Raw genomic sequence first — 922,746 nt, 5'->3', positions numbered from 1 at the left:
ACCCGCTCCCGCTGCCTCCGCACCACGAGGTACTGCTGACCAGCGCCCCGCTCGACGGGACCCGCCTGCCCACCGACGCCGCCGCGTGGCTGCGCGCGTAGTTCCCCTGGAGAGACGATGAAGTCCCACCGCTCAACACTCGCCGCCGCTCTCGTCCTGCCCCTGCTGATCACCGCCTGCGGCTCCAGCCCCGACGACGAGCTCAACGCCGACGGCAAGGTCGTCCTGACCGTCGCCATGGACGCCGGACTGGAGAGCAAGGCGATCGAGGCGTTCAACGCCCGCGTCGCCCAGTTCGAGCAGGCCAACCCCGACATCGACGTCAAGCCGCAGGAGTACACCTGGACGGCGGCCACGTTCACCGCGCAACTGGCGGGCGGCACGGCACCGGACGTGCTGACCGTGCCGTTCACCGACGGTCGTGGGCTCATCGAGCGCAAGCAGATCGCCGACATCAGTTCCCGCGTCGGCGCCCTGCCCTACGCCTCGGGGCTCAACCCGACCGTCGCCAAGGCGGGCCAGTCGGCCGACGGCAAGCAGTGGGCGGTCCCGATCGCCGCCTACGGCCAGGCGTTGCACTACAACCGCACGCTGTTCACCCAGGCGGGACTCGACCCGGACAAGCCGCCGACGTCGTGGGCGGAGGTGCGCAAGGCGGCCAAGCAGATCACCGATCGCACCGGCCAGGCCGGGTACGCGCAGATGACCCAGGGCAACACCGGCGGCTGGATCCTCACCACGCTCGACTACGCGTTCGGCGGGCGCACCGAGAAGATCAACGGGGAGACCGCCGAGGCGACCGTCGACACCCCGGAGATGACCGAGGTCCTCACCACGTTGCGCGCCATGCGGTGGGACGACAACTCGATGGGCGCGAACTTCCTCTACGACTGGGCGGGCATCAACCAGGACTTCGCCGCCGGCCGCATCGGCATGTACGTCTCGGGCGGCGGCAACTACGGCAACCTGCTCACCCAGAACGGCCTCAAGCCCGCCGACTACGGCGTCGCCGCACTGCCGCTGGCCGACAAGCCCGACGCGGGTGTGCTCGGTGGCGGAACGCTCGCCGTCGTCAGCTCGAACGCGGGCGAGCGGGGCAAGGACGCCGCCGTGAAGTGGATCGACTTCTACTACATGGGCAAGCTGACGAACCAGGACGCCGCAGTCGCCGACGCGAAGACGCTGTCGGAGACCAAGCAGCCAGTCGGGGTGCCCGCACTGCCGGTGGTGGACCGCGCCACGTACGACAAGCAGCAGGAGTGGGTCAAGCAGTACGTGAACGTGCCGCTGGAGCAGATGAAGCCCTACACCGACCGGATGTTCGACCAGCCGCTGGTCACCGAGCCCACCAAGTCCACCCAGGAGGTCTACAAGATCCTGGACACCACCGTGCAGAAGCTGCTCACGGATCGTGGGGCTGACATCGCCGCGCTGCTGAAGGCGGCCGACGCCGACGCGCAGAGCACGATCGGCCGGGGCTGAGCGTGGCCGTCCAGTCCCCGGTTCTGCCCGCCTCACCGTCATCCCGGCGGCGCTCTCCCTCCACCTGGGTCCGGCGAGGCGGGCTGACCACCCTGCTGTTCCTGCTGCCGTTGCTGGTGGTGTTCGGGGTCTTCTCCTGGGCGCCGATCGCGCAGTCGGTGGTGATGAGCTTCCAGCGGACGAACCTCGTCGGCCCGGTGCACTTCGTCGGACTCGACAACTTCGCCCAGGTGCTCGCGGACCCGCTGCTGTGGACCGCGGTCGGCAACACGCTGTGGTTCGCGGCTCTGGCACTGGTGTTCGGCTACCCGATCCCGCTGGTCGCCGCCGTGCTGATCAGCGAGGTCCGGGCCCGTCGCGGACTGTTCAGCGCACTGGCCTACCTGCCGGTCGTCGTGCCGCCGGTGGTTGCCGTGCTGCTGTGGAAGTTCTTCTACGACGCCAGCCCGTCCGGGGTGTTCAACACCGTGCTCGGCTGGGTGGGCCTGGGGCCGTGGCAGTGGCTGCAGGACCCCGGCAGCGCCATGCCCGCGCTGGTGCTGGAGGCGACCTGGGCGGCGGCGGGCGGCACGGTGATCATCTACCTGGCCGCACTCGCCGGGGTGTCGGCCGAGCAGTACGAGGCCGCCGAGATCGACGGCGCGGGGATCTGGCGCAAGATCTGGCACGTCACCCTGCCGCGGCTGCGGGGAGTGCTGCTGGTGACGTTCATCCTGCAGATCATCGGTACCGCGCAGGTGTTCCTCGAACCGTTCCTGTTCACCGGCGGCGGTCCGGCGAACTCGACTATGACGGTCCTGCTGCTGATCTACGACTACGCCTTCGGCAGCAGCCTCGGCGGTGACTACGGCGCCGCGACCGCGCTGAGCATCATGCTCGCCGCCGTCCTGGCCGTGCTCTCGGCCCTCTACCTGCGAGTGACCAAGTCCTGGAGTGCGACGTGAAGCGCGGGCTGATCTCCCCGTCGGAACGGGCGACCCCGGCGATCCGCCGGACGTTGCGCGCGGTGCAGGCGGTGCTGCTGGGCGGGTTGCTGCTCACCGGGCTGGGGCCGATGCTGTGGCTCGCCAAGGCCGCGATCACGCCCACCCAGGACACCCTGCGCACACCGCTGACGGTCTTCCCCACCGGCGTCGACCTCGCCAACCTGGTCACCGCGTGGACGCGGGTGGAGATCGACAAGTACTTCTTCAACACCGTGATCATCGCCGCCGGCTCGTGGCTGGTGCAGCTCGTCGTGGCCACCACGGCCGGGTACGCGCTGGCGATCCTGCGGCCCCGCTACGGAAAGCTCGTCACCGCGGTCGTGCTCGGCACGTTGTTCGTCCCGGCGATCGTGCTGCTCGTGCCGTTGTACCTGACGGTCGTGCGCACCGGGATGATCAACACGTTCTGGGCGGTGTGGCTGCCCGCCGGTGCCAGCGCGTTCAACGTCGTGCTGGTGCAACGGTTCTTCGCGAACCTGCCGCGAGAGGTGCTGGAGGCCGCACGGGTCGACGGCGCCGGTCCGGTGCGGGTGTTCTGGTCGGTGGTGCTGCCGCTCTCGCGCCCGATCCTGGGCGTGGTGTCGGTGTTCGCGGTGGTGGCCAGCTGGAAGGACTTCCTCTGGCCGCTGCTGGTGCTGCCCGACCCGGCGGTGCAGCCGCTCTCGGTGCGGCTGCCCGCGTTGCAGCGCTACGTCGAGCTCGACGTGTTCCTCGCCGCGCTCGCCATCTCGTCGGTCATCCCGGTGGCGCTGTTCCTGGTGTTCCAACGGCTGTTCCTGCAGAGCGGTGCGCTCGAAGGGGCGGTCAAAGGCTAGGCCCTGTCCCGATTCGCCTAGGAGAACAACAACGATGTTGAGGAAACTCCCCGCGGCCGTGAAGGTCGCGGTACTCGCCGCTGCCCTCGTGGCGGGCGGAATCACCGCGGTCTCGGCCGCACCCACCGTCCACCAGGCCGAGTCCGCCGCGCTCTCCGGCGGTGCCCGCGCCGAGACCGAACACGCCGGGTACACCGGCAGCGGGTACGTCGGCGGGTTCACCGACGCGAACCGCGGTGCCGCCGCGTTCACCGTCACCACCAGCGGGTCCACGGCCGGAGCGAACCGGCTGGTCCTGCGCTACGCCAACGGAACCGGCAGCACCCGGACCCTCACCCTGGCCGTCAACGGCGGCACCCGGCAGCTCTCCCTCCCGGCCACCGCGGGCTGGGCGTCGTGGGGGACGGTGAGCCAGGACGTCACCCTGAACGCGGGCGCCAACACGCTCGCCGTGCGCTACGGCAGCGCCGACAACGGCAACGTCAACATCGACAGCCTCTCGGTGGAGCCCGTGGTCCCCGTCACCGGGGTCGTCGAGGCGGAGTCCGGCACGCTGTCCGGTGGTGCGCGGGTGGAATCCGAACACGGCGGGCACACCGGCAGCGGGTACGTCGGCGGGTTCGTGGACGCCAACCGCGGTGCGGCCGCCACGGTCGCCATCTCCTCGACCGCCACCAAGGCGAACCTGGATCTGCGTTACGCCAACGGAACCGGCTCTCCGCGCACCATGACCGTGACGGTCAACGGTGTGGCGCAACAGGTGTCGCTGCCCGCGACGGCGTCGTGGAGCGACTGGGCCACCGCGAGCGTCGCCGTCACGACGACCGCCGGAGCCAACACCGTCGCGGTGTCCTTCGGCAGCGCCGACAACGGCAACGTCAACCTCGACAGCGTCGCCCTCTCCCCGGACAACTCCACGCCCATGCCCGAGGGCACGATCGAACTGGAGAGCGGCTTCCTCGGCGGCGGCGCCGTCACGACGACCACGGCGGGCGCGACCGGGTCCGGTGCGGTGTCACTGCCCACCACGACCGCACGTGTCATCCGCACGATCAACCAGACCGCCGCGGGCAGCGCCACGATCTCGTTGCGCTACACGGCATCCGCGAACGGATCCGTCACCACCTACGTCAACGGCATCAAGGTCGCGCAGCTGACCCTCACCGGCGGCAGCGGCTGGCGCACCGCCACCCACACCGCGTCGTTGCGCGAGGGCCTGAACATCATCGGCTACCAGGACGCGACCGGCGTGCAGGTCGACAACATCGCCGTGACCGGCTCGACCGCTCTGGCCGCACGCGGGGCGACCGTCCCGTTCACCACCTACGAGGCCGAGGCCGGGACCACCACCGGTACCAAGCTCACGCCGGGCCGCAAGTACACGACCGACGTCGCGGAGGCCTCCGGGCGCAGCGCCGTCACGCTCACCGGCACCGGCCAGCACGTGCAGATCACCCTGACCAAGCCCGCCAACGCCCTCACCGTCCGGGCGAGCGTTCCCGACGGCACGACCGCGCCGCTGGCCGTCTACGCGAACGGCACCAAGGTCCGCGACCTGGCGCTGACCTCCAAGTACAGCTGGATGTACGGCGGGTACCCGTTCGCCGAGGGACCGGGTGGGGCACGCCCGCACCGCTACTTCGACGACGCGCGCGTCCTGCTCCCGCAGACCTACCCCGCCGGCACGGTGATCCGCCTGGCCAAGGACACCACCGCCGGCGCGTACATCACGGTCGACCTGCTCGACGCCGAGGTCGCCACCGCGACGACCGCGCCCGCCGGGTACGTCGACGCCCGCACCCACGGCGCCAACCCCGGTGACGGGGCCGACGACAGCGCCGGCATCCGCGCGGCCGTCGCCGCTGCCCAGGGCACCGCGGCCAAGGGCGTGTGGCTGCCCGCAGGTGCTTACAACCTGAACAGCATCGTGAACGTCAGCGGCGTCGACGTGCGCGGCGCGGGCATCTGGCACACCGTCCTCAGTGGAGCGAACCGGCGCGGCGGGTTCGCGATCACCGGTGCGGGTGCGACGATCGCCGACCTCACCTTCGACGGCGACGTCACCACCCGCGACCCGGACGAGGCACCGAACTCCGACTCGTTCGTCGAGGTGGAGTCCGGCTCCGCCTCGACGGTGTTCAACGTCGCCACCAACCACGCCAAGACGGGTCTGTGGCTCAAGCAGGCCGACGGCTTCTACGCGGCGGGGCTGCGGGTGCGCAACACCATGGCCGACGGCCTGAACATCAACGGCAACAACGGGCCCACCAGCAACGTCCGCGTCGAGCAGAGCAGCTTCCGCAACACGGGTGACGACGGCATGGCCATGTGGTCCTGGAACCCCAACAGCGCGGTGAGCCGCAGCGTGTTCGCGTTCAACACGATCTCGCTGCCGATCCTCGCGAACGGTGCCGCGATCTACGGCGGCATGGACAACCGCATCGAGGACTCCCTGATCGGCGACACGGTGTTCAACGGCGCCGGGGTCATGGTGTCCAGCTGGCACGACGCCAAACCGTTCGGCGGCACCACCGTCGTGCAGCGCACCACCTTCACCAGGGCCGGTACCCGCAACTGGGACTGGAACACCCACACCGGTGCCGTCTGGGTGTTCGCCGAACGCGCCGACATCACCGGGGCGCTGGTGTTGAAAGACCTGGACATCAACGATTCCAGCTACCACGGCATGTTGTTCAGCTGGAACAAGGCGATCTCGAACCTGACCGTCGACAACGTGAAGATCAACGGCACGGGTGGGGCGACCGAGGCCTTCACCGACGACAAGGGTGTCGCGGTGTCCAACGCCGGCTCGCACGGCCTGCACTTCAACCTGGTGACCGGCACCGGGCGCTTCGACCGGGTGACCGTGTCGGGCGTGAAGGGGACCGGCAGCCAGGGCATGGCCAACGACGAGAACCGCTACACGATTCAGCGCGGCACTGGAAACTCAGGCTGGTAGAGCACGGTGCGGCGCCCCGATCCGGGGCGCCGCACGGGTTCATGACACGGACACCGGATGCAGCCAGCAGGCCACCGAACGGTTGTCCTTGCTCTGCCCCAGCACGGGTGCCTGGTCGTCGCAGACGTCCAGCGCTCGCGGGCATCGCGGGTGGAACGCGCACCCGCTCGGCATCATCCGCAGGTCGGGCGGCGAGCCGGGGATGCCCGAGAGCTCCCGCCGCGCCCCCTTCAACGCGGGGAACGACCGCAGCAGCCCGTCGCTGTAGGGGTGCAGGGGAGTGCGGTAGAGGTCCGCCGACACCGCCTCCTCGACGACCTGGCCCGCGTACATGATCGCGATCCGGTCCGAGAACTCGGCCAGCAACGACAGGTCGTGCGTGATGAACACGACCGAGAAGCCGAGTCGTTCGCGCAGGCCGACGAGCGTGCGCAGGATCTGCCTCTGCACCACCACGTCCAGCGCGGTGGTCGGCTCGTCCATGATCACGACACGGGGTTCCAGGGCGAGCGCCATCGCGATCATCACGCGCTGCCGCATGCCGCCGGAGAGCTGGTGCGGATAGCTGTGCAGGCGGTCGGTGGCGATGCCGACCAGGGAGAGCAGTTCACTGGCCCGGTCCTGCCGGGAACGCGGGGTCGAACCGGCGGAGTGCGCCTTGAGCACGTCCATCAGCTGGGCGGAGATCCGCTGCACCGGGTTGAGCGAGTTGATCGCGCCCTGGAAGACGATGGCGATCTCCGCCCACCGCAGCCGCCGCAGGTCCGCGTCGCGCATCCGCAGCAGGTCGACGGTCGAGCCGTCGTCCAGGTGGTAGAGCACCTCACCACCCGCGACGACGCCCGGCGGGGGCAACAGCCGGGTCATCCCGTAGGCCAGAGTGGACTTGCCGCTGCCCGATTCTCCTGCCAGACCGAGGACTTCGCCGCGGTGCAGGGTCAGGTCGACGTTGCGGACCGCGCGCACCGCGTCCGGGCCGAGGCCGTAGTCGACGTCCAGCCCGCGCACCTCGAGAATGCGTTCCTTCATGACGTCTCCTTGACGAGCACGGGGGTGAAGCCGACGCGCATCCGGACCCCGCGCATCGAGAAACGGGTGCGCAGACGTGGGTTGACGAACTCGTCGATGCCGAAGTTGACCAGGGACAACGACGTGCCGAGCAACGCGATCGCGAGTCCGGCGGGCACGAACCACCACCACGCGCCCTGGGCGAGCGCCTGCTGCGACTGGGCCCAGTACAGGACCGTGCCCCAGTTCCAGCCACCCGCGTCGGAGACACCGATGAACGCCAGCGTGATCTCGGAGATCACCGCGAACAGCACCGTGCCGACGAACCCGGACGCGATCACGGCGTACAGGTTCGGCAGGATCTCGAACAGGATGATCCGCCACGTCGACTCGCCGTTCGCCCGTGCCGCCTCCACGTAGTCCCGCCTGCGCAACGACAACGTCTGCGCCCGCAGCACCCGCGCGTTCCAGGCCCACGAGGTCAGCCCGATCACCAGCGCGATCGTGAGGTTGCTGGTCTCGGGCAGCGACGACGTGATGATGATGATCAACGGCAGCGCCGGGATCACCAGGAACACGTTCGACAGCGCCGAGAGCCCCTCCGACGCCGACCCGCTGAGGTACCCGGCGGTGATGCCGACGAGCACCGACAGCACGGTCGCCACGACACCGGCCACGGCGCCGACGAACACCACGCTGCGGGTGCCGGCGAGGACCTGGCTGAAGATGTCCTGACCGAGGTGAGTCGTCCCGAACCAGTGCGTCGACGACGGGGGTTGCAGCAGCGCGTTGCTGCGCATCGACGGGTCGAACGGCGCGATCCAGGGACCGATCACGGCCAGCAGGACGAACACGCCCAGCATGATCACACCGGTGAGCGCCTTGGTGTTGGCGCGCATCAGGCCTCCCTGCGGGTGCGAGGATCGAGCGCGAGGTAGGCGACGTCCGCGAGGAGGTTCGCCAGCAGCACGGACAGCGTGATGATGAGGAAGATGCCCTGCAACAGCGGGTAGTCCTTGGCACCGACCGCCTGGAACAGCTGCAGGCCGAGACCGGGGTAGGAGAACACGATCTCCACCAGCAGGGTGCCACCGACGATGAACCCGAGCGCCAGCGCGAAGCCGGACACGTTGGGCAGCAACGCGTTGCGGGCGGCGTAGGCGAGCATCACCCGGCGTTCGGACAGGCCCTTGGCGTGCGCGACGGTCACGTAGTCGTCCGACGACACCGTCACCATCATGTTGCGCATGCTCAGGATCCAGCCGCTGACCGACGACAGCAGGATCGTCAACCCAGGCAGCAGGCCGTGCTGCACCGTGCTGCCGATGAACTGCCAGTCCCAGTTCGGCACCAGCCCGATCTCGTAGGCACCGGACGCCGGGAAGAAGCTGCCAGGGCCGGTGAGCAGCGCGATCGCCACCAGGCCGAGCCAGAAGTACGGGATCGACGAGACGAACGTGGTGACCGGGATCAGCGAGTCGGCCCACGTGCCGCGCCGCCAGCCCACCACGGCACCCGCGGCGGTGCCGAGCAGGAACCCGATCACCGTCGTGATGCCGACCAGTCCGACGGTCCACGGGAGTCCGTCGCCGATCACGTCCGACACCGGGCTGGGGAAGAACGTGAACGACATCCCGAGGTCACCGCGGAAGAGCTGGCCCAGGTAGGAGAAGTACTGACTCGCGAGGCTCTCGTTCTTGTCCAGTCCGAACAGGACGTACAGCGACCGGACGGCCTCGCTCGTCATCTGCCCGCGCTGCTTGGTGATCAGCGCCTGCACCGGGTCGCCGGGGATCATCCGCGGCACGAAGAAGTTGATCGTGACGGCGGCCCAGGCGGTGAGCAGGTAGAAGGCCAGCCGTTTGAGGAGGTAGTTCACGCGGCCTCCTCCCGGTACAGCCAGCACGCGGCGAAGTGCCCGTCGCCCAGGTCGAAACGCGGCGGGACGTCCGTGCGGCAGACGTCCATCACGAACGGGCATCGCGGGTGGAACCGACAGCCCGGCGGTGGCTCGATGAGGGACGGCGGTTCGCCGGAGCCGCCGTCCTTCTCTTCCACGGCCAGGCGGTCGGGATCGGGTGCCGACTCGATCAGCAGTTGCGTGTACGGGTGCGCCGGCCTCTGCGTGACCGTCTCGCTGTCACCGCCCTCGACGACCTGACCCGCGTACATCACCACCGTCTCGTCGGCGAAGTACCGCGCGGACGCGATGTCGTGCGTGATGTAGAGGATTGACAGGTGCAGCCGTTCCTTCAGATCGCGCAACAGGTTGAGCACACCGAGCCGGATCGAGACGTCCAACATGGACACCGGCTCGTCCGCCAGCAGCACCTCGGGACTCGCGGCGAGTGTCCGCGCGATGGCCACGCGCTGCCGTTGCCCGCCGGACAGCTCGTGCGGGTACCTGTCGAGGTACCGGTCCGCCGGGGTCAGGTGGACGCGGGTCAGCAGGTCCGCGAGCGACTTCTCCAGGTCGTCGCCGCGGTTGCCGTGGATGGTGAGCGCCCGCGTGAGGTGGTAGCGGATGGTGTGCACGGGGTTCAGCGAGGCGAACGGGTCCTGGAAGATCATCTGGACCCGCCGGCAGTACGCCTTGAACTTGCGCCCGTGCGCCCATCCTCGCTGCACGGCGACGTTCCGGCCGTGCAGCCTGATCTCGCCGGACGTCAGCGGGTAGAGCTGCGCGAGCAGCCGCGCGACCGTCGACTTGCCCGACCCGGACTCGCCGACGAGCGCCGTGACACGGCCCCGGCGCAGCTGGAGCGACACCCCCTCGACCGCGCGCACCGCCTTCTTCGTGCGGGAAAGCGGTGCGCTGATCGGGAAGTGCTTGGTGAGGCCGTCGGTCTCCAGAACGATCTCTGTCGAGACCGTTCCGGAGACCGCCGGCGCTACCTCGGCCGTCACGAGGCAGGCCTCAGCTTCAGCACGATGTCGAGGGCGTTCTCCAGCGTGGGCTGCACCGGGGCGTACTGGTCCTGCTCGCTCGGCCAGCCGGCCCAGTTCTTGGTGCTGTACTGGCCGCCGCCGTTGGCCGCCGAGGTGATGATGACGGGCATGTCCTGCACGAAGATCTTCTGCAGCTCGTGCAGGGCGGCGTTGCGGACGGCCTCGTCGGGCGCGTTCGCGAAGTCGTCCAAAGCCTTGGTGGCGGCGGAGTTCTCGTAACGGCCGTAGTTGCCGTTCACGCCGGGCGTGCCGATCGGCTTGTACAACGCACCGTCCATGATGGACTGGTAGATGTCGTACAGCGTCAGGCCGTTGTTGGTCCAGTGCATCGCGGCACCGAAGTCACCGGTGTCCAGCGCCTTGGTCCACGCGTCGGCGTTCTGCAGGTTCACCGTCGCGTTGATGCCGATCTTCGCGAAGTTGTCCTTGATGATCTCCAGGTCGGTGACGTAGTCCGACCAGCCCGAGGGCACGGTCAGCGTGATCGTGACGGGCGCGCCGTCCTTGCCCTTCAGGGTGCTGCCGTCGAAGGTGTAGCCGGCCTCGGTCAGCGCCTTCTTCGCGCCCTCGACGTCGACGGTGACCTTCTTGTCCTTGAACTGCGGAGCGATGAACGACTCACCGGCGGGCGTCGGGATGCCGGTGATGTTGTCGACCTTCGGGTAGAAGTAGCCCGCCTCGCCCTGCATGAAGATGTCGTCGCGGTTCACCACCATGTTCGCGGCGCGGCGCAGCGCGGGGTCGTCCCACGGCTTCGCCTTGGTGTTGAACCACAGTCCGTGCACGCCGAGCACCGGCGGGAACCACAGCTTGTGGTTCTGCGGGTCCTTGCTGGTGTACGCGGCCTGGTAGTTCGGGATGAACGTGAAGCTCCACTCCGCCGCGCCGGTCGCGAGAGCGTTGGTCTGCGCGTTGTTGTCGCTGTAGGAGGTGTAACGCAGCTCCTTGACCTTCGGGAGCTCCTGCCAGTACTTGTCCCTGATCGACAGCGTCACCGTCTGCGGCGTGAACGACTTCAGCGTGTACGGGCCGCTGCCGACCGGTTCCTTCAGCGTCTCGGTCGACGGGTTGGAGAACGTCGACCACTGGTGCTTGGGCACCACGAACTGCTCGAGGATCTTCTTCTGGTTGACGAACTGCGACTTCGGGAAGCCGACGGTGACCTCACTGCCGGAGAAGGAGATGTCCTGGTACGGAACACCTTCGATGTTCAGCCCGGGGTTCTTCTTGAGCAGTTCGAAGGTGTAGGCCACGTCCTCGGCCGTCAACGGCTTGCCGTCGGACCACGTGACACCGTCGCGAATCGTGAGCGACAGCTTGTGGAAGTTCTCCGACCAGGTGAACTTCGTTGCCAGCCAGGGCTTCGGCTGGTCGGTCACCTTGACCTCGTTGACCATCGCGAGCGGTTCGAACAGCAACCGCCGGTAGCCGAGCGACGAGGACGCCGACGAGTTGAGGAACGGGTTGTTGTTCTCCGTTTGCGGTCCGTTCGGCATACCCACGTTCAGCACGCCGGCGGAGTTGCCGGTGCTGCCGGGGTTCGTGGCCGAACAGGCGCCGGTGAACGCCAGGGCGGTCGCGGTGACGGCAGCGCAAACACGCCTGATTCTCATGGAAACTCCTTGTTCTCCAACGAAAGCGAGAAGAATCAAGTGAGCGCTGGGAGAAGGTGACCGCGCGTGCCATCGCGGGTGGGGCCGGTGAAGGCCCCTGGTCGCCGTAGAGTAGACGCCTGACCTCACGGGCAAGTCAATAACGAAGAGGTCACGACCCGAGGCTTATTTTTAGGCTCGAACTAACCTCGGCGCCCATGGTGCGCACACGGGCGACCGTCCGGGACCTCCGCCGGCAGAACCGGTCGGTGCTGCTGACGGCGCTGTTCCTCGACGGGCCGCTGAGCCGTCAGCAGCTGAGTTCCGCGACCGGGCTGAGCGCCGCGACGGCCAGCACGATCACCGGCGAACTGCTCGACGAGGGCCTGCTGGTCGAGGCCGGCTCGGTCGAGTCGGACGGCGGCAGACCGCGCGTGCTGCTGCGGGTCAACCCCGCGTTCGGGCACGTCATAGGCGTCGACGTCGGGGAGACGGGGATCAAGGTCGAGCTGTTCGACCTCGCCATGACCGGACTGTCCACTGTGGATCACCCGTTGGCCGTCGTGGAGCCCGACGCGGTCAGCTCGTTGATCGCGTCGGGGATCGGCGAGGTGCTGTCCGCGGCGGGTGTCGTGGCGTCCTCGGTGCTCGGCGTCGGGGTCGGTGTGCCCGGCACGGTCGAGCAGGGGACGTCGGCCGTCGTGCACGCGCAGACCATCGGCTGGGACGCCGTTCCGCTCGAGAAGATGCTCCGCGCGGCCGGGGTCGAACCGCCGCTGTACGTGGAGAACGGCGCGAAGACCCAGGGGCAGGCCGAGATGTGGTTCGGCGCCGGCCGCGGCACCCGTCACGCGGTGATCGCGCTGGTCGGATCGGGTGTCGGGGTGGCGGTGGTGACCGGCGGGGTCGTGCACCGCGGGGCGACCAGCAACGCGGGGGAGTGGGGCCACACCACGATCGCGTACGGCGGACGGCGCTGCCGGTGCGGTGCGCGTGGCTGTCTGGAGGCTTACGCCGGGGCGGAGGCCATGCTCGGCCGTTATCGCGAGGCGTTGCGCCGTGAGGTTTCTTGGTTCGACGAGCAGTCCGGGCTGGAGGACCTGCTCTCGTCCCGATCCGCCGTCGCGCGCCGGGTGGTGGACGAGTCCGTGGGCTTTCTGGGGGCCGGGATCGCCAACCTGGTGAACCTGTTCAACCCGGAACTCATCGTCCTGGGAGGCTGGGCGGGACTCGCGCTCGGCGCACGGAAACTGGACGAGATCGTCGCCGCGACGGCAGACCACGCGCTGCGCCACCCGTTCGGTCAGGTGCGTCTGGAGCTGGGGCGAACGGGTCCGGACGCGGTGGCGGTCGGCGCCGCCACGCTCCCGGTCGCGGTCCTGCTGGAGTCGGGCGGCGCGCACCACCTCGGCTGAGAAGCGACCTTCCGCCGCATTGACACCGGACCTCCGCACCCCCGACTCTTTGGAGAGCGCTCTCCAAGGAGGTTCCCGGTGCACGACGACCACGAGCTGGCCCGCCTGGTCGGCAAGCTCGACCTGCCCGCCAAGGTACGACTGCTGGCGGGGGGATCGGTCTGGCGCAGCTGCGCGGAGCCGTCGATCGGCCTGCGCGCGATGACGTTCTCCGACGGCCCGGCGGGCGTGCGCGGCCCGGGCTGGGACGAACGCCGCACGTCACTGGCCCTGCCGTCGCCGACGGCCCTGGGCGCGACGTGGGACGAGGACCTCGTGCGACGACTCGGCGTCCTGCTCGCGGCGGAGTCCCGGCGCAAGGGCGTGGACGTGCTGCTGGCCCCAGTCCTGAACCTGCACCGCACCCCGTACGGAGGCCGGCACTTCGAGTGCTTCTCCGAGGACCCGCTGCTCACCGCCCGCCTCGGCGCCGCCTACGTGCGGGGCGTGCAGTCCGGCGGAGTCGCGGCCGCGCCGAAGCACTTCGTCGCCAACGAGACCGAGACCGACCGGCTCACCCACGACGTCCGGGTCGACGAGCGCACCCTCCGCGAGCTGTACCTCGCGCCGTTCGAGGCGGTGGTGCGGGCGGGCGCGTGGGCGGTGATGTCGGCCTACAACGGCGTGAACGGGCACCCGATGTCGGAGAACCCGCTGCTCACCACACCTTTGAAGGACGAGTGGGGTTTCGACGGGGTGGTGGTGTCGGACTGGGGTGCGGTGCGGACGACCGCGGCGTCGGCGGTGTCGGGGCAGGACCTGTCGATGCCGGGACCCTGGGGGCCGTGGGGGGAGCGGCTGGTGGCGGCGGTCGAGGCGGGGGAGGTGGAGGAGAGCCGGATCGACGACAAGGTGCTGCGGCTGTTGCGGCTCGCGGCACGGGTGGGGGCGTTGGAGCCGGTGGAGGCGGATGGTGGCGACGATTGGCTGGCCGCGCGGCGGGGAGATCTGGGAGCTGCGGAGACGGAGACGCTGGGCGGGGAGGTGCCACCGGCTGGACGGCCGGGGGCGGCGGTGGACGGGGAGGTGCCGCTGGCTGCGCCGGTGGGAGTGCTGGGTGGGGAGGTGCCGCTGGCCGCGCCGATAGGAGTGCGGGGTGGGGAGGTGCCGCCCGCCGCGCGGGAGCAGCCGGTGGTGAACAGTGCGGCGGTGCCTGCCGCCGTCCGCGAGTCCGCCGCCGACATCGCCCTCCTCCGCGAAGCCGTGGCCGCGAGCACGGTCCTGTTGCGCAACAACGGGATCCTCCCTCTCCCGCCCGGCAGGAGCATCGCGCTGATCGGCCCCGGCGCCGTCGCACCCCGCGTCCAGGGCGGCGGCAGTTCCGGCCTCTACCCGGCCGCCGAGAACTCCCTGTTCACCGCCCTGTCCGAACTCACCGCCGTCGTCCACGAGCCCGGCGTCCGCATCGACGACCGCCCGACCCCCGTGGACGCACCGGTCCTGGTGCGCGTGCTCGGAGCAGCGGACGAAGTGCTGTTCCGCGAGCACCGCCTGACCGGCCGCATCCTGGAGACCCAGGAGGTGCCAGGCGCCGCGGTGCTGGAGATCAGCGCCGAACTGCAGGTCGCCAGATCCGGTCCGTGGCGGCTCGCGGTCGCGGGTTACGGGAGGCTGACGCTGGACGTCGGCGGGGACCGGGTGCTCGACGTCGTGCAGGAGATCGACACCGACGACCCCGCCGTCAAGCACCTCCGCCCGCCCCACCACGAGGTGGAGGTGGAGCTCACCGAGGGGACGCGGGTCGAACTGGTCGCGCGGCGCGCGCTCGGTGAGGACAGCGGCATGGCCTCGATGCTGGCCGCCGATCCGCCACGGCCCTGTGCGCGCGAGGAGTTCGCTGCCGCCGTCGACGCGGCGCGCCGGAGCGACGTCGCCGTCGTGGTCGTCAGCACCACCGACGCGATCGAGAGCGAAGGGCGGGACCGGAGTTCCCTGACGTTGCCGGGGGAGCAGGACGCCCTGGTCGCGGCTGTGTCCGAGGCGAATCCGAACACCGTCGTCGTCGTGAACTCCGGCGGTCCGGTGCTGATGCCGTGGCGGCACGACGCGGCCGCGGTGCTCCTCACCTGGTTTCCCGGGCAGGAAGGCGGGAACGGGGTCGCGGACGTGCTCTTCGGTGAGCGCGAACCCGGCGGGCGGTTGCCGACGACGTGGCCCGCGCGGGAGGCCGACGTGCCGGTCGCGGACTTCCTGCCCGTCGACGGTGTGCTGCCGTACGCGGAAGGCCTCGACATCGGCTATCGCGCTTGGGCGACTCACGAGCCTGCCTACTGGTTCGGGCACGGGCTCGGCTACACCTCGTGGGACTACGAGGAAGCGCGGGTCGAACGCGACGTGGTGCGGGTGACCGTGCGGAACGTGGGGGAGCGGCGCGGGCGTGAGGTCGTGCAGGTCTACCTGGCCCGCGAGGCCAGCGCGGTGCCGAGGCCCCGGAAGTGGCTCGCGGGCTTCGCGGTCGTCGAAGCCGGACCGGGTGAGGCCGTGGAGGCGCTCGTGCGGGTGCCGGAACGGGCCATCGGGCACTGGGAGGGGACATGGCAGGTGGAGCCCGGTGCGTTCACCGTCCTGATCGGACCGGACGCCGGTGGTACGCGGATCACGGCGGAGAACGCCCTTCGGCCGTGGTGAAGCGGATCATGCTCAAGGGCACGCCGACGCTCGAGGACGTCGCGAGGGTCGCCGGGGTGTCCCGGGCGACGGTCTCGCGCGTCGTGAACGGCACGCGCAACGTCGATCCACAACTGCAGGAGACGGTCCGCGACGCGATCGAGCGGACCGGGTACACGCCCAACCACGCCGCCCGGTCGCTCGTCACCCGCCGCACCGGGACGGTGGCGCTGGTCATCTCCGGGGCCGGCGGCGGGTCCGACGTGTTCGTGGACCCGTTCTTCGGCCGCGTCACCGCCGGCGTCGTCGACTTCCTGCGCACCCGCGGGGTCCACCCGGTGCTGATGCTCGCCGACACCGATCGGACCAGGGCCGACGTCGTGGAGTTCCTGCGGCAGGGCAGCGCCGACGGGGCGTTGCTGGTGACGACGCACGCGGCCGAGTCGCTGCCCGACCGGTTGCTGGAGGCGGACGTGCCCGTGGCGCTCTACGCGCGGCCCGGCCGGCCGTTGCCGGTCAGCTACGTCGACCTCGACCACCAGGCGGGCGGCAGGCTCGCGGCCGCCCGGTTCGCCGAGATCGGTCGTACGCGCGTCGCCGCGATCTCCGGGCCGTTGGACGTGCTCGCCAGCCAGGACCGGCTCACCGGGTTCCGCGCCGCGTTGGCGCGCAACGGTTTCCCGTACGTGCCGACGGTCGAGGGCGGCTTCACCGCCATGAGTGGCGCGGTCGCGATGCACCGGTTGCTCGCCGAGTACCCGGAGGTGGACGGGGTGTTCGCGGCGAACGATCTGATGGCCCAGGGCGCGGTGGACGTGCTGCTGGCTGCGGGAAAGCGCGTTCCCGAGGACGTCGCGGTGGTCGGTTTCGACGACAGCGCGCCCGCCGCGGCCTGCCGCCCGTCGCTGACCACCGTGCGCCAGCCGGTCGAGCAGATGGCCGCGAAGATGGCGGAAGTGCTGCTCACGGCCCTGGACGACCCCGAGGAGCGGCCGAGGTCGGTCATTTTCGAACCGGAACTCGTCCTCCGGGCGTCCGCGTGATTGACCTCCGCGACATCACGCGTTAATCTGCGGGAGAGCGCTCTCCCGACGCCCGGTGCCACGGGCGTCACCGTTCGGGCTCACTCGCCCCAAACGTGTCAGGCAGGCTCATGAGCTCTCCCCTGTCCCGGGCGGCCGCACTCGCTGCCGCAGCCCTGTGTCTCGTGACCACCGCAAGCATCACCACCGCTCCAGCCGGGGCCGCCGCGTGCGGCACCACCAACGTCGCACTCGGCAAGGCCGCGACGGCGTCGTCCGCCGAGGGCGGTGGCACTCCCGCCTCCGCCGCGGTGGACGGTTACGCGGGGACCAGGTGGTCCTCGCAGTTCTCCGACCCGCAGTGGCTGCAGGTCGACCTCGGTTCCACCCAGCAGGTCTGCCGCGTGGCCCTGAGCTGGGAAGCGGCGTACGGCAAGGCTTTCCAGGTCCAGGTGTCCGACACCGCGGCCACGAACTCCTGGCGTGACATCCACTCGACCACCACGGGCACGGGTGGCAACCAGTCGCTCGACGTCGCGGGCTCGGGTCGCTACCTGCGCGTGCTCGGTACCCAGCGCGGCACCGGCTACGGCTACTCGTTGTGGGAGCTGGGGGTCTACACGGGCACCCCGGACACGCCGGGTGTGACACCGACCGACCCGCGCAACCCCGACTTCGGCCCGAACGTGTACGTCTATGGCCCAGGTTCGTCGCAGACGGAGATGCAGTCGAGGCTCGACACGATCTCCGCGCAGATGAAGACCAACCAGTTCGGCCCGCAGCGCCACGCCGTGCTCTTCAAGCCCGGCACCTACAACGCCGATGTGAACCTGCGGTTCTACACGCAGGTCGCGGGCCTGGGCCTGATGCCGGACGACGTGAACATCAACGGGCACATCCGCGTCGAGGCCGACTGGCTGCAGCAGGGCGACGACCCGAACAACCTCGGCAACGCGACCCAGAACTTCTGGCGCGGCGCGGAGAACCTGTCCGTGACGCTGCCGGCGAACCAGGTCGAGCGTTGGGCGGTTTCGCAGGCCACCGCGTACCGGCGGATGCACCTGCGTGGTCAGGCCCATCTGTGGAACGGTTACGACGGCTGGGCCAGTGGTGGTCTGATCGTGGACAGCAAGATCGACGGTGTGACCGTCTCCGGTTCGCAGCAGCAGTTCCTCACCCGCAACAGCAACCTGGCGGGCGGCTGGTCCGGGTCGGTGTGGAACATGGTGTTCGCCGGGACGCAGGGCGCGCCGCCGAACCAGTTCCCGAACCCGTCGCACACCACCGTCGACACCTCCCCGGTGACGCGGGAGAAGCCGTACCTGTACTTCGACAACTCCGGTGAGTACCGCGTGTTCGTCCCCGCGCTGCGGCAGAACTCGCGCGGGACGAGCTGGGAGAACGGCAATCCCGGCACGTCGGTGTCGCTCGCGGACTTCTTCATCGTCAAGCCCGGCACCCCGGTCGCCACCATCAACGCGGCGTTGCAGCAGGGCAAGCACCTCCTGCTCACGCCCGGCATCCACCAGGTGGACGACACGATCCGCGTCACCCGCCCGAACACCGTCGTGCTCGGTCTGGGGCTCGCGACGCTGACGCCCACCACGGGCAAGGCGGCGCTGACGACGTCCGATGTGGACGGTGTGAAGCTCGCCGGGTTCCTGGTCGACGCGGGTGTGCAGAACTCCCCGGTGCTGCTGGAGATCGGCGACTCCACGACGACCGACCACGCCGCCAACCCCACCTCGATGCACGACGTGTACCTGCGCGTCGGCGGGTCGCAGGCGGGCAAGGCGACGACGAGCCTCCGGGTGAACAGCCGCAACACCATCATCGACCACACCTGGGTCTGGCGCGCCGACCACGGTGAGGGCGTCAGCTGGACCGCGAACCCCGGCCAGAACGGCGTGGTCGTCAACGGCGACGACGTCATCGCGTACGGTTTGTTCGTGGAGCACTACCAGCAGCACAACCTGGTGTGGAACGGCAACGGAGGCCGCGTCTACCTCTACCAGAACGAGCTGCCCTACGACCCGCCGAACCAGGCCGCGTGGATGAACGGCTCGAAGCGAGGCTGGGCCGGGTACAAGGTCGCCGACAACGTGACCACGCACGAGGCGTTCGGCGTCGGTGTCTACGCCTTCAACCAGGCGGATCCGAGCATCGTGACGGACAACGGGTTCGAGGCGCCCAACCGGGCCGGCGTCCGGTTCACCCACCTGGTCACCGTGTCGCTCGGCGGCGTGGGCACGATCGCCAACGTCATCAACGGTGTCGGTGGTGTCGCGAACACCGCGAACCAGGTCCGTTACCTGGTGAACTATCCGTGAGCCTGATCGGCGTGCTCTCCCGGGAGAAGCTTCCCGGTGAGAGCACGCCCGCTCTGGCGGGCATAGGTCACGCGGCGCACAGGGCGGGCAGCGGCCTGCTCCTGTGCGCCGACCTGGACTTCGTCGACACGCGGCACGTGGCCCTGAGCGGCTGCGTGCTGCTCGACCGCACCGCCGACGAGCACGACCTGAGATGCCTGGCGGACAACGCGATCCCGTTCGTGTCGATCGGCAGACGGGACAGCACCGCCGGAGATGTTCCTTATGTGGACGTCGACTACGCCGCGGGCGTGCGCGATCTCGTCGCGCGCACCGCGGCTCTCGGCCATCGGCAGATCGTCTACATCGGACTGCCGAGCGGCATCGCCTCGGCCGAGCGCCTGCGCGGTTTCCGCGAGGCCGCGCAGGCCTGGCGCGTCAGGGGACTGCACGCGCCGGCGGTCTGGCTCGACCAGCTTGTGCGCATCGGCGTGACGGCGGTGATCGCCGAACACCCCGACGACGCGTCCGCACTCGTCCGTGCGGCGCGGCGCCGGGGTCTTTCCGTTCCGGGGGACCTCTCGGTGCTGGCGCTCGACGTGCCGGAGACCGACCTGCTGGGGCTCACCGGGATGCGCGTGCCGAGGTGGGAGACGGGCCGCCGGGCCGTGCACCTGCTGGCCCGCCTGCCCCAGAAGCAGTCGCACGAGTTGCTGACGTGCGAGTTCCTGGCGGGCACGACGTTGTCGGCGCCACAAAGGAAACACCCCGGAGCGTGAGCCCCGGGGTGCTGGAATCCGAACTTCACCGCGGCAACCGGTAGTCCGGTCCGAGGGCGGCACCCCGATGGGGCTTGTACTGGTCGTACCCGCGCGGGTCGCACTGCAGGCCGCCGTTGACGCAGTGGCGGACCAGCGCGGCCTGGGTCGGAGCGTCCCAGGCGTTCATGAAGTCGTAGTGCCAGGTGTAACCCCGGCCGCTCGACAACCGCACCCGTGACATGTCCCCGGAGACCGGGAACGCCATCTTGAACTCGATCATCGGCACCGGCACCGGGTGCGACGACGGGCAGACCAGCGTCGCGCGGTCCGGGTAGGCCATGTGGGACTTGTGGTCCGCCGAGTCGAGATCACGGCCGTTCCAGCAGCTCGGCGCCTGGAAGCGGACGTTGAGCTGGCTGCCGGGGGCGCACCAGGCCGGGATGTCCCAGTTCTTGGCGCTGTCCCCGCACTCGAACCCCTCGACGGCGCCGGGGTGGTCGCGGAACTGCTCGAGCGTCGAGGTCGGACTGCCGACCACGAACCGCATGCCCGGCGGGAACGGCTGGACGTCCTGGTACTTCAGGATTCCCGACTTGTAGTAGACGACCTGGTTGCCGGTGGGACGCACCACCTGGTCGCCGTTGAGCACCGAGGGGAACCAGTACGCCGACTTGTCGTCCGGCGTGACGCAGTTCGTGCTGCCCTGCCGGAGCGAGTCGTTGGTGCTGCTCGCGTTGATGGAGTTGTTGCCGAGGAACGTGTGCAGGTGCGACGCGCCCGGCAGTCCGGGGAAGACGATCGGATCGTCCGGGCGGTCCGTGGCGAACGCGCAGTTCGCCTGGAACTCGTGGTGGCTGACGTAGTCGTCGGCCTGGGCCGACTGGCTCGCGACCGCGAACACGGCCGCGACGAGGCCGGCCGTGACGGCCAGCGCGCTGAGTTTTCGGGACAACTGTGTCCTCCTGCCGATGGGGAAACCGGCTTGGGAGAGCGCTCTCCCAGCTAGCGTCCCGCGCGGGTCCCGGAGTGTCAAGGGCGGGCGTTGACATCGGCGAATTCGGTTCGTAACATTCGCCGCCAGGGTTGTGAGAGCGCTCTCCCGCATCTCACCCCAACCCGCAGGAGACGCAATGTTCCGCCTCCGCTCCGTCGGCACGGTGCTCGCCGTGCTCGTGGGACTCGCGGTCGCACCGGCCGCGGTCAGTGCCGCGCCGTCGCTGCTGTCCCAAGGCAAACCCGTCACCGCGTCGTCCACCGAGGGCGCGGGCACCCCCGCGTCGGCGGCGGTCGACGGTGACCCGGGCACGCGCTGGTCCAGCGCGTGGAGCGACCCGCAGTGGCTACGGGTCGACCTGGGCGCGTCGTCGGCCGTGACCAGGGTCGAGCTCGACTGGGAAGCCGCCCACGCCACGAACTTCGAGATCCAGGTCTCCGCCAACGGCGACTCCTGGTCGTCGATCAGGTCCGTCACCGGGGGCACCGGTGGCAGGCAGGGCTTCGACGTCACCGGCACCGGCCGGTACGTCCGCGTCCACTCCACCCAGCGCGCCAACGGCTACGGCATCTCGCTGTGGGAGTTCCGCGTCTACGGCGAGCAGGGCGGCTCGAACCCGCAGCCCGGCACCGGCGTGCGCGTGACCGGCTCGCAGGGCAACTGGCAGCTCACCGTCGACGGTCAGCCGTGGACGGTGAAGGGTCTGACGTGGGGTCCGCCGGCCGCGGACGCCGCGAGGTACATGCCCGAGCTGAAGTCCATGGGTGTCAACACGTTGCGCACGTGGGGCACCGACGCCTCGACCCGTCCGCTGCTGGACGCGGCCGCCGCGAACGGTCTGCGCGTGATGAACGGCTTCTGGTTGCAGCCCGGTGGCGGTCCCGGTTCCGGCGGCTGCGTGAACTACGTGACCGACGCGCAGTACAAGGCGGACATGCTCGGCCAGATCCGCCAGTGGGTCACCGCCTACAAGGACCACCCCGGTGTTCTCATGTGGAACGTCGGCAACGAGTCCATCCTGGGCCTGCAGAACTGCTATTCCGGCGCCGAGCTGGAGACCCAGCGCGTCGAGTACGCGAAGTACGTCAACGAGGCCGCTCGGGCGATCCACGCGATCGACACGAACCACCCGGTGACGAACACGGACGCGTGGACCGGTGCGTGGGTGTACCTCAAGGCACACGCTCCCGACCTCGACCTGTACTCGGTGAACTCCTACGGCAACGTCTGCAAGGTGCGCCAGGACTGGATCTCCGGTGGCTACACGAAGCCGTACATCCTCACCGAGGCCGGTCCGGCGGGGGAGTGGGAGGTGCCCAACGACGCCAACGGCGTGCCGTCCGAGCCGACGGACGTGCAGAAGCGTGACGGGTACACCCAGGCGTGGAACTGCATCACCGGCCACACCGGAGTCTCCTTCGGTGGCACGTTGTTCCACTACGGCACGGAGTACGACTTCGGCGCGGTGTGGTTCAACCTGACGCCCGCGGGCAAGAAGCGGCTGTCGTTCTACGCGGTGCAACGGGCCTTCGGCGGTGCGACGCCGGCGAACACCCCGCCGGTGATCTCCGCGATGAACCTGCCGCAGACCATCGCCGCCGGGGCTCCGCTGACCATCGACGTGGCCGCGTCCGATCCGAACGGTGACGCGATCGCGTGGTCGGCGGCGTTCAACAGCAAGTACATCGACAACAGCGGCGGCCTGGCCGGAACCCCGGTGCAGGTCAACGGGAACCGGCTCACCGTAACGGCACCCGATCGCCTGGGCGTGTGGAAGGTCTACGTCCTGGCCGAGGACGGCCGCGGCAACATCGGCATCGAGACGAGGTCGGTGCGGGTCGTCGCACCGCAACCGGCCGGGACGAACGTCGCGCAGGGCAAGCCCACCACGGCCTCGTCCTACCAGCAGGTCGGTGACGGTGCCCCCTACCCGCCGTCCAACGCCGTGGACGGCAACGGGAGTTCGCGCTGGGCCACCGACTGGGCCGACCCGCAGTGGCTCCGGGTCGACCTCGGCGCGGTCACCACGTTCCAGCACGTGCAGCTGGTGTGGGAGGGCGCCTACGGGCGGGCGTACGAGATCCAGGTGTCCGACGACGGCGACAACTGGCGTTCGGTCTACGGCACGACGACCGGCAACGGCGGCGTGGACTCGATCGACGTGACGGCGACGGGCCGTTACGTCCGGCTGCACGCCACCCAGCGCGGAACCGGCTGGGGCTACTCGCTCTACGAGCTCGGCGTCTACCGGCGGTGAGCTACACCGGCTCGACCCGGACGACCACCCCGTCCGACGGTTCGACGGCGCTGGTGGTCACCAGATCGCCGTGACGAACCTGTCCGTCGCCGCTCACGTCGACGTGAGCGGCGACGGACAGCATCGACCCATCAGCCAGGCCGAAGTCGAACGGCACGCGCTGCTCGGCCGTGTAGTCACGGGAGAACTCGCCGACGTGCTCGGCCAACGTGACCGCGGGCGCGTCGGCGAGCGTGACGTCGAGCAGCCGCACCCGCAGCACCGCCCGGCCGAATGCGGGCGTGCCGGCCGGGATCACCACGACGCCGCGCACCGGATCAGTTGAGGACGGCGAAGCGGGCCTCGATGTCGACGGGACCGCCGGTGAGGTTGCGGATCTCGATGAAGTACTTGATCAACCCGGCGGCCTGCCGGTCGACCTGCACCTTCCACTCGATCTGCGCGCCGCCGTCGACCATCGGCCACGTCGGCACCACCATCCACACGACCCGCCAGCCCTCCGGCCAGCTGTGGGTGAACCAGCGCCGCGACGTCCCGCCGGGCACCTGTCCTCGGAACTGCACACCAAGTCGCATCGGGATTCCCCCTTCACTCTCGGGATTCGGGCGCGGGGCCGGCGTCCTCGGCGGCGTGCGAGGCCTCCTCGGCGACGGCGTCCTCGCTGTCGTCGGCGGCATCCGGTGCGGCACCACCGTCGTCCGCGGCTGCGAGCGGTTCGGCGAGGACCAGGTCGTCGAGTGACGCGGGGGCGGCCCCGCCGTCGAGGTCGGCGCTCATGGCAGCTCCTCTCACAGGGCGCTCGGCGACCAGCCGAGCACGTCGTAGCGGGCCTCGACGTCGACGGGTCCGCCGGTGAGGTTCGTGATGGCGAGGAAGTACTTGAGCAGCCCGCCGGACTGCCGGGTGACCTGGGTGGTCCACTCGATCTGCGCGCCTCCGTCGACCGCGGGCGCCGTCGGCACGACCGTCCACAGCACGTACCAGTGCGCGGGCCAGCTGTGCGTGAACCAGCGCTTCGTCGTGCCGGCCGGGACGGAGCCGGTGAACTGCACGCCCCGGAACACCGCCGCCGGTTCGAGGCCGCTGTACATCGCCCGCACCGCCGCGCAGTCGCCGGGACTGAGTCCCTCGCGCTGGCCGATCTCGACGTTCTGGATCGGGGTGATCGTGTCGCGGCTCGTGTCGACCGCGAACGCCCACCGCGGGTAGTGCATGATCGAGTGGTAGTCGTACGGGCCGACGTCGTCCCCGTCGGTGATGTGCTGGTTGAAGTTGTGGGCGCTCTGCTGCTGGATGTTCGTGAAGTCGATCCTCACGAAGTTGTTGCGGTCCTCGCGGCTCTGCTCGTGCCACAGACCGACGCTGTGCCCGATTTCGTGAATGGTCGCTCCGGTCGCGCAGGCGGCCGCCAACGTGATGTTCTGGCGGTTTCCCCTCATGCCCACCGGAGAACTGCAGCCGCCGCCGGGCTGGAAACGAATGAAATTCGTGTCCGTCGCGGTTCTCGGCACCAGGCGAATGCGCGTGTTGCGTTGCCAGTGTGCGATCGCGTTGTGCACGCGGGCCTGGTCCGGCAGGTTCGGGTCGATCTCGAACGGCACTCGCCCGTTCGGCCAGCGGAACTGCTGACCAGGGATGATCACGCCGTCCGGGTGGACGTCGCCCTCCTGCACGAGGGTGAGGACGATGTCGCCCTCGACCATCGGCTCACCGTCGACCTCGGTGTACAGAACGGCTTTCGCGCCCTGGCCCAGCGTGTCGATCACGCCGGTTCTGAGTTCGGGTCCGACGCGGAACTGGCCGCTGCCGGTCACCGTGCCACGCGGCTCGGTCATCGTGCCCTCCCGTCACAACAGAAGACGAACAATCGTGATCCTCGAATGGGCGCAACGCATAGGGTCGAACGCCTCCGTCGCATTCAGCGAATTGATGGAGAGCGCAAAGTGGCGGTGTAACGGGAAAGCGTTCTCCGGCGACCTCCCCGATCGGGCTAAGGTCGAGGCATGTCTTCCGCTGTCATCGTCGAATACGACACCGCCTGGCCGCTGCGCGCCCGGGACCTCCTCGCCGGGGTGCGCTCGGCGCTCGCGCCACTGCCCGGCTCGGACGGGTTCGGCTACGAGCACATCGGGTCGACCGCGGTGCCCGGTCTCGGCGCGAAGCCGATCGTGGACCTCCAGGTGTGCATCCCGGACCTGCCGTCGCTCGACCGGCTGGCGGACCTCCTGGCGCCGACGCCGTTCGTGCCGGCGCACGGTTCGCGCCCGGACTCGCCAGGTGTGCACAGGGACAACAGGAGGCCGGGGGACCAGGCCGAGGACTTCGCCTACGAGAAGCGGTTGTTCCATTCACCGGAGGTGGGCGCGATCCTCCACGTCCGGCGCGCCGACTCGCCGTTCGCACGGTTCGTCGTGGACTTCCGCGACTGGCTGCGGAGCAACCCCGAGCAGGCCCGGCGCTACGAGGACGTCAAGCGCGGGCTCGCCGCCGCCCACGCGGGTGAGCCGGACTACGACGACTACACGCGCGCCAAGACCGCGTTCTTCGACGAGATCCAGCCCCGGCTCAGGAGCTGGGCAGCCGGATCGTGACGCGCAGGCCGCCCTCCGGGCGCGCGGCGACGTCGAGGGCGCCGTCGTGGGCGCGGACGATGCTGTGCACGATGGCGAGGCCCAGGCCGACACCTGCGTGATCGTCGCCGCGGACGCGCCCTGCCCCGCGGCGGAACGGCTCGGTGAGCGTCGGCACCACGTCCACCGGGATCACCGGGCCCGTGTTCTCGACCCGCAGCACGCACGCCTGGTGCTGCGGTTCGGTGTGGACGGTGACGGCGCCGCCGGTCGGGAGGTTGTACACGATGGCGTTCTGGACGAGGTTCGTCACCACTCGCAGCAGCAGCTCCGCCGACCCGGCCGTGGTCGAGGTCTCGCCGGTGACACCGAGCGCGACCTCGCGCTGTTCCGCCAGGGGAAGAAGGGTTTCCGCGGCTTCCTCGGCGATCAGGGACAGGTCGACGGGCTCGCGGCCGAACCCGCCCCGGTCGCCGCGGCTGAGCAGCAGCAGGGCCTCGGTGAGGTCGATGGCGCGGCGGCTCGCGGTGTGCAGGCGGTCGATGAGTTCGCCGTTGATCCGGGTGGGGTCCTGGCGCGCGACGTCGAGCAGCGACTGCGAGATCGCCAGCGGGGTGCGCAGTTCGTGGGAAGCGTTGGCGGCGAAGCGTTGTTGCTCGGCCACGTGGGACTCGAGCTGGTGGAGCATGTCGTCGAAGACGTCGGAGAGTTCGCGGAACTCGTCCGTCTTGCCCGGCAGCCGGATCCGGTGTGACAGCGAGCCCTGCGCGGCGAGTCGCGCGGCGTCGGTGATCTTGGTGAGCGGGGAGAGCATCCGGCCGGCCAGCAGCCATCCGCCGAGCAGGCCGAACGCCACCAGGAACACCATGGCGATGGCGGCCGCGCGGCCGAAGATGCGGCTGAGGAGGTAGTGGTTCGGGTTGGTGAAGAGGAGGCCCTGGTCGTTGTCGGGGACGAACCGCAGCAGGTACAGCCACACCACGGCGATCAGGACGACGCCGGCCACCATGACGATGCCCGCGTAGCTGAGGGTGAGCTTCAGCCGCGCGCTGAGGCCCGCCTGTCTAGGCATCGGCGTCGATGCGGTAGCCGACGCCTGGCACGGTCGCGATCAGCCACGGTTCGCCGAGTCGCTTGCGCAGCGCGGAGACCGTGATGCGGACGGCGTTGGTGAACGGGTCGGCGTTCTCGTCCCAGGCCCGCTCCAGCAGTTCCTCGGCGCTGACGACCCCGCCCTGCGCGCCGACCAGCACCTCCAGCACCGCGAACTGCTTGCGGGTGAGCGCGACGTACTGCCCGTCGCGGAAGACCTCGCGCCGGAACGGGTCCAGCCGCAACCCGCCGATCTCGCTGACCGGCGGCCGCGCGTACGCGCGCCGGCGGGCGAGAGCCCGCAGCCGCAGCACCAGTTCCCGCAGTTCGAACGGCTTCGTGAGGTAGTCGTCGGCGCCGAGCCCGAACCCGGACGCCTTGTCGTCGATCCGGTCGGCCGCGGTGAGCATGAGGATCGGCATGCCGCTGCCGGACGCGACGATCCGCCGCGCCACCTCGTCCCCGGACGGCCCCGGGATGTCGCGGTCGAGCACCGCCAGGTCGTAGGAGTTGATGCTGAGCATCTCGAGCGCCGTGGCACCGTCCCCGGCGATGTCCGCGGCGATCGCCTCCAGCCGCAGCCCGTCCCGGACGGCTTCGGCCAGGTGTGGCTCGTCCTCGACGATCAGCACGCGCATGTCTTCCAGCCTAGGCAGCGCGGCATATCGTCCGCATATCTACACCGCGACCAGGTGCCGTTCCTCGACCTGCGCGGCCTTCGGGCGCCACCACCACCAGGACAGGAGCGAGGCCAGTGCCGCGCCGACGGCGTTGAGCAGCACGTCGTCCACAGAGGACACCCGGTCCAGTCGCAGCACGAACTGCAGGATCTCCAGCACCGCCGAGCAGGCCGCCGCGAACGCCAGCACCCGCCACACCGACCGCAGCGCCGCGAACCGCAGCGGGGCGAAGAGCCCGAGTGCGGCGAACACCAGCATGTTGCCGATGATCTGGCCCGAGTCGCGGTGCTCGACGAGGTCGATCAGGTCCGCGAACGGCACCAGGCTCAGCTCGCCCGCGGTGCCCGGCTCGGCGCCCGGCAGCATGATGATCCAGACCCACGGCAGCGTGCCGTAGAACAGTCCGACGTCCGCGAGGGCCGTCCGCCACGGGCGCGGGTACCGGGTGAACTTGCGGTAGAGGGCCAGGAGCAGCATCGCGAGCACGGCCACCGGTATCCCGAGCACCGCGCCGACCACGACCCCGGTCTCCGTACCGACCCACTCCTGCCAGGTGTTGAGCACGGCTCAGTGAAGCGGAACGTCGGTTGCGAGAACGTACGCGTTTTTCGATACGCGGACGATATGCCCCGGTTGGGCGGCCGGCGGGTGCCTGACGCAGAATGCCTGACGTGCTGGAGGCGAGGCTGCTTGCGACGGTGTCCCGCCTCGCGGGTCCCGTTCGCGGCGCCGGTGTCGTCCTGATCAGCCTCTTCGGCGCCTTCTCGCTCAACTCGCCGCTGGGCTGGTCGTTGTGCGCGGCGGTCGCGGTGAGCTCGGTCGCCGACTTCCGGTTCCCCCGCGTGGCGCTGCCCGTGGCGTTCCTCCGGGTCGTGCTGCTGTCGGTGCTGCTCGGTGCGGACGCCGACCAGTGGGTGCTCACGGTGCTCACGACGACGCTGATCACCTGGCAGTGGCAGTGGTCGTGGAAGATCAGCGTGCCCGCGACGGCCGCGCTGCTCGCGGTGCAGGTGGTGACGACCGGCCCCGGTGTGCTCGTGCGGGCGGTGCTGGAGTCGGTGCTCGCACGGCTGGCGTACGAGTTGCTGCGCAGGTCCAGCCGCCGCGTCGACCTGCTCAGGGAACGGGCCGCCTCGCAGAACCGGGCCGCGGCCGTCGCCCTCGACCAGGTCAGGCGGGAACGGGACTACCTCGCGCTGCTGCACGACACGGCGGCGTCGACGTTTCTGATGGCCGCGCACGGCGGTGACCCGTCGGAGGTGGCGGCGCAGGCGCGCCGGGACCTGGTCGTGCTCGCCGAACAGGGCGACGCGCAGGGGACCGTCGACCTCGGGGCCGCGCTCACGGCTGTGGCGAGGGACAGTTCCCTGGACGTGCGGGTGGTGGCCGAGGTCGTGCCGGTGCCGGCCGGGGTGGCGCTGCAGTTCGTGCGGGCCGTGCGGGAGTTGCTGACCAACGTCGAGCGGCACGCGGGCACGGGAGTGGCCGACCTGGCGGTGACGCGGGAGCGGGGCGCGGTGGTCGTCGTCGAGGACGCCGGTCGGGGGTTCGTGCCCGCCGAGGTGCCCGAGCACCGGCGTGGGCTGCGGGGATCGGTGGTCGAGCGGCTCGAGGCGGTCGGGGGTGCCGTGGTGGTCGAGTCTGGGGCGGCGGGGACCACCGTGCGGCTGGAGTGGGTCGCCGGGGATCGGGTCGCGGCCGAGGTGACCGCCGCGGCCGGCAGGTCCGGGGCCGCGGCAGCGGACGGGACCGCGGCGGCCGGCCTGACCACCACAGTCGGCGAGTCCCCGCCAGCTACGCCGGACCGCCCATGACCGACCACGCCGTCTCCGCCATCACCCGGCAGGTCCTGCTGGTCGTCGTCTTCGCCGTCCAACTCGTCCTCACCCTGCCCTCCCTCGTCGGGTACGCGCACGGCCCGGCGGCCTGGGTCGCCTACGGGCTGCTCACCGCCGCGCTGGGGATCGTGGCCGGACATGTCGCAGCGGCCACGCCGACACCGGCCTACCTCGCCGTCGCACCCCTCACGGCGTCGGTGCTGGCGACCACCGCACTGCCCACCGGAACCTCGTTCGCACCGGCGGACTGGGCGTTCGGGCTGGTCGGCTGGTACCTGCTGCTGGTGCTGGTTGAACGGCCGGCGGCGCTGGTGGCGGCGCTGAGCGCGCACATCTGCCTGAGCATCGTGTGGTTCGCGCACGACGGGAGCGGCGACGTCGGCACGGCCGGGGTCGTGATCCTCAGCGGCACGAGTTTCCAGCTCGGCGTCCTGGTGATCACGCGCGTTCTGCACCGCGACGCGCGCCTCGCCGCCGAGGCCGCGGCCGAGCACGACGCCGCGCGCACCAGGGAAGAGCTGGCCCGCCGGCGGGAGCAGGACCTGCGGGCCGGGTTCGAGGGCCAGCTCGGAGCGTTGCTGCCGCTGCTCGCGGACCTGGCCGACGAACGGACCACCGTGGCCGACCAGACGACCAGGCTGCGGTGCTCGGTGGCGGCCGTGCAGCTGCGACGGTTGTTCGCGGAGAACGACGACGTGCCCGACCCGTTGCTGCACGAACTGACCGCGTGTGTGGACGTCGCCGAACGGCGCGGTGTCGTCGTCTCGCTCGCCGTGAGCGGCACGGCCACACCGGTTCCGACGGAGGTGCGTCGGGAGCTGGTCGCCCCGATGGCCCAGGCGCTCGCCGTCGCGAACGGACGTGCGAAGGTGAGTCTGCTGCGCACCGCGACCGAGGTGCGCGTGGCGGTCGTGGCCGACGCGGCGGAGACGCTCCCGGCGCCGGGCAGACCGGTGATGACCACGGTCGAGACGAGTGTCCACAGCGGACTGGTGAGGAGCGAGGCGAGATGGCGGACGACGTGACGGCGGTCGTGGTCGACGACCATCCCGTCGTGCGGGCGGGGGTCGCGCACTGGCTGTCCACGGCGGACGTCGAGCTCGTGGCGAGCGGTGAGGACCCCGGGGTCGCGTGGACCGGTCCGGGCGCGCAGGCCCAGGTCGTCGTGCTCGACCTGCACCTCGGCGGCGTCGCGCCCGCCACGTCCGAGCTGCGCAAGCTCGTCGAGGACGGACGCAGGGTCGTCGTCTACTCGATGCGCGCGGACGACGAGATCGTCCTGCAGTGCCTGGAGATCGGCGCGCTGAGCTATCTGACGAAGGCCGAGGGCGCCGACCACCTCGTGCAGGCCGTGAAGGCGGCGGCGCAGGGGCAGTCGTACACACCACCGGCCCTCGCGGGCGCGCTGGCGGGCGACCGGTCGGAGACGAGGCCCGCGCTGTCCCCGCGCGAGACCGAGGTCCTGGTCGAGTGGTTCCAGTCCGAGTCGAAGGAGTTCGTGGCGCAACGCCTGAACATCACGCTCAGCACGGTGAACTCCCACCTGGAGCGGATCAGGGTCAAGTACGCGGCGATCGGCAGGCAGGCCCCCACGAAGGCCGCGCTCGTCGCGCGGGCGATCCAGGACGGGCTGATCGGCCTCGACGACCTCTGACGGCCGCGTGTGGTGTGAACGACCGATACCGCCGTTCCGGCATCCGGCCTAACGTCCTGGGCAACCAGGTTCCGCAGTCCGAGGAGTCCCGCAGTGACGCACGCCCGTGGCCCCCTGTTCATCGCCTCCGTCGCGGCGGCGGGCCTGCTGCTGACTGCCTGCGGCTCCGAGACCACCGGCACGGCGACCCCCGCCACCGACACGACGACGACCACCACCGCCACGAGCACCGAGAAGACCAGCGCGTCCAAGGAGAAGCCGGCCGTCCCCGCCGGCGGGGACGTCACGGCCCCGGGCTCGAAGCTCAAGGTCGGCGCCCGCGCGGTCATTCCCGTGGTCACCGGTGACAAGACCGGCACCATCGCGATCACCGTCACGGCCATCGAGGCGGGCGCGAAGGAGGACCTGGCGAAGTTCGGCGAGAAGGCCAAGAACATCACGCCGTTCTACCTGCGGGCCAAGGTCGAGAACCTGAGCGGCACCGACCTGAGCTTCACCTCGATCGGCCTGCGCGGCCTCGGCGAGGACGGCAAGGGCACCGGCGTGATCATCAGCGGCGACACCCCGAAGTGCGACTCCACCAGCGCGCCGAGGACGTTCAAGGCGTCCGGCGAGACCTACGAGACGTGCGTGCTGAGTGCGGCCCAGGACGGCCTGAAGGTCGCGGCGGCCGAGTACAACCGCGGCGACGACTACGTGAAGTCGCCAGTGGTCTGGCAAAGCTGAGCCACAACGCTGGTCCGCGGGGTCACGAGGGGTCTTCGCGGATCAGCGCCGGGTCTGCACCAACCCGTTCACGTGCGCGTACGCCACGGCGTGCACCCGGTCCCGCAGCCCCAGCTTGGACAGCACCCGCGAGACGTGCGTCTTCACCGTCTCGTCCCCGACGTGCAGTCGCGCGGCGATCTCGGCGTTGCTGTAGGCCGCCGCCACGAGTTGCAGCACCTCCCGTTCGCGCGCGGTCAGCAAAGCGAGCTCCGGCGGCGTCGGGGGAGGCGCGAGGCTGACGGCGAACCGCGCGATCAGCCGTTGCGTGACCGACGGGTCTATCAACGCGTCCCCGCGCGCCGCCACCCGGACCGCCGAGATCAGCTCCTCGGGCGGCAGTGACTTCAGCAGGAACCCGCTGGCCCCGGCCTTCAACGCGCGGTAGACGTACTCGTCGGTGTCGTAGGTCGTGAGCAGCAGGACCTTCGTGCGGTTCGCGGGGTCGGCCAGGATCATCTCCGTGGCGCCGAGCCCGTCGAGCTTGGGCATGCGGATGTCGAGCACCGCCACGTCCGGGCGCAGCCGCGCGACCTCGGCCACGGCGGCCCTGCCGTCCGCGACCTCCGCGACGCAGCTCAGGTCCTCCTGCGTGTCGAAGATCGCGCGCATGCCGGAGCGCAGCATCGCGTGGTCGTCGGCCAGCAGCACCGTCAACGTCATGACGCCTCCAGGGGGAACGTGACGACGGTGCGCCAGGTCCGGCCGTCCGGTTCGAGCCCGGACCGGGTGGTGCCCGCGAACATGCCGGCGCGGTTGCGGATGCCGACGAGTCCCCGCCGCACCGAGCCGGAGTCGTCGCCGGGACCCGTGACGTTGCACGCGGCGACGGTCAGCGAGTCCGGCCCGTACTCCAGGGTCACCGTCACGCCGGACGCGTCGCCGTGCCGCAGGGCGTTGGTCAACATCTCCTGGATGATCCGGTAGACCGTGATGTCCAACGACTCCGGCACGTCCCGCCGCGGCCCGCACACCTCGAGCCGGGCCGGTCTGCCCGCCGCGCGCACGCCGTCGAGCAGCTCGTCGAGGTTGTCGAGCCCCGGTTGCCGGGCGCCCTCGGAGTTGTCGCCGTGCAACAGGTCCAGCAGGTGCCGCAGGTCGACCATGGCCGCGCGGCTGGACGTCTCGACCGCGCGCAACGACTTCGTGAGCTTCGGATTGCCGTCCGGCAGGCCGAGTCGTGCGGCTCCGGCGTGCAGGTTGATCGCGCTGACGTGGTGGATGATCACGTCGTGCAGGTCGCGGGCTATCGCGCCGCGTTCCTCGGTGACCGCCTTGGTGACGGCCGCCTTCGCGTCCTTCTCCGCCATCGCCGACTGCTTCTCCAGTTCGGCCAGGTACGCGCGCCGCGCCGTCGTGTAGCGGCCGACGAGCCACGGCAGCAGCGCGCCCTTGGCCGCCACCAGCACCGCGGTCAGCAGGGTGTGGCCGTTGAGGATCATGCACGCCATCAGGCTGGCCGAGAGCATCCCGAGCGCCGTGTACGCGGGCCCGCCGCGCAGCCACGCTCCCGCCCGGTAGCCCGCGATCAGCAGACCGGCGTCGTTGGCGTCCACCCCGTTGCGCATCGAGATCAGGATGATCACCGGCACGGCCGCCTGCGCCGCCGCGACCCACAGGGACAACCGGGCGGGGCCGGCGAGCATCGCGTCCACGGCCAGCGTCAGCACGAGCACGATCACGGTCTGCGCCAACGGTTCGCGGTCGAGCAGCACGAATCCGCCGTCCACGACCATGCACACGGCCGCGACCAGCCACGACTGGTGCTTGAGGGGCAGCTTGATCAGATCCATCGGACGCAATCCTGCCGCATGGCGTCCCTGAGATCCTCCCGCTGCGCAGGGGTCGGAGATCCCCCGCGCGGGGGATGCGGTTTCCGTCTCCGCAGTGACGCGGCGGGCCCGGCATGATCGCTACGTTCGGTCGCGATGAAACGACGTGGTGTGACCTTGCTGCTCGTGCTGGGGGCGATCCTGGGGATCGCGGCCCCGGCGCTGGCCGACGGTGCCCAGTCCGGCGCCGACATCCACGTCGCGCAGAGCCTCGGCGGACGCGACCTCACGGTGATCATCCGGCGGGTCGCGGAGGTGCCGGGGCCGGTGCACGTCGACGTGGTGACGCACGCCGGGACGCCTGCCGGTGAGCTGTCGCTGACCCTGCGCGCGGCGGGTGCGGCGAGCAGCACGACCAAGGTGGTTCTCGGTGCCACGCCCGGGTTCTACCCCGGACAACTGCACGTCGACCGGCCCGGACCGTGGGAGCTCGCGGTCGACGAGGCGACCATTCCGTTCGTCGTGCCCGCACTCGTGCCGTCGCCGTGGGAGAACGCGACCTACGGCGGGTTCATCGCGGCCGGCGTGCTGTTGCTGGCGGCGTTGGTGCTGGCGGTGTTCGGCAAGGTCGGGCTCGCGCTGGTGCCCACGGCGGGCATGGTCGCGGCGATCGCGGCCGGCGTGACGGCGGCGTTGCTGTCGCCGAGCATTCCGCCCGTCGCGGCACCGGGCACGCAGCTGGATCCCACGTACGACAACGTGATGAACCCCTACGAGCGAACGTCCATCATGGACTTCTCGCGGCCGCCGGTGAACCTGGTGCCGCGCATGGAGGACAGGGACCTCGTGCTCAACCTCACCGACGGCTCGTCGGGACGGCCGGTGGACGACCTGCTGGTGCACGACAGCGCGTTCGTCCACCTCGTCGTGGTGTCGCCGTCCGGGCACCTGCGCCACCTGCACCCGGTCCGCACGGCGCCCGGCGAGTTCCGGGCCCGGCTGACCGATCCCGAACAGGGCACCCACGCCGTCGCCGCCGAGATCGCCCGGCGCGGCGGGGGAGTGCAGCTGCTGCGGTCGAGCGTCGAGGTCTCCGGTGCGGCACAGGCGGTGCGGCACGACGGGAAGGCCGAGACGGTGGTGGAGATCCGCGAGGCGGGCAGGCCGAGCACGATCACCGCGAAGTTCGGCGAGCGCGACCTGCAGCCGTGGCTGGGGATGCTCGGGCACATGATCGTCGTCGGCCCGATGACCGGCACGGCGGTCGACGCACCGATCTGGGCGCACGTGCACTCGATGATCCCGCCGGTCCCGGGCATGCCCGACAAGCCGGACGAGAGCGTCGCCGCGTACGGGCCGGACGTGCCGTTCACCTACTCGTTCCCGTTGCCGGGCAGGTACCTCGTGTGGATCCAGGTCGAGCGCGACTACTCGATCGTCACCGTGCCCCAGATCGTCGACGTGCCGGCCGGGAAGGTGGTCTCGAAGTGAAGCGGTCGTCGATCGCCGTCGTGGGCGGGGTGATCGCGCTGGTGGCGGCACTCGTGGTGCTGTGGCCGCGCGGCGTCGAGGCCAGGCCGCACCTCGCGGAAAGCGCGCAACTCCGGTTCGAGCTCACGCCCACCAGCACCAAGACCGGAAGCAACGTGTTCGACCTGCGGATCACCGACCGCTCCGGCAACGCCGCGGACGGCGACGTCACGGTCGAACCGGCGATGCCGCAGATGGGCCACGCGCTCGCCCCGATCACCGCGGCACCGCAGGCCCCCGGCCGGTACCAGGTCGCGGGCGTCGACCTGTTCATGGCCGGCCAATGGGAAATCACCGTGTCACTGCGCAGCGAGCGGGTCGTCATCCCGCTGCTGCTCACTTAGAGGAGGGGGAGGAATGACCGCACACATCACGGCGACGGCGGCGTCGTCGCCGGTGACGAGGACGGTCCCGAGGGGGTTGATCCCGGCGAGCGTCGTGCTCGGCGGCACCCTGATCTCGCTGATCGGCCTGACCTGGGACATCCAGTGGCACTCCGACGTCGGGCCCGACACGTTCTTCACGCTGCCGCACCTGTTCCTGTACGCGGGCAGTGCGATCTCGGGCCTCGCGAGCCTCGCCGTCGTGCTGCTGACGACGGCGAACTCCAAGCGCGACAAGGAGGTCGACCCGGTCGTCGGCGGCCGCGCGGTCGGCGTCTTCGGCCGCACGTTCGCCGCACCCGTCGGGTACCTGGTCTCCGGCATCGGCGCGGCGCTGTTCCTGGTCTACGGGCTCTGGGACCAGTGGTGGCACGGCCTGTACGGCTTCGACGCCGTGATCGACTCGCCGCCGCACATCGGGCTGCTGCTGTCGATCTCCATCACGATGGTCGGCGCGGTCATGATCTTCGCGGTCGCGCGGGACCAGAACTGGGGCACCTACGGCGTCGCCGGGGCCGCGGCCACGTTGCTCGCGTTCAGCATGGTGACCGTGCTCGGCCTGCGCGCGTTGCCCGGCGGGCCCGTCAACACCGTCAACGCCGGCAGCGCGTTCTTCTCGGTCATGATCCTGTTCATGGGCGCGTACGTGCTCAAGCGGCGTGGCGGCGCGTTGGCCGTCGGTGTAGTCGTCGCGGCACTGCAGGCGCTGTTCTGGTGGTTCTCGCCGTGGGCCACCGAGGTCTACGCGGACGCCACCGGCCTGCCGTTGCGCGACTACGCCGACGGCATCCCCGGCCTGCCCAACATGATCCCGATGAGCCTCGTCCTCGTCGCGGTCACCGTCGAGTTGCTGCACAAGCTGCCCGCGTGGCTGGTCGGCGCGGTCGGCGGCGTGATCATCACGGGCTGCGCGCCGTTGCAGCGGATGTTCGTCTACGGCGGCAACTTCCCCGCCCTCGACCGCTACCTCGCCACCGTCGTCGCGGGCGCGGTGCTCGGCGCGCTCGCCGGGATGCTCGGCCGGCGGTTCGGCCACATGCTCCGCCACCTCGCACCGGCGAAGGAGAACAGCCATGCGTAAGACCTTGCTGGGACTCGCGGGCACGGTGGCGCTGCTGCTCGGCCTGACCGCTCCGGCTCTCGCGTTCGAGCCGGTGAACGTCGTGCACACCGAGAAGGTGCAGGCCGGACCGTACGACCTCACCATCGGCTTCAGCACGTGGCCGGTGAAGGCCATGCAGTCGCTGGACTTCACCTTCGCGCCCGAGGACGGCATCACGGGCAAGACGGGCACGCTCACGATGTTCTACAACGGCGCGGAGGACGACGACGGCCCGCTCGCCCGCCACCCCCGCAAGCGGGAGGTCTGGGGTCTCGACATCCACGCCATGCCCGCGCCGGGGACGTGGACCCTGCGGTTCGACATCGACGGACCGGCGGGTGCGGGGACCGGTGAGCTGAAGAGCCTCCAGGTCATGGAGCAGCCGGGACCGCCGATGGGGCTCTCCTGGGCGATCAGCACCATCCCGTTGTTCGGCCTGATCGCGTTGATCGTGATCGCCTGGCGGAGGACGCGCGCCACGGTCGACTAGCAGACGCGGTCCGAGCTTCACCCGGCCACCTGACCGGGTGAAGTTCGGTCCGAAAGACTGGACCAGCTGGATTTTCGGTCGCGAGGTCCGATAACCCTGCGCCGTGCGATTGCCTCACGCGGTTTGGATCGGCGGGCTCTTGGTGCCCGCGTTGCTCGCCGCCACCGGCGTGTTCGTCTACGGCGGTGGCATCGAACGGGCGTTGGACTCCGACGTCCGCACAGCGCTGGGCAAGGCCGGTTACCACGGCGTTGTCGCGGTGCAGGGCCGCTCGGTGGTGGTCAGCGAGGTCGCGCCGCGGTCGGTCGACGCGGTGCGCGCCGTGGTGTCCGACGTCTCCGGCGTCGGCGTCACCGAGGTGCGCGCGGCCGAGCCCGAGCAACTGCTCGTGGCGGTGCGCGGCGGTGAGATCCTGGTGTCCGGCGCGGTCGCCGACGACGCGGAACGCCGTGCGCTGCTCGAAGCCGTGCAGTCCGACGGCCACCGCGTCACGGCCGCGCTCCGGCTCGGCGGCCTGCTGCCGATCCCGCCGGTCGTGATCGGCCGCGTGCTCGACGCCGCGTTGTCCGCCAAGGTGTCCGACGTGACCACGACGGTCCACAACGGACAGGTCGTGGTCGCCGCCCGAGTGCCCGACGAAGCCCGTGCGACCGCGGTCCGCGACGCCGTCAAGGAGGCGGCGAACGGCCTGCAGGTCACCGACCGCATCGAGATCGGCCCGTCCGCGGCGGTCGGCGACCTGAACGTCGAGGCGCTGCACGACTCGATCTCCCGCCTGGTCAACGGCAACGGCGCGATCCGGTTCGTGCAGGGCACCACGGCGTACGAAGGCCACGGCCCGGTGCTCATCCAACGCGTGGGCCGCATGCTGCTCGTCGCGCCGCGCGCCTCGATCACGTTGGTGGCGCACGGCACGGACCAGGCGATGGCGACGACGCGCGGCCAGATGGTCCGCGACGAACTCGTCGGCCAGGGCGTGTCGCCCGCGTTGATCGCCATCGAGACCCGTCCCGCCCCCGGCGGCGAGTACGACCCGGCCACCCGCCAGGTCGACGTCGTCGTCCGTTAGGAGTTCGCTGTGCTCTGGTTGTTCTCGCAGATGTTCCTGCTGTGCCTGGTGTCCTTCGGTGTCGGGTCGCTCGTGACGTGGCTGTCGGTGCGCGGTCGCCTGCAGCCCGAACGCCCGAAGACGCGCCTCGCCCTGCCCGCGCCCCGCCCGGCGGCGGAGCAGGTGGTGATCGCCGAGCAGCCGGTCGCGCCGAAGAAGCCGGAACCGTTGCCCGTCAAGGGGAACTCGAAGACGATGGTCTACCACACGCCCGACTCGCCGTACTACCGGCGGATGAAGGGCGACATGACGTTCCGGTCGGAGTCGGACGCGGTGTCGGCGGGCTACCGGATGTGGACGACCAAGGGCCGCGTCAAGGCGTGACGTCGAGCGGGCGGTGATGCGGCGCGACCTCCGCGAGCATCGAGCCGTGCGCGGTGAGCCGGGCGCGGAAGTCCGCCCAGTCGCGCTCGGCCGACCAGGCCGACTCGGCCAGCGCGCACAGCCGGGGGAACGCCAGGTACTCGGCGTGCTCGGGGGTCTTCACGAACTCGGTCCAGAGCTGGCCCTGCGTCCCCAGCACCCGCGCCGCGCACTCGGCGTCCCAGTCGGCCGGGAGCGGGTCGTTGCGGTAGACGTCCTCCAGGGACACCACGGCGGCGGGCTGGCCGGGTGGCTCGCCGTGAGCGCTCTGCGGGTAGTCGAGGTACGTGCTGCGGAACGGCGCCATGACGAGGTGGTGGCCGCGCTTGACGGCTTCGAGTCCGTGCCGGGGGTCTCGCCAGATCATCACGGCGGCCTGGCTCGGGAGGCCGTGCGGGTTCTCGCCGTCGTCCCAGCAGATCGGGTGGCGACCTCGGGAGACCAGGAACTCGCTGACGCGGCCGAGGAACCAGCCGTGCAGCGCGGAGGGGCCGGGCAGGTTCTCGGCGGCGATGCGGGTGGCCGCGAGCGGGCTGGTCTCCCACTCGCCGGCGGGGCATTCGTCGCCGCCGATGTGGATGTGCGGGGACGGGAACACCTCCAGCACCTCGGTGAGGACGTCGCGGAGGAACGAGAAGGTCTGCTCCTGCACGCCGAACAGCGCCTCGGACACGCCCCAGCCGGTCCACACGGGCAGCCTGCGCGACGGGAAGTTGCCCAGTTCGGGGTAGGCGGCCAGGGCGGCGCGGGCGTGGCCGGGCATCTCGACCTCGGGGACGACGGTGACGCCGCGGGCGGCCGCGTAGGACACGAGCGACCGCAGCTCCACCTTGGTGTAGGCGCCGCCGTGCGGGATGCCGTCGTAGGTGGTGCCGCCGGCCGGGCCGATCATGCTCTCGGCGCGCCACCCGCCCACGGAGGTCAGCGCGGGGTGGCGGTCGACCGGCATCCGCCAGCCCTGGTCGTCGGTGAGGTGCAGGTGCAGGACGTTGAGCTTGTACAGCGCGATCTGGTCCACGAGCCGCCGCAGGTGGGCGAGCGGCAGGAAGTGGCGGGCGACGTCGATCATGGCTCCGCGCCAGGCGAAGCGGGGTTCGTCACGCACCTCGACCAACGGCAGTTCGGAGCCGGACAGGAGCTGCCGCAACGACTGCACGGCGTGCCGCAGTCCCGCGACCGACCCGCGCAGCCGGACTCCGGACGCCGTCACGGACAACGAGTAGGCCTCGCCGTCGCCGCCGACCTCCAGGACGACGTCCCCGTCCGGGTGCAACGGGAGTCCGACGTAGGACTGCAGGAGCCGGGCGACCGGCAGAGCCTCCCCGGACGCGGCGATGGACGTCGGGCGGAAGACACCGGGGGAGCGGACCAGGTGGACGGGCTTGGGGATGATCATGCGATGGCCTTCGCGACGGCGTTGAGCAGGTGGACGGGGCGCAGCAGGTCCTCGTGGGAGATGGGCGGCTTGCCGGTGGCGGCCATGTCGAGGAACGCCTCCAGCCCCGGCACGAAGTAGTGCTCGTCGAGCGTCAGCTCCCGCCGGGCCGAGCCGGCGGAAGCGGTGAACGGTGCTTCGCCGAGCAGGAGGTCGATCTCGACCTCCGCCGAGCCGACCTCGGCCCGCACGGCGATGCGGTCGGCGAGCCGGGTGACGTCGACCGAACGAATCGGGCCCGGTGCGAGGCGCAGTGCCACGTCGACCGGGTGGATGCCGTAGAAGAAGATGCCGCCGTGCGGGCTGGCCGGGTCGACGGGACCTGACGCCGTGACGCGGCGTGCGGGGCCTTGTGCGGCAAGGGCTTCCGTGTCGGGGATCCAGCGCAACGCGGAGAACGACGTCAGCGGGGCGTTGTGGGCCACGGCCTCCGCGATGATCACCGAGGCGTCCTCGACCGTGCAGGCCAGCGGCTTGTCGATGAACACCGGCAGGCCTTCGCGCAGGAACGGCGAGGCGTGCGCGCGGTGCAGGTCGCCGTGCCGGTCGGCGACGACGACCGCGTCGACCAGCCCCAGCAGGTCTTCCGGCGCGTCGACGACGTGGTCGAGGGAACCCTTGGCCCGCAACGTGTCGTTGCGTTCGGAACGGCCACCGCTGACCGCAACGACGCGGTCAGGGCCAGTCCTGAGGTGGTCGATGATGTGGTCGACGTGGCTGTTCTCGGTGCCGATGATGCCGATGCGCACTACCGTTCTCCATTCAGCGCGACGGGTGTGCCGGTGCGGGCGGACTCGTAGACGGCCAGCACGACGGCGAGGGCGCGGCGTCCGTCCTCGGTGCCGACGAGAGGCGGCCGGCCGTCTCGCGCGGCAGCCAGGAAGTCGTGGTACTGGGCCAGATGTGCGTCCTCGACCGAGCCGTCGTCGCCGATCACGACGCTGCCGCGATCACCGTGCACCGCCACCCGCACCGGCAGTCCGGGATGGGCCGCCGTGGTCGCGGTGATCGTGCCGAGCGCACCGCTCGCGAACGTCACGACGGCCGCGACGGTGTCCTCGACCTCGATGCGCTCGTGGGCCAGGCAGGCACTCCGCGCGAGCACCTCCACGGGCTCGCCCATCAGCCACAGCAGCAGGTCGACGGCGTGGACGCCCTGGTTCATCAACGCTCCGCCGCCGTCGAGCGCCCACGTGCCGCGCCACGGCTTGGCGTCGTAGTACTCCTGGGGACGCCAGAGCGTCGACTCGGCGATGCCCGAGGTGATCCGGCCCAGCGCGCCCTGGCTGATCGCCCGGTGCGCGGCCGCGGGTTCGGCCTGGAACCGCCGCTGGCTGATCACCGCCACGGTCCGGCCGCTCGCCCGTTCCACCGCGATGATCCGGTCCGCCGCTTTCAGCGTCACGTCGATCGGCTTCTCCACGACCACGTGCTTGCCCGCCTGCAACGCGCGCACGGTGGTGTCCGCGTGCGCACCGCTGGGCAGGCACACGCTCACCGCGTCGACGTGCTCGAACGCGTCGTCCAGCGAGGTCATCGGCGTGCCGCCGAACTCGGCCGCGATCCGTTCTGCCCGTTCCAGGCTGCTGTCCACGACCACGGCCAGCTCGGCCGAGGCGTTGATCAACCGCGCGTGCACCTCGCCGATGGCGCCCGCTCCCACCAGCGCGAACCTCAGGCCGCCCATGCGCGCACCCCGCCTCGGTCCGCGCTGTCCTGAGCCAGCAACGCGATCCGGGTGGCGAGCAGGCTCGCCGCAGTCCCGACCTCGGGTTCCTCGCCGGCCACCAGCGCGTCGAGCACGGCCACGGCCGGGCGGCGGCGTTCCGGCAGCTCGACCGTCCACAGCGGACGTTCGTGCGTCTCGGCCTCCAGCTTTCCCCTCGCCCACAGCAGTTCCGCGGTGCCGGAGGTGCCGGTGAGGCGCATGCGGTAGTCGCCGTGCCAGGGCGCCGAGTCCGGTGTCAGCCAGCTGACCTCGATCGTCGCCGCCACCTCACCGGCCCGCAGCAGGAGCGAGCCGTGCCTCGGCCCGCCGACCGCGCTCACCGTGCCCTCGCGCGCCCCGGTCAGCCACAGCACGAGATCGATGTCGTGCACGGCCAGATCGCCGATCACGCCGCCGTACGTCGCCGGATCGAGAAACCACGACGGCCGCGACGCGCGGTTGAGCTTGTGCGGCGCCGAAGCCGCCACCTGCGACACCGTGCCTAGCGCACCGGAGCCGATGAGCTCACGGGCGGCCAGCGTCTCGGGGTAGCCGCGCTTTTCCAGCAGCAGCGAGACGGTTCGCCCGGACTCGCGAGCGGCCGTCTCGATCGCGTCCAGCTCGGAAAGGCTCGTGCACAGGGGTTTGTCGGCGATGACGTGCGCGCCCGCTCGCAGGGCGTCGACCACGGCCTGACCGCGTTCGGCGTAGATGCCCGCCACCACGACGACGTCAGGCCGTTGCGCGTCGAGCAGTGCGCGGTGATCGGAATCGCTGATGCCGACGAGTGCGACATCGGTGCGGAGAGGGAGTTCGTCGAGGACGTAGGCGACGTGCGGATGCGCTGCTCCGGCGACAGCGAGCCGGAGAACGGGATCGGGCATGCGTGCCATTGAAATGCGGGGCGGATAACCGAGTCAACGGTATGAATCCGGACTCGAAGGAATGAATCCTCACGCACCGCGAGGCCCTGGCCTGGGGGAATGAGCGCACGGTAGTCATTCTTCAGCTGTTCGTGTGACCTGCGAAGAATCATTGACGTGCAGGAGGTCACACATAATGATGTGCCGAACCAGGGCAAGACACGCCGTATTCATTCCCTTTTCGGGGAAGGAATCTCCGAAAGCAGGTGCCGCCATGAGCGAGACCGACGACTGGCTCGCCTCGCTGCTGAAACAGCCGGGCGCCGACGTCGCGGACCTCGAACCGGTGACGACGGCCGAGGCCGCACGACGGCTCGTGCTGCTCGGTGTTCCCGACACCGACCACGCCGGCGTGCTGGCGACGCTGCCGAGTCCGAACGGGACGCCGGACCTGTGGGAAGCGCTGCTGAGGTGCCACCAGGTCCTCTACGCGGCCGATCCGATCCCCAGCCGGAAGATCGACTGGCCGAACGCACCCGCCGGACTCGGCGCGGCCGGACGGTACTTCTACGTCCACCTCTTCCTGCTGGCGCTGCCGTCGCTGCTGGACCTGCACCGCGAGCTCGACGTCCCGTTCGACATCACCGCGGCCACCGTGCAGGACCTGGGCGCCAAGGTCGTCAGCTACCGCAAGTACTACGACACCGGTGGCTTCGACCGGCAGGGCTGGCTGGTCCGGCACTTCCGCGGCACGCTCTTCCGCCTCGGCAGGCTGCAGTTCGACCGCGCGGTGCTCACGCTCGACGAGTACGAGGCCGAGTCGGAGACGGGCCCGAAGGACGGCACCCCCGTCCTCGAGGTGCACATCCCCGGCGACGGCCCGATGACGCCGGAGGCCTGCGACGAGTCGTTCCGCCAGGCCAGGCCCTTCTTCCGGCGGCACTTCCCGGACGAGCGCTACGAGCACGGCACCTGCCGCTCGTGGCTGCTCGACCCGCAGCTCGCCGAAGTGCTGAAGGAATCCTCGAACATCGTGCAGTTCCAACGGCGGTGGGCTCTCTTCGGCCCCACGCCGGACTGCGACAGCGACGTCCTCGAGTTCGTCCACCACCTCCCTCCCGGCACCGGTGACCTCGCCGCGCTGCCGCAGGACACCACGTTGCAGCGCGCCATCGTCAGTCACCTCCAGTCGGGCGGCCACTGGCGCCAAGGCTGCGGCTGGCTCGCGCTTCCCTGACCCCCTCGACAAGAACGGACCTTCGCCATGCCCTCCAACGAGATCTCGCGGCGCAGCATGCTCAGAGCCGCCGCGGTGCTGGGGTTGACCGTCCCCGGTCTGGCCGCCTGCGTCACCGCCGGCAACAACAGCGGACCGCAGTCCTCCGGTGGCGACAAGAGCGCCACGAACCCGTTCGGCGTCAAGGCCGACGCCCCGCTGGAGGTCGTCGTCTTCAAGGGCGCCTACGGTGACGACTACGTGCTCGCCGCGGAAGGTGTCTACAAGAAGCAGTTCGGTGGTGCGGTCATCGACCACAAGGGCATCCAGAAGGTCGGCGACACGCTGCGGCCGAGGTTCGTCGCTGGCAACCCGCCGGACGTCGTGAACAACACCGGCGCGGGCCGGCTCGACATCGCGGCCCTGAACCAGTCGCAGCAGCTGGAGAACCTGGAGAAGCTGCTCGACGCGCCCTCCTGGGACGACCCGAACGTCAAGGTGCGCGACACGCTGCTGCCCGGCGTGGTCGAGGACGGTATCTACGACGGTTCGTTCGTGCGCTTCAACTACGCCTACACGGCGTGGGGCCTGTGGTACTCGAAGCCGTTGTTCGAGAAGAACGGCTGGATGTGGCCGACGACCTGGCAGGAGATGCTGGAACTCTGCGAGGACATCAAGAAGACCGGTGTCGCGCCGTGGACCTACCAGGGCAAGTTCCCCGAGTACATGACCGACCCGTTGCTGGTGATGGCCGTGCGCGGTGGTGGCATGGACCTGCTGAAGTCGATCGACAACCTGCAGCCGAACGCGTGGCGGCACGAGTCGGTCAAGGCGGCGGCCGAGGCGATCGCCGAGTTGTCCGGCAAGGGCTACCTCATGGCCGGCTCGGAGGCGTTGTCGCACACCGAGGCGCAGGCGGCGTGGTGTCAGGGCAAGGCGGCGATCATCCCGAGCGGCTCGTGGCTCGAGGCCGAGCAGAAGTCCGTCACCCCTGCCGGGTTCGACATGGTGATGGGCGCCGTGCCGTCGTTGAACGGCAGCAAGCTGAAGAACAACGCCATCCACGCGGCCAGCAGCGAGGCGTATCTCGTGCCGAGTCAGGGCAAGAACGTCCAGGGTGGACTGGAGTTCCTGCGGATGCTGTTCTCTCGCAACGCGATGAAGGACTTCGCGAAGTCGGTCGGCACGCTGCCGTCGGTCAAGGGCGCCACCGAGGGCCTCACGATGTCACCGGCGCTGAGCTCGGTCGCGGAGGCCGTCAAGAACGCCGGTGACGACACGATCAACTACCGGCACCGCATCTGGTATCCGACGCTGACCAAGGCCGTCGACGACAGCGTGGCCGAGCTGGTCACCCGGCGGATCACGCCCGCCGAGTGGGTCGACCGGGTGCAGAAGGCCGCCGACGACCTCGCGAAGGACACCAGCATCAAGAAGTACGAGCGGAAGTGACCGTTACGACCAGGCCGGTGGAGCGGGCTGCGGCGCCCGCTCCACCCGCGCCGACCAAGCGCCGCAAGCTCAACCGCGGGTATGGGTTCGTCATCGGCGCCCTCGCACCCGCGCTCGTGCTGCACGTCGTCTTCATCGTCTCGCCCTACGCCCAGGCGTTCTACCTGTCGCTGACGGACTGGAACGGTGTCGCGGGCAAGGCGAACTTCGTCGGCTTCGACAACTTCACCCGGCTCGCCGGCGACTCGCTGTTCCTCGACGCCATCAAGAACAACCTGCTGCTGTTGCTGCTCATGCCCGCGGCGACGATCGGGATCGGCCTGTTCCTGGCGACGATGATCCAGCGCGGCGGCAAGGACGGCCGCAGCGGCGTGAAGGGTTCGCGGTTCTACGAGATCGTGTTCTTCTTCCCGCAGATGTTGTCGGTCGCGATCGTGGCCGTGCTGTGGGGTTTCGCCTACAACCCCAACAACGGCCTGATCAACGGCGTGCTGCGGGCCGTGGGCCTGGACGGGCTGGCACGCAGCTGGCTCGCCGAACCCTCGCTCGCGCTGTTCGCCGTGATGGCGGTGATGATCTGGTCGGGCGTCGGCTTCTACATGGTGCTGTTCTCCGCGGCCATCGACGGCATCCCCAAGGAGATCTTCGAGGCCGCGCTGATCGACGGCTCGTCGGGCTGGACCACGTTCCGGCGGATCACGCTGCCGTTGCTGCGCGACAACGTCCAGGTGGCGTTCGTGTACCTCGGCATGGTGGCGCTGGACGCGTTCGCGCTGGTGCAGATCATGACGGTCGGGCCGGGCGGTCCGGACGGCGCCACCGAGGTCATGGGCCTGTCGCTGTACCGGACGGCGTTCGAGTACGGCAAGTTCGGCTACGCCAGCGCGATGGGTGTCGCGTTGTTCTTCGGCACGCTCGTGTTCGCGCTGGTGGCGTTGCGCGGCAACAAGAACCGGACGGAGCTGGCATGAAACGGTTCCCGCTGCACATCGCTCTGGGGTTCTGGGCGGTCGTCACGGCGTTCCCGCTGCTGTGGGCGGTGACGAGCTCGGTCAAGTCCGACGCGGAGATCCTGACCAGCCCGTGGACGGTGCCGTCGGAGGTCCGCTGGGACAACTTCTCGCGAGCCTGGAACGAGGCGTCGATCGGGCAGTACTTCCTGAACTCGGTGATCGTCGTCGGCGGCGCGTTGTTCCTGACCATGCTGGTCGGCGGCATCGCGGCCTACACGCTCGCGCGCTATCGGTTCCCGGGCAACAGGTTCGTCTACTACCTGTTCGTGACGTCCCAGTTCTTCCCGACGTTCCTGGCGCTCGTGCCGTTGTTCTTCACGGTCGAGCAGATGGGGTTGCTGGGCACGAAGCTCGGGCTGATCCTGGTGTACGCGACGTTCGCGACGCCGTTCACCATCTTCTTTCTGCACGCGTTCTTCCGCACGCTGCCGTCCGCGATCGCCGAGGCGGCGTTCATCGACGGCTGCACCCACTGGGGCGTGTTCTTCCGGGTGATGCTGCCGATGGCGCGGCCGGGCCTGGTGTCGGTCGCGATCTTCAACTTCCTCGGCCTGTGGAACCAGTACCTGCTGCCACTGGTGCTCAACCCGGATCCGGAGAACTACGTGCTGGCGCAGGGACTCGCCGCGTTGTCGACGTCGCAGGGCTATCAGAGCGACTGGAGCGGCCTGTTCGCCGGCCTCACCATCGCGATGCTGCCGGTGTTGCTCGCGTACGTCTGCTTCCAGCGCTACATCCAGGCTGGCGCCACGGCCGGCGCGGTCAAGTGAGTCAGGTCCGCCGCCGTCACGGTTCCGCCGGCTGACAACAGCCGGCGGAACTGCTCGACGGCGTTGCGCAGCCCTGCCGGGGTGGCGGCACGCAGCATCACGGCGTGCTCGCTGACCAGCAGGGCGTAGCCGTCTTCGCCGAGCCCGCGCATCGCCGGTTCGTGCGTCACCATGACCACGCCGTCCCTGGAGTTGCCCAGGACGATGCCGGTGGTCTCGCGGACGATGCGTCGAAGCTGTTGCGCCGCCTCGTTCGCGTTGCCGATCACGCGGATGTCCATGTCCCGGCGCAGCACGAAGTGCCCGGTGCGGCGGCGGGGTTCCTTGCCGTGCTTACGAATCGCCATGACGTTCCTCCTGGGACGGATTGATTCCGTTGACACGAAACGGTTCTGCGAGAGAGGGTGGAGGTGCGGGCATCCGTGGGCGGACGTGATGCCCGCACCTTCCGTCAGCGCAGCCAGTCCGCGTAGGTCTTCTGCACTCGGGTCAGTTCCTCGGCCTGGCCGGGGGAGAGGGTCTCGTGCGGGTCCAGGCACCAGATGCCGTCGAGGATTCCCTCGCGCCGGAGCACCTCGTGCACACCGGCGATCACACCCGCGAAGTCGTTGCGGACGTCGAACACGGCGGCGTTGGCGTCGACGCACATCGCGTTGAGCGCCTCGACCCGTTGGCGTGCCTCCAGATCGCCTGCCACGGCGGCTTGGGCGTCGTGGAGGATCTGGACGGCTGAGCGCGTCCACACCGCCCAGTGGCCCAGCAGCCCGCCCACGAACCTCCTGACTCCGCCGTTGACGTGGAACGGGGTGAGCAGGTCGCTGATGATGTTGTCGTCGTTGCCCGTGTAGAGGGCCACCTCGGTGCCGCGATCGGAATCCGCCACGCCCTGGACGAGTTCGAGGGTGCGGTAGCGGTCGAACGGGGCCGCCTTCACCGCGACGGTCGACGGCTGGTCGGCCAGGCGGCGCCAGTAGGAGCGCGGGAGGTAGCGGCCACCGACGGCTTCCTGGAGGTAGAAGCCGATGGTGGGCAGGACCTCGCCGATCGCGGCGCTGCGGTCGAGGAGGTCGTCGGTGGTGTGGTCCGGGAGGCCGCCGGGGGAGACGAGGACGGCGTCGTAGCCCAGCTCGCGGGCTGTCTCGGCCTCGGCCACCGCCTGGCCGGTGGGACCTGCCACACCCGCTACGCGCACGAACGGCGTCCTGGAGCCGAGTTCGGCCCGCCCGTCGATCTCCTCCGCCGCCAATGCCAGCACCGGCCGGTACAGCCCGTGCTCGCGGATCTCGAACTGCGTGGTGTGCACCCCGACGGCGAGCCCGCCCGCCCCCGCCTCCAGGTAGTACCGGGTCAACGCCCGCTGCCGCTCCTCGTCGAGCCGCCGGGACGCGTCGAGGGCCAAGGGATGCGCGGGGATCACCGTGCCGCGGCGCAGCAACGCCGCTGTCGCGAAGTCCATCAGAACCGCCCGTCCCGTCGCTCGAACTTCGTCGGCTTCGACCAGAGCGACCCGCCGTCGCGCAGCCACGAGGCCTGCAGGTCGATCAACTGCCCGAGCGTGCGGTCCGGGTAGCCGAACAGTTCGTGGCACGTCGTCGCGTCACTGAGCAGCGACGTCTCCGGCAGGTAGCCGGTGAACGAGGCCTCGACACCCAGCCGCGCGGCCAGCCGGGTCGCGATCGACCGCACTGACGCGGTCTCCGGGCCGGTCAGGTTCAGCACGAACGGGGCGTCGGAGGCGTGCCCGATGCTGCGCAGCACGACCTCGTTGGCGTAGCGCTGCCAGACGACGTTCACGGCGCCGGTGGTGAGGTCGATCGGCTTGCCCGCGAGGAGCTTCTGAGCGAGGTCCGCGAGCACGCCGTAGCGGGGTTCGCAGGCGTAGTTGAGCCTGATCAACGCCACCGGGGTGCCGCGCGTGCGCGCCGCGTGCGTGAACACCTGCTCCCGTCCCCGGCACGTGATCGCGTAATCGCCGTCGGGCCGCGGCTCGTCGGTCTCCACACTGCCCCCGCCGACCGGCGCGGTCATGCCGTAGACGTTTCCGGTGGACAGCGCGACGATCCGCGCCTCCGGATAGCGCTCGGCGACGTACGCGGGCAGCACGGTGTTCGTCATCCAGGCCTGCTCCGGCGCCCCTGCGGTGCCGAACTTGGCACCCACCAGGAAGATCACGGTGTCGGCGCCGGGCAACGACGCCACCGCCGCCGGGTCGCCGAGATCCGCCGTCACGACCTCGACGCCCTGCGCCTCCACCCGTGCGCGGCTGTCCTCATCGGACCAGCGCGAGACGGCGCGGACTTTCCCGGCTGAGGCTCGCGCGGCCATGCCCGCGATGCCCGACCCGGTCTTGCCGCCCGCTCCGAGCACGACGACGTCACCCCAGCCGGCGGCCTCCGCGACGAGCGCGGAAGAAGGCCTGCCGAGTTCTTCTTCGAGGTCTGCCTCATTCATGAGGGCACACTCCTAGCGTGCAACGAATTCATTCTCTGAAAGGAATGAATTTCTGGCCTGATGTGGTCTCGCCACACAAAATCACAGGTCACCTCTTGCGGCAAGCAGCATCATGAGTCATTCTTCCCGGCATGACATCAGCTGAATCGGAGGATTCATTCCTTCATTCCTCCGCTCGCCCGAAATGGCAGTGGGCGGCTGACCGTCTGCGCAAGGACATCGCCGACGGCGTGTGGGGGCCGGGTGACCAGCTCCCCGTCGAACGCGAGCTCGCGACCACGCTGTCGGTCAGCATCAACACGATCCGGCGGGCTGTCGGTCAGCTCGTGCACGAGCACGTGGTGCTGCGGCGCCAGGGCGCGGGCACGTTCGTCCGTTCCGAGTCGGCGCCGATCATGTCCGGCCGGCCGCTCGTGGGCGTGCTCGTCCCGTCCACCACGTACTACTACCCGCGCGTGATCGACGGGCTGCAACGCGTGCTGCGGGGAGCGGGCGTCGGTGTCGTCCTGGTGTGCTCGAAGTACGACCTCGACGTCGAACACGACGAGCTGCGCACGATGCTCGACACCGGTGTGCAGGGCCTGCTCCTGGTGCCGAGCCTGCACCTCATGACCGACCCGCAGTCCTACGTGGACGGTCTGCGCGACCTGCCGGTCCCGTACGTGCTCGCCGAACGGCGCCCGCCGTCACCCGAGCCGGACGACCCCACCACGTTCGTCGGCACCGACCACGCGGGCGGTGTCTGCAAGGCCGTCCGGCACCTGAGGTCGCTGGGGCACGAGAGGATCGGGTTCCTGGGCCGCGTCAGCACCGGCACGTCCGAGCAGGTCGCGGACGGCTTCGACCAGGCCGTCGACCTGCTCGGCGTCGACGCCGCCGCGACCGTGCGCCGGTTGCTCTGGCAGCAACAGGACATCACCGCGTATGCCCGGCGTTGCGTCGAATCCGGGGTCACGGCGGTGTTCTGCCACGGTGACCGCGACGCCGCCGCGTTGATCGTCGCCGCGCGCCGGCTCGGCCTGTCCGTGCCGGGTGACCTCGCCGTGGTCGCCTACGACGACGAGGTGGCGGAGGTCGGCGACATCCCGCTGACCGCCGTCTCACCTCCCAAGACCGAGGTGGGCGCGCTCGCCGCCCAACTGCTGCTCCACCGCATCGACGGTGGCCGGAACGTTCCCTCCCAACAGGTCCTGATCCAGCCGCGACTCGTCGTCAGGGCGTCGTGCGGCATGGCAGAGCTGAAGCTTCCCGAGAAAGCAGGAACATGACGTCATTCCGGATCGGACTCCTGGGCGCCGGCGCTGTCGGCGCACACCACGTCCGTGCGGCGGCCGGAGCCGACGGCTACACGATCGCGGCGATCTGCGACGTGCGCCGCGAGGCGGCCGAGGCACTCGCCGCGTCCGGTGTCGAGGTGTACGACGACCACCGGACGATGATCACCGAGGCGAACCTCGACGCCGTCATCATCACGACACCCCACGCGCTGCACGCGCAGCAGGTCGTCGACGCCGCCGAGGCCGGGCTGCACGTGCTGGTGGAGAAGCCGATGGCGACCACCGTCGAGGACTGCTCGCGGATGATCGAAGTCTGCCGGGAGGCGGGCGTGCTGCTCGCCGTCGCGCACGTCATCCACTTCGACCCGGTGGCACGGGAGGCCCGCGCGCTGATCGCGTCCGGTGAGTTCGGCGAGCCGCTGCTGATCGCGCACCGCCGTTCCGCGCACTACGAACCGAACTCCCGCCCCGCCTGGTTCTTCGACCCCGTTCTCGCGGGGGGCGGCATCGTGCTCAACGTCGGCACGCACGGCCTCGACCGCATCCAGTGGTTCGGCGGCGGCACGGTGAGGCGGGTCAGCAGCGTGGTGCGCGGCCGGGACGGGATCGACGTCGAGACCGACTCGCTCGCGTTGATCGAGCTCGCCAACGGTGTCACCGCCAGCGTCGTGCTGACCAGCAGGGGAACGCCGTACTACGACGAGACCGACGTCGTCATGCCCGAGGTGACGCTGCGGGTGAGCGCCAGCGACGGCCTGTTGTTGCTGCGGGACGGCAACATCACGACCTTGGTCGAGGCCAGCCCCGTTCACCTGCGGTCGGCCTTCCGCTCCCAGCTCGACGGGTTCGTGTCCGCGGCGAGAGGCGAGGGCGGCGAGTACGTCGACGGTGCCTACGGACGGTCCGTGGTGTCCGCCGCGCTCGCCGTCTACCAGGCCGCCGACCGCGGGAACCCCGTGGACGTGCCGCGTCCGGCGGTTCGCCCATGATCAGCCGCCGCAGCCTGCTCGCTGCCGCCGGTCTCACCCTGCTCACGGGCTGTTCGTCGTCCACGAAGGATCCGAACGGGCCGCTGAAGTTCTGGTCCTCGTTGCGCGGCACGAACACCGTCGTGGACGCCTGGAACGCCAAGAATCCCCGCGAACCGGTCGTGCTGGAGACGGTCACCTCGGGTTTCGCGGGGGGCAACGCGAAGCTGTCGAACGCCGCCAGGGCCGGCAACGCGCCGGACGTCGTGTCGATGGCCGACGCCGACCTGCCGATGTTCGCCCTGGACGGGGTGGCCGCCGACGTGACCGACCTGGTCAGCGCGGGGCTCCGGGACGACCTCGGCGCGGTGGCGTGGTCCGGTGCCTCGTTCGGCGGACGCGTCTACGGCGTGCCGCTCGACCTGCCGCCGTTGCTGATGCTCTACCGCGAGGACCTCCTGCGCGAGCACGGCGTCGAGGTACCGACGACGTGGGACGAGTTCCGCGAGGCCGCCCGCGCGTTGAAGGCCAAGAACATCTACCTGACCGCCTTCCACCCCAACGGGTACAACCTCTTCGCCGCCCACGTGATGCAGGCCGGCGGCCGCTGGTTCGGTGTCGACGGAGACTCGTGGGTCGTCGACTTCACCGACCCCGGCTCTCTGAAAGCCGCTGACTACTGGCAGTCGCTGCTCGACGAGGACCTGCTGTTCCTCGCACCGGGCAGCAGTCAGGAATGGCTCGCCGCCCTCGCCGAGGGACGGGTCGCCACGCACCTGGTCAGCACGTGGGGTGTGGCCGCGCTGGCGTCCTCGGTGCCGGGCGGGGCCGGCAGGTGGCGCATCGCCGCGGCACCGCAGTGGGATCCCGCGAAGCCGTCGATCGGACGGGACGGCGCCTCGCTGCACGTGATCACTGCGGAGAGCGTCAAGAAGGACCGGGCGATGCGGTTCATCGAGTGGATGTCCACCTCCCCGGAGGCGATCACCGCGCGCCTGTCGAGCGGGCGCTCCAGCCTGCTGCCCGCCGCGCCGAAGCTGTGGGACGCGGCGGCCAAGCAGTTCAAGACCACGTTCTACGGCGGGCAGGACCTCTACGGCCTCGCCGCGAAGCAGTACGACCTCCAGCACGGTGACTGGACGTGGGGACCGCGCATGCAGTCCACCGCCACGTCCATCCACCACGGCCTCGCGCGCATCCCCTACGGCACCACGATCGCGCAGGCGTTGCGGGACGCGGAGGCGGAGACGCTGCCGGACATGCGCAGCCTCGGTCTGGCGGTGAGGCGCTCGTGATCAGGCAACGCTCCGCCATCGGCCTCCTGCTCGGCCCGTTCGTCGCGCTGCTCGCCGTCGTGTTCCTCGCGCCGACGCTGTACGCGATCTACCTGAGCTTCTTCGCCCGCTCGCACACCGGCCTCGGGTTCGGCAACGGGCAGACCGCGTTCGTCGGCGTGCGCAACTACGGCGTCGTGCTGACCGACCCGAGCTTCCTGCAGGGCGTCGGCATCACCCTGCTGTACTCGGCCGTGTTCATCCCGCTCGTGATCGTCGGCGCGCTGTCCCTGGCGTTGCTCTTCGACTCCGGCGTGGTGCGGCTGCGGCAGCTCAGCCAGACGATCCTGTTCGTGCCGCACGCGGTGCCGGGCATCATCGCCACCGTCCTGTGGCTCTACCTCTACACGCCGGGCATCTCGCCGGTGATCGACCTGATGAAGGGCCTCGACCTGGAGGTGAACTTCCTCGGGCTCGAGATGGTCGTGCCCTCGCTGGTCAACATCGCGTTGTGGAGCGGTCTCGGCTACACCACGGTGATCTTCTTCGCCGCGCTGCGCGCCGTGCCGCGGGAGGTGCTGGAGGCGGCCGAGATCGACGGCGCCGGGCCCGTGCGCGCGGCCGTGACGATCAAGGTGCCGCTGATCAGGGGCACGATCGTGACCGTGCTGATCTTCACGGTGATCGGCGCGTTGCAGCTGTTCACCGAACCCATGCTGCTCAGCAAGGTCACCCCGCTGATCGGCCCGCGCTTCACCCCGAACATGTACATCTACGACGCCGCGTTCGCCCGCAACAACCACAGCCTCGCCTCGGCGGCGTCGGTGCTGCTGCTGATCGTGTGCTGTCTGCTCTCGTTCGCCGTGACGCGCGGCGCTGCCCGTGGGGGACGCTCATGACCGGACGGCTCACCGCGAACGTCGTGATCGGCGTCGGCGCGCTCTACGCGTTGCTGCCGCTGGTCTGGTTGCTGCTCGCGTCCACCGTGAACACCGAGGCGCTGTTCGCGTCCGACTTCTTCTCGTGGGACAACTTCGCCTTCACCGACAACGTGAAGTCGTTGTTCACCCAGGACAAGGGCATCTACGGCCGCTGGTACCTCAACAGCATCCTGTACGCGGTCGGCGGCGCGGCCGTCGGTGCGCTGATCAGCACGGCCGCCGGGTACGTGTTCGACAAGTTCTCGTTCGCCGGCAAGAACCAGCTCTTCGCCCTGGTGCTCGTGTCGGTGATGGTGCCGGCCGCGGTGCTCGCGTTGCCGCTGTACCTGATGGTGTCGGCGGCCGGGGTGGCGAACACGGTCTGGTCGGTGATCATCCCGGTGCTGTTCAACCCGTTCGGCGTGTACCTGGCGCGGGTGTTCTCCGCCGCCTACGTGCCGAACGAGGTCCTGGAGGCCGCGCGGATGGACGGCGCGACGGAGATCCGCAGCTTCGCGTTCGTGGGACTGCGGATGCTCGCGCCGGGCTTCGTGACGATCTTCCTGTTCCAGCTCACGTCCATCTGGAACAACTTCTTCCTGCCGCTGGTGATGCTGTCCGACCAGAACCTCTACCCGGTCAGCCTCGGCCTGTACAGCTGGAACTCACTCGCGAACATCGACCCCGACTACTACCCGCTGATGGTCGTCGGGTCGCTGTTCGCCCTGCTGCCGCTCGTGCTCGCGTTCCTGCTGTTGCAACGGTACTGGCGGTCCGGACTCACCGCGGGGAGTGTCAAATGAGGGTGCTGGAGTACACCGGAAATCGCGAACTGCGGTGGCGCGACGTCCCGGACGCACGTGTCGTCGATCCCGGAGACGCCGTGGTGCGCCCGGTCGCCGCCACCACCTGCGACCTCGACCGGGCGGTGATCGCGGGACGCACGCCGTTCCCGGCGCCGCTGCAACTCGGTCACGAGTGCGTGGCCGAGGTCGTGGACCCAGGAGGTTCCGGGCTTCTCGCCGGTGATCTCGTCGTCGTGCCGTGGCACATCTCGTGCGGCACCTGCGCGACCTGTTCGTCCGGGGCGCCTTCGCGGTGTCTGTCGGTGCCTCGGTACGCCATGTTCGGGCTGCCGCTCGGCGGTGCGTGGGGCGGACTGTTCTCCGAACTGGTGCGGGTGCCCTGGGCGGCGGCGAACCTGGTCAGGCTGCCGCACGGAGTCGCGCCCGAGGCGTTCGCGTCGGCCTCGGACAACCTCACGGACGCGTACGGCAGCGTCCTCAAGGGACAGACGCACGCACCCGGTGCGCCGCTGCTCGTGTTCGGTGGCACCAGCATCGGGTTGTACGCGTGCGCGTTCGCCCGCGCGCTGGGCGCCTCCCAGGTCGCCTACGTCGACACCAGCGACCGTCGTCGCGCCATTGCTGAGGGGTATGGCGCGCAGGCGGTCGCAACGGTGGGTGACCTGGACCGGCGGGAGTTCCCGCTGACCTACGACGCCTCCGGGCACCCGGACGGGCTCACGGCGGCGTTGAAGGCGACCGAACCCGGTGGGCACTGTCACAGCGCCGGCATCTACTTCGCCGGAGTGACGGTGCCCACCGGGCCGATGTACATGAACGCGGTCACGTTCACGACGGGCAGGCCCGACATCACGCCGCACCTGCCCGCCGTGCTCGACCTCGTGGCCGGGGGAGCGGTCGACCCCCTGCCGGTGTTCAGCGATCACCTGACGTTCGACTCGCTGCCGGAGACCCTGGCGCTGCTGCCGGAGAAACCGCTGGTGACCCATGGTTGAGCTAGATGGGGCTGGTGTTCACGCGCAGGTCGTCGTACCAGATGTAGCCGGTCCTGGTGGGCGCGAACGACGCGTCACCGCCACCGGCGAACGACGACAGGTACGCGCGGTCGATCAGGTCGCCGTTGCGCACGAACTTCAGCCCGGTGATGAGCGCGGCCGACCGGCCGTTGAACCACACCTGGATCTCGCCGTCCGGGTTGGCGTTGCCGTTCGTCACGGTGTTCACCTTGACCCGCTGCACGATCTCGACCCATTGGCCCGGCGGGTAGTAGACCGGCTTGCCGTCGAGCGAGAGGTCCCGGTAGTCGCCGTACTGGCTGGCGTGGTCCATGCTGTAGTAGTAGATCGCGGCCTTGCCGCCGCTGCGCCAGATGAACCGCGACGTGAAGCCGTTGTAGCCGTCGCAGGCCTGACCGCCGGAGCAGGAGGCGCCCGCTCCGAGCCCGACGCCGACCTTGCCGGCGAAGTTCGTGTTGCCCCAGCTGAAGTCCGAGCTGAAGCGCACCCACTGCGCCACGTAGTACTGCTGGGCGCGCGGGATCGCGAACGGTGCCTGCGCGCCGGACGGGCCCGGGCCGTACTGGCCCGCCGGATAGGTGACCCGCAACGACTTGCTGCCGCTGCGCTTCACGCTGGAGTCGATGTACGTCCGGCTGTCGAGGCCCTGGTGCCAGGGCGCGTTCCAGCCGTCGGCCGCCCACTTCGCGAGCGTGTAGGGCGCACCGGCGGCCGGTGTCTCGAAGTAGTTGTTCAGCGCGGCCGCCATCGCCGGCGGCGCGGCAATGGTCGAGGCGATTATCGCCGCGCAGCTGGAGAGTACGAGCAACCTCTTTGTTCGCATGCACTTCCTCCGCTTGGTCGGACCCGCGGGCGGACGGGAGGATGAAGTGGTCTGCACCACTTACCTGACGCAGTATCGCCACGTCGCGAGCGGTGGGTCAACGGTTCGCGAGGTCATTCCACAAACATTCCAGTGTGGACTGTCGGGCGAAAACCGGGCATTGACTGGGCATCCGTGATGTCGCAGGATTCCGGCAACGTGCGGGGGCCGTTGCATTCCTTCTCTCAGCCGGAATGAATTCTTGTCTGGAGGAACCCGATGAGAAAACCTGTCGCGGTTTTGCAGGCGTTCGTCGTCGTGGCGGCCATGGCCGTCGCCACGAGCGCGACCGCCTCGGCCGCACCCGGACCACCGGCGCCGGACACGCCGGTAGCGCACGAGCTCCTGCGCAACGGCGGCTTCGAGAACGCCACCACGTCCTGGACGCTCTCGGCCGGTGCCCGGCGCGAGAACGCCGCGCTCGCCGTCACGTCCGCCACCGGCACGGCCTGGGAGGGCGCGACCTCGGCGTCGTTCGGGATCGACGTGCGGCGGATCAGCTCCGTCAAGGTGTCCGGGCGCGTGCAGCTGGACGACGTCGTGCAGGGCGCGACCGCCGACAACGCCGCGAAGATCTCCATCGCGTTCGTCGACGCCACCGGCAAGCGCACCTGGAAGGGCGTCAACCTCACCGGCACGCAGGACTGGACCGATCGCGCCGACGTGCACACCGTTCCGGCGGGCACGGTCTCGGCGTTCCTGTCGATCGCGCTGGACCGGGCCAAGGGCACCGCGCGGTTCGACGACCTGAAGGTCAGGGCCGAGTCGTGGGTGAACCTGGTCAACAACCCCAGCTTCGAGCTCACCACACCGTCCACTGAGGCCTGTCCGGCACCCGCCTGGTGCACGCCGTACCTCAGCGCAACCTACAAGGTCGACACCACGACCGCCTCCCACGGCACCAGGTCGTTGCGCATCGACGCCTCGCCGACGCAGAAGATCGGCGGGTTCGTCACCGTTCCGCTCGACCAGAAGACCTGGCCCGTCGTGCAGGTCTCCGCGAAGGTCAAGCTCGACAAGGTCGAGACCGCCGACTACACCGACTTCCCCGGTGGCCTGCGGGTCACCGTCGGGTTCCTCTACACCGACGCGAACGGCCAGAGCGTCTACTCGCCGTCCGGCCTCATCAACGGTGTGCTGACCGGCTCCCGTGACTGGACCACGATCTCCGGCACGTTCCGCGTGCCGCCGCTGATGACGAGGCTCCAGATCATCCCGGCGATCCAGAACGCCACCGGCACCGCGTGGGTCGACGACGTCCGCGTGACGCCCGAGTCGCCGTGGATCTCGCCGGACGCGCAGACCAAGAGCGCGGCCGCCGGTGGCCAGGCGAAGTTCCAGACCACCGTCACGAACCGCCGCTCCGTCGCCGACTCGCTGCAGCTCGCCGTGGACGGCCCCGGCTCGGTGACGCCCGCCGCGACCCCGGTGTTGCAACCGGGGGAGTCGACGATCGTCTCGGTGTCGTTGCCCGCGGGATCGTCCGGTGTGCTGACCGCGACGCCCGCAGGTGACGTGACCCTGGTGCAGCAGGCGAGCTTCAAGGCCGAGCAGGCGACCTCTCCCGGCGGCGCGCCACGGGTCTACAGCACGCCCGCACAGCTCGACGCGCTCAAGCAGCGGATCGCCGGGCAGGACTGGGCGCGCAAGGCGTTCGACTCCGTCGTGAAGGCGGAGGCGGACGCGTGGCTCGCGCGGCCGCTCGACCAGCCGGTGAACCACGGCGGCTGGAGCGGCAACTTCAAGTGCCCCGGCACGAACACGTCGTTGGAGTTCAACTACACCTTGCCGAAGCTGCACCGCTGCCCGATCGACGGCAAGTCCTACACCGGTGACCTGCTCGACGCCGCGTGGATCGAGATCTGGCACAACAACGCGGCCCAGGCCGCCGCCGACCTCGGCCTCGCCTTCCGCGTGACGGGCGATCAGCGCTATGCCACCAAGGCACGGGACATCCTCGCCTACTACGCCGAGCGCTTCCTGTCCGTGCCGCTGAACGTGATCTACGGCCGGGTGCACTACCAGTCGCTGGACGAGGCCGTCGCCGCGATCGGCCTGATCGACGGGTACGACCTGATTCGCGACACGCTGCCCGAGTCCGATCGCGTGGACATCGCGCTGAACCTGCTCAAGCCGCTGGCCGGGCTCGTGCAGTCCTATCCGACGGTGACGTCGAACTTCCAGGCCTGGACGGTCGCCGCGGTCCACGGCGTCGGGTCCGCCATCGGGGACGAGGGCCTCCGCAGGTGGGCACTGGACGACCCCGAGATGGGCACCGAGTTCCTGCTGAACAAGGCCCGCCTGTCCGACGGCTGGTGGTGGGAGGGCGCCGCGAGCTACCACGTGTACGCGTTGCAGGCGTTGACTTCCCTGGCGGTCTCCGCGCGGAACCTGGGCGAACGCGACTACACGGTCGACGAACGCTTCCGCTCGATGCACACGACGTTGTTGCCGTACCTGCACCCGGATCTGACGATTCCGGCGGCCGGTGACGGTGGCACGTGGGGCCGTCGCTTCGGGCCGAGCTTCGCGGCGATCGCCGAGTGGGCCTACGCCGAGTACGGCGAACGTGACTTCGCGACGGGCCTGAACTACGCCTACACCAACCTCGGCCGTCCACGTTCGGACCGGTGGGCGCTGCGCTTCGGCGTGGACTCGCTGCCGAGCCTGAGCGGCCCGCGGCAGCCCAGCGCGACGTTCGGCGGGCTCGGCGAGACGGTGCTGCGCTCGTCGGACGCGCCGAACCTCGTGCCGAACCCCGGCTTCGAGGACGCGTCGCTCGCCGACGCCGGCAAGCCCGCGTTCTGGCAGCTCGACGGCGGCAAGTGGGCCGACCGCAGGCTGACCGGCGCCGCCTCGCAGACGTTCCCGCTCGACGGCACCCGGCTCGCGCACCTGACGCTGCAGGCGATGGCGAAGGGCAAGGGCAGCATCGAGGCGGTCTTCCTCCACGACCGCTGGGAGGTCGGCCGCGGATCGCTGCCCATCTCCGGGAACTCGTGGTCGGCACGGGAGACCGGGCTCGACGTGCCACCGCTGGCGCGCTCGGTGAAGCTCACCGTGAAGGGTGACGTGACGGTCGACGACGTCGACCTGTTCGCCGACGACCTGCTCGGCACCGGAGGGTTCGAGGACTCGGCCCGCGGCTGGACCGGGCAGGGAGCGGCGGAACTGTCCCCGCTCGCGCACCGCGGCTCGTCGTCGGCCAAGATCACGGCCGGGCTGAACCGCGGCGCCTGGACGACCGACGTCCCGGTGACCGGCGGCAACGTGACGTCGGTGAAGCTCGACGCGCGGACCTTCACGCCGCTGGTTCCGTTGCGGGAGAACGGTGGCGCGCGCATCGAGCTGTCGTTCGTGACGCCGTCCGGTGTCTCGCAGCCGGTCGTGACCTCGTTCCACGACCTGCTGGGCTGGCGTTCCCGCACCCTCGGCGCGGACGTGCCGAAGGACGCCATCGCCGCCAGGATCTCGCTGGTGGTGGAGAACGCGGCAGGCGTCGCGTTGTTCGACGACGTGCGGCTGGGCTTCTCCGGTGCGGTGGACCCGTTCCAGGCCAACGCACTGCGGCTCGACCACGGCGTCGCGGGCGGCACCCACGGCCACGCGGACAAGCTGCACCTCGACGTCGTCGGCGGGGGAGCACTGCAGTCCACCGACCTGGGCCAGATCTACGGTGTCGACAACGCGGACCTGACCAACAACTGGTACCGCGAGACGGTGTCGCACAACACGGTCGTGGTCGACGGCAAGAGCCAGGACCGCAACATCCGCGGTGCACTGGAGTTCTTCGGCACCACACCGAGGCTCAAGGTGGTCGACGCGCGCGCGGACAAGCCGTACGCGGCGATCCCGGACGTGTCGCTGCGACGCGTCGAGCTGATGACCGACGAGTACACAGTGGACGTCTTCGACGCCCGCGGCACGTCGGCGCACCGGTTCGACCAGTCGTGGCACGGCGTCGGTGACCTGACGGTCTCCGGCCCGGCGATGACACCGCCGGCCTGCGGCACCTGCGTGCTCGACCCGAACGACAAGGACTTCGGCTACGACGAACTGCGGTTCGTGGCGGAGGGGACCGCGTCGGCCGGCGCCTGGCAGGCGGAGTGGAAGACGCCGCAGTCGGTGCTGTCGATGCGGGCGCTCGAGCCTTCGTCCACGCGCGTGCTGCGGACGACCGGGCCCGGGCTCGCCACGGACGGCAAGCAGATCCCGTTCGTGTTGGCCAGGCGAGACGCCATGAGCACCCGGTTCACCACGTTGCTGGAGACCAGGTCCGCGGCGGCGCCGAGTGCGATCGCGTCCGCACAGCAGGTGCGGGACGGGCACGTGCGCGTGCAACTGGCCGGTGATCGGCGTGACGACGTGCTGTTCGACGGCGGGTACGCGCTGGTGCGCAGGGCAGGCGACAAGCCGCTGAGCATCGACGTGCTCGGCAGGCAGTCGGTCGAGGTCGACGGGCGCACGTGGCTCTCGTCGTCGAAGAAGCTGGAGAACGCCTCCGCGGTGTTCGACGGGAGCACTCTGCGGCTCGCGGTCGGGCGCACGGCGGACCGGGGTCAGGTGACGATCACCGTGCACGCCCCCGGTGTCCGCTCCGTCGAGCTGAACAACCAGCCGGTCAGCTCGGTCACCCGGCACGGCGATCTGCTGAAGGTGACGGTCACGGTCGGATAGTCCAGTGCACGACGAAGGGCCGGGGCGAGGTGCCCCGGCCCTTCGTCGTGTCCTAGATGGGGGAGGTGGAGACGCGCACGTCGTCGTACCAGATGTACGAGTTGCGCGTCGGTGCGAACGACTGCGTCGCACCGCCGAAGAACGACGAGAAGTAGGCGAAGTTGATCTGGTCGGCGTTGCGGACGAACCGCAGCCCCGTGCGGGTGCCCGCCGGAGTGCCGTTCACCCACGCCTGCACCTCGCCGTTGGCGTTGGCGGTGCTGCCGCTGACCGTGTTGACCCTGACCCGCATCTTCAGCTCGATCCACTGGCCACGCGGGTAGCTGTACAGCCCACCGGGGCTGAGCTGGAACGAGTCGCCGTACTGGCCCGACTTGCCCATGTGGTAGAAGTACAGGATCGCCTTGCCGTCACGGCCCCACGCGAACCGCACCGTGAAGCCGTTGTAGCCGTCGCAGGCGATTCCGCCCGAGCAGCGCTTGCCGCCCGCGAGCCCGAGGCCGATCTTGCCACCGAACTCCGTGCCGCCCCAGCTGAAGTCGGGGGAGAACCGCACGTACTGCCGCAGCCAGTACTCCCGGGCCTTGGGCACGGCCAGGTCGGCCGACGCGCCGGAGTTCTCCGGACTGATCCTGCCCGCCGGGTAGAACAACCGCAGTGACTTCGCTCCGGAACGCCGGACCGAGGTGTCGATCATCGTCCGGGTGCCCATGCCCACGTCGAACGTGGACGCGAACCCGTCCTTCGCCCACTCCGCCCTGGTGTACGCGCTCCCACCGGCAGGCCGTTCGAAGGTGTTCGTGAGCGTCGCGGCCTGGGCCGCGGGCGCCGTCTGGGCGCCGAGCAGCGCGCAGACGGCCAATGACAACAAGGAAATTCTCCTCATCGAGTCTCCTCACAGGGATTCGGCAAATGGTATGGACCATTCGCCGAATCCAGTATCGGCACGGCTTCACACCGTGGTCAATGGAATGAATTTCCCCGTGTGCGGAGGAATCAGCGCTTCACCAGGTCGCGGATCGCCGCCTCGACGACGTCCGGTGCCTCCTCTGCCATGAAGTGTCCACAGGAGACCGTCCGGTGGTCGAGGTCGGGTGCCCAGGCCTGCCACAGTCCCCGCGCGTCGAACCCGAGTGCCGCGCCCCAGTCCTGCTGCAGCACGGTGACCGGCATCGTCAGCTGCTCGCCCGCCTGCCTGGCCGCGGTGTCGTGCTCGACGTCGATCGTGGCCGACGCGCGGTAGTCCGCGACGATCGACGTCACGGCCTCCCGCGAGGCGCGCAGGTACTCGGCGCGGATCTCCTCCGGGAACGGCCGCCCGCCCCAGATGTCGAGGAAGTGGCCGAAGAACGCGTCCGGGGTCGCGCCGATCATCTGCTCGGCGAGGCCCGGCGGCTGGGCCATCAGGAACAGGTGGAACCCGACCGCGGCGGACGTGCCGCGCATGACGTCCCACATGTCCAGCGTCGGCAGCACGTCGAGCGACGCGAGGTGCGTCACGTGCCGCGGGTGGTCGAGCCCGGCCCGGAACGCCACCAGGGCGCCCCGATCGTGCCCCACGAGAGCGAACGTGTCGTGCCCGAGCGCCCGCGCCACCTCCACGACGTCGGCGGCCATCGTGCGCTTGGCGTAGGTGAGGCCCGTGTCGGCGGGCTTGTCGCTGTCGCCGTACCCGCGCAGGTCGGGCATGATCACGGTGTGGTCGGCGGCCAGTCCGGCGGCGACGTGCCGCCACATGAGGTGGGTCTGCGGGAAGCCGTGCAGCAGCACGACGGGGCTGCCGCTGCCGGTCGTGGCCACGTTCAGCTCGATGCCGTCGGAGACCTGAACGCGCTGGTGGTCGAATGCGGTGTGGTTCACGCCGTCACTGTGCCGGGGCCCGATCAGCAACGAATCAGCGTTAGGGTCAGCGGGTGGTGACGTTCGGGGTGCTGGGCCCGCTGACCGCGGGAACCGCCCGGCTCGGCGGCCCGAGGCAACGCGCCGTGCTGGCCCGCCTGCTGGTCGCCCGCCGCCGTGTCGTGCCGGTCCGCACGCTCGTCGACGACCTGTGGGAAGACCCGCCGGACGGCGCCGTCGGCACGGTGCAGACGTTCGTCGGCGCCCTGCGCAAGGCACTGGAACCCGGCCGTCCACCCAGGACACCCTCCTCGCTGCTCGTGACTGAGGGCGCCGGCTACGCGCTGCTGGCTGAAGACGTGGACGCGTGGCGGTTCGAGGAGATGCTCGGCGGCGACCTGTCCGTGCTGGACGGTGCGCTGGCGTTGTGGCGAGGCCCGGCCTACGGCGAGTTCGCCGACTTCCACTGGGCGCGGGTCGAGATCGACCGCCTGGAGGAACTGCGACTGGTGGCGGTCGAACGCCGCGCCGAGGCCGCACTCGCGTTGGGGCGCGCGGCCGGGGTGGTCGCGGATCTGCGGGCTCACCTCGCCGACCACCCGTGGCGGGAGAAGGCCTGGAGCCTGCTCGCGCTGGCGCTGTACCGCGAGGGTCGGCAGGGCGACGCGCTGCAGGTGGTGCGAGAGGCCCGGCACGCGCTGGTGGAGAACCTCGGCGTCGACCCCGGTGAGGAACTCCGCACGCTGGAGTCGGACATCCTGGCCCAGGCACCCCGGCTGCGGCCGTCACCGGAGTCCGCTTTGGTGGGACGCGCGGCCGAGTTGGAGTTGCTGGACACGGCCGTGCCGGCCGCCGGGCTGGGGATCGCGCTGGTGACGGGGGAGGCCGGGGCGGGAAAGACCGCGCTGGCCACGGCTTTCGCCGAGCTGCTGGCCGGTCGTGGCTGGCGGACGGTCTGGGCGCGCTGCCAGGAGGACGCTCCGGTGGCCTGGCCGTGGCAGCAGGTCGTGGAGGCGCTGGGATCGGAGCTCGTCGCCGCCGACCGGTTCCAGCTCCGCCTGTCGATCGTGTCCACTGTGGAGTCGGCCGCGCCGGTGCTGGTCGTGCTGGACGACCTGCACCAGGCCGACGACGAGACCCTCGCGGTGCTGGCGGCCTGCACCGGCCGCACGCTCTCGGGCCGCGTCCTGATCGTCGCGACCTCACGCACGGCGGTGCCGCTGGAGGCACTGGCCCGTGCCGAACCGGTCCGCGTCGAGCTCGGCGGCCTGGACGAGGACGCCGTCGCCGCGCTGGTCGGAGCGGAGGACGCCGCCGCGATCCGCGAACGCAGCGGCGGCAACCCCTTCTACGTCAAGGAACTCGGCCGCCTGGTCGCGTCCGGTGGTGATCTCGGCTCGGTTCCGGCCGGTGTGCGTGACGTGCTCCGCCACCGCCTCGCCGGGCTGCCCGCGCAGGCGCGGACCGTGCTGCGCCAGGCCTCCGTGCTGGGCCGCGACGTCGAGGTGGACCTCCTGGCCGCACTGGCCGGTCACGACGTGCTCGACGCGCTGGACCTCGCGATCGAGGCCGGGTTCGTCGTGGAGGTGGCGCCTGGCCACGCCCGGTTCACGCACGCGCTGGTGCGTGACACGGTGTACGAGGACGTGTCGCTGACCAGGCGAGCGCGCTGGCACGCGGCGGTGGCGGAGGCGCTGCGACCGGGTGACGTCCAGACGCTCGCGCACCATCACGCCCTCGCGGGCACGAGGAGCGCGGCGGCGGCGCGGGCGCTGGAGGAGGCCGCGGAACAGACGCGTTCGGCGCGGGAGGCGGTGCGGTTGTGGCGTGCCGCGATCGCGGCCGGCTCGGAACGGTTGACGGGGCTGGTCAGAGCACTGGCGGTGAGTGGAGACCTGGCGGGGGCGCGGGAGCAGAGGTCGGCGGCGTTGCGGCTCGCCGATGGTCCGCACGAGCTGGCCGAGGTGATCGGTTCGTTCGACGTCCCCGGCATCTGGACCACCAACGACGACCCGGTCCACTCCGCCGAACTCATCGCCGCCGCCGAGCGCACCCTGTCCGCGTTCCCCGGCCCGACCGCGACCCGGGCCCGTCTGCTCGCCACCATCGCGATGGAGGACCGGGGCTCCGGCGCGCGCCTCGCGCAAGCACGAGAAGCCGAGGTCATCGCTCATGACCTCGGCGATCCCGCACTCCGGGCGTTCACCCTGAACGCCCGCTTCATGCACACCTTCCACCGCACCGGGCTGGCCCCGGACCGTGCCGCGATCGGCCGCGAACTCCTCGAGGTCGCCACCGACGTCACCTACGAGGTGCTCGGCCACCTGATCCTGGTGCAGGCCTGTTCCGCACTGGCCGACTTCGGCACGGCCGACGCCCACGCGGCCGCCGCGGACGACCTGGCCAGGAGCCACGACCTGCCGCTGGTCGGCGTCTTCACCGACTGGTACGCGGCCCTGAAACTCGCGGCCACCGGCGAGAAGACCGAGGCAGAACGCGCGTACCGGGCCGCGGCCGAGCGCGTCCGGGGCACCGGGATGTGGGGAATGGAACGCGGACTCCTGCCGCTGGCCCTGCTGAGCCTGCACGGTCCGTCCACAGTGGACCTCGCCGACGACTGGGGTCCGTACCGGGACTGGGTGCGTCCGCTGGTGTTGCCGCACGACGAGGCGGTCGAGGCCGCGCGGGCGTTGCCCAACGGGCCGGCGGACCTGCTCATCGAGGTCCGCGCGTGCCTGCTGTCGATGGCCGCGACCAGGTTGCGGGACGACGAACTGCGGCACCGCGCGCACGAGTTGCTGCTGCCCGCCGAGGCCGAACTGGTGGCGGGCACCGGGCTGTTCACGTTCGGCCCGGTGGCGGACTTCCTAGGCGGCTAGTGCGGTGGCCACTAACCTTTACCTGGTATTTCGCCGGTCAGACGGGTGCATCGCGGTGCCGTCCCCGAGTACTGGACGTACGGGGGCGCGGGGACGGTGCTGCGAGGCGCCCTGCTGGGCGCCGGAAGACCCGGCGAAGGTCAGTGGTCACCGCACTAGCGCCGGGCCGAGCAGCAGGCCGCCGTCCAGCACGAACTCCGCCCCGGTCGCGAACGCGCCGTCCTCCGAGGCCAGGTGCAGGACGAACGCGGTGACCTCCTCCGGCGTGCCGAGGCGGGGCACGGCGAACGGGGCGGGGGAGTAGAGGTCGGCGATCGCGGGCTGACCGGCGGCCACCGGTTCGGTGATCAGCGGCGTCGACACCACGCCGGGGTGGATCGAGTTCACGCGGATGCCGTCGCGGCCGAGCTCCAGCGCGGCCGTGCGCGTGAGTCCCCGCAGCGCCCACTTGCTGGCCACGTAAGGCGCGTAGTACGCCTGACCCACGTTGCCCATGGTCGAGGCGATGTTCACGATCGACCCGCCGCCGGCCTTCCGCAGTGCGGGCGTGGCGTGCTTGATGCCGAGGAACTGCCCGGTCAGGTTCACCGCGAGCGTCCGCTGCCACACGTCGAGGCTCGTGTCCTCGATCAACGCCGCCGGGTGCTGGGCGCCCGCGTTGTTGACCAGCACCGAGATCGGCCCGGCCGCCTCGACGGCCGCGATCCAGTCGTCCTCGGACGTTACGTCGAGCCGCACGGCGAACGCCCGTGAGCCCAGTTCCGCGGCGAACGCGGCGCCCGCGTCCAGGTCCCGTGCCGCGATCACGACCCGCGCTCCCGCGGCGTGGAAACCCCGCACGTGGCTCGCGCCCATTCCGCTCGTCGCCCCGGTGACGAGCACCGTGCGGCCGTCGAAGCGTCCCATCATGTCCTCCAGTGGTGAGTTGAGTGACTCACCTCGGAACGGTAGTCACGACCCCGATGGTGAGTCAAGTGACTCACCTCATGGCATACTGGACGGCATGCCGACCTACCACGAGCGCATGGCGGAGCAGAAGCGGACGGCGATCGTCGACGCGGCGACCGGGCTGTTCCTGGAGTCCGGCTACGACAAGACCTCACTGGCGCGCATCGCCGATGCCGCCGGGGTGTCGAAGGCGACGCTGTTCAAGCAGTTCCCGACGAAGGCGGAGCTGTTCGACGCGATCGTCACGGACTACTGGCGCACGGACGAGGGCGCGCTCACCCCGAAACCGGGCGATCCGCGCAAGGGCCTGACGGCGCTCGGCAACCGGTACGTGGCGCTGCTGACGCGGCCGGGCATGGTCGCGTTGTTCCGCATCGTGATCGCCGAGGCACCGCGCTTCCCCGAGCTCGGGCAGACGCAGTTCAAGCTGGGCAAACAGCCGTTCTTCGACGCGGTGCGCGACTACCTGGCCGCCGAGCACGAGGCAGGCACCCTGAGCGTCGAGGACCCGATCCTGACCGCCACGCAGTTCCTCGGCATGATCTCGAACTTCGCGTTCTGGCCGAGGATGCTGCTGGTGAACTGGGCGCCCACCGAGAAGGCCGTGGCCCACTCGGTGGACGAGGCGGTCCAGACCGTCCTGGCCCGCCACTCGGTCACAGCGGCACGCGGCGCAGCGCGGGTTTGAGGACCTTCCCGGACCCCGTGCGCGGCAGTTCGGCGACCACCTCGACGTGGACCGGGATCTTGTACTTCGCCAGGCGTGACACCAGGAACTCCCGCAGCACGGCGGCGTCCAGCACCGCCCCGTCGCGAGGACGCACGAACGCGCGCCCGACCTCGCCCCACCGCTGGTCCGGCACCCCGACCACGGCGACCTCGACCACGTCCGGGTGCGCGGTGATCGCGTTCTCGACCTCGGCCGGGTACACGTTCTCGCCGCCGGAGATGTACATGTCCTTCAGCCGGTCGAGGACGTGCAGGTGGCCGTCGTCGATCCGGCCGAGATCCCCGGTCCGGAACCACCCGTCCTCGGTGAACGCCGCCGCGGACGCGACCGGGTCGTTCCAGTAGCCGGGGGTGACGTTCGGCCCCTGCACCTCGACCTCCCCGGTCTCCGCGAGCCGCAGATCACCGAAGAACACGCAGGTCCCCGCGGAACCGGCCCGGTCCACGCTGTCGGCGGCCTCCAGGAACGTGGCGCCGGGCGCGGTCTCGGTGAGCCCGTACCCCTGGCAGAACACCAGCCCGCGGTCCTGGTAGGTGCGGATCAGCGAGTCCGGAACGGCAGCCCCGCCGCACAGCAACACCCGCAACGACGACAGGTCCGCACCGCTCCACTGTGCCGAGGCGGCGAAGTCGGCGTACATCGTGGACACGCCGAACATCCACGTCACGCCGTGCGCCTCGATCAACGACACGCACTCGGCGACGTCCCACCCCGAGGTGATCACGCTGTGCCCACCCTTGATGAAGGTGGGCAACAACGTCTGGGAGAGCGCGGCGACGTGGAACAGCGGCGCGGTGATCAGCGCGACCTCGTCCGAGGCGATGTCGACGCCGATCATCAGGTTGAACGTGTTCCACACCAGGTTGGCGTGACTGAGCATCGCGCCCTTGGGCCTGCCGGTGGTGCCGGAGGTGTAGAGGATCAGTGCGATGTCGTCCACGCCGACCGGTTCGTCCAGGACCTCGGACGAACCGCCGGCGAGCCACTCCTCGTACTCCGCGAGCGACACCGCCCGCGGATGCTCCACGACGTGCGACGGCGCATGCACCAGCACATGCGCGCCGCAGTCCGCGAGCTGGTAGTTGACCTCCGCCGGGGTGAGGCGGAAGTTCAACGGCACGAAGATCGCACCCAGCTGGTGCGCCGCGAACATCGTCTCGGCGAACGAGGGGTGGTTCGGGCCGAGGTAGGCGACCCGGTCACCACGCTGGACCCCGAGCTCCCGCAACCGCCAGGCCAACCGGGTCGTGCGCAGCGCCACCTCCTCGTACGAGGTGGAGACTCCGTTGTAGGTGAACGCCTTACGCGTCGGCGCCATGCGTGCTCGGCGGTGTGGCCAGCTGCCCAGTCCCGCGTTCCGCATCCCTGTCTCCTGTCAGGCTGGTCCTGCTGGTCTCGTGCAACGTCACCGTGCAGACGACGGTGAGCAGGCAGAACGCCGCAAGGATGAACGGAATGGCGCCCGTACCGGAAGACTTCTGCACCTGCGCGAAGAGCAACGGCGCGAGCCCGGCACCCAGACCGGCCAGCTGGTAACCGAGCGAGGCGCCCGTGTAGCGACTGCCGGTGTTGAACAGCTCGCTGTAGAGCGCGGCGAGCGGCCCGTACATCATCGGGTGGATCACGGCCTGGCCGAGGACGAGGGCGATCACCACGAATCCGTTGTCCACCAACGGGAACAGTGCGAAGCCGAACGCGGCCATGAGCACCGCGCCGACGAGCACCACAGGCCGGCGGCCGAACCTGTCGGACGCCGCAGACCAGCCGAGGATGCCGATCACCGCCAGCCCTGAGGACAACAACAGCCCGTTCAGGATCGTCTGCCGGCTCTCACCCGCCTGCACGCCGTACGCCAGGATGAACGTCGTCAGCGTCGACTGCGCCACGAACGCGGACAACCCGACGCCGATGGCGAGCAGCAACGTGCGCGGGTGGTTGCGCAGCACGTCGGCCAGCGGCATGGAGCCGGGCTTCCGCTCGGCCTTGAAGACCGGCGTCTCCTCGACCTTCATCCGCACGAACAGGCCGACGCCGAGCAGCACGACGCTCAGCAGGAACGGCACCCGCCAGCCCCAGTCGAGGAACGCCTGTTCGCCGACCAGTGCGGCGGTGCCGGTGAGGGCGGCCGTCGAGAGCACCATGCCGCACGGCGCGCCGGCGTTCGTGAAGCTCGCCCACAGCCCGCGCCGCGAGGTGGCGTGCTCGGCCGACATCAGCACGGCACCGCCCCACTCGCCGCCGACGGAGATGCCCTGCACGACCCTCAGCAGGATCAGCCCGGCCGGCGCGAGCCAGCCGACCTGCGCGTAGGTGGGCAGCAGACCGATCAGGAAGCTCGCCACGCCCATCATGACCATGGTGAGCACGAGCATCTTCTTGCGTCCCAGCAGGTCCCCGAAGTGTCCGAAGAGGACTCCGCCGATCGGGCGGGCGAGGTAGCCGGTGGCGAACGTGCCGAAGCTCGCGATCGTGCCGACCAGCGGGTCCAGTGAGGAGAAGAAGACCTTGTTGAACACGACCGCGGACGCGGTGGCGTAGAGCAGGAAGTCGTAGTACTCGATCACGCTGCCGAGGAAGCTCGACGCGACGGCACGGCGTAACTGCGTTGTTGGCGCCATGACTTCACCTCACGAGTAGTGGCGGTAGACGGCACGTGCTACGCAAGCGGGCTTCGCGGAGCCCTCGATCTCGACGGTGAAGTCGACGGTGAGCTGAACGCCGTCACCCGGCACGTCCTCGACGGACGCGACCTGCCCGAGCAGCCGGATCTTGGCGCCGACCGGGACGGGCGCGGGGAACCGCACCTTGTCGAGGCCGTAGTTGAGGCTCATCCGCACGCCGGTGACCTCGAGGAGTTCGGTCATCAGCGGAATGAGCAGGGCGAGCGTCAGGTAGCCGTGGGCGATCGTGCCGCCGAACGGGCCGGTCGCCGCGCGTTCCGGGTCGACGTGGATCCACTGGTGGTCGTCGGTGGCGGAGGCGAACGTTTCGACGCGGCCCTGGTCGATCTGGAGCCAGTCGGTGTGCCCGAGGCTCCTGCCCGCCAGGGCCTTGAGTTCGGCGATTCCTTGGACGGAGATGGTCACGCGTCCTCCTTCACGAGTCCCAGCAGGCGAGCGGCGTTGTGCTTGAGGATCTTGGGGCGGACCTCGTCGGAGATCTCCAGCTTCGCGAAGTCGGCGAGCCAGCGGTCCGGGGTGATCACCGGGTGGTCCGAGCCGAACAGGACCTTGTCCTGCAACAGGGTGTTGGCGTAGCGGACGAGCTGAGGCGGGAAGTACTTGGGCGACCAGCCGGACAGGTCGATGTACACGAACGGTTTGTGCGTCGCCACCGCCAGTGCCTCGTCCTGCCACGGGAACGACGGGTGCGCGAGCACGATCCGCAGGTGCGGGAAGTCCACGGCGACGTCGTCCACGAGCATCGGGTTGGAGTGCTTGAGCCTGATGCCACCGCCGCCGGGCACACCGGCGCCGATCCCGGTCTGTCCACTGTGGAACAGCGCGGGCACGCCGAGCTCCTCGATGACCTCGTACAGCGGGTACGCCATCCGGTCGTCGGGGGAGAAGTCCTGCAGGCTGGGGTGGAACTTGAACCCCCGCACGCCGTGCTCCTCGACGAGCCTGCGGGCCTCCCTCACGGCGGCGCGGCCCTTCCACGGGTCGATGCTCGCGAACGGGATCAGCACGTCGGCGTGCTCGGCGCAGGACGCGGCGATCTCCTCGTTGGAGATGCGGGGGTGGCCGGTGGCGTGCTCCGCGTCGACCGTGAAGATCACCGCGGCCATCCCGCGCTCGCGGTAGATCTGGGCCGTCTCGACGATCGTCGGCTGGCGGTGGGCGGCCTTGAAGTACTTGGCGGACGCCTCGAGCAGCGCGGGACTCAGTGAACTGTGGCCGTCGCCGGAGACCTCCGCGTGGGTGTGGACGTCGATGGCGACCAGGTCGTCGACGTTCATCCTGGGAACACTCATGGCGCCACCGGAGCCGGGATCCCGTAGGTCTCCGGCTCGAACTCGCCGAAGCGGCCGGCGATCGTGGCCGCGTCCCACCCGCCGTCGGCGAACAGCACCTGCTTCTCGGCCGGGTGCGACCACAGCGCGAGCCGGTCACCGCCGATGCCGATCGCCTGCCCCGTAACGCCTTTGGCCGCGTCCGAGGCGAGGTAGACGATCAGTGAGGCGACGTCCTCGACCGTGCCCAGGCCCTCGTCGCGCCGCACCCACGCCGGCAGCGGCGCACCCGTTCGTTCCGACTCCTCGATCAACGGCGCGAACGCCGGGATCGTGCGGGTCATCTCGGTGGCGGCGACGGGGACGACCGCGTTCACGGCGATGTCCGACCGGGCGAGCTCCAAGGCCCAGGTCCGTGCCATGGCGGCGATCCCGGCCTTGGCGGCGGAGTAGTTGGTCTGCCCGAAGTTGCCGCGCTGCCCAGCGGGGGAGGAGACCAGCACGAGACTGCCGCCGGTGCCCTGTTCCCGCATCCGCACCGCTGCCGCGCGGGCGCAGGTGAAGGTGCCGCGCAGGTGCACGTTGATCACGGCGTCGAAGTCGTCGTCGCTCATCTTCCACAGCACGCGGTCGCGCAGGATGCCCGCGTTGGTGACCAGCACGTCGAGCCGCCCGAACTCCTCCACGGCGGTGGCGACCAGCGACTCGGCGGTCTCGGCCGACCCGACCGGCGCGATCACCGCACGGCCTCCGATGCTCGCCGCGACCTCGTGGGCGACCTCGTCCACGTCGTTGACCACGACGTGGGCCCCGTTGCGCGCCAACGCCTCGGCGTACGCCCGGCCCAGCCCGCGGCCGGCGCCGGTGACGATCGCGACCTTTCCCGTCAGCTCCATCAAGCGAGTCCTCTCCGTGGGGTCGCGACCAAAGTAGGGCATATTCATGACGCTCGTCTAGATGCTGCCCAACATGTATCGTGAGCAGCGTGACGCCCCAGTCCTTGATGCTCAACTTCCTCGGTCTGTACGTGTTCGGCCGCGGCATCGCGGTCTACTCGGGCAGCGTGATCGACGTGTTCGGGCGCGTGGACGTCTCCGAGGAGGCGGTGCGCTCGACGCTCACGCGCATGGCCTCACGCGGCCTGCTCACCAAGCACCGCAGCGGCCGCAAGGTCTACTTCGGACTCACCCCGCGTGCGACGGACGTGCTGCGCGACGGTGAACGCCGGATCTGGCAGCGCGGCGCCGTCAACCGCGACTGGGACGGCAGCTGGACCCTGGTCGGGTTCTCCCTGCCGGAGGGGCGGCGCGGCGAACGGCACGACCTGCGCTCGCAGCTGCAATGGGCAGGCTTCGGTCCCGTGCAGAACGGCCTGTGGATCGCCCCCGGCGCGCACGACGTGACAGGACTGGTCGAGGGGCTCGCGGAGAACGTCACGGTCTTCACCGCCCAGCACGCCAAGCCGACCGAGGCGGCGGACCTGGCGCGCCGCGCGTTCGACACGGCCGCGATCGCCGCCCGCTACCAGGACTTCCTCGCGAAGTGGCGTGAGCCGGACACCTCGCTGCCCGACGACCTGGCCCGCCAGCTGCTGCTGCACGGCGACTGGCTCGACCTCGTGCGGCAGGACCCCCACCTGCCGGCCGAACTGCTGGCGTGCGACTGGCCGGCGATCGAGGCCGAGCGGCTGTTCCAGTCCCTGGCCACGCGCTACGTCGAGACCGCGACCCCGCTCGCGGAGGCCGCCATCGAGTCGATCGAGGTTGCTTACTAGATCACAGCACTAACTCAGCTATAGCGCTGTCTAAAAGTTAGTGCAAAGCTCTCGTGCACACCCCGAGTGGAAGGTGCACGAGATGCTCAACCGTCGTTCGCTCATCACCCACGGCAGCACGGCCGCGTTCGGCGCGATGGCGCTGGCCGCCGTCACCGGTGGCGTCGCCGAGGCCGCCGCTCCGGCCGGGTACTCGCCGTGGACTCCGCTGCCCGACCCGGCCACCACGCCGGTGCCGAACCCGCCGTTCGCCCAGGACCTGACCAGGGAGGAGAAGCGGAACCTCAGGACGTTCGACGAACTCGACTTCGACGTCTTCAGCCACCAGAAGTGGGCGCGGCTGGGAGAGAGCCACGCCCGCAACATCCGCGTGCACTGGCCCGACGGGCACTACACCGATGGCATCGACCGGCACGTCGAAGACCTGAAGGCGTTGTTCGTCTGGGCGCCGGACACCCGCATCGAGTCGCACTACCTGCGGGTCGCGAACGGCGGGTTGAGCGCGGTCGCGGGTGTCATGAAGGGCACCTTCACGCGGCCGATGCCCGACGGCAAGGGCGGTCTCATCGCGCCGACCGGGCTGAAGTACGCCATCAACATGGCCACCGTCGGGTTGTGGAACCGGCGCGGCACGATGGACGAGGAGTTCCTGTTCTGGGACATCCAGACGTTCTTCGCCCAGATCGGCCTCGGCTGACCGGTGCGGGCGCTCGGCGCCGGCCGGGCTGTGGTGGGGCTGTCACCGGCTCGGGGCGCCGGTCCGGCCGTGATCGGGCAGCAATCCGATGCGGCCGCCGACCCCGGCTGGGGGCGCCGGCCTGGCCGTGATCGGGCAGCCATCCGACTCGGCCGCCGACCCCGGCTGGAGGCGCCGGCCTGACGGGAGCCAGGCCGGCGCCGCACGTCACGCGACCGCGGTTCCCTCCAGCTCCACCATCAGGTCCGGGATCGCCAGCCTCGCCACCCCAAGCATCGTGGTCGGCGGGGCCACCCGAGCCGCCCCGAGCCGTGCCGCCAGCACGCCGTAGTGCTGGAACAGCAGGTCGACGTCGGTCGTGTAGACGTTGAGCCGCACCAGGTCGGCGAGCGTCATGCCCGCCCCGGCCAGCACCGCCTCCAGGTTGTCGAGGCTCAGCGCCAGCTGCGCCGCCATGTCACCGGCGTGCTCGGGCTTGCCGTCGCCGTTCATCGACGTCTGCCCGGCGCAGTACAGCGTCCTGCTCTGCCCGGTGACGACCTCGCCCTGGTGGTAGCCCAGCTCCGCCGACCACGTCCACGGGTTGACCGGCGTTCGTTCCACAGCCACGACAGCTCCATTCGATCTCTTCGACAGTGCCGTCAGCGTCGCAAGCGATACACGACATCCTGTGTCACGTATTCCCGTACGGTTTTCGCATGCGCGCCGACCGGTTGGTCTCGCTGGTCCTGCTGCTGCGGCGGCACGGTCAGCTCTCGGCCGCCACCCTCGCCCGCGAGCTCGAGGTCTCCACCCGGACGGTCCTGCGCGACATCGAGGCGCTCTCCGCGGCGGGCGTCCCGGTCTACGCCGAACGCGGCCGGCACGGCGGATTCGCGCTGCTGCCCGGTTTCCAGACCGAGCTAACCGGCCTGAACCACGACGAGGCGCTCGCCCTGCTGGTCGCCGGTTCCCGGCGCGGCGCACAGGTGTTCGGGCTCGGCTCGTCACTCGCCTCGGCGATGCTGAAGGTGGTCGACGCGCTGCCCGAGAGTTACCGGCGGACGGCGGCGGGGGCGGCGGAACGGCTGCTCGTCGACCCCGAGATCGACCTCCTCTCCCGCCGCGCGGTGGAGGAGGAACTGCCCGACGAGGTCGTGACCGAGGTCCGGCGCGCGGTGTTCGCGGGTCACCGGCTGCGGCTCCACTACGAGGCCAAGGACGAAGAACCGGAGTGGCGCACGGTCGACCCGATCGGGCTGGTCACCGTGCGGGAGCAGGGATATCTGCTGGCCACCAGGTCGGGGGAGGACCGGACCTACCGGCTGTCGCGGATCCTCGCCGCCGAGGCGCTCGACGAACCCGCGCGGCGGCCGGACCGGGTCGACCTCGACCGGGCCTGGCAGGAGCGCAGCACGCGGTTCCGGACCGGCGGGGACCAGGTCGCCGTGGTGCTCAGGGTGCGACCGGCCCGCAGGGAGGAGCTGGCCGGCACCGCGCTGGCCGTGCTCGCCGAGGAAGCCGGCGACGGCTGGCTGCGGATGGAGGTCACCTTCCAGGACCGGCGGCACGCCGAATGGGCGTTGTGGCAGCTCTCCACGAGCGCGGAAGCCCTGGAACCGCAATGGTTGCGCGATTCGCTGCGCGACCGGGCGAGCGTGATCGCCGACCGGTACGGGGAAGGGCGCGAGCGGCCGGAACCGCCCGCGCCCGAGTGAGGATCAGACGCGGCAGGGCGAGCCACCGGGGTGACCCGGCTTGGCCTCGACGTTGGCCTTCGCCTCACCGATCACCACGTCGGTCAGCAGCGTGTCCACCACGACGGCCTGCTGCACCACGCTGGTCGCGGTGGTCGTCGTGCTGTTGAGCCGCAACGACCCGATGACCAGCGGGATCGTCAGCGGCGCACTGCCCACCGCCACCGTCAGCCCGTTGATCTTCAACGAGGCGATCGACGACGATCCCGCGAACTGCGGCACCAGGCCGCCCGGTCCCGCCACGCAGGTGACCGACGCGTTCGACTCGATCACGCCGATCTCGATCGTGAGCAGGCCGCTCGTCACGCGGGTCTGCTCGATGCGCGCCCGCCCGGTCGCGAGGTCGGTCGTCGCGGGCGCGGTGCCCGTGAGGTCGTCCGGTGTCTGGTCGGTCCGCGCGTCGAGCGCGGTGGCCCGCACGGTCAGGATGCCCGCGTTCAGCTGGACGTTCGCCAGCGTCTCGTGGTCGTCCACGCACGGCACGTCCTGCGGGTTCGCCCTGGTCGAGACGATGCCCGCGAGGGTGAGCGCGGTGGCCTGGCAGGAGAAGACGCCGGTGCGTTCGGAGGTCCTGATCCGCAGGTCGGACAGCACGGGGCTGTCACCGGCCGCGTTCGCGGTCAGGGTCGCTCGGACCTCGATGTAGCGGCCGGTCTTCGCGAACGTCACGCCGTTCGCCACCGGCGTGAAGCTCTCGCCCGCCAGACCGGCCTCGGTGTCAGACGTCCTCGCCTCGACGACGATCGACGTGCCCTGCGGCACGGCGCCCTGCACCTCGGTGTTCCACGTGACCGTGCCCCACGGACGGCCGTTGGTGCCGCCGTCCTGCACGACGCTCCACGTGCCCTGCGGCGCGGTGATCTCGCCCAGCACCGATCCGGTCATGTCGCTGTAGTTGTACGGACCGGCGCCCGCGCCGAGGTCGACGGTCAGGTCGACCGCGCCGACGGGGTGGCCACCGCCGCCGACCGGGCCGGCGTCCGGGTCGATGCGCTGGGCGTTGTTGGTGCTGATGTTGGTGACCCAGACCTTGCCGTTGCTGTCGATCGCGACACCGGTCGGCCCGGCACCGCCGGGCAGCGGCACGTTGCCGACGTAGGTGCCGTCGGTGCGCAGGTGGCCGACCGTCGTCGCGCCGCTCAGCGAGTGCGCGACCCAGACGTTGCCGTCGCTGTCGACCGCGACGCCCTGCGCGTTCTGACTGCCGTGGCCGAACGCGCCGAGGATCGTGCCGTCCGGCGCGAGCTTCGCGACCCGGTTGCCGGAGAAGTTCGTGTGCCAGATCTCGCCGGTGACCGGGTCCATGCCGAGGCCGTAGTCACCGTGGGTGCTGTTGAGGCACGCGCCTGTCTGCGTGGCCGGGTCGTAGCGCAGCAGGCCGAAGTTGCGCGCGGACCACAGCGTGCCGGCCTTGTCGATCAGGCCGCCGTAACCGCCGCAGCCCACGTTGAACTGCGTGCCGGTGGCCGCGCCGTCGGCGTCGAGGAGCTCGTGGTCGAGGTCCTGGCCGCCGGTCCACAGCCGGTTCTGCGCGTCGACGGCGACCGTGCGGGTGTTGCTGCCGGTGACGCGGGAGTAGTTGATGACGCACTCGTCGGCGGCCGTGGTGACGCCGCCGTTGTCGTCCGCGCCACCCGCGTTGGTCCACGGGCGGATGTCACCGATACCGCGGCTGGTGGCGATCAGCCCGTCCTGGTTCCGGTCGACGCACTTGTTGTAGGCGAAGGGGCCCTTGAGGTAGTCACCGGCGGGGTTCGCGGTGCCGTCGGAGTTGACGCGCGTGCCGCCCTGGATGACGCCGACGCGGGTGACCGAGCCCCGGCCGCCCGCGCCCTCGTCGCGGTTCGAGAGCCACGTGCTGCCGAACTTGTCGACGGTCGTGCGGGACGGGTTGCGTCCGCGGCCGTTCGGGGCGGAGGCCCATTCGCCGACGATCTGGCCGGTGTTGACGTCGATCCGGACCATTGTCCCGCGCGCCGAGGCGGCGACGTTGACGTAGGGGAAGAAAACGGTCGAACGGTCGAGTTGAAGCTGGTTGTTGTTCGGGGCGTTGTGGTTGACGTCCTGGGAGACGCCGTTGTCGAAATCGGCGTCGAGCGTGTAAAGGACGTCGGTGCCGGGGACCGGGGCGGCGAAGGCCGGTACGGCGAGGGCGGCGAGCAGGAACGATGTGGTGGTGATCGCGAAAACCGGTCTGGCGCGGTGCCGTGAGTGTCGCATGGCAGCTCCATTCGGGATGAGGTGAACCGGACATACGGCCGGAACACACCGAAAGGAGTCGATGGGCTGAAAAAAGCGTTACCGGATATTCCTCATGCCAGCGGAGATGTAATCGCGGGATTCTCCCGCGATTCCCCCGAATTCCGAACGGTGTCGCACTGACGGATCAGCGGGGGCGTGACAGGTCGCGCCGATTGCTCCGGACGGCCTACGGCATTCAGGTGGCGGATTGCGTCGTTCAGGTCGTCTTCCGCCGAAACACGAATATTCCTACGCTGGCCCGATGGGGGACACGAGCATCAGCACGTCCGAGCGCGACTTCAGCCGCTACCTCAACGCACGGGTGCTGTCGGTCGTCGGCGCCGTGGTGTCGGTGGTGGCACTGCCCGTTCTCGTCTACCAGCTCACCGGATCGGCGGGCTGGACGTCGGCCGTCACGGCGGCGGAAGCGTTGCCGTACCTGGTGTTCGGCCTGCTGGCCGGTGCGCTCGCGGACCGGCTCGACCGTCGCCGGCTGATGGTCGCGATGGACCTCACGGTCGCCGCCGTGCTGCTGAGCGTGCCGGTGGCGTGGCTGGCCGGTGTGCTGACCGCGCCGCACGTCGTGGTGGCGGCGTTCGCGACGCAGACGGCGTTCGTGTTCTTCGACGCGGCGAACTTCGGCGCGCTGCCCACGTTGGTGGGCAAGGAGAAGATCACCGCCGCCTACTCGACCCTCTTCGGGCGCACGACCGTGGTGGAGCTCGTGGTGCCGGGACTGACTGGGCTCCTCGTGGCGGTCGTCGCACCGGCGTCCCTGCTCGCCGTGAACGCGCTGACCGCTGTCGGGTCGGCGTTGTTGTTGCGCTCCATCACCAGCAGCCTGGCGAATCCACGTCCGGTGCAGGGCGCCGGGCAGCTCGTCGCGGACGTCAAGGAGGGGTTGCGGTTCGTGTGGGACGAGCCCACCGTCCGGATCCTCACGCTCGTCGGCACCACGCACTCGGTGGCGGGAGGCGCGTGGATGGCGTTGCTCGTGCCGTTCGCCGACCAGGTGCTCGGCGTCGCGCCGAAGAACGACGCGCGGCTCGCCGCCCTGTTCAGCTGCTGGGGCCTGGGCGCGATCGTCGCCGCCCGGTTGCTGCCGCGGCTGACCACGCGGTGGGGCAACGCGCGCGTGTCGCTCTGGGCACTGCCGCTCTCGCTGCTCGGCGGGGTCCTCGTGCTCCTGAGTGGACACTGGCTGCTCGCGTGCGCCCTGGCGATCTGCTGGGGTGTCGCCGGTGCCGTCGTCGTGATCAACGGGATCACCTACCGCCAGCAGGTGTGCCCCGAGGAACTGCAGTCGCGGGTGAACACGACCGCGCGGATGGTCGCCTGGGGTGTCGGCCACCCGCTCGGCGCGGTGCTCGGAGGTGCCGTGTCGGTGTCGGCCGGTGATCCGCGGGCCGGGGCCGCCGCTGGTCTCGCGGTGCTGCTCGCCGGTGTCGTCGCGGCCTGGGTGTCGCCGGTGCTGCGCGGTCAGAAGTACCGCAGCCAGACGTAACCCCACGCCATCGTGGTGCTGATGAGCGTCACGACGATGCCGTAGCGGGTGAACTGCCAGAAGCTGATCCGGTGTCCCGCGCGGGCCGCGATGCCGAGCGCGACGACGTTGGCGCTGGCGGCGACCGCCGTGCCGTTGCCACCGAAGTCCGCGCCCAGGGCGAACGCCCACCACAGCGACTGACCCGTCGCGGCGTCCGGGATCCCGGCCACCATGCCCTCGACGACCGGTGTCATCGTGGCGACGTAGGGGATGTTGTCGAAGAACGCGCCGAGCACGCTGGAACCGAACAACAGGGCGGTGGCGGCGGCGAAGTAGTTGTCGCCGAACGCGGTGACCGCCCACGTGCCCACGGTCTCGATCACTCCGGTGTGGACGAGTCCCGCGACCATCACGAACAGGCCCATGAAGAACGTGAGCGTCGGCCACTCCACCTCGGCCAGCACGTCGTTCACGTCGGCACGCGTCACGAGCAGCATCACACCCGCGCCCACCAGGGCGACGATCGCGGGGTCGAGGTGCAGCACGGCGTGCAGGCCGAACCCGACCACCACGCCGGTGAACACGATCAGGCACCGGCGCAGCATCGCGGGATCGGTGATCGCCCGCCGTTCCTGCAGCGCCATCACGGCTTCGACGTGTTCGGCGTTGTACTGGAACGACTTGCGGAACAACACCTTCGTCAGGAACACGAACACCACGAACACGACCACGACGATCGGTGCCATGTGCACGAGGAAGTCCATGAACGTCAGCCCGGCCCGGCTGCCGATGATGATGTTCGGCGGATCACCGATCAACGTCGCCGCGCCACCGATGTTGGACGCCAGCACCTCGGCGATCAGATACGGCTGAGCGGCGATCCGCAGCCGGTTGCACACCACGATGGTGACCGGCGCGACGAGCATGATCGTGGTGACGTTGTCCAGGAACGGTGACGCGATCGCGGTGATGATCATCAGCATCACCATCAGCCGGTACGGGCGGCCGCGGGCCTTCTTGGCGGCCCAGATGGCGAGGTAGTCGAAGACACCCGTCTGCTTGACGATGCCGACGATGATCATCATGCCGAACAGCAGGAAGATGACGTTCCAGTCGATGCCCGAGTGTTCGGAGAAGAACACCTCCGAGCCCGGGACCAGGCCGAACACGGCCATCAGCCCGGCGGCCACGAGCACGACCTTGACCTTGTTCGCCTTCTCGGTGGCGATGAAGAAGAACGCGATCAGGAAGATCGTCAGGGCGAGTGCTGCGCTCACGGATCTCCCAACCCGATGGCTGTCACCGCCGGCGCGAGTTCAGCACGCCGGCGGTGACGGGGGACAGATGGTCCGGAGGAGAGGGGCCTAGTCCTCGCCGGTGTAGACGGCGAGCGAGGTGATGAGACGGTCGAGGGTGATCGCCCCGACGAGCGCGCCGGCGTCGTCGATCACGGCGACGAGCGGGCTGTGCTGGCGGGCCATCAGCGCCGCGACCTCCAGCAGGGTCGCGTCGGCGCGGACGGTCGCGGGTTTGGCTCGGTGGTGCGGTGCCACGTCGCCGACGGTGCGGTCGCTCAGCTCCATCCAGAACAGGTCGGCGTGGCCCTCGTCGACGACACGGGCGAGCGCCGGATCCTCCTGATAGGACTGCGGTACGGCGAGCCGCAGGACCTGGGTGCCGGGCAGCACCGTCCACGGCCGGCCGCGGTCGTCCACCACGATCAGACCCGGCAACCGGTTCACCGCCATCACCCGCACCGCCTTGGTGACGGGGTCGTCGACCGTCACGGTCGGAACGTTGATGGCGATGTCGCGTGCCTGCATGGCATCAGCCCGTTCGGTGCGTCCGGCCAGTTGTCCCGCTGTGGACATGGTCGCCTCCCGTCTCCAGCCAGGTGATGGTGGAAGTCTCTGCGGGACGGCCGTCCGGAACCATCGGGTGCAACACCCATTTCGGACTTCTCGGACATGTAGTCAGGGCTTGTTCCCAAGCCCGATCAGGCCTGCCAGGATCAGTCCGGCGGCGACGAGCAGGGCGTGGGGCGCGGTGATCCCGGCGATCAGCAGGGCCAGTGCGGCCCCGAGCAGAACCCAAGTCAGCGGCCGTCGAGTGCGGGCGGGTCGGTCGGTGTGGACCATGGCGCCTCCCAGGCGGTCGGAGGGGTTGTGTCCTCCACGATGCCCTGGTCAGATGGTGTGGCGCGATCCGTTCGCCCACTCAACCTCCCGCCGTGGGGAGGGGCGGTTCCGGGTGTGATTGGGTGTTGCCACGGATTTACCGGGGCGCGCCCGGACGTCAGCCTCTCAGGGTGCTGGGTAGTGATCACCATGCGGCGGCAGTGGGTGCGCCATCCCCGGATCGGACCTACCGTGCGGAACTGCAGGGCCTGCGCGCGGTCGCCGCACTGCTCGTCGTCGTCTACCACGTCTGGCTCGGCCGGGTCTCCGGTGGCGTCGACGTCTTCTTCCTGATCTCCGGGTTCCTGGTGACGGGTCAGCTCGTGCGCGCGACCGCGCGCGGGAGGCTCGACCTGCGGACGTTGTGGAGCAGGATGGCCAAGCGCCTGCTGCCCGCCGCGTTCGTCGTGCTCGCCGCGACACTGGCGGCCGGGGCGCTGTTCCTGCCGGCGAACCGGTGGCCGCAGACCGCGCGCGAGGTGATCGCCTCCGCGTTGTTCCTCGAGAACTGGCAGCTGGCGTCGGACTCGACGGACTACTACGCGCAGCACGAACAGGCGAGCGTCGTGCAGCACTTCTGGTCGCTGTCGATCCAGGGCCAGTTCTACCTCCTCTGGCCGTTGCTGATCCTGGTGGTCACGCTGCTGCGCCGGTCGCTCCTGCGCGTGCTGCTCGTCGTCTTCGCCGCCTCCCTCGGCTGTTCGGTGTGGCTCACCGCCGTGGATCAGCCGTTGGCCTACTTCCACACGGCGACGCGGATCTGGGAGTTCGCGTTCGGTGGCCTGCTGGCACTGGTCGTGTCCCGCGTCGCCCTGCCGAGGCACTGGGGCGTCCTGCTGGGCTGGACGGGTCTGCTGGGACTCCTGGTCTGCGGGATCGTGCTGGACGTCGGCGCGGCCTTCCCCGGTTACCTGGCGCTGTGGCCGACGACGTGCGCCGCGGCGGTGATCGCCGCCGGAGCGACCGGCAGCCGGTTCGGCGCGGACCGGGTGCTGGCCAGCGAACCGTTGCGGTACCTGGGAGATCTCAGCTACGCGCTCTACCTGTGGCACTGGCCGGTGCTGGTGGGGTGGCTCGTGGTCCAGGGTCGCGGTGAGGTCGGCCTGATCGGCGGGATCGCGATCATCAGCGCGTCGCTCGTGCTCGCGGCGGCCACCCATCTGCTCGTGGAGGAGCCCGTGCGCCGGTCGCGATGGCGAGCACGGACGATGGTGGCGCTGGTCCTGGTTCCGCTCGTGGCGGCGGCCGTCGTCGTGCAGCCCACCGGTCCTCGCGAAGGCGCCGCCGCGCAGCTCCCGGCCGACGCCACGGACTTCGCGCCGTTCGACAGCCAGTGCCGGAAGTCCTCGCACAGCCAGGAACTCGACGTCTGCTACGGACTCACCGAGGGGCCGCCGACCAAGCGGGTCGTGCTCGTCGGCGACTCGCACATCCAGCAGTACCTCGCCGCACTCGCACCGATCGCGGAACGCCGCGGCTGGCAGCTGATCGCCATGCTCAAGGGCGCCTGCCCGTTCTCCACGCGGTCGGAGAAGGTCCCCGGCGACCAGTCGTGCCTGCGGTGGAACGACAACGCGGCGGCCGAGATCATCGACCTGCGCCCGGACTTCGTCTTCACCCTCGCCACCCGCGACGTCCAGGTGGGACTGACCGAGGTGACGCCGCCGGGGTTCGTCGAACGCTGGCGCCAGCTCGACGCCGCGCAGATCCCGGTGGTCGCGGTGCGCGACAACCCGCGCTACAGCTTCTCGGTGCTCGACTGCGTGCAGGTGCACGGCCCGGTACCGCGTTGCGGCGCACCACGAGCCGAGTTGCTCGCGCCGGTGCCGCCCTACGCCCACCTCGACGTGCCGGGCAACGTCTCGTTCCTCGACTTCAGCGACCACCTCTGCACCGAGGACCAGTGCCCGCCGTTCATGGGCGACCTGCTGGTCAACTTCGACGACAACCACGTGAGCGCCACGTTCATGCGCTCGCTGTCCGAGGTGGTCGAGAGAGCGCTCGACGACGTCACCGAGGCATGACGTGCCGGCGTCACCGGGCGAGCAGCTTGGCGACCCCGAACTCGAACCGCTCGTCGAACGACTCCCCGGCGAGGAAGGGGAGAACGCGCCGCAGTGACGGCCGTTCTCCCACGTCGAAGCCCTCGGAACTGCTCGGCAGCGCCTGCTCCTCCTGCGCCAGTCCGAGGAGGAAGTAGATGATGCCCCAGCACGTCCAGGCGGCCTCCTTCGGCGGGAGGCCACCGTCGAGCAGCGCGGCCACGAGTGCTTCGGCGGTGTCCAACGTGGCCGGTTCGGCGGCGTAGGTGCCCGCCACGACCGCGGCGCCGTCCCGGTGCGCCAGCAGGGCCTTCCGGTAGCGGCGCGCGATCTCGGCCGCGCGGTCCCGCCAGTGCGCGGGCAGGTCGTCGAGCGAGACGCCGGCGACGATCGCGTCGGCCATCAGCTCTTCCAGCCGCGCCTTGGACTTGACGTGCCACAGGACGGTGTTCATCCGCACGCCGAGCTCCTGCGCGATGGCCCGCATCGACACCGCCTCGGCGCCGCGCTCGTCGAGGATCTCCAGCGCGGTCCGCACCACGTCCGCTTGACTCTTGGTCACTGACCTAGTCTACTCGAGGTGTCGAGTGTTGGTCAGTGACCAAGAGGAGCTGTCATGTACGACGTCGTCGTGGTGGGCGCGGGACCGACCGGTCTCTGGCTGGCGGGGGAGTTGCGGCTGGGCGGGGCGTCCGTCGCGGTGCTGGAGGCGCGGCGGGAACGGGACGCGAACTCCAAGGCGCTCACGATCCACCCCCGCACGATCGAGGTCCTCGACTGCCGGGGCGTCGCGGGGCCGTTCCTGGAGGAGGGGCTGCGGATCCCGAACGGGCACTTCGGCGGGCTGCCCGACCGCATGGACTTCTCGGTCCTGGACACGCCGTACCCGTTCACGCTGGCGTTGCCCCAGGCCCGCACCGAGGAGCTGCTGGAGGAGCGGGCGCTGGCGACGGGTGCGGTGGTGAGGCGGGGATGCCAGGTGACCGGCCTGGTGCCCGGGGGCGTCTCGCTGGCCGGCGGCGAGGTCGTGGCCGCGCGGTACGTGGTGGGCTGCGACGGTGTGCGCAGCACCGTGCGGGAAGCGGCCGGCATCGACTTCGCGGGCACCGACGCGACGACGTGGGGCTGGCTGGGTGACGTGATCCTCGACGAGCCGCCCGCGCGCGGATTCGCCGCCGTCACCGGCCCCTCGGGTGGGCTGATGGTCGTGCCGTTGCCCGGCGGTGTGCACCGGATCGTCGGAGGCGACCCGGCCACGAACCGCACCGAATGGCCCGGCGAGCTGACCCTCGGCGAACTGCGCGCCACCGTCCGCGCGATCGCGGGCACCGACTTCGGCCTGCGCGACCCGAAGTGGTTGTCGCGCTTCGGGAACGCCACCCGCCAGGCCGTGGCCTACCGATCAGGCACCGTGTTCCTCGCGGGCGACGCCGCCCACATGCACTTCCCGACCGGGGGAGTGGGCATGAACGTCGGCATCCAGGACGCGCACAACCTCGGCTGGAAGCTCGCCGCCGTCGTGGCCGGCCGCGCCGATGCCGCGTTGCTCGACACCTACCACTCGGAACGCCACCCGGTGGGCGCCGAGCTGGTGCGGCACACCAGGGCTCAGACCGCGCTGATGACCGGGTACTCACCCGAAGGGCAGGCGTTGCGCGCGGTGCTGAGCGGGCTGATCGCGTCCGCGCCGGACATGTCCCAGGAGCTGGCCGAGCGCCTGTCCGGTCTTGACGTCGACTACGGGACCGGGCGGCGGGTGCCGGACGGCGGCACGCTCTTCGCGCGGCTGCGGTCCGGTCGTCACGTGGAGACGCCCGCCGGGCTGGTGCGGCCGGACGGGCACCTTGCCTAGTCGAGGACGTCACCGGCACTCCTCGGGCTGCGACCTGGGCGATTCTCCCTGACCATGACTGGAGGCAGGCCGCGCCGAAGGAGGGTGGCCAGGTGGTCAGTGCCGCACGAGCGAGCGAACCGCTCGAGGTCATCCGGCCGATGCTCGCCACCGCGGGCGAGGTGCCGGACGACGACGGCTGGGCGGTCGAGTTCAAATGGGACGGTTACCGGGGCGTTGCGCACTGCCAGGGCGAGAGCGTGCGCATGATCAGCCGCAACGACCTGGACTTCGTGGAGCGATTCCCCGAACTGACCGTGCTGCCCGAACTCCTGAACGGCCGAACCGCCGTGCTCGACGGTGAGATCGTCGCACTCGACCAGGAGGGACGCCCGAACTTCGGGCTGCTCCAGCAGCGGGACCACGGTGTGCGGGAACTGCGGCGGACCCGGCCGCGCATCGCCTACTTCGTGTTCGACCTGGTGCGCCTGGACGGGCGGTCGTTGCTGTCCACGCCGTACGACGTCAGGCGAGCCATGCTCGTGGAACTGGCGTTGCCGGGCAATCACGCGGTGCAGGTGCCTCCGGCCTTCACGGACACCGATCCCGCGGACGTGCTTCGCGTGGCGAGCCAGTACGGGTTCGAGGGGATCGTCTCGAAGCGGGTCAGGTCCCGCTACGAGCCGGGGCGGCGGTCGCCCGCCTGGGTGAAGACCCCGTTCCGCTACACCCAGGAGGTCGTCGTCGGAGGATGGCGCGCCGGACAGGGCAATCGCGCGGGCAAGGTGGGGTCCCTGCTCCTCGGAGCCCACGACGGCCAAGGCCGCCTGGTGTACGTCGGCCACGTGGGCACGGGCTTCAGCCAGACGGTCCTGGCCGACCTGCTGCGGCAGCTGGAGAGGCTGGGACGGCCCACCAGCCCGTTCGACGTCGAGGTGCCGCGCGAGCACGCCCGCGACGCGCGCTGGGTCGAACCGAGGCTGGTGGGCGAGGTCGAGTTCCGCCAGTGGACGCCGGACGGCCGGTTGCGGCATTCGGCGTGGCGGGGGATGCGCCCCGATCGGGATCCGCTCGGCGTGGTGCTGCCCGGCACGCGGTGAGCCCTGTGCCGTCGGCAACCGCTCTCGGGAAACCGCTACAAGCGAAAATCCCACACTGAGTAATTGATCGCTGACCTTGCGTGGGATCAGGTCGCTGGGACGCCATTCGTTCGAGCGCTCGATCAGTCACTTTCATGGGGATGTCGAAAGCGCCACGAACATCGACTGACACAATGGACGAATGGCTCTGGGTTACCTCCTCGCCGGCCTGGCGACCCTGGCGTCAGGCAGTGGTTCGATCCTGGAGTCGGTAGGTGTCCGGCGTGCGGGCGCGTACGGCGGAAGGTCTCTCGATCTCATCGCCCTGAGGCGTCAGTGGCTGTACTTCCTCGGTCTCGGTGTGAACCTGCTGGGATTCGCCTGCGCCTCCGCGGCATTGCATCGGCTGCCGTTGTTCCTCGTGCAGTCGATGCTCGCGTTCAGCGTCGGTGTGACCGCCATGATCAGCGCCTTCATGGGTGCCCGCCTGCGTGCGCGGGGATGGGGCGCGCTGCTCGTCGGCGCGACCGGCCTGGTCCTGCTGGGCGTGTCCGCGGAGCCTGGCCCGGCACAGGCCCTGCCACCGCAGTGGCGCTGGGTCCTCGTGGGCATGGCGGTTCCGGTGGGTGCGATCGCCGTCTACGCCCGGCGCCACAGCCAGGTCCGGGCGACGGTCGCACTGGCGTTCGGCTCCGGTGTCGCCTACAGCGTCGTCGGCATCTCGGCGCGAACGCTCCACCTCCCGGACGCGCTGTGGCGCCTCGTCCTGGAACCGGCGGCCTGGGCCATCGTCCTCAACGGGGTCACCGCGGCGGTGCTGTTCGCGATGGCGCTGCAGAGGGGCGGCCCGACCGGGGTCACCGCCGTCATGTTCACCACCAACACGGCGCTCTCGTCGTTCGTCGGCCTCGTCTACCTCGGTGACAACGTCCGCGAGGGGTACGTGACCGCCGCGATCATCGGGTTCGTCCTGGCGATCGCCGGTGCCATCGCGGTCGCCCACTACTCGGCGAACACCCGGCAGAAGGAGCGCGCGGCCGAACCGGCCGGCACGCGGGTGTGAAGTCCTGGCGCGGGTCGTCACGCGGGCCTGACCTCCGGCCGCGCCAACCGGTCCTGCCCGCTCTCGAAGTACGTGACCAGCTCCGGGGCCAGACCCCGCACCTCACGCGGGGCGCCTCCGGCACGCAGGGACTCGGTGGCCCGCACCCCGGCCGCGACGGCCATCCGCGCGGCGACGGGTGAGGTGTCGGTGCTGCCTCCCTCCCGGGCGAACCGCAGGAACTCGTCCACGAGGAGCGGATCGGCGCCACCGTGGCCGTCGTCGTCCTCGGCGTCCGGCACGGGGTACTCGGCGTCCGCTCGCTCGCGGTAGGCGGAACGGCGGGAGTTCCAGACCTTGACCACCGCGCCGGGCCCGTCGCCGAAGTTCTCCAGGCGGCCGGCGTCGCCGATGACGGTGTAGTTGCGCCAGTAGTCGGGGGTGAAGTGGCACTGCTGGTAGGCGGCCAGCACTCCGTTGTCCAGGCGCAGGTTCACCAGTGACACGTCCTCGACGTCGATGTCGGGGTTCAGGCCGCGCTGGGTGTGCGGCGGCCAGTTGCCGTCCTCGTTGTGCCAGTCGGCGTGCTTGGGCTCGCCGGGAGCGCGCCGGTGCGGGTTGCCGCCGTAGACCATCAGGTCTCCGAAGGCCTGCACCTGCCGGGTGTAGCCGTTCGCGAGCCAGTGCAGGACGTCGAGGTCGTGGCTGGCCTTCTGCAGCAGCAGTCCGTTGGTGTAACGGCGTTCGGCGTGCCAGTCCTTGAAGTAGAAGTCGCCGCCGGACCCGACGAAGTGCCGCACCCACACGGTCTTGACCTGGCCGATCTCACCTCGCGTGATGATGTCGCGCATCAGGCGGACCACGGGCATGTGCCGCATGTTGTGTCCGACGTAGAGGCGGCTGCCCGTCTCGTAGGCGGTGCGCAGCAGTTCGTCGCACCGCTCGATCGTGATGTCGAGGGGTTTCTCGACGAAGACGGGCTTGCCCGCTTTGAGGGCCTGGCACGCGAGGTCGCAGTGGGTGTGGTCGGGAGTGAGGACCACGACGGCGTCCACGTCCGGGGACTCGACGACCTCCCGGTGGTCGGAGGTGATCAGTGCGCCGGGGAAGGCCGCTTCCGCCTGGGCCCGCGCGGTCGCGTCGTGCTCGGCGAGTGCGACGACCCGGCTTCCGGCGCCGGGGCGGTGGGCGGTGAGGGCGATCGAACCGCGGAGCCCGAAGCCGAGGACGCCGAGACGGAGGTCGTCGTGGCTGGTGATGGTCATGGAGAAGCCTTCCGCACGGCGCTGGTGGAGGAGTGTGAGAGGCGGCCCGGGCGCAGACGGCCCGGGCCGTCCTTGGTCAACTCACGGTGATCCTGTCGATGTCCGGTGCCCAGCCGGAGGGATTCGAGATGGTGACCGTGTTCGTCCGCCCGGCGCGCAGGGTCAGGGTCACGGTGGTGGTTCTCGGGGTGACCCAGTCAGGGGTGGGCTGGAAGTTCACGGTCTGGGGTGCCAGTGCGTTGGCCTGGACCCTGGCGCTCCGAGCCACCTGGGTGGCGTAGTGCAGCGTGACGGTGCGCGTGCCGCCGGTGCCACCGTCGACGTTGTTGAACCTCAGGGTGCCGCTGTTGCCGATGTAGCCGACCTTGCTGCCGCCGGAACATCCGCCGCATGCTCCGGTGACAGCGCCGCCCGCGAGGGTGTTGCCCGCGGCCTCGGCCTCGTAGCTGGCCGTGGACGGGCCGGCGCCGACGGTCATCCCGCCGAGGTCGAGCCATCCGTCGGCGTTCTGGCCCGCGTTGGCGAACCGCAGCTTCTTGGCGTTGGCGTTGATCGTCTCCAACGGGTTCTTGGCCTTCAGCACGAGCCGGTAGCCCCCCGTGTTCAGACCGGACAGGTCGACCGGGGCGTCGAAGTACCGGGCGTGGCCGAAGTCCCGGTAAGTCGGGTCGGCGCCGACTCCCCAGTCGGGGAAGGCGCGGATGCGCGTGGGCTGAACCTGCCGCAGGTCCCAGGAGGTGTCCCACGTCCTGACCACGGTGCCGGCCGCGTCCTTCAGACCGAGGCTGACCGTCCAGGGGTAGTAGAACGGGGCCACGCCGGTGTTGTCGATCTGCACGCCGACCTTCGTGGCGCCCTGCGCCGTGGTGTGGAAGTAGGCGTTGCGGACGGTGAGGTTGTAGCCCATCAACCGGACGGCCGCGGCCACGTTGGGGTCGGTGGGGGAGTACTCCAGGCTGCGTTCGTTGATCTTCCAGGTGGTGTGCTCGAGCTCGATGCACGCCTTCATGTTGTCGACCGGGCCGGAGCCGCCCGGCCAGTTGGCGAACGCCACGGACTGGATCTCGGGACGGACCTCGCCGCCCATCGAGGCCGTGGTCCACCGGTTCTCCACGCCGTTCTCCAGTGCCTTCTGCAACTGGGCCCAGGGCGCGCCGCCCATGGACACCGGCAGCGTCACGCCCTGACCGCCTTCGCGGTAGCAGAAGGAGTCGTCGTGGTAACCGATGCGCGGCAGGGTGTTCGCCGCACCACCCGCGTTGTCCGCGTAGCGCAGTTCGAGCCGGGTGCGGGTGAACGCGCGGTTGTAGGTGTTGAGGATGTCGGCGGCGTTCGCGTTGGTGGGCATGTAGTTCGGATAGGTGTCGCTCGAGGTGTCGGTGTCGTAGGGCCAGGTGTGCCACTCACCCCACAGACCGATGAGTCCCAAGTGGATGTAGCCGAGCCGGGGGTCGCCGTCGTAGCGCGCGCCGAACGCGGTGATGAAGTTCTTGAGCCCGGTCATCAGGAACGGGTTGTCGTAGTCCGGGCTCGTGGTGTCCCAGTAGGCGTTGTGCCGCATGGCGACCTGCCCGTTGAAGCACGCGGGGATCGCGTTGCCGGGGTGGGTGCCCGTGCCGCCGCCGGGATACTCCATGTAGAGCCGGATCGCCGCGTGGTTGCCGGCCGCCGCGATCGTGTTGAGCGCGTTGTCGACGATGCCCCAGTTGTAGCTGGAGCAGTTGTTCGGGTCCGTCATGACCTCGGACAGGCCGAAGTAGGCCCAGGTCAGCGAGAGCGGGTAGCCGGCGTTCGGGTCGACGCCCGGCTGCAGGAAGCGGGCGAACCCCTTGAGCGGGTTGTCCAGCGGTGCGTCGGCGGTGGCGAGGGCGTGGGCGGGCAGGCTCGGATCCGGGGCGGGGCCTGGCGCCGGACGGTCCGGAACGCCCTGCGCGGACACGTCCGCGGCGTGGGTGAGGCCGGGCATCGCGGAGGGCAGCAGGGCTACGGCCGCGGCGCACAGTGCGGCCACCAACCTCCGGCGTTTGGGCGTGGCTGTGGACATGGAGCGACCTCCAGGGGGACGAGGAGAGCTGCAGGGTCCAAATAGTTCCGCTTGAGGATTGACAAAGTTTCACTATTCCTCATCAATATGTAGCAACGGCGCCCCACTGGCAAGAGGTGAGGCACAGAGGTCCTGATGCGGAGGCGTGTTCATGAGCGCCAGCAAGACTGCTGTGACACCACGGCGGCGACGTGACGATCGCGAGGTGCTCGTGGGCGCCGGCGAGACCGCTGCGAAACCACGGCGGCGACGTGATGACCGCAAAGTGGCGTGGCTGTTCCTGGCGCCGGTGCTGGTGGGCTTCGCGCTGTTCTACGCCTACCCGACCGTGTTGGGCGTCTACTACTCGCTCACCGACTACGGCCTGTTGGCCCCGCCGAACCTAGTGGGCGCGGAGAACTACCGCGACCTCGTGAACGACGACAAGTTCTGGAACGCGCTCAAGGTCACCGGCTACTACGTCGTGCTGAACATCGTCTCGCAGACGGTGCTGGCACTCGCCCTGGCCACGTTGATGCACCGCCTGACCCAGTCGGTGGCGGTACGCGCGATGCTTTTGGTGCCCTGGCTGGTACCCAACGTGACCGTGGGTCTGTTGTGGATGTGGATGCTCGACGCCAACATCGGCTTCGTCAACCACGTCCTGCGCGCGGCGGGGCTGGGCACCACCGGCTTCCTCACGTCACCGACGTGGGCGATGCCGACCATCGCGGGCATCAACACCTGGGCCTACACCGGTTACACGGCTCTGCTGCTGTACGCGGGCATGTTGCAGATACCCAGATATCTGTACGAGAGCGCCTCTTTGGACGGTGCCGGCGAGTGGCGGATGTTCACCCGCATCACCCTGCCGCTGCTGCGTCCTGTGCTGGCCCTGGTGCTGGTGGTCTCGCTGATCGGCTCGTTCCAGATCTTCGACACCGTCGCGGTGACCATCAAGAACACCCCGGGCGGCGTCACCAGGGTCATCTACTACTACATCTACGAACAGGCGTTCACGAACTTCCGCATGGGCTACGCCTCCGCCATCGCCGTCGTGCTCGCCTTGGTGCTCGGACTGCTGACCGTCGTGCAGATGCGGCTCCTGCGCGCTTCCCGCTCGGATCTGGCATGAGGAGAGTGCCCCATGAGGAGAGTGCCGTGACACCCGCTCGTACCCAGACCCCGCCCGCTCGGATCCCACCCGCTCGGATCCCGCAGGCTCGGATCTCGTGGGGCCGGATCGCTGCCTGGACTCTGCTGGCCGTGGCCGCCGTGGCGACGATCTTCCCGTTCTACTGGATGGTGCGCACCGCGCTCACCCCCGCGGCCGACCTGTACTCGGACGGCGTCGGCCTGCTGCCGGACAACCCGACGATGATCAATTTCCTCCGGGTGCTCGGGCTGACGAGCCTGGAGGAGTCGCGGGAGGCCGGCGGTTCCGGGGCCAAGGTGGACTTCCTGCGCTACCTGCTCAACTCGTTCGTCTACTGCGGACTGATCACGGTCGTGCAGACGCTGTGCTGCGCGATGGCCGGCTACGCCTTCGCCCGGCTCCGCTTTCCCGGCAGGGACCTGGTCTTCGGTGCGCTGGTCGCGGCGCTCATGGTGCCGCCGATCTTCACCCTGCTGCCCAACTTCGTGCTCGTGAAGAACCTCGGCTGGCTGAACACCTTCGCGGGCATGGTCGCCCCGACCGTGCTCATGACCCCGTTCGCGGTGTTCTTCCTGCGCCAGTTCTTCCTGTCGATCCCCCGCGAGATCGAGGAAGCGGCCACATTGGACGGTGTGGGCGGCTGGGGCATGTTCTGGCGCGTCGTGCTGCCGATGAGCCGTGGCCCGTTGCTCACCATCGGACTGACCACCGCGGTGTGGGCCTGGAAGGACTACCTGTGGCCGTTGCTGACCGGACGTGACGAGGAGACCAGGGTGCTGACGGTCGCACTCGGCATCTTCCTGCAGCAGTCTCCCAACACCCAGCCCGACTGGACCGGGCTGATGGCCGGTTCGACCCTGACCGTGCTGCCCGTGCTCGTACTGCTGATCTTCCTCGGCCGCCGCCTGGTCGAGTCCCTCAACTTCACCGGCATCAAGTGAGCCGGACCGACCTGAGAGGCAGACACATCATGCGATCCACACGCCGGCGCGCCGGTGCCCTCCTGCTCAGCCTCGCCCTCACCGTTCCCCTCGCCGCGTGCGGGAGCGGCGGTGACAGCGCCGGGGGAGCGACGACGCTGGACTACTGGCTGTGGGACGACCGGCAGCTGGCCGCCTACCAGGAGTGCGCCGACGCGTTCCACGCCGCCAACCCGGACATCACGGTCAAGATCTCGCAGACGGCCTGGAACCAGTACTGGCAGAACCTCACCACCCAGCTCGCCTCGGGCGAGGCCCCCGACGTGTGGACCAACCAGAGCACCTACTACCCGCAGTTCGCCACCCAGAACCAGCTCCTGGACGTGGAACCGTTCGTCCAGCGCGACAAGGTCGACCTGAGCGCCTACCAGCAGGGCCTGAGCGACGTGTGGGTCAAGGACGGCAAGCGCTACGGGCTGCCGAAGGACTGGGACACGATGGCGCTGGTGGTCAACACCGAGGCGCTGGGCAAGCAGGGCGTCGACCCCGCGCAGCTGGAGGACCTCACCTGGAACCCGGCCGACGGCGGCACGTTCGAGCAGGTGATCGCCAAGGCCACAGTGGACACCAACGGCCGCAACGGTCTCGACCCCGCGTTCGACAAGAACAACGTCCAGGTCTTCGGGTTCCTCCCCGAGTGGGCCGACGGCGGCAACGGGCAGAACGGCTGGGGCATCCTCGCCGCGGCCAACGGGTTCAGCTACCTCGACAAGAACCCCTGGGGCACCCGGTACAAGTACGACGACCCCAAGCTCGCCGAGACCATCACCTGGTTCAAGCGCCTCATCGACAAGGGGTACGCACCCCGTCTCGACAAGCAGTCCAGCGTCGCCAACTCGGAGTTGCTCCTCGCGGGCAAGGGCGCGATCTCCTTCACCGGCTCGTGGACCATCCTCACCTTCACCGACCCGAAGGTGAAGCAGAAGTTCGCCTTCAAGCCCCTGCCGGCCGGACCGTCGGGACGCAAGAGCCCCATCAACGGCCTGTCCGACGCCATCTGGGCCGGGAGCAAGCATCCGGAGCAGGCCTGGAAGTGGGTCAGGTTCCTGGGGTCGTCCGACTGCCAGGACCGCGTCGCCCAGCGTGCCGTGGTGTTCCCCGCCATCACCAGTGCCAGCGCGAAAGCGGATGCCGCGCACGAGGCCCAGGGCCGGGACGTGCGCGCCTTCACCGGCGCCGCGAAGAACACCTTCCTGCTGCCCATCACGGAGCACGGCACCGAGCTCAACCTGATGGTCCAGGACGCCATCCAGTCCGTCGTCCTCGGCGACGCCAAGGCGGACGAGGGGTTGAAGGACCTGAACAACAAGGTCAACGCCCTCTTCAAGTAGCCGTTCGCCCATCTCACGTGAGGACACCATGGCCCAATTCCTGACCGTCGGCGGCCGCACGTTCGGCGCCGAGCTCGAGGGCAGCGCCATTCCGCGGCTCGTCAACGGAGGCCTGCTCCTGCCGCCCGGCCGAGTGGCCCTCCTGCACGGACTCGGCGACGCGCTCTTCTACCGGCACGGACACAACTCCTGGAGTCCCTGCGGGTGGCGCCGTCTCTCCGACGTGCCCTTGCGCATCGCCAGTGCGGAACGCCGTCTCACCGCGGACGACTCCACTTGGGACGACCCGAGCCGGCACCACTCCTCGGCGGTGGCGGCCCTGGAAGGGCAGGACGGCCGCGTTCTGCTCCTCGGCGCGCTGGGTCTCGGTGTGCCCCGGCTCGCCGCGGACCGGGACACGCTCGTCGGCTGGTACGAGTCCGGCGGGGCCCCGTGGCTGCTCGCGTACGGCGACGAGGACGAGGTCTTCGCCGCCTACGCGGAGCAGCTCGGTGCAAGGCTCGGGCACAGCACCAAACGGGCCGGCGACGTGTGGTGCAGCTGGTACGCCTACTACGAGAACATCACCGAGGACCAGCTCTCCAAGGACATCACGGCCCTGCGCGGCCTGCCCTTCGACGTCGCCCAGATCGACGACGGCTGGGAGGAGGAGGTGGGCGACTGGCACGCCAACGGCAAGTTCCCCGCCGGGATGCGGGCACTGGCCGGTCGGATCACGGACGCGGGGCTGCGTCCCGGTCTGTGGCTCGCGCCGTTCATCGTCCACCCCGACTCCCAGACCGCGCGCAAGCGGCCGGAACTCCTGCTGCGCGACGCCGGCGGAGAGCCGGTCGTCGCGGGCCACAACTGGGGGACCGGGTACTGGACGCTCGACCTCACCCTGCGCGCGGTGCAGGACCACCTGCGGGAGACGATCCACCGCGTCACCCACGAGTGGGGGTTCACCTACCTCAAGCTCGACTTCCTCCAGGCCGGCACGACGCCGGGGTCCCGTTTCGCCGACGTGGACCGCGAGGAGGCGTACCAGACCGGTCTGCGCGCCATCCGGGAGGCAGCGGGGGACGAGGCCTATCTGCTGGCCAGTGGCGCGCCACTGCTGCCCTCACTCGGCCTGGTCGACGGGCTGCGCAGCGGTCCCGACGTCGCCCCGATGTGGGACCACTACGCCACCCAGGACCCCTCCGACGCGTTGGCGCGCAACGCAGTCGTCAACACCCTGCACCGCCTGTGGCACGCGCCGCTGCTCGAAGTCGACCCGGACGTCGTGTACTTCCGCAGCCGCCTCAACCTGCTCACCGACCAGCAGCAGAGCTGGCTGCGCGACCTGGCCGACGTCTGCGGCTTCCGCGCGATCTCGGATCCGCCCGGCTGGCTGCGCCCCGACGAACTGGAGGCGATGACCCGGTACCTCGAGCACCGGCCCGACGTCCGCAAGCTGGGGCGCTACCGGTTCTCGCTCGACGGGCGCGAGACCGACTTCACCGCGGCGGTCGATCCCGGCGCGGAGCAGGTGTATCCGATCGCCTGAGCAGGCGCACGACCGGACTTAGTAAACTGCGTAGCATTATTAAGTGGTGGTACGCGCTTTTCAGAGGGGCACAGCATGGCGATGAGCGGAACAGACCTCTCCCGGATGCGGGAGATGAACCAGCTGTCCGTCCTGTGGGCCCTGCGCGGCACCGCGCCGTCGACCGTCACCGAGCTCGCGGGCCGGACGGGCCTGTCCCGGCCCGCGGCGGACGTGCTCGTGCAACAGCTGGTGGCCGACGGCTGGGCCGAGGTCGAGGAACCGGGGGCCAGCAGCACGGTGGGGCGGCCGGCCCGGCGCTACCGCTTCCGCGCCGACGCCGGACACGTGCTCGGCATCGACGTCGGTGTGCACAAGATCCTCGTCATGCTCTGCGACCTGGAGGGGAACCTGGTCCAGTCCCTGCGCCGCCCGGCCGACCCGCAGGCCGGTCCCGGTGAACGACTCGCGGCGGTGGACCGGACGATCGACGACGTGCTGCGCGAAGCCGGGATGGCGCCCGCCGACATCTGGGCGGTCACGATGGGAGTCACCGGCCCGGTCGACGAGAACGGCCGCAGCATCATCTCCACCCCCTTGCCGGGGTGGAGCGAGGCCGATCCCGTCGCCCACCTGCGGACGCGGTTCACCTGCCCGATCCGGGTGGAGAACGACTGCAAGCTCGCCGCGGTCGCCGAACGCTGGAAGGGCGTCGCCCAGGACGCCGACGACATCGTGTACCTGCTCGCCGGTCTGCGCACCGGCGCGGGCCTCATCATCGACGGCACCCTCCGCCGCGGTCACGGCGGTGTGGCCGGAGAGATAGGAGCGCTCAAGGCCGTGCGGTGGCTCAACGCGCCGGAGCACCTCGCGGCCTTCCCCGGAGTGCCCTCGGGTGCCAAACCCGGTGAGGCCGCGGCCTGGGTGTTCCAGGCCGCACGGGAAGGCGACAGCGCGGCGAAGACCGCCGTCCAGCGCTACATCCGCGACCTCGCGGTCGGCGTCGCCGCCCTCGTGCTCACCCTCGACCCGCAGATCGTCGTCTACGGCGGCGGGTTCTCCCGTTCCGCGGACCTGGTCCTCGACCCGTTGCGCCGCGAACTCGCCAAGCACTGCCTGCGAGTGCCGGAACTGCGTGCTTCCAGCCTCAGCGACGAAGGCGTCGCACTGGGGGCGCTGCGACTCGCTCTGGACCAAGTGGACAACACGCTGCTCAGCAGCCAGCTCGCCGCACCCGTCGCCCCGCAGTTCTCCTGACGCGCCCACCGTCCACAATGCACGGCGAGCCGGCCTGGTTGAATGCCGCCGTGCGCTACGACGAGGTCGAGCAGGCCGTCCGCGAGCTGGTCACCGCAGCCGATGACGAGCAGCGGCACCGGTTCGCCGCATCGACGGTGGTGAGGCTGACCGCGGCCGACGACCTCGCGGACGCGGCGGAGGCCGAGTTCGACGAAGACGCCCAGCAGGCGTTCGCGCAGGCGCGGACGGACCCGGCGGGCAGCGCGCCGGACCGCCTGCGCGCGTGGCTCGACACGATCGACCGGGGAACGCTGTCGGACGGGGACATGGACCCGCAGGTGCTGTGGGCGCTGGAAGCCCTGGACCACTGGGCGGGCTTCCTCGCCGACCGCGACCCCGAGTTCGTCGTGCAGCTGGCGATCCGGTCGCTGGAGGCGGTGGACTACGAGGTCTCCGCGCGTTTGGACGACTTCCTCGCGTCCCCGGAGATGGCGGCCGAGTTCGACCGGATCCGCGGGCACCTGCGCCAGGTCCCACCGATCGCGGAACACTGATCGAAAGGGCTTTCGACGTGGGCTGGACAGCGATGACCGCGGACGAGGCCTGCGACCTCGTGGACTTCTGGGAGGTCGCGCCGTGGCCGCTCACCCGTGACCAGGTGCAGCAGCTGGCCGTCGAGTGGCTCGGATGGACGATCGAGATCGACGACGGCGTCCCCTGCCTCATGAACACGGTGTCCGGGTTCACCGTCCCGGACGTGTCGACCATCGGCGCCAGGGGCGACCTGTCCTGCCTCGGCTTCGGCCTGGCGGACACGATCCGCGAGGTCACCCCCGAGTCGAGGCGGTTCCTCGGGGACGCCTTCGCCCTGGCGGTGCGCGAAGGTGAAGTCCGCTGGGGCGCGCCGGCGATGCGCGACTTCGAGGGGACGAGCTCCGCGACCTGGGACACCGCGTCCGCAGGGCGGATCTCGTTCAGCCTCAACCAGAGGAGCCTCAGAGCGATGTTCCGGACCCCTCAGGGCGTCGAGCTCGACCGGAAGGCCGGACACCCGTGAACCAGAACAGCGATCGCCTCCCGGTGCCCGGACGTTTCGTCCGGTACCACGACGTCGACTACCGGCTGCAGCACATGCCCGGCAAGTGGTGGATCACGTCGAACGAGGCGGTCGACGAGTCGTTCACCAAGACGGGAAAGCACACCTTCGTGCGGCAACTCGCACACGACGACGTGCTGGACTGCTACGATCTCTCCCGCCCCGGCACCTATCGAGGCATGCCCGTCGAGGTCAGCTCCAGCGAGTCACACGGCTACATGGTGACCACACGCGACCCGAAGGCGGTCGCGGAGGGCTTCGAACGTGCCGATCACCGCAGCCCGCTCGCGAAAGTGATCGCGTTCGACGACCCGCGACTGCGGTTCACCACCACGATCACACCGGTCCCGATGCCGTGGAAGCTCGCGCACGACTGGGATCGGTTCACCGAACGCCTGGCGGACACGGTCCGCGACGTGACCGACCGCGTCTTCCTCGTCGTCCACGCGAAGGCAGACCCGAAGCGGTACGTGCAGTTCGCGGGCGCGCCAGACCGCCTCTACGCGGAAGCCCCGGCGACGGACGTCGTGCCGGACGCCGACGAGTTCCAGCTGCGCCGGTTCGACTGGGCCGAACCCGATGTCGCACAGCCCAACTGGACGTCCTCGCTGCGACGCCCCGCACTCACCGCCGAGTTCGTGCGGTTGGCGCGGAGCTGCACTGCCGCGCTGCACGAGGCGTACGGAATCGTCACTCCAGACGAACTCGGCTATCGCGCGTGGCACGAACCGGCCCGCGAAGAGGCGGCCGCCGTGGAGTTTCCGGGACTGGGGCTCGGCTGATCTGTTCCCGGCCGGCCGCACAACCGGATCACGCCGAGGCGGTTCAGCCAGGCGTTCGAGCCGCCACCCACCTCACGTCGAAATTCCATCAGAATGAGAATGTGCTCGAAAGAAGTAACTCGCTGCTGCATTGTGACGCTATGCCGCAGAACGCGGCCCGCGGTCCGCGGATGAGGTGCGTGTGAAGTGGTGAAAAGTTGGGCCGTTCGGGGCGCGTCGGTAACGCGGAATTCCTGACATGCGACTCTCGCGTGAGTAGAGTTGGTTTTCCAGCGGACCAGGGGGAGCGGTATGCGGGCTTTGTGGGCCGCGCAGCTCGTGCTACTGCTGTGCTCGTTCACCGTGGGCGGTTCCGCAGTCGCCATCGCGGATCCTGATGACGCGAAAGTGGCCTTCTGCCTGTCCGCCGCACAACGATCCGCGCTCAACGAGACGGCTCAGGTGCTGGATCTGCGGCCGGAGGCGGATCTGGCCGCATGGCGCAAGAACAAGACCGCGGATTTCGACCGGGCCTGTGAGGCGCTCTACGGCGCGCAGAAGACGCCGCAGCCGAGCGCGCTGACGATCGCATTGCCGTTCCTCACCGGTGTCGCCGGCGCGCTGCTCGCCTTCCTGGCCGCCGCGTGGTGGGACCGGATCAACCGCGGACGGGTGCTCGCGGACGCGTTGCGCCTGGCCGTGAAGGAGTTCCACGAGGAAGCGGTCTCCTATCTGGACGAGTGGGTCCCCTCCAAGCCGCACACCGAGCTCGACGCGAAGCGGAGCAGGCTCGAACACCAGTTGGCCGTGGTGCGCTCGGAACGCCGCTGGTGGCGGAAACCGCGACGGATGACCCTCGAGCTGACGACCGGCAGGTTCGGGCCCGACATGACGGCCGGCTGGGACGTCAGCAACGAGCAGACCAGGACCTCGCAGCAGCAGTGCGCCGAGGGGCTGACTGGCTTGCGCGAGGACCTGCTCACCGTGTCGGCGGCGCTCACCTCGCCGCTGCTGGGGTGGTGGCGCGCGCGATGACGGAACCGATAAACCCCTTCGCGGTGCAGGAGTTCGACTCGTCGGTGAAGCCGTTGCGCCCGTTCAAGTACCCCCACCACGAGCAGCTCTACGTGGACGTGGACGACAGTGCCGCGCAGTACACGAAGTTCCAGTCCGCGATGGGAAGTCTCTTCTCGCTCGTCGAGGAAGGACGGCTCGCGCTCGTGACGGGTGACTCGGGCTGCGGGAAGTCCGCGATGGTCAACCGGTGTGCCGCCTGGGTGGCGACCCGGCTGCGCGCGGACCACGGGCTCACGGCCGCGGTGGTCGACGCGACCGTCACGATCGGCAGGGCGGAGCGCATCGACGTGCAGGCCCGCATGGCCAAGGTCTCCGATCGGCTCTACGACCACGTGCGGCGCGAGAAGGTGCTCACCGCGGAGGGGCTGGCGGAGTTCAAGGAGAACCGCAAGGAACCGGACAGCGTCTATCCCAACCTCGGCGGCTGGCTGCTCCCCGACCGTGCGCTCGTGTTGCTGATGCCCCCGGTGGAGCTGGCGAGTGAAATCGTCTCCTATGCCCGGATGCTCAGCGAGAAAGTGCTGTTCATGTTCGAGTCCGAGTGGATCGACGCGAAGAGGGAGTCCTCTATCGTCGCGTCGGTGGGCAGTTTCACCATGCCGGTCACTCTGCGCGTGGGAACGCTTGTCGACGGTGACGTGAGGCGCTTCGTGGCGGCTCGGATGAACCAGAGCAAGGGTCTCGGCCGTTTTCCTCTAATGAGTGACGAAACGTCCAACGCCGCCGGTGGAAGGCTCCGATCGGTGGCGCAGTTGCAACAGAGCCTGCACAGTACCTATGAACGCCGGCGGGAAAACGGAGACAGGTACGTGAACGAGGAACAGGTGACCATCGAGGACATCGATGCGACCGCCTCCGCCATCGTGCACAAGGAATCGGGGACGTCATGAGCGGACAAGCTGCCGACCCGTCCAACCGCAACCCTTTCTCGCCCATGGCGGTCGCCCGGCTCAGTCGCTTCGGTGACGACACGGCCGCCGACATCACGGTGCCGACCGAGGCGGTGAACGCCGCGACGTCCTATCTGGACACCTACCTGGCGGCACCGGCGTCCCGTGTGGACAAGCGGCCGCCCGGCGTTGTGCTGGCCGTTCTAGGCGAGTACGGCACGGGCAAGACGCACCTCGCCCGGCACCTGCTGCGGCACATGGCGACGGCGGCGGACGACCAGGACCGCGCCATGGGCATCGAGGCCACCGGGATCGACCTCGTCGAGTCCTACCAGCGGTTCACCAGCGGCCTCGACCTCGACCGGGTGCGCAAGCGCGTCAGCGACTTCTACGCCGACGTCGTCGCCCAGGAGCTCCAGCACACCGGGCTGGCGCACCGTGCCGTGGACCTGTTGCGCGACCGGCTGGTCGAACCGCACGAGGTAGTGGAGCAGTTGCAGCTCATGGAGAGCGCCCTGCTCCGCCGGGTGCGGCAGAAGCTGTCGGACGTCACGGACAACGAGAGCTTCTGCATAGCGCTCACCCTGCTGCTGCGCCCCGGCTTCGACGCCGCGGTGTGGAGCTGGCTGACCGGCGCGGAGCCCGACCCGATCCTGGTCGAGCGCGACATCACCAAGCCCATCAAGACGGACGTGGACGTCCTCGAGGCGATGGGATTGTTCGCGCTGCTGTTCGGCGGGGAGGAACGCCGGTTCCTGCTGGTGATCGACGAGGTCCACAAGCTCTTCCCGCCCGCCCACGACCGGGACCGGGTGCTGCGGGCGTTCCAGCGCATGATGGAGGTCTTCGCCAACGCGGGTGCGTTCCTCGTCCTGTGCGGTTATCCCGAGTTCCTGGAGATGCTCGACGACAGCGTCAAAGAACGCCTCACCTACGTCATCCGGCCCGCCGGGATGAGCGCGGAGCAGGTGGTCACGTTCATCCAGGACGTCCAGGAGGCGGAGCTGCGGGTCCGGCGACTGGAGCCGTTCACGCCCGAGACCGTCGCGTACGTGGTGGAACTGACGGGCGGGCACGCGCGCAAGGTGATCCGGATGTGCCACGGGCTCTACCACCTGGTGCTGGAACGGGGCGAGTCGCGGGTCACCGCCGAACTGGTCCGCGAGGTCGCGCGCGGACAGCTGGGCGCGCTGAGCTCGGACGAGATCATCTGGCTGGCCCGCCGGGTTCTCGACGCCAACGGCTGGCCGTACCAACGCGGGTACCTCCTCTCCCTCGCCGATTCCGATTCGCGGGCGGACTTCTGGGTGAGCTTCGGCAACCGCTCCGGCGGGTGCGCCGTGCTGTTCACCGAGTCCGTCCTCACCCCGCAGGACCTCGAAGCCGTGCTGCGCAGGGTGGTCAGGGTGCGCGAGGCGAGTGGTGGCACCGAGGTCGTGCTGGTCGTGAACGGCGTGATCGAGGAAGGGCACGCCGGCGAACTGCGGGAGGCGCTCGGCACCGAACCCCTGGTGTACGCCGAACGCGGGTTCGCCGAGGACTTCCGGGCACTGGTCGCGGCGGTGACCCACCGGCATCCCGTGGAGAGCGCGGAGGATCCCATCGGAGTGGTGAACCAGCGCATCGACCAGGTGTCCCTCCAGCAGAAGAAGACCTACGAGTTCCTGGAACAGCTCGCCGACCACCTCGACGGCCTGCGTTCGTCCTCGGACCGCCAGTTCTCCTCGCTGCAGCACCAGGTGTCGTCCGTCGTGCGCGAGCAGCGCCGCCACGCGGGGGAGGAACGCCGAGGTCTCGGTGAGGAACCCGACGCGGTGCCGTCCGAAGTGGACACGCTCTTCCGCGACGCGATCGCGGTGCTGGAGGAGATCACCCAGATCGATCTCGTGCTGCGCGACGCCTTCGACGCCGACCAGCACGACGTGCTCGACGCGGTGCAACGCAGGCTGCGGTCCTCGACCGGCTACTTCGAGGCGACCGGCGTCGCCGCGCACATGGTGCTCGCGGTGCGGGCCTTCCGCGACGGGGTGGCGGCGTGGTTCCGCTCGGACGAGGCGGTCCGCTCCGTGGGCGCGCTCTCACCCCGCGCGGAGAACGCGCTCGACCAGATCTGCCAGTCCTACGACGACGTCACGGAGTTCCTGCCGTCGTTCAAGCTCGATCCCCTCGTGGCCCTGACGCCGTGGACGGCCCGCGGCAGCACGCTGGGAGACGTGGGCAAGGCGTCACGGCGTGCCAGACTGCGTGCGGCGCTCGACAACCTCAGCCCGCGCGTTCGTGGTGCCGCCGTGCGGTCCCTGCTCGGGAGTGAGGCCTGACCTCTCCCACGCGGGAGGCCGGAAATGGTCCCACAGCCCGTTGCAGAAGGCGTTGAGCAGGTTCACGACGACGATGGCCGGTGCGATGATCGCGACGGCCCCGGGGAAGTCGGGCTCCAGCAGCAACGCCAGGATGATCGCGGTGAGGCCGTTCTGCTGGCCCAGCGCGAGCCGGACCCGGTCGCCGCGCCACCGCCGCGGGGTCGTCAGGGCGAACCCCGTCACCACCTGGGCGGCGTAGGCGGCGATCCCGAGCACGAGGCCGATGAGCAGCCACCGCGCTTCGTCGACGACCAGCACCAGCCCCATGGCGACACACCCCGCGTAAAGGGCGAACTGCGTCGCGCCGTCGACGAACCGGCCGAGCGGCGGGCGGAAGAACAGGCCGATCAGGGCGAGCGCCAGCAGCAGTCCCTGCGTCACCGCGAGGAACGCCACCACGAGCACCACGAAACCCAGGACACCGTTGGCGAACAGCTGCCACCCCGCGCTCAACCGCAGGCGCTGGAATCCCTTCCAGACGAGGAATGCGACGCCCGCCAGCACCACGTTCCACAGCAGGTTCACCAAGAAGGCGCTCAGCCCCGCCGACATCACCACCGCGCCGTTGCTCGCGTGCAGTGCGAGAGCGGTGAAGTACACCGTGAGCAGCACGGTGATCGGATCGTCGAACGAGGCCCACGCGCTCAGCAAAGCCTTGGCAGAAGGGGACATCTTCGACTTCGACCGCATCGCCGCCACCGACAGCGGGTCGATCTGCGCGACCGCGATGCCGAACACGAGCAGCCGAGGATCGCGGAACACCAGGTACACGACCCCGGCGATCATCACGGCCTTGGCGAGCACCCCGAGCGTCACCGCCAGCAGCACGGTGCCGAGTTGGTCGCGGAACTCCGCGATCTCGATACCGCGCGTGCTGGCGTACAACCCGAATCCGAGCAACGCCGTCACGAAGTAGCGGTAGAGGGTGGACGACTCGGCGCCCTCCAGTTGCGCGACGTGGGCGATCACCCAGCCGGCGCCGAGCGAGGAGAGGAGTGCGACGGCACGCCACAAGGCGGTCATCCAGGCCCCCTCACCTCGGGGAACCCAGGGTAGCGAGGTCGTGCGGGCCTCAACAACCGCCGTGTTCACGACATCAACTCGATCGCGAGCGCGGCCAGCCGGTCGTCCGCGCCACTGACACGCGCCTGGTTGATCGTGACACCGGCCAGATAGCTGCCGGTGCTCAGCCGGTAGTAGTAAACGGCGCCCTGTTCGACGTCCAGCACCAGCCGCATCAGCAGCCCGCCGGGCGCGCTGCCCGCAACCAGGCGGTTGAACCTGCGTGCGACGGTTCCGAGCTCCTGGCTGAACCCGCGGTAGAACGTCCGGCGGGCCTCGACCGTCATCTGGGTGAAGAACGGCGCGATCGACGGGTGACCGAACTGGTCCACCTCCGCCAGCACCGCCCCGTCCGCGCAGTACGCGACGTAGTGGAGGTCTTCGTGCCGCACCGCCGCCCGGCACGCGGCCAGGACCCGGTCTGGCACCTCGGCGGTCACCTCGACGAGGGGTTCCCGCGCGGGCTCGATGGACGTCAGGGCCTCCACCTCGTCCTCGGACGACCAGCCGCCGGGGTTCTGCGAGTGCAGGCTGATCCTGGCTCGCAGTCCCGTCACGAGCTCGGACACGGCGTGGTCCGCGGTGCGCACGTCGGAAGCCGCCGACAACGGCTCGCCCTCGCGTCGCTCCGACAGGCACACGCCGACCACGAACTCCCGCGGTACGACGGTCTCGCAGATCACCGCGCCTCGTTCGGTGTGCGCGACGATGCGGATCAGCGAGCCGGTCCGCGCCGCCTGCAGCGACTGTTCCATCTCGTTGACGACGAACCCCAGGCGCCTGCCCAGGCTCTGCAACGACTTCAGGTGGGCGGTGTCTTCGAGCGTGTTGACGGAGAAGTCGTACACGCCCCGGCTGTAGTGGGCGACGTGGGCGAGCGACTGGGTCTTGCGCACGACGTCCCGGCACGCCGACACGGTCTCCCTGAACTCCTCGCCCAGGTGGTCCGCTCGGTCCTCACGCGGTTCCACGAGCGGCTCCTCCGGATCAGGTCTGGGGGATGTCGACATGGATGTCCTTCCAACGGGCGTCCGTCCGGGGGAGTGCGCCCGCGACGACGCCGAGGTTCCTGGTGGTGACGATCGTGACCGGGTGCCGGGCGCCGAAGTAGTCGAGGCTGTCTCGTCTGACCGCGGTCAGGAGTTCCTTGGCCTCGGCCGTCCGCCCGAGCTCGGCGGCCGCCCGCGCCCGCGCCACGACGGCGGCCATCGTCCACGGGTGGTCGGCGCCGAGTCCGTCGCGCAGGACGTCCTCCGCGGCCAGCACCTCGGTCTCGCCCTCCGCCTGCTCGCCGGACGCGCGCAGTGCGCACCCCAGGCACAGCCGGGCGATCCCGAGGAACGGGTGGTCCGGCGCTCGTGCGGCGAGCAGTGCGGTGATCACCTGACGTGCCAGCACGACCGCGCCGGCGGGGTCGTTCGCCATGCGGAGGTCGTTCGCGAGGCTGAGCGTGCACGCGATCGTGGTCGGGTGGTCCGGACCCTCCACCTCGCGGAGCCCGCTGAGCGCGCGGCGGCTGCGGATCTGCGCCGCCCTGGGGTTGCCGCTCAGGCGCTGGGCGATGCCGAGCTGCCACCGGGTGGCGAGCTCGTCGCGGTCGGGCCACTTCTCGTTGCTTCTGTTGATCTCCTGCAACTTCTCCCGCGCCGTCTGCAGCGTCGCGAGCGCCTCCTCGTAGGACCCGAGTTCACGCAGGAAGATGCCGATCTTCGTCTGGGACCACCGGGTGCGCCTGTCGTCGGGACCGAACAACCGGCGCAGCCGCCGGATGTTGTCGCGTTCCAGGGACAGCGCGCCCGTCGCGTCGCCCGCGAGGTAACGGGAGTGCGCCAGGTTGTTCGCCGCGCGCCGGGTCTCGGGGTGGTCGTCGCCGAAGATCTCGCGGGAGCCCTCCCAGGTCGCGGTGTCCTCGTCGAGCGCCTCGGCGAAGTACCCGAGGCCCCTCAGGTCACCGCCCTTGCCGCGTGCGGTGATCAGGGTCTGCGGATGGGTGAGGTCGAGCGAGCGGCGCTGGTGCACCAGGGCGCCCTCGTCCAGTGCCAGCGCGGTCTCGTCGTTGCCCTGCCGGCGTTCGACGTTGGCGAGCTGGGTCGCGAGCCTGTTGCGCAGCGGGTCCTGCGCGCCGAACCTCCGGGTCCAGTCGGCCAGCAGTCGGTGGGCGGGCTCGGTCGACGCGAGGCTGATGTTCACCCCACCGTCGGTGTAGAGGAACCTCAGCTGGTTCACGAGCCAGCGCCGCACCAGCGGGTCGTCGCTGCCCAGGGCTCCGGACACGAAGACGTGCTTCTGCAGTTCGACGTACTTCGCGGCCCGCGTCGGCAGGGTCTGCTCCTCGACCTCGATGGGTGCGTACGCGGCGAGCACGCCCAGCACGCACGCCTGGTGCCGGGCACGTTCGTCCGGTGTCATCGCTTCCTGCAGCACCTTCTGCACGACCCGGTGGATCCGCAGGCTGGTGTCGAAGCCCCAGTCGACGCGGAACAGACCGAACCGGGCGCCGATCCAGAGCGCCCGGTCGACCTCCCAGGAGTCGAGCGCGAGCGGCGCGGCGTCCGCTCCACCGGCGCGCACCAGGGCGTCGATCATCGTGGACGACCGGATCAGCCGCAGGTCGATGCCCTGGGTGGACAGGAACGAGCAGAGCTGCGCCAGCAGGAGCGCGTTGCGGCCCGTCGGGGTGCCGCGCAACGCCTCCACGAGCACGCCGACCACACGGGGGACGACGTCCGCGCCGCCGGCCTCGTCCTCGCTCATCCGATCGAGGAACGTTTGCGCGGCCCAAGCGGCGGCGTCGTGGTCGGACGGCGCTCCCGCCCTGCGTTGCGCGCCGATCGCCTCCCTGAGCCAGCCCGCCGCGAGGTGCAGGGCGAGCGGTAGGTGGCCGGCCGCGGCGGCGACCTGCTCGGCCGCGGGGACGTTGATCCCCTGCACCCGTTCGAGCAGCAACCGCACGCTGTCGCTGACCGGCAGCGTGCCGATCGTCACGTCGGCCGCGGGGGAGGACGCGGAGGTGATCACGACGTGGCCGGGGCCGCCGTCCGGCAGCAGGCCCTCGATCGCGCCTGCGTCCTCCACGTTGTCGTACACCAGCAACCAGCTCTGGTAGGCCAGGCCGGAGGCGAGCACCTCCAGCGCGCCGGTGGTGCCGTACTCGGTCGACTGGAAGTCGGCGGAGTCCTCCTCGCGCATCCGGTCCGCGAGCTGGGCGAGGCTCACGAGCACGGACTCGCGGTCGTGCGCGGGGATCCACCAGATCAGGTCGTAGTCGCCGGTGAACCGGTAGACGTACTCCAGCGCGAGGTCGCTCTTGCCGATGCCCGCCGGGCCGCCCAGCGTGGTGACGCGCGATTTCAGCACCTGGTCGCGCAACTGTTCGAGGTCGGCGTCCCTGCCGACGAACCGCGGGTGCCTGCGCGGCCTCCTGCGCACCGACGGCGTGCGGGCGGGGAACCGGAGGGGTTCGGCGCCGGGTTCGTCCGGGCGGTCGACGAGGCGCAGGCGCGTGAGCAGCCGGCGTCGTGCCGCCGCCTCGTCCAGCCCGGCCACTCCGAACCGCCGCGGGCCGTCGGCCGCGGTCGCGGCCTGCTCGACGAGCATCCACATCGCCCTGTCCGGCACGGTGTCCGGCAGCCAGGCGGGCGCGGAGCCGTTCGCCGCGGCCGGTCCGGTCGTCGAATCGACGACCAGGACGTCCACGGCCGCGTCGTCGAGCCAGCCCGGTTCCTCGCGGGGGAACGCCGCCCTGGCGCCGACGCGTTCCAGCATGCTGCGGACCCAGTCCGCCCACGCCCGGTCGCGGGGCGCGTAGACGACCAGGACCTGGTCGGGTTCGGTGCTCGTGACGAGGCCGAAGCCGCGCCGGTAGCGCTGCTGGAGCGCCCTGGCGACCCGCGGCACCCTGGCCACCTCGCCCGCGGTGATCGCTTCGGCGAGTCTTCCGTACTGCCTCAGGAGTTCGGACTCGGTCTCCGCGCCGTCGTCCTCGGCGAGCACCGTCAGCAGCGGGTCGAACGCCTCGTACGGCTGGTAGGGGATCTCGATCGCCGGATCGCCCTCGACGCGCGGGGTCTGGTTCGCGAGCAACGCGGTGAACGCCGAGCGGATCTGCGTCCGGCTGCGGTCCGCGCGCGAGGAGGAACGACTGTCGAACATGGTCGCCACCGGCACCAGGTGGGGGAGGGAGACAGCCTGCTGCAGGAACCGCCTCGCGAGCCTGCCCGCCTGTTCGATCGCGCCGGAGTTGGGCACGAAGCACACCGCGACCACGTCCGCGATCGAGGAGATCAACGCCAGCGCCGCCTCCGTCTCGCTCGTCGGCGCGTCGACCAGGACCACGTCGTACGGCTCGGCGTGCAGCCGGTCGCGCAGGTCCTTCGCGCCCGCGTCGGACGGCGACTCGACGCCGGACGCGCGCCCGGAGCCGTCCGGTCCGGCCGGGGCGAACACGTCGACGTACCCGCCGGCGCCGGGCACGGCGTAGCGGTCGAGGTGGAACGGCGTGGTCAGGTCCGCGACGTCGTAAGCGGTCGCGAGCAGACGTCCGGTCTCGTCGGACAGCAGCACCCGCTCGAGGTGGAACGGCTCCAGGAACTGCGGCACGCGCGGCGGTTCGGAGCCCCAGTCGACGACCAGGACCCGCTTGCCCGCGCTGGACAGCACCCACGCCAGGTTCGCCACCGTGCTCGTCCGGCCGGCGCCACCTGATGCCGACACGAAGGCGGCGATGGTGGGTCTCGGTGCGTTGCTCATCACGACTCCAGGTCGCCGTAGCCCGTCAGGCAATTACGTGTACGGCTTTCCTCACGACAAAAAGGGTTCGAGGTTCACTCGAATGGCGGAACTTTGGGTTCTACAACGCGCTCTGAAACGCCGCGTATTGGTGCTCCTCGGGGTTCTGGGTGAGTATCCGGCGCAGCGACGCCCGCAGGGCGGAGTCGGGCATCGCGTCGACTTCCGACAAGTTCAGGTGCGTGACGTCGAGAAGCTCCGACTCCAGGAAGTCGTCATCGGTCATGCTCGTGCTCCTTCCCCCCGTGCATGAGACCGGAATCCCATCGTAGTGTCCCCGGGCGCAATATGAGGAATACGCCGATCAGAGCACCTGCGCCTGGACGAATCGTGTTTCATTGTGTCGGGAGGTATGCCGTGACGCTGCCGTTTCGTCAGTTCGTGCTGAAGCTGCACAGCCGGTGCAACCTCGGTTGTGATCACTGCTACCTCTACGAGATGGCGGACCAGCGCTGGCGCTCCCGGCCTCGGGTGATGACGCCGGCGATCGTCGAACAGGCGGCCGGACGCATCGGGGAGCACGCGCGGACGTGGGGTCTGGAGTCGGTGGACGTCGTGCTGCACGGCGGCGAGCCGCTGCTGGCGGGCCCGGAGATGATCAGGCACGTGGTGGGCGCGGTGCGCGCCGCGGTGCCCGCGCGGTTCAGCCTGCAGACCAACGGCACGTTGCTCGACCAGCGGTACCTGGAGCTCTTCGCCGAGCTGGGCGTCCGGGTGAGCGTCAGCGTCGACGGCGACGCCGAGGCGCACGACCGGCACCGGGTCCGACCCGACGGGCGGGGCAGTTTCGCGCAGGTCAGCCGAGGTGTGGAGCTGCTGCGCGGGCAGTCCTTCTACGGGGGCCTGCTGTGCACGGTGGACCTGCGCAACGACCCGGTGCGGACCTACGAGGCCCTGCTGGAGTTCGACCCGCCCATGATCGACTTCCTGCTGCCGCACGGCAACTGGAGCGCGCCGCCCCCTCGTCGGGCTCCTGGCGGGCCTGCCTCCTACGGCGCGTGGCTCGCATCGGTGTTCGACCGCTGGTACTCCGCGACGCGGCGCGAGACCGGGGTGAGGATCTTCGAGGAGATCGTCAACGTGCTGCTCGGGGGCGCCTCCGCGGTGGAGGGCATAGGGCTGAGCCCTGCGCTGATGGTGGTCGTGGAAACCGATGGGACGATCGAGCAGTCGGACATCCTCGCGTCCGCCTTCGAAGGCGCGGGCAGTACCGGCCTGGACGTCGGCTCCGCCTCGTTCGACCAGGTCCTGGCGTTGCCGGAGATCAGTGCGAGGCAGGCTGGGGCGGCCGGGTTGTGCGCGACCTGCCGGTCGTGCCGGCTCCACGAGGTCTGCGGCGGCGGACTGCGGGCGCACCGGTATCGCGAGGGTGCGGGCTTCGACCACCCGTCGGTGTACTGCCCGGATCTCACGCACCTCATCGGTCACGTGCGGACCAGACTGGCCAGGGACCTGGCGGCGATCCGGTGAGGCCGTTGCGGCTGTCCCGCGCGGACTTCACCGCCCTGTCGCACGGTGGCGGCGGCGAGTCCGTCGCGCGCACGCTCGTGCTGGCCCGCCGCAGCCGCACGCTGCAGCTGGTCCGGCTCGCGTCCCGGCGCTCACCGCTCGCGCAGGAGGCGTTCGACCTGCTGAAAGACCTTCCTCCAGCGGCCGTGGGCCGGGTGCTGGACCACCCGCGGGTCGCCGACTGGGCGACCCGCGCGGTCATCGGCCGAGGTTCGCCCGCACGGCTCGCGAACGTCGCGGCCGCGGCGGCGATCGTCGCGGGCCGGCCGGTCTCGGTCCGGCTGGAACCCACCGAGCAGTTGGTGCTGCCGTCGCTGGGAGTCGGCGGACCGGTGTCCGGCCGAGTCGCCGTCGACTCGCTCGACTGGGAGCCGACCGCGCGCGTCGAGGTGGACGCAGGGGTGTCGTTCGAGTTGGACCTGTGGCGGGCGGGCTCCCCACCAGCGGAGATGCGGATCGCGGACGTCGTGGACGTGGCCGAGTGGCAGGACGTGCTCACCTCGGCCTGGACCTGCCTGCGACAGGACCACCCGCAGGTAGCGGCCGAGTTCGCGGCGGCCGTCGGCGTGCTGACGCCACTGAGGTCGTCGCGGCGAGGAGTCAACAGCGCCACGGTCGCCGACGCGTTCGGGTGCGTGTTCCTCTCACTCGGCCACGACGTGAAGGCCGTGGCCGTCACGCTGGCCCACGAGCTCCAACACCAGAAGCTCGTAGTGCTGATGGACCTCTTCGCGCTGGTGGAAGCCGACACCGGCGCCCGCTTCTACGCCCCCTGGCGGGAGGACCCCCGCCCGCTGGCCGGCCTGCTGCACGGCGTGTACGCGCATCTCGGCGTGGCGGGATTCCACCGGCGGGCCGGCCAGGAGACCGACTTCGCCCGGTGGCGGGCCGCCGCGCTGACGGCAGCGACCTCGATGCTGGAAAGCGACGACCTGACCGTTCTGGGCCGTGACTTCGTGATGGGAATGGTGTCCGTGCTGACCCGGTGGGGTTCTGAGCCGGTCGGCGCGGCGGCCGTAACCGAGGCCAATCGACTTGCTGCCGAACATCGCGCCCGGTGGATCGCCAGGAATCTGTGACCCGCCGGAGACCGCGGTTCTCCGTCGTTTCTGGTGATGTGTGTTTGTTTGGCCGAGAAATGTCCAGAAAATGTCAGAGTTCTCGGTGTCCGGCGCGGAGTTTGACCGCTCGGCTGGAATATCTGGACTCGCGCCGTGGAAATGGAGGTGGTTGTAGGCGCAAAGTGCGGAGCAGCGCATCCGCCTCGTCGTCGAACTTCCGGCGGGAGTGCTCTGCTCGATGCGGTCGAGCATGTCGAGCGGCCGCCGTCCACGTGCGTAACACCTCCCGCCGTCCGGCGAAATACATCGCAGGGCAACGGCTGGAAGGCATGCGTGACTGGTCGGCGGCGAGGCAGGTCGGTGCGGGGGTGGCTGCCGTGGTGCCTGGCTGCCGCGGGGCTGGCGGTGGCCGCGTACTTCCTGTTCTTCGCCGACGCCGGACTCCAGGACCAGCTGGACAAGACCAGCAGCCCGATAGGAGCTGTCGCAGGCATCGCGTCGTTCGTTGCCGCCATCCTCATAGCGCGCAGCCAGCAGAGCGTTTCCGAGGACTCGGCGCGCCTTGCTCTCGCCCGGAAGTTGCACAAGACGTGGACGCGGGAGGCCGAAGGGCGCGAAGTGCGCAACCCGTGGCCGATCCGGGTCCGGTTGGCCCCCACCTCGCGCTTCGTCGCGGCGAAGAGTCCGCAGGCGGACTTCTTGGCCGGTGAGGTCACCGAGGTCGCCGTCAAGTACCTCGCGCTGCCCCATCGGCAGCTGGTCGTTCTCGGCGCGCCCGGTGCGGGCAAGAGCGTCCTGGTGCTGCTGCTGGTTCTTGATCTGCTGGAGCGGCACCAGGACGAACCGGTCCCGGTGCCGCTGTCGATCGAGTCGTGGAACCCCGCGACGGAGGACGTCGCCGAGTTCGTGACCCGCCGCCTCCGAGAGGACCACCCTGCGCTCCGGAAGCGCTCAGGCGAGACCGACCTGGCGGAAGTGCTGGTCACCGCCGGACATGTGCTGCCGGTGCTCGACGGTCTCGACGAGATGCCCGCAGACCGTCGCGCACCGGCGCTGCGCCGCCTGCACGCCCTCACGTCGGCTCGGCGGCCGTTCGTCCTCACCAGCAGGGCCTCCGAGTACGAGCACGCCGTGGAGTCCAGTGGCGCGGGACTGACTTTGGCCGAGGTGGTGGAACTCGAGCCGGTCACGCCCGCCGAGGCTGCCGACTACCTCCGCCAGGACGTCCCCGTCACCCGGTGGGAGCCGGTGCTCGACGCACTGGCCACGACCGGCCCGGTGGTCGAGGCGTTCTCGTCCCCGCTGACGATCTCCGTGGCCCGCATCGTCTACCGCAGCGGCGGCAACCCGGCGGAGCTGCTGACCCTGCGCGACAAGACCGCCGTGGTCGACCGGCTCATGGGCGCGTTCGTGGCCGCCACCTTCCAGGACCGCCCGAAGGCCGGACGCTGGTTGGGCAACCTGGCGTACATGCTCTACCGGACGGGCACCAGGGACCTCACCTGGCGTCTGTTCGATCCTGACGGCCGCGGCATCTGGATCAACGGCGCAGGCGAAGTCGCGTCCACGATCGCAACCGCGATCGGGCTCGCCGCGATGGTCTCGGCATTGCAGCTCGATGCACGGCATTGGGCCCAGACAGCCACTTTCAGTTCCGTACTCGGTGGCGGACTTGCTTTCATGATCGTCCGGAACGCGACTGCTTTGCGATCACCGCGAAGGACCGTCGCAGGAGGAACGGCCGTGGCGATCGCGGCCTGGGGCGTGGTCGCAGGTCTCGCCGCCTTGATCGCTTTCCTCTCGGGAGCGCCGGCCGCGTCCGCGTTGCAGCACAGCGTCACCTTCTCCTTCGGCGTCTTCTGGATCGTCTTCGGCTTCCAGTGCCGACATGTCCTGTTGCAGCTGATCGGTCAGACGGTCATGGCTCTCCACGGGAAGCTGCCGTTGTGCCTCAACCGGTTCCTGCGGCTGGCCCACCGCCGAGGGGTGCTGCGCTCGACCGGCGAGACATGGCAGTTCCGCCACGCGTTGCTGCAGGACCACCTCGCACGGCAGGTCAGGATCCAGGACCTCGGGCGCCACGACGGCGACACCGAACTTCTCGTGGCGATGCTGGCAACGCGGGATCGCGAAGCACTGCGCACGCGGGCCGACTCCCGGTGCCTCGTCGCCAGTCGCCGGTACGCCGCACTGCTCGCGGCGAACGGCCTGTACGACGAACTCGCCGCGAGGGCCGGACGCGACGTCGCGGCCCGCTTCCGGCTCATCCGCGTCCTGCGGGAGAGGGGCGACGTGGAGGGCCTGGCCCAGTGGACCGGGGCGGAGTCGGACATCGCCCGAGCGGAGGTCCTGGCCGCGCAGGGCGACACCGAGGCGGCGAAGGCGCTCCTGAGGCCACTGCGCGGCGCTGCTGCGGGGCTGCTGCTGGCGGAACTCCAGGCTGCCGACGGCGATTTCGAAGGCGCATTCGCCACGCTGACCCCGAACCTCGCGAGGACCACGCTGTACGTGGACCTGCTCGCGGCGACCAAACGCTACGACGATCTTTGGAAGGTCACCAGTCATCCCGGACGCGCCGCGCGTCTGGCGAGCACACACGTCCCCGACGTCGACCCGGAAACAAAGCTCTACCCGTATGGCCGGAGGTTCTCGTCCTCCGAGGTAGCCAGGCTTGCCCGCCGTCACTACGCGCACCACCTGGCGTTCAGCGGCGAGATCGCCGCAGTGGCGAGCTGGGTGGAATCTCGGGACTCCGCCGATGCCAGGCCTGCCTTCGCCGCCTGGCTCCGCGTGGAGGGCCGGTTCGACCTGCTCCGTGCCCGCGCCGACGACGGTGACCGCTGCGCGGTGAACGAACTGTGGCACCACGGGCCGCGCGCGTGCGCGCCGGAGAAGAAGGCCGAGGCGTTCGAGGGGAACACCGTGGCGGCCAAGCTCTACGCACTGGGGCTGACCGACCAGAACGAGGTCACCGAGCTGCTCCGGGCGCTGGCGAAGACCGTTTACAGCACCGACGAGCCGCGCATGCGGGACATCGCCGACATCATGGCGCGCTTCGGCCGCCTGGACAGCCTTCGCGCCCGCGCCGACGCCGGGGACCTCTACGCCGCGACCCTCCTGACCGACCAGCTGATCGCCGTCGGGCGCGTTGCCGAGGCGGAGGAGTTCCTCCGGGAGCGGTTCGCGGCGGGCGACATCGGGTCCCCTGAGCGGCTGGTGGACTTCCTCGCCGCTCAGCACGACCGCGCCGGGCTGAGAGCACTGGTGAGGACCGGCGACGACCATGCCGCCCGCCACCTGGCGTTGCTGGGCGACCCGGACGACGTGGCGTGGGTGGCCTCGATCGGTGCCTGCGAACGCCGTCCTTTTTGGAGTCTGCCCGACTAGCTGCTTCGACGGGACGGGGTGTGGACCTCGCGTGCGGGCGCGACGTCAAACGGTTCGTTGTGGTGCTTCTCGAACGTCGTGTCGGTTGGCAACGCCGCGGCGACTTGTCGAGGCCCGTTCAGTCCGTCGCCAACCGGTAGACGCCGCGGTCCACGCGTTCCAGGTCGTCGTAGGTGACGGAGGCATGGCCGGGGTGGGCGGACGTGCTCGCAACCGCAAGCGCCCACTTCTCCCACTCGGAACCCAGTGCCCGCTCGGGCAGTCGCTTCTGCCCGAGCGGTGGCCGTCGCGGGCTGTTCGGGCCGGCCGCCGGGAAGGCATCGTGGTCGGTGGCGTGACGGAGGGCAGCCATGGCCATGACGAGGCAGGGCGAGACCGAGAAGGTCGACGCTCCGGCGCGTGAACGCACCCACCGGGTCGCTCCCGCGCTCCCCGGTGGTCCCCGCGGCAGACTTCTTGCCCTGCAACGGTCCGCAGGCAACGCGGCGGTCCAGCGGTTGCTCGAGCCCGCTGCCCCCGCACCCGCCGCCGACCACGAAGCGCCTGCCGGGGAGTCCGCCGAGTTGCCGGAGTCCGTCGCCGGGCAGGCCGCCGCGATCGACGCGGACACCCGGACGTCCATCACGGCCGTGCGCGCCGCCTCTCAGGCCCGCCGCGCCGAGTTGGCGGCGCAGGAAGTCCAGGCGGGCCAAGGCATCGACGCCGGGTTCGGCGGGGCCGTCGGACGGGTGGGTGCTTCCGTGGACGGGGCCATCGGGCAGGCTGCGGCGTGGTTGCGCGGTACCGCCGGGTCGGTCGTCGGCACGGTGACCGGGCTCGCCTCGGGTACGGCGGGGCTGGTCGCGGGTACGGCGGCGCGGATGCGTTCTGGTGCCGCCTCGGCGCGGTCCATGGTGACCAACACGGTGGGGCGGGTCGCGTCCGGTGTGCTGTCGTTCGCCAGGGCGTTGCCGATTCCGAACCTTCCCGGCGTCGGCAGGTTGCGGGCCTGGGTGCTGGGCGCGGCCGAACGGGTCGCGGGACGTGTGCGGTCCGCGGTCTCGCAGGTGACGGGGTTCCTCTCCAGTGTCGTCAGCGAGACGGCCGGGCTGGTGGAGCAGGTCGCGCGGACGGCTCAGGGCGCCATCGTGCGGGTCGGTGACGCGGTCCGGTCCATGGTCGAACGGGGCATCGACGCGATCTCCGGCGCGCTGCGGCGGGTCGTCCGCGGCGTTACCTCGGCGTTGAGGTCGGCCTGGACGTCGGGGAAGAGCGCGGTGCGCAAGCTGTTCGGCGAGTCGGCGGGGCACGTCACGGCCGTCGAACGTGGTGCTGTCGCGCGCATCGAGGCGAACCGCGCCGACGGGCTGGCCAACCTCGACGTCGGCGGTGACCCTGCGACCGACGTCGAGGAGGTCGCGCACGTCGGCGCCGAGAACTCCGCCACGGTCGCCCAGGCGGCGGCCGCGCAGAGCGGGATCCTGGCCGCGACCCGTGCGTCGGCGAGCGAGTACGCGAACCGCCTGCGCGAGGGGATCGCCGCGGTCGGGCAGAAGGTGGGCTCGATCGCCGCCGACGTGTTCGCGAAGGTGCGCGAGGCCGTGACAGCGGTGGTGCGGCAGGCACTCGACGTGGTGCGCGGCTACGCCACGAAGGTCTCCCAGGCGTTGCGGGACATCGCCTCGACCGTGCTGGACCTCGTCCGTGCCCCGGTCACCGCGCTGGCCGACGCCGGACGGTCCGTTGTGGACGGTGCCAGGTCACTTCTGCGGTCCGTCGCGGGCAGGATCCGCGAGTTCCTGACGGGCGGTGGTGGCGGCGGGCAGAACGACGCCGCCGTGACCGCGCCGCTGGAGGGCTTCACCACGGCACGGCTGCGGTCGGCCGCGCGGATGGCCTCACCGCCCGCCGCGGCCGCCGCGATCGCCATCCCGATCGCCGCCGGGGTCTCGATCGCGACGGTCCTGTGGTGGCTGGGCATCGTGCTGCTGGTCATCGCCGTGATCGTGCTGCTCTACCTGCTCATCAAGGAGATCGCGAAGGCCAAGCCCAAGCCCGTGCCCCGCGAGGGTGAACGGGAGAGAGCGCGGCGCAGGCGGAAGCGCAGCAAGAAGCCGTTCCGCTGGAACCTCCGTTTCCGGGGCGGCACCCTGGACTGGAACGGGAAGCTGGGCGGGGGCGGGCATCCCATCCACGGGCACCACTCGTGGCCGAAGTACGTCGGCGGAGCGTTCGACCAGCCGTTGATGAACGTGCGGCACGACATCCACCTGCACGTCATCCATCCCGAGCTGCACGTGGACATCGCGGCGTTCGCGGCCACCAAGAAGTTCGTGGTGGTGCCGAACGCGGTGGCGGTCGCGTTCATCGCGCACCTGCGCGCGAACCCCGGCGACAAGGCCCAGTTCGCCGCCGTGATGCTCGCCTACTACCTCCTGCTGCACACCCAGACCGATCCGGGAATCCCGCCGGGCGCCTACGGTGCCGGCATCGGAGACTCGGCGGTGAAACTCGTCTGACGGAGAGGGGACCGATGAGGCGCACGTGGTCCGTGGCGGTGGCCCGCGACGACCGGCTGGACGTGGACTGGCAGCACGTCGGCCACGTCCTGGGCTCCTGGGCGGACCGGGGGGCCGCGCTCTCCCCGATCGGCGAGGTGATGTGGCTGGCGGACACCGGTTCCGCCGAGGTCGCCGATGCGCTGGCGGACGCGGTGGCAGCACTCGGTCTGACACCGCTGCGGTCGTCGGGAACCGTCTTCGAGGACCAGGACTACGCCACGGCCGACTACGTCGGGGTCACCGGCGCCGACCTGTCCCTCGCCCCGCCGTTCGTGCTCGGTGAACCCTTCCGCGACGACCCTCCGTGCCCCGAGTGCGGCCACCACGACGCCTTCGACGTCACCAGGGTGCGGCCGATCCGCATCGACGAGTCCCTGCTCGACGCGCCCGCTCCCGGCGGCGCACGCCCCGGTCCGAACGGCTGGGAGGTCGTGAACCTCCCGGACGGCGGCCTCCTGCTGTCGGCGCGACTCATCTCCGCACTGCGCGAGGTCACGGATGGACTGGTCGTCGAGGACGTCCTGGACGCGCACGGCGAGAAGTCGGTCCGCATGGCCGCGCTGCGTGCCGCAGTCGCCGTTCTGGCCCCATGCCCGCGCCACACGCGCTTCGAGGGCGAGCCGCCGTGTCCGTTGTGCGGCACGGCGCGGAGCTCCGTCGACGGCTGCTTGCAGGTGCCGCGCAGCGTGGCCGGCACGGCCGGCGTGGTGTCCCGGCATCCCCACCGCGCGGCGCTGCTGTACGTGAGCCAGGCCGTGTTCGCGGTCCTGAAGGACGTTCCCGGTGTGCGCCGGGGTGATCCCGTCGGGGTGTGCGAGGACTGAAGGCACCGTCAGATGCGCGGGACGAGCCTGGTCACAGCGAGGCCTCCTTGATCGACGCGACGGTGTCGTGGAACAGCCGCTCAGCGCGCTGCCACGGCGAGGTCGCCCGCGGCAGGTCCCGCAGCAGGGGCAGCAGGTCGGTGGAGAACGCGTCGGTGGCCTCCAGCGGCACCAGCGACGGGAGGTTGTCGATGGCGATGAGGTCCAGCGGCGGCTCGTCGCGCAGCGCTCGCGCGGGCCGGTCCCAGGTCGTCGTGCGGTCGTAGATCGGCAGGACGTTGAACGGCGAGCCGACGTCGCACGTCACGTCGCACACGGTCCGCAGGACGCGGCCGGGCTCGTCGAGGTCGGAGGGCCGCAGGAACGGCGGCACGGGCTTGGACGTCAGCACCGCGTTGACCATGACCTCGTGCCGCAGCAGCGCGGCCCGGTCCAGGTCGCGCGTCTCGGCGAGGTCCCACCGCGTCGGGGTGACACCCGCCGCCGTCAGCGCCCGGTCCGCTCCTTGCCCGCACCGTCCCAGCGCGCCGACCACCACCGCGGTCAACGGGTCGCCGCCGGCCAGCGCCGCGTCCAGTTCCGGCACGGACGTGGGCCGCAGCGGCGCGTCGAGCGTGCCGCGGTGGTGCAGCACGGCCAGCGCCGCGCCGACGTACCCCGCCCAGTAGCCGAACGCCGCCAGTCGTCGACCCGAGTCGTCGGTGAGGTACTCCAGGTCGAGCAGCACACCGCCGCCCGCGTCGAACCGGCGCAGCAGCCGTTCCGCGCCCTCCTGCTTCTTGTAGGCGTGTCCGAAGAGCACGTGCCGGTGCCGCAGCAGGGGAGGATCCTCCGGCAGTTCCTTCAGCCCGACGACCACGGCGTCCTGCGGCGCGTCGACCCAGCTGCCCGCCTCGGCCACCGTGCACCCCGCGGCGGCGTAGTCCTCGATCGGGTGCACGCGTTGCGCGGACTCCTCGACCGTCACGGCGAATCCCTCGCGCACGAGCGAGGCGGCGTCGGCGGGCGTGATCGGCGCGCGGCGCTCGGTGACCCGTACCTCGCCGCGCATCCACAGTTTGACCGTCATGCCGGGAACGGTAGTCGTAGCGCCTGATCATCTGCTGGACACGACTTCCGCCGGGACCCGGTGTGCGGCCGGGCGGCGTTGATCGCGTGTTCAAGGTCCCGGGTTCCCGCCGGACGGTCCGGCAACAACCCTCCACATCGGACTGCGGGTGCGCGTCGCCGTTCCCGGCGAGGCCTTGCGCACTCGGTCGGCGGGGCGTCCGAGCAGCGCTGACCTCTCGAGCGGTGACAGGTGCGCGGTGAGGGCACTGTGCCCCGACCTTATGGCCAATTGGTATGTACCACTTGCCGCGATCCTCGTCGTACGGTCTGCGGGTTATCACCCTGCGTGCAAGGAGCGGACATGAACCGCAAACTCATCGCCGCCGCCACAGCGGCGGTCACAGCGGCCGGGCTGACCATCGCGGTGGCGCTGACGACCAGCGCCACCGCGGCCGACACGGCCGACCCTGCAATGCTGGCCGCGATGGCCCGTGACCTGGGCATCTCCTCGGAGCAGGCGCGGGCGCGCCTCGACGCCGAAAAGGTCGCGGGCCAGACCGACGCCGCGCTGAAGTCGCGCCTCGGCCCGGCCTACGCCGGATCCTGGCTGGACAGCGCCGGCACCACCCTCACCGTCGCGGTCACCGACCCGGCGCTGGCGAGCGCGGTGCGTTCCCGCGGCGCCGTCGTCACCACGGCGAAGCACAGCGCGTCCACTCTGGACAGTGCGAAGATCAAGCTGGACGCCAAGGCCACCACCGCACCCGACGCCGTTCCCGGCTGGTACGTCGACGTGCGCGCCAACAAGATCGTCGTGCTCGCCCGCGCCGGCGGTGACGCGCAGGCCAGGGCGTGGGCGGCCGAGGCGGGTCTGCGGGGCGACGTCGTCGCCGTCGAGGCCAGCGCCGAGGACCCGAAGCCGCTGATCGACGTCATCGGCGGCAACGCCTACGGCCTCCCCGGCGGCGGCCGTTGTTCCATCGGCTTCGCCGTCGAGGGCGGCTTCGTCACCGCGGGCCACTGCGGGTCCACCGGCGGCCGCACCACCAACCCCGGCGGCACCATCCAGGGCAGCAGCTTCCCCGGCAACGACTACGCCTGGGTCCGCACCGACGCCGGCAACACCCCGCGCGCCCTGGTCAACCGCTACCCCGGCACGGTCCCGGTCGCGGGTTCGCAGGAGGCGCCGGTCGGCTCCTCGGTCTGCCGCTCCGGCTCCACCACCGGCTGGCGCTGCGGCACCATCCAGCAGAAGAACGCCTCGGTCACCTATCCCGAGGGCACCATCACCGGTCTGACCCGCACCAACGCCTGCGCCGAACCCGGTGACTCCGGCGGCTCGTGGCTGACCGGCGACCAGGCCCAGGGCGTCACCTCCGGCGGGTCCGGCAACTGCCAGAGCGGCGGCACCATCTACTTCCAGCCGGTGACCGAGATCCTGCAGGCCTACAACCTGCGCCTGGTGACCTCCGCCGGCCCGACCACGACCACCCCGCCGACCAGCACGACCACGACCACGCCCCCTGGCGGTGGCGACTCGTGGGCCCCGTACACCTCGTACGGCACCGGAGCCCAGGTCACCTACGGCGGCGCGACCTACCGCGTCATCCAGCCGCACACGTCCGTCCCCGGATGGGAGCCGCCGAACACCCCTGCCCTCTGGCAGCGGCTCTGACGGTCAGCGCCTCCTCATCGCCCCCGGCGGCTGCCCCCGCCGGGGGCGGTGAGGTGATCACCGAGTGGCGATCGTCCACACGGCACCGTGACCAGAGCCTTGCTCTGATTCAGGATTCGGACGAGGACGTCGGGATCGACACCTGTTCGGGCTCGTCGTCGAAGACGATGGTCGTGACCGTTCCGGTTTCCCAGTCGCGTCGCAGGATGCCGTAGCCGATCGCGTCGAAGATCGTGCCGTCCGTGGACGGCCATGCTTGGCGGTGGTGCGCTTCTTTGACGTAGCCGCATCGCCGGAACAGTCGCCGCATCGCCTGGTTGTCGTGGCGGGTGGAGCCTTCGATCCGGTGGATCGAGGGCAGTTCGGTGAACAGGTGAGCGGTGAGCCAGCGCACCGTGGCGCTGCCGACTCCGGCGCCGCGAAACCGCTCGTCCACGCGCAGGTCGAACATCGGTGTGTCGTCGTCGAGGTCGAAAAGACGGGTCATGCCCGCGAGCACGCCGTCGTGGACGACGAAGAAGGTGCGGGCCGCCGGGTTGTCGTAGTAGCCGGTGGCGATCCGCGCGAGCACGTCCGCTCTGTCGACCCGTGGTCCGGCGTGGAAGGGCCACGCGTTGCCGGCCAGGAGGTCGGCCAGGTCGTCGGCCCGCGCCGCGGTGAACCGCCGGAACTCGATGTTCCCCACCCCGGCGACGGTACCTGGATCACACGAACGGAAGTCCCGCGGTGTCCTCACGTCGAGCGCGGGAGCATCTCGTCAAGGCACCGGACCGCGGGTAGCAGGGCCTCTCTCACCGTCTCGAACACGGCCTCGGCGGTGGCCGGCATGGCCTGGAAGGCGTGGTGTTCCGCCGCCACGCGCAGGGCCACGTTGATCATGGCGGCCTGCAGGCGGGTGGGGAGGTCGTCGGCGGAGGTGCCCAGGCGGTCCGCGATCACCTGGGCGAACACCGGCTCCGCGTCGGCGTGCGCCTGGGTCCAGACGGCCCGCAGGGCAGGCTCCGTCCTCGTGAGGCGCACCAGGTCCAGCTGGACGTGCAGGTGGCTGACCAGCTGAGTGCCGTTGCGCTCGAGGTCGTCGAGCAGGTCGTCGACGCCCTGCTCGGTCCGCCAGGCGCGCAGGCTGGTGGCCATGACCTCGATCCCCGTGGTGAGCAGCGGCAGGACCGAGTTCTCCTTCGACGAGGTGTAGCGCCACAACGTGCGCAGCGAGATGCCCGCCGCCGCCGCGATCTCCTCGGCCGACGTCGCGGAGACGCCCTTCTCGGTGAACAGGCGGACCGCCTCCCCGGCGATCTCCAGTCGGGTCTCCGCCTTGCGGCGTTCGGACAGCGGCGGCCTGCCCTGTCGTGCGGAGTTCGGCTTGTCCACCCGCGCAGCCTACCATTTACGGCACATCGTGCCATTATGGCGTAACGTGCCAATAAATGTCCCTGACAGTGGAAGAGGCCGGCATGAGCGGATTCGAAGGCAGCACCGTGGTGGTGACCGGTGCGGGGTCGGGCATCGGCAAGGCGGCGGCGCTGCGGTTCGCGGGCGAGGGCGCGAACGTCGTGGTCGCCGAGATCAACGAGGACTCGGCGCGGGTCGCCGTCGCGGAGATCGAGGCGGCACAGGGGAAAGCGGTCGCCGTGGTCGGGGACCTGAGTGATCCCGCCGTGGTCGGCCGGGTCGTCTCTGTCGCGGTCGAGACCTTCGGCGGGGTGGACGTGCTGGTCAACAACGCGGCCGTCATGGACAGGATGTCCGCGCCAGCGGACGTGTCCGACGAGGAGTGGGAGCGGGTCCTCCGCGTGAACCTCACCGCTCCCTTCCTGCTGACGCGCGCCGTGCTCCCGCTCATGCTCGCGAAGGGCAAGGGCGCGATCGTGAACACGGCGTCGGAGGCGGCGTTGCGCGGCAGCGCGGCGGGGACGGCGTACACCGTGTCCAAGCACGGCATCGTGGGACTCACCAAGTCCCTAGCCGTGATGTACCGCGACGCCGGCATCCGCGCGAACGCCATCGCCCCGGGCGGCACGCTGACCGGCATCGGCACCGGCCTCGACGTCGATCCCGCCGCACGCGGTCCGCAGGTCGTCGGCCGTTACGCCCACAACTTCGGCCGCGTCGCCGAGGCCGACGAGCAGGCCGCGGCCATCGTGTTCCTCGCTTCCGACGCCGCGAGCAACATCAACGGTGCCGTCCTGCCCGTCGACAACGGCTGGGCCGCTGTGTAGCGGCGCTCGGCCTCGGGTGCTCAGCGCAGGCGGGCTGTCACTCAGTGTAGGTTTAAGTCAGTCAATTGATTGAAACTGGGGCGACGTGCCGAGGACGCGCGTCGCCCCGAAGAGAGGGTGGGCATGTCGGCACTCGAAACCCCGGGGACTCCTGACGAACTGGGATTCGACCCTGAGGCCCTGCGCGAGCGCTACCGGGCCGAGCGGGACCGGCGGGTGCGGCCGGACGGCGCCGAGCAGTACCAGCGCGCGGAGGCGGAGTTCGGTTACTACGCCGAGGACCCTTACGTGGAGCCCGGGTTCACCAGGGAGCCGGTGCGCGACCGGGTGGACGCGGTGGTCATCGGCGGTGGTTTCGGCGGACTGCTGGCGGGCGCCCGGTTGCGGCAGGCAGGTCTGGAGCGCATCCGGATCATCGAGAAGGCCGGTGACTTCGGCGGGACCTGGTACTGGAACCGGTATCCGGGCATCCACTGCGACGTCGAGTCGTACGTCTACCTGCCGTTGCTGGAGGAGGTCGGGTACGTCCCGCGGTGGAAGTACTCGCCGGGCGAGGAGATCCGGCAGCACGCGATGGCGATCGGCCGGCGGTTCGACCTGTACGCGGACGCGTTCTTCCAGACGGGGGTGCGGGACCTGCGCTGGGACGACGGCGAGTGGGTCGTGCGCACGGACCGCGGCGACGAGGTCCGCGCGACGTACGTGGTGGTGTCCAACGGGACGCTCGACCACCCGAAGCTGCCGCGCATCCCCGGCATCGAGGACTTCGCCGGGCACACGTTCCACACCAGCCGCTGGGACTACGGCTACACCGGCGGCGACGCGGACGGCGGTCTCACCGGGCTGGCGGGCAAGCGCGTCGCGGTGATCGGCACCGGCGCCACCGCCGTCCAGGTCGTGCCGCACGTCGGGCGCGACGCCGGGCACCTGTACGTCTTCCAGCGCACGCCTTCCTCGGTCGACGTGCGCGGCAACGCGCCCACCGACCCGGAGTGGGCAGCGTCGCTGGAACCCGGCTGGCAGACCCGCCGCAGGGAGAACTTCCAGGCCTATGTGACCGGACGCGAGCAGGAGACCGATCTGGTCGGTGACGCCTGGACGGCGAGCGGCCGGTTGCTCGGCAAGATCGTCCCGACCGACGCGAACGCGCACCTGGAGCCGGGGGAGTGGGAGCGGCTCGAGGAACACCTCGACTTCCGGAAGATGAACGAGCTGCGCGCCAGGGTCGACGAGGTCGTCGGCGACCCGGCCACCGCCGAACTCCTCAAACCCTGGTACCGCTACGGCTGCAAGCGACCGACCTTCAGCGACGAGTACCTGCAGACGTTCAACCGCCCCAACGTGACCGTCGTCGACACGGCGGGCCACGGCGGCGTCGAGCGGATGACCGAGAACGCGATCGTCGTGGGCGGCGTGGAGTACGAGGTGGACTGCGTCATCTTCGCCACCGGCTTCGCGGTGGGGATGTCGGACGTCATGACCGGACGCCTGCCCGTGCTCGGCAGGGACGGGGTGAACCTCCTGCACTCGTGGGCCACCGGCGGTGTCCGCACGCTGCACGGCTTCTACAGCAACGGTTTCCCGAACCTCTTCCACCTCGGCGCCCTGCAGAACGCCCCGTCGGTGAACTTCACGCACGTGCTGGACGAGAACGCCGTCCACATCGGCGAGGTGGTCGCGCAGGCACGCCGTCGCGGGGTCAAGTGCGTCGAACCGACCGCCGAGGCCGAACGGGCCTGGGTGACGACCATCCAGGAGACCTCACCCGACCGCGGGCGGTACGACGTCGAGTGCACTCCGGGCTACTACAACAACGAGGGCAAGGTGCGCGGTCCGCGGTTGACCTACGGTCCCGGCCCGGCCGGGTTCCAGCGGCTGCTGCGCGAGTGGCGTGCGGGTGACGAGATCAACGAGGTGCTCGGCGACACGGGCTGACGGCCGTCACGGCCTCGCCACCGGTCCGCGTTCGGGCCGGAAGGACTGGCGTTCGGCAGCCGGGGCGGGCTGGGGTTCGGCCGGTCGGACTCAGCGGGTCGTCGGCGCCAGGTACAGACCTGCCAGGGCGTCGATCAGGCCGGTCGCCACGACGTCCCAGATCTCCGCGCTGCGCTCCGGCAGGTTCCGTTCCCGCCGGGCGCACATGTGCACGATCAGGGCGGTCGCCATCTCGTCCCGCTCGGCGAGCACCTCGGGCGCCAGGCCGGGGAGGCAGCGGTGCAGCGCGTCGATGATCGTGCGCTGCAGCGGCGACTGACCCACGTCGACGAGGTCGAGCTCGCGCAGCTTCGGTTCCGTCATCAGCTGGACCACGAAGCGGGCGTACCAGCTGTCCGACCCCAGCGACGCGAGGTGGTGGGTGTACGGGAGGACGACACAGGCCAGCCAGTCACGCAGCTCGGTGCTGCCGGCGTGCTGCGCCAGCGCCTGCTCCCGCAACCGCTCCACCGGCTCGCTGTGCCGCAGGTGGATGGCCCTGACGAGCTCGGCCTTGCTGCCGAAGTGGTAGCTGACCGCCGTGTTGTTGCCCAGGCCCGCTTCGTCGCTGATCTGCCGGTTGGAGACGGAGAAGACGCCGTGTTCGGCGAACATGCGTTCGGCGGTCTCGAGGATGCGACCCCTCGTGTCTTCTGGAGTCTTGCCGCGAGTCATCCCTGGAGCTTTCCGGCCGGCCGTGCCCGGCACCGTGCCGGCTACTGGCGAGCAGGATAGTCAAGGGAACGCCGGAGGGCGGCCGAGCCGTCGTCCACGCCACTCCGCGCACCGCCCAGGGTGACGGGCTTGGAGCTCACGTCTCGATCCTCGGACCGAGCCGACTGAGTCGCAGCCCCCACATGCCCTCCGGCCTGCCCGACCGGTACGCGTACCAGTCGCCCTCGAGCCACTCGAACGTGATCGATCCGTCCCAGTCCTGCGCGGCGGGTTTCAAGCCGGGGCACCAGACGAACCCCGAACTCTGCGACAGACCGGGGTCCTCCGTTTCGAAGAGTGAGCATCCCCTGCTCTGGAACCGGGTCCTGAACGAGTAGAGGCCGACCGTGGTCCCCGGCGCCATGGCGGCCGTCGGAACGGCTCTCTCCAACGCCGGCCGGTGCAAGGGGAACAGCGCACGGCCGACCAGGCCACCGGACGCGACCGCCCAGCTCGTCGCGAACAGGGCGGGGACGAGCACCAGCGGCCACCATCGCCGAACGGGCCGGCCGAGGTGTCGCGCCCCCGCCACCAGCCACAACGCCGCGGCCGCCGTCCAGCCGGTGAGCGCGAGCACCAGAACGGTGTAGTAGCCGCCCGGCACGACGACTCCGGCGAGCAACAGGAAAGCGGATGTCGCCGCCACCGCCACCGGACACCACGCGGACCGCCAACCGGACAAGCCGCACCCCCATCGTCGATCATGAGGACGCCGCACCGGCACGGAGGTTGCGGCGGGACGCGACGAATCGGCGACGGCTCCTTGTCGGAAAGGCGTTGTCGTCCAGGACTTCGAGACGCAATTTCGGCAAGACCAGCGTCACGTTGGTCAAGGCGTCGAACGACAGGTGAACCACTACACCACTGTGGACTGACGACCCCCGGTCACGAGCTCGAGCCCAGCAGGCCGCGGGCGGCGAGGTTCCGCATCAGCGCGGAGATGCCGAACGTCCAGTCCGCCGCGTCCTCCGCTGTGTTCACGACGTTGGTCAACGCGCCCAGGCGGGGCGAGGAGATGCGCACGACGTCCCCGACCTTGTGGGTGAACCCCTCGCCGGGCTGGTCGCGGTCCTCGGTCGGGGCGAACATCGTGCCGGTGAACAGCACGAAGCCGTCGGGGTAGCGGTGGTGCGCGCCGATGGCGTGGGACACGAGGTCCTCGAGCTCCCGGCTGATTTCGGAGACCGGGTTCACGCCGTGCAGTTCGAAACCGTCGGGGCCGGTGACGTCCAGGGCGATCTCGGTGGCCTTGGCGTCCGCCAGGGTGAACCCGTCGTCGAACAGCCGCAGGAACGGTCCGATGGCGCAGGAGGCGTTGTTGTCCTTCGCCTCGGTGAGCAGAAGAGCGCTGCGGCCCTCGAAGTCGCGCAGGTTGACGTCGTTGCCGAGGGTCGCGCCGACAGGTTCGCCGCGCGAGTTCACCACCAGCACGAGTTCGGGTTCGGGGTTGTTCCAGGCCGAGCGGGCGAGAACACCGATGTCGGCCCCCAGCCCCACCGCCGAGAGCACCGGTGCCTTGGTGAAGATCTCGGGGTCGGGGCCGATGCCGACCTCGAGGTACTGCGACCACAGACCTTCGGCCTGGAGAACCCTCTTCACCTCCGCGGCCTCCGCCGACCCCGGCCTCAGGTGGGAGATGTGACCCTGGACGATCGCGCCGATCTTCTCGCGAACTTCCTCTGCCCGCCTGGGATCCCCGTCGGCGCGCTCCTCGATGACCCGCTCGAGCATGCTGCGGACGAACGTCACGCCGGCGGCCTTGAGCACCTGCAGGTCGACCGGCGCCAGGAACCGGGGGACGGTACCGGCCGGGTTCGCCGTGGCGGCCAGCACGTCCGCGAGTGGCCACGACGTGGCACCAGGGTGGTTCTGGACGATCTCCAGCGCGTCCGGCCGCTCCAGCAGTGCCGAGACGGTCGGTGCCGCGGTCGACAGGTCGACGACCTCGTCGCCGCGGATCATCACGACCGAAGGGCCGCCCGCGGACGGGTCGAAGACCCTCGCGACGAGGGTGGCGTCCGCTGCGTCCCGGGGGAGAACGGTGGCGGCGTCGAGTGAGATCCCCATGAACAACCTTCCTGCTCGCATCGCGGATCAGTTCGAGGCGTCGACAGGCTCGCTCTTCGCCGGGAAACCACCCGACGAGGAGGACGTGCTCCTCTACGGTAGCCACACCGAGCCCGTCACCTGATGAGAAGATGCCGCCACCATCCGGAGAACCCGCCGTCCGCATGCCGGCTCTGCTGCGGGAACGGCGTTTCGCGCTGTACCTCGCCGGCCAGTTGCTCTCGCAGATCGGCGACGGCATCTATCTCGTCACGCTGCCGTTCGTCGTGCTCGACCAGGGTGGTGGCGCTGCGAACCTCGGCGTGGTGCTGGCCTGCTACGGAGTGGCCAGGCTGGCCTTCCTCCCGGTCGGCGGAGCGCTCGCCGACCGCCTGGGTGCCCGGCCGGTGATGCTCGCCGCGGACGCGCTTCGTGCCGTCGTCGTGCTCGGGTTCGTCGTGCTCGCCGCTCGTGGTCACATCCCCCTGTGGGCCATGATCGCGGTCGCGGTTCCGTTCGGCGCCCTCGGCGGGATCTTCATGCCTGCCTCGTTCGCCGTGTTGCCGCAAATCGTCCGTCCCGACTCGCTCGCCGCAGGAAACTCCCTGATCCAGGTCGTGCAGAGCACGTCGAGGATCGCCGGTCCCGCGCTGGGCGGGATGCTCGTCGCGTCGCTCAAGAGCGGTGTGGGGCTGCTGATCGACGCGATCACCTTCCTGGTGTCCAGTCTGACCCTGATGGCGATCCGGCCGGCGGGCGACACACCAGACGGAACGGCGGCGCACCACGACGGCGACGGACTGCGGACCTGGCGTTCGGTGCTGCGGTACGCCGCCGGCTCACCGCTGGTGAGGACGACCCTGCTGACCACGCTTGTGTTCAACCTCGCCGCGGTCGGCCTGATCGAGATCGCGCTGCCGGTCTTCGCCCGGGACTCGCTGGGCCGGGGAGCGCTCGGGTTCGGCGTCGTGATGGCCGGCCTCGGTGCCGGATCGGTCGCCGGAGCGCTGCTGGGCCCGGTGCTCCTGCGCCTGCGCCGTCGCGGCCTGGTCGCGCTCTGCCTCGGCGTCGCCGAGGGACTCGCCATGACGAGCGTCCCGCTGGGCTCCTCGCTGCTGATGGCGACCGCGGCGATGTTCACCGCCGCGTCCTTGCAGGCCACCGTGAACGTCTTCTACATGACGATGCTGCAGAGGACGGTGCCCGCCGGAGCGCTGGGCAGGGTCATGAGCCTGCTGGCGACCTGTGCCGGTCTCGCCTATCCCGCCTCCGCGTTGCTCGCAGGGACAGCACTGGGCACGATCGACCCGGAGGTCGTGATCGTTCTCGCCGGACTGGGGGTGTCGGCGTCCTTCGCGGTCGGGTTCCTCAGCAGGCCGTACCGGAACCTCTGACCCGCAGGAGCGTCAGTCGTCCGGCTCGAGGTGCCTGAGAGGAAAGCAGCGTGCACTTTCCTCTCAGACAAGTGGAGGACGATCGGCTCAGCCGCTGACGGAGGCCGAGAAGTTGTCGACCGCCAGACCGACGCCGCCGTTCCACGGCTCGAACCCGGCCTGGATGCTCGTCAGGTACCAGGAGTTCGTGATCGCGCCGCGGTTGCGCACGTCGTTGACGAAGTCGAGCACGTTGAACGACCACGAGTTGATCGGTGACTGGGCGAGGTAGGAGATGACGTTGTTGGACCCGTTGCTGCCGCGCCACACCTGCCAGGTGCGCCCGCCGACGGTGGTCGTGCCGACCACGCTGCCGATGGGCTGGATCGAGCCCTGGCGGTTGAACCAGATCATGATCTCCATCTGGTTCACGCCGTTCGTCTTCGGCGTGGGGTCGAGCCAGATGTCGTACGAGGCGTTGTAGGTGCCGCCCGCGTAGCGGTAGTTGATCGACGACGTGGCGCTGCGGATCCGGCTGACCTGCATCGGCAGGGTCGAGCCGGGGGAGCAGTTGGTGTAGTGGCAGCCGAGGAACACCGACGGGTACGAGACCGGCGCCCCGTTCGTCGGTGCCGAGCCCTGCTGCCTCGTGATCTGGAAACCGGACGAGGTGGCGTTGATGCACTGCTGTGCCGAGGTGCCCCACCGGTTGTTCTGGACCACGTAACGGCCCTGGATGGTGGTCGACCCGTACTGGTCGCAGATGGTCACGTCCGCCTGGGCCGTGCCCGCGGTCGCGACGAACGTGCTCGCGACGAGCAGACCGGCGGCGACGGCACGAATGGTCTTTCGCATGACGACTCCTGGGACAGGGGTTCTGGGAGCGCTCCCAACGTAGCGAGCCCTCACCGGGCGGGCAGATCGGCGGCGGCGGGATCGTCGAACGCGCGTCGAATCGACAGGTCGTCGACGTCGTCGCGCGTCCGGTTCACAGCGGTTGGAGCGCGAACCGCTGGTTGAGCCCGGAACCCGCGGCCCACTGGGAGATGCGGGCACCGTCCACTGTCGACTGTTCCCAGACGTCCGCGGCGAGGCCGCTCTGTCGGTTGACGAAGCTCACGACGCCGAGCCCGTGGTCGACCACCTGCCACTGCTGGGCGGTCGAACCGGTGTCGGGTTGCTGGGTGATGTCGGCGCCGCTGCTCGAGCTCGCGACCTGGAGCACGAGACCGCTGTGCCGCGCGCGGATCCGGTAGAAGCCGCCGCCGGAGTCGAGGAAGTCGAACACCTGGTTCAGCCCGCCCGTGGCGGCCCACTGGATCGCGGCGGCACCCGCCGCGGTGGACCCGCCGCTGATGTCGGCCAGCTTGCCGCTGTGCTGGGCGACGAGCCGGTAGTCGACACCGGTCCGCACCGGTCCGCTGCCGCCGCCCGCGCTGCCGACCGGTGCGCGGGACAACGCGAGCGCCTGGCCCAGGTCGGGCAGCGGCTTCAACCGGTACGTGTAGGTGTAGTCCCGGTTGGGGAACAGCTTGTAGGTGTCGAGCGGGTGCGCGCCCCAGCTGTCGTTGCCGCCGACACCCGTCTGGCGCAGGTTCAGTCGCAGCACCACGTCCTGCCGCCGGGTCAGCTGGTAGTCGTGCCGGACGCCCTTCGAGAGGTCCTCGGGGGTGAAGTAGGTCGCGTTCACCTCCAGCGGCTGGTCGCCGCACGCGAGCAGGCCGCGGCCGCTGCCGTTGACCAGGGCGACCCAACGGACATCGGTCTTGTTGCCGTTCTCCTGCGGCCGCAGGTACCCGGTCCACTGCTCGGCCACGGTGGAGGAGTACACGCCGACGTCGGAACCCGTCTTGCGGTCCCACTGGTTCTCGTGCGGGCCGCGGCCGTAGTAGCGCAGCCGGGAGAGTTCACCGGGCAGGAGGAGCATCGTGCCGACCTCGGGGATGTAGGGCAGGCTCGGCGATCCGGGGTGCAGGGTGGTGTCGACCTTGATCTCGCCGTTGCCGTAGACGGTGTACGTCATCGTGAACGTCGACACCGTGCTGGTCGGCAGGGTGCCGCTGACGGTGATCCGCGCCGCGCGGTCCGACGGCCGGTCGAGCGTCACGCGGCTCACCGTCCGGTTCGCGCCGGCGTTGCGCCAGGTGGCGTTGCGGCTCGGGTGGCCGTTGCCGACGTCGTTGTCGGTCGGCGCCCGCCAGAAGTTCGGCACGGGCCCGGAACCGAGCAGCCGCATGCCCATCGCCTCGTACGAGGTGATCACACCGGTGGACTTCGCCACGACGACGGTGAAGCCCTGTCCGACGACGGTGATGCGGTCGCCGGTCTCGGTGGCGGTCAGCACCGGTACGGACGTCACCGGTACCGGCACGACCGGAGGACTGCCGAGGCTGACCGGCAGCTGTTGCTTGGCCACCTCGAAACCCGCGCCGGCCCACGGGGTCGAGGTCCGCAGCTTGAACGACAGTTGCAGGAAGTGCTCCTCACCCGGTGCGGGGTTCGCCGGGCGCTGGACCGGTAGCTGCACCGTCTTGGCGGACAACGGCGGGATGTCGGCCTGCGCCGCGGTGAGCTGTCCACTTTGGACGACCGTGCCGTCGGCGACGAGCGCCCACTCGGCGACGAACTCGCCGACGTTGGTGAAGAGATGCTCGTTGGTGATCCGGACGGTGTCGAAGGAACCGCCGGCGGTCACGTTGATCGCCTGGTAGACCTGCTTGACCTCGACGGCCTTGCCGCTGATCCGCCGGTCGGTCGTGACGATGCCGTCACCACTGAACGCGCCGTCGTTCGGGTTGTCGCCCCAGTCGCCGCCGTAGGCCTGGTACGTGACACCGGACGAGGTCTTCCAGGTGAGTGCCTGGTCGGCGAAGTCCCAGATCCAGCCGCCCTGCAGGACCGGGTTGGCCCGGATGACGTCCCAGTACTCCTTGAGGTTGCCGGTGGAGTTGCCCATGCTGTGGGTGTACTCGATCATCACGTACGGCCGGGTGTCGGAGGTGTTGCGCGCCCGGTTCGCCACTCCTGCCGGGCTTTCGTACATCGCGGACCGGATGTCGCTGACCTGGGGCCGGTTGTCACCCTCGTACTGGATGATCCGGGTCGGGTCGGCCGCCCGGATCCAGTCGCGCATGGCGACGAAGTTGCTGCCACCGCCGGCCTCGTTGCCGAGCGACCACATGATCACCGAGGGGTGGTTCTTGTCCCGGTGCACCATCTGCGCGGCCCGGTCGAGCACGTTCGAGGTCCAGTCCGACCTCGACGCGGGGTAGGTGTCCCGGATCCCGTGCGTCTCGAGGTTGGTCTCGTCCAGCACGTACAGCCCGTACTCGTCGGCCAGGTCGTACCACAGCGTGTTGTTCGGGTAGTGCGACGTGCGGACCGAGTTGATGTTGAGCTGCTTCATCACGGTGATGTCGAGGACCATGTCCGCCCGGGTCAGTGCCGCGCCGCGGTCGGGATGCATCTCGTGCCTGTTGGTGCCGCGCAACGACACCGGCTTGCCGTTGATCCGCATCAGGCCGTCCCTGAGCGCGAACTCGCGGAAGCCGACCCTGGCCGACACCGTCTGGACGATCGCGCCCGCAGGGTCCTTCAACGAGAGCACCGCGGTGTAGAGGTTCGGTTTCTCCGCGGACCAGAGCCTCGGTCCCTGCACCGCCTTCGAACCGCGGCCGGTCACCTCCTGGCCCGGCGAGGGCGAGTTCATCGCCGTGCGCAACGGTTCCGGCCACACCGGTTGGCGATTCTGGTCGTACAGCTGGGTTTCGACCGTGAACGTGCCCGTCTGCTGCCCGTTGTTGCGCACGACCACCGCCACGCCGAGGTCCGCGTTGGTGTAGTTGTCCCGCAACGGCGTGGTGATGGTGAAGTCGCGCAGGTGCACGGGCGGCAGCGAGTAGAGGAAGACCGGCCGGAAGATCCCGGACAGCCGGATCATGTCCTGGTCCTCCAGCCACTCCCCGTCGGGATACCGGAACACCTCGACCGCGACCAGGTTGGTCCCGGTCCGCACGTGGTCGGTGACGTCGAACTCCGAGGGCGTGTAGGAACCCTCGCGGTACCCGACCTTCGTGCCGTTGATCCACAGGTAGAAACCGGACTTGACCCCCTCGAAGTGGAGGTGGATCCGCCGCCCCTGCCACGCCGAGGGCAGCGTGAACGTCCTGCGGTACTGGCCGACGGCGTTGACCCGCTGCGGTGCGAACGGCGGCTGTGCGTTCTCGTTCTGGCCGTTGCCGCCCCACCACGGGTAGGTGACGTTGACGTAGATCGGGTTGTCGTAGCCGTGCAGCTGCCAGTTGGCGGGCACGGGCAGGTTCGCCCAGCCGCTGTCGTCGACGTCGGTGCGCCAGAAGTTCAGGTCGCGGTCCGCGGGTTTGGCGACGTGCTTGAACTTCCAGGTCCCGGTCAGGTCGAGCCGGAACGGCGAGGCCGAGCGGTCGGCCGCCAGCGCCTGCTGGAGATCGGCGTACGGCATGAGGGTGGCGTGTGCGGGCTGGGAGTTCACCTGGAAGATCCCGATGTTGTTGTTCCACTCGGGGTACCCGTTGGGCGGATCGGGCCACGCCGCCGCCGACACCTCGGCCGGGGTCCCCGCACCGGCAGTGCCGGTCAGCGCGGGTGCGGCGAGCGCTGCCAGACCGCCACCGAGGAGGGTGCGCCTGCGGATCGAGTGAGGACGGGCCGGTGCAGGCTCGTCTGGTGCGTTGGACACGGCTTCTCCTGGCTTTCGGCGGGGCGGGTGACGTCAGGCCTTGGCCCAGCGCTGGTCGGCACTGCCCCGGCAGGTCGCCACGGTGACGGCCGCGCCGTTGCCCGTGCCGCCGGAGGTGAGGCAGAGTCCGGTCTGGACGCTCGTGACGGTGCCGCCGCCGACGTTCCAGCCCTGGTTGGCGCCGCCGTGGCAGTCCCAGATCTGCACCCTGGCACCGGAACCGGCGTTCGTGGGCGCGTCGAGGCACTTGCCGCCGACCTGGAGTGCCTGACCGTTCTGGGTGAACTGCTGGTTGGTGTTGGTGTGGCAGTCCCAGGTGATCAGCTGGGTGCCGTTGGCCGTGCCCGCCCCGGACACGTCGAGGCAGCGGCCGGAGGACTCGCCGCGCAACCGGAACGACGTGGGGGCCGGCGTCGTGTCGCCAGTGAAGAACTTCCACACCTCGGTCTTGACCCAGCTGCGGGCGCCGCTCTCGCACCCCGCGCACCCGTCCACCGGTCCCTGCTGGTGGCCGCCGTCGAACGGGGCCCACACCACCGGATAGCCGCTGCGGCAACCCGAGTAGGCGGTCGTGATGTGCGTGTTGCTGCCCCGCGCGGGTTCCGGGGCGTTCTGCGCCGTGCAGCCGTTGTTGCGAACCCAGCGGTCGCGCTGGCCGCGGCCCGACCCGATGTTGTCGCCGATGCCGTGGATGCCCATGAACGCCACGGGCGCGGTACCACCGGAGCATCCGCTGATCTCGCCCGGTGAGGCGATCGCGGCGATGGCGCGGAACACCGTCGGGCGGGAGCAGGCGAGCGAGATGCTCATCGCGCCGCCGTAGCTGAAGCCGAGCGAGAAGCGCTGCGTGGTGTCGACGCAGAGGTCGTTCTCGATCCGGCTGAGCATGTCGTCGACGAACCGGACGTCCTCGCCGCCGGAGTTGCCCCAGCCGTTGTTCAGCCCCTGCGGCGCGACGAAGATCGTCGAGTTGTTCGCCAGGCGGCGCAGTCCGTAGTGGGCGTAGACGTCACCGTCGCTGCCGCCGCCCGCCACCTGGCCGGACGTGCCGCCCAGCCAGTGGAACCCGAAGACCAGCCGGTACTGGCGGGTGTTGTCGTAGTTGTCCGGGATGCTCAGGATGAACGACCGGTTCTTGCCACCGCTCTGGATGGTCTGGTCGCCGTTGCGCAGCGTGGGGGCCTTGCCGCAGCCCGCGGTGCCCGCGAGCACGGCCGGGTCGGCCGGTGCCTGCGCCTGGGCGGCACCGGCGCCGGAGAGGACCAGTGCGGCCGCCGCGATCAGCGACCACGCCCGTCGTTGGATGGTGTTGCGTCGCATGGGTTTCTCTTCCGTGGTCGTCACGCGGCTGCGCACGTCTTGCCGTTGAGGGCGAACGAGGCCGGAGCGGAGGCGTTACCGGTGTGGTTCGCCTGGAAGCCGACCGTGATGGACGCGTTCGGCGCGATGTCGGCGTTGTAGGACACGTTCCTGGCCGTCACCTGGCCCGACGCGGGGGAGTAGGTGGCGCCCCAGCCGGAGGTGATGGTCTGGCCGCCGGGCAGGGTGAAGACCAGCGACCAGCCGCTGACCGGCGACGAGCTCGTGTTCGTGATGGTGATGTTCGACGTCAGGCCGGTGTTCCAGGCGTTGATCACGTCGCCGACCCGGCAGTCCGCGCCACCCGGCGGGTTCGAGGTCGTCGTCGTGGTGGTGGTCGTGGTCGTCGTCGTGCCGGGACCACCGTCGAACTGGGTGATGAACTTCCACGCCTCACCGGACGTCCAGGTGCGCCAGCCGTCGCCGCCCGAGTCGATCGGGCCCGGGGTGTGGCCGCCGTCGAACGCCGCCCACACCACCGGGTAGCCGGCGCGGCAGCCGCTGAAGGCCGTGACGACGTGCGTCCTGCTGCCGGCCCGCGGTTCCGGCGCGTTCTGCGCGGTGCAGCCGTTGTTGCGGACGAACCTGTCACGCAGCCCGCGGCCCAGGCCGATGCCCAGGACGTTGTCGCTGATGCCGTGGATGCCCAGGTAGGCGATGGGGTCGCTGCCCCCGCTGCAGCCGCTGAGCTCGGCACCCGAGTAGACGACGACCGCGCGGAAGACCTTGGCGCGGGCGCAGGCGAGCGCGTAGGACATGCCGCCGCCGTAACTGAAGCCACCGGCGTAGCGCTGGGCCGTGTCGACGCACAGGCTGTTGTCCAGCAACCGGACCAGGTCGTCGATGAACGTCAGGTCCTGCCCGCCGGGGTTGGCCCAGCCGTTGCCGTTGCCCTGCGGTGCCACGAAGATCGTGCCGTTGTTCGCGGCGTCGGAGAGCCGGCGCAGGCCGTAGTACGACCAGTTGTAGCCGTCACCGCCGCCGGAGTCGACGTCGTTCGCGGTGCCGCCGCGCCAGTGCAGGCCGACGAACAGCCGGTACTGGCGGTTGTTGTCGTAGCCGGGTGGCACTCGCAGGATGTACGAGCGGTTCTGGCCGCCGCTGCTGATGGTGTGCTGGCCGCTGGTGAGAGCCGGTGCCTTGCCGCACCCGGCCGTGCCGGCCAGAGCACCGACCTGGCCCGGTGCCGTGCCGCCGACGGCGATGCCCGCCGCGCCCAGGAAGACCACGGCGCTCGCGACCGCCATGGCGAGCACGACCCTACGCCGGGACATGGCCGGACCCCTTGTGCTGCTGGAACATCGTCGTTCCTCCGGTTCGTCACGCTGGTTGGAGTTGGAATCGCTGGTTCTCGCCCCCGCCGGGCGTCCACTGGGAGATCCGGGCGCCGTCGGCGGCCGAGGCCTGCCACACGTCGAGGGCGAGCCCGCTCAGCCGGTTGACCAGGCTGACGACCCCGCCGCCGTGGTCGGTCACGCGCCACTGCTGGGACGTGGCACCGGTGTCGGTCTGCTGGGTGACGTCGGCGCCTGTGGCCGTGCTCGCGACCTGGAGCACCAGGCCGCTGTGCCGAGCCCGGACGCGGTAGTACCCGCCGCCGGAGTCGAGGAGGTCGAACTGCTGGTTGAGCCCGCCGGTCGAGGACCACTGCTGCACCAGCGCGCCGGGCGCCGTGGACGCGCCGCTGATGTCGGCGTACTTCCCGCTGTGCCGTGCGATGAGCCGATAGGGCACGCCCGGTCGCACTCCCGAACCGGTGCCCTGGCCGGTCGCGCGGTAGGTGTGTCCACCTTGGACGGTGAACTCCACGACGTCGGCTTCGGGTTTCACGGCCGGGACCACGGCACCGGTGGTCGTGTCGCGCAGTTCGTGGGTGCCGGTGAAGATCCGGTTGCGGACGCGGATCGTGCCGCCCCGGTCGGCGGTGACGGACAGCGTGATCGCGCCGTCGGCCGCCCACGTCGCGCCGACCGTGTACCCGCCGCGCCCGCGCAGCCCGGTGACACTGCCCGCGGGCCACGCCGGTGGCAGGGCGGGGAGCACGTGCAGCTCGCCGTTGTGGCTGTGCAGCAGCATTTCCGCGATGCCGGAGGTCGCCCCGAAGTTGCCGTCGATCTGGAACGGCGGGTGCAGGTCGAACATGTTGGGCGCCAGGCGGTCGGTCGTCACCAGGGACCGCAGCAGGTCGTGCGCCCGCGATCCCTCCTCCAGCCGTGCCCAGTAGTTGATCTTCCAGGCGAGGGACCACCCCGTGCCCGCGTCACCGCGCAGTTCGAGGGTGCGGCGTGCGGCCGTGTGCAGTGCGGGCGTGCCGCGCCTGGTGATCTGGTTGCTCGGGTGCAGGCCGTACAGGTGCGAGACGTGCCGGTGGTTCGGTTCCGTCTCCACCCAGTCGTAGAGCCATTCCACGACGTTGCCGCGCGACCCGACCTTCGTCGGGGCGAGCCGCTGGCGCGCAGACCGCACCTGTGCGCGGAAGTCGGTGTCGACGCCCAGCACCTCGGACGCGCTCGCGCAGCCGTCGAAGAGGTCGCGCAGGATCTGCGTGTCCATCGTCGGCCCGGCGCACACCGACGCGTTGGCGTGGTGGTTGAGCTCCGGCGAGTTCGACGGGTTGGTGACGAGGTGCCCGAGGCTCGGCTCGGTGACGAGCGTGTCGAGGAAGAACTGCGCGCATCCCTTGAGCGCCGGGTAGTACGTGCGCAGGAAGTCCACGTCCCCGGTGAACCGGTAGTGGTCCCAGATCAGCGTCGAGAGCCACGCCCCACCCGTCTGCCACATGCCCGCCGCCGCGAAGTCGACGACCGAGGTGCCGCGCCAGGCGTCGGTGTTGTGGTGGGTGACCCAGCCGCGCGCTCCGTACTGGACCTGGGCGGTGCGCGCGCCGGTGATGGTGAGGTCGTTGACCATGCGGAACACCGGCTGGAAGCACTCACCGAGGTTGGTGGTGTCCGCCGGCCAGTAGTTCATCGGCAGGTTGGCGTTGATCGTGTACTTCGAGTCCCACGACGGCGCCATCTGGTCGTTCCAGATGCCCTGCAGGTTCGCCGGTTGCGTGCCGGGCCGCGACGACGAGATCAGCAGGTAGCGGCCGTACTGGAAGAGCAGCGCGGCGAACTGCGGGTCGGACGTGCTCGCGTGCCTGCTGATCCGGACGTCGGTCGGCTGGTCGGCCGCCGCCGTCCGCCCCACGTCGAGCGTCACGCGCCCGAACAACGCCTGGTGGTCGGCTACGTGCCGTGCTCGCAGGGTGTCGAAGGAGCGGCCCTGCGCGGCGCTCAGACGGCTGCGGGCGATGCCCTGGTAGTCGCCGTTGACGGTCCGGAAGTCGACGTAGCTGGTGCCGATGGAGATCAGCACGGTGACGGCGTCGGCGCCGCTCACCCGCACCGTCCCCGCCGAACTGGTGACGGTGCCGCCCTCGGCCACCGCCCTGGCCAGTGCGAGGAACCGCACGGTGCCCGCGATTCCCCGCTGGGTGCCGGAGATCCCGTCCAGCGCGATGGTCGTGGCGTCCGGGCTGGACGTCGTCGTGCGCTGCGGTGAGCCGAACGACGCGGTGAAGGAGACCGAGCCCGGCGTCTCCGCGGTCAGGCGCACGACGATCACCTGGTCCGGCGCGCTGGCGAACACCTCCCGCCGGTGGCGCACGCCGTTCACCACGTAGCCGACCGCGGTCGTCGCCGTCGTGAGGTCGAGCGTGCGCTGGTACCCGCTCGCGGTTCCGGACGGCAACGTCAGCCGCAGGTCGCCCACCGGCTGGTAGGCGAGCTGACCGGCCGGGCTGCCCAGCATCGTCTGGTCGATCAGCGACTGCGCCTGCGTCCACTGGTTCGAGAACACGAGCTGCCGGATCTGGGCCAGGGATCCGGCACCGCGTGGGTTGCTGTAGTCGTGCGGACCCCCTGCCCAGACCGTGTCCTCGTTGAGCTGCAGGCGTTCGATGTCGGTGTTGCCGAACACCATCGCGCCGAGCCGCCCGTTGCCCACCGGCAGCGCGCGCAGCCAGTCATTGCCGGCCGGGCGGTCGTACCAGAGCGCGAGGTCGTTCGCCGCCCGCACCTCCTCGGGTGCCGCCGAGGAGGTACCGGTGGCCGTCCACCCCGCCTGCGTCAGCACGGCTCCCGCGCCGAGCTTCATGAGCTGCCGCCGGTTCAGGTCGGACATGTCGGTCCTCCAGAGGTCTTTCGCGGTCGCTGAAGCACCCCTGGCGGTCGTCGGCCACGAGGAGCGGGGAGGGACGGCGGATCAGGCGCTGAACTGCCACCAGTTCACGTTGAGCAGGTAACCGTTGCCGCCGTTGAACCTCAGGTAGAGGTCACGGGTGCCGGTCAGCCCGCTCACCGAGCAGGAGACGCTGGTCCAGTTCTGCCAGCCGCCGGTGTTCGGCACCGAGCAGCTGCCGGCGAGGGCACCGGTCGGGCTGCCGGAACGGACTTCGACGGAACTTCCCGCGACGGTGGACGCGACGCGGGCGGTGAAGGTCCTGGCGCCGTTGCCGAAGGCGACGTTCTTCAGCTTCACGTGGTCGCCGTTGTTGAGGTGGCTGAGGTTCATGCCGCCCTCGTTCGACGGCTCGGTCTCGACCCCGCTGCCCCAGGCGATGGTCTCGCCCTCCTGCCGGACGTACGGGTTGAGCGTGTCCGCGGCAGGCGGTCCGGCCGTGGTCATGTTCATGACCGGGATGGTGCCGTCGGCGTTGTAGGTGAACTTCTCGACGGCGACGGAGCGGGTGAAGCCACCGCCGCCGGGCAGGGCGCCGTTGTGGTAGAAGAAGTACGAGCCGCCCTTGAAGTCGATGATGCCGGCGTGGTTGGTGAAGCTGCTGCCCTGGGTGGGCATCACGGTGCCGCGGTAGGTCCACGGCCCGGTCGGGCTCGGTGCGGTGGAGTGGGCGATGAACTCCGAGCAGCACTTGGCCGCGAAGACGTTGTAGTAGAGGCCGTTGCGCGTGTAGACCCAGGGGCCCTCCTCGTAGAGGGTGGGCCGGTTGGGGTCGCCGGTGCGGGTGCCGAATCCCGCGGTGGTGAGCGGGATGCGGGTGATGCCCCCGGTGTAGGAGATCATGTCGGTGTTGAGGCGGACGTAGGACAGGTTCGGGTTGCCCCAGTAGAGGTAGGCCTGGCCGTTGTCGTCGATCATGACCGTCGGGTCGATCTCGCCGTTCTCGACCAGCGGCCTGCCGATCGCGTCGCGGAACGGTCCGGTGGGGCTGTCGGAGACACCGACGCCGATCGCCGGACGTCCGGTGGCCTTGGTGACGACGGGGACGTACCAGTAGAACTTGCCGTTGCGTTCCACGGCCTGTCCGGCCCACGCGTCCTGCTTGGCCCAGCTGAAGGTGCTGATGCTCATCGGGGAGCCGTGGTCGGTCCAGTTGACCATGTCGGCGGACGACCAGACCCGCCACTCCTTCATGGTGAACCAGGTCGAGCCGTCCTCGTCGTGTCCTGTGTAGAGGTAGACGCGTCCGTTGTGGACCAACGGCGCGGGGTCGGCGGTGTGGATGTGTTGCACGATCGGGTTGTCCGCTCTCGCCGGGGCGATCACGGTGAGGACCAGCACCACCACTGCGGCGGCGGTCGTCCAGAACCTTCGTTTCGTGGCCATCGTCGTCTCCCGAGGGCAGGGAGGCTGCGCGGCACGGGCCGCGAAGCCGTCCTCCGGTGGTGTGCTGCGGAACGTCAGCCGGCGGCGCAGGAGGGGTTGAGCCCGGTTCCGCTGCCGGTGCCCTGGAAACCGAACTCTGTGGACTGTCCGGCCGGCACGGCGCCGTTGTGGTCCACGTTGGTCCAGGTGACGGATCCGCTGGTGCCACTGCGGTTGGCGTTCCAGGAGGAGGTGACCGTCCCGTTCGACAGGGTCGTCGTGACCCGCCAGCCGCGCAGTGCGGTGGATCCGGCGGTGACCTTGACCGTGGCGACGAACCCGCCGTTCCACTGGTTCAGCGACACCGACGCCGTGCAGCCGCCGGGGACGGGGTCGGTGGTCGTGGTGGTCGTCGTGGGACCGGGACCTCCGGCGTTCAGCGCGTCGAGCACCGCGGTGTACGCGGGCTTCTTGGCGCCGGAACCGGTGAACAGCAAGGGGTTCTCGCCGGTGCGCCACGAGTCGGTGTCGCGGATTCCCCACACGGTGATGCCGGTGCAGGCGCGGATCGCCATGCACGCCCTCGTCACGGCCCCGTAGGCGTTCGCCTGGTTGCTCCCGGAGATGTCGAGCTCGGTGATCTGCACCTCGACGCCCAGGTTCGCGAAGCGCTGGAGGTTCGCCTGGTAGTCCGACGGCGCGTTGTTGGACAGGTGGGACTGGAAGCCCACGCAGTCGATCGGCACGCCGCGGGACTTGAAGTCGCGCACCATGTTGTAGATGCCGGTGGACTTCGCGTTGACGCTGTCGGTGTTGTAGTCGTTGTAGCAGAGCTTCGCGGCGGGATCGGCCGCACGGGCCGCGCGGAACGCCGCCTCGATCCAGTCGTTGCCGGTGCGCTGCAGGTTGGAGTCGCGCCGCCCACCGCTGCCGCCGTCGGCGAACGCCTCGTTGACGACGTCCCAGGCGTAGATCTTGCCCTTGTAGTGGGTGGCGACCTGGGTGACGTGGTTCATCATGGCCTGGCGCAGGTCTGAGCCCTCCAGGCGTTGCGCCCAGCCGGGTTCCTGCTGGTGCCACAACAGGGCGTGCCCGCGGACCCGCTTGCCGTTGCCCACGGCCTGGTTGAGGACGCGGTCACCGCCGGAGTAGTTGAACTGACCGCGGTTGGGCTCGGTCGCGTCCCACTTCATCTCGTTCTCGGCGGTCACCATGTCGAACTCGGTGTTGAGGATGTTCACGTACGTCTGGTCGTTCAGCCTGCCCGCCGCGACGGCGGTGCCGAAGTAGCGGCCGGACTGCGCGGCGGCTCCGCCGAGGGTGGTCGCCGCGCTGGCGGGAGCGGACACGACGAGCAGTGCGCCCAGGGCCGCCGCCGCGACTGTCGACACGATCGGGACGAGTGACACCGACCTCGATGTCAGTTTCATCTTCCACACTTTCACCGGACGTGCCCGGAATGCGGGCGTTGTGGGTGGGGCGATCCAGTTCGCACATTGCGGTGGGAGATCCGGTGCGGCGGTGCCGGACTCTCACGGTTCAGGAGTGTTGCAGCTGAGTGTTCACGCTCACAAGCAGGCGAACGAGACTAATTCGCAGAATTGAGCTGGATGGGGGACAGCGGTAAAGCTGAATAGTGAAAGTGCACGTCGAACGCTATCGAATGCTGCTGCGAGGATTCGAATAAATCGAGTAATTGCTAAAGTGAGCGCTAACACTTTTAGCTTCTGGAGGTGCGGCGCCGCACGGCAGCGCCGCACCTGCCGCACCTGTCGAACCGGTCAGCCGCGCAGGCTCCACTGCTGGTTCGTGCCGCCGTGGCACGTCCAGAGCACGATCGGTGTGCCGTTGGCCGTCCCGGTGCCGCTGGCGTCGAGGCACAGCCCCGACTGCGCGCCGGTGACGCTGCCGTCGGTGTTGACGGTCCACTGCTGGTTCAGGCCGCCGTGGCAGTCCCAGAGGATCGCCGCGGTGCCGTTGGCCGTGCCGCCGCCGGACGCGTCGAGGCACCTGCCACCGATCGTGAACTGCCTGGCGGACGTGTGGTTCCACCGCTGGTTCACGCCACCGCAGTCCCACAACCTCGCGGCGCTGTTGTTCGTCGTGGCGGCGACGTCGAGGCAGCGGCCCGACTGGGTGCCGACGACGGTGACGTTCTCGCGCCCGCCGCCCCCGTTGCCGCCCGGCCCCGCGTTGGCCATCACCGCCTGGGCGCCGGCCGGCCAGTTGCCACCGGAGACGACGACGTTGCCGTTCACGATGTTGCCGCGATCACCGTTGGAGATGTTGCTGCTGCCGTTGCTCGACCAGTTGCCGGTGAGCGTCCAGTTGCCCATGTTCTCGCCGCCGCCGTAGTTGGCGGTGGCCCAGGTTCCGGTGGCGGAGAAGACGTTGCCGGTCGCGCGGTAGTACTTCGAGCCCTCGTCGAAGTAGAGCCCGAAGAAACCGTTGGTGCGCAGGCAGTGGTTGCCGCTGATCTCCGCGTTCGGGTTCCAGCCCAGCGTGTAGATGCAACCGCCGTCGGTCATCTGCTGCATCACGTCGTGGACGTAGTTGTTCAGCAGCTTGTTGCCGGACGCCGTGGTCGGGGTGGAGTACCGGGGCTGGTAGTTGTAGAGACCCCGGCCGGCGTAGTGGTTGCTGCCGCCCGCGTCGTTGGAACCCCAGCCGTAGCCGAGCGAAATGCCGGAGTACGGCAGGTTGTAGACCTCGTTGTGCGCCACCGTCGCGTTGGTGACGTAGGTGTTGAGCACCGACACGATGCCCCGGTACTCGATCCCGAGGTCGTGCACTCGGTTGTAGCTGACCATGATGTCCCGGTTGACCATCCGCTGGTCGCTCGGATGGTGCGCGTCCGCGCGCACGCCGCCGACCACGACGCCGCCCGCCGAGTTCTGAGCGATCTCCGAGCGGGTGATCGTGATGCCGGACGCGCCCAGGCCGACGCCGCTCGCGTGTGCGTTGGCGTCGTTGCCGATGCCGATCGCGGTCTGCCCGAGGTTGACGAAGCGGGAGTCGGTGAAGGTGACGCGGCTGGCCGCGGAGATCTGGACGGCGGCGGGCATCTGCGACCAGTGGGGCCGGACCGCCTCGAACGACGGGCAGCCGCTGCGGCACGAGGTGAGCCGGTCGGCCGGCCAGTTCCAGTTGCCGGAGATGTAGGCGCCGGTCTGCTGGTCGGCGTACCCCTGGTTGCTGCTGGGACCGAGCCACGACGTGCCGGTGAAGGTGATGCCGCTGAACGAGATGTCGTGCGCGGGCGCGTCGTAGGTGCCACCGACGGCGACGAGCGACTGCAACGCCGGCAACTCTACGCTGACGTTGGTCATGTTCTGCCCGGAACGCGGGATGTAGTACAGGACACCGGTGCCGGGGTTCAGGTACCACTCGCCCGCCGCGTCCAGGAACTCGTAGGCGTTCGCCAGGTAGAGCGGGCCGGCGCGGAACGGGTTGTTGAGCGTGTCGTAGCCGAAGGTGTTGTTGTTCCACGCGGGTTGTTGCATCGTCAGGAAGTTGCCGCTGATGCTCTGCACTGGCGAGTACCTGTCGGTGAAGGAGTTGACGCTCTCCACCTCGACGCGGTTCTGGTTCGCCAGGGAGTTCAGGTAGCTCAACGCGCCGTTGGAGAAGCGCATACCGCTGTCGGTGAAGGTGAAGTCGGACCGGTTCACCTGCGTGCGCGCGCGGGTGGCGATCGCACCGTCGACGTAGAGCTGCCGGCTGTCGAGGCCGGTGCCGACGTTCGCCCGCCAGATGTTCTTGCCGGAGTCGGCGACCGTCCAGCCCGTGACGGCTCTCGCGCCGCTGATGACGGGACGAGCCGACGCGGCTGCCTGCCAGAGCACGCGGTAGCCGTTGGTGCCCGAGTCCGCCGCGGTGAGCCGGAACGGCTGGGAGAGCCGGTACACCCCGTCGGCGAGCTCCACGACGATGTCACCCGACATGGAGCCGGTGCGGGACCGCACGGCGGACTGCGCGGCCGGCAGCGAGCACGGATCCGTTGCGGTGCAGGCGGTGCCGGTGCCGGAGGGGGAAGCGTGCAGGGTCGTGGTGGCGGCCGAGGCCGGGGGAGTGGTGGTGACCGCGGCGGCCACCACTACCGCGACGGCGGCGAGAGCCGTTCGCCGCCGCGCTGCGGGGAACGAGGACGTGGACAAGGGACCTCCTGGGCTGGGATGCGGCGGCGGTCGGGGTGTATGTCCTGTGTGGACGCACGAAGCAGGCCACGTCCACGGTGGTGAGGTGTGAGCACGCGCGAGGCGGGCGTCGATCCGGCGGCGGAAGCTCGGAGCGCGCGTCGCGGAGTTCGTGACTGGTCCGTTCGGGTGGAGCGAACGTCGCCGGCGGGGGTGCGGAAACCGGCCAGCGAAACACCACGAACGTAACTCGTATGACGTGTGACGTCAATGGTGTTACGTATACTGTGGGCCGGGATCAGCACGCTGCGGCGCAACGGAGTCGAGCATGACAACGACAGGACGGCAGGCGGAGCAGGGTGTGGCCGCGGACCCGGCGTGGACGCGGAGGCCGGCCAGCCTCGCCGCGGCCGTCACCGCAGAACTGGTGCGGCGGATCGTCCGGCAGAGCTACCCCGCCGGCCTGACCCTGCCGCCCGAGCCCGTGCTCTGCGAGACCTTCTCGGTGAGCAGGACGGTGATCCGCGAGGCGGTGAAGGTCCTGCAGGAGAAGGGACTGGTCACCGTGCGCCAGGGCTCCGGCACGACCGTCAACCCGCCGGTGCAGTGGAACATGCTCGACGCGCAGGTGCTCGTCGCCGCGATCGCCGAGGACGAGAGCCTCGCGACCCTCGACGACCTGGTCGTGACCCGGCGGCTGCTGGAGTCCGACATGGCGCAGGTCGCCGCGCGCGCCGCGGACGACGGCACCGTCGAACGGTTGCGGGCACTGGTGGACCGGATGGACGAGCTCGTCGACGACGTCGCGAGCTACGAGGAGCACGACCGCCTCTTCCACGACGCGATCATGGTGGCCTCGGGGAACCGCATCGCCCGCGGCGTCGTGCGCTCGCTGCAGTCGCAGGCCCTCCACACGGCCGGCTACCGCGGTGAGAGCAGCCGCGAGCTGTGCCAGGCGTCGAACGCCGGGCACCGGCGCGTCTTCGACCGCATCGCCGCCCGCGACCCCGCCGGTGCCGCGGAGGCCATGTTCACCCACATCACCGACGCGTGGCTCGTGCGCCGCGGCGAGGTGGGAGATCCCGGCCGGCTGAACCGGTGACAGCGCTCGCCGGCCGCCCCTCCGCCCCGGGGCGTCCGGCGAGGACGAGTGCTCGCAGCAGATCGCGGTCCGTCGCACCCGCGGCCGGACCCGCGTGACGACAGGGAGGCGGACCCGCGGTGAGACGGACGCGCGTGACACTGGCCGACGTCGCGGCGGAGAGCGGGGTGTCGGTCACGACGGCGTCGCTCGTCCTGACCGGCCGCGCACGGGAGCTCCGCATCTCAGCGGACGCCGAACGGCGCGTGCGCTCGACCGCGCAACGCCTGGGCTACCGCCGCACCGCCCCGACGACCGGACCGCACGCCGGGCGGTCGCAGACGATCGGGCTCCTGTCCGACACCGCCGCGTCGTCGGAGTGGGCGGGGGACATGGTCAAGGGCGCGGTGGACGCCGCCTACCGGCACGGGTTCATGCTGTTCGTGGGGGAGTCGGGCGGGAACCCCGAGGTCGAGCGGACCCTGGTGGACGAGCTGCGGGAGCGGCGCGCGGACGGCGTGGTGTTCGCGTCGACGCACACCAGGACGGCGGTGGTCCCGGCCGGCCTGCACGACGGACCCGCCGTCCTGCTCAACGCCACCTCCGCCACGCCGTCGGCCGTTCCGTCGGTGCTGCCGGACGAGGTGCGGGCGGGCCGGACGGCCGCGCGCGTCCTGCTCGACGCGGGACACGACCGCGGCATCCACCTGATCGGCGCGGGGCCGATGCCGGGCGGCCTCCCGCCGCACGGCATCGCGGCGGCCGAACGCCTCCTCGGCCTGCGCCAGGTCTTCGCGGCGGCGGGAGCCGAGGTGGCGGGTGCGCGGTGGTGTCCTGAATGGACTCCGGAGCACGGCTTCGACGCCACCGCGGCGCTGCTGCGCACCCACCGGCCCAAGGTGCTGGTGTGCCTCAACGACCATCTGGCATTCGGGGCCTACCAGGCACTCGAGGAGGCGGGTCTCTCCGTCCCGGACGACGTGTCCGTGATCGGGTTCGAGGGCCATCCCGTCGCGTCGTGGTTGCGGCCGCGACTGACCACGGTCGCCCTGCCGCACCACGAACTCGGTGAGCGGGCGGTCGGAGTCCTGGTGGACCTCGTCCTCCGAGGCGGGCGCGGCGCCAGGGCACCGATGGTCCACCGCGTGCCCATGCCGGTCCACGAGGGCGGTTCCGTGGCGCCACCACGGGCCTGAGCCGCCTCAGCCCGTGTCGACCGCGTGCAGACGCCGCCCGGCGCGTTCCGGGCGGATGTGCGCCCCGCCGGCGAGCGGGTCGGGCAGCAGGTGACTCGCCAGGGCGACCGCCTCCTCGTCCACGCGCACACCCAGCCCGGGGATGTCGCTCAAGACGTAGGCGCCGTCCTCCACGCGCAGGTCCACGGAGACACCGACCGGTGGCTGGAGGTCCTGCAGTTCGCTCACCAGGTGGTTGGGGACCGACGTGGCGGCGTGCAGCAGACCGGCGGGCGTCGTGCCGATCGGGCTGACCGGCAGGTCGTGCGCGTGCGCGAGTGCGGCGACCCGCAGGAAGTGGGTGACGCCCCAGACCGCGGCCGTCTGCACGACGTCGACGGCTCCGGCCGCGATGAGCGCCCTGTGCTGTTCGAGCCCGGTGAGGTTCTCCCCGGTGGCGACGGAGGCCCGGACCCCGCGGCCGACCGCCGCGTGTCCCTCCGCGTCCCAGCGCCGGACCGGTTCCTCGATCCACGTCAGGTCCAGCGTGCGTTCGAGCTCGCTCACGTACCGGACCGCCTGCTTGCGCGTCCACGTCTCGTTCACGTCGAGCATCAGGCTCGGCCGCACTCCCCGGCGGGCCCTGCCGAGGACGTCGCGGACCAGGGCGAGCCGGTGGGCGTCGTGCTCGACGTCGAGGCCACCCTTGATCTTCGCCGCGCGCACGCCCAGTTCGGCGTAGGCCTCGTACACCGCGACGAACTCGGTGTCGTCCAACGCGATGTCGAGTCCCGAGGCGTAGGCGGGCACGCGGCGGTCGCGCCCGCCGAGCAGCCGCCACAGCGGTTCGCCCGCCGCCTGGGCCTTGATGTCCCAGAGCGCGGTGTCGATCGCGCCGATGGTGCCGAACACCGTTCCGGCGTGACCCGCCTTGAACGTGCGGCGCAGCATCCTGTCGTAGAGGGCGGTGACCGACCGCGGGTCCTCGCCCTCGATGGCGGCGAAGACGTTCTCGATCTCCACGCAGGGGCCGAGTCCGACGCCGCTGATGCCCGCGTCGGTGTCGACGACGACGATCGGCACCCGGACGACGCCGTCGCCGTACACGCCGTTGGCGTCGCCGACCGGCCGGCCCCAGTTCTGGACCGTCGTCAGGGTCCGGTATCCGATGATGCGCATGTCAGCCCTTCGTGGACCCGGCGGTGACCCCGTCGGCGATCTGGCGTTGCAGGAACAGGTAGACGACGAGGACCGGCACCGCCGCGATCAGCACTCCGGCCGCGAACACCGGGATGTCGTCGGAGTACTGGCCGCGCAACGAGGTGACGCCCACCATGAGCGTGCGGTGTTCCGCGGAGGGCATCAGCAGCAACGAGATCAGCACGTCGTTCCAGCAGAACAACGCGTCGAGCACACCGACGGACAGCAGCGCCGGGGCGCCGATCGGCAGCATGATCCGCCAGTAGACCCCGTACACCGAGTTCCCGTCGATGCGGGCGGCGTCGACGACGTCCGCGGGCACGGTCGAGTAGTAGCTCGTCAGCAGGAAGATCGTGAACGGCAGGAACTGGGCCACGTACGCGAGCACGAGCCCGGGGTAGGTGTCGGTCAGCCCGGCGCCGGCCATGATCCGCGCCAGCGGGACCATGATCACCTGGAAGGGGACGAACAACGCGGCCAGCACGCCGAGGAAGAGCACGGACGAACCGCGGAACCTCAGTCGTGCCAACGCGAACGCCGCCATCGACCCGACCAGGAGCAGCAGCGCGACCGAGCACGTCACGACGATCACGGAGTTCAGGAAGTAGCGCGACATCCCGACGCTGGTCCACGCCCGGACGAGGTTGTCCCAGTTCCACGAGGTAGCCGGGGCGAACCGGTCGAGGACGTACTCGCGGCGGGTCTTCAGCGCGACGTTGGTGGTGAACACCAGGGGGTAGACCGTGGCCAGCGCGAGCAGCCCCATCGGGATCGCGGCGACCCACCGCGCAGGCCTGGCGCCGGACATCAGTCCTCCCCGCCCGTGCGCCGCAGGACGCCGATCTGGGCCAGTCCCACCACGAGCATGATCAGGAACAGCGCGGTGGACGCGGCGGAGGCGAGCGCGGGCCGGTTCATCTGCCCCTGCTGAATCCAGACGTAGTACTCGGGCAGGTAGGTCGACCCCTCCGGACCGCCGCTCGTCATCACGTACACCAGGCCGAACATCGACGTCAGCATCCCGATCAGGGTGGTGACGAAGACGAACTGGATGGTGCGCGTCAGACCGGGGACGATGACGTGCCGGATGGTCTGGGGCAGTGTGGCACCGTCCACCTCGGCCGCGTCCAGCAACGACGGGTCGAGCGTGGCGAAGCCCGCCAGGAAGACGACGAGCGCCATGCCGAACGTCGCCCAGACGTGCACCCCGACGACCGCGAAGATCGCCACGTCCGGATCGCCGAGCCAGTCCACCGGCCCGACGCCCAGACCGCCGAGCACCGAGTTGAGCGGACCGTCGAAGGCCAGCAGCAGCGTGAAGATCGCGCCGACGATCACGGGGGAGAGCACGGCGGGGAAGAAGTAGACGCCGCGGTAGACCCGGTGTCCCGGCACCTTCAGGTGCAGGAACGTCGCGAGCAGCCCGGGGATCGCCACCGCGACCGGCAGCAACAGCACGAGCAGCCCGACGTTGCGCAGCGCGGTGAGGAAGAGCGGATCGTCCAGCAGCGTCAGGTAGTTGTCGAACCCGACGGCCGTGCCGTCGAGGTCACCGTCCCCGGTGAACGAGAAGTTGATCCCGAGCACGAGCGGCCACAGCCGCAGTCCCACGATGATCAGGACGGCCGGCGCCAGCAGGACCAGGGGCGCGAACCGCTCCGCGCGCGAACCGCGTGGCCCGCGCCGCGGTGACGGCCTCGCCAAGTCCTTTGTGGACGTGGACCGGGCGACCACGTGGTCAGCCCGTCTTGTCGGACGCGGCCAGCTGCCGGAGTGCGTCGTCCACCGTGGCCGAACCGCTGAGCAGCTGCTGCGAGAGGCGGCCCATGAGCTCGATCGTCCTGGACCCCAACGCGACGTGCAGGGCGGGTTTGCCGGTCTTGACCTCAGAGACGATGGTCCTGACGGCGGGGCCACCGGCGGAGGTGTCGATCGTGGTGTCGGCCGCGATCGCGCCACCGTCGAGGTAGAAGGCCTTGAGCGCGCCGGACGACGTCAGCGACCGCACGAGGTCGGCGGCCAGCTTCGGATCCCTCGTCCACTTCGCGACCGCGTACCCGATCCCGCCGTCGAACGGCAGGCTCGGCGACGCCCCGGGAGTGACCGCGGGTGCGGTCCGCACACCGACCTTCTCCGGGGTGAGGAACTCCGCGAAGTCCTTCCAGTGCCCCACGTCGGACATCAGCCCGATGACGTTGGCCGCCTTGCCGGAGCTGAAGGCCGCGAACGCGTCGTTGAACATCGCGGTGGAGTTGGCGCCGTCGGTGTTGAGCCCGGACTCGCCGGCCTGCCGCCACAGTTCGAAGATCTTCCTGACACCGGGAGACGACCAGTCGCGCTTCCCGTTGATCCAGTCGTCGTACTCCCGCGGTGTCAGCACCGCCGATCCCAGCGCCGACAACCAGAACTGGATGCCGATGCCCTCCTTGTTGCCCAGCGCGAAACACCGGGCGCCGGTCTTCTCGGTGATGGTGGCGCAGTTCCGGACGAACTCGTCCCACGTCGCCGCGGGCGTCCCGAGGCCGGCCCTCCGGTAGAGGTCCTCGTTGTAGTAGATCGGGTGTCCCTGCAACGTCACCGGCTCGGCGTACACCTTCCCCGACTTCGTGAACGCGTCCCACCCGGCCAGCCGCTGCCGGTCCTCGGCCACGTAGGAGTCCAACGGAGTGAGGGCGTCAGTGCGGTCGCGGATCTGACCGCCCCCGTTGAACAGGACGACGTCGGGCCCCTTGCCGGCCTGGATGGCCGCGCCGAGCAGGGTGTAGTACTGGTCGAACGGCTGCGCCACGAACTCGACGTCCACACCGGGGTGCTTCTTCGCGAAGTCGGCCCTGGCCTCCCGCACGTACCCGGCGGCCTTCGCGTCGCCCGACTTCCAGTCCCACACCACGAGCTTGTCGCCCGTCCCGCCGGAGCGAGTCCCCGGTCCGGCGGCGCTTCCGCACCCGGCCGTCAGGACCAGCCCCACCGCCAACACCGCGGACCACACCGTGCGCTGCTTCATCGCTGCTCACTTCCCGAGTGGTGGCTCGTGAACTGAACATAAGTCGTATGACGTATAACGTCAACGGCCGGTCAGGGGACCTTCGCCCGGCGGGACGGCGGTCAGTCGTCGTAGGGGTCGTCGGCAGGCGAGGCGCTGTCCCAGTCCGAAGCCAGCGCGGGGTCGATGATCGCGAACCGCGTGCCGAGCGGGTCGGCCAGCACCGCGACCTGGCCCAGCGGCGAGGGATAGGGCTGGAACCGGAGGCGGGCCCCCGCGGCGCGCGCCCGGTTGAGCGTCTCGGCGAAGTCGAGACCGGGTGGCACCGCGAAGTGCGCGATCCACCGCGGCGGCACGGTGGCCGGGGTGTCCAGCGCCATCCGGACGCGTCCGATCACGGTGTCCCCGCCCGTGGAGTACACGACGTGGTCGACGGACTTGCCGTCCCCGACCTGACGTTGCTGGTAGCCGAAGAGCGCGCCGTAGAACGGATCGGCCTGGCGCGGACCGCGGGTGACGAACTCCAGCCACACGAGCGCGCCGGGCACGCCCGCCGTGAACCCCCAGCCCTCGGCGGGCTGCGCGATGCCGACGGTGGAGCCACCGGGATCGTCGACCAGCACCTTGGTCACGAGCCCGGGAAGCACCTGCGGCCCGGTTTCCAGTACGGCACCGCCGAGACGTCGCACCTGTTCGCTGGTCGCGGCCAGGTCGGCGACGGCGAGATAGGGCGTCCAGTCCAGGGTCGCGCGCTCCAGCGGTCGCAGACCGGCCACCGGTTCGCCGTTGAGGAGAGCGACCGCGTAGTCCTCGCCCGCGTCGTCCTGGATCCACTGGTACTTCCAGCCGAAGACGTTCTCGTAGAACCGCGTGCTGCGCTCGGTGTGGTTCGTGGCGAGTTCCACCCAGCACGGATGTCCCGGTCGGATGATCATGTGAAGGCGTCTGCTCCCGTGGAACGTCGATGGCTACCGGCATGTGCCCGCAACGCCCCTCGTGGAAGCACTTGTGGGCACGACTCCACCGTACCTGTCCCCGGTGAAGTGCCGGTGGGTTCGCGACCGCCCGCGCCACGGATAGTCCTTTGTGGACTGTGTCGGACGGCCGTTCTTCACCGCATCGCGCCGCGAAGGGCCTCGACGGCTTTGGTCAGCGCAGCGCTCATCGTCGCCAGGTCGGCGTCCTTGCGCCAGGAGCTCAGCAGCGTCACGGCGTAGGTGCCACCGAGTTCGACGAACCCCGTGCTGTTGAGGACACGGCGGTCGCCCGAACTGCCCCAGCCCTGCTTGACCGCCCACGTCGCGCCCGGCAGGCCGCTGGGGATGCCGAAGTGCTGGTCGACTCCGTCCGCCGCGGCGCGGGGAGCCTCGGCCATCGCCGTCGTCAGGAGATCTCGGTCCTCGGCCTCGAGAGCGCCTGCGATGTGGCGGTAGACGAGGGAGATGTCCGAGGCCGACGTCGTCGTGCCGCCCCACTGGCCCGGGACCGCCGGCGGCCGGGTGTGGCGCAGGCCGAGCGCCTTGACCTGGCGGGTGACGATCTCGGACCCGCCACCGTTCTGCCACAACCGGTTCGCCACCCCGTCGTCGCTGCGCGTCAGCATCGCGGTGATGTCGTTCTCCACCTGCTCTGAGTTCGTGGACGTTCGCTGCAGCAGGTCCAGCGCGATCAGCAGCTTCACCACGGAGGCGGTGGGCTGAGCGAGATCACCCTTCCAGGACAGCACCGTCGCGCAGGTGTCCAGGTCGACGATCTCCATCGACAGCAGGGGATCGTGCCCGGCGCTCATCAGCGCCTGCCGCGCCCTCTGCACGGCGGGCACCTCACCCGCGGCCGGTGTGAACTCGGTGCAGCGGGTTCGCCACTCGTCCGAGCCGGTCCGGAGAACGACCACGAAGAGGACCGCGACCATCGCGATCACGAGACCCGTCGCAACGACCCATCGGGTCCGGCCCCGTTGGTGTGGCGGCATCCGGAAGACAGGCCTGGGGAGCAGTTTTCGGGTAGGCGAATCCGCATCACCGTGCATTGGCTGTGGTCCAATCCGAAGGAAGGCAGCAGAAAGCCGCACAACGGACCCGAAGGCGGGCCGTGTGAAAGAGAAGTGATCAGGCGGGGTTTCCCGCGGGGGCCGCTAGTCGCGAGGAGCCGACGACCGTGAGCGCGCGGCGCGCAGGTAGCCCATCACCAGCGACTCCAGGTCGGGTTCCGCGGCCGTCCAGCCCTGGGGCGCGGGCCGGGAGTCCTTCAACAGCAACGTGGCCTGGCGCTGGGTGCGGGTCGCGCTGACGAGCGTTCCCTCCACAGCGGACTCGTCGGTGGCCGGACCGACCAGGATGCGGTGCCGTGCCAGGACTTCCTCGATGTCGCCGTCGACCTGGACCCGGCCCTCGTCGATCAGGAGCATGTGGTCGCACACCTCGCGCAGGTCCGCGAGCAGGTGCGAGGACATCACCACCGTGGTGCCCCGGTCGGCGACCTCCGCCATGATGATCCGCAGGGTCTCGTCGCGGGCCAGGGGATCGAGGTCGGACAACGGTTCGTCCAGCAGGAGCAGCCGGGGCAGCCGGCCGAGCGCCAGCGCGATGGCCACCTGCGTGCGGGTGCCCGCGGACAGCGTGCGGATCTTCGCCCCGTGGTCGACGCCGGTCTGCAGCCCGAGCACCTCCTGGACCCGCTCGGCGGACCAGCGGTCGTTCATCGCGGCCGCGATGCGCACCATCTCGCGCACGGTGAGGTCGCCGTAGAGCGGCCGGTCCTGGGCCAGGAACGAGACGTCCGGGTGGGTGCCGCCGCGCACCGGCGTGCCGAAGACCTGCAGCTCGCCGGCGCTCGGGCGGACGAGGCCCGCGGCCATGCGCAGGAGGGTGCTCTTGCCCGCGCCGTTCGGCCCGACCAGGGCGACGACCTTGCCCTCGGGAAGGGCGAAGGTGCAGTCGCGGACCGCCCAGTGGCTGCGGTACCGCTTGCCGGCGGCGGTGGCGCTCAACGCGATCATGATCGTTCCTCGACGGGGTAGTGCTCTTCGCGGACCGCGGAGTACAGGGCGTCGACGTCCTCGACGACCAGACCGCCCTCCCGCGCGAGACTCATCCAGCGAGCCAGTTCCTTGCGCAACGGCGCGTCGTCGCCCGTCGTCGCCTCGGAGGCCAGCGACTTGGTCACGAAGGTGCCCAGACCGCGGCGGCCCTCCACGAGTCCTTCGCGTTCGAGCTCGCGGTAGGCCTTGAGCACGGTGTTGGGGTTGACGGCGGTGGCGTCCACCACCTCCCGCGCTGAGGGCAGCCGGTCGCCGGGGGCCAGCAGCCCCAACCGCATGGCCTGCTCGACCTGGTGGACGATCTGCAGGTAGGTGGAGACCCCGGAGTGCCGGTCGATCCGGAACTCGATCACGTCGGCCAGCATAGGTGCTCTCCCGCTCCAGAGCGTCCACCACGCTCAAGCCTGCCTGCGCAGGGCCCAGAGCGTGCCTGCCAGCAGCAGCACCGCGAACCCTCCGAAGATCGCCGCGTCGTACAGGTGCGCGAGCCAGGCACTGCTCTCCGGCAGGACGACCGAGTACGCCTTCGCCATACCGCCCTCCCGCATGCACGCGAGGAACTCCTCCTGCCCCCGCGACGATTCCGGCAGCGCCTTCAGGCACGCATCGGTCACGGGCCAGTACTTGTCGCGGGGTACCTCCTGTCCCGCGGCGTCGAGCCAGCCAGAGCCGACCCGCAGACCGTCGCCGGCCGGGCCCGAGCCGTCCACCCGCCGTTCGCTCGGCACGAAGCGGTTCACCTGCCCGGCCAGGACGAACCGCACGGCGACGAACACGCCGAACGCCGCTGTCATCCCCACCAGGGTGCGCCGCGACACCACGCCGAGGAAGGCGCCGAGCGAGAAGGCGAAGAGCGTGTACGCGATCGGTGAGACGTGGTCGATGCCGAAGTTGATCGGGTTCCACGAGCCGTTGACCCGCGGGCCGAGCGTGCCGGCGGCGGTCAGCCACCACCAGACCAGGTACTGCAGCACCACCACGACGATCAGCGCGGGCACCAGCGCGACGACCAGCTTGCTGAGCATCCACCGGGTGCGGCTCACCGACTGGGTGAAGGCCAGCACGTGGGTGCCGTTCTCCAGTTCCTGGGCGAACAGCGGAGCCCCGATGAACACGCCGACCAGGATCGGCACCGCGATGATCAGCATGCGCGCGACCTGGAGGAGGTTGCTCCAGTCACCCAGGAACGCGTTCTGCGCCTCCGACGTGCACGCGCTGCCCCCTTGCGCCACGCACTGGGTGAGCTGCGCCGAGGTGATCGCGTCGACCATGGTCGTGCGCAGCAGGGTGATGACACCCGCGCCGACGACCAGCACCCCGAGGAGGGTGAGCAGCTGTGTGCGCTGCAACCGGAACGATGCCCAGATCATGCCGCTGTCTCCTGTGCCGCCGCCGCACGCATGTGGTGCAGAACCAGTTCGCCGAGAGGGGTTCCGTTCGCGCTGAGCCGGTTGACGTCCCCGGCCAGCAGGATCTGTCCTCTGTGGAGCAGCACGAGGTGGTCGCACACACCTTCGAGCTCCGCCAGCACGTGGGAGGACAGCACCACGGTAATGCCCTGGGACTTCGCCTCGGTCATCAACGCGCCCAGCACCGCCTCTCGCGCGAGCGGGTCCAGGTCGGCGAGCGGCTCGTCGAGCAGCAACAGCCGCGGCCGCTTTCCCAGAGCCAGCGCCAGGGCTACGCGGGTGCGCTGCCCACCGGACAGGGTGCCGATCTTCGCGGTGATCGGCACGTTGGCCTGCTCGATCAGGTGCGAGGCGTAGTGCTGGTCCCAGGTGGGGTTCGTGCGCGCGCCGAACGTCATCGTCTCGGCAACGGTGAGCTGTGGGTACAACGGCTTCTGCTGCGCCAGGTACGACACCGCGGGATGCAGCCCCTTGCCGTTCGGCTGGTCGCCGAAGACGGCGATCGAGCCGGTCGTCGGGCGCAGCATGCCCGTGATGAGCCCCATCAGCGTGCTCTTGCCGGCACCGTTCGGGCCGACGAGGGCCACGACTCGGTCGCCGGGGATCACCAGGGACGTCGGTCCCAGCGCCCAGCCCCTGCGGTACCTCTTGCCCACGCCCTCGGCGAGGACCGGAAGCACGGGGTCGGCATGCCTTCGCATGGTCACGGCCACCTCCTCTCGTGATCGACGAGCCGAACGTAGCATGGTTCACTATTTAAATAGTGAACCGGGTGACCGTTGCCTCCCCGAGGCAACCCGAGAGCTGCCGTGACGTCCTTCAAGCGACTCGGCGCCTTCGGTCGGGCGGCGAGCCGGGACGGTGCGGCTTCCTGTGTGGACGCCGCTGAACCGTTGTGCCCCAAGGGTTCCTGCATGGCCGTGGCGAAGGCCATTGCCGCTGCTGGGCTGAGCTGCCGCCGGGCGCCCTGCTCGTCGCGTGCCCCCGTGACCCTGGTCGTGGGTGACAGCAATCGAACAGCAGTCGAATAGGGTTCGTCACCCCGTGCATGCTTGCGATCTCGGAGAGTGATGGATACCCTGAATCTGGGAGCGCTCCCAGATCGATCGTTGAAGCTCGATCATCGGAGAACGGAGGCTCAACCATGCGTTCACGCGGCACCTCCCCGGGGTCCGCCACCAGACGTCGGGGCGTCATCGCCGTGATCGTCTCCCTGCTGGCCTGCACCTTCCTCTGGGCCCCTCCGGCCTCGGCGCACGGCACCATCATCAGTCCCGCGACCCGCGCCTACCAGTGCTGGAAGACGTGGGGCAGCCAGCACACGAATCCCGCCATGCAGCAACAGGACCCCATGTGCTGGCAGGCCTTCCAGGCAAACGCCGACACCATGTGGAACTGGATGAGCGCGCTGCGGGACGGGCTGCGCGGGAACTTCCAGGGTGCCACCCCGGACGGGCAGCTCTGCAGCAACGCCCTCTCGCGCAACAACTCCCTGAACACCCCTGGCCGGTGGAAGACCACCAACGTCGGCAGCAGCTTCTCGATGCAGCTGCACGACCAGGCCAGTCACGGCGCGGACTACTTCCGGGTCTACGTCAGCAAGAACGGGTACGACCCCACCACTCAGAGACTCGGGTGGGGCAACCTGGACTTCATCACGCAGACCGGCAGGTTCGCCCCTGCCCAGAACATCACGTTCAACGTCCAGACCTCTGGCGCCTACCGCGGACACCACATCGTGTTCACGATCTGGCAGGCGTCGCACCTGGACCAGGCCTACATGTGGTGCAGTGACGTGAACTTCGGTTAGCAACCCCTTCCAGCCAACCGGATTTCGCAGCGTGCCCGGCGCGGGTGACCCCGGCGCCGGGCACGCGCTCAAGCAGTGGTGCCGCGGCGTCCTGGCACCGACACCAGCCCCCGTCCGGTGGTCAGCGGCAGGTCGAGTGCGGTGAGCAGGCCTGGCGGGGCGGCCACGACCGCGGGAACGGCGTTGACCAGTCGCATGGCCGTGGACGCCACCCCCGCGGTGTTGTGGTCACCGTCGCCGCCGATCAGGCGCAGGTCCAGCACGTAGTTGGGCTCACCGGTGATCTCCACGCGGTAGCAGCCGGTGCCGGCCGGCTGCGGCCAGTCCGGCGCGAGGTCCGGCCGCAACCTGGTGACGTGTTCGAGGACGAGCACCGGTCGTTCCGCGACCATGCCGCTGACGCTGAACCGCAGCGCCGCCATGGTGCCCTCGGCGATCGTGCGGCCCGCGACCGGGAACGGTTCCGGCGCGGGGAAGCGCTCGTGGTGTTCGACGACCGAGTCCAGCGTGACGTCCAGGGCGGCGGCGAGCTGGCGGACGACGCTGCCCCAGGCGAGCGAGAGGATGCCGGGGTGCAGCAGCAGGGGAGTGTGGTCGGGCGGGCTGCCGAAGCCCATGATCTCGAACAGCACCAACGGGTTGTCGTAGGTGGAGTAGTCCAGGATCTCCGAGCAGCGGATGAGATCGATGCGCTGACAGGTGCCGGACAGCAGCAGCGGTAGCCAGTCGTTGGCCCAGCCGGGGTCGATTCCGTTGACCCACAAAGAACTTCCGCCGTCGGCCGCGGCCAGGCGAACGGGCTCGATCAGCTCGGGTGGCACGGTGCCGTCCGGATAGGACAGGAACACCGGGCCGCTGGCCACCACGTTGATGCCCGCCCGCAACAGCTGGCAGATGTCGTCGATCGCCTCGTTCAGCCGGTTGTCGGCCATCGCCGTGTAGACCACGCAGTCGGGGGCGGCCGCGATCAGCCCGGCGGCGTCCGTGGTCGCCCGGATCCCGAGCGTCCGGTCCGTTCCGGCCAGTTCCCCCGCGTCGAGGCCGTCCTTGGCGGGGTTGGACACCCACACGCCTGCCAGGTCGAGGCCGGGGTGGTCGATGATGCCCCGCAACGCCCACTTGCCGACGTTGCCGGTGCTCCACTGCACTACGCGGTACGTCACGTGTGCCTCCTCGGGCAGGTTCCTCAGAGATCCGGAAGGGCGAAGTCGAGGTTGGGCGCGCCGATCCCGCCGTCGACCCGCACCACCGATCCCGTGGTGTAGCCGGATGCCGGTGACGCCAGGAAGAGCACCGCGGCCGCGACCTCGTCGGGGTGTCCCAGCCGGCGCAGCGGCGTCGCCTGTTCCATCGAGGTCCTGATCTTCTCGTCGCGGGCGACCACGTCCAGCGCCGAGGTGTGCACCGAGCCGACGTCGATCGAGTTGACCCTGATCCGCGGCGCGAGGTCGATGGCGGCCAGGTGCGTGTAGTGCGTCAGGGCCGCCTTCGCCGTGCCGTACGCCAGGAACCCGCGACCGGCGAGCCGTCCCATCACGGAGGAGATGTTGACCACCGACCCGCCACCGCTCTCCAGCATGAGCGGTACCGCCGCGCTGGTCAGCGCGTGCGCGGTGGTGACGTTGAAGTGGAAGGCGTCCTCGAGGAAGTCCGGTGTCGTCGTCAGGTACGTGTTCGGCAGCGTGCCGCCCACGTTGTTGACCACGACGTCCAGCCGCCCGAGCCGCTCGACGGCGATGTGCGCCAACGCCGCCACAGCGTCCACATCGGACAGGTCCGCCGGTACGACGACGGCCCGCCGCCCCAGTGCCTCGATCCTGCCCGCGACCTCGGCCAGTTGCTCCGCGGTGCGCGCACTGATCACCACGTCCGCGCCGGCCTCCGCCAGCGCTGTCGCCGATGCCGCTCCGATGCCGCGACCGGCGCCGGTCACCACCGCCACCGCACCGGGCAGTCCGAACATGTCCGTCACCACTCGGCCACTGTTAAGCGCATGTGCTTAAAAGTCAAGATGTGACGCTTCTTCGTGTGTTAACGTAATGCCGTGGCCAGCGCGGATGTCAGGGATCGGATCATCGTCGCCGCCGAGCGGCTGATCGCCGAGCACGGGCCGGACGTGCCGTTGCGCGACATCGCGACGGCCGCGGGCCAGCGCAACAACTCCGCGGTGCAGTACCACTTCGGCAGCAGAGATGGCCTGATCGACGCCGTCGCCGAGTACCGCATCGCCGACCTGGAACAGCACCGCCTGGAGTTGCTCGCCGACAGCGAGTCGACCGGCGACCCCGACGACATCCGCGCCCTGGTCTCGGCCCTGGTCGTGCCGATGCTGACCGTCCCTTATGAACACGGGGCCACTCACTACGCCCGCTTCCTCGAACAGGTCCGCACGCACCCCGCGCTGGCCGCGGACACCAATCTGGAGCGAGCGGGACGGGCCGCGATCCGGCTGATCATCATCCGCCTCGACCGCGCGCTGCAGGACCTGTCGCCCGCGCTCCGACGCCGGCGGCTGCGGGTCCTGCCCACCGTGCTGTTCGCCCTGCTCGCCGATCGTGAGCGAGCGGTGTGCGCGGGCGACCTGCCGCCGGGTGACCCGGACTCGGCGGCGGAACTGGTCGACCTGATCATCGGCATGCTCACCGCCCCGGTGTCCGCATGACGGTCGCCTGTTCGGGCTCGTCGTTGAAGACGACGGTCGTGACCGTTCCGGTTTCCCAGTCGCGTCGCAGGATGCCGTAGCCGACCGCGTCGAAGATCGTGCCGTCCGTGGACGGCCACGCTTGCCGGTGGTGCGCTTCTTTGACGTAGCCGCATCGCCGGAACAGTCGCCGCATCGCCTGGTTGTCGTGGCGGGTGGAGCCTTCGATCCGGTGGATCGAGGGCAGTTCGGTGAACAGGTGAGCGGTGAGCCACCGCACCGTGGCGCTGCCGACTCCGGCGCCGCGAAACCGCTCGTCCACGCGCAGGTCGAACATCGGTGTGTCGTCGTCGAGGTCGAACAGACGGGTCATGCCCGCGAGCACGCCGTCGTGGACGACGAAGAAGGTGCGGGCCGCCGGGTTGTCGTAGTAGCCGGTGGCGATCCGCGCGAGCACGTCCGCCCGGTCGACCCGTGGTCCGGCGTGGAAGGGCCACGCGCGTTGCCGGCCAGGAGGTCGGCCAGGTCGTCGGCCCGCGCCGTCGTGAACCGCCGGAACTCGATGTTCCCCACCTGGGCGACGGTACCGGGGCCACCGACCGGTTCACGGCGTCGTTCGAGGTGCCGGGAGTCCGTCCTTGACCATCGATGGCGTGCGCGGCACTGTGCAGTTCGGAGTGCTTGTCCCGAGGAGCGGTGACCGTGGGGGTGGGTGTGGCACGGCCGAATGCGCTGGTGGTCCGCGGTGGGTGGGAAGGCCACGAGCCGGTGAGGGCCACCGAGTTGTTCATCCCGTTCCTGGAGGACAGCGGCTACGCCGTGCGGGTCGAGGAGTCGACCGAGGTGTACGCCGACGCGGCCGAGATGGCGCGCACCGACCTGATCGTGCAGTGCGTGACGATGTCGGAGATCACCGCCGGGCAACTGACCGGGCTGCGCGCGGCGGTCGAGGGCGGCACCGGTTTCACCGGTTGGCACGGTGGCATCGCGGACTCGTTCCGCGCGTCGTCGGACTACCTGCACCTGGTGGGCGGCCAGTTCGTCACGCACCCCGGCAAGGAGCCGTGCGAGCGCCAGGGCGGGCAGGAGGACAACTACCTGCCACACGCGGTGAACATCACCGCGCTCGGCCGGGAGCATCCGATCACCGCGGGCATCGAGGACTTCGACCTGGTCACCGAGCAGTACTGGGTGCTGCACGACGACCTGGTCGACGTGCTGGCCACCACGACCCACCCGGCCCGGCCGTGGCAACCGTGGCACCGGCCGGTCACCTGTCCGGCGATCTGGACCCGCCGGTGGGGAGCCGGGAGGATCGTGGTGACGACGCCGGGGCACAGCCTGGACGTGCTGGCGCATCCCAGTGTCCGAGCCATCGTCACGAGGGGGATGTCGTGGGCGACCCGCACCGCGTCGGCATCGTAGGTCTCGGGGTCATCTCCGGCGCGTACCTGGACACGCTCCGCGACAACCCCGCGGTGCGCGTCACCGCGGTCGCCGACCTCGACGCCACCCGTGCGGCGGCGGTCGCAGCCGGGCTCCCGGGCACCGAGGCGGTCAGCGTCGAGAGACTGCTCGGCAGGCCGGACGTCGACACGGTGCTCAACCTGACCGTTCCCGCGGCCCACGCCGAGATCACGCTCCGCGCGATCGACTCCGGCAAGAACGTCTACGGCGAGAAGCCGCTCGCCGTCGCGTTCCCGGACGGCCGTGCGATCGTCGACCGGGCCGCCGTTGCCGGCGTACGGATCGGGTGCGCACCGGACACCGTTCTCGGCACCGGCACGCAGACCGCGCGGGCGGCGATCGACGGCGGGCTCATCGGACGCCCGATCTCCGCGTCGGCCGTGATGGTCACGCCAGGGCACGAACGCTGGCACCCCAACCCCGACTTCTACTACACCGCGGGTGGCGGTCCGTTGTTCGACATGGGGCCGTACTACATCACCGCGCTGATCCACCTGCTCGGCCCGGTGCGCACGGTGCTCGGCGCGGCCAGTCGCCTGCGCGCCGAGCGCGTCATCGGTTCCGGTGCGCGGACGGGCCAGCGAATCCCGGTCGAGGTCGACACCCACGTTTCCGGCGTGCTCGAACACATCAACGGCGCGCTCTCGACCATCACGACCAGTTTCGACGGGGTGGCCACCACCGCCGCACCGATCGAGGTGCACGGCGAGACCGGCACGCTCGCGGTTCCGGACCCGAACCACTTCGACGGCGAGACCCGCCTCTTCCCGCTCGGCGGCACCGGATGGCGAACTCTCCCGCCCAGTGCGGGCTACGTGGGCGCGGGAAGGGGAATCGGCCTTCTCGACCTCATCACGGCCGGCGAGCCGCGCGCCAGTGGTGAGCTCGCGCTGCACGTGCTCGAGACCATGACCGCCGTGCTCCGGGCAGCGGACGAGGGCCGGCGGATCGAGCTGACGACCACGGTGGAGCGGCCGGTGCCGGTGCCCCTGACCAGGTACAACTAGCGGCGGATGAGACCGAGGTCCGCCGCGGTGGCCACCGCCGCGGTGCGCGAGTCGACGCCGAGCTTGGTGTAGCAGCGGGCCAGGTGCGACTTCACGGTGCCCTCGGTGAGGTGCAGGCGCGTGGCAATGGCCCGATTGGACAGACCGTCGGCCACCAGGACGAGGACCTCGGTCTCCCGCCGGGTCAGTGCGCGGTCCGGCGCGCGCATCCGGGTCAGCAGCCGGTCGGCGACGGTGGGCGCCAGCGTGGTGCGGCCGGTCGCCGCGGTGCGCACAGCGGCCGCGAGGTCCTCGGGCAGTGCGTCCTTGAGGAGGTACCCGGTGGCGCCGGCCTCGATGGCGGGCAACGTGTCCGCGTCCGTGTCGTAGGTCGTCACGATCAGCACGCGGGGCGCGCCGGGGCGTGCCGTGATCGCCGCCGTCGCCTCGGCCCCACTCATCCCGGCACCGAACCGCAGGTCCATCAGGACGACGTCGACGTCGCCCTGGGCCGCCCGTGCCACCGCTTCCTCCGCGGTGGCGGCCTCGGCGACCACGACGAGACCGGGTTCGGTCTCCAGCACGGCCCGCAGCCCCGCGCGCACCACGGGGTGGTCGTCGGCCAGCAGGAGTCGGATGGTGGTCATCGACGGACCTCGGTGGACCGGGGGAGGGGGACACGAGCGGCCAGGGCGGTGCCTCCACCGGGCGTCGACTCGACGGTGAGGGAACCGCCCAGCGCAGTGGCACGGGTGCGCATGGCGGCCAGTCCGAACCCGCCCTCGCCGGGATCGGGAGCCGGCAGCGCACCGGGGTCGAAGCCGACGCCGTCATCGACGACGGCGAGCGCGATCTCGTCGGCGAGGTAGCTCAGGGTGATCTCCGCGGTGGCGGCCTCCGCGTGCCGGACGGTGTTGCCGAGCGCGGCCTGGGCGATGCGCAGCAGGGCGACCTCGGGGGCGGTCGGCAGCGAGACCGGCTCACCGGCGAGGTGGAAGCGCGCGGTGATCCGGTGACGGGTACTGGTGGTGGCGCACAGGCGTTCCAGGGCACCCGCCAGCGTGGTGTCGTCCAGGGCGGGCGGGGTGTGGGCGGCGACGAAGCGGCGGGCCTCGGCGAGGTTGTCCGCCGCGGCCTGGCGGGCCTGGTCCAGGTGCCGGGCGGCCTTGCCTGGGTTGCCGGGAAGGGACCGTCCGGCGGCGTGCAGCAGCAGTTGGATGCTGGACAGGCCCTGGGCGAGGGTGTCGTGGATCTCGTGGGCCAGGCGCTCCCGTTCGGCCAGGACGCCCGCGGTGTGCTGGGCCGCGGCCAGGTCGGCGCGGGTCGCGGTGAGCTCGTCGATCAACCGCCTGCGTTGCTCGCTCTCCCGGTACAGCGCCTGGTAGCCCCGGACGACGGCCACCGCCACGGCGGCGCCGAGCGCGGGTCCGATCGCGGCGGCCGGGCTGAAGCCTCCCTGGTGCGCGGCGAAGGCGGTGATCGCGGCCAGCGCCGTCGAGGTCACCGCGACGAGCCCCGTCCGGCGCGGCAGCAGGTGCAGCTGGAGGAAGTACAGGGGGAAGGCGAGCCACACCCCGTCGGCGGTCAGGACCACCAGCACCAGCCACAGGACACCGACGGCGCCCAGCCACCCAGCGGCGGCCCGGCGCGACGTGCGGACGCCGGGGAGCAGCGGTCCGGCCGCGTACACCGCCGCGCACAGCACCGCCACCACGACCACCGCCGCGGCCTGGGGTCGCGTTCCGACCAGCGCCCGCGTCGCCGCGAGGACGAGCAGGGCGACGAACAGCAGGTGCAGGCACCAGGTCAGCACGCGGTTGACCGGTGTCGGAGCAGGAGCGGTGTCGTTCACAGTGCGTCCCAGGCTAGCCAGCACCGGCGCCGTTCGCCTCTGTCGAAAGGTGGAGGCCGGGTGCCGTCTTCCGGCTCGGGAAGTGCCATCGCCGGCCAGATGCCGTGACACCCCGCCGAGCGCGACCGTGGAGAAGCACCTGACGCACTCGTGGGAGAGGACTGATCGACGCCGTGTTCGTCGCCTGGAGAGACCTGTTGCACGCCAAGGGGCGCTTCGCGCTGATGGGGTCGGTGATCGTGCTGATCACCCTGCTGGTCGGCCTGCTGTCCGGACTGACCGCCGGGCTGGGCCGGCAGAACGTCTCGGCGGTCACCGGGCTGCCCGCCGACCGGATCGTCTTCGCCGAGCCCGGCGGAGACCGGAAGCCGGCCTTCGCCGACTCCGCCGTCACCGAGACGCAGTGGCGGCAGTGGGCCGCCGCCCCCGGCGTCAGCAGCGCCGAACCGCTCGGCATCACCACCACCAAGGCGTCCGCGGCCGACCGGAACGCCGGGGTCTCGATCTTCGGCGTCCGGGCGGGATCCGCCCTGGCCCCGGACGGCGACCGGCTCACCGACCACGCCGTCGTGATGTCCGCCCGGGCCGCCGCCGATCTCGGCGTCGACGCGGGCGACGACATCGTCCTGGCCGGACGGACGCTGACCGTGGCCGCCGTGACCGGTGACGCCTCCTTCAGCCACACCCCGGTCGTCTGGACGACCCTCGACGTGTGGCGCGCGGCCGCACCGCCGACCACGGGCGACCGTCCACTGGCCACCGTCATCGCCCTGGCCACCACCTCCGACGACGCCGTCGCGACCACCGACCGGGCCGCCGGCACGAGGACGGTCACGGTGGACGACTCCCTGGCGGCGATCGGCTCCTACACCTCCGAGAACGGCTCCCTGCAGCTGATGCGCGGTTTCCTGTTCGCGATCTCCGCCCTGGTCATCGGCGCGTTCTTCACCGTCTGGACCATCCAGCGCAGCGCCGACGTCGCCGTCCTCAAAGCCTTGGGCGCCAGCACGTCCTGGCTGCTGAGGGACGCACTGGGCCAGGCGGTCGTCCTGCTCGCCGGTGGCACCCTGGCCGGCGCCGGTCTCGCCGCGGCCCTCGGCGCCGCGCTGGCCGGGTCCGCGATCCCGTTCGTCCTCACGCCCGCCACCGTCGTGGTTCCGGCAGCCGTGACGATCCTGCTCGGCGCCGCGGGAGCCGCGCTCGCCATCCGCCGCATCACCTCCGTCGACCCGCTGATCGCCCTGGGGAGCACCCGATGAGCCTCGTCCTGACCGGCATCACCCTCACCTACCCGGACGGCGACTCCCGCCTGACCGCACTGGACCAGGTGACGCTGGAGGTCCCCGGGGGCAGCCTGACGACCGTGGTGGGTCCTTCCGGTTCCGGCAAGTCCAGCCTGCTCGCCGTCGCCGCCACCCTCGTCACCCCCGACGCGGGTGCCGTCGTCGTCGACGGCACCCCGACCACCGGCATGACCCGCGGCGAACTCGCCGACCTACGCCGCCGCAAGATCGGAATCGTCTTCCAGCAGCCCAACCTGCTCCCGGCCCTCACCGCCGTCGAACAGCTCCAGGTCATGGCCGGTATCGACGGCCGCTCCCCGGCGGCGGCACGCGGACGCGCGATGGACCTGCTCGACGCCGTCGGCCTGGCACCACAGGCGAACCGCCGTCCGCACCAGCTCTCCGGGGGCCAGCGCCAGCGGGTGAACATCGCCCGAGCCCTGATGAACGCCCCCGCCGTCCTGCTGGTCGACGAACCCACGAGCGCCCTGGACCACGAACGCGGGGCCGCCGTCGTCGAGCTCATCACCCGGCTCACCCACCAGCGGGCCACGGCGACCGTGCTGGTCACGCACGACCGCGCACAACTCGCCGCGGCCGACCAGATCGCCGAGGTCCACGATGGACGGTTGAGCGTGCTCAACCGCACCGGCTGAGCGCTCAGTTCACCTGATACGCCCTGATGACCGTCTGGGTCACCGTGTTGCCGGCCTCGTCCGCAGCGCTCGCACGCAGCGACACGAACCCGGACGCCGGGTTCCGGATGACCGCGGACCAGGTGTCGTTCACCCGCAGCACCGGCACCCGCTGCCAGGTCTGCCCGTCGTCGCAGGACACCTCGACCTGCTTCGGCGCGGCCTTGCCGCCCGGTGCGCCCGGCTGCCGGTCGACGCGCAACGGCACCGAGAACACCGCGTTGCGGGGCGCGCGGTTCGTCAGGTCGAGTTCGGGGTCGAAACCGATCGACAGCAACGGAAGTGGGGTCGCGGCGGTCGTGTGCTCGGATCGGAAGCCCCATTCGGCGCTGACCTTGGTGGACAGCGGCCATCCCGGGGTGTTCCGGCTCGCCTCGGTGGTGAGCCGGTAGCGCGCCGCGCCCGCGGGCACCGTGAACTGCCCCGTGCCGGGTCGGCCGCTGCGGGCGATCTCCTTGCCGTCCATGTGGAGCACGGTGTCGCCGGTGTCACCGGAACCGGGGAACCCGGAGTGGCCGGCCGAGTCCGAGAACAGCGGCAGGCGGGCGTTGATCTTCTCGCCCGCGCGGTACGCCAGGTGCGGTTCGGGCGAGAAGAAGCCCGGCGACCCGGTGACACCGGGCCCGATCACGGCCTTGCCCCAGTGCACAGTGGCCTTGTCGCCGGCCTTGAAGGTTCGCTTGGCGGCCTGGTAGTTCTGCGAGGAACCGCCTGTCGACACGCTCACGGAGTTCGTCCAGGTGGCGGGGGAGTAGTACTCGGTCCGCTCCTGGGGAAGAGGGGTCAGCGTCGATTCGAGCGCGCCCTCCAGTTCGTACTTCCCGTCGGTGGCGAACATCGCCGCGTAGCCCTCACCGTCCGCCGGCGCTCGGTAGGTCGTCTTCACGGTGGCCAGGTCGCTGTTGCGCGGCCGGTAGGTCACGTTCGCCGGAACATCTCCGTAGCTGGGGAACACGAGTTCGTACCGGTACGGGCTCGCGGGCAGGCCGGTCAACGTCACGGACGCGTTCGGCAACTTCGCGAGCCGAGCGCCATCGGGGCTGAACGTGGCTGTCAAGGGGAGTGGCGGCGCCTCCATCACGCGCACGGGGCTGCCGGAGAAGTGGAACAGCACGGAGTTCGCGCCGGCCTCGGCGATCGCACGGACTCGCGGGCTGAACTCGAGGCCTTCACCACCGCTCAGGGTGAACACCGCGAGTTTGCCCTTGAGGTCGGCTGCTGCGATCTCGCCGGGGGTGGCGTGCCCGACGTCCACAACGGACAGCGCGCGGGTGCCGGTCGTCCGCGGTGAGCCGAATACCCACTCCACCGGGATCTCGAACGACTCGGGACTGTCGACCTTCAGCCGGACCTGTGGCCGTTCGAGCTTCATCCGGTCGAAGTACCGGAACTCCTTGGTGTGCTTGGTGGTGGGCGCGGTGTAGTCGTTGTAGTCCGACATGCTGTAGTAGCCCACGCCACGTGCTCCGGTGTCGACGACCATCCCGTTCGTCCAGGAGATCGGGCGGGCCTCCTTCTCGTCGGCCTGCACGGTGACCTTCTTGCCGTTTCTGGCGTCCAGCGTGACCGTGGTGTCCTTGCGCAGGTCGACCTCCGGGTCGGCCACCCTGGTGCTCGCCGGCAGGGGCTGACCGGGCACCGCGGTCTGGATCGTGCCCAGCACGGCGTAGCGTCCCGCAGGCAGCCGCACGGTGCTGTTGTTCCCCAACAGGTCGAAATCGTCCTGGCCGGTGCCCAGCGGGACCCACATCGCGTTCGCCAGCAGACCGTCGGCCGGCGCGGCGCCGTTCTGGTCGATGAGCTTCACCGTCAGGTCGTAGCTCTCCGGTTCCTTGTACGCGCCGACCGGCGTCTGGATCACCGTGTCACCGGTGTCGCTCCGGGCGACCAGCCTGCCTCCGTGGACACCGATCTGCGCGGCGGACTGGTCGAAGGTGACCGTCACCGCGGCCTCGCCGTGGGCGGGCACCACGACCTGGTCGACGTTCGTCCGGAACGCCGGGACGTCCAGGCTCAGCCGCAGCGAGACCGGTGCGCTGCCGGTGTTGCGGTACGTGATCTGCTTGGTCAGCGCGAGGTGGTTGTGCGGCCACCGCACGAAACCGAGGCTCAGGCTCCCCTCGCTGGGGATGATCGTCTGCCGGGACGCGCGGCCTGCGTCGAGCCGGCCCGAGCCCTGCTGGTAGATCGTGGCGTCGATCGGGGTCGCGCTGCCCATCAACGCCGCCTTGATCTGCCGGCCGGTCCACTCCGGGTGCTGCGCGGCCAGGATCGCCGCGGCACCGGCCACGTGCGGCGTCGCCATGGAGGTTCCGGTCAGCCGCGCGTAGTGCTCGTCGACGGCGCGGTCGGCGAGCGTGCCCGCGGCCCGTGCGGCCACGATGTCCTCACCGGGTGCGGAGATGTCCGGTTTGACGGCGTAGTCCTTGAACCGCGGTCCTGGCTGCGAGAACCTGCTGTACCCGTCCTGCTTGCTCACACTGGCCACGGCCAGCGCGGCATCCGCGGACGCAGGGCTCGCGACCGGCGTGTTCTGGCCGTAGTTGCCGGCCGCGACCACGAACAACGTGCCCTTCTGCGCCGAGAGCCGGTTGACCGCGATCTCCAGCGGGTCGCTGACGCCGTCACCGGACCCGCCGCCGAGACTCATGTTCACGACCTTGGCACCGCTGTCCGCGGCCCACTGCATGCCCGCGAGGATCGCGTCGAACGGGCAGCCGCCCGCCTGGCAGACCTTGCCGATCAGCAGGTCCGCGCCCCGGGCGACGCCGGTGTACCGGGCGCCACGGCCGGCGACGGTCGAGGCCACGTGCGTGCCGTGCCCCTCGGTGTCGACGATGCCTTCCCCGGTGAAGTCCTTCTCGCCCTTCACGATCCCGGCCAGGTCGGGGTGTTTCGGGTCGTACCCGGTGTCGAGGACCGCGACGGTCGCGCCCGCGCCGGTGTGCCCGGCCTGCCAGGCGGCCGGCGCACCGACCTGCGGCACGCTCACGTCCAGTGACGGATGGACCTTGCCGTTGAGCCAGATCTTGCCGACGTCGGCCTTGCCGAACAGTTCCGCGGCCTTGTCCTTCGGCGTGGCCACCGCGGAGAGCCGGACCGACGGCAGTTCACGGGTGATCCTGCCGAGCGCCCCGGCGCCCGAGGACTCGACCAGAAGCGGGATCTCGGACGTGCGAGCGTCGTCGTAGCCCAGCTCGATCAGGCCGGTCACGTCGAACAGCTTGCGATCCAGCGTGCCCGCCCGGATCAACGGCTCGGCGACCGACGGGATCACCGTGACGCCCTTGGCGCTGACCGACTTCAGGAACCGCACCGGCCCGAGCCGGGCGGCCGGCTGGATCGTCGCGTCCCAGGAGCCGTCCTTCCTGGTCACGGTCACCTTGTCGCCGGTGATCAGCGTGACCGTTCTGGGTTCCTCGGCGGGTGCCGGTGTGGTGGGTTGCAGCGCCGCCGCCGGTAAGACGGCCACGCTGCCGGCCACCACGGCGAGGACCGCCGCATGGATGAAACCGCGTTTGTGCACAGATCGCCCCTTGTGAGGTCGGCTGGTGTTTTTCCCCTGCCCCTATGACTCGTCGAGTGGATCAATCTGTTTATTCGGGAAGCCGGGTAAACGGAACGCCGTCGACGCGAGTCTTCAAGGGTGATGGCTGACTACGACGACTTCGCCCGAGCGCAACTACCGAGGTTGCTGCGGTACGCGACGATGCTCACCGGCGAGCGGGAGCAGGCGGCTGATCTGGTGCAGGACGTGCTGGTCAAGATGTACCGGCACTGGTCCCGGATCAGCGGCACGGATCACCCGGAGCGATATGTGCTGCGGATGGTGACCAACGGCTACCTGTCCTGGCGACATAGCTGGTCCGCGCGTGTGATCACGTCGGGTGACCTCCCCGACGAGGCACGGGCGGACGATTTCGCGTCGGACCACGCCGCGCGCGAGGACATGTGGCAGCGCCTGGCGCGGCTGCCCAAGCGCCAGCGGGCCGTGGTGGTGCTGCGGTACTACGAGCAGCTGCCCGACGCCGAGATCGCCGGGCTGCTCGGCTGCGCCCAGGCCACCGTCCGCGCACACGCCCACAAGGCATTGGCCGCACTGCGAAACGGCTTGGCCATCGAGCAGATGGCGGAAGCCAGGGAGACGTGATGAACATCGAGAACCTGATCAAGGACACCTTCACGGCGCGTGAACCCGGCGCGCCCGACAGCGACGCGGTTCTCGCCGCGGCGCGCCGACGCATCGACAGCAGGCGCTCCGGGCTGAGCCGGCCGCTGGCGGTCGCCGCCGGGGCGACCGTGCTGACCCTCGGCGCGGTCACCGCCGTGGTGCTGAACCGGCCGGACCCCGTGGAACAGTCCCGGACGATCGCCACCGCCGGCGAATCTCAGGGCAGCCAGACCCCGGCCCCCGCCAGCCAGGCCCCGCCGGGGCTGCAGATGCCCTATTCCCTCGGCTGGCTCCCGCCGGGCACGGTCGCCTACCGGGCGCAGCGGATCAACGTCGGGTCCAGCGCGGCCAACACGGACGCGCCCCTGTACGGCGGTGAGTACATGCTGACCGTCACGGCCGGCGGCCAGGTCCTGGAGGTCGGCGTCCAGCAGTTCCGGATGGTGCAGGTGGACGAGGCGACGTTCAAGTCGGGTCCGGGCGCGCCCGTGACGATCAAGGGTCAGCGCGCCGTCGAGAGCGCGGTGCCCACCGGCCCGGCCGGGTACGAGCTGTACGTGGCGCACCCCGACGGCGGTTCGATGTACGTGCACGTGTCCGCCGCGCAGGGCAGCACCGCGCCCGCGCAGCAACTCGTCGAGGCCGGCCGCCGGATCGCGGAGAACATCCAGTTCCCGGGCACGACGACCGTCACCCCGGCGTACGGCCTGCGCGACCTGCCCGACGGGATGCGGATCTGCGCCTTCAACGTCCAGCAGGGAGTGGACCGGTCCCCGGCCTCGCCGGGAATCACCACGGGCTACTCGCTGGGCACGTGCACCGTCCAGCCGACGGTCAACGTCACCAGCGCTGTCGTCGGCGCGCCGACCGGCACACCGGGACACCCCGTGCAGGGCCACGAGACGCGCTACACCGACGACAACGGCTACCACCGGTTGTGGGTCCTGAACGCGCTCGGCGGAGCTCCGATCGCGATCGCCGGCCGGGTACCCCAGGCCGACCTGTACGACATCGCGAACCGGCTCGTCCTGCCGCAGTGACCGCGGCTCGGCCGAAGGTGAACCTGTCGCGGCGGTGAATGATGATGTTCTTCGCGCGGCGACGATTGTGATGATCTCTCGAATCCCGTGATCGGTTCGTGGTGACCCGCTTCTCGTCCTGGGGGCGAGAAGCGGGTACGAGATCGAATTTCTCGGATTGCCGAGATCGCAGGTCTGACGCACCGTGACGACCATTCGCCCCCTTTCCCGGACTTTCACCGCATTCGTCCGGATGACGGGCGAAGTCAACCGTCAAGAGCGCCGATCCGCGTCACGCCAATGGCGGGCGAGTGGCAACGACGACTTTCCTTACGTTGGGTGGCGGAGCCCCGAGGTTCCATTCTTCGCACCCTGCAAGCGAGGAGAACCCATGTTCAGGAAATTCGTCCTGTCCGTCGCGCTCGCCGCGGCCACGACCGTCGTCGCACCCCTGACCGGCCAGGCGGCAGCCGCCGAGACCCCGATCACCGCGGCGGCGGTCACCGTCTACTACGACACCAGCAGCGCACCCACGTTCGCGAGCGCCATCAGGCAGGGCGCGGCGAACTGGAACGCGCGGGTGAGCAACGTGAAGCTGGTGGAGAACCGCAGCGCGGCGACCCTGCGCTACCGCGAGGGCAACGACCCGCGTGGTTCGTACGCCTCCACCAACGGCCACGGCCGCGGCACCATCTTCATCGACTACACGCAGGCGCGGCAGTACTACGTCACCCGCATCACCGCCCACGAGACCGGGCACGCCCTCGGCCTGCCCGACCACTACAGCGGCCCGTGCTCGGAACTGATGTCGGGCGGCGGTCCGGGCACGTCGTGCACCGTCGCCTCGCCGAACGCCACCGAGGCGGCCCGGGTGAACTCCTTGTGGGCCAACGGGTTCGCCGGCACCTACGAGTGGAAGGTGATCTACGAGCAGGTCTCCGTCCACTCCTGAGCGCGCACGGGCGAGGCCCGGGTCCTCTGTGGACCCGGGCCTCGCTTCCCCGATATGCAACGCTTGGGCCATGATCGACCAGAAGCAGAACGACTGCGTCTTCTGCGCCATCGTCGCGGGAGAGGCTGAAGCGAGCGTCGTGCACGCGGACGACCGGGTCGTCGCTTTCATGGACCTCGGTGCGGTGACGCCTGGTCACGTCCTGGTCGTGCCCAGGCTGCACGCCGTCGGGCTCGAGGACCTGGACGAGGAGACGAGCACGCACGTCTGGAGGATCGGCCACCGCCTGGGTCGCGCCCTGCGCCGGTCCGGACTGCGCTGCGAAGGCGTCAACATGTTCCTCGCCGACGGGGAGCCGCTTTCCAGGAGATCTTCCACTTCCACCTGCACGTGTTCCCGCGTTTCGGCGGCGACACGTTCCGCATCGACGCGGACTGGACCACCCGTGCCCGCCATCTGCTCGACGAGGAGGCGCGCCTCGTGCGCCAAGGTCTCGCCGCCCTCTGACGTGAGTCACCTGGCGGCGCGGTCGTCCACAGCACGACGGCGTGCACCCGGCCGGGCGAGCGCGTCCGGTACGGGAGCCACGTCGACCGCCCCGAGGTCGGTGCCGGGCGGTACGACCTCGTCGATCCGGTCGAGCACGTCGTCGGTGAGCGTGGTGCCGGCACCGGCGAGCAGGTCGTCGAGGTGGGCCGGGGTGCGGGGGCCTATGATCGCCGACGTGACGCCGGGATGGCTCACCACGAACGCCACCGCGATGTGGGTCAGGGACAGGCCGGCGTCCGCGGCGATCGGCAGGAGCTGCTCCACCGCGGCGTGTTTGCGCTCGTCGGTCATGTGCCGGGGGAGCCAGTGCAGGCTGCCGGCCGAGACCGGTTCGCCGCCGGGCCGGAAGCGGCCGGTGAGCAGGCCGGCGGCCAGCGGGCTCCAGGTCAGCACGCCCAGCCCGTACCGCTCGCAGGTGGGCAGGACGTCGCGTTCGGCGCCGCGGTTGAGGATCGAGTAGTGCGGTTGCTCGGTCCGGAGTCGAGCGAGACCACGGCGTTCGGCGAGCCACTGCGCCTCGACGATCTGGGCGGCGGGGAGGCCGGACGTGCCGATCACCCGCACCTTGCCGGCCCGCAGCAGGTCGGTGAGGGCGGACAGGGTCTCCTCCGCGTCGGTGCGGTGGTCGGCGTGGTGCACCTGGTAGAGGTCGAGGTGGTCCACCCCCAGGCGGCGCAGGGAGTCCTCGACGGCGGTCATGATCCACCGGCGCGAGTTGCCCTGCCGGTTGGGATCGGTTCCCATGGGGCCGTTGAACTTCGTGGCCAGGACCACGTCGTCGCGCCTGCCGCGCAACGCCTTGCCGACGATCCGCTCGGTCTCGCCGTCGCCGCCGTAGACGTCGGCCGTGTCGACGAAGTTGATGCCCGCGTCGAGTGCCCGGTGGATGATCCGGACGCAGTCGTCGGGGTCGGGGTTGCCGTGGGGACCGAACTTCATGGTGCCCAGGCAGAACGGGCTGACCTGGATGCCGGTGCCACCCAAGGTGCGCATGCGCACGGGAAAGCCTTTCGCAGAAGGGGAGCGGACGAGGTCAGGCCGAGTGACCGGCGGTGAGGTCGAGCGTCCAGATGACGCCGAACCGGTCCCGGAGCATGCCGTACAGCGGCGCCCACCCGGCCGGACCGAGGTCGGCCATGATCGTGGCGCCCTCGGACAGGCCCTTCCAGTAGCCCGTGAGCTCCTCGGCGCCGGTGCCGCGCACCGAGACGAAGAACGGCCGGTCGCCCGCGTCGAAGGTCTGGTTCTCGCGGACGTCGTAGGCCATGACGTGGAACCCCGCCTCGGTGCGGACCTCGCCCCACGAGAGGCGGTCGGCGTCGGCCGGGTGCTCCACGTCCTGGGCCTGGGCGTAGGTGAACGCGACCACGTCGCCGCCGAAGACGGAGCGGTAGAACTCCAGCGCCTCGCGGGCGGTGTCCCGGAAGTTCAGGTGGACGGTGGTCTCGATGCTCATGGCGTTCCCCTGCTCGTGCGGCTCTTTGTGACAGCGAGACTCGCAGCAGTAGGTGCCAGGGAACGTCCGCTTCTACCGCGGACCCGGCCGTCAGTCCTCAGGTGTCAGGTAGCCGCGGGAGAACGCGGCGGCCACCGCGGCCGCGCGGTCGTTGACGCCCAGCTTCGCGTACACGTGCAGCAGATGCGTCTTCACCGTCGTCTCGCTGATGAAGAGCCGCTTCGCCGCCTCGCGATTCGTCGAGCCCTGGGCGATCAGCTCCAGCACCTCGAGCTCTCGGCGCGAGAGCGGTGCCGGGGCCGGCCTGCGCACCTGCCCCACGAGCCGGGTCGCGACGGTGGGGGAGAGCACCGCCTGCCCGCGCGCCGCGGCCTCCACGGCCCGGACGAGTTCCTCCCTCGGCGCCTCCTTGAGCAGGTAGCCAGTGGCGCCGGCCTCGATGGCGGCCAGCACGTAGCTGTCCGTGTCGTAGGTGGTGAGCACCAGGACCCGGGACGGCACGCCCCGTCTCGCCAGCTCCCTGATGGCGGTGACCCCGTCGGTCCCGCGCATCCGCAGGTCCATGAGGACCACGTCGGGACGGAGGCGCTCCGCGACCGCGACCGCTTCCGCCCCGTCACCGGCTTCACCGACCACCTCGAAGCGCGGATCGGCGCCGAACATGCCCCGCAGCCCGTCCCGCACCACGGGGTGGTCGTCCACGATCAGCAGCGAGATCACCTTTCACCTCCGGCGGGGGTCACCGGCACCGTCACCGTGATCGCGGTTCCCCCACCGGGTTCGGACTCGACGTCCAGCCGTCCCGCGAGGCGCTGCACCCGCTGCCGCATGCCGACGAGCCCGAATCCTCCGCCGGCGGAGTCGGTGCGGTGGGCGTCCGGCAGGAAACCCACCCCGTCGTCGAGCACGTCGAGCGTCACCAGGTCCTCCATGTACGACAGGGTCAGGGCGACGCGACCGGCTCGCGCGTGCTTCGCGACGTTGGCGAGAGCCTCCTGCGCGGTCCGCAGCAGCGCCACCTCGACGTCGGTGTGCATCGGCCGGGCATCACCGGTCGTGGTCAGCACCGCCTCGACCTGGTTCACCTCCGACCAGCGCCGGGCCACGTCGCCGATCGCGTCCGGCAGGCGGGCCTGCGCCAGCTCGGACGGTCCCACCGCGTGCACCGTCCGGCGTGCCTCGACGAGGCTTTCACGGGCCAGGTCCATCGCGTTCGCCACGTGCCGCCGCGACACCGCCGGTGCGGCCGCCTCCTGCTCGGCGGCCTGGAGCTGCGTCAGGATGCCGGCCAGGCCCTGCGCGAGGGTGTCGTGGATCTCCCGAGCCATCCGCTGCCGTTCGTCGAGCACTCCCGCCGCGCGGGCCTGCGCCAGCAACCGGGCGTGCAGGGCCGCGTTCTCCGCCAGCGCGGTCTCCAGTTCGGTGTTGGCCCTGTGCAACTCGGTCAGAGCCCGCTTCTGCCGGTGGTTGCGGCGGTCGGACATCACGTCGGCGTGGAAGGCCGCCGTGGCCATCACCGTGGTGACCGCGCTGACGGCGGGCCACTTCCACCACTCCTCGGCCGTGATGCCGTCCGCCCCTCCGATGTAGGAGACCGCCGAGACCGCGGACGTCACCGCCACACCGGCGTACCGCCACCGGCCCCGCAGGTACTGGAAGGCGTGCACGTAGCCGATGAAGGCGAAGAAGCCGAACCACGGGGTGAGCAGCACCAGGCAGGCGGTCAGCCCGACGAGGCCCGCGTAGTACAGGCCCATCAACCGGCTGTCGTCGTGCGACTCCGGGTGGAACGTGTGGAACCACAGGAGCCACGCGGTGAGCACGGCCGAGAGCCCCAGCGCCGTCGGGAAGTGCACCGGCGCGTCCCACAGCGGCTGCAGGAGTGTGAAGACGACGCTGATCGCCAGCAACGGGTAGGGAAGTGCTTTCAGGACCGCGGACTCCTTGCGTTCCCAGCGGTCGAACTCCTCGCGCAACTCGGCCTCGACGCTCACTCCGGCAATGATCGCACCCCCGCGTCCCGGCACGGTGACCTCGCGTCACACCACCGCCCGCACCGCGCGCACGCGGCGCAGGGCGCCCGAGATCGCCCAGCTCGTCACCGCGGCGATCACCAGGGCCAGCAGGAACTTCGGCACGGGTGCCGCGTCGAGCGGACGCAGCAGCTCCACGGTGCCGACGATGACCGGCGCGTGCACCAGGTAGACGGCGAAGGCGTTGTCCGCGAGGAAGCCGCCGAACCGCGACGTGCCGGCGGCGAAGCGTCCGAACACGCGGAGCAGGACCAGGACGACGCCGATCGCGAACAACGACTCCCACAGCGCGAGAGCCAGGTACGCGAGGTCGTGATCGGCCAGGTCGTCGGGCGACACGAAGCCGCGGTAGCCGCCCAGTGCCAACGGCACGAGCGACACCACGACGAGGAGCGCGCCGAACCAGCCCGATCGCCGAGGAAGCGCCTCGAACCAGCGACGGCGATGGGCCAGGACGCCGGCGCCGAAGAGCAGGACGTACTGCGGCAGGTACGCGGGGGTGGGCAGTTCGAGCACCGGCGCGCGGGTGCCGAGAGGGACGAAGATCCGCCACAGGTAGGTGAGCACGCCGAGGACGAGTGCGAAGGCGAGCACGTCCCGCCGCCGCGGCGACCACGACCGCACCGGCTCCGCGGTCCCGCGCAGGTGTCGGGCCCACGCGTACACGAGCGAGAACATCAGGAGCACTTCGAGGAACCACGCGGGCCCGAGCTCCCAGGTGGTGAAGTAGAAGGCCACAAAGGACGGTCGGGTGTCCGGCAGGTCGAGGTAGGCAGGGAGGACGTAGAACGGGCGCAACAGCACGATGAACGCGGCGAGTGGGATCCCGAGCCGCTTGAGGCGCTCGACCGCGAAGGCGCGAGACCCCCGCCTGTCCACCGCGCCGGGGGCGAAGTACCCGGACAGCAGGAAGAAGAACCCCATGAAGAACGTCTGGTTGACCACGAGCAGCAGGTCCAACGGCCCGGCCGCGGACGCCGGAACGGGTTCCTGCCGGTTGGGCCAGACGTCGAGGTTGCTGTAGGGCGCCGCACAGTGGTGCGCCACCACCAGGAACGTGAGGAAGACGCGGAGGTTGTCGAGGTAGGGGATGCGCACCGGACGTGCGGTGCGGACGACGTCGTGCAAGGCCATGACGAGAGCCTGTCGCCCGCGGGAACGCGCCGGATCGGCCGCGCGGGCGTGGATCACCGCGAACGCGGCGGACCCCCGGCATCCTCCGATCGGAGGATGCCGGGGGCCGGCGGCGAAAGGGAACGAAGTGTCGGTCGCGGTGTTACCGCACGCTGGAGCGGTTGCGACCGGCGATGCCCTCGGCGACGCCGATGAGCAGCACGGAGGCGATCACGGCGACGATGAAGCCCAGCACGTTGAGCTCGAAGATGTCACCGGTGCCGAGCAGGTTCGCGATGGTGCCACCGATGACGGAGCCGACCAGCCCCAGCAACAGCGTCGCCACGATGCCGAGGTTCTGCTTGCCGGGCTTGATCAGTCGGGCGAGCGCGCCGATGATCAGTCCGGCCACGATGAACCCGATCACGTCAGCCTCCTGGTAGTCGATGTCCTGGCACAGCTCGACTACCCGGCTGGGTGATCGCTCAACCGCTCCGCCGTCGTGGCCCGGCGCACATCGAGGTCACGATCGGCCGCCGGGCGAAGTCAGGCCGGGGGATCGGTGACGGTCAGCGCCAGCTCCGCGTCGACCACCGTCACCAGGACGTGGTGCCCGCCGCGCACCTCACCGGCGAGCAGCGCGCGGGACAGCCGGCGGTCGAGCTCCTTCGCGATCGTGCGGCGCAACGGCCGGGCCCCGTACTCGGGCACGTAACCGCGGGCGGCGAGCCAGTCGACGGCCTGGTCGTCCACCTCCAGCGTGATGTTCTGCTCGCGCAGGCGTTCGCGGGTGCGGTCGAGCAGCAACGCGGTGATCTGGCGCAGCTGCCCGGCGTCGAGGCCGCGGAACAGGATGATCTCGTCGAGGCGGTTGAGGAACTCCGGGCGGAAACAACGGCGAACCGCGGCCATCAACGGCCCGCGCAGCTCCTCCGCGTCGACCCCCGAGGCGCCGGCGGCCAGGAGCTGGTCGGCACCGATGTTGCTGGTCATGATGATGACGGTGTTGGCGAAGTCGGCGGTGCGTCCCTGGGAATCGGTGAGCCTGCCCGCGTCGAGCACCTGAAGCAGGGTGTTGAACACGTCGGGGTGCGCCTTCTCGATCTCGTCCAGCAGCAGGACCGAGTACGGCGCGCGCCGGACCGCGCCGGTGAGCTGGCCGGCGTCCTCGTAGCCCACGTACCCCGGCGGCGCGCCGATCAGCCGGGAGACCGCGTGCTGCTGACCGAACTCGCTCATGTCGAACCGGATCAACCGGTCCTGCGACCCGAAGAGGGCCTCCGCCAACGCCCGCGCGACCTCCGTCTTGCCCACACCGGTCGGGCCCAGGAACAGGAACGAGCCGACGGGGCGGTGCGGGTGTTTGAGGCCGGCACGGCCCTGGCGAACCGCGTCGGCCACGGCCTCGACGGCCTCCTCCTGCCCGATGATCCGCTGGTGCAGGAGGTCCTCCAGGTGCAGCAACCGGTGCCGTTCGGCCTCGGTGAGCTGGGCGACCGGGATGCCCGTGCTGCGCGACACGACCTCGGCGACGTCGTTCGGGCCGACCTCGGGCGCTTCCGCCAGCGCGGCACGGGCGGCTTCCAGGTCGGCGACCGCGCGCCGGAGGTCGTCGTCCAGGAACGGCACGTCCTCGTCCGGTGCGGTGTCCCGCTCCCGCCTGAGGCGGTTCACCCGCTGCTCGAGCTCCGCCGGATCCGGTGGCATCGGGCCCTTCTCCCGCAACCGGACCCGCGCGCCCGCGCGGTCCACCAGGTCGACCGCCTTGTCCGGCAGGAACCGGTCGGTGACGTAACGGGCCGACAGTTCGACGGCGGACACGATCGCCTCGTCGGTGATCCGCACACCGTGGTGCGTCTCGTACCGGCCGCGCAGGCCGCGCAGGATGGCGATCGCCTCGCCGGGCGACGGTTCGGCGACGAGGATCGGCTGGAACCGCCGCTCCAGCGCGGCGTCCTTCGCGATGTGGCGGCGGTAGTCCTCGGCCGTGGTCGCCCCGATCACCTGGAGCCTCCCGGACGTGAGCACCGGTTTGAGCATGTTCGCGGCGTCCATCGGCGCACCTTCGGCACTGCCCGCGCCCACGAGGGTGTGCAGCTCGTCGATGAACAGGATCACCATCCGGTTCGACGCGGTGACCTCGTCGACCACGCCCTCGAGGCGTTCCTCGAACTCGCCCCGGTACTTCGCCCCGGCCACCATGCCCACCAGGTCCAGGGAGATCAGCCTCCTGTCCCTGAGCGTGGCGGGCACGTCGCCGCCGGCGATCCGCGCCGCGATGCCCTCGACGATCGCGGTCTTGCCGACTCCCGGATCACCGATCAGGACCGGGTTGTTCTTGCTGCGCCGGGACAACACCTCGAGCACCTCGTAGACGACGTCCTCCCGGCCGATCACGGGGTCGAGCAGTCCGTCGCGCGCCGCGGCGGTGAGGTCACGCCCGTAGTGGTCGGTGCGCCTCGTCGCCGACGGGGGCCTGCCCAGCCCGCCGAACAGCTTGTCGACCACGTCCTCCCAGGAGTGGGACCCGAAGCCGAACACCCAGTCGCCACCGCTCACGGCCTGCCACCTTCACCCGATCGAGGGACCTCTTCCTCCGATCCTCCCCTTTGTGCGCGGTGAGCACAGGCCAGACGCCGGTCGACCGCACGTGGAACGACATCAGCCGCGCACCGGGTCCAGCACGAAGCCGTAGTCGACCGTCACGGATCCGTTGGCGGCGGGCCTGGGGTCGAGCACGAGCTCGGGCTTCACCGCGGAGGCGATGTCGTCGTCGTTGTGCTCGTCGCCGGGGAAGTACAGCTGCGCGGTCAGTTCCTCGTGGCCGGGTGCGGAGACCTTGACGTGCAGGTGCGCGGGGCGCCAGGCGTGCCAGCCCGCGGCGGCGATGAGTTTGCCGCAGGAGCCGTCGGTGGGGATCTGGTACGGCGCGGGCTGGATGGTGCGGATCTCGAACGTGCCGCCGGCGTCGGTGGTGAAGCTGCCGCGCAGGTTCCACTCGGGCAGGCCCGGGGCGAACTGGCTGTAGAAGCCGTCCGCGTCGGCGCGCCACAGCTCGATCCTGGCTCCCTGCAACGGGGTTCCGTCGACAGAGGTGGTCGTGCTGACCGCACCGACCAGGGAGGTCTCGGAACTGCTGCACCAGGCGGCTGACGTCCACCTCCGGCTGCGGGGCCTGGACGCGCCGGCGGTGGCCGAGCTCGCCGCCTCGCGCGGTGTCCTGCTCCACCCGTCGATGGCGGAACGGCTCTGGCGGCACACCGGTGGCCTGCCGCGCCACGTGCTGGACCTGCTCGACGAGGTGCCCCGCGACACGTGGTCGCGGTTCGCCCCGGAACTGCCCGCGCCCTCCGCCGTCGAGTCCCGCACGGGAGCGCGTTGACCGCGTGCAGCGGACCGGCCCGTGCGATCGCCGAGGCCGTCGCGGTGCTGGGGCCGGGGACCCCGTTGCGCGACGCCGCCCGGCTCGCGGGACTGGACCAGGTGCTGGAGGCACTCGCGGAGGCGGAGACCAACGGACTGGTGAGCGTCACCGGCACCGGATCGGCGTGGGTGTCGCCGGTGGACCCCATGGTGCGAGCGGCGGTGCTGGCGACCCTGGGCCGTGACACGGCGGCGGTCGCGCACCACCGGGCCGCCGCGCTGGTGGACGACCCGGTGCGCAGGCTGCGGCACCTGGTGGCGGCGACCCCCATGCCCGACAGCACGCTGGCCGACGAGCTGGAGGCCACCGCCGCCGCACGCGCGGACGTCGGCGGCTGGGCGGACACGGCCTCGCTGCTGGCCGACGCGAGCCGTCTCACCGAAGACCGCCTGACCCGGGAACGCCGCCTCACGCGGGCGGTGGACGCGCTGGTCGGCGCGGGTGAGGCGCTCTCCGCGGCCGCACTGGCACCCGAGGTCGAAAGCCTGCGGGAGACGCCGCTGCGCAACGCCGTCCTCGGTTACCTCGCCGTCGTGCGGGGCCGCGCCACCGAGGCGGAGACGAGGCTCGGCCGAGCCTGGGACCTGGTCAACGCCGAACGCGAACCCGACGTGGCGGCGATGATCTGCCAGCGGCACGTGCTGCACTCGCTGGCCCGCTGCCGCGGCACGGACCTGGTCGCCTGGGCGGACCGGGCACTCGGGCTCGTCGAGCCGGACTCGCCCGCCGCGATCGAGTCCGTCGCGATCCGCGGCCTCGGGCTCGGGGCGACCGGACGCCACGACGAAGCCCTCGCCGAGTACCGGGCACTGGGCGAACAGGTCCGCCACGGCGCGCAGACCCAGCGCGTCGTGATGGGCCGAGGCTGGCTCGAGCTGTCCATGGACCTCGTCGAGGACGCGCGCACGGACCTCGAAAGCGGCGTGCCGACGACGTTCCTCGGCGGCTCGACCCGGATCTCGCTGTGGGCGCGGGCGTGGCTGGCGAGGATCCGGTTCCTCACCGGTGACTGGGACGCCGCGGTGCGCACCGTCCGGGAAGGACAGGCCATCATCGACCGCAGCGGCATGCTGCTGGTCCGCCCGTTGCTGCAGTGGACGGCCGTGCAGATCCACTCGTTGCGCGGGCAGTGGGGAGCCGCCGAGCAGGCGGCGCGCCTGGCGGAAGCCGGTCCCAGGGAGTACGAGATCATGCGGGTCCCGTCCTGCCTGGCCAGGGCACAGCTCGCCGAGGCACGCGCGGACTACGCCGGCGTGCTCAGGGCGCTGGCGCCGCTCGTCCAGCCGTGGGCGCGGGACTGCGTCGACGAGCCGGGCACCTGGCCGTGGGCCGACGTCTACGCCAACGCGCTCGTCCTCGAAGGACGGCTCGACGAGGCAGAGGACTTCCTCGCCCCGCACGAAGAACTCGCCCGAGCCCGCCACCACCGGTCCACGATGGCGCGGATCGGCTACGCCCGAGGCAGGCTCCTCGGCGCGCGAGAGGACATCACCGCCGCGACCGAGGCGTTCGAGAAGTCGCTGGACCTGCTGGGAGAACTCCCGCTGCGCTACGACCGGGCGCGGGTGAACTTCGCCTACGGCCAGACGTTGCGGCGAGCGGGCAAACGCCGGGAGGCCGACGTCGTCATCACCGCGGCCCGCGACGGCTACCTCGCACTCGGCGCCGGCACCTACGTCGCCCGCTGCGACCGCGAGCTCAAGGCGGGTGGCGTGCACGTCGCCCGCTCGGAGCGAGCGGCGGACGAGCTGACACCCCAGGAGGAAGCCGTCGCGCAGCTCGTCGTGCGGGGTCTCTCGAACAAGGAGGCGGCGGCAGAGTTGTTCCTGTCGACGAAGACCGTGCAGTACCACCTCACCCGGATCTACATGAAGCTCGGCGTGCGTTCGCGCACCGAACTGGCCGCGTTGCGCGCGTCGTCGTAGCGGACTCCCACACCTTGTGACCAGCTGAAACCGGGATCTCGACGCATCCGTGCGGTCAGGGTTTCTCCGGAGCCGTTGCCCAGCCTGCCCACCGCTCGTTCTGTTCGGTGACGGTGTAGTACTCGTAGACGTCGTCGTCGCGCGCCGCCCCGCACACGAGGTTCTTGCGGGACACGATGGTGTAGTTCAGGCCTCCCTCCCGGGTCTCCCGGTCGAGGACGTACCGGGGCTGGAGCACCAGGGCGCGCAAACGTGACTGTTCCTTGACGTCCGTGACCCAGGCGCGGTAGCAGTCGCCGCGTTCCGCCTCGGTGGCGGCACGACGTTCGGCGAGCGGGGTGCGCAGCCGGTCGCCGCGGGCGTAGTGCGCGCGGAAGTGCAGGCGCAGCAGGGGTTTTGTGTACGGCACCGAGCGGGAGTGCTCGAACTGCGCGCCGGGGTCCACCCAGCCGCGACCGATGGGAACGACCCTCGGGCAGTCGCGCGTGTCGGGTTCGGGGAGTTCGCTGTCGCTCTCGCAGAGGTAGAGCGCGGTCTGGAGGATCTCCGCGCGGACCTGCGAGGAGTTCTTCATCGTGACGGTGACGCGCCAGTGTCTGGTGTTGTCCACAGCGGTCACGAGAGTGGCGTTGAGCTGGGAGGTCACGCTGACCGCGTTCTGTGACGGCAGGTAGGACGTGCTCTGCCAGAACGCGAAGACGGGACCGACGGCGAGCACCGCGACCGCGGCCGCGCCCTTGCCCGCCTTCGGGAGGATGAGCCGCCACTCCGGGAAGTGCTTCCAGAGCAGAATCCCCCCACCCACGAGAGTGGCGCCCGCGATCGCCACCACCGGCAGCTCCAGGTCCAGCGACGAGAACGCCTGCAACCCCACCGCCGCCGCGAGCGACAGCGAAGCCGCCGCGGCGTAGGGGGTGACCTGCGTCCAGATCGACCCGAGCACGAATCCCGCGCAACCCAGGATCGCCAGCAACGCGCAGGCCACGTCGGCCAGCAGGGCCGGGCCGCTCACCGCGGCGACGGTGTCCTCCACGAGGAAGAGCACCGCGAGCGCGGCGCCGGGCGCGAGCAGGATCGCTCTTCCCACGACTTCGAACACACGCTTCATGCCGGGCCATCGCGGCAGGCCAGCGCGTTGTTACCGGGCCGCCCGGCTTCCTGGCCGCTGTCCGCGCCGTAGGCTGGTCTTCGTGACCACGACGTCCTCCGCCGCGACGATGAAGATCGGGGAACTGGCCCGGCTGACCGGGGTCAGCGCTCGTTCGTTGCGGTACTACGAGCAGCAGGGGCTGATGCACAGCACGCGCTCCGTCGGCGGGCAGCGGCACTACGCGGCGACGGAGGTCGAACGGGTCGAGATCATCCGGCGGTTGTTCGACGCGGGGCTGAGCAGCAAGGTGATCGCCCGGCTGCTGCCGTGCGTGGACAGCGACGCCGTGGACGTCGCCGAAGACGCTTTCACCACGATGCACGAGGAGCGCGACCGGCTGACCGCCGACATCGCCCGGCTGGTCGAGGCCAGGGCCGTCCTCGACGAGCTGATCGAGATCAACACCCGGCACCGGGCCAGGATCGGTGCCGGGTGAGCGTGGTCAGAGGCTCATGTCGATGACGAGCTTGCCCGTGGCGTGCAGGGACTCGACGAGCGCCAACGCCTCGTGCGCGCGTTCGAGCGGGTACGTCTGAGTGATGTGCGGGTCGAGCCTTCCGGTGACCATCAGCTCGGCGACGCGTTCGAGCCCTGCCCGGTCGAGGCGGCGCTCGACCAGCACGCCCCCGAGTTCGGTCACGGACGGGTCCCCGACGGAGAGGAGCTTCGCCGCCAGCGGGGCGATCTCACGCAACGAGTCGCCGCCGACGTTGTCGACCGCGGCGTCGAAGCCTCCCGGGGCCTGCGCGCGGAGCCGGTCCACGACGTCACCGCCCGTGTAGTCCACAAAGGACGCACCGGTCGACGTGACGAGATCCCGCTTCGCCGCGCTCGCCGTACCCGTCACGACCAGGCCGCGGTCCCGGGCCAGCTGGGCCACCGCGATGCCGACGCCGCCGCCGATCCCGTTGACCAGCAACGAGGATCCGGCGGGCAGGTCGAGCTGGTCCAGCACGTCCAGCGCGGTGGTGCCGGCCACGGGGATGGTCGCCGCCCAGGTGTCCGGCAGCGCGTCCGGGATGCGGGCCGTGGAGTCACCGAGCAGCAGCGTCGTTCCCGCGTACGTGCCCGAACCGGTCAGGGCGAACCCGGTGACCCGGTCGCCGATCGACAGGCCCGTCACCTCCTCACCGACCGCGAGCACGGTTCCGGCCGCTTCCAATCCCAGGACCTGCGGGAACGGCAGGTGGCCGTTCAGCGCGGGGGCGTGTCCGGACCGCAGCTTGTGGTCCGCCGGATTCACTCCCGCCGCCGTGACGCGGACGAGGACCTCGGTGGGACCGGGCACGGGATCCGGCCGCTCGAAGTACTCCTGGACGTCGGCCTCGCCGAAGGCCTTGTACCCCAACGCTTTGCTCATCGTGAACAGCTCCTGGAACGTCGAATCACGGACGATTTCGACGCTATGTGGTGACACCGGTGTCAACTTCCACTCGATGTGACGCGGGCAACTCAGCTCGGTGTTCTCGAAGATCAGGAACATCGTGGCCGTCGCGCCGGGGAAGCCGGCTGAGATTGCCGGGAACTACCCCGGCCGGGTGAACGACCTGTGGCACGTGACCGCCTTGTCCCTGCTGCTCGAAGGAGTGCACTGCCGCTACGGCAGGCACCCCGCCGTCAACTCCGTCGATCTCGACGTGCCCGCGGGGCTGCGGGTCGCGCTGATCGGCACCAACGGGTCCGGCAAGTCGACACTCCTGCGCGCGGTCCTGGGGTTCCAGCCCGTCTCCGGCGGGGTGATCGAGGTCGGCGGCCGGCGGGCGGGGACCTCGGCGCAGTGGCGCCGGCGGCGTGGCGAGGTGGCGTGGATCCCGCAGTTGCGGTCGACCGGCCGGTTCCCGTTGCTGCTGGGCGAACTCCTCGACAGCGGTGGTGACGGTGCGGCCGCGCGGGAGGCGGCCGGACGGCTGGGTCTCGCGGGACTGGAGTCGCGCGGGGTGCACACGCTGTCCGGCGGGCAGGCGCAACGGGCGTGGCTCGCCCGCGCGGTCGGTGCCGTGGCCGCGGGTGCCGGGATGCTGCTGGCCGACGAACCCACCGCCGCGCTGGACTTCGCCGGGCAGGAGGAGGCCGCGGCGGTGCTCACCGAACTGCCGGTGACGCTCGTGGTCGCCACGCACGACCGTGCGGTGGCCGACGCCTGCGACCGCGTGGTGGAGATGGCCGCCGGAAGTCTGCGGGAAGTCGCGTGATCGCGGAGTTGCTCGCGCTGGTTCCGGTGCAGCGCGCGGGTGCCGGACTGCTGCTCGGCGCGATCGCGCTGCCGCCGGTCGGGGTGCTGATCGTCGGCCTCGACATCTACCCGGTGCGGTTCGCGATCATGCACGTGGCGTTGCTGGGCAGCGCCATCGGCCTGCTCACCGGCACGGATCCGTTGCTGTGGGCGCTGGTGCTGTGCGCGCTGGCGGGCGGTGGGCTCGCGCCGTTCGCCACGACCTCGGCGGGTCTGTCCGGCGCGATGGGCCTGCTGATGAGCCTCGCGATCGCCGTGGCGCTGCTGGTGCTGTCGATTTCCGGCGTGAACGCCAACGGTGCGTTCGAGCTGTTGTGGGGATCGATTCTCTCGACCCGGCCGGTCGACCTCGTGGTGCTCGGGGTGCTGGCGGTCGCGATTCCGGCGCTGTTCTGGTGGCGTCGCAGGGATCTGTCGTTGCTGTTGCACGACCGGGAGCTCGCCGCCTGCTCCGGGGTGCGCACCGGTCCGTTGACGATGGCGCTGCTCGTGGTGATCGCCGTGTCGATCGCCGGAGCCGTCAAGCTCACCGGCGCGTTGCTCGTGGACGCGCTGACGTTGTTGCCCGCGCTGGCCGCGCGGCGCATCGGACGCGGGCTGACCGGCATGGTCGTCGCGTCGATCGGCATCGGGCTCGTGGTGGCCGTTGCCGGGTTGTTGCTCGCACTCGCGCTGGACCAGCCTCCTGGTCCGGTGCTCGTCCTGCTGGCGGGCGTGATCGCGTTGCTCGCCCAGTTGTCACCGATGAGGAGAACCTGACCCGTGAAGATCAAGCTCGTCGCGCTCGGCGCGGTGCTCGCGCTGACGGCCTGTGGCGGCGGCGCGCAGACGACGCCCGGCGCGACCTCGGACGCCCCGGCGGGCAAGAAGGTCGTGGCGGCGACGGCGTGGGAGGCCGCGCTGGCCAAGGCCGCGGGCGCGACCGACGTGAAGGTCGTCGTGCCGGCGACCGTCGCCCACGCCGCCGACTACGACCCCAAGCCGTCCGACCTCGCCGCCGTCGCCACGGCGGACCTGGTGCTGTACGCGGAGTTCGAGGGATTCGCCGCCAAGCTGAAGGAGGCCGCGGGCGGCTCGGCGAAGGTCGAGGCCGTGAAGCTCGAGAACGCGCCCGAGGTGGTGCGCGCCGAGGTGACGCGCCTGGCCGGGCTCCTCGGCACGACTCCGAAGGCCGAGGAGTGGCTGAAGAAGTTCGACACCACCCTGGCCGAGGTCAAGACCCAGGTCACCGGTTCGTTCCCCGGTGGCAGGGCGCCGAAGGTGGTCAGCCAGGCGTTCGTCGCCTACATGGCCGCGATCACCGGGGCCGAGGTCGTGGGCACCTTCGGGCCGCAGCCGGTGACCCCCGGCCAGCTCGCGGAGCTGTCGGGCAAGCAGCCGGACCTGGTGTTCGACAACGTGCACATGTCCACCGGCACCGTCCTGCCCGGCTCGTCCGCGAAGCAGGTCGAGATCGTGAACTACCCCGGTGCGGACCTGGATCTCCTCGGCGTCTTCAAGACCAACGCCGAGGAGATCTCCCGGGCGCTCAAGGCCTGACCAGGTCCTGCACGGCGCGGCGGTCGACCTTGCCCGCCGCGCCGAGTGGGAGCGCGTCGACCACGACCAGGCGTTCGGGGAACTTGCGCGGTTCGAGGCCCTGCGCCGCCAGGTGCCCGGTCAGGTCCCGCAGCGTCGGCGCGGGATCGGCCACGACGCAGGCGCAGAGTCGTTCGCCCAGCACCTCGTCCGGGATCGGCACGCACACCACGTCCCGCACCGACGGGTGCGTGACCAGCAGGGCCTCGACCTCCGCCGGGCTGATGTTCACGCCGCCACGGATGATCACGTCCTTGCGCCGCCCGACCACGTGCAGGTAGCCGTCGGCGTCGATGCGGCCGAGGTCGCCGGTGCGCACCCAGCCGTCCGGTGTGCGGTAGCGCTCGTTCAGCTCGGGCGCGCCGACGTAGCACATCGGCGACATCGGTCCGAGCGAGACGATCTCGCCGACGTCGCCGGGCGGGACGTCGAGCAGGGAGTCGTCGACGATCCGGATCCGGGCCACTGTCGGGTTGGGACGGCCCGCGGTGTCGGCGTGGCTGGGCGGATCATCGAGCGCGGTGTGGCAGTTGACGCCGTCCGCCGATCCGTACACGTTCACCACCGTGCAGCCGAGCGTGTCGCGGACCCGTGCTGCGGTCGTGGCGTCGAGCGCGGCGCCGCCCAGTGCGACGACTCGCAGGCTCGAGGTGTCGAACCGGTCGAGCTCGGGGGAGTCGGCGATCATCCGCAGCATCGTGGGGACCGCCAGCACGTGCGTCGGCCGGGCGCGTTCGATCATCGCGAGTGCGGTGGTGGCGTCGAACTTGGGCAGCAGCACCAAAGTGCCGCCGTGCACCGCGAGCGTGACCGAGGTTCCGTTGCTGCCGTAGGACGACGCGAGCGGGACCATGACGAAGTTCCGCAGTTCTGGCGTGTCTCCGATCAGCTCGCCGATGAACCGGCCCCGACCGCCGACGAGCGCGTTGTGGGAGTACAGCACCATCTTCGACGCGGCCTCGGAGCCGGAGGTGACCAGGATCCGCGCGGGGCCGTCGGGGTCGGGGGAAACCGGTCCGAACCGGGCCGGATCGGCCGCCAGCAACGCCGCCACCGGCACGCAGCCCGCGGGCACCGGGCCGTCACCCGCCGCGATGACGGTCCGCAGTTCGGGAAGTTCGCCCGCCAGCGCGCGAGTGCGCTGGGCACAGGGGTAGTCGCCGTAGAACGTCGTCGTCACCACGGCGACCGCGCCGGACCGGCTGAGCAGGCTCGCCGCTTCCCGGTCGCCGCGGCCGACCGGGTAGGGCAGGGAGACGGCGCCCAGCGCGGCGATCGCGAGGTCGAACGCGCAGGCGAGTCTGCTGTTGGGCAGCTGAATGCCCACGACATCGCCCTGCTCCACGCCCATGCCCGCGAGTCCCACGGCGAGGGCACGGGCCATGAGGTCGAGCTCGCCGTAGCTGATCTCACCGTCCGCGTCGACGATCGCCGTGCGGCCCGGACCCGCGAGAACGTGCTGGCGGAACAACGAATAGAGGTCGCGGTCGCGGTAGAGACCGGTGCTCGCCCAGTCGCGGCGGACTTCGTGCGGCACCAGGTCGGCCAGGTGCTTCACGACGGGGGTGGCGGCGAGCGTCACAGGAACCTCCACGGGGAGACGAGTGCGGGACAGCCGCGGTCGTCGCGGCCCAGTACGGCGGCGAAGCGGGGATCACCCAGCAACGTCGCGAGGTCGTCGACCACGTCCACGCCGTCGACGCGGCCGTCGACGGGGATGCGGAAACCTGGTGCGGGGCGGCCGTTCTGGCCGTCGAGCAACGCGCCGGCCGCACCGAGCAGGCTGCTCTCGACCGCGACACCACGGCCGGTGAGGCGTCTGGTCAGCACTCCGGCGAGCACGGCTTCGGCGCCGACGAGCCCGCCGAGGACGTCGACGAGCGTCATGAGCGACGGCGCCGGGGCCTCATCCGACGGACGCACGAGCTCGGCCAGACCGGTGCGCGCCTGGACCATGAAGTCGGTGCCCAGCGGGAGGTCCGGCAGCGTGCCGCCGCCCCAGCCGGAGGTGTAGGCGTAGACGATGCCGTCCGGCAGGTCGGGTGCGGCCAGCCGCCACTTCTCGGCGTTGCCCGGCGCCCAGTTGTGCAGGAACACGTCCGCGTCCACCAAGGCATCGCGGAGCCGCTGACGGTCGGCGGGGTCCTTCAGATCGACCTCGACGGCGCCCTTGCCGCGGTTGAGCGCGAGCCAGCGGGCGGAGATGTCACGGCTCATCGGAGGCATGCCACGCAGGGGGTCACCGCCCGGTGGTTCGACACGGATCACCTTGGCGCCCAACAAACCCAGGAGATGCGCGGCCAACGGTGCCTGAATGCGCCGACCGGCTTCGTACACGACCAGCTCCGTGCCGTCCCTGGAGGCGCGGCCCTCGGTCGGCTCGATGCTCCACGGGGAGGTGATCGGCTCGATCGGGCCGTGCACCGCGCAGACGCTCGCACCGCTGACAGCCGCTGCTTCGGTGATCTCCGCGAAGGTGGCTCCACGGGTCGCCGCGTGCAGTGCGTCCGGAATCGGGGCGGTCGCCGTCGCATAGCGGAACTGGTAAGGCTTCCAGCCGTCGCGGATCGCCGCGCCGCCGGTGCCGAGCCCGGTCCAGAACGCCGCCCACACCTCGGGCACCAGCGCCTCGACCTCGAACCGCACACCGTCGGAGCTGACGAACGGCGGACCACCGGGGCGCAGGTCGACCGCCTCCGCCTCGTCCGCGCCCGAGGCGGCGAGGTACTGCGAGATCGTGAGCAGGGCGGCTTCGGCGACGCTCGTCCGCACTCGCGGCTCACCGCGCAGGATCGCGGCCAGCAACCCGGTCATCGCGAGCACGCCCGCCGCCGTGCCGCAGTAGTCCACGCCAATGCCCCGCGCAGAACCGGAACGCCTGCCGTGCACGTGCATCACACCGCAGGCGGCCTGGACGGTCGCCTCGTCGCGCACACCCGGCACGGTCACCGGTCCGGCCCAGTCGACGACCACCGCGTGCTGATCCCCGTTGTGCAGCGTGACGACCGCCTCGGCGGCGTTCCGCGAGTGACCGTTGTGGACCTCGGCCCCCAAAGCCCGGAGGTGTGACCGCATCAGGCGTGCCGCCGCGCTCGTGCCCGAGACCGACGCGGTCGCGCCCTCCAAGGCCGAGACTTGCACTGCTGTGGCTTCCGTCATGACTCAAAGGTCGGACGCAGAGCCATTCGGGTTCCCGCGATGGTGTGATGTGTTGGTGACAGGTGACATTCAGTTGCGTCAGTTCGTGGACGAGGTCGTCATTCCCGCCGAACCCGAGTTGGACGAGGGCGGGGGACTCGAGCTGCGCGAGCTGGCCAAGGACGCTGGGCTCTGGGCCCGGCCGCTCCCGGCCGGGCTGGGGGGAGGCGGCCAGTCCCTGGCCGGCTACTTCGCGGTGGCCGAGGACGAGGGCCGCAGCGACCACGGTCCGGACGTCGTCGGCTCGTCCAGCCTGCTCAACGTGCGGATGTTGAGCACGCACGCCCATCCGGAACTGCAGGACGAGGTGCTCGCGAACCTCGTGGCAGGGCGCGTGCACGTGAGTTATGCGATGACCGAACCCGGTGTGGCGGGCTCGGATCCCTCTGGTCTGCGCACCACCGCCGAGCGCGGCGCGGACGGCTGGTGGACCGTGACCGGACGGAAGTGGTTCACAAGCGGTGCGGCGCGCGCGGACCTGGTGCTGGTGATGGCGCGCACCGGTGAGGACTTCTCGATCCTCGCCCTGCCCGCCAAGGAGATCCGCGTCGAACGAGAGCTCGACGTCCTCGGCGCCGGCGGGCAGCACGAGATCTCGTTCGACGAGGTCCGGGTGCCGCCGACGCACCTCGTGGGCGAGCCGGGCCAGGGCATGCGACTGGCCGGCGAACGCCTGGCGCTGGGCAGGACCCTGCGGGCGTTGCGCTGGATCGGCCAGGCGCAACGGTGCCTCGACCTGCTCGCGGACCGCGCGGTCTCGCGAGCGCTGGGCGACGGTGTGCTCGCCGACCGGCAACTGGTGCAGCGGCTGGCTTTCGAGGCCGAACTGGAGGTCAGGTCGGCACGGCTGCTCACCCGCGAGGCCGCGTCACTGGTCGCGGCCGGCGACCGTGCCCCGGTCGAGGTGAGCCTCGCGAAGGTCGCTGCCGCCCGTGCTCTGAACACGGCTGTGGACGCCGCGATCCAGGTTCATGGTGCGGAAGGACTCATGGCGGCAACAGGTCTGCCGCGGCTGATGCGCGTGGCGAGGGCCGCCCGCATCCTCGACGGCGCGGACGAACTGCACGTGAGCACGACCGGGCGGCGTTTGCTCACCAGGCGTCCGGCGGCACCAGTCCGGTGACGATGGCGGCACCGAGGAACGTGAAGAAGTCACCCCACACCACCTGCAAGCCGGTCATGCCGTCGTAGTCGGCACCTTCCGGCAGGGTGCGCAGCAGTCGTTCCCCTTCCTCACGACGGCCTGCCTTGAGCAACGCGACGGCGGCGATCGCCACGGCGGAACTGTCCTGAGTGGACACACTCCAGTCCTGGGCGGGGTTCGTGAGCAGCAACCAGGCCTTGCCCCGAGGCCAGTCCGGTTCCAAGTCGAGGTGCGCGTTCCTATGTCGGCGCGCGATGTCGTGGTGGCCGTGGGCGTCGAGCAACGGTACGACTCCGGCGGCCCCGTCCGCGCGGACAGGCGGGCCGTCGGGAGCGAACGCGGAGCCCCACGGGATCGCGCCGAGCTCCGGGTCGAAGCTCCGCGCGAGGCTGTTCGCGACGTTCGCGGTGCTGGAACGCGGATCGAGGAGGCCCAGTCGTTCGGCGCCGGTGCCGTACCAGAAGATCATGCCGCGCAGCACCGTGTCCGCGTCTGCCCACACGTCCAACCGGTCCCGGACCACCGCGACGTTCCCGGCTCCGGTGGCCAGGCGGCGCAGGGTGAGCAGTCCGGCCCAGAAGCCGCCCGTCCACGACCCGCGGGCGGAGGTCTTCCACCGCCCGTCGCGGGAGTAGAGCGGAAACCGTTCTCCCACAGCGGCTTCGGTCTCGCCGACCTGCGCGCACATCCGGTGCACCAGGTCGTGCGCCCAGTCGCTCACACCGTCACCGCCGTGCGTCGCGTGACCAGGAACGCGATCCCGGCCGCGACCCCGAACACCACGCCGACGGTGACCCACAGCCAGGGGTAGCCGGCACCGCTGACCACGAGCCCGGTCACCGGCGGCCCGACGGCGAACCCGCCGAAGAACCCGGTCGACGCCACCGCGGCCGCACGTCCGGCGAGCTTCTGCGGCACCGCCCGCATCACCGCCACCATCGAGACCGCGTTGCCCGCCACCGCGAACACCCCGATCCCCGCCGCGCCGAACCACACCAGCCAGTGCGCCCCGTCCGCCAGCGCCACCACCGCGACCGAGACGACGGCCCCCAGCGAGAGCGGCGGCAACACGGCGGCGGGATCGTCCGACCTCCCCGCCGCTCCGCTCCACCACACCCGGCCCGCGATGCCGGCCAGACCCATGACCGCGATCAGCCAGGCCGCGACGGGCGCGGACAGGCCGAGTCGTTCGACGCCGTAGAGGGCGAAGAACGTGTTCACCGACGCGAGTCCGAACCCGAGAGCCAACGAGAACACCGCGAGCGCACGCACTCGGTCGCCGACACCCTCGTTCGGCCCGGCCTCGGCGGGGGGAGAGGGCACAGTGAGGCGCGTGGTCACCACCGCACCGGCCAGACACAACACCGCGAGCACGCCGACACCCCAGCGCCAGTCCACCACCGCCGCCGCGGACGCGAGGGGCACCCCGGCCACGAACGCACCCAACTGCACGCCGGACTGCTTCCACCCGGTCACCGGCCCGCGCTGCTCCGGCGCCACGGCCGCCATGATCACCTTGTTGGTCGCCGGGTTCGCCAGCGCCTGCGGGACGCCGCCCAGCGCGACGCCCGCCGCGACCCACCACGCCGACCCGGCGAGCGCCAGCACCGTCAGCGCGGCCGCGCTCACCACGAACAGGCCGACCAGGCTGCGCTGCGGCCCCACCCGGTCGACCAGCGACCCGGCGGGCAGCGACACCAGGGTCGCCACCCCGAACCCGGCCGCCACCAGGGCGCCGAGCTGCCACTCGGCCACCCCCAGCTCGGCGACCAGCACCGGTCCCAGCGCTCCCAGCACGAACAGCTGCAGCATCGACACGGCCATCGCGGCCGTGGACACCGCGGTCACGACGGTCTTCACGCTGCAGAGGTCGGATGGCGGCGCGGGGGAGTTCCGGCGAGGTGACCGCCACCCGGAGTCTCCCCGCGCAGCCGAAGACTGTTCGCCACCACCAGGACCGAGGACAACGACATCGCGGCACCGGCGATGAGCGGGTTCAGCAAACCGAAAGCCGCCAGCGGAAGCGCCGCCGCGTTGTAGGCGAAGGCCCACACCAGGTTGCCGCGGATGGTCGTGAGTGTCCGATGGGACAACACGATCGCGTCCGCGATCACGTCGAGGTCGTCGCGCACGAGGACGACGTCGGCGGCGTGCGCGGCGATCTCGCTGCCCCGCGCCATCGCCATGCCCAGGTCCGCGGCGGCGAGCGCGGGACCGTCGTTGATGCCGTCACCGACCATCGCGACCCGGTGCTCGTCGTGGCGCAGCCGTTCGATCGTCGCCACCTTGTCCGAGGGCCGCACGCCCGCGATCACGTCGCTGATCCCGATCTCGTCCGCGACCGCGCGGGCCGCGTCCTCGTGGTCCCCGGTGAGCAGCACGGTGCGCAGCCCGAGCGCGTGCAGGCGTTCGACGGCGGAGCGCGCGGACGGGCGCACCGCGTCCTGCAAGGTGATGCCGCCGATCACCACGCCGTCGCGCGCGACGAACACCCCGGTCGCCGGACCGAGCCCCGCCGACCACACCGACGCCTCGGCCGGCAGCACGATGTCCAGCCGTGCCATCAGGTCGCGCGAACCGACGTGCACGAGCCCGTCCTCCACCAGCCCGCGCGCACCCGCACCGATCAGTGCCTCGAACCCGGTGACGGCCGGGGCCTCGGACGACGCCGCGATCGCCACGCCGATCGGGTGCTCGGACGCCGCCTCGACCGCCGCCGCCCACCGCAGCACGTCGTGCTCGGAGTGGGCGGAGAACGCCGTGGTGCCCGTGACCCGCATGAGCCCGGTCGTCACCGTGCCGGTCTTGTCGAGCACGACGGTGTCGATCGCCCGGCTCGCCTCCAGCGCGTCCGGTCCCTTCACCAGCACGCCCAGTTGCGCGGCCCGCGCCACGCCCACCATCAGCGCCGTCGGGGTGGCCAGCCCGAGGGCGCACGGGCAGGCGATGATCAGCACGGCGACCGCCGACGTGAACGCCTCCCGCGTGGGGTGGCCGGTGACCAGCCACCCGGCCAGGGTGAGCGCCGTGAGCACGAGCACGACCGGCACGAACACCGCGCACACCCGGTCGACCAGCCGTTGCACGCGCGCCTTGCGTTCCGCGGCCTGCTGGGCCAGCGCGCGCATCTGGGCGAGCTGGGTGTTGGCGCCCACCGCGGTGGCCCGCACGACGAGGCGACCGGAGCGGTTGACGGTGCCGCCGGTGACCGCGTCACCGGGACCGACCTCGACCGGCACGGGTTCGCCGGTCATGGACGACGCGTCCACGGCGGAGTGGCCGCCGGTCACCACGCCGTCGGCGGGCAGTGCCTCGCCCGGTTTCACCACGAGCAGGTCTCCGGTGACGACCTGGGCGGCCGGTACCGCGGTCTCGACACCGTCGCGCAGCACCCGAGCGTCCTTGGCCGCCATGCCCGCGAGGGCTTCGAGCAGCTCCGCCGCACTGCGCCGCGACCGGACCTCGAAGTAGCGCCCGGCGAGCAGGAACGTGGTGACCCCTGCCGCCACGTCGAGGTACACCGCGTCGGCGCCGCCGTCGGTGACGCCGAAGCCGAGCCAGTAGCCACCGCCGGACGACCCGGCGACGAGCGACCACACCGCCCAGCCGAACGAGGAGAGCACTCCGAGCGAGACCAGTGTGTCCATGCTGGACGATCCGTGCCGCAGGTTGCGCAGCGCCGCGCGGTGGAACGGCCAGGCCGAGTAGGCCACGACCGGCAGCGCCAGCAGCACGCACAGGAGTTCCCAGCCCGGGAACCGCAGCGCGGGGACGAGCGCGAGGCTGATCGACAGGTTGCCCAGAGGGATGGCCAGCACGGCCGCGACCACGAGCCGGCGGCGCAGACCCGCGACGACGTCGACGGTGTGCGAGTCCTGCCCGGCGGGAACCGCGTCGTAACCCGCGTTGCGCACGACCTGCACGGCGTCATCGGCACGCATGCCGTCCGGCAGGTGCACGATCGCGCGTTCGGTGGCGTAGTTGACCGTCGCGCGGACGCCGTCGACCCTGTTCAGCTTGCGCTCGATGCGGGTCGCGCACGCGGCGCAGGTCATGCCCGACACGGAGAGCTCGACGGACAGGTCCGTCGTGGTGGTCATGATGAGTCAGTTCCTTCGTCCGGAGAGTTCGGCGAGCATGGCGTTGTAGGCGGCCAGGCGGTCGTCGTGGCCGTTGTCTGCGGCGCGGTCGAACCGCACGGCCTCCCGCCGGTCGGCCCGCGCCCACTGGTGCAGCAGCGCGAGGACGACGACGAGCACGGGGATCTCGCCGGTGGCCCAGGCGATGCCGCCGCCGAGGCGCTGGTCGGTGAGCAGGTCCGGCATCCAGGTGAGGCCCAGAGTGCGGTAGAAGTCCTCCGCGATCACCGTCTGCTTGTTCATCAGGATCACGCCGAAGAAGGCGTGGAACGGCATGACGGAGAACAGCAGTCCGAGCCGTGCCAGGTGCGGCAACGTGCGCGGAGCCCGGTCGACACCGATGACGAGCCAGAAGAACACGTAGCCGCTGACCACGAAATGGATGTTCATCAGCTGGTGCGCCCAGTGGAACCGCATCATCTCGCCGAACAGGTCCGAGAAGTACAGCAGGTAGAACGAGCCCACGAAGACCACTGCCGCCACCCCGGGATGGACGAGCGTTCTGGCGACCCGGCAGTGCACGAGCGCGGTGATCCACTGACGTGGTCCGGGCGGTAAAGCCCTCAGCGCCAAGGTGATCGGCCCGCCGAGCACCAGCAGCACTGGTGCCAGCATGTTCAACGCCATGTGGGCGACCATGTGGGTGCTGAACATGCCCGCCGCGTACCGGCCGAGTCCTGACGAGGTCATCACCAGCACCACCGCGCACCCCGCGAGCCAGGCGGCGGTCCGTCCGTGCGGCCAGTGGTCACCTCGGCGTCGCAGGGTGCGCACGCCGGCCAGGTAGGCGGCCGCCGCCAGGACCGCGCCGAGTCCGAGCACGAGGTCGAGCCGCCAGCCGAGGATCAGTTCCGCCGCCGACGGACCGTCCGGGAGTTCGTAGCCGAGCACGGTCTCCTGGGGTGAGGGCCGGGACAACGCCCACGCGGGCGGCACCAGGTGGGTCAGTCCGGTCGAGGCGGCGAGCACGAGGCCCAGCCCGGCCAGTTCGACGCCGAGCGGGCGCCGAGTGCCCCACCGCGCCCGCAGCAGCGGGACGACCGCCAGCACCGCCAGTTTGAGCAGCAGCAGCGCCACGTACCCGCCGCTCAGCGCGGCCGGGCCGACCAGCACCGCGCCCGCCACCCCGCCGCTGAGCACGAGCACCACCGCGCAGACCGACGTGACCCGGTGGTAACGCCGCACGACCTCGTCCGGAGAGGTGGCGCCGGGGGAGTGCCGCAGGTAGCCGCGCAACGCGACGAGCGAACCGACCCACACCGCGGCGGCCGGCACGTGCCACACCATGGCGTTGGTCGCCACGTCGTGCCAGGCCCCGTTCGCGACGTGCCCGACGATCACCGGGGCCAGCACCCCGACCAGCGCCGGCACCAGCCAGAGCACCGCGGTGACCCAGGTCAGCGCCGTCCGGGTCCCGGCCGCCACCAGACCGGCCGCCACGACCGTGACCAGCCACGCCTTCGGCTCCTCGGTCGCCGCCACGAGACCGGGCAGGTGGCTCAGCGCGACGCTGATGGACTGCCCCGTGGCGTCCGAAACGGACAGCACCACGGCCACACCGGCCGCAGCGACCCACACCGCCGCCGCGTTCGCCGCGACGCGGACCGCCGCGTAAGCCTGGGCGGTCAGCTTCGCGCTGCGTCCGGGCGCGGGCACCACGAAGCCACCGAACACCAGCGCGCCCACCGTGATCGTGGCCGCGGCGTTCGCGAGCGTGCGCACCAGCCCGAACGCCAGCGACGTGAGTCTCCCGGGATCGCTGTCGCCCAGCGCGGCGTGCACATCACCCGCCCAGAACACGACAACGGCGACACACACAACGGAAACAACCGACGCGACGACAGCGGCCCTGCTCACCCTCACACCGACAGCAGTCGGACGTCCGGCCGCTCCGGTTCCCGGAGACTCCGATCTCGTTCGCCGGTGTGACGGACGTGACTGTTCACTGTGGACTCACGACGGCAGGGCTGTGAGCGGGAGCGGCGAGTCCCCCGACCCGCCACCCCCGCGTACCCAGCACGCCGGCACAGGAGCGACACCGGCACCTGGTTGGTCGATCACAGGGGCCCGGCGGTTCCGGACGATCAGGGCGCCGGTGGCCGCGAGCACCACGACGCCCCCTGCCAGGCCCTGGTCCGCGACATCGCCGTCCGGCATCCTTGAAGGACGAGGGGAGGCGATCTTGGCGGGTCGGTTGCAGGCGGAAGTAGCGGAACTCCAGTGGGACCGCATCCCCCTCGTCACGCGGTGGCGGCTCAACCGCTGGCGCAAGCGGCGCAGGACCGGGCTCCTGATGTTCACGATCAGCCGAGCCCCCGTGCGGCACAGCGCCTCGCTCTACGTCCGTCTGAACGAGGTCAGCGAGAACGGCCGGGTCCTGGCGCAGTCGGACACCCAGTGGCCGTTCTCCCGCTTCCGGCACCTGTCCCCGGGCCGGCACGGACTGGACTTCGTCACAGCGGACATGAAGGGACGAGAAGCGAGGTTCCGCCGGGAGGTCGACCTGGCCCTGGGCGAAATCCTCGTGGTGGGCTGCCGCCCCTCGTACTCGTTCCGGCCGTTCGACAAGAACCCGCCACCGGAGCGCTGGTACCTGGGCGTGTTCGGCCCACTGTAGGAACACCTTCACGACGCCATAGCAGTCGGCGATCGTGGAGCCCAGGTCCCGGGGCGAGGTCGAACACGAGGCGGCGAGGCCGGTCCGCGCGGAGCGGCAGATGAAGAGATCTTCATCTTGTTCTCATGCGCGACCCGGAGCGGTGGGGCAGGCTCTGCCGCATGCTGCCGTCCGCCCGCACCGGCACGGCCCTCGTGGCCGTGCTCAGCGTGGCGTGCGCGCTCGCGGCCGTGCTTCTCGTGCTGACGGTGGTACGTCCGGTACCGCCCGAGGTGCGGGCGCCGGAGGTCCGGATCGGACGGTCGGTCCCGACGGCACCGTCCACCACGGCGCCGTCCACCACAGCCCCCGCTCCCACGACCGCCGTTCCCACCCCCACGCCCGGCTCCGTGCTGCCCCCGCCACCGCCCATCGACGATGACGACGACGGCGAGGACGACTGACGTGCCCGCACGTGTGAAGATCATGTGCTGGCTCCTCGGCCTGATGACGCTCGTCCTCGCGACCGTCGTGGTCGTGGTGTGGCGCTTCCTGCTCGTCGACGTCGACGACCGCGTCAACCGCGCCCTCGAGCAGGAGACCACCGAGTTCAGCACCTACGCCGAGAACCACACCGGTGACGCCGGTGCCGTCGCCGACGCCCACCTGCGCCTGCAGTACCCCGACCAGCACGAGCTCCACCTCGCCGTGCTGCCCGGCCGCGTCCTGGTCCAGCGCACCGAGGTCACCTACGAGCTGGACAAGGACCGGGCGGCCGTCGCCGCCATCACCTCGTCACCGGCGCCCTGGGGCGTCGTCACCACCCCGGCGGGTCCGTTCCGCTGGGCGAAGGTGCACACGACGGCCCCGGCGGAGATGTGGTTCGTCACCGGCTACTTCGAGGACGGCGTGCACGGCCCCGTGCACTCGACGGTGCGCGTGCTGGTGCTGGTGTCGCTGGCCGGTCTGCTGATCGCCGCGTTGATCGCCTGGTTCGTGGCGGGTGCCATCCTCGCGCCGGTCCGCATGGTCCGCCAGGCCGCCGCCGAGATCACCGAGGACGACCTCACCCGCCGCATCCCCGTGTCCGGCAACGACGACGTGGCCGCGCTCGCCCAGCAGTTCAACTCGATGCTCGACCGGCTCGACCGCTCGTTCCGGCTGCAGCGCCAGTTCCTCGACGACGCCTCGCACGAGCTCCGCACGCCGATCACCATCGTGCGCGGCCACCTGGAACTGCTCGGCGACTCACCGGAGGAACGCGCCGAGGTGGTGCGGCTGTGCACCGACGAGCTCGACCGCATGGCCCGGCTCGTCGAGGACCTCCTGCTGCTGGTCAAGTCCGAACGGCCGGACTTCCTGCGTCCCGTCGCCGTGAGCCTGCCGGAGCTCACCAGCGACATCGACGCGAAGCTCCGCGCGCTCGGCGACCGCCGCTGGGTGCTCGAGGCGATCGCCGAGGGAGAGGCCGTGCTGGACCCGCAACGCGTGACCCAGGCCGTGCTGCAGCTGGCGTCGAACGCCGTCCGCCACACCACTTCCGGTGCCACGATCCGCTTCGGGTCCGCTGTGGACGGTTCGGTCTCGTTCTGGGTGGCCGACTCCGGTCCCGGGGTGAGCGACGAGTCGATGCTGTTCTCACGGTCCACCGGGCTCGGCCTGCCGATCGTGAAGGCCATCGCCGAAGCGCACGGCGGCGCGGTGCGGGTGCGTTCGGTTGCAGGGCAAGGAGCGACGTTCGTGGTGGAGGTACCCCGATGACCGGCCGGATCCTGATCGTGGAGGACGAGGCGCGCATCGCGTCGTTCGTGGAGAAAGGCCTGCGCGCCAACGGCTTCACCACCTCCGTCGTCGCCTCGGGGGCGGACGCGCTGTCGTGGGCCGCCTCCTTCGACCTGGTGGTGCTCGACCTCGGGCTGCCCGACCTCGACGGGTTCTCGGTCCTGCGTTCGCTGCGCGAGCAGGGCGTGGCCACCCCCGTGATCATCCTGACCGCCCGCGACTCGGTGCACGACACCGTGGCGGGGCTGTCCGGTGGTGCCGACGACTACATGACCAAGCCGTTCCGCTTCGAGGAACTGCTGGCCCGCGTCCGGCTCCGGTTGCGCCCGCCCGGTGTTCCCGAGGCGACCGTGCTGACCGCCGGGACGTTGTCGCTCGACCTGCGCACCCGTCAGGCGGTGCTGCCGTCCGGGTCGGTGGACCTCACCGCGCGCGAGTTCGCGTTGCTGGAGCTGTTCCTGCGGCATCCGGGGCAGGTGCTGGTGCGCGAGCAGATCCTGTCGCACGTCTGGGGTTACGACTTCGACCCGGGGTCCAACGTGGTCGACGTGTACGTGCGGTCGTTGCGGCGCAAGATCGGGGCTGACCGGGTGGAAACGGTGCGGGGCATGGGGTATCGCCTGGTGTAGATGAAGGCTCCTTCATCTGGGCCTCACGTGTGGATCAGTTCGCCCGCGCAGGATCGTCCTCGTGATCCTGACGATGGTGGTCTTCGCGGTGGCGGTGGTGCTGTGGGTGTGCACCCCGCTGGACGACACGCTGGTCGCCCTCGCCGCCGTAGTGGCCCTGCTGCTGTTTGGTGTCCTGCCCGCGTCGGCGCTGCAGGTGCTGGGCGGGTCCACGACGTGGCTGCTGATCGCGGCGTTCGTGCTCGCCCGCGGGGTGTCGGACTCCGGCCTGCCGGCCCGGCTCGCGACGTCGCTGATGGGCCGGGCGCGGTCGGTGCGCGGCCTGGTGCACCTGACGGCTTTCGCCTTGCTGCTCACGGCTTTCTTCGTGCCGTCGACCTCGGGCCGCGCCGCGCTGACCCTGCCCGTGCACCGGGAGCTGCGGGTGAACTCGCGGGTGTCGCGGGCGCTCGGGGTGCTGTTCCCGTCGGTGATCCTGCTGACGGCGGTGGCGACCCTGGTGGGCGCCGGAGCGCACCTGATCACCAGCGCGCTGCTGGAGGAGGCGACGGGGGAGGGGATCGGCTTCGGGCAGTGGCTGCTGCTCGGGCTGCCGCTCGCGGTCGTCAGCGCGCACGTCACGGCGGAGCTGGTGCTGTGGCTGTTCACGTCACGGGCCGATCGGAAGCACCCGCTCGTCGTGGACCCGCCGACCGTCGAGTTCGCGGCGCCGGGCGGGACGCTGCGCACCGCGGTGCCCACCCAGCGCCTCACCAGCGCCGAGACCACGTCCCTCGGCATCCTCGCGGCCGTCTCGGTCGCCTGGATCACCGAACCGTGGCACCACGTCCCGCCCGAGGTCGTCGCCCTCGCGGGTGCCGTCGCCATCACCAGCCCGCGCCTCGGCACCACCACGCTCAAGGCGGCCCTCGCCGACATCCCGTGGTCGCTGCTGCTGTTCATGGCCGCCACCACGATGCTCGGCACGGCCCTGGTCCGGTCCGGCGCCGCCAACGGCATCGCGACCCTGATCAGCCCGGACCACCTGCTGCCGACCGTGATCGTGGTGAGCCTCCTCGCGCACCTGGTCGTCCAGTCCCGTTCGGCACGATCCTCGGTGCTGATCCCGATCGTCATCCCGCTCGCCCTGGCCGCCGGGATGAACCCCGCCGCCCTCGCCTTCGCCTCCACCGCGGCCGCCGGCTTCTGCCACACGTTCACGTCGTCGGCGAAACCCGTCGCGCTCTTCGCCCACACCTACCGGCCCCGCGACCTGCTCACGCTCTCGCTCTTCCTCGCCCCGATCACCGGTGCGCTCGTGCTCGCCTGCTCCGTCTTCCTCTGGCCGCACCTCGGCCTCCCACTGAAATGAGGTCACCCATGCGTTTCCTGGTCGCTCCCAGCGGTTTCAAGGAGTCACTCGACGCGTGCGCCGTCGCCGACGCGATCGCGCGGGGCATCTACCGCGTCGTTCCCGGCGCGATCGTCGACAAGACGCCGCTCGTCGACGGCGGGGAAGGCTCGGCCGCGGCGCTCGCCGAAGCCACGAACGGCACCCTCGTGCCGGTGAGCGTCACCGGTCCGGTCGGCGAGGAGGTCCTGTCCCACTTCGCGCTCCTCGGCGGCCCCGGCCCGCGCACCGCCGTGGTGGAGATGGCTGCGGCGGCCGGGCTGCGGCTCGTCCCGCGCGGGCACCGCGACCCGGCCACGACCACCACGTACGGCGTCGGTGAGCTCATCCGCGCCGCGCTGGACCTCGGTGTCGACCGCGTGCTGGTCGGGTGCGGCGACTCCGGCACGTCGGACGGTGGCGCGGGCGCGTTGCAGGCCCTCGGCGCCCGCATCACCGACGCCCGGGGCCGTGAGATCGGGCGCGGGGGAGCGGCCCTGGCCGGTGCCACCGCCCTCGACCTGTCCGAAGTGGACCCGAGACTCGACAAGGTGGAGATCACCGTGGCGTGCAACCAGCACAACGTCCTGTGCGGCGAGCGGGGCGTGGCCAGGGTGTTCGGACCGCAGAAGGGCGCTACCGCCGCCCAGGTCGAACTGCTCGGCGACGCCCTCGACACGTGGGCGGACCTGCTCGGCCCCGGCGTGCGCACCATGCCCGGCGGCGGCGCGTCCGGCGGCCTCGGCGCGGGCCTGCACGCACTCGGCGCCACGCTGCTGCCGCGCTTCGAGGTCGTCCTGGAGCACACCGACCTCGACGCCCGCCTGCCCCACGCCGACCTCGTCATCACCGCGGAGGGCGCGATCGACGGCCAGACCCCGCACGGCAAGGTGCCCTCGGAGGTGGCGCGGCGGGCCAAGAAGTACGGCAAGCCCGTCATCGCGCTGGCCGGCACGATCGGCGAGAACGCCCGCGTCAACCACGACGCCGGCATCGACGCCTACGCCAGCATCATCGCCGCACCGGTCACCCTGGACACCGCGATGGCCACGACCGCGGAGCTCCTCACCGACGCCACGGAACGCACGTTGCGCCTGCTCCTGGTCGGCGCGGCGCTCACGTGACGGTCAGCGGCGGAGCTCCTCGGCGTCGATCGGCAGGTACGTCTGCTCGTGCAGGTACCGCTCCAGCCGGTCCGCGACCTTGCGCCGCCAGCGCTCGACGCTGCCGTACAGATGCTCGAACGTCGTGGTGTCGAAGGGGATCTCGTTGCCGTGGTACCAGCTGGGGCGCCCGAGCGGGGTCGCGGCGGTGAGGGTGGAGGTGGGCACGTCGACGTGGGTGGTGCGCCAGCCGCCCAGCGCGTTGCCGTGGTCGTCGCGCAGGATCTCGTCGGTGTCGCCCGCCGTGGCCAGCACCTTGCCCGGCACGGGCGCGCGGCCGGTGCCGGACCAGTCGAGCAGCGCCTGCCACAGCGCGTGCTGGACGTGGCCGTTCGGGAACGTGCTCCAGCGGGCGCCGCTGGGCAACGGGCAGTCCGCGAGCCGGTCCCGGTCGGCCGCGGACATCTCACGGGTCTCGCGGTGGGCCATGCCGGCGACCTCGTAGAGGCGGAACGTCGCGCTGTCGGGGCGGCGGTGGCTCAGGCCCCTGACCTGCCCGCCGACCCCGCACCGCCGGCGGACGCTCTGGAACTCGGCCTCGCCGAGCACCTCGATCACCGGGACGTCGACGTCCGGCAGCGCGGGCCCGCCTGACGCACCGGGCAGGTAGCCGTCGAACGCGGGCGCACCACCGGCGAGGCGGAGCCGGTCGTGGTGGTAGCGGATGAACTCGCGCACGACGCCACCGGTCTGGGAGATGCCACCGAGGTAGACCTCGCGTGCCCTGATGCCGCTGCCGGGCAGGCCTTCCCGCAACGCCGCGGACACCTGGGCGAGGATCTCCGGCGACTGCGGGGTCGCGTCCCACCACCGCCGCATGAACCGGTCGTACTCCGCCACGACCTCGTCGTAGTCCGCGTCCGGCGAGAACGGGATGGTGGCGGCGAACTGCTGGGACAGCGGGCTTTCCGCGAACGTGAACGACCGGTACCGCTCGGGGTCGGCACCGGCGACCAGCCCCAGCGCGGAGGGTGCCTGCGAGTCGATCTCGACCCAGACGTGGTTGCCGCGCATGACGAACCGGTTGATCGCGCGCCACACCGAGGTGCCGCCCCAGATGTGGCTGGGCTCGGCGATCACGGTGCCGCTGAACCGCGCGGGGTCGGCCGGCCGGCGGATCAGGATCCTGGTGCCGTAAGGAGTTCCGGCGGCGGTGCCGGACACGAGGTACTCCTCCTGGACGTAGTCGTACCTCGCCATCCGGTCGGTGCCGTAAGGCTCCAGCACGACCGCGCGGGAGCCGGGGACGTCGGGGTGCGGGCCGGTGACGATGGCCGCGGTGACGGACATGCGGGTCCTTTCAGAGTGAGGGGGCGGCGTCGAGCAGGGTTCGCGTGTAGGCCTCGCGCGGGGAGTCGAAGACCTCGTCCCGGGAACCGAACTCGACCAGCGCGCCCGCCCGCATCACGGCGACCTGGTCGCTGACGAACTCGACCACCGCCATGTCGTGGGAGACGAACAGCAGCGCGAAGTTCCTCGCCTGCTGGATGTCCTTGAAGAGGTTGAGGATCTGCGCCTGCACCGAGACGTCGAGAGCGGACACGGGTTCGTCGGCGACGAGGAGGTCCGGTTCGAGCGCCAGCGCCCTCGCGATCGAGACGCGCTGCCGCTGACCGCCGGAGAACTCGTGCGGCAGCCGGCCGAGGGAGGTGCGGGCCAGTCCCACCTCGTCGGCGAGCGCTGCCGCGCGACGGCGCCGTTCGGGCCGGGTGTGCAGGTCCTGCGCCCGGAACGGTTCGACCAGCAGGTCCTCCAGGGTCATCCTCGGGTTGAGGGAGTTGGACGAGTCCTGGAAGACCATCTGCATCGTCCGGCGGAACGGGCGCATCGCCTTCGGCGTCAACGAGTCCAGGGGCTGCCCCTGCACGGTCACCCGGCCGCGGTCCGGGGAGAGCAGGCCGACGGCCATGCGGCCGAGGGTCGACTTGCCGCTGCCCGACTCGCCCACGAGCCCGACCGTCTCCCCGGTGCGCACCCGCAGGCTCACCTCGGTGACGGCGGCCGTGCGACGGCGTGCGAAGAACGGACCGGACGAGAAGTCCTTGCCGACGCCGTCGAGCTCCAGCACCGCGGTCATCGCGCACCTCCTGCCGTCGTGACGGCGTCCAGCACCGCGTTCATCGGGTCTCTCCTGCCCTCTCGCGCGTCTGCTCCAGCACCGCGCGGTCGATCGTGGGGAGCCGGTCGAGCCGACGGCCCAGCCGGGGCGCCGCGTCGATCAGCGCACGGGTGTAGGGCTGCGCCGGGCTGGCGATGACCTGCTCGGTGGGGCCTTGTTCGACGACCCGGCCGTCGTACATGACCAGCACCTCGTCGCTGTAGCGGGCGACGAGCCCGAGGTCGTGGCTGATCAGGACGAGAGCGAGGTCGAGCTCCTCGCGCAGCCGCACGAGCAGCCGCAGGATCTGTTGCTGCACCGTGGGGTCGAGCGCCGTCGTCGGTTCGTCCGCCAGCAACAGCCGGGGACCGCACGAGATCGCCATGGCGATCATCACGCGTTGCCGCATGCCGCCGGACAGCTCGTGGACGTAGGCGTCGAGCACCCGCCGTTCGCGGCCCAGCCCGACCTGCTCCAGCAGTTCCAGGGCGCGGTGGCGGGCTTCGCGGCGGCTCAGGCCGAGGTGGTGGCGCAGCGGGCGGATCATCTGGGTGCCGATGCGCAGCAACGGGTGCAGGGCGCTCATCGGTTCCTGGAACACGTACCCGATCTCCGCGCCACCGCGGGCGCGACGTCGTGCCGCCGGTTCGGTGAGCAACTCGGTGCCGTCGAAGAGCACCGAGCCCTCCGCCGTGATCTGGGGCGGCAGGATGCCCATCACGGCCGCGGCGGTGATGCTCTTGCCCGACCCGGACTCGCCGACGACGGCGAGCGTCCGTCCACTGCGGACCTCGAAACCGACCTCCCGCACCAGCTCGAGGTCCCCGACGCGAGCGGAGAGCCCGGACACGCGCAGTACTGGCTCAGATGTGGTGTGCACGCCGACTCCTCAGTAGCGGATGCGCGGGTCGAGCAGCGAGTAGAGAAGGTCGACCACCAGGTTCAGCAGGACGTAGACCACGGCGATGAAGAAGATGCAGCCCTCGATGACGGGGTAGTCGCGGCGCTGCACCGCGGTCAGCAGGAGCTGTCCCAGGCCGGGGATCGAGAAGATGGACTCGGTGACCACGGCGCCGCCCATCAACGAGCCGGCGGTCAGGCCGACGACCGTCACCATCGGCACCACCGCCGCGCGGAAGACGTACTTGCGGATCACCGTGCGCTCGGGCAGTCCCATCGACCGCGCGGTGGTCACGAACGGCTGGTGCAGCGAGTCCAGCACGCCCGCCCGGCCGTAGCGGAACAGCGTCGCCGCCTCCAGCAGGCCCAGCGAGATCGCGGGCAACGCCAGGTGGTGCAGGAACAGCAGCGGGTCCTCGGTGAACGAGACGTAGCCCGCCACCGGGAACACCTGCCACACCACGCCGAACACCGCGATCAGCAGGACGGCCAGCCAGAAGCTGGGCAGCGCGATGCCGATCGACGAGCCGAAGACCAGCAGGCGGTCGAGCAGACCGTGCCGGCGGGTACCGGCCGCGATGCCGAGGGCGGGACCGATCAGCACCGCCACGGCGAGCGCGAGCACGGTGAGCTGCAGGGTGACCAGCGCGTGGTCGAACACGAGGCCCGACACCCGCTGCTCGGCGAACAGCGAGTCGCCGAAGTCGAACCGCGCGACCCGGCCGAGCCAGGCGGCGAACTGGTCCCACAGCGAGGCGTCCAGCCCGAGCCTGGTCCTGACCTCGGCGATCTCCTCCGAGGTCGCGGAGTCGCCCGCGATGGCCGCCGCCGGGTCACCCGGAGCGAGGCGCAGCATGACGAACAGCAGCACCATCGGGACGGCGACGGTGGGCAGCAGCGCACCGACGCGCTTGAGGAGGTAGTTGGTCACGGGGTTCTCACTTCCTCGCCGACCGGGGGTCGAACACGTCGCGGAGGCCGTCGCCGAGCAGCACGAGCCCGAGCACGGTGGCCACGATGGCGAGTCCCGGGAACACCCCGATCCACCAGGCCGAGTAGAAGTACTGCTGGGCCGCGGACAGGCTGGTGCCCCAGCTCGGCACGTCCGGCGGCAGCCCGATGCCGAGGAAGCTCAGCGCCGCCACCGACAGCACCGTCACCGAGAACGCCAGCGCGGCCTGCACGATCGCCACCGACAGCGCCTCCGGTGCCACGTACCGCAGCAGCACCCAGCTCGTCCGGGAGCCCAGCGAGGTCGTGGACTCCACCATCGGCATCGCCTTCACCGCGAGCGCCGCACCGCGCACCACACGGGTGACCACGGGGATCAGCACCACGGTCAGCCCGACGACCATCGTGGCGACGCCGTCACCGAGGACGCCGACCAGGCTGATCACCAGCACGATCGAGGGGAACGACATCAGGCCGTCCACCACCCGCATCACCAGGGCGTCGACCCAGCGGAAGTAACCGCACAGCACCCCGAGCAGGTAGCCGGTCAGCACGGCGATCGCGGTCGTGACGGCGCCGATGCCCAGCGACGTGCGGGCGCCGTGGACCACCATCGTCCACAGGTCGCGGCCCTTCTCGTCGGTGCCGAACCAGTGGCTCGCGCTGGGTGGTCGCAACGTGCTGGTCGGGTCGACCCGGTAGGGGTCGCCGCCGAGCAGCGGGGCGAGCACGGCCAGGGTGATCATCAGGCCGAGCAGCGCGGCGCCCGCCATCGCGGTCCGGTCGCGCACCAGGTCCTGGAAACGTTGTCGCAGCATGGGATTCCTTAAGTGCGAGGCTTAGCGACCGAGCCAGACGTTGTAGAAGCCGCGGACCGTGCCGAGCGCCGGCGCGAACCCGCCGATGCGCGTGCTGGTGACGGCGAGGTTGCCCTCGAAGCCGAGCTTGACGAACGGGAGGTCGGTCCAGACGAGCTCCTGCAGCTCGGTCCAGGCGGCCTGCCGGGCGGCGTCGTCCGCGCCGGAGAGGATGCGGTTCATGAGCGCGTTCTTCGCCGGGGTGTTCCACCAGCCGGGGAAGCCGGAGCTGAAGAACACCACCGTCAACGGGTCCGAGTAGCTGGTTCCGGTGGCGAGGAACAGGTCCCACTGCGCCGGGTCCGCGCGCCGCGAGGTGAAGCTGGTCTCGTCGGTGGCCTGCAGGGCGACGGTGATGCCCGCGGCGGCGAGTTGCTGGCGGACCAGTTCGGCGTGCGGGTCGCGGCTCGGCCGGTACAGCACCCGCAACGGCGTGCCGTCGTAACCCGCCTCGGCCAGGGCCTTCTTCGCGCCCTCGACGTCCGGGGCGGCCTCGTAGACCTGGCTGCCCGCGGTCGAATGCCACGGCGAGGTCTTCAGGAACATGCTGGAGTCGTCGAGGAAGTTCTCGGTCGACCCCAGGCTCTGCAGGGCGATCTGGCCGGGGTCGAGCGCCCGTTGGACGGCCTGCCGCAGCTTGAGGTTCGTCGACGGGCCTTGCTTGAGGTTGAACTGCACCAGGCGGAACTGGCCACCCGGCACGACGACGGGGTTCAGCTTGTCGTCCCGCCGGTAGCTCGGCAGCTGGTCCATCAGCGGTCCGGACGGCGCGATGTCGACGGCGTCGGTCCTCAACTGGTTGAGGACGTTGGAGTCGTTGTAGGGCACGAACTTCACGCGGTCCGCGTACGCGGACTTCGCCCCGCTGGCCCCGTCCGACGGCTCGGTCCGCGCGGTGTAGCCGTCGAAGCGGTCGAGCACGACCTGCCGGTCCGGGACGAACTCGCGCAACCGGTACGGCCCGGTGCAGACGATGCGCGGCAGTGGTTTGTTCGACGGCACCCCGGCCACGAGCGACGCCGGCATCACGTAGGCGGCGGTGTCCGGAGTGGACAGCAGGGCGGGCACCGCGGAGCTGGGCTGCTTGAGCTTGATGACCGCTGTCAGGTCGTCGGAGGCGGAGACACCGTCGAGGATCTTGCCGAAGGTGGCGCCGGGACTGCTGCCCGCGTACCGCTTCAGCGACGCGGCCACGTCCTCGGCGCGGAGTGGCTGGCCGTCGTGGAAGGTGACCCCGGAGCGCAGGCGGACGGTGTAGGTGGTGGCGCCGTCGTACTGGTAGCTCTCGGCGAGACCGTTGTGCACGCCCATGCGGGCATCGTTCTCCCACAGGCCCTCGCACATCGTCGCGGCGGCGAGCCAGTTGCTGCGCAGCGTCGAGTACACCGGGTCCAGCGCGGTCGGCATGCTCGCGACCACCAGCTCACCACCGCGGCGAGGGGCGGAGACGTCCACGGTGGACTTCCCGGCGCAACCGGCCACTGTGGACACCAAGAGTGCTGCGGCGAGCACGTGGCGAAGCCTCTTCATCGGCACTCCTGGGAACGTCGGGCGGCGAGTGGCGCCCAGTATGCGTCCGCTCCGGTGGGGGAGAGCCGTGAGTTACCGCGGGTGCGGTAAGGGTCAGCCGACGATGCCCGCGACCAGGTCGTAGCCGATCCCGTAGAGCCTGCTGGTCTGCAGGCGGTGCTGGACGGTGCGCCCGTGCCGTGCGGACACGACCAGTCCCGCCTCGCGCAGGCGCCGCAGGTGCCGTGACACCTGCGGCTGAGTCATCCCCGTCCGCCAGGCGAGCTCGGTGGTGGTGCACTGCTCGTTGATCAGGTGCCGGCAGATCTCGAGCCGTCCGGCGTCGGTGAGCACGAGCATGCGCTCGCGGATCCTGTCGAGGGTGTCGGCTCCGCGCGGCCCGTGCTGCTCGGCCGGGTACTGGACGACGACCGGCGGCTGCCGCTGTGCCGGCCTTCCCTTCACCTTGTCGTCCTTGACCAGCAGGTGCGGGTGCGCGAAGTGGGACGGCACGAGCACCAGCCCACGTCCGCGCACCGTCACCGCCGACTGCTGCAACTTGCTGAACTCCACGGTGTGCTCAGCGACGTCGATGACCGAGTTCGCCGCCAGCGACCCGACCACCAGCGGCAACGGCTCCGTGCGCAGCGAAGCCCCGACCCGCTCCGCCGAGCGTTCGAGGGCAGGCCGGATCCGCCGCCACAGCACGCCGAAGAACGTCTCGGAGGCGACCCGCAGCAACACGAGCAGCCGCCCTCGCAGCTTCTCCGGATCCGCCACCAGTTCGGCGGCCAGCACACCGCGGCGCGTGGACCGCTCCGCGCACGCCCGGACGAAGGCCTGGGCGGAGCCGGCGTCGTCGAGCGGCCACCCGAAGTTCTGCCGCAGACCGAAGACCGCCATCCCGGCCATCTGGACGAACTCACCGAGGTCGAGGCCCGCGATCCGGTCGAGCTCGGACTCGAGGTCGCCGGAGCCACCCGGCTCCAGCGGGAGCAGCAACCGGGTGCGGAACCGCGCCCACAACGGTGCCAGCGCCACGCAGTCCGCCGCCGCGGTGCCCGGCAGGTCGGCGAGGACCCGCCGCACCCACGCAGCCCGGTCCGGGTGGTGCTCCGGTTCCGCGAGCACGTGCAGGCACGCCATGAGCTCGGCCGCCGCCGAGCACCGGGCCGTCACCTCCGCCGGGCGCACGCCGTGCAGTCGCAACAGGACGGACATGACCGGCGAGTCTAGGCGTGACCCGGCGGCGCCGTTCGACAGGTCAGGCGGGTCTGATCCTGGACTTCGGGCTGCGGGTGGTGCCGCGGCGCACTCCTGGGTGTCACTCCCGGCCCATGCAGTCCACCCAGGACTCGGTGGTGACGATGATGTCGGTGGGGAGGGTTTCGGTCACGGACCCGTCCGACACCCAGATGTGTGCGTGGTAGGTGGCCATCGGTACCGACGCGGGCCCTTGCACACCGACGAACCCGTTGACGCGGATGGCGCCGTTGGGGTCGTGGAAGTTGGAGCCGGGTGGGAGGTGGTGCTCGGTGGCGGTCCAGCCGGGAGGCAGTTCGCGCATCCCGAACTCGAGGTCGGTGGTCCACTTCCCGCTCACCACGAAGATGAAGTAGGAAGCGTGTGTTCTCCCATCGGGACCGTGCTGAACGCACATCCGGCTGGTCCTGTCGAACTGCTCGAGATGCCACGTCTGGGTTTGCGGCGCTGTGTGCGCCGACGCGACGACGGACGTGCCGGCCAGGGACAGCATCAGCACCGAGGCCAGGACGAGCACCGGTCTGGCGATCCGCGACATCACTCTCACTGGACCCCTCCTGGAACTGGAGTGACTACGTTCCGGATCACGCTAGCGGCCGGATCTCAGAGCTCTCTGAGAGTCGGGTCGTCGCGTGCGAGCGGCGCCGAACCGGCCTTCGCGGTTAGTCGGTGAGGCCGGGCAGGTGGTAACCGGAGTGGTCGTCCCACTCGATCTCGTAGTCGTCGAGGGTGAAGGTCCAGTCCGCGTCCGGCACCGCGTTGCGCAGCGCGGTGATCGCGGCCAGCCAGTGCGCCAGGGACGGGACCGCTCGGTCATCGGAGGCGGGCAGCTTGGTCGACCCGTCGAGCACCGTCCCCGGCTCCAGTCGGTCGTAGAGGTACAGCCCTTCTTCTTCCTGGGAGAACGGCGCGTTCGCGTTGTAGGTGTCGACGACCTGGTCGACCGCTGTGCGCTCGGCGTCGGCCAGCGGGGCCGAGCGGCGAGCCGTGTAGTAGAGGGAGACGCCCATGCGGGCCACCCTAGTCAAGCGGACGTTTCGGAACACGACGAACAGCGTGTCGTCCAACGGAAGTCGCGGGCACTCGCACAGCGGGTGACCCGGAGTGCGAGTGCCTGCCGCCTCACTACTCGGTGAACATGGTGAAGGAACGCATCTGGTCGAAGCGCCTCGCGGCCAAGTCATCCGTGGTGATCAGGAAACACCCGTAGTAGAACTCGCTCGCCGTGGCGAACTGGGCCAGCGGGACCCATTCCTGGGTAAGGCGGTGCTCCTCTTCGCGCAGCAGCCGGGAGCGTTCCTCTCTCGACACGTCGGTACCGGCGAGGCGCCCCTGGACGTTGTCGAACGCCATCTGTCCCCACGGACTGCTTTGCCCGCCGATCTCCTTGCCGTACCCACCGATGCGCAGCGTCCAGAAGTCGTCGTGCGTCGGCCAGAGCTCGTCGACGAGCGCGCACAGCTGATCGATGTGCTTCAGCTCGACCGTGTCGTCGCGGTCTTCGATCCACTTCGGCAGCACCGGCTGGACCTTTGCGGAGAGCAGGCTCTCGGGAACCAGGAACGGCAGGTCCTCGTGGAAGAACGTCCTGGTGTCGTAGCCCGGCGGCGGCGACGCCACCTCGGTCACCGCGTCCGTTGGCACGTAAAGGACTCGCGAGAACTCGGAGGTGGGATGCTCTTCCATGTCCTCGTCGTGGTTCAGGAAGAACAACAGCGAGCCGTCCGCCGGCAGGTCGAGCCCTTCGGCTCGCGGAAGTGCCGCGCAGTCGACGGAACCGATGAACGGCAACGGGTACTCGCCGCCCGGCCACTCCACGCCGACCGGTAAACGGGGAAGTCCTCCGAACTGACCGGCACCTCCGTCGCCGGGACTCGCCACGATCGCGAACCGGAGTTGATCGGCGAACTCGTCGGACTCGTCGCCGGGGATGCCTCGATCTGGTGCCGTAGCGCGAAACTGCTCGTAACGGTTCACAGCTTCCTTGTCACGTCGTGGGGCGGGCGCGGCGCCGAAGGTGTTCGCGCACCAGGAGTACGCACAGGCTGACCGCGATGATCCCGGAAGTTGTCCCGAAAGCGATCGGCAGCGAGAACAGGGTTGCGCAGAGGTTGGCCACGACGGCCAGCACCAGCAGAACCCACAGGAAGGTGCGGGGCCGGCCGCGGTTCTCGGTGGACATGACTGGTCCTCCCTGTTCGAGCGTCAGCTCAGTGGCTGTCTGACGGGAAATACCGTGGCGGTGAGCGGGATGCGCGCGCATCGGCGAAAAGGTGACAACACGACGGCTCCTACTTTGGATGCAAACCCGGCGGCCGACGGCGGACCGCGTGCTGCCGTGACCGATGATGGAATTCCGCTCGTCAGGTTCCGTGGAGGCCGATGTGTTCCTCGTTGCCCAGGCGCCGAACGGGCCCCGGCCGTTGTATCCGGGCCCCGCGCTCGGGGGTGCCGTGGTGGCGATCGGCATGTTGCTGCTGCTTCCGGTGGCGGTGGGGTCCGACCCCGGCCTGGGACCGGTGCCCGGTGCCGGTGGAGCGACGTGGTGGGCGGTCGTGGTCGTGCTGCTGCTGCAGGCCGTCCTGGTGACCTGGGCCGGTCGGGCGCCGGAAGTGGTGGTGCCCGGGGTGCCCGCCGCGGCGTTGCTGTCGGTTCCGGCGGCGCCGGGAGCGGCGTTCTCGTTCACCGCGGTCGCGGTGCTGGTCTCGGTGTTCCTCGCGTTCATGGCCCGTCCGGCGCGACCGTTGCGGGTGCCGCTGATCGCCGCGGGGGTGTTGTTGGCCGCGGGCCAGTTCGTCACCGTCGGCGCCCTCGGCGTGGCCGGGGTGGTCGCGGCCGTCGTCGGCTCGGTGGTGCAGGCGCTGCTGGTGATCGGGATGCCGTTGCTGGTCGGCTCGGTGATCGCGGCACGCCAGGACGTGCACGAGGCAGGCCGCCAGGAGTTGGCGGCGTTGCGCCGGGAGCAGGAAGCGCTGCTGGAGGCGGCGATCTCGCGTCAGCGCACAGCGTTGTCGCGGGAGCTTCACGACATCGCGGCCCATCATCTGTCCGGCATCGCCATGATGGCCGCGGCGGTCGCACGGCAGATCGACACCGATCCCGCCACGGCCAAGCACTCGGTGACGCAGATCCGGGAGCAGAGCCGTGCCGTGCTCGCCGACCTGCGCCGGTTGGTCGGCCTGCTTCGCGAGGAGACCAGCGCGGTCCGGCCGGTGGAGACCCTCGGCGCTGTGACCGGGCTCGTGGAGACCTGGCGGGCGGCGGGGGTGGAGATCGCACTGCTGATGCCCTCGCGCTGGCAGGAGCCGGGTCCGCTGGCCCAGCTGGTCGCCTACCGGATGGTGCAGGAATCACTGGCGAACGCGGCGGCGCACGCACCGGGCGCACCGTGCGCGGTCGAGGTCGGCGAGCCTCTCGACGGGTGGCTCGCGATCAGGGTGCGCAACGGCGTGCCCACCGGTCCCGACGCGGGCCCTGGTGGTGGATTCGGCTTGGTGGGCATGGCTGAGCGGGCTCAGCTGGTCGGAGCCGATCTCGGCTACGGGCCCACTCCGGAGGGTGGCTGGGAGGTGCGGCTGCGTCTCCCGCTCGGGGAGACGGTCAGTACGATGTCCGCGCCCGCGACCCTTCCGGAGGTCAACCATGATCCGCGTGCTGATCGCCGATGACCAACCTCTGGTGCGCGCGGGGCTGACAGCGCTGCTGGACGCCGAACCGGACATCGAGGTCGTCGGTGTCGCCCGGGACGGGGCGCAGGCACTGACCATGGCCCGTGAGCTGGCTCCCGACGTGGCCTGCCTCGACATCCGGATGCCCGGCCGCAGTGGCATCGAGGTGGCCAGGGAGTTGTGCGCCCCGCACGCCGACCCGCAGGTACCGGTGCTCGTGCTGACCACCTTCGACCTGGACGACTACGTGTTCGGCGCGCTGGAGGCCGGTGCCTCGGGATTCCTGCTCAAGGACTCCGAACCGGACGACATCGTGCACGCGGTCCGGCAGGTGGCGGCGGGACGGGGCACGATCGACCAGACGCTCACCCGGCGCATCCTCAGCGAGTTCGTGTACCGGCGACGGCTGCACCCGGTGGCCGGGCGGCGGGTGGAGGAGCTGCTCACCCCACGCGAGCACGACATCCTGTTGCTGCTCGCGGAAGGGATGTCCAACGACGAGATCGCCCGCAGCCTCGTCGTCGAGGTGTCGACGATCAAGTCCCACCTGGCCCGGATGCTGCCGAAGATCGGCGTGACGTCCCGGCTGCAAGCCGTGGTGTGGGCCTACCAGAACCACGTCGTCGCCGTGCCCACGCCGGAACGCTCGTACTGACGGCACTGCTCTTGCACCTTTGGATGGCATCCGAAGGCTTCGATCCCAGGCATCTCGTGGCCGGCCGCCCCGGTCCGCAGGATCTGTGGCCATGACGACTTCGAACGACGTCTCGCCGCTCGCCGAACCCGCTGCCAGGCCACCGGATCGGTACCGCGCCGGCGGTGTGCCCGGGATGGTGCGCCGTCATCCGTTGCTCAGCTTCTTCGTGCTCGCCAATCTGCTGAGCTGGGCGGCCTGGACGCCGTACATCCTCTCCGGCAACGGACTGGGCTGGTGGGACTACCGATTCCCGGAGGTCCTGGGCACCAGCCAGTTCTCCGGAGTGCTGCCGGGCGCCTACCTCGGTCCCATCGGCTCGGCGCTGCTGGTCACCGCGATCGCCGACGGCCGCGCGGGGCTGCGGCGGTGGGCAGGCCGGATGTGGCGCTGGCGGGTTCGCTGGCACTGGTACGCGATCGCACTGCTCGGTGTCCCGGCCGCGATGCTGATCACCGGCCTGGCCTTCTCCGGCGGACAGATCGCGGCACCATCGATGATGGCGGTCGCCGCCTACGTGCCGGCCCTGCTGATCCAGATGATCACCACCGGACTGGCCGAAGAACCCGGCTGGCGGGACTTCGCACTGCCGCGCGTGCAACGACAGTTCGGCCCGCTCGCCGGCACCATGATCCTCGGCCCGCTGTGGGCCGCCTGGCACCTGCCGCTGTTCCTCACCGAGTGGGGCGGCTGGCCGGACGCGAACTGGACCCGCCCGGTCGTGTTCTCGGTCTTCTGCGTCGCGTTCAACGTGGTCATGACCTGGATGTTCAACCGGACGGGGGAGAGCCTGCCCCTGTCGATGCTGCTGCACGTCAGTGTCAACAACTTCGCGTCGGTGATGTGGTCGGAGACGTTCCCCGGCATCACCGGCGACCGGGCGATGCAGGCGATGGCGACGGGATCGATCGTGGTGGCGGTGCTCGTGGTGGCCGGTACCCGCGGACGGCTCGGCTACCGGCCACCGGTCGAACAACCGCCTGGCGAGCCGATTCGATGATGGCTCGCCCATCCCGGCATGTCGTCAGGGCGCTGACGTCTTCCGGCAGTTCGTGATCCGCACGACGTCGGTCTCCGTCAGGTGGCAGACCACGTGGTCGCCCTTCCGCACCTCGGTGTCGAACTCCGGCTTGGCGACGATCGAACGGTGCCAGTTGTCCGAGCGCAGGTCGTCTGGTCGGCCACTGGTCACGTTGACCTCGTACCAGGTTTCTCCGCCGTCGAGCACGAGGAAGGTCGGGTCTGCTTCGATGCGGTGCTCGCCGCACGCGGTCAGGGCCAAGCAGGTGAGCACCAGCGTGGTGATCGTGCGCATGTGTCCCCCTCAGGACGATCTTGCGTTGCCGGACGTACGCGTCTGCTCCCCAGAACAGAGCGCCAGAACAGGGCGCCTGACGTCAGGCGGTGCGCGGTCGGTGGAGAACGCGGCGGAGGTGGCTGAGGGCCGTGGTCACCGCGGTGAACGCCAAGGCCGCCTTCGCCACGACCGGGAGAAGTCCGTAGAGGACGGCCGCGGCCAGGAACGAGCCCCGTGGCAGCAGGTCGTGGATCGGCATGAGGGTGTACGTGGTCGCGCTCGCGATCACCAGTGCGGTGAGCAGGCCCCGCGTCCCCGCACGGTGCAGAACGAGGACGACGGCGACGACGAGCGCGACGGCCATGCCGATCTGGAGCGACTGCGCGTCGAGGTGCATCGAGAAGGGCTGCCTGCTGTTGGCGGGCACCGACACCGCGAAGGTGGCGACCGCGAAGACCACCGACACCGGGGTGATGAGCGCCGCGAGACGTCCGGCGGCCAGCAGTTCGCTCCGATCAGGCCGGAGGGAAGGCGCGAGCAGGACGAGCAGGGCACCGACCGTCACGGTCAAGTGGGCGCTCGCGTAAGGCGCGGACGTCGCGGCGAGGCCCGCCGCGACGGCGAAGACCCTGGCTGATCGGGTGTGGTCGAGCCGCACCGACACGATGACGCCGAGCCAGAACGTCGTGATGATCGCGAGCCCGAGGTGGTCCAGCAGCGAGCCGATGGACACGGTCTCGGTCAGTCCCGTGGCGTCGAGGGCGGTCAAGGCCCAGAGCGCGACGAGGTAGCCGGTCACCAGAGCCGCGACCGGAACCGTGGCCGCGGCGGTCGCGCCTCGGATGCCGTCCCCCGCTTCGCGCGCGTGAGCGCGGACGGCGCCGCGCAGCAGGCTGGTGCGTTCCCGTGGGGTGGGCCGGGTCTGGTCCGGCTCCGCCATGTCACACAGGGTGCCCAGCATCTCCTGCTCGCGTTCGGCGCGGTAGGCGGCGGGGTACCAGCGGATCAGCCTGCGGTAGGCCGCTTCCAGGCGGTGGCGCGCAGGGTCGGAGAGGGTCACGAACGAGCTCCTTCAGGTTCGGTGTGGGTCAGGCCAGGCCGGCGGCGGGATCGGTGCCGAAGCCGAGGCCGCGATCGGCGCGGGCGCGCAGTGCTGCTGCCGCGGCATCGGCGTTGGCGCGCAGTCGTGCGGTCTCGCCCGCGAGGACACCGGCGCCGGTGTCGGTGAGCCGGTAGTAGCGGCGCAGGCGGCCGTCGACCACCTCTTCGCGGTCGAGTTCGATCCAGCCGTCGTCCTTGAGCCGGTCGAGCGCGCCGTACAACGTGCCCGCCTGCAGACGGACGCGGTCACCCGAGAGCGCCGCGACGGCCTGGACGATGCCGTAGCCGTGCAGCGGTTGGGTGGTCAACGAGGTGAGGATGAAGAAGGTGGGTTCACGCAGCGGCATCGGCACGCTGTGAAGCTACAGCGTCCGGCATATATCGGCAACTTGTGTATCCGGACCTGCGGGTTCGCTGGCGAGGAGCGTCCGTTCGCCTGTGTGCACAGTTGCTTCAGTGTGGACCAAATTCAAGCCGTCGCACCGCGCGAACGACCGCGCCGAAATGCGCGAAGTTTTTCCCGCAATTCATTTCCGGTATTCGACTCGTTCGATTGTCGAACGCCTTGACCATGCACGCGGGCGCTGTTACGACTGATTCGCTGGTGTTCTCGCTCAATCCTGGTCGTCCGGACGATAAGGCGGGAATTCGAGCTGCGCGAATCCTGAATGAGACCAACTCCATGGAGACGTCATGACGGCACGTCGAGACCACTCGGAGACCAAGTCGCCGCTTGTGCGCCGGAGAACGCTGTTGGCCGCGGGCGCCGCACTGCCGGCGCTGGCAACGGCGACACCGGCCTCCGCGGCGACATCGGTGGTCGTCGAACCGTCGAACGTGCAGCAGACGATCCTCGGTTTCGGCGGGATGAACCACACCGTCTGGATCAACGATCTGACCGTCGCCCAGCGCGACACCGCCTTCGGCAACGGCGCGGGGCAGCTCGGCTTCACCGTGCTGCGCATCCCCGTGCACGAGGACCGGGCCAACTGGAGTCGCGAGGTGGCCACGGCGCGGCGTGCGGTCGCGCTCGGGGCCAAGGTGATCGCCTCGCCGTGGAACCCGCCCGCCTCGATGACCGAGACCTTCTCCGGTGGCAAGAGGCTGCGTTACGCCTCATACGGCGCCTATGCCCAGCACCTGAACGACTTCGTCGCCTTCATGGCGGGCAACGGGGTGACCCTGTACGGCATCTCGGTCCAGAACGAGCCGGACTACGCGCAGGAGTGGACGGCGTGGACGTCCAGCGAGATCGTGCGGTTCCTGCGCGAGAACGCGGGTGCGATCAACACCAGGGTCATCGCCCCCGAGTCGTTCCAGTACCGCAAGAACCTCTCCGACCCCATCCTCAACGACGCCACCGCGCTGGCGAACGTCGACATCATCGGCGCGCACCTCTACGGCACCCAGCCGGCGGACTTCCCCTACCCGCTCTTCCGGCAGAAGGGCGCCGGCAAGGAGTTGTGGATGACGGAGGTCTACCACCCCAACAGCAGCGACTCCGCCGATCTGTGGCCGCAGGCCCTCGACGTGGGCGAGCACATCCACCGGGCGTTGGTCGACGGCCGGTTCCAGACCTACGTGTGGTGGTACATCCGCCGCTCCTACGGCCCCATGCGCGAGGACGGGCAGATCAGCAAGCGCGGGGCCAACATGGCGCACTTCTCGAAGTGGGTCCGCCCCGGCTACTCGCGGATCACCGCGACCGCGAACCCGCAGTCGAACGTCTACATCTCGGCGTTCAAGAGCGGGTCCAGGATCGTGATCGTGGCCATCAACAAGAACACGTCACCGGTCGACCACGTGTTCACCATCCGCGACACCGGTTCCGCGACGGCCTCGACCTGGCTGACGAACGCGAGCGCGAACCTCGCCCACTACAACGACTTCGTGATATCCGGCGGGACGTTCAACGCTCAGTTGCCGGCTCGCAGCATCAGGACGTTCGTTTTGAACTGACCACGGCCGTCAGCGCCGAAACACCCCACGCGCCGCCGCCAGATCTGGTCAGATGGGGCGCATGAGCACCTGGGGGAAGACAATCGTGCTCGCAGTCGCGCTGGTCGCCACACTCGTGGCTCCAGCGCACGCGACCAACGAGATCAGCGTGTCCGCGGCGGAGGTGACGCTGGCGCCGGGCCAGAACACGGCGTCGGTCGGCGTCAGCTGGCACACCGACGGCAACCAGACGGTCCAGATCTGGATCCGTGAGACCGGCAAGGCCGCCAAGCTGTGGCGGCAGGAGGTCAACGGCAGCGCCACCTGGCCGTACCTGCACAACGGCACCGCGACGACGTTCGAACTGCGCGGCGGCCCGAACTTCGGCACCGTGCTGGGTTCCACGAGCAGCACGGGACGAGCGCCCGGCCGACTGAGTGCCGACCACACGCACCTCGCGCTCGAGCCCGGCACCACCGGCACGATCGACCTGACGTGGGCCACGGCGCTGAGTGACGCCCAGGTGTGGGTGTCGCACAACGGGAACCCGCAGAAGCTGTACGCGCAGGGTCCGTCCGGGACGGGCCGGATCACCTGGATCAGCCGTGGCACCACCGTGTTCACGCTGTGGTCCGGCACCGCGCAGGAGCACCTGCTCGACACTCTTGTCGTCACCGCGGACTCCGGCGCGTCCGCCTCCTTCGACCGGCCCGTGGTCGTCGACCCGGACGGCACCGGCAGCGCGACCGTGCGCTGGACGGGCGGCGATGCGCGGCTCGTCAACGACGACGGCTCCGAGACGGTGCTCAGCGGCGGGTCGGCCGTGATCAGCACGCGTGGTGCGGACCGCAAGGTCGTGCGGGTCTACGAAGGTGGCTCGGTGGTGACGCACGCGAGCGTCACGATCCTGCGGGACGCGCGCGGCTGGGCGGGCTTCAACTACCTGCCGGAGCACCAGAAGCGGTACCAGGAGTACCTCGACGACGCGGTGTGGCCGCAGGTGCGCGACCAGGTCGCGCGCGACTTCGACGTGATGGCGTCCACCGGCGGCACCGTCGCGAGGGTCGTGTTGTGGCCGGAGAAGAGCACGAACGCGGCGGCGCAGGCCCGCAACCTCGCCGATCTGGCCGGGATCGCGCGGCAGCGCGGCATCCGGCTCGTGGTCGCGTTCGCCAACAGCTGGCTGACCAACCCGAACTGGCAGAGCGACCGCACGAAGTGGGCCGAGTTCGCCGTCACCGGCGCGAACTGGATGAACACCTACATCAACGCCCTCGAGCCCGGCGGTGCGGTGCTGTACTACGACCTGCAGAACGAGACGTCCGGCGTGCGGGGCAACCAGCCGAACCTCCACAGCGCTTACGTGGCAATGGTTTACGACCGCACGGCGGCGCCGAGGGGCAAGCGCGGCGTGTCCGTGATGCACGCGTCGACCGACGGCGCGGACCTCGCGGCCGCGCTCGTGGGCAAGCCGATGGACTTCGTCGACGTCCACGGCTACGGCAACCTGGACCTGCTGGACGGGGCGGTGCGCGGGCTGCGGGAGAAGTTCCCGGCCGGCACGGTGCTCGTGGGGGAGATCGGGACGAGCGCGCCCGGTGAGCAGCAAGAGCGCGAACAGGCCGACTACACCGCGCGGTCGCTGCGGACGACGGACGACCTCCAGGTGCCGATCACGATGGCCTGGGAGCTCTACGACGACCCGCGCACCCCACCGCACCCGAACAGCATCGCCTTCGGCTACCTCACGAAGGACCGCGCCAAGCCGGGATTCGGCGTGTTGTGCTCGCGCTGGAGCCTGGTGCCCGACTGCGGCACCCTCCGCGAGGCCACCTCGGCGCAGCCGGCGACCCTGGAGGTGCACGCGACCGTCGCGGTGCGGCCGGGAACCCTTGCGCCCAACGCGATCCTGCGCGGCGACGGCACCGCGCGGCTCGTGCTCACCGAACTCGACGAGGCGGGCCGCGAGGTGGCCACCACGCTGACCGAGCCGGTGGCCATCGGCGCGACGGGCCTGAACTACCTGCGGCACCAACGATCCGACGTGCGGCTGCGTGACGAGACCCGGTCCGTGCGGATCACCGTGCGGGCGGAGGGCTCGACACGACTGCGGGTGGACGCGCTGACCGCGGCAGTCAGGTGACCGGCACCGACAGCCCGATCACCCGCAGCCGCAGCGTCCTCGCGAGCACGTCCTCACCCCGGTGGACGTGCCTCGATCAGCTCCGAGGCTCGTCCTCGATCACGCCGACCTGCTCCGGGTCCTCCGGAGCAGGCATGTGGCGGATGCTGTCACTGCCCTTGTGGTCGTGGGCGCGGGAGTATCGGGAGTCCAGCACCCTTCCCAACTTGTGCGCCGCCCCGGCGTACGCGTCGTCCACGGTGGTCGCGTGGTGGGTGACCGCGACCGGCTGTTTGCCTCCCGGTCGCGCCTCGATGACGCACTTCTTGTCCTCCGGCTTGCCGCCCCCGTCCTCACTGAGGTGCACTTCCACGCGGGTCAGCCATCCGCTGAACCGGGACAGGCTGCCTTCCAGGTCGGTGGTCACATAGGTGGCGAGTCGTTCGCCACCGTGGATGTTGTGGTCGGTGTTGACCTGGATCTGCATGAGCACCCTCCGGAACGGAACGGAAACGATCCTGGTCGGTACCACGGGAGCGGCCGGTTCAAACGCGGCGAGTCTGCTCGTCGTCCGGCGGCAGGACGTCGTCACCCGAGTTCGTCGAGTTGTCGCCGCACTCGTCCGGCATCGTCGTCACGGCCCTGCTCCTGGTACAGCTCCAGCGCCTCCTCCCACGCCGCGCGGGCCTGATCGGGCCGTCCGAGCGCTGCGTGCGGATGGCCGGCGTGGTCGAGGGTGTCCGCGACGTGGTACGAGTTGCCCTGCGTCCGGTACAGCGCCACGGCCTGGTGGTAGTGGTCGACGGCCTGCCGGTGGTCGCCCACGCGGTGGGCGATCAGGCCGAGGCTGTCCAGGGTGGCCGCCTCGCCGTCCGGGTTGTCGTGGCGGCGGTGCAGGGTCAGGGCGGCGTGGCAGTGGTCGCGGGCGGTGTCGAAGTCGTTCAGGCGCGCGGCGTACCAGCCGACCTGGCTCAGCGCGACGGCCTCCGCCACCGGCTGGCCTTGGGTGCGGCGGAGGTCCAGGGCGTGGCGGGCGTGTTCCAGCGCCCCCTTGTCGTCTCCCAGTTGCTCCATCACGAAGGCGAGCGCCAGGTGGGTGTGCGCCTGTTCGACGGGGTCCTGGTGGTTCACCGCCAGGACCAGGGCGCGGTTCAGGTGCCGGGACGCCTCCTCGTGCAGGTCCAGGCGGGCGCAGGCGAAGCCGAGGCTCCGCAGGGCACTGCTGAGGGTGGTGGGGTCCGGCAGGTGGGCGGCGGCGTCCACCGCGGCCCGCCACAGGGCGAGCATGTCCCGCCGGTGTGCGCGCCGGAAGTGGAAGGTGCTCAGCGCCCAGGCGAGGTGCCAGACGACGTGGTGGCGGTGCAGGGAGGCCGCCGCGCGTTGGGCCGCCAGCAACGTGATGTGCTCGGCTTCCAGCCATGTCGTCGCTGCTGCGGCGTCGCGTAGCGGGTGCGGATGGACGCCGTGGGCGGGTGGTTCGGGCGGCAGCAGCTGGCGGGCGGGCTCCAGCAGGCGGTCGGCGTTGTGGGCGGTGTGCAGGTAGAAGTCCATCACCCGGTTCAGGGCTGCCTCCCGCACGGCGGCGGGCAGTTCGTGAGCGGTAGTCGCGGCGTAAGCGCGAACCAGGTCGTGCATCACGTACCGGCCGTGTGCCCGTCGCCCGACCAGAGACGACTCCTCCAGCGCTGACAACGCCCGACGCGCGTGAGACGGCGACAAGCCGGTTAGCGCGGTGACGGCGGGCAGGGCGATGTCGGGGCCGGGGGCGATGCCCAGCAGCCCGAACAGGGTGCGCTGCTCGTCGGTGAGCCAGCGCAGAGACCACGACAGCACGGCAGGCAGGCTCGCGCTGGAGTCCGTGCCGTGGTCGAGCATCTCCACGCCGAACTCGCGCAACTCGGCCGCGATCTCGGCCAACGGGACGTCCGCGCGGGACGCGGTGTTGCGGGCCGTGATCGCCAGCGCCAGCGGGTAACCCCCGCACAGCGTGACCAGTTCGTCGACGGCGCCGGGTTCGGCGGCGACGCGGTCCGCGCCCAGGCGTGCGACGAGCAGTGCTCGTGCCTCGGCCCGGTCCAGCACGTCCAGTTGCAGGTGACGCGCACCGTGCCGGTCGATCAGCGAGGCGAGTCTGGCACGGCCGGTGACCAGCACGGTGCAGGTCGGACTGCCCGGCAGCAGCGGCGCCACCTGGCCGGTGGTGGCGGCGTTGTCCAGCACCACGAGCATCCGTTTGCCGGACACCAGGCTGCGGTACAGCGCCGCCTGGGCGTCGAGGTCGGCCGGGATGCGATGAGGGGCGACACCGAGCGCCGTGAGGAACCCGAACAGCGCCGCGTCGGGCGTGACCACCTGTTCGGTCGGGCTGAAGCCGCGCAGGTCGACGAACAGCTGCCCGTCGGGGAACCGGTCCAGGTGACGGTGTGCCCACGTCAGCGCGAGCCAGGTCTTCCCGATCCCACCGGCCCCGCCGACCGCGGTGATCAACACCGTCGTGCCGGGAGAGGCGTCCGCGACGGAGTCGAGGGAGAAGGCGAGCTGGTCCAGATCCTCCCGGCGGCCGACGAAAGAGGAAGGCGCGGCGGGCAGTTGTCGGGAGATCACCACCGCCTGGGCCACGTCGGCGGGCACCGGGATCAGCCGCGGGTCGCCGACGAGGATCTGCTGGTGCAGGTTCTGCAGGGCTTCGCCGGGATCGGTGCCCAGCTCCTCGACCAGACGTCCCCGCAGTCGTCGGTAGTGGTCCAGGGCGTCGGCCGATCGCCCGGCGCGGTGCAGCGCCACCATGTACTGGCCGGCGACACGCTCGTCCAACGGGTTCCTGACGGCCCGCGCCGACAACGGCGGTACCAGTTCCTCACCCAGGCCGACTGCCAACCTGGCGTCGGTCAGGTCGTGCTCGGCGGCCTCGTACTCCTCCTGCCACCGGTCACGCTCGCCATCGGCCCACTCGCCGCTCAGACCGGACAACGGCCGGCCCTGCCACAACGCCAGCGCCTCGGTCAGCAACTCGACCTTGCGCGGGCCGTTCGCCACACCCCGGACCCGATCACGGAGAACGCGGAACCGGAGCAGGTCGACCGCCTGGTCCGGCCGGTCGACCTCCAGGGCGTAGCCGTCGGAACGGTGCACGATCGCCAGCGCGCCGGAGAACGCGCCGCGCAACCGGGAGATGTGGGTGTGCAACACCGCGCGCCCTCGTCGCGGCGTGTCGGCACCCCAGACCCGGCCCATCAGCCGATCCGCGGGCACCAGACGGCCGGCGTCCACCGCCAGGGCGGCCAGCACACATCGTTGTCGTGGGGTCCCGAGGTCCACCAGCCGTTCGCCGGCCCGTGCGGTCACCTCTCCCAGCAAAGCGATCTTCACCGACATCCCCGCCCCCTCAAGGGACAGGGATAGCGCGCTGACCAGCGACATACAGGACGTTGACCAGAAGTTCGCACGAACGGCCGAGCACCGTTGCGCCAGCAATTCGCAGTCGCCAGAAGAACGAAGGAGAACCGGTGAAGTCATTCCGATCGACGCAGAGCCTGGTCGCCGGCATCGCACTCGCGGTGGCCCTGGTCGCCGGCATGAGCTCGTCAGCTCAGGCGGCCACCCCGGCGGGCGACGATGACCCGAACGTCCACGTGTCGACAACCCTGTCGATCGCCGAGGTGCCCGCGACGGGGACATCCCTGCTGCTGACCACGACGACCACCGACGGCGTCACGCCACAGGAGGTCAAGTACACGTTGACGAAGGATCAGACCCAGAACTGGTACAACGCGGCCATCGCGGGCGGGGTTCCGGCGGTGATCGCGTTGTGCGCGACCTCCGCTCCCGGCTGGCTGAAGGCGCACTGCACGGCGCTCGGCTCCCTCGCCCTCACGTTCCTGGTGGCGAACCCGCCCAACGGCAGGTGCCTGCAGGCGTTCGCCAAGTTCGGCTGGCCGCCGGTCGGAGTCCGGTACGTCACCTGTCCCAGCCTGGCCTCGATCACGGACCTCCGGTTCGCGCTGCCTGCCTGACGCACGACCCGGCGGACGGAGACCCCGGAGGTGGATCGGCGGCGCACCTGCGTCGTCGATCCACCTCGTCGTGCCTGGACCGACGCTCGACGACGCGGTCCGAACCCGTCAGGGACGCAGAAGGATCTTGCCCTTCCTACCGGGAGCCGCGTTGCCGCGCGCGGCGTCGGCGATCTCCTCCAGCGAGTAGACGTGCTCGACCGGCACGGTGAGCGCGCCCGAGGCGATGCCCGTGACCAGCTCACCCAGCAGGGAGGCCCGCTTGCCGGCCGCCATCGCGGGGAAGACCTTGCTGCCCCAGAAACCGGTGACGGTCACCTGCTTGAAGATCACGTCACCCGAGCTGATCTCGAGGGTGGGGGAGGCCATCGCGCCGAACACCACGAGCCGGCCGCCCTCGGCGAGCAGCGAGACGACGTCACCCGCGGCCGCACCGCCGACCGAGTCGACACCGGCCCTGATCGGGGCGTCGCCGACGATCTCGCGGACCCGGTCGCGCCAGCCGTCGTCGTCGGTGGCGACGACGTCGCCGATGCCCTGCTCACGAAGCTCGGCCACACCGTCGGCACGGCGCACGAGGCCGAGGACGCGGACGCCGCGGGTCGCCGCCAGCTGGGCGACGAGCCTGCCGACGGCTCCGTTGGCGGCGTTCTGGACGAACCAGTCACCCTCGGCGAGCTCCAGCGAGTCGAGCAGCGCGATGGCGCTGAAGGGCATCGACACCAGCTGGCTCGCTGCCTCGTCACCGATGGCGTCGGGAACCGGGATGAGCGTCTGGGCGGGCGCGACCACGAACTCGGCCCAGGCGCCGAAGGTGCCACCGGAGGCCACGCGCCGGCCCACCTCGAGGCCGTCCACGCCCTCGCCGAGCGCCTCGACGACCCCGACGAACTCGGTGCCGGAGCGGGCGGGCATCGCGGGCTTGAAACCGTAGGTGCCGCGCGCGGTCCACAGGTCGTGGTTGTGGACGGGGGAGAGCAACACCCGTACGAGGACCTCTCCGGGACCGGGCCGCGGAGCGGGTACCTCCCGCACCTCGAGGACCTCGGCGGGGTCACCGAACTTCTGCTGGACCAGTGCGCGCACGACATGCCTTTCCGAGGGTGCGGGGGACGTGTCACCACAACGCGGCAGCGGGCCGCGCTATGCCGCTGCCGACGTTGATGAGCGTGAGGTCACAGCCAGCCAGGGGAGGGCGGCGTTCCGCATCGGCCGCCCCGTTCCGACGTCGATGTATCGGCGATGTATCGACTGTGTATGCCGCCCCCGGACGCTGTGGGAGCAGTGCAGACATGCGAAAAGGGGATCTCATGCGGTTCACGAAAGTCACGGTCGCTGCCATCGGCCTGCTCGGCGCGGCCCTGATCGGCACCGCCGCTCCGGCCGGTGCGGCCGGCGGAGAAGCGTTCAGCCCGAACGTCGAGATCGCGCAGCCGTGGCTCGACGACACGGCCACCGCGTCCGCCGTCGCAGGTGACGTCACCATCCAGCAGACGGCGGCCGGCGCCATCAAGTGGATGTCCGACCGCCGCGGCAGCACCGCCTACGAGGGCTACTGCGAGCGCGCCGTCCGCCTGGCGTGGGACCGCTCGACGCACCACGCGTCGGCGATCGACCACTGGCGGTCCTCGGACGGCACTCGCCGCACCACCGGCACGCCGCCCAGGGGCGCGTTCGTCTTCTGGAACACCAGCCAGTACGGCCACGTGGGCATCGCGGACGGCAACGGCGGTTTCTGGTCGACCAGCGTCGGCGGCAAGATCGGCCACGGCAGCTCGACCGGCTACTTCCGCAACTACCTCGGCTGGAAGCCCGGCAACAGCAACTGATCCAGTGATCCCGCCGCGCGTGCGAGGGCTCGCCGCGCGGCGGGTTCGCCTTCCCGGTTTCCGGTGCGGCGGTAGGTTTCCAGCGACTGCTGCAGGAGGGCGTGCGCCTCCCGCGGGTGGCCGTTCGAGATCAACGCCTCGCCCAGCTCGACCTGGGCGAACGCCGTGCACCGCTCGTCGGTGAGGTCCGTCAGGATCGTCACCGCCCGGCGTGCGCTGACCAGTTCCTGCTCGTGTTCGCCCGTGCTGCGGTAGAGCGCGGAAAGCCGCACCAGCACCAGGGCCTCGCGGTGTGCGTCACCGAGGTCCGCGGCGAGCCGCCGGGCGTTCGTGAGCCATTCCCGCGCCTCCTCGGGCCTGCCGAGCGAGCCGTGGACCGAGCCGATCGACGCCCGCACGTGTGCGACGGAGTGCAGATCGCCCGCGCGCTCCAGCAGCCGCAGGCCTCCGGTGTAGAACTCCATCGAGCGCTCGTACTCCGCCCGCAGCCGGTACACCACGCCGATGCCAGCGAGGGAGGTGCCCTGGCCGCGGTCGTCGTCGATCGAGCGGTAGAGCTCTTGTGCCGCAAGCAGTCCCTGCTCGGCTTCCGCGAACTCGCTGCGGTAGATGTGCACCTGGGAGATGCCGCGCAGCAACGCCGCCTCGCCCGCCCTGTTGCCGGCCGCCCGGACACTCCGCAACGCCCGCGCGTGGGTGCGCGCCCAGTCCTCGTAGTGGCTGTGCAGGTCGAAGAACGGCACGCAGGCGGCCGCGAGTTGCCACGCGACCTCGTCGAGGCCCGCGTCCGCCGCGAGGTCGACCGCGCCGCACAACGTGCGCCGTTCCGCCTCGAACCACGCGACGGGCTCGGCGAGCAGGTGTTCCGGTGCCGCGACCGGGGCGACGTCGGCGATGGTGGTGCCGAACGTGACGGGCAACCGCCGTGCGGCCGTGACCGCGAGCCAGAGCCACGCGCGCAACGTCCGTTCGAGCGCGGCCTGACCGTCCGGCAGCGCGTGGTTCAGAGCGTGGCACCGCAACAGGTCGTGCAGCCGGTAACGCGGCTGGCCGATGCCGTCGGCGCCGAAGGTCTCGAGCAGATGAGCGTCGACCAGCCCGTCCACGAGGTGTTCGGTGCCCGGTTCGCCGAGCAGTGTCTCGACCACCCAGCTCGGGAAGTCGTGCGGGCCGAGCAACGCCAGCCGCACGAACGCCCGGGACTCGGGCGGGGACAGCTGCCGGATGCTCAGGTCGAAGCTCGCCCGCACCGCCAGCTCACCGGAGGTGAGCTCGCGCAACCGCGTCGATTCGTCGACGAGCCGCTCCCGCAGCACCTGCATCGACCACCTGCCGCGCCCGGCCAGCCGCGCGCCCGCCACCCGGATCGCCAGCGGCAGGTGCCCGCACGCCGCCGCGATCGCCGCCGCTTCGTCGGGCTGGGCGCAGACCCGGTCCTCGCCCGCGATGGCGGCGAGCAGTTCCGCCGCCTCTTCCGGGGAGAACGGTGACAGCTCCACCTGCAGCACGCCGGGCAGCTCCGACAGCCTGCGCCGACTGGTCACCAGCACCGCGCAGCCCGCGTCGGCCGGGAGCAGGGGCACGACCTGGCTCACCGAGGCGGCGTCGTCGAGCACCACCAGCATCCGCCGCCCGGCGAGCTTGGAGCGGAACAGCGAGGCTCGCGCGGTGACCTGCGCGGGCAGCCCGGCGCCCGTGATCCCCAGGGCGTGCAACAGTTCGGTGAGCACCTCACCCGGTTCGCGCGGGTGGTCGGAGGTGCCGCCGAGGTCGACGTAGAGCTGTCCGTCCGGGAAGTCGTCACCGACCTGGTGCGCCACCCGGATCGCGAGCGTCGACTTGCCGACACCGGGAGGCCCGGTCACCGCGGCCGGTGCGGAGCCCTGCCGCAGTGCCGTCGTCAGCACCGCGATCTCTCCCGCGCGGCCGCAGAAGTCGAACACCGTCGGCGGTAGCTGACGGAGGGGAGCGGGTGCCGGTTCGTCGCGCAAAACCGCGAGCTGGACCTCTCGCAGCGCGGATCCTGGCTCCAGCCCGAGCTCGTCGGTGAGCCGCACGCGCATGTCCGCGTAGACCTGCAACGCCTCAGCCCGCCGGTTGTCCTGATGCAGCGCCAGCACGAGCTGCCCGCACACGCCCTCGCGGTAGGGGTGCTCCGCCAGCAACCCCCGGAGCTCCGGGATCGCCTCGGCGTGCTCACCCGAGGCCACCTGCAACCCGAGCCGTTGCTCGGTCGCCGCGAGCCGGGCCTCGTCGAGCCGCGCGAGGGCGAGCGTCCACGCGTCGTGGTCCGGCAGGTCCTCGAGCGGACGACCGCGCCAGAGCGACTCCGCCCGCCGCAACAATCCCAACGCCACGTCGGGCCGCCGGCGAGCGTCCGCGACAAGCTCGTCGAACATCAGCGCGTCGAGTTCGTCAGCCTCGAGCTCAAGCACGTAACCGGTGCCGTGGGTGCGCAGCCGCTCGTCGAGCAGCCGCCGCAGCCGCCAGACGTAGGTCCGGACGTTCTGCACCACCGACGGCGGCCGAGTCGCGGGCCACAGGGCCTCGATCAGCTGGTCGAGGGAGACATCGGTGTTCGCGTGCAGCGCGAGGTGCGCGAGCAGGGCCCGCTGTTTGACGCCGCCGAGCTTCTCCCTGCGGCCGTCCAGCCAGACCTCCAGAGGGCCCAGCACCCGCACGCTCACCCCGCTGATGGCTCCTCCGCTCCCCAGGACCTGCTCGGGTGTTCGTCCATCGGACGACGCCGGCGCCCGTGGCGTTCCCCGCCGCACACCACGATTCCGAGGCGAGTTCGGGCCGCTCACGACCCGGCCGCTACTGCCGTTCGGCGCGTTCGTTCGGGCTGTAACGTTTGGTCCCGTGGCTGTGATGAACAGCCTATGTCTGACAGCACCAAGGGATACGGAGGCTGTGCTCTCGCGCTGTTCGCCACGTGTGTGGGCATGTCGCTGTACTCGTTCCTCATCACGATCCTGCTCGCACCGGCGATGGCGGCGCGCACGGTCGTCGCCGGCTCGACGGACGTTCTGCCCCAGTGGCTGGCGTTCGCGGCGTTGTCGCTGCCTGTCGCGGCAGGCCTGGTCCGGCTCGTCCTGAGCAAGAACGGCCGGGTGCGCACGGCACCGCAGGCGACCCGATGGGCGTGGACGTTCAACCTGGGCGTGGCGCTGCTCGGTGTGCTGAACGTTCTCGCGTTCGTGATCTCCTCCGCCACCGGGAAGATCGGCGCCGACCTGGACATCGCCGTCGCGAGCGGCGTGCTCGGCGGCGCGGTGCTGCTGGCGATCTTCGTGTGGGACCGGCGGCCGCGACCGGACCCCATCACCCCGGCGGAGATTCGGTACACCGTCGAGCAGGTCGACCGGACCCTGCACCAGGTCCGTGCCGCCAACCATCAGGTGTACCAGCAGGTCCTGCAGGTGCAGAAGCGTCTGGCGGAGGTCCGCGCGTCCGCATCGCCTCCGCAGGCGACGGGTTACGGGTGGAATCCGGAGGCCGCGCCGGTCAGGCCCGTTCGATCCGAGGTGCAGCTTCGCGTTCTGCAGCTCTGTCACTTCGAGTCGTTCCGCTGCGCCGACAGCGTCCACATCGTCTACAGGTCGGCCCGAGTCTCGATGGACACGTTGTCCCACATGGAACAGCGGGCTCTGCGGGGTCGCGCCGAGTCACGGGAACTCGCGGGACACCTCGCCTGGGGACGGAACCGGCTGAGCGCGGAGGTGGACGTCGGCCTTCGCAGGGTCCAGTCCCTGAACGCCGACACCCACGAGCTCAAGCACGAGATCCGCGACACCTGCGGCGCGCCAGGGCAGCGCTGGTTCACCCAGCTCGAAGCCCGCAACGCCGAGCGGCGCGCGTTCGGCTGAAATCGCCCAGGAGCGGTTCCGGATCCATTACGTGGCAGCCGATCCTGCCCCGGCCCACTCGCAGGAGACGAGAGCCTGTTCGCCCATCGGATCGCTCAGAGGCGCAGTACGCCGAAGGTGTTCACCTCTACGTCCGCGGGAATGTCAGCGTGAGTCACCACCCGCAGTTCGGGGAACCGGGGCCGGATCGCCGGTCGCACCAGCGCCGCCGTGGCCGGATCGGCGAGCAGCAGACAGCCCGGGGGGAGCGTCAGCCTGACGAGCTCGTCGTGCAGCGCGACCACGGTTGCCTCGGACATCGCTTCCAGCGGATCGACGCGGTGTACCTGGACCTCGCCGTTGATGATGTACCGCCGAAGCGAGGTGAGGCCCAGGAACGGCTGGACCGCGGAGGCGACGTCGGAGCCGTGCTCGTCGGGTGGACCACTCGGGAAGGCCTCGGCGAGTGCCTCCAGCACAGCCCGCAGGTCCGTGATCGGAAGTCCTCTGTCGAGCAAGACCCGGAAGGCGGAGGTGAGCTGGGCGGTGCTCCAGCGTTCTCTCGTCGCGCGGACCACCTGGGGAAAGTCGTCGGCGAGCCGGGTGATGAGGAAGTCGGCCACCTGAGCGGTGAGCAGACTGCCCGCGTACCGCTCGGCCGCGGTGCGCACGAGCTGTTCCCGCCACTCCGTCTGGTCCCGCGGCAGGTGCAGGTCGTTCAGCAGGACGTTGTCCTGGCCGTGCTCGGCCCGAACCTCGGGGACGATCAGCCCGAGCTCGTCCCAGAGCCAGTCCACGACGCTGGGAAGGGGGCCTTCGTAGTCCGCGCCCCGAAGCGCGATGCGGGCGGTCTGTTTCGAGATCACCGCTTCCGCGATCTCCACGGCGGGTCCGGCCTGCTCCCAGTCGACGTCCCTGAGGTGGTGCAGAGCGAAGCCGCGATGGAGCAGCCGGTTTGCGACCTGGTGAAAGAGTTCCAGAGGTGCGTCGGGTGCGATGGCGCCACCGACGTCCGCGGCGGCTCCGCGGCTCAACCACTTCTGTCTGTACTCGTGCAGCGCGGTGACGATGACTTCCACACCGGCAACGGAACCCAGCACGAACGACGTCTCGTCGTTGATCGTGATCCTGATCGCGGCATCCGGCAGCTGTGCCGTCGTCGCACTCACCGTCGCGCCGGGCAGGCCCAGGACGGCCGCGATGTCCTTCAGGTATCCGCGCAGCTCGTGGATCAGGGCTTCCGGAAGGGTTTGTCCTGATTGGACTGCGACAGCCAGCTCGTTCATTCCGCTACCACCGCCCGCTGCCCGGTCACCGAGGCGAGGTCCAACACCGGTTCACCTCGGCGCAGCCGCCGTCGCACCAGTCCGGTCAGGGTGCCGAGATCAACAGCCGGCTGGTTCTCCGTGCTCACCGTGCTGAGCCGGTGGGCCATCTCGTCATGACCGACGAACTCCGCGAGATGTCCGAGGATGACCTCTTGTGCCCACCTGAGCAGGTAGTCCTCCGGCGGTAGCACGGTCAGGCCGGCATCAGCGACAGCGGAGGCGTGCTCCGGCGCGATGATCGTGCCCTCCGTTCCGGCCGGGCGCGCCGAGGGGGCGAGCGGGCGCACCTGCTCGAGCGGGGCGTCGCAGAAGAGCTCGGACGTCGGCAGCACACCGACCCTGACCGCGGCACCGGACAGCGTGCACCTCACGTTGCCGGGTGCCCAGCTGGTGAGCGTCGACATGCGGATGCCGGGCAGCCACACTCCTGTTTCCCTCTCCACTTGGTCCCGCATGGCAGTGATCTTCTGCTGCAGCGTCGCGCTGAGTTCGGTCGTCTCCGGAACGAGGATGATGGGAAGCCACTCGTCCGACACCTCCACCCGGATGGGGCGTACGACCGGGACGCGGTCGAACACCGCCTGTCCGTACCGCCGCATCAGGTCGGCCTGGCGCTCCAGTGCTTCGAGCCGGGTGTGGTACTCGTCGCGGTCGGGTGCGAGCGCCACCGCCTGCCGCAGGGACTCGATCGCCAGGGGGAGCTGGTCGAACTCTCCGGTGCGGAAACGGCCCTCACGGGCTCTGGCGATGTTGGACTGGATGACAGGGCTCGTGTTGCCGGCTGCCAGCGACAGCTGGAACTGCTGCTCCGCTGCCTGGTAGTCCTCCAGCCAGTACCGCATGTTGCCGAGGAGGTTCAGATAGGACCCCTCGTACGTTTCGCCGCAGATCTCGCGGATGGTCCCGAACAGCCGTCTGGCCGACTCGGTCGAGTTTCGCTCCTGGTAGAGACCTGTCGCGAGGTCCTCCAAAGCGGCCACGAGATTGGTATCGCCGGGGAACCGCCTCAACCCGGTGACGAGTTCGTGCTCGGCCTCGGCGATCCTGCCCAGGCGGTCGAGGCACGCGCCGATCCGCGCGGTGAACGTGGCCGCCCAGCCGGGGTGCAGCCTTCTGGCGTTTTGATAGTGAGGGAGGGCTATGGCCCACTCTCCCAGCTGTTCGTGGAACCAGGCCGATCCGAACTGCGTGTCCGCCGAGTTCGGTGCGAGTTCGGTGGCAGTGGCGAACATCGCGCGGGCGGTCTCGACGTCACCTGCGTCGAACCGTGCGTAGCCGCGCGCGACGTAGCCGCTGATCTGGTCGGGAGCGTGCTCGATCGCCGCGCGATGGTAGAAATCGGCGCTGTCGAGATCGGCCTTGAGTTCCGCGGCGTCAGCCAGGCGCATGTAGATGTAGTGCTTCTTTTCCGGCCAGGTCCGCAACGCCATGTCGATCAGCATCGCCACACCTGAGTCGGACAGCCCGTCGGCAGACTGCTGCACCTCGAGTTTGACGAGATACGCCCATCCCTCGATCTCGCCTTCGGCGATCACGCTCCGGTAGCAGCCCTCCGGCTGTTCATTTCGCCGGTCCGCCGGATCGACCTTCTCCAGGACTCGGCCGAGCACACTCCAGCCCCGTCTGGTGTGGGGATCCGCCTCGACCACGGCGCGCGCGATCTCCCAGGCTCGTCCGAGAGCATCCCGCTCGTCGGAATCCTCGGAGGAGGCCTGCTCGAGCCACCACTCCGACCAGCCGGTCCGCACTCGGTCCGGTGCGCCCCCCAGCGCCTCTGCGCGGTCCAGCAACTCCCTCGCGGCCGTGTGCCGGCGGAACACGTAGAGCTCCACCATCGCGAGGTTCTCCACCAGGTACGTCAGGGCGACTGGCGGTAGCCAGTCCTCGCGCGACAGCCGTTTCATCACGTCGTAGGTCTCACCCCAGCGGCTGTCGAGGCTGGCCAGTCCGGCGGCGCACAATTCGGCGAGCTCTGCCGCGTCGCGCTCACGCACCGGACAGGGTGCCAGCAAGAGGCGTCGCCACACCGCCTCCGGCCAGTCCCACATGCCCCGCACCCACATCGTCCGCCACAGCCGCCATCCCTCGTCGGGTGACCGGTCGAACGCCTCGTCGAGCTGCCGCGACACGCGCTCGTACAACAGGTCGTGGCACCGCGCACGCAGCTCGCTGAGCGCTTCGTGAGCGTTCTTGTCCGTGTTCGTCGCGATGACCCCTGTGATGGCCCCCGAGAAGTACGGGAGTTCGTCCCGCCCGGCGGCAGTCGCCCGCACGGCCTCCACCGCGGGCACGACGCGGGTCATGTCGGCGCCGTCGAGCACCGCGCGCCGATAGCAGTCGGCGACAGGAATGACGAGCGGCCCGCGCTCCATGTCAGTCAAAGTCGGACACCCCCCGATCCGCGACTGGCGATCTCGGCACCTGACCGGCTCGCGGCAGCGGCACCCGGCAGGTCCCGCAGATGTGGTCGTCGGCCATGCAGGGATGCCTGTTCTCACACCACTGCAGGGAACCAAGACACTTGGGACATTGGTCCATTCCCGCGCGGACTCTCCGGCGGCACTTCACGTCGTCGTCGTCTCGGTAGGGGCAGGGCAGTGACTCGTCGCCCGCCTCGCGTGAGCCGCCGGAGGATTCGGCAGGGGACTGCCGCCTCAGGATGACCGCCTGACGGCTTTGCAGGAACAACAACGGGGTGCCGAAATGACGGCTGTTCCACGACGTCGGTGCCGAGCGTTTCGCAAGCTGGATGCGCGCCGCCGTCACGGCGTCGTCGATCGGGTGTCCGACCGACAGGCTCGCGTAGATCTGCTGGGCGAAGTAGTCGGCCTCGCCGTTCTCGATGTCGAACTGCATCGCGATCGCGGCCGGCGTGCCGCTCCTGACGAACTCCTCGGCACCGCTGGCGAAGGCGCGGTAGGAGGTACCGCTCTGACAACTCTGCAGAAAGACCAGCCGGGGGAGCCGTTCCTCCGGAAACAGCTCCCTGATCTTGGACAGCGGTATCCACTCGATCTTGGGGAGGTTGCGCTCGTCGGAGACGGCCAGACGCTTGCGCCAGGTCTCGTCGTCCATCCGGATGGCGAAGTGCGGGCCTTCCTTGGTCATCTCGCCGTGGCCGACGAGATGCAGGATGTGCGGCCACCACGGAGTGGCGGAGCCGATCCCCAGCCGCTTCTCGACGTCCTTCATCGTCGGGCTGGACAGGACCTCGACCTCCACGTCGGGACCCCGCAGTTTGTCGAGTTGGGGACCCAGCATCTCCACCGTCACGTCGGACATCTTGGGAGGACTGCTGGACACGATCACCAGGATCCGAAGTGGACGGTCGGGGGGCTCGAGCGAGTCCACGATCTTCGGCGGTGGCGGCACGAACCGGGTGAGCACGAGCTGGGCGCCGGTCGACGGGGCGGCGATGAAGTATCCGCCGCTGTGCTCGTCGATGTAGATGAACTCCCACGGGCAGAGCGCCAGTCGACTGGCCGCAGGTTCGAAGGACAGGGTCAGCCGCAACCGGCTGTCGCGGTGCCCGGCGGCGTTCAAGGAGTTCAGCGCGGCCCTGAGCAGGCCGTCCACCGGGGAGTCCTTGCTGCCGAACACACACCGGTAGAGGTGTTTGCCGAGCAGCTCGAGAAGGGCACGAGAGCAGTTCGGGTCGCTGGCGACCCAGGAAGCCAGTCGTTCGATCGTCAGCAGGGTGAGGGCGTCACCGCCGAGCGGCACGCGGCTCAGGATGGGGGAGTAGTCGGCCTCGACGCTCAGCGTCTGCTCGTCGTGGACGGTGATCTTGAAGTTGACGTAGGTGACGGGGCTCATGACTACAGCTCCAGGATCCTGGACGAGCCAGGTCTGGCGTCGATCGCCGCGAGCTCACCGGGACCGAGATGGGCGCGGCGCCGGGCCTCGTCGCGCAGGACGATCGCCCGCTCTTCGTAGTCCGCGATCAGCGCGTCCTGCTGGCCGATGGTGAGATCCGGGCTGTCGTAGATGGCCTCGGCCAAGGTGAAAAGGGCCGCTCGCCCCCGTCTCTCCCAGGTGTCCTTGTCGACTGATCGGGCAGCTTCCCGTTTCGCCTGCTGCCAGATCGAGTGGAACGGCAGCTGGTCGACGTCGAGCCTGGTCGGTGAGGCGCGCAGGCACATGAGGGTGAAGTCGGAGCCGCGGTAGGGCTTCACCGTGTCGGCGCTGTCGCCGTGGACGAGTCGTCCGGCACGGACCCACAGCAGTGCGGGGTCGACCTCAGGATCCGCGATCAGTGCCCAGTAGGAAGGCGAGGGAACGGCGTTCGTCAGGCGGAACTCGTGCCGCAGCCCGGCGAGGAGCTGCGTAGAGCCGGAGCCGAGCACGTCGTCGACGCCGTCGAGCACCGATTCCGCGATCCGCACCGCTGGTCCCACCAACCCCGCCACGTCCGCGGCACCCGCGACCCGCTCGATGCCCTTGAGCAGACCGCGGACGTAGTCGTGCATCTCGATCTGGCAGAGCAACGTCGTCACCACGAGCCGTTCACCCTTGGCCGGATGCGGCCCGGCCACCGTGGTGTCGGCGAACACCACGCCTTCGGCCGGCACGTCGGTCATCGCCCCGCGGATGAGCTGGGGACCGACCAGGAACGGGACCGCGCGGCTTTGGGAGTCGTGCTCGAATTCGACGACCGTGCAGACCATGGGGTCGTACTTGGTGAACCACTTTCGTTGATGAGAGAGAAACAGCTCGTTCACGGTGACGCTGAAATAGTCGCGGCGAGGAAGAATTTCGGACTGCCGCACGGGTTCCGAGATGAGCCGGTCAGGGGCGAAGTGCACGATCGAGGGACGGGCCGCGGGGCTCGATCTCGCCCGGTTGTAGAGGTCACGAACGCGGTCGTCTATCGCCACTGCGGAACCCCTCAGGTTGCGGTTGTTCCCGTGCTTGTTCGTCGTACGAGGTTCGCGTCGTGTTTCGTGCTCGGATGAGGTTCGTCCGATCGGCTCAACGCCGCGAGTGTCCTGAATGGACTGCGCCTGGCCGCGCGGGGGCCGCCCAGTCCAGCCGACGTGGAAGAGCGTTCCGTCCGGCGTGGTCGGCGAGTACGAATGGATCTCCACTTGGGGGTGCACGGCCGATCTGCCCACCGGTGCCGGTACGGCTTCGCCAGCGCACCTACCTGGCCTTCGGATTCGCCGCCCGGCACTTACGTCCGCGAGCAGCGGCGGGCTGGGCGCGTCGGACAACCCCGTTCGCCGTGCCCGGTCGTGGCGGAGGCCAGCCGGTGGCGATGAGTGCCGTCCTTCCGGCCGACGGCGTTGCCGTTGCCGCCGGGGCTGTCCTGGGTGAAACGCCAGGGCGCGGATCGCACGCCGACCTGGGTGTTGAGCCGCCACGCCACGAAGTCCGTCGCCGTTGCGGTAGCTGAACCGCAACGGCGACGGGGAGTTCGGATTGGCGATCGCGGACGGGGTGTCACGAGTCCGGCCGCGATCAGGAGCACGAGGAGGATCGAGTGCGCGGCTCTCCTTTGCCCGGCGGTTACATCGAGGTCCAGTTCCACATGCCGGCGCCGGTGCGCCAGAGGAACCGTGGCATCCCGACACCACCGTTGGCGCCGGGCAGTTGCCACGCGCCGAGGTCGTCGTTGCCGTAGTTGTAGAACGCGCTCAGCTCAGACCCGCTTGTGACCACCCACTTGCTGCTGCTGGGATTCCACATGCCCGGTCCGGTGCGCCAGCGGAAGGCCTGCTGGTCGACCCCGTTTCCGTTGCCGCGGAATGACCACTGCGCCAGCTCGTCGTTGCCGTAGTCGTACAGCGCCACCACGTCGGTGAGCTCGTCGTCTCCGAAGTCGCCCGCGACGTAGTAGGCCGACTGGTGCCGCCAGCTGCCCGGACCGCTGCGCCAGGAGAACCTGCCCTGTCCGATCCCGTCGCCGCTGCCGGGGAAGACCCACGTGCCGAGGTCGTCATTGCCGTAGTCGTAGAACGCCACCAGGTCCGTGCCGGGCGTGCCGGTGAACTCGCCCGCTACGAACTTCGAGCTCTTCATGTTCCACGTGCCCGGTCCGGTGCGCCAGCGGAAGGCCTGCTGGTCAACCCCGTCCCCGTTGCCGCGCAACGACCACACGCCCATTTCGTCGTTGCCGTAGTCGTACAGCGCAAGAACGTCGTCCTGGTCGTCGTTGCCCGCGAAGTCACCGACCAGGAACGTGCGGCCGTTGAGCATGTTCCAGTGCCCTGGTCCGGTGCGCCACAGGAGCCGCTCCCGCTCCAGGCCGTTGCCGGTCCCTCGGAACAGCCACGCGCCCAACTCGTCGTTGCCGTAGTCGTAGAAGCCGATGACGTCGGTTTTCCCGTCGTTGCCCGCGAAGTCGCCGGCGACGAACACCGCGCTGCTCCAGTTCCACGTGCCCTCGGGCGTGCGCCAGAGGTGAGCCGGTTGCCCGACGCCGTTCGTCGTGCCGGGGAAGACCCAGGCGCCGAGGCTGTCGTTGCCGTAGTCGTAGAACGACAGCACGTCGAGCTTGTCGTCGTTGCCGTAGAAACGTCCGGACACCGTGTGTTCGTCGGTACGGCAGCCGCGGTTGTTGGCTTTGCCGGGAACGCGCGGGCACCTGTCGATCGCGTCCGGCACTCCATCTCCGTCAGAGTCGGTGGGCGGGTTGTTCGGCGGTGGCGGTGGGGTGGGAGCGATGTCCTTGAAGTGGATGAACTCTGCCGGGTACCGGTCGCCGGGAGTGAGTCTCTTCCAGTGGAACTCGCCGCTGCTGCCGGCCATCGGGAAGTTGTCCTCGGACACGAGGATGTACCCGGCGCCGACTTCCTCGACGTACGCGACGTGACCTGAGCTACCTCCCCACCAGGCGATGGAGCCGACTGCCGGTGTCTGGTTCACTGCAACGTTGAACTGCCTGGCACGTGACGCCCACTGATAGGCGTTGCCGTACCCACGCAGATAGCTCGCGTCCGCGCCGTTGCGTGCCAGTCGGTATGCGGCGTAGTTGGTGCAGTTGTGGCCGGGAGTCATGCCCCAGTAGGAGGTGCCGCTGTTGGCGCCGTATCCGGCGTCACCGCGATTTGCTGCGGCACAACCCGCGTACCCGGTGCACAACGTCGTCGACCCCGCCGAGGCCGGGGCCGCGAAACCCGCCAGCGCCACCACCAGCACGGCCAGCAACGCCCAACGTCTACGCAGGAGATGAGAGATCCGCACAATCGGCTCCTCTATCCGTGGAACGACAGGAACTCTGTCGCACGGCCGAGCCGATCGGTTAGCGACGAGCTGCGGAGACCACACGAACCGCTCAATTGGAAACCTTATACAGGAACAAAAAGTGGACAGCTCGTGTAATGCCCGACGCAGGACAATGATCTCGCGTTTGATCCGCTGAACTGGGCTTTCGTCCGTCGAGTTCTTATCTGCGCTCGATTTCCAGATTGTTCTGAGTTGCCGGTCTCCTGCCGGTGTGCGGAGGGTCGATCGGCTGGTGTTTCCAGGGACGGGTGAAGGCCGTGCTGATGGTCGCCGCGCTGACAGCACCGACGACCCCGGCGTTCGCAAGGCATCGACGACTACCCCGGCCGAGTGGCGCAACACGGCCCAGGACTCGCGAATCGACTCCCGGGGTTACTGCAGCCGGGAGTGCACCGGCTTCGTCGCCTGGCGCCTGCGCTCCCGTAACGGGTCCGAGATGCCACGCCATCGGCAATGCGGGTGGCTGGAGTTCCTGGTTCTCCGCACGCGGCCACGCGGTCAACGGCACGGTCACCATGGAGGAGTACAACTACAACTGCCAAGGCACCTACCGGGAACGTCACGTCGTCGCCTCGGCGTTCCGTCATATCGACGCCAAGGACCTCGGTGTCGGCGGTGGTTTCGCCGACACCACGTTCGTACTCGACACAGACACCGGGACGTGCGGCCGGCGGTTCAGGGTGGCGGCACGACGCCGTCGGTCCGTTCGAGGTCGGAGATCCACAGGGCGAGCGCCGCCCGCGCGTCCCGCAGGGTGCTTGCCGGCTCGCCGAGTCCGCGCAACGCCAGCCGCCGCTGTTCGAGCCTGGGGCTCCGGAACTTCGGGAAGGCGAGCTTGAGGCACGTGTCGATCATCTCGGAGTGGTAGTGCAGCAGCTGGGTCACCCGGAACTCGAGCGATGCGCGGTCGGCGTCGCCGATGAGGTCCAGCGCCCATCCGTGCAGCCGGCAGTAGTCGGACGCGACCCGGCCGCCCTGGGGGGCCAGGTGCGCCGGGACCTCGCCAGGCCGCGCGCAGGCGTCGATGATCTGCTCGGCGGTGGGTTGGAGTGCGACCGCACGCGTGGTCACCTCCAGCAGTGATCGCAGCGCGATCAGACGCGCGGCGGCGGAATCCTTCGCACCTGCCACGGCCACGCCTCGCCGCGGGCGAAGCCCCGGAATCCGCATGTGATCCACCAGCCTCGACGAGCCACCCCAGAAGCATCCAGTATGAAACGCCACGGGGCGCACCGCGAGATGCGGGAGTGTGAACGGGCTTCCAGCCGGTCGCGTGTCGCGCTAGCCGCCACCGACAGTGGCGAGTCGCAGGTGCTCAAGCGCCCGGCCGGCGGCGTGGTATCCGCCCATGCCGTGCACTCCGGCCCCTGGAGGGGTGGCGGCGGAGCACAGGTAGATCCCGGGCACGCCGGTGTCGTACGGCTGCGAGGTCGGACGGGGCCGGAACACGAGCTGGAACGGGTCGTTGGCGCCGGTGAGGATGTTGCCGCCGATGTAGTTGGCATTGCCGCGTTCCAACTCGGCGGGATCCTTCGCCGAGTGCGCCACGATCCGTTCGGCGAAGCCCGGAGCGAAGCGCTCGATCTGACTGATGATCGCAGCGGTGGCGTTTCCGTCGTAACCGCGGGGCACGTGCGCGTAAGCCCACACGGGGTGCACGTCGCCCGCGGACCGGCTGGGATCGGCCAGGTACTGCTGTCCCACCAGGACGAACGGCGCGGCCGGCATCTTGCCTCGGTGCACGTCACGAGCATTGCGGAGCATCTCGTCCGGGGCGCCGCCGAGGTGCACGGTTCCCGCTGCGCGGCAGTCGGTGTTGCGCCAGGGCACTCCGCCGCGCACGGCGAAGTCGACCTTGAACGCCGCTGGTCCGTGGCGCCAGCGGCGGTAGGCCCGGCGCACCCGCGGTGGTAGCCGTTCGCCGAGAACGTCCGCCGCTGTGGAGGGAGCGGTGTCGAGCAGGACTACGTCGGCCTGCGGGAGGTCCGAAGTGGACCTGACCCGCGTGCCCGTCACGGTCGTGCCCCCGAGGTCTCGCAGCAGCGCGGTCAGCGCGTCGGTGATGGCCTGCGAGCCGCCCTCGGCGACCGGCCAGCCGAAGCGGTGTCCCGCCGCGATCAGCATTGCCGCCACGGAGGACGTCATCGGTGCGCGCAGGTCGTGCATGACGTGTGCCGCCACGCCGAGGAACAGGCTCTGCGTCGCCGGCGAACGCCACCATCGGCGCATCAGCGCGGCGGGCTGCACCGCGCGCAACCCGAACCGGGCCAGGTGCACCGGGTGGGAAGGCCACCGCAGCAGCGGTCCCAGCAGGTCCTCGGCAGCGGTCTCGACGTGGGCGGCGAGCGGGCCGAACGCCCGCAGCCACCGCTCGCCGTCACCTGCCGGCAGACCGGACGCGGTGTCCTCCGCCGTTCCGCGCAACACCACGCTCGTGCCGTCGTCCAACGGGTGCGCGAGCATCACCTCGGGATGCCGCCAGCGCAACCCGTACCGCTCCAGGTCGAGCCCGCGCAGGAAGGGGGAGAGCACGGCGGTCGGGTGCACGGCCGAACACTCGTCGTGCAGCGTTCCCGCCACGAGCTTCTCCGTCGTCCTCGCGCCACCGCCGAGCCGGCCGGAGGCTTCGAGGACGGTCACCTCGACGCCGTGCTGCGCCAAGCGCACCGCTCCGGCCAGACCGTTCGGTCCTGAACCCACCACCACCGCCTTCGCCATCGCGCTCACCCCCTGCTGTCCGTGCGCGAACGCCGGGCCGTGTCGATGGCCGGGTCGGCGAAGATCTCCCGCAGCTTCGCCCGGTCCTGGAGCACGAGGTATCCACAAAGGACGGTGTAGAGGGCCGCCAGGTACTTGACCGACGGGTAGTCGAACGCGAAGTCCATCAGCGTGATGTTGAGCCCCACCGCGAACAGGGCGCAGGCGCCGATGAAGGTGGTGCGGCGGAACAACAGCATGAGCGCGGGCACCAGCTCGAACAGACCGGTGACCCGGCCGTAGAAGGGGGAGTAGCCGTAGAACAGCCACACCAGCGACGTGCCGTCCACGGTCGACTTCGACAGGTCGTCCCAATCGCCGTAGTAGTACTGACCCCCGGCCAGCTTGACGCATCCGTAGACGGCGAAGACCACCGCCATCAGCAGCCTGATCGCGAGGACCACCTTCGACGGGGCTTTGCTCCAGATCATCCTTCGTCTCCGCGTTGTCGTGGCCGTGCTGCCCGTCAGCGCGGCGTCTCACCACATCCTTCGGTCCGGCACCCGGAGAGCACGTCCTGCGCGGGGTCCGTCCGGCGGACTTCGGGCAGGACGCCGCGTCCTCCTGGAGGAGGACCCGCTCGGGCCCGGAGGAGGACGGCGGCACCGCGCGGAGTCTCCTAGCCTGTGCTCGTGGACGTGCGGCAGGTGATGGTGTGGCTCCGGGCGCGGCCGCTGGTGTTCGACCTGGCGCTGGTGGCGTACTTCCTGTGGCCGTCGCTGCCGGGCACCGTGTTCGGCAGGTCTCCGTGGTGGTTGCAGGCGCTGGTGGTCGCCGGCCTGGTCGGGCCGTTGCTGATCCGCCGTCACCGCCCCGGCACGGCGATGACGATCGTGCTGGCGACCATCGTGCTGGAGTTCCTCACGTCGCCGTGGGGCACGTTCGTGCCGATCATGAACCTCACCCTGGCCCCGGTCCTGTACTCGGTGGCCGTGTACGGCCGCCGGCAGCAGGTGTGGTTCGCCCTCGCCGGCAGTGCGGTCGTCGTGACGTGGTGGGCGGTGCGGACGTTCGAGGCGAGGGGCGGGCAGTGGCGGGAGTTCGTGGTCGCGGTCGGCTTCGTGGTGCTGCTCCTGCTCGCGTGCTGGTTGCTGGGCGAGTTCGTCTCGGCTCGTCGCGCGTACCTGCTCGCGGTCGAAGATCGTGCGGCACGGGCCGAACGGGAGCGGGAAGCCCTGGCACGCGCCGCGGTGGCCGAGGAGCGCACGCGGATCGCGCGGGAGATGCACGACGTGGTGGCGCACGCGGTGAGCACGATGGTCATGCAGGCCGAAGGTGCGCGGATGTCGCTGACGAGCGGAGGTGACCAGGTCGAGCAGGCGTTGCGCGACATCAGCCGGGGCGGCCGGGACGCGATGGGCGAACTGCGGCGCATGCTGCACCTGCTGCGCCAGGAACCGACGGGCACCGCGCCCCAGCCCACCGGCGCCGATCTCCGCGCGGTCGTGCAAGGCGTGCGAGCCGCCGGGGTGTCCCTCGCACTGGAGGAACGCGGGGATGCGGCCGATCTGCAGGCGGGGCTGGTGGTGCAGGTCGTGCGGATCGTGCAGGAGGCCTTGACCAACGTCCTCAAGCACGCGGAACCTCAGGCCACGGCCCGGGTCGTGGTGGACTGGGGTGCCGCGGGCGACGGCCGGGAGGTGCGGCTGAGCGTGCGCAACACCGCCGCGTCTGCGGCACGGGGTCCACTGGCCGGGCTGCCGTCCGGTGGGCACGGCCTGGCGGGGATGCGGGAACGCGTGGCCATGTACGGGGGAACGCTGAGCGCGGGGCCTGCCGCGGACGGAGGGTTCGCCGTCGAGGCCGTGATGCCGGTCGGCGCGGGGGAAGGGACGATCCGAGCATGAGCCGGGCACGAGTGCTGATCTGCGACGACCAGGAGCTCATGCGCAGCGCGTTGCGCATGATCGTGAGCAGCCAGCCCGACCTCGAGCTGGTGGGCGAGGCCGCGGACGGCGCCCAGGCAGTGCGATCGGCCGTCGAACACCGCCCCGACCTGGTGCTGATGGACGTCCGGATGCCGGTGCTCGACGGTGTGGAGGCGACGAGGCGGGTGTGCGAGGTGAGTCCCGGTACCAAGGTCCTGGTGATCACCACGTTCGACCTCGACGAGTACGTCGAGCGCGCCCTGCGCAACGGTGCGAGCGGGTTCCTGCTCAAGGACGCCACGAGCGAGGAGATGCTGGTCGCCATCCGCGCGGTCCTGCGCGGTGACGCCGCGATGGCGCCGGCGGTGGTGCGCCGCCTCGTCGAGCGGCATCTCAGCACCCCGGCAGCGCCGCCTCCTGACCCGCGCCTGTACCGCCTCACCGACCGGGAGCGCGAAGTCTTCGTCCTGCTGGCCAAGGGCGCCAGCAACGCCGAGATCGCGGAGCGGCTGTTCCTCGGGGAGACGACCGTCAAGACGCACGTCAGCCGAGTTCTGTCCAAACTGGACCTGCGCGACCGCGTCCACGCCGTCGTCCACGCCTATGAAAGCGGCTTCGTGCGCCCCGGAGAGTGAGTGGCCCGGACGGCACAGCCGCCGCTGTTCACGAGAGAAGACCAGGATTCTCGGCGGTGTCGGCGATGTCGGCGATGGCGGCCCACCGGCGTGTGAGGCGTCGGCACGCGTCGACGAGTTCGGGTGGGTGGACGTCGGTGAGTTCGGTGTCGAAGGTGGCGAGGATGCCGGCGATCCCGGCCCAGGACCAGGCGCCGAGAGTGAGTCGGCAGTGCTCGGTGTCGAGGTGTTCGACGACGGAGCCGCCGGGTGCCCAGCGGGCCACGACGCCGGCGGGCAGGGTGAGCCGGGCGGTGCCGGTGCACTGCCAGGCGGCGGGGGAGTCGCCGCGGTCGTGGGTGCTCATCACGAAGTGGGCGAGGTCGTCGCCGGGAAGTGCGCGGGCGGAGAAGTGCTGGGTGGTGGGGCGTGGGTGCAGCCGGTCGACGCGGTGCACCCGCCATTGACGGTCGGTGAGGTCGTAGGCGACCAGGTACCACCGAGCGGCCCAGACGACCAGGTGATGTGGCTCGACGCGGTGGGCGGGCAGGAAGTCGGGGTCACCGGGCTCGGGGCGAGTGCCGTCGGGACGCAGCGTCTCGGTGACGAGCAGGTGGCGGTTACGGACCGCGGTACCGACGGTGGTGAGGGCGGCCGGATCGATGGGAGGCGCGGGGAATTCCCAGTAGTTCCGCAGCCGGGTGAGGCGCAGCGATTCCATGGAGGACCGCAGCGCGGGGGGCATGACCTGGTGCAGCGTGGCCAGCGCTCGGGCCGCGTCGTCCCCGAGGCCGTACATCGTGCTGGGCGCGGTTTGCAGGGCGACCGCGACCGCGAGGGCCTGGTCGTGGTCGAACAGCAGTGGCGGCAAGGTCTGCCCGGCGCCGAGCCGGTAGCCGCCGTCGGGGCCGTGGACGGTGGCGATCGGATAGTCGAGCGCACGCAGGGTTTCGATGTCGCGGCGGACGGTGCGCTCGCTGGCCCCGAGCCGTGTGGCGAGCTCGCGCAGCGACCACTGCCGTCCCGATCCGAGGAGGGACAGCAGTCGCAACGCCCGGTATGAGGTGTTCGCCATCTTCTCAGCATGAACCCGGTGGTGGCCATTCGGTGTCCACCACCGGTGTCAGCGTGGGGTCAGGTCGGACGAGCAGTGGCGTGAAGGGCGGACAGGTATGCGGGTGGTCGTGGTCGGCGGCGGGATCGGTGGACTCGCGCTGGGGGCGGGGTTGCGTCGCCGAGGGTTCGAGGTGGCGGTGTTCGACCGCGACACCGATGTGGCGGCAACGGGCGGTTACCACATCACCTTGGACGAGCGGGCGCAGTCGGCGCTGACAGACCTGGTGGAACCGAAGATCATGCAGCGGTTGCTGGCATCAGGTTCGGCGCTTCGGCTGCGTGAGCGTGACGCGTTCTGGGACCGCCGCGGCCGGCTGCTCGGCCACGGGCCGGATCTGAGCGGCAGCGGCAGTGTCGACGTCGATCGGATCACCCTGCGGTTGCTGCTGGCGGAAGCGGTCGGAGATGACTTGCACCTGGGACGCGGTGTCTCCGGCGTCGGCCTCGATGACCGCGGCGCGCCCCAGGTGTTGTTCAACGACCGCGCGCCGATCTCGGCGGATCTGGTGGTGGGCGCGGACGGCAGCCACTCGGTGGTCGCCCGCCACCTGGCGGGAGGCCCGACCAACAGCCCGGCGGGCATCATCGGGTTCTCCGGTCGTACTGTTCTGCGAGACCTCAGCGTCAGCGAGCAGCAGCGGCTGAGGCCACGGTCGGGACTGGCGATCGGCCCGCGCGGAGCAGCGCTCTACGTCGGTTTCCTCGATCCGGTCGGCAACGCCGCCCTCGACGCTCCCGAGCTGCGAATGTCGGTCACCACGGGACCCACCTACATCTGGGGCGCCATGTTCCCCGAATCCGCCGCGACCGATTCCCTGCGTGATCTGCGCGGAAGCGAGCTGCAGGCCGCACTGCTGGGCCGGTTTCGGGAACGGAGCTGGGCCGGCCACACGCTCGAAGTCATCGCCCGGGCCGACCCGCACAGCGTGGCGGGGTACCGCTTCAACGCCTCCTCCACGCGAGCGAAGGATCTCGCGCCCTGGCCTGCGGGCCGGATCACCGCGCTCGGCGACGCTGTCCACGCCACACCGCCCACCGCCGGCATGGGAGCCGGCGCGGCGATCCGCGACGCCGCCAGCCTGCTCGAGTGCATCAGCGACGCCGCCGGCGGCACCGTCACCCTCACGGACGCCGTAGCAACTTTCGAGGCAGGCATGCGCCAACGCGGAAGCGAAGTCCTCACGCTGGCCATGAAGACCGTTCGCTGGATCCTGGCCACCGACACCGCACTCGGCTCGGCGGTGACCGCCGTGAGCACTCCGCTTCTGGCCGCAGCCGCCCGTCTGCGCAACTGACGAACCGCGCGATCCCCACCGGACCTGGAACTGCTGCGTTTCGCGAAGCCTGCGCCGACCTTCCGGTGGGATCGGTGCCCCAACGTCGTGAACCACTCACATGCCGTAGCCGAGCTCCTCGGTGGCCACCGACCAGAACTGGTTCTCGTCACGGACCGCCTTCCGGTCGACTTTGCGGATCGCCTTGCGGGCGCGGTTGCCGATCTTCTCCAGTGCCTTGTCGTTGTCCTGGTCGGTGGACTCCGCCTGTTCCTTGGCCTCCAGGTAGATCCGTGCGGACGCGGCGAACTGGTCCAGCGACTGGTTGACGAGCTCGGTGTCGTCGCGATCAGCGGCGAACCACACCTCGCCCTTGTCCCGGCTGACCACCAACTGCTGCACGCCGGGGTCGTCGGCCAGGATCGCGCACGTCCGCCCGGCCACTTCTCGCTCCGGGTAGGGCGCGGTGTGCCACTTGCCCTCGAACGGCACACGCTCGACATCCAGGCCGGCCACCGCGTTTCCGATCTCAAGGTCTGTCGCCATGGGCACAGCTTGCCAGGTGCCGGGACGCCGTCCGGCACGAAGGTCGACCTTCAATGGTCGGTGAAGTACCTGCCGTGGAACGACATCCCCGTGCTCCCGGCCGTTCACGACTGGAGCTTTCCGTCCATTGTGGATGAAAGCGGCGGAGCACCCAGGCCGAACCCGGCGGCGACCTCGGCCACGTCGTCACGCCAGCGCGCCGGGATGTCCTCGGGTTCGACGCGGTCGAGGTAGGCCGCGACGAAGTCCCGGTCGTCGCGCAGGAACGGGAAGTCCGTCGGCACGAGCGACCGGATCGCCAGCATCGGCACCGGGCTGCGCAGCGGGCGGAACTCCGGGTTCCACAACCCGGACTTCGGCGGCGGCCCGTCGTGGAACTCGCCGATCATCAGACCCCGTGCGACGTAGTCGGCCTTGAGTCGCGACTGGGCCTCGTCGACCAGCCGGGAAGCGCTCTCCGGGAACAGCACCAGGATCGTCAGGTACTGGGCGGCGCGCCCGGCCGTCGCCCGCAGCTCCAGGCACCACTCCCGGTAGCGGGCCAAGGCATCGATGATCTCGCCCACCGCCCCCGGTCGGCCGGGGTGGACCGCCAGGTACAGCAGCCCCTTGTCCAGGGAGGACTGGACGAACGGGCAGACCGGGCCGTTGCGGCCGAGGTCGGGGTGGGGCTTGACCAGGTACTGGTGGGCCCAGCCGACCACCGAGTACAGGGCGTTCTGGTGGTGGCGAACCTGGTCGGGCAGCGGTCCGCGCAGGTCGGACAGCTCGACCAGGAAGCGGTTCGGGTCTGCGGGATCGACGATCATGGCATCAACTTTCGAACTCCGTGGACGTCGTGGACCAGGCCGGTCCGCGGTACCTGGTCAGCCCGCCTGGGTGCTGATGCGGATCTGTGAGACCGCTTCCGCACAGCGCGCCACGGCGTCGCCGGCGGTGTCGCCGGTGGCGATCACGTGCCCGCACACCCTGTCGTCGGACCACCGCAGCGGCGGCACCTCGGTGCCGGGTTTCGCGGTGAGCGTGAGCGACGTGGCCGGGTCCAGCGTTTCCGGAGCGGTCACCTCGGTGACGGTGCCGGGCTCGGCGATGACGAACCGCACCGCCGCGCCGCCCTCTGCCTGTCGCGGTTCCGGCCGCCACGCCACCAGACCCAGCGGCACGCCGACGGCGAGCCGCATCAGGTCGACGCCGTGGACGAGCCGGACGAGGTCGGGGATGTAGTCGCCGCCGACGCGGTTGTGCGACTCCACGACGCGCGGCCCGCGCCCGGTGAGCTTGATCTCCGTGTGCGACGGTCCTTCGACCAGGCCGACCGCGTCCAGCAACGCCGTGGTCAGCTCGCAGACCTGTCGCCGCACCGTTGGGGTGAGGTCGGCGGGTATCGCGTGGCCCACCTCGACGAACCCGGTGCCCAGGAACTTGTCGGTCAGCGCGACGACGGTGTGCACGCCGTCGTGGCTGAACGCCTCGACGCTGATCTCCGGCCCGTCGAGGTACTCCTCGGCGAGCACGACGGTGCGTCCGGACTCCTCGACCCGGCGCCACGCGGGCGGCACGTCCTGCGGCGTCGCGACCATCTCCACGCCGTCGCTGCCGCCCGAGTCCAGCGGCTTGACGACCAGCGGCACGCCGTCCAGCTCGTCCAGGAACGCCGTCAGCTCTTCGGCGCTGCGCACGGTCCGGTACCGGACCGGCGACAGGCCGGCTTCGGCGAGCCGGTCGCGCATCAGCGCCTTGTCCTTCAGCAGCCGCACGGTCTCGACGCTGTTGCCGCCCAGCCCCCATTCGGCGTTGAGCCGCGCGGCGGGCAGCAGGCCCGGTTCGGTCAGCGTGAGCACCCTGGCGAACGGCCGCTCGGCGTGTTCGCGGCGCAGGCGGTCGACGACCCGGTCCGGCTCGGCGAACAGGTCGACGTGGAAGACGTTCTCGCACAGTTCGTCCGACCGGGGGTCGTAGCGGTCCGGGTGGTGCACCAGCGTCACGTCGAGGCCGAGGTCCGCGGCCGCCTGGAGCATCTCGATGCGGCCGCCGATCACCGCGACCCGCACCGGTTCGGTCACCAGCCGGTAGTGCGCGGCCGTCGCCATCACCCGTGTGGCGACCTCCTCGGTAGAGGTGCCCCGGTGGCGGAACCTGCCGCCGACGAACTCGTACGAGCCCGCGGTACGGGGAATGACGGATCCGATGGCGGGGATCGCCTCGGAGTAGGGGCCGTCCTCTCCGACCATGCTGCCGGCGGCGACGACCCGGCACGGGGCGGGCCGGTCCAGCGGCACGTGCAGGCAGCCGGCGACCGGCTCGTCGTCGTCGAACGGCGCGAGGTCCGGAACCTCGCCGCACTGCAGGGAGAACTCGCACTCCATCAGGTCGATGCCGTGCACGTCCCGCCACACGAACGGGATCTCACCGCCGCCTGGCCGGCAGCCGACCTCCAGGAACACGAACTCGCCGTCCGGCGTCAGGAACAGCTCCAGGTGGAACACCCACGGGTCGGCGGACATGCCGGGCACCAGCACCCGCAGGAACTTCTCGGCCTCGGCGAGCAGCGCCGGGTCGTCGATCTCGACCGAGCCGACCGGCTCTCCCATGGCGAAGGCCAGCGGCCCGAGAGCCGCCGCGCCGGGCACGTTCTGATACGCGTTGAGCCGCCACGGTCCCAGCACGCCGCCGCCGAGGTGCACGCCGTCGACGTGGTGGATCCGGTGCGGCAGGTACTCCTGGACCACCAGCGGATGCCCGGAGTCGAAGGGGAGGTCCAGCAGGGGGACGGCATCGGCCGAGTCGAGCCGCCGGACCCCCGTGCTCGCACGGCCCTGCAACGACTTCACCATCACCGGCCAGCCGGCCTCGGCGGCGAAACCGGTGAGCCCGAAGGAGTCGGTGACCAACTCGAAGCGCGGCACGGGCACGCCGGTCCGCCGCGCGGCCAGCAGCATCGCGTGCTTGTCCAGGAAGTGGTGGAGGTCGGCGGACTTGCGGCCCCGTGAGGAGAACTCCTCCCGCAGCGCAGCCGCCACGGCGAAGTTGCTCTCCTGGAGCGCCACCACCGCCTCCGGGCGGCCGTGGGTGCGCAACGCGGGTTCCAGCGCCGCCCGCACCGCGGCGTGGTCGAGCAGGTCCTCGACGACCACGACCTCGCGGGCGTTGGCGGGCACCGCGGCCCGGCCGACATCGGTCGTGACGTAGGTGACGCGGGCGATGTCGTGGTCGAGGTAACGGGCGTACTCGGCGAAAGAGTCGCGCCACCGGTTCAGCACGACAACGTGGGCGTCGCCGATGCTCTTGACTGCCATCGCGGCGTTCCTTCTCTCCGGATCGTTCTCGTGTGGACAGTTCCTATGTGGACGAACCGACGGCCCGCCGGGCGAGCACGGGCCGGTAGGACGTCACGATCAGCGCGGCGAGCACGCAGAACGCCGCCGCCATCCCCCACGGCGGCAGCACCGTGCCCGCGCTGATCCCCGCGGCCGAGATCAGCAGGCCGCCCTGGACGTCGAGCTTGAACACCGCCATGTAGCGGGTGCGCGCGTGGTCGGGAACAAGGCCGGCGAGCATCGCCTGCATCACCGGGATGTGCAGCAACTCGCCGATCGTCAGCACCAGCACCGCGGCCATCAGCACCACCAGGTCCGCGCCGAGGGCGAGGACCACGGTGCCCGTCGTGAACAGGGCGATGCCCAGGTAGACGCGCGACCGGTCGGCGAGCCCGCGCGCCAGCCGTTCGGAGAACACCGCCAGCGCCATGATGAGCAGCGTGTTCTCGGCGCGCAGCACACCCAGCACCTCCACCCCGGTGAGGTGGACGTGCCACGGTCCGAGCGCGAGCCACTCACGACGCTCCGGGAACGCCTGCGCCAGGCGCACGCCGATGTAGCCGATGAGCTGGGTCTCCAGGCCCAGCCACAGCGTCATGCCCGCGACGAGTCGCAGGAACAGGCGGTCCTGGAGCGCTTCGGCGTAGCCGCGCAACAGCTCGCCGAACCGCGGCCGGCCGACCGCCTCGGGCATGGTCTCGGTCAGGTATCTCAGGCTCACCAGCGCGGCCACACCCGCGACCGCGGCCGCGACGGTCAGCATCGCGGTGAAGTACCCGCTGTAGAGGAAACTCGCGAACAACGCGCCCGCCGCGAGCGCGGCGTTCACCGTCCAGTACTGGAGGGTGTAGACGGCCTTGCGGTGCTCGGCCGGGGTGACGTCGACGATCATCGCCTCGTTCGCGGGCAGGGCGAAGTTCGACACCACGTTGTTGAGCACGTAGAAGGCGAACAGCGCCGCCGCGGAGTCCCACCACGGCGAACTGGCCGCCGCCATGCCCAGGAACGCGACCGCCGTGCCGGCCGTGCCCACCAGCAGCGGCAACCGCCTGCCCCTGCCGTCCGCGACCGGTCCTCCGGCCAGACTCGCGACCACCGCGAGCACGACCGCCGCCCCGACCAGCAGCCCGGCCCGCGCCGCGCCGACCTCGTTCGCCAGGTAGATGGCCATGAGCGGGGTGATGATCGTGTTGAGGGTCCGCTCGACGAACGCCACGGTGATGCGCAGCCGGAGATTCGGGTGCAGCTCACCTAAGCGCATTCCGCCTGTCCCCCAATCAGCGTGGGTGGACGTCGCACAGTTCGTGCCGTGCACGTCCGTTCCACCGCCGGCAAGCTGCCGCACCTCGATGCTTTCCGTCACGGCTGGACCGCCTCTGGTCGGCCTCTGGACCGGAATGCGTCCGCACTTCGCTGATCGTCTGGATGGCGGCTGGAACGGTTCTGCGGGGCGTGCCAGCATGGAACTTCGTTTGCGCCGGGACGAGCGGCATGATGGGGGTCGTGAGTGCTGGTCGTTCAAGTGCTCGGCCCCGTCCGGGCCTGGCGTGACGGCACCGCGCTGGCACTCGGCCCGGCCGGCCGCAAAGCCGTGTTCGGCTTGCTCGCCCTCGCCGGCGGCAAGCCGGTGACCCGCGCCGAGCTGTTCGACGCGCTGTGGGGAGAACGACCGCCGCTCAGCGCGACCAACGTCATCCACACCCACGTCAAGCACCTGCGGCAGGTGCTCGAACCCGACCGCGGCGCCCGCGCGCCGAGCACGCTCCTGCCCTCCGTGGGCGATGGGTACGCGCTCGACCTGCCCCCGGACGGGGTCGACGTGATGCGGTTCCGCTCGCTGGTCGCCCGCGCCAACTCAGTGGCGCGCGACGACCCCCGGCACGCCGCGGACCTGCTGGGCGAGGCCTTGGGGTTGTGGCACGGACGTCCGCTCGCCGACGTGCCGGTGCTCGACGCCCACCCCGCCGTCGTCACGCTGGCCGAGGAGCGCCGGGCGGCACTGGCCCGGCACACCGAGGTGATGATCACGATCGGGGCGGCGCGCGACGTGCTGCCCGCGCTGGTCGAGGACGCGGCCGCGCACGGGCTCGACGAGGCGACGCACGCGTTGCTCATCCGGGCTTACACCGCGGCCGGTCAGCGTGACCAGGCGTTCGGCACCTACAACCTGGTGCGGCGACATCTCGCGGAGGAGCTGGGTGTCAGCCCCGGACCCGAACTGACCGCCGCCTACCTCGACGCGCTCGAGGAAGCCCCCGTGGACGGCGTCACCGCACAGGCGGAATCCCGGCCCGCGTCGCCCGGCGTGAACCAACTGCCGGGAGACGTGTTCGGCTTCACCGGCAGGCACGCGGAGCTCGCCGAACTCGGCCGGGTGCTGGGGGCCGAGCGGACCGGGGTGCCCATCGTCGTCGTGTGCGGCACAGCCGGCGTGGGCAAGACAGCGCTCGTGCTGCACTGCGCTCACGGCATCCGGCCGGACTTCCCCGACGGGCAGCTGTACGTGGACCTGCGCGGGTACGACCCGCGGTCGCCGGTGACGGCGGAGGACGCCCTGAGCCGCCTGCTCGACGGCCTCGGCGTGACCGGAGCGGACGTCCCGGTCGATCCCGATCAGCGGGCCGCGCGGTATCGCGCCGAACTCGCCGACCGGCGGGTGCTGATCGTGCTCGACAACGCGTCGTCGGTGGATCAGGTGCGGCCGCTGTTGCCCGGCACGCCGGGCTCGCTGGTGCTGGTGACCAGCCGCAACAGCCTGGCGGGCCTGGTCGCGCTGCACGGCGCCCACCGGCTCGACGTGGACCTGTTGCCGGCGCCGGACGCGACAACGCTGCTGCGCACGCTGATCGGCGAGCGGGTGCGACGGGAACCCGCCGCCGCGGCGGAGCTGGCCGCGCAGTGCGGCCGGTTGCCGCTCGCGCTCCGGATCGCCGCCGAGCTGGCCGCGTCCCGGCCGGACAGCGCGCTGGCCGAGCTGACCGGCGAACTGGCCGACCGGCGCCGCCGGTTGCACGTGCTCGACGCCGGCGACGACGTCCGCGCCGCCGTGCGGACCGTCTTCTCGTGGTCGTACCTCCAGCTGCCGCCGCAGGTCGCGAAGGCGTTCCGGCGATTGGGTCTGCACGCGGGCCCGGACGTGACACCGTTCGCGCTCGCCGCTCTCACCGGGAGCGACCCGGACTCCTCGCGCCTGACCCTGGAGGTGCTGGCCCGCAACCACCTCGTGCAGCCGGTACCGGCCGGCAGGTTCGTCGTGCACGACCTCCTGCGTGCCTACGCCGAGGAACTGGCCCGCGAGCACGATCCGGCGCCGGAGCGGTCCGCCGCCACCGAGCGGCTGCTCGCCCACCACCTGGCGACCGCGTCGGCGGCGATGGACCTGCTCTACCCGGCCGACCGCCCCTACCGGCCCGACGTCTCCGTGACGCCGGCGCTCGCGTTCCCCACCGCCGACGCCGCGCGCGCCTGGCTCGACGCCGAACGGTCCACCCTCGTCGCTCTGTGCCGTTTCGCCGAACGGGACGGCCGGACCGGCTACCCGATCGACCTGGCGAACACGCTGTTCCGCTATCTGGAGGGTGGTCACTACGCGGACGCGTCGACCATCCACGAGTGCGCGTTGCGCGCCGCCCAGCGGGCCGGCGAGGACGGCGTGCTGGCCGCGGCCCTGACCAACCTCGGCGCGCTGAGCCGCCTCCTCGGCGACTACGACCAGGCGGCCAGGCACCTGACCGAGGCGATAGACCTGCACCGGCGGACCGGCGACCACTACGGCGCGGCGCGGGCGTTGTCGAACCTCGGCATCGTCCACGAACGGCTCGGGGAGTACGAGCAAGCGGCGTCACTGCACCTGGAGGGGCTGGCCCTGCACCAGCGGCTGGACAGCCGGTACGGACAGGCGGCGGCGCTGCTCAACCTCGGCAACGCGTACAGCCGCCCCGGCCACTACGCCGGTGCCGCCGAGTACCTGGAACGCGCGCTGGAGCTGTTCCGCGGTCTCGGGGACGCGGTCGGCGAGGCCAGCGCCCTGTCCAACCTCGGTGACGTGTGCACGAACCTGCGGCGCTATCCGGACGCGGTCCGGCACCTGTCCGAGGCGCAGGAGTTGTTCGAGCGCCTCGACCACAGCTACGGCGTGGCGTCGGCACTGAGCAACCTGGGCCACGTCCACACCCTGCTCGGCGACTGGGCCCGGGCGCACCGCTGCTACACGTCCGCCCTGGAGAAGTTCCGGGACATCGGCCACCGGTACGGGGAGGCGAGCGCCCTCAACGGTCTCGGCGAGATCCTGCGGACGGCGGGCCGGCTGGACGAGGCCCGCGACGCGCACACCAGCGCACTGCGGATCGCCACCGGGACCGGCGACCAGGACGAGCAGGACCGTGCCCGCGCAGGCCTGGGAGTCGCCCGCCAGCACGCGTGAGCACGGGGTGGCCGCCGCGACCGCGAAGCCTCTCGGTCCAGACGTCGTCCAGTTGCCGCCGGACGACGTCCATTCGCCGTCCAGCCACAGCCGGGAGATTCGGCACAGCCGGCGTTCGTGCGGGGGAGCCGGTCGAGGGTCTCGGGGGAGAGGGAGCCGGTGCGCTACGAGTTCGAGGACTACTCCCTGGACCCGGCACGACTGGAACTGCGTCGAGGCGGCGAGCGGGTGCACGTGGAGCCGCAGGTGTTCCAGGTGCTGCTCCACCTGATCCGGCACCGCGATCGAGTGGTGCCCCGGACCGAACTGCTGGACAGCGTGTGGGGCGACCGTTTCGTGAGCGACTCGGCGCTGGCGTCCCGGGTGAAGGCCGCGCGGCGCGCCGTCGGTGACAACGGGACGTCCCAGCGCGTCATCCGGACGATGTTCGGCCGCGGGTACCAACTGGTGGCTTCGGTGCGCGAGGCGCGCACCGAGGTCAGCGTGCCGCCGAGCACACCCGTGGTGTGGCCGCAGCAGGGAATCCGGTTCTGCACCTCGCGGGACGGCGTCCGGCTGGCTCACGCGCTGACCGGGTCCGGTCCGGTGCTCGTCCAGGCCGCGCGAGGCATGACGAGCCTGGACCACGGGGCGCCCGGTCACGGGCTCCTGCGCCTTACCGAACGGCACACGCTGGTCCGCTATGACGCGCGTGGCTGCGGGCTGTCCGATCGGGAGGTCGATCGCTTCGGCCTCGACGACTGGGTCGACGACCTGCTGGCGGTCGTCGACGCGCTCGGTCTCGAGCGGTTCCCGCTCCTCGGCGTGTCCGAAGGCGCCGCGGTCGCCGTCGCTTTCGCCGGCCGCTACCCGGAGCGGGTCGACAGCCTGGTCCTCTACGGATCGTTCGCGCGGGGACGGATGGCGAGGGCCACGACCCAGCGGGAGAAGGAACTGGCGGCGTTCGACCTCGACCTCGCCCGGATGGGCTGGGAGCACGACGAGTCCGGGATCCGCCAGGTCTTCACGGCCAGGATGCTGCCGAAGGCGAGCCGTGAGGAGTGGGAGCAGTTCGACGAGGCCTGCCGCCTGGCCGTCTCGCCGGAGACCGCTGTCCGCATCGTCACCCTGTTCGCCCACGTGGACATCCGTTCGGCGGCCAGGGCGGTGCGGTGCCCCGTTTTGGCCGTGCACGCCAGGAACGACCGATCGGTGCCGCTGGCAGCGGGGCTCGAACTGGCGAACCTGCTGCCGGGGAGCACCTTCGTCGCGCTGCCCGGCGACAGCCACCTCCTGGCGGACGCCGATCCGGCCTGGTCGATGTTCGCGGGCGAGCTCGGCGCGTTCCTCGGGGCGGCGGGGCGCGGGCCGCAGGACGGCTCACCCCCGCCCATCGACTGACCAGGACTCCGGTCACCGACGTCAGGCGAACTTCGCCCGCGGTGGCGCGGTGGCGGGATCGGCGACCACGTCGATGATCAGCCGGCCGCTGTCCGCCCAGGCTCGGGCCGCGGGCCACGACCGCAGTGCCGCGAGGACGTCGGCGGCGCAGTCGAGGCCTGAGCCGTCCGGCCGATAGCGGCACCGCAGGCGCAGCGTGCCACCCGTTTCGCTGAGCGACGTGTGGACGTGGGGCTGGGCGAGGTCGTTGACCGTCACCCCGCTCAGCGTCGAGCGGAAGTCGGCACGGCACACACCGGGCCGGTCGAAGGCGTCGTACAGGCCCTGCGACGGGACCAGCACCGTCGTCGTCCCGTCGACCGAGGCGATGATCGAGGTCTCGACCCGGCCGATGCGGCGCAGCCCGCCCACGTGGCCGGTGCGGCACGCGGACGTCTCGTCGAGCACCTCGACGAGGTCGCCGGTCAGGTACTTGACGATCGGCTGGGCGATTCCGAAGGGGTAGAGCTCCGTCACGGCCAGCCTCGCCGTGCCGGCGGTGACCAGCTCGTGGGAGTCGAGGGCGACGGCCTGCGCCACCAGTTGCGGGTCGAACTCCAGGTACCCGCAGTGCGGGCACACCAGCGCCTTCCCGCGGCACTCCGAGACGGAGAAGCTGTCGAGCACGGGGCACTGCCAGTACTCGCCCAGCCAGGCGATCCGCCTGCGACCGGGGTAGCCGCCGAAGAGCCCGACGACCCCGATCGCGAAGTCGGAGACCGGGATCTCGTGGTCGACGACGTACCGGGTGAAGGCGTGGATGCCGATGACCCCGCCCGACAGCATGGACACGCGGGAGGCGACGCCGGGAGCGGTGAACCTCCTGCGGAGCATGTGGATCGTGCGCTCGGCGTGTTCGTCGTCCACCACGGTTCCCGGCACTCGCACCGCGCCCGACGTGTCGGCCCCGCCCACTCCGTGCCACGTGGACAGGAAGTCCAGCCGCAGCGGTCGTACCGCGCCCGCCGGAGGAGGTCCGGCCGCGGCCTTGGCGAACGCGCCGGCGAGGTTCCGCTCGCGCGCGGTGAAGTACCGGGTCATGGACGATCCGGTCGAGCCGGACGAGAAACCGACACCGACGATCTCGTCCCCGTCGTCGAGCATCGGCGAGAGGTCCTCGCTCAGGTGGCGCCGCTCGGTCGGGGGCAGGGCGGCGAGCAGCGCCCACGCGTCCGCGGCGCCGGGTGCGCCGAGGTGCCGCGCCCAGTGGTCTCGGTAGAAGGGGTGACGCGCGGCGTGCGTCAGCGTCGGCCCCAGTTGGCGATCCCTGAACCCACCTGATCTTGTCGTCATCGCTCTCAGCGAACCAGCACCGGTGGGGCCGGGTCATGGAGATCCCGTGGAGATCCTTGGAGCCGCGAGGGACCCGGATGGTCCACGGATCGAGTCGCGAATCGTTGCCCTGCACGGAGTTAGCGTGCAGAAGCCAGTCCCGCCGCACTGGTGGCACACACCAGTGCCAACGAGATCGAGAGGAGACCACATCATGGACAACAAGTCGCTCGACACCGGCGCGATCGAGTCCTACGTCGCCGACACGACGGAGGCCGTCGGCCGGTTGAGCGCCCTGCAGGAGGTTCCCGCCGAACTGCTGCGCGAGGTCGGCGGCGCGCTCGGAGAGCGCCCCCACTAGACCGGGCGAACGCGCGAGGAGGGCCGGCGGCTGCACGCGACGGCCCTCCTCTTTCCGTTGCACCGCGCCGAACGGGGAGCCGAACCACATGGAACGCAACGAACCAGATCCCACCGGCCACGACCTCGGCTACCTGCGCCTGGCCGCGGTGTCGCCGTCGGTGCGGGTGGCCGACGTCGCCCACAACACGCGCGCCACGATCGAGGCGCTGGAGCGGGTCGCCGCTCGCGGCTGCCGGCTGGTCGTGTTCCCCGAACTCGGGCTCACCGGGTACACGTGCGCCGACCTGTTCCACCAGGAGGTGCTGCTGGGCGCCGCGGAGCAGGGACTGCGGGAGGTGCTCCGAGCGGGCCGGCGGCTGGGCGTCGCGGCGATCGTCGGTCTCCCGGTCCGGGCGGGCGGACGCCTCTACAACTGCGCCGCCCTCGTGTCCGGCGGCCGACTCGTCGGCGTCGTGCCCAAGGTCTGCCTGCCCACCGCGGGGGAGTACCACGAGCAGCGCTGGTTCACCTCCGGAGTGCTGCGGACGCAGGACGAGGTGGAGATCGCGGGCAACCAGGCACCGTTCGGCGAGGACCTGGTGTTCACGGCCCGCAACCTGCCGGGGTGCACGATCGGCGTCGAGATCTGCGAGGACCTGTGGACGCCGCAGCCGGCGAGCGGCCGGTTGGCGCTCGGCGGCGCGACGGTCCTGGCCAACCCCTCGGCGAGCAACGAACTGGCCGGCAAGGCCCGCCGCCGCCGTGACCTGGTCCGCGAACAGGCCTCACGGTGTGTGGCCGCCTACGTCTACGCCGCGGCCGGTCCGGGCGAATCCTCGACCGACACCGTGTTCGGCGGCCACTCGATGATCGTCGAGAACGGCGTCACCCTGGCCGAGTCACGCCGGTTCGGCTTCGAGACCGAGCAGATCGTGACCGATGTCGACCTCCAGCACCTCGGCGGTGAGCGAACGCGGACCCCGGGGTTCTCCTCCTCGACCGGCGGGCCGCTGCGCAGGGTCGAGTTCCCCCTGCCGCGGCCCGATTCCGACGGTCCCGCCGCCGGTGCGCTGAGACCGGTGCCGTCACGAACGCCGTTCGTCCCGGAGGACCCCGAGGATCGGGCGGAGCACTGCTTCGAGGCGTTCACGATCCAGACCACGGCGCTGTGCACGCGGCTGCGGCACCTGGCCGCGCAGCGATCCGGCCGCGCCGGGCCGGTGGTGAGCATCGGCCTGTCCGGTGGCCTCGACTCGACCCTGGCCCTGCTGGTCGCGGTGAACTCCTTCGACCGGCTGGGCGTCGACCGGCGGGGCATCGTCGCGGTCACGATGCCCGGCCCCGGTACGACCCGCCGGACGCGGGGCAACGCCGAGACGCTGGCCGGGCTCCTGGGCGTCACGTGCGAGGTGATCCCGATCAAGGAGTCGACCGAGCATCACCTCGGTGCGATCGGGCACTCCGGACGCCACGACGCGACGTTCCAGAACGCGCAGGCGCGGGAGCGGACCCGGGTGCTGATGGACGTCGCCGGTCTGCACGGTGGTTTCAACCTCGGCACCGGAGACCTCACCGAACTGGCGTTGGGCTACTGCACGTTCAACGGCGACCAGATGTCGATGTACCACGTCAACGCCGGAGTGCCGAAAACGCTCGTGCGGCGGCTGGTGGAGTGGTGTGCGGACACCCTGTTCGACGAGGAGACCGCGGCGGTCCTGCGCGACATCTGCGCCACGCCGAGCACCGCGGAGCTGTTGCCGCCGACCGCGGACGGACGATCCTCGCAGAACACGGAGGAGATCGTCGGCCCCGACGAACTCCAGGACTTCTTCGTGTTCCACACGGTGCGCTCGGGGTTCTCCCCGACGAAGGTGTTCCGGCTCGCGGAGCGGGCGTTCGACGGCCGGTACGCACCCGAGCAGATCCTGAAGTGGATGGGGATCTTCTACTACGCCTTCTTCACCAGCCAGTTCAAGCGGTCGGCGATGCCGGACGGACCGAAGGTCACGGCGGTCGGGCTGTCCCCCAGGGCGGACTGGCGCATGCCGAGCGACGCGGTCTCGACGCTGTGGCTGCGCGAGATCGCGGACCTGCGAGCGTTGTCCGGCGAGGAACGCGTCGACGACCCCGCTCAGGTGGCGGTGTGAGCGGGCGGACGTTGCTGGTGGCAGGAGCGAACGGGCGCCTCGGGCGTCGAGTGGTCGAGCTGCTGCGGGCCGGCGGGACGGACCAGGTCGTGGCTACGACGCGCTCGCTGGAGCGTGCCGCCGACCTCGTGCGCGGTGGCGTCGAGGTCCGCTTCGCCGACTTCGACCTGCCCGACTCCCTGGAGCGCGCGTTCGCCGGTGTCGATCGCCTGCTGCTCATCAGCACCGGTTCCGATCCGACCCGCCGGCGCCGGCTCGCGCGGCACCGGGCCGTGATCGCGGCGGCACAACGCTGCGGCGTCGCGCACGTGGTCTACACGTCGATCAGCTCGCCCAGGCCGACGCCGGAGCCGTCGCTGTTCGACGACCACTGGCAGACCGAGCAGTGCCTCGCGGACAGCGCGCTCGACTGGACCGTGCTGCGCAACAACCTCTACGCCGACCAGTTCTTCGACACCCTTCCCGCGGTGCTCGTGTTCGGGAGGCTGACCACCATCGCCCCGGCCGCACCGGTCGGCTACGTCCTCCGGGACGACTGCGCGCGAGCCGCCGCGGCGGCGCTGTCGGCCGAGGCCGGCGGGCGCAGGGTGCTCGACATCACCGGCGGCGCGGCGATCGACCGGCAGACCATCGCGACGGTCGCGGGCGAGGTGTGCGGCCGGGAGGTCGTCGCCGTGACGACGGAACCGGTGGTGCTGCGGCGAAACCTGCTCAGGCTGGGCCTGTGGGAACACGTGGCCGACTCCCTGGTCGACATCGAACTGGCGGTGGCCGAGGGCCGGCACGCGGTCGTGAGCACCGACTTCGAGGACCTGACCGGGGAGCGGCCCCGAGGTGTGCTCGACGCGCTCCACGAGAACCTGCCGGCGCTCCTTGTCGCGTGTGCGTCGCTGCGGCGCCGCACGATCCCCGCCGGGCCATGACGTGCTGACCTTCGGCGAGCGGGGAGATCGCCTCGTGCACCTGGAGCGCGTCGATGAGGACGCCGATGCCGAGCGCTTCGGGCGGATCACGCTCGCGCTCGTCCTGCTGGGCGTCCCCGGCGGGGTGGTGCTCGTGCACAACCGCCGGCGCGACTGCTGGGAGTTGCCAGGGGGCCTGCGGGACGCGGGCGAGTCGCCGGCCGGGTGCGCGAGCCGCGAACTGCGGGAGGAGACGGGGATCGCTGCCGCCGCCGTGCGCCTCGTCGCGGTGATGATCTTGGACCTCCAGCCTTCACCCCGCAGTCCGTTCCGCCGCGAGGAGTGCGGCGCGGTCTTCCGTGCCGAGCACCCCGCGGTGCCCGTCCCGTTCGAGTCACCGGAGATCTCGGCCGTGATCGCGCGACCCGCCCACCGCCTGCCCGCGCGGACGGGGGAGTTGGACGAGCACCTGGTCCGCGAGCTGTGGTCCGGCACGGAGCGGTGATGCTGGAACTCGACGGCCTGATGCCCACGCAGTCCGGTTTCCGCCTGCCGTCGGCGACGCGGCGAGCGATGACGGCGCACGTGCGGAGGGGTGGCGACTTTCGTGAGGTGCGCTCGCCCTCAGGCCTGCCAGCCCCGATCGTCGTCGACCGGTTTCCCGACGGGCGTCAGTTCGTGCGGGACGGGCTGCACCGGGTGACGGCGGTCCTCCTCGGGCGCGAGGAGCCTCGGCTGTGGCCGGGGGAGTACCGGATCTGCGACAGGACCTATCCGATGTACACGATCGCGGACGTGGCCGATTCCTGGTTCACGCCGTTCGACCCGCGCACGGAGGTCCGGCTGCCCGACGTCGCGGAGTTCAAGGCCAGGGTCGCCGCCATCCTCGCCGAGGGCAGCGATCCGCACCCGTTCATCCGGTCGAACCGGTGGCGGTACTGCCGGGCTCGCCGGCCGGCCGACACGTTCGAGTCGCTCGCCCGCCGCTGGCTGGTCACGTGACACCGATCAGGCGCTCACCTCGTCGACGGGGTCGGTCGTGCCGAGTCGTCCACGCCGCAACGGCAGGGTGCGCTCGGCCATCCGCAGCGTCTCCTGGCGGTGGGCGACCAGGATCTTGATCATGGGCAACGCCCGCAGGTTCTCGAACACCCGACCCTCGTTGAGGGGGTCGAGGTTGCTGGTCGCCTCGTCGAGGACCAGGACGTCCGGTCGTTTGTAGAGCGCCCTGGCCAGGAGTATCCGCTGGCGCTGGCCGCCGGACAGCGTGGAGCCCATGTCGCCGCACGGCGTGTCGAAACCCAGTGGCATCCGCTCGACGTCCTCGGCGATGCACGCGATCTCGGCGCACCGCCGCATGTGCACGAGGTCCGGCGCGGAGTCCGCGAAGCAGATGTTCTCCTTGATCGTGCCGCCGAGCAGCTGATCGTCCTGCATGACCGCACCGAGACGGCCGCGGTACCACCGCCGGTCCTCGTCGGACAGCTCTTCGCCGTTGACGACGATCCGGCCGCGGGTGGGCGTCAGGAGTCCGACCAGCACGCGGATGAGCGTGCTCTTGCCGGCGCCGGAGCTGCCGGAGATCGCGAGCGTCTCGCCCCGCTCGACCTTGAACGAGCACGCCACCAGGACCGGGCTGTCGAGCGGGGAGTAGCCGAAGCCGAGGTCACGCAGTTCCAGCGACTCGATCTGGCCACGACCGCGCCCACGGCCTGGGTCCGGCACCGGCTCCGGCTTCGCGCAGATGACGTCTGCCAGTTGGTCGAGGTGCGGTCGCAGCAACGCCACCTCGGCCAGCTTGTCGACCAGCGCGTACGACCGGCTCTGGAACAGCACCTTGAAGCCGTAGAACGAGAAGAGCATGCCGAGGCTCCACTGCCCGCCGATCACCATGGCGGAGCCGAAGCCGATCGAGGCGATGTTCTCCACGCCGGCGATCAGGACCCTGGCGGACGTGCTGAGCGCGACCAGGCGCTGCACCCGCGCTTCGCGGTTGGAGGACTTGACGAGGTAGTTCGACCACGCGGACAGCCTGAACGGCTCGGCCACGAACATCTTGACGGCCTGGATGCCCTTGATGGTCTCGTGCAGGTATGCCTGCTGACCGATGTTGTGCTGCAGCAGCTCGGTCTCGGCATCGAGCTGCCGGAGCGCGACCAGACGCCGGATGACGGCGTACAGCACGAACGCGCCGGCCGGGATCAGCGCGAGACGGGCGTCGTAGACGAAGAGGATCACGACGGTGATCAGCCCCATCGCACCGTCCACGATGGACTCGATGGCCCCGGCCGACAGCCTGGTCTGAATCTCCCGGACGCTGCGGAACCGGGAGATGACGTCGCTGATGTACCGCGCCTGGAAGAACGACATCGGCAACGTCAGCAGCGTGGCGTAGGCACGGGCCAGCCAGTGCTCGGTGAAGCGCAGCCCCAACCTGCTGAGCAGGAGCGACCGCGCCAGGGTGAGCACCCCGTGGACCACGACGACAGCGCCGAAACCGGCCGCGAGCACCGGCAGCACGCCCATGTCTCCGACGCGGACCACCCTGTCGATGACCGTCTGCAGGTAGAACGGGGCGACCAGCGCCGCCGCCTCGACGAGGCACGCGGCGAGGAACACGGCCAGCATGACCCCGCGGATGGCCCGCAACGGCGACAGGAGAGCGCGGAACCCGAACCTGGTCTGGGTCGGGAGCGGCTGCCAGGAAGCCGGGGCCCGGAGTTCCAGCGCGACCCCGGTGAAGTGCTTCGAGACCTCCGCGAGCGGTACCCGCCGCGATCCGGCCGCGGGGTCGACGACGTGCGCGTACCGGCGGTCGGCGGATTCCAGGACCACGAAATGATTCATGTCCCAGTGAAGGATGCACGGCACCGCGAGTTGCCGGAGCTGCCCGAGTTCGGCCTTGACGGCGCGCGGCGCCATGTCCAGCGCGGACCCCATCGCCACCAGGTCCGCGACGGTGGTGCCGCGAACCGAGATCGGGAACCTCTCCCGAAGCCCCTGGAGCGTGACCTCGCTGCCGTGCCACCGCAGCACCATGGTCAAGCAGGCCAGGCCGCAGTCGGTCGCCTCGGTCTGGTGGACGACCGGCACCTTGCGCCGTTGCCGGAGCGCGGTGCGCAGGAACCGGTGGCGCGGCTCGCCCAGGTGCCACTCGGCGCGATGCCGCAACGCCTCGGCGCGGAAGAGGTTCTGGAGCGAGATCATCGATGAGGTACCGGGTCGGTGGGGCAGGCGCCGCAGAGCGCGGCGGCGTCCTCGGATCGCACCAACCTCGGCATCGGCTCCTCCTTCATCCCAGACACGCTCGGGGCGCCGGCTTCGGAGCCTATGGACGGGCGCCGAGCCGCGCGTGGAGAAGGATTGGAGGTCTCGTGAACCACGCTCCTGCGGTACCCCGGTTCGAGACCGGTCCCACCGCCGGTGGAGGTGGCAGGATCACCTGGTGGACGTCGTCAGCAGGAACAACGTGGTCGTGACCGGCAACGAGTCCGGGCCGGTGGTTCTGCTGGCGCACGGCTTCGGCTGCGACCAGAACCTGTGGAGACTGGTCGTGCCCCTGCTGGCCGACAGGTACCGGGTGGTGTTGTTCGACCACGTCGGGGCCGGGCGGTCGGACGTGGCGGCGTGGACAGCGGAGCGTTACGGCAGCCTCGACGCGTACGCCGATGACCTGCTGACGCTGTGCCGCGAACTGGAGCTGCGCGATGTCGTGCTGGTCGGGCATTCGGTCAGCGCGATGATCGCGGTTCTCGCGGCCAACCGGGAGCCGGAGCGGTTCGCGAAGCTGGTGCTGCTGACGCCGTCACCGCGCTATGTGGACGATGGTGACTACCGGGGTGGGTTCAGCCGCGAGGACGTCGACGAGCTGCTCGCCGCGCTGGAGGCCAACTACCTGGGCTGGTCGGCGGTGATGGCGCCGGTGATCATGGACAACCCCGGTCGCCCGGAGCTCGGGGAGGAGCTGACGAACAGCTTCTGCCGGACCGATCCGGTGATCGCGCGGGTGTTCGCCCGCGCGACGTTCCTGTCGGACAACAGGCGTGATCTGGCGGAGGTCACCGTGCCGACGCTGGTGGTCCAGTGCGCCCGGGACGCCATCGCGCCGCGGGAGGTGGGGCAGTTCGTCCACGACCAGGTCCGGGGGAGTGAGCTCGTGACTCTGGACGCGGTCGGGCACTGTCCGCAGCTCAGTGCACCCGAGGCGACCGCCGCGGCGATCGCGGACTTCGCCGGGAGTCGATGATGAGCGGGTCCGGCGACATCGAGCCGGACGTCTCGGCCTTGCTCGAGGACAGCGTCGAGGACCTCTACGACAACGCGCCGTGCGGGTACGTGTCGACGTTGCTCGACGGGACCATCGCGAAGATCAACGCGACGCTGCTGCGCTGGCTCGGTCGCGAGCGGGACGCGGTGGTGGGCCGCATGAGCTTCTCGGACCTGCTCACCGTGGGTGGACGGATCTACTACGAGACGCACTTCGCTCCGCTGGTGCAGATGCAGGGCGAGCTCGGTGGCGTCGCGCTGGAGCTCAAGACCGCCGAGGGCACGCGGTTGCCGGTGTTGCTGACGTCGAAGGTCAAGTCCGATGCCGGCGGCAAGGCGCAGCTGATCCGGACCACGGTGTTCGACGCGCGCGACCGCCGCCGGTACGAGGAGGAGCTGCTCCGGGCACGCGAACAGGCGGAGCGTGAACGGGACCGGGCGCAGCGGCTCGCGAGGACGTTGCAGCAGACCCTGCTGCCCCCGGTCCTGCCCGCGGTTCCCGGGATGCAGGCCGCCGCCTACTACCACCCGGCGTCACTCGACCAGGTCGGCGGTGACTTCTACGACCTGTTCCCGTTGCCCGGCGGCAAGTGGGGTTTCTTCCTCGGGGACGTGTCCGGCAAGGGGGAGAACGCGGCCGTGGTGACCTCGCTGATCCGGTACACGTTGCGCGGGGCGGCGGTCTACGACCCCGATCCCGTGAGTGTGCTCGACCACCTCAACACCGTGCTCTACCAGGCGTCCGAAGGCATGTACCCGCGGTTCTGCACGGTCATCTGCGGCAGCGTCCGTCCCGACGGCGACGGCGCCGTGATGACGCTGGCGGGTGGCGGTCACACACCGGCCTTGGTGTTCAGGGCGGACAGGACGTCGTCGTTGCTGCACCTGCGCGGCGGGCAGCTCGTCGGCGCGCTGCCCGAGGCACGTTTCGCGGTCGCGGAGATCCGTCTGGGGCCGGGTGACGCCATCCTCCTCTACACCGACGGCCTGACCGAGGCGCGGACCGGCGTGGGCAGCTGGTACAGCGAGGAGGATCTCCGGGACGAGCTCAGCGGCTTGGCGCCGGCGACCGCACCGGGCGTGGTCGAGGCGGTGAGCCGGTTGCTGGAACACCTGGGTGACGGTGTCGAGGACGACACGGCCCTGCTGGCGTTGAGCGTCCCCGTCCGGGAAGGTGATGACGCGTGAGCGAGGACGTCTTCTCGGTGACCGTGCGCGTGGTCGCGGACGGTGTGGTCCTCGCCGTCCGAGGTGATCTCGACGCGCACACCACGCCCGAGCTCCTCGAGAGGATCGGTGACCTCTCCCTGCACAGCGGACAGCTGTTCGTGGTGGACCTGTCCGGTCTGCTCTTCTGCGATTCCAGCGGGATTTCGGCGTTCATCGCCGCCCGGAACCACGCGCTGTCCGCACGCGCGGACATCGTCCTGGTCGCCGTGCCGCGCCAGGTCCTCCGCGTTCTGGGCATGATCGGCCTGGAGGCCCTCTTCACGGTGCGCCCCAGCGTGGAGCACGCGTTCTCGGACCGGCGTGCCGGAGGCGGCTGAGGCGGTCAGGACACCGTTGCGCACGGCAGGACGGCCCACACCGACTTGCCCGCCAGGCGCTGGACCACGCCCCACCGTTCGGACAGCTGCTCGACGATTACGAGTCCGCGGCTGCGCGCCGAGTCGGGCGTGGAAGGGTGCAACCGGGGCAGTACGGGTGAGGAGTCCTCGGCGACGATGCCGACGACGCAGGGCTCTGCCGACCTGCGCAGCTTGACGCGTGCGGGAAACCGGGCGTGGTCGAACACGTTCGACGTGAGTTCGGAGACGACGAGGAGCACGTCGACGAGATCGTCCTCGATCAGGTCGCACAGCACCGATCGGGCCCATCGGCGCACCTTCGCGATGTCGGGAACATCGCTGACGAGCTCGAAGGTGCTCCAGCCGTCACCGTCACCGGCATCGGTCGCGGCAGGGCCCTGTTCCACTGGTGTCACACCCAGGAGGTACCTCGGCTGAATCGGTCAAAACCCCTGCGGCGAGGGCGCGTCGTGCCGGGAGGTGGTGGACGACGGCGGCCCATGCTCCCGACGTGGCCCTGGCGCGGTTCAACGGGCCTTTGCCCACTCTGTCCGAAGTGGACGAGTTCGGGGGCTCGGACGGCCCCGTCTGGTCTTGTGGACCGGACGAGGCGGGCCACTGGGCAGTGGCCCGCCTCGTCGACTCTCTTCTCCTGTCAGAGAAGGCGGACCGACCTGGCCTGCGGCCCCCGGTCGCCCTGCTGGATCTCGAACTCCACCGTCTGGTTCTCCGGTATGCCCTGGTAGGCGTACTCCTGGACCTCGGAGTGGTGCACGAAGACATCGGGTCCGCCACCGTCAGGGGCGATGAAACCGAACCCTTTGCTGCCGTTGAACCACTTCACGGTTCCCTGAGTCATCGGCGTGCTCCTTCGGTGGTCCGGTTCACGCCGAGCGCCTCCGGGAAAGTCGTGGCGATCGGTTCGTTTCGCATCGGATGCGAGGCAAGCGGTGCGAGGCCGGACAGGCCCAGCATCTCGAGCAGGTCGCGGCAGTCCTGCGCGTCGTGGCAGTGCTCCGCGACGCGATGCGCCGCTTGTCGTTGCTGAACGGCCGCCGCTTCGTCGGCGGCGAGTCGTGCTTCGGCGAAGTCGGCTGCGGCACCGTTCGGCCCGCCGATCTGCCTGGTTCGTGTCATGCGAGCACCCGCTCACTCGGCGTGGTGCGAACGATTCGGAAGGGCGAGAGGAGGAACTGGCGATCCGGCGGCAAGCCGGTGCTCCGATCTCCGGCCGGGCGCGACGGCGCCGGGTCGAGTTGGATCAGGGCCCGCGGCGGCTGGATGCCGGTGACTGGAACCCCAACTGCCGATGACAGTACTCCGTGCGGAACCGGACCGCTGCCCGCCGGTTCCCCGCGCCACACCTCGGGTGGCCACCACCCTCGGGGACGGTCACCCAGGACCCCGGCGTGGAGTGCGGCTCCCGCCGTCCCTGGGGAGGTCCGGCACGGTCACGGCGTCACCAACGCTTTGCCTGCGCCGCAACCGATGTCGGCGGGTGAGAAGTCGTGTGCTGTGCCGCGCGCCGACGACGGTGGTTCAGTGCTCCGAAGGAACGCGAGGTGAGGGCACCGGCTCCCGGAACAGGTTCGTCCACACCGGCCGGTCGGAGTCGGTCGGGTCGGACTGCGTGTGCGGTCGGTGGGTCTCAGGGTGGCTGAACAGGTCGTTCGCCGAAGACAGGGTCACTTGGTTCTTTCCGTTCGATGGTGGAGGAGATCTGAATCTCCGAAAGGAGAATTCAGGGCGCGGAACGCGGCCGCCTCCCGGTTGACGGTACACCTTCGCCACCCGTGCGGGCGGTTGTTTCGCTGAACTCCCGGTTCGAGCCGGATTCACGCGGAGCGATCCTCCCGGGCGTGGTCTGATGTGCACGATCTTCGGTGGCTGCCTGATCCGAACCTCGGTGCGCTCGATCCGGAGACGTGTAGTGTTGATCCTGCACGTCGGCTCCACTTCTTCTCCTGTCCGGTCCGCCGTCAGTCGCGGGCAACTCGGACCTCTTCTTCGCGCCGCAACGACGGCAGCGAGGCACAACCGGCGCGGGCACCCCGAATGCTCCGCGTCGGTGGTGCTTTGATGGTGGTGGACATCTCTGTGCGCCGCCACCTCAGACCTGCGTGGCGGGTCGTTCGTGCTCCTGTGGCTGCTTTCCTGACTGTCCACAGTGCACTGTTTTGTACGGGGAGGGGTCTGACGCGGAGGATGTCGATGGCGCTCCAGTCAACTGTCCTCAAAGGACTGAACTCCGCTGGTTGCCCGATGCGCGTAGACTGGTAATCACCGAGGGTAGGTCTGCAGCAGCGGTCGAGCTGGTGCCGCCTCGGGCGCGTCACGAGACCCGGCCGTCCGGCTGGGGGTGGGAGCGTCGGTCCGACCTCGGAACCGCTCCGCGGCCTTGGTCTCCGTCGCCCGCTGCTCTTTCTGCAACACCGTTCATCGGAGTTCCCCGCATGACCACGTCCGAGACGCTGACCACCGACATCGAAGCCGAACGCGCCTGCGCCGTCTGCCCTCACCTGTGGGCGGAGCACGACCCCATTGGTGTGCGGTACTGCACCGCCACCGCGGCCACCGCGTTGCCCCGAGGGTGTATCTGCTCCTGACGGTCGCCACCGTGCTGACCACGAGCGGCTCACCCTGCGTTCGTGGCAGCTCCAGGACGCATCGGCGGCACCGGAGGTGTACGGACACGCCGAAGTGACGCGCTGGTCGAGCCCCGAGAGGGACCAGGTCCGGAACCAGGCGGCGATGAGGCTGCTGGTGCAGCAGTGGATCGCGGAAAGCGCGAGGCTGCCCGCGCCGGCGGGCCGCTGGGCGATCCAGCGCCGCTGCTTGGACGCCTGGGCGTTCAGCCAGGACGTGAACGAGGTGTTCGCCATCGTCCGGCCGGGCAACACCCGAGCGGCTGCCACCGCGCGCAACAACGGAATGCACCGGGTCGGCGAGACCACGAAGTACTTCGGCATCCAACTCCAGGTGTTCCGCCTCCGCGTCGCGGACCCGGACTCGGCCGCATCCGCATCACTCGAACCGCCGGAACGCGACTGACCACGTCGGCACCGAACGCACTCGCGCCGGCGCGCCTGGCCTCACCAGGCGTCCGTTCTCTCACCGGTCGAGCCCTGTTGATCAGTAGGGTCGTAGCTTGGACTTCTGGACGTGCGGTAGTGGTGACGAACCGTGCAGCAGATGACTCGATCGAGACGGCCGAGCGGGTGTTGATCTGGACGACACGGCGGGTAGGCCGGATGGCTTCTCCGGGCACAATCGCAGGCGTGAACGAGGGCACCTCGTCGGCTGTTCGCTGATCTCCCCGGCACAACCGGCGTGCAGGACATCATGTTCGCGGTGCGTTCGCAGCGGACGATGGCCCGCGAGGGCCGGACGGCCAGTTCCTTCGCCTGCTCGGCAGCCGGGGATTCCTCTGTCGAAGGCGCACAGCGGTGATGCCGGGACTCGCCGCCGTTCTCGGCCCGACCGGCAGCGCAGCGCTGTGGTTGCGCCGTCCTGCGGCCTGTCGGTGCCGCGCTCCCCACGCCCGGTGACCGTTCACGGTGCCGGAGGCCGGCCCGCCTTCCCGGGCTGACCGCCCTCGGGGCCGGGCGGTGACGACCGCAGCGCCCGGTTGCTGCGCGGCTCCGTTCGGGTCTTGGCGTCGTCGACCTGGCGCATCAGCTCGTCGCGGACCTCGTTGAGTGCGGCGGGCAACTCCTGCTCCGACGAGGTCGCGATCAGGTGCTGCCGGTGCGCGCTGCTGAGCCAGCACTGCAGCGTCACCCGTTGGTCGACACCCTCCCGGTCCTTCACCGCGATCTCCAGGTCCACCTGGTCGTCCCGGTACGAACGAAGGCGGGAACCCAGAGCGGACAGCCGCTCGACGACCCAGTCGCGTTCGGACGCGTGGAAACCGGTGGCGAGGTGCAGGCGCTGATCGATCACGGACGCGTCTGCGGACAGGGCGTTCATCGGAGTCTCCTCGTGCCGGTCATCGTGCTGTGCCGCGCAGCGGGGCGCCTGCGTCGTGCAGATGGCGCAGAACTTCGGCGTACGAACGAATCATGGTCGTCTTGCTGTAGGGGATTCCGTGCTGCTCGCAGAACCTCTCGACGACGGGTTGCGCGTGGCGCAGGTTGGGACGGGGCATGTGCGGGTAGAGGTGGTGCTCGATCTGGTGGTTGAGTCCGCCGAGCAGGGCGTCGACCCAGCGGCCGCCCGTGACGTTGCGGGAGGTGAGCACCTGTTTGTGGAGGTGGTCCAGGCGTTGTTCGCCGGTGATGATCGGCATTCCCTTGTGGTTGGGCGCGAACGAGCAGCCGAGGTAGACGCCCATCAGCCCTTGGTGCACCGCGATGAACACAACGGCCTTGAGCGGGGAGAGGACCACGAAGACCGCCACCAGGTAGGCCACCAGCGGCACGATCTGGAGCGCTGCCTCGCGCCACGGGTTGCGCAGTTCCCTGCGGCACAGGGCGACGATGCCGGAGATTCGCAGCACGGCGGCTTCGGCGAGCAGCAGCGGGAAGAACAGGAACGCCTGGCGTTTGGTGATCCAGGCGTTCAGGCCGTGTTTGCTCCTGGCCTGTGCGCGGCTGAACGCGAGGGCGTGGATCTCGATGTCGGGGTCGTGGTCCTCGTGGTTGGGGTTGGCGTGGTGGCGGTTGTGCTTGGCGACCCACCACTGATAGCTGATTCCGGTGAGGCTGCCGTGCAGGTGGCCGACCACGTCGTTGTTGCGGTGGCTGCGGAAGATCTGCCGGTGCCCGGCGTCGTGACCGATGAACGCCAGCTGCGTCGAGGCCACGGCCAGGGCCACGGCGAGCAGCACCTGCCACCAGGAATCGCCGAGCAGCGCGAACGTGACCGCGATCGCGCCGAGCAGGGCACCGTTGATCGCCATGCGCAGCGCGTAGTACCCGCGGCGGCGGTCCAGCAGGCCCGCGGCTTTGAGTTCTCTGGTCAGACGAGCGAAATCACTGCCGCGGGGACGGTCGGCCGTCTCCGTCAGCACGTCGTGGGTCGAGGTCATCTACCTGCTCCGGGTTCGGTGTCGCTTTCGGTGTCCAGTCCGGGTTCGTCCGGTCCGGACTCTTCGGGTTCGCTGGTGTGCACGTCGGCGGGTGCCACGTGCTCGTCGGCCTCGCTCAGCAGCGAGCGGATCGCGGAGTTGAGCACCGCCAGCAGCGGTACCGCGAGCAACGCGCCGGCGATGCCCGCGACGAGGAGTCCGCTCGCGATGGCCAGCACCACGGCCAAGGGGTGCAGCTTCACCGCACGCCCCAGCAGGAACGGTTGCAGGACATGGCTTTCCAGTTGGTTCACCGCGATGACGATGATCAGCAGGATCGCCGCCGTCACCGGGCCGTTCGCGACCAGTGCGATGAGGACCGCCACGCCGCCCGCCACCACCGCTCCGAAGATCGGAACGAACGCGCCGATGAACACCAGCGCTGCCAACGGAACCGCCAGCGGCACACCGAGCACCGCCAGCCCGATGCCGATGCCGAGCGCGTCGACCACGGCGACCGCTCCGGTCGCGCGGACGTAGCTGACCAGTGCGGCGAGGCTGCGCCTGCCCGCGACGTCCACCCTGCGGCGGGAGCCGTCGGGGACGACGCGGATGAGGAACTGCCAGATTCGCGGGCCGTCGTAGAGGAAGAAGGCGAGTGCGAACAACACGAGCACCATCTCGACGAGGGTCGCGCCGACCGTCGCGGCCGTGGTGATCGCACTCGACGTGATGCCGGACTGGTTTTCCTGCAACGTCTTCACGAACCTGTCGGCGAACTCGCGCAACTGCGTCTCGCTGAGGTGCAGCGGACCGTTGACGAGCCAGCCGGACACGGTGTCGACGCTGCGGACGAGTTGCGCCGCCAGGTCCGGCGCGCCGTTGACGAACGTCGTCACGACGAACGTGAGCAGCCCGCCGAGCACGACGAGGCCACCGACGAGCACGACGACCGTCGCGAGACCTCGCGGAAACCTTTTCGACATGAGGAAACCGACCGCCGGTGCGAGCAACGCCGCCAGCAGCAAGGCGATCGCGAGCGGCACGACCAGTGATGCCAGCCGGCCGAAGATGACACCGATGACGTAGAGCGAGGCCACCACGACGAGGAAGCGCCAGCCCAGAGCCGCACTGACGCGCAGTACTGGGGGAATCGCGGTGCGCGTGGACGATGGGTGTCCGCGGTCGGTGCTGACGACGGCTGTACCTCCGGTGTCGGTCGCCGACGCCGGGGTCTGGGGTCATCGGTGAGAACGGCGGTGTGCCCGCACGCCTCCGCCCTGGGATTCCCCGTCATCTGGACCACAAACCCGGCCGGCCTGCGGCGAGTTCGGCGGTTGGAGTGCGCGGCAGGGGGCACCCGGCGACCGACGGCCCATCTGAGATTCGGGTGGGGAGGAAGGAAGACCATGGGCACCGACGACAAGTTCGACGCCAAGGCCGACCAGTTCAAGGGCAAGGTCAAGGAAGGCGTGGGCGACGCGACCGACGACCAGGGGCTGGAGAACGAGGGCAAGATGGACCAGGCGAAGGGCGGCCTCAAGGAGTCGGCGGAGAAGGTCAAGGACGCGTTCAAGAAGAGCTGACGGTCTTTGATCTCGACGGGAGCGTGCGCCCCCGGTGCACGCCCCCGCCGGCGGTCAGCCGAGCACGTCGATGGCGGCCAGACCACCCAGCAGCAGCGCCACGCTCACGACCGCGCCGAGCCCAGCGCCGGCAGCCGAGCCGTCCGGGCGATCATCCACCCCCAGGACACCCAGCAGCACCGCGCCCGCCTGGCCTGCCCCGAGCAGCACGGCCGGCACCACCGCGAGGACGACGAGCAGCCCCGCCGCCACGACGGCACCTGAGCGGATCCTCCGCGTGATCAGGGGCGGAACCTCGTCCGGTCGTTCGTCGTTCACCGATTTGTCGATGACCCGGCGCTACTCCACAACCACCCGGCCGCTGCGGTGACCATCCATTGTGGATCTTCGCTGCGGCAGGCCGGTGACGTCACCCGTGGGAGCTACCACCTGCGGTGCTCAGAGGTGTAGCGTCTGATGGACATGCCCTGGACCCGGTGTCGCGTCAGTCGACGAGGGAAGTTCCCATGGTGCAGATCGATCTCGTAGGGTCGGTCGGTGGACAGTCCGATCCGCTGAGCCGGAGCCCTTCCGAACTTCTCACGACCACCGTGTCGACCACGCCTTCGGCGGCCGTCGTGGTCGCCGTGAGCGGTGAGGTGGACATGACCAACTCCGCGGCGCTTCGTGATGAGATCACCGCGCAGTTGCGGTTCACCCGCCACCTGGTCGTCGACCTCGCCGCGGTGACCTTCCTCTGCGCCGCCGGACTCACCGCCCTGGTAGCCGTGAACGAAGCCGCGCGACGGACGGGCGCGAAGCTGTGCGTCGTCGCGCGAACCCGGCAGGTGCGGCTGCCTCTGATGACCACCGGGCTGTCGGGCGTCCTGGACCTGCACCTGGAGGTCGGTGAGGCGTTGGCGTGTGAGACCGCCGCCCCGCCGGTGTCACCGGCGCCCGCGAAGGATTCACCGCACCCGCCGCAACCGCGTCGGCACCGCGACGACCGCAGTTCCACCCGATGTGCGGCCGAGGGGCGATAGCGCGAAGGCGTGGCACCCGGCACCCCGATTGTCTGTCCTTAATGGACTTTCTGCCGGTGGAAATGACATGGGGCGAAATCGGTGGGGGACCGGAAAAGAGAGTAGTGTCAATGTTGTCGAGAAGCTCTTGTACCTGTGCGGTCAAGCTCAGGTCGTGCTCGGCGAAACCTGAACCGGCCGTTCTTCGGCCGGAGACGGGAGTTCCGGCATGACGTCGGCTCCGCATCAGTCCATCGCCCCTCCGGCCGCCACGGCCGGCGAGCAGCCTCGGTATCAGCCGCGTGTGCGGTTGCGGCCGAAGGCGCTCACCGCGGGGTATGTCGACGGTGCGTGGTGGCCGCGTTCCCGGGACCTCGCCGCCGAACTGCCGGCGCTGCTCGCGGTGCTGGCAGTTCGGCTGGGTGAGATCCCGCGGGTGAGCTACAACCTGACGGAGTGGGAGACCGCGCCACGTCAGATCGCCGCCGACGGTGTCCGGGTCCGCCTCAGCGGGTTCTGGTCCAGGCCGGCCCACACCGTCGACCTGATCGCGGGAGACCGGCGCCGCCTCACACTGCTCGTCGTTCCGCCGGGCGCGGACCCGTCCGCAGCCCATCACACGATGATGCGTGCCGCCCGGCGTGACAACACCGACACTGTCGAGGACCTGATCCGCGCAGGGGTCGAGGACACCACGAAGTCCACAGTGGACCGATGGGATGACGAGGGCGGCCACACATCTGATCACGCGACGAGAGAAGCCGTATGACCGAACCGACTTTCACGTCCGCCTACGACCGCCGGCTCGAGATGGTGGAGGACGTGCTGACCGGCCGCACCGAGCTCCGCGGCGAGGCCGCACGGGAACTGGCCGTGCACGTGCTGCACGCGCTCGACCACATCCCGGAGAGGGTGCGGTGACCTCACCCCAGAGCGGTGGCGAGGCACAACCGGCCCGGGGCACTCGGCTGCTCCGCGTCGGTTGTTCGTTCACCTATCGCGCCGAAGTGCCCACGCCGGCGGTGTTCATGGTGAGACCTGACCGGCAGGACCGGGTGCGGGTGAGCGGTGAGAACCTGTTCACCGAGCCCGACGTGCCCGTGCGGGACCACTTCGACGTGTACGGCAACTGGCTCGCGCGCCTCGTGTTGCCACCTGGGCTGTCCACGGTGAACTACGCCGCGTGGGCGGACGTGCCCGACCGCGTCGAGGACGTCGACGAGTCCGCACCGGAGCGGTGGCCCGACGACCTTCCCGGTGACGTGCTGCTGTACACGTTGCCCAGCCGGTACTGCGTGTCCGACGTGCTGGGAGACGAGGCCTGGTCGAGGTTCGGCGCGCATCCGCCGGGATATCGCAGGGTGCAGGCGATCTGCCGGCACGTCCACGAGTCGCTGGAGTTCGGTTACGGCACCTCCACGGCGTTGTCCACCGCCGCCGACGTGAGGGCTTCGGGGCTGGGGGTCTGCCGCGACTTCACGCACCTGGCGATCTCGTTCTGCCGCGCCCTCAACATCCCCGCCCGTTACGTCTTCGGCTACCTGCCCGAACTGGACGTGCCGCCGGACGGTGCCCCGATGGACTTCGCGGCGTGGATGGAGGTCTGGCTGGGGGACCGCTGGTGGACCTTCGACCCGCGCAACGGCGTGCCGCGCAAGGGCAGGGTGGTGGTCGGCCGTGGCCGGGACGCCGCGGACGTCGCCATGGTCACCACGTTCGGAGGCCCCGTGCTGGAGTCCATGGTCGTTCATGCCGAGGAGGACATGGCCCCCGCGTGGCGGTGAGCTCACGCCCGAGCTGACCCTGTTCGGGCGCGCGAGGACAGCGACCTGCCGACGGGTGCCGTCCGGTCGGTGCTCGCCGCCGCATAGGTGCGCACCAGGTCGGAGGCGACCCGATGCCACGAGTACCGCGCGTGTGCCCTGTCATGCCCTGCGGCGCTCAGCAGTTCCCGGTACGTGCCGTCGGCGAGCAGGGCCCTCAACGCCTTGGTGGTCGCCTCCGGTCTGTCCCGCGGGACCAGCACGCCGGTCAGACCGTCCACCACGACGTCGACGAGACCGCCGACCGCGGTGGCGAGAACGGGAGTGCCGCAGGCCATCGCCTCCAGCGCCACCCCGGCGGACGACTGCTGCTTCGGTGTGCACGCCACCACGTCAGCCGACCGCAGCAGCGCGGGCAACTCCACGTAGGGCACGTGGCCCGCGAACACCACACGATCGCTGACGCCTGCCGAACGGGCCAGCGCGAGCAATCTCTTCGTCTCCGGATCACCGTGGACGTCCCCGTGGGCGCCGCCGCCGGCGATCACCAGCTCCACACCATCCACAGTGGACAGAAGGCGGATGAGGTCGGCGAACCCCTTGCGTGGCAGGAGCCTGCCCACCGCGACGATCCTGCGCGGACGATGCCGACCGGAGGTCGCCCGTCCCGCCGAGAACAGGTCGAGATCGACTCCGGTGGGCACCACCACGAGCTTCGACCTGTCCACACCCATTCCCATCACCGCGCGGGCTTCCGCCGACGAGGTCGCGACCACGCGGGTGGCCTCGTGACCGACGAGCCGCTCCACCATGCGGCGTTTGGTCGAGTCGGAATCTGTCGCGCGGTGGTCCTGCGGCTGCGCCACACCCAGCGAGTGGTACGTCTGCACGACAGGCACCCGGTTCCTCCGGACGCTGAGCACGGCCGCGATGCCGGACAGCCAACCGTGGGCGTGCACGACATCAGGACGGTGTTCGTTCCAGGCGAGCTCGAGGAATTGGACGAAGTCTCCCGCGTGGGCGAGCACTTCCTCCGGCCCGAGCTTCGACGCGGGACCTGCCGGCACGTGCACGACGTCGTAGCCGTGAGGGGTGTGTACGCGCTGTGGAACGTGGGGGTGGTCGCGCCGCGTGTAGACGATGACCCGGTGACCGAGAGCTGACAACGCGGCGGCGAGTCCGGCCACGTGGCGGCTCCGGCTCCCGGCTGCGTTCAAGCCCGGTTCGGCCAGCGGACTGGCCCCCTCGGAGACGAGCGCGATCCTCTTGCGCGTGACCGTGATCGACTCGGTGCTGACGCCCACGACGTTCTCCTCACGACGAGGTGACGAGACCGCGGGTCTGGGCGGTTGGTGCTCACCGGCAACGAGTTCAGGCTACCCGCACCGGGTCGTTCCGACACTCGAAAGCGCGGTCTGCGCCGTCGACCGGGAAAGTGCGAGCGAGGCCAGGAGAAGTCACACGTCAGAGGCAGGGCGCCGCGCGGCGAGCAGGGCGTCGGGGCGCAGTTCTCCGACGACGAGTTCCCGGGCCACATCGGCCAGGCGGCGACCACTGTTGCGCGCGTAGCTGCGCAGCGCGTGGAACGCCTGTTCCATCTCCAGATCCCCGGCGAACGCCAGCACCCCTTTCGCCTGCTCGATGACGACCCGGCTGTTCAACGCCGTCTGGAGCTGCTCGGTGACGACCTCGCTGCGCCGGATGGCGCGTTCCTGCAGGATTCCGATCGTCGCCGTGTCCGCCAGCGCGCGCACGACCAGCATGTCCTCGTCGTTGAGCAGCCCGGTCTCGCGGCGGAAGAGGTTCAACGTGCCGATGGTCTCGCGGCGCAACCTCATCGGCACCGCGTGCACGGAGGCGAAACCCTCCTCGACGGCGAGGGGCGCGAACCGAGGCCAGCGCGTCACCTCCGTCGACAGGTCCGCGACCAGCACCGGCTCACCGCTGCGCACGCAGTCGAGGCACGGGCCTTCGCTCGCCTGGACCTGGAACAGCTCGAGCATCCGCGTCTGGGCCGACGTGTAGGCCACCACGCGCAGGCCGCCGTGCTGGTCGGACAGCATCAACCCGGCCGCCGTCGCGTCCAGCAACCGCACGGAGTGCTCTACCAGGCCGTGCAGCAGTTCGACCACGTCGTAGTCGTCGACGAGCGTGTCCGCGAGCTGGACCAGGGCCCGGAGCAGCCGCGACTCCCGCTCAGTCGTGGACGGTGCGTTATCGCTCATCACCAGCTCCTGTCTTGTTCGTCCGGCGGTGGCGCTGCCAGGACCGGGTTGCCGTCTCGTGCGTGGTCATGTGGCGAGTTCCAGCGGTGACAGTCTGCGGTTCACGATGTCCCTGGCGAGCTCGTCCAGCGATCTGCCCGTGGCGAAAGCATGACCCCGCAACCGGGACAGTGCCTCCTCCGCGGAGATGCCTAGGGCGGCGATGAGCATTCCAGTGGCCTGGTGCACCTGCTCGCGGCCGGGTGACATCACACCCCGCAGGCCGACGGTGTCGTCGACCTCGCCCAGGAGCACACCGAGCAGCACCGCCGTCACGACGTCGACCACCTCCAGCGCCACGGCGAGCTCGTCGGCCGAAAGCCAGCCGGGCCGTCGGCGGTAGAGGTCGATCGCGCCGATGCCGATCGCGCCCGCCTGCAGCGGGAACGCGAAGATCGCACCGATGGGCAGCGCGGTGATCGCGGCCGCGAACACCGGCCACTCCAGGACCGACGCCTGCGGCAGGTCGGGAACCAGCACCGGCTTGCGGGTCGAGAACGCCTCGAAGCACGGGCCCTCGCCCAGGGTGAACTGGACGTTCTCGATCTCCGTCGCGATCTCGTCGCTGGCGTACAAAGTCTCCCGCTCCCGCGGGCCGCTCATCACCGAGATCGAGGCACCGTCCACCGGCAGCACGTCCACGCACGCGCGGATGACGCGCGCCAGGGTGTCGAGCTCGCTCGTGTTGTTGCGAAGCGCGGCCATCACCGTCGCTCGCGCGTCGCTCACCGACGGATGCGTTCCATCAGGTACAGGCACCTGTGGTCACACCACCGGGCAACGGCCGATCGTCCACGGCTGGCACCGAATTCCTCCACGACGTCAACTGGTTCCATTCGTCCTGGACGTAGCGAGGTTCTGGTTCCGCGCCTGGTGCGACCGCGTCAGGATCAGCACGTCCAGCGTAGTGCGTCACCGGGCAAGCCCGCGCAGCGCGGTCGGTACGTGCCGGCGGGCGGTCACCCCGAGACGCCGGCCCGGACGTGGGCTCAGCGGGGGAGCGCGGTGTGGGGGTCGCGGCCACGGGGGTACACGTCGTGCTCGCTGATCGTGCCGTCACGGTCCCGGATGATGTGGTCCACCGCGTGCACGATCGCCATCTCACGACCGTTCGTGGCCGCGTCCTTCCGGGTGAGGTGGGTGCTGGACACCTGGTCGCTGCCCTGCACCCTGTTCTTCCACCGGCCGCCTTCGAAGTAGGTTTCGATGTCGCCACGCATGGGCTCGCTCCCGTCGGGGTTGCCCGGTCGAGTACCCCGGATGTCAAGCCGCACACCACATGAACCTCCTGGTCCGCTCCCCGGCCGCACGGCACGTCCTTGAACACCTACTTGTCCGGCCCGTGGCAGGTGATCGCGTCTCGCAGGGCGTTCAGGGCGTCGTGTTGCCGCTGCAGCACGGCCACCACCGTGGAATCCAGCACCAACGCCGTTTGCTCGGCGGACAGGCCGTGCACCACCCGGAGCTCGAGCACGAAGCGTTGCTCGTTGGTGAGCGCGGCCAGGTGCCTCATGTCGGCTCGGAACGGATCGCTCACGGAGGCACCAGCCCGGCGTCGAGCACCAGGTTCAGCACCACGGTGGCCAGGTGCACCACGTCGACGATCTCGTCGGGTGTCAGCACGTCGCCGGTGTCACGGTGGATCTCCAGGGCACCGAGCGGTTCGGCGCCGACAGCCAGGGGGAACACGAACACCGCCTCGACCCCGATCGCGACCGCCGCGGCCGAGAAGAGCGGCCAGCGCACGGAGGTCGCGTGGTCCACGAGGTTCGGCACGAACACCGGCCAGTGCTGCCGGACCGCTTCGAACGCGGGCCCCTCTCCGAGAACGGATTGCAGTTCCGCGATCTCCTCGCCGCAGAACCCCGAGCTCGCGAACGGGTGGACGGCGCAGCCCCCCGCCCGCAGGTAGATCGCCGTTCCGACCGCGTTCGTCGTCACCCCGCAGGCGACGCAGACGGAACGGATCGCGGCCCGGCGATGTTCGTGCCAGGGGGAGACGTCGTGCGGTGCGGTGGCCGGAACCCCGGTGAGACCGAGCATGGCGGACAACACTCCAGACCAGCATTGGTGAAGTGGTGCCGCCGGGGACCGGGACGGCTTGGTGGATTCTCGCTTGGTTGGGCCAAGCGCCCGGTCAACCATAACGCGATGTGGACGCGAAGCCCGCCGCCGTTCGTGCACTCCGGTGAGCCGGTTCGGCAAGGCTGCCGGGGGCTCACGACGTCTCAGCGGTTGTACATGGCTTCGAGCGCGGATCGGCGGGTGGTGACGTCACCGGGATCGTCCCCGAAGACGATCAGGTGCAGGGTGGCCTGCTTGACCGGGTTGTCGGTGCGGCGCGTGTCGTGGCCGCCGGTGACGAGCAACCCTCCGCGTTGCAGCGCGGGGCGCAGCGCGGCCAGCAGTGCGGAGATCGGCGCCGCGGTGGTGAGTTTCGTGGACTCCGACGGGCGGTCGAGGGCGTCCGGGCGGACGGTGTGCAGTGCCAGCAGCGGGATGGATCCGCTGGTGATGCGGAAGTTGAGGTCGAGCATGACGAGTCTGCCGTCGTGCGTCTGGGCGCAGTCGAGGCTGCACATGCCGCGGTAACCGACGTCGGCGGCGCGCTGGGCGATCGCGAGGCACTCGGTGAGCAGATCGGCGGGGAGGGGGACGACGAGCCCGAAGCGACCCCCGGCGTAGACGCCGTGAGCGTCGATGCGCTGGTCGGTGACCGCGAGCAGGCGGGCCTTCCCGTCAGCGGCCACGTAGAGCTGGACGCCCCAGTTGCGGTCGATGTTCAGGTACTCCTCGACGACGACCTCGCTGAGCACGCCGGTGAACGCGGGCAGGGTCACGAGGTCTCCCGCGCGGTGCAGGTAGACGTCGAGGCTGGCGCCGTGGGCGGCGTTGGTGGCGGCTTTGAGGACCCAGGACTTCTCGGCGGGCGTGGCCTCGGCGAGTTCGCCGATGGCCACGATCTGGCGACGTGCCTGGAACCGCGGCTCCACGAAGGTGCTGATGCTCGCCTTGTTGTTGAGGTAGCCGACGAGCTCGGCGCTCTTCACCGAACGTTCGTCGGGGCTCAGACCGGCGGGCTGCGGGTATTCCATGGACAGGCGCAGACCGTCGCTGAGCGCTTCGCGGACGCGGGTGGCGAACTCGGCCTCGGTGCGGAACTCCCGCGCGTCGGTGGCCACCGGCAGGCCGCCGTCGAGAAGTGTGGCGGTCAGGTTGGGCTCGGTACCACCCGCGCTGCAGATGACAGGAGTGCCGGCGGCGACGGAGAGGGGACGGGCGGACAGGACGTCGCGGGTGATCCGGTGCCTGCTCGACGGCACCGCCGGCTCCTGGGCGGGGCGGGCGCAGACGGCGACGTCGGGGCCGTAGATGTCGGTGAGGGTGCGGGGAGCGGCCGTGGCGGGGGTGAGTGCCGGAGCGGTGATGGGAGGTCTCCCTTGTGGGGGTGGTGCAGAGCCCGGTGAAGGGCGTGGAGTGGGGCGAACCTTCCGCGAGCGGTGAGACGACGCCTGGACCAGGCGTCCGCTCTTGGATGAAAAGCGCCTTCCGGCATGAACCCGAGGCGACGTGAACCTCAACTGTCTCACGTCTCGCGGGTTTTGGTTGTGTCCACGATCGCCGCCGGCGGCAAACCTCGACGCCGCAGAGGAACCCTTCGCGTGGTTGTGTCCTCGTCCTGCGGCGGGATAGCGTGGGGACAGGGAATCGATCATGCAGAGAGGTTCGTCTACTGGTTCTCCGGGTGGGGCAGCGGCTCGTGTCGGCGCTTTTCACGGTGGCTGATGGGAGTTCGGAATGGAACACGAGTTCAACGAGGCCGCGGACCAGCCGGTTGTGCGCACCACCGACCACGACGGCATCGCGGTGGTCGAGATCGCCGGCGAGCTCGACATGAAGACGGCGAAGACCTCACTCGCGGACGTGCTCCTCGTGCTCGACCAACGCCCCAACGGCATCGTCGTCGACCTTCACGCGGTGACCTTCTTCGGTTCCGCCGGCGTCAGCCTGCTCGTCTCCGTCCAGCTGGAGGCCGGGCGGCAAGGCGTCCCTTTCGGCATCGTCGCGGCGAACAAGGCTGTGACGAGGTCCTTGACCGTGAGCGGCGTGGAATCGCGGCTACCGTTGTTCCCCACCGTGGCCGATGCCGTCGTCGCCCTCTGCGCGTCGTCCGCACCGCCGCGGCGCTGACAGGTCAGCTAGGACGAACTCCCCCCGGCCTCGTCCACAGTGGACGGAGAGCAGGGATTTCCTTGCGGCGCCGGTGGTTCGACGGGCCGCGCGAGCGGGGTGGCGGTTCGGCGTTCGAGGAAAACGGTGTCGCGCCACACGCCGCGGAGTTGTGCGATGCGTTCGCGGACACCGAGGGTGCGGAAGCCGGCGGCGTGGTGCAGGGCGAGACTTGCCCGGTTCTCGGGGAAGATCGAGGTCTGCAACGTCCAGAGGCCTGCGTCGTCGGCGGCGTTGACCTGCTTGTGCACCAAGGCTTTGCCGACGCCTCGGCCGCGGAAGTCCGCGCCGGCGTAGACGGAGGTCTCGGCGACTCCGGCGTAGCAGTCCCGGGTGGACACCGCGGTGAGCGCGGCCCAGCCCGCGACCCGGCCGTCGACTTCGGCGATCCAGCGGTGGTCCGGAAGTCACTTGGCGTCGAGCGCCCGGCGTAGGGGCACTTCGGTTTCGAAGGTCGCGTTGCCGGTGGCGATGCCCTCGCCGTAGATGCGGCGGACGGCGTTCCAGTCGTCACCCCGCAGCGGGCGGACCAAGACGTCCGCGGGGATGTCGGGCGGGCGGCAGGGGCGTGGTGCGAGTACGCCCATGACGACGTCGGCGGCGTGGGGGAGCCCGGTGCAGCAGGACGGGTTCACGCTGACGTGAGTGGCGGTGCCTTCCTTGTGCTGGCGGAGGAAGCCGACCTCGACGAGCTTGCGCACGTGGTGCGAGCAGGTGGACTGGCTGATGCCGGCGAGTTCGGCGAGTTCGCCGACGGTCATCGAGCGGCCCGCGGTGGCGACGGCGTGCAGCAGGCGCACGCGGGTCGGTTCGGCCAGGCACGCGAACCAGTCGGCGTAGGTCGCGGCGTCCTCGGTGGGCAGTACGGCCGGCATGGGCGCGGTGGTCGTCATGGCTGAAGTATCGACGCGGATCGATGGTTGCGTCAATCGATCCCGGTCGATACAGTCCGACTCGCTGATTTGAAATCCTTCGATGCAAGGGGTGTGCGGTGAACGAGTTGCCGGTCGTCGTGGTGGGTGCGGGACCTGCGGGTTTGTCCGCGGCGGCGCATGTGGTCGAACGGGGGGAGCGGGTGCTCGTTCTGGAGGCAGGCGATCGTGCCGGTGCGGCCGTGTCGCAGTGGAACTACGTCCGGCTCTTCTCGCGGTGGAGTGAGCTGGTGGACCCGGCCGCCGAGCGCTTGCTCGTCGCGACGGGGTGGGCGCGGCCCGACAACGACACCTACCCGACGGGTGAGGAGTGGGCCGACCTCTACCTCGCGCCGCTCGCGGAGGTCCTGGGCGACCGGGTGAGGTTCGGTGCCCGGGTGGTCGGTGTCGCTCGGCGCGGGCGCGACCGGGTCGTGGATGCCGGTCGTGAGGACGAGCCGCTGACCGTGCACGTCCTGACCAGCGCGGGTGAGGAGCGCATCGCCGCGCGTGCGGTGATCGACGCTTCCGGCACCTTCGGCTCGCCGAACCCGCTCGGCGGTGACGGCCTGCCGGCGGCGGGGGAGAGGGCCGCGGCCGCGCAGATCAACTACCGCGTGCCCGACCTCGGTGCCGAGCGCTCCCGGTACGCGGGCAAGCGGATCGCCGTCGCGGGCAGCGGGCACTCCGCGCTCACCGCGCTGGTCGTGCTGGCGGAACTGGCCGAGCAGGAGCCCGGCACGAAGGTCGTGTGGCTGTTGCGCCGCGGTGCGGTGGGCAACGTCTTCGGTGGCGGCGAGTCCGACCAGCTGCCCGCGCGCGGTGCTCTGGGTTCGCGGGCCAAGAAGGCGGCCGAGGCCGGGCACATCGAGACCGTCACCGGGTTCCGCACCGCCGCGGTCGAACGAGGCGACGGCGGCAAGCTCTTCCTGGAGTCGTTCGACGGCCATCGGGTCGAGGACGTGGACGAGATCGTCGTCCTGACCGGGTTCCGGCCGGACCTGTCGTGGCTGTCGGAGGTCCGGCTGGACCTGGACCCGGTGCTGCAGGCTCCGGCGAAGCTCGCGCCGCTGATCGACCCGAACGTCCACTCGTGCGGCACGGTCTACCCGCACGGTGAGGCCGAGCTGCGGCACCCGGAACCGGGTGTCTACCTGGTCGGCATGAAGAGCTACGGCCGTGCGCCGACGTTCCTGTCGCTGACGGGCTACGAGCAGGCCCGGTCCGTGGTGGCCGCGATCGCCGGTGACCTCGAGGCGGCTGCGCGAGTCGAGCTGGTGCTGCCCGAGACCGGGGTGTGCGGTGGCGCCGGTGTGTTCGACGCGCCGGAGGAGCAGAAGAACAGCGGTGGCTGCTGCGGAGCTCCGGAGACGGTCGACGTGTCGATCGGTCTCGCACCCAGCGCCCGCTGACACCGCCACCGTGCGGCCCGGTGCCGCGTTGTGGACCGCCGTGGTGCCGGGTCGTCAGCCGAGCAGTTCGGCCACCAGGCCCCGCACCCGGCGGTCGATGTCGTCGCGGATCGGCCGCACGGCGTCGATGCCCTGGCCCGCCGGGTCGTCGAGCTGCCAGTCGAGGTAGCGCTTGCCGGGGAAGACCGGGCAGGTGTCGCCGCAGCCCATCGTGATCACCACGTCGGAGGCCTCGACGTCGGCGGTGCTGAGCTTCGAGGGCACCTCGGCGGTGATGTCGAGGCCCCACTCGGCCAGTGCCGCCGCGGCGGCCGGGTTGACCTTCTCGGCGGGGTCGGACCCGGCCGAGCGCACGGCGATGCGGCCCAGGCCGTAGTGCTGCAGCAGCGCGGCGGCCATCTGGGAGCGTCCGGCGTTGTGCACGCAGACGAACAACACCTCGGGCGTCTTGACCACGGTCTTCTCCTGCGCTCGTCCGGATCGGAGTTCTTCGATGCAGATCACACCCACTGTATCGACATTTGTCAATCCAACTGGCTATGGTGATCGTCATGACGAGCCCGGACCAGGCGCTGCTCGACGCGACGACTGCCGCGCGGCTGTTCAAGGCACTCGGTGACCCGATCCGCGTCGAGTTGGTGAGCCTCGTGCGGCGGACCGAGGGGCAGGAGGCGTGCTTCTGCGACCTCGCCGACCAGTTCGACATGCCGCAGTCCTCGTTGAGCCACCACCTCAAGATCCTCGTGCAGGCCGGTGTGCTCTGCCGCGAGCGCCGCGGCACCTGGAGCTGGTACCGCATCGACAACGCCGCCATCGACACCCTCGCGGCCGTCCTCGCACCGGGCGGCCCACTGCGCGACGCCAGTGCCTGCTGCGGCTGACGTCCACCCACGACCAGGAGAACCGTTGAGCACCAAGGAAACCGCGGCACCGGACGTGCTGCATCGACTGTCCTTCCTGGACAGGTTGCTGCCGGTGTGGATCGGTGTCGCCATGGCCGCCGGCCTGCTCCTCGGCCGGTTCGTCCCCGGCCTGCAGGGAGTGCTCGACGCGGTGAAGATCGGTGAGGTGTCGCTGCCGATCGCGCTCGGCCTGTTGCTGATGATGTACCCGGTGCTGGCCAAGGTCCGTTACGACAAGCTCGACACCGTCACCCGCGACCGCCGCACCATGCTGCTGTCCCTGGTGCTGAACTGGGTGCTCGGCCCCGCGCTGATGTTCGCGCTGGCCTGGATCTTCCTGGCAGACCTGCCCGAGTACCGCACCGGCCTGATCATCGTCGGCCTCGCCCGCTGCATCGCCATGGTCATCATCTGGAACGACCTCGCCTGTGGCGACCGCGAAGCCGCAGCCGTGCTCGTCGCGCTCAACTCCGTCTTCCAGGTCGTCATGTTCGGCGTGCTCGGCTGGTTCTACCTCGACCTGCTGCCCGGCTGGCTCGGCCTCGGCACCGCCTCCGTCGACTTCTCGGCCTGGGAGATCGCCAAGTCGGTGCTCGTCTTCCTCGGCATCCCGCTGCTCGCCGGCTACCTGAGCCGCAAGCTGGGGGAGAGGTCGCGCGGCAGGGACTGGTACGAGGCGAGGTTCCTGCCCCGCGTCGGCCCGATCGCCCTGTACGGGCTGCTGTTCATGATCGTCGTCCTGTTCGCGCTGCAGGGCGAGACCATCACGAACCGCCCGCTGGACGTCGTCCGGATCGCGCTGCCGCTGCTGGTCTACTTCGCCGTCATGTGGGCCGGTTCGTACGCGCTGGGCAAAGCGTCCGGGCTCTCCTACGAGCGGACCACCACGCTGGCGTTCACCGCGGCGGGCAACAACTTCGAGCTCGCCATCGCCGTCGCGATCGGCGTCTTCGGCGTGACCTCGGGCCAAGCCCTGGCCGGCGTGGTCGGGCCGCTGATCGAGGTACCCGTGCTCGTCGGACTCGTGTACGTCAGCCTCTGGCTGCGCCGCCGCTGGGTCGTCCGCGTCCAGCGTTCTACGCCGTGATCTTGCGACGGTCGCGCGCCACGTCGCTCAACGCCGCGGCCATCCGATCGGTCGTCTCCGGACGCAGCCGGTAGTAGACCCACGTACCCCGCCGCTCGGCGTCGACCAGGCCTGCCTGACGCAGCAGCTTGAGATGGTGCGAGATCGTCGGCTGGGACAGGTCGAACGCCGGCGTGAGCTCGCAGACGCAGACCTCGCCGTCCGGTCCCGAGGCGATCATCGACAGCAACCGCAGCCGCACCGGATCACCGAGCGCCTTGAACATCGCCGACAGCTCCGCCGCCTGCTCCGCGGCCAGTGGCTGCTCGGACGACGGAGCGCAGCAGCTCGGGTCTTGCTTCGACATCCTTCGACATTACCCGCGCTCACGCCGCTGATGACACTGCTGGTCGAACTGTTCAGTCGTTGCTGTACTGTTTGCTGCGTGCTGACCTGTGAGGCGCGAGAAGCGGCGCTGGCCCGGCTCGGCCGGGCGCTGGCGGACCCGACGCGGTGCCGGATCCTGATCGCCCTCCTGGACGGTCCCGGCTACCCCGCGCAGCTGGCCGAGAAGCTGGAACTGACCAGGTCCAACGTCTCCAACCACCTGTCCTGCCTGCGTGGCTGCGGCCTGGTCGTGGCGACCTACCAGGGACGGCAGGTGCGCTACGAGCTGGCCGACGCGCATCTGTCCCGTGCGCTCGGGCAGTTGGTCGACGTGGTGCTCGCCGTCGAACCCGGACCCGACTGCGTGGAGGAGAAGGCCGAGGCACAGGTCGGATGAGCGAACACGAAGCGCCCCTACCTCTGGCCACGAGCTCGGGGTGTCGGGACGGCTGCTGCGCCGCGGCGACGGTTGTTCCTGACGACCGCAAGGCGGTGCTGACCCGCCGGGTCCGGCTGCTGGTCGCCGCGACGATCACCTACAACGTGATCGAGGCGGTGGTCGCGCTGACCGCGGGGAAGATCGCGTCGTCCACGGCGTTGATCGGGTTCGGCCTGGACTCGGTGATCGAGGTGGCGTCGGCGGCCGCGGTCGCCTGGCAGTTCTCCGGGAGTGATCCGCAGGCGCGGGAACGCACCGCGCTGAAGGTGATCGCCGTGTCGTTCTTCGCGCTGGCCGCCTACGTGACGTTCGAGTCCGGCATGTCCTTGTTGCAGGGTGAACGTGCCGAGCACTCGACGGTGGGCATCGTGCTCGCGGCGCTGTCGCTGCTCGTGATGCCGGGGCTGTCCTACGCACAGCGGCGGACGGGGCGTGAGCTCGGGTCCGTGAGCGCGGTGGCGGATTCGAAGCAGACCTTGCTCTGCACCTACTTGTCGGCGGTGTTGCTGGTCGGTCTGGTGGTCAACAGCTTGTTCGGCTGGTGGTGGGCGGACGGGCTCGCTGCCTTGGTGATCGCGGTCGTCGCGGTGAGGGAAGGCCGCGAAGCCTGGCGCGGGAACCACTGCTGCTGAAGCTGCTGTGAGGCCGTTGTGTCAATTGGCCGGTCGCTCTCGAAGGCCGACTTGAGGCAGTCGTGGCAATCGTGTTGCCGATCGTGCTGCGGTACCGGTCCCAGTAGAACTCCCGGAACCGCGCCTCGTGCCCACCACCCGTGAGATGGCACGGATCCTCTCGTCGATCCTGGCGCCGTTCCGCGCGGTCAAGGGTTTGACGTGACCGACTGGTCCGACGGGTGGTACGGCGGCACTCTGTGGGGTGGCGGTCCGCGCAAGGTTTGGATTCATGGGAGCAATCTCGGCAGTCCTTGCGACACGCCCTGATCACCACGGCGGCATTCGTGGTCGAGAACGGCTTCCTGTGCTCGCTCTTCACCGAGGACCCGCGAAGGCGCTCACCGATCCCGAACTCGTGGTGGGACTGGTGGCCGATCCCAACCTCGACGTCAGGAAGGCGGCGGTGCGCGCGCTCGCGCGGTGGGTCGACGACCCGGCGGTGGCCCTCGCACTCAAGAGTGCCACCGACGACACCGACGCGGACGTGCGTGCCTACGCGAGACGGGGCGCTCGGGTGATCGGGCCCGGACGCCCTACCGCAGCAGGCGGCGCAGCACGCGTTCGAGGCCGGCGTGGTCGGGACTCCCCGGAGAAACCAGGGCCTGGTACAGCAACCCGTTGAACATCGCGGTGAGCGCGCGGGCGGTCGTACTGTCCACTGTGGACTCGAAAACCTCGGTGAGCATCTCGTCCCACGACGTGCTGGCGGCCCGGAGCGCCGGCCGTCGCAGGGCGCTGCCGTACAGCTCGTACGCGAGCACGCTGGTCTGCCGGTGCTCGCCCGCCAGCAGGACGATGAAGGAGGCGAGCTCGGCGCTCAGGTCGGCGTCGCCGGGCAGCGAGAGCGCCCAGTCGCGCAGCCGTGCGACGTTGCGTTCGGCGACGGTGTGCACTGCCGCGTCGAGAAGTTCGTCGAGGCTCAGGAAGTGGTAGGTGGTGGAGCCCAGGGGGACGTCGGCGCGGGCGGCGGCGGTGCGGTGGGTCAGGGCCGCGAGGCCGGACTCGGAGATCACCTCGACCGCGGCCTCGATGATCCGCTCCCGGCGGTGCGGGTCGTGCCGCCGTGCCATCTTCGACGTCCCCTAGTGGTTCGGTGAGCCTTCGCGCAAGAGTCGTTCCCGCCGGAGACCACGATACGGAACGGTCCTGACCGGCGATGTGTACGTGCGTACATTCACCGGCGTGTCCAAGATCTTGGTGTCACGGTGGCTGTGGGTGCGGTTGAGCGCCGTCGCGGCGCTGTTCGGAGTGTGGCAGCTGGTCGCGCTGGCCCAGATCTGGCCTGCCGCCGTGCTCCCGAGTCCCGGTCAGGTGTGGGACCAGCTGGTGTCCACATCGGACTTCACGAACGGGCAGGGCGGGTACGCCGGTTCGACGCTGGCCGAACGGCTGGGAGTCAGCCTGCGGCGGGTCGGCTACGGGTGTTTCTACGGCGTGCTGCTGGGTCTCGTGCTCGGGCTGGCGATGGGGCTGATCCCGGTCGTCCGGGCGGTGACCGAGCCCGCCGTGGCGTTCCTGCGCGCCCTTCCGCCGCTGGCGTACCTGAGTCTGCTGGTGATCTGGTTCGGCATCGACGAGGAACCCAAGGTCTACCTGCTGATGATCGCCGCGTTCCCGCCGGTGGCCGTGGCCGCAGCGGCGGCGGTCACCGGGGTGAACCGGCAGTACGTCGAGGCCGCGCAGGCGTTGGGCGCCACCGCGTTCGACGTCGTCCGGGCAGTGGTCCTGCCCGCCTCGGGACCGGAGATCCTCACCGGTGTCCGGCTCGCCGTCGGCATCGCCTACAGCTCCGTGGTGGCGGCGGAGACCGTGAACGGCGCGGACGGGATCGGCGGCATGGTGCTGAACGCCCAGCGGTTCAACCAGACCGCCGTGGTCATCCTCGGACTGTTCGTCATCGGCATCACCGGCCTGATCATCGACTCGCTGATCGTGGCCGCCCAACGCGCGTTGTCCCCCTGGCGCGGACGCGCCTGAGACCGAGGAGTCCGTCATGTCGATCTCACGCAGGGCCGTGCTCGCCCTGCTTGCCTCCGCACCCGTGCTCGCCTCGTGCGGCGTGGGCGGCTCGTCACCGTCCAGTGGGAAGAAGGTGAGGATCGCGTTCCAGAACTTCGCCGACAGCACGCTGCTGGTGAAGGACCAGAAGACACTGGAGAAGGCGTTACCGGACCACGAGATCACCTGGACCGCGTTCGACTCCGGTGCGAGCATCAACACCGCGTTCCTGGGCGGTGCGATCGACCTCGCGGTGATCGGCAGCAGCCCCGCCGCCGCCGGCCTGTGCCCGCCGCTGAGCATCCCCTACCAGGTGATCGAGCTGCTGAACGTCATCGGTGACAGCGAGGCGCTCGTGGTGCGGAAAGCCAGCGGTGTCACCAAGGTCTCGGAGCTGGCCGGGCGCAAGATCGCCGCGCCGTTCAGCTCGACCGCCCACTACAGCCTGCTGGCCGCGCTGGAACTGGCCGGGGTGGACGCCGGTTCGGTCACGCTGGTCGACCTCGAACCGCAGAACATCCAGGCCGCGTGGCAACGCGGTGACATCGACGCCGCCTACGTCTGGACGCCGGTGCTGAGCGTGCTGCAGCAGGACGGCGTGACACTCACCGACAGCGCGAAACTGGCGGCCGCCGGCAAGCCGACGCTCACGTTCACCGTGGCGCGCAAGGAGTTCATCGACACCAACCCGGACGTGATCGGCAAATGGCTGGCCGCGACGAACGACGCGCTCAAGCTGATCAAGACCGACCCCGCGACGGTCGCGGCCGCGGTCAGCAGGCAGATCGGCATCGGTGAGCCCGACGCCCTGGCCCAGCTCAAGCAGAACATCTACCTCGACCACGACGAGCAACGCGGTCCCGACTACTTCGGCACCGCGCAGGCGCCAGGGAAGCTGGCGAACCGCCTGCGCGACACGGCGGAGTTCCTGCGCGCGCAGAAGAAGGTCGAGCAGGTGCCGGACCTGGCGACCTTCCAGGCCGCCCTGCGGGCGCCGGGAGGCGGAGGTGCCTGACATCGCCGCCGTGAGCGGAGTCGAACACGCCTATCCGACGAAGGCGGGTCCGGTGCCGGCGCTCGGCCCGCTCGACCTGACCGTGGCGCCGGGGGAGTTCCTGGTCGTCGTCGGCCCGTCCGGATCGGGCAAGAGCACGTTGCTGCGCCTGCTGGCCGGGTTCGATCGTCCGTCCACAGGGGACGTGACGCTGCTCGGCGAGCCGCCCGTGCCCGGCCGCGAGGTCGGAGTGGTCTTCCAGCAGCCCCGGCTCTTCCCGTGGAGCACCGTCGGCGGCAACATCACCACGGCGTTGAAGTGGGCGAAGGTGCCGAAGGCCGACCGGCCGGCGCGGGCGGCGGAACTGCTGTCGCTGGTCGGCCTCGACGGACTGGGCCCGAGACGCACCTGGGAGATCTCGGGCGGGCAGCAACAGCGCGTCGCCATCGCCCGCGCGCTCGCCGCGCGTCCCCGGTTGCTGCTGATGGACGAGCCGTTCGCCGCACTGGACGCTCTCACCAGGGAACGGTTGCAGGAGGACGTGCGCCCGCTCGCCGGTGACGGCAGGTCGGTGGTGTTCGTGACGCACAGCGTGGACGAGGCGGTGTTCCTCGGCAGCCGCGTCATCGTGCTCACCGACCGGCCCGGCCAGATCGCGCTGAGCCTGCCCGTCGACCTGCCGCGTCACGGCCTGTCCGCCGACGAACTGCGCGGCTCGCCGCGGTTCGCGGCCCTGCGCGGTGAAGTGGGCGCCGCGGTGCGGGCGACCCTGTCCCCACGCCCCGACCAGCTCGTGGAGAAGTCATGACGCTCTCGTTCGAACCGCTGACGATCACGATCGGCGCACAGGTGTCCGGAGTGGACCTCGCCGGCGAGATCACCCCCGAGGCGTCGGCCGCGATCCGGAATGCGTTGCTGGACCGCAAGGTGCTGGTGTTCCGCGGCCAGCGGCTCGACCCGTCCGCGCACCGGGCGTTCGCCGCGTCGCTCGGCGAGCTGACGCCGGCCCACCCGGTCGTGCCCGGCCTCGACGCCGATCACCCCGAGATCTACGTGATCGACGCAGGGGACGGCGGCAAGGCACCTGAGTGGCATACCGACGTCACGTTCACCCGCACGCCGCCGCTGGGGTCCGTTCTGCGCGCGGTGGACCTGCCGCCCACCGGTGGCGACACCTGCTGGACCGACCTGGAAGCCGCCTACCTCTGGTTGTCCCCGCCACTGCGCGAGCTGGCGGACAAGCTCGAGGCGGTGCACGACGGGCGCAAGGACTTCGAGGAGTTCCTGCACGTCCGGCAGTCCGGTGAGGGAAACCTGTGGGAGGGCGAGCGGGTCCGGTCGCTCGACCCCGTCACACACCCGGTCGTGCGCGTGCACCCGGAGACCGGCCGCCGCAGCCTGTTCGTGAACCCCGGCTTCACCACGCACGTCAAGGACGTGTCGGAAACCGAGAGCCGCGCTCTGCTCGGCCTGTTCTTCGCCGCCGTCGGCCGCCAGGAGTACAGCGTCCGCCACCGCTGGGCGCCGGGTGACGTGGTGGTGTGGGACAACCGCAGCACCGCCCACCTCGCCGTCGACGACTACGGCGACCAGCACCGGGTCATGCACCGGATCACCCTCCGAGGTGACCAGCCCGTCGGCCCGGCGGTCAGAACCCCTTCCCGGGGTTGAGGATTCCGCGGGGGTCCAAAGCGGACTTGATGCGGGCGTGGACGTCTAGCACGTCCGCGCCCGCCTCCCGCGCGAGCCAGTCGCGCTTGAGCAGGCCGACACCGTGCTCGCCGGTGACCGCGCCGAGTTCCAGCGCGAGGGCGAACAGGTCGTTCCCCGCCTCGCGAACGGCGTCCGGCAGCCGTTCGGCCGCCCTGTCGTGGGCGGGGCGCTCGCGGTGGCGGGCAACGCCGGCTACCCGCCTTCCAGCGGCTCGGCGCTGGACCGTGAAGCCGGCACGTGTCCGCGGGCACCTGCCGTGCCACAAGGTGCTCATCGGAGGTCTTTCACAACCCGTCCAGCCTGGATGACGAGCACGGCGTTGGCGGGGTCGGCGAAGAGGTCCGGGTCTTCGAGCGGGTCACCGTTCCAGAGCACGAGGTCCGCCTGCATGCCGGGAGCGATGACACCCACATGGCCGGACAGACCGAGGATCTCGGCATTGGTCTTCGTGGCCGCCACGAGCGCGTCCATCGGCGTCTCCAGCGCCGCGCGTAATCTGAGTTCTTCGCCTCGGCGGTCCTGGGCCGGGCCGATGAGATCGGAACCCAGCCCGATCCGCACCCCGGCCTTCTTGGCGACGGCGAGCGCCTCGGTCATCCGCTCACGGACACCCAGCACACGATCGCGGGTCGACTCGCCGAGGCCGGCTCCAGCGGTGTTCTGGAGCAGTTGCTCGACGACAGCGAACGTGGGAACGAGGGCGACCTCGCGAGTGGCCATCAGGGCGGCCGTGGATTCGTCGAGGTCGGTGCCGTGCTCGACGCAGCGTGCCCCGGCCTCGACCGCGTTCCGGATGCCTTCGTTGTTGTGGGCGTGCACCGTCACGTAGGTGCCCCGCGCCGCGGCTTCTTGAACAGCCACGGCGATCTCCTCCACGGTGAACTGGGTGTCGGTCAGCTGGTCGTGGGCTCCGACCACTCCGCCGGTCACGCAGAGCTTCAGGAACGACGCGCCGCGCCGGAACGCCTCGCGCACGTTGCGCCGCAACTCGTCCGCGTTGCCCGCCATCATGGACAGGGCGCACAGGCCAGGGACGTGATGGCTGCTCCACAGCTCGGTGGGCTCCCAGGCGGCCCCGTAGTAGCCGTGCCCGCCGGTCTGGCACTGAACAGGTCCGCACGACAGCACGCGTGGCCCTCTGACCTTGCCCTTCGCGATCGTGGTGACGACACCGCCGTCGATCCCGCCGGTGTCCCGGACGGTCGTGAAGCCGGCGTCGAGCGCCGCGCCCGCTGTGGCGAAGATGTCCGCCGCGATCTCGGCGGCACTGATCTGGAACGAGAACTGCGGCTGGATCGGACTAGACAGCCCCAGGTGGACGTGGGCGTCGATGAGGCCGGGCGTCATGGTCAGCCCACCGGCGTCGAGCCGCTCGTCGTGCGCGCTGGACCCACCGAGCTCGGTGATACGCCCGTCCTCGATCGTGACGTCGACGTCAACGGGGTCGCGACCCGACCCGTCGACCACCGTCGCACCGGCTATCCGCACACGTCCCAAGGACCGATCCCTCCGCCGTTGCGAGCCGGCTGCGACCATGTGCGGTGCAACACGGTGCCGTACTTTCCAATGGATAAACTGCGGGAGTGGTCCTGTCAAGCACGGAACGCAAGGGTGAAGCACGCGAACGTCTCCTGGCACGCCTTCTCGACGCCTTCGGTGAGGCCCTTCCCTCGCCGGAGGTGTCGCTGCGCGAGATCGCGGTCCGGACCGGGACCAGTCATGCCCTGCTGCGATACCACTTCGGGTCACTCTCGGGCGTGTTGGTGGCCATGCTCAAGGCACAGCGAGACCGGGACAACGAGGAGCTGTTCAAGGCCGCCCAGCAGGACACGTTCGACGATCTCGTCATGGCGATCTGGCGGACCTACACCCGCCCGGAGCAGCTGTCGCGCATCCGCGGCTTCTTCCACGTCGTAGGTCTGGCCGCGTACAGCCCCGACGACTTCCGCGAGTTCATCGACTCGCTCGACGACCTGACCGAGGTCCTGGCCTCGCTCGCGGAACGCGAACAGGCTGGCGCCGAGGACGCGCGGACCACGGCGACCGTGGCGGTAGCCGCGATACGCGGCCTGCTCCTGCAGGAGGTCCTGACTCCAGGAACCCACTCGGAGGACACGATCGCTTCGATCCTGCGCATGAGCAAGGGCCGGCGCTGAGGGCGATCTGATCGCTGTTGTCGTGCTGCGTTGCGCGCTTGACAGGGCCACCCTCGTGGTTTATCCATTGGAAAAGAAGGTGCGCCGTGCTGTTCGGCGCCGTCCTCGTCCCGCACGCCGGCCGAGTTGTGAAGGACCTCCGATGAGCGCTATGTGGCAGGGCTGCCTCGCCAACACCGACTACTTCGAGATGCGCTCCAGTGGTGGGTACGACTACGGCGTCTGGGTCACCACACCACCGGGCTACGACCCCGCCAAGGCACCCGCGCCCGTCCTGTACGTGCTCGACGGCAACTGGGCGGTGGGGCTGACCGCCCCGCTGATCGTCACCCAGCTGGACCGCATGCACCGGATCCAGCCCTACGTCCAAGTCAGCGTGGGGTATGCGGGTGAGGAAGCGCAGCACTGGGATCGGCTGCGCAACCGCGACCTCGTCCCTCCCGGCGAGCCCGTCGCCAAGGAGTTCCTCGACGCGGTGGAGATGGGGGTGGAGGCGGGCACGACGACTCGGGAGCTAGCCGACGCCTATGTCGCCGAACTGCGCAACACCCGGGCCGACGCGTTCCTGAGCTTCCTCACCGATGAACTGCAGCCGCGGATCGAACGCGATCACGGTGCGGCCACGAGCGGTCACGGCCTCTTCGGCTACTCCTACGGCGGACTCTTCAGCCTCTACGCCTGGCTCAACAGCGGCGGGTTCTTCGAGAGCATCGGTGCGGGCAGCCCGGGCGTCGTCAGCACGGACAGCCAGGTCTTCGCACAGCTCGAGCGGCTCGGCGACAGCCTGCCTGCCGCCAAGCTCCACGTGACCTTCAACGAGCAGGAACTGCTCGGCGAGTTGCCCGTCTACCAGAACCTCGCGAAGAACACGGCCACTCTCCTCCACGACCTCACCTCGCGCGGTGCGGCCGTCACCAGCGCGGTCATGCGGGAAACGCACCTGACCGGCCTCCAGGCGTCGTTCCTCAGCTACCTCAGGACCTGCCGCTCCGCGTGAGCGCGAGGCCTGCGGTGAGGACGGGAGCAGGTCCTCGGGTGGGTGCGGCGCGCCCGGCCCTCCGGCTCGTCGGCGGTGCGCAGACCGGGTTCCGGAGGACCCACGAGTTGATCGGCGCTGGTGCACGGGCATCGCGTTACCTGACGGAGGGAGACACATGGGGACCGACGCGGTCGTGATCGGGGCAGGCGTGATCGGCTCGTCGATCGCGCTCGAGCTGGCGCGAGCGGGCCACCGCGTGGTCGTGCTGGACCGCGCACCTGGCGCGGGTCAGGGCTCGACATCGGCGTCGAGCGCCATCGTCCGGTACAACTTCTCGACCTTCTCCGGGGTCGCGACGGCGTGGGAGTCGCACTGGTGCTGGCTCGACTGGGCAGGGCACCTCGGACACGACGTCGGTGATCTGGCCGCGTTCCGCAGGACCGGTCTGGTCATGGTGGACGTCGACGCCGCTCCGCGCGCGTCCTGGCTGCCGTTGTTCAGTGACGTCGGTGTCCCGTACGAGGAGTGGGACGCCGCCGAGCTGGCGGAGCGCGTCCCCGGCATCGACGTCGGCCGTTACTGGCCGCCGAAGCGGCTGGACGACGAGGCGTTCTGGGAGGACTCGGAGCTCTCCCTCGGAGGCGTGTACACCCCGGACGCGGGTTACGTCTCGGATCCGGGCCTCGCCGCGGTCAACCTGGCGGCCGCGGCGGCGGCACACGGGGCGGAGTTCAGGTTTCGCAGCACGGTGACGGCCGTGGACACGTCAGGCGGACGTGTCACCGGCGTGCGGTTGCCGGACGGTACCGGCATTCCGTGCGGGGTGGTCGTCAACGCCGCGGGCCCGTGGTCGAGCACGCTGAACCGGCTGGCAGGCGTCGGTTCCGACTTCACCGTCGGTCTGCGCGCGATGAGGCAGGAGGTCGCGCACGTGCCGTTTCCCGGAGGCTACGACGGGCCGGTGGTGGCGGACATGGACCTCGGCACGTACTTCCGCGGCGAGGTCGGCGGCGGCGTGCTCGTCGGCGGAACCGAGCCGGAGTGCGACCCGATGCAGTGGACGGACGCCCCGGACAGCGTCGACGTCCACCCGACGGCGGCCGTGTTCGAGGCTCAGGTGACCAGGGCGGCGCGGCGGCTGCCGAACCTCTCGGTGCCGAACCGCCCGCGCGGCGTCGTGGGCGTCTACGACGTGGCCGACGACTGGACGCCGATCTACGACCGCACCGAACTCGACGGCTTCTACGTCGCCATCGGCACGAGCGGCAACCAGTTCAAGAACGCTCCCGTCGTCGGACAGCTCATGGCGGAACTGATCGGCCGGGTCGAGAACGGTGCCGACCACGACGCACAGCCCGTCCGGTTCTCCGCCCCGCGCACGGGACTGGAAATCGACCTGGGCGCGTTCTCCCGTCGCCGCGACAGGAACTCCGCGAACACCGGAACGGTGATGGGCTGAGGTCGGGCCAGGCGCCGCACATCCGCGTGGCTTCGACCCCGATGTGCGGCGCCCGGAGAAAGTCCGGCATCCCCTGACCGGCTGCCGTCACCCGGCCACTCGGCTGGACGTTCCATCTGGTCCACGGGTGCCGTCGAGCGGTGGTGGGGCTGAGGATCGTGGGGCCGGTCCGCGGTGGTGCTGACGTCTGCCCGGATCGCGTTTCGCTTTTCACCACCGGACAAGACGGAGTTGTTTCCCGTGCGCACCCCGATCGACCGCACGACCTTGCGAACCCTTCTGGGATATGCCAGGCCGCAGCGGCGCACCATCCTCTGTGGAGGGTTGCTCGTGCTGCTGAGCGGCCTCGCGCTGGCCGGTGCCGTGATCGCGATGGCGGGCAACTACCTGCTCGAGCGCGCCGCCGAGTCGGTCGTGCTGGGCGCCAGGAAACGGCTTGCCAGGCGGTTGCTGTCGTTGCGGGTGCCCGCGGTCCAGCGCGCCGAGCCGGGCGATCCGCTGTCCCGCTTCACCGGTGACACGACGTTGCTGCGCGAGGTGTGCACGCACGCTCTCGTCGGGCTGGTCACCGGCTCCGCGACGACCGTCGTGATGGTCGTGATGATGGGGGCGATGGACCTCGTCCTGCTGGGCATCACCCTGGCCGTGCTCGCGGTCGTGGGGCTGCTCGCGCTCGCCGGGATGCCGATGATCGAGAAGGCTACCGGGCGGTGAGAATGTTCGCCCAGGGTTCGTCCACGTCCCCCAGGCCCAGCACGGCGACCACGTTGTCCAGCATTCCGGCGCCGAACCACGTCCGCACCGCGTCGTCGTCACCGAGCAGATCGCTCACCGTCGTGACCTGCTTGGCGTAACACCGACGGACGGCCGCCTCCACCAGTGGCTCACCGGTGGCGCAGTTGGCGTGCATGAGGAATCTCAAGATGGTCCGGTCCGCGACGAGTGCGTTGTACGCCTGGCGCGCAGTGTCCAAAGCGGACTCGGCCGTCGATTCCACTGTGGTGCGTGAGTGCGCCGTCAAGGTTTCGGTCATCACGACCGACACGTGGTCCACCGCCGCCGCGAACAGTGCCTCTTTGTTCGGGTACAGGCGATAGAGGTACGGCTGGGAGATCCCGACTCGTTCAGCGATCTCGTGCGTGGTCGTCCCGTAGAAGCCTCGAAGCGCGAAGCACTCGATCGCGGCCTTCACGACGGACTGACGTCGCTCGTCGCTCTTCGCGCTGCTGCCGGGGGCGGGCATGTCGACCAGTTAACACCAGTGCTGGTCAGTGGTCCGAAGCGGCGCCGTCCTCGGACCTGGTCAGCTCGCCGTCGTTGTCGAGCGCTTCGATCGCCACCAGCGGGTTCCAGTAGTCGAGGTACTGGGTGATCAGTCCCTCTTCGTTCGTGCGGAGAACGGAGATGCACGTCTGGTCGTAGGGCTTGCCGGTCGGCAGGGCTGTTCCCGTCGTGCGGAACTCGGCGATCGCGAGCTTCGGGTCGACCGTCTCGTGGAACACCAGATCGACGAACTCCACGTCGAAGGTCGTGGGGAAGTTGCTCATGTGCGCGACCAGTGCGTCGTGTCCCGTCACCTTCGCCGGCACTCCGGGCGGAGCGTAGGGGAACTCGAGCGAGCCGCCCGGAGCGAACAGCGACGCCCACTCGCTCACCCGTCCCTCGCTGGTCAGGCGCAGGTGTTCGGTCAGGGCGTGCTGCGCGGGCGTGGGGAGGGCGGGGTTCTCCGTGGTGGTCATCGGAAGCCCTTCGTTAGTGATTGATTGATAACCTACCACGGTCGCGCTTCTCAGGTCGGTGGACGACGATCGCGGATCTGCGGGCTCGGCTCGATCGCCTGGCCCCCGGGGTGTGGCGCGTCAGCCCGGCGACGTCACCAGCGGGGCCGCGGCTTGGAGATCCTCGTCAGCCCGGCGACCTCCGGTGACCGCTCGGTGACCTGCCTCGCGACGTCCGCGAGCAGCTGGCCGGTGTTGCGCGCGTAGTTCCGCATGAGGGACAGGGCATCCGTCACCCCGATCTCCAGACGTTCCGTCAGCACGCCCTTGGCCTGCTCGATCAGGACCCGGTCCGACAGCGCGGTTTCCAGATGGTCGGCGACCGGCTGGTTCCGCGAGGCCGCGCGCCCCTGGAACAGGCTGATCGTCGCCACGTTCGCGAAGGACCGCGCCAGTGCCTCGGCCTCGGCGGGCAGTGCGCCGGGCGACATCCGGAACAGGGTCAGCGAACCGATGACCTCGTTGCGCAACCGCATCGGCACCGCGTCGACCGCGGCGAAACCCATCTGCAGGGCCGCGGCGGCGAACCGCGACCACCGCGCCGGTCGTGCGCGCAGATCGGGACAACGCACGATCTGTCCTGAGTGGAAGCACTCCTGCGACGGGCTGTCCTCGCTCTGCAGCAGGAACTCCTCGAGCGGACGGGTCAGATGAGTGGACGCCGCCGCCAGTTCGAGCGTTCCCCGGTCGTCCGCCAGCAGGATCCCCGCCGCGTTCACGGGGAGCAGCTCGACGCTGCGGTCGGCCAGGACGTGCAGGAACTCGATGCTGTCGAACCGCTCCACGAGCGTGTCGGCCAACTCCGCGAACGTCTGTGCCACCCGTTGGTCCGACATCCTCTTCACCTCTCGCTCGTCATCGTCACCGCTCCCGCCGGGCGCTCCAGCAGAAGGCTCGTCACCTCGTTCGCCAGCAGCAGGACGTCGGCGAGCTCGTGTGGCCGCAGGGATTTCCCGCTGTCGTTGTGGACCTCCACCGTGCCGAGCGACAGCGCGCCCAGCGTCAACGGGACCGCAACCAATCCCGCGACGCCGGCCGCGGCGGCGGCGGGAGCGAAGAGCGGCCAGCGCGACGTGTGCACGGAGTCCGCGAGACGAGGCACGAAAACCGGCCAGCTCTCCTGGTTCGCGGTGGAGGACGGGCCCTCCTGCAGAACGGTCTGGAGCTCCGCGATCTCCTCGCCGAGCGGACCCGAAGTCTCGAGGGGCAGGAGCGTCCCCCGGCCGGTGGTCAGGTAGACGATCGTGCTGACCGCTCCCGTCCTGGTCGCGCAGCCGAGGCAGGCACGGCGCAGATCCGTCCGCAGGCTCGCGTTCTCCGGCAGTTCCGCGACCATGCCGAGGATCTGGCGGTGTAGATCGGTGCCCGCGGTACCCACTGACGTCTCCTCACGAGAGCAGAGCGGCCGCGGGGTCCTGGCGGGTTTTTCATCTTAGCGTCGGAAGGGGCCGCCTGAACGCTTCTCGGATCATTTCGCACCATCGGCGTAAACAGCCGCCGAAGGCCGAGGTGGAATTCGGAGGCCGAACGGCCGAACAGCGGTCAGCCTCGGCACGCGACCCGCCATCAGCGCCGACGTGCAATGGAAGCCGATGGAAATGACGTGCGACCAAATCGGTGGGGGGCCGGAAAAGAGAGTAGTGTCGATTTTGTCGAGAAGATCTTGTACCTGTGCGGTCAAGCTCAGGTCGTGCTCGGCGAAACCTGAACCGGCCATTCTTCGGCCGGAGACGGGAGTTCCGGCATGACGTCGGCTCCGCACCAGTCCATCGCCCCTCCGGCCGCCACGGCCGGCGAGCAGTCTCGGCACCCGCTGCGTGTGCGGTTGCGGCCGAAGGCGCTCACCGCGGGGTATGTCGACGGTGCCTGGTGGCCGCGTTCCCGGGACCTCGCCGCCGAACTGCCGGCGCTGCTCGCGGTGCTGGCAGTTCGGCTGGGTGAGATCCCGCGGGTGAGCTACAACCTGACGGAGTGGGAGACCGCGCCACGTCAGATCGCCGCCGACGGTGTCCGCGTCCGGCTCAGCGGCTTCTGGTCCAGGCCCGCGCACACCGTCGACCTGATCGCGGGAGACCGGCGCCGCCTCACCCTGCTCGTCCTACCACCAGGCGCGGACCCGTCCGCAGCCCATCACACGATGATGCGAGCCGCCCGGCGTGACAACACCGACACCGTCGAGGATCTGTTCCGCGACTGCGCCCAGGGGTCCGACGAGTCCACTGTGGACCACGTGGACGCCGAGGGTGGCCACATACCCGAACAGAAGATGAGAGAAGCCCGATGACCGAATCGACCTTTACCTCCGCCTACGACCGCCGGCTCAAGCTGGTGGAGGACGTACTTTCCGGCCACTCCAAGCTGGGAGGGAAGTCCGCGCGTGATCTGGCCGTGCACGTGTTGCGCGCGCTCGACCACATCCCGGAGCGGGTGCGGTGACCTCACGCCACAGCGGCGGCGAGATGCACACGACTCACCTCTCACGGCACTTCCTTCGTGTCACAGCACATCCGGCGTGGCCATGCCGGATGTCAGGTCGATGCGGTCGGCGAGGTCGAGCGCTCCGGCGTGGGAGGTGTGGCGGCGTGCCTGCACGGCGAGGGGGTGGAAGCGCTCGCGCATCCGGGCCGAGCCGACGGAGGCGGCCGCCTCCAGTGCCCGGAGTCCGGTGGCGACGCCGACGTCGAGGTCTCCTTCGACCAGCTGGCCGGTGGACAGCAGGACCAGACTGAGGATCCGGCTGCGGAGCATGTCCTCGCCGTAGCCGTTGACGGCCGCGATGAGGAGCGGAGCAGCGGTACGCACGTGATGCCGTCCCGCGGTTTCGGCCAGGGCCGTGTGCACGGCCCCTGCCATGCCTGACATGTCGGGCTCGGTGAAGAACTCCGCCCAGCCGGCCACCTCGGTGCGGTTCGCGGCGCCGAACTGCTCCCGGCCGCGGTCGAGCAACCGGAGGGCGTCGTGCTCGGCGCCCTTCTTCGCGCACGCCCAAGCCGAGTTGACGGTCAGGATGCTGCCCGCGAGCCGGTCGCCGGACCTGGAGGCCGCCAGCCGTCCGAGGTCGAAGTACCGCAACGCCTCGTCGAGGTGCCCGTGGTGCAGGTAGACCCGCCCGAGCCGGTAACACACGTTGGCGATCAGCCCGTCGTCGCGCGCGATCCCGGCCAGCGCGAGCGCGTGGGAGAAGTGGTTGTGCGCGTTGGTGAGAAGACCCGCGTCGAAGCACACCCAGCCCGCCAGGTTCCGCAGGTCGGCCACGGCGACGTGCAGCCGCTGCCGCACCACCTCCGGCGCGGGTGCGACCAGCAGGGGCAGGTCTTCCCGGATCCGGAGCCGCACCCGGTCCAGACATGGCTCACCACCGTGGCGGTAGTCCATCTCGCGCAGCGCGCGGGTGTCCTGTTCCAGGCGAGAGACGTCGGAGATACCCATCATGGCAGGCAGCACTCCATACCGGTGTGGTGGAGGTGGCACCGCCGGGGACCGGGGCGGTCGTCGAGTTGCGGCCTGATCGATCAGGCGCACCGGTGACCCTAGTGGGACGGCTGACCGAGTTGCGCCGCCGTTCGGGCGGTACTGGACGACTTCAGCCGGCCGGCCAAGCGTTCCGGCTTCGGCCACCGGACCGCCGTGGCCCAGCCGAGGAGCTCGAACACGCGGATGAGCCGTGCGGAGATGTCGATCTGGCCCCGGCGGACGCCGTGCCGCGCGCAGGTGGGGTCGGCGTGGTGGGAGTTGTGCCAGGACTCGCCCATGGACAGGATCGCGAGCGGCCAGAAGTTCGCGGACCTGTCGCGCGCCTCGAACGGCCGGTCGCCGATCATGTGGCAGATCGAGTTGACCGACCACGTGACGTGGTGGAGCACGGCCACCCGCACGAGACTCGCCCAGAAGAACGCCGTGAGCGCGCCCCACCAGCTCCAGCCGATCAGCCCGCCGGCCACGGCCGGAGCGAGGAGGGTGACGGCGGTCAGCACGGGGAACAGGCGGTTGACGCGCTGGATGTCGCGATCGGCGAGCAGGTCGGGTGCGAAGCGCGCGGCGTTGGTCAGTTCGCGGCGGAACATCCAGCCCATGTGGGCGTGCCAGAAACCCTTGGCCAGCGCGGCGGCGGACGTGCCGAACAGCCAGGGGGAGTGCGGGTCGCCCTCGCGGTCGGCGAACGCGTGGTGCCGGCGGTGGTCGGCGACCCAGCCGATGATCGGCCCCTGCATCGCCATGCTGCCGGTCACCGCGAGGGCGACCCTCAACGGCCGGTTGGCCTTGAACGCGCCGTGGGTGAAGTAGCGGTGGAATCCGACCGTCACGCCGAGGCAGGTGAGGGTGTAGAAGAAAACGGCGAGACCGACGTCGGTCCAGCCGAGGCCCCAGCCCCACGCGAACGGTACCGCGGCGGCGAGCGCCAGCGCGGGAACCACCGCGAAGAGCTTGACCAGGAATCGTTCGAACGGGGAGTTCTCACCCGCGAGCATCGGCTGTGGTGCGGCCTTCGTGCGCGGTGTCCTCGTAGTTGCTGCGGTGCTCACGTCGCGAACCTCCGGACGGCGATCTCGTCGGTGCCGCCGGGGTCTCGGGCGAGCTGTCACATCGGACAGCAGTGGTTACCCGTTGGGCGGCAAGGACAAAACCCGTGTCCGGCACGTCACCGCGCCATGGCGGCGATCAGGTCGCTCATGGACGTCGTCGCCATGCCGATGGTCGCGTCGCTTGCGCCGTAAGGGATCACGAGGGTGTCGCCGTGCAGCAGACCACCGCACGAGTAGACGACGTTGGGCACGTAGCCGTCGCGTTCGGAGGAGCTGGGTGCCAGCAACGGTTCCGGCAGCGTGGCGAGCACCTTCGAGGGGTCTTCCAGGTCGAGCAGCATCGCGCCCATCGAGTAGAGCCGCATCGGCCCCACCCCGTGGGTCAGGACGAGCCACCCCTCGGGCGTCTCGATCGGCGAGCCGCAGTTGCCGACCTGCACGAGGTCCCAGTTCCTTTCCGGCACCGCCACGAGCTGGGGTTCGTTCCACGTCCTGATGTCGTCGGACGTCGTCACGGCCGTGCTCTCACCGTCCCCGCGGGACAACGCGGCGAACCTGCCGCCGATGCGGCGGGGGAACAGCGCCATCCCCTTGTTGCGCGCGGCGGGGCCGGTCATCTGCGTGACCTGGAACGTGCGGAAGTCGTCTGTCTGCAACAGTTGCGGCGCGACGTCGATGCCGTCGTACGCGGTGTAGGTCGCGTAGTAGGTCTGCGCGCCGTCGTCGTCGGTGAAGCGCACGAAGCGGGCGTCCTCCATGCCGTGGCGTTCGGACGGGCCTTCCGGCCAGAGCACCCGGCCGCCGACCTCCGAGTCCTCCGGGAACTCGGCGGTGTAGTTGCACGCGGCGATCCACCTGACGAGTTCGATCGTCCGGTGAGCCGCCTGCCTGGCGACCAGCTTCGGGTGCAGACCCGCCAGCAGCTCGTCGAGTTCGGCGCCGCTGAACCGCGCGGGCAGCCACCGGTTCAGCACGGCGGAGACCTCGTCGTCGTGGCCGCGTTCGGTGAGCTTGCCCAGGAAGAGGCTCTTGTCGTAGGTCGAGTCCCTGCGCATGCCCGAGGTGATGACGCTCGGCGGCGGATCGACGGTGAGAACGCCACCGGGACCGGCCACCCCGGTCCGGAACCCGATCGAGGACAGGTGTCCCTCGCCGATGCCGCGGACGCTCAGCACGAACCGCAGCTGCCCCTGCGAGGTCCCGTTCTGATCGGGGTGGGCGACCACCGACGGGTTGCACAGCGCGGCACCCTCGACGGCGTACTCGTGGGTGAAGTACGCGCCGATCAGCAGGCGGCGGGACTCGGACAGCCCGGCGTCGGAGGAGAGCCGGTGGCTGACGCTCGAGAAGTTGTCCGAGAAGGTCATGCGGACGTCCCTGTGCCGTTCGGCGAACAGCCCGACCGTGCGGTCGAGCGCGGCGCACACGGTCGCCTCGTCCAGCGCCATCACCCGCCGGATGACGGCCGCCGACCGCGACTCGTGCTCGGGTACCTCCTCGCCCGGCACGAACAGCTTGGTGATGACCCGGCGGGGATCCGGGCGCAGGCGCACGGGGCTGCGCGTGACGCGGGCGTTCATGCAGTGCTCCTCTGGAGCGTGCGCAGGTGTTGCAGGGTGGAGATCAGCGCCAGGGTCGACTCCGCACCCTGGTTGATGTTCGGGCCGTTCGGGGTCAGGCCGTCGTAGCCGCCGCCGGTCAGCTCGTCGTGCATCAGCGAGCTGATGTCGTTGTCGCCGTTGAACCACGCGATCGAACGGTGGACACCGGCGAGCCACGCGGGGTCGGAGGTGACCTGGTACGCACGGGCGCAGGCGTCGGCCATCGCGGCGGCCTCGATGGGCTGCTGGTCGAACGCCGGGCGCGACTCGCCGAGGGACCACCCGCCGGCGGGGACCGGTGAGAGGTGGAAGTCCCTGGACTCGACGGTCAGCAGCCAGTCCAGCAACCGCAGCCCGTCGTCGCGGACCTCGTCGCTGCCGAGGAGGTCGCCCGCGGCGATCAGCGCCTCGGGCAGCGCGGCGTTGGCGTAGAACAGCCTGTTCTCCGGCCACGGCCAGTTCGCGTCAGGGCGAGGTCTACCGATGTAGGAGGTGATGTCCCCCAGCAGTGCTGCGGCGGACGCGTGGAGGGGTTCGGCGCTCAGGACCTCGGCGGCACCGAGCGCGGCGAACGCCATCGTGCGCACCGACGGCGGCCGGTGATGGGCGCTGCGGTCGAAGCACTCCAGCGCGGCGCGCTGGATCGCGGGCACGGTGCTGCGGGCGGCGGTGGTGCCGAGTCCCCACAGCGCGCGCCCCCACCAGTCGCCCAGTCCCGGTTCGTCGAGCCAGCGGCGATCGGGGCTGAGCCGGTTGTGGAAGCGCCCGTCCTCGGCCTGCGCGAAGGCGGTGAAGGACAGGTAGTGCTCGGCCAGCGCGGCCAGGTCGGCCGGCAGGTCGGGTTCGCGGCTCAGGACGACCAGGCCCCGCGCGACGTCGTCGAGGCAGTACCCGTGCTCACGGCGCGGCACCGGGCCGTCGGCGTGCTCGTGGAGTCCGGTGTCGTCGCTGAGACGGACCAGGTGGGCGAACTCGAGGCCGCTCATCGCGTCACGGCGACCCGGTCGGCGAACAGCCGGTCCGCCACGAGGTCGTCGCAGAGGCGGCGATAGCGGCTCGCGACCGCGGACCAGCTCAGTGCGGCGCCCAGGTCCGCTGACCGGTCGCGCATCCCGGCGGCGAAGCCCGGTTCGGTCAGCACCCGTCGCAGAGCCGCGGCGATGGCGGCGGGATCCCGGTGCGGCACCAGCAGTCCGGCGCCGTCCGCGAGCAGTTCGACGGCGTGCGGGAACACCGTCGCGACCACCGGTTTGCGCGCCGCGAGAGCTTCGACGAGCACCCCGGAGGTGACCTGTTCGGACGAGTCGTACGGCAGCAGCACGACGTCGGCCCTGCCGACCAGGTCTGCCAGCGCCTCCGTCTCCAGGTAGGCCGGGTCGAACTCGACCAGGTCGGTCACCCCGCAGGCGGCGGCCTGGTCCCGCAGGTGCGTCCGGTACGCCTCACCCTCGTGCGCCAGCACCTTGGGATGGGTCTGGCCCGCGACCAGGTAGCGCGGCCTCAGGTCGCGCAGTGCGGCGAGCGCCGCGATGCCCCACTCGACGCCCTTGCCCCGCCCCAGCAGGCCCCAGGTGAGGACCAGCGGGCCACGGCCCGGCGCCCCTCGTGCGGACCTGTCGGCGGGCACGGCGCCGTGTGGGATCACCACGACCCCGCCCGGCCGGGCGACCTCGTAGCCCGCCAAGAGGCGGTTCCTGGCCGCCTCCGACATGGTGACCACGGCGTCGGAGCGGTCGACGACCGCCTCGAGCACCTGGCGCTGTCCGGGCGTGGGCTGGGTGAGGACCGTGTGCAGCACGACGACCACCGGTACCCGCAGCAGGGCGAGCACGCTCAGCGCCTCCTCGCCGTCACTGCCCGCGTAGATCCCGTACTCGTGCTGGACCACCGCGACGTCGCACCGGTTGAGAACCGCGGCGGCGTCCTCGGCCGCACCGGGACGCATGGGGTGCGCCGCCGGCGGCGCCGTGGTGTGCGGTTCCGCGTCGGTGAGGACGCGGACGACGCGGCTCCTGCTGCCGGGGGTGGCGGCGGTCAGGTGGCGCTGGAGGGAGGCGGTGAACGTCGCGAGCCCGCATTGTGTGGGCGGATAGGTGCTCAGGAAACCGTAGGTGCGAACCATGGATCAGGGGGCCTTTCGAATTGGCTGCGGACAGCACCGATCCCCGGCGCCGTGCCGGTCGTGGAGCGGTGCCGTGGTCCACAGAGGACCGTCGAGTTGCGACGGTCAGGCGAGACGCGCGCGCCAGGTGGGCGGGTTCAGCGCCGGAACGGTGGTGGTGGGGTCGGTCGCCAGCGGTCGCCAGCGGTCGCCAGCCGCCCGGGAACTGGCCGTCGGACAGGACGTCCGGCGTCCTCGTCACCCGCAGACCGCGTGGTGTGGTCAGTTCGATCCTGGTGCTGATCGGGCCCGAGATCATCTCGGTGCTCCCGCCTCCGCCCGGAACCAGCCGGGCGAGGTCGCTGACACTCCGGAGGGGGCACCTGGCTCGGCCGCCGATGCGCGAGGTCCCCTCGGACCACCCACTCTACGCCCACGACCGCCACGCGCCGGTCGCATCGGGGTGACGGGCGGATGGCCGCCGCCGGCACCGGAAGCCGTCGCCCAGCCCGGTGTCCTGCGCACCGCCAGGGCGTCACCGAGACCCGCCAAGGGGCTTCCTCGCGAGTGGTGAACTCGCCGCCGGCCATCGACTTCCTCTCAGCGACCCGCCGGTTCCGGTCGCAGCGCGTTCACCGGTGCGGCGGCGTCCGCGGCGTCCGAGACCGCTTCGGCGGCGGCCTCGCTCGCCTGGGCGACGTCCTTCTCGGCCTGCGCGGCGGCGGCCTCCACGGCCTCGTCGTGTCCGGCGGCGGCTGATCGTGGCAGCGCGGTGGAGAACGCCTTGGAGACGTCTTGCAGTGCGGTGGTGACCTCGCTCGGGATCACCCAGAACGTGTTGCCGGGACCTTCCGCGAGCTTGGGCAGCATCTGCAGGTACTGGTAGGCGAGGAGCTTGGGGTCGGGATCGTTGCGGTGCACGGACTGGAAGACCTGGTCGATCGCGCGGGACTCGCCCTCCGCCTTGAGGATCGTGGCGGCCCGGTTTCCTTCTGCGCGCAGTACGGCGGCCTGCTTGTCGCCCTCGGCGGTGAGGATCTGCGACTGGCGTTGTCCTTCGGCGTTCAGGATCGCGGCCCGCTTGTCGCGCTCGGCCCGCATCTGCTTCTCCATCGCCTCCTTGATGCTCTGCGGCGGATCGATGGCCTTGATCTCCACGCGGTTGACGCGCAGGCCCCACTTGCCGGTCGCGTCGTCGAGCACGCCGCGCAACTGGTTGTTGATCGTGTCGCGTGAGGTGAGGGTCTTCTCGAGGTCCATGGACCCGACGACGTTGCGCAGGGTGGTGACGGTGAGCTGCTCGACCGCCTGCAGGAAGCTGGCGATCTCGTAGGCGGCGGCACGGGGGTCGGTGACCTGGAAGTACAGCACCGTGTCGATCTCCACGACCAGGTTGTCCTCGGTGATCACCGGCTGCGGCTGGAACGACACCACCTGCTCACGCAGGTCGATCGGCGGGTAGACGCGGTCGACGTAGGGGATGACGAAGTTCAGGCCGGGCGTGAGGGTGCGCTGGTAACGACCGAGACGTTCGACGTTGCGCGCACGTGCTTGCGGCACGATGCGCACGGCGCGCAGAACGGTGAACGCCGCGAAGATCGCGAGCACGAGCCCGGCGACGAGCAGTGTGGACATGGCTCACTCCCGTGGGTAGACGACGGCAGTGCTGCCGTCGATGTGCAGAACGTCGACCGTGCTTCCGGCCGGGATGACGACGGAACTGTCGTACGGGCGAGCCGTCCAGTCCTCACCGCGCAGGCGCACCAGGCCCTCGTGGTCGTTCACTTCACGCAGCACGTAGGCCGAAGCACCGACCAACGCCTCCACGCCGAACCGTTCCAGCCGCGGTCGCAGCATCATTCGCCGCGCCCAGGGCCTCACGAGCACCACGCCCGCGGCGGACACGACGCTGAACACCACGAGCTGACCGGGCAGCGGCAGACCGATCGCCGCCGACCCCGCCGTGGTGATCGCGGCGACGCCGAGCAGGCCGAGTGCCGCGGTGAGCGTGAAGATCTCGGCGACGGCCAAGACCAAACCGATGATCAGCCAGATGAGCCAGAGATCCATGGTGCGACCCTCCCTCGGTGGAGGTACGCCTCGAACACAGGACGTCTCCTCACCATCGTTGATCCGAATCCGTCCGCGGAACGGGAGTCCGTCCGGCCTGGCGGGCGAAGCAGGGCGGCCAGTGGGTCCATCGGGCGCTCAGTCACACCGCACGGATGCGGTTCTCGGCACGCGGGAGGCCGAGATCGTCAGGTGGCTTCGTGCCGAGGTCGGGTGCCTGCTCCAGACAGGAGCGTTGTGCAGGTGTGCGTGGGCCGGGCTTGTCGGTGAGGTGGAACTCGACGGTCGTGGGCAACTCGCTGATGCCGAGGGCCTGTCGCAGTCGTGGCAACCCGCTCGCGACGAGTGCGTGCCGGATCGCGCTCGGCTCGCCGTCCTGCGTCGTGCTGATCACCAGGGTCAGAGCCGGGTTTTCGGGGCGTCCGGCGAGGGTGCCGCGCACGGCGTGCACTCCGGGGTAGGTCTCCACCTCGGCCAGCAAGGGGGCGATGGCGGTGCTCGCGGCCAGTTCGGTCCGGCCGCCACCGGGGCCGGTGTCGAACCGCCAGGTGCCGGTCCTGGGAGTGCGGTCCGCCTGTGCGACGAGCCACCGGGTCGCCAGGAGACCGAGAGCGACCGCGCCGGCCGTGATGACGTACCAGACCCACGCCGGGGGCAGGGCGTCGCCGGGAACGAGAGGGGAGTCGGGGCGGAGCACGTCCAGGGTTGCGAGCGTCCCGGCCAGGACGACACCGCCGGCGACGAGCAGCACCAAGCCGATGATCGCCAGCACGACTCGGTTGAGCCCTGATGGCCTTTCGAGGTCCTTCATCGTGTTCTCCTGGCCTTGACCCGGACGATCACGGCCGGCCGCGCGGCCGGCCCGATGTGGTCGAGGCGGTTCTCGACGGCGCCGCGCACGGTGGCGGCGAGCCCGTCGGTGATCGTGCGGTCCGTGCGGACGGTCGCGGTGACAGCGCGCCGTCCGAGGTCGAGTCTGGTGGCGGTCACGCCGTCGACCGAGGACGCGGCGGTGCGCAGAACGGCGCGCAGGCTCCGGCGGGTGGCGCCGGAGTCCACTGTGGATCTCGTGTCCGGGTCGTCGTCGCGCAGCGGCAGGACGGTGGGCTTGCCGGGAAGCACCGCGCACAGCAGCAGGCCGGCACCGAGCGCCGCACAGGCCGCGGCGGTGAGCGTGACGACGGGGTCGGCCCAGCGGGTGTCGTGCAGCGCACCGACGAGGGCGCGGGGATCGACCCACGGCTCCTCCCCGAGGATCATCTGCACCGACACGACGGCGACGAGAACGCAGGTCGCGAGGACGGTCAGAGCCACGAGGACTGCCGGTGTGCTCCGGCGGGGCAACCGTGTCATCGGATCCTCCGCGCCGCCACGACCGCGCAGTGCAGTGCGGTGACGGTGATGTCGACCTTCGACACGCTCAGACCGGTCATGTCGTGGACCCGGCGGGTCAGGTGTGCCCGTGTGGCCTCGGTGGTGCTGCCGACCGGCGCGGGGTAGGTGATCGACAGCCGCACGTCGAGCGCGACGACCGAGCCGGTGGTTCTCGCGGCGACCCGCACCTCCCGTTCGGCCTCCTCGGCGCCGACCGTGACACCGAGGACTCGGCGTGCGGAACCGCCGATGCCGTCGACCTCGAGGGCCGCGTGCGCGGCGATCCGCTCCACAGCGACCTCGCTGATCGTGAGGCTGCCGCGTGCACCGGGATCGTTCGGGTTCTCTCGTGCGGGTGGGCCTGCGGTGGTCACGACGGTCAGGTCCGGTCGCGGCCGGCCAGCGCCGAGACGTCGAGCTTGCCGTCGAGGACCCTGCCGACGACGAGCCCGGCCGCACCGAGCAGCAGCACGACGATGAAGGCGCCGAAACCGCCGAACGCGGCGGCGAAGCCGAGCGCGATGCCCGCGAGCATCCCGGTGGTGGTCGAGTTCACGGTGTTGTCCCTGATGTGGTGGCCGGAGCGCGGCTCGGTGCCCCGGCTGCAGCGGATGGCAAGGAGAGCTTGAGCGCCGAGCGACGTCCGGTGGTGATGCCGGGTGACAGGACGGGGGAGAAGGCGATGTCGCCGATCCACAGGTGGACCGGGACCTCGACTCTCCCGATCGCGGCGTGGACGGCGGCTCGCACGGCTGCGTCGAGCTCGGCGGTGGTGACCGGGTACCGCGCGACGACGCCGATGACGATCTCACCCGGGCGCAGGCGGATCCCGGCTATCCTCCGGCCCGGCAGGAGGGTGGCGATCTCGCCGTACCGGCCGCTGTGCGGCCCCGCCACCTGCGGAAGGACCTTCACCGCGGCGGCGATGACCATCGCCTCGATCTCGGGGCTCACTGCACCCGACCGGGTTCCGGGGTCCTGTCGTCGTCGTCCTCACCGGGGATGTGGACGTCGGTGACCGCGATGTTGACCTCCACGACCTGCAGGCCTGTCATCTGCTCGACCGCGCCGATCACGTTGCGGCGCACCGCATTCGACAGGTCGGCGATGGACACGCCGTAGTCGACGAGGATGTGCAGGTCGATGGCGGCCTGTCGCTCGCCCACCTCGACCGAGACGCCCTGCCCCGCCGAGGCGGTGGCGCCGGGAATGCGCTCGCGCAGCGAGCTGAAGGCACGTGCCGCTCCGCCGCCCAGCGCGTACACGCCGGGGATCTCGCGCGTGGCGAGTCCGGCGATCTTCTGGACCACGGTGTCGGCGACAGTGGTCGTCCCCTCGGAGGAGGAGAGCATGCTCCCGTTGGAGGTCGCGATCTCGGAGCTCGTGGACTGCGTGGGTGGCTTGGTCGCGGTGATGGTCGGGTTGGTCACGGCGGTCTCCTCGAGCTTGCGTTCGGTGTGGACCGGATTCCGGGAAGTGCCCTGCAACCGGAGCAGCGACCGCCCTGTGAGCGCGGCGCTGGGGAGCGGTGCAGGAGACACGATGCGGAAGAACGTCCCCGGAAATCCCTGTCGCCTGGGTCCGGGGCGGTTGGACACCCGACGAGTTCCCCCGCATCCGGGCCGCAAACCACGATGGCGCACGTAGCGGGACGAGCCGAACTCGCTGGACCCTGATCACGTCGACTTCCGGCGGCTCGTCGAACCGCTCGACGCTGATGCCGTTCTCAGCACGGATCTGCCTCAGCCTCCGCTCGCCGTCGAGTGACATGGCGACCCGGACACCCGAGTGCGGCCAGCCGGGCGCCGCGAACCGTCACACGGGGCACGCTCTCCAGCAGGGGAAAGAGCCCTGTCGTCTTGTTCGTGACCTGAAATCTCGTCTTCGCCGCTGCCGTACGCGGCGGCTACCGGTTCCGCGAGGTCGCTCGAGCCTTGGCCTCGCAGCATGAGATCCACGGTTGGTGAGTTCGCTTCGGCGCCCCAGGTCACAATCGAGTGAACCCTCGTCTTCCAGGGTGTCACAGTCGACCGTCGCGGTACTCGTTCAGCGTGGCTCGGCCGTGCTCGCGAACGTCGCGAGTGCGGCTTGCACGGCGGTGGCGCTGCTGCTGAACCACGTTGCTGCCGTCACCGAGGTTTGGGTTGACGGAGTGCGGACGCCTCGTCCGGTGCGACGACGCCCGACTTCGATGTGTCGATCCTGGGCTGGGGCGCTACCGAGGGCACCGCCGGACGAACGGCCCGTGGGACGGTCGAGGTCCCAGTCGAAGGGCGAACGAGCATGCCGGACGAGTCACCCCCCAGGACGAAGCCTGGTCAAGACGAAGGTCATCGCGGCGTCAGCAGTGCTCGCCCTCCTGGATGGGACTGCTCTTCGTGGCGATCGGCCGAGGCACGAATGACGCGTACATCGCGTTGGTCGCCCTGACGATCGCCGGGCTTGTGCTCGCGCTGCTCGTGGGCTGGTACCGCCGCACGCGGTACCCGAGGAGCGGGGACCGACTGTCCGATGTGGACGGTCACGGTGGAGGACGGCGGCGACGGGATGTCGTGCACGAGGTCGTGATCGCTCGAACAGGCGGAGGCGCACGATGAACAACGAGCAGGTTCGCCGGACGGTGATGGCCGTGATAGCGGTGATCGCGGCGATCGCGCTCGTCGTCGCACTGGTGGCGGGATGCGCACCCGGCGCCGACGTGGACGACCTTCCGGGATCGGCATCGGTCGCGCAGGTCCCACGAGACGCGACCGAGCACGGTCGCAGAACTGCTCGAAGCCTTGCGCCGGACTGAACCAGGCCGGCCTGTTCCTGTCGTTGCCCGCATGTGCTGAGACGGAGATCAACCTCATGAAGCTGTTGATCGGCACGGTTGTCGCGCTGATGCTAGTACTCACGTCGTGCGGCGAACCTCAGCGCGTGCTGCAGAGCGGAACGATCGGTGCCAACGGCGAAGTCGGTGATGTGCTGCTGCGCAACATCCACGTGATGCCACCGGGTGGAGATGGCTACGAGCAGGGCGACAACGCGCTCGTGCAGTTCGCGATGTTCAACCGTGCCAGGCAAGCGGATGCGCTGATCGACGTCCGAAGCGACGCGGCCGAGGACGTCGTGCTGCACTGGGACACCGACTGCGACGGCACGACGGAGCCGGTGGAGCGTCTTCCGCTGCTGGCCGACGGCGGGGTTGCCCGGCTGAGCGGATCGCTGCTGGCCTACCACCTGGAGCTGATCGGCCTGACCCGCGAGGTGGGAGCGGGCACAGATGTCGCGGTCATCTTCGAGTTCGAGCGAGCGGGCAGCACCACGCTCGACGTTCCGGTGGAGGTCGCTTCCGAAGCAGCTGGTCCGAGGCACCCACGACAATGTGCGGCTTCGGACGGCGCACCGCCCGTCAGCCGACCGACGGCCCCGTCGACGGAGACGCGGCGATGAGTGTTTCCGGAGAAACGAAGAGCAGGACGTTGTTCGGCCACCTGGGAGGGTTGACGAACTCCTCGGCGGCAAAGGATGTCGAGTTGCTGGTGTTGCGACACGAAGTCGCGACGTTGCGTCCGGGTCGGCGCCGTCCTCGGTTGGGCTGATGGTGCGGTGCCGGCGGTTGCTGTTGTGGTTGCGAGAGAACCGGTTGGTGTCGCCGAGCGGTGTGCGGTGGCATCGGCGGTTGGTCGCGAAGGAGTGGACCTGCCCGAACCGGAGCGGGTGCTCGATCGTTGCGATGCGCCACGCGCAGACCTTGCGGACTCCGGGGGCGTCTTTGGCCTGTACGAGTTGCGTGGGGTACGTCGGATGTGCGGCGTGGGACGGGAAGTACAGGGTGATGCCGGCACCGGCAGGCTGGTGAGCGGTGGAACGTCGGGGTGGTGATCGCGGCGCGATGGTCCCGGACCGTTGCGCACCTTGGGTTCTGCGACGAGGCCAGTGCCGTGGGACCACACCCCGATCACCGGCTCGCAGAATCAGGCTCCAGGGCCGTTCGTCGTCGTTGAGCACTCGGCGGCTTGATCAACGAGTGCGACCCCGCGGCGGCCTGAGCCGCAGGTCACGCCGCCAAGTCTGGTTCTGGCGCACCACAGGGTCACAGACGCCTACATGATCGCCGCGCGACCCGGGAAGAGCGATGCGGTCAGGACGAATCGCCTCGGACAGCGGGCAGACCGGCGGCGGTCGCTGCGAGCTCGGCCAGCGTCGGTGTGGGCTGGCGCAGGGGATGCAGCCTGCCGACGAACGCCCCTGCGGCGAACACCGCGGAGGAGCCTCCCGGCCGCATCGAAGTCACTCGACTTCTTCCTTGGCCGGGGTGTCTTGGTGCAGTGGTGACCCGCCTTCATCGTGCCTGCGATTGAAAGATGTGTGGGGCCTTTGAGTGCAGGGGATCACTCTTTCGTGATCGCGTCTTGATCGGCCTGAGCTAGAGCTGCGTGCTGTCGGTATGGTTGATCGGTGCTTGGCATCGGCTCAATGCCTGACGATGAGATGTGGGTCGGGCGGCACAGCGATCTGGACGCAGTCGCCGAAGCAGTGCGTGCCCTTGTGGACGGACGTGGTCAGGCGCTGCTCCTGGAAGGCGAGCCGGGTATCGGCAAGTCCCAGCTCGCCAGCGTGCTCGTCGCACAGGCGGCCGCATCGTCGTGCCAGGTCATGCGTGGTTCGGCCGATCAACTGACGGCCGGATTTCCGCTGCGAGTCCTCTTGGACACCGTTGGCGTCACCTATCCGTCAGGCGCTGGAACGAGCGAAGTTCCAGGTGGTCCTGATCGCATGCATCCGGAGTCCTCACACGCGTGGGCTCTGCCCGACCCGGTGCTCGTGCTGACAGAGCGGATCCTGACCAAGGTCGACGAGCTGTGCGTGGTAGCACCGACCGTGTTGGTCGTGGATGACTTGCAGTGGGCGGACAAGGCCAGCATCGGCGCTTGGGCGCGGCTCGTCAGCGTGACCACCCAGGCGCCGCTGCTGCTGGTGGGAACCTGCCGCACCACATCCGACTGGCCTGAACGCTCACAGCTGCGTGACGTCGTGCAACGTCACCGCGGTAAGGCACTCGAACTTCAACCGTTGTCGACATCGGACTGCGCGGAACTGGCGAGCCGGCTCGTCGGCCATGCCGCAGGTCCCGGTCTGCTGAACGCGGTCGCCGCGGCTGGAGGGAACCCTCTTTACATCCGGGAGGTAGTCGATGCTCTCAACCGGGCGGACTGCCTTGCCGTAGTCGGCGACGTCGTCGACGTCACCGACGTCAGAGGACATTCGGCAGCCTCGTTGTCAGCGGTGATCACCGATCGCTTGAACGTCCTCGTTCCCGAGACACGAGAAGTGCTGCGACTCGCCAGTCTGCTCGGTCTCGGGTTCGTCGTCTCGGATCTGTCGGTGGTCACAGGGCGCGGGGTCCTCGAGCTGTTGCCGAGAATCGACGATGCGGTGCGCGCGGGTGTCCTTGCTGAATCGGGGGAGAAACTGGTCTTTCGCCACGGCTTGATTCGAGACTCCCTGTATCTTTCGATGCCTGCGACCATGCGCGCGGCGCTTCATCGCCACGCGGCCGAAGCGCTGCATTGCTCAGCGGCACCGCTCGACCGCGTGGTCACCCAGCTCCTGTCGGCTTCCGAAAGCGCTGACGCCTGGACCGCGAGCTGGCTCGCCGAACACGGCGAAGCGCTCGCCACCCGGATGCCGTCCGTTGCTGAGGAACTCATCACCAGAGTCGTCGAACGTGACCTGGTTGACGCGTCGGGTCGCGAAGGTCTCGAGTACGCGCTTGTGGCCTCGGCATTCAGCCAGCGCTCGTTTGGCGATGTGACGCGCCTGGGCAAACGGATGCTGTCTGGCGAACGCCCCTCGGAGCGGGCGGCAGAGTTGGTGTGGATGCTCGGATACAGCCTGTTGTCGACTGGCCAGCTGCAGGAAGCGCTGGCTGTCATCTCCGAGATGATGCCCACGGCGCACCGGCTCTGGGCGACTCGACTGCAGGCGCTCTACTCGTTGGGCCTGCTCGCGCACAGGGATGCCGAGCAAGCCCGATCACACGCGGAAGAAGTGCTGCGGGCTGTTCGAGCGCATCCCGATGGGTTCGCTGAGGGCTATGCCCTGCACGCGCTGTCTCTGGCGGCATGGCAGGCCGGGAGGTACGAACTCGCTGTGCGCACGGTGGACGCCGCGCTCGCGGCTCTCGGCGATCTGCAGTTGCCCGACCTGAAGCTGGTGCTGCTCGGGAATCGCACCGCGTGGTCGGAGAACGCCGACGAGGCCCAGAAATCCCTGCAGGCAGCTCAAGTCGTGGCCCGGAACGTCGCGTCGGGCACTTCGACGGTGAACCTGGCGATCGCCGCCGCAGGCCATCTCTTCCGGACTGGACGCTGGGACGATGCCCTCAGCGAGCTCGACGTCAAGTCCGCGGTCGAGGACATGTACCCCAACCGCAAGCACATCCGGCTCGGGATGGCGGCATTGATCGCCGCGCGCCGCGGCCGTCTCGACGACGCTGCGGCTTGCCTCGCCCATGTCGTCATTGCGCCAGAGGGAGACGCTTTCGCCCAGATCGCCCTTCTCTACGCGCGACTCGCTCGAGTGGAGGTGCTTGCGCAGACCGGTGAGACTGCCGAACTGGTGGGCTTGGTGAGCGCCCTTCTCGCCACCGACAACGTCGACTTGGCGAACATCCGGCACCGCTGGATCGCGAGAATCGTGCGAACGGCACTCGGCGCCGGATGCGCCGAGTTGGCACGCACCGGCGCCGAAGTCGCCGCTGCCGATGCCGGCGCCGAAGAGGAGGGCGCCAGGTGGACGGCCGCCCAGTGGTGCGCGGCCTTGACCGAGGGTGATCCAGCAACGCTGGACGCCTGTGCGAAGTTCTACGAAGAGTCCGGCTACCTGCCGCTTTTCGCCGATGCCAGCGCTGACGCCGCCGTCGCCTGCGCTGCGGCCGGAGACTCGGCCGGTGCGCGCAAGAGGCTTGCCGCCGCGGCAGAGGTGCACCGGGAGCTCGGTGCCGATCACGAAATTCGACGCGCGACTGCGGTGCTGCGCAGCCTGGGCGTGCGAACCAGCTCTCCCACCAGGAAAGCGCGGCCCGCAACGGGCTGGGAAGCGCTCACCGCCACCGAACAACGGGTGGCCGCGCTGGTCGCTGATGGACTCTCGAACCCGGACATCGCGGCCATCCTCTTCCTGTCACGGAGAACGGTGCAGAACCACGTCAGCCACATCATCACGAAGCTCGGCGCGCGCTCACGGGTCGAGGTGGCTGTCCAGTCGGCCAAGCGGATCTCAGCTCGAACAGGGTGATCGCACTCGACCTGCCGTCCAGGCACGGCCACCACACCGCGATCACACCGTCGGCGAACAGTGACGCACCACGCCCAGGACCCCGGCCTGTGCGGCGGGACCTGGGCGTGGTGAAGGGTGTCGTCGCGGCTTCATGATCTCGCGGCACTCAGACCGGAGTCGGTCGATTCCGGTCCGGATGGATCGTCGTCGTCAGACGCGCATCCGCTGGCGCGCGGCCTGGATCGTGCCGGACACGCCAGATCCCCACCTGGCGTTGACCATGTAGCTCCAGGCCCCGACGGCAGCGGCCATGATCCGGACGTTCGCCGTGTTGACGACCCACTGCTGAACCTTGGTGAGCAACGTACCCAGTTGAGCGGCGGTAGCGGCGCCGGTGAGGCATGCGACGAGTGCCTGGATCGCCTGGAGATCCGTGGCCGACCTGTCGGGCGTCCAGAGCTGGTACACGATGTGGCCCGCGACTCCGCCGACGCATCCACCGATCGCGGCGGCCGCGACAGTGGCCGTGCCTCCGCTGACCGAGGTGAGGAACGCGGTGGTGAAGGTGGTGACAGCGAGCGCGGTGGCGACGCCTGCGGCTGCCGCCATCAGTTCTTGTGCCCACCTCGGTACCGACGACAGCGCGCGGCCCCGGTGCGGGGCGACCTTCTGTTCGATGCAACTCCCGGACGGAATGCCCGCCACGTCGGAGTAGCCCCACACCGTGAGTGTGGTGCCACCGGTGTAGTTGACGTACGTGTTGAGCTTGGGCCGGCCGGTGCCGTTCGGTCGGCCGTTCAGCTTGCGGTACACCTGAGCGAGGTTCGCGGCCTCGGCCGCGCTGCTCGCATTGATGGTGTAGTGCTGACTCACGCGACAGGAACCCTGCGAGTTGACCGCGATGATCTCGTCCTTCTTGACAGGCGTCGAGTGGCGCGGAGCGGCCTCGGCGGCACCTTGGACCACTGTGGCGAACAGCGCTGCCGCGGTAGCCAGGACAACGACCGGGCGGCCCGATGCGACCATCAGCGATCGCAGTCGGCGTCGAGACGGTGGTGATGCGGTTTCGGTGGCGTTCATTGCGGAGACCTCCTGAGCAGGGCTGAGTGACGGCACAACTCTCCCTGTCCGGAAACTCGTGGGGATCCGCTCGATCACCTGGCTTTGCACGGGCCGGAACATCCTCGACCTAGCACAGAAACGCATTCCGCGGAAGAGTGCGGATGCGGAACTTCCGGCTTGGTCAGGGCCTGTTCGCGCGGCCGGTGTCGAGCGTCCGCGCTCCACCAGGGCCGCAACCACGAAAGAAGCCGAGGCCGTCCACGTGCGCTGGTGCGGATGGCCTGAGGCCTTCGGCGATCAGGAGGCGGCCGGGGCCGAATCGGCGGAGTCGTCCACAAGTACGAACTTCCTTCCGCGGCAACCATCGACCCGATCACCTTGGCGGCGGCACGCGGAGACTCGAACTCACCGAGACGCTCGACGGCCCGGCGTACAGCCCTCTCGTGAACCTCGTGCGGTAACGCTTCGGCTTGAGGATGACCGTCTCCCTCGAGAACGGAAGCGGTTCGCGGTGCAGAGCACCTGGTCGTCGCCGACCACGATCACTCTCGCTGATGCGCGCAGCAGCCACATCCCGCCCCGGGCTCGCTCAGGCCGGGGTCGAACGGTGGGGTCCTTCGTCTGCCAGGGCTTGGGTGATCTGGCGGGTGGTCTGCTCGGCGACGCGGGGGTTGACCGCGGCGTGGTGGACGTAGGCGTTCAGACCGGTGGCCAGCGCCCAGCCACGGCCGCGCGTCCAGGTGGCGTCGTCCACCCCGAGCGCGGCGCGGAACGTGGCTCGAGTCCCGGCCGACAGGAGCGTGAAGGCGATGATCAGGTCGAGGGCCGGATCGCCCACCCCGAACTCGCCGAAGTCGATGACGGCACTGAGCCGGCCCCCGGTCGTCAGCAGGTTGCCGGTGTGGAAGTCGCCGTGGCGCCACACCGGATCCTGGTGCGGGGCAGCGAGAGCCGCGTCCCACAGCTCGGTCATCCGCGCTCGGTCGAACGGGACCTCCGCGATGGCCGACCGCGTCGCCACGTCCCGTGCGGACAGCGGCGCGGCGGCGTCGGCAGGTTCGGCGTCGAACCGGTGCAGCGCCTGGAGGAACTCGGCCAGCGCCTCAGCGGCCTCGTGCGAACCCGACAGCGCCTCGACGGTCGCCACCTCGCCGTTCAGCCAGCGCGACACCGCCCACGGCCACGGATAACCGAAGTCCGGTTCCCCCACCTCCACCGGCACGGGCACGGCGAGCGGCAGGTGCGGGGCGAGCCGGGGCAGCCACTCGGCCTCCTTGCGCGCCTGGTCGATCGCGCCGTCGTGACGGGGCAACCGGACGGACAGCTCGTCGCCCAGCCGGTAGATGACGTGATCCGAACCGGCCGGGTCGTGCGGACGCAGCGGCAACCCGGCCCATCGCGGGAACTGCGTGTCGACCAACCGCCGCGCCAGCGTCACGTCGATGGTCGGTGTTGCTCCGACGGACAAGCGCGACTCCCCGCGGATGGACGATCAACTGCCCTGGCAGCCTGGCATCGTCCCGCAGGTTCCACCAACCGGTTATCGACGTGTCGTCACCTGTTCGTCGGATGGTCGTGCTCTGGTTAGGTGCGCGGAGCTCCTTGGAAGTCCGGCTGGTCGTCCGCGACTGAGAACCTCGAAGCCACCCGCCGCGTCGTGCCCGACCGCGAGTCCGATCCCATTCGCTGGCCGGCATTGGACCACCCTGCGGCGGGTTCCGCACGGCGGCCGGCTCGATCTTCCGCTGTCATGCAGACGGCGGGAGGCGGCCATAGCGTTGTGGGCACCAGAAGACGGCGAAAGGTGATCTCATGCGCTTCACCGCGGCGGCGGCGGCCATCGTGCTCGGACTGTTCCTGGTTCCCGCACCGGCGTCGGCGCAGACGACCGGCACCGAGGTGCGGCCGGTGCGCTCGGTCGACCTCGAGCGCTACCAGGGCCGCTGGGTGCAGGTGGCGGCGATTCCCCAGCCCTTCCAGGCGCAGTGCGCTCGCAACGACAACGCGGTGTACACCCTGCTGCCCGAGGGACAGGTGAAGGTCGTCAACTCGTGCACCCGTGCGGATGGCGGGATCACGTCGCTGGAGGGCAGGGCCCGTCAGGAGAATCCCGGCTCGACGTCGAAGCTGCAGGTGTCGTTCGTCAGGACCGCGGACGGGTGGAACTTCGACCGGCCGGGGACCTACTGGGTGATCGGCCTCGACCGCGACTACCGCTGGGCGGTGGTGGGCGCACCGGACCGCAGGTCGGGCTTCGTGCTGGCGCGCACCGCCACTCCGTCCAAGAAGGACATCGCCGGCATGGCGACAGCGCTGCTGCGCAACGGTTACGAACTCTGCGACTTCAAGATCACGGCGCAGGACGGCGGCGCTCCGGAGTCGGTTTCACCGTGTCCTGCCGAGTGATGAGGTCTTCGTCGCGCGCGTCCACCGCGCAGGACGCGGAGGAGGCTCCGCTCACTCGCGGAGCCTCGCGGACCCCGGTGTGCGCGTCCGTGCTCGAACGAACGTGCTTGGGCGAGCTGATGACCGCCGTCGCCCAGGGCGACCGGACCGCGTTCGGCCGTGTCTACGACCTGCTGTCGGTCCCGTTCCACCGCCTGGTCCTGATCAGTGTGCGGACCGAGGGTGGTCAGGCCGATCGCGAGACGGCGGTGGAGCAGGCGGCGCTCGACGCGTGGACGGGCGTCTGGCGCGATGCCCCGCAGCTCCTGCTCCACTCGCGTCGGCCACTGACCTCGGCCGACGCCGTCGCCTGGATCAAGAACAAGATCATCGGCAGCCTGGCGGCCCAGGCGCGGCACGGCTGAGCTGGTCAGGCGTCGCTGCCGGCGAGCACCAGTTCGATCGCGGCGGTGAGCGTTTCCGGTCGTCGCACGAACGCCGGGAGCGGGAGTCCCGCCCAACCCGGACCCGCGACCGCGAGCAGCGTGTCCGACCGCGCGTTCAGCTCGTTCAGCGGCACCCCGGCAGCCAGCTCGGCCCGATGCGCCCAGACGAGTGTCACGACGGGTTGCAGCAGCACCACGGCGTCGCACAACGCCTGGGACGGCACCCGCGCCCCGAGACCGCGCCACAGGCAGTCCTGTTCGGACAGTGCGGCACCGAGTGCCTCCAGTGGCAGCACGTGCTGCTCCTCCGGTGCGGTGGAGAGAAGGGCCGCCAGCACGCCCATCCTGCTCGGCCGGGGCACGGTGCGCAGAGCGTGCAGCACGGCCGCGCTCGCCACGTGCTCGATCTCCACTCCGCTTCCGCTCCGGGCGATCGTCTCGCCGATGTCTCCCAGGCAGGGGAGGAACACGGAGTTCCACGCGGCGACGACACCGTGTTCGATGACCAGCTTCCCGGCCAGGTCGAGCATCAACGGCTCGTCGAGTCGCTTGGCCGACGCGAGGAATCCGCGACGGGCGTCCTGTGCCACGTCGTCGGTGAGAGGCGACCGCGGCTGCGGCGGCCGGTGTGCCCGCGGCCGGCGGGCGAGTTCGGCGGCGGCGGCGGGAGCGACGCCCTGTGCGGTCAACGCGACCATGCGGCGGAGGCGTTCCACATCGGAGTCCTCGTAACGCCGGTGACCGCCTTCGCTGCGCAGGGAGGGGCCCAGGCCGTAGCGCTGATCCCACGTCCGCAGCGTCGTCGAGGCTATGCCCAGCATCGCCGCCACCGCGCGAGGCGTGTAGATCATCGCCTGCGGCGAGCCTGCTGGGTCAGGATCGCGCGCAGTTCGCTTTCCCCCAGCCCGCCCCAGATGCCGAAGGTCTCCTGCACCTCGAGCGCGTGTTCACGGCACTTCTGCATCACGGGACAGCGTTGGCAGACCGCCTTCGCGGCGGCTTCCCGCTGCTCCCGCGCCGCACCGCGCTCGTTGGGCTTGTGGAAGAAGTAGGTGCTGTCCATGCCTCGGCACAAGCCGGACAACTGCCAGTCCCACGACTCGGTGACAGGTCGAGGCAAACGAGAGAGCTCCGGCATGGCGCACGACCTTCATCTGTTCGGGCTAGTCACGATCATCCTAGAATCGACTCAGAATCGACGCAACTCAGGGTGATCGATGTGTGTCGTGGCCAACACCCGGCTCGGCCTGGCCGGCCGCCACCACGAGCACGGCTCGTCGGCTCGGCGGACGTCGCCGTGCCCGCCGCTGGGCGATCAGACGCGCGGCCCGGCACGTGCGGCTGGAATCAGCCGATGAACGCCTTTTCGCAGCGAAACGACTGATATCCGGTGCGATTCGAACGGCAGGCCGGGTGTGGTCGATTCGAATCCACACCCGGCCATTGTTCAGAGATCGGAGGAAAAGCCGCTCGGTTCTGAATCAGACTCCGGCGATGGTCGAAATCCAGGCTCGGTACGACGTGACGTTCGTGTAGTACGTGAGGCTGCGCCGATCACTGGTCGACGCGACTCCGACCTGGCGGCCGCTGGCGAACATCGGTCCACCCGAGTCGCCTCCCGCGGTGATTCCGTTCTGCGCGTTGGCCTCCACGGCGACACCGCCGTACCAGTCCCTGCCGCTGACCGAAGTGACCGTGAGAGTCGCGTTCTTCAGGTATTGGGACTGGCAATAGGTCTCCGGCTGGTCGGTGCAGGTCGCGCCCCAGCCGTAGACCTTCACCGCCTGCCCGCTGTACACGTCCGGCCAAGTGCCCAGGGGTGAGTAGGTCGCCGGCACCGAGCGGTCGAGGCGGGCGATGGCGAGATCGGCTGACGGGTGCCGCTGGATCTGGGTCGCGTACGCGACGGTGCCACCGGTCGTCTGGTCCAGGCTTCCGATCCGGAAGCTGACGGTCCCTCCGCCGTCGACGCAGTGCTTCGCGGTCAGGACGTACTGGGGTGCGATGATCGTGGCGGTGCAGGTCTGCTGCCCGTTGGTGAACAGGCGCGCGGCCCACGGCGCGTTGGTCGCGTAGTTGCCGCCGATGATCGACGGTGAGACGGGGTCGGGGGAGTCAGCCACCGCAGCCGGCGTCGTCGCGAACAGGGAAGCCATGGCTGCGCCGACGATCACTGAAAAGAGCTTGAACTTGTTCTTTCCCACTGATTCCTCGATTCTCGGGACGAATCCGCCGCAGGGTGAATCAGTGCTCGCCAATGAGGTGAGCACTGCGGGCAGGGGGCGGAAGAATCGTCGTGACGTCGTTCAGAACGAAGTATGGAACACGCATCAGGGGGTGGGTAGTGGTCCGGTTATTCATTGTTGGCGGAGTGGCGGGTCAGGCGTGAATGGACGAGTCGGCGGCGCCGGTCGTCGGGTGCGGCCTGCTCCGCGGTCGATGACGGCTGCTCAGTCGGTGTCCGGGGTCCGCACGTGCCGAGCAGCGACCGTCGGCGGCCAGGTCTCGGTGTCGAGCACACCGAGGTGGTAGGCGCGGGCGGTGATCGCCGCGGCGTTGTTGGCGGGGCAGCGCAGTTTCCGTGCCAGCTGTCGCAGGTGGTAGTCGACGCCGCGACGGGTCATTTTCAGGTGGGTGGCGATGTCGTTGAGGGCACGGCCTTCGGCTCGCAGAGCGAGGACAGCTGCCTCGGTCCCGGACAGCAGTAGCGCGGTGCGCGCCGCGGCCGGGGCCGCCAGAGGCTGAACGATGCCGACGATGGTGTCGGCCTGGTCGGTCGGATCCGTCACGCGGATGGCGGTGATGTCCACCGGGGTGCGGGACTGGTCCGCCGCACGCACGAAGGTCTTGCGGAACCGTGCCGTGGTGGTTCTGCGCCCCATGATGCCCTCGAGCGCGGCCTGTTCCGCGTCGTGGTCACCGACCTCCGAGAACTCCCGCACGTGCCGGTTCCTGAGCTGGGAAGCGCGCAGACCGAGCAGTTCGCAGAACGCGGGGTTCGCGTCGAGGAGCACTCCGTCGAGACTGGTGATCGCCATCGGAGTCGGGCTGCGGTCGAAGAGCGTCCGGTAGCGGTCCCTCCAGCGACCGAGTTCGATGCGCACCTGGTGCAGTTCGGTCGTGTCGATCCAGATTCCTGCCAGGCCGGTCTCCCCGTCCGGCAGAGGCAGGGGGAACCGGAAACCGGTGGCGCACGCCTCACCGTGCGAGCCGTCGTTGCGGATCCGCCGGGCGGTTCCGCCGAGCAGCGTGGCCTCGTCCTCCGCGACGTTTCCAGCGGCGAGTTCCGGCGGGTCGAGGTCGTTGGTGGTCTTGCCCACCAACGCGGTGAGTTCGGTCCGGTAGAAGCCGAGGTAGGTGGGATTGGCCCACACGTGCCCACCTTCGGCGTCCTTGATGTAGGCCGCTGCCGGCACGTGCCGCATGAAAGCCTCGAACCGCGCGTGGGCTGCGGCCGCCGCCGCACGGGCGTGTTCCAGCTCTGTCACGTCCGTGAACACACCTGCCAGCAGTTCCTCGCCCTGCGTGCCGTCCGTGGACAGCGGGAAGACCTGTCCTTTCTGGACTCGGCGTGTTCCGTCGACGACGTACTCGCCACGCACCTCGAGCGGACGGCAGAGCCGCAGGGCCGCGTCGTCTTCGTCGTCGGAGTCGTCGGTGTGCCAGGGAGCGCCGAGTTCTGCTGCCGTGCGGCCCATCACGTCACGGAGTTCCGGACCGCCGAGATGACGCAGGTGCAATTCGTTGGCCCACACGTAGCGGTGGGCCTTGTCCTTGATCCAGGCGCCCACCGGGGCGAGCCGCATGAACGCGTCGAACCGTGCGTGCGACGCGGTGATCTGCCGCTCGGCCTCGACCTGGTCGTCGACGTCCCAGGCCAGGGCGAGCACGCTCGTGATCTGGTCGCCTTCGCGCAACGGGGTGTACGAGACCTCGTGCCACCGATCACCGATGATGACGCGGGACAGCACGCGGTCTCCAGCGAGTGCGGCGGTCCAGTGTTCCTCGTCGTGCGGCCATCTGCGGCGAGGCGGCGCGGAGAGGAAGTCGCCGCTGATCGAGCCGATCGTGCCGTCGCGCTCGATCACGTTCACCAGGACCGGAAGCTGGGTGAGCACGGTCGACAGCCTGCCTGCCAAGCGCTCCTGGTCGCTGACGTCCATGAGCAGTGCGCCCACCGCCCGGATGCCCGCCGGGGAGCCGGGTGACGCGGGGTTCGGCTCGGCTCCGAGCGGGAACAGATCGCCCACCAGCACCAGGTTCCGTTCACCGAGACGGATCTCCCAGCGAGCGGGAACCGGCCGTCCGGTGCGCAGCACTTCGGCCACCGCCTCGTCGACCGACACGCTTCCGGAGTTGCTGAACAAGTGGTCCTTCAGCAGCGCTGAGCCCGGTTCGCCCGTGGCCGCGCGGATCTCGGCGGCCAGCGACGCCGTTCTCTCGTTGGTCCACCTGATGACGTGCTTGTCGTCGAAGACCGCCGCGTAGGCCGTCGTGTGCGCCATGAACTGTTCGAACCGCTCTTCGGCGTGGTCCGCTCGCCTGCGGGCGCTCTCCCGATCGGTGATGTCGAAGAACAGTTCGCCCACGAGTTGCTGGCCGGAGGGACTGAGCAACCGGAAACGGGCACCTTCCACCTCGAAGCGCCTGCCGTTCACCACGAACGCGTTCCGCTCGGGGAAGGTCTGGCCCGTCCTGCGCACGATCTCGTTGCGCTCGCGGTGGAGGTTCGGGTCGTCCGCGTCGTGCAGGCTGCCGGGCGCGGCCCCCACCAGGTCGACGAGTGGCCGCCGCATCATCCGGCAGTACGCGGCCGACGCCCACACCAGGCGGTCTGTGTGGTCACGCACGACGACCGCGGCCGGCGAGTGCTCGAGCACCTCCGAGGTCCACGTACGCGCTTCGGTCTCCGCCATCGTCGCGGCGTATGCCGCGGTCAGAGGTATCAGGGTTCCCGCAGCGCCGCGGACGGCACCCGAGACGTCCGCGATCGGCCACACCGAGTAGAGACACGCACCGCTCGGCATGTCGACACGCCACTGGACGCTCTCTCCGCTCAGAGCACGAAGGTGGGCTTCCCACGAGACCTCGCAGCCTGGCCGCTGAGGTCCAGGGCTGCGGCCGGCCCCCGTCCCGTCGAACCGGAGTCCGGGGTCGACCCCCAGGTAGTCCGCCAGAGGCGATCCGACCAAGGGCCTCGGGTGGCCGTCGAACATCCGACCGGCCACGTCCGTGAAGGCGAGACTCGTGTCGACGGCCCACACCGCCACCGGAAGGAGGTCCAGGCGCTCCTGCAGCTCACGAGCGTGCCGGCCAGTGTCGTCCATGAGCTCTCGAATCCCTCCGGCCACCGCGCGGTCGCTCTGCGTTTTCATCGTCCATTGCTGACACTCGCCGCACAGAACGGCAACAGCCAGGCACGTCGACCAACGGTGCGAATGCACAGTCGTGGGTGAGGTGAAGGGCGGGGACGACGCGGTGGGATGGGGGTGCGACGGCGACAGCCGGAGGCTGAGCAACTGCGACATCAGGACGGCACGTGACATCACGACGAGCGTTTGACGCCACGGACGCCATCGTGGTGCCTCATGCGATCGCCGTGCCGTCGCACGACCTGCACGACTACCGCTCGATGTTCGTCCTGGCCGAGGCGGATCTGCAGGCCGGCCCGATTCTGGACGTCGGAGGGGCCGCCGGAACGTTCGGTGCCCAGCTTCGTGCCAGAGGAGGCCAGGTTCTGGCCGTGGATCCGCTCTACACCCTCCCCGGAGCGGTGCTGCTGGAGGCGGTGCGCCGCACCGCGCGGCAGTCGGCGGCGGAGGCGTCCGAGCAGCCCGGGCGGTTCCACTTCGCGGTGGCCCAGGACCCCGAGACGTACTTCTCGGCGTGGACCGACAACGCGAACCGGTTCGTGGTCGACTACCACCCGGACGGACGGAACTACCTGCCACTGCGCCGAGGCCTGGACGTGCCGTCCGGCCAGTTCGCGCTGACGTTGGTCAACCACTTCGTGCACGTCCGGCCCGATGCTCCCGAAGGCGACGAGCTCGTGGGTTTCGTGCTCGAGTTGGTGCGCGTCACGCACGGCGAGGTACGGATCTTTCCGGTGGCCGAGGGACTGCGGCTTCGCTCGCTCGTCGAGCGCCTGGCTCGTGCGCACGTCGTGACCGTGCTGGAGCAGAGCCGTCACCGGTGCCGCCGAGGAGCCACCTCGATGCTGGTGGTCGCCGCGGCATGACCTCCGCCCAGCGCCGTCGCGCCCTCGGCCGGAGCGCGGGCCTCGACGCCCTGCGGCATCGAGACCCGCGAGACCCCTGATCAGTTCTGGACGAAGTAGCACTTCATGCCGCTGGGCACGCCGATCCAGCCACTGCCCACCACGACGTCGTTCGCACCGCCGCCGCCGACCGCCCTGTTGCGGACGAGGTACTCGTACTTCGCGTACTCGGGAACGCCCCACACGCGTCCTCCGCGAGCACCGACCGTGGCCGTGCAGCCGTTGGTGACCGTGATGCTCTTCGAGAGGCTGGAATCCACGCCGAAGGTCGCCATCAGCGAGTCCTTGATCAGCGTGACGTTGACGCTGGCGTTCACTCCGGCCGTCACGGTGTAGGTGCGGTTGTAGCCGCAGGTGATCGTGCCGGCGCCCACGGCCGACGCCGAGCACAGCGGCGCCGCGCCCGGCACGGTGTAGAACCCGACGAACTTCTTGTTGGAGACGTAACAACCGAATGGCGCGCAGAGGTCGGACGTGGCGTTCGCCGCCGTCTGCCCGGTCTGCGGTGCCGCCGACGCCGGCGCGGCGCCGAGCAGGGCGGACGCCAGCGCGACGAGAGCCACGGGGACGAAGCGCGAGGAGATTTTCATGGGGACTCCTGGGTTGAGCCGGCTCGTGCGGGCCGGCGCGACGTCTGGTCGTGCCGGTGCTTCGCATCCTTCGGCTGTGTCGCCGTGCGAGGTATCAGCCAGAACCGGAAGGATGTTCGTCGCGTTCGCGGAGTGCGGATGGCCCTTCCGCTTCCCGCGTCGTAGACTGCCCGGTCTCCGGCGCCCGCTGAGGTGAATCTCAGTCCTCGTCGGCGTTCTCGTGCCGAAGTGGACGGTTCGGGGCGCGGGCGAAGGCCTGCGCTAACTCATCGAACCGAGCTCGGCTCGCAGCCGATCGAGGTATGCGGGATTGCGCGCGGCGCGTCGTTGGTACCACAGGCGAGCGGCGGCGAGCACCACCGTCGCCGCCGGCGGCCGCAGCCGTTCCGGCTTCCACGCCACGTAGATCCATCGTGCGGGTCCGTCCTTGAGCGGCTTCACCAGGAACTCGCCCCTGGTGTCGATCGTGGCCGAGCTGAGCGAGATCGCGCTCCCGCCGGCGAGCAAGGCGCCCGCGGTCGATCGGTCCTCTGCCACGTGGCGCACGTCGGGGACGAATCCGGCGGCCGAACACATCTCTTCGAGCAGCTCGCGCATCGGGCCTCGGCCGGGAGAGATCCATTTCTCCCGAGCCAGTTCTCGGGGCACGATCTCGGTGCGGGAGGAGAGTGGATGGGTCAGTGGGATCGCCAGCCACACGGGTTCGCGGACGAGCCGGCGCACGGCCACACCAGTGGGCAGTGGGGGAGACTGGGCGAGATGTGGTGAGGTCGTCGTGTAGCAGATCGCCGCATGAATCTCGTCGCGTGCCAATGCTTGCAGAGCGGTCTCCGGAGGGAGGGTCGCCGCGTGCCACTCGACGTCCGGAGCCTCCCCCTTGAGTTGTTCCACGAGCTGGCTCAAGGCGTGCGAGTACGCGGCCAGGTGCACCTCAGCCGGAAACGGTTGCTTGCAGGCGGCCACACCTCTCAGCGCGCTGTCGTTCATCTGCTCCACCCACGTCAGCAAGGACTGCCCTTCGGCGGTGAGCCAGACCTCCCGGCGGTTGCGCCCGAACAACCTGGTTCCCAGCTGGCGTTCGAGACGTTGGACCTGTCTGGTCACCGTGGGCTGGGACGTGTGCAGTTCTACTGCGGCTCTGGTGAAGTTGCGCATCCGGGCGACCGCGAGAAACGCTCTGAGATCGTCCCACGCCGGTACTGGACTCGAACTTGTTTCGTGGACCACCCGCAACGCGGTCATGGCCTGCCCTTCTCCTTGTGTGCGCGCCGAACCTCCAGCATGTGACCACGAACGAACACGCGAGGCAGGGTGTCCAGATGTGCGGATGCACTGTGGCGCCTGAACGTCACGAAGCGCGTCAACGGACAACCGCGTCTTGGGCGGCGTCGAAGCGTGCGGAGAACAGTGCCGAGGCGAGAGTGCGCACACCTCGGGTTGTGAGAGGGTCGAATCCGCACACTTCCTGGATCTTCTTCAGCCGATAGTCCAGCGTGGCACGGTGCACGTGCATCGCGGAGGCGGCCGCCGTCCTGTCCAGATCGTGCTTGTACAACGCCTCCAGTGTGGCGAGGAGGTCGGGACCGCTGGAGAGCCGTGCCAGCAGACCCGCGAGTCGCCTCCGAGCCGGTCCGGTGTGCGACAGCGCCCACTCCACGAGGACGTCGTCGAAGGAGCAACCACCGGCCTGATCCGTGGCGGCGGCCAGCCTCGCGATGGTCCGCGCTTCGAGCACGGCGTCCGGAACACCACTCAACAGGTCGGGCCATGCCATTCCGGCGCTCACCGGTACACCCGTTCCCGCGGTGAGTTCAGCGATCAACGCTCTCACGTCGAGCCGACTCGGTGTGCCGGACCCGCAAGGGACCAGCAAGATCAGGTCGCGGTCGTCCGCCGGCGTGCTGAGCACGTCGGCGCGCACACTGCTCGTCGGCAGCATCCCCTGCGAGAGAACACGACCGGACGGCGCGAGCAGGTACACGACCGCGTACGTGTCGGGAAGCGTGATCGTCGCTGATGTCGTGCCGGTCGCACAGATCGGATCGCCTGCCACGAGCGCTGCCGCGAGCTCTGATCTCGCCTGGCGCTGACAGACCACAGTGGAGGTGGCTCGTGCCAGCGCGTGGTGGGCCTTCTGAGCGAGCGCCGCTTCGATCGCGACGCACCACGCGTTGACTCGCAGGAGGCGCGTTTGGTCATTTGGCGCTGCTCTGCTCCACAGGTGGCGCATGAGCACGTGCAAGGCTGCGTGAAACCCTTCAGTGACAGCAGCGAGATCCGCACCTGTGCTCGCGAGTGCCACGCAGTGGTCGATGAGGAAGGTCGTCTCACCTGGCCGCGGGGGACCGGCGTCCTTCGTCAGCCGTGCGAGCACACCGTCAGCGACGCGGTGGAGCACTTCGTCCGGTGTGGAGGACGCGTCCCCGTCCCGGATGGTGAAGGCCGCCTTCAGCACGGCGACCAGCTCCTCGTGCCCGACTTCGGAGATCGATGTGGCCGGTGTCCGCACGTGTGTGCCGCTCCAGTTCGAGTCTTCTCGTCGACCGCTGAGCCCGATCCAGGCGGCACCTGGCCTGACGGGGCATGACCTCACAGCACCTGTGCCACCGTGAGCGCCGTCGAGAACAGCACCACTCCTCGGGTGGAGGCCGGACAGAAACCAGTGAGCTGACGGATCCGCTTGAACCGGTACTCGAGCGTGCTGCGGTGCACACCCAGCGCACACGCTGTTCTGGTACGGCTCATGTCGTTGGCGTAAAAGGAGATCAGCGTCTCCACCAGTCGTGCACCCGCTTCGTCCAGCCTCGCGACGATTGCGCTCAAGCGTGCCGACACCTCCGCGTCGGTCGCCGCGGATTCCTCCACCAGGACGTCGAACTCGGTCACCACCCCCGTCAGCCCGGCGGCGTGACCGAGCGAGACGATGTCGGTTGCCCGGCGCAGGGCTGACTGCAGTTCTTCTGTTCCCGCCGGTCCGGCCAGGCCGACGACGGCCGCGCACGTGGCTTCGGCCACCCGGAGGGCGGACCCGCCGTCGTCATCACCTGTGATGGCGACGAGAACGCAGCAAATGCCCTTGTGGAAGGACACCAGCTCATCTTTCCGCCCGAGCTGTCCGGCTGCCTCAGGATCCAGAACCGCGGCGACCATCCACCTGTCGGCAAGCCGGATGCCGAGGTCTCCCGCCACCGCGCGTGCCGTGTCGGAATCCACCAGCAACGTCTCCGTCAGCAGTTCCCCCGACGATCTGGCGTTGTCTTCCTCCGCGTCCCGAACCAGGAGCATCACCACCTCGGAACGCAGCTGTCCACACCGGTCGGCGACGAGTTCCGACCTCCTGGCCGCACCGTTGAGGTTGTTCGCGCAGGCATCGGACCACAGGTGCCTCTGCACTTCGAGCTCCGCCAGTCTCAGGCCGGCGAGAACGTCACGGGTGGCTGCACGACCGCTGCGGACGTGCCCGGCGATCACCCGGCCGAGTCCGCGAAGCCTGCGACGCCAACGACTTCGAGACGCTGCGGCGCCGCCTCCTTCATCCAGGAGTGCCGACGCCAGCACCCCCGCCGAGACGGTGTCGCCGTGCTGGAGCGGAAGGGCGCCATCTGCCGGTCTGATCGCGGCGGCGATGGCTGTGGCCAGCTCGGATCGCCCGGCACAGCAGAGATCGAGGACGGTGCTGGTCGAGTTCGGTGTCATGCTTCCTGCGACATCTTCGAGCATCGTCTTACGTTCATCCGCTGGTGAAGTGGATCAGGGGCTCGGGACCGGCTTCGTTCGTCAGTGCTCCGGCAGAAGGAGTCCCGCCACCTGTGAGTGGCGAGATTCCGCTGCCGTTCATGGCATTCCGCACGATCTTCTGCTGCCTGTCGTCAGTCGTGTGCGCACGCACCGCTCGAGATGCGGGGCTCCACGCGCTGGGAGAGAGCAGCATGTGGAGCCCCGCACTCCGGACTGGCCGGATGACACCTCGGGAACATCCCGGCGACGCGAGGGTGGGAGTCACCGGGGACCGTCGGCGCGACTTCAGTCTGGTGGTGACAGCCGCACGTGACACCGTGGCGTTGATGTGCATCGGCACACCTTCGCGTCGCGAGCGGCGGCCGCCGCCTCATCGTCGATCCGGTGGGTCGAGACGGTCGGCCTTGCCGTGCAGGTACCGCTGTTCGACGTGGTTGCCGGTGAGAGCCGCCGCCTCGCGGTAGAGGGCGGCGGCGCCGGTGATGTCGCCGGTCATCTGGAGCAAGTGGGCGCGGACGACGCGTCCCCTCTGGTGGACCAGCGGGGCCTGGTCCAGGTGATGGCGCTCGGTGAGATCGTCGAGCAGGGCCAGCCCTCGTGTCGGGCCGTAAGCCCGGGCCACCGCGACGACCCGGCTGAGCTGGACGGGCGCGCTGGGGGCGAGTCGTTCGAGCCAGAGGTAGAGGGCCGCGATCTGCGGCCAGTCCGTCTGCTCGGGCGACTCGGCGGTGGCGTGGACGGCCGCGATCGCGGCCTGCAGCTGGTAGGGCCCGATCTCGCGCCGGTGCCAGACGCCCTCGATCAGTGCGGTGCCCTCGCGGATGAGGTCCGCGTTCCAGCGCGTCCGGTCTTGTTCGTCCAGCGGTACCAGTTCGCCGTCATCGCCCGTCCTGGTCTGCTGGCGTGACTCGGTGAGCAGCATCAGCGCCAGCAAGCCGGTCGCCTCGGCCGACAACGCGGAGGCGGTCGTGTGGTCGGCCGACAGGGTGTCGCGGAGCATGCGGGCGAGCCGGATCGCCTCGTGGGTCAGGTCGACGCGGGTGAGCTCCTCGCCGGACGAGGTCGTGTAGCCCTCGTTGAAGATCAGGTACAGCACCTGCATGACCGCGGAGACCCGGCCGGCCCGGTCGTCGTCGGACGGCGGGGTGAACCGGGCGCCCGCGCGAGCGAGTTGTTGTTTGGCGCGGCTGATCCGGGTGCCCATGGTGTTCTCGGTCGTGCCGTGGGCGTGCGCGATCTCGGCGGTGGTCAGGCCGCCGACCGCGCGCAGGGTGAGGGCCACCTGGGAGGTGGTCGGCAGGGCGGGGTGGCAGCAGAGCATCAGCAGGGTGAGGCTGTCGTCGACGTCCGGTGGCGGGCCCGCGTGGCGTGCCGGTTCGTCCAGAGCCACCTGGGCCAGGCTGGCTTCGTGCTCACGTCTGCGCCGAGCCTGTTCGGAACGGAGCAGGTCGACCATCTTCCGGTAGCCGACGCGGATGAGCCAGCTGCGCGGGTTCTCCGGCACACCGTCGGCGGGCCACGTCCGGCTCGCGGCGAGCAGCGCCTCCTGCACCGCGTCCTCGGCGACGTCGAACTGGCCGAACCGCCGCACCAGCGCGCCGAGCACCTGCGGCGCCTCGGTGCGCAGCAGGTGCTCGACGTCCCTGGCGAGGTGGGTCATGCCCCGAAGTCCTCGCCCATGATCGGGCGGATCTCGATCGGCTCGCCGAGCGCGTCGACGATGCGCGCGACGATCTCGACAGCGCGCTCGTGACTGACGACGTCGATCACGGCGAAGCTGGCCAGCACCTCTTTCAACTCCGCGAACGGTCCATCGGTCGCCACGACACCCTCCGCGGTCTTGCTCACCGTGGTGCTGACCGCCGGGTGCCCGAGGCCCTCGCTGGTGACGAACTCACCGCTCTCGACCAACTCCTTCTCGAACTCCTGGTAGACCGCGAACGCGGCCAGCGCCTCGTCCGAGGCGGTGTCGGCACTGCCAGCGTCCCAGGAGGCGGCCGGGGTGTAGCTCAGCAACAGGTACTTCACGTTGATCCTCTTCGTCGATCTTGCCGGGGGAGAACGTAGGTGGTTCAGGCGTCCGCAGGCAGCGACCGCGCGACGACGGCCGTCCAGGAGGACGCGCTCGCCGCAACGACGTCGCTGTTCTCGGGATCTCGACACAGCCCAAAAGTGACCTGGGGCACACCGACTGGACGTCGAGATCTCGCGGTCGTCTCCGAGGTAACGGCATTCAGCGAACCACCTGAGGAGGACGACATGTCAGAACAGACCATCCACCCGAGTGCCGACCTGCAGGCCCTCGACCGGCTCGTGGGCACCTGGAAGGTGACCGGTGGCGTCGAAGGAACCGTGCGCTACGAGTGGATGCCCGGCCGGTTCTTCCTGCTCCAGCAGGTCGAGCTCACCCAGTTCGGTCAGCCTGTCACGGGGATGGAGGTGATCGGCAACCTCCGTCCGTTCGGCGAACCGGCCGGCGCGGACGTCGTGTCCCGGTTCTACGACTCGACCGGCAACACCCTCGACTACGTCTACGAACTGAAGGGTGACGTGCTCACCATCTGGGGCGGCGCGAAGGGCGGCCCCGCGTACTACCAAGGCACGTTCAGCGCCGACGGCACCACGGTCACCGGAGAATGGGTCTACCCCGGCGGCGGTGGATACGCCAGCACCATGACCCGGATCTGAGCCGGCTGCTCGCTCCACGCCCCGCACCGCTGAGGCAGCACAGCGGGCTAGGGGACACGAATGGCGAGCAGGGCGATGTCGTCGTCAGGACCGATGCCGCCGACGTCGTCAGCGAGGAGGTCCAGCAGCTCCGGCAGGGGGCGTTCGCCGTGCTGGGCGACGACGGAGATGACGTGGGCGGCGCCGACGTCGATGTCGCGGGCGCGGTCGTGGCCGGGCCTTTCGATGAGGCCATCGGAGTAGAACAGGACACAGGTTCCTGGTGTGAGCGTGACCCGGTGCGTCGTGCGTTGTGGTGGCGCCATACCGGGAAAGATCATGAGGTCGTGGCCGCCCACGGCGTCGACGTCGCCGTGGGGCCGGCGCAGCAGCGGATGCGGGTGTCCGGCGTTGGTCCAGGTCAGTTCCCAGTAGCCGGCGTTCGTAGGTCGCAGGTGGGCGTGCACGAGGGTGCCGGAGGCGTTCACGCCGAGCGTGACGTTCGCGTGTTCGAGCGCGGACACGACTCGGGCGGGGCCGGCATCGGGGTGGTCGAGATCGGCTTGGCGCAGCATGCTGCGGATCTGGCCCATTTTGGTCGTGGCCTGCATGTCGTGGCCGGTGATGTCGCCGATCGTCACCGCGAGCGTGGCCGAATCGGTGGTGGTGGCGGGGAGTGAGTAGGCGTCGTACCAGTCGCCGCCGACCAGTTCGCCGGTGGCGGCGGGCCGGTAGAGCGCGGCGATCTCCACGTCGTCGACCGCGGGCAGTTCGGTGAGCATGGCCTGCTGCAGCTCTCGGGCCACGATGATGCGGTGGTCGACGAACATCGCGCGTTCGATGGCGCGGGCGGTGTATCCGGCCAGCGCGGTGATGATGGCGCGTTCCAGCGTGTCGAGTTCGTGCGGCGTGTCCCAGCCGATCACGAGCGTGCCCAGGGGGCCGAACGTGCTGGGGAGCGGGACGCAGATCGCGGTGTGCAGGTCGAGCATGCTCCAGGCGTCGACCGCGTCGCGGCTGTAGGCGCCCGCAAGGAGGTCCTCCGTGCCGTGGATGATCACGGTGGTGTTGTCACGGGCCGAGCGAGCGGTCGGCCACTGCTCGTCGAGGCCGTAGCGCTCGTAGGCGTGTTCCATGACCGCGGCGTCATCGTCATCGTCGATCAGGCGCCGCAGCCGGGTGCCCTCGATCAGGATCAGGCCGACGTAGCGAGGCTTGAGATCGCCGGTGATCAGATCGCGGACCTGCCGGCGGACCTGGTGCAGACCTGTCGTGTTGGCGAGATCGGTGGCCGCGCGCAGCAGCAGTTCCGCGCGGGTGAGTTCGACCTGGGTGCGTTCGGTGCGCGCGCTGGCTCGGGCGTTGGCCGCGTCGGCGCGGCGCGACACGATGAGCAGCCGCAGTTCGGCGCTGCACGCGGCGGCCAGGTCGACCAGGTCTTGCAACTGGGCGTCGCTCCACTGGTGGGGTGTGGTGTCGATCGCGCACAACGAGCCCAGAACGTTGCCGTCGTCGTCGGTGAGCGGCACGCCGACGTAGGCGGCGACCCTGAGCTCGGTGACCGCGGGGTGTGCGCACCAGTTCTGGTCCGCTTCGGTGTCGTGCAGCACGAGCGGGCGGCCGGAGTGCAGGACGTGCTGGCACAGCGAGTGCGACAGCGGCGTGGTGCGGGTGCCGGCCCAGGGCTCACCGAGCCCGATGAGACCGGGGAAGATCTGCCGGTCCGGCTCCACCAGCGCGACCAGCGCGATCGGGACGTCCAGGACTCTGACGACCAGCCGTGCGAACCGGTCCATTCCGATGTCCGCGTGCGCGGTCAGCCCGGTGGCGTGCACCGCGTTCTCGCGAGCATCGCCCAGCGGCCCCGGCTCGGGGCGGGCGGTGCCTGTGTGGGATTTTTCCGGGCGCTCCTCGCCCACAGCCGCACCCCCACCTGGGACGAAGTCGTTGTCGATCTCAAATTTAAGGCCCACCGGAGGAGAAGGCATGATGAGTGACGCTGCGTTTTGTCTGCGGCCGCGATGAGCTCTACCGGCAGCGGCGGGGGAGGACAGGGACACGGTGGCCACCACCGTGAGCGCGAGGCACACCGCACGACCGCGTCCCCGACCCGCCGACGCGATCGCGCCGCTGAACACGTCACCGCTTGACGGGCCACCGCCCGAAGACTCCCTCGCCTGTCGCCACTGGCTTGAACACGTTGCCAGGGGTGGGCGAAACGGCTCCTTTCGTCAGCGCCGCGAGACGGAACAGCGGCCCGACCAGCCGGTCGTACAGGCTCGGCAGGCACCGGAACGCCGAAACGATCAACGGATTGGCCGGGCCGACCGGAACGGAGACGTGTCGTCGAGGCCGGTCGGCCAGGCGGACGATCGCGGTGGCGACGCGGTCGGGACTCAGGACCGGGATCGGTGGCCGTGCCGCGCGACCGGTGTAGTTGGCGGCCTGGTCGTACACCGGCGTGTTGACGCTGCCGGGACTCACGATGCACACGTGCACCCCGCGTTCGTCGCGGGTTTCCTGTTGCAGGGTGCGCAGAATCGCGCGCTGTCCCCATTTGGCGGTGGAGTAGGCGCCCATCTGCGGGACGGTGATCGAGCCGAGCAGGGAGTTCACCGCGATGAACACCCCTGTGTGCTGACGGCGCAGGACGGGCAGGACCGCTTGAGCGAGGTGGAGCGTGCCGTGGATCGCGGTGTCGACGACGGTGTTGAACACCTCCGCGGGCATCGACTCCACGGTGCCGTATCCCATCACCGTCGCGCTGTGCACCACGACGTCGATGCGGCCGTGCAGGTCCAGCGCCCTCGCGACGATCCTGGCGGCGCCACCGGAATCGGCTATGTCGTCGACGACGACGTCCACCGCGCCGGCTCCCACCGCGCGGCAGGCCTTCTCCGCGGCGTCGAGTGCCTGGCCGCTGCGGGAGGCCAGCACGAGGTCCTCCCCGCGAGAGGCGAACGCCGTCGCCGCGGCGAGCCCGATCCCGCTGCTGGCTCCGACCACGAGCACGACCTTCCCGGTCATGGGGTCAACACGACCTTGATGCAGCCATCGCTCTTGGCGCGGAACATCTCGTACCCGCGTGCGGCGTCGGTGAGCGGGATGCGGTGCGTGGTCAGGTCCAGCGTGCCGAGCGGGTCGGCCGGGTCGAGCACCAGCGGCAGGATGTCGTCGGTCCAGCGGCGCACGTGGGCCTGGCCCATGCGCAACTGGATGCCGCGGTCGAACATCTCCATCATCGGCATCGCGTCCACCTCGCCGCCGTACACACCGGACACCGACACGGTGCCGCCGCGGCGCACGCCCTTCATGGCGGCGTGCAGAGCGTCGAGGCGGTCGACGGCCAGCTTGTCGATCACCTTCTGGGCGAGCGCGTCGGGCAACATTCCGGCGGCCTTCTGTGCCAAGGCGACGGCGCCTCCACCGTGGGCCTCCATGCCGACGGCGTCGATGGTGGCGTCCGGACCGCGGCCGTCGACCATCTGGATCAACGCGGCCGCCAGTTCGTCGGCGCCGCCGAACTCGTCGAAGTCGACAGGTTCCGCGCCGTGCCGTTCAGCCAGCGCGAGGCGTTCGGGAACCCGGTCCACCCCGATGACGCGGCCGGCGCCGAGTTGCCGCGCGATCCGGACCGCGAACTGCCCGACCGGGCCGAGACCGAGCACGGCGACGGTGCCGCCGGGTGGCACGTCGGCGTACCGCACGGCCTGCCACGCCGTCGGCAGGATGTCGGAGAGGAACAGGAACTGCTCGTCGGGTGTGCCGTCCGGGACGACGATCGGCCCGAACTGGGCCTGTGGCACGCGGAGGTACTCTGCCTGCCCGCCGGGCACCGAACCGTAGAGCGAGGTGTAGCCGAACAGGCTCGCGCCCTTGCCCTCACTGCGGACCTGCGTCGTCTCGCACTGCGCGAACAGGTCGCGCTCGCACATCCAGCAGTGTCCGCAGGAGATGTTGAACGGCACCACGACCCGGTCACCCACCTTGAGGTGACCACTCGCCTCGGCGCCCACCTCCTCGACGACGCCCATCGCCTCGTGACCGAGGACGTCGCCCGGCTTCAGGTACGGGCCGAGCACCCCGTACAGGTGAAGGTCCGAACCGCAGATGGCGGTCGAGGTGACCCTGACGATCGCGTCCGTCGGTTCCTCGATGCGCGGATCCGGCACGTCGACGACCTCGACGTTCTCGTTTCCTTGCCACGTCAGCGCTTTCATGACTGCGACACCCCCTCCGCCGACGTGGTCGGCCTCGCGAGCTCGGTCGCAACCACACTGCGAACACGTACGTCCGCCATTCCGAACGGGATCTGAGGCATACGGCTGCTCCTGTCGACTGTTCACTGACAGGGCAGCCATACCCAGGCAATCGACTCAGAAACGTTTCGAGGGTCGTGAGGGCGACGCGGCATCTCAGGTCCCAGCCGGTCGTGCCGCTCGTCGAAGATCTCGCCCGGCCTGTGCGGGCAGGCCGGCGAGTTGCTTTCGGACGCGTTCCGCCTCCTCGGTCCTGCCTTGCTGCTCGTAGATCTCCAGCGCCTCCTGCCACACCGCACGCGCCTGGTCGTGCCGGCCGAGCGCGGCGTACGGCGCACCGAGTCCCGCCAGGGCCTCCGCGATCCCGTAGTCGTAGATGAGTTCTCGTTGCAGCGCCAAGGAATGCCGGTAGTGGTCGACGGCCAGCGCGTGGTCGCCGGCGAGGTGGGCGATGTAGCCGAGGCTGTCCAGCACCCCTGCCTCACCGGCCGGGTCGTCGTGCTCGCGGTGGAGCTCCAGAGCGGCCAGGCAGTGCTCACGCGCCACGTCGTGCTGACCGAGCCGGGCGGCGAACCAGCCGACGCCGTTGAGCGATCCGGCCTCCCAGACCCGGTTGCCGAGCGCGCGGCAGAGCTCCAGGGACCGGACCGAGTGCTCCAATGCGTTCGTGTCGTCCCCTTGCTGCTCGTACGCCCTGGCCAGGGCTGTGTGGGTGTGGGCCTGTGCGGTCTGGTCGTGTTGCTGCTCCGCCAGGACGAGAGCGCGCAGAAGGTGGTGGAGGGCCTGCCGGTGCCGGCCGAGGTCGGCGTTGACGAGTCCGAGCTGGCGGTGCCCGAGCACGGTGGCGGCCGCGTCGGGCCCCTGCTCGGTCGCGATCAGCGCGGTCTCCCAGGCACGGATCTGGGCGTGGTGGTGTCCGCGGAGCTGGTGGAAGGTGGACAGCGACCACGCCAGCTGCCAGACGGCGCGGCGCCACCCCAGTACCGCGGTGGCGTTCTGGGCCGCCAGCAGACAGGCGTGCTCCGCGTCGAACCACGCCATGGCCGCCGCCGTGTCGGGCAACGGCTGAGGTGTGTGGCCCGGTCCGTCGAGCTCGATGTCCACGCGGTGTGGATACAGCAGGCGATCGGCGGCGTGGGCGGTGTGCAGGTAGAAGCCGATCACCCGGCGCAACGCCGCCTCCCGCGCCTCCCCGTCCAGGTCGCGGTGCGCGACGTCCGCGGCGTAGTGGCGGATCAGGTCGTGCATCCCGTAGCGGCCTCGGGTGTTCTGGCTGAGGAGCGACGCCTGTTCCAGGCCGCGCAGCGCGGTCCTGGCCTTGGCCTGGGACAGACCGGTCAACGCCGCGGCGCCGGGCAGGCCGATGCCCGGTCCCGGCGCGATGGCGAGCAGTCCGAGCACCTCGGCCTGTTCGCTGGTCAGCGCGGTGTAGGACAACGACAGCACGGCGGGCAGGCTCGCGACGGGGTCTCCCTCGTCGAGCACGTCGAGCAGGCTTTCGCGCAACTCGGCCGTGAGCGCGGACAGCGACGTCCCGGGACAGGTGCGCACGCGTCCCGCGATGATGCTCAACGCGAGCGGGTAGCCGCCGCACAGCTCCACCAGTTCGTCGACGGCGTCGTGTTCCGCTTCGACCTGCGCGGCTCCGAGCCTCGCGACGAGCAGGTCCCTGGACGCGGCGTCGCTGAGCGCGTCGAGGACCAGGTGCCGGGCGCCGTGCCCGGTGGCCAGTCCGGGCATCCGGTTGCGGCTGGTCACCAGCACCGTGCACGACGTGCCGCCCGGCAGCAGCGGGGTGACGTGGGCGGTGTCGGCGGCGTTGTCGAGGACGAAGAGCATCCGCCTGTCCGCGACGAGGCTGCGGAACAACGCGCTCTGGGTATGCGGGTCGGCCGGGATGCGGCCGGGCTCGATCCCGAGGGCGTCGAGGAACCCGCGCACTGCGGCGGCAGGGGACAGCGCGCCGCCCTCGGGGCTGAAGCCGCGCAGGTCGACGTGCAGCTGGCCGTCGGGGAACCGATGGGCGTGCCGGTGGGCCCAGTGCAGAGCGAGCCAGGACTTGCCGATACCGCCGGAGCCGACGATGGCCGTGATGGGGGAGTGGTCCAGGAGGGAGTCCAGGACGGTCAGCTCGTCCTGACGGCCGAGGAACGGCGTGGGCGTCATCGGCAGCTGCCGGGGAATCGCCGTCGCGCTCCGGGACTCGCCGGCGGGAACGTGATCGGCGGTCAGCAACTCCTGGTGCAGGTCCTGCAACGCAGCGCCGGGCTCGGTGGCGAGCTCCTCGCGCAGGCGCGCGCGAAACCTCCGGTAGAGGTCCAGCGCGTCGCCGGTGCGGCCGGCCTGCCGCAGGGCCAGCATGTGCTGGCCCATCACCCGTTCGTCCAAGGGCAGCTGTGCGCCGCGTGCGGAGAGCACGCTCACCAGCTGAGCACCTTTTCCGCGACGCAGCAGTGCGTCAGCCAGGTCGTGCTCGGCCTCCAGCCGCTCCTGCGACAGCCTGTCGCGTTCGGCTTCCGCCCACTCGCCGTTCACGCCGGTCAGCGGCTGTCCCTTCCACAGCGCCAGTGCCTCGTTCCACAGGCTCACCGCCTGGCTGTCGTCATCGCGGGCGCGGGCGCACAATGCACGGAACTGCTGCAGGTCCGTCACCGGCTCGGTCTCGGCGAGCAGGGCGTAGCCGCCGGAGCGGGACACGATGCTCACACCGGTCCCCGTCCCGGCCAGCGCTCGGCGCAGCCGGGAGATGTAGCTGTGCAGGACCGCCCGCGACCGGTGCTCCGCGTCCGCTCCGGAAACCCGTACGACAAGTCGGTCCACCTGCACCACGCCGCCCCAGTCGAGGGCGAGCGCGGCCAGTACGCACCGTTGCTTGGGCGACCCCAGATCCACCGGTCGCCCGTCGACCTCGGCGCCGACCTCACCCAGCAGGCGAACCACCACTGCCACGACACCGCTCCCCGCCTCGAACCCGTTCCGTGATCATGACAGCACGGAGCGAGACGGTGCACGAGTACGGCAGTGACCGAACGTCTGGCAGCGAACGGCCCGCCGATGGACTCCATCGGCGGGCCGTTCTGAACGCTCAGGTCGTGGCTCAGCGAATTCGGTTGATGCAGCCCGCGATGGCGACGGCGAGTGCGACCTTCGGGTTCTCGGCGAGGTAAGCAGGATCGTTGCCGGCCGCCTTCACGATCGCGTCCCGGGCGCCGTGCAGGCAGCGGGTCGCTTTGCGCAGAGACCAGACCTTGGCTTTCTTGGCGGCGTCGACGATCGATCGCCAGTTGTTCTTGACGAACTTGAGGATCTCGGACAACGGGAGTTTCCCGGGCGTGTCGATGGCGCCCTTTTCCATCTCGTTGATCTGCTTGATGCTGAGCCGGAACGCTGCCACCGCCTCGGCGTCGAGGGCAGCCACCACGTGATCGGGTGCGTTCAACGACATGCCCTCATCGGTGATGGTGACGTAGGGCTCGAGTGCCTCGGCCGCGATCGCCACCTCCTGCGGCTTCCGCGCCTCCAGCTCCGCGACGTGGTCGAAGATGGGTTCCTTCGCCACCTGGTTGCTGACGCTCGCGGACTCCGTCCGGCTTTCCGGGGCCGCTGTCGCCGCGCCGGTCGTCGCGGCCAGTCCGATCGTCGAGACGAGCGTGAGTGCGACGGCGGTGATCAGACCGCGGCGACGGCCCATGCTGTTCCTGGACATTGCTGCTCCTTGGCTGGCCTCAGTGAAAATTGCCGGTTCGCATCCTTTGTCGCGGCAATGCGAGGATTCGAACAATGTGAACGTAGCGAATCGGTTCGTTCCCGGCCCTGTCCCGAAGTACGGTCTTCGCTCATCTGGCCTGGGATGACCCTGTCCGTTGGACCAGGGTCATCACCTGGCGGCGATCCCGCAGGTCGAGTTTCATGAGGATGTTCGAAACGTGGTATTTAACGGTGCGCACGGTCACCGTCAGCCGGGTCGCGATGTCTCGATTCGAATCGCCGGTGGCGATCAGGGACAGCACTTCTCGCTCACGTCTTGTGAGCCCGTCGAGTTCGACTTCGGCCACTTCCACTCCCGTGGAATCCGTGAAGCTGTCCATCACATGGCTCACGAGAGACGGCGCCAGGAAGGCTTGCCGCGCGACGGCGGCCGCGACAGCGCCGATGATCTCCTCGGTGGGCCCGTCCCGGAGGGCGATGGCTCTCGCTCCGGCGCGCATCAGCGGGATCACGGCGTCGTCGTTCCCCCGCCGAGTCAGGGCCACCACTCGTTTCCCGAAGCTGACCGCCGCTCCGCACCAGCGCACCGCCTCCCGGTCGGCCGCGGTGCAGTCGATGACCACGACCTCCGCGTCCAACGGCGCACACAGGTCCTGAGCGGCTGTTGTCGCGCGAACGTTCAGCACGCCTGGCAGACGGCGCACCTCCTCCATCAACCCGATGCGAAAAGCTGTGTGTTCCATGCTGAGCAGAACCTTCGTGGTCCGCCGGCGGACATGTGCCTCCCTGCACAGTCCGCTCGACATGGATCGTGGATGGCTCATGCAAGTCCCCCTGCGATCTGGTGCGACAGCCCGTCCGGACACTCCTTGCCGGATGTCGTCCGAACAGCTGGGGCAACCGTGCGCCACTGATCTTGCAAAGATCGTGTAGCGATCTTGAACCCACAGTTCAAGGGGGTGCGCCGGCCGAAGCCGCGCGAGCGGGGGAGTAGTGCGGCGGAGCCTGCCGAGGACGGCGAGGTCACCGCTGTCCGCTGGCTTGATCGACGAGTGCGGATCTGCGGCGACCTGAGGTGCAGGTCAGTCCACCAGGCATGGTTTTGGCACCTCACACGTCCGCATACTCGGGCAACGGCTGGTGACGGCGCGCGAGCTCGGTGACCTCGGCAACGTACTCACGGCGGAGCTGCCGCGCGCCGGGATCAGGAGGTACGGGACACTGGACCCCCGACCACCCGCAAGACCAGGAGTGCACTGTGCAGCAGGGAACCGTCCGCTGGTACGACCTAGAGCGCGGCTTCGGCTTCCTCGCCCCCGACGACGGCAGCGACGACATCTTCGTGCACGTCTCGCAGGTGCAGGGTGAGGGCGCGGCCCGGGCGCTGCGCGAGGGTCAGACGGTGGAGTTCGAGACCGGTGAGGGACCCCGCGGTCCGCAGGCGCTGCACGTCGCCGTCACCGGGGATGTCGCGCCCGACGCGGCCTTGGGTGTGCTCGCCACCGTCTCCTGGTACGAGCCGGCCAAGGGTTACGGGTTCGCCGCACCGGACGGCGGGGGTGCGGAGGTGTTCGTGCACTCCTCCGCCATCGTCACCGGGGGCGTCCTCGCGGCCGGGCAGCGGGTGGCGTTCGTCGTCATCGCCGGGGAGAAGGGGCCGCAGGCCCAGCACCTGGTGCCGCTGAGCTTCGACGCCGGGGTCCACCGAGCCCCTCTGGTCGCGGCCGGTGACGGTGCCGACGGCTCCGTCCTGTGGTTCGACGAGGAGAAGTCGTTCGGCTTCGTGGCCGCCGACGACGGGGTGGGCGACGTCTTCCTGCACGTGCGCGCCCTGGTCGACGACCGGTACCTGCCGGCCGAGGGCGACCGGGTCTCGTTCACCTCGGTCACCGTGGACCAGGGTCGTCAGGCGCGCGAGGTGCGGTTCGTGGCCGCCGGCGAGCCGGTGGAGGCCGCGCCGGCCCCCAGTCAGGCCCGTTCGGCCACCCGGCCCGCAGCCCGCGCCGGCGATGGCACGGTGGCCCGCTACGACGGCGACCGCGGCTTCGGCTTCATCACCCCCGACGCGGGCGGGCCCGACCTCTTCGTGCACGTCTCGGTGGTCTCCGGCGAGCCGCTGGTGGCGGGCGAGCGGGTGCGCTTCCGCATCCGGCAGAGCGACCGGGGCCCGCAGGCCGACGCCGTCGAGCGCGCCTGACCGTCCGGGACGGTCAGGCGACGCCTCGAAGCGGGCGACGTAGCGGCGCTGCCACGGCTTCTCGGCCGCCCGGTGGTGGCCCGCACGTGCGCGACCACCTCGGCGCCGGCGTTCCGTCCAGGCACGCCGGCGAGGTTGTGCCGCTCGCAAAGTCATCACCGCTGCGCACCGGCTCATCCTTCCCAGTCTGGGAGCATGCTCAGGTGATCGTGTCCTTGCGGTAGCCCGCGCGAAGTCGAAGGTGGCCGATGGTCGGCTCAGCCAAGTAGCGTCGGCACGTGCCAGAAGAGGGTGAGGTCATCGCCGGGCGGTACCGACTGGTGTCGTCGATCGGGCAAGGATCCATGGGGGTGGTCTGGCAGGCGCGCGACGAGCAACTCGACCGCGTGGTCGCGGTCAAGCTGCTCAACACGGATCGGCGGTCCCCGGACGCGGTGGCGCAGATGCTGCGCGAGGGCCGGGTCACCGGTCGGCTGCGGCACCCGCACGCGATCAGCGTGTACGAGGTCGTCGAGCACGACGGCAAGCCCTGTCTGGTGCTGGAGTACCTGCCCTCCCGCAGCCTCGCGGCGCTGATCGCCGAACGGGGCGTGCTGCCGCCGGGCGTGGTCGCGTCCGTGGGCAGGCAGGTCGCCGCCGCGCTGGCGGCGGCGCACGCAGAGGGCATCGTGCACCGGGACGTCTCGACGTTCAACGTCCTGCTGGCCGAGGACGGCATCGCGAAGATCACCGACTTCGGCATCGCCCGCGCGGTCGGCGAGGGCACGGTGACCGACGCCCGCTTGATCGTCGGCACGCCGGCCTTCCTGGCGCCGGAGGTGGCGGCGGGCGAGGCGGCGACGTTCGCCTCGGACGTGTTCTCCCTCGGCGCGACCCTCTACGCGGCGCTGGAGGGCACGCCGCCGTTCGGTGTGGACGACAACCCCTACGCGCTCCTGCAACGCGTGGTCCGGGGAGAGTTCGAGCCGCCGCGGTTGGGTGGCCCGCTCGGCGAGGTGCTCCTGCGCCTCCTGCATCGTGACGCGGCCCAACGCCCGACGATGGCCGAGGCCCACAAGCTGCTCGCGGCGGTCGCCGAGGGACTGCCGTTGCCCGCTGCGCCCCCGCAGAGCGGGACGCGGACGCTGCTCGTCCGCCGCCACCTGCCACGCCGGGTGATCGCGATGGTCGCCGGCGCGGCCGTCCTGGTCGCCGCCGGTGTCGTGATCGGCATCGTCGTGCAGGGCGACCGGCCCAGCAGCAGCGCCCAGACCAACTCCACGACGGCGACGACCGCGGTCACGACCGCCTGCGATGCCCGTTACGAGGTGACCAACTCGTGGCCGGGCGGCTACCAGGTCGAGGTGACCGTGCGCAACACCAGCCCAGGCGGCCTGACCGGCTGGACCATCACGTGGCAGCCGGCTGCGGGCCACACCATCGGCAACCTGTGGAACGGCACCCTGGCCCAGAACGCGACCGCGGTGACCGTCACCAACGCCGGCCACAACGCCGTGCTCGCCGCCGGGGGAACCACCTCGTTCGGGTTCGTCGCCGCCGGTCCTGAAGCCGCTCGCCCGGCCGTGACCTGCTCCACCGCCAACTGAAACGTCGGCTTGCCGCTGGCACCCGGTGCCCGCCGCTACCCGACGTGACGCGAGGCTCGGTTGTCGACGTCCTCGAAGATCAGGAACGTCTTGGTCGACAGCACTCCGGGGATGTTCTGCAACTGCTCCAGCACGACCCGGCGCAGGGCGTCGTTGTCCGCCGCCCGGACGAGCAGCATCACGTCGAACTCACCGCCCATGAGCGCCATGTGCCGCACTTCGGGGATGGCTCGCAGCTGCGCCTGCAGATCCCTCCAGTTGTTCTGCCGCACCGTCATCGCCACGTACGCGGACGTCGTCAGCCCGACCTTCACCGGGTCCACCCGCGCGGTGAAGCCGGTGATCACCCCGTCCGCCACGAGACGCTCGAACCGGGCGTAGGCGTTCGCGCGCGAGATGGTCACGCGTTCGGCCAGCGCGCGCCCCGACAACCGGCCGTCCGCCTCCAGTTCGGCGAGGATCCGGCGGTCGATCTCGTCCAGCTCCGGGTTCACGTGTCTCACTCCCAGGGGCAAAAGGGCGGTGTGGAGGTCCAACTGGACCGGCTGAATCGAGGCGTGAAGTCAATCGTCTCGCTCTCACGCGTGGATCTAGCCGATTGGCCACCAATATAGGCAACATTCGGGCTAGGTGTAACTGCTCGTGGAGGTGCGGATGAGTGCCGGTCAGCTCAAGGCGGCCATCACCCCGGCCCGGCTGCTGGACCAGAACGGCCGCCTGGTCAGGGGAGCGTCGAAACCCGACGCCGAGGCCCTGCTGGAGGGGTACCGCAAGCTGGTGTTCGCCCGCCGGCTGAACGAGCAGTGCGGTGCGCTGGTCCGGCAGGGACGATTGGCCGTCTACCCGTCCTCGCGCGGCCAGGAGGCCTGCCAGGTGGCGTGCGCGTCCGTTCTCTCGGACGGCGACTGGCTGTTCCCGACCTACCGCGACACGGCCGCGATCGCCGCTCGCGGGGTGGACCCGGTCGAGGTGCTCACGTTGTTGCGCGGCGACTGGCACTGCGGCTACGACCCGTACGAGCACAAGGTCGCGCCTCAGGCCACGCCACTCGCCACGCAGCTGCTGCACGCGGTCGGCGTCGCCCACGCGGCCCGCCTCAAGGGCGAGGACACCGTCGTGATGGCGCTGTGCGGGGACGGCGCGACGAGCGAGGGCGACTTCCACGAGGCCTGCAACTTCGCCGCCGTCTTCAAGGCACCGGTCGTCTTCTTCGTGCAGAACAACAAGTACGCGATCTCCGTTCCTCTCGCGCGCCAGTCGGTCGCGCCCTCGCTGGCGGCCAAGGCGATCGGCTACGGCATGCCCGGCGTCCGCGTCGACGGCAACGACCTGCCGGTGCTCGAGAAGGTGCTCGGCGAGGCCGTCGACCGTGCCCGCGCGGGCGAGGGACCGACGCTGGTCGAGGCAGACACCTACCGCATCGAGTCGCACACCAACGCCGACGACGCCAGCCGCTACCGCGCCGAGGACGAGGTCACCGAGTGGCTTCCGCGCGACCCGTTGTCGCGGGTGCGGACCTACCTGACGGAGGCAGGCGCGCTCGACGACGCACGTGATCAGGAGATCCACGCCGCCGCGGAGGAGATGGCGGCCGCGGTCCGCGCCGGCGTCGGTGCCGAGACGTTCCTCGACCCCGAGGAGATCTTCGCCCACGTCTACTCCACCCCCACCCCGCAACTGGTGGAACAGCGCGCGGGTCTGCGGGCCGAGCTCGACTCCGAGGAGGCCTGATGGGCGCCGAGAAGATGACGATGGCGCAGGCGATCAACGCCGCACTGCGGGACGCCATCGCCGAGGACGACTCCGTCGTGGTGTTCGGCGAGGACGTGGCCCAGTTGGGCGGTGTGTTCCGGGTGACCGACGGGCTGCACCGCGACTTCGGCGAGAGCCGGGTCTTCGACACCCCGCTGGCCGAGTCCGGCATCGTCGGCATGGCGGTGGGCATGGCCATGAACGGCATGCGCCCGGTCGTCGAGATGCAGTTCGACGCCTTCGCGTATCCCGCGTTCGAGCAGATCGTCAGCCACGTCGCGAAGCTGGGCAACCGCACGCGCGGCAAGGTGCGGCTGCCGATGGTCATCCGCATCCCCTACGCGGGCGGCATCGGGGGAGTGGAGCACCACTGCGACTCGTCCGAGGCCTACTACGCCCACACTCCCGGTCTCACCGTCCTGGCACCGGCCACCAACGCCGACGCCTACGGCCTGCTGCGTGCGGCGATCGCCGGTTCCGACCCGGTCGTCTTCCTGGAGCCCAAGAAGCACTACTTCGCCCGCGAGGAGGTCGACGTGACGGTGCCCGTGCCGCCGATCGGCCGCGCGGTGGTCCGGCGCCCCGGCAGGGACGCCACGCTGATCGCCTACGGCCCGTCCGTGCCGGTGGCGCTGGCCGCCGCCGAGCAGGCCGCCACCGAGGGCAGGGACCTGGGCGTGGTCGACCTGCGCTCCATCGTCCCGTTCGACGACGAGACCGTGTGCGCCGAGGTCCGCAGGACCGGCCGTGCGGTCGTGATCGCCGAGGCACCGGGGTTCGCCTCGGTGGCCTCGGAGATCGCCGCACGGGTGGGGGAGCGCTGCTTCCACCACCTGGAAGCGCCGGTCCGCCGCGTCACCGGTTTCGACGTGCCCTACCCCGCACCGAAGCTGGAGCACCACTTCCTGCCCGGCGTGGACCGGATCCTCGACGCCGTCGACACGTTGCAGTGGGAGGACGCCGCATGAGCACCCAGGTGTTCGACCTGCCCGACCTGGGCGAGGGACTGACCGAGGCCGTGCTGCTCCGGTGGCTCGTCAGGACCGGCGACACCATCTCCGTGGACGAGCCCGTGGCGGAGGTCGAGACGGCCAAGGCGATGGTCGAGGTGCCTTCACCCTTCGGCGGCGTGATCGCACGGCTGCACGGTGCGGAGGGCGACACGCTCCAGGTCGGGTCGCCGTTGATCTCGGTCGGGGCAGGCGCTTCCACCGCTGAGACCTATGTGGAGGAGGAGCGTGCCGGGTCCGGCAACGTCCTGATCGGTTACGGGACCTCCGAGGCGAAGTCGTCACGCCGCCGCAGGAAGGCCGCTGTGACGGCGGGCAGTGGCGAACGCCCGGCCGCCGCTCCGGTGATGCGCGACGCGGAACGCCCCACCGCCACCATTCCGTTGGTGCGCAACGGGGAACGCCCGGCCGTGCAGTCACCGATCGTGCGCCGCCTCGCCCGCGACAGCGGCGTCGACCTCACCGCACTGATCGGTACCGGACCCGGTGGCCTGATCACCCGCCGCGACGTCGAGGCCGCCACCGTCGTGCCCGACCCGGTCGTGCCCAAGCCCGTCGTGCCGGGGCCGGCGAGCGGTGCGGACCAGCGCACAGGTCTGCCGATCCGCACCCGAGTGCCGTTGACGGGCATGCGCAAGGCGGTCACCGCCACGCTGACCCGCAGCCGGACCGAGATCCCCGAAGCGACGACGTGGGTCGACGTCGACGCCACGGCGTTGCTGGAACTCCGCGCCGAACTCAAGGAAACCGGTGCGGCACCAGGCGTTCTCGCGATGGTCGCGCGGTTCGTCGTGGCGGGGCTCGCCCGCTTCCCCGAGCTGAACTCCCGTGTGGACACCGACCGCGGCGAGATCGTCCACCTCGACGGCGTGAACCTCGGCCTGGCGGCGCAGACCGACCGCGGTCTCGTCGTCCCGGCGGTGAAGGACGCGCACCGTCTGAGCATGCGCGGCCTCGACACCGAGATCCGCAGGCTCACCGCGGCCGCCCGCGAGGGCACCGCCACCGCCGCCGAACTCACGTCCGGGTCGTTCACCCTGAACAACTACGGCGTGCTCGGCGTCGACGGCAGCGCCGCGATCATCAACCACCCCGAGGTCGCGATCCTCGGCATGGGGCGCATCCTGCCGCGACCGTGGGTGGTCGACGGAGAGATCGCGGTGCGCCACATCGTGCAGCTGTCGCTCGTCTTCGACCACCGGGTGTGCGACGGCGGCACGGCGGGTGGCTTCCTCCGGTTCGTCGCCGACTGCGTCGAGAACCCGAAGTCGGCGCTCGCGGACCTGTAGCGCGCGTCGGCGTCCCGTTGTGGCCGAGCCGAGGCGGTGTCGTCGGACCAGCCGAACACGGCCTTCAGCTTGTCCCGCAAGCGGTGGTCCAGCCGGCGTAGTGGATCAGCCCCCGACCGGCTGGCGCAATTCGGCGACCTTCGCGGCCCCGTACTTCGCGACCATCGTCTGTTCGAACAGCTGGTCGGGGGTCAGGTTCCGCTTTGCGGCGATGTCGGCCAGCGCGGTGTCGGAGAGGTCGAACATGGGACGCGGATCGAGCTTCCACGAACCTTCCTCGCGGACGAAGCTGAACCTGTACGGCGCCACCTCGCCTCCCATGAGCACCTCGGCCGACGCGGTGTCACCGCTCACCGCGACGGCTCCGAGCTTGACGTTGGCGGCGTTCTGCTCGTTGACCAGGCCGTTCTCCACCCCGATCCGCACCAGGTCCCGTGGCGACGCGGTGCGCAGGGTCGGGGCGTCCACATCGCGGCGCAGGGCGTACACGAAGGCCCGCCTGCTCAGCGGTACGGCGGCGACCTGCTGTTCGGTACCGGTCAGCGCCAGCTTCCTGGCCTGGTCGTAGATGTCGAACATGGAGCTCGCCACCACCGTCACGACGGTGTCGCCGTCCTTGGCCGCCCCGGCCTTCATGTAGGTCTCGAAGGTGACGTGCACCCGTGACTCGTCGGTCGTGCTCGGCGTGGCCGGAGCCGGGGTGCCGCACGCGGCGGCGAGCAGGCACAGGGACACCACGATGAGTCGCTTCACCCGCGCAGCCTAAAGCTCGCCGCCGAAGTCCAGAATCGAATGAACGGTTCATCGTCCTGCATGATCACGGCCGTGTTGGTCCGGTTCGCCTGTCTCGCCGTCTCCCAGGTCATGTCTGGTCTGTTGTGATCAGCAGCTGTTGCTGACGTCGTGCTGGCGCGGTGAACGTACCGATCAACTACAACATGTCCACAGTGGACTTCGGCGTGTTCGGGCCCACCCCGGTTGGCTGATCTTCCAGGTCAGCCGGCCTGCGCTGCTTCTGGCTCCGCCGTGGACTGCTCGGGATCGTGCCAGCCCGCTTCGCCGACCGGCACGGAACCCCCACCTGGGTTCTGTGCCGGTCGGGATGAAGATGTCGCAGCGCGGTCGTGGAGAACGGCAGCGACGGGGCGGTCAAGGTGCGCCGGGTTCACCGGCTCACGTCGGCCGCCCTGACTGCGGCACCCGCCCGGATTTCGGCCAGGATCCGGCGGTGGTCGGCGAGCGACGCCGCAGGCTGACCGGTTCGGGTCAGGGAGGTCATCGACACGGAACTGGACCTCGTGTTGCGCACCAGGGGCGTGAACACGCTGCTGTTGACCGGCGTCTCCACCGATCTCGTCGCGCTGGCCACGGCCCGTGACGGCCACGACCGCGATGACGCGGTGGAGGTGCTCGCGGACGTGACGGCCGCGGCGGACAACGCCCCGCACGAGTCGGCGTTGACGCTGATCGCCCGCACCGCCACGGTGACCACTGTGGACGGAGCCCTGCCGCTCGGGTGAGCCGGTCCCGGTCCCCTGCGAAGTCACCGCCCACCCGAATCGTGCGGAAAGAGGCCGGACAGAGTGGCCCCGTGGTGGCCGGGGTTTGCGGTGGACTTCGTTCATGGGAACGAACGCGACGGCCGCGGAGCGTGCAATGCCATCGCTCGCCCTCTCGGCTGCCCAGGAACGGATGTGGTTCGCGCACGCGATCTCGCCCGACGTGCCGAACAACGGCCTGGCCGGGTGGCAGCTCGACGGCGACGTGGACCGTGCCGCGCTCAACTCCGCGATCCGCACGGCCATCGCGGAGGCGCGGACGTTGCTGGTCAACTTCCGCGACGGCGACGAGGGCCTGCGGCAGGTGCTGCGCGAGCTCGGCGACTGGCAGCCGTTCTCGATCACGGTCGCCGGGGAGGCCGATCCGCTCGGAGCCTCTCACGGCATCGTGAACGACCTGGTGGGGCAGCCGTTCGACTTCGAGACCGAACTCCTCGTCCGCGCCGGTGTGATCGAGCTGGACCGGGATCGGCTGCTGCTGGTCGTGGTGTGCCCGCACCTGATCTCCGACGGCTTCGGCGTCCTCAACGTCCTGTCCCGGCGGATCGCCGAGATCTACCGCGCGCTGCACGCCGGCGGGCCGGTGCCGCCGAACGCGTTCGCCGACCCCGAGGTCTTCCACCGCGCCGACCGGCGGTACCGCGACTCGGCCCGGTCCGCCGCCGACGCGGCGTTCTGGCGCGAGTACGTCGCGGACGCCGACGAGGTGGTCCGGCTGCCGCGCGGCGTCGCGAAGATGGACGTCGCCGAGCTCGACCCGCCCCGGCTCACGACGGCCGCCCGGCAGCGGATGTGCAACTTCGAGGCCGCGATTCCGGCGGCGGAGCACGCGCAGTGGGCGGAGACCGCCGCGGCGCTCGGCGTCACGATGTCCTCGCTGACCATCGCGGCGGTCGCCGTGTTCTTCCGGCAGATGTGCCGGCAGGACGAGCCGCTGTTCTCCCTCAGCGTCAACAACCGGTTCGGCGCGACGAAGGCGACCCCGGGGATCGTCTCCAACATCCTGCCGATCAAGGTCGCCTTCCGGCCCGGCACGTCGCTGGCGGAGCTGGCCGGCGTGGTCACCGCCGAGACGACGCGGATCTTCCGGCACTCGTCGCTGCAGATCTCCAGCATTCGGCGGGAGGCCGGCCTGAGCCGGGAACCGCGCAGTCCCTTCGGCGCGATCCTCAACCTCATCCAGTTCCTGGAGCCGGTCGAGTTCGGCGGCCGCACGGCGCGGCTGGCCGGAACGTCGTTCGGGGTCACCGACGAGCTCGCGATCTCGATCTACGTCGACGGTGGGACCAGGGGCGACCTGTGCGTGCGGTTCGACGCCCCGGATTCGCTCTACGACCGCGACGATCTGGCCGCGCTGTGTTCCCGGCTGGTCGCGTGCCTGCGCGCCGTGCTGGCGGATCCGCACGCGCCGGTGGACGTGGCACAGACCCTGCCGCCGGTGGAACTGGCCTGGCTCGTGGCGCGGGACGAGACCGCGGAACCGGTCACCGACCGCACCCTCGTGTCGTTCTTCGCGGAGCAGGTGCTGGCCAGGCCCGACGCGACGGCGGTGGTGTCCGGCGCCCTCACCGCCACCTACGCCGAACTGGATCAGCGCTCGGACGGGCTCGCGCGGGCACTGGCCGCACGGGGCGCGTGCGCTGAGCGGTTCGTGGCCGTGGCGGTGCCGCGATCGATCGACTTCGTGGTGGCGTTGCTGGCGGTGCTGAAGACGGGGGCCGCCTACCTGCCCGTCGACCCTGACTACCCGGCGGACCGGATCCGCTTCGTGCTCGACGACGCCGACCCGGTCCTGGTGATCACCGGCGCGGACGTCGACCTGCCGGCCACCGGGCATCCGCGGATCTCGGTCGATGAACGCGGAGACGGCGTCGCGGTCGGTCCCCGGCACGGTGACCAGCCCGCCTACCTGATCTACACGTCCGGTTCGACCGGAACGCCGAAGGGCGTGGTCGTCCCGCACGCGAACGTGACGCGGCTGTTCGCCGCCACCGAGTCGCGGTTCCACTTCGGACCGGACGACGTCTGGACGTTGTTCCACTCGCCGTCCTTCGACTTCTCCGTCTGGGAGATCTGGGGCCCGCTGCTGCACGGCGGCCGGCTCGTCGTCGTGCCGCACGAGATCAGCCGCTCCGCCCGCGACTTCCGCCGGCTGCTGGCCGCCGAACGGGTCACCGTGCTCAACCAGACCCCGTCGGCGTTCCGGCAACTGGCCGAGGCGGACGCGGAGTTCCCGGACGACCTCGCGCTGCGCTTCGTGATCTTCGGCGGCGAGGCGCTCGATCCCGGGACGCTCAGCGGGTGGTACGCGCGCCACGGTGACCGGGATCCTCAGCTGGTCAACATGTACGGGATCACCGAGACGACCGTGCACGTCACCCACCGGCCGCTCGACGCGTCCACGACCGGCAGCGCGATCGGCCTTCCGGTGCCGAACATGCGGGTGCGGGTGCTGGATCCGGGATTGCGGCTGGTTCCGGTTGGTGTCGTGGGTGAGTTGTACGTGGCGGGCGCGCAGTTGGCGCGTGGCTACTTCGGGCGATGCGGGCTCACTGCGTCGCGGTTCGTCGCGGATCCCTTTGGTGGCGCGGGTTCGCGGATGTATCGGACCGGGGATCTGGTGCGGTGGTCCGGTTCTGAGCTGGTGTTCGAGGGCCGGGCCGACGACCAGGTGAAGATCCGGGGGTTCCGGGTCGAGCCTGGTGAGGTCGAAGCCGTACTCGGGTCGCATCCCGAGGTGTCGCGGGCGTTGGTGGTCGCTCGCGATGGTTCGGGCGGCAAGCAGTTGGTGGCTTACGCGGTGGGTGGTGCCGCGTTGAACGGCGTGGATCTGCGTGGGTTCGTGGCGGCTCGGGTGCCGGAGTTCATGGTGCCGGCCGTGGTGGTCGTCGTCGACGAGCTTCCGTTGACGGCGAACGGGAAGATCGATCGGCGAGCGCTGCCGGAACCCGAGTTCGCGGGAGACGTCTACCGGGCGCCCCGCAATCTCCGCGAGGAGATCCTTTGTGGACTGTTCGCCGAGGTTCTGCGGGTCTCGGCCGTGGGCGTGGACGACAACTTCTTCGACCGGGGCGGTCATTCGTTGCTGGCGACGAGGCTGGTGTCCCGCATCCGGGTGGTGCTGGGTGTCGAGGTGCCGATCCGGGTGGTGTTCGAGTGTCCGTCGGTGGCCGCGTTGGCGGCTCGGCTGGACGACGGCCGGGCGGTGCAGGTGCCGGTGGCCAGGGTGGTGCGGCCCGAGCGGGTGCCGTTGTCGTTCGCGCAGCGGCGGTTGTGGTTCCTGTACCGGTTCGAAGGGCCCTCCGCGACTTACAACGTCCCGATGAGGCTGGGGTTGTCGGGCGCGCCGGACGTGGCGGCGTTGTCCGCCGCGATCCGTGACGTCGTCGGCAGGCACGAGAGTCTGCGGACGGTGTTCGCCGAGGCCGACGGTGTCCCGGCGCAGCGGGTGCTGGACGCGTTCGACGTTCCGCTCGACGCCGTCGAGGCGAGCACACCGGCGGAGCTGGAGGAACTGGTCGGCGAGGTGGCGCGGTACCGGTTCGACCTGGAGGCGGAGATCCCGGTTCGCGCCAGGATCGTCGGCGGTGCCACCGAGCAGGTGCTGATCCTGGTGATCCACCACATCGCCGCGGACGGGTGGTCGCTGGTCCCGTTGTTGCGCGACCTGTCCGACGCGTACGTGGCGCGGTGCGCGGGGACGGCGCCGGCTTGGGGGCCGCTTCCCGTGCAGTACGTCGACTACACGTTGTGGCAGCAGGATGTGCTGGGGTCGGAGGACGACCCCGACTCGGTCGTGTCCCGCCAGGTCGCGTACTGGCGCGACGAGTTGGCGGGTGTGCCGGAACAGATCGGGTTGCCGGTCGACCGGGTCAGGCCGCCGGTCGCGAGCCATCGTGGCGATTTCGTCGTGTTCACCTTGGACGCCGAGTTGCGCCGGAGCGTGGAAGCGCTGGCCCGCAGTCAGGGCGCGACCGCCGCCATGGTGATGCAGGCCGCGCTCGCCGTGCTGCTCGGCAAACTCGGTGCGGGCGCTGACATTCCGATCGGGTCGCCGATCGCCGGACGCACCGACGAGACGTTGAACGATCTGATCGGTTTCTTCGTCAACACCTGGGTGCTGCGAGTCGGCCTTGATCGCGACGCGACGTTCGCCGACGTCGTCGCCCAGGTTCGGGAGAAGGCTCTTGGGGCTTACGCGAACCAGGACGCGCCGTTCGAGCGCCTCGTCGAGTTGCTCAACCCGGCCCGGTCGACCGCGCACCACCCGTTGTTCCAGGTCTCGCTCGCCTTCCAGAACAACAGCTTCCCCCATCTCGCGCTGGGCGACCTGAAGGTCACCTTCGAGCCGACCTCGACGGGCACGTCCCGGTTCGACGTGCTGTTCAACATCGTCGAGCGGCCGGACGGCGACGACAGCGACACGGGCTACTACGGGTTCGTGGAGTACGCCACGGACCTGTTCGACCGGGAGACGATCGAACAGGTCATCAGCCGCTACACCGATGTCCTGGAGACGGTCGTCGCCGCACCGGGCACACCGATCCGAGCCGTGGACGTGCTCCTGCCCGCCGAGCGCCACCGGCTCCTCGAAACCTGGAACGACACCGCGACCACCGCGGCCGGCCCGGTGCCCCAGATGGTCGAGGACCAGGTGCGGCGGACACCGGACGCGATCGCGGTCTCCTTCGCCGGGGGCGAGCTGACCTACCGGCAGCTCGACGAGCGCGCCGACGCCATCGCCGGCGCCTTGGCAGCCCAGGGGATCGGGCCGGACGCGGTGGTCGCGGTGGCGCTCCCGCGCTCGCCGGACCTGGTCGCCGCCCTGCTGGGAGTTCTCAAAGCCGGCGGTGTCTACCTGCCGGTGGACGTCGCGTATCCGGTCGAGCGGCTGGAGTTCGTGCTCACCGATGCCGCGCCGAAGGTGGTGATCACCGATCGCGCTTCGATCGATTCCGTGGCCGGCGCGGGTGTGCCGTGCCTGGTGGTCGACGAGCTCACGACGGCGGGTGCGCGGCCCCGGCCCGCGACGCAGCCGGACCAGCTCGCCTACCTGATCTACACGTCCGGCTCCACCGGTGCGCCCAAGGGCGTCGCCATGACCTGTGGCGCGCTCGGGAACCTGGTGCGGTGGCACGACAGCGTCGCCGAGGGCGGTGTGGGCCGCAAGGTGGCTCAGTTCACCGCGTTGAGTTTCGACGTCTCGGTCCAGGAGATCCTGTCCTGTCTGGTGACGGGCAAGACCCTGGTCGTTCCGGACGACGAGACCAGGGCCGATCCGCACGCGCTGGCGGCATGGCTGCGCGAGCAGCGGATCAGTGAACTGTTCGCACCGACCCCGGTCGTCAAGGCCGTGTGCGAGGCGGCCCAGGAAGCCGGGATCGACCTACCCGACCTGCGTGAGGTGTGCCAGGCGGGCGAGGCGCTGACCCTGGACGACCGCCTCCGGGCGTTCTTCCTCGACTCTCCCGGGATCCGGCTGCGCAACAACTACGGACCGGCGGAGACCCACGTCGTCACCAGCCACGCGCTCGACGACCCCGGCACCGGCTGGCCGACCGTGGTGCCCATCGGCACCCCGGTGTCGAACACGCGGATGCGAGTGCTGGACTCGGATCTGCGGCTGGTTCCTGTTGGTGTCGTGGGTGAGTTGTACGTGTCGGGTGCGCAGTTGGCGCGTGGTTACTTCGGACGTTCCGGGCTGAGCGCGTCGCGGTTCGTCGCGGATCCCTTCGGTGGCGGGGGTTCGCGGATGTACCGGACCGGGGACCTGGTGCGGTGGTCGCGTGAGGGCGACCTGGTCTACCTGGGTCGGGTCGACGATCAGGTGAAGATCCGGGGGTTCCGGGTCGAGCCCGGTGAGGTCGAAGCGGTGCTGGGGTCGCATCCGCGGGTGTCGCGGGCGGTGGTGGTTGCTCGTGAAGGTGCGGGTGGCAAGCAGTTGGTGGCGTACGCGGTTGGTGGTGCACTGGACGGCGCGGAACTGCGGGGATTCGTGGCGTCCCGGTTGCCGGAGTTCATGGTGCCGGCGGTGGTGGTCGTCGTCGACGACCTGCCGCTGACGGTGAACGGGAAGGTGGACCGGGAGGCGCTGCCGGAGCCGGAGTTCGGCGGGGGAACCCACCGGGCTCCCCGGAACCCGCGCGAAGAGGTGCTCGCAGGGCTGTTCGCGGAAGTCCTCGACGTCGGCCAGGTCGGGATCGACGACAACTTCTTCGACCAGGGCGGCCATTCGCTGCTGGCGACGAAGCTGGTGTCGCGGGTCAGGACGGCGCTGGGCGTCGAGGTGCCGATCCGGACGGTGTTCGAGAACCCGTCCGTGGCGCGGCTGGCAGCGCGTTTGGACGGTGACCGGCCGGTGCAGGTGCCGGTGGGCCGGGTGGTGCGGCCGGAGTGGGTGCCGTTGTCGTTCGCACAGCGTCGGTTGTGGTTCCTGCACCGGTTCGAGGGGCCCTCCGCCACCTACAACGTGCCGATGAGGCTGGAGCTGTCGGGTCTGCCGGACGTGCCGGCCCTGTCCGCCGCCGTCCACGACCTAGTCGCGCGGCACGAGAGCCTGCGGACCGTGTTCGCCGAGGTCGACGGCGTGCCGGTGCAACGGGTGCTGGAAGCCGGCGCGGTGCCCGTCGACGTCGTCGAGGCGTCTTCGGCGGCGGAGCTGGAGGCAGTGGTCACGGAGGTGGCGCGGTACCGGTTCGACCTGGAGGCGGAGATCCCGATCAGGGCCCGGATCGTCACGGGTGCCGCCGGGCAGGTGTTGATGCTGGTGGTGCACCACATCGCCGCGGACGGGTGGTCGCTGGTCCCGTTGTTGCGCGACCTGTCCGAGGCGTATGCGGCGCGGTGTGCGGGGACGGAGCCGGGCTGGGAGCCGCTTCCGGTGCAGTACGTGGACTACTCGCTGTGGCAGCGGGAAGTGCTGGGGTCGGAGGACGATCCGGGATCGGTCGTGTCGCGGCAGTTCGCGTATTGGCGCGACGAGTTGGCTGGTCTGCCAGAACAGGTCGTCCTGCCGGTCGATCGGATCAGGCCACCGGCGGCCAGCTATCGCGGTGACGTCGTCCCGTTCACGATGGACGCGGCGTTGCGTGCGGGCGTCGAGGCGTTGGCCCGCAGTCAGGGTGTCACGCCGGCCATGGTGATGCAGGGCGCGCTCGCGGTGCTGCTCGGGAAACTCGGTGCGGGCGACGACATTCCGATCGGGTCGCCGATCGCGGGTCGTACCGACGAGACGTTGGACGACCTGATCGGTTTCTTCGTCAACACCTGGGTGCTGCGGGTCGGCCTGGAGCGTGGCGCGTCGTTCGCCGACGTTCTCGCTCAGGTGCGGGAAAAGGCTCTTGGCGCGTATGCGAACCAGGACGCGCCGTTCGAGCGACTGGTGGAGTTGCTCAACCCCGTGCGGTCGACCGCGCACCACCCGTTGTTCCAGGTCTCGCTCGCCTTCCAGAACAACAGCTCGCCACACCTCGCCCTGGGCGACCTGAAGATCACCTTCACGCCGACGTCGACCGGCACCTCGCGGTTCGACCTGCTGTTCAACATCGTCGAGCGACCGGACGGCTACCACGGGTTCGCGGAGTACGCCACCGACCTGTTCGACAGGGAAACGATCGAGCGGATCATCACCCGCTACGTCGGCGTCCTGGAGACCGTGGTCGCCACCCCGGACGTCCCGATCCGAGCCGTGGACGTGCTGCTGCCCGCCGAGCGCCGCCGGCTCCTCGAAGCCTCGGACGACCCGGCGCCGATCACGACGGTTCCCCTGCTGATCGAGAGCCAGGTCGAGCGGACGCCGGAGGCTCTCGCCGTCACCTGTGCCGGGGCGGCGCTGACCTACCGGGAGCTCGACGAACGCGCCGACCAGATCGCGCACGCGTTGATCGCCCACGGCGTGCGGATCGAGTCGGTGGTCGCGGTCGCGCTTCCCCGGTCGCCGGACCTGGTCGCGGCCCTGCTCGGTGTCCTGAAAGCCGGTGCCGCCTACCTGCCGATCGATCCCGGGTATCCGGCTGACCGGCTGGCGTACGTGCTCACCGACGCGGCACCGGTGGTCGTCATCGCGGACAGCGCCACCGCCGGAACCGTTGCCGGCGAAGGGGTGCGGTGCCTCCTGATCGACGAGCTCACCACGACCGGCGCGGACCCGCGTCCCCCGTTGTCGCCGGGCAATCTCGCGTATCTGATGTACACCTCCGGTTCCACGGGCATCCCGAAGGGCGTGGGGATCACGCACGCGAGTGTCACGCTCTGCGTGCGGGAACTGGCCGCCCGGTTCGGCATGCGGCAGGGCGGGGTCACGCTGGCCGGCACGTCGGTCAGTTTCGACGTGTCGGTGTTCGAGATCTTCGCGACCCTGGCCACCGGCGGTGTCGTCGACGTCGTCGGGGACGTGCTGGAACTCGGCGAACGCGACTCGTGGACGGGCGGCGTCGTCAGCACGGTGCCGTCCGCGTTCGCCGAGTTGCTGACCGGCCTGCCGGAGGCCACCACCATCAACGCCGTGGTGCTCGCCGGTGAGGCACTTCCCGTCTCCCTGGTCCACCGCATCCGTGAGGTGCTACCGGAAACCCGGGTCTTCAACGCCTACGGGCAGACCGAGTCGTTCTACGCCACGGCCTCCGCGTCACTGGACACGGTGGACGATCGCGGCAACGCGCCGATCGGCACCCCGCTCGGCGGTGTCCGCGTCCACGTCCTCGACGCCGACCTCAACCCGGTCCCGCCGGGAGTGGCCGGAGAACTGCACGTCGCCGGGCCGAACGTCGGGCGCGGCTACCACGATCTGCCCGCCCTCACCGCGTCGCGGTTCGTCGCGGATCCCTTTGGTGGTGGGGGTTCGCGGATGTACCGGACCGGGGATCTGGTGCGGTGGTCCGGTGGTGAGCTGGTGTTCGTCGGCCGGGCCGACGATCAGGTGAAGATCCGGGGTTTCCGGGTCGAGCCTGGTGAGGTCGAAGCCGTCCTGGGGTCGCATCCCGAGGTGTCGCGCGCTGTGGTCGTTGCTCGTGATGGTGCGGGTGGCAAGCAGTTGGTGGCTTACGCGGTGGGTGGTGCGGCGCTGGACCTGCGTGGGTTCGTGGCGTCCCGGTTGCCGGAGTTCATGGTGCCGGCGGTGGTGGTCGTCGTCGACGACCTGCCGCTGATGGCGAACGGGAAGGTGGACCGGGCAGCGTTGCCGGAGCCTGAGTTCGCGGGGACCGCTCATCGGGGACCGCGCACTCTCCGCGAGGAGATCCTTTGTGGTCTGTTCGCCGAGGTGCTGCGGGTTCCTGTTGTGGGCGTGGACGACAGCTTCTTCGACCGGGGCGGTCATTCGTTGCTGGCGACGAGGCTGGTGTCCCGCATCCGGGTGGTGCTGGGTGTGGAGGTGCCGATCCGGGTGGTGTTCGAGTGTCCGTCGGTGGCCGGGCTGGCGGCTCGGCTGGATGACGGCCGGGCGGTGCAGGTGCCGGTGGCCAGGGTGGTGCGGCCCGAGCGGGTGCCGTTGTCGTTCGCGCAGCGGCGGTTGTGGTTCCTGTACCGGTTCGAAGGTCCTTCCGCGACCTACAACGTCCCGATGGGGCTCGCGTTGTCCGGGCGTCCGGATGTGACGGCGTTGTCCGCCGCGCTCCGGGACGTTCTGGGGCGGCACGAGAGTCTGCGGACGGTGTTCGCCGAGATCGACGGTGTGGCGGTGCAGCGGGTGCTGGACGCGTTCGACGTTCCGCTCGACGTCGTCGAGGCGAGCACGCCTGAGGAACTGGAGGAATCGGTCGGCGAGGTCGTGCGGCACCGGTTCGACCTGGAGGCGGAGATTCCGGTTCGAGCCAGGGTCGTCGTGGGCGACGCCGGGTGTGTGTTGATCCTGGTGATCCACCACATCGCCGCGGACGGGTGGTCGCTGGTCCCGCTGTTGCACGACTTGTCCGGCGCCTACGCCGCGCGGTGTGCGGAGGTGGCACCGGTGTGGGAGCCGCTTCCGGTGCAGTACGTGGACTACACGTTGTGGCAGCGGGATGTGCTGGGGTCGGAGGACGATCCGGATTCGGTCATCGCCCGTCAGTTCACGTACTGGCGCGACGAGTTGGCCGGTCTGCCGGACCACATCACGTTGCCCGTAGATCGGGTCAGGCCACCTGTCGCCAGTTATCGCGGTGACGTCGTGCTGTTCACGATGGACGCGGAGTTGCGTCAGGGCGTTGAGACGTTGGTCCGCAGTCAGGGCGCGACCGCCGCCATGGTGATGCAGGCCGCGCTCGCCGTGCTGCTCGGCAAACTCGGTGCGGGCACTGACATTCCGATCGGGTCGCCGATCGCCGGGCGCACCGACGAGACGTTGGACGATCTGATCGGTTTCTTCGTCAACACCTGGGTGCTGCGGGTCGGCCTGGAGGACGACGCGACGTTCGCCGATGTCCTCGCCCAGGTTCGGGAGAAGGCTCTTGGGGCTTACGCGAACCAGGACGCGCCGTTCGAGCGCCTCGTCGAGTTGCTCAACCCGGCCCGGTCGACCGCGCACCACCCGTTGTTCCAGGTCTCACTCGCCTTCCAGAACAACATCTTCCCCCATCTCGCGCTGGGTGATCTCGGGGTCGGTTTCGAGCCGACGTCGACGGGCACCTCGCGGTTCGACCTGCTGTTCAACATCGTCGAACAGGAAGCCACCGACACCGGGTACTACGGGTTCGTCGAGTACGCCACGGATCTGTTCGACCGGGAGACGATCGAGCAGATCATCAGCCGCTACCTCAGCGTTCTGGCCGCCGTCATCGCCGCACCGGACACGCTGATCCGGGACGTTGACGTGTTTCTGCCCGACGAGCGCCACCGCGTCCTTGAAGTGTGGAGCCGAAACACCGAAGACCAGAACCCGGACGCACGGGCCCACGTGCTGGATCGCTGGTCGAATCCGGTACCCACCGGCGTGGTCGGCGACCTGTACGTGTCAGGCACGCCGTCCGGCCAGTCGGCGCGGTGGACGCGGGAAGGTCGGCTGGAACTCGTGGAGCGGGGCGGCGAGCAGGCCGCCGAGGTCGTCGCGGGGGAGTACCGCGCGCCGCGCGACCGCCGGGAAGAGGTGCTGGCCGGGCTCTTCGCGGAGGTCCTGAACGTCGCCGGGGTCGGGATCGACGACAGCTTCTTCGAGCAGGGCGGCCATTCGCTGCTCGCCACCTGGCTGGTGTCCCGCATCAGGACGGTGCTGGGTGTCGAGGTGCCGATCCGGGTGGTGTTCGAGTGTCCGTCGGTGGCCGCGTTGGCGGCTCGGCTGGACGACGGCCGGGCGGTGCAGGTGCCGGTGGCCAGGGTGGTGCGGCCCGAGCAGGTGCCGTTGTCGTTCGCGCAGCGGCGGTTGTGGTTCCTGTACCGGTTCGAAGGTCCTTCCGCCACCTACAACGTCCCGATGAGGCTCGCGTTGTCCGGGCGTCCGGACGTGGCGGCGTTCTCCGCCGCCGTCCGTGACGTCGTCGAGCGGCACGAGAGCCTGCGGACGGTGTTCGCCGAGATCGACGGTGTGGCGGTGCAGCGGGTGCTGGACGCGTTCGACGTTCCGGTCGACGTGGCCGAGTCGGCGACGGCGGCGGAAGCGGAGGCGCTGATCGCGGAGGTGGCGCGGTACCGGTTCAATCTGGAGGCGGAGATCCCGGTTCGCGCCAGGATCGTCGAAGGCGCCGGCGGATGTGTGTTGATCCTGGTGATCCACCACATCGCCGCGGACGGGTGGTCGCTGGTCCCGTTGTTGCGCGACCTGTCCGAGGCGTACGCGGCGCGGTGTGCGGGAGCGGCGCCGGTGTGGGAGCCGCTCCCGGTGCAGTACGTGGACTACACGTTGTGGCAGCAGGAGGTGCTGGGGTCCGAGGACGACCCGGAGTCGGTCGTGGCGCGGCAGTTCGCCTACTGGCGCGACGAGCTGGCGGACCTGCCGGACCAGATCACGCTGCCGGTCGATCGGGTCAGGCCGCCGGCCGCCAGTCATCGCGGCGACATCGTCCTGTTCACCATGGACGCGGAGTTGCGGCAGAACGTCGAGGCGTTCGCCCGCGCGCAGGGCGTCACGGCGGCCATGGTGATGCAGGCCGCGCTCGCCGTGCTGCTCGGCAAACTCGGTGCGGGCGCTGACATTCCGATCGGATCGCCGATCGCCGGACGTACCGACGACCTGCTGAACGACCTGATCGGCTTCTTCGTCAACACCTGGGTGCTGCGGGTCGGCTTGGAGGACGACGCCACGTTCACCGACGTGCTCGCCCAGGTGCGGGAGAAGGCCCTGGGCGCGTATGCGAACCAGGACGCGCCGTTCGAACGACTCGTCGAGCTGCTCAACCCGACGCGATCGGTCGCCCACCACCCCGTCTTCCAGGTGCTGCTGGGCTTCCAGAACAACGTCTACCCGACGTTCGCCCTGGGCGACCTGGAAGTCGGCTTCCACCCCGTCTCGACCGGCACCTCGCGGTTCGACCTGTTCTTCAACATCGCCGAACGGCCGGAGAGCGACACCGGTGACGAGGGCTACTACGGCTCCGTCGAGTACGCGACCGACCTGTTCGACCGGGAGACGATCGAGCAGATCATCGCCCGCTACGTCAGCGTCCTGGAGACTCTGGTCGCCGCACCGGACACGCTGATCCGGGCCGTCGACGTGCTCCTGCCCGCCGAGCGCCACCGACTCCTGGAAGTCTTCAACCGCACGGCCGAGAGCCCCGGGACACCGGACGACACCGTGCCCGCGCTGTTCGAACAGCAGGTGGCACGGAACCCGGACGCTATCGCGATCTCCGGCGATGTTCAGGACATCACGTACCGGCAGCTCGACGAACGAGCCAACGAGATCGCGCACGAGCTGATCGCACGGGGTGTGCGCATCGAGTCCGTGGTCGCGGTCGCGCTCCCACGCTCGCCGGACCTGATCGCGGCACTGATCGGCGTGCTGAAGGCCGGTGCCGCCTACCTGCCGATCGACCCCGCGTATCCCGGCGCCCGCAACGGTTCCGTCCTCGCCGCCGCCGCACCCGCCCTGATCCTGACCAGCAGCGCCGTGGACACGCGCGACGTGCTGCCGGACGAGGAGATCCCGAGGCTTTACCTGTCGGAGGTGGCCGGTGAGCGGACCACTCCGCCCAGGGAACGCCTGCGCCCGGCCCACCTCGCGTACGTGATGTTCACTTCCGGTTCGACCGGGCAACCGAAAGGCGTCGCGGTCTCCCATCGCAGTGTGGTGAACGAGGTCGCCAACGGCTGGCCGGAAGGGCCCGGCGACCGGATCCTCGTCCAGTCGTCGGTCGCCTTCGACGCGTCGGTGTACGAGATCTGGCCGGCACTGCTGACCGGCCGGACCCTCTTCCCGCTGCCCGTGGGCATGGAGTCACCGGCGAACCGCATCCAGTTCGTCTCCTCGCACGAGATCGACTCCCTGTGGGCCACCGCCGGACTGTTCGACCTCATGTCGTCGGAGGACCTGTCGGGTCTGCGGACCATGCGCTACCTCGCGACGGGCGGCGACAAGGTGTCCACCGCCGCCGTAGACCGCGTCCTCCAGGCGCACGACGACATCCGGATCATCAACATCTACGGCCCGACCGAGACCACCGTGAACGCCACGACCCACGTCGTCTCCGCCGCGAACCGCGGCGAGTTCGACGATCCGGTCGTCCCGATCGGCACCCCGATCCTGAACGCCCGCGTGTACGTCCTGACCGACGACCTGACCCCGGTCGCGACGGGCGTGGCCGGCGAACTGTGGATCGGCGGCGCGGGTCTGGCACGCGGGTACTTCGGCAGGCCGGGGCTCACCGCGGAACGGTTCGTGGCGAATCCGTTCGGCCCGGCGGGTTCCCGGATGTACCGCACCGGCGACCTGGCGCGCTGGACGCGCGACGGACGGCTCGTGTTCGTCGGCAGGGTGGACGACCAGGTGAAGATCAGCGGGTTCCGGGTCGAACCCGGCGAGGTCGAAGCGGTCCTGAGGTCACACCCCCGGGTGGCGCAGGCCGCGGTGGCCGCCCGTGACCTCACCGGGCAGGGCGACCGGCAACTGGTCGCGTACGTCGTCGCGAACCAGGAGGCACCGGCCGAACGCCAGGAGAGCCGTGAGGCGGAACTGGTGGACCAGTGGCAGGACATGTACGACGGCCTGTACGACGGGGAACTCCCGGCCGGCTTCGGCGACGACTTCCGCGGCTGGCACAGCAGCTACACCGGAGCACCGATTCCGCTGCCGGAGATGCGGGAGTGGCGCGACACGACGGTCGAGCGGATCCGGTCGCTGCGGCCGGGGAGACTGCTCGAGATCGGCGTCGGCACCGGCCTGCTGATGTCCCGCCTGGCCCCGCTGTGCGACACGTACTGCGGGACGGACTTCTCCGAACCCGTGATCGACGGGCTCCGGCAGCACCTCGATCGGCTGGCGCCGGAGTGGGCGGGCCGGGTGACGCTGGTCGTCGGGCGAGCCGACCTGATCGACCGGCTGCCGGAACGCGGGTTCGACACCGTCGTGCTCAACTCGGTCGTTCAGTACTTCCCGAGCGTGCAGTACCTGGTCGACGTCATCGAGAAGGCGATGGGACTGCTGGCACCGGGCGGCGCGCTGTTCATCGGCGACGTCCGCAACGGCGCGCTGCTGCGCGAGTTCGCCACCACGGTCCAGGTCCGGCGCCTCGGCCTGGAGACCACGGCCGAACTCGACGAGGCAGGCCGGGACAAGATCCGCCGTGCCATCGCCACCGAGATCGCCATGGAGAAGGAACTGGTCCTGCACCCGGACTTCTTCCCCGCGCTCCGGGACACGCTGCCCGTGATCGACGCGGTCGACGTGCGGATGAAGAGCGGCGCCTACGACAACGAGCTGAGCCAGTTCCGCTACGACGTGACCCTGCGCAGGGCGCCGTCCGGGACGCGGTCGTTCGCGGACGTTCCCCGGCTGCGGTGGAGCGAGGTGGCGAGCTGCGAGGCGTTGGAACACCACCTCCGGACACGGCGGCCCGACCGCGTCAGGGTCGTCGGTGTACCGAACGCGGCTCTGGTGAACGCCCTGCGCTCCACCGGTGATCTGCACGGTGAGCACAGCCCGCCCGAATCCGCCGGTGTGCGACGGGATGAGCTCTGCGAGCTCGGGGAGCGGCTGGGGTACGCGGCGGCGGTGACGTGGTCGCGGATCGCCGGACACATGGACGTCGTCTTCGCCGCACCCGATGACGACGCCGGCACCTGCACGCCCGGCTACACGAAGGCCGGACCGCTGACCTCGTACGGCAACGTGCCCGTCGCCGACCACGGGATCGACCTGCGGGCCTTCCTGAGCGGCCGGCTGCCCGCGTACATGGTCCCGTCGGCGGTGCTGATGCTCGACCGCCTTCCGTTGACCGCCAACGGAAAGGTGAACCGGGACGCGTTGCCGACGCCCGAGCTCGCCGGCGGCTCGGCCCGGCGGCCGCGCAACGCCCACGAGGAGGTGCTGGCCGGTCTGTTCGCCGAGGTGCTGGGCGTGGCCGACGTCGGCATCGATGACAGCTTCTTCGACCTGGGCGGACATTCGCTGCTCGCCACGAGGTTGTTGTCTCGCATCCGCACCGTGCTGCGGACCGACGTTCCCATGAGGACGGTGTTCGAACATTCCACCGTGGCCGAGCTGACGCCGCGACTGCTGGACCTGAACCACGACGGCCGCGACGAGACGTACGCGCCGCTCATGACCATCCGCGCGCACGGCGCCGGACGTCCGCTGTTCTGCGTGCACCCTGTGAGCGGCGTCGGCTGGTTCTACCTCAGCCTCGCCCGGTACGTCGACGACCGGCCGATCTACGCGCTCCAGGCGCCCGGCCTCGATCCCACCGGCCCCGACGCCATGCCGGAGTCCATGGCGGAACTGGTCGACACCTACCTCGCCAGGATCACCTCGGTGCAGCCGCACGGGCCGTACAACCTGCTCGGCTGGTCGTTCGGCGGCATCGCCGCGCACGCCATCGCTGCCGAACTCCGGGCGCGCGGCGAACGGGTCGAGCTGCTGGCGTTGATGGACTGCTACCCCGAAACCGCCGCAGAGGCGGGCGACCTGCGCGGCGAGGACGTGCGCGAGGGGTTCGACCTGTTCCTGCGCGGACGGTACGCCGACGCGGACCTGCCGGACGTGGACGCGATCGCCGAGCTGGTGTCGGACATCAGCGTCGCGCACATCGGGTTGCTGACCGGATACGTGCCACCGGAGTTCGACGGGGCGGCGGTCTTCTTCAAGGCGACGGCGGAGAACAGCAAGGATCCCGCGGCCTCGTGGCAGGACTTCGTCCACGCGGGCCTGACCGTCCACACCGTACCGACCGGCCACCAGGACATGGACCGGCCGGAATCCATGCGGGTCATCGGAGACGTGCTGAAACGGGTCTTCGGTGCCGCGAAGGAGGACGCGTGACCAACCGCTGGTTCCTGACCGATCCGCCGGACGACTGCGACCACGTGCTGCTGTGCTTCCCGTACTCCGGTTGCGGCGCCTCGATGTTCCGCTCGTGGCCCGACCGCGTCGGCGACATCGCCCTGGTACCGCTGCACCTGCCCGGCCGGGAGACCCGGATGGGGGAGCCGCACTACGGGACGTACGAGCGGCTGGCCGAGCAGATGACCGCCGAACTCGGGCCGCACCTCGACCGCGACTTCAGCGTGTTCGGGCACTGCGGTGGAGCGCTCGCCGCCTTCGAGTTCGCGCGGCGCATGGCGTCCGACGCGAAAGCGCCGACGACCTGCTTCATCTCCTCGCAGGTGGCGCCGGACGACGGGCCGTACGGCCGGTTCCTCGACATGGGCACGGACGAGCTTCGTGTCGAGGTCGTGCGGATGCTGGGGCTGGTGAAGCCGGCCAAGCGGCTGGTCGACTTCTTCGTCAAGGTGCTCGTCGACGACCTGGCCGCCAACCGGGCCTACCGCCTGCCCAGGACGCCGGTCGACTCCTTCGCGATCCGGGCGATCGGGTGGTCCGGCGACGTGGAGATCCCGCCCGGCCTGATGGCCGGATGGGCCCACTGGGGACGCAGCACCCCGGTCGTGCTGGACGGTGACCACCACGCGTTCATCAAGGCTCCCGGCGCCCTGCTCGACGCCTTCCAGACCGGAATCCGGGGCGGGTGAGGCGATGGAACGGACGGTGCGCATCCCCGCCCGGTACAACGGCCCACCGGACACGGCCAACGGCGGCTACGCCTGCGGCTCGTTCGCGGGACTGACGGGCGAACACGATCAGCCGGTGGCGGTCGTGCTGCTGGTGGCACCACCGCTCGACCGCGTGCTGGAACTCCGGCCGGGGAGGCAGCGCTCCCACGTCTGGGACGGTGACCGGCTGATCGCGACCACGAGCGCGGCGGCGCAGGACTTCCCCGCCGTGGAGCCGGTTCCGTTCGAGACGGCGGTCGACGCGGCGACCCGGTACCGGGGGAGGCTCGGTCATCCGTTCCCGACCTGCTTCGTCTGCGGGGTGGACCGCGAGCCGCAGGACGGCTTTCCGCTGGCGCCGGGCGATGTTCCGGCGGTGCCCGGACTGGTGGCGTGTCCCTGGACTCCGCCGGCAGCGTCGTGCGACCAGCCCGAACTCGTGTGGAGCGTCCTGGACTGCCCCGGTGGCTGGACCGTGGATCCGGTCCGGGAGCCGATGGTGCTCACCCGCATGGTCGCGATCACCCGCCGGAAGCCCCGCGCGCTCACACCCCACGTCGTGGTCGGACGCCTGTGGCGACGGCAGGGCCGCACCGCGACGGTCGGCACCGCCCTGTACGACGACCGCGGCGAGCTGGTGGCCAAGGCGATGGCCACCTGGACCGCCGTCGCCGAGCAGCGGACCACCTGACCGTCGGCGAGAAGGGAAACCCTGGATGGCAACGAGGAACACGACGGCGGCGGAGGCCCTCGAACTGCACGCGGCGGCCCGCCCCACCACGATCGCGATCAGCGGTGGCGACGGCGAGATCACGTACGCCGAACTGGATCGCCGGGCGAACCAGCTGGCGCACGAACTCCGTTCGCGGGGAGTGGACGCCGAGGTCCCGGTGGCACTGCTGGTGCGCCGTTCGGCACGGATGATCGTGCTGCTGGTGGCCGTGCTCAAGGCGGGCGGCGCGTACGTCGCGCTGGATCGCCGGATGCCGGACGAGCGCCGGAGAACGATCCTGCGAGACGTCCGGCCCGCCCTGGTGATCACCGACGACGCGCCGGGCCCCGAACAGGGCGTGCCCTCGCTGTCGCTGGACGAACTGTGGGAGAGCAGCGCCCAGCGACCGGATACCCGGCCGGAGACCCGCGTGGGCGCGGAGAACACCGCGTACATCGCGTACACGTCCGGATCGAGCGGGGCACCGAAAGGCGTCCTGGTACCGCATCGCGGGATCACCCGGCTGGTCGTCGCGGCGAAGTACCTGCCGGTCGGGCCGGACGACGTGTTCCTGCACCTGGCGCCCGTCGCCTTCGACGCGTCGACCCTGGAGATCTGGGGCGCGTTGCTCAACGGCGCCAAGCTGGTCGTGGCGCCGGACCACGACCTGTCCCTGGCGAAGCTCACCGAACTGGTGCGCGCCAACGAGGTCACCGTGTTGTGGCTGACCGCAGGCCTGTTCCACCAGGTCGTCGAGTCCGGCCTGGCACGGGAGCTGCGCGGGGTCCGGCTGCTGCTCGCGGGCGGAGACGTGCTGTCGGTGGAGCACGTGAACAGCGCGCTCGACCTCCTCGGCGACACCACACTGATCAACGGGTACGGACCCACCGAGAACACCACGTTCACCTGCTGCGAGGTCCTCACCGAGCACGTCGCGGAACGGGTGCCGATCGGTCAGCCGATCGACGGCACGGTCGTGCACGTGCTCGACGACGCCGGCGACATCGCAGCGGAGGGCCTGATCTTCGCCGCGGGCGGCGGTCTCGCGCACGGGTACCTCAACGATCCGAGGCTGACCGCCGAACGGTTCGTGCCGAACCCGTTCGCCGGCGTGCCCGGCGATCGGATGTACCGCACCGGCGACCTCGGCCGCCGCCGCCCGGACGGCGGGCTGGACTTCCTCGGCCGCGAGGACCTGCAGGTGAAGATCCGCGGCTTCCGGATCGAGCCGGGCGAGGTGGAACACGCGCTGCGCACGCACCCGGACCTGGTGGACGCCGTGGTCACAACGCAGTCGTCCCAAGGGGAACGTCGTCTGGTCGGGTTCTACGTCGCCGACGAGCCGGTCGTGTCCGATCACCTGCGCAAGCACCTCGGCGAGGTGTTGCCGTCCTACCTGATCCCCACGGGTTTCGTGTGGCTCGAAGCCCTTCCCCTGACGGCCAACGGAAAGGTGGACCGGAAAGCGCTGGCAGCGCACACCGTGGCCGACCGGGGCGTCCTGAGCTCGGACTACCGGCCACCCGGCACCCTGGTGGAGAGCTGGCTCGCCCGGCTGTGGGCGGACCTGACCCAGGTGAACCGGGTCGGTGTGCACGACGACTTCTTCGAACTCGGCGGCCACTCGCTGATGGCGGTCCGGATCATCATGGAGATCAGCGACCGGCACGACGTCGAGGTCGACCCGCAGGACTTCTACCAGCATCCGACCATCGCGGAGCTGGCCGACCTGATCGCCGGAGGCATCGATGAGGATCGGTGAGCGCACCGAACTCCCACCGCGAACGGACCTGGGCGCGCTGGATCTCGTGTCCCCGGACCTCTACAGCTCAGGGGATCCGCACGCGATCTGGACCACGCTGCGCCGGGAAGCTCCAGTGCACCGGCAGACGCTGCCCGACGGCCGCGGTTTCTGGTCGGTCACCAAGTATCACGACGTCCGCGACGTGCTCAGGGACCACACCAGGTTCACCTCCAGCCGGGGGACCCTGCTGTCGGTGCTCGGCGGCCACGACCCGGCCGGCGGCAAGATGATGGCGGCCAGCGACCCGCCCGCGCACACGACGTTGCACGAGCCGATCGCCAAACTGTTGTCCAGGAAGGCTTTGGATCCCTTCCTGCCGGCACTCCGGCAGGTGGTCGCCCGCCTGCTCGGGCAACTGCTGGACGGCCCGCGCGACCTGGCCGAGCTCGCGGCGGGTTTCCCGATGGCCTTCACCGGCACCCTGATGGGCATTCCCGAGCAGGACTGGCCCCGGCTGACCACGCTCACCACCGCGGCCATCGCACCGGACGACCCCGATTTCCGGCTGGGGCCCAACACCTCGACCACTGCGCACCACGAGCTGTTCACGTACTTCTCCCGCAGGGCCCGCCGCACGCCCCGGCCGGACGGCCTGATCAGCGCGCTCGCCGAGCTTCAGGCGGGCGGACGCGGGCTGCGCCACGACGAACTGGTCTACAACTGCTACAGCCTGCTGCTGGGCGCGAACGTCACCACCCCGCACGCCATCACGGGAACGGTACTGGCGCTCATCGAGAACCCCGACGAACACCGCGCACTCGTCGACGATCCGGGGCTGGTGCCCAGCGCGGTGGAGGAGGGCCTGCGCTTTTCCTCACCGGCCAGCCACTTCATGCGCTACGCGACGCGGGGCACCTCGGTCAACGGCCAGGAGATCGGCGAGGGTGACGCGGTGGTCGCGTGGCTCGGCTCGGCGAACCGGGACGAGGACGTCTTCCCCGAGCCCTTCCGGTTCGACGTGACCCGGACACCGAACCGGCACGTCGCGTTCGGCTTCGGGCCGCACCACTGCGTCGGCGCGGCCTTGGCGCGCATGGCGTTGACCGCGCTGTTCGCCGAGATCGCCGGCTCGGCCGTCCGGTTCGAGCTCGCCGGTCCGGTGGAGCACCTGGCGTCCAACTTCGTCGCCGGCATCAAGCGCATGCCGGTGGTGACCTCCCGGCCGCTCACGCACACGAACGCAGCGCCTCGACCACGCTGAAGACGTCGGCGTAGGAGATGTAGAGGCTGTTGAACCCGAAGCGCAGCAGGGCGGGCGGCCGGACGTCACCGATGATCCCGCGCTTGTTCAGGTCCTCCATGATCCGCTCGGCCTCCGGGTGGCGCAGCGTCACCTGGCTCGCGCGCCGATCGTCCTGGCGGGGCGTGACGAGCTCGAATCCGAGTCCTGCCAGGTGGGTGTCGATCGACTCGACGAAGAAACGGCCGAGTGCCAGGCTCTTCGCGCGGACCGCCGCCAGGTCGACGTCGTCGAAGACGTCCAGTGCCGCGTCCAGCGACAGCATGGACAGGACGTTCGGTGAGCCGACGCGCAACCGCCCGACGCCGGCCACGGGCGTGTAGCCGGGCACCATGCCGAACGGCTCGGCGTGCCCGTGCCAGCCGCACAACGGCTGGTCGACGTCCTCGTGGTGGCGGCGGGCGGCATACCCGAACCCCGGAGCACCGGGGCCGCCCGACAGGAACTTGTAGGAGCAGCCCACCGCGAAGTCCACGCCGTCCGCGTCGAGCGCGAGTTCAAGGGCGCCAACGGCATGGCTTACGTCCCAGACGACGACCGCACCCGCGTCGTGCGCCGCTCGTGTGATCGAGGCGACGTGCCAGAGCTCACCCGTGCGGAAGTCGACGACCCCTGACGTGACGACCGCGACCTGCTCACCGAGCGTGCGGAGGGCCGATGCCATGTCGCGCATGGGAACCGGGCGGACCTCCAGCCCGAGCAGCCGGGCGACCGACGCGGCCATGTAGTGGTTCGTGGGGAAGTCGCCCTCCTCGATGAGGATCAGCCGGCGGCCGGGGCGCAGCCGGGCCGCTGCGGTCAGCAGATTGAACAGGTGCACGGAGGTCGAGTCGCCGACGACGGTCTGGCCGGGTGCCGCGCCGAGCAGTCTGCCCACGCGGTCACCGACCTCGAGCGGCAGGTCCCACCAGCCGTCGTCGGTCCAGACCTTGATGAGGTGCCGGCCCCAGTTCTCGGTGACCGCCGTCTGGACCGCCGCCGGAACGCCGGTCGGCAGGGCGCCGAGCGAGTTGCCGTCGAGGTACACCAGACCCTCCGGCAGCAGGAACCTCCTGCGCAGTGCGGAAAGAGGGTCCGCGAGGTCCAGTCGTACCGCGGTGTCGCGGCTGGGGCCGGGCATGGCTAGCTCCATCCAGGTCGGGGTGACGGCATCGGTTCCTGGCTCATGTGCTCGCGCCACGCGTTGTAGCGCCGCCGGCCGTACAGCAGCGGGACCTGGCCGCGCCGCAACGTGACGTCACGGACCTCGCCGAACACGACGACGTGACTCCCGCCGTCTCCCGTGCGCGCGACCCGGCAGTCGGCGATCGCGTGCGCGTGGTCGCCGATGTGCGGCCCGCCGCGGCCGGCCGTCCAGCCCACCAGGTCGAAGCGGTTCCGCGCAGCCGGTGAGCTGAACAGTTCGGCGACGTGCTGTGCGCCGGAGTGCAGGAAGTTCACCGCGAACTCGCCGCGGCGCAGGACCGCGGCAAGGGTCGGGCTCTCCCCGCGCAGGCACACGAGCAGGGTCGGCGGGGTGTCCGTGACGCTGCACAGGGACGAGCAGGTCATGCCCCTCGGCTCCCCGTCCGGGTCCAGCGTCGTCACCACCACGACCCCGCTCGGAAACTCCGACATGAGCGATCGGAAGGAGTTCCGCGAGACACCGGTGAGCGAGTGTCCTTCCGGCACGGTCACTTCCCGTACAGGTGGCGCAGGTAGGCGTGCATCGTGGGCAGGCTCTCCAACAGCTCGTCCCGGCGCTGCTTGACCTCCGCGAACACCGCTTCGGCCGACTCGACCGCGTTCGGCCGGTGGTCGAGCAGCGTGGAGTGGTGGTCCGGTGTCACGCCCAGACCGGCGAACACGCAGTAGTAGTTGGCGTTGCTCCAGAAGTTGCGGAACTCGGCCTCGAAGTTCCCGTAGTAGTTGCTCTCGTCGGTCACCGGCAGGTCCACCCCGAGACCGGCCTTGTACCGCGCCACCTTGTCGACGAACTCGGGCGCGAGCTCCAGTTCCTTGCAGGCCCGCCAGAACGGCGTGTCGTCGCGCGGCGCGAAGCTGAAGTGACCCTGGATGAAGTCCCTGGTGTCGTCGAACATCGTCTCGATCTCGCCGTTGAACCTCTTGGTCACCGCCGGGTCGAACCGCTTGTCGGGGAAGTGCTTCACCAGCTGGTAGAGCGCCGCGTAGGTGAAGTAGATCCCGGTGGACTCGAGCGGTTCCAGGAAGCACGACGACAGGCCGATGCCGACGCAGTTCTTCACCCACGCCCGCCGGTTGCGCCCGACCCGGAACCGGACGTGGTTCATCGGATGCGTGTCGGGGGAGATGTTCCACATCCGGCAGAACTCCTCGGTGGCCTCGTCCTGCGAGGCGAACCGGCTCGAGTACACGTAGCCGGTGCCGAACCTGCCGAGCATCGGGATCTTCCAGGCCCAGCCCGACGACATCGCGATCGACGACGTGTACGGCTCGACGCCGTGCTCCTCGTCGTCGTGCTGGATCCGGGTCGCCACCGCGCGGTCGTTGAGCAGGTGGTCGCTCATGTCCAGGAACGGTTCCTTCATCACCTGGTTCATCAGCAGGCTCCGGAAACCGGAGCAGTCGATGAACAGGTCCGCCTCGAGCCGGCGACCGGCCTCGGTGTTGACGGCGGTGATGTGGCCGCGTTGGTCGGTCTCGGCCGTGACGAACTTGTCCTCGATGTGCACCGCGCCCTGCTTGCTGGTCGCGAACTTGCGGAGGAAGTCGGCGACCAGGTCGGCGTCGAAGTGCCAGGCGTAGCTGGCCCACCGGCGGCCGTCCAGGTGGCGGGGCGCGAGCTTCCGGTCGAAGATCGCCGGCTGGGCGTAGCACTCGCGGTCGAACGGCTGATCGGTCTGTCCGGTGAGCTTCTTGTACGTCCAGTAGTGCGACAGCGGCAGGTCGTCGTGGTTCGGCAGCAGGCCGAAGAGGTGGTCGAACTGGTCGCCGTGCGTGCCGTACGGCCTCGGTTGCGCCGTTCCGGCACCGGGTGTGCGCCAGTTGATGAAGCGGATGCCCATCTTGAAGCTGGCGTTGCACTCGGGCATCCAGTCCTCCTCGGACAGACCGAGGTAGTCGAAGAACACCCGCTGCAGGTTGGGAATCGTCGCCTCGCCGACCCCGATCTTCGGGATCGCGGGCGCTTCCAGCACGGTGATCTGGACGCTGGAGCCGAGCGCCCTGCCGAGGTAGGACGCGGCCATCCAGCCGGCCGTGCCGCCACCGAGGACGAGTATCTTCTTGATCCGGTTGTCGTTCATGCTCTCCCCATGTCCCGGTCGAGAGGAACGGCGCTGGGCACCGTTCACGTGGACGTCTGCCCGGCCAGCCCGAGCTGACGGAGCACCGCGGCGCCCAGTTCGCTGCCTGGATCGTCGAGATCGAAGGTGATGTCGAAGTGGTTCCGGTCCGTGATCACCAGATCGGTGACGGAGGCAGAGCGGGCAACGGCGGCGGTGACCAGTTCGCTGTGCTGGCGCGCGAATTCGGCGGTCTCCGCGCCGCCCCGCGCCACGACCAGTGGCGGCAGCCGGTCCGGCAGGTGGCGAAGAGGACTGAGCCGGGCGGCCTCCGCCGCGTCGAGCCCCAGCGGTTCGTTGACGTAGGTGAGCCTGAGCGGCTCGAGGTCGTACACCCCGCTGAGCAGGACCGCGCCCGCGATCACGTCCGCAGGGCGCCGCCGTTCGGGCATCCAGCCGTCGAGCAGCGCCATCAACGCCAGGTGGGCACCGGCACTGCTGCCGGCGAGCGTGATCCGGCGGCGGTCGACCTCCAGGTCCCGCGCGTGCCGCACGAGCCACCAGAGGCCGCGCCGCACCTGGCCGACGATCTCGTCGAGCCGGTGCTCCGGCGCGAGCCCGTAGCCGATCGCCGCGTACGCCGCGCCGGCCGGTACGAGCCGGCGGGCCGGGAACGACGAGTCGTTCTTGCTGAGCTCGCACCAGTAGCCGCCGTGCACGAACACCAGCAACGGCGCGTTCGGGACGGGCGCGGGAAAGAAGTCGAGGGTCTCGCAGGGCAGGGAGCCGTACCGGATGCCCGCGCGCACCGGCAACTCGGTCCTGGTCCGCGCGCTCCGCTCCGCGTAGTCGGTGAGGAAGACCGAGATGTCGTCCACGCAGGAGCTCGGCGAGTACTCCCGGTCCAGTTCGGCCTGGTCGTACCGGCCGTAGACGGCGGAGCTCAACACGCACCCCAATCAGTCCGGGAGTCGGCGTCAGATGGCGGAGCGGGCGGTCAGCAGTTCGGGGAAGAACCGGTGTTCGGCCACTTTGCGCAGCCAGTCGATGCCGGAGGTGCCGCCCGTGCCGGGCTTGTGGCCGAGGATGCGTTCCACGGTCAGCAGATGGGTGTAACGCCATTGCGCGTACTGCTGGTTCAGTTCGCACAGCGCCTCGGCGAGCGCGTACAGGTCCCGATGTTCCCGGTGTGAGCGGTAAACCCGCGCCCAGGCCTCCTCGACCGAGGGGTGCGGCTGGTACGGCTCGGCGAAGTCCCGGTCGACGTGGTGCGCCGGCACACCCAGACCGCGGCGGTGCAGCACGGTGAGGGCCGCGTCGTACAGGCTCGGCGCCCGCAGCGCGGCCACGACCTGCCGGTGCACCCAGCCCACCGGCTTGTACGGGTCCGCCATCCGGCTGGACTTGTTGCCCAGTGCGAACTCCAGCTGCCGGTACATGTAGGACTGGATGCCGGAGGCCGACCCCAGCTGGTCCCGGAAGGCCGCGAACTCCGTGGGGGTGATCGTGCTGACCGGTTCCCATGAGGTCGTGAGCACCCGCTGGACGCGTTCGGCGCGGCGCAGGTACCGCAGGGCGTCGTCGACGTCGTCGGCGAACAGCAGGTCCCGGATCCGGCTCACCTCGGTGAACAGCAGCTTGAACAACAGCTCCTGGATCTGGCCGGTGATGTAGAACGACAACTCGGCCGGTTCGCCGGTGCGCGGGTGTTGCAGCCCGAGCAGGACGTCCACGCTGTGGTAGTCGATGTACGCCGTGCTGTCGGAGCCGTTCCCGCCGCCGTAGTCGAGCACCGGCTCGCCGCCGGTGCTCTCGGCGCGGTGCCGCCGCTCCTCCTCGGTCATCGGGGTGTAGGAGCGCGGAGCCGTCCGCTCCAGCCTCATTTCGACATCAACTCCGATCAGGACGGTCGCAATGAAACAGGCGTGGGTGACGCGAATCCACCGGGGAGCACTCAGCATGGCACCGCGCCGCGGGCGTTGATCGGCAATCTTTCGGGTGTCCTTCGCCGGACAGATCTGGGCAAGAGACCCGGGACGCGTCCGGTCGTCGTCGTTACGGTGCAGGGAAGCCCTCGGTCTTTGTCTTACGCCTGAACGCCTTTGCCGATCGCATTCAACGGTGCCCTCGGGCGCGCGACGGAGAGTTGCTGTGAATTCTGGTGATCGTGAGATCTACGACGTGGTCGGAGTCGGCTTCGGGCCGTCCGGCCTCGCACTGGCCATCGCGCTGGCCGAGCATCCCGCCGAACTGTCCCACCTGTTCCTGGAGCAGTCCGCCGCGCCGAACTGGCATCGCGGCATGTTGCTGCCCGGCGCCAGGATGCAGGTCGCGTTCCTGAAGGACCTGGCCACCTTTCGCAATCCCGCTTCCCGGTTCAGCTTCGTGTCCTATCTGCACCAGACCGGCAGGCTCGCGCAGTTCGTCAACAACCGCGACTTCTTCGCCACCCGGCAGGACTTCCACACGTACCTCGAATGGGCCGAGACCGGTGTGGCCGAACGGGTCCGGCGGGGCACCGAGGTGACCGGGATGCGGCTGGACGGGGACACGGTGCGGGTGGACGTCCGCGGCTCGCGCAGCGTCCACGCCCGCAACGTGGTGATCTCCACCGGACTCGTGCCGAGGATGCCCGCCGGCGTCGACGCCGACCAGTACGTCTGGCACAGCTCGCGCTTCCTGGACAACTTCCGCGCACTGGACCGGCCGCCGCGGCGAGTGGTCGTGGCCGGCGCCGGGCAGAGCGCCGCCGAGATCGCGCGGTTCCTCTACGACGAACTCCCGGACGCGTCGATCCACGTCGTCCTGCCGTCGTTCGGCTACTCGGCGGCGGACAGCACGCCGTTCGCCAACCGCGTGTTCGACCCGGAGGCGATGAGCGACTACCACTCCGCGCCGGCGGCGGCCAAGGAGATGATCTGGCGGTACCACAAGAACACCAACTACTCCGTCGTCGACGAGGGCGTGCTCCAGGGCCTGCACCAGCGCGCGTACGACGACGAGCTCAGCGGCCGCGGCCGGCTGAAGTTCCTCAACATGACCAGGGTGCTGAGCGCGAAACTGGTCGGCAACGACACCAGGGTCACCGTCCACTCGGCACTCGCAGACCGGTCGTCCGACCTCGACGTGGACCTGCTGGTGTGCGCCACCGGCTACGAACCGATGGACCCGGCAGAGCTGCTGGGCGAGATCGACGCCCACTGCCTGCGGGACGACCGGGGCCGCTACGTCGTCGGCAGGGACCACCGCCTGGTCACGTCCCCCGAGGTGCGGTGCGGGATCTTCCTGCAGGGCGGCACCGAGCACACGCACGGCCTGAGTTCCTCGCTGCTGTCCAACATCGCGGTCCGCAGCGGCGAGATCACCGACTCGATCGCCGGTCGCCTGCCGGGCGGAACCGCCTGATCCGCCGCGGTCAGCGCGTCTCCTGCCCGCGGCACATCATCCTGGCCACCTCGGGCCGCAGACCGGCGTCCTGCGCGGCGAACGCGCGCTGGACGCGGTCGCGGATCTCCGGCGGTTGTTCCTGGCTGAGCTTGCACATGGCCTCGGTCCGCCGCACGCGCAACCGGAAGGCGCCGACCGCCGGCAGGATCTTGCGGAAGTAGCCCACCGAACCGGACTTGTCCCAGCCGGTGCCGAACCGCTCCTCGAACACGTCCACAGTGGACGTCACCACCGCGAGGGTGTCGTCGCCCTGGTCGAGTCGTTCGACGCTGCCGCCGACGTGCACGGCGGTGAAGTTCCACGTGGGCGCGGCCGGGCTGGTCTCGTACACGGTGGGGGAGACGTAGGCGTGCGGACCGGTGAACACGGCCAGCGCCTCGGCGGCGTCGATCACCGCCCAGTGCGGGTTGGCCCGGTTCAAGTGGCCGAGCAGGACCTCCTCCTCCGCGTCGACGGCCGCCGGGTCGGGGATGAGCGGCAGGTGGGTGGCGTGCACGCGCGACGTCCGGGGGTCCGCGGTGACCAGCAGTGCCAACGGGTTCGACCGGATCAGCTCGGCGGTCCAGCGTTCGTCCGGCGCCCGGTGGATTCTGGGGACGAACACGTCCGGCTCCTCACGTCCGCGGCTTCTGCGCGTCGGCGCGCAGCGCCCGCTTGTCGACCTTGCCCATCGCGGTCCGCGGCAGTTCGGCCAGCATTCCGATCCGGTCGGGGATCTTGTAGACGGCGAGGCCGCGCTCACGCAGGTGGGCCTTGATCGCGGCCGAACTGACTTCGCCCCGCGGCACGAGAAAGGCGAACACCCGCTCGCCCAGTTTGGTGTCCGGTACGCCGACCACGGCCGCGTCCCGCACGGCGGGATGCGCGCACAGGTGCCGCTCCACCTCTTCCGGCGACACCTTTTCGCCCGCCCGGTTGATGAGGTCCTTGATCCGGCCGAGGACCACGAGGTTGCCGTCGGGCCGCACGGTGACGAGGTCGCCGGTGCGGTAGTAGCCGTCGGGGGTGAACGAGCGCGCGTTCTCCTCCGGCGCCCGGAAGTAGCCCCGGACGGTGTAGGGCCCGCGCACGAGCAACTCGCCGGCCTCGCCGTCGGGCACCGGGTCCCCGGACGGCCCCACCACGAGCATCTCGTCGGCCTCGGAGAGGGGCCTGCCCTCGGTGTTCTCGATGACCTCGTCGGGGTCGTCCAGCCTGGTGTGGGCGAGCGTTCCCTCGGTGATGCCGAACCAGCGCATCAGCCCACATCCCAGCACCTTGCGGGCGCGCGTCGCCAGCGCGGAGTCGAGCGGGGCGCTGCCCAGTTGCAGCACCAGCGGCGCGAGGTCGTCGTGGTGGTGACCGGAGTCGGCCCACAGCCGCAACACCGCCGGCACGAGCGAGGTCACGGTGACGTTCTCCCGCCGGATCAACGGGAACACCTCGTCGGGCCGCACGCTGGAGGTCAGCACGGCCTTGCCACCGAGCAGCAGGCTGCCCAGCACCCCGGGGCACCCGAGGGCCGCCGGGTGCGCCATCGGGTTGACCGCGAGGTAGACCAGGTCCGAGCCGGCCCGCATCGCCCCGGCGGTCGCCCGCATCAGGTAGGCGAACTCCTCGTGCGTTCGCGGGATCAGCTTCGGCAACCCGGTCGTGCCACTGGACATCAGGAACAACGCGGGGCCGGCCGGATCGACCTCCGGAAGCTCGCGCTCGGCCGCGTCGAGCGAGTCCAGCGCGACGAACTCCTCCGCCTCGCCGCTGACGATCACGGTCCCGGCGAAGGAGACCTCCCGGGCGAGGCCGCGGAAGTCGAAACCGCCGAACCTGTCCTTCACCACGTACGCCACGGCACCGGAGTGGGCGAGGACGTGCTCGATCTCGGTGCGCCGGTGTCCCGGCAGCGCCAACACGGGAATCGCTCCCGCACGCAGCAAAGCCAGCACCACCAGGACGAACTCTGGGACGTTCGGCAGCTGCACCACGACCCGGTCCGAGGGCTCGATGCCCAGCTCCAGCAGTCCGTGCGCCAGCCGTCGCACCCGCTCGGACAACTCCGCGTAGGTCATCCGCTGCTCACCGCAGACGACGGCGACCCGATCGGCGTTGCGCTCGAACGACTCGTGGAACAGGTCTCCGAGTGAACGGCCCGGCCAGAACCCGGCCCGGCGGTACTCCCGGACGAGGTCCTCCGGCCACGGCACGAAGCCGTCGATCATGAGATCACTTCCCTCCGGGACGCGGCGTCTCCGCCTTCGGATGGTCGCAGCGCCGCACGGGGGCGGGGCGATGTCTTGCTGACGTCTTTTCGCGGCGGGCCACGGGTCCGGTCTCCGCTGCCATCATCGGGCGGGCTTGAACCGGCCACTGTGGCGTGCGTTCGCGGCAGATCGCCCGGCTACCGACAGGAGAGTCCAGTGATCGATGCGGCCACCGTCCACAGTGGTGTCCTCCACAGTGGCACCGTCGTGGATCTGCTGCGCGCCAACGCGGATCGCGACCCGGACGCGATCGCCTTCACCCACCTCGCCTTCCCCGCGGGCGGTGCGGAGCACGGGCGGCGTGAGTCGATCAGCCGAGGCGCGCTCGACGTCCGCTGTCGCGCGCTGGCGAGCGAACTGGCCGGGCACGGGCTGGCGCGGCACCGCGTGCTCGTGCTCGTGCCGCCCGGTCTGGATTTCGTCGCCGGTCTGCTGGGAACGCTCTACGCGGGGGCGGTCGCCGTGGCCTGCCCGCCGCCGTCGCGGGACGAGAACGATCCCCGCACCGAGCGGGCCGCCCAGATCGCGGCCGACGCGGAGGTGTCGGCGGTGGTGTCGACCCGTGCGGTCCGGGAACACCTCGGCGAGTCGCGCGGCCGGTTCGGTGACGTGCCGTGGATCGACGTGGACGACGTCGACGAGGCGGCGAGTGCGCACTACGCCGCCGTCGCCATCGACCGGAGCGACCTGGCCCTGCTGCAGTACACCTCCGGCGCCACCGGACGGCCGAAGGGCGTGATGATCAGCCACGGCAACCTGGCGCACCAGCTGCCGCAGGCGGCCGCGATCTTCCAGCTCCCGCCGGGCAGCAACGTGGTCAGCTGGATCTCGCCGTTCCACGCGCTCGGGATGATCGTGCACCTCATGCTGTCGCAGTACCTCGGCGGCGAGGCGGTGTTCATGGCGCCGGAGGACTTCGCCGGGCACCCGGTCCGCTGGCTGCGCGCCATCTCCGGCACGCCGGGGCCGGTGTTGTCGTGCGCCCCGAACTTCGCCTTCGACCACTGCGTCGACCGCGTCGGCGAGGATGAGCGCGCGGATCTCGACCTCTCCGGCTGGCGCACCACGCTCAACACCGCCGAGCGGATCCAGCCGCACAGCATGACTCGGTTCATGGAGACCTACGCGCCGCACGGGTTCCGGGCCGCCACCATGTGCCCCGGTTTCGGGATGACCGAGGCCATGGTCCTGACCGGGCAACGCAGGGGCAGGCCGTTGCTGCTCGACGTCGACGCCGCCGAACTGGAGCGGGGCAACGTCGTCGTGCTCGGCGAGCAGGCGGCCGACCGCGCGCTGCGCCTGGTCGGGGTCGGCCAGCCGGGTCCGCACGCCGAACTGATCGTGGTCGACCCGCGGCGCCGGCGGCGGCTGGGCGAGCACGAGGTCGGCGAGGTGTGGATTCGTGGTCCGGTGGTGTGCCAGGGCTACTGGAAGCAGCCGGAACTGACCGAGGAGACCTTCGGCGCGCGGCTGTCCGACGGCGAGGGCCCGTACCTCCGGTCCGGCGACATGGCGTTCGTGCACGACGGCGAACTGGTGCTGTGCGGCCGGATCAAGGAAATGATCATCATCAGGGGGCGGAACCTCTACCCCCAGGACATCGAGGCCACCGGCGAACTGGCACATCCCGCGCTGCGCGGCGCCCCGGCGGCGGCGTTCTCGGTGAACGGCGGCGCCGGAGAGCAGTTGGTGATCGTGCAGTCCGTCCCGGACGTGCTGGACGTGGGGTTGCCGGAGCTGGCCGGTCGCATCCGGGCGGCGGTGACGGCGGCGCACGACGTAGAGGTGCACGACCTGGTGCTGGTGGCGCCGGCGCAGATTCCCAGGACGATCAGCGGCAAGGTGCAGCGCGGCCAGTGTCAGCAGCGCTATCTCGCCGGCGAACTCGAAGTGCTGCACGGCGGCCGGTCCCCGGCTCCGGTCCAGCCAGGGCCGGCCGCGGGGAACGCCGTGCTGCGAGGCATCCTGGCGGCGGTCGATCCGGCGCTGCGGGCCGACGTGGTGTCGGCCGATCTGCGGCGACGGCTCGGCGTGCTGCTCGACGTCCCCGCCACCGACGTTCCGGTGCGGGAACCGTTGGTGAGCCTGGGAATCGAGTCGATCCGCGCGATGGAGCTGCGCACCGCGCTCGAACGCGACAGTCAGGTGGACCTGCCGCTGGACACCTTCCTGCGCTCCTCGATCACCGAGCTCACCGAGCTGATCACCGGCCACGACGCAGCCTCGGCGGCCGAGTCACCCGGCCTCGTCAGCGCCGACCAGGAGCACCGCCACGACCCCTTCCCGCTGACCGGACTCCAGCACGCCTACCTCGTCGGCCGGTACGCCGGTGATCAGCGCGGCGACGTCGCCACCCACCTGTACCTGGAGATCGAGGGGCGCGACCTCGACCTCGGCCGGGTGGAGGCGGCGCTGGCGGAACTGGTCGGCCGGCACGACATGCTGCGCGCGGTGGTGACGGAGAGCGGTACCCAGCGGGTGCTGCCGGTACCGGCAGCCACGCCGATTCCCTTCCAGGTCACCGATTGCTCGGCGCTGTCCGCCGAGAAGGCCGGCGCACAGGCCGCCGCCATCCGCGAGGCGCTCTCGCACGAGATCAGGCCCGCCGGGCAGTGGCCGATGTGGACGGTGCAGGCGCTGGTCCTGCCCGAAGCCGTGGTCCGGCTGCACATCAGCATCGACCTGCTGATCGCGGACGTGGCGAGCGTCAGGTTGTTCTTCGACGACTGGCGGCGGCTCTACAACGGCGAGCGACTGCCGCCGTTGCCGATCACCTTCCGCGACTACGTCCTGTCCCGGCAAGAGGATCCGGTCAACGACGCCGCCCGCGACTACTGGCGCGACCGCCTGCCCGACCTCCCCGACGGACCGCGACTGCCGTGGCGGCGTCACCCGGTCCGGCCGGCCCGGTGGACCAGGAGGAAGCACCGGCTGGCAGCGGATTCCTGGTCGCACATCAAGAAACTGGCGGCGCGGCACGAGCTCACCCCCACCGCCGTGTTGCTCGCGGCGTTCGCCACGGTGCTCGGCCGCTGGTCCACGACCGACCGGTTCCTGCTGAACCTGCCGCTGTTCGGCAGGCAACGGGTGCATCCCGACATCGACGGGCTGATCGGCGACTTCACCAGCGTGGTCCTGCTCGAAGCGGACCTGCGCAACCGCCCCGGCATCGCCGAGCTCGCCGACCGGCTGCACCGCCAGTTGTGGCGCGATCTGGAGCACGCCGCGTTCGACGGGGTGTCGGTGCTGCGCGAACTCGCCAAGGCGCGCCCGGCGACGGACGTCCCGTTCTGCCCGGTCGTCTTCGCCAGCGCCAGGGAACAGGGCTGGGACGAGCAGGGGCGGGATTCGGGGCTGCTCGGCCAGAACTGGCTCGGCGAGACCACCTGGAGCATCTCCCAGACCCCGCAGGTGCTGCTCGACCACCAGGTGTACGAGAACTCGGGCGCGCTGGAGTTCAACTGGGACGCACCGGCCGGCGCGCTGTCACCCGGTGTGCTGGACGAGATGTTCGACGCCTACTGCCGGCTGCTCGACGGTCTGGTCGACGAGGACGCCTGGTCGGGCCCGGTGAAGGTGCGCGTCGACGCCTCGGAACTCGTGGTGGCGCGGGCGAACGCGACCGACGGCCTCGTACCGCGGGGAACGCTGGCGGACGGCGTGATGCGGTGGGCCGCAGCCGAACCGGACCGGGTGGCGGTGGTGAGCCCGGACGGCGAAACGGTGCGGTACGGCGAACTCGGGTGGTGGGCGTCGGGAGTCGCGGAGGTCCTCGCGGGCCCCGACGTCGGCGCGGGTGACCTGATCGGCGTGGGGATGACGAAGTCGGCGGACCAGGTGGTCGCCGTGCTGGGCATCCACCTGGCCGGCCGGGCCTACCTGCCGGTGGACGTGGACCTGCCGGAACGGCGGCGCGCGGAGATGCTCGCGGCCGCCGGCTGCTCGGTGGTGCTGGTGCGGGCGGACGACGCTCCCCGGCAGTGGCCGGACGGGGTCCGGGTCGTGACCGTCGAGGAGTGCCGTGACCGTGCCGGGCGTCTCGCCGAGTCGCCCGCGAAGCCGGCGGACGTGGCGTACGTGATCTTCACCTCCGGCTCCACCGGTGTGCCCAAAGGCGTGTCCATCACGCACCAGGCGGCTCGGGGGACCTGTGCGGAGATCTGCGCGCGGTTCGGGATCGGTGCGGGCGACGCGGTGCTCGGCCTGTCGTCGCTGAGTTTCGACCTGAGCGTGTTCGACGTGTTCGGCGTGCTGGGCGTGGGCGGCAGGCTCGTCCTGCCGCGGCACGGTTCCCAGCGGGATCCGGGACACTGGCTGGACCTGGTGGCCGAGCACGGCGTCACGGTGTGGAACAGCGTGCCCGCGATCGCGGAGATGGCCGTCTCCCACGCCGGCACCGGCGGGCGGCAGGGCAGCGCGCTGGCCGGGGTCCGGGTGGCGATGTGGTCGGGGGACTGGATTCCCGTGGACCTGCCCGATCGCTGGCGGGAACGGGCACCCGGCTGCCGGGTGATCTCGCTGGGCGGCGCGACCGAGGCCGCCATCTGGTCGATCTACCACGAGGTGGGCGAGGTCGACCCCGAGTGGGACTCCATCCCGTACGGCCGGCCGTTGGCGAACCAGCGGTTCCACGTCCTCGACGACCGGTTGGAGCAGTGTCCGATCTGGGTGGCGGGGGAGTTGCACATCGCCGGTCTCGGGCTGGCCGAGGGCTACTGGGGCGACCCGGTGCGCACCGCGGAACGGTTCATCACGCATCCGGTCACCGGCGAACGTCTCTACCGCACCGGGGATCTGGGCCGGTGGCGGTCGGACGGCTCGATCGAGTTCCTCGGCAGGGAGGACGGCCAGGTCAAGATCGGCGGATTCCGGATCGAACTCGGCGAGATCGACACGACACTGGCCCAGCACCCGGCGGTCACGAGCGTGGTCACCACGGCCACCGGGCCACGCGACCACCCGCACCTCACCACGTTCGTCGTCCCCGAGCACGCGCAACGGCCCGCCGGGGCCCCGGAATCCGATGCCGAGTACGGAACTCTGCTCGGCGCCGTGATCACCGATCCCGGTCGGCGCGCGGCGGTCACCCTGGCCCAGCCGGGCCGCCGCACCGGCCTCACCGGGGCGGCGGTCGACCTGCCGGACCTGCTGGACCCGGAGCGGGCCGCACTGCGGTGGAACCTGCGGCGCAGCCATCGGCGTTTCGCGGCGACGGAAGTGCCGCTGAGCGAGCTCTCCCGGCTGCTCGAATGCCTGCGGGCGGTCGGCGGTCCCGAGCGGCCGGTGCCGAAGTACCGCTACGGCTCGGCCGGATCGCTGTACCCGGTGCGGACGTACGTCCACGTCCAGCCCGGCCGGGTCAGCGGGCTGGGCGGCGGCTCGTACTACTACGACCCGCTGGCACACCGCCTTTGCACCGTGCGGGCCGGTGCCGAACTACCCGCCGCCGCACAGCTCTCGATGAACCGGGGCGCGTTCTCCACTGCCGCGTTCGTGGTGTTCCTGGTCGGCCCGATGGCCGAGGTCGAGCCGATGTACGGGCGGCGGGCCGCGGACTTCTGCCTGATCGAGGCGGGCTCGATGAGCCAGTTGCTGGCCGAGACGGCCACCGACGGCCCGCTCGGGTTGTGCCAGATCGGGCTGCTGCGGGACGAGACGCCGGTGCGGGCGCTGCTGGACCTCGCCGACGACGACCGGGTGCTGCTCGGCCTGCTCGGCGGAGTCAGCGCGCCCGAACACGAGATGGCCGCAGGCAGTCCGGCCGGGCTCGCGGACCGGGTGCGCGAGTTCGCCGCGACCGCGTTGCCCGCGCACGTGGTGCCGACCAGGATCCGGGTGATCGACGAGCTGCCGCTGACCGCGCAGGGCAAGGTGGATCGGCGCAGGCTCGAGGAACTGGCGGGGGAGCCCGGAAACGGCGCCACGGTCGTCGGACCGGCATCCGGCACCGAGGCCCGGATCGCGGCGGTCGTCGCCGCGGTGCTCGGGCACGACCGGCTCAGCGTCACGGACAACCTCTTCCAGCTCGGCGCGGACTCGGTGCAGGTCGTCGCCATCCGGCAGCGGCTGTTCGCGGAGTTCGGCCACGAGCTCCCGCTGGCGCGGCTGTTCGAGAACGCCTCGATCCGCGGGCTGGCCGCCGTCCTCGCGGCCGCGCCCCTGCCGTGAAAGGAACGGGAAGGAAGCAGGCTCGCCGCCGTGGCGGAACCCTAGATTCGGCTGGGACCAAGGCTTTCGTGAAGGAGCTGACCATGCTGGACACGGTTCCCGGGCTGTTCGAGTCAGTCGCCGCGCGGTACGCCGCGATGCCCGCGCTCGTGGACGAGCGAAGCACGCTGACGTACGGGGACCTCAACACCGCGGCGAACCGGCTGGCACGCAGGCTGATCGCCGGCGGCGTCGGGCCGGACTCGGTCGTCGCGGTCGCGGTGCCGAAGTCGAACGACCTGATCATCGCCGTCCTGGCGGTGCTCAAAGCCGGTGGCGCCTACCTCCCGCTCGACCCGGCCTACCCGGCGGAACGCCTGTCTTTCATGCTCACCGAAACCCGCCCGGTGCTGCTCCTGCGATCGTCCACAGTGGACGTCTCGCATCCAGGACTGCCGGAACTCCTGCTCGACGACCCCGCGTTCCGGCAGTCCTGTGCCGCACTGCCGGGACACGACGTCGCGCAGCGCGAACGACGTGCCGAACTGCGGGCGGACCACCTGATGTACGTGATCTACACGTCGGGGTCGACCGGCACGCCGAAGGGCGTCGCCGTGCCGCACGAGGGCGTGCCGGACATGGTGGCCACCCAGGCGGCTGTTTTCGGTGTGGCGCCTGGGGAACGGGTGCTCCAGTGGGCGTCGATCAGCTTCGACGCCGCCTTCTGGGACGTGTCCCTGGCCCTGTTCTCCGGCGCGACCCTGGTGATGGCCGACGCGGAGGACCTGCTGCCCGGCCAGCCACTGCGGGACACCCTGCTCAAGCACGACATCACGCACGCCGTGCTGCCGCCGGTGGCGCTGGCCGAGACTGACGCCGAGGACGTGCTGATCGGCGGGACCGTGATGTCCACAGGGGACAGTTGCACGCCGACGCTGGTGCGGAAGTGGTCGCGCGGCAGGCGGATGTTCAACGGCTACGGCCCGACCGAGGTGACCGTCGGAGCGACGGTCGGCGGGCCGATCCACGACGCCGCGCGCGTCAGCATCGGAACACCCTTCGTCGGCAACGAGATCCACGTGCTGGACGAGCGAACACGGTTGTGCCCAAAGGATTCGGAAGGCGAGTTCGCCGTCGGGGGCAGCGGGATCGCCCGCGGCTACCTGAATCGGCCGGGAGCGACCGCCGTGAAGTTCGTGGCGAACCCGTTCGGGCCGCCCGGCAGCCGGATGTACCTGACCGGCGACCGGGGCAGGCTGGCGCCCGACGGCGAGCTGTACTTCAGCGGCCGCGTGGACGGCCAGGTGAAACTGCGCGGCTTCCGGGTCGAGCTGGGGGAGATCGAGACCCGGCTGGCCGCGCACCCGGAGGTGGACGTCGCCGTCGCCGTGGTGCGAGGCGAGGTCGCGGACGCACACGTGATCGGGTACGTCACCTGCACGGCGCCGGTCGCGCCCGCCGAACTGCGCGACCACGTCGCCCGGACGCTGCCCGCGCACATGGTGCCGGCCAGGGTCGTGGTCCTGGACCGGTTCCCCACGACGGTGAACGGCAAGATCGACCGGGCCGCGCTGCCCTCGCCGGACCAGGAGAGCGGCGGGCCGCAGGACGTGGACGAGAGTGGGACCGACGAGTGCGCGGCCGCGATCTGCGCGATGGTGCGGGACGTCCTCGGCGCTCCCTCCGCGCAGGTCGACGACAACTTCTTCCGGCTGGGCGGGCAGTCCGTGCAGGCGACCAGACTGACCGGGCGGATCCGCGCGGAGTTCGGGATCCCGCTGCCGGTCCGCACGGTGCTGCGCTCCGCGACGCTGGGCGACCTGGCCGACGCCGTGGCGAGCCTCCGCTCCCGGCGGCCCTGAGCGGCCCGCTCAGGCGAAGGCGACCGGGAGGGTGCTGTGGCCCTGCAGGAAGTTCGAGTAGATCGGCGTGGGCGTGCCGGTCAGCTGGATGTCGGTGACCGACTCGGCCAGCGCGCCCAGCAGGACGCGCAGCTCCATCCGGCCGAGGAACGCGCCGGCGCAGAAGTGCTGACCGTGGCCGAGTGAGACCTGCCGGTTCGGCCAGCGGGACAGGTCGAACCGGCGCGGCTCGGTGAACACGTCCTCGTCGTCGTTGGCGGAGATGTTCCACATCGTCACGATGTCGCCCGCGCGCACCCGGTGCCCGCCGATCGTGGTGTCCGCGATCGCGGTGCGCGCGAAGTGCATCGCGGGGGTCGCCCACCGCAGCACCTCCTCGACGGCGGGCTGCGGGTCGACTGAGCCGTCACGCCACGCCCGCCACTGGTCCTGGTTCTCGGCGAGCGTCTTCACCGCGCAGATCGCCGAGACTCGCGAGGACTCGTCGCCGCCGAGGATCAGGCTGTAGCAGTTGAGCGCGACCTCTTCCAGGGTGAGCAGTCCGTCGCCGGCCGGTGTGGTCGCGATCATGCTGACGACGTCGTCGCCGGGGTTGTCCCTGCGGTGCCGGCCGAGGTCCATGAAGTAGCCGACGATCTCGTTGCGGGCCTCCAGCGAGTCGAGCGGATCCGCGTCGGCGTCCTCAGTGGACAGTGCCAGCTTGTTCCAGGCGAGCACCTGGGCGCGGTCCTGTTCGGGGACCGAGAGCAGGTCGCAGATGGTGTTCATCGGGATGTGCTCGGCGACCTCGGCGGCGAAGTCGAACCTGCCCATCTCGACGACGTCGCGGACCAGGCGCTCGGTGCGCTGCCGGACGTTGTGCTCGACCACGCCGAGGACGCGGGGGGAGAAGGCGCGCTGGACGAGGTTGCGCAGGTCGCGGTGCCTCGGGCGGTCGGTGACCGCGAGCATCTTCCCACCGGCGGAATCCCCGCCGTTCAGCAGCACGTCCAGGACGGTTCCGCGCGCGGAGCCGAGCGTCCTCGCGTCGGTGTAGCAGGCCAGCACGTCCGCGTGCCGTGCGACGACCCAGAACCCGGGATCGCCGTCGTGCCAGTAGACGGGTTCGGACCGCCGGACGTCCTGCCAGAACGCGTGCGGGTCGTTCCGGACGAAGGTGGCGGGATCGGTCAGATCCAGTCGGGTCCGTGCGTTCATGCCGCATCATCCCTGCGTCGTCACGGTGGTGGCCGGGTGCGCGCCGTTCGCGCGCCCGCCGGCACGCTCCTGTCGCGAGGTGAGCGACAGTGCGGGCCGGCCCGGCACGCGATGCGCGGACGGCTGCGGGAGGGTGCCGGATCGACTCCGGCGTCCTCTCAGCAGTCGGTCGCTTCGAGCATGTAACCGCGTCCCCACACGGTCCGGATGGAGAGGTCGATGGGGACGAGCCGACGGCGAAGGCGCATGATGTGCAGGTCGAGCGAGTTTCTCGTCGTCGGCGCTCTCAGGGCGAGGCAGTGAGTGAACTCGTTGCGATAGACCACTTCGCGGAACTTGTCGACGAGAAGGGTCATGAGTTCTGTCTGCGTGGTCGAGATGGTGACGAACTGACTGCCGAAACTGAGTGTTCCGGAGGAGTCGAGCATGGGCACCCGGCGGCTGTCGAATCGGCTTTGGAGAGCTTTTACCCTGGCCTCCAGGTCGTCTTTGGAAATCGGCGGACGGACCCAGTCCTCAGTGGGGTCGCTGCTGACCGGTGGTCTCACCCCGCCTTCGACGACGAGTAATCTGGGTAAACCTTCCTGTTGGCAGCGGTTTCTCAGATCTGCCTGAATTGGCCACCTCACGAAGATTACGTCGGTGTTCCGACTCCCCACAGTAATCCTCCATCCCCAGTTGGTGAATCACGTCGATATTGTGGTGAGCAGGTTCTCATTCTTGTCGATGGTGATCGACTTCCTCTCCCCTGTAGAGGGCGGCGGAAACCGCCGTCGATTTGCCGGTCGTGCGAGGTGGTGGATCTGGTAGGATCCGCGAGCGCTCATGTGCAACAGGGATCGCGTTCAACGCATTGATGAAGCCGACCTGCGCCATAGGCGACATGGCTCTCCCCCTCCCCACTGGAAGCATACGCGCTTCTTCCACATCCTGGCATCCATGGTTGTGATTGACCTACAGGGTTTCCACCGGGCTGAAAGAAGTTCGGCAGAAACCCGCAACACCCGTGCGCGTTGTCTACCAGCGGTATGTGAAGTCTTTACGACGTGCGTCGACGTAGTGGTTCTGTGAATGTGGACGGCTTTGGCCGGCGGTCCGGCGCGGCCATGTTCGGACGATGTTCTCGCAGGGTGTGCCAGGTTTGGCTCGGTGTCCGAGCCTTCGCTCGGGGCTGGGCGGGACGACGTGGTCGGCGCCCTGCTGTCGATCGGGTTTGTTGCGGCCTTTGTGCTAGGTGGACCCGTGTCGACCGGTCTGTCCGTGTTCGTGACAGGTCTTGTTTTCATCACCAAGTCCGCACTTGGATTCGCCCAATTCGGACATTGCTCATCAACGTGAGTTCGGTGGGATCGCGCTGCCACGCGCTCGTATCCTCGCATTTCGGACATGGGTCGTTTCGCCGGAAAGTCGGCGAGTTCACGTCAATGCCGCGATCGGCGGAAAGGACTGCCGCGATCGGACTCACTCGAAAGGTGGGGGTGTCGCCGTGCTGGAAACTGTGCTCTGTTGCCGGCTCCTGTCCGGATCCTTCCTTTGAATGAGAAGCGAAAGATTGCAGGTCGTCGTCCATGGCGCGGGGCATGCTCTGGGCGTGGGCACCGGTGTGGCCGTCTGTGAGGAAGTGACGCCTTGAGCGCTCTGACGTATGCGGACTACCTGCGGATGGAAGACCTGCTCTCGTTGCAGGAACCGCGGATACCGGCGACGGCCGACCGGGCGGTGGTTCTCGCCGAGCAGTTCTTCATCATCACGCACCAGTCCTGCGAACTGTGGCTGAAGCAGATGGGCACTGATCTGACCGCCGCCGCGGAGGCGATGACACCGCCGTGCGACGTCAGCGACCTGGAGTTGAGCGCCGAATTCCTGCTGCGGACGGGGGAGATCCTCCGGGTCCTGCACGGTCAGCTGCTCGCCCTGGAAAAGCTGCCGATGCGCCATTTCGCGGAGTTCCGCCGATATCTGGGCACGGCCAGTGGTGCCCAGTCGACGCAGTTCCGCCAGCTGACACCGCTGCTCGGCAACGACGAGAATTCGGGCGGCCTGTACCAGGCACTCGTCGCGGCGGCCGAATATCACGGTTACTCGATTTCGGACGTGTGTCGTCAGGGTGTGGGCGCCGGAGTTCTGCACCGCATCGCCGAGGCGTTGCTGGAAATCGGGAACGGCTACTGGCACTGGAAGGTCGCGCACCTGGCCCTGATGTCGAAGATGGTCGGAGGCCAGGAGGGCACCGGCGGTACGAGCGGCGCCGACTTCCTGGCCCGCCGGATCACCAGGCCGTTCGCCGAGCTGCGCAGGCTCCGGGGCCAGCTGCACGAAGGCTGACCGCGAAGGCCGGCCCCTCGGTCCGCCGGCCGGTGTCCCGACAGCGAGGTCGGGGCACCGGCCGGTCTCCATCTGTCCACAGTGGAGCGGGTCAGCGGCCCAGGCCCCTGCTGATCGCCGCCGCCAGCTCCGCGGGGTGGCTGCCGGGCAGGTCGTGGCCGCCGGGCAGCGGCACGACGCGGAACGGTCCCGTGGTGTAGGCCGACCAGGCCTCGATGTGCACGGGGTCGATGCTGTGATCGTCGCGGCCGAACACGGCCACCGTCGGGGCGGAGATCCGCTCGACCTCTCCGCTCGCGAACAGCTCCAGCTCGCGGGTCTCGATGAGCTCGTAGTCCGCGCGCATGGCGGGTTCGACGATGTCGAGCCACTCCTTGTCGGCGAGGATCTCCGGCGGCAGGTACCCGTCGGCCACGACCTGCCGGAAGAAGTCCTGCCTCGGCAGCTGCCAGGTCGGCTCACGGCGGACGACGCCGGGCGCCCGGTACGAGGAGATGGCCAGTCCCCGCACCTGCGCGGCATCCATCCGCCTGGCCACCTCGTACGCGATCACCGAGCCGGAGCAGTGGCCGTACAGCACCACCTTCCGCCCTTCGGCGTGGCGCAGCACCTCCTTGACGAGCTTGTCGGCGAGCTCGGGCATGACGGTCTCCGCCGGTTCGCCGAACCGCGACTCCCGCCCTGGGAGGCGCACGCTGAACGTGTCGAAGGCGCCCCCGAGCTCGACGCACACGCGCCGCACCGAGGTCGAGCCGCCGCCTGCGTGCGGAAAGGCGTACAGGACGCACCCGGCGCTCCCGCCGCCGGAGACGTCGACGAACCAGCGGCCTTTCGTGTTCGTTCCCATGGAACTGAGGGATACCAACGCTTCCGGCTCACCGCCGCAGACCCTGACTGACCTCTGAAAGATCCGTGGACGGCCGCGGACCGTCCCGCTGAGACTTGGCTTCCCGACGGGGCCCCAGAGCCCGGCTTCGACCAGGAGATCGCGGAATGTCGGCGACCAGCCGCGTGCGGACGCGGAGCACCGGGAGAGGACTCGCGTGAACGAGATCGGACCGGCCGGGACGGCGAGCCCGGACCACGACGGCCTGGACCGCGCGCTGCTGTGCGCCAGGGTGCGGGCCGAGTGGGCCGAGGCGCTGGAACACGATCGTTTCGGCGACGACGACGACTTCTTCGATCTCGGCGGGCATTCCGTGCTGATCGCCGGGATCATGGCCAACCTCGCGAAACTGGCCGGCACGCGCCTGTCGCTGCGGCTGTTCTTCGACCACCCGACGGTGAACGAGCTGACCGACGCGCTCTCGGCCACCGGAGCCTTCGGAGCGCTGACCCGATGACCACCGTGCCCTTCGCCGCGCAGGCCGCCCCCTGGAGCAGGTGGAACGAGACGGCCAGGCCGTTCCGCGACGTCACCATCCCGGACCTGCTCGCCGAGGCCGCCGGGACGTACCCGGACCGCCCGGCGATCGTCGCGGCGGGCGGCGAGGTCGTCACGCACGCCGAGCTCGACCGCCGGGCCAACCAGCTGGCCTGGCTGATGCGGGAGCTCGGCATCGGCAGGGGCAGCACCGTCGCCCTGTACGGCGAACGTGACGTGTCGTCGCTCGTCGGGCTGCTGGCCGTGCTCAAGTGCGGCGCGGCCTACGTGCCGATCGATCCGTCGTGGCCGGCCCGCCGGGCGATCGGCCTGCTCGACCAGCTCGCGGTGACCGCCGTGCTGACCGGCCGCGCCCACCTGCGCGCCGTGCAGGAGCTCCGGTGGGACGTGGAGTCGCTGCGGCACGTGTTCTGTCCCGACATCGCCGAGGAGTTCTCCTGGTCGGCGACCCTCAAGCGCGACCAGGTGGCGGACTTCTTCGACTTCCTGGCAAGCTCCGACGACCCGGTCGAGGCCGCCGGGTTCAACGTGCGCCGCGGCCGGCAGACGGTCGGCGAACAGGACGTCCTGCGCTACCGCGACCACGTGGTCGCGAGCGTCCTGGCCGCCTCGCCGGTGCACCGACCGGCGATTCTGGAGATCGGGTGCGGGTCCGGCCTGATCGTCGAAGCCTTGGCACCGCACGCTTCCCGGTACGTCGCCGTCGATCCGTCCCCCGTCTCGGTGGACCGGAGCCGGGCCTTCGCCGGGGTCGAGGGCGCGGTGTGCTTCGCGCACGAGGTCGCCGATCAGGTGAGTGGCCCGTTCGACGCCGTCGTGCTCGCCAGCACCGTGCAGTTCCTGCCGGACCTCGACCACCTGATCGGCGTGCTGGAGTCGCTGCTCGGACTGCTCACCGACGACGGCGTGATCGTGCTCGCTGACCTCGTCGACCCCGATTCCGGTGACACCGCCGGAGTCCGGGTGTCGCCGCGGTTCCTCGAACGACTGCCCGAACTGCTGCCCGGGGTGGCGGGCGTCAGCGTCCGCCGGCGGGACGCGGGGGCGTTCGCCGACGAGCTCGCGCAGCGGTACGAAGCGGTGATCCGCGTGGCACGACCGGGTGACCGCGCGAACCGCGAGCCGCTCTGGACCGGGCACCACATCGGCCTGCGCCCCACCGGACCGCTGCCGGCGGGCCCGGTGGCGGGGGACGTCGCCTACACGATCTTCACGTCCGGTTCGACCGGCGCGCCCAAAGGGGTCGTCGTCACCCATCGCTCGGTGGTGAACCTGATCGACTGGCTCAACCGCACCTACCGGGTCGGGCCGGACGACCGGATCCTCTTCGTCACGTCGTTCTGCTTCGACCTCTCGGTGTACGACATCTTCGGCGTGCTGGCGGCGGGCGCGTCCGTGCGGCCGGTGCCGGCGGCGGACCTGGCCGAGCCGGACGGCGTGGTGGACCTGCTGGAGCAGGAGGACATCACCATCTGGGACTCCGCTCCCGCCGCGCTGGCCATGCTCATGCCGTACGTGCAGGCCCGCGAACCCGCCGGGCGGGACACCTTGCGCCTGGTGTTGCTCAGCGGCGACTGGGTCCCGGTGCCGCTGCCGGACCAGATCCGCGCCGCCTTCCCCGCCGCCGAGGTGGTGGCGCTGGGCGGAGCCACCGAGTGCACCGTCTGGTCGAACCACTACCGGGTGGGCGACGTCGACCCCGCGTGGCCGAGCATCCCGTACGGCAAGCCGATGCAGAACGCCCGTTACTACGTGCTCGACGGCCACCTGCGGCCGTGTCCCCTCGGCGTCGAGGGCGACCTGTACATCGCCGGCGAGTGCGTCGCTGTGGGCTACGCCAACGCCCCCCGCCGCACGGCCGCCAGCTTCCTGCCCGACCCGTGGGCGGTGCGGCCCGGCGAGCACATGTACCGCACCGGTGACCGCGCCCGCTGGCTGCCGGCCGGCGACCTCGAGTTCCTCGGCCGCCTCGACGACCAGGTCAAGGTGAACGGCTACCGGATCGAACTGGGCGAGGTGCGCAGCGCTTTGCTGCAGTGCCAGGGGATCCGGGCGGCGGCCGTGGTGGCACCACGCGGACCGGGAGGGCGCACGCTCGCCGCCTTCTACGTCCCGGTGGCGGGACGGCTGCCGAAACAGGAGGTCGTCCGTGCCCTGCAGGCGATCCTGCCGACGTACATGGTCCCCACGCGGATCATCGCCCTCGACGAGTTGCCCCTGACCAACGCGGGCAAGGTCGACCAGACGGCCCTCGCGCGCCTGCTGTGAACCACGAACCCAGAGGAAAGGCGCGCCAATGACGTCAGGATCCCCCTTCACCGCCGGACTCTCCCGTCGCCGCCTGCTGGCCATGACGGCCGGAGCCGCGAGCCTCGCGGTCCTCCCGGCGGAAGCCTTGGCCCAGAACGGTTCCCGCACGGATCTCGTCGGCCCGTGGTTCGGCGAGATGATCGCGACGATGATGTCGTCGCCCGGCGCCGGACTCCCCGAACGGACCTGGGCGATGAGCTGGGGCGCCGCGCTGGACGCACTGGGCGGAGGACGTGCCGGGTGGCAACGCGCGGTGTTCGAGGACGCCGCCGTGGCGAGCGCCGTTCACGGTGTGCTGACAGCGCTGATCCCCGACCAGAAGGCCAGGCTGGACGCCGTGCTGGCCGGGTCGCTGGCCACCCTGCCCGCAGGCCCCGCCAGGGACGCGGGAACGGCCGCCGGCCGCGCGTCCGCCGCGGCCAGGGTCGCGGCGCGCGTGGGGGACGGCCTCGACATCGAGTCGGTGAACGCGCCGTTCACGCTGCCGCCCGAGGCGCCGGGGATCTACCGGCTCACGCCGGGGGCGACCAGGGTGGTCGGCGCCGGATACGGCCGCGCGCGCCCGTTCCTGCTCGGCAGGGGGAACCGGTTCCGGCTGGGCGCTCCGCCCGTCCTCGGCACGGCGGAGTACCGCAGGGACCTCGACGAACTGCACCGCCTCGGCGGCCAGGTCTCCGAGCGGACCGAGGAGCAGGACGTGCTGGCGTGGCTCGACCCCATGTCGCAGTACACGCCGGTGCTGCGCCTGCTGGCCGCCGACCAGGCCAGGCCTCGCCGGGACAGGGTGCGGCTGCTGGCGGCGCTCGGCGCGGTCATCGTCGACACCAGCATCGCGGTGTTCGACTCCAAGTACACCCACCTGCGCTGGCGGCCGGTCACGGCCATCCGGGCCGCGGACACCGACGGCGACCCCCGCACGAAACCCGACCCCGCGTGGACCCCGAACCTGCTGACGCCACCGCATCCCGAGTACCCGAGCGGCCACGCGGCCACCGCCGGCGCCGCGGAGCAGGTGCTCACCCAGCTCGTCGGGCCGAGCACCCCGATGGCGTTCTCGATCACGTTCCCGCGCGGCGACGGCACGATCCTGACCCGCGACTACCGGCGCGGAACGACGTGGGCCGCGCTCACCCGCGAGAACGTCGACGCCCGTGTGCTGGCCGGCGTCCACTTCCGGTTCTCCGACGAGGCCGCCGCCGCGCTCGGCCGGCGGGTGGCCCGCTACGACCTGGGCCGGCTGTGAATCCCCGAATCCCAACGAAAGGCGAGGCGATGACGACAGGATCCGGATCCCCCTTCACGGCGGGGGTGTCGCGCCGCAGCCTGCTGGTCGCCGCCGCGGGCATGGCGGTGTTCCCGGCGAGCGCCTGGGCCGCCGCGGACCCGGCCAGGCTGCTGCACGACATCGGGTCGCTGGCCGGGTCCGGCACACCGAGCGAGGCCGCCGACATCAACGACCGCGGCGACGTCGTCGGCGCGACATCGCTTCCCGGAACCAAGACGTCCCACGCCTTCATCATGAATCCACGCGTCGACGGTGGCAGGCTGACCGACATCACGCCCGGCGAGAAGCGCAGCACGCGGGCCAAGGCCGTCAACGCGGCAGGCGTCGTGACCGGCACGATCGGCCTGGGTCTGACACCGTCGGCGCCGGGGTCCGGTCAGCCCGGCGGCAACGAGCCGCAGCGCGTCTTCGTCTGGGGACCGCGAACCGGGCTCACCGTCCTACCACTGCCACCCGGCACCGCCGGTGCCATCGCGGGCGACATCAACGACAACGGCACCGTGCTCGTCGTCGGCACCAACGACGTCCCGGACCCGAACGCGCCGGGCATGAACATCCCGATCGGCTCGTACCTGTGGGATCCGGTGCGCCGCAAGTACACCGAGCTGCCGCTGCCCGCCGGATCGGCCGCCGGGTCCGTGGCCCTGGCGGGCACCCTCGACCAGTGCGGCGGGGTGGCCGGCGGTGTGGTGACCCCGCTCGGCGGGACGGCGTGGAAGCACGTCGCGGTGGTGTGGGACGCCGGAACCCATGCCGTGCACGAGCTTTCCACAGGTGGTGTGTCCGACGCGTTCGCCACCGACCGCAACGAGCACGGGGTGACCGTCGGGTGGCGGATGAACCTGCCGGGAGGGAGGTCCGGCGCCGTGTACTGGCCGGACCGGAACGCCGCACCGGTCCCGCTGCCGGGCAGGGTCGCGTTCGAGATCACCAACTCCGGCCGGATCGCGGGCATCCGCGACTTCACCGGCTCGCCGGTGTTCCCGTTCACGGCGGTGCTGTGGGAACCGGGCAGGGGACGCACGACCGATCTCGGTGACCACGGCCTCGGCTCGTACGTCCTGGCGCTCAACGCCTCCGGCCGGTCCGCCGGGTACTCCGTCGCGGGCACGGCGAGCAGCCACCACAACACCGCGGTCTGGTGGGATTCGCCCGGTCGCGCCTAGGCGCTGTCCTGTAAGTCTCGTCGGGCGAGAGCGGCGGCCGAGGGCCCCGGAGACGGCACCGCCGCAACGCCCGAATACGCCCGGTATGAGGGCATTGCGGCGGCACCGCCTCCGGGACTCTCGCCCGCGTCTCTCACCTGACGAACTTGCAGGACAGCGCCTAGGCGCTGTCCGGCTCGCCCGCGCCTGCCACCGAACGAACTTGCCGGACAGGGCCCGGCGGAACGCCCGAGACCGGGCCGGCGAACCGCCGGCCCGGTCTCGTTCAGGTCAGGGATGGCTGTGCAGCCGGCGGGCCGGCCGGTACACGTGAATGCTCACGGCGGGCTCGTGGCCGGTGTTGGTCACCTGGTGGGAGTAGCCGGGCGCGAACACCCTGGACTGGCCCGCGCGCAGGAGCAGGGTCTCGGCGCCGCGGATCATCCGCTCGGTCAGCACGCCGGCGACGACGACGAACGTGCCGGTCGCGCTGCCGTGGTGGTGCGGATCCGTGCCCTGGCCGGGTGACCAGGTCAGCAGCCACGCCTCGTACTCGTCGGTCCGCTCCAGCAGCAGCACGAACCGTTCGACCGGGTCGAACCGCACCTGGGCGCGCCACCGTTCCTCGTCCCGCGCCAGGTCGGCGGCGACGCGCAGCGGGTGCCGGACGAGGGGCGCGCTCAGGAGTGGGAGCGTGTTCTCCGGTACTGCGAACATGATCCGTCCTCGATGCCGTCACACGGGCAGTCGGATGCTTCAGGTCTGGCCGCCCCATTCGCGGCACGCACGGGCGAGCGCCGACGTGCCTTCCAGCAGCCGGGTCCGGTCGCCGGCGAAGGAGATCCGCACGACGCCGCGGGTGCTCTGGTCGCCGGGGATGGTGAACGCCGACGCCGGTGCGACCGCGACGCCGTGCTCCGCCAGCAGACGGTCGGCGAACTCCGCCGCGGTGTGCCCGGAGGACGTGATGTCCAGCAGGGCGTACCAGCCTCCGGCGGGCGGAGCGGCGATGAGGCCCGCCGCCATCAGTTCGCCCATGGCGGCGTCCCGTGAGGTGCGGACCGCGGCCACGTTGGCGCGGACGGCGGCGGTGTCGTCGAGTGCGGCGAGCGCGCCGATCTGCGCGGGGGTCGGCGGGGCGATGATCGAGCCTTCCTGCACGCGGCGCAGCAGACCGGCGAACGCGTCGTTGGGTGCGACGACGTAGCCGACCCGGCAGCCGGTCATGGCGTGGCTCTTGGAGAAGGTGAAGGCGGAGAAGACCCGGCGCCGGTGCGGTTCGACGTCGGCCTCCAGGGCCGCCATCGGCAGGTGCGTGCCCTCGTAGACGAAGTCCGCGTAGGCCTCGTCGCTGACGACGATCCAGTCCCGTTCGTTCGCCAGCGCCAGCAGGTCGCGCAGGGCGGCCGGGTCGGCGACCGCGCCGGTCGGGTTCGCGGGGGAGTTCACGACGATCACCCGCGTGGCGGGGGTCGCGGCCCTGGCGATCGCGGCCACGTCGAGCGCGTAGCCGGGGCCGAGCGGGTAGCCGACGACGTCGTACCGGTTGAGCACCCCCTGCTGGCGGTAGATCGGCCAGTGCACCTGGGGGATCAGCCAGGCCGCGCCGGGGGTGTGCACGGCCGCGCCCACCGCCGTGAGGCCCTGGCACGAGCCGGGCGTGACGAAGACGCGATCCGGGGTGGTGCTCAGGCCCTGTGCCGTCAGCTTGGCCACCAGGGCCTCGCGCAGTTCCGGCATGCCCTCGGCGCTGGTGTACACGCAGCGGCCGTCGCGCAGCGCCCGGCACATCGCCTCTACGGCGGACGGCGGCATGCCGAACGCCGGTTCGCCGACGTGCAACGCGTTGGCCTCACGGCCGTGGACGTCGCTCCAGCGCCGGGAAGCGCGGAACACCGCGTGCAGACTGGACTCCGGTACCAGCTCGACCGGATAGCTGTGCTCGACCAGTTCGGTCATCGGCCTGCTCCTGAGTGTCCTGAAAGGATTGATGGTTGCGGGTCACACGCTGCGGCCACCGTCGACGGTCAGCAGGGCGCCGGTGATCCAGCCCGACCGCTCCGGATCCAGCAGGGCGCAGACCCACGTGGCCACGTCACCGGGCCGGCCGAACCGGGCCATCGGCGTGCTCGCGAGCAGGCCCGCGCGCAGGCTCTCGGTCTCCTCGGCGCCGAGACCCAGGTCGTCGTACATCGGGGTGTCCACCGGACCGGGCACGACGGCGTTCACCCGCACGTCCGGGGCCAGTTCGCGGGCGAGCGAGCGGGTGAGGCTGTTGATCGCCGCTTTGCTGGCGCCGTAAAGAGAACGGCCGGGCATCGCCACCACGCCGCCGATGGACGTGACGTTGACGACGCTGCCGCGCGTCTCGGTGAGAGCCGGCAGCAGCGCCTGGATCAGAGCGGCGGGCGCTCGCAGGTTGACCGCCAGCATCCGGTCGAGATCGCCGAGGTCGGCCGTGTCCAGCCGGGCGAACCGGGCCAGGCCCGCGCAGTTGACCAGGCCGTCGAGCCGGCCGAAGCGGTGCTGGACCAGGTCGCGCAGTCGTTGCGGGGCCTCGGGGTCCGCGACGTCCATCGGCAGCGGCACCACCGTGCCCCGGTCGGTGCCGGTGTCCGGGCTGGCAGCCAGCGACGCCAGCGGTTCGGGTCTGCGGCCGATGGCGATCACGGTGTCGCCCGCCGCCGCGAGCTGCTCGGCCACCGCGCGCCCGATGCCGGACCCTGCTCCGGTGACCGCGACGACTCCACCCTGGTCGGCCATCTCCACCTCACGTTCGGTACGGGGCCCGGCCGGGAGCGGCGCGCTCCCGGCCGGACCCTGCCGGGTCAGCGCTGGTGTGCGGCGACGGGTGCGGTGCGCAGGAAGGCGCCGAGTTCGCCGGGCGTGGGGTTGAGGAAGATGTCCTGTGCCGCGACGGGTCGTCCTGCTTTCTGGCTCAGCCGCCGTGCCGCCGTGACGGCGAGCAGGGAGTCGCCGCCGAGCAGGAAGAAGTTGTCGTCCGGTGCGCACGACTCCCGGTCGAGCACCTCGGACAGGACCGACGCGGCCAGCTCGGCCATCTCGACCCGCGTGCCGTTGATCTCCACGAACTCATCCATCTCGTCACCCATCCGGTTCTTCGTCCCGAGAGCTGCCATGACCTGGTCAGGCCGTGCCGGTGGCAAGGCGTTCGCGCACACTGAGTGGACGCACGTCGGTCCAGATCCGCTCGATGTGGTCGAGGCAGGCGTCCTTGCCGCCCCTGGTTCCCTCCGCCCGCCAGCCGTCCGGCACGGGCTTCTCGCTGAGCCAGATCGAGTACTGCTCCTCGTGGTTGAGCACCACCAGGTATTCGCGGGTGTCCGCGTCGCCGGTCATCGCTGCCCTCCGTCTCCGCCGGGTCGCCGGGGTCGTGCCTGGACGGTAAGGCCGCGGCAGCTCCGTGCGGGGCCTGCGCGAAGGAAGCGGGAAAGACACCGAAACAACCGCGAAAGATTCTTGGTCGCGGGGTCCGCGCCGCCCGGACCATCTGGACGAGTCCACGGGCCTGCCCAGTGCGCCAAGGAGATCATCCGTGACCGACAACGTGAGAACCGGCTTCGACGCGATCGTCATCGGCGCGGGGTTCGGTGGAATCTGTGCCCTGCACAAGCTTCGCAACGAACTGGGTCTGACCGTGCGTGCCTTCGAGAGAGGCAGTGGCGTCGGCGGAACCTGGCACTGGAACCGCTATCCGGGCGCGATGTCGGACGTCGACGGGCACGTGTACAAGTTCGCCTTCGACAAGGAACTGCTCCAGCAATGGGACTGGAGCTCGCGCTACGTCACGGGCGCCGAGAACCTGGCGTACCTGGAGGCCGTGGTCGAACGGCACGACCTCGCGCGTGACATCCAGTTCGGCACGGTCGTCGAATCGGCGGTCTACGACGAGAACAGTTCGATGTGGACGGTGACCACCAGCCGCGGCGAACGGTTCACCGCCCGCTACCTGGTGAGCGCCCTGGGCCCGCACTCGAGCCGGAACCTGCCGGAGATCGAGGGCCTCGACGGTTTCGGGGGAACCGTGGTGCACACCGGTGCCTGGCCGGAAGGTCTGTCGATCGAGGGCAAGCGGGTCGGCGTGATCGGCACCGGTTCCACCGGCACGCAGTTCGTCTGCGCCGCGGCACGGACGGCCGAGCACCTCACGGTCTTCCAGCGCACGCCGCAGTACGTGCTGCCGTCCGGCGACCGTCCGGTCGGGACGGAGGAGAAGGCCGCGATCCGGGCCGGCTACGACCGGATCTGGGAGCAGCTCCACGACTCCCGGGTCGCCTGCGGTTTCGAGGAGAGCGACGTCCCGGCGATGAGCGTCTCCGCGCAGGAACGCGAGCGGGTGTTCCAGGAGTCGTGGGACCACGGCAACGGGTTCCACTTCATGTTCGCGACCTTCGGCGACATCATCACCGACCCGGAGGCCAACCAGGCGGCCGCCGACTTCATCAGGTCGAAGATCCGCGAGATCGTCCAGGACCCGGAGACAGCGCGGAAACTGACGCCGACCGACCTGTTCGCGAAGCGCCCGATCTGCAACGAGGGCTACTACGAGTCGTTCAACCGCGCCAACGTCAGCCTGGTCAGCCTGCGGGAGAACCCGATCGTGGCGGCCACTCCGACCGGCGTGCTGACCGAGGACGGCGTGGAGCACGAGCTCGACATCCTGGTGTGCGCCACCGGATTCGACGCGGTCGTGGGCAGCTACAAGCAGATCGACATCCGCGGCCGCGACGGCGTGACCCTGCGGGAGAGCTGGCAGGACGGCGCCCGCAGCTACCTGGGGGTCTCCGTCGCCGGTTTTCCCAACATGTTCATGGTGTTCGGCCCGCTCAGCTCGTTCAGCAACCTGCTGCCGAGCATCGAGACCCAGGTGGAGTGGATCACCGAACTGGTCGGGACGGTCGAGCGGACGGGGAAGAGCTCCATCGAGGCCACCAAGGCCGCCGAGGACGAATGGGTCGAGGTCTGTCAGCTGGCGGCCGGCGACACGCTGTTCCCCAAGGTGCAGTCCTGGATCTTCGGCAACAGCGCGGACCGGCGACCCAAGACGATCTTCTACGTCAAGGGGCTCGCGTCGTTCCGCGCGAAGCTGCGCGAGGAGGCGGCCGGCGGACTCGCCGGATATTCCCTGCGGGGGAACGGATCCCCGGTTCCACGGTCCTGAACAGAACCACCCGCCGGCGCTTCGTGCCGGCGGGTGGTCGTGTCGTGAACGAAGGTGGAGCTCAGGTCACCGGTCCAGCACGTCCGCGACCAGTCCGGCGACGTCGGTGGTCACGTGGAAGTGCGCGCCGGGACGCGTGCTCATGGTGAGCTCACCCGTCGTGACGGCGGCCCATTCGGTCAGCCGTGTCTCGTCCACCACCGGGTCGCCGATGCCGTGGTAGACGCTCACCGGGCACGACAGAGGTTTGGTCGTGACGCCGGGCTTGTACGTCGCGTGCGCACGGAGGTCCGAGCGCAGCACCGGTGTCATCAGCTCGCGCAGTTCCGCGCTGGCCGCGACGCCGGGGTCGATGCCGCCCAGCGCGCAGAGGGTCGCCCAGAACTCGTCGTCCGGTGCCAGGTGCACGTCCCGGTTCTCCAGGTGGCCCGGCGGCATGCAGGCGGACACGCACAGCTTCTTCGGCTCGCGGCCCATGTCCCGCAACAGGACCGCGGTCTCGTAGGCCACCATCGCGCCGAGGCTGTGCCCGAACAGGACGTGTTCGCTGCACGGCAGTCGAAGCAGTTCCCCGACCGCGTGACCAGCCTGCTCGGCCACGTCGTCCAGGAGGTCCTCGCCGAACCGGTCACCGCGTCCCGGGTACTGGACGGCCACGAGCTCCACGCCGGGCGGGAGCAGGGAGGCCCAGTCCCGGAAGGCTGTCGCCGAACCCCCTGAGTGCGGGAAGCACACCAGCCGGACCGTGGGAGCTCTCACCGCGGCCAGCGTCCGAATCCAGCCTTGTTCCCGCATCGGGCTCATCCATCCCGCCCTTCCCAGTAGCACGAGCTTTCGCAACATCGTTTGCCTTTTCGGCTCACCTCAAGGGATTACGGAAAGACATAGGTAAGAGACAAGCGGTGCGCGCGACCGCGTAACCAGAATCCGTGGTGACCGGCGCGTCCGGCGGCGGTGCGTTTTCTGGGCTGGGAGTGCTGATGAAACGAGTGGTCATTGTCGGCGCCGGGATGGCCGGGCTCGCCACGGCACTCCGGCTGGGCAGGGACGGCTGGCAGCCGCTGGTGCTGGAACGCGCCCCCGGCAGGCGAAGCGGCGGCTACATGCTGAACCTGCTCGGGCAGGGCTACACCGCGGCCGAGGAACTCGGGCTGCTGCCCGCTCTGTCCAAGGGAGCGTTGGGGCTGTTCAACTCCGTGATGGTCAGGGCGGACGGCAGCCCGAAGGTCACCATGCCGGCCACGTTCGCCGAGGCCGCGCTGGGGAACCGGACGGTCACGGTGTTCCGGACCGACCTGGAGAAGGCGCTGTACGAAGCCGCCAGCGAGCACGCCGAATTCCGCTTCGGCACCACCATCACCGCGATCGACCAGGACGCCGACCGGGTGACGGTCCGGTTGAGCGACGGCACGACCGAGCAGGCGGATCTGCTGATCGGCGCGGACGGCGTGCAGTCGGTGACCCGCAGGCTGGCGTTCGGCCCCGACTACCGGGTCGACATGCCGTACGTCGTGGCGGCGTTCCCGCTCGACCACCCGATCGCGGACGTGCCCGAGACGTCGGCCACGACCTTCATCGGCCCCGGCCGCACGGCGGGGGTCGTCAACCTGGGGCCAGAGCGTTCTTCGGCGTTCTTCACCTACCGGGCCGATGATCCGGGCCGCGAACTGGCGAACGGCGCCGTGAAGTCGTTGCGCGATGCCTTCGGGGACCTGGCCGCCGGCGTGCCGGACGCGTTGCGCTCCCTCGAAAAAGACCCGGACAACGCCTACTTCGACCGGGTCAGCAAGGTAGTCGCGCCGAAGTGGAGCAACGGCAGGGTCGTCCTGGTCGGGGACGCGGCCTGGTGCGTCACGCTCTTCGCCGGGCACGGCGCCTCCCTCGCGCTCGCCGGTGGCGACCAACTCGGCGCGATGGTGCGCAAGCACGGCGACGACCTCCCCGCGGCGCTGGCCGAGTGGGAGGCCGGACTGCGGCCCGAGGTCACCCGGCGGCAGGCGATGGCCAAGCGCGGCACGTACTACTACGCGCCGCCGAGCGACTTCCACGTGTGGATGAACGGCATGATGACCAAGATGATGATGCTGCCCGGTATCCGCGGCTTCGCCCAGCGCGGCATCAAACGGCAGACGTCCTGACGTCGATGTACGACCCGGCACGCGGTTTCCCGCACGTGGTGGTCGAACTGGCCTACGCAGACCCCGCCCGAGCCGTCGACTGGCTCGTGCGGGTCTTCGGTTTCCGTCTGCTGCTGCGGCAGCCGGCGTCCGGGCCCGTCGGCCACGCCGACCTGGACACCGGCGGTGGCGTCGTCATGGTCCGGCCGACCGGTGACCGGCACACCGCCCCCTGCGCTGAGCACACCTGCAAGCAGATCATCGTCTGGGTGTCCGATGTGGATGAACACTTCGCACGGGCCTCGGCGGGCGGCGCGCGGATCGTCCAGCCCCTCACGGACAAACCGTGGGGGTTGCGCCAGTACCTGGCCCGCGATCTGGAGGGCCATCTCTGGGAGTTCACCCGGCACCTGCGGGACGTCCCGCCGCACGAATGGGGTGCGGTGGCCTTCTGAGGCCGCGTTCGAACCGTGAACGGCCCCGCCCCGGACGGTCCGGGGCGGGGCCGTTCACGTGGTCCGTCTCAGCGCACGACCGGCGCGATCACGACGATCGGGTGCAGCCGGGTCCGCACGATGCTCTCCAGCTTGAGATCCGCCTGTGCGAACAGGTCTTCCAGTTGCTCGATGCTGCGCGACCCACCGCCGGCCAGGACGAGCAGGACGATGTCGTAGAGCTTGCCGGGGTTGAACGTGTCGCCCGGCTCCAGGACCGGTTCGATGAGCAGCAGCCGGCTCTTGTCGTGCATCGCCGCCCGGATGGTCCGCAGCAGCGTCACCGACTCCTCCTCGCTCCACGCGAACATGATCCGCTTGAGCAGGTACGCGTCGGCGCCGGCCGGGACGGACTCGAAGAAGCTGCCGCCGACGGCGTCGCACCGATCCGCGACACCGTGCTCGGCCAGCACCTTGGGGGCGCCGGTGACCACGTGCGGCTGGTCGAACACCGTGCCGCGCAGCGACGGGTTGTTCACCAGCAGCCCTGCCAGGAACGCGCCGTTGCCGCCGCCCACGTCGACGACGGTGCTGAAGGAGTCCCAGTCGTACGCGGACACCGACTCGACCTCGCGGCGCGTGATCGCCTGCTGGGAGGCGTCGAACTTCGCGCACTCGTCCGGGTGCTCGGCCATGTACTCGAAGTAGCCCTGGCCGTGCACGTGGTCGAAGGCCGCCTTGCCCGTCCGGATGCTGTAGTCCAGGGCGGCCCAGGCCTGGATGTCGGCCGGGATGAACGGGTACGCCTCGCGCAGCGAGTCGGGGAGGTCGCTGCGCAGCGGCTCGGCCAGCGGCGTCAGGTCGAACACCCTGGGCCGCACCTCGGTGAAGATCCCCCTGCTGGCCAGCGCGCGCAGTGCCATGTAGAGCGACGGCGCGTGGGTTTCGGTCAGACGGGCGAGGTCCTCGACGGAGAGCGGGCCGTCGGCGAGGTGGTCGGCCACCCCGAGATCGCAGATCACGCGGAACGTGAACGGCACGACGTAGTCGGCGGGGTCGATCTGACGCCGGACGCCGGTCGGGCCGCCGGTGGTCGGGTGGTTGGCGGTGGACGAGCTCATGGTCAGTACCTCCGAAGCCGCGGCGGCCCGCACGTGCCGGGAACCGGGCAGGGTTGGGGGCAGGGTGGCGGCCGGCCCTGCGAACAGGTCGGATTCCTCAATCGCCGCGAAGTCGCCACCACGGTCGGACTCGCGGCACGTCCGCGGCGCGCGAAGTCCTTCCGATGAAGGGTGACCTGCGGCCATGGTCCGCGTGGCGCCCACCGGGCAGCCACAAGTCTTTCGCGGTTGTTTCGTGTCTTTCCCGCTTCCTTCCGCACGGCCCGGATCGCCGCGGGGACGGCCTTACGGTGCGGCCACGACCCCCTGTGAAGCGGTCGGCCGTGGCAGCGGCCGGGATGGAGTACGGAGATGGATGAGTTCGTGCCCGTGCATCGGACGATCGCCGACCGCGCGGCCGAGGCGCCGGACAAGCCGGCCGTGACCGACGAGTGGACGAGCCTCACCTACCGCGAACTGACCGAGCGCGCCGACGAACTGGCGGGCGTGCTGATCCGGCAGGGCCTGCGTCCCGGCGGAACCGTGGCCGTGCACATGGAGAGCAGCGCCGCGGTCCTGGTGGCGCTGCTGGCCGTGTCCCGGGCCGGCGGGGCCTCGCTGATGCTGGACGTCAGCGGCCCGAGGCAGTGGCTCACCGGTTTCGTCGAGAGGGCACTGCCGGTCGCCTGGATCACGCACGAGAGCAGTCCGGAGCCGCCGTTCACCGGGACCGTGCACCGGCTCGACGAGGGCGGGCGGGTCAAGGCGGACGACGGGCCCGTGCCGGACTTCCCCGAGGTGGGACCGGAGGACATGGCCTGCCTGGTGCAGACGTCCGGGTCGACCGGCGTGCCGAAGCTCGTCCTGGTGCCGCACCGCACCTGGACCTACGCGACCGCCACCCAGGAGGAGCTGCACCGGATCGACCGCGACGATCGCGGCGCCTGGCTGTTCCCCTCGCACACGAACGTGTCCGTGAGCGTGGTGTTCTGGCCGTTCCTCGCCGCGGGCGCCCATCTGTCGATTCCGCCGCGCGAGATCGTCAGCGCTCCGGAGGAACTGGCGCTGTGGATCCGCGACCAGCGGATCACCCAGGTCTTCGCGGTCGCCCCGCTGGCCGAGGCGCTGGCGAGGCTCGACTGGCCGACCTGCGCGCTGCGGCTGATGCTCACCGGCAGCGACCGGGTGCGCGAGTGGGGCAGGCCGGAACTGCCGTTCGAGATCGGCAACTGGTACGGGGCCAACGAGGTCAACATCGTCACCTCGCCGATGGTGCCCTGGGCCGAGCGCATCACCTCGGCGACGGCCACCGCCGCCGATCGTGCCGGGACGCCGCCCATCGGCCGCGTGTGGCCGGGCGCGAACTGGCGGGTGGTCGACGCGCACGACCGGCTCGTCGCTCCCGGCGAGGTGGGCGAACTGCTCGTCGGCGGACGGCAGCTGGCGCTCGGCTACCTGTCCGCGCGCGCGACGGCGGAGAAGTTCCTGCCCGACCCGGAGGCGGCCGAGCCGGGCTCGCGCATCTACCGCACCGGCGACATGGTGCGGGTCCGCCCGGACGGCGCCCTGGAGCACTGCGGCCGCATCGACGACCAGGTGCAGATCAACGGCAAGCGGGTCGAGATGGGCGAGGTGGAGCGGGCCATGCTGACCCACCCCGGAGTTCGCGAGGCCGCCGCGACGACCGTCGAATCCCGCACCGGCCGGCCGCAACTGGTCGGCTATCTGGTGACCAGCGCACCGGTGGTCGACGCCGAACTACGGCGCGCGATGGCGGACGCGTTGCCGTCGCACATGGTTCCGGTCGCGTTCGTGCGGATGGAAAAGCTGCCCCGCAACCGCGGCGACAAGATCGACCGGCGGGCGCTGCCGCACCCCGAGGCCGCGGCCGCTGACCGCGCGAACCACCTGAACGCACTGGCCGTGTCGGTCCTGTCCGAGGTGCTCGACCGGGAGTCGTGCGCACCGGACGACAACTTCTTCCTGCTGGGTGGTGACTCCCTGCTCGCGGTCGCCGCGGCACGGCGCCTGACCCAGAAAGCAGGCCGACCCGTTGCGGCACAGGACATCTTCCTCAACCCCACGCCCGGTGAGCTCGGCGCGTTCCTGCGCACCGCACCGGTCGCCGCGCACCGGCGCTGACCCGCCTTGCCGACATCTTTCACGCGGTCCGGGCGTCGGCGAACAGCTTCCTAGAGTGGGCAAGGGAATGGCGCTTCCGCCGGCGAGCGCCGGGGAGTCGCGAACGGGATGGCCGAGCCGCGCTCCGCCACGCGTCAGTGGCGATCGAGAGTCGCTTTCTCCGAGGAGTCTGCATGGGTGCTAGCGGTGTTTCTCTGGCCCAGGAGGCAATGTGGCTGGAACAGGATCTCGCGCCTGGCGTGCCGAACAACACCACGACCATCTGGGCGGTGCGCGGCGATGTGGACCTCGGGGACGTGCGGGACGCGCTGCGACTGGCGATGGGCGAGGCGATCCCGCTCCAGGTGAACTTCCGGCGCGAGGACGGCGAACTCCGGCTCGTCAGCCGTGATCCGGACGCCTGGGAGCCCTTCGGTCTCGACGTGAGCGACGCGGCCGACCCCGCGCACGCGGCCCGCGAGTTCCTCGTCGAGGAGATCCGCCGCCCGTTCGACCTCGGCACGGACGCGTTGTTCCGGATCGGCACCGTCCGGCTGGCCGACGACCACCACCTCGTCTGCCTGATCCTCCACCAGATCCTGATCGACGCGTTCGGTGTCTTCACGCTGCTGTCCCAACGCATCGCGCAGATCTACCGCGCTCTGCGCGCCGGCGTCCCGGTGCCGCCGCGGCCGGGAGGCCCGCCCGTGATCGCGGGCGAGCGGGAGGCGGCCTACCGGTCGTCCGAACACTTCCTCGAAGCGGAAGAGTTCTGGCGGAACTACGTCTCGGGCGGCGGGACGGCCGCCCGGTTGCCGACGGGTGTGCGTTCGGACGTCGTGTCGCGCACGGAAGACGCCGAGTTCTGGGACGGTCTGACCGCACCGCTGGGCGTGGCGAGCTACACCGGTGTCGTGGCGGCGAGCGAGGTCGCCGGGTGGCACGCCGCCGCCCGCTCGACCGGCACGAGCGTCACGGACCTGATCACCGCCGCCACGATCGCCTTCCTGCAACGCCTCTGCGACACACCGAAACCGTTGCTGTCCTTCACCGTCAACCACCGCAGCGGGAAGACCAGGCAGGCACTGGGCCTGTACTCCAACGCCCTGCCGATGACGGTGGACGTGCCGCCGGCGGCGAGCTTCGCCGAGCTGGCGGCGTCGGTGCGCGGGGCACGCCTGGAGGTCCTGGAACACGCCGAGCACAACGTCAGCCTGATCAAGCGCGCGGCCGGTCACGCCGGCGACGCCCGCAGTCCGTTCGGTCCCGTCATCAGCGTCGTCCCGTTCCTCGAGGAGCTCGACCTCGCGGGCGCCGTCGGCAGGTTCGCCGGCGGGACGCACGGGCTGCCGGACGAGGTCAGGATCGTCACCTACACCGACGGCAGCGCGGACAGCGACTTCCACGTCCGTCTCGACGCGCCGGGGAACCTGTACACCGGCGAGGACGTCGCGGGTCTCACCGAGAAGCTCGTGGCCTTCCTCCGCGCCGCGTTGGCCGATCCCCGCGCACGCGTCCGGGACATCAGCGTCCTCAGCGAGGAAGAACACCGCGCGCTCCTCGACCTCGGTACCGGCCCCGTCGCCGACCTCGACGGCGTGACGGTGCCCGCCCTGCTCGACGCGCAGGCGGTCGCCACCCCGGACGCGGTCGCCGTCGAACACGACGACACCGTCCTGACCTACGGGCGACTGGCCGCGCGAGCCGCCGGTCTCGCGCGCAAGCTCGTCGACCTCGGAGCGGGGCCCGAACGTCCGGTGGCGGTGTCCGTCCCGCGCTCGATCGAACTCGTGGTCGCGGTGACCGCGATCCTCAAGGCCGGTGCCGCCGTCCTGCCCATCGACCAGGACTGCCCGTCGGAACGCGTGGAGGCGATGCTCACCGACGCACGGCCGGTGCTGCTCCTCACGGTCGCGGGGATCGACGACCTGGCCATCACCCCGCTCGACGGCGCGCAGCCGCAGTGGGAGGCGACCGTCATCGAGCCCGCGCACGGGGCGGGGGACCCGCTGGCCGGCGACTGCCACGGTGAGCAGGCCGCTTTCCTGCGCCACGGCTCGGGATCGTCCGGTGTCGTCCTCACCCACACGGCGCTGGCGAACGGGCTGCGGTGGATGCAGCGGCGCTACCGGCTCGACGCGACGGACCGGGTGCTGCACGAGGCCCCGGCGTCCCTCGACGCCTCCCTCTGGGAGCTCCTCTGGCCGTTGATCGCCGGTGCCACGATCGTCCTGCCGGGCCAGGACGTCCACCGGAACGCGGTCGCGCTCGCCGCGGCCGTCCGGCGGACCGGTGCCACCACCCTGCGCGTCGGTCCCTCCGTGCTGGCCGAGCTCGTCCGGGACGACGACGCCGTGACCGCCTGCAAGGACCTGCGGCGCGTCCTGTGCGGCGGCGAACCGCTCCCGGCCGGCCTCGCGGCCCGGCTGCACGAGGCGACCGGCGTTCCGGTCCACAACCTCTACGGCGTGGCCGGGGCGGCGCTGGACGTCGCCTCGTGGGAGTACGTGCCGCAGGCACGCGCCGCGCTGATCGGGCGGCCGATCTCGAACACCGGCGCGCACGTGCTGGACAGCCGGCTCCACCTGGCGCCGCCGGGAGTCGTCGGCGAGCTCTACGTCACCGGTGCCGGGCTGGCCAGGGGCTTTCTCGGCCGCTCGGCCCTGACTGCGGACCGGTTCGTCGCCTGCCCGTTCGGCCCCGCCGGGACCCGCATGTACCGCACCGGCGACCTCGCCCGCTGGAACGCCGACGGCGAACTCGACTACGCGGGCCGGGCGAGCGAGCGGGCCCGGATCCGCGGCCTGCGGGCCGATCCCCTCGAAGCCGGGGCCGTCCTCGCCGCCCACGACGCGGTGGCCCAGGCCGTCGTGATCGCCAGGCCCGACGCCACCGGTCTCGTCGCCTACGTGGTTCCCGCGAGTGCCGGGCGGATGGGCGCGGCCGGCGAGGACATGGACCTCAGCGCCGGGCTGGACGTGGCCGACCTGCGGCGCTTCGCCGCCACCAGGCTGCCCGCGCACCTCGTGCCGGCCACCGTCGTCGTGCTGGACAGCCTGCCGCTGGCCGCGAACGGCGTGCTCGACCGTGCCGCGCTGCCCGAACCCCAGGTCACCCGGCGGGCCCACCGGGTACCGCGCACCGGCGAGGAACGGATCCTGGCGGACGCCTTCGCCGAGGTGCTGGGCACCGGCCGCATCGGCGTGGACGACGACTTCTTCACCCTCGGCGGCGACAGCATCCTGGCGATGCGGGTGGTCACGCTCGCCAGGGCCGGCGGCCTCACGCTCACCGCGCGCACCGTCTTCGAAGGCCGCACCGTCGCCGCCGTGGCGGCCGCGGCCGGCCGGACCGACGTCCCAGCCGTGCCGACGCTGGGCGACGACGGCGGTGCCGGCCCGATCCCGCTGCCGCCGATGGCCAGGCTGATCGCCGAGCGCGGGCCCGGCCTCGACCGGCTGGCCCAGTGGCTGGTGCTGACCACACCGGCGGACCTGACCCTCGACCTGCTCACCACGACGGTCGGAGCGGTCCTGGACCAGCACGACGTGCTGCGGTCCCGGCTGACCGGCGGCGCGCTGCCGATCCGGCCACCGGGGTCGGTGGACGCCGCCGGGCTGATCCGGCACGTGCGGTGCCCAGGGGACTGGCACGACCCGTCCTGGCAGACGTTGCTGGAGCAGGAGGCCACGACGGCGACCGGTGAGATCAGCGCGGCGGCCGGTCGGCTGGTCCGGCTGGTCTGGTTCGAACCGCCGGACGGCGGGACCGGGCGGATTCTGATCGCCGCCCACCACTTCGCAGTGGACGGCACGTCGTGGCGGGTGCTCATTCCCGATCTCGCCGAGGCCTTCGCGCAGAGCCGGTCCGGCCGGACCCCGGCACCGGTGGGAACGTCGCTGCGGCGGTGGCTGGAGGAGCTCGCGCACGAAGCCGTCCGGCCGGCGCGGGTGGCCGAACTCGACCTCTGGCGCGGGATGCTCACACCGGCCGCCCGTCCGCTGGGTCTCCGGCCGCTCGACCCGCGGACCGACCTGACCAGGACGGCGGAGACGCTGCGGGTCGAGCTCCCCGCGAGCCTGGGCAGGGCGGTGCTCACGTCGGTTCCGGCCGCGTTCCGTTGTGGTGTCGACGATGTGCTGCTCACCGCTCTTGTTCTCGCGGTGAACGCCCGCCGGCGCGACGACCGGCCGATCGTGCGGCTGGAAGGTCACGGCCGGCAGGAGGAACTGGTCCCCGGCGCCGACCTGACCCGCACGGCCGGCTGGTTCGCCACCGTCCACCCGGTCCGCTTCGACCTGACCGGCATCGACGTCACCGACGCGCTCACCGGTGGCCAGGCGGCGGCGGACGCGCTCAAGCGGGTGAAGGAAAGCCGCAGGGCCCTGCCCGATCAAGGCATCGGCTACACGCTGCTGCGGTACTTCAACGAGCGGACCGCGGCGGTCCTGCGCGAGCTCCCCGCCGACGAGGTGGGATTCAACCACCACGGCCGAGTCTCGTTCGGACAGTCCCGTTCGGACAGTGCGTGGACACCGGCGCCGGAGTTCGGTGAACTACGCCCCTCGCACGACCCGGACATGCCGCTGCTCTGCGCGCTCGAACTCAACTCGCTCGTCACCGGAACCGGGAGCGGCGAACGGGTCCAGGCGATGTTCACGTTCGCCACCGGAGTGCTGTCCACCGAGGACGTTCGCGCCCTCGCGGACGACTGGCAAGCGACCCTGCGCGGCCTGCACGCCCAGGTGAACGCCGGCGCCGGCGGGCTGACCCCGTCGGACGTGCCGCTGGTGCGGGTGAGTCAGCAGGACCTGGACGGCTGGCAGCGCCGGTACGGCCGGGTGAGCGACGTCTGGTCGCTGACCCCGTTGCAGCAGGGGCTGTTGTTCCACAGCATGCTGGGCGACCACGCGTCCACCTCCTACCAGACGCAGTTCGTCTTCCGCATCAACGGAACGCCCGACGTGGCGCGGTTGCGGGCCGCCGCGCAGACGTTGCTGGACCGGCACCCCAACCTGCGGGTCGCGTTCGTGCCGACGGCCACCGGCGACCCGGTGCAGGTGGTCGTGGACGGCGTCGAGGTGCCCTTCCAGCACGTCGACCTCACGGACGCGCCGGACTCAGGGCGGCTGCTGGAGATCCTCGCGCGGGAACGGGAGACCCGGTTCCCGCCGGACACCGCGCCGCTGCTGCGGTTCAGCCTGATCACGCTCTCCCCGACGCGGTGCGAACTCGCCCTGACCGCGCACCACATGCTGTTCGACGGCTGGTCGCTGCCGCTGATCGAACAGGAGCTGATGCGCCACTACGCCGAGGTCGGCGATCCCGGCCCGGTCGACCACGGCTACCGCGAGTTCCTGCGCTGGCAGGCGAGGCAGCACGCGGACCAGGCGATCGAGGCCTGGGCAGCGGAACTGTCCGGGGTGGCTCAGCCGACCCTGCTGGCCGCGGCGTTCCCGCGCGCCGGCGGCGGGGACGCGGTCACCGAGGTGGGCCAGGCCGACGTCCCGCTCACCCGGCAGGAGGCCGCCCTGGTGGTGCGCCAGGCCACCGCGTGCGGCGTCACGCCCAACGTCCTGGTGCAGGGCGCGTGGGCGGTCGTGCTCGCTCAGCTCACCGGCGGCACCGACGTGGTGTTCGGCAGTTCGGTCACCGTCCGCCCGCCCGAACTCCCCGGCGTGCACACGGCCATCGGCATGTTCACCAACACCGTGCCGGTCCGGGTGCGCTGCGAACCGTCCGAGAGCCTCGAAAGCCTGCTCCACGCGGTCCAGGACGCCCAGGCCAGAACGCTGGAGCATTACCACGCCGGGCTCGGCGACATCCAGCGCGCGACGGGGCTTCCCGCCCTCTTCGACACGATCGTGGTTTTCGAGTCGTTCCCGGTCGACCGGGCGGCGCTGGCCGGCGCGGGCGCGTCCGCCGAGCTGACCGTCACCGGGATCCGGCCCTTCGCCCCGACGCACTACCCGGTGACCGTGCTCGCCGCCGCCGACCCGACGCTGAGCCTGACCCTGCAGTACCACCCGGACGCGCTGGATCCGGGCACCGTCGCGGAGATCGCGGACCGCTTCGCCAGGGTGCTGCGGCAGTTCGCGGCCGACCCGCGGACGCGCACCGCCTCGGTCGACGTGCTGTCCGATGCCGAACGTCAGCTGGTGCTCCACGACTGGAACGACACCGCCGCGGACCTCCCGGACGAGCTCGCGCCCGCGCGGTTCGCCCGGCAGGCGGCGGCGTCGCCGGACGCGGTGGCCCTCGACGCGGGGGAGCGGCAGCTCACCTACGCCGAGCTGGACGAGCGAGCCAACCGGTTGGCGCACTGGCTGATCGCGCGGGGGATCGGCGAGGAGAGCCGGGTCGTCGTCCTGCTGCCGCGCACGGCGGACCTGGTGGCCGCGCTGCTGGCGGTCTGGAAGGCCGGCGCGTGCTACGTGCCGGTGGACCCCGACCACCCCGCCGCACGGGTGCGGTCGGTGATCGACGACTGCGCGGCTTCCCTGGTGCTGGACGAGGTCCTGCTGACCGGGACCGACCTGGCGCAGTACCCGGCACACGACCCGGGAATCGCGGTGACCGCCGCTCAGGCCGCCTACACCATCTACACCTCGGGCTCGACCGGCGTGCCCAAGGGCGTCGTCGTCGGCCACGGCGCACTGGCCAACTTCCTGGCGAGCATGCGGGAAACGCTCCGTCTGACGGCGTCCGACCGGTGGGCCGCCGTCACCACGATCGCCTTCGACATCGCGGCGCTGGAACTGTTCCTGCCGCTCACGACCGGGGCACGGGTCGTGCTCACCGGCCGCGACCACGTCGCCGACCCGCAGGCAATGACAGACCTCCTGGAACAGGCAGGAGTCACGGTCATGCAGGCGACCCCGGCGTTGTGGCAGATGCTCGTGACGCACGACGCCGGCCGCCTGGCCGGGTTGCGGGTGCTGACCGGCGGTGAAGCCCTGCCACTCCAACTCGCCGAGCACCTCCGCGCGACGGCGGCGAAGGTGGTCAACCTGTACGGGCCCACCGAGACCACCATCTGGTCCAGCCTCGCGGACGTCGCGACCAGCCGGCCGCCGTCGATCGGGAAACCCATCGCCAACACCAGGTTCCTGATCCTGGACCCGGCGCTGCGGCCGGTGCCGCCGGGCGTCGGCGGCGACCTGTGGATCGCGGGCGACGGCCTGGCGCGCGGCTACCACCGGCAACCCGGCCTGACCGCCGGCCGGTTCGCGGCCGACCCGTTCGGCCCGCCGGGGACGCGGATGTACCGCACCGGTGACCTCGCCCGCTGGTCGCCGTCCGGGGAGGTCGAGTTCCTCGGCAGGGCGGACTTCCAGATCAAGCTGCGCGGGTTCCGGATCGAGCCCGGCGACGTCGAGCACGCGCTGACCCGGCACCCGGCCGTCCGCGAGGCCGTCGTGACGGTGCGGGAGGACGAGCCCGGCGACAAGCGCCTCGTCGCCTACGTCGTCGCCGACGCCGAAATCCCTTCGCCCGAACAGATCCGGCAGTTCGCGCGGGAGCTGCTGCCCGACTACATGGTGCCTTCGGCGGTGGTCACGTTGCCCGCGATCCCGTTGACGGCCAACGGAAAGCTGAACCGCGCGCGACTGCCCCGGCCCGAGGCGGCCACCGCGACGTACCGCGCACCGGAGTCGCCGACCCAGGTGGCGCTGTGCGGGCTGTTCGCCGAGATCCTCGGTGTGGACCGGGTCGGCCTGGACGACGACTTCTTCGCCCTCGGCGGGCATTCGCTGCTGGCCACCAGGTTCGCCGCGCGGGTCCGCACCGACCTGGGCGTCGAGATGCCGATCAGGGCGATCTTCGCCGCGCCGACCGTCGCCGGGCTCGCCGAGACCTGGGCCGGCCTGTCCGGCACCGTTCGCAAACCGCTGCGCAGGATGACCGAAAGGTAGCCAGCAGAATGTCGCCCCTCTCGTACGCCCAGAAGCGCATGTGGTTCATCAACCGGTTCGAGGGCCGGACCGCCACCTACAACGTCCCGATCGTGATCAGGCTGTGCGGGCGGATCGACACCGAGGGGCTGCGGGCCGCGTTCCTGGACGTGCTGACCCGGCACGAGATCCTGCGGACCGTCTACGACGAGGTGGACGGTCAGCCGGTGCAGCGGATCGTCGAGCCTGCCGAGTTGCGCCCGCCGTGGACGGACTGGGGCTGGGTGGCCCCCGACCAGGTGGACGGCGTCGTCTCGGCGTCGGTCCGCGAGGGTTTCGACCTGTCGTCGGACCTGCCGCTGCGGGCGTTCGTGCTGCGGCCGGAGCCGGAGGTCACGTTGCTCGTGGTGGTGCTGCACCACATCGCCGCCGACGGTGGCTCGCTCGGGCCGTTCACCGCCGACCTGTCCGCCGCTTACCGCGCCCGCGTGGCCGGAACGGCGCCGACGTGGTCCGAGCTGCCGGTGCAGTACTCGGATTACGCGTTGTGGCAACTGGAACTGCTCGGAGACGAGTCCGATGAGGACAGTGTCTTCACGAAGCAGTTGAACCACTGGCGCGGCGAACTGGCCGGGACGGCCAGGCCGGTCTCACTGCCGTTCGACCGGCCCCGGCCGGCCAAGGCGACCTACCACGGCGACAACGTCGGGTTCGAGATCCCCGAACGCCTGCTGCGCGGCGTGGAACAGCTCGCGCGGGACCGCAACGTGACGGTGCCGATGGTGATGCAGGCCGCGCTCGTCGTGCTGCTGCACCGGCTCGGCGGCGACACCGACATCACCCTCGGCTCACCGATCGCGGGCCGCACGGACGAGGCGCTGCACGACCTCGTCGGCTTCTTCGTCAACACCTGGGTGCTGCGGGTCGGGCTGTCGGCAGGCGAGTCGTTCGACGAGGTGCTCGACGAGGTGCGGCGCAAGGCCCTCACCGCCTACGACCACCAGGACCTGCCGTTCGAACGGCTGGTGGAACTGCTGCGGCCGGAGCGGTCGATCGCGCACCACCCGCTGTTCCAGGTCACGTTCGCCTGGCAGAACAGCGTCCGGCAGGAACTGGACCTGCCCGGCGTCACCGCCTCGATGGAGCCGGTCTTCACCGGCACCGCCAAGTTCGACCTGTTCTTCAACATGATGCCGAACCTGGCCGGCACCTCGGTCACGGTCGACGTGGAGTACGCGACCGACCTGTTCGACGCCGGCACCGTGACGGCGATCGGGGCCCGCCTGCTCGGCCTGCTGGAGCAGGTCGTCGAGCAACCGGAGGCCGATCTCGCCGACCTCGCCGTACCGCCGTTGCCGCGCACGCAGGGACGTTCCCCGTCGGCGGGCGCGCTCGACGCGGCGGAACGCGCGAAGATCCTCTACCGGTGGAACGACACCGACCGCGATTTCCCCTGCCCAGGCCCGATCCACCTGCCGTTCGAACGTCAGGCCGCCGAACGGCCCGACGCCATCGCCGTCCGGTCCGCGAGCGGCACGATGACCTACCGCGAGCTCAACCGCCAGGCGAACCGGATCGCGTGGACGCTCAAACGCCGCGGCGTGGGCCCGGAGACCGTGGTGGGCGTGGGAGTGCGGCGCGGCCCGCTGATGATCGCGGCCGTGCTCGGCGTGCTCAAGGCGGGCGGCGCGTACCTGCCCGTCGGCGCGGCACTGCCGTCCGACCGCGTCGCCGGCATGCTCGCGGACGCCTCGGCCACGATCGTGCTGGTCACCGAGGACACCAACAAGTGGGTGGCCCCGCCCGGTGTGGAGCTGATCGACGTCGGCAAGGCGGGTGTGGCGTTCTCCCTCGACGGGGAACGCGATCCCGAGCCGGTGGCGGGTGCCGACAACACCGCGTACATCATCTTCACCTCGGGCAGCACCGGGAAGCCCAAGGGCGTGACGGTGACCCACCGGCCGGTGCACAACCTGCTGAACTGGTGCCACCGCACGTTCGGGTTCGGTCCGGACGACGTGGCGCTGTGCGTCACCGCGCTCGACTTCGACCTGTCCGTGTTCGACATCTTCGGGATGTTCGCGGCGGGCGCGGGCGTCTACATCGCCGACGCGACCCAGCAGCGCGACCCCGAGATGCTGCTCGACCTCCTGCTGTCGGAGCCGATCACCTTCTGGGACTCGGTCCCCGGCACGCTCAACCAGCTGGTTCCGTTGCTGTCACAAGCTTCCGGGCATCCGGGCGCGATGAACCTGCGGCTGATCTACCTGTCCGGCGACTACACCCCGCTGTCGCTGCCGGACGCCGTCCGCGCCGCCTTCCCCCGCGCCGAGGTCGTGAGCCTCGGCGGGGCGACCGAGGCGACGGTCTGGTCCAACTCGTTCCGCGTCCGCGAGATCGACCCGAGCTGGCGCAGCATCCCGTACGGGCGGCCGATCGACAACGCGCGCTACTACGTGCTCGACGAGAACCTGCGGCCGTGCGCGGTCGGGGTGGAGGGCGACCTCTACATCGGCGGCCCGGTCATCGCGCGCGAGTACGTCAACCGGCGTGACCTCACGGCCGAGCGGTTCGTCGCCGACCCGTTCGGCACGCCTCCCGGCCGGCGCATCTACCGCACCGGTGACCGGGCGAGCTTCTTCCCCGACGGCAACATCTGCTTCCTGGGCCGGTCCGACGGCCAGGTCAAGGTCCGCGGGTTCCGCATCGAGCTGGGCGAGATCGAGTACGCGCTGAGCCGGCATCCCGCCGTGCGCCAAGCCGTCGCGATCACGCGCCGCGACTCGTCCGGTGACCTGCGGCTGGTGTCCTACGTGGTGCCCGACCTGGCCGAGGTGCAGAGTGTGGTCGCGGCCGAGGAGCAGGTCGGCGAGTGGCAGGAGATCTACGACCAGGGGTACGCCGACGACGACGCCCAGCCGTTCGGCGAGGACTTCAAACTGTGGGTGTCGAGCTACACCGGCGAGCCGATCCCGGTGGCGGAGATGCGGGTGTGGCGGGACGCGGCGGTGGACCGGATCACCGCGTTCGCGCCCCGGCGGGTCCTCGAACTCGGTACTGGAACAGGACTTCTGCTCGCACGGATCGCGGGCGACGTGGACGCGTACTGGGCGACGGACTTCTCCGAGCCGGTCATCGACCGGCTCGGTCGTCAGGTGACGGCCGCCGGCTGGAACGGGCGCGTGCGGCTGCTGTGCCGCCGGGCCGACGACCTGAGCGACATCCCGCCGATCTTCGACACCGTGGTGCTCAACTCGGTCGTCCAGTACTTCCCGAACGAGCGGTACCTGCGGGAGGTGCTCGACGGTGCCTGGGAGATGCTCGAACCGGGCGGCAGGCTCGTGCTCGGTGACATCCGCAGGGCCCGTTCCGTGCGCGCCTTCCACGTGGCCGTCCAGCGGTCCAAGCACGCGGACGCCACACCCGCACAGCTGCGCGCAGCCGTGGAACAGGCCGTCCTGCTGGAGAAGGAACTGGTCATCGACCCGGAGTGGTTCCACCGCTGGGCCGAGGGCGCCGGAGCGGCCGGTGTCGACGTCCGCCTCAAGGACGGCTCCGTCCACAACGAACTGACCAGGCACCGGTACGAGGTCGTGCTGCACAAGCCGGGCGCGACCCAGCCCCGCCGGGTGGACACCGTGCCCGCGCTGGCGTGGGACGGCGACCTCGACGGCCTGGCGGACCGGATCAGGGAACAGGACCTCCCGGCGGTCCGGATCACCGGGATCCCCAACGCGCGGGTGGTCGAGGAGGCCGCCGCGGCGCGGGAACTGGGCCAGGAGGACTCCGAACCGTCGCCGCTCGCACCGCAGGACCCGCACGAGCTGACCGCGTGGGCCGCGCGACAGGGCCGGCAGGTCGCGTTGACCTGGTCGGCGGCCGCGGTCGACCGCTTCGACGCGATCCTGTTCCAGGACGGGGAGAACCGCGTTCTCGCGGGCACCTACGTTCCGGCGTCGAGCACCGGCGGCGGGATCAACGACCCGGCCGCCGCCGCCGGGATCACCGCGCTTCCCGCGGTCCTGCGGGAACACCTGGGCAAGACCCTGCCCGAATACATGGTGCCGTCGGCGATCATGCCCATCGGCGGCGTGCCGCTGACGGTCAACGGCAAACTCGACCGCGCGGCGCTGCCGGTACCGGACCACGCGGCGGGAACGCGCGGCCGGGCACCGTCCACACCGGAGGAGACGTCGGTGTGCGACATCTTCGCCGCGGTGCTCGGACTCGACCGCGTCGGCGTGGACGACAACTTCTTCGCCATCGGCGGTCACTCGCTGCTGGCCACCCGCGTGGTGAGCCGGATCAGGGCCGCGCACGGGGTCGAGATCCCGATCCGCACGGTCTTCGAGGCGCCGACTCCGGCCGAACTGGTCGCGCACCTGACCGGCCTGCGGGCGGTCCGGCCGAGGCTGCGGCCCGGGACCAGGCCCGATCGGCTTCCGGTTTCCTTCGCGCAGCAACGACTCTGGTTCATCCACCGGTTCGAGGGACCGTCACCGACCTACATCATCCCGTTGTCCATGCGGCTGACCGGAGACCTGGACCCGGCCGCGATGCGCGCGGCGGTGCGGGACGTCGTGGTCCGGCACGAATCGCTGCGCACCGTCATCGACGAGATCGGAGGTGAGCCGTACCAGCGGGTCGTCGACCCGGCCGCACTGGAGATCCCCTGGCAGGAAAGGGAGATCACCGAAGCCGACCTGCGCGACGCGCTGCGTGCCGAGGCGCGCCGGCCGTTCGACCTGGCCAGGGACATCCCGGTCCGCGCCGCGTTGTTCCGCATGAGCGAGCGCGACGCGGTGCTGCTGCTGCCGTTGCACCACATCGCGGCGGACGGCTGGTCGCTGGGCCCGCTGGCCGAGGACCTCACCGAGGCCTACACCGCCCGCTGCGCCGGCCGGGCCCCGCAGTGGGCCCCGCTGCCGGTTCAGTACGCGGATTACACGCTGTGGCAACGAGATCTCCTTGGCGGTGACGAGAGCGGCAGCCTCTACCGGCACCAGCTGGACTACTGGACGCGGCAGCTCGCCGGCCTGCCGGAGTCGCTGGAACTCCCGGCGGACCGGGCCAGGCCCGCCGTCGCGTCGTTCGCCGGCGAGGTGCTGCCGGTGGAGCTCGACGAGGAGCTGACCGACGCGCTCCGGCAGTTGGCGCTGCGCACCGGGGCCACCCTGTCGATGGTGCTGCAGGCGGGCCTCGCCGGCCTGCTCAGCAGGCTCGGCGCCGGGCACGACATCCCGATCGGGTCGCCCATCGCCGGACGTACCGACGAGGCGCTCAACCGGCTGGTGGGCTTCTTCGTCAACACCTGGGTGGCCCGTGTCGACACCAGCGGGAACCCCGGCCTGACCGAGCTGGTGGACCGGGTCAGGGAGGTCGGCCTGGCCGCGTACGACCACCAGGACATCCCGTTCGAGCACCTGGTCGAGTCGCTCAACCCGGTGCGCTCGACCGCGCACCACCCGCTGTTCCAGGTGTGCCTGGCCATGCAGAACAACGTGCGGATGACGTTCGGCCTGCCCGGGCTCGAGGTGACGCACGAACCGGTGGACATGGGAGTGTCCCGGTTCGACCTGTTCCTCAACCTCTCCGAGCAGACCGGCGCGGACGGCGCGACCCGGATCGCCGGGCTGGCCGAGTACGCGACGGAACTGTTCGACCGGGACACGGTCGCCGGGCTGGTGGACCGCTGGCGGCACCTGCTGCGGCAGTGGGTCGCCGCACCGGACACCCCCGTCGAGGCGGTGGACATCCTCACCCCCGACGACCTCGCGGAGCTGGCGCTGTGGTCCGGCGAGGGCACCGTGCCCGTCGCCGGGACGATCCACGGGCGCTTCTCCGCCGTGGCCGCCGAACGGCCGGACGCGGTGGCGATCGTGGCCGGTGACGGCGCCGAGAGCTGGACGTACCGGGAACTGGACGAGTGGTCCACCCGCGTCGCCCGGCACCTCCGCGACCGCGGCGCCCGCCCGCACAGCCGGGTGGCGCTGGTGATGGACCGGTCGCCGTTGCAGGTCGCGACCGTGCTGGCGACGCTGAAGACCGGCGCGGCCTGTGTGCCGGTCGACCCCACGTGGCCGCGTGCGCGCATCGACCTCGTGCTCGACGACCTCGGCCCGGCGGTCGTGGTCGACGACCGGCTGGCCGCCGAAGACCTGGCCGGCTGCTCGACCCTGCCGCTGGACGACGTCGACGCGGACATCGCGCACGTCCTCCACACGTCGGGCTCGACGGGGACGCCGAACGGTGTCGAGGTGAGCCACGCCAACGTGCTCGCTTTCGCGCTGGACCCCGGCTTCGGCGCCGAAGCCCACGAACGAGTGCTGGTGCATTCACCGCACACGTTCGACGCGGCGACCTACGAGTTGTGGGTACCACTGCTGCGGGGCGGAACGGCCGTGATCGCACCGCCGGGCAAGCTCGACCCCGCCCGGCTGGCGACGCTGATCGCCGAGCACGAGGTGACCGCGCTGTGGCTCACCTCCGGCCAGTTCGACCTGATCACGCAGCACCACCCGCAGTGCTTCGAGCAGGTGCGCGAGGTGTGGACCGGCGGGGACGTCGTGTCACCCACGGCCGTGCGGCGACTGCTGGGCGACGACAGCACGCTCACCGTCGTGAACGGCTACGGCCCCACCGAGACCACCACCTTCGCGGCCGGGTACCGGATGTCCACTGTGGACCGGTGCAAGGATCCGCTGCCGATCGGCGAGCCACTGGCCGGAAGCCGGCTGCACGTTCTCGACGAACGGCTGCGGCGCGTGCCGCAGGGTGTGACGGGGGAGCTCTGCGTCGGGGGTGACGGAGTGGCGCGCGGATACGCGAACCGGCCGCGGCTGACGAGCGAGCGGTTCGTCGCCGATCCGTTCGGCCGGGCCGGTGACCGGATGTACCGCACCGGCGACCTGGTGCGCTGGAACCACCACGGGCAGCTGGAGTTCCTCGGCAGGACCGACGACCAGGTCAAGGTACGGGGCCTGCGCGTCGAACCGGGCGAGATCGAGGCGGCCCTGCGCAGGCGGGACGGCGTGGCGCAGGCGGTCGTCGTCGCCCGCGCGGACCGGCGGGGCGGCCGGCGCCTGGCCGCCTACGTGGTCCCCGAGGTGCCGGAGGGCTCGGACGCGGACATCACCGCGCACGTCGAGAAGTGGCGCGCGATCTACGACTCGATGTACGACGAGTCCGGTGTGGACACCGAGATCCGCGACGACTTCACCGGCTGGAACAGCTCCTACACCCGCGAGCCCATTCCGCTGGCCGAGATGCGCCAGTGGCGCGACGCGGTGGTGGACCGGGTCCGCGGCCTGGGAGCGCGCCGGATCCTGGAGATCGGCGTCGGCTCCGGCCTGCTGCTCGGACCGCTGGCACCGGACGCGGAGGAGTACTGGGGAACCGACTTCTCGGAGCCGGTCGTCGAGCGCCTGCTCGCCCAGACCGGCGCGGACCCGAAGCTCGCGGGGAAGGTGTCGCTGCGCTGTCAGCCCGCCGACGTCGCCGACGGACTGCCCGCGGAGTTCTTCGACACCGTCGTCCTCAACTCGGTCGTGCAGTACTTCCCGGACGCCGGCTATCTCGCGCGGGTGCTGGACGTCGCGCTCGACCGGCTCGCCCCCGGCGGCCGGATCCTCGTCGGCGACGTCCGGAACCACGCCACCCTGCGGCACCTGCTGACGGCCGTGCACCACGCCCGGCACCCGGAGGACCGCCCCTCGGTCGTCCGGGCAGAGGTCGAACGTGCCGTGCTGACGGAGAAGGAACTGGTCGTCGACCCCGGCTTCTTCACCGAGTGGGCACAGGCGCACCGCGACGTCGTGGCCGTGGACGTGCGGCTGAAGCCGGGCGCGCACCACAACGAGCTCACCCGGCACCGCTACGAGGTCGTGCTGCACAAGCAGGCGAGCCAGCCACTGCACCTCGCGGACGTGCGGACGGTGAACTGGGGCTCGGACGTGCCCGGCCTGCCCGACCTGGAGACCGCGCTGGCCGAGCGCGGCCGGCACCTGCGGCTAGCCCGGATCCCGAACGCCAGGCTGGTCAGCGAGGCGACCGAGGACGGGGTGCCCGCTCAGGAGTCGCTCGACCCGCACGAGCTGGAGACCTGGGGCAAGGAGCGCGGCCTCGCGGTCCACTGCACCTGGTCGGCCGAGGAGCCCGGCTGGTTCGAGGCGGTGATCGTGCCGGAGGGCAGCGCGCGGTGCGTCGACGGCGTGTACCGGCCGGCGGGCACCCGGCCGCTCGTCAACGCGCCCGCCGCGGCCCGCACCGTGACGCGGCTGCCGTCGTGGCTGCGGGAGGAACTGGTCGCCGAACTGCCGGAGGACCTGGTGCCGGCCGACATCCTGGTCGTCGAACGAATTCCGTTGACCCCCAACGGAAAGATCGACCGCGCGGCGCTGCCCGACACGGACCCCGACGACGGGCAGGACGACGCGCCACGCACACCGCTCGAGGCGGAGCTGGCCGCCCTGTTCGCGGAGGTGCTCGGCGTGGACCGGGTCGGGATCCACGACGACTTCTTCGACTGCGGAGGCAGTTCGCTGCAGGTCATCCGGCTCATCTGGCGGACCCGCGCCGAACTGGGCTTCGAGATGCCGGTCAGGACCGTGTTCCAGCACCCGTCCGTGGCCGAGGTCGCGGAGCAGCTCTCGGCGGACAAGGACGTCGTCGAGTTCGGCGAGTTCGACGCCCCGTTCTCGGTGGTGCTGCCGATCAGGACCGGGGGAACCAAGGCACCGCTGTGGTGGGTGCCGCCGGGCGGCGGACTGTCCTGGGCCTACCTCGGCTACCAGCAGCACCTGGACCCCGACCGGCCGATCTACGGCCTGCAGGCGCGCGGGTTCGACGGCGAACCGCGGGCGGATTCCATGGAGAGCCTGGTGAACGACTGGGTCGACCAGATGCTGCGCGTCCAGCCGGAAGGTCCCTACAACGTGCTGGGCTGGTCGCTCGGCGGGCCGATCGCCCAGGCGGTGGCCGCCGAACTGCAGAGCCGCGGCCGCGAGGTGGACCTGCTCGGAATCCTCGACTCCGGGCCGTCGAGCTACTTCGAGGGATTCCAGAGCCCGGACGAGAAGATCGTGCGCAGGTATCTCGCGCACTACCTGGGGCATCTCGCCGGAATGGAGGAGTTCGAATCACTGGTGCGGACGTCGACCACCCTCTTCATCGAGCACACGGAACTGATGACGCGGTTCACCTCGCCGCGATTCCGGGGTGACGTGGTCTTCTTCTGCGCGCTGGTCGACCAGGTGACCCGCGAACGGCGGGAACTGGAGGTGGAGCTCGACGTCATGTGGCACGAGTTCACCGACGGAACCGTGCGGCGCTTCGAGATCGACTGCGCGCACAACGAGATGATGTGGCCGGAGCACGCCGCCGAGATCGGCCGCATCGTCAACGAGGTCCTGAAATCGTCCCGGTAGTCACGGCAATGGAGGAAGAAATGTCCATGAATCCGTTCGACGACGAGAACGGCGAATTCCACGTGCTGGTCAACGACGAGGAGCAGCACTCGCTGTGGCCGACGTTCGCGGACGTTCCCGCCGGCTGGCGCGTCGTGTTCGGGCCGGCCGGGCGGGCGGACGCCGTCGCCTACGTCGACGAGAACTGGACCGACATGCGGCCCAGGAGTCTGCGTGAGGCGATGAAGACCTCGTGAGGCGAAGCCCGTGGACGGACGGTCCGTCCACGGGCTCACTCGCCGGCCGCGTGCGGCGGGGCCGGCGCGGGCCCGGCGACGCCGAGAATCGCCACGTAGTCGCCGAGTTTGCTGGCCGCGCCGAGCATCGCGACACCGCGCGCGGTCAGCCGTTGCTGCCAGTTCTCCAGAGCCTCGGACAGCGCCCGCGTGCCGCCGGCCGTGCGGACCTGCTCGACCACCGTCGAGATCTGCTCGAGCGGGTAGCCGCCGCGGCGCAGGAGGTGCGCGAGCTCGGCGTCCCTGACGTCGTCGGCGTTGTAGACGCGGTGCCCGGAGGTGCGCTGGGGGACCAGGATGCCCGCGGCCTCCCAGTTCCGCAGGGTCGCGACGGTCACGCCGAGGCGGTCCGACAGCTTGCCGATGCTGAACGCCACCCGGCGTCCCTGCGCGGCGGACTCGGTGTCCGGTGCCGTCGTCAGGTGGGTGACGGCCTGCCCGACCGAGTCCAGCGTCTTGCGGTCGCGCAGGAGCTGGGCGTGGCTGCGGTCGACCGACCGCAGCGCGGCGTCGAGGTCTCCCTCTTCGAGCGCGCGCATGATCTCGCGGGCGATCGCGTAGCCGTGGGCGGGCACCAGCGCCAGGAAAGCGCGCAGTGCGACGGCGTGCACCTCGGTGTAGACCCGGTAACCGGCGTCCGTGCGTTCGGCGGGCGGGATGAGTCCGTCCTGCTCGTAGTTGCGGACCGCCTGAGGTGAGATCTTGTGCTCACGGGCGAGGTCGACGGGACGTAGCTTCTTCAACACGGTTTTAAACTTATCGCACAGCCACCTGGCCAGCAACGAATCAAAGTTTAACCCGTAATTGCAGGTGTATGGTTTAGATGTTCAGTTCTCCACCAAGATCTATGGAGTAGGGGGTCTCCCATGCCCGCAGCGGTCCAGGTGACCGGTCTCACCAAACGCTTCGAGTCCAAACGGGGTGTGGTCACCGCGCTCGACGCCTTCGAGCTGACGGTTCCGGAAGGCGCGATCCACGGCCTGCTCGGCCCGAACGGCGCGGGCAAGACGACGGTCGTGCGGATCCTCAGCACGTTGCTCGCGCCCGACGAGGGCAAGGCGGAGGTGTTCGGCCTCGACGTCGTGCGGGACGCGTGGCGCGCCCGTGCGGCCATCGGCCTCACCGGCCAGGACGCCGCGATCGACAAGGTGATGACCGGGCGCGAGAACCTGTGCATGTTCGGCAGGCTGTTCGGGCTGTCGAAGCGTGACGCCGCAGCGCGCGCGGACGAGTTGCTGGAACGCTTCCAGCTGGTCGACGCGGCCGAGCGGCAGGCCAAGACGTACTCGGGCGGCATGCGGCGCAGGCTCGACCTCGCCGCGAGCCTGATGGCCAGGCCGAAGCTGCTGTTCCTCGACGAGCCCACGACCGGGCTCGACCCGCGCAGCCGCATCCAGGTCTGGGAACTGGTGCGCGAACTGCACAAGGACGGCACCACCGTCCTGCTCACCACGCAGTACCTGGACGAGGCCGACCAGCTCGCCGACTCGCTGTCGATGATCGAGCACGGCAAGGTCATCAAGAACGGCACGCCGAACGAGCTGAAGGCGGACGTGGGCCCGGACTGGGTCGACGTGACGGTCATCGACACCGCGGCGATCGACCAGGCCAAGGAGGCGCTGCGCGCCAAGCTCGGCGTCGAACCGGTCGTCGACCTCGACGCCATGCGGGTCAGTGCCCCCGTCTCGGACGGCGGCACGATGGCCGACCTGTTGTACGTGTTCAAGGACGCCGGGATCGCGGTCAGCGACGTGGCCCTGCGGCGCCCGACCCTCGACGACGTCTTCCTCGCGGTCACCGGGCACCCCGCCGACGCGGCCGCGAGCAACAACAACGGCAAGGCGCAGCCCGCGCGGAATGGTGGACGGTAATGGTCGCGACGACTGCCGAGCGCAAGACCGGCGGCACGGCCGCCGTCCAGGTGCCGGGGCGTGGCCTCTCGTGGTGGCTCACCGGCGCGTCGGAGATGGCGAAGCGCAACATCCGCACGATCCTGCGCAGCCCCCAGCTGGTGATGTTCGCGCTCATCCAGCCGGTGATGTTCATCCTGTTGTTCAGCCTCGTGTTCGGCGGCGCGGTCGACGTTCCCGGCGGTGACTACACGCAGTTCCTGCTGCCGGGCATCTTCGTGCAGATGGTGCTGTTCGGCTCGGTCGCGAGCGCCACCATGGGCATGTCCATGGACATGCAGGACGGGATCATGGACCGCTTCCGGTCGATGCCGATCAGCCGGTCGTCCGTGCTCGTGGGGCGCACGGTGTCGGAGATCCTGCGCACCGTCGTGTCGCTGGTCGTGATGATCGTCGTCGGCACGATCATCGGATTCCGGTTCCTCGGCGGTTTCCTGCCGGCGATCGGCGGCATCGCGCTGCTGCTGTTCTTCGGCTACTCGCTGTCCTGGCTCGGCGCCTTCATCGGCGTGACGGCGAGCGGTCCGGCCGCCGCCCAGCAGATCGGCCTGATCTGGATGTTCCCGTTCAGCTTCCTCTCGTCGGCGTTCGTGCCGACCGAGTCGATGCCGGGCTGGCTGCGGGTCTACGCCGACCACACCCCGATGACCACCGTCGTCAACTCGTTGCGCGCGTTGTTCAGCGGCACGCCTGTGGGCGACAACGTCTGGGTGACGCTCGCCTGGGCGGTCGGGATCATCCTCGTCACCGCGCCGCTCTCCGTCCGCAAGTACGCGTCGCAGTCTCGCTGAAAGTCATTCGTAGCAGCCACTTCCGACCGCTGATGGAGTCTCCATGACCGATCCGTCGCACGACCTCATCCGGGTGTTCGGGGCGCGGGAGAACAATCTCAAAGACATCAAGGTGGAGATCCCCAAGCGCAAGCTGACCGTGTTCACCGGTGTGTCCGGCTCCGGCAAGAGCTCACTGGTGTTCGACACGATCGCCGCGGAGTCGCAGCGGCTGATCAACGAGACGTACAGCGCGTTCGTGCAGGGGTTCATGCCCACGCTGTCCCGTCCGGACGTCGACGTGCTCGAAGGGCTGACGACCGCGATGATCGTCAGCCAGGAGCGCATCGGCAACAACCCGCGCTCCACCGTCGGCACCGTCACGGACACCAACGCGATCCTGCGCATCCTGTTCAGCCGGCTCGCCGAACCACGCCTGAGCTCCGTCAGGGCGTACTCGTTCAACATCCCGTCGCTCAGCGTCGTGAACGCGGTGACGCAGGAGCAGAAGGGCAGGACGGTCGAGGACCAGCGCACCTTCGACATCTCGGGCGGCATGTGCCCGAGGTGCGAGGGCATGGGCTCCGTGACCGACCTCGACCTCGACCAGCTCTACGACGCCGAGAAGTCGCTCGCCGACGGCGCCATCACCGTGCCCGGCTACCACATCGGTGGCTGGAACTGGCGGGTCTACGCGGAGTCGGGGCTGCTCGACGCCGACAAGCCGATCGGCAGGTACACCAAGAAGGAGCGCGAGGACTTCCTCTACCACCAGCCGGTCCGGCTGAAGATCAAGGACCTCAACACGACCTACGAGGGTCTCATCGCCAGGGTGCAGAAGTCGTTGCTCAGCAAGGACGTCGAGTCGCTGCAGCCGAACGTGCGGGCCTTCGTGGAACGCGCGGTCACCTTCATGACGTGCCCCGAGTGCGACGGCACCCGGTTGAGCAAGCAGGCGCTGGGATCCAGGATCCGGGGCGTCAACATCGCGGACGCCTCGGCGATGCAGATCAGCGACCTCGCCGAATGGGTGCGTGGCCTGGACGAGCCGTCGGTCGCGCCGCTGTTGGCGTCCCTGGTGGACAGTCTCGACTCCTTCGTGAGCATCGGGCTCGGCTACCTCTCGCTCGACCGGGCCTCCAGCACGCTGTCCGGCGGCGAGGCGCAGCGCGTCAAGATGATCCGGCACCTGGGGTCGCCGCTCACCGACGTCACCTACGTCTTCGACGAGCCGACGGTCGGCCTGCACCCGCACGACATCCAGCGGATGAACACTCTGCTGCGACGGTTGCGGGACAAGAGCAACACCGTGCTGGTCGTCGAGCACAAGCCGGAGACCATCGCCATCGCCGACCACGTCGTCGACCTCGGTCCCGGCGCGGGCACGGCGGGCGGCACCGTCTGCTTCGAGGGCACCGTCGCGGACCTGCGGGCCAGCGGCACGCTGACCGGCCGCCACCTCGACGACCGGGCGAGGCTCAAGGACGAGGTGCGCCGGTCGTCGGGCGCACTGGAGATCAGGGGCGCGAACAAGCACAACCTGCGGGACGTCGACGTCGACATCCCGCTCGGACTGCTCGTCGTGGTGACCGGCGTGGCCGGTTCCGGCAAGAGTTCGCTGATCGCGGGCTCGGTGTCGGGACTCGACGGCGTGATCTCGATCGACCAGGGGCCGATCAAGGGGTCGCGGCGGAGCAACCCCGCCACCTACACCGGCATGCTGGAGCCGATCCGGAAGGCGTTCGCCAAGGCCAATTCCGTGAAGCCCGCGTTGTTCAGCCCGAACTCGGAAGGCGCTTGCCCCACCTGCAAGGGGGCGGGTGTCATCTACACCGATCTGGCGATCATGGCGGGCGTCGCGACCACCTGCGAGGACTGCGAGGGCAAGCGGTTCCACGCCTCCGTGCTGCAATACAAGCTCGGCGGCCGTGACATCAGTGAAGTGCTGGCCATGCAGGTTTCGGAGGCGCAGGCGTTCTTCAGCTCCGGCAAGGCGCGCACGCCGGCCGCGGTCGCGGTCCTGGACCGGCTCGCCGACGTCGGGCTCGGCTACGTCTCGCTGGGCCAGCCCCTGCCCACCCTCTCCGGCGGGGAACGGCAGCGGCTGAAGCTGGCGACGCACATGGCGGAGAAGGGCGGCGTCTACGTGCTCGACGAGCCGACCACCGGCCTGCACCTCGCCGACGTCGAGCACCTGCTCGGCATGCTCGACCGGCTCGTCGACGCCGGCCGGTCGGTGATCGTCATCGAGCACCACCAGGCGGTCATGGCGCACGCCGACTGGATCATCGATCTCGGCCCCGGCGCGGGTCACGACGGTGGCAAGGTCGTCTTCGAAGGCACGCCGGCCGATCTGGTCGCCGGTCGCTCCACCCTCACCGGTGAGCACCTGGCGGAGTACGTCGGAGCCTGATCTCCTCGCGGTGGCGACAGATCTGCGCAATACCGCTGGCCGCGGGTCCACTGCCCTGAAACGGTTGTCGCATGACTCATGACGTGGCAATCGTGGGCGGAGGGCCCGCCGGCCTGGCCGCCGCCGTGGTGCTGGGCCGGGCGTTGCGGTCCGTGCTCGTCATCGACGCGAACGAACCCCGCAACGCCACCGCGGCGGAGGTGCACAACTTCCTGACCCGGGAATCGTTCACCCCCAACGACTTCCGGGCCGCCGGCCGGGCCGACGCCGAGCGGTACGGCGTCGAATTCCGCACGGGCACGGTCAGCGGCATCACCGCCGACGGGCCCGGATTCCAGGTGGAGCTGGCGGACGGTTCGACGGCCGGCGCGCGCCGGGTGCTGGTCGCCATCGGACTTTCCGACGTGCTGCCCGACGTTTCAGGCCTCACCGAGCGCTGGGGCAGGTCGGTGTTCCACTGTGGACACTGCCACGGCTACGAGACGCGCGGGTCCGCGATCGGCGTGCTCGGCCAGCCCCTCGGCGTGGTGTGGACGACGCTGCTCTGGTGCCGGTGGTCCGACGACATGGTGCTGTTCCTCAACGACGAGGTGGAACTCGACGACACCCAGCGACAGCAACTCGACTCGCGCAACGTGCGAGTGGTTCCCGGCCGGGTCCAGGCGTTCACCGACGAGGGCGTCCTCCTCGCCGACGGCACGGTCGTCCCGCGCGACAACCTGGTCGTGCACTCCAGGGTCGAGGTGCGCGCGGACTTCCTCGCCCCGCTCGGTCTCAAACCCGTCGACCTGCCCATGGGCCTCGGCACCTACCTGCCGGTCGAGGACCCCACCGGACGCACGTCCGTGCCGGGACTCTGGGTGGCGGGCAACGCGAGCGACGCCCGTGCCCAGCTCATGTCCGCGGCGGCGTCCGGGGTGACCGCGGGCGAGGCGCTCGCGATGAACCTCGTCATGGCCGACCTCGGGTAGTCCTCGGGACGGCCGGCGATCGGGGTGTCGTAAGGAGAATCGGTGACCACCCACCAGGTGCTCTTCCTGTTGCTGGACCTCGCCGTGATCGTCGCGCTGGCCAGACTGCTGGCGATGCTCGCCGCGAAACTGGACCAGCCGCCGGTGATCGGCGAGGTGCTGGCGGGGATCCTGCTGGGGCCGACGTTGTTCGGCGAGTCGTTCTCCGCGGCACTGTTCCCGATGGACGTGCGCCCGTTCCTGGCCGCGCTGGCCAACGTCGGCGTGGCGGTGTTCATGTTCGTGGTCGGCCTCGGACTGGAGCGCACGCTGCTGAAGGGGCGCGGCCGGATCGCGCTCACCGTCTCGGTCTCGTCGATCGTGCTGCCGTTCGCGCTGGGCGCCGGCCTCGCGTTCCTGCTGATCGAGAACCACGATCCGCCGCACCGGCTCGGGTTCGTGCTGTTCATCGGAGCGGCCATGGCGGTGACGGCTTTCCCGGTGCTGGCAAGGATCCTGGCCGACCGGGGCATGCTCCGCACCGCGCTGGGAGGCCTGGCGCTGACCTGTGCCGCGATCGACGACGTGCTCGCGTGGTCGTTGCTGGCGGTGGTCGTGATGGTGTCCGGCGGCGGCGACCAGTGGCTGATCGGGCTGGTCCCGCTCTACGTCGCGGTGATGTTCCTGGTCGTGCGGCCGTTGCTGCGCCGCCTGTTCGCCGCGCACGGAACCGGGCTGACCACCGGACGGCTCGCGGTCGTGCTGGCCGGCCTGCTGACGTCTGGCGCGGCGACCGAGTGGATCGGGCTGCACTTCATCTTCGGCGCGTTCCTCTTCGGCGTCGTGATGCCGCGTGACGACACGGAAGCGTTGCGGGGAGCGCTGATCGAGCGGGTCGGCGAGTTCAACGGCGCCTTGCTGCTGCCGGTGTTCTTCATCGTCACCGGGCTGAAGGTGAACCTCTCCGGCATCGGCACCACGGGACTCGTCGAGCTGGCCCTGGTGCTGCTGGTCGCCGTCGGCGGCAAGTTCGGCGGAGCGTTCGCCGGCGCGCGCCTGCAACGGTTGCCCGCGCGCACGTCCGCGGCGCTCGCGACCCTGATGAACTGCCGCGGCCTCACCGAACTGATCATCCTCACCGTCGGTCTGCAACTGGGCGTCCTGGACCGGTCGCTCTACTCGATCATGGTCGTGATGGCGGTGGTGACGACCATGATGACGGGCCCGCTGCTGCGGTTGATCCACCCGAAACCGTTGGTGGAGAACGATTACGAGGTACCGGCCGCTCGTGGTGTCCGCGGTCCGGTCGCGACGAGGTGAATCAGCTGTTGGTGCACAGCCCTGCGTCGGCGCCGTTTCCCCGTCGATGAGATGATCGAGCCTCCAGTTTTCGTTGGCAGGAGGCGGAATGCAGGGGAACGCATCGGCACTGGCGGCCGGGCGTCGTCATTCGGTCGGACGCCGTGGGGACGGCACGGTGCTCGCAGTGGGGAACAACGCCGCCCGCGAGTGCCGGGTCGAGCGGTGGACCGACGTCGTGGCCGTCGCGGCGGGCAACGTCCACAGCGCGTCGAACACCGGAAAGTCCCACACGGTAGGGCTTCGCGCGGACGGCACAGTGGTGGCGGCGGGCTGGAACGCCGACTCCCAGTGCGACGTGGCCGAATGGCGCGACGTCACCGCCGTGTCCGCCGGCTGGCGCCGCACACTCGGTCTCCGCACCGACGGCACCGTGCTGGCGGTGGGCAGGGGAGCGGAAGGCCAGCTCGCCGTGCAGTCCTGGCGGGAGATCGTCGCGCTGTCCTGCGGCGACTGGCACTCGGTCGGACTCAGGGCGGACGGTACGGCGGTGGCGGTGGGAATCGACCGCCGCGAACAGTGCTCCGCCGTCCACGGCTGGCGCGACCTCACCGCCGTAGCGGCCGGCTACCTGCACACCATCGGTCTGCGCAGCGACGGCCGCGTGGTGTCGGCGGGGGAGCCCACGACCGGAGCGAGCGGCGTAGCGGGCTGGGAAGGCGTGGTGGCGGTCTCCGCGGGCAGCTACCACACCGTAGGCCTGACGGCGGACGGCCGAGTCCTCGCGGCCGGCGACAACAGTCAGGGGCAGTGCGACGTCGGCGAGTGGCAGGACGTGGTCGAGGTGGCGGCGGGCTCGATCCACACTCTGGGCCTGCGCGCCGACGGCACGGTCGTCAGCGCGGGGAACAACGACCACGGTCAGTGCGACATCGGCTCCTGGACGGAGGTCCGGCCCGGCCCCTGACCCCTCGGACACCAGCCGGGGTCCAGGCGTTCGATCAACGCCAGGATCGCCGCGTGGGTATCGGCGTCCGCGTCCGCGACCAGCCCGTGGACGCCGATGTGGAGGGGACCGCCGGCGAGGTTGGTGACGACGCACCCTGCCGACGGCGCGCGGGTTCGGAGATGCCGAGATCCACGTGCTCGGAGACCTGGCCGGAGCCGAGGCAGAGAGCCTCACTGACCTCTACAAGCGGCTTGACCTGCAAGTCCTCTATACGCACAGTGGCCGTGAGGCTGATGTTTCCATCAATCTCACGGCCACTGTGGTTAATGCTTATGTCCGAGGGCGGACTTGAGTCCACACATGTAGCAAGATGCTCGTCGCTTCGAATCGGCGCGGGTTGCTCATGGTCATCACCACGTGCGATTCAGGCTTCGATGACGACCGGGATGACCACCGGTCGGCGGCGGTATGTGCGTTGTGCCCACATTTGCACCTGCTGGCCGATGAGACGTTCGAACTCCGCCACGTCGGTGGTGTTCCTCTCCGCCGCGCCCGCGAGAGCCTTCTCGATGGCGGGGATCACCGGCAGGAACGTCGAGGCGTCGTGTTCGAAGCCGTGGGCGATGAAGTCGGGTGTGTCGTCGAGCTGCCCGGTGTCGGTGTCGATGATGGCGACTACGGTGATCATGCCTTCTTCGCCCAGCGTGCGGCGCTGCGCCAGGGAGTCCTCGGTGACGCCGCCGACGGTCTGGCCGTCGACGTAGATGTTGTGGATCTCGACCTGGCCGGTGATCGAGGCCCGGCCCTCGTGCAGGTCGATGACGTGGCCGTTCGCGGCGACGAGCACCTGGTCGCGGTCGACCCCGGTCTTGACGGCCAGCTCGGCGTTGGCCCGCAGGTGGCGTGCCTCGCCGTGCACGGGCAGGACGTTGGTGGGTTGCACGAGGTTGTAGCAGTAGACCAGTTCACCGGCGCTGGCGTGCCCGGAGACGTGGACCTTGGCGTTGCCCTTGTGCACCACGTTGGCACCGAGGTCGGTCAGGCCGTTGATCACGCGGTAGATGGCGTTCTCGTTGCCGGGGATCAGAGAGCTGGCCAGCAGGACGGTGTCGCCCTCGACGATGACGATCTCGTGCTCGCCGGCCGCCATGCGGGACAGAGCGGCCATCGGCTCTCCCTGCGACCCGGTGCACACCAGCGTCACCTGGTGGGCGGGAAGCCGGTTGGCGTCCCTGATGTCGACGACGAGCCCGTCGGGCACCTTCAGGTACTCCAGCTCGGCGGCCAGACCCATGTTGCGGACCATGGAGCGGCCGACGAAGGCGACCTTGCGGCCGTGCGCGGCCGCGGCGTCGAGCACCTGCTGGATGCGGTGCACGTGGCTGGCGAAGCTGGAAACGATCACCCGGCGCGGCGTGGTGCGGAACACCTCGTCGATCGCGGGCGCGAGATCGCGTTCCGAGGTGGTGAAGCCGGGCACGTCGGCGTTGGTGGAGTCGACGAGGAACAGGTCGACGCCCTCCTCGCCGAGGCGGGCGAAGCCGCGGAGGTCGGTGATCCGCTTGTCGAGCGGGAACTGGTCCATCTTGAAGTCACCGGTGTGCAGCACGAGACCGGCGTCGGTGCGGATGGCGATGGCCAGACCGTCGGGGATGGAGTGGTTGACGGCGAGGAACTCCAGGTCGAACGGCCCTCGAGTGAGCTGTTCGTCTTCCCGGACCTCGACCAGGACGGGCTTGATCCGGTGCTCGGCCAGCTTGGCGGCCAGGAACTTCAGCGTGAGCCGGGAGCCGATGACCGGGATGTCCCGTCGTTCCCGCAGCAGGTACGGCACGCCCCCGATGTGGTCCTCGTGGCCGTGGGTCAGCACGATGGCGACCACGTCGGCCAGCCGGTCCCGGATGCAGCTCCAGTCAGGGAGGATCACGTCGACACCGGGCTGGTGCTCCTCGGGGAACAGGACCCCGCAGTCGACGATGAGCAGCTTGCCCTCGTGCTCGAACACGGTCATGTTCCGGCCGATCTCACCGAGGCCGCCGAGGGCGATGACCCGCAGGGCATCCGGGGCGAGTGCGGGCGGAGGGGTGGACGTTCGAGCCATGGTCACACCCTCACGTTACGTGAGAGTTGCCGGTGAGAGGAAATCGGCGACGCGGGCCAGGCGTGATGTTCGTCAGTCCGAGGGCAGGTGGGACCGCAGCGTCGTGGCGAAGTCCTCGGCGATGCGCAGCTGTGCGCGCAGCTGCTGACAGCGTTCGTCGGCGGCGGTCCAGAACCCAGAGAGGCGGTCGAGATGCTTGTCGCGATCAGGATCGTCGCCAGTGGACAGCGCGTCGAGGATCTCGAGCAGCTCGCGCATCTCCTCGAGCTGGAAGCCGAGCGGTTTCATCCGCTTGATCATGTCGAGGCGTTGCACGTCAGGCTCGGTGTAGAGACGGAAACCGCCCTGGCTGCGCGCGCTCGGCACCACCAGGTCGACCTCCTCGTAGTAACGGATCGTGCGCAACGACAGACCGGTCCGCTCAGCCACCTCGCCGATCTGCATGTGCTCGCCCACAACATCCCTTCCCGAAATGCGTCACGATCACCAGCCATTCTGGTGCTCGTACCCCCACTCGTGCCTCCGGGGCAGGTCCAGATTACCGTCACGTGAGGGTAGAGTTTGGCGAGATGTCGTCTACCCCGAAGGACCGCGAATGACCACCGCCACCCCGGTGACCGCCTCCTCCGCGACCGTGCTCGCGGAGGCGGAACGCAGGCGCACCTTCGCGGTGATCAGTCATCCGGACGCGGGCAAGTCGACCATGACCGAGGCGCTGGCCCTGCACGCGAAGGTGATCTCCGAGGCCGGCGCGGTGCACGGCAAGGCCGGTCGGCGCGGTGTGGTGTCGGACTGGATGGAGATGGAGAAGGCGCGCGGGATCTCCATCACGTCCGCCGCGTTGCAGTTCTCCTACCGCGACTGCGTGATCAACCTGCTGGACACTCCCGGCCACGCCGACTTCTCCGAGGACACCTACCGGGTGCTGTCGGCGGTGGACTGTGCGGTCATGCTGCTCGACGCGGCCAAAGGCCTGGAGCCGCAGACCCTCAAGCTGTTCGACGTCTGCCGCTACCGCGGCATCCCCGTGATCACGTTCATCAACAAGTGGGACCGTCCCGGCCGGGACGCGCTGGACCTGTGCGACGAGCTGGGCGAGCGGATCGGGCTGCAGGCGATGCCGCTGACCTGGCCGGTCGGCGACGCCGGCCACTTCCGCGGCGTGCTCGACCGCCGCAGCGGGCACTTCGTGCGCTACCAGCGCACCGCGGGCGGAGCCACCGCCGCGGGCGAGGAGCACCTGCTGCCGAGTCAGGCCGAAGCCGAGGAGGGCGCGGGCTGGACGCGTGCCTGCGAGGAAGCGGAACTGCTCGGCGCGTCCGGCGGTGAGTTCGAGCTCGAGCGGTTCCTCGCCGCCACGGCGACACCGGTGCTCTTCGGGTCGGCGGTGCTCAACTTCGGTGTGCGGCAGCTGCTCGACCTGCTCGTCGAGATCGCGCCCCGCCCCACCGCGCGGCCGGATGCCGCCGGTGATCCGCGCAAGCTGGACGCGCCGTTCTCGGCGTTCGTGTTCAAGGTGCAGACGGGCATGGATCGCGCGCACCGCGACCAGATCGCGTTCGCGCGTGTGTGCTCCGGCGTGTTCGAGCGAGGCATGGTCGTGACCAACGCCGCCACGGGCAAGCCGTTCGCCACCAAGTACGTGCAACAGGTCTTCGGCCAACAGCGCTCCACCTTGGACACGGCCTTTCCCGGTGATGTGATCGGGTTGGTCAACGCCACCGCGCTGGGCGTGGGCGACACCCTGCACGCGGGCAAACCCGTGGTGCGTTTCCCTGGTTTGCCCAGCTTCGCGCCGGCGCACTTCGCCGTCGCGCGACCGGCGGACCTCAGTCGCTCCAAGCAGTTCCGCAGAGGCATCGAGCAATTGGAGTCCGAAGGCGTCGTGCAGATCCTGCGTTCGTCGCGTCGCGGTGACGGGGCGCCGGTGTTCGCCGCGGTCGGCCCCATGCAGTTCGAGGTCGCGGCACATCGCCTCGAAGCGGAGTTCAAGTCGCCCGTGCGGCTGGAACCGTTGCCCTACACCGTCGTGCGCCGCCTGGCCGACCCCAGGCAACGGTCCCTGGTGGACGGCAACCGCACCGAGGTGCTCACCCGCACCGACGGCGTGGACCTCGCCCTGTTCGTCGACTCCACCGCGCTGGGCGTCATGCGGCGCCTGCATCCCGAGGTGCGACTGGAGTCCCTCGTCGCAGGGACCGACGACTGACCGTCCTTCGCCGGGGGAGAAGTCTGCGCTGCACCTGGAGGAAGCGGTTCGCCACTGTGTGATGAGCGATCCGTCGTTCTAGCCGTCTACGGCGCGGACGTGCAGCCCAACGATGTCGACGTTGTGCCGTCGCCGGAACCGGATGACCTCCAGCGCTTCGCGGACGTGCTGGTGGAACTGGAAGCGGTGCCAGCCTACGACCCGAGCTGGCGCAACGGGCTCACAGAAGAACAACGCCGTACTGACCGCACCACGACCTTCCCGGCGTAGCGGCCGCGTCGTGGATCTCCACGACCAGATTCGCCACTCAGGCCGGCACGACCTGGAGCAGACAGGCACCTGGTGATCACACAAGCCACCTGAACAGGGCTAAAGCTTCAGCTGGTCGGTTCACCGTCGTGCGGTTCCGCCGCTGGGAACGAGGCGCTGTCAGAGTCTGATCAACGCCTGGACCGGGAGGTGGTCGGACGGGAGCCGGCCACCTCGCTGGAAGGTGTTGATCGCCGCGGCCAGGAGCACCCGGACGCCTCGGATGAGAATCCAGTCGATGCGCGACCCGTTCGGCACGAGCGGCCGGTAGCCGTGGAACGTCGCGTACAGCGGGGTACGGCGTTCCACGGTGGCGAGCCAGGAGTCGGTCAGGCCCGTCCCGCTCGTCAGGATGTCGTGTGTGGGCGCGGCGGGTGCGGCGTTGAAGTCACCGGTGAGCACAACCGGCAGTCCCGGCGCGATGGCACCGACCCGGTCCCGCACCAGCTCCGCGCTGCGCAGGCGGGAGGTCTCCGACTCGTGGTCGAAATGAGTGTTCACGACGACGAACTGCTTGCCTGTCACGCGATCGGTGAACCGCACCCACGTGACCATGCGGATCAACTTGTTTCCCCACGACTTCGAGCCCGTCACGGTCGGCGTCGCGGACAGCCAGAAGTGGTCGAACTCAAGGGGATCGACCCGCGAGCTGTCGAAGAAAACGGCCGTGAACTCGTCCCTGCTGCCCCCGGCCCTGTCGACACCGATCCAGTCGTACTGCGCGGGCAGGTCGCGCTCGATGTCCTTGAGCTGAGCGAAAAGGCCCTCCTGCGTGCCGATCACGGTCGGCTGCTCGCGCCGCAGCAGCTCGGCCATGATCGGCCGTCTGGTCGTCCACGAGTTCGGTTCCTGGAGCGAGGCGTATCTCAGGTTGAACGACATGATGTGCAACGAATCGCCGCGTGCGGGTCCGATCAACGGCCGTTCGGAGGCCCCCGCATTCCCTGCGTTCATCAGGTTTGCTGCCAACAGGATGACGCAGACCAAGACTCGCACGGCTAACTACCTCCGACGGCAGGGACGTCTTTCTCACAGTGACGCGCACCTGCTGCCCACGTTGCGTGGGGTTGTGTTGGCCTTCCGTGCCTGAAAATGCGTCTTTGCAGTTCAAGCGTGTCGCAGCTCTTTCGTCCGAACGGTCGCACCTCGTCTCGATACGCTTCACGCCACCGTGGATGGTGCGAGGCCTGGGATCCGGTCACGACCGGCGGCGGCGTGGTCGGGCACTGTCGTTCGGTCGGCATGCGTGCGGTGCTGTCCGCGTTGGTGCGGCGACTACTTCGCTGGCTACGGTTCAAGCTCGGCCACCGGACGGCCGCGTCGACTGTTCGTCGCGTGCTGAAGCGGCTTCGGATTCCGCCTTCGCCGACTCGGGATACCGACACGTCGTGGCGGCGGTTCCTGTGCGCTCAGGCGGCGAGCATGCTGGAGGTCTGCACCCGCTAGGTCCACATCCTCGGCACCACCACCAACCCCGATGGGCCGTCGACCACGCAGCAGGTTCGCAATTTCCTCATGGAGTTGGGTGACCGGGCCAGCGAGTTTCGTTTCCTGGTTCGTGACAGGGCCGGCCAGTTCACAGTGTCGTTCGATTCCGTTCCCGCTGACGCCGGCATCGACGTTGCGAAGATCCCACCGCGATGTCCACGGGCCAGCTGCTACGCGGAACGCTTTGTCGGCACTGTCAGGCGCGAGCTCACCGACCGGCTGCTCATCATCGATGAGCGTCACCTGAAGTCAGCGCTGAACCGCTACGTCAACCACCGAAGGCCACACAGATCGCGGGACCACACTCCGCCGCAACCGGATCACCCCATCGCAGGGCCGGGTTGTGGATCCGTACGTCGTCGGCGAGTGCTCGGCGGCTTGATCAACGAGTACGAACGACAAGCCGTAGCCCGTAAGCCGGATTGACGCCGCTCTTCGTCATTCATACATTCGAGTCCTGATTGTATGAATGACGAGGGGTGGTCCGCGTGACGCTGGGCAGAACCGCCGTCGTACTGGGTGGCAGCACCGCTGGTCTGTGCGCCGCCGGGGCGCTCGCCCCCTACTTCGACCAGGTGGTGGTGCTGGAACGGGACGAGCTTCCGGCCGCCGCGGAGCACCGGCGTGGCGTGCCGCAGAGCAAGCACCCGCACTTCCTGCTCAACTCGGGACGGCGCGCGATCGGGGCGCTGTTCCCCGGATTCGAGGACGCGCTCATCGCCGCGGGCGGGTTGCACCTGATGCCGTCCCTGGACGCCGCCTACCTCGACGGGGAGGGCTGGTCGGCGCGCAAGCGCGGGGCGATGACGATGATCTACGGATCGCGGATCCTCATCGAACGCGTGTTGCGCGACGCGGTTCGAGTTCTGCCCAACACGACCATTCGCGAAGGTGTCTCGGTGCACGGCCTCACCACGCGGGACGGGGCGGTCACCGGGGTCGGCCTGTCCACGCCCGCCGGCGAGGAGCACCTCGACGCCGACCTCGTGGTGGACGCGATGGGTCGCGGGTCTTCGGTCAGCGGCTGGCTCGTGGCCGCCGGATGGCCCGAGCCGGAGGTGCGCACGCTCGACGCCAAGGTCACCTACACCTCGCGCTGGTACGAGCTGCCCTCACCTGTTGAGCGACCGGCGTCGTGGTGGTGGCAGCACCTGGTGATCATGCCCACCCCGGACAAGGGGGAGCACCCCGTCGAGCACGAGTTCCTGGTGAACTTCTTTCCCGTCGAGGGGAACCGCGTCATCGCCTGCATGGGCTCGTGGGGCATCGACATGCCCCGCACCACCGAGGCGTTCGTCGAGTCGGCGCGCCGAGTGCGGACGCCGTTGTTCGCGGCCGCGATGGACCGGTGTTCACCCACCTCGGAGGTGCACCTGACCCGGTCGACGGGCAACAAGTGGCGGCGCTACGACCGCTTGAGCACACCTGGTCTGGTGTTCGTCGGCGACTCGATCTGCGCGTTCAACCCGTTCTACGCGCAGGGAATCAGTTCTGCGTCGATGTCTGCATTGTTGCTGCGCGAGCACCTGTCTCGCGCGCAACGCCTCGACGCGGAGTTCTACACCAGGTTCCTCGTGGCACAACGCAAATCGCTCACGGTGCCCTGGTCGCTGGCCATGGCGCGGGACCAGGGCTACGAGTGCGCGGTGGGCACCGAGAAGGTGCCGGAGTGGTGGCGTCGTGTTCTCGCGGCCATGTCCGGCCCGGCCTTCAGCCTCATCGTCGGTGCGGCGCGTGAGTACGAGGTGGTCGACGAGCACTTCGCGAAGGTGTTCAACATGGACGAGTCGCTGGGCGAGATGATGCGGAACCCGCGGGTGATCGCGGCGCTCGTGCGTTACCGGATCCGGACGGCGCTGGGACGGCAGCGGATTCCCTTCGGGTTCGATCCCCAGGCGGAGCCGCCGGCCACTGACTACTCGCCGAACGGTGCCGCGGCAACGGTTGCCACGCGATGAGCGCCGTGTGCGGGCCGGAGGCGGAAGCCGTCGCCCGCGGCCTCGGCTTCGACTGCCACGACGTGTCACCTGTGGTCTCGGTGCGGTTTCCGTGGGATCTCGCGCACTGGACGATGCCGCTGCTCGAGCTGCTCATCATCGGCGGCGCCGTTTTCGCTCTGGTGCACGCGTTGCGCCGCTACCGCCACGGCGATCCGATCAACCTGGCGCTGTGGTGGACGTCGCTGGTGTACCTCGCGGTGATCGAACCACCGCTGTACTTCCCGGAGTGGTTCGGACTCAACGAGATCTACGGTTTCATCTTTGCCCACAACCAGTTCACCGTGCAGTTCATGTGGGACAGGTTGCCGCTGTACATCATCGCGTTCTACCCGGTGATCAGTCAGCTCGCCTACGAGCTGGTGCGGTCGCTCGGCATCTTCCGGCGCCGCGGCGCACTCGTGGGGTCGGTCGCCGTCGCCTTCGCCTGCCAGGTGTTCTACGAGGTGTTCGACCACATCGGACCACAGCTGAAGTGGTGGGCCTGGAACCCGGACAACCGCATCGTCAACCACCCCGCGCTGGCGGCGGTGCCGATGACGAGCATGCTGCTGTTCGCGTCCGTTTCGTTGGGGGCCATGACCTATCTGGTCGTGTGCCTGGTCGGCGAGCGCCGCGGGCGGTCGTTGGTGCCGCGCGTTCTACTCGCCGGCGTCCTCACGCCACCGACCATGGCGATCGCGGGCATTCCGTCGAGCTTCTTCAGCGGCAACGCCACCGCCCAGGCCTGGGTTCTCGGCGTCGAGCTGGCCCTGGTGTGGCTGGCCGGTGGCTGGATCGTCCTGTCGCAGCTGAGGTCGCCGGGTCCTGGTGAACCGCTGTCGGCCTTCGTCCGGATCTACCCGGCCGTCTACCTGGGCGGGATGGCGGTGTTCTGGATCAGCGCTCTTCCTGACGGCCCACCGATCACAGGCGCGCTCTACGCGCTCGCCTGTTTCATCGGGGCCGGTCTGTTGCTCACGGCGCTGCGTCGCGTGCACCGGAAAGCACCTTCCGTCGTCTGAGCCCACGCTCTCAGGGATGATGGTGCGCATGGGGTACCACGGCTGGCAGGGCAACCCACCCGGCACCGAGGACGAGGCACGCCGCCGGATCGTCACGGCGGCGATGGCCTGTGTGGACCGCGTCGGGCTCGCCAAGACCAGCATGTCCGTGGTCGCCGCCGAGGCGGGCGTGACGCGGCAGACCGTCTACCGTTACTTCCCACGCCTCGCGGACATCCTCAGCGCCGTCGCGCTGGCAGGCGTCGAGGACTTCGCCGCGCGGATGGCACGGCACCTCGCCTCGTTCGGCAGCCCGGCCGAGGTGGCCGTGGAGTCCGTGGTGTTCGGCGTCCTGGAGGTCCCGCGAGAGCCGTACCTGGGCTTGCTCCTGCAGGCAGGCGAATCCGACTTCTTCACCGTCGCGGTGACCTCGCCCGAGTCCTTCGCCCTCGGCGCGCGCATCCTCCGCGACGTGCCAGTGGACTGGGCCGGTGCCGGGATCGCCACCGACGACGAGCTCCAGGGGCTCGCCGAGATCCTGATGCGGCTCTTCCTGTCGTTCCTGCAGCATCCCTCGACTCCGGCGCTCACCGACGACCAGCTGCGGGCTCTGGTCGGCCGGTGGATCGGGCCCGCTGTTCAGTAACCGCCGCGATCGAGGACATCTTCACTGTGGCGATTCGTGCGACCGGGTCGTGTCCGTGGGCGAGGAGGCGTTTGGCTTCGAGCACGACGCGTTCGTCGATGAGCTGCTTGGCACTGAGGCCGGTGTTCTCGCGGGCGAGTCGGTTGAGGGTGCGGCTCGAGCAGCCCAGGCGGGCCGCGTAGTCAGCGACCTTGTGCCTGGTGCGCAAGCCGGCGCAGGCCAGGACGGACGATCGCGGCGTTGCAGACCGCGGCCAGCGCGAGCGTGGACGCGACCAGTACACCGGCCAGTGTCTCGACCGGCAGGTCGTCGATGTTTCGATCCCGGGTAAGTAGAACCTCGTTCATGACCACGAATCGTGGCCGTAGTCGTCATCGGACGGCGAAGGCGGATCCGTTGCTTCGGTTTGGAATGTTGTATGTCGGTGCGTGTCACCGCCTTTCGGCGGCTTGACGTGGTGCACATCGCCACTTAGCGTCACTCGCTATCGGATTGAAACGTTTCAATCGCTTCAACGGAGAAGCCATGACTCGTCAGCGCTCCCGCTTTGTCTTGCTGTTCCACGGTTTTCTCGTGCTGGTGATGACGCTGGGCTTCGTGGGAAGCGCGGTCGCGTCGCCGTCGGTGCTCCGGGTGGAGGGCCTGTCCACCAACGGCCGGGTCAACCCCACCGGGATCGGTGGAGATGCGCCGTCGCTGGGGTGGCAGCTGGCATCGGCCGAACGTGCGGCCGTGCAGAGCGCCTACGAGATTCGCGTGGGACGCAAGGCCGGAGCGAATGACGTGTGGTCCTCGGGCAAAGTGATCTCCTCCCGTCAGGTCGATGTGGCGTACGCGGGGCCCAGGCTCGATCCGGCGACGAAGTACTACTGGGGTCTGCGTGTGTGGAACGGCAAAGGCGTGGCCAGCGCTTGGAGCGCGGACGCGTTCTTCGAAACCGGATTGCTGTCGCCCGCTGACTGGGGTGGCGCACAGTGGGTAGCACGTCCGTCCCGTGCGAGCGAGGTGGACCAGTGGACCGACTACGTCGCGCAGGTCGAGTTCAAGGTCGACAACGCGGCTCTGGGTTTCTTCCTGCGTGCCCGTGATGGGAACAACGGGTACATGTGGCAGGTCAACCTGACCGATGCCCAGCCGGCTCTCCGTCCTCACAGGAGGGACGGCGGCGGCTACACGGTGCTCGGATCGGTGAACCTGGGAACCTTTGGTTTCACCAACGAACAGCTGCGCACCGGGCGTCACACGATCCGGTTCGAGGCGATCGGCGGCACCATCAAGACAACCCTCGACGGGGTACTGGTCGACACTCGCTCGGACTCGACGTTCACCAAGGGCTACCTGGGTTTTCGTGTTCATGACACCGCGAAGGAACGGGGCACGATCTACGACGCGGTGGTGACCAGGCCGGACGGGACCGTGTTGCTCGACACCGACTTCTCGTCGGGGCGCAATCCGTTCGCGGACGGCGAGCTGACCGGTTCGGCGCTGGTCGTGTCCGGAGCCACGGACGCTCTGTACAATCCGGATTCCGGTCCGATGCCGTTGCTGCGCAAGGAATTCAACACGAAAGCCGGCAAGAGGATCGCCTCTGCCCGCGTCTACGCCTCCGCTCTCGGGCTCTACCGGCTCACGATCAACGGCAAGGTGGTCGGGGACCAACTGCTCACCCCTGGCTGGACCGACTACCACAAGCGCATCCAGTCCCAGACCTACGACGTGACCGGGCTTCTCGGCAGCGGCGGCAACGTGATCGGTGCCGCCCTCGCCAACGGGTGGTGGGCGGGAAAGGTCGGGATCGGCTGGAGCCGGCAGTACGGCGACACCCCCGCGCTGGTGGCGAGGATACGCGTCACGTACACCGACGGTTCGACCCAGTGGATCGACACGGACGAGTCTTGGAAGGCGGGCGACGGTCCGTTCGTGCGGGCCGATCTGCAGGACGGGGAGACCTACGACGCGCGCCTGGAACACGCGGGATGGGATCGTCCGGGATTCCACGACGTCGACTGGTCTTCTGTCGCGAGTGTGCCGTCGCGGACAGCCCTGCTCGTCCCGCAGACTGACGAGCCGGTGCGGGCGACCGAGGTGCTCAAGTCGCGGAAGATGACCGAGCCGACGCCGGGCACGTACGTGTACGACCTGGGGCAGAACATGGTTGGTGTGTCGCGTCTGATCCTGTCCGGTCAGGCGGGCCAGGCCGTGAAGATCAGATATGCCGAGGTGCTCAACAAGGACGGAACCCTTTACACGGACAACTTCCGCAGCGCGAAGGTGACCGACCGCTACGTGTTCGCGAGGTCCGGAAAGATCACCTACGAGCCCGCGTTCACCCAGCACGGGTTCCGCTATGTCGAGCTCACGGGGCTCAGTTCTCCGCCTGCCCTGACCGACGTCACCGGGGTGGTGTGGGGTTCGGGGTTGCGGTCCACCGGCACGCTGAAGACCTCCGACGGCATGCTCAACCAGTTGGTGAGCAACATCTCCTGGAGTCAGCGCGGCAACTTCCTGTCCATCCCCACCGACACACCGGCCAGGGACGAGCGGCTGGGCTGGACCGGTGACATCAGCCTGTTCGCACCTACCGCCAACTACCTGGTGGACACCCGCGCGTTCCTGTCCCACTGGATGGCGGACGTGCGCAACTCCCAGTACACCAACGGAGATCTGCCCGCGGTGGTGCCCACGCCGCAGGGGCAGTTCGCGGAAGGCGGTGTCGGGTGGTCCGATGTGATGATCACCGTGCCCTACTCGGTCTGGCGCGCCTACGGCGACACCGGCATCCTGCGCGAGAACTACGAAGCGATGAAGAAGTTCTTCGCGTTCGTGCGCAACAGCGCGGGGTCGGACCTGCTTGAGCCCGGCCGCACGACGTTCTTCACCAACGACTGGTTGAACCTCAACGACCCGACGGTGCAGGGCGTGATCGGCACCGCCTACTTCGCCGAGAACGCCCGCATGATGAGCGAAACGGCGGAAGCCCTCGGGGACACAGTCGCCGCGAAGGACTACGGGTCGTTGTCGTCGGACGTCCGCCGTGCCTTCACCCAGGCATACGTGGCGGCGGACGGCACCGTCGCCGGCAACTCGCAGACCGGTTACGCCCTGGCTCTGGCTGCAGGACTGGTGTCCGATCAGGCGTTGATCGGAAAAGTCGGCGAGAAGTTCGTGGCCAAGCTGGCGCGAACGGACTTCCACCTCACCACCGGCTTCATCGGCACACCGCTGCTGTTGCCGGCCCTCAGCGTCGCCGGGCGCGCAGACCTCGCCTACAAGATGTTGCTGCACAAGGACTACCCGTCCTGGGGCTACGAGGTGGTCAACGGCGCCACGACGATGTGGGAGCGCTGGAACTCGATCATGCCCGACGGCTCCTTCGGCCCGGTGGACATGAACTCCTTCAACCACTATGCCTACGGCGCTGTGGGGGACTGGATGTTCCAGAACATCGGTGGCCTGTCGCTGATCCAGCCCGGCTACCGGCGATCCCGGATCGCGCCGGTGGTCGGCGGTGGTCTGACCCAAGGATCCGGACAGCTCGACACCGTGTACGGCCGACTGGCTTCATCCTGGACGGTGCGCGACAGCGCGGTCGACCTGAAGGTGACAGTCCCGGTCAACACCACCGCCGAGGTTCACGTGCCCACCACGACACGATGGGCCGTCACCGAAGGCGGCCGACCGGCCGGAACCGCGAAAGGCGTGCGCTTTCTCCGCATGGAGAAGGGAGCGGCTGTGTTCGAGGTCGGGTCCGGTTCCTACAACTTCGGGACTGCTCCCGTCCTCGGCGCCATCGGCGAGGCCACTGACATGTCCAAGGACCTGCGTGATCGGGTCGGCCGTCTCACCGCGCCCGGTGCGCCCGCGGCCCACCGTGGCGTCCGGTTGATGCACGGATCCCTGGAAACTGCCTGGGTTTCCGCTGCCGCACGGGCCGACAGCACCGCCGCCGTCCAACTGCACCAGGCGCTGGCACATGCGAGCGATGTCCGCCGCTGGACAGCTGCCGCGATGCGCGACGGCAAGATCCCGGCCGGCGAGGGAACGGCCGTGCTGTCCCTGCTCGACCGCATCGAGACGGAACTGTCGAAGGCATCAGGGCTTCTTCTGGGAGCGCTGATCAGAACAGAGCTGCCTGATCAGCTGTTCCCGGGTTCGACGATCCCGGTCACGATCACCGTCTCCAACCGTGGCACAGAAAATCTGACCTCGCTCACCACCGCCCTGGGCGTCCCGTCAGGCTGGAAGGTGCGTCCTCCTGCGGACAAGCCGACGCTCGTCCGTCCCGGCCAGGTCGCACAGTTCCATCACACCGTGAGCATTCCGGCCGACGCGGCCCCCGGCGCAGCTCAGCTGCAAGGCACAGTCCGCTACAACTACCGGGGAGGTACCGCGAAACTGCCCATCGCCGCGTCGCCGACCGTTCAGGCGCCAGTAGTGGTCACATCCATCGATGCGTTACCGGAGAAAGCACGACCAGGCGATGAACTGACCGCGTTGGTGAAACTCACCAACCGTGCGACCACGGGCTTCAAGCGGAATCTCACCATCGAGACCCCGGCGGGCTGGACCGCACCACCGCCGCTGTCCCACGACATCGCACCAGGCGCCACGGTGACAGTGCCGGTCAAGATCGATGTCCCGATCGCGGTCACCCAGGGATCTGCCGCCATCGTGGCGAACGTCGGTGCAACGCCGGAGGAACGCGGCAGCGCGACAACCACCGTCGAACTGGCGAACCCACCGGCCGGCGCCCTCGACCACGTCGATCTCGGCAGCGCGGCATCGGAGACCGCACACGGCCTTGCTGCCTCTCCGAGCTCGGGTGTGAGCACCGAGGCCGGCCTCACACGCCGCTACAGCAACAACACCGCATCCGACGGATGGTTCGAAATGGACCTGAACGTCCCCGTCGGCAAGGCTTTCGTGATCCGCGCGGTCGAGACTTACAACGCCGAGCAACTCAAGAGCTACGACGTGTTGCTGGACGGCAAGTCCGTGTCGCAGCGACGGTTCCAGCGCAGCGAGGCCGGAAACGGGACCGTGACGTACCAGTTCGTCGTGCAACCGTCGGCTGACACCGCGGATGGCAAGGTTCGGATCCGGTTCCAGGATGTCCCCGGCGACTACGACCCGTCCATCGCAGACGTCTGGAGCATGTCGTTGATCTGAGGGAGAGCGCGACGACTCGGCAGCTGACGCCGTACCGCGACGAGCAACGCAGCCACGGTGATGACCACAGCCACGCGAACCAGCCGGGTGTGCAGCGTGGCTTGTGGACAACCACCGACGACCACACCGAGCGCTACACCACACTGCGCCACGACCCGATCACCCGACCAGAGAGCCAGGCCGTAGATCCGTACGTCGTCGGCGAGTGCTCGGAGGCTTGATCAACGAGTATGAACCTGCGGCAGCGTGATCCGCAGGTCAGGCCCGTTGAGCCATGTTTTGGCACCCCTAGGGGCGTGAACGGGCGCGGGAGCTCATCCAGCGGATGAACCACACCTTCGGCTGCGCCGACATCTGCTGCCCGCACGGACGAATCTGTCCGTGCGGGCAGCAGCTGGTCGGCGCGGTGGGCGTTGACCAGCGCGTTCGCCCGATGGGCCCGCCTGAGCAAGACCACCCCGACCCGTCACGTCATCTCGGGTCGTCCGTCACGGCCAGCGCCGGGATCGGGATCTCGAAGTGCACGGTCTGGTTGCGGTCGAGGTCGCCGTCGCGGGCATCGCACACCTCTTTCGCGACCGAGCGCCAGAACCCTTCCGCACCGGCGATGCGGGTGTCGGTGTGCAGGTAGATCTGTTCGTAGCCGGGGGTTTCGGCGACGAACCCGACTGCGGCGTCGACCAGGGCACGTGCCAGACCGCGGCGCCGGTGCTCGGCCCGGACGTACACGCGGAAGAGCTGCGCCGTGCGGTCGCCGGAGTAGCGCTCGGCGATCCACGCCGGGTGGGGCGGGCTCGCCGGCCCCTGCGCTCGGACGGCCGTGGTGCCCACGACCTCGTCGCCGCGGACCGCGACGAACAGCGCGTGCCGCGGGGTTTCCAGGTACGTCGCGGCGAGGTCGATCACGTCGGCGTGCCACCGGGGGCTGTAGCCGTGGCCGAACTCGCGGTAGAAGGTGTCCAGCATGACGCTGCGGGCTCCGGGCAGGTCGGCGAGGGTCGCCGGCCGGACCTCGTAGGCGTCCGCTGCTTGGTGGTGCGTGTTCACTTCATCCTCTCTTTCGCGCCGTCCAAGGTCGTTGCCACCGGACCGTCCATGACGACGCGTCCTTCGTGGAGCACGACCACCTGGTCGGCGAGACGGGCCACGACGTCGAGGTCGTGGCTGATCAGCACGAGCGCGCACGGCACGCTTGCGAGCAGGTCGAGCAACCCGGCGCGGGTGACCGCGTCCAGACCCGAGGTGATCTCGTCGCACACGAGCACCTCGGGTTCGGCGAGCAGGGCGCGCACGAGCGCCGCTCGCTGGAGTTCGCCGCCGGACAGCCCGCGCGGACGACGCAGCACCATCTCCTCGTCCAGGCCGACTCGGCCCAGCGCGGTGAGTGCCGCGGACCGGGCCTGCGCGGTCCGCACTCCGCGCAGCCGGACCGCGGTCCTGGCGACCTGGTCGAGCACCGTGCGGTGTTCGTCGAACGAACCCCGCGCGTCCTGGAAGACGTACTGGACGGCGGCGAGCGCGGTCCGCGGCCGGCGGCGCAGTGACCTGGCCAGTGGCCGGTCGTGCAGGAGCACTTCGCCGGTGGAGCGCTGGTGCAGGCCTGCCAGGCAGCGGCCGAGGGTGGTCTTGCCGCTGCCGGACCGGCCGACGACGGCCAGGCGTTCGCCGACATCGAGGTGCACGTCCTGCAGGACGGTGGTGGTGCGGTGCCGGGCGGTCAGGCCGCGCACGCGCAGGCGGGGGGCTCGCTCGGGAACCTCCGTGAACTCCTGTGGCGCGGCGTCGAGCAACGCACGGGTGTAGTCCTCGCGAGGATCGGTCAGGAGCTCATCGGCGGGCCCGGCTTCGACGACGCGGCCCTCTCGCAGCACCACGATCTCGTCAGCGAGTGCTCGCACCACTTCCACGTCGTGGGTCAGGAGCACCAGCGCCACGCCCTGCGCGACCACGGCCGCGAGCTCGTCGACGACCTCCGCGCGGGTCAGGGCGTCCTGCCCGGTGGTGGGTTCGTCGGCGACCAGCACCGCCGGGTCGCCGACCAGCGCCTGGGCGAGCACGACGCGCTGCTGCTGTCCGCCGGAGAGCTGGTGCGGATAACGGCGCAGCAACCCGGCCGGCACGCGCGCCCGCCGCAGGGCCGTCTCCACCAGCTCGCCGGAATCGCCGGAGTGGAGTGCGGCGATCTCGCGGAACACGGTGTCCAGTCGGCGCACCGGGTTGAGAGCGGAGGCGGGTTGCTGCGGCACGAACCCGACGCGCCCGTGCACCTCCACGCGGCCGCTCACCGAGACGCCGGGACCGTGTTCGCCGAGCAGGGCGAGCCCGGTGGTGGTCTTGCCGCTGCCCGAGGCGCCGACCAGAGCGAGCACCCGGCCGGCGGACAGCGCGAAGCTGACGCCGTCGAGCAGCACGTGCCCGTTCGCCTCGGCGCGCAGGTTCTCGACGTGCACGACCGGCGTCACGTGCGCACCTGCTTCAGGGCGCGGTCGAACACCAGGTTCAGCCCGACGGACAACGCGACGATCAGCAGTGCGGGCACCACCACCGTCAACGGCTGCAGGAACAACCCACCTCGGTTCCGGTCCACCATCACGGCCCAGTCCGCCGCGTCCGGAGGCACTCCGACACCGAGGAAACTGGCCGATGCCACCAGGTACAGCGCCGCGGTGAGCCGGACGCCCACGTCGGCGGCGAGTGTGCGCAGCATCGACCGTCCTGTGTAGATGATCGAAGTCTGCCACCACGACTCGCCCTGCATGCGCATCGCCTCCAAGGCGGGTCGTCCGGAGATCTCGAGTGCCGCGGCTCGCGAGAGGCGGGCCACGTCGGGGAAGTTGACGAGCGTGACCACGCCGATGAGCACCGGAAGGCCCTGTCCGGCGATGGCGGCCACGAGGATCAGCACCAGCAGCGACGGCACCGCGAGCAGCACGTCGAGCGGCCGCATCAGCACCTCGTCGACCAGCCTCAGCCGGGTCGTGGCCGCGAGCACGCCGTAGGGCACACCGGCCAGGTAGGACGCGACCGTGGCGATCAACGCCACCAGCACCACCGTCTGGCCGCCCGCGAGCACCTGGTACCAGGCGTCGCGACCCACGAAGTCCGTGCCCAGGAACCCGAGCGGCATGAAGGGAGCGCCGCGAGTCTGCTGGTCCGGCACGAACAGCGGTCCCAGCAGTGCCAACGCCAAGGGCACCGCAATCAGCAGCCCACCGATTCCGGCCCGCTTCACGCGACCACCTCCGCGCGCGGAGCGAGCCGGAACGCCACCAGGTCGGCCAGCAGGTTCACGGCCACCGTGGTGACGGCGAAGACCACGGCCAAACCCTGCACGACCGGCAGGTCGCGGGCGGCCACGGAGTCCACCAGAACGGTGCCGAGGCCGGGGATGACGAACACCGCCTCGACCACGATCACACCGCCCAGCAACCAGTCCGTGGTCCGCGCGACCTGCTGTACGGCCGGTGCCAGCGCGTTCGGCAGCGCGTGGGCGAACCGCACCCGCGTCTCGCCGATCCCGAGGCGGCGGGCGTGGCGCACGTAGTCGGACGCCAGCGCGTCCACCATGCCCGCACGGACCAGGCGGCTGATCGAGCAGATCGGCCGCGCCAGCAGCACCACCAGCGGCAGCACCAGCACCGCGGGCTGGGCGAAGAGGTCCGCGCCCACGGCGGTCGGTGGCAGCCACGCCAGTTGCACGCCGAACACCGCGATCAGCACCACGGCGAGCGCGAACTCCGGGATCGAGTGCAGTGCGACGCTGATCGACGTCAGCGTCCGGTCCAGCAGGCTGCCCTCGCGCAACGCGGCCACCACCCCGACCAGCACCGAGATCGGGACCAGCAGCACCAGGGTCAGCGCCGCCAGCGCGAGCGTCGGGCCGATGCCGCCGAACAGGAAGTCCGCCACCGGGCGTCCCGACACCAGCGACACACCGAAGTCCCACTGCGGCAACCCGACGAGCCACTCGACGAAACGGTCGAACGTCGGCCGGTCCAGGCCCATGGCCGCGCGGATCTGCGCGATCCGCGCGGGGTCGGGGTTGTCCCCGGCCAGGGCCACCGCCGCGTCTCCCGGCAGGGCCTCGACCAGGAAGAACACGAGGGTGACCACGGCGAGCACCTGCACCAGCCCGAGCGCTGCCCGCCGGGCCGTGTAGGAAGCAAGACTCACCCGAGCCACACCTTGTCGAAGCGGGCCCAGTCCAGCGTGTTGGCGGGCGCGGTGGCGATGCCGCCGACGTTCGGCTTCGCGCCCACGATCCAGTCCGCGAAGCCCCACATCAGGTAGCCGCCCTCGGCGTGCAGCACGCGCTGCATCTCCTGGTACGCCTCGCCACGAGCGGCCGGGTCCGAAGTGGACACCGCCTTCTCGTAGAGCGCGTCGAACTCGGGCCGGGCCCACTTGGTCACGTTGGTGCCCGATCCGCTGAGCAGGCGCTGCGCGACGTGGGTCTCGATGGGCATGGCACCCGAGCGGAAGCTCGACAGGGAACCGTTCTTGAGCGTGTCCGCCCAGTAGCTGTCCTTGTTGCCCTGCACGACCTCGATCGTCAGCCCGGACCCCTTGGCCTGGTCGGCGAACACCGTGGCCGCCTCGACCATGCCGGCCGCGGCTGTGGAGGTGTCGAGCTTGACCGTCAGGCCTTCGGCACCGGCCTTGCGGATCAGGAACTTCGCCTTGTCCAGGTCGCGTTGCCGCTGCGGGAGGTCGCCCGCGTAGTGCTGGTAGTCCTTGCCGAACAGGTCGTTGCCGACCTGGCCGCTGCCCGCCAGCACCGACTCCACCAGCTGAGGGCGGTCGGCGAGCAGGAACATCGCCTCCCGCAGGTCGCGGTTGTCGAACGGCGCCCGGTCCACCTTCATGGCGAACGCCTGCACCGCGCTGTTGGGCGAGCGGTGGATCGTCATGCGGTCGCCGGAGGCGTTGCTGCGCGCCGTGGTCGGTGTGAGGTCGTGGGCGTACTCGACCTGCCCGCCGAGCAACGCGTTGGTGCGCGCGGACTCCTCGTTGGCGATCACGAACTCGAGCTCGTCGAGCAGTGGCGCGCCCTCCCAGTGGTTCGGGTTGCGCATGAGCAGCACCGACCTGCCCGGCTCGAACGACACGAAGCTGAAAGCACCGGAGCCGACCGGCTTGCTGAAGTCCTCGGCGCCCTCGGGCACGATGTAGGCGCCGAAGGCGGCCAGTGCGTTGGGGAACTCGCCGAAAGGCCGTTTCACCGCGAACTCGACCGTGCGGTCGTCGACCGCGCGGCTGTTGGGCAGGTCGATCAGCGTGAGGCTCGACTTGGCGCGGAACGCGCGGTTCGGGTCGAGGATGCGGGCGTAGCTGGCGAGGACGTCCTGGGCGCGCACCGGTCTGCCGTCGTGGAACGTCGCCTGGCGCAGGCTGATCCGCCAGCGCGTGAGGTCGGCGTTCGGCTCCCACTTCTCCGCGAGCCGCGGCTGCGGCGACACGTCGTTGCCGAGGTCGGCGAGCTTGTCGAACATCGCCTTGGACCGCGCGGCCTCGACGAACAGGTTGGCCAGGTGCGGGTCGAGGACCTCCTTGGCGCCACCGCCCGCGAACGCGGCGCGGAGCCTGCCGCCGGCGCGCGGGGCGGAGGAGGCCGAGGTCGCACCGCTGCCGCACCCCGCGAGGGTGACGACCGCCAGACCGGAGGTGAGGCCGAGGAAACCGCGGCGGTTCAGGGACATGCTGGTTCCTTTCACTGGTACCCGTCTCGGCGGAGGCGGGCCACGACGTGGAGGCGGTCGCCGGACAGCGCGCCGCTCAGCTGCGCGTCGGCGGTCCAGGGCTGGTCGGCGCGCGGGCCGGGGGAGTCGAACAGCGCGAGCACCTCGAACCCGGCGAGGTCGAGCAGGTGCCGCAGCTCCTGGGGGAAGAGCAGGCGCCAGGCCGACCGCTGCACCAGCGGTTCCGAGCGTCCGGCCCACTCCCAGGTGCGTCGGCGACGCAGCAGCTGGTCGGCGTGGTCGATCCACAGCTCGGTGTGCGAGGTGTACTCGGTGCCCCGCCACGTGACCGAACGGGTGCGCACACCGTCGAGGAGTTCGGTGTTGCCCAGGAAGAAGGCGCCGTTGCGCATCTCCGCCAGGAACAACCCGCCGGGTACCAGGTGCGCGCGGCACCGTTCCAGGAACGCGGAGAGGTCGGCGTTGGTGTGGCAGTACAGCATCGCGCTGTCGAGGCAGGTGATGACGTCGAAGGTGCGGTCGAGGTCGAAGGACCGCATGTCGGCCGGCGCCACGTCGACCGCCGGGTGGTGCTCGCGGACGTACGCGAGCATGTTCTCCGAGCTGTCCACTCCGGCGACGCGATAGCCGTTGCGGGACAACCATCCCGCGTCACGACCGGTGCCGCAGCCGATGTCGAGCAGGTCCCGTCCGCCGCCGAACCGGGTGACCACGTCGTGCACGAACCGGGCGGCCACGTGCTCGGGGTCGGGGAACTGGTGCTCGTAGAGCTCGGGGTTGTCGGTGAGCAGGTTCATCGAGCCACCTCCTGCTGCCGTGGTGTGAGGGCACCACGCCGGTGCAGCCAGGCCACACCCGCGGCGCTGAGGAGTCCGATCGCGACGCACAGCAGCGACGCGAGCCGGTCGCCGAACCCGCTCACCCACCCGATGGCGGTGTTGCCGAGCGCGGCCGCCAGCCCGGAGCCGAGGTAGAACACGCCGAAGTGCGTGCCGGCGAGGCTGTCCGGGCCGAACGACGGGATCAGGTCGTAGACCAGGGGATGCGCGATCATCACGCCGACGGCGAGCGCGAGCGTGGCCACCAGCACGGGCACGAGTCCGGACCACAGCGCGGGCGCCGCGAATCCCACGCCCATGACGGCGAGACCGGCGGCGATCACCGGTCCGCGCGCGTGATCGGACAGGATCCGGGTGATGCGCACCTGGAACAGCAGCGTGACGACCGTGGAGGTCACGAACAGCGCGGCGACCACGCCTGCCCAGCCGGTGGCCTTCTGCGCCTGGATCGGCAGGAGCAGGTAGAGCTGGTTCTGCAGGACGAACATCCCGCTGAGCACGCAGGTGAACGCCACGAACCGGCGGTTCGTCAGGCACTCGCGCCAGTCGCCGAGGATCGACCCGCCCTTGCGCGTGGCGGCCCGTGCGGGCAGCACGACGGCCTGGGCGACGGTCAGTGCCGCGAAGATCCCGGCCGCCACCACCGCGGAGACCCGGAAGTCCCACAGCAGCAGCACGCTGCCGAGCACCGGCCCGCACAGCGCGCCCGCCTGGGCGTAGACGTTGAACCGGGCGAACGCCTCGGTGCGCGCTTTTCCCGCCTCCAGAGCGATGTACGCGCGCACCGCGGGGTTGAACAGCGCCCCGGCCAGTCCACTGAGGACGGAGGCGGCCAGCACCACGGTGAGCGAGTCACCGATCGCGAACAACCCGAACCCCACCGCGCGCAGACCGCAGCCGAGGAGGATGGCGGTGCGCGGCCCGAGCCTGTCCGACGCGGTGCCGCCCACCAGGAACAGGCCCTGCTGGCTCAGCGTCCGGACCCCGAGCACGACCCCGATCACCGCCGCGGACATGCCGAGACCGCCCAGGTGCGTCGCGAGGTAGGGGATGAGCAGGTAGAAGCCGGTGTTGACCGCGAACTGGTTGACCAGCAACAGCCGCACCGGAAGCGCGAACCGGGTCATCGCCGCACCACGCCCAGCCCCGGCGCCCCGGAGAGCCGCAGGACGCCGTCCTCGCCGCCGATGCCCGACCACGGGTCGCCGTCGAGCAACAGGTGCCCGTCCAGATCAGCCCACCGCGCGTGCCCGGCGAGGTGAACGGCCGGCGCGAGGCCGAGCGAACTCGCGACCAGGCAGCCGAGCATCACGTCCAGGCCACCGTCCCGGGCGGCCGAGACGATGTCCAGCGCCGGCCTCAGGCCGCCGCACTTGGCGAGTTTGATGTTGATGCCGTCCACCGTGCCCGCGAGCTTGCGGACATCGGCGACCGTGGCGGCGTCCTCGTCCGCGATCAGCGGTGCCGGGCACCGTTCGTGGACCCAGGCCAGCGCGTCCGGGGTGCCTGGAGGAATCGGCTGTTCCACGGCGTCGAGCACGACACCGGCGTCGGTGAGGCGCTCCACGACGCGGACCGTCTCGTCCGGGCTCCAACCGCCGTTGGGGTCGAGCACCAGCCGCGCGTCCGGCGCGGCGTTCCTGACCGCGACCGCGGTGGCCACGTCCTGCTCCGGGCCGGCCCCTGCCTTGATCTTGAGCAGGGAGAATCCGCGCTGGGTCAGTGCGGCGGCCTGGGCGGCGGCATCGTCCGGCGTGGTGATGCCGATCGTGTAGGCGGTCGGGGTGTCGTGCCATTCCCCGGTGCCGAGCAGCACGTGTGCCGGCGTGTTCTGACGAAGACCGAGCAGGTCGTGCAACGCCGCGTCGACCGCGGCACGCACTCCGGCGGGGATGGTCTCGTCCGCGTGCAGGTCGTCGAGGGCGGTCTCGGGTGAGTCCGCGTCGGCGAGAACCGGCCGCAGCCGGTTCAGCCGGGACGTGATCGCCTGCACGTCGAGCTGGTAGTAGGTGCTGGTCACCACCTCGCCGTGGCCGTGCCGCCCGTCGTGTTCGACGACGACCCGCACGGCGTCGCGGCGTGCCATCACCGACCTGGAGATGCGCAAGGGTGTGCTCAGTTCGAGGCCGTAGACCTCCCAGTCGACCTTCACGCGAGCACCACCGCCCTCGGTGCGACGACCGACCGGCACCGCGTCCAGCCCGTCGCCTCGACCCGGTGCGGATCCCCGATCTCCACCGGCCGATCGGCGGCCTGGCCGAGCAGTCCGCGAGCGGCGCAGAAGTCGTCGTCGAAGATCGTGCCGAGGTAGCGGTGCGGGCCGTCGGGGAAGATCGTCGCGACGACGGCCCCCGGCTCGACCCTGGCGGCCCAGGCGGCGACCAGGGCGACGGCGCCGCTGCTCCAGCCGCCGGTGACGAAGGCGTCGCGGGCGAGTCTGCGGCAGGCGTCGACCACCTCCACCGGGCCCAGCCAGTGGACCTCGTCGAACTCGGGATAGGCGACGTTGCCGGGGTGGATGCTGCTGCCCAGTCCGCGCATCACCCTGGCCCGCGGGGGTTGCCCGAAGATCGTGGAGCCGACGGTGTCCACGCCGATCAGCCGCACGTCCGGCCGGTACCGGCGCAGTTCCCGGACGACACCGGCGCTGTGCCCGCCGGTGCCCACGCTGCAGACCAGCACGTCGACGGGATCGATCTGCTCCACGAGTTCTCTCGCGAGCCCGACGTAGCCCCTCGGGTTGTCGGGGTTGTTGTACTGGTCGGGCCAGTAGGCGTCGGGGAACTCGCGCAGCACGGCCTGGAGCCGGTCCAAGCGCGCCTGCTGCCAGCCGCCCACGGGGTGCGGCCGGTCGACCACCTCCAGGCGAGCGCCGTGCGCCCGCAGCAGAGCCCGCATCGACGGTTCGAGCTCGCTGTCCACCACGAGCACGACCGGGTGGCCGAACACCTGGCAGGCGAACGCGAGGCCGAGTCCGAGGGTGCCGCTGGTGGACTCGACGACCACCGCGCCGGGGCGCAGTTCGCCGCGGTCGCGAGCGGCACGGAGCATCGACACCGCCGGCCGGGCTTTCATGCCGCCGGCGCTGAGGCACTCCAGCTTGGCCCAGAACCCGCCGTGCCGGTGGGGGAGCGGCGTGGTGATGCGGGTGACCGGGCTCTGGCCGAGCAGATCGAGCAGGTGCCGGTTCTGGCGCGGGATCATCACGACGGGCGCTCCGTGTGGTGGTGGATCGTCGTGGGGCCGCCGTCGAGCCAGAAGAACGGATACGGCTCAGCCGAGACGGCGCGCACGCCACTGCCGATGAACCACGGCAACACCGCGGCCGCCGTCTGCGCGAATATCACCATCGGTGTGCCGGCCGCGACGGCGCGCGACAGCAGCGGCTCGAACGTGCCGTTGCCGACCGTCATCCCCGAGGCCAGGACGAGGTCGCAGCCGTCGAGCGAGCTCTCGGTCTCCGTGGTGATCGGCTCGTCCCACTCGGTCCTGCCGCCCTTGAGGTCGCATGCCACGTAGCTCACGCCTCGCTCGCGCAGGTGGTGCAGCAGCGAGTTGACCACGCCGACCACCAGCACCCGGTCACCCGGAGCCGGATCCAGCAGGTCGATCACGGCCGCGGCGCGGGCCATGGACTTCGCCAGGGAGCTGCCGGGACCGACCGTGACGGACTTGGTGGCGGACAGGTGGTGCGGCCGGACGTGCGCGAGGTAGGCGTCGAGCGCGGCGGTGCGGATGGCCGGGTTCGGGTGGCCGAGCAGCTCGAGCACGGTCGAACCGACGCAGCCGTGTACGTCGTCGTCGAGGACGTCCTCCACCGCGCAAGAGCCGACCGCGTCCTCCACGCGGAGGCTGACCACGGTGTTGCGGTAGGACTGCCCGCGCGTGGCGTGCCGGGCGCCCTGCCTGGTGGTGAACCCGACGCTCACGGTGCACGACGCGGGATCAGGACCCAGCTCGCCACCGCGGACGAGCTCGGCGAGGTCGGCGAGGGTCACGCGGGCACCTCGTCGGCGTAGTCGACGGACAGACCGCCCACGAGCTGCTCGGCACGGGCACGTGCGCCGAGACCGGCCGAGTCGGTCACCACGAGGTGGCCGAGGTAGCTGTTGTTGCTGGTCGGGTCACCCGCGCGGTGACCGGGCCGCTTGACGGTCCAATCCACGACCTCGGGCGCGGCGTCGAGCGCCTCGGCGCCGCGGACGGCGGACACCAGGCCGGAACGCGGCGGCAGCAGGAAGGAGATCGCGGCGCTGCGCACACCGGTGTCCGCGGGTCGTGGATACGGTCGTTCGCCCACGGCCAGCTGGGCGTACGCGGCGGGCAGGTCGATGCCGGTCACCCGCCGGACCAGCTCCGTGATCTGGTTGCCGGCGGGGCGGGGGTTGACCTCGACGAGCTTCGGGCCGTCGGGCGTCAGTTTGACCTCGGTGTGCGCGACACCGCGGTCCAGGCCCAGAGCCTCGATCGCCGCGACGGCGACGGCCTCGGCGTCGCCGGTGGGCAGGTCGGCGGGGAACATGTGCCCGCTCTCCACGAACCACGGATCACCCGCGACGCTCTTGTCGGTGACCCCGATGACGTGCGTGGTGCCGTCCACGGTGATCGTCTCGACGCTCACCTCGGGTCCGGTCAGGAGCTCCTCCACCAGCACGGTCCGCACCCTGGGCTGGTTGCGGGCGTTGACCGGGAACGCCTCCATCGCGGCGAACGCCTCGCGCAGCTCCGACTCGCCGGTCACCTTGCGCACGTACATCCCGGCGCACAGGTCGACCGGCTTGACCACCAGCGGATACCCCAGTTCGGCCGCCGCCTTCGCGAGTGCCGGCCAGTCGTCGGCGAGGGCGAAGCGCGGACCCGGTACGCCGGCCGCGCTCAACGTGGTGCGGGTGAGGTCCTTGCGGCAGGCCCGTTCCACCGCGTCCGGGTCGGGACCGGGAAGGCTCAGGTGCGCGGCGACCCGCGCGGTGGCCGGGAGGTAGTAGTCGCATGAGGAGATCACGCCGTCGAAGCGCAGCACCGCGTGCAGGCGCTCGACGTGGTCGAGCAGGCCTGGCACGTCGTTGGTGTCCGCGGTGAGCACGTTCTCGGCTGCCAGCAACGGGTGCGGGTGCGCAGGCGCCGAACGCAGGTAGTGGTGCAGATCGCGGGTCACGAAGGTGAAGCGGTGCCCTGACTCGTTGATCGCCCTGGGCAGCAGCGAGCTCATCGCGCCGACCCAGCTCTCGATCATCAACAGGTGAGCCACAAGTCCTCCTCCCCGCCGCGACCCCCGCGGCGGAATTGAGGAACATGGTAATCATTGTCGATCGGTGGTCTCTACCGCCTCCCGGGGACGCGGCTGCGCCGGGCGGGTGAGCGTTGGAGGCGTGTCATTCATGCGTGTTGACTAATATTTGTCGCGTTCAGTGACTGCGCTAGGACGTCCGGGTGATGCGACAGACCTGGGCATCGAAAGGCAGGTCGATCATGACCACGACACATCTCGACCACGGCCACGCCCACGGCTACGGGTGCGGCCACGTGGCCGTCCCGCACGGTGATCACGTCGACTATGTGCACGACGGTCACCGCCATGCCGTCCACGATGGCCACTACGACGAGCGCTGACCTGCGTCGTGGTCGCGTCTCCCGCGGTGGTGTGCGGGGCGGCAGGCTATTTAAAACGACAATCATTTCCGTTAACCTGCCCGCAGGGGAGTCGAGGTCGTCCCGGTCGCCACGCCGTCGGGTCGCCCGTGCGGACAGGAGTGCGGAATGTGCGCCCGGCCCAGACCGCGAACCGACCACGAGCACCGCGTCGTGAGCGTGTTCGAATCCGAGCGGCAGTTCCTGACGGTCGCCGAAGTCCGTGACCGGCTGACGTCGGCAGGCCGCCCGATCCGGTTGGCCACCGTGTACCAGTGCGTCAAGCGGCTCGTCGACGCCGGAGTCCTCGAGCGGGCGACCATCCGGTCGGGCACCGCCGTCTACGGACTCCGGCCCGCGTGCGGACGCGGCCACCGCCTCGTGTGTTCCGAGTGCGCCCTTGTCGTGGAGGCGGACGACGACGAAGTGGCCACATGGGTCGCGCAGACCGCCGCCCTGCACGGCTTCATGATCGACGACAGCTCGGTGCTGTTGTCCGGAACCTGTGCGGTCTGCGCGCCGCCTCTGCCCGCAACGGCCGAATGTCGTTGAACTTGCGGACGAACGCGAGCTGCTGGTTCGCGTTCACCGTCCACTCAGGACTGGGAGCCCTCGGCTGCTCGGGTCAGCTGACGGATCCGGCGCCGGACACGCCACAGCGCGAACAGGATCGCCACGAGCACCAGCAGAGCGCCGAGCGCACTCCAGGGAATCGCCCAGATCGTGGTCGTGCCGGTGGCGGTCGTGACCGCACCCGCGAGGCCCTGACCCCCCGACGCGACGGGTTCGGCCTCCCCTCGGACGGTGGCGGGCCCAGTGGCCACACCCCGCTGAGAGTGCGGGTGACGTGATGGCGCTGCCGGGGAGGAGCTCGGTCGTGACGGCAAGTACCCGCCGCCGCTCGCGACGTCTAGCAGCCTCACCGTCGACATTCGAGCGAAAGCATGTCGCCGGTGAGGCTGAGTGCCGGCTGTTGGTCGCCAGCGGCGACGCTGGAGCCGTGATCGCGTTGACGACACGACATCCCGCTCGGTCAGCTGGTGGTTCGGGAACCACGGCGCCGCCGCGTGGCTCACCGCCGACGCGCGACGGCTCTCCTGGCCCCAGAACACCAAGGCGGGGGCGGCCGGTCAATCGGAAGACACGGCCGGTCAGCTGGCGATCTTGCCGAACAGGTGCGTGGCGGGGGCGTCTGGGTCGTCGCCGTAGAAGAACTCCGTGAGCGCCTGGTGGAACTCGGCGCGGTCCAGTCCGCCCGAGCCGTTCTGGTCCAACGCGCTGAAGACCGCGGCACAGTCCTCGGACGACACGTTGCCGGCCAGGCTGAAGATCTCCTTGAACTCCTCCTGGTCGACCCTGTCGTCACCGTCGAGGTCGATCAGGTCGAAGTAGCAGTCGGCGACCGGTCCGACCTGCTGCGGGTACAGGGCGGGATCGGCCAGCGCCTGCCGGAACCCCTCGGTCATTTCCCGCAGGTCGACCTGCCCGTCGTCGTCCCGGTCCATCGGTGCGATCACGTTGGCCCAGAACGCGTCCAGCCCTTCGGTCAGCCGGCGGGCGGTCGTGGACTCCGGTGCGGAACCACGGGCCGCGATGTAGCGCTCGCCCATCAACCGGACGTCCAGGCGGGTGATCACCCCGTCACCGTCGATGTCCGCTCCCTTGAACCACTGGCGATACTTGAGATCCCGAACTGCAGTCATGACCGCGCAACGTAATCAGGCCAGCAGGTGGGGTCCAGCGGCGTGACCCGAAGGGGAAATCCGGTCATTCGTTCGGGTGGTGCCGGTCACCGTGCCTTACTTCTGTTGGCGTAACGAAGCTTGGTGGTGCGAAGGCGAGCACATCGGGAAGCGAACCGTCGTAGCGGTCGACGTCGACAAGCGCGCTGTGGGCGCTCGGTCCTTGGGACAGGCGTGAGCACGGCCGATCTGCGGTGAGAACGTTCGGGTTGCCGTGGCGATCCATCGTTCCGCTCATGCCCGGCTGGACCGGATCCCACCATGCTCCCGTCGACAGCTGTACTACGCCCGACATGACGGCGTCCGACAGGATCGCGCCCGCGAGACAGCTGCCGCGGTCGTTGTAGACCCGCACGATCATGCCGCTCTCGATGCCGCGCGCCGCGGCGTCCGACGGATTGAGCGTCACCGGCTCGCGTCCACCGATCTTCGAACTGAGGCTGTGGCCACCGTTGTCGTACTGGCTGTGCAGACGTGAGGCGGGCTGGTTCGAGATCAGGTGCAGCGGGAACCGGTCCGACAGATCGGCTTGAAGCCACTCCGTCGGTTCGAACCACTTCGGGTGTCCGGCACAGTCGTCGTAGCCGAAGGAGTCGATCTCCTCGGAGAAGATCTCGATCCGGCCCGACGGCGTCGACAGGGGAAAACGCTGTGGGTCTGAGCGGAGGTCCTCGAAACTGCCGGGAAACGGTCCGGTCGACGCCGGCAGCGCAGCGGTGGAGATTCGCCAGAAGTCGTCGAAGTCCGGCAAGGCGGCATCGCCGCCGAGTTCGGCCCTCGTCTGCTCGTAGAGGTGCCGGACCCATTCGATCTCGGAGCGCGACTCCGTGAACTCCTTCTCGTATCCGAGCCGGGAGGCCAGGGCGGCGAAGATCTGGTGATCGGTCCGAGACTCGCCCGCAGGCTCGCGGACTTTCGGCATCGCGACGATGTGAGGGTCGGAGAATCCGGCGGCGAAGTCGTCGCGCTCGAGGCTGGTGGCGACGGGGAGGACGATGTCCGCGAACTTGGCCGTCGTGTTCCACCAGGCTTCGTGCACCACCACCGTGTCAGGGGCCTGCCAGGCGCGGGTCAGCCGGTGGAGGTCCTGGTGGTGGTGGAACGGGTTTCCTCCGCACCAGTAGATCAGCCGGAGCTCCGGAAGGGTGAGGCGCTTGCCGTCGTAGTCGATGACCTGGCCCGGATGCAGCAGGGTGTCGGCGATCCTCGCGACGGGGATGAAGTCCGGAACCGGGTTGGGAACCGCCGGTATCGTTGCCACGGAGGCGCGGTCCGGCGCGACGCCCGTCGCGTCCATCGTCGCGTAACCCGCACCCCAGCCGCACCCAGGCCGACCCATCGAGCCCGCCATGGCGGCCAGCACCACGGACATCCAGATCGGTTGTTCGCCGTGGTCCGCCCGTTGCACCGCGTAGTTGACCATGACGAGAGATCGTTGCGTGGTGAGGCGGCGGGCGAGGTCGGTGATCGTGTCGCGGCGGATGCCCGTGATCTTCGCCGCCCAGGCGGCGTCCTTCGCAACGCCGTCGAGTTCGCCGGTCAGGTAGGAGGCGAAGTGGTCGAACCCGACGCAGCACCGGCGGAGGAAGTCCTCGTCGTGCCATCCGTTGACCAGCATCGTGTGTGCGATGCCGAGCATCGCGGCGGTGTCGGTGTTGGGCGCGACGGGCAGCCATTCGGCGTCGAGGAAGTCGGCGGCGTCGCTGCGGATGGGACTGATGTTCACGAACCGCACCCCGGCCTCACGACACCGGCGTTGCAGGTCCTTCGTCTGGTGCTTGGCCAGTCCGCCAGGGTTGATCTGGCTGTTCTTGAGGGCCAGCCCTCCGAACGCCACCACGAGCTCGCAGTTCGCGGCTATCTGGTCCCACATGGGCATCCGGCTCTGGTAGCTCCACGGGTGGCCGCCGATCACGTGGGGGAGGATGACCTCCAAAGCCGCGGTGCTGTAGGTGTTGCGGGAGTCGGTGTAACCCCCGCCCAGCGCCAGGAACCGGTGGAGTTGACCCTGCGCGTGGTGGAACCTGCCCGCACTCGCCCAACCGTAGGATCCGCCGAACACCGCGCTGTCCCCGTGCTGTGAACGAATTCGGCGGAGCTCATCGCTCACCAGCGTGATCGCCTGGTCCCAGCTCACCTCCACGAAGGCGTCCGAGCCTCTGGCCGCGCCGTGGGCGCGAGGCTCGCCGTTCAGCCAGCCCTCGCGCACAGCGGGACGCAGGATGCGAGCGCTGTCGTCGGCGGCTGTCACCATTCCGGGGCCGATGGGCGATGGCACGGGGTCGTCGTGCCGAGGTTCGATTCGTACCAGTCGGCCGGAATCGACTACGGCGACGAAACTCCCCCAGTGCGTCGCGACCGACACGCGTCGTTCCATCACACATCAACTCCACCTCTGAGAGCCCTTGATCTCGGACAAAAGTCGCTCACACCGCGGGGTGATGTGTCGTTGCGGGAGCCTGCCCTTCGCCTTCGAGCGGTCGAGGCGAAGTCCTCGCCTCGCAGCCGCCAACTCGAACATGGTGGCACGGGGCGGTCATGGTTTCCCGCCCTCGATGCCACCTTCATCAAGCTGGCGTAGCGCCTGCAGCGCCGGATGGGGTGACAGGCAGAGGTTTCACATTAAGCTGCACGGATGCGGTTTTTGGCACGCACAGGGCTGAGGGGTGCCATATCGGTGGGCGGGCGATCTCCGGTCCGGCACCGCCTGTTCCACGCGGTGCGCGAGTCGATGTGAGTCAGGGTCTGGTCGTGGAGATCATGTCCGGCACCTCGCCGGAGCCGGACCTGTCAAGGGTGGAGTTCCGCGACGGCTCCCGCACCAGCAGCGTGGCGACCAGGGTCAGTCCGATGCACCCGCTCACCCACCAGAAGTAGACGTTCTCGTGACCGGCCTGTTTGAGCGCAAGTGCGATCGGCTCGGACAGTCCGCCGAACGTCGCGGCGACGACGGCGTGCGGAAGGCCGACGCCGAGTGCGCGCACGTTGGTGGGGAACATCTCCGCCTTGATCACGGCGGCCAGAGCCGTGTAGCCGCTGAGGAAGACGAGGGCGAGCACCAGCAGCCCGAACGCGAGCCAGGGGTTCGTGGTGCGCCCGAGCGCGGTCAGGATCGGCACGGTCAGCAGGAGGCCGCTGATGGAGAACCCGAGCATCACCGGCCGTCGGCCGACCCGGTCGGACAGTGCGCCGGCCATGGGCTGCAGGAGCATGAACACGGCGAGCGCGGCGAACCCGATGACCGCGACGGTGGTCCTGGGGATGCCGGAGGTGTTGACCATGTACTTCTGCGAGTACGACGTGAAGGTGTAGAACGTGACGGTGCCGCCGATGGCGAGGCCGAGCACGGCGATCAGCTGCCTGGGGTGTTCGGTGACCAGCGTGCGCAGGCCACCACGGTGTGCCTCTTGGCGCGAGAAGTGCTCGGACTCGTCCATGGAACGGCGCAGGTACAGCACGACCAGACCGGCGACCGCGCCGACCGCGAACGGTACCCGCCAGCCCCACGCGCTTATCTGGTCCTCGTTGAGGACCGACTGCAGCAGGATCATCGTGAGGAGGGCGCCGAGCTGGCCGAGGATGATCGACACGTACTGGAAGCTCGAGTAGAAGCCGCGTCTGCCCGGCGTCGCGATCTCGGCAAGGTAGGTGGCGCTGGAGCCGAACTCGCCCCCGACCGAGAGTCCCTGAAGTAACCGGGCCAACACCAGGATCACCGGTGCAAGGACGCCGATGGTGGCGTAGTCGGGGGTGAGCGCGATGGCCATCGAGCCGAGGCTCATCAGAGTGACGGAGAGCGTGAGTGCGGCACGTCGGCCGTGGCGATCGGCGTACAACCCCAGCAACCAGCCGCCCAAGGGCCGGATGAGGAAGCCGACCGCGAACACGACGGCGGTCGACAGCAGTTGGGCCGTGAGGTTGCCACGCGGAAAGAAGGCGGCCGCGAAGTAGATGCTGAACGAGGCGTAGACGAACCAGTCGTACCACTCGACGAGGTTGCCGAGACAACCACGGACGACGTTGGCCACGACTTTGCGCTGGTGCGACATGAGAAAGCTCCCTTGCCCTGGTCGCTGACTACCGGCCCTTAGCGCATGACGAACGGGTTTCCCGTCGCAGCGCCGGTGTTGATCCAGACGCACTTGTCCTCGAGGTAGGCGTGGATGGCGTCGATGCCGTTCTCCCGGCCGAGGCCGGAGTCCTTCACCCCGCCGAACGGTGCGAGGTAGCTGACCGCGCGGTAGGTGTTGACCCAGACCGTGCCGGACCGGATCCGTTGCGCCATCCGGAACGCACGGCCGATGGAACTGGTCCACACGCCGGCGCCGAGCCCGTAGCGCACGTCGTTGGCGATCTCGACGGCCTCGTCCTCGTCGCGGAACGGGACGACCGCGAGCACCGGACCGAAGACCTCTTCCTGGGCGATGCGCATGCTGTTGCGCACGCCGGTGAAGATCGTGGGCTCGACGAACCACCCCTGACCGCACTCCGGCCGGGTGGCGGCCTGCCCGCCGAGCGCGAGGGTGGCGCCCTCGGCCTGCGCGATGTCGATGTAGTCGAGCACTTTCCGGTGTTGTGCCGGCGTCGTGATGGGGCCGACCTGCGTGGCCGGGTCCATCGGGTCTCCCATGCGGGCGGTGGCGGCGAGATCCACCACGCGCTGGACGAAGGAGTCGTGCACGCTTTCCTGCACCAGCAAACGGGAACCCGCGATGCAGGTCTGGCCGGTGGCGGCGAAGATCCCGGAGACGACGCCGTTGACGGCGGAGTCCAGGTCGGCGTCGGCGAAGACGATGTTCGGCGACTTGCCGCCGAGTTCCAGGCTGACGTGCTTGAGGTCGCGGGCTGCGGCCTGGTTGATGCGGCGGCCGGTGGAGTCGGCACCGGTGAAGCTCACCTTGCGCACCAGCGGATGCGTCACCAGGGCTTCGCCCGCGTCGTGGCCGAAGCCCGTCACGACGTTGACGACACCGGACGGCAACCCGGCGTCGTGCAACAGACGCACGAACTCCACTGTGGACGCCGAGGTGTACTCCGACGGTTTGATCACCGCGGTGCAGCCTGCCGCCAGGGCGGGTGCGAGCTTCCACGCGAGCAACATCAGCGGCGAGTTCCACGGCGTGATGATCGCGACGACCCCCACGGGTTCCTTCTGCGTGTAGGCGAAGTAGCCCTTCTTGTCCAACGGGATGACGTTGCCCTCGATCTTGTCCGCGAGCCCGCCGTAGTAGTAGAACCACTGTGGCAGATAGGAAAGCTGGGTGCGCATCTCGTTGTACAGCTTGCCGTTGTCCCGAACTTCGAGTTTCGCCAGCCGTTCGGCGTGCGCGGCGATCGCGTCGCCGAGCGCGCGCAGCACCGCGCCACGACCGCTCGCGGTCAGGTCCGCCCACCCCGGAAGTGCCCGATGCGCGGCCTCCACCGCCTCGTCGACGTCGCGCTGCCCGCCCTTGGCGATCTCCGCCCACGGCTCGCCGCGGAACGGGTTGTCGGTGCGGAACCACTCGCCACCCGCCGGGTCGTGGTCCTTGCCGTCGATGAACATCGCATACCGCTGCATGACGGGCTCCGTGACGTCAGAAGGTGGACAGGCCGAGTGCGGCGCGGAAGTCGTTCTTCACGGCCACTCCGTCGCGGGACGGCAACGCGCGCGGCGGCTCGTCGGTGGTGATCGGCACGTGGGCGAACGCGGGGCCGCGGCGAGCGAGGACCCGTTCGGCCACGGCTGTCACGTCGGTACCCATGAACGCGTCCGGGATGCCGAATCCCTTGGCGACGGCGACGAGGTCGGTGCCGAGGCTGGTGTGGCTCTTCTGCATGCCCGTCTCACCGAAGTGCCCGTTGTCCAGCACGACCACGGTGAGGTTGGCCGGACGCGCGGCGGCGATGCTGCCGAGGGAACCGATGCCCATGAGCTGCTCGCCGTCACCGGTGAGCGCGATGACCGACCGTTCCGGCTGGGCGAGCGCAAGCCCGAGCGCGAGGGGAGCGGCGGCGCCCATCGCGCCCCACAGGTAGAAGTTGCCGGGCCGGTGTCCGGCGGCGAACAGGTCGTAGGACGCCGAACCCAGCCCGGACACGACCAGCGCGTCCGGTACGGCGTTCCTCAACGAGGCCACGAACTCACGGCGGTCGAGGCGGATCATCAACGCTCCCAAGTCTTGCGGCCGATCAACTTCTGCCCCAGCAGTACCGCGACGCGTTCGCCCGCTTCGAAGACGGTGTCGAGTGCGGCGCTCACGGTGTCCTCGACCTCGTCGGGGGCGTCGACCCGCACGACGGTGATGCCCATCAGCTCGAACGCGCGCTGCGTGGCGCGTCCCATCGGCCCCTGCCACGGGTTGAACTCCGCGTACTCACCGCGCATCGTCACCAGGGTGAGGAACGGGAAGCGGCACATCTCCAGCAGCGAGAACATGTTCACGCAGTTGCCGACACCGCTGCTCTGCATGAGCAGTACGGCCCGCTGACCGCCGAGCCACGCGCCGGACACGACGGCGACGCCTTCTTCCTCGGTGGTGAGCACGACATCGTGGATCCCGGGGTCGTTGTGCGCCTCACGGATGACGTGCGAGTGTCCGGCATCGGGGACGTAGGCGATCTGCTCGACCCCGCCCTTCCGAAGCACCTCGAAGATCTTCTCTTGCCACAGTGGCGGTGCTGGGCTCATGCGAGCCATCATCAGTGGTGATGCCAGCGCCTGAGAAATAGAAAGTCGGCATGCCTCCATGCCGTCGTGTCATGGCGCGGTCAGCTCGGCTGAGCGGAGGGCCACCGTCCACTTCGGACTGATTCGTGCACCTGGCGGACCAGTTCCCTGGCCACCACCTCGACCGCGGGAGGCGTCCGGCCGGCACGCGGCATCCCGAGCACGATCGACCGCCACACCTGAGGTTCGCTCAGTGGCGCGGCGGACAGCACCCCGTTCGCCACGTCGGTCGCGATGCCGACTCCGGGCAGCACCGTCCACCCGTGTCCGCCGAGCACGAGGTGCTTCTGCAGGTGCATCGAGTTCGTCTGGACGCTGACGCGCAGGTCGGCCTTCACGGTGCGCGCGGCGGTCTCGATCAGGCTGCGCAGGGCGTGCCCGGATGACGGCATGACGATCGGGTGCTCGGCCAGGCCGGCGAACGAGACCGGCTCGTCCGCGTGCAGGCCGGCGTCCGGGGGAGCGACCACCCAGAGCTGCTCGCGCACCAGCGGAGTGACGTTGAACGACGGCGTGCTGGTGAGGTTGTAGAGCAGGCTCAGGTCGAGGTCACCGTCGTCGAGCCACTGCTGGAGGTGCCCCGAGTAGGCGGTGAGCAGTCGCAGCTCGACGCCGGGGTGGTCGCGGGCGAGCGCGGACACCAGAGGCTCGGCCAGCAGGTCGGCCGCGCTCTCCAGCAGTCCGACCGTGACGATGCCGGTGACGATTCCCGGCGTCGGAGCGATCTCGGCGCGGGCCCGGTCGATCTCGGTCAACGCGCGCCGGGCGCGTTCGGCGAGGCTCACTCCCGCGGCGGTGGGCCGCATGCCCTGTCTGGTGCGCTCGAACAGCTCGACGCCGAGCTCTTGTTCGAGTGCGCGGATCTGTCGCGTCACGGCGGGCTGGACCAGGTGTAGCAGTTCTGCCGCCCTGGTCACGCTGCCGACCTCCACGACCGTCACCAGTGCCTTGAGCTGCTTGAAGTCCATCGCGGCCTCGCATGAGGTCATGCCGACTCGTCATTACCAGGCCGGTCTCATTCGCAGTCATGATAGGTGTCATGACGTTGACCGAGGAAGAAGTCGCGATCGTCCGGCTCGTCGGCGAGTTCGTCGACCGCGAGGTGAAACCGGTCGCGCAGGAGCTGGACCACACCGACACCTACCCCGAGAAGCTCATCGACCAGATGAAGGAGATGGGCATCTTCGGGCTTGCGGTGTCCGAACCGTGGGGTGAGGCGCACGTCTCGGCGGAGTGCTACGCCATGGTCACGGAAGAACTGGCACGAGGCTGGATGTCGCTGGCCGGCGCGATGGGCGGTCACACCGTCGTGGCCAAACTCCTCGTCGCGTACGGCACTCGCGAACAGCAGGACAGGTACCTGCCACGCATGGCCACCGGCGAGATCCGCGCGACGATGGCGCTCACCGAACCCGGCGGCGGCTCGGACCTGCAGGCCATGCGCACCGTGGCCCGCCGCGACGGTGAGTCCTATGTGGTCAACGGCTCCAAGACGTGGATCACCAACGCCCGCCGTTCGGACCTGATCGCGTTGCTGTGCAAGACCGATCCCACGGCGTCGCCCGCACACTCGGGCATCAGCATCCTGCTGGCGGAGAAGGGACCCGGCTTCTCGCTGTCCCGCGATCTGCCCAAGCTCGGCTACAAAGGCGTGGAGAGCTGCGAGCTCGCGTTCGACGACTTCCGCGTGCCCGTGACGGCCCTGCTCGGTGGAGAGGAGGGCCACGGGTTCGCGCAGATGATGCGCGGGCTGGAGATCGGCCGGATCCAGGTGGCGTGCCGGGCGCTGGGCGTGGGGCGGGCCGCGCTGGAGGACTCGTTGCGCTACGCCCAGGAACGCGAGAGCTTCGGCAAGCCGATCTGGCAGCACCAGTCCGTCGGCAACCACCTCGCCGACATGGCCACGAAACTGGAGGCCGCCCGGCAGCTGACGTTGCACGCGGCGCGCCGGTACGACTCCGGTGAGCGGGCGGACCTGGAGGCGGGCATGGCCAAGCTCTTCGCGTCCGAGACGGCGATGGAGGTCGCGCTGGACGCGATCCGCGTCCACGGCGGGTACGGCTACTCCACCGAGTTCGACGTCGAGCGATACTTCCGCGACGCCCCGCTGATGATCGTGGGCGAGGGCACCAACGAGATCCAGCGCAACGTCATCGCCCGCCAACTCGTCAAGCGCCACCCGGTCAGGTCGTCATGAGCCAGCCCCTGGCCGGTGTCACGGTCGTCGCGTTGGAGCAGGCCGTCGCCGCACCGCTCGCCACCCGCCACCTCGCTGACCTCGGCGCGCGCGTCATCAAGATCGAACGGCCGGGCGCCGGCGACTTCGCCCGCGACTACGACCGGACCGTCCACGGCCAGTCGAGCTACTTCGTGTGGCTCAACCGCGGCAAGGAGAGCGTTGAACTCGACATCAAGACCGATCGCGCGCTGTTGCGGGCGATCATCGCCGGCGCGGACGTGTTCGTGCAGAACCTGGCGCCTGGAGCGGTCGAGCGGCTCGGTCTGGACGCGGCGACCCTGCGTGCCTCCCGGCCAGAGCTGATCCACTGCTCGGTGTCGGGCTACGGACCGCACGGGCCGTACCGCGACAAGAAGGCCTACGACCTGCTGGTGCAGTGCGAAACAGGTCTGCTCGCCACCACCGGCACCCCGGACGTCCCCTCGAAGGCAGGCATCTCGATTGCCGACATCGCGACCGGAATGTACGCCTACAGCGGGATTCTGACGGCCCTGTACGACCGTGAGCGCACCGGTTCCGGAGCTTCTCTGCACGTGGCGATGATCGACGCGCTCGGGGAGTGGATGAGCCAGCCCGCGTACTTCACCCGCTACGGCGCCGAACCCTCACGGCGAACTGGTGCGCGGCACGCCTCGATCGCACCTTATGGTCCTTATCGGACTGGCGACGGTTCGGTGTTCCTCGGCGTGCAGAACAACAGGGAGTGGGCCGCTTTGTGCAAGGAGGTGCTGAGCCTGCCCGAGCTGGTCGACGACCCTCGCTTCCGCGCCAATCCCGACCGGGTACGGCACGACGAAGAACTGACTCCGTTGCTGGAGTCGGTTTTCGCGGATCGTTCGGCCGAGGAGGTCCTGGATCTGCTGGACGCGGCGGGCATCGCGAACGCCCGCCTGCGCGGTCCGGGGGAGCTGAGTGAGCACCCGCAGTTGCGTGCGCGGTCCCGTTGGCGGCAGGTCGACACGCCCGCCGGCGCCGTCGAAGCGCTGCTACCGCCGGTGGAGTCCGGTCGAGACCCGGTCATGGGCGCGGTTCCCGCACTCGGTGAGCACAACGAAGCGATCCGCGCGGAGTTCGGGAGGCTTTCGGCATGACCAGTGAACTCCTGCAGCCCGGCCCCGCCGTCGCCCTCGGCGCGCTGCTGGACGTGCCGGTGCCAGACCTCGAACGCGACGGCCTGCCGTTGTTGTGGCACTGGTTCTACCTGCTCGACCGCCCCGCACAGGGTGATCTCGGCAGGGACGGGCACCCCGTGCGCAACACCGTCGCCACCCCGCCCGGTCCTGGCCGGCGCCGGATGTGGGCTGGTGGACGCGTGCGCGCGCATGATCCCTTGCGGTGCGGGGAGATCGCAACCCGTCGTTCGAGTGTGCTGTCCACACAGGACAAACAGGGCAAGTCCGGGCCGCTGACGTTCGTCGTGGTGCGGCACGAGATCTGGCAACGGGACGTGCTCGTGGTCGAGGAGGAGCAGGACATCGTCTACCGCGACGCCGGCGTCACGCCGCGGTTCGACTCGGCAGAGGAGATCCCGGCGGGCGAGGACGAGTGGGTGATCGACGTGTCGCCGACCTTGCTGTTCCGATTCTCCGCCTTGACCTACAACGCGCATCGCATCCACTACGACCGCGACTACGCGCGTGACGCCGAGGGCTATCCGGGGCTCCTCACGCACGGACCGTTGCAGGCGCTCGCCATGGCCGAGGCGGCGCGGGGACCGCGGTCCTTCGAGTACCGGCTCATCTCACCGCTGTTCGATCACCAGGGCATGGTCGTGAAGGCGGTGGAGGACTCGGGTTCGATCGTGACCTCTGTGCGGGACGTCCACGGCCGCCAGACCGCCACCGGGGTGCTTCGATGAACGGCCGCTCGTTCCTGTTCGTTCCCGGCGATCGCCCGGACCGCTTCGCCAAGGCGGCGGAGAGCGGAGCCGACGTGGTCGTGCTCGACCTGGAAGACGCCGTTGCCCCTGATCACAAGGACACGGCGCGAGAACACGTCCGGTCCTGGCTTTCCGCCGGCAACCGCGCTGTCGTGCGGATCAACGCGGCCGGTACGTCGTGGCACGGCGACGACCTGGCCGCGGTCGGTGGTGCGGCGGCGGTGATGGTGCCCAAAGCCGAAGAGCCGCTGGATCCTGGCGTGCCCACGATTCCGCTGATCGAGACCGCCGCGGGTGTGTTGAACGCGGTCGCGGTCTGCGCGGCGAAGTCGGTGCTGCGCCCGGCGTTCGGCAGTGTCGATCTCGCGGCCCAGCTCGGTGTCGATCATCGCTCGCACGAGGCGCTCCGGCACGCCCGGTCTGCTCTCGTCCTGGCGGCAGCGGCAGCAGGGTGCGGCGCACCGATCGACGGCGTGACGACGACGCTCGACTCAGCCGGCGTGCTGCGGGCCGACCTGGAGCATGCGGTCGCACTCGGCTTCACGGCCAAGCTGTGTGTTCACCCTCGTCAGGTGGAAGCGGTGAACCAGGCCTTCACTCCTTCCTTGGAAGACCTCGAACGGGCGCGCGGGATCGTGGCCGCGGCGGAGAAAGGCGCCGTGACCGCCCACGACGGCGAACTGGTCGACCGGCCGGTCCTGTTGCGGGCCAAGGCGCTGCTGGAACGCTGAACTGGTCTGAAGATGAGTGCGGAAACCCCGGACTCGCCGATCAAGTCTCCGCGTTCCAGGAAACGCTGTTCGTTCGTGTGACGAACCGCGTGATGCGGTCCCACATCTCCGTCGGGTTGGAGTACATGGGGAAGTGGGCGCAGCGGCTGATCTCGGCCAGCTCGACGCCCTCGGCTGCCAGTTCGTCCAGATAGGAGAGTGAGTCGTTCTGCCTCCCGTACATGAACATCGTCGGCGCCGGCAGGGCGAGGAACCGGTCGAGCAGCCGGCCGTGGTCGGAGAGGGCCACCATGGATCGGAAGATCGGCGCGACCGCCGCCGCGCGGACCTTGTGCGCCAGACTCGCCGAGTAGAGGGCGCTGGCGGCGAAACGTGATCCGCTGACCCGGTCGGTGAAGTCCGCCAGGAACTCCTCGGGGTCGTCGCTCGGGTGCGTGATCGCCTGCCGGCTGAGGAAGCAGTCCTCAGGTGCCAGGTTGCCCTCGATGCTGGTGAGACTCTCCACGCTGCCCGGGTTCTCGTCGGCCAGCAGCAACGCGGTGAGGCCGCCCATGGAGTGCCCGAACAGGTGGTAGCGGTCCATCCCGAGGGTGTGCAGCACCTGCGCGGCGACGCCCACGAGGAACGGGATGGAGATGGCTTCCAGGTCGTCGCACGTGCTCGCGCCACAGCCGGGGGCGTCGTAGGCGAGCACCGCGTGGCCGTCGAGCCCGGCCTGGTGCACCACGTCGGCGTAGTCCTCTTTGGTCGAACCGAAACCGTGCAGGAACACCAGTGGCGTGAGCGGGCCGTCCCGGTGCAGGCAGGACACGGTCGCCTTGGTCCGGCCGACGGTGAGGGGCAGCGTCACGCGGTCGAGCTTGCGGACCGTGTTCATCGGGACTCCAGTGCGACCTTGAGTCGTTTGACCGCGGTGTGCAGGGTGTGGTCGTCGACCGCGAAGCACAGCCGGAGCCGGCCGGGAGCGTTGAACGCCTCTCCGGGGACGACGGCGACGTGAGCGGTGTCGAGCAGCCACCCGGCGAGCTCCGCGCTCGTGCGCCACCCGTTCTCGCTGAGCAGACCGGCCACGTCGGGAAAGGCGAAGAGGCCGCCGTCGGGCAGCGGGCAGTCGATGCCGTCGACGTCGTTCAGCGCATCGACCAGGAAGTCCCGCCGGCGACGGTAGTCGTGGGCGGCCGCCGCGGGGGTGTCGACGTCGTGCAGTGCCGCGAGGGCGGCGCGCTGGGTGATCAAGGGGACGTGGGTGATGGTCTGGGAGACGTGCTTGCGGGCCGACGCGATGATCTCTTGCGGTGCGGCGAGCCAGCCGACCCGCCACCCGGTCATGGCGTGTTCCTTCGACACTCCGCCGACCACGACGGCGAGGTCGCCCAGGTAGGGCGCCACCCGGAGGATCGACCGGTAGGTGCCGGTGTAGTCGAAGGCGCGGTAGACGTCGTCGCTGACGACCCAGATCCCGTGACGGGAGGCCCAGGAGGCGATGTCGCGAAGCTGAGCTTCGGTGTGGACGGCACCGGTCGGGTTGCCGGGACTGGACAACAGCACCGCGCGGGTGCGTGCGGAGCGATGCTCTTCCAGCGACTCGCCGCTGAGCCGGAACCGCTCGTCGGTCGGCACCGGGATCGGGACGCCGCCCGCCGCGATGACGACCTCGGTGTGGCCGGGCCAGCCCGGTGCGGAGACCAGGACCTCGTCGCCGGGGGCGATCAGCGCCTGGACGGCGAGGTACAGCGCGTGTTTCGCGCCGAGGGCGATCTGGACGTCCGCACCTGTGCGGGGCAGGCCCGTGCCGGTGGTGATCAGCGAGGCTACGAGGTCGCGCAGCGCGGCTTCCCCCTGCGCCGTCCCATAATGGTGCGTCGCAGGGTCGTTGATCGCTTCGATGGCGGCAGCCAGCACCCGCGAACTGGTTGCGCTCTGGGGCTCGCCGGCCGCGAGCGTGAGGACATCGACGCCCTGGGCGCGCAGCTCCGCGGCACGGGCGGCGACAGCGAAGATCGGGTTGTCCACGGGTCAGCCCCCCAGACCGTAGAGATCGAGGGTGTTGTGGCCCTGCCGGATCAACGCCATGAGTTCCTTCTCCTTGGCCACGCGGGCATCGGCGCGGTCGAGAACGGCGTCGACGCCCGACAGGGGGAGCGCGACGACACCGTCGACATCACCGATCACGAGGTCCCCGGAATGGACGGTGACGCCGCCGACCGTGACAGGTCCACCGAAGACACCCTGGAAGTCCTTGCGGGTGCCGACGATCGAGTTGTTGCGGGAGAACACCGGGAAGCCGAGCTCCTCGAGCTCGGCGGCGTCACGGACACCGCCGTCGATCAGCAGGCCCGTCACGCCGCGGTGCTGAGCGGCGACGGAGAGCACCTCGCCCCAGTGACCGAACGGGGCACCGCCGAGGTCGGCCACCAGGATGGCGCCGGCCGGTGCCTGGAGAACCGCGTGATGCAGCGCGAGGTTGTCGCCCCCCGCTCCCTGGATCGTGAACGCGGGCCCGCACAGGCGCGCGCCGGTCCACAGTGGACGTAGCTCCGGTGACAACGCGACGGCGAGCCCGGCCGCCTCGGAGAGCGTGGCGGTGGAGTGGCCACGGGCGAGGTCGCTCACGAGCGGGCCTTCCTGGTCTGCAGCGAGTGGTAGCCGTGCTGTGCGCGTGCGGCGGAGAGGGTGGCGCCGTCGCGGACGGCCTCGACGATCGCGTCCTCGACGTCGTCGATGCGCTGGGCTACACCGAGCACCTCGTCCCAGCGGGCGGCGGGCACGGCTACAGCGCCGTCGTCGTCGGCGACGAGGATGTCGCCGGGGGCGATCGTGACGCCGTCGACCACGACCGAGGTCTGGACGGCGGCGACCCGGACGCGGTCCTTGCCGGTGCGCATGAACGTCGATACCGACCAGATCGGGTAGCCGGCGGCCACGGCGACCGCGACATCGCGGCAGGTGCCGTTGATCACCGTGCCGGCGATGCCGAGCTCGCGCGCGGCCTGGCTCATGATCCCGCCCCACACCGTGCAGTCGGTGCGGCCCGCGTTGTCGATCAGGATCACCGCTCCGGCGGGAACGTCGTCGAGGAAGTCCCCGACCGTGCCGCCGGTGCCGTCGACCGGCTCGTAGGTCACCGTGAACACCGGGCCGCAGACGCGTTGGTCTGGTCGCAGCGCGCCGATCCCGTGCAAGGAACCGGGCAGGCCGAGTGAGTCGAGGGCGTCGGACAGCGACGCGGTGGAGACGCTCATCGGGCGGTCTCCCCGGCGAGTCGGGCGTCGTGCATGGCCTGGGAGAGGGGCACACCCGTGCGAATCTCGTCGGCGATCGCGCGTTCCCGGGCCACGACGGTCTCGGCCAGCTCGGCGACCTGCACGGCGCGGTCACGGGGAACGACGACCAGGCCGGTCTCGTCGTGCAGGACGACGTCACCCTGGTGCACGGTGAGCCCGGCGATGGTGACCGGCTCCCCGGTGGAACGCTGCTGCACGCGGCCGCGGGCCGTGGCCGGGATGGAGCCGCGGGAGAAGACCGGGAACTCCAGCTCGCGGGCCTCGCCGACGTCGCGGCACACCCCGTCGGCGACGACACCGCGCACTCCGCGCTGTGCCGCGCCCAGGCTCAGGATGCCGCCCCAGCAGGACACGTCGGTCCGGCCCTGGTTGTCGACGACGATCACGTTCTGGTCGTCCGCGGTCTCGACCGCGGTGGTGGCGATGTGGGCACCGGCCGGTCCGTCGGTGCGGGGTTCCAGCTGGACGGTCACGGCGAATCCCACGACTGACGCTGATCCCCACACCGGACGGAGGTCGCCGACGCCGGGCGGGAGTCCGAGCTGGTCGAGGGCGTCGCTGACGGCGGCGGAGTCGAGCGCCGCGTAGCGATCGAGGAGAGCTGAGTCGGGCATGGCTCCACTTCAGCAGTCCGCGGCGATACAGTGAAGGTCTGATTAACTATGTCAGTAAGAGGCTGTGCATATGATCGAACTGCGCCAGGCCCGCTACTTCGTCGCGGTCGCCGAGGAACTCCACTTCGGACGTGCGGCACAGCGGCTGCGGATGTCGCAGCCGCCGCTGTCGCAGGCGATCATGCAGCTGGAGCGGCACCTCGGCTGTGAGCTGTTGCACCGCACGCAGCGGTCGGTCGCCCTGAGTCCGGCCGGAGCGGTGTTCCTGCGCGAGTGCCGGGTCCTGATCCGGCAGGCGGAAGATGCCGAGGCCGCTGTTCGGCACGCGGCTGCCGGTCGAGGCGGGCGACTGCGGCTCGGCGCGGTGGCCTCAGCCTTCTCCTGGCCGCTTCCCGTTGTGCTGGAACGGTTTCACGAGGCTGCGCCGCACGTCGAGGTCCTCGCCGAGGAGATCGACTCGCACGAGGCCGCGCAGGCTCTGCTCGATCGCGCGCTGGACTGGGCGATCGTGCGGCAGACCGCCCCTGCCCGGGGCACGACCGCGACCCGTCTCTTCGCCGACCGGTTCGTCGCCGCACTGCCCGCCGGTCATCCCGCCGCCACGTCCGACGGACCGATGGAGCTGGCCGACCTCGCCGGGGAGACGTGGGTGTGGCTGCACCGGCACATCTCGCCGGACTACCACGACGCGATGGCCGCGATGTGCCGCACGGCGGGGTTCAGCCCGGTCGCCGCGCACTGGGCACGTTCGGTCATCTCGCAGATCGCGATGGTCGGATGCGGGCTCGGTGTCACCGTCGTGCCCGCCGTGGCCACCGCGACACATCCGGCGGTGAGGTTCCGGCCGTTGTGCCGCGGGGCCGCGGAGATCGAGCTCACCGCCATGACGAGGGCGGAGCCGGGCGACCTGGTTCAGCTGCTCACGTTGCTGGCTGTGGACCTCGGTCGGCCCGCCTGACCACCAGGACAGCGGTCAACGTCCGATCCGGTGCGAGCTCGCGACTGGCGGCCCCGGTTCACGCAGCGACGCTCGCCATCATGTCGGTCATCAGGTGCACTTCCATGATCGGGAATCACTCCGCTCGTTTTGCAGTCCCGTGCGCCGCGCAAGGCCATGGAGTACAGGTGTGCCGGCCGGACGTTGGTTCCTGGCTCGGAAGTGGCTGGCGAGCATCCATCTTCGGCCAATGTGCGAGAGGACTTGTTGACCGAGGCGGTCGACGCCTGGATCGGCGGTCTGTTCGCACCCGAGAACGCGGATCGAACGGTCGCGGCATTGGTGGCGCAGGGGCGCCAAGCCTGCGGGAGCCGAGCCGGAGAGCCTCCCTGACCTCTATAAGCGGCTTGATCTGCAAGTCCTCTATACGCATATGGCTAATTCTTATGTCTGTGGAGGACTTGATCCCCAACGTGTAGCACGAGTTCGCAGTTCGTGTGCTCATGCGCTATTAGGTGGCCCGAAACTAGCAGAGGGCCAGTCGGCACAATTCAATCCTTCGGCGACATGTCGGACCGCGCGCACCTGCTGGTCACTCGCGGTGCGGCCCTCCTATGGGTCCGGACCTGGCTCATTGAACCATCAGTCGAACGCTTGGCCACAAGCCGACTGGATCTTCTCGGCTGAGTTTTCTGCTAGCAGCGTCATGCGCTTTGGCCTGCATGGACATAGTTTCTCGCGCGCAAAGGTTCGACGTCCGTTGAATGAGGGTCAGGGCACCTGAGTCAGCGTGAATCCGCTATGATATTCGCCGTGGAGTACGTGAATGGATTTCGTCAGGCGGCAGTCGATCGTGGCATACCGAGTGAGGAAGTCGAGAAGTTCATCGGGTTACTTCGATTCGTTATCTGTACAAGTGTCACGCCCTCGGGTGCTCCTGTCGGGAAACTCGGCGGGCTGCCTCCGCTGCCGGTGGGCATGAAGTGGCCGTCTTTCCGAGGCTACCCGTTGCCGTTCGTCGCCTCGTTCGACTGTGCGGCCTTGCCCCGGCTCGACGGTCTCGAACTGCCTGAAGACGGCTCGCTGCTCATCTTTCTGCACCACGAGGATGCCGCTGACGCCGATTCCATCGATGACGAGCAGGAGCACGCGCGCTTGATGCACGTGCCCGCCGGCGTCGCCACGGAGGAACCGGCCGAACCTGAGGTGGAGCCTGACACCTTCGCCAGGCCGCGTGATTTCGTCGCGGCTGAGCAACTCCTCTTCGCGACGGTCTACGGGCAGTGGCCCGAATGGCTGGACGTCGAAGAGAGTGACTTGCCCGAGTTCCAGCGGCAGGCCGCGCGTGAACTGCCTCATCGCCGGCAACTCTGTGCCCTGGCGGCGGAACTCTGGCCTGAGCAGTGGCCTTATCATCCCCACATCGGTGGATACCCGCAGATCGAGTGGCGCTTTCGCGAACACGTGAACGAGATCGAGGAAGCGCACAGGAACGCGAAGAACACCGCGACGCCGGAGACGCTCCGCGCTGACGGGTGGACTTCCGCGCCGAGTGAGCAACTGGCCTCCGGGAAGGAGGACGAGTATCGGATCGTGCGGGAATGGGTTTCTCTTGTCCGCTTTCTGCCTGACGAGTTTCACGAGGCGCGATTCATGATCCACCGTGAGGACCTGGCGGCCGGTCGGCTGGACAAGGTGCTCTCCTGCACGGAATTCCTCGAGTAACTCCTCGGCGAGCCGCCTGTTCCACCTGGCTTGGCGGGGTTCGAGCTGCCGTGCCGGTTGGCTGATCCGGTTGCGGATCTTGTTGCGTCGGCGTCGACCGCTCCCAGTTTCACGATGCCGACGCACGTGACCTCGCCAGGTATTCCTTCTCTGCACTCCGGGCGGAGCGCCAAAGCGCGAAACGCGACGTTGACGGCGTGTGGGATGCAGACGTTCGTCGATCGAGTTCTGCGGGGCGGCGAGGGACCGGAGGGGTAGCCGCGAGCAGACCGCCGAGCCCTTGTGCGTGCGGAGAAGCGCGCCCGTATCGATCTGCTTCGCCTGCTTCGCCATCTGCCTCACCTGGCCCGCGCCAGTTTCGGCTACTGGTCAACGTCGGCACGGTGCTGAAGTGCATCGCGACCTGATGAAGCGTCGTCCGCGCATCCCGCCCGTGCTACGTATCGCCATCAACGCCTTGGCCGTCACATCCGGAGTTCGTTCATCAGCAGAAGCGGAGTTCAAAGGTTGTACCCGGCCAGCGGCCTGAGAGTGCGTTCCCGTCGGTTGTGGAACGTCTTGCAGGTGTTAGCCGGCTGGATCATGATCGCACCGTGGAACTCGACTGGGGCTACTTTCGTGAGCTGTACGAAGGGTTGCCCGATCACGATGACGGCATTGGCGAGCGTCGGGCGTACCTGAGCAGTCAGAGGCCGACCGCAGCCGAGCATCTGGCCGAGTTGGAGCCGCTGCGGAAACGGGAGCGAATACCTGTCGGCGGCTATTCCGGAGACGACGAGCAGTTGTGGCGGATCATGAAGCTGTACGGTCTCAGCCGTGTCAGTGACTACCTGATCGAAGGGTTCTGCACACAGGGAGACCCGCCCACCGAGTTCGGCACCACCGGAGAACGTGCCGTCACCAAGGGCAGCGTCACCAGTGGGGTGAGGTCCGACGGGCTCGCCGTGCACACGGAGTTCTTCTCGGGCATCGGGCTGACCCCGTTCGACCACGCGGAGACGTTCTCCCCGTTCCACCACGAGATCTTCACCGTGGTGCAGGATCCCTCGGCGACGAGCGTGACCGTGGAGGAGGTGTTGTGGCCCGGCTTGTGGTTCGGTGACCTGCTGTTCAGCCGCGCCGGAGTGCGGGTGCGGGCGCCGCAGCACCTCATCGACGCCGCGGCGGCCACGACCTCGACGCTGTATTTCACCTTCCGTCGCCAGCCGCGCCCGACTGATGACTTGTCGCACGGCTGGGGTTCGAACTCACAGTGGCGAACATGCTTCAGCCGGTTCTACTCGGATGAGGAGGGGCTGCATCTCAACTGGGACGGCGAGGTGGACATAGCCGTCGATCCTCCGACACCCCGAGCCGGTTGGTCCGAGCACGAGATGGAACCGCTGCACCAGCGCCGAGAACTGCTGCTGCATCGGTGTCTCGTCCGCGATCCGCTGCCGGCCGACGAGAATGACCGGCACCCCTACGGCGACCGACTCAGCCTCACCTCCGCAGAGTGGCCGCTACGTCCGGAGTCACTCGTGAACATGTCGATTGCCAAGTAGGCGACCGCTCTCGGCCAGGCATGCAGCGACCGTTCGCTCGTCGGCATGAGCGCGTCTCCGCTCGGCACACGATCAGTGGCATGTGCGGATGTTCTGGTTGAGCTGAAGCCCGCTCGTGGCGTACTGAACGAGCGGAGGCCGGGAGAAGTGCTGCCGACCGAGGTCGGTGTTCAGTCGATGGTGAGGGGGATGACGAGATCCTCCTCCGCTGCCAGCACATCGCCACCGAACTCGACCCGCGCGGCGGCCACTGAGGCGGCCCGATCGTTGCCCGGCCAGAAGTGGGTGAGCAGAAGCCGGCGCGCGCCCGCGAGCTGGGCCCATCGACCCGCCTCAGCCGAGGTCATCAGGTTGCGCACAGGCTGGCTGGCCTCGCCGTCGCGATCGGTGGCCTCGACGATGAACAGGTCGGCGTCTCGGCCGAGTTCGGCCAGCAACGGGTCGGGACCGGTGTCTCCGGTGTAGGCGAGGGTCATTCCGTCGGCCTGCAGTCGGACGCCGGCGTTGGGTACGTAGTGCGGAAGCGGCACACCGGTCAGGGTGAACGGGCCGACACGGTAGGAGCCGGGCAGGGGGTGCACCTCGAAGACCGCGCGCAGGTCCACATCCGGTTCCAGGCCGCTGAGCCGGGCGAGAACACCGGGCGGGCAGTACAGCGGCACCTTCGGTTCGCGTGGACCGCCGTAGAGGCGCATGCGGAACAGGCCGTGCAAGTCGATGCAGTGATCAGGATGCTCGTGGGTGATGACCACAGCGTCCACCGCGCCGTCTGGGCAGCAGGCCAGCAGACGAGGCAGCGTGGCGTACCCGAGATCGAGCACTAGCCGGTATCCGTCCCAGTCCACCAGAAACCCGCTGCATGCTCGCCCAGGCTCGGGGAATGCGCCACAACTGCCCAGCACGGTGATCTGTCGCATCCGGGCAGCATGCCATTCGAGACATCATCGAGCGCATCGTCCTGGCCTGATCTGCCATCCCCAAACTCCTCCTGCGCATCGCGCGGAATACCCATGTCCCGTCCGCAACTCGGCATGAGGGGACACGGGCGGTGTCGGCTCAAAGGGTGCCTGGTGCGTTGAGGTCTCGGCTCTGACCTGAGGAGCCGATGATGACCGCGCTGACGAATGTCGAATTTCTGGCTGTGGTGGCAAACCACCGCCCGGTGCGACGCCGGTACCCGATGCGGGTGTGCGGTTCGCGTTGTCGGTTCTGACACTAAGGCCCTTGCTGGCCAGTCGAAATCCCGCGCAAATTCAACGTCCAACGCAAGCGGCGCTAGCGTTGGATTGGGGATCGGGGACGCCAGAAGTGCCTTCATAAAGTAATTACCCCACTGGGAAAATTGCTCCCGTGGGGTAATTCCGTGTCCGAGACTTGAGTCCAAATATGTAGCAAGCTTGCGCAGTTTGTGTGCTCATGCGCTATTGGATAGCTCGAAAACAGTATAGAGGGCCAGTCGACGCGATTCGATCTTTCGTCGCTGAGTTCTGCTAACTGGGGGGCAAGAACTTTAGCGGCGAACTGCGGTCCAGGAAGCTCTGGCGTTTTGAATAGCGCGGCAAGGGAACCGTCCGCCGCCGGAAGCTGAAACTCACGCCGTCACGGCTCGGCGCAGCCTCCAGGCGCCGAGTGTGAAGAGCACGACCGCGAACCCCAGCAGTACGGCCAGGTGCGGCAGCACGGTGAGCAGGTTGCCGCCGTGCCGCGTCAGCACGGCGAAAGCGTCATTGGCCCAGCCGTGCGGCGTGGCGAACGCGACCGTGCGCAGTGTGGGGCTGAAGAACTCGATCGGCACCATGCACCCGCCGAGAGCAGCGAGACCCAGCCCGAGCAGGATGCCCGCACCTGTGGACTGCTGCTGCGTCCGGCACAGCGCCCCCAGGAGCAACCCGGCTCCGCCGGACACGAGCGCGAACGCGCACAGCAGTGCGGCGGCACCGAGCGGGTCGCCCCACCGCACACCGAACAGCAGCGCGGAGCCGATGATCACGATGAGGCCTTGCAGCAACGCGATCGCCACGCGACCCAGTGCCTCGCCCGCGATGATCGTCCGCGCGGGTGTCGGTGTGGCGAGCATGCGTCGGGTGACGCCGAGCGTGCGGGTCTCGACCAGGGCGGCTGCCGCGGTGAGCGCGTTGAGGAAGGTGAACACGATCAGCTGGCTGGCTGCGCCGAGGTCGAATCCCGAGTAGCCCTCGGGGAACAGGGCCTCGCCGGTCGTCGTCACGCTCACGCCGACCGGTTCCACTCGGGTCGAGTCCACGAGGGACAGTGCGGAGTCGCGGTCGAGTCCGGTGTGCGAGGCGACGAACTCGCCCACTGCGAGCTGGTTGGCTTCTCGTGTCAGCACGGTGGTGACGAGCATCTGCAGCTGCTGCCCGGCGCGGTCGGGGCGTACGAGCAGCCGGGGAGCTTCCTCCGCGGCTCGGATGAGGCCGGCGCTGACCTCGCCGTGTTCCACTGCCGTGCGCAAGGTGGCCTCGTCCGCGAAGTCCCGCACGCGCATCCCGGACTCCGCGCTCAGCGCGCCGGCCTGGCCGACCACGCCGAGCACCGGCGTGCTTGCGCCGCCGAACGCGGCGCCGAGGATGAACACCAGCAGCAAAGGCAGCGCTACGAGAAAGAAGAGCCCGGTGCGGTCCGAGGCGGCGTTCCTCCAGCAGGCCGGTCACCCCCAGCTGCACGGCGAAGAACAAGAAGAACACCGCCATACCCGCGGCATAGCCGGTCTTCGGGTCCAGCTGTCTGACGGTCGTGGTGTCCTGGGTGACGGCCACGCGTGGCAGGGAAGTGGCGGCCTCGGCGGCAAGCGCATCAGGCGACCCGGTCACTCCAGAGTGGAGGGTCGTGGCGACCGCTTGGCGCGCTGCGGTGAGGCGGTCCGTGTAAGCCTGTGCCAGAGACCGCGCTACCTGAGTTCCAGTCGGTGCGTCGACATCGCCGACGACCTCAATCTGAGCAGCACGGCCCGCGAGCACGTCCTCAGTCAGGCCGGCAGGCAAGAGGAACGCCGCCGTCGCCTCACCTTTGTCCACCAACGCGCGCGCCTCCTGGACGGAGGACACCGTCCGAATCTCGATGGCCCCGGAGTCGGTCGCGCCCCGAAGGACATCGCTGGTGAACGTTCGGGCGATCATTCCGCGGTCGGAGTCGACTACGGCGTAGTGGAACAACTCGCTGTCGCCGCCGACGTTGCCCAGGACGAGCGTGAAGATGCCGGCGAGCCCCAGCGGGAGAACCAGCGCGAGGACGTACGCCGTTCGGTCTCGCGCTCGCTCGCGCAGGTCTCGCGCGGCGATCAGCAGTGCGTGTCGCATGATCACTCCCGCAGTGCTTTGCCGGTGAGGTGCAGGAAGACGGTCTCGAGGTCGGGTTCGGTCACCTCGACCGACCGCACCACGACGCCGTTGGACGAGATCGCCGACAGCACCACGGGCAGGCATTCGCGCGCGTCATCGACCACGAGCTCGATGCCCTGTCCGTGCGTGGCAACCTGGTGAACGTGCTGAACCTCGCCGAGCATGGTCGCGGCGCGGGAGAGATCTCCGTCCAGCAGCAACGAGATCCGGTCCCGCTCGCCCAGCCGCTCGACCAGTTCACGTTGCGTGCCCTCGGCGACCAGACGACCCCCGTCGATGATCCCGACGCGGTCGCAGAGCCGCTCAGCCTCCTCCATGTAGTGCGTGGTGTAGAGAATCGCCATACCGTCCGCGGCGAGGGCCCGCACGTTGTCCATGATCTGGTTGCGGCTCTGTGGATCGACGCCTGCGGTCGGTTCGTCGAGCACCAGCAACTTCGGCTCGTGCAGCAACCCGATCGCCACGTTGAGCCGTCGTTTCATCCCGCCCGAGTACTCGCGCGCCAGGTCGTTGGCGCGTTCGCTCAGACCGACCACGTCGAGGACGTGGTCGACACGGGACCGCTTGGCACCGTAAAGACTTGCGAAGAATCGCAGGTTCTCCCGTCCGCTCAGGTCCGGGTACAGCGCAAGCTCCTGCGGCACGTAGCCGACCAGTCGCTTGGCGGCGATTGCCCGTGTCGACATCGGCTGGCCCGCTACGTGCACCTCTCCCTCGTCCGGCGCGAGCACACCGGTGATCATCGAGATGGTGGTCGTCTTGCCGGCGCCGTTCGGGCCGAGCAATCCATAGGTCTCGCCTTCGGCGACCGTGAACGACACGTCGTCGACGGCGAGGACCTCACCGAACCGGCGGCTCAGGCCAGAGCACGTCAGGACAGGCATGACGCTCAGTTCTCCAGCATGCCGGGGCCGAAGACCTCGTACTTGATGTCGTCGGCGTGCACTCCGCGGAGGAGGAGTCCAGCGCGCACGTCGCGCATGAAGGTGATCGGGCCGCACAAGTGGACGATGGCGTTGGCAGGCAACGAGATCGAGTCCACGTCGATGCGACCGGCCTGTCCACCCTCGTCGCCGTTCTCGTACCAGTTCATCTGCTGGGAGCCGGCGAGACTGGCGTACTCCTCGCGGTGTGCGTGCCGGTTCGCAGAATTCTCGGCGTGCACGGCGACGACCGTGCGCTCGGGCTGAGTGGAGGCGATGTGGTCGAGCATCGACAACATCGGGGTGATCCCGATGCCTGCGCTGATGAGCACCACGGGCCGGTCGCCGGGCTCGAGCGTGACCTCGCCGGACGGAGGGCCGAGCAGCACGGTGTCATCGGTGTACACGTGGTCGTGCAGGAAGTTCGAGACCGCACCGTCCGGAGCACCGTCGGCACCACGAACTCGGCGCACCGTGATCCGCAGTTCGCTTCGACCAGGCGCCTGCGAGAGCGAGTACTGGCGCGGCTGCCGGTGGCCGTCCGGCAGGTCGACGGCGACGGACACGTACTGGCCTGGCTCGAACGCCGGCACCGGGCCGCCGTTGTCGGGCACCAGGGTGAAGGACACCGTGTCGACCGCTTCCTCGTCGCGCTTGGCCACGCGCCAAGGACGCCACAGGGTGTCGGGGGAGACGCCAGCTGCCTGGAACAGGCGGGCCTCAGCCGCGATCAGCGAGACCGCGAACAGCCAGTAGACCTCGTCCCAGGCGGCCGCGACCTCGGGCGTGACGGCGTCACCGAGCACGGTGGCGACGGCGCCGATGAGGTGCTTGCCGACGATCGGGTACTGGTCGGGTCGTACCCCGAGCGAGACGTGCTTGTGGGCGATGCGTTCCGCGATCGGGCCGAACGGCGTTCCGTCGAGGAGGTGCTGGGCGTAGGCGACCACTGCGGCGGCCAGCGCGATCTGTTGCTTGCCGCTGGCTTGGTTGCCGTGATTGAACAGATTCAGCAGTTCCGGGTGCGCGGCGAACATCGACGGGTAGAACTCGGCGGTGATCTCGGCGGCATGGTCGCGGACGACGGGCAGGGTCGCGCGCACAACTGCGGCCGAAGCAGCGGAAAGCACAGGTAGCTCCTCGGGGATGTCCCTGGACAGAACTGACAGCGCGGCCATGTGGCCGCACCTTGATTTTGTGCGACCAGGACCAGGCGAATGCAGGTGAGAACGTCGCCTGCACTTCAGGACCTTTGTCCCTGCCGTTCGCGACGGAGGCCTCCAGCCCTGGACGACTGCGACTCGCCGACGACGTGGTGATGCAGGCTGGCCATGTCCGCGGGGATGTCGTCGTGAGTCCTGGTCCCTGAGTACCTGGACCTCGATGTCTGGTGTGAGCCGGCGGAGATCGAGACTGTGCCCGCCTGATTGCTCTTGCCGACGGTTGCGACTGGTCACAGAACAAGCGGTCGCTGGACTTACTCGATCACCAGCACGAGGTTCAACAGCGTGCCATTCGCGATCTCCGGACACGTGAGGTCTAAGAGTCGCACGTCGAGGACTACCGACGAGCTTGCGTGCAACTGGTGGTCAGCAACCCGACTGACATGCATTTCGCGGCCTCGAGCTGCGCATGTGGTTCGAGGGGCCCGTACGTGGTCTCTCCGACGATCTTCGATACACGCGGCCGAGGCAAAAGGCGAGGATGTCCTCAATGGATGGTCCGGCTGTGATCTTCAGCGTGGCATCCTCGTGACCTTCGACAGGTTCTCCCTGCGTCCCAGAGAGGAACTGCTCCTCCCCGCTGTTCCGCTGAAGGTGCTGATGCTGCCGAAAGCGACCTTGACTGGTCAATGGGATGCGACCGCCGATTCCGCACGCGGACGACGTTCGGGCGATCTGGAACTCGAGGTGTTTCCGACCACCGCGAACCTCGCCGAGGCTTCGAGAAGGCGAAAGCCAGTGCCGTATCGCTGGCAGGCGATCCGTCCCGGCCTGCAACGATGGGGGCATCCGAGGGCGGATCTGCATCGATGTTGCGAACCAAGACGACTGGGCAGTGCGCGTGCGTTGTCACGGCCACCGCGGTCGAACCTGCGAGCAAGCCTTGAGGGGCTGCCTTTCGAACTGCGGCGGCCGCTTCCGCAAGTGTTGTGGCGGGCCGCTTCCTCGGCCGCCCAACCCACCGCGTGCGTTGCCGACTTCGATCCGTCCAGTCCCACGACCACCGGCCTGGTCACGGTCATCGCCTCCTCCCGCTCGATTCGTTCATCAGCGCGCGAGTCTGCGTGGCGATCTCGACGTCCTCCCGTGCCTCGACGACCCAGACCGCGACGGCCGAACGACTCGCGCTGATGCGGCTGTCCCGCGCGACCTCGGAGTTGCGTCCCACGTCGAGGTCGATGCCGAGGAAGGCGAGCCCGGCGGCGATGTCCGCTCGCAACGCGGCGTCGTGCTCGCCGACGCCGCCGGTGAACACGAGCACGTCGATGCCACCCAGCGACGCCACCATCGCGGCGATGCCCTGCCGCAACCGGTGTGCGTACACCTGCAGCGCGAGGACGGCGTGTTCGTCGCCGTTCTCCGCGGCCTTGCGCACGTCCCGCAGATCACCACCGACCTCGGACAGGCCGGCCAGGCCGGAGTGGTGTTCCAGGCCGTCCTCGAGGTCGTCCAGCGACAGCCCGGCGCGCTGCAGCCACACCAGCAGACCGGGGTCGACGTCACCGCTGCGCGTGGCCATCACCAGGCCCGCCAGCGGGGTGAAGCCCATCGTCGTGTCGACCGACCGGCCGTCGGCGACTGCGGCGAGCGATGCCCCGGAGCCGAGGTGACAGCTCACGACTCGGGCGCCGGGTCTGTCCGCGAGCTCAGTCGCTCGTTGGGATGCGTAGGCGTGGGACAGGCCGTGGAAGCCGTACCTGCGCAGATCCCACTTGCGGCGCCACGCGGCGGGGACGGCGTAGGTCGTGGCAGCGGCGGGCATCGTGGTGTGGAAGGAGGTATCGAAACACGCCACTTGCGGCACGTCGGGAAGCAGGCGACTCGCCGCGTCTATTCCGGCGAGTGCGCGGGGCTGGTGCAGGGGTGCCAGGCCGGTGAGAGCCTCGATCCTGGCGCGCACGTCGTCGTCGATCGTGGTGGCGCTGGTGAAGGCGGAGCCGCCGTGCACGACGCGGTGCCCGACGGCGCCCACGGACGGCGCACCGTTCAGGAAGTCCTCCAACGGTCGCATCTCTCCCGACCAGCGTTCCGCGGTGGCCTCGGCGAGGACGGTGTCGTCCTCGCCGAGCACGCGGAGCTTCAGGCTGGAAGAGCCCGCGTTCACCACGAGAACGTTCACTGCCACGTCCAGTCGCGGATCTCGGGCATGTCCTCGCCGTGCTCGCGGATCCAGTTGTGGTGGCGGGTGCGCTGGTCCTGCATGAACTGCCGCAACCGGGCCGCCTTGGGGCCGAGACCGGGGACACGGTCGACCACGTCGATCACCAGCCGGTAGCGGTCCATGTCGTTGAGCACCAGCATGTCGAACGGCGTCGTCGTGGTCCCTTCTTCCTTGTAGCCGCGGACGTGCAGGTTGTAGTGGTTGGTGCGGCGGTAGGTCAGGCGATGGATCAGCCACGGGTAGCCGTGGTAGGCGAAGATCACCGGCCGATCCGCCGTGAAGAGCGCGTCGAACTCGCGGTCCGGCATGCCGTGCGGGTGCTCGGTGTCAGGCTGCAGGCGCATCAGGTCCACCACGTTGACGACTCGGATTCGCAGTGACGGCAGGTGTTCGCGCAGGAGCTTCGTCGCGGCGAGCACCTCGACGGTGGGAGCGTCGCCGGCACACGCCAGCACGACGTCCGGCGCCTCGATGCTGTCGTCGTTGCTCGCCCACTCCCAGATCCCCGCGCCACGGGTGCAGTGCAGGATCGCCTCGTCGACGTCGAGCCAGTCCGGTGTCTCGTTCTTGCCGGCCACGATGACGTTGACGTAGTCCTTGCTGCGCAGACAGTGGTCCGCGACGGACAGCAGCGTGTTGGTGTCCGGCGGCAGGTAGACGCGGACGACCTCGGCCTTCTTGTTCATGACGTGGTCGATGAAGCCGGGGTCCTGGTGCGAGAAGCCGTTGTGGTCCTGGCGCCACACATGCGAGCTCAGCAGGTAGTTCAGCGACGCGACGGGCCTGCGCCACTCCAGCTTCTTGTGGGTCTTGAGCCACTTGGCGTGCTGGTTGAACATCGAGTCGATGATGTGGATGAACGCCTCGTAGCAGTTGAACAGCCCGTGCCTGCCGGTGAGCAGGTAGCCCTCCAGCATGCCCTGGCACAGGTGCTCGGACAGCACCTCGACGACCCGTCCGTCGTGGACCAGGTGCTCGTCGACGGCCAGCGTCTCGGCCTGCCACTGCTTCCCGGTCACCTCGTACACGGCGTCGAGGCGGTTGGACGCCGTCTCGTCGGGCCCGAAGATCCGGAACGAGCGCGCGTCCGCGTTGAGCGTGATGATGTCGCGCAGCATCCGGCCGAGGACCCTGGTCGGTTCGGAGTGCGTGGTGCCGTGCTTCACGACGTCTGCCGCGTGCGCGCGGATGCCGGGCATCTTCAGTTCGCGCAACAACAGTCCGCCGTTGGCGTGTGGGGTCGCACCCATGCGTTGCGTGCCGTGAGGCACCAAGGCGGCAAGATCCGCGCGAGGTGCGCCATCGGCGTCGAACAGCTCTTCTGGCCGGTAGCTCTTCAGCCACTCCTCGAGCTGCCTCAGATGGTCCGGGTTGTCGCGCACGCCGGCCAGCGGCACCTGATGCGCACGCCACGTGTTCTCGACCGGCACGCCGTCCACTTCGGACGGACCGGTCCAGCCCTTCGGGCTGCGCAGCACGATCATCGGCCACCGCGGGCGCTCATGCGCGCTCTTGATGCGGCTGATCTCGTCGAAGACCTGGTCCAGCACCTCGGCCATGCGGGCGTGCATCGCCTTCGGCTCGTCACCCTCGACGTAGAACGGCGCGTAACCGTAGCCGCGCAGCAACGCGTCGAGCTCGTCGTGCGGGATCCGGGACAGCAGGCTCGGGTTGGCGATCTTGTACCCGTTGAGGTGCAGGATCGGCAGCACCACGCCGTCGCGCTGGGGGTTGAGGAACTTCCCGGCGTGCCAACTGGCAGCGAGCGGTCCGGTCTCGGCCTCTCCGTCGCCCACCACACAGGCCACGACGAGGTCCGGGTTGTCGAAGGCGGCACCGAACGCGTGTGCCAGCGAGTAGCCCAGTTCACCGCCCTCGTGGATGGAGCCCGGCACCTCGGGCGCCACGTGGCTGGGCACGCCTCCGGGGAAGGAGAACTGCCGGAACAGCCTGCGCATGCCCTCGGTGTCCTGTGGCACGTCTGGGTAGGTCTCGCTGTAGGTGCCTTCCAGCCACGTGTTGGCCAGCAAGGCGGGGCCTCCGTGGCCAGGGCCGGTCACGAACAGCATGTCGACGTCGCGGTCGCGGATGACCCTGTTCAGGTGCGCGTAGAGGAAGTTCAAGCCGGGCGTGGTGCCCCAATGCCCCAGCAGTCGGGGCTTGATGTGCTCCGGCGCCAGCGGCTCGGTCAGCAGCGGGTTGTCCATCAGGTAGATCTGGCCGGCCGACAGGTAGTTGGCGGCTCGCCAGTACGCGTCGACCAGCTCCAGGTCGGCGTTCGACATGTCGCGCTCCTCGCTCGGGTTGGTGCTTTTCACGCTTCCGTCTGGACCGATCACGGGACAGGGCATCGGGTCCGTGCCGGCCTGGGACCTAAGCCCCTGGGGTACAGGTCAGTGCACGGGTACACCGCAGCCGGCGAACTGGTCCCGCACACGGCGGACGAGGTCGGTGTCGGGGGTGGGGACGTCGGCCAGCGGGAACGGGATGCCGAGCGCGGTGTACTTGGGTGCACCGAGTTTGTGGAACGGCAGCACCTCGACGCGTTCGACGGTGTCCAGGGTGGTGACGAACGACGCGATGCCCGCGACGTTGTCCGGGTCGTCGGTGAGTCCGGGCACGAGCACGAACCTGATCCACATCGGCTTGCCGAGGTCGGACAACCGGCGCGCGAACCGCAGCGTCGGCGCGACCTCACCGCCGGTGACGTGCCGGTAGGTGGCCAGGTCCCACGACTTGATGTCGAGCAGCACGAGGTCGGTGTCGGCCAGCAACTCGTCGGACGCCCGCGCGCCGAGAAACCCGGACGTGTCGAGCGCGGTGTGCAGCCCGAGTTCCCTGGCGCGGTGGAACACCGTGGCGGTGAAGCCGGGTTGCAGCAACGGTTCTCCGCCGCTGATCGTCAGGCCGCCGCCGGCCACCTCGATGAACCGCCGGTATTTCGCGACCTCGGTCATGACCTCGTCGACGGTCGTGCGGTGGCCGTCGCGCATGTGCCAGGTGTCGGGGTTCTCGCAGTACAGGCACCGCAGCGGGCACCCGCTCAGGAACAGCACGAAGCGGGTGCCCGGTCCGTCGACCGCCGTGGAGACGTCCCACGAGTGGACTGATCCGGTGGTGGTCACAGCGACTCGTGGAAGGTGCGGTTGATGACGTCGCGTTGCTGCTCGGGAGTGAGCCGGATGAAGTTCACCGCGTAACCGGAGACCCTGATCGTCAGCTGCGGGTGGTTCTCCGGGTGTGCCATGGCGTCGAGCAGCGTCTCGCGGTTGAGCACGTTGGCGTTGAGGTGGAACCCGCCCGCGTCGGTGTAGGCGTCGAGCAGGCCGACCAGGTTGGTCACCCGCTCGTCCTCGGTCTGCCCGAGGCCTGTCGGGGTGATGCTGGCGGTCAGCGAGATCCCGTCCTGGGCCTGGTCGTAGGGCAGCTTCGCCACCGACAGCGCGGCGGCGGCCAGTCCGTGCCGGTCGCGGCCGTTCATCGGATTGGCACCTGGTGCGAACGGCTCACCCGCGCGTCGGCCGTCCGGGGTGTTGCCGGTGTGCTTGCCGTAGACGACGTTCGAGGTGATGGTGAGCACTGACTGGGAGTGCACGGCGCCGCGGTGCGCGGGGTACTGCCGCACCTTCCGCATGAAGTCCTCGACCAGCTCGACGGCGATCGCGTCCGCACGGTCGTCGTTGTTGCCGTACGTCGGGAAGTCGCCTTCGACCTCGTAGTCGACCGCGAGCCCGGTCTTGTCGCGGATCACCCGCACCTTGGCGTACCGGATCGCGGAGAGGCTGTCCGCCACTACTGACAGGCCGGCGATGCCGCAGCCGAGCAGTCGCTGGACCGGGTGGTCGTGCAGTGCCATCTCGATGCGTTCGTAGGCGTACTTGTCGTGCATGTAGTGGATGATGTTGAGCGCTTCGACGTAGGTCTTGGCCAGCCAGTCCGTCATCCAGTCGAACGCCGCCCGCACCTCCTCCTGGTCGAGGTACTCGGAGGTGATCGGCGGGAACACGGGTGCGACCTGGACGCCGGTCATCTCGTCGCGGCCGCCGTTGATCGCGTACAGCAACGCCTTGGCGAGGTTGACGCGGGCGCCGAAGAGCTGCATCTGCCTGCCGACCTTCATGGCCGAGACGCAGCAGGCGATCGCGGTGTCGTCGCTGAACCACGGCCGGATCAGGTCGTCGTTCTCGTACTGGATGGAGCTGGTGTCGACGGAGACCCTGGCGCAGAAGCGCTTGAAGCCCTCCGGCAGGCGGGGCGACCACAGCACGGTCAGGTTCGGCTCCGGCGCCGGTCCCAGGTTGTAGAGCGTTTGCAGGAATCGGAAGCTGGTGCGCGTGACCAGTGGTCGTCCGTCGTCGCCGATGCCGCCGATCGACTCCGTGACCCAGGTCGGGTCGCCGGAGAACAGCTGGTCGTACTCCGGTGTGCGCAGGAACCGCACGATTCGCAGCTTGACGACCAGGTCATCGACGAGCTCCTGGGCCTCGCGCTCGGTCAGGCGGCCTTCGTCGAGGTCGCGTTGCAGGTACACGTCGAGGAACGTGGACGTGCGGCCCAACGACATCGCGGCACCGTTCTGTTCCTTCACCGCCGCGAGATAGGCGAAGTACAGCCACTGCACGGCTTCCCGTCCAGTCGTGGCGGGTTTGGAGATGTCGTAGCCGTAGGACGCTGCCATGTCACGCAGTTCCGAGAGCGCCCTGATCTGCTCGGCCACTTCTTCGCGGTCCCGGATGACGTCCTCTGTGGACATCAGTTCGCCCAGCGCCGCGCGTTCGGCCTTCTTCGCCTCGATCAGGAGGTCGACGCCGTAGAGCGGAACCCGCCGGTAGTCGCCGATGATCCGGCCTCGTCCGTAGGCGTCCGGCAGACCGGTGATGATCCCCGCCTTGCGCGCTTGCAGGATCTCAGGGGTGTACGCGTCGAACACGCCGTCGTTGTGCGTCTTGCGGTACTTGGTGAAGATCTCCTTCACCCGCGGGTCGAGCTCGTAGCCGTAGGTGTGGAGGCTCGTCTCGACCATCCGCAGGCCACCAGTGGGCATGATCGCGCGCTTGAGCGGCGCGTCGGTCTGAAGGCCGACGATCAGCTCTTGGTCGCGGTCGATGTAGCCGGGGGAGTGGGCGGTGATGGAGGACGGGGTGTGTGGATCGACGTCGTAGATCCCGCGAGAACGCTCCTCGACGAACATGTCGGTGAGTCGTTTCCACAACGCGGTAGTGCGCGGCGTCGGACCGGACAGGAACCCCGCATCACCTTGATACGGCGTGTAGTTGGACTGGATGAACTCGCGCACGTCGATCTCGTCGCACCACCGCCCGGCGCGGAAACCGCGCCAGGCAGCAGTGGTCGTGCGCTCGGCGGTGGCGGTCACCGGGTCAGCACCACCTTGAGCGCTCCCGTGTCGCCGGCGTTCTCGAACACCTCGTAGGCCTGCTCCATCTCGTCGAGGGCGAAGCGGTGGGTGATGAACCGCTCGCCGTCGATCCGGCCCGCCGCGACCATCCGCAGCAGCGTCGGCGTCGAGCTGGTGTCGACCAGACCGGTGGTGATGGTGACGTTGCGGATCCAGAGGCTCTCCAGATGCAACGTCGCGGGCTTGCCATGCACGCCCACGTTGGCGACGTGCCCACCGGGACGCACGAGCCTGGCGCACAGTTCGAAGGTCTCCGGTACACCGACCGCCTCGATCGCGACGTCCGCGCCTAGCCCGCCGGTCAGCTCGCCGATCACGCGCTCCGCCTCCTCAGCGGTGCCCACGGTGACGTCCGCGCCGAACTGCTTCGCCGCGTCGAGCCGCGAGGTCGCGAGATCGACGGCGACGATGTGGCTCGGGCTGTACAGCTGCGCGGTCTGGATCGCGGCGAGACCGATCGGTCCAGCGCCGACGATCACGACCGTGTCGGCGGGCTTGATCCGTCCATTCAGGACACCGACCTCGTAGGAGGTGGGCAGGATGTCGGCCAGCACGACCGCGGACGTGTCGGTGACGTCGTCGGGCAGCAGGTGCGTGGAGTTGTCGGCGAACGGGACGCGCACGTACTCGGCCTGCACGCCGTCGGTCGTGTGGCCCAAGATCCAGCCACCGCCCCCGAGACATTGGCCGTAGGTACCGACGCGGCAGTAACTGCAGCGGCCACAAGAGGTGATGCACGAGATCAGCACCCGGTCACCCGGCTTGACCCCGGTGACCGAGCCGCCGACCCGCTCCACGACGCCGACCGCCTCGTGGCCGAGGATCCGGCCGGGTTCGACCTCGGGGACGTCGCCCTTGAGGATGTGCAGGTCCGTGCCGCAGATCGTCACCGCGGTGACGCGGACGATCGCGTCGGTGGGCTCCTCGATCTCCGGTTTCGGCACGTCTTCCCACGCGCGCTTGCCAGGACCGTGATAGACCAGCGCCTTCATCGAGTTCCTCCTCGTCGATTCGTCCATCCCAGACTTCTCTGGTCCGTGAACGCGGCGCAGAGCCCGTGGTCCCGGACGGTGGAGGACCTAAGGACCTCCTCCGGCGAGGCGCCCCACTCCTACCGTCGAGGTATGAAGCACGCGCTTGTGGTGTACGAATCGATGTTCGGCAACACCAAGGAAATCGCCGAGGCCGTGGCGGAAGGGCTGCGTGCGACCATGACCGTCGAGGTCGTCGAAGTAGGCTCCGCTCCGGTCGAACTGGGTGACCAGGTCGGGCTGCTCGTGGTCGGAGGCCCGACGCACGCGTTCAGCATGAGCAGGCCGAGCACCCGTGCCGACGCCGCCACCAAGGGAGCGGACGCGCAAGCGGCCGCGGGCACCGGCTTGCGGGAGTGGGCGGAGCGGATCGGGAAGGGCTCGGTGCACCCGCCGGTGGCCGCGTTCGACACCAAGGTCAAGGGGCTGATGACGGGCTCCGCTGCCCGCGCCGCGATCAAGCTCTTCCGCCGCGCCCACTTTCCGCTACTCCTGGCAGCGGAGAACTTCTACGTCGACGGCACAGTGGGCCCGCTGCTCGAAGGGGAGCCCGGCCGTGCGCGGACCTGGGGAGCCAAGTGCGCAGCCGAGGTGGGGTAGGCGGGCACGCCCGCACCGTGATCGCCGGCGGCGGTGTGAGCGGGCTCAGCCTCGCCGCGCACCTTGCGGTAGCTGATCATCGACACCCCGTCGTGGTGGTCGACGACGGCTCGCATCCGTTGGACGACAGGACGTGGGCGTCTGGTGGGATCGGCCCGGCCTGCTGGTCGGTGCCGCTTCGCGGTGGTTCGAGCGGATCCGTGTGCACGCGAACGGTCGGACAACCGTGATTCCGATGGGTCGCTACGGGTACCGAGTGGTCCGCGGTCGTGATCTGCGAGAGGTGGTGCGGCGGTACACCGACCCGTTGCCACAGTTCACCTTCCACCGCGGTCATGTGGAACGGATCGATCAGAACGGGATCGTGGTGGACGGCAACCACATGCGAGCCGGGTGGGTGTACGACAGCGTGATCGGACCCGAGATCCAGCCACCCGTGGACGCACGGCTCAGCTTTCGGGGGTGGCATGTGCGCAGTGAACGAGCGGCGTTCGATGCGGAGGCACCGACGTTCTTCGACTTCCGCACCTCGCAGCGGTACGGGGCGAGCTTTCTCTACGTGCTGCCTTTCGACGCCCACCACGCACTCGTCGAGCACACGTCGTTCACCGCGCCGGGCGCGTCTGTACCGCCTCGCGCGCAACGGGAAGCGCTCGCCGACTACCTGACCGACGTCGTCCGCACAGGCGGCCACGAGATTGAAAGCGACGAACACGCTGTACTGCCGTTGAACGCAGGACAGGTACTGCGTCGCAGGGGAAACGTGCTGACGATCGGCGCAGCGGGCGGCCTGCTGAAGTCTTCGACGGGATTCGGGTACCAGCGGATCCAGCGAGACAGCGAAGCGATCGCAGAGTCGTTGCACCGCAGAGGTCATCCGTTCGCCTTGCCTGAACCGTCCCAGCGATTCCGTATGTTCGACGCGGTGCTGCTGGACGTGGTCACCCATGACCCGGCGCAGCTGGAACGTGCCTTTGGCGCGTTGTTCCGCTTCCAGACCGCGGAACCAGCGCTGCGGTTCCTGGACGAGGCCACGACGCCGCCGCAGGAGTGGCGGTTGTTCGCCGGAATGCCGGCGCCGGTCTACCTCGCCGCTGCTGGACGCAGGCTCAGTTCGTGACACCCCGGTGCTCGGCGTTGTGCTTGACGGTGCGCAGGACCGCGCGGCTGATGATCGACACGGCCGGTGTGCTGATGCGCCAGTAGCGGCGGAAGTTGAGCCAGGCCTGCGGATCGGTGAGCTTCACGCGGATCTCGGAGGTGACCAGCGTGCGTCGTTCCCCGTACGGCTGCGTCGTGAACGACCACACGACCTTGCCGTATCCCGGCTTCGCGAAGTCCAGGAAGTCCCGCGGCTCGCAGGGGAACCACTTCACGACCGGGCGCCAGAACTTTCCGACCGCGCCGAGCACGATCTCGTGGCCCGGGTTCTCCCCGAGCACCATCCAGTCGGTGCCGGCGTCGAGGTCGTCCCACGTCAGCCTGGTGCGCTCCCGAGGCGGGCCTTGGGAGCGCGCACGCCAGCGTTCCGGCACTTCGCGGAACCACACCGCGAACGCCGCGACACCTCCGCGCAGCTCGGTGAGGTCCAGCTCACGCAAAGACCTCCAGGCAACTGCGGGACTCGCGTCCACTAGCAGGTGGTCGACACGCCCGAACTCAGGCCTGGGAGCGAACCGGTCGGCGAGGAGAGGGGACGGCGACTCGGCCATGGTGTGCCTCCAGAACCGGTTGGTGCACCACGAGAACAGGACACGGCGCGTGGTGGAGTGCCGCCTTGGTCACGGTACCGCTCTCGTGCGTGTCACCGGAACCGACGACGATCAGATCAGTGTCGGTGCACCGGGCGATCGCCTCATGTGGTTGCGCACGAACCATCACGGCGTGGTGCTGGAAACCGTCGAGCGCCGCGGCCGCGCGAGCGAGCACGTACGTGTGGTCGGTGTTGATGCCGCTTCGGACCGGAGATCGCGGTGCGGCGTGAAGGATTCGCAGCATCGCGGCGCGTCGACGTGCGAAGTCGGCTGCGTGCCGCACCACTCTGCCGTCCCCAGGGCCGCCGCTGACCAACGCGGTGACGCGGCGGTACTGGGCGTCGATGGCGGCAGGTGTTCCGCGAACGACCACTGTGTCGCACCGGGTCGTGGCCAGCAGCGGCAGGACGTGACCACCCAGACCGAGCGCGGAGCTGCCCGGACCCCGATAACCGACGACCACGAGCTGGGCGTGGAAGTCGTCCTGCGGGCGGTGGATCTCGAGGCCGGTGCCGAGGAGCTGTGCGTGCGCGGCGGCCCAGCGCAGCACGTCCTCGTCACGTCTGGCGCCGTCCTGGATGATCACGACTGGTTCCATACGTCGACAATGGTTCGTTGCATCCGTCTGGAGCAGGGCGGGAAGTGTCGACTGCGCCAGGACCAAAGTCCCGGCGGCGCCGGGACTGCCGCCCGCTGCCCGGCTGCACCGTGGCCGGGACCGTGGTCAGTGTGGACACCTCACTGACTTTTCTCGGCGCGACCGGCACCGTGACGGGCAGCAAGTTCCTGTTCGACACCGGCCAGTCCCAGGTCCTGGTGGACTGCGGGCTCTTCCAGGGGCTCGCGCCGCTGCGTCGCCGGAACTGGCGCACACCGCCGCTCGACCTGGACCGCCTCGACGCCGTCGTACTCACCCACGCACACCTGGACCACTGCGGCTACCTGCCGGTGTTGGTCCGGAACGGCTGGCGTGGACCAGTCTTCGCCACAGAGGGCACTGCGGATCTCGCGTCGATCGTGCTGACCGACAGCGCGCACCTGATGATGGAAGAAGCACGGCAGGCCAACGAAAGCGGCTGGTCCAAACACACGCCGGCCCTGCCTCTCTACGACACCGACGATGCTGAACGTGCGCTGAAACTGTTCCGGCCATTGGACTTCGGTGCTGGACTGCGCATCGCGTCGGCTGTCGACCTGGAGTTCGGACGGGCCGGGCACATCCTCGGCTCGGCCTGGGCACACCTGAGGTTGAACGGCCGCACCGTGGTTGTGAGCGGTGACCTGGGCCGGAACGCGCACCGAGTGCTGCTGCCGCCTCAGCCGCGGCCCGACTGCGACGCGTTGCTCATCGAGTCCACGTACGGCGATCGTCGCCACGACGACGCCGCAGCCGTCGACACGTTCGCCGCGACCATCCGCCGCACGGCCGCGCGAGGCGGCAGCATCCTGATCCCGGCGTTCGCGGTCGACCGCACCGAGGTGATCCTCGTCGAGCTCGCCCGGCTCACGCGCTCCGGCGAGATCCCGGACCTGCCGGTGTACGTGGACAGCCCGATGGCGCTGGCCTCGCTGCGGGTCTACCGCCAGGCGATCGCCAAGAGCCGGCCGGAGATCCGCCCTGAGCTCGGCCGCGGTGAGGACGCGTTCGATCCCGGCCGGTTGTCCGAGCTGCACACGGCGACCCAGTCGATGCAGGTCAACGACCCGCGCCAGCCGTCGATCATCATCTCCGCCTCCGGCATGGCCACCGGTGGACGGGTGCTGCACCACCTGAAGTCGATGCTGCCCAATTCCAGGCACACGGTGCTCGTGGTCGGCTACGCCGCTGCCGGCACACGGGCGAGACTGCTGGTGCAAGGGGCTCGGGAGATCAAGATCCACGGCCGGTACGTGCCGGTGAAGGCCGACGTTGAGGTGATCGAGGCGTTCAGCGCCCACGCCGACGCAGACGAACTGGTCGCGTGGGCTACCGCAGGCACCGCACCTACCACGACGTATGTGGTGCACGGTGAGTCGGAAAGCGCGGCCGCGCTGGCCCAGCGGCTCGAGACCGAACACGACTACACCGCCGTGGTACCTGCTGACGGAGAGAAGGTGCTGATCTAGAGCCTGGTCCTGCCAGCGGTGCGGGCACAGCTAGCAGGACGCGTGCTCGCCGGAGTCGACCATCAGCTCGGCGACGGAGCGCCGAGGTGTCGCCGGAACAGGAGTGCTGAACCCCATCCGCAACACGGTCTGCGGCACCAGGACGCCACCGAGCGCACGGCGCAGATCATCACGAACGCGCTTGACCTCGACCGGCTGCGACATGAAGGACGCGGACAGCCCGTGCGTCGTCGCCGTGAGCAGGACGCGCTGCATCGCCTGTCCTGCCTGCAGGTCGCTTAGCGGGCCGTCGTAGAACGAGCAGAGGACGACGACCAGCGGGTCGGACTCGTAGTCCTTGCCGGTGTGGCGCTCGGGGCCCTGGAAGTCGCGGAAGACCCATTCGTCCTGCGTCTCCGGGCGCACGCCGGCCGAGGCGGGCGGCACGCCGTCGGTCGCGCCAGGACGGTGTCCGGTGAACGCCGCGATCTCGGCTTGCACGGACTCGTCGCCGAGCTGGATCTCGTGCGCCTGCTGGACGAACCGCTTGAGCCGGGCACGTTCCTGCGGGGTGGTGACGATGTGGAGCCAGGAGCGTTCCAGTTCGGCTGCCCGCACCAGCGCGTGACGCTGGCGAGAGTCGATGACGCCGTCGAGGAACGGCCGGCGGTTGGTGCGTCGACGCGGAACCGCGTCGAGCAGAGTGCGCTGCTCGTCGTCGATCTCGAGCGTGCCTCCGCGCCGCACCACGGCGAGTGCGCCGGGAGCGTCCTGGCCCGGCAGCATCGTCACCAACGGGCGCACGCCCGCGCTTTGCAAGGAGAGACGCAGGTTGTACAGGGCCGCACCGCAGGACAAGCGCAGTTCGCGGCCTTCCGGGTCGGTCGCGGCCAGCTTGCGGTCCGGGTCCGGGTGCAGCTCGATCCGGTCGCGCAGGACGCGGAACCGCCAAGGCTGCGTGTTGTGCACGGACGGAGCGAGCGAGGCGGCCCTGAGCGCGCGCTCGATCTGCTCGGGCCCCAGCCCCAGAGCCGCCGTCACTTGTGCCATGTCTTTCACCCCGTCGTGTTGCCTGGTGGAACGTGTAGTCCCACTTTCTGCGCGGCTACCGGGTGGTCCCACCGTCGAAGGTCCCGATCTGGCCGGGACAGGTTGGCGACGACGCCACAGCGTGGAAGGCTTGATCCATGGTGGAGCCCGAAGAGAGACCGTCCCGAAGCCTGCTCGGTGGGCTGCGGCTGGACGAGTTGCTCGACGAGATGCGCGACCGGCTCGCGGAGATCGGGTCCACGAGGGACAAGATGCAGAGCCTGCTCGACGCGGTGCTCGCGGTAGGCGCCGGCTTGGAGCTGGACTCCACCCTGCAGCGCATCGTGCAGGCGGCTGTTGAGCTTGTGGGAGCCCGCTATGGCGCATTGGGCGTGCTCGGTTCGCGGCACAACCTCTCACAGTTCGTCTACGTCGGCATCGACCCCGAGATCCGCGCGCACATGGGCCACCTGCCCGAGGGCAAGGGTCTGCTCGGTCTGCTCATCAAGGACCCGCGGGCGATCCGCCTGCACGATCTGAGCGAACACGCCGCGTCGGTCGGCTTCCCGCCCAACCACCCGCCGATGCACAGCTTCCTCGGCGTTCCGGTGCGGGTGCGCGACGAGGCGTACGGCAATCTCTACATGACCGAGAAGATCGACGGCGGCGACTTCACCGCCGACGATGAGGTTGTGCTGGAAGCGCTGGCCGCGGCGGCCGGCGTTGCGGTGGAGAACGCCCGCCTTTTCGAACGGTCCAGGACGCGGGAACGGTGGCTTGAAGCGACAGCGGAGATCAACGCCCAGCTCCTGGCCGGAGCGACCGCCGAGGACGCGCTGAGGTTGATCGCGCAGCGAGCAGTCGAGCTGGCATCTGCCTCGTGGGCGGCGGTACTGCTGCGCGACGGGAAGGAACTCCGCAGGGCGGCGTTCGCAGGAAACGAGACAGTTCCCGATGTCTTCTCCTCCGACGACGCCCAGGTGCTCGCGCAGGTGCTGGACACGGCCGCACCCGCACTGATCGAAGAAGTGGACGGCCAGCTCGGCGAACTGCCCGCCCGGACAGGTGCCGCAGTGGTGCTGCCTCTGCGAGCAGGCGCCACGGTGACCGGCATCCTGCTCGCTGTCCGTGACAAGGACACGGCCGCGTTCCCCGCGGATCTCATGCCCTTGCTGGCCTCGTTGGCCGACCAGGCGGTGGTGGCGATCGAGTTCGCCGAGAACCAGAGCGCGAAGCGCCTGGTCGACGTCCTGGAAGACCGCGACCGGATCGCCCGTGACCTGCATGATCACGTGATCCAGCGATTGTTCGCCACCGGGATGAGTCTGCAGGGTGCGTTGACGTGGGTGACTCATCCGGAGGCGCGCAGGCGGGTGACGAAGGCGGTGAACCAGCTCGACCAGACGGTGCTGGAGATCCGCACGTCGATCTTCGACCTGCAGGCGGACTCCGGCGACACCGGTCTGCGGCGGCGCCTGCTCAACATCGTCGCCGAGATCACCGAGGGCGCCGAGCTGAGTCCGGCGATCCGGATGTCCGGCACGATCGACAGCCTGGTGCCCGACTACATCGGGGAACACGCCGAAGCGGTGGTGCGCGAGACCGTCACGAACGCGCTGCGCCACGCGCGGGCGACTGAGCTGACGCTGACCGTCGAGGCGGGCGACGCGCTGATCATCACGATGGTGGACAACGGCGTGGGCATGCCGCCCGACGTCGCGCGCAGTGGGCTGCGAAATCTGGAGCAACGCGCCATCGAGCTGAACGGTGCGCTCGCCGTCGCAGAGGAGCCTGGCGGCGGCACGCGGGTGACGTGGCGGGTACCGCTCGACTAGGGCTCAGCCGGTCTCGTTGTCGTGGGTGGGCCTGCGCAGCTGCGAAGCCAGCACGGCGGCCTGGGTGCGGCGTTCGAGGCCGAGCTTGGCGAGCAGGTGCGAGACGTAGTTCTTGACAGTCTTCTCCGCGAGGAACATCTTGTCCGCGATCTGCCGGTTCGTCAGGCCGTCGCCGATGTAGTCGAAGACGGTCCGTTCCTGCTCGGTGAGAGCGCGGACCGGATCGCCCTGCTCGCGTTCGCGGCGGATGCGGTTGAGCAACGCGGCGGTCGACCTGGCATCCAGCAGTGACTGTCCGGCCGCGACGGTCTTCACCGCCGTGGTGAGGTCGGTGCCGAGGATGCGCTTGAGCACGAACCCGGACGCGCCGGCCATGATCGCGTCGAACAACGCCTCGTCGTCGGTGAACGACGTGAGCATCAGGACGTTCAGCTCCGGCATGCGGGACCGCAGCTCGCGGCACAGCTCGATGCCGTTGCCGTCGGGCAGCCGCACGTCGAGCACCGCGACGTCCGGGTTGGCCGCGGGGACCATCGTGAGCGCCTCGGTGACCGAGGCGGCCTCGCCCACGACCTCCAGGTCGGGGGAGGCGCTGAGCAGTTCCCTGATCCCGACCCGGACGACCTCGTGGTCGTCCACCAGGAAGACTCGCGACACCACCGCAACCACCTCTCTTCGATCGTTTCGAGATCACGATCTCTCAGCCGGGCTGCCGCACACAGGGACCAAAGACCCTGTCACCGGGAATTCAGAGTCGTCCGGACCCGCTCGAACTCCTCGGCGTCGATCTCGCCCCTGGCCAGCCGCTCCTCCAGTATGCGGGTCGCCGAGCCGACGCGCGGGACTCTCCGCAGCAGCACGACGACCAACGCCACCGCACCACCCCAGAACAGCACCATCGTCAGCGCCATCATCGCGAACCCGCCCCAGCCCATCGGGGTGCCGTAGTACCCGTACATCCTCATCGCCTCCCTGGCATGTCGCATTCAGGTTCTTCCGGCGGCACGACCGCGCGGAGAGTCCAAGTGCCCGACTCTCGTGAGCAGGAGCGCCCTGTCCGCACGAGGGTGTGCGGCGGAATGGTCGAGACATGCGATGGAACCCGGCAGAGGCAGCGGAAATCGTTGAAACGGCGACCAGCGCGCCCGTGTACAGCACGGCCCGGCCTTGGCGCCTGGAGTTGCACGGCAGGTCGGTCTACCTGTTCGAGGCGGGGGAGCGGTCCGAGCACGACCCGCTCGGGTTCGACCGGCTGTTGTCGTGCGGCGCCGCTCTGGAACACGTCGTGCTCGCGGTCCGGCACGCAGGATGGCATCCACACGTCGTGTTTCCGACCGACCGGGCCAGCCCTGACCTGCTCGCTGTGGTGCGTGCCGACCGCCGCGAGCCACCGGACCCGCAGGACCTCGAACTGCACCGCGCGATCCGGATGGCCGACGGGACCGGTGGAGGTGACGTTCACGCGTTCGGACGCGCGAACCACTGGGCAGGCACAGAACTGCGCGCGCTGAACGAACACGAGCTCGTCGTGCTCACCACCGGCGACGGCCGCCCTGACCACGTACGGGGTGGCGCGGCGCTGCAGGCCGCGGTCCTGGCCGGACGAAGCGCGGGCGTGGCGGTCCGGCCCGTCGTGCACCTGGTCCACCGGCCCGAGTGGCGGGCGGGCCTGATCGAACGGCACGAGCTCGCCGGCTTCCCGCAGGCGCTGGCGATCGTCGGTGCGAAGGGCCCGGTCGGCACGGGACCAACGACAGCGTCCGCCGCACGCTCGGATTCCTAGCGTTGATCCCGGAGAGGAGTTCCGCCATGCGAGCTCGCGACATCATGACCAGCCCGGTGATCACCGTGACACCGGCTTTACCGCTCAAAGGCGCGGCCGCGCTGATGGTCTCGCACGGGTTCACCGAGCTCCCGGTCGTCGACGACGACAAGCAGCTCATCGGCATCGTGACCGAGGCCGACCTGGTGCGCGGCGGATACCTGGAAGAAGGCGGAGCGGTGGTCGCCGACGTGATGACCACTCCCGCCGTCGCCATGGACGCCGCCGCACCGGCCGAGATGCTGGCCCGCGTGATGGTCGACGATCAGCGACGTTGCGTCCCGATCGTGGACGGCTCGACGGTGATCGGCGTTGTGACCCGCCGCGATCTGGTGCGCGCCATCGCCAGGGCCGACACGACGGTGACGGCGGACGTCCAACGAGTGCTCGACGTCTACGGCGGCGGTCGCAAGTGGACGGTCATCGTCCACGAGGGCGAAGCGGTGATCGGAGCGGACAGCACCGACGAGGACACCGAACGGGTCCTGACCGCGCTCGCCGACGCCGTGCCAGGAGTACTGCACACCCGAATTCTCGTGGGAGGACAACGATGAAGGCCCCATCCGCCCCGGTCGTGGTCGGTGTCGACGGCTCCGCCTCGGCCCTGTCCGCCGTCAGCTGGGCCGCACAGGAGTGCGCCCGTCACAAGGTGCCGCTGCGGCTCGTGCACGCCTATTCGTTGCCGACGCGCGGTTATCCCGAGGTCATCCTCACCGGCAACGAGATCCGCAACGCGATCGAGCAGCTGGGCCGCGAGAAGCTCGACGAGGCGACCGCCGCCGCGCGGGCAGCCGCACCGGACGTCGAGGTGACAACTGGAATCGCGTGTTGCGGTGCGTCCGCCCTGCTGATCGCGGAGTCCAAGGAGGCACGACTGGTCGTGGTCGGCTCACAGGGTCTCGGCACGGTGACCGGAATGATCGTCGGTTCCTCGGCCTTGGCGCTCGCGGCGCACGGCAAGAGCCCGGTGGTCGTGGTGCGCGGCGCCGCCGTGCCCGACGGGCCTGTCGTGGTCGGCGTCGACGGGTCGCCGACGAGCGAGGCCGCACTCGCGTTCGCCTTCGAGACGGCGTCGATGCGCGACGCCTCGCTCACCGTGGTGATGTGCTGGCAGGACTTCATGATGGAGAGCGCCTACTCGGCGTCGAGGTTCACCGTCGACTGGGGCCAGGTGGAAGCCGACGAGCGCAGGCTGCTCGCGCAGCGGCTCGCCGGGTGGCAGGAGAAGTACCCGGACGTGCAGGTGCACCAGGTGGTCGTGCGCGACCGGCCCGTGCGCGCGCTGATGCGGTACGGAGCGGAGGCGCAGCTCGTGGTGGTGGGTAGCCACGGGCACGGCGGGTTCGCCGGCATGTTGCTCGGCTCGACGAGTCAGGCCCTCGTCTACAACGCGCCGTGCCCGTTGGCGATCGTGCGGCCCGACTAGGCCGCGTTGCCCGCCGGCTTCCCCTTCGTCTTGGCGATGAAGGGGATGTCGGCGAACTGCAGCTCGATGCCGAGGCCGCGCAGTTCGTGGCTCAGCCGCAGCAGGCTGACCTGGGACAGGGTGAACAGCGTGTTGACGTCCCAGGCCCGGCCGGCGATGGCCAGCACGACGACCGTCGGCCGGTCGGCGACGTCACGGGAGCTGTCGAGCGCACGGACCTTGTCCCGCAGCTGTTGCATGGCCTGCGGTTCGAAGTACTGCGCCCACGCCGACACCTGGGCCTGCGTGTAGAGGTGGCTCGCCGCGGTCGCCCGGCCGAGCCACTTCATGTGCACGATCTCGTTGCCGGGCCCGAAGACGTCGGCGATCTCGAAGCCCCGCAGGTGCATCGGGGTGTAGGCGAGGCCGCGGTCCATGCACAGGTAGCCGGACTGCTTGGCCACCTTCCTGGCGAACTGGTGCTCGTCGTCGCGCTTGCCGGTCGGCACCCACACGGGGAACGTCAGCGAGCTCTTGTTCTCGAGTAGCGCACGGACCTGCTCGCGAACGCGCGCGACGGCTCCTTCGCCGATCTCGTACCACTTTCCCTGGTGCAGGGCGTAGGTCTTGCCTTCCACCACGGTCTGGAACGCCACCCACTTGATCATGGAGATCGGCCGGGTGAGCAGCTCCGCGCCCAGTTCGTCCTCGCAGGGCGCGAGTTCTGCCCTGCCCAGCACGTCCAGCCGGAACTGCTGGTCGACATCCACGAACGGCTTCACCAGCTCGTGGATCTCGAACCCCGGCGCCAGCACACGGGCGGCTGTCGGACCGACGCGGCTCGACGCGAACGACTGGGCCTGACCGATCTCCCGGATCGCGGAGGAGGGCCAGCAGACGCCCAGCGGCCCGAACCGGTCGTCGCCGCCGAGTGCTTCGGCGAACTGCTTCTCCAAGTCGGACATGACCGGGTTGCTGGTGCTGACGGGACGGATCTCGGCGATGTGGCGCAGCGGCGCGCCCGTGACGTCCTCGTCGACGATCGCGCAGATCGTGCGCAGGTCGGCGATGAACGTCTCGGGCGTGCGGCCGAGCTGGATGTTGAGTCCCCGTCCGGCCCGGATGTTCCACGTCCTGCCGTCAGTGGCGGTGTCGTAGGTCAGGCCGGACAGGTCGGCCGGCCCTTCGATGCCGGTGACGAGCTCACCCGCGGGTTCCAGCGGGAAGCCGGACATCGAGCTGCCCGAGGGGAACGAGACCTCCATGCCGCGTGCGGACACGTCGAGGAGGTTGCTGCGGATCGTGCGGACCTTGTCCGGGTCGATCCGCCTGATGCCGAAGTTGAGACCGAAGTCGTCATCGAGCAGCAGCTCGTCGAGCATGAACCTGCTGGAGGAGCCCCACGTGACGGCGCAGACCCACTCGTCGTCGATCTCGACGACGATGAGCGCGAACGGGGAGCTGCCCGCGAGGTCCAGGTTCTCGAGGTCCGACGCCTCCGTGAGGTGCCGGACCCAGTTCGGCTCGCCGCTGCTGCGGACGCCGGCGAAGACGTGGGTGCGGGTGCCGGCGATCAGGAGTTCGCCGTCGTACCTCACGTCGACGCCCTCGACGTCCTTGAGGTAGTCGCTGAGGTTCTCGTGCGTGGCCGGGAGGCGGTATACCGTTGCCGCCCCGGTCGGAAGTGCCCTGGGCAATGTTCTTCCTCGGAGTTCTGGGGACGACGCGGTGGAGATGGCGGATGCGTCGTCAGGCTGATACGGGCGCGCGGGGGAACGCGCGCAGCCGGACAGCCGTGCGGCAGGCCTGTGACGGTCCGATGTGGACAAATGGTGACGTCGCCCGTTTGGACGCGCACGTCACACGATCGTGACTGGTCCTGCGCGCCTGCGAAGCCCTAAACTCAGCGCGCGTTCTCCCGACTTGTTCTGGTTTCTGAGGCCAGGTTCTTGCCGGTGGAACTTCACGCGGCCTCCTGCTCGAACAGGGGGTCGCGTTTGCACGTCCAGGGCATGTTCGCCTTGGCCGTGATCCAAGGGTGGCATGCCCCACGTACCAACTTCGCCTCCGACACGCCTCAGGCCTTGAATGGTCGACGTCTTGCGCCAAGCGGCGAGCAGTGAGCGGTAGGGCCGAACTCGGTGGCCGCTGGAGCGATTCCGCAAATGGCTGGCGACAAGTGATGTCCACTTTATTGGCGGCTCGCCATGACAACCTTGTCGAGGGCCTTTATTGGACAAAAAGTGGTCATTCAGGATCGGTCAATTGTGGAGATGTTGCGCAGGGTGACTGATCGTATGCGCTTGGCGGTTGTGATCGCGGGTCGCCGAATGACCGTTCGTCGCAGACAGGAGCGGTTGTGTCCGACAAGACCACGTCGTCTCGATCAGCTCGTGCGTTACAGGGTGTTGCCCGGCTCGTGTAGCCATGGTCAGCCCGCGTGAAATCGATTTCTGCGTCGTGTTCGCTGATCCGACGACTAGTGGGTCGCTGTCGGCGGAATGACGACCACGGGGCAACCGGCGTGGCGCAGACAATTCGCGGCGACACCTTCCGAAAGGAACTCACGGACGGCTCCACGGCCTCGTGTGCCGATCACCAGCAATTCGGCGTGCGTCGAAGCTTCCGTCAGCCGGTCGGCCGCATCGCCGACGACGACGCACTCGGCGACGTCGGGCGCGTGGAGCATCGTGGCGCGCACCTGCTGGACCGCGTTGTGGAGTTCGCGCGCCGGGTGGCGTTGTGGCATCTCGCCGTACGGGTTGAGGCCCATCGGCACGGCGGGCACGACCACCGGCTCCTGCCGGTAGGCGAACATCGCCTCCACCCTGGCGCCCCGGTGCGCCGCCTCCTCCATCGCCCAGCGCAACGCCGCGCGTGACTCCGCCGAGCCGTCGACGCCGACCAGGATCACAGGTGTCCTCATGACCGCTCCTCTCACTCGGAACCAGCGTGCGGCGCGGCCTCGGGCATGGGCAGGGACCAACGTCACGAGCCGGGCGAGCCCATCCGCACTGCTGACGTGCGCGCACGAAGCGAACCCTCGATCGAACGGATCGGATGGAGGACGCGATGAAGGCGAAGACAGGCGACTGGCTGGTGGAACCCGGCGGGCGGCGCGGGCTGATCGCGGAGGTGAGACACGAGGACGGCGGACCGCCCTACGTCGTGCGGTGGCTGGACACCGAACACGAGGCGCTGGTGTTCCCCGGCCCGGACACGCACGTCGTCTCGGCTGAGGACGAGGCCGCGCGCCTCCACGCGGGCTGAGTCGTGGACACGGTTGTCGCACTCGGTCACCTCGCGACGGCGCTCGCGATCGGCCTGTTGCTCGGGGTGGAGCGCGAGCACGACAACGCGCACAACTCCACCAGACCCGCTGGCTCGCGGACCTTTCCGCTGATCGCCCTGGCCGGCGCGGTGAGCGCGGCGCTCTCGCCGGTCGCGCTGGGCGTCGCGCTCGCCGCGGTCGCCGCGCTCGTCATCGCCTGGTACGTGCGCACCGCCGAACCCGGCGCAACGACGGAGATCGCGGCCATCGCGACGTTCCTGCTGGGCGCGCTGGCGTGGCACCGGCCCGAACTCGCGGTGCCGGTCGGCGTCGCCGCTGCCGCGCTTCTCGCCGCCAAACGACCGCTGCACCGGTTCGCGCGCAAAGTCGTGAGCGACCAGGACGTGCGTGACGCGATGATCCTGTTCGTCGTCGCGTTCGTGGTGCTGCCGCTGCTGCCCAACCGGCCACTCGGCCCGTACGGGGTGCTGAACCCCGCCCGCGTGTGGTGGCTGGTCATCGCGGTCACGGTCATCGGGTGGGCCGGATACGTTGCCGCGCGGGCGTTCGGCGAACGCTGGGGGCTGTTGGTCACCGGGTTCGCCGGCGGTTTCGTGTCCGGCTCCGCGACCACCGCGGTCATGGCCCGCAAGTATCGAACCGTTGGAGCGGCAGCGTTTCCCGGTGCGGTCGCGGTCAACCTCGCCACGCTCGCCCAAATCGTCGCGGTGACGGCGATCGCGAGCCCGCCGGTCGCGCTGAGGCTGCTGCCCGCGATCGGAGCGGGGGCGGTGGTGCTGCTGGCCGAGGTGGCCTGGCTCGTGTGGCGCACGAAACCCGCTGAAGCCGAGAACGACGAGCCTGTGGTGAGCAGGCCGATGTCGCTCAAAGCGGCCTTGTCACTGGCCGCGATCCTGGTGCTGTTCCTGGTCGTCACCCGCGCCGCTGCGGACTGGCTCGGCGGCGGGGGAGTGATCGCCGCCGGAGCACTGGGCGGGCTGGCCGACGCGCACGCGGCCGCGATCGCAGCTGCTTCTCTCGCACCGCAAGCCATTTCGGTGCACACGGCGGTCATCGCATGCGGGGCGGCACTGGCCACGAACACCGTGGTGAAGCTCGTCCTGGCCACAGTCGCCGGCGGGCCGCGGTTCGCGTTGCGGCTCGCCGCGTGGCTCGCGCCCGTGGTCGTGGCGGTCGGGCTGGGCATGGCCTGGTAGGCCGGGGACGAAGGTCCCGGACGGCGCGGGACCGCGGGCACTCACCGGCCGCGGCGCGGGCCGGAAGGCTGAAGTGCATGAGCGAGAAGGAATCCCGGCCCATCGTGGTCGGCGTGGACGGATCAGCCGCCGCGCAGGCGGCACTGCGATGGGCCGTGGAGGACGCGCGGCGGCGAGGATGCCCGGTCGACGTGATCTCGGCGTGGCACCCCGACTACGGAGTGATGATCGGCCCGGTGCCGGCCGAGGTCATCATGGCGATGTCGCCGCAGGTCATGAGGGAAACGGCGCAGAAAGGCCTGGACGCCGCAGTCCAGGGCTTCGAGGGCGTGGAGATCCGCCGGATCCTGGTCGAGGGTGACCCCAGGGACGCGCTCGCCAAGGCGTCGGAGGACGCGGAACTGCTCGTGGTCGGCAACCGCGGCCACAGCACGATCGTCGAGGCGATCCTCGGCTCGGTCAGCTCCTACTGCGTGCACCACGCCTCGTGCCCGGTCGTCGTGATCCGCGCACCGAAGGTCGAGCAGGAGCACGCACCCGCCAAAGCGGCACTGCCGCTGACTCCCGGACCCCTGCTGTGACCGCGCTGGCGCTGCTCACCGACGGTTCGGCGGTGGCCGTCCGCGAACTGGGACCGACGGACGTGACCGCGTTGCTGGAACTGCACCAGTCACTTCCGGTCGAGGACCGATACCTGAGGTTCTTCAGCACCTCTCCCCATCAACTCGAGGACTTCGTCGAGCGGATGGTGTCGCCGGACGAGCCCTCGCACGTGGTTCTGGGCGCGTTCCGCGGCGACCGGCTGCTCGGAGCCGCCAGCTACGTCGTCGTGCGGGAGACCGACTTCGCCGAGGTCGCGCTCGTCGTGTCGCACGTCGAGCAGGCCCACGGCCTGGGCACGCTCCTGCTGGAACACCTGGCCTCTCTGGCGAGGTCGCGGGGCGTTCGCCGGTTCACCGCCGAGGTGCTCACGATCAACGGCCGCATGCTCCGCGTCTTCACCGACATGGGCTTCGTAGTCGGCATCGTGCCCGACGGCGAGGTCATGTACGTCGAACTCGTCCTGCGACCCGATGACCGGTACCTCGACGCCGTGAGCGCGCGGGAGTCGGTGGCCGACGTCGCGAGCCTGTCCCACGTGCTGCGGCCGGGCTCGATCGCCGTGGTCGGCGCGGGCCGGTCGGAGACCTCCGTCGGGCACGCGGTGCTGCGCAACCTGGTGGACGGGAACTTCACCGGTGATCTCTACGCCGTGAACCCGCACGCGAAATCCGTTGCGGGAGTCGACTGCTACGCCTCGGTCGAGGAGCTGCCCGAGGCACCGGAACTCGCGGTGCTCTGCGTGCCGGCGAAGGCCGTGCCCGCCGTCGCCGAGGAGTGCGGACGCCGAGGAGTTCGCGCCCTGGTCGTCATCTCGTCAGGCGTCGAACCAACGGCGCTGAGAAACGCCGTCAGAGCGCACGGCATGCGGCTCGTCGGCCCCAACTGTCTTGGTGTGTCGACGAGTTCGCCCGCGGTGCGGATGAACGCCACCTTCTCCGCACACGCCACCCTCGCCGGTGACATCGGGCTGGTCACCCAGTCCGGCGGCATCGCGATCGGCGTGCAGGAGGAGCTGCGGCGACTGGGGCTCGACCTGTCGACCCTGGTCTCCACCGGGGACAAGCTCGACATCAGCAGCAACGACCTGCTGATGTGGTGGGACCAGGACGCGGACACCCGGTTCGTCGTGCTCTACCTGGAGTCCTTCGGCAACCCGCGCAAGTTCTCCCGGCTGGCCCGCCAGGTCGCCCGCCGCAAGCCGGTGCTCGCCATCCGTGCCGCCACCAGTGAGGCAGGCCAGCGCGCCGCCGCCTCCCACACGGCGTCGACCGCGACGCCGTCGGTCATCAGGGACGCGTTGTTCCGCCAGGCCGGGGTGATCGCGGTGGACAGCGTGCCGGAGCTGACCGACGTGCTGATGGCGTTGAGCTGGCAACCGTTGCCGCGGGGCAGGTCGGTCGCGGTCCTGAGCAACGCGGGCGGCCTCGGCGTCCTGGCGGCGGACGCGTGCGTGAGAGAAGGCCTGCGCATGGCGGAGCTGTCCGTGGACACCGTGAAAGCGCTGAGCAAGCTGCTGCCCGTCACGGCGAGCTTCTGCAACCCCGTCGACACCACCGCCGTGGTCGACGGGCAGACCTTCGCCCGCTGCCTCGACATCATCGCGGCCGACCCGAGTGTCGACGCCGTGATCACCGTGAGCGTCCCGACCGCGCTCGGCGACCCGACCGAGGGACTGCACCGCTTGGACGGCACACCGATCCTCGCCGTGCGCACCGGCCAGACGGAACGCCTGCCGGACGACGTGCCCTGCTACGCCGAACCGGCTCGTGCCGCCGCGGCACTCGCCCGCCTGGTTGAACGCGTGGAGTGGCTCTGCCGGCCCGCTGAGTTCCTCGGGCTGGACAGGATCGACCTGGACACTGCCCGCGGCGTCGTGGCCCGCAGAGCCGACGGCTGGCTCACCCCGGACGAGGTGGTGGTGCTGCTCAAGGCGTTCGGGCTGCCCGTGCTCGGCGGAACGCTCGCCACGACGGAGGATCACGCGATCGCCGCCCAGCTGGCTTACGACGTGCCGGTGGCGCTCAAGGCGGTCGCCGACGACCTGCTGCACAAGAGCAAGGGCGGCGGCGTGGAGCTCGGGATCAGTGACGGTCCTGCGGTCGCGGAGGCGTTCCGCGCGTTCCAGGACCGCTTCGGCGACGCACTGCGCGGAGTGTTCGTCCAGCCCATGGCGGCCGGTGGGCGGGAACTGCTGGTCGGCATCGCGACCGACGAGAAGTTCGGGCCGCTCGTGGTCACCGGTCTCGGCGGCGTGGACACCGACGTGATCGACGACCGGGCCGCCGCGCTCGCTCCGCTGTCCACATCGGACGCCGACGACCTCGTCCACGGGTTCCGCGCCGCCGGCCGGGTGCTGGCCGAAAAGGACGCGGTGGCGGTGCGTGAAGTCCTGCTGCGCGTGGCGGAACTCGCCACGGCGCTGCCGGAGATCGTCGAGCTCGACATCAACCCGCTCGTGGTGACGGAGACCGGATGTCTGGTCGTGGACGCGCGGGTGCGAGTCGCACCCGCGCTCCAGACCGACCCGTTCCTGCGCCAGTTGCGGACCAGCTGACAACAAGACGAGGAGAGAACCGATGAGCAACTCACAACCGATCGTGGTGGGCATCGACGGCACGCCCGCCTCGGACCGCGCGCTGGAGTGGGCGCTGAACGAGGCGACCGTGCGCGGCTGCCCGTTGCACGTCGTCAACGCCTGGCAGTACGAGGCCCTGGTGGACTGGACGGAGACCTCGGCCCAGCGGGAGACCGCGGCGTCCGAGCAGCTGATCGAGAAGGCGCTGCAGCGGGCGACCCAGGGCCGCACCGACCAGCCGGAGATCGTGCGGCGCAGCCTGCGCGGCGACGCGGCCGAGACGCTCGAGAAGGCTTCGGAGGGCGCCGCGATGCTCGTCGTCGCCTCGCACACCAACCACCGGATCCGGCAGATGGTGCTGGGCTCGACCAGCATGCACGTCGTCCGGCACTCCCACGCCCCGATCGTCGTCATCCCGGTGACCGACCGCGTGCCCGCTGAGGTCACGTCATGAAGACGGGAGAACTGCTGGTACCGCTGCTCGTGACCGTGGGGCCACGTGACTTCGCCCGCCACGCCGAGGGACTGATGGACGACTTCGGGCTCACGATGCTGCCGGTCGTCGACCACGGGTTCTTCTACGGCGTGGTCACCAAGACCGGTTGCCGGCGCAGTGAGGACGAGGCGCCCAAGGTCGAGCAGGTGATGTCGCAGCCCGTGCTGACGGTCGGGCCCGACTTCGACGTGGCGACGCTCTTCGAGGCGATGACCCGCTACGAGGTGCTCTGCGTGCCGGTGCTCGACGACGGCCAGATCGTCGGCATGGTCACCCGGCTGGACGTGCTGAGGGCCATCAGCCACGACGACCCGCACCTGCGAGTGGGCCATGCCGCTGCGCACGGCTGACCGCGAGGACGTCGCCCACCACGGACTGCCGGTGGCCGAGGTCGTCCTGATGGCGGAGACCGACGAGGCAGCCGGACTCACCACCACCCAGTGGCGGGACCGGCTGGCCGCACTCGGGCCGAACGAGCTGCCCGCCCAGCGCGGGCAGAGCTGGGTGGTGCGGCTGCTCGGACAGCTGCACCACCCGCTCATCTACGTGCTGCTGGTGGCCGCGGGCATCACCGCGGCCCTGGGCGAGATCGTGGACGCCTCCGTCGTGTTCTGCGTCGTCGTGGTCAACGCCGTCATCGGGTTCATCCAGGAGGCGCGTGCCGAACGGGCCCTGGACGCACTGACGGCGATGGTGCGCACGGAGGTGACCGTCGTGCGCGACGGTCTCACCGCACGGGTCCCGTCCGCGGAGCTCGTGCCAGGCGACCTGGTCGTGCTGGAGGCGGGTGACCAGGTCGGCGCGGATCTGCGGCTCGTCACCACGACGGAGCTGCGCGTCGACGAGTCGGCGCTGACCGGTGAGTCCCTGCCGGTGGCGAAGAGCCCGGTGGCGTTGCCCTCGGACACCGCGCTGGCCGACCGGACCAACATGGCCTACTCCGGAACGCTCGTGACCGCCGGTGGCGGGCGCGGTGTCGTGATCGCCACCGCCACGGACACCGAGATCGGCCGTGTACACCGGCTGGTCAGCACGACCACCACCGTGCAGACCCCGTTGACCCGCAAGCTCGCGCGCTTCAGCCAGATCCTGACCGTGGTGATCCTCGGGCTCGCGGCGTTCAGCGTTGTCATCGGCGTGCTGCGCGGCGAGCCCCTCGCCGAGATGGTCACCGCCGCTGTCGCGCTCGCCGTGGGCGCGATCCCGGAAGGCCTGCCCGCCGCGGTCACGGTGACGTTGGCGATCGGAGTGGCGCGGATGGCGAAGCGCAACGCGATCATCCGCAGGTTGCCCGCGGTCGAGACACTGGGCAGCACCACGGTGATCTGCACGGACAAGACAGGAACGCTGACCGCCAACGCGATGACGGTCAACGCCGTCGTGGTGGGAAGCACGCGCCACGAGCTGTCGGGCATCGGCTACGAGCCCACCGGTGTCATCACGCCTGGGGTCACGCCGGCGCTGCGTGAATGCCTGCTCGCTGGCCTGGCGTGCAACGACGCGCGGATCGTCGAGGACGGCGGGCGCTGGCTCCCCGTCGGTGATCCGACCGAGGCCGCGCTCGTCGTGGCGGCGCGCAAGGCCGGCCTGGACCACGCCGACGTGCCGCACCGGGTGGACGTGCTCCCGTTCAGCTCGGAGCGGATGTTCATGGCGACCCGGCACGCCGACGACGTCGTCTACGTCAAGGGCGCGGTCGAACGGATCCTCACCCTCGCCGGTGTGGACCGGTGGGTCGAAGCCGAGGAACTGGCCGCCGCAGGGTTGCGGGTGCTGGCGATCGGTCGCGCGGCAGGTGTCGAGCTGTCCGAGGAAGGCTTGAAGGGCAGGGTGGTCCTGCTCGGCCTGGTCGCGATGCACGACCCGGCACGGCCCGAGGCGATCGAAGCCGTGCGTGCCTGCCAGGCAGCGGGCATCGAGGTCAAGATGATCACCGGCGACCACCCGGCCACCGCCCGTGCCATCGCCGCGGAGTTCGGCATCACCGACGTGCACGCCCGCGTCGCTCCCGAGGAGAAACTGAGGCTGGTCAAGGCGATCCAGGCCGGCGGCGACGTCGTCGCGATGACCGGCGACGGCGTGAACGACGCACCCGCGTTGCGCCGCGCGGACATCGGCGTGGCGATGGGCAAGGGCGGCACCGAGGTCGCCAAGCAGGCCGCCGACATGGTGCTGACCGACGACAACTTCGCCTCGATCCGCGCCGCCGTCGAGGAGGGCCGCGCGGTCTTCGACAACCTGCGCAAGTTCATCATCTGGACCTTGCCCACCAACATGGCCGAGGGCCTGGTGATCCTCACCGCGATCCTGCTCGGTACGGCACTGCCGATCCTGCCGGTGCAGATCCTGTGGATCAACATGACCACCGCCGTCGCGTTGGGACTGACGCTGGCGTTCGAACCACGCGAGGCGGACGTGATGAGCCGCCCGCCGTTGCCGCCGTCGCTCCCGCTGCTGACCCGGCGGCTCGTCGGCCGGATCGTGTTCGTCTCGGCGATCCTGCTCGCGTGCTCGTTCGGCGCGTTCCGCTGGCAGCTCGCGTCGGGCGCCACGCTGGAGGTCGCGCGGACGGTGGCGGTGAACGTCTTCGTCGGCGCCCAGATCGCCTACCTGGTCAACTGCCGCTCGCTGGAGAAATGGCGGCCGGCGACCGGACCGAACCGGTGGCTGTGGGTCGGTGTCGGACTGACCGTCGGGCTGCAACTGCTGCTCACGTACGTGCCGTTCATGAACGACCTGTTCCACACCGCACCGCTCGGGTGGCAGCCCTGGCTGGTGGTCTTCATGCTGAGTGCGGCGGCGTACGTCGTCGTGGAGCTGGAGAAGTGGCGGCAGCGCCACGGGAAAGGCAGTTGATGGCCAAGCTGGGACGCGAGGTGTACGAGCAGGAGCTGCTCCGGCTGCAGACCGAGCTGGTGAAACTGCAGGAGTGGGTGAAGGCCACCGGCGCCCGGCTCGTGGTGGCGTTCGAGGGCCGCGACGCCGCGGGCAAGGGCTCGGCGATCAAACGGATCACCGAGCACCTCAACCCGCGCGTCGCCCGGATCGTGGCGCTGCCCGCCCCCAGCGAACGCGAACGCACCCAGTGGTACTTCCAGCGCTACACCGCACACCTGCCGGCGGCGGGGGAGATCGTGCTGCTGGACCGCAGCTGGTACAACCGCGCCGGTGTCGAACGCGTGATGGGCTACTGCACGCCGGAAGAGCACCGGTTGTTCCTGCGGCAGTGCCCGCAGTTCGAACGGATGCTCGTCGAGGACGGCGTCCTGCTGCGCAAGTACTGGTTCTCGGTCAGCGACGCCGAGCAGGAACGCCGCTTCCGCAAGCGCCTCGACGACCCCTTGAAGCGGTGGAAGCTGTCGCCGATGGACCTCGAGTCGTTGACGCGCTGGGAGGACTACTCCCGCGCCAAGGACGAGATGATGGTCCACACAGACGTCGCCGAATCACCCTGGTACGCCGTTGAAGGCGACGACAAGCGGCGGGCACGGATCAACATGATCGCCCACCTGCTCAGCACCATCGACTACCACGAGGTCACCGCGCCGAAGATCAAGCTGCCCGCGCGGCCACCGTCGAGCGGCTACCAGCGCACGGCCCGCGCTCTGCAGCGGGAAGTACCGGATCACGCCGCCAGGCTCGTGTGAACATCGGAGAAGAAGCCCCTGGCTGCGGCCAAGCCAGCTCGGCACGATCGGATGATCTGCTGCGTGGCGGACGTGCGGGGCGTCCGATGGCACGACTCGCACCGCACCAGAACGTCACCGGTCAACTCGTCGACGCCGACGGAGGCCGTTGAGGAACAGTCGCGGCACCAGCGGTGCCCGGTGACCTTGATGACGTGGTCCGCGGAGTGCACGCAGTGGTGCAGCCACCGGCGGTGCAGCCGGCACGAGACCCGCTCCAGCGGGTTGAGCCCGAGCTCCTCCGCCGCGTCCTCTTCGGCGAGCATCGTTTCGGCGAGACCAGGGACTCATCGGTGACGAGACCAAGGTCCCTGGGGCCCACCGCCTCCGCCCGGAAGCCTTGACGGTGGAGGTGGACCATGACTGCGAACCCGCTGTCCCGACTCGTCCGCCGGGCCTTTCCCGGACGCAACCCGCTCGCCACGCTCGGCGACCGGATCGAGGGTGCGGTGCTCGCACTGGGGGTCGTCGTGGCGTTGCTCGCCGTCCCCGTTGCCGGAGCGGTCGGCTCGGAGATCTACGCGACGCACGAGTCGCGTGTCGCTTCTGAGCAGAAGAGCCGGACTCAAGTGGACGCAGTGCTGGTGGAAAACGCGCCGTCGATGGACGGGGCTGCCAGCAGCGAAGCGTTGATCGAAACGACCGACGCCACCGCGACCTGGCGCACGCCTGACGGCCTTGAGCGGGAGGGCGTTGTTCGCGCGCCCTACGGTGCCGAGGCCGGCACGAGCGTGCGAATGTGGATCGATCTCAGCGGTGAGCCGACCGAGCCTCCGATGACGAACCACGGAGCCGCGTTCAACGCGATCTTCAGCGCCGTGCTGCTGTGGGGACTGATCGCGGGTGCGACGGCCCTGTTGTTCGGACTGGTGAGGTTCGCGTGCATGCGGGTTCGCCTGCGCTGGTGGCAGCTCGAATGGGAGCTGACCGCGCCGGACTGGACCGAGCGTTGAGACGGGTCACCGTTCCCATTGGACATTCGAACGTCGTTGTGGTGTGCAGGATCGGTGCGAGCAGAGGTGAACGTGGCCCGATCGAGCGGGCTCGGTGGCTTCCGCGGCCTGTCGCTCGGTGCGGTCACCGTCGCGCTGTCGGAGCGCTCGAGATGTCCCGTCGTCATCGTGATGGGCGAACAACCCGCTCCTGATGCATCTGTGGTCGTTGGGGTGCACGGCGCTCCGGCGAACTGGCTCGTGGTGGATCGGGCGTTCGAGGAGGCCGCCATGCGTGGCACGTCGTTGGTGGCCATCCACGCCGGGATCCCACCGCTGGGAGCCGAGCTCGTGGAGCTCGCCGATCACGCTGAGCTGTGCTCTTGGTACGGCCTGGGCTGGCGGGGCAGATCGAGCAGGCGCGCGGCCCTGCCTGACTCTGCACACGAAAAAAGGGGGCAGGACGGCGTGGCGCCCTGCCCCCTTTTTCGGACTCTCACCGCAGCCAAGGGTTCGCCTTGACGATCGGCAGGTCGTTCCACCAGCGCGCCAGGCCCCAGGTGACACCGGACGCGGTGGCCGCGAGCGCGATCAGCACCAGGGCGTAGACGACGTGGTAGTCGATGAGCGGGTTGGTCGACATCGTCGCCTCGCCGGCCGAGGTGTGCTGCGCCGGCGGCCATTCCGCGACCCACATGAGCACCATCATCAGCGAACCGCTGACGGCCGCGATCTTCAGGCCGATGCCGAGCACCAGCGCCGCGCCGACCGCGAGCAGGCCGACCATGAAGAGCGTGTCCGCCCACCAGGTTCCGGCGATGTCGTGGAAGACCGACTCGAACGGACCGACGGCGACTCGGCTGAGGAATCCCTTGGTGGGCGAGCCTCCCGAGAACCACGCGTTCTTGGGCTGGGTGGCGTAGCCGAGACCGAACGCCTTGTCGACGAACGCCCAGAGGAAGAGCAGGCCGGTCGCGATGCGCAGCACGGCGAGGGGAACGGAACCCGTTTCGGTCCGGGTGCGAGCAGGGGCGTGAACAGCGGACATCTTTACCTCCCAGGAAGTTCTTCTGCATCGAGTCTTCTCACGAACACCGAGCGCGAACGCGGTCCTTGGTCCCGATCCGGCAGGGACGTCACGACCTGCCGCGGCGGTACCAGCGCCACACCTCGTCAGCGCCCCACACGATCAGCGGGAAGGCAGCGAGGGTCGTTGTCATCAGGCCCTCGACGATGCCGAACGCACCGTCCAGCACGGCTGCCATCGGGGCGGCGCAGTTGGTGGTGCACGAAGCGTTCGAGACGATGTGGTGCTTGCTCGCGTCGTAGACGTCCTTGCCGGGCGCGGTGATGATCACCTTGCGGGCGCCGCGTTCGAGGTGGACGCCCGCGGTGCCCCGGGTGCGGAACCGGCCGCTCGCCTCGATGACGATGTCGACCCCGAGCTGATCCCAGTTGAGGTCCCGCGGGTCAGCCTGGCCGGTGACGAGAATGCTGCGGCCGTCCACGGTGAGGGTGTCGTGTTCGACGGAGACGTGCTTGCTCCAGGGCCCGTACGTGGAGTCGTGGGCCAGCAGGTGCGCCAGGACGTCCGGGGTGGTGATGTCGTTGACGGCGACGATCTCGATCGCCGTGTCCTGCCGGTCGAACGCGGCGCGCAGGACATCTCATCCGATGCGGCCGAAACCGTTGATGGCGACTCGGGTGGTCATCGTGGGACTCCCGCAAGATCAATGAGTTCGTGAGCTAACGGGCCTGGCGCAACAACAACCGCCGTTCGGCTGATCCGATCGCCGCCCTGGCAGCGGGAACCGCGTCGGGGTTGACCGAGATCGAGGTGATGCCGAACTCGACGAGCTTCTCGGCGAACTCCGGCTTGTTGGACGGCGCCTGCCCACACAGCGACGAGGTGATGCCGGCGTCTCGCGCGGCGCCGACGATGCGGCCGATCATGTCGAGCACGGCGGGGTCGGACTCGTCGAACAGGTCCGCGCACAGCTCGGAGTCGCGGTCGACGCCGAGCATCAGCTGAGTGAGGTCGTTGCTGCCGATGGAGACCCCGTCGATGCCGGACCGCGCGTACTCGGGAATCCAGTACGCCACCGAGGGAACCTCGGCCATGACCCACCGGTGCAGGCCGCGCTGGCGGCCGAGCGGGCTGCGGTCGATCTGCTCCAGGCAGGCTTCCAGCTCCCACTTGGTGCGCACGAACGGGATCATCAGGTGCAGGTTCGGCGTCTGCTCCCGCACCCGTGCGAGCGCCTGGAGTTCCAGCCCGAACAGCATCGGGTCGTCGACGTACCGGTAGCAGCCGCGGTAGCCGATCATCGGGTTGTGCTCGTGCTTCTCGAACTCCTCGCCGCCCTTGAGCTCGCGGAACTCGTTGGTGCGGAAGTCCATCGTCCGGTACACGACCGGACGCGGCGCGAACGCGTGAGTGATCTGCAACAGCGACGCCGCCATGGCGTCGATGAAGTCGTCAGGACCATGCTGTGCGAGGAACCGCCGGGGGTGCTCGGCACCGAGCGCCTCGGTGAGCATGAACTCCGCCCGCAGCAGACCGACCCCGTCGACCGGCATCGCGGCCACCTCGGCAGCGTGCTCCGGCAGCGCGAGGTTCACGTACACACGCGTACCGAGCGCCTCGGTCGCCTGCACCACCGGCGCGACGATCCGCGGCGCCGTCGTGATCGGAGCCGAACCCGCCCGCACCTCGCCGGCGCTGCCGTCGACGGTGACCAGCTGGCCCTCCTTCAACACCGAGGTCGCCGAACCGGTGCCGACCACGCACGGCACCCGCAGCTCGCGCGCCACGATCGCGGCGTGACAGGTGATGCCGCCGCCATCCGTCACGACCGCGGACGCACGGCGCATCGTCGGCACCCAGTCGGGGTTGGTCATCTCCGCGACCAGCACCTCACCGTCACGAAGCCGGCCACCCTCGTCGGGGGAGCTCAGCACGCGAACCCGGCCTGAAGCGATGCCAGGCGACGCGGCGAGCCCGGCGACCAGCGGGCCCGCCGAGGCAGGCGGCTCGTCGGGCAACGTGGTGATCGGACGGGACTGCACGAGCCACGTCTTGCCCTCGGCGATGGCCCACTCGGTGTCCTGCGGTTCGCCGTAGTGTCGCTGCACGCGCATCCCCAGCTGCCCGATCGCGATGGCCTCGGCGTCGGTGAGCACCTGTGCGTGCGATTCCTCGGCTGTGAGGTCGATCCGTTCGTCGTTGCCGTTCGTGCCGCGCACGATCTTGTGGGACTTGCGGCCGACCCTGGTGTCCACAAGGGACACCGTGTCGCCGTTGCGGCGCAAAACGTACGTGTCAGGCTCGACCGACCCGCTGACCACGACCTCGCCGAGCCCGAACGATCCCTCGATCAGCAGCTTGTCCCGGTCGCCGCTGGACGGGTCGGCGGTGAACATGACGCCGGAGCGTTCGGAGTTCACCATCTTCTGCACCACGACGGCGATCGCGGGCTCATCGGTGATGCCCTGTTCTGCCCGGTAGGCGATCGACCGCGTGCCGAACAACGACACCCAGCAGTCCAAGAGCCTGTCCAGCACGCCGTGCGCGCCTCGGGTGTTGGTGAACGTGCTGTTCATGCCGGCGAACGACGAACCCGCGGTGTCTTCGGAGGTGGCCGAGGACCGGACCGCCACGGACTCGTCCTGGCCGAGGTCGCGGTAGGCCTCCAGCACGGCGTGCCGCACGTCGTCGGAGATCCCGGCCTTGCGCACCAGCTCGCGCATCCGTTCGGCGCACTCCTCCAGCCGCTGCGGCGAGGTGCCGCGGTCGAGCGCGATGGTGAGTTCCGCGGCGAGGTCGTCGCGGACCTGGCACATGGATGTCAGGAAAGCCTCGGCGGTGACGACGAAGCCAGGGGGTACGGGCAGTCCGGCGCGGGTGAGTTCGCCGAGGTTGGCGCCCTTGCCACCGGCGATGGCGGTGTCGTTCTTGCCGAGCGTGGCGAAGTCGCGGATGTAGGTGGTCACTTCTGCTCCTGGTCGCGGAGAAGGTCGATGACGGGACGGCGAGGTGTGGCGGGCAGCGGGTCGGCGTTGAACCCGGCCCAGCCGACGCGGATCACGAGCTGCGGGCAGGTGGCACCGCCGAGGACCTCGTCGCGGACCAGATCTCTGGTCTCCACGACCTCGAGCGGCTGGCTGAGCGGGCAGGTCGCGAGCCCTGCGGCCGTGGCCTCCAGCAACACCGCGCTGGCCGCTTCGCCGGCTCGCAGCCGGGAGAGGTCGTCGTCGGAGGACGTGCTGAGCACGAGGAGCGCTCCCGCGTCCTCGCCGAGCACACTGGGACCGCCCTGCAGCAACGATCCCGGCGCGAACTCGCGCATTGTGAGGTTGCCGTACTGCCGCGACCCGGCCGGGATGTTCGCCGCCGGAACTCCGGCCGATGCGCCGGGATAGACCCCGCTCCACTGGTGGATCTCGGCCTGGTAGGCCGGTTCGGCCTCCTGGATGTGGGCGGCCTTGCCGATCGCGATCAGGAGCTCGTCACGCGCCTTTCCGGTCGCGATGTGAGCATCCACCCCCTCGGCGCGAGCGAACTGCACGAGCTGCTGCAGCAGCTCCTCAGGAGTTGGCCATGAGGAGAAAGCACGGCGATCGGTGCGCCTGCGAGGAATCGCGGCTGCGAGGGCCACGTGGGACTGTCTCGGTTCCATCGGCTCGAACTCGATCGCGGCGAGGTGATCGGGCTGTGCGGGGTTGGGCAGACGGTGGACCTTCGCGCGCCAGCCGAGTGCCGCGAGCGCGGTCCGCAGGTGGTGCAACGCCGCGCCGCAGCTGACCACCAGGTCGGCGCCGAGCGGATCGGTCGCGGGCAGGGCGCGCGTGCGATCGGCGTACAGGTGCAGGCTGTGCGCACCGAGTTCCCAGCGCCACGGCTGGGAGTTGTGCACCGACGGCGCGCGGCCTGCCAGTGACACCGCCGCTCGCACCGTTGTCTCGTCGGGCTGACCGCGGTCCATCCCGCTCACCTCCACGTTGAAGTCCTGTCTTGAAAGTCGCAGTGCGGGCGGCCGCGGGTGAGGGGCCTACGTCCCGGCCTGGCCGGGACCCGAGGCACTCACCGCAGCATCGACGGACCCGCGTGCTGCTCCTGACCGACCGGCACCACCACGACGGGGCACAGGGCATGGCGCAGGCAGAAGGTCGTGACCGAGCTGAACACCAGCACGTCCCGCCTGCGCGCACCGTGCCCGCCCACAACAACGCGGCGCGTGCTGCGGGTGACTTGTCGACTCCGACGACAATCCGTGACTTCTCGCTCATGCGTTCAGCGTGTTGAGCCGGCTCACCGGGGTGCAGGGCCCTTTGGTCCTCTTGCACCGGGTCGGAACGCCCGGCCGACCCACGTCCTTGGCAGGTGGGCGGCCGCTGTTCCGGCGAGAAGGCTTGAGACAGAAAGAGACCGAAGATCGCCGGAGGGTGTCATGCGTGAACCGACAGTCGCCTCGCTGATGACACGTGAGGTGATCACCGCAGACGTCGAGTGCCCGTTCAAGGAGCTCGTGCGGCTGCTGGAGGACAACAAGATCAGTGCTGTTCCTGTGCTCGACGGCGGCTACCCGGTCGGCGTTGTCTCGGAAGCAGACCTGATGCCGAAGGAAGAGTTCAGGGGCGGTACCGAGGACGCACCTGGTGTGTTCGCCGGGCGCGCGACGAAACATCGGTGGGAGCAGGCGAGTGGTGTGATCGCCCGCGACGTGATGACGTCGCCGGTGAAGAGCGTCCCGCCGGACCTCGCCGCGAGCGCCGCGGCCCGCGAACTGGCGGCAGCCGGTGTGCGCAGGCTGTTCGTCATGGACGCCGACGGCGCGCTCGTCGGCGTGCTGTCCCGCCGTGACCTGCTGAAGCTCTTCGTGCGGGAGGACGGCGAGCTGCGCACGACGATCCGCGACGAGATCTTCGGCCGGATGCTGTGGGTGGACCCGAACACCATCGACGTCGAGGTGACCGACGGCATCGTGACGATGCAGGGCCAGCTGGAGCGCCAGAGCGAAGTCGAGATCGCCGAACACCTCGTGCGCGTCCTGCCGGGCGTCGTCGACGTGCACAACCACCTGCGCTGCGGATGGAACGACACCACGCACACCCGCCAGACCGAGATCTTCGGCTAGGAGCGTCATGAGGACTCGAGATGTGATGACCACGGACGTCGTGGTCGTCGAAACGGGCACCCCGGCACGCGATGCCGCTCAGTTGCTCGCTGAACGCGGATTCACCGCACTGCCCGTGGTCGACGCCTTCGGTGTGTTGATCGGCGTGGTCGGCGAGGCCGACCTGATCCAGGATCGCCTGCCGCAGGACCCGCGGTCGCTCGTGCACGGCGAGCCCGTCGAGGCCAGGAAGCCGCCCGCGGACGTGGTCGACCAGGTGATGACGAGGCAGCCGGTGGTGGTGGGCCCGAACACCGACCTCGCGGAAGTCGCCGGACTGATGCTGGAGCACAACGTGCGCAGCGTGCCGGTCGTCCACGAAGGCCACCTCGCGGGCATCGTGACCCGCAGGGACATGCTGCGGTCCATCACCCGTGCGGACTGGGTCATCGAGGCCGAGATCCACAACCGGCTCGGCATGGTCGGCGGCGCACAGCGCTGGCAGGTAGCGGTTTCCGGCGGCAAGGTGTCCATCGTGGACAAGGCGGACAGCGCAACCGAACGCCACGTCGCCGAGGTGCTGATCCGCGCGATCGCAGGCGTGACCGACGTCGAGTTCACCACCGAACCCGTGCCTGCGGGGAGTTGACGATGGCCAGGAAGCGGTGGCGTGGGCGGACCTGTCCATGCGGCCCGGGGAGTTCGTACGTGGTCGCAAGTTGTGGTGGGCGCCTGCGATCGCAGTGAACTTCATCGGGTCGTTCTCCTGCTTCCGCTGGGGAAGGAGGCCTTGGAGAAGAGCGGAACGAAAGGCGCCGGCACCCCCTCCCGGCGCCTTTTTGCTGCGCAAGGCCGTCCGCGTCGACGTCCCGCCATGACGAGGACTTAGGTCCCGTGAGCGACGAGTCCAGAGGTGGTGGGCGATCGGTGCACCGGAGCGCAGGCTGCTCACAACAACAGTCCACATCGGAGTGAGGAGCTCGCCGTGAGCACAGACGTAGCCGGACCGGAGGCCGCGACGCGGCCCGGTTCGGGAAGTGAGCAGCCACGCCCGTCCAGATTCGGCCTGCCCACCGCGACCGCGCTGGTGGTCGGATCGGTGATCGGCACCGGCGTGTTCGGCCTGCCGACCGCGCTTGCGGCGTTCGGTCCGATCAGTCTCGTGGCGTTCGTTCTCGTGTCGATCGGCGCGCTGGCCCTCGCTCTGACGTTCGGTGCGCTGGCCAAGCGCATCAGCGGCTCCGGCGGCCCGTACGTGTATGCGAGGGACGCGTTCGGCGAGTTCGCCGGCTTCCTCAACGCCTGGTGCTACTGGATCACCGCGTGGGCGGGCAACGCGGCGATCGTCGTCGCGCTGGTCGGCTACGTCGAGGTGTTCGTCAACACCGAACACCAGGTCGTCTGGTCCATCGTGATCGCGTTGGCGGGCCTGTGGATTCCTGCCCTGGTCAACCTGTCCGGGCTGCGGAACATGGCCGTCACGCAGATCGCCTTCACCGTGCTGAAGATCGTGCCACTGGTGTTCATGGCCACCGTCGGCCTGATCTTCGTCAAGTCGGCGAACTTCGGCCAGTTCAACGCCAGCGGCACCTCGATCGCCGGTGCCATCTCGGCCGCAGCCGCCATCGCACTGTTCAGCTACATCGGCATCGAGACCGCCTCGGTCGCCGCCGGCCGCGTCCGCGACCCCGAGCGCAACGTCGGCCGCGCCACCGTGTTCGGCACGATCGGCTGCGCCGTCATCTACATCCTCGGCACCCTCACCGTCTTCGGCACCGTGCCCAACGAGACGCTGCGCGGGATCTCGGCGCCGTTCACCGAGGCCGCCAACGCCATCTTCGGCGGCCAGTGGGCCGGCCAGGCCGTGGCGATCGCCGCCGTCGTGTCCGGAATCGGCTGCCTCGTCGGCTGGACCCTGATCATCGGCGAGATGCCGATGGCCGCGGCGAAGGACAAGCTGTTCCCGAAGGCGTTCCTGCGCACCCGTGGCGACATCCCGAGCTTCGGCATCATCAGCTCCACCGTGCTCGCCTCGGCGCTGGTCGTCGTCAGCTACACCAACTTCGAGCAGGTCTTCACCACGCTCGTGCTGCTGTCGGTGTTCACCGCCGTCGTGCCGTACCTGTTCAGCGCCGCGGCGCAGCTGTACTGGCTGTTGGTCCGAGGACGCAAGGCCGAGTGGCCGCACCTCGTGCGCGACTGCACCGTCTCGGTCCTCGCGCTCGCCTTCGCGTTCTGGGCGCTGGCCGGCAGCGGCTACCAGGCCGTCTACTACGGCGTCGTGTGCCTCCTGCTGGGCGTGCCGCTCTACATCTGGCTCAAGGTCGGCCGCCGCGAGTACGGCGAGGTGGGGTCATGACCCTCGGCGTCGGATCGGAGGTCGGCACGCTCCGCCAGGTGATCGTGCACCGCCCAGGCCTCGAACTGAGCAGGCTCACCCCGCGCAACTGCGACGAGCTGTTGTTCGACGACGTGCTCTGGGCCGCGAAGGCGCAGGAGGAACACGACGTCTTCACCGCGAAACTACGTGAACGCGGCATCACCGTGCACCACACCGGGACATTGCTCGCCGAGACCCTGGCCCTGCCGGAGGCCCGCGCGTTCGTGCTGGACCGCGTGTGCACACCGGAACTGCTCGGACCGACCCTGGCCGGTCCGGTGCGCGAGTTCGCCGAGAAGGTCGACGCTCCGATGCTGGCCGAGCTCCTGGTCGGCGGCGTGACCCGCGCCGACCTGTCTCCACTCGGCGTGCCCAGCCTGCGCTGGAACAGCCTCGGACTGGACGACTTCATCCTGCCGCCGCTCCCGAACACCCTGTTCCCGCGCGACAGCTCCGCCTGGATCTACGGCGGCGTCACCATCAACCCGATGGCCAAAGCCGCCCGCCGCCGCGAATCCCTGCACTGCCAGGCCATCTACCGTTTCCACCCGCAGTTCGCTGACGCGACGTTCCCGACCTACTACGGCGCCGACGACGCCAACCACCAGCCAGCCACACTGGAAGGTGGCGACATCCTCGTCCTCGGCCGTGGCACGGTGCTGATCGGCATGGGGGAGCGGACCACCCCGATGGGCGTCGAGATCCTGGCCCGCGAACTCTTCCGCACCGGCCAGGCGAGCTCCGTGATCGCCGTACAGCTGCCCCGCTCGCACGCCCTCATGCACCTCGACACGGTCATGACGATGCTCGACCTCACCACGTTCATCCGCTACCCAGGCCTCGACCCCGAGACGCTGAAGACGTGGGTGATCACCCCAGCCGACGCGGAAGAGGTCGTCGAACGCAGCTCCGCCGGCCTGCGCGTGCAGGAGCGAACCTCGGTGTTCGCCACCATCGCCGATCTCCTCGGCATCGACCGGCTACGGGTCCTGTGCGCGGACGAGGACGCCCGCGCCGCCGAACGCGAACAGTGGGACGACGCCAACAACTTCCTCGCGCTCGCACCCGGCGTCGTCGTCGGCTACGAGCGCAACACCGTCACCAACACCATGCTCGCCGACCACGGCATCGAGGTCATCTCCATCCCCGGCAACGAACTCGGCCGCGGCCGGGGCGGGGCTCGCTGCATGACCTGCCCGATCCAGCGCGACGGCATCTGAAAGGACCTCTACGATGCGACACCCCGGCTCTCTGCTCAAGGAACTCGACCTCACCAAGGAGACGTTCCTCGACCTCGTCTCCCAGGCCCGCGGACTCAAGCGCGCCAAGGCATCCCACACCGAACACCCACTGCTGACCGGCAAGAACATCGCTCTCGTCTTCGAGAAGAGCTCGACGCGCACCCGCTGCGCGTTTGAAGTCGCCGCCCACGACCAGGGTGCCCACGTCACCTACCTCGACCCCACCGGCTCCCACATGGGCCGCGAGGAGTCCATCCCGGACACCGCCAAGGTGCTCGGCCGCATGTTCGACGCCATCGAGTTCCGAGGCTTCGCCCAGGACACCGTCGAGACGCTCGCCGACCACGCCGGCGTGCCCGTGTGGAACGGCCTCACCGACTCCTGGCACCCCACCCAGATGCTCGCCGACATCCTCACCATGGCCGAGAACTTCGACGGCCAGATCGAGGACATCAAGTTCGCCTTCGTCGGCGACGGCCACAACAACGTCGCCCGCTCGCTGCTGATCACCGGCGCCCTGCTCGGCATGGACGTCCGGATCGGGGCCCCCGCCGAGTTGCAACCGCCCGCCGACGTGATCGCCAAGGCACACGAACTGGCAGCGACGAGTGGTGCCCGCGTCCTCGTCACCGAGGACGCGGAAGAGGCCGTCGCGGGCGTCGACTTCATCTACACCGACGTCTGGGTCAGCATGGGCGACTCACCCGAGGCCTGGGACACCCGCGTGCCCCTGCTGACGCCCTACCGCGTCACCGCCGAACTGATGAAGGCCACCGGCAAACCCGACACGAAGTTCCTGCACTGCCTGCCGTCCATCCACGACCGCACCACCACCGTCGGCCGCCGGGTCCACGACCAGTACGGCCTCGACGGCGCCGAAGTCTCCGACGAGGTGTTCTCCTCACCCGCCTCGGTCGTCTTCGACCAGGCCGAGAACCGCCTGCACACCATCAAGGCGGTCATCGTCGCCGGACTGGCCTCCTGATGCGCATCGTCGTCGCACTCGGAGGCAACGCCCTGCTCATGCGCGGCGAACGCGCCGATGCCTCCGTTCAGCTCCACCACGTCGAAGCAGCGGCGCGAGCACTCGCGCCGCTCGCCGCCGAACACGAACTCGTCATCTGTCACGGCAACGGCCCCCAGATCGGCCTGCTCGCCCTGGAGAGCGAGGCCGACCCGTCGCTCACCCGCCCGTACCCGCTCGACACCCTCGGCGCCGAAACGCAGGGCATGATCGGCTACTGGCTCGCCCAGTCCCTGCGCAACGCCGGCGTCCGCAAGCCGATCCTCGCCGTCATCACTCAAACCGTCGTCGACGCGTCCGACCCGGCGTTCTCCGCGCCGACGAAGTTCATCGGCCCGATCTACAACCGCGCCGCGGCCGGTCGGCTGGCCGAGCAGAACGGCTGGACGGTAGCCGCGGACGGCCCGAACTGGCGCCGCGTCGTCCCCTCCCCGGAACCGGTCCGGCTGGTCGAACGGGAGTCCATCGAACAACTCGTGAGCGGCGGCACGATCGTGGTCTGCGCGGGTGGCGGGGGAGCGCCGGTCGTCGATGACGGTCAGCTGCACGGCATCGAGGCGGTGGTGGACAAGGACCTCACGTCGGCCGCGCTGGCGATCGCCTTGAAAGCGGACCAACTGCTCCTGCTCACCGACGTGTCCGCCGTGATGTCCGACTACGGCATGCCCACCGCCGAACCGCTGCACCACCTCGACGTGGCCGAACTCGAGCACCTGAGCTTCCCCACGGGGTCGATGGGACCGAAGGTCGAGGCGGGCCGCCGGTTCGTCGACGCGACCGGCTCGACCGCGGGAATCGGAGCGCTGACCGACGCCGCGGAACTTCTGGCGGGCACCGCGGGCACGACGATCGGTCGCCGGGCGCCGCGCAGTTGACAGAGTTGTAAAGTATCGACTTGAAGAATTCTTCAAGTCGACAGGTCGTGGTGTCGTGAACGAGTTCGAGGACAACCTGCTCGTCCGCATCGAGCAGGCGGAACAAGCAGTACGGCGAGCGGTGGAGCAACAGGACGAGTACGCGGCGGAGGTGCACGGCGCTGATCTGGCCAACCTGCGGCGCCTCGCCGCTGAACACGGGGTAGCCGTCGTCGCGCCGGTGGAGGGCTGAGCGGTGCCGGTTCCGCTGTACCAGGCGAAGGCCGAGTTCTTCCGGATGCTGGGCCATCCTGTGCGCATCCGGGTGCTGGAGCTGTTGCAGGACGGCCCGAAGGCGGTGCGCGATCTGCTCGCCGAGATCGAGGTGGAGCCGTCCAACCTGTCCGCGCAGCTGGCGGTGCTGCGCAGGTCCGGCATCGTGACGGCGACCCGAGAAGGGTCGACCGTGGTGTACGCGCTCGCGGGTGCGGACGTGGCCGATCTGATGAAGGCGGCCAGGAGGATCCTGACCGAGCTGCTGGTGGGGCAGAACGAACTGCTCGCGCAGTTGCGCGAGGACAGCGCGTGAGAGCTTTGCTGCCTGTCAGGGCGGACTGGGCGACCGCCACACCACGGGATCTCCTCGCTGGCCTGACGGTGGCGGTCGTGGCGTTGCCGCTGGCCCTGGGGTTCGGGGTGGCGTCCGGACTGGGAGCCGCCGCCGGCCTGGCGACCGCGATCGTCGCGGGCGCGCTGGCAGCGGTCTTCGGTGGTTCGAGCCTGCAGGTGTCGGGTCCCACCGGAGCGATGACCGTGGTGCTGGTGCCGATCGTGGCCACGTTCGGTCCGAGCGGCGTGCTGACCGTCGGCCTGCTCGCGGGTGTACTGCTCCTCGCCCTGGCAGCGGCCCGGGCAGGGCGCTACATGCGGTACGTGCCCGCACCCGTGATCGAGGGTTTCACCATCGGGATCGCCGCGGTCATCGCGCTGCAACAGATCCCCGCGGCACTCGGCGTGCCCACGCCCGACAGCCACAACGTCGTGATGAACGCGGTCCGCGCGTTCGGCTCCGGCCCTTTGCTTCCCGCCGTTGCCCTCGCGTGCGGGGTCGCCGCGGTCATGCTCATCGGCGCGCGTTGGAAACCGGCGATACCGTTCTCACTGCTGGCCGTCGCGGTGGGCACGGTGGTCGCGGAGATCTGGTCCCTGCCCGTGCCGCGAATCGGCACCCTGCCCGCGTTGCTACCGGCACCGTCACTGTCCTTCCTGGACCTGGGCGTGCTGTGGTCGCTGCTGCCGTCCGCGGTCGCCGTGGCCGCGCTCGCCGCACTGGAGAGCCTGCTGTCCGCGACAGTCGCCGACGGCATGAGCGTGAACCAGCGCCACGACCCGGACCGTGAGCTCTTCGGCCAGGGCATCGCCAACGTCATCACGCCGATGTTCGGCGGCGTGCCCGCGACCGCGGCGATCGCCAGAACCGCGGTCAACGTCCGATCCGGCGCGACTTCACGACTGGCAGCCCTGGTCCACGCCGCGACGCTCGCCGCGATCATGCTCGTCGCGGCACCGCTGGTCGGACGCATCCCGCTGGCCGTGCTGGCCGGCGTGCTGCTCGCGACCGCCGTGCGCATGGTCGAAGTCGGTTCGGTGCGGGTGCTGATGCGCGCGAACCGCTCCGACGCCGTGGTGCTCGCCCTCACCGCGATCGCGACACTGGCACTCGACCTGGTCACCGCCGTGATCGTCGGCCTCGTCGTGGCGGGAGCACTGGCACTGCGCGCCGTCGCCAGGTCAGCGCGGATCGACGAGGAACCTCTGGAACCCGGCGACCACACGCTGGAGGAACACGAACTGCTCGCCCAGCACATCGTCGCCTACCGCCTCGACGGACCGCTGTTCTTCGCCGCTGCCCATCGCTTCCTGCTGGAACTCACCGAGATCGCAGCCGTCTCCGTGGTGATCCTGCGCATGTCCCACGTGTCCACAATGGATGGAACCGGAGCGCTGGTCCTGCGCGACGCCGTCGAGAGACTCGGGAAGCGAGGCGTGACCGTGCTGCTCTCGGGTGTGCGCGAAGAGCACCGCCGCCAACTGGAGGTACACGCGGTACCCACGTTCGCCAGCACGCCCGAAGCCATCGAGTACGCACGAGACCACCTGCGCCGCAACGGGACGTTGCCGTGACGACTCGCTGACATGCCGCCGACTGTCAGGAGGACACCCTTGGGGCAGTCGACTGGATCTTGCGCAAGAACACGTTGTGCAACTTGCTCGCAGCCAGGTCGGCAGGCGTCACGCCGTCGGCGAGGGGTCTGTCTCAGGTGCTGCAGGCGATTGAGCGGGCCGGAGATGGAGACGCCATGGCGGCTGTGGCGGGTGCTGACTTCGTGGCCAGGCTGTCGGCTTGCCATGCGAAGCCAGAGGCGGATTCGACTGACTCTGTCGGGTTGCGGTTCGCCTTCTACGGCCGGATGCCGACGAGCACGTTCCAGGACGTTCAGACGTCTTGTGCGTGGCAGGACCGGCCCGCAAGCCGATGAGCAGCGCGCAGCATGAACGTCGGACCATCGCTGTCTCCCGCACGGACGAAGGCGATGCGTCCCCGCAGCAAGTCGCACTCCGCCTGCTTGAACTCGTCCAGCCAGGGATCCTCGATAGTGGCGAGCAGATCGGCGGCCGCGACACCGCCACGCGACTGGGCGCGGGATGCCGAGCGCTCCAGCTCGGCGGCCATGTCGTCGTCCGGGACGGCGGTGGCCCGGGCCCGCAGCCGCTCGGTGGTCTCAGCGGCACCGTAAGCCGCTGCTCGCGCCAGCGGGTGGCGGAAGCGCACGCGGGTGCCGAACTCGACCAGACCGGTGGCGGTCGCGGTTGCGCCGGCCGTCAGCATGTCGATCCCGAGCTCGTGCGCGGCGGACCACAGCAGCGTCGGGTCACCGGTCGGGTCAGCGGCGGCGACCGTGAGGAGAAGCCGTGCCCCTTCCGGAAAGCCCGCCAGCGCTGTCTCGAACTCGTGCTCGACCTGGGCTGCTACTGAGGTGGTTCTGGGATGCGCGAACCAGCCCGCTCCTGTCAGCACGAGCAGAGCCAGCGGGTTTCCGCGGGCTTCGGCCATGAGCCGGTCGCGCACCTGCTCGACCAGCGTCTCGTGGCTCTGCGCGGCGAGCAGGATTCGCGCGTCCGCGTCGCCGAGCCCGTGGACGGTCAGGCTCGGCAAGACGTCCAACTCGCTCGCCTCGCACGGTGTGCGGACGGCGAGCACGACGGCCACCGGTACGGCGACGACCCGCCGGGCGAGGAATGTCAGGGCCCCCCGGCGAGGCCCTGTCCAGCCACTGCGCGTCGTCGACCACGCACAGCACAGGGCTTTCGCGGGCTGCCGCCTGTCGCGCGTGGCCGAGCAGCGCGCTCTTGCCGATACCCGCTTCACCGCGCAGAACGAGGGAGCCTCCCTGACCCGTCCTCGCCGCACCGATCAGCACGTCGAGGTGCCGCGTCGCGTGCTGCCTGCCGAGCAGCGGACCGCGAGTGGGAGCCAACGTTCGCACGGCGTCCACGGTAGCTATTCGGGCCATGTCCGAATGATCCCGTCCACTGTGGGTGGTCAGCCGACGAGACACGCGGTGTGGTGACGCAAGGCCTCAACAGGCGGTAGCGCCACGCACCACACGGTTCGCCGGCACCTCCCAGGCACAACGGCGATCATGGCTGTGCGCATAGAATGGAGCTCATGACGCTGGCGGAGGAAGAGGTCCCGCGCGCGCTGTTCGCGGGAGCCGTGAACCGCTGGGCCCGACTCCTGCCGTGGGCCGTGGCCTTCGTCCTGTGCGTCTCCTTGCTGCCCACCACCATTGTGGTGCTCAGCGCCGACTACAGCCTGAACATCGGCATCGCGAGCGTGCTGGCAACCGTGCAGACCGCACCGCTGCTGCTCGCGGTCGTCCGCCCGTTGCAGGCGTGGTATGTGATCCTCGCCGCCGACGTGGCAGGAGCTCTGCTTCTGCTCACTGTGGACTTCTCCGAACAGCTGCTGTGGCCCTTCCCGCCAATGGAGATCGTCGGGTACGTGGGACTGTGCCTTGGCCTGGGGCTGCGCGCGGTGCCGCGCAGGACGTTGGTACTGGTGTGGCTGGTGACCGCGGCGGCGAACGCCGGTCTGTTGTTCGTCGCGCCGCACGGCATGAATGCCGCGAGCATGTTGTTCACGATTCTCGGCGGTGTTGTGCTGTTGCTCAGCGCCGCGCTGCGTGAACGGCACGAGGTCCAGCGCAGGCTGGTGGAGCAGGAGACGATCAGCGAGACGGAGCGCGCCCGCCGCACGGTGCTGGAGGAACGCGCCCGCATCGCCCGCGAACTGCACGACGTGGTGGCGCACCACATGTCCGTCATCACCGTGCAGGCGAACACGGCGCCCTACCGGCTCGACGGGGTGACCCCGGCCGTGCAGGAGGAACTGAGATCCATCGCGGCGACGGCGCGGGAGTCGTTGGGGGAGATGAGGCGGCTGCTCAGCGTGCTGCGCAGTGACGAGGAGAACGGAGAGCTCGAACCTCAGCCGGGTCTCGCGCGGATCGGGCACCTGGTGGAGGCGATGGCCAGGGCGGGCGTGCCGGTGGAGTTCACACCCTGCGACGTCGAGGTGTCCGAGGCGGTGGGCCTGTCCGCGTACCGCATCGTGCAGGAGGCACTTGCGAACGTCGTCCGGCACGCGCCCGGCGCCCCGACCGAGGTTTCCGTTTCAGCGCAGGCACAACAGGTCACCGTGCTCGTCCTCAACGGACCGCCGGACGAGCCGCCCGCCGTTCCCGTCGAGGAAACCGGCACGGGGCACGGCCTCGTCGGGATGCGCGAGCGGGTGAGACTGGTCGGTGGCGAGCTCGAGACCGGACCGCTGCCGGACGGCGGGTTCCGCGTGCTGGCCAGGCTTCCGCTCACCGAGACGCAGAACGGCAGCGAGAGGACGGAATGACGATCCGGGTGATCATCGTCGACGACCAGGCCATGGTGCGGGCGGGATTCGCCGCGCTGCTGGCAGCCCAGAGCGACATCGACGTGGTGGGCGAGGCCGCGAACGGTGTCCAGGGCGTCGAGCTGAGCAGGCGCACCAGGCCGGACGTCGTTCTGATGGACGTCCGCATGCCCGAGATGGACGGCTTGGAGGCAGCACGTCGCATCCTCGCACCCCAGCAGGGCATGGCACACGAAGCGCGCGTTCTGATGCTCACCACGTTCGACGTCGATGATTACGTCTACCAAGCGCTGCAGGCGGGGGCGAGCGGTTTCCTGTTGAAGGACGCGCCGCCGGCTGACCTCATCGCGGCGGTGCGCGTCGTGGCCGCCGGCGACGCGCTGCTCGCCCCTTCCGTGACGCGCCGCCTCATCGCGAACTTCGCCCAGCAGCGGCCTGCCGCGCTGAGCAAACCGGCGTTGCGCCTCAAGGCCCTCACCGAACGCGAGAACGAGGTTCTCACCCTGGTCGCCCGAGGTCAGTCCAATGTGGAGATCGCGCGGACGCTCGTGCTGGCGGAGCAGACGGTCAAGACGCACGTGAGCCGCGTCCTGACCAAGCTCGACCTGCGCGACCGCGCGCAGGCGGTCGTCTTCGCGTACGAATCAGGCCTGGTGTCCCCCGGCGAGTAGAACATCGCCGGGGGACTCGGCTCATCTCGCGGTGGCGAACTCGGGCAGTGTGAGGGCCGAGTGGGCCGCGCGTCCCTTGCCAGGAGACAGGGAGCTGAGGCCGCGCAACCTCTCGTTGCGGCGCTCGAGGTCCTGGGCGGTGGCCGGGAAGAGCGTGGCACCGCCCTTGCCGACGAGACCCTGGTTGAGGGTCACGAACTCACGGGTGCTGTGTTCGTAGAGCCGGAAACCCTCCGCGTGGTCCTGGGCGGCGAGGCTGCCGGCGAGCATGTACGCGCCGACGAGCGCGAGGCTGGTGCCCTGACCGGTGAGGAACGACGGCGCGTACGCCGCGTCGCCGACCACCGCGACCCTGCCGCTCGACCAGTGGGGCATGCGGATCTGGCTGACCGTGTCGAAGAACAGGTCGTCGGCGCCCCGCAGGGCGGTGAGCATGCGGGGGATCTCCCAGCCCGCGTCGGCGAAGACCGAGGTGACCAGGTCCCGCTGCGCCTCCCTGTCGCCGAAGGCGTCGAACGGCGGGTTCGGCAGGGCGAAGGTGAGGAACGCGTGCACCTCGTCGTCACCCCCGGTGACGTAGAGGGCCGCAGCCCTGCCCGGCGCGTTCCACATGACGGTTTCGCGGGAGAGGCCGAGGGTGTTGGGCATGGTGAAGATGCCGAAGCAGTAGCCCAGGTAGTGGTGGAAACGCTCTTCCGCGCCGAACACCATTTCTCGGGTCCGCGAGTGTGTGCCGTCCGCGGCCACGATGATGTCGAACGTCCGGGCCGCCCCGCCGTGGAAGGTGATGTCGACCCCGTGGTCGTGCTGATCCAGGGTCGCGATCGAGTCGTCGAACAGGAACTCGACGTCGTCCCGGACGGCCGCGTACAGCGCTTCGGTCAGGTCGCCGCGGCGCACCTCGAGGTCTCGTTCCTCGACGCCGCCGCTGATGGCGTGGGGGTGCAGCGCGGCGACCCGGCTGCCGTCGCCTTGCAGGAAGGTGATGCGGCGCAGGTCGATGTGGGCTTCCCGCAGCCGGGGCAGGATCCCCATCCTGCTGACGACGTCGAGCGCGGTGCCGCGGACGTCGATGGGGTAGCCGCCGCTGCGTGGTGCGTTCGCCTTCTCCACCACCGTGACCGCGTAGCCGTAGCGGTGGAGCCAGTACGCGAGGACCGGGCCCGCGACGCTGGCGCCGGAGATCAGGACGGTGCGGGGGCGGGTCATTCGCGGGCTCCTTTGCCAGTGGTGCGGACGATCAGGAGGGACAGTGCGGTGACAGCGCCGGCGATGACGAGACCGGTGACGAACGCGGACTCAGCCGGAACGTCCGAGCCGGGGAGGGCTCCCGCGGTGAGGATCGCGCCGCTGACCTGGACTCCGACGGCGAAGCCGAGCACGCGCGTCACCAGGACCAGACCGGTGGCGATGCCGGTGTCGCCTTCGTCGACGGAGGTGGCGGTGCTGGTCACCATCGCGGTGATGCACAGGCCGTTGGCGAACGCGATCAGCGCCTTGCCGACGACGAGGTGCCAGACCTCGGTGTGGACGGCCGCCATGGCGAGCAGTGAGCCGGCCATGAGGACGGCCCCGGAGGTCACCACGGCACGCGATCCGAAGCGCCGCGCCGCGAGCCCGCCGATCGGCCCCGCAAGGGTCGCCGCCACCGCGCCGGGCAGCAGGTAGAAGCCGATCTGCGTGGCGCCGGCGCCGAACCCGTAGCCGTCACCGGAGACGGCGAAGAGCTGCGGGACCAGGTAGACCGCTCCCGAGGTGCCGACGCAGACCACGAACGTCAGCACGCACGACTTCCACACCGCGGGCTGGGCCAGCATGCGCAGGTCGACCATCGGTGAGGCCGCACGGCGCTCGACGGCGATCCATCCCGTCATGAACGCGGCCAGCAGCGCGACCAAGCCGGCGAGCACGAGCGGCTGTGACGCGATGTCGGGTGCCAGCGCGAGCGCCAGCATGAGCGTCACCAGTGTCAGGCTCAGCAGCACGAGTCCGGCCCAGTCGATCCCGCCCTCGCGGGGACGCCCAGGTTGGTCGTTCGGCATCAGCCGGTTCACCAACGTCGTTGCCACGATGACGGCGATCGTGGGCAGCGCGAACATCCAGTGCCGGGACAGCTGCTCGGCCACGGGTCCCGCGGACAGCGTTCCCACCATTCCGCCGCCCACGAACAGGCCGCTGACCACGCCGATGGCCACCTTCGACCGGTCTGCGGGGAGATGTTTGCGCACCAGGATGAACGACAGCGGCAGCGCGCCCACCATCGCGCCCTGCAGCACCTGGCCGAGCAGCAGCACAGGCAGGTTGGGCGCCAGCGCCGACACCAGACCGCCGGCGCAGACCACGGCCATCAGCCGTATCAGGATGCGTTTGCCGCCATAGCGGTCGCCGAGTTTGCCGGCGATCGGGGTGATGAGCGCGCCGGTGATGAGCAGCACGATGCTCAGCAGCGCTCCTTCGGCGGGAGTCATGTCCAGCTCGCGTTGCAGGAGCGGGAGCGTCGGCGTCACCACCGACTCCAGCGCGCCGGTGGCGACCGCCAGGAGGCCGAGGGCCCCGACCGCGGCCTTCCCGATCGTGGCCTGAGGAACCGCGGTCGTGGTCATGAGCGGTCTCCGGAATGGTGTGCGGTCGGGGAGTCCGCGGGCACCAGCCGACGCCACCCGGCGGCACCGGGATCGGCCGACGGCACCGGCCGGTACTCCGTCCCGCGCCGCTCACCCTTGCGCAAACTCATGTTCTGTCCCTTCGCGATCTTTCTCGACGACGGGGACAGCCTGCGGCGGAAGTTGCGCACCCGGCGTCATACCGGGGAGCCAAGCCGCAGTCGATACCGGGGTACCGGGTGGGTGACGGCCACAGGGTCAACCGCTTCACCTTGGGGGAACATGAGCTGAGGGCTTGAGCTGCCCGGCTGTGCGGTGTCCGGGCTGTGCCGACGGGTCACCGGCACCTGCTCAGGCCGATCCGCGCTGATCACCTGCTCGAGCAGGAGGACCGTGCGGGAGAGAAAAGGTGCCTGACGGCGCGAAGCAGAGCGCGGAACTCCGCACCGTTCGGTCGCACACGCAGGCGGGCGTAGAGGAGCGCGTCCGCGTACTCCGCCATCCGGACGATCTTGCCGTCCTCGACGTCGAACCTCGTCACGTAGCTGTTGCGGTACGCCTTGCCGGTGCGGGCGACAACCATGTCCCCCTTGCCGTGGAAGAAGATCCCGTGCTCCGACGCCGTCCACTCGTGGTCACGCCAGATGAGCGGGGTGAACTTGTCGAACAGCGCCGCGGTGTAGGCCAGGACCTCCGCTTTCCCCTGGACATCCGCGACGCAGAAACCCCTCTTCCCACCGGAGATGACGTCCGCCACGCCGTCCGCTGTCCGCGTCACACGCGTGTGCATGAACAACTGCCGCGTATCAATCGCCAACGTCGCCGCTACCGAGTCGAGATCCTTCGCTTCGACCGCACGGACGAACTCCTGGGCCAGGGCAAGCGCAGCGTGGGATTCCGAGGTGGTCATGACGTCCGGGTCTCCGCGTCCCAGGACAACACCGGTTCGCCGAAAGACTTCGGCAGGCCGAAGGACTCGAATCGGGGTGTCCACCACCGGGTGAACTCGGACTCGTAGGCGAGCAGCCGCTCGGCGAACGTCACCACGTCCGTGCACTCGTCGAACTCGAGGTAGACGATGAACTCGGCGCTGCCGTCGTCGTTGGGCTGCAGCCAGATCCGCTCGCGGTGGTACCCGACATCCTTTGCCCGTTCAGCCAGGCCGGACAGGTCTTGGTGGAGGTCGGACATGAGGTCGCGGAACTCCCGGACCCTCGCCCGCGGAATGGGCAAGGTCCACGCTGTGCTGGTCATGGCACCCAATCTGCGCGACGTCGCGCGGGCGAGGAAGCCACTTCCGAACCTGGTACTGACAGGGCCACGCAGCGCAGCAGGGCACAATGTGCACGTGTCCGGCGACAACCGAACGGAATTCGGGGAGTACCTGCGCAACCGGCGCGCGGGCATCACGCCTGCGCAACCGTCCGGCGCGGTGCGCACGTCGCAACGGCGGGTTCCCGGTCTGCGGCGGCAGGAGGTGGCCGACGCCGCGGGAATCTCCGTCGAGTACTACGTTCGCCTCGAACAGGGCAGAGCACCGCATCCCTCCCGCGAGGTCCTCATCGCCCTGGCTCGGGCGTTCGGGCTGTCGGAAGCCGAGCGGGACCACCTGTTCCGGCTCGCGGACGAGGCGCCTCCACGGCCGCTGTCGCCGAACGCCGCGATCCGCCCGGGACTGCTGCGGATGCTGCGCGGTGTGGAGGACACGATGCCGGTGACCGTGCACGACGGCAGGCTGGACCTGCTGGCGCTCAACGCCCCTGCAGCCGAGTTGCTCCGACCTCTCGCCGCCACCGGTCCGTTCGAGCGCAACATCGTCTATCAGGTGTTCACCGCCACGACGCTGCCAGACCTCCTCGGCGACAGCGGAGCAGACCAGCTCGCCAGAGTCGCCGCCGCCGAACTCCGTACCGCCCTCGGTCGCTATCCCGACGACGGCTATCTCCGGTCGCTGTACGCCGAGCTCACCGCGACCAGCACGAGCTTCCGCGAGTACTGGGACCGAGGCGAGGTGGGGTCGTGGCGGTCATCGGTGAAGCGAATCCGCCACCCGAACCGTGGCTGGCTGCACTTCGGCATCGAGATGCTCCACGACCCCGAGCGCGATCACTGGGTCATGCTCTATACACCCCGAGAACCCGTCTGAGGCTGTGTCGCCCAGAAAGTCATCGCAACTCTGAACAGCGATGTACTCCCGGCTGCGAGCATGTTCGGGTGATCGTTTCGCTGTTGTACAAGGTGGTCTGCAAGTTGCTGTCTGTTCCGGTGGTTCTGCTTCGCAGTGAGGCAGCCAAGGATGCGGAGCTTCTGGTGCTGCGGCACGAGAACGTTGTGGTTCGTCGGCAGTTGACCGGGCCGCTCCGTTACGAGACTGCCGACCGGTTCTGGTTCGCCGCGCTGTCGAGACTGGTGGACCGCTCGCGCTGGAAGGTGGTTTTCCCGGTTACTCCTGGGACGTTGCTCGGCTGGCATCGTGGGTTCGTGTCCTGGAAGTGGGACTAAACCGCGCGTCGGCAGACTGGGCGTCCTTCCACTCAGACTGCGATCAGGGCGCTCGTGCTCCGGCTTGCCAGAGAGAATCCGCAGTGGGGACATCGGCGGATCCATGGCGAGCTGGCTCGGCTTGGTCATCGCCTGGGCGCCTCGACGGTCTGGGAGATATTGGACCGCGCGGGCATCGATCCGGCACTGCGGCGAGGCGGTCCGACCTGGCGGGAGTTTCTGACCGCGCGGGCGGAGGGCATCATCGCGGCGGACTTCTTCCACATCGACACCGTGTTCGGCCAACGTCTGTACGCGTGGGTGTTTCTCGAACACGGTACGAGGCGCATGCATGTCACCGGCGTCACCACGCACCCGACGCGAGAGGACGGTGCAGCAGGCGAGGAATCTGGCCGGCGAGCTCCGAGCGCGCATGGAGTCACCGCGCTTCCTGCTTCGTGACCGCGACGGCAAATACGGCGACGCTTTCGACGCCGTACTTGAGGCAGAGGAACTGCGTGTGATTGCGACTGCGCCGCGAGCTCCCCGGATGAACGCGCACTGCGGACGGATCATCGGCAGCATCCGCCGCGAGGTTCTCGACCACGTCCTCATCCTGGGAGAAGCTCACGCGCGTCAAGTCCTCGCGGCTTACCAAGCGCATTACAACGAGCACCGGCCTCACCAGGCACGGGACCAGCGACCACCAGGCATCCAACAGCACCTCGCAGCGACGCGTGACCTCGACAGCCTTCGTCGTTGACCACTACGCACCCGGATCCTCGGTGGGGTGATCAACGAGTACAGGTACGCCGCGTGAGCTGCAGCGATGACTTTCGAGCGGCACAGGATTGGACGGCGACATCGATGGTGCTGTCGGGGATGGCGGTACGAACAGCGGGACGGTGGCTTCGGTCATGTCGCCAACCTCGTGGTGGCGAGAAGCGTGAGGTTGCTCTGTGGCTGTCGGGGCGCAAGCGGATGTGGTTCGGCGACGAGGGCGGTGAGCGCGGCGGCGACCTCAGGCAGTTGGGCGCGGGTGTAGACGCCGGTGGTGTCGTTGTGGTGGTTGGTGTGGCCGGCGTAGGCGTGGGCGACCGCGTGTCCGACGTGGCGTTCGACCCAGGTGAGTGTGGTGTGTCGCAGCCACTGCGTGGAGATGCCTTGTGCGGCCGCCCATGGGAGTCGGTTTCCAACCCTTCGCCAGAGGCCGTCGTATCGCCGGCTGGTGATCGGTGTCCCGTCGCGGTGGCGGAGCAACGGTTCGGGTGATGGCCGGCGGGTGCCACGTTGGTCGCGGTGCTGGAGCAGGGCTCGGATGAGGGTGGGGCTGGCTGGTTGCCAGCGGATGGTGTTGTTCTTCTCCCGCAAGCAAAGTAGGCACCACTGCGGCTCGATGTCGTCCTCGCTGAGTGCGAGTGCTCCGCCGCGTCGGCAGGCGGTTTCGGTATGCAGCCGGACGATGAGCGTGTCGAGTGGAGTGCCGCCACCTGTCGTGGCGACCACATCGTTGATGTCGGTCAGTTCCTGGTTGGTGAGTGCCTTGCGCAATGGTGGTCGTCTGTGGGGTTTCGGTACGGCGGCTGCCGGGTTGTAGTGCGGTGGGAGGATCTCGTCGCGGATGGCGTGGATGTAGATGGTGCGCATGGCGACGAGGAGGTGTTCGCCGGTGCTGTGTCCGCCGCGGTCGGTTCGTCGGATGATGCGGAGGCCGACGATGTGCCGCATGAGGGTCTCGATGTCAGTGGCATCGACGTGGTCGAGTGGGCGGTCACCGAAGGCGGTGATGATGTGGGTCCAGTAGGTGTCGTAGGTGTGTCGTGCGCCTGGGCCTGCGGCGCTGGCGACTTTGGGGACGTACTCGGCGAAGGTGGGGATGTCGGCGGGTTCCCAGAGGAGGTCGTCGGGGGTGAGGCCGAGTTGGGCGATTAGTAGCCGGGCGGCTCGGATGGTGGTGGGGTTGGTGCTCATGATGGGCCTCGAGGGCATGTAGGGGAGCCGCTCGTGAGAATGCGCCCGCAAAGTTGCACGCTCGGTGGCTTTGCGTCACCACGGAGCGCCGGCAGGTTGTTCTGCTACGGCGGCGAGAGGCCACATCATCGTCTGGCTGTGTCAGATGGTGGCCGAAGTTTGAGGAGCAACAGGCTTGCGCAACGCGTGTTGCTCGCGTCTCTGCCGGGTACGCGCTCTGAGGCATGACCGGACGTCTGGTAATTCGAGAGCGGCCGGTGTGCGTGATCGATACGATTCGCGCGCATCATGGAGTAGATCAGTGGTAGATCACCCCGCTCGGGACGGGGAGGGCGCGGGTTCGATTCCCGCCTCCATGTCCGACAAACCGTGGAGTCCGCTGTGTCCGACCAGATCCGCACCGCTTCGCCGGGTTACGCCACCGGTCAGTTGGCGCGGGCGTTGGCTGCGGCGATCTCTGCGGGCACCGAGGCCGACCGCGAGCGGGCGCTGCGGAAGGTGCGGCGCTGGGAGGACGTCGTCAGCGGAATGGCCGACGGCACGCTTGCGGTCGGTTCCCGCACCCCGGTCGCGGACACCCCGGCGTGGGTGACGCTCGAGGTCGCGCACGGTGGCTTCGCGACCGGCAGGTACCTGGCTGAGGTGCCGCTGTCCGAAGACGAGGCCGCCCGCGTCGCTTCCCTTCCGGACGAGGTTCCAGGCGGCAACGAGCGGGAACGGCTCAACCTGTGGTATCTCGGGGACGCCGGTCAGGCCGAGCTCCTGGACGCGGTCCGTGCCGGGCGTTTCCGGGTCGAGGTGCCCGAGGACGCGGCGCTGCCTGTGGTGGCGTTGCTGCTGGACAAGGGCTTCCCGGAGCAGGCTCTCGATCTGGTCGCCGAGCTGCGGCCGCTGATGCACCGGCTGCGGTTGACGCCGCGCTTCGAACCGGTTGCCCGGCCGTCGGACTCCGCCGTCCGGGCGGCTTCGGTGCGGGATGCCGCCGCGTCCCTGCGTGCCGTGCGGGTGCCTGCGCAACTTGCGAAGATGCGCGCCGCAGTGACGGTGTGGGATCCGCTGTACGACCGGCTGGTGGCGTTGTGGTGCCGCACCGTCGACGGTGAGCTACCGCGGCTCGGGGAGGACGGATCTGTGCACGGCGGCTGGCCGTGCCGGACGTGGCCTGCGGACTGGACGGCGGAAAGGGCCCAGTGGCTCGCGGACTTCGCCGACATGTGCCGCACCGTGACACCCTCGGGAAGGCAGACCAACCCGAAGAACAACTTCGCGAGACTGCGTCGCGCGCTGGAGTCCTGCCCTCACGGCAGCCTCGAGCTCACTGCGCGGGAGGTGGGCTGGATCCGCCGTGCCATCGCGAACACGGTGAGCCGCCGGGGTGCCCCGGAGACAGAACAACGCGGCGCGTGGCACGCCGCTCAGGCGGCGACCGTCATGGCGCCGACGAGTACCACGCTGGCCCGTGTGCTCGCGTCCAGGCTGGACCGGTTCCCGGCTGACGGCGGTCTGCCGTCGCTCGACGTCGCGACTGCCGCGGTGTCCGAAGCCGAGACGACCGCCGAGATTCCCTGCGGCACAACGATGCCGGACCGTCTGGTGCACAAGGCGGCGCGGGCGCTCGAAGCGCCTGCGGACGAGTTGGTGCGCCTCGGCGTGATCACCTCAGGGGAAACGCTGGCGGCCGTGCTGCCGCAGCTCACCTCGCGGCTGCTCAGCGCGGCGATCGACGACCCGGTCGTGGCGGGGCTGCACGAGCAGACCTACACGGCATTCCGGCGCCGCCGCGGCCTGCTCCTGCTCAACCTCGAGTGTCAGGTGCAGTTCACCGAGCTTCCCTGGGTTCAGGCCCTCGCCCCCTGCAAGTCACCCCAGCCGGACAACGCCGCAGCCGCTCGCCGCGCCCTGCGGCAGATCACGATGCTGGCACTCACCGCGTTCCCGCACGCTTTGCTGCCGAACCCGCTGGTGACCGAGATCAGGACACTGGCGAAGCAGGCGGAACTGGAACTGCCACTCGTGGAGGAGGTGGCCGCGGACATCTTCATGGGCACGTTCACCACCAAGTGGCGCGACGCCGCCGCGGTGGCGAGCCGACTGCTGTCCGACACGCTCTACGCGAACTACTACGACCTGCCTGCGGACTGGTCCGAGCCGCAACGCACGCTCCTGCGCTGGGGCAAGCGAACAGCCGCGGACTTCACGGAGCAGTGCCGGCAGCGGGCGGGCACCACCGGCGGCTCCACCGCGGCCAACGGCATGCTGCTGGAACAGAGCCAGATCCTGACCACGCACAACCTCGCCGTGCTGGTCGACGCCCTCGACCTGACCGAGGAGCTGCGCGAACACGCGCCGGGACTGGCGGGGCGCACGTTCAGCTGGATCGTGCGCAGGCAGGCCCAGCGCACGGACCACCTGCACGCTGCGCTGATCCAGGTGAAGAACACCGCGTACGCATGGCGCCAGGCCCTCTTCCTGCTCAGCTTCTGTGAACCCAGCGTGCAGATGTCGCTGGCGGTGAGGTTGAGCACTGAGCTTCGCGACATTCGGCTCGTGCCCGCGGTAGAAGGGCTCCTGCAAGTGCTCGAAGGAGAGCGTTTCACACCGGCCGGAACGATGGGACGCGGCAAAGGTAGGCGTTTCCTCGGCTGGACCCAGGGAACGCACCCGTTCCTGGCCCACGCCAGCGGCAAGAGTCAGTGACAACGAGGAGCTCCGCCACACCATCCGCTCATCGGCATGAGAGGACACGGGTGGCGCCGGCTCATAGGGCGTCGCCCGAAGGGTGATTGTTGGAACGGCGATTCTGGGCATCTTTTCACCCATACACGACTGGGCAAGCAACGCGGTACGCCGACAGGTGCCGGTCAGACGACAGCAATGCGGTGGCGGTGTAGCCACTGACCGCCAGGCGGCGGCGCCCGACGTCGTCGGCCAAAGGGGGCGCCGACGAACCGGCTTGCGCCGGCCAATCCGTTGCAGATGCCTTCGATCAGCCCGAGCGCCGCGCGGCGGGCGCGAGGTGCCGGTGACCGGGCTGGCCATCAGCGCAGTCGGGACCTCGGCTCGGCGTCGGCGAGGAACTGTCCGGAAGTGGCGGACTGCGCTGTTTGGGTGGACGTGAGAGGGGGCTCGTCATGCGCCCGCGGTGTTGAGGTCTCGGCTCTGACCTGAGGAGCAGGTGATGACCGTGCTGACAAACGTCGAATTGCTGGCTGTGGTGGCAAACCACCGCCCAGTGCCAACGCCGATGCTCGAGGCAGGTGTGCGGGTCGCGTTCTACGGCCGGATGTCCACAAGAGAGTTCCAGGACCCGCAGACCTCCAGAGCGTGGCAGCGTGCCGTGTCGGACGAGTTGATCGATGGTGTCGGCTCGGTGGTGATGGAGTTCTTCGACGTCGGGCGGTCGCGTCGTTGGTCGTGGTGGGAACGTCCTGAGGCGTCGGCGTTGCTCGCCGCGGCTTCCCGGTCGGACCGTGCGTTCGATGCGGTGGTGATCGGTGAGTACGAGCGCGCCTTGTACGGTGACCAGTTCCGCGATGTGGTCTCGCGGTTGAACGAGTTGGGTGTTCAGGTGTGGTTGCCCGAGGCCGGTGGCCCGGTTGAGTTGGACAGCCCAGTCCATCAAGCGCTGATGGTGTTGCTCGGTGCGCAGGCTCAGCGGGAGGTGGCCCGTGCCCGGCAGCGTGTGCTGGCGGCGATGCGGGCGCAGGCCAGTCAGCAGGGCCGGTTCCTGGGCGGCCGTCCGCCTTACGGGTACCGCCTGGTCGACGGTGGCGCGCATCCGAATGCGAGGCATAGCGGGTGGGGTCGGCGGGTGCAGGTGCTGGCGCCGGATCCTGTGACGGCGCCGTGGGTGCGGTGGATGTTCCGTGAGCGTGCGGGTGGTTGTGCGCTGGCGTCGATCGCGCGTGAGCTGAACGCCCAGGGTGTGCCGTGTCCGTCGAGTGCGGATCCGGGACGTAACCCGCATAGGACGGGCGGGCGGTGGATGGTGACCGCGGTCGCGGCGATTCTTGAGAACCTGCGGTACACGGGCAGGCAGGTGTGGAATCGGCATGGCACGCGGGGGAGGGGCCCTGGTGGTCGGCGGGGTGGTCGTGCCGCGGGCCGGGTGACCCGCAACCCGGTCACGGCGTGGGAGGTCTCGGAGAAGCTCTCGCACGAGCCGCTGGTCGACGATGCGACCTTCGTGGCGGTCCATCGGATCAGGGCACCGAGACAGACCAAAGACGGCGGGGCACGCAGATATGCGTTGGCTGGTCTGGTCGTGTGTGGGGTGTGCGACCGGAGGATGGACGCTCATTGGGTGCACAGCCGACCTGCCTACAGGTGCCGGCACGGCTTCAACAGCGCGTCGACCCGGCCTCCGGACGCGCCGGCCAACACCTACGTCCGCGAGGACGTCGTGCTCCAGACGCTCCCAAGACTGATCACTGAGCGCGGGCACAATCCGGAGCCTGATCTGGCAGCGCAGCTCCACGATCTACAGCTAGAAATCACCTGCGTAGGGTCTGATCTGAAATTAAGACCCTGGCCGACCAGTCGAAATTCCCTGCGAACTCTACATGCAACGCAAGCGGCGTTAGCGCTGGATTGGGGATCCGGGATACCGGAAGTGGCTATATAAAGCAATTACCCCACTGGGAAAATTGCTCCCGTGGGGTAATCCCGTGTCCGAGGGGGGACTTGAACCCCCACCCCCTTTCGGGGACTAGCACCTCAAGCTAGCGCGTCTGCCATTCCGCCACCCGGACGTATTTAGTTCTGCCTCGGCTCGCACCGTGGTGTGTGCCTAGATTACATGATCGTCGGTGTGCACCAAAATCGGGGGCCGGTGGGTGCGTTTGTGCTGGTTGGGGCTGTGTGGGGTTAGGGTCTGGCCGTGCCCAAGGCACCTGGGTGGTTGCTTGAGTCCGACCCTGCGTTGCGGTGACAGGTTGAGCGGGATCTTGTTCGGGACCCTGAGGCTGCGTGGCGGGCTACTCGGTACCTGGTGGCCCCGCCTTCCCCGCCGGGTTCGGGGTGGCGACGAGAAGCAGCCTTGGCCAGCGGGGCTCCTGAGTGGGGGATCGTTAGATCCAGCCTTTGGCTCTGGCGAAGCGGGCTGCTTCGTGGCGGTTCGAGGCGCCTGTTTTGCCTACCGCTGAGCTGAGGTAGTTGCGGACTGTGCCTGGGGAGAGGGAGGCGCGGCGGGCTATTTCGTCGATGGGGGCGCCTTCTAGGGCTAGTTCCAGGACGTCTGCTTCTCTTGGGGTCAGGGGGCTGTCGCCTGCGCTGATTGCCTCGGCGGCTAGGGCTGGGTCTACGTAGCGGCCGCCTGTGTGGACGGTGCGTACGACGGTCGCAAGAACGTCTGAGGAGACGGTTTTTGGTAGGAAGCCTCTTACTCCTGCTGCCAGGGCTCGTTTGAGGTGGCCTGGGCGGCCGTGGCTGGTGACGATCATCGTGGAGCAGGTGGGGAGTTCGAGCGCTAGGGATTGGGCTACTGAGACGCCGTCCAGGTCTGGCATTTGGAGATCGATCACGGCCACGTCTGGTCGGACGACTCTTGCTGTGGCCAGGGCTTCTTTGCCTGTGGCTGCTTGGGCTACCACCTCCAGGTCGTCCTCGAGGGAGAGGAGGGCGGCCATGGCGCCTCGGATCAGGTGTTCGTCGTCGGCCAGCAGGATGCGGATCACGGCAGCTCCACGGTCAGGACGAAGCGGTGGGGAGCTTCTGGGGTTGCGGTTACGGTGCCGCCTAGGGCCGCTATGCGTTCGTGCAGGCCTGTTAGGCCGCTGCCGAAGCGGAACGAGGTCGCGGTGACGCCGTCGTTGGTCATGGTCAGTACTTTGCCGCGCAACGTGATTGTGCATGTGCGGGCCTCGCTGTGGCGCAGGACGTTGGTGACGCCCTCGCGGACTGCCCAGCCCAGGGCGCCTGCCTGCTCGCCTTCTACGGTCACCTCGCCGATCACTCGGCAGTCGATGCCTGCTGAGGCCAGCAACGAGCGGGCGCCGGCCAGTTCTGCGGAGAGGTCTGCTGTGCGGTAGCCGCTGACTACGGCGCGGAGTTCGTCGAGGGAGTCCTGGGCGATTTGGCGGACTTCCAGCATCTCGTCTATGGCTGCCGCTGAACGGTCGCGGCGGGCCAGTTGGGCTGCTAGGTCTGCTTTGAGGGCTACTGCGGAGAGGTTGCGGCCCACTACGTCGTGGAGGTCTCTGGCGAAGCGGAGGCGTTCTTCGGCTACGGCGAGGTTTGCTCGGACTTCTCGGGAGCGGTCCAGTTCCCAGACGATTCGCAGCATCCACAGGGTCGAGCAGAACGCGGCCACCAGGAACTGCAGCATCAGGGTGATGAACAGGGCGTGGCCCTGTGGTGCGGTGAGGAGCATCCAGCCGCCGCCGGCCAGGGCTAGCAGGACGAGGATGCGCGGGCGCAGCACGGCGGACAGGGTGGTGATCGCGAGGACCAGGAAGATCACCGAGATGCCGTCGCCCGGGCTGTCGGGCTTGCCCTGCACCGGGTCCGGGTAGAAGACCTGTCCGAAGGCCAGCACCACGCAGGTGGCGACGAGGTAGGACGTCAGTAGGGTGCGGGGGAACGGGGAACGGCCCAGGTGGTACTCGATGCCCAGGTGGACCAGGCGGATGCTCACCGCCACGTAGGCCAGCACCGTCGTGATCAGGACGATCAGACCGACGGTGCCGACCTCGTTGGCGAAGCCGGTGATCAGCAGTGGTGGCAGGAACACGTAGCTGAGGTAGAACGTGTAGCGGACGAACAGGTCGAACCGCGCCGCGTTGCCGCGCGACCGCCACCAGCCGAGCAAGTTCACCTCCGCGGGTCCCACCTGAACCACTGCCGCACAGCGTAGGTCCCCAGCACGATCCACACCGCCAGGACGGTCGCCGGCTTCAGCACGGGGCCGTCGGCCCAGCCTGCGCGCAGCAGTTCGAGCACGGGCGTGAGGGGCACGTACTGCAGCACCGTCGCGAGGCCCGAGGGCAGGAACGACAGCGGGAACATCAGGCCTGAGCCGAACAGGCACGCCATCAGCACGGGCAACGACGTCACCTGCGCCATCTCGACGGTGCGGGTGAACGCCGAAGACGCCGCCGCCAGCAGAACGAAGACCGCGGTACCGCCGAGCACCCCGAGCAGGATGAACCACGGACGGGTCGGCAGCGCGACGCCGGTGATCACGCCCACGACCGCCGAGTACAGCACGATCTGGCCCAGTGCCACCACGACGGACGGCAGGGCGGCGCCGGCCAGGATCTCCGGGTCGGTCAGCTCGCCGACGCGCAGCCGCTTGAGCACGAGTTCTTCGCGCCGCGCGACGAACGTGGTCACGAGGTTGTAGTACACCGCCATCAGCAGCGCGAACCCGACCAAGCCGACTACCAGCGGCACGCCGTCGGCGTCCACCGAGTACAGCACCGGCACCAGCAACAACGGCAGCAGCAGCGAGTTGAACAGCGCGGTCCTGTTGCGCCAGAACAACCTCAGCTCGGCCTGCCCGATGGCCACGGCCCTCATGCCGCCTCCTCCGCGATCGCCAGGAACGCCTCTTCCAGCGACGCCGAGCGGGCGTCCAAACCGGACAGTTCCACGTTGTTGTGCGCAGCCCACACGAGAAGTTCGTGCAGGGTCGACTGCAGTTCGTTGGTGCGGACGGTCGCGCGGCCCGACGACTCCACGTCGGCGACGACGGGCAGAGCGATCCCGGCAGGCGGCGTGAACGAGATGCGCGACGGGTACGCGTCCACCACCTCGGACACCGTTCCCTGCGCCACGATCCGGCCTCGGTGCATGATCGCCAGCCGGTCGGCCAGCGCCTGCGCCTCCTCCAGGTAGTGCGTCGTCAGCAGCACCGTCACGCCCTCGCGCAGCAGGGCGCGGATCAGTTCCCACGTGTTGCGCCGGCTCTCCGGGTCGAGCCCGGTGGTCGGCTCGTCGAGGAACAGCACCTCCGGCTTGCCCAGCAACGCGAGCGCGAGGTCCAGTCGCCGCCGCTCGCCCCCGGACAGCTGCTTCACCCGCACCGACGCCCGATGCGCCAGGTCGACGAGCGTCAACGCCTCGTCGACGGGCCGCGGCGACGTCAGGGTCCCCGCCCACATCTTCGCGGCCTCGTGCACCGTCAGGTCGGGCGGGAAACCGCCTTCCTGCAACATCACGCCCATCCGCGGCCGCACGAGAGAGCGCTCCGTGAACGGGTCGTGGCCCAGCACGCGCACGGACCCCTCGGCCGGAAGTGAGAGCCCTTCCACCACTTCTACCGTCGAGGTCTTCCCCGCACCATTGGTGCCGAGAAGGGCGAACATCTCGCCCTTCTCCACCTCGAACGACACGCCCCGCACAGCTTCGAACCCTCCGCTGTACCGGCGGGTCAGCCCCCGCACCTCGATCGCTGTCATGTCTCAACGATCTCGGTGAACACGGTCGATCGGCAGTGTCGCCAAACATCAGTTACTCATGACAGACGTCATGGGTGGGTACCGCTGACGAGCGCGTCCACCACCACGGAGGCCGGTTCCGACAAATTCAGCCACGCGACTACGACGCGCTGACGCTCTCGTGAGCGCACGCGGATCACCTGCACGCCGTGCGGCACCAACGTGGCCAACGGCTCAGGCAACGTCGTGATGCCCGCACCGGACGCCACGAGCTGAAGCTTCGCCAGCCAGTCACGGGCGACATGCGCGACTACGACCCGTTCATCCAGGCCGGGCCAGACGCCGAACCCCTGCGGGCCGGCGATCCACGCCCAGCCGCGCAGGTCGGCCACGGTGATGAAGTCCTTGTGCGCCAGGGGATGCATGGACGGAACGGCCAGCAGCAGCTCACGTTCGTCGAGCACCTTCGTGCGCAACGCCGGCGTCTCGTCGTCCAGCGGCGGGAACGGCGGCTCGGATGCGAGCACCGCGATGTCGACCGTGCGCGCGCGTAGAGCTCGAACCAACGACGCCGTCGTGCCGTCGCGTGTGGTCACGGTCAACGCCGGATGACTGCGCCGCAACGCCGCCAGCGCCGACGGCACCAGCGTGCCCCCGGCGCTGGTGAACCACCCGAGTCGCACGGTGCCCGCGGTGGCCGGCAGCCCGGAGAGCTCACGGCTCGCCGCGTCGAGTTGTGCGAGAACCAGGCCCGCGTGGCGCAGCAGCACGTGCCCGGTGTCGGTCAGTTGCACGCCGTCGCGCTGACGGTCGAGCAACGGCGCGCGCACGACCCGTTCGAGAGCGGCGATCTGCCGGGTGACCGCCGACTGCGTGTAGCCCAGGGCGGCGGCCGCGGCGCTCAGCGAGCCTCGTTCGGCCACCTCCTGGAACACCCGCAACGCCACCAGCGGAACCGCAGTGAGGTCCATGACCCAGATGTATACGGGCTGCGGGTGGTATCGCCCCTGAATCCCAGCTCGAAGACGGTTGCCGTGATCAGATTAAGGTCGTAATCTAACGGTCGTGCCAAAACATGCGGACCCTGTCGAACGGCGTCGGCAGGTGGCGGCCGCCCTTTATCGGGTGGTCGACGCCGAGGGGCTGGACGCGGCGAGCCTGCCCAGGATCGCCAGGGAGCTGAACGCCACGACAGGGCTGCTGCAGAAGTACTTCCGCAGCAAGGACGAGCTGCTGCTGTTCGCGCAGGACCAGCTCGTGGAGGAGCTCACCGCGAAGGTGCAGGCGGCACTGGATCAAGAGGGGAGTCTCCAGGAACGGCTGCTCAGCGCGTTGTGCGTGATCGCGCTCGTCGACGACGAGGCGCGCGCACGGGTGTGGATTGCCTTCGCAGCTCGTGCGGCGGCGAATCCGGTGTTGCTCCAACGGCACGTGGAGGGCGCACGTGAGATCCGGGAGTTGTGCCGGCACGTGCTGGAGGCCGCGGGCCTGGACGGCGGGGAGGCCGTCGGGCTCGCGGCGCTGGTGGACGGGGTGACGGCGCAACGTGCGCTGGAGCCCGAGGTGATGACAGGGGAGGTGGCGGCGCGGGTGATCGGCCGCCACCTCGAACGACTGTGGGGGAGCACGTGAGCATGGGACTGGTGGCGGCGCTGGCGGGACTGGCGCTGCTCGACTCGACGAGCATCGGGACGTTGTTCATCCCGATCTGGCTGATGCTGACACCGGGGCGGCTGAGGCTGAGCAGGTTCGCGGTCTACCTCGGCACGATCACGGTCTTCTACTTCGTGGTCGGCGTTCTGATCGTGCTGGGCGCGACACGGCTGATCGGCCACCTCGACAGCCCGGTGGCGTACTGGATCCAGCTGGTGATCGGCGTTTTCCTGTTCGCGATCAGCTTCCGGTTCGACAACAAGAAGAAGACGAACACCGGGAAGTGGCAGAACCGGATCAACGCCAACGGGTCCGCGGCCGCGCTGGCCGGGGTCGCGCTGCTGGCGGGCGTGGTCGAGCTCGCGACCATGCTGCCCTACCTGGGCGCGATCGGGATGATGAGCGCCGCCGACCTGCGACCGGCCCAGATCGGGCTGCTGCTGGCCGGGTACTGCCTGGTCATGATCGTGCCGGCGCTGGTGCTGCTCGGCGCGCGGCTCGCCCTGCGGTCGAAGGTCGAACCGTTCCTGACCAGGATCAGCACCTGGTTCGCGGAGAAGGGGGCCAGCACGACCGGGTGGATTCTCGGCATCGCCGGGTTCCTGGTGGCACGGGATGCCATCGCTCGGCTGTTCTTCCTGTGAACCATTTGGTCCAGTTGGCTGAACGACCCGGTTTCGTTTTCCTCCTACACTCGCCAGGATGACTGGGCTGGACGATCCGCGCAGATCGGTCCCGCCGGAGCTGGCGCCGTTGCTCCGAATGGAAGTGACGCCCGTTTCGGTGAGCATTTTCGAAGCGATCGAGAAATCGATTCCGGAATACAGCACGTTCCGCGAGAACGTCGTCGACGGAATCCGGCAGGCGTTGGTGAAGTTCGTCGACAGCATCGCCGCGCCGGATTCCGAGCCCGATCCGCACGACGACATCCACCGCAAGCTCGGCGCGTGGGAGTTCAAGTCCGGCCGCAGCCTCGACAGCCTGCAGGCGGCCTACCGGATCGGCGCGCGCGTGGCGTGGCGGCACGTCTGCGGGTTCGCTGAGCAGCGGGAACTGTCGCTGCGCTCGATGTCGGTGCTGGGCGAGGCGATGATCGCCCACGTCGACGAGCTGGTGAGCCTGTCGGTCGAGGGGTACGCGGCCGCCCAGGCCAGTGCGGCGGGCACGCTCGAACGCCGGCGGCGCAAGCTGCTGGAACTGCTGGTCGCCGACTCCGCGGGCAACTGGCAGGGGGTGCTCGACGCGGCGCAGGCGGCGGCGTGGCCGATGCCCGACCGGCTGGTGGCGGTCGCGCTGGAGCCGTCCGCCGCGCCCGCCGACGACCTGCCGGCGGAGGTGCTGGTCAACCTGGAGGACGCCACGCCGTACCTGCTGGTGCCGAACCCGGCCGCGGTGACGCGCTGGATCAGGCGGGCCCTGCCGGGATGGCGCGCGGCGGTCGGCCTGCCGGTCGTCCCCCAGGAGGCACGCAGGTCGCTGGCCTGCGCGCGGCGGGTGCTGGCGCTGTCGAGCCAGGGGGCGCTGCCGGACCGCCCGGTCCTCGACTGCGCCGATCACATCGTCGAACTGACCGTGCTCGCGGACGAGTTCCTGGCCCGTCAGCTGGCCGAACGGGCGCTGGCGCCACTGGCCCCGCTGACCGACCGCCAGCGCACCAAGCTCGCCGAGACGCTGCTGGTGTGGCTGTCGGCTCGCGGCGGCGCGCCCGAGGTGGCGGCCCGGCTGCAGGTGCACGCGCAGACCGTTCGTTACCGCGTGAACCAATTGGAGGAACTGTTCGGCGACCGAATGCACGACGCCGAACAGCGGTTCACCCTCGAACTCGCCCTGCGCTCCCATTATTTGTTGCAGCGCGACTGACAAACGGCGTCCGCGCATTTCGTACGCGGATGACAAAAGCGGGTTTTCGCTTGCCTCCTGGAATGCCACATGGTTACCTACTGGCGAGTAAAGCAATACCGCCTTCTTGCAGTTCAATGTCGTACTCAGGAGGTCCCTGCAGATGAAGACCGGACTTTTCGCGCGCGCCGCCGCCGTCGTTCTGGTTGCCGGCGCGCTGAGCGTGACCACGGCCGGCACGAGCTCCGCCGCGACCGCCTCGCTGAACATCGTCTACGTGTGCGAGTTCTCGATCACCGGCACGCACGACATGCCGACCGTGGTCACCTCGCCGGACGCGCCGGACTCCGCCACCGCGGGTGTGCCGACCGCGGTCGCCTCGACGACGGTGACCACCACCGTGTCGGACGACATCCGCAACACGCTGTGGTGGATCGGCGGCCGCTCCGTGGACGGCACGCTGAGCACCAGCATCACGGTGACCAACGGGGCGAGCGTCCAGAACCTGACGGCGACGTCGACGATCCCGAACACCGCGGTGCCGAACTCGGGCACGTTCCAGGTCGTCGCGACGGGCACCCTGCCGTCCCTGACGCTCCCGAACGCGGGCACGGCGTCGATCTCGCTGGGCAACGCGACCCTCGCGCTGACGCCGAGGTACGCGAACGGCGACCCGACGTGGATCGGCACCGTCAACTCGCCCTGCACGGTCAAGGCGGGCCAGGCCACCAAGTTCCACGAGTTCCCGGTGGCGTAGTACCCGTCCCGTGATGGGATGACGGCATGGAGCTCCAGCAACTGGTGGACCGCATCGTGTCCGAGGTCTCGCCAGGTGGCACCTCAGCCGGCTACATCCCGGCACTGGCCAGGATCGACCCGCACGCCTTCGGCCTCGCCGTCGCCACACTGGACGGCGAGGTCTTCGGCGCTGGGCAGTACGACCGCCCGTTCTCGATCCAGAGCATCTCGAAGGTGTTCACGCTCGCTCTGGCCCTCGCGGAGAACGACGACGTGTGGACCCGCGTGGGCCGCGAACCGTCCGGCTCGCCGTTCAACTCGCTGGTCCAGTTGGAGACCGAGCAGGGCATCCCGCGCAACCCGTTCATCAACGCGGGCGCGGTCGTCGTCACCGACCACCTGGGACTCGGGGCCGCCGACCGGCTCCTCGAGTTCCTGCGGCAGGAGAGCGGCAACCCCGCGCTGGGCGTCGACCCCGAGGTCGCGAAGTCCGAGTCGGACAACAGCGACCGCAACCGCGCGCTCGCGCACTTCATGGCCTCCTACGGCAACATGCGCAATCCCGTCGACGTGGTCCTGCACGAGTACGTGCGGCAGTGCTCGATCGCGATGAGCTGCGCCGACCTCGCCCGCGCCACCCTCTTCCTCGCCCGCCACGGTGTCCGCAACGACGGCACCCGGCTCCTCGGCGTCAGCGGCGCCAAGCGCGTCAACGCCGTCATGCTCACGTGCGGCACCTACGACGCCGCCGGCCAGTTCGCGTACCGCGTCGGGCTGCCCGGCAAGAGCGGTGTCGGCGGAGGGATCATCGCCGTCGTTCCCGGGAAGTGCGCGATCTGCGTGTGGAGTCCAGGATTGGACGCACGCGGGAACTCCGTCGCGGGAGTCGACGCGCTGGACCGTTTCACCACTCTCACAGGGTGGAGCGTGTTCTGAACAGTGATAGAACGACGGGGTGAGCACAACGGGGAACGCACTGGCACTGGCGCAAGAAGAGGCCGTCACGCTCGTCAGCGAGCTGATCAGGATCGACACGACGAACACGGGTGATCCCGCGACGGTCGTGGGGGAGCGCGCGGCCGCCGAGTGGGTGGCGGAGAAGCTGTCCGAGGTCGGCTACGAGACCACGTACGTCGAGTCCGGCGCCAAGGGCCGCGGCAACGTCGTCGCACGGCTCGCGGGCTCGGATCCCAGCCGTGGCGCGCTGCTCGTGCACGGCCACCTCGACGTCGTGCCCGCCGACGCCTCGGAGTGGTCGGTGCACCCGTTCTCCGGTGCCGTGCAGGACGGGTACGTGTGGGGCCGCGGCGCGGTCGACATGAAGGACATGGTCGGCATGACGCTGGCCCTCGCCCGGCACTTCAAGCGCGAGAACATCGTTCCGCCGCGCGACATCGTGTTCGCGTTCCTCGCCGACGAGGAGGCCGGCGGGCTCTACGGCGCGAAGTGGCTGGTCGAGAACCGGCCGGAGCTGTTCGAGGGCGTCACCGAGGCGATCAGCGAGGTCGGCGGCTTCTCGATCACCCTGAAGGACGACGTCCGCGCGTACCTCGTCGAGACCGCGGAGAAGGGCATCCGCTGGCTCAAGCTGCGCGTCAAGGGCACCGCCGGGCACGGCAGCATGATCCACCGCGACAACGCCGTGGCGAAGCTCGCCGCCGCCGTCACCAAGCTCGACCAGCACCAGTGGCCGCTGATCATCCGCCCGTCCGTGCGCGAGTTCCTCGACGGCGTCACCGAGATCACCGGCCTGGACTTCCCCGACGACGACATCGAGGGCTCGATCGGCAAGCTCGGAGCGTTGTCGCGGATGATCGGCGCGACGCTGCGCGACACCGCGAACCCGACCATGCTCTCCGCCGGGTACAAGGCGAACGTCATCCCGTCGACCGCCGAGGCCACTGTGGACTGCCGGATCCTGCCGGGCCGCGAGGAGGCGTTCGACCGCGAGCTCGCCGAGCTCCTCGGCCCGGACGTCGAACGTGAGTGGGTCGGCCTGCCGCCGGTCGAGACGACGTTCGACGGCGCCCTGGTGGACGCGATGACGGCGTCGCTCATCGCCGAGGACCCCGGCGCCCGCGTACTGCCGTACATGCTCTCCGGCGGCACGGACGCCAAGTCGTTCCAGCACCTCGGCATCCGCAACTTCGGCTTCGCGCCGCTGCGGCTGCCCGCCGACCTCGACTTCTCCGGGCTCTTCCACGGCGTGGACGAGCGCGTGCCGGTGGACGCCCTGAAGTTCGGCGTCCGGGTCCTCGACCGATTCCTGCGCAACAGCTAGGGGAGTGGTGTCGTGTCCACTGTGGACTTGACCGGCCGGGTCGCACTGGTCACCGGCGGCGCCGGGGGCATCGGCAGCGCCGTGGTGCGCAGGCTCGTGAAGCTGGGTGCCCGCGTCGCCGTGCTCGACCTCGACGCGGCCGGCGCACAGCGGGTCGCGTCCGCGGTGGGCGGCATCGCCATCACCGGTGACGTCACCGATCCCGCGACCATGCCCGCCGCGGTGGCGCGGGTCGAGGAGGAGCTCGGACGCCTGGACGTCGTGCACCTCAACGCCGGGATCGGTGGCGGTCAGGCCGGTGTGGACGACGCCCTCGACGTCGCCCGCTACCGCAGGCTGGTCGGCGTCAACGTCGACCACGTCGTGTACGGGCTCTGCGCGGCGGTTCCGGCGCTGCGGCGGCAGGGCGGCGGGAAGATCGTGATCACGGCGTCGCTGGCCGGGATCGCCGCCATGCCGTCGGATCCGCTGTACACGCTGACCAAGCACGCGGTCGTCGGGTACGCGCGGGCGGCGGGCCAGGCGCTGGCGGGGGAGGACATCACGGTCTCCGCGCTGTGCCCCGGGTTCGTCGACACGTTGCTGCTGGGCGCGGCGAAGGAGGAGTTCGCGGCGGCCTCGTTCCCGTTGCTGACACCGTCGGACGTCGCCGAGGCCGTGCAGTCGGTGCTGGCCGACGGCGGGCCGGGGGAGGCCTGGATCATCCAGCCCGGCGGCAAGGCGACCGCGTACAACTTCCGCGGTGTGCCCGGTGTCGGCGGCGGCCAGTTGCCGCCTGGTGTCGTGCTCGGTCGCATTTAGGGCGTGTCCTGGAACCGTGTCGTCTCGTTAGGACGAACAGACGACACGGCGAAAGGACTCCGCATGGTGCGGCTGGAGGACGGGACCGAGCTCAACGTGGTGCGGGCGGGGGATCCCGACGCGCCGGTGACGGTCGTGCTGGCTCACGGGTACGCGCTCGACCACCGCGCCTGGCACAAGGTCGTCGAGCAGCTGAGCCCCGAGTTCCAGGTCATCGCCTACGACCACCGCGGCCACGGCGAATCCGGTGGCGCGTCGAAGGAGACCGCCACGATCGACCAGCTCGGGGAGGACCTGGGCGAGCTGATCGAACGCGCCGTGCCGCACGGCCAGGTCGTGATCGCCGGGCACTCGATGGGCGGCATGGCGGCGCTCGCGATGGCCGAGCGCCGGCCGCGGCTGTTCCGGCAGCGGGTGCTGGGCACCGTGTTCGTGTCGACGGCGGCGAGCGGCATGTCCGAGACGACGCTGGCGTGGCCCAAGGCCGTCGGCAAGCTCGTGCGCGAGCTGGAGCGGGCGTTCGGGCCGATCGTGCGCGCGGTGCGGGAGAAGATCGAGCCGGCCAAGACCGCCGGGCTGCGCTGGTGGCTGTTCGGCGACCAGCCCTCCGACGCCGACGTGGACCTGACCGCGGACATGGTGTGGGGTCACTGGCCGGAGACGGTCGCGCTGTTCCGGCCCGCCGTGGACCGCTACGACCGCGAGGCCGGGCTGACCGTGGCGAAGGAGAAGGCCGTCGTCGCCGTGGTGGGGGACGAGGACCGGCTCGTGCCCGAAACGGACGCTGTGAGGTTCGGCGGAACTTCGGTCATCCTGGCCGATGCCGGACATATGCTTCCCCTGGAGCGGCCCGCCGAGCTCGCGAACCTCATCCGGGAGGTGGCCGCCAAGGCATAGCTGGGGGGCTGGTGCTGCAGTTTCTGGAACCGCGGACGGACGTGCCCGCGAAGGAGGACTGGTCCACCAGGCTCGCGCTCACCGACGTCCTCATCAGCACGAGGTACAGCGTCGAAGCACTCGTCGTGACCGTCACGTTCGTCGCCACGTTCTTCCTGCCCGACTCGCCGGGCAACACGGCCGCACGGATCGTGCTGGGCGTGCTGACGTTGATGTTGCTGGGTGGGCTCCTGCCGAATCGGCACCTCCGGCGTGCGCTGCGGCTCGGGGTGTTCGACGCACCGTGGCGGCGCGTCGCGGCTGCGGTGGCCGAGAAGCAGGAGAACGATCCGCGCGATCGGCTGCTGGCGGACGGCCTGGTCCTCGTGGGCGCGTTCGGTGACCTGCCGGACGTGGTGGCGCAACGGCAGGAGGTGTTCGTCCTCGGGCCGGACGGCGACGGACTGGTGCTGCTGAGGGCCGCGGGGTCGACGTCGATCCACGTGGCGGCGCCGGTCGACGAGAGCGGCCACCAGGCGGCGGAACGCGTGGAGCGCGTGCTCGGCCGTCCCGCGGACGATCAAGGGCTCAAGGACGGCATCGACATGATGCGCGTGATGAGGTACGCCTTCTGGGGACTGCCGACGCTCGCGGTCGTGGCCGCGGGCGTGCTGCTCGCGCTGAGCGTGTCCCCGCCCGCGCCGGCGGGGCTGATCGCGGTCGCCGTGCTGACGCCACAGCTGTTCTTCCTGCCCACGGCGATCGAAGTGAGCCTCCACAGCCGTGACCACGCCAAGGCCGTGCACGGTTCGGACGAGTGGACCCCGGTGTCGGTCAGGCTCTGCGCCTGGCAGCGCGGGCACCACGTCGCCGGGATCGCGGAACTGCCCGGCGGCCCGGCGCTGGTGCGGTTCCCCACGCCGAACCTCGACCTGATCGCGAACGTCGCCGGCACCGGCGTCATGTGGGTCGCGGGCAGCCACCGGGGACGGCTCGCCGTGGGCCTGCCCGGTAACGGCGGCCTCATGACCGCGGTCGTGCGGCCGATGGCGGCGAGTGACCCCGCGGCCTGGTGGCGGAGGTACGGGCAGGTCGACTTCAGCGTGCTGCCGCGCTGACCGGGGAGGGGCTGGGATGCGTTACCTGGAGCCGCGGACCGACGTGCCGGCGAAGGACGACTGGTCCACCGGCCTGATCCTGCAGGACCTGCGCTGGGGCGCGAAGGCCCTCGGCGTCATCGCGGCCGGCACGGGCGCCGGAGCGGTGACGTGCTGGCTGCTGCCGACGTCACCGGGCAACCTCGGCGCGTTCGTGGTGCTGGCACTGGTCACGCTCGTCTTCGGGCTGGCCCCGCTGATGTACCGGGTCGAGACGAGGCCTGAGCGGCGCGGCCTGCTCGAACAGCCGTGGCGGCGGGTGCCCGCCCAGGTGCTGGAGAAGCACGCCGACGGCACGGACCGGCTGCTGGTGGACGACGTCGTGTTCAAGGGCTGGTTCCAGGACCTGCCGGACATGGTGCTGGAACGGCAGGAGGTCTTCGTCTGCGGCCCGGACGCCGACGGCAGGGCGGTGGTGCGGGCCGCGGGGTTCGCCAAGTGGGAGAACGCCAAGGTCGACCACGGTGAGGACGCGCGCGCTCAACCGGTGCGTGAACGGGTGGAGCGGCCACTCGGGCGGCCGCTGGACGACGAGGCCACCGCGCGGGCGTTCAACGGCATGCGCTGGGGTGTGCGGGCGTGGCTGTGGGCCGCCGTGCCCGCGGTCGCCGGGGGAGTGCTGGTGCTGCTCAGCCTGTTCCCGCTCGCGCCGGCCGGGCTGGTCGTCGGCGGGCTCGTGCTGGTCCTGGGGCTGCTCGGCATCCCGACGGCGGTCGAGATCAGCCGCTGGTACCGCGACGCGGTCAGGGCGGTGGAGAACTCGGCGCAGTGGACGCCGGTGGCGATCACGCTGTTCCCGTGGCAGCCCCAGCAGCACGTCGCGGGGCTCGCCGAGATGCCGGGCGGGCTCGCGCTGGTGCAGTTCGTGCTACCCGAGCTGAGCGTGGTCGCGAACATCGCCGACACCGGCGTCATGTGGATCGCCGGGACGCACGGCGACGTGATCGCGGTGGGCGTGCCGAGGGTGCCGGTGCTGACGTTCGCCGCGGTCCAGCCGGACCGGGACACCCCGAAGGAGGACCCGATCCCGCCGATCCTGCGGTTCCACCGGCCCGATTTCAGCGGCCTGCCGCGCTAGAGCGCCGCCTTCCCGGCGGCCGGCCGAAGAGTCTCACGTGCTCGTCGACCAGCCAGTCCTTCAACGGCGCCCATTCCGGGTGGTGGTTGAGCACCAGCAGCCGGTGCATCCACCAGTTGGGGTCGTCGTGGCGGGGGAACGCGGCGAGCCACGCGGCCCGCTCGTCCACCGTGAGACCCCAGAGGTGCTGCAACTGGCCCTCAGCGTCCGTGTCGAGCTGGGCGGTGATCCGGCCGTCCTCCGTGTGCCATTCCGCGCGTAGTTCACGCAGCACGGCTATCGCGCGTTCGTCACCTTCCTCGGCGGTGACGACGACTGTGTGCAGGCCCTGCGCCGCGGCTTGCGCGAGCAGGGCACGGGCGGACGTTTCGTCGTGCGGCAGTGCGCTGTGAGCGACCCCGACTTCGTGCGGCACGAGCTCCATGACCCAGAATCTGATCATATCGACAACTACTTCGGTGAATTTTATTGCTTCAGTGTTGACTGAAGAGTCACCTCGGGCGGTTGGCCGCTCTCGTTGCACGAACGTTGTTGTAAGGCGCTCCGACGCCGACACCGCACAACGTTTTCGCACTACAAATGCAGCGAGAGGAAAGGTGGCGGTGTTGTTCAGCAGAGAGGCCTCGGGTCGACACCGGGGAAGTATTGCTCCCAATGACGAGTGGACAGGTGCGCCGTCGTAGTCGCGCACACGCGGGCTGCGGTCGCCTCGACGTCGATGTCCCACACGCGGACGGTGCGGTCCGCGCCGGTGGTGGCCAGGGTGCGGTTGTCGGGCGCGAAGCCCACACCCCACACCTTTTCCGTGTGACCGCGGAGCACTGCCCGGAGCTGGGGGTTCCGGGGATCGCTCACGGTCCACACGCGGACCACGTCGTCGGTCGTACCGGCGGCGAGGAGGGTGCCGTCGGGGGAGAAGGCGAGGCGCTGCAGCGGCCCGCCGTCGTTGGGCAGCGAACCCAGCTTGCGCGGCTGTGCGGGATCGCTGATGTCGTACAGCGCGCCGCTGGAGCCCATGTTCGCGAACGCCATGACGTCGCCGTGGATGACCACGGTGATGACCTCGTTGCGCCCGGCCTGCCCGCCGCGGCGGATCGGGTCCGGGTCGTCGTCGGTGCGCAGAGCGGGGTGGGCGCGGGGCGCCGCGGGGTTGCTGACGTCCCAGACCTGCAGTTCGCGGGTGCCGTTCGCGATGACGAGCGTGCGGTCGTCCTGGGAGAACTCGACCTGCCACACGGTGTCGGCCTTGGGCACGCTGAACCCTCCGGCCCTCACCGGGTTGGCGGGGTCGGTGACGTTCCAGAGCGCGATCACGCCGTTCTCGTCGGCGACCGCGAGCGTCTTCCCGTCGTGGCTGAAGCTCGCGGCGACGAACGCCTCGTCACCGGTGAGCGCCCTGCTGAGCTCGCGCGGCCGGGCCGGGTCGCTCACGTCCCACAGGCCGCTCCCGGAGTAGGTCGACGCGAGCAGGATCTTGCCGCCGGGGTGGACGTCCACGGTGGCTTCCTCGTCGGCGGTGTTCAGTTGCGGCAGGGCCGCGACCAGTTCGGCGTGCCGGTCCTGAGGTCGCCACAACTTGATGTCGCCGTCGGAGGAGACCGTGGTGAAGAACTTGCCCGCGGGGTCGTAGTCGAGTTTCCACGCCGTCACCCGGTGGCGCGGGTAGCTGAGGTTCGCCAGGTCGAGCACGCGGATCTCGGGGTCGGTGGTGGCGGTGATCATCTGCCGGGAGTCGGCGCTGAAGGTGACCGACCAGACGGTGTCGGTGTGGCCGGCGACCTCGCTGGCCAGCTGGATGTTGCCGGGGTCGGTGACGTCCCACAGGCGCGTGGTCTTGTCGCCGCCGGCGGTGGCGAGGAACTTGCCGTCGGGGGAGAAGGCGACGGTGTGGACGGGGACGATGTGTCCCGTCGCGCCGCCGAGCCGGACGGGTTTGCGCGGGTCCCTGACGTCCCAGATCCGCACCTGCTCGCCCTCGGCCCCGGTGGCGAGCAGTCCGGTGGGGGAGAAGGCGACGACGTAGTTGGTCGGGGTGGCCTCGATGGTGGAGAGGTTCTCGCCGGTCGCGAGGTCCCAGAGCTTGGCGGTGCCGTCCCAGGCCGCGGTCGCGGCGACGGTGCCGGTGACGTTGATCGCGAGGGCGTGCAGGGTGTTGTCGTGTGCCTTGATGGTGCGCACCAGTCTGGCGGGGCCGGTGACGTTCCAGACCCGGAGGGTGCCGTCCTCACCGCCGCTGACGAGGGTGCCGTCCGGGGTGAACGCGACGGTCTCGACCTCACCCTCGTGCCCGGTGACGCGGGCCTTCTCGACGGGTTTGCGCGGGTTGGACACGTCGAACAGGCGGATGACGCCGTCCCAGCCCGCGGTGGCGAGGGTGCGGCCGTCGGGGCTGAACGCCATGCCGTGGGTGGCCTCGTCACCGGCGTGCACGCGGCCGAGTTCGGTCGGGTGGTAGCGGTCGGTGACGTCCCAGATGATCACGTTCTGGTCGTCGCCCGCCGAGGCCATCAGCTTGTCGTCGGGGCTGAACATCGCGAACGACGTGGCTTCCGTGTGGCCTCTGGCGACGGCGACCTGGGGAGCGGCGAACGTGCTGAGCAGGCTGTCGCGGGCGGCGGGCAGCCCGGTCAGGCGGTAGGCGGCGAGGCGGAGCTGGCTCGCGAGACCGGGGTCGCGGTCCTGCAGGCCGCCGGCCTCGGCGATGGCTTTCTGGGCGAGCGCGTTGACGCGTTGTTCGGTGGTCTGGCGTTGCGCGCGCACGGCGAACACGGTCGCGCTGGTGGCCACGAGCAGCAGGACGGCGAGCAGCGCGACCACCCGGCGCAGGTGGGTGGTGCGGCGCTTCTCGGTGGCCAGTTCCTGTTCGGCGGCGGCCTTGCCGGCGTCGAGGAACGCCTTCTCCGCGGCGTTCAGGGCGCCGGGGTCGCGCTGGACCCACTCGGTCGCCTGGGTGAGCGGCACACCGCGGTAGAGGAAGCCGGGGTCGCGGCCGTGCGCCTCCCAGTCCGCGGCGGCCGCCGTGAGCCGGCGGTGCACGCGCAGGTCGTCGCGTGCCTCGGTGATCCATTCCCGGAGGCGTGGCCAGCTGCGGATGACCGCTTCGTGGCTGATCTCGACGCTGTCGTCGTCGACGGTGAGGATGCGGGCGCCGGCGAGGTGTTCGACGACGTCGTCCGCCGCGAGTTCGGACCGCCTGACGTGGCGTTTGGTGTCCTCGGTGCCTTCGCCGGGGGTGATCAGGCGCAGGAAGACCTGCCGGGCCTGGACCCGCTGCCGCTCGTCGAGGTCGGTGTAGGCGTTCTCGGCGGTGTTGGCGATGGCGCGGGCGATGCCGCCGCTCTCGTGGTAGCTGGAGAGCGTGAGGGTGTTGCCACGCTTGCGCCGCCACGTTTCGAGCAGTGCGTGGCTGACGTGGGGGAGGACGCCGGGTTCACCGGTGGCGTCGGCGATGAGGCGGGCGACGAGTCCCGTCTCGAGCGCGCAGCCGACCTCGACCGCGGGCTGGGTGATGGCCTTGCGCAGTTCGTCGGTGCTCATCGGGCCGACCAGGACCTGGGCCTCCTCGACGGCCTTGGCGAGGTCGGGGAACTGGGCGCAGTGACCGTAGAAGTCGGCGCGCATGCCGACGACGGTCTGGCCCTCGCGGCGGGTGAGCGCGGCGATGAACTCGTCGCGGTAGGGGAGCGCGAAGATCTCCTCGAACTGGTCGACGACCAGCAGGCCCCCGGTCTCGGGGACCGCCTGGTGGGTGCCCGGGGTGATCAGCTCGCCGGGCGTGCGGGCCAGCAGACCGGCTCGCAGCAGCGAGGACTTGCCCGAACCCGACGCGCCGACGACGAGCACGGTGTCGTGGTGCTCGAGCTTGCCCAGCAGTTTGCCGACGAGCCGTTCCCGGCCGAAGAAGCGGTCGGCGTCGTGCTCGGTGAACGCCTTCAGGCCGGCGTAGGGGGAGTCGACCTCGAGATGTGGTGGTTCGGACTCGCTGATGTCCCGCCAGCGCTGCTCCCAGACCTCCTCGTCGCCGCCGCAGGCGCGGACGAACGCGAGTGACACGGCGAGGCTCGGCAGCCGCTGGCCGCGGGCGGCGTCGGCGAGGGTGCTGGCGGAGTAGTGGCTGAGCCTGCCGAGTTCGCGGTAGCCGGGGGAGCCGGCCTTCTCGCGGAGCTTGCGCAGGTCGAAGGCGAACTGTTCAACGGGCCCGGCGAACGGGTCGAGCGGTTTTTCCGGGCGGGGCATGGAGCGGATTGTTCCATTCGTCTGTATATCGTCTGTCTCTATAGCTTCAGTGTTGACTGAAATAGACCATCAGTCGCTGATCACCTTCGCCCGACAGGAACAAGGTCTCGAACGCCAGGAGGTGAGGCCCCCAGCGCTCGGTGCCGGTGGCGGCAGGCAGGGACGACGCGGCGTCGTAGCGGTCGGTGAAGGCGGCACCGGCGGTGATCGAGAGTTCGAACGCGAGCGTCGCCGCCGGGTGATCGCCCAGGTCAGCGGCCGCGCGCAGGCCGGCGGCACGGGCGTCCGCGATCTGCTCCCAGTCGGGGTAGTGGTCCTGGGCCCGCGGGCTGAAGGCGAAGCGGACGAGGTTCCGCTCGTCGTCCAGGCCGGAGATCTCCCGGAAGCGCGCGGTGCTCGCGAGGACGTCACCGGCGGGGGAGAGCACGGCCGCGGCGGTGGGCTCGAGGGTGTCCAACATCGCGTGCACGGTTGACCGCAGCGGCGGTGGCGGGGGAGGGGAGCAGGTCGCGCCGGCCTTGATGAGGCGGTACAGGTGGACGCGTTCGTCCGCGGTCATGGCCAGGGCGTCGGCGAGGGCGGACAGGATCTGGCCGGACGGGGAGCGGTCGGTGCCGCGTTCGAGGCGGGTGAGGTACTCGACGCTGACGCCGGCGCGGTCGGCGAGCTCGCCGCGGCGCAGGCCGGGGGTGCGGCGGCGGCCGGGGGTCGGGGGAGCGGTGGCTTCGCGGCGGGCGCGCAGGAAGCGGCCCAGTGCGTTGTCGGCCATGACGGGTGAGCTTAGAGGGGCCCTGAGCGGGTCTCCCTGGTTCCGGCGAGGGCGGTGATGCTGTGGATCATGCGATACCGACTGTTCGGCAGGACCGGCCTGCGTGTCTCGGAGTTGTTGCTGGGCACGATGACGTTGCGTTCGGAGGACCTCGCGCGGCGGGTGGTCGACGCCTACGCCGATGCGGGCGGGAACTTCCTCGACACCGCCTCGGCGTACGGCGAGAGCGAGGAGGTGCTGGGGGCGGTGCTGCGGCGGCGGGACAGGTTCGTGGTGGCGACGAAGTACGCGTTGTCGCGGGACGCGGCGGATCCGAACGCGGGCGGGAACCACCGCAAGAACCTGGTGTCGTCGCTGGAGCAGTCGTTGCGACGGCTGCGGACGGACTACGTGGACGTGTTGTGGGTGCATCTGTGGGACCGGCACACGCCGGTCGAGGAGACGATGCGGGCGCTGGACGACGTGGTGCGGGCGGGGAAGGTGCTCTACGTCGGGGTGTCCGACGCTCCGGCGTGGTTCGTGGCGCGGGCGAACACGCTGGCGGAATGGCGCGACTGGACCGCGTTCGCGGGGTTGCAGGTGCCGTACAACCTGCTGAAGCGCGACGTGGAGCGGGAGTTGCTGCCGATGGCGGACGCGCTGGGGCTGACCGTGGCGGCCTGGGCGCCGCTGGCGCAGGGGAAGCTCTCCGGCGGCACGCAGCGGTCCGGCCTGTTGTCCGAACGGGAGGAGAGCGTGGCTCGCGTCGTGCGGGAGGTCGCGGAGGAGTCGGGTGCGACGCCGGCTCAGGTGGCGTTGGCGTGGGTGCGGGTGTCCGGGGCGCTGCCGCTGGTGGGCGCGCGGACTCCGGAGCAGGTGCTGGACTGTCTGGGCGAGGTGGTGCTGCCGCCGGAAGCGGTCGCGCGCCTGGAGGCGGCGGCCCCGTTCGAACGGGGCTTTCCGGCGGACTTCATCGCCGAGTGCGAGCCTGTGGCGTTCGGCGACGGTCTGGTGGTCAGGTGATGAGGCCCGGCACCAGGGCGGGCTGGACCTTGCGGCGCAGCCACATCTTGCGGGAGCCGTCGCTGTAGAGCAGCGTGCGGGACAGTTCCCAGCCTGCGAACTCGGCCTGGATCGCCAGCTGCGTGGTCGCGGTGCGGCGGGAGATGCCGGGCGGCAGACGCAGCGGCCGGTACTCCCATTCCCCGTCGATCACCCCTTCGGTCATGGCGAGATCACCTGTACCCCTCCGTTGTCGCCGGACGTGACGGTGACGCGTCCGGATTCCTGGTCGACGCTGACGGTGTTGGGCTGGCGCACGGTGGGGAACCGGTACTTCTCGGCCGGTTCTCCAGCGGCGACGTTGAGGCCGACCACCTCGTTGCGGTCGGTGAGCGTGATCCACGCGATGTCGCGCTTGGCGTCGTAGGCGATGCCGTACGGGGTGCCGGGCATGGGGTAGCGCTGGCGCATGATCAGCGGGTTGATGGAGAACGCGATGAACTCGCCGCCGCGGGTGTCGACGACGAGCAGGCGTCCGAAGCGGTCGGGGACGCCGTTGGTGGCTCCGTCTCCCGCGCGCAGGCCGGCGCCTCGGGTCTCGGTGCCCTTGTCGTCCTTGCTCATCTCGAACACGGCGCTGCGCAGCCGGTCGAGTTCGACGTCTCGGCCGTTGACCTGGAACTTCAGCGTGGTGCCGGCGTCGGTGAACGTGCCGCCGGGAGTGATCTCACCGGGCGGGGTGGCGTTCTGGGCGGGGGAGCGGGCCGGTTTCGCGGCTTCGAGGACTTCCGCGACCTGCAGTGGATCCTGCGACCCCTCGGTCTGGCCGCACGCTGCCAGCGCGGCGGTGGTCAGGATCAGTGCAGCGAGCCGGCGCAAGATCGGTTCCTCCTGTGAAACGTCGTGGTCTTCCAGGATCCACGACGTTCGGGCGGAGGTCACGCAAGGGGTGGGGTGAAACCCCGTTCGGCCGCTTGCGTGTTTATCTCTATAGCTTCAGTGTTGACCAAAATAAATGTTCGACGAAATATTCCGTCCCAGCTACGACCTTGGGATCAAAAACCGCAAAGAAGGAGGGCCGTCAGGGCATGGGGCGTTCGGGGTAGCCCAGTTCGATGGCGCTGACGTCGTCGAGTGCGGCGCGGATCGCCGGCGGGAGGGTGAGCTGCTCGGCTTCCAGTGACGCGATGAGCTGGTTGGTGTCGCGGGCGCCGACGACGGGGGCGATCACGCCGGTGCGGTCGCGGACCCAGGCGAGGGCGACGCACAGTGCGGAGGTGCCGAGGCCTTCGGCGGCGGTGGAGACGGCCTGGACGATGCGGGCGGCGCGGTCGTTGCGGTGTTGTTCGACGTAGCCGGCGAAGTGGGCGGAGGCGCCGCGGGAGTCGGGTGGGGTGCCGTTGCGGTACTTGCCGGTGAGGACGCCGCGGCCGAGGGGTGCCCAGGGCAGGAGGCCGAGGCCGTGGTGGCGGGCGGCGGGGGCGACTTCGCGTTCGATGCCGCGTTCGAGCAGGGAGTACTCGACCTGGGTGGAGATGAGGGGGTAGGTGGTGGGGGTCATGGCGGCGGTGGCGAGTTGCCAGCCGCTGTAGTTGGAGATGCCGGCGTAGCGGACTTTGCCGCTGGTGATGGCGTGGTCGAGGGCGGAGAGGGATTCCTCGATGGGGACGCCGGCGTCCCAGGCGTGGAGTTGCCAGAGGTCGACGTGGTCGACGCCGATGCGGCGCAGGGATCCGTCCAGGGCGGACAGGAGGGCGCCGCGGGAGGCTCCTCCGCCGAAGGGGCCTTCGGTGCGGCGGGCGACGGCTTTGGTGGCGAGGACGAGTTCGTCGCGGGGGACGACTTCGTGCAGGAGGGTGCCGAGGATGCGTTCGGCTTCGCCTTCGGAGTAGACGTCGGCGGTGTCGACGAGGGTGCCGCCGGCGTCGGCGAAGGCCATGAGCTGGGTGGCGGCCTCGTCCGGGTCGGTGTCGCGGCCCCACGTCATCGTGCCCAGTGCTGTCCTGGAGACGCGGAGGCCGCTGCGGCCGAGGTATCGCTGTTCCACGTGCGCGATGCTAAGGGGTGATCATCGTGTGAGCCTGGCAATCGGTGTTACTGACCGGTAGGGTCTCGCTTCGTGAAGCTCGGATTGAACCTCGGATACTGGGGCGCCGGCAACGACGCCGCGAACCTTGAGCTGGCCAAAGAGGCCGACCGTCTCGGCTTTTCGGTGGTGTGGGCCGCGGAGGCCTACGGTTCCGACGCGCCGACGGTGCTCGCGTGGGTGGCCGCGCAGACCGAACGCATCGACGTCGGTAGTGCGATCTTCCAGATTCCGGCGCGGACGCCTGCGATGGCCGCGATGACCGGTGCCACTTTGGACACTCTGTCGGGTGGCCGGTTCCGGATGGGCCTGGGTGTGTCGGGTCCGCAGGTGTCGGAGGGCTGGCACGGTGTGCGGTTCGACAAGCCTTTGGCGCGTACGCGTGAGTACGTGGAGATCGTGAAGAAGGCGTTGTCGCGGGAGAAGCTGCGGTACGAGGGTGAGCACTACACCCTGCCGTTGCCTGATGGTCCGGGTAAGGCGCTGCAGTTGACGGTGCACCCGGTGCGGGATCAGATCCCGATCTACCTGGCGGCGGTGGGGCCGAAGAACCTGGAGTTGACGGGGGAGATCGCGGACGGGTGGCTGGCGATCTTCTTCTCGCCGGAGTACTCGGCGGAGTCGCTGGCGTCGGTGAGGGCGGGCCGGGAGAAGGCCGGTCTGACGATGGACGGGTTCGACGTCGTGCCCACCGTGCCGTTGATCGTGGGTGAGGACTGGAAGGCCTGTGCCGACCCGGTTCGCGCGTACACGGCGCTCTACGTGGGCGGTATGGGTTCGCGTAAGCAGAACTTCTACAACAACCTGATGGTGCGCATGGGTTTCCCGGCTCAGGCCGAGGAGATCCAGGAGAAGTACCTGGCTCGTGACTACGCGGGGGCGATGGCGGCGATTCCGCTGGAGTTCCTGGACGCGACGTCGTTGCTGGGCCCGAAAGAGCGTATAGCAGACAAGATGAAGGCTCTTGCTGCCGCAGGGGTCACCACGCTGTCCGTTTCGCCGATGCTGCAAGATCTGGAGCAGGGGATCGCGGGTCTTCGGACCGCGGCCGAGGCTTTGGATCTGGCAGGAGTGGGTAGTTGAGCTGGTTGCAGGCTCTGGTCCTCGGACTGGTCCAAGGACTGACGGAATTCCTGCCGATTTCCAGCAGTGCGCACCTGCGCATCACGTCGACGCTGTTCTTCGGCAACGACGCGGGCGCTTCGTTCACCGCGGTCATCCAGTTGGGTACCGAGGTGGCGGTGTTGATCTACTTCGCCAAGGACATCGGGCGCTTCATCAGCGCCTGGTTCCGCGGCCTCTTCTCCGCGGAGGCGCGGAAGGAGAGGGATTACAAGCTCGCGTGGTACGTGATCATCGGTTCCGTGCCGATCTCTGTTCTCGGGTACCTGTTGAAGGACGAGATCCGGACGTCGGCGCGGAACCTGTGGATCACGGCGACGATGCTGATCGTGTTCGGTCTGCTGCTGGGTCTGGCGGATCATCTGGCGAAGCAGCAGCGGGACGAGTTGCGGATGAAGGATGCGATCGGGATGGGGCTGGCGCAGGCGCTGGCGCTCATTCCGGGTGTGTCGCGTTCGGGTGGGACGTTGACGGCGGGTCTGTTCCTGGGGTTGAACCGGGAGGCGGCGGCGCGGTACTCGTTCCTGCTGGCGATTCCGGCGGTGTTCGGGGCGGGGTTGTTCTCGATCCCGGACGTGCTGGAGCGCTCGGGTACGGGTGTGCAGGCGTCGATTCCGCAGATGGTCGTGGCGACGCTGATCTCGTTCGTGGTGGGGTACGCGACGATCGCGTGGCTGCTCAAGTACGTGTCGAAGCATTCGTACTCGGTGTTCGTGTGGTACCGGTTGATGCTGGGTCTGGTGCTGATGGGGCTGCTGTCGATGGGGTTGTTGCAGCCGATCTAAGGTGGACGTCGTGGCCACGGTGATCCTGCTTCGACATGCTCGTTCGACCGCCAACGGTTCCGGTGTGCTCGCCGGGCGTTCGCCGGGTGTGGGTTTGGACGAGCGCGGGCAGGTTCAGGCGGCGGCGCTGGTGTCGCGGTTGAAGGACGTTCCGGTCAGTGCGGTGGTGTCGTCTCCTCTGCAGCGGTGTGAGGAGACGCTGGCGCCGTTGCTGGCTGATCGTGCTCTCGAGGCGGTGCCGGAGCCGGATCTGTCCGAAGTGGATTACGGCGCGTGGACCGGTAAGGCGTTGAAGGACCTGTACGACGAGCCGTTGTGGGCTGTTGTGCAGCAGCATCCTTCCGCCGCGGTGTTTCCCGATGGTGAGGGTCTCGCGCATGTGCAGGCTCGTGCGGTGGCGGCGGTGCGGGCGCATGACGCGCGGATCTCGCGGGAGCACGGTCCGGGTGCGGTGTGGGTGTTGTGCTCGCACGGTGACGTGATCAAGTCGGTGCTGGCGGACGCGTTGGGTGTGCATCTGGACGGGTTCCAGCGGATCGTGGTGGATCCGTGTTCGATCTCGGTGGTGCAGTACACGCAGACGCGGCCTTTTGTGTTGCGGACCAACGACAACGGCGGGGATCTGTCGGGTGTGGTGCCGGTGGCGCCGCCGCAGGAGGCTCCGTCGTCGGACGCTACCGTGGGTGGCGCGACCGGAGCCTGAGGTAGCGCTGTTCGGGGACGCTCAGGGTGAGTTTCGCGGCTTTCTCGTATTCCTGTCTGGCTTGGTCGTGGTGTCCTTGCAGGTCGAGCAGGTGTGCCTTCACCGCGTGTGCTCGGTGGTGGTCGAGTTCCAGTGTGGACAGTTCGTCGAGGGCTTGGGCGGGTCCGTGGACCATGGCGACGGCGACGATGCGGTTGAGTGACACCATCGGGCCGGGTGCGGTGACGGTGAGCAGGTCGTAGAGGCCGAGGATCTCGTGCCAGTCGGTGTCCTGTGCGGTTTTCGCGTCGGCGTGGACGGCGGCGATGGCCGCTTGTAGCTGGTAGGGGCCGATCTGGGCGGTCTTGAGGGCGGTGCTGATGAGTTCGGTGCCTTCTGTGATCGCGTCGGTGTCCCACTTTTCGCGGTCCTGTTCGGCGAGTGGGACGAGTGCGCCGTGGGGGTCGGTGCGGGCGGGGCGGCGTGCGTCGGTGAGCAGCATGAGTGCGAGCAGGCCGGTGGGTTCGCCGTCGTGTGGCCGGCGTTTGTGCAGTTGGCGGGTGAGTCTGATGGCTTCGGCGGTGAGGTCGACGCGGTGCAGGTCGTCGCCGGAGCTGGCGGTGGAGCCTTCGGTGAAGATCAGGTAGAGGACGTGCAGGACGGCGGTGAGGTCTTTCGGGGGCCGGAACCGCGCGCCGGACTGTTTGATCTTCTGTTTGGCGCGGCTGATGCGCTGGGCCACGGTGGCTTCGGGGACGAGGAACGCGCGGGCGATCTCGGCGGTGGTGAGTCCGCCGACGGCGCGCAGTGTCAGCGCGATCTGTGAGGCCGTGGTGAGGGACTCGTGGCAGCACAGGGCGAGGATCGTGAGGGTGTCGTCCTGGGCGGGCACGGGGTCCGGTGGTGGGGGTGTGAGGGCGGCGACCTTGTCCTCGCGCTGACGGCGTGCGGTGTCGGAGCGGTACTGCTCGATCCACCGGCGGTTGGCGGCGGTGATGAGCCAGCCCTGGGGATTGTCGGGGACTCCCTGGGCCGGCCACTGCTGGGCGGCGCCGAGCAGGGCTTCCTGCACGGCGTCCTCGCAGACGTCGAACTGGCCATGGCGGCGCACGAGGACGCCGAGGACCTGCGGCGCGAGTGTGCGCAGCAGGCCCTCGATCTCTGGTGTGACGCGTTGTTGGGGTGTCACGCGTCGTCCAGCATCGACATGTCCCAGACGGGCCGGATCTCGATGCCGTCGTTGTGGGCGTCGGGCAGGGTGGCGGCGTGGGCGATGACCTGGTCGATCGTGTCGGCTTCGACGAGGTAGAAGCCGGCGAGGTACTCCTTGGCCTCGGCGTACGGGCCGTCGGTGACGACGACCTCGCCGTCGCGGATGCTGACGCCCTTGCCGGTCTCGGGTCCGGGGAGGCCTTCGCTGACGATCAGTTCGCCGGAGGCGCGCAGCTTGTCGCTCAGGTCGTAGTGGTCCTGGCCGAACTTCATCTGCTGCTCTTCGGTGAGCTTGTCCCACGCTGCCCGTGACTTGGGGTTGCTGTAGATGAGGATCAGGTACTTCACTTCGGGCCTCCGCTCGTGGCTGCCGAAAATCTTCTCACCGCCATGTCGAGACCGCGGGCCGTGTCTCGACACCGGGGTGTCAGCCACTTCGACGGAGGTTTTCGAGATGACTCAGACGCTGGTGCAGGACGAGACCGCGATCCGTGCGACGTTCACGGAGCACGAGGAGGGCATGCGGCTGCGTGATCCCGCGAGGATCGTGGCGCGGTACGCCGAGGACGTGGTGACGGCGACGTTGGCGCCGCCGCTGCGCAACGTGGGCAGGGACGCGCGGGACGTGGAGTCGCTGGCGGGGTGGATGGCCGGGTTCGCGGGGCCGATCACCCTGGAGCACCGGGATCTGACGGTGGTGGTGTCGGGTGATGTGGCGTTCGCGCACGGGCTGGCGCGGCTGGCGGCGGTGCCGGTCGGGTATCCGGAGGGGTTCTCGATGTGGATGCGGACGACCGTGGGGTTGCAGCGGCGGGACGGGCGGTGGCTGGTGACGCACGCGCACGACTCGGTGCCGTTCCACATGGACGGGTCGTTCCTGGCGGCGACCGATCTGGAGCCGTGATCTGGGCTCGTGGGGCGGTGTCACTGTGCCGAGGTCCGGACCGTGCAGGGGGTCGGTCCGGACCTCGGCGCTCCTGCGGCGGATTTCGCAAGGTCTGTGAGGCGGTCGTCGATGACCGGGTGTGGTGATCGTATTGCTCTCGGTGCATGCGACCAGCCACTCCCAAAGTGCGAGATCGATTCATGAATTGGGTCGAGTCGCTGGTCAAGGGGCCGGATTTTCGCCGAATGGCGGACCATAAGAGCAGCTCACACGGCCTGGAAACACGACGGAAACGTCCCGGTTCAGTAATGCGTGCGGCGTAGTCGACTGCGCCGTGTGGTGCAGTCCTATCGGAGGGGATCTTGTTTACAGTTAACTACGCAGAGTGAGAGCTGAGTCACAGATTCAGAGGCCCAGGCGGGTCACGGCGTTGTCCTCGAGGGGATTCGCGGTGCGGATGTAGCGGTGCACGGTGCGCGGGTTGGTCCACCGGCCCTGCCGCATGATCTCCCGGTCGCTCGCCCCGCCCAGCGCCGCCTGCGTCGCGAACCCGGCCCGCAGCGAGTGCCCGCCGAACAGTGCCGGGTCCAGGCCCGCCCGCACCGCGTAGCGCTTCACGAGCTCCGCCACGGCGCGTCCCGACATCGCCTTGCCGCTGACGCCGCCGTGCCGGTTGATGATCGGGAACAGCGCGCCCTGGCGGCCGCCGGGCTGGTAGCCGTGGCAGCGGTGCAGGCCGGTCTCGGTGATCTCGCGGCCGTCGAGCACGTCGGCCCAGTCCGCGAACGCGCACACCGGGCACGTCGGGCGCCTGCTGCCGCGCGGCAGCACCACCGACTGCTGGTGTTTGCCCGTCTGGTCGGTCTTCGTCGTGCCGAGCCGGATCAGCAGCAGCGGCTCGTGCGTGCGCGGATCGACGTCCGCGGTCACGTCGCCGAACTCGATGGCCGCGAGTTCGCTGCGCCGCAGTGCTCCCGCGAACCCGACCAGCAGCAGCAGGGCGTCGCGCGTGCGGGCCGGGCCTTCGGGCGGGCGTTCGTTCAGCAGTGCTTCGAGGGTGTCGAGCAGCACCGGTCGTTTGCGCTTGGGCTGGGCCTTGCGGGTGCGGCGGATACCGCGCAGCGTGAGCCGCACGACGTCGCTGCGGGTGGGGCTGGGCAGGCCGTTCGCGGCGTGCACCGCGGAGATCGCCGCCGACTTGCGTTCCAGGGTGGAGGGCCCGAACGCGGGTGAGCCGTCCGGTTTCACCGTGTCCGCCGCGACCGCCAGGTACACCGCCACGTCCAGCGGGTCCGCCGGCAGCGCCTGGCGGCCCTCCGCCTGGCACCATCCGGCCCACGCGATCCAGTCCGACCGGTACGCGCGCACCGTGTTCGGCGACTGGGCGCTGCGCAGATAGCCGCTCAGCGACGCGGCCTGCTCGTCGTCGAACCTCTCGCGCACGCCCGCGAGCGCGTCGACGTCGATCAGGACCGAGTGCGAGACCCTGACCAGCGCGTGCTGGACGGGTTCGGGCAGGCTCACACCCGCGATGGTAGTCCTCTGATCAACTCCACGACCTCGCGCGGCGTGAACTCCAGGCCGCTGATCCCCACGCTCACCTCGAACGAGCACCGGCCCGGGTCTGGATTGGACCGCGCGTACAGGAAGAGCCGGATCCCCGTCTCGTCCAGCAGGTGCTGTGCCGCCTGCTGCGCGTCGTGGCGGGACATCGGCAGGTGGACGTGGAACAGGGGAGTGGCCGGTATCTCCGGCGTGGTGTGGGCGAAGCCGTCGGCGTTGATCGCCTCCGCGAGTGCCTGGGCGTGCTGCTTGAACTCCGCCATCCTCGGCAGGTTCACGTCCATGCCCATCAACGCGATCGCGGCCAGCGGCCACGCGTCGGCGATCGCCCCGCCCATCCGGCGGCGCCACACCGCCGCGTGCCCGATCGTCTCCGCGTCCCCGGCGAGCACCGCGCCGCGCACGCCTTCGAGTCCTTTGTAGAGCGATACGTACACCGTGTCGAACAACGCGGCGATCTCGGCGAAGGTGGCGTCGTAGCCGGTCTGCGCCTCCCACAGGCGTGCGCCGTCGCAATGCGCGGCCGCGCCGGACTCCCGCGTCCACCCCGTCTGCGCCGCCAGGTCCTCGAACGGCGGGAGCAGGCCGCCGATGTCGCGTTGCGGTAGTTCGAACACCACGGCCGCGAGCGGTTCGTGCACCGCCTTCAGGTCGTCGAGGCCGAACAGTTCGTTGCGGTCGCCGACCGGGTGGAACGTCAGGCCGTGCAGCGCGTTGTAGCCCTGGTTCTCCCACACGTGCAGGTGTGTCTGCGGGTGCCCCGCGAAGGCTCGCCGGCCCGTCCGGTCGGCGTGCACCCGCAACGCCACCTGCTGCGCCATCGTGCCCGACGGGAAGAACAACGCCTGGGGCTTGCCCAGCAGGCCCGCCACCCGTTCCTCCAGTTCCCGCACGGGATCCTCGGGTCTCGTGCTCGGCGTGACCCACTGCGCGAGACGACCGAGGACCTCGTGGGGCGACTTGCGCGGACCACTGTGCTGCGACAGAGAACGACGGATGTCCATGACCTCGAGACTACCTATTGCCACTAATGTGCAATAGGGTCGTTCGCCGTGGTCAGGCCGCCGCGCTCAGCCGTGCGTCCAGCTCAGCCTCGTCCGCGACGAACCACAGCTGCCGGCCCCGGTTCGACTCGTACACGAAGTCCCGCAACGCCGTGCTCGCCGCCACCTGCTCCGTGACGTCCCCGACCACCACGAGACGGAACCCGTACTGCTGGAACTTCTGCACCACCGCGCCCGCCACCCGCGTGCGCAGCACCAGGAAGTCCTCGGACAACCGCGCCAGCGGCAGCACCAGCCACTGCACGTCCTGCCCCCACAACGTTCCCATCAGGTCCACAGCGGACTGCTCGTCGGTGATCGGGGGACCGTCGGCGGCGCACATCAGCACCGTCGCGCCGTGGCGCGTCTGCACAACATCAGGCATGGCACGGGAATTTAGCGGCGCCGCACGCCCGATGTCGCGCGCAATACCCGCCTGCTCTAGGGTCACCGCACGCGATGAGCCGAAGGAGGTGAGTCCCATCAACGCGGTCAACCCCGATGGGCGCTCCCTCCCGATCCACGCCTGACGCTCACGCGTCGCCACGGGAGCGCTCCACGCAGCCCCGAAAGGCGATCGACGATGCACTACACCTCCACGACCACGTCCGCCGACGGCGTCACCCGGCGCGACTTCGTCCACGACGGCGTCCCCGGAGCGCTGTGGACCCCCGCGGGCGACCCCACCGGGCTCGTGCTCGGCGCCCACGGCGGCGGCCAGCACACACGTGCCCCCGGCGTCGTCGCCCGCGCGCACCGCTGCGCCACGGCGGGTCTCGCGGTCGTCACGCTCGACGCCCCCGGCCACGGCGACCGGCCCCGCACCGCCGCCGACGAGCGGTTCACCACCGAGATCCGCGCCCGCATGAGCGCCGGGCAGGACGCCCGCGAACTCATCGCCGAGTACAACGCCCTGCAGTCGGGCCGCGCGATCCCGGAATGGCGCTCCGTGCTCGACGCCCTGCCGTTCACCGGCGCGACCGCCGGGTTCTGGGGCGTGTCCATGGGCAGCGCGCTCGGCATCCCGCTCGTCGCCGCCGAACCCCGCGTGCGCGCGGCGGTGTTCGGGCTCATCGGCGCCACCGACGCCCTCGTGCTCGCCGCCGCGCGGATCACCGTGCCCGTGCGGTTCCTGCTGCAGTGCGACGACCGGCTCGTCGGCCGCGACGCCGGCCTCGCGCTGTTCGACGCCTTCGCGACACCGCACAAGTCGTTGCACGCCAACCCCGGCGGCCACGGCGACGTCCCTGACCACGAGATCGACAGCGCCATCGCGTTCCTCACGCGGTAACACCGAAAATGCCGGGCGCTCACCGGCGGGCGTGGGTAGCGTCGCGGCACATGCGTGATCTCGCGGCGTTGCCCAAAGCCCACCTGCACGTGCACCTCGAGAGCACCGTGCGCGCCGACACCCTCGCGGAGCTCGCCGAGCACCACGGCGTCGACGTCCCCGCCGTGCAGGCGGGCGCGTTCGACGGGTTCGCGCAGTTCGCCGCCCACAACGGGGCAGTGCGGGACTGCCTGCGGCGAGCCGAGGACTTCCACCGGATCGCGTACGAGTTCTGCGCCGAGGAAGCAGCGCAGGGGACCCGGTACGCCGAGGTCACGTTCACCGCGGCAGCGCACGGAGAACGACTCGGTGATCCGGACATGCCGCTCGAGGCGGTGTTGTCCGGGCTCGCCGCAGGACAGGCCGCCCACGGCATCGAATGCCGTGTGATCGTGGACCACCCCAGAAAGCGATCGGTAGCGCGATTTCAGGACTCACTACGACTCGCGGTCGCCCACCCGCGGGTCGTGGCGATCGGCATGGCCGGAGCGGAAGACCACCCGCTCACCCCGTTCACCGCCGTGTTCCGCGCCGCGCGGGACGCCGGGATCGGACTCGTGCACCACGCCGGAGAGTGCTGCGGCGCGTCGAGCGTCGCCGAGGCCCTGACCGTCGGGCTCGCCGACCGGATCGGCCACGGGTTCCGCGCACTCGAGGACCCGGAGGTCGTCGCGCTGCTGCGGGACCGCGCCACACCGCTCGAAGCGTGCCCGTCGTCGAACGTCGCGCTGGGACTGGTCGACTCGCTCTCCTCTCATCCGCTGCCACTGCTGCTCGACGCCGGCCTGACCGTCACGCTCAGCACCGACATCCCCGCCTCCACCGGCACCACGCTCACCGACGAGTACCGGCTGCTGCGCGAGCACCTCGGCTTCGACGACGACACCCTCGCCCGCCTCGCCACCAACGCCGTCGACGCCTCCTACGCGCCCGAGGCGACCAAGACCGCGCTACGTCACGACATCGCCACCTGGCGGGCCGGCTCGAAACACACCAGCCCGTGCCGCTGCGCCAGCAACGCCACCAGCTCCAGCACCTGACGCCGCCCCGGCCACACCACGTGCACGATGACCGCGTCCACCCCCACCGTCAGCGCCTCGTCCCACGACACCGGCGACGACGGATCCGGAGACGTCCGCCGCAACTCCCGCACGAACGCCGCCACCGCCGGCTCGAACGCGCCCAGCGGCGAGGACCGCAACTCCGCGTACCGCGCCGCGGCCTCCGGGAACGACGCCGGACCAGGAGCCCGCCACACCACGACATCGACCGGCACGTCCATCACGCCACCTTCCCGAACAACGCACCCAACCGCGGAATCCGCGCGGAGATCTCCGCGCGGTCAGCGAAGTCCCACGACTCACCGGCCGGATCCGGCGACACCAGCAGCCCGCGCACCGCCGGCTGCGCCTCCAGATCACCGTCGAACGCCTCGGCCGCCACACCGTCGAGGCCCTCCCAGTCCGGCCACTCCTCCTGCGCCCACGCGTGCACATCGCCACGAGAGGCCAGCAGCCGCACGTGCGGCAGATCGGCCAGCGCGTCCGGCGACGAGGCCACCGCCTCGAACACCGCCCGTCCCTGACCCACCAGCCACGCCTGGAAGTAGAAGAACTCGTCGTCCGAACACCACCCGCCGCAGATCAGATCCGCCGCGTGCCAATGCCCCCACGTGTCGACCCGCCGGCGCACCTCGTCGAGCCGCACCGCGAACTCCACCACCTCACCGGCAGGCAGCGCGGCCAGAGCGGCGGTCAGCCGCTCCAGCCGATCGTCCTGATCGGCCGCGTCCACACCGGACGCCTCCACCAGGCCCCAGAACGCGTTCAGGTCCATGCCGAGCACGCTAGCGACAGGGTCTGACAATTTTCGAAGCCCCGGCATCCTCGCAGCTCAAAGGTGGTGAAAGGCCGAATCTGGAGGGAGCGGGCGGTGGCGGGGGCCGCCGGGGACGCAGGGGCGTCCATTCGGAGAGGACGCACGCAGGTGAGGCGGATGGGAGGAGGAGCGGCAGCCGCGAAGAGCCCAGGGGAGCACGGGCGAGGGGTGGTGCGAGACAGCGGGAACCGCCGCCGGACACGGCAGCCGGCCGACGTCGCTCGCCGGACCGGACCGCGAGGTCAGCGATCTCACCCACCGGCGGCCAGACGCGGCGGCCGCACAGCCACCCCCAAGCGTCGCCCCAGGTCAGGCGTGGCGCCGCCCGGCTCCCAGGCGACCAGTGAGCCCGCGGCGCGACGCCGGCAGCGGAGTCTGGCGGTTATTGACGCGAGCGAACAGCGGTGGCCTGTCTATCCTTGAGGCCAAATGGACACCCCGCACGCTGAACTGCACAAACGCCTGCCCGAGCTCATGCCGCGTGATCAACGCCGGCTCGCCAGGCGCCTCGACGGCGCACGCCGGGTCAAGGACCCGCTCGCGCGCAAGAAGATCACCGAGGAGATCGCCGCCCAGATCGACGAGGCCGCGCTCAAGGTCGCGCTGCGCAGGGAGTCCGTTCCCAAGATCAGCTATCCGGCCGAGCTGCCGGTCAGCCAGCGCAAGGACGACATCAAAGAGCTGATCGCGAACCACCAGGTCGTGATCGTCGCGGGCGAGACCGGGTCCGGCAAGACCACGCAGCTGCCCAAGATCTGCATGGAACTCGGGCGCGGCATCACCGGCCAGATCGGCCACACCCAGCCCCGCCGGATCGCCGCGCGCACCGTCGCCGAACGCGTCGCGGAGGAGCTGGGCACCAAGCTCGGTGACACGATCGGGTACAAGGTCCGGTTCACCGACCAGTCCGGTGACGACACGCTGGTCAAGCTCATGACCGACGGCATCCTGCTCGCCGAGATCCAGACCGACCGCGAGCTGAGTCGCTACGACACGATCATCATCGACGAGGCCCACGAACGCAGCCTCAACGTCGACTTCCTGCTCGGCTACCTCAAGCAGCTGCTGCCGCGCCGCCCCGACCTCAAGGTCGTCATCACCTCCGCGACGATCGACCCGCAGCGGTTCAGCGCGCACTTCGAGAACGCCCCGGTCATCGAGGTCTCCGGCCGCACCTACCCCGTCGAGACCCGCTACCGGCCCCTGGAAGAGGACGACGACCAGACCCAGGGGATCATCAACGCCGTCCACGAACTGCAGGCCGAAGGCCCCGGCGACGTCCTGGTGTTCCTGTCCGGCGAACGCGAGATCCGCGACACCGCCGACGCGCTGAAAGCCGAAGACCTCCGCAACACCGAGATCCTCCCGCTCTACGCCCGGCTCAGCGTCGGCGAGCAGCACCGGGTCTTCCAGCGCCACACCGGCCGGCGCGTCGTGCTCGCCACCAACGTCGCCGAGACCAGCCTCACCGTGCCCGGCATCAAGTACGTCATCGACCCCGGCAACGCCCGCGTCTCCCGCTACAGCCACCGCCTCAAGGTCCAGCGCCTGCCGATCGAACCCATCAGCCAGGCGAGCGCGAACCAGCGCAAGGGCCGCTGCGGCCGCGTCAGCGAGGGCATCTGCGTCCGCCTGTACTCCGAGGAGGACTTCGAGGCCCGCCCGGAGTTCACCGACGCCGAGATCCTGCGCACCAACCTCGCCAGCGTCATCCTGCAGATGACCAACATCGGCCTCGGTGACGTCGCCGCGTTCCCGTTCATCGACCCGCCGGACTCCCGCAACATCAACGACGGCATCGGCCTGCTCCAGGAGCTCGGCGCGATCAACGCCGCCGAGAAGAAACTCACCCCGACCGGCCGCAAACTCGCCGCCCTGCCCGTGGACCCGCGGCTGGGCCGCATGGTGCTGGAAGCCGACACCACCGGCTGCCTCAAAGAGGTCATGATCATCGCCGCGGCACTGTCCATCCAGGACCCCCGCGAACGCCCGGCCGACCAGCAGGAGGCCGCGACCCAGCAGCACGCGCGGTTCGTGGACAAGGAATCCGACTTCGTCACGTTCCTCAACCTGTGGCAGTACCTCAAGGAACAGCAGAAGGAACTGTCGGGCAACCAGTTCCGCAAGCGCTGCAAGGCCGAGTTCCTCAACTACCTGCGCGTGCGCGAATGGCAGGACATCTACCTGCAGCTGCGCCAGGTCGCCAAGCAGATGGGCATGCACCTCGACGAGCAGCCCGGCGACCCGCGCAACATCCACATCGCGCTGCTCTCGGGCCTGCTCAGCCACATCGGCGTCAAGGACGTCCTCAAGAAGCAGGCACCCAACGAGAAACGCCGCCCCATGACGGAGTTCCTCGGCGCCCGCAACGCCAAGTTCGCGATCTTCCCCGGCTCCGCGCTGGCGAAGAAGCCACCGCAGTGGGTGATGGCCGCCGAACTCGTCGAGACCAGCCGCCTGTGGGGGCGCATCGCCGCCAAGATCGAACCCGAATGGGCCGAACGCCTCGGCGAACACGTCGTCAAGCGCCAGTACAGCGAACCGCACTGGGAGACCAAACGCGGCAGCGTCGTCGCTCTGGAGAAGGTCACGCTCTACGGGGTGCCGATCGTCGCCGGCCGCAAGGTCAGCTACGGCCGCATCGACCCCGAACTGTCGCGTGAGCTGTTCATCCGGCACGCGCTCGTGCAGGGCGAGTGGACCACGCACCACCGGTTCTTCCACACCAACCGGGCGATGCTCGACGAGGTCGGCGAACTCGAGAACCGGGCGCGGCGCCGCGACATCGTCGTCGACGAGGAAACGCTCTACGAGTTCTACGACAAGCGCGTCCCCGCCGAGGTCGTGTCCGCGCGGCACTTCGACTCGTGGTGGAAGAAGCAGAAGGACAAGAACCAGCTCACCTTCACCAAGGAGATGCTGGTCAACGACCGCGCGGACGTCACCCCCGACGCCTACCCCGACCAGTGGCGCCAGGGCGAGCTGACGTTGCCGCTGAGCTACCACTTCGAGCCCGGCACGAAGAACGACGGCGTCACCGTCCAGCTGCCGCTGCCGGCGTTGACGGCGCTGGACGACGACGCGTTCTCCTGGCAGATCCCCGGCCTGCGCCACGACCTGGTCGTCGCGCTCATCCGGTCGCTGCCCAAGCAGATCCGCCGCAACTTCGTGCCCGTCCCCGACGTCGCCACCGCCGTGCTCGCCCGCATCAAGCCCGGCGAGACCAGCCTTCTCAGCGGCGTCGAACGCGAACTCAAGGCACTGACCGGTGTCACCGTGCACCGCGAGGACTGGCAGTTCGACACCGTCCCGGACCACCTCAAGCTCACGTTCCAGGTCGTCGACGAGAACAACCGCACCCTCGCCGAGGGCAAGGACATCGCGGTGCTCAAGGCCAAGCTGCGCGCCGAGGTCCGCGAGTCGCTGTCGCAGGCCGCCGGTCACCTCGAACGCACCGGCCTCACCACCTGGGACTTCGACGCGCTGCCGAAGACCATCGAGCAACGGCAGTCCGGGATCACCGTCACCGCCTACCCGTCGCTGCTCGACCGGGGCGAGAGCGCCGCGATCAAGGTCCTCGACACCCCGGGCCGCCAGGCCTACGCGCATCGCCGCGGCGTGCGCAGACTCCTGCTGCTCGGCATCAACTCGCCCGTCAAGCACCTGCAGCGCCACCTCGACAACGCCGCCAAGCTCGCCCTGACCCGCAACCCCCACGGCGGCGTCGCCGAACTGCTCGCCGACTGCATCATGGCCGCCGTCGACCGGCTCATGGGCGAGCCCGCGTGGAACGCCAAGTCCTACGCCGCCCAGCTCAAGAAGGTCCAGGCCGCCCTCAACGACACCACGTGGGTCGTCGTGCAGGAGGTCCGCAAGGTCCTCGAGGCCCACCACGAGGCCGAGCTGAAACTGTCCGGTCTCAAGGGCGTCCCGGACTCCGCCAACGACATCCGCGCACACCTCAACTCGTTGGTGTACAAGGGTTTCGTCACCCGCACCGGCTACGACCGGCTCCCGGACCTCGTCCGCTACCTCAAGGGCGTCACGCGGCGCATCGAGAAACTGCCCGAGAACCCGCGCCGCGACCTCGACTGGACCAACACCGTGCACCAGGTCCACGCCGAGTACCGGGAACTGCGGGCGCAGACCCCCGCCGACGAACCCGCGCCCGAACTCGACGAGATCCGGTGGATGATCGAGGAGCTGCGGCTGTCGTACTTCGCGCAGACCATCAAGACCCGCTACACGATCAGCGACAAACGCATCTACAAAGCACTCGACGCCGTGCCCTTGTAGAACTCGCTACCGTGGAGCATGAACAACTCTGGGGATTCCACCTGGGTCGTGCACATCAGCGGCGACGCTCCCAACGCCCACGACGACACCCGAGCGAGGTTCGACGACTCGCTGCGGGAGGTCCTCACCGGCCTGGAACAGGAACTGGGCCGCGAACCGGTGTTCGCGCTCAGCCTGTTCCAGATCCCCGGCGAGGACGAGCACTGGAAGCGGCTCAAGCCCGGCGTCGTCGAGATCTCCGAAGGCCTGATGCGGTCGCGCAACGTCCTGGCGCCGCTGGAGTCAGTGATCCGGGAGCTCGCCCTGTAGCGCCTCACCCGTGCGGTACAGCTGCACCAGCAACGGCCGCAGCAACAGCCCGGCGGACGTCAGCGCGTACGACGTCCGCACCGGGAAGCCGGGGGAGCGCTCGCACGACACCACCCCGCGGGCCACGAGCGAGTCGAGGCGTTCGGTCAGCACCTTCGCGCTCAACGCCGGCAATCCCGCGCGCAGCTGCGAGAACGAGCGAGGGCCGTGCATCAGGTCGCGCAGCACCAGCGTCGCCCACCGGCCGCTGATCACGGACAGGGCCACCTCCACCGGGCAGTCCGCGCTCGGCCCGCGTGTGCGCCCCGGCTCCGACGGCACCAGTTCGGCGTCCCAGGTCACCGTTTGGTGACCCACTGCGGCGCCCGCGACGCTCACCCCATGACCATCCACCCCGCCAGTGTCGCCCACGCGTTCGCCGCCGCGTTCAACTCCCGCGACCCGCACGCCGTCGACGCCGTCTACGAACCCGGCGGCCTGTTCGTCCCCGAACCCGGCCGCACCGTCACCGACGCGGCCCGCCGCGACGCCAACCAGCGGTTCCTCGGCCTCGGACTGCCCATCGACGTGCGGCCCCGGCACGTCTACGCACACGACGGCATCGCCCTGCTCATCGTCGACTGGTCGATCGGGGACGTGACCGGTACCGCCACCGACGTCGCACGCGAAGGCGCGGACGGCCGGTGGCGGTACGTGATCGACAACCCGTTCGGCACCGCCTGAGCGGTACCGGTCAGGCGGCCTGCTCCGGTGGTTCCATGGCGCCGGTCATGATCGCGACCGCGTCCGACATCGACACGGACTTCGGGTCCACCACCGCCTTGCGCCGGCCCAGGCGCTGGATGTGGATGCGGTCGGCGACCTCGAACACGTGTGGCATGTTGTGGCTGATCAGGATCACCGGCAGGCCGCGGTCGCGGACCTGCAGGATCAGGTCCAGCACCGCCCGCGACTCCCGCACCCCGAGCGCGGCCGTCGGCTCGTCCATGATCACGACCCGGCTGCCGAACGCCGCCGCGCGCGCCACCGCCACGGCCTGGCGCTGCCCGCCCGAGAGGGTCTCCACCGCCTGGCCGGGGTTCTGGATCGTCATGATCCCCAGCGCGTCGAGCTGACGGCGCGCCTCCTCCCGCATGCCCGCGCGGTCGAGCATCCGGAACACCGAACCCAGCACGCCCTTGCGGCGCAGCTCACGACCCAGGAACAGGTTTGCCGCGATGTCGAGCGACGGCGACACCGCCAGCGACTGGTGCACCGTCTCGATCCCGGCGTTGCGCGCGTCCAGCGGCGTGGAGAACGACACGGGGGAGCCGTCGAGCAGCACCTCGCCCTCGTCCGGCACCACCGCACCGGACAGGGCCTTGATCAGCGACGACTTGCCCGCGCCGTTGTCGCCGATCACCGCGAGGATCTCGCCCGGCAGCAGCTCCAGGTCCGAGCCCGCCAGCGCCGTCACCCTGCCGTACCGCTTCACCAGGCCCGTGGCCTGCAGGATCGGGGTGGTCATGCCTTCACCTTCCTGATCCACTGGTCCAGCGAGACCGCCACGATGATCAGCACGCCGACCGCCATCGTCTGCCACAACACGTCCACCCCGGCCAAAGCCAGGCCGTTGCGGAACACGCCGACGATCAACGCGCCGATCAGCGACCCCACCACCGCGCCGCGGCCGCCGAACAGCGACGTCCCGCCGATCACGACCGCGGTGATCGAGTCCAGGTTGTCCGTCTGCCCCGCCTGCGGGCTCGCCGACGCGATCCGGCCGATCAACGTCCACGCCGCCACCGCGTAGATCAGCCCCGCCGCCGCGTAGACGCTCAGGAGCACCCGTGCCGTCCGGATCCCCGACAGGCGCGACGCCTCCAGGTCGTCACCGGTCGAGTAGACGTGCCGGCCCCACGCGGTGTTCTTCAGCACGAACGCCATCGCCGCCACCAGCAGCACCAGCATGATCGAACCGTAGGTGATGCGCGTGCCGCCGACGGTGAACGTCTGTCCCGTGAACAGCAGCAACGACGGCATGTCCGAGCCGCGGATCGTGGCACTGCCCGAATACCAGAGGTTCAGCGCGAAGAACACGTTCAACGTGCCCAGCGTGACGATGAACGGCGGCAGCTTCAGCCGCGTCACCAGCATCCCGTTGAGCAACCCGCACACCGTGCCGACCAGGAAACCCAGCAGCAACGCCGGCAGTCCCGGCAGGCCGGTCTCCGACGCGACCTTCGCCATCACGATCGACGTCAGCACCATGATCGCCCCGCACGACAGGTCGATCCCCGCCGTGAGGATCACGATCGTCTGCCCCACCGCGAGCGTGCCCACCACCGCGACCTGCTGCAGGATCAGCGAGATGTTGCCCGGCGTCAGGAACCGGTCCGACAGCAACGCGAACACGATCACCGACACCAGCAGCACCACCGCCGGCCCGATCGTCGCCTGCGCGTGCAGCACGTGCTGCACGCGCGTCAGCAGCGACCGGTCCCGCTGCTCCACCACCGCCGTCATGGCTCAGCCCCAGCAGTTCTGCAGGCCGAACGCCGAGTCCTTCGACTCGACGCCCTCGGCGGGCTGGTCGGTGATCAACGTGACCCCGGTGTCGGTGTTCTGCGGCTTGGAGCCGTCCTTCGCGAACTTCGACACCGCCTCCACGCCCAGCTGCGCCATCTTCAGCGGGTACTGCTGCGAGGTCGCGCCGATCACGCCCGCCTTGACGTTGTCCACGCCCGGACACCCGCCGTCGACCGAGACGATCACGACGTCCTTCTCCTTGCCGGCCGCCTTCAGCGCCTCGTACGCGCCGGCCGCCGCCGGCTCGTTGATCGTGTAGACCAGGTTGATCCCGGGGTCCTTCTGCAGCAGGTTCTCCATCGCCGTGCGGCCACCCTCCGGCGCGCCGTCGGTCACGTCGTGGCCCACGATCCGCGGATCGGACTCGTCACCGATGCGCGTCTTGTCCTTCACGTCGACCCCGAAGCCCTCCAGGAACCCCTGGTCGCGCTGCACGTCGACCGACACCTGGTTCGGGTTGAGGTCCAGCAGCGCGATCTTGGCCTGCTTGCCCTCCTTCGCGAACTTCGACTTCGCCCACTGCCCGATCAGCAGCCCCGCCTTGTAGTTGTCCGTCGCGAACGTCGCGTCCGCGGCGTTCGCCGGTTCCAGCTGCGTGTCCAGCGCGATCACCAGCAGGCCCGCCGCCCGCGCCTTGTCCACCGACGGCACGATCGCCTTCGAGTCGCTCGGCGTGATCAGGATGCCCTTCGCGCCCGACGCGATCAGGTTCTCGATCGCGTCGACCTGCGACTGGTTGTCGCCGTCCTGCTTGCCCGCGAACGACTGCACCGTCGCCCCGGACGACGACGCCGCCTGCTGCGCGCCCTCCTTCATCTTCACGAAGAACGGGTTCGTGTCCGTCTTCGTCACCAGCCCCACCAGCGTCGACCCGCCCGACGAGCCACCACCCCCGCACGCGGTGAGCACGAGCAACGCCGCCGCACCGACAACCCCGACCGTTCTACGCATGCCAACTCCTACGTCAACGTTGACGTAGCCAGGCCTCCGCGGTCCCACCGTGAGTTACGGAAGAGCGGCTACGCGTGATGTCGATCGGGTATACCCTTCGCGTCATCGTTGACGCAAGAGGCCAAGGGACGTGGGTATGGAGCCGACCGGCAGACGTGAACCCACGATGCGCGACGTCGCCGCGCTCGCGAACGTCAGCACCAAGACCGTCTCGCGCGTCATCAACGGCCTGCCCGGTGCCGGGGCCGAGGTCGTCGACCGCGTCCGCGCCGCCGCCCGCACGCTGGGCTACCGCCCGAACCTCACCGCCAGCAGCCTGCGCCGTTCCGACCGGCGCAGCGCCACCATCGGCGTGCTGTTCGAGGACCTCTCCAACCCCTTCGACGCCGCCCTGCTGCGCGCCGTCGAGGACCAGGCCCGCCGCAGCGGCGTGCTCGTCCTGGCGGGCAGCAGCGAGGACGACCACTCCCTGCAACGCGAACTGCTCCTGTCGCTGTCCGCGCGCCGCGTCGACGGCGTCGTCGTCATGGCCGCCGGCGGCCACCAGGACGCCCTGCAGCACGAACGCGAACGCGGCACCCCGATGGTGCTCGTCGACCGGCCGCCCACCTTCGGCGGCACCGACTGCGTGACCACCACCAACCGCGAGAGCTCCCGCGACGCCGTGCTGCGCCTGGCCGCCCTCGGGCACCGCGACATCGCGTTCCTCGGCGACCGCCGCACCCTGTGGACCAGCCAGGAGCGCTACACCGGCTACGTCGAAGGCCTCGCCCAGGCCGGTGTCGCGTTGCGCGGCGAGCTAGTACGCACCGACCTGCACGGCGCCGACCTCGCCGAGACCGCCACCGCGGACCTGTTCGCGCTCGACCGGCCGCCCACGGCGTTGTTCACCGCCCAGAACCTCGTCACCGTCGGCGCCATGCGCGTCCTGCGGGCCCGTGACCTGCACCGCGGCGTCGCCGTCATCGGATTCGACGACTTCCCGCTCGCCGACATGCTCGACCCCGGCGTCACCGTCGTGCGCCAGGACGTCCCCGGCATCGGCCGGAAAGCCGCCGACCTCGTCCTGGCCCGCATCGACGGCGACACCTCACCGCCCGTGCACGCCGTCGTCCCCGCCGCCCTCGTGCCGCGCGGCTCCGGCGAGATCGCCCCGCTCAGCTGACCGACAGCACCGCGTCGATCACCTGCGGACCGGAGTTGAGAACCGGGTCGTTGTGGTCGGCGCCGTCGATCTCGACGAGCCTCGCCCGCGCCGCGCTCGCCACCTCACGGCTCTGCGCGGGCGGCACCACCGAGTCCCGCGTCCCCAGCAGCACCACCGTCGGCACGTCCACAGCGGACACCCGCTCCACCACCGGGTACTTGTCCTGCAACAACATCCGCACCGGCAGCCACGGGTAGTGGTGCGAGCCCACCGCAGCCAGCGACGCGAACGGCGAGCGCAACACCATCGCCTTGGGCGCGCGGAACGTCGCGAGCTCCGCCGCCACCGCCGCCCCCAGCGACTCGCCGAAGTACACGACCGGCCCGTCGATCAGGTCCAGCGCCGCCCGCGCGTCGAACGTCAGGCCCTCCTCCGACGGCTTGCCGGGGTTGCCGCCGTACCCGCGGTAGTCGAACAGCAGCACCGACAGCCCGCGCGCGGTCAGCTCCCGCGCCAGCGACACCCGGCCCTCGCGGTTGCCGGCGTTGCCGGGGAACACGATCACCGTCACGGGCGCGTCGGGCAGCTCGAAGTGCCAGCCGTCGAGCAGCAGACCGTCCGCCGTCACCAGCCGGACGTCACGGCCGCCGGGCAGCACCTCGTCCGCGGTGGGCACCGGGCCGGGGGAGGGGAAGTACACGAGCTTGCGCTGGAAGGTGAAGACCACGGCGACGATGGTGACAACCACCGCGACCGCGATCAACACCGGCCTCCTCATCGGACCATTCTGACCGGTCAGCAGCGCTTTCCGGTGAACTCCTGGAAGCCGTAGCCCGGGTCACCGACCAGATCGACGAACGTGCCCGACGCGCGTGTGCACCGCGACAGCGTGTCCGTGCCCTTGGACCAGTTCTCCTGCTTGTTCCGGGCTCGCACGTACCCGGCCGGGTTCGCGCCGTCCGGGTAGATCGCCGTGCCGATCTCGAACGCCCGGCCCTTGCTGATCCACGAGTCCCACACCCACACGTACGCCCAGTTCTTGCCGCAGCCCTTGAACTGCTTCACCGACGCCACGATCGAACGGGAGTCGGCGCCGGTCTGGACGTAGGCGGTCGTGCCGATCTGCGTCACCGGACCGCACCCCGGCGCCGACTCCGCGTGCGCCACCCCCGAGGACATCCCCGCCAGCACGAAAGCGGCCACCGCCGCGACAGAAACGAATCTCACGCCGCGACGGTGACCGCCCTCGGTAAGTCAGCGGTAAATCACCGCGAAGAGTGAACCTCTACGGCTCCTCCGGTGCGAACGGCACCAGCACCACGGTGATGTTGTCGTGCCCGCCCGCCTCCAGCGCCACCTTCACGAACTCCTCCGGCCCGCACGGCAGCAGCGGCTGCAGGTCCTCGGGCTCCGGCCGGTAGTTGTGCAACCCGTCCGAACACAGCAGGAACACCCCCGGCGACGTCGGCTGCAGCGTCACCACCTGCGGTTCCACCCGGCCGGCGTCCGCGCCGATCCACCGCGACAGCACGTGCGCGCGGCGGTCCGTGCGGGCCTGCTCCTCGGTCAGCACGCCCTCCGCGACCAGCTGTGCCGCCCACGTGTCGTCCGCCGTGAGCTGCTTGGAGCCCTCGTCCGACAGCCAGTACGCGCGTGAGTCGCCCACCCAGCCGATCGTCACCGACGACCCCGTCACCAGGGCGGACACGAACGTGCACGACGGTGCCACGCCCCGCGCGCCCGGCTCCATCGGCTCGTCCTCGACGAGCTTCTCCACCGCGGAGCACGACGCGGCGACGGCGTCGACCATCGCCTGCTCGGCGTCCGCGGTCTCGATCAGGGCGTTGAGCAGCACGTCGACCGCGGCGTCGGCGGCGGCCTGCGAGGCCTGCTCCGCGCGTTCGGAGGACGCCACGCCGTCGCAGACCACGGCGGCGACACCCTTGCCCGCGACGTGGCCGAACGCCATCGAGTCCTCGTTGCGCGCGCGCCGCTTGCCGCGGTCGGACACACCCGAGACCGCGCCCAGGGTGTATTCGACCCGGTCACGTGCCGAGGGCTGGTGACGGCCGCACTGGGTGCAGTAGTCCTCGTCATCGATGTCCGGCGACCCGCACAGGATGCACGAGGCCTGCGCGGGACCGGTCGGTCCGCCCAGCGGCGTGCGGCGGACCAGCAGGTTGCGTCCGCACGCCTCGCAGAACCGGTCCTCCGCCGCGACGGGCGCGAAGCACTCCGGGCACTTCAGGGTGTCCATCAAACCAACGTCCTAGGCCTTACCGCGTTCGCGCGGTCCACCAATGCGATCCGTTCCTCCGGCGTGGCCGCGAACCGGGCAAGCGTGCGGTAGCGCGCCTCTAGACCCAGCCGAAGCTCGTGTTCGGAGAGTGCACAGTCCAGCACCTTGCCCTCGGCGGCCTGATTGCGGGTCACGTAGTCGTACGCCGCCTCCAGCACCTCCGCCGACAGCTGGGTGTGCGAGTGAACGTCGATGTCCAAGGCGTGCAAGCGTTCCCCGGCCGCGACGAGGTCCTCCGCCGCGCAGTCGCCGAGCTGCGCGCGCACCGCCGCGATCTGCGCGGGCAAGTGTTGTGAAGATGTGTCCGGAACGGACAACAGCACCTCTACCGCCCGAGAACGGTCACCGCACGCCAGCAGCACCCGCGCCAGCCCGAACGCCGCCGACACGTACGAGTGATCGGTGCGCCACACCAGCTGGTACCAGTCCACCGCCGCCGACAGGTCACCGACGGCCTCGCAGCACACGCCCAGCGCCAGCTTCGGCGCCGCCTCACCCGGCACCGCCGAGCACACCGCGTCGAAGAACCGCAGCGCGTCCTGCGCCTGCCGGTCGACCAGCGCCGCGAGGCCCCGGTACCAGTCCGGCCGCCAGTCCTCGGCGGGGTCGAGCTCCGGCTCGTCGAACATCGACGGCGCCGTCAGCGACTCCAGCTCCCGCATCGCCGCCGCGGTGTCACCGGACTCGATCAGCACCCGCACGATCCGCAGCCGCACCTCCACCGTCAGCTCCGGTGCCTTGCGCAGCCCCTCCGGATCCGACGTCGTCGCCGTCGCCAGCCAGGACGCGGCCGCGTCCGAGGTGCTCACGCTCGGCGCGGGCAACGCCAGCGCCACCTCCGCCAGGTCGAGCACGCCCTCCACGCCGAAACGGCGGCGTTCCGGCGTGAACTGCCGCGACGACCCCGGCCGCGGCACACCGTCCTCGATCGCCAGCACCTCGCGCAGCACGCCCGTGAGCTGCTCGGCCATGTCCTGCGCGGAGGAGAACCGCAGCTCCGGGTTCGGGTTCGTGGCGCGCAGCAGCAGCCGGTGGAACGAGGTGAACCGGCCCAGCAGCGGCTCCTCCTCGACCGTCGGCAGCCGGTCCTTGGCGCGGCCGCGGAAGTCGAACGGGAAGCTCATCACCGCCAGCGCCCGGCCGACCGTGTAGATGTCGGAGAACACCGACGGGCCGATCGCGCGGATCTCCGGCGCCTGGTAGCCGATCGTGCCGTAGATGGGGGAGTGGTGGTCGTCGATGCGGCGCACCGCGCCCAGGTCGATCAGCTTGAGCTGCTCCTCGGTGTGGATCATGTTGTCCGGCTTGAAGTCGCAGTACAGCAGGCCCACGCCGTGCAGATAGCCGACCGCGGGCAGGATCTCCAGCACGTACGCGATGGCCTGCGCCAGCGGCAGCGCCTCGTCCCCGCGGCCCTCGCGACGCCGGTGCGTGATCATGTCCTTGATCGACTCGCCGCCGACGTACTCCATCACGATGTACTCGACGAGCTTGCCGCTGGCGCTGTTCTCGTGGCGGATGAAGTTGTGGATCTTCACGATGTTCGGGTGCTCGACCTCCGCGAGGAACCGGCGTTCCGCGAGCGCCGCCGCCATCGCGTCCGCGTCACCGGAGTCGAGCAGGCCCTTGAGCACCACCCACCGGTCGCTCACGGCGTGGTCCAGCGCCAGGTACAACCAGCCCAGACCACCGTGCGCCAGGCAACCGAGCACCTCGTACTGGTCGTGCAGCACCTCGCCCGGCGCGAGCTTCGGCGTGAACGAGTACGCGTGCCCGCAGTGCGGGCAGAACCCCTCCACCCGGCCCGGCTTGTGCTCGGACTTGCGCCCGACCTTCTTGCCGCACTTCGAGCAGAACCGCTTCGCCTCCGGCACCTCGGGGTTCTCCAGCACCGCGGTCTTGGGGTCGCGGTAGGGCACCCGCGGCACCTCGACCAGCCCCGCGCCGAGCCGGCCGCGGCTCATCGACCGGGCGCTGCCGCGGCGCGTGCGGCCCGAGTTCGACCGCGACACCTCCTGCGACACCGACCACGGCGCGGTCCCCGGCGCCGTCGACGGCCCCGTCTCGGGCAGTTCCTCGCTCATCAGCGCCCCCTTCAGTCCCGATAACGCGCGACCGGCGGCGAAGGTGCCGGACCCAGCGGCGTCAGCCACCGCCCGTAGATCCCGCCCCACGTGCCGTCCGCGCGCATCCGCTCCAGCACGCCGTTGACGAACCGGACCAGGTCGTCCTGCCCCTTCGGAATCCCCACCCCGTAGGACTCGTCGGTGAACCGCGCCCCCACGACCTCGGTGTACGGGTCCTGTGCCGCCAGCCCCGCGAGGATCGTGTCGTCGGTCGAGATCGCGTCCGTCTGCCCCTGCTGCAGCATCACCAGGCAGTCCGTCCAGTTCGGCACGCTCACCGTCGTCTTCGCCCGGTTCACCACGTTGCCCAGCGACGTCGACCCCGACGCCACGCACACCCGCTTGTCCGCGAGCCCCTCCACCCCGGTGATCCCGGAGTTGCGGCGCACCAGCACCCGCTGCCCGGCCTGGTAGTAGACCTGCGAGAACGCCACGCTCTCGAGCCGCTCGCACGTGATCGTCATCGTGCGGACCACGACGTCCACCGCGCCGCTCTGCAGCATCGGGATGCGCTCCGCGGCCGTGACGACCTTGAACTGGATCTTCTTCTCGTCACCGAACACGGCCTTCGCGATCTGGCGTGCCACGTCGACGTCGAAACCCTCGATCTCGCCGTTGAACGAGTTGCGGAACCCCATCAGGTACGTGTTCTGGTCCACCCCGGCGATCAACCGGCCGCGTTGCTGGATCCTCGCCATCGTCGACCCCGCCGGCATCTGGCCCGCCGCCGGCAACGGGCCCGGCCGCAGGCTCGCCGTCGCGTCGCACGACGGGGGCGCGCCCGCCGCGCTGCTGGGCGCCGCCGACACCGTGCTCGCGTTCGCCGGCTGCGGGGCCGCGGCGCTGCGCGGTACTACCTCGCTGGGCGCCGGCCCGGCCGAACACGCTCCGGCCAGCAGCACCGCCGCCAGTGCCAGTCGCCTCATCGGTACTCCTTGAGTCGCTGCCACAGCCCCGCCGTCGAGCCCGCCGCGCTGATCACCGCGAGCACCAGCACCCCGACCGCCGTGCCCGCCAGCGACGCCCGCGCCACCGCCACCTCGTCGCTGAAGTCCTGCCGCGCCTCACCGATCGCCCGCACCAGCGCCTGGTCCAGCGAGTCGAAGTACGGGTTGCCGATCAACGCCACCGCCTCGTTGTACTGGCCGGCGTCGTCGGCCTGGCGGATGCGCTGATGCACCTCCTGCCACTGCCGGAAGTGCTGCGTCGCCGCGTCCACGGCCTGCGTGGAGTCCAGGGCCTTGGCCCGGTCCAACAGGCCTTCGAGACGTTCGGAGACCTCGACGAAGTTCTTCTCGTAGGACTGGCCCGCACCCCGCGCCACCAGAGTCAACGTCTCCTCGCCGCGCGCGGTCAGCGTCGCGATCCGCGCCTGCGCCAGCACGTCGACCTTCTCCGAGGCCGTCCGCGAGTCCGCCACGTCGTTCATGACCAGCACCGACACCGTCGTCACCCACAACAGCGACAGCACCGCCGCACCCGTGGCCACCAGCAGGCCGACGTTGAGCAGCCGGTTCGTCCTGCGCGTCAGGTACCGCTGGATCAGCACCAGCCCGATCACGAACGCCAGCGCCACCAGCACCGGCACGACCGGGAAGTTCGCCTCGTCCTGCGCCCGCGCCACCCGGTCGGTCTCCGCCCGGTAGAGCTCCTGCGCCGCCGGCAACAGCTGCGTGCGCATCAGCCCCGACGCCTCACGCAGGTACGCCGCGCCCACCGGGAAACCCTGCCGGTTGTTCGTGCGCGCCGTCTCGATCAGCCCCGTGTAGACCGGCAGCTGCGCCGCGAGCGTCGCGGTGAGATCGGGGGAGGAGGCCGTCGCGACCGACAGCGCCGCCTGCGCCTGCGCGATGTCCGCCTCGTAGCGTTCCCGCAGCTGCGAGGGCTCCAGCCCGCCGGACAGGAACGCGCTCGCCGCCGTCGCGTCGGCGTCCTGCAACGCCCGGTAGACCTCCTGCGCCGCGTGCGCGAGAGGCTCCGACCGCGTCGCCAGGTCCTCCAGTGCCCGCTCCTGGCGGTTCACGCTCCACGTCGCGAGCCACCCGCTCGCGAGGCTCGCCACGACCAGCACCACGACGATCAGGCTCAGCCGGCCCGGGGTCGACCGCGCCAGACCGGTGAACCGGCGCACCAGCGCCTGCCGCGGCTGCGAGTCGATCACCACGAGCGAGCCTCCCGAACGGCGAAGTTGATCGGCGTCGCGTAACTGTAGGCACCTCGATGACACCGCGTGGGAACTAACGACCTGTCGCGGCAAGCGTCACCCAGGTGTTACGGGACGCGCGACTCGATCAGCCGGCCGACACCGTCCAGCAGCATCTCCAGCCCGAACTCGAACGAGTGCTCCGGGCTGAACGCGCTCTGGTGCGCCTCCCCGACCGCGCCACCCACCCGTGCGGCCACCGGATAGCGCGCGGGGTCGAACACCGTCATCAGGAACGGCGCCGCCGCGTCCCACCACTGCTGGTCGGTCAGCCCCGTCTCCTTCTCGGTCACCGCGGCCGCCGTCAGCCCCCGCGCCGAGTTCTGCACGTGCCCGAGCACCAGCTCCAGCACCGAGTCCATCTCCACGTCCGACAGGCCGACGCCGTCCAGGCCGCGCAGCTCGAAGTCGTACTTCGCCGCCACCTGCGGGCCCAGCACCGTGCGCGACGGCGCCACCTGCAACAACCACGGATGCCGCCGGTAGAGCGCCAGGTTCTCCCGCGCCACGTACGTCAGGTGCGCGCGCCACCCTTCAGCCGCCTCACGCCCGGTCGCGGCCTGCACCGTGTCGACCATGACGTCGATCAGCTCGCCCTTGCCCGGCACGTAGGTGTAGAGCGACATCGTCCCGACACCCAGCGACTCCGCCACCCGCCGCATCGACAGCGCCTTGAGCCCGTCGGAGTCGGCCAGGTCGATGCCCGCCCGCACGATCCGGTCCACGCTCAGGTCCGGCTTGCCCTTGCGCGACACGCGTTCCTGGGTGCGCCACAGCAACGCCAGCGTCCGCGCCGGGTCACCGCTGCCCGTGTGTTCGATCACGAGCCCGACAGTACCGTACCGTATCGTGTACGGTACAGAGTATGTTCGTGCCTGCCGACCCGCCCAGATTCGGCCAGTTCGACGGAAAAACCCTGATCGAAGCCTTACCCGCGGTGCTGTCCGGCGACGGCTACTGGTCGGTGGCCGCCGCGACCGCGCTCGCCCTCGTCGCCCGTGGCCGGATCGTGCCGGGCGTGACGGCCTCCGGGCTCGACACCTGGCGGATCGGGCCGCTCGACCACGCCGACGAGCTGCACCTGCGCCAGCTCGCCGCGCACGGCGACTACGAGTCGTTGCGCGCGTTCCTCGACGCCGTCGCCGACACGCTGCCCCGCACCGGCACCGGACCGTTCGCCGGCGTGGAGGCCTGCGACGTCTCCGGGCTCAAGGCGTGGGCCGACGAGCAGATCACCCTCTCCCTGCGCATCGAGACGACCGACGACCTGCGGTTCCGCGCGATCGTGCAGGTGCGCGCCATCACCGACCCCTACCCGCGCGACGTGCGCGGCTCCGGCCGTGAACTCGACGCCATCAGGGCGATGGCCCGCGTCGACTGGCCGCCGTTGCAGCGCCTGCTCGACCAGGCCGAGCTCACCGACGGCGAGGTCGGCGAGTTGCTCACCACCGACATCGAGGTCCACTGGCCGCGCGACCTCGCCACGAACCTGTCCGCGAAGGCCGTCATCGGCGAGCACCACGGCCGGTTCGAGGCCGGCGACCTGCTCACGTTCGACTGGCGGCTCGCGCTCGGCGACTCCGAGCTGACCGAGGCCGAGATGGACCTCATCGCCGAGGCGTCACGGCCGGTCGTGAAGCTGCGCGACCAATGGGTGCTCGTCGACCCCGCGGTGCGCCGCAAGGTCCGCCGGCAGCTCAAGCCGATCACCGCCGCCCAGGCCGTCACCGCCGCGCTGACCGGGGTGGCGATCATCGACGGGGAACGCGTCGAGGTCGTCCCGCACGGCCTCACCACGGCGATCACGACCGTCCCGGACTTCGACCAGCCCGCCGCGTTGCGCGCCCAGTTGCGCGACTACCAGCTGCACGGACTGCGCTGGCTCGCCCACATGACCGGACTCGGGCTCGGCGCCTGCCTCGCCGACGACATGGGCCTGGGCAAGACCATCACCCTCATCGCCCTGCACCTGCACCGCGGCCACGAGCAGCCCACGCTCGTGGTGTGCCCGGCGTCGCTGCTGGGCAACTGGGAACGCGAGATCCACCGCTTCGCCCCCGGCACCCCCGTCAGCCGCTACCACGGTCCACAACGGACCCTCGCGACCGAAGGCGTCGTGCTCACCACCTACGGAACGATGCGCCTGGACGCCGAGGCGTTGCGCGACCACGCCTGGGGCATGGTCGTCGCCGACGAGGCCCAGCACGTCAAGAACCCGCACTCCGGCACCGCCAAGGCACTGCGCTCGATCCCCGCCGCGGCCCGCGTCGCGCTGTCCGGCACGCCCGTGGAGAACTCGCTCTCGGAACTGTGGTCCATCCTGGACTGGACGACACCGGGCCTGCTCGGCACGCACCGCGCGTTCCGCAACCGCTGGCCCGAACCCGACGACACCCTGGCCAAGGTCGTCCGGCCGTTCCTGCTGCGCCGCCGCAAGTCCGACCCCGGCGTCGCCCCCGAACTGCCCGCCAAGACCGAGACCGACCGCTACGTCTCACTGTCGACCGAACAGGCCGCGCTCTACGAGGCGCTCACCCGCGAGATCCTCGACCAGATCGCCGCCTCCGACGGCATCGCGCGCCGCGGTCTCGTGCTCAAGCTGCTGACCGGGCTCAAGCAGATCTGCAACCACCCCTCGCACTACCTGGGGCACCCCGCGTTGCAGGGCCCGTCGGGCAAACTCGACCTGCTCGACGAACTGCTCGACACCATCGTCGCCGAGGACGGCTCCGCCCTGATCTTCACCCAGTACGTCGGCATGGCCAGGCTGCTGGAGCGGCACATCAAGCAGCCCACGCGGTTCCTGCACGGCGGCACCCCCGTACCGCAGCGCGAGCAGATGGTCGACGACTTCCAGAACGGCCGCGCGCCCGTCTTCCTGCTCTCGCTCAAAGCCGCCGGCACCGGCCTCAACCTCACCCGCGCCGACCACGTCATCCACTTCGACCGGTGGTGGAACCCCGCCGTCGAGGACCAGGCCACCGACCGCGCCTACCGCATCGGCCAGACCAGGCCCGTCCAGGTGCACAAGCTCGTCACCGAGGGCACCGTCGAGGAACGCATCGCCGCGCTCCTGCAGGACAAGCGCGACCTCGCCGACGCCGTCCTGCACGGCGGAGAGTCCGCGTTCACCGAACTCACCGACGCCGAACTCGCCGAACTCGTCGCACTGAGGAGCTCGTAGTGACCGCACGCGGATTCGCCGCGTTCCCGAAGGTCGGCCGCCGCGTCTCCACCACGTGGTGGGGCAAGGCGTGGGTGAAGGCGCTGTCCGACACCGCGCTCGACACCGGCCTGATCCGCCTCGCCCGCCGCTACGCCCACGCCGGCGTCGTCGGACCGATCACCGTCAGCCCCGGCCTGCTGCACGCCCAGGTCCACGACGACGACACCGTCTACAGCACCACCGTGCGCGTCCCCGTGCTCTCGGAAGTCCAATGGGGACGGTTCCTTGACCGCGTCGCCGAGCACGCCGGTCACATCGCCGCCCTGCTGGACAACGACATGCCCCGCGACCTCGTCCTCGCCGCCGAAGAGTCCGGAGTGGACCTGCTGCCCGGCATCGGCGACCTGGAAGGCGAATGCGACTGCGACGGCTGGGACTCCCCGTGCCGCCACGCCGCCGCGATGGCACTGCAGGTCGGCTGGCTGCTCGACGCCGACCCGTTCGTGCTCCTGCTGCTCAAGGGAAAACCGGAACAGGAACTCCTCGACGCCCTGCGCCAGCGCGTCGCCGGCCCCGTCGGAACCAGAACACCTGTGGTGGTTTCCGCCGAAGACGCAGGTCAGCTGCCCGCCCGTCCCACACTTCCGACCACCACACCTGTGGTGCTCGCGGTCGAGCCGCCACCCGGATTCGACGCCGCGGACATCGTGGCGCTGATGGAGATCGCCGCGTCCCGCGCACGCGCACTGCTGCGTTCGGGCACTCTCGAGGAGTGATCACCGAGAAGCAGAAGATGATGACCGGCGAGCTGTACAAGGACTCCGACCCCGAACTGGTCACCGAACGCCTGCGCTGCCAGGCACTGGTCGACGAGTTCAACGCCACCCGCTCCGGCGAGGTCATCACGAAGCTCTTCGGCTCCCTGGGCGAGGGCTCGTGGGTCATGCCGCGGTTCCAGTGCGACTACGGCTACCAGATCCACATGGGCTCCAACAGCTTCCTCAACTACGACGCCATCCTCATGGACTGCGCCACCATCACCATCGGCGACGACGTCTCCATCGGCCCCCGCGCCCAACTCCTGACCGCGCTGCACCCCATCGAGGACCACGAGGCCCGCCGCCAGAGGTTCGAGTCCGCCGCGCCCATCACCATCGGGAACAACGTGTGGCTCGGCGGCGGCGTCATCGTCTGCGCCGGCGTCACGATCGGCGACAACGCCGTCATCGGAGCCGGTAGCGTCGTCACGCGCGACATCCCGCCGCGCGTGCTCGCCGTCGGCAACCCCTGCAAGGTGATCCGTGAGCTATGACGAATGCGACGTGGAACCGCTGGTCCTGCTGGGCCTGACCGTCGTGGCCCTGGTCGCGTCCGGCATCGCGCCGCACTCCCGTTCGACGTGGTACCTCGAAGTGGCGCCCGTCGTCATCGGCGGAGCGCTGCTCGTCGCGACCTACCGGCGGTTCCGGCTGACACCGCTGCTGTACCGGCTGATCTTCCTGCACGCGCTCGTGCTCGTCCTGGGCGGCCACTACACCTACGCGCGCGTGCCGGCGGGGTTCTGGGTGCAGGACTGGTTCGACCTGGCGCGCAACCACTACGACCGGTTCGCCCACTTCGTGCAGGGCTTCGTGCCCGCCGTACTCGCCCGCGAGATCCTGCTGCGACGGGGTGTGGTGCGGCCGGGAGGGTGGCTGTTCTTCCTGGTGGTCTGCGTGTGCCTGGCGTTCAGCGCTACCTACGAACTGGGTGAGTGGCTGGCCGCCGTGATCGGCGGGGACGCGGCCGGGGACTTCCTCGGGACGCAGGGCGACGTCTGGGACACCCAGTGGGACATGGCCATGGCGTTGCTGGGAGCGGTGGCCGCGCAGGTGCTGCTGAGGCGGGTGCACGACCGGGAGCTCACGCGTGTTTGAGCAGGCCATCGCGCACGTCGACAAGCTGTCGGCGGGTGGGCCGCTGCCACGGGACCTCCGTGTCACGCTGAACTTCCACCCCGGACGTGGCGTGCTCGACAGCCTGGTGCGCGACGGCGTCTACCGCTCCCAGTTCGAGACCGGCACCAGCAACGGGGGGCTCGGCGGCGCACGCCGGGACTGGGAGAGCCGTCTGTTCGGTGGCGCCTACGACCACGCGGCACCCTCGGACCGGCCGAAGTACGGCGCGCTCAACCACCACCGGCTGCCGTACGGCGGCGCGCCCCGCTTCGGCTCCGCGCACCTGCGTCTTCGTGAGGAAGTGCTGGACCGCACGACGTTCTGCTACCCGGACAGCGTCTTCGAGCCCGCCGACTTCGGCACCGCCCGGCACTTCGCCCTCCTCGAGGACGACAGCCTCGACCCGCTCGACAACTACGTCGAGGCCCACGTCCACGGCCCCGTCACGCTCGACGACGTCGAAGCCCTCGTGCTGGACCCGACGTTCCCCGGCGTGGACGTGCCGTGCCCGGTCGAACGCCACCCCGGCTTCCGGCTGTCCACACAGGACCTGCTGCGCCACCCGGACTACCGCACCCCCGAGTCCGTCGCGCTGGGACTGGCACTCGCCCAGGACGGTGTCCTCACCCCACACCTGCTCGACACCGCCGACGCGCCACCGCAGGTCGTCAAACACCTCTGGCACCACCTCGCCCGCTACGGCAGGTAGATCGCGGCCAGCCGCCGCACCGCGTCCGCCACCTGTTCGCGCAGCTCCGCCGGCTCCAGCACCTCGACCTCGCCGCCCATCCGCAGCAACATCCCCGCCGCGTGCCCGATCGACTCGATCGGGATCGTCACCACGAAGTGACCGCCGTCCTCCACAACGGACTCCCGCGCGGCCGTCGCCACCAGCGGCAGCACGTGCGTCGAGAACACCTCCCAGCCGCGTGCCGACAGCCTGATCACCGCCGAGCCGGTGTACTGGCGCGCCTGGAAGTCCTCCAGCGACGCCGCCCAGTGCGCCGCCAGGTCGAAGCCCGCCGGCCGCGTGAACGACTCGTCGAGCACGGTGACCGCCTGCATCTGCGACACCCGGTACGTCGAGATCCGCGACGAGCCCTGGGCCACCAGGTACCAGCGCCCGGCCTTGAGCACGAGCCCCAGCGGCCGCAGCACCCGCGTCACTTCCTCCGGCGCACGCCACCGCCGGTAGCTCACCTCCAGCAGCCGCTCGCGCCACACCGCGTCCGCCACGAGCTCCAGGAACGGCGAGCGCTCCGGGTCGTAGTACCAGGCGGGCGCGTCGAGGTGGAACCGCGTGGCCATCCGCGAGGCCCGGTCGCGCATCGGCGAGGGCAACGCCGCCATCAGCTTGAGCTGCGCCGCCGACACCGCGTCGCCCAGGCCGAGGTCCGCGGCCGGGCCCGGCAGGCCCGCGAGGAACAGCGACTCCGCCTCCTGCTCGGTCAGGCCGGTCAGCCGGGTGCGGTAGCCGTCGAGCAGCTGGTAGCCGCCGGACGGGCCCGCGTCGCCGTAGAGCGGCACCCCGGCCGCGTGCAGCGAGTCGACGTCGCGGTAGATGGTGCGGACCGAAACCTCCAGCTCGTCGGCCAGCGCCTGCGCCGTCATCCGGCCCTTGGTCTGCAGCAGGAGCAGCAACGACACCAATCGACTCGCGCGCACCCGGACACACTGACACACCCTGTCAGGGTTAGTTCATATGTTCGACGCATGGCTTTCCACGAAAAGCAGCTGACGGTCAGGAAACCGCTGGTCGTCGCAGGCAGGCACGTCAAGCGCTACGAGGTGGTCACCCCGGGGCTGGAGATCACCGACGACATCCGCGAGGCCGCCTACGCGTTCCTGCCGAGGATCTACCCGGACTTCGAGGACCCGACCCCGCCCGCCACGGTGACGGTCCTGCACCGCAGCGCGGCCGGCATGTACCTCAACGCCTACAACTGGGTCTGGGACAACGTCCTGCACTGCCGCACCGCCGTGTCCGGAGACCAGCCGTTCCTCGGCTCCACCGACCCGGACCTCACGCACTTCACCGTCATCCCCAAGGACCTCATCGGCTGCGTCTGGGAACTGCCGCCGCTGGCCCACGAGCGCACGGCGTGGGTGCGGCACGTGCTCGAACCCGACACGCCGGACTTCGAGGCCTACCTCGGCGACGTCATGGCCGAGGGCCTGGTGGGCCGGTGAGCGAGGACTGGCAGGGATCACCCGCTCGCTGAGCCCGAAAACGGATGGACGGCGGCGTTAGGTTCGCAGACATGACCACACCGGAATCCGTCGTGCGCGCCCTGGCCGAACCCGCGAGGTTGCGGGCGTTCGCCGCCGTCGTCCTGGGCGCGGGCACGCTGGCCGACGTCGCCGCCGCCTCCGGGTTGAAGGTCAAGGACGCCGGCACCGCGCTGATCAAACTGCGCGAGGCCGGGCTGGTCGAGGGGGACCCGGCCCGGCCCGCCGACCTCAAGCCGCTCGCCGCGACGCTCACCGAGGCGATGCCCGCCGACGGGCTCGCGCCGTTCGTTCGCGGCGACAAGCTCATCTCACTGCCGGTCGCGCACGAGCGGCGCCGCAAGATCCTCGAGCACGTCGCCGCGCACGCGTTCGTCGCGCGGACCTACTACGACGAGACCGAGATCAACGAACTGCTCAAGACGTGGTGCGACGGGGGAGAAGTCGACCACGTCACGATCCGCCGCTACCTCGTCGACCTCGGTCTGCTCGAGCGCGGCGGCGGCATGTACCAGGCTCAACCTCTACCGATGTAAGGCATCCCCGTCGCCATCACGGTCATGAACTGCACGTTGGCGTTGAGCGGCAACTGAGCCTGGTACAGCACGGCATCGGCCACGTGCCGCACGTCGAACGTCGGCTCCGCCTTCGTCTCGAAGTTCGCCTGCAGCACGCCCGACCCCATCCGCTCGGTCATCTCCGTGGCGGCGTTGCCGATGTCGATCTGCCCGCACGCGATGTTGAAAGCACGGCCCTCCAGCGACAACGACTTCGTCAGCCCCGTCATCGCGTGCTTGGTCGCGTTGTAGGCCACCGCGTGAGGGCGCGGCACCGACGCCGAGATCGAGCCGTTGTTGATGATCCGGCCACCGCCGTGCGTCTTCATCACCTTGAAAGCCTCACGGGCGCACAGGAACGCGCCCGTGAGGTTCACCCCGACGACCTTCTCCCACGCGCTGAGGCTGAACTCCTCGACCGGTGTCGCGCGCACGTTCATCCCGGCGTTGTTGAACAACACGTCGACACGGCCGAAGCGCGCGACGACCGCCTCGAACAACGCGACGACCGAGTCCTCACGCGACACATCGGCGGGCACGACGAGAGCGGACTCGGGAAAGCCCTCTCCGGTCTCGGCCAACGCGTCCTCGCGCCGGCCCGCCAGCGCCACCTGGAACCCCGCCGCCAGCAGGGTTCGCGCCGCCGCGCGCCCCACCCCGGAACCGGCTCCCGTCACGACCGCGACTGCCATCGGTGATCTCCCCTCGATCCAGCGATTGCCCGAAGTGTCCCGTGTGGAGTACTTACAGGTGTGGAGTGCGAAGAGGACACCTGCCTGCTGTGCGCGGGGTCCGGAACCATGTCGTGGAAACAACCCGTTCCCGGTCCCGAAGGGCTTGTGCTGCACGAGATGTCGCACCCGTGCCCGCGCGGCTGCTCCGGTTGGTGGAGGCTTCCGCACGGGGAGAGCAGAGGCATCGTCGCAGGCAATGTCGCACGTGCCAACGAGATTCCAGCTCGACCGTCCACCCAGGTCTGATCACCGAGCGTGAACGATGGGGGTCACCCATTATTGCCGGGAGGGTCCCTGCTTGGCGGCTGCCCCCACTCGGAGTAGAAGCGGACACTGTTCTTCTGTGAAGGAGTGCAGCCGTTGCCTTGGTTCTGGGCTCAACGAGGACCGGACCGCCTGCCGGGTCTGCGGAGGCCTGGGCCAGGTCCCCGACAGGTAGTCGTCGCAGGGCCTATCTCTTCGTCATCAAGGTCGGGCCGAGGATCCGGCGGGCCAACCGCCGGGTCAGCGACTTGGACTTCGACTCGGACGCCGCGGTGGTGGCGGCCGTAGTCACCGGTGCCGGAGTCACTGGTGGAGGAACCGCCGCGGGAGCGGGCGTCACCGGCGACACGCCGGGGATCGTCGCCGCGTCCGGGAGCGGGGTCGTGATCTTCGCGAACACCTGGGTCTCCGCCTCGACATTGCCGGGCTGCTGCTGCTCGATCGGCACCCCACGATCTTGCCATCGGTGTCATTCACGCCTCGAATGAGGGGCAGCTCCCCACCGCTCGGTGACGCACGTCACGCAGCACACTGGGCTGTGACGGCCCCAGGCGGAGTGTGATGACTGAGACGACCGAGCGCGCGAACGTCGGGCCGCCCGACACGCGCCTCTGGGAGCAGATCGCGAAAGGCGACCACGCCGCGTTCACCGAGCTCTTCGAACGCCACGCCGAAGCGGTCTGGAACTACGCCTACCGCTTGACGGCCTCCTGGTCGCAGGCAGAAGACCTGCTCTCCGCGACCTTCCTGACGGCCTGGAGAAAGCGCGGCGACGCCCAGCTGGTGCGCGACTCGGCGCTGCCGTGGCTCTACACGGTCACGGCGAACCGCGCCCGCACCGAATGGCGTGCCTCGCGCAGAGCCCTGCGCCTGGTGGCGAGGCTGACCCCGCAGGACGAACGCGACCACGCCGACGAGGTCGCCGCCCGCACCGACGCGCAACGCCGCCTCGCCGCGGTCGTCGCCGCCATCGCGAAGCTGCCCGCGTCCGAACGCGAGATCGCCCAGCTCTGCCTGCTCGGCGACGTGTCCACCGCCGACGCCGCCGCGCTGCTGCGCATCACCGAGTCGAGCGTCCGCGCCCGCGTCTCCCGCACCCGCGCCCGGCTGCGCGACCTGACCTCCGAGGACACCCCGTGATCGACCAGCTGCCCGAACACCGTCCCCTGCCCGGCGACGTCCGCATGCGCGCCCGGCAGAAGCTCTCCGAGGGCATGAGCCCGGCCGCCCGCAACGGCAGGCCGATCCTGATCGCCGCCGGCGTCAGCATGCTCGCCGCGGGCGCCGTCTTCGCCAGCCAGGCCCTGCTCGGCAGTTCGGCGGACCCCGCGGCCCCGCCGGTCCAGTACAACGGCGAGTTCGTCGGCAAGGACCGCAAGGTCGTCAACCACGTCGAGACCGGCACGGTCGCCCCGGAGGCGCTGGCCCGGTGCGCGGCCGCCGCGAAGGTCCACCCGCCCGCCGCCGAGTGGACGCCGTTGGCGACCAGCAACAAGAACGGCACCGTCCTCACGGCGTTCCGCGTGCCGGCCGGGGTCTTCTTCTGTGCGAACACCGCCACCACGACGACCATCTCCGTGCCGAACCCGGCCGTGCTCGAGGGCCGGCGTCAGGTGGAGATCCTGTTCACCACGCCGAGCGGCACGATGGCGGGCCTGGCCTCCTCGGACATCGGGTTCCTGAGCCTGTCCCAGATCGCCGACTCCGGGCACAGCAACACGATGCCCGCGCTCGTGGACGGCCTCTTCCTCGCGCCCAGCGGGTTCCGGAAGGCGGAGAACGGCACCAAGGCCCTGGCCAACGGCGAGGAGTTCGCCGTGCGGGGCGTCCCGAAGCCCACCGAGTCCGTGGTCGACCGGCCACTGCCTGCGGCCGCCCGTGACACTCCCGAGGCCGCGCGGTTCGGCGCCTGCCTGAAGAACCGGGCGGTGCCGGACCCCGACCAGTTCGTGCACGGCCTCACGGTGAAGGTCAGCGCCACCGACACGCTCATCACCGGCCGGTTCGGCGACCTGCTGCTCTACTGCCGCGACTCGAACAACGACCCCACGCCCGGCGTGGTGATGGACCTCGACGACCTGGGCGAGTTCCGCGGCACGACGATCGCGGGGATGAAGGCGTTCTACGACTTCAAGCCGTACAAGGTCAACGAGCAGGGGGAGTACTACGACGGCGGCAGCAGCGACTCCGCGGCGGTCGGCCTGGTGCTCGACCCCCGCGTCGCGTCGGTCACCTACACCAGCCCCGGTGCGGCCGACGTGCCCGCCACGATCGGCGACGGCACGTTCGTGCTGGCGGCGAAGCTGCTCGACCGTCACCCCGAGGCCCGCGTGGTGGTGCGCGACGCCGCCGGGAACGTCCTGGAGACGATCACGCCGCAGAACCCGTCGTAGGGGACTGAGCGGCACCTGCGGCATTCGCCGACCGGCGGCGGCATCTACGAGCCGACCCGTGTCGAGGACTTCTTCGACACGGGTCGGTTTCGCAGCGTTCGAAGCCAAGCCTTCGAACGCTGCGATCAGCGCACGTAGATGCGGTGGTTCTTGATTTCGACCTCACCGAACGCACCCGTGCTCCAGAACTCCGCGCCCCCGATGATGCTGCCGGTGAATCGTGCCTGCGAGGAGATCATCACGCCACTGTTGCGCAGTTGGCTCAACAGATACGGGACGTTGATGTAGAAATCGAGCCAGGGTGCGGAGCTGAGGCCACCCGAACCCGCTCCACCCCGGCAGGGCCAGTCGTTCGACGCGCCGTTCGCCGGCACGCTCCACCTGCCGGGGAACTGGAACACGCGCTCCTTCCCCGGCGGCGGATTGTTGTTGCCGGTGCGACGCATCAGCTCGGCTTCCGTCGTCCACGACCCGCCGGGCGTCGCGATGGCCAACCTGTCGCTCGGCGCCGTCGAACCGACGTGCGACAGCAGGTCCACGTTGATCTCGCCGTCGCCGTGGACCGGATCGACGAATTGGATGTAGCTCGGCACCCGGCCGTAGGCCTCGCTGCCGCCGCAGAACTGGCCCCTGAGCTGCACTTGGACCAGGTCGACCTGATCCAGCGCCGGCCACACGGTGCCCGAGTTGCCTTGCGGTGCCGACTGAATGGTGTTCTGCAGCCCGAAGTACTTGTACCGGCCGTACGTGCTCAGATGCGCGATCCACTCGTTCTGGTAGCGCCAGTCGAACTGGTTCGAGCACGAGCCGCCCGGATTGCCGACGCATTCGTTCGGGCCGGCATCGGAAATGGCGGCGAGCTGATAGGCGTTGGGGTTGTTGCAGGCTTCGCCCCAGCAGAACTGGCTGCCGCTGACGGCTCGCGCGTTCGGTGTGTTGAAGTAGGCATCCCAGCCGGGTTTCACCGTCGAGTTCTGCGACGTCGAGCTCTGCGCCGTTCCCGACAGGCAGAGAGGCGCCACGAGCAGCAGGGCCGACAGGATCGACAGGCGGCGCGACATGGATTTGGAGAGGTTTTTCACGACCGAGTCCTTCTTTGTTCCGGTGACCGTGTTCAGGGAATTCCGATCGTGGCGGTCGCGATTCGTGCCCGGCACTATTGCGGTTGCGTGGCCGATCGGCAAGGGGACCGTCGGCCATCACGATAGCCGCATCGAAACTCGGCGAATTGCGGCGACGTGAGCCGATACTGTGTGCATGCACATCATCCACGATCGAAAGTCGGTTGCGGAAAGGCCGAAACCGTTTCCAGCGGTGAATGTTCGTCTCAGTCGACGCGGTCCGGCCGGGCCAGTGGGTACGGCACGATCTCCCCGTGGACACGGAACGACTGACGCTGCGGCCCCTGGGACCGTCCGACGTGGACGCGCTGCGCGAGCTGCACGCCGACCCCGAGGTCATGCGCTACCTCGACCCGGCGCCGGTCGAGCACTACCTCGGCGAGAGCTTCCACGCGGCGTTCGAGAGGGAGAGCGGCCGGTTCGTCGGCTGGTTCGAGTTCCAGGGCGCGGACGAGGTCGAGCTCGGCTACCGGCTGCACCGCGGGTTCTGGGGACTCGGCTACGCCACCGAGGGCGGGAAAGCCCTGATCGAACGCGGTTTCACCGTCGGCGGCGTGCGGCGCGTCGTGGCCACCACGATGGCCGTCAACGCCGGGTCGCGGCGGGTGATGGAGAAGTGCGGGCTGCGGCACGTCCGCACGTTCCACGTCGACTTTCCCGAACCGTTGCCCGGCGCGGAATACGGAGAGGTCGAGTACGCGCTGACAAAGGAGGAATGGCAGCGAGCACAGGGGGAACCGCATGTGGCAGACGGAATCAGTTGACCTGGGCGCGTACTTCGCGCGCACAGGGGCGTCGGCGTCGAGTTCGCTGACAGAGTTGCACGAAGCGCATGTGCGCGCCATTCCGTTCGAGAACATCGACGTGATGCTCGGCCACGTGCCGTCACTCGACCTCGGCGACATCCAGGACAAGATGCTCGGACGGCGCCGCGGCGGCTATTGCTACGAACACCAACTGCTGTTCACGGCCGTGCTGGAACGTCTCGGCCACACCGTCAGCAGGCAGATGAGCCGCGTCATGACCGGGCCGCGCACGCACTTCATGTCCATCGTCGACGACCAGCTCGTCGACGTCGGGTTCGGCGCCGGGATGCTGCACCCGATGCCCCTGGTCGACGGCGCGGTCGTGGACCAGGCCGGGTGGCCGCACCGCCTGCGCCGTGAGGACGGCCGCTGGGTGCTGGAGAAGCAGTCGCCGGACGGCTGGGACCTGCAGCACGCGTTCGAGACCGGCATCGAGCAACGCCCGGTCGACTACCTGGCCGCCAACTACTACGTGGCCACGCACGAACGGTCGCCGTTCAGTCGCCAGCTCGTCGTCATGCGTCTCGCACCGGGATTGAGCCGCCGTCTGGTCGGCACGCAGTTCACCGTCGAGCACGCGGGGGAGAAACCTGAGAATTCTCAGGTGGACGACCTCGGGAAAACGCTGGAATCGCTGGACATCACGCTTTCCGACAGGGAGCTGAGTCACATCAGCTCAACTTTGGGAACAGAAACGGGTGCCCGTTCGTAGTACCAGGTGTAGGGATCGCAATTCGGAGGTGTTGGAAATGACCACCGCGACTCCGTTCGCCACGGGAACGAATTCCACGGGCGTCAACGCACTGCCCACTCCGCCCACCGGCTGGCCCATCGGTTCCTACGGGACCTACGAAGAGGCACAGCGGGCCGTGGATCACCTGGCGGACAACGACTTCCCGGTCGCGGACGTCACCATCGTCGGTGTCGAGCCGATGATCGTCGAACGCGTCACCGGCCGCCTGACCTGGGGCCGCGTGCTCGGCGCCGGTGCCGCGTCGGGTGCCTGGTTCGGTCTGTTCGTCGGTCTGCTGCTCGGCCTGTTCTCGACCGGCGGCGCCATCGCGCCGATCATCACGGGTCTGCTCGTCGGTACGGTCTTCGGCCTGGCCAGCGCCGCCATGCGCTACGCGGCCACCCGCGGCCGCCGTGACTTCGCCTCGGTCACCCAGATCGTGGCCGGCCGCTACGACGTGCTCAGCGAGCCGCGCAGCGCCGAACGCGGCAAGGAGATGCTGACCTCGCTGGCCTGGAGGTCCTGACCAGCGCCGTGACAGCCTGAACCCAGCTCCCACCACAGGAAACGCCGTCCCGGCCACCGGGGCGGCGTTTCCGCTTTACTGGCGATCATGTCGAAACTGGGGGAGATGGCCCGGCTCACGCAGCGCGGGTGGCGGGTCGCGCTGGTCGTCGGCGCCGTGGTCGTGGGGACGTTCCCGTGGAACTCCGCGCCGTACGGGCTGGCCGGTGTGGTGCCGATCCTGATCTGGTGCCTGCTGGCCGGGTCCGCCCGGGACGGCGTGGTGACCGGGCTGATCCTCCTGACGTTGCTCGCGTACTTCGTCGTGCCGCGCGGACTGGGCTTCTCCGGGCCGCTGGTGCCCTCGGCCATCGAGGTCTGCTGGCTTTACCCGATGGTCGCGGCGGTCGTCTGCCTGATCGCGATGCCGCGCGAACGCGGCCTGACCGCCAGCTCGCTCGGACTCGTGGCGATGGTCGGCGCGGGGTTGCTCATCACGGCCGTCGTGCTGTTCGACCAGCTGGAGGACATGCCCGGCGGCGAGAGCGTGCTGCCGGGACCGTCCGAGCTGCGGACGGCCGAGATGGACGGGCACTGCGGTTCGGGCAACTGCGCGCGAGAGGTGGTCTTGATCGGCGATCGGGCTCCCGAACTGGTGCGCGAGCACCTCGAGTCGCGTGGCTTCACGGCTCACACGCCGCAGCGGATGTGCCGGACCACCGGACTCGTGTTCACCCACGAAGTGTGCGCGGAGTCGACGACCGTCACCCCGGACCGCGTCGCGGTCGTCTGGTACGTCAACTAGAACCCATTTCCGTACGTCATACGGTATTGTTTCCGTATGGCCTACGGAAATGGAGTGGACGGATGGCCGCCGAACGCAGTGGCGGGGGAGACCCGGCCAGGACGCTCGCACTGCTCTGGCGCACACCGCGCGAGCCGAAGCCGGTGGGCAGGAAGCCCAAGGTGAGCGTCGACCAGATCGTCACCGCGGCGATCGCGGTGGCCGACCGCGAGGGACTCGGCGCGATGTCGATGGCCCGCGTCGCACAGGAACTGACCGTCGGCACGATGTCGCTCTACACGCACGTGCCCGGCAAGGCCGAGCTGATCGACCTCATGGCCGACGCGGTGCTGCAGGAACGCGAACTCACGCCCGAGGGCACGTGGCGCGAGCGCGTCAAGCACTACGCCGACCGCACCCGCGCGGTCTACCGGGCACATCCGTGGATGCGGGACGTGTCGATGGTGCGGCCACCGCTCGGGCCCGGCCTGATGGACGGCCAGGAGTTCGTGCTGGCCGCGCTCGCCGACTCCGGGCTGGAGCCCGGGAAGGTGACCGTCGCGCACGTCGCCGTGGAGGGCTTCGTGCACGGCGCCGCGGCGTCCGAGGTGGACGACCAGCAACTGGCGGCGACCACCGGCGAGTCCGGTGACTCGTGGTGGGGCGCGCGGCAGGTGTTCTGGGACGACTACTTCGACGTCGAGCGCTACCCGGCGATGACGGCGCTGTGGAACGCCGGCGCCTACGAGACCGAGGGCACGCTCGCGGACCACGTGCACAGCTCGTGGGACTACGGGCTCGACAGGTTGCTGGACGGCATCGAAGGAGGCATCCGATGACGACACTCGTGACCGGCGCGACCGGCAACGTCGGCCGGCTGGTGGTGCGCGGGCTCACCGGCCCGGTGCGGGCGATCACCCGCGACCCGTCCAGGGCGGGGTTCCCGGCGAACGTCGAGGTCGTGAAGGCCGACCTCGACGACCCGGACAGCCTGCCGTTCGACGGCGTCGAGAAGCTCTACCTGTTCGTGCACCCGCCGACCGCGCGGGAAGTGGTCGATCGCGCGGTGCGGGCGGGCGTGCGCCGGATCGTCACGTTGTCCTCGGGCGCGGTGACCCACGGCTACGACACCAGCCACCACCTCCCCGTCGAGCAGGCGGTCGAGGCGTCCGGCGTCGAGTGGACCCACCTGCGGCCGGGCGAGTTCGCGGCCAACAAGATCGACCTCTGGGGCCCGTCGATCCGCGCGGACGGCACGATCGTGCACCCCGAGCCGGACGCGGTCGGCCAGCCGATCCACGAGGCCGACATCGCCGACGTGGCGATCAAGGTGCTGCGGGAGGACGGCCACGCGGGACGGGCCTACGACCTGACCGGGCCGCCGCAGATCACCCAGCGCGACATGGCCCGCGACATCGGCGAGGCGATCGGCCGGTCGCTGACGTTCCAGGACGTCACCACCGAGGAGGCACTCGCCTACTACGTGAGCGTCGGCTGGCCCGAGGAGATCGCGCGGTACGTCCTGGGCATCGCCGGGTACGAGGGCGGTGACCCCGACGACTTCGGCGACTACGAGTTCGTCGTGTCGCCGGACTACGAACGGCTCACGGGCAGGCCGTACCGGACCTTCGCGCAGTGGGCGCGGGATCACGCCGCGGACTTCCGCGACTGATCACCGCGTCGATTCCGGCACCTCCTCGTTCGACGTCGGAGTAGACGCCGAACGAGGAGGCCCGGTGCGGTTCATGGTGTTCGTCAGGAGCCCGAGCCCGGTGGCGGCACTGCACGGCGACGTGCTGCGGCGCGCGGGAGTCCTGCTCGACGCGGGCGACCTCGTCCCGGACGCGTGCGGGGTGTCGGGGTACTGGCTGATCGACGTCCGCGACCACGAGGAAGCGGTCGAACGGATCAGGCGCATCGCGCTCCCGGCGTGCGTCGTGGAAATACGTCAGGTGGCTGTGGTCTGATGCCCCCATGGGGGCTACCTCGGTGCACCGCACCATCGACGCGGTCTGGCGGATGGAGTCGGCGAAGGTCATCGCCGCCCTGGCCCGGTACACGCGCGACGTCGGGCTCGCCGAGGAGATGGCCCAGGACGCGCTGGTCGCCGCGCTGGAGCAGTGGCCGGCGGAGGGCGTTCCGCGCAACCCCGGCGCGTGGCTCATGACCACGGCGAAGCGGCGTTCGATCGACCAGATCCGGCGGCGCGAGAACTTCAACCGCAAGGTCGAGGAGATCGGCCGCGACGTCCAGGAGGCCACGCCGGACGCGAGCGAGGGCGTCGACGACGAGATCGGCGACGACCTGCTCAGCCTCATGTTCACCGCCTGCCACCCGGTGCTGGGCACCGAGGCACGGGTCGCGCTGACGTTGAAGATGCTGGGCGGCCTCAAGACCGAGGAGATCGCGCGGGCGTTCCTGGTCAGCGACGCGACCGTGGCCCAGCGCATCGTGCGCGCGAAGAAGGCCCTCGCCGACGCCGGCGTGCCGTTCGAGGTCCCCGAAGGCCCCGAACTCGCCACCCGTCTCGCCAGCGTCCTCGAGGTCATCTACCTGATCTTCAACGAGGGCTACTCCGCCACCCAGGGCGACGACTGGCTGCGCCCCGAACTGTGCGCCGAAGCCCTGCGGCTCGGCCGCGTGCTCGCCGAGCTCGCGCCCAAGGAGGCCGAGGTCCACGGCCTGGTCGCGCTCATGGAGATCCAGGCCTCCCGCACCAAGGCCCGCACCGGACCCGGCGGCGAACCCGTGTTGCTGCTGGAACAGGACCGCGGCCGCTGGGACTGGCTGCTCATCGGCCGCGGCCTCAAGGCCCTCGAACGCGCCGAAGCCCTCAACCAGCCGCCCGGCCCCTACTACGTCCAGGCCGCGCTCGCCGCGTGCCACGGCCGCGCGCGGAAGGCCGAGGACACCGACTGGCAACGCATCGCCGCGCTCTACCAGGTGCTCGCGGGCATCTCGCCGTCGCCGATCGTGGAGCTCAACCGCGCGGTGGCGTTGTCGATGGCGTTCGGGCCGGCGGCCGGGCTCGCGCTGGTCGATGAGATCGCCGGCGAGAAGGCGTTGCGGGGCTATCACCTGCTGCCCAGCGTGCGTGGCGATTTCCTGGTGAAGCTGGGGCGGACCGCGGAGGCGAAGGCGGAGTTCGAGAAGGCCGCCGCGCTCACCCGCAACGAGCGTGAGCGGACGCTGCTGCTGGAGCGCGCCGCGAGCTGTTAGGTCAGCGCGAGCTTCAGACCCAGCGCGGCGAACGACGCCGCGAAGAACCGCCGCAGCCACACCATCACCCGCGGCCGGGCCAGCACCCGGTCGCGCATCGACGCCGCGAACACCCCGTAGACGGCGAACACGGCGAACGTCAGCGCCATGAACACCGCGCTCAGCGTCACCATCTGCCCGAACCCCGTCGCGAACTGCGGCAGGAACGCCACGAAGAAGATCGTCAGCTTCGGGTTGAGCAGGTTGATCAGCACCGCCGACACCACGACCCTGCGCACCGACGCCGGTGCTGTGGCGGTGTCCACGACCAGTTCGCTCTTGTCCCGCAACGTCGCCCACGCCAGGTAGACCAGGTACGCGACGCCCAGGTACTTCACTATCTCGAACGCCAGCGCGCTCGCGTGCAGCAACGCCGCCAGCCCGGTCACCGTGGCCAGCACGTGCGGCACGATCCCGAGCGTGCAGCCGAACGCGGCGATCACGCTCGCCTTGCGCCCGTGCGCGAGCCCGGCGGACAACGTGTACAGCACACCGGTGCCGGGAGTGGCGACCGCGATCAACGTCGTGATCAGGAAGGCGAGGGTCATGCGGGGAACTCTGCCGCGAAAGCGGTCCAGGCAGGAGAGCCACAAACCGTCCGCGAAGTTGGACCACTTCTGGTGTCGAGAACGCGGACGTGGCACCGTCCCAGGGATATGAGCATCCGGAGCATGCACCACGTCGGAATGACCGTCACCGACCTCGCGGCCGCCGTGGCGTTCTTCGAGGCACTCGGCATGGAGCTCGAAGGCAGGGCCCACATGGAGGGCGAGTTCGTCGACGGCGTCATCGGCCTCGACGGCTCCGTCAGCGAGATCGCGATGCTGAAGACCCCGGACGACCGGTACCGGATCGAGTTCAGCCAGTTCCAGGCCCCGCGGAGCGTCGACGGCAGCTCCCACGCGCCGATCAACGCCCTGGGTCTGAGGCACGTCGCGTTCACCGTCGACGACCTCGACGACACCCTCGCTCGCATCAAGCCGCACGGCGCTGAGCTGGTCAGGAACGTCGAGAAGTACGAGGAACTCCTCCGGACCTGCTACGTCCGCGGTCCCGAGGGCATCCTCATCGAGCTGTGCGAGTACCTCAGGTGAGAGCGCGCGCGTACGCCGTGGGGGAGACGCCGACGGTCTGCGTGAAGTCCCGCACGAGGTGGGCCTGGTCGCTGTAGCCCAGGTCCGCGGCCAGACGGGCCCACTCCACGTCCGACTCGGCACGTTCCAGCGCCTCGTGGATGCGGTACCGCAGGATCACCCACTTCGGACTCACCCCGACGTAGTCCGCGAACAGCCGTTGCATCGTCCGCACCGCCACGCCGCAGTCCCGCGCGAAGTCCGCGACCCGCCGGATCTCCCGGTCGTCGCGGATCTGCTGGACCAGGTCCATCGCCAGCGTCGCCTGCGGGTCCGGCACAGGCCCGAGCCCGAGCAGGAACGCGTCGAGCGCGGCCACCCGCTCATCCTCGTCCTCGACGCCGAGCACCTGCGCCGACGGAACGTCGAGCCGCACGTGCCGCCCGGTCCACTCCGACACCGGCTCGCCGCGGAACGGCCGGAACCCGCCGGGCCGGAACTGCACGCCCGCCACCCGGATCCGCCCGTCGAGCACCCGGCTGAACAGGCCGAGCCCGACACCGGCGATCTCCGGCTGTGCGTAGCCGTGCTCGAAGACGATGTTCACGGACGGATGCGGCACGACGTGTGTGGTGTACGGCGCGTCGAGCTCACCGTCGATCAGCCAGTAATGCTCCAGGTACGGCCGCAGCTCGGCACACGGCATGCGGCGGCGGAACCGCACGCGGGCGAACAACTCGCGCGCGTCCACGATCCCCCGAGTGTCCCGGCGCGGCCCCTGCACAGCGCAGATCCTAGGTTGGCGCGTTTCTTCAAGAGGACCGGAACACCCGGAAATAGGCTCAGGACCATGAAGCTCAGCGTTCTGCTCGACCGAGCCCGCGACCACGCACTGCCCGTCATCGCGAACATCACCGACGACGACCTGGCCAAGCCCACCCCGTGCGCCGACTACGACGTCCGCGCCCTGCTCGACCACCTGCTGCACGTCGTCGTGGAGTTCCAGAAGCTCGCCGCGAAGCAGGACGCCGACTTCAGCCACACCCCGTCCTACCCGGACTGGCGCGAGAGGTACCCGGCCGAGTCCGCGAAGCTCGTCGACGCGTGGGGGCAGCCCGGCGCCACCGAGGGCATCGCCGGCAACATGCAGATGCCCGCGACGGTCGTGGGCGGGCTGGTGCTGCTCGACCTCACCATCCACGCCTCCGACCTCGCTCAGGCCACCGGCCAGCGCTTCGAACCCGACGCCGAGGTGTTCACCGAGGTCAAGGGCCTGGTCGAGCAGATGGGGCCGATGGCGATCGAGATGAAGGTGTTCCACGCCCCCGTCGAGGCGCCGGCCGACGCGTCGCCGTTCGAGCAGCTGCTGGCCGTCACCGGCCGTGACCCGCGCTGGAGTGCTTGACTGGGCACATGCTGACGATCGGGATGCTGGGCGGGATGAGCTGGGAGAGCAGCGCGGAGTACTACCGGCTCGCGAACGTACTCGTGCGCGAACGCGTCGGCGGGCTGCACTCGGCGAAGGTCGTGCTGCACTCCGTCGACTTCGCCGAGATCGAACGCATGCAGGTCGAAGGCAGGTGGGACGACGCGGGCAAGGCCCTCGCCGAGGCCGCCGCACACGTCCAGGCCGGCGGCGCCGACTTCCTGCTGATCTGCACCAACACCATGCACAAGGTGTTCGACCAGGTCCAGGCCGCGATCGACATCCCGGTGATCCACCTCGGCGACACCACGGCGCAGGCGATCAAGCGGGCCGGCTTCACCACCGTCGGCCTGCTCGGCACCGGCTTCACCATGGACCAGCCGTTCTACCGCGAACGTCTGGAGTCCCACGGGCTGAAGGTGCTGGTGCCATCGGCCGAGGACCGCGCGACCGTGCACCGGATCATCTACGACGAGCTGTGCCTCGGCATCGTCCGCGAACAGTCCCGCCGCGCCTATCAAGACGTGATCTCCCGGTTCGAAGGGGCACAGGGAGTCATCCTCGGCTGCACCGAGATCGAACTGCTGATCACCCAGGCTGACGTGGCACTTCCGGTGTTCCCGACCACCCGCCTGCACGTCGAGGCGGCCGTCGAACGGGCAATCCAGACAACTCTGTGAACGGATGAGCCGCTCGATTCAGCAACGCCGCGACTCAACGAAGTGTCTTAGTCACTGAGGGCTATTCCTACTTCGGTGAACTAGGGGAGTTCGCGTTGAAACGATCACACATCGCCGCAGGGCTGACGGCTGTCGTGGTTGCCGCCACGGCAGCCGTTCCCGTTTCCGCGGCACCGCAGGAGCACGAGGTCCGTGCCGGCGGGCTGAGCACCAAGGTCACCCTCGTCACCGGTGACGAGGTCGTCGTCAACAACGGCAAGGTCCAGGTCAGAGGCGCCCAGGGCAGGGAGAACGTCGGGTTCCGCTCGTACACCGACCCGCGCGGCAACCTGCACGTCGTGCCGCTCGACGCCCAGGCCGGGCTCAACTCCGGTGCGCTCGACGAGCGGCTGTTCGACGTCTCGCTGCTGGCCAGATCCGGCTACGACGACGCGGCCAGCAAGACGATCCCGCTGATCGTGCAGGGGCAGGCGATCAGCGCGGCGAACGCCGAGTCGTTGCCGAGCATCGGCTCGCACGCGATCACGATCGGCAAGGACGGCTCGTTCTGGGCCGGTGCGCGGGCGGCGGGCACCGGCAAGATCTGGCTGGACGGCAAGGTCACCGCGTCCCTGGACCGCAGCGCCGCGCAGGTCGGCGCGCCCCAGGCGTGGGAGAAGGGCTTCACCGGCAAGGACGTCACCGTCGCGATCCTCGACACCGGCGTCGACGAGACCCACCCGGACCTCGCGGGCGCCGTCCTGGAGTCGAAGAACTTCTCCGACAGCGACACCACCGACGACCGCGTCGGCCACGGCACGCACGTCGCGTCGACCGTGACCGGCGACGGCAAGTACAAGGGCATCGCGCCGGACGCGAAGCTCATCAACGGCAAGGTGCTCGGCGACTACGGCGGCGGCCGCGAGAGCGACATCATCGCCGGCATGGAGTGGGCCGCGGCCAAGGCCAAGGTCGTCAACATGAGCCTCGGCAGCTCGTGGCCCGACGAGGGCACCGACCCGATGTCGCTCGCGCTCAACCGCATCACCGAGCAGACCGGCGCGCTGTTCGTCGTCGCCGCCGGCAACTCCGGCGGTCCCATCGGTTCACCCGGTTCCGCCGACGCGGCCCTCACCGTCGGCGCCGTGAACCGTGACGACACGCTCGCCGACTTCTCCTCACGCGGCCCGCGCTGGTTCAACAACGCCGTCAAGCCCGACATCACCGCGCCGGGCGTCGACATCGTGGCCGCGAAGGCCAAGAACGGCCAGATCGGCACGCCCGTGGGCGAAGGCCACGTCGCGTTGTCCGGTACGTCGATGGCCACCCCGCACGTGGCGGGAGCGGCGGCGATCCTCGCGTCGAAGAACCCGGCGTGGAAGGCGGAGGACATCAAGGCCGCGCTGATGAACAGCGCCAAGCCCAACCCGTCGCTGACCATCTACGACCAGGGCGCCGGACGTCTCGACGTCGGCCGCGCCGTGTCGTCCGCGGTCACCACGAACCACGGCAGCTTCTCGCTGGGCACCGCGGTGTGGCCGCACGACGACGACAAGCCCATCACGCAGAAGCTGACCTACCGCAACAACGGCACGACCGACGTGACCGTCGACCTGAGCGTCGCCGAGGTCAAGCCCGCCGGAGCCGGCCTGTTCAGCGTCTCACCGGCGAAGCTGACCGTTCCCGCTGGTGGGAGCGCGGACGCCACCGTCACCGCCGACACCCGTGCCGCGGTCGCGGACGGCGTCTACGGCGCGGTCGTCCTCTCGTCCGACGGCGTGCGGGTGGCCGTCGGTGTCGTGAAGGAGGTCGAGAGCTACGACCTCAAGCTCACGTTCCTCGACCACAACGGCGCGCCGACGCAGTACTACGACTACCGGTTCGTCGACCTGGACAAGCCGCAGGCGCACTTCCGGTACGACCCGTCCGGCACGATCGTGCAGCGCCTGCCCAAGGGCAAGTTCTTCCTCGACGGCACGATCAGCACGCGCGACCCCGACCCGACCAAGGGCGGCCTGAACACCACGCTGACCGAACCCGCGCTCGAGGTCACCGGCAACGCCGAGATCGTGTTCGACGCGCGCCAGGGCAACCAGCCCGCCATCGCGATCGAACAGAAGGACGCCAAGGCGGCGTCCGCGGGCCTGGGCTTCCTGATGCAGGCCAACTGGGGTGCGACCGGCGGCACCTGGTACCTCAACAACTTCGACTCGGTGCGCGTCCGCCCGTCGAAGACGTCGTGGCCCAAGTTCGACTTCTACGCCGAGTCCGTGCTGGCGAAGCCGGACGCCAACGGCAAGTTCGACGGCAGCCCGTACCAGTACCACGTGCGGATCAGCGAGAAGACCCGCGTGCCGGCGAACGTCCAGCGTTCCGTGAAGGACCGCGAACTGGCCCGCGTCAACTCGATCACGCACGCCCGCGTACCCGGCTCGGTGGGCCAGCGCGACAGCGGCGCCTCGGGCCCGCTGCCGTTGCGGCTCAAGGAGTTCTACACCCCGGGCGTCGACTGGGCCGGTTCGCTGACGGAGTTCACGAAGCTCGGCGAGTGGCCCAGCCTCGGCTTCCAGTCCTCGATCACGCCCCGCGTGTTCAAGCTCGGCAAAACGGTGACCGAACACTGGAACAGCGCCGTCTACGGACCCGGCGTCCCGCACGTGCCGGGAACCGTGCGCTTCGCCGGCCGCGTGGGCAACGTTCTGCGCCTCGACCTGCCGTTGCAGGGCTCGCAGGGCATGTACGGCTACTCACCGAGCGCCGGCCGCACCACCGTCACGGTGGACGGCAAGGTCATCTCCGACCAGCCGGAATCCGGGTACGCCTACATCCCGGACGCACCGGCGGAGAAGAAGCGCTACACCGTCCACACCGAGGCCACGCGCGACTCGTTCTCGTCACGGGTCACCGCGGACTGGTCGTTCACCTCGGAGCACGTGCCCGGTGACCAGTTCCAGTCGGTGCCGCTGCTCGCGGTCCGGTTCGCACCGGCCCTGGACGAGAACAACCGCGCCGGACGCGTCCTCACCGTGCCGATCACGGTGGAGCGCAACGGCACGGGCACCGTCACCAACATCAAGGACCCGGCGGTGCAGGTGTCCTACGACGAGGGCAAGACGTGGAAGCCGGTGCCGCTGCGCAAGACGCGGGCGGGCTGGCAGATCACGCTGCTCCACCCGCACGGGGCCAAGAACGTGTCGTTCAAGGCCAAGGCGGCGGACGCGGGCGGTGACGTCCAGCAGACGATCATCCGCGCGTACGACCTGAAGTGACCGTGTGAGGGGGCCGGGTGCACCGGCCCCCTCACACCTACGATCGTGCCCATGAGTTGGGTCTCGACCGTGCCGGTGATCGCAAGCAGTGTGTCCGCAGTCGCTGCCTCCTCTGGTGCGATCGTTGCCGCGACCGCTCTCCGGAAGAACCGAGAGGACCAGGCGCGTCGAGATGCTGCGGGGCTGCACGCGTCCGCGCGGGTCGTTCTCTGCAAGGTGGATCAGATTGCCGAGAGCGATGCTTTCGAACCGGATCACCGCAACGGTCATCCGGACTCCCAGTTCACGATCAAGGTAGTGAACTCGTCGTCGCACCCGTACTACGCGGTTGTCAGCTCCGTCTTCGTACCTGCGCGCAACAAGAGGTTCGCGGCGTACGTCAACACGGTCCCAGCCAACGAGGCGAGGTATGCGCGAATGTTCTCCGCTGACGGATGCGACGTCGTGGCGCTACCGAATGACACGTTGATCGACACCACGTTCATCGACAGTCAAGGACGTGGCTGGCACCGCGACTCCGACGGCGTCCTTCGCAGACGGAAGATCAATCGTCAATGGCGAGACGCGCAGCTTTGGGCACGTCCTCATCGAGGACTCGCATTGCATCAGATGTCAGAGGTAATGGTGCGCGACGACGCAGGTTTCGAGTCCCATGTCGTTCGGGACTGGAATGGCAACGAGGTCGACGTGACCCCGTTCCGGCCGTCACTCACCGACCGCGACATCGAGGATGCCATCAGCGCCTAGCGCCCATGGTTGGTGGCGCGAGACGAACGTCCGCACGCCACCAACCCTCACACCTACTGCTGGTACGGCGCGAGCGTTTCAGGGTCGACGTCCGGCGCACTCATGATCGGGTGCACCTCGATCGGCTGGTTCAACAGCTTCCCGCCAGGCCCAGGACAAGCCGAGGCCTTCTGCGCGATCTCCAGCACCCGCTCGTGACTGGCGACGTCGACCACCCAGTACCCGGCGATCACTTCCTTGGACTCCGCGAACGGACCGTCCACGACAACCGGGCCGGAGTCGCTGCCCCGCACCACGAACGCCCGCGCCGGACCGCTCAGTCCCTCGGACTGCAGCAGTTCGCCGGACGCGCGCAGTTCGGCGTCCAGGTCGCGCATGTAGGCGATCATGCGGTGCATGTCCTCGTCCGACCAGGCGGCGAGGCCCTCCCAGTCCTCCTGGCTGCCGCCGTAGCTGACCAGCATGTACTTCACTTCCACTCCCCACCGGTAGCGCGGGCCTTGATCTCCTGCACGGCCCAGCTGTTGCCGTCCGGGTCGTCGAAGAAGATGAACGACCCTCCGTCCGCCTCGTTCATGCGCACGATCTCGCCGACCTCGACGCCGCGCTCCAGGAGCTGTGCGCGGGCCTTCTCCAGGTCCGACACGACGAGCTGCACGCCCTTCAAGCTGCCGGGCTCGCCCTTGACGATGCCCTTGCCCATGACGATCGAGCAGCCGGAGCCGGGCGGCGTGAGCTGCAGGACGCGCGCGTCCTCGCTGAACGTCGTGTCGTGGTCGACGGTGAAGCCGAGCTGCTCGGAGTAGAACCGCTTCGACCGGTCGAGGTCCGACACCGGTACGACGACGACTTCCAGGGTCCAGTCCATGTTCGAAGTTCCTTTCAGCGGCTGCCTACGAGGACCCGTCGAAGTGCTCAGGAACTTTTCGACACGGGGTCCCGGCCCACATACCCGAGCAGCCTGTCCTGCAGCGGAGCGTCCGGGGGCACCGGGACCTCGGCGCCGTAGACCTCGATGCCGGGACCGAACGCGCCGGGCGTGCGGAAGCGTTCCATCAGGTCGGCGGGCACGGCGGTGGCCGACGCCCAGAGGCGTTCCACGTCGGTGGCCGGGATCGTCTCGTCCTGGCCGGTGGCGCGGGCGAGGTCCCAGCCGTGCAGCACCAGGTCGTCGCTCACGACCTGGTCGACGTGGTCCTCCAGGGTCATCGGGCCGGCGGGCGTGGAGACCTCGCCCTTCGCCCGGTCCGACTCCAACGCCGCCTGGACCTGGCGCCTGGCCTCGCGGAAGTCCGTGAGGGGGTCCTCGGTGCGTGCGATCGGACTGCCGAGCATCACGCCGTGCATGTCGATGACGTGGTCCACGACCTCCAGTGCCGTCCACTGCGCGCACGGCGAAGGATTTTCCCACTGGTCTGAGCGCACGTTCGCGACCTTCGTCTCGAACGCCTCCGCACGAGCCCTGTAGCGCTCCGCGATCACTGGCCTCACTCCTCGACTGCGCCGCCGATCTTGCGCAGGTGCTCGCGGAAGGTGAGCCCGCTCTCCAGGTACTCGCCGAACCGCAGTTGGTCGCGCAGGGACTCACCCTGCCGCACGCGCTCGGCCTGCGCTCGTTCGACGTCGCGGATGCCACGCGCCTTCTCGATGAGCGCCGTCACCTCCGACGCCGGCACGAACAGCACGCCGTCGTCGTCACCGAACACGACGTCGTCGGAGGTGACGGTCCACTGGTCGATCTCGGCGGTCGAGAGGGCTTCGGGCGCACGGTCGCGCAGGCTCAACGGACCCGTCGGGTTCGCGCCGAGGCTGAACACCGGCAACCCGATCGTGCGGATGTCCTGGGTGTCGCGGTGCAGCCCCCAGATCACCACGCCCGCGAGCCCGGCCTGCTGCGCTTCGAGCACCATCATGTCGCCCACGCAGGCCTCGTCCGTGCGGCCGTCGTTGTCGACGACCAGCACGTCGCCGGGCCGGCTGCGTTCGAGTGCTTCCAGGAAGACGTCGACGCTGCCCGCGTGCCGGGCGGGCAGGACGCGGCCGGACGTCTTCGTGCCGGGGATGACCGGCGTGAGAACGACCGTGCGCACCGGGATGTCCGCCCGGATGCAGGCGTCGGCCAGGTGCGCGGTGGTCAGGTCGAGGGTGGCGAGATCCATGCGGGCATTCTTACGCCGCGACCTTCTCCTCGGCGGGTTCTGTGCGCAACACGCCAGCCGAGAGCGCCGCGACGAGGCACAGCGCCACCGGCAGCAGGAACGCGATGTTGAGCGGCACGACGTGGGTCAGCCAGCCGATCACCGCCGGTCCGGCCAGCACACCGAGGTAACCGAGCCCGGCCACGCGCGAGACGTTGGCACCCGCCGCACCGGGTTCCGCGTGCCCGGCCGCGCTGAACAACTGCGGCACCGTGCCCGACAGACCGATGCCGGCGATCGCCCAGCCGACCAGCGCCAGCCAGATCCACGGCGACAGCGCCGCGGTCGCGATGCCCACGGCACCGACCACCGAACCCCAGCGCAGCACCGCCATCGGCCCGACCTTCGCGGTGATCCGGTCCGCGAGCAGCCGTCCGACGGTCATGGTCGTGGCGAACGCGCCGTAGGCGAGCGCGGCGATCTGCGGGGACGCGCCGAGGATGTCCTGCAGGTGCAGCACGCTCCAGTCGTTGGCGGCGCCCTCGCTCAGCATCACCAGCAGGGCGAGCACGGCCATGATCCAGATCCGGCGCGGCGCCTTGCGCTTGCCGGTCTTCTCGGCGGCGTGCTGCTCCTCCTTCTCGTTGAGGAGGAAACGGGCGGTCACGAGGCTGACGACGACACCGAGCACCGCAGCGGCGCCGAGGGTCGTGGCGGGGGAGAGTTCCCAGCTCAACGTGCGTGCGCCGGTCAACGCCGCGGCGACACCGCCGAGCGACCACGTCGCGTGGAACGCCGACATCACCGGACGGTTGTAGTGCCGTTCCACCACCACGGCGTGTGCGTTCATGCTCACGTCGATCAGGCCGTTGCCGAGGCCGAAGATGAGCAGCGCCGCACCGAGCGTCCACTGGTTCACGGCCAGACCCGGCATCAGGGCCGTGATGCTGCAGAACACCCCTGCGGCGGGCACGACCAGTTTCACGCCCACGCGGTCGGTGAACTTGCCGCCGAGTCGCATGCCGATGAACGCGCCGAGCCCGAGCAGCAACAACAACCGGCCGAGCTCGGCGTGCGATATGCCCGTGCGGTCCTCGACCGTCGGGATGTGCACGAGCCAGAGGCCGAGCAGGAACCCGTTGAGCGCGAAGTACGTGAAGGTGGCCACCCGCGCGGCCTTGAGAGCGTTCACACGGAGCACGCTAACGAACGAATCGCGTGTTCGAAAGATTGAGTTTCGAACATCACTGATGTTCAATCTGGGGTGTGTCCCGACTGAAGCAGATCACCGAGGCGGTCCGCGACGCCGGCTCGCTCGGTGTGGCGGACCTGGCGACCCTGACCGGTGCCTCCGAGATGACCATCCGCCGTGACCTGGAGGTCCTCGCAGCCCAGGGCGTCCTCGAACGCTACCGGGGCGGCGCGCGAAGCCTGCTCCTGCGCGGTGAGGAACCCCCGTTCGCGCTGCGCACGGACGAGAACATGGCCGCCAAGCGCCGCATCGCCACGACCGTGGCCGCCCTGATCGCGGACGGCGAGTCCGTCGTCCTGGACAGCGGCACAACCTGCCTCGAGGTAGCCCGCCTGCTGCACGACCGACGCGTGACCGTCATGCCGTTGTCGCTGCACGCCGTGAACGCTCTGTCTTCTTCTTCGACCGTGACACTGCTCGTGCCCGGCGGCCGCCCCCGCCCCGGTGAGCTGGCCCTGACCGGCCCGCTCACCCTGGCCTCGGTGCAGGCGCTGCGCTTCGACACCGCGGTCATCGGCTGCTGCGGCCTGTCCGCCGAACACGGCCTGACCGCCTTCGACCTGGAGGACGCCTCGGTGAAACGAGCCGCCATCACCTCGGCCCGCCGCGTCATCGCCGCAGTCGACGCCTCGAAACTGACCCGCACGGCCCTGGCCCACGTCGCCCCGGTGTCCTCTTTGCACGCCGTCGTCACCGACGCGGAAGGCGATGACGGCCTGACCGCCGCAGGCGTCACGGTGGTGACGGCATGATCGTGCTGTTCGACATGTTCGGCGTCATCGCCCGCGACCAGTCACCCGAGGTCATGGCCACGATGAGCACCTCGCCAGACTTCTGGGACGCCTACTGGGCACACCGCCCCGGCTACGACCGCGGCGACGTGACGGCCGACGAGTACTGGGCGCTCGTGGGCCACCCGCCCCTGGTGGAACAGGACGTCGCCAGCTGGGCCCGCGTCGACTACGAGATGGTCGCGCTGCTGCACGAACTGAGCAACGCGGGGCAGCGCATCGCGTTGCTGTCCAACATCCCCGAGGACCACGCGGATCACTTCGAGCGCACCTACGCGTGGCTGGACCTGTTCGAACTGCGGGCGTTCTCGTGCCGCATCGGTGCCGCGAAGCCCGAACGCGCGGCGTTCGAGTTCTGCCGGGACGCGTTGGGGGACGACGACATCCTGTTCGTGGACGACCGGGTGGAGAACGTGCGGGCCGCCGAGCTGGTGGGGATGCGCGGGCATCACTTCACGGGGATCGACGGGTTGCGGCAGCTACTTGGTGCTGCCAAAGATGCCTAGGACGTTCGGGAACTGCGACGAGGTGTCGTGCCTGCTGAGGGCGTTGAGCCCGTAGGTGGCGAGCCACGCGACGCACAACGTCAGCACCGGGACCTCGGCGGCGGCGGGGATCAGCTTGAAGTGGCGCAGGAGCAGGTAGACGGCCAACGGCGCGAGACCGGCCGCCATCTGGCCCACGAATCTGCCGGCCACGGCCAGCTTGCTCCGCACCACGTACGAGGCGCGCTCGGGATCGTCGGGCAGCTCGCCGTACCTGCCGGACAGCAGCGTGTCGGCGAGCGTGAGGATCTTGTGCAGGTAGTCCCGATGAGTCGTCTTGTCAGGCAGCACCAGCTTCACGCACAGAAGCTCGATCGACTGCCCGGCACGCACGCACCGTCTCCTGAACTCCCTCGACGCAAGCGGGTTCTGCACGCGCATGGTCCGCCACAACCCGTGTTTCAGCACGAACGCAACCTCCTGCGTCTGCGTGATGAGCCACTTCCTGGTGTCCGGTTCCATGAACGACTTCTCGTCGCGGGCCGCCTCGACACAGAGGAACAGCGTTTCCACCGCGACTGCCATAGGACGGCTGCGAAACCGGCGATGCCGGTCCAAGAGCTCGTCGACCGGTATCAACACCAGTACCGCCATCACGAAACAGGCATAGGTGAGTACCGCATGCACCAGGAGGTACAGGCCTTTGGTGTCGGTCGCGTGGCCGATCATCGCGTGCACAGGTCCCTTGCCGACGACCTCGCCGTACACGATGAGCGCGGCCGCAGCCACGATCGCGAAGTTGTAAACGAACGTGAACAGGGAGGTGCCGCGCTGGAACCAGCGTCGCATCAGGTCGTCTGCAGCCACTACCGGTAACCCGAAGAACATGACGCCGACGAAACTGATGAAGACACCGGCCGCCGAAGACGCCTCGAAGTGACGGGCTACGAGAACTCCCACGATGAGCAGCATGCAGAGAAACGCCACCCCGACGGCTGTCTCCCGCCGAGCCGACCAGATCTCGTCCCTGACCAGCCGCAGGTCAAGCCTCCGGTAGTGAGCCCTGTCCAGGTCGACCGAGATTCCCTGGCCGACAGCGACGCCGTGCACCACCCCATAACGCTGACGCCCAGGCTCGAGCCGTGCCCGCAGGTGTCTCGCTCTGTCGGCCGAGATGCCGCGTCGCAATCGAAGCCGTCTCCGCTCTGTGTCCCCCACGGCGAGTTGATCGCCGAGGGGGACCCGAACGCTACGGGCCTAAACGAGCGTCGACCAGTAGAACCAGAACGCCTGCAGCACCAACCCGACGATCACCAGGTACCACAGGATCAGCACCACGCTGTGGAACTGGAACCCAGGCCGGATGTTCCGCAGCGTCGTGTACCAGAAGATCGGGATCGTCACCGCCCACACCACCATGCAGTACGGGCACAGCGCACCGATCTCGTACAGCGACTGCACGATCAGCCAGTGCACGAACAGCACCCCGGCCGTCACCCCGACCTGCAACCCGATCCACACCCACGACGGCAACGAGACGCCCGCGACCAGCAGCACGCCCAGCGTCGTCACCACCGCGAAACCCGCGATGCCGAGCAGCGGATTGGGGAACCCGAACAGCTCGGCCTGCGGGGTCTTCATGATCGAGCCGCAGCTCAGCACCGGGTTGATGCTGCACGTCGGCACGTAGAACGGGTCCTTGAGCAGCGCGATCTTCTCGACCGTCAGCACGAACGACGCGACCAGTCCGACGAAGCCGCCGACCGCGAGCACCCAGGCGACGATCCGGTTCACGAAAGCGCCTTCTCGATCGCGGTCTTCAGGGCGTCGTAGGAGGGCGCGCCGGTGAACTTGGTGCCGTTGATGAAGAACGTCGGCGTGCCCGTGACGCCCGCCTTGCCGCCCTCGGTCCGCTGGGCGAGCACCCGCTCACGCAGCGCCGGGTCGTCCAGGGCCTTCTCGAAGGCGGCCTGGTCGAGGCCGAGTTGCTGGGCGAACGCGACGAACGCCGCGCGCTGCGAGGTCTGCTGGCCGCCCCATTCCTGCTGGGCGTCGAACAGGACCCGGAACATGTCGTCGCGCTTGCCCTGGGCGCTCGCCGCCTCGACCGCGACGGCGGCGAGTTCGGCGTTGCGGTGACTGGGGATCGGGTAGTGCCGCACGTCGAACGTCACGCGCTCGCCGTACTCGGTCTTGAGCCGCTCGACGCCGGGGTAGGCGGCGCGGCAGGACGGGCATTCGAGGTCGAGGTACTCGACGACGGTCACCCTGCCGTCGGCGGAACCGGGTGCCGCGGTGGTGTCGTTGCGGCTGAACAGGAGGAAACCGGCGACCACGACCGCCACGACGGCGACGATGATCAGGGACAGACGAGCGTTCTTGGACATGACAGAACTCCACGTGTGGCGAAGGAAGACGGACCCGCGGAACGGGGTCGGTCTAGGCGCGCAGCACGCAGAGCTGCGACAGCCGCACTTCCAGCCGGCGTGAAGGGGGAGACAGAACGGAAGGCAGGCGCACAGCGAGCAGTGCGAACGAACCGGACCGCCGCAGCAGGGCGAACCCGATCAGCACGGCCAGCGCCACCACGAGACAGCAGCCCGCGACGAGGATGCCGTCGAGCATCGACGACCCCGCGTCCGCGTCGTCGGCCACGAAGGCGATCGCCGACGTGGAGGACGTCGGACACTGCGCGGTCCAGGCGAACTCCGTCTCGCACGGCGTGCCCTGCATCATCGCGATGCCGGCGACCAGCGCGAGCACGGCGAAAACCCGCGCGACGTACGCGCGGGTTCGCGAGCTGCGGGTGCCTGGCACGGGATCCAGGGTAGCGATGCCGGGCCTAGGCTCGCGCACATGGGGGAGAGGCTGCACGAAACGGACCGGATCGCGATCGCCTCCCGGCCGATGCCACCCGAGCTGACACCGCTCGCGTCCAACACCGGCGGTGCGGTGGACAGACTTGTCGCGTACTTCCTGCCACTGTCGCCGGAGCGCCGGGCCGAGGTGCTCGCGCTCGCGGCGTCACTACCGCAGCAGGAACGCACCGAGAGCGGCGCGATGCCGTTCATGTACGCCCGCTACTGCGACGACTCAGGTCCCGGCGGCATCGTGATGCGCCTGCTCGCCAACCGGAACCTGCACCCGACGGTGATCGCGAAGGTGGTGGCCCGGGTGACGAACGGCGGCCGGTACTGGTCTGCCGCCACCTACAACGTCGTGAGCGCCGGGCTCAAGTCACTCACCCCTGAGCTGCTCGGTGACCTGGCGGTCCTGCTGAACGTTCCGGCCGCCGAGCTCGAGATCCTCACCGGCGTCACCCCGGTGGGGACGCCGGATCCCGAGGTCGGCGACCTCGTCTGGGAATGCCGGCGCCTCACCGTCGGCCAGATCCGAAGCCTCTGCGGGTCCGCCTAACCCCAGAACGCCAGCCTGTGCTCCGCCGCGTAGTCGACGCGCCCGATCGCACCCGGCGCGAGCGACTGCACGTACTGCCCCTCGGAGAACCGCGGCCACCCCGGCGTGCCGGTGCGCGCGAAGTCCGTCCACGCTTTGATCATGTGGTCGGACAGGCCGCGGTCCTTGGTGAAGTCCGCGTCCGGGAACAGGTAGTCGATGTCCGACGAGTGGTTCGCGCCGTGCAGCTCGGGCGGGAACGACGGGTCCGTGGACGCTGCACGGTCGGCGAACTCGAACGCGTAGACGGGCGCCTTCTTCGCGTACAGCGTGTTCTGCTGGAACGTCGCGCGCGCCCACACACGATCTGTCAGCAAGGAAGCCCATGCCTGTTTCGGCGACGCGAACGCGCTGACCGGGTACTCGCGCTCGATCTCGGCCGCGCGGTCCGGGAACGCCTCCCGCACCAGCCGCGAGTAGTCCTCAGTGGACATCGGGTCCGGCCGGAACAGGCCGACGAAGCTGTTGTGCTCGTCGCGGGTCGCGCCCACCAGCACAGGCACGTTCGCGAACTCGCCCGCCTGCAAAGACTCTCCCGGCAGGCGCGGCAGCAGCGCGCCGCCGTAGCCGACGGGCTGGAAGATGTTCATGATCTGCGGGTGGTCGAGCAGCTTCTCGACCGGCAGCCGGCGCAGGCACTCGACGTCCGCACAGCCCAGTTCGGAGCTGATCATCGCGCCGATCTCCTGGATCTCCGGCACCGGCCGCCACGCGAGCGACGGCAACGCCTCCAGGTCCGGGTACCAGGTGCCCTTCGGCACGTCCACCAGGGTGAACGAGCTGTGCATGATCGCCTTGTGGAACAGCGGCGGCTGCCCGATCAGGTGCGCGCCGACGGCCGTCGCACCGAAGGACACCCCGAACAACGTCACGTTGCCCGGATCCCCGCCGAAACCGGCGATGTTGCGTTGGACCCACTCCAACGCCGCGCGCTGGTCCAGCAGCCCGAACTCGCCGGAGTGCTCGAGCCCCGGCAGACCGAACCCGCCGAACACCCCCATCCGGTAGTTGAACGTCACCACGACGACGTCTCCTTGCCGCGCAAGGCGTTCCGCGTCGAAGTAGTGCCCGGCCCCGATCGCGCCGTCGCCGTGCACCCACACCAGCACCGGCTTGCTGCCCGCGACAGACGGTGTCGTGACGTTCGCGAACAGGCAGTCCTCGTTCGTGCTCTTCGTCTCGGAGTAGCCGGACCCGACCTGCGGGCACGGACTGCCGGGCCGCAGTGCGTCCTTGACCCCGCTCCACGCCGCCGCGCGCACGGGCGGCTTCCACCGCTCCGCGCCCGCGTACGGGATCCCCTGGAACCGCAGGTGCCCGTCGCGGTGCTCCCCCTTGACCTTCCCCGTGTCGGTCGACACGACCCCCGACGTCATGGTGTCCCCCTTGCCGCATGCACTGACCAGCAGTAACGCGGCGATCAACAACGTGCCCCGACGCACGATGAATCACCCCCTCGTGGCTAGGTCGACGGCCGCGACCAACTCCTGTTCGCAGACGTCGAGATCGAGTGACCCGGACCGCAGCACGACGCCGTTGCGCATCGCGAGCACGAACACCGCCATCACGTCCGGGTCGAACACGCGGAACTCGCCGGCCTCCTGCCCCTGTCGCAGCAGGTCGGCGAGCCCTGCGTGATCGGAGTCGGCGATGCCCCCGTCCGTCACCGCCGCGTGGGCCCTGATCCGCAGGAACGCCACCATGTCCGCGCGGTGCTCGCGCAGGAAGGCGATGTTGGCGACCAGGAACGCCCGCAGCTCGGCGCGCGCCCCGGGCTGACCCATCCGTGCGTTCACGAACCCTTGGAAGCGCTCCAAGATGTCCGCGAACACCACGTCGACGAGCTCCTGCTTGTTCCTGAAGTGGTACGAGATCAGGCCCGTGCTGCTCAGTCCTGCCCGCGCCGCGATGGCCTTGAACGACGTCTCCGCGTAGTCCAGCTCCGCGATCGTGGCGATGGCCGCCGCCACGATCTGCGCCCGCCGGGCCTGCTCGGTCACGGACTTTGCTCGCATGAGCAAAACTTAGCACGCTTGAGCAAATCACCGGGCTTGCTCATGGCCGCTCCGGCGCCTCGGGCATCATTCGGGCGGAAACACACCAGCCCCGACGTGCGATCAGAAAAGGTGGTCGTGCGCACAGCGTGAGGAGTGGTCGTGGCTGAGGGTTCTGTCGCCCGCCGAGTGGTCGCGCCGACGATCGTGATGGCGGTGTTCTCGTCGGGCTCGGCGATCGTGGTCAACCTGGCCACCGAGTGGAAGAACAACCCGCTGGCCTGGGTCGGCGTCGTAGTCCTGACCGCCGCGACGGCGGGCGTGGCGTACTGGCTGTGGCGAGCCCAGGGCGCCGCGCAGGAACCAGGTCCGCAGTCCACCGTCGAACGTTCGGTGACAGGCGAGGTGCACGACAGCACCGTGATCATCGGCGACGGGAACCAGGTCCAGCGGTGACCGACCCCTCGATCCGGCTCGACCGGTCGGTGCTGGGGCCGGTCGACCACAGCCAGATCGTCATCGGCGACAACAACACCGTGGTCAGCACCGCGGAACGTGCACCGGTGCGGGTCCGGTCCCCGCAGCGCCGCGCGGGTGCGGAGCGCCTGCTGTTCGGAATCGCCACCGACCACCACGCCACCGACCGGCCGTTGACGTGGCTGAGGCCGGACGCGGGCGTCCTCCCGGTCCAGCCCAGGCCCGAGGACGCGGATCTGCTGGACTGGTGCCTCGGCGACTCACCTCTGCGCGTCCGGCTGGTGTGCGGACGCGGCGGGCAGGGTAAGACGACCTCGGCGATGCAGCTTGTCAGAACATTGCGCGGCCGCAAGCACCTGGCAGGGTTCCTCGACCTGACCTTCTCCCAGGCTGATGGGGCCGAGTCCTACTCCGCGCGCGTCCGGTGGGCGGAGATCGAGGCCGCGCTGACCAGCCGCCCGGCCCAGCGGTCCACCACCCTGCTGGTGGTCGACTACGCCGAGAACGAGCCACTGTCGTTGCGCCGCCTGCTGACTCTGATGCGCAACGCCCCGTCGGTCCGGGTGTTGCTGCTCAGCCGCAGCGAAGGCAACTGGTGGCCGGAACTGCTGGCTGACCCGGCGTGGTCACCGCTGATAGAGGCAGAGCCCGTGCGCTTCGGCTCGCTCACGACCCACCTGCCCGGCGACCGGTTGGGCCACGTGCACGCCGACGCGGTCCGGCGCTTCGCGGAGCGCATGCCAGGCGGCCCCGCACCGGCCACCGCCGACACCGTCCCCGATTTCGCCACCACCCTCGACCTCTACGCCGACGCCCTGCTGCGAGTGCTGGACGCCGCCGCGGTGGAGCGCGGCGAGCAGGCCGTGCGCAGTGCCGGCGGTGACCCGATCAGCGACCTGCTGGCACACGAGTCACGGCATGTGCGGTCGGTGCTCGCCGACCAGCAGGTCGAGATGAGCCCGCACGACCGCGACCTGGTCCTCGCCGCCCCGTTCCTGGTGCCGGCGGCCACGCTTGACGACGCGGTCCGGCTGCTGCGCGCGCTCGACCTCGAAGGCGAGCACGACGAGGCGTCGTGCCGACGCGTGGCCAAGGTCCTCGGCAGGCTCTACCCCGGCGAGGCGACGGTGTGGACGGCGCCGCGTCCCGACCGCCTGCCGGACAGCCACCTGCTCGGACTGGCCGACCGCGCGGCTTCCGACCGCGACTGGACCGACCTGGTGTCGCGCCTGTGCGGCACCGACGACCGGGACCTGGCCGAACACGTCTTCAAGGTGATGCTGCGCTGTCTTTCCACGCCTGGCGGAGAACACCGGTTCGCTTCCGGGGCGCGCCGCTTCGAAGCCGCGCTGGACACCCTCGTGCGCACCAGTCCCAAGGGATACCTGCTGCCGGCGCTCCTCCTGCGCCCCGGCGCCTTCACCGATGCGATCGAGGCTGCCCTCACCGGTGACCTCCTGACGACGCGGGACGTGGCCGCGATCGAGGTCGCGCTCGCCGGACTCGGGTTCTCCACAAGCCGTGTGCCTGATGTCGTTCACCTCGCGCACCGACTGGTCCAGGACACCGCTGTCCAGCCAGGAGCGGCCCCGGAGGCAGTCAGCATGCACGCGTGGATGCTGGGCGTATACGCCGTCCGGCTGACGCGATCGGGGCAGCGCGACCGCTCGGTGCCCCCTGCCGAGCGCGCCGCAGATCTTTACCAAGGACTGGCGGAGACAGATCCCGAGACCTACGAGCCGAGCCTGGCCACGTCGCTCGGCAATCTCGCCACGTGTATGGGGGAGGCCGGGCAAGAGGAAAGAGCGGTCGTTCCAGCGCGGCGTTCGGTGGAGATCCGCGAGCGGCTCGCGGCCTCCGACCCCGAAACCCACCTGCCCAGTCTCGCCATCGCACTCAACACTCTCGCCTCTTGTCTGGGAGCCATGGGGCAGCACGACACCGCGATCACTCTGACACGGCGTTCCGTGGAGATCCGCGAGCAGCTCGCCGACGTCGACCCTGAGCTCCACCTTCCCCTCCTTGCCACTGCACTCACGAATCTCGTGGGCCGACTGGCGGAGGCGGGCGAGCTCGGTCAGTCGCTCGCACCGGCCGCCCAGGCAGTGGAGATCTTCGAAGAGCTCGCCGACGGCGCCCCCGATGCCTACCTCCCCGATCTCGCGACCACGCTCATCAACTCATCGATCAGTCTGAACAGCGCGGACCAGCCGACATTGGCACTCGTGCATGCCGAGCGAGCTGCCGACATCTGCCGGCAGCTCGCTGACGTGAACCCGGACGCCTACCTCCCGGACCTTGCCACCGCACTCATCAACCTGCCCAGTCTGCTGGCCAAGGCCGGTAGGCACGAGCAGGCGCTCGCCGACGCCCAGCGTGCCGTCGACATCCTCGAGCGGCTTGCCGAATCCAGCCCCGATGCCTACCTCCGCAGACTCGCGAGGTCGCTCAACAACCTCGCCAACCGCCTTGGGAGCCTGGAGCAGCACGACGCCGCACTCGAGTCCGCCCAGCGTGCGGTCGAGATCCTGAGCCGGCTCGCTCAGGTCAATCCAGACGTGCACCTGCACGATCTGGCCACTGCACTCGTCAATCTTGCTTCTATGCAGCACGAACTAGGCCGACGCGAGGAGGCCCTCTTCTCGGCGAGGCACTCCCTCGACATCCACCGGCGGCTCAACGGGACGAACCATCCAGGCATTGCGAACTCGTTCGAAGTCCTCGACCTGCTGCTGGCCGAATTGGGTGAATTCGACGAACCTCCGTCCTGACCTTGGAATTCTTCCAAAGGACATGCTTTCAGGTCGTCTTGCGGAGAATGGGTGGAGCCAAACGGAAACCCGGCTCTACCTTGTCCCGCATGCCTTTGCGGAGATCAACGGTGCGCGGCCGCGAGTTCGGTGACGCGATCCGGGCGCTGCTGCGCGCGGCCGACCTCACCAACCGGGCCGCCGCCGAATTGCTGGGCTGGCAGGAGGCCAAGGTTTCGGAACTCGTCAACGGCAAGGAAGGCGTGAACGACGTCGACCTGGCCAAGTTGCTCGGGCTGCTGCGCACGCCGCCCGACGAGTTCGACCACCTGATGGCGCTGCATCACGACACGCACATCAGGGACTGGTTGCAGCCGGCCAAAACAGGGGCGCGCACGCTGCGCGAGCACGAGCGGATCGCTTCGGAGATCGCGGGCTGGTCGATGAACGTCGTGCACGGCCTGGTGCAGGTGCCCGACTACACCTGGCACCTCGGCCTCGCCAAGCCGCTGGACGAACTCGACGCACGCGTGCTCGTCGAGAACCGGGTCGTGCGGCAGACCGCTGTCCTGGACGGAGGCCGCGCGGTGACGATCTACATGCACGAGCAGGCGCTTCGGCTCCCGGTCGGCGACGCGAGCGTCATGGCGGAGCAGCTGCATCACCTGCTGCGCATGTCCGTCCGGCCGTACCTCACCATTCGCCTGGTGCCCACCGCGTTCGGGCCGCATGCCGGACTGGCCGGTGACTTCGACCGGCTGAAGTTCAAGAAGATCCCCGAGATCGTCTACGTCGAGAGCGAGGGGGCTAACGTCTTCCTCGAAGATCAAGCTTCCGTCGACCGCTACGACACGGTCCTGAAGTCACTCGACCGGACGGCGTTGGACGAGGTCGAGACGAGGAAGCTGATCACCAGCATCATCGGTGAGGAGGCTCGTGGTGACCAGGTGGCGGAAGAGTAGTTACAGCGCCAGCGACGGCAACTGCGTCGAGGTGGGGCGTGGTGTCGGCATCCGGGACAGCAAGTCCCGATCCGTCGAGCTCCCGCTCACGAACACTCAATGGACGGGCTTCCTGCGGATGGTGACGGAGTCGATCTCCACGACCCGCCGACAGGCGGGTTTCGGCGAATTGTCGCCCGTGAGCCCCGTCACAGGTGCATGCTGTGTGGACAAGCTCAACCCGAGGACTGATGACCATGACGAGTGCGACCGCGGGCTCCCGCCACGACTGGGAGACTGACCTGGAGCGCTATCGAACGAGGGCGGTCCAGGTGCTCGACACGCACCTGCCCGCCACCACCGGCTGCACCGAGTGCGGCGACCCGTGGCCCTGTGCCCGCGCCTGCACCGCCGAGTTGGTGCTCGAACTCTGACACCTACGAGTGCACCCTTCCCAGGAACGCGCTGATCCCGGACGTCATCCGCTCGACCTGTTCGTCGAGTGCGAGTGACTCCTTGAACCGCGAGCCGGGTCCCGCGCTCTTCTTGCCCCGCAGGTACAGCGAGCAGGCCAGGTCGGCGCAGACGTAGACGCCGACCGTGTTGCCCATTTGGCCGGACTTCCCGGCTTTGCGCGCGCTCATCAGCGACACCCCGTCCCCGGAATGCGTGGTCAGGCACCACGAGCACATGGTCTTGCGCGCGCGTCCGGCCTGCGCCGCTCGTCGCAGCGCGATGCCGACGAGCCGTCCGTCCAGTTCGGTCACGAGGTACGAGCGGTCGGGTGCGGCCGGGTCGGTCCAGCCCAGGAAGTCCAGGTCGTCCCACGGCCGCTCGCCCAGATCCCTGGGTACGTGCATGCGCTTCGCCTCGCCCTTGGTGGAATTGACGAAGGACGCGCGGATGTCATGTTCGGTCAGCGGCTTCATGACCAGGGACGCTAGGCTTACCTAGAGGTCCTAGGCAAATCATTAAGGACCCTAGGAAGGGTGACGGATGGCACGTGCGGGGCTCACGGCCGACCGCCTCACGCAGGCGGCGGCGGACCTGGCGGACGAGGTCGGCTTCGAGAACGTGACGGTGTCCGCGCTGGCCCGCCGCTTCGGGGTGAAGGACGCCTCGCTCTACTCGCACATCCGCAACGCCCAGGACCTGCGCGTCCGGGTCGCCGTCCTGGCACTGGCCGAACTCGCGGACCAGGTGGCGGAGTCGATCGCGGGACGGTCGGGCAAGGACGCCCTGGTCGCGTTCGCGAGCGCCTACCGCCGCTACGCCCATGAGCACCCCGGCCGGTACTCGGCGACGCAGATGGCGCTCGACCCCGACACGGCCGCCGACAGCGCGGCCGGCAAGCACGCCGAGATGACGCGCGCGCTGTTGCGGGGCTACGACCTGTGGGAACCCGATCAGACCGACGCGGTGCGGCTGCTGCACAGCACGTTCCACGGGTTCGTGTCGCTGGAACGCTCCGGCGCGTTCCACGGCCATCCGCGCGGGGTCGAGGCGTCGTGGCTCAGAGCCCTGGACGCGCTGGACTCGCTGCTGCGGGCGTGGTCCGCCTGAAGAAGTTGACGAGGTTGCCGTCGGGGTCGCGGACCAGCAACGACCGGTTGCCCCACGGCATCGTGGTGGGCTCCTGGACGACCTCGGCGCCGGTCAGGTTCTCGTGCACGCCCTCCACGTCGTCGACGAGGAACTCGATGATGACACTGCGGTTGGCGGACGGTTCCGCGGAGCCGGCGGCGAACAGCGCGACGGTGCGGGTGCTGCCGATCGCCAGGGTGGCCGACGGGGTCCTGAGCTCGGCGAAGTCCTCGGTGGCCCAAGTCGCCTCCACTCCGGTGGCGCGTTCGTAGAAGCCGGCGAGGCGGGCGACGTCGGCGGTGATGATGCGGATCGATGCGAAGTCCATGGCTCGCACGGTAGGACCGATACCGGACAGAATCCGCCCGGTATGTGCGGCAGAATTTCACTCATGCCCCGGCCCATCGCTCGTGTGCTCTCGCTGTTGGAGCTCCTCCAATCCGGAGGCGTCCGGACCGTGGGCGAGCTCGCCGAGCGCCTCGACGTGGACGAACGCACCGTGCGCCGGTACGTCGGCCACCTGCTCGACCTCGACGTGCCGGTCGAATCGGTGCGCGGCCGCCATGGCGGATACCGGCTCGCCGCCGGCTACCGGATGCCGCCGTTGATGCTGAGCGACGACGAGGCGCTGGCGGTGCTGATCGGCCTGGTCACGGGCCTGATGACGGGCACGGCGAGCGAGACGGCGGCCGCGAAGGTCCGCCGGGTGCTGCCGGCACGGCTCGCGGGCAGGCTCGACGCGGTGCTGGGCTCGCTCGCCTTCACCGGCAAGCCGGAGTCGCCGGCTGTTCCGGACGCGTCGGTCCTGCTCGCGATCGCCGACGCGGTGACCCACCACCGGCCCGTGTCGCTCCGGTACACCGCGAGGGACGGCAGGCGGAGCGAGCGCACGTTCCACGCGTACGGACTCGTCGCGCACTCGGGCCGGTGGTACGTGACGGGTTCCGATCCGGCGCTCGGCGAGGACCGGACGTTCCGGCTGGACCGCGTGGACGCCGTCCGGACTCTGCCCGGTTCGTTCGACCCGCCCGGCTCGGTCGACGCGGCGGAACGGGTGCTGACCGGGATCGCGACCGCTCCGCACCGGCACGAGGTGACGGTGCGGATCCAGGGCACCGCCGCGCAGATCCGCACCCGGCTGCCCGCGAGCGTCGCGGTGGTGAAACCGGGCGCCGAGGGCTGGGCGCGCGTCGACCTGCGGGTGGAACGGCTCGACTGGCTGCCCGGTGTGCTCGCGGCGCTGGACCTGCCGTTCGTCATCGAGCGGCCGGACGAACTGCGCGATCTCGTCGCGGCTCTCGCCGATCGGCTCCTGCGGTCGGCGAGAGCTCCTCACCTGCCCTGATCGTGGACCGATCGGTCCATTACGGGTAGTCTCGGACCGTGCCGCGCCCTCGCCAGTTCGACGAAGAACGCGTGCTGTCGGCCGTACGCGCGGCGTTCTGGGACAAGGGGTACGCGGGCACGTCGCTCGACGACCTCCTGGAGGCCACCGGCCTGGGCAAGGGGAGTCTGTACGGGGCGTTCGGCGACAAGCAGAGCCTGTTCCTGCGTGTTCTGCGCGAGTACGACGAGGCCAACGACCGGATGCTGCGCGCGTGGCTGGAGCGCGCCGACCGGGGTGTCGACGTGCTCCGCCAGTTCCTGACCGGGTCCTTCCTCGACCCCAGCGGTGAGCAGGCCCGCCGGGGTTGCCTTCTCGCCAACACCGCGATGGAACTCTCGGCCAGCGCGGCGGCGGTGGCCGAGGAAGCGCGCCGCAGCTACGCCGCCACCAGCGCCGTGCTGGCCGACGCGGTGCGCCGGGCCCAGCGCGAGGGCGACGTCGCGTCCCGTCTCGACCCGGACGTCACCGCTCGCGCGGTGCTGGCCGGTCAGCTCGGGCTGGTCGTGCTCGGCCGGATCGGCCAGGACCCGGCCGCCCTGTCGGCCATGGCCGAGGCTCTGCTCGCCGGTCTGCTCCCCTCTTCCTGAGACTCCTCCGCAGTGGCCTGCGCCACGATGCTTCCCGAGTTATTGACTGACCGGTCCATATCGAGGTGTTATGGACCGGTCAGTCAATAACTGGAGTGGAGTGGTCATGAAGGTGCTGGACGGCAAGGTCGCGGTCGTGACCGGAGCGAACGCGGGCATCGGGCGGGAGATCGCGCGGGCTTACGTCGCCGAGGGCGCCCAGGTGTTCGTCGCCGGCCGCCGCGAGGCGCAGCTCGCCGAGGTGGAGGCCGAACTGGGGTCCGCGGTGACCGGGATCCGTTGCGACGTGGGTCTGCTCGACGACCTCGACGGGCTCTACGCGACGGTCGCCGAGAAGGCGGGCCGGATCGACGTCCTGGTCGCCAACGCCGGGATCGGGATCGCGGCCCCGCTGGGGGAGATCACCGAGGAGCAGTTCGACGCCATGTTCACCACCAACGTCAAGGGCACGGTGTTCACCGTGCAGAAGGCGTTGCCCCTGCTCGCGCCGGGAGCCTCGATCATCCTCACCGGGTCGACGGCGGCCTGGCGCCCCGAGCCGTTCCTGCCGGTGTACGGGGCGACCAAGGCCGCGATCCGCAACCTGGCCCGCGGGTTCGCCCACGGCGCCAGGACGCGCCAGTACCGGATCAACGTCCTCTCGCCCGGCGGTACCCGCACGCAGGGCCTGCTCGACCTGGTCCCGGCCGAGGCGCTCGCCGCGGGCGAGGCGGCGGTGCCGCTCGGCCGGCTGGCGGAGCCCGCGGAGATCGCCGCGGCGGCCGTGTTCCTCGCGTCGGACGCGTCCAGCTACGTCAACGGTTCCGAACTCGCCGTGGACGGAGGCTACGCACAGATCTGAGGCAGGGCCGCCCCGAGATGATGCTCCGACCAGAGCCGGTGCGCGTGGAACGTGAGCTGCTTGGATGAGGTGCATGCGAGCCCTGCTGCTGTCCGTGCTCCTGACCCTGTCCTTCGCCGCGCCCGCCCACGCCACCACCGGGTTCGTCGTGCTCGGCGACGTCGACCCGACCATCCGGCACGACATCCGCTACTACACCGCGCACAACTTCGTCGGCACCCGCGTCGACGGCTATCGCGCGCCCCTGTGCGTCCTCACCAAGCAGGCCGCCAAGGCGTTGCGCGGCGTGCAGCGCGAGATGCTGCGGCGGGGCTACACGCTCAAGGTCTACGACTGCTACCGCCCGCAACGCGCCGTCGACCACTTCGTGCGCTGGGCCCGTGACCTCACCGACCAGCGGATGAAGGCCGAGTTCTACCCGCGTGTCGACAAGACGCGGCTGTTCGAGGACGGCTACATCGCGGAGAAGTCCGGCCACAGCCGCGGGTCGACGCTCGACCTGACGATCGTGAAGCTGCCGCCGCGCCACCAGCGGCCGTACGTGCCGGGGGAGCGCCTGGTGGACTGCGCCGCGCCGAACCGCTTCCCCGACAACACCGTCGACATGGCCACCGGCTACGACTGCTTCGACACGCTCTCGCACACCGACGACCCGCGCGTGACCGGTCAGGCGCGGGAGAACCGCCAGCTGCTCAAGGCGGCGATGGCGCGGGCCGGGTTCCGCAACCTGCCCGAGGAGTGGTGGCACTTCACGCTCAACGACGAGCCGTTCCCCGACACCTACTTCGACTTCCCCGTCGCGCGCTGACCGCCGCCCCTCCGGCTGCCCGGACGGACGCTGCGGCCAGGCCGTTGGTCGCGCCACTGTGCACTGCGACTACTCCGCGGGAGGCAGTGTGCGCGACCATTTGCCGCAGCCACGGCGTGAGAATGACGTCCCGGTGTCGAAGCCGACGCGTGCGGGGTTGCTGGCGTTGCAGAGCGCGGCGGGCAACCGTGCGATGAGCAAGCTGCTCTCCGTGCAGCGCAACGTCGGCATCGAGCTCGAGGACCCGAAGTGGTCGGTGTTCGCGGGCTCGCCCGAGCAGCGGGAACGGGTCGAGAAGAGCACACCGGTCGTGCCCCGCAGCGAGTTCGAGCTGCAGGCCGAGGACGGCCAGAACGGCTCTGTCGCCGAGATCGTGTCGAGGCCGCCCGGCGTCACCGACCAGCGCGGTCTGGACGCCCTCCTGGCGCAGATCGACGAGACCATCGGCGAGCTCAACGTGCGCTCCGACGAGATTCCTTTCAGCGCGGACGAACTGAAGGGCGGTCTCAGCGGCTTCTGGTTGTGCTCCTACAGCCCGTTCAAGCCGGACCTGCAGATGACGGTGGGTGTACCGCTGTCCCGGATCCCCGCTCTGAAAGCAGCGCTGAAGGCCGGGAGGCGCGTGGACGTGGACGGTCCCGATGTGGAGTCGTCCGCCGAGACCGCCAGGCAGGTCCTGAACGCCGTACCGAGCCCCGAGCTCGTCGGGCTGATCGACCTGATCCGCTCCTACCTCGGCGCAGGCGACCGCACGGGCGGGGCCCTGATGCTCAAGGAACTCACGAAAGTCATGGCACGCACGGATTTCGCCACCCTGTTCTCGATGCTTCCCGAGCAGGAGCAGCGGGTGATCCGCGCACATCAGGACCGCTGGGTCGACGTGCTGGTGCGCGGTCTGCGGACCGGCGGCGACCATCCCGCGGGCGCGTCCGTGTTCAACCAGGCGGTCAACTTCAACGACAGGGGCATGGCGTTCCAGTACCGCAACATCACCAGCAGGCGTGCCTGGCTGGAGGGGATGAGCCAGGGCGGTGTCGACCTGATGTCCGCCGGGGGCAAGGCGGGCGCCCTGAAGGACACCGACCGTGCACGTGCCCTGGAGAGCGGCATCAAGTGGACGAAACCGGAGGTCTGGCGGCGGCCGGTGGACGCGGAACGACTCCTCGCGGTCTTGGAGGAGATCCATGAAGGTCTGGGGGCGTTGGGAAGTCGCACCGACCACGTCGCCTACCACGACGAGGGCGGGAAGAAGACTCCTGCCGCGATCCTCGAGCTTCGCGCCATCGACCAGGGCCTGCCCTGGCGCGACACGGTGCAGATGGTCTTCGACTGCGTGCAGCAGGTGAACGGGTTCGACGGAGGCCGGCCGTTCACGAACGTCGCAGCCGACCGGCACGAGACCGGAGAACCCGAGGGACAGGACATCGCCGTGCTGCAGTGGGGCCGGGCGAGGGCCGACGACCTCGGCGAGGCCCTGGCTCCCGGCGAGGAGTGATCACGACTCCGCCGCCAGGGCGCCCTCCCGTCCGCGCGGACGGGTCAGCAGCCGCGACAGCACGATCGCGCTCTCGGTCCGTTCCACCGGGACGGTCGAGCGGACGCGCTGGATCGCCTGCTCCAGGTGCGGGATGTCGCGGGCCAGCATGTAGAGCATCGCGTCGGCGGCACCGGAGACGGTGCAGGCCTCGACGACCTCGGGGATGTCCTCCAGCGCCTTGGTCAGTTCGGCCGGCGTCGGGTTGCCCGCGCAGTAGACCTCGACGAACGCCTCGGTGTGCCACGCCATCGCCTGCGGATCGATCAACGCGCTGAAGCCGCGGATCGCCCCGGTGGCGACGAGGCGGTCGAGGCGCCTCTTCGCGGCGGACGGCGACAACCCGGCTGCCTTGCCGATCTGCGCGTACGTGGCGCGGGCGTTGCGCAGCACGCACCGGATGATCGCTTCGTCGATGTCGTCCATGCCCAGAGGATCAGGCCTGGTGCAAAGAATTGCCATGCAGTGGTGATCTTTGCAAAGAATCCGCTGGTAGACGCCGCCTATGACGATTGTTTGCGTTGGCCGGCAAACCATAGTGTCACGGCTCGTGACCATCAACGATGTCGAGGCGGCGGCGCTGGCCGCGGTGGACGAGGCCGCGATCGGCGGGCTCCTGCTGGACCTGCTCGCGGTGCCGAGCGTGACGGGCAGTGCGGCGGAGTCCGACCTGCAGCACACGCTGGCCGGGCACCTGGAGCGGCTGGACCTGGACGTCGACCTCTGGTCCATGGACCTGCACGCACTGCGTTCGCACCAGGACTTTCCCGGTGGTGAGGCCCCGCGCACCGAGGCCTGGGGGCTGGTGGGCGGCAGCCGTGCGACCGGCGACGGGCCGACGTTGATCCTGCAGGGGCACGTCGACGTGGTCCCGCCCGGTGACCTGGCGCAGTGGGACGGCGATCCGTTCCGCCCCCGGACCGTCGGCGACGTGGTGCACGGCAGGGGAGCGTGCGACATGAAGGCGGGTGTGGTGGCGATCCTCGCCGCGCTGACCGCGATCCGTGCGGCGAACGCGCGGTTGCGGGGCCAGGTGTCGGTGCACTTCGTGGTCAGCGAGGAGGACGGCGGGCTCGGCGCGTTCGGCACGCTCCAGCGCGGCCACACCGGTGACGCCTGCATCATCACCGAACCGACCAGCGGCGCGCTGATGGTCGCCAACGGCGGCGCCCTGACGTTCCGCATCGAGGTCCCCGGCCAGGCCACGCACGGCAGCACCCGCTACGCCGGGGCCAGCGCCATCGACGCCTACCTGCCGATCCACGCCGCGCTCGCCCGTCTCGAGGCCCGGCGCAACGTCGGCGCCGATCCGCTGATGTCCGGCTGGAAGATCCCGTACCCGCTGTCGGTCGGCACGCTGCAGGCCGGCGACTGGGCGAGCAGCGTGCCGGACCTGCTGGTCGCCGAGGGACGACTGGGCGTGGCGCTCGACGAGGATCCCGCCGCGGCCCGCGCCGAACTGGAGGCGTGCGTGGCCGAAGCCTGCGCGTCGGACCCGTGGCTGCGGGCGCACCCGGCCGTCGTGACGTGGCCCGGTGGTCAGTTCGCCAGCGGCCGGTTGCCGGTCGGCCATCCGCTGGCGGACCTGGTCGCCGCCGCGCACGCCGACGTCACCGGGGCCTCGCGGCCCGCCGAGCAGGGTGCTCCGTACGGCAGTGACCTGCGTCTTTACGCGGGAGCGGGGATCCCGACGCTGCAGTACGGGCCCGGTGACGTGCGGTTCGCCCACGGCCCGCAGGAGCAGGTCTCGGTCAGCGAGATCGTCACCGTGGCACGCGCCCTGGTCCTGGCCACCCTGCGCACGGTCGGGTGACTGGCCCAACGACAGGGCCTGGCCGGCAAGTTCACCGAGCCCCGACAGCGGCGAACGGGTGAAAGAAGACTCTCCGGCCTGCTACGCCGTTTGGCTGCGTAACGTGCGCCACCCTGCTCCGATCACCAAGCGGGAGCGGGAAAAGGGGGTTCGATGCACTTCTCGCGGAGCTCGAAGCGGTTCTTCGACGACGACGGCCTCCACGACGTCATCGACAACGTGGCCGCGCAACGGTCCTTGGTGATCTATGCGGGCGCCGGGGTGACGATCGACCGCACGGGTCTGAGCTGGCCCGCACTCGTCGAGAAGCTCCTGGGAAAGCGCAAGCCGTTGCCGGTCGCCGACGCGATCATGAAGACCAACACCCCTCTGCAGGCGGCGTCCATCGCCTCCCAGCTCTACGCCGACCGGTCAACCGGCTGGGAAACCCACCTCGTCAACGAGATCAGGGCCCTGCTCTACGAGGGGAGGGACTGGCAGCAGGGCGGGTTGGCACGGGCTGTGGTCAGCCTCGCCGCCGAACTGGTCGACCACGGCAAGACCTTCCACCTGGCCACCACGAACTACGACGAGTTCATCCAGCAGGAGATGGAGTTGTTGAACCTGGGGCGCAAGGACTTGGGCGCCTCGCGAGTGGACGTGCCCGTGTCCGTGATCGAGACGCGCCACGCGAACCCCGACTTCCACCTGCCCGACCACACGAGGCCCGGTCAGATCCTGCACCTGCACGGCTACGTGCCCAAGGAGGGCGGCGCGCAGCACGCGACGGTGGTGCTCAGCGAACGCGACTACATGGTTGCCTACAAGCGTTCGAGCGCCGTTCTGGAGGAGTTGTTCGAGCAGCACTCGGTGGTCATCCTCGGGTCCAGCCTGATCGACCCGCCGCTGCTCAACGCCCTGGCCGCCACCATGCCCGCACCCGGTGAGGACCGGCTGCGCGTGGCCGTCGTGCCGCTGCAGGGAATGGGATTCCCGGACGTGGCGGACGCGACGATCGAGGACGTGAAGAGCAGTGTCGCCGACCGCATGAAGTCCTTCGGCGTGCAGGCCGTGATCCCCGACTTCTACTACCAGGTCGCGCAGCTGGTCACCGAGGTCAAGGTCCGCGTGCGGCGCACGGCGGCCACGTCCACCACCCTGCCCTCCCGGCCTTACCGGGAACGGCTGGGCACGTGGTGGACGTTCTGGCACGGCGCTCGCAAGGGGGATTTCGAGGCGCGGCAGCAGACCGACCACGATCTCCTGTCCCAGGCCCTGGGTCGGATCAGGGCCACGCTGGGCGTGCCGCGCGACGAGTTGATGAAACTGGAGATCTGGGTCCGGTGGGATCCGGTGAAGACGGGTCGACTCCGCTTGTGGGCGTCGACGGCGAGCCTGTGGCGGAACGTGGAGATGATGAGGTCCGCGGAAATCGTGGCTGACTCCGCGTACGAGTCGGTCCGGGCGTTCTGCGCGGGTCGCCCGGTGATCTTCCCGGGTGACGACGACGCGCGCGAAGGTCGCAGCGACCGCTGGCACACCTACCTTTGCGTGCCCGTTCGCCTGGACGAGCAGTCCGGGGATCTGCCGGTCGCCGTCATCTCGCTGGCGTCGATGAAGGTGAAGCCGAAGTCGAAGATCAACGAGGACAACGGCGCGCACATCAGCAAGGTGGTCTCCACGGAGATGAAGACCGTCGCCAGGCTGATCGTCAGCGGATGACCTGGCTCGCGCGGCGGTACTGGTCCACCCGTTGCCGGAGGTCGGCGCGGATGTCGGCTTCCAGTTCCGCGCGCGGTCTGGGGTCGCCCAACTCCGCGCTCGACTCGACCTCGCGCGCGACGAGCTCGTCGAACGACAGGTGCTCCGCCCGCTTGGTCCGCACCAGCACGGGCCCGATCAACTCGTAGAACCATCCGTCCGGCAGATCCGTCGTCCCGGTTCCGTGCGCCATGTCGCTCACCTCGCACCGTCGCTCTCTGTAGAGGTGTATCGCCGCGACCTGCCACGGCGCTACCGGACTCGATGTCCGCAGAGGTCGAAGTCGCGGACGTCGGTTGTGAACACCATGACCCCGCCGTAGCTGCGCCGCAAGCTTCACGAGCCTCACGTCCGTCAGCGCCGCTGAGACAGGACGGCCACTGCCCAACGGAACTCTCGGCCCGCCAATCCTGGCCGCCGATAATGTTCACTTATCGGCGGCCAGAACTTTCCCGCCCAATTGGGTAGCGTTGCGTTGGTTAACGTTATTGCACACGTAATTCTGCTACGCTATCGCCGTGGAGACGAGCTGTAACTTCCCCGGCTGTGAGCGCCCCGTTTTTCGAGGTGGCGGGCCTGGCAGGCCCTCGGAGTACTGCGATCTGCCGGAGCACACGCGCTGGCGGGCGTGGCGAGAGAGGCAGCGGCTGGCGGAAACCCCCGAGCAAAACCTGGAGGTCGTCACCGTGACGAATCTCCCCAGGGTCTCCGGTACCGCCAAGATCAGGGCTGAAGAGCTCCTCGACCGGTTCCGGGTGCTGTCGGAGCAGATGACGCTGACCCTCGGACGGGCTGTCGGCGAGCTGAACGCGATGGCCGACCCGAGCGTTGCCGAGAGTCTGGTGCAGGCCGCCGAGGCCGAGGCCGCACGACGGGTCGCGGAGGCGCAGGCCGAGGTGGCCGCCGCGGAACGACGCCGGCACGAGGCGGAGCAGGCGCGCAAGACCGCCGAGGAGACCACCGAACAGGCGGTGCGCGCGGCGGAGGAGGCCGACGACGCCGTCGACACCGCGGTGACGGAACGGGACGAGGCTCGCGAGGCGGCACGGGCCGCTGCCGAACGCGCTGACGCGGAGATCGCCGAGGTCCGGGTGCAGGCCGCCGCGGTGGTCGAGGAGATCCGGGCCGAGGCCGACGAGAAGGTGCGTCAGGCACTGGAGGTGGCCGAGCAGGCGAAGGCCGATGCGGTGAAGCACGCCGAGCAGGCGCGGCGGCAGGCGGCCAAGGAGATCGAACAGGTCCGCGCCCAGGCCGTGCACGAGGTCGAGCAGGCGCGTGCGCAGGCGCAGACGGTCGTGGACCAGGCCAAGGTTGAGGCGACCGCGGCGGCCGAGGCCGCTGACCAGGCACGACAGAAGGCTGCGGAGACCGTCAGCCGGGCCGCGAAGGCACGGGACCTGGCTGTGGTGCGGGCTGAGCGCGCGGAGCAGGCCGCCGCGGACGCGCGGGCCGAGCTCGAGCGGTCACGCGGGGAGTTCGAGACGCGGTTCGCGCAGGTCAGGCAAGAGAGCGCGGAGCAGGTGGCGGCGGTGCGACAGACGCTGGCGGTCGTGGAGGACGCGCGTGCTCAGACGCTGACCCGGGCCGAGCGCGCGGAGCGTCAGCTCGACGAGGCGGCAGAGGAGCTGCGGGCGGCGCGGCGGGCGAAGACCTCGTCCTGAGAGGCGGCCATCTCGCGCAGGGCGGACTTGCGTTCGCGCTGGGTGAGCCGGTCCAGGTAGAGCCTGCCGTGGAGGTGGTCGGTCTCGTGCTGCAGGCAGCGGGCGAAGTAGCCCTTGCCCTCGACGACGATCGGGATGCCGTCCTTGTCCTGGCCGCGCACGACGGCGCGGTCGGGGCGGGCCACGATCCGGTACGGGCCTGGCACTGACAGGCAGCCCTCCGGCTCTTCGAGGAGAGTGCGCTGGTCAGCGGGCAGGTCGTCGAGCACGGGGTTGAGGATGTGCCCGGTGTGGCGGGTTCCCCACTCGTCGGTCATGTCCCACACGAACAGCTGCAGGTCGACGCCGACCTGGTTCGCGGCGATGGCGGCGCCCTCGGCCACGTGGTTGGTGGCGACCATGTCCTCGATCAGCCGGGTGAGCTCCGGCGTGCCGAACTCGGTGACCTCGCGGCAGCGGCGGGTCAGGATCTCTTCGCCGACGACGGTGATGCGGCGCGGTGAACCAGGCATGCTTTGCAAAGTAGCAGTCTTTGCAAAGCAATCGGTAGGGTGGCCGTCATGTCCCGACGCCCGCTCCCGGACCACCCCGTGCGCCTCGCGTTGCTCGACCTGCTGGCCGAGCACGGCACGTTGACCTCGACCCAGGCCGCCGCACGACTCGGGCAGAGCTCGGGGTTGTGCTCGTTCCACCTGCGGCAACTCGCTGAGCTGGGGTTGATCGAGGAGGCGCCGCACCAGGGCGGCAAGGCACGCCCGTGGCAGCTGCGGTGGGAGACCGACGAGGAGCCGGTGGACGACGCGGTCACCACGCTCATCCACGTGACCCCGGACGAGATGGCGGAGATCGGCGCGTCGATCCGGCGGCTGCTGTTCCGCTACCGCGACCGGGGCACGCGACCCGCGGACGCCGTGGCCGTGACGGCGGAGGTCAGGTTGCGCGCCGGGAACCCAGTAGGCTGACCGGCGATGGACGAGCTGAAAGGCGACTGCGCCAACTGTTTCGGGTTGTGCTGCGTCGCGCTGCCGTTCGCCAGGTCGGCGGACTTCGCGGCCACCAAGGACGCGGGCACACCCTGCCGGAACCTGCTGGCCGACCACTCCTGCGGCATCCACGACCAGCTGCGGCAGAAGGGCTATGCCGGCTGCACGGTCTACGACTGCTTCGGCGCGGGCCAGCGCGTGTCGCAGACGGTGTTCGCCGGCGTCGACTGGCGCACCGCCGAGCGGCAGAAGATGTTCGCGGTGTTCCCGGTCGTCCGGCAACTGCACGAACTGCTCTGGTACCTCGCCGAGGCACGCCGCCTGGACCCGCACGACGACCTCGCCGAGGCCTACGCCGACGTCGAGCAGCACACCGTCGCGACGCCGGACGGCATCCTCGCGCTCGACGTCGCGGAGATCAGGGCGAAGGTGAACGTCCTGCTGCTGCGCACCAGCGAACGGCTGCGGACCAGCGCGAAGTCCTACCGGGGCGCGGACCTGATCGGCGCACGGCTGCGCAACAAGAACCTGAGCAGCGCGGACTTCCGCGGCGCATACCTGATCGGCGCGGATCTCACGAACTCCGACCTGTCACGGGCGGACATGATCGGCGCCGATCTGCGCGGTGCGGACCTGTCGGGCGCGGATCTGAGCACGTGCCTGTTCCTGACCCAGCCGCAGGTCAACGCGGCGCGTGGCAACGCGAGGACGAAGCTGCCCGAGGCGTTGTCCCGGCCCGCGCACTGGACGGCCCAGCCCACCCGGCGCCGCTGACACTTCCCCCGTAGGTGTGACGGCTCTACCAGCGGTTTCGGTTTGACTGAAAATTCAGTCAGGGTTACCGTGGGGTATGAACAGGCGCAACTTCGTGCAGTCGGCGGCAGCGGCCCTCAGCGGTCTGCTCGCCGGCTGTGGACGCGAGACCGGCGGCGAGAAGTCGTGGGTCATGCCCGAGGAGGGGCAGCCGCACCGGCGGACGTGGATGGCGTTCGCGGCCAGCGAGCGGATCTGGGGCCGGGACCTGCTGCCCCAGGTGCGGCGTGACCAGGCCACGATCGCGACCACGATCGCCCGGTTCGAACCGGTGTCGATGTTGGTGCGGGCCGAGGACCTGGAACTGGCGAGGTCGTTGATGCCAGGGGTCGAGCTGGTGACCTCGGAGCTCGACGACCTGTGGATGCGCGACACCGGACCGGTCTTCGTGCGCGGCGGCGGCGCGGTCGACTTCAACTTCAACGGCTGGGGCGGCAAGCAGGAGCACCGCCGGGACGCGAAGATCGCGGGGTTCGTCGCCGGCCAGGCCGGTGCCGAGCGGGTGCGCACGGATCTGGTGCTCGAGGGTGGGGCGCTGGAGGTCGACGGTGAGGGCACGGCGATCATCACCGAGAGCTGTGTGCTCAACGGCAACCGCAACCGGGGCTGGAAGAAGAGCGACGTCGAGGCCGAGCTCGCGCACCTGCTGGGGATCAGGAAGGTGATCTGGCTGCCGGGCATCGCCGGGCGCGACATCACCGACGGCCACACGGACTTCTACGCGCGCTTCGCCGGGCCCGGTGTGGTGGTGGCGGGACTGGACAACGACCCCGAGTCGTTCGACTACGACGTGACGCGCCGCCACCTGGAGATCCTGCGCGGGGCCACGGACGCGGCGGGAAGGCCGCTGCGGGTGGAGGTGATGGAGGGGCCGGAGACGGTGCGGGTGCGTGATGAGGACTTCGCGGCCGGGTACATCAACTTCTACGTGTGCAACGGCGCGGTGGTCGGGCCGGAGTTCGGTGACCGGCGGGCGGACGCCGCGGCGAAGGCGACGATGGAGCGGCTGTTCCCCGGACGTACGGTGGTGCAGATCAACATCGACGGCATCGCGTCGGGCGGTGGCGGCATCCACTGCACCACCCAGCAGGAACCCCAACAGCAGGAACGCCAGTAGTGAGGAGGGCGCCCGTGTCGGAGCGCAGGACCCAGATGCTCGAGGCCGCGGTGCGGGTGATCGCGCAGGACGGTGTGCGCGGGCTGCGCGTCGAGAAGCTCGCGGCCGAGGCCGGGGTGTCCACGGCGTTGATCTACTACCACTTCAAGGACCGTGCCGGGATCCTGCGGGCCGCACTGGAGCACGTGAACCAGCGCGCGCAGTCCTACACCGACGGCGCCGGGTCCGACGACCCGCGCGTGCGGGTCGAGCAGATGCTCCTGGGTGAGCTGCAGGACGACGCGGTGGTGCGGGAGACCAGCGTCGCGTGGGGTGAGCTGCGGGCCAGCGCGGCGTTCCACGAGGAGCTGCGCGCGACGTTGCGCACGGCCACCGAGGCGTGGAACGCCGACGTCGAAACCCTGGTGCGGCAGGTGAACCCGGAGCTCGACGCGGCGGCGGCCGCCGAACGGCTCACCGCGCTCGTCGAGGGGCTGAGCGAGCGCTGGCACAGCGGCTCGCTGACCCTGCGGCGGGCGCGGGAACTGCTGGCCGGCGCGATCGCCCGCGAACTCGGCCAGACCGACTAGACCGACTAGACCGACAGGCGCTGCTGGGCGACGGCGCGGGCGAAGCCCTCCACGTTGTCGATCATGATGTTGTGGCCGGTGTTCGGCACGGAGACGAGCTGCACACCGGCTCCGGAGAGTTCGCGGCCGCCGCCGGGCGGGGCGTCCTCGGGGTGCAGCAGGACGCGCGGGATCTCCAGTTCCAGCAACAGTTTGCGCATCGTCGGGGACGTGCCGCGAACGAGGTCGACGGCGCTGCGGTAGAGGGCTTCGCGGCCTGCCATGCGCATGGTGGCGGCCCAGTGCGGGCCCACGTCGCGCAGCACGCGGTCGAAGCCGTGGCTGAGGAAGTCCGCCTCGCCGTAGGCGGCGATGCCCCGGCTGCCGGGGGCGCCGAGCGAGGGGGTGGTGGGGTCGATGTTGGGGTCGACGAGCACGAGCGAGCGCACCATCTCGGGGTGGCGTGCGGCGAGCACGATGGCGACGGCGCCGCCCATGCTGTGGCCGATGATCTCGCAGCGGCGCAGGCCGATCTTCGCGAGCGCGACGGCGAGGGCGTCGGCGTGGCCCTCGAGTGAGTAGGCGAAGCCCGCGGGGCGGTCGCTGATGCCGAAGCCGAGCAGGTCCAGCATGAGGCTGCGGCGTCCGGACAGCAGCGGGTGCGCGACTGCCTCGGCGTAGTAGGGCGCCGACGAGGCGCCCAGTCCGTGCAGGTAGACGCGTGCCGGTGTGGCACCCGGCACTTCGACCCAGCGGATCCGGACCCCAGGTCTGATCTCGACGGCGCGCATGTCTCTCCCGGCGGTTAATCGGTTTCCGGACCCTACCTCGCGCTCAGACGGGCCGAGAGCGGTTTCGAGAGTCCGTTCTCATCTAGTCAACGAGCCGCGCGGACACCACTGCGAGCAGCAGCGTCACGGCGGTGAACACGAAGGTGTAGCTGAATCCTATGGCGGCGTGCAGGGGGCGTGATCGCGCTCCCTCGCACAGGTGCAGCTGCCAGTAGCCGGCGCCGAGGCCGAAGACCAGCCAGGGCAGGACGACCAGCGGTGGTACCGGCCCGCCCAGCAGGCCGCCGACCGTGAACGGGGTGGCGGCGGTGATCGCGCCGGTGGCGACGGCCATCGGCCAGGGGTGCTCGGCGGGGTCGCTCGAGATCGTGCCGGCGGCGGCCGCGACGGCTGTCGCGAGCAGCACGGCGGTGATCGGGACGGCGAGCAGCCAGGCTTCGTGGGAGCCGGTGACCGGGACGAGGGCGATCGCGAGCAGGAGCACGACGGCGGTCGGTGTCAGCGGCAGCACCCAGGCGCGGCGGAGGGGCACCGCGTGATGTTCGTCCTTCCCGGCGCGGATCGACAGCGACCGAACGGCGGCTTTTAACGCGCGTCCGCCGGGTTTGGCAAGCCTTGGTGGCCAAGGGTCCGGCATGTGGTCACCGTTGGCTGATCTTGTCCGGCTGCGGATGATGACCATCACCTGCCCCCGCGACGGATTGGACGCCGCCATGCGACAACTGCTCCTCCTCGCGTTGGTGGGCCTCGGTGCCCAAGCTCGTCGACGGCAGCCTGGGCATGGCGTACGGCGTCACCTCGACGACGCTGCTGCTGGCGATCGGCACGAACCCCGCCGCGGCGTCGGCGACGGTGCACCTCGCCGAGATCGGCACGACGCTGGCGTCCGGGTTCTCGCACTGGCGCTTCGGCAACGTCGACTGGAAGGTCGTCGCGAAGATCGGCATCCCGGGCGCGGTGGGCGCGTTCGCCGGCGCGACGTTCCTGTCGAGCCTGTCGACCGAGGTCGCGGCCCCGGTCATGTCACTGGTGCTCCTCGCTCTCGGCCTGTACGTGCTGATCCGGTTCACGACGTTCGGGCTGCCCAAGACCACCCCTTGGCAAGCCGCTGCGCAAGAGGTTCCTCGCGCCGCTGGGCCTGGTCGCCGGGTTCGTCGACTCGACCGGTGGCGGTGGCTGGGGCCCGGTCGGCACCCCGGCGATCCTCGCCAGCGGCCGGTTGGAGCCTCGCAAGACGATCGGGTCGATCGACACCAGCGAGTTCCTCGTCGCGGTGGCGGCGAGCGTCGGTTTCATCGTCGGCATCGGCAACGAGGGCGTGAACTACTCCTGGGTGCTGGCGCTGCTCGCCGGTGGCCTCATCGCGGCGCCGATCGCGGCGTGGCTGGTCCGGCACATCCCGCCGCGCGTGCTGGGCTCCGCGGTCGGTGGCGTGATCATCCTGACCAACGTCCGCACCCTGCTGCGCAGTGACTGGATCGACGCGAGCGACGCGGTGAAGTGGCCGATCTACGGGCTGATCTACGTGGTGTGGGCGGCGGCGCTGGCGTACTCGATCCAGCAGTACCGCGCGACCCGCGACGTGGAGAGCGAGCAGACCGAGAAGGTATGAGCCCGCTGGTCAGCGCCGGTTCGTGACGACCGTCGTGACCAGCAGGACCGCGCCGAAGACCGCCGGCACCGCGCTCACGACCGCGAGCATGGCCAGCCCGAACTGGGTGCCGCCGGTCTCGTCGGCGACAGCGAAGACCCGCAGCACCGCCCAGGTCGCCACCCCCGCGCCCACCACGGTGACCGCGCTCAGGCCGAGGACCGACCGCCGCAGGCTGTGGGGACGTAATGGTCTGCGGATGGCCTCCTGGCAGTGCTCACCGAGCGCGGCCAGGAGGGCGGGGAAGTCGGCCGCGGAGTTGCCCAGCCCCAGCGTCACGCCGTCGTCGAACTGGACGCTGCACCGCACCACCTCGCCCGAGGGCCGGCCGGACGTCTGCATCCGGACGGCCTGTACCCGCTCCCACGTCCACGACCGCCGCACCCCGCCCTTGACCTGCGCGATGCCGCCTTCGTGCAACTCATAGGTCTCCGGGACGCGGGCCCCCGGTCTCAGCCCCAGCGCCGCGATCAACGCCAGTGGTGTGAAGGGCAGCAGGAAGAGCAGACCGGCGTACTCCAGGCCGTCGAGGTCGACGAACAGCATCGCGATCAGCGGCAGCAGGAACAGCAGCGCGCCGCCCAGCGCGAGCTGGGCGAGGCTTCGCCGGTGTTCGAGGTCGACGGGGTGCGTGCTCACGAGTGGGCCCATGCCGATCACGGTAGCGACGGGGTCTGACACTGCCGGCGGCCTCGATCAGGATCCCCGATGGGGTCAGTCGATCCCCAGTGCGGCGCTCGCGGCGGTGACGGTCGTGGCCCGCAGTCCGCCGAACGGGGCGTCGGGGAACTGCATGGTGCAGTCCTGCATGCCGCCGAACGCGAGCACCGCGCGGCTGGGCGTGTGGGGGCTGACGCGAGGCGCGCAGGTGCTCACGTCGTTGCCGTCGTGGATGGTGCGGCCGCGGCCAAGCTCGACTCGCAGGGCCTGCGGATGCACGACTCGATGCGCGTGCAGGACTACGACCGTCAGGGCGCCGGCGCACCGGCGCCCTGACGGCTCACCTCAGAACTGCAGGCTCCACTTGTCGAGGAACCCGGTGTCCTGGTTGGCGTTGTCGTTGACCCTCAGCTGCCACGTGCCGTTGGCGGCCTCGCTGGAGGCGTTGACGGTGTAGGTGGTGTTGATGTTGTCCGTGCCGCCGCCGGAGCGGTTGTGCAGCACGTACACCGTGCCGTCCGGAGCTACCAGGTCCACCTTCAGGTCGCCCTGGTAGGTGTGCTTGATGTCCACGGCGACCTTGAGCGTCGACGGGGCGTTGCCCGTGAGCCCGGACGAGGTGATCGGGGAGTTGATCGTCGTGTTGTCCCTGATCTGGAAGTCGGCGGCGTTCTCGAAGAACTTGCCACCGGGGTCCGGCGGGTTCACGCCGCAGTACTGCGCTTCCTTGCCGATCGCCTCGTACGGGCAGTCGGCGCGGTCGAGCAGCTGCAGCACGGCCTCCTTGTTGCGGGCGGTCTGCGCCGGGATCACCTCGTCGGGCGGGTAGAAGCCGCCACCGCCGGCGCTGCCGGGGTACATCTCGAAGGTGTAGGCGAAGATGCCCTGCGTGCCCCACAGCCAGTCCGGGATCGACCCGTCGGTGATGTAGAGGTCACTGGACTGCTCGGGCGTGTAGTTGTTCGTCGACGCCATCGACTGGCCGATGGTGGCGAACGTGTCGCGCTGGTCCTGGGTCAGGCCCGGTGCGACGTCGTCGTAGGTCCAGCCCCACGGCCACAGGATGAGCTCGCTGTAGGTGTGGAAGTCGATGGACGCGGTGATCTGCTGCTTGCCGCCGACGTTGCGGCCGCGCACGAAGTCGGCCACGACCTTCACCTCGGGCGCGGACTCCGCGTTCGGCCCGCGGTAGGTGTCCGAACCGGTGCTGCCGCTGGAACCGCCGCAGCAGCCCCACTTGTAGTTCCAGTTGCGGTTGAGGTCGGTGCCGACGTTGGCCGAACCGGCGTTGGGCTGCCGGTTCTTGCGCCACGACCGGTAGGTGCCGGTCGCGATGTCGTACTCGCCGCCGTCGGGGTTGACGTCCGGGATGATCCAGATCTCGCGGGTGTCCACGAGGCCCTTGATGCGCGCGTCGGACGCGTACTGGCTCGTGAACTGGTTGATCAGGTACAGCGCCATCTCGACGGTGAGGTGCTCACGCGCGTGCTGGTGCGCGGTGAACAGCACCTCGGGCTCGTTCTCGTCGGCCGCGACGTTGTCGCTGATCTTGAGGGCGAGGATGTCGCGGTTCTCGTAGGTCTTGCCGATGACCTGCTTGCTGATCAGGTTCGGGTACGCCGCGACGGCGTTGTTGATCGCCGTCGTCATCTCGGCGTAGTTGTGGTAGTTCGAGTCCGCCGCGGGGAAGTCGAACGGGCCGATGGCCGAGCTCGCCTCCATCCGCTTGGGCAGCTCGGTGACCTCGAACCCCTGTGCCTTCAGGTTCTTGGCCTCGCGCGCGGTCGCGGTGATCACGACGATGCCGTGCTCCTCGACCGAGTCGATGGCGGCACCGGACTTGGCGAGCTTGGTGCGCTGTTCAGCGGTGCGAACGTTGCTGACCTGGTAGTTCGTCGACGTTTCCTGAGCGCCGGGGGCCGCGCCGGTGGGCACGCCTCCCATGGCGAACACGACGCTCGCGGCGACGGTGACCCCGATCAGGGGTCTGAGATGGCTCTTTCGCATGCAGGGCAACCCTTTCGTACCACGGCAGGACATGGCTCCCCGATGTTTAGTGCGTGTGAAGCCTCACTGTCATCCCGCCATCCGTATGGCGTTAGCTGGTGGGATGGCGCGCTACGACGGTGAGGAGGCCACCTCGTACCGGGTGGCCCGCGAGGTTTCGCTCGAGGGGTTGTCGTCGTGGAGGGACGCGGTGGCACCGTATTTCGCGCCGGGACGCGCGGTGCTGGACCTGGGGGCCGGGACGGGGTTGTTCGTGCGCGCGTTCGGGGCGTGGTTCCCGGAGGTGTCCGTGGTGGCGGTGGAACCGTCCGCGGACATGAGGCGTGCGTCAGGGCTGGAGATGCTCACCGGTGACGCGGGCGCGATCCCGTTGCCGGACGCGTCGGTGGACGTGGTGTGGATGTCGACGGTCGTGCACCACGTGCGCGATCTGCCCGCCGCCGGAGTGGAGCTGCGGCGGGTGCTGCGTCCAGGCGGGGTGGTGGTGCTGCGGTCGTTGTTCCGCGAACGGCATCACGGGATCGGGGTGTTCCGGTTCTTCCCCGAGGCGGTGCGGGCGCTGTCCGGGTTCCCGACGGTCGGCGAGGTCGCGGACGGCATGGGGTTCGCCGTGGACCGGCTGGAGGCGGTGCCTCAGGTGACGGCGTCGTCGTTGGCGGCCAAGGCTTCGACGCTGCGGCAGGAGGCGGACACGCTGCTGAGGTCGCTGTCGGCGCGGGAGTTCGAGGAGGGCCGGGCGCGGTTGCTGGCGGCGGCCGCGGTCGAGTCCGGACCGGTGATGGATCACCTCGACCTGCTGGTGCTCAAGACTGTCGGTGCCGTCTGAGACGCTTCTCGACGTGGACGAGAAGGCACTGCTGCACCGGTATCTGAACGAGGCCCGCGACGCGTTGTTGTGGAAGCTCGACGGCCTGTCGGAGTACGACGTGCGGCGCCCGTTGACGCCGACGGGCACGAACCTGCTGGGCCTGGTGAAGCACGCGGCCGGGGTGGAGCTCAACTACTTCGGCCGCGTGTTCGGCCGTCCCTTCCCCGACGCGCCGCTGTGGTCCACAGCGCAGGCGTTACCGGCCTCGGACATGTACGCCGACCCCGGTGAGTCGCGGGAGTCGGTCGTCGCCTTCTACGGGCGGGTGCGGGCCTACGCAGACGAGACGATCGCGGCGTTGCCGGTGGACGCGCCGGGGGTGGTGCCGTGGTGGTCGGAGAGCCGGCGCGCGGTGTCGTTGCGGGAGGCGCTGCTGGACGTGATCGTCGAGTTGCACCGTCACGCCGGGCACGCGGACGTGGTGCGGGAGCTGGTCGACGGCGCGGTGGGCATGCAGGACGGCAACACGAACATGCCGGAGGTGGACGCGTCCTGGTGGGCGGGGCACCACGCCCGGCTGGAGGAAATCGCCGCCGCCACCGACCCGGCTCTGCGAGGGTGAGGGCATGGCCTCTGACCCGAAAGCCGACCTGCACCGCTACCTGAAGGCCGCCCGCGACGCGCTGTTGTGGAAGCTCGACGGCCTGTCGGAGTACGACGTGCGGCGTCCGTTGACGCCGACGGGCACGAACCTGCTGGGCCTGGTCAAGCACCTGGCCGGGGTCGAGGCGGGCTACTTCGGCGACTGCCTGGGCCGCCCGTTCCCCGAGAAGCTGCCCTTCGACGTGGACGCCGACCCGAACTCGGACATGTTCGCCACGGCCGGGGAGTCTCGGGAGGACGTGCTCGGGTTGTTCGCGCGGGCGACGGCGTTCGCCGACACGAGCATCGAGGAACTGCCGCTGGACGCGCCGGGGGTCGTGCCGTGGTGGCCCGAGGAGCGCAAGTACGTGACGTTGCACCTGCTGCTCGTGCACCAGATCGCGGAGGTGAACCGGCACGCCGGGCACGCGGACATCCTGCGCGAGGGCCTCGACGGCGTGGCGGGGCTGCGTTCGGGCACCTCGAACCTGCCCGAGCAGGACTGGCAGGCCTACCGGGACCGGGTGGAGCAGGAGGCGCGCAAGGCGTCGGGCACGGCGTGACCACGATCGGTGCCACCAGGGCTGGTTCACCACCTGGGAAAGACGGCTGACAAGGTTCCGCGAGGCGATCAATACTGCTGAGCATGGGTAAGGAATACGAGCGGATCGTGCCGCGGCTGTGGGAGTTCATCGAGAACCAGAAGGTGTTCTTCGTGGCCACGGCTCCGCTGGCGGGTGACGGGCACGTCAACCTCTCGCCCAAGGGCCGGCAGGGGACGCTGCGGATCCTCGACGACCGCACGGTGGCCTACCTGGACTTCGGTGGCAGTCACGCCGAGACGATCGCGCATCTGCGGGAGAACGGGCGCGTGACGTTGATGTGGTGTGCGTTCGAGGGGGCGCCGAACATCGTGCGCGTGCACGGCCGCGGTGAGCCGGTGTTCCGCGACGACCCGCGCTTCGCCGGGCTGGTGGCGGGCTTCGGGGAGGCGGACGGGCCGGCGGTGCGGGCGGTGATCGTGGTGCGCGCGGAGCTGATCAGCGACACGTGCGGGTTCGCGGTGCCGTTCATGGACTACCGCAGCGAGCGCGATCTGCACGCCCAGCACTTCGGCCGCAAGACCGACGAGGAATTCCGCGAGTACACGAACAACAAGCCGTACAACATCGCGAGCATCGACGGCCTGCCCGCGGTGGAGCTGCCGTTGCCACCCCGCTGAGAGGGCCTGTCAGCTCGACAGGAAGCGGTCCAGGACGCGCACGCCGAACTCCAGGCCTTCCACGGGCACGCGTTCGTCGACGCCGTGCGCCATCGCCCGGTAGTCGAAGCCCTCAGGCAGCCGCAGCGGTGAGAACCCGTAGCAGTGGATGCCCAGCTGGCTGAACGCCTTGGCGTCGGTGCCGCCGCCCAGGCAGTACGGGACGACGGCCGCGGCAGGGTCCTCGTCGCGCAGCGCGTCGGCCATGGCGGTGAACCAGGGCGTGTCGATCGGGGCCTCGACGGGCGGCTGGTGCTCGAGGAACGCGCGGCTCACGCCGTCGGTCAGCAGCGAGTCGATCGTGGCGACGAGCTCGTCGACGGTGCCGGGCAGGGTGCGGACGTCGAGGTGGGCGGTGGCGGTGCCGGGGATGACGTTGACCTTGTAGCCGGCCTGCAGCATCGTCGGCGTGGTCGAGCAGCGCACGGTGTTCTCCACGAGCTTCGCCGCGGGGCCGAGCCTGGCGAGCGTGCCGTCGACGTCGTCGAGGTCGACCTCGACGCCCAGGGCCTTGCCGGCGCCCACGAGGAACGCCTCGACGGTCGGGGTGAGCCGCACGGGGTGCTGGTGCGCCGCGATCCGGCCCAGGGTGGTGACCAGCGCGGTGACGGCGTTCTGGTCGTTGCGCCGCGACCCGTGCCCGGCGCGGCCGGTGGCGGTGAGCCTCATGTGCGACGTGCCGCGCTCGGCGGTGCCGATCGGGTAGAGCCGCACGCCGTCGACGTCGTAGGAGAACGCGCCGGACTCGCTGATCGCCGCCTGCACCCCGGCGAAGTGGGCGGCGTGGTGCTCCACGAGCCAGTGCGCCCCGTAGGCGCCTTGGTCCTCCTCGTCGGCGACGAACGCCAGCACCACGTCGCGGCGCGGCCGGCGGCCCTCAGCGTGCCAGCGGCTGAGCACGGTCAGCGTCATCGCGGCCATGTCCTTCATGTCCACCGCGCCCCGGCCGTGCACGAACCCGTCGCGGATCTCCCCGGCGAACGGGTCGAAGCTCCACTCGGCGGGGTCGGCGGGCACGACGTCGAGGTGCGACTGGACCAGCACGGCGGGCAGCGACGGGTCGGTGCCGTGCACGCGTGCGAGGACGTTGGTGCGCCGCGGGGCCGGTTCGAGCAGCGTGGCGGGCACGCCGTTGTCGTGCAGGAGGGCCGCGACGTGCTCGGCGGCCTCCCGTTCACCGGCGGAGTCGCCACCGCCGCGGTTGGTGGTGTCGAAACGGATCAGCTGTGCGCACACCTGCGCGACGTCCAGCGGCATGAATGCCACCGTATCCGGACGTGTGACGTGGAATCGTCACAGGCCTGCGGTGTCAGCCGTAGACGTCCTCGATCGCCCCGGCCGCGATGTGCGTGACGACCTTGAACGCCTTCATCGCCTCGGTCATCGACGCGGTGCGGCGCCACGCCACCGGTGACGCGTCCCGCGGAGGCCATGGCGGCGGTGGCCGCTTCTGTGATCTGTGAAGAAGTCACCGCTGGTGGCAGGCACACGGCCGCGTACCGCGACACGCACTCCTTGACGGCCACCGTCCACGCCGCGGCGGCGTAGGAGGCGGCGTCTTCGCACGTGAGGTCGTCACCGGTCACGAGCAGCACGGGAACGCCGTGCTCGGCGGCCAGCGCGGCGTTGAGCCGGCCCTCGGAGGCGGGCACGCCGTCGAGCCACACGCCGGTGATCGAGTTCTCCAGGTAGGTGTGCGCGAGCACGCCGCGCGCGCCCGCACCGGTGTGGTAGCCGAGAAACACCACTCCGTCCACATCGGAGTCGATACCTTGCATCATCGACAACGGCTTGTGCCGGCCGGTGAGCAGGCGTGCCGCGGCGTGGAGGTCTTCGAGCAGGAGGTTGCGTTGCGAGGAATGCGCCTCGTTGACGACCACCTGCTCCGCTCCGCCCGCGACCAGGCCGGTGACGCACGCGTTGACGTCTGCTGTGAACAGGCGCCGGAACCGTTGCCACTGCTCGGTACCGGGGAGTACGTCCCCGGTCCAGGTGACTCCGGTCGCGCCTTCCATGTCCGCCGAGATCATGATCCGCACATCTCGGTAAGTTAGCGGTGGGCTGCTGGGGAAGAGGGGTTTTCGTGCGGGTGAAGTTGTGCGCGTTGCTTGCCATAGCAACGACTTTGGGGCTTTCGGCGCCTCCGGCATCGGCGCAGCAGCCGGTGATCCTGAAGGTCGCGATCGTGCAGCAGATCGACTCGATGAACCCGTTCCTCGCGGTGTTCCAGTCGAGCACCGAGGTCGGCCGGTTGATGTACGACTACCTGACCGCGTACTCCGCGTCGGACCAGTCGGTGACCGAGGGCCTGGCGAACAGGTGGGAACCCTCCGCGGACAAGCTGACGTGGACCTTCACGGTCCCCGAGGGCAAGAAGTGGTCCGACGGCGCGCCGGTCACCGCCCGCGACGTCGCGTTCACCTTCACCCTGATGATGACCGACGAGATCGCCCGGACCGCGAACGGCAGCTTCGTCACGAACTTCTCCTCCGTCACCGCCACCGACGACCGGACCGTGGTCATCAGGACCAAGGCGCCGCAGGTGACGATGCTCGCGCTGGACGTCCCGATCGTGCCGAAACACGTGTGGGAGAAGGCCGGCAGCATCAAGGACTACGCCAACGACCGGATGCCCGTCGTGGGGTCCGGGCCGTTCGTGCTGTCCGAGCACGTGCCGGGCCAGTTCATCAAGCTCAGGACCAACAAGGACTACTGGCGCGGCGCGGCGAAGTTCGACGAGCTGCACTTCGTGTACTTCCAGAACTCCGACGCCGCGGTGCAGGCGCTGGGCAAGGGCGAGGTCGACCTGGTCAACCGGATGGCGCCGGCCCAGTTCGACTCCCTGCAGGGCAAGGCGGGCGTGACCCGCAACAAGGCGCAGGGCCGCCGCTTCACCGAGCTGATGATCAACCCCGGCGCGCAGACCCGTACCGGCGAGGCGATCGGCGACGGCAGCCCGGTGCTGCGCGACGTGCGGGTGCGCCGCGCGATCGCGCAGGCCATCGACCTCGACGCGCTGATCGCACGGGTGAACCTCGGGTACGCGGAGAAGGGCGCGGGGCTCGTGCCGCCGGTGTTCGCCAAGTACCACTGGCAGCCCAGCGCCTCGGAGCTGCGCAAGTTCGACCCCGCCGCGGCGAACGCGGCCCTGGACGCCGCCGGACTTCCGAGGGCCGCCGACGGCACGCGCTTCCCGCTGCGGCTGCTCGGCCGCGCCGGCCGTGCCTACGACGAGCAGGCCAGCGAGTACCTCAAGCGGTCGCTGGGCGACATCGGCATCCCGCTCGACGTGCGCCTGGTGTCGGACAACCAGCTCAACGAGTCCACCACCGCCGCCACCTACGACCTGGCGTTCTCGGGCTGGTCGACCAACATCGACCCGGACTTCGTGCTGAGCCTGCACACCTGCGCGCAACGACCGGGCGCGGACGGCAAGGGCGGCACCACCGACACCTACTTCTGCGACGAGACCTACGACAAGCTCTACGCCCAGCAGCTCTCGGAGTTCGACGAGGCCAAGCGCGTCGAGATCGTCAAGCAGATGCAGGCCCGCTTCTACGACCAGGTGCCCGCGATCGTGCTCGCCTACGAGAACGCGCTGGAGGGCTACCGCTCCGACCACTTCGCCACGTTCACGACGCAGCCCGCGCAGGGCGGCGTGATCATGGCGCAGAACGGCATGTGGGGCTACTACGGCGCCGAACCCGCCGGGCAGGTCGCCTCGGCCTCGCGCGGGACGGGCGGGCTCGCGGCGTTCGCGGCGGCGATCGCGGCGATGACGCTGGCGATCGTGGTCTACGTGCGGCGGCGCAGGGTCACGGCGGGGGAGCGCGAGTAGGTGCGTCTGGCCGGTCGGTTCGGTGGTGCCGCGCTCAGCCTGCTGATGGTGGCGGTGCTGGGTTTCTTCCTGTTCCGGGTGGTGCCGGGCGACCCCGTGGTCTCGATGACGCGGGGCCGTCCGACCACCGCGGCGATGCAGGCCGAACTGCGCGCGCAGTTCGGCCTGGACCGTCCGCTGCACGAGCAGTTCTGGAGCTACCTCACCTCGCTGCTGCAGGGCGATCTGGGGACGTCGTTCACGTTCCGCCGCCCCGTCTCCGACGTGATCCTCGAACGGCTGGGGCCGACGCTGCTGCTGGTCGGGACGGCGACGCTGATCGCGGTGCTGCTGGGGCTGTGGCTCGGGGTGCGGGCGGCGTGGCGTCGTGACTCGGCGTTCGACCGGGTCACGACGGGGGTGTCGCTGACGTTGTGGGCGGTGCCGACGTTCTGGCTCGGCATGCTGCTGATGATGGTGACGGGCGACCTGTTCCCGTCGCGGGGCATGCGCGACACGGACACGGCGCCGGACCTCGTCTCCCAGGCCCTCGACGTCGGCCATCACCTGGTGCTGCCGTCGGTGACGCTGGTCGCGGTGGTGTGCGCGGAGTACGCGCTGGTGATGCGGTCGTCGTTGCTCGAGGAGATGCACGCCCCCTACCTGACGACCGCGCGCGCCAAGGGCCTGCGCGACGACCTGGTGCGACGCCGTCACGCGGTGCCGAACGCGGTGCTGCCGGCGATCACGCTGGTGTTCCTGCGGTTCGGGCTGGTCGTGGCCGGTGCGATCACGACGGAGACGGTGTTCTCCTGGCCGGGGCTGGGCCTGTTGTTCTACGACGCGCTGACCGGGCCGGACTACTTCCTGTTGCAGGGGCTGCTGGTGGTGACGGCGGGCGCGGTCGTGGTGATGAACCTGCTGGCCGACCTGCTGCACGGGGTCCTCGATCCACGGGTGAAGGTCGTATGAACACGTTGAGGACCGGGTTGCGGGCGCAGCGAGCCGGGACGGCCGGCGCGGCGGTGCTGGCCGCGGCCGCGGTGACCGCCCTGCTCGCGCCCCTGCTGATCTCGCCGGACGCCCTGGACGTCACCCGTGTCACGGCGGCGGCGTGGCAGCCGCCGGGCGCCGACCACTGGCTGGGCACCGACCACACCGGACGGTCGGTGGCGGTGCTGATGGCGCAGGGCACGGGCACGTCGTTGTTCGTCGGGCTCACGGCGGCGGTGCTCTCGGTCGGAATCGGCACGCTCGTGGGTGTGCTGAGCGGTCACTTCGGCGGGCTGTTCGCGGGCGCGCTGCTACGCGTCACGGACTTCTTCCTGGTGCTGCCGGCGCTGGTGCTGGCGATCGCGCTGTCGACGGTGCTGCCGCGCGGGCTGGGCACCATCATCCTCGCGATCGGGCTGACGAGCTGGCCGTCGACGGCGCGGATGGTGCGGGCGCAGACGCTGACGATCGAGGCCCGGCCGTTCGTGGAACGCGCACGCGCTCTGGGCGGTGGCCACGCGCACGTGATCGGACGGCACGTGCTGCCGTCGGTGGTGCCGCTGGTGCTGGTCAACGCGACCCTGGCGGTGGCGTCGGCGATCGTGGCCGAGTCGACGCTGGCGTTCCTCGGCCTGGGCGACCCGACGCGGATCTCGTGGGGCGCGCTGCTGCACCAGGCCCAGCTGCACGGCGCGGTGCCGCAGCAGGCGTGGTGGTCCCTGCTGCCGCCGGGGCTGGCGATCGTGGCCGTGGTGCTGGCGTTCACGCTCGTCGGGCGCGCCCTCGAAGCCGTTGTGACGCCGAAGAGGTGAACCCGTTGCTGCAGTTGAGGAACCTCACGGTCCACTACGGATCGAAATGCGTCGTCAACGACGTGAGCCTGACCCTCGAACCGGGTCAGACGCTGGGGCTGGCGGGTGAGTCGGGGTCGGGCAAGTCGACGGTGGCGATGTCGGTGCTGCGGCTGCTGCCCAAGGCGGCGCGGGTGCGGGGCGAGGTCCTGCTCGACGGCGACGACGTGGCGACGATGTCGTGGGGCCGGTTGCGGGCGGTGCGGTGGGCGTCGGCGTCGATCGTGTTCCAGGGCGCGATGCACTCGCTCAACCCGGTGCACCGCGTCGGCGACCAGATCGCCGAGCCGATGCGCCTGCACGGCATCGGCGGCAGCGTGGCCGAGTTGCTGGAGCAGGTCGAGCTGGGGCGCGAGAAGGCACGGGCCTATCCGCACGAGCTCTCAGGCGGGCAGAGGCAGCGGGTGATGATCGCGATGGCGCTGGCGTGCGGGCCGCGCCTGGTCGTCGCGGACGAACCGACCACGGCGCTCGACGTCGTGGTGCAGGCCCAGGTGCTGGCGCTGATGAAGCGGCTGGTCGCCGAGCAGGACCTCGGTCTGATGATGATCAGTCACGACCTGTCGGTGCTGGCGCGGACGTGCGACGACCTGGCGGTGATGTACCGCGGTGAGCTGGTGGAACGCGGCCCGGCCCGTGAGGTGATCGCGAACCCGCGCCATCCGCACACCGCGGCGCTGACGGCGGCGTTCCCGGTGATCGGCGACCCGGCGCACCGCTGGGCGGAACCCGCGCCGCCGCCGGAGCCGTTGCTTCAGGTCCGGGACCTGGTGGTCGACTACGGGCGGACGCGCGCGGTCGACGGGGTCGACCTGACGATCGGGCGGGGCGAGATCGTCGCGCTGGTCGGCCAGTCCGGATCCGGCAAAACGACACTGGCTCGTACCATAATGGGGCTGCGGGCGCCGTCCTCCGGTCGGGTGATCTTCGACGGGGCCGAGGTGGGGCGCACGGGCCGGGCGCTCAAGGCGTTCCGGCGCCAGGTGCAGCTCGTTCTCCAAGATCCTTCCAGCGCCCTGAACCCACGCCACCGGGTGTTCGACGCGGTGGCCGAGGGACTGCGCGTGCACGGCGTCCCCGGAAACGAGGAAGCGCTGGTCACGGCCGCTGTGGAACGGGCGGAGCTGCGTCCGGCGAGCCTGTACCTGCAGTCGCTGCCGCACGAGCTGTCCGGGGGTCAGCAGCAGCGGGTGGTGATCGCCGGGGCACTGGTGCTGCAGCCCCGTGTGCTGGTGGCCGACGAGCCCGTCGCGTCGCTGGACGCCTCGGTGCGCGGGGAGGTCGTGGCGCTGCTGCTCCGGTTGCGCCGCGAACTGGGCCTTGCTTCATTGATCATCACGCACGACCTAGGGCTGGCGTGGCAGATCGCCGACCGGGTCGCGGTGATGCACCAGGGGAAAATCGTGGAACAAGGCTCCGTGGACCAGGTCCTGCTCACCCCCTCTCACGACTACACGCGTGCGTTGCTGCGCGCGGTGCCCCAGGTCTGAGAGTGATCCCGATCGAACACGCCCGCTATCGGGCCTCGCTGACGCCTGCCGAGATCGGGCGCGGCGGGGCCGACGGCTGGGTGCGCGTCGACGAGGTGCCGGCGCTGGCGAACCTGGCGTGGCACGACCTGGGCCGCCCGCCCGGCGTCCTGGGTGAACTCGCGCAGGCGAACGAACCGGAGCACGTGCTGGAGCTGTGCCGCATCCTCGCCTCGACCTCCCGTGCCGACACCGCCGCGGTGTGGCGTTACCTGGCGGCGGACTGGGAGCACACCGGGGAACGCTCGGACGGCCGGCAGCGGTTCCTGCTGGACCGGGCGATGCGCGGCGACGGCATGGACTGGCACGACGACGCCGCGCTGATGGGCGCCGTGCGCCCGGAGGAGGTCGACGCGGCGTTCGACCGCGGCGAGGACATGGTCGGGGTGGCGGTGATCGGCCTCGCCCTGTCCTACCCGGACCCGCTGGTGGCCTCGAGGCGGGTCGCCCGCGCGCTGGACCACAACCGCATCGAGGTCCGCCGTCAGGGCGCGACGGCCCTGGCGCACGTGGCCCGCATCCACGGCGTGGTGTCGCGGGAGTGCCTGGAGGTGCTGCGGCGCCATCCCGACGAGGTCGCCGAAGACGACCTGTGGACGTTCGTCGAGCACCGCAGACTGCCGGCGTGGTTGTGGTGGCGCCGCCTCAGGTCCCGGTCAGGGCGGCGAGTTCCGCGCGCACGGCGGTCTCGGTTACGCGGTTGCGCTGCCCCAGGGCGCGGCGCAGCGCGTCCTGGAAGTACCGGCGGGCCTGGTCGAGGTCCCCTCGCGCACGCGCGATGTGGCCGCGTTCCACGGCGATGTGGCAGCGCATCTCGTCGGGCCCGTACCAGCCGACCGGGCACAGCTCCCACGCCCGTTCGCACTGCGCGCGTGCGGTCTCGTGGTCGCCGGTGACGCGGGCGAGCGTGGCCAGACCGAGGTGGGCGCCCGCGCGCACGACGAGCGCCCCGGCACGTTCGGCCAGTGACAACGCGAGGGCGAAGTCCTCTCTCGCGCCGTCGAGGTCGCCCGCGGTGATCTTCGCCTGAGCGCGGCCGTTGACGGCCTCGGCGGTGTCCTCGCTGGCGCCCAGTTCGGTGTACAGGGCGCAGGCTCGTTCGATGTGGACCAGGGCGTTCGTGGCGTCGCCGCCGGTCAGGGCGATCTCGCCGAGCTGGTTGAACGCCAGCGCCGCACCCCACCGGTCACCGACCCGCGTGAACGCCGCCGCGCCACGCACCAGCAGGTCCCGTGCGGCGGCCGTCTCGCCCGCGAAACGCGCCATGAGCCCGTCCCCGACCAGCACGAGCGCCGCGCTCCACGCGTCGTCGCCCAGCAGCCGGGTGCGCCGGTGCCACACCGTGGAGTCGTTGTCCGGCGCTCCGAGCGCCATGCCCCACATCATCGTCATGATCGGGTAACGCGGCGGGGCGTCGAGCGCGCCCAGCAGCACGTCGGCCTGGCGGATGCGGGCGCTCTGGTCACTGGTCGCGATCGGCCACGCGAGCAGCAGGCACAGCGTGTACTCCTGTTCGCGGCCCGGCGGCGGGGTCTCGCCGCACGCGTGCAGCACGGCGTCGGCCTGCTGGGCGGCTTCGGTGCGCAGGCCCCGGCACCAGTAGTAGGTGGCCAGGGCGGCGACGAGCTCGAGCGCGAGACCGACGTCGTGGCCGGTGGCCCAGGTGACGGCGGCGACGAGGTTGTCGTGGTCGGCGCGCAGCCGGGCGAGCCAGTCGATCTGGTCGTGGGCGCGCAGGTGCGGTTCGGCCTGCTGCGCGCGTTCGAGAAACCAGCGTGCGTGCCGCTCGCGCAGGTCGGGGGCATGGGTGGCGCAGAACGCGCGGATGGTGTCGAGCATCCGGTAGCGGTCGCCGGCGACCTCGACGAGTGACTTGTCCACCAGCGAGACCAGTGTGTCCACATCGGACTCGCACACGGCGGTGACGGCGTCGAGGCCCGCGCCGCCGCTGAACACGGTGAAGCGGGCGGCGAGGTCGCGTTCGGCACCGGTGAGCAGGTCCCAGCTCCACTCCACGACGGCGTGCAGGGTGCGGTGGCGGGGCACGGCGGTGCGGCTTCCCTTGGACAGCAACCCGAACCGGTCGTCCAGGCGGGCGGCGATCTCGGCCAGCGGCAGGGCCCGCACGCGGGCGGCGGCGAGCTCGACGGCGAGCGCGATCCCGTCCAGCCGCCGGCACACCTCGGCGACGAGGTCGCGCTCGGCGTGGAACCCCGGCTTGACCGCCTGCGCCCGGTCCAGGAACAACCGGGTCGCCGCCTCGTCGTCCAGCGCGATCACCGGGCTCAGCGTCTCGCCGGTGATGCCGAGCGGTTCACGGCTCGTGGCCAGCACCCGCACGCCGGGGCACGTGGTGAGCACAGCGCCCAGCACGCGGGCCGCGTCGTCGATCACGTGCTCGCAGTTGTCCACGACCAGCACGACCTCCCGCGCCGCCAGCGCCGCCCGCAGCCGGTCCTCGGCGCTGAGCGGCCCCGCGTACGCCAACCCGGCCTCGCGCACTCCGACTCCGTCGAGCAGCGCGCGGGCCACGTCGGTGGTGGCACTCAGGTCGATGAACGCCACCTCGCCCGGTTCGCGGTGGGCGAGTTCGACGGCGAGACGCGTCTTGCCGGTGCCGCCGGGGCCGATGAGGGTGACGAGCCGGTTGTCGCACAGCCACTTCGCCACTCGCCGCAGATCCTCGTCCCGTCCGACGAAGCTGGTGAGCTGCGCGGGCACGCCCCGATGCGGCGCCTGGGCCGCCAGCACCTCCAGGTGTGCGGCGGCCAGCGCGGGGGAGGGATCGACGCCGAGCTCGCCGGCCAGCAGCGCGCGTCCCCGTGCGAACACCTCCAGCGCCTCGCCCTGACGTCCGTCGCGGTGCAGCGACCGCATCAGCGCGGCGCGCAGGTCCTCCCGCAGCGGATGCTCGGCCAGCAGATCGGTGAGGTGTTTCGTCGTCCCGCCGGACAGCGCGCAGCCGATGAGCAGCTCGGTCAGCTCGTGCCGCGCCGCCTGCGTGAACGGCGCGTCCACGTCGGCGAGCGCCGGGCCGCGCCACAACGCCAGCGCCTCGGCGGCACGTCCGGCGGCGAGCAGTTCGGCACACCGCAGGTGATCGACGTCGTCGGGCCCGGCCACCAGCCGGTAGCCCGCGGGGTGGTGCTCGACCACCAGGCCCGCGACCGTGCGGCGCAGCCGGGAGACCTGGGACTGCAGCGCGTTCGCCGCACCCGCCGGCGGCTCCGGGTACAAGCCGCCGATCAGCTGGTCGTGCCCCACGATCCGACCAGCGTCCATCACGAGCATCGCCAGCAACGCCCGTTGCCGGGGCGCCGCGACCTCCACGCCGTCGACCAGCACCGGACCGAGCACCCCGAACCTCACAGGAGGTGATTGTTCCCGAGTTCCCTGATCGGCGAGACCAGAACCAGCAGTGGGCCGAATAGGTCGACTATCAATGCATTCCGGTGACGGGCCGTATCTCCGCGGCCACGTGCGGTCTCCTTCCGTTCGGTCGGGGACGAACCACATCCGAGCGGAGAACCATGAGACCCAGCATCACGGTCGGCGCCGCCCTCGCGGCCACCGTGGCACTCGCCATCCCTGCGCACGCGGCCACCGCCAACCTTCCTGGCGGTACCAGCATCGGCGTGACCATCACCAGCCCGGCGAACAACGCCGTCGTCGTACCGGGCCCGGTCACCGTGACCGGCAAGGCGTCGATCGGCACCGGCATCGCGGTCGTCGACACCGCGCTCACCTACGTCGTGGACGTGTCCGGCTCCACCGCGGCCGGGGTGGACGCGGGCTGCGGCGGCGACCAGAACGGCGACGGCCAGGCCGACCGCGTCCTCGACTGCGAGGTCGCCGCGGTCAAGGCGCTGCACGCGAAGGCCGCCGTGCCGAACACCGTCGTCGGCAGCGTCGGCGCCGCCGTGTTCGGCTCCTCCGGCGCGACCGTCGACGTCAGCCCGGCGGCGGGGGAGCAGAAGATCGCCGGGCCCGGCGCGGACGCCAACGGCAACGGCACCACCGACGTCGTCGAGGCGGTGACCAGCGCCCGCATCGGCGGGGTCGGCCTGTTCACCAACCACAGCTTCCCGTCCGGCACCAACTTCGCCGCGGGCCTGGACGCCGGCCTCGCCACGGCCGTCACCGCACCGCAGCAACGCAAGCTGATGGTGTTCCTGTCCGACGGCGCCGGCAGCGGGGCCATCGACGCCGCCCTGCAGCAGGCCGTCAACGCGGGCATCAAGATCTTCACCTTCGCCGTGTCCAGCGGCTCCGGCTGCGACATCGGCACGGAGTCGCTGCGCAAGATCGCCCAGACCACCGGCGGCACCTGCACCGAGGTCCCCGACGTCTCGCAGCTGCCCGATGTCGTGCCCGGCGTCATCGCCTCCAAGCTCACCGGGCTCACGCTCAAGGTCAACGGCGGCGCGGACATCCCCGTCACCTCGATCACACCCGGCCTCCCGCAGGACGGACCGGCCACGGTCGACTACACCGTCGACACCCCGGCCCTGACCCCCGGCACGCACCAGCTGTGCGTCACCGCTCGCGGCACCGACGGCGGCGGAGCCGGTGACGTGACCGAGTGCGTCACCGTCAAGGTCAACGCCCCGCCCGTCGTGAAGCCCGGCGGCCCGTACGCCGGCCAGGAAGGCACCGACGTCAGCCTCGCCGGGACGGTCACCGACCCCGACGGCCCGTCCCTGACCACCGCCTGGACCGCCACCGCGCAGTCCGGTGTCGACGCGGGCGCGACCTGCTCGTTCGGCAACGCCGCCGCCCAGACCACCACGGTCAAGTGCACCGATGACGGCGTGTGGGAGCTCAAGCTCACCGCGAACGACGGCCTCAACCCGCCCGTCACGCAGGCCACCACGCTGACGCTGTCCAACGTCGCCCCGCAGGCCACCCTCACCGCCGACAAGACGCTCGTCACCCGTGGCACCACGGTGAACTTCACCGCGCCGTTCACCGACATCGCCACCAACGACAAGCACACCTGCACCCTGAACTTCGACGACGGCAGCCCGGTCGTCAACGGCACCGTCAACCAGGGCGCCGGTAGCGGCACCTGCACCGCCTCCCGCACGTTCACCGCCCTGGGCGCGCACACCGTCCTGGTGACCGTCACCGACGACGACGGCGCCGCCGCCACCGCGGTCGTCAAGGTCGTCGTCTACCTGCGCGGTGAAGCGTGGGCGCTCAACGCGACCGGCCTGATCACCGTCGCCAAGACACCGCACGCCCAATGCCCGCCCAACGAGGACAAGACCGTCGCCTCGATCAACGTCCTGGGCCTGGCCTCGGTCAACGCCCTGCACGCCGACTGCACCCTCGACGCGAACACCGGCCGCACCGAGGCGAACGCACGAGCGGAAGGAGCCACCCTGCTCGGTGGGGCGATCAAGCTCAACGCCATCGAGGCCAAGTGCGTGAGTGACGCGAACGGCGTCACCGGCTCGTCGAAGGTCGGCACGCTCAACGGCGCGCCCATCGGCACCGGCCCCGCCACCATCGGCATCCCCGGTGTCGCGACCGTGCACCTCAACGAGACCGCGACCGGACCGAACGGCCAGCTGATCCAGAACGCCGTCCGCGTCCGCACGCTGCTCGGCCAGGAGATCATCCTGTCGGCCTGCCGCCTGGGCTGACGCACTGAAAGGGTGCTGGGGAGGACCGCGCTCCTCCCCAGCATCACAACTCGTGCCCCGTCGTCGCGTCCACGTGCCCCGGGACCTCCTCGTGCCGATCCCCGACGGTCAGCGTGCCGGACGGCTCGAACATCAGGATCCGCGCACCGTGCGGCGCCGACGGCTTGTGGAACGTCCCCCGCGGCACCGTGAACACCGAACCCTTCGCGAGGGTCACCGTGCGGTCGGGATCCCGCAGCGCGATGTGCAGCTCACCGTCCAGCACGAGGAAGAACTCATCCGTGTCGTCGTGCACGTGCCAGACGTGCTCACCCTCCACCTTCGCCACGCGCACGTCGTAGTCGTTGACACGGGTGACGATCCGCGGGCTCCACAGGGCGTCGAACGAGGCCAGCGCGTCGTCCAGAGCAATCGGGTTCATGCCGAGAAGCCTCACCCGTGACACCCCACGACCGTGAGTGCTAGGAATCGCACATGCCGCAAGAATCCTCGCACCGCGTCGTCGTCATCGTCGACGAGAACTCCAACCCCTTCGAACTCGGCTGCGCCACCGAGGTCTTCGGCCTGCACCGCCCCGAACTCGGCGGCCACCTCTACGACTTCCGCCTCTGCTCACCCACGCCGGACACGGTCATGCGCGACGGCTTCTTCACCCTCACCGGCGTCACCGGCCTGCACACCGCCGAGCACGCCGACACCCTCATCGTCCCCAACCGCCCCGACGTCGACACCCCACGACGCCCCGACGTCCTCGACACCATCCGCCGCGCCCACACCCGAGGCGCCCGCCTCGTCGGCTTCTGCAGCGGCGCCTTCACCCTCGCCGAAGCAGGCGTCCTCGACGGCCGCCGCGCCACCGCCCACTGGCAGTGGGCCGACGACTTCCGCACCCGCTACCCGGCCGTGCACCTCGAACCCGACGTCCTGTTCGTCGACGACGGCGACATCCTCACCTCCGCCGGCAGCGCCGCCGCCCTCGACCTCGGCCTGCACCTCGTCCGCCGCGACCACGGCGCCCAGATCGCCAGCTCCGTCAGCCGCCGCCTCGTCTTCGCCGCCCACCGCGACGGCGGCCAGCGCCAGTTCGTCGAACGCCCCGTACCCGACCTGCGCGACGAGTCACTCGCCCCCGTCCTCGCCTGGGCCCAGCACCACCTCGACACCCCGCTCACCATCAGCGACCTCGCCACCCGCGCCGCCGTCAGCCCCGCCACCCTGCACCGCCGATTCCAAGCCCAACTCGGCACCACACCCCTCGCGTGGCTCACCGCCGAACGCGTCACCCTCGCCTGCCGGCTCATCGAACTGGGGGAGAGGCGCTTCGACGTCGTCGCCCGCCGCACCGGCCTCGGCACCGCCGCCAACCTGCGCGCCCTCATGCGCCGCGAAACCGGCCTCACACCCTCCGACTACCGGCGCCGCTTCAGCCCCGTCACACCAGCGCCCTCAGGGTGATCCGCCGCACCACCTGCGTCTTCGCGTCCGCGTAGTCCTGCACCCGCTCCCACGTCCGCACCGCCAGCTCCCGCTTCACCCGCTCGTACTCCTCGCGATCCGCAGGGTGCGTGCGCAGCCGGTCCCGGAACGCCAGCATCCGAGCCACCTCCACACAACCGGGGGAGAAGACGTGCATGTTCACGTTCGGGACGGTGCCCTTGAGCAACCGGTGCCCGAACCAGCCCGGCTCCCGCACCCGCAGGTAGTACCCCGCCTCCACCAACGCGGGCACGTAGGAGTCCTCGTCTGCCGAGTCCGGCACCACCAGCACCACGTCGATCAACGGCTTCGCCGCCAGCCCCGGCACCGACGTCGACCCGCAATGCTCCACCCGCACGGCCACCGGCCCCAGCGCCGCCCGGATCTTCGCCTCTTCCACGGCATACCACCGCGGCCACTCCGGGCTGTACTCCTCCAGCGTGATCGGCGCGTTGTGCGGCCGATCCTCCGTCACGAACTCCACCTCGGCCGGCTCCTCGACCACCGCGGCCCACGCCCGTTCGAGGATCTCCACCTCCACCGCCGCACCCGACGCCGCGTACAACTCACGATCCGCGGGGTTGTCGCGCAACCAGTCCCGCAACAACTCACGCCGCCACACCACCAGCTGTTCCCGTTCGACACTCACAGCAGACCCCCTCACAGGCAGTCGGCCAGAATATCAACTCCCGAACAGGTCACCCGCCGAATCCACCCGCTCCAGCACCTCGTCCGCCGTGAACACCAGATCCGCCACGACCTCGCAGTCCTCCACCTCGTCCCACGTCAACGGCGTCGACACCGCCGGACGCTCCCGAGCCCGCAACGAATACGGCGCCACCGTCGTCTTCGCCGGATTGTTCTGCGACCAGTCGATGAACACCTTCCCCGTGCGCTGCGCCTTCGCCATCGCCGCCACCACCAGGTCCGGATGCTCCTGCGCCAACCGCTGCGCCACCGCCTTCGCGTACTCCGACGTGTCCTTCGCCGGCGCGTACGCGTACACCTGCATCCCCTTGTTCCCGGACGTCTTCACCCACGAATCCACACCGTCGTCGTCCAGGACCTCCCGCACCCGCTCCGCGACCCGGCAACACTCCACGATCGTCGCCGGCGCACCCGGATCCAGGTCGAACACCAGCAGATCCGGATCCCGCTTCCCCCCGCGCGGACCCACCGTCCACTGCGGCACGTGCAACTCCAGCGCCGCCAGATTCGCCAGCCACACCACCGTCGCCAACTCGTCCACCATCACGTAGTTCACGGTCTCGTTGCCCTTGGTGCTGCCCGGCGACTCCAGCCGCATCGTGCGCACCCAGTCCGGACGGTGCTCCGGCGCGTTCTTCTCGAAGAACCACTTCCCGTCCACACCGTTCGGAAACCGCTTCAACGTCACCGGCCGATCCTTCAGATGGGGGAGCAGCACCGGAGCGATCCGGGTGTAGTAGTCGATCACCTCACCCTTGGTGAACCCGAACTCCGGATACAACACCTTGTCCAGGTTCGTCAGCTTGAGCACCCGGCCCTCGACCCGCACCGTCGCATCACTCGACAACCCGACGCACCTCCTCAGGCGACTTGTCCGGCCGCAAACCACGCCACGCCGGAAACCGCATCCGCCCGTCCGGCGTCCACTGCCGGAACACCACCTCGGCCACCAGCTCCGGCTCGACCCACTTCGCGCCCCTCGACCGCTCCCGCGGCATCTCCGTCACGAACGGCGACGACCTGCGCGCCAACGCCTTCAACCGCGGCGTCAACACCGCCAGCTCCGCGTCGTTGAACCCCGTGCCCACCGACCCCGCGAACGCCAGCCCACCGTCACGCGGGATACCCAGCAGCAACGCGCCGATCACCCCCACACGCTTGCCTTCACCCATCCGCCAGCCACCGATCACCACCTCCTGCGCCAGCAGGTCCGTGATCTTGCGCCACACCGGCGACCGCGTCCCCGGCTGATAAGGGGAGTCCAGCCGCTTCGCCACCACCCCCTCCAGCCCCTGCTCCCGGCTCGCCGCCAGCACCGCCGCACCGTCCTCGTCGTACGACGGGGGAGTCAGCCAATGCGCACCCCGCAACTCCAGCCCGCGCAACAACTCACGCCGCTGACGGAACGGCAACTGCGTCATCGACGAGCCATCCAGATGCAGCAGATCGAACAACAGCAACGTGACCGGATGCTGACGAGCCGCCCGCCGCGCCGCCTCCGACTTCGTCACGTGCATCCGGTTCTGCAACGCGCTGAAACTCGGCCGCCCGTTCTGCAACGCCACGATCTCGCCATCGAGCAACGCCTCGGTCGACCCCAGCTGCTCACCCACACCCTGCAACTCCGGATACGCCACCGTGATGTCGTTGCCCAGCCGCGACCACGCCTGCACCCGGCCACCCTCCACCCGCAGGATCGCCCGCACACCGTCCCACTTGAACTCATAAGCCCAGTGGTCGTCATCGTCGTGGGGCAGGGGACCGGGCACCGCCAGCATCGGCTTCACCGACTCCGGCAACACCTGCCAGTCCGGACGCGCCGCAGCACGACGACGCTTCATCATCCAGTTCTTCCCGTCCCCACCCGAACGGAAGAACACGAACTGCCCCTGCACCCGCTGACCATGAAGGATCACGTCGACCTCGCGGTCCGACCACTTCACCGTCTCGTAACGACCGCGATCCCACAGGAACATCTCGCCGCCGCCGTACTCACCCTTCGGAATCTCCCCGGAGAACTCCGCGTACTCCAGCGGATGGTCCTCGGTGTGCACCGCCAGCCGAACCACATCGGTCGTCGACGGCAACCCCTTCGGCACCGCCCACGACACCAAAACCCCATCCCGCTCCAACCGCACATCCCAATGCAGGCTGCTCGCGTGATGCTCCTGAACCACGAACGTGTCGTTGCCACCCCTCGGCAACACATCAGCATCAGGAACGGGCTCCGGCGTCCTGCCCGGATCCCGCTTGCGCCGGTACTCGTCGAGCCCGGCCATCTACGCCGACGAAGCCTTCTTCTTCGGCGCCGCCTTCTTCTCAGCGCCCTTCCGCCCTGCCTTCGCCTTCTCCACACTGCGCTCCAGCGCCGTCATCAGATCGATGACATCGCCCTTCTCCTCGGCCTCCGGCTGCTCGGGCAACTCCGCACCCTCCGCCTTCGCCGCGATCACCTTCTCCAGCGCATCCCGGTAATCATCGGTGAACGTGTCCGGATCGAAGTCACCCGCCATCGACTCCACCAGCGACGTCGCCATCTTCAACTCCTGCGGACGCACCTCCACGTCCTGGTCCAGGAAGTCGAACTCCGCCTTGCGGATCTCATCCGGCCACAACATCGTGTGCATCACCAACACGTCATCACGCGCCCGGATCGTCGCCAGCGTCTCCTTCTGCCGAATCGTGATCTTCACGACCGCCAGCTGACCCGTTTTGACGAGAGCGTCCCTGAGCAGCACGTACGGACGCGCCGCCGCCTTGTCCGGCTCCAGGTAATAAGTCTTCTGGAAGTAGATCGGATCGATCTCCTCCGCCGGCACGAACTCCAGGACGTCGATCGACTTGTCGGTCTTCACCGGCAACTTCTCGAAGTCCTCGTTCTCCATGATCACCATCCGGCCGTCGTCCAACTCGTAGCCCTTGGTGATCTCCGAATACTCGACCTCTTCACCGCACACCGAACAGACGCGCTTGTACTTGATGCGCCCGCCGTCCTCCCGGTGCACCTGGTTGAAACGGAAGTCGTGCTCCTCGACAGCCGTGTAAAGGCGCACGGCGATCGTCACCAACCCGAAGGAGATGGCCCCACGCCACACGGATCTCATTCTCATTGGGTACCCCTGAAATGCGGTTTTCGCACTATCAGGTCACCCACTCGGCCTAACGATCCGGCAACAGGGCGACCCCCGGCTCACACGTCACGACAGAGCGTCCCGCACCACGGTCGAACCCCGCTACATGTCCTTGAGAGCCCGATACGTCCGATTGCTCGCCACCGCCGCACGCCGCTCCCGCGCCGTCGCCTCGATGTAGTTCTGACTCGTCGCCAAACTCGCATGCCCCAGCAACGCCATGATCTCGCTCGCCGACGCCCCGTCCTCCGCCAACCGCGTCGCGAACGTGTGCCTCAACGCGTGCAGATTCGCCCCCGTCGGCACCCGATCGTTCAACCCCGCCCACCGAAAACACGACTTCACCAGGTACTCCAACCCACCCCGCCCGATCGGCTCCCCGTGCCGATCCCGCAACAACGCGCTGTCCCGGTCGAACCGCCCCTGCGGAAACCGCTGCTTGCAACTCTTCAGATACGCCTCCACGATCCGCTCCATCGGCGGCTCGATCGGCACACTCCGATCCCGGTTGCCCTTCCCCTTCACGTGCAACCGCCGATCACCCTCCCGCCCCACCACGCTCGCCAGCGTCAACGTCCGCATCTCCGCACTGCGCAACCCCGCCACCAACCCCAGCGCGATCACCAGCACGTCCCGCTCCGGCCACGGATCCCGCCCCTTGCTCGCCCCCTCCGCCGCCGCCGTCAGCAACTGCTCCGGAGTGTCCTCACCCCGCAACGGCTTCGGCACCAGCGCGGGCGTCTTCGGCCGGGCCACCGCACCCATCGGATTGCCGGCGATCAGGTCCTCCGCCACGCAGAACGTCAGGAACTGATTCCACGTCGACCACGCCCGCAACACCGAACTCTTGGCGTGCGTGTCCGCGAACACCCCGAAGGCCTGCCGCAGGTTCGCCCCGGTCAGATGACCGATCGTCAGGTCCTCGGCGGGGCAGGAGAGGGTCTCGGCCAGCAGCGAGTTCACGCCGGACAGATCTCGCTGGTAGGCGGCCGTGGTGTGCGGCGAGTCCTTGCGAGTGCGGCGGGCGAGGAAGAAGGCGTCCTGGGCGGCGAACACGTGCATATGGATCTTGTACCGCACGCCACCGACAATCCTGGACGCCGTGGCACGACAGGGGAGGGGAGGACCCTCCGTTTCGTGCGCGGCCGGTCGTTGTGCGAGGACGGAGCCGCAGGTCAGGGCGTGACGTCAAGAGCGGAGAGGCTTGACGCGGGCCGACGTGCCGATGGCGTAACGGTGCTGGATGTCGACCGTTCGAGTTCGCGGGGTCACCGGGTGTTGTTGTGCTGGATAATGGCGATTATGCATGAAATGTCCGTTTCGCCGGGTTCTGATTCGGCTCAGGACGTCGCTGGACCAGGTGGCGTCACTTGTCGGGGATCGTGAGCGTAATGACGCCCCCGCACGTACGTCTCCATGACTGCACGTCGGTGCCGACCGCGCTCCGGCATCGCCGTGGATCTGATGTTGTGGCGTCTGCAAGCGCAGCCGGCCTGCCCGCGGGCTGTGGCTTGCAGACGCGCCAACACGGGCGTTTCAGCCCCTTCTGACACGATCTTCGCAGTTCGCCGTTTCGCCGATAATCTACATTATGTCAAGTAACGGAGGGCCTCCTGGAGGCGCTCTCCTGCCATGATCGGCGCCATGTCCGACCGGGATCGGTTCGTGTGCCACCACGAGCGCTTCGGTGACGCCGTCGTCGGCGAGCCTTCCCCCTGGGTGCGCGGTCCGCTGGCGGATCTGCCGGTGTTGTCCGCTCTGCCGGCGGCCGCGGCCGTGACTCCGGTGTCCGTGGCGCCGGCGGTTCCGTTCGAGGACATGCGTCCTTACGTCACCGTGGCGATAGAGGCGAACTTCAATCGGGAGTGGTCGTGATCGACGAGTTCGTGAAGGAGTACCTGCTCGGTGATCTGCGTGAGTTGCGCGAGGCGGTGGTGTGGAAGCTCGAGGGGGTGCCGGAGTCGGACGTGCGGCGTCCTCTGACGGCTTCGGGGACGAGCCTTCTGGGTTTGGTGAAGCATCTGGCGTTGTGGGAGTCGCGGTATCTCGGTGAGGTGTTCGGGAGGCCGTTTCCTGAGCCGTTGCCGCGGTGGGACGACTTGGCGGCGCGTGGGTTGGACTTGCGGGCGGATGAGTCGGAGTCGGTTGAGGAGATCGTGGGGCGCTATCGGCGTGTGTGGGTGCATGCGGATGCGACGGTTTTGGCGCTTGCTGTGGACGCTCCTGGTTTTGTGCCGTGGTGGCCGCGTCCTGAGGTGATGTTGTTCAACGTTCTGGTGCACCGGGTGGCGGAGACGGCGCGGCATGCCGGGCATGCGGACATCTTGCGGGAGCAGTTGGACGGGGCGACCGGGGAGGGTCGTTAGTGCTGCTCCCCCGCGTGTAGATGATCTTGTCGGGGGTGCTTGTCACACTCGGGTCATGCGCTACGCGATCTATGTGCCGTCGTTCGGTTCGTCGCTGGGTGATCCGTCTGTGCTGGTGTCGCTCGCTGTCTCGGCGGAGGCGGCGGGGTGGGACGGGTTCTTCCTGTGGGATCACGTGGTGGTGCCGGGTGAGCCCGTGGTGGCGGACGTCTGGGTGACGTTGGGTGCGGTGGCTGCGCGGACGTCTCGTATCTCTGTGGGTCCGCTGGTGACGTCGCTGGGGCGTCGGCGGCCGTGGAAGGTGGCGTTGGAGGTGTCGACGTTGCAGCGGCTGTCGGGTGGGCGTGCGGTGCTGGGTGTGGGTGCGGGTGTGCCGCAGGACTTCTCCCCCTTCGGCGAGCGGGTGTCGCGTGCGGAGGCGATGTCGGAGGAGGTCGAGTTGGTGTGCGCTTTGTTGTCCGGTGCCGAGGTGGAGCATCACGGTGCGCTGTTCGACGTGTCCGGTGTGCGGTTCGCGCCGGTGGAGGTGCCGGTCTGGGTGGGCGGCGCCTGGCCTCGGTCGAGGCCGTTCCGCGGGGCGGGGCGTGCGGCGGGTGTGGTGCCGGCGACGTTCGGGCCGGAGGGTCTGGTGGTGCTCTCCCCTGCCGACGCCGCTCGGATGAAGGCGGATTTCGTGGCGTCGGGTGGCCCGGCCGACGGTGATGTCGTGTTGTGGGGCGGGGCCTCGTTGCCGGTGGACGAGGCGGAGTACGCGGCGTATGGGGAGGCCGGGGTGACGTGGATGTTGACCGATGGTGGCGCGCGGGGTCTGGATGAGTTGCGGGCTTTTGTGGCGGCCGGTCCCCCGCGTTCAGGTGTGCAGGCCTCGGAGCAGGGTGTCGAGGTAGCGGCGTGCGGTGGGCAGCCGGTCTTCCGGGCCGGCGCTGTGCACGTAGGTGGCGTAGGCGATGCCGCACATGAGCGGGACGAGGTCGGCGTCGTCGACTTCGGGGCGGACGGCTCCTGAGTCGCGTGCGCGGGCGAGGAGTCGGGCGCCGACGGCGAGGATCTGTGCTTTGAGTTCGGTGGTGCGTGGGAGCACGTCGTGGGTGGCGGCGGAGACTTTGACGAGGGCGGGGTCGGTGACCTGTCCTTCGACGACTCGGGTGAGGAAGTCGGCGAAGGCGGTCCACGGGTCGTCGTGGGTGAGGCCTTGTTCGCCGTGGCCGGCGAGTGCTTCGAGGCAGGGTGTGGCGACGGTTTCGAGGAGCGCTTCGGTGGTCGGGAAGTGCCGGTAGACCGTGCCGACGCCGAGTCCTGCTCGTCGGGCGACGTCGTTGAGTTGCAGTGGGGTGCCTTCGTCGACGAGTTCTCTGGCGACGGTGAGGATGTGCTCCCAGTTGCGGGCGGCGTCCTTTCGCTGGGGCGTCATGTCCGGATTCTATGTGGATATGCCATCCGGAACGTGGCGGAGTGGTGCGTGCCTCTCGCTGAGGCGGCGTACGGCTTGCTGGACTCGTGGGTCGGTGGCGGTGCGGTGTGGTGTCACGGGCTTGTGCTTGCGGCCGATGACGGTGCCGCTGGCGAGTGTGGGGTCGGTGGCGGCGATGATCGAGGATCGGGCGGCGAGGGCGGCGGGTCCTGATGTGGAGCGTTCGAAGGTGCGGCGCACGAGTGGCCAGAGCAGGCGCAGTGGCGGCGAGACGATCTTGGGTGTGCGCAGGGTGCCGTCGGTCATGTCGGTGTCCGCTCCCCCGGGGTCGGCCGCGAGCACGCGGATGCCGGTGTTGTGGGTGCGTTCGGCGAGGTCGAGGGTGTAGGCGAGGTTCGCGAGCTTGGCGCGTCCGTACCAGTAGAAGCCGTAGTAGCCGCCGGGTGGTTCGACGGCGTCGAAGTTCTTCCTGGCGGCCATGACGGCTCCGGAGGTCACGTTGACGACGCGGTCGGTGAGCACGGGCAGGAGCAGTTCGGTGAGCAGGTAGGGCGAGAGGTGGTTGACGACGAACGAGGCTTCGACGCCGTCGAGGTCGGTTCGGTCGGGGTACATGGCTCCGACGTTGTTGACGAGCAGGGCGAGTTCGCCTTCTGCGGCGATCTGTTGGGCGAGGGCGCGTACCTGGTCGAGTGAGGCGAGGTCGGCCTGCAGGAATCGGGCGGGTTCTCCTCCCCTGGTGTTGATGGTCGTGACGGCTCGGTCTCCGCGTTCGGTGTTGCGTCCGACGACGGTGACGGCGTACCCGGCGTCGGTGAGTCCGAGGGCGGTCTGCAGCCCGATTCCGCCGGTGCCGGCTGTGACGACTGCCTTGTGTGCCATGACTTCTCCTCGATTCGGATAGTGAATCCGCTTACTGGCGACGCTAGCACACATGCGGATGAGCTATCCGTTTCGAGTGGGTCAGAATGCCGCGGTGGATCTCGGGGTGATCGGCCGGGCGGCGGGCATGTTCGCGGTGACGAACGTCGACGACCTGGTGCTCCTGGCCTTGTTCTTCGCGCGGGCGAGGTCACCGTGGCGGGTGGTGACGGGCCAGTACCTGGGCTTCACGGCGATCCTCGCGCTGGCCGTGCTCGGCGCTCTCGGAGCGTCCCTGCTCCCTGCCGGGTTCCGCCCGTGGCTGGGTCTGATCCCCTTGGCGCTGGGCCTCAAGGCCGCCTGGTCGGTGTGGCGGGGCTCGGACGACGAGGACGAGCCCGACGCCGCGCCGGGTGTATTGGCGATGGCGGGCGTGACCCTGGCCAACGGGGGCGACAACATCGGCGTCTACGTCTCGGTCTTCACCGTGACGGACTCGCTGTGGGTCTACGTGACCGTGTTCCTGCTGCTGGTGGGCGTGTGGTGTCTGGCGGGCCGGTTCCTGGCGTCCCGTCAGGTGGTCGCACGTGCCCTGGCCCAGTGGGGTCACGTCGCCCTGCCGGTGGTGTTGATCGTGATCGGTCTGCTGGTGTTGTTCTCGGGCTGATCGGGTCAGGCGGGCCAGGGCGGCTGCTGAGCCGGGTCTCGAATGGCCGCCGTCAACGCCGACGCCATGGCCGCCAGCTCCTGTTCGCTGAGGTCGCGCTCCCCCACACGCCGCAGGATCTCGCTGCGGGAGCACACCACCACCGCGCCGGTGTGACCGCCCAGTTCCGCGGCGGCCACGATCTCGGCCACCTCGTTGTGCACGACCAGGATCGGGTCGGGCGTGTCGGTGTAGAGCAGGCGCTCGATGTCCCGTCCGGTGATGGCCATGCTCAGTCTTGTACGGCGCGGGCGTAGCGGGCCGCAAGAGAGCGAACGTGTGCCACGAGTTCGGGGGGTGAGGTGATCTCGAAGTCGAAGTCGAGCATGCCGATCCACACGGCGAGGGTTTCCACGGAGTCGGAGCCGGTCACCAGGACGCAGGACACCTCGTCGACGGCTTCGACTGTGCCGATGGTGGCGTTGATGCGGGCGGCCACGGTGTCGGCCGGGGCGTGGACCAGGACGCGGGCTTGGAAGCGCCAGGCGGCTTGGCTGGCTCGGGAGGCGACGTAGGTGGTGGCGTCGAAGTCCCGTGGGGTGAAGCGGGGTCCGAACGGGGGCTGGGGTGGGGTGATGCGGTCCACGCGGAAGCTGCGCCAGTCCTGTTTGTCGGCGTCCCAGGCGACGAGGTACCAGCGGCGACCCCAGTTGACGAGGCGGTGCGGTTCGACGCGGCGGCGGGTCGGGGTGCCGTCGTGGGAGTTGTAGTCGAAGCGCAGGGTGTCGCTGTCGCGGCACGCGGCGGCGAGGGTCGAGAGCAGTTCCGGATCCAATATGGGTCCCGGGTGGTCGCGTGGGACGGATTCGATCTGTTCTAGTGCGGAGACGCGGTGGCGCAGGCGGGACGGCAGGACCTGTTCGAGTTTGAGCAGGGCGCGCAGGGAGACTTCTTCGAGGCCGGTGACGGCGTTGGTGCGCAGGGCGGCGGCCACGGCGACGGCCTCGTTGTCGTCGAGCAGCAGGGGTGGGAGTTCGGCGCCGGCGCCCAGGCGGTAGCCGCCGAACGAGCCGGTGGTGGCGTTGACCGGGTAGCCGAGTTCGCGCAGGCGGTCGACGTCGCGGCGGACGGTGCGGGGGCTGATCCGCAGTTCGTCGGCGAGTTCGCTGCCCTGCCAGTCGCGGCGTGACTGCAGCAGGGCGAGCAGGCGCAGCAGGCGCGCCGAGGTTTCCAACATGGACGGACACTTTAGGACAGAGGCTGGCCGCAAGCGTCGTTAGCCTCGGGTTATGACGGAGATCAGGGAATTCCAGATCGCGATCGACGACGCCGACCTCGACGAGCTCAAGGGGCGTCTGGCGCGGACGCGGTGGACCGACCAGGTCGTGGGGGCCGGTTCGCTCTACGGGGACGACGTCGCGGACGTGCGGGAGATGGCGCGGTACTGGGCGGAGGACTTCGACTGGCGCGCGGTCGAGGCGAAGCTCAACGCCTTCCCGCAGTTCGTCACCGAGATCGACGGCACGAACGTTCACTTCCTGCACGTGACCAGCCCGAACCCGGACGCGCTGCCGGTGGTGCTGATCCACGGCTGGCCGGGTTCGGTGATGGAGTTCGTCGACGTGATCGAGCACCTGCGCGAGGACCACCACCTGGTGATCCCGTCGATCCCCGGTTTCGGGTTCTCCGGGCCGACCACGGAGACGGGCTGGCACTCCGGGCGGATCGCGGCGGCGTTCGCGGAACTGATGGCGCGGCTGGGGTACCGGCGCTACGGGGTGCACGGCAACGACGCGGGGGCGATCATCGCGCCGCAGGTCGGGCAGGTCGATCCGGAGCACGTGGTGGGTGTGCACGTGACGCAGGTCTTCTCGTTCCCCTCGGGTGACCCGGCCGAGATGGAGGGCCTCACGCCCGACGACTACCGGCGGCTCGGGGTGCTGCAGAACTTCTGGGAGACCATGTCCGGGTACGCGAAGCTGCAGCAGGCGCGGCCGCAGAACGTGGCGTTCGGGCTCGCGGACTCCCCCGTCGGCCAGCTCGCCTGGACGATGCAGCTGATGGGCGAGCCGGCCGTCACGAAGGACTTCCTGCTCGCGAACGTGGCGATCTACTGGTTCACCGCCACCGCCGGGTCCAGCGCGCGGCTGTACTTCGAGGACGCGCACCGCGAGGACCAGCCCACCGGGCCGACGACGGTGCCGATGGGCGTCGCGATCTTCCCGGACGACTTCCAGACCATCCGCCGCTTCGCCGAGCGCGACCACCACAACCTCGTGCACTGGTCGGAGTTCGAGACCGGCGGGCACTACTCCGGGCACGACGCGCCGGAACTGCTGGCGGGCGACCTGAGGGTGTTCTTCGCGAAGATGTAGCGATGCCGCAGTGGATCGAGGCGGGGATCTGGGGACTGGCCGGTGGCGGCGCGCTCGTGGCGGGCGCGCTCGTCGCCTGGTTCCTGCGTGTGCCGCGTGACGTCGTGGCCGTCGTGATGGCGTTCGGGGCCGGTGTGCTGACCGCGGCGGCGGCGTTCGAGCTGATGGACGAGGCGGAGAAGACCGGTGGCCTGCTCGCCACCTCCGCGGGGTTCCTCGGCGGCGCGTCCGGCTACGTGCTGGCGAACCTGGTGCTCGCCCGGCGCGGGGCGCGGCACCGCAAGCGCAGCAGCAACCAGCCGGCCGAGTCCGACCAGGCCGGCAGCGGCACCGCGATCGCCGTGGGGGCGCTGCTCGACGGCGTTCCCGAGTCCGTCGTGCTGGGTGTGTCCCTGCTCAGCGGCGGCGGAGTCGGGGTGGCGATGCTGGCGGCGGTGGTCATCTCGAACGTTCCCGAAGGCCTCTCCAGCGTCGCCGGCATGAAACAGGCAGGCCGCGGCCCGGGGTACGTGTTCGGGGTGTGGGGTGCGATCGCCGTGGCGAGCGGGGTGTCCGCCGCCCTGGGGAACCTGCTGCTCGACGGCGCGTCCCCGCAGCTCATCGCCGTGATCACCGCGGTGGCGGCCGGTGCGATCCTGGCGATGATCGCCGACACCATGATCCCCGAGGCCTACGAGCGGGCCCGTCTGTACACGGGGCTGTGCACCACGGCCGGGTTCCTCACGGCGTTCGTGGTCGAGCGCCTGGGCTAGGCGCGCCACACCGTGGCGCTGCGGGTCTCGGTGCTCTCCAGCGTCAGCGGCACCGGCACGTCGTAGCGGGCGCGGGCGGTGAACAGGTCGTGGGGCAGGTGCGCGCGGTCCGGGTCACCGAGCAGCACCAGCGCGCCCCGTGCCGCGGCCCTGGCCAGGAACGGCAGCACCAGCGCGGTGATCTCGGCGTCGTAGAAGACATCGCCCGCGAGGACCACGTCGGCGCCGTGGGCGTCGCTGTCGAGCTGGTCGCCGCCCAGGGTGCACACGGTGACGCCGTTCGCGGCGGCGTTGAGCTCGACGGCGGCGAGCGCGAGCGGGTCGATGTCGTTGGCGGTCACCACCTCGGCTCCGGCCAGTGCCGCGGCGATCGCGACCAGGCCGGAGCCGGACGCGAGGTCGAACACCTTCTTGTCGCGCACCAGGCCCGCGTTGTCGAGCAGGTGCCGTGCCAGGGCCTGGCCGCCCGCCCACGGGAACGCCCAGAACGGCGGCTGGTCGTGGTGGGTCAGTTCCCACAGGTCCATCGCCTCGGCCGCGCTGTGCAGCACCACCTCGGGCACCAGCGGCACGGGGGCCAGCGTCGTGTTGGCGAGCACGAAGTCGGTGAGCGTGGGCGCGGACATGACGGAGAAGCTTAGGGGCAGCGCGAACACCGGCCGCAGAGGCGAAAGGCCGTAGCTCACATCCCGCCGGCGACGCGCAGGATCGCGCCGGTCGTGTACGAGGCCTCGTCGGAGAGCAGCCACGCGATGGCGTTCGCGATCTCGCCGGACTCGCCGGGGCGGCCCAGCGGGATCCGGGAGGCGACGCGGTCGGGCCGGCCGGGTTCGCCGGACAGTCGGTGGATGTCGGTGCGGATCGTGCCGGGCTGCACGCAGTTGACGCGGATCCCCCGTGGCGCGAGTTCCTTGGCCAGGCCGATCGTCAGCGCGTCCACGGCGGCCTTGGTGGCGGCGTAGTGCACGTACTCCCCCGGGCTGCCCAGTGTCGCCGCGCCGGACGACACGTTCACGATCGCGCCGCTCGTCATGCGCCGGGCCGCCTCGCGGGCCACGAAGATCGCGCCGACGAGGTTGACGTCCACCACGCGGCGCAGGTCCTCGGTGCGCAGGTCGGCGAGCGGCCCGGACGGGGAGGTGATGCCGGCGTTGCTGACCACGCCGGTGACGTCGTCGCCCGCGGCGTCGAACAGGCGCGCCACGTCGTCCTCGTCGGCCGTGTCGGCCCGCACGGCGAGCACCCCCAGCTCGTCCTCCAGCCGCCGTGCCTCGTCCTGCGCCTGCCGGTAGCTGATCACGACCCGGTGCCCGTCGCGCACGAGCCTGCGCGCGGTCGCGGCACCGATACCCCGGCTTCCCCCGGTGATCACCGTTGTCATGCCGCCCACCCTAACCCGTATACTCGGCGCCGGATATACGGGAGCGGATATGACGTTCAAGCGCACGAACCCCCTGGCCCTCGCGGTGCTGGCGTTGCTGTCGGAGCGGCCGATGCACCCCTACGAGATGGCGCAGACCATGCGGGAACGCCACCAGGAGGAGGTCATCAAGCTCAACTACGGCTCGCTCTACACCGTGGTCGAGTCGCTGCGGCGCCACGAGCTGATCACCGCGTCCGCCACGCAGAAGGCCGGCAACCGCCCCGAACGCACCGTCTACGCCATCACCACCACCGGTACGGCGGAATTGCACGACTGGCTGCGCGAGCTGATCGCCGTGCCCGCCCGGGAGTACCCGCGCTTCGAGGCCGGGATCTCCCTGGTCGGCCTGCTGCCCCCGGCCGACGCGCTGAAGGTCGTGCGACAGCGTGAGGCCGCCGTGGGCGAGCAGCTCACCGCGCTGGCCGTGCTGCTGGAGAAGCTCGCGGGCATGGGCCTGCCTCAGCTCGCGTGGATCGAGCTCGACTACCGGATGGCCGTGCTGCGCGCCGAACGCGCCTGGCTGTCCTGGTTCGCCACCGCCACCGGTGAGGGCACCGTCGGCGGCTACCCCGACTGGGAGGACAGGCACCGATGAGGCTGCTGTTCGAAGTCACCGGCGTGGTGCACGCGCCGGTGGAGGACGTGCGCGCACGGATGTTCGCCGACGCCGGCGAGTCGGGACCGCACCGGCTCGTGGACCGCGATCGAGGCGTCATCGCCTACTGGGGCGACTGGTGGTACCGCGGCGAGGACACGCTGCACCCCCACCCCGAGGGCGCGCTGCTGCGCCACCGCGTCTACAACATCGCCAAACAGGGCAACTGGGCGCCCTACCTGGCGAACAGGCTGTTCATCGGCTACCGCGCCCGGCTCGAGGCGTCGATGCGCGAGCGGGTGCGTCAGCTTCAGAGCTGACCGAAGCGGACCACGGCGACGAACACCGCCAGCGCGCACAGCACGAGGTTGATCGGCACCGTCGCGCCCTCACCGCGCCGGATGTGCGTGATCGCGGCCCCCACCTGCACCAGCGCCAGGCCTAGCGCGGCGATCGGGGTGAGGATCGGCGCGACGCCGGTCAGCCACGGCAGCACCAGCCCGAGCGCGCCCGCGACCTCGACCGCGCCGATGCCCTTGACCTGCCCGGACGAGAAGTCCCCCGCCCACGCCATGCGCGGCTCGGTCAGAAGATCCTGTTTGGTCTTCGCGAGCTTGGTGAAGCCCGCCATGAGGTACAGGGCCGCCAGCACTCCCGACACGATCCACACCGCGACGTCCATGAACGAAAACCTAGCCCCGCACCCAGCCCGCCGACCACAGACGCCAAGGTCACACCGATCAACTAAGGGTGGCCTTAGTCCTCACCCGAACGGCCGTATAGAGTGTGCAGATGAGGTGCTCGATACTCTCCGACTTCGCGGGCGAACCGCTGGCCGGCACTGCCGCGACCGCGACCGCGTGGCTGTGCCTGGAACAGCCGGGCCCCTGGGGCCGCGACGCCCTGACCGAGAGCCACCTCGACCCGGAACTCGGCGCCGAACTGCAGCGCCGCGCCGACGGCACGGGCGTGCGCATCCTGCTGATCCGCCGCCCCGGCAAACACGCCGACGACCACGTCCCCGCACGCCGCCGCCTGTACCTGGCCTCGACGAAGCCGGGTGGATCATGGCTGGAGCAGGCCGACCTGGCCACCCCCGAGGAGGCGCTCGAACTCGACTTCGAGGCACTGGGCGCGGGCCGCTCCACCGCGTTCGGCACCCCGGTCGCGGACCCGCTGCTGCTGATCTGCACGAACAGCAAACGCGACGTCTGCTGCGCCCTCTACGGCCGCCCGATCGCCACCGCGCTGAACCTGTGGGAGTGCACCCACACCGGCGGCCACCGCTTCGCGCCCACCGGCGTGCTGCTGCCCACCGGTCACCTGTACGGACGCATCGACCACCAGTTGGCCCAGCGCGTCGTCACGGAGGGCATCGTCGCCGACCGCTGCCGGGGCCGCTCCTGCTTCACCCCGCGGGGTCAGGTCGCCGAGGTCGCCGTGCGCCAGCAGATCGGCGAGACCCGCGACGTGCTCACGGTCGCCTCGGAGGACGCCGAGTCCGCGACCGTGCGGCACGCGGACGGGCGGGAATGGCGGGTGACGCTGACCGAGCGGCCCGTGCCGCCGCGGCCCGCCAGTTGCGGGAAGTCGCCGGACATCGCGATCGCGCTGGTGGCGACGGCGATCGACGAGTTGGTGAAGGTCTGCCGCTGAGTGGTTTCGGGAGCCGCGCCGGGTCCCCGCCCACCCACGGGCTGACCACTTGAAGCTCGCCCGCCGCCAGCACTCGGCCGGGCGGGCGGCGAAGGCGGTGATCCCGGCCGGACTTGCACCGCGCTGGCCGTAGGTTGATCGAATGCACAGCACGCACCGCGTCCCCGCCGACCGCAGACGCACCCTGAGCCTGGTGACGGCGATCGTCGCGCTCGCGTGCGCCGCCCTGCTGGCCGCGAGCGTCGTGGTCGACCTCGGCGGCGCCGAGAACGGGCTGATCTTCGCCATGATCCCGCTGGTGCTCTCGGCGACGGCCGCGGTGCTCCTGCTGGCCAAGCCCGGCAAGATCGAGCTGATCCAACTCGACGACGACGGCATCACGCACGTCCTCGGGGGCCTGAAGCGGGAGTGGGCGTGGGACCAGGTCGCGGCCATCGACCTCGCCGAGCCGACCATCGACGGTTCCGGTGCCACGGTCCGGTTCACCAACGGTCAGCTCCTGCACTTCGGCGGGGCCACCGAGGACAGCCGTGCCATCGTCGCCGCGCTGACCAGCCGCTGCCCGGACGCGACGCGGGAGCCGGTGCGCGCCAGGCACAAGCGGCGCGTGGCGGCGGGACTGGCCGGGGTGACGCTCGTGTGCGGCGGTGTCGCGGCCTGGGCGGTCATCGCCTACACGAACGGCGAACCGCTGGAGCTGGCCCAGCCCGCGGTGGCGCTCGTGACGCCCGCGGTGATCAGCGTGATCCTGCTGATCGCCGTTCTGGTGACGGGCCGGCGTTAGGCACGGTCGCGGAGAACACGCCGATGCCCAGCGCGTACGGGTCGTCCAGGCCCACGGTGGCCAGCGTGTCGGCCGGCAGTGCGAGCAGCGAGATGGCGACGCCCAGGAAGTAGGCGTCGAGCAGGCCCGTGTCGCGGACCGTCGAGGGCAGGCCCGCGGCCTGTTGCAGGGCGGCGGCGGCCTCGGCGTTGGCCAGGACCATGCCCGAGAGCGCCTCGCGCACGCCGGGGCGGCGCACCGCCTCCAGGTAGAGCTCGACCATCGCGAGCATCTGGGTCGGGTCGTCGGCGACCGCGCGGCGCAGCAGGGCCGGGTAGAGCTCGGCGACGTCGGTGGCGGTGATGTCGGCCGGGGTCGTCTCCCGCAGGCGTTGCACGGCGGCGCGGTGCAGGGACGTCATGCGGGCGGCGCACGCGGTGAGGACGGCCTCGCGGGTCGGGAAGTAGTTCTTGGTGGTGCCGATGGGGACGCCTGCCTCGCGGTCGATCGCGCGGTGGGTCAGGCCCCGGCCGCCTTCCACCGCGAGGATCTGGATCGCGGTGTCGCACAGGAGATCACGACGGCTCACGGTCCGGGACACTAGCAAGATCACCGCTGATCTGGCGGATCGGGGCGAACGTGCTGGTCCCGGCGGTCGCGGTGACCACGCCGCGTTCGAGCACGAGGAACAGGCCGCAGACGCAGCGGACGTAGGCGACCGCGCCGTGCGAGGACAGCGCGGAGGGGGCGGGCCAGTGGCAGGCGGGGCAGGTGGCGATCATGACCCCAGCGTGATGTCATGGTCTAGTGCATTTCAACCCTTACGGCGGGGCGGCCGCCGAACTCGCCGCGACGCTGGTCAACGCCGAGCGGGACGCGCACCTGCTCGACGTGCTGAAAGCGTCGGACTACAAGCCCCTGGGCTCCCTGGACGCACGGCAGGAACGTGACGTACGAGACTGGGTCGAACGGCTTCGGCAGGTGTTCCGCGAGCCCACGGTCGAGCTGCTCAACGACCTGCTGGCCCAGTCCTCGATGACGCACTACATCTCCACGCACGACGGACGCGCCCCGCACCTGCACTACGCCCGCGAGGACGCACCGACCGACGTGCGCCTCAAGGCGTACACGGCGGCAGGCATGGCGGCGTTGTTCTGCGAGGACGCCGGCCGCATCGGCTCGTGCGACCGCGACGGCTGCGACACGGTGTTCGTCGACACGAGCCGCAACGGCCGCAGGCGGTTCTGCTCCACCAAGTGCGCCAACCGCGTCGCCGTCGCGAACCACCGCCACCGTCAGACGGCGTGAGCGCGGTGCCCGGCGCGGGCACCGCGCCCAGAGCTCACTTGCTCACTTGTCGATGACGTTGTGCAGGCGGCGCGCCTTGTAGTCGGAGTAGGGCTCCAGGCCGTAGGTGCGGGAGCGGTAGTCGGTGCCCCAGTCGCCGCGCTGCTCGTAGGCGAAGTAGCGGGTCTTGGCCGAGTCGGTCCACCGGTCGAAGATCACGACGTGGCGGTTGTCGCCGTCGCCGATCGCGTCGATGACCAGGTCGCCGCGCTTGAGCTCGGACATGGAGATCGAGAACGTCCAGGTCGAGGTGTTGAGCGCCACGGTGTTGGGCGCGTCCGGGACCTTGTCGAGCCTCGCGGCCATCGACGCGTAGCCCGAGCAGTCCTGGCGGTAGCCGTCGGTCCACTTGAGGCTCTGCGAGTAGGGCACGCGGGTGCCGTTGTTCGCCGTCAGCCAGCTGTTGGCGCGGTTGATGATCTCGTAGCGGTAGATCGGCGCGCCGGCGGCGTGCGCCGGGGACACCAGTGTGCTCAGCGCGACGAGCGCGGCGGCGGCGATCGCGAGGACTCTCATGCGTGGAACTCCCATTCCGTAGATCACCTGTGGGCGCTTAGGGTCGGTTCATGGAGCTGACGGAGCTGTGTTTCGCCGGGGTCGCGAGGCAGGCGCACGCCGTGCGGTCCGGTGAGGTGACCGCGCGCGACCTGGTCGCCGAGCACCTGCGCCGCATCGAGCGGATCGACCCGAAGCTCAACGCGTTCCGGCTGGTCTTCGCCGAACAGGCCCTCGCGCAGGCGGCCAGGGCGGACGAGCGCAGGGCCGCGGGCGAGGACCTGCCGCTGCTGGGCGTGCCGATCGCGGTCAAGGAGGACATCGCGCTCGAAGGCCTGCCCACCACCAAGGGCACCAACGCCGCGCGCACCCCGCAGCCGGCGGACGCCGCGATCGTCACGCGGCTGCGCGAGGCCGGAGCGGTGATCATCGGCCGCACCCGCATGCCCGAACTCGGGCTGTGGCCGTTCACCGAGAGCTCCTGGGCCGGGCCGACGCGCAACCCGTGGTCGCTGACGCACTCCCCGGGCGGGTCCAGCGGCGGTTCGGCCGCGGCGGTGGCGGCGGGACTGGCCGCGGCCGCGATCGGCACCGACGGCGCCGGATCGATCCGCATCCCCTGCGCCGTGACGGGCCTGTTCGGGCTCAAGCCCCAGCGCGGCCGCGTCTCCCTGGCACCCGAACCGCAGATGTGGGGTGGTCTCGTCGTGGCGGGACCGATCACCCGCACGGTGCTGGACTGGGCGCTGGTCGCCGACCAGATCCACGGCGCGGCCCCCGGTGACGCGCACGTCGCCCACCCTCCGCGCACGAGCTTCACCCACGCCGCGCGCACCGATCCGGGCCGGCTGCGGATCGGGGTGTCGCTGCGGCCGTGGGGTCCGGGCATCGCCCTGGCCGACGAGGTCCGCGACGTCGTGCAGGACACCGCTGCACTGCTCACCGACCTCGGCCACGACGTGGTCCGCCTGGACCCGCCGATGCGCGACGTCACCGCCTCCACCCAGTTCGCGGCCCGCTACCTGCACAACGCCTACCTGGCGCGTGAGGGCATGGAGCTGCCGGACCTGGTCGAGCCGCGCACGCGCGCGGTCGGCGAACTGGGCCGCCGCGTCCCTCGTGCGACGGCGCGGTGGGCGGCCAAGGACGACGCGACGCTCACCGCGTACGCGAACCGCGTGTTCACCTCGATCGACGTGCTGCTGACCCCGGCGCTGACCCGCCCGCCGATCCGCGTGGGCGAGTGGGACGGCCGCAACGTCGTGACGGCTCTGCTCGCGGCGTCGCACTACACGACGTTCCTGCCGCTGTGGAACATCGTCGGCAACCCCGCCGCGTCCGTTCCCGCCGGTCGCACGTCGGCCGGTCTGCCTCTCGCGGTGCAGCTCGTGGGCCGCCAGCACGACGAGTGCACGCTGCTGTCGGTCTCCGCCCAGCTCGAGCGCGCTCGGCCGTGGGCGGACCGGCTCCCCTCCGGCCTCGATCATGCGAACTAGGATAGTACGAGAACGGACTATCCGAACCGGTAATGGTCAGAATCCGCGCCGGGACAACTCGTCGAGCAGTTCGCGGTCCGCGACGTGCCGCGACTTGATGTGGTCCAGGTAGTCGGCGAACGCGTCGGGCTGCAGACCGCGTAGTTGTGCGAGCCATTCCACGAGCAGCTCCTGCTCCTCGATCCCCCGGCGCGCGAGCTCGACCTCCACGATCCGCCGGTACACCTCGATCGCGAGCCGGCTGCCGTCGGTCACGAGGTGCTGCACCAGCTCCGCACGCAACGGCGGCCAGTCGTCGGTGTGCACGACCAGTGCCCGGATCTTGAGGTACACGTCGAGGTTGGGGCGCGCGACGAACGCCTCCCGGCACACCTGCACCGCGCGCTGCGGTGTCCCCCGGCGCAGGTGCTCCTCCACGGCGAGGTCGATCAGCCGCAGTGCCGCGCCCCGACCGCCCACGGCGCGCAGCCCGCGCTCGACCCACTCCAGGGCCTCCTCGGAGCGGCCGTTGTCACGCAGCACGGTCGCGACCTGCAGGTAGTGCCAGCCCGAGGACAGGTCCTTGGACAGCACGAGCAGCTGCAGGTCGACGTCGTCGGTGTACTCGGCGAGCTCCTCCATGACGCGCAGCAACGCCCAGCGGGCGCGGTCGTAGCGGCCGGTCTCGCCGAACCCGATCACCGGCAGCGGCTCGAACAGCGCCACCGCCCGTTCCCGGTAGCGCGCGAGACCGTCGTCGTCCAGGGCGCCGGTGTAGGCCGAGAGGCTGACGTCGGGCGCGTCGGGGTGGCGCAGCTGCAGGTCGAGCAGCCAGTCGGCCAGGCGCAGCGGGTCGGGGGCGGTCTCGGCACACGCGCGGGCGTGGGTGCCCAGCACGCGGTGGGCCAGTTCCGCGAGCTCGACGCGATGGGTGCGACTGGACGCGACCCCGTCGGCGAGCTGGGTGACGATCTGCTCGATCAACGCGACGAGCCGCGGGCCGGGATCGGTGACGAGCAGCGACTGCAGTTCGACCGACACGGCGGTCAGCGCCTGCCAGCGGGCGGGCCAGTCGGCGGTCTCGCTGTCGGCCTCGACGAGCGCGGAGGCCACGGTGGCGGGCAGCGAGTCCATCACAACATCATTACCGCGTCACCCGGTCGAGTGCTACGGATGTCGCCCTATCGGATTTAATGTTCACCCTCAGTGGTCAGATGGCGACAGCTCGGCCAGCTTCCTCGTCAGAACTTCCCGCTCACGTTCATTGCCGCACAATCGAATCGCCTGCTCAAGCTCGGTGCGGGCCTCGTCGAGGCGGCCCAGGCGGCGCAGCAACTCTCCGCGCACGCCCGGTAGCTGATGCGAGTCCTTGAACGCGTCCGCGGACGCCAGCGAGTCGACGATCGGCAGCGCTGCGGCGGGCCCCTGCGCCATCGACACGGCAACGGCCCGGTTGAGGTCCACGACCGGCGACGGGGCCAGCCGCCCGAGGCCGTCGTAGAGGGCGACGATGCGGCCCCAGTTCGTGTCCTCGACCGACGACGCCAGCGCGTGGCACTCCGCGATCGCGGCCTGCAGCCCGTAGTAGCCGTACCCGCGGCCCGCACCGGTGGCCTTCGCGAGCGCGGCACGGCCCCGGGCGATCGCCGGACGGTCCCAGCGGCGCCGGTCCTGCTCCTCCAGCAGCACCGTCTCTCCGTCGGGGCCGCGCCGCGCCGGGAAGCGGGCGGCGGTCAGCTCCAGCAGCGCCAGCAGGCTGTGGACCTCGGGTTCCTCGGGCATCAGCCGCGAGAGGATCCGGGCGAGCCGCTGCGCCTCGCCGGCCAGGTCGAAGCGGATGACCTCGTCGCCGGAACTCGCGGACGAGCCCTCGGTGAAGATCAGGTAGACGACGCTGAGGACCTGGGCCAGGCGCGCGGGACGTTCGGCGACCGGCGGCACCTCGAACGGCACCCCGGCCGCGCCCAGGGACTTCTTCGCCCGCGTGATGCGCGCCTGCACCGTCGCGGTGGGCACCAGGAACGCGCGCGCGATCTCGTCGCTGGTCAGACCGCCGATCACGCGCAACGTCAGCGCGACCCCGGACTCGCGGGAGAGCACCGGGTGGCACGAGGTGAACATCAGCGCGAGGGTGTCGTCGTCGATCTGGTCGGGGTCCCACAGGACGTCGTCGGGGGCGGGCCCGGGGTCGGCGCCGGTCAACGCGCCTCCCTCGGGCAGGTGGTGGGCCATCGCGGCGTACTTCTCGTCGCGGGCGCTGCGGCGGCGGAACGCGTCGATCGCGCGGCGCCGGCCGACGGTGAGCAGCCAGCCCGCCGGGTTGTTCGGGACGCCCTCGCGCGGCCAGGTCACCAGCGCCTCGGCCAGTGCCTCCTGCGCCAGGTCCTCGGCCAGCGCGAAGTCGCCGGTGTAGCGGGTGAGCGCACCGATGATCCTCGCGGAGTCGATGCGCCACACCGCTGCTACGGCCTTGCGTCCCGTGGGGTCGCTCATGGGACCCAAACTAGATCAACGGGCAGCGGGCTCAGAGCTGACCCGTGGACTCGCGCCAGGCACGTTCCTTCTTGATCCACTCGTTGTCCTGCGGGAACTCGTCGATGGTCGGCACGCGGCGGATCTCGGTCTTGAACCCGGCCGCGGTCATCGGCGTGCGCTTGGCCCACCCGATGGCGTCCTCGATGGTGGGGACGTTGATCAGGTAGAAGCCGTTGAACAGCTCCTTGGTCTCCCCGTACGGGCCGTCGGTGACGACCGGCGGCTCGGAGGAGAAGTCGACGACCACGCCCTCCTCGGCCGGGGCGAGGCCCTCGGCGGCGACCAGGACGCCGGCCTCGATGAGCTCCTCGTTGAACTTGCCGACGGTCTCGAGCATCTGGTCGAAGTCGATCTCACCGAGGTTGCCCCAGGCCTCGTCGGAGGTCACGCGCCAGATCAGCATGAACTTCATGTCGGTCTCTCCCAGATGGTTCGTGCGGGTCCGTTGGGGACCCTTTCACGCCCAGGTCGAACGGGAGACCCACCGGATCGACACACGACCCGGAATTTCCCGAGAATTTCTGTTTTCGCAGTTCAGACGACGAAGCGGCCCACCCCGGTGATCGGGATGGGCCGCTGGGCGTGTCGTCGTGCTGCTCAGACCCGGTCGTCGGGCTGGTGCAGCGAACGCGGCTGCTCCGCCTCGAGCTCCGGCACCGGGAACGCGGCGCCGACCGAGCGCGGCGAGGCGCTCAGCGGACCGGGCACCTCCTGGCGCGCGACGGCCTCCGCGGCGGCGACGGCCTCGGCGACCTTGGGGTCGGACTTGAGGTCGAACCAGGCGGCGACCGACTCGTCGTCGTCCTCGGGCTTGGGCCGCTGCGTGGTGTCGACAGGTGGCTCGTAGCGGAACACGCCGTCCTCGCCGGGGGCGCCGAGCATCTTGGCGAACCCTTCGAGGGCCTTGCCGTAGTCGGTCGGGATCATCCAGACCTTGTTCGCGTCGCCCTGCGCCATCTGCGGCAGCGTCTGCAGGTACTGGTAGGCCAGCACCTCCGGGGTGGGCTTGCCGTCCTTGATCGCGCCGAAGACCTTCTCGATGGCCTTCGCCTGACCCTGCGCCTGCAGGTAGCGGGCGGCACGTTCACCCTGCGCCCGCAGGATCTGCGCCTGCCGCTCACCCTCGGCGGACAGGATGGCGGCCTGCTTGCCGCCCTCCGCCGCGAGGATCTGCGACTGCTTCTGGCCCTCGGCGGTCTTGATGGACGACTCGCGCTGGCCCTCGGCGGTGAGGATCATGGCGCGCTTCTCGCGGTCCGCGCGCATCTGCTTCTCCATCGAGTCCTGGATGGAGGGCGGCGGGTCGATCGACTTGAGCTCGACGCGGGCCACGCGCAGGCCCCACCGGCCGGTCGCCTCGTCGAGCACGCCGCGCAGCTGACCGTTGATGTGGTCACGCGAGGTCAGCGTCTCTTCCAGGCTCATGCCGCCGACGAGGTTGCGCAGCGTCGTGATGGTGAGCTGCTCGACACCGACGATGTAGTTGGAGATCTCGTACACCGCCGAGCGCGGCTCGGTGACCTGGAAGTACACGACGGTGTCGATGGACACCGTCAGGTTGTCCTGGGTGATCACCGGCTGCGGCGGGAACGACACGACCTGCTCGCGCAGGTCGATGCGGGCGCGCACCTTGTCGATGAACGGGACCATGATGTTCAGGCCGGGTGCCGCGGTGTTGCGGTAGCGGCCGAGGCGTTCGATGACGGCGGCCTGCGCCTGCGGGATGACCAGCACGGACTTGATTGCGATGGTCAGCACGAAGATCGCGATGACGGCGGCGATCACAGCGGTGATCGGGTCCAACTCGGTTCACACCCTCCTGAGGGCGCTCACACCGCGGCTATCACCACGGCGACGGCGCCCGAGATCTCGACAACGGTGACGGCTTCGCCTTCTTCGATCACGGACCCGTCGAGGGTGCGCGCGCTCCAGGTGTCGCCGCCGATCTTGACCTGCCCGCCGTGCTCGTCGACCTTCGTCACCGCGACGGCCCGGCTGCCCAGCAGCGCCTCGTGGTGCATCCGGACGTTCGAGCCGAGCTGCAGCCGCTTCTTGAGCAACGGCCTGGCCGTGACGATCAGGCCCAGCGACGTGGCCGCGAAGACGAGCACGCTCACCAGGTCGGCGGCGCCCACTGCGGACACCCCGGCCGCGGCCAGCGCGGCGGCGCCGAGCATGACGAGCACGAAGTCACCGGAGAGAACCTCGGCGACGACGAGCAGTATCCCGACGATCAGCCAGATCAGCGCGGCCATGAGCCCAGTCATACACCAACGGGGACCACGCAGCGTGAAGATTCACCGTGCTGAGCCCCGGACCGTAACGAAATCGATCAACGGCAGATGAAAAGGGCGTGGCGAAGACGGTGAAGTCGCGGACGGGCCGGTTCGTGTCCGGGCTGGTGCTGGTGGGTGCGGCCGTGGGGCTGGTGGTCGTGTTGCAGACCGCGACCGAGCAGCATTCCTGGGCCAGTGCCGAGGCGACGGTGCAGGAGCGGATCAAGTCGGGCAAGAGCGCGTCGGTGCGCGTCGAGTACGCGCTGCCCGACGGCACCAAACAGGTGCAGACGCTGTCGGAGAACGGGTCAGCCCACGAGCAGGGCTCGCGGGTCGAGGTGCGCTACGACCTGGTCGACGGCCGGGTGGTGGACGCGGCACTGGCCGACAACGACCAGGTGTTCTGGGTGCTGGGCGTCATGCTGGGCGCGTTGACGCTCGGCTCGGTCGTCATGAACCTCATCGCCTGGGCGCCCCAGCGGCGCGATCCCTAGTCCTGTCCGACGGTGACGAAGTCGATCAGGCGCTCGACGGCGCCGAGCAGGTCGGACTCGATGTCGCGGTAGCTGCTCACCGCACCGAGCACGCGCTGCCAGCCCTCCCAGGTCTCGCCCCAGCCCAGCCGCTCGCACACGCCGGTCTTCCAGTCGGTGCCGCGCGGGACGACCGGCCAGGCCTTGATCTTGACGGCCTGGGGTTTCACGGCCTGCCAGATGTCGACGTAGGGGTGGCCGGTGACGAGCACGTTGTCGTCGCGGATCCCGTCGACGACGCGCTGTTCCTTGGAGTTCGCGACGAGGTGGTCGACCAGGACGCCGAGGCGGCGGTGCGGCGCGGTGCCGAACTCGTGGATGCGCTGCGGCAGTTCGTCGACGCCGTGCAGGGGTTCGACGACGATGCCCTCGACGCGCAGGTCGTGGCCCCAGACGCGTTCGACGAGCTCGGCGTCGTGCTTGCCCTCGACCCAGATGCGGCTGGCCTTCGCGGTGCGCGCCCTGAGTCCCTCGACCTTGACCGACCCGGACGCGGTGATCTTCGGCTGCTGCGGGCGCGGCGCGGGCTTCACGAGCGTGACGGGCTGCCCGTCGACGAGGAACCCGGCGGGGTTGAGCGGGAACAGCCGCTGCCGGCCGTGCCGGTCCTCCAGGACGACCTGGCCGTACTCGAACTTCACGACGGCTCCGCAGAAGCCGCTGGCGGGGTCCTCGACGACGAGGCCGGGTTCGGCCGTGATCTCGGGGACCTTCTTGCGCTTCGGGGTGGACAGGATGTCGCGGCCGTAGTCGTGGGAACGCACGCGAAGACCCTAGCCCCTGTCCTGCAAGTCTCGTCGGGTGACAGCGGCGGCCGAGGGCCCCGGAGACGGCGTCTCTCACCAGACGAACTCGCAGGACAGCGCCTAGCCGTAGAACGGTTTGAAGGCGGTGAGCCACTCGTGGACGCGGTCGAGGTCGACATCGGCGCCGTGCAGGTCGTAGCCGCCGTGCACGAAGTCGAGCCAGTCGACGGCCGGGTCGCCGACGCAGGCGCGTGGGTCGATCGCGACCGGTCCGCGTGGGCCTTGCAGGACGTTGCCGGGGTGCATGTCGCCGTGCAGCAGCACGGGCGTGACGTTGTCCTCGGCGAGTTTGCGGGCGCGGTGGTGTTCGGTGGCGTAGTAGGTGCCGGTGCGGCGGGTGAGCAGCGTCTCGAACAGGAAGTCGACGCGGGCCTCGAGCGGCGGGAAGCCGGTGGGGTTCGCCTCGTGCAGGTGCGGGACGACCTTGGCCGGGTCGGTCGCCGGGGTGCCGGGCGCGATGGTCTCGAGCAGCAGGGCGCCGCGGGTGAGGTCGGCGTCGAGCAGGCCGACCATGGCGGGTGTGCCGGCCCAGGCGGCCAGTGCGCGCGCTTCGTGCACGGCGATGTCGTGGTCCGGGGTGACTTTGAGGACGCCGCCGGTGCACAGGAACGTGGCACCGGTGCCACCGGGCACGGGGGTGAGGTTCGTGAGACCCCAGCGGGCGGCGAGGGTGGCGACCAGGTCGGGCAGCGCGTCGATCCACGCGGACACACCGGTGCCGAATCGTCGGGTCAGCCGCGCTCTGGCGTCCTCATCGATCACTCAACTCAGATTAGCGAGTTCGCTCCGGATTGGCGGCGGAACTGGTAGTCCGCCAGCGCCGGGCGCCACAGGCCGTTGGCGTCGAAGCAGGTGGACAGCAGCCGCAGGTCCGCTCCGTCGCCGGTGACGACGACCTTGCCGTCGATCACCCACCTGTTCGCGGGCAGCAACGGCACGGGCCACCCGGCGATGAGCAGCCGGTCGCACACCAGCCGCTGCAGCCGTCCGCCGTCGTTGTCGACGATCACGGCCGGGGTGTCGAGGTCGAAGTCGCGCACGACGGCGTGCGGGTAGCGCCGCACTCCGGCGTCGGCGAGCCGTTCGGCGCCGGGCCCGATCAGGTCGACGGGCCCGAATCGTCGCGCCAGGCACGCGGCCGCCCACGCGCCGAGATCGGCCGCGCCCACGACGACGATCCGTTCGAAATAGGTCATGTCAACCGTTTCCCGCATTCACAATTCGAATGTTCACGCAGGTCAGAAAGCCTCCAGCAAGATAGGGGCACGGTGATCCGCACGTCAAACACCCGGCCCGTCTCAATTGGAACATGTCAATGGGCAAGGAATAGTTCGCCGATGAGCACCACTGTCAGTAGGTGACGGTGATCGTGCGGTCCGGCCCGTTGACCTCGATGGCGCCGCCCACGGGGATGATCACCTGCGGGTCGGTGTGGCCGAGGTCGACGTCGAACACGATCATCGCGTCGGGCGCGTACTCGCTGAACGCCTGGAGCACCGCCTCGCGCTGCTGCGTGGTGTGGGTGGCGCGGTCGGTGTCCTGGTTGGTGAAGAACCAGGCCTTCGCGCGCCCGACGAGCACGGCCGGGAACCGCTGCAGCAGGCCGCGTTCACCCATGTTGCGCAGGATCCGGTAGACCTCGGTCGCGGACGGCATCTCCTCGCTGGTCTCGAAGAACAGCACGTCGCCGTCGTAGTGCTCGGGTGCGTTGATCTCGCGGCCGGCCATCATCAGCCACGACAGGATCTCCAGGTTCCCGCCCCACGACCTGCCCCTGACCGTGCTGTGGGGCTGGTGCCAGATCCAGCCGCCGCTGGGTTCGAGGACCGGTTCGGTGTCGAAGGCGGCGGGGTCGTCCCAGGGGCTGTCCTTGTCGCCGTAGGCCAGGCTCTCGGTGAGCCGGTACTCCCCCGGCGTGAACAGCGCGGCCTTGAGCGAGTCCCGGGTGGCCGGGTGCATGGCCTTCGGCCTGCCGAACTGGACCATGACGCTGCCACCGTAGAAGCCCGCGATACCGCGGTTGTTCAGCCACGTCAGCAGGTTGGTGTTGTCGCTGTGCCCGAAGAACGGCTTGGGGTTGGCCCTGATCAGCTCTTCGTCCAGGTGCGGCAGCACGGTGATCTGGTCGTCGCCGCCGATCGTCGCGATCACGGCCTTGATGTCCGGGTCGGCGAACGCGGCGTGCAGGTCCTTCGCGCGTTCCTGCGGGGTCGAGCCCATCTTGCGGGTGGCGGGGTACTCGACCGGGATCAGGCCGAAGTCCTGTTCGAGGCGCCGCAGGCCCAGTTCGTGGGGCAGGGGGAACAGGCCCGCGATACCGGCGGCCGGGGAGACGATCGCGACGCGGTCGCCGGGCTGGGGCTTGGGCGGGTTGCTCAACGACATGGTCGCTGAGCGTAGTAACGCCGGGCGCGGAGGGTGCGAAGTTAACCGATGCCGGACGTCGACGCGGGGGTTGCGGTGATCACAGGTGACTGAGCCGGACACCGAGGTGCACGCCGTGATCCTGGCCGACGACACGGCCCTCACGCCGGTGCAGATCGGGCTCGTCGAGATCGGGCGGTCGCAGGCATTCCCGCAGTTGTCGATCGGAACCGTTGTCGGCACCACCGTCCAGGTCGCGTTCGGTCACCTCGGCAAGGGCCAGCCGCTGGAGAACGTCGTCACGCCTGAAGTCGTCTCGGCGTTGCGCCCCAGGGCGGTGCTCGTGGTGGGCACGGCGGAGGCCGTGAGGTCCGATGTCGCGGTCGGTGACGTCGTGGTGGCCACGGACTTCGAAAGCCAGGGCGGCGTCCGGCCACGTCGCAGCAGCCGGCGAGCGCCTGCGCCGATGCTGGAGAGAGCCGTCGCGGTCGCGGGTTCCGACTGGGATCCGCGGCGCTCGGACGGAACGCCCTGCTCGGTTCACTTCAGGCCGGCCGCCACCTTCCGCGACGTGATCACACTGACTCGGCCGGTCCTGCTGGACCTCGGCGAGGCAGCGGTGATCGACACCGAGCGGTTCGGTTCCCCACCGGGCCACGTACCCGTGCTGATGATCTACGGAGTCATTGGCTGGGCACATCGGGCGGTCGACAACGCATGGTTGTCGCTGCCCTACCCGGCGGCGGAGAACGCCGTGACGTTCGCCCTGTCCCTCGCGCTCACGCTGGAGAAGCCCGATCTCGTGCGTCTGCTGCGGACCATGGGGCACGGCGACCGGGTCGCGGAGACCGATCTGCTGTCCCGCGAGGCGTTCGTCGAGTCACTGGCGGAACTGCTCGCGCACACCGACGAGAACCACGACCTGGCCGGTCCGACGGTGATCGCCATCGAGGGTGCGTGGGGTGCGGGCAAGAGCACGCTCATGGAGATGACCCGTGCCCGGCTCGAATCGGCCGGGCCCGTTGCGGCACGCCCGAGGCTGTGGGCTGAACAGGTGTCGCGGTGGCGACGGCGCAAGCTGCGGGCGTGGGACGCCGACCTCACGTTGAGCGGCTGGTTCCACCGCCGCACGCGTGAGGACGTGACCGCGCCGAGGGTGCTGACGGCGATGTTCAACCCGTGGTCGTGCCAGACGAGTGAGCACGTGTGGGCCGGGTTGAACGACTGCATCGTCAGCACGGGCGCGCCGGTGATCGCGACGAACTCCAGCTCGTCGCTGCAGCGCTTCTGGTTCGCGCACAACGCCGAGCAGCTGGATCGCCGGCACGTGCAGCGGACGTTGCGCAAGCGGATCATGTCGCCGTTGCTGCGGCTGGGTGTGTTCGCGCTGCCGGTGCCGATCCTCGCTCAGCTGGCGCGTGCCCCGGAGACGGTGGGCCTGGCGTTGTGGTTGGTCGGGGTGCTGCTCGGGCTGGGTCTCGCGCACACGGCCTTCCGGTACCTGGTCCGGCCTGCCGACACGTTGCTGCCGGCCGAGTTGTTCGGGCCGTCCGGCGCGATGGGCTCGTACTCGACGGCCGTCGGGACCGACGATCCGCTGCGGGATCCGCATCGGCGCACGCGCAAGGGGCAGTTGCAGAGCGCGCAGGAGGACGTGCACCGGTTGATCCGGGAGCTGGGTGAGCAGGGGACGCTGCTGGTGGTGTTCATCGACGACCTCGACCGGTGCTCTCCTCGCACGACCGCGGACGTGTTCGAGGCGATCAACGGGTTCCTGAGCGGGTCGTTCCCGTCGATCCGGTTCGTGCTGGGCATCGACGCGGCCGCCACCGCCGCGCACCTGGACGCCGCCTACTCGGCGCTGGTCGTGGCGGACGCCGGGCGGGACAGCGCCGATCCGAGTCCGGGGTGGACGTTCCTGCGCAAGCTCATCCAGTTGCCGCTGCCGTTGCCGAGAGTGGCGCGGACGCAGGTGGAGCCGTTGCTGGAGGGTCTGCTGGGCACGCCGCCCAGGCCGGAGTACCTCGTCGTCACCGAGGAGGAGGTGGCGGCGTTGAGGGGGTTCGTGCCGGCCCAGCCGCGGCCCGAGGTCTCCAGGGCCGCGGTGATCCACACGCCGCCGACGGTCATGACGCTGGAGCACGACGAGAAGGTGAAGCAACGGTTCGCGGAGCGTCTCGCGGCGCAGCCGGACCTGTCGGTGCGGGAGGCGAAGCGGATCGTCACGGTGTGGATGTTCTACGTGCGGGTGCTGAGCCGCATCGACGGCGAGACCGGGCCGGCGGCGGTGCGCAGGGCGTGTCACCTGGTGTTGCTGGCGGAGATCGTCGCGCGCTGGCCCGCGTCGCAGAGGGCGCTGCACCGGCGCGTCGAGGGCGTGCACGCGTTGACGGCGCTCGCGCGCGCCACGAGCGACACCGTGCGGTGGGAGATCGAGGTGCGCAGGTACGGCCTGTCCGGGGACCGGCACCGGTCGTTCCGCGAAGGCGTTCTGGCGATCCTGCGGGACTACGACGGCGCCGAGATCGCGAAGCTGGCCGAGCAGCTGACCTAGAACGCCGGCCAGGGGATCGCGGGCCAGTCGCCGGAGGGTTCGGGGAAGACACCGGCGGCCAGCAGCTTCTCCACCCGTTCGCCGACGGCACGGACCTCGGCGCGGGTGAGGTGGTCGTGCAGCGTCTCGCCGAGCTCGGAGTCCAGCGACGACCTCAGCCGGCGCAGCGTCTCGACGACGGTCTCGGGCAGGGGTTCGCGGGCCCAGCCCCACAGCACGGTGCGGAGTTTGGGTTCGGTGTGCAGGCAGATGCCGTGGTCGACGCCGTAGATGGCGCCGTCGAGGGCGTGCAGGACGTGGCCTCCCTTGCGGTCGGCGTTATTGACGACGACGTCGAAGGCGGCCATCTCGGCGATGCGCGGGTGGTCGGCGTGCACGAGGACGGCGGGGTCGCCGAAGCGGTCGTGGGCGTGGAAGACGGGGATCCAGCCGGGTTTGACGTCGTCGACGCCGATGATGTCGACGAGTTCGTCCTCTTCGCGGGTGTCGACCCACAGCTGGACCATGCCGGTGCCGAACGGGCCGGGGCGCAGCACGGTCGGGGGGACGACGCCGAAGGACGCGGCGGAGATCAGGTAGGTGGCCACCTCGCGGCCGGCGAGCGTGCCGTCGGGGAAGTCCCACAGCGGCCGTTCGCCTCGCACGGGTTTGTAGACGCACTGGGCGTCGACGCCGTCCAACGAGATCTTGCAGAACAAGGTGGCGTTGGAGGCGTCGACGAGGCGTCCTTCGACCTCGATGCGGCCGTGTTCGAGCAACCGCAGGGCCGCGGAGGTGTCCACGTCAGTCTTCTTCGGTGCGTCGGTAGCCGTTCTGGCGCGGGCAGATGTGGCCGTCCGCGTCGAGCGGTTCGTTGCACAGCGGGCAGGGTTTGCGGCCGGCGTTGACGACGCGGTCGGCTCGTTCGGCGAAGGCGCGGGCGGCCGAGGGCGACAGGAAGACCCGCACGGCGTCGGGGCCCTCCTCGGTGTCGTCGAGCACGACGGCCTCGTCGACCTCCTCCTCGGAGACCGCGAGGAGCTCGATGACGACCGCCTTGGACTCGGCGTCCCAGCCCAGTCCCATGGTGCCGACGCGGAACTCCTCCTCGACGGGCACGTCGAGGGGCTGGGTGTCGAGGTCGTCGGGCGGGGCGTCGTCGGGCACGTCGGTGCCGAAGCGGCGCTGCACCTCCTCGAGCAACGAGCCGATGCGCTCGGCGAGGACCTGGACCTGCTGCTTTTCCAGGGCGACGCTGATCAACCTGCTCTGCTCGGAAGCCTGCAGGTAGAAGATGCGGTCGCCGGGCTGCCCGACGGTTCCTGCGATGAAACGGTCGGGTGCGCGGAATACGTGAATGACGCGAGCCATGGCAGAAACGAGCCTAGGCCACGCGGAGATCGTCGGCAGGTCCTCCCCCACCAAACACTCCGCGTATAGGGTCGGGTTGTGGTGAAGATCGCTTCGTACGGGACCTGGACCTCGCCGATCACGGCAGGCGACACGTCGAAGCCGGGCGGTGGGTTCCAGTGGGCCGACCTGCACGGCGAGCGGGTGTGGTGGGCGGAGAGCCGACCGGCCCAGGGCGGCAGAGTGGCGTTGGTGCGCGACGGCGTGGAGGTGCTGCCCGCGCCGTGGAACGCCCGCAACCGGGTGCACGAGTACGGCGGGCGGCCGTTCGTGGTGCTGGCCGAGGACAGGGTGGCGTTCACGCACTGGGACGACCAGCGCGTTTATGTGTTCAACCCGGACTCGCCGCAGCCCACGCCGCTGACCGAGGCGCCGCAGCGGCATCACGGGGTGCGGTACTCCGACCTGTCGGCGGGCCCGGACGGCGAGGTGTGGTGCGTGCGGGAGACCGTCACGGGTGAGGCGCGCACCGACGTGCGCCGCGACCTGGTGGCGATCACCCGGGCGGGTGAAGTCCGGGTGCTGGGCGCGTCGCACCACTTCATGACCGGCCCGAAGGTCAGCCCGGACGGCACGCGGTTCGCGTGGATCGGCTGGAACCACCCGCAGATGCCGTGGGACGGCGCCGAGCTGTGCGTCGCCGACGTCGGCTCGTCGGAGCACGAGGTCGTCTCGGGTTCGGCGACCGAGGCGGTGTGCCAGTTCGAGTGGGAGGGCGACAGTCTGCTGGCGCTGACCGATCCCGACGGCTGGTGGAACCTGTTCCGCGTCTCCCCCGACGGCACGCGCGTGAACCTGGCGCCGTGCGAGGAGGAGCTGGGCGGGCCGATGTGGCGGCTGGGCAACCGGTGGTTCGCGACGCTGTCGCCGGGCCGCTACCTGGTGGTGCGCTCGGGGCACCTCGCGGTCCTGGACGAGCGCAGCGGCACCGTGACCGACGTGCAGACCGACCTGCCGACGTGGGCGGCGGACCTGTCGGTGCGCGACGGTGTGGTGGTCTGCGGCGCGGCGGGCCCGACGTCGGACTTCGCCGTGGTGCGGCTGGACCTGTCCAACGGTGAGCTGACCTATCTGACGGGCGGCGAGGAGTTGCCCGAGGCGGCGTATCTGCCGGTGCCGGTGGAGCGGATGTTCGGGGAGATCCCGGCGTACGTGTACGCGCCGTCGAACCCGGACTTCGCGGGCCCTGAGGGCGAGTTGCCGCCGTACGTGGTGCACGTGCACGGCGGGCCTACGGGGCGTGCGCTGCCCAAGCTCGACAGCGACATCGCGTACCTGACCAGCCGCGGCATCGGTGTGGTGGCGGTGAACTACGGCGGTTCGACCGGCTACGGGCGGGCGTTCCGGGAGCGGCTGCGCGAGCAGTGGGGTGTGGTGGACGTGCAGGACTGCGCGTTCGTCGCCCAGCAGCTGGCTGCCGAGGGCACGGCGGATCCGAAGCGCCTGGGCATCCGGGGCGGTTCGGCGGGCGGCTGGACGTCGGCGGCATCGCTGACCTCCACGGACGTCTACCGGTGCGGGATGGTCGCGTTCCCGATCCTGGACCTGGCGGGGTGGACGTCGGAGGGCGGCGAGACGCACGACTTCGAGTCGCGTTACGTCGAGGGCCTGGTCGGCACGTTGCCCGAGGCCGCGGACCGCTACCGGGACCGCTCGCCGTCGACGAAGGCGCGGGAGGTGTCGGGGCCGGTGCTGCTGTTGCAGGGCCTGGAGGACGAGATCTGCCCGCCGGAGCAGGCGGACCGGTTCGCCGCGGACCTGGCCGGCTCGGGGATCCCGCACGCGTACCTGACGTTCGAGGGTGAGCAGCACGGGTTCCGGATGGCGCAGAACATCAAGACGGCGCTGGAGGCGGAGCTGTCCTTCTACGGACAGGCGTTCGGATTCGTGCCGCCCGGTGTGCCGGTGCTGGACCTCTCGGAGTGAGCCTGCTGTCCGCCGGGGATCGGGTCGCGCTGGTGTCACCGGCCGGCCCGGCCCTGGCCTCGCGGATCGCCGCGGGCGCCGACGTGCTGCGCTCGTGGGGCCTCGAGGTCACCACGCCTGTGGTGGATCCGTGGTCGTTGCCGTACCTGGCGGGTTCTGACCAGGCACGGGCGCAGGAGTTCGTGTCGGCGTGGTGCTCGGACGTGGCGGCGGTGTTCTGCGTGCGCGGCGGCTACGGGTGTCTGCGGATGACGGATCTCGTGCCGTGGAAGGACCTGCCGGCGCGGGTGTTCGTGGGCTCGTCGGACGTGACGGTGCTGCACGCCGAGCTCAACGCGGTCGGGCAGCGCACGGTGTTCGGGCCGATGCCGGGCACCTCGGACTTCGTCGACGACCCGCTGGCCCAGGCGCGGCTGCGTGAGGTGCTGTTCGACGGCGTGAGGTCGTGGACGGCCGGCACGCCCGTGGTGCCCGGTACGGCGAGTGGGGTGCTCACGGGCGGGAACGCGGCGTTGCTGGCGGCGTCGATCGGCGGGCCCCGGTGGGCGCGTCCGGTGCCGGGCGCGATCGCGTTGATCGAGGACGTCGGCGAGGAGGCCTACCGGCTGGACCGGATCCTGACGCAGCTGCTGCGGGCGGGCTGGTTCGAGCCGGTGTCGGGGATCGTGCTGGGGTCGTGGACGGACTGCGGGGACGTCTCGGCGGTGCTGGCCGACCGCCTCTCGGGGCTCGGGGTGCCGATCCTGGGTGATTTCGGGTTCGGGCACTGCGCGGGCTCGTGGTCGCTGCCGATGGGCGTGCGGGCGCGCCTCGACGCCGGCGCGCGGACGTTGACGCTGCTCTGAGGCGTGTCAGGGGCGCAGGCGCGCGTCTGCGCGCAGCCGGTCGGTCTGGTCGCCGATGTCGGCGATCCGCTCGGCGAGCCCGGGGTGCCCGTCGCGCAGTCCGGGACCGGCCTGCGCCAGGGGCGCGAGCAGGTCCGTGACGTCCTCTCCGCCCAGTGCCCGCTGCACGGCGGCGTCGTGCGGGCCGACCTGGGCGGCCAGGCCCCGCAGCACGGCGGCGTTGTCCCGTGCCCACGCGGCGACGGCCTTGTCACCGGAGCGGCGGTCCCGTTCGGCCTGGACGCGTTCGTCGCCGGTGCCGGACTCGCCGGTGCGGCGCACGCGCAGGTAGCGCTTCTCGGCAGCCTGGCGGCTGGCGACGCCGAGGACGGGGGCGAGGTCGGCCCAGCTCGTGCCCAGCGCGCGGGCGGCCTCGATGAGCTGGGGCTCCCAGCCCGACAGTTCGTCGCGCAGCTGCCTGAGCAGCATCAACGCCGCGAGCACCTCGGTGGCGTCGCCGGGTGAGGCGGCCGCGGACCGCACGGAGTCGTAGTCGTTCGGCATGTCATCCTCCCGATGACGATGGGGACTTGTCATCGTTCCGACGACATGTTACAACGGTGGGGCAGCGCATTGACAGTCCTACGAGAAATGGCTGGAGGTGTCAGATGTTGATGCGCACTGACCCGTTCCGGGAGCTCGACCGGCTGACGCAGCAGGTGCTGGGGTCGGCGGGCACGTGGTCGCGGCCCACGGCGATGCCGATGGACGCCTACCGCGACGGGGACGAGTTCGTGGTGGCCTTCGACCTGCCCGGAGTGGCGCCGGACGCGATCGACCTCGACGTCGAGCGCAACGTGCTGACGGTGAAGGCGGAGCGCAGGCCGGTCGGCAAGGACGTCGAGATGCAGGTGTCGGAACGGCCGCTGGGTGTGTTCTCCCGGCAGCTGTTCCTCGGTGACTCCCTCGACACCGACAGGATCGACGCCCAGTACGACGCGGGCGTGCTGACGCTGCGGATCCCGATCGCGGAACGCGCGAAGCCCCGCAAGATCGCCATCTCCGGTGGCGAGGACGCTCCCCGGCAGATCGACGCCTGATTCACCCGGCGGGCGGCGGCCGTCCGGGTGACGCCCGGTAGGCTTCCGCCCGCCATGAGACCCCATCCCCAGTGGACGGCGTCGGACGTCTACGCGTCCAACACCGACCTCTACGCCGATCCCCGACTGGTGGAACGGGTGGACTACCGGCGCCGTTTCCGGCGGCACCGGCCCCGCACCCCGTCGGTCGTCCTCGCCCCGCACGGCGGTGGCATCGAGGTCGGCACCTCGGAGCTGTGCCTCGCGATCGCGGGCTACCACCCCTCCACGCGCGTGCCGATCGGCCAGACCCACGACTACTGGATGTTCGAGGGCCTGCGCACGGCCTCGAACGACGAGCTGCACGTGACGTCGTCCAACTGCGACGACCGAGTGGCGCGGCAGCTGGTGTCGGGCGCGTCGCACGCGCTGGGCCTGCACGGCTGCACGGCCGCGGCGGCGGGCCTGGAGGACCACGACCGGGCGGTGCTCGTCGGCGGCCGCGACGCGCTGTTACGCCTGGAGCTGCTCACACGGCTGCGGCGGGCCGGTTTCCACACGATCGACGCCGTCGACCACCCGATCCTGGGCGGCTACGACCGGGCGAACATCGCGAACCGCACCCGGTCACGTCAGGGCGGGCAACTGGAGCTCACCACTCCCCTGCGCTCGGCGATGTTCGCCGAGAACTCCCGCTCGGACCGCCGGCACACGACGACCGAGGTGTTCTGGGACTTCGTGCACGCCTGCCGCGCGGCGCTGGCGGCCCGCGAGGCGCTCAACAACTAGACGCGCTGGGCGAGCAGCCGGCCGGGCCAGGTGCCGCCGTGCGCGGTGAACGTGTCCACCGAGAGGAAGCCCTGCTTCTCGTAGTAGGCGACGAGGCGGTGGTCGTCACCGTCGTAGCAGTCCACCCGCAGCAGGCCGATCCCGGCGGCGCGGGCCTCGTCGCGGGCGTGCGCGAGCAGCGCGGCCCCCACGCCGGTGCCGGCGTAGGGGCGGGCGGTGAGCAGCAGCAGGACGTAGTGCTCGGGCTCGTCGGCGGCCGGCACGTAGTCCGGTGGCGTGTCCGAGGTGACGATCACGCCCGCGACGTCACCACCGGCCTTCGCGAGCCAGACGGTGCTCGTGGTGGCGTAGTCGGTGAACCTCTCGACCGCGGCCGGGTTGCCGGAGAAGTGGTCGGTGCCCCACTGTCCGGTGCGGCCCTGCGAGGCGAGCCAGTCCTGGGCGTCGTCGAGCATCGCCATGATCGCCGGCACGTCGGCCGGCCCGCCTCGCGTGATGTCCATGCCTCTACAGGTACTTCTTCAGCTCCCGCTTCGCGAGCGACATGCGGTGGACCTCGTCGGGTCCGTCGGCCAGGCGCAGGGTGCGGGTGGCGGCCCACAGTTCGGCGAGCGGGAAGTCCTGGCTGACGCCGGCGCCGCCGTGGGCCTGGATGGCCTTGTCGAGGACCCATTCGGTCATCGACGGGACGCCGATCTTGATGGCCTGGATCTCGGTGTGGGCGCCCTTGTTGCCGACGGTGTCCATCAGCCACGCGGTCTTGAGCACGAGCAGCCGGGCCTGTTCGATGCGGACGCGGGACTCGGCGATCCACTCGTGCAGGACGCCCTGGGCGGCGATGGGCTTGCCGAAGGCGATGCGCGAGGAGGCGCGGCGGCACATCAGCTCGAGGGCGCGTTCGGCCATGCCGATCAGGCGCATGCAGTGGTGGATGCGGCCGGGACCGAGGCGGGCCTGGGCGATGGCGAAACCCTCGCCCTCGCCGGAGATCAGGTTCGACGCCGGCACGCGGACGTCCTCGAAGACGATCTCGGCGTGGCCGCCGTGGGCGTGGTCGCCGTAGCCGAAGACGTGCAGGGCGCGTTTCACGGTGACGCCGGGGGTGTCGCGCGGGACCAGGATCATGGCCTGCTGGCGGTGCCGTTCGGCGCCGGGGTCGGTCTTGCCCATCACGATGAAGATCGCGCAGTTGGGGTTCATCGCGCCCGAGGACCACCACTTGCGGCCGTTGATGACGTAGTCGTCGCCGTCGCGTTCGATGCGGGTGGCGATGTTGGTGGCGTCGGAGGAGGCGACCTCGGGTTCGGTCATGCAGAACGCGGAGCGGATCTCGCCGTCGAGCAGCGGCTGCAGCCACTGCTTCTTCTGCTCGTCGGTGCCGAACATGGACAGCACTTCCATGTTGCCGGTGTCCGGCGCGGCGCAGTTGAAGGCCTCGGGGGCGAGGTGGGGGCTGCGGCCGGTGATCTCGGCCAGCGGCGCGTACTGCAGGTTCGTCAGGCCGGCGCCGTGCTCGGGGTCCGGGTGGAAGAGGTTCCACAGGCCCTGGCGGCGGGCCTCTGTCTTGAGCTCTTCGAGGATCGGCTGGCGTTCCCACGGGTCGGCGGCGTCGCGCAGCTGCTGTTCGAGGACCGCTTCGGCCGGGTAGACGTGCTCGTCCATGAACGTGAGGAGCTGGGCGCGCAGTTGTTCGGTCTTGGCGTCGTAGGCGAAGTCCATTAGAGCTCCTTGTGGGCGGCGGCGAGTCCCTGCCGCACGAGGGGAACGGTGAACGCGCCGAGCTTTTCGAAGCCGGCGCCGACGGTCTTGCCGCTGGCGAAGCGGAAGTGGATGCCTTCGACGATGACGGCGAGCTTGAAGTAGCCGAAGGCGATGTACCAGCCCAGGCCGGAGGTGTCGGTGCCGGTGGCGGCGGTGTAGCGGGCGACGAGCTCGTCGGCGGTGAGGAAACCGGGCAGGGACGTGACGCCGCCGGTGATGGGGTCGTTGTCCGCGCCGAGACCGGCCCAGTAGACGTAGAGCAGGCCGAGGTCGGCCAGCGGGTCGCCCAGGGTGGCCATCTCCCAGTCCAGGACGGCGCTGATGGCGAGGGGTTCCTGGGTGACCAGGGCGTTGTCGAGGCGGTAGTCGCCGTGGATGATCGCGGCGCGCGGGGAGGCGGGAACGGTGTCGGCGAGCTTGTCGCGCAGTTCGTCGACACCGGGCAGGTCACGGCTGCGGGAGGCGTCGAGCTGCTTGCCCCACCGCTTGACCTGCCGGGCCATGAACCCCTCGGGTCGGCCGAAGTCCTGCAGGCCCACGGAGGCGGGGTCGACGGAGTGCAGTTCGGCGAGCACGTCGACGAGGCGTTCGGACAGGGCGCGCGCGTCGCCGGGAGTGATCCACGGGCACTGGGAGCGTTCACGCAGGGCGGCGCCGGGCATCTCCTCCATGAGGTAGAACGGCGCGCCGATCACGGAGGTGTCCTCGACCAGCAGTTTCGCCCCGGGCACCGGGACGTCGGTGTCGGCCAGCGCGGAGATGACGCGGAACTCGCGGGCCATGTCGTGCGCGGTGGCGAGGACGTGGCCCAGCGGCGGGCGGCGCAGCACCCAGGTCTGGGCGCCGTCGCTGACGCGGTAGGTGAGGTTGGAACGGCCGCCGCGGAACAGCTCACCGGTCAGAGGGCCCGTGCCCAGGTGTGTGGCCAGGGCCCGCAGGTCGAGGCCGGGAAGGTCGGTCACAGGTTCACTCCGAGGGTGGCGAGGTGGGCGCGGGTGGTCTCGGCACTCGTGTGGCGGAAGGCGTGCATGCCGACGGCTTGGGCGGCCTCGACGTTGACGGGCGCGTCGTCGAAGAACACCGAGCGCCCGGCGGGCACGCCGACTCGCTCGAGGGTGTGGTGGTAGATGCGCTCGTCGGGTTTGCGCAGCCCGATGCGCCCGCTGATGACGACGGTGTCGAACAGGTCCAGCAGCAGGTCCTTCGGGTAGCCCTCGCCCCAGCTGTTGGACAGCAGCGCGGTGTGCAGGCCGGCGGCGCGCGCCTTGCGGACGAGCTCGACCATCGCCGGGTCCGGGGTGGCGCCGCCGAACATGCGCTTGAGCAGCCCGGTCTCGTCGATGCCCGCGCCGCTGGTGGTGATCAGCTCGGCCGCGAGCAGCCGTTCGAACTCGGGCACCGTGAGCTCGCCGGTCTCCAGGCGGAACACGGGGTTGCCCGGCAGGGCGTCGCGGCCGAGCCAGTCGCGCATGATGCGGCCGTAGACGTCGCGGTCGATGGCCTCGGCGTGCAGCCAGGCGCCGACGAACTCGGGCACGGAGACCGTCAGGACGCCGCCCCAGTCGAAGATCAGCGCGTCGACCAGGGGCTGCTGCGGAAGCGTTGTGTCACCCACGACCAGGAGGGTACCGACCGGTCGGTATGTCGGCAACCGGTGACCGCCTCGTCAACCTTTCGATGTATGCCAGATGCGGTCTTTGGATGGTTCCCGGGCTCCGCGGACCTCGATACGTTCGAGTCCGAAGGGGGTCTGACAACTCATGGCACGGATAGCGACGGCGGCGCTGGCCGCCGCGATGACACTCGCCGTCATCACAGCACCGGGTGCGCTGGCTCAGGCCGGCGGACAGATCGTCAGGACCGACAAGGGTCTCGTGCGCGGCACGGTGACCGAGCAGGTGCGGACGTTCGGGAACATCCCGTTCGCGGCGGCGCCGGTGGGCGAGAACCGGTGGCGCGATCCGCAGCCGGTCGCGGCGTGGCACGGAGTGCGGGACGCGACGACGCCCGCGCCGATGTGCGCGCAGGGCGCGGGGCTCGGCCAGCCGCCCTCACTGACCGAGGACTGCCTGTACGTGAACGTCACCACTCCGGCGGGCGGCGCGCGCACGGCGCGGCCGGTGATGGTGTGGATCCACGGCGGTTCGTTCACCTCCGGCGGTGCGTCGATGTACGACGCCACGTGGCTCGCGGCCAAGAACGACGCCGTGGTCGTGACGGTGAACTACCGGCTCGGGGTGTTCGGGTTCTTCGGCCACCCCGGACTCGCCGGGTCGGGCACGTTCGGGCTCGCCGATCAGCAGGCGGCGTTGCGGTGGGTGCAACGCAACGCCCGCGCGTTCGGCGGCGACGCACGCAACGTGACGGTGTTCGGCGAGTCGGCCGGGGCGTTGAGCATCTGCGCCCAGCTCGCCTCACCTCGGGCGGCGGAGTTGTTCGCGAAGGCGATCCTCCAGTCCGGGCCGTGCGGGGTCGACGCGCCCGTGCCCGGTGAGCCGGGCAGGTTCGAGCACCTGTGGCAGCCGCGCGCCGAGGTGGAGAAGGCCGGCGTCGGCACGGTGGGCTGCGCGGACCTGGCGTGTCTGCGAGCACAGCCCGTCGAGACGCTGCTGACCGTGCACGACCGGTTCTCCTCCCCCGCCTACGACACGGCGGTGCTGCCGATCGATCCGATCGTCGCGCAGCGCACGGGCCGGATGCACCGGGTGCCGACACTGGTGGGGACGACGCACGACGAGATGACGTTGTTCGTGCCGGACGCCTTCCCGCAACCGGTGCCCGAGGTGGCGTACGGGGCGACGTTGGCCGCGTTGTTCGGCCAGAGGGCGGGCGAGGTGGCGGCACGGTACCCGGTCAACGGCAACGGCGACGCCCGCGACGAGATCGCCCGGCTGCTGACCGACAAGTCCTGGTCCTGCACGGCCTCGGTGACGCGTCGGGAACTCAGTCGGCACGCGCGGGTGTCGGGGTACGAGTTCGCGGACCGCGACGTGCCGATGTTCCTGCCCGGCATGCCGCCGTTCCCCGGCGGATATGGGGCGTTCCACGCCTCGGAGCTGCCGTTGCTGTTCGACTTCGGCGTGCCGTTGACGGCAGGGCAGCGGGAGCTGTCGGACTACATGGTCGCGGCGTGGGGCCGGTTCGCCCGCACCGGGGACCCGGGATGGCGGGCCGGGGTGCAGTCGCTGGCCGCGGGCGCGGTCGGTCCGGCTGATTTCACGAAGGATCACAAGTGCGAGTTCTGGGGGTCGTGGTGAGGAAACTGATGCCGGCGGTCGTGGCCGCCGTGATGACGTGCGCGGTGATGGTGAGTCCCGCGGCCGCAGCCGGTGGCGAGGTGGTGCGCACGGACAAGGGGGCCGTGCGCGGCACGGTGACCGAGCAGGTGCGGACGTTCGGGAACATCCCGTTCGCGGCGGCGCCGGTCGGTGAGAACCGGTGGCGCGATCCGCAGCCGGTCGCGGCGTGGCAGGGGGTGCGGGACGCGACGGTGCCCGCGCCGTACTGCGCGCAGAACTCGCAGCTGGGGCAGCCGTCGTCTCAGGTCGAGGACTGCCTGTACTTGAACGTCACCACTCCGGCCGGGAACGCACGCAAGACGCGGCCGGTGATGGTGTGGATCCACGGCGGCGGGTTCACGGCCGGGGCGGCGTCGATGTACGACGCGACGTGGCTCGCGGCCAAGAACGACGCCGTCGTGGTGACGGTGAACTACCGGCTCGGGGTGTTCGGGTTCTTCGGCCACCCCGGCCTGGCGGGGTCCGGCGCGTTCGGGCTCGCGGACCAGCAGGCGGCGTTGCGGTGGGTGCAACGCAACGCCCGCGCGTTCGGCGGCGACGCGCGCAACGTGACCGTGTTCGGCGAGTCCGCCGGTGGGCTGAGCGTGTGCGCCCAGCTCGCCTCACCTCGGGCGGCGGGGTTGTTCGCCAAGGCGATCATCCAGTCCGGGCCGTGCGGGTTGTCTCTTCCGGCGGCCGGCGGGCAGGGCGAGTTCACGACCGTGTGGCGCTCGCGCGCCGACACGGAGAAGGCGGGCGCCGGGACGCTGGGCTGTGCCGACGTGGCGTGCCTGCGGGCCAAGCCGGTGTCCGAGTTGCTGACGGTGCACGAACTGTTCGCGTCGCCGTCGTTCGGCACCGCGGTCCTGCCGATCGACCCCGTCGTGGCGCAACGCACGGGCCGCACGCACCGGGTCCCGACGCTGGTGGGCTCGACGCACGACGAGATGACGTTGTTCGCACCGTTGTTCTGGCCTCAGCCGGTCCCCGAGACCTCCTACGGGGAACAACTGACCGGACTGTTCGGTGCGAACGCGGACAAGGTCGGAGCCCGGTACCCGGTCAACGGCAACGGTGACGCCCGCGACGAGATCGCGCGGCTGCTCACGGACAGGTCGTGGGCCTGCACCTCGCAGACGACACGCTCGGAACTGGGCCGGCACAGCCGAGTCTCGGGATTCGAGTTCTCCGACCCGCACGTGCCGATGATCTTCCCGGACTTCCCGCCGTTCCCTGGCGGCTACAAGGCCTACCACGGCTCTGAACTGCTGATGCTGTTCGACATGGGCCAGACGCTCACCCCGGCCCAGCGCGAGGTCTCGGACTACATGATCGCGGCGTGGGGCCGGTTCGCCCGCACCGGGGACCCCGGATGGCGAGCCGACGTGCAGTCACTCGCGCCCGGCTCGATCGGCCCGGCCGATTTCGCCCGAGATCACCAGTGCGGGTTCTGGTCGTCCATCCTGTAGCGCATGCCCGGCTACCGCGACCTCGCCCGCGATCGCGAGTTCCGCGCCTTGGTAGTGGCGCACGTGGTGTCGGTGGCCGGAGACCAGTTCGCCAGGGTGGCGCTGACGGTGCACGTCTACGACCGCACCGCCAGCGCCACCCTCACCGCGCTCACCTACGCGCTGACGTTCCTGCCGGACCTCATCGGCGGGCCCCTGCTCTCCGGGCTCGCCGACCGGTTCGCCCGCAAAGAGGTCATGGTCGCCGCAGACCTCGTGCGCGCGGCACTGCTGCTGTTCATGGCGGTGCCGGGACTGCCGCTGTGGCTGCTCGCGGCACTGGTGGTGCTCGTGCAACTCGCGGGCGCACCGCACGGGGCGGCACGGGCGGCACTGCTGCCGCACATCCTGCCCGACGAGCGTTATCCGATGGGTCAAGCGGTGATCGGCACCCTGACCCAGGCCGCGCAGGTCGCCGGGTTCGTCTGCGGCGGCGCCCTGGTCGCCTGGCTCGGAGCGGGCCCGGTCCTCGTGGCGGACGCGGTGACGTTCGGGGTCTCGGCGTTCCTCCTCGGCGTCTACCTGCTCGACCGGCCCGCACCGGCACGAGCGCACGTGCGCGCGTGGCCGACCGACCTCGCCGGCGGCACACGGCTGGTGTGGGGCGACCGGCGACTGCGAGCACTGGTCGCACTCGCCTGCGTGTCGGGCTTCTACATCGTCGGCGAGGCCCTCGCGGTGCCGTACGCCGCGGGACTGGGGGCCGGGCCGGCCGGGGTGGGGCTGCTCTTCGGCGCCTACGCGGCAGGGGCGGCCGCGGGCATGCTGGTGGTCGCGCACCTCGACGAACGACTGCAGCTACGAGTGATGCCGTGGCTGGCCATCGCCGCGTGCGCGGTACTCGTCCCGGCCGCGCTGCGGCCGGGACTGGTCGTCAGTGCCGGGATGTTCGCGCTGTCCGGAGCGGCCAGCGCCTACCACCTGGTCGCGAACACGCGGTTCGTGCGCGCCGTCCCCGACGAGTCACGAGGACAGGCGTTCGGCCTGGCCGTCACCGCGCTGCGCGTGTCCCAGGGAATCGGGGTGGCGCTGGCAGGGCTGGCGGCCGAGACGATCGCCGTGCACCGGGTGGTCGCCGCCGCCGGAGCACTCGGGGTGCTCGCGGCAGGCGGTGCGGCATACCTGTGGCGGCTCAGCGACGCCAGTCGGTCGGACGGTTCCAGTCAGTCGGGCGGTTCCAGTCGGTCGGACGAACGGGACGGCCGGCGGCGGAGACGCGGTTGATCATGACTGCTCCTATGGGTGTTCGTTGTGCGGGTACTGCAAAGGTTTTTGGCGTGCGAACTGTGAGGACTACTCACGGTGAGGTCCCCCACATGGAGCCACGACTTTGCGTGACCCGGTAGCTACAGTGGTTGGTTCCTGGACGGTGGTGTGGGGGTGGCAGCGTGCCTTGGCTCGACCCGCGCCGGTGGAAGTTATGGTCGCTTCCTCCTGTGGTGCTGGCCTATGTCGCGACGGTGGTTGTTTCGGCGACCCTCGTCACGCTCGCCACCGCATGGCGTACCCCTGCCGAGGCCTTGAACTGGACGTGGTTCCTGCTGCTCGCCGGTGGTGCGGTTCTGCACCTCGAAGCGGCACGCGGAATCGAACGAATCCGCGAAATCGGCGCCGAGGGGTCACCACACGCCCACATGCAGTCGGTGTGGCTGTTCGCGGGCGTGCTCGTACTACCGATGCCACTGCTCGTGGCGCTGATCGTCATCAGCTACACGCACTCGTGGTTCCGGGTCTACAAGCGGCGGGCGGTCCTGTTCCGCAAGGTGTTCTCCGCGGCCACTGTCGTCCTGGGCAGCGCCGCGGCGCAACTCGTTCTGGCGTGGTTCCCGGACCGTGCTGTTGACGTTGACGGCCCGCTTGGCCTGTTGGCATTGGTTACGGCCGGATTCCTGTATTGGTTCATCAACTATGCGCTGGTCGTCACCGCGATCTTCGTGACGAACCGCCAGAACCCCGTCCGCACCGCCCTGGGCAACGCCTCCGACGTGCTGATCGTGCTCGCCTCGGTCGGCCTCGGCTCCGGCGTCGCGATCATCCTCAACTGGCGGCCATGGCTCACGCCGATGCTGCTGCTCACGGTCCTGGCCCTGCACATGGGCCTGCTGCTCCCGCAGTTCCGCGTCGCCGCCCGCACCGACTCCAAGACCGGCCTGGTCGACGCCACGTTCTGGCACGACGTCGCCGAACGCGAACTGCAGCGCGCCCGCCGCCTGACCTCCACCGTCGGCGTGCTGATCCTCGACCTCGACCACTTCAAGCTCATCAACGACACCTACGGCCACCTCGCCGGCGACCGGGTGCTGCGCGCCGTGGCCGACGCGCTCAAACACTCCGTGCGCTCCTACGACCTCGTGGGCCGCTTCGGCGGCGAGGAGTTCGCCGTGCTGCTGCCCGGCGTCAGCACCGACGAGGTCCGCGCCACCGCCGAACGCATCCGCTTCGAGATCGCGAGCCTGCACATCGTCGTGCTCGACCGCCTCGGCGAGAGCCAGGTCGTCGCCGGCCTCACCGCCTCCGTGGGCGCGGCCGTGTGCCCCGACACCGCGACCGAGCTCAGCCCGCTGCTGCTGGCCGCCGACGAAGCCCTCTACCAGGCCAAGAGCAACGGCCGCGACCGCGTGGCCACCGCCCAGGTCTTCTGACCGCCCCCGCGCACTGGCAGGTCCGGCGGCCCTCCAACGGATCTGGTCGTCTAGCAGGCCAGGTCCTCTAGCAGGCCAGGTCGTCTAGCGGGCCAGAAACGCCTCGACCTGCGCCGACACCCGCTGCGGATCCTCCACCCACGGGTAGTGCCCCACACCCTCGTGCACGTACACCGTCGCGTCCGGGAACAACCCCGCCAGCTCCACGCACCGCCGCACCGGCGAGATCGGGTCCACCGAACACGCGTACACCAGCACCGGATGGCCGAAGTCCGCCAGCGCCCGCCGCAGCACCCCCGGCACGAACGCGCCCTCGGCGTTGTAGCCCAGCGCCACCGGGTACTTCCACTGCCCCAGCTCCGCCTCGGCGTGCGCCCGCGCCCGCTCGTCCCACCGCGCGTACAGCAACGGCGACGCCGCCACCCGGTTCTCCACCGAATCGTCCCCCGCCGCGGTGCGGGCCAGCGCCGCCGTCGCCGCCTCGAACCACGGCTCACCCGCACGAGAAGCCAGGAACTCGTCCCAGTCGCTCTGCTCCGGCGACAACCCGACACTGCGCAACGCCGGCGTCAGCAACACCAGCTTCCCGACGTGCGCGGGGAAGTCCGCGGCATACCCCATCGCGATCCCCGCACCGGCGGAGTGCCCGAGCACGTCCACCACGTCCAGCCCCAGATGCCGGCGCAACGCCTCCACGTCCCGCACCAGCATGTCCCGCCGGTACGTGAACGGATCCACCGGCTCAGCCGACGCGCCCGTCCCCCGGTTGTCCAGCACCACCAGCCGCCGCGACGAGTCCAGCCCGCCCAGCGTCTCCAGGTACTCCGAAGCCCGGCCGGGACCACCCGCCAGCACCAGCAGCGGATCACCCTCGCCCAGTTCCCGGTAAGCGAGTTCGGTGCCGTCGAACGAGGTGAAGCGTGCCATGCTGCACATCATGCCGAAGATCGCCACGGCCGACCTCGTCGACCGGCCGCAGCTGCTCGAGTTCCTCTCCACCCGCCACCACGGCGTCCTCATCACCCACCGCGCCGGCGACGCCGGACTCCAGGTCTCCCCCGTCGCCTGCGGCGTCGACACCCAAGGCCGCATCGTCATCGCGACCTACCCCCAGCGCGCCAAGGTCCGCAACGCCCGCCGCGACCCCCACGTCACCCTGTGCGTGCTCTCCGACGACTGGAACGACGCCTACGTCCAGATCAACGGCACCGCCGAAGTCCTCGACCTGCCCGAAGCCCTCGACGACTTCGTCGAGTACTACCGCTGCATCGCGGGCGAACACCCCGACTGGGACGAGTACCGCGCCGCCATGCTCCGCCAGGGCAAGTCCCTCATCCGCGTCACCATCGACACCTGGGGTCCCATCGCCACCGGCGGCTTCCCGCCCGAACTAGAGGCGTGAGCACCACCGTGCCCCAGCACTAGCCAGACCACACCCCACCCCAGCCCGCCGGCTTCTCCAGCAACACGCACGAACCGCCGTGCGGGCCCTCGATCGACGCCACCAACCCCGTCGGCACGGTCGTGGGCTCCACCAGCACACGACCGTCCCAGGCGGACACCCGCGCACACGCCGACGCCACGTCGTCCACCGCGAAGTACACCTGCCAGCCCCGCGCACGCGACGTCGTCAAACGCCCCGCCACCGCACGAGGATCCCCGTGCCGCGAGGACGTGAACACCACGAAGTCCTCACCCTCCGGCCGGCACTCCCACCCGAGCTCCGAAGACCAATACCCGTCCTCGGGCGACTCCGTCATCAACTCCACCCAGCACGGCTCACCCACGCGCGGCGCCGGAGCCCACGGACCGTGCAACACCCGGCCACCGTCCACAGAGGAATTCGCCCTCAGCTCCCGCGCCTCGGCACCACCGAAGAACACCCGCCAACCCTGTTCCCCCGCAACGACATGCGCCGCCAGCCGATCACCCACGAAACCCGAGAACGACCCACCCGGCTCCGCGATCACCGTCCACCCGAGCACACCGGCGAAAAAATCCACCGACACCTCAGGCTCGGCAACACTCAACTCGAGACGACGAAGACCACAAGACGACACAGGCATCCCATCGGGCGGGCGGGGATCAGGAGCGCGCCCCATCCTCTGCTCCGACCACCTGAGACGACAATGCGCCATTCGGCGGCATGCGCTCCGCACTCACCACATCACGCAACGGCACCGGCCGGCCCAGGTGGAAACCCTGCCCCACCCGCACCCCCAGCTTGCGCAAAGCGTCCACCTGGGACGGACGCTCCACCCACTCCGCCACCGACGACAACCCCAGCCCGTTCGCGATCTGCACGATCCCCGACACCAGCACCGCGTCCGCGGCATTGGTCTCGATGCCCTTCACGAACTCACCGTCGATCTTGATACCCGTGATCGGCAGGTGCTTCAGATGCACGAACGACCCGAACCCCGACCCGAAGTCGTCCAGCGTGATCCGGCACCCGAACCCACGCAACTGCGTCGCCAGCGTCACCGCCGCGTCCAGGTTCGTCACCGCCGCCGTCTCCGTGATCTCCAACCCCAGACGCCCCGGCGCCACACCGGCCGACCCGAGCTTGTCCAGCACGAAATCCCCGAAATCCGGGTCCTCCAACGTCCGGCCCGACACGTTCACGTTGAACCGCAACCGCGGATCCGGCTGCGCCACCAACGCGTCGATCGCCGTCGTCAACACCCACCGGTCCACGTCCAGGATCAGGTTCGACCGCTCCGCCACCGGCAAGAAGTCCGCCGGCCCCAGATACGGCTCCTGCCCGTCCTCCAGCCGCAACAACAACTCGTGCCCCAGCACCGTGCCGGTGTGCAGATCCACCATCGGCATCCCGTACAACGCCAGACCGCCACCCGCCAGCGCCGCCCGCAACCGGTCCAGCACACTGACCCGCTTCACCGTGTCCGCGTAATGGTTCGGCTCGTACACCGTCACCCGGTCCCGGCCCGCCGCCTTCGACGCGTACAACGCCAGATCCGCGTTCGCCAGCACCAACTCCCACGAGTCACCCGGACCGAACTCCGCCAGCCCCGTGCTCACCGTGATCCGCGCCGGAGTACCGATACCCGCCAGCGGAAAACCCGCCACCGCGTCCCGCAACCCGTCCGCCACCTCGGACGCGTCCTTCGGCGACGCCCCCGGCAACACCACCGCGAACTCATCACCACCCAGACGAGCGATCAACCTGTCACCCAAACGGGACTGCAACGCACTCGCCAGCATCCGCATCACCCGGTCACCCACAGCATGACCACGCAGATCGTTGACGTCCTTGAAGTTGTCCAGATCCAGCACCAGCAACGCACCAGACCCGTTGTTCGCCAACTCCTGCTCCAGCGCACGCGTCAGCGCCCGGCGGTTCGGCAACCCCGTCAACGGATCCTGCTCGGCCATCCTCACGAGCTCGTCGTGCACCCGCGACGACTGCGTCACGTCGTGCGCCGTACCCAAAGCCCTCAACGGCGTGCCGTCGTCCCCCACGACGACCTCACCGAAACACTCGAACACCCGCTCCTTGCCGTCCGGCCGCAACATCCGATGCGTGTACGTGAACACCGAACCCGTCTTGAGCGCCGCGTCGAGCGTCTCCTCGATCATCGGCAGGTCGTCCGGGTGCACCAGCTGCGAGTACATCTCGAAGTCGAACGCCGTCCCCGCCGCGAAACCGAACATCTCCAGCAACGTGTCCGACCACGTCACCCGGTCCTCGCGGATCGACCACTCCCACGTCCCCATGCGACCCAGCGCCTGAGCCCGCCGCAACGCGTCCGCCTCCTGCGTCACCGTCAACTCACGATCACGCCACGCCGACACGTCCACGACCTCGTACATCAGATCGTCACCCAGACGAGAACACCGCACCTCGAGCCACTTCGGACCCGGCACCAGCACTTCCCGCACCGGAGCAGGCACCTCGGGCACCCCCGGCAGCAACGCCGGCAACGACCGCCCGTACGCCTGCTCGACCGGAACCCCCAGCACAACACCCAACGCGCGGTTGCACCACAACAGGTTCCCGCGCGAATCCGTCACGGCATAGCCGACACCCGCTCGGTCCAGCACCGTGCGGCAGTAGGAGGTCACGCGCGTCATGATCGTCCGATCACCGGACGTAAGCAACCCGCTACGCCGGTCAGTTCGCTGTTGTGCGAACGGCTATCGCAGCCGCTCCAAACCCTTCGCCGACTCCACCAGCTCCGCCGCCAGCTTCCTCAGCTCCTCGTTCTCCGCCCCGTCCTGCGCCGCCGTCACCACGTCCTCCGCGGCACACCGCAGCTGGAACAACCTGTCCTGCAGGTCCGCCAGCTCCGCGGTGCTGAGCACCACCGCGTCCTCCGGCAGACCACCCCGCTGCAACGCCGCCCTGCGCTCGTACGCGCGCTGACGACACGGCTGCGCGCAGTACCGCCGCGGCCGGCCGATCCGCCCGCTCCCGGGCAACCGCCTCCCGCACCACGCACAGTGCCTGGGCTCATCCGCCTCCATGGAGCGCTCCATGGCGCGCGACGGTAGCGAATGGTGGCGGGTGGTCTCCAGCGACGCGCCAGAAAGCCCGACCTTCGTAGGGAACCGGACAGTACCCGGCGGTCCGTTCGTGGCGCTTTTGGGTGGGGTTTGATCAACTTCCGTCGTTTCCCGCCCGCTCCTGTGCGGTTGGGGTCCGAGGGTGGGATGGAACTGATGGCCGAGAGGCCTGATTTCAGACAACACTGAAGCAATAGAGAAAAAGAAGAAAGTGTGTCGCCACCCACTGTCCACCCCGGAGCCACCACCGGAAGGCAGACTCACGTCACGTGACCCACCCCTACCTCGCAGGCCCGCGCCCCCGAGCCTTCGCCCACCGCGGCTGGCACGTCGACGACCTCACCGGCATGGAGAACTCCCTGAGCTCCTTCCGCCGGGCCGTGCAGGAGGGGTACCGCTACATCGAGACCGACGTCCACGCCACCACCGACGGCCACGTCGTCGTCCACCACGACCACACCCTCGACCGCACCACCGACGCCCACGGCATCGTCTCCGAACTCCCCTGGACCGACGTCAAACGCGCCAACGTCGGCGGCCGCGAACCCATCGCCCGCCTCGCCGACGTCCTCGAAGAACTCCCCGACACGTTCTTCAACATCGACGTCAAGTCCGAGAGCGCCGTCGAACCCATCATCACCCTGCTGCGCAAAGCCAAGTCACTGCACCGCGTCTGCCTCGCCAGCTTCTCCGACAACCGCCTCGCCCGCCTCCGCCGGCTCGCCGGACCCGGACTCCTCACCTCCATGGGCCCCCGCTCCGCCGGCGCCCTCTGGGCCGCCGGCCGCGTCCCCCTCGCCGGACTCGCCGTCCGCGGCCAGGTCGCCCAGGTCCCCGTCAGCCAGGGACGCCTGCACATCGTCGACCGCCGCTTCGTCCGAGCCGCCCACCGCAGGTCCCTCGAAGTGCACGTCTGGACCATCGACGACGCAGCCGACATGCGGGCACTTCTCGACCTCGGCGTCGACGGCCTCGTCACCGACCGGCCCGACGTCCTGCGCGAAGTTCTCCAGTCGCGCAACAGCTGGTAACAGGTTGGGCAGTCGATCATCGGCCGTGTCGGCGGACAAGTACAGTCCGCCGACATGAAGAGCACGGGCGATCACACCGCCGACGCCGACACCGCCAGGCGTCGCAAGAAAGAACAACGCGGCTGGGTCTGGTACGACGTGGCGAACTCCGTGTTCCCCACGTCGGTGATCACCGTCTTCCTCTCGCTCTACCTCACGAGCATCGCGACCAACGCCGCCAAGGCCGACACCGCGCTCAACGGGGCCACCCCCTGCGCGAACGACAACGCCTTCGCCAACTGCGACGTCACGATCCTCGGACTGCAGTTCCCCTCCGGCTCGCTGTGGGGCTACCTGCTCTCCATCGCGACCGTCGTGCAGGTCCTCGTGCTCCCCGTCATGGGCGCCATCGCCGACCGCACCCAGAACAAGAAGAAGATGCTCGGCTTCTTCGCCTTCACCGGCTCCGCGGCCACCATCGCGCTCGCCGCCGTCGAAGGCACCAACTGGAAGCTCGGCGTCGTCTTCTTCATCATCGCCAACATCTGCTACGGCTCCAGCGTCGTCGTCTACTACGCCTTCCTGCCCGAGATCGCGACCCCCGACGAACGCGACGCCGTCTCCAGCCGCGGCTGGGCCTTCGGCTACCTCGGCGGCGGCGTCGCCCTCGCCGTCCAGCTCGGCATCACGCTCTCCGCCGACTCACTCGGCATCACCTCCGGCGACGCCGCGCGCATCGCGTTCGTCATCTCCGGCATCTGGTGGGCCGCCTTCACGATCATCCCGCTGCGCGCCCTCACCGAGCACCAGCGACCGCACGGCGGCGAGCAGGGCGCGTCCGTGATCTCCGCAGGCTTCAAGGAACTCGGCACGACCCTCAGGCAGGCCAAGGCCTTCCCGCTCACACTCGCGTTCCTCGGCACCTACCTGATCTACACCGACGGCATCGCCACCGTCGCCAACGTCAGCGCCCAGTACGGCAGCGTCGAACTCAAGTTCACCCAGCAGACGCTGATCACCGTGATCCTCATCGTCCAGTTCGTCGCCTTCATCGGCGGCGTCCTGCACGGCTACGTCGCCAAGCGCATCGGCGCCAAGAAGACGATCCTCGGCTCCCTGATCGTGTGGATCGTCGTCATCACCGCGGCGTTCTTCGTCAAGGCCGGCGACGAGACCTCGTTCTACCTCGTCGCCGCCGGCATCGGCATCGTGCTGGGCGGCACCAACGCCCTGTCCCGCAGCCTCTTCAGCCAGATGGTGCCGCCTGGGCGCGAAGCCCAGTACTTCTCGCTCTACGAGGTCGGCGAGCGCTCCACCAGCTGGCTCGGCCCGCTGGTCTTCGCCGGCGTCGGCCAGGCCACCGGCAGCCTGCGGCCCGCCATCCTCGCCCTGATCGTCTTCTTCGTGGCGGGCTTCATCCTGCTGATCTTCGTGCCGGTCCGGCGCGCCATCAAGGCCGTCGGCAACACCGAACCCGCACTCGTCTAAGTGACCTGAGGCGCCGCTTTCGAGCGGCGCCTCACCGGTGCCACCACCGCCGCCACGAGCAACGCCGCCACCGCGCCGGCCGGCACCAGCAAGGTGCCCGAAGGCACCACCAGGTACAGCAACGACACCAGCTGCAGCAGCGCGAACAACGACAACGCCCGCCCCAGCACGAAGTCACCTCGCACGAACGCCACCACCCGCACCACCACCGTGATCACCCCGACCGCCAGCAGCCCGGTCCCCGCGGACAGCCCGCCGATCACCCCGACCAGCACCGCTCCCCCGCCCCACCACACCAGCCTGCGCGCCGGCGGAATCGGCGCCTCCCGGTGAAAACCGAGGCACAGGCACACGAACGTCACCAGCGACGGCAACTGGACCACGACCCACCACACCAGGTAGCTCGGATCCTCCAGCGAACTTACCGCGATCACCACGAGGAACAACGGCGCAGCCGCCGCAACCTTCGCGAGCGTCCGCCGCCCGCTCAACAGCGCCGCGAACGCCACGATCGGCGCCAGCTCCAGAAACCGCCACCACGGCTCGTGCGACCGACCGAACCCGGCCGCGATGCTGACGACCGCCGCCATCGCGTAGAAGAGCCCGAGCAACAGCCCGAGCATCCCCAGCGCCCGCACGACCTCGCCGCGCCACACCACCTTCGCCGGCACACCCGTGAACGCCGCCCCGGCCGCCAGGTGCGTGCGCACCGCGAGCCCGAGCACCGCCCACGTCTCCCCCCACCCCGGCCAACTGTGCTCGAGGTCGAGGTCGTCGTCCCGCTCGGCCAGGAAGATCCCGACCATCTCCTCCTCGCGGTCCCGCCGATACCACCGGGGCAACACCCTCAGCAGCATGCGGTACCGCCGCTCCAGATTCCTCACACCCGACCCGCCCACGCCTGCAGCCCCCTCCCCCTCAGCACCGCACTGGCCGCCCGCACGTTGGCGCTCAGCCGCGCGACCTCCGCCTGCAACGCCCGCACACCGGAGTCGGTGAGCTTGTAGTAGCGCCGCAGCCGCCCCTGGTGCACCTCTTCACGGTCGCGCTCGGCGAGCCCGTCCGCCACCAGCCGGTCCAGCACGCCGTAGAGCGTGCCGACCCTCAACACCATCCGGCCCTCTGACAACTGCTCCACCGCCTGCACGATCGCGTAGCCGTGCAACGGTTCTTCGGCGAGTGCGGTGAGCACTAGGAACGCCTGTTCGGACATGACCCGACCACTCATGTCGTTGAATATATCGCGGGGCGAGCTATATCGGGAAGCGAACAACTGTCGGCGGGTGGATTCGGTCAACACTGAAGTTATCGAGTGATTCGAGGGACGGCGGCGGGCGCGTTCGCGCAGTCGAGGTGCCCCGAACCGACGGCCAGATCAGCCCTCGCCGGGATCAGCCTGGCGGCGGGCTCACGCGAGACGAGACGTCTCGTCTCGCGCCTAGGCAGTCTCTCCCCCGCCAACGCCGCACCACCTCTCCCGGGGGCGCGCCTCAGTCAACACTGAAACTATCGAGTGACCCGATACCAGAAGAGGTTTGAAGTGCCCCCAAAGCGGCTATGTCGCAGGAAAATGGCTGGTCGCAATCGAAACACCCGGCGCCGGAGGGAGACAGACCGTGGGGATTCCTCATGATCGGGATCCAGGCACTAGGGTGACCCGCCGTGGACGCCCTTCCCGATCCGACAGACGCCCTCTCCGCTGTACCTGTCGCTGGTTCCCGGCGCACGACGCCGGTGGTCGGGCACCTCAAGTTCTTCTTCGGTCCCATGGACTGCGGCAAGTCGACGCTGGCGTTGCAGATCGACCACAACAACTCCCGCCAGGGCCGGCGCGGGCTGCTGCTGGTGCGCCACGACCGGTCGGGGCGGCCGCAGATCTCGAGTCGCATCGGCATCACGCGCGAAGCCGCGGAGATCCGCGACGACGATCTCCGCCGGTTGGTGCGGGCGGAGTGGGCCGTGGGCCGGCGCGTGGACTACCTGATCGTGGACGAGGCGCAGTTCCTCACCCCCGGACAGGTCGAGCAGCTGGCGGAGCTCGCGGACGACGTCCAGGTCGACGTCTACTGCTTCGGGCTCGCCACCGACTTCCGGGGCGAGATGTTCCCCGGATCGCAGAGGTTGTTCGAACTCGCGGACGAGCTGAAGGCGATCCAGGTCGAAGTTCTCTGCTGGTGCGGGGTGCCGGGACGGTTCAACGCACGGGTGCGGGCCGGCCAGGTGATCCGGGCCGGGGACACCGTTCTCGTCGCCGACACGGCGACGGACACGGAACAGCACCGATCGGGTACAGAGAGCAACGGTGTGGGCGACGCCACGGAAACTACTGTCCGCTACCAAGTGCTCTGCAGGCGTCACTTTAGGTTGGGCGACCTAGGCCCTGACGTCGCACAAAGTGGTCAGCTTCGGTTGGCCTAGGCGACTACCCACAGGGTCCACTGGGCCATTAGAGTGATGCATGAGCGCAGGAGCTTGATAACGCGTCACGATCCTGTGGCGATCGCATCCATTAGTAGGAAGCCTTCGTTGACGAGTGAACGACGTCACTGTGGGCGACCATGAGAGCGAACCGGAAACAAACGGAGCAATCCGGGCGTTGCACACGGTGAGCAAGCAGCCTGGGCCCCGGCCCTGAGCCGAGCGAAAGGACACCGCCATGGCCGACCGCGTTTTGCGTGGAAGCCGGCTCGGAGCAGTCAGCTACGAGACCGACCGCAACCACGATCTCGCTCCGCGCCGGGCAGCGCGGTACGCCTGCCCGAAGGGACACGACTTCGAGGTCCCCTTCTCCGACGACGCCGAGTTGCCGCCGACCTGGGAATGCCGCCTCCACGGCACCGAGTCGAAGATCATCGACGGTGTCGAGCCGGAGGTGAAGAAGGTCAAGCCGCCGCGCACGCACTGGGACATGCTCCTGGAGCGCCGGTCCATCCCTGAGCTCGAGGAGCTGCTCGACGAGCGCCTCGAAGAGCTTCGCGGACGCCGGACCCGCACGGCCTGATCCACACCAGACGCGTCAAGCCGTCCCGGTCTCCCGCCGGGGCGGCTTTTTGCGCACCTCGTAAAGGCCTCTAGGAGGCCCGTGCAGCCGTCGTGATCAAGTTTCGCCCCCACCACACGCCCACGGCCGCCAGCACGGCCCAGATCGTCAACGCGACGATCGAACGCGGTGAGCCGAGATCGCTCAGCGCGTCCCCCAGCACCGCGGCGAGCACCGTCGAGGGCACCAGCCCGAGCGCTGTGCCGAGCGCGAAGTGCCTGCCGCGCACGGACGTCACGCCCGCGCCGTAGTTCGCCAGTGTGAACGGCAGGACCGGCAACAACCTGATCACCAGCGTCGCCTCGACCCCGCGCCGCGCGAAGACCCGTTCCAGGACCTGGAGCCGCGCCCCGAGTCTGCTCTTGACCGTGTCGCGGCCGAGGCCGCGGGCGATCGTGAACGCGATCAGCGCGCCCGCCGTGAACCCCGCGATCGCCAGCGCGCTCCCCCACCCCACGCCGAACAGCAGTCCCGCCGCCGTGGCGAGGACCGGTTTCGGGAAGAACACCGCCGTGCCGAGCGCGCACAGCGCCACGAACACGACCGGCGCCGCGCTCCCCGCACCGTCGACCAGGACGCGGAGTTCGGTGCCGTCGGGCAGGTCCACGAGCTGCGCCGCGACCGCCAGTGCGACGACCAGCAGCAGCAACACGATCAGGCCCGCACGTCGCATCAGACCAACGTACCCGGCAGGCTGGAGCGCATGACCGTGCTGCTCCCCTCCGGCGAGACCGTCCCCGCGCTCGGCATGGACACCTGGACGATGGGCGACGATCCGCGCCGGCGAACCCAGGAGCTGACCGCGCTGCGGACCGGCCTGGACCTCGGCCTGACGGTGGTCGACACAGCCGAGATGTACGGCTCCGGCGCGTCCGAGGAGCTCGTGGGCGAGGCCGTCGCCGGTCGTCGCGACGAGGTGTTCCTGGTGTCGAAGGTGCTGCCGTCCAACGCCTCCGCCGCCGGGACGATGCGCGCTGTGTCGAATCACTGACAAGGGCAGGGCAGCTTTCGCCCACGAGAAAGACACTCGTGGACGAAAGCTGCGAAGCGTCGCTGCGCCGGCTCGGCACCGACCGCCTCGACCTGTACCTGCTGCACTGGCGCGGCGGCGTGCCGTTGGCCGAGACCCTGGACGGGTTCGCGGCGCTGCTGGACGCGGGCAAGATCCGCCACTGGGGCGTCAGCAACCTCGACCTGGACGACATGCGCGAGCTCGCGGCGTTGCCGGGCTCCTGCCAGACCAACCAGATCCTCTACAACCTCTCCCGCCGCGGCCCTGAGCACGACCTGCTGCCGTGGCACGCCTCCACCGGCATGCCGGTCATGGCCTACTCCCCCGTCGAACAGGGCAGGCTGCTCGGTTCCGCCGCGCTGGCCTCGGTCGCCGCACGGCACGGCGCCACCCGGCCCAGATCGCGCTGGCCTGGGTGCTGCGGCTCCCCCACGTGAACGCGATCCCCAAGGCGAGCACGGCGGAGCACGTCCGCGAGAACGCGCGAGCGCTCGAACTCCGCCTCTCCCCCGACGACCTCGCCGAGCTCGACCGGGCCTTCCCTCCCCCTGCTGGGCCGCAGCCGCTCGCCATGCTTTAGTTCCGCGGATGAGCTGGACCGACATCGAGGGCTGGATCGGCGAGAACGCCCCGGCGCTGCACGCCGCGCTGCTCCCGCCGTCGTCCGCTGTGGACATCACGGACGCGGAGGAGTCCATCGGGTACGCGCTGCCTGACGACGTCTCCGCGTGGTGGCGCCGGTTCGGGGGCATCGGCGAGACCTACACGCACTGGCCGCTCGTCCCGACGATGTGGCAGCCGCACGGCCTCACCACCGCGCTGCGCCTGCGGACGCTGATGTCGGAGGCGATCAGCGGCATCGCCTTCACCACGCTCGGCGAGGAGAAGGACTACGAGGCCGTCGCGCTGCGGGAGCCCGCGGGAACGCCCTGTGTGGACATCTGGCTGCCCGCGTGGCTTCCCGTCGCCGCGGACGGGTCCGGGTGGGAGCTGTTCGTGGACCTGCGCGCCGGATCGCGGCACGGGTGCGTGATGGAGTGGGACAAGTACAGCGGCGCCGACAGCGATCCGTTGTGGCCCAGCGTCTCCGCGATGTTCGACGACGCCGCCCGGTCGTTGCGCGGGGAGACCGGGCATCGCGTCGTGTTCGAGCGCAACGACTTCTACTGGGCGTGAGACGCGCGTCCCACTCCCACACCGGGCTCACGTCCGGACCGGTAGCGTGACTTCCCGGTCTTACCAACCAGACACGAGGAAGCGAGGTGAGCGACACATGCCAGGCGACAGTAGCCCGCGCAGGTCATCCACCTCGCACGCTGGTAGTTCTGGCGTGTGACGCCACCCCTGCACGCAAGGGGAGTCACACGATGCACGTCTTCGACATGACGCTGCGCATCGCCGAGAGCATGGGCCTCGGCGCGTTGATCGGTTTCGAACGGCAGTACCGCTCGCGCATGGCGGGACTGCGCACCAACGCACTGGTGGCGGTGGGTGCCGCGTTGTTCGTCCTGCTGTCCGCGCAGGGCTTCGACGGCCAAGGCGACCCCACGCGCGTCGCCGCTCAGGTGGTGTCCGGCATCGGGTTCCTCGGCGCGGGCGTGATCCTGCGCGACGGGCTCTCGGTGCGCGGACTGAACACCGCGGCCACGCTGTGGTGCGCGGCCGCGGTGGGGTCGCTGGCGGGCGCCGGGCTGCACGTCGTCGCGGCGGCCGGCACGGTGGCGATCATCGCGGTCAACGTCGGCCTGCGAGAGCTGGGCCGCGCTGTCGACCGCAAGGACGACGAGGCCTAGCGCGGCTGGTACGTCAGGCAGTTCGCGTGGTGCCCGCCCTCACCCTGGCCGACCCGCACGCTCTGCGCCGTGCACTCCAGCGAGGCGTTGTGCGTGCAGTCGGTGCGCGAACAGGCACCGACCTGGGCGACGACCTTGTCCAGGCCGCCCTTCGTGCCGAGCGGGATGAACGTGCCGCAGTCGGCCGCTCCGTTGTCGCCGCGCACGGTGATCGCGAATGCGTGACAGCCGTCGTGGTTGTAGGAGCAGTCGCTCACGGTGCAATCGTGGACTGCGGGCATCGCCGGGTTCTCGAGGGTGGTCATGTCCGCTCCTGCCGTGGTGGGAAAGGTTCGGTGATCCGGACCATGCCACCGCGGCAGGAGCCCCGCAATTCGAGAGGAATTAGGCGAGCCTATCCTCAAGAATCATTTCAGGCGTGGTCCAGAACGCGCCGCAGGAACCGCCGGGTGCGTTCCTCGCGCGGCTCTCCGATCACCTGACCAGGCGGTCCGTTCTCCACGATCACCCCGCCGTCGAGGAACAACACCTGGTCCGCGACCTTCTCGGCGAACCGGATCTCGTGGGTGACGATGACCGTGGTCCACCCTTCCGAGGCGAGGTCTTTGATCACCGCCAGCACCTCCCCCACGAGTTCGGGGTCGAGTGCGGAAGTGGGTTCGTCGAACAGCACCACTCGAGGTTTCAAAGCGAGCGCACGGGCAATACCCACGCGTTGTTGTTGTCCGCCGGAAAGTTGATACGGGTACGAATCAGCTTTGTCCGCGAGGCCCACCTGGTCGAGCAGCGTCCGGGCCTCCCCCACGACCTCCTCCTCCGGGCGCTTCTGGGCGACGACCGGGCCCTCGGTGAGGTTCTGCAGGACGGTGCGGTGCGGGAAGAGGTTGTGCGACTGGAACACCATGCCGCTCTGCGCACGCAGGCGCGCGCTCGCGGCCCGGCCCGCCTTGCCCGGTGGCAGGGCGGAGAAGTCGACCGACACGTCGTCGATGCGGACGATGCCGCCGTCCGGGGTGTCCAGGGCGTTCAAGGACCGCAGCAGGGTGGTCTTGCCGGAGCCGGACGGTCCCAGCAGGACGGTGGAGGTGCCGCGCGGGGTGGAGAAGTCGATGCCGCGGAGCACGTCGAGCGAGCCGAAGGACTTGCGCAGGCCGGTGACGGCGATGCGGATGTCGTCTGGGCGGATGTCGTCGCTCATGCGATCACGTACCTGTTCAGCCTGGTCTCCAGTCGTTTCTGCGCGGCCGACAGGGCCACGCAGACCACCCAGTAGTACAGCCCCGCGAACGAGTACAGGGCGAGGAACTCGTTGCTCTCGGCCGCGGCCAGCTGGGACTCGCGGAAGAGTTCGGTGAGCAGCACGACCGAACCGAGCGAGGTGTCCTTCAGCAACGACAGCAGCGTGTTCGACAGCGGTGGCACGGCGGTGCGGGCGGCCTGCGGCAACACGATGCGGCGCAACGTCTGCGCGTAGCCGAAGCCGATCGTCGACGCCGCCTCGAACTGACCGCGCGGCACGGACAGGATCGCCGAGCGGATCACCTCGGCCGCGTAACCGGCGACGTTCAGCGAGAACGCGACGACGGCGGCGGTGAACGGCGGGAACTTCAAGCCTATCTGCGGCAGGCCGTAGAAGACGATGAACAGCTGCAGCAGCAACGGGGTGCCGCGGATGATCGAGATGAACGCCCGCGCGAGCCCCGACAGCACCCGGTACGGCGAGATCCGGGCCAGCGCCACCAGGAGTGCCAGCGCCAGGCCGATCGCGAACGACAGCGCGGTCAGCGGGACGGTGACCTTCACCAGGCCCACGAACATCGGCCACGCCGTGGCACGCAGGATGTCCCACGTGCTGCGCTGGCCGCGTCCCTCCGAGAGATCTGCGGCACCACCGTTCTCGACGGACACGTCGGCCTTGAAGTACTTCTGCGAGATGCCGTGCAACGTGCCGTCGGCCTTCAAGGCGTCGATCGCGGTGTTCGCCTGCGACAGCAACGCGGAATCTGCCTGCCGCAGCGCGAGGACCTGCTCGCTGCCCGCCTGGCCGGCGTCACCGGCGATCTCGACGTCCTTCGAACCGGTGGTGGCGAGGTAGTCGAGGACCGCGATGTTGTCGTTGACGATGGCGTCGACGCGGCCCTGCTGCAGCAACGCGGCGGCCTGCGCGAAGCCCTCGACCGCCTCCACGTTCGCACCGGCGTCGCGGGCGACCTTCGCCCAGTTGCTGGTGCTGGACTGGGCGGTGGTCTTGCCGCTCAGGTCCGCGATGGACTTGATCCGGTCGTCGCCGGTGCGCCGGACGATCACGCCGCGCGAGTAGGTGTAGGTGCTGGAGAGGCCGTACTTCGCGGCCCGTTCGGGGTTGCGCGACACCTGGTTCGCGATGAGGTCGATCCGTCGCGCGTCGAGCGCGGGGAAGATCGCGTCCCACTGCGTCTCGACGAACTCCAGCCGCCAGCCGGCCTTCGCGGCGATCGCCTTGACGACCTCGATGTCGTACCCGGTCAGTTCCTGGGTCCGGGGGTCGTGGAAGGAGAACGGCGGATACGTGCCCTCGGTGCCGACGCGGACCAGCGGTGGTTGCTCTGGTTGCGCGTACGCCGGTGCGGGGACGACGATCAACAGCAGCAGGAGCAGCACCGCGCCCCTGAACACTTGTCGCATCGGGGCAGGGTAGAGCGAACCGGGCAGGCGGCGCTGAAGATCCACTATGCGGGACGGGGTGTACGGCATGGCTACGGTGACCACCGCCGACGGACAGCTGGTGTCCTACGTGGACCACGGCGGTGACGGCCCGGCGGTCGTGCTGCTGCACAGCTTCCTGATGGACGCGACGATGTGGTCACCGCAGGTCGAGGCGCTCGGCGACCGCCACCGGCTCATCGCGATCGACGAGCGCGGCCACGGTGGCACACCCGCGACCGGACCGTTCGACCACTGGGACGTGGCCCGCGACGCGCTCGTGGTGCTCGATGCCCTGGGTGTGCGGCAGGCGGCTGTGGCCGGCACCAGCCAGGGCGGGTTCGTGGCGCTGCGGATGGCGTTGCTGGCTCCGGAACGGGTGGCGGCGCTCGTGTTGCTCGGCACGTCCGGTGAGACCGAGGACGAGCAGATCTCCGACGCGTACCAGCAGCTCGCCGAGGTGTGGATCGCGCAGGGACCCGAGACGGTGGCCGAGGCGGTCGCGAAGATCTGCCTGGGCGACCACGACCCGTCGGACTGGACGCCGAAGTGGAGCGCCGTCGAGCCCGAACGGCTGAGGCTGATCATGAACGCCCTGGTCGGCCGCGAGGGCGTGCTCGACCGGCTGCCGGAGATCGGCGTGCCCGCTCTCGTGCTGCACGGCACCGCCGACCTCGCCTACCCCGTCGCGAAGGCCGAGGCCCTGGTCGCGGGGCTGCCCAAGGCGGAGCCGCTGGTGCTCGTCGAGGGTGGCGCGCACTTCCTGAGCCTCACGCACGCCGCGGACGTCAATCCGCACCTGGAGCGCTTCCTCAGCGCGACCCTCTGACGGCCCAGGCCTTCGCGGTCAGCTCGATCGGACCGGTCTGCGGCAGGCGGGAGCGGAGCAGTTCGCGGACGGCGGCGAGGTGCTCCGGCGGCAACGTGGCCGCGTAGGCGGGTGCCGCGCCCGTGCCGCCCAGGAACGGACTCCAGAAGTCGTCGAAGTCGCGGAAGACGGTGGGCACGACGATGCCGGTCACCTCGACGTCGCGCAGCCCGGCCCCGGTCCACAACGCGCGCAACGGGTCCGGATCGCTCACGCGGCCGAAGCGCAGTCCTTCGTCGTGATCGGCCGCGGCGGGGTCGACGTCCTTCGCCGCGTCCCAGAACAGTCGCATCATCCGCATGCCGCTCGTGTAGTCCCACAGGTACGAACCCACGAACGGCGCGGCGCGCGCGAACTCCCCGACCGCTCGGGCCACGTCCGGCACGAACGTGAGCACGAGCCCGCTGACCACGACGTCGGCGGTGCGTCCGCCCAGGTCGGTGGCGGTGCCGACCTCGAAGGACGCGCCGGGGACGCGTTCCCTGGCCAGGTCGAGGAACCCTGCCGACGGGTCGATGCCCGTGATCGCGGCGGGCTGGGCGTGCGCCAGCACGGTCCCGGTCAGCGCGCCCGTGCCGCAGCCGACGTCGAGCCAGGTCCGGCCGGGCGGCACGGCCAGCCAGCGCAGGAACTCCACTGCGACCGGCCGGCTCCACCGGCCGACGTAGTGCTCGTAGGCGTCGCCGAAACCCCACATGCCGTCGACGGTAACCCCGCGCGGACCCCGCGGAATTAAACGGGGGCTGGTCCGGTTAAGCTGGATGACACATCAACTAGCGAGGTCGGGTGGGTTGTGAAGATCGCTGTTCTGGGTGCGGGCCACGTCGGTCCCGTCATCGCGCGTCTCGCCCTCGCGGCGGGCTACGAGGTCACCATCGCGGGCTCCGGTGACCCGTCGCGGATCGAGATGATCACCGACTTCCTCGCGCCCGGTGCCGTCGCGCTGTCGGCCGCCGACGCGGTCGCGGACGCGGACCTCGTCGTGCTGGCGATCCCGTGGCACCGGTTCCCGGCGCTCGAGCCGGGGATGTTGGCGGGCAAGGTCGTCATCGACTCGATGAACCACTGGCCGCCTGCGGACGCTCCCCTGGGCACGAGCGAGCAGGTGGCCGGGCGGCTGGCGGGCGCTCAGGTCGTCAAAACCCTCAACCACGTCGCCTACCAGGACATGGAGCCCGCCGCCGGTCGCGCCGTCGGTTTGGCCGGTGACTCGCCGGCCGCGGTGAAGGCCGTCGCGGAGTTCCTGGACCGCATCGGGTTCGACCCGGTGCCGGTGGGGTCCCTGGCCGCGGGACGGCTGCTGGAACCCGGCGGCCCGGTGTTCGGCGTCGCGGCCCGCAGGCAGGAATTCGAGAACTTCGGCAAGGAGCAGTCATGACCACCACGTTCGGGCTCGACACGTTCGGCGACGTCACCCACGACGCCTCGGGCACCCCGCTGACGCACGCCCAGACCATCCGCAACCTGGTCGAGCAGGGCGTGCTGGCCGACCAGGTCGGCCTCGACTTCTTCGGCATCGGCGAACACCACACCCCGGACATGCCGTTGTCCGCGGCCGACGTGGTGCTCGCCGCGATCGCCGCCCGCACGTCGTCGATCCACCTCGGCTCGGCCGTGACGGTGCTCAGCTCGGACGACCCGGTGCGCGTGTACCAGCGCTTCTCGACGCTCAACGCCGTGTCGGACGGCCGCGCGGAGGTCATCCTGGGCCGCGGGTCCAGTGTGGACTCGTTCCCGCTGTTCGGCTACGACCTCGCGGACTACGAGGACCTGTTCGAGGAGAAGACGCACCTCTTCGCGGAACTGCTGAAGGGCGGCCCGATCACCTGGCAGGGCAAGACCCGCGCGGCACTGCACGAGCAGGACGTGGTGCCGTACACCGAGCCGTTCCCGACGTGGATCGGCGTCGGCGGCAGCCCGCAGTCCGTGGTGCGCGCGGCCTCGTACGGCTTCTCGCTGATGCTCGCGATCATCGGCGGCCACCCCGGCCGCTTCGCCCCGTTCTCGGAGCTCTACCAGCACGCGCTGGAGAAGTTCGGGCGCGACCCGTTGCCGATCGGCATCCACTCCCCCGGCCACGTGGCGGAGACCGACGAACAGGCGCGGGAGGAGTTCTGGCCGCACTACCTCGACCTGATCGGGCGGCTCGGCAAGACTCGCGGGTTCGCCACCCCGACGCCGGAGTCGTACGCGCACGAGGTGGGGCCGCACGGTGCGTTGTTCGTCGGCTCGCCGGAGACCGTCGCGGAGAAGATGGCGCGCACCATGAAGAAGCTCGACGCGAGCCGGTTCGACCTGAAGTACGGGATCGGCGGGCTGTCGCACGAGTCGCTGATGCGGACGATCGAGCTGTACGGGACGAAGGTCGTGCCGTTGGTGCGGGACATGCTCGCCTGACCCTGGTGGGGGCCGCTGACGCGGCCCCCACGGCGTTACTTCTTGGACGACGCGATCTCGCACCCCTTGACGTGCTCCAGCCCGAGCGTGATCGACGCCGCGTCGTTGTTCGGACCGCCGAACGCGTAGGAGACGGTGTCCGAGCCCGGTTCGTTGTGCACCTCGACGTAGCGGACTCCCTTGCCGCGCAGGCATTGCACGACGCGGTTGGCGAAGTCGACGGCCTCCGGGTTGGTGACGTCCTTCTCCCAAGGGGGCAGCGGCGTCTTCACCTCGCAGACCTGCAACGCCTTGTCGAGCTCCTCCTTCGTCGGCTGCGGGCGGCCGCTGCTCTCGTCCGCGCGGCCCTTCTTGTCCATGCCGAAGCTCGCCATGCACTGGTTGTACGGGACGTAGAGGGCTTCTACGTCCTCGTTGGTCATGTCGAGGCGTTCACGGGGCCGTTGTTCCTGCGCCGCCGAGGGGGGACTGCTGCTCTGGGGTGTCGAGATCGAGGCGACCTGGGGCGGGGCCTCGGGCTTGGCGCACGCGGCCAGGAGCAGCAGCAGGAGGGCCGGGGTGGCCTTCTTCATCGTCGGGTTTCCTTTCGTCACGCGGCGAGCGCCTGCGTCGGGGTGAGCCTGGCGGCGCGGAGGGAGGGGTAGAGGCCGGCGGCGGCGCCCACGACGAACGCGGCGAGCACGCCTGCGGCCAGGACTTCGAGCGGGAGGACGAGCGGCCAGCGGTGCAGGGTGGCGTAGCCCGCCACCGCCAGCGCGCCCAGTGCGGTGCCCGCGAGGCCTCCCAGGCCGGAGAGCAGGACCGCCTCGGTCAGGAACTGGGCCCGGATGTGGCCTCGGGTGGCTCCCAGGGCGCGGCGCAGGCCGATCTCGCTGCGGCGTTCGAGCACGGAGATCACCATCGTGTTCGCCACGCCCACGCCGCCCACCAGCAGCGCGATGCCCGCGAGGCCGAGGAACAGGGCGCTGTAGGAGTTCTGGGTGGCGCGTTTGGCCGCCAGCGCGTCGGACGGGCGGCTGACCTGGACCAGGCCGGGGACCTCGCCGTAGAGGGTCGCGGGCAGGACCGCCCGGACGTCCTCGATGGACTCCTCGCGGGCCTTCACGTAGACGACGGTCGGGTGGCCGTCGAAGCCCAGCTGGGTGCGGGCGGCGTCCCAGCCGACGAGCACCGAGCGTTCGATGTCGGGTGCCAGCGGCATCGGGGCGAGCACGCCCGTCACCGTGAACCACCGGTCCCCCACGTACACCGCCGGGCGTTCGCCGACGTCCGGGATGCCGAGGCGCTGGGCGGCGACGTTGCCGAGCACGACGCTCGGGAAGTCGGGGCGGGGCAGGAACTCCCCGCTCTGGACGTGGCCGTTCACGGTCTCCAGCAGGCCCGGAGTGGCGGCGAGGACCGTGATGTCGGAACTGTGGCCCGGGTCGAGGAGGTCGTTGCGGCGGACTCGGGTGTGCGTGTTGGCGACGGCCGCGGCGGCGGTCACCGGGCCGATGCGCTGGACCATCGCCACCGAGGACTCCGGCAGCAGCACCGGGTCGTCCTGGCGCTGAGTGGGCTGGGCGCGCAGGAGGTTGGTGCCCAAAGTGGTCAGTTCGTCGAGCAGGGCCTGCTGGCTGGAGGCGGGGATGCCGGTGACGACCACGACGGTGGCGATGCCCAGGGCGATGCCGAGGGCGGACAGAGCGGCGCGGAGCCTGCGGGTGCGCATGCCCAGGGAGCCGACGGACAGCAGGTCCACCGGTGAGAGGCGGGTCATCGTCGGCTCCCCACGACGGGCAGGGAGAGGGTCGCGTCACCCGTGTCCGCGACGATCCGGCCGTCGCGCAGCTCCACCCGGCGTGGCAACGACGCGGCGATGTCCCGGTCGTGCGTGATCAAAGCGATGGTGGTGCCCTGCCGGTTGAGGTCCCGCAGCAACTCCAGCACCGCCAGGCCGTTCGCGGTGTCGAGCGCCCCGGTCGGTTCGTCGGCCAGCACCAGGGCCGGGTTGTTCACCACGGCACGGGCGACGGCGACGCGCTGGCGTTCGCCGCCGGACAGCTGCTGGGGCTTGTGGTCGGTGCGGTGGCCGAGGCCGACGCGCTCCAACGCCTCCTCCGCCATGCCGCGGCGGTTCTTGCGGCGCACTCCGGCGTAGAGCAGGCCGGTCGCGACGTTCTCGACGGCGGACAACCCGTCGGACAGGTGGAACTGCTGGAACACGAACCCCAGCCTGCTGCCGCGCAACGCGGACAGGCGGCGGTCGGGCAGGCGGGACACGTCCTGGCCGTCGATCTCCACCGTGCCGGACGACGGGACGTCGAGGGTGCCGACGAGGTGCAGCAGGGTGGACTTGCCGGAGCCGGACGGGCCCACGATCGCGAGCAGCTCTCCTGAGCCGACCTGCAACGACACGTCGTCGAGGGCCGTCACACCGCCGGGGTACCTCTTGGTCACCGAGCGCAGGGCGAGCACCGGGGTCACTGGGCCGTCACCACTTCGAGGCCGTCCACGACGCCGTCGCCGGAGATCTCGACCTTGTCCTGCGAGTACAGGCCGGTCCGCACGGCCTTCAAGGCGCCCGAGGGCAGCTGCACGGCGTAGCCGCCCTCCTTCAACGCCACGAGCGCTGCCAGCGGCACGGTCAGCACGCCGGTGCGGCTCTCGGTGGTGACGGTGAGGCGGACGGGGGCGGCGTCGAGGTCGCCGACGTCGGCCGGATCGTCCGGCGTGATCACGACGTCGACCTTCGGGCCGCCGCCGCTCTCGGCGGGTGCCGCGATCTGCTTCACCGTCGTGACCTTCGCGGGGACCGGGCGGTTGTCGGGCCGCAGGATCGTGACCGGCACGTCCGCTTTCAGCACGCCGGCCTCGGTCACCGGCACCTGCAGCGTGACGAGGCGCGTGGTCGGCGTGAGCTCGAACAGCTCCTCCGTGGCGGGGTCGCCGAGCTGGGCCTTCACCGTGCCGACGCGCATCGGGCGGTCCAGCACGAGCACGCGGCCGGGTGCGAGGGTGCCGGTCTGCTCGACGCCGATGGCCTTCTGCCACTTCTTCAGCGCGTCGGCCACGCGCGAGGTGAACTCGGCCTTGGCCGCGTCCCTCGGGCGGGTGCCGACCGAGTAGCCCAGGGCGGCGAGGTTGTCCATCACCACGGCCACGTCCGATCCCTTGAGCCCCGGCGCGTCCAACGGCCGGAACAGCGGTGTCGCGCCGAGGAACACGACGACGGGCTGGTCGTCGACGCGGTAGAGCTCCTTGCCGAGTTCGGTGGCCTGACCGGCGCCGGGCAGCTTCGTCACGGTGCCCGCGGCGCCCTTCACCGGCCGGGCCGCGCCGAAACCGAGCTGGCCCTGCAGCGTGCGGGTGTTCGTGAGGTCTCCCTTTCGCACGGTCGTGGTCTGCACCGCTGGTGGCGGGGCCGCGGCGGGCTCGGCTGGCCGGCCGCGCACCACGAGGGTGACGGCGGCGGCGACCACGGCGAGCACCGCGGCCACGATGACTGTCCTGCGCATGCGGTGGATCTTCGGAGGCACTTGTGAGGATCCTGTGTCGAACCGGTGATCGGGCCGAGGGCGTTCCTATGATCGGCCGGTGAGCGCTCTCATCCTGGTCGCGGAGGACGACGAGAACCAGGCCGAGCTGGTGCGCCGCTACCTGGAGCAGGACCACCACCGGGTGCTCGTCGTCCACGACGGACGGGACGCGCTCGACGTGGTCCGCCGGCACGATCCCGCTCTCGTGGTGCTCGACCTGATGCTGCCGGGGCTGAGCGGGCTGGACGTGTGCCGGGCGCTGCGGGCCGATTCGGACGTCCTCGTGCTGATGCTGACGGCGCGGTCCACCGAGGACGACCTGCTGCACGGGCTCGGGATCGGCGCGGACGACTACATGACCAAGCCCTTCAGCCCGCGCGAGCTCGTGGCGCGGGTGCGGACGTTGCTGCGGCGGCTGCCGGCGGAGAAGCCGAGGCCGGAGCTCCGGGTCGGGCCGATCGTGGTCGACCAGGTGCGGCACGAGGTCCGGGTGCGGGACGAGCTGGTCGAGTGCACGCCCGGCGAGTTCGGGCTGCTGGAGGTGCTGGCGTCCGAAGTGGACCGGGTGTTCAGCCGTGAGCAGTTGCTGGAACGGATGCACGGCATCGACAGCTTCCTGACCACCCGCACGATCGACACGCACGTGAAGAACCTGCGCCGCAAGATCGAGACCGATCCGCGCACGCCCGCGCACCTCGTGACCGTCTACGGGATCGGCTACAAGCTCACGGCGGGACGCTGATGCGCCGGAGCGTCTTCACCCGGCTGCTCGTGGTCGTGGTGCTGATCGCGGTGTGCTCGATCGCGGCGACGGCGTGGCTGGCGACGCAGCTGACGAAGGCGTCGATCGCCCGCGAACAGGGCCGTGAACTGGCCTCGGACAACCGGATCTACGCGACGCTGCTGGCGTACGCGACCGACCACCGCGACTGGTCCGAAGTGGACGGCTACGTCGAGTCGCTGATGTCGGAGCACCCCGGCCGCCGAGTCGTGCTCGTCACCAAGGACGGCCGCACGGTCGCCGATCGGGGCGGGGACGGCGGCCAACTGCCGGCCAAGGCCGCCGCCGTGGTGGACCCGCTGGCGGTCGACCCGGTGCTGGTGCCGGGAGCGCCCGCCGACCGGATCGACAAGCGCGTGCTGGGACCGTTCCGCACGCCGATCGACTTCCGCGACCGCGAGGACCGCACCGGCTCGCTGTTCTGCCTGCGACTGGTGAAGAAGGAGCAGACCCGGCTGGACTGCCGGGAACGGGACCTGCCGTTCGACACCGCCGCCGACTTCTCCGCGCTGCTCGACCTCGAGGACCTCGTCAACGCCTGCCTGGCGCGCCGCTCGCTGCCGCCGGCGGACCTCGATCCCGACTTCACGCCCGCCGAGAAGCAGTCCGGTGGTGCGCCGCCACCGGACGAACCCGCCGTCGCCGAGTGCGTCGCCGCGTCCCGCAGGGAGCAGCTCACGCCGTACGTGGCGCCGCCCGTCCTGCTGTACCTGACGAACCCGACGGGCCCGCCGACCGCCGCGATCTCGTTGTCGGGCAACGGCGGGCAGGTCGTCGGGGCCGCGGCTGCGGTGCTGCTGGCCGCGGTGGGGGTGGCGGCGTTCGCGGGTGCGCGGATCACCCGGCCGTTGCGAGCGCTGACGGCCGCCGCCCAGCACCTGTCCGGCGGTGGTGACGTCCCGCCGGTGCCGGTGCGCGGGCAGGACGAGATCGCGGGGCTGACCAGGGCGTTCAACACGATGACCGCGAGCAGGGCGCAGCTGGAGCGGGCGCGGAAGGCGATGGTCAGCGACGTCGCGCACGAGCTGCGGACGCCGTTGAGCAACATCTGGGGCTGGCTGGAGGCGGCCGAGGACGGGGTGAGCGACCTCGACCCGGCGCTGATCGCGTTGCTGCTCAAGGAAGCGCTCGTGCTGCAACACGTGGTCGACGACCTGCAGGACCTCGCCGTCGCGGACGCGGGCGCGCTCCGCCTGACACTCGAACGGGTGAACGTCGTGTCAGCGTTGGAACAGGTCCAAGCCGCACACGAGGTACGGGCCGCGCAGGCCGGTGTCACGTTGACGGTGTCGGCTGACCGCTCGCTGACCGTCCGGGCGGACGCCCTGCGGTTGCGGCAGGTCCTCGACAACCTCGTCGCGAACGCGCTGCGGTACGTGCCCGCCGGCGGCTCGGTGGCGGTCGGGGCCACGTCCGGGGACGGCGAGGTCGTGATCACGGTGGCGGACACCGGGCCGGGCATCCCGGCCGAGGACCTCCCCCACGTGTTCGACCGGTTCTGGCGCGCGGACAAGTCGCGCAGCCGCAGCACGGGCGGCAGCGGACTGGGCCTCGCGATCGTCCGCAAGCTCGTCGAGGCGCACGCCGGAACGGTCGATGTGACCAGCACGACAGGCACCGGAACCACGTTCCGCGTCCGATTGCCGGAACTCACCTGATACACCCAGCGTTAGTTCGCTGGAGAGGAAACCGGTGATTGTTCCCATGCCCTCGAGCGCGCCCCGTCGCACGGGCTCGTTCGTACTGACCGAAGACGTGACCGTCCGGGTGACCGGGCAGGCGCGCACCGCGGCCGCGATGCTGCGCGAGCACGTCTTCCGGCAGACCGGCTTCCTGCTGGCGGAGTCGCCCGACGGGATGCTGATGGTGTCGCACGACCCGGCGATGCGCGGGCTCGGCCCCGAAGGGTACGCGCTGCTGGTCAGCAACGACGCGATCATGCTGCGCGCGGGCACCCAGGCCGGGCTGCGGCACGGCGTGCAGTCGTTCCGGCAGCTGATGACCGGCGACGGCGCGGTCCGCGCGGCCGACGTGCGCGACTCCCCCGCGTTCGCGTGGCGCGGTGTGTCGAGTGCGCTGCTGCCGCCCGCCGAGATGCGCAGGGCCATCGACCGGATGGCCGCCTACAAGCTCAACGTGCTGCACGTCTTCCCGGACGGGGACGCCGACGCGCTGCGCGACCTGGTCGAGTACGGCCGCGACCACGGCATCACCGTGGTGCCCGAACTCAGCCCGGCGACGATCGAACTGCTGGAGCTGTTCCCGAGCCGCTGGGTGCACATCGGTACCGCCAAGCTGACGACGAAGTTCGCCGGTTTGCTGGAACGGCACGGCAAGCTGCCGGTGCGCTGGCACGCCGGGGACGCGGACGTCCTGGGCCCGCACGGGAAGCTCGCCGAGGGCGACGACGTCCTGCGCGCCATCGCGACCGCGGGCTGGGTGGGCGAACTGCGCACCACCTCCGCCGTCGCGCCCGCCTGGTAGCTCGTTCACAGTCGTCGCGTGATCGCAGGTCACGCGACGACCCGCTTCACATGTTTATCTTTGGCCAGCGGGTCTCCGGCGCGCGGTGGAGGCGTTCGACCGGGGAAGTTGTGCCACACCAGGCTTTCCGGACGCGTCCGTGAACCTGTCCGTTGGCTGTCGCGTCCTGGTTCGGCGCCGTGAGCGGTGCGATCGTTGTCCTCGTGCGGGCCTCTTCGAAGTTCCGGCCGGACCACCGTTTCCGGCTCCTGTTCGTGGACGACGACCGGGAACTCGCGGAGCAGCTCGCCGTGGTGCTGCGCGGTGAGGGGTACGACGTCGACGTCGCGTTCGACGGGCAACGTGGCCTGCACCTCGCTCTCACCCACCCCTACGACGTGGTCGTGATCGACCGCGTCCTGCCGGTGGTCGACGGGCTGGACCTGGTGTCCCGGTTGCGTTCCCGGTCCGTGCGCAGCCAGGCGCTGATGCTCACCGCGATGGGGTCGGTGCACGACCGGATCGACGGCCTCGACGCCGGTGCCGACGACTACCTCGCCAAGCCGTTCGACCTGGGCGAGCTGACCGCGCGGCTGCGGGCGCTGTGCCGGCGGGCCGCGGAACTGGCAGCGGTGCTGTGCATCGGCGCCGGTCGCCTGGAGCTCGAACAGCACCGGGTCGTGTTGCCCGACGGCGAGAAAGTGCCGCTCACCACGAGGGAGTTCGCGTTGCTGCGCGTGCTCGCGACGCACCCGGAGACGGTGCACACGCGGGCGGCGTTGCGGCGCACGGTGTTCCAGGACGCCCCCTCCCTGTCCATTGTGGACACCTACGTGCACTACCTGCGGTCGAAGGTCGGACGTTCGGTCGTCCAGACGGTTCAGGGGATCGGTTACCGGTTGGGGGCGCTGTGAGGTCGTGGGCCGAGGCGGAACGGGCCGAGGTCCGGCGGGCACGGCTGCGGGTCAGCGTGCTGGTGGGCCTCGCGATCACGCTGATGGTCGCGTTCGTCGGCGCGATCGCGTACACGGTCATGGTGCACGCGCAGGAGACCCAGGTTTCGCGCGAACTCCGCTACAACGCCCAGTACGGCGTGCCGGGCATCGCACCCCGATGCGCGTGGGTGTTCGTGCTGGAGGACGGTGTGCTGCACGAGGGTCCGCTGGAGGTGCCGGCCGGTTTCCCGATGCGCGGCGACATCGACGCCGTGCACAGGTCGGGCACGTCGGTCCCCCGCGACGTCTTGGCGAACGGCACCGAGTACATGGTGCTCACGGCACCGGGCGCGGACGGCACGACCGTGCAGGCGGTGTTCGACCTGCGCTACCAACTCGCCGACCGCACGAACCTGCTGCGGGCACTGGCGGTCGCGCTGGTCTGCGGCCTCGTGGTGGCGGCGTTGATCGGCCTGGGCGTCAGCCGCCGCACGGTGGGCCCGCTGGCCGAGGCACTGGCCCGGCAACGCCGTTTCGTCACCGACGCGAGTCACGAGCTGCGCACCCCGATCGCCCGCGCGTACCTGCGCGCCCAGCTGCTCGCGGCCGCCGTGGACCTGCCCGACGACCAGCGGACCACCCTCGACGCGCTGGCCGGATCGATCCGCGGGCTCGCCGACGTGGTGGACGACCTGCTGGCCTCCGCGCAGCTCACCCGGCGACTCGACGGCAAGCCGGTGGACCTGGCCGACGTGGCCGAGGCCGCGGTGGTGGGCGAGACCGAACGCGCCGCCGAACGGCGGATCACCCTGGCGCTGGACCATCCCGGGCACCCTGTGGTGGTGCACGGGATCGAGACCGGTTTGCGGCGGGCCGTCGACGAGCTGCTGGCCAACGCCGTCCGGCACACGCCCGAGGGTGGGCGGATCTCGGTGAGCGTGCGTGCGGGTGCCGGAGAGGCCGAGCTGGTGGTGGCGGACAACGGAGAGGGGTTCGAGACTCGGGAGGCGAGGCGGTTGTTCGAGCGGTTCCACCGGGGTGCCGGGGAGGGGCGGTTCGGGCTGGGACTCGCGCTGGTGCAGGAGATCGTCGCTGGGCATGGTGGGTCGGTGTCGGCCGTGGGGCGGCCCGGGGTGGGGGCTCGGTTCACGCTCCGGATTCCGGTGGGGGCCCCGGTGGTGCCGGTCCGGGAACGGATCGCCAGCGCCCGCCCGTGAGGGTCGCGGTGGCGAAGTCGGGCGGCTGCCGCGCTCGCCACCGCCCCCGCGCCGGATCTCGGCGACGAACGCGGTCGTGGCCCACGTCAGGGAGCCGTCGCCCGTCCGGTGAACGCCGGTGGCCGGGTCGTCGCGCGGACGTCCCGGCCTTCCGGTCCGGTGGCTCAGCCGACCCCGACCGTGAACGCCGCCCTGCGCACCTTGCCGCCGTGGGCGAACTCCAGGAACAGCCGGTACTCGCCCCGGTCGGCGAACACGGCCTGGAAGCTCAGCTCACCGTTGTCGAGCGGGATGCCCGCCAGTTCGACCGGGTGCAGGTGGGTGGCCGAGAGCAGCATGGTGTGGAAGCCGGTCATGTGGCCGTTGGCGCCCAGATGCGGTTCCAGCGAGGTCACCGGTGTGCCGTCCGGGCCGCGGATCGACAGGCGCAGCGTCTGCGGGGCCATCGCGGTGGGCTGGGCCGGTGAGTCCACGCGCACCACGCTGTAGCCGTCGGTGGTCGTGGCACCGTCCGCCGGAGCGGGCACCGGGACGACCGTCGTGTCACCGGGAACGCTGAACGGCACGCCGAGCACGACCGGGTGGCGCGGGTCCGCCGTGTCGAGCGGCACGAACTCCGCGAACATCCGGTAGGCACCGCCGTCGGGCAGGGAGAGCGTGGTGTGCCAGGTGTCGCCCTGCAGAACCGGGTGCAGGTGCTCGAACACGAACATGTCCTCGCGGACGGTGAAGAAGTGCATCTGCTTGGTCTGGTTGTCCAGGAACCGGGTGACGGGCTTGCCCGCGCCGTCGAGGATCCGGAACGCGACCGGCACGGCGGTACCGCGGGTCTCGGGGGTGGTGACGCGTTCGAACCGGTAGCCGCTCTCCACATCAGACAGACCGTCGCTGTGCGCGGCGGGCAGCACCGGGCCCATGTTCTGGTGCTGCATCGGCGGGGCGGACTTCGCGAACACGACGATCCCGCCACCCGCCACCACGGCGACGGCGAGCAGGGCGAAGAACCAGTCGGTGAGGCTCAGTTTGCGCATGACTACTCCCAGCGGCGCGGGTGGACGGCCTGGACCGCCCACCCGCGTCAGGTCAGAACTGCAGGCTCCACGCGTCGATGTAACCGACGTCGGAGCTGGCCACGTCCTGCACCTTGAGCTGCCAGGCTCCGGCGGCGTCCTCCGCGGCGGCGTTCACCGTGTAGGTGGTCACCACGTTGTCGCCGGAGTCGTTGCCGGAACCCTTGAGGCGGAACGAGGTGCCGTCCGGAGCGACGAGGTCGATCACCAGATCACCGCGGTACGGGTGCTTGATGTCGACGTTCACCTTCAGGGCGGCGGGCGCCTTGCCGGGCACGCCGGAGACCGAGACGGACGACGTCACCGCGGCGCCCTTGTCCGGAATGGACACGTCGGCCGTGTTCTCGAACTTGCCGCCGGTGGGCGGCGGTTCGACCGCGCCGAGGGTGGGCTTGACGACGACCAGGCCCTGCTCGATGCCGTTGACCAGGACGATGCCGCTGGCGAAGTACGGGTAGTTGCTCCACGCCCCGTTGAACTTCGCCTCGTTCGCCGCCGGGTAGATGTCGAAGTACCCGGCCTCCGTGAGCTGTGCCGACGCGACGCCGCTGACGTCGAGGATGCGCAGCCCGGCCTGGTAGTTGGCCTGGTAGGAGTACTTGCCCTTGATGTACTGGTTGTGGTCGATCGCCGTGGCGGGCGAGTTGTAGACGCCCGTGTGCACCGGGTTCGCCAGCGACGCCAGGTCCCAGATGTAGGTCTTCGTGCGCTTGTCGGTGCCGCGCGACTCGTCGAGCTCGTCGTCGAGCAGGAAGTAGCGCTGGTCCTCGGTCAGCCAGCCCTGGTGCGAGTACTGCGCGCCGGAGTAGGCCTTGCGCACGATCTGGACCGGGTTGGCCTTGTCGGTCACGTCGACGATCGTCAGCGTGTCCTCGTTGGAGTTGAAGCAGATCTCCCGGCCCCGGTAGGTCGCGTCCGGGCCGCGGTAGATCACGCACTGGTTGTCGTGCGTGTAGCCGTCCTGCGCGACGCAGCCCGCGTTCTTCGGCGACTTCGGCGTGCGGATGTCGACCATGTGCGGGCCGCCGCTGCACGTGTTGGAGCCGATCGCGTACGCGTACCCGGTCTCCTCGTTGATGGCGATGTTGTGCGCCGGGCCGAACTCCTTGTAGAGCGCGTCGGCGGTCAGCGTCTGCGGGGTGGTGATCGTCCGCAGGCGGGTCAGGTCGAACACCTGCATGCCGTGGCCGGTGATGAAGTCGGCGACGATGAAGGCGTGGTCCTTGTAGACCTTCATGTCGCGCCACGAGCTGCTGCCGCCGTTGGACGGCAGGTTGCCCAGGAACTTCGGTGCCGTGGGCGTGCTGACGTCGACGAACGCGGTGCCGTTGGTGCGGCCGACGATCGCGTACTCCTTGCCGGAGGACGGGTCGGTCCAGCCCCAGATGTCGTTGCCGTTGCCACCGCCCATCGCGGACAGGGGCAGCACGCTGAGCAGGTCCACGTTCTTGCAGGGGTAGATGTCGGCCTTGCCGTCCACGCACGGCACACCGGCGGCGGACCCGGTGACGGCGTGGCGGTCGGCGGGCAGGTGGTCGGCCAGGAACGTCCTGGCCGCGGCCTGTCCTTCGGCGGTGTTCGGATCGTGGGCGGAGGCGCCCGTCATCGAGAGGGCGACCACGGAGACCGTCAAGACGGCCAGCGCCCCCATGCGCAGGGATTTCATGAAGTTGGACTCCTTAGGAACGGGAGGCAGGGGTTCCCGGTCAACCACAGACCGTAGAAGCGCCGACCACTCGCCGTGAACCGTCGTTCGTCTGGTTCGGGTGGAATGGGGTCGAATCGATACGCTCGGAACCATGGACAGCAGCCGCCAGGCCCGCGTGCGCGCGGCGTTCGACGACTTCTTCGCGCCGAGCGAGCCGAAGTCGGAAAGCTGGGTGCTCGACCTGTTCCAGCGCACGGCCGCGAGCGTGCCCGCGTACGGGAAGCTGTTGCGGGAGAACGGGATCGAGCCCGGATCGATCACGACGTTCGAGGACTTCCAGCGGTTGCCGCTGCTCGACAAGCCGAGCTACCACGAGCGGTACCCGCTGCCGGAGCTGTGCCGCGACGGGAACCTCGCCGGGTGCGACATGATCGCGGTGTCGTCCGGGTCCAGCGGCAGGCCGACGATCTGGCCGCGCGGCGTCGAGGACGAGTTGCACGTGGCGCGGCGGTTCGAGCAGGTGCTGGTGGACGGATTCCACGCGGACGAGCGCAGAACTCTGGCCGTGGTGTGCTTTCCGCTCGGCACGTGGGTGGGAGGGCTGTTCACGCAGGCGTGCGTGCGGCATCTCGCGGCCAAGGGCTGTCCGATCACCGTGGTGGCGCCGGGGAACAACAAGGCCGAGATCCTGCGGGTGCTGCCGGAGCTGGCGCCGCACTTCGAGCAGGTCGTGCTCCTGGGCTACCCGCCGTTCGTGAAGGACGTGATCGACACCGGGCTGGCCGGCGGCGTCGACTGGGCCTCGTACCGGATCAAGCTGGTGCTGGCGGGTGAGGTGTTCAGCGAGCAGTGGCGCGACCTCGTGTCGCGCCGCGCCGGCATCGCGGACCCGGCCGCTGACGTCGCTTCCCTCTACGGCACAGCGGATTCCGGCGTGCTGGGCAACGAGACCGCGTTGTCCGCGTCGATCCGCGGGTTCTTCGCGGACCACCCGGACCAGGCTCGTGAGGTGTTCGGCGACTCGCGGTTGCCGACGCTCGTGCAGTACGACCCGGCCAGCCGGTTCTTCGAGGTGCACGACGGCACCCTGGTGTTCACGGCGGACGGCGGGATCCCGCTCGTGCGGTACCGGATCGCCGACGAGGGCGGGGTTCTCGGGCACGCCGAACTGCTGGAGCACTGCGCGCGGCACGGGTTCACTCCCCCGCCCGGACCGGAGCTGCCGTTCGTGTTCCTGTTCGGGCGGTCGCTGTTCACCGTGTCGTTCTTCGGCGCGAACGTCCATCCGGAGAACGTGACCGTCGGATTGGAACAGCCCGGCATCAGCGACGTGGTGACGGGGAAGTTCGTGATCGAATCGGTCGAGGACGAAGATCGTGATCGCCTGTTGCGGATCACCGTCGAGACCGCGCCGGGCGCGACGGCGGACGCGGGCGTGATCGCCGAGTCGATCAAGGTCCAGTTGCTGCGGCTCAACAGCGAGTTCGCGCACTACGTCCCGGTGGAGCGGCAGCTGCCCGAGGTGGTGCTGCGCCCGCACGGCGATCCGGAGCACTTCCCCGCCGGCGTGAAACACAGGTACACCCGACGAACCTGAAAAGCGCTTTTGCACCACGGAGCAATAGCTTTTCGAAACTTCCCCGGCCTGCCTAAAGTGGCGTCGTTCGAATTGGTTGCAGGACTGGGGAGGAAATCCGTTGAGTTTCGTTCGGCGTATTATGACGGCATTGATGCCGCTCACCATGCTCTTCACCCTCGCACTCGCTGCCCCGAGCGCGCAGGCGGAGGCTCCGGCCGCCGGGGCCGCCGCCGTGGGGGCGGCGTACGACGCCGAGACCGGCCAGGCTCTCGCGGCCTGGGCCTGCAACACCGGCAACGTCTGCTTCTGGAACGACTTCGGCGGCACCGGCAAGCGCTGCATGTGGGACGTGGCCGACTCGGACTGGGCCTCGGGGACCTACAAGTGTTCTTGGTACGACACTGAGGTCAAGTCCGTCTACAACCGCGGCACGTCCTCCGCCAAGGGCGTCAGGTTCTACCGCGACACCGGCTACAACGGCTCGATCGGCTGCACGAAGCAGGGCAAGAAGGGTGACCTCGCCGGCACCTACAAGATCCGCTCGCACCAGTGGGTCAGCACCAGCTGCGGCTGATCCGGCCCTAGCACGAAAACCGGTCGCGGGACCTGGTCCCGCGACCGGTTTTCGTTGCGCGAAATGGCGGATCGACACGCCCAGTAGCATTATGCGCGGTGACCTGGCCTGGGGAGGTTGCTGTGTTGCGCATCCATTTTTCCGAAGGTGATCTGGAGCGTACGCAGGTAGCAGAAAGGGTGGATCCGCTCTGGGAAATGGTGTTCAGCTGGCTTCGGCTGACGGAGTTGGACAGCGGGTTGTTGTTGCAGCCGTGGCTGCGGCACGTCCGCCGCAACGGCGACCGGCAGGTGATCACGTCCGGCGTCCGCATGCTGTCCGTGCTCGCTCCGCTGGGGCCGTACTTCCCGGACTTCCTCACACCGCCCGAGGGTGCGCAGGGACTGGGTAGTGCGCTGGCCGCGATCCGGTCCACACCACGGCACCGGTTGCGGGAGGAGTTCGGGCGGCTGGAGGACGTGCGGCCGGTTCCCGAGTGGACGCGTCCGCTGGCGGCGGGCGACGGCGAGTCCCTGGTGGAGCTCACCGAGGCGCTCACCCGGTACCACCGCGCGGTCATCGAGCCGTACGGCGATCTGATCGACGAGGCCGTCGAGACCGATCGTGTGCACCGCAACGGACTGGCGTGCACCGTGGAGGGCTTGCTGCGGGGCATGTGGCCGTTGATGAACTGGCGCGCGCCCGTGCTGGAGGTCCAGTACGCGCACGACCGCGACCTGTACCTCAACGGGCGCGGGCTGCGGCTGGTGCCGTCGTACTTCTGCCGCCGCACACCGGTCGCGTTCGCTGATCCGGGGCTGCCGCCCACCGTGGTGTACCCGCTGCACCACGACTGGACCTGGCAGCGGCAACTCGCGAGTGGACGGCGTGAGCAGGGCGCGCTCGCGGCGTTGCTCGGCAACACGCGGTCGGCGGTGCTGGCGGCGGTGGGTGCCGGGGCCACGACGACCGAGCTGGCGGAACGTCTCGGGGCGTCACCGTCGTCGGTCAGCCGGCACACGACGGTGCTGCGGGAGGCGGGGCTGCTGACGACGGAGAGGCAGGGGCTTTCCGTGCTGCACCAGCGAACGCTGCTGGGGTCGGCGCTGCTCGGCAAGAACTGAGTTCGCCGCGCGCGGAATCCCTGGCGGGTGTGACCGGAGCGCCGGTTCAGTGGTGAGGTGGCTGCCTACGACGAGATCGCGGACTGGTACGAGGAACGGTTCCTGACCGCGCAGCGGGACGATCCTCTCGGGATCGGCCAGGCGATCAGGGACCTGCTCGGCGAGGGTGCCGGGACGTGTCTGGAGATCGGCTGCGGGACGGGCGTGCACGCCGCGCTCCTGAGGGAGCTGGGGTGGACGCCCGTCGGGGTCGACCTGTCGGCGGGGATGCTGCGCCACGCCCGTGGCCGGCTGCCCGTCGTGCGGGCGGACGCGGGTCGGCTGCCCTTGCGGGACGGCAGCGTCCCGGCCGCTGTGGCGGTGATGGTGCACACCGACATGCCCGCCTACCCGGACGTCCTGCGCGAGGTGGCCAGGGTGCTGCGGCCGGGCGGGGTGTTCGTGCACGTCGGCGTGCACCCGTGCTTCTGCGGTGGGTTCGCCGACCGCGGCGACCCGGCCGCGGTGGTGGTGCGGCCCGGTTATCTCGACGTCCACCACACCAGGGAGTCGTGGACCGATCAGGGGCTGCGCGACAAGGTCGGCGCGTCGCACTGGCCGTTGGCGGACCTGCTGAACGCCTTGCTCGCCGCGGGTCTCACTCCTGCGCGGTTCGCCGAGGGTGGGACTCCGGTACCCGTCGTGCTCGCTGCCGCGACCACAACCCCGCCACGCACGCGGCCAGCGCCAGCCCCGTGAGCAGGACGTGGACCGCACCGCCGAACCTCGTCGCGAACGTCAGGTCTGAGCGCAACGGCACGGTGTCCACCATCAGGTCGTCGGTGAACATCCCAGTCGACCGCACGATGCTGCCGTCCGGGCGCACGACCGCGCTCACGCCGCTGATCGCCGCGACCACGACGGCGCGGCCGTGTTCGATCGCGCGCAGGCGGGCCATCCCGAGTTGCTGGTAGGTCATCTCGCCGTGGCCGTACCAGGCGTTGTTCGTCGGCACGACCAGGAGTTGCGCGCCGTCCGCCGCGCTCTCGCGCAGGACGTAGTCGTAGGCGACCTCGTAGCAGATGCCGACGCCCACGCGCGTGCCCGCGATGTCCAGCACGCCCGGTTCGGTGCCCGCGTCGAGGTCCGCCTGGTCGGCGAACGGGGTGAAGATCCGGGCCAGTGGGCGCAGCGGGATGTGCTCGGCGAACGGGACGAGCTCCTGCTTGGCGTACGACTGGCCCGCGCCGGTCTTCGGGTCCCAGGCGATGACGGAGTTCTGGCCGTTGCGCAGCGCGCTCACCAGGGTCGGCACGCCGAGGTCGGTGATGGCGGCGTCGAGCACCGGGTCTCGGTCACGGGTCCTGGTGGCGCTCTCCGGCCACACCGCGAGGTCCGGTTTCGGCAGCGCGCCGCCGCGGACCAGCGCGGCCAGTTCGGCGGTTTTGCGCAGGTGGTTGTCGCGCAGGGTGGCGCCCTCGGTGAGCAGGCCGAGGCCGAGGTCGGGGGCGTTGCCCTGCACGACCGCGACGGTCTTCTGGCCGGTCTGGGCCTCGATCGAGATCAACGGGCTCACGGCGAGCGCGGCGACGATCGGCACCAGCGCCCAGGCACGCGTCCAGCGCGGGAACCACGCCGCCAGACCGAACCCGGTGAACACCACCGCGAACGTCACGAGCGGCGCGCCACCGATCACGGCGAGCCGCGCGAACGGGCCGTCGACCTGTCCGAACGCGACGCGGCCCCACGGGAAGCCGTTGGCCGGGATCAGGCCGCGCAGGGTCTCCTGCAGCACGAACAGCAGCGTCGCCCACACCGGCGCCGCGGGCAACCTGTTGACCAGCGGGAACAGCGCGCAGACACCGCAGATGAACAAGGCCATCAACGCGCTGAGCACCAGCCACGGCCAGGGGCCGAAGTCGTTGCCCAGGAAGTGCTGGATCCACCACAGGTGCGGGAGGAAGAACGCGAGCCCGAACGCGAAGCCGAGCCCGGCGCCGCGACGGGCGCCCGCGCCCTTCAAGGCCAGCCAGAACACCGCGAACGCGGGGACGGCGAGCCACCAGAGCGTGCGCGGCGGGAAGCTCAGGGCCAGTGCGCCACCGGCCAGCGCCGCCGCGCCGTAGCGGGCGAGATCAGGCTTGCGCAACGGACACCCTCGCCCGGCGCAGGACGAGGTACGCGCCACCGACGAGGGCGATCCCGACGACGTAGGCGCCGACCAGTTCGGGCACGCGGCCCGCGAAGTTGCCCGCGAGCGGCGGCACCAGCAGCGCGAACACCCCGGCGAGCACGGCGACCCTGGTCCGCCACGTCCCCACCGGCAGGCACGCGGCCAGCGGCAGCACGGCCCACAGCAGGTACCACGGCTGGATCACCGGCCCCAGCACCACGATCAGGCTCATCATCATCCCCAGCGACGTCACCTCGGAGATCCGTCCGCGCAGTTGGCGACCCAACAGCACCGCCACCCCGCAGAGGATCAGCACGAGCCCCGCGATCCGTGCCGCGGAAATCATCGCCTGCCCGGTTTCCGCGCCGAACACCGCACCCGCCAGATAGCCCGGCCAGTTCGTCGGAGCCATCCAGCTGTTCACCTTGGACGGTGTGCCGAGCGCCTGCACCCAGCCGAAACCGGACCCGCCGGCCAGCGACGTCACGACGGACACGACCACGGTGGCGGCCACCATGGCGAACCCCGCGGTGACGAACCGGACCCAGCCGCCGCCCAGCCTGCGGGCCAGTGCCGTGCCCACGACCGCGAGCGCCACCAGTGCGGGCAACTTGACCTGTGCTCCCAGCCCGATGAGCACCACACCGGCCATGTACGGCCACCACTTCAGTTCGGGCAGTGCCTGCAACGCGACGACCGTGCCGGACAGCATGAGGCCGAGCATCAACGCGTCATTGTGGACACCGCCGACGAGATGCCACAGCACCAACGGGTTCATCACGCCCAGCCACAACGCCGCGCGTTCCTCGACCCCGGCCATCACCGCGAGCTTCGGCACCGACCACACGACGAGCAGCAGGCCCAGCACGGCGACCAGCCGGTACAACCCGATGCCCAGGACGGGGTTGCCGCCGGTGACCTCGGTGATGGTCCGTTCGACCGTGGTGAACAACGGCCCGTACGGCGACGGCGTCTCGCGCCAGTAGACGCCGACCCGTGCCACCGCCTCCGCACTCGCGCCCACCGCCGGGCTGACCACGTTGGGGTCGAGGCCGTTCGCGGCCACCTCGCCCTGGGCCAGGTAGCTGAAGACGTCCTGGCTGAACAGCGGCGGGGCCACCAGCAGCGGCCCGCACCACCACGCCAGGGTGCGGCGCAGCCACCGCGGGTCCGGCCTGGTGCGACCGAGCAGCGCCCACGTGAGCACGACCAGTCCGGCACCCGCGATCGCGACGCCCAGGGCCACCGCGCCACCGGTTCTGGCGCTCACGGCCCACGCCCCGGCGGTGAGCAGGAGCGCACCGCCGAAACCCGTCCAGCGCAACAGTTCCGGGGTGCCGGTGAGCGGGGTTCCGGTGATCTGGGCGGCGGTGACCGCGGTCGGCCAGCGGTACGTGACGGTCTGCACGGAGAAGACAGTGCTTTCCGGACAGATCGTCACGCGTCCGACTGTGGTCGCGTTCCCACGTACTACTTCAGGATGATCTTTTTTAAACCTGCTCCGAGGCTCAACTTCCGGCGAAGTCGTGCGTCATCCACACGGTTCCCTTGGCGTCGCGGATCACCACGATGCCGATGCGGGTGGACGACTTGCTCAGGATGTTCTTGCGGTGGCCGTCGTTCGGCGGCTTCTCGTCGATCATGCCCTGGGTCAGGCCGAGCGCCATCTTGGAGATCGCCTCGACGTTGTCCTTGACCGGGCCGCCCATGCCGACGTTCTCCGCGACCGAGCTCCACTTCACGCCCGCCGCGGTGCTGCGCTCGCCCAGACCGCTCTCGCCGGCGCACTGGTGCGACAGGCCGCAGCCGTTGCTCATCATCGCCCTGGTGTGCCGATCCGCCGCGGTGACCAGCGCGGGGTCGACCACCAACGGTGCCAGGCCGCTCTTCGCCCTGGTCTCGTTGATCAGCGCCAGGACGCGTTCCTCCGGCGTGGCCACGCGCGGAGGCTCGGGCGGCGCCGTCGTCGTGGTGGTCGTCGTGGTCGTCGTGGACGGCGGCGCGCTCGACGCCGCGGACGTGGTCTCCGGCACCTGCGACGAGGACGTGCTGAGCGCGAGGCCCTGGGTGGTGTTCGGCCCGGCCACGGCGGCCGGCGGGTCGGACGGCAGCAGCACCATCGTGCCGACCACGCCGACGAGCGCGCACACCGCCGCGGCGCCCGCCACCGCGAGCACGGGCTTGGCGGTGAGCTTCGCGAACGCGCCGGCCGGTTCCGCGAGGTGGGTGGGCGCGAGTTCGGACGCGAGTGCCACGGTCTCGGGCGTGACGTCGGCGAGGCTCTCGAGCAGCCGGGGCAGGTACGCGGCCGGGACCACGAGCAGCGCGGCGCCGGTCAGGATGCGTTCGACCGGCATCGCGTCGTCCACACCGCGGCTGCACCGGCCGCACTCGTCGACGTGCCGCAGGAGCCGCTTGCGCCACAACGGGCTGGGCTCGCCGTTCCAGCCCTGCGCCGCCCGGTCCAGGCCTTCGCACCGCGGTTCCATCGACAACGCGCGCACGAGGTGCCGGATCGTCTCCAGCCGGCCCTTGAGCCTGCTGACCCGCACCGTGACCGCGTGCGCGCCGAGGTCGAGCGCGTCGGTGACCTCGGCCCTGGTGAGCTGCCCGACGCGTTCGAGCGTCCAGAGCGCCAGCAGCTCGCGGTCGGCCGGGTCGAGCCAGCGCGCGGCCTCGTCGACCTCACGGCGTTGCTGGGCGAAGTGCAACCGGGACAACGCGGTCTCCACGAACTCGGCGCCGGGGTCGGCCCGGTCGTACTCCTCCAGCGGGGCGGGGGCCAGGTCTCTGCGGCGGTAGTGCTCGCGGACCTGGTTGATGGTGACGGCGACCAGCCACGACCGGAAACGGTCCGGCTCCCGCAGCGCGTCGATGCCGCGGATCACGCGGACCATCGTCTCCTGCACCACGTCGTCGACCTCGGAATCGGCGTGCAACGCCCGACCGGCGACGTTGTAGACCAGCGGCAGTGAACCCGCGATCACGGCGTCGAGCGCCGTCCGATCACCGGCCCGCGCGGCCTGCACCTGCTCCGCGTCCACCTGCCCCAGCCACTCCCGACCCGTCACTTCCGCACCCTTCGCCGACTGTTCCTGCACGCCATGGGAGACCGGCGAGTCTCACCTCAGGTCACAGAAACAGGGCCAGAAGGTGATCGGGGTCACACTGCGACCACCGCCACGCCCGTGCGGCCACCGTCGACGTCCAGCACGATGCCGTGCACGAACTCCGCCTCGTCCGAGGCCAGGTAGACGGCGGCCGACGCGATCGCGTCCGGGTGCCCGGACCGGCCGGCGGGCGTGCCGCGCATCATCACGTCCGCGGCGGCGCGGGTGTCGTCGTCCCAGCCGGCCGAGGCGATGACACCCGGCGAGATGGCGTTGACCCGGATGCCCCGCGGCCCGAACTCCGAGGCCCACGCCTTCGTCAGCGTCTCCATCGCACCCTTGCTGGTGCTGTAGATCGACCCGCTCGGGACGCCGAGCCGGGTGATCCACGAGCCGAGGTTGAGGACCACGCCGCCACCGGCGTCGATCATCGCGGGAGCGAGTGCCTGCGTCAGGAAGAAGGGAGCCTTCACGTTGACGCCGAAGACCCGGTCGAAGGTCTCCTCGTCGGTCGTCGGGGTGGACGAGGGCGGGTAGATGCCCGCGTTGTTCACGAGGACGTCGACACGACCTCCCAGCAACGCGGTGGCCTCGTCGGCGAGCGCCTTGCTCAGGGCGGGGGTGCCGTCGAGGTCGGCGCGTGCGAAGTCGGCCTTGCCGCCGTTCGCGCGGATCTCCGCGACCACCTCCGCTCCCCTGGCCTCGTCACGGCCGGAGACGACGACGTGCGCGCCCTCCCGGGCGAAGGCGACCGCGATCGAGCGGCCGATGTTGCTGGTGGAACCGGTGATGAGGGCCGTCCTGCCCTGCAGTCGCTGTGTCATGTCCTCGACGCTACGAGCGCTTTTTTGGACCCGCAAGTCCAGAAAACCTAGCCCTTCAGGTGCTCGATCAACGTGTCCAGCACCGCCTCCAGGTGCGTGACGCTGCCGGTGTTGAGGAGCACGAGGACCCCGCCCTGGACGCCCGCGATGAACGCGGCGGAGACCCGGTCGGGGTCGAGGCCCTCCCGCACCAGCCCGGCCGCCTGCATGTCGGCGATCCCCTTCCGCACGTGGGCCTGCCACTGGTTCAGCAGCGCGGTGATCACCTCCTGCGCGCCCGGCGTGCCGCCGACCTGCCCCATCAGCGTGCCGAGCGGGCAGTGCCGTCCCTGTGCGCGGTACCGGGCCACGACGGAGTCGCGCCACCGCTCCCACGCGGCCCACGAGGTGAGGGCGCCGAGGTGCGGCTGCTGGTCGTCGAGCACCCGATCGGCCTCGTGCCGGGCCACGGCGAGGAAGAGTTCCTCCTTGCCGTCCGGGAAGTAGTGGAAGATCTGGCTCTTGCTGGTGCCGGTGATCGCGCGGATGTCGTCCAGTGTCACGCCGGCCGGTTCGTCGCTGCGCAGGTAGGCCGCGGCGCCCTCGATGATGCGCTGCCGGGTGGCGCGCCCCTTCGTCGTCAGTGCCATGACGTCGAGAGTAGATTTTCTGGACTGGCGAGTCCACTGTGGTTGACTGGGCCCATGCTGCCTTGGGAGGGACCGCTGGCCGGCCGGCTGGACCGGCACACGATCGACTCCGCGCTGCTGCGCGACAACCCACTCGGAGACCCGCACGAGCGGCCGCTGTGGGTGTACGTGCCACCGGGCTACGACACCGGGTCCGAGCGCTACCCCACCGTCTACCTGATCCAGGGCTACACCGGGCACCTGGCGATGTGGGCGAACCGGACGCCGTTCCGCCAGCCGTTCCTGGAGACGGCCGACGCGGTGTTCGCCGACGGCGCCCCTGGGTGCGTCGTCGTGTACGTCGACGCCTGGACGTCGTACGGCGGCTCGCAGTTCGTCGACTCCCCCGGCACCGGCCGCTACCACTCGTACCTGTGCGACGAGATCGTGCCGTGGGTGGACGCGCACTACCGCACGATCCCGGACCGCGAGTCGCGGGCGATCGCGGGCAAGTCGTCGGGCGGGTTCGGCGCGATGATCACGCCGATGCTGCGGCCCGACCTGTTCGGCGCCCTCGCGACGCACGCCGGTGACGCGCTCTACGAACTCTGCTACCTCGCGGACTTCGGCAAGGCCGCGCGGGCGTTGCGCGGCTACGACCACGACGTGCACAAGTGGTGGGCGGACTTCCGGAGCCGGACCGCGTTCACCAAGCCCGAGGACATGGACCTGCTCGGGATCCTCGGGGTGGCGGCGTGCTTCTCGGCCGACGACGACGGCACGCCCCGGCTGCCGTTCGACCCGGTCACCGGAGCGCCGATCCCCGAGGTGTGGCGGCACTGGCTCGACTGGGACCCGGTGCGAATGGTGGCCGGGCACGCGGACGCGATCCGCTCGCTGCGGGCCGTGTGGATCGACGCGGGCACCAGGGACGAGTACTACCTCGACCTGGGCGCGGAGGCGTTCCGCAAGGAGATCGCGGCGGCCGGGCTCCCGGACGAACGAGTCCACTTCGAACTGTTCGACGCGGGTCACGGCGCGATCGACTTCCGGTATCCGCTTTCCTTGGCGTGGCTGGCGGACAGGCTCGCCCGATGATCACTGACGTCACGCTGCGCCCGGTCGAGGACGCCGACTTCGACGCGTTGTTCGAGTTCATGAGAGACCCCGAGTCGGTGGCGATGGCCGCGTTCACCGCCGAGGACCCCGACGACCGTGCGGCCTTCGACGCGTGGCTGCGCCGCAACCTCGCGAACCCCGGGACCACGAACCGGGTGATCGTCGGCGACGGACGGGTCGTGGGCAGCATCGCGAGCTTCGTGATCGAGGGCGACACCGAGATCACCTACTGGGTCGACCGCGCGGTGTGGGGTCAGGGCGTGGCGGGACGCGCGGTCTCGTTGCTGCTGCGGGAAGTCACGGTCCGGCCGGTGCACGCGCGCGTGGCCAGTGACAACGCGGGTTCGCTGCGCGTCCTGACCAGGGCGGGTTTCGAAGTGGTCGGGACCGACAAGGGGTACGCGGCGGCGCGGAAGGCCGAGGTCGAGGAGACCGTTCTCGTCCTCAACTGACGAACTTCTCCGTGCCCAGCACACCGAGCAGCTGGATCTTGTCGAACGCCTCGGTGCGCGGTGGCGCGGTCAGCACCAGCAGCGCCTGCGACTGGTCCTCGGTGAACAACGCCTGGCAGTCCACCTCGATCTCGCCGAGCTGGGGGTGGATCAGCACCTTGTGGTCCTCGTAGCGCTTCGAGACCTCGTGCCGTTCCCACAGCTCGGCGAACTCGGTGCTTTCCTTCCGCAGCACGCGAACCAGCTCACCCGCCCTCGACCGCGGCCCCGTCGAGGCGTAGGCGGCGCGCAGGTTCGCGACCTGGGTGCGGCTCTGCCGGTCGCGGTCGTGCTCGGGGTAGATCAGGCGCTCGTCCGGGTTCGTGAACCAGCGGTAGATCCCGCTGCGCGCGTGGCCGGTGAAGCGAGAGGAGTCGCCGTACAGCGCCTCGGCGAACCGGTTCTGCACGAGGACCTCGGCGAGGTCCGAAAGGATCAGCGCGGGCGTGTCGTTCAGCCGGTCCAGCACCCGTTGCAGCGCCGGTGCCACGTGGGTGCCGGTGGTCCGGGGCGACGGGGCGTTGCGACCGGCGACGCGGAACAGGTAGTCGCGTTCGTCGTCGCTGAGCCTGAGGGCGCGGGCCAGCGAGGCCAGCATCTGCTCGCTCGGCTGCGGGCCGCGTTGCTGCTCCAGGCGCGTGTAGTAGTCCGTCGACATGGCGGCCAGGGCCGCGACCTCCTCGCGCCGCAGCCCCGGTGCCCTCCGGCGCGCGCCCACCGGCAGCCCGACGTCCTCCGGCCTCAGCTCCTCCCGGCGGCGCCGGAGGAATCCCGCGAGTTCGACCCGATCCATGCACCCCAGTATCCGGGCCCTCGCGCGGCGAACCAGGGATCGCCGATCCCCCGACAAGGGCTCTCTGCCGCGGTCTCGGAGATCGGCAGAAGCTCGGTGCCATGGACATCACCGGAAACACCGTCTTCATCCCCGGCGCCACCAGCGGAATCGGCCTGGCGCTCGCCCTCGCCCTGCGGGAGCGCGGCAACACCGTGGTCGTGGGCGGCCGGCGCACCGAACTGCTCGACCGGATCGCCGACGAACACCCCGGCCTCGAGATCGTCCGCGTCGACACCGCCGACGCGTCGAGCGTCGAGGCCGCGGCCAAGGACGTCATCACCCGCTTCCCGGCGGTCAACGTGCTGATCACCATGGCCGGTGTCATGCGGATCGAGGACTGGACCCGCTCCTCCTTCCTGGAATCCGCGGAGAACACCGTCGTCACGAACGTCCTGGGCCCGATGCGCCTGATCGCCGCGTTCGTCGAGCACTTCCGGTCCCTGCCGGACGCCACGATCATGACCGTCTCGTCCGGACTCGCCTTCGCGCCGTTGAAGATCACGCCGAGCTACAACGCGTCCAAGGCCGCCATCCACATGCTCAGCGAGACCCTGCGTCTGCAGCTCGCGGACACGTCGGTGAGGGTCGTGGAGCTGGAGCCGCCGTCGGTGCGGACCGACCTGCTGCCCGGCCAGGCGGAGAGCGAGCACGCCATGCCGCTCGACGCGTACGTCGCCGAGGTCGTGGGCATCATCGAGACGCAGCCCGACGCCCGCGAGATCCAGGTCGAGCGGGTGAAGTTCCTGCGCTACGGCGAGGCGCGCGGCGACTACGACCAGGTCGTCGCCGCGCTCAACGCCACGGACCCTCACGGCAAGTGAACTAGCTGATTCCGGGGCAGGCGTCGTTCGAGGTCTGCCCCGTGCGGAAGAACTTCACGGCCTTGTCCGCGCAGTCGATGGCCCACAACGACCCGTGCGCGCTGTCGTCCACCGTCAGCAGTGCGCCGCCGATCTTCCGTTGCATCTGCTCGGCGAAGAACAGCGGCGTGTTGGTCTCGTAGCGGTGGCCGGAGAGCTGCAACGGGCTGGTGGCCCGCTCGAGCTGCCACGGCGTGGCGGGCAACGGCCAGCCCGCGCACCAGTTGCCGTATCCGTGGCCGTTGCGGAAGAACGGGTATCGCTCCTCGCGGTGCCGGGCCTGGCGCCACGCCTCGTCGACGTCCGGTGCCCTGCCCTGGTCGTTGCAGTGCACGGCGCGTTGCATCAGCAGGCCGCCGTACCAGACCGGCGTCAGGCCGAAGCCTTCCAGCTCGGGTTCGTCCCCGGTCAGCGGCGGCACACCGCCGTCGCGCAGGGCCACGATCGAGTCGGCGACCCGCGGCCAGACCTCGCGCTTGTAGGTGAGCATCGAGCGGACCGCGCTGCCGGAGTAGGTGCGCGGCTTGCCGCCGGGCGGGGTGATCGTGACGGGGGCGGCGTCGAGCCTCGCGACCAGGGCGCTGATCGAGGCGGTGACCGCCTGCGGGGTTGCGCCGAGACGAGACGACTCGTCTCGTTGGGCCAGCCAGCCGGCCAGCACCTCGTAGTTGGCCTGCTTGGCTGCGCTGGCGCCGAGGTTCATCGTCTCGAGCGTGTAGTCGGCCGGCATCACGGAGTCGAGCACCATGCGGTCGACGCGGCGGTCGTGGTGGCTGCGGTAGACGGCGCCGAGCGCGGTGCCCCAGGAGATGCCGAAGAAACTGATCTTCCGCTCCCCCAGCGCGGCGCGGATGAGGTCCATGTCGTCGGCGACGGCCCTGGTGGACAGGTTCGTGAGCAGCTCGCGGTCGTAACCGATGCACCGGGCGTTCGTGCGGGCGTTGCGTTCGTAGTCCTGGCGGAAGCGCGCCTCCGGGCTTGCCCCGGGGTCCGGCTCGGGGCCGTCCTCCGCGGTCGCCTCGCACTCGACGCCGCCGCTCGACCCGACCGCGCGCGGGTCGAAGCCGACGAGGTCGTGGTCTGTGTTGAGGTCCGCGAACCTGGTCCTCGTCATCGCGAACGGCATGTCGATGCCCTGGTTGCCCGGACCGCCGGGGTTCATCAGCAGCACTCCGCGCCGCCGGTGCGGGTCGGTGGCCCTGATGCGGCTGATGGCCAGGTCGATCCTGCGGCCGTGCGGGCGGGCGTGGTCGAGCGGCACGGACACCGTGGCGCACTCGGAGCGGGTGTCGGCCGGGTCCCAGTGCTCCTGGACCTGGTCGCACGGCCGCCAGTGCACAGTGGACGGTGCCGCCAGCGCGGGAGTGGCGGTGACGAGCGGAGCGACGAGCACGGCAGCGGCCGCGCAGCGTCCCAGGACGGTGAGTGCGGTGGACATGTGCCTTCTTCCCCGGATCTGGTCGGCGCCAGCGTAGGAAGGCGGTTCGTGCGCGCGGATCGTGCGAGCGGATGATCCGCGCGTCCGACCTCAGGCTGATCAGGTGCGGGCGTCCGTCCAGATCGGACAGACAGGCCGTGGACCTTCGCGACCGGCCCACAGCAGTTCGGTGAATGAACTACATTGGGTGCCATGGCACTGCCCAGCACCTACGCGGACCGCAACTGCTCGCTGGCACGAACGCTGGAGATCGTCGGCGAGCGGTGGACGTTGCTGATCGTCCGCGACGCGTTCTTCGGTGCCCGCCGCTTCGGCGACTTCGCCGCCCAACTCGGCATCCCCCGCGCCGTCCTGACCAACCGCCTGAGGTTCCTCGTGCAGGAGGACGTCCTCGAGCACGTCGACGGCGAGTACCTGCTGACGGCCAAGGGCGTCCAGCTGTGGCCGGTCCTGCGGGCGATGATGACGTGGGGCGACGAGCACTACTCCCCCGGCGGCGACAAGCGCACGTTCCGCCACGAGACCGACGACGGCCGCATCGACGCGTCGGGCCGCTGTTCCTCCTGCGGCGCAACGGTGCCCCCGGCCGACACCCGCGTCGAGCCGGGACCTGGCTTCACACCCGGCGCAGCCGATCCCTTCTCGGCGTTGCTCACCACTCCGCGCCGACTGCTGGAGCCGCTCTCGTGAACCCGCTCGACCACGCCGCCCACTCGGCCCTGAAGGGACCGCACGCGCGCTTCGCCGAGCGCAAGGGAAACGTGCTGCGCTACCCGGCCGACATGTCGCCGTTCGTCGCGCTGCCGGCCGAACCGACCGACGCCGACTGGCTCGACCTCGCCGCGTTGACACCGCACGCCGCCCTGACCGGCCTCGAACCACCACACGACTGGGAGGTCGGGAGGCGCCTGCCGATGCGGCAGTACGTCGACGACGGCATCGCCGCCGCACCGGAGCCCGAAGCCGTCCGCCTCACCGCCTCGGACGTCCCCGAGATGATGGACCTGGCCGAACTCACGCGACCGGGCCCGTTCCTGCCCCGCACCATCGAGATGGGCACCTACCTCGGTGTCCGCCGCGAAGGCCGGCTGGTCGCGATGGCCGGGGAACGGCTGCGGGTGCCGGGCCACACCGAGATCAGCGCCGTCTGCACGCACCCGGACGCGCGCGGGCAGGCCTGGGGGACGCGGCTGCTGCTGGCCGTCGCGCACGGCATCCGGGAGCGCGGCGAGGCGCCGTTCCTGCACGTGCTCACGTCCAACACCGGTGCCGTGCGGTTGTACGAGCGGCTGGGGTTCCGTCTACGCCTCGAGACGACTCTTCTGTTCGTCACCGCGCCGGTAGCGTGAGTCCATGCCACAGATCACCGTCGAGTACTCCGCCGAACTGGGCGAGGGCTTAGACCGCCGTGCCTTCGCCCTCGCGCTGCACCGGACCGTCGGGCCGCTGGTCAGCGCGGAGGTGGCGGCGTTCAAGACGCGGTTCCGCCGGATCGAGGAGTCCGTGATCGGCGACGGCTCGCCCGCGGCGATGGTCCACATCAGGGTCGGGCTGCTGACGGGCCGGTCGGTCGAGCTCAAGCAGGAGGTGGGCCGGGTGGGCATCGGGATCGCCCAGGAGCACCTCAAGCCGGTCGAGGGCTTGCCGACCCAGGTCACGCTCGAGGTCTACGACATGGACCGCGAGCAGTACCAGAAGGTCGTCATCTGAGGCCCGCGGCGTCGAGGCAGTACTGCCGGAACGCGGCCACCTCACCCGGTTTCTCCGCGGTGCCCGGCAGCACGTGCGCCGGGCGTTCGCGGCGGTCGTGCCAGAAGCGGCCGCCGGGGTGCGTCGTCGCGGCCAGCCAGACGACCGTGTCCGCGCCCTCCTCGGACGTGCGCAGGAACGTGCTGGTCAGCCGGTGGAATCCCGGCAGCGAACCGGCGACACCGGGTGTGTCGGCCCATCCGGGGTGCATGGCGTGCACGGCGATGCCGTCGGAGGCGTACCGCTCGGTCAGCAGCGGGGCGAGCACGACCTGCATCCGTTTCGTGCGGGCGTAGGCGGTCGCGCCCTTGTAGGTGCCCTCGCGGTACTCGGGGTCGTCGGCGCGCAGCCGCTGGGTGTACATGCCGCCGGACGAGACGAGCACGACCTGCGGGTTCGGTGACGCCGCGAGGAGCGGGCGCAGCAGGTCGGTCAGCAGCACCGGGCCGAGCACGTGGGTGGCGAACGTGAGTTCGTGGCCTTCCGCGGTGACCTGGCGTTCGCGCGGGAGGACTCCGGCGTTGTGCACCAGCACGTCCAGACGGTCGATCTCGGCGGCGAACCGGCGGACGGACTCCAGGCTCGACACGTCGCAGTGCCGCACCAGGACGGTGGCGTCCGGCACCGCGGCGACGATCTCGGCGCGGGCCGCCTCGCCCTTGCGTTCGTCGCGCACGGCCAGCACCACCTCGGCGCCGAGCCGGGCCAGTCCGAGTGCCGTCGCCTTGCCGATGCCCGAACCGGCCCCGGTCACGACGGCTCTGCGGCCGCGCAGCGCCCCGGGGTCCAGGTCGGACCAGTTCCTGCTGCGCAGCCGGTATCCCCACTTCGAGTAGCCGGGGACGACGAGCCGGTCCGCCACGATGTCGAGCACGCTCACCTCTGGTGTTCGTCAGCCGAAGCGCAACGGTTTCCTCGCGGGCTCCTCCAGCACACGTGACGCCAGCCACGCCAGGCCGTCCGCGGTGCCGGCCGGGGTGCCCGTCGGCTGGACGACGTGACTGAGGACCGTCCTCGTCATGAGGTCGATCAGCACCTCGACCTGCTCGCCCGTCAGGCCCGTCCGATAGGACTCGACCCGTGCCGCGAGCATCGCCTTGATCTCGACGAGCAGCGTTTCCGCCTGGGTCGTGAGCAGCGGCACCAGTTCGGTGTCGGCGCCGTGCGTCGCGGAGGCGATCGCGCGGACCAGCAGGTTCCCGCGGGCGAGTTCGAGGACGTCGCGGACGGCGTCGTGGATCGCCTCGACCAGGTCGTCCGCGTGGCGGTCGAAGGCGGCGCCGATGGCACTGAGGAACCGGCCGAGCTCGTGCGCCAGCATCGCGTCGGCTAGGGAGTTCTTCGAACCGACCTCGTTGTAGACGGTCTGCCTGCTGACGCCGACCTGCTCGGCGAGCCGCGTCATGGTGACCGCGGCCCAGCCGTCGCGGGCGGTCATCTCGATGGCCGCCTCGACGATCGGCTGTCGCCGGCCCGAGGCCGCTGCCGGAGATGTCCCGCCCATGCGCCTGATCCTAAGCCGACGTCACGCGGCCCGGCGCCACGAAGTCGATCTTCTCCCGCACGCCGCAGTCCGGGCAGCACCACGAGTCGGGGATGTCGGCCCACGGCGTTCCGGCGGGGAAACCTTCGCGCGGGTCGCCCGCCTTCTCGTCGTAGACGTACCCGCAGCCGGGACACATGCCGCCCGCGGTCGCGTCGCCACGGCTGTCGGCCACGACGGCATCACCGGTGTCGGTGCCGCCGTAACGGGCGAGCACCTTCGCGCGCTTGCCCGGCTGGATGTTGGCGCGGCCGATGTCGCCACCGAAGTGCCCCTGCACCCGTGGGTCCATCACGCGGCGCCACAGCGGCGGCACCAGGGCGAGCAGGATCATGCCCGCGTACCCCGTGGGCAGCACCGGTGACTCGGCGAAGTCGCGCAGCGTCTGGTAGCGCCGGGTCGGGTTCGCGTGGTGGTCGCTGTGCCGCTGCAGGTGGTAGAGCAGGACGTTCGTGGCGATGTTGTTGGAGTTCCAGCTGTGGCTGGGATCGACCCGCTCGTAGCGGCGGCGGCCCGGTGCCCCGACCATCTGCCGCAACATCCCGTAGTGCTCCATGTAGTTCACGACCTCCAGCAGCGAGAAGCCGATCACCGCCTGGATCAGCAGGTACGGCACGATGCCGACGCCGAGCCACCCGATCATCGCCGCCCACAGCACCGCCGACATCAGCCACGCGTTGAGCACGTCGTTGCCCAGCCGGTACGGGTGCCGGTCGCGCCGCGCGTACCGCTTGCGTTCGAGCCGCCACGCCGACTTGACCGAGCCGAAGACGGTGCGCGGCCAGAACCGGTAGAAGCTCTCCCCCACCCTGCTGCTCGCCGGGTCCTCCGGGGTCGCGACCCGCACGTGGTGGCCGCGGTTGTGCTCGATGTAGAAGTGGCCGTAGAAGCTCTGCGCCAGCGCGATCTTGGACAACCAGCGCTCGTGGCTCTCCTTCTTGTGCCCCAGCTCGTGCGCGGTGTTGATGCCGATGCCGCCGATGCACCCGATCGACACCGCGAGCCCGATCTTGTCCACCACGGACAGATCACCGCGCGCGATCAGCCAGAACGCCACCACGAACCCGACGTACTGGATCGGCAGGAAGAGGTAGGTGATCCAGCGGTAGTAGCGGTCGTTCTCCAGCCGTTCGATGACGTCGTCGGGCGGGTTGCTGCGGTCGAGCCCGGCGAAGAGGTCGATCGCCGGGACGATCAGCAGCACCACGATCGGGCCGATCCAGAACCACACGCCCCAGCCCGTCGCCGCGTGCATCCCGATCGCCAGGAACGCCAGGGACGGCACGACCAGCCCCAGCAGCCACAGGTACCGCTTGCCGTCCGTCCACTGCTCGGTTGAGCCGACGGGCACCGTTGCCTTCATGTCGCTCATGCCACGCTCCTCGGGAGGTTGACAGAACGGTAGGGCACGTAAAGTTGATTTGACAAGAGGGTGGCATTTGTAAAGCCGAGGGCGCGACTTCACCCCAGCGGTGCACGGACCCAAGATCACCTGCATCATCTGGGCATGCGCAGCTCACTGTTCAACCACCAGGAACGTGCCGTCGAGCCGGGAAGCTTCCAACTGCAGAACGAACGCATGCTGAAGGTGGACCTCACCGGCAGCGGCGGGTTCTTCTTCGCCAAGCAGGGATCGATGGTCGCCTACCAGGGTGACGTCGACTTCGCCTACGAGGGCGCCGGCGGCATCGGCAAGCTGTTCAAGAAGGCCTTCACCGGTGAGGGCATGTCGCTGATGAAGGTGTCGGGCAGCGGCGACGTGTTCCTCGCCCAGGACGCCGACGAGATCTTCGTGCTGTACCTGGAGAACGAGTCGGTCACCGTCAACGGCCGCAACGTGCTCGCGTTCGACAGCACGCTGCAGTGGGACATCAACCGCACCGAGGGCGCGTCGATGCTCAGCGGCGGCCTGTTCAACACCACGTTCACGGGCACCGGCGCCCTGGCCGTCACCGCCTACGGGACGCCGGTCGTGCTGAACGTGGACGTGCCCACGTACGTCGACATGCAGTCCGCGGTGCTGTGGTCGACCTCGCTGCAGTCGTCGATCCGCAAGACGGCCAAGCTCGGCGCCATCATCGGGCGCGGGTCGGGCGAGGCGTACCAGCTCGCGTTGCAGGGCAACGGCATCGTCGTCGTGCAGGCCTCGGAAGGGCACCCGCTGCCGACCGCGCAGTGACGCTCGGACACACCCGCGGGCCGACGAGGGCCTGCGGGTGTGTCGTGCACGGAGCATGATCTCCCTCCGGGACCGATGAGTTCGCGCGGCCGCCGCGGTCTGCCTCTCGACCAAGAGTGGAAGGAAGCTCCATGACCCAGCTGGTGAAGGTCCAGAACTTCGTCGTGTCCCAGGACGGGTTCGGCGCCGGTGAGGACCAGACCCTCGACAGGCCGTTCGGTCACGCCGACCCCGGCACGATGTTCGCGTGGGCGGGTGCCACGGCGAGCTGGCCCAACCGCACCGACCCCGGTGGCAGCCGCGGCCTCGACGACTACCTGACCCGCGACTTCGCGCACAACATCGGCGCGGAGATCATGGGCGCCAACAAGTTCAGCCCGCACCGCGGCCCCTGGGAGAACCACGACTGGCAGGGCTGGTGGGGCGGCGAACCACCGTTCCACACGCCGGTCTTCGTGCTGACCCACCACGAACGGCCGTCGTTCACGCTCTCCGACACGACCTTCCACTTCGTGAACGGCGACCCGGCGGACGTCCTGCGGCGCGCGAAGGAGGCCGCGCGGGGCAAGGACGTGCGGATCGGCGGCGGTGCCACCACCATCCGGTCGTTCCTCGACGCCGACCTGATCGACACGCTGCACGTCGCGGTGTCGCCGGTCGAGCTCGGGCACGGGGTGCCGTTGTGGAAGTCGCCCGACGAGCTGCTCGACCGGTTCCACGTCGACGTCGTTCCGAGTTCGAGCGGGGTGACGCACCACCTGTTCTGGCGGAAGTGACGTCAGCCGCTCCCGGACCACCCCGGATGACGCCGGGCTGATCTCCAGTTCGAACCCGGCCGCTATCCGGGTGGTTTCCCGGCGCCCAACCAGGGCTGGAGTTGGTTGGTCGTTGACAGACCCGGCGGGACCTCGACACGCTGCACCTCCCTGTGATCGAAAGGTGCGCCTGTCATGAAACTCCGTTTCGTCTTACCGGTGCTGGCTCTGCTGTCCGGCATCGTCACCGCCGCTCCTGCTGCGGCACAAGCGGATCCCTCGGCGGCGGACGCCTGCTACACGTGGGGCCGCACGCTCTCCCAGGGAGCGTCGGGCGAGGACGTGCGCCAGCTGCAGATCCGGGTCGCGGGCTACCCGGGCTACGGCGCGGTGCTCGGGCTCGACGGGCAGTTCGGGGCCGGCACGAAGGCCGCGGTGACGCGGTTCCAGCAGGCCTACGGCCTCGGCGCGGACGGGATCGCCGGGCCCGCGACGTTCGCGAAGATCTACGCGTTGCAGGACGACGACTGCACGCCGGTCAACTTCACCTACGACGAGCTGAACAACTGCAACTCGACCTGGGCGGGCGGCAACGTGTCCGCGGCGACCGCGCGTGCCAACGCGTTGGTGTCCATGTGGAAGCTGCAGGCCATGCGGCACGCCATGGGTGACCGGCCGATCGACGTCAACGGCGGCTTCCGCAGCGTGTCGTGCAACAACGCCGTCGGCGGCGCGGCCGGCAGCCGTCACCTCTACGGCGACGCCGTAGACCTGGGGGCCGGTCCGCAGGGCTTCTGCGCGCTCGCGCAGCAGGCCCGCAACCACGGTTTCAACGAGATCCTCGGCCCGGGCTACACCGGCCACAACGACCACGTGCACGTCGCGCACAAGTCGTCGCGCTTCTGGTCCGCGCCGAGCTGCGGCATCTGACACGAACGGGGCCGCGCGGCGGCGCGGCCCCGTTCGCGGGTGCGGTCAGCGGGTGCCGAGAGGCATGACCCGCGACAGCACCGGCACCGTGGCCGCGGCGACGACGGTGTGCATCGCGATCAGCGCGAGCGAGTTCACCAGGCTGGCGCCTCCCGCGAGGATGCCGAGGTCGGGGATCCACGAGACCACGACGACGGCGGGCACCAGGACGCGCAGCACTCGCCGGGGGTCGCGGGCGAAGCGGCGCACGAGGTACCAGCCGAGCGTGCCGAGGACGATGCCGATCACCGTCGCCGGCGCGTACTCCGCCACGGCCAGGCCCATGCGTTCGGTGCCGTCCGGGACGAACCTGCCCGCCACCAGGGCGATCAGCGCGTTGACCGCGATCGAGATCACCGCGGCGCCCAGCAGGCCGACGACGACCTCCGCGGTCGTGGGCGCGAGAGCTCCGGTGCGAGCGGTGGTGTCGGCCATGAGCCCTGTCCTTCGATAGACTTGAATGCAAGCGGTCACTTGCAATTCAACGTAGCCATCCGGGTGCGTTTATGCAAGTGTCCACTTGCATCAGGGTCCGATCGAGGAGGATGAGTGGCCAGCCGGGTGACCGACCAGGCGGTGTACGACGCGGCGCTGGAGGTGATCGCCGAGCAGGGGTACGAACGCGCGACCACCCGCGCGATCGCCGACGCCGCCGGTATCAACGAGGCGACGCTGTTCCGCCGGTTCGTCTCGAAGCAGAACCTGCTGCGGGAGGCCGTCCGCGGCAACTTCGCGGGGTTCTCGCTCGACCTCGACGCGCCGGGCGACGACGTGGCCGCCGACCTGCTGACGATCGTGGGCTACTACTCGTCGCTCTACGAGAGGCGCGGCGGCGTGGTGCTCACCCTCATGCGGGAGGCCAAGTTCAGCCCCGAGGTGGCCGCCGTGCTCGCCGAACCGGAGTCACTGCTGGAGAAGGTCGACGCTGTCATCCTGCACCACCAACGACGCGGTTCCCTCGTCGTCGAACCGCCACGGCACACGTTCTTCGCCCTCATCGGGCCGGTGATGATGCGCGCCATCGCCCGCCGCGTCGACCAGAGGGCCACGCAGGCGCCCGCAGACCCCGAGGCCGTCGTGCGGCGGTTCCTCCAGGGGCACCTAGAACGCTGACAGGATCTGGTGGTTCCACCACAGGTCGAGCTTGTCGAGGACGTCGATGTCGCCGGGCTTCTTCAGCGCGCCGATGGTGAGGGTCTTGGTGTCGACCCACCAGACCTGGGCGTTGCCGTCGGCCAGGAAGCACGTCGTGAACTCACCCTCCAGCGGCCCGGAGGGGTTGCGGTAGTAGAGCGCGTAGTGGATGGCGTCGACCTTGGGCCGGCAGCCGCCGCGCGCGTCGTTGCGCGGGATGCCCCGGCTGGTCACCAGGGCCTGGAAGAACGCGTCCTGGCTCGGCCGGTCGGCGAACAGCCGGAACTCGGCCTCGGCCGGTGGCGGGAACCCGAGCCCGTCGGGTTTCGCGCCGGTGCACCGGACCGCCGCCACCACGCCCTTGTCCGGAGCGGCGGGTGCGCACGGCGGACCGGTGCGGAAGACGGCCGGGAGTGCGGCGACGAGCTTGTCGTACTCGGGTGACCGCGTCGTGGTGGTGACCTTCGAGGCGGTCGTGGTGGTCGTGGTGGTGGAGGTGGTGCTGGGGGTTGTGCTGCCGGTCGTGCCGGAACCCTGGGTCTTCTGGCCGTTTCCGATGATCACGATCGTGGCGACGATGCCTGCCACTACCGCGAGGACTCCGCCAGCGAGGGCGATCCGCTTGGCCGGTGAGGGCTGGACGCGGGTGGGCGGGTGGGGGTGAGGGCCCGTGGCGGCGGGGTGGAAGGCGGGCGGGGGGCCGTGCCGGGGTGTGGGCGGGGTTCCGTACTGGGGTGCGGGTCGCTGGGGGAACTGCGCCGAGGCGGGTGCGACGTGGCCGCTCGGCGGAGTCGCGGGCCCGAACCGCGGCACTGACTGGCCGCCCGGTGGAGTGCCGCGCTGGGCTGCGGGTTGTCCTGCGGGCGGGGTCGAGAGTGGAGCGGGACGCGGGGTCACGGGAAGCGACGTCGCCGGTGGTCCTGCGGGTGCCGCCAGCGCCTGAGCCGCCGCCCGCGCCAACGCCCCGGCCGTGGCGTACCGGTCGGCCGGGTCCTTGGCCATGCCCTTGGCGATGACCTCGTCCAGCGCCGCCGGCACCGCCGGGTTGAGCGGCGACGCCTTGGGCGGCACCTCCTTCATGTGTGCCCAGATCTGGGCGGCGGTGCCGTCCGCGGTGAACGGGCGGCGGCCCGACAGGCACGCGAACAGGACGCCGGCCAGGGCGTACACGTCGGCGCGGCCGTCGACCGGGCCGCTCTCGAAGCGTTCGGGGGCCATGTAGTCGAGGGTGCCGACCACGGAACCTGAGGCGGTGAGGCTGGTCGCGGCCGGGGAGGCGCTGCGGGCGATGCCGAAGTCCACCAGGTACACGAAGTCGCTCGGCGTCACGAGGACGTTGGAGGGCTTCACGTCGCGGTGCACGAGGCCGTCGGCGTGCGCGGCGTCGAGGGCGCTCGCCACCTGGTCGATGATGGCGACGGCCCGCGCCGGTGCGATGGTGCCCTCGCGGATCACGTCCGACAGGTCGGCGCCCTCGACGAGTCGCATGTCGAGGTAGAGGCGGCCGTCGATCTCGCCGTAGGCGTGGATGGGGATGACGTGCGGTTCGCGCAGCCGGGCGACGATCTGCGCCTCGCGGCGGAAGCGGGCCCGGTAGTCCTCGTCGTCGTGGTAGCCGGGCGAGAGCCTTTTGAGCGCGACGGACCTGTCGTGCGCCGTGTCGTAGGCCCGGTGCACCTCGCCCATCCCGCCGCGACCGAGCAACTGCTCGATCCGGTACGGCCCGAACGTCTCTTCCGTCATCGTCCTCGTGTTCCCGAGCGCCTTGTCCGTTCGAGTCGACGCGCGCCGACCGCCCCAGGTTCCGCCAGGCAGCCTACGTCGGCGGTCGCCCGGAAGTGATCGAGACCGTCAGAGCCAGCCACTGTCCTCCGCGACCTTGACGGCCTCGGCCCGCGTGCGCGCGCCGGTCTTGCCGATCGCGGCGCTCAGGTGGTTGCGCACGGTGCCCTCGGACAGGCGCAACGCCCGAGCCAGGTCCGCCACCGTGCCCCCATCGCGAGCAACGGCGAGGACGTCGCGTTCCCGGTCGGTCAACGGGCTGTGGCCCGTGGCGAGCGACTCGGCGGCGAGGGCGGAGTCGACCACGCGCAGGCCCGCGTGCACCCGGCGGACGGCGTCGACCAGCTGTTCCGGGGAGGCGTCCTTCACCACGAACCCCGCCGCGCCCGCCGCCATCGCCCGCGCGAGGTAGCCGGGGCGGCCGAACGTCGTGCAGACGATCACCCGGCAGCTCGGCAGGGCGCGGCGGAGGCCGGCGGCGGCGCTGAGGCCGTCCTGGCCCGGCATCTGCACGTCGAGCAGCGCGACGTCGGGGGTGGTGCGGCGGGCGGCGGCCACCACCTCGTCGCCGGCGCTGACCTGGGCGACGACCTCGATGTCGGGTTCGAGGCCCAGCATCGCGGCGAACGCGCCCCGCACCAGCGCCTGGTCGTCGGCCAGCAGCACCCTGATCACGTCGTCTCCCACAAGCTCACGCGACCTCGGCGCGCAGCCCGTAGCCACCGTCGTCCACCGGGCCCGCGACGACCGTGCCACCGTGTGGTTCGAGTCGTTCCGCGAGGCCCTTCAACCCTGTTCCCGGGGTGCCGACCCCGGTGCCGCGTCCGTTGTCCCGCACCTCGAGCCAGGTGTCGCCCAGGCGCACCGAACAGCGCGTCGCGGCGGCATGGCGCAGCACGTTGGTGATCGCCTCGCGCACCACGTACCCGAACACCCCCTGGAGCTCGGGTCGCACGTTGCCCACCGCGTGCGGCAGGTCCGCCTCGATGTCGGCCGCGCGCAACGCCGCCCGCGCGCCGACCATCTCGGCCGAGAGCGAGACCTCGCAGTAGCCGGAGACGGTGGTGCGGACGTCGCTCAGTGCCTGCCAGGCCGAGGAATCGGGTGTTCATCGGTGGTCCTCCCCCGTCAGCGCGAGGAACGCGTCCGAGGCCGAGCGCCGTGATCTCGATGTCGTGGGCATGCGGGTAGTGGGCCAGCAACGCGCGCACGGCAGCGTCGGAATCCTTGCAGGTCAACGTGATCTGGTCACCGCGTCGTTCGACCGCGCGCACGCCGGGCAGGTCGAGATCCGCCGCACCCGGCACGACCGCGCGCAACGTGCGGCCCGACACCGCGGCGCGCACCTGTGCGACCGACCCATCCGCCACGACCCGTCCGCCACGACCCGTCCGGACCGCATCAGCACGACGCGGTCCGCGTACTCCTCGGCCTCCTCGAGGTAGTGCGTCGCGAACAACACCGTGCGGCCCGTGTCGGTGTACGCGCGCATCTGCTGCCAGAACGCGCGCCGCGTCTCCACGTCCATCGCGACCGTCGGCTCGTCCAGCACCAGCAGGTCCGGCTCGCAGACCAGTGCCAGCGCGAACCGCACGCGTTGCTTCTGCCCGCCTGACAGCTTGGTGCACTTGCGCCTGGCCAGGTCCGCGATCCCCGCCTGGCGCAACGCCTGGGCCACCGGCATGGGCTTGCGGTGCAACGACGCGATCAACCTCACGGCCTCGGCGACCGTCGCGTCGTCGAGCAGGGCGCCGCTCTGCAACATCGCCGAGATCTGCCTCGCCACCACCGCGTCCCGCGGCGACTTGCCGAACACGCTGATCTCACCGGCGTCCGGTGTGGACAGTCCGAGCAGCATGTCGACCGTCGTGGACTTGCCCGCCCCGTTGGGTCCGAGCAGTGCCACGACCTCTCCGGGCGAGATCACCAGGTCGACCCCGTCGACCGCGCGCACCTCGCCGAACCGCTTCCTCAGGCCGCTCAACGCCACCGCGGCGCCGGCCCGCACAGCTGTCTCCGTCATGCCCTCGATGCTCGGCGCCACCGCGGCACCGTGAGGGGCTCAGGCGTCATGTCCTGGGCATGACAGATGTCATGGCCGTGATCAACTCTTCGGGGGTCTCCACCTGTGGCAGGTGGCCGGTGCGCGGCAGCAGGGTGAAGGTCGCCGACGGGATCGCGGCCGCGTAGGCCTTGCCGTAGCCGGGATCCACGATCCGGTCGCTCTCACCCCACAGCACGTGCACCGGGATCGTCACGTCGGCGAGCCGGCCGAGCAGCGTGGGGTCCGACATGGACGGTCCGGCGTACGCGACGAGCGCCCGCACGTCCGGGCTCGGCCCCGAACCGGTCGGCGGCACCGGCAGCTTCGAGGGGTCGTGGAACGAGAACGCGCGGATCTCGGCGACGCTCAGGCCGCGCACGTCGGTCATGGGGTGGCCGTCGACCTCGACGCCGATCCCGTTGACGATCATCGCGCCGCTGACGCGAGGGCTCGCGCACAACGCGATCTCGGCCGCCAGCCAGCCACCGAACGAACTGCCGACGACCACCACGTCCGTGAGGTCCGACGAGTCCAGCATCTCGACGTAATGCCGCGCCAACTCGCGGACACCGGTCAGCCCGGCGGGCTTCGGGGTGCCGCCGAACCCGGGATGGACGGGCGCGAGCACCTGCGCCCCGGTGCGTTCGGCCAGCAGGGTGGCGAACGAGGTCATCGTGGGAGCGCCGCCGCCACCGTGCAGCAGGAGGTAGGTTCGAGTCATATAAGGAACCTTAGATAAGGATGCTTATCTAAGCAAGGTTGGTTAAGCTGGGCGCCGTGACCCACCGTCCAGCCGACGTCGCGCTCGCTGTGAAGCGCCTGCAACACCGCCACCACCGGGCGCTGACCCAGGCGCTGGCCCCGCTCGGGCTGTCGCTCGTGCAGTGGGACACCCTGCGCCACCTGCACCGGCAGCCGGACGCGTCCCTGCACGACCTCGCGGTGCTGACGTTCCAGACCGACCAGTCCTTCGGCTCACTGGCGGTGCGCATGGCCGAACGCGGGCTCGTCGAACGGGTCCCGGGCCCGGGACGGGCGGTGCGGCACCGCCTCACCGAGGAGGGCGCCCGGCTGCGCGCCGAGGGGCAGGCGCTGGCCGACCAGGTGGTCGAGTCGTCGTTCAGCGGGCTGTCGGCCGCGCAACTGGACCAGTTGGGCGGCCTCCTGGAGGTCGCGCTCGGCAGCGACCTCTGACCCGCGTTGTGCGTGGATCGGCCGCGAATGATTGGCTTGGGACGTGCCGAGGAGAAGCGTTTCCGTCACCACGACCGTGCCCGCGCCCGCCGAGCGGATCTTCGACCTGCTGACCGACCCGGCGAAACACCCGCTGATCGACGGCTCCGGGTCCGTCCTCGCGCCGCGGCCGGACGCTCCGGACCGGCTCACGCTCGGTGCCGCGTTCGGCATGGACATGAAGATCGGACTGGCGTACCGGATCGAGAACACCGTCGTGGAGTTCGAGGAGAACCGGCTGATCGCCTGGCGCCACTTCAACGGGCACCGCTGGCGCTGGCAACTCACGCCCCTGGACGACGGCACCACCGAGGTGACCGAGACGTTCGACTGGTCGACCGCCCGCGTCCCGCTGCTGCTCGACCTCTCCCCCGTACCCCGGCGCAACAAGGCCTCGATGCGCCGCTCACTGCAGCGACTGGCCGACCTGTTCGGCGCCACCGCCTGACGTCAGCGCCGCTTCCAGGACGTGGGCGAGGATGGCGGCGGGATCGCCGGCCGGAGCGATCGACCGCCGCAGCGCCAGCCCGATGCCCAGCGCCCCGATCATGACGACGAGCTGCGGCAACGGCATCGAGGGCGTGAGCCCGAGCCGTTCGACGTGCTCGGTCAGCAGGGCGACGACCTGGTCGTCGTGACGCTGCTGGAGGGCGGCGATCGGGGCCGCGATCTCGGGCTGCCGCGCGGTCGCGGCGAGCACCTCGGCGGCCGCCCTGGCCCACTTCACCGCGTCGTCACGGCAGGTGGCCTGGTCCAGCGCGGCCCTCAGGCCCCGCAGGTGCAGGCCGGCGTCGGCTTCGACGATCGCGAGCCACAGGCCTTCCTTGCCGCCGAAGTGCTTGTAGACGGCACCGCGGGTGTAGCCGGCGTCCGCGGCGATCTCCTCGACGGTGGTCTTCAGGAAGCCCTGCCGCAGGAACACCTCACGTCCGGACCTCAGCAGGTGCTCGTGGGTCTGCGCCTGCTGTTCCGCGCGTCAGCCTGACCATTTCAGCAACACCACGTTTCTGGAAACACCGTGTCACTGCACAGTCGGGCGCATGGGCCTTCTCGCCGGCGTGGTGGCGTTCCTGAGCGTGCCGCTCACCCTCGCGGCGTTCACCTGGTACGCCCTGCGAGCGCGCCGCACCGGCAGTGGCCAGTCACTGATGGCGCCGTTCGAGGAGATCTGGGACCCCGTGTCCCACCGGACGAACATCGAGATCCAGGCCGAGGCGGAGCGCACGCCCGAGACGCCCTCACCGGGAGATCCGCCGGTCCTGCGCCTCTGAACTACTCCCCGGCCGCGCGCGGCCGAGCCACCGTGAGCCACTCCAGTTCGGCGGCGAGCGCCCCCAGCTGGAAGCGCGACTGCACGCCGAGCAACGACTGCAGGCGGGCGATGCGCCGGTTCAGCGTGCGCAGGCTGACGTCCAGTTCCCGTGCGATCGCTCGGTCGGTCGCACCCGTGCACATGAGCTGCAGCAGGTGCTGAGTTGCGGTCGTCGGCTCGTTGCGCGTCCACCCAACGGGGCGCGCGGCCACCACCGATGTCATGGGGGTCACAGTCATAGGGCGACGGTATGCCGGACTATTGGCGACTGTCAATCAAAAGTCGGTCACGTTGCTGTCAAATGGCAGGCATCTTCAGGTTGACTGTCGCCGCTACTCGGCGTTGTCCGGGCATGCGAAAGGCGCGCCGGGGCCTGAGCCACGACGCGCCCATGGGTCTGTTCTAGGTGGCCTGCGAGGACAGCTGCAGCTCGGCCGCAGCGGCGACCTCGCCCAGCCGTGCGTCCAGCACCTCCGGCGACAGCACGTGCCGCACCACCATCGCCGCCGCCCCCAGGGCACCGGCGGTCACCCCGGCGCCCGAGGCGACGATGCGGAGGTTCTCCGTGGCCAGGGGCAACGAGCGGCGGTAGATCGACTCGCGCACGCCCGCGAGCAGCATCTCGCCCGCCTCGGCCAGCAGGCCGCCGATGACCACGAGCGACGGGTTGAACATGCTCACGCAGCCCGCGAGCACCTCGCCGATGTCGCGGCCCGCCTGCCGCACCACGCGGCCGGCCTCGAGGTTGCCGGACCGCACGAGGTTCACCACGTCGGCCGTCGAGTGCGCGGGATGGCCCAGCTCACGGAGCTTCGCCGCCAGCGCGGGACCGGCGGCCACGGCTTCGAGGCACTCGGTGTTGCCGCAGCGGCAGAGCGCCGAGCCGCCGTCGGGCACGCGGATGTGCCCGAGGTCGCCCGCCGCGCCCGCCGCACCGCGGTGCAGGACGCCGTTGCTGATCAGGCCCGCACCGATGCCGGTCGCCGCCTTCACCACGATCATGTGCGCCACGTCCGGGTGCGACGCGGTGTGCTCGCCCAAGGCCATGAGGTTGACCTCGTTGTCCACGAGGACCGGCACGGCGAACTCCGCCTCGATCGCCGCCGGGACGTCGAACCCGTCCCAGCCCGGCATGATCGGCGGGTTGTTCGGGCGGCCGGTCGAGTGCTCCACCGGGCCCGGCAGGCCGATGCCGACGCCCGCGATCTCCGCGGGCCCTACGGTGCGCAGCATCGAGCGCCAGGTCGTGACCAGGAGCGGGAGGATCGACGCCGGGCCGTCGGCCACGTCGAGTTCGACCTGCTCGACCGCGAGCAACCGGCAGGACAGGTCGGAGATCGCGACCGTGGCGTGGGTGGCGCCCACCTCGGCCGCGAGCACCAGGTGGGCGGTCGGGTTGAAGCCGAACCTGCCCGCCGGGCGCCCGCCCGTGGACTCCCCCGTGCCGCTGTCGCTCACCAGGCCCGCGGCCACCAGAAGATCAAGCCGCGCGCGCACCGTCGACCGGGCGAGGCCGGTCGCGGCCACGATCTCCGCTCGGGTGCGCGGGCTGCCGTCCATCAACATCCGCAGCACTGCGGCCGGCGAACCCGCCTCGACACCCAAGGTGCTCTCCATCGAACAATTGTCACATCGGAACCAGAAGACAGTGCGCGGGCAGGGTCAGCCGCCGGAGCTGAACGCGGCGTCGAACGAGGCCGACGGCGGGTCGAAGGCGTTGCGGCGGATGAACTCCAGCGCCTCGGGCGCCCCGATCAGCCGGTCCATGCCCGCGTCCTCCCACTCGACGCTGATCGGACCGGAGTAGCCGATCGTGTTGAGCATCCGGAACGACTGCTCCCACGGCACGTCACCACGTCCGGTGGACACGAAGTCCCAGCCACGACGAGGATCGGCCCACGCCAGGTGCGAGCCCATCCGGCCGTTGCGGCCGTTGCCGACCTGACGGCGGGCGTCCTTGCAGTCGACGTGGTAGATCCGGTCGCGGAAGTCCCACAGGAACCCGACCGGGTCGAGGTCCTGCCAGACGAAGTGCGACGGGTCCCAGTTCAGGCCGAACGCGGGCCGGTGCCCGATGGCCTCCAGCGCGCGCACGGTCGTCCAGTAGTCGTAGGCGATCTCCGACGGGTGGACCTCGTGCGCGAACCGGACGCCGACCTCGTCGAACACGTCCAGGATCGGGTTCCAGCGGTCAGCGAAGTCCTGGTAGCCCGCGTCGATCATCGACTGAGGCGCCGGCGGGAACATCGCGACGGTCTTCCAGATCGACGAACCGGTGAACCCGACGACGGTGTCGACGCCGAGCCTCGCGGCGGCCCGCGCGGTCGCCTTCATCTCCTCCGCCGCCCGCTGCCGCACGCCCTCCGGGTCCCCGTCACCCCAGTTGCGGGCGGACAGGATGCCCTGGTGCCGCTCGTCGATCGGGTCGTCGCAGACGGCCTGGCCGGTGAGGTGGTTCGAGATCGCCCACACCTTCAGGTCGTGCTTCGCGAGGATCGCGTGCCGCTCCGCGACGTAGTCGTCGTCCTCCGCCGCCCGCCACGGGTCGAGGTGGTCACCCCAGCAGGCGATCTCCAGGCCGTCGTAGCCCCAGCCCGACGCCAGCGCGCAGACCTCCTCGAACGGCAGGTCGGCCCACTGGCCGGTGAACAACGTGATCGGACGTGCCATCTCCGGTCTCCTCCTCGATCCTGCTGCCCAGACCTGCTGCTCAGACCTGCTGCCACGTGCGGGACGACGCGCTGTCCTCGACGGCGGCGAGGACGCGCTGCACCTGGAGCCCGTCGGCGAACGACGGCGCCGGATCCGTCCCCTCCGCCACGGCTCGCACGAAGTCGACGGCCTGGTGCGTGAACGCGTGCTCGTAGCCCAGGCCGTGCCCGGCGGGCCACCAGGCGCCCACGTACGGGTGCCCCGGCTCGGTGACCATGATCCGCCGGAACCCCGCGACGGACGAGTCCTCGGTGCCGTCGAAGAACTGCAGCACGTTCATGTCCTCGAAGTCGAAGGCCAGGCTGCCCGCCGAGCCGTTGATCTCGATGCGCAGCGCGTTCTTGCGGCCGTTGGCGAACCTCGTCGCCTCGAACGAACCGAGCGCGCCGCCGCCGAACCGCGCCAGGAACAGCGCGGCGTCGTCGACGGTGACGGGCCCGGTCTGGCCGGTGGCGGCGGTACCGGCCAGACCGGAGTGCGAGGAGGCGAGCGGACGCTCCGGCACGAACGTCACCAGCGTCCCCATCACCTCGCTGATGGTGTCGCCGAGGATGAACTGGGTGGCGTCGACGATGTGCGCGCCGATGTCCCCCAGCGCGCCCGACCCGGCCTTCTCCTTGTCGAGCCGCCACGACAGCGGCGCGGCCGGGTCGACGATCCAGTCCTGCAGGTACTGCGCCCGCACGTGGTGGATCCGCCCGAGCCTGCCCTGGGCGACCAGATCCCTGGCCAGCCCGAGGGCGGGCACGCGCCGGTAGCTGAACCCGACCATCGCCCGCACGCCGCGTTCCGCCGCCCGCGCCGCCGCCTCCGCCATGGCGACGGCCTCGGCGACGGTGTTGGCCATCGGCTTCTCGCACAGGACGTGCTTGCCCGCCTCCAGGGCCGCGACCGCGATCTCCGCGTGGGTGTCACCCGGCGTGCAGATGTCCACCACGTGCACGTCGTCGCGGTCCAGCACGGCCTTCCAGTCGGTCACGGCCTCCGCCCAGCCCAGTCGTTCGGCGGCGGCCCGCGTGCGGCCGGCGTCACGGCCGGCCAGCACCGACATCACCGGCCGCACCGGCAGGTCGAAGAAGCGAGGCGCGACCCGCCACGCCTGGGAGTGCGCGGCTCCCATGAAGGCGTGGCCGATCATCGCGATGCCCAGTTCAGTCACCGTGCGGTCCTCTCGGTTGTTCTCAGGACTCGAAGGCGGTCGGCAGGTAGCGGTCGACGTTGTCCTTCGTCACGACCGGGGCGTACAGCTGCACCTCGCGGGGGACCTCCACCTCGACCAGGTCGCCGAGGGCCTTGCCCTGCACCGCGAGCCGGGCGAGCCGGATGCCGTCCGCGCCCTGGGTCGACGGGTAGATGACGGTCGCCTTGTGCGGGCCGTTGTCCGCCTTGATCTCGCGCATCACGTTCGCCGAACCGGCGCCACCGACCATGAAGAACTCGTTGCGGCCGGAGTTCTTGATCGCGGCGGTCACACCGACGCCCTGGTCGTCGTCGTGGTTCCAGATGGCGTCGATCTTGCGGGCGGCCTTGCAGCAGGTTCGCCGCGGCCTTCTCACCGCTCTCCACCGTGAACTCGGCCGCGACGCGGTTGGCGACCTTGAGGCTGCAGCCCGCGAGCGCGTCCGCGAAGCCCTTGCTGCGGTCCTGCGTCAGCGGCAGCGAGTCGATGCCCGCGATCTCCGCGACCACGGCGTCGGTCTTGCCCTTGAGCCGCTCGCAGACGTACGTGCCGGCGGAGACGCCCATGCCGTAGTTGTCGCCCAGCACCGTGGACCGCGCGGCGAACGGGCTGTCGAACTGCCGGTCGACGTTGATCACGGTGATGCCGGCCTTCATGGCCTTGAGCGCGACCGGGGTGAGCGCCGCGCCGTCGAACGGCAGCAGGACGATCGCGTCCACCTTGTCGTTGATGAACGTCTCGACCTGGCTGATCTGGAGGTTCGGGTCGTTGGTGCCCTCGACGACGCGCAGCTCGACGTCGGAGTACTTGCCCGCCTCCTTCTTGGCGGCGTCGGTGATCGCGGCCATCCAGCCGTGGTCGGCGGCCGGCGCGGAGAAGCCGATGACGACCTTCTTGCCCGGCTCGTCGTTGGCGACCTTCACACCACCGCCCTGGTTGCCCCCGCCCTGCGGCTCGGGCGTGTTGCCCGTGCACGCGGTGAGCACGAGCGCCGACGCGGCGGCGAGGAGCGCGATTCTCTTGATCTGCATGGGTTTCTGGTCTCCCTCAGGTGGCAGCGGTCGTGGTCGCGGCGTCATGCGCCGCTGCGTCGGGCAAGCCGCTGCTGGAGGAGGACGGCGACCACGATGATCGCGCCCTTCGCGACGGCCTGGGCGGAGATGGAGAGGTTGTTGAGGGTGAAGACGTTCGACAGCGTGGTGAAGATCAGGACGCCGAAGACGGTGCCCGCGATCGTGCCGCGCCCACCGGACAGCAACGTGCCGCCGATGACGACCGCCGCGATCGCGTCGAGTTCGTAGAGCCCGCCGTGCGTCGCGCTGCCGGTCGTGGTGCGGGCGATGAGCATGACGGCGGCGAGACCGCAGCACAGCCCGAGCAGCGAGTAGAGCATCACGGTGTGGCGGCGCACGTCGATGCCCGCCAGCCGGGCCGCCTCGGGGTTGCCGCCGACGGCGAACGTGCGGCGCCCGAAGGTGGTGCGGTTGAGCAGGACCCAGCCACCGACCGCGACCAGCGCGAAGATCACCACGAGCACCGGCACGCCCAGGACCGACGCGTCGAAGAACGCGGCGAAACCCGGCACGTTCACGATCTGCGTCTTGCGGTTGGAGATGATCTCGGCGAGACCTCGCGCGGCGGCGAGGCTCGCCAGGGTCGCGATGAACGCCACGACCCGGCCGTAGGCGATGAGCGCGCCGTTGACCAGCCCGCACGCACCACCCACCAGCAACGCGGTGAACACCATCACGATCCAGTGCGTGTCGTTCGCTATCCCCTGCGTGGCAAGGGTTGTCGCCCACACCGACGACAGCGCGACGATCGCGCCGACGGACAGGTCGATCCCGCCGCCGGTGATCACGAACGTCATGCCGATGCTGACGACACCGATCACCGCGGCGAGCCGCAGGATGGTGAGCAGGTTGTCGACGTCGGCGAACCGGTCGCCCGCGGTGATCACGCCGCCCAGGCACAACAGGACCAGGGCGACCACGAGACCGGTGTTGCGCCCGGCAGCGGAGCCGAGCAACGCCGAGAGGCTCGACTCCCTCTTCGCGACCGGAGCGCTCTTCTGCGCGGACAAGGCGGTGTCCTCGCTCATGCTGCGTGTCCTTCCATGACCAGGTCGAGGACCCGGGACTCGTCGATCTCGTCGGCGGGGCCGTCGTGGACCACCCGGCCCTCACGCACCACCAGGACCCGGTCGGCCAGGCCGAGGACCTCCTCGACGTCGCTCGACACGACGACCACGGCCACGCCGGAGTCCGCCAGCTGACGGATCAGTTCGTAGATCTCGCTGCGAGCGCCCACGTCCACGCCGCGGGTCGGTTCGTCCAGCAGCAGCACCCGGCACTCCCGCAGCAGCCACCGCGCGAGCACGACCTTCTGCTGGTTGCCCCCGGACAGCCCGCGCACCACGCGGTCCACCCCGGCCGGACGCACGTCGAGCGCCTCGGTGAGCTTGGTGGAACGGGCACGTTCGGCGCGGTCGTCGAGGAACCCGAACTTCGCGAACGCCGACATCGAGGAGACGGTGATGTTGCGGTAGACGGCCTGGTCGAGCAGCAGCCCCTGGCTCTTGCGCTCCTCCGGGCACAGCCCCATCCCGGCGCGCACGGCCGAGCCGACACTCCCCCGCCGCAGCGCTTTGCCGTCGACCTCGACGGTGCCCTCGGCCGCTTTCCGCGCGCCGTAGACGGTTTCGAGGATCTCCGAACGGCCGGAGCCGACGAGCCCGGCGAGCCCGACCACCTCGCCGGCGTGGACGGTGAGGTCCACGCCGGCGAAGCGGTCGCCGTCGGCCAGTCCGCGGACCACCAGCACCTCGGGAGCGGCCGGGTCGACCGGAGAACGTCGCGGGTACACGTTGTCCAGCACCCGGCCGGTCATCAACGCGATCAGCTCCGAGGTCTTGACCTCGCGGGCGGGCAGGCCGGTCGCGACCGTGCGGCCGTCCTTGAGGACGGTCACCCGGTCGCCGATCTCCCTGATCTCCGCCAGCCGGTGCGAGATGTAGATCACCGCCACCCCCTGGGCGGTGAGCTCCCTGATGATCCCGAACAGGACCCGGACCTCGTCCGGGTCCAGCACGGCCGAAGGCTCGTCCATGATCAGCAACTGCCCGTCCAGCGACAGCGCCCGCGCCATGCTGACGATCTGCTGGTGGGCCACCGACAACCGGCCGACGTCGCGGTCGGGTGAGATGTCGCGGTGCCCCAGCCGGTCGAGCAACGCACGGGTCCGGCGACGTGCCTCGCCCCGCTTGCTGAAGCCCGCTGTGGACAGTTCGTGACCGAGGAACACGTTGTCGGACACCGACAACCCCGCCACGAGATCGAGCTCCTGGTAGATGGCGGCCACACCACTGCGCATCGCGGCGGTCGGGTTGCCGAACTCGACGACCTCGCCCCGCCAGCGGATCACGCCCTCGTCCGGACGGTGCGCGCCGGCCAGGACCTTGATCAGCGTCGACTTGCCCGCGCCGTTCTGGCCGAGCAGGCAGTGCACCTCACCCGCGCGGACGTCGAAGTCCACACCGCCCAGGGCCGTGACGCCGGGAAAGCGCTTCACCACGCCCTCGACCGACAGCAGCGCGTTCTCACGCGCGGGCGAGCTCGTCATTGAGTCCTCCGGGGCCCGGCAACCGTTGTGCCAGAAAGGAATGCGGCCTTACGGAGAATCAAGCTAATGAGCGGTCACCAGTGCGACAAGGTGGTCGGGGTGGCGCATGTCGGCCAACTTTTCCCTTGACCAGCGGCACGTCACGGCACACGAGGAGGCCGGTACCCACCCAAGGCCACCACATCCTCGAAGCGGTTGTCCAGGTCTGCGCCTTCACACAGCGGCACCCCGTGGACCCGGTTCGATTTTGGTCAACACTGAAGCCATAGAGGTTATTGGCCGTGCGGCCGAACGGGGTTCTGTCGCCGACGCCTGCCCACTAGTAGCGTCCCGGTCATGAGACGACTGCTCACCGTCGCGTTGTCGTTCCTCCTCGTGACCGTCGCCGCGCATCCCGCGGCCGCCACCGGCGGCGGCGACAAGCCGTTGCCCGGCTACACGATCGTCAACCCACCCCTCGCCCCCGCCTCGGTCGGCGGCAAGGCGACCAGGGTCATCCAGGGCGTGCACAGCCACGCGGGCTACATCATCGAGGTACCGCCTCGCTGGAACGGGCGGCTGGCGCTGTGGGCGCACGGCTACCGCGGCGATGGGAAGGTTCTCACGGTCGACGCCCCGCCGTTCGGGCTGCGGCAGCGCTGGCTCGACGAGGGGTACGCGTGGGCCGCGTCCTCCTACTACAGCAACGCCTACGACGTCCGAGCCGGCGTCACGACCACCCGTGAGCTCGCGACGTTGTTCGGCCGGAAGGTGCAGCGGCCGTCGAAGGTCTTCCTGGCCGGCGTGTCGATGGGCGGGCACGTCATCGCCCGGTCGCTGGAGCAGTACCCGGGGTTCTACGCGGGTGCTCTGCCGATGTGCGGTGTGCTCGGTGACCACGAGCTGTTCGACTACTTCCTGAGCTACCACCTGGTCGCGCAGACGCTGACCGGCATCAAGGCCTATCCCCTGCCGGCGGACTACGCCACGGTCGTGGTGCCGCGGATCAAGCAGGCGCTGGCCGGCCGCGACGACCAGTTCAAGGCCCTCGTCGCCACCCTGTCCGGCGGCGCCCGGCCCGGCACCGACGTCGCCTACGCCTACTGGCAGGACTTCCTGTTCGGTCTTGTCACCAACTCCACCGCCACGAACCTCGCGGAGAACCCGCTGCAGCTCGCCACGAACCTCTCCACGCGCTACCGGCCGAACTCGCCGGTGGACGTCAACGCCACCGTGCAACGCGTGAAGGCCGCCAACCCCAGGGCGCGCAACACCTGGGCGTTGACGGAGATCCCCGCGGTGCAGGGCTTCCCGACCGCGCCCGTCGTGTCGCTGCACGGGATCGGTGACCTGTTCGTGCCGTTCTCGATGGAGCAGGACTACCGCGACGACGCCGCCCGGTTCGGCCGCACCGACCGGCTGGTGCAGCGCGCCATCCGCACGGTCGACCACTGCGAGTTCTCCCCCGCCGAGGTCGGGACCGCGTGGCGCGACCTGACGACGTGGGTGGATCGGGGCAAGCGGCCGGCCGGTGACGACGTGCGCCGCACGGACGACCCGCGGTTCGGCTGCCGGTTCAGCGACCGGCAGGCCACCGGCGGCACCAGGGCGTTCTACCCCGCCTGCTGACCATCGCCTGACGGCGGCGTTCCGCGCCGCCTGCTGACCCCTCACGACGGGCGCTCGGACCCGCCTCCGAGCGCCCCACCCCCTCGTCGCCCTTACCCCGCCTTGGGCGCCGACAACGTTGTCACCGAGGAGAGGAAGGTCCATGTTCGGCTCCCTGCACCGACGTGCCAGACGATCTGTCCCCCTGATGGTCGCCAGCCTGCTCATCACAGGCCTCGCCACCGCCCCGCCCGCGACCGCCGCACCGCTCGCCCTGACCCAGCACGTGAACCCGTTCATCGGCACCGACAACAGCAACTCGCCCAACCCGGTCCCGGGCGGCGCGGGCGGCAGCACCTTCCCCGGCGCCGCGGTGCCGTTCGGCATGGTGCAGTTCAGCCCGGACACGCCGACCGCCTCCCCGTCCGGCTACCGCTACAGCGACACGAGCATCCAGGAGTTCAGCCTCACCCACTTCAACGGCGCGGGCTGTCCCAACAACGAGGACCTCGGCATCCTCCCGGTGACCGGCAACCTCGCCACCTCCCCCGGCACGAACTGGACCGGGTACGCGGGCACCTACACGAAGGCCAACGAGTCTGCGGCTCCCGGCTACTACAAGAACCGGCTCGACAACTACGGCACCGGCGTCGAGCTCTCGGCGACCAAGCGCACCGGGTTCATGCGGCTGACCTACCCGAACACCACCTCGGCGCGGGTGCTGGTCAACAGCAGCCGCAGCGCCACGGGCAACCGCAACGGCTCGATCGCGATCAACGGCAGCCAGCTCACCGGTGTGTTCACCGGCGGTGGCTTCTGCGGTTCGTCCAAGACCTACCAGCTCTTCTACGCCATCCAGTTCGACCGCGCGCCGACCGGGTTCGGCACGTGGCTCGGCGGCACGGTGAGCGCCGGGTCCGCGAGCACCAGCGGCGTGAACTCGGGTGGCTACGTCACGTTCGACACGTCGTCGAACCCCGTGGTGCAGCTGAAGGTCGGCGTCTCGTACGTCAGCATCGCGGGCGCGCAGGCGAACCTCGCCGCCGAGAGCGCCGGGTTCGACCTCGCCGGTGTCCGGACGGCCGCCGACACCGCGTGGAACGACGTGCTGAACCGCGTGCAGGCGACCGGCGGGTCCGCCGCTGACCTGCAGAAGTTCTACACGGCGCTCTACCACGTCTTCCAGAACCCGAACATCGCCAGCGACGTCAACGGTCAGTACCGCGGCTTCGACCAGACCGTCCGCACGGCGTCGCACACCGTCTACCAGAACTACTCCGGCTGGGACATCTACCGCTCGTGGGCGTCGCTCATAGCGCTGCTCGCACCAGCGGAGTCCAGTGACATGGCCAAATCGATGGTGCTCGACGGACAGCAGGGCGGGCTGCTGCCGAAGTGGTCGCACAACAGCAACGAGCACTTCGTCATGAACGGCGACCCCGGGCCGATCGTCGTGTCCAGCCTGTACGCGTTCGGGGTGCGCGGGTTCGACACGGCCGCCGCGCTGGCGTTGATGGACAAGAGCTCCAACGGCGGCACCATCCAGGGCCAGGCCATCCGCGGGCGGCAGTCCGCGTACCTCAGCAGGCACTTCATCACCGAGGACCCGTCGGACTCGCTGGAGTACTCGGCGTCCGACTTCGCCGTCGCCCAGTTCGCTCGCGCCGTGGGCGACACGGCGAAGTACAACACCTACATGACCCGCGCCCAGTGGTGGGCCAACGTGTACAACCCCGAGTCCGGGTACGTGCAGAAGCGCAACGCCGACAGTTCGTGGGCGTGGCCCGTCACCCCGGCGAGCCCGAGCGGCTACACCGAGGGCAACGCGTCGCAGTACACGTGGATGGTGCCGTACAACTTCGGCAGCCTGATCAACCTCATGGGCGGCCCGCGCACCGCCGTCCAGCGCCTCGACCACCACTTCACGCAGCTCAACGGAGGACTGAGCCAGCCGTACTTCTACATCGGCAACGAGCCGGAGCACGGCGTGCCATGGGCGTACCACTACGCCGCCTACCCGCAGGGCACGAGCGCGGCGGTGCGGCGGGTGATGACGGAGTCGTTCACGACGGCGGCCGGCGGGCTGCCCGGCAACGACGACCTCGGCGCCACCTCGGCTTGGTACGTCTGGTCCGCCATGGGCCTGTACCCGCCCACGCCGGGCGCGGACGTGCTCGCGTTGCACGGGCCGCTCTTCCCGTCGATCACGATCACCAGGCCGTCCGGGGTGCTGCAGATCAACGGCACGGGCGCCGGCCCGAACGCGCAGTACGTGCAGAACCTCACCCGCGACGGCGCCGCCACGACCCGGACCTGGTTGCGCTACGGGGACATCTCCGGCAACACGACGCTGAACTTCGGCATGGGGTCGTCGCCGAGCGGGTGGGGCACGAACGCGGCGGACGTGCCGCCGTCCTACAACGACGGCTTCACTCCCCCGCCGCCCGCTCCGGCTCTGGGCACGAACCTCGCGCTGGGCAAACCGGCCACCGCCTCGACACCGTGCAACGCCGCCGAGACCGCCGCCAAGGCGTTCGACGGCAGCCTGTCCGGCAAGTGGTGCTCACTGGCCACCGGGACGAAGTTCCTCCAGGTGGACCTGGGTTCAGCGCAGAACGTCGGCTCGGTCGTGCTGAAGCACGCGGGGCTCGGCGGTGAGAGCACGGGGCTGAACACGGGTGCGTACAACGTGCAGACCTCGGTCGACGGCACGAACTGGACCACGGTCGCGACCGTGTCCTCGGTGCGTTCGAGCCGTTCGCACCACACGTTCACCCAGCGGCAGGCTCGGTACGTCAAGTTGAACGTCACCACGCCCACCAACAACGGCAACACCGCTGCACGGATCTACGAGTTCGAGGTCTACTAGCGGACTCCGCCTGACCAGGCCTCAGGGCTTGGTCAGGCGGACCAGGAAGCCGGGGTGGTCGGTGTAGCGCAGGCTGTACTTCTGGGTGCTGACGAACGCGATGTCGCCAGAGAACACCACGTGCTGCACGCTGCCGTCGCCCTTGCGGACATGGCCGGGCGGCACGCAGTTCTGCGCGTTCTCCGGGTCGGACGTGTCGTACTCCAGGTTGAAGTCGCCGCCGACGACCGTCTTGCCGACGAACCCCTCCGCGGCCCTGATCTGCGGGATCACGTCGAACAGCAGCGACCGGCACTGTGAGAGCGCGACCGCTTCACTGGAGGCCGACAGGTGCGTCGCGCACCCCAGATGGTCACCGATGGCGTACACGCACGCGTAGGTGCGCTGTTCGTTGCCGCTGTCCTGACTGGCGTACTTGGCGGTCCACGTCTTCACGCCCTGATAGCTCGCCGCCGACACGCGACCTATGACGGCGTTGCCGTAGTCCTGGCCGTTGGTGCACTTCACCGGTGTGCCGGTGTCCTTGCGCAACGCGGGCGCGAAGAACTGGTAGACCCGATCACCCGGCCACGCCGCCACCATCGCCGGAGCCAGGCGGTCCGGTACGTCGTTGCGGCAGATCTCGTTCACCGTCACGAGGTTCGGTCGCAGGCGGACGATCAGGTCCGCGGCTTCCGGGACCGAACGGCCCTGCTGGTAGCAGCCCGCTATCCCGCTGTTGCACAGGTTCAGCTGGAGCTCCCAGAACCGTTCGGCCGCCGCCGCACCCGGTGCGGGCACCACCACGCCCAGCACCGCCACCACCACCGCCGTCATCAGCTTCCACATGCGGCCGACGGTAGGGACCGGACGGGCGGGGCGACACCAATTGCGCGACAACGCAAAGCCTCAGGCCGGTGGCGCCAGCACCACCACCGAGTTGTGCCCGCCCATCCCCAGCGACGACTTGATCGTCAACCCGTCCCGCATCCGAGTCGGTCCGTCCAGGAGCAACGGATGGCCGGGAGCGACGACCGGCGGCGCCGGAATCATGCCGTGGTCGTACCCCATCGCCGTCACCGCGACCTCGATCGCCGACGCCGCGCCCTGGCAGTGGCCCGTCAGAGGTTTCACGGAGAAGATCCCGGTCTCCGGACCGAAAAGTCGTTCCAGCACGGCCGCCTCGGCGGTGTCGCATTGCGCCGTTCCCGGTCCGTGCGCGTTGAGGTAGCGCACGTCGGCCGCGCTCACCCCGGCGTTGTCCAGGGCGTCGGTGAAGCAGGCGGTGACCTGGTCGAGCCTCGGGTCGATGGACGTCACGTGGTACGCGTCGTGCGACATCGCACCGCCGAGCGTGAGCGCGTAGGGGTTCGCAGCGTTGCGCGAGAGGACGAACGCCACGGACGCCTCGCCCATCACGAAACCCCTGCTGCCCTGCTGGAACGGACGGCACGCGTCGAGCGGTTCCGCGTCGACGATCGCCACTCCCAGCCGGACGAAGTGGGAGACGTTCTCCGGGGTGAGGGACAGATCTGTCGCGACGAACACCACGTCGTCGACGATTCCCGCGTCCAGCCACGCCTTCGCCGTGATCAGTCCGGCGTTGCCCGACGCGCACATCGCCGAGACGTTCATCGCCGGGCCGTGGAAACCGTATTCCTGCATGAACGTCGACATCGGAGTGGACGGCATCAACGCCAGGTAGTCGTGCACGGGTAACTGGCCACCGCGCGTGACGTAGAAGTCGCGCCACAGGTCGACCTCGCCCAGCACGACGGCGTGCAGCAGGCCGACCCTCCGGCCGGGACGCCAGCCCCGCGCGCCCGCGTCCTCGATCGCCTCCCGGGCCGCGGCTCGCATGGCACGCGCGAACCGGCTCGGCCCGTCGACCGGATCACCACCCTCGGCGACGTACGCCGCCCAGACCGTGTCACCGGGGAAACGGCCCAGTTCCGGAACGATCGACGCGGCGGGTTTGCCGCTCGTCAGTCCCTCCCAGAGCGAACGGCGGTTCCACCCGTACGCGCTGACCACGCCGATTCCACAGATACCCATGCTTTGCGCGACCATAATCCAGCTCCCCCATACCGAGGGCCGACACCTCGTCACCCGAAAGGATAACGGTGTAAACCGTCTTGCGGAACGACACCTGTACGTCCACAGTGGACAGTGCGAAGCGAACCCTGATCATCGGGCGATCGGAGCGACCGGATATAACGGCTCACCATGTTCACGCCAGACGGATGCGGCTCTGGTCGAGTGTGTAGTAGGACTTCACAGTGCCAACACCCGGATCTGGGGGCCGAGACGTGAGCGGCCTGATCGGCGACGCGGGGTTCGACCAGGAACTACTGGTCGAGCTCGCGCTCTCGGTCGGCGCCGCCGTCGTGTGGTGGCTCGACCTCGGCACCGGCCGGCTCGGCTGGATGCCAGGGCTCGACGCGATCATCGGCGTGCCCGGCGCCGGCGAGGACACCGTGCGGGCCAGGCTGGGCGAACTGGCCGCGCCGCTGATCGTGGCCGTCCGGACGGCGGCGTGGCAGGACTTCGAGCTGGAGCAGCCGCTCGAGACGCAGCTGGGCACGCGCTGGCTCCAGTTCCGCGCCCGCGTCTCGACCCACGACTCCGCCCAGGCGCTGGTCGGCGTCGTCGCCGACGTGACCAGACGGCACAGCCAGCAGCAGGAGCTCGCCGACCTCGCCGACCGCTACCGGTTGCTGGTGGACCTGGCACCCGAGGCGATCGTGGTGCACGAGGCCGGTCTGCTCGTCTACGCGAACCCGGCGGCGGTGCAGTTCGTGCGGGCGAAGACCGAGTCCGACCTCCTCGGCCGGCCGATCACCGACTTCGTCCACCCGGACTCTCAGACCGACATGCTGCAGCGGATCTCGAAGCTGACCGAGCCGGGCGCGACGAGTGATCCCGCGGACGCCGTGCTGGTCCGGTTCGACGGCGGCACCACCGACATCGAGTCCGTCTCCGTGCGCACGACGTGGGAGGGCAGGCCCGCGTTCCAGGTGATCATGCGGGACGTCACCGAGCAGAAGGCGGCCGCGGCGGCCCTGCGCTACCAGGCCGCGCTCGCCGCGCACGTCAGCGACGCGCTCATCGCGACCACCGCCGACGGCGTCGTCACGAGCTGGAACCGCAGCGCCGAGAACGTCTACGGCAGACGGGCGGCCCAGGCGATCGGGCAGCCGATCGGTGACGTGGTGGGAGCGCCGCTCGACCCGCGGGAGGTGCTGGAGGCGGGTGGTGTGGTCCACGCCGTGCACCGCCGGACCGACGGCGCGACGCTGGCGGTGCGGGTGTCGGCGGCCCGCATGGACGGCGGTTACGTGCTGATCTGCGCGGACGAGACCGCCCGCCGCCGCGCCGAGCACCACTTCACCTCGGTGGTCGCGGCCATCGAGGAGGGCGTGCTGGTCGTCGGCCCCACCGGTCTGGTGGAGTCCGTCAACCCCGCGGCCGAGCAGATCCTCGGCGTGCGCGCGCAGGAGGTGATCGGCCAGCCGGCGTCCCTGGCCGAGCTGTACGACGAGTCCGGTCAGCCGGTCCCGCACGCGCAGTACGCGTCGGCCATCACCCGCTCCACCGGCAGGGCGCAGCACGGCCGGATCCTCCGTTCGGTGCGACCGGACGGCACCCACGTGTGGCTCTCGCTGAGCGCCCGCGCGCTGACCCAGGACGGGGTGACGCCCTCGGCGACGGTCATCTCGTTCACCGACATCACCGAACGCCGCATGATCGACAGCCAGCTGGAGCACGAGGCGACGCACGACGCGTTGACAGGCCTGTGCAACCGCACGGTGACGATCAACCGCCTCAGCCCGGCCGCGCGCGCCCACCGGTCAGGACTCACCGCGGTGCTGTTCATCGACCTGGACAAGTTCAAGGTCATCAACGACTCCCTGGGCCACAGTACCGGCGACGAGGTGCTGCGGATCGTCGGGTCGAGGCTGAGCCGCAGCTCGCGGCGCGGCGACGTCGTGGGCAGGCTGGGCGGCGACGAGTTCACCGTCATCGCGTACGGCGTGACCAGCCCGGACGAGGCCGAGGCGATCGCGGGCCACGTCCGCGCCGAGCTCAACCGCCCGATCACCGTCGACGGCCGGCAGCTGCACGTCGACGCAAGCGTGGGCATCGTGCTCGCCGAGCCGGGCGACCCGCGCGACGGCGCCGACCTGCTGCGCGACGCCGACGTGGCGATGTACCACGCGAAGACCAGGGGCCGCGGCCGCATCGCGTTCTTCGACGTCGAGCTGCGCGAACGCATCCAGCGCCACCTGCAGCTGGAACAGGACCTCCGCACGGCACCGCTGAGCGACCAGCTGTGGGTCGCCTACCAGCCGATCGTCGACCTCCGCACGGACGAGCGCACCGCCGTCGAGGGCCTGCTGCGCTGGACGCACCCGCGCTACGGCCTGATCTCCCCCTCGGAGTTCATCACGCTCGCCGAGGAGAGCGATCTCATCAACATCATCGGCGCACACATGCTGCACACCGCCACCCGCGAGATCGCCGAGCTCGCGCCCGGCCTGGAGCTGACGGTCAACCTGTCGGCCCGCCAGCTCGACGACCCGTGGCTGGTGTCCGCCGTCCGGCACGCCACCCACAAGGCGGACCTGGACCCCAGCTCGTTGTGCCTGGAGATCACCGAGAGCGCCCTGACCCGCGACCCGGCCCTGGCCGCCCGCACCCTCGCGGCGTTGCGGGACCTGGGCGTGCGGCTGGCGATCGACGACTTCGGCACCGGCTACTCGTCACTCGCGCAGCTGCTCACCCTGCCGCTGGACACGCTCAAGATCGACCGGTCCTTCACCATGGGACTGGGGCGCTCGGACGAGGCGGAGGCGATCGTCACGAGCATCATCGCCATGGCCCACGCGGTCGACATGACCGTGATCGCGGAGGGGGTGGAGCAGGTGGAGCAGCTGGACATCCTGCGGGCGCTCGGGTGCGACCAGGCGCAGGGGTTCCTGCTCGGGCGGCCGATGCCTCCCGGCGATCTGTGACGGCCCGCCGGAGCGGGCCGTCACGACGTCACACCAGCGGGGCGAAGAAGAACGTGTCCCGGCGGGCGAAGTGGCCGTCCTCGGTGAACTCGAAGAAGTCGGAGAACCTGAGGTCCACCTGACGGCCGTCGTGCAGCACTCCGTTGAACGTCCCGTAGACCGCGACCTCCTCCGCGCTCTCGACCACCTTGTCGACGGTGTGGCGGCCCTCGCGGATCACGCGGGCGCCGCCGTAGAAGGCGCTCATCTCCTCGTGGCCCACCATCGGCGCGTAGCCGGGGCGGCGGTAGGTGGCGTCCGGGCTGAACATGTTCACCAGGCCGGTCACGTCGCCCGCGTCGACGAGCTCGTAGTAGCGGTGGACGGAGGTGACGTGGCCGGGGTTCTGCGCGGTCGTGTTCAGGGTGGCGGTCATGAGCGGGGCTCCTCGCTGGAGAGGTGGGCGGACAGGACGGCGCCGATGGACGCCAGGTGGTGCGGGGCGGTCAGGCCGCCGTGGGTGCTGGGCACCTGGTGGACCTCGACGCGGCCGGAGAGGTGCGGCAGCCACGAGGCCGGGGTGGGGTCGTCCGGGGACTTGCCCTGCGTGGCCTCGAAGACGAGTGCGTCGGCGGCCAGGAGGGTGGGCTGGTGGCGGTTGTGGAGGTTGACGTTGGCCGCGAAGACCTCGGGCAGCGCGGCGTCGCTGAAGCCCGCGAGGGGGCCGGCGTGGTCGCGGATCACCGCGTCGAACTCAGCGCGGGAGCGGACGGGCTGGTCGAGCCGGTAGCCGAGGGACTCGAGCAGCGGGGTGAGCAGGTCCGGGTCGTCCGGTGACACCGGCGGGTGCTCCTCGGTCTCGGGGTAACCGTCGAGCAGGGCCAGGAGGCCGACGTCGGACGGGTCGAGCAGCGTGGCCATCTCGTGCGCCACGACCGCGCCGAACGACCAGCCGAGCAGGTGGTACGGACCCTCCGGCTGGACGCTCCGGACCAGGTCCAGGTAGTCGGCGGCCATCTCCGCGAGGGTTTCGGGCATCGCGGACGGGTCGGTCAGGCCGCGGGCCTGCAGCGCGTAGACCGGACGCCGCGGGTCGAGGTGCGGCAGCAGGCCGAAGTACTCCCAGCCGATGCCCGCGCCGGGATGGACGCAGAACACCGGGGCGAGATCCCCGTTCGTGCGCAACGGGATCAGCACGCCCAGCGGATCACCGGCGGCCGACGTGCCGAGCAGGCCCGCGAGAGCGGCCGGGGTCGGCGCGTCGAACAGCAGGCGCAGCTCCGGGCGCACGCCCAGTTCCGTCCGGATGCGGGAGACGAGCTTCGCCGCGAGCAGCGAGTGGCCACCCAGGTCGAAGAATCCGTCGTCCGGCCCGACCTCCCGGCCGAGCACCTCGGCGAACAGCCGGCACAGCGTCGCCTCCAGTGCCGTGGCGGGCGGACGTGCCTGTGCGGACACGACCTCCGGCACCGGCAGGGCACGCCGGTCGAGCTTCTCGTTGGGGGTCAACGGCAGCGCGTCCAGCACGACGAACGCCTCGGGCACCATGTACCGCGGCAGGAACTCGCCGAGCTTGCGCCGCACCGCCGCCGCGTCGATGCCGTCCGGTGCGACGAGGTAGGCGATCAGCCGGTCGTCGCGCACGATCACGGCTGCCTGGCCGACTTCCGGCAGCGCGCACAGCGCCGCCTCGATCTCGCCGGTCTCGATCCGCAGGCCGCGGATCTGCACCTGCTGGTCGGCGCGGCCGTGGAACGCGAGCCGCCCGTCCGGGAGCCACCGAACGAGGTCGCCGGTCCGGTACATCCGGCCGCCGGGTGTGGCGACGAACCGGGTGGCGGTCAGGCCGGGGCTGCCCAGGTAACCCCGGGCCAGGCCGGCGCCGGCGATGTACAGCTCGCCGACCACGCCGGGTGGCACGGGCTGGAGGTGCTCGTCCAGGACGTGAGCGCGGTAGTTGTCGATCGGCGTGCCGATGGACGGCAGGTCGGCGTCCGCGCCCGGAAGAACCAGGCCGCACGTCGAGTTCACCGTGCATTCGGTGGGGCCGTAGGTGTTGTAGAGCTCGAACGGCATGCCGGCGGGTGGGCGGCGGCGCAGCACGTCGCCGCCGGTGTGCATGACGCGCACCGAGGACGCGGCCAGCGCCGGTTCGTCCAGCATCGCCTCCAGCCGCGGGGTGGCCAGGGAGGACACCGTGATGCGGCTGTCCTGGATCCACTCGGCCAGCGCCTCGGTGTCCTCCAGCACCTGTTGCGACGGCAGGTGCAGGGCCGCGCCGGACACGAGCGTCGGCCAGATCTCCGCGACGGCCGCGTCGAAGCCCTGGGCGGACAGGTGGCTGGAGCGGTCGGCCGGGACCAGGCCGAGGGCGGGGACCAGCCAGGCGGTCTGGGCGGCCAGGGCGCGGTATTCTACGACGACGCCCTTGGGGCGGCCGGTGGAGCCCGAGGTGTAGATGACGTACGCGGCGTCGCGTGGGTCGGTGGCCACGGTCGGCGGGGTCGCGGGGTGGTCCAGGAACCTCCCAGGCAGTGCCGGCGGGGCCGCAGGGTGGTGCGGCGACTCCCCGGCCAGTGCCGACGGGGTCGCGGGGTGGTCCCGCAACTCCCCAGCCAGTGCCGGCGGGGTCGCCGTCCCGGCCTGCGGAAGGCTTGCGACTCCCCCGTCCAGCACCACCTTCGCCGCGTCGCTCGACGCCACCAGATGCGCCAGCCCCGGCTGCGTCACCACGACCGGCGCGCTTGCGTCGGCCAGCATGTAGCCCAGGCGTTCCGGCGGGTAGGTCGGGTCGACCGGCAGGTACGCCGCACCGGTCCTGAGCACCGCCAGCAACGCCGTGATGCTGCTGGTGTCCCGGTCCGTGCAGACCCCGACAACGGTGCCGCGGCGCGCGCCCAGTGCGATCAGGTGGTGTGCGAGTCGGTTGGCCCGTTCGTCCAGTTCGCGGTAGGTGAGCGTGCCGTCGTGCGCCACCACCGCCGGTGCGTCCGGGTTGCGGGCGGCGACCTCGGCGATCTGCTCCTGCACGGTCCGGGTCAGGTCGTGGTCGACGAACGTGTCGTTCCACTGGTGCAGCACGCTTTCCCGTTCGGACTCGGTCAGCACGTCGATCCGGCTCAGCGGTGCCGAGGGGTCGGCGACGAGCGTCTCGATCAGGCGGACGAGCCTGGTCAGCAGGTTCTGCGCGGTGGTGCGGTCCCACAGGTCGACGGCGTACTCGAGGCACACCTCCAGGCCGTCGGCGCTCTGGCCGAACCCCAGGGACAGGTCGAGCTTCGCCCCGCCGGTGGTGGTGCGGACGGTCCGCACCTCGAGTCCGGGCAGGTCCAGCGCGTCGTCCTCGACGCCGTCCACCCCGTCCTGCAACGCGAGCGACACCTGGAACAACGGGTGCCGGGAGCTGGAACGCTCCGGGTTGATCCGCTCCACGACGCGGTCGAACGGCACGTCCTGGTGCGTGTACGCGGCCAGGTCGGCCTCGCGGACGCGCTGCAGGACCGTGGTGAAGTCCGGGTCGCCGGACAGGTCGACGCGCAGCGCCAGCGTGTTCACGAACAGGCCGACCAGGTCGTCGAGGTCCTCCGGGCCGCGGCCGGCGACGACGGTGCCGAGCACGATGTCCGTGCCCGCACCCAACTTGGCCAGCAGCGTCGCGACGGCCGCGTGCAGCGCCATGAACACCGTCGCGTTGCCGGCCCGTGCCAACGAGACCAACGCCTGGTGCGTCCGGGCGTCGACCTGTGCGCGGACCTCGTCGCCGACGTTGTCCGACACCACCGGGCGCGGCCGGTCGACGGGCAGGCGCAGTTCGTCCGGGATGCCGTCCAGCGTCTCGGCCCAGAACGCGAGCGAGTCGTCGGACAGTTCCTGGCGCAGGCTGTGGTCGGCGTACTGGATCGGCAGCGGCCGCCAGTCCGGTGCCGTGCCGGCGACACGGGCACGGTAAGCCTCAGCGAGGTCGCGCAGCAGCACGCCGGTCGACCAGCCGTCGGTGGCGATGTGGTGCAGTGCCAGCAACAACACGTGGTCACGCGCGCCGAGCCGCAAGACGTGCGCGCGCAGCGGGATGTCCGCGGCGAGGTCGAACGGGCGCGCCACCAACGCGGCCAGCGTGCCGTCCAGGTCGGTGCAGTCCTCGACCTCGAACACCAGCTCGTCCGCCGGCAGCACGACCTGGTGCCATCCCAAGGCGTCCTCGGGGAACACCGTCCGCAGCGCCTCGTGCCGTTCCACCACGTCGAGCAACGCCGTTCGCAGGGCTGTCAGGTCCAGGTCGCCTTCCAGCCGCAGGGCGTGCGGCGCGGTGTAGGCGTGGTCGGCGACCTCCATCGCCAGCCGCACCCCCAGCTGCGCGGACGACAGCGGCACCCGTTCCGGCCGGTGCTCCGGACGTGGCGCGGTGCGCACCGGTGCCGTGGAGTCCAGGTGACCGTCGAGGCCACGGGGTGTGGGGTCGCGGAACAACACGCGGATGCCCAGCTCGACGCCGAACACCGTGCGGATCGACGCGAGCAACCTGGCCGCGAGCAGCGAATGCCCGCCGAGGTCGAAGAACCCGTCGTCGAGGCCGACCGCCTCCAGTCCGAGCACCTTGGCGAAGAGTCCGCACAGGATCTCCTGCCGGGGTGTGCGGGGCAGGCTGCCGCCGACGGCGTACGACGGCGCGGGCAACGCGCGGCGGTCGAGCTTTCCGTTGGGCGTCAGGGGGAACTCGTCGAGCACGACGAACGCGGCGGGCACCATGTGTTCGGGCAGCCGGTCCACCAGGTAGGCCCTGAGGTGCTGGGCGTCGCCCACGACGTAGGCGACGAGCCGCTTGCCTCCGGGTCCGTCCTCGCGCGCCACCACTGCGGCGGCGGTCACGTCCGGGTGTGCGGTCAGCGCCGACTCGACCTCGGCGGGCTCGACCCGGAACCCGCGGATCTTCACCTGGTCGTCGGCGCGGCCCAGGTAGGTCAGCGTGCCGTCGGCGCGGCGCCGCACCAGGTCTCCGGTCCGGTACAGCCGTGCGCCCGCGGTGAACGGCGAGGCGACGAACCGTTCGGCGGTCAGGCCCGGCCGGCCGAGGTAGCCGTGCGCCAGCCCCTCCCCGCCGACGTACAGCTCCCCCGTCGCGCCGGTCGGCACGGGCGACAGCCGGTGGTCGAGCACGATCGCGCTCTTGCCCGCCAGGGGAGAACCGATCGGCACCACCGTGCCGTCCCAGTCCGGCGGCACGGTGAACGAGGTGGTGAACCCCATGCTCTCGACCGGTCCGTAGCCGTTGACCACGCCGATGCCCGGCACGGCGGCCAGCACCGCGCGCACGTGCCCGGCGGAGGCGGCCTCACCGCCGGTCAACGCCCAGCGCAGACCGGTGAAGATCTCCGAGTAGGTGTCCCAGAGGTGGTTGAAGAGGCTGGCCGAGGCGTCCAGCACCGTCACGCCGTGTTGCACCACGAGCCGTGCGATGACCGCGGGCTCCGGTCGCTGTCCTGGGTACAGCACCGACGTGCCGCCCGCCAGCAACGGGCCGAACAACTGGGTCGCGAAGGCGTCCCACGACACCGACGCGCACTGCAGCCACACCTCGCCGGGGCCGAACCCCGCGTACCGCTGACCGACGAGCGTGCCGGTCAGCGCGCGGTGCGGTGCGCCGGCGGCCTTCGCGGCACCCGTGGAGCCCGAGGTGAACATGACGCACGCCAGGTCGTCCGGGCCGATTTCCGGTGCGGTGAAGGGCATCGGCCGGACGTAGTCGAGCGCGATCACGGGCACGTCGACGTCGAACGGGCGATCGGTCAGCACGAGCCGGACGGGCAGGGACGCGACCATCGACGCCAGCCGCGCGGCCGGGAAGTCGACGTCGAGCATCAGGTAGGCCGCGCCCGCCTTCAGCACCGCGAGCAACGCGGTCGCCATGTCCACGCCGCGTCCGATGTGGACACCCACGACGTCACCGCGCCGAACCCCTTGCGACACCAGGAAACCGGCGAGGGCATCGGCATCGGTGTTCAGTCGTGCGTAGGTGATCTCGGTGTCACCGCCCACGAGAGCGACGGCCTGCGGGGTTCTGGCCGTCTGCCGGGCGAAGAGTTCGTGCACCGTGGCGGCGGGCACAGGGGTCTCCGTGGTGGCCGGCAGCGCGGCGCGTTCCTCGGCGGACAGCACGTCCAGGTCCCACAACGGCCGATCCGGGTCGGCCGCGGCCTGGTCCAGCAGCCGGACCAGCCGTGCCAGCAGCATCTCGGCGGTCGCCTCGTCGAAGAGACCGGTGAGGTACTCCAGCGAGCACGTCACCCCGTCGCGCCCCTCCCGCAGCGACAGCGTGAGGTCGAACTTCGCCGCGCCCTGCCCGAGCGGCTCGACGGTCGCGGTGAGACCGGGCAGTGTGAGACCGGGCAGCGTGAGACCGCCGTCGGAGTCGCTGTCGGCGAGCACCATGACCTGGAACAGCGGGTGCCTGCCCGCCGCCCGGACCGGGTTGAGTTCCTCGACCAGTCGCTCGAACGGCAGGTCCTGGTGCCCGTAGGCGTCGAGCGACTCCTCGCGCACCCTGGCCAACAGCCCGCGGAACGACGGATCGCCGGACACGTCCACCCGCAACACCAGCGTGTTGACGAAGAACCCGACGAGGTCCTCCAGCGCCTCCTCGCCGCGGCCGGTCACGACCGTGCCGATCGGGACGTCCTCACCGCAGCCGCTGCGCGCCAGCAACGCGGCGAAAGCGGCCTGCGCCACCATGAACAGCGTCGCGCCGGACTCCTCCGCCAGCGTGGCCAGCCCGCGTGCCGTACCGGTGTCGAGCAGTGTGGCCACGGCCGACCCCTCGGTGCCGGTGTCGCCGTCACGCGGACGGTCGACCGGCAGCGGGATCTCCTCGGGCAGACCGGTCAGTCGCGTCCGCCAGTGCGCCAACTGCGCGCTGATCAGACTGCCTGGATCATCGGACGAGCCGAGCAGGTCCTGTTGCCACAGCGTGTAGTCCGCGTACTGGACGGGCAACGGCTCCCAGTCCGGCCCCTCCCCCGCCAGCCGCGCCGTGTAGGCGGTGGTGAGGTCGCGCAGCAACGGTCCGAGCGACCAGCCGTCGCTGACGATGTGGTGCATCACCAGCAGCAGCACGTGGTCCTCAGGGCCCTGCTCGAGCAGGTGCGCCCGGAACGGCGGGTCGGCGGCGAGGTCGAACGCCTCCCGTGCCGCGCGGCCCAGCACGACCGCGGGGTCGCCCGGTTCGAGCACGGCCAGCACGACCTTGGCGTCGTCCAGGATCTCTTGGTACGGCTGGCCGTCACGGCTCGGGAACGTGGTGCGCAGCGCTTCGTGCCGTGCGACGACATCGGTGAGGGCGAGTTCGAGCGCCTCGGTGTCGAGGACGCCGCGCAGCCGGACGGCGAGCGGGATGTTGTAGGCGGCGCCGGTTCCCTCGTGCCGATCGAGGAACCACAGCCGCTGCTGGGCGAACGACAGGGGGATCACAACGTCTCCTTGGACCTCGGACGGGCCCGCAGCACGGGCCGTGGGGCGGGGCGGGCGGTCACCGGCAGGTGACCCGCCAGGCCCGCGACCGTCGGGTTCTCGAACACGGTTCGCACGCCCAGTTCCGCGCCGAACACCGACCGCACGCGGCTGACCAGGCGCATCACCAGGATCGAATGGCCGCCGAGCGCGAAGAAGTCGTCGTCGACGGTCACCTCGGCCACGTTCAGCAGGTCGGCGAACAGGCCGCAGAGCAGCTCCTCGTGCGGGGTCCGCGGCGCACGACCGGCGGCGCGCCGGGCGTCGGGGACGGGCAGTGCGGCGCGGTCGAGCTTGCCGTTGGGCGTGCGCGGCACCGACTCCAGCGCGACGACCGCGGCCGGCACGAGGTAGTCGGGCAGGTGCTTCGCGGCGAACTCCCGCACACCTTCAGCGGTGCCGACGACGTACGCGACGAGCCTCTTGTCGCCAGGGCTGTCCTCGCGCACGACGACCTCGACCTGCCGCACGCCCGGATGGCGGGCGAGCACCGCGCGCACCTCACCGGGCTCCACCCGGAAGCCGCGGATCTTGACCTGGTCGTCGGCACGGCCGAGGAAGTGCACGACGCCCTCGCGGTCCTGGCGCACCAGGTCGCCGGTGCGGTACATGCGCCCGCCGAACGGGTTGGCGACGAACCGTTGTGCCGTCGCGGAAGGCTGGCCGAGGTACCCGTGCGCGAGGCCGTCGCCGGCCATGTACAGCTCACCCGGGGTGCCCGGTGGCACCGGCCGCAGCCGGCGGTCGAGCACGTACACCTGCTTGCCCGCCAGCGGACGCCCGACCGGGATGCTCACCCGGTCCAGGTCTCGCGACTCGACCGCGTGGCAGAGCGTGAAGATGGTGTTCTCCAGCGGCGAGTAGCCGTTCACGATCCTCAGGAACGGGTGCCGGTCGAGGAGCGTGCGCAGGTGCGGGATCGAGGCGGGTTCGCCGCCGGTCATGACCTCGCGGACGCCGTCGAACACCTCGGGCATCTCGTCGACGAGGAAGTTGAGGAGGCTGGCCGACACGTGCAGCGTGGTGACGCCGTGCCGTGCGGCCAGCCGCGCGATCTGCGCCGGCTCCGGGGTCTGACCGGGTTGCAGCACGCAGGTCGCGCCGGACAGGAGCGGACCGAAGAGTTCCAGGGCGAACGCGTCCCACGAGACCGGCGAGCACTGCAGCCAGACCGCGTCCGGGGTGAACCCGGCGTAGTCCTGGCCGGTCAGCGTCGTGACCAGCGCCCGGTGTGACACGACGACGCCCTTGGGACGGCCCGTGGAGCCGGAGGTGAACATGACGCACGCCGGGCTGTCCGCGCTGATCACGCGGGTGAAGTCGTCCGCCGGGTGGTGGCCGCCCTCGACGTCCTCCAGCACGAACACCGGTCCGGCCTGGCCGAGCAGGGCCTGCCGGCGCTCGGCCGGGTGGTCCGGGTCGAGCAGGACGTACGCCGCGCCCGCCTTCAGCACCGCCAGGATGGCGACGACCAGGTCGACACCGCGCGGCAGGCACACCGCGACCGTGTCCCCGACCTCGGCACCCTGCGCCACCAGGCGCCGGGCGAGCCGGTTCGCGCGAGCGTGCAGCTCGGCGTAGGTGACGGCCTCGCGGTCGTCGATCAACGCCACGGCGTCCGGCCGTCCGGTCATGAGTTCCGGCAGCGTGGTGTCCCGGTGCGGGCTGACGTCGGACGCGTTCCACTCCCCCGTGACGGTGCGCAGTTCGTCCGCGCTCATGAGGTCCACTGTGGACAGCGGCGCACCGGGGTTCTCGGCGACCGCGGCCAGCAGCCGGGCCAGCCGGGTCACGACCGCCTCGGCCGTCGCGCGGTCGTAGAGCTCGGTGGCGTACTCCAACTCCCCGCTCAGTCCGGCCGGTGAGCCGTCGTCGCCGAACGACTCCCGCAGGCCGAGGGTCAGGTCGAACTTGGCCGCGCCGGTCGACGCGGGCAGCGTCTCGACCTCCAGGCCCGGCAGGGTCAGCTCGCCCTCGGTGTTGTTCTGCAGCACGACCATCACCTGGAACAACGGGTGCCTGGCCGTGGTGCGGACCGGGTTCAGCGCCTCCACGAGCCGTTCGAACGGCAGGTCCTGGTGGTCGTAGGCGGCGAGGTCCGCGTTCCGGACCCGGCCGAGGAGCTCGGCGAACGTCGGGTCGCCGGACAGGTCGGTCCGCAGCACGAGCGTGTTGACGAAGAACCCGACCAGGTCGTCCAGCGCCTCGTCGGCCCGTCCCGCGACCGGCGTGCCGAGCGGGACGTCCGTGCCCGCGCCCAGCCGGGACAGCAGGGCGGCGAAAGCGGCGCGCAGCACCATGAACGGCGTGGCACCGGCGGCCCGTGCCAGAGCGGTGAGGCCCTGGTGGACGTCCGCGCCGATGGTGAACGGCACGACGTCACCCTGATGAGCGGGCCGGGCGGGACGGGGACGATCGGTCGGCAGCGTCGCCTCCTCCGGCAGGCCGGCGAGGGCCTGCCGCCAGTGCGCGAGCTGGTCGTCGTCCGCGAACTTCTGCCGCCACAGCGTGTAGTCCGCGTACTGGACCGGCAGTGGCGTCCACTGTGGAGCGTTACCGCCGGCGCGGGCCGTGTAAGCGGTGGCGAGGTCGGTCAGCAGAGGTCGCATCGACCAGCCGTCGGCCGCGATGTGGTGCACCACGACCAGCAGCACGTGTTCACGTTCCGCGACGCTGATCAGCCGTACCCGCAGCGGGCTTCTGGTGAGGTCGAACGGCCTGCGCGCCTCCTCCTCGACGGTGCTGTGCGACTCGGCGAAGTCGACCAGCGCCGGCAGGACCACCTGGCAGACCACGCCGTCGCGCTGGCGGAACACCGTCCTCAGCGCCTCGTGCCGCTGCACGACGTCCTCGAGCGCCGCGCGCAGCGCCGGCACGTCGACGTCACCGGTCAGCCGCAGAGCGATCGGGACGTGGTAGGCGGCGCCGGGCTGCTGGACCTGTTCGACCGTCCACAACCGTTGCTGCGCTGAGGAAAGCGGCAGCACTTCCGGCCGTTCGACCGGCACGATCCGATCCCTGGCACGGCGTCCGGTGTCGAGGCGTGCTTCCAGCGCGGCCACGGTCGGCGCGTCGAACACCTCACGCAGCCCGATCTCGGTGTCGAACGTGGCACGGATCCGCGCCACCAGCCGGGCGGCGAGCAGCGAGTGCCCACCCAGTGCGAAGAAGTCGTCGTGCGGACCGACCTTCTGCGCCCCCAGCAGGTCCGCGAAGATCCCGCACAGCACTTCCTGACGGGCTGTGCGCGGCACGCTCACCCCGGCCATGACGACCGGAGCGGGCAGTGCCCTGCGGTCGACCTTGCCGTTGTGGGTCAACGGAAGCGCGTCCAGCACCACGATCACGGCGGGCACCATGAACGCCGGGAGCAGCGCGCTGACGTGCTCTCGGGCCTCCTCGGACGTGATCGGACCCACGACGTAGCCGACGAGACGTTTGCCGACGACCGGGTCGTCGTGCACGACCACGACGGCGTGGGAGATGCGGTCGTGACGGGTCAGCGCCGCCTCGATCTCGCCCGGCTCGACCCGGAAACCCCGGATCTTGACCTGGTGGTCCGCGCGGCCGAGGAACTCGATCACCCCGTCCGCGCGCCACCGGCCCAGGTCACCGGTCCGGTAGAGGCGGCCGCCGGCGCAGGCGACGAACCGTTCCGCCGTCGCGCCCGGCCGGTGGAGGTATCCCAGGGCGAGGCCGTCACCGCCGACGTAGATCTCCCCCGCGACGCCGGGTGGCACCGGGTTGAGGTCACCGTCGAGCAGGTGCACGGTCGTGTGGGCGATCGGCGACCCGATCGGCACCGGCCCGTCGACCTCGGTGATCCGGTGGGTGGTCGCGAAGACCATGCTCTCCACCGGCCCGTAACCGTTGACCAGCCGGACGTCCGGGTACTCGCGCAGCACGCGGGCGACGTGGGCGCCGGACGCGGCGTCGCCGCCGGTGACCACCTCGTCGACCTGGCCGAACACCTCGGGATGCGTGTCGACGAGCGCGGCGAACAGGCCCGCCGAGAGCCACAACCTGGTGACACCGTGCCGTTCCACCTGCTCGGCGACCAGCGCCGGGTCGGGCACCTGTCCGGGTGCGAGCACGCAGGTGGTGCCGTGCAGCAAGGGTTGCCACAGCTCCAGCGCCGCCGCGTCCCAGGCCACGGGTGCCGCCTGCAGCCAGACGCCGCCGGCACTGGCGAACCGCTGGCCGAAGAACATCCGCACGGCCGCGCGGTGCGTCGTCACGACTCCCTTCGGCACTCCCGACGATCCGGACGTGAACATCACGCACGCCACGTCGTCACCGCTGACCGGGAATCCGGGCAGGGTCGGGGACTCCCCCGCGACGTCGTCCACCCGCACGACGTCCAGGTGCCCGGGCAGCAGGCCGGCGACGGCCGGGTGGCTGACCACCAGTTCCAGCCCGGCTTCGTCGACCACGCGCCCGATCGGGTGCGTCGGGTCGAGCGGCACGTACGCCGCTCCGGTCTTGAGCACGCCCAGCAGCGCCACGACGAACGCCGGTGACCGCTCGACCAGCACACCGACCAGGTCGCCGCGGCCGACACCGTGTTCGAGGACCTTGTGCGCCACCTGGTTCGCCCAGGCGTCGACCTCGGCGAACGTCAGCCGTTCGTCACCGAAGACCAGCGCCACCGTCTCCGGACGGGTCTGTGCCTGCTCCTCGAACAGGTCGACCAGCGACCGGTCACGCGGATAGTCGGCGGACGTGTCGTTCCAGCCCGCGAGTCGAGCGTGTTCGGCGCCGGACAGCACGTCCACCCGTGACACGCGGGCCTCCGGGTCGATCGCGGCGGCGACGCGTTCGAAGCGGGCGATCAGCGACTGCGCCGTCGCGGGGTCGAACAGGTCCGCCGCGTACTCGAGCGTGCCGGTGATCCCGGCCGGGCCGCGCTCGTCCACGGTCTCGTTCAGCATCAGCGCGAGGTCGAACTTGGCCGTGGTGACCTCGATGGCGACCGGCTCGCCGCCCAGTCCGGCACCGGGCGCCGCGGGCTGCACCGTGACGAACACCTGGAACAGGGGGTGCCGTGCGGGCGAGCGGACCGGGTTGAGCTCCTCCACGACCTGGTCGAACGGCAGGTCCTGGTGCGCGTAGGCGGCCAGGTCGGTCTCCCGGACCCGGCCGACGAGCTCGCGGAACGTCGGGTCGCCCGCCAGGTCGGTGCGCAGCACCAGCGTGTTGACGAAGAACCCGACCAGGTCGTCCAGCGCCTCGTCGGTGCGACCGGCGACCGCCGTGCCCAGAGGGACGTCCGTGCCCGCGCCGAGCCTCGACAGCATCAGCGCCAGAGCGGCCTGCACGACCATGAACAGCGTCGCGTCGCACTCCCGTGCGATCGCCAGCAGCCTGCGGTGCGCCTCGGCGTCGAGCGACACGGCCAGTTGCTCACCGCGGTGGCTCGGGGTCTCCGGGCGCGGCCGATCGGTGGGCAGCGTGATCTCCTCCGGCAGGCCGGCCAATGCCGTCCGCCAGTGTTCGACCTGGGCGCTCGTGTCGAGTCCTTGTTGCCACAGCGCGTAGTCCGCGTACTGGACCTCCACCGGCGGCAGGTCCGGCTCGGTGCCGTTGCTGCGCGCGTCGTAGGCGGTGCCGAGGTCGCGCAGCAGCGGTCCCCAGGACCAGCCGTCGGTGACGATGTGGTGCATCACGACCAGCAGGACGTTGTCCTCTTCGGACAGTCGGAGGAGGGTGGCCCTGAACGGGAGGTCCGCCGCGAGGTCGAACGGTCGCGCCGACTCGGTGGCCAGCACCGCGTCCAGTTCGGTCGCGTCGCACTCGACGACGTCCAGCGCGACTTCGGCTCGGGGCAGGACGACCTGCTCGGGCACGCCGTCCCGGTCCGGGAACACCGTGCGCAGCACCTCGTGCCGGGCCACGACGTCACCGAGTGCCGCGTGCAGCGCTTCGGTGTCGAGTGGTCCGCGCAGCCGTTGGGCCATCGGCACGTGGTAGGTCGTTCCGGGGCCCTGCATGCGGTTGAGGAACCAGAGCCGGCGTTGGGCCGCGGACAGCGGGAGGCGGTCGGGGCGTTCCGCGGCGCGCACGGAAGGCCGGGCTTCGGCGAGCGAGTCGACGCGGGCGTCCAGGCCGCGCACGGTCGGTGTGCGGAAGACCTCGCGCATCGCCAGTTCCACGCCCAGCACCGCGCGCACCCTGCTGACCAGCCTGGCGGCCAGCAGCGAATGCCCGCCCAGGGCGAAGAAGTCGTCGTCCGGGGACACCTCCGGCAGGTCCAGCAGGCCGGCGAAGATGCCGCACAGGATCTGCTGGCGCGGTGTCCTGGCCGTCTCCCCGGCCGACGTGATCTCGGGGACGGGCAGGGCGGCGCGGTCGAGCTTGCCGTTGGCGGTACGGGGCAGTTCGCCGAGCACCACGATCGCCGACGGCACGAGGTGGTCGGGCAGCCTGGTCGTGGCGAACCCGCGCAGGGCGGCCGGATCGGCCGTGCCGACGACGTAGGCGACCAGCCGTGGCCCGTCGAGCACCACGACCTCCGCCTGCCGGACGTCCGGGTGCGCGGTCAGCACGGCCGCCACCTCGCCGGGCTCGACCCGGAACCCGCGGATCTTGACCTGGTCGTCCGCGCGGCCCAGGAACTCGACGGTGCCCTCGGCGTCCTGGCGCACCAGGTCGCCGGTCCGGTACATCCGCCCGCCGAACGCGCAGGCGACGAACCGTTCGGCGGTGACGGCGGGCTGGCCGAGGTAGCCGTGCGCCAGGCCGGTGCCGGCCATGTAGAGCTCGCCGGGAGTGCCGGGCGGAACCAGCTGGAGGTGCTCGTCCAGCACGTAGACCTGCTTGCCCGCGAGCGGACGGCCGACCGGGATGCTGCGGCGTTGCGAGTCCTCGGGCCGGATGCGGTGGGTGAGGGTGAAGATCGTGTTCTCGAGCGGCGAGTAGCCGTTGACCAGCCGCACGCCGGGGTGACGTTCCAGCAGCGTCCGCACGTGGGCCTTCGACGCGGCCTCGCCGCCGGTCATGACCTGCCGGACGCCGTTCAGCGCGGCCGGGTACTCGTCCAGGACGAAGTTGAGCAGGCTCGCGGAGAGGTGCACGGTCGTGATGCCGTGGGCGGCGATCAGCTCGACGATCCGCGCGGGCTCGGGTGACTGGCCGGGTTGCAGCACGCAGGCCGCGCCGGAGAGCAGCGCGCCGAACAGTTCGAGCGCGAACGCGTCCCACGAGACCGGTGCGCACTGCAGCCACACCTCGTCCGGTCCGAACTCGGCGTAGTCCTGGCCGGTCAGGGTGGCGACGACCGCGCGGTGCGAGGTCAGCACGCCCTTGGGCCTGCCGGTCGACCCCGACGTGAACATGACGCACATCGCGTCGTCGGGGCTCACCGGGCGGTGGAACGGTTCCGTGCTCAGTTCGGGGAGGACGCTGATGTCGGTCAGTCGTCCGTGGAGGACTGACTGGCCGTTGACCACTGTTGTGGCGGCATCGGCCTGTTCCACCAGTGCGGCGAGTCGTTCGGCCGGGTGATCGGGGTCCAGCAACACGTAGGCCGCGCCGAGTTTGAGCACCGCGAGCACGGCCGCGACCAGTTCCGGGCCCCTGGGCAGGCAGATCGCGACGAGGGCTCCGCGGGGTGCGTCGATGTGGCGTGCGAGCCGGTTCGCCTGGGCGTCCAGCTCGGCGTAGGTGGTGCGGCCGTTCTCGTGGATCAACGCGGTCGCGTCCGGCGTCCTGCGTGCGTGGACCGCGAAGATCTCGTGCAGGCAGTCACCGGCCTCGACTTCGCCCGTGTTCCACTCCACGGCGATCGTGTGCCGTTCCGCCGGCGTCAGAAGGTCCACTTCGGACACTCGCGCGTCCGGGTTCTCCGCCACGGCGGTGAGGAACCGCACGTACCGGTCGAGGAGGGCGGTTGCCGTGCGGTCGGTGAACAGGTCGGTCGCGTACTCCAGGTGGCAGGTCAGCCCGTCACCGGTGTCGTGCAGGGTGAGCGTGAGGTCGAACTTGGCCGTGTGGCGGTCGACGTCGAAGAGTTCCGCTTCGCAGCCGGGGAACGCGGCGCCGGCCTGGGCGTTGTTCTGGAGCACGACCATCACCTGGAACAACGGGTGCCTGGCCAGGGAGCGGGTGGGGTTCAGTTCCTCGACGACGCGGTCGAAGGGCACGTCGGCGTTCGCGTAGCCGGCCAGGCCGGTCTCCCGCACCCGGTCGAGGAGCTCGCGGAACGTCGGGTCGCCCGAGACGTCGTTGCGCAGCACCACCGTGTTGACGAAGAGTCCGACGAGGTCGTCCAGCGCCTCGTCACCCCGTCCGGCGACCGGCACGCCCACCGGGACGTCCGTGCCCGCGCCGAGCCGGGACAGCAGCGCGGCGAACGCGGCCTGCACGACCATCGCCTGTGTCGCCTGGCCGGAGCGTGCGAGCCCGGCGACGTCGGCGTCGACGTGGGCGCTCACCAGGCCGCCCTCGTGGCTGGGTGCGGCGGGCCGCAGGTGGTCGCCGGCCGGACTCGCCTCGTCGGGCAGGTCTTTCAGCGCCGTGCGCCAGTGGCCGAGTTGTTCGGTGAAGTCCTGGTCGTGCTGCCACAGCACGTGGTCGGTGTACTCGACGGGCAGCGCTTTCCACCGTGGTTCAACACCTTCACCACGTGCGGCGTACGCCGTGGACAGGTCACGCAGCAGTGGCGCGACCGACCAGCCGTCGGCGGCGATGTGGTGCAGGACCAGCAACAGCACGTACTGGTCGGGCGCTTCCTCAGCGAGGTAGGCCCTCAACGGCGGTTCGGTGCGCACGTCGAACGGCCGGGTGGCGGCCTCTTCGAGCTCGTGGGGGTCCAACGGGATCAGGTCGACGTCCGCCGGTAGCGCGACCTGGTACGGCTCGCCCTCGTGCGCCGGGAAGATCGTCCGCAACGGCTCGTGGCGCTGGGTGAGGTCGACGAGCGCGACGCGCAGGGCGTCCCGGTCGAGTGATCCGTTGAGACGCAACGCGATCGGCACGTTGTAGGCGGCGCTCGGGCCGTGCACGTCCTCGAGCAGCCACAACCTGCGCTGCGCGTGGGACAACGGCATCCGTTCCGGGCGTGGCCTGCGCTCCACGGCGTGCCGCGCATGGCCGAGCGAGTCGAGCAACGCGTCCAGTGCCGCCGGCGTCGGCCGGTCGAACACGTCGCGCAAGGCCATCTCGACGCCGAACGCGGTGCGCGCCCTGGCGACCAGCCGTGCCGCGAGCAGCGAATGCCCGCCCAACGCGAAGAAGTCGTCGTCCAGCGACACCTGCCCGGCTCCGAGGAGGTCCGCGAAGATCCCGCAGAGCACCTCCTGCCTCGCCGTCCGCGGTGCCCGTCCCCTCGTCCGGGCCCGCTCGGGCTCGGGCAGCGCGCGGCGGTCGAGCTTTCCGTTGGGGGTCAACGGGAACGCGTCGAGCACCACCACGGCGGCCGGCACCATGTAGTCGGGCAGCCGTTCCGCGAGGTACTCCCGCAGCCCGCCGGTGGTGCCGACGACGTAGGCGACCAGCCGCTTGCCGGTGCTCCCGTCGGCCCGCACCTCGACCGCCGCGCGTTCGACGCCCGGATGGCTCAGCAGCACGGCCTCGACCTCACCGGGCTCGACCCGGTAGCCGCGGATCTTGACCTGGTCGTCCGCGCGGCCCAGGAACTCGACGGTCCCGTCCGGCCGCCAGCGCCCCAGGTCGCCCGTGCGGTACATCCGCTCGTACGCCCGCGCCACGAACCTCTCGGCCGTGGTGCCGGGCCGGTTCAGGTAACCGTGCGCGAGCCCGTCACCCGCGAGGTAGATCTCCGCCGCGACCCCCGGCGGCACCGGGTTGAGGTCGCCGTCGAGCAGGTGCACGGTGGTGTTGGCGATCGGCCCGCCGACCGGCACCGGCCCGTCGACCTCGGTGATCTGGTGCGTGGTGGCGAACACCATGCTCTCCACCGGCCCGTAGCCGTGCACGAGCCGTACTCCGGGGAACTCCCGCACGACCCTGGCGAGGTGCGCGACCGAGGGGCTCTCACCGCCGGTCATGACCTCACGGACGGTGTCGAAGACCTCAGGATGGGTGTCCAGCACGGCCGCGAACAGCCCAGCGGACATCCACAGCGTCGTGACGTCGTGGCGTGCCACGAGCCGTGCGATCACCGCGGGGTCGGGCACCTGGCCGGGGGCGAGCACGCAGGTGCCGCCGTGCAGCAGGGGTGGCCAGAGTTCCAGGGTCAGGCCGTCCCAGGAGACCGGGGCGGACTGCAGCCACACGCCGTCGAAGCGCGCGTAGGACTGGCCGAAGAAGGTGCGGACCGTGGCGCGGTGCGAGGACATCGCGCCCTTCGGGACTCCGGACGAGCCCGAGGTGAACAGCACGCACGCGACGTCGTCCGCGGTGATCGCCACGGTGGGACGGGTGGTGGGCTCGTCGCCCGGTCCCGCCGGCACGGGGAGGAGCGATGTGCTGGGAGCGCTATCCGGTCCCGCAGGCGCCGCCACCCTGGCCACGCGCCCCGGGTCATCGGTCACCACCAACCGAAGCCGCGCCTGCCCGGCCACCGAGGCGATCCGGTCGTCCGGATGCCCGGGGTCGAGCGGCACGTACGCCGCCCCCGCCTTCAGCACCCCGAGGATCGCGGCCACGAAGTCCGGCGACCGCCGCACCAGCACACCCACGAGATCCCCGCGCGACACCCCACGGGTGATCAGCCGGTGCGCGACCTGGTTCGCCAGCGCGTCCAACTCACCGGCCGACACCTCCACGCCGTCGAACACGAGCGCCACCGATGACGGATCAGCGTCCACCCGCTCCTCGAACAACTCCACGAGCGTCCGGTCACGCGGGTAGGCGACGTCGGTGGCGTTCCACTCCGCCAGCGCAACCAGTTCCTCGGCGAGCAGCACGTCTACCTGCGACAACGGCACGTCCGGCTGTTCCGACCACGTGGCCAGCAACGCGGTGAACCGGCGCGCCAGCAGCGCTGCGGACGGTTCGTCCCACAGGTCCAGCGCGTAGGTGAGCCAGCCGCGCACGCCGTCCGCGGTCTCGGCGAGGTCGACGGTGAGGTCGAACTTGGCCGGGTGCAGTTCGACCGAGCCGGTCTCGACGGTCAGGCCGGCGAACTCCGGCGTGTCCTCCGGGGCGTTCTGGAGCACGAGCATCGTCTGGAACAGCGGGTGCCGCGACCGCGACCGCTCCGGGTTGAGCTCCTCCACCAGCCGTTCGAACGGCAGGTCCTGGTGGGCGAAGGCGGCGAGGTCGGTCGAGCGGACTCTCCCGATCAGTTCGCGCAAGGCCGGGTCGCCGGTGAGGTCGGTGCGCAGCACCAGGGTGTTGACGAAGAACCCGACCAGGTCGTCCAGCGCCTCGTCGGTGCGACCGGCCACCGCCGTGCCCAGCGGGACGTCGGTGCCCGCGCCCAGCCGGGAGAGCAGCGCCGTCAGACCGGCCTGCAGCACCATGAACAGGGTCGAGCCGGTGTCCGCGGCCAGCGCCGAGAGCCTGCTGTGCACCGCGGTGTCTAGTGAGACCTCCACCGCCGCACCGCGATGGGTCGCTGCGGCCGGGCGGGGGTGGTCGGTGGGCAGGACGATCTGCTCGGGCAGGCCGGTGAGGGTGTCGCGCCAGAACGTCAGCTGGCCCGCCATCTCGCTGTCCGGATCGTCGGCCGAGCCCAGCACTTCCTGTTGCCACGCCGTGTAGTCGGTGTACTGGACGGGCAGCGGCTCCCAGTCCGGTGCCGCGCCGCCCAGTCGTGCGGCGTAGGCGGCGGAGAGATCACGGGTGAGCGGGCCCCACGACCAGCCGTCCGTGGCGATGTGGTGCATCACGAAGAGCAGCACGTGGTCCTGTTCGGACACTTCGAAAAGCGTGGCGCGCCAAGGGTGTTCGGCCGCGAGGTCGAAGTCGTGAGCCGATGCTGCGGTCATCGCGTCCCGCACGTCCGCACCCGAAACTCTTTCCAGCGCCGGAACGGTGTCGAGCACCAGCTGGTGCGGTTCGCCGTCGACCTCCGGGAACACCGTGCGCAGCGTTTCGTGCCGGCCGGCCACGTCGGTCAGCGCGGACTCCAGTGCGGTGACGTCGAGCGGGCCGCGGAACCGGAGCGTGAAGGTGGCGTTGTACAGAGCGCCGGACGGGTCGAGGCGGTGCAGCAGCCACAGCCGACGCTGGGCGAAGGACAGGGGGCTCACAACGTCTCCTTTTGCCGGGCCCGCGCCCGCAGAGCGGGTCTGGCCTTCTTCGCGAGTACGAGTCGATCGGCCAGATCGGCCACGGTCGGTCCGTCGAACACGGTGGCGACGGACAGTTCGGCGTGCAGTTCCCGGCGGATCCGGCCGAGCAGCCGCATCACCAGCAGCGAGTGGCCGCCCAGCCGGAAGAAGTCGTCGTCGATGGACACCGACGGCACACCGAGGACTTCGGCGAACAACGAGCACAGCGCGCGTTCGTTCGCGGTGCGCGGGGCGCGGCCTTCCACGACCACCGCGTCGGGTGCCGGGAGCGCCCGCCGGTCGAGCTTGCCGGTGTCGGTGCGGGGCAGGGCGTCCAGCACCACGAACGCCGACGGCACCAGGTGCTCGGGCAGTCGCGCACGGGCGTGGTCCCGCAACCCTTGCGCGCCACCGACGACGTAGGCGACGAGCCGTTTGTCGCCCGGCCTGTCCTCCCGCACCACGACCTCCACCTGCCGCACGTCCGGGTGGCCGGCCAGCACCGCGCGCACCTCGCCCGGCTCGACGCGGAAGCCGCGGATCTTGACCTGGTCGTCGGCGCGGCCCAGGAACTCGACCGTCCCGTCCGCGTCCTGACGCGCGAGGTCACCCGTGCGGTACATCCGTCCGCCGAACGGACTGGCCACGAACCGTTCGGAGGTGGCGGCGGGCTGCCCCAGGTAGCCGTGCGCCAGTCCGTCGCCCGCCATGTACAGCTCACCGGGCGTGCCCGGCGGCACCGGTCGCAGCCACCGGTCCAGCACGTGGACCTGTTTGCCCGCCAGCACCTGCCCGACGGGGACGCTGCGCTGCTCGGTGTCTTCGACGGCGATGTGGTGGCAGAGCGTGAAGATCGTGTTCTCGACCGGCGAGTAGCCGTTGACCAGGAGGAGGTCCGGGTGGCGTCGCAACGCCGTCCGCACGTGCGCAGGTGACGCCGCCTCGCCGCCGGTCATCAGCTGTCGCACGCCCGTGAACGCGTCCGGGTGCTCGTCCAGCATGTAGTTGAGCAGGCTCGCGGACACGTGCACGGTCGTGATGCTGTGCTTGGCGACGAGCTCCGCGATCCGTTCGGGCTCCGGCGACTGGCCGGGTTGCAGGACGCACGTCGCGCCGGACAGCAACGCGCCGAACAGTTCCAGCGCGAACGCGTCCCACGACACCGGCGAACACTGCAGCCACACCTCGTCCGCACCGAACGACACGTAGTCCTGGCCAGTCAGCGTGCCGGCCAACGCGCCGTGCGGGGTCAGCACGCCCTTGGGGCGGCCGGTGGAGCCGGACGTGAACATGACGCACGCCGAGTCAGCCGGTGTGACCGGGACGCCGGGAGGGGTGTCCGCGGCGCCGTCGGGCACGGTCGTGACGACGGTGCGGACGCCGGCCAGCGCGGTCACCGCTTCCAGCCGGGCGGCGGGGAAGGCGACGTCGAGGACCGTGTACGCGGCACCGGCCTTGAGCACCGCGAGGATCGCCACGACGAGCGGGATGCCGCGTTCCAGCCGCACGCCGACCACATCGCCCCGGCGGACGCCCTCGGCGACCAACCGGTGCGCCAGGTGGTTCGCTCGCCGGTCGAGCTCACGGTAGTCCACTGTGGACGTGTCGCAGATCAGCGCGGTCGCGTGCGGGGTGGCCGCGGCGATGCGTTCGACCAGTCCGTGCAGGGTGTCGGCCGCTCGCTTCGCCTCGGCCCTGACCACCGCGCCTTCACCGGGCAGCTGCAGATCCACCTCCGCGACCGGCGTGTCCGGTGCCTGGGCGACCGCCTCCAGGAAGCGGACCAACCGGGCGGCCAGCGCGCGAGCCGTCGAGGCGTCGAACAGGTCGGTGGCGTACTTGAGCGTGAACCGCAGCCCGTCGCCCTCGGTGAAGTCGAACACCAGGTCCGCCTTCGCCGCCGGCGTCTCCATCGGCACGTCCACGCAGGACAGTCCGGGGAACTCCGGTGCCGTGGCGGGTGGCTGGAGCACGAGCAGCGTCTGGACCAGCGGGTGCAGGCCCTGCGAACGGGCCGGTTGCAGCTCCTCCACCAGCCGGTCGAACGGCAGTTCGCGGTGGAGGTGCGCGGCGCCGTCCTGTTCCCGCACCCTGGCCAGCAGTTCCCGGAACGTGGGCTGCCCGGACACGTCGGTGCGCAGCACGACGGTGTTGACGAAGCACCCGACGAGGTCGGTCAGCGACTCGTCCTCGCGGCCGGCGACGATCCCGCCGATCGGCACGTCCTCCCCCGCGCCGAGCCGCGAGTACAGCCCGGCCAGCGCGGCGCGGAGCACCATGAACAGCGTCGCCCTCGACTCACGGGCCAGCGCGACCAGCGCACCGTGCGCGCCCACCTCCAGGTCGACCGCGCCCGCTTCCCGAGTTCCAGCGGACCGGACGGACCGGTCGGTGGGCAGGGCGATCTCCTCGGGCATGCCCGCGAGCTCGGTCGTCCAGTACGCCAGCGACTCGCCGTCCGACACCAGCAGGTCGCGGTGCCAGCTCGTGAAGTCCAGGTACCGCACCGGCAACGGAGCCCAGTCCGGCGCACGACCGTCGAGCCGCGCCGTGTAGGCCCGCGCCAGGTCGCGCCACAGCGGCGTGATCGACCAGCCGTCGACCGCGATGTGGTGCACGACCAGGACCAGCAGGTCCTCTCGCAGAGACGCCCTGATCGGGATCTCCGTCTCGAGGTCGAACGGGCGCGCGATGTCGTCCACCGTGGTCAGATCCAGAGTCGGCGCGTCGAGGACCCGTTGGTACGGCTCGTCCTCGAACACCGGGAAGATCGTGCGCAACGGCTCGTGCCGCGCGACGACGTCAGCGAGTGCCTCGGTGAGCGCCGGAACGTCCAACGGCCCACGCAGGCGAAGGGCGAACGGCACGTTGTAGGCGGGCCCGCGTTCCGACTGCTGCACGAACCACATCCGCCGCTGCGCCGAGGACAGCGCCGGACGGGCGGGGTGCTCGACCGGAACCGGCCCGGACCGCGCGGCACCGGCCCCCGCCATCACCTCGGCCAGCAACGCGGGCGTAGAGGACTCGAACACTGCGGGCGCCGGGACCTCGATCCCCGCTACCACCCGCAGCCTGCCGACCAGTCGTGCCGCCGCGAGCGAATGTCCGCCCAGCGCGAAGAAGTCGTCGTCCACCCCGATCGGCGAGATCCCCAGCACCTCGGCGAACAACGCGCAGACCGTCTCCTCCGCCGTCGAGCGAGGCGGCCCGCCAGCCGGGACCCGCTCGCGAACAGGCACCGGCAGGGCACGCCGGTCGAGCTTTCCGTTGGGCGTCAACGGCAACGCGTCGAGGAACACGACGTCCGACGGCACCATGTAGCCGGGGAGGATCGACGCGCAGTGCTCGCGGACCTCGCCCTCGGTCGGCACCGGTCCGTCCGCCACCGCGTACGCCACCAGCGACTTCTCCCCCGCCGGGGTCATCAGCACGGTCACCGCCGCCTGCCCGACCCGCGGGTGCGCCGCGACCACGCCCGCCACCTCGGCGGGTTCGATCCGGAAGCCGCGGATCTTCACCTGGTCGTCGGTCCGCCCGGCGAAGTCGATGTCCCCGTCCGGCCGCTCCCGCCCCAGGTCACCGGTGCGGTACAGGCGATCGCCCGGCGCCCCGAACGGATCGGCGACGAACCGCACCGAGGTCTCCCCCGGCCGTCCGAGATAACCGCGGGCGAGCTGGACACCCGTCAGGTACAGCTCCCCGACCTCACCCGCCGGCACCGGCCGCAACTCCGCGTCCAGCACCCGGATACCCGCACCGGGAGTGGCCTGCCCGATCGGCATGAGACCGCTGCCGTCGACCGCCCGGCACGGCAGGCACGTCACGCCGACGGAGACCTCGGTCGGGCCGTACTCGTTGTACAGCAACACGTCCAGGCTCTCGCGGAACCGGTCCGCGACCGCGATCGGCAGGCCCTCACCCTCGGAGGCCACCAGCCGCAACGGGCCGTCGGCGCCGTGCCGCAGGTACTCGTCCAGGAACAGCGGGATCATCGACGCGACGAACCGGATCATCGTGATCCGCTCGGCGCGCACGGTCCTGGCCAGGTACGCGGGATCCCGATGGCCGCCGGGGCGGGCCATGACGAGCGTCGCCCCGGCGGCCAGGGTCAGGAAGACCTCGATGACGGACGGGTCGAAGCCCGACGGCGTCTTCTGCAGCACCCGGTCGCCCGGTGCCAGGCGGTAGTGCGCCTGGACGTCCGCCATCCGCCGGAGGATGCCGCGGTGGGTGATCACCACGCCTTTGGGCTTGTCGGTGGTGCCGGAGGTGAACATGACGTACGCGGACTGGTCGGGCAGTGGCGGGGTGAGCGGCCGGCAGGCGGCACCGTCCGCGACGCCGGACGCGAGCGCGGCAGCACCGCCCGCCGACCCGCCGGCCCGCGACCACTCCGCCACCTCACCCGGTCCCAGCGTGAGCGCCGGCCGCGCCACCTCCACCATGTGCGCGGTCCGCTCCGCCGGGTAGTCCGGGTCCAGCGGCAGGTACGCCGCCCCCGCCCGGACGATCGCCAGCAACGCGACGACCAGCTCGGCCGAGCGCGGCACCGCGACCGCCACCACGTCCTCCGGGCCGACGCCCCTGTCCCCGAGCGCGGAGGCCAGGCGGGAGGCGCGGTCGGAGAGTTCGGCATAGGTCAGGACCACGCCGTCGCACTCGACGGCGGGTGCGTCCGGTGCCGAGCGCACGGCTCGGTCGACCGCGGACGGCAGGTTCTTCAGATCGGCGAGCACGGCGGCACCCCCTTGGCGTGTCGGAAGGTCAGGACATCGAGGCGATGAGGCTGGCCGGACGCAGGTCCGTCCAGTTCTCCTCGACGTAGGCGAGGCAGGCGTCGCGGCCGTCCGGGCCGAAGGCACGGGTCCAGCCCTCGGGCACGGGGATGCGCTCGGGCCACAGCGAGTGCTGGTTCTCGTCGTTGACCAGCACCAGGTACACGCCGTCGGCGTCCTCGAACGGGTTGGTGGTCATGACTCGTCTCCTCGGTGGGTTCGGGCGTCGTGCTGGTGCGCGACGCGGTGCAGTGCGGCGAGCAGGTGGGCCGAGCTGGTGCTGGTGCCGGAGTGGTCCACGGAGGACCGCGGGATCGGCATGGCGCCGACGGACGACCAGCGCAGCCGGCCGGTGTCGTCGATGTGGCTGCGGGAGTGGCCCGCGTTGTCGGGGTGCAGGCAGTACGGCACGTCGAGCAGGCCGCGCCGGAACGCGGCGAGCAGCGCCGTGCCCGGATCGCCGGGCAGTTCGAGCACCGCTTCCACCAGTGCGGTCGCCTCGGCCAGCACTCCTGTGTCCTCGAAGGACTCTTCAAAAGAAGACGAAGAAGCAGCCGAAGCCGCGTGTTCCAAAGCGGACACGTTCTCGGCGACGGTGGGGATGCGGTGCGCCTCGGCCACGGTCTTGACGATCAGGCGTTCGGCACCCGCCCGGACCGCGAGCCGGGCGGCGTTGTCGTTGAGCAACCGAGCACCGGACGGTGTTCGGGGGAACACGCCCATGTAGGCGTAGACCACGACGTGCCAGTCCACATCGGACAGGAAGCGGCCGGCGAGCGTGCGCAGGGCGCGGATCGCCTCGGCGTCCTGGTCCGCGCTGGTCTGCTGGGCGTAGCTCAACGAGATGCTCTCCACGCCGTAGAAGCGGAAGAAGATCGCTTCCAGGACGCTGAGCGCCACCAGCAGACTCGGCGGGCAGAGCTGGCCCATCATGCAGCCGCCGAACGTCTCCAGGTGCCCGGAGAAGTCCTCGCACGCCTCGGACCAGTGGTCGACCGAGTCGCGCAACGGCTTCCGGCTGTAGGGCAGGCAGTACGACACCGGACCGCCCTCGGTGGCGTCCAGTCCCGCCTCGGCCAGCGCGGCGAAGATGGCCCTCGGGTCGGCGGACCCGTGCCGCACCTGCACGGGGAACCCGATGAGCCCGTCCAGCACGGCCTTCGTGGTGTCCGGGTGGTGCGAGACGATCGGGTACCCGTTGAGCCGGGCGCCGTCGTGCAACGCCTCCAGCGCCGCGCGGTGGTCGCCGACCCGCGTGTAGCTGTCGACGGTGAGGGTGCCGACGGTGGTGGCACGAGCGCCCCGCACCGCCAGCAGCCCCGCCCGCATCTCCAGCGGGGACGCCATGCCCATCCTGGGCTGCACCACGAGCCTGCCGTGGGCCGCCGCCAGCGCGACCGCGTCCGCGAAGCCCGTCACGACACACTGTCCGCGGTGCTGGCCAGCACGAACGCGGTGATGAACTCCCGGAACCGCGTGATGGCCGTGTCGTCGTCGAAGACCTCGGTGAAACCCGCTGCCCGCAACGCGTCGGCCTGCACGGGTTCCGGGCCGCCGGTCCCGAGCTTGCCGCCGATGACGACCGGGATCGCCGCCAGACCGGGCCGGCTCCGCACCTCGGCGAGCGCACGCGGCCCGTCCTGGTAACCGTGCCCGTTCACCGTGCTGAGCACGACGAGGTCGGGCTGTTCGGCCTCGCACTCGTCCGCGAGCAGCACGGGCGGCACGCACGCGCCGAGGTTGACCACGCGGTACCCCTCCTCCTCCAGCAGCAACTGGAGATAGACGAGGTTCCAGGTGTGCGAGTCCGACGCGGTGCCGGACAACAGGACCAGGTTGTTCATGTCAGGTCAGGCTTTCTCGATGACGGGGTGCGGGGTCGGCGGCCGCGGACCGGCCGGGGAACCAGACGTCCTCGCTGCCCAGGGCCGAAGGTGTGTACTTGCCCAGAGCGCTGGTCAGCAGCCGCACCTCGAAGGCGAGGCACTCGACGAGCCGGCGCAGGCCGTGCTCGGGATCGGCGTCCACGGCGGTGAGCGCGGCACGGCCGAGTCCGACGGCGGTGGCACCGAGTGCCAGCGCCTTCACGGCACGCACGCCCTCCCAGACGCGGCCGGTGGCGAGCAGGCAGCCGGACGGCGTGCCGATCCGCCGCAGGCACTCGGCGAGCGGCAGGCCGACGTGGTCGAGGAACGCGCGGGGCGCCCACCCGGTGCCACCCTCGGCACCGTCGACGGTCACCGCGTCCGCGCCGGCCTCCCACGCGCACGCCGCGGCCTGGGCCACGTCCCGGCCGGGGTGCAGCTTCACCCAGATCCGGGCGCGCGGGAAGTTGTTGCGCATGAACCGGATCTGCTGACGCAGGATCTCGTCGGTGAACGTGCCCGGGCTGCCCGAGCGCAGCACCCCGGGACCGGACCACAGGTCGTCGATCGCGAACTGGTCGGACACCCGCGCGGCCGTGGCCCGGTCGAGCACCGTCAGGCCGCCCAGCCCGGGCTTCGCGCCCTGGCCGACCTTGAGCTCGAAGCCGAGCCTTCCGGTGGCCAGCAACGGTTCCGCGGCCGGATCGCTGTAGACGAGGTTCCACACCTCGGCGTCCGCGTCCTCGGTGCTCTGCTGCACCACGACTCCGCCCAGCGACGGCCCCGCCTCGTCGAGGTAGGCGCGGACGCGGGCGAGCATCCCGGTGGTGGCGTCCGGTTCCTGCCGGTACCCGGTGACGGGGACGACGTTCTCGCCGATCACCATCGGGATGCCGAGCGCACCCGCCTGCCTGCTGGCCGCGACCGACACCTCGGAGCTGCCGATGCGCGTGGAACCGAAGGCGGACAGGAACACCGGCAGCGCGGAGGTGAACCCGCCGACCGTCGTCGCCAGGTCCACATCGGACTGCAGCGGCTCGCGGCCGAGGTCGATCAGCTTCTCCAGCCGCAGCGGCATGAACACCGGCGGCACCAGCCTGGCCGCGTCGAGCTCGTCGGCCGGACCTTCCTGACCGAACGCCCGCGCGCCGAACACCTCGTGGCCGTAGGACTCCACGGGCGGGAACGCCTCCGCGGTGCCGTTCAGGGCCCGTGCCCGCACCTGCTCCTCGGGGAAACCGGCCGCCCTCACGGTGCCAGCTCCCCGGGCACCTTCGGGTAGGCGTTGACCTGCCACACCGCGTCCAGCCCGGTGAGGAACCGGGTGAGCCGCTCCAGGCCCATGCCGAACCCGGCGCTGCGCGGCACGCCCTGGCGCATGACGTCGAGGTACCAGCGGTACTTCGCCGGGTTCTCGCCCGTCTCGCGCATCCGCGTGACGATCGTGGCGTAGTCCGACTCGCGTTCGCTGCCGCTGACGAGCTCGCCGTACCCCTCGGGCGCGAGCAGGTCGAAGTTGCGCAGCCGGCCCGGTTCCGTGGTGCTCTCGCGGTCGTAGAACCCGCGCGAGCCCTTCGGGTAGTCGGTGACGAAGAACGGCCGGTCCTTCTGCCGGGACAGCAGTTCCTCGCCGGTCCAGGCGATCTCGGCGTCCGGGCTCTGCGGGTGGCCGAGCAGGTGCAGCGCGTCGACCGCCTCGCGGTGGCTGAGCACGCCGAACGGTCCGGACAGCAGCCAGGCGAACGCCAGCGGGTCACGACCGAGGAGCTCGAACTGCTCGGGCACCGCGGTCAGCGCGTGCCGCACGACGTAGGTCAGCAGCCCTTCCGCCACGCGCATCGCGTCGGCACGGGTGCCGTGCGCCATCTCCACGTCGATCTGGTGGAACTCCGCGAGGTGGCGCTGGGTGTTGCAGGTCTCGACCGGTTCGGCCCGCACGTTCGGTGCGATGTAGAAGATCTTGTCGAACGTCAGCAGCGACGCCTGCTTGTAGAGGATGCCGCTGCTCATGACCTTGTACTTGTGGCCGTAGTAGTCGACGTCGACCTGCTTGGAACCGCGGGCTCCCGGGTCGGTCACCGGGCCGATCACCGGCGGCAGCATCTCGACGAAACCCTCACCGCGCAGGAACGCCCTGGCCGCGCCGAGCACCTCCTGCTGGATCAGCATCGCGGCCCTGGTGGTGTCCGAGTCGAGGTGCTCGGCCAGTGGCGGCGGACGGCGATCGGCGGCGGGCTCGATCGCGACGGTCGTGGCGTGCTCCATGTTCTTTCCCACCCTTGGTTTTCGCTGGTCGGGGCTGTCAGAGGCCGGACGCGGGAACGATCACGCGCCGCCAGCCGCCGGGGTCGGGCAGGACGCCGCGCTGGGTGTCGATCAGCGCCTGGCGCAGCTCGCGGGTCACCGGTCCGGCGGTGCCGTCGCCGATCACCCAGTCGCCGTCGCGGTCGCGCACCGTGCCGACCGGCGTGACCACGGCCGCCGTGCCGCAGGCGAAGACCTCGGTGATGAGGCCGGAGGCGCACTCCGCACGCCACTGGTCGACGGAGATCCGCTCCTCGCGGACCGTGTGGCCGAGGCGGGCCGCGAGCACCATCAGCGACTCGCGGGTGACGCCGGGCAGCAGCGTTCCGGTGAGTCCGGGCGTGACGACCTCGGTGCCGGAAGCTGTGCGGCGCACGAAGAACAGGTTCATGCCGCCCATCTCCTCGACCCACCGGTGCTCGGCGGCGTCGAGCCACACGACCTGCTGGCAGCCGGCCTGGCGGGCGAGGTTCTGCGCGACGAACGACGGGCCGTAGTTCGCGGCGCACTTCACGTCGCCGGTGCCGCCCTGCACCGCGCGGCTGTGCTCCCGGCTGACCAGCACCGACACCGGCTCCAGCGCCTTGTCCCCGAAGAACCCGCCGGCGACGAACGCCATCAGCAGGAACCGGTACTCGTCGGACGGGCGCAGCATCAGGTTCGGGTCGGTCGCGAACATCAGCGGCCGCAGGTAGAGGCTGATCGACGGGTCGTCGGGCAGGCCGGCGCCGTCGAGCAGCACCAGGTCGTCGAGCGCGGTGAGGAAGTCCTCGACCGGGAGCTCCGGCATCGCGAGGCGGCGGGCGGAGCTCTGGAACCGCAGGGCGTTGCGGTCCGGGCGGAACACCGACACCGAGCCGTCGGGGCCGCGGTGGGCCTTGAGTCCCTCGAAGATCACCTGGGCGTAGTGCAGGCCGATGGTCGCCGGGTGCAGCGGCAACGGCTCCAGCAGGCCGACGCGGCGGTCGTGCCAGCCGTCGACGGCGTTCCAGGTGAGGCTGACCATGTGGTCGGTGAAGGCGTCGCCGTGGCCAGGGTTGCTGGTGGCGGGCGAGCTCAGCTGCGTGGTCATCAGGAGTTCCTTTCGTCCGGGATCCGCAGGTCCCGCACGTGTGGGCGGGAAATGGCGTAGAGGAGCAGCGCGGCGAAACCGCCGGCGAACAACGCGGCCGCGGTGCCGAGGCCGAGAACTTGGGCGAGGAGACCGAAACCGACCATCGTGAGAGGCGTGAACGCGTCGTCGGTGAGCGTCAGCACGGAGCCGACGCGGCCGATGTACTCCTCGTCGACGGTCGCCTGGAACGCGCCGGACAGCATCGGTGAGGCGAGGCCCGCGACGACGCCGACCACGACCATCCCGGCGAGGGTCGCCGCGTACCCGGCGTTGCCGACGAGCCCGAGTGACGCGGCCTGGCCGAACAGCAGCAGCACGGCGGCGCGCAAAGGCCTTTCGGGGCGCCACTTCAGGGCGATCAGGGTGCCGATCGCTGCGCCACCGCCCATCGCGGCGGTCAGCCAGCCGAGCCCGACACCGCCCCAGCCGCTGCCGACGGCGTGCAGGGCGAGCCCGACCGCGACCACCGGGCTGACGAAGACGTTGAGGCCGGACAACGTGATCACGAGGTCGCGGACCTTCGGCGTGAGCCGCAGGTAGGTGAGCCCGTCGCGGATGTCGGCACGGACCGTGCCGCCGGTGGAGCGCGCCAGTGGCCAGCGCGGCCGGACCGCGATCAGCACCACGAGGACCACCGCGAACGAGATGAGGTCCAGCAGCATCGCGCCGCCCAGCCCCCACGCCACGAGCACGAGGCCGCCCAGTGGCGCGCCGAGCACGCCGGCCAGCCGGTCGAGCAGTTGCCGCAACGCCGACAGCCGGACCAGTTCCGACCTGCGCACCAGCTGCCGGGGGAACGCTCCGGAAGCCGGTCCGTAGAACGCGTCGGCCACACCGAACAGCAGGCCGACGACCATGAGCAGACCGGCGGACACGCCGCTCGCCGCGAGCATGGTGAGCGCTCCGGCGAGCACGACGATCCGCGCGATGTCGGCGCCGATCATCATGCGGCGGGCGTCGAACCGGTCGGTGAGCGCGCCGCCGACGATCGTCAGCAGGGCCCGCGGGATGGTGGCGCAGGCCAGCACGAGGCCGGCGAGTCCGGCGTTGCCGAGCTGCGCGGCGGTGAACGCGAGGGCGACGAACCAGATCTCGTCGCCGACCGCCGAGACGCCGGTGGCGAACGTCCAGCCGAGTGCGCGGCGGTCCCGCCACAGGCTGCGCGGGGCCTCGGCCGTCACGCCGGGGTCGTCCACCTGGGGCACCGCGGTCACCGGAGGTTCCCGGCGGGGACGGTCGGTCGATGACTGCTGGCGGACATCATTCCTCCGAGACGGTTTTCCGGGCTGCCGTTGGCTGGACAGGCACCAATCTCGGATATCGCGCTATCTCGGTGGCATCGCAGAGCAATCCGCGCGGGAATAGTCGGCTTCAACCTCGCCAACCGAGACGATTGCAAGCCCCTGAACTGCGGTTACATCCGCCGCTATCGCGTGCCGAACGGAACTGCCGGTTGCGATAGCGCCGGGATAACCGACGAGATAGGGGCGGGATTACAGCGGCCAATAGCGTTGTGGACATCAGCCGGAAATAGCCGCTGAAATCCCGCTCCGAACCGCAAGGAGAATCTCATGAAGCACGCCGCGCTCACCCGGATCGCCACCACCGTCGCCGGCGCCGCACTCGTGTTCGGTCTCGGTGCGGCGATCATCGGCGCGGACGTGCAGGCCGGCCCCGCGGTCGTCGCGGCGGAGAGCAACCCGTGGAACGGGGTTCAGGACGACAGCAACCCGTGGAACGGCGCGGCCGACGACAGCAACCCGTGGAACGGCACGCAGGACGACAGCAACCCGTGGAACGGCGCTCCCGCGAGCAGCAACCCCTGGAACTAGAGCGCCGCCGACAGACCGGTGAGCGCCTGCTCCGCCGCCTCCCGTTCGCGCTCCATCCCGCGGGCACCGAAGATCTGCACCGCGGTCAGCACCAGCTCCGACGCCCGGTTCGACTCGCCGAGGCGGGCCAGCACCGGCGCCAGGTCCACCCGGATCGCCGCGGCCCCCACGTGGTCCATGATCCGTTCCCGCGCCGCCAGCGCCTGCTCGAAGTACGACCGCGCCTCGCGGTCCTGGCCGAGCGCGGCACTCACCTCGCCGAGGTTGCGCAGCAGGTGCCCTTCCCCGATCACGTCGCGGCTCTCGCGCACCATCCCGAGCACCCGTGTGAACGTCGCCAGGGCGTCGCGGTGCTGCCCGGCCCGCACCTGCACCTGACCGATCCGCCGCAGCGCGTGCGGGATCCCGTTGCGGTAGCCCGCTCCCTCGAAGATCATCAGCGCTTCGAGAAGCTGCGCCGTGGCCTCGTCGGTCCGGCCGCGACGGCACAGGACGTCCGTCTGGTGCGTCAGGACGATGCCTCGCCCGACGAGGTCCTGCGACCGGTCGAGGTCGCGCATCGCGGCGGCGTACAGCTCGAGTGCCAGGTCGTCGTCGCCCGACCAGCGCGCGAGCAGGCCGAGGTCGCGGCGGCAGAGCGCGAGGCCGCGCGGGTCGTCGAGTTCCTCGAACGTCGCCAGCGCCGTCGTCAGCGCCTCGTGTGCGCGGGTGGTCTGGCCGCGGTTGATGTGCAGCGTGCCCATCGAGCTCAGCACCGCCGCCGTGCCGCGGACGTTCCCGGCGGCCTTGGTGGCCTGCAACGCCTTCTCGTGCGTCTTCTCCCAGTCGTCCAGGTAGCCGTGCGACTCGAACAGCGTCGCGGCCGTGACGGCGAGGTCCCAGCACGCCTCGTCGAAGCCGGCGTCGGCGGCCTGGCTGATCGCCGCGCACAGGTTGGCCTGCTCACCGTCCAACCACTCCAGCGGATCACCCGACACCTGCTGGACGTACGTCGCGGGCGGCAGCCAGCGCAGCGCGGTGCCGTGCAGGACGGCGTAATCACCGCCGTAGACGGACCGGTGAGCCTGCTCCGCGAGCGCGAGCCACCCGCCGAGGACGCGTTCCACGGCACGGCGCCGCATGTCCGGCGCCACGTCGGCGTTCAGCTTCTCCAGTGCGAAGAGCCGCACGATGTCCTGGTAGCGGTAGCGGAACTCGCCGGTGCGCTCGACCGTGGTCACGTCGAGCATCTGCACGTCCACCAACGGTTCCAGCAGGTCCGACGGGTACCGCGAGTCGTCGTCCAGCACCGCGCCCGCGACCCAGCCGGGCAGTTCCGGGCCCTCGGCGAGGCCGAGCAGCCCGAACAGGGTCCGTGAGCGCCGGTCCATTCCGTTGTGGGTCAGGGAAAGGCTCGCGCGGATGGTCATCTCGCCGTGCGCCAGTTCGTCGAGCCGGTGCCGTTCGCTCGCCAGCCGGTGCACCATCGAGGCGAGTGACCAGTGCGGCCGGGCCGCGAGCCGGGCGGCGATGATCCGCAACGCCAGCGGCAGTCCGCCGACGGTCCGCACGAGTGCGGCGGCGGCCTCGGGTTCGCGGGCCACCCGTTCCGCGCCGATGACCCGGTCCAGCAGTTCCAGCGACTGACCGGAGTCGAACACCTCGACCTCGACCTGACGCGCGCCCGGCACCCCGGTCAGCCGCGACCGGCTGGTCACGACCACGGCGCAGGTGTTGCTGCCCGGCAGCAACGGGATCACCTGGCTCTCGGCGGACGCGTCGTCGAGCACGACGAGGGTGCGCCGTTCGGCCATCAACGTCCGGTACATCTCGACGCGCTCGTCCAGGCCCATCGGGATCACCGCGCCCGGGATGCCCAGTGCCTGCAGGAACCTGCCCAGCACGTCGGCGGCGGCGGTCGGTTCCTCACGGGTGCCGCGCAGGTCGCAGTAGAGCTGTCCGTCGGGGAACCGGTCGGCGACGCGGTGGCCGATGTGGGCGGCGACGGTGGTCTTGCCGCTGCCGGGTCTGCCGATGATCACCACGACGCCGACGGCTCTTCGGTCCCCGCCGACCAGGACGGCCTCCGCGGTGCGGATCAGGGCGTCGTTGCCGATGAAGTCGGCGGTGTCGGCGGGCAGCTGCCGCGGACGTTCGACGCTCGGCACGGGCACGACGACGGCCGGCACGGGCTCGGCCTGGCCGCTGACGACGTCCCCGGAGAGGATCGCCGACTCCAGCAGCCGCAACCGCTCCCCCGGCTCCAGGCCCAGTTCCTCGACCAGCAGGTGCCGGCCCGTCCGGTACGCCTCCAGCGCCTCGCCCTGCCTGCCCGCGCGGTGCAGCGCGAGCATCAGCACAGCGCGCAGCCGTTCGCGCATCGGGTGTTCGTGCACGAGGCGGGTGACCTCACCGACGATCTGGTGGTGACGGCCGAGTTCGAGCTCCAGTTCGAGGTAGTCCTCGGTGGCGGTGAGCAGGTCCTCGTCCAGCCGCGACGCCCGGCTGCGCAACGCGGGGTTCGGCAGTCCGCTCAGGCACGGACCGCGCCACAGCGCCACGGCCGACCGCAGCAGGTTCGCCGCCTCGGCCGTGCGGCCCTCCTTCACCAGCACCCTGGCCTCGGCGAGCTTGCCGGCGAAGACGTGCATGTCGAGCGTGTTGCCGCCGAGCAGCAACTGGTAACCGGGCATCCGCGTGACGATCGGCAGGTCGACACCCGCGTCGGCCAGCTTCTTGCGCAGCCGTGACACGCAGATCTGCACCTGGGTGCGCGCGGTGTCCGGGGGCAGCTGGTTCCACAGCGTGTCGACGATCTGGTCCGTGCTGACGACCTGGTTCGCCTCCATCAGCAGGAGCGCGAGGACGACCTGCTGGCGTCCGGGCGTCACCCACACCGGCCCGGACGGCCCCTCGACCTCGATCGGTCCGAGGATCCGGAACACGGAATCCCCGGACCTGCGCAGCACAGCACTCACGTCCGCCGCCCCTCCTTGTGCATCCCCCAGCGACCGACTTCCCCAATGTATGCAACACGGGATGTACTTGTATATCCGGCGGATGCTCGATCATCCCGTCATCCGGGAGGGATTGCGGCGTGGACGGTGACGGGAAAGCGCCGTGATAGGCCTGGGTTATCGGCAACTGAAACTCTGGGCATTGCATTCCGAAGTCGCCCGAAGGAGTTCGCCATGACGGGAGACGGCCACCCGCCACCCAGCGCGGCGACGCTGGCCGCGGGTGTGGACCACGTCCGGTTGTCCTACCTGTACCTGGACGAGGGAGACCTGGACGCCTACGCGTCGCTGCTGCACGAGGACGTGCAGGTGCGCACACCCGGCGCGCCGGCCTGCCACAACCGCGCGGACGCGGTGCGCCTCGCGAGCACCACCGGAGGCACGCACGAACTGTTCAAGGTGATCGGCGAAGGGCATTGCGTGGTGGCGGTCGGGCATTACTCCCCGCCCGGTACCACACCCCGCGAATTCGATTTCGCCGACTTCTTCACGCTCTCCGACGACTCGCTGCTGCTCAGCCGTCGCCGCTTCTACTACCTGCCACCGCCGGACTGACGCGCCTATACCGTGGCCTCATGGTCAACCCGGCACAACGCCCACTGGTCTTCCTGGACGTCGACGGAACCCTGCTGCCCTACGGCGGGACGGCGGTGCCGAGCACCGCCGAGCGCTGGGACGACTGGCAGCAGACGTCCAACCCACAACTGGCCAAGATCACCCGCTCGCACGGCCCGCGACTGCTGGCCCTGCCGTGCGACCTGGTCTGGGCCACCGCGTGGATGCACGACGCCAACGACGTGATCGCTCCGCTCCTCGGCCTGCCGGAACTGCCGGTGGCCGACCTGCCCGACGCACCGGACGAGGACGACCCGAGCACGCTGCACTGGAAGACGCGAGCCCTGGTCAACACCGCGGCCGGCCGCCCGTTCGCCTGGGTCGACGACGAGATCGGCGACCTCGACCGCGCCTGGGTGGAGGCACAGCACCAGGGCGAGGCGCTGCTCCTGCGCGTCGACTCCCAGGTGGGCATCACCGAGGCCGACCTCGCCACGCTCACCAAGTGGCTGCGCGAACTATGAGTCCTCAATGGACTGGGTGTCCACTTCTCCTCGGGGAAGAGGACATCGGCTCCGGCTGTACGGGTGACGTTGCGCGGCAAGCGGCCTATTCCGCGCGGTAGCCCTGGATCGTCACCCTGCCGCGCCCGACCATCTGCTGCCATGGCGGACAACCCCCACTCCCTGCTCGTGGTCGAGCAGAAAGCGCTGCGGACACAGCTCGACGCCCTCACCGCGTCCGGCCCGGACGACCCGCACTGGCCCGAACTCGCCGAGAACCTGCACAAGGGCGTGAACGCGGTTCTACGAGCACGGCGCGACACCGACGCCGACGCGCTCCTGCTCCTCCACCGCGTCGCCGGGGCGGTCGCCGGGCTGGCCGCGGTGGCGGTGCTCGTCTTCTTCTTCAGCCCGTGGAACGTGGTCCCGGCAGGACTCGCTCTCGCCGTCGGCGGCGCGCTCCTGGCGAACCCGGCCGTGCGCGGTTTCTGGGAACCGCGCGCCCGCACGTGGGCAGGGATCGCCGCCGTGGTGGGCGTGCTGCTGACGCCACTGGCGGGCGGCTGGTCCGCGCTGGTCGTTCTCGCTGGAACCGGTTGGTGGGCCTGGAGGTACGTGAAGTGATCGACCCGATCCAGCAACTGACGCAGACCACCGGCCGTCATCTCCAGCGGATCGATGATCTCGAGAAAGAGCTGGGCGACAAGACGAAGACCCTCGGCGACATCCGCGAACAGGTGCGGAAGCTGGAGAAGAAGGTGGGCGGCCATTCCGTCTCCGACGTGGTGAAGACCATCGAGAAGGTCGACAAGAAGGCCGGCGAGACGAGCTCGCGGATGGACGAGGCGTCCACGAGAATCGACACACTGCGCCATGACCTCGTCACCCTGCATCGCAAGGTGCGCTTGAGCAGCGGGTTGCCCCGAGCCGACTTCGACACCTGGCCGGAGATCTCGTCCGAGACGATCCAGCTGATCCTGGCGGGGCTCGCCTCGGAACCGGTGCCCGAGGCGGAGATCGAGCGGCTGCGCCAGAACCAGGAGCAGGCGCGGGAGGAGCGTGAGCGCTGGGACCAGTCGCTGAAGGCGGCGATCACGGCCGTCCACGTGATGACCGGCCTGCCCGCCGGCGCGGAACGGTTGTGGCGTAGGGAAGCACGGACGTGGTCGGCGTTCCGCCGCTCGGGCAACCGGCCCGTCGACAAGGAAGAGCACGCACGGCGCCGGCACGACGAAGCGACTTTCGCCAGGCAGGCCGCGATGGTCGCCGCGGACAACTCCGCAGCGGCCAACGAGGCGGTCTGCGCGGTGATCCGCGAGCGCGTGGTCGACGCGCTCACCCGGGACCTCGTCCCTCCCCAGTGGTTCGACAGCGCACTCGGCCTGTTCCCACCGAAGGAACCCGGCCAGATCTCACCTTGGCTCAGGGTGGCCACGCGACTCATCCGCTACCGGTTGCTCGCCGATGTCGGCGACCGGCTGCACCCGTACGGCGACCGGCCGCCCGACTCGAAGCTCGCCGCCGAACGCGACGAGGTGGAGCGGCTCTGCAAAGGCCAGCGCTGGTAGGTCACCGACCGGCGGCGAACGGGCCTCCGGGTGCGAACGCGTACCGGGCGAAGCGCTCACCGATCAGCTCGTGCGTCGCCGTGTCCGGGTGCAGGGCGTCCGGCAGCGGATGCGTGACGGCGTCCTGCTCGCCGTACAGGCGGGTGCCGTCCAGGTGGTGCAGGTTCTGGTCCTCCGCACGGCGTTCGGCCAGCGACGCCAGCTCCTCGCGGATGATCCGCAACGTCAGCTGCGGCGCGTCCCCGTGCGGGCCCGTGGCGGTGAAGACGACCTCGCCCGCGGCGAGTGCGTCCAGGTCCATCCCACCCGGTCCCGGCGTGTCCTCGTGGATGCCGCAGAAGATCGGCGACATCAGCACCAGTGGCGTGTCCGGGTGGCCGTCGCGGATGGTGTCGAGGAAGCCGTGCACCGCCGGTACGAACGCCCGCATCCGCATGACGTCGAAGTTCACGACGTTGATGCCGAACTTGACGCTGATCAGGTCGGCGGGACGGTCGCGCATCACCCTGGCGACGAACGGGTCGACCAGGGCGCTGCCGCCGAACCCGAGGTTGTGCAGGTCGACCTCGCCACGACGGGCGGCGACGGCGGGCCAGGTGCGGGCCGGGGTGGTCGCGTTGGACCCGTTGCTGATGGAACTGCCGTGGTGCAACCAGGTCCGCCGGTCCCGGTCGGCCGGGCGCACCGGTGCGTCCGTGCGCAGGGCGACCAGGTCCACCACCTCGTTGTGCGGCAACCAGATCTCGACGACCTTGGCGCCGGCCGCCAGGGCGAACCGCGCGGTGAACGGCGGACCCTCGTGGAACTCGCGTGCCCCGGTCGTCATGTCGACCTCGGCGTGATCGCCGCCGTCGAGCCGCTCACTGGCGACCAGCTCACCGTCGACCACCAGGTCGACGCTGCCGCGGGGCCGGGCGACGCCGCGGTAGGAGAACGAGCTCGGGTGCAGGACCAGCTCGATCGCGCGGGCCTCGGTCGCCATCACCAGGCGCACTCCGGAAGGCCTGCTCTCCGCCGTCATCAGCTGCGGGTCGGGGAAGCGCGCACGCACCCAGGTGGGCAGGCGGTGCGGACGCACGCCGCGTGCCGTGTCCTCCAGCTCGGCGGCGCCGCGCACGAGTGCGTCGGTCAGAGGTGTCGTGATCATGTCCCCACAATGCTCGCACCTGTGCGGGCGGCGCGCCCGACACCCCAGTCGTAGAGGGCCTGGAGCGCGGGACCGAGACTGCGGCCCTCCTCGGTGAGCGAGTACTGGACGTGCGGTGGCATCTCGGTCCGCGCGACCAGACCGGCGTCCTGCAGTTCGCGCAGCCGCTGCACGAACATCTTCTCGCTGATGCCCGGCACCTTGCGGCGCAGGTCGCCGTAGTGGTGCGGCCGTTCCTTGAGGTGGGCCAGGATCACCGTGCGCCACTTGCCGCCGATGACGTCGAGGGCCAGCTCGACCGGACAGTGGTACATCGGTGCTCCTCACCAGAAAGTGCGTACTTGCCGGGTTTTTCGCGTGCTGCTGGAGTGGCGTCGTGATCAACGACGACCAGTCAACACCTTCTCTCTACACGTGGGCCGGCGGCGCGGAGGCGTTGCTCCGGCTGACCGAGGCGTTCTACCGCAAGGTCGCGGACGACGCGCTGCTCGCGCCGGTGTTCGCGGGCATGGACCCCGGTCACGCGCGGTACGTGGCGCTGTGGCTCGGTGAGGTGTTCGGCGGACCGGCCGCGTACACCGCGGAACGCGGCGGCTACGACTTCATGCTCTCCCAGCACGTCGGGCGGGCCATCACCGAGCAGCAGCGCCGCCGCTGGATGGACCTGATCATGGACGCCGCCGACGACGTGGGCCTGCCGTCCGACCCCGAGTTCCGCGCCGCGTTCGTGTCCTACCTGGAGTGGGGCACCCGGCTCGCCGTGCAGAACTCCGCCGCGGACGCCACGCCGTTCCACGGCGCGCCGGTGCCGAAGTGGGGGTGGGGCGTGGCGCCTCCCACAGGTCGCTGACATCCGCCCGGCCTCGTGAGACAGTTTGTTCAGAACGTGACACTTCGTTCAGAACAGGAGGTCGGGCGTGCCGAACGACACCGCGGATGCCGTGTTCGCCGCGCTGGCACCCGTGATCGAGGGCATCGTGGCGACCTTCGGGCGCAGTTGCGAGGTCGTGCTGCACGACTACCGCGACCCGGAACGGTCCGTGGTCGCGGTCGCCGGGTCCGTCACCGGGCGCGTGCCCGGTGACGCGATGAGCGAGATCGGGCTGCGAGTGCTCGGCGCGGGTGCCGACGCGCGCAACGAGGTCGGGTACCTCACTCGCGCGCAGGACGGGCGGGTGCTCAAGTGCACGACGCTGCCGTTGCGCGACGGGGACGGGACGCTGATCGGCGCGTTGTGCATCAACGTCGACGTGTCCGCCATCAACCGCGCCACCGGCGTGCTGTCGGACCTGCTCGGACTGTCCACCGTGGAGGACACCGGCGCGACGACGAACTTCTCCGGCGACCTGGACCAGGTGATCGAGTCGCTGATCGAACGGGCCGAGCGCGCGCACGCCGTCCCCGTGGCCGCACTCGGCCGTGACGAACGGCTGGTGCTCGTGCGGTCGCTCAACGAGGCCGGGGTGTTCAGCCTGCGCGGAGCACCCGCACGCATCGCCAAGCGGCTGGGCATCTCCCGCACCGGCCTGTACAACGACCTCGCCGAACTGAAGAAGGACAAGCCGTGACGACGTTCATCAGCGAGGCCGAGTCGGCGGCGCTCGTCGACGACGAACTGGCACTGGAGGCGGCCAGGGAGGCGTTCCTCGCCACCGGCACCGGCACGACGTTCCCCGTCGTGATCGGGCACTCCTCGGTGCTGCACAACAGGTTCACCCTGAAGTCCGGCTCCGCGGGCGACCTCGCCGGAGTGAAGATCGGCAGCTTCTGGCCGGACAACACGGCCCTGCCCCGCCACAGCTCCACGATCGTGCTGCTCGACCCGACGACCGGACGGCTCAGCGCCGTCGTCGAGGCGGCCGCCGCCAACGCCTACCGCACGGCCGCCGCCGACGCGCTGGCCGTCAGCACGCTGGCCCGTGCCGACTCGCGCACGCTGACCGTGATCGGCACGGGCCACCAGGCCCTGCACGAGGTCCGCGCGGTCAGCCGGGTGCGGCCGATCGAACGCGTGCTCGTCGTCGGCCGTCGTGCCAGTGCGGCAAGGGAGTTCGCCGCCGCCGTCATCGCGCGGACCGGGCTGCCCGCCGAACCCTCCGGCGTCCAGGCCGGAGTCGCCGCGGCGGACGTGCTCGTCACCGCCACCACCTCCCGGCAGCCGCTGTTCGACGCGAGCTGGGTCGCACCGGGCACGCACGTCTCCGCGATGGGTGCCGACGGTCCGGGCAAGCAGGAACTGCCCGTCGCGCTGTACGACCGCGCATCGCTGTTCTGCGACCTGCCGGAGCAGTCACGCGCGATCGGCGAGTTCCAGCACGCCACGACGACGCCCGTCGCCCTCGGCGCGGTGCTCACCGGTGACGCCACCGGCCGGACCTCGCCCGAGGAGATCACGGTCTTCGACAGCTCCGGCTTCGCCCTGCAGGACCTCACCCTCGCCGCCGCCCTGCTGCGCCGCCACTCGTCAGGAGCCTCCGAGTGACCACCGTGGACACCCCGTTCGCCGTGCTCGACACCGACCGGCTCGACCGCAACGCGGCACGGCTGCGCGACCACCTCGCGACGCTCGGCGTGCCACTTCGCCTGCACGTCAAGACGTCCAAGTCCGTCGAGGTCGCCCGGCGCGTGCACGGGGACGGGCCGATCACCGTGTCGACGCTCGCCGAGGCCGAGCACTTCGCCGGCGCGGGCTACCGGGACGTCCTCTACGCCGTCGGCGTCGACCCGCACAAGCTCCCGCGCGTCGCCGCCCTCCTGCGCCGCGGCGTGCGCCTGACGGTCCTGCTCGACTCCCTCGCGCAGGCCGAGGCCGTGACCTCGTTCGCGCACGAGGAGAACCTCCGCGTCCCGGCGCTGGTCGAGATCGACTGCGACGGGCACCGCGGCGGTGTCGCGGCCGGCGATCCCGTGCTGCTCGAGATCGGCCGGGCGCTCGGCGGCAACCTCGCCGGTGTCCTCACCCACGCGGGCGAGTCCTACTTCGCCTACACGCCGGAGGCTTTGCGAAAGGCGGCGCAGAACGAACGCGACGTCGCAGTCGCGGCCGCCACCACGATGCGTGCCGCCGGTCTCCCCTGCGAGATCGTCAGCGTCGGTTCCACCCCCACCGCCCACGCCGCGACCGACCTGACCGGTGTCACCGAGGTCCGCGCGGGCAACTACGTGTTCTTCGACCTGGTCATGGCCGGGATCGGTGTCTGCACCACCGACGACCTCGCCCTCACCGTGGCCGTCACGGTGATCGGCCACCAGCCCGGCCGCAACTGGGTGATCACCGACGGCGGCTGGATGGCGACCTCACGGGACCGGGGCACCCAGACACAGGCCGTCGACCAGGGGTACGGGCTCGTCGCCGACGCCGGCGGCCGGTTGGTTCCCGGACTCGTCATGACGGGGGCGAGCCAGGAACACGGTGTCCTCAGCACGCGGGACGGCGAACCGGTGCCGGACCTGCCGATCGGCACCCGCCTGCGGATCCTGCCGAACCACGCCTGCGCCACCGCCGCCCAGCACGACCGCTACCACCTCGTGAGCGGGGAGGTCTGGCCCCGCCACCGGGGCTGGTGACCGTCAGAGCGCGTCCAGCCAGCAGTGGCCGGGGTGCACGCGGTTCAGCCACTCCCCCAGCCGGCCGCGCCGCCAGGGGTCGAGCAGGGGCAGCACGCCCTCGAAGTCCCGCTGGTCCTTGGGCCGCACCGCCTTCGCCTTGAAGAGCAGCACCACTTCCGGTGCGAGGAAAGGGATCCGGTCCGCCGTGCGCTCGACGATCACGTCGTACGGCAGCCGGATGCCCTCGTCACGACGGCAGATCCACGTGCCGCCGTCATGCGGTTCGCGAAACACGTCGCACCGCCAGTCGCCGGTCGCCGGGTCCCGCAGCCACGTCTGGTGCGTCACCGCCAGCACGTCCGCCTCCGCGTCGAAGAAGACGCGGCCCGCCGACGCGACGTCGAACGCGTGGCCGGGGAAGCGGGCGCGGATCTCCGCGAAACCCGCGACGGGCACCGCGATCTCCAGGTCGCCGTGCGACCGGGTCTGCTCACCCCGGAAGAGGTCCAGCGCCCAGCCCGCCGCGACGGACCAGGGGGTGCGCACCCCGGCGAGCCGCCGGGCGATCACGCCGGGGTGCCACGCGTTCGCCCAGCGGGCCTCCAGTTCCCCGTCGTCGAGCACCACGCCGTTCGCCATGGTCAGGACGATCGCACGTACTGCACCGTTCCCGCGCTCGATTTGAGGGTCAGGATCGCGTCGGCGACGGAAAAGGTGGCGGTTGTGGGCGCGCCACCGGACGGCAGGAACGTGAGTTCGTCGCCCTGCACCTTGAACGTGCCACTTGCGGTGGTTCCGCCGTCCCGCTCACGTTTGTAGGTGCCGTTCCCGGTGAACGTCAGCGTCTCGAAGATGTCGTCCATGCCCATCCACGAACCGGCCAGGGCGAGCGCGCCGCCCGCACCGGCATCGGCCTTGAGATAGGTCTGCCCGGCCAGGGTCAGCGTGCCGCCGCTGAGCGACCAGTCCTCGGTGCTGGACTTGCCGTCGACGCCCTTGAAGGTGATCCGGGCTCCCTTGACCGTCGCCTTGCCGCTCCAGTCGAAAGTGCCGCTGTACTGGCGAAAGCCGCCGTCCGCGGTGAGCACCAGCTCCAGCTTGCCGGACCTGCTCGTGCTCGCGCTCCACTCACCCACCAGCTCGGCGGGGAACCGTGACACCGGCGGTGGCGGCACCGGCGCCGAACTGGCCGGTTCAGTCGATTCGGCCGGCCCGGCCGGTTGCTCGACGGCGGAAGCGCTGACCGGGGGCGGCTGCGGCGGGGGCGTCGAGCCGCACCCGGCGATCAGAATTCCACTGAATCCAAGAATTACCAAACATCGGTGATGAATTCGCACCTTGGCGATCATTTCGCCTCCTTCGTGCTACCAGTCGCGTTCATCACCTCCATTGTTAGCGATTTCTTCGAACTGCCCGGAACAATGTCGGTCACCGCAGGTGGGCGCGCACCAGGTTCGGGTCTTTCGCGGTCAGGTAGGCGGCGCTCGGCACGTAGACGTCGCGGCCGCGCAGCACGACCGTGGTCGGGCCCTGCAGGCCGTCCGCCTCGGTCAGCACCACGGTGTGGGTGCCGTCGGGCCGGACCAGCGCCACCTGGTTGACGGTGTCCAGCGCCGCGAGGATCTCGGTGCCGCGGCCGGTGAAGGCGAAGTCGTCGATGCCCGTGAGGCCCGTGGCGACCACCTGCGCGCGACCTGCGGTTCCGTTGGCCCGCACCGGGATGCGCACGATCGTCCCGCGGTCGAGGTTGGTCGCCCAGACCGCGCCGTCCCGCAGGCGGAGGCCGTTCGCGCCGAGGAAGCCGGCGGGAGCGAGCTCCCGGTCGGACGACCAGACCGCGGCGGTGCCACCGGACGTGGGCACGCGCCAGATCGCACCGGTGGAGTCCGCGACGTAGAGCGTGCGGTGGTCGAGCGCGATGCCGTTCGGGAGGCTGGTGGCGGGCAACGCCGCGATGCGCCGCGGGGTGCCGCCGGGACGCAGGCTCCACACGCCGGTGAGGTCCGCGGTGCCGGTGGCGTACAGGAAGTACAGGGTGCCGTCGGGGGCCCGTTCGATGCCGACCGTCAACGGGAAGCCCAGCGCGGGCGTGCCGGTCCCGCCGTCAGCGGGCGCGGGCAGCGTGGCCAGGACGCGGACGCGACCGCCGGGCGTGATCTCGGCGATCTGCCGGGCCTTGGCGAACGTCACGTACGCCGTGCCGTCCGGGGCGAACACCATGCTCTCGGGCGTCTGCCCCTTGTCCAGGTCGAAGTGCTGGACGATCCGGGCCGCGCACAACGGGTACGTGGCAGCCGACGCCGGGAGCGGGACGAGGGTGGTCGCGGCCAGGACGGCGGCGACGAGGGTCTTCCGGACATGCTTCGCGGACATGCTTTCCTCACTGTTTTCGGGCATGCGGCAGCGCCGCGCCCTTCTCGTGGTGTGGTTCGGAACGTGGGGTCAGGCCGTGGCTTGCGCGAGCAGGGCCAGCGCGGTGTGCGACGACGACCCCGGCTGGGCGGTGGCCACCACGACGCTCGGGCCAAGGCCGTTGGTCAGGGTCTGCTGCGTGACGGTCAGCGGGCCGACCAGGGGGTGCCGCATCTCGTACACGGCCGTGGCACAGGCTTTGACGCGGTGGTCGGCCCACATCGAGGCGAACTCGGTGCTCTTCGCGCTCAACTGCCCGACCAGTTCGTGCAGGGTGGCGTCGTCCGGGTGCCGGCCGACGACCAGGCGCAGGTTCCCCACCACCGCCCTGGCCTTGCCCGGCCAGTCCGCGTAGAGCTCACGGGTGTGCGGGTCGAGGAACACCAGCCGTGCCATGTTGGGCCGGTCCGCCTTCTGCTCCACGGCTTGGAAGTCCAAGTGCCCGGCGAACAGCGCGTGCCCGAGTCCGTTCCACGCCAGCACGTCGCTGCGCCGGCCGAGCACGACGGCGGGAACGCCCGCCAGCGCGGCGAGCAGCTGGCCGGTCGCCTCGTCCACGCGTTCGGGAGCGGGCCTGCGCACCCGTGCCTGCTTCACCGGCTTGGCCAGCACGTGCAGGTGCTGGCGTTCGGACTCGTCCAGCCGCAACGCGGTGGCGAGCGCGTCCAGCACCTCGGGTGAGGCGCTCGTCGAATGCCCCTGTTCGAGCCTCGTGTAGTACGAGCTGCTCACCCCGGCCAGCCGGGCGAGTTCGTCCCGGCGCAGGCCGGGCACGCGGCGGCGTTCGTCGTACGTCCGCACGCCGACGTCCTCGGGACGAAGCTGCGAGCGCCGCGTCTTGAGGAAGTCTCCGAGGCGTGCGGTGTCGTTCATGGATTCGAGTATGTGCCCGATCCTCACGCCTTACCTCTCCCTGCCGGGGATACGCAGAGCCGGGAGTGGTTCGAGCCCCGGCCGGCCAGGTCGGATGGTGCGGACATCACCGAACCGGAGGACTCACCATGAACCTGTCCGAGTTGGCCTTCACCCGTCACGCGTGGGTCGACGCCGCTCCCGCCGAGGTCTACCGGCTCGTCAGCGACGTGTCCGCGATCGGCCGCTGGAGCCCGAACGCGAGCGACGTCGTGTACGACGAGGGCGCCGGCCCCGAGGTCGGCGCGTGGTTCAGCGGCCACAACCGCAAGGGCGACAAGGAGTGGACCAGCCGTTCGCAGGTCGTGCGAGCCGAACCCGGAGCCGCCTTCGCCTTCGTGGTCGGTGGCGCCGCGGACGGCATCGTCGAGTGGAGCTGGACCCTGCGCGCCCAGGGCCGCGGCACCGTGGCGCGGCAGTCCTGGCGCCTGCTCCGCACGGACCCCGTCCTCGGTCCCGACCTGATCGGGCTGCGCGACTACATGGCGGCCAGCGCCGAGACCACGCTCACCGCACTCGCCGAGTGGGTCGCCGAGCAGGGTTCGAGGACTCTCACGGCCGCCCGGCTCGCGTAGGGTCGGTCCATGCGCAAAGGGTTGATCGGGCTCGGTGTCCTGCTGGTCGTCATCGGCGCCGTGTGGACCACACAGGGTCTCGGCTACCTGAAGGGCAGCTTCATGACCGGCGACAGCACGTGGACCACGATCGGGATCCTCTGCGTCGCCGGCGGACTGGCGCTCGCATTCCACGCCGCTCGCAAGAAGTGAGGGGCGGAACAGTCCTCTGAGGACCGGACGGCCACCTGGAACCGGGTGGCCGTGCAGTCATGCCGGTAGTCGCTTGCGCCGCCTGCTACGGTTTCCTCGATGATCACCCACTCGAGCAGATCGGGGGTCCTGTTCACCGAAGGTGAGTGCTGATGCACCACTCGACCGTGAACGGACGTTCCCGCCTCACTTTCTGGTCGCACGTGCGCGAGTTCGCCGTGCCGGCGTCGATGATCGAATCCGCTACCGCCCGCCGTCGGGCCGGCGACTGGTCGGCGGCCTGTGCCGCCGCGCGGGTCGACGTCGACCTCCACCTCCGCGGCCTGGGCCGCACACATGGCAGACAGCTCGCGGACGTGGTCCGCACCGACCTGCGTCACCTGGCGCCGGACCTGCTCCGGTGGCACTTCCCGCGGATCAGGCCCGACGGGATGCTGCGGCCCGGCCTCACCACGTCCCTCGCCCGGTATCGCCTCGACGGTGACGACGAGGTGCATCTCGTCGCGCGCACACCACCGGCCTGGGCCGATGCGGGGCAACGGATCAGCCTCGCGCTGTGGGCGCCGTCCGGGCCCCTGAGCAGGGCGGGCGGACATCACCACCCCCGGCCGGATCGGCGTTTCCGGCTCGACCTGCACCGTCACCTGTGGGACGCGCGCAGAACCTCGGAGCTGCACGACCGTGCCGGTGCCGGGCAACCACCACCGGTGGACGGCCGAGCCTCCCACCGGTGGGAGGCAGAGGCCGCGTTGCTGCTCAGGGCGGAGCAGAATCCGGGCAGCGCTGTCGTCGTGAGACTCGGTTCCCGGCAACGGATCGTGCTCGGCCCGAACCCTTCCCGGCAGCGCCACACGGTTCTTCCGGACGCGGCGACCTGGGTGCTGCCCGACCTGGAACTGTGGCACGCCGGCGCGATCGACGCCGACCGGTTGCACCCCCTCGTCCGGTCGGCGCTGCTACCGGAGCACCCACCGGCCGGCCTGTCGCGAAGTCCTGACGGCACAGGGAGTCCACGGCTCGTCGACTGTCGTGGCAGCACACACCGGATCGGTGTGGTGAACGGGGTGCTCACCCCGCTCGACCACGACCCCGCCGACCTCCGCCGCGAGGCACTGCTGGTCGCGCTCGGCGGCACGGGACTGCCCTGCCTGCAGGCGATCGACGCCGCGCACCGGCATCCGGAGGACCTCGACGACGTCCGCGCCCGCCTGGACCACGGTGACGTGGCCGGGGCCCTGGCGGTCGTCGAGGACCTGCTCGGGCCGGACGCGCTGCTGCTCAGCGGGGCGTTGCGCGACGAACTGACGACGGCCGCGGAGCGCAAGGTGGTGCACGGGCTGTACCGGGCGGAACTCCACGACGTCCGCGCGCTCCCGTCCGCCAAGGACCCCCTGCTGACGAGCCCCCGCGCTCGCCGGCGACGCGCGGCCTTCCGCCGCCCCTGACTCACTTTCCCGGCCGGAACACGGCCCACGACTTGACCCCAGGTGACCGAACCATGCTTGCAGTGACTTTCCACAATGGAGCTACAAACCCCCGGCAGCTCGACGTCGCCGCCGATCTGCTCGCCCTGCTCGGCGACACCTCCACCGAACCGCGGGCCGATCCCCAGCTCGAAGCCCTGATGCTGGCCGTGTCCGCCGACCTGCCGGTGCTGCTCTGGGGTGAACCGGGCATCGGCAAGACCGCGGCCCTCACCCAGCTCGCCGACACCCTCGAACTGCCGCTGACCACGGTGATCGCCAGCGTGCACGAACCCTCCGACTTCTCCGGGCTGCCGGTGGTCGGTGACGACCCGGCGACCCAGGGCGTCCCGATGGCGCCTCCCGACTGGGCGGTGCGCCTGGTCGAGGCCGGGCGCGGACTGCTGTTCCTGGACGAGCTGTCCACCGCCCCGCCCGCCGTCCAGGCCGCGTTGCTGCGGGTCGTGCTCGAACGCCGGGTGGGCGCGCTGCGCCTGCCGCCGGGCGTCCGGATCGTGGCCGCCGCCAACCCGCGCTCCTCGGCCGCCGACGGCTGGGAGCTCAGTCCGCCGCTGGCCAACAGGTTCGTCCATCTCAAGTGGACGTTCGACCACGAGGTCGTGGTGCGCGGGCTGGGCGGGACCTGGCCGGTCGCCGCACTGCCGAGACTGGCCCCGCACCTGCTGACCGACTCGGTGGCGTTCGCCCGCCGGGCGGTGTGCGAACTCCTGGCCGCGCGGCCGAACCTCGTGCACCAGCTGCCCAAGAACGAGTCGCTGCGCGGCGGTGCCTGGCCCTCGCCGCGGAGCTGGGAGATGGCGTTGCGCCTGACCGCGTTCGCGACCGCGGCCGGCACCTCCCGTGACGTGCTGTCGATGCTGGTGCGCGGCACGGTGGGGGACGGTCCCGGACTCGAACTGCTGGCGAGCCTCGACCGGATGGACCTGCCGGACCCCGAGGACCTGCTCGCGGACCCGGCGGCCGCGGTGCTGCCCGAGCGCGGCGACCTGCGGCAGGTCGTGCTCGACGGGGTGGTCGCGGCGGTGCGCAACCGGCCCGGCGAGGCGCGGTGGAACGCGGCGTGGGCGCTGCTGACGCTGGCCCTCGAGACCGGCGCCCCGGACCTGGTGGTCGTCCCGGCGTCGACGCTCGCCTCCCTGCGCCAGGAGGACTGGCAGGTACCCGAGGCGATCGAGCGGCTGGCCGGTGCCGTGTCGCTGTCACAACGGGCGGACCGCACCGCGGCCGTGGCGGGTGGCCGCCGATGACGCGGGGAACCCTGGACGAGGAGAAGCTGTTCGCCGCCCGGCTCTACGCGGTGCGGTGCCGGCCGTACCTCGCGACGGCGTTGTTCGCGCTGAAAGTGGTGGAGTCACGGCACGTTCCGACGATGGCCGTAGACCGGCACTGGCGTTGCTACGTCTCGCCCGCGTTCGTCGACAGGAGGCCCGTGGAGGAACTCGCCGGAGTGTGGGTGCACGAGGTCTCCCACCTGATCCGCGACCACCACGGCCGCGGCGACCGGTACGCCGCCCGTCACGAGCTGTCCGGGCCGGGCGAGCGGCTGCGGATGAACATCGCGGCGGACTGCGAGATCAACGACGACGTCTTCGGCGACGGCCTGGTGTGCCCGAAGGGCGCGGTGCGCCCGGAACGCCTCAGGCTCGCGGAAGGCCAGCTGATGGAGGACTACCTGCGGCAGTTCCGGCTCGGCCCGCACACCGACGCGTTCGTCTGGCTCGACTGCGGCAGCGGCGCCGACGGCCTGGAACGGTCCTGGGACCTCGGGGCGGACGGCGCGCGGGTGCTCACCGCGCAGGAGCAGGACGCCGTCCGGTTCCGCGTGGCGCAGAGCATCACGGGCCACCCCGGTTCCGTGCCGCAGGGCTGGCTGCGCTGGGCGGAGGAGGCGTTCCACCCGCCGCAGCCGTGGCGTGACCTGCTGGGCTCGGCGGTCCGGGCGGCCGTCTCCGGTCCCGGCGTGGGCGAGGACTACACCTACGGCCGGCCTTCGCGCCGGTCGGCGGGCGTACCGAAGGTGATCATGCCGAGCCTGCGCCGCCGGCCGCCGAAGGTCGTCGTCATCGTCGACACGTCCGGGTCGGTGAGCGACGCCGAACTGGGCAGCGCGCTCCTGGAGATCACCGCGATCGTCCGGGCCGTGGGCGGACGTCGTGATCTCGTCTCCGTGCTGTCGTGCGACGCCGCCGCCCACGTCACCGGCCCGCTGTGCCAGGCGGAGGGGATCCCGTTGGTGGGCGGTGGTGGCACGGACCTGCGCGAGGGCTTCACCAAGGCCCTGCGCTCGCGTCCCGACGTGATCGTCGTCCTGACCGACGGCCAGACGCCCTGGCCCGAGTCGTCGCCCTGCCGCACGGTCGTGGGTCTGTTCTCGCGACCGTCCCAGGTCGACGAGGACGATCCCGACTACGTGCCGGACACCCCGCCGTCGTGGGCGAGGGTGGTCACCATCGGCTGACCGTTCAGGCAAAGCAGGCCCATCTCGTTGGCGCGCAACGGGTCCTGTGCCACGTTGGGCAGATGTCCTCCCGCTCCCTGCTGACCGCGTGCCTGCTCGCGGTCACCGCGTCCCTCGTCCCGTCCCCCGCCCACGCCGACGCGTGGCAACGGGTCGGCACCGGCATCACCGAGGGCGTCAGCGGCCTCGCCGTGCTCACCAGCCGTGGTGACCACGTCGAGGCCCTTTCGGTCATCGACAACAAGAAACCGGGACAGGAACGCGTCCGGCGGATCGTCCTCGACGACGGCCGCGTCACCGCGGTGCGGCCGATGACCTGGCAGGGCGAGGTCCCGGTCGACCTGGAAGCGGTCACCGCCGTGCCCCACCGGCCCGGCGAGTACGTCGCGGTCACCAGCGGCAGCCGCGCCTTCCACGTGCGGGTGCGGCGCGACGTCGTCACGGTCGTCGCCGCGTTCGACCTGCCCCCGCACGACCCGGCGGACAACGTGGAGAGCTTCGCGCTCAAGGCCGTCGGTTCCCGGCTCGCCGCCGTGTGGGGCGATCGCGGCGCGGGCGCCCGGACGTCGACGCTCTCCTCGGCGTACTTCTCGTTGCGGGAACACAGGTTCGGCCCGGTCAGCACCGTCGAGTTCGACACCGGCGCGCACGAGGAGACCGTCCGGCACGTGTCGGACATCGCGATCAGGCCGGACGGGTCGCTGCTCGTGTCCTCCGCGGTCGACCCCGGTGACGACGGACCGTTCTCGTCGTCGCTGCGCGAGATCGGCCGGCTGGTGCCGCGCGCGGACACCGTCGGCGTCGGCCTGGGCCGGCCGCACCTGCTCGGCACGTTCGCCGGGCGCAAGATCGAGGCGGTGACGCTGCTGCGCGGCGGCGACGTCCTGCTCGGCACCGACGACGAGAACGACGGCGGCTGGGTGCTGGCGGAGTCGTGACCGGAAAGCATTGGCCGACGATTTCTTCGTTCACGATGTATATTCCAGGCGAAACCTCGATTAACATTCTTTATGCTTTCTTCTTCGCGATGAACGTATAGTCGCCTCCATGGCAGCACCGGTGCCGAGACGACTTCTCGTCGCATTCATCGTGGTTTTCACCGCATTTTCCCAGGCAGGGTGCACGGACCCGTTCGTACCACCTCCCCTGCCGTCGCCGAGTTCCGTCACACCACCGACGAGCTCGGGTCCGGCGTGCGCCGCTCCCCCACCCTCCGGCGATTCGAGTCCGGCTCGGATCGCCGGCGAGTGGGTCTGCACGGGATCGACCACCGAGATGCGCTACCGCTTCTCGGCCGACGGCCGGTACGCGTCGCGGGAAGCACTGGAATACAACGTTCCGTCCGGCCGCTTCGTCTTTCACCGCAACCAGGAAGGCACTTACTCGGCAACCGGTGACCGGCTCGAACTGACGCCGGCGAAGTCGACCAGGACCCGGAAGACGCCGGAGGACCCGGGCGGCGACTACACAGACGTCCCCGAACCGCTGGAGCCCAGGGTCTTCACCTTCCGCGCCGACGCGGACTCGCTGCACCTGCACGAGTCCGGCGGTTACGCCCTCGTGCTGTTGCGGGCGTCGTGAGGGCACGGGTCGTCGTCCAGGTCGTCGCGGTCCTGGCCGGCGCCGCGTTCACGTTCCTCGCCGGCTGGAAGTACAGCGACGCGTCCAGCGCCTGGCAGCTGGCGATCCGGGTCGAGGTCGAGAAGGCCGGTGTCCACCAGGACGAGGTCCGGCGGGTGTACGCGAACGAGGGTCCGCTCGCGTTCCGCGTCGCCGTGCTCGAGATCCGGGCCGACGCGCTGGCACCGCTGGGCGACAAGGCCCGCACGGAACGCACGATCGCCGAGAACGCCGCGTTCGCGTTCCGGCAGGCCTCCGGCCCCACGACACTGCTCGGCCAGGAGCGCTACACCCTTCCCGGCGGCGGTTCGGACCTCGTGCACCGGCTCGCCGACGCCGGGCGCGAACGCGCGAAACCCCTGCCCGACCCCGAAGTTCCCGACCGGGAGGGAGACGGTGCCGCCCGGCTCGCGTGGTGGATCTCCGTGATCACCGTACTCGTCACCGGCCTGGCCGTCTTCTGGGCCTCCGTGCGAGGCCGGGAACCTCCGCTCCAGCTCCTTCCCCAGCCCGGCTCGGCGCCCAGGCCGGAACGGCGGCTCACGTTCCTGCTGCTCGCCATCTGGACCGCCGGCGTGCTCTTCCCGTTGACCCAGCTGTACTTCAGCTCGCAGGAGCAGCGCTACCAGGCGGATTCCGCGCGGCACGCCGTGCAGGCCCGCAGCGCCGAGAGCATCAGCTCGACGCGCACCGAGTTCGGCGTCACCGCGCTCCAGATCGCCGGGGAGGGAGGCGTCGCCGCGACCGCCAGGGAGATCGGCGCGGTCTACTCGGACGCGCAGACCGCTGCCACGGCGGGCGAACTGACCCGTGCCGAGGAACGTGCCGCGATCCGGAGCGAGGCGGTGGCCGGGGCGATGGCGCGGCCTCCGGAGCAGCGGGACGGGGTCGAGCCCGGACTGGCCGGCGCACTCACCTCCGAACCGCACGACTGGGCGGTGATGAAGGCGCTGTCGGACTGGGAGGCGAACAACGGGGACACGTTCGGCACCCTGTCCAACACCATGCTCGGCCTGATCGGTCTCGTGGTGCTGGCCGAGGCGCGGTTCGAGGTGGTCGCCGAGCGGCGCAGGCAGGCCCAGGCCGCGCCGCCGGCGGATCCCCTCGGTCGCGGCCGGCGCTGGGACCGCCGCACGGCCGGTCTGCTCTGCCTCCTGCTGGTCGTCGCGGCCGGGGTGTGGCTGACCCAGCGGACTACCGACCGGGAGTGGCGGGCAACGCCAGCGCGAGCGCCAGGTCGCCGTCCAGGAACATGAGCCCGCGCTCCTGGAACTGCCGGAACGCGTCCCGCACCGGCAGGTCGAGCCCCAGTTCCGCGTGGACGGCCGCCGCGGTGCGCGGCCGGTCGGAGCAGGCCAGGTAGATCGCCGCGAGCGTGTCGTGAAAGGCGTACGTGCCGTCTCGTCCCTGGTGCCGTGTGTCGTCGATCCGCAGATAGCCCCCCTCCGACCGGTAGACAAGCCTGGGGCGGGTGTCCGACCACGCCTGGGACCAGGCCGTCACCGATTCCTTCAACGCCGTGTACGCGCTCGCGGGCAACGCCCCGGCCGGTTCGTACTCGAAGAAGTACGCGATCCGGTCCACGTCGACGGAGTCCGGGTAGACGAACCGGTAGCTCGCCTCCGGCCTGGGCCGCGGCAGGCCGAAGCTGTCCGGCCGGGTGTGCATCGGGCTGAAGCGTTCGAGCCAGAGCCGGTCGGCACTCGCGGGCGGTTGCAGGTGCACGAGGTGGCGAACGACCTTCGCCTGCTCCGCGTAGTCCTCCGCGGTCTCACCGGGGAAACCCCACAGGATGTTCCACGCCACGCCGATCCCGTAGTACCCGGCCCAGCGCAACAGGTTGACGTTCTGCGCGGCGCGGACCCCCTTGTTCATCAGCCGCAGCACGGCGGAGCTGAGCGACTCCAGGCCGGGCTGCAGCCGCGTCACGCCCCCGAGCGCGAGGACTTTCAGCTGCGCCCTGGTGAGGTTCGCCTTGACCTCGTAGAAGATCTCGTAGTCCTCGCCGCGTGGTGCAGTGGTGCTTGGCTCCCCACCAGCAGCCCCGAGCCGACTCGAAGGGAATCGACACGTCGTGGACGGGCAGCCCCAGCGCCGCCATCCGGTCGGTCGTCGTGATCCCGTCCGTGACGCCGGTGCCCGTGACGCCGCACTGGGACCACGACGAACGGCTGTCCCGGGTGGACCTGATGGGCGTCGGCACCCGGTTCCGGGCGGCGGCGGTGGCGACGACCTCGCCGGCGTTGCGCGACGTGCTGCTGGACGCCGCCGAGCGGCTGTTCGTCACCGCCGGGGAGAGACTCTGAGCCCTACCGCAGAGCTTCCCGCGCCCACTCGGCGAATCCGGTGAGCGGCAGCCCCAGTTCCCTCGCGTACTCCGGCCGCCCGGCCATTCCGGTCTCGTTCAGCCGGTCGTGCCCGGAGGCCATCTCGGGCAGGCCGGCGGCACGGGCTTCGTCCAGCGTCATGTCCGGTGCGGTCAGGCCGGCGCCGAGCACGCGGGAGAGCACCGCAGCGATCTCGGCCATCGACAGGTGGTCGCTCGCGAGTTCCAGCTCCACGCGGTGGAACCGTCCGGGGTCCGCGACGGCGGCGGCGACCGCCGTGCCGATGTCGCGGACGGCGACCAGTGCAAGGCGTGTCGTCGGCTTCAGCAGGCTGACCAGGCCTCCCTCGACCCCGCGCGGGAACAGGAAGGCGGACGAGGGCAGGAAGTTCTCCATGAAGAAGCCCGGCTTCAGCAACGTCCACCGCTCGAAACCGGCGGTGCGGAGGTGGTCCTGGATGGCCGCCTTGGCGTTCATGGACGCCGCTCGCACCGGGTAGAGCTCGTCCACGGTGTGCTGTCCCGCGCCGTCGACGGTCGTCTGGACGAACTGCGGCACGCCCGACTCCCGTGCGGCCTCGATCAGGTTCGTCGCCTGGGCGACCTCGCCCTCGAAGTCGAAACCGTCCGCGGTGAACGCGGGCATCTGCACGGAGAACACGGCCCCGGCGCCCTTGGTGGCGGCCACCAGCGAGGCGCGGTCGTGCAGGTCGCCGACGACGAGTTCCACACCCAGGGACTTCGCACGGCCGGACTCGGGATCGCGGACCAACGCGCGCACGGGGACGCCTGCCGCCGTCAGCGCTTCAACAGCGGCGCCTCCCTGCTTGCCGGTGGCTCCGGTGACCAGAACTGGCGCTGACATGGCTCTCCTCGGTGACTCGGCACTAAATGGCGGGGCCCGCCACTTAGGTGTTCGCTACGACATGGCGGGCCCCGCCGTTTATCAACCCCGAGGTGTGCCATGACCGATCGCCAGCGCGCCGATGCCCGGCGCAACCACGGCCGGATCCTCGCCGTGGCCGAGCAGGAGGTCGCCGTGCACGGGGCCGGGGCGTCGCTCGAGCAGATCGCGCGGGTCGCCGGGGTCGGGTCGGCGACGGTGCGACGGCACTTCCCCACCCGTCAGGCGTTGCTGGAAGCCGTGCTGTGGCACCGGATCGAGGTGTTGTGCGAGCGCGCCCGGGAACTGACCGGGGCGCAGGACGGCCGGGAGGCGTTGCTCACGTGGCTCGGCGAGGTCGTCACGTACTGCGTCGCGGCGAAGGGACTCGCGACCGCGCTGGCGTTCGAGGGGGACCCGGTGCACGGGAACTCGTGCGCGACCGCGATCGAGGAGGCGGCCGAGCCGTTGCTGCGCCGGGCGGTGGCGGACGGCGCGGTCGCGGCGGACGTCACGGTCGTCGAACTGGTGACGTTGATCGTCGGCATCGTGACGGTGACGGAGCACCACCGAGATCCAGCGGGGTCGGCCGGGCGGTTGTTCGCGCTCGCGGTGGCCGGGATCAGTCCCGTTCGCTGATCAGGCCGCCTCGAACGCGCGGATCACGAGCGTGGCGAAGCGCCGGGACGCGGCGGCGCGGGTCGCCGTCGAGGTGGCGTGGATGCCGTTGTTGGCCATGAGCACGAGGATCAGGTCGTCCAGCACGAAGTCCGCGCGCAACCGGCCCGACCGCTTGGCCCTGCGCGCCAGCTTCGCGACGGACCGGAGTGTGCGTTCCCGTCGTGCCGCGAAATCACCGGCGTGCGGAAAGCTCGCGGTGAACGCGGCGGTGAAGCCGCGATCGCGGGCGTGCAGCTCGCAGATCCGCTCGATCACCGCGCAGAAGCCCTGCCACGGATCGGGATCCGCGAGTCCTTCCGCCACGATCGTCTCGCATGCCCGCATCCGGTCGGCGAACGCCTCGGCCGCCAGGACCTCCTTGGTCGGGAAGTGCCGGTACAACGTGGCGGGACCGACGCCGGCCCGGCGGGCCACCTCGCGCATCGGCGCGGACAGGCCCTCCGCGGCGAACACCTCCCGTGCCACGTCCAGGATGTGTTCACGGTTGTACCGGGCGTCGGAACGCACTGTCCGAGACGAACGATCGGCCACGCTCTCACTTTAGCGAAACGGACGGGGGCGTCCGTCTAGCTTCCGTGTCATGAGAGCCGTTGTGGTGCGGAAGTTCGGTGGGCCCGAGGGGATGGCGGTCGTCGATGTCGCGGACCCGGTGCCGTCCAGGGGGCAGGTGCTGATCGCCGTCGAGGCGATCGGGGTCGGCGGTGCCGACGTCGTGATCCGCCGTGGCGACCTCGCCTCCTACGGCTTCCGGGAGGGGTTCGTTCCCGGTGGCGAGGTCGCGGGCACCGTGGTGGACGCGGGCGACGACGTGGACGGGGCCTGGGTCGGCCGGCGGGTGTGGGCGTCCACCGGCACCGGTGGCGGGTACGCGGAACAGGCGGTCGCCCCGGCCGGTGAGCTCGTCGAACTTCCCGGGGACCTCTCGGCCGTCGACGCGGTGACGCTCGGGAGCGCCGGGGTGGTGGCGCACTTCGGACTCGCCCACGCCCGCTTCTCCCCCGGCGAGTCCGTGCTCGTGCGGGGCGCGGCGGGCAGTCTCGGGATCACGACGGTCCAGCTCGCGGCACTGGGCGGCGCCCGTGCGGTCGCGGTCACCACCTCGTCGCCCGAGCGTGGTGCCCGGCTCCGCGAACTCGGCGCGACCCACGTGCTGGACCGGTCCGGCGCGGGCGAGCACCCGCCCGCCGGATTCGACGTGATCATCGACGTCGTGGCCGGTCCGGACCTGCCGTCGTTCCTCGATCGGCTCCACCCCAACGGGCGCGTCGTCGTGGTCGGAGCGGTCGGCGGGATGCCACCGGAGTTCGGTGCCCGGATGATGGCCGCGTTCCAGAAGTCGTTGTCGTTCGCGACTTTCAGCGCTGCCACGGTGTCCGAATCGGACAGACGGGTGGTGCGTGCGAAGCAGTTCGCCGCCGCGGCCGGCGGAGAGTTGCGCACCGTGGTGCACGAACAGCTGCCGTTGGAAGACGCGGCGCTCGCCCACCGCAGAATGGACGCGGGTGAAGTGTTCGGCCGCATCGTCCTGCTCCCTCGGCGAACTGCGCTGCGAGGCACCGGAACCGTTGGCAGAATGCGGTGATGCGGATCAAATTCGAGGTCATCGTCTTCGACGCGGCCGACCTGGCGCGGGAGAGCGGGTTCTGGGCAGGAGTGCTGGGCGGCAAGGTGGACGAGGACGACGACTGGCACACGGTGGTCGTCGACGGCACGCCGCGGATCGGCGTGCAGCTCGCTCCCGACCACACCCCGCCGCAGTGGCCGGACGGTCCGACGAAGCAGCAGATCCACCTCGACCTGTGGGTCGAGGACTTCGCCGAGGCGCACGAGCAGGTCATGGCTCTCGGTGCCACGGTGCTGGAACCGGCCAGGGGCAGGACCTCGGGCGACGACTTCCAGGTGTACGCCGATCCGGCCGGGCACCCCTTCTGCCTGTGCTGGCTGGTCGCCGAGCAGCGCAAGTGACCTGTCGGCCGCACTTCGTTGCGGCATAAGGCGCAACTTTCCACGCGAGGCATCCTCAGCGCCGCCCGGCGCGTCTCCAGGCAACGAGGGGCCGTGCTTCGAGCGGCCCACGGAAACTGGGGTTCTCATTTGCGTGCTTTGACCATCGGTGCCGCGGTCGTGCTGACCGCGGCACTGGCGCCCGGTGCTGCCCACGCGGCACCTCCGTCCAACGACGACTTCGCCGGCGCCACAGCGATCACCTCGCTCCCCTTCTCGTCCACAGTGGACACCAGTGAGGCCACGGCGGGCTCCGACGACCCGTCGCACTGCGGGTGGAGCACGAGCAGCGTCTGGTTCCGCTACACCGCGCCCGCCGACGGTGTCGTCCGGATGACGACCGACCGGCCGGACGAGCAGAAGCCCGCGATCTCCGCCTACACCGGCGAACGCGGCGCGCTGACCTGGACACCGGGAGCCTGCCAGTACCCGCACGGCGGTGGCTCGAACACCTTCGAGGTCACCGCCGGCACCACCTACCACTTCCTCGCGCAGGACACCCGGTTCGCCGGGCCAGTCACGTTCGGGCTCGAGCCGGTGCCGCGTCCGGCCAACGACGACCTCGCGTCGGCCGTGGACGTGCGGCTGGACACCGACACCGCCGGGGACACCGGTCCCGCCTCGCTGGAGGCGACCGAGCCGAGGCCCAGCTGCGACCGTTCGTCCACGCGGTCCTTGTGGTACCGCTACACGGCCGACCGGGCACTGTTCGTCTCGGCCAAGGTCACCCAGGACCTGAACGGGCCGGCCGTCGCCGTGTTCCGCGGCAGCGCGCTGACCGAGGTCGACTGCCGGCAGAGCGCCCACGACCCGGCGATCTTCGCCGCCACCCCCGGTGAGACCTACTACGTCCGGGTCTCGGACGGCATCTACGGCGCGGGACCGCTGTCGTTGCGGCTCTCCGAGGCGCCGAAGATCCAGCCCACCGCGTGGTGGGTGTCGCCGCAGCACCCCGGCGTCTTCGACGAGGTCCGGTTCGGCATCGACCCGGGCGACCCGGCGGGGCGCTGGCTAGCGGGCGGTGAGGTCCGGTTCGGCGACGGCTCGACCGCCACGATCCCGGCAGTGCCCGGCACGGCGGAGGTGCGGCACCGGTACGCCACCGACGGCGACTACGAGGTGACGATCTCCGGTTACACCGCGGACGGCCGTTCCGGCTCCACCACCCAGACCCTGAAGGTGGAGACGCACGACGTGACGGTGTCGAACGTCGCCGCGCCCGCGTCCGCGACGGTCGGCGAGACCGGGCGCGTCGAGGTGTCGGTCACCAGCACCCGCTACGCGGAGGGCATCGTCGTCGACCTGCTTCGCCGCAGGTGGGACGGCTACCACGACGTGGTCGGCACGGTGCGCGGGCAGGTGGCGAAGGACGGCACGGTGGTCGTGCCGTTCGACTACACCTACTCCGCGGACGACCTGGCGCTGGGCAAGGCGACGCTGAAGGCGCGTGTCCGTCTCGACGGCCGTGAGGACAACAACCCCGGCGACAACGAGCGCGTGGTCGAGACGACCGTCGTGGCGGCCAGGTAGCCGGGGCGGGCAACGAAGGCGTGGCTGCGACCACCGTCGTGGCCGCCAGGTAGCCGGGGCGGACAACGAAGGCGTGGCTGCGACCACCGTCGTGGCCGCCAGGTAGCCGGGGCGGACAACGAAGGCGAAGCTGCGACGACTGTCGTAGCCACGAGGCGAGAACCGGGGCCGGGCAACGAGAACGTTGCCCGGCCCCGCACGTCAGAAGCCGCAACCCTCCGGCGACCAGTCGCGGTCGTCCGAGTTCCCGCCGCCGGCCCGCACGACCCGCACCTCGACGCACAGCGTGCCCGACGCGGGCAGCTCGACCGCCGGCTCGGTGACGCTGCCGGTCTTCAGCTCGTCGTTGGTGCGCCAGACGAACGTGTCACCGGACTGCGGTGACGGGTAGGTCCACGCGAAGCGGAGCGTCTGCGGGTTCACGCGGGTCGCGGTCACCACGGCCTTGCCGACGGCTCCGCTCCCGGCGGCGCTGTCCGGCTGGGCGCCGACCGGCACCTGCAGAGAACCCTTGTCCTGCATGAGAAGCGCGCTGGTCACACCGACGACGGCGACGGCACCGGCCACTCCGGCGTACACCGGCCACCGGGCCTTCCTGCGCGCGGGCACGTCCGCCGGGACGACGACCGCCGCCAGCGTGGTGGTCGGAGCGGACTCCTCGTGGATCCTCTGCAACCGCTCGGCGAACTCGCCTGCCGACGCCGGTCGCACCGCCGAATCGGCGGACATCGCCTGGCGCAGCAGGTCTTCCAGCGGTTGCGGTGCCCGGCCGGACGGTCGCGTGGCGCCGAGCAGGATCCGTTGTGTGATCGCCGCACGGGAGTTGTCGCCGCGTGGCACCACGAACGGCGAGTGGCCCGCGAGCAGGTGCCACAACGTCGCGGCGAGCGAGAAGACGTCCGCGCGGACCGAGTGGGCGCCGCTGCTGATCACCTCGGGCGCCGACCACAGCAGGTGGTCACCACCGGTCGTGCCGAAGTCGGTCAGGTACACCTGTCCGCGGTCGCCCCGCAGCACGTTGGCGGGCTTCACGTCGCGGTGCACGACACCGGCCTGGTGCGCCGCGTGCAACGCTCCGGCGACCTCGATCCCGATCTCCAGCACCCGCGCGAAGGACAACGGCGCCGCCGCGGCCAGGTCTCCGTCCGGGAAGTACCTCATCACCAGGTACGGCAGGCCCGCACGGGTCCGTCCGGCGCGGTCGGCGCTCGCGATCCCGGGATGCCGCAGACCGGCCACCGTCCTGATCTCGGCCACCCGCGGAGGGTCGACGAGCAGCTTCACCGCGACCTCGCCGTCCGCGGCGCGGTACAGGTGGACGTTCTTGCCGAGCGGTCGGACGTACCGGAAGCCGGGGATCTCCGGTAACTCCTCTGTCATTCGCCACCTCGTCGCCGGCGGCGCCGGTCGGGAGGCCCCGCCCACCCGACCGCGCCGGACACTCTGCCGGGGTTGGAATATTCCACCCCTGGCCCGACTGTCAACCGTCAAACCACCAGTTGAGACGCGACGGGCCGCTGACCAGGCTCCAGTCCGGGGAGTGACGAGGAGGTGAAGATTCGTGACATCAGCGGGAAAGCACGGCGACGGCGGCCGGCACGAGCGTCCGGCCGCCGTCGCGGATCCCGCGATGTCAGCTCAGTGCCGGCCCCAGTTCGGCACGTCGTAGCCGTTCATCGTGACCTCGAACTGGTCGTACTTCGCCATGAGGGTCAGCAGTTCGTCCTCGCTCGGCTGGTTGCCGTCCGCGTACATCTCGGCGAGGCCACGGAAGTACTCCTCGCGGTTGAGCGCGGGCGTGAAGATGATCAGCATCGTCGCCTGGTCCTTGTACGGGTTGTGGAACCCGTGCGAGACCCCCATGGGGACGTTGACGTACGTGCCGGGCGGTGCGGCGAACGACTTGCCGTCGAGGTGGAGCTCCACCATGCCGTGCAGGACGTAGAACGCTTCCAGCTGCTCGTTGTGGACGTGCGGCGAGGCGCCGGGCGCGCCGGGGGCCATGCGGTGCTCGTACAGGCCGAGCTTGCCGTCGGTCTCGCTCCCCCTGGCCTTGAACGTGGTGTGCGTCGTGGTGCCGATCTGCACCGACTCGCCCTCGCCGGGAAGCAGGATGTTGGACACTTGCGTCATCTCTGTTCACTCCTCATTGCTGGCGATGTCGTCCTGGTTGAACCACGAGAGGTAGCGCTCACCCGTGTCCGGGAACACGGTGATCAGGTTCTTGCCCGCGTACTCCGGCCGTCCGGCGAGCACGCGGCAGGCGTGGGCGGCCGCGCCGGAGGAGACGCCGACCAGCAGTCCCGCCGTCCTGGCGAGTTCGCGTGCCGTGGCGTAAGCGTCCTCATTGGACACCGTGAGGACCTCGTCGATGAGGTCGACGTCGGTCGTCGCCGCGACGAAACCGCCGTTGAGACCGGGAATGCGGTGCAGGCCGCCCCATCCCTGGCTCAGCACCGGTGATCCCTCCGGCTCCACCGCGACCACGCGGATCGCGGGGTTGCGTTCCTTCAGGTACTTCGCGGTGCCGCTGAGCGTGCCGCCGGTGCCCACACCGCAGACGAACACGTCGATCTCGCCGTCGGTGTCGTTCCAGATCTCCGGGCCGGTGGTGGCGTGGTGCGCGGCCACGTTGTCGGAGTTCTCGTGCTGGCAGGCGAACCACGACCCCGGCCGTTCGCGGTAGATCTCCTCGGCCTTGGCGATCGCCGCGACGTAGCCCTCCTGGTACGGCGTCAGCACGATCTCGGCGCCGAACGCGCGCAGCAGCTGGAGCCGTTCGCTGGTCGCGCTGTCCGGCAGCACGATCACGCACTTGTACCCGCGGGCGGCCGCGATCGCCGCCATGGAGATGCCGGTGTTGCCCGACGTCGCCTCGACGATCGTGCCCGAACCCCTGGTGAGCTGCCCGCGCTCCTCCGCTCCGTTGATCATGTAGAGCGCGGCGCGGTCCTTCACGCTGGACAGCGGGTTCGCCATCTCGAGCTTGGCGTAGAGGTTCGCCGTGGTGACGCCGAGGTCGAGCTTCACGGTGGGCGTGCCGCCGATCAGGTCGACTAGCGAGTCGGCGGGCGGCCGTTTGGTGAGGGGCTGACTGAGTCGGGTGTTCACGAGCACTCCGATCGGTTAGGTCCTGTGTCGAAGTCCGGTTCGATGAGAGTTGCGCTTGAGGCCCGGCTGTCGCGGATCGGACTTCGGCACAGGACCCCGACGTCACCAGCTGGGGAAGACGGCCGCTCCCTTGTGCTTCTGCCCCGCGACCACGACGGACTGACGAGGCCTGGCCGCCTTCGCGACGCTGCGGCTCGACCTCAGGTTCGGGATGGAGAACGGCGCCAGCACGCGGGAGTCCGCCGGCACGTCCCGGATGACGAGCGCCTGGGCACCCACCACCGAGTCGTGGCCGATGGTGACCGGGCCGAGGATCGTCGCGTTGGCCCCGACGACGACCCGGTCGCCGAGCTTCGGGTGCCGCCGCGAGCCCTCCGGCCGCTGGTTGTCGTGCCACCAGCCGACCGCGCCGAGCGTCACCTGGTGGAAGATCGTGACGTCGTCGCCGATGACGACCGTCTCGCCGATCACCACGCCCGCGCCGTGGTCGATGAAGAAACCGCGGCCGATCGTCGCGCCGGGGTGGATTTCAATGCCCCCGGTCAGCAGTCTGGCGACGACCATGACCAGCCGGGCGCTGCGCCGATGTCCCCGCAGGTGCAACTCGTGCGACACGCGGTGGCCCCAGAGCGCGATGACCGTCGGGTGCAGCAACGCCTCGCTGCGCGACAGGATCGACGGGTCGCGGTCCATGACCATGTCGAGGTCGGCGGTGATCACGCGGAGCAGCGCCCCGGGGTTCACCGGACCGCTCCCGCGGTGTCCTTCTCCTTGCGCAGCTGCCCCACCCGGTTCTCCGCGTAGGCCACGCCGACGAGCACCACCAGGCCACCGGCCAGGAGGTTCCACGTCACGTGCTCACCGAGGAACAACACGCTGACGAGCACCGCGAACACCGGCACCACGTAGTTGACCGCGGAGGCCGTGGTCGCGCCGACGTCACCGATGAGGCGGAAGTAGAGCACGTACGCCAGGCCGGTGCTGAGCAGGCCGAGCAGCACGATGCTGAGCGTCACGGGCCCGGTGAAGTCCGGCGTGCGCCAGGCGAGGAACGGCGTCACGAGCGCCTGCAGCACCGCCGCCGACACGAGCTGCGACGCGGCCAGCGCCAGCGGCGCCAAACCCAGTGGCGACAGGTACTTCCGCACGTACACGAAGCCGATCGCGTAGCTGACGGCCGCGCCGAAGCACGCCATCCGCCCGCTGAGCGAGCCGAGCGACTCGTGCCACGGCCCGATCAGCAACACCACGCCGACGAAGCCCAGTGCCAGGCCGATCGCCTTGCGGGACGTCGCCCGCTCGGTCGGCAACGCGGCCGTGGCGAGCGCCAGCGTCAGCAGCGGGGTGGCGCCGATCAGGACGCCCGCGATGCCCGCGCCGGTGGTCTTCTCGCCGTAGGACAGCAGGAGGAACGGGATCACGTTGCCGAACAGGCCGGCGGCCGCGATGTGGCCCCAGACCTGCACGGAGCGTGGCAGGGTGACCTTGCGGACGGCCGCGATCGAGAGCAGCACCGCCGCGCCGAGGACGAGTCTGCTGAGTACGAGTTGTCCCGGTGTCAGACCTTCGAGGGACACCTTGATGAAGGTGAAGCTGCTTCCCCACAGCAGCGCCAGCAGCAGGAAGCGCGCGACGGATGCCTTGTCCATTGCATCTCGATTCGGGTTATCTGTCAGTAGTCGTTTGGATACTTCAGCAGGGGTGGCTCGGGGCGTACTAGAGCGAGCCGCACGCGGACGACCACCCGCGCGTTTCGACTGGTGACAGTCAGGAGCCGGCAGGGCGAGGGGCGGAGGACCTACGAGCGCGACCGGGTGTTGAGGATCCGGGTCTGCTCGCGCAGCACCTCGATCGTCCTCGTCACCCAGTCACCGATCGCCGCCTGCTCGGCCGGCGAGTAACGCTCGGTCAACTCGGCCATCGCCTTGCCCAGTCCGGCGAAGGTGTCCCCGAACGCGCCGGGAGTCGCCGTGATCACGAGCCGGCGGCGGTCCTCCGGGTGCGGTTCGCGGCGTGCGAGCCCGGCCCGCGCGAGGCGGTCGACCACTCCCGTGACCGCGCCGGGCGTCAGGCCGATCTCCCTGGCCAGCTCCCCCGCCGACACCGACCCGGCGCCCATGATCACGGCCAGCGCGCGCTGGTCGACGGCCGTCACCCCGAGGCTCGCGCCCACAGCCTCGTGGAACGCCACCACGGCGGTGCTCAGCTCACGTCCGGCGTCTCGACCTTCCACGCGGCCACTTTACCTCAGCAGACATTTCAGTACACTGAACTAAATTGTTAAGTTGACTGAAGTATCGAGGGGGAACCGTGAGCGAGTTGAAGGTGGCACTCGAGGTGCCGAGATGGACGTGGCAGTGCTACCTCCACCACTTCTGGCTGGTGGCCGGACTGTCGTCGATCGCCTCGGTCCAGCGGCTGGTCACCGTGAACTGGACGGACGAGATCGACCCCGCGCTCGCCACGGCCTCCGAGGTCGTCGTGCTGGCGGTCCGGATCCTGCTCGTGGTGCTCGTGTGGCGGATCGCCACGGCCGGGCTGCGGCTGACCTGGAACGCCGGCCGCGAGTTCGCGCGCCGGCACTGGCCCAGCCTGGTGTGGCAGGTCGTCTTCCTCGGCGTGGCGTTCGCCGTCTTCGAGGTGCTGGCGGAGCACGTGGTCTCGGCGCTGCTGCCTCCTCAGGCCCGGCAGACCTACCTCGCGGTGCTCCTGTTCCTGAAGAACCCCACCGTCATCGCGCTCACGTTCCTCTGGTGGATCGGTGTCGTCCGGCAGGTCTTCCGGGCGGACGAGGTACCACCGGCGACCACCTCCCGCCTCCACCGAAGGTCGGAACCGGCGCCGCCGACGGCTCCGTAGGCTGCGGTCGTGCTCCATGATCCGCCCGTTCCGCGCCGGTGGCAGCGCTTCGGAACCGACGCCACGGCGACCGCCGGTGGTGCCCTCGTCTGGGGTGCGATGGCCTCCTGGCTGGTCACGACGTCGCACATGGCCCGGTACCCGGACGTCGTCGTCACGACGCTCGGGCTCGACGCGGTGATCGGGTTCGGCACGCTGGGCCCGCTGCCGTTGCGCCGCCGGTACCCGCTCGCGATCGCCTGCCTCACGGCCGCGCCGATCGCCGTCTCCGTGTCGAGCTTCGGCTCGGCGCTGATCACGATGGCGACGATGGCGAACTCCCGCCGTCGGTCGTGGATCGCGCTCACCGGTGCGGTGTGGTTGGTTTCGCTGTTCGTCGGCACCGTGGTCTACGCGCCGTACGCCGTCGGCCTCCGGGTCACGCCGTCCGTCGTCACGATCAACATGCTGCTCGGGTCGGCGCTCTTCGTCGCCGCCGTGGCCGCGGGGTGCTACATCGGGACGCGGCGCGACCTGGCGGAGGCGTTGCGCCAGCGGGCGTTGACCGCCGAACGGGAGCAGGTGCTGGCCGTGCGCGCCGTCCGCGACGCCGAACGCACCCGGATCGCCCGCGAGATGCACGACGTCCTGACGCACCGGATCTCGTTGGTGGCACTGCACGCCGGGGCCCTGACGTACCGCGACGACCTGACCCGGGAGCACGCGGCGGAGACGGCGTCGATCATCCACGGCAACGCCCGGCTGGCGCTGACGGAGTTGCGTGAGGTGCTCGGCGTGCTGCGTGACGACGGGGACGACCCGCTCGCCCCGTCGCTGGCGGAGCTGACCGCGCTGCTCTCCGACGTCCGCGAGGCCGGTGGCGTCGTCACCCTGGACACCTCCGGCCTGTCCGGATCACTCGCCTCGGTGCCGGAAGTGTTGTCGCGCACCGGTTTCCGGATCGTGCAGGAGTCGCTCACCAACGCCCGCAAGCACGCATCCGGTGCGGCGGTGGACGTCCGGGTCTCCGGAAGGGCGGGAACCGTGCTGGTGCTGGACGTGCGCAACCCGATCGGCAGCGTGCCCGAGACGCCGTCGCCACCCGGTGTCGGGCTGCTCGGCCTCACCGAACGCGCCGTCCTCGCGGGCGGCACGCTGACGTCCGGGGTCCGGGACCAGGCCTTCGAGGTGCGGGCGGAGCTGCCGTGGCCGGCGTGATCAGGGTCCTCGTGGTCGACGACGACGCCCAGGTGCGCGCCGGACTGCGCACGGTCCTCGGCGGCGCGAGCGACGTGCTCGTGGTCGGCGAGGCGGCCGACGGCCAGGAGGCCCTGGACCTGACGGCCCGCGACCTGCCCGACGTCGTGCTGATGGACGTCCGGATGCCGCGGATGGACGGCGTGCGGGCCACCATCCGGTTGCGCGAGAGGGGAACCCCGTCGCGCATCCTGATCCTGACCACCTTCGACACCGACGAGCTGGTGCTGGCCGCGCTACGAGCCGGTGCGAACGGATTCCTGTTGAAGGACACCGTGCCCGAGGACGTGGTGGCCGCCGTCCGCCGGGTCGCGGCGGGAGAACCGGCGCTGTCCCCGAGCGTCACGAACCGCGTCATCGCCGCGGCCATCCGCCCGAACACCCGGCAGCAGGCCGCCCGCGCCCTGCTCGCGAGCCTCACCGACCGGGAGCGCGCCGTCGCCCTGTCGATCAGCGACGGCCTGACGAACCAGGAGATCGCGCGCGCCCTGCACATGGGCGTGGCGACGGTGAAGACCCACGTGGGCAACGTGTTCGTGAAGTTCGGCGCGACCAACCGGGTGCAGGTCGCCCGCCGCGTGCACGACGCCGAACTGCTCTGAGCCGGGTCAGACTTTGGTCTGAGGTGCGGGGCCCGCGCGGCGAGCATGATCGTTCTCACGCCGCCGAGTCCCCCACGAGGAGTTCCGATGTCACTCTTGTCGAACCTGCGCGCCGTGCTGCTGGCAGGTCTGTTCGCCGCGGATGCGGTGACCGCCGTCGCCGCGCCCGCCTCGGCCGCCGAGGGCTGGATGTGCAGCGTCCCGGCCGGCCACACCTACGACCGCGTGGAACGGGTCGTGAGCACCTGCGGTAGCGGCTTCATGCCGCGCTACAACGTGAGACAGCCCGCCGACCTGCTGGTGGCGTGTCTGCTGCCCCAGGGCTACACCTACGACACGGTCGACCGGTCGACCTCGTGCTCCACCAGCGGCATGGGCCCGCGCTACCGCCTCCGCACGCCGGCGGTCGGCCTCTGGGCGTGCACGGTGCCGAGCGGCTGGACGTACACGGCGTCCGAGCGGACGACCGGGTGCAGCACGTCCGGCCTGGCGTGGCGGTACCGCCTGACCCGCTGACGCGCTGTCCACAGTGGACGCGCCGAGCCGCTGCGGCGCGTCCACCGGATCCGGCGTCGCGGCGGTGCCGTCTCCGGGGCCCTCAACCGTCGCTGTCGGCCGACGAGACTCGCAGGACAGGGCCTAGGCTCTCGGGCCATGTTGGTCGGCCGGGATGGCGAACGGACCCACGTCGAACGGCTGCTGCGGGACGCGGTGTCCGGGAGCAGCGCCGCGCTGGTGGTCCGGGGTGACGCGGGCATCGGCAAGTCCGCGCTGCTCGACCACGCCGTGGCGGGCGCCGGGGACATGCGCGTGCTGCGCGGCGTCGGCATCGAGTCCGAGGCCGAGCTGGCGTTCGGCGCGCTGCACCTGCTGCTCTACCCCTACCTGGACCGGCTCGACGTGCTGCCCGCGCCGCAGGCCGCCGCGTTGCGCGGCGCGTTCGGGCTGAGCGACGACACGGCCACGCCGTTCCTGATCGGGGCGGCGACGCTGACGCTGCTCGCCGAACTCGCGGCCGAGCGACCGTTGTTGTGCGTGGTGGACGACGCGCAGTGGCTCGATCGCGGCTCGTCGGACGCCCTGCTGTTCGCGGCGAGGCGGTTCCAGGCCGACCCGGTGGTGATGCTCTTCGCCGTTCGCGACACGGCCGTCCCGTTCCCGACTCCGGGCGTCGAGGAGCTGCGGCTCACTCGCCTCTCGCCGGACGCGGCGGCCGGGCTGCTGGACGCGCACTCCCCCGGGCTGACGGCGCCGATGCGGGCACGGGTCCTGGAGGAGGCGGACGGTTACCCGCTCGCGTTGCTCGAACTCGGCGCGGCCCGGCTGGCCGCCCAGCGCGAGGGCAGGGCCGAGCCCGCGCACCAGGTGGGGCCGTTGCCGGTCACCAGGCGGGTGCAGGACGCGTTCCGGGCGCAGATCACCGGGCTTCCCCCGGCGTCCCAGGCGATCCTGCTGGTCGCCGCGGCCGACCGGTTCGCCGGGATGGACACCGTGCTGCGGGTGGCTCGCGCGGTCGGCGCGGACACCGCCGACCTGGAGCCGGCCGAACGCGCGGGGCTGATCAGCGTCACGGACGAGCTGACGTTCCGGCATCCGCTCGTGCGCGCCGCCGCCTACCAGTGCGCCACCCACCACCAGCGGATCGCGGTGCACCGGGCGTTCGCCGACGCCCTGACGACCCCGGACCGGCGGGCCTGGCACCTGGCGGCCGCCACCACCGAACCGGACGAGGAGGTCGCCGCCGAGCTCGAACGCACCGCGCTGCGGGCCGAGCGCCGGGGCGGGGCGATGGCCGTGTCCGCCGCGTACGACCGCGCCGGGCGGTTGAGCGTGGACCCCGACCTGAAGGCGCGGCGCATCGCCAAGGCCGCGCTCGCCGCCTACGACGCGGGCAAACCGGACCGCGCGGCCCGGCTGGCCGTCGAGGTCACGTCCCTGACCGCAGATCCGGCCGTCGTCGCGGACATGACGCTGCTGCGCGGCCAGATCGAGTACGAACGCACGTCGCCCGAGGCCGACGCGGCACTCGCGGCGCAGGCGGCGCGGCTGGTCGCGGACAGCGACCCCGAACGCGCCGTCGTCATGCTGACCGAGATGCTCTGCGCCGGCCGGGACGCGGGCGCACTGGACCTGGTCACGGAGGGCGGACGCGTGCTGGCGGGTCTCGACCTGCGGCCCGGCTCCCGGTCGCGGCTGGCGGCCGATGCGCTGAGCAGCTGGGGCACCCTGCTGAGCGGGCAGCCGGACGCCGGGCCGTTGCGCGCGGTGCTGGAGATCGGTCACCTGCCCGGTGAGGACGTCATGCACCGGGTCGTCGCCGGGTTCAGCGGCTTGATGCTGGCCGACGACCCCGCGACCATCGCGGTGATGGACACGATGGTGGCCGAGACGCGTGCCACCGGGGCCTTGATGTGGATCCCCTACGCGCAGGAGATCCTCGCATTCGCCCACGCCCTGCGCGGCGACTTCCTGACCGCGCAGACCTGTCTGGCCGAGGCGGTCGCCCTCGGGACCGAGTTCGGCCTCGACATGGAGGTCGCCGTGCTGCGGTCGGTCTCGGTGTGGCTGGCCGCGGTGGCGGGCGACGAGACCCGGTGCCGCACACTGGCCGCCGAGGTGCTGCCGGTGCTGGAGAACCGGCACGCCGTGGCCACCGCGATGACGCACTGGGGCCTCGGCCTGCTCGACTTGGCCGCCGGGAGGTACGCGACGGCGTTCGACGCGCTGCACGTCGTGTGCACGGGCCCGGCCCGGTACGACTTCCTGATCCGCGCCGTCCCCGACCTGGTGGAGGCGGCGGTCCGCGACGGCGACCCGGACCGCGTCACCGAGCACCTCGAGGCGTTCGACCACTGGGCCTCGCACGTGGACAGTCCTGTCGCGACAGCGCTGTCGCACCGCTGCCACGCCGTGGTCGAGGACTCGGAGGAGCGGTACCGCGCGGCACTCGACCTGCCCACCGGACGGTTCGACGAGGCCAGGACCCGGTTGCTCTACGGCGAATGGCTGCGCCGCAGACGCCGCCGAGGTGAGGCGAGAACCGAACTGGCCGCCGCGCTCGCCGGTTTCGCCCGGCTCGGCGCGTCGACCTGGGAGGCACGCGCCACGGCCGAACTCGGCGAACGTCCGGTCGAACCGGCCGCCGTCGACGTGCTGAAGGACCTGACACCGCAGGAGGTGCAGGTCGTCCGGCTGGCGGCGGCCGGCCTGAGCAACAAGGAGATCGCCGCCCAGTTGTTCCTGAGCCCGCGCACGATCGGCCACCACCTGTACCGCGCCTACCCCAAGCTGGGCGTCACCAAGCGGATCGAACTGGCGCAACTCGGCCTCGGATGACTTACCCGCCGGAACCCTGACCGCCCGCACGCCAGTCACGTGACCGATGTGGACCGGCGCCGTCCCGTCCTAGCCTCTTCTCCGACGACAAGGAGAAGAAGATGTTGCTGGAGAACAAGACCGCGGTGATCTACGGAGGCGGTGGCTCGATCGGCGGCGCGATGGCCGACGCCTTCGCGGCCCAGGGCGCGCGGGTCTTCCTGGCCGGCCGGACGCCCGCGAAGCTCGAAGCCGTCGCGGACCGGATCCGGGCGGCGGGCGGCCAGGTCGAGACGGCCGTCGTCGACGCGACGGACGCCGCCGCGGTCAACGACCACATCGACGCCGTCGCGGAGAAGACCGGCAGCGTGGACATCTCGGTCAACGTCATCACCAGTGCGGGGCTCTTCCAGCCGCTCGCCGACATCTCGACGCCGGACCTCGTCGCGGCCGTCGGCAGCAGCCTGACCACGCACCTGATCACCACGAAGGCCGCGGCCCGGCACATGGTGAAGCAGGAGTCCGGCGTGCTGCTGTTCTTCGGCGGCTCGGACCACGCGAACGTCCTGCCCGGCATGGGCAACGTGACAATCGGCTTCGACGCCGTCGAGTCGCTGCGCAAGCAGTGGGCCGTCGAGCTGGCACCGCACGGCGTCCGCACGGTGACGCTGCTGACCGGCGGCATCATCGACACCTTCCCGGACATCCCCGAGATGGAGATTCCGAGGCAGAGCATCCTCGACGCCTCGCCGCTCAAGCGCGCCGCGACGATGGCCGACGTGGGCAACGTGGCCGCGTTCGTCGCGTCGGAGCACGGCCGCAGCATCACCTCGACTCAGGTCAACATCTCGTTCGGCGCCTGCTACGGCTGATCACCGCCAGGTCGTGTCCCGAAAGTTCGTCCGGTGACAGACGCGGGCGAGAGACCCGGAGACGGCGCCGCCGCGATGCCCTCATACCGGGCGCGTCGCGGCGGTGTCGTCTCCGGGGCCCTCGGCTGCTCCTGTCGCCCGGCGGGACTTCCGGGACACGACCGGGGAACGGCCGTACCTGCTCGGCGTCACGCCGAACCAGCGGCGGAAGGCGTGGATGAAGCTCGCGGCCTCGGCGAACCCGAGCCGTTCGGCCACGGCCTCGACGGACAGGTCACCGCGCGACAGCAGCGCCACGGCCCGTTTCGCCCGGACCTCGTCGAGCAACGCCTGATAGCTCGTCCCGGACGAGGCCAGGCGCCGCCGCAGCGTCCGCGGGCTGGTGCCGAGCGCCCTGGCCACCGCGGGCATGCTCTGCTCGAACCGGTCCGAGGACTCGAGCAGCCGCCGCACCTCCTGCGCGGCACCGGGAGTCTCCCGGCGGCGTTCGGCGAGGGCGCGGCACTGCTCCTCGCACACGGCCGTCGTCTCGGGGCTGGCCAGGCGCAACGCCTCGGCCAGCACCGCGACGTCCACAACGGACCTGTCAGCCTTCGCCCCGAACCTCGGGCGGACACCGAACACCTCCTCGTGCTCGCGGACGTCCTCCGGTCCGGCATGGGTGAACTCGACGCCCAGCACCGGCACCGCGCCGGTCAGCAGTTCGCCCACGACGGTGTGGATCGCGGCGAGATCCCGTTCGACGAGGAACGGGACGACGTCGGCCGGCAGCGACGAGGTGTCGAGCGCCAGCACGAGCCGGTCACCGTCGATCACGGCGGAGGGTGCGGTGAACGCGAAACTCAGGTCGAGGTAGCGCAGCGCGGTGGTGATCGCGTCCTGCAGGGTGGCCGCGCTGAGGAACGCGTAGCCCAGCACGCCGAAAGTGGTGGCGTGGTAACGACGTCCGACGGCCACCCCCGCGTGAGGCAGACGGCGGGCGAGGTTGCGCACGACCGTGAGCTCCTGGCGGGCGTCGATCTCGGCGGCCGGGTCGGCGAGCAGCGCGGCGTCGATCTCGCTGCCCTCCAGCAGGGCGTCCAGCGGCACCCCGTGCTCGGCGCCGAAGCGCAGGAGGAGCGCGACGCTCGCGATGCCCCGCGGGAAGTCCCAGTGCCGGACGACCGGCTCGGCCAACGACGTCATGGCCGCGATTGTCAACTGCCCGGCCGGTGTTGTCCTGGTGCGAACGGGTGGTTGTTCCTAGCGTCGATCACGTGGACGCGAACCCCGAAGTGGTCGTCATCGGAGCCGGATTCGGCGGGCTGGGCGTCGCGTTGTCGCTGCACAGAGCGGGTTTCGACCGGTTCACCGTGCTGGAGCGGGCGAGCGGGCCCGGCGGGGTGTGGCGGGACAACACCTATCCGGGCGCGGCGTGCGACGTGCCGTCGTCGCTCTACTCGTACTCCTTCGCGCCCAGCACCTCGTGGCCACGCCGGTACTCGGCGCAGCCCGACATCCTGCGCTACCTGACCACCACGGCCGAGGCGGTGCGCGACCACATCAGGTTCGGCGCGGAGGTGGTGGCCGCGACGTTCGACGAGTCGCGGAACCGGTGGAGCGTCGCTCTCGCGGACGGGGACGTCGTCGAGGCCGACGTGCTGGTCTGCGCGGTCGGCCAGCTGACGACACCGGCGATCCCCGGCCTGCCCGGACTCGGCCGCTTCGCCGGGGAGGTCTTCCACAGCGCGGCCTGGCGGCACGACGTCGACCTGCGCGGCAAGCGGGTGGCCGTGGTCGGCACGGGGGCCAGCGCCGCCCAGTTCGTGCCGGAGATCGCACCTCTCACCGAGCACCTGACGGTGTTCCAGCGGTCCGCACCCCACGTGCTGCCGAAACCCGACGCGGCGTTGACCGGCCGATCCCACCCGGCGAGGTTGCGCGCCGCACGGGGCGGTGTGTGGCTCGCCGGTGAGACGCTGACCAGGCTCCTCAACGGCCGCTTCTCCCCCGCGCTCGTCTCCGCCGTCGCCGCGGCGCACCTGCGGCGGCAGGTCCGCGACCGCGCGCTGAGGGCCGCGTTGACGCCCGCGACACGGCCAGGGTGCAAGCGGGTGCTGTTCAGCAACGACTGGTACCCGGCTCTCACCAGACCGGACGTCGAGGTGGTGACCGAGCCGATCACCGAGGTCACGGCCCACGGCCTGCGCGCCGGCGATCGCGAGCACCCGGCGGACGTGCTGATCTGGGGCACCGGGTTCACGGTGTCCGGCTTCGGGTTCGGCCTGCGGATCACCGGCAGGGACGGCCGGGACCTCGCGGAGACGTGGGCCGGCCGTCCGCGCGCCCACCTGGGCCTGTCGGTTCCGGGCTTCCCGAACCTCTTCCTGGTCTACGGCCCCAACACCAACCTCGGCGGCAACTCGGTGATCACCATGATCGAGGCGCAGTGCCGGTACGTCGTGGACGCGGTGCGCCATCTCGCGGAGTCGGGCACGGCGCTGGAAGTGCGGCCCGAGGTCGCCGCCGCGTTCGACACCGAGATGACCAGAAGGCTGTCGCGGGGCGTGTGGAGCACCTGCTCGTCCTGGTACCGGACCGCCGACGGGTCGATCACGACCAACTGGCCCGGCACGACGTGGGAGTACCTGCGGCGCGCACGACTCCGGCAGGCCGACTTCGACCCTGCTCGGGTGAAGGTGTGACGGTGGACTACGACGTGCTCGTGATCGGGTCGGGGTTCGGTGGCGCGGTGACCGCGTTGCGGCTGACCGAGAAGGGCTACCGGGTCGGCGTGCTGGAGGCCGGGCGGCGGTTCGCGGACCACGACCTCCCCGAGACCTCCTGGCAGGTGCGCGACTACCTGTTCGCGCCGGCGTTCGGCTGCACCGGCATCCAGCGGATCACCGCGTTGCGCGACGTCGCCGTGCTCAGCGGGGCGGGGGTCGGCGGCGGTTCCCTGGTGTACGCCAACACCCTGTACCGGCCGCCGCCGTCCTTCTTCCGCGACTCCCGGTGGGGGCACATCACCGACTGGGAGGACGAGCTGGCACCGCACTACGACCAGGCGTCCCGGATGCTCGGCGTGACCGCCAACCCGTGCCGCACCGCGGGTGACCGGCTGCTGCGGGACGTCGCGGTCGACCTCGGTGTAGCGCCTACTTTTCGCACGTCCCAGGTCGGAGTCCACTTCGGACCCGGCGGCACGGACCCGTTCTTCGGCGGCGCCGGTCCCGTGCGGGACACCTGCGTCGGCTGTGGCTCGTGCATGACCGGGTGCCGGCACAACGCGAAGAACACCCTGCCGAAGAACTACCTGCACCTGGCCGAGAACGCGGGTGCGCAGGTGTGGCCGTTGACCACGGTCACCGACGTGCGGCCGCATCGGAGCGGGTACCAGGTCACGGCACGGCGCACCGGCGGACGGGCCACGCGCACGTTCAGCAGCGGTCAGGTCGTGTTCGCCGCGGCCTCGCTGGGCACGCAACGCCTGTTGCACCGCATCCGTGACCGCGGCGGGCTTCCTCGCCTCTCGCCGCGGCTCGGGTTCCTGTGCCGCACCAACTCCGAGGCGATCGTGGCCGTGCGGGTGCCCGGCGGCCGGGTCGACCAGTCCCGCGGCCTCGCCATCACGTCGTCCATCCACCCCGACGCCGACACGCACGTCGAGGTGGTCCGGTACGGCCGGGGCAGCAACCTGATGGGACTGCTGATGACGACACTCGTCGACGGCGGTCCGGCGAGGTTGCGGCGCGGCCTGGCCCAGCTCCTGCGCGAACGCGGCTCGCTGCTGCGGATGCACACCCCGCGCGCGTGGTCGGAGGAGACGATCGCCCTGCTGGTCATGCAAAGCCTCGACAACTCGCTGACGACCGTGTCCCGGCGTGGCCGGATGACCACCCGGCAGGGCGAGGGCGCCCCGAACCCGTCCTGGATCCCCGCCGGGCACGAGGTGGCGCGCCGTCTCGCGGCCAAGGCGGGCGGGGTGGCGCGGGGATCGTGGCCGGACCTGGTGAACGTCCCGCTGACCGGGCACCTCATCGGCGGCTGCGTCATCGGTGACTCCCCCGCCACCGGGGTCGTCGACCCGTACCAGCGGGTGCACGGGCATCCCGGCCTGCACGTCGTCGACGGGTCCGCGATCCCCGCGAACCTCGGCGTGAACCCCGCGCTCACCATCACCGCGCTCGCCGAGCGGGCGATGTCGTTGTGGCCCAACAAGGGCGAGCCGGACCCACGCCCTGAACCGGGCGCCCCGTACCAGCGCGTACGTGCGGTGGCACCGGGTAACCCCGCGGTGCCGGGCGACGCGCCCGGCGCGTTGGAGGTGCGTTATGCCAAGTGAGTGGCCCGCTGAGCCGTGGGACCTGCACGGACGTGGCTGGCTCACCGTGTGGACGGCACCACGTTCGGCAGTGCCCCTGCCACCGCCGGACGTGGTGCCGTTGACGCTCTTCGGCCGGGTGGTCGTGGTGTCGGCGTTCGTCGACTACCAGCCGCCGGGAGTGCTGAGCTACCACGAGGTGATGGCCGCGATCCTGGTCCGCCGCAAGGCCCGCCTCGGTCTGTCCATTCTGGACATCCTGGTCGACGACAGCACCTCGCAGCGAGGCGCTCGGGAACTGTGGGGCATCCCGAAACTGCTGGCGGGCTTCACCTTCTCCGCCGGAGCACGACTCGAAGCGACCGCCCACGACGACGGCGAGGAGATCGCTGCCGCCAGCGAGACCCGCAAGCCGTCACGAGCACTTCCGGTCCGGCTGACCACGTCGGTCTGGCAGACCCTGCACGGCAAGACGAAGCGCACGGCACTACACACGTCCGCCCGGATCAGCCTCACCCGCCTGCGCTGGCGCATCACGCCGGACGGCGAACTCGGCTGGCTCGAAGCGGCGAGGCCACGCCTGCACGTGGCCGTCTCCACCCTGCACATGCGGTTCGGATCTTCCTGATCACATGAGGAGAAGCTCATGCGCGTTCTCGCGATCACGCTCGCCCTGGTGGCCTCGACGGTGGCCGCCACCCCCGCGTTAGCGGCGCCACCGGACTACGGCCTGCCCGGCACGTACCCGGTGGCGTACAGCGATGTCACGGCCGTGGTCGGTGGCCGGTCCGTCCCCGCACGGGTGCACTACCCGGCGACGGCGGCAGGCACGAACCAGCCGGTCGCCACGGGCAGGTTCCCCGCGATCGCCTTCGGCCACGGCTTCTTCCAGGCCACCTCGAAGTACACGAGCACGAGCAACCACCTCGCCTCCTGGGGCTTCGTCGTGGTGGTGCCCACGACCCAGGGCGGCCTGAGCCCCAGCCACAGCGCGTTCGCGGACGACCTCAACACCGGCCTGAGCTGGCTCGTCGCGCAGGACGGCACCACGGGTTCCCGCTTCCGCGACCACATCACCACCACGGCGCTGGGTGCCTCGGGACACTCGATGGGGGGCGGCGCCGCCGTCCTCGCGGCCGCGCGCAACCCGCAGATCAAGACGATCTCGACCTACGCGGCGGCGGAGACGAACCCGTCCGCGAAGGCCGCGGCCGCGACGTTGCGGGTGCCGGCGCAGTTCCTCGCCGGGTCGCAGGACACGATCACCCCGGTCGGCGAGCACCAGCGGCCGATGTTCGTCGCCAAGCAGCCCGCCAAGCAGCTCCGCACGGTCACCGGCGGGTTCCACTGCGGTTTCATGGACTCCTCCGGCATCTTCTGCGACAACGGTTCGGTCACCAGGGCCGCGCAGCTCGTCGCCTCGAAGAGGGTGCTCACGTCGTGGTTCCGCTTCTACCTCGCGGGCGACGCGGCGGCACGTGACTTCGTGTGGGGCCAGCCCGCGCGCACCGACACCGCGGTCACCTTCGAAGGGACCGAGTGACCGTCACAGACCGGTGAGGCGGACGACGGCCGCGAAGCCGTCGTCCGTGCCGGGCCAGTGCGCGCGCACCGCGTCGATCCCCGCCCTGCGGACGACGCCGCGCAACACCGCCGTGACGATGATGGCGTCGTCGGCGTACCCGAGCACCGGGATGAAGTCGGGGATCAGGTCGATCGGCACGGCGAGGTAGACCATGAGCAGCCACAACCGGACCCGGACCCCGCGCGGCAGCGACCTGTCGGCGGCGAGCCGGCGCACGAGGCGCAGCACGTCGGGCAGCAGGCGCAACGCCTCGCGCAGCAGGTTCCCGCGCGGCCGGACGACCACCAGCGCGACCAGCAACACCACCCAGGTCAGCAGCAGGGCCGCCGCGACGCCGATCAGCAGGTCCCACCAGGACGAGCCGGTCACGCCTGGTCCGCGAGCCGTTCCACGTCGGTGACCTTGCCCGCGACGATCAGCAGGTCGCCGCCGTTGATCACGGTCTCGGCGGTGGCGTAGGTGAAGCCCTCCCCCGGCCGCTTCACCCCGACGACGGTGACGCCGTACTTCGCCCGCAGCTTGCTCGCGCCGAGCGGTTTGCCGATCGCCTCCTGGGGCGGCCGGGCCTTGATCATCGCGTAGTCGTCCTCGAACTCGATGTAGTCGAGCACGCGGCCGGTGACGACGTGTGCGACGCGTTCGCCCATCTCGTGTTCGGGCAGCACGACGTGGTGGGCCCCGATGCGTTCGAGGATGCGGCCGTGTTCGCGGCTGATCGCCTTGGCCCAGATGTTGGGGATGCCGAAGTCGGCCAGCACGGCGGTGGTGAGGATGCTGGCCTCGAGGTCGGTGCCGATGCCGACGACCGCGCGCTGAAACTCGTCGACGCCCAGCTGGCGCATGACCTCGGCGTCGGTGGTGTCGGCGACGACGGCGTGGGTGAGGTCGTCGGCGTAGCGCTGCACGAGCTTCGGGTCCGAGTCGATCGCCATGACCTCGGTGCCCTGCGCGACCAGTTCGAGCGCGAGCGAACTGCCGAAGCGGCCCAGGCCCAGCACGACGACGCGGGATTCCTGCTTATCCGACAATGGGTCGCTCCTCGGGTAGTTCGTAGCGCCGGCGGCGTTCGCGCAGTGTCAGGGCGGAGACCAGGGTGATCGGCCCGACCCTGCCGATGAACATGAGCACGATGATGACGAGCTGGCCGGTGACGGACAGGTCGTCGGTGATGCCGGTGGACATGCCGACGCCGCCGAACGCGGCCGTGGTCTCGTACAGCACGTCGTCGAGCCGGAACGAGCTGGTGGCCAGCAGGACCAACGTCGCGGCCATCACGACGCCGACACCCAGCAGCGCGACCGTGACGGCCTGGCGCTGCACCTCGTTGCTGATCCGGCGGCCCATCACGTGCACGGTCGGCTCGGCGCGGACCTCCGCCAGCAGCACGAACGCGAGCAGCGCGAACGTCGTGACCTTGATGCCGCCGGTGGTCCCGGCGCTGCCGCCGCCGACGAACATCAGCACGTCGCCGACGAGCATCGTGGCGGGCTGCAGCTGGGCGACGTCGATGGTGTTGAACCCGGCGCTGCCCGGCATGACGCCGTGGAACAGTCCGATGAGGAGCTTCTCGCCGACCCCGTACGGCCCGAGCGTGCCCGCGCGGGCCCACTCGAAGACGAGCACGGACAGCATCCCGAACCCCATCAGTCCGAGGTACACCGGCACGGTGATCTTGGTGTGCAGCGACCACCGCTTGCGGTTGCGACTGCGGCGCAGGATCTCGAACAGCACCGGGAACCCCAGCCCGCCCGTCACCGAGACCAGCACGATCGGCAGGCACACCCACGGGTCGGTCGCGTACCGCATGAGGCTGTCCGGGTGCAGCGACAGGCCGACGCTGTTGAACGACGAGATCGAGTGGAACACCCCCGAGTAGAGCGCCTGCCCGAACGACTCGCCGTACCCGAGCCAGAACCGCAGCCCCAGCGCCACCGCGCCGATCACCTCGACGACCAGGCTGATCCTGATCACACCCGCCACGACCCCGCGGACGTGCCCCAGGTTCAGCGTGTTGGTCTCGGTCTTCACGGTGAGCTGCAGGTGCAGGCCGAGCCGGTGCTGGATCAGCAACGCCAGCACGGACGCGAGCGTCATGATGCCGAAGCCGCCGACCTGCCACAGCACCAGCAGCAGCACCTCGCCGAACACCGACCAGTGCGACCCGGTGTCGACCACGGCGAGCCCGGTGCCGCTGATGCCGGAGGCCGCGGTGAACAGCGCGGGCATGAAGCCCGTGGCCCGGCCCGACTCGGCGGAGATCGGCAGCATGAGCAGCCCTGTGCCGGCCGCGGTGGCCGCCAGGAAGGCGAGTACGACGAGGCGGGCGGGGTGCCGCCACCCGGTGATCACCGCGACAGCCTAGATCGTCGGGGTGGGACGGGCCTGTCACGCCCGTCCGGCGCCCGACAACCGCACGACAACGTCGCCACAACAGCGCGCCGGTACTTCTTCCCTCGGCAGACCTCAACCGATGGAGGACATGGTGAAAGCCAAACTGGCAACGGTGCTGGCAGGCTTGCTGGCGGTCGCGACGCTGATCGCGCCCACCGTGAGCGCGACGCCGTTCCAACGCGACGTGTTCGTCCGCGACAACGTCGGCGACGTCGGGAACGAGCCGAGCACCGGCAGCATCTACTACAGCCCGGACATCAGGGTGTGCTCGACGCCGGCGTACTGCGCGGTGTCCCAGAACCCCGTGGTGGGGGTCAACAACTACGTCTTCGTCACCCTGAGACGCAAGGCGGGCGCCATCGGCAACGTCGACGGCAGCCTGCACCTCTACCGCAGCAACCTCGGTGGCGGCACGGCCTGGCCGGCCGGCTGGACCTACATCGGCACCGCGGGCTCGACCGTGCCGGTCGGCGGCACGACGGTGATGATCACCTGGCCCGGCTGGAACGTGCCCGGCCCGGCGCACTTCTGCCTGCTCGCGCGGTGGGTGTCCAACGCCGACCCGATGACGTTCGCCGAGGGCAGCAACACGCAGCAGAACGCGCAGCGGAACAACAACATCGCCTGGCGCAACGTCGACTCGGTGCGGGTGCGGCCGTTCGAACCCGTCCGCGTGCCGTACACGATCGGCAACCCCGAGCGGACCGACGCACGGCAGAACCTGGTCCTCGAGCAGACGCGGCCGTTCGCCGGCGCGATCACGATCGACCTCGGCCAGGAGCTCACGGCGCGGTGGAAGGCCGCGGGCGGCAGGGCGACCGGCGTGAAGCAGGTGGGCGAGACGCAGTTCCAGCTCGCCGACACCAAGGCCCGGTTCGACAACCTGGTCCTCAAGGGTGACGAGCGCGTCGAGACCGCGCTGACGTTCGCGACCGACAAGGAGGCGGGCCCGGCCGAGCTGCACGTGCGCCAGACCGACGCGCAGGGCACGGATCTCGGCGGAGCGCAATACCTGATCAACGAGAAGGACTGAGTATCAACCCCGGTGGGTCCGTCTCCGTTACTCGGAGACGGACCCACCGAAAGGGTTGTCAATGAGAACCATCATGGTGTTGTTGCTGCTTCTGCTCGGGATCGTGCCCGCGCACGGAGCAGCGGACTGCGAGCCGGCGGACTGCCCGGTCGTCGTGGACGCGATCGACGGGCCGGTGCACGAGTCGGCGGACTCCTACACGGCCGTGTTGAAGCTGCGCGACGGGAAGCCGCAGCAGAGCGCGGCGGCACAGCAGGACGTCGAGGTCGCCTACAGGTTCGTCGACGGCACGGCGAAGCAGGGCCAGGACTACCAGGCCGCGCCGCGCGGAACGGTGACGATCAAGGCGGGCGAGACCCAGGCGCTCGTGCCGTACAAGGTGCTGCGGGTGACACCGGAGAAGAAGACGTTCACGCTGGAGATCACGTCGGTGAAGCCGGGCCAGATCGGCAAGCGCGTCGCCGTGTTCACGATCGCCGGCAAGAGGTGAACAGCGTGACGGCCTGAGCCAGGTGCCGGGCAGCCTCGGTCCACCGCCCGGTCCGGCCCTCCAGGTCGGCGACCGTGCGGTGGACCCTGGCCCGCTCGAACTCGTCCGGTGCCTGGGTCCTCGCCTCCAGCGCGGCCGTCAGGTGGTCCCGGGCGGCGGCGAGGTCCCCGAGCGCCAGCTCGGCCTCCGCCAGGTCGCGCAGGGTCGACGCCTCGCGGTGGCCGTCGCCGAGAGCCCGGCAGATCACGAGTGCGGCGTTCAGGCATTCCCTTGCCACGGCAGGATCTCCGAGTGCGAGCTGGGTGACGCCGAGGCCGGTCAGCGCGTCGGCCTCGAAGCGGTCGTCGGTGACCTCGCGGCTGATCCGCAGCGCGTCGCCGAAGCAGCGCAACGCCGGTTCGAGGTCGGCGAGCCGGTGGTACGCGCCGCCCAGCGACATCAGCGTCGCCGCCTCCAGCCGGAGGTTCTCCTCGGCGCGGAACGTCTCCAGAGCCGCGAACAACGGCTCGGTCGCCAGTTCGGGCCGGCCCATCCGGACGTAGGTGTAGCCGAGGTTGCGCCGGGCGAGCGCCACTCCCACCTCGTCTCCCGCGGCGCCGTGCACGTCCATCGCCGCGCGGTACGAGTCCAGGGCACGGTCGAACTCGCGCAGTTCGGAGTGCGCGTTCGCGATGTTGTTGTGCAGCCGGGCTTCCCCGCGCAGATCCCCCGCCTCGCGCACGAGAGCGAGCGCTTGTCGTTGCACCACCATGGCTTCGGCGATGCGTGACGTCATCTGCAGCGCGATTCCCTGCCCTCGCAACATCTCCGCCTCGGCTCGCTGGTCGCCGAGCGCACGGGCGGCCGTCACCGCGTGCTCGCACTGCTCGACCCGTGCCGCCCAGTTGCCGCGCGCCTCGAAGTAGCTCGTCAGCAGGTAGACCAGCTGCCACGTCTCGCGGTGCAGGCCGGAGCGGGCGGCCAGCCGGATCACGTGCAGCATGTTGTCGCGTTCGGCGTCGAGGCAGGCGAGCACCTCGACGCGGTCCGCGGTGAACGGCAGGTCGTCGCACCGCGGCCGCGTCACGAGGTCGTGGCGCGGGTTGAGGACCTCGCCCGCCGCGTGCGCGATCGTGAGGTACCGGTCGAGCAGGCGCTCCACCCCGTCACCGATGTCGCCGCTCTGCCGGGCGAACAACCGGATCAGGTCGTGCAGCGCGTACCGGCCGTTGCCCATCTCGCTGACGAGATGGGAGGCGACGAGCTCGTCGAGGCCCGGCCCCATCGCGTCGGCGAGGTCGGCGGGGAAGCTGGCGCCGGGGTGTTCACCGAGGATCCGGAACAGCCGCGCGGCCTGCGGGCTCAGCGTGCGGTGTGCGCTGGCGAACACCGTGCGGACGGTGCGGTCGTCCCCGTCGACCGACAGCACGTCCAGCGGGTCGTTGCGGGTCAGTTCCCGCACCAGGTCGGCGATCGGCCTGCCGGGCCGGATCGCGAGCCGGGCGGCCGCGATGCGCAACGCGAGCGGCAGCCGTCCACAGTGGACCACCAGCTCCGCGGTCGCGCCGGACTCGGCCCGCACCCTTCCCTCACCGAGGATGTCGGCGAACAGGTCGTGCGCCTCGGGATCGCTGAGCAGGCCGAGGCTCACCGTGTGCACGGCGTGACGGGTGCCGAGCGCGGAAAGCGTGTCCCGGCTCGTGATCAGCAGCAGGTTCCCCTGGTCGCCCGGCACGAGCGGCAGCACGTCCCGCGCGCGGCGGACGTCGTCGAGCAGGATCAGGACCCGCTTGCCGTGCAACAGGGACCGGTACGTCGCGGCCGGGTCGGCGGGCACCCGGTCCGCGGGCACGCCGAGGCTGTGCAGCATCTCGGTCAAGGCCTGGGCCGGGGTGAGCCGTTGCAGGTCGAGGAACACCTGGCCGTCCGGGAAGCGGTCGGCGACACGGCGGGCCCACTCGACGGCGAACGTGGTCTTGCCTACCCCGGCTACACCGGAGACGACGACGATCGGGGGAAGTCCCGCGAGGGAGGCGAACTCGGCGGCGCGACCCGTGAAGTGGCCCGCGCGGGCCGGCAGCTGGGCGGGTCTCGCGCTGTGCAGCGAGGGATCACGACGCAGGATCGCGGTGTGCAGGGCGGTGACGTCCGGGCCGGGGTCGGCGCCGAGCTCGTCGGCGAGCCGGTGTCTGAGTCTTCGGAACACCTCGAGCGCGTCGGACTGCCGTCCACCGAGGTGCAGCGCCCGCATCAGCAGGCCGACGAGCCGTTCCCGCGTCGGGTGGCCGACCACCAGCCGTTCCAGCTCCTCGACCGCGTTCGGCCGGTCGAGCCGCTCACCCCAGTACGTCTCCAGCGCGGCGATCCGCTGTTCCCGCAACCGGTCGATCTCCGCCCGGCCCCAGCCGAACAGCTCGACGTCCTCCAGCGGCTCACCTCGCCACAGCCCGAGGTCCCTGGTCCGTTCGAACGTCGCCGCGTCGACGGACGCGTCGAGCTGGTAACCGCCGGGCTTGGTCATGAGCGCGCCCGGCAGGCCGCAGTCGGCGAGCGCCTGCCGCACCCGCGCGACGTGGCTGTGCAACGACCGCACGGCCGTGCGCGGCGGATCCTCGCCCCACAGCACGTCCACGAGGCGGTCGACGGGAACCGGCGTGCCAGCGCGCAGGGCGAGCACGGCGACGATGCTGCGCTGCCGGGCCCCGGTCAGCACCGCGCGGCCGTGCGGGCCGCACACCTCGACGGGCCCGAGGATCTTGACCTCACCAGCTGTCAACCGCACGTGACGTCACGTTAGTGCGCGTTTTGCCCTGGTGGCAGCGCTGAACGTGGGACAGAACCGGCAGTTCGCCGAGCGACTCAGCTCAGCAGTTCCGCGAGGTGGACCACGTGCTCGCGAGCCCAGGTCCGCCGCTCTCCGCCGTGGAACACGACCTCGGCGTCGTCCTGGACCACCACCTCGGTCACCTGGCCGATCGGCCCGATCGACCCGTGCAGCCGGACGAGGTCACCGGGCTCCAACTCGTCCGCGCGACTGGTGCCGAGGTTGCGGGCCGTGGAGGCGGGCCGCAACCGGGTGGTGAAGAGCCACCACGACACCCCGCACACCACCGGGACGGTCAACGTCAGGACACCCGCCGCGACCGGGCGCTCGCTCACCAGCGCTGCCGCGGCGACCAGCGCCCACAGCAGGCCAGCCAGTGCCGCGAGGAGCGCCGAGCTCACGGGGTGGTCGCCGGCCTGCACCCACCCGGTCGTGCGCACCCGCCCGTCCGGGGTGAGGCCGCGCGGGACTCCGCCGTCCACCGTGGAGGGTGCCGTTGCAGGGGAAACGCCGTCGTCCGCCGCGGTGGACGCCGCTTCCACCTCGGCGAACAGGTCGACGTGCTCCTCAGTCGGCACGCTGCCACCTCAGCTGTCCCCTGGCATCGCGGGCGCAGACGACCTCGGTGCCCTTCGGCGACGTCCTCGTCGCCCCTTCGACGACGCACCGCTTGCCCACGAACCGGGAGAGCCACTCGGCGTCGTCGTCGGGCTCGGTGGTCTCCGTGGGCGGCGGTTCCGGCGCGGGTTTTTTCGTCGGCCGGACCGGAGGAGGCGGCGGCAGAGCGTTCGTGGTCGTGGTCGTGGGGACCGGTGTGGTGGTGGACGAGGTCGGCGGCACGCTGGACGTCGTCACCACCGGGTCGACCTCGTACCTCTCGCACCCGGTCGACCACAGTCCGCGGCGCTGCTGGCGTGCGGCCATCTCCTCCGGCACGAGGTCCCCGCGCGCGGCCAGATCGGCGGACGTCGAGCCTTCGGCGACGATCGTCCTGGCGTAGTCGGAGCCGTCCGGCAGTTGCACGTCGACCAGCAGGCGGCCGGACTCGGCATCGCCCTCGGACTCGGACTTCACCGTGAGCCGCACCTTCTTGCCCCGCAGGAGGTTCTCCGCGGCCGCCAGGGACTGCGACTGCCAGCAGGCCGCCCGGTTCACGCCGTACACGCGGGCGCCGAAGGCGCGTCCGGTGTCGGGTTCCACACCCTCGAACGAATCCACGTCGGACACCGTGCGGACGGTCACCTCGAACGAGTCGCCCCGGTGCACGGCCGCAGCCGCCGCCGGACCGCTGCGCTGGCCGGGCGGTGCGGCGCCGCTGAAGCCCGCCGCGCCCGTCACCGCCAGCACCCCGAGGACACCGGCGCACGCGATCGCGAGCCGCGCCCGCTGGTCGCTGCGCCACCAGAGGCGGCGAACGAACCCCGGACTCGTCGCGGGCTCGGAGGCGTGGGGCAAGGGCGCTCCTGGCTTGGGCCGACGTTGTCCGGGGCAGTGTTGTCGCAGGTCCGGCCGTCGTCAAGGGACGATCGGGGTTCAATTCGATTCCGTGCGGCTCTTCACAGGGGTCCGGTTGTGATCGCGTCGGCACACACCCCGGCACGTCGTAGGGTGCAACCCGGCCGATATTTTCCGTTATCGCCGTACGCCCGGGACATCTCCTGGTCAGACGACCCTGAACTGGCGAGTGAGGTGGGCATGGCGATGACCGAGGAACCCGGCGTCGCGACGGTGGTGGCCGCACGCGACGGCGACCAGCGCGCGTTGGACGACCTGGTGAGCGGGTACCTGCCCCTCGTCTACAACATCGTCGGGCACGCGCTCGGCGGCCACCCGGACACCGACGACGTTGTCCAGGAGACCATGTTGCGGGCGGTGCACGGCCTGCCGGGACTGCGCGACCCCGCCGGGTTCCGGTCGTGGCTCGTCGTCATCGCGATGAACCAGATCCGGCTGCGGCACCGCGACCACCAGCGCGTCCCGGTCACCGGCCCGGTGCCGGAGGACGTGGCCGATCCCGGCGCGGACTTCGTCGACCTCACGATCATGCGCCTGCAGCTGTCCGGGCAACGCCGCGAGGTCGTCGCGGCCACCCGGTGGCTCAGCGAGGACGAACGCGAGCTCCTCTCGCTGTGGTGGCTGGAGGCGGCGGGACGACTGACCCGCGCGGAGGTCGCCAACGCGCTGGAGCTGACCCCGCAGCACACCGCCGTGCGCGTGCAACGCGTGAAGGCCCAACTCGACGCCGCACGCATCGTGGTGCGGACGCTGGAGCGCACGACGCGTTGCCCGGAACTCGCTTACGTGGTCGCGGAATGGGACGGCGTGCCCAGTCCGTTGTGGCGCAAGCGGATCGCCCGGCACAGCCGTGACTGCGTCCAGTGCGAGCGCTGCGGGCACGACCTCGCGTCCGTCGAGGGGCTGCTCGCCCGGCTGCCCCTGGTGCCGCTGCCGGCCGCGCTCGGCTTCGACCCGGCGACGCTCACCGGGTCTCAGGTGGCCATCACCCAGGTCACGTCCGCTCCCGTCAGCGGCGGCAAGCTCAGCCTGCTGGTGAAGGGCGCGTTCGTGAAGCCCCTCGCGGCGGCGGCAGCCGTCGTGGCCGCAGGCGTCGTGATCGCCGTGCTGCCCTCGGGTGAGGAGCCGGTCGCCCGCGCGCTCCCCGTGGCCACCAGCCAGACCACCACGACGACCGCGCCTCCCACCACCTCGCCGGCCACGTCGTCGTCAGTGCCGCCGTCGACGACCACGGCACCGGCCAAGCCCGTGCCACCGCCCGCGGTGCCCGTGACGGCGTCGGTGAAGAAGGGCGTCAGCACCTGGAACTTCACCGGTGTCGGCAAGGCGCTCACCGACGTCCGCGCGGGCTGGTACTACAACTGGGCCGCGCAGCCCGACGGCATCCCGACGCCGCCGAACGTCGAGTTCGTGCCGATGATCTGGGGCACGAAGTTCACCGACGACGCGACCCTCGCGAAGGCCAAGGCGAACGGCAAGGTGCTGCTCGGGTTCAACGAGCCGGACTTCCCCGACCAGGCGAACATGACTCCGGAACAGGCGCTCGACCTGTGGCCGAAGCTCCAGGCGACCGGGCTGCGGCTCGGCAGCCCCGCCGTCGCGCACAGCGGGGACAAGCCGGGCGGCTGGCTCGACCGGTTCATGACCGGTGCCGCCCAGCGGGGCCTGCGCGTCGACTTCATCGCGGTGCACTGGTACGGCTCGGACTTCAGCGACGCGGCCGTCGGCCACCTCAGGAACTACCTCGCCGCGGTGCACGCCCGGTACGGCAAGCCGATCTGGCTGACCGAGTACGCGCTGATCGACTTCTCGGGCGGCTCGGCGCGGTTCCCGACCCAGGCTCAGCTCGCGGCGTTCGCCCGCGGCTCCAGCGCGATGATGGAGGGCCTCCCCTACGTCGAGCGCTACGCCTGGTTCGCGCTGCCCGACGAGGACAAGCCCGGCACCGGCCTCTACAAGGCCGGTGGCACCCCGAACGAGGCCGGTGAGGCGTACCGCGCCGCGGGCTGAGCGGCCGTGGCTGAGAATCACGGCGTGTCAACTGCGACGAACCCCCGCCTGCTGGTCACCGGGACCACCGGGCACGCGGTCACCGACCTGGTGATCCCGGCACTGCTGCTGCGCACACCCGGCGCGGTCTGGTCCCAGCTCGTCCACGTCTACGTGCCGGACGGTCCCACCGTCGCGTTCAGCGGCCGGGACCTCCGCTCGCCCGGCATCACCGAGGCCACCGCCCTCGCCCGCGCGGCGGGGTTCGAGCCGGTGGTCAGGTCGCCGGGCGGGCGGATGGTGGCCTACGACGGCGGTGCCGTCGTGATCGACCACCTCGACAGCACCACGGACATCCGGCACGCGGGCAGCGCGACGTTCGCGGCGAACGCGGAGAGCCACGCCTGGGTGCTGCGCGGACTCGGTGCCATCGACGCCCGCGTCGGTGAGGTGGAGGGCGAGTACTGCCCTGGCGAGTTCAGCGTCAACGTCGGGGGCGACACGAAGGTCATCGGCTCCGCGCAACGCGTCACCTCCACCGGTTCGTTGTTCAGCACGGTCGTCCAGGTCGCCGTCTCGGACCGGGTGCGGGCCGTGATCACGGACGTCTCGAAGGCGCTCGGGTACGTCCTGCGGGAGAGTTCCATCGCGGGCCTGGCCGACTACGAACCCGCGCTGACCTCCGGGCAGGTCGCCGCCGCGTTCGTGGCGGACTACCGCGACCGGCTCGACATGACCGACGGGGAGCTGCCCGCCTCGATGGTCGCGCACGCCTCCCGTGCCGGTGGCGGTTCGCCGTTCCACGTCGACGACTGGACGCGGGCGAACCCGATGCCGCGGGGTGTGGAGGAGTTGTGAAGGTTCGGGCGGACGACCCCTCGTCCGCCCTCTCGGGGTCCGCGCCGGTGTTAGCGTGAATTTCGTGATGATCATGCGTGCCGCGCTGGAGGACCTCTACGCGCGCCGCCTCCGCAAGCGGCTGGAGAGCGCCGTGCTGCCCCGGCACCTCGCGGTGATCATGGACGGCAACCGGCGCTGGGCCAGGCAGGCCGGCCTCGCGAACGTCAGCGAGGGCCACCAACGCGGCGGCGAACACCTGAAGAACGTCATGGACTGGTGCGAGGACCTCGGCATCCGCCACCTGACGGTGTACCTCGCGTCCGCGGACAACCTGCACAAGCGCGCCGACGCCGAGATGCGGTTCCTGATGGAGGAGGTCGTCGAGCGGATCGTCCTCCCCCGGGCCGTCGGCTCCGCACGCTGGCAGACGCACGTCGCCGGCCGGGTGGACCTGCTCCCCGACACCACCCGGCACGCGCTGAAACTGGCCGAGGAGGAGACCCGCGACCGCGAGTTCCACCTCACCATCGCCGTGGGTTATGACGGCCGCTTCGAACTGGTGGACGCCGTGCGGTCGCTGCTGGAGTCCGGACCGAGCCTCGAAGAGCTGACGGAGAACATCACCCCGGACGACATCGCGCGGCACCTCTACACCGCCGGGCAGCCCGACCCCGACCTGGTGATCCGCACCAGCGGCGAGGTGCGCCTGTCCGGTTTCCTGTTGTGGCAGGCGGCTTTCGCGGAACTGCACTTCTGCGACGTCCACTGGCCCGGCTTCCGCCGGCTGGACTTCCTGCGCGCCCTGCGCTCCTACTCCGACTCACGAGGATGACGATGGACCCGAAGGTCACCGTGGTCGTGCCGACCTACGACGAGCGCGAGAACCTGCCCGTGCTGGCGGGCCTGCTCGCCGCACTCGACGTGCCGAACCTGCACGTCCTGGTCGTCGACGACGGCTCCCCCGACGGCACCGGCGCCCTCGCCGACGAACTGGCGCTCGACGGCCCGATCCCGCTCACCGTGCTGCACCGCACCGAGAAGAACGGCCTCGGCCGCGCCTACGTGGCGGGCATCCTCAAGGCCCTCGACGACGGCGCCGACGTGGTCGTGCAGATGGACGCCGACCTCTCCCACCCGGCCGGCGCCCTTCCCGCCATGCTCGACGTGCTGCGCACCACCGACGCCGCCGTCGTCCTCGGCTCCCGCTACGTGCCGGGCGGCTCGGTGGCCGACGAGTGGAAGTGGCACCGCAAAGCGCTCTCCGCCTGGGCGAACTTCTACGTCAACGCCATCCTCCGCCTGCGCGTCAAGGACGCCACCGCCGGGTTCAAGGCCTGGCGCGCCGAGACCCTCCGGCAGATCGACGTCGCGTCGCTGCGCAGCAACGGGTACGCGTTCCAGGTCGAGATGAACCACCGCGTGGTCCGGCGCGGGATGCGCATCGCCGAGGTCCCGATCCGGTTCGAGGAACGGGCCGAGGGCGCGTCGAAGATGAGCCTGGCGGTGCAGGTGGAGTCCGCGATCATGCCGTGGAAACTCCTGTTCAGAAGGAGCTGACAGAACGGTTTTTCCTCCCCGGACGTCGGGTATGTACGAATTCGTGACTGTCGATCCCGCAGAGCTGCTCGCCGAGGGCTACACCGCCGAGTTCCCCGACGCCGACGAACCGATCCTCCTCGACGCGCACGGTCGCGAGGTGCTCACCTGGCAGGACAACTACCCGTTCACCGAACGGATGTCCCGCCCCGAGTACGACCACCTCAAGCGCCTGATGCAGATCGAGCTGCTCAAGCTCCAGCACTGGGTGGCCGACACCGGGCAACGCCTCGTCATCCTCTTCGAGGGCAGGGACGCGGCCGGCAAGGGCGGCACGATCAAGCGGTTCACCGAGCACCTCGACCCGCGCGGCGCGCGCACGGTCGCCCTCGACAAGCCGAGCGAGCGCGAACGGGGCGAGTGGTACTTCCAGCGCTACGTCCGTGAACTCCCCACCGCGGGAGAGATCGTGCTGTTCGACCGCTCCTGGTACAACCGCGCCGTCGTCGAGCACGTCATGGACTACTGCACCAAGGCCGAGTACGACCTGTTCATGCGGCAGGCGCCGCTGTTCGAGCAGATGCTCGTCGAGGACGGCGTGCTGCTCGTGAAGCTGTGGTTCTCCGTGTCCCGCAACGAGCAGCGCACCCGGTTCGTCATCCGTCAGATCGACCCGGTGCGCCAGTGGAAGCTCAGCCCCAACGACATCAAGTCGCTGGACCGCTGGGACGACTACACCGAGGCCAAGGTGGCGATGCTGCGGTCCACCGACACCGACATCGCGCCGTGGACCGTGGTCAAGAGCAACGACAAGAAGCGCGCCCGCATCGAGGCCATGCGCAGCGTTCTGGCCCGCTTCGACTACGACGACAAGGACGCGGACGTCATCGGCACCCCGGACGTGCGGATCGTCGGGCCTGCGGCGACGCTGCTGGAGGAGGGTGAGGACGACACCGCGCTGAGCCCGACGCCGATCGCGCCCAGCACGGAACCCGGCCCGGGATTACACCCGTGACACGGGGTCTCGCCCGCACCGTCGTGCCCGCACCATCGTGCCCGCACCATCGTGCCCGCTCCATCGTGCCCGCACCATCGTGCCCGCACCATCGTGCCCGCACCATGGTGCTCGCGGCGAACCGGTCCCGTGGTGACGCGGGGGCCAGCCTCACCACGACCACTCCGGCCCACCCCAGTGATCATCGGCGCCTCCCCCGGTTGACTTCCCGCATGACCTCACCACTGCCCCGGCGCACCGCCCTGCGTGCCGCCGCCGTCGCCGCCACCACCGCGGTCGTCGCGACCCCTGCGGCCGTCGCCGCCAACGCCGAGTCCCGCGGCAAGGAGGTCCGCGACTCGTTCACCGTGCGCGACAAGCGGGGCAGGCAACGGGTGCTGGCCGACACCCGGCGCCCACCCGTGCTCATCGGCAGCCAGGTGATCCCGGCCGAGCAGCGCCAGGGCCCCGAACACGGCACCTACCTCATCTTCAACGACGAGAACGGGTCCGAGCGCGGCGGCCTCGTCGCCGGTGCGTCGGAGGCCAGTCTCTCGCTCGACTACGTCAACGCGCAGGCGCTCACGCTCGGCACGAAGTGGCAGGGCGAGCACGGTGCGGCGGCGTTGTTCTTCAAGCAGATGCCGGACCCGAGTCTGCCCGCCGGGCAGACGCCGCCGATGCCGACCAGGGTCGAGCTCGTCTGGTCCACGGGAGACGGCGCGGTGCTCGCGCTCAACGACTCGAAGGGCCGGCCGCGCATCGTCCTCTCGGTGGACGCGCGAGACGTGCCGAGCATTCGGGTGCTGGACGAGCACGGTGCCGTGGTCTCCAGTCTCCTCTGACCGTTCAGCCGACCGGGAAGTCGAAGTAGGTGTCCGGGTAAGGCTCGTCGTTCAACGTGTAGTGCCACCATTCGCTGTCATAGCGCCGGAACCCGCACGCCTCCATGATCGAGCAGAGGTGCTGCCGGTTCGCCGTCTCGGCCTCGCCGACCGCGGCACCGTGGTGCGAGATCGGGTCCATCAGGTCGTGGCCGCCGCCCATCGGCGCGAGCTCGCCGGTGTCCAGGCGGTAGAGCGTGAGGTCGACGGTGCTGCCGCGGCTGTGGCCCGATCTCGTTGCCACGTAACCCTGTTCGAACATCTCCGCCCTCGTGATGCGTGGGTGGTGCCGTGCCTTGGTGTGGCCGTCCTCGGGTTGTGCGGCCCAACGCAGGAAGCACTCGACGGCGCGTTGCGGCCGGTAGCCGTCCCACAGGAGCAGGCCGAAACCGAGCGACTCGGCCTTCTCGTGGGCCATCCGCAGGGCGGCGACCAGCGCGCGGGTGCCCACGACGCGGTTGACCAGGTAGCCGTCGACGGGCTTGCCGGTGAAGTTGTCCCACGTGGCGTACTTGGCGTCCCAGCGAATGCCGGGCACGTCCACGAAGACGAAGTCGTCGTTCACCGGAGCTTTCCCGTCAGCGCCAGGGACACCAGCCGGTCGATCACGTCGCCGAGCGACAGACCCGCCGCCGCCATCATCCTCGGGAAGCGGCTGTAGGAGGTGAGGCCGGGCATGGTGTTGACCTCGTTGAGGACCACTGTCCCCTCCGGCGTCAGGAACATGTCCACCCGAGCGAGGCTCGTGCAGCCCAGCGCGCGGTAGACGACCTTCGCCGTTTCCCGGACGAGCGCGCGTGCCGCCGCCGGGATGTCCGCCGGCACCACGAACGTCGAGTTCTCCGAACCCGACTCCGGCGTGCTCTCCTGGTGGATCCGGAAGAACCCGTGAGTCAGCGCGACGCGGTCCAGTTCGCCGACGATCAGCTCCTCGCCGTCACCGAGGATCGAGCACCCGATCTCGCTGCCCGCCACGGCCGCCTCGATCACGACCTTCGAGTCGTACTGCCGGGCGACCTCCAGCGCCACGCGCAGTTCGTCCTCAGTGGACACCTTGGTGACGCCGAACGACGAGCCCGACCGCGCCGGCTTGACGAAGACCGGGTAGGTCACCGAGTCCGGCACGTCCGTCCAGAAGTCCGGTGTCGCGACCCCGGCGCTCCGGGCGACGACGTACGTGAGCGACTTGTCCATGCACAGCGCGGAACTCTGCACGTCGCAGCCGACGTAGGGAATGCCGGACAGTTCCAGCAGGCCCTGCACCGCGCCGTCCTCCCCGTGCCGGCCGTGCAGCACCGGGAAGATCACGTCCAGGCCGATCGTCTCGACCTTGCCGTCGCCCAGGACCAGCAGCCCGTCGGGCGAGAGCACGACCGGGCGGCCGTCCTCCGCGCCCGGTCCCGCGCACAGCCTCCAGTCGCCGCCGCGCGTGATCTTGATCCAGAACGGCTCGTACTTCTCCGCGTCGAGGCTCCCCGCCACCTCCCGCGCGGACTTCACCGAGACGGGGTGTTCCTCGAACGACCCGCCGAAGATGATCCCGATTTTCGTCCTGCTCATTGTTCTCCCCCGTTTTCGAAGCTCAGGCAGTTGATGAGACTGTTCTGCACGGTGTCGCTCAGGGCGTGGTCCGTGTAATAGGCCGTGTGCGGCGTGATCAGCACGTTCGGCATTCGCTGCAACCGGAGCAGATCGCTGTCCACTTCCCTTGTCCGGCAGTCGGTGTAGAAGATTCCTTCCTCACCTTCGAGGACGTCCAACGCGGCTCCGCCGAGCTTGCCGCTGTCCAATGCCTCGACCAGGGCATTGGTGTCGACGAGCGGACCACGTCCGGTGTTGACGACGACCGCGCCGTGTTTCATCAAAGCGATTCGGTCTCGGTCGAGAAGGTGGTGTGTTCCCGGGTTCAACGGCACGTGCAGCGTGACGATGTCGCTCGTCCGCAGCAGTTCGTCCAACGGCACGTGGTCGGCCGAATCGCGTAGCGTGCTGTCGTGCGCCAGCACGACACAACCGAAGCCGCGCAACCGGTCCAGCACCGCCACGCCGATGCGGCCGGTGCCGATCACGCCGATCGTCAGGTCGCGCAACTCCCGGCCGCGCGTCGCGCTCAACCGGTAGTCGCGCAGGTCAGCTCTTCTCAGAACGGACTTCACGTCCCGCACCACCATCAGCATCGACATCACCGCGAAGTCGGCGACGCTGTCGGGTGAGTAGGCGACGTTCCCGACGGTGATGCCCAGGCTCTCGGCGTGCTCCACGTCGATGTGGTCGAAGCCTGCGCTACGAGTCGAGACGTACCGGACGCCCGCACGACTCAAAGCCAGCAAAGCGGATTCGGTGACGCGGGTTTTGTGGCCGACGCTGACGCACCGGTTTCCGCGCGCCAGTCCGGCGTTGCCCTCGGACACCGCCGAGGAAGTGATGATCGGCGTCACGCCGCAGCGGGGCGCCATTTCCCGGAACAGGACGGCCTCGTCCTGTTCGCACCCGTAGATCGTGATGCCCGTTGCCATGCACCACAGTCAACGAGGCACGGCGTTGCGAGCGGGTATCCGGTTATTGATACACCCGCGATAGGGCCGCTATTCGGCCTTGGTCACCAGCATGTCGATCACACCGGGCAGTTCGGCGCGCAACTGGGCGACGGTGTCGGAGTTGCCCGTGAAGTGGTGCAGCAACGCGCGCTGGAAGATCCCGTCGAGCGTCACGTAGATGGTGCCCGACGACGCGGCGGGCGTGCCGCCCAGCAGTTCGGCGTAGCGGCTGACGACCCGCCACACCATGTCCTCGCGATGGCCGTCGATCTCCAGCACGTCCGCGCGGAACGACTCGTCGAACAGGCTCTGGTTGCGCAGGTCGTACCAGAGGCGGTGCAGGGTCGCGTCCTGGCCGAGGGTGTCGAAGAACATCGCCACGAACCCGGCCCGCAACTGCTCCGCCGTCGTCGACGTCGCCACGACCTCGTCGTAGCGCGTCACGCAGACGACCTCGTACTGGCGGACCGCCTCGGTGATCAGGTCGCGCTTGTCCGCGAAGTAGTAGTGCAGGACGCCGTGCGAGAACTCGGAGTTCTGCGCGATCTCCCGCAGACTCGTGCGCGCGTACCCCAGCTCGGCGAGCGTGTGCAGCGTCGCCACGGCGAGCTCGGTCCGCCGGGCGTCGAACTTGTCGACCTGCCGGCGGGCGATGCGGTCCTGCTTGCGCGAAGCGACTTCTGTCACGCCCCGGAGCCTACCGCTCACTGCGACAAACCTTGACCATTCGTCCAAAAAATCTTGGACAGTCGTCAAGGAAAAACTTGACGACTGTCAAGGAATAGCTAGTGTGTGAGCCAACTCACCGAGGAGGCGACTCAATGACGAGTTATCAGCTGAGCGGGCGAAAAGCGCTGGTCACGGGCGGTGCGCGAGGCCTGGGAGCAGGCATGGCGCAGGCCCTCGCGGCGGCCGGGGCGTCAGTCCTGATCGGCGACGTCCTGGAGGACGAGGGCAAGCAGACCGCTCAAGCTCTGCGTGACTCGGGCGCGACGGCCGAGTTCGTGCCGTTGGACGTCACCGACGACGCCAGCTGGGCCTCAGCGGTGAGCACGGCCGTGGACGCGATCGGCGGCCTCGACATCCTCGTGAACAACGCGGGCATCGAGATCACCAGCCTGATCACCGAGCTCGAGTCCGCCGACGTCCGCAAGATGCTGGACGTGAACGTGCTGGGCACCGCACTCGGCATGAAGCACGGCCTGCGCGCCATGCGTCCCGGTGGCGCGGCGGGCAACGGCGGCTCGATCATCAGCGTCGCGTCCGTCGCGGCGACCATCGCCTTCCCCGGTATCAGCGTCTACTCGGCCACCAAGTCCGCCATCGACCGCCTGACCAGGGTCGCGGCCGCGGAGTCCGGCAAGCTCGGCTACGGCGTGCGCGTCAACTGCATCTACCCCGGCCTCACGCCCACCGCGATGGGCAACCAGCTGGCCGTCGACTGCGCCCAGCTCGGCCTCTTCCCGTCCGTCGAGGCCGCCGTCGGCGCGGTCGTCGAGCTGACGCCGCTCGGCCGGCTCGGGCAGGTCGACGACATGGCGGACGCCGTGGTGTTCCTCGCGTCCGACGCCTCCAAGTTCATCACCGGGGCGGGTCTCCCGGTCGACGGCGGCATGGGGATGTGACCGGAATGCCTACCGACAAGCCCGTCGTCGTCTACGGCGCCTCCGGCTACACCGGACGCCTGATCTGCGAGTACCTCCGCGAGTACGGGATCCCGTTCCTCGCCGTCGGCCGCGACGGCAAGAGGGTCAAGGAAGCCGTCGACGCGGTGCCCGGCATCGACACCGTCTCCTACGACATCGCCGAGGTCGACCACACCGAGGAGGCGCTGACCGAGGCGTTCACCGGCGCCAAGGTCGTGCTCAACACCGTCGGACCGTTCTCGCGCTACGGCCACGAGGCGGTGCGGGCGAGCCTGAACGTCGGCGCGCACTACACCGACACCAACGGTGAGCAGGACTGGATGATCGACACCGACGCGCAGTACGGTGCCGAGTTCGCCAAGCAGGGCCTGCTGATCTCCCCCGGCATCGCGCAGATGTACACGGTCGGCGAGATCGCCGCGCAGATCTGCCTGGAGCAGCCCGGACTGGACACTTTGGACATCGGGGTGTTCTGGAAGGGGTATCCCACCGTCGCTTCCACGAACACCATCCTCACGAACGCCGCGTTCTCGAAGGCGTACTACCTGGAGCAGAACGAGTACGTGGAGTGGCCCGGCGACGCGGGGCTCTACGAGCTCGTCGTGCCCGGCCAGCACGAACTCGGCCTGGCGCTGCCGTGGGGTGGAACGGCGCATCCCGTGTGGTTCAAGAGGGATCCGCGCGTGGCGTCGGTGCGGGCGCTCGGCGGTGTGTTCAACCGGCCGTTGATGCTCGGGGTGCCGCAGATCGTCGCGGCCGCGCTGGAGCAGATGGAGGGCAAGTCGGACGCGGAGAAGTACGAGATCGTCGACGCGTTCTCCGCGCAGGTGCGCAGTGAGATGCCGCCGCGCGAGAACCCGCGGATCAACATCTCGCTCGACTCCGTGCACGCGTCGGGTCCGCTGGGCCGCGCGCACTGCGTGATCCACGGCAACTGCAACTACAAGCAGACGGCGTTGCTGAACGTGCACGCCGCCGTGCACCTGTTGCAGGACGCGCCTCGCCGCGTCGGGTTCGCTTCGGGCTGCCAGGCGTTCGGGCACCGGGAACTGCTGGGCGCGCTGCGGTCGTTCGGGCTGGTCCTCGACCCGATCCTCGAAGTGCACCGCTGATGAGGCTGTCCGACTACCTGGACAAGGGCGCGTCGCTCGGGGGCGACGCGCCCTGCCTGACGATCGGCGACTCGACGCAGAGCTACGCCGAGGTCCAGCGGCGCTCCCGGGAGATCGCGGGAGCGTTGCAGGGCAGCGGGATCGGGCCGGGCGATCGGGTCGCGGTGCTGTCCGCGAACGATCCGCTGGCGCTCACGTGCGTGTTCGGCATCTCGCGGGCCGGGGCGGTGTGGTGCCCGGTCAACCCCCGCAACGAGGCGGCGGAGAACCGGGAGCTGCTCGACCTGTTCGGGTGCCGCTGCCTGTTCTTCCAGGCGAAGTTCGCGCCGCTCGTCGACCGCATCCGGGGTGATCTGCCCGCGTTGACCACGCTGGTGTGCCTGGACGGCGAGGTGGAGGGCGCGGTCACGTTCGACGCCTGGCTCGCGGAGCACGGACGTGAGCCGGAACCGGTGACGGTGGCCGACGACGACCTCTGCGTGCTGGCGGGCACCGGCGGCACGACCGGGCGCCCCAAGGGTGTGCGGCTGACCGGGCACAACCTGGAGACCGCCACCGCGCTGACGCTGATGAGCTACCCGTTCCGCCACCGGCCGCGCTACCTGGCGCTCGCCCCGCTCACGCACTCGGCGGGCGTGCTCACGTTCCCGATCATGGCGCTGGGCGGCGAGACGGTGATCATGCCGGCGCCGGACCTCGGCGAGTTCCTGGCCCTGATCGAACGCCACCGGATCACGCACGCGTTCCTGCCGCCGACGGTGATCTACGGCCTGCTCGACCACCCCGCTCTCGACTCGGCGGACCTCGGTTCGCTGCAGTGCCTCTGGTACGGCGCCGCGCCGATGTCGCCGGTGCGGCTGACCGAGGCGCTGCACCGGATCGGGCCCGTGATGGGTCAGCTGTTCGGGCAGACCGAGGCGCCGAACATGATCGCGACCCTCTCCCCCGCCGACCACTTCCTGCCGGACGGGTCGATCGCGGTCGACCGGTTGTCGTCCGCGGGCAGGCCGTCGCCGCTGACCCAGGTCGCGATCATGGCGGCGGACGGCACGCTGCTGCCGCCCGGTGAACGCGGCGAGATCGTCGTGCGCGGGCCGTTGGTGATGGCCGGGTACCACGAGAACCCGGCGGCGACGGCCGAGGTGAGCGCGTTCGGCTGGCACCACACCGGGGACATCGGGTACCTCGACGCCGACAACTACCTGTTCATCGTCGACCGCGCCAAGGACATGATCATCACCGGCGGGTTCAACGTGTACTCGGCCGAGGTCGAGCAGGCGTTGCGGGCCCATCCGGCGGTCCAGGACAGTGCGGTGGTCGGGCTGCCCGACGAGAAGTGGGGCGAGCGGGTGACGGCGGTCGTGCAGTTGCGCACCGCGGGCCACGCCGACCCGTCCGCGTTGATCGCGTTCGTGAAGGAGCAGATCGGCAGCGTGAAGGCACCGAAGCAGGTCGAGATCTGGCCCGACCTGCCGCGGTCCAAGGTGGGCAAGGTGCTCAAGGCCGAGATCAGGCAGCGACTCGCAGCACCGTCTTCCCCAGCGTCCCCCTGACCTCGCGCAGCGCGTCCTCGAGCGGCAGCTCGCGACCGACGACGGGCTTGATCACGCCGTCGGCCGCGAGCTTCGCCAGCGCGGCGAGGCGTTCGGGTTTGCGGTCGAGCCGGTAGTTCGCGGCGGTCGAGAGCCACGCGGGGCCGTCCTGCCGCTGCACGCCGACCGTGTCCAGAACGGCGTCGGACCTGCGGACGGCGGCGTCCAGCGGTTCCGCGCGGTCGACGACCTCGGTCGCTCCCAGCGCGCGCATCCGGTCGGCGGTCTCGGCGGAGGCGGTGGCGATCACCCGGATCCCGCGCGCGACGGCGGCCTGCACGGCGATCGTGCCCACGCCTCCGGTCGCGCCGATGATCAGCAGCGTGCCGCCGTCCGGCACGGTCAGGTGGTCGAGCACGCTGAGCGCGGTCATGCCCGCGGTCGGGAGGGCGGCGGCCAGGTGGGTCGGCACCGCGTCCGGGATCGTGGTCAGGGCACCGAGCGCGGGTGTCTCCCGCGCCACGACGACCTCGGCGAAGGTGCCGAACCGCAGAGGCCGGCTCCAGAACTGGCCGAACACCCGCTGGCCCGCGCGGAACTCGGTCACGTCCGCGCCGACCGAGGTGACGACGCCCGCGCCGTCCATGCCGAGGGTGAGCGGGAAGCGGTACTCCCCGATGGCCTTCAGCGCTCCGGAGGCGATGGCCAGGTCCAGCGGATTGGTCGACGCCGCCTCGACGGCGACCTGGATCTCGCCGCGGCCCGGTTCGGGAACGGGCTGGTCGGTGAGGGCCGGGGTGGCACCGAAACCGGTGATGGTGATCGCTCGCATGCCCTCAGCCTGGGGTCGCGGGCCAGGAAAGAGAACGACCGGTTCGGCACCGACTATTACCTGCTGAGCACTAATAGCGTTGCCTGTGGGGTAATAGACTCGGCTGGTGGTCGAGTCTCGTCCCCTTCGCTACTTCGTGGCGGTCGCGGAGGAACGCAACTTCACGCGCGCCGCGGCCAGGCTCGGCATCGCCGGGCCCGCGTTGTCGCGCGCGATCCAGAACCTGGAACACGAACTGGGCGTGCGCCTGTTCGACCGCTCCACCCGCGTCGTCGAGCTGACCGAACCGGGCGAGGTGCTGCTCACCCACGCCCGTCCCGCCCTCGAAGCCCTGGACGCGGCCGCACTGCGCGCCTCCCGGGCACCCCGCCGTGGCCTGGTCCTGGCGGTCAAGGCCGACACCGACGGCGGTCTGCTCGACCAGATCACGCAGGCCGTGCCCGTCACCGTGCGCCTGTGCGGCTGGCGCGAACACACGGGCCTGCTGCGCTCGGGCGAGGTCGATGCCGCGCTGATGTTCGAGCCCTACGACCCGGACGGCATCGACGTGGAGGTCGTCGCCGTGGAACCACGCGTGGCGGCGTTGCCTCGCACCCATCACCTCGCGGGTGCTTCGACCGTGCTGCTGGCCGACCTGGGCATCGGCGCCGAGGAGGTCAGCGAACGCGCCGAGCGCGACATAGGCGACCAGGGCGTCCACGATCTCGCCCAGTTGCTGGCACTGGTCGGCCTCGGCGCGACGATCACCGTGCTGCCGCGGTCGGTCGCGGACAAGTACCCGCGACCGGCCGTCCGCTACGTGCCGATCGAGGACTGCCCGCCCGCCGCTCTCGTCCTCGCGTGGCCGGAGCGGTCCCGCAGCCGTGCCGTCGCCGCGCTCGTGCAGGCCGTCAGCCGACTCGTTTCGCCGGCACCACCAGGATGATCGACAGCACCACGAGCAGGCTCAGCAGGACGACGTTCAACGCCTGGTCGAGCGGCTCGTACATGTGCAGCATCGTCAGGTGGTAGAGGAAGTGCAGGCCGTTGAACACCAGCAGCGCGGCGCCCGCCAGCAGCGCGACGGCCTGCTTCTTCACGTGCACCAACGCCACCAGGCTCAGCGCGGTGAACGCGAGGTAGAACGCGCCGACGTCCTTCGCGAAGTGCTCGTTGTACGGACCGAGTTGCGGCAGCCAGCGCAGGCCGAAGCCGGGAAACGTGTCGTACCAGGCCTGCGGGGCGAAGTAGGCGAAGAACCCGACGTACGCAGCCGTGACGCCGTTGAAGGCCAGGCTGATCCGGTCCAGCAGGAGTTTCACGTGAGGGTCCTTTGTCCGCGCCGGAAATCGAGGGGAGGAACCTGGACATCAAACAACAAGGGTTCGAGCCACTGTGTCATGTGGACTGCTAAGCGAGGCGTGCGTCACCCCGGTCCCCGAACCGCTCCGCCACTGACTCGGTGTGCGTCCTACCCGATCGCGCGGAGATCGACGGGTACCGTGCGGGTCGTGGAACCTGTCGCGCTGCCGTTGGGCCGTCCCCGCGAAGAGCGGGCCGACGCCGCGCGCAACCGCGCCCACCTGATCGAGGTCGCCCGCGAGATGGTCGCGGAACTGGGCGCGGACAAGGTCACGATGGACGGCCTCGCCGAACGCGCCGGGCTCGGCAAGGGCACCGTGTTCCGTCGTTTCCGCACGCGTGCCGGGATCTTCCACGCGTTGCTGGACGAGGAGGAGACGCGGTTCCAGCAGCAGGTGATGAGCGGGCCGCCGCCACTGGGACCCGGCGCGCCGGCGGTCGAGCGGCTGGTCGCGTTCGGCCACGCCCGGCTCGAGTTCCTCGTCCGCCACACCGTTCTCGCGCGTGCGTCGCTCGACCCGGGCCAGCCGATCCCCGCCGCCGCCAGCCCTTCGCGCTTCCACGTGCAGGTGTTGCTGGCCGAGGCCTGTCCCGACGCCGCCGCGAGCGGCACGCTGGCGTTGCAGCTCGTGGCGGCGCTGGAAGGCCCGATCCTGCTGTACCTGCAGACCCAGGACGGCGACGCGCCCGACCCGCGCACGGTGGTGAACGACCTCGTCACCAGCTGGCAGGTCCTGGTCGAGCGCGTCTGCGCCTAGGCTTTGGTGATCACGGACGCGCTGTCGACAACGTCCGTGATCATCACACCTAAACCTTGGTGCGCACGGTGAAGCGGTCGATCGTCAGCGCGCCCGCGTCCAGCCTCAGCCCGAGGCCCGGCGCCCACCCCGCGACCACCGAGGGATCCACGACCGACCCGATCGGAGCGGACCGCAGCAGCGTCCACCGGTTCGCGTGCTCCTGCCAGCTGGTCAGCTGACCGTTCTCGACCACGACGGCGAGCCGGTCGCCCGGTGCCCACGTCAGCGTCGCGCAGCAACCGCCGGTGGCCTCGTCGCCCTTCCGGGACCCCGCCACCGTCACGTCGACACCCGAGGCCTTGCCCGCGTTGTTGAACCAGGCCAGGGCGAAGTCGCGGTTCCCGGCGGTCTGGCCGAGGAACAGGCTGTCCTCGGGGGCCGAGCCCGCGAACGACCTCGGTTCGACGATCACCGCGGTCCCGCGCACGGAGCCTGCCACCGGTGCGGCCAGCACCGAACCCGCACGAGCCGTGGCACTCGCGGTCAGCACGCCGTTCGCGACCCTCAGCGAAGGCGGCGGTTCTCCGAACGGGCCGTCGACGCGATACGAGCCGATCCGGTTCGTGTCGAACGTGTCGTCCCAGACCACGTTGGCGTAGGCGGCAGGATCGAAGACGGTCTGGGCGGAGCTCAACGCCGATGTGACCCCGCCGTCACCGGACACCGTTGCCATCACACGGATCGGCACCCGTTCACCGAGCTTCAGGCCGGCAGGAGCCGTGACGCGCCACCGGGTGACGAGACTCTGGCCCGTTCCGAGTTGGGCGGCGTAGGCCGGGGACAGCGGCACGGCACTCCACCCCGACGGCACGGCCAGCGTCGCCTGAACGCCGCGCAACGGTTGCTGCGCCTGCAAAGTCGTGGTCGTCTCCACCGCACCGGCCCGGACCGCGAGATCGTCCGGAACCGACGCGCTCAACCCCCGCACGGGCGTTCGCCACGACGAGAACGACGTGATGCCGACAGCACCGCCGTCCGTTCGGCGCGGCAGGACGCGCACCCGGCTCGTGGTCACAGCGGGGTGCACCAGGACGCGGTTCACCTGACGTGCCACCGGTTGCGCGGGAGTTCTCTGCTGGCCGGGCACGTCCCGCCACTGGCCGTCCCAGTACTGCAGGTCGAACGTCGCGGGCACGCGCACTCCCCCGCCGTCGTCGTAGAACACGACGCGGAGGTCCGAGATCGACGTCGGCACACCGAGGTCGACCTCCAGCCAGTCGGCGGAGTTCGGGCTGCCGTAGGACGTCCAGCGCGTGCCGGGCACGTCGAGGTGGAAGTCCTGGCCGTCGATCGCCTTGGTGGGCGGGTCGGCGCTGTAGCTGTGGGACGCGCGGGCGGTGGGGAACCCGGTGCGGCTGACGTTCGCGAAGTCGTCGACCAGCTCGGTCGCGTCCGCCGAGGTGCGCGCCGGGATCGTCAGGCGCACCGCCGCGAGACCGGCCTGGCTGTGGGCGAGCGTGCCGTCGACCCAGACGCGCAGGCCGGCGCCCTTGCCGTAACGGCTGCCGTCCCTGTCCCACAACACGGTCAGGTTGTGGCCGTGGTACGGCACGTTCTCGGCGGCGAAGTGGTTCCAGGAGTCCGGGACCAGCGGCGCGATCGACACCTCGTTCCCGAGCCGCGGCCGGATGCCGAGCAGGCCGGACAGCACGTTGTCGTTGAACGTCGAGTGGTTGTAGTCCTCGCTGTGGCCCTTGCCGTCGTACAGCCAGCGGTTCTCGTCGGGGTGGTGGGCCTCCGCGACGTACGGCTCGCCGTTCTTGCGCTGTGTCAACGCATAACCGCGTAGCACCGCCAGGTAGTCGTCACGGTCCACGTAGGACTGTGCCGGGTAGTCGATCAGCAGGTTCGCCATGGCGGTCAGGGTCTGGCTGGTCGCGAACGGCCAGCTGGGACCGTTCCAGCGGCAGCACCCGGTGAGCGCGTCCTTCATGAACCACGGGCTGCGGCGCTCGGCGGTGGTCGGCCCGTACTGCGAGGCGAACCCCTGCGGGTCGGTCAGCTGCGCCCACGCCGCGCTGTTCGCCGCCGGTGGCATGTGGAAGTACCACGGCACGAAGCCGATCTGCTCGCGGTCGGCGAGCTTCGTGCGACCGGGGTTGTCGTCACGCATGACGTGCTTGTAGAACTTGCCCGCGTCGTCCCACAGCCATCGTTCCTGGCTGGTCTTGAGCGCTTCGGCGGCCTGGTCGAAGCGCTGGGCGCCGGTGGCGTCACCCCGTGCCCTGTACAGCTCGGCGATCGCCTTCGCGTCGCCGTACTGGTAGGCGTTGAGCGTCGGCCGGAAGCCGTCGCCGCCGTGGTAGGGATCAGGGCTCTGGTAGGAGCTGGCGGTGTACTCCATCGCGTCCCACACCGGCGTCTGCCAGTAGAGCCCGAGGTCCTGGTTGAACTGCGGTGACCAGCGCTCCCACTGCCGCACGAGCTCGGGCAGCCGGTCCGTGGCGAACCGGGAGCGCCCGTCGACGGCGGCACGCGCGGCCACGGCGTCGGCGGCCCAGAACGAGTACTGGTGGGCCCAGTCGGTGGTGTTCTCGTTGAGGAAGTCGGTCGCGGGCTTGGCACCCGCGCCGGAACCGCGCAACCAGTAGTCGACGTAGTCGTCCAGATAGCGGTGGTCGCGCAGCCAGCGTCCCTCGTAGACGTGGTGGCCCGCCGCCGCGACGATGCCGCCGTTCGGCGCGGAGTAGCCGACCGGGCCGAGGAACTCGGAGACGATCCAGCCGTCCTTCGGGCCGGAGTACTTGAGCGCCTCGCGGAAGGTGCGCCACCGGTAGTAGTAGGTGTCGCGGATGTCCCGGTCGGGGAGGTCGACGAACGGGATGTTCGCCTCGTACCAGGCCGGTTCCGGAACGTTCCCGAGCAGGTCGGGATGGTTGAGGAACTGGGTGCCCGCACCCACCGCGGGGTACAGGTCGGGAGCAAGGGCCTCCCGCTCCGTCACCGGGTCCAGGCCCAGCGCGGAGGCCGGTGCGCGATCTTGATGCGCCACCGCCGGCCAGGTCGTCGAGAAGGTCAACGCCGCCACCACGAGCATCGTCACTGACACGCGCATGAGCCCATTGAAGTGGGAGCGCTCTCAACGCGCAAGACTCAACGCAGTCCGACATACCTCGACAGGATCTCGAACATCGGCGATCGTCCCCGCCGCCCGAGCCGCCGCAGCCGCGAACCCCGGGTCACCCAGCACCCGCGCCACGGCGTCCCGGAGCCCTTCCACGGTCGGCGGGCGCACGATGAGCCCGCTCCCCTGCCGCGCGACCCTGCACGCCATCTCCCACTGGTCACCGCCACCGGGCACCACCACGACGGGAACGGCCGCCCGCAACGCCTTGACGAGCATCCCGTGCCCGCCACCGCACACGAGCACCGCGGCCTGACGCAGCAGCACGTCCTGGTCACCGGGCCCCGACCGCGCCCAGCCCGGCAGGTCCGGAACGGGCGCGAAAGACGACACCACAGCCCGCACCTCCCTGTCCCGCAACGCTTCCAGCGTCATCTCGGCCATGCCCCTGGCCCCGGTCCACGCCGTCGACGGCGCGATCATCACGAGCGGAGCGTCCCCTGGCGGCGGACTCAGCGTCGCGCGGCTCGCCTCCCACAGCAGCGGCCCGACCACGTGCGCGTCGCGTGGCCAGTCCGGGCGCGGCACTTCGAGCGCAGGCAGCGTCGCGATCAACCGCGCCGCCGGCCCAGGCCCCACCGCGGGAAGCCCGATCCGTTGCCGCACGACAACACGCTGCCGTTCGCCCTGCCGCAGCGACCGTGCCGTGAACGCCCGCAACACCGAGTCCCGCAGCCTGCCGCGCACGCCGACGCCGGCGGCCAGCCCGCTTCCCATGGGCGGCAACCACTTCGACGCCTCGTACAACGGGTGCGGCGACAGTTGCACCCACGGCACGCCGATCAGTTCGGCGGCCATGCTCGCGCCCAGTGCCAGTACGTCGCACACCACCAGATCCGGTTGGAGCGCGGCGAGTTGAGGGGCGAGCGCCGTGGCCAGCACCCCGGCCTGGTCGCAGAGCGCCAGTCCCAGGTCGGGCGCGTCCTTCAGGTCGTCGAGGGACAGGCCGGTCACGCGGGACGCCGTGATCCCCTCCGCGGTCGCCGCCTCGACCCAGCGGTCGCCGGTGAGCAGGACCGGGGTGTCGCCGGCGTCGGCGAGCCTCAGGCACAGGGCGATGGCCGGCACCACATGACCGGGATCGCCCCCGGAGACCACGACTACGCGCACGGGTCAGATCTAGCACCTGGCGGCTCGTTCGGCGATCGTGAGGGCATGGATCAGGCACGATGGCAGACCTACTGGGACCGCAAGTCGGCGACCTACGACCAGGAGATGGGCTTCCTGGACCGCCGCGTCTTCGGCGACTCCCGCCGGTGGGCGTGCTCCCAGGCGACCGGCGACGTGCTGGAGGTCGCCGTCGGCACCGGCCTCAACCTGCCGCACTACCCGGCCGGCGTGTCGCTGACCGGCCTTGATCTGAGCGAGCGGATGCTCGGCCTCGCCCAGTCACGCGCCGCCGGACTCGGCCGCGAGGTGACGCTGCGGCAAGGCACCGCACATGCCTTGCCGTTCGCCGACGCCTCCTTCGACACGGTGGTCTGCACGCTGGGCCTGTGCGCCATTCCCGATCACGGGACCGCGGTGGCCGAGATGGTCAGGGTGCTGCGGCCGGGTGGCCGGTTGATCCTCCTCGACCACGTCGCCAGTTCGTCCCGGCTGACGCGGGGCGTGCAGTGGCTGCTGGAGCGGATCACGGTGCCGATGGCGGGCGAGCACTTCCTGCGCCGCCCGCTGCCCCTGGTCGAGGCCCGCGGGCTGGTCGTCGAGGATCGTCAGCGCTTCAAGCTCGGCGTGGTGGAACGACTCGTCGCCCGCAAGCCGGTCAGCAGCGACAGGTCAGCATGAAGTGACTGCACAGCCAACGCTGAACAGTGGTCAGTGACGGACGCGGTCCGTCGCGCAGCCGACGAGGAGCATCACCAGGACGGCTGCGAGCGCGTGGTCACCGCTGAGCGCGAACACGCCCGCGAGTGTGAGCCAGAGCACAAGCCTCATAGTGCGAGGTTAGGGACCGTACGACGGACTCCGCATCTCATTTGGGCAAGGCTTGATGGTCCCTTAAGCAAAAATGGAAACGTGACGCCTCGGGAGTTCTGGGACCAGCACGCCGCGACGTTCGACGACGAGCCCGACCACGGACTTCGCGACCCACGAGTGCGTCGCGCCTGGGCCGATCTCCTGCTCCCGCTGTTCCCGCCGGCTGCCTCCGTCGTGGACCTGGGGTGCGGCACCGGCAGCCTGTCGGTCCTGCTCGCCGAGGCCGGTCACGACGTGCACGGCCTCGACCTGTCCGAGGAGATGGTGAAGGCGGCACGCCGGAAAGCGGCGGCGGCGGGCGTGACCGTCGACTTCACCACCGGCGACGCCGCTCACCCGCCGCACCCGAAGGCGTCGTTCGACGTCGTGCTGGCGCGGCACGTGCTCTGGGCGTTGCCAGACCCGGCCGCAGCGTTGGAGGAATGGGTGTCACTGCTCCAGCCGGGCGGCGTTCTCGTGCTCGTGGAAGGCCGGTGGTCGACCGGGGCCGGACTCACCGCCGCCGAGGCGCGCGAGCTGGTCGGCGGAGACGCCCTGGTCACCCCTCTGACCGACGAGGCCCTGTGGGGCCGGGAGATCGACGACGAGCGCTACCTGCTCGTCAGTCGCCGGTAGGCAGGCCGTCGAGCATCAGCCGGAGAGCGAACTCGAACCGCTCGTGCCCCTGTCCGGCACCGAGCTTGTCCGCGTGTTCGACCGTGTGCGGGAAACGGCTCGCCGGGAGCATCTTCAGCCGTGCGAGCATCTCTGCCCCGCCGGTCTCTCCACGCAGTGACGACTCGAACGTGTACGCGCTGACGTACAGCAGCACGGCGTCGATCGCCCACGCCGCCGCCTGCGCGGGCACGCCGCCCGCGAGGAAGAGCGCGAGCATGCCCTCGGTGATCCGCAGCGTGTCGAGGTTGGCGGGCGGGGCGGTCAACGCGGCCCGCGCGATCCCCGGATAACGCAGGAACTCGTCCCGCAACTGACCGCAGACGTCGAGCACCTGCTCGCGCCAGCGGGAGGCATCGGGCGCGGGCACCACCACGTTCTTGCTGAGCGTCCCGATCAGCAGGTCGTCGAGGTCGGCCTTGTTGCGCACGTGGGCGTAGAGCGAGGCGGGCCCGGTCTGCAACGCTGCGGCGACGCGGCGCATGGTCAGCGCGTCGAACCCCTCGGCCTCCACCAGTGCCAGCGCCGTGGTGACGATGCGCCCGACCGTGATCGGTTCCTTGCGCGCCGGGGGTGATTCCTCCAGCGCGGCGATCTGCGTCGCCCAGTCTTCGCGGGACCTGCGGTTCATGACCTCGATCATACCAGTTGACCCGAACAGTGTTCGTGAGTAGAACAGTGTTCGTGACTACCTACGACCTCGGACTGCGCTCACCGCGCTCGCTGCGGGAGGCGTGGATCGCCCTCGCCGGACTCTCCGCGGTGTTCCTGTTCGAGATGCTCGACAACTCGATCCTGAACGTCGCGCTGCCCACCATCGGCCGCGACCTGCACGCCTCGACGACCGCGCTGCAATGGGTGTCGAACTCCTACGCGGTCGTCTTCGGCGGCCTGATGCTGGTGTTCGGCGCCGTGGCGGACCGCTTCGGCCGCCGTCGCGTGATGCTCGCCGGACTCGTACTCCTCGGCCTCGCGAGCCTCGCAACGCTGTTCGTCACGTCCGTGGGTGGCCTCATCGCCGTGCGTTCCGAGATGGGCATCGCCGCCGCCATGACCACCCCGGGCTCGATCGCGTTGGCGTTCCGCCTGTTCCAGAGCGACGACCTGCGCGTGCGCGCGATGACGCTCATCTCCACCGTGGGTCTGGTCGGCCTGGCCGTCGGTCCTCCGCTGGGCGGATTCCTGCTCGCCGTCGCGCCCTGGCAGGCGTTGCTGCTGATCAACGTGCCGATCGCGGTGCTCGCGTTCGCCGGCATCGGCCGCGACATCGGGCCCGACACGGACCTGCACCGCGGCCCCGCCGACTACCCGGGTGGTGTGCTCGGCACGGCCACCATCGTGCTGGCGCTGGTGACGCCGACACTCTTCGTCGAAGGCTCCTGGACCGCGTGGGCCGCCGCCGCGCTGACCGTTGTCACTGGCGTCCTGTTCGTGGTTCGCGCGCGCACGGCCAGCCATCCGTTGCTCGACCTGAAACTCGTCGCACACCCGTTGGTCGCCAGCGGTCTCGCGTACAAGGCCGCGACCGGACTGGCGGCGGCCGGTCTCACCTACCTCGTCACGCTCCAGTTGCAACTCGACTGGGGCTGGTCCCCCGCACTCGCCGCTGCCGGGATGCTGCCGCAGGTCGCGGTCCTCATCGCCGCAGGCCCGGTAGTCACCCGGTTCGTGCGCTGGGCGGGCCTCGACCGGGCCGTCTGGCTGGGCGCGCTCGGCGTTGTCGCCGGGCTGGCCGTCTACGCGCTGCTCGGCCGCCTCGGTTACGCGCCCGTCGCCGTCGCACTCGTGCTGGTCGCCATCGGCATCCGCGTGGTCGGCGCCGTCGCGGGCGTGAACGTCCTCAAAGGCCTGCCGGAGAACCGGACGTCGATCGGCGCCGCACTGGTCGACACCGCGTCCCAGGTCACCTCGGCGGCGGGCGTGGCCGTGAGCGGCACGGTGCTGGCGGTGGTGTTCGCCGGGGGCATCGCGCAGCCCGGCTGGAGCGCGGAGCAGACCGCGCAGTTCGAAAGCGCGGTCACGATCGGCAGTCTCATGCTGACGGTGATGGCCGCCGCGCTCGTCGGCTGGGCGTTCGCCCGATCGCGGCACTAGGCCGAATTACTCCGGAAAGTTCTTGCAACGCTTTGCCCGGTGTGCTCGCAGGTGCTACGACGTGTAGTGAACCCCTGCAGCAAGGAGACAACGTGGTTTCCTCGGCTTCGCGCACCCTGCTAGCGGTGCTGCTGATCGTCGGACTGTCCACACCGGTGCAAAGTCTTGCGGCGCCACCCGGCGCCAAGGACGTCACCGTCACCCTGTTCCAATGGCCGTTCGCCCGCGTGGCGGCGGAATGCACGAACGTTCTGGGCCCCAAGGGCTACGGCTACGTCGAGGTCTCCCCCGCGACCGAGCACGTCCAGGGCCCGCAGTGGTGGACCAGCTACCAGCCCGTCAGCTACCGGATCGCCGGGCGCCTCGGCGACGAGAACGCCTTCCGGAACATGGTCACCACCTGCCACAACGCGGGCGTGAAGGTCATCGCGGACGCGGTGATCAACCACATGAGCGCCGGCTCCGGCACGGGCACGGGCGGTACCGGCTACTCGAAGTACAGCTACCCCGGCGTGTACAGCGACTGGGACTTCCACTCCTGCCGTTCGCACATCAACAACTACCAGGACCGCTACAACGTCCAGAACTGCGAACTGGTCGGTCTGTCCGATCTGGACACCGGCAGCGACTACGTGCGCGGCGCGATCGCCGGATACCTGAACCGGTTGATCTCCATGGGCGTCGACGGGTTCCGGGTCGACGCGGCCAAGCACATGGCGGCGGGTGATCTCGCCGCGATCAAGGGCAAGCTGAGCAACCCCGGCGTGTTCTGGGTGCACGAGGTGATCTACGGCGCGGGCGAGGCGGTGCAGCCCGGCGAGTACACGGGGTCCGGTGACGTCGACGAGTTCCGCTACGCCTACGACGTCAAGCGGGTCTTCCAGAACGAGAACCTGGCTTATCTGAGGAACTTCGGGCAGTCGTGGGGCTTCCTGCCCAGCGGCCAGGCACGGCCGTTCGTCGACAACTGGGACACCGAGCGCAACGGGTCCACGTTGACGTACAAGGACGGTTCGACCTACACGCTCGCGAACGTCTTCATGCTGGCGTGGAACTACGGTGCGCCGCAGGTGTATTCGGGCTACGAGTTCACCGACAAGGACGCCGGTCCGCCTGGGAACTCGGTCTGCTACAGCGGCTGGAAGTGCCAGCACGCGTGGACGCAGATCGCGAACATGGTGTCCTTCCGCAACACCGTCGCGGGCACGGACGTGAACAACTGGCAGGACAACGGGTACGACATGATCGCGTTCGGCCGCGGCAGCAAGGGCTTCGTCGCGATCAACCGCGAGACGTTCCCGGTGAGCCGCACGTTCCAGACCGCGCTGCCCGCCGGAAGTTACTGCAACGTCCAGGAGAACGGCTGCGTCCGCGTGACCGTCGACTCCTCCGGCCGGTTCACGACGACGCTCGGCGCGGGCACGGCGCTCGCGCTGCACGTGAACGCACGCTAGGAAAGCACCGGCTGTCCACCGCGAGAAGCGGTGGACAGCCGGGAGTTCATCAGGCGGTGTGCAACCTCAGGCCGTAGACGTTGAGGATCTCGTTGATCGGCTGGAACCACGTGCGACCGCCGCTCGTGCAGTTGCCGTAGCCACCGGACGTGACACCCTGGGCCTGGTCACCGGTGATGAACGAGCCACCGGAGTCGCCACCCTGGGCGCACACCGACGTGCCGACCATCTGGTAGACCGCGCCCTGCTGGTAGTTGACCGTCTCGTTGCGGCCCTGGATCACGCCGCAGTGCCACTGCGTCGTCGAACCCGAGCGGCAGACCGAGGTGCCGACCGGCGCCTCCCACGAACCGCGCACCAGCGCGTCGGGCACCCGGCCCCAGCCGAGCACGACCGGCACGGTCCACCAGCCACCGCCGGTGCGGACCCAGGCGTAGTCGTTGCCGGGGAACGAGGAACCCGCGAAGTTGCCCTGGAAGGAGCGGTCCCAGCCGTAGACGGCCGCACCGTTGCCACCGCAGTGGCCCGCCGTGACGTAGCCGCCGTGCACCGAGAAGCCGATGGAGCAGCGGACGTTGCCCGTGTAGTACGGGTCGCCGCCGACCGTGCCCGCCGCGTACGTCTGCGGCTGCTGGACGCCCTCGGTGCGCACGGAGATGGCACCGAACTGACGTGCCTTGTCCAGGAACGAGGCCACCTCGGCGGTCTGCTTGCCCGCCTCCACGTCCACCACGACGGTGCCGGTGCGCACGTCGGGACGCCAGCCCGCGACCGCGGACGGCACCGAGCCGGTCGCGGACAGGGCGTCGAGGCGGTTCTTGTGGGCCGCCATGGAGTTCGCCGAACGGCCGACGACGACGGCCTCGGCGCCGGTGGCCTCGACCTTGCGGGCCGCTGCCTTGTCGGTCACGGCCACGACCAGGCGGTTCTTCGCCTCGTCGAACCAGCTGCCGGCGAGTGCGGCACCGGCTTCGCTTTCCGCGCGCGGTGCCAGGACCGACGCGCTTTGTTCCTTCTCCAGACGCAGCCGCGCCTGGGCCTCGGTCAGCCCGAACGCCGAGCTCATCGCGGTGAGCAGGCCGGGTGACATCACCTTCTCCGACGCCTGGGCCGGAACGGTGAAGGTGGACCCGACCAGCACGAGGGCCAGCGCGGGCACGACTCTGGGCATGGTGAAGCGCATGCTCTTCTCCTTGTCCGTGCAGGGATCGCTACCCGCCCCGTTGCGGGCAGCGACGAACATGAGAGCGCTCTCACCGTGGCGCAGGACAGCGGCGGTGGTCAACACCTGTTACCGGAACTGTCCTGCCCGACAAATGCCCGAATGGGCCGAATCGGGCACTACTCCATCACGACGACCTGCCGGACCGCCTCTCCGGAGGCCAGCCTGGCGAACCCGTCGTTGATCTCGTGCAGGCCCAGCCGCCCGGTGAGCAGGCCCTCGACCGGCAGCCGTCCCGCGCGGTAGAGGTCGACGAACCTGGGCACGTCCCGGCGCGGCACGCACGAACCGAGATAGCTGCCTTTGAGCGTGCGTTCCTCAGCGACCAGGTTCAGCGCCGGAAGCGACACCGTCCGGTCCGGGTGCGGCAGGCCGACGGTGACGGTGGTGCCGCCGACGGCCGTCGCGGCGTAGGCCTGTTCGAGCACCGCCGCGACGCCGGTCGTGTCGATGACCTTGTCCGCACCACCCCCGGTCAGGTCCCGGACGTGCGCGACGACGTCCGGACCGCCTGCGGCCTCGTGCGTCGCGCCGAGCGTGAGAGCGAGCTTGCGCTTGTGCTCCACCACGTCCACCGCGACGACCTGCGTGGCACCCGCCGTGACCGCCGCGAGCACCGCCGCCAGGCCGACCCCGCCGAGGCCGAACACCGCGACCTTCTCCCCCGGCTTCACCTCGGCGCTGTAGAACGCCGCGCCCGCACCGGTCAGCACCGCGCAGCCGAACAGGGCGGCGACGTCCAGGGGCAGGTCCGGTGGGACGAGAGTGGCCGAGCGGTCGGAGATCACCGTGTACTCGGCGAACCCGGACACGCCCAGGTGGTGGTGCGGACGCGTGCCGTCCGGCAGGGTCCACCGTCGCTGGCCGCTCAGCAAGGTGCCGTCGCGGTTGGCCGCGGCACCGGGTTCGCACAACGCCTGACGGCCCGACGCGCACCGGCGGCAGGCACCACACGCGGGCACGAACGACAGCACGACGTGGTCGCCCGCCTTGAACTCGGCGTTCGGACCGGCCTCCACGACCTCACCCGCCGCCTCGTGGCCGAGCACCATGGGCAACGGCCGGACGCGCGAGCCGTCGATCACGGACAGGTCGGAGTGGCACAGGCCGGTGGCGTGCACGCGCACCAGCAGTTCGCCGGGGCCGGGCGGGTCGAGTTCGAGCTCCACGATCTCCAGCGGTCCGCCGACCGCGGTCAGCACCGCGCCTCGCGTCTTCACACCGCCACCAGACCTTCCATCGCCGTGCGCAGACCCGCGGGGATCTCCACGGGTTTGCGCGTGTCCCGATCCACGAAGACGTGCACGAAGTGCCCCTCCGCCACGACGTCCTCGCGTCCCTCGAAGAAGAACCCCACCTCGTAGCGGACGCTCGACTTGCCCAGGTGCCCGACGCGCAGCCCGGCGTCCACCGCCTCCGGGAACGAGATGGAGGCGCGGTAGTTGCAGTGCGACTCCACGCAGAGCCCGATCTGCCGCCCGGCCTGGATGTCCAGCCCGGCGCCGATCAGCCACGTGTTGATCACCGTGTCCATGAAGGCGTAGTGGACGACGTTGTTCACGTGGCCGTAGACGTCGTTGTCCGCCCAACGGGTCGGAATCCGCTGCCAGTGCCGGTAGTTCTCGCGCAAAGACCCATCCTTGCTGATCGATTCGTGGTCAGCCGAGTCTCCTGGTGAGCTCGACCCTCGACCGCACGCCGAGCCGCGCGAAGATGTTGCGCAGGTGGTGCTCGACGGTGCGGTGGCTCAGGAACAACCGCGCGGCGACCTCGCGGTTGGTGGCGCCCTCCGCGACCAGCCTGGCGATCTGCGCCTGCTGCGGCGTCAGGCCGGGGTGGTCCCTCGGTTCGCTCGTGGAGTCGCCGGCCGCGCGCAGTTCGGCGCGGGCCCGCTCGACCCAGTGATCAGCCTGGTAGGACTGGAAGATGTGCACGGCTTCGCGCAGGTGTTCGCGCGCTGCCTTGGGTTTGCGCCCGCGCCGCAGCCGGTTCCCGTACAGCAGCTCGGTCTTGGCGAGTTCCAGGGCGGTGCCGCTGGCCCGGTGCAGCCGGATCGCCTCCTCGAAGTGCTCGTCGGCCGTGCCGCTCTCCAGCAGGCCGTGGCAGCGGTGCGAGAGCGCGAGGCGGGCCGTGCTCCCCGTGCTGCCGGCCCACCTCGCGAACGGTTCCAGCGCTCGGTCCCCTGTGGACGGTCTGCCGCACGCCACCGCGGCCTCGACCACGTGCGGGGCGGCCATCACCTTGATGCCGGCGTGTCCGGGGTTCAGCCTCAGCCGTTCCAGCGCGTCGGCGGGCCGGTCGCGGGCCAGGTCGACGCACGCGAACGCCCAGGCGCCGAACGTGCCGGGCCGGGTGAGCCCGCGCTGGGTGATCTGCTCGGTGGCGGTGTCGATGCGGTCCAGCGCCGTGTCCGTGTCGCCGCGGAGCGCCGCCAGCAGCGCGAGGATCGTCAGGTGGTCGACTACGGCGTTGTGCTGGCCGATCGCCGTGGCCGCGTGCACGCCCTCCGTCGCGGCGTTGAGGGCGGCCGCGTGCTGGTCCAGCAGCAACGCCGACAAGGCCCGGTACACCAGCGCCCACGGCACGAGGGCGGTGAACCCGCTCTCGCGCGCCGCCGTGACCGCGCTGGTCGCCATCTCGTGCGACCGCGTGGCGTCGCCGAGCACGTAGGCGGCCTGACTCGCCCAGATGCGGGCCTGCGGGCCGGGGACCTGGTCGGCCAGGTCCACGACGGTGCGCAGTGCGGGCAACGCCTCGTCGTGCCTGCCGTCGAACGTCGCCAGCATCCCGGTGAGGTGGTCGAGCGTGAGCCGCGTGGCAGGCGGTTCGTCGGCGCTGCGGATCTCCCGGGCGAACTCGGCGACCGCTGTGTAGCGGCGGTGGTCGCCCGCGATGCTCGCCGCCTCGCCCGCGAACCCGAGCGCCGCCACCGCGAGCACCCTTTGTGTGCCGACCAGGCCTTTCGCCGCGCGGATCAGCCGGTCCGCCGCCACGTCCGGCAGGCTCTCGCCGAGGTCGATGCCGCCGACGACCAGGTCCATCAACGCCCTGAGCTCCGGCGTGTGGGTCATCTTCGTCGCCGTGCGCAGAACAGCCCGGGAACGGTGCGGCGCTCCGTGCGCCCAGTGGTCGGCCGCGGCCTTGAGCAGGTGCCGCGCCTTCTGCTCGGGGTCGGTCGTGAGTCGGGCCGCGCGGTCGTGGTCACGGGCGGCCCGCGCGAAGTCGCCGCACCGGCGGGCGTGTTCGGCGTGGACGGTGAGGTCGTCGGCGAGCCCGGCGTCCTGCGTCGTCACGGCCTGGTGCCACGTGCGGCGGGCACCAGGGGGCAGGCTCTGCGCCAGTTCGGCGTGGGCCAGGCGTCGCAGCGCCAGCGGCACGTCCACTCTCAGGGCGGACCGGACCAGCCTGCGCGAGTCGAACAACGGACCGGCCTCGATCACCGCCTGCAGGTCGAGCGACTCGGCGTCGATCTCCTCGTCGACCGCCGCGAGCGCGACGACGTGTTGCGCCTCGGGAGACAGGGCGGCGAACCGGGCGCGCCACCTCAGCCGCAGCGAGCTGTTCTCGGGCAACGTCTCGGGCGCCGGCGCGATGCCACCGAGCTGCGCGGACGTGAGTGCCCCGGCCAGCTCGACCAGTGCGAGCGGGTTCCCGCAGGCCAGGTCCGCGAGGTCGGCGGCGAGGGTGGAGGGCAGGCCGGGCACGAGGTCGTGCAGCACTCGCACGCTCGTCGCCGCGTCGAGCGGATCGAGCGTGACGCTGGGCAGCCCGCGCGGCTCCCCCTCGGTGGTGATCAGCAGCGCAGCCCTCGTGTCGGCGACGTCCTGAGCAAGTCGGATGAGGTCGTCGTCGACTTCGGGCACATCCACGCACAGCAACGCGTCGTAGGTGTCTCTCACGGCGTTGAGCAGCGCAGTCTTGCCCGAGCCGGCTTCACCGCGCAGCACCAACACCCCGCCGCACCCAACGCGCGCACGGTCCACCAACGCGTCCACGGCGACGCGTTGCCGCTCTCGGCCACGCAGCATCGGCCCAGTCTTACGGCGGCAACGGCTCCACCGGAAGGGGTAGGCACCAAATTCACCTACCACCGTTAGTTTTTCCATCGAAGTTGTTCGGCGAGACCGGTGGTTGCACCGATGCGGACCCTCACGGCGGGGTTGCAGGGTCGAAGGCGTTCCCCCGTTCCCTGCCGAATGAGGTGTACAACGCCGTGCAACTCCGCACCGTGCTTCCTGTCGCGCTGTCCCTGGTACTTCTCGGCGGCACCGTCGCCCAGGCGGCCGCCAACCCGTACGAACGAGGCCCCGCACCCACCAATTCGAGCATCGAGGCGTCCCGCGGCTCGTTCGCCGTCTCGGAAACCTCGGTCTCGTCGCTGGTGGGCGGCTTCGGCGGCGGCACGATCTACTACCCGACCAGCACCTCCGCCGGCACGTTCGGCGCGGTCGTCATCTCCCCCGGCTACACCGGCACCCAGTCGAGCATCTCGTGGCTCGGCCCGCGCCTCGCGTCCCAGGGCTTCGTGATCTTCACCATCGACACGAACTCGATCTACGACCAGCCCGACAGCCGGGCCTCCCAGCTGCTGGCAGCCCTCGACTACCTCACCGGCCAGAGCAGCGTGCGCTCGCGCATCGACTCGTCCCGCCTCGGCGTCATGGGTCACTCGATGGGCGGCGGCGGCACGCTCCGGGCGGCCAGCCAGCGCCCGGCCCTGCAGGCGGCGATCCCGCTGACCGGCTGGCACACCACGAAGAACTGGTCGTCCGTCCGCGTCCCGACCCTGGTCGTGGGCGCCGAGAGCGACTCCATCGCACCGGTCTCGTCGCACTCCGAACCGTTCTACACGTCACTGCCGTCCACTTTGGACAAGGCGTACCTGGAGCTCAACAACGCCTCGCACTTCGCCCCGAACTCGTCCAACACGACGATCGCGAAGTACAGCATCTCGTGGCTCAAGCGGTTCATCGACAACGACACCCGCTACGAGCAGTTCCTCTGCCCGGCACCGGGACGCAGCACGCTGATCGAGGAGTACCGGGACACCTGCCCGCACTCCTGATCGCCTGAGCACGGGTCGCGGCGCCATCCCGAGCGCGGGGCGCCGCGACCCGACCCGGTTCAGCCCAGCACGGTCATCCGCACGTCGCCGGACAGCCGATACGGCCTCGTCTCCACCAAGGCCCCCAGCAACCGCCGCAACCGCGACACCTCCGCCCGCACCGTCACCACGTGCTCGGCGTCCCCGTACAGGGCCTGGCTCAAGGCCTCGGCGGACAGCCCGGCCCGGCCGGCCCGGTGCAGCAGCACCAGGATCTCCGCGTGGCGCCGCGTGACAGTGCGGCGCCAGTCCGCGTCACCGCCGGAAAGCCGCACCTGAGGCGTCCGGGTGAGATCCAGATCGAGGCTGACCGTCCGGTCCACGGAGGACGGGCGGATCAGCCAGCCACCGGCGAGACGTTCCGGCGTGCAGGCGCCGAGTCCCGGCACCGCAACGGGGTGACCGTCGACCGGGACCGCGATGCGCGAGCCGACGGCCACCCCGTGCGAGGCCGCCACCCAGCCGTCGTCGTCCACGATCAGCGACGGCCCGGTCAGCAGGGCCGCGGTCCGGAGCCGTTCGAGACGTTCCCGGTGGTACCGCCACAGTCGCGACTCGGCCAGCAGCCGGCCCGTCTCGACCAGCGCGCCGATCGCCGGGTGCAGCGTCAACGCCGGCCCGCTCACGTCGATCACCCCGAGCAGCGAGCCGGTGCGCGGGTCGTGCACGGGTGTGGCCGTGCAGTACCAGGGGTGCTGGCCCTGCTCGAAGTGCTCTCCCGCGAGCAACTCCACCGGTGCCGCCTCCGCGATGGCGGTGCCGATGGCGTTCGTGCCGACGCGACGTTCGGTCCAGTCGGCGCCCTCGAAGAAGCCCAGCGAATCCGCCCGGCGACGGACCGCGGGAGTGCCGGAGCGCCACAGGATGACGCCCTCGTGGTCGGTCACCACCAGCAGCAACTGGGAGGCGTCGGCCAGAGAGCCCACGACCGTGCGCAGGTCCGGGACCACCTCGCGCAACGGTGAGCTCTCCTGGCGGCGGCCGATCTCGGCGGAGCTCAGCCAGTCTCGGGTGTTGACGTCGTCCGCGCGGAGTCCGAGGTCGAGCACCCGGTTCCAGGAGCGGGAGACCAGGGCTCGCGGGCGCAGGGCGGAGCGGCTGCCGGCGATGACCGCGTCGTGCATGCGCACGAGTTCGCGGGCATACGTGGGCAGGTGCTGTCCGGGCGGCACTGCCCTGGGCACGCTCACCGGTCGAGCATGACCCAGGCGTGCAATCCGGTGCAACGGTTTCGCCGAAGCGCGGGAAGGAGGTGAATCAGCGGTACGACGAGTGATGAGGAGCGGCGATGCCCCAGACCGTGGAACAGACGGCACAGGCGAGGGTGGACGCCTGGCTCGCCGAGTTCGAGGCCGCTCTCAAGGCACGGGACGTCGACGCCGCCGCCGGGCTGTTCGCCACCGACAGCTACTGGCGCGACCTCGTCGCGTTCACCTGGAACATCAAGACCGTCGAAGGCCGCGAGCAGGTGGCCGACCTGCTCAGCGCGTGTCTCGACGGCGCCGATCCGGAGAACTTCCGCACCACCGAGACGCCCACTGAGGCGGACGGGGTGGTGGAGGCGTGGCTCGAGTTCGAGACGGCGGCCGGGCGGTGCCGCGGACACCTGCGGCTCAACGACGAGGGCGCGTGGACGTTGCTGACCAGCCTGCACGAGCTGAAGGGGTTCGAGGAGTCTCGGCCCAAGGGTGTGCGGCACGGCGTGATCGAGGACCGGAGGTCGTGGGCCGAGGAACGCGAGCGCGAGCAGGCCGAACTCGGGTACGCGCAACAGCCCTACGTCGTGGTCATCGGCGGTGGGCAGGGCGGCATCGCCCTCGGCGCACGGTTGCGGCAGCTCGGCGTGCCCGCGCTGGTGCTGGAACGCAACGACCGGCCCGGCGACTCGTGGCGCAAGCGGTACAAGAGCCTCTGCCTGCACGACCCGGTCTGGTACGACCACCTGCCCTACCTGCCGTTCCCGGACAACTGGCCCGTGTTCGCGCCCAAGGACAAGATCGCGGACTGGCTGGAGATGTACACGCGGGTGATGGAGGTGCCGTACTGGACCCGTTCGGAGGTCAAGGAAGCGACCTACGACGGGACACAATGGACGGTCACGGTCGACCGCGACGGCGAAACCGTGACACTGCACCCGAAGCAGCTCGTGTTCGCGACGGGCATGTCCGGCAAGGCGAACGTGCCGGTGTTCCCCGGCGCCGAGGTCTTCGAGGGCGACCAGCACCACTCCTCGAAACACCCCGGCCCCGAGGCCTATGCCGGACGCAAGGCCGTCGTCATCGGCTCGAACAACTCGGCCCACGACATCTGCGCGGCCCTGTGGGAGCACGGCGCCGACGTCACGATGGTCCAGCGCTCGTCGA

At 70.2% G+C, this 922,746-nt stretch carries 837 protein-coding genes, 2 tRNA genes and 13 pseudogenes (2 of these 852 running past the window's edge); 409 read left to right on the top strand and 443 right to left on the bottom strand.

What is annotated here, in order from left to right; translation table 11 throughout:
• The 5 genes in view from PV646_RS22060 to PV646_RS22040 are tightly spaced (at most 34 nt apart) and all read left to right on the top strand, a layout consistent with a single transcriptional unit that may run on beyond the window.
• On the top strand, positions 1-101 hold the 3' portion of the coding sequence (locus PV646_RS22060) for a glycoside hydrolase family 13 protein (protein ID WP_500344056.1). The gene continues 1,519 nt to the left of window position 1, outside the view; 101 of the gene's 1,620 nt are visible here — the last part of the coding sequence; its start codon lies beyond the left edge, outside the window; the stop codon is at positions 99-101.
• Between the two features lie 16 nt (positions 102-117).
• A complete protein-coding gene (locus PV646_RS22055) occupies positions 118-1,482 on the top strand; it encodes an ABC transporter substrate-binding protein (protein ID WP_500344055.1) in 1,365 nt (454 codons plus the stop codon).
• A gap of 2 nt (positions 1,483-1,484) precedes the next feature.
• The gene (locus PV646_RS22050) at positions 1,485-2,426 is read left to right on the top strand and encodes a carbohydrate ABC transporter permease (RefSeq protein WP_500344054.1); all 942 of its coding nucleotides are present in this window, start codon (positions 1,485-1,487) and stop codon (positions 2,424-2,426) included.
• Complete coding sequence (locus tag PV646_RS22045) at positions 2,423-3,283, top strand: carbohydrate ABC transporter permease (protein WP_500344053.1); 861 nt, start codon at positions 2,423-2,425, stop codon at positions 3,281-3,283. The genes PV646_RS22050 and PV646_RS22045 overlap by 4 nt, the downstream gene beginning before the upstream one ends.
• Before the next feature lie 34 nt (positions 3,284-3,317).
• Entirely contained in the window at positions 3,318-6,242 is a 2,925-nt protein-coding gene (locus PV646_RS22040) for a CBM35 domain-containing protein (RefSeq protein WP_500344052.1), read from the top strand.
• Between the two features lie 39 nt (positions 6,243-6,281).
• Here PV646_RS22040 and PV646_RS22035 read toward each other — a convergent pair whose 3' ends face one another.
• From PV646_RS22035 to PV646_RS22015, 5 genes are read right to left on the bottom strand one after another with little or no spacing between them, the layout of a single operon-like run.
• A complete protein-coding gene (locus tag PV646_RS22035; protein ID WP_500344051.1) occupies positions 6,282-7,271 on the bottom strand; it encodes an ABC transporter ATP-binding protein in 990 nt (329 codons plus the stop codon).
• Positions 7,268-8,149 (bottom strand): ABC transporter permease, encoded by an 882-nt coding sequence (locus tag PV646_RS22030; protein WP_500344050.1) that lies wholly within the window; start codon positions 8,147-8,149, stop codon positions 7,268-7,270. Before PV646_RS22030 ends, PV646_RS22035 begins: the two co-directional genes overlap by 4 nt.
• Positions 8,149-9,129: an ABC transporter permease gene (locus PV646_RS22025; protein WP_500344049.1), complete on the bottom strand. Its 981-nt coding sequence runs from the start codon at positions 9,127-9,129 to the stop codon at positions 8,149-8,151. Before PV646_RS22025 ends, PV646_RS22030 begins: the two co-directional genes overlap by 1 nt.
• Positions 9,126-10,157 (bottom strand): ABC transporter ATP-binding protein, encoded by a 1,032-nt coding sequence (locus tag PV646_RS22020; RefSeq protein WP_500344048.1) that lies wholly within the window; start codon positions 10,155-10,157, stop codon positions 9,126-9,128. Before PV646_RS22020 ends, PV646_RS22025 begins: the two co-directional genes overlap by 4 nt.
• Positions 10,154-11,812 carry an ABC transporter substrate-binding protein gene (locus PV646_RS22015; RefSeq protein ID WP_500344047.1) on the bottom strand — a complete coding sequence of 553 codons (1,659 nt, stop codon included), beginning with the start codon at positions 11,810-11,812 and terminating at the stop codon, positions 10,154-10,156. The genes PV646_RS22020 and PV646_RS22015 overlap by 4 nt, the downstream gene beginning before the upstream one ends.
• A gap of 197 nt (positions 11,813-12,009) precedes the next feature.
• On the opposite strand from PV646_RS22015, the gene PV646_RS22010 reads away from it, so the two are divergent.
• The 5 genes from PV646_RS22010 to PV646_RS21990 all read left to right on the top strand — a co-directional run bounded on the left by PV646_RS22010 (position 12,010) and on the right by PV646_RS21990 (position 19,962).
• Positions 12,010-13,206 carry an ROK family protein gene (locus PV646_RS22010; protein ID WP_500344046.1) on the top strand — a complete coding sequence of 399 codons (1,197 nt, stop codon included), beginning with the start codon at positions 12,010-12,012 and terminating at the stop codon, positions 13,204-13,206.
• Between the two features lie 78 nt (positions 13,207-13,284).
• Complete coding sequence (locus tag PV646_RS22005) at positions 13,285-15,873, top strand: glycoside hydrolase family 3 C-terminal domain-containing protein (RefSeq protein ID WP_500344045.1); 2,589 nt, start codon at positions 13,285-13,287, stop codon at positions 15,871-15,873.
• Positions 15,874-15,881: 8 nt separating this feature from the next.
• Positions 15,882-16,895 carry a LacI family DNA-binding transcriptional regulator gene (locus tag PV646_RS22000; RefSeq protein ID WP_500345059.1) on the top strand — a complete coding sequence of 338 codons (1,014 nt, stop codon included), beginning with the start codon at positions 15,882-15,884 and terminating at the stop codon, positions 16,893-16,895.
• Between the two features lie 164 nt (positions 16,896-17,059).
• Entirely contained in the window at positions 17,060-19,204 is a 2,145-nt protein-coding gene (locus tag PV646_RS21995; protein WP_500344044.1) for a pectate lyase-like domain-containing protein, read from the top strand.
• Complete coding sequence (locus PV646_RS21990) at positions 19,201-19,962, top strand: substrate-binding domain-containing protein (RefSeq protein WP_500344043.1); 762 nt, start codon at positions 19,201-19,203, stop codon at positions 19,960-19,962. The genes PV646_RS21995 and PV646_RS21990 overlap by 4 nt, the downstream gene beginning before the upstream one ends.
• 25 nt (positions 19,963-19,987) lie before the next feature.
• Here the strand turns inward: PV646_RS21990 and PV646_RS21985 are convergent, their stop codons facing one another.
• A complete protein-coding gene (locus PV646_RS21985; protein WP_500345058.1) occupies positions 19,988-20,845 on the bottom strand; it encodes a DUF1996 domain-containing protein in 858 nt (285 codons plus the stop codon).
• A gap of 229 nt (positions 20,846-21,074) precedes the next feature.
• On the opposite strand from PV646_RS21985, the gene PV646_RS21980 reads away from it, so the two are divergent.
• Positions 21,075-23,195, top strand: coding sequence for a discoidin domain-containing protein (locus PV646_RS21980; protein ID WP_500344042.1), 2,121 nt, complete (start codon positions 21,075-21,077; stop codon positions 23,193-23,195).
• A gap of 1 nt (position 23,196) precedes the next feature.
• Here the strand turns inward: PV646_RS21980 and PV646_RS21975 are convergent, their stop codons facing one another.
• The 4 genes from PV646_RS21975 to PV646_RS21960 are packed head-to-tail and all read right to left on the bottom strand — an operon-like array spanning position 23,197 to position 25,030.
• Entirely contained in the window at positions 23,197-23,508 is a 312-nt protein-coding gene (locus PV646_RS21975; protein WP_500344041.1) for a YbaY family lipoprotein, read from the bottom strand.
• A gap of 4 nt (positions 23,509-23,512) precedes the next feature.
• Complete coding sequence (locus tag PV646_RS21970; protein ID WP_090003930.1) at positions 23,513-23,770, bottom strand: hypothetical protein; 258 nt, start codon at positions 23,768-23,770, stop codon at positions 23,513-23,515.
• 13 nt (positions 23,771-23,783) lie between these two features.
• Positions 23,784-23,972 (bottom strand): hypothetical protein, encoded by a 189-nt coding sequence (locus tag PV646_RS21965; RefSeq protein WP_500344040.1) that lies wholly within the window; start codon positions 23,970-23,972, stop codon positions 23,784-23,786.
• Between the two features lie 11 nt (positions 23,973-23,983).
• Entirely contained in the window at positions 23,984-25,030 is a 1,047-nt protein-coding gene (locus tag PV646_RS21960; RefSeq protein WP_500344039.1) for a M12 family metallopeptidase, read from the bottom strand.
• A gap of 168 nt (positions 25,031-25,198) precedes the next feature.
• Here PV646_RS21960 and PV646_RS21955 point away from each other — a divergent pair, with 168 nt between their 5' ends.
• Entirely contained in the window at positions 25,199-25,786 is a 588-nt protein-coding gene (locus tag PV646_RS21955) for a GrpB family protein (RefSeq protein WP_500344038.1), read from the top strand.
• Here PV646_RS21955 and PV646_RS21950 read toward each other — a convergent pair.
• From PV646_RS21950 to PV646_RS21940, 3 genes are read right to left on the bottom strand one after another with little or no spacing between them, the layout of a single operon-like run.
• On the bottom strand, positions 25,761-26,837 hold the full coding sequence (locus PV646_RS21950; RefSeq protein ID WP_500344037.1) for a sensor histidine kinase: 1,077 nt from the start codon (positions 26,835-26,837) through the stop codon (positions 25,761-25,763). The genes PV646_RS21955 and PV646_RS21950 overlap by 26 nt on opposite strands.
• Positions 26,830-27,495 carry a response regulator transcription factor gene (locus tag PV646_RS21945; protein ID WP_500344036.1) on the bottom strand — a complete coding sequence of 222 codons (666 nt, stop codon included), beginning with the start codon at positions 27,493-27,495 and terminating at the stop codon, positions 26,830-26,832. Before PV646_RS21945 ends, PV646_RS21950 begins: the two co-directional genes overlap by 8 nt.
• A gap of 39 nt (positions 27,496-27,534) precedes the next feature.
• A complete protein-coding gene (locus tag PV646_RS21940) occupies positions 27,535-28,101 on the bottom strand; it encodes a VanZ family protein (protein WP_500344035.1) in 567 nt (188 codons plus the stop codon).
• Positions 28,102-28,199: 98 nt separating this feature from the next.
• Here PV646_RS21940 and PV646_RS21935 point away from each other — a divergent pair, with 98 nt between their 5' ends.
• From PV646_RS21935 to PV646_RS21920, 4 genes are all read left to right on the top strand, one after another.
• The gene (locus PV646_RS21935) at positions 28,200-29,351 is read left to right on the top strand and encodes a sensor histidine kinase (protein ID WP_500344034.1); all 1,152 of its coding nucleotides are present in this window, start codon (positions 28,200-28,202) and stop codon (positions 29,349-29,351) included.
• On the top strand, positions 29,348-30,400 hold the full coding sequence (locus PV646_RS21930) for a hypothetical protein (protein ID WP_500344033.1): 1,053 nt from the start codon (positions 29,348-29,350) through the stop codon (positions 30,398-30,400). The genes PV646_RS21935 and PV646_RS21930 overlap by 4 nt, the downstream gene beginning before the upstream one ends.
• On the top strand, positions 30,385-31,029 hold the full coding sequence (locus PV646_RS21925; protein WP_500344032.1) for a response regulator: 645 nt from the start codon (positions 30,385-30,387) through the stop codon (positions 31,027-31,029). The genes PV646_RS21930 and PV646_RS21925 overlap by 16 nt, the downstream gene beginning before the upstream one ends.
• A 93-nt stretch (positions 31,030-31,122) precedes the next feature.
• Positions 31,123-31,755, top strand: a complete 633-nt coding sequence (locus PV646_RS21920; protein WP_500344031.1) for a hypothetical protein — start codon at positions 31,123-31,125, stop codon at positions 31,753-31,755.
• A gap of 42 nt (positions 31,756-31,797) precedes the next feature.
• Here the strand turns inward: PV646_RS21920 and PV646_RS21915 are convergent, their stop codons facing one another.
• Together PV646_RS21915 and PV646_RS21910 are read right to left on the bottom strand one after the other, a co-directional pair.
• The gene (locus tag PV646_RS21915; protein ID WP_500344030.1) at positions 31,798-32,457 is read right to left on the bottom strand and encodes a response regulator; all 660 of its coding nucleotides are present in this window, start codon (positions 32,455-32,457) and stop codon (positions 31,798-31,800) included.
• On the bottom strand, positions 32,454-33,587 hold the full coding sequence (locus PV646_RS21910) for a sensor histidine kinase (protein WP_500344029.1): 1,134 nt from the start codon (positions 33,585-33,587) through the stop codon (positions 32,454-32,456). Before PV646_RS21910 ends, PV646_RS21915 begins: the two co-directional genes overlap by 4 nt.
• 135 nt (positions 33,588-33,722) lie before the next feature.
• Between PV646_RS21910 and PV646_RS21905 the strand changes: the two genes are divergently transcribed.
• From PV646_RS21905 to PV646_RS21880, 6 genes are all read left to right on the top strand, one after another.
• Positions 33,723-35,057, top strand: a complete 1,335-nt coding sequence (locus PV646_RS21905) for a DUF8832 domain-containing protein (protein WP_500344028.1) — start codon at positions 33,723-33,725, stop codon at positions 35,055-35,057.
• Positions 35,054-35,440, top strand: coding sequence for a FixH family protein (locus PV646_RS21900; protein ID WP_500344027.1), 387 nt, complete (start codon positions 35,054-35,056; stop codon positions 35,438-35,440). The genes PV646_RS21905 and PV646_RS21900 overlap by 4 nt, the downstream gene beginning before the upstream one ends.
• 13 nt (positions 35,441-35,453) lie before the next feature.
• On the top strand, positions 35,454-36,560 hold the full coding sequence (locus PV646_RS21895; RefSeq protein ID WP_500344026.1) for a hypothetical protein: 1,107 nt from the start codon (positions 35,454-35,456) through the stop codon (positions 36,558-36,560).
• On the top strand, positions 36,553-37,071 hold the full coding sequence (locus PV646_RS21890) for a hypothetical protein (protein WP_500344025.1): 519 nt from the start codon (positions 36,553-36,555) through the stop codon (positions 37,069-37,071). The genes PV646_RS21895 and PV646_RS21890 overlap by 8 nt, the downstream gene beginning before the upstream one ends.
• Positions 37,072-37,174: 103 nt before the next feature.
• Complete coding sequence (locus PV646_RS21885; protein ID WP_500344024.1) at positions 37,175-38,140, top strand: hypothetical protein; 966 nt, start codon at positions 37,175-37,177, stop codon at positions 38,138-38,140.
• Between the two features lie 9 nt (positions 38,141-38,149).
• A complete protein-coding gene (locus tag PV646_RS21880; RefSeq protein ID WP_500344023.1) occupies positions 38,150-38,503 on the top strand; it encodes a sunset domain-containing protein in 354 nt (117 codons plus the stop codon).
• Here the strand turns inward: PV646_RS21880 and PV646_RS21875 are convergent.
• Genes PV646_RS21875 through PV646_RS21860 form a run of 4 tightly spaced genes read right to left on the bottom strand, consistent with a single transcriptional unit; the run spans position 38,493 to position 42,569 of the window.
• Positions 38,493-39,938 (bottom strand): beta-N-acetylhexosaminidase, encoded by a 1,446-nt coding sequence (locus PV646_RS21875; RefSeq protein ID WP_500344022.1) that lies wholly within the window; start codon positions 39,936-39,938, stop codon positions 38,493-38,495. The genes PV646_RS21880 and PV646_RS21875 overlap by 11 nt on opposite strands.
• The gene (locus PV646_RS21870; protein ID WP_500344021.1) at positions 39,935-40,726 is read right to left on the bottom strand and encodes a Gfo/Idh/MocA family protein; all 792 of its coding nucleotides are present in this window, start codon (positions 40,724-40,726) and stop codon (positions 39,935-39,937) included. Before PV646_RS21870 ends, PV646_RS21875 begins: the two co-directional genes overlap by 4 nt.
• Positions 40,726-41,664, bottom strand: coding sequence for a Gfo/Idh/MocA family protein (locus PV646_RS21865; RefSeq protein WP_500344020.1), 939 nt, complete (start codon positions 41,662-41,664; stop codon positions 40,726-40,728). Before PV646_RS21865 ends, PV646_RS21870 begins: the two co-directional genes overlap by 1 nt.
• Positions 41,652-42,569 carry a Gfo/Idh/MocA family protein gene (locus tag PV646_RS21860; RefSeq protein WP_500344019.1) on the bottom strand — a complete coding sequence of 306 codons (918 nt, stop codon included), beginning with the start codon at positions 42,567-42,569 and terminating at the stop codon, positions 41,652-41,654. Before PV646_RS21860 ends, PV646_RS21865 begins: the two co-directional genes overlap by 13 nt.
• A gap of 253 nt (positions 42,570-42,822) precedes the next feature.
• Here PV646_RS21860 and PV646_RS21855 point away from each other — a divergent pair, with 253 nt between their 5' ends.
• The 4 genes from PV646_RS21855 (at position 42,823) to PV646_RS21840 (ending at position 46,999) form a co-directional block, all read left to right on the top strand.
• Entirely contained in the window at positions 42,823-43,785 is a 963-nt protein-coding gene (locus tag PV646_RS21855; protein WP_500344018.1) for an acyltransferase domain-containing protein, read from the top strand.
• A gap of 27 nt (positions 43,786-43,812) precedes the next feature.
• Positions 43,813-45,216 carry an N-acetylglucosamine/diacetylchitobiose ABC transporter substrate-binding protein gene (gene ngcE / locus PV646_RS21850; RefSeq protein ID WP_500344017.1) on the top strand — a complete coding sequence of 468 codons (1,404 nt, stop codon included), beginning with the start codon at positions 43,813-43,815 and terminating at the stop codon, positions 45,214-45,216.
• Positions 45,217-45,308: 92 nt separating this feature from the next.
• Positions 45,309-46,187 (top strand): carbohydrate ABC transporter permease, encoded by an 879-nt coding sequence (locus PV646_RS21845; RefSeq protein ID WP_500345057.1) that lies wholly within the window; start codon positions 45,309-45,311, stop codon positions 46,185-46,187.
• Entirely contained in the window at positions 46,184-46,999 is an 816-nt protein-coding gene (locus tag PV646_RS21840; protein WP_500344016.1) for a carbohydrate ABC transporter permease, read from the top strand. Before PV646_RS21845 ends, PV646_RS21840 begins: the two co-directional genes overlap by 4 nt.
• Here PV646_RS21840 and PV646_RS21835 read toward each other — a convergent pair.
• From PV646_RS21835 to PV646_RS21825, 3 genes are all read right to left on the bottom strand, one after another.
• Positions 46,960-47,346: a glycoside hydrolase family 20 zincin-like fold domain-containing protein gene (locus PV646_RS21835; protein ID WP_500344015.1), complete on the bottom strand. Its 387-nt coding sequence runs from the start codon at positions 47,344-47,346 to the stop codon at positions 46,960-46,962. The genes PV646_RS21840 and PV646_RS21835 overlap by 40 nt on opposite strands.
• Positions 47,347-47,450: 104 nt before the next feature.
• Positions 47,451-48,455, bottom strand: a complete 1,005-nt coding sequence (locus PV646_RS21830) for a dihydrodipicolinate synthase family protein (RefSeq protein ID WP_500344014.1) — start codon at positions 48,453-48,455, stop codon at positions 47,451-47,453.
• A complete protein-coding gene (locus PV646_RS21825; RefSeq protein WP_500344013.1) occupies positions 48,455-49,450 on the bottom strand; it encodes an NAD-dependent epimerase/dehydratase family protein in 996 nt (331 codons plus the stop codon). The genes PV646_RS21830 and PV646_RS21825 overlap by 1 nt, the downstream gene beginning before the upstream one ends.
• 131 nt (positions 49,451-49,581) lie before the next feature.
• Here PV646_RS21825 and PV646_RS21820 point away from each other — a divergent pair, with 131 nt between their 5' ends.
• From PV646_RS21820 to PV646_RS21795, 6 genes are read left to right on the top strand one after another with little or no spacing between them, the layout of a single operon-like run.
• Positions 49,582-50,718 carry a GntR family transcriptional regulator gene (locus PV646_RS21820; protein WP_500344012.1) on the top strand — a complete coding sequence of 379 codons (1,137 nt, stop codon included), beginning with the start codon at positions 49,582-49,584 and terminating at the stop codon, positions 50,716-50,718.
• Positions 50,715-51,716 (top strand): Gfo/Idh/MocA family protein, encoded by a 1,002-nt coding sequence (locus tag PV646_RS21815; protein WP_500344011.1) that lies wholly within the window; start codon positions 50,715-50,717, stop codon positions 51,714-51,716. The genes PV646_RS21820 and PV646_RS21815 overlap by 4 nt, the downstream gene beginning before the upstream one ends.
• The gene (locus tag PV646_RS21810; RefSeq protein ID WP_500344010.1) at positions 51,713-52,990 is read left to right on the top strand and encodes an ABC transporter substrate-binding protein; all 1,278 of its coding nucleotides are present in this window, start codon (positions 51,713-51,715) and stop codon (positions 52,988-52,990) included. Before PV646_RS21815 ends, PV646_RS21810 begins: the two co-directional genes overlap by 4 nt.
• Entirely contained in the window at positions 52,987-53,868 is an 882-nt protein-coding gene (locus tag PV646_RS21805) for a carbohydrate ABC transporter permease (protein WP_500344009.1), read from the top strand. The genes PV646_RS21810 and PV646_RS21805 overlap by 4 nt, the downstream gene beginning before the upstream one ends.
• Positions 53,865-54,692 carry a carbohydrate ABC transporter permease gene (locus tag PV646_RS21800; protein WP_500344008.1) on the top strand — a complete coding sequence of 276 codons (828 nt, stop codon included), beginning with the start codon at positions 53,865-53,867 and terminating at the stop codon, positions 54,690-54,692. The genes PV646_RS21805 and PV646_RS21800 overlap by 4 nt, the downstream gene beginning before the upstream one ends.
• Positions 54,689-55,690 carry a zinc-dependent alcohol dehydrogenase gene (locus tag PV646_RS21795; RefSeq protein WP_500344007.1) on the top strand — a complete coding sequence of 334 codons (1,002 nt, stop codon included), beginning with the start codon at positions 54,689-54,691 and terminating at the stop codon, positions 55,688-55,690. The genes PV646_RS21800 and PV646_RS21795 overlap by 4 nt, the downstream gene beginning before the upstream one ends.
• Before the next feature lies 1 nt (position 55,691).
• Here PV646_RS21795 and PV646_RS21790 read toward each other — a convergent pair whose 3' ends face one another.
• The gene (locus tag PV646_RS21790; RefSeq protein ID WP_500344006.1) at positions 55,692-56,534 is read right to left on the bottom strand and encodes a polysaccharide lyase; all 843 of its coding nucleotides are present in this window, start codon (positions 56,532-56,534) and stop codon (positions 55,692-55,694) included.
• A 258-nt stretch (positions 56,535-56,792) separates the two neighbouring features.
• Here PV646_RS21790 and PV646_RS21785 point away from each other — a divergent pair, with 258 nt between their 5' ends.
• Positions 56,793-61,250: an alginate lyase family protein gene (locus PV646_RS21785; protein WP_500344005.1), complete on the top strand. Its 4,458-nt coding sequence runs from the start codon at positions 56,793-56,795 to the stop codon at positions 61,248-61,250.
• A gap of 52 nt (positions 61,251-61,302) precedes the next feature.
• On the opposite strand, the gene PV646_RS21780 is transcribed toward PV646_RS21785, so the two are convergent.
• Positions 61,303-62,136: a polysaccharide lyase gene (locus PV646_RS21780; RefSeq protein ID WP_500344004.1), complete on the bottom strand. Its 834-nt coding sequence runs from the start codon at positions 62,134-62,136 to the stop codon at positions 61,303-61,305.
• Positions 62,137-62,246: 110 nt separating this feature from the next.
• Positions 62,247-63,110, bottom strand: a complete 864-nt coding sequence (locus PV646_RS21775; RefSeq protein WP_500344003.1) for an alpha/beta fold hydrolase — start codon at positions 63,108-63,110, stop codon at positions 62,247-62,249.
• A gap of 56 nt (positions 63,111-63,166) precedes the next feature.
• Between PV646_RS21775 and PV646_RS21770 the strand changes: the two genes are divergently transcribed.
• Positions 63,167-65,968 (top strand): ATP-binding protein, encoded by a 2,802-nt coding sequence (locus PV646_RS21770; protein ID WP_500345056.1) that lies wholly within the window; start codon positions 63,167-63,169, stop codon positions 65,966-65,968.
• Between the two features lie 147 nt (positions 65,969-66,115).
• Here the strand turns inward: PV646_RS21770 and PV646_RS21765 are convergent, their stop codons facing one another.
• A complete protein-coding gene (locus PV646_RS21765; protein ID WP_500344002.1) occupies positions 66,116-66,874 on the bottom strand; it encodes an SDR family NAD(P)-dependent oxidoreductase in 759 nt (252 codons plus the stop codon).
• Between the two features lie 97 nt (positions 66,875-66,971).
• Here PV646_RS21765 and PV646_RS21760 point away from each other — a divergent pair, with 97 nt between their 5' ends.
• Positions 66,972-67,604, top strand: coding sequence for a TetR/AcrR family transcriptional regulator (locus PV646_RS21760; RefSeq protein WP_500344001.1), 633 nt, complete (start codon positions 66,972-66,974; stop codon positions 67,602-67,604).
• Here the strand turns inward: PV646_RS21760 and PV646_RS21755 are convergent.
• The 5 genes from PV646_RS21755 to PV646_RS21735 are packed head-to-tail and all read right to left on the bottom strand — an operon-like array spanning position 67,573 to position 72,494.
• Entirely contained in the window at positions 67,573-68,964 is a 1,392-nt protein-coding gene (locus PV646_RS21755) for an acyl-CoA synthetase (protein ID WP_500344000.1), read from the bottom strand. The genes PV646_RS21760 and PV646_RS21755 overlap by 32 nt on opposite strands.
• Complete coding sequence (locus PV646_RS21750; RefSeq protein ID WP_500343999.1) at positions 68,948-70,264, bottom strand: MFS transporter; 1,317 nt, start codon at positions 70,262-70,264, stop codon at positions 68,948-68,950. The genes PV646_RS21755 and PV646_RS21750 overlap by 17 nt, the downstream gene beginning before the upstream one ends.
• 9 nt (positions 70,265-70,273) lie before the next feature.
• Positions 70,274-70,732: a MaoC family dehydratase gene (locus tag PV646_RS21745; protein ID WP_500343998.1), complete on the bottom strand. Its 459-nt coding sequence runs from the start codon at positions 70,730-70,732 to the stop codon at positions 70,274-70,276.
• Positions 70,729-71,604, bottom strand: coding sequence for an amidohydrolase family protein (locus tag PV646_RS21740; protein WP_500345055.1), 876 nt, complete (start codon positions 71,602-71,604; stop codon positions 70,729-70,731). Before PV646_RS21740 ends, PV646_RS21745 begins: the two co-directional genes overlap by 4 nt.
• An 11-nt stretch (positions 71,605-71,615) precedes the next feature.
• Positions 71,616-72,494 (bottom strand): SDR family NAD(P)-dependent oxidoreductase, encoded by an 879-nt coding sequence (locus PV646_RS21735; RefSeq protein ID WP_500343997.1) that lies wholly within the window; start codon positions 72,492-72,494, stop codon positions 71,616-71,618.
• Between the two features lie 89 nt (positions 72,495-72,583).
• On the opposite strand from PV646_RS21735, the gene PV646_RS21730 reads away from it, so the two are divergent.
• Both PV646_RS21730 and PV646_RS21725 read left to right on the top strand, forming a co-directional pair.
• Complete coding sequence (locus PV646_RS21730; RefSeq protein ID WP_500343996.1) at positions 72,584-73,372, top strand: PaaX family transcriptional regulator; 789 nt, start codon at positions 72,584-72,586, stop codon at positions 73,370-73,372.
• An 82-nt stretch (positions 73,373-73,454) separates the two neighbouring features.
• On the top strand, positions 73,455-74,069 hold the full coding sequence (locus tag PV646_RS21725) for an ester cyclase (protein WP_500343995.1): 615 nt from the start codon (positions 73,455-73,457) through the stop codon (positions 74,067-74,069).
• 207 nt (positions 74,070-74,276) lie between these two features.
• Here the strand turns inward: PV646_RS21725 and PV646_RS21720 are convergent, their stop codons facing one another.
• Entirely contained in the window at positions 74,277-74,672 is a 396-nt protein-coding gene (locus PV646_RS21720) for a RidA family protein (RefSeq protein WP_500345054.1), read from the bottom strand.
• A gap of 95 nt (positions 74,673-74,767) precedes the next feature.
• Here PV646_RS21720 and PV646_RS21715 point away from each other — a divergent pair, with 95 nt between their 5' ends.
• Positions 74,768-75,766 (top strand): helix-turn-helix transcriptional regulator, encoded by a 999-nt coding sequence (locus PV646_RS21715; protein WP_500343994.1) that lies wholly within the window; start codon positions 74,768-74,770, stop codon positions 75,764-75,766.
• A 3-nt stretch (positions 75,767-75,769) separates the two neighbouring features.
• Here the strand turns inward: PV646_RS21715 and PV646_RS21710 are convergent, their stop codons facing one another.
• Positions 75,770-78,025 (bottom strand): hypothetical protein, encoded by a 2,256-nt coding sequence (locus tag PV646_RS21710; protein ID WP_500343993.1) that lies wholly within the window; start codon positions 78,023-78,025, stop codon positions 75,770-75,772.
• Between the two features lie 283 nt (positions 78,026-78,308).
• On the opposite strand from PV646_RS21710, the gene PV646_RS21705 reads away from it, so the two are divergent.
• Entirely contained in the window at positions 78,309-79,550 is a 1,242-nt protein-coding gene (locus PV646_RS21705; protein ID WP_500343992.1) for an MFS transporter, read from the top strand.
• Here the strand turns inward: PV646_RS21705 and PV646_RS21700 are convergent.
• From PV646_RS21700 to PV646_RS21690, 3 genes are all read right to left on the bottom strand, one after another.
• The gene (locus tag PV646_RS21700; protein ID WP_500343991.1) at positions 79,526-80,809 is read right to left on the bottom strand and encodes an ArsB/NhaD family transporter; all 1,284 of its coding nucleotides are present in this window, start codon (positions 80,807-80,809) and stop codon (positions 79,526-79,528) included. The genes PV646_RS21705 and PV646_RS21700 overlap by 25 nt on opposite strands.
• An 87-nt stretch (positions 80,810-80,896) precedes the next feature.
• Positions 80,897-81,403 carry a CBS domain-containing protein gene (locus PV646_RS21695; RefSeq protein WP_500343990.1) on the bottom strand — a complete coding sequence of 169 codons (507 nt, stop codon included), beginning with the start codon at positions 81,401-81,403 and terminating at the stop codon, positions 80,897-80,899.
• A gap of 102 nt (positions 81,404-81,505) precedes the next feature.
• Positions 81,506-81,670, bottom strand: coding sequence for a hypothetical protein (locus PV646_RS21690; protein ID WP_500343989.1), 165 nt, complete (start codon positions 81,668-81,670; stop codon positions 81,506-81,508).
• A 200-nt stretch (positions 81,671-81,870) separates the two neighbouring features.
• On the opposite strand from PV646_RS21690, the gene PV646_RS21685 reads away from it, so the two are divergent.
• Positions 81,871-83,733 (top strand): acyltransferase family protein, encoded by a 1,863-nt coding sequence (locus PV646_RS21685; RefSeq protein ID WP_500343988.1) that lies wholly within the window; start codon positions 81,871-81,873, stop codon positions 83,731-83,733.
• 10 nt (positions 83,734-83,743) lie between these two features.
• Here the strand turns inward: PV646_RS21685 and PV646_RS21680 are convergent, their stop codons facing one another.
• On the bottom strand, positions 83,744-84,313 hold the full coding sequence (locus PV646_RS21680; protein WP_500343987.1) for a TetR/AcrR family transcriptional regulator C-terminal domain-containing protein: 570 nt from the start codon (positions 84,311-84,313) through the stop codon (positions 83,744-83,746).
• Positions 84,314-84,367: 54 nt separating this feature from the next.
• Here PV646_RS21680 and PV646_RS21675 point away from each other — a divergent pair, with 54 nt between their 5' ends.
• The 3 genes from PV646_RS21675 (at position 84,368) to PV646_RS21665 (ending at position 87,724) form a co-directional block, all read left to right on the top strand.
• Complete coding sequence (locus PV646_RS21675) at positions 84,368-85,603, top strand: FAD-dependent monooxygenase (RefSeq protein WP_500343986.1); 1,236 nt, start codon at positions 84,368-84,370, stop codon at positions 85,601-85,603.
• A gap of 92 nt (positions 85,604-85,695) precedes the next feature.
• On the top strand, positions 85,696-86,682 hold the full coding sequence (ligD, locus tag PV646_RS21670) for a non-homologous end-joining DNA ligase (RefSeq protein WP_500343985.1): 987 nt from the start codon (positions 85,696-85,698) through the stop codon (positions 86,680-86,682).
• Positions 86,683-86,863: 181 nt separating this feature from the next.
• The gene (locus PV646_RS21665; RefSeq protein WP_500343984.1) at positions 86,864-87,724 is read left to right on the top strand and encodes a DMT family transporter; all 861 of its coding nucleotides are present in this window, start codon (positions 86,864-86,866) and stop codon (positions 87,722-87,724) included.
• Positions 87,725-87,741: 17 nt separating this feature from the next.
• Here PV646_RS21665 and PV646_RS21660 read toward each other — a convergent pair whose 3' ends face one another.
• Both PV646_RS21660 and PV646_RS21655 read right to left on the bottom strand, forming a co-directional pair.
• The gene (locus PV646_RS21660; RefSeq protein WP_500343983.1) at positions 87,742-88,968 is read right to left on the bottom strand and encodes a Gfo/Idh/MocA family protein; all 1,227 of its coding nucleotides are present in this window, start codon (positions 88,966-88,968) and stop codon (positions 87,742-87,744) included.
• 76 nt (positions 88,969-89,044) lie between these two features.
• Positions 89,045-91,012 (bottom strand): DUF4832 domain-containing protein, encoded by a 1,968-nt coding sequence (locus PV646_RS21655; protein WP_500343982.1) that lies wholly within the window; start codon positions 91,010-91,012, stop codon positions 89,045-89,047.
• A gap of 151 nt (positions 91,013-91,163) precedes the next feature.
• On the opposite strand from PV646_RS21655, the gene PV646_RS21650 reads away from it, so the two are divergent.
• From PV646_RS21650 to PV646_RS21600, 11 genes are all read left to right on the top strand, one after another.
• The gene (locus PV646_RS21650) at positions 91,164-92,126 is read left to right on the top strand and encodes a carbohydrate ABC transporter permease (RefSeq protein WP_500343981.1); all 963 of its coding nucleotides are present in this window, start codon (positions 91,164-91,166) and stop codon (positions 92,124-92,126) included.
• A 26-nt stretch (positions 92,127-92,152) separates the two neighbouring features.
• Entirely contained in the window at positions 92,153-93,088 is a 936-nt protein-coding gene (locus PV646_RS21645; RefSeq protein WP_500343980.1) for a carbohydrate ABC transporter permease, read from the top strand.
• 29 nt (positions 93,089-93,117) lie between these two features.
• Positions 93,118-94,458 (top strand): ABC transporter substrate-binding protein, encoded by a 1,341-nt coding sequence (locus PV646_RS21640; protein ID WP_500343979.1) that lies wholly within the window; start codon positions 93,118-93,120, stop codon positions 94,456-94,458.
• 28 nt (positions 94,459-94,486) lie between these two features.
• The gene (locus PV646_RS21635; RefSeq protein WP_500343978.1) at positions 94,487-95,986 is read left to right on the top strand and encodes a glycoside hydrolase family 36 protein; all 1,500 of its coding nucleotides are present in this window, start codon (positions 94,487-94,489) and stop codon (positions 95,984-95,986) included.
• An 81-nt stretch (positions 95,987-96,067) separates the two neighbouring features.
• On the top strand, positions 96,068-97,222 hold the full coding sequence (locus PV646_RS21630; RefSeq protein ID WP_500343977.1) for an ROK family protein: 1,155 nt from the start codon (positions 96,068-96,070) through the stop codon (positions 97,220-97,222).
• Positions 97,223-97,272: 50 nt separating this feature from the next.
• Positions 97,273-97,758 (top strand): hypothetical protein, encoded by a 486-nt coding sequence (locus PV646_RS21625; protein WP_500343976.1) that lies wholly within the window; start codon positions 97,273-97,275, stop codon positions 97,756-97,758.
• 17 nt (positions 97,759-97,775) lie between these two features.
• Positions 97,776-98,261: a DUF6301 family protein gene (locus PV646_RS21620; protein ID WP_500343975.1), complete on the top strand. Its 486-nt coding sequence runs from the start codon at positions 97,776-97,778 to the stop codon at positions 98,259-98,261.
• A 23-nt stretch (positions 98,262-98,284) separates the two neighbouring features.
• Complete coding sequence (locus tag PV646_RS21615; protein WP_500343974.1) at positions 98,285-99,082, top strand: TY-Chap domain-containing protein; 798 nt, start codon at positions 98,285-98,287, stop codon at positions 99,080-99,082.
• A 291-nt stretch (positions 99,083-99,373) separates the two neighbouring features.
• Positions 99,374-100,096, top strand: a complete 723-nt coding sequence (locus PV646_RS21610) for a hypothetical protein (protein WP_500343973.1) — start codon at positions 99,374-99,376, stop codon at positions 100,094-100,096.
• The gene (locus PV646_RS21605; protein WP_500343972.1) at positions 100,093-101,028 is read left to right on the top strand and encodes a hypothetical protein; all 936 of its coding nucleotides are present in this window, start codon (positions 100,093-100,095) and stop codon (positions 101,026-101,028) included. Before PV646_RS21610 ends, PV646_RS21605 begins: the two co-directional genes overlap by 4 nt.
• Positions 101,025-103,346, top strand: a complete 2,322-nt coding sequence (locus tag PV646_RS21600) for a hypothetical protein (RefSeq protein WP_500343971.1) — start codon at positions 101,025-101,027, stop codon at positions 103,344-103,346. Before PV646_RS21605 ends, PV646_RS21600 begins: the two co-directional genes overlap by 4 nt.
• On the opposite strand, the gene PV646_RS21595 is transcribed toward PV646_RS21600, so the two are convergent.
• From PV646_RS21595 to fxsA, 4 genes are all read right to left on the bottom strand, one after another.
• Positions 103,254-104,411, bottom strand: a complete 1,158-nt coding sequence (locus PV646_RS21595; protein ID WP_500343970.1) for a hypothetical protein — start codon at positions 104,409-104,411, stop codon at positions 103,254-103,256. The two genes, PV646_RS21600 and PV646_RS21595, sit on opposite strands and share 93 nt — an antisense overlap.
• 65 nt (positions 104,412-104,476) lie before the next feature.
• On the bottom strand, positions 104,477-105,421 hold the full coding sequence (locus PV646_RS21590) for a hypothetical protein (protein WP_500343969.1): 945 nt from the start codon (positions 105,419-105,421) through the stop codon (positions 104,477-104,479).
• 16 nt (positions 105,422-105,437) lie between these two features.
• Entirely contained in the window at positions 105,438-109,199 is a 3,762-nt protein-coding gene (fxsT, locus tag PV646_RS21585; RefSeq protein WP_500343968.1) for an FxSxx-COOH system tetratricopeptide repeat protein, read from the bottom strand.
• A gap of 100 nt (positions 109,200-109,299) precedes the next feature.
• Complete coding sequence (fxsA, locus tag PV646_RS21580; RefSeq protein ID WP_500343967.1) at positions 109,300-109,464, bottom strand: FxSxx-COOH cyclophane-containing RiPP peptide; 165 nt, start codon at positions 109,462-109,464, stop codon at positions 109,300-109,302.
• A 131-nt stretch (positions 109,465-109,595) separates the two neighbouring features.
• Here fxsA and PV646_RS21575 point away from each other — a divergent pair, with 131 nt between their 5' ends.
• The 3 genes from PV646_RS21575 to PV646_RS21565 all read left to right on the top strand — a co-directional run bounded on the left by PV646_RS21575 (position 109,596) and on the right by PV646_RS21565 (position 115,195).
• Positions 109,596-110,708, top strand: a complete 1,113-nt coding sequence (locus tag PV646_RS21575; protein WP_500343966.1) for an FxsB family cyclophane-forming radical SAM/SPASM peptide maturase — start codon at positions 109,596-109,598, stop codon at positions 110,706-110,708.
• Positions 110,705-111,826, top strand: coding sequence for an aKG-HExxH-type peptide beta-hydroxylase (locus PV646_RS21570; RefSeq protein WP_500343965.1), 1,122 nt, complete (start codon positions 110,705-110,707; stop codon positions 111,824-111,826). The genes PV646_RS21575 and PV646_RS21570 overlap by 4 nt, the downstream gene beginning before the upstream one ends.
• A 342-nt stretch (positions 111,827-112,168) precedes the next feature.
• Complete coding sequence (locus tag PV646_RS21565) at positions 112,169-115,195, top strand: NACHT domain-containing protein (protein WP_500343964.1); 3,027 nt, start codon at positions 112,169-112,171, stop codon at positions 115,193-115,195.
• Between the two features lie 118 nt (positions 115,196-115,313).
• Here PV646_RS21565 and PV646_RS21560 read toward each other — a convergent pair whose 3' ends face one another.
• A complete protein-coding gene (locus PV646_RS21560; RefSeq protein WP_500343963.1) occupies positions 115,314-115,547 on the bottom strand; it encodes a hypothetical protein in 234 nt (77 codons plus the stop codon).
• Here PV646_RS21560 and PV646_RS21555 point away from each other — a divergent pair.
• The gene (locus PV646_RS21555) at positions 115,546-117,693 is read left to right on the top strand and encodes a phage tail family protein (protein WP_500343962.1); all 2,148 of its coding nucleotides are present in this window, start codon (positions 115,546-115,548) and stop codon (positions 117,691-117,693) included. The genes PV646_RS21560 and PV646_RS21555 overlap by 2 nt on opposite strands.
• Positions 117,694-117,707: 14 nt before the next feature.
• Positions 117,708-118,559, top strand: coding sequence for a hypothetical protein (locus PV646_RS21550; RefSeq protein WP_500343961.1), 852 nt, complete (start codon positions 117,708-117,710; stop codon positions 118,557-118,559).
• A 31-nt stretch (positions 118,560-118,590) separates the two neighbouring features.
• On the opposite strand, the gene PV646_RS21545 is transcribed toward PV646_RS21550, so the two are convergent.
• On the bottom strand, positions 118,591-119,628 hold the full coding sequence (locus PV646_RS21545) for a saccharopine dehydrogenase (RefSeq protein ID WP_500343960.1): 1,038 nt from the start codon (positions 119,626-119,628) through the stop codon (positions 118,591-118,593).
• 342 nt (positions 119,629-119,970) lie between these two features.
• On the opposite strand from PV646_RS21545, the gene PV646_RS21540 reads away from it, so the two are divergent.
• Positions 119,971-121,284: an alpha-lytic protease prodomain-containing protein gene (locus PV646_RS21540; protein ID WP_500343959.1), complete on the top strand. Its 1,314-nt coding sequence runs from the start codon at positions 119,971-119,973 to the stop codon at positions 121,282-121,284.
• Positions 121,285-121,393: 109 nt separating this feature from the next.
• Here PV646_RS21540 and PV646_RS21535 read toward each other — a convergent pair whose 3' ends face one another.
• Positions 121,394-121,969: a GNAT family N-acetyltransferase gene (locus PV646_RS21535; RefSeq protein ID WP_500343958.1), complete on the bottom strand. Its 576-nt coding sequence runs from the start codon at positions 121,967-121,969 to the stop codon at positions 121,394-121,396.
• A gap of 47 nt (positions 121,970-122,016) precedes the next feature.
• Positions 122,017-122,655 carry a TetR/AcrR family transcriptional regulator gene (locus PV646_RS21530; protein ID WP_500343957.1) on the bottom strand — a complete coding sequence of 213 codons (639 nt, stop codon included), beginning with the start codon at positions 122,653-122,655 and terminating at the stop codon, positions 122,017-122,019.
• Positions 122,656-122,738: 83 nt separating this feature from the next.
• Between PV646_RS21530 and PV646_RS21525 the strand changes: the two genes are divergently transcribed.
• Both PV646_RS21525 and PV646_RS21520 read left to right on the top strand, forming a co-directional pair.
• Entirely contained in the window at positions 122,739-123,503 is a 765-nt protein-coding gene (locus PV646_RS21525) for an SDR family NAD(P)-dependent oxidoreductase (protein WP_500343956.1), read from the top strand.
• Positions 123,504-123,626: 123 nt separating this feature from the next.
• On the top strand, positions 123,627-125,438 hold the full coding sequence (locus PV646_RS21520; protein ID WP_500343955.1) for a flavin-containing monooxygenase: 1,812 nt from the start codon (positions 123,627-123,629) through the stop codon (positions 125,436-125,438).
• 90 nt (positions 125,439-125,528) lie between these two features.
• Here PV646_RS21520 and PV646_RS21515 read toward each other — a convergent pair whose 3' ends face one another.
• The 3 genes from PV646_RS21515 to PV646_RS21505 all read right to left on the bottom strand — a co-directional run bounded on the left by PV646_RS21515 (position 125,529) and on the right by PV646_RS21505 (position 128,258).
• Complete coding sequence (locus tag PV646_RS21515) at positions 125,529-126,152, bottom strand: TetR/AcrR family transcriptional regulator (RefSeq protein WP_500343954.1); 624 nt, start codon at positions 126,150-126,152, stop codon at positions 125,529-125,531.
• A 136-nt stretch (positions 126,153-126,288) separates the two neighbouring features.
• Entirely contained in the window at positions 126,289-126,837 is a 549-nt protein-coding gene (locus tag PV646_RS21510) for a hypothetical protein (protein WP_500343953.1), read from the bottom strand.
• Between the two features lie 239 nt (positions 126,838-127,076).
• On the bottom strand, positions 127,077-128,258 hold the full coding sequence (locus tag PV646_RS21505) for a fumarylacetoacetate hydrolase family protein (RefSeq protein WP_500343952.1): 1,182 nt from the start codon (positions 128,256-128,258) through the stop codon (positions 127,077-127,079).
• Here PV646_RS21505 and PV646_RS21500 point away from each other — a divergent pair.
• Both PV646_RS21500 and PV646_RS21495 read left to right on the top strand, forming a co-directional pair.
• Positions 128,257-128,382, top strand: coding sequence for a hypothetical protein (locus tag PV646_RS21500; RefSeq protein ID WP_500343951.1), 126 nt, complete (start codon positions 128,257-128,259; stop codon positions 128,380-128,382). The genes PV646_RS21505 and PV646_RS21500 overlap by 2 nt on opposite strands.
• A 40-nt stretch (positions 128,383-128,422) precedes the next feature.
• Complete coding sequence (locus tag PV646_RS21495) at positions 128,423-129,631, top strand: MFS transporter (protein ID WP_500343950.1); 1,209 nt, start codon at positions 128,423-128,425, stop codon at positions 129,629-129,631.
• Positions 129,632-129,724: 93 nt separating this feature from the next.
• On the opposite strand, the pseudogene PV646_RS21490 reads toward PV646_RS21495, so the two are convergent.
• From PV646_RS21490 to PV646_RS21455, 8 genes and pseudogenes are all read right to left on the bottom strand, one after another.
• Positions 129,725-130,465: pseudogene (locus tag PV646_RS21490) on the bottom strand (GH12 family glycosyl hydrolase domain-containing protein); the annotation flags it as partial.
• 133 nt (positions 130,466-130,598) lie between these two features.
• Positions 130,599-134,327 (bottom strand): beta-galactosidase, LacZ type, encoded by a 3,729-nt coding sequence (lacZ, locus tag PV646_RS21485; protein WP_500343949.1) that lies wholly within the window; start codon positions 134,325-134,327, stop codon positions 130,599-130,601.
• 33 nt (positions 134,328-134,360) lie between these two features.
• Positions 134,361-135,647, bottom strand: a complete 1,287-nt coding sequence (locus tag PV646_RS21480; RefSeq protein ID WP_500343948.1) for a ricin-type beta-trefoil lectin domain protein — start codon at positions 135,645-135,647, stop codon at positions 134,361-134,363.
• A 20-nt stretch (positions 135,648-135,667) separates the two neighbouring features.
• The gene (locus PV646_RS21475) at positions 135,668-136,960 is read right to left on the bottom strand and encodes a CE1 family esterase (RefSeq protein ID WP_500343947.1); all 1,293 of its coding nucleotides are present in this window, start codon (positions 136,958-136,960) and stop codon (positions 135,668-135,670) included.
• Between the two features lie 46 nt (positions 136,961-137,006).
• A complete protein-coding gene (locus PV646_RS21470) occupies positions 137,007-139,853 on the bottom strand; it encodes a glycosyl hydrolase family 95 catalytic domain-containing protein (RefSeq protein ID WP_500343946.1) in 2,847 nt (948 codons plus the stop codon).
• An 81-nt stretch (positions 139,854-139,934) separates the two neighbouring features.
• Positions 139,935-141,296, bottom strand: a complete 1,362-nt coding sequence (locus tag PV646_RS21465; RefSeq protein WP_500343945.1) for a glycoside hydrolase family 43 protein — start codon at positions 141,294-141,296, stop codon at positions 139,935-139,937.
• A 74-nt stretch (positions 141,297-141,370) separates the two neighbouring features.
• Complete coding sequence (locus PV646_RS21460) at positions 141,371-142,705, bottom strand: glycoside hydrolase family 10 protein (RefSeq protein WP_500343944.1); 1,335 nt, start codon at positions 142,703-142,705, stop codon at positions 141,371-141,373.
• Between the two features lie 351 nt (positions 142,706-143,056).
• On the bottom strand, positions 143,057-145,432 hold the full coding sequence (locus PV646_RS21455) for an RICIN domain-containing protein (RefSeq protein ID WP_500343943.1): 2,376 nt from the start codon (positions 145,430-145,432) through the stop codon (positions 143,057-143,059).
• A 307-nt stretch (positions 145,433-145,739) separates the two neighbouring features.
• On the opposite strand from PV646_RS21455, the gene PV646_RS21450 reads away from it, so the two are divergent.
• On the top strand, positions 145,740-146,513 hold the full coding sequence (locus PV646_RS21450; RefSeq protein WP_500343942.1) for a FadR/GntR family transcriptional regulator: 774 nt from the start codon (positions 145,740-145,742) through the stop codon (positions 146,511-146,513).
• 119 nt (positions 146,514-146,632) lie between these two features.
• Positions 146,633-147,688 (top strand): LacI family DNA-binding transcriptional regulator, encoded by a 1,056-nt coding sequence (locus PV646_RS21445; RefSeq protein ID WP_500343941.1) that lies wholly within the window; start codon positions 146,633-146,635, stop codon positions 147,686-147,688.
• A 6-nt stretch (positions 147,689-147,694) separates the two neighbouring features.
• Here the strand turns inward: PV646_RS21445 and PV646_RS21440 are convergent, their stop codons facing one another.
• The 10 genes and pseudogenes from PV646_RS21440 to PV646_RS21395 form a co-directional block, all read right to left on the bottom strand.
• Positions 147,695-148,846 (bottom strand): mandelate racemase/muconate lactonizing enzyme family protein, encoded by a 1,152-nt coding sequence (locus PV646_RS21440; protein WP_500343940.1) that lies wholly within the window; start codon positions 148,844-148,846, stop codon positions 147,695-147,697.
• A gap of 1 nt (position 148,847) precedes the next feature.
• Entirely contained in the window at positions 148,848-149,675 is an 828-nt protein-coding gene (locus PV646_RS21435; RefSeq protein ID WP_500343939.1) for a carbohydrate ABC transporter permease, read from the bottom strand.
• Positions 149,675-150,571: a carbohydrate ABC transporter permease gene (locus PV646_RS21430; protein WP_500343938.1), complete on the bottom strand. Its 897-nt coding sequence runs from the start codon at positions 150,569-150,571 to the stop codon at positions 149,675-149,677. Before PV646_RS21430 ends, PV646_RS21435 begins: the two co-directional genes overlap by 1 nt.
• 34 nt (positions 150,572-150,605) lie before the next feature.
• Entirely contained in the window at positions 150,606-151,871 is a 1,266-nt protein-coding gene (locus tag PV646_RS21425) for an ABC transporter substrate-binding protein (protein WP_500343937.1), read from the bottom strand.
• Positions 151,872-151,972: 101 nt separating this feature from the next.
• A complete protein-coding gene (locus tag PV646_RS21420; protein WP_500343936.1) occupies positions 151,973-152,785 on the bottom strand; it encodes a VOC family protein in 813 nt (270 codons plus the stop codon).
• 176 nt (positions 152,786-152,961) lie between these two features.
• Positions 152,962-153,762, bottom strand: a complete 801-nt coding sequence (locus tag PV646_RS21415) for a serine hydrolase (RefSeq protein ID WP_500343935.1) — start codon at positions 153,760-153,762, stop codon at positions 152,962-152,964.
• A 222-nt stretch (positions 153,763-153,984) separates the two neighbouring features.
• Positions 153,985-154,848 carry an ATP-binding cassette domain-containing protein gene (locus PV646_RS21410; protein WP_500343934.1) on the bottom strand — a complete coding sequence of 288 codons (864 nt, stop codon included), beginning with the start codon at positions 154,846-154,848 and terminating at the stop codon, positions 153,985-153,987.
• Positions 154,845-155,243 (bottom strand): GntR family transcriptional regulator, encoded by a 399-nt coding sequence (locus PV646_RS21405; RefSeq protein WP_500343933.1) that lies wholly within the window; start codon positions 155,241-155,243, stop codon positions 154,845-154,847. Before PV646_RS21405 ends, PV646_RS21410 begins: the two co-directional genes overlap by 4 nt.
• A gap of 45 nt (positions 155,244-155,288) precedes the next feature.
• Positions 155,289-156,260 (bottom strand): ABC transporter permease, encoded by a 972-nt coding sequence (locus PV646_RS21400; RefSeq protein ID WP_500343932.1) that lies wholly within the window; start codon positions 156,258-156,260, stop codon positions 155,289-155,291.
• 227 nt (positions 156,261-156,487) lie between these two features.
• Positions 156,488-157,000: pseudogene (locus PV646_RS21395) on the bottom strand (ATP-binding cassette domain-containing protein); the annotation flags it as partial.
• 443 nt (positions 157,001-157,443) lie between these two features.
• Between PV646_RS21395 and PV646_RS21390 the strand changes: the two are divergent.
• A complete protein-coding gene (locus PV646_RS21390; RefSeq protein ID WP_500343931.1) occupies positions 157,444-158,109 on the top strand; it encodes a lytic polysaccharide monooxygenase auxiliary activity family 9 protein in 666 nt (221 codons plus the stop codon).
• A gap of 68 nt (positions 158,110-158,177) precedes the next feature.
• Here PV646_RS21390 and PV646_RS21385 read toward each other — a convergent pair whose 3' ends face one another.
• A complete protein-coding gene (locus PV646_RS21385; RefSeq protein ID WP_500343930.1) occupies positions 158,178-159,272 on the bottom strand; it encodes an NAD(P)H-dependent amine dehydrogenase family protein in 1,095 nt (364 codons plus the stop codon).
• A 23-nt stretch (positions 159,273-159,295) separates the two neighbouring features.
• The gene (locus PV646_RS21380) at positions 159,296-160,072 is read right to left on the bottom strand and encodes an SDR family oxidoreductase (RefSeq protein ID WP_500343929.1); all 777 of its coding nucleotides are present in this window, start codon (positions 160,070-160,072) and stop codon (positions 159,296-159,298) included.
• An 81-nt stretch (positions 160,073-160,153) separates the two neighbouring features.
• Here PV646_RS21380 and PV646_RS21375 point away from each other — a divergent pair, with 81 nt between their 5' ends.
• On the top strand, positions 160,154-160,771 hold the full coding sequence (locus PV646_RS21375) for a TetR family transcriptional regulator (RefSeq protein WP_500343928.1): 618 nt from the start codon (positions 160,154-160,156) through the stop codon (positions 160,769-160,771).
• Here the strand turns inward: PV646_RS21375 and PV646_RS21370 are convergent.
• Positions 160,749-161,207, bottom strand: a complete 459-nt coding sequence (locus PV646_RS21370) for a GNAT family N-acetyltransferase (protein WP_500343927.1) — start codon at positions 161,205-161,207, stop codon at positions 160,749-160,751. The genes PV646_RS21375 and PV646_RS21370 overlap by 23 nt on opposite strands.
• Before the next feature lie 257 nt (positions 161,208-161,464).
• Between PV646_RS21370 and PV646_RS21365 the strand changes: the two genes are divergently transcribed.
• Both PV646_RS21365 and PV646_RS21360 read left to right on the top strand, forming a co-directional pair.
• Positions 161,465-162,175, top strand: coding sequence for a ThuA domain-containing protein (locus tag PV646_RS21365; protein ID WP_500345053.1), 711 nt, complete (start codon positions 161,465-161,467; stop codon positions 162,173-162,175).
• Complete coding sequence (locus tag PV646_RS21360; RefSeq protein WP_500343926.1) at positions 162,145-163,224, top strand: Gfo/Idh/MocA family protein; 1,080 nt, start codon at positions 162,145-162,147, stop codon at positions 163,222-163,224. Before PV646_RS21365 ends, PV646_RS21360 begins: the two co-directional genes overlap by 31 nt.
• Here PV646_RS21360 and PV646_RS21355 read toward each other — a convergent pair.
• Both PV646_RS21355 and PV646_RS21350 read right to left on the bottom strand, forming a co-directional pair.
• Complete coding sequence (locus PV646_RS21355; RefSeq protein WP_500343925.1) at positions 163,221-163,850, bottom strand: response regulator; 630 nt, start codon at positions 163,848-163,850, stop codon at positions 163,221-163,223. The genes PV646_RS21360 and PV646_RS21355 overlap by 4 nt on opposite strands.
• Positions 163,847-165,055, bottom strand: coding sequence for a sensor histidine kinase (locus PV646_RS21350; protein ID WP_500343924.1), 1,209 nt, complete (start codon positions 165,053-165,055; stop codon positions 163,847-163,849). Before PV646_RS21350 ends, PV646_RS21355 begins: the two co-directional genes overlap by 4 nt.
• 173 nt (positions 165,056-165,228) lie before the next feature.
• On the opposite strand from PV646_RS21350, the gene PV646_RS21345 reads away from it, so the two are divergent.
• Together PV646_RS21345 and PV646_RS21340 are read left to right on the top strand one after the other, a co-directional pair.
• Complete coding sequence (locus tag PV646_RS21345) at positions 165,229-166,314, top strand: ABC transporter permease (RefSeq protein ID WP_500343923.1); 1,086 nt, start codon at positions 165,229-165,231, stop codon at positions 166,312-166,314.
• Positions 166,311-166,994 (top strand): ABC transporter ATP-binding protein, encoded by a 684-nt coding sequence (locus tag PV646_RS21340; protein WP_500343922.1) that lies wholly within the window; start codon positions 166,311-166,313, stop codon positions 166,992-166,994. Before PV646_RS21345 ends, PV646_RS21340 begins: the two co-directional genes overlap by 4 nt.
• 4 nt (positions 166,995-166,998) lie before the next feature.
• On the opposite strand, the gene PV646_RS21335 is transcribed toward PV646_RS21340, so the two are convergent.
• The gene (locus PV646_RS21335; RefSeq protein WP_500343921.1) at positions 166,999-170,559 is read right to left on the bottom strand and encodes a S8 family serine peptidase; all 3,561 of its coding nucleotides are present in this window, start codon (positions 170,557-170,559) and stop codon (positions 166,999-167,001) included.
• 123 nt (positions 170,560-170,682) lie between these two features.
• Between PV646_RS21335 and PV646_RS21330 the strand changes: the two genes are divergently transcribed.
• From PV646_RS21330 to PV646_RS21315, 4 genes and pseudogenes are all read left to right on the top strand, one after another.
• Positions 170,683-171,183, top strand: a complete 501-nt coding sequence (locus PV646_RS21330; protein WP_500343920.1) for a SigE family RNA polymerase sigma factor — start codon at positions 170,683-170,685, stop codon at positions 171,181-171,183.
• Positions 171,183-172,244, top strand: coding sequence for a hypothetical protein (locus PV646_RS21325; protein ID WP_500343919.1), 1,062 nt, complete (start codon positions 171,183-171,185; stop codon positions 172,242-172,244). Before PV646_RS21330 ends, PV646_RS21325 begins: the two co-directional genes overlap by 1 nt.
• A gap of 451 nt (positions 172,245-172,695) precedes the next feature.
• Positions 172,696-173,175: pseudogene (locus tag PV646_RS21320) on the top strand (snapalysin family zinc-dependent metalloprotease); the annotation flags it as partial.
• Between the two features lie 70 nt (positions 173,176-173,245).
• Positions 173,246-173,461, top strand: a pseudogene (locus PV646_RS21315) (HIT family protein); the annotation flags it as partial.
• Between the two features lie 227 nt (positions 173,462-173,688).
• On the opposite strand, the gene PV646_RS21310 reads toward PV646_RS21315, so the two are convergent.
• The 8 genes from PV646_RS21310 to PV646_RS21275 all read right to left on the bottom strand — a co-directional run bounded on the left by PV646_RS21310 (position 173,689) and on the right by PV646_RS21275 (position 181,446).
• The gene (locus tag PV646_RS21310) at positions 173,689-174,723 is read right to left on the bottom strand and encodes an aldo/keto reductase (RefSeq protein WP_500343918.1); all 1,035 of its coding nucleotides are present in this window, start codon (positions 174,721-174,723) and stop codon (positions 173,689-173,691) included.
• A gap of 34 nt (positions 174,724-174,757) precedes the next feature.
• Positions 174,758-175,180, bottom strand: coding sequence for a VOC family protein (locus tag PV646_RS21305; RefSeq protein WP_500343917.1), 423 nt, complete (start codon positions 175,178-175,180; stop codon positions 174,758-174,760).
• A gap of 90 nt (positions 175,181-175,270) precedes the next feature.
• Complete coding sequence (locus tag PV646_RS21300; RefSeq protein ID WP_500343916.1) at positions 175,271-175,900, bottom strand: response regulator; 630 nt, start codon at positions 175,898-175,900, stop codon at positions 175,271-175,273.
• Positions 175,897-177,174 carry a sensor histidine kinase gene (locus PV646_RS21295; protein ID WP_500343915.1) on the bottom strand — a complete coding sequence of 426 codons (1,278 nt, stop codon included), beginning with the start codon at positions 177,172-177,174 and terminating at the stop codon, positions 175,897-175,899. The genes PV646_RS21300 and PV646_RS21295 overlap by 4 nt, the downstream gene beginning before the upstream one ends.
• A gap of 45 nt (positions 177,175-177,219) precedes the next feature.
• Positions 177,220-178,347 carry an acyltransferase family protein gene (locus tag PV646_RS21290; protein ID WP_500343914.1) on the bottom strand — a complete coding sequence of 376 codons (1,128 nt, stop codon included), beginning with the start codon at positions 178,345-178,347 and terminating at the stop codon, positions 177,220-177,222.
• A 142-nt stretch (positions 178,348-178,489) separates the two neighbouring features.
• Positions 178,490-178,753 carry a GlsB/YeaQ/YmgE family stress response membrane protein gene (locus PV646_RS21285; protein WP_500343913.1) on the bottom strand — a complete coding sequence of 88 codons (264 nt, stop codon included), beginning with the start codon at positions 178,751-178,753 and terminating at the stop codon, positions 178,490-178,492.
• A 119-nt stretch (positions 178,754-178,872) separates the two neighbouring features.
• A complete protein-coding gene (locus PV646_RS21280) occupies positions 178,873-180,885 on the bottom strand; it encodes an ATP-dependent Clp protease ATP-binding subunit (RefSeq protein WP_500343912.1) in 2,013 nt (670 codons plus the stop codon).
• A 102-nt stretch (positions 180,886-180,987) separates the two neighbouring features.
• Positions 180,988-181,446 (bottom strand): dioxygenase family protein, encoded by a 459-nt coding sequence (locus PV646_RS21275; RefSeq protein WP_500345052.1) that lies wholly within the window; start codon positions 181,444-181,446, stop codon positions 180,988-180,990.
• On the opposite strand from PV646_RS21275, the gene PV646_RS21270 reads away from it, so the two are divergent.
• Together PV646_RS21270 and PV646_RS21265 are read left to right on the top strand one after the other, a co-directional pair.
• Entirely contained in the window at positions 181,427-181,708 is a 282-nt protein-coding gene (locus PV646_RS21270) for a hypothetical protein (RefSeq protein WP_500345097.1), read from the top strand. The genes PV646_RS21275 and PV646_RS21270 overlap by 20 nt on opposite strands.
• A complete protein-coding gene (locus tag PV646_RS21265) occupies positions 181,705-183,675 on the top strand; it encodes a LuxR C-terminal-related transcriptional regulator (RefSeq protein ID WP_500343911.1) in 1,971 nt (656 codons plus the stop codon). Before PV646_RS21270 ends, PV646_RS21265 begins: the two co-directional genes overlap by 4 nt.
• A 55-nt stretch (positions 183,676-183,730) precedes the next feature.
• On the opposite strand, the gene PV646_RS21260 is transcribed toward PV646_RS21265, so the two are convergent.
• On the bottom strand, positions 183,731-184,783 hold the full coding sequence (locus PV646_RS21260) for a hypothetical protein (protein WP_500343910.1): 1,053 nt from the start codon (positions 184,781-184,783) through the stop codon (positions 183,731-183,733).
• Between the two features lie 82 nt (positions 184,784-184,865).
• Here PV646_RS21260 and PV646_RS21255 point away from each other — a divergent pair, with 82 nt between their 5' ends.
• The gene (locus PV646_RS21255) at positions 184,866-185,261 is read left to right on the top strand and encodes a MerR family transcriptional regulator (protein ID WP_500343909.1); all 396 of its coding nucleotides are present in this window, start codon (positions 184,866-184,868) and stop codon (positions 185,259-185,261) included.
• 6 nt (positions 185,262-185,267) lie between these two features.
• On the opposite strand, the gene PV646_RS21250 is transcribed toward PV646_RS21255, so the two are convergent.
• Entirely contained in the window at positions 185,268-186,185 is a 918-nt protein-coding gene (locus PV646_RS21250) for an NADP-dependent oxidoreductase (RefSeq protein ID WP_500343908.1), read from the bottom strand.
• Positions 186,186-186,381: 196 nt separating this feature from the next.
• Here PV646_RS21250 and PV646_RS21245 point away from each other — a divergent pair, with 196 nt between their 5' ends.
• The 3 genes from PV646_RS21245 to PV646_RS21235 are packed head-to-tail and all read left to right on the top strand — an operon-like array spanning position 186,382 to position 188,597.
• Positions 186,382-187,017, top strand: coding sequence for an ATP-binding cassette domain-containing protein (locus PV646_RS21245; protein WP_500345051.1), 636 nt, complete (start codon positions 186,382-186,384; stop codon positions 187,015-187,017).
• Entirely contained in the window at positions 187,014-187,817 is an 804-nt protein-coding gene (locus PV646_RS21240; protein ID WP_500343907.1) for a metal ABC transporter permease, read from the top strand. Before PV646_RS21245 ends, PV646_RS21240 begins: the two co-directional genes overlap by 4 nt.
• A 3-nt stretch (positions 187,818-187,820) precedes the next feature.
• Positions 187,821-188,597, top strand: coding sequence for a metal ABC transporter substrate-binding protein (locus PV646_RS21235; protein WP_500343906.1), 777 nt, complete (start codon positions 187,821-187,823; stop codon positions 188,595-188,597).
• Here the strand turns inward: PV646_RS21235 and PV646_RS21230 are convergent.
• Together PV646_RS21230 and PV646_RS21225 are read right to left on the bottom strand one after the other, a co-directional pair.
• Entirely contained in the window at positions 188,587-190,218 is a 1,632-nt protein-coding gene (locus PV646_RS21230; RefSeq protein ID WP_500343905.1) for an AMP-binding protein, read from the bottom strand. The two genes, PV646_RS21235 and PV646_RS21230, sit on opposite strands and share 11 nt — an antisense overlap.
• Positions 190,215-191,795, bottom strand: coding sequence for a CoA transferase (locus PV646_RS21225; RefSeq protein ID WP_500343904.1), 1,581 nt, complete (start codon positions 191,793-191,795; stop codon positions 190,215-190,217). Before PV646_RS21225 ends, PV646_RS21230 begins: the two co-directional genes overlap by 4 nt.
• Before the next feature lie 55 nt (positions 191,796-191,850).
• Here PV646_RS21225 and PV646_RS21220 point away from each other — a divergent pair, with 55 nt between their 5' ends.
• Complete coding sequence (locus PV646_RS21220; protein ID WP_500343903.1) at positions 191,851-192,957, top strand: acyl-CoA dehydrogenase family protein; 1,107 nt, start codon at positions 191,851-191,853, stop codon at positions 192,955-192,957.
• On the opposite strand, the gene PV646_RS21215 is transcribed toward PV646_RS21220, so the two are convergent.
• The 4 genes from PV646_RS21215 to PV646_RS21200 are packed head-to-tail and all read right to left on the bottom strand — an operon-like array spanning position 192,926 to position 198,974.
• Entirely contained in the window at positions 192,926-193,699 is a 774-nt protein-coding gene (locus PV646_RS21215) for a hypothetical protein (protein ID WP_500343902.1), read from the bottom strand. The genes PV646_RS21220 and PV646_RS21215 overlap by 32 nt on opposite strands.
• Complete coding sequence (locus PV646_RS21210; RefSeq protein WP_500343901.1) at positions 193,696-194,838, bottom strand: MFS transporter; 1,143 nt, start codon at positions 194,836-194,838, stop codon at positions 193,696-193,698. Before PV646_RS21210 ends, PV646_RS21215 begins: the two co-directional genes overlap by 4 nt.
• A complete protein-coding gene (locus PV646_RS21205) occupies positions 194,835-197,078 on the bottom strand; it encodes a heavy metal translocating P-type ATPase (protein WP_500343900.1) in 2,244 nt (747 codons plus the stop codon). The genes PV646_RS21210 and PV646_RS21205 overlap by 4 nt, the downstream gene beginning before the upstream one ends.
• Positions 197,079-197,084: 6 nt before the next feature.
• Entirely contained in the window at positions 197,085-198,974 is a 1,890-nt protein-coding gene (locus PV646_RS21200; protein ID WP_500343899.1) for a bifunctional copper resistance protein CopD/cytochrome c oxidase assembly protein, read from the bottom strand.
• A 325-nt stretch (positions 198,975-199,299) separates the two neighbouring features.
• On the opposite strand from PV646_RS21200, the gene PV646_RS21195 reads away from it, so the two are divergent.
• The 6 genes from PV646_RS21195 to PV646_RS21170 all read left to right on the top strand — a co-directional run bounded on the left by PV646_RS21195 (position 199,300) and on the right by PV646_RS21170 (position 204,617).
• Positions 199,300-199,734 (top strand): hypothetical protein, encoded by a 435-nt coding sequence (locus PV646_RS21195; protein ID WP_500343898.1) that lies wholly within the window; start codon positions 199,300-199,302, stop codon positions 199,732-199,734.
• 125 nt (positions 199,735-199,859) lie between these two features.
• Positions 199,860-200,177 carry a hypothetical protein gene (locus PV646_RS21190; protein ID WP_500343897.1) on the top strand — a complete coding sequence of 106 codons (318 nt, stop codon included), beginning with the start codon at positions 199,860-199,862 and terminating at the stop codon, positions 200,175-200,177.
• Between the two features lies 1 nt (position 200,178).
• Positions 200,179-201,474, top strand: coding sequence for a sensor histidine kinase (locus PV646_RS21185; protein WP_500343896.1), 1,296 nt, complete (start codon positions 200,179-200,181; stop codon positions 201,472-201,474).
• Positions 201,471-202,124 (top strand): response regulator transcription factor, encoded by a 654-nt coding sequence (locus PV646_RS21180; RefSeq protein ID WP_500343895.1) that lies wholly within the window; start codon positions 201,471-201,473, stop codon positions 202,122-202,124. Before PV646_RS21185 ends, PV646_RS21180 begins: the two co-directional genes overlap by 4 nt.
• A gap of 61 nt (positions 202,125-202,185) precedes the next feature.
• Positions 202,186-203,475 carry an SLC13 family permease gene (locus PV646_RS21175; protein ID WP_500343894.1) on the top strand — a complete coding sequence of 430 codons (1,290 nt, stop codon included), beginning with the start codon at positions 202,186-202,188 and terminating at the stop codon, positions 203,473-203,475.
• A gap of 8 nt (positions 203,476-203,483) precedes the next feature.
• Positions 203,484-204,617 carry a glycerate kinase family protein gene (locus tag PV646_RS21170; RefSeq protein WP_500343893.1) on the top strand — a complete coding sequence of 378 codons (1,134 nt, stop codon included), beginning with the start codon at positions 203,484-203,486 and terminating at the stop codon, positions 204,615-204,617.
• A gap of 3 nt (positions 204,618-204,620) precedes the next feature.
• Here PV646_RS21170 and PV646_RS21165 read toward each other — a convergent pair whose 3' ends face one another.
• From PV646_RS21165 to PV646_RS21115, 11 genes are all read right to left on the bottom strand, one after another.
• Complete coding sequence (locus PV646_RS21165) at positions 204,621-205,946, bottom strand: alpha/beta hydrolase domain-containing protein (RefSeq protein WP_500343892.1); 1,326 nt, start codon at positions 205,944-205,946, stop codon at positions 204,621-204,623.
• A gap of 10 nt (positions 205,947-205,956) precedes the next feature.
• A complete protein-coding gene (locus PV646_RS21160; RefSeq protein ID WP_500343891.1) occupies positions 205,957-206,733 on the bottom strand; it encodes an ATP-binding cassette domain-containing protein in 777 nt (258 codons plus the stop codon).
• Between the two features lie 40 nt (positions 206,734-206,773).
• Positions 206,774-207,634, bottom strand: coding sequence for an ABC transporter ATP-binding protein (locus tag PV646_RS21155; RefSeq protein WP_500343890.1), 861 nt, complete (start codon positions 207,632-207,634; stop codon positions 206,774-206,776).
• A 9-nt stretch (positions 207,635-207,643) separates the two neighbouring features.
• Positions 207,644-208,585 (bottom strand): ABC transporter permease, encoded by a 942-nt coding sequence (locus tag PV646_RS21150; RefSeq protein WP_500343889.1) that lies wholly within the window; start codon positions 208,583-208,585, stop codon positions 207,644-207,646.
• 7 nt (positions 208,586-208,592) lie between these two features.
• Entirely contained in the window at positions 208,593-209,423 is an 831-nt protein-coding gene (locus PV646_RS21145; protein ID WP_500343888.1) for an ABC transporter permease, read from the bottom strand.
• Between the two features lie 21 nt (positions 209,424-209,444).
• Positions 209,445-210,992, bottom strand: a complete 1,548-nt coding sequence (locus tag PV646_RS21140) for an ABC transporter substrate-binding protein (RefSeq protein WP_500343887.1) — start codon at positions 210,990-210,992, stop codon at positions 209,445-209,447.
• 93 nt (positions 210,993-211,085) lie between these two features.
• Positions 211,086-212,192: an ArsR/SmtB family transcription factor gene (locus tag PV646_RS21135; protein WP_500343886.1), complete on the bottom strand. Its 1,107-nt coding sequence runs from the start codon at positions 212,190-212,192 to the stop codon at positions 211,086-211,088.
• Between the two features lie 103 nt (positions 212,193-212,295).
• On the bottom strand, positions 212,296-212,772 hold the full coding sequence (locus PV646_RS21130; protein ID WP_500345050.1) for a DUF5980 family protein: 477 nt from the start codon (positions 212,770-212,772) through the stop codon (positions 212,296-212,298).
• Between the two features lie 124 nt (positions 212,773-212,896).
• Entirely contained in the window at positions 212,897-213,244 is a 348-nt protein-coding gene (locus tag PV646_RS21125) for a hypothetical protein (protein ID WP_500343885.1), read from the bottom strand.
• A gap of 115 nt (positions 213,245-213,359) precedes the next feature.
• A complete protein-coding gene (locus tag PV646_RS21120) occupies positions 213,360-214,211 on the bottom strand; it encodes a DUF1963 domain-containing protein (protein WP_500343884.1) in 852 nt (283 codons plus the stop codon).
• A 10-nt stretch (positions 214,212-214,221) separates the two neighbouring features.
• On the bottom strand, positions 214,222-214,416 hold the full coding sequence (locus tag PV646_RS21115) for a hypothetical protein (RefSeq protein WP_500343883.1): 195 nt from the start codon (positions 214,414-214,416) through the stop codon (positions 214,222-214,224).
• A gap of 202 nt (positions 214,417-214,618) precedes the next feature.
• Between PV646_RS21115 and PV646_RS21110 the strand changes: the two genes are divergently transcribed.
• From PV646_RS21110 to PV646_RS21100, 3 genes are all read left to right on the top strand, one after another.
• Positions 214,619-215,902: a sensor histidine kinase gene (locus tag PV646_RS21110; RefSeq protein WP_500343882.1), complete on the top strand. Its 1,284-nt coding sequence runs from the start codon at positions 214,619-214,621 to the stop codon at positions 215,900-215,902.
• Positions 215,877-216,557, top strand: a complete 681-nt coding sequence (locus tag PV646_RS21105; protein ID WP_500343881.1) for a response regulator — start codon at positions 215,877-215,879, stop codon at positions 216,555-216,557. Before PV646_RS21110 ends, PV646_RS21105 begins: the two co-directional genes overlap by 26 nt.
• A 91-nt stretch (positions 216,558-216,648) precedes the next feature.
• On the top strand, positions 216,649-217,596 hold the full coding sequence (locus PV646_RS21100) for a CPBP family intramembrane glutamic endopeptidase (protein ID WP_500343880.1): 948 nt from the start codon (positions 216,649-216,651) through the stop codon (positions 217,594-217,596).
• A gap of 24 nt (positions 217,597-217,620) precedes the next feature.
• Here PV646_RS21100 and PV646_RS21095 read toward each other — a convergent pair whose 3' ends face one another.
• The 3 genes from PV646_RS21095 to PV646_RS21085 all read right to left on the bottom strand — a co-directional run bounded on the left by PV646_RS21095 (position 217,621) and on the right by PV646_RS21085 (position 219,341).
• Entirely contained in the window at positions 217,621-217,911 is a 291-nt protein-coding gene (locus tag PV646_RS21095) for a hypothetical protein (protein ID WP_500343879.1), read from the bottom strand.
• 82 nt (positions 217,912-217,993) lie between these two features.
• The gene (locus PV646_RS21090) at positions 217,994-218,953 is read right to left on the bottom strand and encodes a hypothetical protein (protein ID WP_500343878.1); all 960 of its coding nucleotides are present in this window, start codon (positions 218,951-218,953) and stop codon (positions 217,994-217,996) included.
• Between the two features lie 28 nt (positions 218,954-218,981).
• Entirely contained in the window at positions 218,982-219,341 is a 360-nt protein-coding gene (locus PV646_RS21085; protein ID WP_500345049.1) for a PadR family transcriptional regulator, read from the bottom strand.
• Between the two features lie 346 nt (positions 219,342-219,687).
• Here PV646_RS21085 and xynC point away from each other — a divergent pair, with 346 nt between their 5' ends.
• Both xynC and PV646_RS21075 read left to right on the top strand, forming a co-directional pair.
• Positions 219,688-220,953, top strand: a complete 1,266-nt coding sequence (gene xynC, locus PV646_RS21080) for a glucuronoarabinoxylan endo-1,4-beta-xylanase XynC (protein WP_500343877.1) — start codon at positions 219,688-219,690, stop codon at positions 220,951-220,953.
• Between the two features lie 61 nt (positions 220,954-221,014).
• Complete coding sequence (locus PV646_RS21075; RefSeq protein WP_500343876.1) at positions 221,015-223,075, top strand: hypothetical protein; 2,061 nt, start codon at positions 221,015-221,017, stop codon at positions 223,073-223,075.
• Positions 223,076-223,151: 76 nt separating this feature from the next.
• Here the strand turns inward: PV646_RS21075 and PV646_RS21070 are convergent, their stop codons facing one another.
• Entirely contained in the window at positions 223,152-223,541 is a 390-nt protein-coding gene (locus PV646_RS21070) for an HPF/RaiA family ribosome-associated protein (RefSeq protein WP_500343875.1), read from the bottom strand.
• A gap of 101 nt (positions 223,542-223,642) precedes the next feature.
• Positions 223,643-226,429: an AfsR/SARP family transcriptional regulator gene (locus PV646_RS21065; protein WP_500343874.1), complete on the bottom strand. Its 2,787-nt coding sequence runs from the start codon at positions 226,427-226,429 to the stop codon at positions 223,643-223,645.
• A 131-nt stretch (positions 226,430-226,560) separates the two neighbouring features.
• On the opposite strand from PV646_RS21065, the gene PV646_RS21060 reads away from it, so the two are divergent.
• Complete coding sequence (locus PV646_RS21060; protein ID WP_500343873.1) at positions 226,561-227,067, top strand: hypothetical protein; 507 nt, start codon at positions 226,561-226,563, stop codon at positions 227,065-227,067.
• Between the two features lie 108 nt (positions 227,068-227,175).
• On the opposite strand, the gene PV646_RS21055 is transcribed toward PV646_RS21060, so the two are convergent.
• Positions 227,176-228,153 carry a zinc-binding dehydrogenase gene (locus PV646_RS21055; protein ID WP_500343872.1) on the bottom strand — a complete coding sequence of 326 codons (978 nt, stop codon included), beginning with the start codon at positions 228,151-228,153 and terminating at the stop codon, positions 227,176-227,178.
• Positions 228,154-228,377: 224 nt separating this feature from the next.
• On the opposite strand from PV646_RS21055, the gene PV646_RS21050 reads away from it, so the two are divergent.
• A complete protein-coding gene (locus PV646_RS21050) occupies positions 228,378-228,896 on the top strand; it encodes a hypothetical protein (protein ID WP_500343871.1) in 519 nt (172 codons plus the stop codon).
• Here the strand turns inward: PV646_RS21050 and PV646_RS21045 are convergent.
• On the bottom strand, positions 228,863-231,583 hold the full coding sequence (locus PV646_RS21045; RefSeq protein WP_500343870.1) for an AfsR/SARP family transcriptional regulator: 2,721 nt from the start codon (positions 231,581-231,583) through the stop codon (positions 228,863-228,865). The two genes, PV646_RS21050 and PV646_RS21045, sit on opposite strands and share 34 nt — an antisense overlap.
• Before the next feature lie 195 nt (positions 231,584-231,778).
• Here PV646_RS21045 and PV646_RS21040 point away from each other — a divergent pair, with 195 nt between their 5' ends.
• Positions 231,779-232,765 (top strand): hypothetical protein, encoded by a 987-nt coding sequence (locus PV646_RS21040; RefSeq protein ID WP_500343869.1) that lies wholly within the window; start codon positions 231,779-231,781, stop codon positions 232,763-232,765.
• 95 nt (positions 232,766-232,860) lie between these two features.
• On the opposite strand, the gene PV646_RS21035 is transcribed toward PV646_RS21040, so the two are convergent.
• The 8 genes from PV646_RS21035 to PV646_RS21000 form a co-directional block, all read right to left on the bottom strand.
• Positions 232,861-234,030, bottom strand: a complete 1,170-nt coding sequence (locus PV646_RS21035) for a hypothetical protein (RefSeq protein WP_500343868.1) — start codon at positions 234,028-234,030, stop codon at positions 232,861-232,863.
• Complete coding sequence (locus PV646_RS21030; protein WP_500345048.1) at positions 234,027-236,444, bottom strand: tetratricopeptide repeat protein; 2,418 nt, start codon at positions 236,442-236,444, stop codon at positions 234,027-234,029. The genes PV646_RS21035 and PV646_RS21030 overlap by 4 nt, the downstream gene beginning before the upstream one ends.
• Before the next feature lies 1 nt (position 236,445).
• Complete coding sequence (locus tag PV646_RS21025; RefSeq protein ID WP_500343867.1) at positions 236,446-237,888, bottom strand: CHAT domain-containing protein; 1,443 nt, start codon at positions 237,886-237,888, stop codon at positions 236,446-236,448.
• 2 nt (positions 237,889-237,890) lie between these two features.
• Positions 237,891-238,949, bottom strand: a complete 1,059-nt coding sequence (locus tag PV646_RS21020) for a hypothetical protein (protein WP_500343866.1) — start codon at positions 238,947-238,949, stop codon at positions 237,891-237,893.
• Between the two features lie 631 nt (positions 238,950-239,580).
• On the bottom strand, positions 239,581-241,212 hold the full coding sequence (locus tag PV646_RS21015) for a CHAP domain-containing protein (RefSeq protein WP_500345047.1): 1,632 nt from the start codon (positions 241,210-241,212) through the stop codon (positions 239,581-239,583).
• A gap of 762 nt (positions 241,213-241,974) precedes the next feature.
• A complete protein-coding gene (locus PV646_RS21010) occupies positions 241,975-242,430 on the bottom strand; it encodes a hypothetical protein (protein ID WP_500343865.1) in 456 nt (151 codons plus the stop codon).
• Between the two features lie 150 nt (positions 242,431-242,580).
• Complete coding sequence (locus PV646_RS21005) at positions 242,581-244,017, bottom strand: phytoene desaturase family protein (RefSeq protein ID WP_500343864.1); 1,437 nt, start codon at positions 244,015-244,017, stop codon at positions 242,581-242,583.
• Positions 244,018-244,022: 5 nt separating this feature from the next.
• The gene (locus tag PV646_RS21000; protein ID WP_500343863.1) at positions 244,023-244,487 is read right to left on the bottom strand and encodes a MauE/DoxX family redox-associated membrane protein; all 465 of its coding nucleotides are present in this window, start codon (positions 244,485-244,487) and stop codon (positions 244,023-244,025) included.
• Positions 244,488-244,688: 201 nt separating this feature from the next.
• On the opposite strand from PV646_RS21000, the gene PV646_RS20995 reads away from it, so the two are divergent.
• A complete protein-coding gene (locus tag PV646_RS20995) occupies positions 244,689-245,903 on the top strand; it encodes a sensor histidine kinase (protein WP_500343862.1) in 1,215 nt (404 codons plus the stop codon).
• Positions 245,900-246,559: a response regulator gene (locus tag PV646_RS20990; RefSeq protein ID WP_500343861.1), complete on the top strand. Its 660-nt coding sequence runs from the start codon at positions 245,900-245,902 to the stop codon at positions 246,557-246,559. The genes PV646_RS20995 and PV646_RS20990 overlap by 4 nt, the downstream gene beginning before the upstream one ends.
• 28 nt (positions 246,560-246,587) lie before the next feature.
• Here the strand turns inward: PV646_RS20990 and PV646_RS20985 are convergent, their stop codons facing one another.
• Positions 246,588-247,613: a helix-turn-helix transcriptional regulator gene (locus PV646_RS20985; RefSeq protein WP_500343860.1), complete on the bottom strand. Its 1,026-nt coding sequence runs from the start codon at positions 247,611-247,613 to the stop codon at positions 246,588-246,590.
• Positions 247,614-247,710: 97 nt separating this feature from the next.
• Between PV646_RS20985 and PV646_RS20980 the strand changes: the two genes are divergently transcribed.
• A complete protein-coding gene (locus PV646_RS20980) occupies positions 247,711-248,949 on the top strand; it encodes an FAD-dependent oxidoreductase (RefSeq protein ID WP_500343859.1) in 1,239 nt (412 codons plus the stop codon).
• 96 nt (positions 248,950-249,045) lie between these two features.
• Here the strand turns inward: PV646_RS20980 and PV646_RS20975 are convergent, their stop codons facing one another.
• From PV646_RS20975 to PV646_RS20960, 4 genes are all read right to left on the bottom strand, one after another.
• On the bottom strand, positions 249,046-249,474 hold the full coding sequence (locus PV646_RS20975) for an SUKH-4 family immunity protein (RefSeq protein ID WP_500343858.1): 429 nt from the start codon (positions 249,472-249,474) through the stop codon (positions 249,046-249,048).
• Positions 249,475-249,578: 104 nt separating this feature from the next.
• Entirely contained in the window at positions 249,579-250,283 is a 705-nt protein-coding gene (locus PV646_RS20970) for a DUF6875 domain-containing protein (protein ID WP_500343857.1), read from the bottom strand.
• A 57-nt stretch (positions 250,284-250,340) separates the two neighbouring features.
• Positions 250,341-252,770, bottom strand: a complete 2,430-nt coding sequence (locus tag PV646_RS20965) for an ATP-grasp domain-containing protein (protein WP_500343856.1) — start codon at positions 252,768-252,770, stop codon at positions 250,341-250,343.
• A 43-nt stretch (positions 252,771-252,813) separates the two neighbouring features.
• Positions 252,814-254,052: an MFS transporter gene (locus PV646_RS20960; protein ID WP_500343855.1), complete on the bottom strand. Its 1,239-nt coding sequence runs from the start codon at positions 254,050-254,052 to the stop codon at positions 252,814-252,816.
• Between the two features lie 246 nt (positions 254,053-254,298).
• Between PV646_RS20960 and PV646_RS20955 the strand changes: the two genes are divergently transcribed.
• Both PV646_RS20955 and PV646_RS20950 read left to right on the top strand, forming a co-directional pair.
• Positions 254,299-257,214: an AfsR/SARP family transcriptional regulator gene (locus PV646_RS20955; protein ID WP_500343854.1), complete on the top strand. Its 2,916-nt coding sequence runs from the start codon at positions 254,299-254,301 to the stop codon at positions 257,212-257,214.
• Positions 257,215-257,373: 159 nt separating this feature from the next.
• Positions 257,374-258,594 carry an alpha/beta hydrolase gene (locus PV646_RS20950; protein ID WP_500343853.1) on the top strand — a complete coding sequence of 407 codons (1,221 nt, stop codon included), beginning with the start codon at positions 257,374-257,376 and terminating at the stop codon, positions 258,592-258,594.
• 21 nt (positions 258,595-258,615) lie between these two features.
• Here the strand turns inward: PV646_RS20950 and PV646_RS20945 are convergent, their stop codons facing one another.
• A complete protein-coding gene (locus PV646_RS20945) occupies positions 258,616-259,926 on the bottom strand; it encodes a hypothetical protein (protein ID WP_500343852.1) in 1,311 nt (436 codons plus the stop codon).
• A gap of 193 nt (positions 259,927-260,119) precedes the next feature.
• On the opposite strand from PV646_RS20945, the gene PV646_RS20940 reads away from it, so the two are divergent.
• The 5 genes from PV646_RS20940 to PV646_RS20920 all read left to right on the top strand — a co-directional run bounded on the left by PV646_RS20940 (position 260,120) and on the right by PV646_RS20920 (position 264,298).
• Positions 260,120-260,266, top strand: coding sequence for a hypothetical protein (locus PV646_RS20940; protein ID WP_500343851.1), 147 nt, complete (start codon positions 260,120-260,122; stop codon positions 260,264-260,266).
• Between the two features lie 88 nt (positions 260,267-260,354).
• Positions 260,355-262,394, top strand: coding sequence for an NAD(+) synthase (locus PV646_RS20935; RefSeq protein ID WP_500343850.1), 2,040 nt, complete (start codon positions 260,355-260,357; stop codon positions 262,392-262,394).
• Positions 262,391-263,317, top strand: a complete 927-nt coding sequence (locus PV646_RS20930) for an NAD(P)H-binding protein (protein WP_500343849.1) — start codon at positions 262,391-262,393, stop codon at positions 263,315-263,317. Before PV646_RS20935 ends, PV646_RS20930 begins: the two co-directional genes overlap by 4 nt.
• Before the next feature lie 34 nt (positions 263,318-263,351).
• Complete coding sequence (locus PV646_RS20925; RefSeq protein WP_500343848.1) at positions 263,352-263,801, top strand: NUDIX hydrolase; 450 nt, start codon at positions 263,352-263,354, stop codon at positions 263,799-263,801.
• Positions 263,801-264,298 (top strand): hypothetical protein, encoded by a 498-nt coding sequence (locus PV646_RS20920; RefSeq protein WP_500343847.1) that lies wholly within the window; start codon positions 263,801-263,803, stop codon positions 264,296-264,298. The genes PV646_RS20925 and PV646_RS20920 overlap by 1 nt, the downstream gene beginning before the upstream one ends.
• A gap of 6 nt (positions 264,299-264,304) precedes the next feature.
• On the opposite strand, the gene PV646_RS20915 is transcribed toward PV646_RS20920, so the two are convergent.
• Positions 264,305-266,503 carry a peptidase domain-containing ABC transporter gene (locus tag PV646_RS20915; protein ID WP_500343846.1) on the bottom strand — a complete coding sequence of 733 codons (2,199 nt, stop codon included), beginning with the start codon at positions 266,501-266,503 and terminating at the stop codon, positions 264,305-264,307.
• Between the two features lie 238 nt (positions 266,504-266,741).
• On the opposite strand from PV646_RS20915, the gene PV646_RS20910 reads away from it, so the two are divergent.
• From PV646_RS20910 to PV646_RS20900, 3 genes are read left to right on the top strand one after another with little or no spacing between them, the layout of a single operon-like run.
• Positions 266,742-267,542: an alpha/beta fold hydrolase gene (locus PV646_RS20910; protein WP_500343845.1), complete on the top strand. Its 801-nt coding sequence runs from the start codon at positions 266,742-266,744 to the stop codon at positions 267,540-267,542.
• On the top strand, positions 267,542-268,750 hold the full coding sequence (locus PV646_RS20905) for a PP2C family protein-serine/threonine phosphatase (RefSeq protein ID WP_500343844.1): 1,209 nt from the start codon (positions 267,542-267,544) through the stop codon (positions 268,748-268,750). The genes PV646_RS20910 and PV646_RS20905 overlap by 1 nt, the downstream gene beginning before the upstream one ends.
• Positions 268,747-269,109 (top strand): STAS domain-containing protein, encoded by a 363-nt coding sequence (locus tag PV646_RS20900; RefSeq protein ID WP_500343843.1) that lies wholly within the window; start codon positions 268,747-268,749, stop codon positions 269,107-269,109. The genes PV646_RS20905 and PV646_RS20900 overlap by 4 nt, the downstream gene beginning before the upstream one ends.
• Before the next feature lie 5 nt (positions 269,110-269,114).
• Here PV646_RS20900 and PV646_RS20895 read toward each other — a convergent pair whose 3' ends face one another.
• The 3 genes from PV646_RS20895 to PV646_RS20885 all read right to left on the bottom strand — a co-directional run bounded on the left by PV646_RS20895 (position 269,115) and on the right by PV646_RS20885 (position 270,267).
• Entirely contained in the window at positions 269,115-269,546 is a 432-nt protein-coding gene (locus tag PV646_RS20895) for an ATP-binding protein (protein WP_500343842.1), read from the bottom strand.
• 239 nt (positions 269,547-269,785) lie between these two features.
• A complete protein-coding gene (locus tag PV646_RS20890) occupies positions 269,786-269,989 on the bottom strand; it encodes a cold-shock protein (protein ID WP_500343841.1) in 204 nt (67 codons plus the stop codon).
• Complete coding sequence (locus PV646_RS20885; RefSeq protein ID WP_500343840.1) at positions 269,986-270,267, bottom strand: hypothetical protein; 282 nt, start codon at positions 270,265-270,267, stop codon at positions 269,986-269,988. The genes PV646_RS20890 and PV646_RS20885 overlap by 4 nt, the downstream gene beginning before the upstream one ends.
• A gap of 1,316 nt (positions 270,268-271,583) precedes the next feature.
• On the opposite strand from PV646_RS20885, the gene PV646_RS20880 reads away from it, so the two are divergent.
• Together PV646_RS20880 and PV646_RS20875 are read left to right on the top strand one after the other, a co-directional pair.
• Positions 271,584-271,736 carry an RGCVC family protein gene (locus PV646_RS20880; RefSeq protein WP_500343839.1) on the top strand — a complete coding sequence of 51 codons (153 nt, stop codon included), beginning with the start codon at positions 271,584-271,586 and terminating at the stop codon, positions 271,734-271,736.
• 145 nt (positions 271,737-271,881) lie between these two features.
• Entirely contained in the window at positions 271,882-272,181 is a 300-nt protein-coding gene (locus PV646_RS20875) for a hypothetical protein (protein ID WP_500343838.1), read from the top strand.
• 501 nt (positions 272,182-272,682) lie between these two features.
• Here the strand turns inward: PV646_RS20875 and PV646_RS20870 are convergent.
• The 3 genes from PV646_RS20870 to PV646_RS20860 are packed head-to-tail and all read right to left on the bottom strand — an operon-like array spanning position 272,683 to position 275,238.
• Entirely contained in the window at positions 272,683-273,099 is a 417-nt protein-coding gene (locus tag PV646_RS20870) for a hypothetical protein (protein WP_500343837.1), read from the bottom strand.
• A gap of 19 nt (positions 273,100-273,118) precedes the next feature.
• Positions 273,119-274,159, bottom strand: a complete 1,041-nt coding sequence (locus tag PV646_RS20865; RefSeq protein WP_500343836.1) for a fatty acid desaturase family protein — start codon at positions 274,157-274,159, stop codon at positions 273,119-273,121.
• Complete coding sequence (locus PV646_RS20860) at positions 274,156-275,238, bottom strand: AI-2E family transporter (RefSeq protein WP_500343835.1); 1,083 nt, start codon at positions 275,236-275,238, stop codon at positions 274,156-274,158. The genes PV646_RS20865 and PV646_RS20860 overlap by 4 nt, the downstream gene beginning before the upstream one ends.
• Positions 275,239-275,547: 309 nt before the next feature.
• Here PV646_RS20860 and PV646_RS20855 point away from each other — a divergent pair, with 309 nt between their 5' ends.
• Positions 275,548-275,724 carry a CsbD family protein gene (locus PV646_RS20855; protein WP_500343834.1) on the top strand — a complete coding sequence of 59 codons (177 nt, stop codon included), beginning with the start codon at positions 275,548-275,550 and terminating at the stop codon, positions 275,722-275,724.
• A gap of 54 nt (positions 275,725-275,778) precedes the next feature.
• Here the strand turns inward: PV646_RS20855 and PV646_RS20850 are convergent, their stop codons facing one another.
• A complete protein-coding gene (locus tag PV646_RS20850) occupies positions 275,779-276,042 on the bottom strand; it encodes a hypothetical protein (protein ID WP_500343833.1) in 264 nt (87 codons plus the stop codon).
• Between the two features lie 188 nt (positions 276,043-276,230).
• Between PV646_RS20850 and PV646_RS20845 the strand changes: the two genes are divergently transcribed.
• The 4 genes from PV646_RS20845 to PV646_RS20830 all read left to right on the top strand — a co-directional run bounded on the left by PV646_RS20845 (position 276,231) and on the right by PV646_RS20830 (position 278,509).
• Positions 276,231-276,746, top strand: a complete 516-nt coding sequence (locus PV646_RS20845; RefSeq protein WP_500343832.1) for an STAS domain-containing protein — start codon at positions 276,231-276,233, stop codon at positions 276,744-276,746.
• 208 nt (positions 276,747-276,954) lie between these two features.
• Positions 276,955-277,494 carry a DUF5994 family protein gene (locus tag PV646_RS20840; RefSeq protein WP_500343831.1) on the top strand — a complete coding sequence of 180 codons (540 nt, stop codon included), beginning with the start codon at positions 276,955-276,957 and terminating at the stop codon, positions 277,492-277,494.
• A complete protein-coding gene (locus PV646_RS20835) occupies positions 277,491-277,646 on the top strand; it encodes a DUF6307 family protein (RefSeq protein WP_500343830.1) in 156 nt (51 codons plus the stop codon). The genes PV646_RS20840 and PV646_RS20835 overlap by 4 nt, the downstream gene beginning before the upstream one ends.
• Positions 277,643-278,509: a transglutaminase-like domain-containing protein gene (locus tag PV646_RS20830; RefSeq protein WP_500343829.1), complete on the top strand. Its 867-nt coding sequence runs from the start codon at positions 277,643-277,645 to the stop codon at positions 278,507-278,509. Before PV646_RS20835 ends, PV646_RS20830 begins: the two co-directional genes overlap by 4 nt.
• A gap of 2 nt (positions 278,510-278,511) precedes the next feature.
• On the opposite strand, the gene PV646_RS20825 is transcribed toward PV646_RS20830, so the two are convergent.
• From PV646_RS20825 to PV646_RS20795, 7 genes are all read right to left on the bottom strand, one after another.
• Positions 278,512-279,792 carry a glycosyltransferase gene (locus tag PV646_RS20825; RefSeq protein WP_500343828.1) on the bottom strand — a complete coding sequence of 427 codons (1,281 nt, stop codon included), beginning with the start codon at positions 279,790-279,792 and terminating at the stop codon, positions 278,512-278,514.
• A 153-nt stretch (positions 279,793-279,945) separates the two neighbouring features.
• Positions 279,946-280,713 (bottom strand): ANTAR domain-containing protein, encoded by a 768-nt coding sequence (locus tag PV646_RS20820; protein ID WP_500343827.1) that lies wholly within the window; start codon positions 280,711-280,713, stop codon positions 279,946-279,948.
• A gap of 66 nt (positions 280,714-280,779) precedes the next feature.
• A complete protein-coding gene (locus PV646_RS20815; protein ID WP_500343826.1) occupies positions 280,780-281,481 on the bottom strand; it encodes a GAF and ANTAR domain-containing protein in 702 nt (233 codons plus the stop codon).
• Between the two features lie 260 nt (positions 281,482-281,741).
• The gene (locus PV646_RS20810) at positions 281,742-281,972 is read right to left on the bottom strand and encodes a DUF2188 domain-containing protein (RefSeq protein WP_500343825.1); all 231 of its coding nucleotides are present in this window, start codon (positions 281,970-281,972) and stop codon (positions 281,742-281,744) included.
• A gap of 107 nt (positions 281,973-282,079) precedes the next feature.
• Entirely contained in the window at positions 282,080-282,289 is a 210-nt protein-coding gene (locus PV646_RS20805) for a sigma factor-like helix-turn-helix DNA-binding protein (protein ID WP_500343824.1), read from the bottom strand.
• Positions 282,286-282,795: a hypothetical protein gene (locus PV646_RS20800; protein WP_500343823.1), complete on the bottom strand. Its 510-nt coding sequence runs from the start codon at positions 282,793-282,795 to the stop codon at positions 282,286-282,288. The genes PV646_RS20805 and PV646_RS20800 overlap by 4 nt, the downstream gene beginning before the upstream one ends.
• A 185-nt stretch (positions 282,796-282,980) precedes the next feature.
• Positions 282,981-284,468 (bottom strand): ATP-grasp domain-containing protein, encoded by a 1,488-nt coding sequence (locus tag PV646_RS20795; protein ID WP_500343822.1) that lies wholly within the window; start codon positions 284,466-284,468, stop codon positions 282,981-282,983.
• An 82-nt stretch (positions 284,469-284,550) separates the two neighbouring features.
• Here PV646_RS20795 and PV646_RS20790 point away from each other — a divergent pair, with 82 nt between their 5' ends.
• A complete protein-coding gene (locus PV646_RS20790; protein ID WP_500343821.1) occupies positions 284,551-284,943 on the top strand; it encodes an STAS domain-containing protein in 393 nt (130 codons plus the stop codon).
• Positions 284,944-284,951: 8 nt separating this feature from the next.
• On the opposite strand, the gene PV646_RS20785 is transcribed toward PV646_RS20790, so the two are convergent.
• Together PV646_RS20785 and PV646_RS20780 are read right to left on the bottom strand one after the other, a co-directional pair.
• Positions 284,952-285,371: a GNAT family N-acetyltransferase gene (locus PV646_RS20785; protein ID WP_500345046.1), complete on the bottom strand. Its 420-nt coding sequence runs from the start codon at positions 285,369-285,371 to the stop codon at positions 284,952-284,954.
• 18 nt (positions 285,372-285,389) lie between these two features.
• The gene (locus tag PV646_RS20780) at positions 285,390-285,875 is read right to left on the bottom strand and encodes a helix-turn-helix domain-containing GNAT family N-acetyltransferase (RefSeq protein ID WP_500343820.1); all 486 of its coding nucleotides are present in this window, start codon (positions 285,873-285,875) and stop codon (positions 285,390-285,392) included.
• A gap of 98 nt (positions 285,876-285,973) precedes the next feature.
• Between PV646_RS20780 and PV646_RS20775 the strand changes: the two genes are divergently transcribed.
• Positions 285,974-287,305 carry an FAD-dependent oxidoreductase gene (locus PV646_RS20775; protein ID WP_500343819.1) on the top strand — a complete coding sequence of 444 codons (1,332 nt, stop codon included), beginning with the start codon at positions 285,974-285,976 and terminating at the stop codon, positions 287,303-287,305.
• A 54-nt stretch (positions 287,306-287,359) separates the two neighbouring features.
• Here PV646_RS20775 and PV646_RS20770 read toward each other — a convergent pair whose 3' ends face one another.
• Positions 287,360-287,761 carry an arsenate reductase ArsC gene (locus tag PV646_RS20770; protein WP_500343818.1) on the bottom strand — a complete coding sequence of 134 codons (402 nt, stop codon included), beginning with the start codon at positions 287,759-287,761 and terminating at the stop codon, positions 287,360-287,362.
• 95 nt (positions 287,762-287,856) lie between these two features.
• On the opposite strand from PV646_RS20770, the gene PV646_RS20765 reads away from it, so the two are divergent.
• Both PV646_RS20765 and arsB read left to right on the top strand, forming a co-directional pair.
• Entirely contained in the window at positions 287,857-288,186 is a 330-nt protein-coding gene (locus tag PV646_RS20765) for an ArsR/SmtB family transcription factor (RefSeq protein ID WP_500343817.1), read from the top strand.
• A 25-nt stretch (positions 288,187-288,211) separates the two neighbouring features.
• Positions 288,212-289,294, top strand: a complete 1,083-nt coding sequence (gene arsB, locus PV646_RS20760) for an ACR3 family arsenite efflux transporter (protein ID WP_500343816.1) — start codon at positions 288,212-288,214, stop codon at positions 289,292-289,294.
• Here arsB and PV646_RS20755 read toward each other — a convergent pair.
• Positions 289,284-289,640: an ArsR/SmtB family transcription factor gene (locus PV646_RS20755; protein ID WP_500343815.1), complete on the bottom strand. Its 357-nt coding sequence runs from the start codon at positions 289,638-289,640 to the stop codon at positions 289,284-289,286. The two genes, arsB and PV646_RS20755, sit on opposite strands and share 11 nt — an antisense overlap.
• A 78-nt stretch (positions 289,641-289,718) precedes the next feature.
• Between PV646_RS20755 and cmtR the strand changes: the two genes are divergently transcribed.
• Positions 289,719-290,057 carry a Cd(II)/Pb(II)-sensing metalloregulatory transcriptional regulator CmtR gene (gene cmtR, locus PV646_RS20750; RefSeq protein ID WP_500343814.1) on the top strand — a complete coding sequence of 113 codons (339 nt, stop codon included), beginning with the start codon at positions 289,719-289,721 and terminating at the stop codon, positions 290,055-290,057.
• A gap of 95 nt (positions 290,058-290,152) precedes the next feature.
• On the top strand, positions 290,153-290,731 hold the full coding sequence (locus PV646_RS20745; RefSeq protein WP_500345045.1) for a cation efflux transmembrane domain-containing protein: 579 nt from the start codon (positions 290,153-290,155) through the stop codon (positions 290,729-290,731).
• 575 nt (positions 290,732-291,306) lie between these two features.
• Here PV646_RS20745 and PV646_RS20740 read toward each other — a convergent pair.
• Positions 291,307-291,843, bottom strand: coding sequence for a TetR/AcrR family transcriptional regulator (locus tag PV646_RS20740; RefSeq protein ID WP_500343813.1), 537 nt, complete (start codon positions 291,841-291,843; stop codon positions 291,307-291,309).
• Positions 291,844-291,955: 112 nt separating this feature from the next.
• Here PV646_RS20740 and PV646_RS20735 point away from each other — a divergent pair, with 112 nt between their 5' ends.
• Genes PV646_RS20735 through PV646_RS20720 form a run of 4 tightly spaced genes read left to right on the top strand, consistent with a single transcriptional unit; the run spans position 291,956 to position 295,436 of the window.
• Positions 291,956-292,750, top strand: coding sequence for an ABC transporter permease (locus PV646_RS20735; protein ID WP_500343812.1), 795 nt, complete (start codon positions 291,956-291,958; stop codon positions 292,748-292,750).
• 16 nt (positions 292,751-292,766) lie between these two features.
• Entirely contained in the window at positions 292,767-293,786 is a 1,020-nt protein-coding gene (locus PV646_RS20730) for a taurine ABC transporter substrate-binding protein (RefSeq protein WP_500343811.1), read from the top strand.
• The gene (locus PV646_RS20725) at positions 293,779-294,573 is read left to right on the top strand and encodes an ABC transporter ATP-binding protein (RefSeq protein WP_500343810.1); all 795 of its coding nucleotides are present in this window, start codon (positions 293,779-293,781) and stop codon (positions 294,571-294,573) included. The genes PV646_RS20730 and PV646_RS20725 overlap by 8 nt, the downstream gene beginning before the upstream one ends.
• Entirely contained in the window at positions 294,570-295,436 is an 867-nt protein-coding gene (locus PV646_RS20720; RefSeq protein ID WP_500343809.1) for a TauD/TfdA dioxygenase family protein, read from the top strand. The genes PV646_RS20725 and PV646_RS20720 overlap by 4 nt, the downstream gene beginning before the upstream one ends.
• Here PV646_RS20720 and PV646_RS20715 read toward each other — a convergent pair.
• Together PV646_RS20715 and PV646_RS20710 are read right to left on the bottom strand one after the other, a co-directional pair.
• The gene (locus PV646_RS20715) at positions 295,414-295,752 is read right to left on the bottom strand and encodes an FAD-linked oxidase C-terminal domain-containing protein (RefSeq protein ID WP_500343808.1); all 339 of its coding nucleotides are present in this window, start codon (positions 295,750-295,752) and stop codon (positions 295,414-295,416) included. The two genes, PV646_RS20720 and PV646_RS20715, sit on opposite strands and share 23 nt — an antisense overlap.
• The gene (locus tag PV646_RS20710) at positions 295,749-296,966 is read right to left on the bottom strand and encodes a metal-dependent hydrolase family protein (RefSeq protein ID WP_500345044.1); all 1,218 of its coding nucleotides are present in this window, start codon (positions 296,964-296,966) and stop codon (positions 295,749-295,751) included. Before PV646_RS20710 ends, PV646_RS20715 begins: the two co-directional genes overlap by 4 nt.
• A gap of 95 nt (positions 296,967-297,061) precedes the next feature.
• On the opposite strand from PV646_RS20710, the gene PV646_RS20705 reads away from it, so the two are divergent.
• The 4 genes from PV646_RS20705 to PV646_RS20690 all read left to right on the top strand — a co-directional run bounded on the left by PV646_RS20705 (position 297,062) and on the right by PV646_RS20690 (position 300,786).
• Positions 297,062-297,634: a TetR/AcrR family transcriptional regulator gene (locus tag PV646_RS20705; protein ID WP_500343807.1), complete on the top strand. Its 573-nt coding sequence runs from the start codon at positions 297,062-297,064 to the stop codon at positions 297,632-297,634.
• A gap of 142 nt (positions 297,635-297,776) precedes the next feature.
• Positions 297,777-298,631, top strand: a complete 855-nt coding sequence (locus tag PV646_RS20700) for an alpha/beta hydrolase (protein ID WP_500343806.1) — start codon at positions 297,777-297,779, stop codon at positions 298,629-298,631.
• A 157-nt stretch (positions 298,632-298,788) separates the two neighbouring features.
• Positions 298,789-300,072 carry an NAD(P)/FAD-dependent oxidoreductase gene (locus PV646_RS20695; RefSeq protein WP_500343805.1) on the top strand — a complete coding sequence of 428 codons (1,284 nt, stop codon included), beginning with the start codon at positions 298,789-298,791 and terminating at the stop codon, positions 300,070-300,072.
• Between the two features lie 240 nt (positions 300,073-300,312).
• Positions 300,313-300,786, top strand: coding sequence for an ABC transporter transmembrane domain-containing protein (locus PV646_RS20690; protein WP_500343804.1), 474 nt, complete (start codon positions 300,313-300,315; stop codon positions 300,784-300,786).
• On the opposite strand, the gene PV646_RS20685 is transcribed toward PV646_RS20690, so the two are convergent.
• From PV646_RS20685 to PV646_RS20670, 4 genes are all read right to left on the bottom strand, one after another.
• Positions 300,773-301,315, bottom strand: coding sequence for a TetR/AcrR family transcriptional regulator (locus PV646_RS20685; protein ID WP_500343803.1), 543 nt, complete (start codon positions 301,313-301,315; stop codon positions 300,773-300,775). The genes PV646_RS20690 and PV646_RS20685 overlap by 14 nt on opposite strands.
• A 25-nt stretch (positions 301,316-301,340) precedes the next feature.
• Positions 301,341-301,811 carry a nuclear transport factor 2 family protein gene (locus tag PV646_RS20680; RefSeq protein WP_500343802.1) on the bottom strand — a complete coding sequence of 157 codons (471 nt, stop codon included), beginning with the start codon at positions 301,809-301,811 and terminating at the stop codon, positions 301,341-301,343.
• Positions 301,812-301,945: 134 nt separating this feature from the next.
• Positions 301,946-302,686, bottom strand: coding sequence for a GAF and ANTAR domain-containing protein (locus PV646_RS20675; RefSeq protein ID WP_500343801.1), 741 nt, complete (start codon positions 302,684-302,686; stop codon positions 301,946-301,948).
• Positions 302,687-302,691: 5 nt separating this feature from the next.
• The gene (locus tag PV646_RS20670; RefSeq protein ID WP_500343800.1) at positions 302,692-303,228 is read right to left on the bottom strand and encodes a hypothetical protein; all 537 of its coding nucleotides are present in this window, start codon (positions 303,226-303,228) and stop codon (positions 302,692-302,694) included.
• Positions 303,229-303,594: 366 nt separating this feature from the next.
• Between PV646_RS20670 and PV646_RS20665 the strand changes: the two genes are divergently transcribed.
• Together PV646_RS20665 and PV646_RS20660 are read left to right on the top strand one after the other, a co-directional pair.
• Entirely contained in the window at positions 303,595-304,134 is a 540-nt protein-coding gene (locus tag PV646_RS20665) for a DUF5994 family protein (RefSeq protein ID WP_500343799.1), read from the top strand.
• Positions 304,131-304,286: a DUF6307 family protein gene (locus PV646_RS20660; protein WP_500343798.1), complete on the top strand. Its 156-nt coding sequence runs from the start codon at positions 304,131-304,133 to the stop codon at positions 304,284-304,286. Before PV646_RS20665 ends, PV646_RS20660 begins: the two co-directional genes overlap by 4 nt.
• A 60-nt stretch (positions 304,287-304,346) precedes the next feature.
• Here the strand turns inward: PV646_RS20660 and PV646_RS20655 are convergent, their stop codons facing one another.
• From PV646_RS20655 to PV646_RS20595, 13 genes and pseudogenes are all read right to left on the bottom strand, one after another.
• On the bottom strand, positions 304,347-305,591 hold the full coding sequence (locus PV646_RS20655; RefSeq protein WP_500345043.1) for an NsdA family TPR-like regulatory protein: 1,245 nt from the start codon (positions 305,589-305,591) through the stop codon (positions 304,347-304,349).
• Positions 305,561-306,319, bottom strand: a pseudogene (locus PV646_RS20650) (acyl-CoA desaturase); the annotation flags it as partial. The gene PV646_RS20655 and the pseudogene PV646_RS20650, both read right to left, overlap by 31 nt.
• A 170-nt stretch (positions 306,320-306,489) precedes the next feature.
• A complete protein-coding gene (locus PV646_RS20645; RefSeq protein ID WP_500343797.1) occupies positions 306,490-307,953 on the bottom strand; it encodes a glycoside hydrolase family 130 protein in 1,464 nt (487 codons plus the stop codon).
• Positions 307,950-308,960, bottom strand: coding sequence for a hypothetical protein (locus PV646_RS20640; protein WP_500343796.1), 1,011 nt, complete (start codon positions 308,958-308,960; stop codon positions 307,950-307,952). Before PV646_RS20640 ends, PV646_RS20645 begins: the two co-directional genes overlap by 4 nt.
• A complete protein-coding gene (locus PV646_RS20635) occupies positions 308,957-310,096 on the bottom strand; it encodes a glycosyltransferase (protein ID WP_500343795.1) in 1,140 nt (379 codons plus the stop codon). Before PV646_RS20635 ends, PV646_RS20640 begins: the two co-directional genes overlap by 4 nt.
• Positions 310,097-310,675: 579 nt before the next feature.
• Positions 310,676-311,710 carry an SPFH domain-containing protein gene (locus PV646_RS20630; RefSeq protein WP_500343794.1) on the bottom strand — a complete coding sequence of 345 codons (1,035 nt, stop codon included), beginning with the start codon at positions 311,708-311,710 and terminating at the stop codon, positions 310,676-310,678.
• A 3-nt stretch (positions 311,711-311,713) separates the two neighbouring features.
• On the bottom strand, positions 311,714-312,145 hold the full coding sequence (locus PV646_RS20625; RefSeq protein WP_500343793.1) for an NfeD family protein: 432 nt from the start codon (positions 312,143-312,145) through the stop codon (positions 311,714-311,716).
• Between the two features lie 142 nt (positions 312,146-312,287).
• Positions 312,288-312,956 carry an Asp23/Gls24 family envelope stress response protein gene (locus PV646_RS20620; protein WP_500343792.1) on the bottom strand — a complete coding sequence of 223 codons (669 nt, stop codon included), beginning with the start codon at positions 312,954-312,956 and terminating at the stop codon, positions 312,288-312,290.
• Positions 312,953-313,498 (bottom strand): DUF6286 domain-containing protein, encoded by a 546-nt coding sequence (locus PV646_RS20615; protein WP_500343791.1) that lies wholly within the window; start codon positions 313,496-313,498, stop codon positions 312,953-312,955. The genes PV646_RS20620 and PV646_RS20615 overlap by 4 nt, the downstream gene beginning before the upstream one ends.
• Positions 313,495-313,893, bottom strand: a complete 399-nt coding sequence (locus tag PV646_RS20610; RefSeq protein ID WP_500343790.1) for an Asp23/Gls24 family envelope stress response protein — start codon at positions 313,891-313,893, stop codon at positions 313,495-313,497. Before PV646_RS20610 ends, PV646_RS20615 begins: the two co-directional genes overlap by 4 nt.
• A 5-nt stretch (positions 313,894-313,898) precedes the next feature.
• On the bottom strand, positions 313,899-314,075 hold the full coding sequence (locus tag PV646_RS20605) for a hypothetical protein (RefSeq protein ID WP_253325557.1): 177 nt from the start codon (positions 314,073-314,075) through the stop codon (positions 313,899-313,901).
• A complete protein-coding gene (locus tag PV646_RS20600; protein WP_500343789.1) occupies positions 314,072-314,473 on the bottom strand; it encodes a hypothetical protein in 402 nt (133 codons plus the stop codon). Before PV646_RS20600 ends, PV646_RS20605 begins: the two co-directional genes overlap by 4 nt.
• Positions 314,470-314,949, bottom strand: coding sequence for an Asp23/Gls24 family envelope stress response protein (locus tag PV646_RS20595; protein WP_500343788.1), 480 nt, complete (start codon positions 314,947-314,949; stop codon positions 314,470-314,472). The genes PV646_RS20600 and PV646_RS20595 overlap by 4 nt, the downstream gene beginning before the upstream one ends.
• 933 nt (positions 314,950-315,882) lie before the next feature.
• Here PV646_RS20595 and PV646_RS20590 point away from each other — a divergent pair.
• From PV646_RS20590 to PV646_RS20580, 3 genes are read left to right on the top strand one after another with little or no spacing between them, the layout of a single operon-like run.
• On the top strand, positions 315,883-316,116 hold the full coding sequence (locus tag PV646_RS20590; protein ID WP_500343787.1) for a hypothetical protein: 234 nt from the start codon (positions 315,883-315,885) through the stop codon (positions 316,114-316,116).
• Entirely contained in the window at positions 316,113-316,313 is a 201-nt protein-coding gene (locus tag PV646_RS20585; protein ID WP_500343786.1) for a hypothetical protein, read from the top strand. Before PV646_RS20590 ends, PV646_RS20585 begins: the two co-directional genes overlap by 4 nt.
• Positions 316,314-316,369: 56 nt before the next feature.
• On the top strand, positions 316,370-316,954 hold the full coding sequence (locus tag PV646_RS20580; protein ID WP_500343785.1) for a copper chaperone PCu(A)C: 585 nt from the start codon (positions 316,370-316,372) through the stop codon (positions 316,952-316,954).
• A 691-nt stretch (positions 316,955-317,645) separates the two neighbouring features.
• Here the strand turns inward: PV646_RS20580 and PV646_RS20575 are convergent.
• On the bottom strand, positions 317,646-317,798 hold the full coding sequence (locus PV646_RS20575; protein WP_500343784.1) for a hypothetical protein: 153 nt from the start codon (positions 317,796-317,798) through the stop codon (positions 317,646-317,648).
• A 164-nt stretch (positions 317,799-317,962) separates the two neighbouring features.
• Here PV646_RS20575 and PV646_RS20570 point away from each other — a divergent pair, with 164 nt between their 5' ends.
• A complete protein-coding gene (locus tag PV646_RS20570) occupies positions 317,963-320,803 on the top strand; it encodes a helix-turn-helix transcriptional regulator (RefSeq protein WP_500343783.1) in 2,841 nt (946 codons plus the stop codon).
• A gap of 192 nt (positions 320,804-320,995) precedes the next feature.
• On the opposite strand, the gene PV646_RS20565 is transcribed toward PV646_RS20570, so the two are convergent.
• Positions 320,996-321,865 (bottom strand): hypothetical protein, encoded by an 870-nt coding sequence (locus PV646_RS20565; protein WP_500343782.1) that lies wholly within the window; start codon positions 321,863-321,865, stop codon positions 320,996-320,998.
• A 571-nt stretch (positions 321,866-322,436) separates the two neighbouring features.
• The gene (locus PV646_RS20560) at positions 322,437-323,315 is read right to left on the bottom strand and encodes an aminoglycoside phosphotransferase family protein (protein ID WP_500343781.1); all 879 of its coding nucleotides are present in this window, start codon (positions 323,313-323,315) and stop codon (positions 322,437-322,439) included.
• 344 nt (positions 323,316-323,659) lie between these two features.
• On the opposite strand from PV646_RS20560, the gene PV646_RS20555 reads away from it, so the two are divergent.
• Both PV646_RS20555 and PV646_RS20550 read left to right on the top strand, forming a co-directional pair.
• A complete protein-coding gene (locus PV646_RS20555; RefSeq protein ID WP_500343780.1) occupies positions 323,660-324,253 on the top strand; it encodes a lipocalin family protein in 594 nt (197 codons plus the stop codon).
• Positions 324,253-324,657, top strand: coding sequence for a sigma-70 family RNA polymerase sigma factor (locus PV646_RS20550; protein ID WP_500343779.1), 405 nt, complete (start codon positions 324,253-324,255; stop codon positions 324,655-324,657). The genes PV646_RS20555 and PV646_RS20550 overlap by 1 nt, the downstream gene beginning before the upstream one ends.
• A 5-nt stretch (positions 324,658-324,662) precedes the next feature.
• On the opposite strand, the gene PV646_RS20545 is transcribed toward PV646_RS20550, so the two are convergent.
• From PV646_RS20545 to PV646_RS20530, 4 genes are all read right to left on the bottom strand, one after another.
• A complete protein-coding gene (locus PV646_RS20545) occupies positions 324,663-325,529 on the bottom strand; it encodes a MerR family transcriptional regulator (protein WP_500343778.1) in 867 nt (288 codons plus the stop codon).
• Positions 325,526-325,816 (bottom strand): WhiB family transcriptional regulator, encoded by a 291-nt coding sequence (locus PV646_RS20540; RefSeq protein WP_500343777.1) that lies wholly within the window; start codon positions 325,814-325,816, stop codon positions 325,526-325,528. Before PV646_RS20540 ends, PV646_RS20545 begins: the two co-directional genes overlap by 4 nt.
• A gap of 343 nt (positions 325,817-326,159) precedes the next feature.
• On the bottom strand, positions 326,160-326,834 hold the full coding sequence (locus PV646_RS20535) for a S1 family peptidase (RefSeq protein WP_500345042.1): 675 nt from the start codon (positions 326,832-326,834) through the stop codon (positions 326,160-326,162).
• A 294-nt stretch (positions 326,835-327,128) separates the two neighbouring features.
• Positions 327,129-330,005, bottom strand: a complete 2,877-nt coding sequence (locus PV646_RS20530; protein WP_500343776.1) for a PAS domain-containing protein — start codon at positions 330,003-330,005, stop codon at positions 327,129-327,131.
• A 212-nt stretch (positions 330,006-330,217) separates the two neighbouring features.
• Between PV646_RS20530 and PV646_RS20525 the strand changes: the two genes are divergently transcribed.
• Complete coding sequence (locus tag PV646_RS20525; protein WP_500343775.1) at positions 330,218-330,916, top strand: class I SAM-dependent methyltransferase; 699 nt, start codon at positions 330,218-330,220, stop codon at positions 330,914-330,916.
• Positions 330,917-330,996: 80 nt separating this feature from the next.
• On the opposite strand, the gene PV646_RS20520 is transcribed toward PV646_RS20525, so the two are convergent.
• From PV646_RS20520 to PV646_RS20495, 6 genes are all read right to left on the bottom strand, one after another.
• On the bottom strand, positions 330,997-331,545 hold the full coding sequence (locus PV646_RS20520; RefSeq protein ID WP_500343774.1) for a hypothetical protein: 549 nt from the start codon (positions 331,543-331,545) through the stop codon (positions 330,997-330,999).
• 261 nt (positions 331,546-331,806) lie between these two features.
• Entirely contained in the window at positions 331,807-332,787 is a 981-nt protein-coding gene (locus PV646_RS20515) for a LysR family transcriptional regulator (RefSeq protein WP_500343773.1), read from the bottom strand.
• Between the two features lie 118 nt (positions 332,788-332,905).
• Positions 332,906-334,054 (bottom strand): PucR family transcriptional regulator, encoded by a 1,149-nt coding sequence (locus tag PV646_RS20510; RefSeq protein WP_500343772.1) that lies wholly within the window; start codon positions 334,052-334,054, stop codon positions 332,906-332,908.
• 80 nt (positions 334,055-334,134) lie between these two features.
• Entirely contained in the window at positions 334,135-334,938 is an 804-nt protein-coding gene (locus tag PV646_RS20505; protein WP_500343771.1) for a PucR family transcriptional regulator, read from the bottom strand.
• A 715-nt stretch (positions 334,939-335,653) separates the two neighbouring features.
• Positions 335,654-336,943 carry an RNA polymerase sigma factor gene (locus tag PV646_RS20500; protein WP_500343770.1) on the bottom strand — a complete coding sequence of 430 codons (1,290 nt, stop codon included), beginning with the start codon at positions 336,941-336,943 and terminating at the stop codon, positions 335,654-335,656.
• Positions 336,940-337,311 carry a YciI family protein gene (locus PV646_RS20495; protein ID WP_500343769.1) on the bottom strand — a complete coding sequence of 124 codons (372 nt, stop codon included), beginning with the start codon at positions 337,309-337,311 and terminating at the stop codon, positions 336,940-336,942. Before PV646_RS20495 ends, PV646_RS20500 begins: the two co-directional genes overlap by 4 nt.
• 231 nt (positions 337,312-337,542) lie before the next feature.
• On the opposite strand from PV646_RS20495, the gene PV646_RS20490 reads away from it, so the two are divergent.
• Positions 337,543-337,971, top strand: a complete 429-nt coding sequence (locus PV646_RS20490; RefSeq protein WP_500343768.1) for a hypothetical protein — start codon at positions 337,543-337,545, stop codon at positions 337,969-337,971.
• Between the two features lie 47 nt (positions 337,972-338,018).
• Here PV646_RS20490 and PV646_RS20485 read toward each other — a convergent pair whose 3' ends face one another.
• The 6 genes from PV646_RS20485 to PV646_RS20460 all read right to left on the bottom strand — a co-directional run bounded on the left by PV646_RS20485 (position 338,019) and on the right by PV646_RS20460 (position 346,630).
• Positions 338,019-339,869 (bottom strand): GAF domain-containing SpoIIE family protein phosphatase, encoded by a 1,851-nt coding sequence (locus PV646_RS20485; RefSeq protein WP_500343767.1) that lies wholly within the window; start codon positions 339,867-339,869, stop codon positions 338,019-338,021.
• Positions 339,870-340,089: 220 nt separating this feature from the next.
• Positions 340,090-340,977: an SDR family NAD(P)-dependent oxidoreductase gene (locus PV646_RS20480; protein ID WP_500343766.1), complete on the bottom strand. Its 888-nt coding sequence runs from the start codon at positions 340,975-340,977 to the stop codon at positions 340,090-340,092.
• On the bottom strand, positions 340,974-342,170 hold the full coding sequence (locus PV646_RS20475) for a zinc-dependent alcohol dehydrogenase (RefSeq protein ID WP_500343765.1): 1,197 nt from the start codon (positions 342,168-342,170) through the stop codon (positions 340,974-340,976). The genes PV646_RS20480 and PV646_RS20475 overlap by 4 nt, the downstream gene beginning before the upstream one ends.
• Positions 342,171-342,365: 195 nt before the next feature.
• Complete coding sequence (locus tag PV646_RS20470) at positions 342,366-345,158, bottom strand: AfsR/SARP family transcriptional regulator (protein WP_500343764.1); 2,793 nt, start codon at positions 345,156-345,158, stop codon at positions 342,366-342,368.
• A gap of 148 nt (positions 345,159-345,306) precedes the next feature.
• A complete protein-coding gene (locus tag PV646_RS20465; protein WP_500343763.1) occupies positions 345,307-345,915 on the bottom strand; it encodes a hypothetical protein in 609 nt (202 codons plus the stop codon).
• A gap of 130 nt (positions 345,916-346,045) precedes the next feature.
• Positions 346,046-346,630: a response regulator transcription factor gene (locus tag PV646_RS20460; RefSeq protein ID WP_500343762.1), complete on the bottom strand. Its 585-nt coding sequence runs from the start codon at positions 346,628-346,630 to the stop codon at positions 346,046-346,048.
• Between the two features lie 545 nt (positions 346,631-347,175).
• On the opposite strand from PV646_RS20460, the pseudogene PV646_RS20455 reads away from it, so the two are divergent.
• The 3 genes and pseudogenes from PV646_RS20455 to PV646_RS20445 form a co-directional block, all read left to right on the top strand.
• Positions 347,176-347,382, top strand: a pseudogene (locus PV646_RS20455) (cold-shock protein); the annotation flags it as partial.
• A 27-nt stretch (positions 347,383-347,409) separates the two neighbouring features.
• Positions 347,410-348,114 carry a cold shock domain-containing protein gene (locus PV646_RS20450; protein WP_500345041.1) on the top strand — a complete coding sequence of 235 codons (705 nt, stop codon included), beginning with the start codon at positions 347,410-347,412 and terminating at the stop codon, positions 348,112-348,114.
• A gap of 278 nt (positions 348,115-348,392) precedes the next feature.
• A complete protein-coding gene (locus PV646_RS20445) occupies positions 348,393-349,700 on the top strand; it encodes a protein kinase domain-containing protein (RefSeq protein ID WP_500343761.1) in 1,308 nt (435 codons plus the stop codon).
• Between the two features lie 35 nt (positions 349,701-349,735).
• On the opposite strand, the gene PV646_RS20440 is transcribed toward PV646_RS20445, so the two are convergent.
• Positions 349,736-350,194 (bottom strand): Lrp/AsnC family transcriptional regulator, encoded by a 459-nt coding sequence (locus tag PV646_RS20440; RefSeq protein ID WP_500343760.1) that lies wholly within the window; start codon positions 350,192-350,194, stop codon positions 349,736-349,738.
• Between the two features lie 160 nt (positions 350,195-350,354).
• On the opposite strand from PV646_RS20440, the gene pdhA reads away from it, so the two are divergent.
• From pdhA to PV646_RS20425, 3 genes are read left to right on the top strand one after another with little or no spacing between them, the layout of a single operon-like run.
• Positions 350,355-351,431 (top strand): pyruvate dehydrogenase (acetyl-transferring) E1 component subunit alpha, encoded by a 1,077-nt coding sequence (gene pdhA / locus PV646_RS20435; RefSeq protein ID WP_500343759.1) that lies wholly within the window; start codon positions 350,355-350,357, stop codon positions 351,429-351,431.
• Complete coding sequence (locus PV646_RS20430; RefSeq protein ID WP_500343758.1) at positions 351,431-352,420, top strand: alpha-ketoacid dehydrogenase subunit beta; 990 nt, start codon at positions 351,431-351,433, stop codon at positions 352,418-352,420. Before pdhA ends, PV646_RS20430 begins: the two co-directional genes overlap by 1 nt.
• Positions 352,417-353,751: a dihydrolipoamide acetyltransferase family protein gene (locus PV646_RS20425; protein WP_500343757.1), complete on the top strand. Its 1,335-nt coding sequence runs from the start codon at positions 352,417-352,419 to the stop codon at positions 353,749-353,751. The genes PV646_RS20430 and PV646_RS20425 overlap by 4 nt, the downstream gene beginning before the upstream one ends.
• Before the next feature lie 105 nt (positions 353,752-353,856).
• Here PV646_RS20425 and PV646_RS20420 read toward each other — a convergent pair whose 3' ends face one another.
• Positions 353,857-354,504: a hypothetical protein gene (locus PV646_RS20420; protein ID WP_500343756.1), complete on the bottom strand. Its 648-nt coding sequence runs from the start codon at positions 354,502-354,504 to the stop codon at positions 353,857-353,859.
• A 545-nt stretch (positions 354,505-355,049) separates the two neighbouring features.
• On the opposite strand from PV646_RS20420, the gene PV646_RS20415 reads away from it, so the two are divergent.
• The 6 genes from PV646_RS20415 to PV646_RS20390 all read left to right on the top strand — a co-directional run bounded on the left by PV646_RS20415 (position 355,050) and on the right by PV646_RS20390 (position 376,139).
• A complete protein-coding gene (locus PV646_RS20415; RefSeq protein WP_500343755.1) occupies positions 355,050-355,271 on the top strand; it encodes an isochorismatase family protein in 222 nt (73 codons plus the stop codon).
• 136 nt (positions 355,272-355,407) lie between these two features.
• Entirely contained in the window at positions 355,408-371,691 is a 16,284-nt protein-coding gene (locus PV646_RS20410; protein WP_500343754.1) for an amino acid adenylation domain-containing protein, read from the top strand.
• Positions 371,688-372,401 (top strand): thioesterase II family protein, encoded by a 714-nt coding sequence (locus tag PV646_RS20405; protein WP_500343753.1) that lies wholly within the window; start codon positions 371,688-371,690, stop codon positions 372,399-372,401. Before PV646_RS20410 ends, PV646_RS20405 begins: the two co-directional genes overlap by 4 nt.
• Before the next feature lie 4 nt (positions 372,402-372,405).
• Complete coding sequence (locus PV646_RS20400) at positions 372,406-373,113, top strand: hypothetical protein (protein WP_500343752.1); 708 nt, start codon at positions 372,406-372,408, stop codon at positions 373,111-373,113.
• 25 nt (positions 373,114-373,138) lie between these two features.
• Entirely contained in the window at positions 373,139-374,896 is a 1,758-nt protein-coding gene (locus PV646_RS20395; protein ID WP_500343751.1) for an amino acid adenylation domain-containing protein, read from the top strand.
• Entirely contained in the window at positions 374,883-376,139 is a 1,257-nt protein-coding gene (locus PV646_RS20390) for a cytochrome P450 (RefSeq protein WP_500343750.1), read from the top strand. The genes PV646_RS20395 and PV646_RS20390 overlap by 14 nt, the downstream gene beginning before the upstream one ends.
• Here the strand turns inward: PV646_RS20390 and kynU are convergent.
• From kynU to PV646_RS20365, 5 genes are read right to left on the bottom strand one after another with little or no spacing between them, the layout of a single operon-like run.
• Positions 376,105-377,298, bottom strand: a complete 1,194-nt coding sequence (gene kynU, locus PV646_RS20385) for a kynureninase (protein WP_500343749.1) — start codon at positions 377,296-377,298, stop codon at positions 376,105-376,107. The genes PV646_RS20390 and kynU overlap by 35 nt on opposite strands.
• 2 nt (positions 377,299-377,300) lie before the next feature.
• Positions 377,301-377,795 carry a flavin reductase family protein gene (locus PV646_RS20380; RefSeq protein WP_500343748.1) on the bottom strand — a complete coding sequence of 165 codons (495 nt, stop codon included), beginning with the start codon at positions 377,793-377,795 and terminating at the stop codon, positions 377,301-377,303.
• 56 nt (positions 377,796-377,851) lie between these two features.
• Positions 377,852-379,444 carry a tryptophan halogenase family protein gene (locus tag PV646_RS20375; protein ID WP_500343747.1) on the bottom strand — a complete coding sequence of 531 codons (1,593 nt, stop codon included), beginning with the start codon at positions 379,442-379,444 and terminating at the stop codon, positions 377,852-377,854.
• Positions 379,445-379,488: 44 nt separating this feature from the next.
• The gene (locus PV646_RS20370) at positions 379,489-380,370 is read right to left on the bottom strand and encodes an alpha/beta hydrolase (protein WP_500343746.1); all 882 of its coding nucleotides are present in this window, start codon (positions 380,368-380,370) and stop codon (positions 379,489-379,491) included.
• Positions 380,371-380,400: 30 nt separating this feature from the next.
• A complete protein-coding gene (locus tag PV646_RS20365) occupies positions 380,401-381,306 on the bottom strand; it encodes a tryptophan 2,3-dioxygenase (protein WP_500343745.1) in 906 nt (301 codons plus the stop codon).
• 268 nt (positions 381,307-381,574) lie between these two features.
• On the opposite strand from PV646_RS20365, the gene PV646_RS20360 reads away from it, so the two are divergent.
• On the top strand, positions 381,575-382,828 hold the full coding sequence (locus tag PV646_RS20360; protein WP_500343744.1) for a lysine N(6)-hydroxylase/L-ornithine N(5)-oxygenase family protein: 1,254 nt from the start codon (positions 381,575-381,577) through the stop codon (positions 382,826-382,828).
• A gap of 10 nt (positions 382,829-382,838) precedes the next feature.
• Here PV646_RS20360 and PV646_RS20355 read toward each other — a convergent pair whose 3' ends face one another.
• Together PV646_RS20355 and PV646_RS20350 are read right to left on the bottom strand one after the other, a co-directional pair.
• Positions 382,839-383,474, bottom strand: coding sequence for an FMN-binding negative transcriptional regulator (locus PV646_RS20355; RefSeq protein ID WP_500343743.1), 636 nt, complete (start codon positions 383,472-383,474; stop codon positions 382,839-382,841).
• Between the two features lie 10 nt (positions 383,475-383,484).
• Positions 383,485-385,068 (bottom strand): (2,3-dihydroxybenzoyl)adenylate synthase, encoded by a 1,584-nt coding sequence (locus PV646_RS20350; RefSeq protein WP_500343742.1) that lies wholly within the window; start codon positions 385,066-385,068, stop codon positions 383,485-383,487.
• A gap of 198 nt (positions 385,069-385,266) precedes the next feature.
• Here PV646_RS20350 and PV646_RS20345 point away from each other — a divergent pair, with 198 nt between their 5' ends.
• A complete protein-coding gene (locus tag PV646_RS20345; RefSeq protein ID WP_500343741.1) occupies positions 385,267-391,278 on the top strand; it encodes an amino acid adenylation domain-containing protein in 6,012 nt (2,003 codons plus the stop codon).
• A gap of 83 nt (positions 391,279-391,361) precedes the next feature.
• Complete coding sequence (locus tag PV646_RS20340) at positions 391,362-393,119, top strand: non-ribosomal peptide synthetase (RefSeq protein WP_500343740.1); 1,758 nt, start codon at positions 391,362-391,364, stop codon at positions 393,117-393,119.
• 9 nt (positions 393,120-393,128) lie between these two features.
• Here PV646_RS20340 and PV646_RS20335 read toward each other — a convergent pair whose 3' ends face one another.
• Both PV646_RS20335 and PV646_RS20330 read right to left on the bottom strand, forming a co-directional pair.
• Positions 393,129-394,316 (bottom strand): cytochrome P450, encoded by a 1,188-nt coding sequence (locus tag PV646_RS20335; protein WP_500343739.1) that lies wholly within the window; start codon positions 394,314-394,316, stop codon positions 393,129-393,131.
• Between the two features lie 158 nt (positions 394,317-394,474).
• Positions 394,475-394,864, bottom strand: a complete 390-nt coding sequence (locus tag PV646_RS20330) for a winged helix-turn-helix domain-containing protein (RefSeq protein WP_500343738.1) — start codon at positions 394,862-394,864, stop codon at positions 394,475-394,477.
• A gap of 1,081 nt (positions 394,865-395,945) precedes the next feature.
• Here PV646_RS20330 and PV646_RS20325 point away from each other — a divergent pair.
• The gene (locus PV646_RS20325; protein ID WP_500343737.1) at positions 395,946-396,641 is read left to right on the top strand and encodes a tryptophan 2,3-dioxygenase family protein; all 696 of its coding nucleotides are present in this window, start codon (positions 395,946-395,948) and stop codon (positions 396,639-396,641) included.
• 91 nt (positions 396,642-396,732) lie between these two features.
• On the opposite strand, the gene PV646_RS20320 is transcribed toward PV646_RS20325, so the two are convergent.
• Complete coding sequence (locus PV646_RS20320; RefSeq protein ID WP_500343736.1) at positions 396,733-397,488, bottom strand: thioesterase II family protein; 756 nt, start codon at positions 397,486-397,488, stop codon at positions 396,733-396,735.
• A 196-nt stretch (positions 397,489-397,684) separates the two neighbouring features.
• Here PV646_RS20320 and PV646_RS20315 point away from each other — a divergent pair, with 196 nt between their 5' ends.
• The 4 genes from PV646_RS20315 to PV646_RS20300 are packed head-to-tail and all read left to right on the top strand — an operon-like array spanning position 397,685 to position 402,786.
• Positions 397,685-397,984: a phosphopantetheine-binding protein gene (locus tag PV646_RS20315; protein ID WP_500343735.1), complete on the top strand. Its 300-nt coding sequence runs from the start codon at positions 397,685-397,687 to the stop codon at positions 397,982-397,984.
• Positions 397,981-400,293, top strand: coding sequence for an amino acid adenylation domain-containing protein (locus tag PV646_RS20310; RefSeq protein WP_500343734.1), 2,313 nt, complete (start codon positions 397,981-397,983; stop codon positions 400,291-400,293). Before PV646_RS20315 ends, PV646_RS20310 begins: the two co-directional genes overlap by 4 nt.
• Before the next feature lie 28 nt (positions 400,294-400,321).
• Entirely contained in the window at positions 400,322-401,578 is a 1,257-nt protein-coding gene (locus PV646_RS20305) for a vanadium-dependent haloperoxidase (RefSeq protein ID WP_500343733.1), read from the top strand.
• A 29-nt stretch (positions 401,579-401,607) separates the two neighbouring features.
• Positions 401,608-402,786 carry a hypothetical protein gene (locus PV646_RS20300; RefSeq protein WP_500343732.1) on the top strand — a complete coding sequence of 393 codons (1,179 nt, stop codon included), beginning with the start codon at positions 401,608-401,610 and terminating at the stop codon, positions 402,784-402,786.
• Between the two features lie 270 nt (positions 402,787-403,056).
• Here the strand turns inward: PV646_RS20300 and PV646_RS20295 are convergent, their stop codons facing one another.
• From PV646_RS20295 to PV646_RS20275, 5 genes are all read right to left on the bottom strand, one after another.
• Positions 403,057-403,482, bottom strand: coding sequence for a cysteine dioxygenase (locus tag PV646_RS20295; RefSeq protein WP_500343731.1), 426 nt, complete (start codon positions 403,480-403,482; stop codon positions 403,057-403,059).
• Between the two features lie 39 nt (positions 403,483-403,521).
• Positions 403,522-404,724: a pyridoxal phosphate-dependent aminotransferase gene (locus tag PV646_RS20290; RefSeq protein WP_500343730.1), complete on the bottom strand. Its 1,203-nt coding sequence runs from the start codon at positions 404,722-404,724 to the stop codon at positions 403,522-403,524.
• Positions 404,725-404,766: 42 nt separating this feature from the next.
• Positions 404,767-405,528, bottom strand: a complete 762-nt coding sequence (locus PV646_RS20285) for an SDR family NAD(P)-dependent oxidoreductase (protein ID WP_500343729.1) — start codon at positions 405,526-405,528, stop codon at positions 404,767-404,769.
• A 65-nt stretch (positions 405,529-405,593) separates the two neighbouring features.
• A complete protein-coding gene (locus tag PV646_RS20280; protein WP_500343728.1) occupies positions 405,594-405,866 on the bottom strand; it encodes a phosphopantetheine-binding protein in 273 nt (90 codons plus the stop codon).
• A gap of 46 nt (positions 405,867-405,912) precedes the next feature.
• Complete coding sequence (locus tag PV646_RS20275) at positions 405,913-406,125, bottom strand: MbtH family protein (protein WP_500343727.1); 213 nt, start codon at positions 406,123-406,125, stop codon at positions 405,913-405,915.
• A gap of 196 nt (positions 406,126-406,321) precedes the next feature.
• On the opposite strand from PV646_RS20275, the gene PV646_RS20270 reads away from it, so the two are divergent.
• Positions 406,322-407,947, top strand: coding sequence for a flavin-containing monooxygenase (locus PV646_RS20270; protein ID WP_500343726.1), 1,626 nt, complete (start codon positions 406,322-406,324; stop codon positions 407,945-407,947).
• A gap of 66 nt (positions 407,948-408,013) precedes the next feature.
• On the opposite strand, the gene PV646_RS20265 is transcribed toward PV646_RS20270, so the two are convergent.
• Positions 408,014-408,706 carry a thioesterase II family protein gene (locus PV646_RS20265; protein ID WP_500343725.1) on the bottom strand — a complete coding sequence of 231 codons (693 nt, stop codon included), beginning with the start codon at positions 408,704-408,706 and terminating at the stop codon, positions 408,014-408,016.
• 221 nt (positions 408,707-408,927) lie between these two features.
• Between PV646_RS20265 and PV646_RS20260 the strand changes: the two genes are divergently transcribed.
• Together PV646_RS20260 and PV646_RS20255 are read left to right on the top strand one after the other, a co-directional pair.
• Entirely contained in the window at positions 408,928-410,085 is a 1,158-nt protein-coding gene (locus PV646_RS20260) for an FAD-dependent oxidoreductase (RefSeq protein ID WP_500343724.1), read from the top strand.
• A 5-nt stretch (positions 410,086-410,090) separates the two neighbouring features.
• Positions 410,091-410,519 (top strand): VOC family protein, encoded by a 429-nt coding sequence (locus PV646_RS20255; protein ID WP_500343723.1) that lies wholly within the window; start codon positions 410,091-410,093, stop codon positions 410,517-410,519.
• Between the two features lie 68 nt (positions 410,520-410,587).
• Here the strand turns inward: PV646_RS20255 and PV646_RS20250 are convergent, their stop codons facing one another.
• Positions 410,588-411,619, bottom strand: coding sequence for a methyltransferase (locus PV646_RS20250; protein WP_500343722.1), 1,032 nt, complete (start codon positions 411,617-411,619; stop codon positions 410,588-410,590).
• 351 nt (positions 411,620-411,970) lie between these two features.
• Between PV646_RS20250 and PV646_RS20245 the strand changes: the two genes are divergently transcribed.
• From PV646_RS20245 to PV646_RS20230, 4 genes are all read left to right on the top strand, one after another.
• Positions 411,971-413,740, top strand: a complete 1,770-nt coding sequence (locus PV646_RS20245; RefSeq protein ID WP_500343721.1) for a non-ribosomal peptide synthetase — start codon at positions 411,971-411,973, stop codon at positions 413,738-413,740.
• A 173-nt stretch (positions 413,741-413,913) separates the two neighbouring features.
• Positions 413,914-421,635: an amino acid adenylation domain-containing protein gene (locus PV646_RS20240; protein ID WP_500343720.1), complete on the top strand. Its 7,722-nt coding sequence runs from the start codon at positions 413,914-413,916 to the stop codon at positions 421,633-421,635.
• A gap of 8 nt (positions 421,636-421,643) precedes the next feature.
• On the top strand, positions 421,644-431,039 hold the full coding sequence (locus PV646_RS20235; protein ID WP_500343719.1) for an amino acid adenylation domain-containing protein: 9,396 nt from the start codon (positions 421,644-421,646) through the stop codon (positions 431,037-431,039).
• A 20-nt stretch (positions 431,040-431,059) separates the two neighbouring features.
• Positions 431,060-431,275, top strand: coding sequence for an MbtH family protein (locus tag PV646_RS20230; protein WP_500343718.1), 216 nt, complete (start codon positions 431,060-431,062; stop codon positions 431,273-431,275).
• 35 nt (positions 431,276-431,310) lie between these two features.
• Here PV646_RS20230 and PV646_RS20225 read toward each other — a convergent pair whose 3' ends face one another.
• Positions 431,311-432,060, bottom strand: coding sequence for a TioE family transcriptional regulator (locus PV646_RS20225; RefSeq protein WP_500343717.1), 750 nt, complete (start codon positions 432,058-432,060; stop codon positions 431,311-431,313).
• A 120-nt stretch (positions 432,061-432,180) separates the two neighbouring features.
• On the opposite strand from PV646_RS20225, the gene PV646_RS20220 reads away from it, so the two are divergent.
• The 6 genes from PV646_RS20220 to PV646_RS20195 all read left to right on the top strand — a co-directional run bounded on the left by PV646_RS20220 (position 432,181) and on the right by PV646_RS20195 (position 439,623).
• Positions 432,181-433,185, top strand: coding sequence for an ATP-binding cassette domain-containing protein (locus PV646_RS20220; protein WP_500343716.1), 1,005 nt, complete (start codon positions 432,181-432,183; stop codon positions 433,183-433,185).
• Positions 433,185-434,015 carry an ABC transporter permease gene (locus PV646_RS20215; RefSeq protein ID WP_500343715.1) on the top strand — a complete coding sequence of 277 codons (831 nt, stop codon included), beginning with the start codon at positions 433,185-433,187 and terminating at the stop codon, positions 434,013-434,015. The genes PV646_RS20220 and PV646_RS20215 overlap by 1 nt, the downstream gene beginning before the upstream one ends.
• A 43-nt stretch (positions 434,016-434,058) precedes the next feature.
• On the top strand, positions 434,059-436,407 hold the full coding sequence (locus tag PV646_RS20210) for an ATP-binding cassette domain-containing protein (protein WP_500343714.1): 2,349 nt from the start codon (positions 434,059-434,061) through the stop codon (positions 436,405-436,407).
• A gap of 71 nt (positions 436,408-436,478) precedes the next feature.
• On the top strand, positions 436,479-437,378 hold the full coding sequence (locus tag PV646_RS20205; protein WP_500343713.1) for an NAD(P)/FAD-dependent oxidoreductase: 900 nt from the start codon (positions 436,479-436,481) through the stop codon (positions 437,376-437,378).
• Positions 437,379-437,420: 42 nt separating this feature from the next.
• Positions 437,421-438,677: a cation:proton antiporter domain-containing protein gene (locus tag PV646_RS20200; protein WP_500343712.1), complete on the top strand. Its 1,257-nt coding sequence runs from the start codon at positions 437,421-437,423 to the stop codon at positions 438,675-438,677.
• 88 nt (positions 438,678-438,765) lie between these two features.
• Positions 438,766-439,623: an RCC1 domain-containing protein gene (locus PV646_RS20195; RefSeq protein WP_500343711.1), complete on the top strand. Its 858-nt coding sequence runs from the start codon at positions 438,766-438,768 to the stop codon at positions 439,621-439,623.
• A gap of 406 nt (positions 439,624-440,029) precedes the next feature.
• Here the strand turns inward: PV646_RS20195 and PV646_RS20190 are convergent, their stop codons facing one another.
• The gene (locus PV646_RS20190; RefSeq protein ID WP_500343710.1) at positions 440,030-441,706 is read right to left on the bottom strand and encodes a ribonuclease J; all 1,677 of its coding nucleotides are present in this window, start codon (positions 441,704-441,706) and stop codon (positions 440,030-440,032) included.
• A 72-nt stretch (positions 441,707-441,778) separates the two neighbouring features.
• Complete coding sequence (locus PV646_RS20185; protein WP_500345040.1) at positions 441,779-442,150, bottom strand: MerR family transcriptional regulator; 372 nt, start codon at positions 442,148-442,150, stop codon at positions 441,779-441,781.
• 151 nt (positions 442,151-442,301) lie between these two features.
• Here PV646_RS20185 and PV646_RS20180 point away from each other — a divergent pair, with 151 nt between their 5' ends.
• The gene (locus PV646_RS20180) at positions 442,302-443,915 is read left to right on the top strand and encodes a peptide chain release factor 3 (RefSeq protein ID WP_500343709.1); all 1,614 of its coding nucleotides are present in this window, start codon (positions 442,302-442,304) and stop codon (positions 443,913-443,915) included.
• A gap of 99 nt (positions 443,916-444,014) precedes the next feature.
• The gene (locus tag PV646_RS20175) at positions 444,015-444,185 is read left to right on the top strand and encodes a hypothetical protein (RefSeq protein ID WP_500343708.1); all 171 of its coding nucleotides are present in this window, start codon (positions 444,015-444,017) and stop codon (positions 444,183-444,185) included.
• 159 nt (positions 444,186-444,344) lie between these two features.
• On the opposite strand, the gene PV646_RS20170 is transcribed toward PV646_RS20175, so the two are convergent.
• Positions 444,345-445,106, bottom strand: coding sequence for an endonuclease/exonuclease/phosphatase family protein (locus tag PV646_RS20170; RefSeq protein WP_500343707.1), 762 nt, complete (start codon positions 445,104-445,106; stop codon positions 444,345-444,347).
• A 633-nt stretch (positions 445,107-445,739) separates the two neighbouring features.
• Between PV646_RS20170 and PV646_RS20165 the strand changes: the two genes are divergently transcribed.
• The 4 genes from PV646_RS20165 to PV646_RS20150 all read left to right on the top strand — a co-directional run bounded on the left by PV646_RS20165 (position 445,740) and on the right by PV646_RS20150 (position 449,338).
• Positions 445,740-446,138: an integrase core domain-containing protein gene (locus tag PV646_RS20165; RefSeq protein WP_500343706.1), complete on the top strand. Its 399-nt coding sequence runs from the start codon at positions 445,740-445,742 to the stop codon at positions 446,136-446,138.
• Positions 446,139-446,200: 62 nt separating this feature from the next.
• The gene (locus tag PV646_RS20160) at positions 446,201-447,670 is read left to right on the top strand and encodes an FAD-dependent oxidoreductase (protein ID WP_500343705.1); all 1,470 of its coding nucleotides are present in this window, start codon (positions 446,201-446,203) and stop codon (positions 447,668-447,670) included.
• Positions 447,667-448,713 (top strand): hypothetical protein, encoded by a 1,047-nt coding sequence (locus tag PV646_RS20155; protein WP_500343704.1) that lies wholly within the window; start codon positions 447,667-447,669, stop codon positions 448,711-448,713. The genes PV646_RS20160 and PV646_RS20155 overlap by 4 nt, the downstream gene beginning before the upstream one ends.
• Before the next feature lie 16 nt (positions 448,714-448,729).
• Positions 448,730-449,338: a TetR/AcrR family transcriptional regulator gene (locus PV646_RS20150; protein ID WP_500343703.1), complete on the top strand. Its 609-nt coding sequence runs from the start codon at positions 448,730-448,732 to the stop codon at positions 449,336-449,338.
• Here PV646_RS20150 and PV646_RS20145 read toward each other — a convergent pair.
• Positions 449,280-449,546, bottom strand: a complete 267-nt coding sequence (locus PV646_RS20145) for a helix-turn-helix domain-containing protein (RefSeq protein WP_500343702.1) — start codon at positions 449,544-449,546, stop codon at positions 449,280-449,282. The two genes, PV646_RS20150 and PV646_RS20145, sit on opposite strands and share 59 nt — an antisense overlap.
• Entirely contained in the window at positions 449,521-449,685 is a 165-nt protein-coding gene (locus PV646_RS20140) for a hypothetical protein (RefSeq protein ID WP_500343701.1), read from the bottom strand. Before PV646_RS20140 ends, PV646_RS20145 begins: the two co-directional genes overlap by 26 nt.
• A gap of 178 nt (positions 449,686-449,863) precedes the next feature.
• Between PV646_RS20140 and PV646_RS20135 the strand changes: the two genes are divergently transcribed.
• Positions 449,864-454,507: a family 78 glycoside hydrolase catalytic domain gene (locus tag PV646_RS20135; protein ID WP_500343700.1), complete on the top strand. Its 4,644-nt coding sequence runs from the start codon at positions 449,864-449,866 to the stop codon at positions 454,505-454,507.
• A 471-nt stretch (positions 454,508-454,978) separates the two neighbouring features.
• Here PV646_RS20135 and PV646_RS20130 read toward each other — a convergent pair whose 3' ends face one another.
• From PV646_RS20130 to PV646_RS20080, 11 genes are read right to left on the bottom strand one after another with little or no spacing between them, the layout of a single operon-like run.
• Positions 454,979-455,554, bottom strand: coding sequence for a GNAT family N-acetyltransferase (locus PV646_RS20130; protein WP_500343699.1), 576 nt, complete (start codon positions 455,552-455,554; stop codon positions 454,979-454,981).
• Positions 455,551-456,969 carry an ABC transporter ATP-binding protein gene (locus PV646_RS20125; protein ID WP_500343698.1) on the bottom strand — a complete coding sequence of 473 codons (1,419 nt, stop codon included), beginning with the start codon at positions 456,967-456,969 and terminating at the stop codon, positions 455,551-455,553. The genes PV646_RS20130 and PV646_RS20125 overlap by 4 nt, the downstream gene beginning before the upstream one ends.
• Positions 456,966-457,739 (bottom strand): ABC transporter permease, encoded by a 774-nt coding sequence (locus PV646_RS20120; protein ID WP_500343697.1) that lies wholly within the window; start codon positions 457,737-457,739, stop codon positions 456,966-456,968. Before PV646_RS20120 ends, PV646_RS20125 begins: the two co-directional genes overlap by 4 nt.
• Entirely contained in the window at positions 457,736-458,680 is a 945-nt protein-coding gene (locus tag PV646_RS20115) for an ABC transporter permease (protein WP_500343696.1), read from the bottom strand. Before PV646_RS20115 ends, PV646_RS20120 begins: the two co-directional genes overlap by 4 nt.
• Positions 458,677-460,206: an ABC transporter substrate-binding protein gene (locus PV646_RS20110; RefSeq protein ID WP_500343695.1), complete on the bottom strand. Its 1,530-nt coding sequence runs from the start codon at positions 460,204-460,206 to the stop codon at positions 458,677-458,679. The genes PV646_RS20115 and PV646_RS20110 overlap by 4 nt, the downstream gene beginning before the upstream one ends.
• Positions 460,207-460,217: 11 nt before the next feature.
• Positions 460,218-461,003, bottom strand: coding sequence for a class I SAM-dependent methyltransferase (locus PV646_RS20105; protein ID WP_500343694.1), 786 nt, complete (start codon positions 461,001-461,003; stop codon positions 460,218-460,220).
• Positions 461,000-462,172: an MFS transporter gene (locus tag PV646_RS20100; RefSeq protein WP_500343693.1), complete on the bottom strand. Its 1,173-nt coding sequence runs from the start codon at positions 462,170-462,172 to the stop codon at positions 461,000-461,002. The genes PV646_RS20105 and PV646_RS20100 overlap by 4 nt, the downstream gene beginning before the upstream one ends.
• Positions 462,169-463,197 carry a dipeptide epimerase gene (locus PV646_RS20095; RefSeq protein WP_500343692.1) on the bottom strand — a complete coding sequence of 343 codons (1,029 nt, stop codon included), beginning with the start codon at positions 463,195-463,197 and terminating at the stop codon, positions 462,169-462,171. The genes PV646_RS20100 and PV646_RS20095 overlap by 4 nt, the downstream gene beginning before the upstream one ends.
• Entirely contained in the window at positions 463,194-464,249 is a 1,056-nt protein-coding gene (locus tag PV646_RS20090; protein WP_500345039.1) for a PLP-dependent cysteine synthase family protein, read from the bottom strand. Before PV646_RS20090 ends, PV646_RS20095 begins: the two co-directional genes overlap by 4 nt.
• Positions 464,249-465,043, bottom strand: coding sequence for a Rossmann-like domain-containing protein (locus PV646_RS20085; RefSeq protein ID WP_500343691.1), 795 nt, complete (start codon positions 465,041-465,043; stop codon positions 464,249-464,251). The genes PV646_RS20090 and PV646_RS20085 overlap by 1 nt, the downstream gene beginning before the upstream one ends.
• The gene (locus PV646_RS20080) at positions 465,040-466,293 is read right to left on the bottom strand and encodes an ATP-grasp domain-containing protein (RefSeq protein WP_500343690.1); all 1,254 of its coding nucleotides are present in this window, start codon (positions 466,291-466,293) and stop codon (positions 465,040-465,042) included. The genes PV646_RS20085 and PV646_RS20080 overlap by 4 nt, the downstream gene beginning before the upstream one ends.
• Before the next feature lie 221 nt (positions 466,294-466,514).
• Here PV646_RS20080 and PV646_RS20075 point away from each other — a divergent pair, with 221 nt between their 5' ends.
• Entirely contained in the window at positions 466,515-466,655 is a 141-nt protein-coding gene (locus PV646_RS20075; RefSeq protein ID WP_500345096.1) for a hypothetical protein, read from the top strand.
• A gap of 147 nt (positions 466,656-466,802) precedes the next feature.
• Positions 466,803-467,225, top strand: coding sequence for a Fur family transcriptional regulator (locus PV646_RS20070; RefSeq protein WP_500343689.1), 423 nt, complete (start codon positions 466,803-466,805; stop codon positions 467,223-467,225).
• 44 nt (positions 467,226-467,269) lie between these two features.
• On the opposite strand, the gene PV646_RS20065 is transcribed toward PV646_RS20070, so the two are convergent.
• The 8 genes from PV646_RS20065 to PV646_RS20030 form a co-directional block, all read right to left on the bottom strand.
• Positions 467,270-467,497: a hypothetical protein gene (locus PV646_RS20065; protein WP_500343688.1), complete on the bottom strand. Its 228-nt coding sequence runs from the start codon at positions 467,495-467,497 to the stop codon at positions 467,270-467,272.
• 327 nt (positions 467,498-467,824) lie between these two features.
• Positions 467,825-468,376, bottom strand: coding sequence for an EF-hand domain-containing protein (locus PV646_RS20060; protein WP_500343687.1), 552 nt, complete (start codon positions 468,374-468,376; stop codon positions 467,825-467,827).
• 64 nt (positions 468,377-468,440) lie between these two features.
• Entirely contained in the window at positions 468,441-470,792 is a 2,352-nt protein-coding gene (locus tag PV646_RS20055; protein WP_500343686.1) for a molybdopterin-dependent oxidoreductase, read from the bottom strand.
• 361 nt (positions 470,793-471,153) lie between these two features.
• Complete coding sequence (locus tag PV646_RS20050; RefSeq protein WP_500343685.1) at positions 471,154-472,464, bottom strand: MFS transporter; 1,311 nt, start codon at positions 472,462-472,464, stop codon at positions 471,154-471,156.
• Between the two features lie 38 nt (positions 472,465-472,502).
• Positions 472,503-473,975, bottom strand: a complete 1,473-nt coding sequence (locus PV646_RS20045) for an aldehyde dehydrogenase (RefSeq protein WP_500343684.1) — start codon at positions 473,973-473,975, stop codon at positions 472,503-472,505.
• Between the two features lie 16 nt (positions 473,976-473,991).
• Positions 473,992-474,561: a thiamine pyrophosphate-dependent enzyme gene (locus PV646_RS20040; RefSeq protein WP_500343683.1), complete on the bottom strand. Its 570-nt coding sequence runs from the start codon at positions 474,559-474,561 to the stop codon at positions 473,992-473,994.
• Entirely contained in the window at positions 474,561-475,085 is a 525-nt protein-coding gene (locus PV646_RS20035; protein WP_500343682.1) for a phosphonopyruvate decarboxylase, read from the bottom strand. The genes PV646_RS20040 and PV646_RS20035 overlap by 1 nt, the downstream gene beginning before the upstream one ends.
• Before the next feature lie 80 nt (positions 475,086-475,165).
• Complete coding sequence (locus tag PV646_RS20030) at positions 475,166-476,113, bottom strand: LysR family transcriptional regulator (protein ID WP_500343681.1); 948 nt, start codon at positions 476,111-476,113, stop codon at positions 475,166-475,168.
• A 50-nt stretch (positions 476,114-476,163) separates the two neighbouring features.
• On the opposite strand from PV646_RS20030, the gene PV646_RS20025 reads away from it, so the two are divergent.
• From PV646_RS20025 to PV646_RS20010, 4 genes are read left to right on the top strand one after another with little or no spacing between them, the layout of a single operon-like run.
• Positions 476,164-477,321 carry an acyl-CoA dehydrogenase family protein gene (locus tag PV646_RS20025; RefSeq protein ID WP_500343680.1) on the top strand — a complete coding sequence of 386 codons (1,158 nt, stop codon included), beginning with the start codon at positions 476,164-476,166 and terminating at the stop codon, positions 477,319-477,321.
• Positions 477,318-478,454 (top strand): CaiB/BaiF CoA transferase family protein, encoded by a 1,137-nt coding sequence (locus tag PV646_RS20020; RefSeq protein WP_500343679.1) that lies wholly within the window; start codon positions 477,318-477,320, stop codon positions 478,452-478,454. The genes PV646_RS20025 and PV646_RS20020 overlap by 4 nt, the downstream gene beginning before the upstream one ends.
• The gene (locus PV646_RS20015) at positions 478,451-479,221 is read left to right on the top strand and encodes an HTD2 family dehydratase (RefSeq protein ID WP_500343678.1); all 771 of its coding nucleotides are present in this window, start codon (positions 478,451-478,453) and stop codon (positions 479,219-479,221) included. The genes PV646_RS20020 and PV646_RS20015 overlap by 4 nt, the downstream gene beginning before the upstream one ends.
• Positions 479,218-479,973, top strand: coding sequence for an HpcH/HpaI aldolase/citrate lyase family protein (locus tag PV646_RS20010; RefSeq protein WP_500343677.1), 756 nt, complete (start codon positions 479,218-479,220; stop codon positions 479,971-479,973). Before PV646_RS20015 ends, PV646_RS20010 begins: the two co-directional genes overlap by 4 nt.
• Before the next feature lie 40 nt (positions 479,974-480,013).
• On the opposite strand, the gene PV646_RS20005 is transcribed toward PV646_RS20010, so the two are convergent.
• The 5 genes from PV646_RS20005 to PV646_RS19985 are packed head-to-tail and all read right to left on the bottom strand — an operon-like array spanning position 480,014 to position 483,871.
• Entirely contained in the window at positions 480,014-480,850 is an 837-nt protein-coding gene (locus PV646_RS20005) for an alpha/beta fold hydrolase (protein WP_500343676.1), read from the bottom strand.
• Positions 480,847-481,986, bottom strand: coding sequence for an aminotransferase class I/II-fold pyridoxal phosphate-dependent enzyme (locus tag PV646_RS20000; protein WP_500343675.1), 1,140 nt, complete (start codon positions 481,984-481,986; stop codon positions 480,847-480,849). Before PV646_RS20000 ends, PV646_RS20005 begins: the two co-directional genes overlap by 4 nt.
• A 3-nt stretch (positions 481,987-481,989) precedes the next feature.
• Positions 481,990-482,586 carry an RraA family protein gene (locus PV646_RS19995; RefSeq protein ID WP_500343674.1) on the bottom strand — a complete coding sequence of 199 codons (597 nt, stop codon included), beginning with the start codon at positions 482,584-482,586 and terminating at the stop codon, positions 481,990-481,992.
• Entirely contained in the window at positions 482,583-483,215 is a 633-nt protein-coding gene (locus PV646_RS19990) for an RraA family protein (protein WP_500343673.1), read from the bottom strand. The genes PV646_RS19995 and PV646_RS19990 overlap by 4 nt, the downstream gene beginning before the upstream one ends.
• A complete protein-coding gene (locus PV646_RS19985) occupies positions 483,212-483,871 on the bottom strand; it encodes an RraA family protein (RefSeq protein WP_500343672.1) in 660 nt (219 codons plus the stop codon). Before PV646_RS19985 ends, PV646_RS19990 begins: the two co-directional genes overlap by 4 nt.
• Before the next feature lie 70 nt (positions 483,872-483,941).
• On the opposite strand from PV646_RS19985, the gene PV646_RS19980 reads away from it, so the two are divergent.
• From PV646_RS19980 to PV646_RS19970, 3 genes are all read left to right on the top strand, one after another.
• On the top strand, positions 483,942-484,829 hold the full coding sequence (locus PV646_RS19980) for a LysR substrate-binding domain-containing protein (RefSeq protein ID WP_500343671.1): 888 nt from the start codon (positions 483,942-483,944) through the stop codon (positions 484,827-484,829).
• A gap of 792 nt (positions 484,830-485,621) precedes the next feature.
• Positions 485,622-486,533: a DUF1963 domain-containing protein gene (locus PV646_RS19975; RefSeq protein WP_500343670.1), complete on the top strand. Its 912-nt coding sequence runs from the start codon at positions 485,622-485,624 to the stop codon at positions 486,531-486,533.
• Positions 486,534-487,126: 593 nt separating this feature from the next.
• Positions 487,127-488,077 (top strand): hypothetical protein, encoded by a 951-nt coding sequence (locus PV646_RS19970; protein WP_500343669.1) that lies wholly within the window; start codon positions 487,127-487,129, stop codon positions 488,075-488,077.
• A 170-nt stretch (positions 488,078-488,247) separates the two neighbouring features.
• Here the strand turns inward: PV646_RS19970 and PV646_RS19965 are convergent, their stop codons facing one another.
• The 10 genes and pseudogenes from PV646_RS19965 to PV646_RS19920 all read right to left on the bottom strand — a co-directional run bounded on the left by PV646_RS19965 (position 488,248) and on the right by PV646_RS19920 (position 502,151).
• Complete coding sequence (locus PV646_RS19965) at positions 488,248-488,994, bottom strand: MBL fold metallo-hydrolase (protein WP_500343668.1); 747 nt, start codon at positions 488,992-488,994, stop codon at positions 488,248-488,250.
• A gap of 674 nt (positions 488,995-489,668) precedes the next feature.
• Positions 489,669-490,697, bottom strand: a pseudogene (locus PV646_RS19960) (ABC transporter permease); the annotation flags it as partial.
• 37 nt (positions 490,698-490,734) lie between these two features.
• Positions 490,735-491,394, bottom strand: a pseudogene (locus PV646_RS19955) (ABC transporter permease); the annotation flags it as partial.
• A gap of 2 nt (positions 491,395-491,396) precedes the next feature.
• Positions 491,397-492,320 (bottom strand): ABC transporter ATP-binding protein, encoded by a 924-nt coding sequence (locus PV646_RS19950; protein ID WP_500343667.1) that lies wholly within the window; start codon positions 492,318-492,320, stop codon positions 491,397-491,399.
• Between the two features lie 5 nt (positions 492,321-492,325).
• On the bottom strand, positions 492,326-493,537 hold the full coding sequence (locus PV646_RS19945; protein ID WP_500343666.1) for a globin domain-containing protein: 1,212 nt from the start codon (positions 493,535-493,537) through the stop codon (positions 492,326-492,328).
• A gap of 1,063 nt (positions 493,538-494,600) precedes the next feature.
• A complete protein-coding gene (locus tag PV646_RS19940) occupies positions 494,601-495,701 on the bottom strand; it encodes an acetate/propionate family kinase (protein ID WP_500343665.1) in 1,101 nt (366 codons plus the stop codon).
• Complete coding sequence (locus tag PV646_RS19935; RefSeq protein ID WP_500343664.1) at positions 495,698-498,028, bottom strand: phosphoketolase family protein; 2,331 nt, start codon at positions 498,026-498,028, stop codon at positions 495,698-495,700. Before PV646_RS19935 ends, PV646_RS19940 begins: the two co-directional genes overlap by 4 nt.
• Before the next feature lie 108 nt (positions 498,029-498,136).
• The gene (gene pflA / locus PV646_RS19930) at positions 498,137-498,868 is read right to left on the bottom strand and encodes a pyruvate formate-lyase-activating protein (RefSeq protein ID WP_500343663.1); all 732 of its coding nucleotides are present in this window, start codon (positions 498,866-498,868) and stop codon (positions 498,137-498,139) included.
• Complete coding sequence (gene pflB, locus PV646_RS19925; protein ID WP_500343662.1) at positions 498,865-501,117, bottom strand: formate C-acetyltransferase; 2,253 nt, start codon at positions 501,115-501,117, stop codon at positions 498,865-498,867. Before pflB ends, pflA begins: the two co-directional genes overlap by 4 nt.
• Positions 501,114-502,151, bottom strand: a complete 1,038-nt coding sequence (locus PV646_RS19920) for a zinc-dependent alcohol dehydrogenase family protein (RefSeq protein ID WP_500343661.1) — start codon at positions 502,149-502,151, stop codon at positions 501,114-501,116. Before PV646_RS19920 ends, pflB begins: the two co-directional genes overlap by 4 nt.
• Positions 502,152-502,283: 132 nt before the next feature.
• Here PV646_RS19920 and PV646_RS19915 point away from each other — a divergent pair, with 132 nt between their 5' ends.
• Positions 502,284-502,790 carry a flavodoxin family protein gene (locus PV646_RS19915; RefSeq protein ID WP_500343660.1) on the top strand — a complete coding sequence of 169 codons (507 nt, stop codon included), beginning with the start codon at positions 502,284-502,286 and terminating at the stop codon, positions 502,788-502,790.
• Positions 502,791-502,923: 133 nt separating this feature from the next.
• On the top strand, positions 502,924-503,910 hold the full coding sequence (locus PV646_RS19910) for a lycopene cyclase family protein (protein WP_500343659.1): 987 nt from the start codon (positions 502,924-502,926) through the stop codon (positions 503,908-503,910).
• On the opposite strand, the gene PV646_RS19905 is transcribed toward PV646_RS19910, so the two are convergent.
• Positions 503,900-504,391 (bottom strand): hypothetical protein, encoded by a 492-nt coding sequence (locus PV646_RS19905; RefSeq protein ID WP_500343658.1) that lies wholly within the window; start codon positions 504,389-504,391, stop codon positions 503,900-503,902. The genes PV646_RS19910 and PV646_RS19905 overlap by 11 nt on opposite strands.
• Positions 504,392-504,449: 58 nt before the next feature.
• Positions 504,450-505,142: a universal stress protein gene (locus PV646_RS19900; protein ID WP_500343657.1), complete on the bottom strand. Its 693-nt coding sequence runs from the start codon at positions 505,140-505,142 to the stop codon at positions 504,450-504,452.
• A gap of 131 nt (positions 505,143-505,273) precedes the next feature.
• Between PV646_RS19900 and PV646_RS19895 the strand changes: the two genes are divergently transcribed.
• Entirely contained in the window at positions 505,274-506,650 is a 1,377-nt protein-coding gene (locus PV646_RS19895; protein WP_500343656.1) for an MBL fold metallo-hydrolase RNA specificity domain-containing protein, read from the top strand.
• A gap of 30 nt (positions 506,651-506,680) precedes the next feature.
• On the opposite strand, the gene PV646_RS19890 is transcribed toward PV646_RS19895, so the two are convergent.
• Positions 506,681-507,679, bottom strand: coding sequence for an Acg family FMN-binding oxidoreductase (locus tag PV646_RS19890; RefSeq protein ID WP_500343655.1), 999 nt, complete (start codon positions 507,677-507,679; stop codon positions 506,681-506,683).
• A 137-nt stretch (positions 507,680-507,816) separates the two neighbouring features.
• Between PV646_RS19890 and PV646_RS19885 the strand changes: the two genes are divergently transcribed.
• Positions 507,817-509,493 (top strand): sensor histidine kinase, encoded by a 1,677-nt coding sequence (locus PV646_RS19885; protein WP_500343654.1) that lies wholly within the window; start codon positions 507,817-507,819, stop codon positions 509,491-509,493.
• A gap of 3 nt (positions 509,494-509,496) precedes the next feature.
• Here PV646_RS19885 and PV646_RS19880 read toward each other — a convergent pair whose 3' ends face one another.
• On the bottom strand, positions 509,497-510,153 hold the full coding sequence (locus tag PV646_RS19880; RefSeq protein ID WP_500343653.1) for a response regulator: 657 nt from the start codon (positions 510,151-510,153) through the stop codon (positions 509,497-509,499).
• 77 nt (positions 510,154-510,230) lie between these two features.
• Complete coding sequence (locus tag PV646_RS19875) at positions 510,231-510,458, bottom strand: SHOCT domain-containing protein (RefSeq protein ID WP_500343652.1); 228 nt, start codon at positions 510,456-510,458, stop codon at positions 510,231-510,233.
• A 125-nt stretch (positions 510,459-510,583) separates the two neighbouring features.
• Here PV646_RS19875 and PV646_RS19870 point away from each other — a divergent pair, with 125 nt between their 5' ends.
• From PV646_RS19870 to PV646_RS19860, 3 genes are read left to right on the top strand one after another with little or no spacing between them, the layout of a single operon-like run.
• Complete coding sequence (locus PV646_RS19870; RefSeq protein WP_500343651.1) at positions 510,584-511,276, top strand: hypothetical protein; 693 nt, start codon at positions 510,584-510,586, stop codon at positions 511,274-511,276.
• Positions 511,277-511,302: 26 nt separating this feature from the next.
• On the top strand, positions 511,303-511,869 hold the full coding sequence (locus tag PV646_RS19865) for a CBS domain-containing protein (RefSeq protein WP_500343650.1): 567 nt from the start codon (positions 511,303-511,305) through the stop codon (positions 511,867-511,869).
• Positions 511,866-512,741, top strand: a complete 876-nt coding sequence (locus PV646_RS19860) for a universal stress protein (protein ID WP_500343649.1) — start codon at positions 511,866-511,868, stop codon at positions 512,739-512,741. Before PV646_RS19865 ends, PV646_RS19860 begins: the two co-directional genes overlap by 4 nt.
• On the opposite strand, the gene PV646_RS19855 is transcribed toward PV646_RS19860, so the two are convergent.
• Both PV646_RS19855 and PV646_RS19850 read right to left on the bottom strand, forming a co-directional pair.
• The gene (locus tag PV646_RS19855) at positions 512,738-514,417 is read right to left on the bottom strand and encodes a TIGR04141 family sporadically distributed protein (protein WP_500343648.1); all 1,680 of its coding nucleotides are present in this window, start codon (positions 514,415-514,417) and stop codon (positions 512,738-512,740) included. The genes PV646_RS19860 and PV646_RS19855 overlap by 4 nt on opposite strands.
• A 782-nt stretch (positions 514,418-515,199) precedes the next feature.
• Positions 515,200-515,646, bottom strand: coding sequence for a universal stress protein (locus PV646_RS19850; protein ID WP_500343647.1), 447 nt, complete (start codon positions 515,644-515,646; stop codon positions 515,200-515,202).
• A 146-nt stretch (positions 515,647-515,792) separates the two neighbouring features.
• Here PV646_RS19850 and PV646_RS19845 point away from each other — a divergent pair, with 146 nt between their 5' ends.
• The 8 genes from PV646_RS19845 (at position 515,793) to ppk2 (PV646_RS19810) (ending at position 524,529) form a co-directional block, all read left to right on the top strand.
• Positions 515,793-515,990 carry a DUF1918 domain-containing protein gene (locus PV646_RS19845; protein ID WP_360037201.1) on the top strand — a complete coding sequence of 66 codons (198 nt, stop codon included), beginning with the start codon at positions 515,793-515,795 and terminating at the stop codon, positions 515,988-515,990.
• Between the two features lie 3 nt (positions 515,991-515,993).
• Entirely contained in the window at positions 515,994-517,208 is a 1,215-nt protein-coding gene (locus PV646_RS19840; RefSeq protein ID WP_500343646.1) for an MgtC/SapB family protein, read from the top strand.
• A gap of 77 nt (positions 517,209-517,285) precedes the next feature.
• Positions 517,286-517,789: a universal stress protein gene (locus PV646_RS19835; protein ID WP_500343645.1), complete on the top strand. Its 504-nt coding sequence runs from the start codon at positions 517,286-517,288 to the stop codon at positions 517,787-517,789.
• The gene (locus PV646_RS19830) at positions 517,786-520,365 is read left to right on the top strand and encodes a bifunctional acetate--CoA ligase family protein/GNAT family N-acetyltransferase (protein ID WP_500343644.1); all 2,580 of its coding nucleotides are present in this window, start codon (positions 517,786-517,788) and stop codon (positions 520,363-520,365) included. Before PV646_RS19835 ends, PV646_RS19830 begins: the two co-directional genes overlap by 4 nt.
• A 22-nt stretch (positions 520,366-520,387) precedes the next feature.
• Positions 520,388-520,840: a universal stress protein gene (locus PV646_RS19825; protein ID WP_500343643.1), complete on the top strand. Its 453-nt coding sequence runs from the start codon at positions 520,388-520,390 to the stop codon at positions 520,838-520,840.
• Positions 520,837-521,232: a CBS domain-containing protein gene (locus tag PV646_RS19820; protein WP_500343642.1), complete on the top strand. Its 396-nt coding sequence runs from the start codon at positions 520,837-520,839 to the stop codon at positions 521,230-521,232. Before PV646_RS19825 ends, PV646_RS19820 begins: the two co-directional genes overlap by 4 nt.
• On the top strand, positions 521,213-523,738 hold the full coding sequence (locus PV646_RS19815) for a cation-translocating P-type ATPase (RefSeq protein ID WP_500343641.1): 2,526 nt from the start codon (positions 521,213-521,215) through the stop codon (positions 523,736-523,738). Before PV646_RS19820 ends, PV646_RS19815 begins: the two co-directional genes overlap by 20 nt.
• Entirely contained in the window at positions 523,738-524,529 is a 792-nt protein-coding gene (gene ppk2, locus PV646_RS19810; protein ID WP_500343640.1) for a polyphosphate kinase 2, read from the top strand. Before PV646_RS19815 ends, ppk2 (PV646_RS19810) begins: the two co-directional genes overlap by 1 nt.
• Here the strand turns inward: ppk2 (PV646_RS19810) and PV646_RS19805 are convergent.
• Complete coding sequence (locus PV646_RS19805; protein WP_500343639.1) at positions 524,508-524,834, bottom strand: hypothetical protein; 327 nt, start codon at positions 524,832-524,834, stop codon at positions 524,508-524,510. The genes ppk2 (PV646_RS19810) and PV646_RS19805 overlap by 22 nt on opposite strands.
• 93 nt (positions 524,835-524,927) lie before the next feature.
• Between PV646_RS19805 and PV646_RS19800 the strand changes: the two genes are divergently transcribed.
• The gene (locus tag PV646_RS19800; protein ID WP_500343638.1) at positions 524,928-525,521 is read left to right on the top strand and encodes an Rv1733c family protein; all 594 of its coding nucleotides are present in this window, start codon (positions 524,928-524,930) and stop codon (positions 525,519-525,521) included.
• Between the two features lie 475 nt (positions 525,522-525,996).
• Here the strand turns inward: PV646_RS19800 and PV646_RS19795 are convergent, their stop codons facing one another.
• Together PV646_RS19795 and PV646_RS19790 are read right to left on the bottom strand one after the other, a co-directional pair.
• The gene (locus PV646_RS19795; RefSeq protein WP_500343637.1) at positions 525,997-526,548 is read right to left on the bottom strand and encodes a hypothetical protein; all 552 of its coding nucleotides are present in this window, start codon (positions 526,546-526,548) and stop codon (positions 525,997-525,999) included.
• Between the two features lie 88 nt (positions 526,549-526,636).
• Complete coding sequence (locus PV646_RS19790; protein ID WP_500345038.1) at positions 526,637-527,104, bottom strand: glyceraldehyde 3-phosphate dehydrogenase NAD-binding domain-containing protein; 468 nt, start codon at positions 527,102-527,104, stop codon at positions 526,637-526,639.
• Here PV646_RS19790 and PV646_RS19785 point away from each other — a divergent pair.
• A complete protein-coding gene (locus tag PV646_RS19785) occupies positions 527,066-527,245 on the top strand; it encodes a hypothetical protein (protein ID WP_500343636.1) in 180 nt (59 codons plus the stop codon). The genes PV646_RS19790 and PV646_RS19785 overlap by 39 nt on opposite strands.
• Position 527,246: 1 nt before the next feature.
• Here PV646_RS19785 and ppsA read toward each other — a convergent pair whose 3' ends face one another.
• The 3 genes from ppsA to PV646_RS19770 all read right to left on the bottom strand — a co-directional run bounded on the left by ppsA (position 527,247) and on the right by PV646_RS19770 (position 530,724).
• Positions 527,247-529,493 (bottom strand): phosphoenolpyruvate synthase, encoded by a 2,247-nt coding sequence (ppsA, locus tag PV646_RS19780; protein WP_500343635.1) that lies wholly within the window; start codon positions 529,491-529,493, stop codon positions 527,247-527,249.
• Positions 529,490-530,485, bottom strand: a complete 996-nt coding sequence (locus PV646_RS19775) for an Acg family FMN-binding oxidoreductase (RefSeq protein ID WP_500343634.1) — start codon at positions 530,483-530,485, stop codon at positions 529,490-529,492. Before PV646_RS19775 ends, ppsA begins: the two co-directional genes overlap by 4 nt.
• Before the next feature lie 98 nt (positions 530,486-530,583).
• Positions 530,584-530,724, bottom strand: coding sequence for a universal stress protein (locus tag PV646_RS19770; RefSeq protein ID WP_500343633.1), 141 nt, complete (start codon positions 530,722-530,724; stop codon positions 530,584-530,586).
• Between the two features lie 226 nt (positions 530,725-530,950).
• On the opposite strand from PV646_RS19770, the gene PV646_RS19765 reads away from it, so the two are divergent.
• From PV646_RS19765 to PV646_RS19725, 9 genes are all read left to right on the top strand, one after another.
• Positions 530,951-531,637, top strand: a complete 687-nt coding sequence (locus PV646_RS19765; protein ID WP_500343632.1) for a CBS domain-containing protein — start codon at positions 530,951-530,953, stop codon at positions 531,635-531,637.
• Between the two features lie 7 nt (positions 531,638-531,644).
• Positions 531,645-532,265, top strand: a complete 621-nt coding sequence (locus PV646_RS19760; RefSeq protein WP_500343631.1) for a CBS domain-containing protein — start codon at positions 531,645-531,647, stop codon at positions 532,263-532,265.
• Positions 532,266-532,601: 336 nt separating this feature from the next.
• A complete protein-coding gene (locus PV646_RS19755) occupies positions 532,602-533,975 on the top strand; it encodes an APC family permease (protein ID WP_500343630.1) in 1,374 nt (457 codons plus the stop codon).
• Positions 533,972-535,216, top strand: a complete 1,245-nt coding sequence (locus PV646_RS19750; protein ID WP_500343629.1) for an arginine deiminase — start codon at positions 533,972-533,974, stop codon at positions 535,214-535,216. Before PV646_RS19755 ends, PV646_RS19750 begins: the two co-directional genes overlap by 4 nt.
• Before the next feature lie 13 nt (positions 535,217-535,229).
• Entirely contained in the window at positions 535,230-536,222 is a 993-nt protein-coding gene (gene argF, locus PV646_RS19745; RefSeq protein ID WP_500343628.1) for an ornithine carbamoyltransferase, read from the top strand.
• Positions 536,222-537,136, top strand: a complete 915-nt coding sequence (locus tag PV646_RS19740) for a carbamate kinase (RefSeq protein ID WP_500343627.1) — start codon at positions 536,222-536,224, stop codon at positions 537,134-537,136. Before argF ends, PV646_RS19740 begins: the two co-directional genes overlap by 1 nt.
• 55 nt (positions 537,137-537,191) lie before the next feature.
• Positions 537,192-537,368, top strand: coding sequence for a hypothetical protein (locus PV646_RS19735; RefSeq protein WP_500343626.1), 177 nt, complete (start codon positions 537,192-537,194; stop codon positions 537,366-537,368).
• Between the two features lie 3 nt (positions 537,369-537,371).
• Positions 537,372-537,704 (top strand): ArsR/SmtB family transcription factor, encoded by a 333-nt coding sequence (locus PV646_RS19730; RefSeq protein WP_319979335.1) that lies wholly within the window; start codon positions 537,372-537,374, stop codon positions 537,702-537,704.
• Positions 537,701-539,299 carry a SulP family inorganic anion transporter gene (locus PV646_RS19725; protein ID WP_500343625.1) on the top strand — a complete coding sequence of 533 codons (1,599 nt, stop codon included), beginning with the start codon at positions 537,701-537,703 and terminating at the stop codon, positions 539,297-539,299. The genes PV646_RS19730 and PV646_RS19725 overlap by 4 nt, the downstream gene beginning before the upstream one ends.
• 313 nt (positions 539,300-539,612) lie before the next feature.
• Here PV646_RS19725 and PV646_RS19720 read toward each other — a convergent pair whose 3' ends face one another.
• A complete protein-coding gene (locus PV646_RS19720; protein ID WP_500345095.1) occupies positions 539,613-540,386 on the bottom strand; it encodes a hypothetical protein in 774 nt (257 codons plus the stop codon).
• Positions 540,387-540,546: 160 nt separating this feature from the next.
• Positions 540,547-540,690: pseudogene (locus PV646_RS19715) on the bottom strand (hypothetical protein); the annotation flags it as partial.
• Positions 540,691-540,845: 155 nt separating this feature from the next.
• Between PV646_RS19715 and PV646_RS19710 the strand changes: the two are divergent.
• Positions 540,846-542,084 (top strand): sensor histidine kinase, encoded by a 1,239-nt coding sequence (locus tag PV646_RS19710; protein WP_500343624.1) that lies wholly within the window; start codon positions 540,846-540,848, stop codon positions 542,082-542,084.
• Positions 542,081-542,755: a response regulator gene (locus tag PV646_RS19705; protein WP_500343623.1), complete on the top strand. Its 675-nt coding sequence runs from the start codon at positions 542,081-542,083 to the stop codon at positions 542,753-542,755. The genes PV646_RS19710 and PV646_RS19705 overlap by 4 nt, the downstream gene beginning before the upstream one ends.
• Before the next feature lie 21 nt (positions 542,756-542,776).
• Here the strand turns inward: PV646_RS19705 and PV646_RS19700 are convergent, their stop codons facing one another.
• The 5 genes from PV646_RS19700 to PV646_RS19680 all read right to left on the bottom strand — a co-directional run bounded on the left by PV646_RS19700 (position 542,777) and on the right by PV646_RS19680 (position 546,612).
• Positions 542,777-543,964 (bottom strand): FAD-dependent monooxygenase, encoded by a 1,188-nt coding sequence (locus PV646_RS19700; protein WP_500343622.1) that lies wholly within the window; start codon positions 543,962-543,964, stop codon positions 542,777-542,779.
• Positions 543,961-545,358 (bottom strand): MFS transporter, encoded by a 1,398-nt coding sequence (locus PV646_RS19695; RefSeq protein ID WP_500343621.1) that lies wholly within the window; start codon positions 545,356-545,358, stop codon positions 543,961-543,963. Before PV646_RS19695 ends, PV646_RS19700 begins: the two co-directional genes overlap by 4 nt.
• Positions 545,355-545,489 (bottom strand): hypothetical protein, encoded by a 135-nt coding sequence (locus PV646_RS19690; RefSeq protein ID WP_500343620.1) that lies wholly within the window; start codon positions 545,487-545,489, stop codon positions 545,355-545,357. The genes PV646_RS19695 and PV646_RS19690 overlap by 4 nt, the downstream gene beginning before the upstream one ends.
• Before the next feature lie 239 nt (positions 545,490-545,728).
• A complete protein-coding gene (locus PV646_RS19685) occupies positions 545,729-546,268 on the bottom strand; it encodes a nuclear transport factor 2 family protein (protein WP_500343619.1) in 540 nt (179 codons plus the stop codon).
• Positions 546,265-546,612, bottom strand: coding sequence for a hypothetical protein (locus tag PV646_RS19680; protein WP_500343618.1), 348 nt, complete (start codon positions 546,610-546,612; stop codon positions 546,265-546,267). Before PV646_RS19680 ends, PV646_RS19685 begins: the two co-directional genes overlap by 4 nt.
• Positions 546,613-546,706: 94 nt before the next feature.
• Between PV646_RS19680 and PV646_RS19675 the strand changes: the two genes are divergently transcribed.
• Together PV646_RS19675 and PV646_RS19670 are read left to right on the top strand one after the other, a co-directional pair.
• Positions 546,707-547,504, top strand: a complete 798-nt coding sequence (locus PV646_RS19675; protein ID WP_500343617.1) for a helix-turn-helix domain-containing protein — start codon at positions 546,707-546,709, stop codon at positions 547,502-547,504.
• A gap of 68 nt (positions 547,505-547,572) precedes the next feature.
• Positions 547,573-548,602: pseudogene (locus PV646_RS19670) on the top strand (integrase core domain-containing protein).
• A 152-nt stretch (positions 548,603-548,754) separates the two neighbouring features.
• Here PV646_RS19670 and PV646_RS19665 read toward each other — a convergent pair.
• A complete protein-coding gene (locus PV646_RS19665; RefSeq protein WP_500343616.1) occupies positions 548,755-549,810 on the bottom strand; it encodes a tyrosine-type recombinase/integrase in 1,056 nt (351 codons plus the stop codon).
• Positions 549,811-550,097: 287 nt separating this feature from the next.
• Here PV646_RS19665 and PV646_RS19660 point away from each other — a divergent pair.
• The 3 genes from PV646_RS19660 to PV646_RS19650 all read left to right on the top strand — a co-directional run bounded on the left by PV646_RS19660 (position 550,098) and on the right by PV646_RS19650 (position 554,434).
• Positions 550,098-550,169 (top strand) — tRNA-Pro (locus tag PV646_RS19660).
• 22 nt (positions 550,170-550,191) lie between these two features.
• The gene (locus PV646_RS19655) at positions 550,192-552,507 is read left to right on the top strand and encodes a hypothetical protein (RefSeq protein WP_500343615.1); all 2,316 of its coding nucleotides are present in this window, start codon (positions 550,192-550,194) and stop codon (positions 552,505-552,507) included.
• A gap of 481 nt (positions 552,508-552,988) precedes the next feature.
• The gene (locus PV646_RS19650) at positions 552,989-554,434 is read left to right on the top strand and encodes a recombinase family protein (protein WP_500343614.1); all 1,446 of its coding nucleotides are present in this window, start codon (positions 552,989-552,991) and stop codon (positions 554,432-554,434) included.
• 44 nt (positions 554,435-554,478) lie between these two features.
• Here PV646_RS19650 and PV646_RS19645 read toward each other — a convergent pair.
• The 6 genes from PV646_RS19645 to PV646_RS19620 form a co-directional block, all read right to left on the bottom strand.
• Positions 554,479-554,561: transfer RNA gene (locus PV646_RS19645), tRNA-Leu, on the bottom strand.
• Between the two features lie 318 nt (positions 554,562-554,879).
• Positions 554,880-555,485: a response regulator gene (locus PV646_RS19640; protein ID WP_500343613.1), complete on the bottom strand. Its 606-nt coding sequence runs from the start codon at positions 555,483-555,485 to the stop codon at positions 554,880-554,882.
• On the bottom strand, positions 555,482-556,648 hold the full coding sequence (locus PV646_RS19635; protein WP_500343612.1) for a sensor histidine kinase: 1,167 nt from the start codon (positions 556,646-556,648) through the stop codon (positions 555,482-555,484). The genes PV646_RS19640 and PV646_RS19635 overlap by 4 nt, the downstream gene beginning before the upstream one ends.
• Positions 556,621-557,328: an ABC transporter permease gene (locus PV646_RS19630; RefSeq protein WP_500343611.1), complete on the bottom strand. Its 708-nt coding sequence runs from the start codon at positions 557,326-557,328 to the stop codon at positions 556,621-556,623. Before PV646_RS19630 ends, PV646_RS19635 begins: the two co-directional genes overlap by 28 nt.
• Positions 557,325-558,209: an ABC transporter ATP-binding protein gene (locus tag PV646_RS19625; RefSeq protein ID WP_500343610.1), complete on the bottom strand. Its 885-nt coding sequence runs from the start codon at positions 558,207-558,209 to the stop codon at positions 557,325-557,327. The genes PV646_RS19630 and PV646_RS19625 overlap by 4 nt, the downstream gene beginning before the upstream one ends.
• A gap of 68 nt (positions 558,210-558,277) precedes the next feature.
• A complete protein-coding gene (locus PV646_RS19620) occupies positions 558,278-559,159 on the bottom strand; it encodes a LysR family transcriptional regulator (protein ID WP_500343609.1) in 882 nt (293 codons plus the stop codon).
• Between the two features lie 94 nt (positions 559,160-559,253).
• Here PV646_RS19620 and PV646_RS19615 point away from each other — a divergent pair, with 94 nt between their 5' ends.
• The 10 genes from PV646_RS19615 to PV646_RS19570 all read left to right on the top strand — a co-directional run bounded on the left by PV646_RS19615 (position 559,254) and on the right by PV646_RS19570 (position 568,611).
• The gene (locus tag PV646_RS19615) at positions 559,254-559,820 is read left to right on the top strand and encodes a TetR/AcrR family transcriptional regulator (RefSeq protein ID WP_500343608.1); all 567 of its coding nucleotides are present in this window, start codon (positions 559,254-559,256) and stop codon (positions 559,818-559,820) included.
• 2 nt (positions 559,821-559,822) lie between these two features.
• Entirely contained in the window at positions 559,823-560,485 is a 663-nt protein-coding gene (locus PV646_RS19610) for a GAP family protein (protein WP_500345037.1), read from the top strand.
• A 58-nt stretch (positions 560,486-560,543) separates the two neighbouring features.
• Positions 560,544-561,701, top strand: coding sequence for a PucR family transcriptional regulator (locus PV646_RS19605; RefSeq protein ID WP_500343607.1), 1,158 nt, complete (start codon positions 560,544-560,546; stop codon positions 561,699-561,701).
• A gap of 142 nt (positions 561,702-561,843) precedes the next feature.
• Positions 561,844-562,437: a DUF6801 domain-containing protein gene (locus PV646_RS19600; RefSeq protein ID WP_500343606.1), complete on the top strand. Its 594-nt coding sequence runs from the start codon at positions 561,844-561,846 to the stop codon at positions 562,435-562,437.
• 26 nt (positions 562,438-562,463) lie between these two features.
• On the top strand, positions 562,464-563,354 hold the full coding sequence (locus PV646_RS19595; RefSeq protein WP_500343605.1) for a glutaminase: 891 nt from the start codon (positions 562,464-562,466) through the stop codon (positions 563,352-563,354).
• A 19-nt stretch (positions 563,355-563,373) separates the two neighbouring features.
• Positions 563,374-564,699, top strand: a complete 1,326-nt coding sequence (locus tag PV646_RS19590) for a M20/M25/M40 family metallo-hydrolase (protein ID WP_500343604.1) — start codon at positions 563,374-563,376, stop codon at positions 564,697-564,699.
• A gap of 12 nt (positions 564,700-564,711) precedes the next feature.
• Positions 564,712-565,500, top strand: a complete 789-nt coding sequence (locus PV646_RS19585; protein WP_500343603.1) for an SDR family oxidoreductase — start codon at positions 564,712-564,714, stop codon at positions 565,498-565,500.
• Positions 565,501-565,563: 63 nt separating this feature from the next.
• Positions 565,564-566,397 carry an alpha/beta fold hydrolase gene (locus PV646_RS19580; protein WP_500343602.1) on the top strand — a complete coding sequence of 278 codons (834 nt, stop codon included), beginning with the start codon at positions 565,564-565,566 and terminating at the stop codon, positions 566,395-566,397.
• Between the two features lie 11 nt (positions 566,398-566,408).
• The gene (locus PV646_RS19575; protein ID WP_500343601.1) at positions 566,409-567,494 is read left to right on the top strand and encodes a hypothetical protein; all 1,086 of its coding nucleotides are present in this window, start codon (positions 566,409-566,411) and stop codon (positions 567,492-567,494) included.
• A gap of 16 nt (positions 567,495-567,510) precedes the next feature.
• Complete coding sequence (locus PV646_RS19570) at positions 567,511-568,611, top strand: hypothetical protein (RefSeq protein WP_500343600.1); 1,101 nt, start codon at positions 567,511-567,513, stop codon at positions 568,609-568,611.
• Here PV646_RS19570 and PV646_RS19565 read toward each other — a convergent pair.
• From PV646_RS19565 to PV646_RS19555, 3 genes are all read right to left on the bottom strand, one after another.
• Positions 568,592-569,053 (bottom strand): hypothetical protein, encoded by a 462-nt coding sequence (locus tag PV646_RS19565; RefSeq protein ID WP_500343599.1) that lies wholly within the window; start codon positions 569,051-569,053, stop codon positions 568,592-568,594. The genes PV646_RS19570 and PV646_RS19565 overlap by 20 nt on opposite strands.
• 167 nt (positions 569,054-569,220) lie before the next feature.
• The gene (locus PV646_RS19560; protein ID WP_500343598.1) at positions 569,221-572,847 is read right to left on the bottom strand and encodes an nSTAND1 domain-containing NTPase; all 3,627 of its coding nucleotides are present in this window, start codon (positions 572,845-572,847) and stop codon (positions 569,221-569,223) included.
• A 46-nt stretch (positions 572,848-572,893) separates the two neighbouring features.
• On the bottom strand, positions 572,894-573,616 hold the full coding sequence (locus PV646_RS19555; protein WP_500343597.1) for a helix-turn-helix domain-containing protein: 723 nt from the start codon (positions 573,614-573,616) through the stop codon (positions 572,894-572,896).
• Positions 573,617-573,685: 69 nt separating this feature from the next.
• On the opposite strand from PV646_RS19555, the gene PV646_RS19550 reads away from it, so the two are divergent.
• Positions 573,686-574,618, top strand: coding sequence for an aldo/keto reductase (locus PV646_RS19550; RefSeq protein WP_500343596.1), 933 nt, complete (start codon positions 573,686-573,688; stop codon positions 574,616-574,618).
• Here the strand turns inward: PV646_RS19550 and PV646_RS19545 are convergent.
• The 3 genes from PV646_RS19545 to PV646_RS19535 all read right to left on the bottom strand — a co-directional run bounded on the left by PV646_RS19545 (position 574,611) and on the right by PV646_RS19535 (position 576,644).
• Entirely contained in the window at positions 574,611-574,823 is a 213-nt protein-coding gene (locus PV646_RS19545) for a DUF5703 family protein (protein ID WP_500343595.1), read from the bottom strand. The genes PV646_RS19550 and PV646_RS19545 overlap by 8 nt on opposite strands.
• A complete protein-coding gene (locus tag PV646_RS19540) occupies positions 574,820-575,476 on the bottom strand; it encodes a YncE family protein (RefSeq protein WP_500343594.1) in 657 nt (218 codons plus the stop codon). Before PV646_RS19540 ends, PV646_RS19545 begins: the two co-directional genes overlap by 4 nt.
• 202 nt (positions 575,477-575,678) lie before the next feature.
• Positions 575,679-576,644, bottom strand: a complete 966-nt coding sequence (locus PV646_RS19535) for an aldo/keto reductase (RefSeq protein ID WP_500343593.1) — start codon at positions 576,642-576,644, stop codon at positions 575,679-575,681.
• Positions 576,645-576,716: 72 nt separating this feature from the next.
• Here PV646_RS19535 and PV646_RS19530 point away from each other — a divergent pair, with 72 nt between their 5' ends.
• From PV646_RS19530 to PV646_RS19520, 3 genes are read left to right on the top strand one after another with little or no spacing between them, the layout of a single operon-like run.
• Entirely contained in the window at positions 576,717-577,766 is a 1,050-nt protein-coding gene (locus tag PV646_RS19530) for an LLM class F420-dependent oxidoreductase (protein ID WP_500343592.1), read from the top strand.
• Positions 577,763-578,590, top strand: coding sequence for an undecaprenyl-diphosphate phosphatase (locus PV646_RS19525; protein ID WP_090062663.1), 828 nt, complete (start codon positions 577,763-577,765; stop codon positions 578,588-578,590). The genes PV646_RS19530 and PV646_RS19525 overlap by 4 nt, the downstream gene beginning before the upstream one ends.
• Positions 578,591-578,600: 10 nt before the next feature.
• Positions 578,601-579,293, top strand: a complete 693-nt coding sequence (locus PV646_RS19520; protein WP_500343591.1) for a histidine phosphatase family protein — start codon at positions 578,601-578,603, stop codon at positions 579,291-579,293.
• Here PV646_RS19520 and PV646_RS19515 read toward each other — a convergent pair.
• Complete coding sequence (locus PV646_RS19515) at positions 579,265-580,461, bottom strand: RNA polymerase sigma factor (protein WP_500343590.1); 1,197 nt, start codon at positions 580,459-580,461, stop codon at positions 579,265-579,267. The two genes, PV646_RS19520 and PV646_RS19515, sit on opposite strands and share 29 nt — an antisense overlap.
• Positions 580,458-580,832, bottom strand: a complete 375-nt coding sequence (locus PV646_RS19510) for a YciI family protein (RefSeq protein WP_500343589.1) — start codon at positions 580,830-580,832, stop codon at positions 580,458-580,460. Before PV646_RS19510 ends, PV646_RS19515 begins: the two co-directional genes overlap by 4 nt.
• A gap of 106 nt (positions 580,833-580,938) precedes the next feature.
• Between PV646_RS19510 and PV646_RS19505 the strand changes: the two genes are divergently transcribed.
• Positions 580,939-581,388, top strand: a complete 450-nt coding sequence (locus PV646_RS19505; RefSeq protein ID WP_500343588.1) for a YybH family protein — start codon at positions 580,939-580,941, stop codon at positions 581,386-581,388.
• 387 nt (positions 581,389-581,775) lie between these two features.
• Here the strand turns inward: PV646_RS19505 and PV646_RS19500 are convergent, their stop codons facing one another.
• The 3 genes from PV646_RS19500 to PV646_RS19490 are packed head-to-tail and all read right to left on the bottom strand — an operon-like array spanning position 581,776 to position 584,361.
• Positions 581,776-582,894: a site-specific integrase gene (locus PV646_RS19500; RefSeq protein ID WP_500343587.1), complete on the bottom strand. Its 1,119-nt coding sequence runs from the start codon at positions 582,892-582,894 to the stop codon at positions 581,776-581,778.
• Positions 582,891-583,937, bottom strand: a complete 1,047-nt coding sequence (locus PV646_RS19495; RefSeq protein WP_500343586.1) for a threonine aldolase family protein — start codon at positions 583,935-583,937, stop codon at positions 582,891-582,893. The genes PV646_RS19500 and PV646_RS19495 overlap by 4 nt, the downstream gene beginning before the upstream one ends.
• A gap of 52 nt (positions 583,938-583,989) precedes the next feature.
• Positions 583,990-584,361: a DUF4180 domain-containing protein gene (locus tag PV646_RS19490; RefSeq protein WP_500343585.1), complete on the bottom strand. Its 372-nt coding sequence runs from the start codon at positions 584,359-584,361 to the stop codon at positions 583,990-583,992.
• A 198-nt stretch (positions 584,362-584,559) separates the two neighbouring features.
• Here PV646_RS19490 and PV646_RS19485 point away from each other — a divergent pair, with 198 nt between their 5' ends.
• Both PV646_RS19485 and add read left to right on the top strand, forming a co-directional pair.
• Positions 584,560-585,267 carry an alpha/beta hydrolase gene (locus tag PV646_RS19485; RefSeq protein WP_500343584.1) on the top strand — a complete coding sequence of 236 codons (708 nt, stop codon included), beginning with the start codon at positions 584,560-584,562 and terminating at the stop codon, positions 585,265-585,267.
• Positions 585,268-585,317: 50 nt separating this feature from the next.
• Positions 585,318-586,346 carry an adenosine deaminase gene (add, locus tag PV646_RS19480; protein WP_500343583.1) on the top strand — a complete coding sequence of 343 codons (1,029 nt, stop codon included), beginning with the start codon at positions 585,318-585,320 and terminating at the stop codon, positions 586,344-586,346.
• On the opposite strand, the gene PV646_RS19475 is transcribed toward add, so the two are convergent.
• The gene (locus PV646_RS19475; protein ID WP_500343582.1) at positions 586,262-586,588 is read right to left on the bottom strand and encodes a hypothetical protein; all 327 of its coding nucleotides are present in this window, start codon (positions 586,586-586,588) and stop codon (positions 586,262-586,264) included. The two genes, add and PV646_RS19475, sit on opposite strands and share 85 nt — an antisense overlap.
• Positions 586,588-587,142: a DUF4240 domain-containing protein gene (locus PV646_RS19470; RefSeq protein ID WP_500343581.1), complete on the bottom strand. Its 555-nt coding sequence runs from the start codon at positions 587,140-587,142 to the stop codon at positions 586,588-586,590. Before PV646_RS19470 ends, PV646_RS19475 begins: the two co-directional genes overlap by 1 nt.
• Positions 587,143-587,613: 471 nt before the next feature.
• Between PV646_RS19470 and hrpA the strand changes: the two genes are divergently transcribed.
• Both hrpA and PV646_RS19460 read left to right on the top strand, forming a co-directional pair.
• Positions 587,614-591,480, top strand: coding sequence for an ATP-dependent RNA helicase HrpA (gene hrpA / locus PV646_RS19465; protein ID WP_500343580.1), 3,867 nt, complete (start codon positions 587,614-587,616; stop codon positions 591,478-591,480).
• Positions 591,481-591,498: 18 nt separating this feature from the next.
• Positions 591,499-591,789 (top strand): hypothetical protein, encoded by a 291-nt coding sequence (locus PV646_RS19460; protein WP_500343579.1) that lies wholly within the window; start codon positions 591,499-591,501, stop codon positions 591,787-591,789.
• On the opposite strand, the gene PV646_RS19455 is transcribed toward PV646_RS19460, so the two are convergent.
• A complete protein-coding gene (locus tag PV646_RS19455) occupies positions 591,763-592,167 on the bottom strand; it encodes a winged helix-turn-helix transcriptional regulator (RefSeq protein WP_500343578.1) in 405 nt (134 codons plus the stop codon). The two genes, PV646_RS19460 and PV646_RS19455, sit on opposite strands and share 27 nt — an antisense overlap.
• A 3-nt stretch (positions 592,168-592,170) precedes the next feature.
• On the opposite strand from PV646_RS19455, the gene PV646_RS19450 reads away from it, so the two are divergent.
• Positions 592,171-592,512, top strand: a complete 342-nt coding sequence (locus tag PV646_RS19450; RefSeq protein ID WP_500343577.1) for a YybH family protein — start codon at positions 592,171-592,173, stop codon at positions 592,510-592,512.
• Positions 592,513-592,522: 10 nt separating this feature from the next.
• Here the strand turns inward: PV646_RS19450 and PV646_RS19445 are convergent, their stop codons facing one another.
• From PV646_RS19445 to PV646_RS19435, 3 genes are read right to left on the bottom strand one after another with little or no spacing between them, the layout of a single operon-like run.
• Positions 592,523-593,296 carry an ATP-binding cassette domain-containing protein gene (locus tag PV646_RS19445; protein ID WP_500343576.1) on the bottom strand — a complete coding sequence of 258 codons (774 nt, stop codon included), beginning with the start codon at positions 593,294-593,296 and terminating at the stop codon, positions 592,523-592,525.
• On the bottom strand, positions 593,293-594,294 hold the full coding sequence (locus PV646_RS19440; RefSeq protein ID WP_500343575.1) for an ABC transporter permease: 1,002 nt from the start codon (positions 594,292-594,294) through the stop codon (positions 593,293-593,295). The genes PV646_RS19445 and PV646_RS19440 overlap by 4 nt, the downstream gene beginning before the upstream one ends.
• Positions 594,295-594,297: 3 nt before the next feature.
• The gene (locus PV646_RS19435) at positions 594,298-595,308 is read right to left on the bottom strand and encodes a sugar ABC transporter substrate-binding protein (RefSeq protein ID WP_500343574.1); all 1,011 of its coding nucleotides are present in this window, start codon (positions 595,306-595,308) and stop codon (positions 594,298-594,300) included.
• A 136-nt stretch (positions 595,309-595,444) separates the two neighbouring features.
• On the opposite strand from PV646_RS19435, the gene PV646_RS19430 reads away from it, so the two are divergent.
• A complete protein-coding gene (locus tag PV646_RS19430; RefSeq protein ID WP_500343573.1) occupies positions 595,445-596,473 on the top strand; it encodes a LacI family DNA-binding transcriptional regulator in 1,029 nt (342 codons plus the stop codon).
• Here the strand turns inward: PV646_RS19430 and PV646_RS19425 are convergent.
• The 7 genes from PV646_RS19425 to PV646_RS19395 all read right to left on the bottom strand — a co-directional run bounded on the left by PV646_RS19425 (position 596,466) and on the right by PV646_RS19395 (position 603,907).
• A complete protein-coding gene (locus PV646_RS19425) occupies positions 596,466-597,233 on the bottom strand; it encodes an alpha/beta hydrolase (protein ID WP_500343572.1) in 768 nt (255 codons plus the stop codon). The genes PV646_RS19430 and PV646_RS19425 overlap by 8 nt on opposite strands.
• A gap of 17 nt (positions 597,234-597,250) precedes the next feature.
• Positions 597,251-597,682 (bottom strand): hypothetical protein, encoded by a 432-nt coding sequence (locus PV646_RS19420; protein ID WP_500343571.1) that lies wholly within the window; start codon positions 597,680-597,682, stop codon positions 597,251-597,253.
• Positions 597,683-597,740: 58 nt separating this feature from the next.
• Entirely contained in the window at positions 597,741-598,712 is a 972-nt protein-coding gene (locus PV646_RS19415; RefSeq protein WP_500343570.1) for a PP2C family protein-serine/threonine phosphatase, read from the bottom strand.
• Complete coding sequence (locus tag PV646_RS19410; protein WP_500343569.1) at positions 598,712-600,838, bottom strand: serine/threonine-protein kinase; 2,127 nt, start codon at positions 600,836-600,838, stop codon at positions 598,712-598,714. Before PV646_RS19410 ends, PV646_RS19415 begins: the two co-directional genes overlap by 1 nt.
• An 11-nt stretch (positions 600,839-600,849) precedes the next feature.
• Positions 600,850-601,806: a glutamate ABC transporter substrate-binding protein gene (locus PV646_RS19405; RefSeq protein WP_500343568.1), complete on the bottom strand. Its 957-nt coding sequence runs from the start codon at positions 601,804-601,806 to the stop codon at positions 600,850-600,852.
• Positions 601,803-603,044 (bottom strand): GlnX family signal transduction membrane protein, encoded by a 1,242-nt coding sequence (locus PV646_RS19400; protein WP_500343567.1) that lies wholly within the window; start codon positions 603,042-603,044, stop codon positions 601,803-601,805. Before PV646_RS19400 ends, PV646_RS19405 begins: the two co-directional genes overlap by 4 nt.
• Positions 603,045-603,151: 107 nt before the next feature.
• Positions 603,152-603,907 (bottom strand): TetR/AcrR family transcriptional regulator, encoded by a 756-nt coding sequence (locus PV646_RS19395; RefSeq protein ID WP_500343566.1) that lies wholly within the window; start codon positions 603,905-603,907, stop codon positions 603,152-603,154.
• A gap of 41 nt (positions 603,908-603,948) precedes the next feature.
• Between PV646_RS19395 and PV646_RS19390 the strand changes: the two genes are divergently transcribed.
• From PV646_RS19390 to PV646_RS19370, 5 genes are read left to right on the top strand one after another with little or no spacing between them, the layout of a single operon-like run.
• Positions 603,949-606,267, top strand: a complete 2,319-nt coding sequence (locus tag PV646_RS19390; RefSeq protein ID WP_500343565.1) for a DEAD/DEAH box helicase — start codon at positions 603,949-603,951, stop codon at positions 606,265-606,267.
• On the top strand, positions 606,267-607,025 hold the full coding sequence (locus tag PV646_RS19385; RefSeq protein WP_500343564.1) for an SWIM zinc finger family protein: 759 nt from the start codon (positions 606,267-606,269) through the stop codon (positions 607,023-607,025). The genes PV646_RS19390 and PV646_RS19385 overlap by 1 nt, the downstream gene beginning before the upstream one ends.
• 17 nt (positions 607,026-607,042) lie before the next feature.
• Positions 607,043-607,561 carry a sugar O-acetyltransferase gene (locus PV646_RS19380; protein ID WP_500345036.1) on the top strand — a complete coding sequence of 173 codons (519 nt, stop codon included), beginning with the start codon at positions 607,043-607,045 and terminating at the stop codon, positions 607,559-607,561.
• Positions 607,551-608,165, top strand: coding sequence for a DUF2238 domain-containing protein (locus PV646_RS19375; protein ID WP_500343563.1), 615 nt, complete (start codon positions 607,551-607,553; stop codon positions 608,163-608,165). The genes PV646_RS19380 and PV646_RS19375 overlap by 11 nt, the downstream gene beginning before the upstream one ends.
• On the top strand, positions 608,158-608,895 hold the full coding sequence (locus PV646_RS19370; RefSeq protein ID WP_500343562.1) for a DUF3626 domain-containing protein: 738 nt from the start codon (positions 608,158-608,160) through the stop codon (positions 608,893-608,895). Before PV646_RS19375 ends, PV646_RS19370 begins: the two co-directional genes overlap by 8 nt.
• On the opposite strand, the gene PV646_RS19365 is transcribed toward PV646_RS19370, so the two are convergent.
• Entirely contained in the window at positions 608,883-609,851 is a 969-nt protein-coding gene (locus tag PV646_RS19365; RefSeq protein ID WP_500343561.1) for a helix-turn-helix transcriptional regulator, read from the bottom strand. The genes PV646_RS19370 and PV646_RS19365 overlap by 13 nt on opposite strands.
• A 48-nt stretch (positions 609,852-609,899) precedes the next feature.
• On the opposite strand from PV646_RS19365, the gene PV646_RS19360 reads away from it, so the two are divergent.
• Positions 609,900-610,376, top strand: coding sequence for a hypothetical protein (locus PV646_RS19360; RefSeq protein ID WP_500343560.1), 477 nt, complete (start codon positions 609,900-609,902; stop codon positions 610,374-610,376).
• Positions 610,377-610,447: 71 nt separating this feature from the next.
• A complete protein-coding gene (locus PV646_RS19355) occupies positions 610,448-610,951 on the top strand; it encodes a DUF2087 domain-containing protein (protein WP_500343559.1) in 504 nt (167 codons plus the stop codon).
• Here PV646_RS19355 and PV646_RS19350 read toward each other — a convergent pair.
• Positions 610,933-611,664 (bottom strand): SDR family oxidoreductase, encoded by a 732-nt coding sequence (locus PV646_RS19350; protein WP_500343558.1) that lies wholly within the window; start codon positions 611,662-611,664, stop codon positions 610,933-610,935. The genes PV646_RS19355 and PV646_RS19350 overlap by 19 nt on opposite strands.
• Before the next feature lie 493 nt (positions 611,665-612,157).
• Positions 612,158-612,418 carry a hypothetical protein gene (locus tag PV646_RS19345; RefSeq protein WP_500343557.1) on the bottom strand — a complete coding sequence of 87 codons (261 nt, stop codon included), beginning with the start codon at positions 612,416-612,418 and terminating at the stop codon, positions 612,158-612,160.
• A 113-nt stretch (positions 612,419-612,531) separates the two neighbouring features.
• On the opposite strand from PV646_RS19345, the gene PV646_RS19340 reads away from it, so the two are divergent.
• Together PV646_RS19340 and PV646_RS19335 are read left to right on the top strand one after the other, a co-directional pair.
• Positions 612,532-613,110 carry an RNA polymerase sigma factor gene (locus PV646_RS19340; RefSeq protein WP_500343556.1) on the top strand — a complete coding sequence of 193 codons (579 nt, stop codon included), beginning with the start codon at positions 612,532-612,534 and terminating at the stop codon, positions 613,108-613,110.
• Complete coding sequence (locus PV646_RS19335) at positions 613,107-614,363, top strand: hypothetical protein (RefSeq protein WP_500343555.1); 1,257 nt, start codon at positions 613,107-613,109, stop codon at positions 614,361-614,363. The genes PV646_RS19340 and PV646_RS19335 overlap by 4 nt, the downstream gene beginning before the upstream one ends.
• Before the next feature lie 125 nt (positions 614,364-614,488).
• Here the strand turns inward: PV646_RS19335 and PV646_RS19330 are convergent, their stop codons facing one another.
• A complete protein-coding gene (locus PV646_RS19330) occupies positions 614,489-615,445 on the bottom strand; it encodes a hypothetical protein (protein ID WP_500343554.1) in 957 nt (318 codons plus the stop codon).
• Positions 615,446-615,738: 293 nt separating this feature from the next.
• Between PV646_RS19330 and PV646_RS19325 the strand changes: the two genes are divergently transcribed.
• The 8 genes from PV646_RS19325 (at position 615,739) to PV646_RS19290 (ending at position 621,530) form a co-directional block, all read left to right on the top strand.
• Entirely contained in the window at positions 615,739-616,248 is a 510-nt protein-coding gene (locus PV646_RS19325; protein WP_500343553.1) for a GNAT family N-acetyltransferase, read from the top strand.
• Positions 616,226-617,002 (top strand): arylamine N-acetyltransferase family protein, encoded by a 777-nt coding sequence (locus PV646_RS19320; protein ID WP_500343552.1) that lies wholly within the window; start codon positions 616,226-616,228, stop codon positions 617,000-617,002. Before PV646_RS19325 ends, PV646_RS19320 begins: the two co-directional genes overlap by 23 nt.
• 37 nt (positions 617,003-617,039) lie before the next feature.
• Positions 617,040-617,549 carry a YflT domain-containing protein gene (locus PV646_RS19315; RefSeq protein ID WP_500343551.1) on the top strand — a complete coding sequence of 170 codons (510 nt, stop codon included), beginning with the start codon at positions 617,040-617,042 and terminating at the stop codon, positions 617,547-617,549.
• 87 nt (positions 617,550-617,636) lie between these two features.
• The gene (locus PV646_RS19310) at positions 617,637-618,332 is read left to right on the top strand and encodes a hypothetical protein (protein WP_500343550.1); all 696 of its coding nucleotides are present in this window, start codon (positions 617,637-617,639) and stop codon (positions 618,330-618,332) included.
• A gap of 62 nt (positions 618,333-618,394) precedes the next feature.
• The gene (locus PV646_RS19305; protein ID WP_500343549.1) at positions 618,395-619,150 is read left to right on the top strand and encodes a TetR/AcrR family transcriptional regulator; all 756 of its coding nucleotides are present in this window, start codon (positions 618,395-618,397) and stop codon (positions 619,148-619,150) included.
• Positions 619,147-619,983: an NAD(P)H-binding protein gene (locus tag PV646_RS19300; protein ID WP_500343548.1), complete on the top strand. Its 837-nt coding sequence runs from the start codon at positions 619,147-619,149 to the stop codon at positions 619,981-619,983. Before PV646_RS19305 ends, PV646_RS19300 begins: the two co-directional genes overlap by 4 nt.
• Positions 619,984-620,047: 64 nt before the next feature.
• On the top strand, positions 620,048-620,278 hold the full coding sequence (locus PV646_RS19295; RefSeq protein WP_500343547.1) for a YciI family protein: 231 nt from the start codon (positions 620,048-620,050) through the stop codon (positions 620,276-620,278).
• Between the two features lie 7 nt (positions 620,279-620,285).
• Positions 620,286-621,530: an RNA polymerase sigma factor gene (locus tag PV646_RS19290; protein WP_500343546.1), complete on the top strand. Its 1,245-nt coding sequence runs from the start codon at positions 620,286-620,288 to the stop codon at positions 621,528-621,530.
• Here PV646_RS19290 and PV646_RS19285 read toward each other — a convergent pair.
• Positions 621,527-622,117, bottom strand: coding sequence for a LysE family translocator (locus PV646_RS19285; protein ID WP_500343545.1), 591 nt, complete (start codon positions 622,115-622,117; stop codon positions 621,527-621,529). The genes PV646_RS19290 and PV646_RS19285 overlap by 4 nt on opposite strands.
• A 123-nt stretch (positions 622,118-622,240) precedes the next feature.
• Between PV646_RS19285 and PV646_RS19280 the strand changes: the two genes are divergently transcribed.
• On the top strand, positions 622,241-622,663 hold the full coding sequence (locus PV646_RS19280; protein WP_500343544.1) for a VOC family protein: 423 nt from the start codon (positions 622,241-622,243) through the stop codon (positions 622,661-622,663).
• On the opposite strand, the gene PV646_RS19275 is transcribed toward PV646_RS19280, so the two are convergent.
• Positions 622,656-623,426, bottom strand: a complete 771-nt coding sequence (locus PV646_RS19275) for a DUF6597 domain-containing transcriptional factor (protein WP_500343543.1) — start codon at positions 623,424-623,426, stop codon at positions 622,656-622,658. The two genes, PV646_RS19280 and PV646_RS19275, sit on opposite strands and share 8 nt — an antisense overlap.
• A gap of 66 nt (positions 623,427-623,492) precedes the next feature.
• Between PV646_RS19275 and PV646_RS19270 the strand changes: the two genes are divergently transcribed.
• The 4 genes from PV646_RS19270 (at position 623,493) to PV646_RS19255 (ending at position 628,743) form a co-directional block, all read left to right on the top strand.
• A complete protein-coding gene (locus PV646_RS19270; protein WP_500343542.1) occupies positions 623,493-624,047 on the top strand; it encodes a TIGR03086 family metal-binding protein in 555 nt (184 codons plus the stop codon).
• Between the two features lie 8 nt (positions 624,048-624,055).
• Positions 624,056-624,748 carry an aspartate/glutamate racemase family protein gene (locus tag PV646_RS19265; protein ID WP_500343541.1) on the top strand — a complete coding sequence of 231 codons (693 nt, stop codon included), beginning with the start codon at positions 624,056-624,058 and terminating at the stop codon, positions 624,746-624,748.
• 95 nt (positions 624,749-624,843) lie between these two features.
• The gene (locus PV646_RS19260; protein WP_500343540.1) at positions 624,844-627,996 is read left to right on the top strand and encodes a S8 family serine peptidase; all 3,153 of its coding nucleotides are present in this window, start codon (positions 624,844-624,846) and stop codon (positions 627,994-627,996) included.
• Positions 627,997-628,047: 51 nt separating this feature from the next.
• On the top strand, positions 628,048-628,743 hold the full coding sequence (locus PV646_RS19255; protein ID WP_500343539.1) for a hypothetical protein: 696 nt from the start codon (positions 628,048-628,050) through the stop codon (positions 628,741-628,743).
• Positions 628,744-628,796: 53 nt separating this feature from the next.
• On the opposite strand, the gene PV646_RS19250 is transcribed toward PV646_RS19255, so the two are convergent.
• The 5 genes from PV646_RS19250 to PV646_RS19230 are packed head-to-tail and all read right to left on the bottom strand — an operon-like array spanning position 628,797 to position 632,073.
• Positions 628,797-629,207 carry a YciI family protein gene (locus PV646_RS19250; protein WP_500345035.1) on the bottom strand — a complete coding sequence of 137 codons (411 nt, stop codon included), beginning with the start codon at positions 629,205-629,207 and terminating at the stop codon, positions 628,797-628,799.
• 5 nt (positions 629,208-629,212) lie between these two features.
• Positions 629,213-629,611 (bottom strand): VOC family protein, encoded by a 399-nt coding sequence (locus tag PV646_RS19245; protein WP_189155285.1) that lies wholly within the window; start codon positions 629,609-629,611, stop codon positions 629,213-629,215.
• 47 nt (positions 629,612-629,658) lie between these two features.
• The gene (locus PV646_RS19240; protein ID WP_500343538.1) at positions 629,659-630,225 is read right to left on the bottom strand and encodes a TIGR03086 family metal-binding protein; all 567 of its coding nucleotides are present in this window, start codon (positions 630,223-630,225) and stop codon (positions 629,659-629,661) included.
• A gap of 5 nt (positions 630,226-630,230) precedes the next feature.
• Positions 630,231-630,902 carry an RraA family protein gene (locus PV646_RS19235; RefSeq protein ID WP_500343537.1) on the bottom strand — a complete coding sequence of 224 codons (672 nt, stop codon included), beginning with the start codon at positions 630,900-630,902 and terminating at the stop codon, positions 630,231-630,233.
• A gap of 10 nt (positions 630,903-630,912) precedes the next feature.
• Positions 630,913-632,073: an MFS transporter gene (locus PV646_RS19230; RefSeq protein WP_500343536.1), complete on the bottom strand. Its 1,161-nt coding sequence runs from the start codon at positions 632,071-632,073 to the stop codon at positions 630,913-630,915.
• A gap of 65 nt (positions 632,074-632,138) precedes the next feature.
• Here PV646_RS19230 and PV646_RS19225 point away from each other — a divergent pair, with 65 nt between their 5' ends.
• Both PV646_RS19225 and PV646_RS19220 read left to right on the top strand, forming a co-directional pair.
• On the top strand, positions 632,139-632,885 hold the full coding sequence (locus PV646_RS19225; RefSeq protein ID WP_500345034.1) for a DeoR/GlpR family DNA-binding transcription regulator: 747 nt from the start codon (positions 632,139-632,141) through the stop codon (positions 632,883-632,885).
• Positions 632,882-633,430, top strand: a complete 549-nt coding sequence (locus PV646_RS19220; RefSeq protein ID WP_500343535.1) for an HAD-IA family hydrolase — start codon at positions 632,882-632,884, stop codon at positions 633,428-633,430. The genes PV646_RS19225 and PV646_RS19220 overlap by 4 nt, the downstream gene beginning before the upstream one ends.
• Here the strand turns inward: PV646_RS19220 and PV646_RS19215 are convergent.
• From PV646_RS19215 to PV646_RS19200, 4 genes are all read right to left on the bottom strand, one after another.
• Complete coding sequence (locus tag PV646_RS19215; RefSeq protein WP_500343534.1) at positions 633,404-634,522, bottom strand: hypothetical protein; 1,119 nt, start codon at positions 634,520-634,522, stop codon at positions 633,404-633,406. The genes PV646_RS19220 and PV646_RS19215 overlap by 27 nt on opposite strands.
• A 144-nt stretch (positions 634,523-634,666) precedes the next feature.
• Positions 634,667-635,203 (bottom strand): vitamin K epoxide reductase family protein, encoded by a 537-nt coding sequence (locus PV646_RS19210; protein WP_500343533.1) that lies wholly within the window; start codon positions 635,201-635,203, stop codon positions 634,667-634,669.
• Positions 635,200-635,796, bottom strand: a complete 597-nt coding sequence (locus PV646_RS19205; RefSeq protein WP_500343532.1) for a DsbA family protein — start codon at positions 635,794-635,796, stop codon at positions 635,200-635,202. Before PV646_RS19205 ends, PV646_RS19210 begins: the two co-directional genes overlap by 4 nt.
• 52 nt (positions 635,797-635,848) lie before the next feature.
• Positions 635,849-636,226, bottom strand: a complete 378-nt coding sequence (locus PV646_RS19200) for a hypothetical protein (RefSeq protein ID WP_500343531.1) — start codon at positions 636,224-636,226, stop codon at positions 635,849-635,851.
• 39 nt (positions 636,227-636,265) lie between these two features.
• On the opposite strand from PV646_RS19200, the gene PV646_RS19195 reads away from it, so the two are divergent.
• The gene (locus PV646_RS19195) at positions 636,266-636,826 is read left to right on the top strand and encodes a hypothetical protein (protein ID WP_500343530.1); all 561 of its coding nucleotides are present in this window, start codon (positions 636,266-636,268) and stop codon (positions 636,824-636,826) included.
• Here the strand turns inward: PV646_RS19195 and PV646_RS19190 are convergent.
• Together PV646_RS19190 and PV646_RS19185 are read right to left on the bottom strand one after the other, a co-directional pair.
• Positions 636,823-638,241 carry a carboxylesterase/lipase family protein gene (locus PV646_RS19190; RefSeq protein ID WP_500343529.1) on the bottom strand — a complete coding sequence of 473 codons (1,419 nt, stop codon included), beginning with the start codon at positions 638,239-638,241 and terminating at the stop codon, positions 636,823-636,825. The two genes, PV646_RS19195 and PV646_RS19190, sit on opposite strands and share 4 nt — an antisense overlap.
• A 72-nt stretch (positions 638,242-638,313) precedes the next feature.
• Positions 638,314-638,880 carry a TetR/AcrR family transcriptional regulator gene (locus PV646_RS19185; RefSeq protein ID WP_500343528.1) on the bottom strand — a complete coding sequence of 189 codons (567 nt, stop codon included), beginning with the start codon at positions 638,878-638,880 and terminating at the stop codon, positions 638,314-638,316.
• Between the two features lie 141 nt (positions 638,881-639,021).
• Between PV646_RS19185 and PV646_RS19180 the strand changes: the two genes are divergently transcribed.
• From PV646_RS19180 to PV646_RS19160, 5 genes are all read left to right on the top strand, one after another.
• Positions 639,022-639,315, top strand: coding sequence for a hypothetical protein (locus tag PV646_RS19180; protein WP_500343527.1), 294 nt, complete (start codon positions 639,022-639,024; stop codon positions 639,313-639,315).
• Entirely contained in the window at positions 639,312-642,107 is a 2,796-nt protein-coding gene (locus tag PV646_RS19175; RefSeq protein WP_500343526.1) for a tetratricopeptide repeat protein, read from the top strand. The genes PV646_RS19180 and PV646_RS19175 overlap by 4 nt, the downstream gene beginning before the upstream one ends.
• Positions 642,108-642,196: 89 nt before the next feature.
• Complete coding sequence (locus PV646_RS19170) at positions 642,197-643,048, top strand: helix-turn-helix domain-containing protein (RefSeq protein WP_500343525.1); 852 nt, start codon at positions 642,197-642,199, stop codon at positions 643,046-643,048.
• Positions 643,011-643,328 carry a DUF397 domain-containing protein gene (locus PV646_RS19165; RefSeq protein ID WP_500343524.1) on the top strand — a complete coding sequence of 106 codons (318 nt, stop codon included), beginning with the start codon at positions 643,011-643,013 and terminating at the stop codon, positions 643,326-643,328. Before PV646_RS19170 ends, PV646_RS19165 begins: the two co-directional genes overlap by 38 nt.
• Entirely contained in the window at positions 643,285-643,461 is a 177-nt protein-coding gene (locus PV646_RS19160; RefSeq protein ID WP_500345094.1) for a hypothetical protein, read from the top strand. Before PV646_RS19165 ends, PV646_RS19160 begins: the two co-directional genes overlap by 44 nt.
• A 3-nt stretch (positions 643,462-643,464) precedes the next feature.
• On the opposite strand, the gene PV646_RS19155 is transcribed toward PV646_RS19160, so the two are convergent.
• Positions 643,465-643,956, bottom strand: coding sequence for an FBP domain-containing protein (locus PV646_RS19155; RefSeq protein WP_500343523.1), 492 nt, complete (start codon positions 643,954-643,956; stop codon positions 643,465-643,467).
• A gap of 67 nt (positions 643,957-644,023) precedes the next feature.
• Between PV646_RS19155 and PV646_RS19150 the strand changes: the two genes are divergently transcribed.
• Positions 644,024-644,590: a TetR/AcrR family transcriptional regulator gene (locus tag PV646_RS19150; protein WP_500343522.1), complete on the top strand. Its 567-nt coding sequence runs from the start codon at positions 644,024-644,026 to the stop codon at positions 644,588-644,590.
• Here the strand turns inward: PV646_RS19150 and PV646_RS19145 are convergent.
• The gene (locus PV646_RS19145; protein ID WP_500343521.1) at positions 644,541-644,939 is read right to left on the bottom strand and encodes a VOC family protein; all 399 of its coding nucleotides are present in this window, start codon (positions 644,937-644,939) and stop codon (positions 644,541-644,543) included. The two genes, PV646_RS19150 and PV646_RS19145, sit on opposite strands and share 50 nt — an antisense overlap.
• A gap of 63 nt (positions 644,940-645,002) precedes the next feature.
• Here PV646_RS19145 and PV646_RS19140 point away from each other — a divergent pair, with 63 nt between their 5' ends.
• The 5 genes from PV646_RS19140 (at position 645,003) to PV646_RS19120 (ending at position 649,729) form a co-directional block, all read left to right on the top strand.
• Positions 645,003-645,956, top strand: coding sequence for a helix-turn-helix transcriptional regulator (locus tag PV646_RS19140; protein ID WP_500343520.1), 954 nt, complete (start codon positions 645,003-645,005; stop codon positions 645,954-645,956).
• Between the two features lie 38 nt (positions 645,957-645,994).
• A complete protein-coding gene (locus PV646_RS19135) occupies positions 645,995-646,585 on the top strand; it encodes a TetR/AcrR family transcriptional regulator (protein ID WP_500343519.1) in 591 nt (196 codons plus the stop codon).
• Positions 646,586-646,691: 106 nt separating this feature from the next.
• Positions 646,692-647,426 carry an SDR family NAD(P)-dependent oxidoreductase gene (locus PV646_RS19130; RefSeq protein WP_500343518.1) on the top strand — a complete coding sequence of 245 codons (735 nt, stop codon included), beginning with the start codon at positions 646,692-646,694 and terminating at the stop codon, positions 647,424-647,426.
• Positions 647,427-647,499: 73 nt separating this feature from the next.
• On the top strand, positions 647,500-648,234 hold the full coding sequence (locus tag PV646_RS19125) for a M15 family metallopeptidase (protein WP_500343517.1): 735 nt from the start codon (positions 647,500-647,502) through the stop codon (positions 648,232-648,234).
• Positions 648,235-648,367: 133 nt separating this feature from the next.
• Positions 648,368-649,729 carry a hypothetical protein gene (locus PV646_RS19120; RefSeq protein ID WP_500343516.1) on the top strand — a complete coding sequence of 454 codons (1,362 nt, stop codon included), beginning with the start codon at positions 648,368-648,370 and terminating at the stop codon, positions 649,727-649,729.
• On the opposite strand, the gene PV646_RS19115 is transcribed toward PV646_RS19120, so the two are convergent.
• A complete protein-coding gene (locus PV646_RS19115) occupies positions 649,730-650,194 on the bottom strand; it encodes an Lrp/AsnC family transcriptional regulator (protein ID WP_500343515.1) in 465 nt (154 codons plus the stop codon). It abuts the gene before it with no gap.
• 124 nt (positions 650,195-650,318) lie between these two features.
• Here PV646_RS19115 and PV646_RS19110 point away from each other — a divergent pair, with 124 nt between their 5' ends.
• Together PV646_RS19110 and PV646_RS19105 are read left to right on the top strand one after the other, a co-directional pair.
• Positions 650,319-651,581, top strand: coding sequence for an ArgE/DapE family deacylase (locus PV646_RS19110; protein WP_500343514.1), 1,263 nt, complete (start codon positions 650,319-650,321; stop codon positions 651,579-651,581).
• 153 nt (positions 651,582-651,734) lie between these two features.
• A complete protein-coding gene (locus PV646_RS19105; RefSeq protein ID WP_500343513.1) occupies positions 651,735-653,282 on the top strand; it encodes an SIR2 family protein in 1,548 nt (515 codons plus the stop codon).
• Here PV646_RS19105 and PV646_RS19100 read toward each other — a convergent pair.
• Complete coding sequence (locus tag PV646_RS19100; RefSeq protein WP_500343512.1) at positions 653,272-653,514, bottom strand: hypothetical protein; 243 nt, start codon at positions 653,512-653,514, stop codon at positions 653,272-653,274. The genes PV646_RS19105 and PV646_RS19100 overlap by 11 nt on opposite strands.
• 493 nt (positions 653,515-654,007) lie before the next feature.
• On the opposite strand from PV646_RS19100, the gene PV646_RS19095 reads away from it, so the two are divergent.
• Complete coding sequence (locus tag PV646_RS19095; protein ID WP_500343511.1) at positions 654,008-654,982, top strand: hypothetical protein; 975 nt, start codon at positions 654,008-654,010, stop codon at positions 654,980-654,982.
• Here PV646_RS19095 and def read toward each other — a convergent pair.
• Positions 654,922-655,494, bottom strand: a complete 573-nt coding sequence (def, locus tag PV646_RS19090; RefSeq protein WP_500343510.1) for a peptide deformylase — start codon at positions 655,492-655,494, stop codon at positions 654,922-654,924. The two genes, PV646_RS19095 and def, sit on opposite strands and share 61 nt — an antisense overlap.
• A gap of 48 nt (positions 655,495-655,542) precedes the next feature.
• Here def and PV646_RS19085 point away from each other — a divergent pair, with 48 nt between their 5' ends.
• The 4 genes from PV646_RS19085 to PV646_RS19070 all read left to right on the top strand — a co-directional run bounded on the left by PV646_RS19085 (position 655,543) and on the right by PV646_RS19070 (position 658,464).
• Positions 655,543-655,944 (top strand): helix-turn-helix domain-containing protein, encoded by a 402-nt coding sequence (locus tag PV646_RS19085; RefSeq protein WP_500343509.1) that lies wholly within the window; start codon positions 655,543-655,545, stop codon positions 655,942-655,944.
• A 6-nt stretch (positions 655,945-655,950) separates the two neighbouring features.
• Positions 655,951-656,739 carry a pentapeptide repeat-containing protein gene (locus tag PV646_RS19080; protein ID WP_500343508.1) on the top strand — a complete coding sequence of 263 codons (789 nt, stop codon included), beginning with the start codon at positions 655,951-655,953 and terminating at the stop codon, positions 656,737-656,739.
• A 76-nt stretch (positions 656,740-656,815) separates the two neighbouring features.
• Entirely contained in the window at positions 656,816-657,895 is a 1,080-nt protein-coding gene (locus tag PV646_RS19075; RefSeq protein ID WP_500343507.1) for an agmatine deiminase family protein, read from the top strand.
• Between the two features lie 14 nt (positions 657,896-657,909).
• A complete protein-coding gene (locus PV646_RS19070) occupies positions 657,910-658,464 on the top strand; it encodes a TetR/AcrR family transcriptional regulator (protein WP_500343506.1) in 555 nt (184 codons plus the stop codon).
• Positions 658,465-658,469: 5 nt separating this feature from the next.
• Here the strand turns inward: PV646_RS19070 and PV646_RS19065 are convergent, their stop codons facing one another.
• Positions 658,470-659,234 (bottom strand): alpha/beta fold hydrolase, encoded by a 765-nt coding sequence (locus tag PV646_RS19065; protein WP_500343505.1) that lies wholly within the window; start codon positions 659,232-659,234, stop codon positions 658,470-658,472.
• Positions 659,235-659,316: 82 nt separating this feature from the next.
• Complete coding sequence (locus tag PV646_RS19060; protein WP_500343504.1) at positions 659,317-659,766, bottom strand: hypothetical protein; 450 nt, start codon at positions 659,764-659,766, stop codon at positions 659,317-659,319.
• A 248-nt stretch (positions 659,767-660,014) separates the two neighbouring features.
• Here PV646_RS19060 and PV646_RS19055 point away from each other — a divergent pair.
• Positions 660,015-660,846: pseudogene (locus PV646_RS19055) on the top strand (sulfite exporter TauE/SafE family protein).
• 9 nt (positions 660,847-660,855) lie between these two features.
• Here the strand turns inward: PV646_RS19055 and PV646_RS19050 are convergent.
• The 3 genes from PV646_RS19050 to PV646_RS19040 all read right to left on the bottom strand — a co-directional run bounded on the left by PV646_RS19050 (position 660,856) and on the right by PV646_RS19040 (position 663,585).
• On the bottom strand, positions 660,856-661,536 hold the full coding sequence (locus PV646_RS19050; protein ID WP_500343503.1) for a hypothetical protein: 681 nt from the start codon (positions 661,534-661,536) through the stop codon (positions 660,856-660,858).
• A gap of 63 nt (positions 661,537-661,599) precedes the next feature.
• Positions 661,600-661,761 carry a hypothetical protein gene (locus tag PV646_RS19045; protein WP_500343502.1) on the bottom strand — a complete coding sequence of 54 codons (162 nt, stop codon included), beginning with the start codon at positions 661,759-661,761 and terminating at the stop codon, positions 661,600-661,602.
• A 129-nt stretch (positions 661,762-661,890) separates the two neighbouring features.
• Positions 661,891-663,585: a M14 family metallopeptidase gene (locus PV646_RS19040; RefSeq protein WP_500343501.1), complete on the bottom strand. Its 1,695-nt coding sequence runs from the start codon at positions 663,583-663,585 to the stop codon at positions 661,891-661,893.
• A 70-nt stretch (positions 663,586-663,655) separates the two neighbouring features.
• Between PV646_RS19040 and PV646_RS19035 the strand changes: the two genes are divergently transcribed.
• The 4 genes from PV646_RS19035 to PV646_RS19020 all read left to right on the top strand — a co-directional run bounded on the left by PV646_RS19035 (position 663,656) and on the right by PV646_RS19020 (position 666,224).
• Complete coding sequence (locus tag PV646_RS19035) at positions 663,656-664,378, top strand: class I SAM-dependent methyltransferase (RefSeq protein WP_500343500.1); 723 nt, start codon at positions 663,656-663,658, stop codon at positions 664,376-664,378.
• A gap of 13 nt (positions 664,379-664,391) precedes the next feature.
• Positions 664,392-664,982 carry a DinB family protein gene (locus tag PV646_RS19030; protein ID WP_500343499.1) on the top strand — a complete coding sequence of 197 codons (591 nt, stop codon included), beginning with the start codon at positions 664,392-664,394 and terminating at the stop codon, positions 664,980-664,982.
• A gap of 4 nt (positions 664,983-664,986) precedes the next feature.
• Complete coding sequence (locus tag PV646_RS19025; protein ID WP_500343498.1) at positions 664,987-665,565, top strand: DinB family protein; 579 nt, start codon at positions 664,987-664,989, stop codon at positions 665,563-665,565.
• A gap of 83 nt (positions 665,566-665,648) precedes the next feature.
• A complete protein-coding gene (locus PV646_RS19020; protein WP_500343497.1) occupies positions 665,649-666,224 on the top strand; it encodes a pyridoxamine 5'-phosphate oxidase family protein in 576 nt (191 codons plus the stop codon).
• Between the two features lie 9 nt (positions 666,225-666,233).
• Here the strand turns inward: PV646_RS19020 and PV646_RS19015 are convergent, their stop codons facing one another.
• Entirely contained in the window at positions 666,234-667,520 is a 1,287-nt protein-coding gene (locus PV646_RS19015) for a M20/M25/M40 family metallo-hydrolase (RefSeq protein ID WP_500343496.1), read from the bottom strand.
• On the bottom strand, positions 667,484-668,293 hold the full coding sequence (locus PV646_RS19010) for a M55 family metallopeptidase (RefSeq protein ID WP_500343495.1): 810 nt from the start codon (positions 668,291-668,293) through the stop codon (positions 667,484-667,486). Before PV646_RS19010 ends, PV646_RS19015 begins: the two co-directional genes overlap by 37 nt.
• A gap of 53 nt (positions 668,294-668,346) precedes the next feature.
• On the opposite strand from PV646_RS19010, the gene PV646_RS19005 reads away from it, so the two are divergent.
• From PV646_RS19005 to PV646_RS18990, 4 genes are read left to right on the top strand one after another with little or no spacing between them, the layout of a single operon-like run.
• The gene (locus PV646_RS19005) at positions 668,347-670,101 is read left to right on the top strand and encodes an ABC transporter substrate-binding protein (RefSeq protein WP_500343494.1); all 1,755 of its coding nucleotides are present in this window, start codon (positions 668,347-668,349) and stop codon (positions 670,099-670,101) included.
• 6 nt (positions 670,102-670,107) lie between these two features.
• Positions 670,108-671,052 carry an ABC transporter permease gene (locus tag PV646_RS19000; protein WP_500345033.1) on the top strand — a complete coding sequence of 315 codons (945 nt, stop codon included), beginning with the start codon at positions 670,108-670,110 and terminating at the stop codon, positions 671,050-671,052.
• Positions 671,049-671,885 carry an ABC transporter permease gene (locus PV646_RS18995; protein ID WP_500343493.1) on the top strand — a complete coding sequence of 279 codons (837 nt, stop codon included), beginning with the start codon at positions 671,049-671,051 and terminating at the stop codon, positions 671,883-671,885. Before PV646_RS19000 ends, PV646_RS18995 begins: the two co-directional genes overlap by 4 nt.
• A 5-nt stretch (positions 671,886-671,890) precedes the next feature.
• Complete coding sequence (locus PV646_RS18990; protein WP_500343492.1) at positions 671,891-673,414, top strand: dipeptide ABC transporter ATP-binding protein; 1,524 nt, start codon at positions 671,891-671,893, stop codon at positions 673,412-673,414.
• A 684-nt stretch (positions 673,415-674,098) separates the two neighbouring features.
• Here PV646_RS18990 and PV646_RS18985 read toward each other — a convergent pair.
• Positions 674,099-676,822 (bottom strand): AfsR/SARP family transcriptional regulator, encoded by a 2,724-nt coding sequence (locus PV646_RS18985; RefSeq protein ID WP_500343491.1) that lies wholly within the window; start codon positions 676,820-676,822, stop codon positions 674,099-674,101.
• Positions 676,823-676,983: 161 nt separating this feature from the next.
• Between PV646_RS18985 and PV646_RS18980 the strand changes: the two genes are divergently transcribed.
• Positions 676,984-679,101: a choice-of-anchor P family protein gene (locus PV646_RS18980; RefSeq protein WP_500343490.1), complete on the top strand. Its 2,118-nt coding sequence runs from the start codon at positions 676,984-676,986 to the stop codon at positions 679,099-679,101.
• Positions 679,102-679,144: 43 nt separating this feature from the next.
• On the opposite strand, the gene PV646_RS18975 is transcribed toward PV646_RS18980, so the two are convergent.
• Positions 679,145-679,522 carry a cupin domain-containing protein gene (locus PV646_RS18975; RefSeq protein ID WP_500343489.1) on the bottom strand — a complete coding sequence of 126 codons (378 nt, stop codon included), beginning with the start codon at positions 679,520-679,522 and terminating at the stop codon, positions 679,145-679,147.
• Between the two features lie 53 nt (positions 679,523-679,575).
• Here PV646_RS18975 and PV646_RS18970 point away from each other — a divergent pair, with 53 nt between their 5' ends.
• Positions 679,576-680,556, top strand: coding sequence for a GlxA family transcriptional regulator (locus PV646_RS18970; protein ID WP_500343488.1), 981 nt, complete (start codon positions 679,576-679,578; stop codon positions 680,554-680,556).
• On the opposite strand, the gene PV646_RS18965 is transcribed toward PV646_RS18970, so the two are convergent.
• The 5 genes from PV646_RS18965 to PV646_RS18945 all read right to left on the bottom strand — a co-directional run bounded on the left by PV646_RS18965 (position 680,534) and on the right by PV646_RS18945 (position 685,496).
• Complete coding sequence (locus tag PV646_RS18965) at positions 680,534-681,226, bottom strand: GrpB family protein (RefSeq protein WP_500343487.1); 693 nt, start codon at positions 681,224-681,226, stop codon at positions 680,534-680,536. The genes PV646_RS18970 and PV646_RS18965 overlap by 23 nt on opposite strands.
• 33 nt (positions 681,227-681,259) lie before the next feature.
• Positions 681,260-682,132 carry a non-homologous end-joining DNA ligase gene (gene ligD / locus PV646_RS18960; protein ID WP_500343486.1) on the bottom strand — a complete coding sequence of 291 codons (873 nt, stop codon included), beginning with the start codon at positions 682,130-682,132 and terminating at the stop codon, positions 681,260-681,262.
• A complete protein-coding gene (ligD, locus tag PV646_RS18955) occupies positions 682,122-683,564 on the bottom strand; it encodes a non-homologous end-joining DNA ligase (RefSeq protein WP_500343485.1) in 1,443 nt (480 codons plus the stop codon). The genes ligD (PV646_RS18960) and ligD (PV646_RS18955) overlap by 11 nt, the downstream gene beginning before the upstream one ends.
• Complete coding sequence (gene ku / locus PV646_RS18950; protein WP_319988851.1) at positions 683,565-684,389, bottom strand: non-homologous end joining protein Ku; 825 nt, start codon at positions 684,387-684,389, stop codon at positions 683,565-683,567.
• A gap of 129 nt (positions 684,390-684,518) precedes the next feature.
• On the bottom strand, positions 684,519-685,496 hold the full coding sequence (locus tag PV646_RS18945; RefSeq protein ID WP_500343484.1) for a tyrosine-type recombinase/integrase: 978 nt from the start codon (positions 685,494-685,496) through the stop codon (positions 684,519-684,521).
• Between the two features lie 564 nt (positions 685,497-686,060).
• Between PV646_RS18945 and PV646_RS18940 the strand changes: the two genes are divergently transcribed.
• From PV646_RS18940 to PV646_RS18930, 3 genes and pseudogenes are all read left to right on the top strand, one after another.
• Entirely contained in the window at positions 686,061-686,291 is a 231-nt protein-coding gene (locus PV646_RS18940; protein ID WP_500343483.1) for a hypothetical protein, read from the top strand.
• Complete coding sequence (locus PV646_RS18935; protein WP_500343482.1) at positions 686,288-686,782, top strand: DinB family protein; 495 nt, start codon at positions 686,288-686,290, stop codon at positions 686,780-686,782. Before PV646_RS18940 ends, PV646_RS18935 begins: the two co-directional genes overlap by 4 nt.
• Positions 686,721-687,380, top strand: a pseudogene (locus PV646_RS18930) (LLM class flavin-dependent oxidoreductase); the annotation flags it as partial. The gene PV646_RS18935 and the pseudogene PV646_RS18930, both read left to right, overlap by 62 nt.
• Positions 687,381-687,632: 252 nt before the next feature.
• Here PV646_RS18930 and PV646_RS18925 read toward each other — a convergent pair.
• Positions 687,633-688,193 carry a TetR/AcrR family transcriptional regulator gene (locus tag PV646_RS18925; protein WP_500343481.1) on the bottom strand — a complete coding sequence of 187 codons (561 nt, stop codon included), beginning with the start codon at positions 688,191-688,193 and terminating at the stop codon, positions 687,633-687,635.
• Between the two features lie 9 nt (positions 688,194-688,202).
• Positions 688,203-689,075 (bottom strand): SDR family NAD(P)-dependent oxidoreductase, encoded by an 873-nt coding sequence (locus PV646_RS18920; protein WP_500343480.1) that lies wholly within the window; start codon positions 689,073-689,075, stop codon positions 688,203-688,205.
• A gap of 94 nt (positions 689,076-689,169) precedes the next feature.
• Here PV646_RS18920 and PV646_RS18915 point away from each other — a divergent pair, with 94 nt between their 5' ends.
• Positions 689,170-689,721 carry a cadmium resistance transporter gene (locus PV646_RS18915; RefSeq protein ID WP_500343479.1) on the top strand — a complete coding sequence of 184 codons (552 nt, stop codon included), beginning with the start codon at positions 689,170-689,172 and terminating at the stop codon, positions 689,719-689,721.
• 5 nt (positions 689,722-689,726) lie between these two features.
• Here the strand turns inward: PV646_RS18915 and PV646_RS18910 are convergent, their stop codons facing one another.
• Positions 689,727-689,990, bottom strand: a complete 264-nt coding sequence (locus PV646_RS18910; protein WP_500343478.1) for a hypothetical protein — start codon at positions 689,988-689,990, stop codon at positions 689,727-689,729.
• A gap of 2 nt (positions 689,991-689,992) precedes the next feature.
• Positions 689,993-690,937 (bottom strand): helix-turn-helix transcriptional regulator, encoded by a 945-nt coding sequence (locus PV646_RS18905; protein WP_500343477.1) that lies wholly within the window; start codon positions 690,935-690,937, stop codon positions 689,993-689,995.
• A gap of 52 nt (positions 690,938-690,989) precedes the next feature.
• On the opposite strand from PV646_RS18905, the gene PV646_RS18900 reads away from it, so the two are divergent.
• Together PV646_RS18900 and PV646_RS18895 are read left to right on the top strand one after the other, a co-directional pair.
• Positions 690,990-692,075 carry an epoxide hydrolase family protein gene (locus PV646_RS18900; protein ID WP_500343476.1) on the top strand — a complete coding sequence of 362 codons (1,086 nt, stop codon included), beginning with the start codon at positions 690,990-690,992 and terminating at the stop codon, positions 692,073-692,075.
• Between the two features lie 2 nt (positions 692,076-692,077).
• The gene (locus PV646_RS18895; RefSeq protein WP_500343475.1) at positions 692,078-692,827 is read left to right on the top strand and encodes a ZIP family metal transporter; all 750 of its coding nucleotides are present in this window, start codon (positions 692,078-692,080) and stop codon (positions 692,825-692,827) included.
• Here PV646_RS18895 and PV646_RS18890 read toward each other — a convergent pair.
• Positions 692,824-693,453, bottom strand: coding sequence for a class I SAM-dependent methyltransferase (locus PV646_RS18890; RefSeq protein WP_500343474.1), 630 nt, complete (start codon positions 693,451-693,453; stop codon positions 692,824-692,826). The two genes, PV646_RS18895 and PV646_RS18890, sit on opposite strands and share 4 nt — an antisense overlap.
• 56 nt (positions 693,454-693,509) lie before the next feature.
• The gene (locus PV646_RS18885) at positions 693,510-694,208 is read right to left on the bottom strand and encodes an SDR family oxidoreductase (protein WP_500343473.1); all 699 of its coding nucleotides are present in this window, start codon (positions 694,206-694,208) and stop codon (positions 693,510-693,512) included.
• Positions 694,209-694,257: 49 nt separating this feature from the next.
• Here PV646_RS18885 and PV646_RS18880 point away from each other — a divergent pair, with 49 nt between their 5' ends.
• A complete protein-coding gene (locus tag PV646_RS18880) occupies positions 694,258-694,845 on the top strand; it encodes a PadR family transcriptional regulator (RefSeq protein WP_500343472.1) in 588 nt (195 codons plus the stop codon).
• Positions 694,842-695,165 carry a hypothetical protein gene (locus tag PV646_RS18875; RefSeq protein ID WP_500343471.1) on the top strand — a complete coding sequence of 108 codons (324 nt, stop codon included), beginning with the start codon at positions 694,842-694,844 and terminating at the stop codon, positions 695,163-695,165. Before PV646_RS18880 ends, PV646_RS18875 begins: the two co-directional genes overlap by 4 nt.
• Here the strand turns inward: PV646_RS18875 and PV646_RS18870 are convergent.
• Positions 695,156-695,527: a DoxX family protein gene (locus tag PV646_RS18870; RefSeq protein WP_500343470.1), complete on the bottom strand. Its 372-nt coding sequence runs from the start codon at positions 695,525-695,527 to the stop codon at positions 695,156-695,158. The genes PV646_RS18875 and PV646_RS18870 overlap by 10 nt on opposite strands.
• A gap of 110 nt (positions 695,528-695,637) precedes the next feature.
• Between PV646_RS18870 and PV646_RS18865 the strand changes: the two genes are divergently transcribed.
• Complete coding sequence (locus PV646_RS18865; protein WP_500343469.1) at positions 695,638-696,501, top strand: ferredoxin family protein; 864 nt, start codon at positions 695,638-695,640, stop codon at positions 696,499-696,501.
• A 142-nt stretch (positions 696,502-696,643) separates the two neighbouring features.
• Positions 696,644-697,285, top strand: coding sequence for a hypothetical protein (locus PV646_RS18860; protein ID WP_500343468.1), 642 nt, complete (start codon positions 696,644-696,646; stop codon positions 697,283-697,285).
• Here the strand turns inward: PV646_RS18860 and PV646_RS18855 are convergent.
• Both PV646_RS18855 and PV646_RS18850 read right to left on the bottom strand, forming a co-directional pair.
• Entirely contained in the window at positions 697,239-697,853 is a 615-nt protein-coding gene (locus tag PV646_RS18855; RefSeq protein ID WP_500343467.1) for a TetR/AcrR family transcriptional regulator, read from the bottom strand. The two genes, PV646_RS18860 and PV646_RS18855, sit on opposite strands and share 47 nt — an antisense overlap.
• Positions 697,840-698,046 carry a hypothetical protein gene (locus PV646_RS18850; protein WP_500343466.1) on the bottom strand — a complete coding sequence of 69 codons (207 nt, stop codon included), beginning with the start codon at positions 698,044-698,046 and terminating at the stop codon, positions 697,840-697,842. Before PV646_RS18850 ends, PV646_RS18855 begins: the two co-directional genes overlap by 14 nt.
• Before the next feature lie 25 nt (positions 698,047-698,071).
• Between PV646_RS18850 and PV646_RS18845 the strand changes: the two genes are divergently transcribed.
• The gene (locus PV646_RS18845; protein ID WP_500343465.1) at positions 698,072-698,572 is read left to right on the top strand and encodes a CGNR zinc finger domain-containing protein; all 501 of its coding nucleotides are present in this window, start codon (positions 698,072-698,074) and stop codon (positions 698,570-698,572) included.
• Between the two features lie 42 nt (positions 698,573-698,614).
• On the opposite strand, the gene PV646_RS18840 is transcribed toward PV646_RS18845, so the two are convergent.
• Positions 698,615-699,127 (bottom strand): hypothetical protein, encoded by a 513-nt coding sequence (locus tag PV646_RS18840; protein WP_500343464.1) that lies wholly within the window; start codon positions 699,125-699,127, stop codon positions 698,615-698,617.
• A 50-nt stretch (positions 699,128-699,177) separates the two neighbouring features.
• Between PV646_RS18840 and PV646_RS18835 the strand changes: the two genes are divergently transcribed.
• On the top strand, positions 699,178-700,602 hold the full coding sequence (locus PV646_RS18835) for an amidase (RefSeq protein WP_500343463.1): 1,425 nt from the start codon (positions 699,178-699,180) through the stop codon (positions 700,600-700,602).
• Between the two features lie 36 nt (positions 700,603-700,638).
• Here the strand turns inward: PV646_RS18835 and PV646_RS18830 are convergent, their stop codons facing one another.
• The 5 genes from PV646_RS18830 to PV646_RS18810 form a co-directional block, all read right to left on the bottom strand.
• Positions 700,639-701,715: a hypothetical protein gene (locus PV646_RS18830; RefSeq protein ID WP_500343462.1), complete on the bottom strand. Its 1,077-nt coding sequence runs from the start codon at positions 701,713-701,715 to the stop codon at positions 700,639-700,641.
• Positions 701,716-701,784: 69 nt separating this feature from the next.
• Positions 701,785-703,074, bottom strand: a complete 1,290-nt coding sequence (locus PV646_RS18825) for an RNA polymerase sigma factor (RefSeq protein WP_500343461.1) — start codon at positions 703,072-703,074, stop codon at positions 701,785-701,787.
• Between the two features lie 31 nt (positions 703,075-703,105).
• Positions 703,106-703,528, bottom strand: a complete 423-nt coding sequence (locus PV646_RS18820; RefSeq protein WP_189155357.1) for a YciI family protein — start codon at positions 703,526-703,528, stop codon at positions 703,106-703,108.
• A 185-nt stretch (positions 703,529-703,713) separates the two neighbouring features.
• Positions 703,714-704,919 carry an SPFH domain-containing protein gene (locus PV646_RS18815; protein WP_500343460.1) on the bottom strand — a complete coding sequence of 402 codons (1,206 nt, stop codon included), beginning with the start codon at positions 704,917-704,919 and terminating at the stop codon, positions 703,714-703,716.
• A 26-nt stretch (positions 704,920-704,945) separates the two neighbouring features.
• Entirely contained in the window at positions 704,946-705,371 is a 426-nt protein-coding gene (locus PV646_RS18810; RefSeq protein WP_500343459.1) for an NfeD family protein, read from the bottom strand.
• Between the two features lie 98 nt (positions 705,372-705,469).
• Between PV646_RS18810 and PV646_RS18805 the strand changes: the two genes are divergently transcribed.
• On the top strand, positions 705,470-705,886 hold the full coding sequence (locus tag PV646_RS18805) for a hypothetical protein (protein WP_500343458.1): 417 nt from the start codon (positions 705,470-705,472) through the stop codon (positions 705,884-705,886).
• Here PV646_RS18805 and PV646_RS18800 read toward each other — a convergent pair.
• The 4 genes from PV646_RS18800 to PV646_RS18785 form a co-directional block, all read right to left on the bottom strand.
• The gene (locus tag PV646_RS18800) at positions 705,883-706,689 is read right to left on the bottom strand and encodes a DUF3097 domain-containing protein (RefSeq protein WP_500343457.1); all 807 of its coding nucleotides are present in this window, start codon (positions 706,687-706,689) and stop codon (positions 705,883-705,885) included. The two genes, PV646_RS18805 and PV646_RS18800, sit on opposite strands and share 4 nt — an antisense overlap.
• A gap of 102 nt (positions 706,690-706,791) precedes the next feature.
• The gene (locus PV646_RS18795) at positions 706,792-707,493 is read right to left on the bottom strand and encodes an aminoglycoside phosphotransferase family protein (RefSeq protein WP_500343456.1); all 702 of its coding nucleotides are present in this window, start codon (positions 707,491-707,493) and stop codon (positions 706,792-706,794) included.
• 5 nt (positions 707,494-707,498) lie between these two features.
• Positions 707,499-707,927, bottom strand: a complete 429-nt coding sequence (locus tag PV646_RS18790; protein WP_500343455.1) for a hypothetical protein — start codon at positions 707,925-707,927, stop codon at positions 707,499-707,501.
• Positions 707,928-708,081: 154 nt separating this feature from the next.
• Positions 708,082-709,116 (bottom strand): S66 family peptidase, encoded by a 1,035-nt coding sequence (locus tag PV646_RS18785; protein ID WP_500343454.1) that lies wholly within the window; start codon positions 709,114-709,116, stop codon positions 708,082-708,084.
• Between the two features lie 85 nt (positions 709,117-709,201).
• Here PV646_RS18785 and PV646_RS18780 point away from each other — a divergent pair, with 85 nt between their 5' ends.
• Positions 709,202-711,649 (top strand): KAP family P-loop NTPase fold protein, encoded by a 2,448-nt coding sequence (locus PV646_RS18780; protein WP_500343453.1) that lies wholly within the window; start codon positions 709,202-709,204, stop codon positions 711,647-711,649.
• On the opposite strand, the gene PV646_RS18775 is transcribed toward PV646_RS18780, so the two are convergent.
• On the bottom strand, positions 711,646-712,431 hold the full coding sequence (locus tag PV646_RS18775; protein WP_500343452.1) for an SCO1664 family protein: 786 nt from the start codon (positions 712,429-712,431) through the stop codon (positions 711,646-711,648). The two genes, PV646_RS18780 and PV646_RS18775, sit on opposite strands and share 4 nt — an antisense overlap.
• 1 nt (position 712,432) lies before the next feature.
• Positions 712,433-712,999 carry a DUF3090 domain-containing protein gene (locus PV646_RS18770; RefSeq protein ID WP_500343451.1) on the bottom strand — a complete coding sequence of 189 codons (567 nt, stop codon included), beginning with the start codon at positions 712,997-712,999 and terminating at the stop codon, positions 712,433-712,435.
• 78 nt (positions 713,000-713,077) lie between these two features.
• On the opposite strand from PV646_RS18770, the gene PV646_RS18765 reads away from it, so the two are divergent.
• Both PV646_RS18765 and PV646_RS18760 read left to right on the top strand, forming a co-directional pair.
• Entirely contained in the window at positions 713,078-714,964 is a 1,887-nt protein-coding gene (locus PV646_RS18765; RefSeq protein WP_500343450.1) for a dipeptidyl-peptidase 5, read from the top strand.
• Positions 714,961-715,809: a S66 peptidase family protein gene (locus PV646_RS18760; RefSeq protein WP_500343449.1), complete on the top strand. Its 849-nt coding sequence runs from the start codon at positions 714,961-714,963 to the stop codon at positions 715,807-715,809. Before PV646_RS18765 ends, PV646_RS18760 begins: the two co-directional genes overlap by 4 nt.
• 6 nt (positions 715,810-715,815) lie before the next feature.
• On the opposite strand, the gene PV646_RS18755 is transcribed toward PV646_RS18760, so the two are convergent.
• Positions 715,816-716,352 carry an HSP18 transcriptional regulator gene (locus PV646_RS18755; protein ID WP_500343448.1) on the bottom strand — a complete coding sequence of 179 codons (537 nt, stop codon included), beginning with the start codon at positions 716,350-716,352 and terminating at the stop codon, positions 715,816-715,818.
• A 104-nt stretch (positions 716,353-716,456) separates the two neighbouring features.
• On the opposite strand from PV646_RS18755, the gene PV646_RS18750 reads away from it, so the two are divergent.
• Together PV646_RS18750 and PV646_RS18745 are read left to right on the top strand one after the other, a co-directional pair.
• On the top strand, positions 716,457-716,888 hold the full coding sequence (locus PV646_RS18750; protein WP_500343447.1) for an Hsp20/alpha crystallin family protein: 432 nt from the start codon (positions 716,457-716,459) through the stop codon (positions 716,886-716,888).
• 54 nt (positions 716,889-716,942) lie between these two features.
• The gene (locus PV646_RS18745) at positions 716,943-717,656 is read left to right on the top strand and encodes a poly-gamma-glutamate hydrolase family protein (RefSeq protein WP_500343446.1); all 714 of its coding nucleotides are present in this window, start codon (positions 716,943-716,945) and stop codon (positions 717,654-717,656) included.
• On the opposite strand, the gene PV646_RS18740 is transcribed toward PV646_RS18745, so the two are convergent.
• From PV646_RS18740 to PV646_RS18725, 4 genes are read right to left on the bottom strand one after another with little or no spacing between them, the layout of a single operon-like run.
• Positions 717,653-718,159, bottom strand: a complete 507-nt coding sequence (locus PV646_RS18740; RefSeq protein ID WP_500343445.1) for a GNAT family N-acetyltransferase — start codon at positions 718,157-718,159, stop codon at positions 717,653-717,655. The two genes, PV646_RS18745 and PV646_RS18740, sit on opposite strands and share 4 nt — an antisense overlap.
• Before the next feature lie 4 nt (positions 718,160-718,163).
• Positions 718,164-719,375 carry an acyl-CoA dehydrogenase family protein gene (locus tag PV646_RS18735; protein WP_500343444.1) on the bottom strand — a complete coding sequence of 404 codons (1,212 nt, stop codon included), beginning with the start codon at positions 719,373-719,375 and terminating at the stop codon, positions 718,164-718,166.
• Positions 719,375-720,379, bottom strand: a complete 1,005-nt coding sequence (locus PV646_RS18730; protein ID WP_500343443.1) for a phosphotransferase family protein — start codon at positions 720,377-720,379, stop codon at positions 719,375-719,377. Before PV646_RS18730 ends, PV646_RS18735 begins: the two co-directional genes overlap by 1 nt.
• Positions 720,376-721,032, bottom strand: coding sequence for an HAD family hydrolase (locus tag PV646_RS18725; protein WP_500343442.1), 657 nt, complete (start codon positions 721,030-721,032; stop codon positions 720,376-720,378). The genes PV646_RS18730 and PV646_RS18725 overlap by 4 nt, the downstream gene beginning before the upstream one ends.
• 145 nt (positions 721,033-721,177) lie before the next feature.
• Between PV646_RS18725 and PV646_RS18720 the strand changes: the two genes are divergently transcribed.
• The 4 genes from PV646_RS18720 (at position 721,178) to PV646_RS18705 (ending at position 726,845) form a co-directional block, all read left to right on the top strand.
• Entirely contained in the window at positions 721,178-722,674 is a 1,497-nt protein-coding gene (locus tag PV646_RS18720) for a carboxylesterase/lipase family protein (protein WP_500343441.1), read from the top strand.
• Entirely contained in the window at positions 722,650-724,164 is a 1,515-nt protein-coding gene (locus PV646_RS18715; protein WP_500343440.1) for a carboxylesterase/lipase family protein, read from the top strand. Before PV646_RS18720 ends, PV646_RS18715 begins: the two co-directional genes overlap by 25 nt.
• Before the next feature lie 3 nt (positions 724,165-724,167).
• Entirely contained in the window at positions 724,168-725,427 is a 1,260-nt protein-coding gene (locus tag PV646_RS18710; RefSeq protein ID WP_500343439.1) for an MFS transporter, read from the top strand.
• Positions 725,428-725,591: 164 nt separating this feature from the next.
• Positions 725,592-726,845, top strand: coding sequence for a GGDEF domain-containing protein (locus PV646_RS18705; protein WP_500343438.1), 1,254 nt, complete (start codon positions 725,592-725,594; stop codon positions 726,843-726,845).
• Between the two features lie 84 nt (positions 726,846-726,929).
• On the opposite strand, the gene PV646_RS18700 is transcribed toward PV646_RS18705, so the two are convergent.
• Positions 726,930-727,772, bottom strand: coding sequence for an alpha/beta fold hydrolase (locus PV646_RS18700; protein ID WP_500343437.1), 843 nt, complete (start codon positions 727,770-727,772; stop codon positions 726,930-726,932).
• Positions 727,773-727,779: 7 nt separating this feature from the next.
• Between PV646_RS18700 and PV646_RS18695 the strand changes: the two genes are divergently transcribed.
• Positions 727,780-728,247 carry a PPOX class F420-dependent oxidoreductase gene (locus PV646_RS18695; protein WP_500345032.1) on the top strand — a complete coding sequence of 156 codons (468 nt, stop codon included), beginning with the start codon at positions 727,780-727,782 and terminating at the stop codon, positions 728,245-728,247.
• A gap of 19 nt (positions 728,248-728,266) precedes the next feature.
• Here PV646_RS18695 and PV646_RS18690 read toward each other — a convergent pair whose 3' ends face one another.
• The 3 genes from PV646_RS18690 to PV646_RS18680 form a co-directional block, all read right to left on the bottom strand.
• A complete protein-coding gene (locus tag PV646_RS18690; protein ID WP_500343436.1) occupies positions 728,267-728,911 on the bottom strand; it encodes a VOC family protein in 645 nt (214 codons plus the stop codon).
• Positions 728,912-728,930: 19 nt separating this feature from the next.
• Positions 728,931-730,931, bottom strand: a complete 2,001-nt coding sequence (locus tag PV646_RS18685; RefSeq protein WP_500343435.1) for a putative bifunctional diguanylate cyclase/phosphodiesterase — start codon at positions 730,929-730,931, stop codon at positions 728,931-728,933.
• A 72-nt stretch (positions 730,932-731,003) separates the two neighbouring features.
• The gene (locus PV646_RS18680; RefSeq protein WP_030475304.1) at positions 731,004-731,345 is read right to left on the bottom strand and encodes a hypothetical protein; all 342 of its coding nucleotides are present in this window, start codon (positions 731,343-731,345) and stop codon (positions 731,004-731,006) included.
• 296 nt (positions 731,346-731,641) lie between these two features.
• Here PV646_RS18680 and PV646_RS18675 point away from each other — a divergent pair, with 296 nt between their 5' ends.
• A complete protein-coding gene (locus tag PV646_RS18675; protein WP_500343434.1) occupies positions 731,642-732,403 on the top strand; it encodes a glycerophosphodiester phosphodiesterase family protein in 762 nt (253 codons plus the stop codon).
• 54 nt (positions 732,404-732,457) lie between these two features.
• Positions 732,458-733,870: an MFS transporter gene (locus tag PV646_RS18670; protein WP_500343433.1), complete on the top strand. Its 1,413-nt coding sequence runs from the start codon at positions 732,458-732,460 to the stop codon at positions 733,868-733,870.
• Here the strand turns inward: PV646_RS18670 and PV646_RS18665 are convergent.
• Positions 733,867-734,754, bottom strand: coding sequence for a hypothetical protein (locus tag PV646_RS18665; protein ID WP_500343432.1), 888 nt, complete (start codon positions 734,752-734,754; stop codon positions 733,867-733,869). The genes PV646_RS18670 and PV646_RS18665 overlap by 4 nt on opposite strands.
• Complete coding sequence (locus tag PV646_RS18660; RefSeq protein WP_500343431.1) at positions 734,751-735,098, bottom strand: PadR family transcriptional regulator; 348 nt, start codon at positions 735,096-735,098, stop codon at positions 734,751-734,753. The genes PV646_RS18665 and PV646_RS18660 overlap by 4 nt, the downstream gene beginning before the upstream one ends.
• 434 nt (positions 735,099-735,532) lie before the next feature.
• On the opposite strand from PV646_RS18660, the gene PV646_RS18655 reads away from it, so the two are divergent.
• Positions 735,533-736,288 carry a thymidine kinase gene (locus PV646_RS18655; RefSeq protein ID WP_500343430.1) on the top strand — a complete coding sequence of 252 codons (756 nt, stop codon included), beginning with the start codon at positions 735,533-735,535 and terminating at the stop codon, positions 736,286-736,288.
• A 238-nt stretch (positions 736,289-736,526) separates the two neighbouring features.
• The gene (locus PV646_RS18650; RefSeq protein WP_030466135.1) at positions 736,527-736,871 is read left to right on the top strand and encodes an RNA polymerase-binding protein RbpA; all 345 of its coding nucleotides are present in this window, start codon (positions 736,527-736,529) and stop codon (positions 736,869-736,871) included.
• A 70-nt stretch (positions 736,872-736,941) separates the two neighbouring features.
• Here the strand turns inward: PV646_RS18650 and PV646_RS18645 are convergent, their stop codons facing one another.
• Positions 736,942-737,583: a TVP38/TMEM64 family protein gene (locus PV646_RS18645; protein ID WP_500343429.1), complete on the bottom strand. Its 642-nt coding sequence runs from the start codon at positions 737,581-737,583 to the stop codon at positions 736,942-736,944.
• A gap of 30 nt (positions 737,584-737,613) precedes the next feature.
• On the opposite strand from PV646_RS18645, the gene PV646_RS18640 reads away from it, so the two are divergent.
• From PV646_RS18640 to PV646_RS18620, 5 genes are all read left to right on the top strand, one after another.
• A complete protein-coding gene (locus PV646_RS18640; RefSeq protein WP_500343428.1) occupies positions 737,614-737,901 on the top strand; it encodes an aldo/keto reductase in 288 nt (95 codons plus the stop codon).
• A 38-nt stretch (positions 737,902-737,939) separates the two neighbouring features.
• Positions 737,940-738,359: an aldo/keto reductase gene (locus PV646_RS18635; RefSeq protein WP_500343427.1), complete on the top strand. Its 420-nt coding sequence runs from the start codon at positions 737,940-737,942 to the stop codon at positions 738,357-738,359.
• Positions 738,356-738,502: a hypothetical protein gene (locus PV646_RS18630; RefSeq protein WP_500343426.1), complete on the top strand. Its 147-nt coding sequence runs from the start codon at positions 738,356-738,358 to the stop codon at positions 738,500-738,502. The genes PV646_RS18635 and PV646_RS18630 overlap by 4 nt, the downstream gene beginning before the upstream one ends.
• Positions 738,503-738,510: 8 nt before the next feature.
• Positions 738,511-739,098, top strand: coding sequence for an SMI1/KNR4 family protein (locus tag PV646_RS18625; RefSeq protein ID WP_500343425.1), 588 nt, complete (start codon positions 738,511-738,513; stop codon positions 739,096-739,098).
• 191 nt (positions 739,099-739,289) lie between these two features.
• Positions 739,290-739,715 (top strand): MgtC/SapB family protein, encoded by a 426-nt coding sequence (locus PV646_RS18620; protein ID WP_109636909.1) that lies wholly within the window; start codon positions 739,290-739,292, stop codon positions 739,713-739,715.
• On the opposite strand, the gene PV646_RS18615 is transcribed toward PV646_RS18620, so the two are convergent.
• From PV646_RS18615 to PV646_RS18605, 3 genes are all read right to left on the bottom strand, one after another.
• Positions 739,712-740,020 (bottom strand): DUF1540 domain-containing protein, encoded by a 309-nt coding sequence (locus PV646_RS18615; RefSeq protein WP_500343424.1) that lies wholly within the window; start codon positions 740,018-740,020, stop codon positions 739,712-739,714. The two genes, PV646_RS18620 and PV646_RS18615, sit on opposite strands and share 4 nt — an antisense overlap.
• A 107-nt stretch (positions 740,021-740,127) precedes the next feature.
• Positions 740,128-740,913: an amino acid ABC transporter ATP-binding protein gene (locus tag PV646_RS18610; RefSeq protein WP_500343423.1), complete on the bottom strand. Its 786-nt coding sequence runs from the start codon at positions 740,911-740,913 to the stop codon at positions 740,128-740,130.
• Entirely contained in the window at positions 740,910-742,379 is a 1,470-nt protein-coding gene (locus PV646_RS18605; protein ID WP_500343422.1) for an ABC transporter substrate-binding protein/permease, read from the bottom strand. The genes PV646_RS18610 and PV646_RS18605 overlap by 4 nt, the downstream gene beginning before the upstream one ends.
• Positions 742,380-742,446: 67 nt before the next feature.
• Between PV646_RS18605 and PV646_RS18600 the strand changes: the two genes are divergently transcribed.
• Complete coding sequence (locus PV646_RS18600) at positions 742,447-743,226, top strand: alpha/beta fold hydrolase (protein ID WP_500343421.1); 780 nt, start codon at positions 742,447-742,449, stop codon at positions 743,224-743,226.
• Here PV646_RS18600 and PV646_RS18595 read toward each other — a convergent pair.
• Positions 743,210-743,962, bottom strand: coding sequence for a class I SAM-dependent methyltransferase (locus PV646_RS18595; protein WP_500343420.1), 753 nt, complete (start codon positions 743,960-743,962; stop codon positions 743,210-743,212). The genes PV646_RS18600 and PV646_RS18595 overlap by 17 nt on opposite strands.
• 96 nt (positions 743,963-744,058) lie before the next feature.
• Between PV646_RS18595 and PV646_RS18590 the strand changes: the two genes are divergently transcribed.
• Positions 744,059-744,643 carry an NADPH-dependent F420 reductase gene (locus tag PV646_RS18590; protein ID WP_500343419.1) on the top strand — a complete coding sequence of 195 codons (585 nt, stop codon included), beginning with the start codon at positions 744,059-744,061 and terminating at the stop codon, positions 744,641-744,643.
• Positions 744,640-745,662: an LLM class flavin-dependent oxidoreductase gene (locus tag PV646_RS18585; protein ID WP_500343418.1), complete on the top strand. Its 1,023-nt coding sequence runs from the start codon at positions 744,640-744,642 to the stop codon at positions 745,660-745,662. The genes PV646_RS18590 and PV646_RS18585 overlap by 4 nt, the downstream gene beginning before the upstream one ends.
• A 35-nt stretch (positions 745,663-745,697) precedes the next feature.
• Here PV646_RS18585 and PV646_RS18580 read toward each other — a convergent pair whose 3' ends face one another.
• Genes PV646_RS18580 through PV646_RS18565 form a run of 4 tightly spaced genes read right to left on the bottom strand, consistent with a single transcriptional unit; the run spans position 745,698 to position 749,159 of the window.
• On the bottom strand, positions 745,698-746,234 hold the full coding sequence (locus PV646_RS18580) for a hypothetical protein (protein WP_500343417.1): 537 nt from the start codon (positions 746,232-746,234) through the stop codon (positions 745,698-745,700).
• Between the two features lie 17 nt (positions 746,235-746,251).
• Positions 746,252-747,421: an ABC transporter permease gene (locus PV646_RS18575; RefSeq protein WP_500343416.1), complete on the bottom strand. Its 1,170-nt coding sequence runs from the start codon at positions 747,419-747,421 to the stop codon at positions 746,252-746,254.
• Positions 747,418-748,128: an ABC transporter ATP-binding protein gene (locus PV646_RS18570; RefSeq protein WP_500343415.1), complete on the bottom strand. Its 711-nt coding sequence runs from the start codon at positions 748,126-748,128 to the stop codon at positions 747,418-747,420. Before PV646_RS18570 ends, PV646_RS18575 begins: the two co-directional genes overlap by 4 nt.
• Complete coding sequence (locus tag PV646_RS18565; RefSeq protein ID WP_500343414.1) at positions 748,125-749,159, bottom strand: efflux RND transporter periplasmic adaptor subunit; 1,035 nt, start codon at positions 749,157-749,159, stop codon at positions 748,125-748,127. Before PV646_RS18565 ends, PV646_RS18570 begins: the two co-directional genes overlap by 4 nt.
• Before the next feature lie 79 nt (positions 749,160-749,238).
• On the opposite strand from PV646_RS18565, the gene PV646_RS18560 reads away from it, so the two are divergent.
• From PV646_RS18560 to PV646_RS18540, 5 genes are all read left to right on the top strand, one after another.
• Complete coding sequence (locus tag PV646_RS18560) at positions 749,239-749,922, top strand: response regulator transcription factor (RefSeq protein ID WP_500343413.1); 684 nt, start codon at positions 749,239-749,241, stop codon at positions 749,920-749,922.
• Positions 749,922-751,619 (top strand): sensor histidine kinase, encoded by a 1,698-nt coding sequence (locus PV646_RS18555; RefSeq protein WP_500343412.1) that lies wholly within the window; start codon positions 749,922-749,924, stop codon positions 751,617-751,619. The genes PV646_RS18560 and PV646_RS18555 overlap by 1 nt, the downstream gene beginning before the upstream one ends.
• A gap of 34 nt (positions 751,620-751,653) precedes the next feature.
• The gene (locus PV646_RS18550; RefSeq protein WP_500343411.1) at positions 751,654-752,445 is read left to right on the top strand and encodes a glycoside hydrolase family 20 zincin-like fold domain-containing protein; all 792 of its coding nucleotides are present in this window, start codon (positions 751,654-751,656) and stop codon (positions 752,443-752,445) included.
• Between the two features lie 179 nt (positions 752,446-752,624).
• Positions 752,625-753,338, top strand: a complete 714-nt coding sequence (locus PV646_RS18545) for a response regulator transcription factor (protein ID WP_500343410.1) — start codon at positions 752,625-752,627, stop codon at positions 753,336-753,338.
• Positions 753,335-754,576 (top strand): sensor histidine kinase, encoded by a 1,242-nt coding sequence (locus PV646_RS18540; protein WP_500343409.1) that lies wholly within the window; start codon positions 753,335-753,337, stop codon positions 754,574-754,576. The genes PV646_RS18545 and PV646_RS18540 overlap by 4 nt, the downstream gene beginning before the upstream one ends.
• 164 nt (positions 754,577-754,740) lie before the next feature.
• Here the strand turns inward: PV646_RS18540 and PV646_RS18535 are convergent, their stop codons facing one another.
• The gene (locus PV646_RS18535) at positions 754,741-755,607 is read right to left on the bottom strand and encodes a DUF8832 domain-containing protein (protein ID WP_500343408.1); all 867 of its coding nucleotides are present in this window, start codon (positions 755,605-755,607) and stop codon (positions 754,741-754,743) included.
• Positions 755,608-755,659: 52 nt separating this feature from the next.
• On the bottom strand, positions 755,660-757,312 hold the full coding sequence (locus PV646_RS18530) for a choice-of-anchor B family protein (protein WP_500343407.1): 1,653 nt from the start codon (positions 757,310-757,312) through the stop codon (positions 755,660-755,662).
• Between the two features lie 133 nt (positions 757,313-757,445).
• Here PV646_RS18530 and PV646_RS18525 point away from each other — a divergent pair, with 133 nt between their 5' ends.
• The 4 genes from PV646_RS18525 to PV646_RS18510 all read left to right on the top strand — a co-directional run bounded on the left by PV646_RS18525 (position 757,446) and on the right by PV646_RS18510 (position 761,288).
• A complete protein-coding gene (locus PV646_RS18525; protein ID WP_500343406.1) occupies positions 757,446-758,891 on the top strand; it encodes a phenylacetate--CoA ligase family protein in 1,446 nt (481 codons plus the stop codon).
• A 133-nt stretch (positions 758,892-759,024) separates the two neighbouring features.
• Complete coding sequence (locus PV646_RS18520) at positions 759,025-759,447, top strand: peptidase inhibitor family I36 protein (protein ID WP_500343405.1); 423 nt, start codon at positions 759,025-759,027, stop codon at positions 759,445-759,447.
• A gap of 179 nt (positions 759,448-759,626) precedes the next feature.
• Complete coding sequence (locus tag PV646_RS18515) at positions 759,627-760,550, top strand: ArsR/SmtB family transcription factor (RefSeq protein ID WP_500343404.1); 924 nt, start codon at positions 759,627-759,629, stop codon at positions 760,548-760,550.
• 57 nt (positions 760,551-760,607) lie between these two features.
• Positions 760,608-761,288: a class I SAM-dependent methyltransferase gene (locus tag PV646_RS18510; RefSeq protein ID WP_500343403.1), complete on the top strand. Its 681-nt coding sequence runs from the start codon at positions 760,608-760,610 to the stop codon at positions 761,286-761,288.
• Here PV646_RS18510 and lnt read toward each other — a convergent pair.
• The 5 genes from lnt to PV646_RS18485 all read right to left on the bottom strand — a co-directional run bounded on the left by lnt (position 761,188) and on the right by PV646_RS18485 (position 767,265).
• On the bottom strand, positions 761,188-762,678 hold the full coding sequence (lnt, locus tag PV646_RS18505) for an apolipoprotein N-acyltransferase (RefSeq protein ID WP_500343402.1): 1,491 nt from the start codon (positions 762,676-762,678) through the stop codon (positions 761,188-761,190). The two genes, PV646_RS18510 and lnt, sit on opposite strands and share 101 nt — an antisense overlap.
• On the bottom strand, positions 762,665-764,143 hold the full coding sequence (mptB, locus tag PV646_RS18500) for a polyprenol phosphomannose-dependent alpha 1,6 mannosyltransferase MptB (protein ID WP_500343401.1): 1,479 nt from the start codon (positions 764,141-764,143) through the stop codon (positions 762,665-762,667). Before mptB ends, lnt begins: the two co-directional genes overlap by 14 nt.
• 67 nt (positions 764,144-764,210) lie before the next feature.
• Complete coding sequence (locus PV646_RS18495) at positions 764,211-765,773, bottom strand: sigma-70 family RNA polymerase sigma factor (RefSeq protein ID WP_500343400.1); 1,563 nt, start codon at positions 765,771-765,773, stop codon at positions 764,211-764,213.
• Between the two features lie 92 nt (positions 765,774-765,865).
• Complete coding sequence (locus PV646_RS18490; protein ID WP_500343399.1) at positions 765,866-766,636, bottom strand: SDR family NAD(P)-dependent oxidoreductase; 771 nt, start codon at positions 766,634-766,636, stop codon at positions 765,866-765,868.
• Positions 766,637-766,683: 47 nt separating this feature from the next.
• Entirely contained in the window at positions 766,684-767,265 is a 582-nt protein-coding gene (locus PV646_RS18485) for a TetR/AcrR family transcriptional regulator (protein ID WP_500343398.1), read from the bottom strand.
• A 54-nt stretch (positions 767,266-767,319) separates the two neighbouring features.
• Here PV646_RS18485 and PV646_RS18480 point away from each other — a divergent pair, with 54 nt between their 5' ends.
• Positions 767,320-768,342 carry an alpha/beta hydrolase gene (locus PV646_RS18480; protein WP_500343397.1) on the top strand — a complete coding sequence of 341 codons (1,023 nt, stop codon included), beginning with the start codon at positions 767,320-767,322 and terminating at the stop codon, positions 768,340-768,342.
• On the top strand, positions 768,339-768,815 hold the full coding sequence (locus PV646_RS18475; RefSeq protein ID WP_500343396.1) for a GNAT family N-acetyltransferase: 477 nt from the start codon (positions 768,339-768,341) through the stop codon (positions 768,813-768,815). Before PV646_RS18480 ends, PV646_RS18475 begins: the two co-directional genes overlap by 4 nt.
• Here PV646_RS18475 and PV646_RS18470 read toward each other — a convergent pair.
• Entirely contained in the window at positions 768,808-769,647 is an 840-nt protein-coding gene (locus tag PV646_RS18470) for a helix-turn-helix transcriptional regulator (RefSeq protein ID WP_500343395.1), read from the bottom strand. The genes PV646_RS18475 and PV646_RS18470 overlap by 8 nt on opposite strands.
• 101 nt (positions 769,648-769,748) lie before the next feature.
• On the opposite strand from PV646_RS18470, the gene PV646_RS18465 reads away from it, so the two are divergent.
• On the top strand, positions 769,749-770,510 hold the full coding sequence (locus PV646_RS18465) for an SDR family oxidoreductase (protein ID WP_500343394.1): 762 nt from the start codon (positions 769,749-769,751) through the stop codon (positions 770,508-770,510).
• Position 770,511: 1 nt separating this feature from the next.
• On the opposite strand, the gene PV646_RS18460 is transcribed toward PV646_RS18465, so the two are convergent.
• On the bottom strand, positions 770,512-771,987 hold the full coding sequence (locus PV646_RS18460) for an alpha/beta fold hydrolase (protein WP_500343393.1): 1,476 nt from the start codon (positions 771,985-771,987) through the stop codon (positions 770,512-770,514).
• A gap of 192 nt (positions 771,988-772,179) precedes the next feature.
• On the opposite strand from PV646_RS18460, the gene PV646_RS18455 reads away from it, so the two are divergent.
• The 3 genes from PV646_RS18455 to PV646_RS18445 are packed head-to-tail and all read left to right on the top strand — an operon-like array spanning position 772,180 to position 773,697.
• Positions 772,180-772,677, top strand: a complete 498-nt coding sequence (locus PV646_RS18455; protein WP_500343392.1) for a winged helix-turn-helix transcriptional regulator — start codon at positions 772,180-772,182, stop codon at positions 772,675-772,677.
• Positions 772,674-773,336 carry a GNAT family N-acetyltransferase gene (locus PV646_RS18450; protein WP_500343391.1) on the top strand — a complete coding sequence of 221 codons (663 nt, stop codon included), beginning with the start codon at positions 772,674-772,676 and terminating at the stop codon, positions 773,334-773,336. Before PV646_RS18455 ends, PV646_RS18450 begins: the two co-directional genes overlap by 4 nt.
• A gap of 4 nt (positions 773,337-773,340) precedes the next feature.
• Complete coding sequence (locus tag PV646_RS18445) at positions 773,341-773,697, top strand: 5-carboxymethyl-2-hydroxymuconate Delta-isomerase (protein ID WP_500343390.1); 357 nt, start codon at positions 773,341-773,343, stop codon at positions 773,695-773,697.
• On the opposite strand, the gene PV646_RS18440 is transcribed toward PV646_RS18445, so the two are convergent.
• Genes PV646_RS18440 through PV646_RS18430 form a run of 3 tightly spaced genes read right to left on the bottom strand, consistent with a single transcriptional unit; the run spans position 773,690 to position 776,651 of the window.
• Positions 773,690-774,610, bottom strand: coding sequence for an SDR family NAD(P)-dependent oxidoreductase (locus PV646_RS18440; RefSeq protein ID WP_500343389.1), 921 nt, complete (start codon positions 774,608-774,610; stop codon positions 773,690-773,692). The genes PV646_RS18445 and PV646_RS18440 overlap by 8 nt on opposite strands.
• Before the next feature lie 18 nt (positions 774,611-774,628).
• Complete coding sequence (locus tag PV646_RS18435) at positions 774,629-775,240, bottom strand: TetR/AcrR family transcriptional regulator (RefSeq protein WP_500343388.1); 612 nt, start codon at positions 775,238-775,240, stop codon at positions 774,629-774,631.
• A 10-nt stretch (positions 775,241-775,250) separates the two neighbouring features.
• Positions 775,251-776,651 carry a fatty acid desaturase gene (locus PV646_RS18430; protein ID WP_500343387.1) on the bottom strand — a complete coding sequence of 467 codons (1,401 nt, stop codon included), beginning with the start codon at positions 776,649-776,651 and terminating at the stop codon, positions 775,251-775,253.
• Between the two features lie 135 nt (positions 776,652-776,786).
• Between PV646_RS18430 and PV646_RS18425 the strand changes: the two genes are divergently transcribed.
• From PV646_RS18425 to PV646_RS18415, 3 genes are all read left to right on the top strand, one after another.
• Positions 776,787-777,458 (top strand): AIM24 family protein, encoded by a 672-nt coding sequence (locus PV646_RS18425; RefSeq protein ID WP_500343386.1) that lies wholly within the window; start codon positions 776,787-776,789, stop codon positions 777,456-777,458.
• Between the two features lie 131 nt (positions 777,459-777,589).
• A complete protein-coding gene (locus PV646_RS18420) occupies positions 777,590-778,234 on the top strand; it encodes a dihydrofolate reductase family protein (RefSeq protein ID WP_500343385.1) in 645 nt (214 codons plus the stop codon).
• Positions 778,235-778,408: 174 nt separating this feature from the next.
• A complete protein-coding gene (locus PV646_RS18415; RefSeq protein WP_500343384.1) occupies positions 778,409-779,143 on the top strand; it encodes a D-Ala-D-Ala carboxypeptidase family metallohydrolase in 735 nt (244 codons plus the stop codon).
• 45 nt (positions 779,144-779,188) lie between these two features.
• Here PV646_RS18415 and PV646_RS18410 read toward each other — a convergent pair whose 3' ends face one another.
• The gene (locus tag PV646_RS18410) at positions 779,189-779,617 is read right to left on the bottom strand and encodes a DUF6069 family protein (protein ID WP_500343383.1); all 429 of its coding nucleotides are present in this window, start codon (positions 779,615-779,617) and stop codon (positions 779,189-779,191) included.
• A 114-nt stretch (positions 779,618-779,731) separates the two neighbouring features.
• Here PV646_RS18410 and PV646_RS18405 point away from each other — a divergent pair, with 114 nt between their 5' ends.
• Positions 779,732-780,295 (top strand): TetR/AcrR family transcriptional regulator, encoded by a 564-nt coding sequence (locus PV646_RS18405; RefSeq protein WP_500343382.1) that lies wholly within the window; start codon positions 779,732-779,734, stop codon positions 780,293-780,295.
• Here PV646_RS18405 and PV646_RS18400 read toward each other — a convergent pair.
• From PV646_RS18400 to PV646_RS18380, 5 genes are all read right to left on the bottom strand, one after another.
• Positions 780,284-782,059 (bottom strand): serine/threonine-protein kinase, encoded by a 1,776-nt coding sequence (locus tag PV646_RS18400; protein ID WP_500343381.1) that lies wholly within the window; start codon positions 782,057-782,059, stop codon positions 780,284-780,286. The genes PV646_RS18405 and PV646_RS18400 overlap by 12 nt on opposite strands.
• A gap of 108 nt (positions 782,060-782,167) precedes the next feature.
• Positions 782,168-782,773, bottom strand: a complete 606-nt coding sequence (locus tag PV646_RS18395; protein WP_500343380.1) for a response regulator — start codon at positions 782,771-782,773, stop codon at positions 782,168-782,170.
• A 16-nt stretch (positions 782,774-782,789) separates the two neighbouring features.
• Entirely contained in the window at positions 782,790-783,122 is a 333-nt protein-coding gene (locus PV646_RS18390) for an ATP-binding protein (RefSeq protein WP_500343379.1), read from the bottom strand.
• 210 nt (positions 783,123-783,332) lie between these two features.
• On the bottom strand, positions 783,333-784,121 hold the full coding sequence (locus tag PV646_RS18385) for an ABC transporter ATP-binding protein (RefSeq protein ID WP_500343378.1): 789 nt from the start codon (positions 784,119-784,121) through the stop codon (positions 783,333-783,335).
• 46 nt (positions 784,122-784,167) lie between these two features.
• Positions 784,168-784,863, bottom strand: a complete 696-nt coding sequence (locus PV646_RS18380) for an alpha/beta fold hydrolase (protein WP_500343377.1) — start codon at positions 784,861-784,863, stop codon at positions 784,168-784,170.
• Positions 784,864-784,919: 56 nt separating this feature from the next.
• On the opposite strand from PV646_RS18380, the gene PV646_RS18375 reads away from it, so the two are divergent.
• Entirely contained in the window at positions 784,920-785,336 is a 417-nt protein-coding gene (locus PV646_RS18375) for a MarR family winged helix-turn-helix transcriptional regulator (RefSeq protein WP_500343376.1), read from the top strand.
• 43 nt (positions 785,337-785,379) lie between these two features.
• Complete coding sequence (locus PV646_RS18370; protein ID WP_500343375.1) at positions 785,380-785,823, top strand: SRPBCC family protein; 444 nt, start codon at positions 785,380-785,382, stop codon at positions 785,821-785,823.
• Here PV646_RS18370 and PV646_RS18365 read toward each other — a convergent pair.
• A complete protein-coding gene (locus tag PV646_RS18365) occupies positions 785,782-786,315 on the bottom strand; it encodes a TetR/AcrR family transcriptional regulator (protein WP_500345031.1) in 534 nt (177 codons plus the stop codon). The two genes, PV646_RS18370 and PV646_RS18365, sit on opposite strands and share 42 nt — an antisense overlap.
• A gap of 100 nt (positions 786,316-786,415) precedes the next feature.
• Between PV646_RS18365 and PV646_RS18360 the strand changes: the two genes are divergently transcribed.
• On the top strand, positions 786,416-786,646 hold the full coding sequence (locus PV646_RS18360; protein WP_500343374.1) for a hypothetical protein: 231 nt from the start codon (positions 786,416-786,418) through the stop codon (positions 786,644-786,646).
• A 1-nt stretch (position 786,647) separates the two neighbouring features.
• On the opposite strand, the gene PV646_RS18355 is transcribed toward PV646_RS18360, so the two are convergent.
• The 7 genes and pseudogenes from PV646_RS18355 to PV646_RS18325 all read right to left on the bottom strand — a co-directional run bounded on the left by PV646_RS18355 (position 786,648) and on the right by PV646_RS18325 (position 794,200).
• Entirely contained in the window at positions 786,648-786,926 is a 279-nt protein-coding gene (locus PV646_RS18355; RefSeq protein ID WP_500343373.1) for a LuxR C-terminal-related transcriptional regulator, read from the bottom strand.
• A 163-nt stretch (positions 786,927-787,089) separates the two neighbouring features.
• Complete coding sequence (locus PV646_RS18350) at positions 787,090-788,304, bottom strand: ROK family protein (RefSeq protein ID WP_500343372.1); 1,215 nt, start codon at positions 788,302-788,304, stop codon at positions 787,090-787,092.
• A gap of 45 nt (positions 788,305-788,349) precedes the next feature.
• Entirely contained in the window at positions 788,350-789,357 is a 1,008-nt protein-coding gene (locus PV646_RS18345; protein WP_500343371.1) for a sugar phosphate isomerase/epimerase family protein, read from the bottom strand.
• Between the two features lie 40 nt (positions 789,358-789,397).
• Positions 789,398-790,537 (bottom strand): Gfo/Idh/MocA family protein, encoded by a 1,140-nt coding sequence (locus tag PV646_RS18340; protein ID WP_500345030.1) that lies wholly within the window; start codon positions 790,535-790,537, stop codon positions 789,398-789,400.
• A 43-nt stretch (positions 790,538-790,580) separates the two neighbouring features.
• Positions 790,581-791,610 (bottom strand): annotated as a pseudogene (locus PV646_RS18335) (substrate-binding domain-containing protein).
• A gap of 44 nt (positions 791,611-791,654) precedes the next feature.
• Positions 791,655-792,680: an ABC transporter permease gene (locus tag PV646_RS18330; protein ID WP_500343370.1), complete on the bottom strand. Its 1,026-nt coding sequence runs from the start codon at positions 792,678-792,680 to the stop codon at positions 791,655-791,657.
• Positions 792,677-794,200 carry a sugar ABC transporter ATP-binding protein gene (locus tag PV646_RS18325; protein ID WP_500343369.1) on the bottom strand — a complete coding sequence of 508 codons (1,524 nt, stop codon included), beginning with the start codon at positions 794,198-794,200 and terminating at the stop codon, positions 792,677-792,679. Before PV646_RS18325 ends, PV646_RS18330 begins: the two co-directional genes overlap by 4 nt.
• Positions 794,201-794,536: 336 nt before the next feature.
• Here PV646_RS18325 and PV646_RS18320 point away from each other — a divergent pair, with 336 nt between their 5' ends.
• Together PV646_RS18320 and PV646_RS18315 are read left to right on the top strand one after the other, a co-directional pair.
• Positions 794,537-795,808 (top strand): hypothetical protein, encoded by a 1,272-nt coding sequence (locus PV646_RS18320; protein ID WP_500343368.1) that lies wholly within the window; start codon positions 794,537-794,539, stop codon positions 795,806-795,808.
• A gap of 142 nt (positions 795,809-795,950) precedes the next feature.
• Positions 795,951-798,656, top strand: a complete 2,706-nt coding sequence (locus PV646_RS18315; protein WP_500343367.1) for a GH92 family glycosyl hydrolase — start codon at positions 795,951-795,953, stop codon at positions 798,654-798,656.
• Positions 798,657-798,677: 21 nt separating this feature from the next.
• Here PV646_RS18315 and PV646_RS18310 read toward each other — a convergent pair whose 3' ends face one another.
• Both PV646_RS18310 and PV646_RS18305 read right to left on the bottom strand, forming a co-directional pair.
• A complete protein-coding gene (locus PV646_RS18310) occupies positions 798,678-799,484 on the bottom strand; it encodes a hypothetical protein (protein ID WP_500343366.1) in 807 nt (268 codons plus the stop codon).
• Between the two features lie 60 nt (positions 799,485-799,544).
• Positions 799,545-800,690, bottom strand: a complete 1,146-nt coding sequence (locus PV646_RS18305) for a beta-ketoacyl synthase N-terminal-like domain-containing protein (protein ID WP_500343365.1) — start codon at positions 800,688-800,690, stop codon at positions 799,545-799,547.
• A gap of 254 nt (positions 800,691-800,944) precedes the next feature.
• On the opposite strand from PV646_RS18305, the gene PV646_RS18300 reads away from it, so the two are divergent.
• The gene (locus PV646_RS18300; protein WP_500343364.1) at positions 800,945-803,650 is read left to right on the top strand and encodes a sensor domain-containing protein; all 2,706 of its coding nucleotides are present in this window, start codon (positions 800,945-800,947) and stop codon (positions 803,648-803,650) included.
• Between the two features lie 28 nt (positions 803,651-803,678).
• On the opposite strand, the gene PV646_RS18295 is transcribed toward PV646_RS18300, so the two are convergent.
• Genes PV646_RS18295 through PV646_RS18245 form a run of 11 tightly spaced genes read right to left on the bottom strand, consistent with a single transcriptional unit; the run spans position 803,679 to position 834,580 of the window.
• On the bottom strand, positions 803,679-804,065 hold the full coding sequence (locus tag PV646_RS18295; protein ID WP_500343363.1) for a nuclear transport factor 2 family protein: 387 nt from the start codon (positions 804,063-804,065) through the stop codon (positions 803,679-803,681).
• Positions 804,062-811,090: an amino acid adenylation domain-containing protein gene (locus tag PV646_RS18290; protein WP_500343362.1), complete on the bottom strand. Its 7,029-nt coding sequence runs from the start codon at positions 811,088-811,090 to the stop codon at positions 804,062-804,064. Before PV646_RS18290 ends, PV646_RS18295 begins: the two co-directional genes overlap by 4 nt.
• Positions 811,087-823,287 (bottom strand): non-ribosomal peptide synthetase, encoded by a 12,201-nt coding sequence (locus PV646_RS18285; RefSeq protein WP_500343361.1) that lies wholly within the window; start codon positions 823,285-823,287, stop codon positions 811,087-811,089. Before PV646_RS18285 ends, PV646_RS18290 begins: the two co-directional genes overlap by 4 nt.
• Positions 823,284-828,044, bottom strand: a complete 4,761-nt coding sequence (locus PV646_RS18280) for an amino acid adenylation domain-containing protein (protein WP_500343360.1) — start codon at positions 828,042-828,044, stop codon at positions 823,284-823,286. Before PV646_RS18280 ends, PV646_RS18285 begins: the two co-directional genes overlap by 4 nt.
• Before the next feature lie 28 nt (positions 828,045-828,072).
• The gene (locus PV646_RS18275; protein WP_500343359.1) at positions 828,073-828,282 is read right to left on the bottom strand and encodes an MbtH family protein; all 210 of its coding nucleotides are present in this window, start codon (positions 828,280-828,282) and stop codon (positions 828,073-828,075) included.
• On the bottom strand, positions 828,279-829,502 hold the full coding sequence (locus PV646_RS18270; protein WP_500343358.1) for a methylaspartate mutase: 1,224 nt from the start codon (positions 829,500-829,502) through the stop codon (positions 828,279-828,281). Before PV646_RS18270 ends, PV646_RS18275 begins: the two co-directional genes overlap by 4 nt.
• Complete coding sequence (locus PV646_RS18265) at positions 829,499-829,927, bottom strand: cobalamin B12-binding domain-containing protein (protein ID WP_500343357.1); 429 nt, start codon at positions 829,925-829,927, stop codon at positions 829,499-829,501. The genes PV646_RS18270 and PV646_RS18265 overlap by 4 nt, the downstream gene beginning before the upstream one ends.
• 1 nt (position 829,928) lies before the next feature.
• Positions 829,929-831,200 (bottom strand): glutamate synthase-related protein, encoded by a 1,272-nt coding sequence (locus PV646_RS18260; RefSeq protein ID WP_500343356.1) that lies wholly within the window; start codon positions 831,198-831,200, stop codon positions 829,929-829,931.
• Positions 831,197-832,213 carry an asparagine synthetase A gene (locus tag PV646_RS18255; protein ID WP_500343355.1) on the bottom strand — a complete coding sequence of 339 codons (1,017 nt, stop codon included), beginning with the start codon at positions 832,211-832,213 and terminating at the stop codon, positions 831,197-831,199. Before PV646_RS18255 ends, PV646_RS18260 begins: the two co-directional genes overlap by 4 nt.
• Before the next feature lie 37 nt (positions 832,214-832,250).
• Entirely contained in the window at positions 832,251-833,324 is a 1,074-nt protein-coding gene (locus PV646_RS18250; protein WP_500343354.1) for a branched-chain amino acid aminotransferase, read from the bottom strand.
• Positions 833,324-834,580 carry an MFS transporter gene (locus PV646_RS18245; protein ID WP_500343353.1) on the bottom strand — a complete coding sequence of 419 codons (1,257 nt, stop codon included), beginning with the start codon at positions 834,578-834,580 and terminating at the stop codon, positions 833,324-833,326. Before PV646_RS18245 ends, PV646_RS18250 begins: the two co-directional genes overlap by 1 nt.
• Before the next feature lie 357 nt (positions 834,581-834,937).
• On the opposite strand from PV646_RS18245, the gene PV646_RS18240 reads away from it, so the two are divergent.
• Positions 834,938-835,198: a hypothetical protein gene (locus PV646_RS18240; RefSeq protein ID WP_500343352.1), complete on the top strand. Its 261-nt coding sequence runs from the start codon at positions 834,938-834,940 to the stop codon at positions 835,196-835,198.
• On the opposite strand, the gene PV646_RS18235 is transcribed toward PV646_RS18240, so the two are convergent.
• Positions 835,195-838,155, bottom strand: coding sequence for an AfsR/SARP family transcriptional regulator (locus PV646_RS18235; protein ID WP_500343350.1), 2,961 nt, complete (start codon positions 838,153-838,155; stop codon positions 835,195-835,197). The two genes, PV646_RS18240 and PV646_RS18235, sit on opposite strands and share 4 nt — an antisense overlap.
• 213 nt (positions 838,156-838,368) lie before the next feature.
• Here PV646_RS18235 and PV646_RS18230 point away from each other — a divergent pair, with 213 nt between their 5' ends.
• From PV646_RS18230 to PV646_RS18215, 4 genes are all read left to right on the top strand, one after another.
• Positions 838,369-838,749, top strand: coding sequence for a nuclear transport factor 2 family protein (locus PV646_RS18230; protein WP_500343348.1), 381 nt, complete (start codon positions 838,369-838,371; stop codon positions 838,747-838,749).
• Between the two features lie 20 nt (positions 838,750-838,769).
• The gene (locus PV646_RS18225; protein WP_500343347.1) at positions 838,770-839,273 is read left to right on the top strand and encodes an HAD domain-containing protein; all 504 of its coding nucleotides are present in this window, start codon (positions 838,770-838,772) and stop codon (positions 839,271-839,273) included.
• 141 nt (positions 839,274-839,414) lie between these two features.
• Positions 839,415-839,876 (top strand): hypothetical protein, encoded by a 462-nt coding sequence (locus tag PV646_RS18220; protein ID WP_500343346.1) that lies wholly within the window; start codon positions 839,415-839,417, stop codon positions 839,874-839,876.
• Entirely contained in the window at positions 839,873-840,820 is a 948-nt protein-coding gene (locus tag PV646_RS18215) for a hypothetical protein (RefSeq protein WP_500343344.1), read from the top strand. The genes PV646_RS18220 and PV646_RS18215 overlap by 4 nt, the downstream gene beginning before the upstream one ends.
• 1 nt (position 840,821) lies before the next feature.
• Here PV646_RS18215 and PV646_RS18210 read toward each other — a convergent pair whose 3' ends face one another.
• Both PV646_RS18210 and PV646_RS18205 read right to left on the bottom strand, forming a co-directional pair.
• Positions 840,822-841,967: a GDSL-type esterase/lipase family protein gene (locus tag PV646_RS18210; RefSeq protein WP_500343343.1), complete on the bottom strand. Its 1,146-nt coding sequence runs from the start codon at positions 841,965-841,967 to the stop codon at positions 840,822-840,824.
• On the bottom strand, positions 841,964-842,281 hold the full coding sequence (locus PV646_RS18205; RefSeq protein ID WP_500343342.1) for a winged helix-turn-helix transcriptional regulator: 318 nt from the start codon (positions 842,279-842,281) through the stop codon (positions 841,964-841,966). Before PV646_RS18205 ends, PV646_RS18210 begins: the two co-directional genes overlap by 4 nt.
• 62 nt (positions 842,282-842,343) lie before the next feature.
• Here PV646_RS18205 and PV646_RS18200 point away from each other — a divergent pair, with 62 nt between their 5' ends.
• The 4 genes from PV646_RS18200 to PV646_RS18185 all read left to right on the top strand — a co-directional run bounded on the left by PV646_RS18200 (position 842,344) and on the right by PV646_RS18185 (position 845,534).
• Complete coding sequence (locus tag PV646_RS18200; RefSeq protein ID WP_500343340.1) at positions 842,344-842,817, top strand: group II truncated hemoglobin; 474 nt, start codon at positions 842,344-842,346, stop codon at positions 842,815-842,817.
• Positions 842,818-842,884: 67 nt separating this feature from the next.
• Entirely contained in the window at positions 842,885-843,535 is a 651-nt protein-coding gene (locus tag PV646_RS18195) for a helix-turn-helix transcriptional regulator (RefSeq protein ID WP_500343338.1), read from the top strand.
• On the top strand, positions 843,532-844,449 hold the full coding sequence (locus tag PV646_RS18190) for an ornithine cyclodeaminase family protein (RefSeq protein WP_500343336.1): 918 nt from the start codon (positions 843,532-843,534) through the stop codon (positions 844,447-844,449). The genes PV646_RS18195 and PV646_RS18190 overlap by 4 nt, the downstream gene beginning before the upstream one ends.
• Complete coding sequence (locus PV646_RS18185) at positions 844,446-845,534, top strand: alanine racemase (RefSeq protein WP_500343334.1); 1,089 nt, start codon at positions 844,446-844,448, stop codon at positions 845,532-845,534. The genes PV646_RS18190 and PV646_RS18185 overlap by 4 nt, the downstream gene beginning before the upstream one ends.
• 3 nt (positions 845,535-845,537) lie before the next feature.
• On the opposite strand, the gene PV646_RS18180 is transcribed toward PV646_RS18185, so the two are convergent.
• From PV646_RS18180 to PV646_RS18165, 4 genes are all read right to left on the bottom strand, one after another.
• The gene (locus PV646_RS18180) at positions 845,538-846,155 is read right to left on the bottom strand and encodes a nucleotidyltransferase domain-containing protein (RefSeq protein WP_500343333.1); all 618 of its coding nucleotides are present in this window, start codon (positions 846,153-846,155) and stop codon (positions 845,538-845,540) included.
• A 2-nt stretch (positions 846,156-846,157) separates the two neighbouring features.
• Positions 846,158-846,865: a hypothetical protein gene (locus PV646_RS18175; RefSeq protein ID WP_500343331.1), complete on the bottom strand. Its 708-nt coding sequence runs from the start codon at positions 846,863-846,865 to the stop codon at positions 846,158-846,160.
• 79 nt (positions 846,866-846,944) lie between these two features.
• Positions 846,945-847,889: a hypothetical protein gene (locus PV646_RS18170; RefSeq protein ID WP_500343330.1), complete on the bottom strand. Its 945-nt coding sequence runs from the start codon at positions 847,887-847,889 to the stop codon at positions 846,945-846,947.
• Positions 847,890-847,958: 69 nt separating this feature from the next.
• A complete protein-coding gene (locus PV646_RS18165; RefSeq protein WP_500343328.1) occupies positions 847,959-848,801 on the bottom strand; it encodes a helix-turn-helix domain-containing protein in 843 nt (280 codons plus the stop codon).
• A gap of 128 nt (positions 848,802-848,929) precedes the next feature.
• Here PV646_RS18165 and PV646_RS18160 point away from each other — a divergent pair, with 128 nt between their 5' ends.
• From PV646_RS18160 to PV646_RS18125, 8 genes are all read left to right on the top strand, one after another.
• Positions 848,930-849,415, top strand: a complete 486-nt coding sequence (locus tag PV646_RS18160; protein ID WP_500343327.1) for an SRPBCC family protein — start codon at positions 848,930-848,932, stop codon at positions 849,413-849,415.
• A 9-nt stretch (positions 849,416-849,424) separates the two neighbouring features.
• Positions 849,425-849,607: a hypothetical protein gene (locus PV646_RS18155; RefSeq protein WP_500343325.1), complete on the top strand. Its 183-nt coding sequence runs from the start codon at positions 849,425-849,427 to the stop codon at positions 849,605-849,607.
• Between the two features lie 152 nt (positions 849,608-849,759).
• Positions 849,760-851,052, top strand: coding sequence for a hypothetical protein (locus PV646_RS18150; RefSeq protein WP_500343324.1), 1,293 nt, complete (start codon positions 849,760-849,762; stop codon positions 851,050-851,052).
• 62 nt (positions 851,053-851,114) lie between these two features.
• Positions 851,115-852,338, top strand: a complete 1,224-nt coding sequence (locus PV646_RS18145; RefSeq protein ID WP_500343323.1) for an AAA family ATPase — start codon at positions 851,115-851,117, stop codon at positions 852,336-852,338.
• Positions 852,335-853,549, top strand: coding sequence for a vWA domain-containing protein (locus PV646_RS18140; RefSeq protein WP_500343322.1), 1,215 nt, complete (start codon positions 852,335-852,337; stop codon positions 853,547-853,549). Before PV646_RS18145 ends, PV646_RS18140 begins: the two co-directional genes overlap by 4 nt.
• A 62-nt stretch (positions 853,550-853,611) precedes the next feature.
• Positions 853,612-854,487, top strand: coding sequence for a hypothetical protein (locus PV646_RS18135; protein ID WP_500343321.1), 876 nt, complete (start codon positions 853,612-853,614; stop codon positions 854,485-854,487).
• A 337-nt stretch (positions 854,488-854,824) separates the two neighbouring features.
• Positions 854,825-855,130, top strand: coding sequence for a hypothetical protein (locus PV646_RS18130; RefSeq protein ID WP_500343320.1), 306 nt, complete (start codon positions 854,825-854,827; stop codon positions 855,128-855,130).
• Positions 855,127-856,425: a hypothetical protein gene (locus PV646_RS18125; protein WP_500343319.1), complete on the top strand. Its 1,299-nt coding sequence runs from the start codon at positions 855,127-855,129 to the stop codon at positions 856,423-856,425. The genes PV646_RS18130 and PV646_RS18125 overlap by 4 nt, the downstream gene beginning before the upstream one ends.
• Here the strand turns inward: PV646_RS18125 and PV646_RS18120 are convergent.
• Entirely contained in the window at positions 856,364-857,161 is a 798-nt protein-coding gene (locus PV646_RS18120; protein ID WP_500345029.1) for a radical SAM protein, read from the bottom strand. The genes PV646_RS18125 and PV646_RS18120 overlap by 62 nt on opposite strands.
• A gap of 32 nt (positions 857,162-857,193) precedes the next feature.
• On the opposite strand from PV646_RS18120, the gene PV646_RS18115 reads away from it, so the two are divergent.
• Positions 857,194-857,475, top strand: a complete 282-nt coding sequence (locus tag PV646_RS18115) for a hypothetical protein (RefSeq protein ID WP_500343317.1) — start codon at positions 857,194-857,196, stop codon at positions 857,473-857,475.
• A 3-nt stretch (positions 857,476-857,478) separates the two neighbouring features.
• Here the strand turns inward: PV646_RS18115 and PV646_RS18110 are convergent, their stop codons facing one another.
• The gene (locus PV646_RS18110; RefSeq protein ID WP_500343315.1) at positions 857,479-858,360 is read right to left on the bottom strand and encodes an NmrA/HSCARG family protein; all 882 of its coding nucleotides are present in this window, start codon (positions 858,358-858,360) and stop codon (positions 857,479-857,481) included.
• Positions 858,361-858,459: 99 nt separating this feature from the next.
• Between PV646_RS18110 and PV646_RS18105 the strand changes: the two genes are divergently transcribed.
• Positions 858,460-859,017: a TetR/AcrR family transcriptional regulator gene (locus PV646_RS18105; RefSeq protein WP_500343314.1), complete on the top strand. Its 558-nt coding sequence runs from the start codon at positions 858,460-858,462 to the stop codon at positions 859,015-859,017.
• Here the strand turns inward: PV646_RS18105 and PV646_RS18100 are convergent, their stop codons facing one another.
• Entirely contained in the window at positions 859,018-859,590 is a 573-nt protein-coding gene (locus tag PV646_RS18100; RefSeq protein ID WP_500343312.1) for a TetR/AcrR family transcriptional regulator, read from the bottom strand.
• A 49-nt stretch (positions 859,591-859,639) separates the two neighbouring features.
• Between PV646_RS18100 and PV646_RS18095 the strand changes: the two genes are divergently transcribed.
• The 3 genes from PV646_RS18095 to PV646_RS18085 all read left to right on the top strand — a co-directional run bounded on the left by PV646_RS18095 (position 859,640) and on the right by PV646_RS18085 (position 862,593).
• Entirely contained in the window at positions 859,640-860,641 is a 1,002-nt protein-coding gene (locus tag PV646_RS18095) for a zinc-binding dehydrogenase (protein ID WP_500343311.1), read from the top strand.
• Positions 860,641-861,024, top strand: a complete 384-nt coding sequence (locus PV646_RS18090; protein ID WP_500343310.1) for a VOC family protein — start codon at positions 860,641-860,643, stop codon at positions 861,022-861,024. Before PV646_RS18095 ends, PV646_RS18090 begins: the two co-directional genes overlap by 1 nt.
• 129 nt (positions 861,025-861,153) lie before the next feature.
• Positions 861,154-862,593, top strand: a complete 1,440-nt coding sequence (locus PV646_RS18085; RefSeq protein ID WP_500343308.1) for a hypothetical protein — start codon at positions 861,154-861,156, stop codon at positions 862,591-862,593.
• A 201-nt stretch (positions 862,594-862,794) separates the two neighbouring features.
• On the opposite strand, the gene PV646_RS18080 is transcribed toward PV646_RS18085, so the two are convergent.
• The 6 genes from PV646_RS18080 to PV646_RS18055 all read right to left on the bottom strand — a co-directional run bounded on the left by PV646_RS18080 (position 862,795) and on the right by PV646_RS18055 (position 867,937).
• Positions 862,795-863,973: a serine/threonine-protein kinase gene (locus PV646_RS18080; protein WP_500343306.1), complete on the bottom strand. Its 1,179-nt coding sequence runs from the start codon at positions 863,971-863,973 to the stop codon at positions 862,795-862,797.
• 258 nt (positions 863,974-864,231) lie between these two features.
• Complete coding sequence (locus PV646_RS18075; protein ID WP_090004773.1) at positions 864,232-864,726, bottom strand: cupin domain-containing protein; 495 nt, start codon at positions 864,724-864,726, stop codon at positions 864,232-864,234.
• 6 nt (positions 864,727-864,732) lie between these two features.
• Entirely contained in the window at positions 864,733-865,704 is a 972-nt protein-coding gene (cysK, locus tag PV646_RS18070) for a cysteine synthase A (protein ID WP_500343304.1), read from the bottom strand.
• A 102-nt stretch (positions 865,705-865,806) separates the two neighbouring features.
• A complete protein-coding gene (epsC, locus tag PV646_RS18065) occupies positions 865,807-866,403 on the bottom strand; it encodes a serine O-acetyltransferase EpsC (RefSeq protein WP_500345028.1) in 597 nt (198 codons plus the stop codon).
• Positions 866,404-866,444: 41 nt separating this feature from the next.
• A complete protein-coding gene (locus PV646_RS18060) occupies positions 866,445-867,353 on the bottom strand; it encodes a DMT family transporter (RefSeq protein WP_500343302.1) in 909 nt (302 codons plus the stop codon).
• Positions 867,354-867,502: 149 nt separating this feature from the next.
• A complete protein-coding gene (locus PV646_RS18055; protein ID WP_500343299.1) occupies positions 867,503-867,937 on the bottom strand; it encodes a MarR family winged helix-turn-helix transcriptional regulator in 435 nt (144 codons plus the stop codon).
• Between the two features lie 77 nt (positions 867,938-868,014).
• Between PV646_RS18055 and PV646_RS18050 the strand changes: the two genes are divergently transcribed.
• From PV646_RS18050 to PV646_RS18025, 6 genes are all read left to right on the top strand, one after another.
• Entirely contained in the window at positions 868,015-868,563 is a 549-nt protein-coding gene (locus tag PV646_RS18050) for a hypothetical protein (RefSeq protein WP_500343296.1), read from the top strand.
• 9 nt (positions 868,564-868,572) lie between these two features.
• Positions 868,573-869,760 carry a histidine kinase gene (locus PV646_RS18045; RefSeq protein WP_500343293.1) on the top strand — a complete coding sequence of 396 codons (1,188 nt, stop codon included), beginning with the start codon at positions 868,573-868,575 and terminating at the stop codon, positions 869,758-869,760.
• Positions 869,757-870,401 (top strand): response regulator, encoded by a 645-nt coding sequence (locus PV646_RS18040; RefSeq protein WP_500343291.1) that lies wholly within the window; start codon positions 869,757-869,759, stop codon positions 870,399-870,401. Before PV646_RS18045 ends, PV646_RS18040 begins: the two co-directional genes overlap by 4 nt.
• An 87-nt stretch (positions 870,402-870,488) precedes the next feature.
• Entirely contained in the window at positions 870,489-870,917 is a 429-nt protein-coding gene (locus PV646_RS18035) for a hypothetical protein (protein WP_500343288.1), read from the top strand.
• Between the two features lie 138 nt (positions 870,918-871,055).
• Positions 871,056-873,737, top strand: coding sequence for a helix-turn-helix transcriptional regulator (locus PV646_RS18030; RefSeq protein WP_500343284.1), 2,682 nt, complete (start codon positions 871,056-871,058; stop codon positions 873,735-873,737).
• A gap of 101 nt (positions 873,738-873,838) precedes the next feature.
• On the top strand, positions 873,839-874,588 hold the full coding sequence (locus PV646_RS18025; protein WP_500343282.1) for an SDR family NAD(P)-dependent oxidoreductase: 750 nt from the start codon (positions 873,839-873,841) through the stop codon (positions 874,586-874,588).
• An 81-nt stretch (positions 874,589-874,669) separates the two neighbouring features.
• Here PV646_RS18025 and PV646_RS18020 read toward each other — a convergent pair whose 3' ends face one another.
• Positions 874,670-875,773, bottom strand: coding sequence for an AraC family transcriptional regulator (locus PV646_RS18020; protein WP_500343279.1), 1,104 nt, complete (start codon positions 875,771-875,773; stop codon positions 874,670-874,672).
• 71 nt (positions 875,774-875,844) lie between these two features.
• Between PV646_RS18020 and PV646_RS18015 the strand changes: the two genes are divergently transcribed.
• Genes PV646_RS18015 through PV646_RS18000 form a run of 4 tightly spaced genes read left to right on the top strand, consistent with a single transcriptional unit; the run spans position 875,845 to position 880,434 of the window.
• Positions 875,845-877,272, top strand: a complete 1,428-nt coding sequence (locus PV646_RS18015; protein WP_500343277.1) for a flavin-containing monooxygenase — start codon at positions 875,845-875,847, stop codon at positions 877,270-877,272.
• Entirely contained in the window at positions 877,269-878,912 is a 1,644-nt protein-coding gene (locus PV646_RS18010) for a GMC oxidoreductase (RefSeq protein WP_500343276.1), read from the top strand. The genes PV646_RS18015 and PV646_RS18010 overlap by 4 nt, the downstream gene beginning before the upstream one ends.
• Positions 878,902-879,519: an acetoacetate decarboxylase family protein gene (locus PV646_RS18005; RefSeq protein ID WP_500343275.1), complete on the top strand. Its 618-nt coding sequence runs from the start codon at positions 878,902-878,904 to the stop codon at positions 879,517-879,519. Before PV646_RS18010 ends, PV646_RS18005 begins: the two co-directional genes overlap by 11 nt.
• A gap of 18 nt (positions 879,520-879,537) precedes the next feature.
• Complete coding sequence (locus PV646_RS18000) at positions 879,538-880,434, top strand: alpha/beta hydrolase family protein (RefSeq protein WP_500343272.1); 897 nt, start codon at positions 879,538-879,540, stop codon at positions 880,432-880,434.
• Between the two features lie 3 nt (positions 880,435-880,437).
• On the opposite strand, the gene PV646_RS17995 is transcribed toward PV646_RS18000, so the two are convergent.
• The 3 genes from PV646_RS17995 to PV646_RS17985 are packed head-to-tail and all read right to left on the bottom strand — an operon-like array spanning position 880,438 to position 882,825.
• The gene (locus tag PV646_RS17995) at positions 880,438-880,845 is read right to left on the bottom strand and encodes a YkvA family protein (RefSeq protein WP_500343271.1); all 408 of its coding nucleotides are present in this window, start codon (positions 880,843-880,845) and stop codon (positions 880,438-880,440) included.
• On the bottom strand, positions 880,842-881,504 hold the full coding sequence (locus PV646_RS17990) for a potassium channel family protein (RefSeq protein WP_500343269.1): 663 nt from the start codon (positions 881,502-881,504) through the stop codon (positions 880,842-880,844). Before PV646_RS17990 ends, PV646_RS17995 begins: the two co-directional genes overlap by 4 nt.
• On the bottom strand, positions 881,494-882,825 hold the full coding sequence (locus PV646_RS17985) for a TrkH family potassium uptake protein (RefSeq protein ID WP_500343268.1): 1,332 nt from the start codon (positions 882,823-882,825) through the stop codon (positions 881,494-881,496). Before PV646_RS17985 ends, PV646_RS17990 begins: the two co-directional genes overlap by 11 nt.
• A gap of 133 nt (positions 882,826-882,958) precedes the next feature.
• On the opposite strand from PV646_RS17985, the gene PV646_RS17980 reads away from it, so the two are divergent.
• Positions 882,959-883,900: a hypothetical protein gene (locus PV646_RS17980; protein ID WP_500343267.1), complete on the top strand. Its 942-nt coding sequence runs from the start codon at positions 882,959-882,961 to the stop codon at positions 883,898-883,900.
• Positions 883,901-883,961: 61 nt separating this feature from the next.
• The gene (locus PV646_RS17975) at positions 883,962-884,390 is read left to right on the top strand and encodes a Calx-beta domain-containing protein (RefSeq protein WP_500343265.1); all 429 of its coding nucleotides are present in this window, start codon (positions 883,962-883,964) and stop codon (positions 884,388-884,390) included.
• On the opposite strand, the gene PV646_RS17970 is transcribed toward PV646_RS17975, so the two are convergent.
• From PV646_RS17970 to PV646_RS17960, 3 genes are all read right to left on the bottom strand, one after another.
• Positions 884,368-887,151, bottom strand: a complete 2,784-nt coding sequence (locus PV646_RS17970) for an AfsR/SARP family transcriptional regulator (protein ID WP_500343264.1) — start codon at positions 887,149-887,151, stop codon at positions 884,368-884,370. The genes PV646_RS17975 and PV646_RS17970 overlap by 23 nt on opposite strands.
• Before the next feature lie 77 nt (positions 887,152-887,228).
• Positions 887,229-887,771 carry a hypothetical protein gene (locus PV646_RS17965; protein WP_500343262.1) on the bottom strand — a complete coding sequence of 181 codons (543 nt, stop codon included), beginning with the start codon at positions 887,769-887,771 and terminating at the stop codon, positions 887,229-887,231.
• Positions 887,761-888,648 carry a thermonuclease family protein gene (locus PV646_RS17960; protein ID WP_500343259.1) on the bottom strand — a complete coding sequence of 296 codons (888 nt, stop codon included), beginning with the start codon at positions 888,646-888,648 and terminating at the stop codon, positions 887,761-887,763. Before PV646_RS17960 ends, PV646_RS17965 begins: the two co-directional genes overlap by 11 nt.
• Before the next feature lie 246 nt (positions 888,649-888,894).
• Between PV646_RS17960 and PV646_RS17955 the strand changes: the two genes are divergently transcribed.
• From PV646_RS17955 to PV646_RS17930, 6 genes are all read left to right on the top strand, one after another.
• Positions 888,895-890,718 carry a sigma-70 family RNA polymerase sigma factor gene (locus tag PV646_RS17955; RefSeq protein ID WP_500343257.1) on the top strand — a complete coding sequence of 608 codons (1,824 nt, stop codon included), beginning with the start codon at positions 888,895-888,897 and terminating at the stop codon, positions 890,716-890,718.
• A gap of 24 nt (positions 890,719-890,742) precedes the next feature.
• A complete protein-coding gene (locus PV646_RS17950; protein WP_500343254.1) occupies positions 890,743-891,555 on the top strand; it encodes a hypothetical protein in 813 nt (270 codons plus the stop codon).
• A gap of 67 nt (positions 891,556-891,622) precedes the next feature.
• Positions 891,623-892,369 carry a polyprenyl diphosphate synthase gene (gene uppS / locus PV646_RS17945; RefSeq protein ID WP_500345027.1) on the top strand — a complete coding sequence of 249 codons (747 nt, stop codon included), beginning with the start codon at positions 891,623-891,625 and terminating at the stop codon, positions 892,367-892,369.
• 2 nt (positions 892,370-892,371) lie between these two features.
• Entirely contained in the window at positions 892,372-893,094 is a 723-nt protein-coding gene (locus PV646_RS17940) for a polyprenol monophosphomannose synthase (RefSeq protein WP_500343252.1), read from the top strand.
• A 31-nt stretch (positions 893,095-893,125) separates the two neighbouring features.
• Positions 893,126-894,088: a polyphosphate kinase 2 gene (gene ppk2, locus PV646_RS17935; RefSeq protein ID WP_500343250.1), complete on the top strand. Its 963-nt coding sequence runs from the start codon at positions 893,126-893,128 to the stop codon at positions 894,086-894,088.
• 212 nt (positions 894,089-894,300) lie between these two features.
• Positions 894,301-894,912, top strand: a complete 612-nt coding sequence (locus tag PV646_RS17930) for a hypothetical protein (RefSeq protein WP_500343249.1) — start codon at positions 894,301-894,303, stop codon at positions 894,910-894,912.
• A gap of 4 nt (positions 894,913-894,916) precedes the next feature.
• On the opposite strand, the gene vanX is transcribed toward PV646_RS17930, so the two are convergent.
• From vanX to PV646_RS17910, 4 genes are all read right to left on the bottom strand, one after another.
• Positions 894,917-895,516 carry a D-Ala-D-Ala dipeptidase VanX gene (gene vanX, locus PV646_RS17925; protein ID WP_500343248.1) on the bottom strand — a complete coding sequence of 200 codons (600 nt, stop codon included), beginning with the start codon at positions 895,514-895,516 and terminating at the stop codon, positions 894,917-894,919.
• The gene (locus PV646_RS17920) at positions 895,513-896,511 is read right to left on the bottom strand and encodes a D-alanine--D-alanine ligase family protein (protein WP_500343246.1); all 999 of its coding nucleotides are present in this window, start codon (positions 896,509-896,511) and stop codon (positions 895,513-895,515) included. Before PV646_RS17920 ends, vanX begins: the two co-directional genes overlap by 4 nt.
• Complete coding sequence (locus PV646_RS17915) at positions 896,508-897,467, bottom strand: D-isomer specific 2-hydroxyacid dehydrogenase family protein (protein WP_500343244.1); 960 nt, start codon at positions 897,465-897,467, stop codon at positions 896,508-896,510. Before PV646_RS17915 ends, PV646_RS17920 begins: the two co-directional genes overlap by 4 nt.
• A 69-nt stretch (positions 897,468-897,536) precedes the next feature.
• On the bottom strand, positions 897,537-898,175 hold the full coding sequence (locus PV646_RS17910) for a TetR/AcrR family transcriptional regulator (protein WP_500343242.1): 639 nt from the start codon (positions 898,173-898,175) through the stop codon (positions 897,537-897,539).
• Positions 898,176-898,309: 134 nt separating this feature from the next.
• On the opposite strand from PV646_RS17910, the gene PV646_RS17905 reads away from it, so the two are divergent.
• Genes PV646_RS17905 through PV646_RS17895 form a run of 3 tightly spaced genes read left to right on the top strand, consistent with a single transcriptional unit; the run spans position 898,310 to position 901,799 of the window.
• Positions 898,310-899,113 (top strand): SDR family NAD(P)-dependent oxidoreductase, encoded by an 804-nt coding sequence (locus PV646_RS17905; protein ID WP_500343240.1) that lies wholly within the window; start codon positions 898,310-898,312, stop codon positions 899,111-899,113.
• A gap of 5 nt (positions 899,114-899,118) precedes the next feature.
• Positions 899,119-900,246, top strand: coding sequence for a DUF5938 domain-containing protein (locus PV646_RS17900; protein WP_500343235.1), 1,128 nt, complete (start codon positions 899,119-899,121; stop codon positions 900,244-900,246).
• Positions 900,246-901,799, top strand: coding sequence for an acyl-CoA synthetase (locus PV646_RS17895; RefSeq protein ID WP_500343233.1), 1,554 nt, complete (start codon positions 900,246-900,248; stop codon positions 901,797-901,799). Before PV646_RS17900 ends, PV646_RS17895 begins: the two co-directional genes overlap by 1 nt.
• On the opposite strand, the gene PV646_RS17890 is transcribed toward PV646_RS17895, so the two are convergent.
• Entirely contained in the window at positions 901,756-902,610 is an 855-nt protein-coding gene (locus PV646_RS17890) for an NADP-dependent oxidoreductase (RefSeq protein ID WP_500343231.1), read from the bottom strand. The two genes, PV646_RS17895 and PV646_RS17890, sit on opposite strands and share 44 nt — an antisense overlap.
• A gap of 106 nt (positions 902,611-902,716) precedes the next feature.
• Between PV646_RS17890 and PV646_RS17885 the strand changes: the two genes are divergently transcribed.
• Positions 902,717-903,535 (top strand): LysR family transcriptional regulator, encoded by an 819-nt coding sequence (locus PV646_RS17885; RefSeq protein WP_500343229.1) that lies wholly within the window; start codon positions 902,717-902,719, stop codon positions 903,533-903,535.
• On the opposite strand, the gene PV646_RS17880 is transcribed toward PV646_RS17885, so the two are convergent.
• A complete protein-coding gene (locus PV646_RS17880) occupies positions 903,501-903,911 on the bottom strand; it encodes a hypothetical protein (protein WP_500343227.1) in 411 nt (136 codons plus the stop codon). The two genes, PV646_RS17885 and PV646_RS17880, sit on opposite strands and share 35 nt — an antisense overlap.
• 189 nt (positions 903,912-904,100) lie before the next feature.
• Here PV646_RS17880 and PV646_RS17875 point away from each other — a divergent pair, with 189 nt between their 5' ends.
• On the top strand, positions 904,101-904,709 hold the full coding sequence (locus tag PV646_RS17875) for a TetR/AcrR family transcriptional regulator (protein WP_500343225.1): 609 nt from the start codon (positions 904,101-904,103) through the stop codon (positions 904,707-904,709).
• Positions 904,710-904,758: 49 nt separating this feature from the next.
• Here the strand turns inward: PV646_RS17875 and PV646_RS17870 are convergent, their stop codons facing one another.
• Entirely contained in the window at positions 904,759-907,806 is a 3,048-nt protein-coding gene (locus PV646_RS17870) for an MGH1-like glycoside hydrolase domain-containing protein (protein WP_500343223.1), read from the bottom strand.
• 24 nt (positions 907,807-907,830) lie between these two features.
• The gene (locus PV646_RS17865; protein WP_500343221.1) at positions 907,831-908,985 is read right to left on the bottom strand and encodes a glycosyltransferase; all 1,155 of its coding nucleotides are present in this window, start codon (positions 908,983-908,985) and stop codon (positions 907,831-907,833) included.
• Positions 908,986-909,030: 45 nt separating this feature from the next.
• Between PV646_RS17865 and PV646_RS17860 the strand changes: the two genes are divergently transcribed.
• Entirely contained in the window at positions 909,031-909,663 is a 633-nt protein-coding gene (locus PV646_RS17860; RefSeq protein ID WP_500343219.1) for a class I SAM-dependent methyltransferase, read from the top strand.
• 231 nt (positions 909,664-909,894) lie between these two features.
• Positions 909,895-910,470, top strand: a complete 576-nt coding sequence (locus tag PV646_RS17855; protein WP_500343217.1) for a class I SAM-dependent methyltransferase — start codon at positions 909,895-909,897, stop codon at positions 910,468-910,470.
• Here PV646_RS17855 and PV646_RS17850 read toward each other — a convergent pair.
• Positions 910,457-911,140 (bottom strand): TetR/AcrR family transcriptional regulator, encoded by a 684-nt coding sequence (locus PV646_RS17850; protein ID WP_500343216.1) that lies wholly within the window; start codon positions 911,138-911,140, stop codon positions 910,457-910,459. The two genes, PV646_RS17855 and PV646_RS17850, sit on opposite strands and share 14 nt — an antisense overlap.
• A 53-nt stretch (positions 911,141-911,193) precedes the next feature.
• Here PV646_RS17850 and PV646_RS17845 point away from each other — a divergent pair, with 53 nt between their 5' ends.
• Together PV646_RS17845 and PV646_RS17840 are read left to right on the top strand one after the other, a co-directional pair.
• Positions 911,194-912,603 (top strand): MFS transporter, encoded by a 1,410-nt coding sequence (locus PV646_RS17845; RefSeq protein WP_500343214.1) that lies wholly within the window; start codon positions 911,194-911,196, stop codon positions 912,601-912,603.
• A 92-nt stretch (positions 912,604-912,695) separates the two neighbouring features.
• Complete coding sequence (locus PV646_RS17840; protein ID WP_500343212.1) at positions 912,696-914,057, top strand: alpha-amylase; 1,362 nt, start codon at positions 912,696-912,698, stop codon at positions 914,055-914,057.
• A 49-nt stretch (positions 914,058-914,106) separates the two neighbouring features.
• On the opposite strand, the gene PV646_RS17835 is transcribed toward PV646_RS17840, so the two are convergent.
• From PV646_RS17835 to PV646_RS17820, 4 genes are all read right to left on the bottom strand, one after another.
• Positions 914,107-915,240, bottom strand: coding sequence for a S1 family peptidase (locus tag PV646_RS17835; protein ID WP_500343210.1), 1,134 nt, complete (start codon positions 915,238-915,240; stop codon positions 914,107-914,109).
• 158 nt (positions 915,241-915,398) lie between these two features.
• Entirely contained in the window at positions 915,399-916,499 is a 1,101-nt protein-coding gene (locus tag PV646_RS17830; protein ID WP_500343208.1) for a zinc-binding dehydrogenase, read from the bottom strand.
• Positions 916,496-916,909: an acyl-CoA thioesterase gene (locus PV646_RS17825; protein WP_500343206.1), complete on the bottom strand. Its 414-nt coding sequence runs from the start codon at positions 916,907-916,909 to the stop codon at positions 916,496-916,498. The genes PV646_RS17830 and PV646_RS17825 overlap by 4 nt, the downstream gene beginning before the upstream one ends.
• 28 nt (positions 916,910-916,937) lie before the next feature.
• A complete protein-coding gene (locus PV646_RS17820) occupies positions 916,938-919,307 on the bottom strand; it encodes a helix-turn-helix transcriptional regulator (protein WP_500343204.1) in 2,370 nt (789 codons plus the stop codon).
• Positions 919,308-919,492: 185 nt separating this feature from the next.
• Here PV646_RS17820 and bdeA point away from each other — a divergent pair, with 185 nt between their 5' ends.
• Complete coding sequence (bdeA, locus tag PV646_RS17815) at positions 919,493-920,344, top strand: bis(hydroxyethyl) terephthalate hydrolase (RefSeq protein ID WP_500343202.1); 852 nt, start codon at positions 919,493-919,495, stop codon at positions 920,342-920,344.
• Between the two features lie 59 nt (positions 920,345-920,403).
• Here bdeA and PV646_RS17810 read toward each other — a convergent pair whose 3' ends face one another.
• Positions 920,404-921,573, bottom strand: a complete 1,170-nt coding sequence (locus tag PV646_RS17810) for a helix-turn-helix domain-containing protein (protein WP_500343200.1) — start codon at positions 921,571-921,573, stop codon at positions 920,404-920,406.
• 98 nt (positions 921,574-921,671) lie between these two features.
• Between PV646_RS17810 and PV646_RS17805 the strand changes: the two genes are divergently transcribed.
• A protein-coding gene (locus PV646_RS17805; protein ID WP_500343198.1) for an NAD(P)-binding domain-containing protein crosses the window boundary here: on the top strand, positions 921,672-922,746 show its 5' portion. It continues 710 nt past the right edge of the window; only the first 1,075 of its 1,785 coding nucleotides appear in the window; it begins with the start codon at positions 921,672-921,674; its stop codon lies beyond the right edge, outside the window.

Origin of the sequence: Streptomyces sp. ID05-26A (assembly GCF_033794685.1) — a bacterium.
Lineage (GTDB): Bacteria > Actinomycetota > Actinomycetes > Mycobacteriales > Pseudonocardiaceae > Lentzea.
Note: the sequence above shows the minus strand (reverse complement) of the source record. Positions and strands in the feature narration are given on the sequence as shown.

Bases quoted from the DNA above. Each gene is read 5' to 3' on its own strand.
- PV646_RS22055 (WP_500344055.1), top strand. From the start codon at position 118: ATGAAGTCCCACCGCTCAACACTCGCCGCCGCTCTCGTCCTGCCCCTG.
- PV646_RS22040 (WP_500344052.1), top strand. From the start codon at position 3,318: ATGTTGAGGAAACTCCCCGCGGCCGTGAAGGTCGCGGTACTCGCCGCT.
- PV646_RS22035 (WP_500344051.1), bottom strand. From the start codon at position 7,271: ATGAAGGAACGCATTCTCGAGGTGCGCGGGCTGGACGTCGACTACGGC.
- PV646_RS22030 (WP_500344050.1), bottom strand. From the start codon at position 8,149: ATGCGCGCCAACACCAAGGCGCTCACCGGTGTGATCATGCTGGGCGTG.
- PV646_RS22015 (WP_500344047.1), bottom strand. From the start codon at position 11,812: ATGAGAATCAGGCGTGTTTGCGCTGCCGTCACCGCGACCGCCCTGGCG.
- PV646_RS22010 (WP_500344046.1), top strand. From the start codon at position 12,010: ATGGTGCGCACACGGGCGACCGTCCGGGACCTCCGCCGGCAGAACCGG.
- PV646_RS22000 (WP_500345059.1), top strand. From the start codon at position 15,882: ATGCTCAAGGGCACGCCGACGCTCGAGGACGTCGCGAGGGTCGCCGGG.
- PV646_RS21980 (WP_500344042.1), top strand. From the start codon at position 21,075: ATGTTCCGCCTCCGCTCCGTCGGCACGGTGCTCGCCGTGCTCGTGGGA.
- PV646_RS21970 (WP_090003930.1), bottom strand. From the start codon at position 23,770: ATGCGACTTGGTGTGCAGTTCCGAGGACAGGTGCCCGGCGGGACGTCG.
- PV646_RS21965 (WP_500344040.1), bottom strand. From the start codon at position 23,972: ATGAGCGCCGACCTCGACGGCGGGGCCGCCCCCGCGTCACTCGACGAC.
- PV646_RS21960 (WP_500344039.1), bottom strand. From the start codon at position 25,030: ATGACCGAGCCGCGTGGCACGGTGACCGGCAGCGGCCAGTTCCGCGTC.
- PV646_RS21955 (WP_500344038.1), top strand. From the start codon at position 25,199: ATGTCTTCCGCTGTCATCGTCGAATACGACACCGCCTGGCCGCTGCGC.
- PV646_RS21950 (WP_500344037.1), bottom strand. From the start codon at position 26,837: ATGCCTAGACAGGCGGGCCTCAGCGCGCGGCTGAAGCTCACCCTCAGC.
- PV646_RS21945 (WP_500344036.1), bottom strand. From the start codon at position 27,495: ATGCGCGTGCTGATCGTCGAGGACGAGCCACACCTGGCCGAAGCCGTC.
- PV646_RS21935 (WP_500344034.1), top strand. From the start codon at position 28,200: ATGCCTGACGTGCTGGAGGCGAGGCTGCTTGCGACGGTGTCCCGCCTC.
- PV646_RS21930 (WP_500344033.1), top strand. From the start codon at position 29,348: ATGACCGACCACGCCGTCTCCGCCATCACCCGGCAGGTCCTGCTGGTC.
- PV646_RS21925 (WP_500344032.1), top strand. From the start codon at position 30,385: ATGGCGGACGACGTGACGGCGGTCGTGGTCGACGACCATCCCGTCGTG.
- PV646_RS21915 (WP_500344030.1), bottom strand. From the start codon at position 32,457: ATGACGTTGACGGTGCTGCTGGCCGACGACCACGCGATGCTGCGCTCC.
- PV646_RS21910 (WP_500344029.1), bottom strand. From the start codon at position 33,587: ATGGATCTGATCAAGCTGCCCCTCAAGCACCAGTCGTGGCTGGTCGCG.
- PV646_RS21905 (WP_500344028.1), top strand. From the start codon at position 33,723: ATGAAACGACGTGGTGTGACCTTGCTGCTCGTGCTGGGGGCGATCCTG.
- PV646_RS21895 (WP_500344026.1), top strand. From the start codon at position 35,454: ATGACCGCACACATCACGGCGACGGCGGCGTCGTCGCCGGTGACGAGG.
- PV646_RS21890 (WP_500344025.1), top strand. From the start codon at position 36,553: ATGCGTAAGACCTTGCTGGGACTCGCGGGCACGGTGGCGCTGCTGCTC.
- PV646_RS21875 (WP_500344022.1), bottom strand. From the start codon at position 39,938: ATGATCATCCCCAAGCCCGTCCACCTGGTCCGCTCCCCCGGTGTCTTC.
- PV646_RS21865 (WP_500344020.1), bottom strand. From the start codon at position 41,664: ATGGGCGGCCTGAGGTTCGCGCTGGTGGGAGCGGGCGCCATCGGCGAG.
- PV646_RS21860 (WP_500344019.1), bottom strand. From the start codon at position 42,569: ATGCCCGATCCCGTTCTCCGGCTCGCTGTCGCCGGAGCAGCGCATCCG.
- PV646_RS21855 (WP_500344018.1), top strand. From the start codon at position 42,823: ATGAGCGAGACCGACGACTGGCTCGCCTCGCTGCTGAAACAGCCGGGC.
- ngcE (WP_500344017.1), top strand. From the start codon at position 43,813: ATGCCCTCCAACGAGATCTCGCGGCGCAGCATGCTCAGAGCCGCCGCG.
- PV646_RS21840 (WP_500344016.1), top strand. From the start codon at position 46,184: ATGAAACGGTTCCCGCTGCACATCGCTCTGGGGTTCTGGGCGGTCGTC.
- PV646_RS21835 (WP_500344015.1), bottom strand. From the start codon at position 47,346: ATGGCGATTCGTAAGCACGGCAAGGAACCCCGCCGCCGCACCGGGCAC.
- PV646_RS21830 (WP_500344014.1), bottom strand. From the start codon at position 48,455: ATGGACTTCGCGACAGCGGCGTTGCTGCGCCGCGGCACGGTGATCCCC.
- PV646_RS21825 (WP_500344013.1), bottom strand. From the start codon at position 49,450: ATGAATGAGGCAGACCTCGAAGAAGAACTCGGCAGGCCTTCTTCCGCG.
- PV646_RS21820 (WP_500344012.1), top strand. From the start codon at position 49,582: ATGACATCAGCTGAATCGGAGGATTCATTCCTTCATTCCTCCGCTCGC.
- PV646_RS21815 (WP_500344011.1), top strand. From the start codon at position 50,715: ATGACGTCATTCCGGATCGGACTCCTGGGCGCCGGCGCTGTCGGCGCA.
- PV646_RS21810 (WP_500344010.1), top strand. From the start codon at position 51,713: ATGATCAGCCGCCGCAGCCTGCTCGCTGCCGCCGGTCTCACCCTGCTC.
- PV646_RS21800 (WP_500344008.1), top strand. From the start codon at position 53,865: ATGACCGGACGGCTCACCGCGAACGTCGTGATCGGCGTCGGCGCGCTC.
- PV646_RS21795 (WP_500344007.1), top strand. From the start codon at position 54,689: ATGAGGGTGCTGGAGTACACCGGAAATCGCGAACTGCGGTGGCGCGAC.
- PV646_RS21790 (WP_500344006.1), bottom strand. From the start codon at position 56,534: ATGCGAACAAAGAGGTTGCTCGTACTCTCCAGCTGCGCGGCGATAATC.
- PV646_RS21785 (WP_500344005.1), top strand. From the start codon at position 56,793: ATGAGAAAACCTGTCGCGGTTTTGCAGGCGTTCGTCGTCGTGGCGGCC.
- PV646_RS21780 (WP_500344004.1), bottom strand. From the start codon at position 62,136: ATGAGGAGAATTTCCTTGTTGTCATTGGCCGTCTGCGCGCTGCTCGGC.
- PV646_RS21765 (WP_500344002.1), bottom strand. From the start codon at position 66,874: ATGGGACGCTTCGACGGCCGCACGGTGCTCGTCACCGGGGCGACGAGC.
- PV646_RS21760 (WP_500344001.1), top strand. From the start codon at position 66,972: ATGCCGACCTACCACGAGCGCATGGCGGAGCAGAAGCGGACGGCGATC.
- PV646_RS21755 (WP_500344000.1), bottom strand. From the start codon at position 68,964: ATGGCGCCGACGCGTAAGGCGTTCACCTACAACGGAGTCTCCACCTCG.
- PV646_RS21750 (WP_500343999.1), bottom strand. From the start codon at position 70,264: ATGGCGCCAACAACGCAGTTACGCCGTGCCGTCGCGTCGAGCTTCCTC.
- PV646_RS21740 (WP_500345055.1), bottom strand. From the start codon at position 71,604: ATGAACGTCGACGACCTGGTCGCCATCGACGTCCACACCCACGCGGAG.
- PV646_RS21735 (WP_500343997.1), bottom strand. From the start codon at position 72,494: ATGGAGCTGACGGGAAAGGTCGCGATCGTCACCGGCGCCGGCCGCGGG.
- PV646_RS21725 (WP_500343995.1), top strand. From the start codon at position 73,455: ATGCTCAACCGTCGTTCGCTCATCACCCACGGCAGCACGGCCGCGTTC.
- PV646_RS21715 (WP_500343994.1), top strand. From the start codon at position 74,768: ATGCGCGCCGACCGGTTGGTCTCGCTGGTCCTGCTGCTGCGGCGGCAC.
- PV646_RS21710 (WP_500343993.1), bottom strand. From the start codon at position 78,025: ATGCGACACTCACGGCACCGCGCCAGACCGGTTTTCGCGATCACCACC.
- PV646_RS21705 (WP_500343992.1), top strand. From the start codon at position 78,309: ATGGGGGACACGAGCATCAGCACGTCCGAGCGCGACTTCAGCCGCTAC.
- PV646_RS21695 (WP_500343990.1), bottom strand. From the start codon at position 81,403: ATGTCCACAGCGGGACAACTGGCCGGACGCACCGAACGGGCTGATGCC.
- PV646_RS21690 (WP_500343989.1), bottom strand. From the start codon at position 81,670: ATGGTCCACACCGACCGACCCGCCCGCACTCGACGGCCGCTGACTTGG.
- PV646_RS21675 (WP_500343986.1), top strand. From the start codon at position 84,368: ATGTACGACGTCGTCGTGGTGGGCGCGGGACCGACCGGTCTCTGGCTG.
- PV646_RS21665 (WP_500343984.1), top strand. From the start codon at position 86,864: ATGGCTCTGGGTTACCTCCTCGCCGGCCTGGCGACCCTGGCGTCAGGC.
- PV646_RS21660 (WP_500343983.1), bottom strand. From the start codon at position 88,968: ATGACCATCACCAGCCACGACGACCTCCGTCTCGGCGTCCTCGGCTTC.
- PV646_RS21655 (WP_500343982.1), bottom strand. From the start codon at position 91,012: ATGTCCACAGCCACGCCCAAACGCCGGAGGTTGGTGGCCGCACTGTGC.
- PV646_RS21650 (WP_500343981.1), top strand. From the start codon at position 91,164: ATGAGCGCCAGCAAGACTGCTGTGACACCACGGCGGCGACGTGACGAT.
- PV646_RS21640 (WP_500343979.1), top strand. From the start codon at position 93,118: ATGCGATCCACACGCCGGCGCGCCGGTGCCCTCCTGCTCAGCCTCGCC.
- PV646_RS21635 (WP_500343978.1), top strand. From the start codon at position 94,487: ATGGCCCAATTCCTGACCGTCGGCGGCCGCACGTTCGGCGCCGAGCTC.
- PV646_RS21630 (WP_500343977.1), top strand. From the start codon at position 96,068: ATGAGCGGAACAGACCTCTCCCGGATGCGGGAGATGAACCAGCTGTCC.
- PV646_RS21610 (WP_500343973.1), top strand. From the start codon at position 99,374: ATGCGGGCTTTGTGGGCCGCGCAGCTCGTGCTACTGCTGTGCTCGTTC.
- PV646_RS21605 (WP_500343972.1), top strand. From the start codon at position 100,093: ATGACGGAACCGATAAACCCCTTCGCGGTGCAGGAGTTCGACTCGTCG.
- PV646_RS21600 (WP_500343971.1), top strand. From the start codon at position 101,025: ATGAGCGGACAAGCTGCCGACCCGTCCAACCGCAACCCTTTCTCGCCC.
- PV646_RS21595 (WP_500343970.1), bottom strand. From the start codon at position 104,411: ATGACCGCCTTGTGGCGTGCCGTCGCACTCCTCTCCTCGCTCGGCGCC.
- fxsT (WP_500343968.1), bottom strand. From the start codon at position 109,199: ATGAGCAACGCACCGAGACCCACCATCGCCGCCTTCGTGTCGGCATCA.
- fxsA (WP_500343967.1), bottom strand. From the start codon at position 109,464: ATGACCGATGACGACTTCCTGGAGTCGGAGCTTCTCGACGTCACGCAC.
- PV646_RS21555 (WP_500343962.1), top strand. From the start codon at position 115,546: ATGGCCATGACGAGGCAGGGCGAGACCGAGAAGGTCGACGCTCCGGCG.
- PV646_RS21560 (WP_500343963.1), bottom strand. From the start codon at position 115,547: ATGGCTGCCCTCCGTCACGCCACCGACCACGATGCCTTCCCGGCGGCC.
- PV646_RS21550 (WP_500343961.1), top strand. From the start codon at position 117,708: ATGAGGCGCACGTGGTCCGTGGCGGTGGCCCGCGACGACCGGCTGGAC.
- PV646_RS21545 (WP_500343960.1), bottom strand. From the start codon at position 119,628: ATGACGGTCAAACTGTGGATGCGCGGCGAGGTACGGGTCACCGAGCGC.
- PV646_RS21540 (WP_500343959.1), top strand. From the start codon at position 119,971: ATGAACCGCAAACTCATCGCCGCCGCCACAGCGGCGGTCACAGCGGCC.
- PV646_RS21525 (WP_500343956.1), top strand. From the start codon at position 122,739: ATGAGCGGATTCGAAGGCAGCACCGTGGTGGTGACCGGTGCGGGGTCG.
- PV646_RS21520 (WP_500343955.1), top strand. From the start codon at position 123,627: ATGTCGGCACTCGAAACCCCGGGGACTCCTGACGAACTGGGATTCGAC.
- PV646_RS21515 (WP_500343954.1), bottom strand. From the start codon at position 126,152: ATGACTCGCGGCAAGACTCCAGAAGACACGAGGGGTCGCATCCTCGAG.
- PV646_RS21500 (WP_500343951.1), top strand. From the start codon at position 128,257: ATGAACAACCTTCCTGCTCGCATCGCGGATCAGTTCGAGGCGTCGACA.
- PV646_RS21505 (WP_500343952.1), bottom strand. From the start codon at position 128,258: ATGGGGATCTCACTCGACGCCGCCACCGTTCTCCCCCGGGACGCAGCG.
- PV646_RS21495 (WP_500343950.1), top strand. From the start codon at position 128,423: ATGCCGGCTCTGCTGCGGGAACGGCGTTTCGCGCTGTACCTCGCCGGC.
- PV646_RS21480 (WP_500343948.1), bottom strand. From the start codon at position 135,647: ATGCGACGCAACACCATCCAACGACGGGCGTGGTCGCTGATCGCGGCG.
- PV646_RS21475 (WP_500343947.1), bottom strand. From the start codon at position 136,960: ATGTCCCGGCGTAGGGTCGTGCTCGCCATGGCGGTCGCGAGCGCCGTG.
- PV646_RS21470 (WP_500343946.1), bottom strand. From the start codon at position 139,853: ATGTCCGACCTGAACCGGCGGCAGCTCATGAAGCTCGGCGCGGGAGCC.
- PV646_RS21465 (WP_500343945.1), bottom strand. From the start codon at position 141,296: ATGGCCACGAAACGAAGGTTCTGGACGACCGCCGCCGCAGTGGTGGTG.
- PV646_RS21460 (WP_500343944.1), bottom strand. From the start codon at position 142,705: ATGAAACTGACATCGAGGTCGGTGTCACTCGTCCCGATCGTGTCGACA.
- PV646_RS21450 (WP_500343942.1), top strand. From the start codon at position 145,740: ATGACAACGACAGGACGGCAGGCGGAGCAGGGTGTGGCCGCGGACCCG.
- PV646_RS21440 (WP_500343940.1), bottom strand. From the start codon at position 148,846: ATGCGCATCATCGGATACCGGACCCTGACGACGGTCCAGAACTGGGGC.
- PV646_RS21435 (WP_500343939.1), bottom strand. From the start codon at position 149,675: ATGTCCGGCGCCAGGCCTGCGCGGTGGGTCGCCGCGATCCCGATGGGG.
- PV646_RS21425 (WP_500343937.1), bottom strand. From the start codon at position 151,871: ATGAAGCAGCGCACGGTGTGGTCCGCGGTGTTGGCGGTGGGGCTGGTC.
- PV646_RS21420 (WP_500343936.1), bottom strand. From the start codon at position 152,785: ATGATCATCCGACCGGGACATCCGTGCTGGGTGGAACTCGCCACGAAC.
- PV646_RS21415 (WP_500343935.1), bottom strand. From the start codon at position 153,762: ATGGTCGCGGTCCTCTTCGTGGTCGTTCTCCGGACCGGCTCGGACGAG.
- PV646_RS21410 (WP_500343934.1), bottom strand. From the start codon at position 154,848: ATGATCGCGTTGAGCGCCACCGCCGCCGGCAAGCGGTACCGCAGCCAC.
- PV646_RS21400 (WP_500343932.1), bottom strand. From the start codon at position 156,260: ATGATCTGGGCATCGTTCCGGTTGCAGCGCACACAGCTGCTCACCCTC.
- PV646_RS21390 (WP_500343931.1), top strand. From the start codon at position 157,444: ATGCGTTCACGCGGCACCTCCCCGGGGTCCGCCACCAGACGTCGGGGC.
- PV646_RS21380 (WP_500343929.1), bottom strand. From the start codon at position 160,072: ATGTTCGGACTGCCCGGTGCGGTGGCGGTGGTGACCGGCGCCGGTCGC.
- PV646_RS21355 (WP_500343925.1), bottom strand. From the start codon at position 163,850: ATGACCACCATCCGACTCCTGCTGGCCGACGACCACCCCGTGGTGCGC.
- PV646_RS21340 (WP_500343922.1), top strand. From the start codon at position 166,311: ATGAGCCTCGTCCTGACCGGCATCACCCTCACCTACCCGGACGGCGAC.
- PV646_RS21330 (WP_500343920.1), top strand. From the start codon at position 170,683: ATGGCTGACTACGACGACTTCGCCCGAGCGCAACTACCGAGGTTGCTG.
- PV646_RS21325 (WP_500343919.1), top strand. From the start codon at position 171,183: ATGAACATCGAGAACCTGATCAAGGACACCTTCACGGCGCGTGAACCC.
- PV646_RS21305 (WP_500343917.1), bottom strand. From the start codon at position 175,180: ATGAGCATCGAGACCACCGTCCACCTGAACTTCCGGGACACCGCCCGC.
- PV646_RS21290 (WP_500343914.1), bottom strand. From the start codon at position 178,347: ATGGCCTTGCACGACGTCGTCCGCACCGCACGTCCGGTGCGCATCCCC.
- PV646_RS21260 (WP_500343910.1), bottom strand. From the start codon at position 184,783: ATGAAGCGTGTGTTCGAAGTCGTGGGAAGAGCGATCCTGCTCGCGCCC.
- PV646_RS21250 (WP_500343908.1), bottom strand. From the start codon at position 186,185: ATGAGCAAAGCGTTGGGGTACAAGGCCTTCGGCGAGGCCGACGTCCAG.
- PV646_RS21225 (WP_500343904.1), bottom strand. From the start codon at position 191,795: ATGACGGAAGCCACAGCAGTGCAAGTCTCGGCCTTGGAGGGCGCGACC.
- PV646_RS21205 (WP_500343900.1), bottom strand. From the start codon at position 197,078: ATGACCACCACGACGGACCTGTCCGTCGAGCTCTCCGTGTCGGGCATG.
- PV646_RS21190 (WP_500343897.1), top strand. From the start codon at position 199,860: ATGCGCGACCCGGAGCGGTGGGGCAGGCTCTGCCGCATGCTGCCGTCC.
- PV646_RS21180 (WP_500343895.1), top strand. From the start codon at position 201,471: ATGACCGGCCGGATCCTGATCGTGGAGGACGAGGCGCGCATCGCGTCG.
- PV646_RS21170 (WP_500343893.1), top strand. From the start codon at position 203,484: ATGCGTTTCCTGGTCGCTCCCAGCGGTTTCAAGGAGTCACTCGACGCG.
- PV646_RS21165 (WP_500343892.1), bottom strand. From the start codon at position 205,946: ATGTCCGTCACCGCGGCCATCGTCACCGGCCCGCACCCCGACGTCCCC.
- PV646_RS21160 (WP_500343891.1), bottom strand. From the start codon at position 206,733: ATGACCGCGGTGCTGGAGCTCGACGGCGTCGGCAAGGACTTCTCGTCC.
- PV646_RS21145 (WP_500343888.1), bottom strand. From the start codon at position 209,423: ATGCTGCGACAACGTTTCCAGGACCTGGTGCGCGACCGGACCGCGATG.
- PV646_RS21140 (WP_500343887.1), bottom strand. From the start codon at position 210,992: ATGAAGAGGCTTCGCCACGTGCTCGCCGCAGCACTCTTGGTGTCCACA.
- PV646_RS21135 (WP_500343886.1), bottom strand. From the start codon at position 212,192: ATGTCCGTCCTGTTGCGACTGCACGGCGTGCGCCCGGCGGAGGTGACG.
- PV646_RS21130 (WP_500345050.1), bottom strand. From the start codon at position 212,772: ATGTCGCGGATCGCCAGACCGGTGCTCGTCCTGGCCTCGGTGCTGATG.
- PV646_RS21125 (WP_500343885.1), bottom strand. From the start codon at position 213,244: ATGGGCGTCTCCCTCTACTACACGGCTCGCCGCTCGGCCCCGCTGGCC.
- PV646_RS21115 (WP_500343883.1), bottom strand. From the start codon at position 214,416: ATGTCCACCGAGAACCGCGGCCGGCCCCGCACCTTCCTGTGGGTTCTG.
- PV646_RS21105 (WP_500343881.1), top strand. From the start codon at position 215,877: ATGATCCGCGTGCTGATCGCCGATGACCAACCTCTGGTGCGCGCGGGG.
- PV646_RS21100 (WP_500343880.1), top strand. From the start codon at position 216,649: ATGACGACTTCGAACGACGTCTCGCCGCTCGCCGAACCCGCTGCCAGG.
- PV646_RS21095 (WP_500343879.1), bottom strand. From the start codon at position 217,911: ATGCGCACGATCACCACGCTGGTGCTCACCTGCTTGGCCCTGACCGCG.
- PV646_RS21085 (WP_500345049.1), bottom strand. From the start codon at position 219,341: ATGCCGCTGCGTGAACCCACCTTCTTCATCCTCACCTCGTTGACCACC.
- xynC (WP_500343877.1), top strand. From the start codon at position 219,688: ATGACGGCACGTCGAGACCACTCGGAGACCAAGTCGCCGCTTGTGCGC.
- PV646_RS21075 (WP_500343876.1), top strand. From the start codon at position 221,015: ATGAGCACCTGGGGGAAGACAATCGTGCTCGCAGTCGCGCTGGTCGCC.
- PV646_RS21070 (WP_500343875.1), bottom strand. From the start codon at position 223,541: ATGCAGATCCAGGTCAACACCGACCACAACATCCACGGTGGCGAACGA.
- PV646_RS21065 (WP_500343874.1), bottom strand. From the start codon at position 226,429: ATGTCGGTGAAGATCGCTTTGCTGGGAGAGGTGACCGCACGGGCCGGC.
- PV646_RS21050 (WP_500343871.1), top strand. From the start codon at position 228,378: ATGCGGTTCACGAAAGTCACGGTCGCTGCCATCGGCCTGCTCGGCGCG.
- PV646_RS21040 (WP_500343869.1), top strand. From the start codon at position 231,779: ATGTCTGACAGCACCAAGGGATACGGAGGCTGTGCTCTCGCGCTGTTC.
- PV646_RS21035 (WP_500343868.1), bottom strand. From the start codon at position 234,030: ATGAACGAGCTGGCTGTCGCAGTCCAATCAGGACAAACCCTTCCGGAA.
- PV646_RS21030 (WP_500345048.1), bottom strand. From the start codon at position 236,444: ATGGAGCGCGGGCCGCTCGTCATTCCTGTCGCCGACTGCTATCGGCGC.
- PV646_RS21025 (WP_500343867.1), bottom strand. From the start codon at position 237,888: ATGAGCCCCGTCACCTACGTCAACTTCAAGATCACCGTCCACGACGAG.
- PV646_RS21005 (WP_500343864.1), bottom strand. From the start codon at position 244,017: ATGGCGAAGGCGGTGGTGGTGGGTTCAGGACCGAACGGTCTGGCCGGA.
- PV646_RS21000 (WP_500343863.1), bottom strand. From the start codon at position 244,487: ATGATCTGGAGCAAAGCCCCGTCGAAGGTGGTCCTCGCGATCAGGCTG.
- PV646_RS20990 (WP_500343861.1), top strand. From the start codon at position 245,900: ATGAGCCGGGCACGAGTGCTGATCTGCGACGACCAGGAGCTCATGCGC.
- PV646_RS20985 (WP_500343860.1), bottom strand. From the start codon at position 247,613: ATGGCGAACACCTCATACCGGGCGTTGCGACTGCTGTCCCTCCTCGGA.
- PV646_RS20980 (WP_500343859.1), top strand. From the start codon at position 247,711: ATGCGGGTGGTCGTGGTCGGCGGCGGGATCGGTGGACTCGCGCTGGGG.
- PV646_RS20975 (WP_500343858.1), bottom strand. From the start codon at position 249,474: ATGGCGACAGACCTTGAGATCGGAAACGCGGTGGCCGGCCTGGATGTC.
- PV646_RS20970 (WP_500343857.1), bottom strand. From the start codon at position 250,283: ATGATCGTCGATCCCGCAGACCCGAACCGCTTCCTGGTCGAGCTGTCC.
- PV646_RS20965 (WP_500343856.1), bottom strand. From the start codon at position 252,770: ATGGCAGTCAAGAGCATCGGCGACGCCCACGTTGTCGTGCTGAACCGG.
- PV646_RS20960 (WP_500343855.1), bottom strand. From the start codon at position 254,052: ATGCGCTTAGGTGAGCTGCACCCGAATCTCCGGCTGCGCATCACCGTG.
- PV646_RS20945 (WP_500343852.1), bottom strand. From the start codon at position 259,926: ATGACGACAAGATCAGGTGGGTTCAGGGATCGCCAACTGGGGCCGACG.
- PV646_RS20940 (WP_500343851.1), top strand. From the start codon at position 260,120: ATGGACAACAAGTCGCTCGACACCGGCGCGATCGAGTCCTACGTCGCC.
- PV646_RS20935 (WP_500343850.1), top strand. From the start codon at position 260,355: ATGGAACGCAACGAACCAGATCCCACCGGCCACGACCTCGGCTACCTG.
- PV646_RS20920 (WP_500343847.1), top strand. From the start codon at position 263,801: ATGCTGGAACTCGACGGCCTGATGCCCACGCAGTCCGGTTTCCGCCTG.
- PV646_RS20915 (WP_500343846.1), bottom strand. From the start codon at position 266,503: ATGATCTCGCTCCAGAACCTCTTCCGCGCCGAGGCGTTGCGGCATCGC.
- PV646_RS20905 (WP_500343844.1), top strand. From the start codon at position 267,542: ATGAGCGGGTCCGGCGACATCGAGCCGGACGTCTCGGCCTTGCTCGAG.
- PV646_RS20890 (WP_500343841.1), bottom strand. From the start codon at position 269,989: ATGACTCAGGGAACCGTGAAGTGGTTCAACGGCAGCAAAGGGTTCGGT.
- PV646_RS20885 (WP_500343840.1), bottom strand. From the start codon at position 270,267: ATGACACGAACCAGGCAGATCGGCGGGCCGAACGGTGCCGCAGCCGAC.
- PV646_RS20880 (WP_500343839.1), top strand. From the start codon at position 271,584: ATGACCACGTCCGAGACGCTGACCACCGACATCGAAGCCGAACGCGCC.
- PV646_RS20875 (WP_500343838.1), top strand. From the start codon at position 271,882: ATGAGGCTGCTGGTGCAGCAGTGGATCGCGGAAAGCGCGAGGCTGCCC.
- PV646_RS20870 (WP_500343837.1), bottom strand. From the start codon at position 273,099: ATGAACGCCCTGTCCGCAGACGCGTCCGTGATCGATCAGCGCCTGCAC.
- PV646_RS20865 (WP_500343836.1), bottom strand. From the start codon at position 274,159: ATGACCTCGACCCACGACGTGCTGACGGAGACGGCCGACCGTCCCCGC.
- PV646_RS20855 (WP_500343834.1), top strand. From the start codon at position 275,548: ATGGGCACCGACGACAAGTTCGACGCCAAGGCCGACCAGTTCAAGGGC.
- PV646_RS20845 (WP_500343832.1), top strand. From the start codon at position 276,231: ATGGTGCAGATCGATCTCGTAGGGTCGGTCGGTGGACAGTCCGATCCG.
- PV646_RS20840 (WP_500343831.1), top strand. From the start codon at position 276,955: ATGACGTCGGCTCCGCATCAGTCCATCGCCCCTCCGGCCGCCACGGCC.
- PV646_RS20835 (WP_500343830.1), top strand. From the start codon at position 277,491: ATGACCGAACCGACTTTCACGTCCGCCTACGACCGCCGGCTCGAGATG.
- PV646_RS20820 (WP_500343827.1), bottom strand. From the start codon at position 280,713: ATGAGCGATAACGCACCGTCCACGACTGAGCGGGAGTCGCGGCTGCTC.
- PV646_RS20810 (WP_500343825.1), bottom strand. From the start codon at position 281,972: ATGCGTGGCGACATCGAAACCTACTTCGAAGGCGGCCGGTGGAAGAAC.
- PV646_RS20800 (WP_500343823.1), bottom strand. From the start codon at position 282,795: ATGCTCGGTCTCACCGGGGTTCCGGCCACCGCACCGCACGACGTCTCC.
- PV646_RS20795 (WP_500343822.1), bottom strand. From the start codon at position 284,468: ATGATCGATTCCCTGTCCCCACGCTATCCCGCCGCAGGACGAGGACAC.
- PV646_RS20790 (WP_500343821.1), top strand. From the start codon at position 284,551: ATGGAACACGAGTTCAACGAGGCCGCGGACCAGCCGGTTGTGCGCACC.
- PV646_RS20780 (WP_500343820.1), bottom strand. From the start codon at position 285,875: ATGACGACCACCGCGCCCATGCCGGCCGTACTGCCCACCGAGGACGCC.
- PV646_RS20765 (WP_500343817.1), top strand. From the start codon at position 287,857: ATGACGAGCCCGGACCAGGCGCTGCTCGACGCGACGACTGCCGCGCGG.
- PV646_RS20755 (WP_500343815.1), bottom strand. From the start codon at position 289,640: ATGTCGAAGCAAGACCCGAGCTGCTGCGCTCCGTCGTCCGAGCAGCCA.
- PV646_RS20740 (WP_500343813.1), bottom strand. From the start codon at position 291,843: ATGGCACGGCGGCACGACCCGCACCGCCGGGAGCGGATCATCGAGGCC.
- PV646_RS20730 (WP_500343811.1), top strand. From the start codon at position 292,767: ATGTCGATCTCACGCAGGGCCGTGCTCGCCCTGCTTGCCTCCGCACCC.
- PV646_RS20720 (WP_500343809.1), top strand. From the start codon at position 294,570: ATGACGCTCTCGTTCGAACCGCTGACGATCACGATCGGCGCACAGGTG.
- PV646_RS20715 (WP_500343808.1), bottom strand. From the start codon at position 295,752: ATGAGCACCTTGTGGCACGGCAGGTGCCCGCGGACACGTGCCGGCTTC.
- PV646_RS20700 (WP_500343806.1), top strand. From the start codon at position 297,777: ATGAGCGCTATGTGGCAGGGCTGCCTCGCCAACACCGACTACTTCGAG.
- PV646_RS20695 (WP_500343805.1), top strand. From the start codon at position 298,789: ATGGGGACCGACGCGGTCGTGATCGGGGCAGGCGTGATCGGCTCGTCG.
- PV646_RS20685 (WP_500343803.1), bottom strand. From the start codon at position 301,315: ATGCCCGCCCCCGGCAGCAGCGCGAAGAGCGACGAGCGACGTCAGTCC.
- PV646_RS20680 (WP_500343802.1), bottom strand. From the start codon at position 301,811: ATGACCACCACGGAGAACCCCGCCCTCCCCACGCCCGCGCAGCACGCC.
- PV646_RS20675 (WP_500343801.1), bottom strand. From the start codon at position 302,686: ATGTCGGACCAACGGGTGGCACAGACGTTCGCGGAGTTGGCCGACACG.
- PV646_RS20665 (WP_500343799.1), top strand. From the start codon at position 303,595: ATGACGTCGGCTCCGCACCAGTCCATCGCCCCTCCGGCCGCCACGGCC.
- PV646_RS20660 (WP_500343798.1), top strand. From the start codon at position 304,131: ATGACCGAATCGACCTTTACCTCCGCCTACGACCGCCGGCTCAAGCTG.
- PV646_RS20645 (WP_500343797.1), bottom strand. From the start codon at position 307,953: ATGAACGCCCGCGTCACGCGCAGCCCCGTGCGCCTGCGCCCGGATCCC.
- PV646_RS20640 (WP_500343796.1), bottom strand. From the start codon at position 308,960: ATGAGCGGCCTCGAGTTCGCCCACCTGGTCCGTCTCAGCGACGACACC.
- PV646_RS20635 (WP_500343795.1), bottom strand. From the start codon at position 310,096: ATGGTTCGCACCTACGGTTTCCTGAGCACCTATCCGCCCACACAATGC.
- PV646_RS20630 (WP_500343794.1), bottom strand. From the start codon at position 311,710: ATGTCCACACTGCTCGTCGCCGGGCTCGTGCTCGCGATCTTCGCGGCG.
- PV646_RS20625 (WP_500343793.1), bottom strand. From the start codon at position 312,145: ATGGATCTCTGGCTCATCTGGCTGATCATCGGTTTGGTCTTGGCCGTC.
- PV646_RS20620 (WP_500343792.1), bottom strand. From the start codon at position 312,956: ATGAAGGACCTCGAAAGGCCATCAGGGCTCAACCGAGTCGTGCTGGCG.
- PV646_RS20615 (WP_500343791.1), bottom strand. From the start codon at position 313,498: ATGACACGGTTGCCCCGCCGGAGCACACCGGCAGTCCTCGTGGCTCTG.
- PV646_RS20590 (WP_500343787.1), top strand. From the start codon at position 315,883: ATGGGACTGCTCTTCGTGGCGATCGGCCGAGGCACGAATGACGCGTAC.
- PV646_RS20585 (WP_500343786.1), top strand. From the start codon at position 316,113: ATGAACAACGAGCAGGTTCGCCGGACGGTGATGGCCGTGATAGCGGTG.
- PV646_RS20580 (WP_500343785.1), top strand. From the start codon at position 316,370: ATGAAGCTGTTGATCGGCACGGTTGTCGCGCTGATGCTAGTACTCACG.
- PV646_RS20565 (WP_500343782.1), bottom strand. From the start codon at position 321,865: ATGAACGCCACCGAAACCGCATCACCACCGTCTCGACGCCGACTGCGA.
- PV646_RS20555 (WP_500343780.1), top strand. From the start codon at position 323,660: ATGCGCTTCACCGCGGCGGCGGCGGCCATCGTGCTCGGACTGTTCCTG.
- PV646_RS20550 (WP_500343779.1), top strand. From the start codon at position 324,253: ATGAGGTCTTCGTCGCGCGCGTCCACCGCGCAGGACGCGGAGGAGGCT.
- PV646_RS20545 (WP_500343778.1), bottom strand. From the start codon at position 325,529: ATGATCTACACGCCTCGCGCGGTGGCGGCGATGCTGGGCATAGCCTCG.
- PV646_RS20540 (WP_500343777.1), bottom strand. From the start codon at position 325,816: ATGCCGGAGCTCTCTCGTTTGCCTCGACCTGTCACCGAGTCGTGGGAC.
- PV646_RS20535 (WP_500345042.1), bottom strand. From the start codon at position 326,834: ATGGCTTCCCTGTTCGCGACGACGCCGGCTGCGGTGGCTGACTCCCCC.
- PV646_RS20530 (WP_500343776.1), bottom strand. From the start codon at position 330,005: ATGGACGACACTGGCCGGCACGCTCGTGAGCTGCAGGAGCGCCTGGAC.
- PV646_RS20520 (WP_500343774.1), bottom strand. From the start codon at position 331,545: ATGAAAATCTCCTCGCGCTTCGTCCCCGTGGCTCTCGTCGCGCTGGCG.
- PV646_RS20515 (WP_500343773.1), bottom strand. From the start codon at position 332,787: ATGACCGCGTTGCGGGTGGTCCACGAAACAAGTTCGAGTCCAGTACCG.
- PV646_RS20500 (WP_500343770.1), bottom strand. From the start codon at position 336,943: ATGACCCACCTCGCCAGGGACGTCGAGCACCTGCTGCGCACCGAGGCG.
- PV646_RS20490 (WP_500343768.1), top strand. From the start codon at position 337,543: ATGTCAGAACAGACCATCCACCCGAGTGCCGACCTGCAGGCCCTCGAC.
- PV646_RS20480 (WP_500343766.1), bottom strand. From the start codon at position 340,977: ATGACCGGGAAGGTCGTGCTCGTGGTCGGAGCCAGCAGCGGGATCGGG.
- PV646_RS20475 (WP_500343765.1), bottom strand. From the start codon at position 342,170: ATGAAAGCGCTGACGTGGCAAGGAAACGAGAACGTCGAGGTCGTCGAC.
- PV646_RS20465 (WP_500343763.1), bottom strand. From the start codon at position 345,915: ATGTCCAGGAACAGCATGGGCCGTCGCCGCGGTCTGATCACCGCCGTC.
- PV646_RS20460 (WP_500343762.1), bottom strand. From the start codon at position 346,630: ATGGAGGAGGTGCGCCGTCTGCCAGGCGTGCTGAACGTTCGCGCGACA.
- pdhA (WP_500343759.1), top strand. From the start codon at position 350,355: ATGAGTGCCGGTCAGCTCAAGGCGGCCATCACCCCGGCCCGGCTGCTG.
- PV646_RS20430 (WP_500343758.1), top strand. From the start codon at position 351,431: ATGGGCGCCGAGAAGATGACGATGGCGCAGGCGATCAACGCCGCACTG.
- PV646_RS20425 (WP_500343757.1), top strand. From the start codon at position 352,417: ATGAGCACCCAGGTGTTCGACCTGCCCGACCTGGGCGAGGGACTGACC.
- PV646_RS20410 (WP_500343754.1), top strand. From the start codon at position 355,408: ATGCCATCGCTCGCCCTCTCGGCTGCCCAGGAACGGATGTGGTTCGCG.
- PV646_RS20400 (WP_500343752.1), top strand. From the start codon at position 372,406: ATGGAACGGACGGTGCGCATCCCCGCCCGGTACAACGGCCCACCGGAC.
- PV646_RS20395 (WP_500343751.1), top strand. From the start codon at position 373,139: ATGGCAACGAGGAACACGACGGCGGCGGAGGCCCTCGAACTGCACGCG.
- PV646_RS20390 (WP_500343750.1), top strand. From the start codon at position 374,883: ATGAGGATCGGTGAGCGCACCGAACTCCCACCGCGAACGGACCTGGGC.
- kynU (WP_500343749.1), bottom strand. From the start codon at position 377,298: ATGCCCGGCCCCAGCCGCGACACCGCGGTACGACTGGACCTCGCGGAC.
- PV646_RS20380 (WP_500343748.1), bottom strand. From the start codon at position 377,795: ATGTCGGAGTTTCCGAGCGGGGTCGTGGTGGTGACGACGCTGGACCCG.
- PV646_RS20375 (WP_500343747.1), bottom strand. From the start codon at position 379,444: ATGAACGACAACCGGATCAAGAAGATACTCGTCCTCGGTGGCGGCACG.
- PV646_RS20365 (WP_500343745.1), bottom strand. From the start codon at position 381,306: ATGAGGCTGGAGCGGACGGCTCCGCGCTCCTACACCCCGATGACCGAG.
- PV646_RS20350 (WP_500343742.1), bottom strand. From the start codon at position 385,068: ATGATCGACGGCTTCGTGCCGTGGCCGGAGGACCTCGTCCGGGAGTAC.
- PV646_RS20340 (WP_500343740.1), top strand. From the start codon at position 391,362: ATGCTGGACACGGTTCCCGGGCTGTTCGAGTCAGTCGCCGCGCGGTAC.
- PV646_RS20335 (WP_500343739.1), bottom strand. From the start codon at position 394,316: ATGAACGCACGGACCCGACTGGATCTGACCGATCCCGCCACCTTCGTC.
- PV646_RS20320 (WP_500343736.1), bottom strand. From the start codon at position 397,488: ATGGGAACGAACACGAAAGGCCGCTGGTTCGTCGACGTCTCCGGCGGC.
- PV646_RS20310 (WP_500343734.1), top strand. From the start codon at position 397,981: ATGACCACCGTGCCCTTCGCCGCGCAGGCCGCCCCCTGGAGCAGGTGG.
- PV646_RS20305 (WP_500343733.1), top strand. From the start codon at position 400,322: ATGACGTCAGGATCCCCCTTCACCGCCGGACTCTCCCGTCGCCGCCTG.
- PV646_RS20300 (WP_500343732.1), top strand. From the start codon at position 401,608: ATGACGACAGGATCCGGATCCCCCTTCACGGCGGGGGTGTCGCGCCGC.
- PV646_RS20295 (WP_500343731.1), bottom strand. From the start codon at position 403,482: ATGTTCGCAGTACCGGAGAACACGCTCCCACTCCTGAGCGCGCCCCTC.
- PV646_RS20290 (WP_500343730.1), bottom strand. From the start codon at position 404,724: ATGACCGAACTGGTCGAGCACAGCTATCCGGTCGAGCTGGTACCGGAG.
- PV646_RS20285 (WP_500343729.1), bottom strand. From the start codon at position 405,528: ATGGCCGACCAGGGTGGAGTCGTCGCGGTCACCGGAGCAGGGTCCGGC.
- PV646_RS20280 (WP_500343728.1), bottom strand. From the start codon at position 405,866: ATGGATGAGTTCGTGGAGATCAACGGCACGCGGGTCGAGATGGCCGAG.
- PV646_RS20275 (WP_500343727.1), bottom strand. From the start codon at position 406,125: ATGACCGGCGACGCGGACACCCGCGAATACCTGGTGGTGCTCAACCAC.
- PV646_RS20260 (WP_500343724.1), top strand. From the start codon at position 408,928: ATGAAACGAGTGGTCATTGTCGGCGCCGGGATGGCCGGGCTCGCCACG.
- PV646_RS20255 (WP_500343723.1), top strand. From the start codon at position 410,091: ATGTACGACCCGGCACGCGGTTTCCCGCACGTGGTGGTCGAACTGGCC.
- PV646_RS20250 (WP_500343722.1), bottom strand. From the start codon at position 411,619: ATGAGCTCGTCCACCGCCAACCACCCGACCACCGGCGGCCCGACCGGC.
- PV646_RS20245 (WP_500343721.1), top strand. From the start codon at position 411,971: ATGGATGAGTTCGTGCCCGTGCATCGGACGATCGCCGACCGCGCGGCC.
- PV646_RS20240 (WP_500343720.1), top strand. From the start codon at position 413,914: ATGGGTGCTAGCGGTGTTTCTCTGGCCCAGGAGGCAATGTGGCTGGAA.
- PV646_RS20235 (WP_500343719.1), top strand. From the start codon at position 421,644: ATGTCGCCCCTCTCGTACGCCCAGAAGCGCATGTGGTTCATCAACCGG.
- PV646_RS20230 (WP_500343718.1), top strand. From the start codon at position 431,060: ATGTCCATGAATCCGTTCGACGACGAGAACGGCGAATTCCACGTGCTG.
- PV646_RS20220 (WP_500343716.1), top strand. From the start codon at position 432,181: ATGCCCGCAGCGGTCCAGGTGACCGGTCTCACCAAACGCTTCGAGTCC.
- PV646_RS20215 (WP_500343715.1), top strand. From the start codon at position 433,185: ATGGTCGCGACGACTGCCGAGCGCAAGACCGGCGGCACGGCCGCCGTC.
- PV646_RS20210 (WP_500343714.1), top strand. From the start codon at position 434,059: ATGACCGATCCGTCGCACGACCTCATCCGGGTGTTCGGGGCGCGGGAG.
- PV646_RS20205 (WP_500343713.1), top strand. From the start codon at position 436,479: ATGACTCATGACGTGGCAATCGTGGGCGGAGGGCCCGCCGGCCTGGCC.
- PV646_RS20195 (WP_500343711.1), top strand. From the start codon at position 438,766: ATGCAGGGGAACGCATCGGCACTGGCGGCCGGGCGTCGTCATTCGGTC.
- PV646_RS20190 (WP_500343710.1), bottom strand. From the start codon at position 441,706: ATGGCTCGAACGTCCACCCCTCCGCCCGCACTCGCCCCGGATGCCCTG.
- PV646_RS20185 (WP_500345040.1), bottom strand. From the start codon at position 442,150: ATGCAGATCGGCGAGGTGGCTGAGCGGACCGGTCTGTCGTTGCGCACG.
- PV646_RS20180 (WP_500343709.1), top strand. From the start codon at position 442,302: ATGACCACCGCCACCCCGGTGACCGCCTCCTCCGCGACCGTGCTCGCG.
- PV646_RS20170 (WP_500343707.1), bottom strand. From the start codon at position 445,106: ATGTCGTTCAACCTGAGATACGCCTCGCTCCAGGAACCGAACTCGTGG.
- PV646_RS20165 (WP_500343706.1), top strand. From the start codon at position 445,740: ATGGAGTTGGGTGACCGGGCCAGCGAGTTTCGTTTCCTGGTTCGTGAC.
- PV646_RS20155 (WP_500343704.1), top strand. From the start codon at position 447,667: ATGAGCGCCGTGTGCGGGCCGGAGGCGGAAGCCGTCGCCCGCGGCCTC.
- PV646_RS20150 (WP_500343703.1), top strand. From the start codon at position 448,730: ATGATGGTGCGCATGGGGTACCACGGCTGGCAGGGCAACCCACCCGGC.
- PV646_RS20140 (WP_500343701.1), bottom strand. From the start codon at position 449,685: ATGAACGAGGTTCTACTTACCCGGGATCGAAACATCGACGACCTGCCG.
- PV646_RS20135 (WP_500343700.1), top strand. From the start codon at position 449,864: ATGACTCGTCAGCGCTCCCGCTTTGTCTTGCTGTTCCACGGTTTTCTC.
- PV646_RS20110 (WP_500343695.1), bottom strand. From the start codon at position 460,206: ATGTCCCTGAACCGCCGCGGTTTCCTCGGCCTCACCTCCGGTCTGGCG.
- PV646_RS20105 (WP_500343694.1), bottom strand. From the start codon at position 461,003: ATGAACCTGCTCACCGACAACCCCGAGCTCTACGAGCACCAGTTCCCC.
- PV646_RS20100 (WP_500343693.1), bottom strand. From the start codon at position 462,172: ATGACCCGGTTCGCGCTTCCGGTGCGGCTGTTGCTGGTCAACCAGTTC.
- PV646_RS20090 (WP_500345039.1), bottom strand. From the start codon at position 464,249: ATGATCCCGCGCCAGAACCGGCACCTGCTCGATCTGCTCGGCCAGAGC.
- PV646_RS20075 (WP_500345096.1), top strand. From the start codon at position 466,515: ATGACCACGACACATCTCGACCACGGCCACGCCCACGGCTACGGGTGC.
- PV646_RS20070 (WP_500343689.1), top strand. From the start codon at position 466,803: ATGTGCGCCCGGCCCAGACCGCGAACCGACCACGAGCACCGCGTCGTG.
- PV646_RS20060 (WP_500343687.1), bottom strand. From the start codon at position 468,376: ATGACTGCAGTTCGGGATCTCAAGTATCGCCAGTGGTTCAAGGGAGCG.
- PV646_RS20055 (WP_500343686.1), bottom strand. From the start codon at position 470,792: ATGGAACGACGCGTGTCGGTCGCGACGCACTGGGGGAGTTTCGTCGCC.
- PV646_RS20050 (WP_500343685.1), bottom strand. From the start codon at position 472,464: ATGTCGCACCAGCGCAAAGTCGTGGCCAACGTCGTCCGTGGTTGTCTC.
- PV646_RS20045 (WP_500343684.1), bottom strand. From the start codon at position 473,975: ATGCAGCGGTATGCGATGTTCATCGACGGCAAGGACCACGACCCGGCG.
- PV646_RS20040 (WP_500343683.1), bottom strand. From the start codon at position 474,561: ATGATCCGCCTCGACCGCCGTGAGTTCGTGGCCTCGTTGAGGAACGCC.
- PV646_RS20035 (WP_500343682.1), bottom strand. From the start codon at position 475,085: ATGAGCCCAGCACCGCCACTGTGGCAAGAGAAGATCTTCGAGGTGCTT.
- PV646_RS20030 (WP_500343681.1), bottom strand. From the start codon at position 476,113: ATGACCTCATGCGAGGCCGCGATGGACTTCAAGCAGCTCAAGGCACTG.
- PV646_RS20025 (WP_500343680.1), top strand. From the start codon at position 476,164: ATGACGTTGACCGAGGAAGAAGTCGCGATCGTCCGGCTCGTCGGCGAG.
- PV646_RS20020 (WP_500343679.1), top strand. From the start codon at position 477,318: ATGAGCCAGCCCCTGGCCGGTGTCACGGTCGTCGCGTTGGAGCAGGCC.
- PV646_RS20015 (WP_500343678.1), top strand. From the start codon at position 478,451: ATGACCAGTGAACTCCTGCAGCCCGGCCCCGCCGTCGCCCTCGGCGCG.
- PV646_RS20010 (WP_500343677.1), top strand. From the start codon at position 479,218: ATGAACGGCCGCTCGTTCCTGTTCGTTCCCGGCGATCGCCCGGACCGC.
- PV646_RS20005 (WP_500343676.1), bottom strand. From the start codon at position 480,850: ATGAACACGGTCCGCAAGCTCGACCGCGTGACGCTGCCCCTCACCGTC.
- PV646_RS19990 (WP_500343673.1), bottom strand. From the start codon at position 483,215: ATGAGCGTCTCCACCGCGTCGCTGTCCGACGCCCTCGACTCACTCGGC.
- PV646_RS19985 (WP_500343672.1), bottom strand. From the start codon at position 483,871: ATGCCCGACTCAGCTCTCCTCGATCGCTACGCGGCGCTCGACTCCGCC.
- PV646_RS19980 (WP_500343671.1), top strand. From the start codon at position 483,942: ATGATCGAACTGCGCCAGGCCCGCTACTTCGTCGCGGTCGCCGAGGAA.
- PV646_RS19965 (WP_500343668.1), bottom strand. From the start codon at position 488,994: ATGCGACAGATCACCGTGCTGGGCAGTTGTGGCGCATTCCCCGAGCCT.
- PV646_RS19950 (WP_500343667.1), bottom strand. From the start codon at position 492,320: ATGCCTGTCCTGACGTGCTCTGGCCTGAGCCGCCGGTTCGGTGAGGTC.
- PV646_RS19945 (WP_500343666.1), bottom strand. From the start codon at position 493,537: ATGGCCGCGCTGTCAGTTCTGTCCAGGGACATCCCCGAGGAGCTACCT.
- PV646_RS19935 (WP_500343664.1), bottom strand. From the start codon at position 498,028: ATGTCGAACGCCGACCTGGAGCTGGTCGACGCGTACTGGCGAGCCGCC.
- PV646_RS19920 (WP_500343661.1), bottom strand. From the start codon at position 502,151: ATGAAGGCGCTGGTCTATCACGGTCCTGGCAAGCGCGCGTGGGAAGAC.
- PV646_RS19915 (WP_500343660.1), top strand. From the start codon at position 502,284: ATGAAGCACGCGCTTGTGGTGTACGAATCGATGTTCGGCAACACCAAG.
- PV646_RS19900 (WP_500343657.1), bottom strand. From the start codon at position 505,142: ATGGAACCAGTCGTGATCATCCAGGACGGCGCCAGACGTGACGAGGAC.
- PV646_RS19890 (WP_500343655.1), bottom strand. From the start codon at position 507,679: ATGGCACAAGTGACGGCGGCTCTGGGGCTGGGGCCCGAGCAGATCGAG.
- PV646_RS19885 (WP_500343654.1), top strand. From the start codon at position 507,817: ATGGTGGAGCCCGAAGAGAGACCGTCCCGAAGCCTGCTCGGTGGGCTG.
- PV646_RS19875 (WP_500343652.1), bottom strand. From the start codon at position 510,458: ATGAGGATGTACGGGTACTACGGCACCCCGATGGGCTGGGGCGGGTTC.
- PV646_RS19870 (WP_500343651.1), top strand. From the start codon at position 510,584: ATGCGATGGAACCCGGCAGAGGCAGCGGAAATCGTTGAAACGGCGACC.
- PV646_RS19865 (WP_500343650.1), top strand. From the start codon at position 511,303: ATGCGAGCTCGCGACATCATGACCAGCCCGGTGATCACCGTGACACCG.
- PV646_RS19860 (WP_500343649.1), top strand. From the start codon at position 511,866: ATGAAGGCCCCATCCGCCCCGGTCGTGGTCGGTGTCGACGGCTCCGCC.
- PV646_RS19850 (WP_500343647.1), bottom strand. From the start codon at position 515,646: ATGAGGACACCTGTGATCCTGGTCGGCGTCGACGGCTCGGCGGAGTCA.
- PV646_RS19845 (WP_360037201.1), top strand. From the start codon at position 515,793: ATGAAGGCGAAGACAGGCGACTGGCTGGTGGAACCCGGCGGGCGGCGC.
- PV646_RS19835 (WP_500343645.1), top strand. From the start codon at position 517,286: ATGAGCGAGAAGGAATCCCGGCCCATCGTGGTCGGCGTGGACGGATCA.
- PV646_RS19825 (WP_500343643.1), top strand. From the start codon at position 520,388: ATGAGCAACTCACAACCGATCGTGGTGGGCATCGACGGCACGCCCGCC.
- PV646_RS19820 (WP_500343642.1), top strand. From the start codon at position 520,837: ATGAAGACGGGAGAACTGCTGGTACCGCTGCTCGTGACCGTGGGGCCA.
- PV646_RS19815 (WP_500343641.1), top strand. From the start codon at position 521,213: ATGCCGCTGCGCACGGCTGACCGCGAGGACGTCGCCCACCACGGACTG.
- ppk2 (WP_500343640.1), top strand. From the start codon at position 523,738: ATGGCCAAGCTGGGACGCGAGGTGTACGAGCAGGAGCTGCTCCGGCTG.
- PV646_RS19805 (WP_500343639.1), bottom strand. From the start codon at position 524,834: ATGCTCGCCGAAGAGGACGCGGCGGAGGAGCTCGGGCTCAACCCGCTG.
- PV646_RS19800 (WP_500343638.1), top strand. From the start codon at position 524,928: ATGACTGCGAACCCGCTGTCCCGACTCGTCCGCCGGGCCTTTCCCGGA.
- PV646_RS19795 (WP_500343637.1), bottom strand. From the start codon at position 526,548: ATGTCCGCTGTTCACGCCCCTGCTCGCACCCGGACCGAAACGGGTTCC.
- PV646_RS19775 (WP_500343634.1), bottom strand. From the start codon at position 530,485: ATGGACCGCGGTCAGCCCGACGAGACAACGGTGCGAGCGGCGGTGTCA.
- PV646_RS19765 (WP_500343632.1), top strand. From the start codon at position 530,951: ATGCGTGAACCGACAGTCGCCTCGCTGATGACACGTGAGGTGATCACC.
- PV646_RS19760 (WP_500343631.1), top strand. From the start codon at position 531,645: ATGAGGACTCGAGATGTGATGACCACGGACGTCGTGGTCGTCGAAACG.
- PV646_RS19750 (WP_500343629.1), top strand. From the start codon at position 533,972: ATGACCCTCGGCGTCGGATCGGAGGTCGGCACGCTCCGCCAGGTGATC.
- argF (WP_500343628.1), top strand. From the start codon at position 535,230: ATGCGACACCCCGGCTCTCTGCTCAAGGAACTCGACCTCACCAAGGAG.
- PV646_RS19740 (WP_500343627.1), top strand. From the start codon at position 536,222: ATGCGCATCGTCGTCGCACTCGGAGGCAACGCCCTGCTCATGCGCGGC.
- PV646_RS19710 (WP_500343624.1), top strand. From the start codon at position 540,846: ATGACGCTGGCGGAGGAAGAGGTCCCGCGCGCGCTGTTCGCGGGAGCC.
- PV646_RS19705 (WP_500343623.1), top strand. From the start codon at position 542,081: ATGACGATCCGGGTGATCATCGTCGACGACCAGGCCATGGTGCGGGCG.
- PV646_RS19700 (WP_500343622.1), bottom strand. From the start codon at position 543,964: ATGACCCGCCCCCGCACCGTCCTGATCTCCGGCGCCAGCGTCGCGGGC.
- PV646_RS19695 (WP_500343621.1), bottom strand. From the start codon at position 545,358: ATGACCACGACCGCGGTTCCTCAGGCCACGATCGGGAAGGCCGCGGTC.
- PV646_RS19690 (WP_500343620.1), bottom strand. From the start codon at position 545,489: ATGAGTTTGCGCAAGGGTGAGCGGCGCGGGACGGAGTACCGGCCGGTG.
- PV646_RS19685 (WP_500343619.1), bottom strand. From the start codon at position 546,268: ATGACCACCTCGGAATCCCACGCTGCGCTTGCCCTGGCCCAGGAGTTC.
- PV646_RS19680 (WP_500343618.1), bottom strand. From the start codon at position 546,612: ATGACCAGCACAGCGTGGACCTTGCCCATTCCGCGGGCGAGGGTCCGG.
- PV646_RS19665 (WP_500343616.1), bottom strand. From the start codon at position 549,810: ATGAGCACCAACCCCACCACCATCCGAGCCGCCCGGCTACTAATCGCC.
- PV646_RS19650 (WP_500343614.1), top strand. From the start codon at position 552,989: ATGACCGTGCTGACAAACGTCGAATTGCTGGCTGTGGTGGCAAACCAC.
- PV646_RS19630 (WP_500343611.1), bottom strand. From the start codon at position 557,328: ATGAGGGCCGTGGCCATCGGGCAGGCCGAGCTGAGGTTGTTCTGGCGC.
- PV646_RS19625 (WP_500343610.1), bottom strand. From the start codon at position 558,209: ATGACAGCGATCGAGGTGCGGGGGCTGACCCGCCGGTACAGCGGAGGG.
- PV646_RS19620 (WP_500343609.1), bottom strand. From the start codon at position 559,159: ATGGACCTCACTGCGGTTCCGCTGGTGGCGTTGCGGGTGTTCCAGGAG.
- PV646_RS19610 (WP_500345037.1), top strand. From the start codon at position 559,823: ATGGGACTGGTGGCGGCGCTGGCGGGACTGGCGCTGCTCGACTCGACG.
- PV646_RS19605 (WP_500343607.1), top strand. From the start codon at position 560,544: ATGACTGGGCTGGACGATCCGCGCAGATCGGTCCCGCCGGAGCTGGCG.
- PV646_RS19600 (WP_500343606.1), top strand. From the start codon at position 561,844: ATGAAGACCGGACTTTTCGCGCGCGCCGCCGCCGTCGTTCTGGTTGCC.
- PV646_RS19595 (WP_500343605.1), top strand. From the start codon at position 562,464: ATGGAGCTCCAGCAACTGGTGGACCGCATCGTGTCCGAGGTCTCGCCA.
- PV646_RS19580 (WP_500343602.1), top strand. From the start codon at position 565,564: ATGGTGCGGCTGGAGGACGGGACCGAGCTCAACGTGGTGCGGGCGGGG.
- PV646_RS19570 (WP_500343600.1), top strand. From the start codon at position 567,511: ATGCGTTACCTGGAGCCGCGGACCGACGTGCCGGCGAAGGACGACTGG.
- PV646_RS19565 (WP_500343599.1), bottom strand. From the start codon at position 569,053: ATGATCAGATTCTGGGTCATGGAGCTCGTGCCGCACGAAGTCGGGGTC.
- PV646_RS19560 (WP_500343598.1), bottom strand. From the start codon at position 572,847: ATGCCCCGCCCGGAAAAACCGCTCGACCCGTTCGCCGGGCCCGTTGAA.
- PV646_RS19555 (WP_500343597.1), bottom strand. From the start codon at position 573,616: ATGGCCGACAACGCACTGGGCCGCTTCCTGCGCGCCCGCCGCGAAGCC.
- PV646_RS19550 (WP_500343596.1), top strand. From the start codon at position 573,686: ATGCGATACCGACTGTTCGGCAGGACCGGCCTGCGTGTCTCGGAGTTG.
- PV646_RS19545 (WP_500343595.1), bottom strand. From the start codon at position 574,823: ATGACCGAAGGGGTGATCGACGGGGAATGGGAGTACCGGCCGCTGCGT.
- PV646_RS19505 (WP_500343588.1), top strand. From the start codon at position 580,939: ATGACTCAGACGCTGGTGCAGGACGAGACCGCGATCCGTGCGACGTTC.
- PV646_RS19495 (WP_500343586.1), bottom strand. From the start codon at position 583,937: ATGGACATCCGTCGTTCTCTGTCGCAGCACAGTGGTCCGCGCAAGTCG.
- PV646_RS19490 (WP_500343585.1), bottom strand. From the start codon at position 584,361: ATGCCTGATGTTGTGCAGACGCGCCACGGCGCGACGGTGCTGATGTGC.
- PV646_RS19485 (WP_500343584.1), top strand. From the start codon at position 584,560: ATGCACTACACCTCCACGACCACGTCCGCCGACGGCGTCACCCGGCGC.
- add (WP_500343583.1), top strand. From the start codon at position 585,318: ATGCGTGATCTCGCGGCGTTGCCCAAAGCCCACCTGCACGTGCACCTC.
- PV646_RS19475 (WP_500343582.1), bottom strand. From the start codon at position 586,588: ATGGACGTGCCGGTCGATGTCGTGGTGTGGCGGGCTCCTGGTCCGGCG.
- PV646_RS19470 (WP_500343581.1), bottom strand. From the start codon at position 587,142: ATGGACCTGAACGCGTTCTGGGGCCTGGTGGAGGCGTCCGGTGTGGAC.
- hrpA (WP_500343580.1), top strand. From the start codon at position 587,614: ATGGACACCCCGCACGCTGAACTGCACAAACGCCTGCCCGAGCTCATG.
- PV646_RS19460 (WP_500343579.1), top strand. From the start codon at position 591,499: ATGAACAACTCTGGGGATTCCACCTGGGTCGTGCACATCAGCGGCGAC.
- PV646_RS19450 (WP_500343577.1), top strand. From the start codon at position 592,171: ATGACCATCCACCCCGCCAGTGTCGCCCACGCGTTCGCCGCCGCGTTC.
- PV646_RS19445 (WP_500343576.1), bottom strand. From the start codon at position 593,296: ATGACCACCCCGATCCTGCAGGCCACGGGCCTGGTGAAGCGGTACGGC.
- PV646_RS19440 (WP_500343575.1), bottom strand. From the start codon at position 594,294: ATGACGGCGGTGGTGGAGCAGCGGGACCGGTCGCTGCTGACGCGCGTG.
- PV646_RS19435 (WP_500343574.1), bottom strand. From the start codon at position 595,308: ATGCGTAGAACGGTCGGGGTTGTCGGTGCGGCGGCGTTGCTCGTGCTC.
- PV646_RS19430 (WP_500343573.1), top strand. From the start codon at position 595,445: ATGGAGCCGACCGGCAGACGTGAACCCACGATGCGCGACGTCGCCGCG.
- PV646_RS19425 (WP_500343572.1), bottom strand. From the start codon at position 597,233: ATGAGGAGGCCGGTGTTGATCGCGGTCGCGGTGGTTGTCACCATCGTC.
- PV646_RS19415 (WP_500343570.1), bottom strand. From the start codon at position 598,712: ATGGACACCCTGAAGTGCCCGGAGTGCTTCGCGCCCGTCGCGGCGGAG.
- PV646_RS19410 (WP_500343569.1), bottom strand. From the start codon at position 600,838: ATGAGCGAGGAACTGCCCGAGACGGGGCCGTCGACGGCGCCGGGGACC.
- PV646_RS19405 (WP_500343568.1), bottom strand. From the start codon at position 601,806: ATGAGGCGACTGGCACTGGCGGCGGTGCTGCTGGCCGGAGCGTGTTCG.
- PV646_RS19390 (WP_500343565.1), top strand. From the start codon at position 603,949: ATGTTCGTGCCTGCCGACCCGCCCAGATTCGGCCAGTTCGACGGAAAA.
- PV646_RS19380 (WP_500345036.1), top strand. From the start codon at position 607,043: ATGATGACCGGCGAGCTGTACAAGGACTCCGACCCCGAACTGGTCACC.
- PV646_RS19360 (WP_500343560.1), top strand. From the start codon at position 609,900: ATGGCTTTCCACGAAAAGCAGCTGACGGTCAGGAAACCGCTGGTCGTC.
- PV646_RS19355 (WP_500343559.1), top strand. From the start codon at position 610,448: ATGACCACACCGGAATCCGTCGTGCGCGCCCTGGCCGAACCCGCGAGG.
- PV646_RS19350 (WP_500343558.1), bottom strand. From the start codon at position 611,664: ATGGCAGTCGCGGTCGTGACGGGAGCCGGTTCCGGGGTGGGGCGCGCG.
- PV646_RS19340 (WP_500343556.1), top strand. From the start codon at position 612,532: ATGACTGAGACGACCGAGCGCGCGAACGTCGGGCCGCCCGACACGCGC.
- PV646_RS19320 (WP_500343552.1), top strand. From the start codon at position 616,226: ATGTGGCAGACGGAATCAGTTGACCTGGGCGCGTACTTCGCGCGCACA.
- PV646_RS19315 (WP_500343551.1), top strand. From the start codon at position 617,040: ATGACCACCGCGACTCCGTTCGCCACGGGAACGAATTCCACGGGCGTC.
- PV646_RS19310 (WP_500343550.1), top strand. From the start codon at position 617,637: ATGTCGAAACTGGGGGAGATGGCCCGGCTCACGCAGCGCGGGTGGCGG.
- PV646_RS19305 (WP_500343549.1), top strand. From the start codon at position 618,395: ATGGCCGCCGAACGCAGTGGCGGGGGAGACCCGGCCAGGACGCTCGCA.
- PV646_RS19300 (WP_500343548.1), top strand. From the start codon at position 619,147: ATGACGACACTCGTGACCGGCGCGACCGGCAACGTCGGCCGGCTGGTG.
- PV646_RS19290 (WP_500343546.1), top strand. From the start codon at position 620,286: ATGGGGGCTACCTCGGTGCACCGCACCATCGACGCGGTCTGGCGGATG.
- PV646_RS19285 (WP_500343545.1), bottom strand. From the start codon at position 622,117: ATGACCCTCGCCTTCCTGATCACGACGTTGATCGCGGTCGCCACTCCC.
- PV646_RS19280 (WP_500343544.1), top strand. From the start codon at position 622,241: ATGCACCACGTCGGAATGACCGTCACCGACCTCGCGGCCGCCGTGGCG.
- PV646_RS19270 (WP_500343542.1), top strand. From the start codon at position 623,493: ATGAAGCTCAGCGTTCTGCTCGACCGAGCCCGCGACCACGCACTGCCC.
- PV646_RS19265 (WP_500343541.1), top strand. From the start codon at position 624,056: ATGCTGACGATCGGGATGCTGGGCGGGATGAGCTGGGAGAGCAGCGCG.
- PV646_RS19255 (WP_500343539.1), top strand. From the start codon at position 628,048: ATGAGTTGGGTCTCGACCGTGCCGGTGATCGCAAGCAGTGTGTCCGCA.
- PV646_RS19250 (WP_500345035.1), bottom strand. From the start codon at position 629,207: ATGCTGGTCAGCTACGGCGGCAGCCAGGAGGACTGGGAGGGCCTCGCC.
- PV646_RS19245 (WP_189155285.1), bottom strand. From the start codon at position 629,611: ATGGACTGGACCCTGGAAGTCGTCGTCGTACCGGTGTCGGACCTCGAC.
- PV646_RS19235 (WP_500343537.1), bottom strand. From the start codon at position 630,902: ATGGATCTCGCCACCCTCGACCTGACCACCGCGCACCTGGCCGACGCC.
- PV646_RS19220 (WP_500343535.1), top strand. From the start codon at position 632,882: ATGATCGTGCTGTTCGACATGTTCGGCGTCATCGCCCGCGACCAGTCA.
- PV646_RS19205 (WP_500343532.1), bottom strand. From the start codon at position 635,796: ATGTCCAAGAACGCTCGTCTGTCCCTGATCATCGTCGCCGTCGTGGCG.
- PV646_RS19195 (WP_500343530.1), top strand. From the start codon at position 636,266: ATGGGGGAGAGGCTGCACGAAACGGACCGGATCGCGATCGCCTCCCGG.
- PV646_RS19190 (WP_500343529.1), bottom strand. From the start codon at position 638,241: ATGACGTCGGGGGTCGTGTCGACCGACACGGGGAAGGTCAAGGGGGAG.
- PV646_RS19185 (WP_500343528.1), bottom strand. From the start codon at position 638,880: ATGCGAGCAAAGTCCGTGACCGAGCAGGCCCGGCGGGCGCAGATCGTG.
- PV646_RS19170 (WP_500343525.1), top strand. From the start codon at position 642,197: ATGCCTTTGCGGAGATCAACGGTGCGCGGCCGCGAGTTCGGTGACGCG.
- PV646_RS19160 (WP_500345094.1), top strand. From the start codon at position 643,285: ATGACGAGTGCGACCGCGGGCTCCCGCCACGACTGGGAGACTGACCTG.
- PV646_RS19155 (WP_500343523.1), bottom strand. From the start codon at position 643,956: ATGAAGCCGCTGACCGAACATGACATCCGCGCGTCCTTCGTCAATTCC.
- PV646_RS19150 (WP_500343522.1), top strand. From the start codon at position 644,024: ATGGCACGTGCGGGGCTCACGGCCGACCGCCTCACGCAGGCGGCGGCG.
- PV646_RS19145 (WP_500343521.1), bottom strand. From the start codon at position 644,939: ATGGACTTCGCATCGATCCGCATCATCACCGCCGACGTCGCCCGCCTC.
- PV646_RS19140 (WP_500343520.1), top strand. From the start codon at position 645,003: ATGCCCCGGCCCATCGCTCGTGTGCTCTCGCTGTTGGAGCTCCTCCAA.
- PV646_RS19130 (WP_500343518.1), top strand. From the start codon at position 646,692: ATGAAGGTGCTGGACGGCAAGGTCGCGGTCGTGACCGGAGCGAACGCG.
- PV646_RS19125 (WP_500343517.1), top strand. From the start codon at position 647,500: ATGCGAGCCCTGCTGCTGTCCGTGCTCCTGACCCTGTCCTTCGCCGCG.
- PV646_RS19115 (WP_500343515.1), bottom strand. From the start codon at position 650,194: ATGGACGACATCGACGAAGCGATCATCCGGTGCGTGCTGCGCAACGCC.
- PV646_RS19105 (WP_500343513.1), top strand. From the start codon at position 651,735: ATGCACTTCTCGCGGAGCTCGAAGCGGTTCTTCGACGACGACGGCCTC.
- PV646_RS19100 (WP_500343512.1), bottom strand. From the start codon at position 653,514: ATGGCGCACGGAACCGGGACGACGGATCTGCCGGACGGATGGTTCTAC.
- def (WP_500343510.1), bottom strand. From the start codon at position 655,494: ATGCCTGGTTCACCGCGCCGCATCACCGTCGTCGGCGAAGAGATCCTG.
- PV646_RS19085 (WP_500343509.1), top strand. From the start codon at position 655,543: ATGTCCCGACGCCCGCTCCCGGACCACCCCGTGCGCCTCGCGTTGCTC.
- PV646_RS19080 (WP_500343508.1), top strand. From the start codon at position 655,951: ATGGACGAGCTGAAAGGCGACTGCGCCAACTGTTTCGGGTTGTGCTGC.
- PV646_RS19075 (WP_500343507.1), top strand. From the start codon at position 656,816: ATGAACAGGCGCAACTTCGTGCAGTCGGCGGCAGCGGCCCTCAGCGGT.
- PV646_RS19065 (WP_500343505.1), bottom strand. From the start codon at position 659,234: ATGCGCGCCGTCGAGATCAGACCTGGGGTCCGGATCCGCTGGGTCGAA.
- PV646_RS19050 (WP_500343503.1), bottom strand. From the start codon at position 661,536: ATGGGCCCACTCGTGAGCACGCACCCCGTCGACCTCGAACACCGGCGA.
- PV646_RS19040 (WP_500343501.1), bottom strand. From the start codon at position 663,585: ATGTCCTGCCGTGGTACGAAAGGGTTGCCCTGCATGCGAAAGAGCCAT.
- PV646_RS19035 (WP_500343500.1), top strand. From the start codon at position 663,656: ATGGCGCGCTACGACGGTGAGGAGGCCACCTCGTACCGGGTGGCCCGC.
- PV646_RS19025 (WP_500343498.1), top strand. From the start codon at position 664,987: ATGGCCTCTGACCCGAAAGCCGACCTGCACCGCTACCTGAAGGCCGCC.
- PV646_RS19020 (WP_500343497.1), top strand. From the start codon at position 665,649: ATGGGTAAGGAATACGAGCGGATCGTGCCGCGGCTGTGGGAGTTCATC.
- PV646_RS19015 (WP_500343496.1), bottom strand. From the start codon at position 667,520: ATGCCGCTGGACGTCGCGCAGGTGTGCGCACAGCTGATCCGTTTCGAC.
- PV646_RS19010 (WP_500343495.1), bottom strand. From the start codon at position 668,293: ATGATCTCGGCGGACATGGAAGGCGCGACCGGAGTCACCTGGACCGGG.
- PV646_RS18995 (WP_500343493.1), top strand. From the start codon at position 671,049: ATGAACACGTTGAGGACCGGGTTGCGGGCGCAGCGAGCCGGGACGGCC.
- PV646_RS18980 (WP_500343490.1), top strand. From the start codon at position 676,984: ATGAGACCCAGCATCACGGTCGGCGCCGCCCTCGCGGCCACCGTGGCA.
- PV646_RS18975 (WP_500343489.1), bottom strand. From the start codon at position 679,522: ATGAACCCGATTGCTCTGGACGACGCGCTGGCCTCGTTCGACGCCCTG.
- PV646_RS18970 (WP_500343488.1), top strand. From the start codon at position 679,576: ATGCCGCAAGAATCCTCGCACCGCGTCGTCGTCATCGTCGACGAGAAC.
- ligD (WP_500343485.1), bottom strand. From the start codon at position 683,564: ATGGCCGGGCTCGACGAGTACCGGCGCAAGCGGGATCCGGGCAGGACG.
- ku (WP_319988851.1), bottom strand. From the start codon at position 684,389: ATGAGATCCGTGTGGCGTGGGGCCATCTCCTTCGGGTTGGTGACGATC.
- PV646_RS18940 (WP_500343483.1), top strand. From the start codon at position 686,061: ATGTCCGACCGGGATCGGTTCGTGTGCCACCACGAGCGCTTCGGTGAC.
- PV646_RS18925 (WP_500343481.1), bottom strand. From the start codon at position 688,193: ATGACGCCCCAGCGAAAGGACGCCGCCCGCAACTGGGAGCACATCCTC.
- PV646_RS18920 (WP_500343480.1), bottom strand. From the start codon at position 689,075: ATGGCACACAAGGCAGTCGTCACAGCCGGCACCGGCGGAATCGGGCTG.
- PV646_RS18910 (WP_500343478.1), bottom strand. From the start codon at position 689,990: ATGGCCATCACCGGACGGGACATCGAGCGCCTGCTCTACACCGACACG.
- PV646_RS18905 (WP_500343477.1), bottom strand. From the start codon at position 690,937: ATGTTGGAAACCTCGGCGCGCCTGCTGCGCCTGCTCGCCCTGCTGCAG.
- PV646_RS18900 (WP_500343476.1), top strand. From the start codon at position 690,990: ATGACGGAGATCAGGGAATTCCAGATCGCGATCGACGACGCCGACCTC.
- PV646_RS18895 (WP_500343475.1), top strand. From the start codon at position 692,078: ATGCCGCAGTGGATCGAGGCGGGGATCTGGGGACTGGCCGGTGGCGGC.
- PV646_RS18890 (WP_500343474.1), bottom strand. From the start codon at position 693,453: ATGTCCGCGCCCACGCTCACCGACTTCGTGCTCGCCAACACGACGCTG.
- PV646_RS18885 (WP_500343473.1), bottom strand. From the start codon at position 694,208: ATGACAACGGTGATCACCGGGGGAAGCCGGGGTATCGGTGCCGCGACC.
- PV646_RS18880 (WP_500343472.1), top strand. From the start codon at position 694,258: ATGACGTTCAAGCGCACGAACCCCCTGGCCCTCGCGGTGCTGGCGTTG.
- PV646_RS18875 (WP_500343471.1), top strand. From the start codon at position 694,842: ATGAGGCTGCTGTTCGAAGTCACCGGCGTGGTGCACGCGCCGGTGGAG.
- PV646_RS18870 (WP_500343470.1), bottom strand. From the start codon at position 695,527: ATGGACGTCGCGGTGTGGATCGTGTCGGGAGTGCTGGCGGCCCTGTAC.
- PV646_RS18865 (WP_500343469.1), top strand. From the start codon at position 695,638: ATGAGGTGCTCGATACTCTCCGACTTCGCGGGCGAACCGCTGGCCGGC.
- PV646_RS18860 (WP_500343468.1), top strand. From the start codon at position 696,644: ATGCACAGCACGCACCGCGTCCCCGCCGACCGCAGACGCACCCTGAGC.
- PV646_RS18850 (WP_500343466.1), bottom strand. From the start codon at position 698,046: ATGATCGCCACCTGCCCCGCCTGCCACTGGCCCGCCCCCTCCGCGCTG.
- PV646_RS18840 (WP_500343464.1), bottom strand. From the start codon at position 699,127: ATGAGAGTCCTCGCGATCGCCGCCGCCGCGCTCGTCGCGCTGAGCACA.
- PV646_RS18835 (WP_500343463.1), top strand. From the start codon at position 699,178: ATGGAGCTGACGGAGCTGTGTTTCGCCGGGGTCGCGAGGCAGGCGCAC.
- PV646_RS18830 (WP_500343462.1), bottom strand. From the start codon at position 701,715: ATGGACTCGCTGCCCGCCACCGTGGCCTCCGCGCTCGTCGAGGCCGAC.
- PV646_RS18825 (WP_500343461.1), bottom strand. From the start codon at position 703,074: ATGAGCGACCCCACGGGACGCAAGGCCGTAGCAGCGGTGTGGCGCATC.
- PV646_RS18820 (WP_189155357.1), bottom strand. From the start codon at position 703,528: ATGAAGTTCATGCTGATCTGGCGCGTGACCTCCGACGAGGCCTGGGGC.
- PV646_RS18810 (WP_500343459.1), bottom strand. From the start codon at position 705,371: ATGGCCGCGCTGATCTGGCTGATCGTCGGGATACTGCTCGTCGTCGCC.
- PV646_RS18790 (WP_500343455.1), bottom strand. From the start codon at position 707,927: ATGACCTATTTCGAACGGATCGTCGTCGTGGGCGCGGCCGATCTCGGC.
- PV646_RS18785 (WP_500343454.1), bottom strand. From the start codon at position 709,116: ATGTCGTTGAGCAACCCGCCCAAGCCCCAGCCCGGCGACCGCGTCGCG.
- PV646_RS18770 (WP_500343451.1), bottom strand. From the start codon at position 712,999: ATGGCTCGCGTCATTCACGTATTCCGCGCACCCGACCGTTTCATCGCA.
- PV646_RS18755 (WP_500343448.1), bottom strand. From the start codon at position 716,352: ATGCCGAACGACTACGACTCCGTGCGGTCCGCGGCCGCCTCACCCGGC.
- PV646_RS18750 (WP_500343447.1), top strand. From the start codon at position 716,457: ATGTTGATGCGCACTGACCCGTTCCGGGAGCTCGACCGGCTGACGCAG.
- PV646_RS18745 (WP_500343446.1), top strand. From the start codon at position 716,943: ATGAGACCCCATCCCCAGTGGACGGCGTCGGACGTCTACGCGTCCAAC.
- PV646_RS18740 (WP_500343445.1), bottom strand. From the start codon at position 718,159: ATGGACATCACGCGAGGCGGGCCGGCCGACGTGCCGGCGATCATGGCG.
- PV646_RS18735 (WP_500343444.1), bottom strand. From the start codon at position 719,375: ATGGACTTCGCCTACGACGCCAAGACCGAACAACTGCGCGCCCAGCTC.
- PV646_RS18720 (WP_500343441.1), top strand. From the start codon at position 721,178: ATGGCACGGATAGCGACGGCGGCGCTGGCCGCCGCGATGACACTCGCC.
- PV646_RS18710 (WP_500343439.1), top strand. From the start codon at position 724,168: ATGCCCGGCTACCGCGACCTCGCCCGCGATCGCGAGTTCCGCGCCTTG.
- PV646_RS18700 (WP_500343437.1), bottom strand. From the start codon at position 727,772: ATGGCACGCTTCACCTCGTTCGACGGCACCGAACTCGCTTACCGGGAA.
- PV646_RS18690 (WP_500343436.1), bottom strand. From the start codon at position 728,911: ATGCCTGTGTCGTCTTGTGGTCTTCGTCGTCTCGAGTTGAGTGTTGCC.
- PV646_RS18680 (WP_030475304.1), bottom strand. From the start codon at position 731,345: ATGGAGCGCTCCATGGAGGCGGATGAGCCCAGGCACTGTGCGTGGTGC.
- PV646_RS18670 (WP_500343433.1), top strand. From the start codon at position 732,458: ATGAAGAGCACGGGCGATCACACCGCCGACGCCGACACCGCCAGGCGT.
- PV646_RS18660 (WP_500343431.1), bottom strand. From the start codon at position 735,098: ATGAGTGGTCGGGTCATGTCCGAACAGGCGTTCCTAGTGCTCACCGCA.
- PV646_RS18650 (WP_030466135.1), top strand. From the start codon at position 736,527: ATGGCCGACCGCGTTTTGCGTGGAAGCCGGCTCGGAGCAGTCAGCTAC.
- PV646_RS18645 (WP_500343429.1), bottom strand. From the start codon at position 737,583: ATGCGACGTGCGGGCCTGATCGTGTTGCTGCTGCTGGTCGTCGCACTG.
- PV646_RS18640 (WP_500343428.1), top strand. From the start codon at position 737,614: ATGACCGTGCTGCTCCCCTCCGGCGAGACCGTCCCCGCGCTCGGCATG.
- PV646_RS18625 (WP_500343425.1), top strand. From the start codon at position 738,511: ATGAGCTGGACCGACATCGAGGGCTGGATCGGCGAGAACGCCCCGGCG.
- PV646_RS18620 (WP_109636909.1), top strand. From the start codon at position 739,290: ATGCACGTCTTCGACATGACGCTGCGCATCGCCGAGAGCATGGGCCTC.
- PV646_RS18615 (WP_500343424.1), bottom strand. From the start codon at position 740,020: ATGACCACCCTCGAGAACCCGGCGATGCCCGCAGTCCACGATTGCACC.
- PV646_RS18610 (WP_500343423.1), bottom strand. From the start codon at position 740,913: ATGAGCGACGACATCCGCCCAGACGACATCCGCATCGCCGTCACCGGC.
- PV646_RS18605 (WP_500343422.1), bottom strand. From the start codon at position 742,379: ATGCGACAAGTGTTCAGGGGCGCGGTGCTGCTCCTGCTGCTGTTGATC.
- PV646_RS18600 (WP_500343421.1), top strand. From the start codon at position 742,447: ATGGCTACGGTGACCACCGCCGACGGACAGCTGGTGTCCTACGTGGAC.
- PV646_RS18595 (WP_500343420.1), bottom strand. From the start codon at position 743,962: ATGTGGGGTTTCGGCGACGCCTACGAGCACTACGTCGGCCGGTGGAGC.
- PV646_RS18585 (WP_500343418.1), top strand. From the start codon at position 744,640: ATGACCACCACGTTCGGGCTCGACACGTTCGGCGACGTCACCCACGAC.
- PV646_RS18580 (WP_500343417.1), bottom strand. From the start codon at position 746,234: ATGAAGAAGGCCACCCCGGCCCTCCTGCTGCTGCTCCTGGCCGCGTGC.
- PV646_RS18575 (WP_500343416.1), bottom strand. From the start codon at position 747,421: ATGACCCGCCTCTCACCGGTGGACCTGCTGTCCGTCGGCTCCCTGGGC.
- PV646_RS18565 (WP_500343414.1), bottom strand. From the start codon at position 749,159: ATGCGCAGGACAGTCATCGTGGCCGCGGTGCTCGCCGTGGTCGCCGCC.
- PV646_RS18555 (WP_500343412.1), top strand. From the start codon at position 749,922: ATGCGCCGGAGCGTCTTCACCCGGCTGCTCGTGGTCGTGGTGCTGATC.
- PV646_RS18535 (WP_500343408.1), bottom strand. From the start codon at position 755,607: ATGCGCAAACTGAGCCTCACCGACTGGTTCTTCGCCCTGCTCGCCGTC.
- PV646_RS18530 (WP_500343407.1), bottom strand. From the start codon at position 757,312: ATGAAATCCCTGCGCATGGGGGCGCTGGCCGTCTTGACGGTCTCCGTG.
- PV646_RS18525 (WP_500343406.1), top strand. From the start codon at position 757,446: ATGGACAGCAGCCGCCAGGCCCGCGTGCGCGCGGCGTTCGACGACTTC.
- PV646_RS18520 (WP_500343405.1), top strand. From the start codon at position 759,025: ATGCCGCTCACCATGCTCTTCACCCTCGCACTCGCTGCCCCGAGCGCG.
- PV646_RS18490 (WP_500343399.1), bottom strand. From the start codon at position 766,636: ATGACACAGCGACTGCAGGGCAGGACGGCCCTCATCACCGGTTCCACC.
- PV646_RS18485 (WP_500343398.1), bottom strand. From the start codon at position 767,265: ATGGCACTGACGACGAAGGGGCGCGCCACCCGGCAGCGCATCATCGAG.
- PV646_RS18480 (WP_500343397.1), top strand. From the start codon at position 767,320: ATGCTGCCTTGGGAGGGACCGCTGGCCGGCCGGCTGGACCGGCACACG.
- PV646_RS18475 (WP_500343396.1), top strand. From the start codon at position 768,339: ATGATCACTGACGTCACGCTGCGCCCGGTCGAGGACGCCGACTTCGAC.
- PV646_RS18470 (WP_500343395.1), bottom strand. From the start codon at position 769,647: ATGGATCGGGTCGAACTCGCGGGATTCCTCCGGCGCCGCCGGGAGGAG.
- PV646_RS18465 (WP_500343394.1), top strand. From the start codon at position 769,749: ATGGACATCACCGGAAACACCGTCTTCATCCCCGGCGCCACCAGCGGA.
- PV646_RS18460 (WP_500343393.1), bottom strand. From the start codon at position 771,987: ATGTCCACCGCACTCACCGTCCTGGGACGCTGCGCGGCCGCTGCCGTG.
- PV646_RS18455 (WP_500343392.1), top strand. From the start codon at position 772,180: ATGGCACTGCCCAGCACCTACGCGGACCGCAACTGCTCGCTGGCACGA.
- PV646_RS18445 (WP_500343390.1), top strand. From the start codon at position 773,341: ATGCCACAGATCACCGTCGAGTACTCCGCCGAACTGGGCGAGGGCTTA.
- PV646_RS18435 (WP_500343388.1), bottom strand. From the start codon at position 775,240: ATGGGCGGGACATCTCCGGCAGCGGCCTCGGGCCGGCGACAGCCGATC.
- PV646_RS18430 (WP_500343387.1), bottom strand. From the start codon at position 776,651: ATGAGCGACATGAAGGCAACGGTGCCCGTCGGCTCAACCGAGCAGTGG.
- PV646_RS18425 (WP_500343386.1), top strand. From the start codon at position 776,787: ATGCGCAGCTCACTGTTCAACCACCAGGAACGTGCCGTCGAGCCGGGA.
- PV646_RS18420 (WP_500343385.1), top strand. From the start codon at position 777,590: ATGACCCAGCTGGTGAAGGTCCAGAACTTCGTCGTGTCCCAGGACGGG.
- PV646_RS18415 (WP_500343384.1), top strand. From the start codon at position 778,409: ATGAAACTCCGTTTCGTCTTACCGGTGCTGGCTCTGCTGTCCGGCATC.
- PV646_RS18410 (WP_500343383.1), bottom strand. From the start codon at position 779,617: ATGGCCGACACCACCGCTCGCACCGGAGCTCTCGCGCCCACGACCGCG.
- PV646_RS18400 (WP_500343381.1), bottom strand. From the start codon at position 782,059: ATGACGGAAGAGACGTTCGGGCCGTACCGGATCGAGCAGTTGCTCGGT.
- PV646_RS18390 (WP_500343379.1), bottom strand. From the start codon at position 783,122: ATGGTCGGCGCGCGGGCGGCGTTGCGCGCGGCCGACATCGAGGCGGAC.
- PV646_RS18385 (WP_500343378.1), bottom strand. From the start codon at position 784,121: ATGACGGAGACAGCTGTGCGGGCCGGCGCCGCGGTGGCGTTGAGCGGC.
- PV646_RS18380 (WP_500343377.1), bottom strand. From the start codon at position 784,863: ATGACTCGAACCTACCTCCTGCTGCACGGTGGCGGCGGCGCTCCCACG.
- PV646_RS18360 (WP_500343374.1), top strand. From the start codon at position 786,416: ATGGGCCTTCTCGCCGGCGTGGTGGCGTTCCTGAGCGTGCCGCTCACC.
- PV646_RS18355 (WP_500343373.1), bottom strand. From the start codon at position 786,926: ATGACTGTGACCCCCATGACATCGGTGGTGGCCGCGCGCCCCGTTGGG.
- PV646_RS18350 (WP_500343372.1), bottom strand. From the start codon at position 788,304: ATGGAGAGCACCTTGGGTGTCGAGGCGGGTTCGCCGGCCGCAGTGCTG.
- PV646_RS18345 (WP_500343371.1), bottom strand. From the start codon at position 789,357: ATGGCACGTCCGATCACGTTGTTCACCGGCCAGTGGGCCGACCTGCCG.
- PV646_RS18340 (WP_500345030.1), bottom strand. From the start codon at position 790,537: ATGATCGGCCACGCCTTCATGGGAGCCGCGCACTCCCAGGCGTGGCGG.
- PV646_RS18330 (WP_500343370.1), bottom strand. From the start codon at position 792,680: ATGAGCGAGGACACCGCCTTGTCCGCGCAGAAGAGCGCTCCGGTCGCG.
- PV646_RS18325 (WP_500343369.1), bottom strand. From the start codon at position 794,200: ATGACGAGCTCGCCCGCGCGTGAGAACGCGCTGCTGTCGGTCGAGGGC.
- PV646_RS18320 (WP_500343368.1), top strand. From the start codon at position 794,537: ATGAGACGACTGCTCACCGTCGCGTTGTCGTTCCTCCTCGTGACCGTC.
- PV646_RS18315 (WP_500343367.1), top strand. From the start codon at position 795,951: ATGTTCGGCTCCCTGCACCGACGTGCCAGACGATCTGTCCCCCTGATG.
- PV646_RS18310 (WP_500343366.1), bottom strand. From the start codon at position 799,484: ATGTGGAAGCTGATGACGGCGGTGGTGGTGGCGGTGCTGGGCGTGGTG.
- PV646_RS18305 (WP_500343365.1), bottom strand. From the start codon at position 800,690: ATGGGTATCTGTGGAATCGGCGTGGTCAGCGCGTACGGGTGGAACCGC.
- PV646_RS18295 (WP_500343363.1), bottom strand. From the start codon at position 804,065: ATGACCGCCACCCTGAACACGACCGCGCAGAACCCCGGCCACGTCACC.
- PV646_RS18275 (WP_500343359.1), bottom strand. From the start codon at position 828,282: ATGACCACCAACCCGTTCGAGGACGCCGACGGCGTGTACCTGGTGCTG.
- PV646_RS18265 (WP_500343357.1), bottom strand. From the start codon at position 829,927: ATGAACAACCTGGTCCTGTTGTCCGGCACCGCGTCGGACTCGCACACC.
- PV646_RS18255 (WP_500343355.1), bottom strand. From the start codon at position 832,213: ATGGAGCACGCCACGACCGTCGCGATCGAGCCCGCCGCCGATCGCCGT.
- PV646_RS18250 (WP_500343354.1), bottom strand. From the start codon at position 833,324: ATGACCACGCAGCTGAGCTCGCCCGCCACCAGCAACCCTGGCCACGGC.
- PV646_RS18240 (WP_500343352.1), top strand. From the start codon at position 834,938: ATGAAGCACGCCGCGCTCACCCGGATCGCCACCACCGTCGCCGGCGCC.
- PV646_RS18230 (WP_500343348.1), top strand. From the start codon at position 838,369: ATGACGGGAGACGGCCACCCGCCACCCAGCGCGGCGACGCTGGCCGCG.
- PV646_RS18225 (WP_500343347.1), top strand. From the start codon at position 838,770: ATGGTCAACCCGGCACAACGCCCACTGGTCTTCCTGGACGTCGACGGA.
- PV646_RS18220 (WP_500343346.1), top strand. From the start codon at position 839,415: ATGGCGGACAACCCCCACTCCCTGCTCGTGGTCGAGCAGAAAGCGCTG.
- PV646_RS18210 (WP_500343343.1), bottom strand. From the start codon at position 841,967: ATGATCACGACACCTCTGACCGACGCACTCGTGCGCGGCGCCGCCGAG.
- PV646_RS18205 (WP_500343342.1), bottom strand. From the start codon at position 842,281: ATGTACCACTGTCCGGTCGAGCTGGCCCTCGACGTCATCGGCGGCAAG.
- PV646_RS18180 (WP_500343333.1), bottom strand. From the start codon at position 846,155: ATGGCGAACGGCGTGGTGCTCGACGACGGGGAACTGGAGGCCCGCTGG.
- PV646_RS18175 (WP_500343331.1), bottom strand. From the start codon at position 846,865: ATGATCGCCAAGGTGCGAATTCATCACCGATGTTTGGTAATTCTTGGA.
- PV646_RS18170 (WP_500343330.1), bottom strand. From the start codon at position 847,889: ATGTCCGCGAAGCATGTCCGGAAGACCCTCGTCGCCGCCGTCCTGGCC.
- PV646_RS18165 (WP_500343328.1), bottom strand. From the start codon at position 848,801: ATGAACGACACCGCACGCCTCGGAGACTTCCTCAAGACGCGGCGCTCG.
- PV646_RS18160 (WP_500343327.1), top strand. From the start codon at position 848,930: ATGAACCTGTCCGAGTTGGCCTTCACCCGTCACGCGTGGGTCGACGCC.
- PV646_RS18155 (WP_500343325.1), top strand. From the start codon at position 849,425: ATGCGCAAAGGGTTGATCGGGCTCGGTGTCCTGCTGGTCGTCATCGGC.
- PV646_RS18150 (WP_500343324.1), top strand. From the start codon at position 849,760: ATGCACCACTCGACCGTGAACGGACGTTCCCGCCTCACTTTCTGGTCG.
- PV646_RS18140 (WP_500343322.1), top strand. From the start codon at position 852,335: ATGACGCGGGGAACCCTGGACGAGGAGAAGCTGTTCGCCGCCCGGCTC.
- PV646_RS18135 (WP_500343321.1), top strand. From the start codon at position 853,612: ATGTCCTCCCGCTCCCTGCTGACCGCGTGCCTGCTCGCGGTCACCGCG.
- PV646_RS18130 (WP_500343320.1), top strand. From the start codon at position 854,825: ATGCGCTACCGCTTCTCGGCCGACGGCCGGTACGCGTCGCGGGAAGCA.
- PV646_RS18110 (WP_500343315.1), bottom strand. From the start codon at position 858,360: ATGTCAGCGCCAGTTCTGGTCACCGGAGCCACCGGCAAGCAGGGAGGC.
- PV646_RS18105 (WP_500343314.1), top strand. From the start codon at position 858,460: ATGACCGATCGCCAGCGCGCCGATGCCCGGCGCAACCACGGCCGGATC.
- PV646_RS18095 (WP_500343311.1), top strand. From the start codon at position 859,640: ATGAGAGCCGTTGTGGTGCGGAAGTTCGGTGGGCCCGAGGGGATGGCG.
- PV646_RS18090 (WP_500343310.1), top strand. From the start codon at position 860,641: ATGCGGATCAAATTCGAGGTCATCGTCTTCGACGCGGCCGACCTGGCG.
- PV646_RS18080 (WP_500343306.1), bottom strand. From the start codon at position 863,973: ATGACAGAGGAGTTACCGGAGATCCCCGGCTTCCGGTACGTCCGACCG.
- PV646_RS18075 (WP_090004773.1), bottom strand. From the start codon at position 864,726: ATGACGCAAGTGTCCAACATCCTGCTTCCCGGCGAGGGCGAGTCGGTG.
- epsC (WP_500345028.1), bottom strand. From the start codon at position 866,403: ATGGTCATGGACCGCGACCCGTCGATCCTGTCGCGCAGCGAGGCGTTG.
- PV646_RS18060 (WP_500343302.1), bottom strand. From the start codon at position 867,353: ATGGACAAGGCATCCGTCGCGCGCTTCCTGCTGCTGGCGCTGCTGTGG.
- PV646_RS18035 (WP_500343288.1), top strand. From the start codon at position 870,489: ATGTCACTCTTGTCGAACCTGCGCGCCGTGCTGCTGGCAGGTCTGTTC.
- PV646_RS18030 (WP_500343284.1), top strand. From the start codon at position 871,056: ATGTTGGTCGGCCGGGATGGCGAACGGACCCACGTCGAACGGCTGCTG.
- PV646_RS18025 (WP_500343282.1), top strand. From the start codon at position 873,839: ATGTTGCTGGAGAACAAGACCGCGGTGATCTACGGAGGCGGTGGCTCG.
- PV646_RS18020 (WP_500343279.1), bottom strand. From the start codon at position 875,773: ATGACGTCGTTGGCCGAGCCGGTCGTCCGGCACTGGGACTTCCCGCGG.
- PV646_RS18005 (WP_500343275.1), top strand. From the start codon at position 878,902: ATGCCAAGTGAGTGGCCCGCTGAGCCGTGGGACCTGCACGGACGTGGC.
- PV646_RS18000 (WP_500343272.1), top strand. From the start codon at position 879,538: ATGCGCGTTCTCGCGATCACGCTCGCCCTGGTGGCCTCGACGGTGGCC.
- PV646_RS17975 (WP_500343265.1), top strand. From the start codon at position 883,962: ATGAGAACCATCATGGTGTTGTTGCTGCTTCTGCTCGGGATCGTGCCC.
- PV646_RS17955 (WP_500343257.1), top strand. From the start codon at position 888,895: ATGACCGAGGAACCCGGCGTCGCGACGGTGGTGGCCGCACGCGACGGC.
- uppS (WP_500345027.1), top strand. From the start codon at position 891,623: ATGATCATGCGTGCCGCGCTGGAGGACCTCTACGCGCGCCGCCTCCGC.
- PV646_RS17940 (WP_500343252.1), top strand. From the start codon at position 892,372: ATGGACCCGAAGGTCACCGTGGTCGTGCCGACCTACGACGAGCGCGAG.
- ppk2 (WP_500343250.1), top strand. From the start codon at position 893,126: ATGTACGAATTCGTGACTGTCGATCCCGCAGAGCTGCTCGCCGAGGGC.
- PV646_RS17930 (WP_500343249.1), top strand. From the start codon at position 894,301: ATGACCTCACCACTGCCCCGGCGCACCGCCCTGCGTGCCGCCGCCGTC.
- PV646_RS17920 (WP_500343246.1), bottom strand. From the start codon at position 896,511: ATGAGCAGGACGAAAATCGGGATCATCTTCGGCGGGTCGTTCGAGGAA.
- PV646_RS17915 (WP_500343244.1), bottom strand. From the start codon at position 897,467: ATGGCAACGGGCATCACGATCTACGGGTGCGAACAGGACGAGGCCGTC.
- PV646_RS17905 (WP_500343240.1), top strand. From the start codon at position 898,310: ATGACGAGTTATCAGCTGAGCGGGCGAAAAGCGCTGGTCACGGGCGGT.
- PV646_RS17900 (WP_500343235.1), top strand. From the start codon at position 899,119: ATGCCTACCGACAAGCCCGTCGTCGTCTACGGCGCCTCCGGCTACACC.
- PV646_RS17895 (WP_500343233.1), top strand. From the start codon at position 900,246: ATGAGGCTGTCCGACTACCTGGACAAGGGCGCGTCGCTCGGGGGCGAC.
- PV646_RS17890 (WP_500343231.1), bottom strand. From the start codon at position 902,610: ATGCGAGCGATCACCATCACCGGTTTCGGTGCCACCCCGGCCCTCACC.
- PV646_RS17870 (WP_500343223.1), bottom strand. From the start codon at position 907,806: ATGCGCGTGTCAGTGACGATGCTCGTGGTGGCGGCGTTGACCTTCTCG.
- PV646_RS17860 (WP_500343219.1), top strand. From the start codon at position 909,031: ATGGATCAGGCACGATGGCAGACCTACTGGGACCGCAAGTCGGCGACC.
- PV646_RS17850 (WP_500343216.1), bottom strand. From the start codon at position 911,140: ATGAACCGCAGGTCCCGCGAAGACTGGGCGACGCAGATCGCCGCGCTG.
- PV646_RS17835 (WP_500343210.1), bottom strand. From the start codon at position 915,240: ATGCGCTTCACCATGCCCAGAGTCGTGCCCGCGCTGGCCCTCGTGCTG.
- PV646_RS17820 (WP_500343204.1), bottom strand. From the start codon at position 919,307: ATGCTGCGTGGCCGAGAGCGGCAACGCGTCGCCGTGGACGCGTTGGTG.